The 845,654-nt window shown below is 62.7% G+C and carries 754 protein-coding genes, 2 tRNA genes, 1 other RNA gene, 6 pseudogenes and 4 riboswitches (1 of these 767 running past the window's edge); of the genes and pseudogenes, 386 read left to right on the plus strand and 377 right to left on the minus strand.

All coding sequences use genetic code 11. The annotated features are described in order from the left end of the window. From BUC40_RS02885 to bioB, 10 genes are all read right to left on the minus strand, one after another. Positions 1-750 carry the start of an acyl-CoA dehydrogenase C-terminal domain-containing protein gene (locus BUC40_RS02885; protein WP_073262413.1) on the minus strand. 1,029 nt of this gene lie to the left of the window's left edge, so only the first 750 of its 1,779 coding nucleotides appear in the window; its start codon is at positions 748-750; the stop codon falls past the left edge of the window. 106 nt (positions 751-856) lie between these two features. Beyond that, a complete protein-coding gene (locus BUC40_RS02890) occupies positions 857-2,149 on the minus strand; it encodes a GGDEF domain-containing protein (protein WP_073262415.1) in 1,293 nt (430 codons plus the stop codon). Between the two features lie 132 nt (positions 2,150-2,281). Then, on the minus strand, positions 2,282-4,087 hold the full coding sequence (locus BUC40_RS02895; RefSeq protein ID WP_073262417.1) for a phenylacyl-CoA dehydrogenase: 1,806 nt from the start codon (positions 4,085-4,087) through the stop codon (positions 2,282-2,284). Positions 4,088-4,242: 155 nt separating this feature from the next. Continuing rightward, positions 4,243-4,986 carry a putative metalloprotease CJM1_0395 family protein gene (locus BUC40_RS02900; protein WP_073262419.1) on the minus strand — a complete coding sequence of 248 codons (744 nt, stop codon included), beginning with the start codon at positions 4,984-4,986 and terminating at the stop codon, positions 4,243-4,245. Between the two features lie 46 nt (positions 4,987-5,032). Then, complete coding sequence (locus tag BUC40_RS02905) at positions 5,033-5,299, minus strand: hypothetical protein (RefSeq protein WP_073262421.1); 267 nt, start codon at positions 5,297-5,299, stop codon at positions 5,033-5,035. 92 nt (positions 5,300-5,391) lie between these two features. Then, on the minus strand, positions 5,392-6,075 hold the full coding sequence (gene bioD / locus BUC40_RS02910; RefSeq protein WP_073262423.1) for a dethiobiotin synthase: 684 nt from the start codon (positions 6,073-6,075) through the stop codon (positions 5,392-5,394). Continuing rightward, entirely contained in the window at positions 6,072-6,863 is a 792-nt protein-coding gene (bioC, locus tag BUC40_RS02915; RefSeq protein ID WP_073262425.1) for a malonyl-ACP O-methyltransferase BioC, read from the minus strand. Before bioC ends, bioD begins: the two co-directional genes overlap by 4 nt. Further along, entirely contained in the window at positions 6,860-7,567 is a 708-nt protein-coding gene (locus BUC40_RS02920; RefSeq protein ID WP_073262427.1) for an alpha/beta fold hydrolase, read from the minus strand. The genes bioC and BUC40_RS02920 overlap by 4 nt, the downstream gene beginning before the upstream one ends. Continuing rightward, entirely contained in the window at positions 7,567-8,739 is a 1,173-nt protein-coding gene (gene bioF, locus BUC40_RS02925) for an 8-amino-7-oxononanoate synthase (RefSeq protein WP_073262429.1), read from the minus strand. The genes BUC40_RS02920 and bioF overlap by 1 nt, the downstream gene beginning before the upstream one ends. Before the next feature lie 92 nt (positions 8,740-8,831). Next, positions 8,832-9,890, minus strand: a complete 1,059-nt coding sequence (bioB, locus tag BUC40_RS02930; RefSeq protein ID WP_073262431.1) for a biotin synthase BioB — start codon at positions 9,888-9,890, stop codon at positions 8,832-8,834. An 82-nt stretch (positions 9,891-9,972) separates the two neighbouring features. On the opposite strand from bioB, the gene BUC40_RS02935 reads away from it, so the two are divergent. From BUC40_RS02935 to rarD, 4 genes are all read left to right on the plus strand, one after another. Further along, positions 9,973-10,710, plus strand: coding sequence for a ComF family protein (locus BUC40_RS02935; RefSeq protein WP_073262433.1), 738 nt, complete (start codon positions 9,973-9,975; stop codon positions 10,708-10,710). A 57-nt stretch (positions 10,711-10,767) separates the two neighbouring features. Further along, entirely contained in the window at positions 10,768-11,532 is a 765-nt protein-coding gene (locus BUC40_RS02940; protein WP_073262435.1) for a TOBE domain-containing protein, read from the plus strand. A gap of 96 nt (positions 11,533-11,628) precedes the next feature. Next, on the plus strand, positions 11,629-12,603 hold the full coding sequence (locus BUC40_RS02945; protein WP_073262437.1) for a serine/threonine protein kinase: 975 nt from the start codon (positions 11,629-11,631) through the stop codon (positions 12,601-12,603). Positions 12,604-12,692: 89 nt separating this feature from the next. Next, entirely contained in the window at positions 12,693-13,589 is an 897-nt protein-coding gene (gene rarD / locus BUC40_RS02950; protein WP_073262439.1) for an EamA family transporter RarD, read from the plus strand. Between the two features lie 58 nt (positions 13,590-13,647). Here the strand turns inward: rarD and BUC40_RS02955 are convergent, their stop codons facing one another. Both BUC40_RS02955 and BUC40_RS02960 read right to left on the minus strand, forming a co-directional pair. After that, positions 13,648-14,166: a glycine cleavage system transcriptional repressor gene (locus BUC40_RS02955; RefSeq protein WP_073263848.1), complete on the minus strand. Its 519-nt coding sequence runs from the start codon at positions 14,164-14,166 to the stop codon at positions 13,648-13,650. Positions 14,167-14,189: 23 nt separating this feature from the next. Continuing rightward, positions 14,190-14,636 carry a GNAT family N-acetyltransferase gene (locus BUC40_RS02960; protein ID WP_073262441.1) on the minus strand — a complete coding sequence of 149 codons (447 nt, stop codon included), beginning with the start codon at positions 14,634-14,636 and terminating at the stop codon, positions 14,190-14,192. A 313-nt stretch (positions 14,637-14,949) separates the two neighbouring features. Between BUC40_RS02960 and BUC40_RS02965 the strand changes: the two genes are divergently transcribed. Further along, positions 14,950-17,127 carry a malate synthase G gene (locus BUC40_RS02965; RefSeq protein ID WP_073262443.1) on the plus strand — a complete coding sequence of 726 codons (2,178 nt, stop codon included), beginning with the start codon at positions 14,950-14,952 and terminating at the stop codon, positions 17,125-17,127. Between the two features lie 76 nt (positions 17,128-17,203). On the opposite strand, the gene BUC40_RS02970 is transcribed toward BUC40_RS02965, so the two are convergent. Next, positions 17,204-18,247 (minus strand): acyltransferase family protein, encoded by a 1,044-nt coding sequence (locus BUC40_RS02970; RefSeq protein WP_073262445.1) that lies wholly within the window; start codon positions 18,245-18,247, stop codon positions 17,204-17,206. 87 nt (positions 18,248-18,334) lie between these two features. After that, positions 18,335-19,378 carry a glycoside hydrolase family 5 protein gene (locus tag BUC40_RS02975; protein ID WP_073262447.1) on the minus strand — a complete coding sequence of 348 codons (1,044 nt, stop codon included), beginning with the start codon at positions 19,376-19,378 and terminating at the stop codon, positions 18,335-18,337. A 201-nt stretch (positions 19,379-19,579) separates the two neighbouring features. On the opposite strand from BUC40_RS02975, the gene BUC40_RS02980 reads away from it, so the two are divergent. Together BUC40_RS02980 and BUC40_RS02985 are read left to right on the plus strand one after the other, a co-directional pair. Beyond that, entirely contained in the window at positions 19,580-21,511 is a 1,932-nt protein-coding gene (locus BUC40_RS02980) for a putative nucleotidyltransferase substrate binding domain-containing protein (RefSeq protein ID WP_073262449.1), read from the plus strand. Continuing rightward, positions 21,508-22,215, plus strand: a complete 708-nt coding sequence (locus BUC40_RS02985; protein ID WP_073262451.1) for a 3'-5' exonuclease — start codon at positions 21,508-21,510, stop codon at positions 22,213-22,215. Before BUC40_RS02980 ends, BUC40_RS02985 begins: the two co-directional genes overlap by 4 nt. 84 nt (positions 22,216-22,299) lie before the next feature. Here BUC40_RS02985 and trhP read toward each other — a convergent pair whose 3' ends face one another. From trhP to pip, 13 genes are all read right to left on the minus strand, one after another. Further along, positions 22,300-23,607 (minus strand): prephenate-dependent tRNA uridine(34) hydroxylase TrhP, encoded by a 1,308-nt coding sequence (trhP, locus tag BUC40_RS02990; protein WP_073262453.1) that lies wholly within the window; start codon positions 23,605-23,607, stop codon positions 22,300-22,302. A gap of 212 nt (positions 23,608-23,819) precedes the next feature. Next, positions 23,820-24,122 (minus strand): hypothetical protein, encoded by a 303-nt coding sequence (locus BUC40_RS02995; protein WP_073263850.1) that lies wholly within the window; start codon positions 24,120-24,122, stop codon positions 23,820-23,822. Positions 24,123-24,165: 43 nt separating this feature from the next. Continuing rightward, complete coding sequence (gene creD, locus BUC40_RS03000) at positions 24,166-25,515, minus strand: cell envelope integrity protein CreD (protein WP_073262455.1); 1,350 nt, start codon at positions 25,513-25,515, stop codon at positions 24,166-24,168. Between the two features lie 169 nt (positions 25,516-25,684). After that, positions 25,685-26,122 (minus strand): CBS domain-containing protein, encoded by a 438-nt coding sequence (locus BUC40_RS03005; protein WP_073262457.1) that lies wholly within the window; start codon positions 26,120-26,122, stop codon positions 25,685-25,687. Positions 26,123-26,243: 121 nt separating this feature from the next. Next, positions 26,244-27,665 carry a two-component system sensor histidine kinase CreC gene (creC, locus tag BUC40_RS03010; RefSeq protein ID WP_073262459.1) on the minus strand — a complete coding sequence of 474 codons (1,422 nt, stop codon included), beginning with the start codon at positions 27,663-27,665 and terminating at the stop codon, positions 26,244-26,246. Positions 27,666-27,696: 31 nt separating this feature from the next. Further along, positions 27,697-28,374 (minus strand): two-component system response regulator CreB, encoded by a 678-nt coding sequence (creB, locus tag BUC40_RS03015; protein ID WP_073262461.1) that lies wholly within the window; start codon positions 28,372-28,374, stop codon positions 27,697-27,699. A 759-nt stretch (positions 28,375-29,133) separates the two neighbouring features. Then, the gene (locus BUC40_RS03020) at positions 29,134-31,161 is read right to left on the minus strand and encodes a methyl-accepting chemotaxis protein (protein ID WP_073262464.1); all 2,028 of its coding nucleotides are present in this window, start codon (positions 31,159-31,161) and stop codon (positions 29,134-29,136) included. Between the two features lie 103 nt (positions 31,162-31,264). Continuing rightward, positions 31,265-31,765, minus strand: a complete 501-nt coding sequence (gene rloA2, locus BUC40_RS03025; RefSeq protein WP_073262466.1) for a retropepsin-like aspartic peptidase RloA2 — start codon at positions 31,763-31,765, stop codon at positions 31,265-31,267. 189 nt (positions 31,766-31,954) lie between these two features. Next, positions 31,955-32,689 (minus strand): amino acid ABC transporter ATP-binding protein, encoded by a 735-nt coding sequence (locus tag BUC40_RS03030; protein ID WP_073263853.1) that lies wholly within the window; start codon positions 32,687-32,689, stop codon positions 31,955-31,957. After that, positions 32,682-33,644 carry an amino acid ABC transporter permease gene (locus BUC40_RS03035; protein WP_073262468.1) on the minus strand — a complete coding sequence of 321 codons (963 nt, stop codon included), beginning with the start codon at positions 33,642-33,644 and terminating at the stop codon, positions 32,682-32,684. The genes BUC40_RS03030 and BUC40_RS03035 overlap by 8 nt, the downstream gene beginning before the upstream one ends. Positions 33,645-33,729: 85 nt before the next feature. Beyond that, positions 33,730-34,521 carry a transporter substrate-binding domain-containing protein gene (locus BUC40_RS03040; RefSeq protein ID WP_073262470.1) on the minus strand — a complete coding sequence of 264 codons (792 nt, stop codon included), beginning with the start codon at positions 34,519-34,521 and terminating at the stop codon, positions 33,730-33,732. A 204-nt stretch (positions 34,522-34,725) separates the two neighbouring features. Next, positions 34,726-35,163, minus strand: a complete 438-nt coding sequence (dtd, locus tag BUC40_RS03045) for a D-aminoacyl-tRNA deacylase (protein WP_073262472.1) — start codon at positions 35,161-35,163, stop codon at positions 34,726-34,728. Continuing rightward, positions 35,160-36,131 carry a prolyl aminopeptidase gene (gene pip / locus BUC40_RS03050; RefSeq protein WP_073262475.1) on the minus strand — a complete coding sequence of 324 codons (972 nt, stop codon included), beginning with the start codon at positions 36,129-36,131 and terminating at the stop codon, positions 35,160-35,162. The genes dtd and pip overlap by 4 nt, the downstream gene beginning before the upstream one ends. A gap of 102 nt (positions 36,132-36,233) precedes the next feature. On the opposite strand from pip, the gene BUC40_RS03055 reads away from it, so the two are divergent. Beyond that, positions 36,234-36,668 carry a hypothetical protein gene (locus tag BUC40_RS03055; RefSeq protein ID WP_073262477.1) on the plus strand — a complete coding sequence of 145 codons (435 nt, stop codon included), beginning with the start codon at positions 36,234-36,236 and terminating at the stop codon, positions 36,666-36,668. Positions 36,669-36,763: 95 nt separating this feature from the next. Here the strand turns inward: BUC40_RS03055 and BUC40_RS03060 are convergent, their stop codons facing one another. The 5 genes from BUC40_RS03060 to BUC40_RS03080 are packed head-to-tail and all read right to left on the minus strand — an operon-like array spanning position 36,764 to position 40,963. Beyond that, complete coding sequence (locus BUC40_RS03060) at positions 36,764-37,327, minus strand: lipocalin family protein (RefSeq protein ID WP_073262479.1); 564 nt, start codon at positions 37,325-37,327, stop codon at positions 36,764-36,766. Further along, entirely contained in the window at positions 37,327-37,581 is a 255-nt protein-coding gene (locus BUC40_RS03065; protein ID WP_073262481.1) for a hypothetical protein, read from the minus strand. The genes BUC40_RS03060 and BUC40_RS03065 overlap by 1 nt, the downstream gene beginning before the upstream one ends. A 44-nt stretch (positions 37,582-37,625) precedes the next feature. Further along, positions 37,626-38,225, minus strand: a complete 600-nt coding sequence (locus BUC40_RS03070; protein WP_073262483.1) for a DUF924 family protein — start codon at positions 38,223-38,225, stop codon at positions 37,626-37,628. Between the two features lie 3 nt (positions 38,226-38,228). Then, the gene (locus BUC40_RS03075) at positions 38,229-39,239 is read right to left on the minus strand and encodes a class 1 fructose-bisphosphatase (RefSeq protein ID WP_073262485.1); all 1,011 of its coding nucleotides are present in this window, start codon (positions 39,237-39,239) and stop codon (positions 38,229-38,231) included. 35 nt (positions 39,240-39,274) lie between these two features. Continuing rightward, entirely contained in the window at positions 39,275-40,963 is a 1,689-nt protein-coding gene (locus tag BUC40_RS03080; RefSeq protein WP_073262487.1) for a histidine kinase N-terminal 7TM domain-containing diguanylate cyclase, read from the minus strand. A 345-nt stretch (positions 40,964-41,308) separates the two neighbouring features. Between BUC40_RS03080 and BUC40_RS03085 the strand changes: the two genes are divergently transcribed. Next, positions 41,309-41,701 carry a YkgJ family cysteine cluster protein gene (locus tag BUC40_RS03085; protein ID WP_073262489.1) on the plus strand — a complete coding sequence of 131 codons (393 nt, stop codon included), beginning with the start codon at positions 41,309-41,311 and terminating at the stop codon, positions 41,699-41,701. A 45-nt stretch (positions 41,702-41,746) separates the two neighbouring features. Here BUC40_RS03085 and BUC40_RS03090 read toward each other — a convergent pair whose 3' ends face one another. From BUC40_RS03090 to thiI, 4 genes are all read right to left on the minus strand, one after another. Next, a complete protein-coding gene (locus tag BUC40_RS03090; RefSeq protein WP_073262491.1) occupies positions 41,747-43,117 on the minus strand; it encodes a DUF3999 domain-containing protein in 1,371 nt (456 codons plus the stop codon). Further along, positions 43,114-46,359 (minus strand): DUF2339 domain-containing protein, encoded by a 3,246-nt coding sequence (locus BUC40_RS03095; protein WP_073262494.1) that lies wholly within the window; start codon positions 46,357-46,359, stop codon positions 43,114-43,116. Before BUC40_RS03095 ends, BUC40_RS03090 begins: the two co-directional genes overlap by 4 nt. Before the next feature lie 316 nt (positions 46,360-46,675). Next, positions 46,676-48,496, minus strand: coding sequence for a translational GTPase TypA (gene typA, locus BUC40_RS03100; RefSeq protein WP_073262496.1), 1,821 nt, complete (start codon positions 48,494-48,496; stop codon positions 46,676-46,678). A gap of 173 nt (positions 48,497-48,669) precedes the next feature. Continuing rightward, positions 48,670-50,124, minus strand: coding sequence for a tRNA uracil 4-sulfurtransferase ThiI (thiI, locus tag BUC40_RS03105; protein ID WP_073262498.1), 1,455 nt, complete (start codon positions 50,122-50,124; stop codon positions 48,670-48,672). A 327-nt stretch (positions 50,125-50,451) separates the two neighbouring features. Here thiI and glnA point away from each other — a divergent pair, with 327 nt between their 5' ends. The 5 genes from glnA to ntrC all read left to right on the plus strand — a co-directional run bounded on the left by glnA (position 50,452) and on the right by ntrC (position 56,175). Continuing rightward, the gene (gene glnA / locus BUC40_RS03110) at positions 50,452-51,858 is read left to right on the plus strand and encodes a glutamate--ammonia ligase (protein ID WP_070880561.1); all 1,407 of its coding nucleotides are present in this window, start codon (positions 50,452-50,454) and stop codon (positions 51,856-51,858) included. 245 nt (positions 51,859-52,103) lie between these two features. Then, a complete protein-coding gene (locus tag BUC40_RS03115; RefSeq protein WP_073262501.1) occupies positions 52,104-52,631 on the plus strand; it encodes a DUF4124 domain-containing protein in 528 nt (175 codons plus the stop codon). Positions 52,632-52,636: 5 nt separating this feature from the next. Continuing rightward, a complete protein-coding gene (locus BUC40_RS03120; protein WP_073262503.1) occupies positions 52,637-53,260 on the plus strand; it encodes a DUF4124 domain-containing protein in 624 nt (207 codons plus the stop codon). A gap of 396 nt (positions 53,261-53,656) precedes the next feature. Next, a complete protein-coding gene (gene glnL / locus BUC40_RS03125) occupies positions 53,657-54,742 on the plus strand; it encodes a nitrogen regulation protein NR(II) (RefSeq protein WP_073262505.1) in 1,086 nt (361 codons plus the stop codon). Continuing rightward, the gene (gene ntrC, locus BUC40_RS03130; protein WP_073262507.1) at positions 54,739-56,175 is read left to right on the plus strand and encodes a nitrogen regulation protein NR(I); all 1,437 of its coding nucleotides are present in this window, start codon (positions 54,739-54,741) and stop codon (positions 56,173-56,175) included. The genes glnL and ntrC overlap by 4 nt, the downstream gene beginning before the upstream one ends. Positions 56,176-56,892: 717 nt before the next feature. Here the strand turns inward: ntrC and BUC40_RS03135 are convergent. Continuing rightward, a complete protein-coding gene (locus BUC40_RS03135) occupies positions 56,893-57,333 on the minus strand; it encodes a hypothetical protein (protein WP_073262509.1) in 441 nt (146 codons plus the stop codon). Between BUC40_RS03135 and trmL the strand changes: the two genes are divergently transcribed. Next, complete coding sequence (trmL, locus tag BUC40_RS03140) at positions 57,332-57,793, plus strand: tRNA (uridine(34)/cytosine(34)/5-carboxymethylaminomethyluridine(34)-2'-O)-methyltransferase TrmL (protein WP_073262511.1); 462 nt, start codon at positions 57,332-57,334, stop codon at positions 57,791-57,793. The two genes, BUC40_RS03135 and trmL, sit on opposite strands and share 2 nt — an antisense overlap. A 141-nt stretch (positions 57,794-57,934) precedes the next feature. Here trmL and secB read toward each other — a convergent pair whose 3' ends face one another. Genes secB through BUC40_RS03155 form a run of 3 tightly spaced genes read right to left on the minus strand, consistent with a single transcriptional unit; the run spans position 57,935 to position 59,111 of the window. Then, a complete protein-coding gene (gene secB / locus BUC40_RS03145) occupies positions 57,935-58,396 on the minus strand; it encodes a protein-export chaperone SecB (RefSeq protein ID WP_073262512.1) in 462 nt (153 codons plus the stop codon). Between the two features lie 45 nt (positions 58,397-58,441). Further along, positions 58,442-58,696, minus strand: a complete 255-nt coding sequence (gene grxC / locus BUC40_RS03150; protein ID WP_073262514.1) for a glutaredoxin 3 — start codon at positions 58,694-58,696, stop codon at positions 58,442-58,444. A 1-nt stretch (position 58,697) separates the two neighbouring features. Then, the gene (locus BUC40_RS03155) at positions 58,698-59,111 is read right to left on the minus strand and encodes a rhodanese-like domain-containing protein (protein WP_073262516.1); all 414 of its coding nucleotides are present in this window, start codon (positions 59,109-59,111) and stop codon (positions 58,698-58,700) included. Between the two features lie 214 nt (positions 59,112-59,325). Between BUC40_RS03155 and gpmI the strand changes: the two genes are divergently transcribed. The 3 genes from gpmI (at position 59,326) to BUC40_RS03170 (ending at position 63,578) form a co-directional block, all read left to right on the plus strand. Beyond that, on the plus strand, positions 59,326-60,861 hold the full coding sequence (gpmI, locus tag BUC40_RS03160) for a 2,3-bisphosphoglycerate-independent phosphoglycerate mutase (RefSeq protein WP_073262518.1): 1,536 nt from the start codon (positions 59,326-59,328) through the stop codon (positions 60,859-60,861). Between the two features lie 120 nt (positions 60,862-60,981). Beyond that, complete coding sequence (locus BUC40_RS03165; RefSeq protein WP_073262520.1) at positions 60,982-62,232, plus strand: murein hydrolase activator EnvC family protein; 1,251 nt, start codon at positions 60,982-60,984, stop codon at positions 62,230-62,232. Between the two features lie 32 nt (positions 62,233-62,264). Next, on the plus strand, positions 62,265-63,578 hold the full coding sequence (locus tag BUC40_RS03170) for a S41 family peptidase (RefSeq protein ID WP_073262522.1): 1,314 nt from the start codon (positions 62,265-62,267) through the stop codon (positions 63,576-63,578). A gap of 144 nt (positions 63,579-63,722) precedes the next feature. On the opposite strand, the gene BUC40_RS03175 is transcribed toward BUC40_RS03170, so the two are convergent. Next, positions 63,723-64,478, minus strand: coding sequence for a substrate-binding periplasmic protein (locus BUC40_RS03175; protein WP_073262524.1), 756 nt, complete (start codon positions 64,476-64,478; stop codon positions 63,723-63,725). Positions 64,479-64,655: 177 nt separating this feature from the next. After that, on the minus strand, positions 64,656-65,411 hold the full coding sequence (locus BUC40_RS03180) for a substrate-binding periplasmic protein (RefSeq protein WP_073262526.1): 756 nt from the start codon (positions 65,409-65,411) through the stop codon (positions 64,656-64,658). Positions 65,412-65,766: 355 nt separating this feature from the next. Here BUC40_RS03180 and BUC40_RS03185 point away from each other — a divergent pair, with 355 nt between their 5' ends. Genes BUC40_RS03185 through BUC40_RS03200 form a run of 4 tightly spaced genes read left to right on the plus strand, consistent with a single transcriptional unit; the run spans position 65,767 to position 70,877 of the window. Next, a complete protein-coding gene (locus tag BUC40_RS03185; RefSeq protein WP_073262528.1) occupies positions 65,767-67,482 on the plus strand; it encodes a type I secretion system permease/ATPase in 1,716 nt (571 codons plus the stop codon). A 4-nt stretch (positions 67,483-67,486) separates the two neighbouring features. After that, the gene (locus tag BUC40_RS03190) at positions 67,487-68,809 is read left to right on the plus strand and encodes an HlyD family type I secretion periplasmic adaptor subunit (RefSeq protein WP_073262530.1); all 1,323 of its coding nucleotides are present in this window, start codon (positions 67,487-67,489) and stop codon (positions 68,807-68,809) included. A gap of 2 nt (positions 68,810-68,811) precedes the next feature. Further along, entirely contained in the window at positions 68,812-70,134 is a 1,323-nt protein-coding gene (locus BUC40_RS03195; protein WP_167369131.1) for a TolC family outer membrane protein, read from the plus strand. Positions 70,135-70,193: 59 nt separating this feature from the next. Continuing rightward, complete coding sequence (locus BUC40_RS03200) at positions 70,194-70,877, plus strand: methyltransferase domain-containing protein (RefSeq protein ID WP_073262534.1); 684 nt, start codon at positions 70,194-70,196, stop codon at positions 70,875-70,877. Positions 70,878-70,905: 28 nt separating this feature from the next. On the opposite strand, the gene BUC40_RS03205 is transcribed toward BUC40_RS03200, so the two are convergent. The 9 genes from BUC40_RS03205 to BUC40_RS03245 form a co-directional block, all read right to left on the minus strand. Further along, the gene (locus BUC40_RS03205) at positions 70,906-71,712 is read right to left on the minus strand and encodes a hypothetical protein (protein WP_073262536.1); all 807 of its coding nucleotides are present in this window, start codon (positions 71,710-71,712) and stop codon (positions 70,906-70,908) included. 18 nt (positions 71,713-71,730) lie between these two features. Then, on the minus strand, positions 71,731-73,566 hold the full coding sequence (locus tag BUC40_RS03210) for an O-linked N-acetylglucosamine transferase, SPINDLY family protein (protein ID WP_073262538.1): 1,836 nt from the start codon (positions 73,564-73,566) through the stop codon (positions 71,731-71,733). An 87-nt stretch (positions 73,567-73,653) separates the two neighbouring features. Then, positions 73,654-89,616, minus strand: coding sequence for a beta strand repeat-containing protein (locus tag BUC40_RS03215; RefSeq protein ID WP_073262540.1), 15,963 nt, complete (start codon positions 89,614-89,616; stop codon positions 73,654-73,656). A 312-nt stretch (positions 89,617-89,928) separates the two neighbouring features. Next, the gene (gene hisF, locus BUC40_RS03220) at positions 89,929-90,699 is read right to left on the minus strand and encodes an imidazole glycerol phosphate synthase subunit HisF (protein WP_073262542.1); all 771 of its coding nucleotides are present in this window, start codon (positions 90,697-90,699) and stop codon (positions 89,929-89,931) included. Between the two features lie 77 nt (positions 90,700-90,776). Next, positions 90,777-91,514 (minus strand): 1-(5-phosphoribosyl)-5-[(5-phosphoribosylamino)methylideneamino]imidazole-4-carboxamide isomerase, encoded by a 738-nt coding sequence (hisA, locus tag BUC40_RS03225; protein WP_073262544.1) that lies wholly within the window; start codon positions 91,512-91,514, stop codon positions 90,777-90,779. A 38-nt stretch (positions 91,515-91,552) separates the two neighbouring features. Beyond that, complete coding sequence (locus BUC40_RS03230; protein WP_073262546.1) at positions 91,553-91,807, minus strand: DUF2164 domain-containing protein; 255 nt, start codon at positions 91,805-91,807, stop codon at positions 91,553-91,555. Continuing rightward, complete coding sequence (gene hisH / locus BUC40_RS03235; RefSeq protein WP_073262548.1) at positions 91,808-92,446, minus strand: imidazole glycerol phosphate synthase subunit HisH; 639 nt, start codon at positions 92,444-92,446, stop codon at positions 91,808-91,810. Then, positions 92,446-93,039 carry an imidazoleglycerol-phosphate dehydratase HisB gene (gene hisB, locus BUC40_RS03240; RefSeq protein ID WP_073263855.1) on the minus strand — a complete coding sequence of 198 codons (594 nt, stop codon included), beginning with the start codon at positions 93,037-93,039 and terminating at the stop codon, positions 92,446-92,448. The genes hisH and hisB overlap by 1 nt, the downstream gene beginning before the upstream one ends. A gap of 207 nt (positions 93,040-93,246) precedes the next feature. Beyond that, positions 93,247-94,905, minus strand: coding sequence for an OFA family MFS transporter (locus BUC40_RS03245; RefSeq protein WP_073262550.1), 1,659 nt, complete (start codon positions 94,903-94,905; stop codon positions 93,247-93,249). A gap of 614 nt (positions 94,906-95,519) precedes the next feature. Between BUC40_RS03245 and BUC40_RS03250 the strand changes: the two genes are divergently transcribed. The 6 genes from BUC40_RS03250 to BUC40_RS03275 all read left to right on the plus strand — a co-directional run bounded on the left by BUC40_RS03250 (position 95,520) and on the right by BUC40_RS03275 (position 99,984). Continuing rightward, a complete protein-coding gene (locus tag BUC40_RS03250; RefSeq protein WP_073262551.1) occupies positions 95,520-97,760 on the plus strand; it encodes an AsmA family protein in 2,241 nt (746 codons plus the stop codon). Continuing rightward, positions 97,757-98,824 carry an A/G-specific adenine glycosylase gene (mutY, locus tag BUC40_RS03255; RefSeq protein ID WP_073262553.1) on the plus strand — a complete coding sequence of 356 codons (1,068 nt, stop codon included), beginning with the start codon at positions 97,757-97,759 and terminating at the stop codon, positions 98,822-98,824. The genes BUC40_RS03250 and mutY overlap by 4 nt, the downstream gene beginning before the upstream one ends. Beyond that, the gene (locus BUC40_RS03260) at positions 98,821-99,093 is read left to right on the plus strand and encodes an oxidative damage protection protein (protein WP_073262556.1); all 273 of its coding nucleotides are present in this window, start codon (positions 98,821-98,823) and stop codon (positions 99,091-99,093) included. The genes mutY and BUC40_RS03260 overlap by 4 nt, the downstream gene beginning before the upstream one ends. An 89-nt stretch (positions 99,094-99,182) precedes the next feature. Continuing rightward, positions 99,183-99,258 (plus strand) — tRNA-Phe (locus BUC40_RS03265). Positions 99,259-99,374: 116 nt separating this feature from the next. Beyond that, complete coding sequence (locus BUC40_RS03270; protein ID WP_073262558.1) at positions 99,375-99,695, plus strand: YdcA family protein; 321 nt, start codon at positions 99,375-99,377, stop codon at positions 99,693-99,695. A gap of 103 nt (positions 99,696-99,798) precedes the next feature. Next, positions 99,799-99,984 carry a hypothetical protein gene (locus BUC40_RS03275; RefSeq protein ID WP_073262560.1) on the plus strand — a complete coding sequence of 62 codons (186 nt, stop codon included), beginning with the start codon at positions 99,799-99,801 and terminating at the stop codon, positions 99,982-99,984. 383 nt (positions 99,985-100,367) lie between these two features. On the opposite strand, the gene BUC40_RS03280 is transcribed toward BUC40_RS03275, so the two are convergent. Genes BUC40_RS03280 through BUC40_RS03300 form a run of 5 tightly spaced genes read right to left on the minus strand, consistent with a single transcriptional unit; the run spans position 100,368 to position 106,869 of the window. Further along, on the minus strand, positions 100,368-100,742 hold the full coding sequence (locus BUC40_RS03280) for a response regulator (RefSeq protein WP_073262562.1): 375 nt from the start codon (positions 100,740-100,742) through the stop codon (positions 100,368-100,370). A gap of 56 nt (positions 100,743-100,798) precedes the next feature. Next, positions 100,799-102,001 (minus strand): hybrid sensor histidine kinase/response regulator, encoded by a 1,203-nt coding sequence (locus BUC40_RS03285; protein ID WP_073262564.1) that lies wholly within the window; start codon positions 101,999-102,001, stop codon positions 100,799-100,801. Continuing rightward, positions 101,995-102,576: a chemotaxis protein CheB gene (locus tag BUC40_RS03290; RefSeq protein WP_244160596.1), complete on the minus strand. Its 582-nt coding sequence runs from the start codon at positions 102,574-102,576 to the stop codon at positions 101,995-101,997. Before BUC40_RS03290 ends, BUC40_RS03285 begins: the two co-directional genes overlap by 7 nt. A 2-nt stretch (positions 102,577-102,578) precedes the next feature. Then, the gene (locus BUC40_RS03295; protein WP_073262568.1) at positions 102,579-103,397 is read right to left on the minus strand and encodes a CheR family methyltransferase; all 819 of its coding nucleotides are present in this window, start codon (positions 103,395-103,397) and stop codon (positions 102,579-102,581) included. Position 103,398: 1 nt separating this feature from the next. Beyond that, on the minus strand, positions 103,399-106,869 hold the full coding sequence (locus BUC40_RS03300) for a response regulator (RefSeq protein ID WP_073262570.1): 3,471 nt from the start codon (positions 106,867-106,869) through the stop codon (positions 103,399-103,401). Between the two features lie 408 nt (positions 106,870-107,277). On the opposite strand from BUC40_RS03300, the gene BUC40_RS03305 reads away from it, so the two are divergent. The 9 genes from BUC40_RS03305 (at position 107,278) to BUC40_RS03345 (ending at position 114,226) form a co-directional block, all read left to right on the plus strand. Continuing rightward, a complete protein-coding gene (locus tag BUC40_RS03305) occupies positions 107,278-107,631 on the plus strand; it encodes a response regulator (RefSeq protein ID WP_425272910.1) in 354 nt (117 codons plus the stop codon). 271 nt (positions 107,632-107,902) lie between these two features. Beyond that, positions 107,903-108,676: an ABC transporter ATP-binding protein gene (locus BUC40_RS03310; protein ID WP_073262574.1), complete on the plus strand. Its 774-nt coding sequence runs from the start codon at positions 107,903-107,905 to the stop codon at positions 108,674-108,676. 18 nt (positions 108,677-108,694) lie between these two features. Beyond that, entirely contained in the window at positions 108,695-109,447 is a 753-nt protein-coding gene (locus BUC40_RS03315; protein WP_073262576.1) for an ABC transporter substrate-binding protein, read from the plus strand. A 46-nt stretch (positions 109,448-109,493) separates the two neighbouring features. Then, positions 109,494-110,189 (plus strand): ABC transporter permease, encoded by a 696-nt coding sequence (locus BUC40_RS03320; RefSeq protein WP_073262578.1) that lies wholly within the window; start codon positions 109,494-109,496, stop codon positions 110,187-110,189. After that, positions 110,186-110,875: an ABC transporter permease gene (locus tag BUC40_RS03325; RefSeq protein ID WP_073262580.1), complete on the plus strand. Its 690-nt coding sequence runs from the start codon at positions 110,186-110,188 to the stop codon at positions 110,873-110,875. Before BUC40_RS03320 ends, BUC40_RS03325 begins: the two co-directional genes overlap by 4 nt. 33 nt (positions 110,876-110,908) lie before the next feature. Next, positions 110,909-112,162 carry a methyltransferase gene (locus BUC40_RS03330; RefSeq protein ID WP_073262582.1) on the plus strand — a complete coding sequence of 418 codons (1,254 nt, stop codon included), beginning with the start codon at positions 110,909-110,911 and terminating at the stop codon, positions 112,160-112,162. Between the two features lie 267 nt (positions 112,163-112,429). Next, positions 112,430-112,505, plus strand: a tRNA-Thr gene (locus BUC40_RS03335). A gap of 170 nt (positions 112,506-112,675) precedes the next feature. Further along, complete coding sequence (locus tag BUC40_RS03340; RefSeq protein ID WP_073262584.1) at positions 112,676-113,917, plus strand: two-component system sensor histidine kinase NtrB; 1,242 nt, start codon at positions 112,676-112,678, stop codon at positions 113,915-113,917. A gap of 60 nt (positions 113,918-113,977) precedes the next feature. Further along, complete coding sequence (locus BUC40_RS03345; protein WP_073262586.1) at positions 113,978-114,226, plus strand: DUF1654 domain-containing protein; 249 nt, start codon at positions 113,978-113,980, stop codon at positions 114,224-114,226. An 83-nt stretch (positions 114,227-114,309) separates the two neighbouring features. On the opposite strand, the gene BUC40_RS03350 is transcribed toward BUC40_RS03345, so the two are convergent. Beyond that, a complete protein-coding gene (locus tag BUC40_RS03350) occupies positions 114,310-115,626 on the minus strand; it encodes a methyl-accepting chemotaxis protein (RefSeq protein ID WP_073262588.1) in 1,317 nt (438 codons plus the stop codon). A gap of 467 nt (positions 115,627-116,093) precedes the next feature. On the opposite strand from BUC40_RS03350, the gene BUC40_RS03355 reads away from it, so the two are divergent. The 4 genes from BUC40_RS03355 (at position 116,094) to BUC40_RS03370 (ending at position 120,531) form a co-directional block, all read left to right on the plus strand. Continuing rightward, positions 116,094-116,834 carry a gluconate 2-dehydrogenase subunit 3 family protein gene (locus BUC40_RS03355; protein WP_073262590.1) on the plus strand — a complete coding sequence of 247 codons (741 nt, stop codon included), beginning with the start codon at positions 116,094-116,096 and terminating at the stop codon, positions 116,832-116,834. A 5-nt stretch (positions 116,835-116,839) separates the two neighbouring features. Continuing rightward, a complete protein-coding gene (locus BUC40_RS03360; protein ID WP_073262592.1) occupies positions 116,840-118,603 on the plus strand; it encodes a GMC family oxidoreductase in 1,764 nt (587 codons plus the stop codon). Beyond that, complete coding sequence (locus BUC40_RS03365) at positions 118,600-119,826, plus strand: cytochrome c (protein ID WP_073262594.1); 1,227 nt, start codon at positions 118,600-118,602, stop codon at positions 119,824-119,826. The genes BUC40_RS03360 and BUC40_RS03365 overlap by 4 nt, the downstream gene beginning before the upstream one ends. 219 nt (positions 119,827-120,045) lie before the next feature. Further along, positions 120,046-120,531: a hypothetical protein gene (locus BUC40_RS03370; RefSeq protein WP_073262596.1), complete on the plus strand. Its 486-nt coding sequence runs from the start codon at positions 120,046-120,048 to the stop codon at positions 120,529-120,531. 6 nt (positions 120,532-120,537) lie between these two features. Here BUC40_RS03370 and BUC40_RS03375 read toward each other — a convergent pair whose 3' ends face one another. From BUC40_RS03375 to BUC40_RS03385, 3 genes are all read right to left on the minus strand, one after another. Next, positions 120,538-120,729 (minus strand): hypothetical protein, encoded by a 192-nt coding sequence (locus BUC40_RS03375; protein ID WP_073262598.1) that lies wholly within the window; start codon positions 120,727-120,729, stop codon positions 120,538-120,540. 114 nt (positions 120,730-120,843) lie between these two features. Continuing rightward, positions 120,844-121,599: a substrate-binding periplasmic protein gene (locus BUC40_RS03380; RefSeq protein WP_073262600.1), complete on the minus strand. Its 756-nt coding sequence runs from the start codon at positions 121,597-121,599 to the stop codon at positions 120,844-120,846. 78 nt (positions 121,600-121,677) lie between these two features. Continuing rightward, the gene (locus BUC40_RS03385) at positions 121,678-122,592 is read right to left on the minus strand and encodes a LysR family transcriptional regulator (protein WP_167369132.1); all 915 of its coding nucleotides are present in this window, start codon (positions 122,590-122,592) and stop codon (positions 121,678-121,680) included. A gap of 109 nt (positions 122,593-122,701) precedes the next feature. Between BUC40_RS03385 and BUC40_RS03390 the strand changes: the two genes are divergently transcribed. Continuing rightward, a complete protein-coding gene (locus tag BUC40_RS03390) occupies positions 122,702-123,580 on the plus strand; it encodes an alpha/beta fold hydrolase (protein WP_073262602.1) in 879 nt (292 codons plus the stop codon). 57 nt (positions 123,581-123,637) lie between these two features. Here the strand turns inward: BUC40_RS03390 and BUC40_RS03395 are convergent, their stop codons facing one another. The 4 genes from BUC40_RS03395 to BUC40_RS03410 form a co-directional block, all read right to left on the minus strand. Then, entirely contained in the window at positions 123,638-125,869 is a 2,232-nt protein-coding gene (locus BUC40_RS03395) for a TonB-dependent siderophore receptor (protein ID WP_073262604.1), read from the minus strand. 315 nt (positions 125,870-126,184) lie between these two features. After that, entirely contained in the window at positions 126,185-128,140 is a 1,956-nt protein-coding gene (gene cyoB, locus BUC40_RS03400) for a cytochrome o ubiquinol oxidase subunit I (protein ID WP_073262606.1), read from the minus strand. 53 nt (positions 128,141-128,193) lie between these two features. Beyond that, complete coding sequence (locus BUC40_RS03405) at positions 128,194-128,709, minus strand: DUF934 domain-containing protein (RefSeq protein ID WP_073262608.1); 516 nt, start codon at positions 128,707-128,709, stop codon at positions 128,194-128,196. Further along, entirely contained in the window at positions 128,706-130,376 is a 1,671-nt protein-coding gene (locus BUC40_RS03410; protein WP_073262610.1) for a nitrite/sulfite reductase, read from the minus strand. The genes BUC40_RS03405 and BUC40_RS03410 overlap by 4 nt, the downstream gene beginning before the upstream one ends. A gap of 287 nt (positions 130,377-130,663) precedes the next feature. On the opposite strand from BUC40_RS03410, the gene mapR reads away from it, so the two are divergent. Together mapR and BUC40_RS03420 are read left to right on the plus strand one after the other, a co-directional pair. Further along, positions 130,664-132,073 (plus strand): GntR family transcriptional regulator MpaR, encoded by a 1,410-nt coding sequence (gene mapR, locus BUC40_RS03415; protein WP_073262612.1) that lies wholly within the window; start codon positions 130,664-130,666, stop codon positions 132,071-132,073. Positions 132,074-132,179: 106 nt separating this feature from the next. Then, a complete protein-coding gene (locus BUC40_RS03420; protein ID WP_073262614.1) occupies positions 132,180-133,232 on the plus strand; it encodes a DUF1176 domain-containing protein in 1,053 nt (350 codons plus the stop codon). Here BUC40_RS03420 and BUC40_RS03425 read toward each other — a convergent pair. From BUC40_RS03425 to BUC40_RS03435, 3 genes are all read right to left on the minus strand, one after another. After that, on the minus strand, positions 133,193-133,861 hold the full coding sequence (locus BUC40_RS03425; RefSeq protein ID WP_073262616.1) for a hypothetical protein: 669 nt from the start codon (positions 133,859-133,861) through the stop codon (positions 133,193-133,195). The genes BUC40_RS03420 and BUC40_RS03425 overlap by 40 nt on opposite strands. Then, positions 133,854-134,495 (minus strand): hypothetical protein, encoded by a 642-nt coding sequence (locus BUC40_RS03430; protein WP_073262618.1) that lies wholly within the window; start codon positions 134,493-134,495, stop codon positions 133,854-133,856. The genes BUC40_RS03425 and BUC40_RS03430 overlap by 8 nt, the downstream gene beginning before the upstream one ends. 139 nt (positions 134,496-134,634) lie before the next feature. Beyond that, entirely contained in the window at positions 134,635-135,063 is a 429-nt protein-coding gene (locus BUC40_RS03435; protein WP_073262619.1) for a hypothetical protein, read from the minus strand. A gap of 182 nt (positions 135,064-135,245) precedes the next feature. On the opposite strand from BUC40_RS03435, the gene BUC40_RS03440 reads away from it, so the two are divergent. Continuing rightward, on the plus strand, positions 135,246-136,193 hold the full coding sequence (locus tag BUC40_RS03440; protein WP_073262621.1) for a helix-turn-helix transcriptional regulator: 948 nt from the start codon (positions 135,246-135,248) through the stop codon (positions 136,191-136,193). Between the two features lie 51 nt (positions 136,194-136,244). Here the strand turns inward: BUC40_RS03440 and BUC40_RS03445 are convergent, their stop codons facing one another. From BUC40_RS03445 to BUC40_RS03480, 8 genes are all read right to left on the minus strand, one after another. Continuing rightward, positions 136,245-137,018 carry a type IV pili methyl-accepting chemotaxis transducer N-terminal domain-containing protein gene (locus BUC40_RS03445; protein ID WP_073263859.1) on the minus strand — a complete coding sequence of 258 codons (774 nt, stop codon included), beginning with the start codon at positions 137,016-137,018 and terminating at the stop codon, positions 136,245-136,247. Positions 137,019-137,229: 211 nt separating this feature from the next. Further along, the gene (locus BUC40_RS03450) at positions 137,230-139,704 is read right to left on the minus strand and encodes a sensor domain-containing protein (protein ID WP_073262622.1); all 2,475 of its coding nucleotides are present in this window, start codon (positions 139,702-139,704) and stop codon (positions 137,230-137,232) included. Positions 139,705-139,943: 239 nt separating this feature from the next. After that, positions 139,944-140,702, minus strand: coding sequence for a TerC family protein (locus BUC40_RS03455; protein WP_073263861.1), 759 nt, complete (start codon positions 140,700-140,702; stop codon positions 139,944-139,946). A gap of 236 nt (positions 140,703-140,938) precedes the next feature. Next, positions 140,939-142,693 carry a bifunctional protein-serine/threonine kinase/phosphatase gene (locus BUC40_RS03460; RefSeq protein ID WP_073262624.1) on the minus strand — a complete coding sequence of 585 codons (1,755 nt, stop codon included), beginning with the start codon at positions 142,691-142,693 and terminating at the stop codon, positions 140,939-140,941. A gap of 9 nt (positions 142,694-142,702) precedes the next feature. Beyond that, positions 142,703-143,515, minus strand: coding sequence for a formate/nitrite transporter family protein (locus tag BUC40_RS03465; RefSeq protein ID WP_073262626.1), 813 nt, complete (start codon positions 143,513-143,515; stop codon positions 142,703-142,705). Between the two features lie 104 nt (positions 143,516-143,619). Further along, positions 143,620-144,000: a nitrite reductase small subunit NirD gene (nirD, locus tag BUC40_RS03470; RefSeq protein WP_073262628.1), complete on the minus strand. Its 381-nt coding sequence runs from the start codon at positions 143,998-144,000 to the stop codon at positions 143,620-143,622. After that, on the minus strand, positions 144,000-146,564 hold the full coding sequence (gene nirB, locus BUC40_RS03475) for a nitrite reductase large subunit NirB (RefSeq protein ID WP_073262630.1): 2,565 nt from the start codon (positions 146,562-146,564) through the stop codon (positions 144,000-144,002). Before nirB ends, nirD begins: the two co-directional genes overlap by 1 nt. 579 nt (positions 146,565-147,143) lie before the next feature. Next, entirely contained in the window at positions 147,144-148,031 is an 888-nt protein-coding gene (locus BUC40_RS03480) for a PA4780 family RIO1-like protein kinase (protein WP_073262632.1), read from the minus strand. A 172-nt stretch (positions 148,032-148,203) separates the two neighbouring features. Here BUC40_RS03480 and ada point away from each other — a divergent pair, with 172 nt between their 5' ends. After that, entirely contained in the window at positions 148,204-149,268 is a 1,065-nt protein-coding gene (gene ada / locus BUC40_RS03485) for a bifunctional DNA-binding transcriptional regulator/O6-methylguanine-DNA methyltransferase Ada (RefSeq protein ID WP_073262634.1), read from the plus strand. Between the two features lie 80 nt (positions 149,269-149,348). Here ada and BUC40_RS03490 read toward each other — a convergent pair whose 3' ends face one another. After that, positions 149,349-150,626, minus strand: coding sequence for an acetyl-CoA C-acetyltransferase (locus tag BUC40_RS03490; RefSeq protein ID WP_073262637.1), 1,278 nt, complete (start codon positions 150,624-150,626; stop codon positions 149,349-149,351). A 149-nt stretch (positions 150,627-150,775) separates the two neighbouring features. Here BUC40_RS03490 and BUC40_RS03495 point away from each other — a divergent pair, with 149 nt between their 5' ends. Then, entirely contained in the window at positions 150,776-152,134 is a 1,359-nt protein-coding gene (locus BUC40_RS03495; RefSeq protein WP_073262639.1) for a 3-oxoacyl-ACP reductase, read from the plus strand. Here the strand turns inward: BUC40_RS03495 and BUC40_RS23080 are convergent. After that, a pseudogene (locus BUC40_RS23080) lies at positions 152,135-152,473 on the minus strand (helix-turn-helix transcriptional regulator); the annotation flags it as partial. A gap of 288 nt (positions 152,474-152,761) precedes the next feature. On the opposite strand from BUC40_RS23080, the gene BUC40_RS03505 reads away from it, so the two are divergent. From BUC40_RS03505 to BUC40_RS03525, 5 genes are all read left to right on the plus strand, one after another. Next, a complete protein-coding gene (locus BUC40_RS03505; protein ID WP_073262641.1) occupies positions 152,762-153,613 on the plus strand; it encodes a MaoC family dehydratase in 852 nt (283 codons plus the stop codon). A gap of 214 nt (positions 153,614-153,827) precedes the next feature. Next, the gene (locus BUC40_RS03510; protein WP_073262643.1) at positions 153,828-154,130 is read left to right on the plus strand and encodes a MazG-like family protein; all 303 of its coding nucleotides are present in this window, start codon (positions 153,828-153,830) and stop codon (positions 154,128-154,130) included. Continuing rightward, entirely contained in the window at positions 154,130-154,879 is a 750-nt protein-coding gene (locus BUC40_RS03515; RefSeq protein WP_073262645.1) for a methyltransferase domain-containing protein, read from the plus strand. Before BUC40_RS03510 ends, BUC40_RS03515 begins: the two co-directional genes overlap by 1 nt. 25 nt (positions 154,880-154,904) lie before the next feature. Next, positions 154,905-155,519, plus strand: a complete 615-nt coding sequence (locus BUC40_RS03520; RefSeq protein ID WP_073262647.1) for a DUF4136 domain-containing protein — start codon at positions 154,905-154,907, stop codon at positions 155,517-155,519. Positions 155,520-155,551: 32 nt separating this feature from the next. Further along, the gene (locus BUC40_RS03525) at positions 155,552-156,115 is read left to right on the plus strand and encodes a DUF4136 domain-containing protein (RefSeq protein ID WP_073262649.1); all 564 of its coding nucleotides are present in this window, start codon (positions 155,552-155,554) and stop codon (positions 156,113-156,115) included. A gap of 20 nt (positions 156,116-156,135) precedes the next feature. Here the strand turns inward: BUC40_RS03525 and BUC40_RS03530 are convergent, their stop codons facing one another. Beyond that, positions 156,136-157,071, minus strand: coding sequence for an SdiA-regulated domain-containing protein (locus BUC40_RS03530; protein WP_073262651.1), 936 nt, complete (start codon positions 157,069-157,071; stop codon positions 156,136-156,138). A 279-nt stretch (positions 157,072-157,350) separates the two neighbouring features. Here BUC40_RS03530 and BUC40_RS03535 point away from each other — a divergent pair, with 279 nt between their 5' ends. The 8 genes from BUC40_RS03535 to trmA all read left to right on the plus strand — a co-directional run bounded on the left by BUC40_RS03535 (position 157,351) and on the right by trmA (position 169,405). After that, the gene (locus BUC40_RS03535) at positions 157,351-159,609 is read left to right on the plus strand and encodes an ATP-binding protein (protein ID WP_073262653.1); all 2,259 of its coding nucleotides are present in this window, start codon (positions 157,351-157,353) and stop codon (positions 159,607-159,609) included. 16 nt (positions 159,610-159,625) lie between these two features. Then, positions 159,626-160,111, plus strand: coding sequence for a response regulator (locus BUC40_RS03540; protein WP_073262655.1), 486 nt, complete (start codon positions 159,626-159,628; stop codon positions 160,109-160,111). A gap of 60 nt (positions 160,112-160,171) precedes the next feature. Continuing rightward, positions 160,172-162,562: a response regulator gene (locus BUC40_RS03545; protein ID WP_073262657.1), complete on the plus strand. Its 2,391-nt coding sequence runs from the start codon at positions 160,172-160,174 to the stop codon at positions 162,560-162,562. A gap of 81 nt (positions 162,563-162,643) precedes the next feature. Continuing rightward, a complete protein-coding gene (locus BUC40_RS03550; protein ID WP_073262659.1) occupies positions 162,644-164,773 on the plus strand; it encodes an ATP-binding protein in 2,130 nt (709 codons plus the stop codon). A gap of 129 nt (positions 164,774-164,902) precedes the next feature. Then, complete coding sequence (locus BUC40_RS03555) at positions 164,903-165,196, plus strand: hypothetical protein (RefSeq protein ID WP_073262661.1); 294 nt, start codon at positions 164,903-164,905, stop codon at positions 165,194-165,196. A gap of 115 nt (positions 165,197-165,311) precedes the next feature. Further along, complete coding sequence (locus BUC40_RS03560; protein ID WP_073262663.1) at positions 165,312-166,550, plus strand: MFS transporter; 1,239 nt, start codon at positions 165,312-165,314, stop codon at positions 166,548-166,550. A 218-nt stretch (positions 166,551-166,768) separates the two neighbouring features. After that, on the plus strand, positions 166,769-168,058 hold the full coding sequence (locus tag BUC40_RS03565; RefSeq protein ID WP_073262665.1) for an NCS2 family permease: 1,290 nt from the start codon (positions 166,769-166,771) through the stop codon (positions 168,056-168,058). Between the two features lie 252 nt (positions 168,059-168,310). Beyond that, positions 168,311-169,405, plus strand: a complete 1,095-nt coding sequence (gene trmA, locus BUC40_RS03570) for a tRNA (uridine(54)-C5)-methyltransferase TrmA (protein ID WP_073262667.1) — start codon at positions 168,311-168,313, stop codon at positions 169,403-169,405. A 42-nt stretch (positions 169,406-169,447) separates the two neighbouring features. Here the strand turns inward: trmA and BUC40_RS03575 are convergent, their stop codons facing one another. The 5 genes from BUC40_RS03575 to BUC40_RS03595 form a co-directional block, all read right to left on the minus strand. After that, complete coding sequence (locus BUC40_RS03575; protein WP_073262669.1) at positions 169,448-170,683, minus strand: M20/M25/M40 family metallo-hydrolase; 1,236 nt, start codon at positions 170,681-170,683, stop codon at positions 169,448-169,450. Positions 170,684-170,869: 186 nt separating this feature from the next. Next, complete coding sequence (gene argA / locus BUC40_RS03580; protein ID WP_073262671.1) at positions 170,870-172,168, minus strand: amino-acid N-acetyltransferase; 1,299 nt, start codon at positions 172,166-172,168, stop codon at positions 170,870-170,872. A gap of 118 nt (positions 172,169-172,286) precedes the next feature. Next, positions 172,287-173,435 (minus strand): acetylornithine deacetylase, encoded by a 1,149-nt coding sequence (argE, locus tag BUC40_RS03585; RefSeq protein ID WP_073262673.1) that lies wholly within the window; start codon positions 173,433-173,435, stop codon positions 172,287-172,289. A 245-nt stretch (positions 173,436-173,680) separates the two neighbouring features. Beyond that, a complete protein-coding gene (locus BUC40_RS03590; protein ID WP_073262675.1) occupies positions 173,681-174,946 on the minus strand; it encodes an inorganic phosphate transporter in 1,266 nt (421 codons plus the stop codon). A gap of 38 nt (positions 174,947-174,984) precedes the next feature. After that, a complete protein-coding gene (locus tag BUC40_RS03595; protein WP_073262677.1) occupies positions 174,985-175,665 on the minus strand; it encodes a TIGR00153 family protein in 681 nt (226 codons plus the stop codon). Positions 175,666-175,964: 299 nt separating this feature from the next. On the opposite strand from BUC40_RS03595, the gene BUC40_RS03600 reads away from it, so the two are divergent. The 7 genes from BUC40_RS03600 to BUC40_RS03630 all read left to right on the plus strand — a co-directional run bounded on the left by BUC40_RS03600 (position 175,965) and on the right by BUC40_RS03630 (position 183,526). Next, positions 175,965-177,335 (plus strand): CYTH domain-containing protein, encoded by a 1,371-nt coding sequence (locus tag BUC40_RS03600; RefSeq protein ID WP_073262679.1) that lies wholly within the window; start codon positions 175,965-175,967, stop codon positions 177,333-177,335. A 55-nt stretch (positions 177,336-177,390) separates the two neighbouring features. Then, entirely contained in the window at positions 177,391-178,122 is a 732-nt protein-coding gene (locus BUC40_RS03605) for a DUF502 domain-containing protein (protein ID WP_073262681.1), read from the plus strand. 99 nt (positions 178,123-178,221) lie between these two features. Next, positions 178,222-180,006 carry a type IV pilus assembly ATPase TfpB gene (tfpB, locus tag BUC40_RS03610; protein ID WP_073262683.1) on the plus strand — a complete coding sequence of 595 codons (1,785 nt, stop codon included), beginning with the start codon at positions 178,222-178,224 and terminating at the stop codon, positions 180,004-180,006. A 51-nt stretch (positions 180,007-180,057) separates the two neighbouring features. Beyond that, complete coding sequence (locus BUC40_RS03615) at positions 180,058-181,665, plus strand: methyl-accepting chemotaxis protein (protein ID WP_073262685.1); 1,608 nt, start codon at positions 180,058-180,060, stop codon at positions 181,663-181,665. A gap of 63 nt (positions 181,666-181,728) precedes the next feature. Continuing rightward, positions 181,729-182,652 carry an SPFH domain-containing protein gene (locus BUC40_RS03620; protein WP_073262687.1) on the plus strand — a complete coding sequence of 308 codons (924 nt, stop codon included), beginning with the start codon at positions 181,729-181,731 and terminating at the stop codon, positions 182,650-182,652. Between the two features lie 3 nt (positions 182,653-182,655). After that, positions 182,656-183,108, plus strand: a complete 453-nt coding sequence (locus tag BUC40_RS03625; protein ID WP_073262689.1) for an NfeD family protein — start codon at positions 182,656-182,658, stop codon at positions 183,106-183,108. A gap of 115 nt (positions 183,109-183,223) precedes the next feature. Then, entirely contained in the window at positions 183,224-183,526 is a 303-nt protein-coding gene (locus tag BUC40_RS03630) for a DUF2388 domain-containing protein (protein WP_013789627.1), read from the plus strand. 83 nt (positions 183,527-183,609) lie between these two features. On the opposite strand, the gene gcvH is transcribed toward BUC40_RS03630, so the two are convergent. From gcvH to BUC40_RS03680, 10 genes are all read right to left on the minus strand, one after another. Beyond that, on the minus strand, positions 183,610-183,993 hold the full coding sequence (gene gcvH / locus BUC40_RS03635) for a glycine cleavage system protein GcvH (protein ID WP_073262691.1): 384 nt from the start codon (positions 183,991-183,993) through the stop codon (positions 183,610-183,612). Between the two features lie 83 nt (positions 183,994-184,076). Next, a complete protein-coding gene (gene gcvT, locus BUC40_RS03640) occupies positions 184,077-185,171 on the minus strand; it encodes a glycine cleavage system aminomethyltransferase GcvT (protein ID WP_073262693.1) in 1,095 nt (364 codons plus the stop codon). Positions 185,172-185,378: 207 nt separating this feature from the next. Next, complete coding sequence (locus BUC40_RS03645; RefSeq protein ID WP_073262695.1) at positions 185,379-186,995, minus strand: ABC transporter permease; 1,617 nt, start codon at positions 186,993-186,995, stop codon at positions 185,379-185,381. A gap of 63 nt (positions 186,996-187,058) precedes the next feature. Beyond that, complete coding sequence (locus BUC40_RS03650; RefSeq protein ID WP_073262697.1) at positions 187,059-187,676, minus strand: hypothetical protein; 618 nt, start codon at positions 187,674-187,676, stop codon at positions 187,059-187,061. Positions 187,677-187,750: 74 nt separating this feature from the next. Further along, positions 187,751-188,752 carry an extracellular solute-binding protein gene (locus BUC40_RS03655; RefSeq protein ID WP_073262699.1) on the minus strand — a complete coding sequence of 334 codons (1,002 nt, stop codon included), beginning with the start codon at positions 188,750-188,752 and terminating at the stop codon, positions 187,751-187,753. Between the two features lie 94 nt (positions 188,753-188,846). Then, positions 188,847-190,064, minus strand: a complete 1,218-nt coding sequence (locus BUC40_RS03660) for a 2-octaprenyl-3-methyl-6-methoxy-1,4-benzoquinol hydroxylase (protein WP_073263863.1) — start codon at positions 190,062-190,064, stop codon at positions 188,847-188,849. A 5-nt stretch (positions 190,065-190,069) separates the two neighbouring features. Then, complete coding sequence (locus BUC40_RS03665; protein ID WP_073262701.1) at positions 190,070-190,558, minus strand: DUF4442 domain-containing protein; 489 nt, start codon at positions 190,556-190,558, stop codon at positions 190,070-190,072. Further along, entirely contained in the window at positions 190,555-191,745 is a 1,191-nt protein-coding gene (gene ubiH, locus BUC40_RS03670; protein WP_073262702.1) for a 2-octaprenyl-6-methoxyphenyl hydroxylase, read from the minus strand. The genes BUC40_RS03665 and ubiH overlap by 4 nt, the downstream gene beginning before the upstream one ends. A 4-nt stretch (positions 191,746-191,749) precedes the next feature. Beyond that, a complete protein-coding gene (gene pepP / locus BUC40_RS03675) occupies positions 191,750-193,084 on the minus strand; it encodes a Xaa-Pro aminopeptidase (protein WP_073262704.1) in 1,335 nt (444 codons plus the stop codon). A gap of 39 nt (positions 193,085-193,123) precedes the next feature. Continuing rightward, entirely contained in the window at positions 193,124-193,678 is a 555-nt protein-coding gene (locus BUC40_RS03680; RefSeq protein ID WP_073262706.1) for a YecA/YgfB family protein, read from the minus strand. A gap of 145 nt (positions 193,679-193,823) precedes the next feature. Between BUC40_RS03680 and BUC40_RS03685 the strand changes: the two genes are divergently transcribed. The 4 genes from BUC40_RS03685 to BUC40_RS03700 all read left to right on the plus strand — a co-directional run bounded on the left by BUC40_RS03685 (position 193,824) and on the right by BUC40_RS03700 (position 195,269). Further along, positions 193,824-194,033 (plus strand): TIGR02449 family protein, encoded by a 210-nt coding sequence (locus tag BUC40_RS03685; RefSeq protein WP_013789617.1) that lies wholly within the window; start codon positions 193,824-193,826, stop codon positions 194,031-194,033. Then, complete coding sequence (locus BUC40_RS03690; protein ID WP_073262708.1) at positions 194,030-194,344, plus strand: cell division protein ZapA; 315 nt, start codon at positions 194,030-194,032, stop codon at positions 194,342-194,344. Before BUC40_RS03685 ends, BUC40_RS03690 begins: the two co-directional genes overlap by 4 nt. Before the next feature lie 33 nt (positions 194,345-194,377). Beyond that, a non-coding RNA gene (gene ssrS, locus BUC40_RS03695) (6S RNA) lies at positions 194,378-194,557 on the plus strand. 115 nt (positions 194,558-194,672) lie between these two features. Beyond that, positions 194,673-195,269, plus strand: a complete 597-nt coding sequence (locus BUC40_RS03700; protein ID WP_073262710.1) for a 5-formyltetrahydrofolate cyclo-ligase — start codon at positions 194,673-194,675, stop codon at positions 195,267-195,269. Positions 195,270-195,290: 21 nt separating this feature from the next. Here BUC40_RS03700 and BUC40_RS23215 read toward each other — a convergent pair whose 3' ends face one another. Further along, positions 195,291-195,422 (minus strand): hypothetical protein, encoded by a 132-nt coding sequence (locus BUC40_RS23215; protein WP_279627104.1) that lies wholly within the window; start codon positions 195,420-195,422, stop codon positions 195,291-195,293. A 69-nt stretch (positions 195,423-195,491) separates the two neighbouring features. Between BUC40_RS23215 and BUC40_RS03705 the strand changes: the two genes are divergently transcribed. Then, on the plus strand, positions 195,492-195,941 hold the full coding sequence (locus BUC40_RS03705; RefSeq protein ID WP_073262712.1) for an EVE domain-containing protein: 450 nt from the start codon (positions 195,492-195,494) through the stop codon (positions 195,939-195,941). On the opposite strand, the gene BUC40_RS03710 is transcribed toward BUC40_RS03705, so the two are convergent. Further along, positions 195,942-196,361, minus strand: a complete 420-nt coding sequence (locus BUC40_RS03710; RefSeq protein ID WP_073262714.1) for a flagellar basal body-associated protein FliL — start codon at positions 196,359-196,361, stop codon at positions 195,942-195,944. A 149-nt stretch (positions 196,362-196,510) separates the two neighbouring features. On the opposite strand from BUC40_RS03710, the gene BUC40_RS03715 reads away from it, so the two are divergent. Beyond that, entirely contained in the window at positions 196,511-197,488 is a 978-nt protein-coding gene (locus tag BUC40_RS03715) for an NADPH:quinone oxidoreductase family protein (RefSeq protein ID WP_073262716.1), read from the plus strand. Between the two features lie 53 nt (positions 197,489-197,541). Here BUC40_RS03715 and BUC40_RS03720 read toward each other — a convergent pair whose 3' ends face one another. From BUC40_RS03720 to trxA, 4 genes are all read right to left on the minus strand, one after another. Then, complete coding sequence (locus BUC40_RS03720; protein WP_073262718.1) at positions 197,542-198,510, minus strand: CDP-6-deoxy-delta-3,4-glucoseen reductase; 969 nt, start codon at positions 198,508-198,510, stop codon at positions 197,542-197,544. Then, positions 198,510-199,976: a 4-hydroxy-3-polyprenylbenzoate decarboxylase gene (gene ubiD, locus BUC40_RS03725; RefSeq protein ID WP_073262720.1), complete on the minus strand. Its 1,467-nt coding sequence runs from the start codon at positions 199,974-199,976 to the stop codon at positions 198,510-198,512. The genes BUC40_RS03720 and ubiD overlap by 1 nt, the downstream gene beginning before the upstream one ends. Before the next feature lie 119 nt (positions 199,977-200,095). After that, positions 200,096-201,355 carry a transcription termination factor Rho gene (rho, locus tag BUC40_RS03730; RefSeq protein ID WP_073262722.1) on the minus strand — a complete coding sequence of 420 codons (1,260 nt, stop codon included), beginning with the start codon at positions 201,353-201,355 and terminating at the stop codon, positions 200,096-200,098. A gap of 240 nt (positions 201,356-201,595) precedes the next feature. Beyond that, the gene (gene trxA / locus BUC40_RS03735; protein ID WP_073262724.1) at positions 201,596-201,922 is read right to left on the minus strand and encodes a thioredoxin TrxA; all 327 of its coding nucleotides are present in this window, start codon (positions 201,920-201,922) and stop codon (positions 201,596-201,598) included. A 254-nt stretch (positions 201,923-202,176) separates the two neighbouring features. Here trxA and ppx point away from each other — a divergent pair, with 254 nt between their 5' ends. From ppx to BUC40_RS03785, 11 genes and pseudogenes are all read left to right on the plus strand, one after another. Then, positions 202,177-203,682: an exopolyphosphatase gene (ppx, locus tag BUC40_RS03740; RefSeq protein ID WP_073262726.1), complete on the plus strand. Its 1,506-nt coding sequence runs from the start codon at positions 202,177-202,179 to the stop codon at positions 203,680-203,682. A gap of 130 nt (positions 203,683-203,812) precedes the next feature. Then, complete coding sequence (locus BUC40_RS03745; protein ID WP_073262728.1) at positions 203,813-205,558, plus strand: potassium/proton antiporter; 1,746 nt, start codon at positions 203,813-203,815, stop codon at positions 205,556-205,558. A gap of 130 nt (positions 205,559-205,688) precedes the next feature. Continuing rightward, positions 205,689-209,042, plus strand: a complete 3,354-nt coding sequence (mscK, locus tag BUC40_RS03750; protein ID WP_073262730.1) for a mechanosensitive channel MscK — start codon at positions 205,689-205,691, stop codon at positions 209,040-209,042. Next, a complete protein-coding gene (gene selO, locus BUC40_RS03755; protein ID WP_073262732.1) occupies positions 209,039-210,502 on the plus strand; it encodes a protein adenylyltransferase SelO in 1,464 nt (487 codons plus the stop codon). The genes mscK and selO overlap by 4 nt, the downstream gene beginning before the upstream one ends. Before the next feature lie 21 nt (positions 210,503-210,523). Beyond that, entirely contained in the window at positions 210,524-210,775 is a 252-nt protein-coding gene (locus BUC40_RS03760; RefSeq protein WP_073262734.1) for a DUF6429 family protein, read from the plus strand. Positions 210,776-211,250: 475 nt separating this feature from the next. Beyond that, on the plus strand, positions 211,251-212,924 hold the full coding sequence (locus BUC40_RS03765) for an ATP-dependent nuclease (protein WP_167369133.1): 1,674 nt from the start codon (positions 211,251-211,253) through the stop codon (positions 212,922-212,924). Positions 212,925-213,064: 140 nt separating this feature from the next. Further along, the gene (locus BUC40_RS22615; RefSeq protein WP_139272104.1) at positions 213,065-213,688 is read left to right on the plus strand and encodes a hypothetical protein; all 624 of its coding nucleotides are present in this window, start codon (positions 213,065-213,067) and stop codon (positions 213,686-213,688) included. 94 nt (positions 213,689-213,782) lie between these two features. Continuing rightward, positions 213,783-214,277 (plus strand): hypothetical protein, encoded by a 495-nt coding sequence (locus BUC40_RS03770; protein WP_073262738.1) that lies wholly within the window; start codon positions 213,783-213,785, stop codon positions 214,275-214,277. Positions 214,278-214,436: 159 nt separating this feature from the next. Further along, positions 214,437-214,643, plus strand: a pseudogene (locus tag BUC40_RS03775) (hypothetical protein); the annotation flags it as partial. 103 nt (positions 214,644-214,746) lie between these two features. After that, positions 214,747-215,160, plus strand: a complete 414-nt coding sequence (locus BUC40_RS03780; RefSeq protein ID WP_073262740.1) for a GFA family protein — start codon at positions 214,747-214,749, stop codon at positions 215,158-215,160. An 80-nt stretch (positions 215,161-215,240) separates the two neighbouring features. Beyond that, positions 215,241-215,699, plus strand: a complete 459-nt coding sequence (locus BUC40_RS03785; RefSeq protein ID WP_073262742.1) for a hypothetical protein — start codon at positions 215,241-215,243, stop codon at positions 215,697-215,699. A gap of 187 nt (positions 215,700-215,886) precedes the next feature. Here BUC40_RS03785 and BUC40_RS03790 read toward each other — a convergent pair whose 3' ends face one another. After that, a complete protein-coding gene (locus BUC40_RS03790; protein ID WP_073262744.1) occupies positions 215,887-216,204 on the minus strand; it encodes a CcdB family protein in 318 nt (105 codons plus the stop codon). Then, positions 216,204-216,449 carry a type II toxin-antitoxin system CcdA family antitoxin gene (locus BUC40_RS03795; protein WP_073262745.1) on the minus strand — a complete coding sequence of 82 codons (246 nt, stop codon included), beginning with the start codon at positions 216,447-216,449 and terminating at the stop codon, positions 216,204-216,206. Before BUC40_RS03795 ends, BUC40_RS03790 begins: the two co-directional genes overlap by 1 nt. Before the next feature lie 179 nt (positions 216,450-216,628). Between BUC40_RS03795 and BUC40_RS03800 the strand changes: the two genes are divergently transcribed. After that, on the plus strand, positions 216,629-218,830 hold the full coding sequence (locus BUC40_RS03800; RefSeq protein WP_073262747.1) for an OsmC domain/YcaO domain-containing protein: 2,202 nt from the start codon (positions 216,629-216,631) through the stop codon (positions 218,828-218,830). Positions 218,831-219,076: 246 nt separating this feature from the next. Beyond that, positions 219,077-219,301: pseudogene (locus tag BUC40_RS03805) on the plus strand (FtsB/FtsL family cell division protein); the annotation flags it as partial. A gap of 149 nt (positions 219,302-219,450) precedes the next feature. Here BUC40_RS03805 and BUC40_RS03810 read toward each other — a convergent pair. Next, on the minus strand, positions 219,451-220,905 hold the full coding sequence (locus tag BUC40_RS03810) for an alpha/beta hydrolase (RefSeq protein WP_073262749.1): 1,455 nt from the start codon (positions 220,903-220,905) through the stop codon (positions 219,451-219,453). Between the two features lie 164 nt (positions 220,906-221,069). On the opposite strand from BUC40_RS03810, the gene trxC reads away from it, so the two are divergent. Together trxC and BUC40_RS03820 are read left to right on the plus strand one after the other, a co-directional pair. Next, positions 221,070-221,504, plus strand: coding sequence for a thioredoxin TrxC (gene trxC / locus BUC40_RS03815; RefSeq protein ID WP_073262751.1), 435 nt, complete (start codon positions 221,070-221,072; stop codon positions 221,502-221,504). Positions 221,505-221,620: 116 nt separating this feature from the next. Continuing rightward, positions 221,621-222,418 carry a universal stress protein gene (locus BUC40_RS03820; RefSeq protein WP_073262753.1) on the plus strand — a complete coding sequence of 266 codons (798 nt, stop codon included), beginning with the start codon at positions 221,621-221,623 and terminating at the stop codon, positions 222,416-222,418. Positions 222,419-222,512: 94 nt separating this feature from the next. Here BUC40_RS03820 and BUC40_RS03825 read toward each other — a convergent pair whose 3' ends face one another. Beyond that, positions 222,513-223,283 carry a ParA family protein gene (locus tag BUC40_RS03825; RefSeq protein ID WP_073262755.1) on the minus strand — a complete coding sequence of 257 codons (771 nt, stop codon included), beginning with the start codon at positions 223,281-223,283 and terminating at the stop codon, positions 222,513-222,515. Between the two features lie 233 nt (positions 223,284-223,516). On the opposite strand from BUC40_RS03825, the gene BUC40_RS03830 reads away from it, so the two are divergent. From BUC40_RS03830 to BUC40_RS03940, 23 genes are all read left to right on the plus strand, one after another. Next, entirely contained in the window at positions 223,517-224,230 is a 714-nt protein-coding gene (locus BUC40_RS03830; protein ID WP_073262757.1) for a beta-ketoacyl synthase chain length factor, read from the plus strand. Next, positions 224,203-225,012 carry a lysophospholipid acyltransferase family protein gene (locus tag BUC40_RS03835; protein ID WP_208605737.1) on the plus strand — a complete coding sequence of 270 codons (810 nt, stop codon included), beginning with the start codon at positions 224,203-224,205 and terminating at the stop codon, positions 225,010-225,012. The genes BUC40_RS03830 and BUC40_RS03835 overlap by 28 nt, the downstream gene beginning before the upstream one ends. Further along, positions 224,993-225,253, plus strand: coding sequence for a phosphopantetheine-binding protein (locus BUC40_RS03840; protein ID WP_073262758.1), 261 nt, complete (start codon positions 224,993-224,995; stop codon positions 225,251-225,253). Before BUC40_RS03835 ends, BUC40_RS03840 begins: the two co-directional genes overlap by 20 nt. An 11-nt stretch (positions 225,254-225,264) precedes the next feature. Next, complete coding sequence (locus BUC40_RS03845; protein ID WP_027903856.1) at positions 225,265-225,522, plus strand: acyl carrier protein; 258 nt, start codon at positions 225,265-225,267, stop codon at positions 225,520-225,522. Further along, positions 225,519-226,064: a COG4648 family protein gene (locus BUC40_RS03850; RefSeq protein ID WP_073262760.1), complete on the plus strand. Its 546-nt coding sequence runs from the start codon at positions 225,519-225,521 to the stop codon at positions 226,062-226,064. The genes BUC40_RS03845 and BUC40_RS03850 overlap by 4 nt, the downstream gene beginning before the upstream one ends. Beyond that, complete coding sequence (locus tag BUC40_RS03855) at positions 226,061-227,719, plus strand: acyl-CoA synthetase family protein (RefSeq protein ID WP_073262762.1); 1,659 nt, start codon at positions 226,061-226,063, stop codon at positions 227,717-227,719. Before BUC40_RS03850 ends, BUC40_RS03855 begins: the two co-directional genes overlap by 4 nt. Further along, on the plus strand, positions 227,716-228,465 hold the full coding sequence (locus BUC40_RS03860) for a glycosyltransferase family 2 protein (protein ID WP_073262764.1): 750 nt from the start codon (positions 227,716-227,718) through the stop codon (positions 228,463-228,465). The genes BUC40_RS03855 and BUC40_RS03860 overlap by 4 nt, the downstream gene beginning before the upstream one ends. Then, on the plus strand, positions 228,465-229,400 hold the full coding sequence (locus BUC40_RS03865; protein WP_073262766.1) for an LpxL/LpxP family acyltransferase: 936 nt from the start codon (positions 228,465-228,467) through the stop codon (positions 229,398-229,400). Before BUC40_RS03860 ends, BUC40_RS03865 begins: the two co-directional genes overlap by 1 nt. Continuing rightward, positions 229,381-230,922 carry an HAL/PAL/TAL family ammonia-lyase gene (locus tag BUC40_RS03870; RefSeq protein ID WP_073262768.1) on the plus strand — a complete coding sequence of 514 codons (1,542 nt, stop codon included), beginning with the start codon at positions 229,381-229,383 and terminating at the stop codon, positions 230,920-230,922. The genes BUC40_RS03865 and BUC40_RS03870 overlap by 20 nt, the downstream gene beginning before the upstream one ends. 101 nt (positions 230,923-231,023) lie before the next feature. Further along, complete coding sequence (locus tag BUC40_RS03875) at positions 231,024-231,449, plus strand: acyl-CoA thioesterase (RefSeq protein WP_073262771.1); 426 nt, start codon at positions 231,024-231,026, stop codon at positions 231,447-231,449. Beyond that, positions 231,446-232,054, plus strand: a complete 609-nt coding sequence (locus BUC40_RS03880; RefSeq protein WP_073262773.1) for an outer membrane lipoprotein carrier protein LolA — start codon at positions 231,446-231,448, stop codon at positions 232,052-232,054. Before BUC40_RS03875 ends, BUC40_RS03880 begins: the two co-directional genes overlap by 4 nt. Next, entirely contained in the window at positions 232,044-234,377 is a 2,334-nt protein-coding gene (locus tag BUC40_RS03885) for an MMPL family transporter (protein WP_073262775.1), read from the plus strand. The genes BUC40_RS03880 and BUC40_RS03885 overlap by 11 nt, the downstream gene beginning before the upstream one ends. Beyond that, the gene (locus BUC40_RS03890; protein WP_073262777.1) at positions 234,374-235,522 is read left to right on the plus strand and encodes a cation:proton antiporter; all 1,149 of its coding nucleotides are present in this window, start codon (positions 234,374-234,376) and stop codon (positions 235,520-235,522) included. Before BUC40_RS03885 ends, BUC40_RS03890 begins: the two co-directional genes overlap by 4 nt. Next, entirely contained in the window at positions 235,509-236,753 is a 1,245-nt protein-coding gene (locus BUC40_RS03895) for an NAD(P)/FAD-dependent oxidoreductase (protein WP_073262779.1), read from the plus strand. Before BUC40_RS03890 ends, BUC40_RS03895 begins: the two co-directional genes overlap by 14 nt. Positions 236,754-236,763: 10 nt before the next feature. Further along, complete coding sequence (locus tag BUC40_RS03900; protein ID WP_073262781.1) at positions 236,764-237,492, plus strand: class I SAM-dependent methyltransferase; 729 nt, start codon at positions 236,764-236,766, stop codon at positions 237,490-237,492. Beyond that, positions 237,489-237,968 carry a DUF3261 domain-containing protein gene (locus tag BUC40_RS03905; RefSeq protein ID WP_073262783.1) on the plus strand — a complete coding sequence of 160 codons (480 nt, stop codon included), beginning with the start codon at positions 237,489-237,491 and terminating at the stop codon, positions 237,966-237,968. Before BUC40_RS03900 ends, BUC40_RS03905 begins: the two co-directional genes overlap by 4 nt. Then, positions 237,965-239,167: a beta-ketoacyl-[acyl-carrier-protein] synthase family protein gene (locus tag BUC40_RS03910; RefSeq protein WP_073262785.1), complete on the plus strand. Its 1,203-nt coding sequence runs from the start codon at positions 237,965-237,967 to the stop codon at positions 239,165-239,167. The genes BUC40_RS03905 and BUC40_RS03910 overlap by 4 nt, the downstream gene beginning before the upstream one ends. Further along, a complete protein-coding gene (locus tag BUC40_RS03915; protein ID WP_139272105.1) occupies positions 239,164-239,634 on the plus strand; it encodes a hotdog family protein in 471 nt (156 codons plus the stop codon). Before BUC40_RS03910 ends, BUC40_RS03915 begins: the two co-directional genes overlap by 4 nt. Beyond that, a complete protein-coding gene (gene fabG, locus BUC40_RS03920; protein ID WP_073262787.1) occupies positions 239,631-240,359 on the plus strand; it encodes a 3-oxoacyl-ACP reductase FabG in 729 nt (242 codons plus the stop codon). Before BUC40_RS03915 ends, fabG begins: the two co-directional genes overlap by 4 nt. Before the next feature lie 19 nt (positions 240,360-240,378). Beyond that, positions 240,379-241,605: a beta-ketoacyl-ACP synthase gene (locus tag BUC40_RS03925; RefSeq protein ID WP_073262789.1), complete on the plus strand. Its 1,227-nt coding sequence runs from the start codon at positions 240,379-240,381 to the stop codon at positions 241,603-241,605. A gap of 34 nt (positions 241,606-241,639) precedes the next feature. Next, positions 241,640-242,041, plus strand: a complete 402-nt coding sequence (locus tag BUC40_RS03930; RefSeq protein ID WP_208605738.1) for a hypothetical protein — start codon at positions 241,640-241,642, stop codon at positions 242,039-242,041. A gap of 18 nt (positions 242,042-242,059) precedes the next feature. Next, on the plus strand, positions 242,060-242,500 hold the full coding sequence (locus tag BUC40_RS03935) for an excinuclease (RefSeq protein WP_073262793.1): 441 nt from the start codon (positions 242,060-242,062) through the stop codon (positions 242,498-242,500). A gap of 69 nt (positions 242,501-242,569) precedes the next feature. Then, positions 242,570-243,166, plus strand: a complete 597-nt coding sequence (locus BUC40_RS03940) for an Sbal_3080 family lipoprotein (protein WP_073262795.1) — start codon at positions 242,570-242,572, stop codon at positions 243,164-243,166. Between the two features lie 9 nt (positions 243,167-243,175). Here BUC40_RS03940 and BUC40_RS03945 read toward each other — a convergent pair whose 3' ends face one another. After that, positions 243,176-243,688, minus strand: coding sequence for a methyltransferase family protein (locus BUC40_RS03945; RefSeq protein WP_244160613.1), 513 nt, complete (start codon positions 243,686-243,688; stop codon positions 243,176-243,178). A gap of 102 nt (positions 243,689-243,790) precedes the next feature. On the opposite strand from BUC40_RS03945, the gene BUC40_RS03950 reads away from it, so the two are divergent. From BUC40_RS03950 to BUC40_RS03975, 6 genes are read left to right on the plus strand one after another with little or no spacing between them, the layout of a single operon-like run. Next, positions 243,791-244,198 (plus strand): hotdog family protein, encoded by a 408-nt coding sequence (locus tag BUC40_RS03950; protein WP_073262798.1) that lies wholly within the window; start codon positions 243,791-243,793, stop codon positions 244,196-244,198. Next, entirely contained in the window at positions 244,191-245,075 is an 885-nt protein-coding gene (locus BUC40_RS03955) for an ABC transporter ATP-binding protein (protein ID WP_073262800.1), read from the plus strand. The genes BUC40_RS03950 and BUC40_RS03955 overlap by 8 nt, the downstream gene beginning before the upstream one ends. Continuing rightward, entirely contained in the window at positions 245,072-246,259 is a 1,188-nt protein-coding gene (locus tag BUC40_RS03960) for an ABC transporter permease (RefSeq protein WP_073262802.1), read from the plus strand. The genes BUC40_RS03955 and BUC40_RS03960 overlap by 4 nt, the downstream gene beginning before the upstream one ends. After that, entirely contained in the window at positions 246,241-246,507 is a 267-nt protein-coding gene (locus tag BUC40_RS03965; RefSeq protein WP_073262804.1) for an acyl carrier protein, read from the plus strand. The genes BUC40_RS03960 and BUC40_RS03965 overlap by 19 nt, the downstream gene beginning before the upstream one ends. Positions 246,508-246,533: 26 nt before the next feature. Continuing rightward, a complete protein-coding gene (locus BUC40_RS03970; RefSeq protein WP_244160597.1) occupies positions 246,534-247,610 on the plus strand; it encodes a beta-ketoacyl synthase N-terminal-like domain-containing protein in 1,077 nt (358 codons plus the stop codon). Then, the gene (locus tag BUC40_RS03975) at positions 247,607-248,158 is read left to right on the plus strand and encodes a hypothetical protein (RefSeq protein ID WP_073262808.1); all 552 of its coding nucleotides are present in this window, start codon (positions 247,607-247,609) and stop codon (positions 248,156-248,158) included. The genes BUC40_RS03970 and BUC40_RS03975 overlap by 4 nt, the downstream gene beginning before the upstream one ends. Before the next feature lie 203 nt (positions 248,159-248,361). On the opposite strand, the gene darH is transcribed toward BUC40_RS03975, so the two are convergent. From darH to BUC40_RS03995, 4 genes are read right to left on the minus strand one after another with little or no spacing between them, the layout of a single operon-like run. After that, entirely contained in the window at positions 248,362-249,363 is a 1,002-nt protein-coding gene (gene darH / locus BUC40_RS03980; RefSeq protein ID WP_073262810.1) for a BtrH-related acyltransferase DarH, read from the minus strand. Further along, positions 249,360-249,767, minus strand: a complete 408-nt coding sequence (locus BUC40_RS03985) for a DarG family dialkylresorcinol biosynthesis protein (protein WP_073262812.1) — start codon at positions 249,765-249,767, stop codon at positions 249,360-249,362. Before BUC40_RS03985 ends, darH begins: the two co-directional genes overlap by 4 nt. Beyond that, complete coding sequence (locus BUC40_RS03990) at positions 249,757-250,914, minus strand: beta-ketoacyl-ACP synthase III (RefSeq protein WP_073262814.1); 1,158 nt, start codon at positions 250,912-250,914, stop codon at positions 249,757-249,759. The genes BUC40_RS03985 and BUC40_RS03990 overlap by 11 nt, the downstream gene beginning before the upstream one ends. A gap of 18 nt (positions 250,915-250,932) precedes the next feature. Beyond that, complete coding sequence (locus BUC40_RS03995) at positions 250,933-251,850, minus strand: hypothetical protein (RefSeq protein ID WP_073262816.1); 918 nt, start codon at positions 251,848-251,850, stop codon at positions 250,933-250,935. 136 nt (positions 251,851-251,986) lie between these two features. Here BUC40_RS03995 and BUC40_RS04000 point away from each other — a divergent pair, with 136 nt between their 5' ends. Beyond that, entirely contained in the window at positions 251,987-252,334 is a 348-nt protein-coding gene (locus BUC40_RS04000; RefSeq protein ID WP_244160598.1) for a DUF2141 domain-containing protein, read from the plus strand. A gap of 6 nt (positions 252,335-252,340) precedes the next feature. Here BUC40_RS04000 and hemE read toward each other — a convergent pair whose 3' ends face one another. From hemE to BUC40_RS04055, 11 genes are all read right to left on the minus strand, one after another. Continuing rightward, positions 252,341-253,408: a uroporphyrinogen decarboxylase gene (gene hemE, locus BUC40_RS04005; RefSeq protein WP_073262821.1), complete on the minus strand. Its 1,068-nt coding sequence runs from the start codon at positions 253,406-253,408 to the stop codon at positions 252,341-252,343. A gap of 199 nt (positions 253,409-253,607) precedes the next feature. Then, positions 253,608-255,026, minus strand: coding sequence for an FAD-dependent oxidoreductase (locus tag BUC40_RS04010; protein ID WP_073262823.1), 1,419 nt, complete (start codon positions 255,024-255,026; stop codon positions 253,608-253,610). 103 nt (positions 255,027-255,129) lie between these two features. Further along, complete coding sequence (gene gltB, locus BUC40_RS04015; protein WP_073262825.1) at positions 255,130-259,578, minus strand: glutamate synthase large subunit; 4,449 nt, start codon at positions 259,576-259,578, stop codon at positions 255,130-255,132. Between the two features lie 204 nt (positions 259,579-259,782). Beyond that, positions 259,783-261,402, minus strand: coding sequence for an AAA family ATPase (locus BUC40_RS04020; protein ID WP_073262827.1), 1,620 nt, complete (start codon positions 261,400-261,402; stop codon positions 259,783-259,785). Between the two features lie 7 nt (positions 261,403-261,409). Continuing rightward, a complete protein-coding gene (gene aroB / locus BUC40_RS04025) occupies positions 261,410-262,516 on the minus strand; it encodes a 3-dehydroquinate synthase (protein ID WP_073262829.1) in 1,107 nt (368 codons plus the stop codon). Positions 262,517-262,567: 51 nt separating this feature from the next. Next, entirely contained in the window at positions 262,568-263,086 is a 519-nt protein-coding gene (gene aroK / locus BUC40_RS23085; RefSeq protein WP_073262831.1) for a shikimate kinase AroK, read from the minus strand. 3 nt (positions 263,087-263,089) lie between these two features. Continuing rightward, positions 263,090-265,258: a type IV pilus secretin PilQ gene (locus BUC40_RS04035; protein ID WP_073262833.1), complete on the minus strand. Its 2,169-nt coding sequence runs from the start codon at positions 265,256-265,258 to the stop codon at positions 263,090-263,092. 54 nt (positions 265,259-265,312) lie between these two features. Then, positions 265,313-265,831 carry a type 4a pilus biogenesis lipoprotein PilP gene (gene pilP / locus BUC40_RS04040; RefSeq protein ID WP_073262835.1) on the minus strand — a complete coding sequence of 173 codons (519 nt, stop codon included), beginning with the start codon at positions 265,829-265,831 and terminating at the stop codon, positions 265,313-265,315. Next, on the minus strand, positions 265,828-266,451 hold the full coding sequence (pilO, locus tag BUC40_RS04045) for a type 4a pilus biogenesis protein PilO (RefSeq protein WP_073262837.1): 624 nt from the start codon (positions 266,449-266,451) through the stop codon (positions 265,828-265,830). Before pilO ends, pilP begins: the two co-directional genes overlap by 4 nt. Continuing rightward, on the minus strand, positions 266,448-267,020 hold the full coding sequence (locus tag BUC40_RS04050) for a PilN domain-containing protein (RefSeq protein ID WP_073262839.1): 573 nt from the start codon (positions 267,018-267,020) through the stop codon (positions 266,448-266,450). Before BUC40_RS04050 ends, pilO begins: the two co-directional genes overlap by 4 nt. Continuing rightward, complete coding sequence (locus BUC40_RS04055) at positions 267,020-268,084, minus strand: pilus assembly protein PilM (RefSeq protein WP_073262841.1); 1,065 nt, start codon at positions 268,082-268,084, stop codon at positions 267,020-267,022. The genes BUC40_RS04050 and BUC40_RS04055 overlap by 1 nt, the downstream gene beginning before the upstream one ends. A 373-nt stretch (positions 268,085-268,457) precedes the next feature. Between BUC40_RS04055 and BUC40_RS04060 the strand changes: the two genes are divergently transcribed. Beyond that, positions 268,458-270,704 carry a penicillin-binding protein 1A gene (locus tag BUC40_RS04060; RefSeq protein ID WP_425272905.1) on the plus strand — a complete coding sequence of 749 codons (2,247 nt, stop codon included), beginning with the start codon at positions 268,458-268,460 and terminating at the stop codon, positions 270,702-270,704. 254 nt (positions 270,705-270,958) lie between these two features. On the opposite strand, the gene BUC40_RS04065 is transcribed toward BUC40_RS04060, so the two are convergent. From BUC40_RS04065 to rpmE, 4 genes are all read right to left on the minus strand, one after another. Further along, complete coding sequence (locus BUC40_RS04065; protein WP_073262845.1) at positions 270,959-272,227, minus strand: malic enzyme-like NAD(P)-binding protein; 1,269 nt, start codon at positions 272,225-272,227, stop codon at positions 270,959-270,961. A gap of 101 nt (positions 272,228-272,328) precedes the next feature. Next, positions 272,329-273,762, minus strand: a complete 1,434-nt coding sequence (locus BUC40_RS04070; RefSeq protein WP_073262847.1) for a M48 family metalloprotease — start codon at positions 273,760-273,762, stop codon at positions 272,329-272,331. Further along, positions 273,759-274,556 (minus strand): thermonuclease family protein, encoded by a 798-nt coding sequence (locus BUC40_RS04075; RefSeq protein ID WP_073262849.1) that lies wholly within the window; start codon positions 274,554-274,556, stop codon positions 273,759-273,761. The genes BUC40_RS04070 and BUC40_RS04075 overlap by 4 nt, the downstream gene beginning before the upstream one ends. Before the next feature lie 26 nt (positions 274,557-274,582). Continuing rightward, positions 274,583-274,795 (minus strand): 50S ribosomal protein L31, encoded by a 213-nt coding sequence (gene rpmE, locus BUC40_RS04080; protein ID WP_073262851.1) that lies wholly within the window; start codon positions 274,793-274,795, stop codon positions 274,583-274,585. Positions 274,796-274,960: 165 nt separating this feature from the next. Here rpmE and BUC40_RS04085 point away from each other — a divergent pair, with 165 nt between their 5' ends. The 9 genes from BUC40_RS04085 to BUC40_RS04125 all read left to right on the plus strand — a co-directional run bounded on the left by BUC40_RS04085 (position 274,961) and on the right by BUC40_RS04125 (position 285,706). After that, positions 274,961-277,180: a primosomal protein N' gene (locus BUC40_RS04085; RefSeq protein ID WP_073262853.1), complete on the plus strand. Its 2,220-nt coding sequence runs from the start codon at positions 274,961-274,963 to the stop codon at positions 277,178-277,180. A 145-nt stretch (positions 277,181-277,325) separates the two neighbouring features. After that, entirely contained in the window at positions 277,326-279,065 is a 1,740-nt protein-coding gene (gene argS, locus BUC40_RS04090; protein WP_073262855.1) for an arginine--tRNA ligase, read from the plus strand. Further along, positions 279,066-279,767, plus strand: coding sequence for an SPOR domain-containing protein (locus BUC40_RS04095; protein WP_073262857.1), 702 nt, complete (start codon positions 279,066-279,068; stop codon positions 279,765-279,767). Between the two features lie 95 nt (positions 279,768-279,862). Beyond that, positions 279,863-280,399 (plus strand): ATP-dependent protease subunit HslV, encoded by a 537-nt coding sequence (gene hslV, locus BUC40_RS04100; protein ID WP_073262859.1) that lies wholly within the window; start codon positions 279,863-279,865, stop codon positions 280,397-280,399. 24 nt (positions 280,400-280,423) lie between these two features. Continuing rightward, positions 280,424-281,764 carry an HslU--HslV peptidase ATPase subunit gene (gene hslU / locus BUC40_RS04105; protein WP_073262861.1) on the plus strand — a complete coding sequence of 447 codons (1,341 nt, stop codon included), beginning with the start codon at positions 280,424-280,426 and terminating at the stop codon, positions 281,762-281,764. A gap of 67 nt (positions 281,765-281,831) precedes the next feature. Next, positions 281,832-282,203, plus strand: coding sequence for a gamma-butyrobetaine hydroxylase family protein (locus BUC40_RS04110; protein WP_073262863.1), 372 nt, complete (start codon positions 281,832-281,834; stop codon positions 282,201-282,203). 212 nt (positions 282,204-282,415) lie between these two features. Beyond that, entirely contained in the window at positions 282,416-284,095 is a 1,680-nt protein-coding gene (phaC, locus tag BUC40_RS04115; RefSeq protein ID WP_073262866.1) for a class II poly(R)-hydroxyalkanoic acid synthase, read from the plus strand. A gap of 32 nt (positions 284,096-284,127) precedes the next feature. Then, positions 284,128-284,991, plus strand: coding sequence for a poly(3-hydroxyalkanoate) depolymerase (phaZ, locus tag BUC40_RS04120; protein ID WP_073262868.1), 864 nt, complete (start codon positions 284,128-284,130; stop codon positions 284,989-284,991). Between the two features lie 91 nt (positions 284,992-285,082). After that, complete coding sequence (locus BUC40_RS04125) at positions 285,083-285,706, plus strand: TetR/AcrR family transcriptional regulator (protein WP_073262870.1); 624 nt, start codon at positions 285,083-285,085, stop codon at positions 285,704-285,706. A 50-nt stretch (positions 285,707-285,756) separates the two neighbouring features. Here the strand turns inward: BUC40_RS04125 and BUC40_RS04130 are convergent, their stop codons facing one another. The 10 genes from BUC40_RS04130 to BUC40_RS04175 all read right to left on the minus strand — a co-directional run bounded on the left by BUC40_RS04130 (position 285,757) and on the right by BUC40_RS04175 (position 295,191). Further along, complete coding sequence (locus BUC40_RS04130; protein ID WP_073262872.1) at positions 285,757-286,581, minus strand: phasin family protein; 825 nt, start codon at positions 286,579-286,581, stop codon at positions 285,757-285,759. Between the two features lie 10 nt (positions 286,582-286,591). Further along, a complete protein-coding gene (locus BUC40_RS04135; RefSeq protein WP_073262874.1) occupies positions 286,592-287,020 on the minus strand; it encodes a phasin family protein in 429 nt (142 codons plus the stop codon). Positions 287,021-287,197: 177 nt separating this feature from the next. Next, complete coding sequence (locus BUC40_RS04140; protein ID WP_073262876.1) at positions 287,198-288,226, minus strand: AlgP family protein; 1,029 nt, start codon at positions 288,224-288,226, stop codon at positions 287,198-287,200. Positions 288,227-288,375: 149 nt separating this feature from the next. Continuing rightward, positions 288,376-288,837 carry an Rsd/AlgQ family anti-sigma factor gene (locus BUC40_RS04145; RefSeq protein WP_073262878.1) on the minus strand — a complete coding sequence of 154 codons (462 nt, stop codon included), beginning with the start codon at positions 288,835-288,837 and terminating at the stop codon, positions 288,376-288,378. A gap of 306 nt (positions 288,838-289,143) precedes the next feature. Beyond that, the gene (locus BUC40_RS04150) at positions 289,144-290,406 is read right to left on the minus strand and encodes a heme biosynthesis HemY N-terminal domain-containing protein (protein WP_073262880.1); all 1,263 of its coding nucleotides are present in this window, start codon (positions 290,404-290,406) and stop codon (positions 289,144-289,146) included. Then, entirely contained in the window at positions 290,403-291,548 is a 1,146-nt protein-coding gene (locus BUC40_RS04155) for a uroporphyrinogen-III C-methyltransferase (protein WP_073262882.1), read from the minus strand. The genes BUC40_RS04150 and BUC40_RS04155 overlap by 4 nt, the downstream gene beginning before the upstream one ends. A gap of 16 nt (positions 291,549-291,564) precedes the next feature. Then, positions 291,565-292,338, minus strand: a complete 774-nt coding sequence (locus BUC40_RS04160; protein ID WP_073262884.1) for a uroporphyrinogen-III synthase — start codon at positions 292,336-292,338, stop codon at positions 291,565-291,567. Next, complete coding sequence (gene hemC / locus BUC40_RS04165; RefSeq protein WP_073262886.1) at positions 292,335-293,273, minus strand: hydroxymethylbilane synthase; 939 nt, start codon at positions 293,271-293,273, stop codon at positions 292,335-292,337. The genes BUC40_RS04160 and hemC overlap by 4 nt, the downstream gene beginning before the upstream one ends. 98 nt (positions 293,274-293,371) lie before the next feature. Continuing rightward, complete coding sequence (locus BUC40_RS04170; protein ID WP_073262888.1) at positions 293,372-294,118, minus strand: LytR/AlgR family response regulator transcription factor; 747 nt, start codon at positions 294,116-294,118, stop codon at positions 293,372-293,374. Further along, the gene (locus BUC40_RS04175) at positions 294,115-295,191 is read right to left on the minus strand and encodes a sensor histidine kinase (RefSeq protein WP_073262890.1); all 1,077 of its coding nucleotides are present in this window, start codon (positions 295,189-295,191) and stop codon (positions 294,115-294,117) included. Before BUC40_RS04175 ends, BUC40_RS04170 begins: the two co-directional genes overlap by 4 nt. A 219-nt stretch (positions 295,192-295,410) precedes the next feature. On the opposite strand from BUC40_RS04175, the gene argH reads away from it, so the two are divergent. The 3 genes from argH to BUC40_RS04190 are packed head-to-tail and all read left to right on the plus strand — an operon-like array spanning position 295,411 to position 297,852. Next, positions 295,411-296,805, plus strand: a complete 1,395-nt coding sequence (gene argH, locus BUC40_RS04180) for an argininosuccinate lyase (RefSeq protein WP_073262892.1) — start codon at positions 295,411-295,413, stop codon at positions 296,803-296,805. Next, entirely contained in the window at positions 296,802-297,347 is a 546-nt protein-coding gene (locus BUC40_RS04185) for an AAA family ATPase (protein ID WP_073262894.1), read from the plus strand. The genes argH and BUC40_RS04185 overlap by 4 nt, the downstream gene beginning before the upstream one ends. Positions 297,348-297,372: 25 nt before the next feature. Continuing rightward, positions 297,373-297,852, plus strand: a complete 480-nt coding sequence (locus tag BUC40_RS04190; RefSeq protein ID WP_073262896.1) for a GNAT family N-acetyltransferase — start codon at positions 297,373-297,375, stop codon at positions 297,850-297,852. Here the strand turns inward: BUC40_RS04190 and BUC40_RS04195 are convergent, their stop codons facing one another. Further along, positions 297,853-298,518: a glutathione S-transferase family protein gene (locus BUC40_RS04195; protein WP_073262898.1), complete on the minus strand. Its 666-nt coding sequence runs from the start codon at positions 298,516-298,518 to the stop codon at positions 297,853-297,855. A 202-nt stretch (positions 298,519-298,720) separates the two neighbouring features. Here BUC40_RS04195 and BUC40_RS04200 point away from each other — a divergent pair, with 202 nt between their 5' ends. Next, positions 298,721-298,963 carry a DUF4282 domain-containing protein gene (locus BUC40_RS04200; protein ID WP_073262900.1) on the plus strand — a complete coding sequence of 81 codons (243 nt, stop codon included), beginning with the start codon at positions 298,721-298,723 and terminating at the stop codon, positions 298,961-298,963. A 43-nt stretch (positions 298,964-299,006) separates the two neighbouring features. Here BUC40_RS04200 and BUC40_RS04205 read toward each other — a convergent pair whose 3' ends face one another. Continuing rightward, a complete protein-coding gene (locus tag BUC40_RS04205; RefSeq protein ID WP_073262902.1) occupies positions 299,007-299,630 on the minus strand; it encodes a 2-dehydro-3-deoxy-6-phosphogalactonate aldolase in 624 nt (207 codons plus the stop codon). A gap of 58 nt (positions 299,631-299,688) precedes the next feature. After that, complete coding sequence (locus BUC40_RS04210) at positions 299,689-300,480, minus strand: IclR family transcriptional regulator (RefSeq protein ID WP_073262904.1); 792 nt, start codon at positions 300,478-300,480, stop codon at positions 299,689-299,691. Positions 300,481-300,650: 170 nt separating this feature from the next. Here BUC40_RS04210 and BUC40_RS04215 point away from each other — a divergent pair, with 170 nt between their 5' ends. From BUC40_RS04215 to BUC40_RS04230, 4 genes are all read left to right on the plus strand, one after another. Further along, positions 300,651-300,926, plus strand: a complete 276-nt coding sequence (locus BUC40_RS04215) for a hypothetical protein (RefSeq protein WP_073262906.1) — start codon at positions 300,651-300,653, stop codon at positions 300,924-300,926. An 82-nt stretch (positions 300,927-301,008) separates the two neighbouring features. Continuing rightward, a complete protein-coding gene (locus BUC40_RS04220) occupies positions 301,009-301,863 on the plus strand; it encodes a substrate-binding periplasmic protein (protein ID WP_073262908.1) in 855 nt (284 codons plus the stop codon). Next, on the plus strand, positions 301,853-302,098 hold the full coding sequence (locus tag BUC40_RS04225) for a TIGR02647 family protein (RefSeq protein ID WP_073262910.1): 246 nt from the start codon (positions 301,853-301,855) through the stop codon (positions 302,096-302,098). Before BUC40_RS04220 ends, BUC40_RS04225 begins: the two co-directional genes overlap by 11 nt. 106 nt (positions 302,099-302,204) lie before the next feature. After that, the gene (locus BUC40_RS04230; protein ID WP_073262912.1) at positions 302,205-305,045 is read left to right on the plus strand and encodes a class I adenylate cyclase; all 2,841 of its coding nucleotides are present in this window, start codon (positions 302,205-302,207) and stop codon (positions 305,043-305,045) included. A gap of 96 nt (positions 305,046-305,141) precedes the next feature. Here the strand turns inward: BUC40_RS04230 and rnk are convergent, their stop codons facing one another. The 3 genes from rnk to cyaY all read right to left on the minus strand — a co-directional run bounded on the left by rnk (position 305,142) and on the right by cyaY (position 306,188). Next, entirely contained in the window at positions 305,142-305,549 is a 408-nt protein-coding gene (rnk, locus tag BUC40_RS04235; RefSeq protein ID WP_073262914.1) for a nucleoside diphosphate kinase regulator, read from the minus strand. A 119-nt stretch (positions 305,550-305,668) separates the two neighbouring features. Continuing rightward, on the minus strand, positions 305,669-305,866 hold the full coding sequence (locus BUC40_RS04240; RefSeq protein ID WP_073262916.1) for a DUF1289 domain-containing protein: 198 nt from the start codon (positions 305,864-305,866) through the stop codon (positions 305,669-305,671). Beyond that, a complete protein-coding gene (gene cyaY, locus BUC40_RS04245; protein WP_073262918.1) occupies positions 305,856-306,188 on the minus strand; it encodes an iron donor protein CyaY in 333 nt (110 codons plus the stop codon). The genes BUC40_RS04240 and cyaY overlap by 11 nt, the downstream gene beginning before the upstream one ends. A gap of 184 nt (positions 306,189-306,372) precedes the next feature. On the opposite strand from cyaY, the gene lptM reads away from it, so the two are divergent. The 6 genes from lptM to BUC40_RS04275 all read left to right on the plus strand — a co-directional run bounded on the left by lptM (position 306,373) and on the right by BUC40_RS04275 (position 310,968). Further along, complete coding sequence (gene lptM, locus BUC40_RS04250) at positions 306,373-306,504, plus strand: LPS translocon maturation chaperone LptM (RefSeq protein ID WP_073262920.1); 132 nt, start codon at positions 306,373-306,375, stop codon at positions 306,502-306,504. A 9-nt stretch (positions 306,505-306,513) separates the two neighbouring features. Beyond that, entirely contained in the window at positions 306,514-307,761 is a 1,248-nt protein-coding gene (gene lysA / locus BUC40_RS04255) for a diaminopimelate decarboxylase (RefSeq protein WP_073262922.1), read from the plus strand. 5 nt (positions 307,762-307,766) lie between these two features. Further along, positions 307,767-308,597 (plus strand): diaminopimelate epimerase, encoded by an 831-nt coding sequence (gene dapF, locus BUC40_RS04260; RefSeq protein ID WP_073262924.1) that lies wholly within the window; start codon positions 307,767-307,769, stop codon positions 308,595-308,597. Then, positions 308,594-309,289 carry a DUF484 family protein gene (locus tag BUC40_RS04265; protein ID WP_073262926.1) on the plus strand — a complete coding sequence of 232 codons (696 nt, stop codon included), beginning with the start codon at positions 308,594-308,596 and terminating at the stop codon, positions 309,287-309,289. Before dapF ends, BUC40_RS04265 begins: the two co-directional genes overlap by 4 nt. A 75-nt stretch (positions 309,290-309,364) precedes the next feature. Further along, on the plus strand, positions 309,365-310,267 hold the full coding sequence (xerC, locus tag BUC40_RS04270) for a tyrosine recombinase XerC (RefSeq protein ID WP_073262928.1): 903 nt from the start codon (positions 309,365-309,367) through the stop codon (positions 310,265-310,267). Beyond that, positions 310,264-310,968: an HAD family hydrolase gene (locus tag BUC40_RS04275; RefSeq protein WP_073262930.1), complete on the plus strand. Its 705-nt coding sequence runs from the start codon at positions 310,264-310,266 to the stop codon at positions 310,966-310,968. The genes xerC and BUC40_RS04275 overlap by 4 nt, the downstream gene beginning before the upstream one ends. A 279-nt stretch (positions 310,969-311,247) precedes the next feature. On the opposite strand, the gene sutA is transcribed toward BUC40_RS04275, so the two are convergent. From sutA to glnK, 5 genes and pseudogenes are all read right to left on the minus strand, one after another. Continuing rightward, a complete protein-coding gene (sutA, locus tag BUC40_RS04280) occupies positions 311,248-311,568 on the minus strand; it encodes a transcriptional regulator SutA (RefSeq protein ID WP_073262932.1) in 321 nt (106 codons plus the stop codon). A gap of 76 nt (positions 311,569-311,644) precedes the next feature. After that, positions 311,645-312,068, minus strand: a pseudogene (locus BUC40_RS04285) (secondary thiamine-phosphate synthase enzyme YjbQ). Between the two features lie 130 nt (positions 312,069-312,198). Next, complete coding sequence (locus BUC40_RS04290; protein ID WP_073262934.1) at positions 312,199-313,452, minus strand: ammonium transporter; 1,254 nt, start codon at positions 313,450-313,452, stop codon at positions 312,199-312,201. Positions 313,453-313,569: 117 nt separating this feature from the next. Further along, positions 313,570-314,886, minus strand: a complete 1,317-nt coding sequence (locus BUC40_RS04295) for an ammonium transporter (protein WP_073262936.1) — start codon at positions 314,884-314,886, stop codon at positions 313,570-313,572. Between the two features lie 44 nt (positions 314,887-314,930). Beyond that, positions 314,931-315,269: a P-II family nitrogen regulator gene (glnK, locus tag BUC40_RS04300; protein ID WP_003096476.1), complete on the minus strand. Its 339-nt coding sequence runs from the start codon at positions 315,267-315,269 to the stop codon at positions 314,931-314,933. A 402-nt stretch (positions 315,270-315,671) separates the two neighbouring features. Between glnK and BUC40_RS04305 the strand changes: the two genes are divergently transcribed. The 3 genes from BUC40_RS04305 to BUC40_RS04315 all read left to right on the plus strand — a co-directional run bounded on the left by BUC40_RS04305 (position 315,672) and on the right by BUC40_RS04315 (position 319,664). Beyond that, on the plus strand, positions 315,672-315,944 hold the full coding sequence (locus BUC40_RS04305) for an accessory factor UbiK family protein (protein WP_073262938.1): 273 nt from the start codon (positions 315,672-315,674) through the stop codon (positions 315,942-315,944). A 34-nt stretch (positions 315,945-315,978) separates the two neighbouring features. After that, positions 315,979-317,469, plus strand: a complete 1,491-nt coding sequence (locus BUC40_RS04310; protein ID WP_073262940.1) for a YifB family Mg chelatase-like AAA ATPase — start codon at positions 315,979-315,981, stop codon at positions 317,467-317,469. A gap of 221 nt (positions 317,470-317,690) precedes the next feature. Further along, positions 317,691-319,664, plus strand: coding sequence for a BCCT family transporter (locus tag BUC40_RS04315; protein WP_073262942.1), 1,974 nt, complete (start codon positions 317,691-317,693; stop codon positions 319,662-319,664). A 203-nt stretch (positions 319,665-319,867) separates the two neighbouring features. On the opposite strand, the gene BUC40_RS04320 is transcribed toward BUC40_RS04315, so the two are convergent. The 7 genes from BUC40_RS04320 to BUC40_RS04350 all read right to left on the minus strand — a co-directional run bounded on the left by BUC40_RS04320 (position 319,868) and on the right by BUC40_RS04350 (position 328,295). Continuing rightward, positions 319,868-320,743, minus strand: coding sequence for an ABC transporter permease subunit (locus tag BUC40_RS04320; protein ID WP_073262944.1), 876 nt, complete (start codon positions 320,741-320,743; stop codon positions 319,868-319,870). 82 nt (positions 320,744-320,825) lie between these two features. Next, a complete protein-coding gene (locus BUC40_RS04325; protein ID WP_073262946.1) occupies positions 320,826-321,734 on the minus strand; it encodes an ABC transporter permease subunit in 909 nt (302 codons plus the stop codon). Then, positions 321,731-322,885 carry a polyamine ABC transporter ATP-binding protein gene (gene potA, locus BUC40_RS04330; RefSeq protein WP_073262948.1) on the minus strand — a complete coding sequence of 385 codons (1,155 nt, stop codon included), beginning with the start codon at positions 322,883-322,885 and terminating at the stop codon, positions 321,731-321,733. The genes BUC40_RS04325 and potA overlap by 4 nt, the downstream gene beginning before the upstream one ends. A gap of 118 nt (positions 322,886-323,003) precedes the next feature. After that, a complete protein-coding gene (locus BUC40_RS04335; RefSeq protein WP_425272912.1) occupies positions 323,004-324,077 on the minus strand; it encodes a polyamine ABC transporter substrate-binding protein in 1,074 nt (357 codons plus the stop codon). Positions 324,078-324,246: 169 nt separating this feature from the next. After that, a complete protein-coding gene (locus tag BUC40_RS04340) occupies positions 324,247-325,347 on the minus strand; it encodes a polyamine ABC transporter substrate-binding protein (protein ID WP_073262950.1) in 1,101 nt (366 codons plus the stop codon). A gap of 167 nt (positions 325,348-325,514) precedes the next feature. Beyond that, the gene (locus tag BUC40_RS04345) at positions 325,515-326,882 is read right to left on the minus strand and encodes an aspartate aminotransferase family protein (protein WP_073262952.1); all 1,368 of its coding nucleotides are present in this window, start codon (positions 326,880-326,882) and stop codon (positions 325,515-325,517) included. Between the two features lie 54 nt (positions 326,883-326,936). Continuing rightward, positions 326,937-328,295 carry a glutamine synthetase family protein gene (locus tag BUC40_RS04350; protein ID WP_073262954.1) on the minus strand — a complete coding sequence of 453 codons (1,359 nt, stop codon included), beginning with the start codon at positions 328,293-328,295 and terminating at the stop codon, positions 326,937-326,939. An 815-nt stretch (positions 328,296-329,110) separates the two neighbouring features. Here BUC40_RS04350 and BUC40_RS04355 point away from each other — a divergent pair. From BUC40_RS04355 to aguA, 3 genes are all read left to right on the plus strand, one after another. Further along, a complete protein-coding gene (locus tag BUC40_RS04355; RefSeq protein WP_073262956.1) occupies positions 329,111-330,490 on the plus strand; it encodes a glutamine synthetase family protein in 1,380 nt (459 codons plus the stop codon). A 200-nt stretch (positions 330,491-330,690) separates the two neighbouring features. Beyond that, positions 330,691-331,314 carry a TetR/AcrR family transcriptional regulator gene (locus BUC40_RS04360; RefSeq protein WP_073262958.1) on the plus strand — a complete coding sequence of 208 codons (624 nt, stop codon included), beginning with the start codon at positions 330,691-330,693 and terminating at the stop codon, positions 331,312-331,314. 359 nt (positions 331,315-331,673) lie between these two features. Beyond that, positions 331,674-332,780, plus strand: a complete 1,107-nt coding sequence (aguA, locus tag BUC40_RS04365) for an agmatine deiminase (RefSeq protein WP_073262960.1) — start codon at positions 331,674-331,676, stop codon at positions 332,778-332,780. A 96-nt stretch (positions 332,781-332,876) separates the two neighbouring features. On the opposite strand, the gene BUC40_RS04370 is transcribed toward aguA, so the two are convergent. From BUC40_RS04370 to desA, 3 genes are all read right to left on the minus strand, one after another. Beyond that, positions 332,877-334,229 (minus strand): OprD family porin, encoded by a 1,353-nt coding sequence (locus BUC40_RS04370; RefSeq protein WP_073262962.1) that lies wholly within the window; start codon positions 334,227-334,229, stop codon positions 332,877-332,879. Between the two features lie 428 nt (positions 334,230-334,657). Further along, positions 334,658-335,623, minus strand: a complete 966-nt coding sequence (locus BUC40_RS04375; protein WP_073262964.1) for a GGDEF domain-containing protein — start codon at positions 335,621-335,623, stop codon at positions 334,658-334,660. Positions 335,624-335,782: 159 nt separating this feature from the next. Beyond that, entirely contained in the window at positions 335,783-336,967 is a 1,185-nt protein-coding gene (desA, locus tag BUC40_RS04380) for a delta-9 fatty acid desaturase DesA (RefSeq protein WP_073263871.1), read from the minus strand. 163 nt (positions 336,968-337,130) lie between these two features. Here desA and BUC40_RS04385 point away from each other — a divergent pair, with 163 nt between their 5' ends. After that, a complete protein-coding gene (locus BUC40_RS04385; protein WP_073262966.1) occupies positions 337,131-339,392 on the plus strand; it encodes a putative bifunctional diguanylate cyclase/phosphodiesterase in 2,262 nt (753 codons plus the stop codon). Positions 339,393-339,443: 51 nt separating this feature from the next. Here BUC40_RS04385 and BUC40_RS04390 read toward each other — a convergent pair whose 3' ends face one another. Next, positions 339,444-340,127 carry a glutathione S-transferase N-terminal domain-containing protein gene (locus BUC40_RS04390; protein WP_073262968.1) on the minus strand — a complete coding sequence of 228 codons (684 nt, stop codon included), beginning with the start codon at positions 340,125-340,127 and terminating at the stop codon, positions 339,444-339,446. A gap of 256 nt (positions 340,128-340,383) precedes the next feature. On the opposite strand from BUC40_RS04390, the gene yccS reads away from it, so the two are divergent. Continuing rightward, on the plus strand, positions 340,384-342,567 hold the full coding sequence (yccS, locus tag BUC40_RS04395; protein ID WP_073262970.1) for a YccS family putative transporter: 2,184 nt from the start codon (positions 340,384-340,386) through the stop codon (positions 342,565-342,567). Then, positions 342,567-343,049, plus strand: a complete 483-nt coding sequence (locus BUC40_RS04400) for a GreA/GreB family elongation factor (protein WP_073262972.1) — start codon at positions 342,567-342,569, stop codon at positions 343,047-343,049. Before yccS ends, BUC40_RS04400 begins: the two co-directional genes overlap by 1 nt. Positions 343,050-343,064: 15 nt before the next feature. Here BUC40_RS04400 and BUC40_RS04405 read toward each other — a convergent pair whose 3' ends face one another. The 3 genes from BUC40_RS04405 to BUC40_RS04415 form a co-directional block, all read right to left on the minus strand. Further along, entirely contained in the window at positions 343,065-343,571 is a 507-nt protein-coding gene (locus BUC40_RS04405) for a M48 metallopeptidase family protein (RefSeq protein ID WP_073262974.1), read from the minus strand. 102 nt (positions 343,572-343,673) lie between these two features. Beyond that, positions 343,674-344,762 carry a PQQ-dependent sugar dehydrogenase gene (locus tag BUC40_RS04410; RefSeq protein WP_073262976.1) on the minus strand — a complete coding sequence of 363 codons (1,089 nt, stop codon included), beginning with the start codon at positions 344,760-344,762 and terminating at the stop codon, positions 343,674-343,676. 26 nt (positions 344,763-344,788) lie between these two features. Further along, positions 344,789-345,232 (minus strand): hypothetical protein, encoded by a 444-nt coding sequence (locus BUC40_RS04415; protein WP_073262978.1) that lies wholly within the window; start codon positions 345,230-345,232, stop codon positions 344,789-344,791. On the opposite strand from BUC40_RS04415, the gene BUC40_RS22620 reads away from it, so the two are divergent. After that, positions 345,231-345,497, plus strand: a complete 267-nt coding sequence (locus BUC40_RS22620; protein ID WP_139272106.1) for a hypothetical protein — start codon at positions 345,231-345,233, stop codon at positions 345,495-345,497. The two genes, BUC40_RS04415 and BUC40_RS22620, sit on opposite strands and share 2 nt — an antisense overlap. Here BUC40_RS22620 and fba read toward each other — a convergent pair. The 6 genes from fba to tkt form a co-directional block, all read right to left on the minus strand. Further along, positions 345,461-346,525 carry a class II fructose-bisphosphate aldolase gene (gene fba, locus BUC40_RS04420; protein ID WP_073262980.1) on the minus strand — a complete coding sequence of 355 codons (1,065 nt, stop codon included), beginning with the start codon at positions 346,523-346,525 and terminating at the stop codon, positions 345,461-345,463. The genes BUC40_RS22620 and fba overlap by 37 nt on opposite strands. A 101-nt stretch (positions 346,526-346,626) precedes the next feature. Further along, a complete protein-coding gene (locus BUC40_RS04425) occupies positions 346,627-346,956 on the minus strand; it encodes an MliC family protein (RefSeq protein WP_073262982.1) in 330 nt (109 codons plus the stop codon). Between the two features lie 15 nt (positions 346,957-346,971). Then, positions 346,972-347,166, minus strand: a complete 195-nt coding sequence (locus BUC40_RS04430; protein WP_073262984.1) for a hypothetical protein — start codon at positions 347,164-347,166, stop codon at positions 346,972-346,974. A 69-nt stretch (positions 347,167-347,235) separates the two neighbouring features. Beyond that, a complete protein-coding gene (locus tag BUC40_RS04435; protein ID WP_425272906.1) occupies positions 347,236-348,405 on the minus strand; it encodes a phosphoglycerate kinase in 1,170 nt (389 codons plus the stop codon). A gap of 4 nt (positions 348,406-348,409) precedes the next feature. Beyond that, positions 348,410-349,474: an erythrose-4-phosphate dehydrogenase gene (gene epd / locus BUC40_RS04440; protein WP_073262986.1), complete on the minus strand. Its 1,065-nt coding sequence runs from the start codon at positions 349,472-349,474 to the stop codon at positions 348,410-348,412. Positions 349,475-349,541: 67 nt separating this feature from the next. After that, positions 349,542-351,542 carry a transketolase gene (gene tkt / locus BUC40_RS04445; protein ID WP_073262988.1) on the minus strand — a complete coding sequence of 667 codons (2,001 nt, stop codon included), beginning with the start codon at positions 351,540-351,542 and terminating at the stop codon, positions 349,542-349,544. A 266-nt stretch (positions 351,543-351,808) separates the two neighbouring features. Here tkt and BUC40_RS04450 point away from each other — a divergent pair, with 266 nt between their 5' ends. Then, a complete protein-coding gene (locus BUC40_RS04450; protein WP_073262990.1) occupies positions 351,809-352,837 on the plus strand; it encodes an ArsR/SmtB family transcription factor in 1,029 nt (342 codons plus the stop codon). Then, the gene (gene metK, locus BUC40_RS04455) at positions 352,834-354,024 is read left to right on the plus strand and encodes a methionine adenosyltransferase (protein WP_073262992.1); all 1,191 of its coding nucleotides are present in this window, start codon (positions 352,834-352,836) and stop codon (positions 354,022-354,024) included. The genes BUC40_RS04450 and metK overlap by 4 nt, the downstream gene beginning before the upstream one ends. Positions 354,025-354,143: 119 nt before the next feature. Here metK and BUC40_RS04460 read toward each other — a convergent pair whose 3' ends face one another. Then, complete coding sequence (locus tag BUC40_RS04460) at positions 354,144-354,470, minus strand: hypothetical protein (RefSeq protein ID WP_073262994.1); 327 nt, start codon at positions 354,468-354,470, stop codon at positions 354,144-354,146. Between the two features lie 200 nt (positions 354,471-354,670). Here BUC40_RS04460 and ligB point away from each other — a divergent pair, with 200 nt between their 5' ends. Next, entirely contained in the window at positions 354,671-356,344 is a 1,674-nt protein-coding gene (gene ligB, locus BUC40_RS04465) for an NAD-dependent DNA ligase LigB (protein WP_073262996.1), read from the plus strand. Here ligB and BUC40_RS04470 read toward each other — a convergent pair. Beyond that, complete coding sequence (locus BUC40_RS04470) at positions 356,338-356,781, minus strand: c-type cytochrome (protein WP_073262998.1); 444 nt, start codon at positions 356,779-356,781, stop codon at positions 356,338-356,340. The genes ligB and BUC40_RS04470 overlap by 7 nt on opposite strands. An 87-nt stretch (positions 356,782-356,868) precedes the next feature. After that, on the minus strand, positions 356,869-357,258 hold the full coding sequence (locus BUC40_RS04475; protein WP_073263000.1) for an acyl-CoA thioesterase: 390 nt from the start codon (positions 357,256-357,258) through the stop codon (positions 356,869-356,871). 213 nt (positions 357,259-357,471) lie between these two features. Beyond that, positions 357,472-357,624: riboswitch (S-adenosyl-L-homocysteine riboswitch) on the plus strand. Between the two features lie 88 nt (positions 357,625-357,712). On the opposite strand from BUC40_RS04475, the gene ahcY reads away from it, so the two are divergent. From ahcY to rhlE2, 5 genes are all read left to right on the plus strand, one after another. Next, on the plus strand, positions 357,713-359,107 hold the full coding sequence (gene ahcY, locus BUC40_RS04480; RefSeq protein WP_073263875.1) for an adenosylhomocysteinase: 1,395 nt from the start codon (positions 357,713-357,715) through the stop codon (positions 359,105-359,107). 57 nt (positions 359,108-359,164) lie between these two features. Continuing rightward, positions 359,165-360,007 carry a methylenetetrahydrofolate reductase [NAD(P)H] gene (gene metF / locus BUC40_RS04485; RefSeq protein WP_073263002.1) on the plus strand — a complete coding sequence of 281 codons (843 nt, stop codon included), beginning with the start codon at positions 359,165-359,167 and terminating at the stop codon, positions 360,005-360,007. A gap of 254 nt (positions 360,008-360,261) precedes the next feature. After that, positions 360,262-361,635, plus strand: a complete 1,374-nt coding sequence (gene ppnN / locus BUC40_RS04490) for a nucleotide 5'-monophosphate nucleosidase PpnN (RefSeq protein WP_073263004.1) — start codon at positions 360,262-360,264, stop codon at positions 361,633-361,635. Positions 361,636-361,700: 65 nt separating this feature from the next. Next, a complete protein-coding gene (locus BUC40_RS04495) occupies positions 361,701-362,447 on the plus strand; it encodes a siderophore-interacting protein (RefSeq protein WP_073263006.1) in 747 nt (248 codons plus the stop codon). Between the two features lie 246 nt (positions 362,448-362,693). Then, complete coding sequence (gene rhlE2, locus BUC40_RS04500; protein WP_073263008.1) at positions 362,694-364,550, plus strand: RNA helicase RhlE2; 1,857 nt, start codon at positions 362,694-362,696, stop codon at positions 364,548-364,550. A gap of 98 nt (positions 364,551-364,648) precedes the next feature. Here rhlE2 and BUC40_RS04505 read toward each other — a convergent pair whose 3' ends face one another. Further along, on the minus strand, positions 364,649-365,227 hold the full coding sequence (locus tag BUC40_RS04505; protein ID WP_073263010.1) for a YceI family protein: 579 nt from the start codon (positions 365,225-365,227) through the stop codon (positions 364,649-364,651). Between the two features lie 63 nt (positions 365,228-365,290). Then, positions 365,291-365,836: a cytochrome b gene (locus BUC40_RS04510; RefSeq protein WP_073263012.1), complete on the minus strand. Its 546-nt coding sequence runs from the start codon at positions 365,834-365,836 to the stop codon at positions 365,291-365,293. A gap of 265 nt (positions 365,837-366,101) precedes the next feature. Here BUC40_RS04510 and BUC40_RS04515 point away from each other — a divergent pair, with 265 nt between their 5' ends. The 3 genes from BUC40_RS04515 (at position 366,102) to BUC40_RS04525 (ending at position 369,016) form a co-directional block, all read left to right on the plus strand. Then, positions 366,102-367,502: an adenosylmethionine--8-amino-7-oxononanoate transaminase gene (locus tag BUC40_RS04515; protein WP_073263014.1), complete on the plus strand. Its 1,401-nt coding sequence runs from the start codon at positions 366,102-366,104 to the stop codon at positions 367,500-367,502. Between the two features lie 128 nt (positions 367,503-367,630). After that, a complete protein-coding gene (locus BUC40_RS04520; RefSeq protein WP_073263016.1) occupies positions 367,631-368,350 on the plus strand; it encodes a 16S rRNA (uracil(1498)-N(3))-methyltransferase in 720 nt (239 codons plus the stop codon). Positions 368,351-368,491: 141 nt separating this feature from the next. Beyond that, positions 368,492-369,016, plus strand: coding sequence for a cytochrome b (locus BUC40_RS04525; RefSeq protein ID WP_073263018.1), 525 nt, complete (start codon positions 368,492-368,494; stop codon positions 369,014-369,016). A gap of 29 nt (positions 369,017-369,045) precedes the next feature. Here BUC40_RS04525 and BUC40_RS04530 read toward each other — a convergent pair whose 3' ends face one another. The 8 genes from BUC40_RS04530 to pilG all read right to left on the minus strand — a co-directional run bounded on the left by BUC40_RS04530 (position 369,046) and on the right by pilG (position 382,567). After that, positions 369,046-369,516 (minus strand): chemotaxis protein CheW, encoded by a 471-nt coding sequence (locus tag BUC40_RS04530; protein ID WP_073263020.1) that lies wholly within the window; start codon positions 369,514-369,516, stop codon positions 369,046-369,048. 46 nt (positions 369,517-369,562) lie between these two features. Then, a complete protein-coding gene (locus BUC40_RS04535; protein ID WP_073263877.1) occupies positions 369,563-370,585 on the minus strand; it encodes a chemotaxis protein CheB in 1,023 nt (340 codons plus the stop codon). Continuing rightward, complete coding sequence (locus BUC40_RS04540; protein ID WP_073263022.1) at positions 370,582-378,102, minus strand: Hpt domain-containing protein; 7,521 nt, start codon at positions 378,100-378,102, stop codon at positions 370,582-370,584. The genes BUC40_RS04535 and BUC40_RS04540 overlap by 4 nt, the downstream gene beginning before the upstream one ends. A 14-nt stretch (positions 378,103-378,116) precedes the next feature. Beyond that, positions 378,117-378,965 carry a CheR family methyltransferase gene (locus tag BUC40_RS04545; protein WP_073263879.1) on the minus strand — a complete coding sequence of 283 codons (849 nt, stop codon included), beginning with the start codon at positions 378,963-378,965 and terminating at the stop codon, positions 378,117-378,119. A 65-nt stretch (positions 378,966-379,030) separates the two neighbouring features. Further along, complete coding sequence (locus BUC40_RS04550; RefSeq protein ID WP_073263024.1) at positions 379,031-381,079, minus strand: methyl-accepting chemotaxis protein; 2,049 nt, start codon at positions 381,077-381,079, stop codon at positions 379,031-379,033. Positions 381,080-381,161: 82 nt separating this feature from the next. Then, complete coding sequence (locus tag BUC40_RS04555) at positions 381,162-381,701, minus strand: chemotaxis protein CheW (RefSeq protein WP_073263026.1); 540 nt, start codon at positions 381,699-381,701, stop codon at positions 381,162-381,164. Between the two features lie 44 nt (positions 381,702-381,745). Next, on the minus strand, positions 381,746-382,111 hold the full coding sequence (pilH, locus tag BUC40_RS04560; protein ID WP_013789448.1) for a twitching motility response regulator PilH: 366 nt from the start codon (positions 382,109-382,111) through the stop codon (positions 381,746-381,748). Positions 382,112-382,159: 48 nt separating this feature from the next. Next, entirely contained in the window at positions 382,160-382,567 is a 408-nt protein-coding gene (gene pilG, locus BUC40_RS04565) for a twitching motility response regulator PilG (protein ID WP_013789447.1), read from the minus strand. A gap of 228 nt (positions 382,568-382,795) precedes the next feature. Between pilG and gshB the strand changes: the two genes are divergently transcribed. The 7 genes from gshB to BUC40_RS04600 all read left to right on the plus strand — a co-directional run bounded on the left by gshB (position 382,796) and on the right by BUC40_RS04600 (position 388,678). Next, positions 382,796-383,758, plus strand: coding sequence for a glutathione synthase (gene gshB, locus BUC40_RS04570; RefSeq protein ID WP_073263028.1), 963 nt, complete (start codon positions 382,796-382,798; stop codon positions 383,756-383,758). A 102-nt stretch (positions 383,759-383,860) separates the two neighbouring features. After that, positions 383,861-384,757, plus strand: coding sequence for an energy transducer TonB (locus tag BUC40_RS04575; protein WP_073263030.1), 897 nt, complete (start codon positions 383,861-383,863; stop codon positions 384,755-384,757). Between the two features lie 90 nt (positions 384,758-384,847). After that, positions 384,848-385,417 (plus strand): YqgE/AlgH family protein, encoded by a 570-nt coding sequence (locus tag BUC40_RS04580; RefSeq protein ID WP_073263032.1) that lies wholly within the window; start codon positions 384,848-384,850, stop codon positions 385,415-385,417. Then, entirely contained in the window at positions 385,417-385,860 is a 444-nt protein-coding gene (gene ruvX, locus BUC40_RS04585; protein ID WP_073263034.1) for a Holliday junction resolvase RuvX, read from the plus strand. Before BUC40_RS04580 ends, ruvX begins: the two co-directional genes overlap by 1 nt. A 21-nt stretch (positions 385,861-385,881) precedes the next feature. After that, on the plus strand, positions 385,882-386,403 hold the full coding sequence (pyrR, locus tag BUC40_RS04590; protein ID WP_073263036.1) for a bifunctional pyr operon transcriptional regulator/uracil phosphoribosyltransferase PyrR: 522 nt from the start codon (positions 385,882-385,884) through the stop codon (positions 386,401-386,403). Continuing rightward, complete coding sequence (locus tag BUC40_RS04595) at positions 386,400-387,407, plus strand: aspartate carbamoyltransferase catalytic subunit (protein WP_073263038.1); 1,008 nt, start codon at positions 386,400-386,402, stop codon at positions 387,405-387,407. The genes pyrR and BUC40_RS04595 overlap by 4 nt, the downstream gene beginning before the upstream one ends. Continuing rightward, positions 387,407-388,678: a dihydroorotase gene (locus tag BUC40_RS04600; protein ID WP_073263040.1), complete on the plus strand. Its 1,272-nt coding sequence runs from the start codon at positions 387,407-387,409 to the stop codon at positions 388,676-388,678. Before BUC40_RS04595 ends, BUC40_RS04600 begins: the two co-directional genes overlap by 1 nt. A 130-nt stretch (positions 388,679-388,808) precedes the next feature. On the opposite strand, the gene BUC40_RS04605 is transcribed toward BUC40_RS04600, so the two are convergent. Continuing rightward, positions 388,809-389,207, minus strand: coding sequence for an NINE protein (locus BUC40_RS04605; protein ID WP_073263042.1), 399 nt, complete (start codon positions 389,205-389,207; stop codon positions 388,809-388,811). A 151-nt stretch (positions 389,208-389,358) separates the two neighbouring features. Here BUC40_RS04605 and BUC40_RS04610 point away from each other — a divergent pair, with 151 nt between their 5' ends. Together BUC40_RS04610 and BUC40_RS04615 are read left to right on the plus strand one after the other, a co-directional pair. Beyond that, on the plus strand, positions 389,359-390,570 hold the full coding sequence (locus BUC40_RS04610; RefSeq protein ID WP_073263044.1) for a putative DNA modification/repair radical SAM protein: 1,212 nt from the start codon (positions 389,359-389,361) through the stop codon (positions 390,568-390,570). Continuing rightward, on the plus strand, positions 390,570-391,427 hold the full coding sequence (locus tag BUC40_RS04615; RefSeq protein ID WP_073263046.1) for a TIGR03915 family putative DNA repair protein: 858 nt from the start codon (positions 390,570-390,572) through the stop codon (positions 391,425-391,427). The genes BUC40_RS04610 and BUC40_RS04615 overlap by 1 nt, the downstream gene beginning before the upstream one ends. An 88-nt stretch (positions 391,428-391,515) precedes the next feature. On the opposite strand, the gene BUC40_RS04620 is transcribed toward BUC40_RS04615, so the two are convergent. Together BUC40_RS04620 and BUC40_RS04625 are read right to left on the minus strand one after the other, a co-directional pair. Continuing rightward, positions 391,516-392,661, minus strand: a complete 1,146-nt coding sequence (locus BUC40_RS04620) for a PilT/PilU family type 4a pilus ATPase (RefSeq protein ID WP_073263048.1) — start codon at positions 392,659-392,661, stop codon at positions 391,516-391,518. Positions 392,662-392,818: 157 nt separating this feature from the next. Then, positions 392,819-393,853 (minus strand): type IV pilus twitching motility protein PilT, encoded by a 1,035-nt coding sequence (locus BUC40_RS04625; RefSeq protein WP_070885862.1) that lies wholly within the window; start codon positions 393,851-393,853, stop codon positions 392,819-392,821. 136 nt (positions 393,854-393,989) lie between these two features. On the opposite strand from BUC40_RS04625, the gene BUC40_RS04630 reads away from it, so the two are divergent. The 11 genes from BUC40_RS04630 to BUC40_RS04680 all read left to right on the plus strand — a co-directional run bounded on the left by BUC40_RS04630 (position 393,990) and on the right by BUC40_RS04680 (position 403,197). Beyond that, positions 393,990-394,676: a YggS family pyridoxal phosphate-dependent enzyme gene (locus tag BUC40_RS04630; protein WP_073263050.1), complete on the plus strand. Its 687-nt coding sequence runs from the start codon at positions 393,990-393,992 to the stop codon at positions 394,674-394,676. A gap of 36 nt (positions 394,677-394,712) precedes the next feature. Further along, complete coding sequence (proC, locus tag BUC40_RS04635) at positions 394,713-395,531, plus strand: pyrroline-5-carboxylate reductase (protein WP_073263052.1); 819 nt, start codon at positions 394,713-394,715, stop codon at positions 395,529-395,531. A gap of 11 nt (positions 395,532-395,542) precedes the next feature. Beyond that, a complete protein-coding gene (locus BUC40_RS04640) occupies positions 395,543-396,133 on the plus strand; it encodes a YggT family protein (protein ID WP_073263054.1) in 591 nt (196 codons plus the stop codon). 4 nt (positions 396,134-396,137) lie between these two features. After that, a complete protein-coding gene (locus BUC40_RS04645; protein ID WP_073263056.1) occupies positions 396,138-396,434 on the plus strand; it encodes a DUF167 domain-containing protein in 297 nt (98 codons plus the stop codon). A gap of 109 nt (positions 396,435-396,543) precedes the next feature. Further along, entirely contained in the window at positions 396,544-398,526 is a 1,983-nt protein-coding gene (locus BUC40_RS04650) for a dynamin-like GTPase family protein (RefSeq protein WP_073263058.1), read from the plus strand. 123 nt (positions 398,527-398,649) lie between these two features. Beyond that, positions 398,650-399,789, plus strand: coding sequence for a homoserine O-succinyltransferase MetX (metX, locus tag BUC40_RS04655; RefSeq protein ID WP_073263060.1), 1,140 nt, complete (start codon positions 398,650-398,652; stop codon positions 399,787-399,789). 2 nt (positions 399,790-399,791) lie between these two features. Further along, positions 399,792-400,412: a methionine biosynthesis protein MetW gene (gene metW / locus BUC40_RS04660; RefSeq protein WP_073263062.1), complete on the plus strand. Its 621-nt coding sequence runs from the start codon at positions 399,792-399,794 to the stop codon at positions 400,410-400,412. A gap of 8 nt (positions 400,413-400,420) precedes the next feature. Continuing rightward, the gene (locus BUC40_RS04665) at positions 400,421-400,825 is read left to right on the plus strand and encodes a DUF4426 domain-containing protein (RefSeq protein ID WP_073263064.1); all 405 of its coding nucleotides are present in this window, start codon (positions 400,421-400,423) and stop codon (positions 400,823-400,825) included. After that, entirely contained in the window at positions 400,822-401,415 is a 594-nt protein-coding gene (gene rdgB / locus BUC40_RS04670) for an RdgB/HAM1 family non-canonical purine NTP pyrophosphatase (RefSeq protein ID WP_073263066.1), read from the plus strand. Before BUC40_RS04665 ends, rdgB begins: the two co-directional genes overlap by 4 nt. 241 nt (positions 401,416-401,656) lie before the next feature. After that, positions 401,657-402,796: a radical SAM family heme chaperone HemW gene (gene hemW, locus BUC40_RS04675; protein ID WP_139272107.1), complete on the plus strand. Its 1,140-nt coding sequence runs from the start codon at positions 401,657-401,659 to the stop codon at positions 402,794-402,796. A 77-nt stretch (positions 402,797-402,873) separates the two neighbouring features. After that, on the plus strand, positions 402,874-403,197 hold the full coding sequence (locus BUC40_RS04680) for a DUF3392 domain-containing protein (RefSeq protein WP_073263070.1): 324 nt from the start codon (positions 402,874-402,876) through the stop codon (positions 403,195-403,197). Positions 403,198-403,203: 6 nt separating this feature from the next. Here BUC40_RS04680 and BUC40_RS23090 read toward each other — a convergent pair whose 3' ends face one another. The 4 genes from BUC40_RS23090 to rph form a co-directional block, all read right to left on the minus strand. Continuing rightward, entirely contained in the window at positions 403,204-403,842 is a 639-nt protein-coding gene (locus BUC40_RS23090) for a hypothetical protein (protein WP_244160599.1), read from the minus strand. A 39-nt stretch (positions 403,843-403,881) separates the two neighbouring features. Beyond that, positions 403,882-404,202 carry a hypothetical protein gene (locus BUC40_RS23095; protein ID WP_244160600.1) on the minus strand — a complete coding sequence of 107 codons (321 nt, stop codon included), beginning with the start codon at positions 404,200-404,202 and terminating at the stop codon, positions 403,882-403,884. 132 nt (positions 404,203-404,334) lie between these two features. Continuing rightward, positions 404,335-404,706, minus strand: a complete 372-nt coding sequence (locus BUC40_RS04690; RefSeq protein ID WP_073263072.1) for a DUF4870 domain-containing protein — start codon at positions 404,704-404,706, stop codon at positions 404,335-404,337. Between the two features lie 26 nt (positions 404,707-404,732). After that, positions 404,733-405,455 (minus strand): ribonuclease PH, encoded by a 723-nt coding sequence (gene rph, locus BUC40_RS04695; RefSeq protein ID WP_073263074.1) that lies wholly within the window; start codon positions 405,453-405,455, stop codon positions 404,733-404,735. 161 nt (positions 405,456-405,616) lie between these two features. On the opposite strand from rph, the gene BUC40_RS04700 reads away from it, so the two are divergent. The 5 genes from BUC40_RS04700 to BUC40_RS04720 all read left to right on the plus strand — a co-directional run bounded on the left by BUC40_RS04700 (position 405,617) and on the right by BUC40_RS04720 (position 410,322). Then, entirely contained in the window at positions 405,617-406,480 is an 864-nt protein-coding gene (locus BUC40_RS04700) for a YicC/YloC family endoribonuclease (protein ID WP_073263076.1), read from the plus strand. Between the two features lie 55 nt (positions 406,481-406,535). Continuing rightward, entirely contained in the window at positions 406,536-407,156 is a 621-nt protein-coding gene (gene gmk, locus BUC40_RS04705) for a guanylate kinase (protein WP_073263078.1), read from the plus strand. Positions 407,157-407,334: 178 nt separating this feature from the next. Further along, positions 407,335-407,598, plus strand: a complete 264-nt coding sequence (gene rpoZ / locus BUC40_RS04710) for a DNA-directed RNA polymerase subunit omega (RefSeq protein ID WP_013789418.1) — start codon at positions 407,335-407,337, stop codon at positions 407,596-407,598. A 60-nt stretch (positions 407,599-407,658) separates the two neighbouring features. Continuing rightward, entirely contained in the window at positions 407,659-409,767 is a 2,109-nt protein-coding gene (spoT, locus tag BUC40_RS04715) for a bifunctional GTP diphosphokinase/guanosine-3',5'-bis pyrophosphate 3'-pyrophosphohydrolase (RefSeq protein WP_073263080.1), read from the plus strand. A gap of 174 nt (positions 409,768-409,941) precedes the next feature. Then, positions 409,942-410,322, plus strand: a complete 381-nt coding sequence (locus tag BUC40_RS04720; protein ID WP_073263082.1) for a RidA family protein — start codon at positions 409,942-409,944, stop codon at positions 410,320-410,322. Between the two features lie 39 nt (positions 410,323-410,361). Here BUC40_RS04720 and BUC40_RS04725 read toward each other — a convergent pair whose 3' ends face one another. Continuing rightward, positions 410,362-411,219 carry an SDR family oxidoreductase gene (locus BUC40_RS04725; RefSeq protein ID WP_073263084.1) on the minus strand — a complete coding sequence of 286 codons (858 nt, stop codon included), beginning with the start codon at positions 411,217-411,219 and terminating at the stop codon, positions 410,362-410,364. A gap of 167 nt (positions 411,220-411,386) precedes the next feature. Here BUC40_RS04725 and exbB point away from each other — a divergent pair, with 167 nt between their 5' ends. The 6 genes from exbB (at position 411,387) to BUC40_RS04755 (ending at position 418,405) form a co-directional block, all read left to right on the plus strand. Next, a complete protein-coding gene (gene exbB, locus BUC40_RS04730; protein ID WP_073263086.1) occupies positions 411,387-412,520 on the plus strand; it encodes a tonB-system energizer ExbB in 1,134 nt (377 codons plus the stop codon). A 4-nt stretch (positions 412,521-412,524) separates the two neighbouring features. Continuing rightward, entirely contained in the window at positions 412,525-412,953 is a 429-nt protein-coding gene (exbD, locus tag BUC40_RS04735) for a TonB system transport protein ExbD (RefSeq protein ID WP_073263088.1), read from the plus strand. Beyond that, positions 412,950-413,693: an energy transducer TonB gene (locus tag BUC40_RS04740; RefSeq protein WP_073263090.1), complete on the plus strand. Its 744-nt coding sequence runs from the start codon at positions 412,950-412,952 to the stop codon at positions 413,691-413,693. The genes exbD and BUC40_RS04740 overlap by 4 nt, the downstream gene beginning before the upstream one ends. A gap of 205 nt (positions 413,694-413,898) precedes the next feature. Then, positions 413,899-414,822 (plus strand): hydrogen peroxide-inducible genes activator, encoded by a 924-nt coding sequence (locus BUC40_RS04745; RefSeq protein ID WP_073263091.1) that lies wholly within the window; start codon positions 413,899-413,901, stop codon positions 414,820-414,822. A gap of 8 nt (positions 414,823-414,830) precedes the next feature. Beyond that, the gene (recG, locus tag BUC40_RS04750; RefSeq protein ID WP_073263093.1) at positions 414,831-416,906 is read left to right on the plus strand and encodes an ATP-dependent DNA helicase RecG; all 2,076 of its coding nucleotides are present in this window, start codon (positions 414,831-414,833) and stop codon (positions 416,904-416,906) included. 95 nt (positions 416,907-417,001) lie between these two features. Beyond that, on the plus strand, positions 417,002-418,405 hold the full coding sequence (locus tag BUC40_RS04755; protein WP_073263095.1) for an aminoacyl-tRNA deacylase and HDOD domain-containing protein: 1,404 nt from the start codon (positions 417,002-417,004) through the stop codon (positions 418,403-418,405). 49 nt (positions 418,406-418,454) lie between these two features. On the opposite strand, the gene BUC40_RS04760 is transcribed toward BUC40_RS04755, so the two are convergent. The 4 genes from BUC40_RS04760 to BUC40_RS04775 form a co-directional block, all read right to left on the minus strand. Continuing rightward, positions 418,455-418,844: a helicase gene (locus tag BUC40_RS04760; RefSeq protein ID WP_073263097.1), complete on the minus strand. Its 390-nt coding sequence runs from the start codon at positions 418,842-418,844 to the stop codon at positions 418,455-418,457. A gap of 376 nt (positions 418,845-419,220) precedes the next feature. Beyond that, positions 419,221-419,493 carry an HU family DNA-binding protein gene (locus BUC40_RS04765; protein WP_073263100.1) on the minus strand — a complete coding sequence of 91 codons (273 nt, stop codon included), beginning with the start codon at positions 419,491-419,493 and terminating at the stop codon, positions 419,221-419,223. Between the two features lie 169 nt (positions 419,494-419,662). Then, positions 419,663-420,811, minus strand: a complete 1,149-nt coding sequence (locus BUC40_RS04770) for an FAD-dependent oxidoreductase (RefSeq protein ID WP_073263102.1) — start codon at positions 420,809-420,811, stop codon at positions 419,663-419,665. 34 nt (positions 420,812-420,845) lie between these two features. Next, positions 420,846-421,013, minus strand: a complete 168-nt coding sequence (locus BUC40_RS04775; RefSeq protein ID WP_073263104.1) for a rubredoxin — start codon at positions 421,011-421,013, stop codon at positions 420,846-420,848. Between the two features lie 144 nt (positions 421,014-421,157). Here BUC40_RS04775 and BUC40_RS04780 point away from each other — a divergent pair, with 144 nt between their 5' ends. From BUC40_RS04780 to BUC40_RS04810, 7 genes are all read left to right on the plus strand, one after another. Then, positions 421,158-421,700, plus strand: a complete 543-nt coding sequence (locus tag BUC40_RS04780; protein WP_073263106.1) for a chorismate--pyruvate lyase family protein — start codon at positions 421,158-421,160, stop codon at positions 421,698-421,700. 48 nt (positions 421,701-421,748) lie between these two features. Further along, a complete protein-coding gene (gene ubiA / locus BUC40_RS04785; protein ID WP_073263108.1) occupies positions 421,749-422,639 on the plus strand; it encodes a 4-hydroxybenzoate octaprenyltransferase in 891 nt (296 codons plus the stop codon). 101 nt (positions 422,640-422,740) lie between these two features. After that, on the plus strand, positions 422,741-423,430 hold the full coding sequence (gene phoB / locus BUC40_RS04790; RefSeq protein ID WP_073263110.1) for a phosphate regulon transcriptional regulator PhoB: 690 nt from the start codon (positions 422,741-422,743) through the stop codon (positions 423,428-423,430). Positions 423,431-423,481: 51 nt separating this feature from the next. Next, positions 423,482-424,789 carry a phosphate regulon sensor histidine kinase PhoR gene (gene phoR / locus BUC40_RS04795; RefSeq protein WP_073263112.1) on the plus strand — a complete coding sequence of 436 codons (1,308 nt, stop codon included), beginning with the start codon at positions 423,482-423,484 and terminating at the stop codon, positions 424,787-424,789. Between the two features lie 69 nt (positions 424,790-424,858). Beyond that, entirely contained in the window at positions 424,859-426,199 is a 1,341-nt protein-coding gene (locus tag BUC40_RS04800; RefSeq protein ID WP_073263114.1) for a hemolysin family protein, read from the plus strand. 230 nt (positions 426,200-426,429) lie between these two features. Further along, positions 426,430-427,188 (plus strand): porin family protein, encoded by a 759-nt coding sequence (locus tag BUC40_RS04805; RefSeq protein ID WP_073263116.1) that lies wholly within the window; start codon positions 426,430-426,432, stop codon positions 427,186-427,188. Between the two features lie 171 nt (positions 427,189-427,359). Further along, positions 427,360-428,103, plus strand: a complete 744-nt coding sequence (locus BUC40_RS04810; RefSeq protein ID WP_073263118.1) for an endonuclease/exonuclease/phosphatase family protein — start codon at positions 427,360-427,362, stop codon at positions 428,101-428,103. A 34-nt stretch (positions 428,104-428,137) separates the two neighbouring features. Here BUC40_RS04810 and BUC40_RS04815 read toward each other — a convergent pair whose 3' ends face one another. The 17 genes from BUC40_RS04815 to tagH form a co-directional block, all read right to left on the minus strand. Next, positions 428,138-429,034: a peptidoglycan DD-metalloendopeptidase family protein gene (locus BUC40_RS04815; protein WP_073263120.1), complete on the minus strand. Its 897-nt coding sequence runs from the start codon at positions 429,032-429,034 to the stop codon at positions 428,138-428,140. 210 nt (positions 429,035-429,244) lie between these two features. After that, positions 429,245-431,260 carry a GGDEF domain-containing protein gene (locus tag BUC40_RS04820; protein WP_073263122.1) on the minus strand — a complete coding sequence of 672 codons (2,016 nt, stop codon included), beginning with the start codon at positions 431,258-431,260 and terminating at the stop codon, positions 429,245-429,247. A gap of 2 nt (positions 431,261-431,262) precedes the next feature. After that, positions 431,263-432,126 carry an endonuclease/exonuclease/phosphatase family protein gene (locus BUC40_RS04825; protein ID WP_167369134.1) on the minus strand — a complete coding sequence of 288 codons (864 nt, stop codon included), beginning with the start codon at positions 432,124-432,126 and terminating at the stop codon, positions 431,263-431,265. Positions 432,127-432,148: 22 nt separating this feature from the next. Beyond that, positions 432,149-432,778 (minus strand): thiol:disulfide interchange protein DsbA/DsbL, encoded by a 630-nt coding sequence (locus BUC40_RS04830; RefSeq protein ID WP_073263124.1) that lies wholly within the window; start codon positions 432,776-432,778, stop codon positions 432,149-432,151. A 152-nt stretch (positions 432,779-432,930) separates the two neighbouring features. Next, entirely contained in the window at positions 432,931-433,536 is a 606-nt protein-coding gene (locus BUC40_RS04835) for a c-type cytochrome (RefSeq protein ID WP_073263126.1), read from the minus strand. 362 nt (positions 433,537-433,898) lie between these two features. After that, complete coding sequence (gene tagQ, locus BUC40_RS04840) at positions 433,899-434,777, minus strand: type VI secretion system-associated lipoprotein TagQ (RefSeq protein WP_073263128.1); 879 nt, start codon at positions 434,775-434,777, stop codon at positions 433,899-433,901. Between the two features lie 150 nt (positions 434,778-434,927). Further along, on the minus strand, positions 434,928-436,628 hold the full coding sequence (locus tag BUC40_RS04845) for a formylglycine-generating enzyme family protein (RefSeq protein WP_073263130.1): 1,701 nt from the start codon (positions 436,626-436,628) through the stop codon (positions 434,928-434,930). Continuing rightward, a complete protein-coding gene (locus BUC40_RS04850) occupies positions 436,621-437,817 on the minus strand; it encodes an FtsX-like permease family protein (protein ID WP_073263132.1) in 1,197 nt (398 codons plus the stop codon). The genes BUC40_RS04845 and BUC40_RS04850 overlap by 8 nt, the downstream gene beginning before the upstream one ends. After that, positions 437,817-438,533: an ABC transporter ATP-binding protein gene (locus BUC40_RS04855; RefSeq protein ID WP_073263134.1), complete on the minus strand. Its 717-nt coding sequence runs from the start codon at positions 438,531-438,533 to the stop codon at positions 437,817-437,819. The genes BUC40_RS04850 and BUC40_RS04855 overlap by 1 nt, the downstream gene beginning before the upstream one ends. Further along, positions 438,533-441,562 carry a serine/threonine-protein kinase gene (locus BUC40_RS04860; RefSeq protein ID WP_073263136.1) on the minus strand — a complete coding sequence of 1,010 codons (3,030 nt, stop codon included), beginning with the start codon at positions 441,560-441,562 and terminating at the stop codon, positions 438,533-438,535. The genes BUC40_RS04855 and BUC40_RS04860 overlap by 1 nt, the downstream gene beginning before the upstream one ends. 83 nt (positions 441,563-441,645) lie before the next feature. Next, positions 441,646-442,374 (minus strand): PP2C family protein-serine/threonine phosphatase, encoded by a 729-nt coding sequence (locus BUC40_RS04865; RefSeq protein WP_073263138.1) that lies wholly within the window; start codon positions 442,372-442,374, stop codon positions 441,646-441,648. Then, a complete protein-coding gene (gene tagF, locus BUC40_RS04870; protein ID WP_073263140.1) occupies positions 442,371-443,030 on the minus strand; it encodes a type VI secretion system-associated protein TagF in 660 nt (219 codons plus the stop codon). Before tagF ends, BUC40_RS04865 begins: the two co-directional genes overlap by 4 nt. Then, the gene (tssM, locus tag BUC40_RS04875) at positions 443,027-446,545 is read right to left on the minus strand and encodes a type VI secretion system membrane subunit TssM (protein WP_073263142.1); all 3,519 of its coding nucleotides are present in this window, start codon (positions 446,543-446,545) and stop codon (positions 443,027-443,029) included. The genes tagF and tssM overlap by 4 nt, the downstream gene beginning before the upstream one ends. After that, on the minus strand, positions 446,542-447,891 hold the full coding sequence (locus BUC40_RS04880) for a DotU family type VI secretion system protein (RefSeq protein ID WP_073263144.1): 1,350 nt from the start codon (positions 447,889-447,891) through the stop codon (positions 446,542-446,544). The genes tssM and BUC40_RS04880 overlap by 4 nt, the downstream gene beginning before the upstream one ends. A gap of 6 nt (positions 447,892-447,897) precedes the next feature. Next, positions 447,898-449,232: a type VI secretion system baseplate subunit TssK gene (tssK, locus tag BUC40_RS04885; protein ID WP_073263146.1), complete on the minus strand. Its 1,335-nt coding sequence runs from the start codon at positions 449,230-449,232 to the stop codon at positions 447,898-447,900. A gap of 14 nt (positions 449,233-449,246) precedes the next feature. Beyond that, positions 449,247-449,714, minus strand: coding sequence for a type VI secretion system lipoprotein TssJ (tssJ, locus tag BUC40_RS04890; RefSeq protein ID WP_073263148.1), 468 nt, complete (start codon positions 449,712-449,714; stop codon positions 449,247-449,249). 55 nt (positions 449,715-449,769) lie between these two features. Next, positions 449,770-451,302, minus strand: coding sequence for a type VI secretion system-associated FHA domain protein TagH (tagH, locus tag BUC40_RS04895; protein ID WP_073263150.1), 1,533 nt, complete (start codon positions 451,300-451,302; stop codon positions 449,770-449,772). Between the two features lie 351 nt (positions 451,303-451,653). Here tagH and tssA point away from each other — a divergent pair, with 351 nt between their 5' ends. From tssA to BUC40_RS05000, 21 genes and pseudogenes are all read left to right on the plus strand, one after another. Further along, positions 451,654-452,691 carry a type VI secretion system protein TssA gene (gene tssA / locus BUC40_RS04900; RefSeq protein ID WP_083593310.1) on the plus strand — a complete coding sequence of 346 codons (1,038 nt, stop codon included), beginning with the start codon at positions 451,654-451,656 and terminating at the stop codon, positions 452,689-452,691. A 230-nt stretch (positions 452,692-452,921) separates the two neighbouring features. Then, positions 452,922-453,440, plus strand: coding sequence for a type VI secretion system contractile sheath small subunit (gene tssB / locus BUC40_RS04905; protein ID WP_073263152.1), 519 nt, complete (start codon positions 452,922-452,924; stop codon positions 453,438-453,440). Positions 453,441-453,452: 12 nt separating this feature from the next. Next, positions 453,453-454,946 carry a type VI secretion system contractile sheath large subunit gene (gene tssC / locus BUC40_RS04910; protein WP_073263154.1) on the plus strand — a complete coding sequence of 498 codons (1,494 nt, stop codon included), beginning with the start codon at positions 453,453-453,455 and terminating at the stop codon, positions 454,944-454,946. A gap of 73 nt (positions 454,947-455,019) precedes the next feature. Further along, on the plus strand, positions 455,020-455,508 hold the full coding sequence (locus tag BUC40_RS04915; RefSeq protein ID WP_073263156.1) for an Hcp family type VI secretion system effector: 489 nt from the start codon (positions 455,020-455,022) through the stop codon (positions 455,506-455,508). Positions 455,509-455,678: 170 nt separating this feature from the next. After that, positions 455,679-456,479, plus strand: a complete 801-nt coding sequence (locus tag BUC40_RS04920; RefSeq protein ID WP_073263158.1) for a type VI secretion system accessory protein TagJ — start codon at positions 455,679-455,681, stop codon at positions 456,477-456,479. Next, entirely contained in the window at positions 456,467-456,982 is a 516-nt protein-coding gene (tssE, locus tag BUC40_RS04925; RefSeq protein WP_073263160.1) for a type VI secretion system baseplate subunit TssE, read from the plus strand. Before BUC40_RS04920 ends, tssE begins: the two co-directional genes overlap by 13 nt. Beyond that, positions 456,979-458,838: a type VI secretion system baseplate subunit TssF gene (gene tssF, locus BUC40_RS04930; RefSeq protein WP_073263162.1), complete on the plus strand. Its 1,860-nt coding sequence runs from the start codon at positions 456,979-456,981 to the stop codon at positions 458,836-458,838. Before tssE ends, tssF begins: the two co-directional genes overlap by 4 nt. Then, on the plus strand, positions 458,802-459,836 hold the full coding sequence (gene tssG / locus BUC40_RS04935; RefSeq protein ID WP_244160601.1) for a type VI secretion system baseplate subunit TssG: 1,035 nt from the start codon (positions 458,802-458,804) through the stop codon (positions 459,834-459,836). Before tssF ends, tssG begins: the two co-directional genes overlap by 37 nt. Before the next feature lie 81 nt (positions 459,837-459,917). Next, on the plus strand, positions 459,918-460,322 hold the full coding sequence (locus BUC40_RS04940) for a DUF6795 domain-containing protein (protein ID WP_073263166.1): 405 nt from the start codon (positions 459,918-459,920) through the stop codon (positions 460,320-460,322). Between the two features lie 9 nt (positions 460,323-460,331). Next, the gene (locus tag BUC40_RS04945) at positions 460,332-461,501 is read left to right on the plus strand and encodes a lipase family protein (protein ID WP_073263168.1); all 1,170 of its coding nucleotides are present in this window, start codon (positions 460,332-460,334) and stop codon (positions 461,499-461,501) included. A gap of 66 nt (positions 461,502-461,567) precedes the next feature. Further along, entirely contained in the window at positions 461,568-464,276 is a 2,709-nt protein-coding gene (gene tssH / locus BUC40_RS04950) for a type VI secretion system ATPase TssH (protein WP_073263170.1), read from the plus strand. 34 nt (positions 464,277-464,310) lie between these two features. After that, a pseudogene (locus BUC40_RS23100) lies at positions 464,311-465,990 on the plus strand (type VI secretion system Vgr family protein); the annotation flags it as partial. Between the two features lie 1,135 nt (positions 465,991-467,125). Next, entirely contained in the window at positions 467,126-467,587 is a 462-nt protein-coding gene (locus BUC40_RS04960; RefSeq protein WP_073263172.1) for a hypothetical protein, read from the plus strand. A 21-nt stretch (positions 467,588-467,608) separates the two neighbouring features. Continuing rightward, on the plus strand, positions 467,609-468,721 hold the full coding sequence (locus BUC40_RS04965) for a DUF2169 family type VI secretion system accessory protein (RefSeq protein ID WP_073263174.1): 1,113 nt from the start codon (positions 467,609-467,611) through the stop codon (positions 468,719-468,721). Next, positions 468,711-470,393: a DUF4150 domain-containing protein gene (locus BUC40_RS22625; RefSeq protein ID WP_073263177.1), complete on the plus strand. Its 1,683-nt coding sequence runs from the start codon at positions 468,711-468,713 to the stop codon at positions 470,391-470,393. The genes BUC40_RS04965 and BUC40_RS22625 overlap by 11 nt, the downstream gene beginning before the upstream one ends. 17 nt (positions 470,394-470,410) lie before the next feature. After that, complete coding sequence (locus BUC40_RS04975; protein ID WP_083593319.1) at positions 470,411-471,166, plus strand: PoNi-like cognate immunity protein; 756 nt, start codon at positions 470,411-470,413, stop codon at positions 471,164-471,166. 138 nt (positions 471,167-471,304) lie between these two features. Continuing rightward, positions 471,305-472,258, plus strand: coding sequence for a hypothetical protein (locus BUC40_RS04980; RefSeq protein WP_073263179.1), 954 nt, complete (start codon positions 471,305-471,307; stop codon positions 472,256-472,258). 302 nt (positions 472,259-472,560) lie between these two features. Further along, positions 472,561-472,956: a hypothetical protein gene (locus tag BUC40_RS04985; RefSeq protein ID WP_073263181.1), complete on the plus strand. Its 396-nt coding sequence runs from the start codon at positions 472,561-472,563 to the stop codon at positions 472,954-472,956. Positions 472,957-473,077: 121 nt separating this feature from the next. Then, positions 473,078-473,626: a hypothetical protein gene (locus tag BUC40_RS04990; RefSeq protein ID WP_073263183.1), complete on the plus strand. Its 549-nt coding sequence runs from the start codon at positions 473,078-473,080 to the stop codon at positions 473,624-473,626. Positions 473,627-473,692: 66 nt separating this feature from the next. Next, a complete protein-coding gene (locus tag BUC40_RS04995) occupies positions 473,693-474,655 on the plus strand; it encodes a hypothetical protein (RefSeq protein WP_073263185.1) in 963 nt (320 codons plus the stop codon). Positions 474,656-474,718: 63 nt separating this feature from the next. Then, positions 474,719-475,366: an HAD family hydrolase gene (locus BUC40_RS05000; protein ID WP_073263187.1), complete on the plus strand. Its 648-nt coding sequence runs from the start codon at positions 474,719-474,721 to the stop codon at positions 475,364-475,366. A gap of 20 nt (positions 475,367-475,386) precedes the next feature. Here BUC40_RS05000 and BUC40_RS05005 read toward each other — a convergent pair whose 3' ends face one another. Both BUC40_RS05005 and BUC40_RS05010 read right to left on the minus strand, forming a co-directional pair. Beyond that, complete coding sequence (locus tag BUC40_RS05005; protein ID WP_073263189.1) at positions 475,387-475,641, minus strand: DUF1161 domain-containing protein; 255 nt, start codon at positions 475,639-475,641, stop codon at positions 475,387-475,389. 34 nt (positions 475,642-475,675) lie between these two features. Next, complete coding sequence (locus BUC40_RS05010) at positions 475,676-476,752, minus strand: aminopeptidase (protein WP_073263191.1); 1,077 nt, start codon at positions 476,750-476,752, stop codon at positions 475,676-475,678. Positions 476,753-476,854: 102 nt separating this feature from the next. On the opposite strand from BUC40_RS05010, the gene BUC40_RS05015 reads away from it, so the two are divergent. After that, entirely contained in the window at positions 476,855-477,274 is a 420-nt protein-coding gene (locus tag BUC40_RS05015; RefSeq protein ID WP_073263193.1) for a PA0061/PA0062 family lipoprotein, read from the plus strand. 61 nt (positions 477,275-477,335) lie between these two features. On the opposite strand, the gene BUC40_RS05020 is transcribed toward BUC40_RS05015, so the two are convergent. The 5 genes from BUC40_RS05020 to BUC40_RS05040 form a co-directional block, all read right to left on the minus strand. After that, on the minus strand, positions 477,336-477,761 hold the full coding sequence (locus BUC40_RS05020; protein WP_073263195.1) for an OsmC family protein: 426 nt from the start codon (positions 477,759-477,761) through the stop codon (positions 477,336-477,338). Between the two features lie 86 nt (positions 477,762-477,847). Further along, positions 477,848-478,843 carry an LLM class flavin-dependent oxidoreductase gene (locus BUC40_RS05025; RefSeq protein ID WP_073263197.1) on the minus strand — a complete coding sequence of 332 codons (996 nt, stop codon included), beginning with the start codon at positions 478,841-478,843 and terminating at the stop codon, positions 477,848-477,850. Between the two features lie 159 nt (positions 478,844-479,002). After that, positions 479,003-479,227 (minus strand): DUF1161 domain-containing protein, encoded by a 225-nt coding sequence (locus BUC40_RS05030; protein ID WP_073263199.1) that lies wholly within the window; start codon positions 479,225-479,227, stop codon positions 479,003-479,005. A gap of 112 nt (positions 479,228-479,339) precedes the next feature. Further along, on the minus strand, positions 479,340-479,555 hold the full coding sequence (locus BUC40_RS05035) for a dodecin (RefSeq protein WP_073263201.1): 216 nt from the start codon (positions 479,553-479,555) through the stop codon (positions 479,340-479,342). Positions 479,556-479,848: 293 nt separating this feature from the next. Then, complete coding sequence (locus BUC40_RS05040; RefSeq protein ID WP_073263203.1) at positions 479,849-482,731, minus strand: HD domain-containing phosphohydrolase; 2,883 nt, start codon at positions 482,729-482,731, stop codon at positions 479,849-479,851. Between the two features lie 340 nt (positions 482,732-483,071). Between BUC40_RS05040 and BUC40_RS05045 the strand changes: the two genes are divergently transcribed. From BUC40_RS05045 to BUC40_RS05055, 3 genes are all read left to right on the plus strand, one after another. Then, positions 483,072-483,587 carry a sigma-70 family RNA polymerase sigma factor gene (locus BUC40_RS05045; protein WP_073263887.1) on the plus strand — a complete coding sequence of 172 codons (516 nt, stop codon included), beginning with the start codon at positions 483,072-483,074 and terminating at the stop codon, positions 483,585-483,587. Next, positions 483,584-484,543 carry a FecR domain-containing protein gene (locus tag BUC40_RS05050; protein ID WP_073263205.1) on the plus strand — a complete coding sequence of 320 codons (960 nt, stop codon included), beginning with the start codon at positions 483,584-483,586 and terminating at the stop codon, positions 484,541-484,543. Before BUC40_RS05045 ends, BUC40_RS05050 begins: the two co-directional genes overlap by 4 nt. 283 nt (positions 484,544-484,826) lie before the next feature. Beyond that, the gene (locus BUC40_RS05055; protein WP_083593325.1) at positions 484,827-487,310 is read left to right on the plus strand and encodes a TonB-dependent siderophore receptor; all 2,484 of its coding nucleotides are present in this window, start codon (positions 484,827-484,829) and stop codon (positions 487,308-487,310) included. Positions 487,311-487,475: 165 nt separating this feature from the next. Here BUC40_RS05055 and tauD read toward each other — a convergent pair whose 3' ends face one another. The 5 genes from tauD to BUC40_RS05080 form a co-directional block, all read right to left on the minus strand. Further along, positions 487,476-488,345 carry a taurine dioxygenase gene (gene tauD, locus BUC40_RS05060; protein ID WP_073263207.1) on the minus strand — a complete coding sequence of 290 codons (870 nt, stop codon included), beginning with the start codon at positions 488,343-488,345 and terminating at the stop codon, positions 487,476-487,478. Positions 488,346-488,350: 5 nt separating this feature from the next. Next, positions 488,351-489,166 carry a taurine ABC transporter permease TauC gene (gene tauC, locus BUC40_RS05065; protein ID WP_073263208.1) on the minus strand — a complete coding sequence of 272 codons (816 nt, stop codon included), beginning with the start codon at positions 489,164-489,166 and terminating at the stop codon, positions 488,351-488,353. Continuing rightward, positions 489,156-489,944, minus strand: a complete 789-nt coding sequence (locus BUC40_RS05070) for a taurine ABC transporter ATP-binding protein (protein WP_073263210.1) — start codon at positions 489,942-489,944, stop codon at positions 489,156-489,158. The genes tauC and BUC40_RS05070 overlap by 11 nt, the downstream gene beginning before the upstream one ends. Positions 489,945-490,011: 67 nt before the next feature. Beyond that, positions 490,012-490,998: a taurine ABC transporter substrate-binding protein gene (gene tauA / locus BUC40_RS05075; RefSeq protein WP_073263212.1), complete on the minus strand. Its 987-nt coding sequence runs from the start codon at positions 490,996-490,998 to the stop codon at positions 490,012-490,014. Positions 490,999-491,123: 125 nt separating this feature from the next. Next, positions 491,124-492,101, minus strand: coding sequence for an SMI1/KNR4 family protein (locus tag BUC40_RS05080; RefSeq protein ID WP_073263213.1), 978 nt, complete (start codon positions 492,099-492,101; stop codon positions 491,124-491,126). A gap of 248 nt (positions 492,102-492,349) precedes the next feature. On the opposite strand from BUC40_RS05080, the gene BUC40_RS05085 reads away from it, so the two are divergent. Next, entirely contained in the window at positions 492,350-493,723 is a 1,374-nt protein-coding gene (locus BUC40_RS05085; RefSeq protein WP_073263214.1) for a uracil-xanthine permease family protein, read from the plus strand. Between the two features lie 77 nt (positions 493,724-493,800). On the opposite strand, the gene BUC40_RS05090 is transcribed toward BUC40_RS05085, so the two are convergent. Further along, entirely contained in the window at positions 493,801-494,445 is a 645-nt protein-coding gene (locus BUC40_RS05090; protein ID WP_073263216.1) for a YitT family protein, read from the minus strand. Positions 494,446-494,525: 80 nt separating this feature from the next. Continuing rightward, positions 494,526-495,050 (minus strand): dihydrofolate reductase, encoded by a 525-nt coding sequence (locus tag BUC40_RS05095; RefSeq protein ID WP_073263222.1) that lies wholly within the window; start codon positions 495,048-495,050, stop codon positions 494,526-494,528. A gap of 102 nt (positions 495,051-495,152) precedes the next feature. On the opposite strand from BUC40_RS05095, the gene BUC40_RS05100 reads away from it, so the two are divergent. The 5 genes from BUC40_RS05100 (at position 495,153) to BUC40_RS05120 (ending at position 499,743) form a co-directional block, all read left to right on the plus strand. Then, positions 495,153-496,259: a glycerophosphodiester phosphodiesterase gene (locus BUC40_RS05100; RefSeq protein WP_139272110.1), complete on the plus strand. Its 1,107-nt coding sequence runs from the start codon at positions 495,153-495,155 to the stop codon at positions 496,257-496,259. Between the two features lie 67 nt (positions 496,260-496,326). After that, on the plus strand, positions 496,327-497,703 hold the full coding sequence (locus tag BUC40_RS05105) for a DUF2868 domain-containing protein (protein ID WP_073263225.1): 1,377 nt from the start codon (positions 496,327-496,329) through the stop codon (positions 497,701-497,703). 45 nt (positions 497,704-497,748) lie between these two features. After that, positions 497,749-499,134 (plus strand): GTPase/DUF3482 domain-containing protein, encoded by a 1,386-nt coding sequence (locus tag BUC40_RS05110; protein ID WP_073263227.1) that lies wholly within the window; start codon positions 497,749-497,751, stop codon positions 499,132-499,134. Then, a complete protein-coding gene (locus BUC40_RS05115; protein WP_073263228.1) occupies positions 499,131-499,403 on the plus strand; it encodes a hypothetical protein in 273 nt (90 codons plus the stop codon). Before BUC40_RS05110 ends, BUC40_RS05115 begins: the two co-directional genes overlap by 4 nt. Positions 499,404-499,425: 22 nt before the next feature. After that, positions 499,426-499,743, plus strand: coding sequence for a cupin domain-containing protein (locus tag BUC40_RS05120; RefSeq protein ID WP_073263230.1), 318 nt, complete (start codon positions 499,426-499,428; stop codon positions 499,741-499,743). Positions 499,744-499,943: 200 nt separating this feature from the next. On the opposite strand, the gene BUC40_RS05125 is transcribed toward BUC40_RS05120, so the two are convergent. Next, the gene (locus BUC40_RS05125) at positions 499,944-500,825 is read right to left on the minus strand and encodes a DMT family transporter (protein ID WP_073263231.1); all 882 of its coding nucleotides are present in this window, start codon (positions 500,823-500,825) and stop codon (positions 499,944-499,946) included. 90 nt (positions 500,826-500,915) lie between these two features. Between BUC40_RS05125 and BUC40_RS05130 the strand changes: the two genes are divergently transcribed. Both BUC40_RS05130 and BUC40_RS05135 read left to right on the plus strand, forming a co-directional pair. Further along, positions 500,916-501,839 (plus strand): LysR family transcriptional regulator, encoded by a 924-nt coding sequence (locus BUC40_RS05130; RefSeq protein WP_073263233.1) that lies wholly within the window; start codon positions 500,916-500,918, stop codon positions 501,837-501,839. After that, on the plus strand, positions 501,836-502,174 hold the full coding sequence (locus tag BUC40_RS05135) for a hypothetical protein (protein ID WP_139272111.1): 339 nt from the start codon (positions 501,836-501,838) through the stop codon (positions 502,172-502,174). Before BUC40_RS05130 ends, BUC40_RS05135 begins: the two co-directional genes overlap by 4 nt. Positions 502,175-502,269: 95 nt before the next feature. Here the strand turns inward: BUC40_RS05135 and BUC40_RS05140 are convergent, their stop codons facing one another. The 3 genes from BUC40_RS05140 to BUC40_RS05150 are packed head-to-tail and all read right to left on the minus strand — an operon-like array spanning position 502,270 to position 504,653. Further along, positions 502,270-503,064 (minus strand): thymidylate synthase, encoded by a 795-nt coding sequence (locus BUC40_RS05140; RefSeq protein ID WP_073263235.1) that lies wholly within the window; start codon positions 503,062-503,064, stop codon positions 502,270-502,272. After that, positions 503,061-503,861 carry a prolipoprotein diacylglyceryl transferase gene (gene lgt / locus BUC40_RS05145; RefSeq protein ID WP_073263237.1) on the minus strand — a complete coding sequence of 267 codons (801 nt, stop codon included), beginning with the start codon at positions 503,859-503,861 and terminating at the stop codon, positions 503,061-503,063. Before lgt ends, BUC40_RS05140 begins: the two co-directional genes overlap by 4 nt. A 9-nt stretch (positions 503,862-503,870) precedes the next feature. Beyond that, positions 503,871-504,653 (minus strand): sulfite exporter TauE/SafE family protein, encoded by a 783-nt coding sequence (locus tag BUC40_RS05150; protein WP_073263893.1) that lies wholly within the window; start codon positions 504,651-504,653, stop codon positions 503,871-503,873. A 122-nt stretch (positions 504,654-504,775) separates the two neighbouring features. Here BUC40_RS05150 and BUC40_RS05155 point away from each other — a divergent pair, with 122 nt between their 5' ends. Together BUC40_RS05155 and BUC40_RS05160 are read left to right on the plus strand one after the other, a co-directional pair. Continuing rightward, the gene (locus BUC40_RS05155; protein WP_073263239.1) at positions 504,776-505,141 is read left to right on the plus strand and encodes a hypothetical protein; all 366 of its coding nucleotides are present in this window, start codon (positions 504,776-504,778) and stop codon (positions 505,139-505,141) included. A gap of 2 nt (positions 505,142-505,143) precedes the next feature. Beyond that, complete coding sequence (locus BUC40_RS05160; RefSeq protein WP_073263241.1) at positions 505,144-505,890, plus strand: NRDE family protein; 747 nt, start codon at positions 505,144-505,146, stop codon at positions 505,888-505,890. Between the two features lie 287 nt (positions 505,891-506,177). Here BUC40_RS05160 and ptsP read toward each other — a convergent pair whose 3' ends face one another. Both ptsP and BUC40_RS05170 read right to left on the minus strand, forming a co-directional pair. Continuing rightward, positions 506,178-508,457 carry a phosphoenolpyruvate--protein phosphotransferase gene (ptsP, locus tag BUC40_RS05165; protein ID WP_073263243.1) on the minus strand — a complete coding sequence of 760 codons (2,280 nt, stop codon included), beginning with the start codon at positions 508,455-508,457 and terminating at the stop codon, positions 506,178-506,180. 10 nt (positions 508,458-508,467) lie between these two features. Continuing rightward, on the minus strand, positions 508,468-508,947 hold the full coding sequence (locus tag BUC40_RS05170; RefSeq protein WP_013793353.1) for an RNA pyrophosphohydrolase: 480 nt from the start codon (positions 508,945-508,947) through the stop codon (positions 508,468-508,470). 165 nt (positions 508,948-509,112) lie between these two features. Between BUC40_RS05170 and BUC40_RS05175 the strand changes: the two genes are divergently transcribed. Then, the gene (locus tag BUC40_RS05175) at positions 509,113-509,766 is read left to right on the plus strand and encodes a histidinol-phosphatase (RefSeq protein ID WP_073263245.1); all 654 of its coding nucleotides are present in this window, start codon (positions 509,113-509,115) and stop codon (positions 509,764-509,766) included. A gap of 65 nt (positions 509,767-509,831) precedes the next feature. Here the strand turns inward: BUC40_RS05175 and BUC40_RS05180 are convergent, their stop codons facing one another. Beyond that, complete coding sequence (locus tag BUC40_RS05180) at positions 509,832-510,365, minus strand: SgcJ/EcaC family oxidoreductase (protein ID WP_073263247.1); 534 nt, start codon at positions 510,363-510,365, stop codon at positions 509,832-509,834. A 159-nt stretch (positions 510,366-510,524) separates the two neighbouring features. Between BUC40_RS05180 and BUC40_RS05185 the strand changes: the two genes are divergently transcribed. From BUC40_RS05185 to BUC40_RS05200, 4 genes are read left to right on the plus strand one after another with little or no spacing between them, the layout of a single operon-like run. Further along, complete coding sequence (locus tag BUC40_RS05185) at positions 510,525-511,712, plus strand: sensor histidine kinase (protein WP_073263249.1); 1,188 nt, start codon at positions 510,525-510,527, stop codon at positions 511,710-511,712. Further along, complete coding sequence (locus tag BUC40_RS05190; protein WP_073263251.1) at positions 511,709-512,389, plus strand: response regulator; 681 nt, start codon at positions 511,709-511,711, stop codon at positions 512,387-512,389. Before BUC40_RS05185 ends, BUC40_RS05190 begins: the two co-directional genes overlap by 4 nt. After that, positions 512,386-514,710, plus strand: coding sequence for an ATP-binding protein (locus BUC40_RS05195; RefSeq protein ID WP_073263253.1), 2,325 nt, complete (start codon positions 512,386-512,388; stop codon positions 514,708-514,710). Before BUC40_RS05190 ends, BUC40_RS05195 begins: the two co-directional genes overlap by 4 nt. Then, complete coding sequence (locus BUC40_RS05200; protein WP_073263255.1) at positions 514,707-515,180, plus strand: response regulator; 474 nt, start codon at positions 514,707-514,709, stop codon at positions 515,178-515,180. Before BUC40_RS05195 ends, BUC40_RS05200 begins: the two co-directional genes overlap by 4 nt. A 7-nt stretch (positions 515,181-515,187) precedes the next feature. Here the strand turns inward: BUC40_RS05200 and BUC40_RS05205 are convergent, their stop codons facing one another. Both BUC40_RS05205 and ilvA read right to left on the minus strand, forming a co-directional pair. Then, positions 515,188-515,628: a DUF2269 family protein gene (locus tag BUC40_RS05205; protein ID WP_073263257.1), complete on the minus strand. Its 441-nt coding sequence runs from the start codon at positions 515,626-515,628 to the stop codon at positions 515,188-515,190. Between the two features lie 85 nt (positions 515,629-515,713). Beyond that, positions 515,714-517,228: a threonine ammonia-lyase, biosynthetic gene (gene ilvA, locus BUC40_RS05210; RefSeq protein WP_073263895.1), complete on the minus strand. Its 1,515-nt coding sequence runs from the start codon at positions 517,226-517,228 to the stop codon at positions 515,714-515,716. Positions 517,229-517,359: 131 nt separating this feature from the next. Here ilvA and rpiA point away from each other — a divergent pair, with 131 nt between their 5' ends. Further along, entirely contained in the window at positions 517,360-518,031 is a 672-nt protein-coding gene (gene rpiA, locus BUC40_RS05215; protein WP_073263259.1) for a ribose-5-phosphate isomerase RpiA, read from the plus strand. Positions 518,032-518,067: 36 nt separating this feature from the next. Here the strand turns inward: rpiA and BUC40_RS05220 are convergent, their stop codons facing one another. The 4 genes from BUC40_RS05220 to BUC40_RS05235 all read right to left on the minus strand — a co-directional run bounded on the left by BUC40_RS05220 (position 518,068) and on the right by BUC40_RS05235 (position 521,707). Next, entirely contained in the window at positions 518,068-518,979 is a 912-nt protein-coding gene (locus BUC40_RS05220) for an SdiA-regulated domain-containing protein (protein ID WP_073263261.1), read from the minus strand. Positions 518,980-519,078: 99 nt separating this feature from the next. Continuing rightward, positions 519,079-519,426 (minus strand): NirD/YgiW/YdeI family stress tolerance protein, encoded by a 348-nt coding sequence (locus BUC40_RS05225; RefSeq protein WP_073263263.1) that lies wholly within the window; start codon positions 519,424-519,426, stop codon positions 519,079-519,081. 191 nt (positions 519,427-519,617) lie between these two features. Continuing rightward, on the minus strand, positions 519,618-520,283 hold the full coding sequence (locus BUC40_RS05230) for a fumarylacetoacetate hydrolase family protein (protein WP_073263265.1): 666 nt from the start codon (positions 520,281-520,283) through the stop codon (positions 519,618-519,620). Between the two features lie 32 nt (positions 520,284-520,315). After that, a complete protein-coding gene (locus tag BUC40_RS05235; RefSeq protein WP_073263267.1) occupies positions 520,316-521,707 on the minus strand; it encodes an FAD-binding oxidoreductase in 1,392 nt (463 codons plus the stop codon). A 183-nt stretch (positions 521,708-521,890) separates the two neighbouring features. Between BUC40_RS05235 and serA the strand changes: the two genes are divergently transcribed. Next, a complete protein-coding gene (gene serA, locus BUC40_RS05240; RefSeq protein WP_073263269.1) occupies positions 521,891-523,120 on the plus strand; it encodes a phosphoglycerate dehydrogenase in 1,230 nt (409 codons plus the stop codon). A gap of 76 nt (positions 523,121-523,196) precedes the next feature. Here the strand turns inward: serA and BUC40_RS05245 are convergent, their stop codons facing one another. Next, complete coding sequence (locus BUC40_RS05245; RefSeq protein WP_073263271.1) at positions 523,197-523,820, minus strand: 2OG-Fe(II) oxygenase; 624 nt, start codon at positions 523,818-523,820, stop codon at positions 523,197-523,199. Between the two features lie 82 nt (positions 523,821-523,902). Here BUC40_RS05245 and BUC40_RS05250 point away from each other — a divergent pair, with 82 nt between their 5' ends. Then, entirely contained in the window at positions 523,903-524,634 is a 732-nt protein-coding gene (locus BUC40_RS05250; RefSeq protein WP_073263273.1) for a DUF2059 domain-containing protein, read from the plus strand. On the opposite strand, the gene bipL is transcribed toward BUC40_RS05250, so the two are convergent. Further along, positions 524,635-525,567: a phospholipase BipL gene (gene bipL, locus BUC40_RS05255; protein ID WP_073263897.1), complete on the minus strand. Its 933-nt coding sequence runs from the start codon at positions 525,565-525,567 to the stop codon at positions 524,635-524,637. Positions 525,568-525,688: 121 nt separating this feature from the next. Here bipL and BUC40_RS05260 point away from each other — a divergent pair, with 121 nt between their 5' ends. Both BUC40_RS05260 and BUC40_RS05265 read left to right on the plus strand, forming a co-directional pair. Next, entirely contained in the window at positions 525,689-526,258 is a 570-nt protein-coding gene (locus BUC40_RS05260; protein ID WP_073263275.1) for a DUF6436 domain-containing protein, read from the plus strand. Between the two features lie 136 nt (positions 526,259-526,394). Beyond that, complete coding sequence (locus BUC40_RS05265; RefSeq protein ID WP_073263277.1) at positions 526,395-528,773, plus strand: penicillin acylase family protein; 2,379 nt, start codon at positions 526,395-526,397, stop codon at positions 528,771-528,773. Between the two features lie 78 nt (positions 528,774-528,851). Here the strand turns inward: BUC40_RS05265 and rpmG are convergent, their stop codons facing one another. Together rpmG and rpmB are read right to left on the minus strand one after the other, a co-directional pair. Beyond that, positions 528,852-529,007 carry a 50S ribosomal protein L33 gene (gene rpmG, locus BUC40_RS05270; protein WP_013793373.1) on the minus strand — a complete coding sequence of 52 codons (156 nt, stop codon included), beginning with the start codon at positions 529,005-529,007 and terminating at the stop codon, positions 528,852-528,854. A 10-nt stretch (positions 529,008-529,017) separates the two neighbouring features. Then, a complete protein-coding gene (gene rpmB / locus BUC40_RS05275) occupies positions 529,018-529,254 on the minus strand; it encodes a 50S ribosomal protein L28 (RefSeq protein ID WP_042553582.1) in 237 nt (78 codons plus the stop codon). Positions 529,255-529,637: 383 nt separating this feature from the next. On the opposite strand from rpmB, the gene BUC40_RS05280 reads away from it, so the two are divergent. Then, positions 529,638-531,218, plus strand: a complete 1,581-nt coding sequence (locus BUC40_RS05280; RefSeq protein WP_073263279.1) for an ABC transporter substrate-binding protein — start codon at positions 529,638-529,640, stop codon at positions 531,216-531,218. A gap of 33 nt (positions 531,219-531,251) precedes the next feature. On the opposite strand, the gene radC is transcribed toward BUC40_RS05280, so the two are convergent. Continuing rightward, entirely contained in the window at positions 531,252-531,926 is a 675-nt protein-coding gene (gene radC / locus BUC40_RS05285) for a RadC family protein (protein WP_073263281.1), read from the minus strand. Positions 531,927-532,103: 177 nt separating this feature from the next. Here radC and coaBC point away from each other — a divergent pair, with 177 nt between their 5' ends. The 4 genes from coaBC to argB all read left to right on the plus strand — a co-directional run bounded on the left by coaBC (position 532,104) and on the right by argB (position 537,330). Beyond that, positions 532,104-533,312: a bifunctional phosphopantothenoylcysteine decarboxylase/phosphopantothenate--cysteine ligase CoaBC gene (coaBC, locus tag BUC40_RS05290; protein WP_073263283.1), complete on the plus strand. Its 1,209-nt coding sequence runs from the start codon at positions 532,104-532,106 to the stop codon at positions 533,310-533,312. 31 nt (positions 533,313-533,343) lie between these two features. Then, positions 533,344-533,799: a dUTP diphosphatase gene (dut, locus tag BUC40_RS05295; protein ID WP_073263285.1), complete on the plus strand. Its 456-nt coding sequence runs from the start codon at positions 533,344-533,346 to the stop codon at positions 533,797-533,799. Positions 533,800-535,009: 1,210 nt separating this feature from the next. Next, complete coding sequence (algC, locus tag BUC40_RS22990) at positions 535,010-536,401, plus strand: phosphomannomutase/phosphoglucomutase (protein WP_208605754.1); 1,392 nt, start codon at positions 535,010-535,012, stop codon at positions 536,399-536,401. Between the two features lie 23 nt (positions 536,402-536,424). Continuing rightward, positions 536,425-537,330: an acetylglutamate kinase gene (gene argB / locus BUC40_RS05305; RefSeq protein ID WP_073263289.1), complete on the plus strand. Its 906-nt coding sequence runs from the start codon at positions 536,425-536,427 to the stop codon at positions 537,328-537,330. A 229-nt stretch (positions 537,331-537,559) separates the two neighbouring features. On the opposite strand, the gene BUC40_RS05310 is transcribed toward argB, so the two are convergent. Further along, on the minus strand, positions 537,560-538,654 hold the full coding sequence (locus BUC40_RS05310; protein ID WP_073263292.1) for a TRAP transporter substrate-binding protein: 1,095 nt from the start codon (positions 538,652-538,654) through the stop codon (positions 537,560-537,562). 226 nt (positions 538,655-538,880) lie between these two features. On the opposite strand from BUC40_RS05310, the gene BUC40_RS05315 reads away from it, so the two are divergent. The 4 genes from BUC40_RS05315 (at position 538,881) to yihA (ending at position 542,543) form a co-directional block, all read left to right on the plus strand. After that, positions 538,881-539,426, plus strand: a complete 546-nt coding sequence (locus tag BUC40_RS05315) for a TRAP transporter small permease subunit (protein ID WP_073263294.1) — start codon at positions 538,881-538,883, stop codon at positions 539,424-539,426. Further along, positions 539,419-540,795 carry a TRAP transporter large permease gene (locus tag BUC40_RS05320; protein WP_073263296.1) on the plus strand — a complete coding sequence of 459 codons (1,377 nt, stop codon included), beginning with the start codon at positions 539,419-539,421 and terminating at the stop codon, positions 540,793-540,795. Before BUC40_RS05315 ends, BUC40_RS05320 begins: the two co-directional genes overlap by 8 nt. Positions 540,796-540,904: 109 nt before the next feature. Beyond that, positions 540,905-541,801 (plus strand): D-hexose-6-phosphate mutarotase, encoded by an 897-nt coding sequence (locus BUC40_RS05325; protein WP_073263298.1) that lies wholly within the window; start codon positions 540,905-540,907, stop codon positions 541,799-541,801. 94 nt (positions 541,802-541,895) lie between these two features. Further along, a complete protein-coding gene (gene yihA / locus BUC40_RS05330) occupies positions 541,896-542,543 on the plus strand; it encodes a ribosome biogenesis GTP-binding protein YihA/YsxC (RefSeq protein ID WP_073263300.1) in 648 nt (215 codons plus the stop codon). Between the two features lie 458 nt (positions 542,544-543,001). On the opposite strand, the gene polA is transcribed toward yihA, so the two are convergent. Continuing rightward, complete coding sequence (gene polA, locus BUC40_RS05335) at positions 543,002-545,875, minus strand: DNA polymerase I (protein WP_073263302.1); 2,874 nt, start codon at positions 545,873-545,875, stop codon at positions 543,002-543,004. Between the two features lie 75 nt (positions 545,876-545,950). On the opposite strand from polA, the gene BUC40_RS05340 reads away from it, so the two are divergent. Both BUC40_RS05340 and BUC40_RS05345 read left to right on the plus strand, forming a co-directional pair. Beyond that, a complete protein-coding gene (locus tag BUC40_RS05340; RefSeq protein ID WP_013793388.1) occupies positions 545,951-546,235 on the plus strand; it encodes a DUF2782 domain-containing protein in 285 nt (94 codons plus the stop codon). Positions 546,236-546,247: 12 nt separating this feature from the next. Next, on the plus strand, positions 546,248-547,198 hold the full coding sequence (locus tag BUC40_RS05345; RefSeq protein ID WP_073263304.1) for a homoserine kinase: 951 nt from the start codon (positions 546,248-546,250) through the stop codon (positions 547,196-547,198). A 65-nt stretch (positions 547,199-547,263) separates the two neighbouring features. On the opposite strand, the gene znuA is transcribed toward BUC40_RS05345, so the two are convergent. Beyond that, a complete protein-coding gene (gene znuA, locus BUC40_RS05350) occupies positions 547,264-548,232 on the minus strand; it encodes a zinc ABC transporter substrate-binding protein ZnuA (RefSeq protein WP_073263899.1) in 969 nt (322 codons plus the stop codon). A 176-nt stretch (positions 548,233-548,408) separates the two neighbouring features. Between znuA and BUC40_RS05355 the strand changes: the two genes are divergently transcribed. The 7 genes from BUC40_RS05355 to BUC40_RS05385 all read left to right on the plus strand — a co-directional run bounded on the left by BUC40_RS05355 (position 548,409) and on the right by BUC40_RS05385 (position 554,009). After that, on the plus strand, positions 548,409-548,909 hold the full coding sequence (locus tag BUC40_RS05355) for a Fur family transcriptional regulator (RefSeq protein ID WP_073263306.1): 501 nt from the start codon (positions 548,409-548,411) through the stop codon (positions 548,907-548,909). Continuing rightward, a complete protein-coding gene (gene znuC / locus BUC40_RS05360) occupies positions 548,906-549,706 on the plus strand; it encodes a zinc ABC transporter ATP-binding protein ZnuC (RefSeq protein ID WP_073263309.1) in 801 nt (266 codons plus the stop codon). The genes BUC40_RS05355 and znuC overlap by 4 nt, the downstream gene beginning before the upstream one ends. After that, the gene (znuB, locus tag BUC40_RS05365; RefSeq protein WP_073263311.1) at positions 549,699-550,487 is read left to right on the plus strand and encodes a zinc ABC transporter permease subunit ZnuB; all 789 of its coding nucleotides are present in this window, start codon (positions 549,699-549,701) and stop codon (positions 550,485-550,487) included. Before znuC ends, znuB begins: the two co-directional genes overlap by 8 nt. Before the next feature lie 73 nt (positions 550,488-550,560). Beyond that, on the plus strand, positions 550,561-551,361 hold the full coding sequence (locus tag BUC40_RS05370) for a hypothetical protein (RefSeq protein ID WP_073263313.1): 801 nt from the start codon (positions 550,561-550,563) through the stop codon (positions 551,359-551,361). 141 nt (positions 551,362-551,502) lie between these two features. Next, positions 551,503-552,507 carry a methionine ABC transporter ATP-binding protein gene (locus BUC40_RS05375; RefSeq protein WP_073263315.1) on the plus strand — a complete coding sequence of 335 codons (1,005 nt, stop codon included), beginning with the start codon at positions 551,503-551,505 and terminating at the stop codon, positions 552,505-552,507. Beyond that, positions 552,507-553,172, plus strand: a complete 666-nt coding sequence (locus tag BUC40_RS05380) for a methionine ABC transporter permease (RefSeq protein ID WP_139272113.1) — start codon at positions 552,507-552,509, stop codon at positions 553,170-553,172. Before BUC40_RS05375 ends, BUC40_RS05380 begins: the two co-directional genes overlap by 1 nt. Positions 553,173-553,232: 60 nt before the next feature. Further along, positions 553,233-554,009 carry a MetQ/NlpA family ABC transporter substrate-binding protein gene (locus tag BUC40_RS05385; protein ID WP_073263319.1) on the plus strand — a complete coding sequence of 259 codons (777 nt, stop codon included), beginning with the start codon at positions 553,233-553,235 and terminating at the stop codon, positions 554,007-554,009. A 255-nt stretch (positions 554,010-554,264) separates the two neighbouring features. Here BUC40_RS05385 and BUC40_RS05390 read toward each other — a convergent pair whose 3' ends face one another. Continuing rightward, positions 554,265-554,696 (minus strand): GFA family protein, encoded by a 432-nt coding sequence (locus tag BUC40_RS05390; protein WP_073263321.1) that lies wholly within the window; start codon positions 554,694-554,696, stop codon positions 554,265-554,267. Between the two features lie 31 nt (positions 554,697-554,727). After that, positions 554,728-555,606 (minus strand): LysR family transcriptional regulator, encoded by an 879-nt coding sequence (locus tag BUC40_RS05395; protein WP_073263323.1) that lies wholly within the window; start codon positions 555,604-555,606, stop codon positions 554,728-554,730. A gap of 95 nt (positions 555,607-555,701) precedes the next feature. Between BUC40_RS05395 and BUC40_RS05400 the strand changes: the two genes are divergently transcribed. Next, positions 555,702-556,127, plus strand: coding sequence for a VOC family protein (locus BUC40_RS05400; protein ID WP_013793401.1), 426 nt, complete (start codon positions 555,702-555,704; stop codon positions 556,125-556,127). 116 nt (positions 556,128-556,243) lie between these two features. Here BUC40_RS05400 and BUC40_RS05405 read toward each other — a convergent pair whose 3' ends face one another. The 15 genes from BUC40_RS05405 to BUC40_RS05475 all read right to left on the minus strand — a co-directional run bounded on the left by BUC40_RS05405 (position 556,244) and on the right by BUC40_RS05475 (position 574,295). Then, positions 556,244-556,771, minus strand: a complete 528-nt coding sequence (locus tag BUC40_RS05405) for an REP-associated tyrosine transposase (RefSeq protein ID WP_073263325.1) — start codon at positions 556,769-556,771, stop codon at positions 556,244-556,246. A 132-nt stretch (positions 556,772-556,903) separates the two neighbouring features. Next, positions 556,904-557,533 (minus strand): SCO family protein, encoded by a 630-nt coding sequence (locus BUC40_RS05410; RefSeq protein WP_073263327.1) that lies wholly within the window; start codon positions 557,531-557,533, stop codon positions 556,904-556,906. Between the two features lie 197 nt (positions 557,534-557,730). After that, positions 557,731-559,260 (minus strand): SulP family inorganic anion transporter, encoded by a 1,530-nt coding sequence (locus BUC40_RS05415; protein WP_073263329.1) that lies wholly within the window; start codon positions 559,258-559,260, stop codon positions 557,731-557,733. 202 nt (positions 559,261-559,462) lie between these two features. Further along, positions 559,463-560,194: a carbonic anhydrase gene (locus tag BUC40_RS05420; protein WP_073263331.1), complete on the minus strand. Its 732-nt coding sequence runs from the start codon at positions 560,192-560,194 to the stop codon at positions 559,463-559,465. A gap of 404 nt (positions 560,195-560,598) precedes the next feature. Then, entirely contained in the window at positions 560,599-562,263 is a 1,665-nt protein-coding gene (pgi, locus tag BUC40_RS05425; protein ID WP_073263333.1) for a glucose-6-phosphate isomerase, read from the minus strand. Between the two features lie 113 nt (positions 562,264-562,376). Then, positions 562,377-563,324 (minus strand): carbohydrate kinase family protein, encoded by a 948-nt coding sequence (locus BUC40_RS05430; protein WP_073263335.1) that lies wholly within the window; start codon positions 563,322-563,324, stop codon positions 562,377-562,379. Between the two features lie 70 nt (positions 563,325-563,394). Next, the gene (xylB, locus tag BUC40_RS05435; RefSeq protein ID WP_073263337.1) at positions 563,395-564,879 is read right to left on the minus strand and encodes a xylulokinase; all 1,485 of its coding nucleotides are present in this window, start codon (positions 564,877-564,879) and stop codon (positions 563,395-563,397) included. 3 nt (positions 564,880-564,882) lie between these two features. Further along, positions 564,883-566,358: a mannitol dehydrogenase family protein gene (locus BUC40_RS05440; RefSeq protein WP_073263339.1), complete on the minus strand. Its 1,476-nt coding sequence runs from the start codon at positions 566,356-566,358 to the stop codon at positions 564,883-564,885. Positions 566,359-566,375: 17 nt separating this feature from the next. Next, complete coding sequence (locus tag BUC40_RS05445) at positions 566,376-567,482, minus strand: ABC transporter ATP-binding protein (protein WP_073263341.1); 1,107 nt, start codon at positions 567,480-567,482, stop codon at positions 566,376-566,378. An 18-nt stretch (positions 567,483-567,500) separates the two neighbouring features. Continuing rightward, positions 567,501-568,334: a carbohydrate ABC transporter permease gene (locus BUC40_RS05450; protein WP_027908524.1), complete on the minus strand. Its 834-nt coding sequence runs from the start codon at positions 568,332-568,334 to the stop codon at positions 567,501-567,503. Positions 568,335-568,344: 10 nt separating this feature from the next. Next, on the minus strand, positions 568,345-569,271 hold the full coding sequence (locus BUC40_RS05455) for a carbohydrate ABC transporter permease (RefSeq protein WP_073263343.1): 927 nt from the start codon (positions 569,269-569,271) through the stop codon (positions 568,345-568,347). Between the two features lie 214 nt (positions 569,272-569,485). After that, complete coding sequence (locus BUC40_RS05460) at positions 569,486-570,796, minus strand: ABC transporter substrate-binding protein (RefSeq protein ID WP_073263345.1); 1,311 nt, start codon at positions 570,794-570,796, stop codon at positions 569,486-569,488. A gap of 223 nt (positions 570,797-571,019) precedes the next feature. Then, entirely contained in the window at positions 571,020-571,925 is a 906-nt protein-coding gene (locus BUC40_RS05465) for a helix-turn-helix domain-containing protein (RefSeq protein WP_073263346.1), read from the minus strand. Between the two features lie 261 nt (positions 571,926-572,186). Further along, positions 572,187-572,912, minus strand: coding sequence for a carbonic anhydrase (locus BUC40_RS05470; RefSeq protein WP_073263348.1), 726 nt, complete (start codon positions 572,910-572,912; stop codon positions 572,187-572,189). Positions 572,913-573,233: 321 nt separating this feature from the next. Beyond that, positions 573,234-574,295 carry a PA0069 family radical SAM protein gene (locus tag BUC40_RS05475; protein ID WP_073263350.1) on the minus strand — a complete coding sequence of 354 codons (1,062 nt, stop codon included), beginning with the start codon at positions 574,293-574,295 and terminating at the stop codon, positions 573,234-573,236. 151 nt (positions 574,296-574,446) lie between these two features. On the opposite strand from BUC40_RS05475, the gene BUC40_RS05480 reads away from it, so the two are divergent. Genes BUC40_RS05480 through BUC40_RS05490 form a run of 3 tightly spaced genes read left to right on the plus strand, consistent with a single transcriptional unit; the run spans position 574,447 to position 579,709 of the window. Beyond that, the gene (locus tag BUC40_RS05480; protein ID WP_073263352.1) at positions 574,447-575,556 is read left to right on the plus strand and encodes an efflux RND transporter periplasmic adaptor subunit; all 1,110 of its coding nucleotides are present in this window, start codon (positions 574,447-574,449) and stop codon (positions 575,554-575,556) included. Then, entirely contained in the window at positions 575,553-576,617 is a 1,065-nt protein-coding gene (locus BUC40_RS05485; RefSeq protein ID WP_073263354.1) for an efflux RND transporter periplasmic adaptor subunit, read from the plus strand. The genes BUC40_RS05480 and BUC40_RS05485 overlap by 4 nt, the downstream gene beginning before the upstream one ends. Further along, entirely contained in the window at positions 576,614-579,709 is a 3,096-nt protein-coding gene (locus BUC40_RS05490) for an efflux RND transporter permease subunit (RefSeq protein WP_073263356.1), read from the plus strand. The genes BUC40_RS05485 and BUC40_RS05490 overlap by 4 nt, the downstream gene beginning before the upstream one ends. A gap of 161 nt (positions 579,710-579,870) precedes the next feature. Here the strand turns inward: BUC40_RS05490 and BUC40_RS05495 are convergent, their stop codons facing one another. Both BUC40_RS05495 and BUC40_RS05500 read right to left on the minus strand, forming a co-directional pair. After that, a complete protein-coding gene (locus tag BUC40_RS05495) occupies positions 579,871-580,338 on the minus strand; it encodes an REP-associated tyrosine transposase (protein WP_073263358.1) in 468 nt (155 codons plus the stop codon). Between the two features lie 151 nt (positions 580,339-580,489). Then, entirely contained in the window at positions 580,490-582,256 is a 1,767-nt protein-coding gene (locus tag BUC40_RS05500) for a sigma-54-dependent Fis family transcriptional regulator (protein ID WP_073263360.1), read from the minus strand. A 257-nt stretch (positions 582,257-582,513) separates the two neighbouring features. Between BUC40_RS05500 and BUC40_RS05505 the strand changes: the two genes are divergently transcribed. The 3 genes from BUC40_RS05505 to BUC40_RS05515 are packed head-to-tail and all read left to right on the plus strand — an operon-like array spanning position 582,514 to position 585,824. Then, positions 582,514-584,004 carry a benzaldehyde dehydrogenase gene (locus BUC40_RS05505; protein ID WP_073263362.1) on the plus strand — a complete coding sequence of 497 codons (1,491 nt, stop codon included), beginning with the start codon at positions 582,514-582,516 and terminating at the stop codon, positions 584,002-584,004. A gap of 49 nt (positions 584,005-584,053) precedes the next feature. After that, positions 584,054-584,818: a coniferyl-alcohol dehydrogenase gene (locus tag BUC40_RS05510; protein WP_073263901.1), complete on the plus strand. Its 765-nt coding sequence runs from the start codon at positions 584,054-584,056 to the stop codon at positions 584,816-584,818. A 58-nt stretch (positions 584,819-584,876) separates the two neighbouring features. Continuing rightward, positions 584,877-585,824, plus strand: a complete 948-nt coding sequence (locus tag BUC40_RS05515) for a SphA family protein (RefSeq protein ID WP_073263364.1) — start codon at positions 584,877-584,879, stop codon at positions 585,822-585,824. A 50-nt stretch (positions 585,825-585,874) separates the two neighbouring features. Here the strand turns inward: BUC40_RS05515 and BUC40_RS23280 are convergent, their stop codons facing one another. After that, positions 585,875-586,282, minus strand: a complete 408-nt coding sequence (locus BUC40_RS23280) for a DUF2388 domain-containing protein (RefSeq protein WP_341864605.1) — start codon at positions 586,280-586,282, stop codon at positions 585,875-585,877. Then, positions 586,279-587,280, minus strand: a complete 1,002-nt coding sequence (locus BUC40_RS05525) for a bile acid:sodium symporter family protein (protein ID WP_073263368.1) — start codon at positions 587,278-587,280, stop codon at positions 586,279-586,281. The genes BUC40_RS23280 and BUC40_RS05525 overlap by 4 nt, the downstream gene beginning before the upstream one ends. 98 nt (positions 587,281-587,378) lie before the next feature. On the opposite strand from BUC40_RS05525, the gene BUC40_RS05530 reads away from it, so the two are divergent. Next, on the plus strand, positions 587,379-588,170 hold the full coding sequence (locus tag BUC40_RS05530; RefSeq protein WP_073263370.1) for an AraC family transcriptional regulator: 792 nt from the start codon (positions 587,379-587,381) through the stop codon (positions 588,168-588,170). Position 588,171: 1 nt separating this feature from the next. Here the strand turns inward: BUC40_RS05530 and BUC40_RS05535 are convergent, their stop codons facing one another. The 4 genes from BUC40_RS05535 to BUC40_RS05550 all read right to left on the minus strand — a co-directional run bounded on the left by BUC40_RS05535 (position 588,172) and on the right by BUC40_RS05550 (position 592,862). Continuing rightward, the gene (locus BUC40_RS05535; protein ID WP_073263372.1) at positions 588,172-588,951 is read right to left on the minus strand and encodes a DUF1835 domain-containing protein; all 780 of its coding nucleotides are present in this window, start codon (positions 588,949-588,951) and stop codon (positions 588,172-588,174) included. A 19-nt stretch (positions 588,952-588,970) separates the two neighbouring features. Further along, positions 588,971-590,044: a hypothetical protein gene (locus tag BUC40_RS05540; protein WP_073263374.1), complete on the minus strand. Its 1,074-nt coding sequence runs from the start codon at positions 590,042-590,044 to the stop codon at positions 588,971-588,973. 72 nt (positions 590,045-590,116) lie between these two features. Continuing rightward, positions 590,117-591,529, minus strand: a complete 1,413-nt coding sequence (locus BUC40_RS05545; protein ID WP_073263376.1) for an FAD-binding oxidoreductase — start codon at positions 591,527-591,529, stop codon at positions 590,117-590,119. Positions 591,530-591,554: 25 nt separating this feature from the next. Continuing rightward, positions 591,555-592,862, minus strand: a complete 1,308-nt coding sequence (locus BUC40_RS05550) for an MFS transporter (protein WP_073263378.1) — start codon at positions 592,860-592,862, stop codon at positions 591,555-591,557. A gap of 619 nt (positions 592,863-593,481) precedes the next feature. Between BUC40_RS05550 and BUC40_RS05555 the strand changes: the two genes are divergently transcribed. From BUC40_RS05555 to BUC40_RS05565, 3 genes are read left to right on the plus strand one after another with little or no spacing between them, the layout of a single operon-like run. Further along, complete coding sequence (locus BUC40_RS05555; RefSeq protein WP_073263380.1) at positions 593,482-594,459, plus strand: tripartite tricarboxylate transporter substrate binding protein; 978 nt, start codon at positions 593,482-593,484, stop codon at positions 594,457-594,459. 58 nt (positions 594,460-594,517) lie between these two features. Beyond that, the gene (locus BUC40_RS05560) at positions 594,518-595,045 is read left to right on the plus strand and encodes a tripartite tricarboxylate transporter TctB family protein (protein WP_073263382.1); all 528 of its coding nucleotides are present in this window, start codon (positions 594,518-594,520) and stop codon (positions 595,043-595,045) included. Between the two features lie 9 nt (positions 595,046-595,054). Then, positions 595,055-596,575 carry a tripartite tricarboxylate transporter permease gene (locus tag BUC40_RS05565; RefSeq protein WP_073263384.1) on the plus strand — a complete coding sequence of 507 codons (1,521 nt, stop codon included), beginning with the start codon at positions 595,055-595,057 and terminating at the stop codon, positions 596,573-596,575. Between the two features lie 64 nt (positions 596,576-596,639). Here the strand turns inward: BUC40_RS05565 and BUC40_RS05570 are convergent, their stop codons facing one another. Both BUC40_RS05570 and prlC read right to left on the minus strand, forming a co-directional pair. Continuing rightward, positions 596,640-596,924, minus strand: a complete 285-nt coding sequence (locus BUC40_RS05570; protein ID WP_073263386.1) for a YheV family putative zinc ribbon protein — start codon at positions 596,922-596,924, stop codon at positions 596,640-596,642. Next, entirely contained in the window at positions 596,921-598,969 is a 2,049-nt protein-coding gene (gene prlC, locus BUC40_RS05575) for an oligopeptidase A (protein ID WP_073263388.1), read from the minus strand. Before prlC ends, BUC40_RS05570 begins: the two co-directional genes overlap by 4 nt. A 101-nt stretch (positions 598,970-599,070) precedes the next feature. On the opposite strand from prlC, the gene BUC40_RS05580 reads away from it, so the two are divergent. From BUC40_RS05580 to BUC40_RS05600, 5 genes are all read left to right on the plus strand, one after another. Further along, positions 599,071-599,613 (plus strand): gamma carbonic anhydrase family protein, encoded by a 543-nt coding sequence (locus tag BUC40_RS05580; RefSeq protein WP_073263390.1) that lies wholly within the window; start codon positions 599,071-599,073, stop codon positions 599,611-599,613. Next, positions 599,610-600,041, plus strand: coding sequence for a hypothetical protein (locus BUC40_RS05585; RefSeq protein ID WP_073263392.1), 432 nt, complete (start codon positions 599,610-599,612; stop codon positions 600,039-600,041). The genes BUC40_RS05580 and BUC40_RS05585 overlap by 4 nt, the downstream gene beginning before the upstream one ends. A 104-nt stretch (positions 600,042-600,145) precedes the next feature. Beyond that, the gene (parS, locus tag BUC40_RS05590; protein ID WP_073263394.1) at positions 600,146-600,616 is read left to right on the plus strand and encodes a type II RES/Xre toxin-antitoxin system antitoxin; all 471 of its coding nucleotides are present in this window, start codon (positions 600,146-600,148) and stop codon (positions 600,614-600,616) included. Beyond that, complete coding sequence (locus tag BUC40_RS05595; RefSeq protein ID WP_073263395.1) at positions 600,616-601,077, plus strand: RES family NAD+ phosphorylase; 462 nt, start codon at positions 600,616-600,618, stop codon at positions 601,075-601,077. The genes parS and BUC40_RS05595 overlap by 1 nt, the downstream gene beginning before the upstream one ends. Positions 601,078-601,096: 19 nt before the next feature. Further along, a complete protein-coding gene (locus BUC40_RS05600; protein WP_073263397.1) occupies positions 601,097-601,594 on the plus strand; it encodes a GNAT family N-acetyltransferase in 498 nt (165 codons plus the stop codon). A 169-nt stretch (positions 601,595-601,763) separates the two neighbouring features. Here BUC40_RS05600 and solA read toward each other — a convergent pair whose 3' ends face one another. Next, on the minus strand, positions 601,764-602,930 hold the full coding sequence (gene solA / locus BUC40_RS05605) for an N-methyl-L-tryptophan oxidase (RefSeq protein WP_073263399.1): 1,167 nt from the start codon (positions 602,928-602,930) through the stop codon (positions 601,764-601,766). 8 nt (positions 602,931-602,938) lie between these two features. Continuing rightward, positions 602,939-603,598 (minus strand): HD domain-containing protein, encoded by a 660-nt coding sequence (locus tag BUC40_RS05610; RefSeq protein WP_073263401.1) that lies wholly within the window; start codon positions 603,596-603,598, stop codon positions 602,939-602,941. Positions 603,599-603,879: 281 nt separating this feature from the next. Here BUC40_RS05610 and BUC40_RS05615 point away from each other — a divergent pair, with 281 nt between their 5' ends. The 11 genes from BUC40_RS05615 to BUC40_RS05665 all read left to right on the plus strand — a co-directional run bounded on the left by BUC40_RS05615 (position 603,880) and on the right by BUC40_RS05665 (position 615,854). Continuing rightward, positions 603,880-606,105 carry a type VI secretion system Vgr family protein gene (locus BUC40_RS05615; RefSeq protein ID WP_073263403.1) on the plus strand — a complete coding sequence of 742 codons (2,226 nt, stop codon included), beginning with the start codon at positions 603,880-603,882 and terminating at the stop codon, positions 606,103-606,105. Between the two features lie 26 nt (positions 606,106-606,131). Further along, entirely contained in the window at positions 606,132-606,584 is a 453-nt protein-coding gene (locus tag BUC40_RS05620; RefSeq protein ID WP_073263405.1) for a DUF6484 domain-containing protein, read from the plus strand. Position 606,585: 1 nt separating this feature from the next. Beyond that, positions 606,586-607,533, plus strand: a complete 948-nt coding sequence (locus BUC40_RS23295) for a PAAR-like domain-containing protein (RefSeq protein ID WP_073263407.1) — start codon at positions 606,586-606,588, stop codon at positions 607,531-607,533. 10 nt (positions 607,534-607,543) lie between these two features. Continuing rightward, positions 607,544-608,467: a beta propeller repeat protein gene (locus BUC40_RS05630; RefSeq protein WP_073263410.1), complete on the plus strand. Its 924-nt coding sequence runs from the start codon at positions 607,544-607,546 to the stop codon at positions 608,465-608,467. 22 nt (positions 608,468-608,489) lie between these two features. Then, on the plus strand, positions 608,490-609,602 hold the full coding sequence (locus BUC40_RS05635; RefSeq protein ID WP_073263412.1) for a DUF2169 family type VI secretion system accessory protein: 1,113 nt from the start codon (positions 608,490-608,492) through the stop codon (positions 609,600-609,602). Then, the gene (locus BUC40_RS05640; protein ID WP_073263415.1) at positions 609,599-610,636 is read left to right on the plus strand and encodes a 3-oxoacyl-ACP synthase; all 1,038 of its coding nucleotides are present in this window, start codon (positions 609,599-609,601) and stop codon (positions 610,634-610,636) included. The genes BUC40_RS05635 and BUC40_RS05640 overlap by 4 nt, the downstream gene beginning before the upstream one ends. Continuing rightward, positions 610,636-611,817 carry a PAAR-like domain-containing protein gene (locus BUC40_RS05645; RefSeq protein WP_073263417.1) on the plus strand — a complete coding sequence of 394 codons (1,182 nt, stop codon included), beginning with the start codon at positions 610,636-610,638 and terminating at the stop codon, positions 611,815-611,817. The genes BUC40_RS05640 and BUC40_RS05645 overlap by 1 nt, the downstream gene beginning before the upstream one ends. A 15-nt stretch (positions 611,818-611,832) precedes the next feature. Further along, a complete protein-coding gene (locus tag BUC40_RS05650) occupies positions 611,833-612,732 on the plus strand; it encodes a beta propeller repeat protein (protein WP_073263419.1) in 900 nt (299 codons plus the stop codon). Continuing rightward, complete coding sequence (locus tag BUC40_RS05655; RefSeq protein WP_073263421.1) at positions 612,732-613,967, plus strand: TIGR02270 family protein; 1,236 nt, start codon at positions 612,732-612,734, stop codon at positions 613,965-613,967. Before BUC40_RS05650 ends, BUC40_RS05655 begins: the two co-directional genes overlap by 1 nt. A 298-nt stretch (positions 613,968-614,265) precedes the next feature. After that, positions 614,266-614,670, plus strand: coding sequence for a DUF4198 domain-containing protein (locus BUC40_RS05660; RefSeq protein ID WP_244160602.1), 405 nt, complete (start codon positions 614,266-614,268; stop codon positions 614,668-614,670). Between the two features lie 101 nt (positions 614,671-614,771). Continuing rightward, on the plus strand, positions 614,772-615,854 hold the full coding sequence (locus BUC40_RS05665) for a lipase family protein (RefSeq protein ID WP_139272114.1): 1,083 nt from the start codon (positions 614,772-614,774) through the stop codon (positions 615,852-615,854). Positions 615,855-615,894: 40 nt separating this feature from the next. Here the strand turns inward: BUC40_RS05665 and BUC40_RS05670 are convergent, their stop codons facing one another. The 4 genes from BUC40_RS05670 to purE form a co-directional block, all read right to left on the minus strand. After that, on the minus strand, positions 615,895-616,428 hold the full coding sequence (locus tag BUC40_RS05670; protein ID WP_073263427.1) for a DUF3299 domain-containing protein: 534 nt from the start codon (positions 616,426-616,428) through the stop codon (positions 615,895-615,897). Between the two features lie 66 nt (positions 616,429-616,494). Then, the gene (locus BUC40_RS05675) at positions 616,495-616,743 is read right to left on the minus strand and encodes a GlsB/YeaQ/YmgE family stress response membrane protein (RefSeq protein WP_073263429.1); all 249 of its coding nucleotides are present in this window, start codon (positions 616,741-616,743) and stop codon (positions 616,495-616,497) included. A gap of 99 nt (positions 616,744-616,842) precedes the next feature. Beyond that, entirely contained in the window at positions 616,843-617,928 is a 1,086-nt protein-coding gene (locus BUC40_RS05680) for a 5-(carboxyamino)imidazole ribonucleotide synthase (RefSeq protein ID WP_073263431.1), read from the minus strand. Next, entirely contained in the window at positions 617,928-618,419 is a 492-nt protein-coding gene (gene purE / locus BUC40_RS05685; RefSeq protein WP_073263433.1) for a 5-(carboxyamino)imidazole ribonucleotide mutase, read from the minus strand. The genes BUC40_RS05680 and purE overlap by 1 nt, the downstream gene beginning before the upstream one ends. Before the next feature lie 222 nt (positions 618,420-618,641). Between purE and adhP the strand changes: the two genes are divergently transcribed. The 9 genes from adhP to aauR all read left to right on the plus strand — a co-directional run bounded on the left by adhP (position 618,642) and on the right by aauR (position 629,294). Next, positions 618,642-619,664 carry an alcohol dehydrogenase AdhP gene (gene adhP, locus BUC40_RS05690; RefSeq protein ID WP_073263435.1) on the plus strand — a complete coding sequence of 341 codons (1,023 nt, stop codon included), beginning with the start codon at positions 618,642-618,644 and terminating at the stop codon, positions 619,662-619,664. 90 nt (positions 619,665-619,754) lie between these two features. Beyond that, a complete protein-coding gene (locus BUC40_RS05695; RefSeq protein ID WP_073263441.1) occupies positions 619,755-620,552 on the plus strand; it encodes a hypothetical protein in 798 nt (265 codons plus the stop codon). A 285-nt stretch (positions 620,553-620,837) separates the two neighbouring features. Then, complete coding sequence (locus tag BUC40_RS05700) at positions 620,838-621,746, plus strand: glutamate/aspartate ABC transporter substrate-binding protein (RefSeq protein ID WP_073263443.1); 909 nt, start codon at positions 620,838-620,840, stop codon at positions 621,744-621,746. 344 nt (positions 621,747-622,090) lie between these two features. Then, complete coding sequence (locus BUC40_RS05705) at positions 622,091-622,837, plus strand: amino acid ABC transporter permease (protein ID WP_073263445.1); 747 nt, start codon at positions 622,091-622,093, stop codon at positions 622,835-622,837. Next, entirely contained in the window at positions 622,834-623,502 is a 669-nt protein-coding gene (locus tag BUC40_RS05710; protein ID WP_208605740.1) for an amino acid ABC transporter permease, read from the plus strand. Before BUC40_RS05705 ends, BUC40_RS05710 begins: the two co-directional genes overlap by 4 nt. Beyond that, complete coding sequence (locus tag BUC40_RS05715; RefSeq protein WP_073263449.1) at positions 623,499-624,233, plus strand: amino acid ABC transporter ATP-binding protein; 735 nt, start codon at positions 623,499-623,501, stop codon at positions 624,231-624,233. Before BUC40_RS05710 ends, BUC40_RS05715 begins: the two co-directional genes overlap by 4 nt. A 71-nt stretch (positions 624,234-624,304) precedes the next feature. Then, positions 624,305-625,978, plus strand: coding sequence for a gamma-glutamyltransferase (ggt, locus tag BUC40_RS05720; RefSeq protein ID WP_073263451.1), 1,674 nt, complete (start codon positions 624,305-624,307; stop codon positions 625,976-625,978). A gap of 99 nt (positions 625,979-626,077) precedes the next feature. Continuing rightward, on the plus strand, positions 626,078-627,979 hold the full coding sequence (locus BUC40_RS05725) for a sensor histidine kinase (RefSeq protein WP_073263453.1): 1,902 nt from the start codon (positions 626,078-626,080) through the stop codon (positions 627,977-627,979). Further along, positions 627,972-629,294: a two-component response regulator AauR gene (gene aauR / locus BUC40_RS05730; protein ID WP_073263455.1), complete on the plus strand. Its 1,323-nt coding sequence runs from the start codon at positions 627,972-627,974 to the stop codon at positions 629,292-629,294. The genes BUC40_RS05725 and aauR overlap by 8 nt, the downstream gene beginning before the upstream one ends. A gap of 228 nt (positions 629,295-629,522) precedes the next feature. Here aauR and BUC40_RS05735 read toward each other — a convergent pair whose 3' ends face one another. Next, entirely contained in the window at positions 629,523-630,434 is a 912-nt protein-coding gene (locus BUC40_RS05735; protein ID WP_073263457.1) for a LysR substrate-binding domain-containing protein, read from the minus strand. A gap of 176 nt (positions 630,435-630,610) precedes the next feature. Between BUC40_RS05735 and aspA the strand changes: the two genes are divergently transcribed. The 3 genes from aspA (at position 630,611) to BUC40_RS05750 (ending at position 633,897) form a co-directional block, all read left to right on the plus strand. Next, entirely contained in the window at positions 630,611-632,068 is a 1,458-nt protein-coding gene (aspA, locus tag BUC40_RS05740) for an aspartate ammonia-lyase (RefSeq protein ID WP_073263459.1), read from the plus strand. A gap of 124 nt (positions 632,069-632,192) precedes the next feature. Then, the gene (locus tag BUC40_RS05745) at positions 632,193-632,960 is read left to right on the plus strand and encodes a substrate-binding periplasmic protein (RefSeq protein WP_073263461.1); all 768 of its coding nucleotides are present in this window, start codon (positions 632,193-632,195) and stop codon (positions 632,958-632,960) included. 169 nt (positions 632,961-633,129) lie between these two features. Beyond that, a complete protein-coding gene (locus tag BUC40_RS05750; protein WP_073263463.1) occupies positions 633,130-633,897 on the plus strand; it encodes a substrate-binding periplasmic protein in 768 nt (255 codons plus the stop codon). Positions 633,898-634,197: 300 nt separating this feature from the next. Here the strand turns inward: BUC40_RS05750 and BUC40_RS05755 are convergent, their stop codons facing one another. Beyond that, the gene (locus tag BUC40_RS05755; protein WP_073263465.1) at positions 634,198-635,010 is read right to left on the minus strand and encodes a helix-turn-helix domain-containing protein; all 813 of its coding nucleotides are present in this window, start codon (positions 635,008-635,010) and stop codon (positions 634,198-634,200) included. A 165-nt stretch (positions 635,011-635,175) separates the two neighbouring features. On the opposite strand from BUC40_RS05755, the gene BUC40_RS05760 reads away from it, so the two are divergent. The 4 genes from BUC40_RS05760 (at position 635,176) to BUC40_RS05775 (ending at position 639,920) form a co-directional block, all read left to right on the plus strand. Next, a complete protein-coding gene (locus BUC40_RS05760; RefSeq protein WP_073263467.1) occupies positions 635,176-636,630 on the plus strand; it encodes an alanine/glycine:cation symporter family protein in 1,455 nt (484 codons plus the stop codon). Positions 636,631-636,897: 267 nt separating this feature from the next. Then, positions 636,898-638,322: an alanine/glycine:cation symporter family protein gene (locus tag BUC40_RS05765; protein ID WP_073263469.1), complete on the plus strand. Its 1,425-nt coding sequence runs from the start codon at positions 636,898-636,900 to the stop codon at positions 638,320-638,322. Positions 638,323-638,448: 126 nt separating this feature from the next. After that, on the plus strand, positions 638,449-639,432 hold the full coding sequence (locus tag BUC40_RS05770) for an asparaginase (RefSeq protein ID WP_073263471.1): 984 nt from the start codon (positions 638,449-638,451) through the stop codon (positions 639,430-639,432). A 92-nt stretch (positions 639,433-639,524) separates the two neighbouring features. Continuing rightward, entirely contained in the window at positions 639,525-639,920 is a 396-nt protein-coding gene (locus tag BUC40_RS05775; protein ID WP_073263473.1) for a hypothetical protein, read from the plus strand. A gap of 318 nt (positions 639,921-640,238) precedes the next feature. Here the strand turns inward: BUC40_RS05775 and glsB are convergent, their stop codons facing one another. After that, entirely contained in the window at positions 640,239-641,147 is a 909-nt protein-coding gene (gene glsB / locus BUC40_RS05780) for a glutaminase B (protein ID WP_073263475.1), read from the minus strand. A gap of 95 nt (positions 641,148-641,242) precedes the next feature. Further along, complete coding sequence (locus tag BUC40_RS05785; RefSeq protein WP_073263477.1) at positions 641,243-642,142, minus strand: homocysteine S-methyltransferase family protein; 900 nt, start codon at positions 642,140-642,142, stop codon at positions 641,243-641,245. 111 nt (positions 642,143-642,253) lie between these two features. Here BUC40_RS05785 and BUC40_RS05790 point away from each other — a divergent pair, with 111 nt between their 5' ends. The 8 genes from BUC40_RS05790 to BUC40_RS05825 all read left to right on the plus strand — a co-directional run bounded on the left by BUC40_RS05790 (position 642,254) and on the right by BUC40_RS05825 (position 649,933). Then, positions 642,254-643,075, plus strand: a complete 822-nt coding sequence (locus BUC40_RS05790; RefSeq protein ID WP_073263479.1) for an ABC transporter substrate-binding protein — start codon at positions 642,254-642,256, stop codon at positions 643,073-643,075. Continuing rightward, positions 643,072-643,908 carry an amino acid ABC transporter permease gene (locus BUC40_RS05795; protein WP_073263481.1) on the plus strand — a complete coding sequence of 279 codons (837 nt, stop codon included), beginning with the start codon at positions 643,072-643,074 and terminating at the stop codon, positions 643,906-643,908. Before BUC40_RS05790 ends, BUC40_RS05795 begins: the two co-directional genes overlap by 4 nt. Positions 643,909-643,989: 81 nt before the next feature. After that, positions 643,990-644,445, plus strand: coding sequence for a GNAT family N-acetyltransferase (locus BUC40_RS05800; protein ID WP_208605741.1), 456 nt, complete (start codon positions 643,990-643,992; stop codon positions 644,443-644,445). Between the two features lie 58 nt (positions 644,446-644,503). Then, a complete protein-coding gene (locus BUC40_RS05805; RefSeq protein ID WP_073263483.1) occupies positions 644,504-644,950 on the plus strand; it encodes an Lrp/AsnC family transcriptional regulator in 447 nt (148 codons plus the stop codon). 388 nt (positions 644,951-645,338) lie between these two features. Then, the gene (locus BUC40_RS05810; protein WP_073263485.1) at positions 645,339-646,448 is read left to right on the plus strand and encodes a TRAP transporter substrate-binding protein; all 1,110 of its coding nucleotides are present in this window, start codon (positions 645,339-645,341) and stop codon (positions 646,446-646,448) included. Beyond that, the gene (locus tag BUC40_RS05815) at positions 646,445-646,963 is read left to right on the plus strand and encodes a TRAP transporter small permease subunit (protein ID WP_073263487.1); all 519 of its coding nucleotides are present in this window, start codon (positions 646,445-646,447) and stop codon (positions 646,961-646,963) included. Before BUC40_RS05810 ends, BUC40_RS05815 begins: the two co-directional genes overlap by 4 nt. Then, complete coding sequence (locus tag BUC40_RS05820; RefSeq protein ID WP_073263489.1) at positions 646,960-648,285, plus strand: TRAP transporter large permease; 1,326 nt, start codon at positions 646,960-646,962, stop codon at positions 648,283-648,285. Before BUC40_RS05815 ends, BUC40_RS05820 begins: the two co-directional genes overlap by 4 nt. A gap of 64 nt (positions 648,286-648,349) precedes the next feature. Further along, on the plus strand, positions 648,350-649,933 hold the full coding sequence (locus tag BUC40_RS05825) for a gamma-glutamyltransferase family protein (RefSeq protein ID WP_073263491.1): 1,584 nt from the start codon (positions 648,350-648,352) through the stop codon (positions 649,931-649,933). Positions 649,934-650,162: 229 nt separating this feature from the next. Here BUC40_RS05825 and BUC40_RS05830 read toward each other — a convergent pair whose 3' ends face one another. From BUC40_RS05830 to BUC40_RS05850, 5 genes are all read right to left on the minus strand, one after another. Then, the gene (locus BUC40_RS05830) at positions 650,163-651,536 is read right to left on the minus strand and encodes an alanine/glycine:cation symporter family protein (RefSeq protein WP_208605742.1); all 1,374 of its coding nucleotides are present in this window, start codon (positions 651,534-651,536) and stop codon (positions 650,163-650,165) included. Positions 651,537-651,808: 272 nt separating this feature from the next. Further along, positions 651,809-652,660 carry an alpha/beta hydrolase gene (locus BUC40_RS05835; protein WP_073263493.1) on the minus strand — a complete coding sequence of 284 codons (852 nt, stop codon included), beginning with the start codon at positions 652,658-652,660 and terminating at the stop codon, positions 651,809-651,811. Further along, entirely contained in the window at positions 652,654-653,868 is a 1,215-nt protein-coding gene (locus BUC40_RS05840; RefSeq protein WP_073263495.1) for a YeeE/YedE family protein, read from the minus strand. Before BUC40_RS05840 ends, BUC40_RS05835 begins: the two co-directional genes overlap by 7 nt. A gap of 549 nt (positions 653,869-654,417) precedes the next feature. After that, positions 654,418-656,229, minus strand: a complete 1,812-nt coding sequence (gene oadA, locus BUC40_RS05845; RefSeq protein WP_073263497.1) for a sodium-extruding oxaloacetate decarboxylase subunit alpha — start codon at positions 656,227-656,229, stop codon at positions 654,418-654,420. A 10-nt stretch (positions 656,230-656,239) separates the two neighbouring features. After that, the gene (locus BUC40_RS05850; RefSeq protein WP_073263499.1) at positions 656,240-657,655 is read right to left on the minus strand and encodes an acetyl-CoA carboxylase biotin carboxylase subunit; all 1,416 of its coding nucleotides are present in this window, start codon (positions 657,653-657,655) and stop codon (positions 656,240-656,242) included. Between the two features lie 187 nt (positions 657,656-657,842). On the opposite strand from BUC40_RS05850, the gene BUC40_RS05855 reads away from it, so the two are divergent. Continuing rightward, positions 657,843-658,793 carry a LysR family transcriptional regulator gene (locus BUC40_RS05855; protein WP_073263906.1) on the plus strand — a complete coding sequence of 317 codons (951 nt, stop codon included), beginning with the start codon at positions 657,843-657,845 and terminating at the stop codon, positions 658,791-658,793. A gap of 48 nt (positions 658,794-658,841) precedes the next feature. Next, a complete protein-coding gene (locus BUC40_RS05860; RefSeq protein WP_073263501.1) occupies positions 658,842-659,513 on the plus strand; it encodes a GntR family transcriptional regulator in 672 nt (223 codons plus the stop codon). Between the two features lie 278 nt (positions 659,514-659,791). Here BUC40_RS05860 and BUC40_RS05865 read toward each other — a convergent pair whose 3' ends face one another. Next, the gene (locus BUC40_RS05865) at positions 659,792-661,405 is read right to left on the minus strand and encodes a L,D-transpeptidase family protein (RefSeq protein WP_073263503.1); all 1,614 of its coding nucleotides are present in this window, start codon (positions 661,403-661,405) and stop codon (positions 659,792-659,794) included. Positions 661,406-661,557: 152 nt separating this feature from the next. On the opposite strand from BUC40_RS05865, the gene BUC40_RS05870 reads away from it, so the two are divergent. The 10 genes from BUC40_RS05870 (at position 661,558) to BUC40_RS05920 (ending at position 673,138) form a co-directional block, all read left to right on the plus strand. Further along, positions 661,558-662,271: a murein L,D-transpeptidase catalytic domain family protein gene (locus tag BUC40_RS05870; RefSeq protein WP_073263505.1), complete on the plus strand. Its 714-nt coding sequence runs from the start codon at positions 661,558-661,560 to the stop codon at positions 662,269-662,271. A 244-nt stretch (positions 662,272-662,515) separates the two neighbouring features. Further along, on the plus strand, positions 662,516-663,589 hold the full coding sequence (locus BUC40_RS23110; protein WP_244160603.1) for a proline racemase family protein: 1,074 nt from the start codon (positions 662,516-662,518) through the stop codon (positions 663,587-663,589). Then, complete coding sequence (locus BUC40_RS05885; protein ID WP_073263507.1) at positions 663,586-664,701, plus strand: NAD(P)/FAD-dependent oxidoreductase; 1,116 nt, start codon at positions 663,586-663,588, stop codon at positions 664,699-664,701. Before BUC40_RS23110 ends, BUC40_RS05885 begins: the two co-directional genes overlap by 4 nt. Beyond that, entirely contained in the window at positions 664,694-664,930 is a 237-nt protein-coding gene (locus BUC40_RS05890) for a (2Fe-2S)-binding protein (RefSeq protein ID WP_073263509.1), read from the plus strand. Before BUC40_RS05885 ends, BUC40_RS05890 begins: the two co-directional genes overlap by 8 nt. Then, positions 664,927-666,204: an NAD(P)/FAD-dependent oxidoreductase gene (locus BUC40_RS05895; RefSeq protein WP_073263511.1), complete on the plus strand. Its 1,278-nt coding sequence runs from the start codon at positions 664,927-664,929 to the stop codon at positions 666,202-666,204. The genes BUC40_RS05890 and BUC40_RS05895 overlap by 4 nt, the downstream gene beginning before the upstream one ends. 620 nt (positions 666,205-666,824) lie before the next feature. Beyond that, complete coding sequence (locus tag BUC40_RS05900) at positions 666,825-667,574, plus strand: AraC family transcriptional regulator (protein WP_073263513.1); 750 nt, start codon at positions 666,825-666,827, stop codon at positions 667,572-667,574. Positions 667,575-667,787: 213 nt separating this feature from the next. Next, positions 667,788-668,735: a dihydrodipicolinate synthase family protein gene (locus BUC40_RS05905; RefSeq protein WP_073263515.1), complete on the plus strand. Its 948-nt coding sequence runs from the start codon at positions 667,788-667,790 to the stop codon at positions 668,733-668,735. A gap of 307 nt (positions 668,736-669,042) precedes the next feature. After that, entirely contained in the window at positions 669,043-670,623 is a 1,581-nt protein-coding gene (locus tag BUC40_RS05910) for an aldehyde dehydrogenase (NADP(+)) (protein ID WP_073263517.1), read from the plus strand. Between the two features lie 397 nt (positions 670,624-671,020). After that, a complete protein-coding gene (locus tag BUC40_RS05915) occupies positions 671,021-672,337 on the plus strand; it encodes an MFS transporter (protein ID WP_073263519.1) in 1,317 nt (438 codons plus the stop codon). Between the two features lie 45 nt (positions 672,338-672,382). After that, on the plus strand, positions 672,383-673,138 hold the full coding sequence (locus BUC40_RS05920) for a hypothetical protein (protein ID WP_073263521.1): 756 nt from the start codon (positions 672,383-672,385) through the stop codon (positions 673,136-673,138). Positions 673,139-673,151: 13 nt separating this feature from the next. On the opposite strand, the gene BUC40_RS05925 is transcribed toward BUC40_RS05920, so the two are convergent. After that, entirely contained in the window at positions 673,152-674,456 is a 1,305-nt protein-coding gene (locus BUC40_RS05925; RefSeq protein ID WP_073263523.1) for a leucine-rich repeat-containing protein kinase family protein, read from the minus strand. Between the two features lie 415 nt (positions 674,457-674,871). Here BUC40_RS05925 and BUC40_RS22995 point away from each other — a divergent pair, with 415 nt between their 5' ends. Beyond that, the gene (locus BUC40_RS22995; RefSeq protein ID WP_208605744.1) at positions 674,872-675,183 is read left to right on the plus strand and encodes a hypothetical protein; all 312 of its coding nucleotides are present in this window, start codon (positions 674,872-674,874) and stop codon (positions 675,181-675,183) included. A 91-nt stretch (positions 675,184-675,274) separates the two neighbouring features. Here BUC40_RS22995 and BUC40_RS05935 read toward each other — a convergent pair whose 3' ends face one another. Next, on the minus strand, positions 675,275-675,985 hold the full coding sequence (locus BUC40_RS05935; RefSeq protein WP_073263525.1) for a vWA domain-containing protein: 711 nt from the start codon (positions 675,983-675,985) through the stop codon (positions 675,275-675,277). Further along, positions 675,967-676,974: a magnesium chelatase ATPase subunit I gene (locus BUC40_RS05940; protein WP_073263527.1), complete on the minus strand. Its 1,008-nt coding sequence runs from the start codon at positions 676,972-676,974 to the stop codon at positions 675,967-675,969. Before BUC40_RS05940 ends, BUC40_RS05935 begins: the two co-directional genes overlap by 19 nt. Positions 676,975-677,086: 112 nt before the next feature. Here BUC40_RS05940 and BUC40_RS05945 point away from each other — a divergent pair, with 112 nt between their 5' ends. From BUC40_RS05945 to BUC40_RS05950, 4 genes are all read left to right on the plus strand, one after another. Then, the gene (locus BUC40_RS05945) at positions 677,087-677,665 is read left to right on the plus strand and encodes an LOG family protein (RefSeq protein ID WP_073263529.1); all 579 of its coding nucleotides are present in this window, start codon (positions 677,087-677,089) and stop codon (positions 677,663-677,665) included. Positions 677,666-677,873: 208 nt separating this feature from the next. Then, entirely contained in the window at positions 677,874-678,035 is a 162-nt protein-coding gene (locus BUC40_RS22635; protein ID WP_208605745.1) for an NUDIX hydrolase, read from the plus strand. A gap of 26 nt (positions 678,036-678,061) precedes the next feature. Continuing rightward, positions 678,062-678,193 carry a hypothetical protein gene (locus BUC40_RS23220; protein ID WP_279627110.1) on the plus strand — a complete coding sequence of 44 codons (132 nt, stop codon included), beginning with the start codon at positions 678,062-678,064 and terminating at the stop codon, positions 678,191-678,193. Positions 678,194-678,473: 280 nt separating this feature from the next. Continuing rightward, entirely contained in the window at positions 678,474-679,562 is a 1,089-nt protein-coding gene (locus BUC40_RS05950; RefSeq protein ID WP_073263530.1) for a 3-deoxy-7-phosphoheptulonate synthase, read from the plus strand. A 60-nt stretch (positions 679,563-679,622) separates the two neighbouring features. On the opposite strand, the pseudogene BUC40_RS05955 reads toward BUC40_RS05950, so the two are convergent. The 4 genes and pseudogenes from BUC40_RS05955 to cobW all read right to left on the minus strand — a co-directional run bounded on the left by BUC40_RS05955 (position 679,623) and on the right by cobW (position 686,564). Further along, positions 679,623-681,237, minus strand: a pseudogene (locus BUC40_RS05955) (ATP-binding cassette domain-containing protein). Positions 681,238-681,462: 225 nt separating this feature from the next. Further along, positions 681,463-681,729, minus strand: coding sequence for a hypothetical protein (locus BUC40_RS05960; protein WP_073263533.1), 267 nt, complete (start codon positions 681,727-681,729; stop codon positions 681,463-681,465). Positions 681,730-681,773: 44 nt separating this feature from the next. Beyond that, complete coding sequence (gene cobN / locus BUC40_RS05965; protein WP_073263535.1) at positions 681,774-685,502, minus strand: cobaltochelatase subunit CobN; 3,729 nt, start codon at positions 685,500-685,502, stop codon at positions 681,774-681,776. 12 nt (positions 685,503-685,514) lie between these two features. Further along, positions 685,515-686,564 carry a cobalamin biosynthesis protein CobW gene (cobW, locus tag BUC40_RS05970; protein ID WP_073263537.1) on the minus strand — a complete coding sequence of 350 codons (1,050 nt, stop codon included), beginning with the start codon at positions 686,562-686,564 and terminating at the stop codon, positions 685,515-685,517. A gap of 98 nt (positions 686,565-686,662) precedes the next feature. Then, positions 686,663-686,842, minus strand: a riboswitch (cobalamin riboswitch). Positions 686,843-686,914: 72 nt separating this feature from the next. Beyond that, positions 686,915-687,116, plus strand: a riboswitch (cobalamin riboswitch). 95 nt (positions 687,117-687,211) lie between these two features. Here cobW and BUC40_RS05975 point away from each other — a divergent pair. From BUC40_RS05975 to cobM, 4 genes are all read left to right on the plus strand, one after another. After that, positions 687,212-687,397 carry a CbtB domain-containing protein gene (locus BUC40_RS05975; protein ID WP_073263539.1) on the plus strand — a complete coding sequence of 62 codons (186 nt, stop codon included), beginning with the start codon at positions 687,212-687,214 and terminating at the stop codon, positions 687,395-687,397. A gap of 10 nt (positions 687,398-687,407) precedes the next feature. Further along, positions 687,408-688,127, plus strand: a complete 720-nt coding sequence (locus BUC40_RS05980) for a CbtA family protein (RefSeq protein WP_073263541.1) — start codon at positions 687,408-687,410, stop codon at positions 688,125-688,127. Next, on the plus strand, positions 688,124-688,531 hold the full coding sequence (locus BUC40_RS05985) for a cobalamin biosynthesis protein (protein WP_073263543.1): 408 nt from the start codon (positions 688,124-688,126) through the stop codon (positions 688,529-688,531). The genes BUC40_RS05980 and BUC40_RS05985 overlap by 4 nt, the downstream gene beginning before the upstream one ends. A gap of 97 nt (positions 688,532-688,628) precedes the next feature. Then, on the plus strand, positions 688,629-689,402 hold the full coding sequence (gene cobM, locus BUC40_RS05990) for a precorrin-4 C(11)-methyltransferase (protein WP_073263545.1): 774 nt from the start codon (positions 688,629-688,631) through the stop codon (positions 689,400-689,402). On the opposite strand, the gene BUC40_RS05995 is transcribed toward cobM, so the two are convergent. Both BUC40_RS05995 and BUC40_RS06000 read right to left on the minus strand, forming a co-directional pair. Continuing rightward, on the minus strand, positions 689,365-689,670 hold the full coding sequence (locus BUC40_RS05995) for a hypothetical protein (protein WP_073263547.1): 306 nt from the start codon (positions 689,668-689,670) through the stop codon (positions 689,365-689,367). The two genes, cobM and BUC40_RS05995, sit on opposite strands and share 38 nt — an antisense overlap. A 1-nt stretch (position 689,671) precedes the next feature. Further along, on the minus strand, positions 689,672-692,404 hold the full coding sequence (locus BUC40_RS06000; protein WP_083593334.1) for a PAS domain-containing sensor histidine kinase: 2,733 nt from the start codon (positions 692,402-692,404) through the stop codon (positions 689,672-689,674). 99 nt (positions 692,405-692,503) lie between these two features. Here BUC40_RS06000 and BUC40_RS06005 point away from each other — a divergent pair, with 99 nt between their 5' ends. Together BUC40_RS06005 and BUC40_RS06010 are read left to right on the plus strand one after the other, a co-directional pair. After that, complete coding sequence (locus BUC40_RS06005; RefSeq protein WP_073263549.1) at positions 692,504-692,968, plus strand: prepilin peptidase; 465 nt, start codon at positions 692,504-692,506, stop codon at positions 692,966-692,968. A 171-nt stretch (positions 692,969-693,139) separates the two neighbouring features. Further along, positions 693,140-693,862 carry a response regulator transcription factor gene (locus BUC40_RS06010; RefSeq protein ID WP_073263551.1) on the plus strand — a complete coding sequence of 241 codons (723 nt, stop codon included), beginning with the start codon at positions 693,140-693,142 and terminating at the stop codon, positions 693,860-693,862. Between the two features lie 102 nt (positions 693,863-693,964). On the opposite strand, the gene BUC40_RS06015 is transcribed toward BUC40_RS06010, so the two are convergent. The 8 genes from BUC40_RS06015 to cpaB are packed head-to-tail and all read right to left on the minus strand — an operon-like array spanning position 693,965 to position 702,076. Continuing rightward, positions 693,965-694,243 (minus strand): DUF3613 domain-containing protein, encoded by a 279-nt coding sequence (locus tag BUC40_RS06015; RefSeq protein ID WP_073263554.1) that lies wholly within the window; start codon positions 694,241-694,243, stop codon positions 693,965-693,967. Positions 694,244-694,279: 36 nt separating this feature from the next. Then, positions 694,280-695,659: a tetratricopeptide repeat protein gene (locus tag BUC40_RS23000; protein ID WP_073263556.1), complete on the minus strand. Its 1,380-nt coding sequence runs from the start codon at positions 695,657-695,659 to the stop codon at positions 694,280-694,282. After that, positions 695,656-696,546, minus strand: coding sequence for a type II secretion system F family protein (locus BUC40_RS06025; RefSeq protein WP_073263558.1), 891 nt, complete (start codon positions 696,544-696,546; stop codon positions 695,656-695,658). The genes BUC40_RS23000 and BUC40_RS06025 overlap by 4 nt, the downstream gene beginning before the upstream one ends. After that, positions 696,546-697,427, minus strand: a complete 882-nt coding sequence (locus BUC40_RS06030; protein ID WP_073263560.1) for a type II secretion system F family protein — start codon at positions 697,425-697,427, stop codon at positions 696,546-696,548. The genes BUC40_RS06025 and BUC40_RS06030 overlap by 1 nt, the downstream gene beginning before the upstream one ends. A 30-nt stretch (positions 697,428-697,457) precedes the next feature. Continuing rightward, on the minus strand, positions 697,458-698,699 hold the full coding sequence (locus BUC40_RS06035) for a TadA family conjugal transfer-associated ATPase (RefSeq protein WP_073263562.1): 1,242 nt from the start codon (positions 698,697-698,699) through the stop codon (positions 697,458-697,460). Beyond that, entirely contained in the window at positions 698,699-699,865 is a 1,167-nt protein-coding gene (locus BUC40_RS06040; RefSeq protein ID WP_073263564.1) for a CpaE/TadZ family protein, read from the minus strand. The genes BUC40_RS06035 and BUC40_RS06040 overlap by 1 nt, the downstream gene beginning before the upstream one ends. Positions 699,866-699,874: 9 nt before the next feature. Then, the gene (locus BUC40_RS06045) at positions 699,875-701,110 is read right to left on the minus strand and encodes a type II and III secretion system protein family protein (protein WP_073263566.1); all 1,236 of its coding nucleotides are present in this window, start codon (positions 701,108-701,110) and stop codon (positions 699,875-699,877) included. 18 nt (positions 701,111-701,128) lie between these two features. After that, positions 701,129-702,076 carry a Flp pilus assembly protein CpaB gene (gene cpaB / locus BUC40_RS06050; RefSeq protein ID WP_073263568.1) on the minus strand — a complete coding sequence of 316 codons (948 nt, stop codon included), beginning with the start codon at positions 702,074-702,076 and terminating at the stop codon, positions 701,129-701,131. Positions 702,077-702,472: 396 nt separating this feature from the next. Here cpaB and BUC40_RS06055 point away from each other — a divergent pair, with 396 nt between their 5' ends. Next, the gene (locus BUC40_RS06055; protein ID WP_208605746.1) at positions 702,473-702,700 is read left to right on the plus strand and encodes a Flp family type IVb pilin; all 228 of its coding nucleotides are present in this window, start codon (positions 702,473-702,475) and stop codon (positions 702,698-702,700) included. Between the two features lie 29 nt (positions 702,701-702,729). After that, positions 702,730-703,119 (plus strand): response regulator, encoded by a 390-nt coding sequence (locus tag BUC40_RS06060; RefSeq protein ID WP_083593336.1) that lies wholly within the window; start codon positions 702,730-702,732, stop codon positions 703,117-703,119. 62 nt (positions 703,120-703,181) lie between these two features. On the opposite strand, the gene BUC40_RS06065 is transcribed toward BUC40_RS06060, so the two are convergent. From BUC40_RS06065 to hexR, 6 genes are all read right to left on the minus strand, one after another. Continuing rightward, positions 703,182-704,546 carry an efflux transporter outer membrane subunit gene (locus BUC40_RS06065; RefSeq protein ID WP_073263572.1) on the minus strand — a complete coding sequence of 455 codons (1,365 nt, stop codon included), beginning with the start codon at positions 704,544-704,546 and terminating at the stop codon, positions 703,182-703,184. Further along, entirely contained in the window at positions 704,543-707,629 is a 3,087-nt protein-coding gene (locus BUC40_RS06070; protein WP_279627111.1) for an efflux RND transporter permease subunit, read from the minus strand. The genes BUC40_RS06065 and BUC40_RS06070 overlap by 4 nt, the downstream gene beginning before the upstream one ends. Then, positions 707,626-708,759: an efflux RND transporter periplasmic adaptor subunit gene (locus tag BUC40_RS06075; protein ID WP_083593340.1), complete on the minus strand. Its 1,134-nt coding sequence runs from the start codon at positions 708,757-708,759 to the stop codon at positions 707,626-707,628. Before BUC40_RS06075 ends, BUC40_RS06070 begins: the two co-directional genes overlap by 4 nt. A 211-nt stretch (positions 708,760-708,970) precedes the next feature. Beyond that, positions 708,971-711,154 carry a patatin-like phospholipase family protein gene (locus BUC40_RS06080; RefSeq protein WP_073263576.1) on the minus strand — a complete coding sequence of 728 codons (2,184 nt, stop codon included), beginning with the start codon at positions 711,152-711,154 and terminating at the stop codon, positions 708,971-708,973. Between the two features lie 86 nt (positions 711,155-711,240). Continuing rightward, entirely contained in the window at positions 711,241-711,429 is a 189-nt protein-coding gene (locus tag BUC40_RS06085) for a PA3496 family putative envelope integrity protein (protein WP_073263578.1), read from the minus strand. A 90-nt stretch (positions 711,430-711,519) separates the two neighbouring features. Further along, positions 711,520-712,392: a transcriptional regulator HexR gene (gene hexR, locus BUC40_RS06090; protein WP_073263581.1), complete on the minus strand. Its 873-nt coding sequence runs from the start codon at positions 712,390-712,392 to the stop codon at positions 711,520-711,522. A gap of 156 nt (positions 712,393-712,548) precedes the next feature. Between hexR and zwf the strand changes: the two genes are divergently transcribed. From zwf to BUC40_RS06130, 8 genes are all read left to right on the plus strand, one after another. Further along, positions 712,549-714,003, plus strand: coding sequence for a glucose-6-phosphate dehydrogenase (gene zwf, locus BUC40_RS06095; RefSeq protein ID WP_073263583.1), 1,455 nt, complete (start codon positions 712,549-712,551; stop codon positions 714,001-714,003). A 484-nt stretch (positions 714,004-714,487) separates the two neighbouring features. After that, positions 714,488-724,831, plus strand: a complete 10,344-nt coding sequence (locus tag BUC40_RS06100) for an Ig-like domain-containing protein (protein WP_073263585.1) — start codon at positions 714,488-714,490, stop codon at positions 724,829-724,831. A gap of 20 nt (positions 724,832-724,851) precedes the next feature. After that, positions 724,852-726,102: a TolC family protein gene (locus BUC40_RS06105; RefSeq protein WP_139272115.1), complete on the plus strand. Its 1,251-nt coding sequence runs from the start codon at positions 724,852-724,854 to the stop codon at positions 726,100-726,102. After that, a complete protein-coding gene (locus BUC40_RS06110) occupies positions 726,092-728,248 on the plus strand; it encodes a type I secretion system permease/ATPase (RefSeq protein ID WP_073263590.1) in 2,157 nt (718 codons plus the stop codon). Before BUC40_RS06105 ends, BUC40_RS06110 begins: the two co-directional genes overlap by 11 nt. Then, positions 728,235-729,413 carry a beta-barrel domain-containing protein gene (locus BUC40_RS06115; protein WP_073263592.1) on the plus strand — a complete coding sequence of 393 codons (1,179 nt, stop codon included), beginning with the start codon at positions 728,235-728,237 and terminating at the stop codon, positions 729,411-729,413. Before BUC40_RS06110 ends, BUC40_RS06115 begins: the two co-directional genes overlap by 14 nt. A 188-nt stretch (positions 729,414-729,601) precedes the next feature. Next, on the plus strand, positions 729,602-730,069 hold the full coding sequence (locus BUC40_RS06120; RefSeq protein ID WP_073263594.1) for a TadE/TadG family type IV pilus assembly protein: 468 nt from the start codon (positions 729,602-729,604) through the stop codon (positions 730,067-730,069). A 2-nt stretch (positions 730,070-730,071) separates the two neighbouring features. Next, on the plus strand, positions 730,072-732,180 hold the full coding sequence (locus tag BUC40_RS06125) for a pilus assembly protein TadG-related protein (protein WP_083593343.1): 2,109 nt from the start codon (positions 730,072-730,074) through the stop codon (positions 732,178-732,180). A gap of 8 nt (positions 732,181-732,188) precedes the next feature. Continuing rightward, positions 732,189-732,737: a TadE family protein gene (locus BUC40_RS06130; RefSeq protein ID WP_073263598.1), complete on the plus strand. Its 549-nt coding sequence runs from the start codon at positions 732,189-732,191 to the stop codon at positions 732,735-732,737. A gap of 12 nt (positions 732,738-732,749) precedes the next feature. On the opposite strand, the gene BUC40_RS06135 is transcribed toward BUC40_RS06130, so the two are convergent. Beyond that, a complete protein-coding gene (locus BUC40_RS06135) occupies positions 732,750-734,642 on the minus strand; it encodes a PhoX family protein (protein ID WP_073263600.1) in 1,893 nt (630 codons plus the stop codon). Between the two features lie 731 nt (positions 734,643-735,373). On the opposite strand from BUC40_RS06135, the gene BUC40_RS06140 reads away from it, so the two are divergent. Both BUC40_RS06140 and map read left to right on the plus strand, forming a co-directional pair. Further along, on the plus strand, positions 735,374-735,583 hold the full coding sequence (locus BUC40_RS06140; RefSeq protein WP_073263602.1) for a ParD-like family protein: 210 nt from the start codon (positions 735,374-735,376) through the stop codon (positions 735,581-735,583). Next, the gene (gene map / locus BUC40_RS06145) at positions 735,580-736,347 is read left to right on the plus strand and encodes a type I methionyl aminopeptidase (protein WP_073263604.1); all 768 of its coding nucleotides are present in this window, start codon (positions 735,580-735,582) and stop codon (positions 736,345-736,347) included. Before BUC40_RS06140 ends, map begins: the two co-directional genes overlap by 4 nt. Before the next feature lie 209 nt (positions 736,348-736,556). On the opposite strand, the gene yczE is transcribed toward map, so the two are convergent. The 23 genes from yczE to rpmH all read right to left on the minus strand — a co-directional run bounded on the left by yczE (position 736,557) and on the right by rpmH (position 758,119). Beyond that, complete coding sequence (yczE, locus tag BUC40_RS06150; RefSeq protein ID WP_073263606.1) at positions 736,557-737,204, minus strand: membrane protein YczE; 648 nt, start codon at positions 737,202-737,204, stop codon at positions 736,557-736,559. Then, positions 737,204-739,042: a glutamine--fructose-6-phosphate transaminase (isomerizing) gene (gene glmS / locus BUC40_RS06155; RefSeq protein WP_073263608.1), complete on the minus strand. Its 1,839-nt coding sequence runs from the start codon at positions 739,040-739,042 to the stop codon at positions 737,204-737,206. The genes yczE and glmS overlap by 1 nt, the downstream gene beginning before the upstream one ends. A 10-nt stretch (positions 739,043-739,052) precedes the next feature. After that, positions 739,053-739,826 (minus strand): DeoR/GlpR family DNA-binding transcription regulator, encoded by a 774-nt coding sequence (locus BUC40_RS06160; RefSeq protein ID WP_073263610.1) that lies wholly within the window; start codon positions 739,824-739,826, stop codon positions 739,053-739,055. A 137-nt stretch (positions 739,827-739,963) separates the two neighbouring features. Next, on the minus strand, positions 739,964-741,328 hold the full coding sequence (glmU, locus tag BUC40_RS06165) for a bifunctional UDP-N-acetylglucosamine diphosphorylase/glucosamine-1-phosphate N-acetyltransferase GlmU (protein WP_073263612.1): 1,365 nt from the start codon (positions 741,326-741,328) through the stop codon (positions 739,964-739,966). A gap of 198 nt (positions 741,329-741,526) precedes the next feature. Then, entirely contained in the window at positions 741,527-741,955 is a 429-nt protein-coding gene (locus BUC40_RS06170) for a F0F1 ATP synthase subunit epsilon (RefSeq protein ID WP_073263613.1), read from the minus strand. A 42-nt stretch (positions 741,956-741,997) separates the two neighbouring features. Then, positions 741,998-743,374 carry a F0F1 ATP synthase subunit beta gene (atpD, locus tag BUC40_RS06175; protein ID WP_073263617.1) on the minus strand — a complete coding sequence of 459 codons (1,377 nt, stop codon included), beginning with the start codon at positions 743,372-743,374 and terminating at the stop codon, positions 741,998-742,000. 45 nt (positions 743,375-743,419) lie between these two features. After that, positions 743,420-744,280, minus strand: a complete 861-nt coding sequence (atpG, locus tag BUC40_RS06180; RefSeq protein WP_073263619.1) for a F0F1 ATP synthase subunit gamma — start codon at positions 744,278-744,280, stop codon at positions 743,420-743,422. Between the two features lie 50 nt (positions 744,281-744,330). Continuing rightward, on the minus strand, positions 744,331-745,875 hold the full coding sequence (atpA, locus tag BUC40_RS06185) for a F0F1 ATP synthase subunit alpha (protein WP_073263622.1): 1,545 nt from the start codon (positions 745,873-745,875) through the stop codon (positions 744,331-744,333). A gap of 21 nt (positions 745,876-745,896) precedes the next feature. Beyond that, entirely contained in the window at positions 745,897-746,433 is a 537-nt protein-coding gene (locus BUC40_RS06190; protein ID WP_073263624.1) for a F0F1 ATP synthase subunit delta, read from the minus strand. A gap of 14 nt (positions 746,434-746,447) precedes the next feature. After that, on the minus strand, positions 746,448-746,918 hold the full coding sequence (locus BUC40_RS06195) for a F0F1 ATP synthase subunit B (RefSeq protein ID WP_070882403.1): 471 nt from the start codon (positions 746,916-746,918) through the stop codon (positions 746,448-746,450). Between the two features lie 58 nt (positions 746,919-746,976). After that, entirely contained in the window at positions 746,977-747,234 is a 258-nt protein-coding gene (gene atpE, locus BUC40_RS06200; protein ID WP_003097235.1) for a F0F1 ATP synthase subunit C, read from the minus strand. A 153-nt stretch (positions 747,235-747,387) separates the two neighbouring features. After that, positions 747,388-748,257, minus strand: coding sequence for a F0F1 ATP synthase subunit A (gene atpB, locus BUC40_RS06205; protein ID WP_073263626.1), 870 nt, complete (start codon positions 748,255-748,257; stop codon positions 747,388-747,390). Between the two features lie 31 nt (positions 748,258-748,288). Then, positions 748,289-748,681, minus strand: a complete 393-nt coding sequence (locus BUC40_RS06210) for a F0F1 ATP synthase subunit I (protein WP_073263628.1) — start codon at positions 748,679-748,681, stop codon at positions 748,289-748,291. A gap of 158 nt (positions 748,682-748,839) precedes the next feature. Beyond that, positions 748,840-749,712 (minus strand): ParB/RepB/Spo0J family partition protein, encoded by an 873-nt coding sequence (locus BUC40_RS06215; RefSeq protein ID WP_073263630.1) that lies wholly within the window; start codon positions 749,710-749,712, stop codon positions 748,840-748,842. A gap of 11 nt (positions 749,713-749,723) precedes the next feature. After that, on the minus strand, positions 749,724-750,512 hold the full coding sequence (locus BUC40_RS06220; protein ID WP_073263632.1) for a ParA family protein: 789 nt from the start codon (positions 750,510-750,512) through the stop codon (positions 749,724-749,726). A gap of 13 nt (positions 750,513-750,525) precedes the next feature. Next, complete coding sequence (gene rsmG / locus BUC40_RS06225) at positions 750,526-751,170, minus strand: 16S rRNA (guanine(527)-N(7))-methyltransferase RsmG (RefSeq protein ID WP_073263634.1); 645 nt, start codon at positions 751,168-751,170, stop codon at positions 750,526-750,528. Then, complete coding sequence (gene mnmG, locus BUC40_RS06230; protein ID WP_073263636.1) at positions 751,170-753,062, minus strand: tRNA uridine-5-carboxymethylaminomethyl(34) synthesis enzyme MnmG; 1,893 nt, start codon at positions 753,060-753,062, stop codon at positions 751,170-751,172. Before mnmG ends, rsmG begins: the two co-directional genes overlap by 1 nt. A 567-nt stretch (positions 753,063-753,629) precedes the next feature. After that, positions 753,630-754,085: a DUF4019 domain-containing protein gene (locus BUC40_RS06235; protein WP_139272117.1), complete on the minus strand. Its 456-nt coding sequence runs from the start codon at positions 754,083-754,085 to the stop codon at positions 753,630-753,632. A gap of 56 nt (positions 754,086-754,141) precedes the next feature. Then, positions 754,142-755,509, minus strand: a complete 1,368-nt coding sequence (mnmE, locus tag BUC40_RS06240; RefSeq protein WP_073263641.1) for a tRNA uridine-5-carboxymethylaminomethyl(34) synthesis GTPase MnmE — start codon at positions 755,507-755,509, stop codon at positions 754,142-754,144. 75 nt (positions 755,510-755,584) lie between these two features. After that, complete coding sequence (gene yidC, locus BUC40_RS06245; protein WP_073263643.1) at positions 755,585-757,327, minus strand: membrane protein insertase YidC; 1,743 nt, start codon at positions 757,325-757,327, stop codon at positions 755,585-755,587. 2 nt (positions 757,328-757,329) lie between these two features. Continuing rightward, the gene (gene yidD / locus BUC40_RS06250) at positions 757,330-757,575 is read right to left on the minus strand and encodes a membrane protein insertion efficiency factor YidD (protein ID WP_013793567.1); all 246 of its coding nucleotides are present in this window, start codon (positions 757,573-757,575) and stop codon (positions 757,330-757,332) included. Then, positions 757,568-757,969 (minus strand): ribonuclease P protein component, encoded by a 402-nt coding sequence (gene rnpA / locus BUC40_RS06255; RefSeq protein WP_208605747.1) that lies wholly within the window; start codon positions 757,967-757,969, stop codon positions 757,568-757,570. Before rnpA ends, yidD begins: the two co-directional genes overlap by 8 nt. Before the next feature lie 15 nt (positions 757,970-757,984). Continuing rightward, on the minus strand, positions 757,985-758,119 hold the full coding sequence (gene rpmH, locus BUC40_RS06260) for a 50S ribosomal protein L34 (RefSeq protein WP_003213577.1): 135 nt from the start codon (positions 758,117-758,119) through the stop codon (positions 757,985-757,987). 522 nt (positions 758,120-758,641) lie between these two features. Between rpmH and dnaA the strand changes: the two genes are divergently transcribed. The 4 genes from dnaA to gyrB all read left to right on the plus strand — a co-directional run bounded on the left by dnaA (position 758,642) and on the right by gyrB (position 764,945). After that, positions 758,642-760,144: a chromosomal replication initiator protein DnaA gene (gene dnaA, locus BUC40_RS06265; RefSeq protein WP_073263915.1), complete on the plus strand. Its 1,503-nt coding sequence runs from the start codon at positions 758,642-758,644 to the stop codon at positions 760,142-760,144. 35 nt (positions 760,145-760,179) lie between these two features. Further along, complete coding sequence (gene dnaN / locus BUC40_RS06270; protein ID WP_073263647.1) at positions 760,180-761,283, plus strand: DNA polymerase III subunit beta; 1,104 nt, start codon at positions 760,180-760,182, stop codon at positions 761,281-761,283. A gap of 138 nt (positions 761,284-761,421) precedes the next feature. Further along, a complete protein-coding gene (recF, locus tag BUC40_RS06275) occupies positions 761,422-762,531 on the plus strand; it encodes a DNA replication/repair protein RecF (protein WP_073263649.1) in 1,110 nt (369 codons plus the stop codon). After that, on the plus strand, positions 762,528-764,945 hold the full coding sequence (gene gyrB / locus BUC40_RS06280) for a DNA topoisomerase (ATP-hydrolyzing) subunit B (RefSeq protein WP_073263651.1): 2,418 nt from the start codon (positions 762,528-762,530) through the stop codon (positions 764,943-764,945). Before recF ends, gyrB begins: the two co-directional genes overlap by 4 nt. An 87-nt stretch (positions 764,946-765,032) precedes the next feature. Here gyrB and BUC40_RS06285 read toward each other — a convergent pair whose 3' ends face one another. The 10 genes from BUC40_RS06285 to glyQ form a co-directional block, all read right to left on the minus strand. Further along, positions 765,033-765,965 (minus strand): phosphatidate cytidylyltransferase, encoded by a 933-nt coding sequence (locus BUC40_RS06285; protein WP_073263653.1) that lies wholly within the window; start codon positions 765,963-765,965, stop codon positions 765,033-765,035. A 1-nt stretch (position 765,966) separates the two neighbouring features. Beyond that, on the minus strand, positions 765,967-766,587 hold the full coding sequence (locus BUC40_RS06290) for a lysophospholipid acyltransferase family protein (RefSeq protein WP_073263655.1): 621 nt from the start codon (positions 766,585-766,587) through the stop codon (positions 765,967-765,969). Between the two features lie 156 nt (positions 766,588-766,743). After that, a complete protein-coding gene (locus BUC40_RS06295; RefSeq protein WP_073263657.1) occupies positions 766,744-767,202 on the minus strand; it encodes a hypothetical protein in 459 nt (152 codons plus the stop codon). Then, entirely contained in the window at positions 767,192-768,541 is a 1,350-nt protein-coding gene (locus BUC40_RS06300) for a phosphatase PAP2/dual specificity phosphatase family protein (protein WP_073263659.1), read from the minus strand. Before BUC40_RS06300 ends, BUC40_RS06295 begins: the two co-directional genes overlap by 11 nt. Continuing rightward, positions 768,541-770,298 (minus strand): bifunctional alpha/beta hydrolase/class I SAM-dependent methyltransferase, encoded by a 1,758-nt coding sequence (locus BUC40_RS06305; RefSeq protein WP_073263661.1) that lies wholly within the window; start codon positions 770,296-770,298, stop codon positions 768,541-768,543. The genes BUC40_RS06300 and BUC40_RS06305 overlap by 1 nt, the downstream gene beginning before the upstream one ends. 10 nt (positions 770,299-770,308) lie before the next feature. Beyond that, positions 770,309-770,926 (minus strand): CDP-alcohol phosphatidyltransferase family protein, encoded by a 618-nt coding sequence (locus BUC40_RS06310; RefSeq protein ID WP_073263663.1) that lies wholly within the window; start codon positions 770,924-770,926, stop codon positions 770,309-770,311. A 370-nt stretch (positions 770,927-771,296) separates the two neighbouring features. Beyond that, positions 771,297-772,073 carry a lysophospholipid acyltransferase family protein gene (locus tag BUC40_RS06315; RefSeq protein WP_073263666.1) on the minus strand — a complete coding sequence of 259 codons (777 nt, stop codon included), beginning with the start codon at positions 772,071-772,073 and terminating at the stop codon, positions 771,297-771,299. Between the two features lie 34 nt (positions 772,074-772,107). Further along, positions 772,108-772,638: a D-glycero-beta-D-manno-heptose 1,7-bisphosphate 7-phosphatase gene (gene gmhB / locus BUC40_RS06320; protein WP_073263668.1), complete on the minus strand. Its 531-nt coding sequence runs from the start codon at positions 772,636-772,638 to the stop codon at positions 772,108-772,110. A 42-nt stretch (positions 772,639-772,680) separates the two neighbouring features. Further along, on the minus strand, positions 772,681-774,735 hold the full coding sequence (glyS, locus tag BUC40_RS06325) for a glycine--tRNA ligase subunit beta (protein WP_073263670.1): 2,055 nt from the start codon (positions 774,733-774,735) through the stop codon (positions 772,681-772,683). Then, a complete protein-coding gene (gene glyQ, locus BUC40_RS06330) occupies positions 774,732-775,679 on the minus strand; it encodes a glycine--tRNA ligase subunit alpha (protein ID WP_073263672.1) in 948 nt (315 codons plus the stop codon). The genes glyS and glyQ overlap by 4 nt, the downstream gene beginning before the upstream one ends. 307 nt (positions 775,680-775,986) lie before the next feature. Here glyQ and BUC40_RS06335 point away from each other — a divergent pair, with 307 nt between their 5' ends. The 7 genes from BUC40_RS06335 to BUC40_RS06365 all read left to right on the plus strand — a co-directional run bounded on the left by BUC40_RS06335 (position 775,987) and on the right by BUC40_RS06365 (position 781,501). Further along, on the plus strand, positions 775,987-777,612 hold the full coding sequence (locus BUC40_RS06335; RefSeq protein ID WP_073263674.1) for a PepSY-associated TM helix domain-containing protein: 1,626 nt from the start codon (positions 775,987-775,989) through the stop codon (positions 777,610-777,612). Then, a complete protein-coding gene (locus BUC40_RS06340; RefSeq protein ID WP_073263676.1) occupies positions 777,609-777,905 on the plus strand; it encodes a DUF3649 domain-containing protein in 297 nt (98 codons plus the stop codon). Before BUC40_RS06335 ends, BUC40_RS06340 begins: the two co-directional genes overlap by 4 nt. Next, the gene (locus tag BUC40_RS06345) at positions 777,902-778,726 is read left to right on the plus strand and encodes a DUF3325 domain-containing protein (RefSeq protein WP_073263678.1); all 825 of its coding nucleotides are present in this window, start codon (positions 777,902-777,904) and stop codon (positions 778,724-778,726) included. Before BUC40_RS06340 ends, BUC40_RS06345 begins: the two co-directional genes overlap by 4 nt. Positions 778,727-778,989: 263 nt before the next feature. After that, entirely contained in the window at positions 778,990-779,553 is a 564-nt protein-coding gene (locus tag BUC40_RS06350) for a DNA-3-methyladenine glycosylase I (RefSeq protein WP_073263680.1), read from the plus strand. Further along, a complete protein-coding gene (locus BUC40_RS06355) occupies positions 779,550-780,164 on the plus strand; it encodes a pyridoxamine 5'-phosphate oxidase family protein (protein WP_073263682.1) in 615 nt (204 codons plus the stop codon). The genes BUC40_RS06350 and BUC40_RS06355 overlap by 4 nt, the downstream gene beginning before the upstream one ends. 87 nt (positions 780,165-780,251) lie before the next feature. Continuing rightward, positions 780,252-781,139 (plus strand): lysophospholipid acyltransferase, encoded by an 888-nt coding sequence (locus BUC40_RS06360; RefSeq protein ID WP_073263684.1) that lies wholly within the window; start codon positions 780,252-780,254, stop codon positions 781,137-781,139. A 95-nt stretch (positions 781,140-781,234) separates the two neighbouring features. Continuing rightward, the gene (locus tag BUC40_RS06365) at positions 781,235-781,501 is read left to right on the plus strand and encodes a PilZ domain-containing protein (RefSeq protein ID WP_036986126.1); all 267 of its coding nucleotides are present in this window, start codon (positions 781,235-781,237) and stop codon (positions 781,499-781,501) included. Between the two features lie 45 nt (positions 781,502-781,546). On the opposite strand, the gene choX is transcribed toward BUC40_RS06365, so the two are convergent. Next, entirely contained in the window at positions 781,547-782,473 is a 927-nt protein-coding gene (choX, locus tag BUC40_RS06370) for a choline ABC transporter substrate-binding protein (protein ID WP_073263686.1), read from the minus strand. Positions 782,474-782,726: 253 nt separating this feature from the next. Here choX and BUC40_RS06375 point away from each other — a divergent pair, with 253 nt between their 5' ends. Further along, positions 782,727-783,269 carry a C40 family peptidase gene (locus tag BUC40_RS06375; RefSeq protein WP_083593345.1) on the plus strand — a complete coding sequence of 181 codons (543 nt, stop codon included), beginning with the start codon at positions 782,727-782,729 and terminating at the stop codon, positions 783,267-783,269. Positions 783,270-783,558: 289 nt separating this feature from the next. Beyond that, positions 783,559-784,209: a 7-cyano-7-deazaguanine/7-aminomethyl-7-deazaguanine transporter gene (locus BUC40_RS06380; RefSeq protein ID WP_073263690.1), complete on the plus strand. Its 651-nt coding sequence runs from the start codon at positions 783,559-783,561 to the stop codon at positions 784,207-784,209. A 69-nt stretch (positions 784,210-784,278) separates the two neighbouring features. On the opposite strand, the gene BUC40_RS06385 is transcribed toward BUC40_RS06380, so the two are convergent. Further along, on the minus strand, positions 784,279-785,568 hold the full coding sequence (locus tag BUC40_RS06385; protein ID WP_073263692.1) for an MFS transporter: 1,290 nt from the start codon (positions 785,566-785,568) through the stop codon (positions 784,279-784,281). Between the two features lie 172 nt (positions 785,569-785,740). Here BUC40_RS06385 and BUC40_RS06390 point away from each other — a divergent pair, with 172 nt between their 5' ends. Then, on the plus strand, positions 785,741-786,640 hold the full coding sequence (locus BUC40_RS06390) for a LysR family transcriptional regulator (protein WP_073263694.1): 900 nt from the start codon (positions 785,741-785,743) through the stop codon (positions 786,638-786,640). Positions 786,641-786,753: 113 nt separating this feature from the next. On the opposite strand, the gene BUC40_RS06395 is transcribed toward BUC40_RS06390, so the two are convergent. From BUC40_RS06395 to def, 5 genes are all read right to left on the minus strand, one after another. Further along, positions 786,754-787,074, minus strand: coding sequence for a tetratricopeptide repeat protein (locus BUC40_RS06395; RefSeq protein ID WP_073263696.1), 321 nt, complete (start codon positions 787,072-787,074; stop codon positions 786,754-786,756). A gap of 12 nt (positions 787,075-787,086) precedes the next feature. Further along, positions 787,087-788,460, minus strand: a complete 1,374-nt coding sequence (trkA, locus tag BUC40_RS06400) for a Trk system potassium transporter TrkA (protein WP_073263698.1) — start codon at positions 788,458-788,460, stop codon at positions 787,087-787,089. Beyond that, positions 788,457-789,773, minus strand: coding sequence for a 16S rRNA (cytosine(967)-C(5))-methyltransferase RsmB (gene rsmB / locus BUC40_RS06405; RefSeq protein WP_073263700.1), 1,317 nt, complete (start codon positions 789,771-789,773; stop codon positions 788,457-788,459). The genes trkA and rsmB overlap by 4 nt, the downstream gene beginning before the upstream one ends. Continuing rightward, on the minus strand, positions 789,770-790,711 hold the full coding sequence (gene fmt, locus BUC40_RS06410; RefSeq protein WP_073263702.1) for a methionyl-tRNA formyltransferase: 942 nt from the start codon (positions 790,709-790,711) through the stop codon (positions 789,770-789,772). The genes rsmB and fmt overlap by 4 nt, the downstream gene beginning before the upstream one ends. 71 nt (positions 790,712-790,782) lie before the next feature. Continuing rightward, positions 790,783-791,289 carry a peptide deformylase gene (gene def / locus BUC40_RS06415; RefSeq protein WP_073263704.1) on the minus strand — a complete coding sequence of 169 codons (507 nt, stop codon included), beginning with the start codon at positions 791,287-791,289 and terminating at the stop codon, positions 790,783-790,785. A 152-nt stretch (positions 791,290-791,441) separates the two neighbouring features. Between def and BUC40_RS06420 the strand changes: the two genes are divergently transcribed. From BUC40_RS06420 to tsaC, 3 genes are all read left to right on the plus strand, one after another. After that, positions 791,442-792,467: a LysM peptidoglycan-binding domain-containing protein gene (locus tag BUC40_RS06420; RefSeq protein ID WP_073263706.1), complete on the plus strand. Its 1,026-nt coding sequence runs from the start codon at positions 791,442-791,444 to the stop codon at positions 792,465-792,467. 68 nt (positions 792,468-792,535) lie between these two features. Further along, positions 792,536-793,636, plus strand: a complete 1,101-nt coding sequence (dprA, locus tag BUC40_RS06425; protein WP_073263708.1) for a DNA-processing protein DprA — start codon at positions 792,536-792,538, stop codon at positions 793,634-793,636. Between the two features lie 35 nt (positions 793,637-793,671). Further along, on the plus strand, positions 793,672-794,229 hold the full coding sequence (gene tsaC / locus BUC40_RS06430) for an L-threonylcarbamoyladenylate synthase type 1 TsaC (RefSeq protein WP_073263710.1): 558 nt from the start codon (positions 793,672-793,674) through the stop codon (positions 794,227-794,229). A gap of 568 nt (positions 794,230-794,797) precedes the next feature. Here the strand turns inward: tsaC and BUC40_RS06435 are convergent. Then, positions 794,798-795,775: an NADPH:quinone reductase gene (locus tag BUC40_RS06435; RefSeq protein WP_073263712.1), complete on the minus strand. Its 978-nt coding sequence runs from the start codon at positions 795,773-795,775 to the stop codon at positions 794,798-794,800. 172 nt (positions 795,776-795,947) lie between these two features. Between BUC40_RS06435 and hemF the strand changes: the two genes are divergently transcribed. The 3 genes from hemF (at position 795,948) to BUC40_RS06450 (ending at position 798,887) form a co-directional block, all read left to right on the plus strand. Beyond that, positions 795,948-796,871, plus strand: a complete 924-nt coding sequence (gene hemF / locus BUC40_RS06440) for an oxygen-dependent coproporphyrinogen oxidase (RefSeq protein WP_073263714.1) — start codon at positions 795,948-795,950, stop codon at positions 796,869-796,871. Between the two features lie 58 nt (positions 796,872-796,929). Then, entirely contained in the window at positions 796,930-797,754 is an 825-nt protein-coding gene (aroE, locus tag BUC40_RS06445; protein ID WP_073263715.1) for a shikimate dehydrogenase, read from the plus strand. A gap of 128 nt (positions 797,755-797,882) precedes the next feature. Beyond that, positions 797,883-798,887 carry an Ldh family oxidoreductase gene (locus BUC40_RS06450; protein WP_073263917.1) on the plus strand — a complete coding sequence of 335 codons (1,005 nt, stop codon included), beginning with the start codon at positions 797,883-797,885 and terminating at the stop codon, positions 798,885-798,887. Here the strand turns inward: BUC40_RS06450 and BUC40_RS06455 are convergent. The 6 genes from BUC40_RS06455 to cobG all read right to left on the minus strand — a co-directional run bounded on the left by BUC40_RS06455 (position 798,880) and on the right by cobG (position 804,312). After that, entirely contained in the window at positions 798,880-799,401 is a 522-nt protein-coding gene (locus tag BUC40_RS06455; protein ID WP_073263717.1) for a hypothetical protein, read from the minus strand. The genes BUC40_RS06450 and BUC40_RS06455 overlap by 8 nt on opposite strands. Positions 799,402-799,527: 126 nt before the next feature. Beyond that, positions 799,528-799,857 carry a low molecular weight protein tyrosine phosphatase family protein gene (locus BUC40_RS06460; RefSeq protein WP_073263719.1) on the minus strand — a complete coding sequence of 110 codons (330 nt, stop codon included), beginning with the start codon at positions 799,855-799,857 and terminating at the stop codon, positions 799,528-799,530. Between the two features lie 13 nt (positions 799,858-799,870). Further along, entirely contained in the window at positions 799,871-801,529 is a 1,659-nt protein-coding gene (gene cobJ / locus BUC40_RS06465; RefSeq protein WP_073263721.1) for a precorrin-3B C(17)-methyltransferase, read from the minus strand. A gap of 37 nt (positions 801,530-801,566) precedes the next feature. Next, complete coding sequence (locus tag BUC40_RS06470; RefSeq protein WP_073263919.1) at positions 801,567-802,319, minus strand: precorrin-2 C(20)-methyltransferase; 753 nt, start codon at positions 802,317-802,319, stop codon at positions 801,567-801,569. Between the two features lie 8 nt (positions 802,320-802,327). After that, positions 802,328-802,960, minus strand: coding sequence for a precorrin-8X methylmutase (locus tag BUC40_RS06475; protein WP_073263723.1), 633 nt, complete (start codon positions 802,958-802,960; stop codon positions 802,328-802,330). Beyond that, positions 802,957-804,312 carry a precorrin-3B synthase gene (cobG, locus tag BUC40_RS06480; protein WP_073263725.1) on the minus strand — a complete coding sequence of 452 codons (1,356 nt, stop codon included), beginning with the start codon at positions 804,310-804,312 and terminating at the stop codon, positions 802,957-802,959. The genes BUC40_RS06475 and cobG overlap by 4 nt, the downstream gene beginning before the upstream one ends. A gap of 96 nt (positions 804,313-804,408) precedes the next feature. After that, positions 804,409-804,758, minus strand: a riboswitch (cobalamin riboswitch). Between the two features lie 240 nt (positions 804,759-804,998). Here cobG and cbiE point away from each other — a divergent pair. The 8 genes from cbiE to BUC40_RS06520 all read left to right on the plus strand — a co-directional run bounded on the left by cbiE (position 804,999) and on the right by BUC40_RS06520 (position 814,832). Then, positions 804,999-806,204 carry a precorrin-6y C5,15-methyltransferase (decarboxylating) subunit CbiE gene (gene cbiE, locus BUC40_RS06485; protein ID WP_073263921.1) on the plus strand — a complete coding sequence of 402 codons (1,206 nt, stop codon included), beginning with the start codon at positions 804,999-805,001 and terminating at the stop codon, positions 806,202-806,204. Beyond that, the gene (locus BUC40_RS06490; RefSeq protein ID WP_073263727.1) at positions 806,201-806,926 is read left to right on the plus strand and encodes a cobalt-precorrin-6A reductase; all 726 of its coding nucleotides are present in this window, start codon (positions 806,201-806,203) and stop codon (positions 806,924-806,926) included. The genes cbiE and BUC40_RS06490 overlap by 4 nt, the downstream gene beginning before the upstream one ends. A gap of 72 nt (positions 806,927-806,998) precedes the next feature. Continuing rightward, positions 806,999-807,709: a (2Fe-2S) ferredoxin domain-containing protein gene (locus BUC40_RS06495; RefSeq protein WP_073263729.1), complete on the plus strand. Its 711-nt coding sequence runs from the start codon at positions 806,999-807,001 to the stop codon at positions 807,707-807,709. Between the two features lie 170 nt (positions 807,710-807,879). Then, entirely contained in the window at positions 807,880-809,628 is a 1,749-nt protein-coding gene (locus BUC40_RS06500) for a sensor histidine kinase (RefSeq protein WP_073263732.1), read from the plus strand. Between the two features lie 89 nt (positions 809,629-809,717). After that, positions 809,718-811,061, plus strand: coding sequence for a sigma-54-dependent transcriptional regulator (locus tag BUC40_RS06505; RefSeq protein WP_073263734.1), 1,344 nt, complete (start codon positions 809,718-809,720; stop codon positions 811,059-811,061). A gap of 263 nt (positions 811,062-811,324) precedes the next feature. Beyond that, complete coding sequence (locus tag BUC40_RS06510; protein WP_073263736.1) at positions 811,325-812,281, plus strand: TAXI family TRAP transporter solute-binding subunit; 957 nt, start codon at positions 811,325-811,327, stop codon at positions 812,279-812,281. A gap of 137 nt (positions 812,282-812,418) precedes the next feature. Then, complete coding sequence (locus BUC40_RS06515) at positions 812,419-814,443, plus strand: TRAP transporter permease (protein WP_073263738.1); 2,025 nt, start codon at positions 812,419-812,421, stop codon at positions 814,441-814,443. Next, positions 814,440-814,832, plus strand: a complete 393-nt coding sequence (locus tag BUC40_RS06520) for a DUF1850 domain-containing protein (RefSeq protein WP_073263923.1) — start codon at positions 814,440-814,442, stop codon at positions 814,830-814,832. Before BUC40_RS06515 ends, BUC40_RS06520 begins: the two co-directional genes overlap by 4 nt. A 151-nt stretch (positions 814,833-814,983) precedes the next feature. Here the strand turns inward: BUC40_RS06520 and BUC40_RS06525 are convergent, their stop codons facing one another. Continuing rightward, positions 814,984-815,799: an ion transporter gene (locus tag BUC40_RS06525; RefSeq protein ID WP_073263740.1), complete on the minus strand. Its 816-nt coding sequence runs from the start codon at positions 815,797-815,799 to the stop codon at positions 814,984-814,986. Positions 815,800-816,026: 227 nt separating this feature from the next. Between BUC40_RS06525 and BUC40_RS06530 the strand changes: the two genes are divergently transcribed. After that, positions 816,027-816,530, plus strand: a complete 504-nt coding sequence (locus BUC40_RS06530) for a GNAT family N-acetyltransferase (protein ID WP_073263742.1) — start codon at positions 816,027-816,029, stop codon at positions 816,528-816,530. Between the two features lie 83 nt (positions 816,531-816,613). Continuing rightward, positions 816,614-817,141 carry a DUF3617 domain-containing protein gene (locus BUC40_RS06535; RefSeq protein ID WP_083593348.1) on the plus strand — a complete coding sequence of 176 codons (528 nt, stop codon included), beginning with the start codon at positions 816,614-816,616 and terminating at the stop codon, positions 817,139-817,141. Positions 817,142-817,238: 97 nt separating this feature from the next. On the opposite strand, the gene BUC40_RS22640 is transcribed toward BUC40_RS06535, so the two are convergent. From BUC40_RS22640 to ribBA, 12 genes are all read right to left on the minus strand, one after another. Beyond that, positions 817,239-817,700, minus strand: a complete 462-nt coding sequence (locus tag BUC40_RS22640) for a hypothetical protein (protein ID WP_139272118.1) — start codon at positions 817,698-817,700, stop codon at positions 817,239-817,241. Between the two features lie 7 nt (positions 817,701-817,707). Continuing rightward, on the minus strand, positions 817,708-818,121 hold the full coding sequence (locus tag BUC40_RS06540; protein ID WP_073263744.1) for a hypothetical protein: 414 nt from the start codon (positions 818,119-818,121) through the stop codon (positions 817,708-817,710). Between the two features lie 94 nt (positions 818,122-818,215). Then, the gene (gene cls / locus BUC40_RS06545; RefSeq protein ID WP_073263746.1) at positions 818,216-819,655 is read right to left on the minus strand and encodes a cardiolipin synthase; all 1,440 of its coding nucleotides are present in this window, start codon (positions 819,653-819,655) and stop codon (positions 818,216-818,218) included. Between the two features lie 116 nt (positions 819,656-819,771). Continuing rightward, on the minus strand, positions 819,772-821,346 hold the full coding sequence (locus BUC40_RS22865) for a methyl-accepting chemotaxis protein (protein ID WP_073263748.1): 1,575 nt from the start codon (positions 821,344-821,346) through the stop codon (positions 819,772-819,774). A 157-nt stretch (positions 821,347-821,503) separates the two neighbouring features. Beyond that, positions 821,504-822,898, minus strand: coding sequence for a purine-cytosine permease family protein (locus tag BUC40_RS06555; protein ID WP_073263750.1), 1,395 nt, complete (start codon positions 822,896-822,898; stop codon positions 821,504-821,506). A gap of 272 nt (positions 822,899-823,170) precedes the next feature. Further along, positions 823,171-824,214, minus strand: coding sequence for an LLM class flavin-dependent oxidoreductase (locus BUC40_RS06560; RefSeq protein ID WP_073263752.1), 1,044 nt, complete (start codon positions 824,212-824,214; stop codon positions 823,171-823,173). Between the two features lie 145 nt (positions 824,215-824,359). Beyond that, positions 824,360-825,370 (minus strand): ABC transporter substrate-binding protein, encoded by a 1,011-nt coding sequence (locus tag BUC40_RS06565; RefSeq protein ID WP_073263754.1) that lies wholly within the window; start codon positions 825,368-825,370, stop codon positions 824,360-824,362. Between the two features lie 327 nt (positions 825,371-825,697). Next, the gene (locus tag BUC40_RS06570; RefSeq protein WP_073263756.1) at positions 825,698-826,846 is read right to left on the minus strand and encodes an ABC transporter ATP-binding protein; all 1,149 of its coding nucleotides are present in this window, start codon (positions 826,844-826,846) and stop codon (positions 825,698-825,700) included. 17 nt (positions 826,847-826,863) lie between these two features. Next, positions 826,864-827,673 (minus strand): ABC transporter permease, encoded by an 810-nt coding sequence (locus BUC40_RS06575; RefSeq protein WP_073263758.1) that lies wholly within the window; start codon positions 827,671-827,673, stop codon positions 826,864-826,866. A gap of 6 nt (positions 827,674-827,679) precedes the next feature. Next, entirely contained in the window at positions 827,680-828,588 is a 909-nt protein-coding gene (locus tag BUC40_RS06580) for an ABC transporter permease (protein WP_073263760.1), read from the minus strand. A gap of 1 nt (position 828,589) precedes the next feature. Further along, on the minus strand, positions 828,590-829,615 hold the full coding sequence (locus BUC40_RS06585) for an ABC transporter substrate-binding protein (RefSeq protein ID WP_073263762.1): 1,026 nt from the start codon (positions 829,613-829,615) through the stop codon (positions 828,590-828,592). 236 nt (positions 829,616-829,851) lie between these two features. Beyond that, positions 829,852-830,958, minus strand: coding sequence for a bifunctional 3,4-dihydroxy-2-butanone-4-phosphate synthase/GTP cyclohydrolase II (gene ribBA / locus BUC40_RS06590; RefSeq protein ID WP_073263764.1), 1,107 nt, complete (start codon positions 830,956-830,958; stop codon positions 829,852-829,854). A gap of 73 nt (positions 830,959-831,031) precedes the next feature. Between ribBA and BUC40_RS06595 the strand changes: the two genes are divergently transcribed. Next, positions 831,032-831,325 carry a DUF1330 domain-containing protein gene (locus BUC40_RS06595; RefSeq protein ID WP_073263766.1) on the plus strand — a complete coding sequence of 98 codons (294 nt, stop codon included), beginning with the start codon at positions 831,032-831,034 and terminating at the stop codon, positions 831,323-831,325. A gap of 12 nt (positions 831,326-831,337) precedes the next feature. Here BUC40_RS06595 and BUC40_RS06600 read toward each other — a convergent pair whose 3' ends face one another. After that, on the minus strand, positions 831,338-832,234 hold the full coding sequence (locus BUC40_RS06600; protein ID WP_073263768.1) for a LysR family transcriptional regulator: 897 nt from the start codon (positions 832,232-832,234) through the stop codon (positions 831,338-831,340). 101 nt (positions 832,235-832,335) lie between these two features. On the opposite strand from BUC40_RS06600, the gene BUC40_RS06605 reads away from it, so the two are divergent. Then, entirely contained in the window at positions 832,336-833,307 is a 972-nt protein-coding gene (locus tag BUC40_RS06605; RefSeq protein WP_073263770.1) for a DMT family transporter, read from the plus strand. Between the two features lie 246 nt (positions 833,308-833,553). On the opposite strand, the gene BUC40_RS06610 is transcribed toward BUC40_RS06605, so the two are convergent. The 8 genes from BUC40_RS06610 to BUC40_RS06645 all read right to left on the minus strand — a co-directional run bounded on the left by BUC40_RS06610 (position 833,554) and on the right by BUC40_RS06645 (position 840,602). Next, the gene (locus BUC40_RS06610) at positions 833,554-834,117 is read right to left on the minus strand and encodes an NUDIX hydrolase (RefSeq protein WP_073263772.1); all 564 of its coding nucleotides are present in this window, start codon (positions 834,115-834,117) and stop codon (positions 833,554-833,556) included. 5 nt (positions 834,118-834,122) lie between these two features. Further along, positions 834,123-834,872 (minus strand): GntR family transcriptional regulator, encoded by a 750-nt coding sequence (locus BUC40_RS06615; protein ID WP_073263774.1) that lies wholly within the window; start codon positions 834,870-834,872, stop codon positions 834,123-834,125. 38 nt (positions 834,873-834,910) lie between these two features. Further along, positions 834,911-835,309 carry a carboxymuconolactone decarboxylase family protein gene (locus BUC40_RS06620; protein WP_073263776.1) on the minus strand — a complete coding sequence of 133 codons (399 nt, stop codon included), beginning with the start codon at positions 835,307-835,309 and terminating at the stop codon, positions 834,911-834,913. Between the two features lie 189 nt (positions 835,310-835,498). Continuing rightward, entirely contained in the window at positions 835,499-836,950 is a 1,452-nt protein-coding gene (locus BUC40_RS06625; protein WP_073263778.1) for an NAD-dependent succinate-semialdehyde dehydrogenase, read from the minus strand. A gap of 230 nt (positions 836,951-837,180) precedes the next feature. Then, positions 837,181-837,666: a flavin reductase family protein gene (locus BUC40_RS06630; RefSeq protein WP_073263780.1), complete on the minus strand. Its 486-nt coding sequence runs from the start codon at positions 837,664-837,666 to the stop codon at positions 837,181-837,183. 20 nt (positions 837,667-837,686) lie between these two features. Next, positions 837,687-839,168 (minus strand): aldehyde dehydrogenase, encoded by a 1,482-nt coding sequence (locus tag BUC40_RS06635; RefSeq protein ID WP_073263782.1) that lies wholly within the window; start codon positions 839,166-839,168, stop codon positions 837,687-837,689. Beyond that, a complete protein-coding gene (locus tag BUC40_RS06640; protein WP_073263784.1) occupies positions 839,165-839,998 on the minus strand; it encodes an alpha/beta fold hydrolase in 834 nt (277 codons plus the stop codon). Before BUC40_RS06640 ends, BUC40_RS06635 begins: the two co-directional genes overlap by 4 nt. A 13-nt stretch (positions 839,999-840,011) precedes the next feature. Continuing rightward, positions 840,012-840,602, minus strand: a complete 591-nt coding sequence (locus BUC40_RS06645; protein WP_073263786.1) for an amino acid synthesis family protein — start codon at positions 840,600-840,602, stop codon at positions 840,012-840,014. Between the two features lie 359 nt (positions 840,603-840,961). On the opposite strand from BUC40_RS06645, the gene dksA reads away from it, so the two are divergent. The 4 genes from dksA to BUC40_RS06670 form a co-directional block, all read left to right on the plus strand. After that, the gene (gene dksA, locus BUC40_RS06650; protein WP_073263788.1) at positions 840,962-841,366 is read left to right on the plus strand and encodes an RNA polymerase-binding protein DksA; all 405 of its coding nucleotides are present in this window, start codon (positions 840,962-840,964) and stop codon (positions 841,364-841,366) included. A 25-nt stretch (positions 841,367-841,391) separates the two neighbouring features. Continuing rightward, on the plus strand, positions 841,392-842,594 hold the full coding sequence (zigA, locus tag BUC40_RS06655; RefSeq protein ID WP_073263790.1) for a zinc metallochaperone GTPase ZigA: 1,203 nt from the start codon (positions 841,392-841,394) through the stop codon (positions 842,592-842,594). Further along, complete coding sequence (locus BUC40_RS06660; RefSeq protein WP_073263792.1) at positions 842,594-843,235, plus strand: DUF1826 domain-containing protein; 642 nt, start codon at positions 842,594-842,596, stop codon at positions 843,233-843,235. The genes zigA and BUC40_RS06660 overlap by 1 nt, the downstream gene beginning before the upstream one ends. Before the next feature lie 397 nt (positions 843,236-843,632). After that, positions 843,633-845,654, plus strand: a 2,022-nt coding sequence (locus BUC40_RS06670; protein WP_139272119.1) for a M10 family metallopeptidase, incomplete at its 3' end; no start/stop codon positions are given.

Here is an 845,654-nt window from a genome sequence, read left to right on the forward strand (position 1 = left end):
CAGCGCGTTGCGCTCACCGAGCGAGCCGTCGGCATTGACCATGAACTTGGGCACCAGAAACAGCGAAATGCCTTTGGGCCCAGCTGGCGCGTCCGGCAGCTTGGCCAGCACCAGGTGGATGATGTTTTCGGTCAGGTCGTGCTCGCCGCCGGTAATGAAGATCTTGGTGCCACTGACCCTGTAACTGCCATCAGCCTGCGGCTCGGCCTTGGTACGGATGATGCCCAAGTCGGTACCGGCATGCGGCTCGGTCAGGCACATCGAGCCCGCCCAAACGCCGGCATACATGTTCGGCAGGTAAGCCTGCTTCAACTCTTCGCTGGCATGCGCGTTGATCGACAGGCAGGCGCCCGCAGTAAGCATCGGATAGAGACCGAACGACAAGCTGGACGAGTTGACCATCTCCTCGACCTGGGCGGAAATCACCTTGGGCATGCCCATACCACCAAACTGCGGGTCACCACCGACGCCAACCCAGCCGCCTTCGGCGTAAGCGTTATAAGCCTCGATGAAGCCAGCCGGCGTGGTGACTACGCCATCGGCCCAGGTGCAGCCCTCTTCGTCACTCGCACGGTTCAATGGCGCGATCATGCCTGCAGTGATCTTGCCTGCTTCCTCGAGGATCGCGTTGGCGGTTTCCTCATCGACGACTTCGGCCAGAGCAGGCAGCTGCGCCCACAGCTTGGAGGCCTGTAAAACCTCGTGGAGCACGAAGCGCATGTCACGCAGGGGAGCTTTGTAATCGGCCATGGGAAGTCCTCGGTAGCACGTTCAGACCCCGAGTCTAGCCCAACAACTTTTCAGACACATAGGGTCGTGTCGTGACCGATCAGCCACGCAATAGTCACCCTGAAATTCAGGCCTGTTCGGTCTTCAGCTTGACCGCACCACGACGGCGCTGCACCTGAGTGCTCACACAGTTGCGGCCTGCACTCTTGGCGCCGTACAGCGCTTTGTCGGCAGCCTTGAGAACGTCTTCTGCGCTGCGCTGTTCTTCACCGCGCTGAGCCACGCCGATGCTGACCGTCACCGATACCTGAGAGGCTCCTGAACCGCTGCGGCGCTGCCGGCCCTGCTTGTCATCGCTCGGGCGCTGCTGTCGGTCGCGCAACTGAATCTGGTAACGCTCGACAGCCTGGCGAACTGCCTCGAGGTGCGGCAGGCACTGGTCGACAGTCTTGCCGGCGAACACCAGGGTGAATTCCTCACCGCCATAGCGATAGACCTTGCCACCGCCGCCGACCTTGCGCAGTTGGCTGGCTACCAAGCGCAAAACCTGATCACCGACATCGTGACCGTGGGTATCGTTGAATCGCTTGAAATGATCGACGTCGGCCATGGCGATCACGTAATTGCGCCCCAGGCGCTGCAACCGCTCGTTCAGGGCGCGCCGTCCAGGCAAGCCGGTCAGCTCGTCGCGAAAGGCCATCTGGTAAGCCTCATGGGCGACACCGACGACGATCATCAGCATCACCACGCTAGACATCACCTGCAACGCATGGGGATGGATGAAGGTGTTGGGCAACATCCACAAAAGCGCCAGCGCGCCAACGAACTGCACGCCATGCACGGGGCGCGGCGTGCGCAGGTATTGAACCAGCAGCGCCAGCATTACCAGCAGAAACAACGGATAGGCGAATTGCACCAGGCTCATCCACTCGGCATGCAGCGAGGGCCAGCGAATCACCGACAGCCATTGCTCCAGCTCCTGGGGATAACGCCGTGCCAACGCAGCAGCCACGCCGACGACAGCCAGCAATACAGCGGCGCGGGCGACCAGATCCTGAATCAGATGGGTGCGCTCCTGCCACAACGCGAACAAGCCGTAGAGCGCAGGCAGCAGCAGGCTGCAGAGGTGGAAAACCAGCGCGGCGTCTTCGCGCACCACACCGAACTCCAGATAGTAGTCCGCTTGCTCATCGAGCAGGAAATAACCCAGGTAAAGCACCAGCAGCATGAACAGTTCGCGCTGGCGGCCGTACACCACGCAGAAGGTACCTCCCAGCAGCAGTAACGAGGTGGGTAGCACATTGAATAGCGAGGTGAAGAAGTCGGTCAGGGTCGGCAAGGTAGCGGCCAACAGTCCGCCGCCCAGCAACAGCAAAGCCGGCAAAAAGTGCCCCAGGCGAAACGCGGCTAGGCGCGGCAAGGCGAGCTCCGCAATGACCGAAAAATGAGAATGGCATTTTGCCTGTAATTGCTCGCAGGTGCGCCTGCTTATTGATCTGCAAGCATAAAAAAACCGCAGCCCGAGGGCTGCGGCTTATTCATGGCAGGCCAATCAGTAGCTGAGCGCGAAATCCTCTTCGCTCATGTCCATCAGATTGCTGGCACCGGACAGCATAGCCGCCACATGGGTGCGCGTGCGCGGTAGGATGCGCGCGTAGTAGAACTGCGCGGTCTGCAGCTTGGCCTTGTAGAACGCCTGATCGCCGTCACCGGAGGCAAGCTTCTCGGCTGCCACGCGCGCCATGTCGGCCCAGAAATAGGCCAGGCAGACGTAGCCGGAATACATCAGGTAATCGACCGATGCAGCGCCGACCTCCTCACGATCCTTCATGGCCGCCATGCCGATTTTCATGGTGACTTCGCCCCACTCTTTGTTCAGCTTGGCCAGCGGTTCGATGAACGCGTTCAACGCCTCATTGCCTTCGTTAGCCTGGCAGAACTTGTGGACGATCTTGGTGAAGCCCTTGAGCGCTTCGCCCTGGGTCATAAGCACCTTGCGGCCCAGCAGGTCGAGGGCCTGAACGCCAGTGGTGCCTTCGTACATCATCGAGATGCGGCAGTCGCGCAGGTTCTGCTCCATGCCCCATTCGCTGATGAAGCCGTGGCCGCCATAAACCTGCATGCCATGGGAAGCGGACTCGAAGCCGACTTCGGTCATGAATGCCTTGGCGATCGGTGTCAGGAACGCCATCAGGCCATCAGCGGCTTTCTTCTGCTCCTCGTCCTGGCTGTACTTGAGGATGTCGACCTGCTTGGCGGTGAAGTACACCATCGCCCGATTGCCTTCGGCGAAGGCCTTCATGGTCAGCAGCATACGGCGTACGTCCGGATGCACGATGATCGGGTCAGCGGCTTTGTCCGGTGCTTTCGGGCCAGTCAGCGAACGCATCTGCAGACGCTCACGGGCGTATTTGATGGCGCCCTGGAAACCCAGCTCGGCGTGGGCCAGGCCCTGCAGAGCAGTGCCCAGACGCGCGGTGTTCATAAAGGTGAACATGCAGTTCAGGCCTTTGTTCGGCGGGCCGATCAGGAAGCCGGTGGCTGCATCGAAGTTCATCACGCAGGTAGCGTTACCGTGGATGCCCATCTTGTGCTCAATGGAGCCACAGGTGACCGCGTTACGCTCACCAACACCACCTTCGGCATTGGGCAGGAACTTCGGCACGATGAACAGGGAAATACCCTTGGTGCCAGCCGGTGCATCCGGCAGACGCGCCAACACGATATGGACGATGTTATCGGCCATGTCGTGCTCACCCGCGGAGATGAAGATCTTGGTGCCGGAGATGCTGTAGGAGCCATCCGCTCTGGGCTCGGCCTTGGTGCGCAACATGCCCAGATCGGTACCGCAGTGCGGTTCGGTCAGGCACATGGTGCCGGTCCACTCGCCGGATACCAGCTTGGTCAGATATATGTGCTGCTGTTCTTCGGTGCCATGGGCGGAGATGGTGTTCATCGCGCCATGGGACAGCCCCGGATACATGCCCCACGACCAGTTGGCGGTGCCGACCATCTCACTGACAGCCAAACCAAGCGACTCCGGCAGGCCTTGGCCACCGTGCTCGACGTCATGGGCCAGGCTCGGCCAGCCGCCTTCGACGAACTGCTTGTAAGCTTCCTTGAAGCCAGTCGGGGTTTTCACACCCGACTCGCTCCAGGTGCACCCCTCGGTATCACCCACACGGTTCAGCGGAGAGAGCACCTGCTCGCAGAACTTGGCGCCCTCTTCGAGGATCGCGTCAACCATATCTGGCGTAGCGTCCTGGCAGCCGGGCAGGCTCTGATAGTGCGCGTCATAGCCGAGCAGTTCGTCACGAACGAAACGGATATCGCGCAAGGGGGCCTTGTAGTCAGGCATAGCGGGTACCTCTGCGAGTGAACTTTTATGTTTGGGATGACCGAGGGCGGTCGTTGCAGAATGGCTGTATGGAATGAGCCGCAAGGCAACTCACTCAAACACGTGTTTGAAACATACGTTTACGCCCAATTACTGTCAAGGCTGGTCGCGCGTACTCAGGCGCGAAGATCGAGCGACCCGGAAGGCGAGGGATCAGTCGCGGACGCGGCATAAAGGCTGAGGTCAGCTGCTGCTGACGGGCGAGTAAAGTCATCGGACGTGACTGACGGGTCGTCGCTTTCTTCACCCTCTTCGTCGGCAGGCGATTTCGACTCGGCGGTCTCGCCGCGTTGCGCGGTAGCGAGCTCAGCGCGGGCCACGGCCATTTGTGCCTGGGCCTGGCTGGCGACACTGCGATCTTGCGCAGAAGGCTCGGCCGGGGCGAGCGCTGCACGAATGACGATTTGCATCTTGGTCAGCGTGGCCTGCGGGTCATTGGCGACCGCGCCGACATCGATGCTTACCTCACCACCAGAGGCGTATCGCTTGCCATCCGGCCCTTGGGTGTAGGTGTAGGTTGGTGAGCCCGCATGGGCACCGCCGACAGCGGCATGCGCCTGCTCATGGGCGCGAACTTCGCGGTCACGGTTGGCCAGGTCGGAGATAACCAGCTGCAGCTTTTGTTCTTCCTGCGGCGTGCTTGCTTCGGCAGATCTGCCAGCGGAAGAAGAGTCCTGCGGCTTGTCCTGCTCTTCTTGCGAAGTGGCGGCATTGGAAGAGTCGGCCTCGGCGCCAGCGGCTACCGGCGCGAAAGCAGCACGGGCCAGATCAGGAGAGCTGGCGGATTCAACAGGACGAGGCGCGGAAGCCGATATCGGCAGGGAAGGATAGTACGAGGAGGAAGCACCAGAAATTTGCATGTCGTGCTCCCTCCTGGAGTCGAGCGCCTGAACAGGCGCTACGATTTTAGGCGGTGACGTCGATCAGGGTGCCCAGCACCTTGTCCGCAGTCTGCACGACACGAGCACCGGCTTGAGCTTCATATTGGCCAACACGCATCTCGACCATATTGTCAGCGATATCCGAGCGAGCAGCGGATGGCTCATTGGCCTGAGCACGCTCAGCGGTAACCGGCGCACTGGCGATTTCACCGGCTGCCTGGTCGACACGGCGCTGGCCGGACTGAATGGTATTGATGCCAGACGTGAAAGCGCTGGGGGATGATATCTGCATGGGACGTCTCCTGCTGCAGTAACTTTATAGCGTGCATTTAAGCAGAAGCCGCTTAAAAGATGTACAGCCAAAAAATATGCATAACACCGGGTTTATAGCATCAATCGCGATAAATCGAGATGCGCTGCCACCTGCTCCGCCGATGCCGTCGCAAGATAGGGCACCTGGCCGATGCAGGGCGCCGGCAAGCGATCGCTGAGCGTGGCGAGGTTGTCCTGCAGGCGCGCGATCTGCGGGTCGACGATATTGGCCACCCACCCAGCCAACGGCAGGCCGTCACCCAGGATCGCTTCAGCCGTCAGCACCGCGTGGTTGATGCAACCCAGGCGCACGCCCACGACCAGAATCACCGGCAGCTGCAACGCTCTGGCCAGATCGGAAAGGTTGGCTGTGCCCGTCAGCGGCACACGCCAGCCGCCTGCACCTTCGACTGCGGTGAAATCTGCCCCCTTGTCCAAGATCACACGCACAGCTGCGCTCAGCCCTGCCACTTCGAGCCGTACACCGGCGTCGCGAGCGGCCAGATGCGGGGCGATCGCGGGTGCGAAGGCCCACGGATTCACCTCCTCATAAAGCAGCGGCACGCTGCACTCGGCGAGCAGCGCCAGGGCATCCTCGTTGCGCAGCCCGTCCGCGGTAAGCTGGCAACCGGAGGCGACTGGTTTGGCTGCAGCGGTCGACTTGCCAGCACGGCGAGCTGCATGCAGCAGGCCAGCCGCGACAGTGGTTTTGCCGATTTCAGTATCGGTGCCGGTTATGAAATAGGCGGCGCTCATGGCCGGGCCTCCTTTTGCAAGATGCCGTAGATGACCTGATAGGTGCAGGGTAGCCCCTCGGACTCACGACGCTGTTCGTAAGCCTCGGCGAGCGCGCGCAGGCGTTCGCGCCCGGTCAGCCCGGCTGGGCGACCGTCATTGATGTTGTGGGCGCCAAGCGCCTTGAGTGCGTGGGTGAGGCTGCCCAGATCCGGGTAATGCAAACGGTGCGCGTGCACCTGCAGCTTGTGCACACTCAGGCCGCTGCTCGCACACATCGCCTGATAGTCATCAGCGCTGCGAAAACGATTCACATGCACGAAACCGTCTACGGCCTGCCAGCTGTCGCGCAGCTCCTGCAGGGTGCCCACGCACAGGCTGCTGAATGCCAGCACGCCACCGGGGCGTAGCAATCTGTGCGCCTCATTGAGCACTGCCGGAAAATCGGCACACCATTGCAGCGCCAGGCTGGAGAAAACCAGATCGCAGCTCTGCTCGCGCAATGGCAGATGCTCAGCGTCGCCGGCGATGAAGGCCTGCGCGCCGCCAGACTGCCGGGCGTGTTGCAGCATGCCTTCGGCGATGTCCACGGCAATGCCGTGCGCATGTGGATACCAATCACCCAATGCGCGGCTGAAGAAACCGGTGCCACACCCCAGGTCGAGCCAGCGCTGCGGTTGCAGCGACAGCGGTAGATACCACAACAGCTGTCGGCCGACGTCGCGCTGCAGTTGCGCCACGCTGTCGTAACTGCCGGCCGCTCTGGAGAATGAGGCGGCCACGCGGCGTTTATCGGGGAGTACGTTCACGCTCGCACCTCCAGAAAATGCCTGATCGCAGTCGCCACCGCCCCCACCTGCTCGACCAACATGGCATGGCTTGCGCCTTCAACACAGCGCACCTCGGCGGCCGGTTGTAGTGCCTGAATAGCCGCTGCAGCCTCCACCGGGACCAGGGCATCGTCAGCGGCGAACAAGTGAAGCTGGGGGCCGGCGAAGTGCTGCAACGCCGCTCGCGTGTCGAGTGCAGCGAGCAGATCCAGGCCGGCCAGGGAACCGGCACCATCAGCCTCTTCCAGCAAACGACGGGACAGACCACGAAAATCGACAGCGCCCTGGCTGCAGAGCATGGCGAAACGCTTGAGCGTCGCGGCGGGGTTCGGCTCATACGCTTCGCGAAACACCGCGAAGGTCGCTGTCGGCATCGCTGTAGGCCAGGCCTCGCAGGCGGTAAACCGAGCATTGCTGGCCAGCGTCAGCAGGCCGGGGCAATCGACGCCACGACGAGCCGCCAACAAGGTGGCGAGCATGCCGCCCAGGGACCAGCCGCCCAGCCAGATGCCGCGGGGCAGACGCTCGTCCAGCGCGTCCAGCCATTGCTCGATGTCGGCGTGATCGAATGCCGGCAGAGCTTCGATACCGACCTGAAAATCTCCACCCAGCGCCTCGGCCAACGGCACCAGCGGCGCGCTGCCGAGCGCCCAGCCAGGCAGCAGAATAATCGACGGGAGCATTAAAAGGACTCCGCTGGCAGCTGCGCCCAGCACTGAGCCAGGGCATCGAGCAACCTATCGACCTGGGCCAATTCATGGGCGGCGGACAAGGTAACCCGCAAGCGCGCAGTACCCGCAGCGACGGTGGGCGGGCGAATCGCGGTGACCAGAATGCCACGCTCGCGCAAGGCCTGGGACAAGGCCATGGCACGAGCGCTGTCGCCGATCAGGATCGGCTGAATCGCGGTATCACTGGCCATCAGTTGCAGGCCGATGCTCGCGGCTCCCTCGCGGAATCGGTTGATCAGCGCCGCAAGGTGCTCGCGGCGCCAGTGTTCGCTGCGCAGCAGCTCCAGGCTTTTGAGAGTGGCGCAGGCCAGCGCCGGCGGCTGACTGGTGGTGTAGATATAAGGCCGGGCGAACTGCACCAAGGTGTCGATCAGCTCCTCGCTGCCAGCCACGAAGGCGCCAGCGGTGCCGAACGCCTTACCAAGAGTGCCGACCAGCACCGGCACGTCATCCATACCAAGCCCGAGCTGCTCGACCACACCGCCGCCGGTGGCGCCCAGCGTGCCGAAACCATGGGCGTCGTCGACCATGACCCAGGCGTCATGGCGCCGCGCCTCGGCACACACTCCCCGCAGATCCGCAACGTCACCGTCCATGCTGAACACGCCATCACAGACCACCAGGGTATTGCCCTCAGCTTTGGCCAGGCGTGTGGCGAGGCTGGCGGGATCGTTGTGTAGATAGCGCGAGAAACGCGCGCCGCTAAGCAGTCCGGCATCCAGCAACGAGGCATGGTTGAGGCGGTCTTCCAACACCGTGTCGCCCTTCCCCACCAGCGCGGTAACGGCGCCGAGGTTGGCCATGTAGCCAGTGGAAAACAGCAGCGCGCGGGGTCGCCCGGTGAAATCAGCCAGGGCCTCTTCCAGTTCATGGTGTGGCGTGCTGTGGCCGATCACCAGATGTGAGGCTCCACCCCCGACGCCCCAGCGTTTAGCGCCAGTGCGCCAGGCTTCGACCACCTGCGGGTGATTGGCCAACCCGAGGTAATCGTTGGAACAGAACGCCAGCAACTGACGGCCATCCACCTCCACCAGAGGCCCCTGTGGGCTGCCCAACAAGGGGCGCTGGCGATAAAGATCGGCAGCACGGCGCTCGGCCAGGCGAGCGGCAAGATCGAAACTCATGGGTTCACCGTAAAGCGGAGCGTCCAGCGCTCACCAGCTACCGTCAAGGCTCACCGGCTAAGAGCAGGCGCCGTCCTGGTGCCTGCAAAGGATCAAACGGCAGCGGCGTCGTAGAACAGCCGCGAGTCGCGCTGCTCGACCAGCGCCTGCTCGATGGCGGCCTGATGCACTTCGTCGGCATGCTCCTCGCGCGCTTCCGGCTGGATGCCGAGGCGGGCGAACAGCTGCATGTCTTTGCCTGCTTGGGGGTTGGCGGTGGTAAGCAATTTTTCGCCGTAGAAGATCGAGTTGGCGCCAGCGAAGAACGCCAGGGCCTGCATCTGCTCGTTCATCGCCTCGCGGCCGGCGGACAGACGAACGTGGGACTTGGGCATCATGATGCGCGCTACAGCCAGCATGCGGATGAAGTCGAACGGATCAACGTCTTCTTCATTCGCCAGCGGCGTGCCCTCGACCTTGACCAGCATGTTGATCGGCACCGACTCCGGATGCTCCGGCAGGTTGGCGAGCTGAATCAGCAGGCCGGCGCGGTCATCGAGCGACTCGCCCATACCGAGGATGCCGCCGGAGCAGATCTTCATGCCGGCGTCGCGCACGTAAGCCAGCGTCTGCAGGCGCTCGCTGTAGGTGCGAGTGGTAATGATGCTGCCGTAGAACTCCGGCGAGGTGTCGAGGTTGTGGTTGTAGTAGTCGAGCCCCGCCTCGGCCAGCGCTGCAGTCTGCTCCTTGTCGAGCTTGCCCAGGGTCATGCAGGTTTCCAGGCCCAGAGCTTTGACGCCTTCGACCATTTTCAGCACGTAGGGCATGTCCTTGGCGGACGGATGCTTCCAGGCCGCGCCCATGCAGAAGCGCGTGGAGCCGATAGCCTTGGCCTCGGCAGCCGCATCCAGCACCTTCTGCACTTCCATCAGTTTCTGCTTGTCCAGGCCGGTGTTGTAGTGGCCGGACTGTGGGCAGTACTTGCAGTCTTCCGGGCAGGCGCCGGTCTTGATCGACAGCAACGTGGAGACCTGCACGCGGTTGGCATCGAAATGCGCGCGGTGCACGGTCTGGGCCTGGAACAGCAGGTCATTGAACGGTTGCTCAAACAGCGCCCGAACCTCAGCGAGGCTCCAATCGTGACGCAAGGTGGTGGCGGTACTGGCGCTCATGGGGGCAAGTCCTTATCTACAGGCGGCCTGCTACAGTCGAAACAGACCCAACACGGATGTGCGGCATAGTTAAGGAAGGCAAATGCACTGTCAACCCAATGCTTTCATCAAGGTTTACAACTGGCTAAAAATAAAACAATCATGCTTGTTATGTGACGAGCAGGTAGACACGTCATTGCCGCTCTGCAGCGACTGTGACGCCGAGCTGCCCTGGCTCGGGCCGCACTGCCAGGTCTGTGCGCTGCCGTTGGCGGTCGAAGGGCTGACCTGCGGCAGCTGTCTGAAACGCCCGCCTGCGTTTACGCGGGTCGAGGCGCCGTGGCGTTATGGCTTTCCAGTCGACGCCCTGATCAATCGCTTCAAGCACCAGGGCCACTGGCCGATCGGCAGGCTGCTTGGCGACCTGCTCGCTCGCCACCTGGCCCATGGGTTCAGCGAAGGGCTGCCAAAACCTGATGTGCTGCTGGCAGTGCCGCTCTCGCCAAAACGACAGCGCCAGCGGGGCTTCAATCAGGCGCAGATGCTCGCCGAGGTGCTTAGCAAAGCGCTGCAAATCCCCCTGCAGAGCGCCTGGTTAGAGCGCGTGGGCGACACCGCCGCGCAGCAGAAGCTCGATGCTGCCGCTCGCCGGCGCAATCTGCGTGGTGCTTTTGTGGTGCAGCCTGGCGCCCAGGTACGTGGCCGGCATGTGGCGCTGGTCGATGACGTACTGACCACCGGCGCCACCGCCCAGCAACTGGCTCGCCAACTGATCCGCGCTGGCGCGTCACGGGTGGATATCTACTGCCTGGCGCGCACGCCGGCACCGGGCGATCATTGACGAGCCCTGAGGCCTAACGCACAGTGGCCGGCCTTCGTAACGACTGCCGCCCCCACCATGTCCACCCTCTCGTTACTCGCCCAGCACGTGACCCGTCGCCCGCAACGCATCGCCCTGCTGGAGCAGATCGCCGAGCAGGGTTCGATCACCCGCGCGGCCAAGGCCGCCGGCATGAGCTACAAGGCCGCCTGGGACGCCATCGACGAGCTGAACAACCTGGCCGAGCAACCGCTGGTAGCGCGCAGCGTCGGCGGCAAGGGCGGCGGCGGTGCACGACTGACATCTGCGGGTGAACGGCTACTGCAATTGCATCAACGCTTGCAGGCGATTCAAGCCGAAGTGCTGCAGGCCGCCGACAATGATGCCGATCTGCGACTGCTCGGCCGCCTGATGCTACGCACCAGCGCGCGTAACCAGCTCGGTGGTCGCGTGCGGGCTATTCAGCCTCAGGGTGGTAACGACCTGATTGGCATCGAACTGCCGGGCGGCTCGCTTATTCAGGCGCAAATTACCCGCAGCAGCACCGCGCATTTGCAGTTGCAGCCAGGCGTGTCGGTGATGGTGTTGCTCAAGGCGGGTTGGCTGCAGCTCAGCGCGCTGGAGCAACAGCCCGAGCCGGGTCTCAACGCGCTCGAGGGGACTATCGAGCAGATTATTCCTGAAGCCGACGGCCCCTGCGAAGTGCGTATCGCCCTGCCCAACGGGCAAACGCTGTGCGCCCAGGCATCGGCTGAACAACTGACCCGGCAAGGCCTCGCGCTTGGCGCTCCGGTCCGCACCCAGTTCGCCGCCAGCCATGTGCTGCTCGGCACGCAGGCCTGACCCAGCCGGTTGACCGCTCGAACCTTGCGTGGAGAATAGTGGCCGTACCGACTGGCCCCAGGCGTTACACTCTGCGGCCAACCGACGGAGCTGCCCATGTCTCATCCTTTTGCCGCCCTCACCCCAGACCTGGTTCTGGATGCCGTCGAAAGTCTGGGCTACCTCAGCGACGCCCGCGTGCTGGCGCTCAACAGCTACGAAAACCGCGTTTACCAAGTCGGTATCGAAGAGGAAACGCCGCTGATTGCCAAGTTCTACCGACCAGATCGCTGGACCGACGAGGCGATCCGCGAAGAGCACAGCTTCACCGCCGAGCTGGCCGAATGCGATGTACCGGTGGTGGCGCCACTGCAGCGCGACGGTGAAACCCTGTTCGAGCACGCCGGTTTTCGCTTCTCGCTGTTTCCGCGTCGCGGCGGGCGAGCGCCGGAGCCCGGCAACCTGGATCAGCTCTATCGCCTCGGCCAACTGCTCGGTCGCCTGCATGCGGTCGGCTCATTGCGCCCGTTCGAGCATCGCGAATCGCTGCGGGTCGACAACTTCGGCCATGCATCGCTGGCGACCCTGCTGGAAGGTAACTTCATCCCCAAGAGCCTGTTGCCCGCTTACGAGTCGGTGGCGCGCGATCTGCTCAAGCGTCTCGATCAACTGTTCGCGGAAAACCCGGCAAAAGCGATCCGCCTGCACGGCGACTGCCACCCGGGCAACCTGCTGTGCCGCGACGAGACCTATCACATGGTCGACTTGGACGACTGCCGCATGGGCCCGGCCATTCAGGATCTGTGGATGATGCTGGCAGGCGAGCGCCACGAGCGCCTCGGCCAGATTGCCGAATTGGTCGATGGTTATCAGGAATTCCACGACTTCAACCCGCGCGAACTGCCACTGATCGAAGGTTTTCGCTCCCTGCGCCTGATGCACTACAGCGCCTGGCTGGCACGCCGCTGGGACGACCCGGCGTTCCCGCAGAGCTTCCCGTGGTTTGGCAGCGAGCGGTACTGGGGCGAGCAGATTCTTATGCTGCGCGAGCAGATTGCGGCGCTGAATGAAGAACCGCTGAAGCTGTTTTGAGCCAGCCACGCCGATAACAAAAAACTGAACGCGCGGACAACTGCGCACTAGAATGATGCGTTTTCTCCACTGCCTCGATAAGGACTTATATGGCCACCGCAGATTTGCGCCGCGGCTACATCCTGGGCCTCTCCGCCTATGTCATCTGGGGCTTGTTCCCGATGTACTTCAAGGCGATCCAGGCCGTTCCGTCGCTGGAAATCATCGTTCATCGGGCCATCTGGTCTGCCATTTTCGGCGCCCTGCTGTTGCTCTTCTGGAAGCACCCGGGCTGGCTGCGCGAGCTTATCGATCACCCCAAACGCCTGGCGGTGCTGGCCCTCAGCGGTTCGCTGATCGCCGCCAACTGGCTGATCTACGTGTGGGCGGTGAACAACGGGCGCATGCTGGAGGCAAGCCTGGGTTACTACATCAACCCGCTGGTCAACGTATTGCTCGGCATGCTGATTCTTGGCGAACGGTTGCGCCGTATGCAGTGGGTGGCGGTGGCTCTGGCGGCGGCTGGCGTGGCGCAGCAGTTGTGGCAGGTAGGCAGCCTGCCCTGGGTGTCGCTGGCGCTAGCCCTGACCTTCGCCACCTACGGGTTGATCCGCAAGAAAGCCCCGGTCGCTGCGCTACCAGGGTTGGTGGTGGAAACCTGGTTGCTGCTGCCGCTGGCCATCGGCTGGATCCTCTTCCACCCAGCAGCCATGAGCAGCCAGCCAGCGTTCTGGACGACCAGCGAAGCGCTGTGGCTGATGGCGGCGGGGCCAGTTACGCTGATCCCGCTGGTGTGCTTCAACGCCGCTGCTCGCCACCTGCAATTCGCGACACTGGGCTTTTTGCAGTACATCGCGCCGACCTTGGTACTGCTGCTGGCCGTGTTCGTTTTCAACGAGCATTTTGACCCGGCGAAACTCATTTCCTTCCTGCTTATCTGGGCGGGCCTGGCGGTATACAGCGTCGATGCCTGGCGAACCCTGCGCAAGCGCCAGACCACGGTTTGAAAGCAAGAGGCCGCTGATTCAGCGGCCTTGTCGTTTCTGATGCTCAGGTTTCAGCAGCCTAGTCTTCCATGCGCAGCTTGAGCTCAACCATCAGGTCGTCCGCCAGGCTTTCCAGCGAGGTCTGCAAGGTAGTCAGCGGCAGGCCTTCGGGCACGGCCAGCGTAGCTTGAGCGTGAAACAGTGGCTCGCCGCTCATGGGCGCGGGTGTCACCTCGGTGAGCAGGCTTTCCAGATTGACGCCATTGGCCGCCAGCAGGCGAGTGATATCGCGCACGATGCCTGGGCGGTCATTGCCAAGCAGGTCGAGGTGGATCGACTTCCAGGTGCAGTCCGGCTCGGCGCCAGCCGAGGCGAGCTGCACGCGAATGCCCTGGGCACTCAGTTCGCTCAACGCTTCCATCAATGCACCGTGGGAAGCTGCCGGAACGTCAACCCGCAGGATGCCCGCGAACTGCCCGGCCATCCGCGACATGCGGCTTTCCAGCCAGTTGCCGTCGTGCTTCGCCACGCATTGAGCGACACGCTCGACCAGGCCGGGTTGATCCTGTGCAATAACGGTCAGTATCAGATGATCCATGCTCATGTCCTCGTCGTTGGCGCTCAACTCAGGTCGAGCCAATAAGTCAGGTAGATCGCATCCCGAACGTAGCCGAGACGCTCATAAAGAGATTGTGCAGCCACATTGGTTCGAGCCGTTTCCAGCTGCAGGCCACAGGCACCGCTGCTCAGCGCATGCTGCCGGGCGGCTTCGAGTAGCAACTCACCGATGCCCTGGCGCCGTGCGTGATCGGCAACATAAAGGTCGCTGAGCAGCAGGCTCGGACGCAACGCCAGCGAAGCATAGAGCGGGTAGAGTTGCACAAAGCCTTGGGCAGCGTCCCTCTCGTCCCGTGCGATAAAGATCGTCGAGTCGCCGCGATCCAGGCGCGCAGCCAGAAACTCCCGTACCTGCGTAGCGCTTTTGTCCACGCTGTAAAAGGTCAGATAAGCCGCGAACAGCGGCACCAGGTCATCGAGATCAGCAGGCGTTGCGGCACGTGTCGGCATGGCGGCCTCCTCACAGGTGGTCTGCAGTATAGGCAGCGGTGCGGGATCGGCTTCCCGGTCAGAATACGACGAAGGTAGCGGCAGACCATTTCCAGACTGTTTTTCCCGATTCGTTCATGTAGTATCCCGCAGAACCCACTACATAAATCTAACCCCCAGTCCTGCTGGTTGTGGAAAACCCCGCTCACGAAGCATCTCCAGACACGCCGCAGCAACGCGGGTGGCCGTATACCACGGCACCGATAATGGCCTGTCTGCGCAGCAACGAGGGTTCCCGCCGTTACAGTGGCTAAGCGAAGCAGAGAGGCGAGAGATGACTGAGCGTGTTCAAGTCGGTGGCCTGCAGGTCGCCAAGGTGCTGTTCGACTTCATCAACAACGAAGCCATTCCCGGCAGCGGCGTTACTGCCGATGCCTTCTGGGCTGGCGCCGACGCCGTGTTCCGCGACCTGGCACCGAAGAACCGTGCCCTGCTCGAGAAGCGCGACGCCCTGCAGGCGCAGATCGACGGTTGGCACCGCGAGCGGGCCGGCAAGCCCCACGATGCGGCAGCGTACAAGGCCTTCCTTGAACAGATCGGCTATCTGCAGCCACAGCCTGATCAGGTGCAGGCCAGCACCGAAAACGTCGACGACGAGATCGCCCGCATGGCCGGCCCGCAGTTGGTGGTGCCGGTAATGAACGCGCGTTTTGCGCTGAACGCCAGCAACGCCCGCTGGGGCTCGCTGTACGACGCGCTCTACGGCACCGATGCGATCAGCGAGGAAGGCGGCGCCGAAAAGGGCAAGGGCTACAACAAGGTACGCGGCGACAAGGTGATCGCTGCCGCGCGCGCCTTTCTCGATGAAAGCGCGCCACTGGCCACCGGCTCCCACGCCGAGGTCAGCAGCTATCGCATCGAGGGCGGCAAGCTGCTGGTAACCCTGGCCAATGGCGACATCAGCGGCCTGCGCGACGCCGACCAGCTGGTCGGTTTCCAGGGCGAGGCCGGCGCGCCCATCGCCATCCTGCTCAAACACCATGGCCTGCATTTCGAAATTCAGATCGACGCCGCCAGCCCGATCGGCAGCACCGACGCAGCCGGCGTGAAGGACGTGCTGATGGAGTCCGCGCTGACCACCATCATGGACTGCGAAGACTCGGTGGCTGCCGTCGATGCCGACGACAAGACCGTTATCTACCGCAACTGGTTGGGCCTGATGAAGGGCGACCTCAGCGAAGAGGTCAGCAAGGGCGGCAGCACCTTCACCCGCACCATGAACCCGGATCGCGTCTACTCTCGGCCGAACGGCGGTGAGCTGACGCTGCACGGGCGCAGCCTGTTGTTCGTACGCAACGTCGGCCACCTGATGACCAACCCGGCAGTACTCGACTCCAGCGGTAACGAGCTGCCCGAAGGCATTCTCGATGCGCTGTGCACCAGCCTCGCGGCGCTGCACAACCTCAATGGCAACAACAGTCGCGCCAACAGCCGCACCGGCTCGGTGTACATCGTCAAACCGAAGATGCACGGCCCTGAAGAAGTGGCCTTCACCAGTGAACTGTTCGGCCGTGTCGAGCAGGTGCTGGGCCTGCCGCGCAACACCCTGAAGGTCGGCATCATGGACGAGGAGCGACGCACCACCGTCAACCTCAAGGCCTGTATCGCCGCAGCCAGCGAGCGTGTGGTGTTCATCAACACCGGCTTCCTCGACCGTACTGGCGACGAAATCCACACCTCCATGGAGGCTGGCGCGGTCGTGCGTAAGGCCGCCATGAAGGGCGAGAAGTGGATCAGCGCTTACGAGAACAACAACGTCGACGTTGGCCTGGCCAGCGGCCTGCAGGGCCGCGCGCAGATCGGCAAGGGCATGTGGGCGATGCCCGACCTGATGGCCGCGATGCTCGAGCAAAAGATCGGCCATCCGCTGGCCGGCGCCAATACGGCCTGGGTGCCCTCGCCGACCGCTGCGACCCTGCACGCCATGCACTATCACAAGGTCGACGTGTTCGCCCGGCAGGCCGAATTAGCCAAGCGCACGCCGGCCTCACTCGATGAAATCCTCAGCATTCCGCTGGCACCAGACACTAACTGGAGCGCCGAGGAAATCCGCAACGAGCTCGACAACAACGCTCAGGGCATTCTCGGTTACGTGGTGCGCTGGATCGACCAGGGCGTCGGCTGCTCCAAGGTGCCGGACATCAACGACATCGGCCTGATGGAAGACCGTGCCACCCTGCGCATATCCAGCCAGCTGCTGGCCAACTGGTTGCGTCACGGCGTGGTCAGCGAGCAGCAGGTGCTGGAAAGCCTCAAGCGCATGGCACCAGTGGTGGACCGGCAGAATGCGGGCGACCCGCTGTACCGCCCGATGGCGCCGGACTTCGACAGCAATATCGCCTTCCAGGCCGCCGTGGAGCTAGTGCTCGAAGGCACCAAGCAGCCCAACGGCTACACCGAACCGGTGCTTCATCGCCGCCGCCGGGAGCTGAAAGCCAGCCTGGCGCGCTAAAACAGCCGAGCAAAAGAAAACCGCCGAAAGGCGGTTTTCTTTTTATGGCCAGCAGAGCCGGCGCCATCCCGGACTCTTATCCTGCCGGCTGCACCGCCACGCGGCGTTGCTGCCAGCGATAGACCGAAAAGCGCTTTGGCATTTCGTACAGCCAGTTGATGCCCAGTGCCTCGAGAATCTTCGCGGCGATGATCGGCAGCAGCACGCCAGCCAGGCAACCGATGACGATGTGCAGGGTGTCGTCGTTGATGCCCAGAAACTTGTTGAGAATCACCCGTGCGCCACTGCCGGCCAGGATGTGCATCAGGAAGATCGGCATCGACAACGCGCCAAGCGTCAGCATCCAACCCACCGGCCGGCGCGCCAGTACCATGCACAGGCTGACGGTGAACAGAATGCCGATAAAGGCCACCACCAGCGACGCCGCGCCGCGATCCGCGTAGGTCAGGCCCAGCGGGCCGTGGAACACGTACTGCGCCACCACGAAAGCCAAACCGCTGCCCAGCGCCACAGCCGATGCACGGGGCTCGATGCTGCCGCGCACTTGGTTAAACCAGATGCCAAGGGCGAAAAACACGAAGTTCTGCGCCAGGAACACCAGCGCCGCCACGCGGGGCGTCCACTGCTGTAACAGGTAGAACAGCGCGCTGAGTACCAGCAGCGGCAGGAAGGCGCGGGTCGAGAAGCTGCGGTACAGCAGAATCGCCAGGCAGAACGCGGCGAACAATGCATACAGGAACCAGAACTGCGCCCGTGGAGACCACAGCAGCGCCAGCACTTCGTTCATGCCGACGCCACCATTGGTGTAGCGCGCCAGCACCACTTCGATGGTGCCTTGCAGCAGCGACCAGAGTACGAAGGGGTAGAAAATGGTGTCGATCTTGTTGCAGAACAGTCCGGTACTGCCGCGGCTGTTCAGCGAATGCCAGAAGAACAAGCCGGACAGGAAGAAGAACAGTGGCATGTGGAAGGTGTAGATGATGCTGTCCACCAGCCAGTGGAAGTCGGTGTTTTCAGTGATGATGCCGCCGTTGAGCAAACCGCGCACCACATGGCCATAGACCACCAGGAGGATGCCGATGGCCTTGGCGTAATCCACCCATAGATTGCGGTTTGTCATGCATGCATCCTTGAGATCAGGTACGACGTGAGAGGCGATGGCGGCGACACAGGCGCCGCCACGCTGATCAGAGCGTCAACCTGTGCATCAGGTTCCCGGCCCGATGCTGGTGCATTTGCCGCCCCCCAGATACTTCTTCAACACCGCCCATTGCGGGCGATCCACACCCTTGACCGGCTCGACGGATAGCTTGTTTTTGCCCCACGACGGCCCGGCCGCCCAATAGGCGAAGGGGATGCAGTGCTTCTGCAGATAGGCGAGCGTCTGGTCCAGCGCCTTGAGGCCGCTCTCGTCTTCTGCCGGCACACCAAACTCGCCGATATGGCCCTTCTTGTTGTGCTCGATCAGCCAGTTGACGAAGGGCTCGATGCGTTTGACGCCAATCTGCGGATCCAGATTGGCCGCCAGGGCAGTCTTGTAGAGGCCGCTGGCATCCGGGTCGACGTACATGTGCGCCGAATAGATCAGCTTGTCGGCCGGATCCTTCAAGTCGAGCAGGTTGTCGTTGAGCTTGGGCCAGCGCAACGAGGATGAATACTCGGCGCCTTCGACGTAGATGTCGTTCTTCGAATCGTACTTGCGCACGCCGTCGATACCGGCCTGGGCCACCTGCGGCCAGAACTTGTTGGCCGCGCCATGGGGCTCGTTCATCAGGTCGTAGGAATATACGGCCGGGTGCTTTCCCCAGCGCTTGGCGATGCGTTCCATCAGATTCTGGTAAGCGGAAATCGGTACGTCGTCGGTGCCGATCACCTTGCCGTAGTAGCGGCCATAGTTGTGCACGTCGAGCATCACCTCGATGCCGGCCTGTTGCGCTTCATCGAGGGTCTTGTCGATCAGCTTGGCGTAGCCCTCGTCAAACTCGCCATTGGCTTTGGGCTGCAGCCGCTCCCAGATGAAGGAGAAGCGCACCCAGCTGATGCCCTTCTGCTGCCACTTCTCGTAATAGCCTTTTGGCGGGAAGAAGAAGTTGGTGCCGTGCTTACCGGGAAGCACCGAGCTGGCGAATCCCGCGCCCGCGACGTTGATGCCGATCAGCTCGACCGGCTTGCTTTGTGCGCTGGCGACGCCGCAACTCAATAGGATGCTGGTGCCGAGCGCCACGGCGTGACGCAGAATGCTTCCACTCATGGGTGAGGTCTCCTCTCTTTGCTTGGAAGGGGGCTGCCTGAAAAACGCGTCTCAGACACATCAGGACGTCAGCAGACGTGAGAGGTTCACCGCAGGCCGGCATAATTGACCCGGCAACCTGTCGCCTAGACTTACGTCCTATGTCGATTCACGGCGCAGGCCGCCACCATGGCGCCACAAGAACAAAAGGGAACATGCGCGATGAAACCAGCCGACGATTTCGTCCAAGCCGGCAAAACGGCGATACGCCAGAACGTCCACGGCACCATGGAGTTTCTGCAGAAATTCCCGCCCTTCAACCAGATGGACAGCGCTCACCTCGCCTACTTTGTGGAGCACTGCCAGCTGCGTTTCTACGGCGAAGACGAAGTGATCATCCATCCCGATGACGGCCCGGTTCAGCACCTGTACATCGTCAAGCAGGGCCGCGTGCATGGCCAGCGCCCGCACTCGGCACGCCGCGGCACCGAGACTACTTTCGAGATCACCAGCGGCGAATGCTTTCCCATGGCCGCGCTGATCGGCGAGCGCGCTACCCGCACCGCGCACCTGGCCGCCGAAGACACTTTTTGCCTGCTGCTGGATAAAGCCGCCTTCACGCGACTGTTCACCCAGTCCACACCCTTGCGTGATTTCGCCCTGCGCGGCGTCAGCAGCCTGCTCGACCAAGTGAATCAGCAGGTGCAGATGCGCGCCGTGGAAACCCTCGGTTCGCAATATTCGCTCGACACCCGTCTGGGCGAACTGGCGATGCGCCAACCGATTTCCTGCGCCCCGCAAATGCCGCTGCGCGACGCCGTACGGCTGATGCACGAAGGGCAGGTCGGCAGCATCGTCATCGTCGACACCGGCCTGCGTCCGCAAGGCATCTTCACCCTTCGCGACCTGCGCCGCGCGGTGGCCGATGGCAGTTCCCTGGAACAACCGATCAGCAGCCTCATGACCCAGGCGCCGTTTCACCTGCCACCGAACGCCAGCGCCTTTGACGCCGCCATCGCCATGACCGAGCGGCATATCGCCCACGTCTGCCTGGTGGAACAGGGCAAGCTGTGCGGCGTGGTCTCCGAACGCGACCTGTTCTCCCTGCAGCGCGTCGACCTGGTGCACCTGGCACGCACCATTCGCCACGCCGGCCGGGTTGAAACCCTCGCCTCGCTGCGCGAAGACATCCGCCAACTGGTCGACCGCATGCTTGCCCACGGCGCCAGCTCCAGCCAGATCACCCATATCGTCACCCTGCTCAACGACCACACCGTATGCCGGGTAATCGAGCTGACGCTCGAAGATTTGGGCGACCCGGGCGTACCGTTCACCTGGCTATGCTTCGGCAGCGAAGGCCGGCGCGAACAGACCCTGCACACCGATCAGGACAACGGCATTCTGTTCGAGGCCAGCGATAACGTCGAAGCCGCGGCGATTCGTGGCCGCCTGCTGCCGCTGGCCATGGAGATAAACCAGCGCCTGGCGCGCTGCGGCTTCACCCTGTGCAAAGGCGACATCATGGCCGGCAACCCGCAGCTGTGCCTGTCACGGCAGGAGTGGTCGAAACGCTTCGCCGGTTTCGTGCGCGAAGCCTCGCCGGAAAACCTGCTGGCATCGACCATCTACTTCGACCTGCGCACCGTCTGGGGCGACGCCAGCGGCTGTGAAAAGCTGCGTGACGAGTTGCTCGGGCAGATCGCCGACAACCGCCTTTTCCAACGCATGATGGCCGAGAACGCGCTGCGTCAGCGCCCGCCCGTGGGGCGCTTCAGAGATTTCGTGGTGGCCCGGCGTGGCGCCGAGAAGGACACCCTGGATCTCAAGTCCCAGGGCCTCACACCCTTCGTCGACGGCGCCCGCCTGCTGGCGCTGGCCCACGGCATCAAAGCCTGCAACACCCAACAACGCCTGCGCGAGCTGAGCGAGCGCGGAGTGATCGACACGCTGGACGGTGCCGCTTACGAGGAGGCCTACCACTTCATCCAGCAGACGCGCCTGCAACAGCACCAGTTACAGGCGCGCCAGGGCCAGCCTTACTCCAACCGCCTCGACCCGGACAGCCTCAACCATTTGGATCGGCGCATCCTGCGTGAGTCCTTCCGTCAGGCCCAGCGGCTGCAAACCAGCCTGGGGTTACGCTACCAACTATGAACGCACTCGACTGGCTGACGCGCCGCCGCACCGCCCTGCCCGACGACCAGCAACAACGCTGTACGGCCCTGCCAACGCCCCAGGCGCCTGATGAAACGCCGTTGGCGCAGCAGCGCTTGGTAGTAGTCGATCTGGAAACCAGCGGCCTGGATCTCAAACGCGATCAGGTGCTGTCGATTGGCGCGGTGGTTATCGACGGCGGAGCCATCAGGCTCGGTGAACAGTTCGAATGCACCCTGCACCGCGACGGCCATACCGTCAGCGCGAGCGTGCTGATCCACGGCCTGGCGCCCAGCGACATCGCCGCCGGCATCGAGCCGGCCGAAGCCTTGCTGGCGTTCATGGAGTTTCTCGGCGACAGCCCGCTGCTGGCCTTTCACGCCGGCTTCGACCAGCACATGCTCGCCCGCGCTCTGAAGGACACCCTCAACCTGCGCCTGCGCCACACCTTCTTCGACGCTGCCGAGCTGGCGCCGATGCTCTGCCCCCAGGCGGATATCCGCAACGGCGGCCTGGACGACTGGACCCGGCACTTCGGCCTGCAGGTCGGCAGGCGCCACAACGCCAGCGCCGATGCCCTAGTGACTGCCGAGCTGGCCCTGATCCTGTTCAGCCGTGCTCGCAAACAACAGATCGACAGCCTCAAGGCGCTGGAGCAGCGCCTGAAGAGCTGGCGGCAGCGATTGCAGGGACATTCGCTCTAGTCACAACCCGTTCCGGGCATGGAATTGTTTGCCGGTTCGTAGACTGCGTTGAGCGCAGCGATATCCAGGAAGGGCAACGCCGCACTACAAGTCGCGCATCAGCAGCGCAAAGCGCAGATCCACTTCGGGCGGCACCGGCAGATACACCACATGCCCATCGCCGGGCGCCACGCTGATCGATTCACCTGCGCGGTTCTCAAGGTGCTCCAGGGTAAAGCGCAAATTGCCTTGGGGCGTCATCAGCTCCATGCCGTCGCCCAACGCGAAGCGATTCTTCACCCGCACTTCAGCCAACTCTCCACGGCGCTCGCCAGTCAGCTCACCGACGAACTGCTGGCGATCGGACAGCGAGCTGCCGTGTTGATAGTTCTGGTACTCGTCATGCACGTGGCGACGCAGAAAGCCCTCGGTGTAACCTCGGTTCGCCAGCGACTCCAGACTGTTCATCAGGCTGCGGTCGAAGGGCCGGCCCGCCACGGCGTCGTCGATGGCCTGGCGGTACACCTGAGCGGTGCGCGCGCAGTAGTAATGGGATTTGGTACGCCCTTCGATCTTCAGCGAGTGCACGCCCATCCTCACCAGTCTCTCGACATGCTGCACAGCGCGCAGGTCGCGTGAGTTCATGATGTAGGTGCCGTGCTCGTCCTCGAACACCGGCATCTGCTGCTCGCCATCTTCGAGCACGAACACCTGCTCACTCGGCGCACCGATGCCCAGGGTCGGCTCGATCACACGAACGATCTCGCCCAGCTCGTTCTCGCTTGCCGCTTTCACGTCGTACTGCCAGCGACAGGCGTTGGTGCAGGCGCCCTGGTTGGGGTCGCGGCGGTTGAGGTAGCCGGACAGCAGGCAGCGCCCCGAATATGCCATGCACAGCGCGCCGTGGACGAACACTTCCAGCTCCATGTCCGGCACCTGGGTGCGGATTTCCTCGATCTCGCCGAGCGACAACTCCCGCGACAGGATCACCCGTGTCAGGCCCTGGCCCTGCCAGAACGCCACACTGGCCCAGTTCACTGCGTTGGCCTGAACCGAGAGGTGGACTGGCATCTGTGGATAACGGCCGCGCACCAGCATGATCAGCCCGGGGTCGGACATGATCAGCGCGTCCGGCGCCATGTCGATTACCGGCTGCAGGTCGTCGAGAAAGGTCTTCAACTTGGCGTTGTGCGGGGCGATGTTGACCACCACGTAGAAGCGCTTGCCAAGCGTGTGGGCCTCGCGGATGCCCTGGGCCAGGTTGGCGTGGTCGAACTCGTTGTTGCGTACCCGCAGACTGTAGCGCGGCTGCCCGGCGTACACCGCATCGGCGCCATATGCGAAGGCGTAACGCATGTTCTTCAGGCTGCCGGCCGGTGACAGCAGTTCGGAGCGAAACGGTTGACTGGACATGGAGCAACGGACTCGCAAAAAACGGGGCCGGCGATTCTAGAGATCCCGGCCCGCCCATCCATTGATCCAGGTCTATGACGACGCCGGCCCGACCTGCTCCAGCGACCGGCGGCCATCGTAGCGAACCGAGCACGGCGCAGGGAACAACCGCGCGATGCAGCGTGCCAATTGCCGCCCTGCGCTGCGCTCCTCGCGCAGCCCGACACGCCCGCTCATCGCCGGTACCAGAGGCGAAAGAAGCCCAGGGCGAACAGCAGGGCGACCTGTGCCATGGCCACGCACAGTTGCAGGAACGATTGCACCGAGCTGTTGGCGGCGGCATCGGTCACTCCGGTCAGGCTGTTCCAGAACGGCTCGGGCAACAGGTGCAAACCCAGCTGAGCGAACGGCCAGCCGGTGAGCATCATCAGTTCGATCCAGTCGAAACGACCCACGAACATCATGGCGATCAGCAGCACACCGGCGATGCACAGGCCGAGGAAGAAACAGGCAGAAAATTGCAGTAGCACGCGCATGGCGATCTCCATGGGGCGTGCGCCTGGCACGCCCCGGCAAGGGTCAGGAAGCGGTGGTTGCGCTGCTGGCGGGGCGGCCGACGCCGTACCAGTCGAGCTTGCGGGTCAGCACCATCACGCAGCCCAGCACGCCGAATACCAGCAGCGAGCCCATCAGCAGGGCGTAGTCCTCCGCACTCAGCAGGCCGTACAGCAGGCCATACAGGGCCGCCAGCAAGACGCCGAAGAGCGCCCCGCGCAGCCAACTGCGCAACACGCTACTGACGTAGAAGGTGTTCAGCGCCACACAGCCCAGTGCGGACAAACCGTAAGCGACCGCGAAGCCCAGGTGCTCGGAAAGCGACAGCAACAGCAGGTAAAACAGCGCCATCGACAAACCCACCAAGGCGTATTGCACCGGGTGCACGGCCATACGCTTGAGCACTTCGAAGAGAAAGAACACGGCGAAGGTCAGGGTGATGAACAGCAGCGCATATTTGATCGCTCGGTCAGCCTTGAGGTACTGGTCCACCGGATCGATGAAGCTCACGCCGAACGCACGGCTCTGCATCGCCGAACAGGAACCGCTGACGCAACTGCTCAGAGCATCTTCCATGTCGGTAGCGAAGAAGCTGGTCTGCCACTTGGCGGTAAAGCCCTGCTCGCTCACTTCACGCTGGCTCGGCAGGAACTCTCCGACGAAACTCGGGTGCGGCCAGTCCGAACGCAGCGTCACCTGGCTCTCGCGGCCAACCGGGGTGATGCTCAGTTGCTCGGTGCCTTGCAGTTTCAGGTCGAAGGCGAAGGTATAGGTCTGCTCATCGCGACGGTCATGTGCTGGCAGTGCCACGTGCACACCGCTGCCGAAACTGTCGTCACCACTGCCGGGCTCGAAACTCAGGCTCGCTCCATTGAGCTGCAACTTGAGGTCGTTGCCGATGCCACGCACATCGCTGATGCCAACGGCAATGAACGGCTCGCCAAACCAGTAGGCATCGACGTCAACGATGCCGTAATTGGCCGGCACCTTGAACTCGCCGTTTATCTGGCTATCGCTGTGGTACAGGCGCGCCTGGTAGATGCCGCGGTAACGCAACTCGGTGCGCACATCACCGTCGAGCACGAAACGCTCCGGCAGAAAGTACAGACGCCCATGCTCGATGGACTCTTCCTGATAGCGCTCCTCGCTGTCCTTGCGGGTTTTCCAGGTCAGCACCTTCTTGCGATACGGCACCACCATGATCGGCCCGGTGACCTGCTGGGCATAGCTGGAGCTGCGGGCGATATCGCGCAGCACATCATCGCGCGCACCTTGGCGCTCGTTGACCAGGCCATCGATCAACAACAGGGGAATCATCAACAGCAGAATCAACAGGGCAATGGTGCCCAGTTTGAATAGCAGGCTTCGGTTCATGGCACAGCGCTCCGTGCAGTTGGGATGCACGCAGTCTGGCCAGGCCCGGTGGAGGCAGCATGGAGCGCAGATGGAGTTTGTGTGGGGATTTACGGGGGATTATGGAACCCTGCGGGGCCAGGTCAGTGGCTGATGACCTGGCAAAGCGGGCGCTCGTGCAGCCGCTGAATCATTCGCCGCGAATGTACTGTTCCAGATGCTGGATCAGGTTTTCCTGGTGGCTGATGATGTCCTTGACCAGGTCACCGATCGACAGCAGGCCGATCAGGCGGCCGTCTTCGACGACGGGCAAATGGCGTAGACGACCATTGGTCATCAGCTCCATGCAATGCCGGGCATCTTCGCCTGGTGTCACGGTAATGACCTTGCCGGTCATGATGTCGCTGACTTTCAGGTTGGCTGGCGAACGCTCCTGCACCGCGACCTTGCGCACGTAGTCACGCTCGCTGACGATGCCGGCCAGTCGCTCGCCCTCGAGCACCACCAAGGCGCCAATACCCTTCTCGGCCATCAGTTTCATCGCCGCGAACACGCTGCTGTCAGGCGTGACGCTATATACGTTGGAAATCGGTTTGCTCTTCAGCACTTCAGCTACGGTCTTTTTCATGCGCGTCTTCCTGTCCCGGTAGATTGGCGAGGGGCTTCAGAATAGCCAAAGTGCGGGCATCTGTACGAATCGTGTTTGCGACAAGTCGCCGCCAGCATCACTAAGGTCGCAGCCACGGCGCTTAGCGCGGGAAGCTGAGGCGCACCTCCACGCCACCGTGGACGTTGGCGATGCTCAGGCTCGCCTCATGCAGGCTAGCTACTTCTTGCACGAAATTGAGTCCCAGGCCAGTGCTCTTGCGCCCGGTAGTCGGCCGCGCCAGCGAGTAGAAGCGCTCGGTCAGGCGCGGCAGGGCGTAGTCAGGAATCGTTGGCCCCTGGTTGAACAAGCACAGTTGCACGGCCCCCTCATCGACCTGACTGGAAAAACGGATCAACCCGCCAGGCGGGGTGAAGTCCAGGGCATTATCGAGCAAATTGCTCAATGCCTGACGCAGCAGAAAGCGTTCGCCGAGCAACGTTTGTGAGGCGTCCACCCGGTTATCCACATACACCTGGCGCTGTTCGATGCGCGCCATCTGGGCGTGCACCAGCTCGTCGATCATGGGTTGCAGCGACACGGCGACGCGCTCCTCAAGGCCCTGGCGCTGCTCGACCTGCGCCAGGTGCAGCAGGCGTTCGATCAAGTTCTGCAGACGTTCGCCCTCCTCACTGATATTGGCCACGAAACGCTGGCGCTGGGCCTCGGGCATATCGGCCTCCAGCAACTCAGCGGCGCCGCGAATCGCCGCCAGCGGGCTCTTCAGTTCGTGGGTCAGGGTGTGCACGTAACGCTCGACGTAAGCCTTGCCCTCCAGCTCGGTACGCATGCGCTCCACCGCCTGGGCCAGTTGGCCAAGTTCGCCGCCACGCACCTGGGGCAGCTCGGCGCGCTGCCCTTCGCTTACGGCCTGTGCATAACGGGTCAAACGGCGCAGCGAGCCGCTGAGCCACCAACTGAGCAAGCCGCCAACCAACAAACCCAGGCCGATCAGCCCGGCGCCCAGCCAGCCGAGGCGCCGCTGCGAGCGCTCGATATAAGGCTGCAGCGTACGGTTGGGCTTGGCCACCGACACCACACCGAGAATGCGCTCACCGTCGACGATTGGCGCGGCCACATACATAACCGAAGAGTCCGGGTCTTCTGGGTCTTCACGGGTCGAGCGCACGCCATAGCGGCCGTGCAGGGTCAGATAGACGTCGTTCCAGCGCGAATAGTCCTGCCCCACCGCTAGACCGCTGGAGTCGAGCAGCACGATGCCGTTGGCGTCGGTGACATAGATGCGGTGGTTGACCTGGTTCTTCGCCACGCCCCAGATCTGCGCGCCGGGTTGGCGCTGGCCGTAGGCCTTGAGTAGCTCTGGCAACTGACCTTGGGCGAGTCGACCTTCGCGCACGTCCTCACGCAAAAGCACCGCCAGCAAATGTGCGGTGTCGACCAGGGTTTCCTCGGTGGACTGGCGCACGCCCGGACGGATTTCATCCATTACCGTGCTGAGCACGAACCAGCCGGACAGCCCGACGAACAGGAAATAGGCCAGGAAAATACGTACACCGAGCGGCATCAGCGACTCTCCTCAATGTAGGGCATCGGCCCTACTCCAGCTTCAGGCTGTAGCCGATGCCACGGTGGGTCTGGATAGGCTCGGCCTGCGGCGCAATCTGCCGCAGCTTGGCGCGCAGGCTTTTGATATGGCTGTCGATATTGCGCTCGTAGCCCACATCAGCCGCCACGCCAAGGGCATCGAGCAACTGCTCGCGGCTGAACACGCGCTCGGGCTGGCCAAGCAGACATTGCAGCAGTTGAAACTCAAGACGCGTCAGGCTCAGGGGCTGGCCGTGATAGTCGATGCGCACCCGCTCGCTATCAAGCCGGAAGGGGCCTTCGGCAGGCTTGGGAGGCGCCTCGCGAGGGCTCATTCGCTTGAGAATGGCTTTCACACGTGCCGCCACTTCACGGGGGCTGAAGGGCTTGACCACATAATCATCGGCACCGATTTCCAGGCCGACCACGCGGTCGATCTCGTCATTGCGCGCAGTCAGAAACATCACCGGCACGTCGGAGAATCGCCGCAGCCGCTTGCAGGCTTCGAAGCCGCTGATATCCGGCAGTCCGACATCGAGAATCACCAGGTCGAAGGCCTCGCACTCCAGCAGCGTCAGCGCTTCGCCGGCCAGCGTCGACCAACGGGTGGTAAAGCCTTCGGCTTGCAGGGCATACACCAGGGTGTCGGCGATTGCGGCTTCATCTTCGACGATCAGGATGGTCGCCATGGTTGGCATCCTTGCGGCACGTGGGTTGCGGAGCCTGATTCAGGCCGGGATCAGCGTCAATAGGTTGATCGCCTCGGCTTTCGTGCACAAAAGGCGTGGATGATTCTGTGGATAAGCTCGGCATGAAGCGCTGCACACCAGTGAAAACGCGGCCTGAGGCCAGTAGATCACTATTTAATCAGTGCGTTATCCACATCATTAGTAGAGACAACCCACTGTTATCAAATGATTTTCTGTCAATAGCGCTTTATGCACAAAAAATCGAAAGGTCATGCACAGAACACGTGGAGCACTCTGTGGATAAACCTTGCATGACTCGCTAAGTCACCCGCGACTTATGGCCTGCAGCCTTCTGCTCACTTTTTAACCAGTTATGTAAGACAAAATCTAGAGATCACAAGATCGGAGATTCCTGACGAGAAATGCCCCACGCTAACGCTCCGCAAGGACGGCTATACACAATTGCGGTGGAAGATTCTGTGGATAAGCCTTGGATCAAGGCGTGCAGCGCTTGCCAGCTAAGGCCTGTAACGCATTGCACAGTTCTTGATCAGCAAGCGCAACAGGCTCTACAACCCGCTGTATTGCTTGACTTTTAGTCTGTCCGTGCGGAGATATGGCAAGCGTTTATAGCGCGCCGGTTTCGTTCACAGAACAAGTGGACGAAGCTGTGGACAACAATGGTATGAACCCTTGCAGGCCAGCAATCGCGTGGCCTGCAAGGGTTCGTGCATTTTTTGAACAGTGGCACCGAAGGGATCAATCGACCTGGAAGCGCCGGGTGTTGCGCGACAGGGTTTCGCTGCCACGACGCAGTTGTTCACAGGCGTCGCTGACCATCCGCGCACCGTCGAGCAATTCGCTGGCCGCCTGATCGACTTGCTGGATATTGCCGCTCACCTCGTCTGCCGTAGCCGCCTGTTGCTCGGCAGCGGTAGCGATCTGCGCCAGGCGGTCGCTGACTCGCTGCACCGATTCGACAATACCGTCGAGATCCGCGCTCATCGCCAGCACGTTGTCCACATCACCTTCGGCCTGGTGCATGGCCTGCTCCATCTCGGCGACGGACTGGCCAACGACCTTGTGCAGGTCAGCAACGGTCTGGGCGATCTCCGCGGTGGAGTTCTGGGTGCGTTGCGACAGCGAACGCACCTCGTCAGCGACCACCGCAAAACCACGGCCCTGCTCGCCGGCACGCGCTGCTTCAATGGCAGCGTTGAGCGCCAGTAGGTTGGTCTGCTCGGCGATGCCCTTGATCACATCGACCACGCGGGTGATCTGCTCGGTCTGCTGACGCAGCTTCTGCAAGGTTTGTGCGCTGCCAGCAAGACGCTCGCTGAGCTGACGCATGCTGGCACTGGTTTTCGCGCTGCGCTGGTTGCTCAGGTTGGCAATCTCGCGGGTCTGCCCGGCTTCCTGGGCGGCCTGCTCGCAGCTCTGCGCCACGCTTTGCGCGGTCGCTGCCATCTGTGTAGCAGCCGTGGCGATCTGGCTCATCTGCGCCTGCTGCTGCTCGACCGCGCTCAGCGAAGTGGAGGCCTGGCTACCCAGATTATGCACGGTTTCATCGAGGCTCTGCCCTTCGCGACCGACGCCATGGATGGAATCGCGCAACTGCACGACTGCGGTATTAAGTGCAGTAGAGATCGCCGCCAGATCATCGGCGCCATGCACCTGCATGCGCACCCGCAAGTCGCCGTCACGCAGGCCTTCGGCGGCCTTGATGATCCCGGCGGTACTACGGCGAATAGAGGCGTTCAGACATAGCAGCAGATACAGCGCTAGCAACGTCAGCACCGTGAAGATCAGCGTGGTGTGCAACATGTCCTGCCGGGCGTTGCCCTGGTAGTCATCAATGTTGGCATTGAACTGCTCGAATACCGCCTGTCGCAGGCCTTTCACGTTGCCCTGCAAGGCCTGAACATCCTGCACGAACTGCGCAGGCTGCAGCACCATTGGGCTGGCCTCGAACATGTCGCGATCAACCTCGGCAAGAAACTTCTGCAAGCCCTCCTCAACCTGAGCGTAGGGCTGCTGCAGGGTTTGCATGGCCCGCGGCGACGCCTGCTGCAAAGCGGTGCGCGACTTAGCGATCTGTGCACCAGCTTGTTCCAGCGAGCGGCGCAAATCGCGTATCGCCACGCGGTTCTGCAGCGTGAAATGCTGGGCCACCAGTGAGCCGTACCCCTGGCTAGCGAAGTTGCCCAGGTTGTCCGACAGCCGCGGCAGGGTCTGCGTCAGCTGCTCCATCATCAAGTAGGTGTCGAGGAAGGGATCGAGAATCAGCCCGCTGTCGGTGGCGACCTGCTCGCGTAGCACGGTGAGTACGGAGAGTGTTTTTTGGTAACGCTCAAGTGCATCGAGCAGGGCCATTTTACCCAGTACAGCGAGGTCGAGTTCAGCCACCGAGGCTTGCAGAGCATCGAGCTGTCGACTGGTTTCCTCGCTTGGCGTCAGCTTCACCTGCTCGGTGGCGGCACTCAGCGCTTCGCCAAGCTTGCTGCTGCGCTCGCGCAACAAGGCCTCAGCGGCCTTGTCATTGCCCTTCCAGCGCGCGAGCAACAAACGCTGCTCGTGCAACTCCTGTTCGACCGCACCGAGCGCTTGAACGCCCCGCATACCGTCGACTTCGGCACTTAGAACCGCGATGCGTTCCAGATTGCCGCTCATCATTACCCACAGCGCGTAGGCCAGGGGAATGATGAACAACACGAACAGCAGCTGAAATTTACGGGCAAAACTCACACGTTCCAGAACGCGTATACCCGGTTTGAGCAGTCCCCACATACATCACCTCGAACAGGCGCCACGGCAAACTGGCCGTGGCAATGTGCCATTTCGAGGCAAGAATCACACCGCCCTGCACGAAAGGGAAGCGCAGCTTTGTAAATCAGCAGCTAGGCCGCTCGGCGGTATAACGGTTGGAGGGGTCGATGGCGGCATCCAGCTTGCGGATAGCGCTGGCGCCGATCAGCAGTGGGTAATCGAAATGGCTGCGGTCGGTAAGATTGACCTCGATGGTGCGCAGCTCCTCGCCCAGGCAGATGTCCATGTTGACGACCGGACGCGCTGAATAGGACGGTTTGGCGGAGCTGCCTTCCTCGGCGCGGTTCTTGATCTCGGTGACGCGCGCCAGGGGCTTCTCGAAGAGCTGATCGTCAGCGTCGTCAACGGCCAGGCGAAAACGCACCCAGTCCTCACCGTCACGCTCGAACTGCTCGATATCGCGGGCAGACAGCGAGGCGGTCATGGCGCCGGTGTCCATCTTGGCCTTGAGGGTCTGGCCGAGCTGGGGCAGCTGGATGTATTCGTAGCGACCGTAGAGAGTCGGCTGGTCAGCCATCGCAGGCAGGGTGATGGCAGCGGCCAACAGGGCTAGAACGGTTTTCACGCCTTAACGTCCTCGTATGAAATGGAGAACAGTGGGACTGGGTCGTGCGTGAATGGTTCTGAAAAACTGCCGGTGCGAAATTTTGCAAAATGGTGCGGGGGATACGAAACCTGTGGGAGCGCGCCATGCGCGCGAAATCGCGGGCGTGAACTAGCTCCCCCGCCCGCCCCACAGTATTCAGCCTTGCTGTTACAACACCTGCCGCAAGAACGCCTGAGCCCGCGGATCCTTAGGCTGGGCGAAGAACTCGGCGGGTGGTGCGTCCTCGAGCAGTTTGCCGTGATCGAAGAACAGCACGCGGTCAGCCACTTCACGGGCGAAGCCCATCTCGTGGGTAACGCAGACCATGGTCATGCCTTCCACGGCAAGCTGCTTCATCACGTCGAGCACTTCGCCGACCATTTCCGGGTCGAGTGCCGAAGTGGGCTCGTCGAACAGCATCACCTTGGGATCCATGCACAGGGCGCGGGCTATAGCCACGCGCTGCTGCTGGCCGCCGGAGAGGCGCGACGGAAATTCGCCGGCCTTCTGGCCGATACCGACCTTATCAAGCAGCGCCCGCGCCTTGGCTTCACGCTCGGCCTTGCCGCGCTTACGCACCACTTTCTGCGCCAGACAGAGGTTCTCCAGCACGGTCATGTGCGGGAACAGGTTGAAGTGCTGGAACACCATGCCGACTTCGCGGCGGTAGGCGTTGATATCGGTCTTGGGGTTGGCCAAGTCGAGGCCATCGATGCTTACCGACCCCTCGTCCAGCTCTTCCAGGCCGTTGAGGCAGCGCAGGAAGGTCGACTTGCCGGAGCCGGACGGGCCGATAACCACCAGCACTTCACCGCGTGCCACCTGAGTGGTCACGCCATCGACGGCACGAACCTGCTGGCCGCGGGCGTCGAATACCTTGATCAGATCACGGACTTCAATCACTTTGCGCAAGCCTCCGTTCCAGGCGGTTGGCGATCTGCGACAGCGGCAGGTTGATCACCAGATACAGGGCCGCCACGCAGAACCAGATCTCGAACGTGGAGAACGAGGTGGTGATGGCTTCGCGGCCGCTCTTGGTCAGCTCGGTGATGGCGATCACCGAGACCAGCGAAGTGTCCTTGACCAGGCTGATGAACTGCCCGGCCAGCGGCGGCAGCACGCGCTTGAAGGCCTGGGGCAGGATCACGTGGCGCATCGACTGCGCTGCACTCAGGCCCAGCGAACGAGCGGCTTCATCCTGACCACGGACGATGGACTGCACACCCGCGCGCACGATCTCGCCGACATAAGCACCGGTAAACAGTGCCAGCGCCGCCACACCGGCGAATTCGCGAGACAGGTTGAGCACCGTGCCGATGAAGAAGTAGAAGATGAATATCTGTACCAGCAGCGGCGTGCCGCGTACCAGCTCGACATAGACCGTCGACAGGTGGCGCAGCGTCGGGTTGGCCGAGAGCCTGCAGAGGCCGGTGACGAGGCCGATAAGCAAGCCAAACACACCAGCGGCCACAGATATCCACAAGGTGGTCCAGAGCCCCCAAAGCAGCGGCCCGGCGGCCCAGTGACGGGTGACACCAATCACGTCGCCTTCTGCCACGTCATCGCCGTCACTGAGTTGCAGACTGTCGCTCGCCACGGTGATCTGCTGCTGTTCACCACTGTCACCAAGCAGGGTGACAACTGCATCGTCGCCCTGGCGGCTGACGCTTTCGACACGCCCGTAGTCAGCTGCCCGCTGCGCTTCTTCGGCGTGGTAGGCGAAGTACTGGGGAACGCGATTCCAGCGCCATTCGTAGGAAATCAGCGAGGTGCTGTACCAGATCGCCAGAACACCGAGAACCAGGATCAGACCGGTTAGCAGGTGCCAGGGCCACTGGGCTTTCTTCTGTTTAGCCACGGTGAGTGTCTACCCGTTGAGTTGCCAACAAGACAGCGCGCGGACTAGCCGCGCGCCGGGTGTAGCGAAATGAAGCCGCGGGGCTTCACTCCATGTCTTTCAGCCAGTTGGTGCTCTTGAACCACTTGGCGTGGATGCGATCGTAGGTGCCGTCTTCGCGGATCTGGTGCAGCCAGTTGTTGATCCAGTTGATGCTGTCGTAGTCGCCCTTCTTCAGGCCGAAAGCCAGGGGCTCGAAGGTGAACGGCTGATCGAGGAACACCAGCTTGCCGGCGCCGGCCTTGTTAACGGCAACGACGTTGTACGGGGCGTCATAGATGAAGGCATCGGCCTTGCCGTTGACCACGTCCATCACCGCTTCCTGCTCGTTGTCGAAGCCGCTGTACTTGGCCTGGGAGATCAGCTTCTTGGCGACCATCTCGCCGGTGGTGCCAATCTTCGAGGTGATGCGGTAGTCAGCGCTGTTCAGGTCCTTGTAGCTCTTGACCTTGTCAGCCAGCTCCTTGCGGATCAGCAGGGTCTGGCCGACCACGATGAAGGGCTCGGAGAAGTTGATGCGCAGGTTGCGCTCCTGGGTCAGGGTCATGCCCGAGCCGATCATGTCGAACTTGTCGGTCAGCAGCGCCGGGATGATGCCGTCATAGGAGGTGGACACCAGCTCCAGCTTGACGCCCATGGCCTTGGTCATCGCCTTGAGCAAGTCGACTTCGAAGCCGATGATCTCGCCGCGCTTGTTAGTCATTTCGAACGGCATGTAGGTCGGGTCCATACCTACGCGCAGAGTACCGCGCTTGACCGCGTCGTCGATGACGCCAGCTTGGGCGATGCCGGTAAAGGCGCAGACGGATAACAGCAGTGAGGCGACAAGCTTTTTCATTCTTGCTCCTGAAGGCAAACGATTATGTGGGCCGGCTCAGGCTCATGCACCAGTGCGGCGCAGGCGACAGGCCCTTCGATAAGGCGGCGCGGCATGCTAACCGTGATCGCCGCCGATGGCGAGAGATACGCACCGGATCAGCGACAAACAGCAGCACAAGGCCGCGACTCAGGAGGCAAGAAGCAGGCCAGTGAACGGCCTCGATCAGGTTTCCAGCAGGAAGGTTACCGGCCCGTCGTTGACCAGATGCACCTGCATGTCGGCGCCGAAGCGCCCGCTGGCGACTTGCGGGTGCTGCGCGCGGGCCTGTTCGAGCAGATGATCGAACAGCGCCTCACCCAGAGCAGGTGGCGCGGCAGTGGAGAAACCGGGGCGCAGACCGCTGCGAGTATCGGCTGCCAGGGTGAACTGCGAGACCAGCAACAGGCCGCCGCCGACATCCTTGAGCGACAGATTCATCTTGCCTGCCTCGTCGCTGAATACCCGGTAGTTGAGCAGCTTGTGCAGCAGCTTGGCGCAGCTGGCTTCATTGTCCTGCGGCTCGACACCGACCAGCACCAGCAGGCCCTGATCGATGGCGCCGACGGTTTCACCGGCGACGTCCACCCGGGCGCTGGAAACGCGCTGTAGCAGTGCCTTCATGCTTCGTCCGGCGCCAGGTCGAGCAGGCGATGGGCGATCTCGTCAGCGGCGCGCACCAGCGCATCGGCAATCCCCGGCTCTGCAGCGGCGTGGCCGGCCTCGCGGATGATCTGCAGTTCGCTGTTCGGCCACGCCTGATGCAGCGCCCAGGCGTTGTCTAGCGGGCAGATGGCATCGTAGCGGCCGTGCACGATGATACCCGGCAAATGGGCGATCTTCGGCATGTCGCGCAGCAGTTGATTGGGCTCGAGGAAGGCATCGTTGACGAAGTAGTGGCACTCGATGCGGGCGATCGACAGCGCGCGCAGGCTCTCGGCAAAACGCTCGACCACCTGCGGGTTGGGCCGCAGCGTGGCGGTACGCCCTTCCCAACACGACCACGCCTTGGCGGCGTGCATCTGGGCAATCTGATCCGCCCCGGTCAGGCGCTTGTAGAAAGCCTGCATGAGGTCGCCCTGTTCTTCGGCCGGAATCGGCGCCAGGTAATCCTGCCAGTAATCCGGGAACAGCCGGCTGGCGCCCTCCTGGTAGAACCATTTGAATTCCTGCGGCCGGCACAGAAAGATGCCGCGCAGGATCAGCGCATGTACGCGATCCGGGTGAGCCTGGGCGTAAGCCAGCGACAGCGTGGAACCCCAGGAGCCGCCGAACAGCACCCATTTGTCGATGCCCAGGTGCTCACGGATGCGCTCCATGTCGGCAACCAGATCCCAGGTGGTGTTGTTTTCCAGGCTGGCGTGGGGCGTGGAACGGCCGCAGCCACGCTGATCGAAGGTGACGATGCGGTACAGGTTCGGATCGAAGTAGCGACGGCTCGCTGAGTCGCAACCGGCACCAGGGCCACCATGCACGAACAGCACCGGCAGACCATCCGCCGAGCCGCTCTCGTCCACATAAAGGACGTGCGGGGCGTCTACCGCCAGCTCATGACGGGCGTACGGTTTGATCTCCGGATACAGCGTCTGCATGGTGCGCTCCTGAGGAAAATTTAAGGTAGGCTCGGGCCGCCCACACGTTGATAGGGCTATTGCGCTCGTTCGGGCATCATAACCATGAAAAGGGAATTCGGCATGTCGATAGGGAAATTTGCAGCACCACTGTTGCTGCTCGGCTTACTGCTGAGCGGCTGCGGCGGCAAAGACGATCCGCAGTCCAGGCTCGAAGCCGCAGTGCAGCAACTGCAGGAAAACCTCGAAGCGAAGAAGACCGCGGCAGTGCTCGACCAGTTGCACAAGGAGTTTCGTGCCCAGCAGGCCAACGACCGTGACTGGGCCAAGCGCACCATGACGCTGCTGTTTCTGCGCCATAAAAACGTCCAGGTACTGGCCCTGAGCAAGGACAGCCGCGTGGATGCGACCTACCGCGACAAGGGCTATACGGATGCGCAGGTGGGCCTAACCGGTGCCGAGGGGTTGATCCCCGACAGCGCCCGGCATTACGCCGTGAAGCTGGAGTGGTGGCAGGACGACGGCGAGTGGAAGCTGGCGCGGCTGGAGTGGGAATAACGCGCGAAGCGTTCCGGTAGCCGGGGCGGCGCATAGCGATACCGGGAATCGATCCCGGGTGTGGCTACGCTCGACCCGGGCTACCTAGAGCTAGATCACTCGGCCGGTTTAGCGCCGTCGCGCCAGATCAGCTCATTGGTGTCGTAGCCCTGAGCACGGGCCACGGACAGCAATTCATCACGCACTTCATTGGAGATCGTCGGGGTGCGCGACAGCAGCCATAGATACTTGTGATTCGGGTGGCCGACCAACGCGGTCTGGTAGTCGTCGTCCAGATCCAGCACCCAGTACTCGCCCTTGGTTACGCCCGGTAGCAGGCGGCTGAACCAGTTATCGAAAGTGACCCACAGCTTGTCGGTCTCTCCTTCGACTTGTGGCACGGCACGACCTTCGACCTGGTTCCACTTGCCATCGGCTTCGCGGCAACGGTTGGTTACCGCCACGCTGCCATCATCCTGCAAGCGGTAATGCGCCTCGGACTCCACGCAGTTGCGCTGGAAGAACATCGGCAGGCGCGCCACTTCGTACCAGGTGCCCTGATAGCGCTCCAGATCGACCGATTCGACAGTCTTCGGCGGCGCCACGCCGGTACCCGAATTGGCACAGCCGACCAGCAACAGGGCGCCCAGCGCCAGAACGCCAAGGGTACGTTTGTTCATCACTTCAATCCTTTTGCGGAAAACATGATCACCTTGTCACCCGCGTACTGAACGCTGATGAAGCTCACCTGATCACCCCAGGTGCAGCTGGACATGCCCAGCGCGCCGGAACATTCAGTAGCGGTGCCAAGCAGGTTTTCAACCTCGGCCTTGCTCATGCCCGAATAGAGCTTGGCGTAGTTTTCCTGATTGACCTTGCCGCAAGCGGCCAGAACGATACAGCCCGCCAGTAACACGAGAGAACGCAGGCGCATGGAAAATCTCCGTAGCCAGATAGATGACAGATGCCGGTTCGACGTCAGAAACGTGAGCCCGGTTCCGCGAGAAAGCGCAACTCGTCGGCGGTGCTGACGCGCCCGAGAATTTCGTTGCGATGCGGGAAACGCCCGAAGCGCTCGATAACGCGCTGATGCTGCTGAGCGTAGTCGAGAAAGCCGGCGAACAGCTCGCGCTCGGTAGCGCTAGAACCTTCAGAGAGCTCCGCGAACAGTTGTACCGAGCGTATCTGCTGAAGGTGATTCTCGGCGTGCTCGAACACCAGATAGATGAACACGCGCTGCAGCGGGGATAACCGACGATCCCAACCCAGTGTGATGCCCTCCTCGACCAATGCGCGGGCCTGGGCATCGCCGGCGAAGGCCAGCGGCGTGTCGCGGTGGATCATACGTGGCAGTTGATCGAGCAACAGCACATTGGCCAGCCAACCGCGCGGGTCGGCTGACCAATCCAGCAAGTCGCCAGCGAGCGCTTGTTCGACCAAGGAGCCAAAGCGCTCACGCGCTTCAGCATCTTGATCATCACGCTTGCCGAACCACAGACTGTGCTTTTCAGCAGCGCTCTGCTCGGCCGAGCCCGAGGGGCCAAACCACCAGTCGAGCAGCGGCTGCCAGGGCGCCATCGGTCAGCCCTTGTGATAACCGGTGACGCGCTCGACTTCTTCCTTGGAACCCAGGAAGACCGGCACGCGCTGGTGCAGGGAGGTGGGTTGGATGTCGAGGATGCGCTTTACGCCATCGGTGGCGGCGCCACCGGCCTGCTCGATGATGAAGGACATCGGGTTGGCTTCGTACATCAGGCGCAGCTTGCCAGCCTTGTCCGGCTCGCGACTGTCACGCGGGTACATGAACAGGCCGCCACGGGTGAGGATGCGATGTACGTCGGCAACCATCGAGGCAATCCAGCGCATGTTGTAGTTCTTACCCAGCGGGCCTTCCTTGCCAGCCAGCAGCTCGTCCACGTAACGCTTCACCGGCGCTTCCCAGTGACGCTGGTTGGACATGTTGATGGCGAATTCGGCGGTGCTTTCCGGCACGCTGATGTTGTCGTGAGTCAGCACGAAACTGCCCAGCTCACGGTCCAGGGTGAAGCCCATGACGCCGTTGCCCAGGGTCAGGATCAGCATGGTCTGCGGGCCGTAGATAGCGTAGCCGGCGGCGACCTGCTGGGTACCTGGCTGCTGGAAGGCCTGCTCATTGAGGCTTTCGTTCTGGCTCAGATACTCGTTCGGGCAGCGCAGCACCGAGAAGATGGTGCCGACCGAGACGTTGACATCGATGTTCGAGGAGCCGTCCAGCGGGTCGAACACCAGCAGGTAAGCGCCTTTCGGGTACTTGCCGGGGATCTGGTAGGCGTTGTCCATTTCTTCGGAGGCCATACCAGCCAGGTGACCGCCCCACTCGTTCGCTTCGAGCAGGATGTCGTTGGAAATCACGTCGAGCTTCTTCTGCACTTCGCCCTGCACGTTTTCAGTGCCCATGCTGCCAAGTACGCCACCGAGGGCGCCCTTGGAAACGGCATGGCTGATTTCCTTGCATGCGCGCGCTACTACTTCGATCAGGAAGCGCAGATCGGCCGGGGTATTTTGACTACGGGTCTGCTCGATGAGGTAACGACTCAGGGTAACGCGGGACATGAAGGACTCCGGGAAGGAAGGTAATCGAAAGGAGTTTAACCCTTTCCAAGAACGGGCGCCTCAGCGGCCGGCGACGCAACACGCGGCAGCAGGCTGCATACACGGTTACGTCCAGCACGTTTGGCTTCGTACAAAGCGGCGTCGGCAGCCCTCATCAACTCATCGAGCGCATTGCCCTGCTCGGGCCACAGCGCCAGGCCTGCCGAGAGAGTCATGTGACGCATACCACTGCGAGTTTCGATCTGCTTTTGCGCCAAACCGAGGCAGATAGCCTCGAGGCGTTTGGTCGCTTCGCGGGCATCGGCACCGGGAAGAATCAACAGGAACTCCTCGCCGCCGATACGAAAGACCGTATCGGAACTGCGCAAGTTCACCAGCAGGTGCTGCGCCACACTCTTGAGCACGTCGTCACCGTCGAGATGGCCGTGCTGATCGTTGAGCTGTTTGAAGTGATCCAGATCGATCAGCGCCAGCGACAGTGGTGAATGCTCACGCCTGGCACGGGCCAGTTCACGGCCGAACATTTCATCGAGATAACGCCGGTTGTAGAGCCCGGTGAGTGGATCGCACAGCGCCTGCTCACGCAGCTGCTCATGCAGGCTGGTGATGGTGCGCAAGCGCTCCTCGCTCAATGCCAGTGCTTCGGCAAGTTTCAGTTTGGCCAGTTGGCGCTGGGTAACGTCACGCAGATACAGCAAGCGCCCCAGCAACAGAACACCGTGGCGGGTGAGGCGCTCGATGGGCCGCATGCGCACTTCGAAGTAGTGCTCGGCGCTGGTCTGAATCAGCAGTGGTTCACGCAGCTCAAGCTGCTCTTGCAGCTGCGCCTGCAGATCACTGCCGAACACCGGCCAATCCTGCAGCCTGCGCCCCTGCCATTCCGCGCCCATTCCGTCCAGTTTGAGTGCGGCCTGGTTGGCTTCGATCACGCGCCACTGGGTGTCGACCACGATCACCGGATCGGGCAGCGCCTCCAAGAGCAGATGGCGGGCGACCGGCACCAGATCGAACAGGCGCACGCCAAGAATCAGCCAGGAAAACGCAACCAGGGTAAAGACGAAACTGAAGGGCGTCGGGTCGACGCCAAACACCACGAACCCGAACCCCACGTAGGCGATATTGGCCGACCAGGGCACCGCAGTTACCAGCACGAATGCCAGGTAATGCCGGCGATGCACGCCATGGCTGATCAGCGCCGCACGCAGCACCACGCCCAGGCTGAAACTCATGAACAGGTAGACGTACACCGCCACCGCATAAAACAGCGGGCCATGCTCGAAACGAATCGGCGCGCCTGGCTCGGCAGACACCGGCCCGGTCGCCGGGCCATAGAACAGCTGGTGCCACGGATTGCTGAGCACCACCATCCAGATCAGCAAGGGCATGAGAATCATGCCGAGCAGCGAGCGGCGACCCAGCGGCTTGCGTACGCTGCCGACGTACTGCCAGAGAAACACCGCCCAGAATGTTGGTACGCTGATGATCCCCGGCCAGGACATAGTGGCCCAGAGCATCTTGCATTCCGGCGCCACCGAGGCGACTTCCAGGCCGGCCATGGCCATCCACCACATGCTCGCCAGGTGCATCAGAATGAAGGTATCGCGCCCGGGGAAATCTCGTTGATTGATGACCCAGCGGGCCAGCAGCACACCGCCGATACAGACGACCGCGGTGACCAGTACAGCGATATTGAGCTGCCAGGCATTGATGAGACAGGAATTCATGCTTGCGCCCTGCCGGGGCACAAGCCGGCGGCGCGCGATGCAACCCAAGGCACGAGGGAGGCAAGCAAGAGGTACATATCCATTCCAACAGGCTCAGGATAGAGGCCGGAAGAATGCACCGGCAGCATAGAGTCACCCGAGCCGCGAGCCTATGTAAGGGTGCAGACAGGTACGGCAAGATTTTCGCCGCTACGATACTGCAATTCATCACACTTTCAGCAGGTTTTTATCGAGTCTCAGCGCCGCACGTCGGCATGCTGGAGCAGCCAACCGGCGGATAACTGTTCACAATTTCCGCAACACCGCTATGATCGCGCGCCGCCAACCACGCGAAACCTTCCCGAGATGAAAAGCAACCTGATCGCCGCTGCGGAAATAGACCGCCTTGAGACCTGGGCGCGCTATACCGCCGACATGTGCCATAGCTGCATTTCCAGCTGCTGTCAGTTGCCGGTCGAAGTGCGCATCACTGATCTGATCCGCATTGGCGTGGTCGATGAATTCGAACGCGGCGAACCGCCCAGAAACATCGCCAAGCGCCTGCAGAAAGATGGCCTGGTCGAGCGCTTCAACCAGAAGTCCGGCATCTTCACGCTGACGCGCATGAGCAACAACGACTGCTATTACCTGGATCGCAAGACCCGCCTGTGCACCATCTACGAACGTCGCCCGGACACCTGCCGCAATCACCCGAAGATCGGTCCACGGCCCGGCTACTGCGCTTGGCGACCGAAGTAAGCCTGCAACTTCCGCCTGCTCGCCTTGCGCATCCGGGCTTGGCCGTCAGGGGCGTTTGGCGGCGCCGCGCAACAGGCTGACCGCCATCAGCGCCAGCGCGCCGACGCCAAGCAGTAAAACAGCCCACAGGCCGATGCGTTTCCAGTCCACCCCAGCCTTCGCAGGAACCACCGCGGGCGCCACCTCGACTTCCGGGATCGCGCCGCTGATGACGGCCTTGCCCATGCCCTCCAGGCGCTGCGAGTCGAAGCCGGGTACCAGAGTAGTGACCGGCAGGCTGCCAGCCTGGGCATCCGTCAGACCAAGGGCCAACTGATAGGGTGGATTGCCGCGGGCCAGAAACAGCAGCTCGGTAGCGCGCATGGCCACGCTCAGACGCGGCTCGCTTTGCCCCAAACCACCACCGCGGCTGTCGATCTGCAAGCGCAGCTGACTGACAGGCAACTGTGGCAGCTCAATCTGATCCTGTACCACCTCGTGACCGTCGACAGGCAAACGGTAGAGAACCGAGTTCGCCAGCGGCGTCCACGGCGCAGCACTGTCCCTACGCCCTTGCAGCAACACCGGAGCCAGGCTGTTGGCATGCTCGATCTCGATGCGCACGCGCTCCAGTGGCAAGGCCAGCGGCAATGTCCAGGTAATGCCCTGCTCATCCGCCTGCCCCTGCAGCGCCGCCGACCAGATCAATGAGGCAGGTTCGGCAGTACTGCGCGAGCCGCTGACACTGGCAGCGCTCAGGCTGACCGCCTGCTCGGGTGCCAGCCACAGCAGGCGCAGGTAGCGCGCCCGGGTGGGCGGCAATTCCACTTCGCTCTTGTCGATGCGTTCGTCGTTGAAGCTCAGCTGGGCGATCTGCCCCTCACCCAGTGGCTGCCAATGATCCAGATCGTCGCTGGCCTCAATGCTGAAACGCTGGAAACCCTCGCTCTCGGCGCGCCACTGCAGATGCAGGCGTTGCAGCGGAAAGTCGGTGGCACTGGCATCCAGCAGCCAGCCCCGCAGCACATCGGCAGTGGCAGAGGGCTCGCCTAACGCACTGAGTTCGATGATCGAGCCATCAGCACCGCGCTGCACGCGCACGGTCGGCACGCTATCGCGGCGCCCCGCCGGGCCACGTAATGGAAACAGGCGCAGATCGGCTTGTTGCTGGCTCTCGGCGGAGCGCTGCGCACCGTGAACCAGGCTGAAGGCCAGACGCTCGCCGTCGCCGTTGAACACGCGCAAGTCGCGAAAGTCGGCATGCCTGGCGGCGAGATGAGCCTCCATCGGCAATTGCAGCCGATACCAGGGACCCTCTCCACTCAGGGTTAGCGGCACAGTCACGGCATAGTCGCCAGGACGCTCCCCGACCTCGGCTGCCGCTGCAGCCAGGCTCACGCCCAGCATGATCAGCCCCCTGATAAAACGCGGGCTCATGCCGACACCTGCGTGTCACGCCCCTGGCGAGGCGGCAGCGGGGCGAAATAGCCCACCACCAGCAACAGTACACCGACGCCAATAAAGGAGATGATCCGTTCCAGGCTGCCGCTATTGCCGAGGTCGACGAAGAACAGCTTCACGACTACTACGCCTATCAGCGCTGCGCCGGCCATCCATAGATCACGCCGAGCGCGTAGGTGCCCGGCGATGGTCAGGCTCAGCGCGATCAGCGTCCAGACGATGGACAGCCCGGCCTGCACAAGGCGCGAATCGATCAAGGCATCCATCTGGAAAGGCACCTGCCCCCAATGAAACGCGGTACGACAGACCATCATGGTCAACAGCGCGAACAACGAGGCGCCGATCATCGCCTGAGTCGCCAGCCGCACCTGCCTAGGCTCGACTGGCAATGCGGACAATCCGTCCGGGGCCCAACGCTGCACGGCAAAGAGCACGAACAACATGCCCAGCTCCAGTGGGTTGATCAGCGGCACGTAGGGCAGCGGCTCAGCGGAACCATCACTGAGCAGATTGACCAGCCAGAACCAGCCCAGCAAAAGAACTGCCACCGGCATGGCGGCATAACTGCGGTACTCCTGCGGATAGGTCGCCACCGGCCAGGGCAGTGCGCGGCGCAGGCTCATCAGCATCAGGAAGGCGCACGGCACCAGTACCCAGCCCAGCCAGCGCCAGGCGTTGTAGTGTTCGGCCAGGGCAAAGAACAGGAAGCGCAGCTCTAGCGCAAGTATGCCCAGCAGCAACCAGCAGCCGAGCACATGGCTGATTCTTATCAGTGCCTCTGGCGCCAACCCCTGAACGCGCCGCAGCATGAGGAAATGCACGGCGAACAGCGCTGGCCAGGCAAGCCAGCCAAGCGCCGCCAACGGGTGATAGCCCAGATGCCAGGTGAGTAACACGACGCCAAAGCCCAACGGCACCAGTGCCAGGCTGAACACCGCCAACGCCGACCAGCGCTGGTGCAGGGCGAACAAGGTGGTGATGGCCAGGCTGATAACAGCGACCAGCAGGAATACATGCCCCTGCAGGTCGCCTGATACGAACCTCGCAATTTCACTCAACGCCGCCAATAGCCACCAAGCTGCGCACCAGAACAGCGCCACGTGCGACAGCTCCTGCACATCCAGCGGCAGAAGATCAGCGCGGCTTACGCGACTGGCAAGGTGCAGACGCCAGGCGCAGATCAAGCCCGCCAAGGCCAGCAGCGCCGGCGCCCAGAATGTCGGATGGGCCAGCGGCCGCAGGGTCTCGGCGACTACGGCCTGATCGAGGCCATCGCTGAAGATCAGGTAGATCACACCGCCCAGCGCCTGCACGACGAAGGCACTGATCAGCACGCTACGCGCGCCCAGATGCAATCCGGCAAGCAGCGTCGCCACGCCTGCCACTGCCCAGGTGGCGGCAGTGCCATAAGGGCCGAAGCACAACGGAGCCATCAGAAAGAGGAATGCCAGACCACAATAGGCCAGGGCCGGCTGAAGCTTGCGCTCGCGATCCGCCACGCCGCCTGCCGCATCGCGCAGTTGCAGAAAGCTGAACAGCAGGGCCGCACCGAGCATCAGCGCGCCAAGCGCCGAACCCTCGAGCAAGGTCTCGTAACCGAAGCGCAGGCCCCACAGGTAGGCTGCTGCAGCACCCGCTTGCAGCAGCAGGGCGAACAGGCGCGCAAACAGACGCTGCTGACGCAACGCCAGCCAGTACAGGCCCGCGCCTTCGACCGCCCAAGCAGCGGAAGTCCACCGGGCATCCAGGCCCAATGGAATGGCAAGGGTGGCGAAGATCACGCCCAGCGCCAGGCAGGTTTCCATCAGCAGTACGGCACGCCCAGGCGCACGCGAGACCAGAACCCAGGCCAATGACATGTACAGCAATCCCATGGCCAGAGCGCTGAACGCCGGGCCGAACGGCAGATGCTGAACCACAGCGTATTGCAGACCGAAGCCCACCAGTGGCGTGCCGAACAGCACGCTGCCATCGACATAACCGGCCTGCCGCGCCGACCACTTGAGCAAAGCCTCGCGGGAGTCGTTTTCCGGCTCGGTCGGCGCTTCGAGCAAGCGCCGCCGGGCGAACAGCAGGCCAATAGCGACGTACATCAGGAAGAACAGCAGCAGGAAGGCCTGAGTGCTGAGCCACAGGTCTATGGTGTAGGAGCGCAAACCCCAGGCCAGGCCAATGCCAAAGGTGCCGACAAAACCGATCAGATTGAGTTCGCGCCAAGCCTTGAACCAGGCGATGGCAAAGATGCCCGCGTTGAGCAGAGCGAAATAGCTGAACAGCGCGACATGGCTACCACCACCGCTGGAGGCCAGGATCGGCGCTGCGAAACCGCCCAGCGCTGCAGCGGCGGCCAGACCACGGGCATCCTGCAGGATGGCCAGTATGGCCGAGCAAATGGTCACCACAACCAGCAACACCATCGCTACCTGCGGGGAAAGCAAAGGATGCAGGCGCATGGCCGCGAATACCGTCAGGTACAGCACAGCGATACCACCGCCCTGCATCAGCAAGGCATAGGAGGGACGTCGGTGACGCAGCCACCAGCCCAGCGCCAGCAGGGCGATCGCCGCCAGCGCCACACCGGCGTAACGCAACTCGATGGCGACCACCACCCGTTCGGAGGCGTAGCGCAACAGGAAGGCCAAACCCAGAAACAGCAGCACCAGGCCCACGCGCAAAACAGTGTTGCCACCCAGCAGCCAATCCCGTGCGGCGGCGACACCACGCTCGAGCAGGGTTGGCGCTGGTGGCTCGGTGACTCGCACCGCTTCCGGCGGGGGCGCTACAACAGCTTGCTCTATGGCGGGCTCAGGGCTCTGCTGAGCGGTCGGAGTCACAGCAGGCAGCACCAGCTCAAGCTCCCACTCAGGCTCGACGACGGGCTCGGCAGGCGCCGATGCAGCGATTTGCCCAGGAGCCTGAACAGGTGGCGGTTCGTTTTGCTCGGCAATCGTCTCGGTACGCGGCTGCACAGCCCCTTGCTCAAGGCGCAACAGGCGCTCATGCAGATCGCCGGTGCCATGGTTGAAGCGGGCAATCAGCTCCGCCAGCGATTTACGCAGCGCCTCGTGCTGAAGCTTCAGTGCATGCAGTGCGAGCGCCTGGCCAACCGCCAGCCCAAGCACGCCACCAAGGGCCGCCCCGACCACCGCCTCGCCATTTGTCGCACCCAGAACCAGCGCCCCGAGCACCAGCCCGACCAGCATGAAAATCCACTGCATGCACTCGAATCCTTGGAGAAGAAACCATCCATGCCGGGCTGCGCGCCTGACGGAGCGTGCAGTATAAGAGCTCCATACGCTGAGAGGATGGAGCCGCTCACAATTGTCGCCGATGACCAGCCAAGACAACAGAAACGAGAGAGCCGGCAGCCACCATCTATAACCGGCACAGGCAAAAAAGGTGGTCTGCTCTTGAGGCTGACCGGAATCAACACCGGCATGCCGTTTAATCACGACGATCAGAAAGCGATCGCTCATAAAAAAGCCCCCGCCGGCTCACACCGGCGGGGGCTTTTTCTAGTCAGCTAGAACTGGATCAGTTCTTGGCTTTCTTGGCAGCGCGGGTACGCTCGCCTTCGTCGAGGATCTTCTTACGCAGACGGATCGACTTCGGAGTGACTTCACACAGCTCGTCGTCCTGGATGAATTCCAGCGCCTGCTCCAGGGTGAAGCGAACCGGCGGAACCAGGGCGATGGTTTCGTCTTTACCCGAAGCACGCATGTTGTCGAGCTTCTTGCCTTTGGTGGGGTTGACGCCCAGGTCGTTGTCGCGGCTGTTCAGGCCGATGATCTGACCGTTGTAGATTTCCTGGCCGTGCTCGACGAACAGCTTGCCGCGCGCCTGCAGGGTTTCCAGGGAGTAGGTCAGGGCCTTGCCGGTATCGATCGATACCAGTACGCCGTTCTGGCGGCCGGACATGTGGCCCGACTTCATCACGTCGTAACGGTCGAAGATCGAGGTCAGGATGCCTGCACCGTTGGTCAGAGTCAGGAAGGCGTTACGGAAGCCGATCAGACCACGAGCCGGGATGTTGTATTCCAGGCGTACGCGACCTTTGCCGTCCGGCACCATGTTGCTCAGGTCGCCTTTACGCAGACCCATTTCTTCCATGACCTTGCCCTGGGATTCTTCCGGGATGTCGATGGTGACGTTCTCATAGGGTTCGTGTTTCACGCCGCCCACTTCACGGATGATCACTTCCGGACGACCAACGCCCATTTCGAAGCCTTCGCGGCGCATGTTCTCGATCAGTACCGACAGGTGCAGCTCACCACGGCCGGAGACCTTGAATTTGTCAGCCGAGTCGCCTTCTTCAACGCGCAGGGCAACGTTGTACAGCAGCTCTTTGTCCAGACGCTCTTTGATGTTACGGCTGGTGACGAACTTGCCTTCCTTGCCGCAGAACGGCGAATCGTTGACCTGGAAGGTCATGGATACGGTCGGCTCGTCGACGGTCAGCGGGGTCATCGCTTCGACGTTGTTCTGGTCGCACAGGGTGTCGGAGATGAACAGCTCGTCCATGCCGCTGACGCAGACGATGTCGCCGGCAGTGGCTTCTTCAACGTCCACACGGTGCAGACCGTGGTGGCCCATCAGCTTGAGGATACGGCCGTTACGCTTCTTGCCGTCGACGTCAATAGCGGTAACCGGGGTGTTCGGCTTGACGCGACCACGGGCGATACGGCCAACACCGATGATGCCCAAGAAGCTGTTGTAGTCCAGTGCCGAGATTTGCATCTGGAACGGACCGTCGACGTCGACGTTTGGCGCCGGCACGTGGTCAACGATGGCCTGGTACAGCGGGGTCAGGTCGTCAGCCATGTCGGTGTGGTCAAGACCGGCGATGCCGTTCAGGGCCGAGGCGTAGACGACTTGGAAGTCCAGCTGCTCTTCGGTAGCACCGAGGTTGTCGAACAGGTCGAAGATCTGGTCCATGACCCAATCCGGACGCGCGCCCGGACGGTCGATCTTGTTGATGACCACGATCGGACGCAGGCCGGCTTCGAAGGCCTTTTTGGTCACAAAGCGGGTTTGCGGCATCGGGCCGTCCTGGGCGTCAACGACCAGCAGTACGGAGTCAACCATCGACATCACGCGCTCTACTTCACCGCCGAAGTCGGCGTGGCCGGGGGTGTCGACGATGTTGATGCGGTAGTTGTTCCACTTAATGGCGGTGTTCTTGGCCAGAATGGTAATACCGCGCTCTTTTTCCTGGTCGTTGCTGTCCATCACGCGCTCGTCATTGAGCTCGCTGCGCTCCAGGGTGCCGGACTGACGCAGCAGGGCGTCAACCAGGGTGGTCTTACCATGGTCAACGTGGGCGATGATGGCGATGTTACGTAGATTGTCGATCACTATAGTTGTCTCGTAGGTTGGGTCGGGCTACCGGGCAGTTGCATTCAGCGGCCCAACGCGAAAAATCAGGATTAAGGATAAAGGCAGTCTGTTAACGATGTGTGGCGACAAACTCGTCGCCAATCGGGTCGGGAGGGCGATGGCGGATACTGCCGCCATTAAGCCCGGGCGTCTTATGCCGGACGATAAACTCGCACATTGGCATGTCCCTCGCTCAGCAGGTGGTGGGCATGCAGGCGACTCATCACGCCTCGGTCGCAATACAGGAGGTACTGGCGGCTAGCGTCCAGTTCCTTGAAACGGTTGTTGATGGCATAGAACGGCATGGCTTGCACGTCGATACCAGCCAGTTCGAGCGGCTCGTCTTCGACCTGGTCAGGGTGGCGAATATCGATCACCACGTGGCCTGGCAAGGCCTCGGCGACTTCCTCGACCTGCACGTCCTGGCCCAACTCTTCGATCACCCGATCAATGGCGATCAGTCGGGCCCGTTCGAGGGCGCGGTCGAGCACGGCCATGTCGAACTGCTCTTCTTCATAAACGACGCGATTGGGCTTGGCCTTGGTGGTCGGGTTAACCGAAATCACGCCGCAGTATTCTGGCATGTGGCGGGCGAACTCGGCGGTGCCGATTGCCTCAGCGGTATCGATGATGTCCTGTTTATGGCTGGCGATCAGCGGGCGCAGTACCAGCTTGTCGGTCACCGAGTCGATCACCGAGAGGTTCGGCAGCGTCTGGCTGGACACCTGGCTGATCGCTTCGCCGGTTACCAGCGCGTCGATCTGCAGGCGCTCGGCCAGGCGGCTGGCGGCGCGCAGCATCATGCGCTTGAGCGTGACGCCCATGTAACTGTTGTCGACCTTGCCGAGAATTTCGCCGAGCACTTCCTCGAACGGCACGCTGATGAACAGCACGCGCTGCGAGCGACCGTACTTCTGCCACAGGAAGTGGGCGACTTCCATCACCCCCAGTTCGTGGGCGCGGCCGCCGAGATTGAAGAAGCAGAAGTGGCTCATCAGGCCGCGGCGCATGATCTGGTAGGCCGCCACGGTGGAGTCGAAACCACCGCTCATCAATACCAGGGTCTGCTCCAGCGAACCCAGCGGATAACCACCCAGGCCCGGGTGCTGGTGATGAATGACGTACAGGCGCTCGTTGCGGATCTCGATACGTACTTCGATCTCGGGCTTCTTCAGGTCGATACCGGCAGCGCCGCACTGCTGACGCAGCTGGCTGCCGACATAACGCTCCACATCGATGGAGGAGAAGCTGTGGCGACCGCCGCGCTTGCAGCGTACCGAGAAGATCTTGCCCGGCAGCAGATCACCATAATGAAGCATGCACTTGGCGACGATGTCGTCGAAGTCGCCAAGCGGATATTCGTCGATCTGCAGAAAATGCTGGATGCCCGGCACACAGCTCAGGCGCTCGATCAGCTCCTGCAAAACCTTGGGCTCGGCCACCTCGGTTTTCACTTCCAGATTGTCCCAGACACCCGTCACCTGCAGCTGCGGGTCGAGATCACGCAACACCAAGCGGATGTTCTTGGCCAGCTGCCGGATGAAGTTCTTGCGAACCGGCGGGCTCTTGATGGTGATTTCCGGGAAGACTTTGACGATCAGTTTCATGGGAGCAAATATCGGGCGCCAGGGCCTGAAAAACAGGGGCGCGGATTATAAAGGAAATTGCTCAACCTTTGATCGAAAATCCGCAAACAATCTGCAATCGCACCAAAACAGAGCTATCCACTGATAAAGCGCACCAACAAAGAGCCATCATGTCTGCTTTTGTGGCATCAACACCCTCTACAACGCTGATTTTCGGGGCATGCGTCCATCACGGGGCACTGGCATGCATATTGCTCCCTTGTGAGGCAGGGTGTCCTGGCCGACTATCGGGCCCGGCGTCACGAACTCAAAGAAGGGTCAAGAGACCCTATCCACCTGGAGGACAACATGTCTAAGGCCGTTCAACTGATCAAAGAACACGACGTGAAGTGGGTAGACCTGCGCTTCACCGACACCAAGGGTAAGCAGCACCACGTGACCATGCCGGCCCGTGACGCCCTGGACGACGAATTCTTCGAAGTCGGCAAAATGTTCGACGGCTCCTCCATCCATGGCTGGAAAGGCATCGAAGCCTCCGACATGATCCTGCTGCCGGACGACAGCACTGCCGTTCTCGACCCGTTCACCGAAGAGCCGACCCTGATTCTGGTCTGCGACATCATCGAGCCGAGCACCATGCAAGGCTACGACCGCGACCCGCGCTCCATCGCTCGCCGCGCCGAGGAATACCTGAAGACCACCGGTATCGGTGACACCGTATTCGTGGGCCCGGAGCCAGAATTCTTCATCTTCGACGAAGTGAAGTTCAAGTCCGACATCTCCGGCTCCATGTTCAAGATCTACTCCGAACAAGGTTCCTGGATGACCGACCAGGACGTCGAAGGCGGCAACAAGGGCCATCGCCCTGCCGTCAAAGGCGGTTACTTCCCGGTTCCGCCGTGCGACCACGACCACGAAATCCGTACTGCCATGTGTAACGCCATGGAAGAAATGGGCCTGGTCATCGAAGTTCACCACCACGAAGTGGCGACTGCTGGCCAGAACGAAATCGGCGTGAAGTTCAACACCCTGGTTGCCAAGGCTGACGAAACCCAGACCCTGAAGTACTGCGTACACAACGTGGCCGATGCCTACGGCAAAACCGCTACCTTCATGCCCAAGCCCCTGTACGGCGACAACGGTTCGGGCATGCACGTACACATCTCGGTCTCCAAAGACGGCAAGAACACCTTCGCCGGTGAAGGCTATGCCGGCCTGTCGGAAACCGCTCTGTACTTCATCGGCGGCATCATCAAGCACGGTAAGGCCCTGAACGGCTTCACCAACCCGTCGACCAACTCGTACAAGCGTCTGGTTCCAGGCTTCGAAGCGCCGGTGATGCTGGCCTACTCGGCCCGTAACCGTTCGGCCTCGATCCGTATCCCGTACGTTTCCAGCCCGAAAGCCCGCCGCATCGAAGCTCGCTTCCCGGATCCGGCTGCCAACCCGTACCTGGCCTTCGCAGCACTGCTGATGGCGGGTCTGGACGGTATCCAGAACAAGATCCACCCTGGCGACGCCGCGGACAAGAACCTGTACGACCTGCCGCCGGAAGAAGGCAAGCTGATCCCGCAGGTGTGCGGCAGCCTGAAAGAAGCCCTGGAAGAGCTGGACAAGGGCCGCGCGTTCCTGACCAAGGGCGGCGTATTCTCCGACGACTTCATCGATGCCTACATCGAGCTGAAATCGGAAGAAGAAATCAAGGTGCGCACCTTCGTACACCCGCTGGAATACGACCTGTACTACAGCGTCTAAGCCAGACTCGCTACAGCCTGTAGCGCGACGAAGCCTCCCCGGTTCTGCCGGGGAGGCTTTTTTATGGCCTGCCATTCCTGGCGGCCACCCTGCGGGCCGTCGCAAGCGACGTTAAAAATGGCTCCCGGCCATTTTTTATGCCCGGCTATTTTTCGGCGCCAGTGCAAATCCCTGGCGTAGCACGCTTGCCAGCACGGCGAAGCGATGCAAGGCTATCGACAACCTTTACTGCGGAGACCGGCCCGATGCGCCGCCTGCTCACTTGCCTGCTGCTGATTCTGGCTCTGCCAGTCAGCGCACAGATCTACAAGTACACCGACGCCAACGGCAACACGGTGTTTACCAACCAGCCGCCTGAAGGCACCAAAGCGGAGAGCGTCGAGCTCAAGCCGATCAATACCAGCACGCAGGCCGCGCCGCCTGCCACCAGCAGCGAACCGCGCCTGAGCGAACTGCCGCAAAACCCCTACCAGATTCTCGCGCTGCGTGATCTGCCGAATGAAGAAGCATTGCGTGCCAACAACGGCACGTTTTCCGTGGGCGTGACCATCGAGCCGCGCCTGGGCCCGGGCCACACCCTGCAACTGCTGCTGGACGGTAAACCCTATGGCGCACGGAGCAGCGTGCCGCGCCTGCAACTGACCGAAGTCGACCGCGGCGAGCACAGCCTGGCCGTTGCCGTGATGCAGGGCGAGCGTATCGTCCAGCAAAGCGACACGCGCACCTTCACGGTGCAGCGTACGAGCACCAACAGCCCGGGCCGGGGTAAGTGAACCCCATGCGTACGCTGCTTTTCGCTTTGCTGCTGGTCGCCCTGCCGACGTTCGCTCAGGTGTACACCTACGTGGATGCCGACGGTAACCGGGTGTTCACTGATAGCCCGCGCGATGGCAACGCCAAGCAGGTGCAGATGGCGCCGTCCAACCGTGTCGAACCACCGACCCGCCGCCTGTCACCTCCTGCACCCGCCGCCCCGAGCGGGCCGATCCTCAGCTACGAGCTGCTGCGCATTACCATTCCGCAGCCCGACGCGACCATCAACGACAATGCCGGCAACCTGATTGTCACGGTCAACGCCGAGCCGGGCCTGCATCCGGGCCACCGCTACCGCCTACTGCTCGACGGCCAGCCCTACAGCGATGCCGGGCGCAGCCCGGTGTTCCCGCTGCAGAATATTGACCGTGGCACCCACCAGATAGCTGTGGAGATCATCACCGAAGGCGGCATCATCGTTGAACGCACACCCAGCCAGCCGTTTCATATGAAGCGCATCTCTCTGGCCCAGAAGCGCAAAGTACGCCCCTGCGAAAAAGACGATTACGGCGTGCGCCCCGAATGCCCAATCGGGGACAAACCCAAGGAAGAAGACAAAGGCATCATCAGCATTCTGCCCTTCCTCTAAGCCACGGCAGCACTCGCCGCCTTGCACAGCCCGCAGCACACACCTCGCCATACAAGCAGCGCACCATTAAGGTGCGCACTGCCGCACTGATTTCTATACTCGTCCCAAATTGGCACACGCCCACCTATAGCCGTTGCGCCGAAAAGTGGCCGATCCCAATGTTTTTTCAGGATCAACGCTTCTTTGCAGGGCTTTGGTTTGCTTCTTGCATTTTCTCCTCTACTGCCGTGAGACGAGAGCACGCCATTGCTCCGCTCGCCGGCCCTTCTGCTTTTCAGCGCACGAGGAACGACTTTTGGCTGGCCCATACCCGCAACGAGATATACCACGCTGCGCCACGTTGCCAGACCACGACGCTGCCGTGCTTGCACGACGCATACTGATGGGCGCTGCCCGATGATCATCAACGACTCCCTGCATCGCCTGCTGCTCGACAACCTGACCACGGCAACGCTGCTGCTCAATGCCGACCTGCGCCTGGAGTACATGAACCCCGCCGCAGAAATGCTCCTGGCAGTCAGCGGCCAGCGTAGCCATGGCCAGTTCATCAGCGAGCTGTTTACCGAAACCCGTGAAGCTCTGGGTGCCTTGCGCCAGGCCGTAGCCGAAGCGCATCCGTTCAACAAGCGCGAAGCCGTGTTGACCACCCAGACCGGGCAGAGCCTGACCGTCGATTACGCGGTGACGCCGGTGCTCAGCCGCGGTGCAACCATGTTGCTGCTCGAAATGCATCCGCGTGATCGCTTGCTGCGCATCACCAAGGAAGAAGCGCAGATCTCCAAGCAGGAGACCACCAAACTATTGGTGCGCGGCCTGGCGCATGAGATCAAGAACCCCCTCGGCGGCATTCGTGGCGCCGCCCAGCTGCTGGCCCGCGAGCTGCCGGAAGAAAGCCTCAAGGATTACACCAACGTGATCATCGAGGAGTCCGACCGGCTGCGTAATCTGGTCGACCGCATGCTCGGCTCCAACAAGCTGCCGTCGCTGGCGGTGACCAACGTGCACGAAGTGCTCGAGCGCGTCGCCAGCCTGGTGGAAGCGGAAAGCCAGGGCAGCGTGGTGCTGGTGCGTGACTACGACCCGAGCATTCCCGACCTGATCATCGACCGCGAGCAGATGATTCAGGCAGTTCTCAACATCATGCGCAACGCCATGCAGGCGCTGGCTTCCAAACCCGAGCTGCGCCCGGGCCGCATCACCCTGCGTACGCGCACCTTGCGCCAGTTCACCATCGGCTATATCCGCCACCGCCTGGTGACCAAGATCGAGATCATCGACAACGGCCCGGGCATTCCGCCGGAGCTGCAGGAAACCATCTTCTATCCCATGGTCAGCGGGCGTGCCGACGGCACCGGCCTGGGCCTGGCGATTACCCAGAACATCATTAGTCAGCATCAAGGCCTGATCGAATGCGAGAGCCATCCCGGACAAACCGTGTTCTCGATCTTTCTGCCGCTGGAACAAGGAGCAACCCCGACATGAGCCGCAGTGAAACCGTATGGATCGTTGACGACGACCGCTCTATCCGTTGGGTCCTGGAAAAAGCCCTGCAACAGGAGGGCATGAGCACCCAGAGTTTCGACAGCGCCGACGGCGTGCTGGGCCGCCTGTCCCGCCAACAACCGGACGTGATCATTTCCGACATCCGCATGCCCGGTTCCAGCGGCCTGGAGCTGCTATCAAGCATCCGCGAGATGCACCCGCGCCTGCCGGTGATCATCATGACCGCCCATTCCGACCTGGACAGCGCCGTAGCGTCGTATCAGGGCGGCGCCTTCGAGTACCTGCCCAAGCCATTCGACGTCGACGAAGCGGTGTCACTGGTCAAGCGCGCCAACCAGCACGCCAAGGAACAACAAGGTCTGCACGTGCCCGCCGTGCAGACGCGAACGCCGGAAATCATCGGCGAAGCACCGGCGATGCAGGAAGTGTTTCGCGCCATCGGCCGCCTGAGCCACTCCAATATCACCGTGCTGATCAACGGTGAGTCGGGTACCGGTAAGGAACTGGTCGCCCATGCCCTGCACCGCCACAGCCCGCGAGCGGCCTCGCCGTTCATCGCGCTGAACATGGCGGCGATTCCCAAGGATCTGATGGAGTCCGAGCTGTTCGGCCACGAGAAAGGCGCCTTTACCGGAGCGGCCAACCAGCGTCGTGGCCGCTTCGAGCAGGCCGACGGCGGCACCTTGTTCCTCGATGAAATCGGCGATATGCCGGCCGACACCCAGACCCGCCTGTTGCGCGTACTGGCCGATGGCGAGTTCTACCGGGTTGGCGGTCATACGCCGGTCAAGGTGGACGTACGCATCATCGCCGCCACGCACCAGAATCTGGAAAGCCTGGTTACTGCCGGCAAGTTTCGTGAAGACCTGTTCCACCGCCTCAACGTGATCCGCATTCATATTCCGCGTCTGTCGGATCGACGCGAGGACATCCCCACCCTCGCCCGCCACTTCCTCAGCCGTGCGGCCACGGAGCTCGCGGTCGAGCCAAAGCTGCTCAAAAGCGAAACCGAAGATTACCTGCAGCAGCTGCAGTGGCCCGGCAACGTGCGCCAGCTGGAAAACACCTGCCGGTGGATCACCGTCATGGCCTCGGGGCGCGAAGTGCATGTCGATGACCTGCCGCCCGAACTGCTCGTGCAGCCTCAGGACAACGCGCCAGTCAGCAACTGGGAACAGGCGCTGCGCCAGTGGGCCGACCAGGCCCTAGGCCGTGGCCAGTCGAACCTGCTCGACACGGCCGTACCTGCGTTCGAGCGGATCATGATCGAGACCGCTCTCAAGCACACCGCTGGCCGTCGCCGTGATGCCGCGCTGCTGCTCGGCTGGGGTCGCAACACGCTGACGCGCAAGATCAAGGAGCTGGGCATGAACGTCGACGGCTCCGAAGACGACGACAGCGACGACAACTAAGCCGCACTGCAACGACAAGAACGCCGCGCCCTGAAAAGGTCGCGGCGTTTTTTATTGGCTGCCACCCTCTCGACCAAACACGATTGGCCACTGAGCACGTAGCCTGCGGTTGAACAACGCGACACTCAGGAAAGTCCCCCGAGTGGCGCTGCACTCGACCCGGCTACCGCACCTTAGCCGTGAGTGCAGTTGTTGGAGCGGGCCATGCCCGCGACACAGTCACTACCGATACCAATAGGAATCAGCCACTGCATTGATTCACCAAGACCTATGCCGTCCATACCATCGCTTTCGCGCGCATGGACTAGGCGTCCCCGCCCACTCCCACATTTGTACCGCATGCAACGCTGGCCCTTCTCTCCACCCGAAGAATGCACGCCATCAGCGCACAACAGGTGCGCCCATGCACCTGAGCGGAACATCGGCGACTGGGCGCGAGACACCCAAGAATCCACCAGAACCGCTACAACCCAGTCGCCATGGGCGCTGCAGCGAACTCATAAAACTTGGCACGCCACCTGCAATAGTACAAATAACCCAGTTTCGGGGACCTTGGTACAGGCAGGCCGGGGATTCCCCTCTTTCTTCGGGAGCCTCGGTACAGGCAGGCCGAGAACTCCCTTCTTTCTTCGGGGACTCTGATACAGGCAGATCAGACAATCCCCCTTTTCTTCGGGAGCCCTGGTACAGGCAGGCCGGGACCTCCCTCTTTTCTTCCTAACGCGGCGCCAGACGAACCGTCAGGCGCCAGCGGCCCTCGATCTCTCTGGTATCCATCTCGGCGCGCAGCGGCCGAGCCGCCACTACGCGCACCTCCAGCTCACGCCCATCACGCACCACACGCCAGTTGGCGGCGCGCCCGGCGATCTGCAACTGGCCCTGACGCTCGCGACCCAGTCCTTCGAAACGCAGCCCAAAGGTGCCGTGGGCGTCGCTGATCTGCACGTGCGGCTCGACGTTGAACCACAGCAGCAAGCGGTCGTCCTGAGTCTCGACCGCTTTGAGGTGCATGGCGTCCGGGTGGAACAGGCGGCCGATCATCAACCCGACCAGAAAACCGAAGATCGCCAACGAGCCAATCACACGCATCCACGGACGCGGCCTTGGCGGCTTATCCGGCGTAGAATGGCGACCGTCTTCTGGCCTGGAGCCGTGCATGTTTCATGTAATCCTTTTTCAACCGGAAATTCCGCCCAACACCGGCAACATTATCAGGCTCTGCGCCAACAGCGGTTGCCACCTGCACCTGATCGAGCCAATCGGCTTCGAACTGGACGACAAGCGCCTGCGCCGCGCCGGGCTGGATTATCACGAATACGCGCCGCTCAAGCGCCATGCCAGCCTTGAGGCGTGCCTGGAGAGCATTAGCCAGCCACGGGTATTCGCCTTCACCACCAAGGGTTCGCAACCGTTCCATGAAGTCGCCTACCGGCCGGGCGATGCCTTCCTGTTCGGCCCGGAAAGCCGCGGCCTGCCACAGGAGATCCGCGATGCCTTGCCGGAAGCGCAGCGCGTGCGCCTGCCGATGCGCGAAGGCTGTCGCAGCCTTAACCTGTCCAATACCGTGGCAGTAGCGGTGTATGAAGCCTGGCGCCAGAACGGTTTCGCCATGGGCTGACGGCAGACTCTGTAGCACGCCATTGAGCGCAGCGAGACCCGGAAATGCCTAAAACCTGGGTATCGCTATGTTCAACCGCAGGCTACAAATCCCAGCCAATAAAAAACGCCCCGAAGGGCGTTTTTTGCAGCAACCGATAACTCAGTTGGCTTGCTGGCGCTGCAGCTCTTGGGCGTACAGGGCATCGAAGTTCACCGGTGCCAGCATCAGGGCCGGGAACGAGCCGCGCACGACCAGGCTGTCCAGGGTTTCACGGGCATACGGGAACAAGATGTTCGGGCAGAACGCGCCGAGGGTGTGACTCATGGACTCGGCATCCAGGCCCTTGATCAGGAAGATACCTGCCTGCTGCACTTCAGCGATGAAGGCAGTTTCTTCGCCGTTCTTGACGGTCACCGACAGGGTCAGCACCACTTCGTGGAAGTCGCCTTCCAGGGCTTTCTGACGGGTGTTGAGGTCCATCGCGACGCTTGGCGTCCACTCCTGGCGGAAGATCTCAGGGCTCTTCGGTGCTTCGAAGGACAGGTCACGCACATAGATGCGCTGCAGGGAGAACTGAGGAGTCTGTTCGCCTTGGGCGGCACCGGTAGCTTGTTCGGTCATGGGGCAAAGCCTTCTGTATGGACTTAAAGGAAAATTCTAAATCGATCAGGCACTGAGCAGCGCATCGAGCTTGCCTGCCCGCTCGAGGGCAAACAGGTCGTCGCAGCCACCTACATGGGTATCGCCGATCCAAATTTGCGGCACCGAAGTGCGACCGGCTTTGCGCGTCATTTCTGCGCGCACCTCCGGTTTGCCGTCGACGCGGATCTCGTCGAATGCCACGCTTTTACTGGTCAACAGCTGCTTGGCGCGGATGCAGTACGGGCACCAGTCGCTGGAGTAGATGACGACCTGGCTCATATCACTTCACCACAGGCAGATTGTCGCCGCGCCAGGTGGCGATACCGCCGCCCAGACGAGCAGCCGTGAAGCCGGCCTTCTTCAGGTCACGTGCGGCGGTGCCGGCCTGCTGGCCCATGGCATCGACGAGGATGATGGTCTTGGCCTTGTGCTTCTCGAGCTCGGCAACACGGGCGGTCAGCTTGTCGAGAGGAATGTTCAGGGCGCCGACGATGTGGCCTGCGTCGAATTCCTTCTTGTTGCGGATATCGACTACCACACCCTGATCGCTGTTGATCAACGCAGTCACTTCGCGGCTGCTCAGGCTCTGGCCACCTTTCTGCAGCTCAGTGAAGATCAGCAGCGCAAGAATGATGACGAACAGGCCGCTGAGGATGAAGTGGGTGGTGGCAAATTCAATGAGGTTGGCAAGCATCACGCGGTTCCGGGACGGTAAAATGCCGGCCAGTATACACAGGCCGGTGAGTCCACCAAAGGCCGTGCGGCGGTGACGGGATCTTTCCGGGGCCGTAGAATGTCTGACCGTTTTCAATAGGTCGCCTCCCCAGGCGACCGCCTCCGGACCGCCGCGCGCGAACACACCGTCGCTCCCGGCCATAATTGCGTCCCCCAAGCAGAGCGAGCCCCGTATGAGCGCAGCGCCCAAACCCCTGGTTCTGGTCATTCTCGACGGCTTCGGCCATAGCGACACCCCCGAGCACAACGCCATTTTCGCCGCCAACACACCGGTCTACGACCGCCTGCGCGCCACTCAGCCCCACGGGCTGATTTCCGGCAGCGGCATGGACGTCGGCCTGCCGGACGGTCAGATGGGTAACTCCGAGGTCGGCCACATGAACCTGGGCGCAGGCCGCGTGGTGTATCAAGACTTCACCCGCGTGACCAAGGCAATTCGCGATGGCGAGTTCTTCGAGAACCCGGCAATCACTGGCGCGGTGGATCAAGCAGTCGGCGCCGGCAAGGCCGTGCACATCCTCGGCCTGCTGTCCGATGGCGGCGTGCACAGCCACCAGGATCATCTGGTCGCCATGGCGGAACTGGCCGCGCGCCGCGGCGCAGAGAAGATTTACCTGCACGCCTTTCTCGATGGCCGCGACACCGCGCCGAAGAGCGCACAGAGCTCCATCGAATTGCTCGATGCGACCTTCGCTAAGCTCGGCAAGGGCCGCATCGCCTCGCTGATCGGCCGCTACTTCGCCATGGACCGCGACAACCGCTGGGACCGCGTAGCCCAGGCCTACAACCTGATCGCCGATGGCCAGAGCCAATACCAGGCCGACACCGCAGTAGCGGGCCTGCAGGCCGCCTATGCCCGTGACGAAAGCGACGAGTTCGTCAAAGCCACCAGCATTGGCGAGCCGGTGCGCGTCGAAGATGGCGACGCCGTAGTGTTCATGAACTTCCGCGCCGACCGCGCCCGCGAGCTGACCCGCGCGTTCGTCGAGCCGGGTTTCGATGCCTTCGAGCGCGCCCGTGTGCCGCAAACAGCTGGCTTCATCATGCTCACCCAGTACGCGGCGAGCATCGACACGCCGAGCGCTTACAAGCCGGAACCGCTGGTCAACGTGCTTGGCGAATACCTGGCCAACAACGGCAAGACCCAGCTGCGCATCGCCGAGACCGAGAAATACGCCCACGTGACGTTCTTCTTCTCCGGCGGCCGCGAAGAGCCCTTCCCGGGCGAAGAGCGCATCCTGATCCCGTCGCCAAACGTCGCCACATACGATCTGCAGCCGCAGATGAACGCGCCCGAAGTCACCGACAAGATCGTCGACGCCATCGAAAACCAGCGTTATGACGTGATCGTGGTCAACTACGCCAACGGCGACATGGTCGGCCACACTGGCGTGTTCGAGGCGGCAGTTGCGGCGGTCGAATGCCTGGATACCTGCGTCGGGCGCATCGTCGAGGCGCTGGACAAAGTCGGCGGCGAAGCACTGATCACCGCCGACCATGGCAACGTCGAGCAGATGCAGGACGAGTGCACCGGGCAGGCGCACACCGCGCACACCTGTGAGCCTGTGCCGTTCATTTATGTCGGCAAGCGCCAGGTGAGCATCCGCGAAGGCGGCGTGCTGGCCGACGTGGCGCCAACCCTGCTGACGCTGATGGGTATGCCGGTTCCAGAAGAAATGACCGGCACCAGTATCGTCACCCTCGACTGAACGATTCGGCCACCGGTCGACAGTGGCACGCCTTGGGTCGCAATCCGCGATCCGGGGCGTTCTTTTTAACCCGCGCCAAAGGCATACTAGGCGCGTTCCCCGCCAGGTATCGCCTGCATCATGCTTCGTGTCCTCTCCCTCATTCTCATGACCAGCCTGCTGGCACCGGCTTTCGCCGATCAGAAAGCCGATACTCAGAAGCAGCTGGAAGCGGCGCGTGCCGACGTTACCGAACTGAAGAAACTGCTGGAGCAATTGCAGCAGGAAAAATCCGGCGTGCAGAAGCAGCTCAAAACCACCGAAACCGAGATGGGCGAGCTGGAGAACCAGGTCAAAGGCCTGCGCGAAGAACTGCAGGACAGCGAAGAAGAGCTCAAGCGCCTCGATCAGGAGAAAAAAAAACTCCAGGGCGCGCGCCTTGAACAGCAACGACTGATCGGCATTCAGGCCCGTGCGGCCTATCAGGGCGGCCGTCAGGAATACATCAAGCTGCTGCTCAACCAGCAGAACCCGGAAAAATTCTCCCGCACCCTGACCTACTACGACTACCTCGCCGAAGCGCGCATGGGCCAGCTGACGGCCTTCAACGAAACGCTGCGCCAGCTGGCCAACGTCGAGAAGGACATCAACCATCACCAGGCACAGCTGCAGGCGCAGAAAAGCGAGCTGGACAGCCGCAGCGCCGAGCTGGCTGAAGTGCGCAAGGAACGCCAGCTGGCCCTCGCCAAGCTGAACAAGGATTACTCCGCCCGCGATCAACGCCTCAAAGCGCGCGAGCAGGAACAGGCCGAACTCGGCCGCGTACTCAAAACTATCGAGGAAACCCTCGCCCGCCAGGCCCGTGAAGCCGAGGCGCAGCGCCAGCGTGAACTCACCGCGGCCCGCGAGAATCCCAGCGCACCGGCTGCCACCGGCAAGCGTGCCGAGAGCGGCCCGCTGGTCAGCTCTGGCGCGACCTATGGTGGCCCGTTCGCCAGCGCTAAAGGCAAGCTGCCGTGGCCCGTCAATGGCCGACTTGTTGCAAGATATGGAACCCCGCGGGGCGAAGATGCTCGGACTAAGTGGGATGGCGTGCTGATCGGCGCCACCGCTGGCAGTCAGGTACGTGCCGTGCATGGCGGTCGAGTGGTTTTCGCAGATTGGTTGCGCGGTTCCGGGCTTCTGGTCATTCTCGACCATGGCAACGGTTATCTGACCCTGTACGGGCACAACCAGAGCCTGCTCAAGGATGCCGGAGACATCGTCAAAGCCGGGGAACCCATCGCCACCGTTGGTACCAGCGGCGGCCAGGACACCCCAGCACTGTATTTCGCGATTCGCCAGCAGGGCCGCGCCAGCGATCCGGCCCAATGGTGTCGGGCGCAAGGATAAGCGCCATCTCATTGTCGTAGGAGTTAGCTCGAATGCCGCAACTGTCCCGCCTCACCTCCCTGGCCCTGGCGATTGCCCTGCTCGGTGGCGCACCTGTGCTGCATGCCGACCAGGCTCCGATCACCCCGCCGCCGGCCGCCGACCAGAAAGCAGCACCGCTGCCACTGGACGAGCTGCGCACCTTCGCCGAGGTGATGGATCGCATCAAGGCCGCGTACGTCGAACCGGTCACCGATAAAGAGCTGCTGGAAAATGCCATCAAGGGCATGCTCAGCAACCTCGACCCGCACTCGGCCTACCTCGACCCGAAAGCCTTTGCCGAGCTGCAGGAAAGCACCAGCGGCGAATTCGGCGGCCTGGGTATCGAAGTTGGCACCGAAGACGGCTTCATCAAGGTGGTCTCGCCGATCGATGACACTCCGGCCTCCAAAGCGGGCATCCACCCCGGCGACCTGATCGTCAAGATCGACGGCAAGCCGACCAAGGGCCAGTCGATGATGGAAGCCGTGGAAAGCATGCGCGGCAAGGCCGGCAGCAAGATCGTGCTGACTCTGGTGCGTGAAGGCGGCAAGCCGTTCGACGTCGAACTGACCCGTGCAGTGATCAAGGTCACCAGCGTACGCAGCCAGATGATCGACCCGGGCTACGGTTACATCCGCGTCACCCAGTTCCAGGTCAACACCGGCGAAGAAGTCGGCAAGGCACTGAACAAGCTGCGCAAGGAAAACGGCAAGAAGCTCAGCGGCCTGGTGCTCGACCTGCGCAACAACCCGGGTGGCGTGCTGCAGTCGGCGGTGGAAGTAGCCGACCATTTCCTCAAGCAGGGCCTGATCGTCTACACCAAGGGCCGCATCCCCAACTCTGAGCTGCGCTTCTCGGCCGACCCGCTGGACGCCAGCGAAGGTGTACCGCTGGTGGTGCTGATCAACGGTGGCAGTGCCTCGGCGTCGGAAATCGTCGCCGGCGCCCTTCAGGATCACAAACGCGGCATCGTTATGGGCACCGACAGCTTCGGCAAAGGCTCGGTACAAACCGTGCTGCCGCTGAACAACGACCGCGCCCTGAAGATCACCACTGCGCTGTACTTCACCCCTAACGGCCGCTCGATCCAGGCTCAGGGCATCGTCCCGGACGTGGAAGTAGCGCGCGCCAAGCTGACCCGCGAGAGCGACGATCCAAGCCTCAAGGAAGCTGATCTGCAAGGTCACCTGGGCAATGGCAACGGCGGCGCCGATCGCCCGACCCAGAGTGCGCCCGGCAAGCCGGCACGCCCTCAGGACGACGACTACCAGCTGAGCCAGGCCCTGAACCTGCTCAAAGGCCTGAACGTCACCCGCGCCGACTGATCGTCGGCGGTAATGAAAAGCCCCAGTGCAGGAAGCTGCATTGGGGCTTTTTGTTGGGCATTCGAATCACCGAGCCACTTGCCGCAAGCCTTTGCCACAGGCAAAGAAAAGCCCGGCACAGTGCCGGGCTTTCATTGGCGCCGCTTACAGGTAGTTGCCGATCATCTCGTCGATGAAGCCTTCGCTGCGCATCTCATCGAGGGCCTTCTGCAGGCGCTGCACCACTTCGTCCGGGGTGTCCTTGTTGAGCGCCAGGTACAGCTCGGCCTCGTTGAAACGCAGCACGGTATTCAGGCCACTGACGCCTTCCTGCTTGGCCAGGTAGCGGCCGACCGGGTCAGTGGTGGCCCACAGGTCGATCTTGCCGCTGGTGAGCTTCTTGACGTTTTCCTGGTCACGCAATGCGTTGACAGGCGCCAGGCCCTGGCTTTCCAGGTGCTGGCTCACCGCGTCGTTCTTGTACGCGCCGATGGTGTATTGCCCGGCCTCTTTGAGGCTCTTCACGGTGAGATTGTTACCTGGCGCCGAGAGCAGCACCCAGCCGGTTTTGGCCAGCGGACCAACCCACTTGAACAGCGGCTGACGCTCGGGTGTGAAGGTGGTGGAAAACAGCCCGTAATTGGGCTTTTCGAGGGTCAGCTTGTAGAGGCGATCCCAGGGGAAGCGTAGCGTCAGGCTGTACTTGATGCCGGCGCGCTTGAACATCTCCCGCACGATCTCGGCATTGATGCCGTCGATGCCATCGTCACGGGCGAAGTTCTTGTCGTCCACCGACATGTTGAACGGCGGGAAATTCTCGGTCAGCAGCACCATCTTGTAGTCGGCTGGCACCTCGGCCCTGGCCGTACAGGCCAGCAAAGTCAGCCCGAGCAGTGCAATGGTCTTCACAGTGTTCAACATCAGTCGTCCCCGCCACGTGGTTATGATTATGGTTGGCGGCCTCCTGCCGAACTCCACACCATCACCTCCCTGGCGATGGCTGCCGTGCACGTTGAATGCACGGCAGCATGAATGCCGAATCATCGCCACGCCGGCGCCCCTCAGCGCCGCGGCGTGCCCATCAAACGACCTTCATGCTTAAAGATAGCTGTTGAGAATACTGTCGACGATTCCCTCAGCGCGCATCTTGTCCAATTCCGACTGCAGCTTCTGTACCACCTCGTCCGGCACGCCCTTGTTCAACGCCAGATACAGCTGTGCGCTGTTGAAACGCAGCACAGTCTTAAGGCCGCTGACACCTTCCTGACGTGCCAGGTAACGCCCGGCAGGATCACCCGTTGCCCACAGGTCGATCTGCCCGGCCATCAACTTCTTGGCATTTTCCTGGTCACGCAGCGAGGTCACCGGCTGCAGGCCTTCCTTTTCCAGGTGCTCGGCGATGGCGTCGCCTTTATAGGCGCCAATGCGGTATTGCTTGGCTTGCTGCAGGTTGTTCACCACCAGCTTGCTGTCGCCACGCGCCAGCAGCACCCAGTCGTCCGGGCCAATGGGGCCAACCCACTTGAACAGCCCTTCGCGCTCAGGCAGCCGCGCGGTCACGAACACGCCGTAGTCGGGCTTTTCCAGTGCGAGCTTGTAGATGCGATCCCAGGGAAAGCGCAGGGTCAGGCTGTACTTGATACCGGCACGCTTGAACATTTCGCGAACCACGTCGACGGCGATGCCATCAACGTTGTCTTCCTGAGCGAAGTTCTTGCCGTTGATCGCCATGTTGTACGGCGGGAAGTTTTCCGTCAGCAACACCACGTTGTAGTTCGGGTCGATCTCGGCGCGCGCAGTACCGACAAGCACCATAAGGGTGCCACCAAGCAGCATCAGCAAGCGTTTTAGCATGTCATTTCTCGTGTTGATATCAAACAGACTGCACGAGGATAACCGCCATGCCAGCCGCAGCCCAGCGATCGTTGGCAGACTGCCACCAACACGGGCCGAAATGATGCAAACAAGGTGTCATTCCGTGAGCACTTTCGCACTGACAAACGCTACACCGGCCAATGCCTTGCCAGCTTCGCCAACACCGGCGCGCTCACTTTCCTGACAGAGCCTGTCCGCTTCAGAAACCAGTGCCATGACAGACGTCAACCCAGCTAAAGTTTGAGTCATCGCGTGCCGACATAGCGACCACAGAAGTCCAGCACACGCCCTGCCAATGATGGCATCATGCCGGACCTGCCGAGAATGCCCGTTTATGCGTCTACGCCTCGACCCCCGCCGTGATATCGATGCCGCCCTGCTGCGCTATCGCAACCTGTTCTGGGTCATCGCCCTGTTCAGTGGCGTGATCAACCTGCTGACCGTGGTACCCGCGCTCTACATGATGCAGGTCTTCGACCGGGTCATGGCCAGCCGCAACGAAACCACCCTGCTCCTGCTGACCGTGCTCGCGCTCGGCCTGTTCCTGCTCAGCGCGCTGGTGGAATGGGTGCGAGGCCAGGTGATGATCAAGATGAGCGTCGGGATCGATCTCGATCTCGGCGAGCGTCTGTTCGGCGTAGCTTTCCAGAAGAGCCTGAAGGAACACAACGCCAACCCGGCGCAGGTGCTCAGCGACCTCAACGCCCTGCGCCAGTTTCTCACCGGCTCGGCAGCGATCGCCCTGCTCGATTTACCCTGGATGCCGATCTTCCTGATCGTCACGGGCATGCTGCACCCCTGGCTGGGCCTGTTCACCCTGCTCGGCGCGCTGATCCTGTTCGCATTGGCCATGTGGAACGAGCATGCCACGCGCAAGGGCATGGACGAGGCCAACCAGATTTCCGTGAACTCGGCCAAGTACGTCAACAGCACCCTGCAGAACGCCGAAGTGATCCAGGCCATGGGCATGCTGGGTAACCTGCAGCGCCGCTGGGCGGCAATGCAGCGTCGCCTGATCGGTGCGCAGACCACGGCCAGCGACAAGGCGGCGAAGATTTCCACCATCACCCGCCTGGTGCGCACCGCCTGGCAGTCACTGGCCATGGGCCTGGCCATGCTGCTGATCCTCGAAGGGCAGATTTCCGGCGGCGTGATGATGGCTGCCGGGTTCCTCATCAGCAAGGCCATGCTGCCGGCTGAACAGGCCATCGGCTCCTGGCGCCAGTTCGACGGAGCCAAGGCAAGCTACCGCCGACTCTGCCAGCTGCTCGAAGAATTTCCGCGCCAGGTCGACCGTATGAGCCTCCCCACGCCGACTGGAGCCATCCGTATCGAACGCCTGATGGTCACGCCCCCCGGCAGCAAACGCTCCGCCGTGAACGGTATCGACCTAGCCCTGAACAAGGCCGAAGTTCTAGCGGTTATCGGCCCCAGTGCATCCGGTAAATCTACCCTGGCGCGAGCCATGGTAGGCGTGTGGCCGGCCAGTCATGGTTCGGTACGCCTGGACGGTGCCGAGATCAACCAATGGGACAGCGAAGCCCTCGGCCCACACCTGGGTTACCTGCCGCAAGACATCGAGCTGTTCGATGGCACCGTGGCAGACAACATCGCGCGCTTCGGCGATGTCGATTCCAATCAGGTAATCGAGGCGGCCACCCTGGCCGGCATCCATCAGATGGTGCTGCGTTTCCCGCAAGGTTATGACACGCAGCTGGGCCCTGGCGGCCTGGGACTGTCCGGTGGGCAGAAACAACGGATCGGCCTGGCACGGGCGCTGTACGGCAAACCAGCACTGATCGTCCTCGACGAACCCAATTCCAACCTCGATGACGCTGGCGAGAGCGCCCTGGTGACAGCCATAGACGCCTTACGCAAGCATGGTTCGACCGTGGTACTGGTGACCCACCGCCCGAACGTGCTGGCCGTGGTCGATAAACTGCTGGTGTTGCAGGATGGCACGCAGAAGATGTTCGGTCCGCGCGATCAGGTGCTCAAGGCCCTGCTGCCGGCCAGCGCCACCAGCAGCGCCGAAGCCCAGACGAGTTGATGCCATGTCCAGCACCGTAGCCTCTGCGCCCGACATCAATCGCGACGCCAGCAAGACGGCTCGCCTCGGCCTGTGGATCATTGCCATCGGCCTGGGCGGTTTTATCCTCTGGGCAGCCCTGGCACCGCTGGCACAAGGCGTAGCCGGCAGCGGCACAGTGGTGGTCGCTGGTGAGCGCAAGACCGTGCAGGCCCTAGCCGGCGGTGCAGTGGATAATATTCTGGTGCGCGAGGGCGACCGGGTCGCCGCTGGCCAGGTACTCGTCCAGCTCAATACCATCCAGGCACAATCGCAACTCGAAGTCGCCCTTGGCCAGTGGTTCAGCGCAAGTGCCAACGAGGCTCGGCTGAGCGCGGAGCGTCATGGCCTCGACGGCATCGCATGGCCGGACGATCTGCTAGAGCACGCCGAAGACCCGCGCGCCAAACGCAACATGGATCTGCAGACCAACCTGTTCGAAACCCGCCGCGCTGAACTGGCCAGCCGGCGGCAGATCCTCGAGAACCAGACCGCATCGCTGCTCGAACAACTGCATGCCTACGAGCAGATCAAGCGTCATCTTGAAACTCAGCTCGACTACCAGCGCCAGGAGCTCGACGGCCTGCGCCAGCTTGCCGCCGAGGGCTATGTACCGCGCAATCGCCTGTTCGAAGCCGAGCGCAACTCATCGCAACTCAGCGCGCAACTCACCGCTGGGGTATCCGATATCGGCAAAACGCGCCAGAGCATCACCGAGACCAAGCTGCAGGCGCTGCAGCTGCAGCAAAGCTTCCGCATCGATGCCGAATCCCAGCTGGCCAGCGTGGCCGCCGAGGCTTCCAGCCTGTCAGAACGTATCAAGGCCCTGGAGTTCGAGGTGAACAACGCCGCCATCCGCGCACCGGTCGCCGGCCAGGTAATCGGCCTGACCGTACATACCGTGGGCGGCGTGATCCCGGCGGCGCAACGCCTCATGGATATCGTTCCGCAAGGCTCGGCCTGGATCATCAAGACCAAGTTCGAGCCGCTTGTCGCCGACCGCCTGAAGACCGGATTGCCGGTGAACCTGCGCTTTTCCTCGCTCAATAGCGCCACCCTGCCGGTGGTCGAGGGTACGGTGCTGACGGTATCCGGGGATCAGTTGCTCGACGACAAGACCGGGCAGCCCTACTTTTCCGTCGAGGTGGAGGTCGGCGCCGAGGCCGTCGCCCGTCTGCTGGCCCATGGCCTGGAGGTCAAGCCGGGCATGCAGGCCGAAGTGCTGGTGCAGACGGGTGAACGCACCTTCCTCAAGTACCTGCTGAGCCCTCTGGAAAAACGCATCCGCGGCGCCCTCAAGGAAGAATGACCATGCGCCTGATCCTCGTTCTGTCGAGCCTCCTGCCTCTGCTGGCCTATGCCGCCGAGCCAGCCCCCATGAGCCTGCTCGATGCCTACGACAATGCGCTGTACCACGATCCGAGCTTCCAGACAGCAACCTACGAGTACCAGGCCAGCCAGCAAGAGAAGGACATCGGCCTCGCCCCGCTGCTGCCGCAGATCAACCTGAACGGCAACTATGGCAGCACGCGCCAGCTCAGGGGACGCGATCTCGACAGCGGAACCGCAGACCAGCGCTACACCACCAGCGGTCTTAGCATGAGCGCCCGTCAGACGCTCTACGACCGTGCCAAGACCGCCTACTACGCCCAGGCCAAGGCTCGCCAGCGTATGGGCGAGGCACTCTACGACGACGCCTTCCAGGAACTGTTCCCACGGGTCGTGGAGGCTTACTTCGAGGTTGCTCGCCTGGGCAACGAACTGCGTCTGAGCGAACAGCAGAAGATCGCCATCGAAGGCCTGGTCAAGCAGACCCGTCGCCTGTTCGAAGCCGGCGACGGCACCATCACCGATATCGACGAGGCCCAGGCGAGGCTCGACCTGATCCTGGCCCTGCAGATCGAATCACGCGCACGTCTGCAGGCTGCCCTGCACGCCCTTTCCGGCCGTACCGGCGTGACAGTCGAGACGATCACTGCAATGGATGACGAACTGCCTCCTACAGCGCCATTGCTGACCAAGCAGGATCTCGCCTTCTGGCAGTCCCAGGCACGCCTCGCGGCGCCACGCATGGACGCACGCCGCGAGTCGGTCGCCGTGGCACAAGCCGAGGTCGGCGTGCAGCGGGCCGGCCACTATCCGACGCTGGCGCTGGTCGGCGAGCTTAACCACAGCGACCGTGACAACCTCAGCGAAGACTACCGGCGCCAGTCCTCCTCCTACCTGGGCCTGTCGCTGAACGTGCCGCTCTATGGCGGCGGCGGCGTCAACGCGGCCTCGCGCAAATCGCAGTACGCGCTGTCCAGCGCCCAGTCGCAACTCGACGACGAGGCCAGGCAACTGGCCGAGGACATCGAGCGCAACTACCTCGGCGTGGTCAGCGGTTATGCCAAGAGCCGCGCCTTGCAAACCGCCGTGCACTCGAGTCAGCGCGCGCTGGAGTCGGCGGAAAAAGGCTACCAGGCGGGGGTACGCTCGACGGTGGACATTCTCAATGCGCAACAGAGTCTGTTTGCTGCGCGCCGCGACCTGCTCAACAGCAAGCTGGACATGCTGCAGAGCCTGGTGGAACTGCACGCCCGCAGCGGCCTGATGAACCGGGCAGTACTGCAACAGGTGAAGACGCTGTTCTAGCGGCGTGAAAAAGATCAGACTGGCATTGCCGACAACAACCACAACCAGCGAGACATCCCATGCATCCATCCGCGATGGAAAACGGCAAGTTATTCTTCGACACCTACCTCAAGCCGCTCGGCCAGGTGACCGTCGCCGACATTGGCGCGCAGAACGTCAACGGCTCGCTCAAGGATGTCTGCCCGGATAACGCCACCTATATCGGCGTCGACTTCGTACAGGGCAAGGGTGTCGACATCATCATCGATGACCCCTACAAACTGCCGTTCGAGGATGGCTCGCTCGACGCGATCGTCAGCAGCTCCTGCTTCGAGCACTCGGAGTTCTTCTGGCTGCTGTTCAACGAGATCATGCGCGTGCTCAAGCCGACCGGGCTGTTCTACCTGAACGCGCCGTCGAACGGCTTGTTCCACCGCTATCCGGTCGACTGCTGGCGGTTCTACCCGGACTCGGGCAATGCCCTGGCCAACTGGGCCAACCGCTGTGGTTACAACACGCTGATGCTGGAGTCCTACACGTCCTACCAGAGCAACGGTCTGTGGAACGACTATGTAGCGGTTTTCCTCAAGGATCGCGAACACCTGCCGCAGCATCAGCAGCGCATTCTGAATAGCTTCCAGAACTACGCCAACGGCTTCATCCATGGCCAGGAGGGTATTCTCAATCAGCAGGAGTTCCCGGAAGACGGGATGAAGCTGCGCATCATTTCCGAGACCATCGCCGGCCGTCTGCGCCTGAAGTGAGCCTCATGGGCGCAGGCACAGGCCAGCGCTAGCGTAGCTTGTCGCGCAGCGCCGCGAAGGCATCGCGGTACTGGGTGAAGCCCTGCTCGCGCATGGCGATTTTCAGCGCGTCGCTGAGCACCGCCTCGAGTCGGAACTGGTTCAGGCGACTCGCCGACCAGGCACAGTCGAAGGTGTTGTAGGCGCGCACTCGCCAGCCCTGCTCCAGGGTCAGGATCAGCGAGGCCAGGCGCTCCATCAGGAACACCTTGCAGGGGACGCTGCCCGGGTAAGAAGACTCGCGACGCAGCCCGTCTGCCAGCTCGCCCTCGCCCTGCTCGCAAAGTACGAACAGCTGCTCGTTGAGTTCCAGCCAGCGACGCCAGAAGGACGGGCGCGCGACGATATAGTTGCTGAAGACGATCTGCCGGGAGTCCATGACCAGCTGCCGCAATGCCACATCGAGCCCGACATGCCTGACGAAGGCCTGGCTGATGTCGAGAAAGCCGGGGTGGAACAGGTCTTCCTGCTCGAACACGTTGAGAAAGAACGCGCCCATGTCGGGCTGCGGACTGAAGGTGCACACGTCGACACCAGTGGCTGCGGCCGCCTGCACGAATTCCCTGACGTGCAACGCACCCAGTCCGATCTTATCCTTGAAACGTGGGGAGAAAAAGCCGTACCAGGCTTCCTCATCCAGTGGCTGCTCCAGCAGGAAACGGCGGATCGGCCAGTACTCTCGCCAGTCGTCACGCTCGTGGGCCATGTTGTCGAGCAACTCGAAACCCGCCGGCATGCCCTCGAGGGTGGCGTCCGAATAGGCGATGTGGAACAGGTGAATGGGCTCGGCAGGCATGTTCGTTGTCTCTCCAGCCTATTGGCGCAACTGGGCATAGGCGTCGTCGATACCCTCTTCGAAGCTGCGCACGAAGCGAGGCATGTCGAACAGCAGGGAGGTCTCTCGCCCCTGTTGCAGGCGCTGGCGCAGGTCGCGCAGACGCTCGGGGTCGCGAGCCAGTTCGATGGCACACTGCTCGTAGTCCACCAGATTCTCGGTGATCAGCTCGGGCAGTTCCAGCGCGGTAAGCAGGCTGCCTGCCATACGCGAGGCGAAGGTACGGCCAGAGCGGGTCAGAACCGGCAGCCCCATCCACAAGGCGTCATTAGCCGTGGTGCCGCCGTTGAACGGATAGGCGTCGAGGAACAGATCCGCCACCGTGTAGCGTGCCAGGTAGAGCTCCGGCGCCACTCGCGGGGCAAAAACCAGTCTGTCGGCGCTGACACCATGGCGCTCGGCGCAGGCGATCAGGTTGGCCTGCGACCATTGGTTGTCGGCCAGCAGCCAGAACAGGCTGTCCGGCACCGCAGCGAGGATGCGCATCCAGCAGGAGAACATCTGCTCGTTGAACTTGTAGTTGTTGTTGAAGCAGCAGAACACGAAACGATCTTCCGGCAGGCCGCACTCGCTACGAGACGGCAATGGCGCCACCGGGCGCTGACGATCGTTGCACTGGAACACCGGCAGGTACAGCGGTTTTTCGCTGTAGAAGGGCTTCTCGTCTTCGGGAATCAGGTAGCGGTCGGCAATCACGTAGTCGACGCAGGGCAGACCGGTTGGCCCCGGGAAGCCCAGATAGGTGAGCTGCAGTGGTGCCGGGCGGTAAGCCAGGATGTTCGGCCGCGCCCCCGACGTCAGCCCCTGCAGATCGACTAGGATGTCGATCTCGTGCTGGCGGATCAGTTGGGCGGCGCTGGCATCGTCCAGACCGCCGATCGGCATGAAGTGATCCATGGCCGCCTTCACCCGCGCCCGCAACGCCGAGCCATCCTCGCGACTCCAGCAGAAGCCGTAGACCTCGAAACGCTCGCGGTCGAGCAGTTCGAACAGCTCGACCGTCAGCAGCGACACCGCGTGCAGGCAAAAATCCGAGGACAGGAAGGCGATCCGCAACTTGGTGTGGGCATAGCCATTGGGCGGCGCCAGCAGAGCGACTCGCTGGTCGACCCGCTCGTTGACGAAATGCATGGCCGTGGCCAATTGCAGACCCGGATCGTCACTGGCCGACAGCATCGCCAACGGCGAGGTGGATTTGAGCAGGTCACCGCGCGACAGCCCCGCCGTTGGGACCAGCACCGGCCACTGGCACTGTTTCTGGCGTAGGTGCACCCAATGCTGGATCACCTTGGGCTGGTCGGGCTCGGCTTGCAGGCTGGCCAGCAGCTTCTGCTCGGCCGCCTCCAGCTTGCGCACCTCTTCCATCAGCCGGCCCATGCTGTTGAGCACCATGATGTAAAGGTCGTGATTCAGGTCAGGCGCCACCAGCGGGTGATCGAGCATCGATTGCCAGATTACCAGGGCGTTTTCCGCACGGCCCTGACGCTCGATCACTGCACCCAGGTTGAACCAGGCCTGGACGAAATCCGGCTTGCGGACGATTGCCGCGCGGTAGGCCTGTTCAGCAGCCGGCAACTGCTCCAGCTGCGCCAGCGTCACGCCCAGGTTGAACTGCACGATGTAGTCGGCACTCGAGCTGCAATGCTGCAACCAGGTCTGGTAGAGCCGCACAACATCGGCGGGTCGACCGGCATGGCCCAGGCGCTCGGCCACGGCAATCAATTGCATGGGTTCGAGTGCGGCCTGCTCGGAGAACTGCAGCGCGGTGAGCAGGACCAGATCTAGATTCGGACTTTCCAGCGGATTTGCGGACATGTAGGCGTCTTATCAGGCAATGGGTTGCACATCAACATCGCGCGACGGCGCTCAAGCGCCGCCGCGCGATGGGTGTCCAGCGTCTACTCAGGAGTAGAAGCTGGTGTGCACGTTGCTGGCAACCAGCAACTGGATATCGCCGTCGTTGTACACCTCGTAGCTGGTGCCGTCGACCTTGACGGTGCCGGCAGCCTGCCACTGATCGGCCGAACCGGCGATCTGCACGCTGTCATTGGCATCGCCATTGACGATCAGTTGTACCGGCTGCGAAGCCCCCAGGCCACTGGTATCGACCAGCCCGGTCTGACCGAACTGGCTGACGCTCTCGGCATCGAGCTTCAGCTTGCTGGCCGCACCGCCGTCATTGCCGAGGTCGATGCGGCTCAGGCTGTGCTCGCTGACCGACTCAGGCTTGAGCGTGGTCAGGTCGAGCGTCTGTGTCTCGGCATCACTGCTGCGGAACCAGGCGTCGACCAAGCTGCGAACCTGACCGTCGACCGTCTCGTAGCTGCCAGTCAGGCCGATCCAGTTGCCGTTGCTCAGCTCGCTGCTCGCCTGCGAACTCAGGTTGATGCTGGCGATACCCAGGTTCGACAGGCCGTACAGCTCGTCGGCCTGGCTGACGCCATCCTGGTTGGCATCGACCCAGACACGCAACGAAGCGAAGGCATCATCACTGGCATCGATACGGCCATCCTGATTGCTGTCCAGCTCGGCCAGGGCCTCGAAACCATTCTTGGCCTTGCTACCGTCAGCCAGGGTGGTCGCGGTACCGAACAGCTCGCTACCATCGTTGATGATGCCATCGCCGTTGCGGTCGAGCGCCAGCATGCCATCACCGCGGCCTACCCAACCGGTGGTATCGAGATCGCCGTCACCGTCGATATCGAACTGGGTACCGGCTCTCCAGCTCAGGGTCTGCGCACCGTCGCCATTGAGATCGAGGATCAGCGGCGAGGTGGTTATCTCGGCACGCTGCTCGCTGCTCATGGCCGCCAGTTGCGCCGCCGTGAAGGCGTCGGCCTGTGCCATGGTCAGAAGGCTCAACTGATCGGTGGTCAGTGCCGGGATGTCCGCCACATCGATGGCACGCAGTTGCGCCGTGCTCAACGCCGCGAAGTCAGCCGACTCGATGGCCCCGATCTGCGCCGAGGACAGCGCGACGATGTCGGCCGTTTCCAGGGCAGCGATCTGCGCACTGCTCATTGCCGCGATCTGGGTCAGGGTCAGCGCCTTGACCTGGGCCGTGGTCAATGCCACCACCTGATCGGTACTCAGCACCTGGATCTGAGCCGCAGTCAGCGACGCCAGGTCGGTGTTCTGCATGGCCTGGATCTGCGTCGTGGTCAGCGCCTGCAGAGCGTTGTTGGTCAGCGCCGCGACCTGCTCGGTGGTCAGGCCGTAGACCTGCGCAGCGGTCAGTGCCTGCACCTGGGCCGTGGTCAGCGCCTGGATCTGATCGGTGCTCAGCGCCGCCAGGTCGGAGATCTGCATGGCCTGGATCTGCGCCGTGGTCAACGCCTGCAGGTCGTCCAGTGCCATCGCGTGGTACTGGGCAGTGGTCAGCGCAACGATCTGCGCCGTGGTCAGTGCCTGCACCTGGGCGGTGGTCAGCGCAACGATCTGCTCGGTGCTCAGCGCCGCCAGGTCGGAGCCCTGAATGGCCTGGATCTGCGCCGTACTCAGGGCAGCCAGATCGGCGGTTTCCATCGCCGCGAACTGCTCGCTGGTCAGGGCCACGATCTGCGCCGTCGTCAGAGCCTGAACCTGGGCAGTGGTCAGCGCCACCACCTGGGCAGTGGTCAGCGAAGCGACGTCAACGCCCTGCATAGCAGCGATCTGCTCGGTAGTCAGCGCCTGCAACTGGGCGATGGTCAGCTTGGACACCTGCTCGGTGGTGAGCTTGACGATCTGCTCGGTGGTCAGCGACTCGACCTGCTCGGTCGTCAGCACCTGCAGTTGCCCGGTACTGAGCAGCGCCAGGTCACTGGCATCGAGCGCACGAATCTGCGCCGTGGTCAGTGCAACCAGATCCTGGGTTTCCAGCGCTTCGACCTGGGCACTGCTCAAGCCCTTGATCTGATCGGTGGTCAACGCCTGGAACTGGTCGCTGGTCAGCGCACGCACCTGAGCCGTGGTGAAGGCCGCCAGATCACGGGTTTCCATGGCCTGCAGCTGGGCAGCGGTTAACGCCTGCACCTGATCGGTGGTCAGCGCTGCGGCCTGGGCCGTGGTCAAACCAACGATCGCTGCCGTGTTCAGCTTCGCCACATCGGCCACTTCCATCGCCACCAGTTGCGCAGTGCTCAGCGCGGCGAGCTGGGCAGAGCCCAACGCCTCGGCCTGCGCCGTGGTCAAGGCAACGATCTGCGCGGTGGTCAGCGCCGCCACGTCGGAGGTCTTCAGCGCCACGATCTGCGCCGTCGTCATCTCCGCGAAATCGGCGACTTCCAGCGCGTTGACCTGGGCACTGGTCAGCGCCTGGATCTGCAGCGTGGTCAGCGCCTTAACCTGATCACTGCCCAGGGCAACGATCTGCGCCGTGGTCAGTGCCGCCAGGTCGACGGTGTTCAGCGCCACGATCTGCGCCGTGGTCAATGCCGCGACCTGCGCCGTGGTCAGCGCTGCAGCCTGCTCGGCGCTCAGGCCTTGCAGCGTGCTGGTGGTCAACGCGACCAGGTCTTCGGTTTCCATGCGGGTCAGTTGCGCCGTACTCAGCGCCGCCAGTTGTCCAGAAGTGAGGGCCCCTGCCTGCTCGCTGGTCAGAGCGACGACTTGCGCAGTGGTCAGCCTGGCCACGTCGCGCGTTTGCATGGCGGCGATCTGCTCGGTGCTGAGCAGGGCGAAGTCGGCAGCCTCCAGCGCCGGAATCTGATCGGTGCTCAAGGCGACGATCTGCGCGGTGGTCAGTGCCTTGACCTGGTCACTGGTCAGCGCGGCGATCTGAGCGGTGCTCAGGGCAGCGATGTCACGGGTTTCCATGGCCTGAATCTGCGCGGTGGTCAGCGCTGCCAGGTCGACGGTTTCCATGGCCAGGAACTGGGCCGTGGTCAACGCCTGGATCTGCGCTGCGGTCAGCGCCGCCACCTGGGCCGTGGTCAGCGCGACGATCTGGGCGCTGGTCAGACCGGAGATGTCGGCCGTCTCGATCGCACGGATCTGCGTGGTGCTCAGGGCCGCCAGATCGACGGTCTCAAGCTCGGCCAGCTGCGCCTTGGTCAACGCCTGGATCTGTTCGTTGGTCAGTGCCTGTACCTGCGCCGTGGTCAACGCGACGATCTGCGCCGAGGTCAACGCCGCGACGTCAGCCGCCTCCAGCCCGGAGATCTGGGCCGTGGTCAGGGCCTGGATGTCAGCGGTCTCCAGTGCGGCGACCTGGGCAGTGGTCAGTGCCTGCACCTGATCGATGCTCAGTGCCTGGACCTGCGCCGTCGTCAGCGCCACCACCTGAGCGGTGCTCAGGGCAGCGATCTGCGACAGCTGCAGGCCAGCCAGCTGGGTGCTGCTGAGCAGCGCCAGGTCAGCAGTTTCCAGTGCACGAATCTGCGCGGTGGTCAGCGAACCGATCTGATCCAGGGTGATGGCCTGTACCTGCGCCGAGGTCAACTGCGGAATCACGCTGGTGGACAGCGCAGCCAGCGACTGGCCATCGAGAGCAGCGATCTGCGCCGTGGTCAGGTTGATTACCTGGGCCGACGTCAAGGCCGCCACCTGGGCGGTAGACAGAAGCTGGACCTGGTCGGCAGTCAGCGCGGCGATATCAGCGGTTTCCATCAGCGCGATCTGCGCTGTGGTAAGGGACGCGATCTGCTCGAAGACCAGGGCTTGCACCTGAGCCGTGGTCAGCGCCACCAGTTGGGCCGAGCTGAGCGACTGGATGACAGCCGTGCTCAGCGCAGCGACCTGAGCGACGGTCAGGCTCGACAGCTGTCCAGTGCTAAGCGCAGCGACCTGCACGGTGCTCAGTGCCTGCACCTGCTCTTCGGTCAGGGCTGCAATGTCCGCCGTGCTCATCACTTCGATCTGCGCCGTGCTCAGGCGAGCGATCTGCGCCGTGGAGAACTCGGCGAAACGATCCGGCGTCAGCGCCACGATCTGCGCCGTGGTCAGCGCCGACACCTGGGCCGTGGTCAGTGCACTGACCTGCTCCAGGGTCAGGGCGGCGACATCGGCGGTTTCCAGTACTCGCACCTGAGCTGTGGAGAGCGCCGCGATCTGCTGGTTGGTCAAGGCCACGACCTGCGCCGTGGTCAGCGCCATGACCTGCTCGTTGGTCAGAGCCCGCAGGTCTTCGGTCTGGATCGCGCTGACCTGATCGGCACCCAGGGCGGCCAGGTCGGCGGTTTCCATGGCGCGGATCTGCGCAGTGGTCAACGCGATGATCTGGTCAGCCGTCAGGGCAGCAACCTGCGCAGTGGTCAGCCCCTGGATCTGCGCAGCGGTCAACGCCTCGATCTGCGCCGTACTCAGGGCCGCGATGTGGCTACTGCTCAGCGCGGCCAGGTCTACGACCTCCAGTGCACGCACCTGTGCCGTGCTCAGGGCAGCGAGCTGGACATCGGTGAGCGCGGCGGCCTGGGCGGTGGTCAGCGCCACCAGTTGGGCGTTGCTCAGCACGGCGAAGTCCTGGCTTTCCAGCGCGGCGACCTGGCCGGTAGTCAGCGCCTGGATCTGCGCGGTGGTCAGCGCCTGCATCTGCGCAGTGGTAAGGGCCTGTACCTGGCTGGTGGTCAGCGCGGCAAGATCCTCGGTTTCCAGGATGCGAACCTGGCGTGTGGTCCAGGCGGCGATCTGCTCGGTGGTTAGCGACGGGACGTTGCTCGGCGTCAGCGAGTTGATGAAGGCCAGATCCGCCGAGTTCAGCGCATCCGGGCTCAAGGCCGCCGTTTGCTCGCCGTTCAGCGCCCCCAATTGCGCGCTACTCAGCGCGGCTGCCTGTGCAGTGCTCAGCTCGGCCAGTTGCTCCGGCGTCATCGAGGCGAAGTCGGCCACTTCCAGAGCGGCCACCTGGGCGGTGGTCAGAGCGGCGACCTGGGCCAGCGACAGCGAAGCGACCTGCACCGTGCTGAGGCCGGCGATGGCGGCCGTGGACAGGGCAGCCAGATCCGCGGTTTCCAGGCTACCAAGTTGGTCGAGCCCCAGTGCAGCGATCTGCGTGGCGGTAAGTGCGGCCGCCTGCTGCGGAGTCAGCGCGGCGATCTGCACCTCGGACAGGATCGCGATATCGCCTGTCTCCAGCACAGCCACCTGCGCCGTGGTCAGCGCCGCCACCTGGGCGGAGGACAGCTGCTCGATCTGGGCAGTGGTCAGGGCCACCATCTGAGCCGTGCTCAACGCGGCGACCTGGGCGGTGGTCAGACCGGCTACCTGCTCCTGGGTCAGGGCCGCGATATCGGCGGTTTTCAGCGCGCGGATCTGTACCGAGCTGAGTGCCGCCAGATCAGCGACCTCCAGCGATGCCACCTGCTCGCTGCTCATAGCAGCGATCTGGGCGGTGGTCAGGGCAGCACTCTGCGCGCTGGTCAGGGCAATGATCTGCTCGGTGCCGAGGGCAACGATGTCCGCCGTTTCCAGGGCGCGGATCTGCGCCGTGCTCAGGGCAGCGACCTGCTCACCCGTCAGTGCATGCACCTGGGCGGTGGTCAGGGCAACGATCTGTGCCGTGCTCAGGCCCTGCAGGTCGCCACTCTGGATGGCGGCTACCTGGATGGTGGTCAGCGCCGCGACCTGGCCAGTGGTCAGCGCCGCGAACTGCGCGCTGGTCAGGGCGACGATCTGCGGCTGGGTCAGGGCAACCAGGTCAGTCGTTTCCAGGGCGCGGATCTGCGTCGTGGTCAGGGCAGCCAGGTCATCGGTTTGCAGTGCAGCGACCTGGGCGCCGGTGAGCGCGACGATCTGAGCAGTGGTCAGTGCGGCCACTTGGCCAGTGGTCAGCGCGACGACCTGAGCGGTGCTCAGTGCCTGGACGCTAGCGGTGGACAGGGCAACGACCTGGCCAGTGCCCAGAGCAGCGATCTGCTCGACACCCATCGCACGAACCTGCGCCGTACTCAGAGCCTGCAGTTGCAGGTTAGTGAGCGCAGCCAGGTCAGCGCTTTCGATAGCAGCAACCTGTGTGGTGGTCAGGGCCCCCACCTGAGCGATGGTAAGCTTGGCGATCTGGGTGCTGGTCAGGGCAGCGATCTGCTCGACCGTCATGGCCGCCAGATCGGCGGTTTCCAGCGCAACGATCTGCGCCGTGGTCAGCGCCGCGACATCGACCGGCTCCAGAGCGGAAACCTGGGCGGTGGTCAGGGCGATGATCTGCGCCGTGGTCAGTGCCTGGATCTGCGCGGTGCTCAGCGCAGCCAGCTGATCGCTGGTCAGGGCGGCGAAATCGGCGATTTCCAGCGCACGCACTTGGGCAGTCCCCAGAGCGGCGATCTGCGACGGACTCAAGGCACGGATCTGTGCCGTGGTCAGGGCGACCAGTTGCGCAGAACTCATGCCCTGCAGGTCGGCGAGCTCCAGCTCGGCGACCTGGGCGGTGGTCAGTGCGGCGACCTGGGCAGTGGTCAGTGCGGCAACCTGAGCCGGCCGCAGGGCAACGATCTGATCAGCGCTCAAAGCCACCAGATCCGCCGTCTCCAGCGCGGCGACCTGAGCCGTGGTCAGAGCGGAGACTTGCGCCGTGGTCAGCGCAGCCATCTGGTCAGAGGTCAGGCTTGGAATCAGCAAGGCACTGATAGAAGCCAGGTCGACGGTTTCCAGGGCAACGATCTGGTCGACCGTCAGGGCCGCCAGCTGAGTCGCCTTCAATGCGGCGACCTGGGCGCTGCTGAGCGCGACGATCTGGGCGGCGGTGAGGGCAGCCACGTCAGCCGTTTCCAGGGACTGGACCTGTGCCGAGGTCAGCGCGGCGACCTGCGCCGTGGTCAGCGACTCGATCTGCGCCGTGGTCAGGGCCACCAGCTGAGCGCTACTCAGAGCCTGGATCTGCATTGTGGTCAGTTTGTTGACCTGATTGGCGCTGAGCGCCGCCAGGTCTGCGGTTTCGATGGCCTTGATCTGAGCCGCCGTGAGCGAGCGCAGTTGTCCGCTGCTCAGCGCAGCCAGTTGTGCCGAACTCATGGCTGCTATCTGGGCAGTACCCAGGGCGGCCAGATCGACGTTCTCCAGTACAGCCACCTGGCTTGGCGCCAGAGCGGCAACCTGGGCCGTGGTCAGGGCGGACGCCTGGGCCGTGGTCAGCGCTACCAGCTGGGCGCTGCTCAGGGCCGGCAGATCGACGGCATCGATGGCACGGATCTGCGCGCTGGTCAGCGCCTGCAGGCCAGCGGTAGTGAGGGCGGCCAGTTGATCACTGCCAAGTGCGGCGACCTGCGACGTGGTCAGCGCAACCACCTGATTGGTGGTCAACGCGGCGACCTGGGCCGCTTGCAGAGCAGCGACATCGACGGTTTCCAACTTGGCGATCTGGCTCGGGCTGAGCGCTACCAGGTCGGCCGTTTCTAGGGCAGCCACCTGAGTGGTGGTCAGCGCCTGCAGTTGCGCGCTGGTCAGCGCCGCCACTTGGGCGGTGGTCAGAGCCACGATCTGGTCAGTCGTCAGGGCAGCCAGATCGACGGTTTCCATTGCCACGAGCTGGGCGGTGGTCAGCGCCTGCAGGTCATCCAGGGCCAACGCCTGAACCTGAGCGGTAGTCAGTGCCACGATTTGCGCATTGCTCAACGCCTGGATCTGCGCAGTCGTGAGCGCTGCCAGTTGATCGGCCTTGAGCGCCACCAGGTCGGCGGTCTCGATGGCCCGCACCTGCGCAGTAGTCAGCGCGGCGATCTGGTTGACACTCAGCGCCTGCACCTGATCGGAGCTCAAGGCCACGATCTGAGCAGTGCTCAGGGCACGCAGGTCGACGGCTTCCAGCGCGGCGATCTGATCGGTGGTCAGTTTGCCGATCTGAGCTGTACTCAGAGCGGCGACCTGCGCGGTGGTCAGCGCCGCGATCTGGGCATCGGTTAGCGCCGCCAGGTCAGCGGTTTCCAGCGCACGGATCTGCGTGGTGGTCAGCGCCACCAGATCGGCCAGCTCAAGAGCCGCAACCTGAGCGGTGGTCAGCGCGACGACCTGCTCAGTGCTCAGCGCGGCTACCTGGGCAGTGGTCAGCGCCTGAATCTGCTCGGCCGACAGGGCGGCGAGATCGGTGGTTTCCAAGGCGCGGATCTGCGCTGTGGTGAGGGCCGGTACCTGATCGAGCGTCAGCGCCTGCACCTGGATGCTGGTCAGCGCAACGATCTGTGCGGTGGTCAGACGAACCAGGTCGGAGGTCTGCAGGGACGCGATCTGCGCCGTCGGCAAGCTGGCGATCTGCGCGGTGGTCAGCGCGGTCGGCTGCGAACCGCTAAGGGCATAGACCTGATCCTGACTGAGCGCCGCAAGATCGGCAGTTTCCAGCGCCGCAATCTGAGTGCTGGTCAGTTGGGTGATCTGCGCCGTGGTCAGCGCGGCGATCTGCGCAGTGGTCAGCGCCACGATCTGCGCGGTGCTGAGGGTACGCAGGTCTGCACTTTCCAGCGCCGCTACTTGGGTCTGGGTCAGATTGGCGACCTGCGCCGTGCTCAGGGCGGCGATCTGCGCTGTGGTCAGGGCCTGAATCTGCGCGGTGCTCATGGCCGCCAGGTCGGCAGTTTCCAGCGCGCGCACCTGTAGCGTGGACAGTGCCTGAATCTGACTGCTGGTGAGGGCGGCAACCTGCTGACTGGTCAGGTCGACGATCTGTGCGGTCGATAGGGCAGCGACCTGCGCCGTGTTCAGGGCAGAGACTTGTTCGGTGGTCAGCGCGACCAGATCCTCGGATTGCAGCGCACGCAACTGCGCGCTGCTCAGTCCGGCCAGATCGGCCAGCTCAATGGCCGCGACCTGCGCCGTGGTCAGCGCGACGATTTGCGCGGTGCTCAACGCGGCCACCTGCTCCAGGCTCAGGCCGGCGACTTGTTCGGTGGTCAACGCGGCCAGGTCGTCGGTCGCCAGTGCACGCACCTGGGTGGTGCTCAGGCCAGGCAATTGCTCGACGCTCAGGGCACGTACCTGATCGGTGGTCAACGCCACGATCTGCGCCGTGCTCAGGGCCTCAAGCTGGCGGGTCGAGAGAATCGCGATGCGATCGGTGGCAATGGCGGCCAGATCGGCGGTTTCCAGCGCACGGACCTGTGCCGTGCTGAGTACAGCCACCTGATCGAGGGTCAGCGCGGCGACCTGCTGCGTGGTCAGCGCAACGATCTGCGCGGTGCTCAGCGCGGCGACATCCCCGGCTTCCAGCGCCGCCACCTGAGCGGTGGTCAGCGCAGCCACTTGGGCCACCTTGAGCGCGGCGATCTGCGCAGTGCCCATTGCCTGAAGTTGATCGGTACTGAGGGCGATGAGGTCTTCGGTCTCAATGGCGGCGATCTGCGCAGCACTGAGAGCCTGCAGTTGTTCGGCGGACAGCACCTGAACCTGCGCGCTGGTCAGCGCAGCGACCTGCGCCGTGGTCAGCGCGGCCACCTGGGCCGTGTTGATGCCAGCTATTTGCGTGATGCTCAGCGCGGCCACGTCCTCGGTATCCAGGGCGCGGATCTGCGCCGTGCTGAGCGCCTCCAACTGGCCGACACTGAGGGCGGCCACCTGCTCGGAACTCAGCGCGGTAATGCGGGTATTGCTCATGGCCGCCAGGTCGCCGGCCTCGAGAGCTTGGATCTGCGCGGTGCTCAGGGCGAACACCTGCTCGGTGGTCAGCGCGGCCACCTGGGCCGACGACAGTGCAATGACCTGGGCGCTGCTGAGCCCGGCCAGGCTGCCGGTGGACAATGCGGCCACTTGGGAAACGGTCAGGGCGGAAACCTGGTCAGGACTCAGAGCAGCCACTTGCGCCGAGGACAGGGCGGCAATTCCGCTGGTGGTGAGGCGCGACAGATCGGCCACTTCCATTGCAGCCAGTTGGTCGTTGCTAAGCGCTGCGATCTGGACGCTGGTCAGGCCACGAACCTGGGCCTGGGTCAGAGCGACGATCTGCTCGGTGCTCAGTACCGCGAGGTCTTCGGTCTCGATGGCGGCGATCTGAGCGGAAGTTAGCGCGGCAATCTGCTGGGAGCTCAGAGCAGCGATCTGCGCGGTGGTCAGACCGGCAATTGTGGCCGGCGCGAGCGCAGCCAGATCAAGGGCTTCGAAGGCGGCGATCTGCTCGGTGCTAAGTACAGCCATCTGCGAGGCGGTGAGCGCCGGTACCTGATCTTCGGTCAGGGCCGCGATCTGCGTGGTGCTCAGGGCCATGATCTGGTCGGTGGTCAGACCAGATATGGTGGTGCGACTGAGGGCCGCCAGATCGACGGCATCAAGCGCACGAATCTGCTCAGTGGTCAGGGCAGCCAGCTGCGCCGAGTTGAGCGAAACCACCTGATCTTCGGTGAGGGCAGCGATCTGGGCAGTGCCCAGGGCACGGATGTCGCTGGTATCGAGCGCGGCGAGTTGCGCACTGCTCAGGGCCGAGATCTGATCGACACTCAGCAAGGCTATCTGATCACTGCTCAGCGCGGCGATCTGGGCGGTGCTGAATACGCCGATATCCTCGACTTCCAGGGCGACGATCTGATCGCTGTTCAACACGGCGATCTGGCCGGTGCTCAGCGCGGCGACCTGGGCCACGCTGAGGGCCTGGATCTGCTCGGCGCTCAGGGCCCCAACCTGGGAGGTACCCAGGCTGCGGATGACGGCGGTGGAAAGTCTTTGCAGATCAGCCGGCTCGATGGCCGCGACCTGGGCACTGCTCAGGGCAGCGATCTGGGCGGTCCCGAATGCCGCGAACTGCTCATTGGTCAGGGCGACGATCTGCTCGTTGGTCAGGGCGGCCAGATCCTGGGTATCCAGGGCGGCGATCTGGGCGTTGCTAAGCGTCTGAATCTGATCGGTGGTCAGCGCTGCCACCTGGCTGCTGTCGAGCGCTTTGATGCTGGTCGTGGACAGCGCCATCAGATCACCCAGTTCTAGAGCGGCGACCTGGTCGCTGCTCAGGGCGGCAATCTGTGCGGTGCTCAGGGCGGCGATCTGGGCGGAACTGAGCGCCTGGATCTGCTCGGCGTTCAGGGCACGCAGGTCGACGGTTTCGAGCGCGCGGACTTGTGCCGTGGTCAACACCGCAAGCTGGTCAAGGCTCAGGGCAGACACCTGATCGGAGCCCAGTGCGACGATCTGCGAGGTCGTCAGCGCAGCGAGCTGGGCCGGCCTGAGGGCCAGCAATTGCTCCTGGCTGAGTGCAGCAACGTCAGCGGTATCCAGTGCAACGATCTGCGCCGTTCCCAGCGCGGCAATCTGATCGCTGGTCAAGGCCGCGACCTGGTCGCTGCTCAGGGCTTTAATGGCGGCAGCGGTCAATTGCTGGAGGTCGTCCACCTCGATCGCGGCGACCTGCTCGGTACTCAGCAGACCAAGTTGTGCGGTGCTCAGGGCGCGGATCTGCGCGCTGGTCAGGGCGGCGATCATCTCGCTGGTCAGGCCCTGCAGCTGGTTGCTGAGCAGGGCGGCGATACCGGCGGTGGAAATGGCGGCGAGATCGGCCGGCTCGAGCGCAGCAATCTGGCTGACGGACAAGGCACGCAATTGCGCGGTGGTAAGGGATGCGACCTGAGCCGTGGTCAGGGCAGCCAGCTGCTCCTCATCCAGCGCCTGCAGTTGCGCCGTGGTGAGCACACGGAAATTGGCGAGCGAGAGCGCGGCAATATCCTCGGGTTCCAGAGCAGCGATTTGCGTACTGGTCAGGCTGGCGATCTGCAGAGAACCGAGCGCAGCTATCTGGGCGCTGCTCAAGGCGGTGATCTGCTCTTGGCTGAGAGCGCGCAGGTCAGCCGTCTCCAGGGCGGCGACTTGGGCACTTCTCAGGGCAGCCAATTGCGCGGTGGTCAGCTCCGCCACCTGAATACTGGTCAGAGCGCGAATGGCCAAGGTCGACAGGGCCACCAGGTCTTCGGTCTGCAGGGCAGCGATCTGCTCGGGCGTCATGCCGGCGATCTGCTGAGTGCTGAGGGCCGCAATCTGCGCACTACTCAGTGCCGTGATCTGAGAGGTGTCGAGTGCTGCCAGGTCGCCCACATCGAGCGCGCGAACCTGAGCGGTGCTCAGGGCCGCCACCTGGGCCGTGCTCAGGGCAGCGACCTGGACGTTGGTCAGGCTGACGATGGCAGCGGTACTCAGGGCCGCGAGGTCATCGCTACCAAGCGCGGTGATCTGCTCGGTCAGCAGCTTGGAGACTTGCGCCGTGGTCAGGGCCGCTATCTGGGCGGAACTGAGGCTGGCAATCTGTGCCGTACTCAACTGCCGCAGATCGACCGTCTCGATAGCACGAATCTGTGCGACGGTCAGGGCTTTCACCTGGTCGGTGCTCAGGGCAACGAACTGGGCCGTGGTCAGGGCCACGATATCGTCAGTCTGCAGGGCACGAATCTGCGCTGAGCCCAGGGCTGCGAGCTGCTCGGCGCTCATGGCGCGGAAGTCTTCCGAGCCCAGCGCAACGATCTGGGCAGTCGTCAGGGCGGCGACTTGGGCACTGTCGAGCGCGGCCACCTGCTTGCTGGTCAACGCCACGATCTGGGCCGAACTCAACGCCACCAGTTGCGCGGTACTCAATGCCTGAATCTGCGAAGTGCTCAGCGCCACTACATCGATGGTGTCCAGGGCAGTGACCTGAACTGAGCTCAACGCAGCCAGCTGCTCGGTGCCGAGGGCAGCAACCTGTGCGGAAGCGAGCGCCTTGATCTGAATAGTGCTCAGTGCCTGCAACTGCTCGGTGGTCAGCGCCAGTACCTGAGCTGTGCTCAGCGAGACAAGCTGAGTAGCGGTCAGATTGGCGACCGCTGCCGTACTGAGCGCACTCAGATCCGTGGCTTCCAGCGCGCGCAACTGAGCGGTACTCAGGGCAGCGGCCTGGATTCTGGTCAACGCGGAGAACTGCTCGGAGTTCAACGCCGCGATCTGCGCCGTGCTGAGCACGCGCAGGTCGGCCACTTCGATGGCTGCGACCTGCACACTGGTCAGCGCAGCGACCTGGGCAGTGGTCAATGCAGCTACCTGCGAGGACGTCATGCCAGTAATCACGCTGGCGGAAAGCGCCTGCAGGTCGGCTGTCTCAAAGGCGCGAACCTGCGCTGTGGACATGGCGGCAACTTGGACAGAACTCAGGGCTGCCGCATGGGCGGTGCTCCAAGCGGCAATCTGGGCAGTCGTCAGCGAACGCACGGCTGTAATGCTCAAGGCCCCGATATCGCGCGCTACCTGCTGCTCATCACTCAGCGGCGAAGTGAGTGCGGCGATTTGCGCCGTGGTCATGGCCACCAACTGCGGAATGGTCAGAACCTCGACCTGCGAAGCAGTCAGCGCCGATACCTGGGCGGTCGTCATCGCTCGAATATCTGCAGTCTCGACGGCCATGACTTGGGCATTGGTCAGGCTCTGCACTTGGCTGACGCCCAAGCTGGCGACCTGGGCGGTGGTCATGCCGGCAATCACGGCAGTGGACAATGCAACTAGATCGGCGATCTCCAGCGCTGCTGTCTGTGCCGTGGTCAACGCCGCCACCTGAGCGGAAGACAGTGCGGCAGCCTGGAGCGTGGTCAGCGCCTGGATCTGGTCAGTGGTCAGCCGGGCCATTTGCGCGGCACTGAGGCCACGGATCGCCTGAGCGGTCAACGCAGCGAATTGCGTATCGTCAAGGGCAGTGATCTGCACGGGGGTCAGTGCCGCGACTTGGGCCGAGCTCAGGGCGGCGACTTGCTGCAGGTCAAAGGCGGCGAGCTGTGCACTGCTCAGCCCACGGAAATCACTGGCATCGATCGCAGCGATCTGAGCGGTGCTCAGCGCGGCTAATTGCGTCTCCGAGAGCGCAGCGATCTGCGAAGAGCTCATGCTCTTTATGGCGGCAGTGGATAGCCCCGCCAAATCACCAGCTTCGATGGAGTTAACTTGGGCAGTGCTCAGCGAGGCGATCTGGGCAACGGTAAGCGCGCCGATCTGCGCGGCGCTGAGCAGTGCCATGTCGGCCGTAGACAGACCCTGCAGGTCCGCCACGTCGAGCCTAGCGATTTGCGCGGTGGTCAGCGCCTGCACCTGGGCATCGGTCAAGGCTGCCACCTGGGCGCTGGTCAGACCGGAAATAACGGCAGCGGATATCGCGGCCAGATCTTCAGTCGCCAGGGCGGCGACTTGGTCGGTGGTCAGCGCGGTCAGTTGCGCGGCCTTCAGCACGGCAGCCTGCGCGGTGGTCAGCGCAATGAGCTGATCGTCGCTGAGCGCACGGATCTGAGCTGGAGTCAGCCCGGCGATCGCACTGGAAGACAACAGGGGGATGTTGCCATCATCAATGGCTTGGATCTGGGCAGTGGTCAACCCGGCGAGCTGCGCCGAAGTCAAAGCACCGAGCTGGCTGGCATCCAGTGCCGCGATTCTGGTAGTGCTCAACGCGGCGACATCGGCCACCTCCATGGCACGAATCTGGGCAGTGGTCAGGGCGGCCACCTGAGCAGCTGTCAGAACCGCTACTTGCGCCGTGGTCAGGCCGGGTATTGCGGCCACACTGATCGCGGCGAAGTCACTCGACTCGATAGCTTGCACAGCCGCCGTGCTCAGAGCACCCAGTTGGCTGAGCGTCAGCCGGGCGAACTGGGCAGAGCTCAGGGCAGCGATCTGCTCGGTACTCAAGACGCGCAGCTGGGCGACAGTCATGGACCCGATGACCGAAGCGGAAATGCCGGGCAGATCGGCCACTTCGATGGCGGCGACCTGCTCGGTGCTCAGGGCACCCAACTGGGCACCGGTCAGGCCGGCAAGCTGGGCGGAGTCGAGCGCCACGATCTGCGCGGTGGTCAAGGCTCTGACATCGGCAGTGTCGAGGCGACCGATTTGGGCGGAGCTCAAGGACTGGATCTGCGTATTGCTCAGCGACGCGACCTGGGCGGTGGTCAGGCCAGAAATATTAACAGCAGAGATGGAGGAAACGTCCAGAGCCTGCAGCTGTGCAGTGGTCAGCGCAGCCAGTTGCGCGGCAGTGAGCGCACCGATCTGACTGGCAGTCAGAGCATCCACCTGATCGGTGGTCAATGCAGCGACCTGAGAAACCTTGAGCGTACCGATGACCTGCGAGCTAAGCGCGGCGAAATCACTGGCATCGATGGCCTGCACCTGGGCACTGCCGAGACCGGCGAACTGCGCCGCCGTCAATGCGGCAACCTGATCGCTACCGAGTGCAACCAACTGGGCCGTCGTAAAGACAGCCACATCGGCCGCATCGAGACGAGCTATCTGCCCTGCAGTGAACGCCTTCACCTGCTCCGTGCTCAGCGCCGCAATCTGCGCAGTGGTGAAGCCGCCAACCACCGTGGCGGAGATCGCCGCCACATCGACTGTTTCCAGAGCCTGAATCTGAGCGGTGGTCAGGCTTGCCAACTGGCTACTATTCAAACGGCTGACCTGAATCGTGGTCAGCGCCTCTATCTGGGCCGTGGTCAGGCCAGCGACCTGCTGGTTGGTCAGCGCGATAACCGCAGCGTTGCTGAGGGCGGACACATCGGTACCGAGAGCAGCCAGCTTGGACGGTGTCAGCGCGCGAATCTGGGCCGTGCTCAGCACAGCGATCTGACTGGCATCCAAAGCGGCGAGCTGGTCAGAACCCAGCGCCGCGAAATCGGCGGACTCCATGCGCTGCAATTGCGCAGTGGTAAGGGCGGCAGCCTGACTGGCAGTCAGGGCGGCAGCCTGGGAAGGGGTCAGAGCGACGATCTGGGCCGTTGTGAGAACAGCAGTCTGGGCAGGCGTCAGGGCGGCAATCTGAGCAGTGGTCAAAGCGGCAAGATCGACGGTCTGCACCGCTTGCAGCTGATTGTTGCTAAACGCCTGGAGGCTATCACTGGTGAGCACGCGCACCTGTGCAGTGGTCAGCGCGACGACCTGCGCGGTGGTCATACCGGCTACGTCTTCGGTGGTCAGGGCGGCGATCTGATCGGTCGACAGCGCGGCGACTTGGGCGGTGGTCAGGCCAGTGAAAATGCTGCTCATCTTGTCTTACCTATAAGAAGGATATGTGCCTCAGCCTTGCCACCGGACACAGGCAAGCCGCCGCGGATATCGGGATCCGTTCATTGCTATCGTCGCGAAAGCGACAACCTAAAGGAGCTCTGAGAAAAATATTTTTGGGCCCGCGAGGTGCGGAAAATCGACGGAAGAACACCGCCAACACCATAATGGCACGATGCAACCATTAGTCAATTCGTTCAGCTCGCGTTCAGCAAAAAAAGCCAAACGGGCGCTGAGAATGCAGGGCGAAGAGAAAACGCAGAGGCGCCCTGCACGCCCCTGAGGTATGAAACATCAGCGCACCACGATACCGCGGCTGGCCATGTAGGCCTTCGCTTCGGGCACGGTGTATTCGCCAAAGTGGAAGATGCTCGCTGCCAGCACCGCAGCAGCCTTGCCTTCGAGGATGCCGTCGGCCAGGTGCTGCAGGTTGCCGACGCCACCGGAAGCGATCACCGGAATACCGACCGCCTCGCTGATGGCGCGGGTCACGCCCAGGTCATAGCCACTCTTCACGCCGTCCTGATCCATGCTGGTCAGCAGGATCTCGCCGGCGCCCAGGCCTTCCATCTTCATCGCCCACTGCACGGCGTCCAGCCCGGTGGGCTTGCGGCCGCCATGGGTGAAGATTTCCCAGCGCGGCGTCTCGCCCGGGCCGGAGACCTTCTTGGCGTCGATGGCGACCACGATGCACTGCGAACCGAAGCGCGACGCTGCTTCGCCAACGAACTCGGGGGTGAAAACTGCGGCGGTGTTGATCGACACCTTGTCGGCGCCGGCATTGAGCAGGTTGCGGATGTCCATCACGGTACGCACGCCACCGCCCACGGTCAGCGGGATAAACACCTGGCTGGCCATGCGCTCGACGGTGTGCAGCGTGGTATCGCGACCATCGACGCTGGCGGTGATATCGAGGAAGGTAATCTCATCGGCACCCTGCTCATCGTAGCGGCGAGCGATCTCCACCGGGTCGCCGGCATCGCGGATGTTCTCGAACTTGACGCCCTTGACCACGCGGCCGTTATCAACGTCGAGGCAGGGGATGATGCGCTTAGCCAGTGCCATACGGAGCTCCCGTAGGGTGGGTGCAACCCACCGATAAAGATTGCGTCAGTTGCGGCGGGCTTCACCCGCCCTACGGTTTAAACCTTGAAGTTGTCGCAGAACGCCTGCGCTTCAGCCACGTCCAGGGTGCCTTCATAAATCGCGCGGCCGGTGATGGCGCCGACGATGCCTGGCGAGCGGGCCAGCAGCAGCTTCTCGATATCACCGAGGTTGTGGATGCCACCGGAAGCGATCACCGGAATGCGGCTGGCAGCGGCCAGCGCGGCGGTGGCTTCGACGTTGCAGCCCTGCATCATGCCGTCTTTGGCGATGTCGGTGTAGACGATCGCCGACACACCATCAGCCTCGAAGCGCTTGGCCAGATCGGTGGCCTGCACGCTGCTGACTTCCGCCCAGCCGTCGGTGGCGACGAAACCGTCCTTGGCGTCCAGACCGACGATGACCTTGCCCGGGAACGCTTTGCAGGCGTCGGTGACGAACTGCGGGTCTTTCACCGCCTTGGTGCCGATGATCACGTAGCTGACGCCGGCCTTGACGTAGTGCTCGATGGTTTCCAGCGAGCGGATGCCGCCGCCGATCTGGATCGGCAGGTTCGGGTAACGCTTGGCGATGGCGGTGACTACTTCGCCATTGACTGGCTGGCCTTCGAAGGCGCCATTGAGGTCGACCAGGTGCAGACGACGGCAGCCGCCCTCGACCCACTTGGCAGCCATGCTCACCGGGTCATCGGAGAACACCGTGGAATCTTCCATGCGGCCCTGGCGCAGGCGTACGCAGGCACCGTCCTTGAGGTCGATAGCGGGGATAATCAGCATCTGCAGCACCTTTCTTGTTCAGTCAGCCGTAGCTGGAATCAGTCTTTCTCGAGCGCCCACAGGTCGACTTCGAGGCTTTCGAAGCGCTCGCGCAGCAGAGTGTGCGCGTCATTGACCGCTCGGTTGTAGTAATGCGGGGCGATATCGCGGCCGAACAATTCGAGTAGCTCCAGCACCTCGAACGAACCCAGTTCCAGCTCGAAACGCTCGCTCAGAAAGCGCTGCAACTTGTGCACCGCATCGCTTTCCTGCTCGGGCGTGAGCGTGAGAATCGGGCTCTTGAGCCTGGCCATTTACCAGCGGCCATCCCAGGCAGCGAAGTTCTGCAGCAATTGCAGGCCGTGGGTGTGGCTCTTCTCGGGGTGAAACTGCACGGCAAAGCGCGAACCGTCGGCTAGCGCTGCGGCGAAATCCTTACCGTAATGACCACGGCCAACGACCTGCTGAGGCTTGCCAGCTTCGATGTAATAACTGTGCACGAAGTAGAAGCGCGCCTGATCCGGAATGCTGTGCCACAGCGGGTGATTGACCGCCTGGCTCACCTCATTCCAGCCCATATGGGGGACTTTCAGCGGCTCGCCGTCTTCAACCATGCCCTTACCGAAGAAACGTACTTGGCCGGGGAACAGGCCGATGCAATCGACGCCGTCGTTCTCTTCGCTGCGCTCGAGCAGCGCTTGCATGCCCACACAGATGCCTAGGAACGGACGATCCTGGCTGACTTCACGCACCAGCTCATCAAAACCCAAGCGGCGAATCTCGGCCATGCAATCGCGGATCGCACCGACGCCGGGAAACACCACGCGGTCGGCTTCACGGATTACCTGAGCGTCGCTGGTCACCAGTACGCGCCCGGCCCCCACGTGCTCCAGCGCCTTGGCCACCGAGTGCAGGTTACCCATGCCGTAATCGATGACGGCTACCGTCTGCATCAGAGAACGCCCTTGGTCGATGGCATCTGCCCGGCCATGCGCGGGTCGAGCTCGACGGCCATGCGCAGCGCACGACCGAAGGCCTTGAACACGGTTTCGATCTGGTGATGGGTGTTCACACCACGCAGGTTGTCGATGTGCAGGCTAACCTGAGCGTGGTTGACGAAGCCCTGGAAGAATTCCTGGAACAGGTCGACATCGAAGCCGCCAACCACCGCACGGGTGAACGGCACGTGCATCTGCAAGCCTGGGCGACCGGAGAAGTCGATCACCACGCGTGACAGCGCTTCATCCAGCGGCACGTAGGAATGGCCGTAACGGGTCATGCCTTTCTTGTCGCCAACAGCCTCTGCGAACGCCTTGCCGAGAGTGATACCGACGTCTTCGACGGTGTGGTGATCATCGATGTGCAGGTCGCCCTTGCAGAAGATGTCCAGGTCGATCAGACCATGGCGGGCGATCTGATCGAGCATGTGCTCGAAGAACGGCACGCCGGTATCGAAGGTGGCCTTGCCGCTGCCATCCAGATTGATCGAGACCTTGATCTGGGTCTCCAGGGTGTTGCGCTCGACGGATGCCGTACGTTCGGCCATCACCTGCTCCACAAAATCGTTGGGCGAAAGGGCGAGCATTATAGGCTGATAAGCAGCGAACCGATAAAGCCATCCGGCAAAAATGGCGCGAAGGCGCACGCTGCACCACAACGCAGTAAGACGCTCGCCTCTATAGAGCTAAATCGCAGGCATAAAAAATCCCGCTGACGCACGAGGCGTCAGCGGGATTTTCAAGACGTCATACTGTTACTGGAACAGTACGGCAGTCTTCTGCAGGGTAATCCAAACACCCCACGCCAGCGGCAGACCAACGGCAAGCCAGGCAGCGATCACCAGCGGTTTGCTCGACGGATCGGCAGCCCACTCCAGCTCGGCAGTGGACGGCTTGGATTTCTCACCATGGGCACGCTCGGCGGCCAGCTCTGCTTCGGTCATGAAGTACTTGGGATCCACAGGGCGGACCAGCAGGTTGCAGATGAAGCCCAGCACCAGCAGGCCAGCGAGGATGTACAGAGTGATGTCGTAAGCGGCAGCGCGTTGAACGCCAATGCTCAGCTGATACTCACGCAGGTAGTTCACCAGTACCGGGCCCAGCACGCCAGCGAAGGCCCAGGCTGTCAGCAGGCGACCGTGGATCGCGCCAACCATCTGAGTACCGAACAGGTCAGCCAGGTAGGCCGGAACGGTTGCGAAACCGCCGCCGTACATCGACAGGATCAGGCAGAAGGCGAACACGAACAGCGCGATGCTGCCCAGGTGACCAGTCCACGGAACCAGCGCGTACAGGGTGAAACCCAGCGCGAAGAACACGAAGTAGGTCGCTTTACGGCCGATCAGGTCGGAGAACGATGCCCAGAAGAAGCGGCCACCGATGTTGAACAGGCTAAGCAGACCGGTGAAGCCGGCAGCGATCGCAGCGATCTGCATCAATTGATCTTTGCTCAGCTCACCGAAGGGCACGTTCACGCCGATCAGCTTGCCACCGAACACTTCCTGCAGCATTGGCGAAGCCATGCCGATGATGCCGATACCAGCCGATACGTTCAGGCACAGCACGGCCCAGACCAGCCAGAACTGCGGGGTTTTCCACGCAGTGTTCACGTGTACGTGGCCCTGGGTGATCATGGCGTTGCTGGCCTTGGCTGCCGGAGCAACCCAGCCAGCCGGTTTCCAGCCAGTTGGCGGAACGCGGTAAGCCAGCGCACCGCCGACCATGAAGATGAAGTAGATCACCGCCATGACCACGAAGCTCTGCCATACACCGACATCAGTTTCGCTGGAGAAGTGGCCCATCAGTGCTGCAGCCAGCGGAGCACCGACCATCGCGCCGCCACCGAAGCCCATGATGGCCATACCGGTCGCCATACCGCGCTTGTCCGGGAACCACTTGATCAGCGTCGATACTGGGGAAATGTAGCCCAGGCCCAGACCGATACCACCGATTACACCGGAACCGACCCACATCAGCCAGATCTGGTGGGTATAGATACCCAGCGCGGAGATCAGCAGACCACCACACCAGCACACGGCCGAAACCAGACCCGCTTTACGCGGACCTGCGTGCTCCAGCCAGCCGCCCCATACAGCAGCCGCGCACCCCAGGAACACGAAGAACAGGGTGTAGATCCAACCCAGCATGGAGATCTGCCAGTCGCAGTTGCTGGCGAAGATCTGTTCGAAGAAACCAATGTCAGCCGCACATGCCACTGGCGCGGTGATACCAATGGCCTTGGACAACGGCAGCCAAAATACGGAGAAACCGTAGGCCATGCCGATGCACAGGTGGATGGCGAGAGCAGCTGGCGGAACCAGCCAGCGGTTGAAACCGGGCTTAGCGATGATGCGCTCCTTGGACAGGAATGCAGGCGTCGCCGAAGCACCGTTTTGCACGGTGGCGTCAGTCATGTTTTCTTCTCTGATTAGGTTGGCAAACAGGTAATTACTGGCGAAACCTCGATAGAAGCATCGCCAAACAACAAGTAAGTACGGGAGAGTCCATTCGTTCTAGCTGGTCGCTAGCTCCCCGTGGCATTGTGTCACATCGCCATGGTCGCTTTGCAACTACCCAAGCGATAGTTTTGCGGCTCTACAGCACCTTTCTGGGTATTGATTTGGGCTTTAATCGACAGCCGGTAGAAAACCGGCGCCAAAATACACGCTTACCGATCACCCGACACGGCGCAACAGTACCGAGCACGAGTGACAGTTCGATTGCCAAAGGCAGGCATAGCAAGATCAACACCTGCGCCACAGCATAGCCGACCCTCGGTTTCGCACCGACATTAACTGCCCTGCCTCACGCATGAGTACCGCTGTATCGGGCACGTGGGGTAAATCTGCAAGATTGGATGCCGCAAATCTCGGCTAATGATGGTCTATCAGCACGAGCGAGGCAGCTCGACTCGCCGCCAACGGCCGCGAACCAGACCACACGCATCTGCCACAGCCTTTAACCGTGGCTGCGCCGTGGGCGTTATACTCGCGGATTAATATTTCTCGTCACTGCATAGGACTCGTCCATGAAAGCGCTCGGCAAAATCCTGGGTCTGTTCTTCCTCGGACTAATGCTGATCATCGTGGCGTTGGGCTTTGCCCTGACTCACCTCTTCGATCCCAACGATTACAAAGATGAAATCCGCCAGCTGGCGCGGGACAAGGCCAACCTTGAGTTGACCCTCAACGGCGACATTGGCTGGAGCCTGTTCCCCTGGCTGGGCCTGGAGCTAACCGACGCCACGCTGGCCAGCGCCAGCACGCCGGACAAGCCATTCGCCAACCTGCGCTTGCTCGGCCTGTCGGTGCGTGTGCTGCCACTGCTGCGCAAGGAAGTGCAGATGAGCGACATCCGCGTCGATGGCCTGAACCTCGACCTGCAGCGCGACGAAAACGGCCACGGCAACTGGGAAGACGTCGGCCGACCGGCCGCCAAACCAGGCGAAACGCCGACCGAGCAGAGCGCTGCCAATGACGCATCGCAAGCATCAAGCGAGCCGGCCCAGGAAAGCGGCGGCCAGCCGATCAAGCTGGATATCGACAGCCTGATCGTCAATGGTGCCCGGGTGGACTACCGCGACGCCCAGAAGGGCCAGCAATTCAGCGCCGAAAGCATTCAACTCACCACCGGAGCAATCCGCGAAGGCGCCGGCGTGCCGATCAAGCTAAGCGCCTTCTTCGGCAGCAACAAGCCGGTGATGCGCGCGCGCACCGAACTGCAGGGCGAACTGCGCTTCGACCGCGCCCTCAAGCGCTACCAGCTCGAAGATGCACGCCTGTCCGGCGAGGCATCCGGCGAACCGTTCAATGGACAGACCCTGACCTACGCTGCACAGGGCCAACTGCTGGTCGACCTGGCCGCGCAGGTTGCCGAGTGGAACGGCCTCAAGCTGTCTGCCAACCAGCTGCGTGCCCTGGGCGAACTGAAGGTTCGCGACCTGCAGAGCGAGCCGAAACTGTCTGGCGGCTTGTCCGTGGCGCAGGTCAACCTGCGTGAGTTTCTCGCCAGCCTGGGTCAGAAGCTGCCACCGATGAGCGACGAGAAAACCCTGGCGCAATTCGAGCTGGTCACCCAGCTGGGCGGCACCGCCAACAGCCTGTCGCTGGACGAGCTGACCCTCAAGCTCGATGACAGCACCTTTACCGGCAAGATCGCCGTGGCCGATTTCGCCAAGCAGGCGCTGCGCGTGCAGCTCAAGGGCGACAAACTCGACCTCGACCGCTACCTGCCACCTGCCAGCAAGGACAAGAAGGACAAGAAGGACGCCGACTCGGCGCGCAAGGCCGAGGTACGTGAAACCGTCGCCAATGCCGGCCAGGCGGGTACCACGCCGGTGCCCAACGCACCGACCCAGCACGCCTGGAGTTCCAGCGAGGTGCTGCCGATCCCGACCCTGCGCAAGCTCGATCTGCAGACCAACCTGACGCTTGAGCAAATGACCCTGCAAAAGCAGGCGCTCAGCAACGTCAGCCTCAAGGCTCGCAGTCAGGGCGGCGCGCTGAACCTGGAAGAGCTGCGCGGCAACCTCGGTAACGGCAGCTTCGCCATCAAGGCTGACGCCGATGTCCGCCCCGCCGTACCGGTACTCAGCCTGCACACCCAGCTGAGCGACATGCCGGTCGAACCCTTCCTCAAGGACGAACAACGCCCCTCGCCGCTCAAGGGCCTGCTCGACCTGAACAGTGATCTGACCACCAGCGGCAACAGCCAGAAAGCCTGGGTCGACGCCCTCAACGGCACCGCCAGCTTCATGCTCAAGGATGGCGTACTGGTCGACGCCAACCTGGAGCAGCAACTTTGCCGTGGCATCTCCACCCTCAACCGCAAGCAGTTGAGCAGCGAACCGCGTAGCAAGGACACACCGTTCGAACGCCTGCAGGGCAGCCTAAGCATCCGCAACGGCGTAGCCAGCAACCCCGATCTGCAGGCGCGCATCCCTGGCCTGAGCGTAGCCGGCGAAGGCGACCTGGACCTGCGCGTACTGGGCCTGGACTACCGCGTCGGCATCACCATCGAAGGCGACCAGCGCGAAATGCCGGACCCGGCTTGCGAGGTCAACCAGCGCTACGTCGGCATCGCCTGGCCGCTACACTGCCGCGGCCCACTGGAGCTCGGCGCCAAGGCCTGCCGCCTGGATCAGGAAGGCATGGGCAAGGTCGCCGCCAAACTGGCCGGCGACCGCATCAACGAGAAACTCGAAGAGAAGCTTGGCGACAAAGTCAGCCCGGAACTCAAAGATGCACTCAAGGGCCTGTTCAAGCGATGACCCCCGAGCAATTCTCCAGCGCCGTACTGCGCTGGTACGACGCACACGGTCGCAAGGATCTGCCCTGGCAGCAGAACATCACGCCCTACCGCGTGTGGGTCTCGGAAATCATGCTGCAGCAGACCCAGGTCAGCACCGTGCTCGGCTACTTCGACCGCTTTATGACCGCGTTGCCCACCGTGCGCGACCTGGCCGAAGCGCCGGAAGACGAAGTGCTGCATCTATGGACAGGCCTGGGTTACTACACCCGTGCCCGCAACCTGCAGAAGACTGCACAGATCGTCATGCGCGAGCACGGCGGCGAGTTTCCGCGCAGCGTCGAAGCACTCACCGAACTGCCCGGCATCGGCCGCTCCACCGCCGGCGCCATCGCCAGCCTGAGCATGGGCCTGCGTGCGCCGATTCTCGACGGCAACGTCAAGCGCGTACTGGCCCGTTTCGTCGCCCAGGAAGGCTATCCGGGCGAGCCCAAGGTGGCCAAGCAGCTGTGGGCGGTGGCCGAGCGTTTCCTGCCCGAGGAGCGGGTCAACCATTACACCCAGGCGATGATGGATCTTGGCGCCACGCTCTGTACGCGCAGCAAACCCACCTGCCTGCTCTGCCCGGTGCAGAGCGGCTGTGAGGCGCACTTGCTCGGCCTGGAGATTCGCTACCCGGTCGCCAAGCCGCGCAAGGAACTGCCGCAGAAACGCACCCTGATGCCGATGCTGGCCAGCCGCGACGGCGCCGTACTGCTCTACCGGCGGCCTTCAACCGGTCTCTGGGGCGGCCTGTGGAGCCTGCCGGAGCTCGACGACCTCGATGCCCTGAGCGGGCTCGCCGACCAGCACCAGCTGCGCCTCGGCGAACGTCGCCAACTCGACGGTCTGACTCACACCTTCAGCCACTTCCAGCTGACCATCGACCCCTGGCTGATAGAGGTCGACGGCGTACCCGGCTTCGTGGCCGAGGCCGACTGGCTCTGGTATAACCTCGCCACCCCGCCGCGCCTGGGCCTCGCCGCCCCGGTCAAGAAGCTGCTCAAACGCGCGGCCGACGCACTGCATACAGGAGAAATGGCATGACCCGCACCGTGATGTGCCGCAAGCACAAACAGGAACTCCCCGGCCTCGACCGCGCGCCCTACCCTGGCGCCAAGGGCGAAGACATCTTCCAGAACGTCTCCAAGCAAGCCTGGGATGAGTGGCAGAAGCACCAGACCCTGCTGATCAACGAGCGTCGCCTGAACATGATGAACGCCGAAGACCGCAAATTCCTGCAGGCCGAGATGGACAAGTTCCTGTCCGGCGAAGACTACGCCCAGGCCGAAGGCTACGTGCCGCCCAGCGAATAAGGCCTGAAGACGTAAGCGCCCGGAATATTTAAATATTTTCCAAAAAAGGTTTGACACCCCAAGGCTAAAACCGTTTAATACGCGCCGTTGCCCAGGTAGCTCAGTCGGTAGAGCAGGGGATTGAAAATCCCCGTGTCGGCGGTTCGATTCCGTCCCTGGGCACCACCTTCTACTCAGGTGGTGCATGCACCATCCGAGAATTAAAGAACCGGCCTAGCGCCGGTTTTTTAATGCCTGCAATTTATCCCCTCCCCTGGCGCTTCAAGGCTGGAGCCGCGCGCATGAGCATTCGCCTGATCGGATTGTTGGTGCTCCTGCTGACGCTGCCATTGCTGGGCAATGCTGCCAACACGCCTTGCTCGGGTAGCAAGGGCGGTATCGCGCGCTGCGATGGCCCGCTGTTTGTTTGTAATGACGGTTCCATCAGTGGCAGCAAGCGCAACTGCAGCGCCGAACGCTCGGGCGCAGGCAGCAGAACGCTGCGCGCCACCGGCGAGGCTACGGGTGACTGCCCCTGTGGCAGCGGCACGCTATGCACAGGCTCGCGAGGCGGCCAGTACTGCATGACCAGCAGCGGCAACAAAAGCTACAGCCGTAAATAGACCAGGGCCACCTGACGGATACGCTGAACGCCCATCCTCTCCCCACACTCAACATGGTATTGCCCGCGCAGACAGTGCAGGCCTCATGCAACCGGAGCCAGCCATGCACCTCAATATCGCGTTGAATGCCGCCAACGATCCAAAGCAGCCACCGGTAGAGCCAAACGAGATACCGATCAACGATCCGGGTAACGAGGATCCTGGCTCTATCGTCGATGATCCAGATAGCCCGTTCAGCCCGCAGCGTCCGATCGAGGAGCCGGGCAAGCCTCGTCCGGAGAAGCGCTGAATGACCCGTAGCCTGGGTTGAGCGAAGCGATACCCAGGTTCGTATTCCATATGGCGGGGCGCACGTGCTCGTTGGGATGCTTGATGGGTTACGGCGCTTTAATATGCGCGACGGACATCAGATCGGGTAGCGCCTCCACCCATCCTACGTGCTGACCATGCCAGCGACGGCGTTCCCATCATCGTTCGCGCGCATGGCGCGCTCCCACAAGTGTCCGGTGTCGATAGCTGTTTCAGCTTAGGGCCGTTTAGCCGGGCTGAGCGAAGCGATGCCCCGGGCTCTTACTTACGCCTTCACCTATCTGGAGTTAGCGGCCGTGGGAGCAGGCTATGCCCGCGAGATTATGGGCATGGCCTGGTTGGGCATGAACGGACATCTGCTGGTCAATCAAGCAGATGGGCGATCTGCGTGCTCAAGGTTTCCAAGGTGAAGGGCTTACTCAGCAGCGGCGCCGAGTCGAGCAAGGCGCTGCCGGTTTCGCGCACTTCGGCGGGGTGGCCGCTGATGAAGATCACCTTGAGGTCCGGGCGCAGCAGCAGGGCTGGTTCGGCGATGCGCACGCCGGAGACGCCGCCGGGCAGACGGAAGTCGGTAATCAATAGATCCAGATGCGGCTTGGTGGCGAGGATGGCGAAGGCATCGGTGGCGCAGTCGGCCTGCAGCACGTGGTAGCCCTCGCCCTGCAGGTATTCGGCCAGCAGCATGAGCAGTAGCGGGTCGTCCTCGACAATCAGTACGGTGCGTGTCACATCATTCATTGCCCTGCTCCTGCCTATTTCTGCTCCTTCGCTTCGACCCTCTGCGCCGGGCGAGTTCAACCTATCTCCACGCGCTTGCCGCGCGGCAGCCAGACGCTGAACAGCGAGCCCTGCCCCAGGCTGCTCTGCACTTCGATACGCCCGCCATGGGCCTTGACGATCTGGTCGGAGATGAACAGACCAAGCCCCAAGCCAGCGACCGATTCGCTGCTCACCGCACGCTCGAACTGCTGGAAGATGCGCCGCTGGTTCTCCATGGAAATACCGATGCCGTGGTCACGTACTTCGACACGCACGCCGTCTTCTGCGGAACGGGCACGCACTTCGATGGGGCGGCCCGAACCGTAGCGCAGGGCGTTGCTGAGCAGGTTGCTGATTACCTGTTCGATACGGAACTGATCCCAGCTGCCACGCAGCACTTCATCGCTGTCCAGCTGCAGATCGCAGCCGGCGACGGCCATCTGCTGGGCGAAGTTCTCGGCGACGTTGCGCACGGTCTGCGCCAGGTCGAACTCCACCGGACGAATCGACAATTTGCCGGTGCGGATGCGCGACACGTCGAGCATGTCTTCAATGAGGCGGATGAGACTGTGAATCTGCCGCTCGTCGCGGTCGAACATGGCACCAAGTTTGTCTTCGCTGAACGCGGTGAGGTTGCCCTTGGCCAGGTGCATCTTGCGCAGTTGAGTGTCGAGAATCAGCCCATTGAGCGGCGTGCGCAGCTCGTGGGAGACGATGGACATGAAGTCATCACGCATGCGCACGGCGTGCTGCAGCTCGCCCTGAGTGGAGCGCAGTTCGGCGAGCAAGGCATCCTGTTCCTGACGCGCGCGCTCGAGCGCTTCGAGCTGCTGGGCCATGACCTTGCGCTGACGATAGAGGTCGACGAAAACCGCCACCTTGCTCTGCACCGCTTGTATATCCAGCGGCTTATAGAGAAAGTCCACGGCGCCGCTCTCATAGCCCTTGAACGCGTAGTTCATCTCGCGGCCGGCAGCACTGACGAACACGATGGGGATGTGCTTGGTCTTCTCGGTACCGCGCATCAGCTCGGCGAGTTCGAAGCCGTTCATGCCGGGCATCTGCACGTCGAGAATGGCCAGGGCGAACTCGTGCTCGAGCAGCAACACCAGCGCGTCATCAGCGCACTGAGCCTTGAACACCTCGCGATCATCACGGCGGATCAACGCCTCGAGTGCCAGTAAGTTCTCCGGCAGATCATCGACGATCAGTAGTTTGCATCCGGTGCTACTCAACATGGGCGTGAGTCCAGTTCGGCTAGCAATGCGAGGATGCCCCGCAAAGTAAGAATGTAATCGGGTTGGTGCAGCGCCAGAGCCGCTTCAGGCATGGTCGCAACCTGCGCCTCTTGCGGATCCTGCACCACGGTCACACCGCCCCGCTGTTTTATTGTGTACAGCCCGGCAGCGCCATCCTGATTGGCACCTGTCAGCAATATGCCCATGACCTTTGCACCATAGGCATCGGCCGCTGACTCGAACAGATAATCGATCGAGGGCCGGGAAAAATGCACCGGCTCCTCACGACTGTAGGAAAAACTGCGGTCCGCCTCGATGCACAGGTGGTAACCGGGCGCGGCAAAATACAGCGTGCCCGGCTGCAGCGCTTCCTTGTCCTGCGCTTCCTTGACCCGTAGCGCCAGGCGCCGGGCGAACAGATCCGCCAACAGACTTTCGCGGCCATCCGGCAGGTGCAGCACCACCACCAGCGGTAAACCGTAGCCTGCCGGCAGCCCTTCGAACAGGGCGAGCAGCGCTTCCACGCCACCGGCCGAGGCGCCGACCACGACGAGCTCGGGTTTACGGACAGGCATGTTCATAACTTGCGAAACACCCGTTCCTGCCGATTCAACGCCTCGAAGCGCCCGGCATAGGCCGAGAAATCGAGACTCTCCTTGCTACCCAGGCCGAGAAAGCCGCGATGCCCGAGGGACTCGTGGAACAGCCCAAAAGCGCGATCCTGCAGGTTCTTGTTGAAGTAGATCAAAACATTGCGACAGGAGATGAACTGGGTTTCCGAGAACACGCTGTCGGTCGCCAGGCTGTGATCGGCGAAGGTCACGTTGGCACACAGAAAGCGCTCGAACAGCGCGCCGTCGTAGGCGGCCGTGTAGTAATCGGAAAGCGAGCCCTTGCCGCCGGAGCGCTGATAGTTCTCGCTGTACAGGCGCATGTTGTCGATCGGGAAGATGCCGCGCTTGGCCTTGTTCAGCGAGTGCGGATTGATGTCGGTGGCATAGATGATCGAGCGCTCCAGAAGGCCTTCCTCGTGCAGCAGGATGGCCAGCGAATACACCTCCTCCCCCGTGCTGCAGCCGGCCACCCACAATTTGAGCGACGGATAGGTACGCAGGAACGGCACCACCTCCTGGCGCAATGCCAGGAAGTAGCTCGGGTCGCGGAACATCTCACTGACCGGGATGGTGAGGAACTGCAGCAACTGCATGAACGCCGCCGGGTCGTGGATGATCCGCGCCTGCAGCTCTGAGATGCTCGCGCAGTCGAACTGCCGCATGGCGTGCACGATCCGGCGCTTCAGCGAAGAGCCGGAGTAGTCGCGAAAGTCGTAGCTGTACTGCAGGTAGATCGCTTCGATCAGCAGGCGCAGCTCGATATCCTGCGTGCGGTCGGACATCTCAGATGCGCTCCAGCTTCGGCAGCCACACACGGATCAGCGAGAACAGCCGATCCAGGTCGATGGGCTTGGCCAGGTAATCGTTGGCACCAGCCTTCATGCACAGGTCCTGATCGTCTTTCATCGCCTTGGCGGTTACCGCAATGATCGGCAGCTTACGCCAGCGCGCATTCTCACGGATGCGCCGGGTGGCTTCGTAGCCGTCCATCTCCGGCATCATCACGTCCATCAGCACCAGGTCGATGTCGCTCACCGCTTCGAGCTTCTCGATGGCCTCGCGGCCGTTGCGCGCGACCTCGACCTGAGCACCCTTGTGCTCCAGGGCGCTGGTGAGGGCGAAGATGTTGCGCACGTCGTCATCGACCAGCAGGATGCGCCGCCCTTCGAACACGCGGTCGCGGCTGCGCGCGGTCTTGAGCATGCTCTGCCGCTCGCTGGACAGCTCGGACTCGACCATGTGCAGGAACAGTGTCACCTCGTCGAGCAGACGCTCTGGCGAGCGCGCGCCCTTGATGATAATCGAGCGCGAGTACTTGAGCAGCTCGGCTTCCTCGGCGCGGGTCAGGTTGCGGCCGGTGTAGACGATCACCGGCGGGAAGCAGCGGATGTTCTCGCTGCCCATGCGCGCCAGCAGCTCGTCGCCCTGCATGTCCGGCAATTTGAGGTCGATGATCATGCAATCGAAGATGTGGTGGCGCAGCTGCTCCAGCGCCTGCTCGCCGAACTCGACGGCAACGATCTCGATGTCGTCATCGCCGATCAGCCGGGCGATGCTGTCGCGCTGCAGCTTGTCGTCCTCGACCACCAGCACGCGGCGCATTTTCTGAGTCAGCCGCTCCTCGAGCTTGCTGAACACGCCCTTGAGCTGGTCACGGGTGGCAGGCTTCTGTGCATAACCGACTGCGCCCATGTGCAGCGCAGCTTCGGCCATGTCCTCGACGGAAATCACGTGCACCGGAATATGCCGGGTGCCGGGGTTTTCCTTGAGACGCTGAAGCACCGACAGGCCGGAAACGTCTGGCAGGCGCATGTCTAGCAGGATGGCGTCGGGACGGTGCGAGGTGGCCAGCTCCAGACCGTCCTGGGCGCTGTGGGCGACCAAGCAGCGGTAATCCAGCTCATGGGCCAGGTCATAGAGAATATGCGCGAACTGCGGCTCGTCTTCGATCACCAGCACGCTGCGCCCACCAAGCACCGACATGCCGCGGTCGTCCGCGAATACCGGCACGCTGCGCGCGGCCTCGCCCTTGGCCGGCTGCGCCACGGCAGCAGGCGCCACCTTGGGCAGCAGCGCGGCTGGCTGGGCGGCGGGCAGCAGGATTTCTTCTTCGCTTACCGGACAGCTCAGCGGCAGCACCAGGGTGAATACGCTGCCCTCGCCCGGCGTACTCATCACGCTGATCGAGCCGCCCAGCAGGGCCGCCAGATCGCGGGAAATCGACAGCCCCAGGCCGGTACCGCCGAAGCGCCGGTTGGTGGTGCCATCGGCCTGACGGAACGCCTCGAAGATATATTCCTGCTGTTCTTTGGGGATGCCGATACCACTGTCGCGCACGGCGAACGAAACGCCCTCGTCGACCCGGATGACGCTCAGGCTGACCTGGCCCTGCTCGGTGAATTTGAAGGCGTTGGAGAGCAGGTTCTTGAGAATCTGCTCGACGCGCAGGCGGTCGGTGTACAGCGAACGCGGTAGGTCATCGCCGATCTCGACGTTGAAGCCCAGCTGCTTCTCGCCGGCAACCGGCTGGAAGGTGGCTTCCAGGCTCTGCGCCAGACGCACCACGTTGGTGTTCTCCGGGCGCAGGTCGAGCTTGCCGGCCTCGACCTTGGAAATGTCGAGGATGTCGTTGATCAGGTTGAGCAGATCGTTGCCCGCGGAGTAGATCGAGTCGGCGAACTTGACCTGCTCGGCGTCCAGATTGCCCTTGGGGTTGTCGGCAAGCAGCTTGGCCAGGATCAGCGAGCTGTTGAGCGGCGTGCGCAGCTCGTGGGACATGTTGGCAAGGAATTCGGACTTGTAGCGACTGGCACGCTGCAGCTCCTCGGCGCGCTCTTCGAGCTGATGCTGAGCCTCGCGCAGGGCGCTGTTGCGATCGTCCAGAGCATCGCGCTGCATCGACAGCTGCTCGTTGCTCTGCTCCAGCTCCGCCTGCTGGGTTTCCAGGTGCGCCTGGGACTCCTTGAGCGCCCGCGATTGCTCTTCGAGCTCTTCGTTGGCGGTTTTCAGTTCTTCCTGCTGCACCTGCAGCTCTTCGTTGAGCTGCTGGGTTTCAGCGAGGATTTCCTGCAGGCGATGGCGGTAGCGAGCCGCCTCCACCGACGCGCCGATGCTCGCTGCGATCTGTTCCAGGAACTCGCTGTCACGCTCGCTCAAGGGGCGCAAGAAGCCCAGCTCGACCACGCCATTGACGTCGCCATCGTTGCTGACCGGCAGCACAGCCACTACCAGCGGCTTGCCCTCGCCAAGGCCGGAGCTGACCTTCAGGTAGTCGGCCGGCAGGTTATCGAGAATCAGCAGGCGGCGGTCATGGGCCACGCGGCCGACCATGCCTTCGGCGCTGTAGAACGACTGCTCGGCATTTTCGTGCTCGCGGGAGAAGCCATAGGTCGCTACACGGCGCAGGTTGCCGTGCTCCTCGCGCACGTACAGCGCGCCCACCGCGGCATCCAGGTGGCTGGCCAGAAACTCCAGGGTGTTGCGCCCCAGCACCGGCAGCGCCTGCTGGCCGATCAGCCGCTCGGCCATCAGGTTCTGCCCGTTGCGCAGCCAGGCCTGGGCCTGCATGCGCTCGTTATGCTCTTCCTGCTTCTTGAGGATCGCACTGTAGGTGTCCGTCAGCCGCATCAGCTCACGCCGCCCGAAAATCGCTAGGCCTCCGCTGAACAGCAGAGTGAACAGCAGAAACAGCGCAATGGTGATGATCGCGGTGTTGCTGGCGGCGTTGTTGCGCTCCTCGCGCAGACGCTGCTCCATGGCGATGAAGGCGCCGTATTCGTCACGGATGGCATCGGTCAGCTGCTTGCCGCGGCCGTCGCGCACCGGGTCCAGAAAGTTGCCACCGTCACGCTTGGCGGCGATGGCTCCCTGGGCGAAGGCAGTCCACTCGTCCTGCAGGGCGGCGATGCTGCGCAGCCGCTCCACCTGCAGCGGGTTGTCGGCCACCAGCTCGTTTAGGGTCTGCATCTCGGCGCGGACGCGCGGTTTGGCGACCTCGTAAGGCTGCAGAAAGCGCACATCACCGGAGAGCAGATAGCCGCGAAAGCCGGTCTCCTGGTCGATGGAAAGCTTCAGAGACTCACTGGCATTGTTGAGCACCCGGTCGGTGTGCTGCACCCAGCCTAATACGTTGAGCAGGTAGACGATCAGCGCCACGAAGAACACCGCGCTGACCACGCCCACGCCAAGCGGCAAGGCGACATTGCGCCGCAGAATACGCTTGAAGCTGTTCTCATCAATTGTGCTGTTGGGCATCGCGGATCCCTGGCTGTGTTGCGGCAGTTATAGGTCGTTGTTTTGACGAACGGCGGATATTAATGCGCCATCATGGGTTAATCCAACGCCGGCGTTTAGTCTTCCGCGCGCTTGGATCATGGCAAGGTGCCAAGGGTTCGAGTTATTTTTTCATCGCGGTGCAAAAGCGCTTTCGGTCACCTGCTGCAACCATTGAATGCGCGTTTTTTCAGCCGGGCGGCACGCTCGCAATGCAGCCCACGCATCAGATTCGTGCCATGCTAGGCGGCCTGCCGCCAACGCGGTTCTGAAACACGCTGTGTGGGTAGGCCAACCGCCCGCCAGGACGCTCAGCGGTTTCACCATCCTTTATCAGAGGTAACGCCGTTGTCAGACCTAGCTCCCAGCGCAGCAACCGCCGGCCAGCGAATCCTCCTTGTGGAGGACTCCGATGTGGTGCGCATGCTCACCGTGGAGGTGCTCGAAGAGCTCGACTACAGCGTGACCGAAGCAGCCGAAGCGCAGCAGGCGCTGCAGGTCTTGCGTAGCGACGAGCCCATCGACCTGTTGATGACCGACATCGGTCTGCCCGGCATGAGCGGTCAGGAGCTGGCCGTCGCGGCCCGCCAACTGCGTCCGGAGCTCAAAGTTCTATTCGCCAGCGGTTACGCCGAAAGCGTCGAGATCGACAAGAGCGAACCGGCCAATCACACCGCCATCATCGGCAAACCCTTTTCACTCGATGCCCTGCGCGACAAGGTGCAGAGCATGCTCGGCAACTGACACTTCTGGCTCCAGATCGGTCAAACGGCCTCCTGGCACTGGAATTGCGAGACGGATATCAGTAGGGTGCGCGTCTTTTTCTAACCGTGACCTGTTTGCCGCCTGTTTTGCAGCGGGGCGACAACAGGCTGCGATGATGCGACACCCCTGCAACCGTAGCGGCAGCGGGCAAGCAGCAACCTTGGCGCCTCCTGGTGCCTATGCTAGGTTTGCAGCCCACAGCCCCGCCGTACACGGATCCTATCCGCATAAGAATTAAGAGGACTGTTTGATGGCTGAGGCCGCGCCCGCGCTGGAAATCCGCAATCTGCACAAACGCTATGGCGACCTCGAAGTGCTCAAGGGCATTTCCCTCACGGCACGCGACGGTGACGTGATCTCCATTCTCGGCTCGTCCGGCTCGGGCAAGTCGACCTTCCTGCGCTGCGTGAACCTGCTGGAAAATCCCCATCAGGGCCAGATCATCGTGGCCGGTGAAGAACTCAAGCTCAAAGCGCAGAAGAACGGCGAACTGGTGGCTGCAGACAACCGCCAGATCAACCGCCTGCGCAGCGAAATCGGTTTCGTATTCCAGAACTTCAACCTCTGGCCACACATGACGGTGCTGGACAACATCACCGAAGCGCCGCGCCGCGTGCTCGGCAAGAGCAAGGCCGAAGCCACCGAGATTGCCGAAGCGCTGCTGGCCAAAGTCGGCATCGCCGACAAACGCCATGCCTACCCGAACCAACTGTCCGGTGGCCAGCAACAGCGTGCGGCCATTGCCCGCACCCTTGCGATGCAGCCAAAAGTTATCCTGTTCGATGAACCGACTTCGGCCCTCGACCCGGAAATGGTACAAGAAGTGCTTACTGTGATCCGCGCGCTCGCCGATGAAGGCCGCACCATGCTGCTGGTGACCCACGAGATGAGCTTCGCTCGCCAGGTGTCCAGTGAAGTGGTGTTTCTGCATCAGGGTGTGGTGGAAGAACAGGGATCGCCGGATCAGGTGTTCGACAACCCGAAGTCGGCGCGCTGCAAACAATTCATGTCCAGCAATCGTTAAAACACGGAGCAATCACGCATGCATAGCTATAAAAAGATTCTGCTGGCAGCTGCCGCCACTCTGGCTTTCGGCACGGGTGCCGTCGCTGCTGACAAACTGAAGATCGGTACCGAAGGCGCTTACCCGCCCTTCAACCTCATCGACGCCAGCGGCCAGGTCGGCGGCTTCGACGTGGAAATCGGCCAGGCCCTGTGCGCCAAGATGAAGGCCGAGTGCGAAGTGGTCACCTCCGACTGGGACGGCATCATCCCGGCCCTGAACGCCAAGAAGTTCGACTTCCTGATCGCCTCCATGTCGATCACCGAAGAGCGCCAGCAGGCGGTGGACTTCACAGACCCGTACTACACCAACAAGCTGCAGTTCATCGCCCCCAAAGGCAGTGACTTCAAGACCGACAAAGCCAGCCTGAAAGGCAAGGTAATCGGTGCCCAGCGCGCAACCATCGCCGGTACCTGGCTGGAAGACAACATGGGCGGCGTGGTTGACGTGAAACTCTACGACACTCAGGAAAACGCCTACCTCGACCTGGCCTCCGGCCGCGTTGACGGTGTGCTGGCCGATACCTTCGTGAACTGGGAATGGCTGAAAAGCGATGCCGGCAAAGGCTTCGAATTCAAGGGCGACCCGGTATTCGACAACGACAAGATCGGTATTGCCGTACGTAAAGGTGATGCTCTGCGCGAGCGCCTGAACAAGGCCCTGGCCGAAATCGTTGCCGACGGCACCTACAAGAAGATCAACGACAAGTACTTCCCTTTCAGCATCTACTAAGCAGCCTGCCCGCGCCGCCAATGGCGGCGCGGGCGCTTGAGTTTCCATGAATTTCGATCTTTCCGGATTCGGCCCGGCCCTGGCCGCCGGCACCCTGATGACAGTCCAGCTGGCGCTTAGCGCGCTGTGCGTCGGTTTGGTGCTTGGCCTGCTCGGCGCCTTTGCCAAGACTTCTCCGTACAAGCCGTTGCAATGGCTTGGCGGCACTTATTCGACCCTGGTTCGCGGTGTGCCCGAATTGCTTTGGGTACTGCTGATCTATTTCGGCACCGTGGGCCTGATGCGTGGCCTCGCCGAAATACTTGGCATGGAGAGCCTCGAGCTGTCGCCATTCGCCGCTGGCGTGATCGCCCTGGGCTTGTGCTTTGGCGCCTACGCCACCGAAGTGTTTCGTGGCGCGATCCTGGCGATCCCCAAAGGCCATCGCGAAGCTGGCCAGGCACTTGGGCTCTCCAAGGGCCGCATTCTCTGGCGCCTGGTAATGCCGCAGATGTGGCGCATCGCCCTGCCCGGCCTCGGCAACCTGTTCATGATCCTGATGAAAGACACCGCGCTGGTATCGGTCATCGGCCTCAACGAGTTGATGCGCCGCTCGCAGATCGCCGTGACCGCCAGCAAGGAGCCGTTCACCTTTTATATGGTCGCCGCCTTTATCTACCTGGGCCTGACCGTCATCGCCATGATTGGCCTGCACTTCCTCGAGAAGCGTGCCAGCCGCGGCTTCAAGCGGAGTGAGGCATGAACTGGGACGTCATCATTACCTGGTTGCCACGCCTGGCCCAAGGCGCTCTGCTGACCATCGAACTGGTCGCAGTGGCGGTCGTCCTCGGCCTGATTCTGGCCATTCCGACCGGCATCGCTCGCGCTTCACGCCACTGGTACGTGCGCGCCGTGCCTTACGGCTACATCTTCTTTTTCCGCGGCACGCCGCTGCTGGTGCAACTGTTTCTGGTCTATTACGGCCTGGCGCAGTTCGACGCGGTGCGCCAAGGCCCGCTCTGGCCGTACCTGCGCGACCCATATTGGTGCGCAGTGATCACCATGACGTTGCACACCACCGCTTATATCGCCGAAATTCTGCGCGGCGCCATCCAGTCCGTGCCGCCGGGTGAAATCGAAGCCGCCCGGGCGCTGGGCATGTCGCGGGCGCAGTCGATGCTGCACATAGTGCTGCCACGGGCGGCGCGCATTGGCCTGCCGGCTTACAGCAACGAAGTGATCCTGATGCTCAAGGCCAGCGCCCTGGCCAGCACGGTGACCTTGCTGGAACTGACCGGCATGGCGCGCACCATGAACGCACGTACCTACCTGCCGGTGGAAGGCTTCTTCGCAGCCGGGGTGTTCTATCTAGTGATCACCTTCGCGCTGATCAACGCCTTCAAACTGCTGGAACGCTGGCTGCGCGTCGACGCCTGCCAGGGCCGATAGAGTGGCGGGGCGCAGGTCCCGTCGTCGCCTCTCATGACCGCATACAATTGTCTCCCACCGCTCAGTGGCGATGCCCTCCTCCAACGCTTCCAGGCGCTGGACGGTTTTCTCGTCGCCCACCAGGCACTGTGGAAACCGCGGCCATTCACCCACCAGACTCTGCCCTGGGAAAGCCAACATCCCGAGCTGGCAGCCTGGCTGCGTAGCCGCACACTGGAGCAGGCGGAGGCCAGTCATAATCAGCCGGCGGCTTTGGACGGCGCGCCAGCGCCCTTCCCCGAACTGGCCTTGCAGGCGGAGCGCCTGAGCCAGATTGGCGACCTGCCTCAGCAGCCTTCGCCCGACCTGCCGCCGCGCTTCTCGGTGGATGTGCCCGGCCGCAAGTGGCAGCAGATACGTGCCTTCAGCGACAGCCTGCAATTCGCCCAAACGCCGCAGCACTGGCTGGACTGGTGCGCCGGCAAAGGCCACCTCGGGCGCGTACTTGCTCACGAAGGCCAACAGCTAACGTGCCTGGAATACGACCCGGCGTTGGTCGCCAACGGCGCCGAACTGAGCAAACGCTTGGGGATAACTGCTCAGCACATCGAGCAGGACGTGCTCGCAGATAACGCCTCCCAGCACATGCACGCCGCACACAGCCCCGTAGCCCTGCACGCCTGCGGCGACCTGCACGTACGGCTGATGCACTTGGCCAGCGCGGCGGGTTGTCACCAATTGGCCATCGCCCCCTGCTGCTACAACCGCACCGTCGCGAGCACCTATCAAGCGTTATCCACGGCAGCCCAGGATTCAATCCTGAGTCTCTCGCTGGATGATCTAGCCCTGCCGATGAGCGAGACGGTGACTGCCGGCAATCGGGTACGCCTGCAGCGCGACCAATCGATGGCCTGGCGCCTGGCTTTCGACCTGCTGCAACGCGAGCTGCGAGGAGTGGATGATTACCTGCCAACCCCTTCGCTGCCACCGGTCTGGCTGAAAAAGGACTTCACTGATTACTGCCGCGACCTTGCCGAACTCAAAAGGCTGCCGACTCCGAGTGAACGCGACTGGCATAGACTGGAAACCGCTGGCTGGCAACGCCTGGCCGAAGTGCGCAATCTCGAATTGCTGCGCGGCCTGTTTCGCCGCCCATTGGAGCTCTGGCTGGTGCTTGATCGCGCGTTGTATCTACAGGAACAAGGCTACGAGGTACGCCTCGGGCAGTTCTGCCCGCCACACCTTACGCCACGCAACCTGCTGCTGCTCGCCGAACGCGCCCAAGTTGCACACACGATCTGTGGATAACTCTGTTCATAGATTCTGAGCAAACAACTCCGGGCCACCTACTTCAACGCCTAGCTAGCGCTGATCATTTTTTGAGCACCAATAAAAACTGATATAAAACAACTGCTTGTAATTTCTGTGAAAGGCTGCGTAGAAAATTTATAAAACTATCTATACGCCCCGAGTTTGTGCATAAGCCCAGATAGAGCGCTCGAAAAGAGCAGCGAAAAACTTGCCTTAAGAAGCTTTACTCATGCAAACGAATGGATATAATGGCGCCCCTCAAATGCCGGTATAGCTCAGCTGGTAGAGCAACTGACTTGTAATCAGTAGGTCCCGGGTTCGACTCCTGGTGCCGGCACCATATTCAAAGCCCCGCAGTGCGGGGCTTTGTCGTTTCCGGGCGATGGAAAACGTTGTCCACACGCCCTTCTCGCCGTCCTTATTACAGAGCGCCTCAGGATTCAACGCAGCTCAGTCGCGTTTGTGGTCTGGAGCGACTAACCTACGGCCCTACAACCTGACGGAGCCACCATGGCAGACAATCCGCTCGGCGCCGGTCTGCGGCTGCCAGATGATGTGCCACTTGTTCGCAAGCTGGGTCATGAGCTCATAGAGTTTCTGCCGGTTGGTGTTTACCTGTGCAACGCCGCCGGCAACCTGACCACCTATAACCCCAAGGCCGCGGAAATTTGGGGTGAGGCGCCGGACCTGAGCAAGGAGCCCGTCAAATACACCGGCGCTTATCGGCAGCGCAGCGAGAACGGCGCGCATATTCCCCTCGAACAGTCGCCTCTGGCTGCCGTTCTGCTCAGCAAGAAGCCGATCACCAACCTGCGGCTGATCATCGAGCGCCGCGACGGTAGCCAGGTTCCGGTCCTCGCCAACATCATCCCCTTGCTTGGCAAGGATGGCGCGATGATGGGTTTCATGAGCAGCGTTCAAGATTTGCGCGAGCTAGCGGCGCAGGAACGGGCGCAGAACAACCTGCAGAATGCTCTGTTCCAGGCACAGAAAATGGAACAGGTCGCCAAGGTTGAAGGCGGCGTTGTCCACGACTTCACCAACCAGCTGACCAGCCTGTCCATGAGCCTGTCGTTGATGGAGCGGGAGATCATGGACTCCGGCTCGGAGCAGCTGCAGGCGCGACTCACGCTCTGCAAGGAGGCGACCGACCGAGTAACTCAGCTGGCTGAAGATCTGCTGCTGTTCGCTCGCAGCCGCCCCAGGGCACTCGAACGCATCGACCCCAACCAACTGTTATTGGGCATGAGCCGGCTGATCGGCAACGAGACGGGCCAGCCAATCACCGTCGCCCTCGACCTGGCCACGGACGCCAACTTCCTCAAGGCCAACAGGCAGCAACTCGAGAGCGCCATCATCAACCTGGTGATAAACGCCCGAGAGGCCATGCCGAACGGCGGCAAGCTGACCTTGAGCACCTTCAATACCCTGCTCGACCGCAGCAACTTCCCGCACCATAACGCCAACTTCAAACCAGGCCGCTATGTGGTGATCCGCGTTACGGATGACGGCAATGGCATTGCCCCGGATGCGCTCGAGCATATCTTCACGCCCTTCTATACGACCAAGGCGGTCGACAAGAACACCGGGCTGGGGCTGACCATGATCAAGAGCCTCATCACCGACATCAACGGCCAACTGGCGGTGACCAGCAGGCTCGGCGAAGGCACGAGCGTCAGCCTGTACTTCCCGTGCTATGGCAGCGAACACTCGCTGGCCATCACCGGCAGCGAACAGCCCCACGAACGGTGAGTGACAGCCGGGCAGCTCTCGGATTACTGTATATGCATACAGAAACCGAGAGTTCGCACCATGGCACAAGGCACCTCCACCGCAGCGCTCACCCTCACCTCCTACCAGCAACTTGGCGCACGGGTTTCAAGAGCGATCAACGCGCCCGCCGCGCAGAAATCCAGATCGGCAGTATTGCTGCGCGCCGAAGGCGACAGCCCTGAAGACTGGGCTCGCCTGCTCGACGAGATTGGCGAGAACGACAACGTGACCATCGCCTGGCGTGACGATGGTGTGCAGTTGTTCTGGACGGTACCGGCGGAGGATTGACGACCTGCCGGCCAGGCGAGCGAAACCCACAAAAAAGCAGAGCCGTCAGTCGACTCTGCTTTCAGACGTGAAGCGGCTTCGCTTTAGGTCGCGACCTGATTGGAGAACTGGCTTACCGCGGCAACCACGCCTTCGGCATCCTTCTGGATGTTCTGGATCACCGCGTCGGAGTCGTTGGCTAGCGTCAGTGCCTGATCGGCCAGTTCGCGGCTGCGGGTGATCACATCGACAGCGCCGGAGGCCAGCGTCTGATTCTGCTGCACCACGGCGACGATTTCCTGGGTGGCCTTCGAGGTACGCGAGGCCAGCTGGCGGACCTCATCGGCCACCACCGCAAAGCCACGCCCCTGCTCACCCGCACGAGCAGCCTCGATGGCAGCGTTGAGGGCCAACAGGTTGGTCTGGTCGGCAATCCCGCTGATCGCCGCGACGATGGTCTCGACCGATTTCCCCTGTTCATCCAGCGCCTGGATGCTCTGGGTAGCGCTTTCCATCGCACTCGCCAACCGATGCAGCACCTCGACGGTATCGCGAACCACCTCACGGCCCTTGCTGGCACTGGCGTCAGTTTGCAGCGAGGTGCTGTAAGCGAGGTTGGCTGCCTTAGCGACGGCAAGCTCCAGGTTCACCTGCTCGGTAATGACTGTAGCGAACTTCACCACTTTGTAGAGCTTGCCGTGAATATCGGTGATCGGGTTGTAGGACGCCTCCAGCCAGACATCCCGACCGCTACTGTCGATGCGCTTGAAGCGGTCGACCACGAAATCACCGCGGCGCAGGCGCTCCCAGAACTGGCGATAACCTTCCGAGGCGCTCTCTTCGCTGGTGCAGAACATGCGGTGATGCTTGCCGACCACCTGCGCCAGGTTGTAGCCCATACCGCGCAGGAACAGGTCGTTGGCGGTGATGACCGTGCCATCGAGATTGAATTCGATCACCGCTGTCGAGCGCAGCAGCGCCTTGACCAGGCTTTCATTCTCCAACGACGCCTCGATGGTGCGCGTTAGGTTACTGGAGTGAATCACCAGTTGCTGCTTGCCGGTCTGCAGATCGCTCATCGGCACGACCACCGAACGCAGCCATATATGCCGGCCATCCTTGCCGAGCAGCCGCAGCGCGCCGCTGAAATGCCGACGCTCCTTGATCGCCAACAGTGCGCGCGACTGGTGCGGATCGCGGACCAGTTCCGGCGGCGAAAACTGGGTCAGATATTGCCCCTCGACATCGCCAGCGCGGTAGCCCAGCTCGCCTTGAAACAGCTCATTGACCCGTTCGATCCGGCCATCGGCACCGAGCTGGATGATGATCATTTCCTTGTCGAGGTTCTCCCTTACCTCCTCCTGCATCGCTAAACGAGCTTCCAGCTCGCTGTTGATTTGTTTGAGGCGAGAGTTGAACACGATAAGAACTCCAGAATGGGTACTGCTGCATCGGCTTGGAGAGGTGAAACTTGAAACCACATAACGGCTTTCGGTAGCGCCGTCACAATACGGCCAAAGCGAATTTGGGCCGGCCTGAAATATCTCCAAACACCCCGCACTGCGCGGACGTGTCACCGCATCCCGATAAATTTCCTGAACAACTGGCCAAAAACCCTGAACACCACGAACCGCTTCGCGGTCCGAGTTTTTGAAGAAGTTCCCGAGAACCGCCAACAGATTGTTGCAATGCATTGCAAGCAACCTGATCGCACCTCGCAGGGCGCTGCTTCGGACGAGTCGTCGCGGGGCCGAAAAACATTATTCGTAACCGGCCAGAACAGTCGACGACCGTCATGGATGTCCGTGCATCCGCCTGCCGCCTTCGGGTGGTTTCGTTTCAGACAGCCTGAGCCGGTCAGCGGATGCCCGGCTTTCGAGGAGTTCACATGTCCAAAGAAGCCCCGCGGGGTTTGAGCCGGCGCTCATTGCTCAAGGCCTCGGCCACCACCGTTGCAGCCGGCGTTGCCGCCAGCGCCCAGGCGGTCACCATCAGTGGTGTACCGCAGTGGCTGCCGTTCGATCACAACGGTCCGCTGCATTACGACGCCAAAGGCTGGCAGTTCCTCACTGCCGATGAGGCCCGTGAAATCGAGGCCATCGTCGAGCAGCTGATTCCCGCGGACGAGCTGTCCCCCAGTGGCAAAGACGCTGGCTGCGCGGTGTTCATCGATCACCAGCTCGCGGGCCACTACGGCACCTACGAGCGCCTCTACCAACAGGGCCCCTTCGTGCCGGACATTGAACCGGGCTCCGAACAACTGCCCCGTGAGCGCTATCGCCTCGGCCTGGAGCAACTGGGCAAGCACTGCCAGCAGGCGTTCGGCAAACGCTTCAGCGAACTGGACGGTGAGCAGCGCGACAAGGTGCTCAAAGGCATGGAGGCTGGCGAGATCGCCTTCGAGGGCATCGAGTCCAAAGTGTTCTTTGCGCAGCTGCTGCAAAACACCATGGAAGGCTTTTTCGCCGACCCGATCTACGGTGGCAATCGCGACATGGTGAGCTGGAAGATGCTTGGTTTCCCCGGTGCGCGTTACGACTACCGCCCCTATATCGACCGGCACAACGAGAAGCTGGACCTGATACCGCTGTCGATCATCGGCAGCTCCGCGTGGAATCGCAAAGGATGAGCGGCATGGCCAAGAAACTTCCTGCAACCGACGTCGTGGTGGTGGGGCTCGGCTGGGCCGGTTCGATCATCGCCAAGGAACTGGCCGACGAAGGCCTGCGCGTAATAGGCTTCGAGCGTGGCGCCTGGCGCGACACGGCAAGTGACTTCAACATCGCCTCGGTGGCCGACGAGCTGCGCTACGTGTCGCGCCAGGAGCTGATGCTGCGCACCCGGCAGAACACTTGCACGCTGCGCAACAAGCCCAGTGAAACCGCGCTGCCGATGCGCACCTGGGGCTCGTTCCACCCCGGCAACGGCACCGGCGGTGCCGGCAACCACTGGGCCGGTATCACCTTCCGCTTCCAGCCCGAGGAGTTCCGCCTCCAGAGCCACCTCACAGAACGCTACGGCAGCCAGGCCCTCGCAGGGCTTACGCTGCAGGATTGGGGCACCACCTGGGAAGAGATGGAGCCGCACTACGACGCCTTCGATCGCGTCGCGGGCATCTCCGGCAAGGCTGGCAACATTGGCGGAAAGATCATCGAAGGCGGCAACCCCTTCGAGGGGCCGCGCTCCAACGAATACCCCAACCCGCCTACCAAGCAGACTTACGCGCCGACGCTGTTTGCCGAGGCGGCGCGCAAGATGGGCTACAAGCCGTTCCCGGTGCCGTCCGCACTGGCGTCCCAGGGCTACACCAACCAGTACGGTGTGACCATGGGACCGTGCACCTTTTGCGGTTTCTGTACCAACTACGGCTGCGCCAACTATTCCAAGGCCAGCGCCATCGTCAACGTGCTGCCGGCCCTGGTGCGCATGCCAAACTTCACCGCCAACACTCACTGCGAAGTGCTGGAAGTGACCAAGGACAGCAGTGGCAAGCGCGCCACCGGCATCATCTATGTCGACGCCAACGGCGAGAAATGGGAGCAGCCGGCAGACATCGTCGTGGTCGCGGCCTTCACCTTCGAGAACGTGCGCCTGATGCTGCTCTCCGGCATCGGCGAAGCCTACGATCCGATCAGCAACACCGGCACCACCGGCCGCAACTACGCCTACCAGACGGCCAATAACGTGCAGCTGTTCTTCGATGACAAGAACTTCAATCCCTTTATCGGTGGCGGCGCCATCGGCATGGGCATCGACGAATTCAACAATGACAACTTTGACCATTCCGGCCTGGGCTTCGTCGGTGGTGGCAGCACCCGGGTGACGCCCATCGGCGCCGCGCCGATCAACTCGCGCCCGGTGCCGCCGGGCACGCCGAAATGGGGCAAGGAGTGGAAGAAAGCTACGGCGCAGTATTACGCCGCGAGCATGTCGATCGGCTGCGAAGCGAGCAACTACAGCACGCGCACCAACTACCTGTCGCTAGACCCGACCTACAAGGACCCCCACGGCCGGCCGCTTTTGCGCATCACCTTCGACTTCACCGAGAACGACCTGCGCATGGCCCAGTACGTGACCGACAAGACCGCCGAAATCGCCAAGGCGCTGAACCCCAAGATGATGTTCGCCAGCCCGCGCAAAGGCCCCTGGTCGAATACCTCCTACCAGTCGTCCCACGTGGTCGGCGGCTTCGTGATGGGCGCCGATCCGTCGACCAGCTCGGTGAACAAGCACCTGCAAGTGTGGGGCGTGCCCAATCTGTTCGTGGTCGGCGCCTCGGCCTTCCCGCAGAACCCCGGCTACAACCCCACCGGCACCGTCGGCGCCCTGGCCTTCAAGGCCGCCCACGCGATTCGCACTCAGTACCTCAAGCGCCCCGGGGAGATGATCAGCGTATGAAGACTCTCCTCAAAATCGGTATGGCCCTGCTGGCCACTGCAAGCGCAGGTGCTCATGCCGTCGGCGGCCAGGACTCCTACGAGCTGGTGCAAAAAGGCAAATACATCGCCACCCTCGGCGACTGCACCGCCTGCCACACCGTGCCTGGCAAGCCGCTGTTCTCCGGTGGTGTGGCCATCGACACGCCGTTCGGCAAACTGCTGGGCGCCAACATCACCCCGGACCAAGAAACCGGCATCGGCCGCTGGAGCTTCAAAGAGTTCGAAGCCAGCATGGCCCGCGGTCACCGCCGCGACGGCAAGCAACTCTACCCGGCGATGCCCTACGCGGCGTACACCAAGGTTTTGCGTGAGGACAACCAAGCCCTGTGGGCCTACCTGCGCACCGTCGAACCGGTGCACAACGAAGTGGAAACCAACCAGCTGCCCTTCCCCTTCAACGTGCGCCTGAACATGAAGGTGTGGAACTGGCTCAACTTCACCGAAGGCGAATTCAAGCCTGAGGCGGACAAGAGCGAACAGTGGAACCGCGGCGCCTACCTGGTGCAGGGGCTGGGCCACTGCGGCAGCTGCCACACACCGAAGAACCTGATTGGCGGCGACAAGAATGCCGAGTTCCTAAAAGGCGGCGAGCTGCAGGGCTGGATGGCGCCGAACATCACCGGCGTAGCTCATGTCGGCCTGGCTGACTGGAGCGAAGCGGACATCGTGCAGTACCTGAAAACCGGTGCGAACCGCTACGACATCGCGTCCGGCCCAATGGCTGAAGCAGTCGAAAACTCGACACAGCACTGGCATGACGAAGACCTGATGGCGGTCGCCGTGTACCTCAAAGATCTCGACCATGAGCACGACAAGCCCGAGCCACTGGCTGCCAGCGAGCCCGCGATGAAGGCCGGTCGCGCGATCTATGCGGATCGCTGTTCCGGTTGCCACACGCCCGATGGAGAAGGCATCGCCACGCTGTTCCCGAAACTGGCCAACGCGCCGCTGGTGAATGCGCAGGATGCCGCTTCGCTGATCCGCGTGGTGCTGGCCGGCAATCGTGCCGGAAGCACCGACGCCGCCCCCACCGGCCCGGCAATGCCCGCTTTTGCCTGGAACCTGTCGGACGAGAACGTCGCCGACGTGCTGACCTACATCCGCAACAGCTGGGGCAACGCCGCCGCGCCTGTCACCTCTGGAGAGGTGAGCAAGCAGCGCGAAACCCTGCAGGGGGAATGAGCTAAGGATGGCCCGCTGCCAGCAACCCAGCGGGTCATCCACCCTGCAGACACCTGCAACTAGCAGGCCGTTGAAAACGTACGCGAGGCAGCCGATGCGAGCCTGTTTTTAACGAAGCTGCGGCAACGCAGGTAGTTATTCAGCAGCCAGCTAATGAGATAATCGCGGCCTGCAAAGGGCCGTGGCCCTCTCCCAGTTGCCGCATTCAGGAACAACCGCATGAAAAACTCGCAGCGTGGCTCCGGCCATCTGTTCAGCCTGATGGTTCTCGGCCTTATCGTCTGGGGCGCTTACGTCACCCTGTATGTGCCCTACGAGCATCGCAAATCGATGGAGGCTTTCCGCAGCAGCCCGCCGGCGGTCAGCGCTGCGAAAATGGCGGTCATCGACACCTACAAGAGCAAACCAGCGCCAACCTCGCTGCCGAGCGGCCTGTACGCCGGCCAGGCCGAACAGGATGGCTATCCGATGACCATCAGCTTCGAGTTTGCCGACAACCAGGTGCTCACCAAGAAGGCGCATATCAAGAACTACGAATTCACCGGCTCGGCGGGCTACACGTTGAGCGGCTCGGTGATGATGTTCAGCAGCGTCAAAGGCGATGCCGTGCTGTTCCCACAACCCGGCGAGCCGCTCGACGTGATCAGCGACACCGAGATTCACATCCCCGGCCCGGACAAACCACTGGTACTGACCCGCCAGTAAAGCCCCTCAACTAGATGGTGGCTCACTGTTGCGCTCGCTCTCGATAAGCTGCGCAACCTTGGCCGCCGCCTCCGCCTCGCTGGCGAAAAAGTGCTGCTGATCATCGGCGCTGACCACCTGGAAGATTTCCTCATTACCCAGGTGCTTGTGCGCCTCGGGAATGTCGCTGCCCTGCAATTTCTTCAACGTCACGGCCATCGTTGCGCGCTCCTGAATAGTGGCTCCTGCTGCTATGACCGGCCCGCGGCAAACGAAGTGCTGGTTAAATTTTGCGCAGCAAAGCCGACCGTCCAGCGCCGTTGCTCAGGGGCTTTAGCTTGCGCCTGGCAACGCCTGCTCGTAGCGCTGCTGGATGCGCCGCAGCTCGCCAGAGCGGCGCAGCTGTTCCAGCGCATCGGCCCAGGCGGCGACACGTTCGTCATCGCTGTCCTGGCTGAAGGCGATGTAGAGCGAGGAGCGATACAGCGCGATGGGCACCCGGCGCAACGTGCCGTGCGCAATGCCCAACTGGTTGCTGTAATACACCACGCCCGCGTCAGTATCTCCGATGATGATGTCGGTACGCCCGGCGAGCAGCATGCGATAGAGCTGCGGGCTGCCCGTCGCACTCTTCTGCAGGTTGCTGAAGCCCAGAGACTGCAACATCTGCGGCACCAGCCCCGCATGCCGGGTGGTGACCTGAGGCGCATGCAGCAGCTGCTCGAGGGAGTTCACCGGCGTCGATGTGTCGGCCAGCTGGTAGGGATAAATCGACTCCTCGGCAATCGGCCCCACCCATTTGTACAGCGCCTCGCGCTCCGCGGTGCGGAACATCGAATACATGATGGTCTTTGGCCGGGTCATCAGCACATGAGTCGTGCGCATGCTCGGTAAAACCACGATCTCGAAGTCATCCCCAGTCAGCGCCATGATGGCGCGCACGACCTCCGTAGCCATGCCGGTGAGCCTGTTGTTCTCCAGATAGTTGTAGGGCGCCCACTCCTCGGTCACGACCTGATACGGCTCGGCTCGGACCAGGGAGCCAAACAGCAGGCAGAGCAGCGTAAAGGCAAGGCAGAGACGTTTCACATGGTGGCCTGGGTTCGCGGCGCCGCCGGGACGGCAGAAGATGCTGCCACAAGCATAGCCGTAGCAACTGCTGGCGAGTCAGGCAGCCGACGGATCATCTTCGCTCGCCAGCGCCTCGACCATGAAATCGACGAAGGCACGAACCCGCGGTGACAGGTGGCGGGATTGGGGATAGACGATGGAAATCAGGTCAGCCGTCGGCTCCCAGGCATCGAGTACCGGCACCAGCTGGCCGGCGTTGATTTGCGACCTCACGTAATAGTCGTGGATCTGCCCCAGGCCGAAGCCGGCCAACGCCGCGGTATGCAGGGCCTGGCCATCGTTGAAGTTCAACGAGCCTCTGGGCTTAAACGCGCGCGGCTCACCCGCCTCCTGAAAAGCCCAGGCACGTGAGCGCCCGGTTTCATGGTAGGTCAGCGCCAGGCAGTTGTGCCGGGCCAGGTCGTCCGGCGATTCGGGCACACCGTGCCTGGTGAAATAGGCGGGCGTGCCCACCACGCGCCGACGCACCTGCACCAGCGGCCGGGCAATCAGGCTGGAGTCATCGAGCGGGCCGAAGCGAATGGCCACGTCCATGCCTTCTTCCACCAGATTGACATAACGGTCGCTGATGGAGACAGCCAGATCGACCTGTGGATGGCGCGCCTGGAACTCACCCAACAGAGGGACCACACGATAGCGCCCGAAGGACACCGGCAGGCTGAGCCGCAGAGTGCCCGTTGGTTGCCGACCAGCGCGGCACAGCACCAGCCTGGCGTCGTTGAGATCGGCGAGCACCTGCCGGCAGCGATGGAAGAACGCCTCGCCATCGACCGTCAGGTTGACGCTGCGTGTGGTGCGCACCAGCAATGCGGTGTCCACCTGGGCCTCAAGGCGCTTGATGGCATTGCTTACCCCGGCCTGGGTAATACCCAACGCTTCGGCCGCCCGCACGAAGCTTTTGCGCTCGGCAACCTCAACGAAGATGCCCAGCGTCTTGAGATCCATATCCATCGTTTCTCGCTCATTCATCACCCACAGTTATGAGTGATGTTACGCCACTGCCAATTTTCTGCTGCGTGCTGCGCCCTAGGATGGACACAAACACCACGAGCAATTGGACATGAACCACACGACCTACGATGAAACGACCTTCGCGGCGACCTTCGAACACCGCATGCAAGGTGCACCAGGCGAGGGCCTGCACTACGTGATCGGCGGCCAAGGCACACCGATCCTGCTGGTGCCCGGTTGGCCACAGACCTGGTACGCCTGGCGCAAGACCCTGCTGGCATTCGCTGAGCACTACACGGTGGTCGCCGTGGACCCGCCCGGCCTCGGCGACTCGGATAAACCCTACGGCGGCTATGACACCAATAGCGTGGCCAGGCGCCTGCATCAACTGACTCAGGCACTGGGCTGGAAGCACTTCGACTTCGTGGGCCACGATGTGGGTGTGTGGATCGGCTATGCCTATGCCAGCCTGTTTCCGCAGCAGGTTCGCCGGTTGGCCCTGCTGGACGCTACCGTGCCCAGCCTCGCGCCAGCGCAGATGTACGCCTTCGAGCCGACGCGCATCAGCAAGAACTGGCACTTCTTTTTCCTCACCCAAGCGGACCTGCCCGAAGCACTGATCAGCGGCCGCGAACACGCCTTCCTCAGTTGGCTCTTCCATGCCAAGAGCGCGGGCAGCGGCTGGCTAGAACCCCAGGCGCTGGCCGAATACGTGCGCTGTTATTCTGCGCCAGGCGGCGGGCGTGCGGCGGCCAGCTATTACCGGGTGCTGTTCGACAGCATGGCGCAGAACCACGGGCATGCGCGCACGCGCCTGAAGATGCCGGTAATGGCAATGGGCGGCGAGGCGGCACTGGGAAGCATGATGGAAAGCATGATGAAGCAGGTGGCCGATAACGTGACGGGCGTGATCGCCCCTTGCGGGCACTACATTCCCGAAGAAGCGCCCGACTTCGTGGTCGAGCACCTGCTTGGTTTTCTGGGGTGAAGGGACTTGGCGGAAAAACAGGCTGCGCGGCCGTCAAGGGCGCGCAGCCTTGGCGGGTCAGAAGCGGTACTTCGCCGAAGCGGTCAGGCTGCGCGGCGCGCCGTAGGTCAGACCACCGTATGCCTCGAAGACGTCGAAATACTTCTCGTCGGTCAGATTCTCGGCGTTGAGTTGTGCCGACAGGTTTTCAGTAATGTCGTAGCGCGCCATCAGGCTGACCAGAGCGTAGGCATCAATGGAGATTTTCTCGGAAATATTTTGAGGGTTATTGGCATAGGTGTAGGTGGAGTCCTGCCAATTCACTCCGCCACCGATAGTCAGCTTGTTGAACACACCTGGCAGCCGATAGGTGGTGAAGGTGCGCAGCAGCTTGGTCGGATACAGCGTGTTGGCAGCATCGCCATTGGCATCTCTGACTTTGAACTGGGTATAACCAACGGTGGCATTCCAGCCTTCGGTAAGCTCACCCGAAACCTCGAGCTCAAACCCCTTACTGGTTACATTGCTGGCCTCGTAAATGAACTCGGATGTACCCGAAAAAAGGTCGCCAGTGCTAGTGGCAAGGCCATCTTGCTTGATCTGGAAAATCGCGGCAGAGGCATTCAAACGTCCATCCAGAAACTCAGCCTTCAACCCCGTCTCGTAACTTTCGCCAACGATCGGTTCCAGGGTTTTGCGGTCTGCGCCCCGCGCGGACTGAGGCAGGAAGATTTCCGTGTAGCTGGCGTAGGCGGACAGGTTGTCGGTCAGGTCATAGACCACACCGGCGTATGGGGTGATCTGGTGCGAAGCTTTTGTGGTGTTGCGCGCGGTATAGATATCTTCACTGGTTTTTTTGTAACTGCTATCCCTCGTCCCCAGGATGAGTTTCAAATCATCGGACAGGTTGAGACGTGTTGCCAGGTAGGCACCTTCCTGCTCGATTTCACTGGACCCATAATGGCTTTTTTCATTCCAGTCAGGCTCGGGAACCGAGCTGCCGAAGTCACTGTTGAAATCGTAGTTTCCGATGAGGAGGTAACCGCGGTAATCGACGTTGAGCTTTTGCTTGCTGTAGCTATAACCGAACGCCAGATCATGGCTGCGCCCCAGCATCTGGAAAGGCCCATCGACCTGGAGGAAGTAGTCATCCTGCTTGGTCTTGGGTTGGTAGGAGCCCCCGTAGTAGCCAACCGACAACAATCCGGTTGTGCGATCCGGTGAGCCATAGGGATATAGGAGAGAAGAATCGGCCTCGCGCTCGCCTCGTACATAACCGAGCTTGGCTCGCCAGTCATTGGCGAAGGTGTGCTCCAGGTTGGCGAAATAGGTGTCGTAACTGGAATCCCATTTGGCCCAGTCGGCCGAGATCGACTTGGAGCGGCTCCAGTTGGTTCGGCCACCATCAGAGTACCAAACCGGCAAGCCGCCCCACGAGGGTGAGTCAGACTTGTTTTCCTGACGGCTCAAACCAAACCAGAATGTGGTGTCAGGCGTCAGATCAATATCCATGGTGCCGTAAACAGTCTGGCGCTTGTTGGATTTCATATCGATCCAACTGTTGCCGTCGTTCACCTCGCCAACCAGACGGGCACGCACGGTACCGGCCTCATTGAGCGGCATGGAAATATCACCCAGCGTACCGTAGGTATCCCAGGAGCCTGCACTGGCCTCGACCGAGCCCGTGAGCTCACGACTGCTCGCACGCTTGCGCACCATGTTCAGCGAAGCGGATGGATCCCCGGCGCCGGTCATCAGGCCGTTGGCGCCGCGCACTACTTCCACGCGGTCATACATTGCCAGACTGCTGAATATCTCGCCGCTACTCCAGGCTTGGTCGTAGATCGTAGGTACGCCATCAATCATCAGCGAATTGAGTTCGAAACCCCGAGCGTTAATCTGGCCACGCTCCGTCTCGTAACGATTCATGGAAACACCAACAGCGTTATTGACCACATCGTTGATGGTGCGCAGATCCTGATCTTCCATGCGCTGCCGCGTCACCACGCTGACCGACTGCGGAGTTTCACGCAGCGACATGTTCAGCGGTGTGGCGGTTCGGGCAGAGCGAGTGGTGTAGGACTGAGTACCTTCGGTCACGGCATCGTCAGCAGGAGTGACGGTATCGGTGATCGCCGTAGCATCGAGCTCCAGCGCGCCGCCCTGAGCCGCTTGCTGGGCATAGGTAGCCGGTACAACGAACAGCGCGCCGGCCGCCACCAGGCGCACGGCAACGGCTAACGAACAAACATTCAGACGCGGTGCCGCTACATCGGCATCGGCCTGCAGAGTGGTTTTGTTATGGGACATGATGGCTCCGACAACAGCGTGCCGTGCGTCACCGCTCTACTCCCTGAACAGCTGCGAGTGCCCCCGTAAAAACTCCCCTGGGCACCACACACCCGACAACTCCCTGCCGGAACGATCTGGACTCACGCTGGCTATGAGCCGATGTCGGGATGACATCGGCAAAATCCGCGCGAGATTATGCAAGTGAGTCTCGACTGTAAATAGCATTCCATCGTATTAGAGATGTATTTACATTCCTATTCATAGCATCAGTAAGCTACAAACAAAAACACCCCGTGCCCATCGGGCAAGGGGTGTTGGTGACCAGCGCGGAGGTCAGGCGCTGCGCGCTGCCTCGATCCGTGCAATCTCCTCCGGCTGTACGTAGTAGTCGGTGTCTTCGTCGTAGCTGCGCACGATGAAGCAGGCGATGCTGGCGACGAAGGTCACGCCCACCAGCCACCAGATATGCCAGATCAGCGCGAAGCACATCAGGGTCATGAACGCCGAGGCGATCAGGCCGATGCCGGTGTTGCGCGGCATATGGATCGGGCGGTACTTCGTTGGTGCTGGCTTGCGGCCGTCGCGCTTCTGCTCGTGGAACTCGTCGATGCGGTCGCCGCGCGGGGTGACCGCGAAGTTGTAGAACGGTGGTGGCGAAGAGGTCGACCATTCCAGGGTGCGCGCATTCCACGGGTCGCCGGTGTGGTCGCTCAGTTCCTTGCGCTTGATGATCGACACGGCGATCTGGATCAGTGTGCAGAGAATGCCCAGGCCGATCAGCACGGCGCCGACCAAGGCCACATACAGATACGGTTCCCACTCGGGATTGGTGGTGGTATTCAGGCGCCGGGTCATGCCCATAAAGCCGAGGATGTAGAGCGGCATGAAGGCCAGGTAGAAGCCGACGATCCAGAACCAGAACGAGGCCTTGCCCCAACCTTCGTGCAGCCTGAAGCCGAACACCTTCGGGAACCAGTAGGCGATGCCCGCCATGTAGCCGAACACCGCGCCGCCGATGATCACGTTATGGAAGTGGGCGACCAGAAACAGGCTGTTGTGCAGCAGGAAGTCCGCGCCGGGCACCGCCAGCAGCACACCGGTCATGCCGCCGATGGAGAAGGTGATGATGAAGCCCAGGGTCCACAGCACCGGCGTAGTGAACTCCAGGCGGCCGCGGTACATGGTGAACAGCCAGGTGAAGATCTTCACCCCGGTGGGTACCGCGATGATCATGGTCATGATGCCGAAGAAGGCGTTGACGCTCGCCCCCGAGCCCATGGTGAAGAAGTGGTGCAGCCACACCACGAACGACAGCAGGGTGATGGCCACGGTCGCCCAGACCATCGAGTGATAGCCGAACAGGCGCTTGCGGGCGAAGGTCGCGGTCACTTCGGAGAACACCCCGAAGGCCGGCAATATCAGCAGGTACACCTCGGGGTGGCCCCAGGCCCACACCAGGTTCACGTACATCATCGGGCTGCCGCCGGCGGTGTTGGTGAACAGGTGGAAATCCAGGTAGCGATCCAGCGTCAGCATTGCCAGGGCGACGGTGAGGATCGGGAACGCCGCGCAGATGATCACGCTGGTGCAGAGGATGGTCCAGGTGAAGATCGGCATCTGGAACAAGCCCATGCCCGGTGCGCGCATCTTGAGGATGGTGACCAGGAAGTTGACCCCGGTGAGCAGCGTGCCGAGCCCCGACAGCTGCAGGCTCCAGATGAAGTAATCGACACCGACACCCGGGCTGTACTCGATGCCCGACAGCGGCGGATAGGCCACCCAGCCGGTCATGGCGAACTCGCCGACGAACAGCGAAATGTTGGTCAGCAGCACACCGCCGACGAACAGCCAGAAGCTAAGCGAGTTGAGCAGCGGGAAGGCCACATCGCGAGCACCAATCTGCAGCGGCGTGACGATGTTCATCAGCCCGACCACCAGCGGCGTGGCGACGAAGAAGATCATGATCACGCCGTGGGCGGTGAAGATCTGGTCATAGTGATGGGGCGGCAGGTAACCCTCGGCCCCGCCGGTGGCCACGGCCAGCTGGGTGCGCATCATGATGGCGTCGGCGAAACCGCGCAGCAGCATGATCAGGGCGACGATCACGTACATCACGCCGATCTTCTTGTGGTCGACCGAGGTCAGCCATTCACGCCACAGCCAGCCCCACTTCCTGAAGTAGGTCAGCGCAGCGAACAGGCCCAGGCCGCCGAGCGCCACCATGATCATGGTGACGACGAGGATGGGCTCTTGCAGGGGTATGGCGTCGAGAGTCAGTTTTCCGAGCATGTGTCGATTCGGCGCCGGCTGGCGGCGCACGGGCTCCTTGGGTCAGTGGAAAGTCAGGATTGGCTGCGGCGGCGGAACAGCGGGCGCGGTTCGATGACCGAGCGGCCGTACTGCACGCTCATGCCGGCGAGTCCCTTGAGGGCGTCGTGCACGGACTTGTCCTCGCGCACCGCAAAGCTGTCGAAGCCGCACTGGCGCATGTGGCTGAGCTGGTCACGCAGTACATCGCCGACCGCGCGCAGCTCACCGCGCCAGGCCAGGCGGGTGCGCAGCAGGTAGGCCTGGCTGTAGCCGCGGCCGTCGCGAAAACTCGGGAAGTCGATGGCGATCAGCGGCAGCACGCCAAGCCAGGACTGCAGATCCATGGGGTCGTCATCCGGGTTGAGCAACAGGCCGTCGCGGCTTACCGCTGCGCCCTGCAGCACGGCCTGGGGCTGGCGTTCCAGCCAATTGGGCAGCGGCAGAATCAGGCTACCGGCGCCCGCTGCTTCGGCAGCGCCCGGCACGCGCCAGGGATCGTCACTGACGATGCGCGGCTCGCCTTCGCGCAGGCTGATCAGGTTGTTCATGCCGGCTCCTCCACCTTGCGGTACACCCGCGCCTTGAAGGGCTCGATGCCAACGCGCTGCACGGTGTCGATAAAGCGTTCGTCGCCCTGGCGCTGCTCGGCAAAGGTCTCGACCAGCCGCTCGATCACATCCGGCACCTCGGCGGCACTGAACGATGGGCCGATCACCTTGCCCAGCGCACTGGCCTTGCCCTGGGCGCCACCGATGGTCACCTGGTACCACTCGCTGCCGTTCTTATCGACGCCAAGGATGCCGATATTGCCGATGTGGTGATGGCCGCAGGCATTCATGCAGCCGGAAATGTTCAGGCTGATATCACCCAGGGCGTGCAGCGCTTCGGCGTCCTCGAAGCGTTGCTGGATGGCCTGGGCGATGGGGATCGACTTGGCGTTGGCCAGGGCGCAGTAGTCACCGCCGGGGCAGGCGATCACGTCGGTGAGCAGACCGATATTGGCGCTGCCCAGGCCAACGCTGACTGCCTGCTGCCAGAGTGCGTAAAGGTCGGCCTTGCGCACATCGGGTAGCACTAGGTTCTGCTCGTGGGCCACGCGGATTTCACCGAAACCATAGCGCTCGGCCAGCTCCGCCACCGCCTCCATCTGCGCCGCGGTCACATCACCCGGCGGCAGGCTGGCGCCAGGCTTGGTCGACAGCACCACGCTGGCGTAGCCCGGCACCTTGTGCGGCTGCACGTTGCGCGACACCCAGCGGGAGAAGGCGGCATCGCCGGCCAAGGCGGTGCCGAAATCCAGATCGGCATGGGGCAGCGTGGCATAGGCTGGCGGCGCGAAGGCTGCCGCGACGCGCTGGTATTCGGCGTCGGTGAGCTCGGCGGGACCGTCCTTGATGTGCTGCCACTCGGCCTCGACTTCCCTGGCGAAGGCCTCGATGCCCAGCGCCTTGACCAGGATCTTGATGCGCGCCTTGTACTTGTTGTCACGGCGGCCATGGCGGTTGTACACCCGCAGAATCGCCTCGACGTAGGACAACAGGTGCTGCCACGGCAGGCCGTCGCGAATCACCTGACTGAGAATCGGTGTGCGCCCCAGGCCGCCACCGACCATCACCCGCGCCAGCAGCTCGCCGGCGGCGTCGCGGTACAGGTACAGGCCGACGTCGTGCATCGGCACCGCCGCGCGATCCTGCTCGGCAGCGCACAGGGCGATCTTGAACTTGCGCGGCAGGAACAGGAATTCCGGGTTGACCGTCGACCATTGGCGGAGGATCTCGGCCAGCGGCCGCGGGTCGAGCAACTCGTCGGCAGCCACTCCGGCGAAGGCTTCGGTGGTGATGTTGCGCACGCAGTTGCCCGAGGTCTGGATGGCGTGCATTTCCACCGCGGCCAGGCGCTCGAGAATGTCCGGCACCTGCTCCAGCTCGATCCAGTTGAACTGGATGTTCTGCCGGGTGGTGAAGTGGCCGTAATCGCGGTCGTAGTCCCGCGCGATGCTGGCCAGGGTGCGCAACTGGCGCGCCGACAGGGTGCCGTAGGGAATCGCCACGCGCAGCATGTAGGCGTGCTTCTGCAGGTACAGGCCGTTCTGCAGGCGCAGGGGCAGGAATTCCTCTTCGCTCAGCTCGCCGCTGAGGCGCCGTTGCACCTGGTCGCGAAACTGCGCGACCCGTTCGCGTACCAGCGCATGGTCGTATTCGTCGTAGTGATACATGAGAGGCCCCTTGCGCCGTGGAGCGCGGCAGACAGGGCCGCCACTATGGGCAAGCGGGAAAAATCAAAACAGCCTCAGATAATTCATAAAAAACCATATCAGATGGATTTCTGTAGAGCGTGAAAAACGCTATTGAGCCTATTTCGATTGGCTGCATAGCCTGAAATAACGGGCGCCTTGATCTGATATGCAAAAATCATAAATACCCGCTTCTGATATCTTCTGTAACATCCCCGCCCAACCGCACTACCGCTGTACGCCCCAACTTCCTGCGCATCGGGTACGCCATGAAACGCTACGAAAAACTCGCTGACGAAATCGCCGCCCTGATCCGCTCCGGCCTGTTGGCACCCGGCGAGAAAGTGCCTTCGGTGCGCCACGCCAGTCGCACTTACGGCGTCAGCGCCTCGACCGTATTCCAGGCCTATTACCTGCTCGAGGATCGCGGGCTGATCCTGGCGCGCGCCCGCTCCGGCTATTTCGTACGCGAGCACGCCAAACGCCCGCTGCACGAACCGCAACAGCGCAGCGGCGCCGTGCAGGCGACCGAGGTGGACGTCAGTGAACTGGTGTTCTCGGTACTCGGCTCGTTGAAGGACCCGCACACCGTGCCGTTCGGCTCGGCATTCCCCAGCCCGGAGCTGTTTCCGCTGCCGCGCCTGGCCCGTTCCATGGCGCAGAGCGTGCGCGACATGCCCAGCCACGCGGTGATCGCCGACATGACCGAGGGCAACCCGGACCTGCGCCGGCAGATCGCCCTGCGCTACATGCTCAGCGGCGTGCGCCTGCCGCTCGAGGAACTGGTGATCACCACCGGCGCCATGGAAGCGCTCAACCTGTGCCTGCAGTCGGTGACCGAGTCCGGCGACCTGGTGGCCATCGAGAGCCCGGCCTTCTACGCCACGCTGCAGGTGCTGGAGCGACTCAAGCTCAAGGCCGTGGAAATTCCCGTGCACCCGCGCGAAGGCATCGACCTGGACAGCCTGGCCGACAGCCTGCAGCGCCTGCCGATCAAGGCGTGCTGGTTTATGAGCAGCCTGCAGAACCCGCTCGGCGCGAGCATGAGCGACGACAAGAAGGCCGCGCTCTACGAACTGCTGCAGCGCCATCAGGTGCCGCTGATCGAAGACGACGTGTACGCCGAGCTGTATTACGGCGCCCAGCCGCCGAAGCCGGTGAAGAGCTTCGACCGCGAAGGCCTGGTGATGCACTGCGGTTCCTTTTCCAAATGCCTGGCGCCCGGTTATCGGGTCGGCTGGGTGGCCGGCGGGCGCTACGCCCAGCGCATCGCCCGGCTCAAGCTGATGACCACCATCTCGCCGTCAGTGCCCGCCCAGGCGGCGCTGGCCGACTACCTGCAGCACGGCGGCTACGACCGCCACCTGCGCAAGCTGCGCCACCAGCTGGAAAGCCAGCAGGGCTCGATGCTCGCCTCGGCCGCGCGACACTTCCCGGCGGACACACGAGTCACCCGGCCGAGCGGTGGCTATTTTCTCTGGTTCGAATTCGCCGAGCGGGTCGACGCCCTGCAGCTGTTTCGCCTCGCGCTGGCCCAGGGCATCAGCCTGGCGCCGGGGCCGATCTTCTCGGCCACTCGCGGCTTCGGGCATTGCGCGCGGCTCAATCACGGCCACCCGTGGAGCGCCGGGAGCGAACAGGCCATGGCAACCCTGGGACGCATCATCGACTCGTTCTGAGCCGGCAGATGTGCGGCACGCTCAGTCTGTTGTGCGTAGCAGCCAGCCGATAGGCAGCGGCGGGAAAACCTGCGCTAATGGCGGTTTTCATCGCGCAGGATCAGCCATGACCCGTAGCACCCTTGCCCTGCTCGTTGCCCTGGCCGCGAGCAGCGCCAGCGCCGCCGAACAGGTGCCGCTGTACAGCAACCTCAAGGACTGGCTGGTGGCGTGCGACAACACCCGCCACTGCACGGCGCTATCCAACGCCGCCGAGGAAGACGTGCAGACCCTACCTACCTGGAGCCTGAGCGTGAGCCGTGATGCAGGCCCGGAAGGCGCGCTGCATGTCGGCCTGTTCAGCTACAACAAGTCCAGCGGCCAACCGCTGCTCGATGGCAAGCCGCTGAAGGTAGCGCTGCAGCCGGGCAAGCTGACCGAGGGCTCGGTGCCCGAGGTGTACAGGGTCGACGGTGCCGACGCCGAGGCGCTGATCACCGAGCTGCGCAATGGCCAGCGCCTGCTGCTGCCTACCGAGGAAGGCGAGGCGGTGACCTCGCTCAACGGCATGAGCGCGGCGCTGCTGCTGATGGATTCGGTGCAGGGCCGCCTGGGCACCACCACGGCGCTACTACGCAAGGGCAGCAACCCGGCAGGCAGCGTACCGCCCGCCCCGGCCGCACCACTTGCGCCAACCTGGAAGGCGCCCAAGCCGCTGAGCGAAGTCGAGAGCAAGCGCGTGCTGAACGCGGTGATCACCGCCATGCGCAGCGACTGGGAAAAGGACATGGTCGAGGATGGCCTGCCCGAGGGCCAGACCTTCGCGCTCAGTGACCACGAGGCGCTGGTCATCCTCAAGACCGGCTGCGGCGCTTACAACTGCAACTACAGTCTGTACCAGGCGCCGCTCGACGGACCGCAACAGGCGCGCAAGGCAAGCATCCCTGAAATACCCATCTTCGAGGATCTGCCACCCAGCGGCAGCGTCGAGTTCGACCCGGCCACTGGTGACCTGAGCAGTTTCACATTGGCCATGGGCATGGGCGGCTGCGGCTTTACGCAACGCTGGCGTTACGACGGCAAGGGTTTCACAGCGATCCACGCCAGCATGCTGGGCACCTGCCTCGGCCTTGATTCAGCCTACTGGCCGGTACTGTGGCGCAGCGCCGAGAAACGCTGAACCTCCGCGAACAGTTTGCCCAGCGTGCGTTGCGCCTGGGCGGCCTGCAGGTACTCATCGAGCAGGCCTGCAAGCTCCTCCATAGCGAGCCGCCGACCGTCGAGCATCGGGTTGAACAGCCATAGCCGCAGGCGCATGCCGCCGGCTACCGGACGCGCATCCGGCGCAGACAGCGACTTGAAGCGCGGCGGCGCAAGCCCTTGCACGCGCTGCCCGGCCATCAGCGAGAACACCAGCGCCATGCTCAACGGGCGCTGATCGATCTCGAACCCATCGAAGCATTCCCAGGGCGTTGCCTCGCTCGCGTTGGCGAACTCCACGCCGCCGGCGGTTAACGCCATTACGCAGCTGCCATGCCGGCGGCTAAATGCCTCGGCACAGGCCAGAAGCGCCAAGCCTGCCGCAAGCAGCAGCGCGCCGGGCACCCAGCACAACCACTGCGCGGAGCGCATGTGGATAAGGCTGGGCAAGCTGACCAGCCAGCCGCCGACAACGACCAGCAGCAAGGCGCACAAGCCGCTCATCAGGGTTTGTACGGAACAACGCTCATGAATTTCGCAGCGCTGTTGCGGCCCATCGGCGTGGGCCTGCAGTTCGCTCAACAGCGCCTCGCGGCGGGCATCATCCATGTTGTTTCAGGGCATCGAGCTGCTGCTGGGCCAGGGCGGCCTGCACGTAGGCAGTCAGCAGCGCGGCCAAGTCATCGATATCGAGCTTGCGGCCACCGCTCGCCACACCAGCAGAGTTGATGCGCACATGGGGCTGAGGCTTTTTCAGCACCATCGCCTGGTTGCCGAACAGCACCGATACCGGGCGATGGGTCGGCAGCACAGCGGTTTCGCTCAGGGTCAATTTCTGTAGGGTTACCAGGCCTTCGTCTTTGACGAATACGTCGACCACGTCGGTCAGGTCGATGGGGCTGCTGAGCGCGGTGTGATGCAGCTCGCGGCGGGTCAGGCGCATGAACACCTCGCGGCCGGCGTTGCGGTGCTGCCAGGTGAGCAACATGAAAAACAGCGTCAGGAAGCCTCCGCAAATGATCAGGCCGGTCTTGCCGAAACTGAAGCCGCTCCAGAGCATACCCAGCGCCCCCAGGATCAGTACGGGGCCGAGCACCCAGTAGCGTTTGGTGTTGGTGAATTCCATCTGCTCGGGCACCCGCTCGATGACCTGAGTGAGTTCGGCCACCACCGCGTCGCGCTGGGCACCACGCGGGTAGGCTGTGCCGTCATCGGAGAAACGGGGCGATTGGGGGTGGTTCATCGTGAAAATCCTCGCATGGACATGATGCGAGGATTATCCGGCCCGTCAGGTAGCCTGGGCAGCGGCGCGGCTGCCACTCACAACAATCGGCTGCGTGTTCACAGCTCTGCCTGCCAGTGGCCGGCGCGCCGCGGGGGAGTTACTGGGCCTTCAGGTAATCGGTGAGGAACGCCTGCGCGTTGCCCTGCTCCGAGAGGCTGTTGTCATAACCGACCATCAGCGGTTTGGCTTCACCCGGCAGGTACAGTTCGCCCCAACCGTTGCGAACCAGCAGCACCACGAACTTCTTGCCGTCGACCTGGGTGCTGTAGCGGGTGTCGCTGGAGGTCTTTTCCACGTCCATGCGCTGGATGCGCATGTCCCAGTCATGGTCCACGCCTTCGAGCTGCACCAGCGCCTGGTTTTCGCTGCGCGCACCGATGCGCAGGGTCCATACCTTGATGCCCTGCTCGCCCGCAAAGGCCACCACTTTTGCCGCCACTTCGGGACGTTCCTGCGCCTGCACCAGACCGCTCGCGACCGCCAGCAACATGGCCAGAACAGCTGCGCCTTTACCAAAAATCGTCATGTTCATGCTCCTGTTGATAACCACCGGTATTGAAATCAACCCGAGCCGGCCTGCCTAGCAGCGCAGCCGCGACGCACAACAATCAAGCTGCCGATCACAACGACTGACGGTCAGAGAACTCAGAGAGCGATAGCGGTACCATGTCAAAGTGTGTCAATCGCAATCAAAGGATGCCTGTCCCGATGCAACGCTGGACCCCTTACCTGGACACGCAATTCTGCTTCGACCATCCCTCCGCGCTGGCCAAGGCAGGTGTGTTCGACCCCAGCACCCCGCGGGTGATGGGCAGCGCCATCGGTCACTACCGCGCGCGCACCGTACGCCCGCACCTGCAGTATTTCGACTGCGACCTGCAGTTTCCCGAGCCACTGCGGATCGACAAAGTGCTGCCCGGCAGCCTGTGCATCGTGCAGGTGCTCGATGGCAAATGGGAGCATCGCGTCGACGGCCAGCTGCACAGCTACACGCCCGGCACTCCCCGTGTGCTAGGGGTGAGCGAAAGCATGGAAGCGGTCGATCAGTTGCCGGCCGGCAGCCACGCGCGCATGGCCGGGCTGCGCATCGCCGCCGACTACCTGCGCGAACTGGCTGAAGAGGACCCTGACCTGCAACCGCTGCTCGGCCTGCTCGATGACGGCATCTGCTTTACCGAACTGCAGCGCTGCAAGGCACTCGGCGGGCTGCTGCAACGGCTTTACCAATCGCCTTATCACGGAACGCTGGAGCGTTTGCATCAGGAGAGCCTGAGCCTGGCGGTGCTGGTGGAATTGGCGGCGCACTTCAAGGGCCGCGCACCAGCCGCGCCGCAGCCGGCTCGCGGCCAACGCGACCTGGCCTATGAAGCGCGCCGCTTGCTCGATGGCAACCTGGAGCAGACGCCGGGCAGCCAGGCCCTGGCGCAGCAGCTGGGGGTCGGCGAAACCACCTTGCGCCGGGCGTTCGCCCAGGTATTCGGCCAATCCATGCTGCAGTACGTGCGCCAGCAACGCATGGAACTGGCCCGTACGCTACTGCGCCAGCGCAAATGGCAAGTTGCGCAGATCGCCTATCGCCTCGGCTATACCAGCCCTGCCAACTTCAGCCATGCGTATCGGGCGCACTTCGGCCACCCACCGGGCGCGGAACGCTAGAAAGAAGAGAGATCGCAGCTCGCCCCACCGCTGGCAGGGCGAGCAGGACGGTCAGAGCTGGTCGCCCTTGAGGCCGGCGTAGAGGCGGGTCATTTCGTTGAGCTGGCGGAACATCGACTCGGCGTTCACCGCCACGATGGTCGGCACGAACTCCTTGGAGGCGAAGGCCTTGCTCGCGAACTGCCAGCGCGCGTCGGTCTTGCGCAGGGCGGCGGCGATTTCATCGTTCGGGGCGCCAGCGGCCTGCAGCTCTTTCATGATGGCGTCGAACTCCTTCACCGAGGCCTCGAAGTTGGCATCCAGGTTCGGCGCCTGCACGCCCCAGGCGCGCGCCATGTAGAACATTGCGGTGCGCTGGGTGAGTACACGGTTCCAGCCACTGCGGTTGATCGAATGGGAAGCGGCGTCGCCGTTGTGCTTCTCGAACAGGTCGGTGACGTGCTGGGCCTGCTTCACCAGCTCTTCGGCCTTGGCCAGCACGGCGGGTGCCTGGGCCTTGTCCGGCTTGGCGGTAACCATGCCGCGGTAAGCCGTCCAGATCACCTCGACCTGCGCCAACGCCGCACGCACTTCGTCATTGGTCGGGTGGGCCTTGAGCTTGGCATGGTGATCCTCGAACAGCGCGACGCTGGTGTTGAGCTGCTTGGTAGCATCATCAACCTTCACGTCGGAGCCGATCATCATGTAGTCCTTGGCCATGATCTGCCCCAGGCTGCGCTGCAGGCCAGCCATGTTCATGGCTTCCAGCGGCGCCATCTCTGCCCAGCAGACGAAGCTGAGGAGCCCGAGGCTAAGCAGAGCGGTTTGCAGGCAACGTTTAATCAACTCGGTATCCTCATCCATGCGGTGACGGCGTGGGCAATTGAAACAGGCGAAGCACGACAGACGGTGCTGCCAGGATTTCGACGCCAGCGATGGAATCAATTCTAATCCATACGCCCGTCATTGACCTGCTGCTGCCGAGCGATAGGCGCTCCGATGACGGACGGATATGAAGATTGGTGAAGCGTGTCACATTGCCATCTGACGGCGACTCTTAATCAAGCGCCTCGATGCGCTCGCTAGCCGGCTGCGGGCGGCCGAACAGATAGCCCTGAAAATGTGAACAGCCCTCGGCCTTGAGCTGCTCGAACTGCTCGTCGGTCTCCACACCCTCGGCGGTGGTCTTGATCAGCAAGCTGCCGCTCATGCCGGTGATGGCGCGAACGATCGACAGCGCCTCGCGGCTTTTGCCCATGTCCTGCACGAAGGATTTGTCGATTTTGATGCGATCGAAGGAAAACGAGCGCAGGTAGCCCAGAGAAGAGTAGCCGGTGCCGAAATCATCCAGGGCGATGTTCAACCCTAGGGCCTTGAGCGCCTTGAGGGTTTCAATGTTGCCCTCGGTGTTTTCCAGCAGCACGGACTCGGTTATCTCCAGTTCCAGGCGCTCCGGCTCGAGCCCCGAATCGGCCAGTGCCAGGGCGACAATCTTCACTAGGTCGCTGCTCTTGAACTGCACCGGCGACAGGTTCACCGCCACCGTTTGCTTGCCGGGCCAGGTCGCCGCTTCCTGGCAGGCGAGGTTGAGCGCGCGGGCGCCCACGTCGTGGATCAGCCCGGTTTCCTCGGCGACGGGTATGAAATCCAGCGGCATGATCAGGCCGCTGCTCGGGTGCTGCCAGCGCATCAGCGCTTCATAGCCGCTAATCCGGTTGCTGCTGTGATCGATGATCGGCTGGTAATACATCTGCAGCTGGCCCATGTGCAACGCCGTACGCAGGTCCATCTCCATGGTGCGCCGGCGTCGCGCCGCGGCATCCAGCTCGGGATGGAAGTGTTCGTAACGATTGCGACCGTTGCGCTTGGCTTCGTAGAGCGCCATGTCGGCGTAGCGCATCAGTTGGTCAGCCTGCTGATGATCATCCGGGGAAATGGCGATACCGATGCTCACCCCAACCGAGAAACTGTGGCCATCGATCAGAAATACCGGCGCCACGGCGGCGATCAACCGCTCAGCTGCGCGCTTGGCATCCTCGGCACTGTCCAGGCCGTTTAGCACCACGGCGAACTCGTCGCCACCGAGCCGCGCCAGGGTGTCGCACTCGCGCAGCACCATGTTGAGGCGCTGCCCCAAAGCGCGCAGCAAGCGATCGCCGAAGGCATGACCCAAGGCATCGTTGATGTTCTTGAAGTTGTCCAGATCCAGGCACAGCACGGCAGTCAGCCCGCTTTTTTCAGCGCCGTCCTCCAGCGCCTCCCCGAGGCGTTCGGCAAACAGGGTGCGGTTGGGCAGCCCGGTCAGGGCATCGTGGTGCGCCATATGGTGGATCTGTGCGTGGGCGGCGAGCTCGTCGGTCACGTCTTCGGCAATCAGCAGCACGTAGCCCTTCTGGAATTCGGCGCTGGCGCTCTGCATTACCCGGGTACGCAGCATGCGCGGGCCGAGCTGGGTATCCAGACAATCTTCGGAGAGGTGCGGGGCATCGGCGCGAATACACTGATCCGACTGTTGTTCGATGAACTGGGCGATGGCCGGCGCCATGCACTGGTCAGCGCGGCGGCCGAGCATATCTATCGACAGGCAGCCGAACAGTTTCTCGGCTTGCGGGTTGGCCAGCAGAATCTCCCGGCTCTGGGTGTCCTGCACAATGACGCTGGCGGGAATGTTGGAAATCACCGAATCGAGAAACCGCGACAGCGTGGCCATTTCCTCGCTGTAGCTCTCCGCCAGTTCCTTGGCCTCTAGCAGCGCCAGCTCGTTCTGGCGACGCTCGGTGATATCGCGGGTGATCTTGGCGAAACCAATCAGCTGACCATCCTCGTCGTGGATGGCATCGATAACCACGCTGGTCCAGAACAGCGTGCCATCCTTGCGCACGCGCACGCCTTCAGCCTCGAAGCGTCCTTCGCTGCGGGCGGTCTCCAGCCCTCTGGCGGGGAGCCCGGACGCGCGATCTTCCGCGGTGTAGAACACCGAGAAATGCTGGCCGACGATTTCCTCGGCCTTGTAGCCTTTGGCGCGCTCGGCACCGGCATTCCAGTTCTCGACATGGCCCTGAGGATCGAGCATGTAGATCGCGTAATCGGTGACGCCCTGTACCAACAGGCGGAATCGCCGCTCCTGCTCACGCTGCTCGATCTGCAGGCGGCGCTGCTCGGTGCAGTCGCGGGTGATCTTGGCAAAACCGATCAACTGCCCGTCGTCATCGCGCACCGCATCGATCACCACATGGGCCCAGAACGAGCTGCCGTCCTTGCGCAGCCGCCACCCCTGAGCCTCGAAGCGGCCGGTGTCTCGGGCCTGCTGCAAGCCACGGCCGGGCACGCCATCGGCGCGCTCCTGCGCGCTGTAGAACACCGAAAAGTGCTGCCCGACGATCTCTGCGGCCAGGTAACCCTTGGCCCGCTGGGCACCCGCATTCCAGTTGGTGACGATGCCTTCGGGGCTGAGCAGGTAGATGGCGTAGTCCACCACACTCTGCACCAGCAGGCGGTACATCACGTCAGCATTGGGTTGAGTGGCGAGCATGGCAATCCCGCAATCTGGATAGTGAAGCGGCTCAGGGCGAGCAGCACATGCGGGCGTGCAAGGCAGCCGCAGGCCGTTCACGGGCATGGCGTTCACCAGGGGTTGCAGGAGAGTTTGCCGCGAAAGATGGCACGATGCCAGCAATTTATGACTAATCGGTCAGCATTTACCGACGGGGCGGGGAGGTATCAGAGGGACGAACATGCCCTTCTGCCGAAGCAGAAGGGCATGTGCGACAGTCAGGGCGCCTTGTTGGCCTGGGCGTTGGCTTTGCGCTTGGCCCGGCGGGAGAACATATTGAGGCCCTCGATCACGGCAGAGAATGCCATCGCCGCATAGAGGTAGCCTTTTGGCACATGAGCGCCGAAGCCTTCAGCGATCAGCGTCATGCCGATCATGATCAAAAAGCCCAGCGCCAGCATCACCACGGTCGGGTTGTTGTTGATGAAGCGCGCCAGCGGGTCGGCGGCGAGCAACATCACGGTCACGGCGGCAACTACGGCAACCACCATGATCGGCACGTGGGGCGTCATGCCCACGGCGGTGATGATGCTATCGACCGAGAACACCAGGTCGAGCAGCAGGATCTGCACAATCACCGCACCGAAGCCGACGGTTGCCGCGCGGCCAACAAACATGTCGCCTTCGGGCTCCGGGTCCATGGCGTGGTGGATTTCCTTGGTGGCCTTCCAGAGCAGGAACAGGCCGCCGGCGATCAGGATGATGTCCTTCCAGGAAAACGCCTGACCGAACAGCTCGATCACTGGGTCGACCAGTTTGACGATCCACGCCACGGTGCCGAGCAGCGCCAGGCGCAGGATCAGCGCCGCACCAATACCGAGGCGACGGGCTTTGGCGCGCTGATGCTCGGGCAGTTTGTTGGTGAGAATGGAAATGAAGATCAGGTTGTCGATGCCCAGTACCACTTCCATGACCACTAGAGTGGCCAGTGCGACCCAGGCAGCGGGGTCGCTCGTCAATTGCAGGATATATTCCACGATCACGCACTTTATGGCTGAACAGAAGGCGCATTCTGTGCTTTTGTCAGAACAACAAATATGACAATTTGCGACAAATCATTTCATTCTTGCTACACGCCTAAAACGCCCTGAAATCGGGCGCCTGCGCCGATTCACGCTACCCATTTAACAGCGAGATTCAGGCTGAACCCGGCGCCTGAAATCATGATCTTCTTGCATGCTCCGAACGTCCATTGAGCGGCGCGTTTCCCCCCTCAACCGCGCGCCAGCAAGATCACCACCGTTAGCGCCAGTGCGGCGCAGCTGATCTGCCAGAACAACAGCGGATTTTGCTCCAGCAATGGCACCCGCCCACGGCCCAGCATGGAGCGGCCAGGGTGGCGCAAGGCATGGGCGAACTCATCCGGGTCGTCGTAGCGCTTCAGCGGATCCGGGTGGCAGGCCTTGCGCAGTACATCGTCGAGCCACAGCGGCAGCTTGCGCTCCGGCTGGCCGAGCGGTGCATAACGCAGGCGCGCCTGGGCAGCACGAGTTCGCGCCCGCGCCATGCCGGCGCCGTAAGGCAGCCGGCCAGCCAGCATCTGATAGGCGATTACCGCCAGGGAGAACACGTCCGAGCGCACCGTGCCGGGCTCGCCGAGCCAGTATTCAGGGGCGCTGTATTGCGCCGTGCCGAGTATCGGGTCGTCCGCCTGGCGGCTGTCGATCTCTTGCAGGCCCGCCACGCGGGTGGCGCCGAAGTCGATGATTTTTACCGTACCGGTGGCATCGATCATCAGGTTGGCGGGGCGCAGATCCTGATGGAGCATTTCCAGCCGGTGAAAGGCGCGCAGCCCGCGGGCAATTTGCTCGACGATGCCGCGCACGGTTTCCAGGTCCGGGCGCGGGTGATCGATCATCCACTGCGCCAGCGTCTGACCTTCGATAAATTCACTGACGCCGTACAGGAAGTTGCGCTTGCGTGTCGGCGTGCAGGCCTTGAGCACGTGGGGGCTGTCGATGCGCCGGGCAATCCACTCCTCCATGAGAAAGCGCTCGAGGTAAGCGGCATCGTGCTGCAGATCCAGTGAAGGCGTTTTGATCACCACGGTGGCGCCGCTGTCTTCATCGGTAGCCAGGTACACGTGGCTGCGGGCGCTGGCGTGCAGCGGGCGGACGATGCGGTAACCGTCGAACCGCATGCGCGCTTCCAGAATCGGCGGGCATGGCAGCTCACCGAGCTTGTGCTGCAGTTCGTCGGCCTCGGCACGCGGCAGGCTGTCGACGCGCACCAGTTGCAGGGTCAGGTTGTCGTCGCTGCCATTGGCCAGGGCCCCATCGACAATGCGCTGGGCGGCCAGTTGCAGGTCGTCGATGTGTTCGGCGATGCAGTCGATCATGAAGCGCGCATCGGCGAACTCGTAAACGCCATCGGTGGCCAGCAGGAACAGGTCGCCGCTCTCGATCGCCAGCGCCTGGTAGTCGATCTCCAGCTGCGGCTGGATGCCCAGCGCATGGCTCAGGTAGCTCTTGCCCTCACCGACCCAAACGCGATGATCCCGCGTCAGCGGCTCTAGAGAGCCGTCGCGCAGGCGGTAGATACGGGTGTCGCCGACATGGAACAGGTGCGCGGTGGTGGATTTTAGCACCAGTGCGCTGAAGGTGCACACGTAGCCGCGATCCATGTCGTAGCGATGCTGGCCGCGCCGGGTTTGGGCGTGCAGCCAGGCATTGGTGGCGCTGAGTACGCGGGTCACCGAAGTCTTCACCGACCAGGCTTCGCTGGTGCTGAAGTAGTCGGAGAGGAACGCCGCCACCGCCGTTTCACTGGCGATGTGGCTGACGTCACTACTGCTGATGCCGTCAGCCAGGGCGATGGCGATGCCCTTGCTGCTTAGCTGCGGCTCATGGGGGATGCAAAGGCCATGAAAGTCCTGGTTGCGCGGCTTGCGGCCCGCGTCCGAGCACTGGCCGATGCTGACCTGCAGTTGGCTCTTCCTGCCCGTCCGGAGGTTTTCAGCAGCGGCCATCGACGGTACTCAGCTGTAGTTACGCTTGGGCGCTGTCTTCACGTGGGTGGTGTACAGGGTCAGGCCCGTGAACGCCAGGCCGCCGACCAAGTTGCCAAGTGCAGTAGGGATTTCGTTCCAGATCATGTAGTCCATCACCGAGAAATCACCGCCCATGATCATCCCGAAGGGGAACAGAAACATGTTCACCACCGAGTGCTCGAAACCCATGTAGAAGAACAGCATGATCGGCATCCACATGGCGATGGTTTTGCCGCTGACGGTGGTGGAGATCATTGCGCCGACCACACCCATCGAGACCATCCAGTTGCACAGCATGCCGCGCAGGAAAATGGTCAGCCAGCCGGCCGTGCCGAACTCGGCGTAGCCCAGGGTGCGCGACTCACCGATGTGCGAGATCCTCTCGCCGATATCCCCGGCCTCCTTGGAGAACCCGTAGGTGAAGACGAACGCCATCATCACAGCGACCGTCAGTGCACCGGCGAAGTTGCCGGTAAACACCAGCCCCCAGTTGCGCAGCACGCCACCGACGGTGACCCCTGGGCGTTTATCGAGCAGCGCCAGTGGCGCGAGGACGAACACCCCTGTGAGCAGGTCGAAGCCCATCAGGTACAGCATGATGAAACCGACCGGGAAGAACGCTGCACCAAGCAGCGGCGACCCCGTCTGCACGGTGATGGTGATGGCGAACACCGCCGCCAGGGCCAGAATCGCACCGGCCATGAAGGCACGGATCAGGGTATCGCGGGTCGACATGAAGATCTTCGACTCGCCGGCATCCACCATCTTTGTGACGAATTCGGCAGGAACCAGGTAGGACATGGAGAGGCTCTCTTTTCAGATATGCAAACAGGAATGAGGGGGCGAATGGGCCGGGGTGCCTGCTTGGCGTTCTTCTCCGGCCTTCGCGGTAAGTCGTCGAGCGTTCAGCCCGCCAGGCCGATTTCCACCGTGTCGCCATTGAGCCGTACCGGCCACACGCGCAGGCGCTGCTCCGGGTACTCGAGACAGGTGCCGTCGACGAGGCGGAAATGCTGTTTGTAGAGTGGCGAGGCGATCACCAGATCACCCTTGATCTGGCCGATCAGGCCGCGGCCGATGACGTTGGCGCCGGATTTCGGGTCGCGGTTTTCCACCGCGAACAGTTGCTCGCCAGCCTCGCTGTGGGGCAGATGGAACAGCGCGATCTGCGCACCCTCGAGCCAGGCCACCACGCCGGAATTGGCGACCAGATCCCCGCTGCTGCACAGCGGTTTCCACCTGGTGGCTGGAAGCGATTGGGCACGCACGGCGTTGGACTGGCTCATCAGAGCACCTCCTCGGTAACGGGAATCAGGTGAAGTTCACTAGCGGTCATGGGGCGGCGCTGGCCACGTTCCTTGACGAAGTGGATGTCCGGGTCGGCGCGCTTATCGTTGACGAAGGTGCGGAAGCGCTTGAGCTTCTCCGGGTCCTTGAGGGCACCGGCCCACTCGCATTCGTAGCGGTCGACCACCAATTGCATCTGCGCTTCCAGCTCGGCGCCGAGGCCCAGGCTGTCGTCGAGGATCACCGCCTTCAGATAATCCAGGCCGCCCTCCAGCGACTCGCGCCAGACCGACGTGCGCTGCAGCTTGTCGGCGGTGCGGATGTAGAACATCAGCACGCGGTCGATGGTGCGGATCAGCGCTTCGTCATCCAGGTCGGTGGCGAACAGCTCGGCGTGACGCGGGCGCATACCGCCGTTGCCGCACACATAGAGGTTCCAGCCCTTGTCGGTGGCGATCACGCCGATGTCCTTGCTCTGCGCTTCGGCGCACTCACGGGTGCAGCCGCTGACCGCGAACTTGATCTTGTGCGGCGAGCGCAGGCCCTTGTAGCGATCCTCCAGGCGCAGCGCCATGCCGACGCTGTCCTGCACGCCGTAGCGGCACCAGGTGCTGCCCACGCAGGACTTCACGGTACGCAGCGACTTGCCGTAGGCGTGGCCGGTTTCAAAGCCTGCGGCGATCAGCTCGCTCCAGATCTCCGGCAGTTCGTGCAACTGAGCGCCGAACAGGTCGATGCGCTGACCGCCGGTGATCTTGGTGTAGAGGTCATATTTCTTCGCCACGGCGCCGATGGCGATCAACCCGTCCGGGGTGATCTCGCCACCGGGAATGCGCGGCACCACCGAGTAGGTGCCGTTCTTCTGCATGTTGGCCATGAAGGTGTCGTTGGTGTCCTGCAGCGGGATCAGCGACGGATCGGTGATCGGCTGGTTCCAGCACGACGCGAGGATCGAGCCGACTGCCGGCTTGCAGATATCGCAGCCGGTGTGGCCGCGGCCATGCTTGGCCAGCAGCTCCTCGAAACTGAGCACGCCTTCCACCCGGACGATGGCGTACAGCTCCTGGCGGGTGTGGGCGAAGTGCTCGCAGAGGCTCTTGTCCACGGCCACGCCACGGGCGCTCAGCTCGTGCTCGAAGACCTGCTTGAGCAGCGCGCTGCAGCCGCCGCAGCCACTGCCGGCCTTGGTGATGGCCTTCAGCTCGCCAAGGTCGGTGATGCCGGCGTCGACCTGGCAGCACACCGCGCCCTTGCTGACGTTATGGCAGGAGCAGATGGTTGCGGTATCCGGCAGCGCATCGGCGCCCAGGGTCGGCGCGCCGTCGGACAGCGGCAGAATCAGGCTGGAAGGGTCGGCCGGCAGCTTGATGCCGTTCTGGGCGTACTGCAGCAGCGTGTCGTAATAGCTGTTGTCGCCGACCAGCACGGCGCCGATAACGTGCTGGCCATCCGCCGAGACCACCAGGCGGCGGTAGCTGGCATTAGCTTCGTCGATATAGCGGTAGCTCTTGGCGCCCGGCGTAGCCGCGTGGGCATCACCTATGGAGCCGACGTCGACGCCAAGCAGCTTGAGCTTGGTCGACATGTCGGCACCAGTGAACAACTCATGGGGCTGACCGGCCAGCTGCGCGGCGACGTTACGGGCCATGGCATAACCCGGCGCAACCAGGCCGAAGACCATGCCATTCCACGACGCGCATTCGCCGATGGCGAAGATCGCCGGGTCGCTGGTGCGGCAGTCATTGTCGACCACCACGCCGCCGCGCGGGGCGATGTCCAGTCCCGCGGCGCGGCCCAGGGCGTCCTGTGGGCGAATGCCGGCGGAGAACACGATCAGATCGGTTTCCAGATACTCACCGCCGTTGAATTTCATCCGGTAGGCGTATTCCTCACCGATGACGATCTCCTGGGTGGCGCGCGACAGGTGCACGCCAACACCAAGAGCCTCGATGCGGGCGCGCAGGGCATCGCCACCGTCGACATCCAGCTGCACCGGCATCAGCCGCGGCGCGAATTCCACCACGTGGGCTTCCAGGCCGAGAGATTTGAGCGCGTTGGCCGCCTCCAGACCGAGCAAGCCACCACCGACCACCACACCACGGCGGGCTTTGGTCGCGGCGGCGCGGATGCCGTCGAGGTCGTCGAGGGTGCGGTAGACCAGGCGCGAATTGCCCTCGGCGCCAGGGATCGGCGGTACGAACGGATAGGAACCGGTGGCCAGCACCAGCCGGTCGTAGCCGCGACGGCCCTTGGTGGTGATGACTTCGCGGTTCTCGCGGTCGATCTCCAGCACCTGCTCGCCGAGGTGCAGGTGCAGGTGCACGCCGTTGCGGGCGTAAAGATCAGACCCACCAAGGGCCAGGGCTTCGGCATCCTTGCCGGAGAAGTACTCGGACAGGTGCACACGGTCATAAGCGCGCTGGCGCTCTTCGCCATACACGTGCACCTGATAGCGATGCAGGGCGCCGCTGGCGATCAACTGCTCCACACAGTGGTGGCCGACCATGCCGTTGCCGATGACGATCAGGTTCTCGCGCTTGATCGATGTGACGATGGAATTCATAGCCTGCCCTCTGTCTGCTGCGGTATCACGGTTTTCTGCAACGCAAAAAAAAGACGCCTGGAGCTGTTGTCAGCTTCAGGCGTCTTTGCCTTGGATTCAGTTATGTGGGGTGAGATCAGGTCATGACCTGTTCACCGGCCCCATTGATGATGGGTGCACAAGCTGAATAGCAGGTTGCATGCCAGGATTTCGCGAGTGTCCGCAGGGACTGTAGGGACGGGGCTTTCAGCCCTTTGACGAGGGGAAATGCCGGCGACTGGCGCGAACCAATATGGGGCAACCTACGCCAAAGCTCACCACTTCAGGGCAGGCAGAGCGCACCTCACTACGCTCGGCCATTCTCCATGAGTTCTGGAGCAAGTCCGGGGCGGCGCTGGAGGCGTCTCGCCAGGCCTATGAACACTTCAAGGCAAGAGCGGCCGGTGAGCATGTAGGAGGGGCTTTAGCCCCGGGCTTTATTAGGGCGCGAAGAGCTCGCGGCTAAAGCCGCTCCTACAAAATCGCGACCGGCCGCTCTCACCACCTAGAAGCCAAAGCCGCAGAATGCCGTCTAGGCGCCAGGTAAGAGCATGTCGCCTGTCAACGCTCCCACGGCGGAGGCGGCTCCTGATCCTTGGGCTCGTCGTCGGCATTAAGCGCCGCCTGGCGGCGCGCTTCATCAGCCAGGGCGGCCTTGATCTCGCGCATCACCGCATCGATATCGGCCTCTTCCTCGGGGTCATCGAACTCACCGGTCAGCACACTTTCCGGGGTCAGCTTGCCGTCTTCGTAGAGCGCCCACATTTCCTTGGCGTACTTGGTGAATTTGAGCTCCGGGGCGAACTGACCGAAATAAGCAGCCATGTTGCCGACGTCGCGCTCGAGCATCTTGAAGGCGTGGTTGTTGCCCGCCGCATCCACCGCCTGGGGCAGGTCGATGATCACCGGGCCTTCCGGGCCGAGCAGCACGTTGAATTCCGACAAGTCGCCGTGCACCAGGCCGGCGCAGAGCATCTTGACGATCTCGTCGATCATGAACGCGTGGAATTCACGGGCGTCGTCGGGGTGCAGGTCAACGTCGTTGAGGCGCGGCGCTACGCCACCCTCGCCGTCGGTAACCAGCTCCATAAGCAGCACCCCCTCGAGAAAGTCGAAGGGCTTGGGCACTCGAACGCCAGCGTTGGCCAAGCGAAACAGGGCTGCCACTTCGGCGTTCTGCCAGTTCTCTTCCTGGTTCTTGCGCCCGTGCTTGGAACCTTTGGCCATGGCTCGGGCGTCGCGGCTGTTGCGTACCTTGCGGCCTTCCTGATACTCGGCGGCCTGGCGGAAACCGCGCTTGTTGGCCTCCTTGTAGACCTTGGCGCAACGCAACTCGGTACCGCAACGCACAACATAGACCGCTGCTTCCTTGCCGCTCATCAAAGGGCGAATCACCTCGTCCACCAGGCCGTCTTCGACCAGGGGCTCAATGCGTTTTGGCGTCTTCATCAGCTTTTATCAGGGTCCTCGGTGGTCTATGCGGCCCTTTTATACGGCAATCTTCCGGCAGCGCACAGCCTCTAGGGAAAATGCGCGACCACAGAACGTTTGAAAGCCTGATTGGCACTGGTGCGAGACGGAGCAGGCGCCGACAATCGAGGCACTGTTACAGGAGATGAGCATGTCGGATGAGCGCCAGTGGCAAGCCGTATGCGAGCGCGATGCCACACAGGATGGCCAATTCGTGTTCGCCGTGCGCTCGACCGGCATCTACTGCCGCCCCAGTTGCCCGGCACGCCGGCCGCTGCGCCAGCATGTCAGTTTCTACAGTGAGCCGTCGCTGGCTGAAGCGGCAGGCTACCGCGCCTGTAACCGCTGCTCACCGAGAGGCATCAGCCCAGCCGAACAACTCGACGCGCTGGTGACCGCAGCTTGCCGCCTGCTCGATGGCGACGGCAAGCCGCCGACGCTGGGTGAGCTAGCTGCGCGAATTGGCCTGTCACCCTCGCACTTGGCCAGAGCCTTCAAAGCCCGCACAGCAATGACGCCAAAGGCCTGGGCTAACACTCGCCGCCGTGAGCGCCTGGAGCAGGCGCTGCCTCAGGCTGACTCAGTGCTCGATGCTGCGATGAACAGCGGTTACTCCAACACCCGAGCACTGTATGAACGAGCCGGCGGCGTAAGCGCAGCCAGCCGACGCAAAGGTGCCATCGGGGAAACGCTGCGTGTGGCCGTGGTGCCCTGCCCGCTCGGCTATCTGCTACTGGCAAGCAGCGAAAAGGGACTATGCGCCCTACTGTTTGGCGAGTCGCAGAGCGCGCTGGAAGCAGAATTGCGCCAGCGCTTTCCACAGGCAACGCTGCAGGCTGACGATGGATCGCTAAAGGATTCGCTGAGTGAAGTGATAAGGCAGATGGAAGAGCCCGAGCGCGCGGCCAATCTACCGCTGGATATCCGCGGCACCGCCTTTCAGCAACAGGTCTGGCAGGCCCTGCGAGCCATTCCGGCAGGAGAAACGCGCACCTATGGCCAATTGGCCGCAAGCCTCGGCAGCCACCCGCGCGCCATTGCCCGCGCCTGCGCCAGCAACCCGCTGGGTCTGCTGGTGCCCTGCCACCGCGTTACCGCCGCCGATGGCAGCCTCGGCGGCTACCGATGGGGCGTGGCGCGTAAGGCCGCGCTGCTGAAGGCTGAAGCTGAAAACGCTCAGCCGCGAAGAATGACCGGGCAAACTCCCCACCCGTAGCCTGGCGTTGAGCGCAGCGATACCCAGGAAAGCGGTTCCCGGGTGCCGCTACGCTCGCCCCGGGCTACTTGTCGATTGCCTCAGCGTTCCAGAATCGCCGTCACGCCCTGCCCGCCTGCGGCGCAGATGGAGATCAGGCCGCGCCCCTCGCCCGCCACCGAGAGCAGCTTGGCCAGGTTGGTGACGATACGGCCGCCGGTTGCAGCGAACGGATGGCCAGCGGCCAACGAGCTGCCTTTGACGTTGAGCTTGGCGCGGTCGATGCTGCCCAGCGCCTGCTCCAGCCCCAACTTCGTGCGGCAATAGTCGGCGTCTTCCCAGGCTTTCAGTGTGCACAGCACTTGCGCGGCAAATGCTTCGTGGATTTCGTAGTAGTCGAAATCCTGCAGGGTCAGGCCATTGCGTGCCAGCAAGCGCGGCACCGCATACACCGGCGCCATCAGCAGCCCTTCGTCGCCTTTGACGAAATCCACCGCCGCCGCCTCGCCATCACGCCAGTAGGCAAGAATCGGCAGCCCGCGGGCCTTGGCCCATTCCTCGCTGGCGAGCAGCACCAGGGATGCGCCATCGGTGAGTGGCGTCGAGTTGGCAGCGGTCAGGGTGCCGCGCTGGCCCTGTTCGAATACCGGCTTTAGCTGGGCGATCTTCTGCGGGTCAATGTCAGGGCGCAGATTCTGGTCGCGGGTCAGGCCGAGAAACGGCGTCATCAGGTCGTCCTGCCAGCCTTCGGCGTAGGCAGCAGCCAGCTTGCGATGGCTTTCCACTGCCAGTTGATCCTGCTCGTCACGGGGGATTGCCCAGTGCTGCGCCATCAGCTCGCAGTGCTGGCCCATCGACAACCCGGTGCGCGGCTCGCCATTGCGCGGCAGCGACGGCGCCAGGTGGCGTGGGCGTATCTGCAAGAGCGTCTTGAGCTTGTCGCCGGTGCTCTTCGCGCGATTGGCTTGTAACAGGATCTTGCGCAGACCTTCATTGACGCCGATCGGCGCATCCGAAGTGGTATCGACGCCGCCGGCGATACCGCAGTCGATCTGCCCCAAGGCGATCTTGTTGGCGACCAGCAGCGCGGCCTCAAGCCCGGTCCCGCACGCCTGCTGCAGGTCATAGGCCGGCGTTTGCGGCGACAGGCGCGAGCCGAGCACGCATTCGCGGGTCAGGTTGAAATCTCGCGAGTGCTTGAGCACCGCGCCGGCCACCACCTCGCCAAGGCGCTCGCCATGCAGGTTGTAGCGTTCGATCAGGCCGTCCAGCGCGCTGGTGAGCATCGCCTGATTGCTGGCGGTGGCGTAGGCGCTGTTGGAGCGGGCGAAGGGAATACGGTTGCCACCAACGATGGCGACCCGGCGCGGCAGGCTCATGTACGGCTCCTTGCAGGTAATATTCTGCGGCACATTAGGGTGCCGATTTACCGACACGGTGGCCGGTCATTGGGCTGCTGTCGATGCATGAAACGAGTGATGGCGTACAGTGGTCAACCACTTTGAGTTTCAGCCCTGGAGTCTGTTCCATGTCCGATCGCTACCTCAACTTCGCCAACACGCCAGCTGGACGCCGCCTGGTCGGCGCGCTCGGCCTGCCTGCTCCGCTGCCCCTGGAACGCTGGGTCGCGGGCCGCAACCGGCCACTCGAAGGCGCGTTGCTGATCGGCGGCGACGGCGAGCTGGGGGCTGCTGTCGCGGGCTTTGCCAACCGGCTGACCGACGAACACTTCGCCGCCCGCGATGACCAGTACGGCCTGCCCCGCTGGACCGCCGAGCACGGCCCCAAGCTCAAGGGCCTGGTATTCGACGCAAGCGGCCTGAGCCGCTTCGAGGAACTCGACGCGTTGCGCCAGTTCTTCCAGCCCGCCTTGAAGAATCTTGGCCGCTGCCCGCATGTGGTGGTGCTCGGCCGTGCGCCAGATACGCTGAGCGATCCGCAAGCCAGCAGCGTGCAGCGCGCGCTCGAAGGTTTCACCCGCTCGCTCGGCAAGGAAATTCGCCGCGGCGGCACCGTGCAGCTGCTGCATGTCGTCGACCCAGGTGCTGAAACCGGGCTCGAAGGCGCCCTGCGCTTTCTGCTCTCCCCGAAGAGCGCCTACGTGTCGGCCCAAGTGCTGCGCTTGCAACCCTGCGCGCAGCAGGTGAGCGATTGGACGCGCCCGCTGGCGGGCAAGACAGCCCTGGTCACCGGAGCCAGCCGCGGTATCGGCGCCGCCATCGCCGAAACCCTGGCCCGTGATGGTGCCGAAGTACTGCTGCTGGATGTGCCACAAGCCAAAGATGCCCTTGATGCCCTCGCTTCACGCCTTGGCGGGCGCAGCCTGGCGCTGGATATCTGTGCCGACGACGCACCGGCCAAGCTGGTCGAGGCGTTGCCGGAAGGTGTGGATATCATCGTTCACAACGCCGGCATTACCCGCGACAAGACCCTGGCGAAGATGAGTGAAGGGCTGTGGGAGTCGGTAATCGACGTCAACCTGCGCGCGCCGCAACAGCTCACCGAGGCGCTGCTGCAGGCTGGCGCCTTGCGTGACAATGGCCGAGTGGTGCTGATCGCCTCGCTCAGCGGCATCGCCGGGAACGTCGGGCAGACTAATTACGCGACCAGCAAAGCCGGGCTGATCGGCCTCGCGCAAAGCTGGGCGCCGACGCTGGCCGAGCGCGGCATCAGCATCAACGCGGTGGCACCGGGTTTTATCGAAACAGGCATGACTGCCGCCATTCCCTTCACCATTCGTGAAGCCGGTCGGCGCATGAACTCGATGAACCAGGGCGGCCTGCCCCAGGATGTCGCCGAAGCCGTGGCCTGGTTCGCCCAGCCCGGCTCTGGCGCAGTCACCGGCCAGGTGCTCAGGGTGTGCGGGCAAAGCCTACTGGGCGCCTGATCAGGAAGCGCTGCGGTCACCTGCGCTCAGGCGGCCGCGACGGCGAAACTCCGCTGGCGTCACACCAACCCAACGTTTGAATGCCCGGCAGAAGGTGCTCGGTTCGGAAAAGCCGATGCGCTCGGCAATCAGCTCGATGCGCTTGTCAGTATCGAGCAACAGGCGCTCTGCCAGGTTGCGCCGGCTATTGGTGAGCATCTCGTTGAAACGCACATCGGCTTGCGACAATTGCTCGCGTAATCGCCTGACCGGCATGTGCATACGGTCGGCGACCTGCTCCAGCGTCGCCCCATCAACGAGCAATTCTTCGATCAACTGAGCGACCTGGCGCACCAGCTCCGAGTGCGGCTTAGTGGCTGTTTTTATTAGCGGTACATGCAGATAAACCAGCGCCGGGCCTGCCGTGGCCGGGCGCGTGTTGATCCCGCTTTCTTGTCTGTAGTGCGCCATGCTGCATTCCTTGCGTGAGTCGCCTGCGCGGCTGGGTATCAAGCAGCGTAGGCAGCTTTTCTGAGCGGCGCCCGCGCTCGCCGCCAATTGGTTGCGCAGCCGGCACCAATGGATGCTGGCTAATGTCCTAAATCTCGACGAGAGTACGCTGAACCACATTTTGCACCGGAGCGCACAATGGCAACCGAATGGCTCGATTTGCACACTCCACCGGCCTTGCCCGGTTTGCTCCTGCGCGCAGCGATGCGCCGTGGTATCACCGGCAAGGTGCTACCGCACCGTGGCCTGCGTTGCGCGGTTAGCGTCGACGCCGGTCACCTGGCCCGCTACCGCGAGCTGTGCGGTTTCACCGATGACGCCCGCCTGCCCGCCACTTATCCTCATGTGCTGGCCTTCGCCCTGCAGATGAAGCTGCTGACCGAAGCCGACTTCCCCTTCCCGCTGCTCGGCCTGGTGCACCTGGAAAATCGCATTCGGGTGATTCGCCAATTGGCCGGGCTCGGCCCCTTCACCCTTAGCGTGGAGGCGACCAACCTCGCGCCCCACGACAAGGGCGCCGTATTCAGCGTGATTACCCGCCTCGAAGATCAGCTCGGCCTGCTTTGGGAAGGCGACAGCCGCCTGCTGTGCCGGGGCGTGAAACTCGACGGGCCAACGGTTGGCCGCAGCGAACCCGTCAATCTGCCGATGGACGACCTGGATCGCTGGCAGGCGCCGGCAGATATCGGCCGCCGCTATGCGCGCGTTTCGGGCGACTACAACCCCATCCATCTGTCAGCACTGAGCGCCAAGCCCTTCGGCTTCCCGCGTGCCATTGCCCACGGGCTGTGGAACAAGGCTCGCGCTTTGGCAGCACTGCAAGCCCATCTGCCGGCCTCCGGCTATAGCGTGGAAGTCCGCTTCCAGAAACCGGTGCTGCTGCCAGCCACCATCCGCATGCGTGCCAGCCTGCCCGCGGCCGAGGGCCAGTTCGATTTGCTGGGCAAAGAGGATGTGCCGCATTTGGCCGGCCACTGGCAGGTCATCTAGGCTCTGTACGAAAAGTACCTTCGCTCGGTGATGCTTCGTTAAAAATCAGTTCGGCCTGCTCATTTACAGCTCGTAAACTCCGCGGCCTCACCGATTTTTGCCTCGCCTGACCTTCGCTCGGAGACTTTTCGTACAGACCCAGGCTCCTTGCGAGCCTTTGGACGGCGCTCGTCGCCCATGAAAGAATGTGCGGCCTCTGCCTACAGGACGCCGCATGAACATCGCCGAACTAACCGCTCGCCTGCACGCCATTCGTGATCGCAACGACTGGCGCCAATTCCATGCACCAAAGAACCTGGCCATGGCCGCCAGCGTGGAAATGGCCGAGCTGGTGGAAATCTTTCAGTGGCTCAGCGAAGACCAGTCGCGCAGCCTGCCGGCGGACAAGCTCGAGCATGCCGGCCAGGAAATCGGCGACGTGGTGCTCTACCTGCTTTTGCTTTGCAGCGAGTTGGGCCTGGATATGGAAGAAGTGGTGCGCGCCAAGCTGACCCACAGCGAACGGCGGTTTGCCTGATGAGCGACCGGCATTTCGATGAGTTGGCGACGCGCTTCGCCGAGAAGATCTATGGCGGCGCCAAGGGCGCAATCCGCCTCGCCGTGCTGCAGGCCGATCTGGCCGAAGCCCTACCCGAGCGCCCGCTACGGGTGCTCGACGTCGGCGCTGGCCTCGGCCATATGTCGCTGTGGCTGGCCGAGCGCGGCCACGACGTCACCCTGGCGGAACCTGCCGAGCCGATGCTGGCCGGCGCACGCGAGCGTTTCTCGCAGGCCGGTCTGGCGGCAACTTTCATTCACGCGCCCTGGCAGGAATTGCCAGGGCGCTTCGAGGCACCCTTCGATCTGGTCATCTGCCACGCCGTACTCGAATGGCTGGAGCAGCCGGCAGCCATCCTGCCCGCGTTGCATGGCCTGACCGCCGCCAATGGCTGGCTGTCGCTGGCGTTCTACAACAAGGACGCGCTGATCTACCGCAACCTGCTCAAGGGCCACCTGCGCAAACTGCGCAAGGAAGAATTCGCCGGCGAGAAGCAGAGCCTGACGCCACAACGCCCCCTCGACCCTCGCGAACTCGAGTCGCAACTTGCCGCCAGCTGGCAGGTCGAACAGAGGAGCGGCGTGCGGGTGTTCCACGATTACATGCCACGGGATTTCCAGGCCAAGGCGCAGCTCGCCGATCTGCTGGAAATGGAGTTGGCTCACCGTCGCCACCCGGCCTTCGCCGGCCTCGGCCGCTACCTGCACTGGATCTGTCGGCCACGCTGAACCCTGCTCTGCCAGGAGAGTCGCCATGAAACGCTTTGCGCTGCTACTGCTCACCATTGGCCTGGCTGCCTGTCAGAGCCACAATCCGTACACCACGGACTCAGTGCCCCTGCCGCCTGCACCGCCAGGCGCCGCCAATCATTTCGACCGCAGCGCCTACCCGGCCGCGCCACGCGACTATGCGGCCTACCGCAGCTGGGCCTGGCAGCAACGCCCGGCCGGTAGCGCCTGGGCGACGGCTGACCTGGTGCAGGACGCGCTCAATAACGCCCTCGACCAACGCGGCCTACGCCCGGCCCAGGGCAACGCCGCAGCCGACATCAAGGTACGCACCGACACTCGCCTGGAGCGCCGCGTACGCCAGGTCGCCGACAGCTACGATCCCTATTACGGTGGCGGCTACGGCAGTTTCGGCAACCGCGGTTACGGCAACGGTATCGGCGTGGGCACCCGCGTGCCGCTGACCCGTTCTTATGAAGAAGAGGTCGTGGTGGTGCGCATCGACTTCTTCGACGGCCGTAGCGGTGAGCAGGTGTGGAGCGGCCAGGCCGAAATGCGCAGCACTGGCAGCCAGGCGGAACGCGCTGAAGCGCTGCGCAAGGCTGTCAGCGATGCACTCGGCGAGTACCCGCCAGCATGAACCAACCTATCGATGGATTCGGGAGAACGCTAATGCGCCGCCTGCCTCTGCTACTGATTCCCGTGCTGTTGTTCCTCGGCGCTTGCCAGAGCCAGCAGATCAACCGCGACTTCGACGCCAGCCGGGATTTCGCCAGCTACCGCAGCTGGAGCTGGCAAGAGCCGGCAGTGCAGTACAAGCCTGATGACCCGCGCCTGCGCAGCGACCTCACCGAGCAGCGCCTGCGCAACGCGGTAGCGGATCAACTCGACCAGCGCGGCCTGCGCCCGGCAGCAAGCGGCGCCAAGGGCGACCTGAAGGTACAGGTGTGGCTGGTCGTCGATGACCGCCAGCAGCAGGTCAGCAGCGGTTTCGGTGGCGGCTTCGGCGGTTACTGGGGGCCTTACTGGGGCGGCCCGGGTTACAACGAAACCCGCACCATCGACTACAAGGTGGCGACCGTGCAGATCGACCTGTTCGATGGCAAGGACGGCAAGCTGGTGTGGCGCGGCAGCGATGAGCGCATCGTGCGTGACAGCTCGGGCAGCCCGGCCGAGCGTGAAGCGCAAGTCCGTGAAACCGTCGCCCGCGTGCTCAGCCAATACCCGCCGCGCTGACGCGGCGGGGCGATTAGCGTCTAGCTGCCGCCGAAGCGATAGAACAGATTGGGCTCGCTGACGATATACAGGTTGCCCTGATCATCGAAGGTCATACCTTCGCCCTGGGGCACGGACTTACCGAGGCCGGCGAAGTCGCTATCCAGCGGGCGGTAGCCGATCAGCTTGCCGCTCTCGCTATCGAGCTCCATGACCCGCTTCGACTCGTCGCTGAGCAGCACCAGGTGGCCGGTGCGCCCGTCGTAGTGCACGGCTGAAAGATCGGTGGCGAACACCGAGTCGCGAATCCACTCGTCGTGGTCGATGATCTGCAGACCGAAATCACCCTGCATGCTGTGTTTCAGGCCGCGAATCTCGTAGAGCTTCATCGGCGAATGCTCTTTGGCAACGAACAGACGATCACCTGCCCGGTCATAGCCAACCCCTTCGAAGCCCTGATTGCCATCGCGCCCGATGCCCAGGGTCAACGAACGATAATCCTCACGGAATAACGCGCCAGCCTGTTTGGGCACCGGCACCACGACCATCTGCTGCTCGCGCTCCTCGACAAACAGCAGCATGCCGTCGCCCAGGTAGGTCACGTCCTCGACATCGCTGAAACCGCTCAGCGGGTAGCGCGCCAGCACCTCACCGCTCTTGTTCATGGCCAGCAGCTCTGAAGGACTGTTGACCACTGCCCACAGCTGATCACGCTGGTTGTCGTAACTGATGCCGGACAGGTTGTCGTCAACGCCGCTGACCACCCGAGCGTTCACCTGCACCTTGTAATCACGGCCGGTGAGGCTGCCTGGCGCTGCCTGTAAGGCCGCCGGGGTGGTCAGCCAGTAATAAAGGCGATCATCCACATGCAGAGCACGCACTTGGTAACCGGCTACAAGCAGCAATAACAACAGCAGCCACGCCCACGGGCGCAGCACAGGCAGACGGGAAAAGGCCCGCTTAGCGGCAACTATCATGAAAATTCTCGAATTCAGGAGTGCAGACAGCGTACCGGAGCAATGTTGCAATCGCACGGCACGACAGCTCGCATTCAGAGGCGAGCGCCAGGGCAAAGTTCCTCGCTACCCGCGCCAGCGCGCCGCCCGGCGGCTGCCAAGCGTGACGGTTTACCCGACTGGCAAGACCGTGCAGACTGCCGCAAGAAAGCGCACAGCAAAGACGCTGGCACTAGCCAACGTTTCCAACAGCCCTCGAGACTGTCCAAGCCAAGCGGCCTGGAACCGAAGGAGAAGATTTTGGCGTCCAGTGAAACAGGCAGCTCGTTAAGCACCGCGATCGCCAACTGCGCGAAAGAACCCATCCATATTCCCGGTAGCATTCAGCCCCAGGGATTTCTGATGGTGTTCGACGAGCAAGCACTGACCGTGCTGCAGGTGAGCGAGAACGTCGCCTCCTGGCTCGGCCTCGAGCCCTCGCAACTGCTGGGCCTGCAGCTGGATGCGCTGCTCGAAGACAGCGCCGTGCTGGCCGAACGCCTGGCGCAACTTTCCGACGACGACACCACGCCCTTTCATATCGGCGACGTGCGTTTTTGCCAAGGCAGCCGCCGCGGCGAGCTGACCGCCATGGTCGCCCACCGCTTCGACCAGGTGCTGATCGCCGAATTCGAACCGATCAGCAACGCCGTCACGGCTTACAACACCCTGTATCCGATGGTGCGTACCTTCATCGGCCACCTGCAGGGTGCCGACGATATCGACGAGCTGTGCAGGTTGTCGGTCGCCGAGGTAAAGCGAATTACCGGTTTCGGCCGCGTGAAGATCTACAGCTTCGATGCCGACGGCAACGGCCTGGTGCATGCCGAATGCCGCGACGATGATTACCCCAGCTACCTGGGGCTGAGCTTCCCGGCCTCGGATATCCCGCCCCAGGCGCGCCAGCTGTACGTGGCCAACCGCATCCGGGTGATCGAAGACGCCAACTATCAGCCCTCGCCACTGCAGCCGGCGCACAACCCGCTGACCGGCAAACCGCTGGATCTCAGCTACGCCACGCTGCGCAGCGTCTCGCCGGTGCACCTGCAGTACATGCGCAACATGCAGACCATCGCCTCGATGTCGATCTCCATCGTGGTCGAGGGCCAGCTGTGGGGGCTGATTTCCTGCCATCACGCCAGCGCCCGCTCGGTCGGTTTCCAGACGCGCACCGCCTGTGAACTGCTCGGCCGCATGCTGTCGCTGCAGATCGAGGCGAAGATCGCCCACGCGCGTACCCAACACCTGCTGCAACTGCGCAAGCAAATCGTGCAAATGCTCTCGGCGATGGCAGACCGCGACAGCGTCAGCGAAGGCCTGCTGTCGCTGCCTGACACCTTTCTGGCTTTCGCCCAGGCCAGCGGCGCCGCGATCATCTCTGCCTTGCACTGCGATCTGATCGGGCAGACGCCGCCACGCGACCAGGTTAATGCCCTGGTGCAGTGGTTGGGCGCTCGCCCCGGCGAAGACCTGTTTCATACCGATAACGTCAGCCGCGACATCCCGGAGCTGCCCGAGCTCAGTGAGCACATCGGTGGCCTGCTGGCCGTTGCCATCTCCGAACTGCACTCGCACTACCTGATCTGGTTCAAGCCCGAGCAGAAGCGCGTGGTGCAGTGGGCAGGCAAACCGGAGAAATCGATTGGCTCAAGCGGCGCACTCGACCCGCGCAACAGCTTCGCGCGCTGGCAGGAGGAAATCAGCGGTTTCTCCACGCCATGGGACGAACAGGTGCCGGAAAGCGCACTGGAGTTGCGCAACGCGGTGCTCGGCATCGTGCTGCGCAAGGCCGAGGAGCTGGCCCAGCTGGCCGGCGACTTGAAAAAAACCAACAAGGAGCTGGAAGCCTTCTCCTACAGCGTGTCCCACGACCTACGCGCACCGCTGCGACACATCGCTGGTTATGCGGAGCTGCTAGCTGATTTCGAAGGCGCCAAGCTGTCCGAGCGTGGCGTGCGTTTTCTCGAGCACATCACCGAATCGGCACGTTTTGCCGGCACGCTGGTGGACAACCTGCTGAGTTTCTCGCAGATGGGCCGCTCGGCGCTGCGCTTCACCGACGTCAACCTGCAGGCGCTGGTCGAATCGATTCGCGAGGAAATGAAACCCGATTATCAAGGTCGTAACCTGGAGTGGCACATTCAGCCGCTGCCGCGCGTGGTCGGTGACGCTGCGTTTCTACACCTGGCGCTACGCAATCTGCTGGCCAATGCCATCAAGTACAGCCGCGAGCGTGAAACGGCGATCATCGTTGTCGGCGCCGAACAGAACGATGATGAAGTCATCGTCTTTGTGCGCGACAACGGTGTGGGCTTCAATATGGAATACGTGGACAAGCTGTTCGGCGTTTTCCAGCGCCTGCACCGCATGGAGGAGTTCGAAGGCACCGGCATCGGCCTGGCCAGCGTACGCCGTATAATCGAGCGTCACGATGGACGGGTCTGGGCCGAAGGCAAGATCAATCAGGGTGCTACCTTCTATTTCGCGTTACCAAAACGCAAACACCCCGTCATTTCGTGACGGGACGAGGACTTTAATGCTCAAACCGATACTGCTGGTCGAAGACAATCCACACGATCTCGAATTGACGCTGATCGCGCTGGAGCGCAGCCAGCTGGCCAACGATGTAATCATCATGCGTGATGGCGCCGAAGCGTTGGATTACCTGTTCCGCCGTGGCGACCACGCTGATCGCCTGCCCGGCAACCCTGCGATCATGATGCTCGACCTCAAGTTGCCGAAGATCGATGGGCTGGAAGTGCTCAAGGTGGTGCGTGACTCGCCCGAACTACGCAGCATCCCGATCGTCATGCTCACCTCCTCGCGCGAGGGCCCGGACCTGCAGCGCGCCTATGAATTGAACGTGAACGCCTACGTGGTGAAACCGGTCGAATTCAAGGCCTTCGTCTCGGCCATTTCCGACCTCGGTGTATTCTGGGCAGTGCTCAACGAGCCGCCTCCCGGCTCACTGCGCCTGCAGCGTCGTATCGCCGATGACGAGCCGCAAGCCGATGACAATTGACGCCAGCTGATTTTCGCTTGATATACAGGCCTACCAAAGACCGCAACCGACGACCTTTCCATGCCGCCCGTGCCTCTTAAACTGCTGTTCATCGAAGACAGTCCGCATGATGCGGAACTGGCCCTGCTCGCATTGGAACGCAACGGTCTGCTGGTCGACAGCACGCTGGTCTACGATCACGAAGCTGCCGAGCGCGCGCTGCAGCTTGAGCGCTTCGACCTGATCGTTTCCGACTACCTGCTGCCGGGCTCCTCGGGTGCGCAGGCACTGGAAGTGGCGCGGCGCCTGGCGCCGCAAACACCGTTCATCTTTCTGTCCGGCATGTTCGGTGAAGAGCATGCGGTGGAGATGATGCGCCTGGGCGCCGTCGACTACGTGCTCAAGCAAAACCTGCCGTTCCTGCCCAAGGCCATCGACCGGGCCATGGCGGAGGTCAACGAGCGCGAGCAACGCCGCCGCGTGGAAGACACCCTGCAAGCCGTCGAGGCCCGCGCTCGGTTGGCCATTGGTGCGGCACGCATGGGCATGTGGGATTACGTGCCAGCCACCGATACGCTGATCTGGGACGAGCGCTGCCGCGCCCTCTACGAATTGCAGCCCGACGCCCATGTCGACATGGCCATGTTTCTGGCCCGCTGCCACCCGGACGACCGCACCCTGCTGAAGCAGCGCGTCAATGAAGCGCTGGCCAGCGACACCGGCAACGAGTTTCAGGCTGAATTCCGCCTGCCCCTGAACAACGGCAGCAAACGCTGGATCTCGGCCCGCGGCCAGGCATTTTTCGATAACGGCACCTGCACCCGCTTTCTCGGCGTGCTGCACGACATCACCGAGCAGAAGCAAGCCAACGAAGCCCTGCTGCGCCTTAACGACGTGCTCGGCGAGCGCGTCGAGAAGCGTACCCGCGAGCGCGACCGCAACTGGGAGCTGTCCCGCGATTTGCTGGCTGTGCTGCGCTTCGACATGCGCCCCAGTGCCCTCAACCCGGCGTGGGAACAGACCCTCGGCTGGACGCGCCAGCAACTGACTCAGGGCCCGCTGTGGGAGCTGGTACACAGCGATGACCAGAACGACACCCAGGCGCATATCAAGCGCGTCACCTCTGACAACGTTTCGGTGCGCTTCGTCAACCGCATGCGCCGCGCCAGCGGCGAGTATCACTGGCTGTCGTGGATCGTGGTGCGTGATGACGACCTGCTCTATGCCACCGTGCGCGACATCACCCACGAGCGTGCGGTGGTCGAAGAACTGGCGGCAACAAACAGGCAACTGCGCGAACAGATCGCCGAGCGCGAGCGCGTCGAGGCAACCCTGCAGCAAATGCAGCGCCTGGAGGCAGTCGGTCAGCTCACCGCGGGCGTGGCCCACGACTTCAACAACCTGCTGACCGTAGTGCTGACCAGCACCAGCTTCCTGATCCGCGACCTGGAAAAGGGCAATCTCGACAAGGCTCGCGGGCGCCTGCAGAACATCACCGACGCCGGCGAGCGCGGCGCCAAGCTGACCGGCCAGTTGCTGGCCTTCTCGCGGCGCCAGCGCCTGGTGCCCGAAGCAGTCAACCTCGGCGAAACCGTGCAGGGCATGCTCGAACTACTGAAAAGCACTCTGGGCGGCAGTGTGCTGATCGAAACCAGCACCGAGCCCGATCTCTGGCACGCCCGCGTCGACCCAACGCAAATCGAGCTGATCATCCTCAACCTGGCGATCAACGCCCGTGACGCCATGGGCGTCGGCGGCACTCTGCGCCTGAGCACCAGCAACGAGGTGATCAGCGAAACGCCGCGCCGCCCCGAAGACCCGGAGCCCGGCGACTACGTGGTACTGGCGGTCGAGGACTCCGGCAGTGGTATGAGCGAAGCGGTGCTGGCCAAGGCCTTCGAGCCGTTTTTTACCACCAAGGAAATCGGCAAGGGCTCGGGCCTCGGCCTGGCCCAGGTGTTCGGCTTCGCCAAGCAATCCGGTGGCGGCGCGCGCATCCTCACGCAGATGGGCGTCGGTACCACGGTCAAGGTTTACCTGCCGGGCCTGCGCGATATCGCGCCGCCCGCCGAAGAGTTGCCCCGTGAGCCGCAACAACTGGCCGAGCACGGTGCGCAGCGCACCATCCTGCTCGTCGACGATGACCCACGGGTGCGCGAGGTAACGGCCCTGACGCTGGACGCGCTCGGCTACCAAGTGCGTGAAGCCGACAGCGGCAGCGACGCCCTGAGCAAACTCGACGATAGCATTGACCTGCTGCTGGCCGACTTCGCCATGCCCGGCATGAACGGCGCCGAGCTGGCCCAGGCCGCGCGTAAGCGCTACCCGGAACTGCCGGTGGTGTTCGTCACCGGTTATGCCGAGATAGGCGGGCTGGATGCCGACGAAGCCTTTATCGTGCAGAAGCCGTATCGCAGCGAGGAACTGGCGGAAAAGTTGCAACACGCCTTCACCCACCGCAACCCCACCTGAACCCCGCAGCAGTCGCAGCAGCCAGGGTGCCTCAGCGCACCGCTGCCGCGACCACACCGCCAGGATAGGCTCCCCCAGACAATGTCCGCGACGCAGAACACCCCCCCCGATTCCTGCCTGTTTTCCGGCCAGTCCGGCGATGCCGTCGAGCGCATTCGCCGCTTCGACTGGGCAGCCAGCGCGCTCGGCTCCATTGAGCAGTGGCCGGACGTGCTGGTTAGCACCACGCGACTTATCCTCTCCTCACCGACGCCTATCGTGCTGCTGAGCGGCGCCAAGGGCGTGTTGATCTACAACGATGCCTACGCCGCATTTGCCGGCCAGCGCCACCCGGAAATCTTCGGCCTACCCGCCGAAGAAGCCTGGCCGGAGATCGCTGAGTGGAACCGTCACGTGATCGCCATGGGCCTGAGTGGCCGATCCATGTGCCAGGAAAACCTCTACCTGCCGCTGCGCCGCCCCGGCTTGCAGGAAGATGCCTGGATGAACCTCTACTACAACCCGCTGCTCGATAACACCGGCCACTCCCACGGCATGATGTGCATCGTGGTGGAAACCACCAATCAGGTCGTCGCCATCGAACAGCGCACCCAAGCCGAGGCCCAGCTGCGCAGCGCCAACGAGCGTATCGAACTGGCCCTGAACGCCGGCGCTGTGCTTGGCACTTGGGTGTGGGACATTCCCAACGACCTGGTGACCGGCGACGAACGCTTCGCTCGGGCCTTTTCCGCGAACCCGCAACAGGCCGCCAGCGGCATGCCCCTGGATCAAATCACCGCGGCCATCCACCCACAGGATCAGCCAGGTGTGCGCGAGCTTATCGAGCACACCATCAAAGTCGGTGGCAGTTTTCGCGCCGAGTATCGGGTGCAGCAGCCCGACGGCGGCTATCGCTGGATCGAGGCGAACGGGCGTTGCGAGTTGGCAGCGGACGGCTCGCCGCTGCGTTTTCCCGGCGTGCTTATCGATATCGATGAACGCAAGCACACCGAGCTGGCGCTGCGCCAACTGACCCAAACCCTCGAAGAGCGCGTCAGCGAAGCCGTGTTGCAGCGCACTCAGGCCGAAGAGCAGCTGCGCCAGGCGCAGAAGATGGAAGCCATCGGCCAGCTCACCGGCGGCATCGCCCACGACTTCAACAACCTGTTGGCCGGCATTCTCGGCAGCCTGGAGCTGGTCCAGCGCAAATTACCTGTGAGCGAGAACCCGCAACTCGGCAAGTTCATCGACGCGGCCATCGCCTCAGCCAATCGCGGTGCCTCCCTGACTCACCGCCTGTTGGCGTTCGCCCGTCGGCAGTCGCTGGACATGCGCCGGGTCGAGGTCAACGCCCTGGTACGTTCAATCGAGGAGCTGCTGGCGCGCACCCTGGGCGAGCAGGTCACCCTGGATATCCAGCTGGCCGAAGATCTATGGCCGACCCGCAGCGACGGCCACCAGCTGGAAAACGCACTGATCAACCTGGCCATCAACGCCCGAGACGCCATGCCCGACGGCGGCACCTTGCGCCTGGAAACCCGCAATACCAAGCTCGGTGAAGTCGAAGCGCATAACTACCAGGTTCCGGCCGGCGATTACCTGCTGCTATCGGTCAGTGACACCGGTTGCGGCATGTCCCAGGAAGTCATCCGCCACGCCTTCGAACCGTTCTTCACCACCAAACCCATCGGCCAGGGCACCGGCCTGGGCTTGTCGATGGTCTACGGCTTCGTCAAACAGACTGGCGGCTATCTGCATCTGGAGAGCCAGGTTGGCCGCGGCACGACCCTGAACCTGTACCTGCCACGCCTGCTCGTTGCCCCTGCCGAGCAAACGCACGCCAAACCTGCCGATGCCCCGCGCGGCACTGGCGAGCGCATTCTGGTGGTGGAAGACGACAAGGTGGTGCGCATGCTGATGGTCGAGGTACTGGAGGAGCTGGGCTACAGGCTAATCCAGGCCGCCGACGCGCAAAGCGCGCTTGGCTTGCTCGAACAGCACGCGCCACTCGACCTGTTGCTCACCGATGTCGGCCTGCCCGGCATGAACGGCCGGCAGCTCGCCGATGCCGCCCGGCAGCGTCAGCCCGGCCTCAAGGTGCTGTTCGCCACCGGCTATGCCGAAGGCGCCGAAATGCGCGACGGCTACTTGGGCGAAGGCATGGAAATGATCGCCAAACCGTTCTCGTTCGAAGCGCTAGCCGGCAAGCTGAAAGCGATACTCGGCAACTGACCGTTTCCGGCTGTGAGCCAATAGCCGCCGCGCGATGAACAGAATCGTGGAACTCCGCTCCCGGCCGACAGCCCAATAGGCAGCACCCTTATTTCCGGCTGCCTGTGTCAGCTCTTCAGGAATCCCTACATGCGCGTAGAAGGCTTTTTTGAATCTCTGGGCGAAGCGTTCGGCTCGTTCATTCGCTTTATCGTCGATGCCCTGAGCGGCGTATTCGGCATGCTTGGCGGCGCGGTCGCCAGCTTTATCGACGGGCTCTCCGGGGCACTTGGCGTCACCCCTTCGCTGCTCAGCATCGCTGTGCTGCTGCTTGGCTTGATCCTGCTCTACAGCGCGGTGCGCTCGTTCATGCGAGGCTCGGTGATCGGCGGTCTGATCTGGCTGTTGCTCGGCCTGTGGCTGCTCAGCGGGCTGATTCACTAGGCCGGGCAGCCTCTTAGGCTGTCGACACGCGGTCGTCAGACATCGCACATTGCATCCAAATGTTACAGCGAGCGTGCTAGGCTGAGCGGCCGTCGTTAGCCGCCTAAGTACTCCAATGTCCGTGCATGGTCAGTTGCTCCTGCGTCACCACAAGCCCTTCATTCGCTTCTGGCTCGCCAGGGTGTTCACCGCCAGCGGCTTTCAGATGCTCACCGTGGCCATTGGCTGGCAGATGTACAGCCTCACCGGCAACGTGCTCGACCTGGGCCTCGTGGGCCTGGTCGAATTCCTCCCGAAAATTCTCTTCATCCTGCTGACCGGCCACGTCGCCGACCGCTTCGACCGCCGCAAGGTCGCCGCGCTGTGCCAGTGCGGCCAGGCCATCGTCGCCATCACCCTGCTGATCGGCAGCAGCACGAGCAGCCTGACCCGCGAGATGATCTTCGTCATCGCCTTCATGATGGGCACCGCACGCGCCTTCGAAATGCCGACGACCCAGGCGCTGCTGCCGAATATCGTGCCGCCCGGCCTGTTCCCGGCAGCGGTGGCGGCGTCCAGCTCGGCGATGCAGACCGCGACCATCGTTTCCCCGGCCTTGGGCGGCGTGCTCTATGCCGTGGCGCCAGCGTGGGTCTACGGCCCCGCGCTGGTGCTGTACATGATCGCCATGGCCATGATGCTCAGCCTGCCCTCGCAGCAGAAACCGCTGAAGCAGAAGATTTCCGTGGAATCGCTGCTGGCCGGCTTTCGCTTTATCCGCAGTCGCCCGGAGGTATTCGGCGCCATCTCCATGGACATGTTCGCCGTACTGCTCGGCGGCGCCACCGCACTATTGCCGGTATTCGCCAAGGACATCCTGCTCACCGGTCCCTGGGGCCTCGGCCTGCTGCGCTCGGCGCCAGCGGTCGGCGCGCTGCTGATGTCGATCTACCTGGCGCGCCACCCCATCGAACGCCGGGTCGGCCCGGTGATTCTCGGTTCGGTGGCAATCTTCGGCGTGGCGACCATCGGCTTCGGCCTGTCCACCTCGCTGTGGTTCAGCCTGGCAACCCTGGTGCTGCTCGGCGCGGCAGATATGGTCAGCATGGTGATCCGCGGCGCCTTCGTGCAGCTGCAAACGCCTGACGACATGCGCGGCCGCGTGGGCGCGGTGAACAGCCTGTTTATCGGGGCCTCCAACCAGCTCGGCGACTTCCGTGCCGGCGTCAGCGCCGCCTGGTTCGGCACCGTCCCAGCCGTGCTGATGGGTGGCGTCGGCGCCATCGGCATCAGCCTCTTGTGGATCAAGCTGTTCCCGGCGCTGTCGAGCCGAGATCGGATTCGTGATCCGCTGGTGGGTGACGAAAAGCCCTGAGGCAGCGCTCGGAAACGCACCTTTTTGCACCTGCCAGACAGTGATTGATCGGCCTCGCGGCGAAACGCAGGAGAGCTGCTATGATGCCGCGCTTTCATGGGCCAGCAACACACCAGCGCCGGCCTCCGGCCTCCGGAACCGGCCCTGATGGCACGTGATGTGCCTTGTTATTGCCTTCTACCTCTGTCAATTCCGATCGCCGCCCCGGGAGCCCCCGCATGCTGGAAAGACTGTTCCAACTCAAAGCACACAACACCAACGTGCGCACCGAAATACTCGCGGGCGTCACTACCTTCCTGACCATGGCGTACATCCTGTTCGTCAACCCGAGCATCCTCGGCGAGACGGGTATGGATAAAGGCGCGGTGTTCGTCGCCACCTGCCTGGCGGCCGCCTTCGGCTCCGCGGTGATGGGCCTTATCGCTAATTACCCGATCGCCCTGGCACCGGGCATGGGCCTTAACGCCTTCTTCACCTACACCGTGGTGATGGGCATGGGCCACACCTGGCAGGTCGCACTCGGCGCGGTGTTCCTGTCGGCGTGTCTGTTTTTCCTGCTGTCGCTCTTCAAGATCCGCGAGTGGATCATCAACAGCATTCCGCTGGAGCTGCGCTCGGCCATCGCTGCTGGTATCGGTCTGTTCCTGGCGCTGATCGCACTGCAAAACGCCGGCATCGTCGCTGCCAACCCGGCAACCATGGTCGGCCTTGGCGATCTCGGCTCGCCCGCCGCGCTGCTGGCGATCCTCGGTTTCTTCCTGATCATCGGCTTGGAAGCGCTGCGAGTGACTGGCGCGGTGTTGATCAGCATCCTGGTGGTCACCGGCCTGAGCATTCTGCTCGGCGTCAGCCAGTTCGGCGGCCTGGTGTCGATGCCGCCATCGCTGGCCCCAACCTTTCTGCAACTGGATATCGCCGGCGCGCTGGATGTGGGCCTGATCAGCGTGATCTTCGCGTTTCTGTTCGTCGACCTGTTCGACAACTCCGGCACCCTGATCGCCGTGGCCAAGAAGGCCGGGCTGATGCGCAAGGACGGCCACCTGCCGAAGATGGGCCGTGCACTGATCGCCGACAGCACCGCCGCCCTGGGCGGCTCGCTGCTGGGTACCTCGACCACCACCAGCTACATCGAATCGGCAGCTGGCGTCAGCGCTGGCGGCCGCACCGGCCTGACCGCCATAGTGGTCTCCGTGCTGTTCCTGTTCGCCCTTTTCTTCGCCCCGCTGGCGGGCAGCGTGCCAGCCTTCGCCACCGCACCGGCGCTGCTGTTCGTCGCCGTGCTGATGGCATCGGGCATGGCCGAAATCGAGTGGAGCGACATCACCGTTGCTGCGCCGGTAGTAGTCACTGCCCTGGCCATGCCGCTGACCTACTCCATCGCCACCGGTATCGCCTTTGGCTTCATTACCTGGGTGGCGGCAAAGACCCTGGCCGGGCGCTTCCGTGAGCTCAATGGCATGCTCGTCGCGCTGGCCGTCTTCTGCGTGATCAAGCTGGCGTTGTTCTAAAACGTTCGCTGGTGGGCCGAATCGGATCGCCGCCCGGCCCCCATACGCGACGGCGTTTTAGACCCGTCATTGTGGGAGCGGGCGGGGACGCCTAGTCCATGCGCGCGATTCGCGGGCATGGCGCGCTCCCACAGGAAATGCATTGATCGCTCCCACGCTCGGCGTCCCATCCCACCAATAATCGACGACACCGGCAAGCAGGCAGCGGAATCGCTACAATGGCGCCCCGTTTTCCTGCCGCACGAGTGACCGATGAGCCGTCCCGCATTCGACCCCGCCGCCTACGACGCCCAACTCGCCGAGAAGAAGGCCCGCCTGGTAGAGCTGCTGGCACCCTTCGCCGCGCCGGAGCCCGAGGTATTCGAGTCGCCGCGCGAGTATTACCGCCTGCGCACCGAGTTCCGTCTGTGGCGCGAAGCGGGCAGTGAGAATCGTCACTACGCGATGTTCGAGGCCGGCGACAAGCACAGCCCGATCTTCTTCGAAGACTTCCCCATCGCCAGCCTGCGCATCAACGCGCTGATGCCGCGCCTGAAGGCCGCCTGGCAGGGCAACCACACGTTGGGCTTCAAGCTGTTTCAGGTCGAATTCCTCACCACTCTCAGCGGCGACGCGCTGATCACCCTGTGCTACCACCGCCCGCTGGACGACGTCTGGGAAGCGGCAGCCAAGCTGCTCGCCGAAGAGCTGCAGGTGAGCGTGGTCGGTCGCTCGAAGGGCAAGCGCATCGTCGTCGGCCGTCCGTACGTGGAAGAAGAGCTGCAAGTCGCCGGCCGCACCTTCCGCTATCGCCAGCCGGAGGGCGCCTTCACCCAGCCCAATGGCGAGGTGTGCCAGAAGATGCTCGGCTGGGCCTACGACGTGCTCGGCGAGCGCGACGACGACCTGCTGGAGCTGTACTGCGGCAACGGCAACTTCACCCTGCCGCTGGCCACCCGCGTGCGCAAGGTGCTGGCCACCGAGATCAGCAAGACGTCGGTCAACGCCGCACTGGCCAACCTCGCCGACAACGAAATCGACAACGTCACCCTGGTGCGGCTGTCCGCCGAGGAGCTGACCGAAGCGCTCAACGAGGTGCGCCCGTTCCGCCGCCTGGCGGACATCGACCTGAAGAGTTACGACTTCGGCAGCGTATTCGTCGACCCGCCGCGCGCCGGCATGGATCCGGATACCTGCGAGCTGACCCGCCGCTTCGAACGCATCCTGTACATTTCCTGCAATCCGGAAACCCTGGCGCAAAATATCGCCCAGCTGCACGACACCCACCGCATCGAGCGCTGTGCGCTGTTCGACCAGTTCCCCTATACGCATCACATGGAGTCGGGTGTGCTGCTGGTACGCCGCTAGGCTGCAAGATGCAGCGCAAGCCAGGCTCGCGCTGCCTTCACGCTAGTGCGCCGATAGCTGGCGAATCAACGCTACCGTGAGATAGAGCCGCGGCGCGATGCTCGACAGTTCGATGTACTCGTCGTCGGCATGCAGGCCGGCGCCCACCACGCCCATGGTTTCCAGCACCGCCGGTTTGTCGCTGCCCGGTACGTAGGCATAGCCGGCATCGGTACCGAAGCGCATGGCGATCGGCTCGATCTTGCGGTCGATCTTGGCGTAGAGCGCCTGGGCGTCCTTGGCCAGTTGCTCGGATGCGGCATTCTTCGCCAGCGGCGGCCGCCCTTTCTCGAGACGCACCGTGACCTCGGTATCCTCGATTAGCTTTTTCTGCACCAGGCGTTGTGCGTCGGCCAGCACGCGATCACTTTCGCTCAGGTCCGAGTAGCGCATATCCGCCTCGGCCGAGGCGCTGGAGGGGATGATGTTGCGCTTGTCGCCGGCCTTGACCATCGTCCAGTTGACCGTGGTGCCCTTGGCCGGATCACCCAGGTCCTTGAGCTGCAGCATCTGGTGCGCCAGCTCCATCGCGGCGTTGCGCCCGGCCTCCGGCGCCGAGCCCGCGTGGGAGGACTTGCCCTTCACCTCAAGCATCACGCCATTGATGCCGTTGGTGGCGACGGTCACGGCGTCCTTGTCCGGCGGCTCGTACGAGAACACGTAGTCATGCTTGCGGGCCAGTTCGGCGATGATCTTCTTCGAGCCAGCGGAGCCGGTTTCTTCGTCCGGATTGAACAGCACGGTCAGCGTACCGAAGCCGTCGAATTTCTCATCCTGCAGCAGCTTCAGCGAATGCAGGATCATCGCCACGCCACCCTTGGCGTCGGCCACACCCGGCCCATAAGCCCGCTCGCCCTCGACCTTGAACGGCCGCTTGGCGGCGGTGCCCGGCAGGAACACGGTGTCATAGTGAACCATCAGCAGGAACGACTTTTTGCCGGTGCCCTTGAAGGTGCCGACGATGTTGTCGCCAGCCGACGGGCTGGCCAGGCTGGTCTCAACTTTGGCGCCCAGTGCCTTGAGCCGCTTGACCAGCAGCGCGCTAACGGTCTTCAGACCCGGCTCCTGACCGGTGCCGGTGTCGACGTTGACCAGTTGCTCGACGGTGGCCAGGTACGGTTTCTGTTCGGCTTGGGCTTGCTTGAGCAGTGCCTCAGGTGCCAGGTCGGCGGCGAGCGCGGAAAGTGAAAAGAATGAGAGCGCGAGGGCGGCGGTAATCGCTGAGCGTCGGATCGGCATGCGTGGTCCTTTATCGATAGGGTGTCCTTGCAGCCTTGACCAAGATGGCCCGCCGCGCCACCTAATGGCTTCGATTAAGGTCGCTGCGCCGCTCAACAGCCGACCGGTAGCCTGACGTCGAGCGCAGCGGCACCCAGGATGGCTTTCACGCCGCTGGGTATCGCCGGGTTCAACCCAGGCTACAGATCAGATGCTCTTTTCGAAGATCTTCGAATTGCGCTGGAAGTTGTACAGCGAAGCGCGCGCCGCCGGCAGGCGGTCGACGCTGCTGGGCTCGAAACCGCGCTCGCGGAACCAGTGGGCGGTGCGGGTGGTGAGCACGAACAGAGTGTTGATGCCCTTGGCCCGGGCGCGCTCTTCGATGCGTTCGAGCAGTTCGTCACCGCGGCCGCCATGGCGATACTCCGGGTTGACCGCCAGGCAGGCCAGCTCACCACAGGTGGAGTCGGCAATCGGATACAGCGCGGCGCAGGCGATGATCATGCCGTCGCGCTCGACGATGCTGAACTGACCGATCTCACGCTCCAGCACTTCCCGTGAACGGCGCACCAGAATGCCCTGCTCCTCCAGGGGCGTGATCAGGTCGATCAGCCCACCAACATCGTTGATATCCGCCTCGCGCAGCGACTCGAACTGCTCGGGGTCGACCAGCGTACCGCCACCGTCGCGGGTGAACAGTTCGGTGAGCAGCGAGCCGTCGCCGGTGTAGCTGACGATATGGCTGCGCTTCACGCCACCGCGGCAAGCCTGGGCGGCGGCGTCCAGCAGCTCGCCCTGATAATCGCTGCCCAAGCGCTGCACGTGGGCCGGCACCTGCTGAGGACGCAGCTCGCGGATCAGCTTGCCGTCTTCATCGAGCAGGCCTTGCTGGCTGCTGAACAGGATCAGCTTGTCGGCGGCCAGGTCGATGGCCGCACGCATGGCCACGTCTTCACAGGCCAGGTTGAAGATCTCGCCGGTGGGCGAATAGCCGAGCGGCGACAGCAGCACGATGTTGCGCTCGTCGAGCTGGCGGTTGATGCCCTTGCGGTCGATGCGCCGTACTTCACCTGTGTGGTGATAATCGACGCCATCGAGCACGCCGATGGGCCGCGCAGTGACGTAATTACCGCTGCTGACCCGCAGCCGCGAGCCCTGCATGGGCGATGCGGCGATGTCCATCGACAGCCGTGCTTCGATGGCGATGCGCAGCGATCCGACAGCATCGATCACGCATTCCAGCGTCGCGCTGTCGGTCACCCGCAAGCCGCGGTGATAGATCGGTGTTTGCCCGCGGCTCTCCAGGCGCGCTTCGATCTGCGGGCGCGAGCCGTGCACCAGCACCAGGCGTACGCCAAGGCTGTGCAGCAGCACCAGGTCGTGGACAATATTACCGAAATTCGGATGCGCGACACCCTCGCCCGGCAGCATGACCACAAAGGTGCAGTCACGGTGGGCGTTGATGTAAGGCGAAGCGTGGCGAAGCCAGTTGACGTAGTCGTACATGTGCGGCGAAACCCTTGGGAAAACGAAAGAAGCAACGATGGGTGCGAGGCGGCTGGCCTCGCAGGCAGAGGCGGTGCGTTATCGTCGTCGCAATGGCATCAGCGAAATGCTCCTCATGTCAGCGCGGGCTCAGGCAATAATGCTGAATCAGTTGGCGCAGCAGTTGCACCGTGGGGATCAGGCGGTCGGTATCCAGGTACTCGCCCGGCTGGTGCGCGCAGTCGATATCGCCAGGGCCGAGCACCAGGGTTTCACAACCCAGTTGCTGCAAATACGGCGCTTCGGTGCCGAAGGCCACCGCGGCGGCGGTGTGCCCGGTCAGCCGTTCGGCCAGGCGCACCAGCTCGGCATCGGCTGACTGTTCGTAGGGCGGCACGGCGGGGAACAGCGGCGCAAAGTCGATGCTCACTTCGTGGCGCTCGGCCAGCGGTTGCAGCTTTTGGCGAATCGCCGCGCGCAGCGCTTCGGGCTGCATGCCCGGCAATGGGCGCAGGTCGAACTCCAGGGAGCACTGACCGCAAATGCGGTTGGGGTTGTCGCCGCCATGGATGCAGCCGAAGTTGAGGGTCGGCTGCGGCACGCTGAACTGCGGGTTGCGGTACTCCTGCTGCCACTGCCGACGCAGCTGCATCAGCTCGCCCATCACCTCGTGCATGGCGTCCAAAGCGCTGCGCCCCAGCGCCGGGTTGGAGGAGTGACCGCTCTGCCCGAGGATGTCAATGCGCTCCATCATCACGCCCTTGTGCAGGCGGATCGGCTTGAGCCCGGTGGGCTCGCCGATCACCGCGGCGCGGCCCAGCGGCCGACCGGCTTCGGCCAGCGCCCGCGCGCCGGACATCGAGCTTTCCTCGTCGCATGTGGCGAGAATGATCAGCGGCTGCTTGAACGGCTGGTCGAGTAGCGTCTGCACGGCCTCGATGATCAGCGCGAAAAAGCCCTTCATGTCGCATACGCCCAGGCCGACCCAGCGATCGCCGGTGTCAGTAAGCTTCAGTGGGTCGCTCTGCCATAGGGCTTCGTCGAACGGCACGGTGTCGCTGTGGCCGGCCAGCACCAGCCCGCCAGGCCCACTGCCGTATGTGGCGATCAGGTTGAACTTGCCCGGCTCGACCTGCTGTTTCTCGCAGGCGAAGCCCAACTCGCTCAACCAGTTGGCAAGCAGGTCGATGACCGGCTGGTTGGATTGATCCAGGGCAGGCTGGGTGCAACTGACCGATGGCACGGCGATCAACGCCGCGAAGCGATCCTTGAGGGGGAGAAATGACATGGCGGCTCTCTCGGGTCGGTCGCCTCATCATAGAGTGAAGCGCTGCCCGCGAGAACCGCCAATAGAGAATCGCTGTTTTTCAGAGACGACGCATGTGCGGCGCAGGCCGACAATCTGGTAGGAGGGGCTTTAGCCACGAGCCTTTCATCGGGTTACAAAGAGCTCGGCGCTAAAGCGGATCGCCGCCCGACCCCTCCTACAAAAGCATGCGCTCGTTAACGGCCGCGCAGCAGACCGTCAAACGATCACAGGAAGATCAGCATGAAAATTTCGAGATAAATAATCGCCAGCGCCGCACCAATCGGCAGGGTCACCACCCAGGAGGTGAAGATGCGCCCGACCACGGCCAGGTTAAGGGCACCGATGCCCCGCGCCATGCCGATGCCCAGCACTGCCCCCACCAGCGTGTGGGTGGTGGAAACCGGCAGGCCGATACCCGAGGCGGCAACCACGGTGGCAGCGGTGGCCAGTTCGGCGGCGAAACCGCGGCTCGGGGTCAGTTCAGTGATGCCCTTGCCGATGGTCGCGATCACCTTCCAGCCGTAGGTGGCCAGGCCGATGACGATACCCACGGCGCCCATCAGCAGCACCCAGCCCGGCACCGCAGATTTGCCACCAATCACCATGTCGCCACCGGCTTCGATCACGCCGACTACCGCGGCCAGCGGGCCGACGGCGTTGGAGACGTCACTGGCGCCATGGGCGAAAGCCATGGAGCAGGCGGTGAAGATCATCAGCACGGCGAACACCCGCTCCACACTGGCGAAATGGAAGTCCTTGTCCGCCTCCGGGTCGAGTTTGATACGGCGCAGCAACAGCACGCCAAGGCCGGCGACCAGCAGGCCGACACCGGCTGACAGCATCACGCTCTGGCTCGTGGTGAAGTTCAGGCCAACGTGCTTTAGGCCCTTGGTGAAGGTCATCAGAGCCAGCATGAAACCGGTCAGGAACATGTACACCGGCACCCAGCGCTTGGCGTTGCGGAACGGATCCTCAGTGTCGAAGATCAACCACTGCACGCTCATGAACAAGCCGAAAGCCAGCAGACCGGAAATGAACGGAGTCACCACCCAGCTGGATACGATGGGTACCAGGCCGCCCCAGTTCACCGCGTCGACCGATACGCTGACCGACGCGAAACCGATGATGGCGCCGACGATCGAGTGAGTGGTGGACACCGGCCAGCCTCGCGTGGAGGCAATCAGCAGCCAGGTACCAGCCGACAACAACGAGGCCATCATGCCCAGCACGAACATGTCGGCGGGGATCACTGATGCATCGACAATGCCGTTCTTGATGGTTTCGGTGACCTGGCCACCGGCCAGATAGGCACCGCAGAATTCGAACACCATGGCGACCAGAATCGCCTGTTTGATGGTCAGTGCCTTGGCACCCACCGACGTACCCATGGCATTGGAGACATCATTGGCGCCAACGCCCCACGCCATGAACAAACCAAAGCAGCAGGCCAGCACGAGGAGTACGAAACCGTAGTCCGCGACAAGAGACATAGAGAATTACCTGTAAACCCAGAAAGGATGCTGGCGGCTCAGCGCGCCAGCAGTTGTTCCAGTCGGTTGCCCACGCGCTCGGCGCGATCGGCAATGTCTCCGACCCAGTCGATGATCCGATAGAGGAACATCACATCAACTGCGGGAAGATCCTTTTCCAGTTTGAACAAGGTGCGGCGCACCTCGATCTGCTGGCGGTCGGTTTCGCGCTCGATTTCCTCAAGCTCCTCGACCATGCGCTCGACTAGGGTGGCCTCACGACCGGCGAAACCGGCCTCGAGCAGCGAATCCAGCTCCTTCATCGCCTTGAGTGCCTGGGCACTGGCGTCCACGCAGCGCTGCACGTACGCCAGCATCAGCGGTTGCAGAGCAGCAGGGATGGTCATGGAGCGGCCCAGCATCAAACCGGCGATATCCTTGGCCCGGTTGGCGACCTTGTCCTGGGTGCTGAGCAGTTCCAGCAAATCGGAACGTGGCACCGGCAGGAACAGACTCTTGGGAAGGTGCATGCGCACGTTTTTCTTGAGCTTGTCTGCCTCGTTCTCCAGACGCACCATCGTCTGTTGCACCTGCTCGACACGCGCCCAGTCTTCGGCCATTACCGCCTCGAAGAATGGCACCAGATTGGCGGCGCATTCATGAGCCTTGGCGATATGCTGTTGCATCGGCCCGATCGGTGAGCGGCCAAACAGGCTGCTGATGAACGGATTGCTTGGCATGGGGGTGACCCCTGTCTGTCAAAGAGGCGGCAAGTATACGGATCACACTCGGGGCAGGCCAGCGCGTGTCATCGCTTGGTAATAAAGTCGTAATATCGTAGTTATTTGCGGCGAAAAGCTGACGAAAATCAATAAAACCCCACACGTGAATGTTTCCGCCGCATAACTGCGCAGCGCCAGACTCACTCGCCGACCTGCATCCGCCGCGCTTTTCCTCTACCCTGTACGACCTAACGTGTGGGGCCGTGCCTCGCACCGAGCAACCCCCGCCGCCGTCGCCGCTTCACCGAGCCCTCGCAATGAATAAAGAAACCGAAATCAAACTGCGCGCCAGCCGCGAAACCCTGGCCGCCCTGCAAGCCCACCCCCTGCTGAAGAAACGCAGCAAGGCTGGCTGGGAAACAAGCGAGCTGTTCAACCAGTACTTCGACACCGAAGCGCGTGACCTTGCAGGCGCCAAGGTTGCCCTGCGCCTGCGCAAGGACGGCGAGCAAATCATCCAGACCCTCAAGAGCCGCGGCCAGAGCGTCGCCGGCCTGTCCGAGCGCAATGAGTGGGACTGGTACCTGACCAAGGCAAAGCTGGACCTCAAGAAGCTCGACGACAGCTGCTGGCCGGCCAGCCTGGCCGAGCTGGACAAGAAGCAACTCAAGCCGATCTTCACCACCGACTTCGTGCGTCAGCGCGCCGAGATCGCTTGGGGGCGCGGCAAAGCGCGCGTCGTCATCGAAGCGGCGCTGGATCTGGGCAAAGTGGTCGCCGGTAAGCAGCAGGAAGAAATCTGCGAACTGGAACTGGAACTGCGCCAGGGCGAGCCAGAAGCGCTGCTGGAACTGGCTGCCGAACTGGCCGCCGACCTGCCGCTGATGCCCTGCGACATCAGCAAGGCCGAGCGCGGTTACCGCCTGTTCGATGAGGCCAGCTACAGCCTGCAACTGCCCACTCCGCAGCTCGAAGCAGAGCAGAGCCTGGATGACGCCGTGGCCACCATCGGCTGGTTCCTGCTCGGCAGCAGCCAGCGCCTGGCCGAACAATATCGCCACAATGGTCACTGGCGTCTGCTGGTCGACTGGCTGGATTGTCTGGTGGAGCTGCGCGCTCTGCTGAGCAGCCTTGGCCAGGCCGCACCACGGGCCAGCACCAGCGAACTGCGCCAGGTACTCGATGCCCTGTTCGAAGACTGGCGCCCACGCGTGCTGGCCGGCCAGCAGGATGACGCTGCGCGTCAGGAAGCGCCGGTCCAGTTCGCCGCCGAACTGGAGCAAACTCGCTGGGGCCTGTTCTCGCTGAACACCTCGCGCTGGCTGCTTGCCCGCGCCTGGACCAGCGCGCGCAACAAGCGTGGTGATCGCCAGGGCGCGGCAGCGCTGCAAAGCTGGCTGCCGACCTTCTTCGCCGAAGAAGGCCGCGACCTGCAACTCAAGCGCTACCAGCAGCAACCCGAGGACTTGGCCGAGCAACTGCCGCGCCTGGAGCGCCTGCTGCTTTGGCTGCACCTGGCCCGCGGCGTGCTGGACGTTGCCGAGACCGACCGACTGTTCGGCGAACTCAACAAACTGGCTGAACTGGCCAAGCGTCCGCTGAGTCCAGAAGAACTGGAGGCACGCATGACCCAGGCGCAGATCATCATGAGCCTCAAGCCCTGGAAAGCGCTGCTGAAGAACGGCTGATGCACATGGCAGGTGGCGCGCCCGCCTGCCCCGCTCGACGACAGGATGCCCCTCGATGTTCAAACTCAGCCTGAAATCCATCGTCGCCACCTGGCTGACCGGCCTGCTGGCGCTGCTGCCATTGGCACTGACCATGGTGGTGCTGGCGTGGATCGTCAGCCTGCTCAACAACCTCATCGGCCCGTCCACGGCCATCGGCCGGCTGTTCGCAGCGCTCGGCACGCCGTTCGCCAGCAACCCGTTTCTGGCCTACCTGCTCGGCACTCTGGTGCTGCTGGTCAGCCTCTACCCACTGGGCCTGGCAGTAAAGCTGGGCCTGCGTCGCCCGCTGGGTTGGCTGATCGACGTCACGCTGCGGCGCACGCCGCTGATCGGCAACTTCTATAACCTGGCCGACCGCTTCGTCGGTCTGCTCGACAAGAAGAACACCGACATCACCAGCATGCGCCCGGTGTGGTGCTTCTTTGGCGGCGGTGACGGCGTTGCGGTGCTGGCTCTGCAGCCCACTTCGGAGCCAGTCGAACTGGAAGGTCGTCCGCACCTGGCGATTCTGGTGCCCACCGCGCCGATTCCGGTCGGCGGCGGCTTGCTCTATGTGCCAGCGGACTGGGTGAAGCCTGCCAATATGGGCGTCGATGCACTGACCAGCATCTATGTATCCATGGGCCTTACGCCACCGCCCACGCTGCCGTCACAGAGCCTGGCAGACGCCCGCGAACCAGAGGCGCCAACCGCGCCGGAAAAGCTGCCAAAAGGCAGCGAACAGCCGCCCGAACCACAGCCCTGATCCGCGAACCATGAACCGGCGCTTAGTCGGCGCCGGCAGAATCAGGCATGCTGACATCCCGCACAGGGTGCGACCAACATAGGTTAATCAGGAGCCCGCATGTCCAGCCTTTCGCCTGCCGCCGCCGACCGCCTGCTGGACCTCAACGAGCTGCTGCGCGAACTGGTCAGCCAGGGCCGTATCGCCCAGGAAAGCGCCGAGCAGTGCCTGGCGATCCGTCGCAGTGGCGCCAACACCGATTTGCACCCGCTGGAGTTTCTGGCTGCCCAGCAGCTCGATGACCTGACACGCCCCGGCCGCACCCTCGACCTGGAAAGCCTGACCCAATGGCTCGCGCAGCTGGCCGGGCAGCCGTATCTGCGCATCGATCCGTTGAAAATCGATGCCGCAGCAGTTACCCCGCTGATGTCCTACGCCTTCGCGCAACGCCACAAGATTCTCGCCGTGGCGGTGAATGCCGAGGCGGTGACCATCGCCAGCGCCCAGCCGTTCATGCAGAGCTGGGAAGCCAACCTCGTGCACGTGCTGAAACGTCCGATCAAGCGCGTGGTGGCCAACCCGGCGGATATCCAGCGCTTTACCGTGGAGTTCTACCGCCTGGCCCGCTCGGTCAGCGGCGCGACGAACACCGATGCGAAGATCAGCAACGTCGGCAACTTCGAGCAGCTGCTCAACCTCGGCGCCCAGGATCAGGAGCCAGACGCCAACGATGCCCACGTGGTGAATATCGTCGACTGGCTGTTCCAGTACGCCTTCCAGCAGCGCGCCAGTGATATTCACATCGAGCCGCGTCGCGAGCAGGGCAGCGTGCGCTTTCGCATCGATGGCGTGCTGCACACCGTTTACCAATTCCCTGCCCAGGTCACCATGGCCATCGTCAGCCGCCTGAAAACCCTGGGCCGGATGAACGTCGCCGAAAAACGCAAACCCCAGGACGGCCGGGTGAAAACCAAGACGCCGGCGGGCAACGAGGTCGAACTGCGCCTCTCTACATTGCCCACAGCTTTCGGCGAGAAGATGGTGATGCGGATCTTCGATCCGGACGTGCTACTGCGAGGCTTCGACCAACTGGGCTTCAGCCCGGATGACCTCAAGCGCTGGGAAAGCATGACCCGCCAGCCCAACGGCATCATTCTGGTCACCGGCCCCACCGGCTCGGGCAAGACCACCACGCTGTACACCACGCTCAAGCAGCTGGCGACTGAAGAAGTGAACGTCTGCACCATCGAAGACCCCATCGAAATGATCGAAGGCGCCTTCAACCAGATGCAGGTGCAGCACAACATCGACCTGACCTTCGCCAGTGGCGTGCGCGCGTTGATGCGTCAGGATCCGGACATCATCATGGTCGGCGAGATACGCGACCTGGAAACCGCCGAGATGGCCATCCAGGCGGCGCTGACCGGCCACCTGGTGCTTTCCACCCTGCACACCAATGATGCGCCGAGCGCCATCACCCGCCTGCTCGAACTGGGCGTGCCGCATTACCTGCTCAAGGCGACCTTGCTCGGCGTCATGGCCCAGCGCCTGGTGCGTACCCTGTGCCCGCACTGCAAGGCGCCGGTCGAACTCGACGAAGCTGACTGGCAGGAGCTGACCCGCCCGTGGAATGCGCCGCTGCCAAGCGGCGCGCACCGCGCAGTCGGCTGCGTCGAATGCCGGGAAACCGGCTACCGTGGCCGGGCCGGGGTGTACGAAATCATGCTGCTCAACGACAGTTTGAAACCGCTGATCAGTGGCGACACCGACCTCACGCCATTGCGCCGCCAAGCCTTCAAAGATGGCATGCGCAGCCTGCGCCTTTCTGGTGCGCAAAAAATCGCTGCAGGGCAGACCACGATCGAAGAAGTATTGCGCGTGACACCGCAAAGCGAGCAGCGCTAATCTGAGCGGACGCGGGCTCAGGGGCAGCCTGCTCATGCCAGGAGCGGCGCCATGAATATCCGCCAGAAGATGCTCGCCTGCGGAGCTGTCAGTATCGTTGCCACCCTTCTGGTCGGTGGCATCGGTCTCTGGGGCCAGGCGCAGTTGGGCCAAGCCCTGATCGCCAACGAGATCAACGCCAACGCGCTGCGCAATCACATGGATGGCGACATGATGCACGACGCCTTGCGCGCCGACGTGTTTGCCGCCTTTCTCACTGCGCCCGGCGATAGCGCAGCCGCCGCCCAGGTACGCGACGACCTCAAGGAGCACAGCGAGCGCTTCCGCCAGGCCATGGCGGAAAACGCCAAGCTGCCACTGGCAGCGGATATCCGCAAAGCCATCGATGAAGTCGGCCCTGTGCTGGAGGCCTACATCCAGTCGGCCAGCCGCATCGTCGAGCAGGCGCTTAACGAGCCGGTGGCAGCACGCGCGCAGATGCCCGACTTCTCGCGCAGTTTCGGCGAACTGGAAGTGCGCAACGAGGCGATCAGCGAGCAAATCGAAGCCAGCGTCGCGCAGACCCGCATGCAAACCGAAGCCATCGTGCAGCAGGCCTCCTGGTGGCAATGGGGCAGCCTGGCCCTCTCCTGCCTGTTGATCCTGGCAATTACCCGGCAGCTACTAAGTTCGGTGCTAAAACCACTGGCGAAGATCATCCAGGCCGCACGCGCCATGGCGCAGGGCAACCTGCGCGCGCCCATCAGTGTCGACAGCGATGACGAAGCCGGCCAGTTGCAGCAAAGCCTGGCGGACATGCAGGGCAGCCTGCGGCAGATGATCGAAACCATCCGCACGGAAAGCGAGGAGTTGCGCAGCGCGTCCCAGCAGCTCAGCCAGACCTCCAGCGAAGTGGCGCGCGGCGCCAGCGACCAGGCCGACAGCGCCACCAGCATGGCGGCAGCGATGGAGCAGATGATTGGCAATATCGCGCAGATCGCCGAACACACCCGCAGCGCCCGGGATATTTCCGAACAATCGGAAAAGCTGACCACCACCGGCGGGCAAGTCATCGTCGGCGTGGTCGAGGGCATGAATCACATCGCCGATGCGGTCAATCAGTCGTCACGCACCGTCACCGTGCTGGGCCAGTCGTCCGAGGAAATCGACTCGATCATCCAGGTGATCCGCGGCATCGCCGAACAGACCAACCTGTTGGCGCTCAACGCCGCTATCGAAGCGGCGCGCGCTGGCGAAGCCGGCCGTGGCTTCGCCGTGGTGGCTGATGAAGTACGCGGGCTGGCGGCACGCACGGCGCAGTCGACCCAGGAAATCACAGGAATGATCCAGCGCATCCGCGAGTCCACCGCCCAGGCGGTTAAAAGCATGGACGCTGGTGTCAGCAGGGTGACCGATGGCGTCGGCATGGCTCAGCAGGCCAACGCCTCGATCACCGAAATTCGCCAGGGCGTGCAGCGTTCGGCGCAAATGGTCGACGAGATCGCCCACACCATCACCGAACAATCCAAGGCCAGCAACGAAGTCGCCGAGCGGGTGGAGATGATCAGCGAGGTCGCCCAGCGCAACAACCACGCCATGCAGGAACTGGCGCAGATGCTGGTGCAAATGGACAACTCCGCTCAGGCCATGCAGGCCTCGGTCAGGCGTTTCGAGCTATGAAACGCATTATTGCCAGGTAATCTCCAGTACCCTTGCACGACATTCAACAGGGAGCTCTTTTTCATGGAAATCGGTACTGCAGTCATCTTCCTCTTCGTTGGCCTGGCCTTCGCTATCGTGTTCATGGGTTTCAAGGTCGTGCCCCAGGGTTCGGAGTGGACGGTAGAACGCTTTGGTCGTTACACCACCACACTCAAACCCGGTCTGAACATCATCGTGCCGGTGATGGACCGCATCGGTCGCAAGCTCAATGTCATGGAAAGCGTGCTGGACATCCCTCCCCAGGAAGTCATCACCGCCGACAACGCCACGGTGCAAATTGATGCAGTGTGCTTCTTCCAGGTAATCAATTCGGCTCAAGCCGCCTACGAGGTCAACAACCTCGAGCACGCCATTCGCAACCTGCTGCAAACCAACATTCGTACCGTGCTCGGCTCCATGGAGCTGGATGCCATGCTCAGCCAGCGTGATGGCATCAACGAAAAGCTGCTGAAAACCGTCGATGAAGCGACGGCGCCCTGGGGTATCAAGATCACTCGTATCGAGATCAAGGACATCAGTCCGCCTGCCGATCTGATGGCTGCCATGTCCGGGCAGATGAAGGCCGAGCGGATCAAACGTGCGCAAATTCTAGAAGCTGAAGGCCTGCGTGCTGCCGCCATTCTCACCGCAGAAGGCAAGAAGCAGGCGCAGATTCTTGAGGCCGAGGGTGAGCGTCAAGCCGCCTTCCTCGAGGCTGAAGCCCGTGAACGTGCCGCGGCTGCAGAAGCCGAAGCGACCCGCGTGGTATCGCTGGCCATCGCCGAGGGCAATGTGCAAGCGGTCAACTACTTCGTCGCGCAAAAATACATCGACGCCCTCGGACGACTGGCTAGCGCCGACAACAGCAAAGTCATCCTGATGCCGCTGGAAGCCAGCCAGATGATCGGCGCAGTCGGTGGCATTGGCGAAATCGTCAAAGCCACGTTCAGCGACAAGAAGGCCTAAGTCGTGCTGGCTTATCTGCAGAATCTGACGTTCTGGGACTGGCTGGCGCTCGGCACCGTGCTGCTGATTCTCGAGGTGTTTGGTGCCGGCGGTTACCTGCTGTGGATTGGCGTGGCAGCAGCCGGTGTCGGCGTGCTGACTTATGTAATTCCGGAAACGCCATGGGCGCTGCAGTTCATCCTGTTTGGCAGCCTGTCGATACTCACCGCCGTGTTCTGGTGGCGACGCCAGCGCAGCGCCGAGCACGTAGCCGGGCACTCTGGCCTGAACAGTCGCGGTCAGGAGTTGCAAGGCAGACAGTTCACGCTGCACGAAGCCATTGTCGGTGGCCGCGGCAAGATCAAGGCCGGTGATTCGCTATGGCTAGTGATCGGCCCTGACATGCCGGTTGGCACGCCAGTCGAAGTGATTGGCCAAGACGGCGTGCTGCTGAAAGTACGCGCGGTAGCACTCTAAATAGGCTTATGCATGCAGGGTGCGCTGCGGGCGCACCTCCATGCGTGAATACAGTGGAACCAGTCGTCAGGCAGCGCACTCCTAAGCAGTAGGAAAACCAACAGGAGTTACCGCTATGCGCCGTTCAAGTTCGCTGCTTATCGCTGGCCTGTTTCTGGCCGCTGCCACCCAAGCCCATGCCGTCAACCTGCGCGATGTACTGTCGTCGGGTGCTACCACTGCTTCGACCTACCTGACCTTCAAGGACAACAAGATGATTGTCCCTGCCCAGGATGACGCCAGCAGCTATATCGCCAGCAACGGCGAAATTCGTGGCCCGTACCTGGAAGCGGCGCTGCAGAAGATCCGCACCGACAACCCGGATCTGCAAGCCAGCGACATGGAGCTGGCCACCGCAATTCTCACTGCTCAGCAGTAATCCAGTACCTCACTGCCCAGCAGTGACAAAAAAGCCGGCCCAAGGGCCGGCTTTTTCATGCCACGACTTCATACCAACACGGCTTAGCCGTCGATGCTCGCCTCATAAGCGGCGCTGTCGAGCAGCTTCTGCAGCTGCGAGGCATCGCTTGGCTTGAGCTTGAAGAACCAACTGCCGTATGGGTCGCTGTTGACGCTTTCCGGGCTGTCGGCCAGGGCTTCGTTGATGGCGATCACTTCACCACCGACTGGCGCGTAGATATCGGAAGCGGCTTTCACCGACTCCACCACGCCAGCTTCCTGGCCAGCGTCCAGCACCTTGCCGATTTCCGGCAACTCGATGAACACCACATCACCCAGCGCTTCCTGAGCATGGTCGGAGATGCCCACGGTTACGCTTCCATCGGCTTCCAGACGCGCCCACTCATGGCTGTTGGCGTAACGCAGATCGGCGGGGATAGAGCTCATGTTGTCGTTCCTCATCAGACGGGACGGCGACCACGCCGTCCGGGGGAATTTAGCAGGCGCGCACGGACGCGTCAGCGTGGACGTTAGATCAACACCTTGCCATGGCGCACGAAACTCGGTTGCACCACGCGTAGCGGGTACCACTTGCCGCGAATTTCCACTTCAGCTCGATCACCGGTCTTGGCCGGCACACGGGCTAATGCGATGGATTTACCCAGCGTCGGCGAGAAGCTGCCACTGGTGATTTCACCTTCACCAACGCCGTCGACGCGCACCACTTGATGAGCGCGCAGTACGCCACGCTCCTCGAGCACCACGCCAACCAGGCGCGGATGCGCGCCCTCTTCGTATTGGCGCTGCAGTGCTTCGCGGCCGATGAAGGCGCGCTCGGCTGGCTCCCATGCCACCGTCCAGGCGAGGTTGGAGGCCAAAGGCGAGGATTGCTCGTCCATGTCCTGGCCGTACAGATTCAGGCCTGCCTCCAGGCGCAGCGTATCGCGCGCGCCGAGGCCAATGGGGGAAATGCCGGCACCGACCAGGTCGTTGAAAAAGGCCACAGCTTCGCCAGCCGGCAACATAATTTCCAGGCCGTCTTCGCCGGTGTAACCGGTACGGGCGATAAACCATTCGCCATCCGGCAGGCCCTGAAATGGCTTGAGCTCATGAATCAGACTGGCACGCGCCTGGCTGACCAGCTCGGCGGTCTTGGCGCGGGCCTTCGGGCCCTGCACGGCGAACAGCGCAAAGTCGCTGCGCTCGCGCAACTCGACGTCGAACTCGGTGCTGTGGGCGCGCATCCAGGCCAGATCTTTCTCACGGGTGGCGGCATTGACCACCAGCCGATAGGCCGGCACTTCGACAGTCCCGAGCAGGTAGACGATCAGGTCGTCGATCACCCCGCCCTCTTCGTTGAGCATGGCGCTGTAGAGTGCCTTACCCGGCGTTTGCAAACGCGCCACATCGTTGGCCAGCAAACGCTGCAGATAGCGCTGAGCATCGGCGCCCTGCACATCGACCACGGTCATGTGCGAGACGTCGAACACCCCGCAGTCGCGGCGCACCTGGTGGTGCTCCTCGACCTGGGAGCCATAGTGCAGCGGCATGTCCCAGCCGCCGAAGTCGACCATCTTGGCGCCGAGCGCCAGGTGCAGGTCATAAAGAGGTGTGCGCTGTCCCATGGGATCTCCTTCCGGGCGTTGCAAGGCTGGGGCGCGCGTTAGATGGGCCATTCCAGATGAATTTGGGCATGGCTGCATGGCGGGCCGCAGCGAATGGCGCGCATTGTAGCCGCATGGTCGGGGCGGGTCATCTCGCACATTGGCAGGCGGTGTAACAAAGCGCCTGGCAGCCTTCGGCAAGCGGCCCTGCGGCTGCATGGCGACCGCCTATCCGATTCGCTGGGCGGAGCGGCGGATCAGCAAAATAACCGGCAACAAGCCGACCAGCACCAGCGTCAGCGCCGGCAAGGCAGCCCGCGCCCACTCGCCCTCACTGGTCATCTCGAAGATGCGCACAGCCAGGGTGTCCCAGCCGAAGGGACGCATCAGCAGCGTGGCGGGCATTTCCTTGAGCACATCGACAAACACCAGCAGCGCAGCAGACAGTGCGCCCGGCATCAGCAAAGGCAGATAAACACGCACGAACAACGGCACACCACCAACACCCAGGCTGCGCGATGCCTGCGGCAGCGACGGGCGGATGCGCGCCAGGCTGTTTTCCAGCGGCCCGTAGGCGACCGCCAGAAAGCGAATCAGGTACGCCAACAGCAATGCTCCAAGACTGCCGAGCAATAGCGCCTTGCCCGCACCGCCGAGCGCTTTCGACAGGGGAATCACCAGGCCGTTATCCAGCGTACTGAACGCCAGCATGATCGCCACCGCCAGCATAGAACCCGGCAGTGCATAACCGAGATTGGCCAGGCCGACGGTGGCGCCCATCAACCGCGTGGGCGCCATTCGCCGCGCGAATGCCAACAGCAGCGCCACCGTTACGGTAATCAGCGCCGCGCCAACGCCCAGATAAAGCGTGTGCTGAATCAGCGCCAGGTAGCGCTCGTCGAGATCGAAGCGGCCGCGCTGCCAGAACCACACCACGAGCTGCAACACCGGAATGACGAAGGCGCACGCGAACACCAGCAAACACCAGCAGCTCGCCGCGAGGGCGCGCCACCCGGACAAACGATACAGCGCACCGATGCGTGCTCGCTCGGCCGCCGGCCGCACGGCGCCGCGGGCACGGCGCTCGCCATAGAGCACTAGCATCACCGCGAACAACAACAGGCAAGCCAGCTGCGCCGCACTGCCGAGGCTGTAGAAGCCGTACCAGGTCTTATAGATGGCGGTGGTGAAGGTATCGAAGTTGAAGATCGATACGGCGCCGAAATCCGCCAGGGTTTCCATCAGCGCCAGCGCCAGGCCGGCACCGATGGCCGGGCGCGCCATTGGCAGGGCAACCCGCCAGAACGCTTGCCAGGGCGAATGGCCAAGGGTGCGCGCGGCTTCCATCAGCCCTTTGCCCTGGGCCAGAAAGGCATTGCGTGCCAGCAGGTAGACATAGGGGTAGAACACCAGCACCAGAACGATGATCACCCCGCCCGTGGAGCGCACCCGCGGCAACCGTACGCCACTGCCAAACCATTCGCGCAGCAGGCTTTGCACTGGCCCGGAGAAATCCAGCAGACCAACGAACACGAACGCCAGTACGTAGGCAGGAATGGCGAAGGGCAGCATCAGCGCCCAGTCCAGCCAGCGCCGGCCAGGGAATTCGCAGAGGCTGGTCAGCCAGGCCAGGCTTACCCCCAGCAACGTCACGCCAACGCCCACGCCAAGCACCAGCGTCACCGTGTTGCCGATCAGCTTTGGCAGTTGCGTTTGCCACAAGTGCGACCAGATTTGCCGATCCACCTCATGCCAGCTCGCCAGCAGTACCAGTAACGGCATAAGAACCAGCACGGCGATGGCCAAGGCGATGGGGTACCAGCGACGCTGGGCAGGGTGGGCCAAGCAGACTCCTCAAAAACAACGCGCGACGCCCCGGCGAAGGCCCGGGCATCGGCTTTACCGCGGTTAGATGCCGTCTACGCTGCGCAGCGTACGCTCGGCCTTGTCGGCAGCGCTCTTGTTCTGCCATTTGGGCAAGTAGTCGAGCTTGCGGGCGCGGATACTGTCGATGTTGTCCTGATACCAACTGTTCGCCTTGGGACCGATAACCATCCACTCGGTGGATTCATCCCAAGCGCGGAACTGCTTGGACTGCAGGCCTTCCTTGGCACTGGCATCGTTACGGATCGGTAGCAGCGAAAAACGCGCTCGCCATACCCCCATTCGCGGGGCGACCAGCACGTAATAGCGTTTGCCTGCTTCCAGATTGGCGGCGAGGAAGTCGGCATTTTCAGACACCACCATGAACAGGTGCTCACCGGGCTCGGCCAGATAGGCGACCTTGCTTTTCGACGATACGACGCCGGCGAATACATCATTGCCCTCGGCGCGAGTGTCATAGACGGAGGACTGCACTGCACCACCGAGCGACGAGGGCCGCATGAACACCACCAGAGCCTTGTCGGCCGTGGCTTTCGGTTCGGCCTCGGTAGTCGGCGCAACCATCAGTGATGACTGGCAACCACCCAGCACCAACAATACGAAGAGCATTCCCAGCAAGCGAGAAAATATTGAAAACGGCATAGAAACTTCCTTGTGACTGAAATGAAAAGCCGCGGCAACTGCGCCGCGGCTGGCATTCAAGCAAATCGCCGTCGTTAATTCCAGCCAGCACGGTCCATCAGGCGGATGGCCTCGGCCTGGCGCTTGCCGGCCACTTCCACCGGGATGCTGTCGGCCTTGAACTCACCCCAGGAGGCGACCTCCGCCGAAGGCTTCACCTTCGGGTTGGCCGGGAACTCCTTGTTGGCGTCGGCGAAAATGTTCTGCGCTTCAGCGCTGGTCATCCACTCGACGAGTTTCTGGGCGGCCTCGGGGTTCGGTGCATGCTTGGTCAGGCCAACACCGGACAAGTTGACGTGCACGCCACGGTCTTTCTGGTTTGGCCAGAACAGCTTGGCTTTGAGATCCGGGTTCTGCTCGTGCAGGCGGCCGAAGTAGTAGGTGTTGACGATACCCACGTCGCACTGGCCGGCGGCCACGGCGTTGATCACCGAGTTGTCGTCCGGGAATACGTCGGTGGCCAGGTTATTGACCCAGCCCTTGATGATCTCTTCGGTCTTGGCTTCTCCGTGGGTCTCGATCAGGGTCGCGGTGAGCGACTGGTTGTAGACCTTCTTGCTGGTGCGCAGGCACAGGCGACCCTCCCAGTTCTTGTCGGCCAGCGCTTCGTAGGTGCTCAGCTCGTCGGCCTTCACCCGCTCCGGCGAGTAGACGATGGTGCGTGCACGCAGCGACAGACCGGTCCAAGCACCGCTGGCGGCGCGATACTGGGCAGGAATGTTGGCGTCGACGACGCTGGACTTCATCGGCTGCAGGATGCCCATCTGCTCGGCTTGCCAGAGGTTGCCAGCGTCGACGGTGAGCAGCAGATCGGCCGGGGTATTCTCGCCTTCGGCCTTGATGCGCTCCATCAGCGGCGCTTCCTTGTCGGTAATGAACTTCACCGCCACGCCGCTCTTGGCGGTGTAGGCGTCGAACACCGGTTTGATCAGCTCGTCGATACGCGAGGAATAGACCACGACTTCGTCGGCGGCCTGAACGGCGCTGGCCAGCGTACTGAGGGTGAAAACGGCGAGAAGCGCGCGACGTACCGACATGACAGAGACCCTGTGAGAGCTGAAGGAGCGAGGATGATAGTGACTCGCATCTACAACGCACACCTTGAGGTCATTGCCAGATATTACGGCGCCATCACGCCTTCGCCAGCTCTGGTAAGTCGCCGCTCAGGCCGAGTGCCTGACGCACGAACAGGGCCTTGGCTTCGTCCAGCCCGTTGACCAGATCGAGGCCGGCGTTGCGCGCGAGGCGCAGGGTCAGCGAATCGCTCTGGAACAACCGCTGGAAGCCTTCCATCGCGGCCATCATCGCCAGGTTATGGGGCATGCGCCGGCGTTCGTAGCGGCTCAGCACACGCTCGTCGGCAAGCCGCTCACCGCGCTCGGCCGCCTGTGCCAGCACTTCGGCCAATACCGCCGCATCGAGAAAACCGAGATTGACGCCCTGCCCGGCCAGCGGGTGGATGGTGTGGGCAGCATCGCCGATCAGCGCCAGGCCCGGTTCGACGTAGCGCTTGGCATGGCGCTGCCGCAGCGGAATGCACAGGCGGCGATCCACCTGCAGCACCTGCCCCAGACGGTGTTCGAAAGCCTGCCCCAGTTCTGCGGAAAACGCGTCGTCATCCAGCGCCATCAACTGAGTGGCATGATCCGGCGTGGTCGACCAGACGATCGAACACCAGTGCTCGCCATCACGTTCGCCCAGCGGCAGAAAAGCCAGCGGGCCTTCGTCGGTGAAGCGCTGCCAGGCGGTGGCCTGGTGCGCCTCGGCGCAGCGTACGCTGGTGACGATGGCGTGGTGCAGGTAATCCCACTCGCGGGTTTCGCAGCCGGCCAGGCGACGCACTGCCGAGTTGGCGCCATCGGCGGCGATCACCAGCGGCGTGCGCAGCTCACGGCCATCGGCCAGGGTCAGCAGCCAGTCGTCACCGGAGTGACGCATGCGCTCCAGGCGCGCATCGGCTAGGAGGCCCACATCGCTGTCATGCAGGCGCTCAAGCAGCGCGTCTTGCACAACACGGTTCTCGACGATATGGCCGAGCGTGTTGGCATGCACGCTGGCTGCGCTGAAATGGATGTTGCCAGTGCCGCTGCCGTCCCACACGTGCATGTCGCTATACGGACAGCTGCGCCGCGCCAGCACGCCGGGCCAGGCGCCAAGACGTTCGAGAATGCGCTGACTGGCCATCGACAGCGCGCTGACACGAGGCTCGTAAGCCGCAGTGGCGTCGAACGGTTCGACGGTCATCGGCCCACCGTCGAGCACCAGGCACTCCAGGCCGCTCTCACGCAGGGCAAGGGCCAGCGCACTACCAACCATTCCGGCACCGACGATGATCAGGTCTGCACGCATCTCGTTCATTTCCTCTGGCTGCCTGCCGCGCGCGGCTTGAGCCGCACATAAAGAGTCTTGTTTACCCGCGCCACCAGAGCGCCGCTGCCATCGCGCACTTCCACCTGCCGCTCGGGCAGGTACTTGTCGCCGCTGGCGGTTCGCTCGCGCACCTGGTCGATAAAGGCCTGGTCGATGGCGAACGAGGCGAACACCTGGCCGCGGCCGGGCGCGATGAAATCGATGCTGGCGGCTTTGTCCCAGACCACGTAATCGCGGCCGAGGTTCTCCATCAGCATCAACATGTAGAAGGGGTCAGTCATCGAATACAGGCTGCCGCCGAACTGGGTGCCGACGTAATTGCGGTTGTACCAGCCCAGACGCATCTTCACCTCGACCTGGCGAAAGTCCGGGGCGATGCGCCGAACCCATACACCAGCGCCCAGGTAGGGCGGATAGAGGTTCATGATCCAGCGCAGCACACGAGCCTTGCGCGCCAGCCGGCGTGCATTCATTGCGGGCTACCGCGAGTACCCATGCCCATCGCCTGCCGCGCAAACCAGCGTTTGGCGGGCGGCAACAACTCCAGGCCGAGCAGGCCCAGGTTGCGACCGGCGGCGAGCAACGGCTGGTCAGTGCTGAACAACCGCGTGACCTGATCGGAGAACGCCACGGTGCGCGCCTGATCGTCAGCCTGAATGCCGGCGTAACGCTGCAAGGTGGCCAGATCGCCAAGCGGTGCGGCACTCGCCAACAGGGTATCGGCCAGCGCCCGCACATCGCGTAAGGAGAGATTGAAGCCCTGTCCAGCAATCGGATGCAGGCTGTGGGCAGCATTGCCAAGCACCACCAGGTTGGCACGTACTTGCTCGGCGGCCTCGATCAAAACAAGCGGGTACGGCACGCGTGCGCCGACCTGCTTGAGAGCGCCAAGGCGATAACCAAAGGCCTGCTGCAGCTCGGCGAGGAAGGCACGCTCATCCAGTTTGAGCAGCCGCTCGATCTCGCGGCTCGGGTGCGTCCACACCAACGCGCAGCGATTCTCGGAAAGCGGCAGCAGCGCCAGCGGACCGGATTCGGTAAAGCGCTCGAAAGCCTCGCCGCCATGGGCACGCGATGGGGTGATATTGGCGATCAGCGCGGTCTGGTCGTAAGGCCGCTGATTGACGGTGATGCCCAGCTGCTCGCGCAGCGACGAACGCCCGCCATCGGCAAGAACGGCCAGCGAGCAGTCGATCAGGGTTTCATCATCCAGGGTCAGGCGATAGCCATCGGCCGTGGGCTCCATGCGCTCGACCTGGGCCGGGCAACGCCACTGGATCACCTCGCTGTCCAGCGCCTGCCACAGGCATTGGCCAAGCCAGGCGTTTTCCACCACATAGCCCAGCGCCGGCACGCCTTCCTGTTCCGCACTCAACCGCGAGGCAGCAAAACGACCGCGATCTGAGACGTGAATGCGTTCGATAGCCGTCGCCTGCTCGGCAATCGCCGGCCACACGCCAAGGCCTTCGTAAATCAGCCGCGAACCGTAGGAAAGCGCCGTGGAGCGGGCGTCGTAGCTGGGCTGATAGCCCTCGCCAGGGGCGAACGGCTCGATCAGCGCGATGCGCCAGCCGCGCCTGCGCGCTTCGCCTTGCAGCGCAAGCGCCAGGCTGGCGCCGACAAGGCCGCCACCGATAATCGCCACATCCACGCGCAGCATGGCCTCAGGCTACCTGTGCGCGGGCAGCGGCCATCAGGGCCTCGATCTCGTCGACAGTCTTGGGCACATCGTTGGTGAGCACTTCGCAGCCAGTCTTGGTGACGACTACATCGTCCTCGATACGCACGCCAATACCGCGCCACTTCTTGGCGACGCTCTGGTTATCCACCGCAATATAGATGCCCGGCTCGACGGTCATGGCCATGCCCACTTCGAGCACACGCCACTCACCGCCGACCTTGTACTCGCCGACGTCGTGCACATCCATGCCCAGCCAATGACCGGCACGGTGCATGTAGAACGGTTTGTAGGCTTCGGCAGCGATCAGCTCGTCGACCTTGCCTTCAAGCAGGCCCAACTCGACCAGCCCAGCGGTGATGACGCGGACCGTGGCCTCGTGGGCTTCGTTCCAATGCCGGCCTGGGGCGATGAACTTGAGCGCCTCCAGATTGGCGGCCAGAACGACTTCGTAGATGGCCTTCTGCTCGGGCGAGAACTTGCCGCTGACCGGGAAGGTGCGGGTGATGTCGCTGGCGTAGCAGTCGATCTCGCAGCCAGCGTCAATCAGCACCACGTCGCCATCCTTGAGCAGCGCGTCGTTCTCGCGGTAATGCAAGATGCAGGCGTTCTTACCCGCCGCGACGATGGAGCCGTAGGCCGGCATCTTCGAGCCGCCCTTGCGGAACTCATAATCTAGTTCGGCTTCCAGGTGGTACTCGTAGAGCCCGGCACGGCTGGCCTGCATGGCCTTGATATGGGCGCGTGCGGAAATCTTCGCAGCCTCGCGCATGACCTTCACTTCGCCGGCCGACTTGTACAAACGCAGGTCGTGCAGGAAGTGGTTCAGCGCAACGAATTCCTTCGGCGGCGTGGCGCCCTGGCGTGCCTTGGAGCGGATCACGTTGACCCACTCCATAAGGTGGCGGTCGAACTCCGGGTTGGTGCCCACCGCGTAATACACGCGCTCACGGCCTTCGATAAGGCCGGGCAGGATGTCGTCGATATCGCCGATGGGGAATGCATCGTCCGCACCATACTGGCTAATGGCGCCTTCCTGGCCGGCACGCAGCCCGTCCCACAGCTCACGCAGGGGATCACGTTCGCGGCAGAACAACACGTATTCGCCATGCTCACGACCGGGGATCAACGCGATCACCGCCTCAGGCTCCGGGAAACCGGACAGGTACTGGAAGTCGCTGTCCTGACGGTAGATATGCTCGACATCCCGGTTGCGGATGAACACCGGCGCCGCCGGCAGGATGGCAATGCTGTTGGGTTCCATCTGCGCCATCAGCGCCTTGCGGCGACGGGCGTATTCCGCTTTGGAGATGCTGGTCATGGGCAGGCTAGATTCCGATCAGTCGAGTAAAGGGCGATATCAGTGCAGCGAAGGCTTCGGCGCAGGCGCAGCCGGCTTGTTGCACTCGCTGAACAGCAGCAGAGGCGCCACACGCAGGTACTCCATGACCTCCATGTAATCGTTCTCGCCGTCCTCGGATTCCTCCAGGGCATTCTGCACCTGAGCGATGGCCGACAAATCCTGCAGCACTTCCATGGCGTCGGCGCTCAGCGCAGCGTCGCCAACGGTCAGCCCGAAACCACCAAGAAAGCCTTGGCACCATTGGCCCAGAGCAACCGCGCGCTCGGCCAGCGGGGCATCATCGGAAGGCAGCAGCAGAACCACGGTGACGTCATCACCGGTCAACTCGCCGCGCACCATCTCCTGCAGGCCGATCAGTGCCTGGCGGATGTTTTCCGCAGGCTCGGTGCCCAGCAGTTCGGTGGCATCGACGAGCCATGGGCCAGCTTCGAAGCCGGCGCCGGCGCAACTACGACCCAGGAGAAGGCCGTGCAGCTCGGCAGGAGAAACAGAAGTGCCGCCACTGGCGAGCAGGGCAGCGAATGCAGCGTAGGGAGAACTGGAAGTCGGCATCGATCACTAGGCGCCAAGAGGCGCAATCACTAGAATGGAGGCCTTGTATCCTAGCATCGGCAGATGCGCCAAGACCATCGGCCGGTTTGCGCTGGCGAACTGCTGGATCTATACACTGCGCACAACCCTGCCAAAGCGAGAGCCAATGGAAGACGCCGACCTACACGCCCTGACGGCAAAGCTGGAACTGCTGATCCAGCGCGTCGAGCGACTCAAGGCACAAAATCGTCTCTTGCTGGAAAGCGAGCAGGCGTGGCGCGAAGAACGCGCTCATCTGATCGAAAAGAACGAAATGGCTCGGCACAAGGTCGAATCGATGATTTCGCGCCTCAAAGCCCTGGAGCAGGACTCATGACCCAATCGAATACCGTTACCGTTCAGATCCTGGACAAAGAATATTGCATCGCCTGCCCCGCCGATGAGCGTAGCAATTTGCAAAGCGCTGCCCGTTACCTGGACGGCAAAATGCGGGAGATCCGCAGCGGTGGCAAAGTCATCGGCGCCGACCGCGTTGCCGTGATGGCCGCCCTGAACATCACCCATGACCTGCTGCACAAGCAGCAGAACCTCGACAAGCAGGCCACCGTCGCCCGCGATCACGTGCGTGACCTGCTCGGCCGAGTGGACAATGCCCTGCACGATGACACCGATGGCCGTGGCGTCTGACCAACGGTCGTCCATTTGCGTTATACTGGCCGCAGCTCCCTGGAGTGTGCGCCAGTTGGTTGATGTCCCTGAGCCGATACGCACAACCCCGGGGGTTGTCAGTTGAGGCCGGTGTGCATGTCCGCTTGACGGAAAGCCTTAAGGTTTCCTGCAACCTCCACCTTGAACTTTCGGGTTCAAGGGCTAAACCGACAGCGGCATGCTGGGGAGTCACAATTCGTAGCCCGCTGCTGGCCCAGGCCAGCAGCGGGCTTTTTGTTGGCCGCAGTTCCAGCAGCTGCTCATTGGCGACGCCTCGCTTCGCCCGATACTACAAGGGGATTGGCCCGTGATTGATGCCAGCGACCTCAGCCGTGCCCAGCTACGCCGCAAGCTGCGCCAGGAACGCCGAGCCCTGCCTGTGGCTGTACAACGCCGGGCGGCCGCAGCGCTGTATCGCCAGTTGGCCCAACACCCAGTGTTTCGCCGTGCACGCCACGTCGCCCTGTATCTGGCCAATGACGGCGAGATCGACCCACACCTGCTGGTTGCCGCAGCTCACGCTCGCGGCAAACGCGTCTACCTGCCGGTACTGAAATCCTGGCCGCGCACCAGCATGGTGTTTCAACGCATCGATGCGCACGAAAAGCTGGCTGCCAATCGTTTCGGGATTCCCGAACCGCGCCGTAACGGCAAACGTCAGCGCAAGATCTGGACGCTGGATCTAATCCTGCTGCCCTTGGTGGGCTTCGATCAACACGGCGGTAGACTCGGTATGGGCGGCGGTTTCTACGATCGCAGCCTGGCCTATCGGGCGCTGCGCAAAAATTGGCACAAACCGACGCTGCTCGGATTGGCCCACAGCTGCCAACAGGTGGACAAGCTGGCCATGGCCGCCTGGGACATACCGCTGGATGCCACCGTGACCGATGAAGGCTGGTACTAGCACTGCAGCGAAAACAGCGGGTTATCGCCCGGCTCGAACATCCTCGGCGATCGGTTTACCCTGCTGCCATTGGCTTTGCGTATAACCGGTGGTCACCACGCCGAGGCCGAAAACCAGGACCAGCATCCACAACAAATCAGGCTTGCGCCGCATACCACCACTCCTTACCAAATTACCCTTTCACGCAGCCCCTGCAGCGCACCGACTCAGAGAGCAAAGTTCATGCCCTATTGGCTAATGAAATCCGAGCCTGACGAACTGTCCATCCATGACCTGCAGCGCCTGGGGAAAACCTGCTGGGACGGCGTGCGCAATTACCAGGCGCGCAACTTCATTCGCAGCATGCAGCCGGGTGATCAGTTCCTGTTCTATCACTCGAGCTGCCCGCAGCCGGGAGTGGCCGGCATCGCCCGTATAGAAGGCGAGCCTTACCCGGACCCCGCAGCGCTGGATCCACAAAGTCACTATTTCGATGCCAAGGCCAGCGCCGAGAAGAACCCGTGGACGGCCGTCGACGTGGCTTTCGTCGAGGCCTTCAAGAAGGTCATCCCGCTGGCCGAGCTGAAAGCGCAAAGTGCGCTGGAGGAGTTGGCACTGGTGCAGAAAGGCAGTCGCCTGTCGGTGATGCCGGTTACCGACGCGCAGTGGACGGCGATCCTGCTGCTGAAGTGATCAGCCCTGCAGAATCAGGTTGTTGAACAGCAGGTCCTCGACCAGCGGCTGGCCTTCCTCGTCGGTCAGCACCTGCTGCACCTGCTTGAGAGCCTCCTGGCGCAGTTTTTCCTTGGCGTCCGGTGTGGCCAGGTTCTCTTCAGTCTGCTGGGAAAACAGCATCACCAGTTGGTTGCGAATCAGCGGCTCGTGATGAGTGACCTTGGCTTCGGCATCAGCGCCAGTGACACGCAGCGCCACATCGGCCTTGTAGTACTTGAGCTTCGGGCCAGCGCCGAAGTTGCCAACGAGCGCGGGCGTCAGACTGTGATAGATCACCTGTGGTGCGGCGCCCTCGCCTTCCCCTTCCTTTTTCTCCTCATTGGCGAAAGCCGGGATCGACAGTGCGCAGGCAAGCAGAAGCGTGATGAGGGTTTTCACAGGGCGATCTCCATTGGGTTGCCCGCAAGCATAGCAACGCCCATCGCAGATCCCAATGCTTATAGCGGGTTATCAGACGAGGCCATGCTCGTTGACCCGCAGGCCCACCTACCTAAACTGCAAAGCTGATCCGCTCGAGGCTTACCGCAATGAAAGCACTGCTCTGCAAGGCCTTTGGCCCGGCCAAAACCCTGATTCTGGAAGATATCGACAGCCCGCGCCCGAAAGGCAATGAGGTACTGATCGATGTCGAGGCTGCCGGCGTGAATTTCCCGGACACGCTGATCATCGAGGGCAAGTACCAATTCAAGCCGCCCTTTCCCTTCTCGCCCGGCGGCGAAGTAGCTGGAGTGGTAAGCGCGGTGGGTGACAAGGTCGCACACCTGAAAGCCGGAGACCGGGTGATGGCACTGACTGGCTGGGGCGGCTTTGCCGAACAGGTTGCGGCGCCCGCCTACAACGCGCTGCCCATCCCAGAGGATATGGATTTCACCACAGCGGCCGCATTCAGCATGACCTATGGCACCTCGATGCACGCACTGCGCCAGCGTGCGGCCCTGCAGCCTGGCGAAACCCTACTGGTGCTCGGCGCGGCAGGCGGCGTCGGCCTGGCAGCGGTGGAGATTGGCAAGGCCATGGGCGCCCGGGTGATCGCCGCCGCCAGCAGCGCCGAGAAGCTCGAGGTGGCGCGCCAGGCTGGTGCCGACGAGCTGATCAACTACAGCGAACAGAGCCTGAAGGACGAGGTGAAAAGGCTCACAGGCAACGGCGTCGACGTGATCTACGATCCGGTCGGCGGGCCACTGTTCGAGGAGGCGTTTCGCTGCATGGGCTGGAATGGTCGTTTTCTGGTGGTGGGGTTTGCCGCGGGCGGTGGCATCCCGGCGCTACCGGCCAACCTGCCGCTGCTCAAGGGCGCATCTCTGGTGGGCGTATTCTGGGGGGCGTTCGCCCAACGTCAGCCGGCGGACAACGCCGACAACTTCCGGCAGCTATTCGCCTGGCATGCCGAGGGCAAACTCAAGCCGCTGGTGTCGCAGGCCTTCCCACTGGAGCGCGGTGGCGAGGCGATCGATGCCCTCGGCCAGCGCAAGGCCGTCGGCAAGCTGGTGGTGACCGTTCGCTGACGGGGAGCGCCAGCTCCTGAAAACACAAAGCCGCCCGAGGGCGGCTTTTTCATTCAGCCCCGCGGCGCGTAAGCGAATACGTCGGCGCGCATCTGGTGGGCGTCCATGCCCGACTCGACCAGAGCATCCAGCGTGGCATAGACCATGCTCGGCGAACCGCTGGCGTAGACGTGCAGCGCGCGCAGATCCGCGAAATCTTCACGCACAGCCTCGTGCAGCAGGCCGCAACGGCCTTGCCAGCCGCACTGATCGCTGACTACCTGGTGCAGGAACAGATTGGGCAGTGCCTGCCATTCGTCCCAATGCGGCAACGCGTAGAAATCTTCCGGCCGCCGCGCCCCCCAGTACAGATGCACCGGATGCTCGAAGCCGCGCGAGCGGCATTCCTCAATCAGGCTGTGCATCTGCGCCATGCCGGTACCGGCGGCGATCAGCACCAAAGGCCCGTCTGGCAGCTCAGCCAGGTGGGCATCACCAAACGGCAGTTGTACCCGCGCCGTGCCCTGCTCGCGCAGTTGCTGCAGCAGGTTCAGGGCGCTCGCTTCGCGGCCGAGGATATGCAGTTCCAGATCGCGACCGTCCTGCGGCGCCGAGGCCAGGGAAAACGCCGATTTCTCGCCATCCAGACGCTCGATCAGCAGGTACTGGCCGGCGTGGTAGCGCGGCGGTTTACCGGCCGGCGCACGCAGCAGCACGCGCCACACATCGCCGCCCGCCTCGACACAATCCAGCACCTGGCAGCCCAGGCTACGCACCGGCAGCTCGCCGGGCATCAGTACGCCGTCCCAGTGCAGCACGCAGTCTTCCAGCGGCTCGGCGATACAGGTGTAAAGCTCGCCATGATCCAGCTCAGCGCCATTCTGGCGCACACGGCCTTCGACCAGCAGCGCGACGCACACGTGGCAATTGCCGTTGCGACAGCTCTGCGGGCAGCTGTAGCCCAGACGCCGCGCGGCATCGAGGATGGCTTCACCAACGTCGACGTCGAGCACGGCGCCGGAGGGTTGCAGGGTGACCTTCATCAATCGATTCCCAACTCGCTCCACATTTCATCGACCCGCTTGGTGACCGCCTCGTCCTTGACGATCGCCCGGCCCCACTCACGATCTGTCTCGCCCGGCCACTTGTGGGTGGCGTCGAGGCCCATCTTCGAGCCCAGGCCGGAAATCGGCGAGGCGAAATCCAGGTAATCGATCGGCGTATTCTCGATCATCACCGTGTCGCGTTTGGGGTCCATGCGCGTGGTGATGGCCCAGATCACGTCATTCCAGTCGCGGGCATTGATGTCATCGTCGGTGACGATCACGAACTTGGTGTACATGAACTGTCGCAAGAACGACCACACACCGAGCATCACGCGCTTGGCGTGGCCGGGGTACTGCTTCTTCATGGTCACCACCGCCATGCGGTAGGAGCAGCCTTCCGGCGGCAGGTAGAAGTCGGTGATCTCCGGGAACTGCTTCTGCAGAATCGGCACGAACACTTCGTTCAGCGCCACACCGAGAATCGCCGGCTCATCTGGCGGACGGCCGGTGTAGGTCGAGTGGTAGATCGGGTCGCGGCGGCGGGTTATGCGTTCGATGGTGAACACCGGAAAGGTGTCGACCTCGTTGTAGTAACCGGTATGGTCACCATACGGGCCTTCCGGCGCGGTCTCGCCCGGATGGATCACGCCTTCGAGGACAATCTCGGCACTGGCCGGCACTTGCAGATCACTGCCGATGGCCTTGACCAGCTCGGTACGATGACCGCGCAATAGGCCGGCGAAGGCGTATTCGGACAGAGAATCCGGCACAGGTGTAACGGCGCCCAGAATGGTCGCTGGATCAGCACCCAGCGCCACGCACACCGGATAGGGTTTGCCCGGGTGCTTCTGGCACCACTCGCGATAATCCAGCGCGCCGCCACGATGGCTGAGCCAGCGCATGATCACCTTGTTGCGGCCGATAACCTGCTGGCGATAGATGCCGAGGTTCTGGCGCTCCTTGTTCGGCCCCTTGGTGATGGTCAGACCCCAGGTGATCAGCGGCGCAACGTCGCCAGGCCAGCAATGCTGGATTGGCAACTTGCTCAGGTCGACGTCGTCGCCCTCTTCGATCACTTCATGGCAAGGCGCATCCTTGAGCACCTTGGGCGCCATGTTGATGACTTTTTTGTAGATCGGCAGCTTGTTCCAAGCATCCTTGAGGCCCTTCGGCGGCTCGGGTTCCTTGAGGAACGCCAGCAGCTTGCCGATCTCGCGCAGCTCCGAGACTTCCTCGGCGCCCATGCCCAGCGCCACGCGCTTGGGGGTGCCGAAAAGGTTACCGAGCACGGGTACGCTGTGGCCGGTGGGGTTCTCGAACAGCAGTGCCGGGCCGCCCTTGCGTAGGGTACGGTCGCACACCTCGGTCATTTCCAGGATCGGCGATACCGGCGCCTTGATGCGCTTGAGCTCGCCGCGCGCTTCCAGGCCGCGGATAAAGTCGCGCAGATCGCGATACTGCATGCTGGAACCTCACTCGAATCGGGGCGCAAAGTTTAGCGCCGAAGTCGGACTTGCAGAACAGTCGATACTACAGACAAACAAAAGCCGGGTTTCCCCGGCTTTTTTGTGCCACCAGACCGTTACTTGCGCTTCATGGACATGAAGAACTCATCGTTGGTCTTGGTAGCTTTCAGCTTGTCGATCAGGAACTCGATGGCGGCGATTTCGTCCATCGGGTGCAGCAGCTTGCGCAGAATCCACATGCGCTGAAGCTCGTCCTCGGCGGTCAGCAACTCTTCGCGGCGGGTACCGGCGCGATTGATGTTGATGGCCGGGAATACGCGCTTCTCGGCGATACGACGATCCAGGGGCAGCTCCATGTTGCCGGTACCCTTGAATTCTTCGTAGATCACTTCGTCCATCTTCGAGCCAGTTTCGACCAGCGCGGTAGCGATGATGGTCAGCGAGCCGCCTTCTTCGATGTTACGCGCGGCGCCGAAGAAGCGCTTCGGCTTCTCAAGGGCGTGGGCGTCGACACCACCGGTGAGTACCTTGCCGGAGCTCGGGATCACGGTGTTGTAGGCACGGGCCAGACGAGTGATGGAGTCGAGCAGGATGACCACATCCTTCTTGTGCTCGACCAGGCGCTTGGCCTTCTCGATCACCATCTCGGCAACCTGCACGTGGCGGGTTGGTGGCTCGTCGAAGGTCGATGCAACCACTTCACCGCGCACGGTGCGCTGCATTTCGGTCACTTCTTCCGGGCGCTCGTCGATCAGCAGAACGATCAAGTGGCACTCGGGGTTGTTGCGCGCAATGTTGGCTGCAATGTTCTGCAGCATGATGGTCTTACCGGCTTTCGGCGGTGCAACGATCAAGCCACGCTGGCCCTTGCCAATCGGAGCGCAGAGGTCGATCACACGGCCGGTGATGTCCTCGGTGGAGCCGTTGCCGGCTTCCATGGTCAGGCGCTTATTGGGAAACAGCGGCGTCAGGTTTTCGAACAGAATCTTGTTTTTCGCGTTCTCGGGACGATCAAAGTTGATCGTGTCGACCTTGAGCAGCGCGAAGTACCGCTCGCCTTCCTTCGGAGGGCGGATCTTGCCAACGATGGTGTCACCGGTGCGCAAGTTGAAGCGACGAATCTGACTCGGCGAGACGTAGATATCGTCAGGGCCGGCAAGATAGGAAGCGTCTGCGGAGCGGAGGAAGCCGAAGCCGTCCTGGAGAATCTCCAACACGCCATCACCGGAGATCTCCTCACCGCTTTTCGCGTGCTTTTTGAGCAGGGAGAAAATCACGTCCTGCTTGCGCGAACGGGCCATATTTTCTATGCCCATTTCTTCGGCCAATTGCAGCAGGTCGGTAATCGGCTTTTGCTTGAGTTCAGTCAGATTCATATAGGAATGACGTAGTCGTATAAGGAGGGAATGGTAAGCATTGAGCTTGAGAGGCCGCACCGCGAGGAGGCGACAGGCGCCCGCTTTATTGTCGAATGTTCGATAAGGAATGCGTCGGCAGCGGCGTGCAGGGGGTCACTTAGGAAAAGCGATGGCCCCGAATGTAACATCGGCTTTGCGAAGGCGTCTAGCCTTCAGACAGAAAAAAGCCCCGTTGTCTACGGGGCTTTTCGACGACGCTTACAGATTAGCGTCGATGAAGGCAGCCAACTGCGACTTGGACAGTGCGCCAACCTTGGTGGCTTCGACGCTGCCGTTCTTGAACAGCATCAGGGTCGGAATGCCACGTACGCCGTACTTGGGCGGAGTGTCCTGGTTTTCGTCGATATTCAGTTTGCAGATCTTCAGCTTGCCTTGGTATTCCTTGGAGATCTCGTCCAGCACCGGGGCAATCATCTTGCACGGGCCGCACCACTCAGCCCAGTAGTCGACCAGTACCGGGCCATCTGCCTGGATGACGTCCTGATCGAAGCTGGCATCGCTTACATTGGTGATGAATTCACTCATGGGAAGTCTCCGTGTTGGCACGCAATAACGATAAAAGTGGCGGGCATAATAGCCCGGCTAGCGTGACACAGGAAGGCGCCAGCCATTGAGCGTAGCCATAGAGGCTATCGACAGGGGCAATGGGCGAGGCCGAGAAGAACGCGCGAAAGAGGCCGCCTGAGACAGCTGGCGCAGTGCCTGCAACGCGTGTATCCGTTGGCGTGCGCGACCTATCGTGGCACGATGGCGGGGTTCTGCATCGAGATTGATTGATCATGCCGCAAAACCATTCCGAGTCTTTCCCCCTGGTTGCCGCCATCGACCTGGGCTCCAACAGCTTCCATATGGTGTTGGCCAAAGCCGACCATGGCGAGATTCGCATCCTCGAGCGACTCGGTGACAAGGTTCAGTTAGCAGCCGGCATCGACGAGAATCGTCAACTTAGTGAAGAGGCCATGCAGCGCGGCCTCGACTGCCTGAGCCGCTTTGCGCAGCTGACCACCAGCCTGCCCCAGGGCGCTGTGCGCATCGTCGGCACCAACGCGCTGCGTGAAGCGCGCAACCGCGCCGAGTTCATCCGCCGCGCCGAAGCGCTGCTGGGCCATCAGGTCGAAGTGATCTCCGGGCGCGAGGAAGCGCGCCTCATCTATCTGGGTGTGTCGCACACCATTGCCGATACGCCGGGCAAACGCCTGGTCGCCGATATCGGCGGCGGCAGCACCGAATTCATTATCGGCCAGCGCTTCGAACCGTTGCTGCGCGAAAGCCTGCAGATGGGTTGCGTGAGCTACACGCAGCGCTACTTCAAGGACGGCAAAATCACCCCTGCCCGTTATGCCCAGGCCTATACCGCGGCGCGCCTGGAAATCATGGGTATCGAACATGGCCTGAACCGCCTCGGCTGGCAGGATGCGGTGGGCGCCTCGGGCACCATCAAGGCCATCGGCCTGGCGATCCAGTCCGCCGGCCTGAGCAACAATGGCGAGGTCACTTCTGAAGGCCTAGCCTGGCTCAAGCGCAAGATTTTCAAGTGTGGTGATGTCGAGCGCATCGACCTGGACGGCGTGAAGCCTGACCGCCGGCCGATCTTCCCGGCTGGCCTGGCGATTCTCGAAGCCATCTTCGACGCCTGCGAACTGAACCGCATGAGCCATTCCGAAGGCGCGCTGCGCGAAGGCGTGCTCTACGACCTGCTCGGCCGCCATCAGCATGAAGACGTACGCGAACGCACCTTATCGGCATTCATGGAGCGCTATCACGTCGATCAGGAACAGGCCGCCCGCGTGGAAGCCAAGGCCTTATCGGCCTTGGACAAGGTCGCCAAAGACTGGCAGCTGACCGACGACTGGCACCGCGAACTGCTCAGCTGGGCCGCCAAGGTGCATGAGGTCGGCCTCGATATCGCCCACTATCAGTACCACAAGCACGGCGCCTACCTGATCGAGCACTCGGATCTGGCCGGTTTCTCTCGCCAAGACCAGCAGATGCTTGCGCTTTTGGTGCGCGGCCACCGCCGCAACATTCCCAAGGAAAAGCTCACCGACTTCGGCGATGAAGGCGTGAAACTGGTACGCCTGTGCGTACTGCTGCGCTTTGCCATTCTGTTCCACCACATTCGTGGCAGCCAGAACATGCCCACCGTACGCCTGAAGGCCGGCCCTTCCAGTCTGGCCATCGAGTTCCCGGAAGGCTGGCTTGCCGCCAACCCGCTGACCCAGGCGGACTTCGAAAGCGAAGCCGAGTGGCTCAAACGCATCGACATGACGCTGACCGTTCGCTGACCGGCATCGTGCGGCTATCGAGTTGATATCGAAAGTTTCCGTAATGCGATGCAGCAAGTTGGTTTTGACAGGCGCATTTGCCGACAAGATAGAATCCAGTCTTTTTGGCACGCCATAAACAGGGAAATATGTGGAAAGCGCTACGGTTAACAGCCTATTTCTAATCGGTGCACTGATGGTAGCCGCAAGCATCGCCGTCAGCTCACTGTCAACCCGGCTCGGTGTTCCCATTCTGGTCATCTTCCTCGGCGTAGGCATGCTGGCGGGCGTCGACGGTATTGGCGGAATCGCTTTCAATGATTATTCGCTCGCCTACCTGATCAGTAACCTGGCCCTGGCCGTGATCCTGCTCGACGGCGGCATGCGCACCCGTAAGGCCACCTTCCGCGTAGCGCTGTGGCCTGCACTCTCGCTAGCCACCGTGGGCGTGGCCATCACCGCGGGGCTTACCGGCCTGGCAGCGGCCTGGCTGTTCAACCTGACAATTCTCGAGGGGCTGCTGATCGGCGCCATCGTCGGTTCAACCGACGCTGCCGTGGTGTTCAATCTGCTCAATGGCAAGGATCTCAACGAACGCGTCGGCTCTACCCTGGAAATCGAGTCAGGCAGCAATGACCCGATGGCGATGTTCCTGACCGTCTCGTTGATTGCCATGCTGGCCAGCGGGCAGACCAGCTTCAGCTGGTCGCTATTGACCGATCTGGTCTGGCAGTTCGGGATCGGCATCGCCCTGGGCGCAGGCGGCGGCTGGCTGCTGCTGCAGTTGATCAATCGCCTGACCATCGCAGATGGCCTTTATCCGCTGCTGGCCGTGAGCGGTGGTATCTTCATCTATGCGCTGTCCGGCACCCTAGGAGGCAGCGGCATTCTGGCCGTCTATGTCTGCGGGCTGCTGATGGGCAACCAGCCAATCCAAAACCGCAACGGCATCCTGCACATGTTCGACGGCCTGGCCTGGCTGAGCCAGATCGGCATGTTCTTGGTCCTTGGGCTATTGCTCACGCCCAGCGACCTGCTGCCCATCGCAGTGCCGGCGCTGGCACTATCGCTATGGATGATTCTGTTCGCACGGCCGCTGTCGGTGTTCGTCGGCTTGCTGCCGTTCAAAATGTTCCACCTGCGCGAACGACTGTTCATTTCGTGGATCGGCCTGCGCGGCGCCGTGCCAGTGATTCTTGCAGTGTTCCCGCTGATGGCAGGGCTAGAGAACGCTCAACTGTTCTTCAACGTTGCGTTCTTCATCGTGCTGGTGTCCCTGCTGGTACAGGGCACCTCGCTGGGTTGGGCGGCACGCAAGGCCAGGGTAGAGATTCCACCCTCACCCTCGCCCATCTCACGCAGCGGCCTGATGATCCACAGCACCAGCCAGTGGGAGATGTTCATCTATCGCCTGGGCGCCGAGAAATGGTGCATCGGCGCGCCGCTACGCGCGCTGAACATGCCCAAGGGCACCCGCGTCGCGGCGCTGTTTCGCAACAACGAGCTGCTGCACCCCTCTGGCAGCACCAAGCTGGATGCTGGTGACCTGCTGTGCGTGATCGGCCACGAACATGACCTGCCTGCGCTGGGCAAGCTGTTCATCCAGCCGCCGAAAAAATCCCAGGACCTGCGTTTCTTCGGCGATTTCGTGCTCGAGGGAGACGCCCAGCTCGATGCGGTAGCGGCACTTTACGGCCTGCACGTGGAGCCGGAAAACGCCGGCCAATCGCTGGGCAATTTCATTGGCGAACTGATCGACGGCGAAACCGTGGTAGGCGATCAGATCGAGTGGCAAAGCCTGACCTGGACGGTCGCCGAGATGGACGGGAACAAGATCCGCAAGGTCGGCGTCAGATTCCCCGAAGGCGTCCGCCCGGGCCCTGGTCTGTCGTTCTGACAACCGCCCGCCAACCCGCCTGTCAGCGCCCTGTCGAGCCGGCAGGGTTGGTGCGCGGCAGCTTGTGACAGATCGCCGCGCGGGACTTCTCACCAGTCTGTAGACTCAGCAGGACTCCACCCCCGCGATCATGACCATGCTCTCTTTCCGTCGTTTGCTTGCCGTTTTCCTGCTGGGCCTGTGCCTGGCCAACTCACCTGCCTGGGCCGACGCCAACCCAACTGCCGCTGACGTCCAGCGCAGCCTGGACACCCTGGCCGACCGCAAATTGGTCGAGCCCGAGCAGAGCCAAGTGCGCCAGACGCTGGAAAAAACCCTGGACTCGCTCAACGCCCAGGCCGATAGCCAGCAGCGGCTGGCCGCCCTGCAGAAGCAGTTGGCCCAGGCGCCCCGGCAGACTCAGGATGCCCACCGCGAACTGGAAAAGCTCAAGGCCACCAAGGTGGTGCCCGTGGCGCAGCGCTATGCCGGCAGCAGCGTTGCCCAGTTGGAGCAGATGCTCAGCGAACGCAGTGCGCAACTCAGTGACTGGCAAAAGCAGCTCAACGATGCCAACACCCTGATCGTCACCGCGCAGACGCGCCCGGAGCGCGCTCAGGCGGAAATCAGCAGCAACCAGACCCGCGCCCAGCAGATCAACTCGCAGCTCAAGAACGGCCGTGAAGAAGGCAAACCGCTAAGTGCCGAGCGGGTCAACCAACTCAAGGCCGAGCTCGCCCAGCTCGGCGCCCTGACCCAACTGCGCCGCCAGGAAATGGCCGGCAACAGCGTGATGCAGGACCTGGGCAGCGCCCAGCGCGATCTGTTCGACGAGCGTGTCAGGCGCCTGGACGTTGAGCTGCAGGAGCTGCAGAACCTGATCAACGAGAAGCGTCGCGACCAGTCCGAACGAACCGTCGCCGAGCAGTCGATGGAAGCCGAGAAGGTTGGCGGCTCCGACAGCCTGCTGTCGCGCGAGAGCGCACTGAATCTCAAGCTTTCCGACTACCTGCTGCGCGGCACCGACCGCCTCAACGAGCTGACCCAGCTCAACCTGCGCACCCAGCAGCAGCTCGACACCGTAAACCAGACCGACCAGGCGCTCGACGAGCAGATCAATGTGCTGCAGGGCAGCCTGCTGCTGTCGAAAATTCTCTACAAGCAGAGGCAGTCGCTGCCCAAACTCAAGCTCGATAACGGGCTGGCCGACGAAATCGCCGACATTCGCCTCTACCAGTTCGAACTCAACCAGCAGCGCGAACAGATCTCCAACCCAAGCGCCTACGTCGACAAGCAGTTGGCCGCCGAGCCGCCGGAAAACGTCACGCCGGAGCTGCGCGAGTCGCTGTTGGACCTGATCGACACCCGCCGCGCCCTGCACGATCGCCTCAACCGCGAGCTCAACTCGCTACTCAACGAATCGATCACCCTGCAGCTCAATCAGAAGCAGCTCAAGGACACCGCCACCGCACTGCGCGCGACCCTCGACGAGCAGATGTTCTGGATTCCCAGCAACAACCCGCTCAACCTCGACTGGTTCAAAACCGCGCCAGCCCAGCTGCAACGGCAGATCTCCGACCTGCCGTGGCTGGATAACATCAGCCAGCTCGGCGCCGGCCTGATCGAGCGGCCTCTGCTGTTCCTGCCGCTGCTGCTGGTGATGGGCCTGCTGCTGTTCAAGCGCCGCTACCTGAGCCAGAAGCTCACCGATCTGCACAAGGACATCGGCCACTTCAGGCGCGACAGCCAGCTGCACACGCCGGTGGCGATCCTTCTCAACGTACTGCTGGCACTGCCCGGCACGTTGCTCCTGGCGCTGTGCGGCTTCGCCCTGCAAATGGACGCCCGCGGCCTGAACGTCAATCTCGGCTCCGCGTTCCTCGGCATGGCCCAGGCCTGGCTGGTGTTCTACACCGTGTACCGCATCTTCACACCAGGCGGCGTGGCCGAGCTGCACTTCCACTGGGCGCGTGCCCACGTAGCGTACCTGCACCGGCAGATCCGCTGGCTGGGCGTGGTGGTGATGGCGCTGGTGGCGGTGGTGACCGTCGCCGAATTCCAGCCGTCGAGCCTCTCCGACGACGTGATCGGCATCGCCGTGGTACTGACCTGCTACGGCCTGATGATCTGGCTGCTGCAGAAACTGCTGCTGCGCGGCCCGGCCCGCGAGAACGCCTCGACCTTCCGCATGTTCATCGGCGTGCTGTTCAGCATGCTGCCGCTGGGCCTGTTCCTGGCGGTGTGCTTCGGCTACTACTACACCGCCCTGAAACTCAGCGACCGGCTGATCGACACCCTTTACCTGCTGCTGATCTGGCTGGTGGTCGAGGCGGTGTTCGTGCGCGGCCTCGCCGTAGCGGCGCGGCGCCTGGCGTACCAGCGCGCGGTCAGCAAGCGCGAAGCGCAGACCACCGAGGACAGTGAAGGCACCGAGATTCAGCTCGAAATGCCGACGCTGGACATCGAGCAGGTCAACCAGCAATCCCTGCGCCTGATCCGCCTGACCCTGCTGGGCAGCTTCATCGGCGCGATGTACTGGGTGTGGGCCGACCTGATCTCGGTATTTGCCTACCTCGACAACATCACCCTGTACGAATACAACAGCAGCGCCGTGGTCGGCAGCGCTACTTCGCTGATCCCGATCAGCCTGCTCGACGCCTTGTATGCGCTGATCATCGCGGCCATCACCATGGCTCTGGGCCGCAACCTGCCAGGCTTGCTGGAAGTGCTGGTGCTCTCGCGCCTGCGCCTGGCTCAGGGCAGCGCTTACGCCACCACCACGCTGCTCTCCTACGTGATTTTCGGCACCGGCATCGTGGTCACCCTGTCGACCCTTGGCGTCAGCTGGAACAAGCTGCAATGGCTGGTCGCCGCGCTGTCGGTAGGTATCGGTTTCGGCATGCAGGAAATCTTCGCCAACTTCATTTCCGGCCTGATCATCCTGTTCGAACGCCCGGTGCGCATCGGCGATCTGGTGACCATCGGCGGCGTGACAGGCACCGTGAAGCGCATCCACATCCGCGCCACGCACATCATCGACAGTGACCGCAAGGAAGTGATCGTGCCGAACAAGACGTTCGTCACCAGCCAGTTGATCAACTGGACCCTGACCGATACCGTGACCCGCATCGTGCTGACCTTCAAGGTCAACCGCGGCGCCGACCTGGAGAAGGTACGCACCTTGCTGCTGCAGGCAGCCCAGGAGAATTCCCGGGTGATGCGCGACCCGGCACCGACCGCCCAGCTCAGCCTGTACGCACCCGACGGCCTGACCCACGAGCTGAAGTTCTACGTCAAGGAACTGGGCGACCGCGGCGTCGCCACCGATGAGCTCAACCGTCGCATCGACCAGCTGTTCGCCGACAACGACATCAACCTGTCCAGCACGCCGAAAATGGACATCGTCCTCAGCCGCGCCGCCGCACCGCACGACACGCTCAAGCTCGACGACGAGCAACTGGCGAATGCCGAGCAAGCCGAGAAAAAAGACGAGGCCAAACCGTGAAAACCCTCGACACCCTGACCTTCGACAATCGCTTCGCCGGCCTGGGTGACGGGTTTTCCACCCACATACTGCCCGAGCCAATCGCCGAGCCGCGTTTGGTAGTGGTCAGCGAAAGCGCCCTGGCCCTGCTCGACCTCGACCCGCAGCAAGCGCAGCGCGAGGTGTTCGCCGAGCTGTTCTCCGGCAACCAGCTGTGGAGCGACGCCGAGCCGCGCGCCATGGTCTATTCCGGCCACCAGTTCGGCGGCTACTCGCCGCGCCTCGGCGATGGCCGCGGCCTGCTGCTCGGCGAAGTGCTCAACGATGCCGGCGAACACTGGGACCTGCACCTCAAGGGCGCCGGCATGACGCCCTACTCGCGCATGGGCGACGGCCGCGCCGTGCTGCGCTCGTCGATCCGTGAGTTTCTCGCCAGCGAAGCGCTGCACGCCCTCGGCATTCCCAGCTCGCGAGCACTGTGCGTAACCGGCTCAAGCACGCCGGTGTGGCGCGAGAAGCAGGAAACTGCCGCCATGCTGGTGCGCCTGGCGCCCAGCCATATCCGCTTCGGCCACTTCGAATACTTCTACTACACGCGCCAGCATGAGCAGCTCAAGCAACTCGCCGACCATGTGATCGAACATCACTACCCGGCCTGCCTGGAGCAGCCGCAACCTTACGCCGTGTTGCTCAAGGCGGTTCTGGAGCGCACCGCCGAGATGATCGCCTGGTGGCAGGCCTACGGCTTCTGCCACGGGGTGATGAACACCGACAACATGTCGATCCTCGGCATCACCTTCGACTTCGGCCCCTACGCCTTTCTCGACGACTTCGATGCCAAGCACATCTGCAACCACTCCGACGACACCGGCCGCTACAGCTTCAGCAACCAGGTGCCCATCGCCCATTGGAACCTCTCGGCCCTGGCCCAGGCGCTGACATCACTGGTGGAAGTCGACACCCTGAGTGAAACCCTCGACCTGTTCCTGCCAATTTATCAGGCCCACTATCACGATCTGATGCGCAAACGCCTGGGCTTCACCAGCGCCGAAGATAGTGACGAAGAACTGATCCAGCGCCTGCTGACCCTGATGCAAGCCGGCACGGCCACCGACTACTCGCTGTTCTTCCGCCACTTGGGCGACCAGGCGCCAGCCGAGGCGCTAAAGGTAGTGCGCAACGACTTCGTCGACCTCCAGGGCTTCGACGCCTGGGCCGCCGACTACCGGACCCGCGTGGAGCGCGAAGGCTTCGAGCAAACCGAACGCCAGGCGCGCATGCACGCGGTCAACCCGCTCTACGTGCTACGCAACTACCTCGCCCAGGAAGCCATCGCCGCCGCCGAAGCGGGCGACTACGCGCCAGTGCGAGAACTGCATCAGGTGCTGACCCGCCCGTTCGACGAGCAGCCGGGCAAGCAGCATTACGCGCAGCGGCCACCGGACTGGGGCAAGCATCTGGAAATCAGCTGTTCATCTTGAAACCTGCAAAGGAGACAACCGATGAACTACGACGAAAAACGTATCGAAGAAGCCGTGCTGGCGCTGCTGACCACATTCAGCTTCGACGGTGGGCGATCCTGGAAAGGCTACGACTTCGATGTGATGAATGCCTTGCATGAACAAGGATTGATCGACGACCCACGGGGCAAAAACAAATCCGTGTGGCTGACGGAAGAGGGCCTGAACAGAGGCAACACCCTCGCTGAGCGCTTATTCGCCGCAGACGGCAACAGCCAACCAGACACCGATTAAAGCGTTGCCCGCAACGTAGTTAGCCAAAGGCGTAATCCGCCAACGCGTACGCACGCATAACTCTGCTTAGTGCAGCATATTGCCCGACAGATACTTGCTGTTTGCCGGGCAACCTCTTATCGTCAAAATCCTCTGCGGCTGGATGTCCGCACGCGTAAACCATTGCCAAAAGGAACTTGCAGTGCACCTCGCCCTTCTCCGCACCTGCGCCACGACCTCACCGCCCACATCGCCGGGCAGAAGTGCTGTGCAAAACACAAGTCGCGCGAATACGCGAGAGCTGTGCATGCTCACACCTCAAGTTATTGTTTTTTCTGAAAATCCAGCCTGCATCGCCAATGAGTCAGCGACGTTATGCGAAATTCCGCAATAACGCACTAATGAAGAATTCCATCTAATCACTTTTAGATTTCAGTGTGCCTGCCATCGTACAGATCACCACAGAAAAAATAGACAAGAGCGGAGCTCACCAAAAGTGTCGAAAAAACCTTCAGCATCAATAGCGAAACTAGTGTTCTCAGGTGGCAGCGAATTTTCGCTTGATCCAAAAGAAAAGATAATCCTAGTTGGACCCAACAATAGTGGAAAGTCACAATCGCTTCGCGAAATATTGTCTCTCAGTCAAAATGAAAATAAAGAGCGACCCTTAGTAATGGCGAGGGTAGATATCTCAAAGGAAGGTAACGCAGCTGATCTCCGCGACTTCTTAGAGAATAAAGGGAGCTTTGTGAAAGGGGCATATCGTTACGAAGATTGGACAATCCAAGAAAATTATCTCCAATTTTGGAGCCAGCCGTATCTTATCCATGGTTTGGTGCATGGTTTTATAAAGAAGATTGCCGCTGATGATCGATTGAAAATATGCGCGCAACAGAGCAGCATAGCGCCAGGTGATCAAAAGTCGAAGCCACAGCACATTTTGTATGACGACGAGGCGCTAATGACCAAAATTAGTGCGCTATTTAAACGTGCATTTGGCAAGGAAATCATGTTTGATTTCCGCGGAGGAAGTCACCTTCCAATTCATGTAGGAGAGCTTCCAACAGTCGAAGTTGGCGTTGATCGCGTTAGCAACTCTTATGTTATGGCCGTCCGAGAAAACCCTCTTCTTGACAAGCAAGGTGATGGAATGAAGAGCTATGCAGGCATCTTATTTGAAGCCGTTGTGGCTAACCGAGATGTCACTTTGATTGATGAGCCCGAAGCATTTTTGCATCCACCACAAATGCGTCGCTTGGGTGAGACGCTCGCTGCTGAAGTTAGTGGGCAACTGATAGTGGCAACACATAGCAGCGACATCATGCGCGGTTTTTTGGAGGGGACAAAAGGCAACGTGCGGATTTTGCGTATCCGTCGCGAAGGAGACGTCAATCTAGTGTCTGAAGCGGCCCCGGCAGTTATCAAAGAGCTATGGGAAAAGCCCGAACTCCGCTACTCCAATGCGCTCGAAGGTATTTTTCACGAACAAACAATAATTTGTGAGGATGACAGCGACTGTCGGTTGATCAACTCCGTTGCGGACCACCTGTCAACTAACGCTGCCCAACAATGGCAAGACACTGCATATGTGCCCACAGGGGGAAAACATGGCATCCCGAAAGTTGCTGTGGTTTTGCGCAAAATCGGTGTGCCGGTCAAAGCGGTTTTTGATATCGACTTCTTGGCCGAGCGTAGCTTAGTCGAGTCCACTGTCGAAGCGTTTGGCGGTCGATGGGATGAAGTAGAACCGTTATGGACGCGCGTGGATGCTGCGGTGCGAAGCGGAATTAAGGCAAAAACAATAGCCGAAATAAAGCAAGATATCGTAGGAATACTGGGAAAGGCTGGCGATGGCAATCTTCCTAAAGGAGACGTTATCGAAGCGATGAAGCAAGGCAAACCTTGGACGGAAGTAAAAAAATACGGTACGCGTGGAATTCCGAAAGGAGATGCTCAGCAGGACTACAATTATCTTCGAGACAAATTAGAGGCGATTGGAATATTCTTAGTTCCAGTTGGCGAAATTGAAAGTTTCTGTCCGGAAATTGGTTCGCACGGGCCAAAGTTTGTAACCAAGTTACTGTCTAGTGTTTCACTTGGTGACGAGCGGCTCAGCGAGCTTCGTACCTTCGTAGAAAGAGTCCACAAAGGACATCACTGCAAGCTATGAGCCTAAACTAACTTCATACTATTGAAACGGCGCTGTGAAGTCTAACATGGCGCTCAACCTCGCTCCTTCAGTCGCTGGACGCTGCGCAATAAAGCCACGCAGCGCCGGTTAGTTCTGAGTTAGACACAAGGAAGAAGTCTGTGGAAATCGAAACAACAGTTAAAATAATCACAGTTATATTCGGAATTATTGGGGCAGCAAAAGTAATATTTGACCTATCCGCAGGAAGCAAAGTAAAGCTCCGCGATGAATATCGATTTGCTAAAGAATTCTTAAGAGACTTAACCCAGGAACCGAAGCTTCATCCATTAGCAATTGAAAAAGGCTATTACGCAGTAGCAGGCACAGCCTCAATCAAAAGCAAAGAGATTGAATATATTCTTTCGCTTGAAAACCCCGGCAGATGCTTAAAAGATTACACTCTTTCTAGAAAGTATCTAGAACACCTAGGCGAAAATGAGAGCACTAAAATTGATTTCGCAAATAAATATAAAAAGCCGTGGGCTAGAACCTGGCGAAAAGCCGCATACATCATAATTTATGTTTTAGGCGGCTTTACTGCAATGTCTCCGTTCCTGCTACAGCAGCTTCTAAATTCCGAAACAAAGCAGGTTCTTATATTTTCCGCAATAACAATCCCCACTTTCGGCTTCTTTGCTTTCGACTCTCTCCGTTCATTCATTAAAATATATCGCGCAGAGTCTCTTGTTGAAAATCAAAATAAACATACAAAACTTATACTAGTCGAGCGGCGCTCTGCGTAACCTTATGTCTAACTACTGGTTCAAGTCGCTCGCCGGGACGGGCTAAAGCCCGCCCTTTAACCAAACGTTAGGCAACTCCACAGGAAATCGCAGCATGGTTACAACTCTTGAGATCATTGACTCCGCAATAAAAATTGGTCTAGGCGCTATTATTAGCGGAATAACGATGTTCGTCGTGACCAATAAAAATCAAAGGCATGAGCTTTTCAAAATGGCTCGTGACGATAGAAAAAATCTTTTGAGAGAAATCTCAAGCAAACTCGAAGAAGCCTCAGCAGCTCTCAACCGAGGCATTCACAGTTACTCAGGCATAAACGGCGACAACCCAGACGGCCTAAAATTAATACTCGAATCATATATCACTATAAATCAGGCCAAAGCTATAGCCTCTCTATCTGGCGCAAACAAATTATTCAAAGAAGTTGAGATTTACTCAAACTCTGTGCTCGATTTATATCTATATACTCGCGATAACCGAGACTTAGACAGCGACAAGGCAAACGATCTAGTTCTAAAAATGAATACATCTTGGGAAAAAATGCACCCATTGCTAGCAGAGGCTTACGAAGCTGTAGTCAAGTCCGCCTAACAAGTATATATAAACTCTCCCCACAAGTAGTGAGCAACGCTTTTCTTATGCACCTGTAGCTAGCGCGATTGCATTCGTATATCCGGCCTCTGAAAATCGATAGGGTCAAAGTCGTTGATTGCGCTTCCCAGAATCAGTCACTTTGACCCTACAAATTGCGTACACGCGGTCAACCCGCTCGACGTGCTACGCAACTACTTCGCCCAGGAAGCTCTCGCTGCTGCCGCCGAAGCGGGCGATTACGAGCCAGTGCGTGAACTGCATAAGGTGCTGAACCGCCCATTCGACGAGCAGCCGGGCAAGGAGCATTACGCGCAGCGGCCGCTGGACTGGGGCAAGCATCTGTCGATCCGCTGTTCGTCCTGAGTGCAGGCAAAGCCCGGGCAAACGCAGCAGCGGCATGCCCTTTCCATGCTCACCCGGTAAACAGCAGAATCGACCTCATTGCCTCAGCCCACAGGTGACCATCATGAAAGTCCACGGTAGCTGCCACTGCGACGCCATCGCCTTCGTTGCAGAAACGGATCCGCAACTGACCAGCGTGTGCCATTGCCACGACTGCCAGAAGCTCACCGGCACGGCGTTTCGGGTTTCCACGCCAGCGCTGCCCGGTACGTTCGCCCTGCTGCGCGGCACGCCCAAGGTGTATGTGAAAGTGGCAGAAAGCGGTTCGCGTCGCGCCCAGGCGTTTTGTGGTGACTGCGGTTCGCAGCTGTTCACCTATGATGCCGACAACCCGACCGCCTATGGCCTGCGCGTAGGTGTGCTAGCCGAGTCGCAGCAACTGCAGCCGACCTGGCAAAAGTGGTGCGAAGCGGCGCTGCCTTGGGTGCAGGATTTGTCGGTGTTGGAAAAAGCACCGCGCAACGACCGTCAACGCTGAACCCCGCACGTAAAGACAGATCGAGCAGTGAGCCCCGATCAGAACCGTTTGCTTTGCCACCCCTTGAAACAGGTCGACCCATGCAAACCCATCAGCTCACCCTGTTCGCCGACTACCACCAGTTCTACCTACAGGATGAAGCAGCCGCCGGTGACCTGTCCCAAGCCTGGAGCACCGAAGCCGTCGAACGGATGCTGGCCGTGGCCGATGGCGTCGTGGGTATCGGTACGTTGCGCAATATGGACGTTGCCGTGACGCTCGAAATCCTCGCGCAACCGCCAAGCGCCGATACCACCGGCTCTGATCACGTTGTCGAAGGCTCGCTCGATGCGCGCAGCGGCACCCTGGTGGTCGCTGGCTGTACGGATTATTTCCCGGACGCAGCGCGCTTCGCCCTAGCCCCGGGCACTTACCGGGTTCGACTGTCGATTTCCGGCGCCGACACGCTCTCCGAGGATGGTCTCGACGGAGAGGATCACTACCTTGTGCAGCTATGGCAGGCACCGTTGGCCGAGCCGGCGGTACTCAAGCAAGGCTGACAATCAACGCGGTAAGACGGAATTAGCCCGTAGGATGGATTAGCGGAGCGTAATCCATCGCTTACCGCGAACCGACTATATCCGCTGATAGGCAGAACGCTTCGCCTCGTGAGGAGCGTTGTGATGTCACTTCTTTCGGCGGATTACGCCTGCGGCTAATACGCCCTACACCTCGGGACAAGGTTGCTCAAATACCGGTTATGAGCAGATCGAGCGCCGCGATGATTGCATCACGCTGCGCAGTTAAATCCGCAACCATGGCACCCAGCTGTTTTTTGGCAATACCAGCCATTTGCGGCGTCATCATCACGTAGGGCTCCCCCCCAATTTCAAACTGCGGAGTGAGGGTTCTCAGCACTTTTCCCTGCATGGCGCTGGCTGCATAGAGTGGCACGACAACCCGCGTACCCAGTTCCGCGAGCAGGTCGCTCTGCACATCGAGGAGCAGCGGCACGGCGGCCCTGGTGGCAGAATTGAGGTTTCTATAAACGGCAAACTGCGCCATCAGAAGCTCCGCAATTCGTCGCTGAACACGCCATTGGACTCTACATGCTCATTGTAGGCAGCGATGGCCTGACGGTTGTCTGCCAGCCATTGCTCACGCTGCTTTTCCTTTAGCGCCTGGGCCAAGGCCTTCTCCAGCGTGGCGGAGAGGTTGATGTTGAGCGACTTGGCCTTGCTGAGCAGATCTTCATTGATGCGAAGGTTAGCGGCTCGTTTGGGGGCATTGAGATCGTATGAAGGCAGCATGAGAGTTTCCTTGCCAGGTAATGCGCACAATCTATGCGTATAGAAATTCTTGGTAAAGCGGCTTTTCGAGGTATTCAGCCAAGGGGCCGCCACTCAGCCGCCATCCAGGCTCCGCACGAGACTTCCCCGCGAAAACCCGGATAATGCCGGCCATTCGTTTTGCTTGCCGGTGCCGCTCCATGGAAATCAAGGTCAATTTTCTCGACAACCTTCGCCTCGAAGCCAAATTCGACGACTTCACGGTGATCGCCGATCAGCCGATTCGCTACAAGGGCGATGGCTCGGCGCCGGGGCCGTTCGACTATTTCCTGGCCTCCTCGGCGCTGTGCGCGGCGTACTTCGTCAAGCTGTACTGCCAGACGCGGGATATCCCCACCGAGAACATTCGCCTGTCGCAGAACAACATCGTCGACCCGGAGAACCGCTACGCGCAGATCTTCAAGATCCAGGTAGAACTGCCGGCGGACATTTCCGAGAAGGATCGCCTGGGGATTCTGCGCTCCATCGACCGCTGCACCGTGAAGAAAGTGGTGCAGCAAGGCCCCGAGTTCATCATCGAGGAAGTCGACAACCTCGACGCCGACGCCCAGGCACTGCTGATGCCGGTGTCCGACACCACCACCTACATCCCGGGCAAGGATCTGCCGCTGGAGCAGACCATCGCCAACATGTCGGGCATCCTCGCGGATCTCGGGATGAAGATCGAGATCGCCTCCTGGCGCAATATCGTGCCCAACGTCTGGTCGCTGCATATCCGTGATGCGCAGTCACCTATGTGCTTCACCAACGGCAAGGGTTCGACCAAGGAAAGCGCCCTGGCCTCGGCGCTTGGCGAGTTCATTGAGCGGCTGAACTGCAATTTCTTTTACAACGACCAGTTCTGGGGCGAGGACATCGCGGCAGCAGAGTTCGTGCATTACCCGAACGAGCGCTGGTTCAAGCCGGGCCCGAAGGATGCGCTGCCCGAGGAAATCCTCGACGAGCATTGCCTGGCCATCTACAACCCGGACGGCGAGCTGCGCGGCTCGCACCTGTACGACACCAACTCGGGCAACACGCTGCGCGGCATCTGCTCGCTGCCGTTCGTGCGCCAGAGCGATGGTGAGACGGTGTATTTCCCGTCCAATCTGATCGAGAACCTGTACCTGTCCAACGGCATGAGCGCTGGCAACACCCTGGCCGAAGCCCAGGTGCAGTGCCTGTCGGAAATCTTCGAGCGGGCGGTGAAGCGCGAAATCCTCGAAGGCGAGCTGTGCCTGCCGGATGTGCCGCAGGAGGTGCTGGCCAAGTACCCGGGCATCGTCGCCGGCATCCAGGGCCTGGAGGAGCAAGGCTTCCCGGTGCTGGTGAAGGATGCCTCGCTGGGCGGTGAATTCCCGGTGATGTGCGTGACCCTGATGAACCCGCGTACCGGCGGTGTGTTCGCCTCCTTCGGCGCGCACCCAAGCCTGGAAGTGGCGCTGGAGCGCAGCCTCACCGAGCTGTTGCAGGGGCGCAGCTTCGAAGGCCTCAACGACCTGCCGCAGCCGACCTTCGACAGCCTGGCGCTGACCGAGCCGAACAACTTCGTCGAACATTTCATCGACTCCAGCGGTGTGGTGTCCTGGCGCTTCTTCGGCGCCAAGGCGGACTTCGAGTTCGTCGAGTGGGACTTCTCCGGCGAGGGTGCAGATTCCAATGAACAGGAAGCCGCGACGCTGTTCGGCATCCTCGAAGACCTGGGCAAGGAAGTCTACGTAGCCACCTACGATGACCTCGGCGTCAACGCCTGCCGCATTCTGGTGCCTGGCTATTCGGAGATCTATCCGGTCGAAGATCTGGTCTGGGACAACACCAACAAGGCGCTGCTGTTCCGCAAGGACATCCTCAATCTGCACACGCTCAGCGACCGCGAGCTCAAGTCGCTGCTGCGCAACCTCAATAACACCGAGGTCGACGACTACACCGACATCAGCACGCTTATCGGCATAGAGTTCGACGACAACACGGTGTGGGGCCAGCTGACCATTCTTGAGCTGAAGCTGCTGATTCACCTGGCGCTGAAGAAGTACGACGACGCCAAGGAGCTGGTCGAGGCCTTCCTGCAATACAACGACAACACCGTCGAGCGCGGCCTGTTCTATCAGGCGGTGAATGCCGTGCTGGAAATTCAGCTGGAGGATGACCTGGAGCTGAGCAACTTCGAGCACAACCTGCGGCGCATGTTCGGCAACGAGCGCATGGACGCAGCCATCGGCTCGGTAGCCGGCAGCTTACGCTTCCATGGCCTGACGCCGACCAGCATGCAACTCGAAGGGCTCGACCGTCACCTGCGCCTGGTCGATAGCTACAAGAAGCTGCATGCGGCACGCGCCAAGGCAGCGGGCCTGAGCAGCAACTAGCTACAACCCGCAGCGGCAACGGGAAAGCACCTTCGGGTGCTTTCTGCGTTTTTGCGCCGCTGAAAAGTCGCTACAAGAACGGTGCGAGGCGTTCACAGACAGCGCAGGCGTGTGGCGGGTACGCATCATCGTGACGCGAAATCGCGCGCACCGTGCAAGCGCGACAGGCCAGGGTATGCCTCACTTGCGTGGCCAGACCAACAAGAACCCATAGAGGATAAGCTGGACTGGGCCATGCTCGGCTTCACCAGCCTGCTCGCCCTGGTCTTCGGGGTAGTGATAGCCCTAATCTGCGTGGCCCTGTACCGCGACCTGCGCAAGGGCCCGATGATGCTGCGCGACCTGCGCGGCACCGAACTGATCGAGAAAGCGGTGCTCTACGGCGCGGTGAAACACGGCGAAGAGTTCTATTTCGTGGTCAAGGAGAAGAAGGACAAGGGTGAGGCGGACGAGAGCAAGCCAAGCGCCTGATGGCGCAGCTGCAAACATTGGCGGCGGCCGCTAAGGCTGGCCGAAGTTACGGAAACTGAGGCAGCAGATTAACTGTGGGAGCGGGCCATGCCCGCGAATTCGCGCGCATGGCGCGCTCCCACAGGAGATCGCATTTCTCCCTCAATCAGCTAATTCCCCCGCAATCCCCCATGCTCGCGCAGCCGCTCGATCATGTACGGGTAGAAGGGATTGGAAGTCACCCGCTGCAGCGCCTCCATGCTCACCAGCAACACGCCGCGCTCACCACGAATGGACAGCGCGCCGAGGTGCACGCCGTAATCTTCCGGCTCGTCAGGCTGCAAGCCATACAGCGAGTCGCTCATCGGGAATGGCAAAGCAACGTGGGACAGCGAAAACACCTCACGGGGAAAGGCCAGGCCGATGGGTGTGAGCTGTTCCTCGGTGGCGCCCGCCTCGGTGGTCCGTGCCGCGGCGTCCAGGGTTTGCGGTGAAACGTTGCCGATCAGCGTGGTGCGATAACGCCGTGGTGCCACGGGCAGCAAGTCGCCTGGCGATTTGGCGTGAGCGCCGAGCAGCGGGCCGAAGTCGACGAAACGATTGAGATCGAACAGCACCAGTTCGCTGCCGTTATCAGGCAGGTGCTCATACAGCGCATCGACCACCGCCGGCGTGCTCACGGTGTAATCGACCAACGACTGGAAGGTCAGCACCGGCGCCAACTCCCCTAGGGCATTACGCCCAGCCAGAACGGCGATCTGCTCCTGTAGAGCGGTGGTGAACAAGTACGACTGCCGCGCGGCATTGAGGGCGAAGGAGTTGTACTTGAACGGGTTGTACTCGGGCAGCACGTCCAGCCAGGCCGCTTTTGCGAACGCCGGGAATACCGCAGGCAGCCCAGCCAACCCAGCGAAGCGGGCGTAACCGGCGACGCCGATCATCGGCGAAATCAGGGTCAGCCTCGTCGGCCGGGCCAGCTGATCGTTGCCCAGTGCGTCCAACGCATACTTGAGCGCCAGGCCACCGCCAGCGGAGTAGCCGACCAATTGCAGCTCGTCGCCAGGCTCGATCAGCCGCTTGGCCTCGCGCACCGCCAGGCGGGTAGCGGCCAGCCAGTCCTGCCAGGCCACACTGGTCAGCGCGCCAGGCGTGGTGCCATGGCCGGGCAGGCGCAGGCCTATCACCACGAAGCCGGCATCCCGATACAGCCCGGCGATGTGTCGCAGGCTGTAGGGTGAGTCGGTCAGCCCGTGCAGCATCACCGCGGCGCCCTTCGGTTTGCCCTCGGGCTCCAGCACGTAAGAGCGGTTCCAGTCCCACTCGAAGCGCGAGGCGTTGAGCGGGCTGTCGGCAAAATAGCGGTTGTCTGGCACACGCTCGGCATCGTCCAGGCGCTGGTAGACCTTGGCAGGCAACGCCGCGAACAGCGCCTGCTCGGCAAGCAGATAATCCTGCCAGGTGGCAGCATCGAGTTCGTCGGCACTTAGCTCGCGCGGCACGAAGGTATGCCACGGGCCAAGATCGGGCTTGTTATGGGCGTCATAGATGCGCAGGGCGAAAAAGGTCAGCGCGATCACCGCCACCACCAGGCCGCCCAGGCGCATCCATTTTTTCACCGCCGTCATCACTGCCACTCCAGAACTGCAAACGGCCCATCATAACGCTCGTGCGCCAATAACGCTGGTGCCGTCCGGCATAACGAATTGAAGCAGAGAGGTTTTGCCGGCGCCTTGCGATGGCGTGCCACAGCCCATAGGCTTCGGCCATGCAAACCTATTCGGAGCCCGCAATGAGTGACTCAGCGATTATCCCCTGCCCCAGCTGCAGCAGCCTTAACCGCATTCCCACCGCCCGCCTGCGCGAAGCGCCGCGCTGCGGCCACTGCAAAGCCGAGGTGCTGCCAGGTGCGCCTTTCGAACTCGGCCAGGGCAACTTCAGCGCGCAGCTCAAAGGCGATCTGCCGCTACTGGTCGATGTATGGGCAGCCTGGTGCGGGCCGTGCCGCAGCTTTGCGCCAACCTTCAGCCAAGCCGCGGGCGAGCTGCGTACCCGCTGCCGCCTGGGCAAGCTGGATAGCGAAGCCCATCAACAACTTTCCGCGCAGTTGGGCATCCGGTCGATTCCGAGCCTGATCCTGTTCCGCGACGGCAAGGAAGTGGCCCGGCAGAGCGGCGCCCTGCCCCTGCCCCAATTGCTTGCCTGGCTCAATAGCCAGGGCGTCTAGGGCTAAGCGAGCGAGCCGGCTGACACCTGACCTTGCCACAGGTCAAAAAGCCGACTAATCCATGGAGGGACTATGCGGGCGAGAGCGCCCGGATGGATAGCACGGCGGGAGGCGCCATGTTCAAGCACATACTGATCGCCCATGACCTGCGCAGCACCGCCGACCTGGCGCTGCGCCGAGCCGCCCAACTGGCGCAGCAACATGGCGCGCGCCTGAGCGTGCTGCATGTGCTCGACCCGACCCAGAGCGAGCAGGCCCATGATCAGGCCCGGCAGGTGCTGGATAAGAGCATCAGCGGGTTCGCGCCGCCGGACAGCACCCTGCAGCTGCGCAGTGGCAAACCTTCGGAAGTGGTGCTTCAGCACCTGCAAGAAGGCGATTACGACCTGCTGGTGCTTGGCGGGCATCTTGAGCGTCACGAGTTCTTCTCCGGCACCAGCCTCGACCGCATATCCCGCAATTGCCCGGTGCCGCTGTTGCTGGTCGCTCATTCGAGTCCCGGCCCGTATAAGCAGGCCGTAGCCGCTATCGACTTCTCGCTGTGCGCCTGTAGCGCGCTGGCGGGCGCTTACCGATTGCTGGCAGAAGGCGCAGAGCTGCATGCGGTGCATGTTTTTGAACCGGCCAAGGGCAGCCGCGAACAGGTCGACAGCCAATTGCAGATTCAGCAGGCGCTGATCGATCAGTTGCTAAAGGATGAAGCGCAAAAGCTGCCGCCAAATGGCCCGACCATTAGCCATGCGGTGCATCAGGGCGGCATATTGCGCTGCCTGCAGGAGCAGCTCAGAGACCGTAACAGCGATCTGCTGGTACTCGGCAGCCATGGCCGCGGCGCCCTGAGCCAGGCGCTGCTCGGCAGCCTGGCCCAGCATTTTCTGCACAAGGCGCCGTGCGACGTGTTTGTGGTGCGTTGATACGGCCCCAGGTATCGCTGCGCTCAACGCCGGGCTACCGAAAGGATAAGGCCGTAGCCTGCGGTTGAGCGTAGCGATACCCAGGAATATGCAATCAGCCGCGCTGCAGCAGGTCGTGCAACTCGACGTATTGCTGCGTCAGCTTGTGGCGCGGGTCGAGGAAGATCAGCGGCGTGCAGGCCTGGTGCGATTCGCGCATCTTCACCGAGCTCATCAGGTTGACCGGCAATACCGGCAGCCCCTCGGCGACCAGCTCGTCCAGCAGCTGCTGCGGAAGCGAGGCGCGCGGTTGGAACTGGTTGACCACGATGCCCTCCACCTGCAGCGCCTCGTTGTGATCTTCCTTCAACTCCTCGATCTCGCGCAGCAGGCCGTACAGCGCATTGCGCGAAAAGGTGTCGCAATCGAAGGGAATCAGCACGCGATCAGCGGAGATCAATGCTGAAACGGTATAGAAATTCAGCGCTGGCGGGGTATCGAGGTAGATCTGCTCGTAATCTTCGGAGAGGTCTTCGAGCAGTTTGCGCAGCTTGTTGATCTTGTGCTTCTGCTCCAGCTTGGGCTGCAGCTCGGCCAACTCGGCCGTAGCGGTGATCACGTGCAGGTTGTCGAAGGGCGTTTCGTAGATATCCACCTTGCCCTTCTTGGCGAACGGCCCGCTGGACAGCGTCTGCTTGAAGAAGTCGGCGATGCCCATGGGAATGTCGTCGCCGGTCAGCCCCGTGAGGTAGTGAGAAGAGTTGGCCTGTGCATCGAGATCCACCAGCAGCGTTCGATAACCTTGCGAAGCGCTGACTGCCGCCAGATTGCAGGCGATGCTGGACTTGCCTACCCCACCTTTCTGATTGAAAACCACGCGCCTCATCCGAACCTCCTCTTCAACTAGTACATTGATACTAGGCAAAACTTGATGACATTCACGAGAACCAAGCGAAACGGGTCATCCATCAGAAAATCGCTACTTAATGTTTGCGAGCCCTAGTTAACCCCCGGATAATGCCACGCGCAGCATCGCTCCCCATCGACAAGGCTCTTGTCGCACAGGACAGTCGTACAGACAAGGAAATGCCCGGCGGGCCAAGCAGAGTTTCAGTAGAAATGCAGTTCAGGATCGATCAATGGCGTGCCTGGGCCCCCGGCCTGGACAGTACGGATGACTGGCTCGCCTGGAGCAAGGCGCCCGAACGCCTGCACGATAGTGGCGAGCAGCCCGATGTCAGCTTCCTGCCGGCCATGCAGCGCCGCCGCCTGAGCCGCCTGGCGCGCATGGTATTCCAGGTTGCCTGGCCATTGGCCGAGGGCCACACCGCACTGCCGCTGGTGTTCGCTTCGCGGCACGGTGAAACGCCGCGCAACCTGGCCATTCTCAAAGACCTTGCAGCTAAAGAGCCGCTATCGCCGACGCAGTTCAGCCTTTCTGTGCACAACGCGATCATCGGTCAGTGGTCGATCATGCGCGGCGACACCAGCGAAATGACCGCCCTGGCCGGCGCAGAAGATGGCCTGGAAATGGCCATGCTCGAGGCGCTGACCTTTCTGGCTGACGGTGCGCCCGCAGTATTGCTGGTGATCGGCGAGGAAGCGCAGCCAGAGCCCTACGCCCCGTTCATCGATGACGTACCGTTCCCTTACGCACTTGCCCTGCTGCTGACGCCCGGCGATGACTGGAGCCTGCAGCTACAAACGGCCGCTGGCGAGCGTTCGCCCTGGCCGCACCCGTTGAGCCTGATCCAAAGCCTGTGCACGCAGAGCACCTCCCTCCAACACACGTGGAAAGAGCGCCAATGGACCTGGTCACGCAAAAGTCTGTAAAGCGCTACAGCCCGCCGTACCTGTGGCGGCTGATCGCCACAGCGGCGAGCTTCACCCTGTTCGGTATCGGCGGTGTGCTGCTGCGCGTGCTGATATTTCCGGTACTGTCGCTGCTGCCCGGTGACGCTGCCGCCCATCAGCGGCGCGCTCGGCGCGTGGTCAGCCTGACCTTTCGCAGCTTCGTTGAATTCATGTACCGCAGCGGCGTACTCACCTATGAAGTCGAAGGCGCCGAACGCCTCGGCCGCCCGGGGCAGATGATCATCGCCAACCATCCGTCGCTGATCGACGTGGTGGTGACCATCGCCTTCACCCGCGACACCAACTGCGTGGTCAAGCAGAGCCTGTGGGACAATCCCTGCATGCGCGGGCCGATCCGCTCGGCGGGCTACATCAGCAACAGCGGCAGCATGGACATGCTCGACGAGGCCGCCGGCGCACTGCAGCAAGGCCAGACCCTGGTGATCTTCCCGGAAGGCACACGCACCACGCCCGGCTGCCCGCCCGAGTTCCATCGCGGCGCCGCGGCCATCGCGTTGCGCGGTGCCCGTGTGATTACCCCGGTGGTGATCAGCGTCTCACCTACCACGCTGACCAAGGCCGAGCCCTGGTACCGCATTCCTGCGCGGCGTTTTCACATTCACTTGCGTGTGGGCGAAGACATCGACCCTGCGCAATTCAACGCCATGGGCGCGGCGCCGGTTGCGTCGCGCAAACTCAACGATCATCTACATCAGCATTTCATAAAGGAGCTCGCCAAAGATGAGCGCTCTGCAGCTTGAGATCAAAAACCTGATCATCGACTCTCTCGGCCTCGAGGACGTCACGCCTCAGGATATCGACGACGATCTGACCCTGTTCGGCGAAGGCCTCGGCCTGGATTCGGTCGATGCCCTGGAGCTCGGCCTGGCGATCCAGAAGCGTTTTGGCATCAAGATCGACGCCGAAGCCAAGGACACCCGCACCCATTTCGCCAACGTCGCCAGCCTCGCTGCCTTCGTTGCCAGCCGCCAGGCCGCTTGAGGACAATGACCATGCAAACCCGTGAGGAAATCTTCGCCACCTTGCGCGACGCCCTGGTGGAGCTGTTCGAACTGAGCCCCGAGCGCATCAGCCTGGACGCCAACCTCTACGAAGATCTGGAAATCGACAGCATCGACGCCGTCGATCTGATCGACCACATCAAACGTCAGACCGGCAAGAAGATTGCCGCCGAAGCGTTCAAAACCGTACGCACCGTCGGTGACGTGGTCGAAGCGGTGTACCAGATGGTCAACGCGGAACCGGCATGAGCCGTCTGTTCGGCCTGTTGGTCGCGCTGGTTAGCGTGGCCTACCCGTTCGCCGTGTACTTCGGCGCCGGCCACCTGTCGCCAACGCTGTTTGCCGCGCTGCTTGGCGGCCTGTGGCTGGCGCGGCTGCTGAGCAACCCGCGTGACCGCAACAGCCAGCGCATGACTGGCGCGGTGCTGGTGTTCTGCTTGTTGCTGGTGCTCGCCGATGAGCCAGCGCTGCTGCGCTGGTACCCGGTGCTGGTCAGCGTAGCGCTTGGCCTGCTGTTCGCCAGCAGCCTGAAGATCGGCATGCCGATGGCCGAACGCCTGGCACGCCTGCGCGAGCCCGAGCTGCCCGACGTCGCCGTGCGTTACACCCGCCGCGTCACCGAAGTGTGGGCCGTGTTCATGCTCACAAACGGCCTGCTGGTGGTGGCGCTTAACCTGTGGGCGCCACTGTCGTGGTGGGCGCTGTATACCGGACTGATTTCCTACCTCCTGATGGGCCTGCTATTCGCCGGCGAATGGTTGGTGCGTCAACGTGTAAGGAGATTTGCATGACCTGGCTGAGCCTTGAAAACCTGCTGCTAGAGGCGGACGCCAGCCGCCAGGTAACCCCTGAGCTGAACCACGCCGAGCTCTGCCAGCGTGCTCTCAGCCTCGCGGCCTATTGGCAGGCCAAGGGCGTCAGGCGCGTAGCCCTGCACCTGGAAGATGCCGCCGAGCTGGCCATCGCCCTGCTCGCCGCCTGGCAGGCCGATATCCATGTGCTGTTGCCGGCCGATGCCCAGCCGCAAACCCGTCAGCGCCAGGGCGCTCAGGTCGACCTATGGCTGGAGCGACTCGACGAGTCGATGGCCGCCGCGCCGCTGACCGCCAAAGCGCTCGACCGTAAGCGCTGCCGCCTGACCCTGTGCACCTCCGGCTCCAGCGGCGAACCCAAGCTAATCGACAAGAGCCTCGGCCAACTAGCCAACGAGGTACAAGCGCTGGAAGCGCTATGGGGCGAACGCCTCGGCGATGCGCTAATCATTGGCAGCGTGGCTGCCCAACACATTTACGGCCTGCTGTTCCGTGTGCTCTGGCCGATTTGCGCCGGCCGCGTGTTCCTGCCAAAGGCCCAGCCGTTCCCGGAAGACCTGCAACTGACCAGCCTGCCGCACCTGCACTTCGCCTGGATCACCAGCCCGGCGCTACTCAAGCGCATGGGCGACAACCTCGACTGGGCGGCGCTGAGCCGGGTGCGCAAGGTGTTCTCCTCCGGCGGCGCGCTGCCGGCCGACGCCGCCGCCTCGGTGCAAGGGCGCCTGGGCCAGTGGCCGACAGAAATCTACGGCAGCTCGGAAACTGGCGGCATTGGTTGGCGGGAGGGCGGCGAAAAGTGGCAGCCATTCGCTGACGTAAGGCTTGAGCTGAACGAAGAAGGTGCCCTGCGCCTGACCTCGTCCTACCTGCCCGCCGGCCACTGCGAGCAGATGGCCGACGCCGCGCAGATCGACGCCGATGGCCGTTTCACCCTCGGCGCGCGTCTGGATCGCATCGTCAAACTCGAAGAAAAACGTATTTCCCTGCCCCTGCTCGAACAGGCTCTGGCCTTGCACGAGTGGGTGAGCGAGGCGCGCCTGGGCGTGCTGCAGCAAGGCCGCGCCTTTCTCGGCGCACTGGTTGCGCTTTCGCCGGCAGGCCTGCACGCGCTGCGTAATCAGGGTCGTCGGCACATTACCGAAGGCCTGCGCCAGCACCTGGCCGGCCACTGCGAAGCCATCGCCCTGCCACGCCGCTGGCGCCTGCTGGCGCACCTGCCTTACAGCAGCCAGGGCAAGCTCGGCCAAGCCCAGGTCAACGACCTGCTGGCCGCCGCCCGCCCGACTCGCGTCGAGCCGGCGAGCGCCCGTGAAGAAAACGGCGAGTGGCACCTGGTGCTGGACGTACCGCTGGACCTGGCGCACTTCAGCGGCCACTTCCCGGGTACGCCAGTGCTGCCGGGCGTGGTGCAGATCGACTGGGCGCAGCAACTGGCTCGCACCCTGATCACCGACTTGCCGCCGCTGTTCGGCGGCATGGAAGTGCTCAAGTTCCAGCAGCTGGTACGCCCAGGCGACCGCCTGCAGCTGACCCTGCGTTTCGATGCCGAGCGCCACAAGCTGTACTTCACCTTCCGCAACGGCGAGGCCAACTGCTCGTCCGGCCGCATCCTGCTCAAGGCGGCGCCATGAGCCAGGCGGCAAGCGATCATCGCCCTTGCGCGCTGATCCCCGTGTACAACCATGAAGGCCCGCTGCCCGGTGTGGTGGCGAGTTTGCTGGCCGCCGGTTTGCCGTGCGTACTGGTCGACGACGCCTCCGGGCCGACCTGCGCGGCAGTGATCGATCGCCTCGCCGGCGAGGCCGACACCTATCTGCTGCGCCTGCCGGAAAATCAGGGCAAGGGCGGCGCGGTGATGGCCGGTCTGCGTGAAGCGCAGCGTCTGGGCTTCACCCATGCGCTACAGGTGGACGCCGACGGCCAGCACGACCTGCAGGCAGTGCAGACGTTTCTCGGCGAATCCCGCGCGCACCCCGACGCGATCATTTGCGGCTACCCACAATACGACGCCAGCGTGCCCAAGGGCCGCCTCTACGCGCGCTACCTGACCCACGTGTGGGTGTGGATCAACAGCCTGTCGTTTGAGATCCGCGACTCCATGTGCGGCTTCCGGGTCTACCCGCTGGCCGCCTGCGTGGCGCTGATCGACTCGGCAAAACTCGGTAAACGCATGGATTTCGATTCGGAAATTCTCGTGCGCCTGTCCTGGCGCGGCCAGCCGATGCGCTGGCTGCCAACCCGCGTGCACTACCCAGAAGACGGCGTTTCGCACTTTCGCCTCTGGCAGGACAACGTGCTGATCTCGAAAATGCACACCCGGCTGTTCTTCGGCATGCTCTGCCGCGCGCCCGTGCTGCTGTACCGGCGGTGGCGTTGATGGATCGGAGCAAACACTGGGCCGGCCAGCGCGAGCGCGGCAGTTTCGCGGCGATGAAATTCACCGCCCTGGCGTCGCGTTACCTCGGCCGCCGGGCATTGACCCCGTTGCTGTACCTGATCGTCGCCTACTTCTTCCTGTTCGGCGCGAAAGCGCGGCTCAGCATTCGTCAGTACCAGCACAACCTGGCGACCTGGAGCACGCGCCCCGAGCTGCGCCCGACCCACCGCTCGGTGTTCGCCCAATTCATGGCGTTCGCCGACAGCCTGCTGGACAAGCTCGACGTCTGGAGTGACCGCCTACATTTCCGCGACATCGAGCTGATCGATCCCCATGGCCTGCACGGGCAGATGAGCGGCACGCGCGGGCAGATGCTGGTCGGCGCTCACCTCGGCAACCTGGAAGTGTGCCGCGCTCTCGCCGAGCTCAGCGCCCAGGTGCGCATGAACGTGCTGGTGCACACCCGCCACGCCGAGCAGTTCAATCGCCTGCTCAAGGAAAGCGGCGCCAACAACCTGCGGCTGATTCAGGTCAGCGAGCTGGACCCGGCAGTGATGATGCGCCTGGCCGAGTATCTGGAACGCGGAGAGTGGCTGGCGATTGCCGGCGACCGCGTGCCACTGCATGGCGAGCGCACCGTCAACGTGGATTTTCTCGGTCACTCGGCGCCGCTGCCGCAAGGGCCCTGGCTACTGGCCGGGCTGCTGCAGTGCCCGGTCAACCTGATCGACTGCCTGAAGATCGACGGCCGCTATCAGGTCATGCTGCAACCCTTTACCGATGCCGTGGTGTGGACACGCCGCGAGCGTGAGGCGGTGATTCAGGGTTGGGCACAACGCTATGCCGACCACCTGGCCCAACGCTGTCTGCAAGCCCCGCAGCAGTGGTTCAACTTCTATCCGTTCTGGAACGACCATGACAACACAGCAGCCTGAAACCGTGACCTTCGGCGCGCAGCCGCTGCGTCTTGAGCAGATCGTCAACCTGGCCCAGCGCACCGCGCGCGGCGAGCTGGACAACAGTGCCGAGTGGCGCGACCGCATCGGCCGTGGCGCACGCTTCGTCGACAGCCTGCTCGACCGTGAAGGTATGATCTACGGCATCACCACCGGCTACGGCGACTCCTGCGTGGTGGCCGTACCGCTGCATCAGGTCGAGGCACTGCCGCGTCACCTGTACACCTTCCATGGTTGCGGCCTGGGCAAGCTGCTCGACGAGCAGGCCACCCGCGCCGTGCTGGCTGCGCGTTTGCAGTCGCTGTGCCAGGGCATGTCCGGCGTGCGCCTGGAACTGCTGGAGCGCCTGCAGGCGTTCATCGAATTTGATGTACTGCCGTTGATTCCGGAAGAAGGCTCGGTGGGCGCCAGCGGTGACCTGACGCCGCTCTCCTACATCGCCGCGACCCTGTGTGGCGAGCGTGAGGTCATGTACCGCGGCGAGCGCCGCAGCGCCGCTGACGTGCACGCCGAGCTGGGCTGGACGCCGCTGGTGCTGCGCCCCAAGGAAGCCCTGGCGCTGATGAACGGCACCGCGGTGATGACCGCCCTAGCCTGTCAGGCCTATTCCCGCGCCGATTACCTGCTCAAGCTGGCGACGCGCATCACCGCGCTCAACGTGATCGCCCTGCAGGGCAACCCGGAGCATTTCGACGAGCGCCTGTTCGCCGCCAAGCCGCACCCGGGCCAGAACCAGGTCGCCGCGTGGATTCGCCAGGACCTGGCCATCGACGCACCGACCGCGCCGCTGCACCGCCTGCAGGATCGTTACTCGATCCGCTGCGCGCCGCACGTGCTTGGCGTGCTGGCCGACAGCCTGGGCCTGCTGCGCCAATTCATCGAAACAGAGCTGAACAGTGCCAACGACAACCCGCTGATCGACCCGGATGAAGAGCGCGTGCTGCACGGCGGGCACTTCTACGGCGGGCATATTGCCTTCGCCATGGACAGCCTGAAGAACCTGATCGGCAACCTCGCCGACCTGCTCGACCGCCAGCTCGCCCTGCTGGTCGACACCCGCTACAACCACGGCCTGCCGAGCAACCTGTCCGGCGCGCCGGTGGAAACCGCGATGATCAATCACGGTTTCAAGGCCGTTCAGATCGGCGCCAGCGCCTGGACTGCCGAAGCCCTGAAAAACACCATGCCGGCGAGCGTGTTCTCGCGCTCCACCGAATGCCACAACCAGGACAAGGTGAGTATGGGCACCATCGCCGCCCGCGACGCCCTGCGCAGCCTGGAACTGGCCGAGCAGGTCGCCGCGGCCACGCTGCTGGCTGCCAACCAGGGCGTATGGCTGCGCCAGCGCGCCGAAACCACAGTGCTGCCGGCCGCCCTGGCCAAAATGCATGGGCAGATGGGCGAGGACTTCCCGCCGCTAATCGAGGATCGTGCCCTGGAAGGCGAACTGCGCCTGTGCCTGCAACGCATCCGCGCCCAGCACTGGAGCCTGTATGCGTAATTCGCGTCATGCCGACGAACCTGTGGGAGTGGGCCATGCCCACGATTCGCGCGCATGGCGCGCTCCCACGGGGATAGCCATCGCTCTCAAGGACGCTCCCCATGCGCGCTAAAGGCGTTCTGCAGGCCGAGGTGGAAATCCTCGTGCCGTTCTTCGACGTGGACATGATGGAAATCGTCTGGCACGGCCACTACGTCAAATACTTCGAGCAGGCGCGTTGTGCCCTGCTCGACCGCCTCGACCACGGCTACCCGCAGATGCGTGACAGCGGCTACGCCTGGCCAGTGATCGACCTGCAGCTGCGCTATATCCGCGGTGCCACCTTCGGCCAGCGCATCACCGTGTGCGCCGATCTGGTGGAGTGGGAAAACCGCCTGAAGATCCACTACCTGATCAGCGACGCCGCCACCGGCGAGCGCATGACCCGCGGCAGCAGCGTGCAGGTGGCGGTGGAAATCGCCAGCCGCGAAATGCAGCTGGCTTCGCCCAAGGTGTTTATCGATGCCGTGCAGCGGGTGATCGGATGAAAATTCTGGCGCGCCTCTCCCTGCTGATCGGCCTGCTGCTCACGGCGTTGTGCAGCTACGCGGACACCTTGACCCTCGATGCGCTGAGCAAGCAGTTGTCGCAACACCCGGTGGTGCGTGGCCCGTTCATCCAGGAAAAACACCTGCGTGCCCTGCCGCAACCGCTGACCAGCAGCGGCACCTTCGTGCTGGCAGCCGATGCTGGCCTGTTGTGGAAGTTGGAAAAACCGCTCAAACAGGATTACCGCATCGACGCCAACGGCATCGCCAAGCGCACCGCCGATGGCTGGCAGATGCAGCCGGGGCGTGATGTCGCGGCCCAGCAGAGCAAGCTGTTTCTCGACGTCCTCAAGGGCAACCACAGCGGCCTGGCGCGGGATTTCGACCTGCAACTGAGCGGCGACCCCAAGGCCTGGACCCTGGCCCTGACGCCCACTTCGCTGCTGCTCAAGCAGGTGTTCAGCCGTATCGATATCAGCGGTGGCGAGCTGGTCGAGCGTATCGAGCTGCATGAAACCCAGGGCGACCGCACGCTGATGCGCATGCCCGCGAGCATTGCCAGCGACACCTTGAGCGACGAGGAGCGCAGCGATTTTGCGCACTGAGCACCGCCTGATCGAACGCCGCCTGCCGCGGCTGTTCGCCGTGCTGCTGTTGGCGCTGCTGGCGCTGACCGCCTGGCAATGGCGCGACGGCCCGCCGGTGGCGGCGAGCATGCTTGCCCTGCTGCCCAGCGGCGCCGGCGATGCGCGCCTGCAACAGGCCGAAGCGCGCATGCAGGAGCCGATCCAGCGTGATGTGCTGGTACTCGTCGGCCACCCCGAGCGCGAGCGTGCCATCGCCCTGGCCGCCAGCTTCGGTCAGCAATGGCGCGGCAGCGGCGACTTCGCCCAGGTGCGCTGGCAGCTCGACAGCGACCTCAATGCCCTGCGCCAGCACCTGCGTGACAGTCGCCTGAATATGCTGCCCGCCGCTGACCGCAAACTGCTGATCGAGCAGCCGAGCGCCTTCATCGAGCAACGCGCGGCCGGGCTGTTCGACCCCTTCGCATCTTTCAGCCTGCTGCCGCCAGAGCAAGACTGGTTCGGCCTCGGCATGCGTGCGCAACAGGCCCTCAATTTTGGTGGTCGCGTGCAGCCGGATCTGGCCAGCGGCACGCTGCTGGTCAACGAGCCCGGTATGACCTGGGCCGTGGTACACCTGCGCAGCCGCGGCGATGCCTTCGATATGCAGGCGCCCCTGGCTATCGCACAGCGCATCGAAGCCGCCCGCGCCTCCACCGAGGCGGCAGGCGGCCAACTGCTCGCCACCGGCGGCGCGCTGTATGCCGCTGCCGGCCAGAACAAGGCGATGAGCGAGATGACGCTGATCGGCGGCGCGGCCAGCCTCGGTACGTTGTTGCTATTGCTGATCGCCTTCCGCCGCCCGCGCGCGTTGCTTAGTCTGCTGCCCATCGGCGTGGCGCTGCTGGCAGGTTGCGCCGCCTGCGTGCTGATCTTCGGCAAGATCAACGCGCTGACGCTGGTGCTCGGCGCCAGCCTGATCGGCGTCGCGGCTGACTATCCGCTGCATTACCTGAGCAAGAGCTGGGGCCACGCCGAATGGCGCAGCTGGAGCGCCCTGCGCAGCACCCTGCCGGGCCTGAGCCTGAGCCTGGGCACCAACCTGATCGGTTACCTGGCACTGGCCTTCACGCCCTTCCCGGCGCTCACCCAGATCGCCGCATTCTCGGCCGCCGGGCTGATCGGCGCGTACCTGTGCTCGGTGTGCCTGCTGCCCGCCTGGCTCAATGGCATGCAGCTGCGCCCCGCGCCGCGCCTGCTGGCCGTCGCGACCCGCCTGCTGAGCTGGCACGGTCGCCTGCAGAACCGCCGCACCAGCCTGTGGCTACTCGGCGCCTTCCTACTGTTCTGCACCGGCGGTATCTGGCTGCTGCAAAGCCAGAACGATCTGCGCCAGTGGCTCGGCAAAGACCCGGTGCTGTTCGCGCAGTCGCAACGCATCGTCGAGCTGACCGGCCAGCAGCCCACCAGCCAGTTCTTTCTCGTCCGCGCAGCTGATGAAGCGCAATTGCTGCAGCGCCAGCAAGCCCTCGGCGTGCGCCTCGATGCGCTGGTGAAAAACGCCCAGCTGCGCAGTTACCTGTCGCTGAACCAGCTGGCCGCTCCGGCTGCCGACCTGCAGGCGCTGCGTGCCGCCCTGGCTGATCTGCCGGGCCACTGGCAGGCGTTGCTCGACCTGGGCATCCCGGCCGAGGCGCTGCGGGCCGAACTGCAACACCTGCTGGAACAGCCACAGCCAAACCTGGAACAGGCGCTCGCCAGCCCGCTAGCCGAGCCCTGGCGTGCTCTGTGGCTGGGCCGTGACGACAACGGCGTTGCCGCGGTGGTCAGCCTGCAGGGCCAGACCGACAGCAGCGTGCTGCAAGGCGCTGCCGAGGGCCTGGAAGGTGTGCAACTGGTCGACCGCCTCGGTGAGCTGAACAGCTTGTTCGCCGCCACTCAGATCAGCGCCGCCGAGCTCAAGCTGATCTCCTGCCTGGCAATCGTGCTGCTGCTGTGCATTCCATTCGGCATCGGTGGCGCCCTGCGGGTGGTCTGCCTACCCCTGCTGGCTGCCCTCGCCGCTCTGGCCAGCCTGGGCTGGCTGGGCCAGCCGCTGACCCTGTTCAGCCTGTTCGGTTTGCTGCTGATCACCGCCATCGGTGTCGATTACGCGATTCTGATGCGCGAGAGCATCGGCGGCCGAGCAGTCAGCCTGCTTGGCACCCTGCTCTCGGCGGTTTCCAGCTGGCTGTCGTTCGGCCTGCTGTTGCTCAGCCAGACGCCGGCCATCGCCAACTTTGGCCTGGCGATCAGCCTCGGTCTGATGTTCTGCTTCCTGCTGTCGCCCTGGGCCGGTACGCAACAGCATGAGGTGAAGGGATGATGATCGCCCTGTGCTGGCTTGCGCTGATCGGCCTGTTTGCCCTAGCCACCTGGTTCGGCAAACGCCTGGGTCTGATCGCCATCGTCAGCCAGTTGCTGCTCGGCACCTTTGCCCTGCCGTTGCTGCTGTACTGGAGCACGCCGCTGGGCGTCGGCGCCGAGCAACTGCTCGCGCCGGGTTGGCTCAAGCCGCTGTACGGCATCGCCTTCAGCCTGCTGCTGGCGCATATTCTCAGCGACGTGATCGACCTCGACCTGCAGGCGGCAAGCCTGAAGATCGCCCTGCCGAGCTTCTTCGTGCCGTTCTTCTGCGGCCTGGCCTGCGCACTGTGGCTGCTGCCACCGCTGGACAGCCTGACGGCCATCGCCATCGGCCTGCTGTTCGCGCTGACGGCGATTCCGGTGCTGTTTCTGTACCTGCAGGATCTCGCCTACCCCGCCGCGCGTACCCGCACGCTGATGCAGGCGGCGATTCTCATGGACCTGCTGTGCTGGTCGATCTTCGCCCTCGCCCAGGGCAGCCGTGACCCGAGCAGCCTGGCGTGGCCGCTGCTGGCAGCGGCCAGCCCGCTGCTGCTGCGCCTGCTCGGCCTGCGCCACGCCGTGCTCAATGGCAGCCTGTTCCTCGCTCTGCTGCTGCTCCTCCAGCAGATGGGCTACAACGTGCTGGTGTTTGGCATCGCCTACCTGCTGCTGGCTGCCGGCCTGCGCCTGCCGCTGCGCTTGCCGCTGCCGGCGAAGGCCTTCACGGCGTTGCAGACCTGGCTCGCCGTGCCGCTGATTCTTGCCTACGGCCTGCTGCAGATCGACTGGCACGGCCTGGCCGCCGACTTCGGCTTTACCGCCACGCAATTCATCGCACTGCTCGCCCTGCCGGCGATCAGCAAACTGGCCGGTAGCTGGCTGGGGCTGTCGTGGGCCGCAGGTGGACTGGAGCTGAGCCAGAGCAAATGGCGCGAGAGCATTCTGCTCAATACTCGCGGCCTGACCGAGATCGTCTTTCTTAACCTGCTGCTGCATCAGCAGGTCATCAGCACCCAACTGTATTTCGCCCTGATGCTCATGGGGCTGCTGTGCACCTTGCTGCCGGCGACCCTGCGCAGATCAACCAACCTCGAGGCAAAGAGCCGCTATGAAGTCTCCTGAAGTCCAACACCACCAGATCGTCGTCGTCGGTGCCGGCCCTTCGGGCGCCATCGCCGCCGCCCTGCTCAAGCGCAAAGGCCACGAGGTGCTGATTCTCGAGCGCCAGCGCTTCCCGCGCTTCTCCATCGGCGAGAGCCTGCTGTCGCACTGCCTGGACTTCGTCGAGGAAGCCGGGATGATGGACGCGGTGCGCGCGGCGGGCTTCCAGACCAAGCACGGCGCGGCCTTCGCCTGGGGTGATCGCTACACTGACTTCGACTTCCGCGACACCTTCACGAAGAGCTTCGGCTCGACCTTCCAGGTGCAGCGCGCCACCTTCGACAAGGTGCTGGCCGACGACGCCGAGCGCCAGGGCGTGACCATCCGCTACGAAGAAGAAATCCATGCCGTGGACTTCAGCGGCGAACAACCGCTGCTTTCGGTACGCCGCCTCGCCGATGGCTACGAATATCAAGTGAGCTGCACCTTCGTGCTCGACGCCAGCGGCTATGGCCGCCTGCTGCCGCGCCTGCTCGACCTGGAACTGCCGTCCAACCTGCCGATGCGCAAGGCGCTGTTCACCCATATCGAAGACCGCATCGACCACCCGGCCTTCGACCGCGAGAAGATCCTCATCACCACCCACCCGACCCTGCGCGACGTGTGGTTCTGGACCATTCCGTTCAGCAACGGCCGCTGCTCCCTCGGCGTGGTCGGCCTCGCCGAACGCTTCGACGGCTACCCGGAAGACAAGGACGCCGCCCTCAAGCAGTTCGTCGCCGAAACCCCAAGCCTGACCAAGGTGCTGAGCAACGCCGTGTGGGACACCCCAGTGAACGAAATCAAGGGCTACTCAGCCAACGTCAAGGCGCTGCACGGCAAGGGGTTCGCCCTGCTGGGCAACGCCGCCGAATTCCTCGACCCGGTATTCAGCTCCGGCGTGACCATCGCCATGCGCTCGGCGAGCATGGCCGCCAACCTGCTGCATCGCCAACTGAGCGGCGAGGCCGTGGACTGGGAACAGGACTTCGCGATCCCACTCAAGCGCGGCGTCGACACCTTCCGTGTGTATGTCGAAGGCTGGTACGACGGCAGCTTCCAGGACGTCATCTATTACCCCAAAGCCTCGCCGGATATCCGCGCCATGATCAGCTCGATTCTCGCCGGCTATGCCTGGGACGAGCGCAACCCCTACGTGGCCGAGCCGCGTCGCCGTCTGCGGGTACTCGCGGAGCTGTGCGCCAGTGCCTGAGAATGCTTCGATGAACCGCGCTGCGGCCACCTATGTCGAGGAAACCGGTTTCGGTTTCTGGTTCCTGCGCAGCCACGTGTGGCAGCACCATGTGTTGCGCGTGGCCGTCGATGATCTGCAGAAGCTGATCAGTGGCGCGCTGCCGTACGCCCCGGTGATACTCGATGCCGGCTGCGGCCAGGGCAAGTCGTTCTCGTTGCTGCAGCGGGCGTTTTCGCCGGCGCGCATCATCGGCCTGGACGCTGACCCGCACAGTCTTGACTGCTCGCGCGCCGAGGCTCAGCGGCTGGGCCTGGACGTGGAGCTGATCGCCAGCGACTGCGCGGCGATCCAGTTGCCCGATGCCAGTGTGGACATGCTCTTCTGCCACCAGACCTTCCACCACCTGGTCGAGCAGGAGCAGGCGCTGGCCGAGTTCTGGCGCGTGCTCAAGCCCGGCGGCCTGCTGCTGTTCGCCGAGTCGACCAAGTACTACATCGATACCTGGGTGATCCGCTGGCTGTTCCGCCACCCCATGGAAGTGCAGAAGAGCGCCGATGAATACCTGGGCATGCTGCGCCAGCAGGGCTTCGAATTCAGCGAGCGCAACGTCTCCTATCCGTACCTGTGGTGGAGCCGCTCGGAAGACTTCGGCCTGTTGGAGCGCTGGGGCATTCGCAAGGCCAAGCCGTTTGGCCAGCGCAATGAAACTCTGGTCAATGCCGCTGTGCGCAAGCCGCTCGAGCAGGCGCGGGCATGAAGCGCCTGCTGCTGCTCGCCTGCGTCCTGTTGCTGACGGCGTGTGCTGCCCGCACGCCGCTTCCGGCAGAGTCACCTGCGCTAACAAAACCACTGCCGATCTCACTGCAGGTAAGCACCGCTGACGGCCAGGACTGGCTACTGGTGATCCAGGCCGAGGGCAGCAATCTGCGCCTGTCGCTGTTCGATCCGCTTGGCGTGCCTTTGGCGCGGCAGTCGCTGATCGCCGGCGCCTGGCACAATGACGGCCTGCTGCCGCCTAACGCGCCGGCGCGGGAATTGTTCGCGGCCCTGCTGTTCGCCCTTACGCCGCCTAGCGAATTGCCACGCGCCTACGCCAAGGCTGACTGGCAGGAAACCGCCAACAGCCGCCAACTCGCGCCGGATTGGCAGATCAATTACCGGGAACACGACATCATCGAACTGGCCAACGGCAAACAGCGTTATCGGGTCAGCCCGCTGGAGACGCAACCATGATCGCCCGCCTCGACGCCCTCGGCGTAGTCTGCTCCCTTGGTCAGGGCAAACAGGCCGTGGCCGACGCCCTGTTCGCGGGCGACACCAGCGGCATGCGCCTTCAGAACGGCTGGATCCCCGAGCGCAGCGTGACCGTAGGTGCAGTCGAAGGGCTATTGCCTGATATGCCTGCCGGCTTTGAGCAGGCAGCGAGCCGCAACAATCGGCTGCTGCTGGCGGCGGCCCTAGAAATTCACGAAGAGATTCAAGACGCCATTTCCCGCTATGGCGTCGGGCGCATCGCAGTGATGCTCGGCACCAGCACCTCGGGCATCGCCGAAGCGGGCGAGCATATCGCCAACTACATAAATAGCGGCGTAGTGCCTGCCGAGTACCTTTACTGCAACCAGGAAATCGCCGCACCGGCGACTTTCCTCGCCGACTGGCTGGGTTTGAGCGGGCCGGTGTACTGCCAATCCACCGCCTGCACCTCCAGCGCCCGCGCGCTGCTCAGCGCCCAACGCCTGCTGCAGCTGGGCGTTTGCGATGCCGTGCTGTGCGGCGGCGTGGACAGCCTGTGCAAGCTGACCCTGAACGGCTTCGCCAGCCTGGAAGCGGTGTCGGACGAGCGCTGCAATCCGTTTTCGGCCAACCGCCATGGCATCAATATCGGTGAAGCCGCCGCGCTGTTTCTGATGACCCGCGCGGATTCAGATGAGCCCGCTTCAGGCATCGCCCTGCTCGGCGGCGGCGCGACTTCCGACGCCCACCATATTTCCGCGCCGCATCCCGAAGGCCTCGGCGCCCAGCAGGCCATGCACAAGGCGCTGAACGCGGCTGGCCTGGCAGCCGAGCAGATCAGCTATCTGAACCTGCACGGCACGGCCACCATTCATAACGATGCCATGGAGAGCCTCGCCGTCCAGGCGCTGTTTCCAGAGGGCGTGGCCTGCTCGTCGAGCAAGGCGCTGACTGGCCATACGCTCGGCGCGGCCGGAGCGCTGGAAGCGGCGTTCTGCTGGCTGACGCTGAGCAACTACAACAGCGCCAAGCGCCTGCCGCCTCACGTCTGGGACGGCGTGGCCGATACGCAACTGCCGCGCCTGGCGCTGGTCGAAGCGCCCGGTGCGCTGCCAGCGACTGGGCGCCGTTACCTGATGAGCAATTCGTTCGCCTTTGGCGGCAACAATATTTCCTTGATTCTGGGAGACCTGCCGTGAGTGTTTGGCCCGTCGCCGAGCTGGTGCCCCACGCCGGTGACATGATTCTGATCGACGAGGTGCTGGCGTTTGGCGCCGAACATATCGACACCCGTTTGGTGGTCCGCCCGGACGGCCTGTTCAGCCAGGCCGACGGCAGCCTGCCAGCGACTGTCGGCATCGAGCTGATGGCCCAGAGCGTCGCCGCGTTCGCGGGCTGTCACGCCCGTGAACAAGGGCTGCCGGTGGAGCTGGGCTTTCTGCTCGGCACGCGTAATTTCGTCTGCAACGTGGATCGCTTCCCGGCCGGCACTACACTGCACATCCACGCCACCCGCTCGCTGCAGGACGACAACGGCATGTGCGTGTTCGAGTGCCGCCTGGAAGGCCCGGATATTCTCGTCGAGGCGCGCCTGAACGTGTTTCAGCCACGTGACGTGACCACCTACATTCAAGAGTCGCCCATTTCTCAGGAGCCGTCTGCATGAGCGAGACCATTCTGGTCACCGGATCGAGCCGCGGTATCGGCCGTGCTATCGCCCTGCGCCTGGCGCGCGCCGGTTTCGACCTGGTGCTGCACTGCCGTTCGCGACGCGACGAAGCCGAAATAGTCCAGCGCGAGATCGAAGGCCTCGGCCAGCAAGCGCGCATCCTGCAGTTCGACGTCGCCGACCGCGTCGCCTGTCGTGACGCCCTGGAGACAGACGTGGAAGCCCACGGCGCCTATTACGGCGTGGTCTGCAACGCCGGGCTGACCCGCGATGGCGCCTTTCCGGCGCTCAGCGAGGAAGACTGGGATGTGGTGCTGCGCACAAATCTGGATGGTTTCTACAACGTCCTACATCCGCTGACGATGCCGATGGTGCGCCGTCGCAAGCCAGGGCGTATCGTCTGTATCACCTCGGTTTCCGGGTTGATCGGCAACCGCGGCCAGGTCAATTACAGCGCCTCGAAGGCCGGCATCATCGGCGCGGCCAAGGCGCTGGCCATCGAACTGGGCAAGCGCAAGATAACCGTCAACTGCGTGGCACCGGGGCTGATCGATACCGAGATTCTCGACGAGCACGTACCGCTCGAGGAGATTCTCAAGATGATCCCCACGGCCCGCATGGGCACCCCGGAAGAAGTCGCCGGCACGGTGAATTTTCTGATGTCCGAAGAGGCGGCGTACATCACCCGCCAGGTAATCGCCGTCAATGGCGGTCTGTGTTGATGAAGAGCGAAGTGGCACGATGAAGCGCGTAGTCGTTACCGGCATGGCCGGCATTACCTCTCTGGGCGATAGCTGGGAGAGCATCTCGGCGAACTTTCGCGCCAACCGCAACGGCATTCGGTTCATGCACGAGTGGGATCGCTTCGCCGAGCTGAACACCCGCCTGGGCGGCCCGGTTGACGAGTTCGTGGTGCCAAGCCACTGGACGCGTAAACAACTGCGCAGCATGGGCCGCGTTTCGAAACTCTCGGTGTATGCCGCCGAACGCGCACTGGAACATGCCGGGCTGCTTGGCGATGCCAGCATCAAGGACGGGCGCATGGGCGTGGCCTGCGGCTCATCCACCGGCAGCACCGATGAGGTGAAAGCGTTTGGCAACATGCTGATCAACTCGGTGGCCGACGGCCTCAACGCCAACTCCTACATCCGCATGATGCCGCACACCACGGCGGCCAATATCAGCATCTTCTTCGGCCTCACCGGCCGGCTGATCCCGACATCCAGCGCCTGTACCAGTGGCAGCCAGGGCATCGGCTACGCGTACGAGGCGATCAAGTTCGGCCGCCTGCCGCTGATGCTCGCCGGCGGCGCCGAGGAGCTGTGCCCGACCGAAGCGATGGTGTTCGATGCGCTGTACGCCACCAGCCTGAAAAACGATGCACCGCACACCAGCCCACGCCCCTACGACAGCGGCCGCGACGGCCTGGTGATCGGTGAAGGCGCCGGCATGCTGGTGCTTGAGGAGCTGGAACACGCGCTGGCACGTGGCGCCACCATCCACGCAGAGATCGTCGGCTTTGCATGCAACGCCGACGGCCAGCACGCCACCAAACCGGTGCAATCGACCATGCGCCGCGCCATGGAGCTGGCTCTGGAAGATGCCGCGTTGCCGCCAGACGCCATCGGCTACGTGAATGGCCACGGCACCGCTACCGAACAGGGCGACGTGGCGGAAACCCAGGCCACCAGTGAATTGTTCGGTGCGCGCATGCCGATCAGCTCGCAGAAGAGCTACTTCGGCCACACCCTGGGTGCCTGCGGCGCGCTGGAATCCTGGTTCAGCATCGAGATGCTCAACAGCGACAGTTACGCACACACGCTCAACCTCGATCACATCGACCCGGCGTGTGGCGAGCTGGATTACCTGCGCGGTGAATTCCGCGAGATGAGTAATGAATACGTTATGAACAACAATTTCGCCTTTGGTGGGGTCAATACATCGCTTGTATTTCGCCGCTGGCGTTAACCGCTGAAATCTTCACTGACAAGGAACATGGATGATGTCTCGCTTCAATCGCTTCGCCCTGCTTGCCCTGCTGCTTCTGGGCATTACCGCCTGTACCTCGAAACCGGTGCTGAACATCTCCAGCAGCGTGCCGCCGGCCGCAGCCAAAAGTCAGGATGACATGCGCCGGGCGATTCTCACTGCCCTGCAACGCCGCCAATGGACCATCGAGCGCGCCGATAAGGGTCAGATCCTGGCCTCGATCACCCGCCGCAGCCATGAGGCGCAAATCAGCATTCCTTACACCGCGTCGTCTTACTCGATCCGTTATCGCGACAGCCACAACCTAGGCTATAGCGACGGCAAGATCCACCGTAACTACAACAAGTGGGTCCTTAACCTTGATCGCAGCATCCAGCAGGAACTGCGTAGTCCATCCCTTCCAATGCCCCAGTGACATCCCAGGAGAAACTCGATGAACGCGAAACGTTTGACCGCCGTTGCACTGCTCACCGCTGCCCTGCTGCCTGCCGTCAGCCAGGCCCGTGACACCGCCCACTTCCTGGACTTCCAGTCGGTGGTCAATGAAGCCACCCAGGCTGGCCGCCTCGATGGCTCGGTGAAGTTCTACCTGAACAAGACCCCGGCTGGCGCCAAGATCATCAACGCCAACGTGACCACCAGCCAGAAGACCAACGCCTTCAACAAGACCGACGAAGCTGCCTGCAGCTGGGCGCTGCAATCCGCGCTGATCAAACTGCAGAACTCGGCCAAAGCCGCAGGCGCCAACGCCGTGGTCGACCTGGCCAGCAACTACAAGAACAAGGAATACCGCGACAACAGCAAATACGAATGCCACGCCGGCGCCATCATGGCTGGCGTTGCGCTGAAGGCTAAGTACGCGAACGTCAAGTAAGCGCGCGCTTTAGCCCTGCCAAATAAGCCGCCTGCGGGCGGCTTATTCATTACAAGGAAGTTGATCAGCATGTCCAAGGTTCTATCGACGCTATCCCTATCGTCTCTGGCGCTCATCCTCGCCGCCTGCACGTCGGTTCGCGTCACACCACTGCAAAGCGCGCCGAACACCATGTGTATCGAAGAAAACCCCAAGGTCATGGTCAGCGACTTCGTACCAGTGCTGCAGCAGGGCTTCGCCAGGCACGGCATCACGACCCGGCCGTATGCGACGATCCCGTGGGACCAGTGCCCGTACGTGGTGAGGTATACGGCGCGCCGCTCGTGGGACATGGCGCCTTATCTTTCCAGCGCTGAGCTGACCATTCTTGGGCCGCGGCGGCAGACAATGGCCACGGCGGCCTATCACCTGCGCGGCAAGGGCGGCCTGTCGCTGATGAAGTGGCAGGGCACGAAAAGCAAGATGGATCCTGTGATCGATGAGCTGCTGAGCGAGGCCCAGCTAATCACCGAGCCTGCCGTTAGCGCCCCGGCGACCATCTCGCCAACGGGCGGCGCCAGCCTGAATGAGCGGATTCGCGAGCTACAGCAGCAAAATCTCGACTATGAGAGTTACCAACGCGCCTATCGCCAGCTGATGCTGGAAAACCAGCCGGCGCAGCAGTGAGCGTTCAGCTCAAAGAATGAAGGGTACGAACATCCGGCTACGGGTCATGTAGTCGCGGTAGGCGTCGCCGAAGTAGGCCAGCGATTCACGCTCTTCGCAGCGCGCCGCGAGCCACAGAAAGACGCTGGACAGCACGGCCAGCGCCAGCGCCAGGGCGGTCGGCTGTTTCCAGGCGATGCCCCACGCCAGCAGCAGCAGCGAGCAGTACATCGGGTGACGGATGTAGTGAAAGATGCCGCTGGTGACCAGCTTCGAAGTGCGCTCGAAAGCGAACAGCTCATCATCCTGCCGTTTCTCATTGGCACGGCCAAAACGGCGCATCTGGTGTATGCCGGCGAACAGCACAACCAGCGAAACCGTCAGCAATACCCAGGAGATCTGCTGATGCACGGCGTCGCGGTTCTCGAACCAGAACGGCGCATTGAGCACCAGCATCACCAGCATCACTTCCCACGCGAAGAAGCGATAAAAACCATGGCTGCGCGGGTTACCCAGCGAGCGCCAGGATACGGCCGTCAACACGACGCTCAAACCCACGAAAACCAATAATTGCCAGACCTCCACCACACTCCTCCCTAATAGTGCTCTGTTACACTGCTGCGCTCGCACGCTTAGACGCCCGCCATGGATCGCACCCAACTGCACTCACTGCTGCCGCACCAGGGCAATGCACTCTGGCTGGACGCGCTGCTCGAACACGAGGCCAGCAGCATCCGCGGCCTGAGCGACTGGCAGTACCTCGAGAACCTCGGCGAACACGCCTCTCCCTGCCTGTTTTTCGAAGCCGCCGCTCAGTTGTGTGCCGCGCATGGTGCCTTATACGGCAAGGACAGCGCCATCGAAATGGCCCTGGTCGGTAAGCTCTCGCAGCTGCAGCTGCATTATCACCCCAGCGGGCGTAGCGGCCCACTGCTGGTCAGCGCAGCCCAGGAGGCAATGAGCCCGGCGGGCGCGCTTTACGGCTTCAGCATCCACTGCCACGACCGCCTGTTGCTCGACGGCAAACTACTCCTGGTGCTCGTCCGTGCTTGAGCTCGACAACCTCAGCTACCGCTACCCGCAAGCCACGCAGCCGGCGCTACAAGGCATCGACCTGCAGTTGCAGGCGGGCCAATGCCTGGGCCTGCTCGGCAGCAACGGCGCGGGCAAGACCACGCTGCTGTCATTGCTCAGCGGCGTGCTGCAGCCCCAAGGGGGAGCGATCGTCTGGCAAGGCGAGCGCCGCCTCGGCCTGGTGCCGCAGCAACTGGCGTTTTACGCCGGGCTCAAGGTCAGGGAAAACCTCGAACTGTTCGCTGACCTGTACCAGTTGCGCGGCGCCGAGCGGCATCAGCGGCTGGACCGCTGCATCGCCAGCACCGCGCTGGCAGACAAACTCGAACGCCGCGCCGAACGGCTGTCTGGCGGCGAGCAGCGGCGCCTGAACTTCGCCATCGGCCTGCTGCAACCGGCCGAGTTGTACCTGTTCGACGAAGCCACCGTGGGCGTCGATGCCAGCAGCCGGCAGATGCTGCTCGAAGCCGTCGGGCTGCTGACCCGCGAAGGCAAGGCGGTGATTTACACCAGCCATTACCTTGATGAAGTGGAAAAGGTCGCCGACCGCATCCTGTTGCTCCACGAAGGCCGCGTGCAGTTGGATATCGACAAGCACCAGTTGCTGGGCGACCAGCCCGGCCTGTTTCTGGAGTGGCCCGAGCAGCCCCCCGACGCCCTTCCAGCGCTACTTGCCGAGCTGGGCCTGAGTGCCGAACACACGTCCAACGGCGTGCGCATCGCCACGCTGAACGTCGACCAACTGCTGGCGATCACCCGGTTCATCGCCGCACAGCCGCAAACGCCGAGCCTGCTGCGTTTCGGTCGGCCGTCACTGGAGCAGTTGTACCTGCGCCTCAATGGAGGCCAGCTATGAGGCTGCGCGCCCTGATCCGCAAGGAAACCCTGCTGTTGCTGCGCGACCCCCACGCGCTGGCGGTGTTGTTCCTTATGCCGACGCTGTTTCTGGTGATCATGGCTGGCGCCATGTCCAGCTACCTGCAGGATCGCCTGCCGCCATTGCAGTTAGTGATCGAAGCGCCGCAGCAGAGCGATTCCAGTCGTTTTTTCCAGAACGCCTTGCAGGCGCAGCTGCCGGACAGCAGCTTGCTGGCCAGCGGCCCGGCCGAACTGGCGCGTATCAGCCTGGCTGCCGACTTCGACGAAAGGCTGCTGGATATCCCACACCAAGGGCCCACGCTGAGCTTTCCCGCGCAATTCGATCGCCTCTCGCGCCAGCGCCTGCACGGTGCGGTGACCATCGCCCTAGCGCAAACCCGGTTACGCGCCTACCTGCAGGACAGTGGCGCGCTGCAAGAAGGCCTGACGTCAGCCGAGCAGCTCGAGCTGATCCAGCAACGCACCGAGAGCCAGATCGACGAACGCGAGCGCCTGGCCAGTGGCGACCTGAGCGACCGAGCCAACGCCACACAGATGAGCGTGCCGGCGTGGCTGATCTTTGGCATGTTCTTCGTGGTGCTACCAATGGCCGGTAGTTTTCAGCGCGAGCAACAGAGCGGCGCGCTGCTGCGTTTTCGCTGCCTGGGCCTGGGGCTCGGCACGCTGGCGCTGAGCAAGATGCTGCCGTACCTGGCCATCAACCTCTTGCAGTTCGTGGTGCTGTTGAGCATCGGCATGCATGGCTTGCCGCTCGTCGGCCTGCCCGCGCTGGAACTCAATGGCAGCCTGCACGCTTACGCCCTGCTGGCGGCTAGCATCGCCCTGGCGACCAGCAGCCTAGGCCTACTGCTGGCGGCATTGGCACGCAGTAGTGAACAAGCCCTATTGCTTGGCGGCGGGATCAATATCATCCTCGCAGCCATCGGCGGCATTATGGTGCCCAAGAGCGTGATGCCGGAGGCCATGCGCCAACTGGCGGAAGTTTCCCCGATGAGCTGGGCGCTCGACGCCTTCCTCACCCTGCTGGTGGGCCACGGTTCACTGGCTGACGTAATCCCGTGGTGTGCTCGCCTGTTGCTGTTCGCAGCCCTGGCCGGCGCGGGCGGCTTGTTCCTGTTCCACAAACGAGTACAGCAAACGCAATGGACCACACACTACTAGAAGAAAAGCTCAAGCAATTGCTGATTCGCGAGTGCGACAAGGAAGACGATATCGACTGGCAAAGCATCGATAACGACGAGCCGCTGTTCGGCCAGCAGAGCCGTATCCAGATGGACAGTCTCGACGCCCTGCAAGTCTCGCTGGCCCTGCAGCAACAGTACGGCGTGCGCATCGAAGGCGCTAAAGACGGCCGTCGTATCCTCAACAGCATTGCCAGCATTGCGGCCTTTATCAGGCAACAACAGTGACGCCCGTCTACCTGCAGCGAGGCGCCATGCACAGCGCTCTCGGTGCTGACCTATGCACGGCCAATGAGGCGCTGCGCACTGGCGTACTCCCGCACGCGGCCAGCTTCACGCTCAACGAGTTGCAGGAACCACGGCCATACCTGAGCGTGGCAGGCGGCGAGAGCCGCGATGAACACTTCGACCGGCTGATCCGCGAAACCCTGGGCGAAGCCCCAACTGCGCTGGACGATTGCCTACTGATCGTCGCCAGCACCAGCCTGGATATCGACGAGTTGGAAGTGCTGGCCGAACAGAGCGGCGGTTTCCATCCCGACCACTCGACTTCGCTGGATCTGATCGCCGAGCAACTGAGCAAGCGTTGGGGCTTCGCCGCAGCCTTCACCCTCAATACCGCCTGCACCAGCGCTGCCAACGGTTTACTGTACGGCGCGCGCATGCTCGGTGCCGACTTGTATCGCCGCGTGCTGGTGCTGGCCTTCGAAACACCCAGCGCCATCGCCCAACAAGGCTTTGGCGCGTTGGGGCTGGTGTCGCCGAGTGGCGACTACCGCCCCTTCCACCCGCAACGCGACGGCCTGGTACTCGGCGAGGCCTATGCAACGGCGCTGCTGAGCCTGCAGCCTGGGCCTGCGCCGCTGGCGCGCCTGCTGGGCGGCTTCAGCGCCTGCGACACCAGCAACCTGACCACCACCCGCGAAGACGGCAGCCATATCGAATGGGTGATGCGCGAGGCCTTGCGCAGTGCCGATGTCAGTGCCGAGCAGATCGGCCTGGTGAAACCCCATGGCACGGCCACCGGCGCCAATGACCGCGCCGAAAGCAATGGCGTGCGCCTGCTGTTCGGCGAGGCGCTGCCACCGCTGTGCGTGCTCAAACCCTGGCTCGGCCACACCCTGGGCGCCTGCGGCCTGACGGAAACCCTGCTGTTGGTGGAAAATCTCGCTCATCTGCCGGCCTGCGACTACGCCACCGAAGCGCTGCTGCCGCTGCCTGCCGAGCCTCTGGCCATAAGCGAAGACAGCCTGCTGCTCGCCAATTTCTTCGGCTTTGGCGGCAACAACGCCAGCCTGGTGTTGCAACGCTGCACGGGAGACGCACCATGAGCCATGCCATAGCCGCCTGCAGCGTTCGTGGGGACGCGGATAACTCCGACAAGGACCTGAAAGCCACGCTGATCAACTGGCTGCCGACCACACCACGGCGTATCGACCGACTGATCCTGCAGGCCCTGCTCTGCGCTGCACCGCTGCGGGCCAAGATCCGCAGCGACTGTGGGCTGTACCTGGCCTCGCGGCACCCGGCCAGAGCCACCATGGGCTCGCTGCTCGACGCGGTGTGCGTGCACAAACAACAGCCCAAGCCCTTCGAGTTCGTCAACAGCGTCAGCAACGCCGCGGGCTTTCATGTCGCCGCGCAGCTGGGGTTGGAAGGGCCAAACCTGTTTATCGGCGCCGGCCCGCACGTGTGGAAACACCTGCAGGCATTGGCTGGACTGGATCTGGCCGACGGCCTGATCGGCCAAGCGCTGCTCGTGCTGATCGATGAAGACGACGAGTTCGAGGCCCAGGCGGTGCTGGTTGAAGGCCCAAGCCAGGCCGCGGACTTTGCCGAGCTAACGGCGGGGATCGATGCGCTGCAGTTGCAGCTGTAAACCAGCGGCTGTTTAAGACGGGAGCAGACGTAGGGTGGACAACGCTCTTTTTGTCCACCATTGCAATCGCAGAGCGGTGGACGGGTGAAGCGTCGCCCACCCTACGACTGTGGGAGCGGGCCATGCCCGCGAAGAAATCATGGCCGTGCCCCGCTCCCATAGGTATCACGCACATCTCTGCTTCGACCTTCTGCCGCCCTGCTTCAGCCCTTGCGCCTGGCCCAAGCACCCAGCTCCTTCATCAGCGCACGCTCCTGACCCGCGATCCCACGCAGCATCTCGGAAATCGGCCGGAAGTCTGGCGTCTCGCCCTTGCTGCGACTAGCCCGTACACAAGCCGAAGCGAACTGGCGCCAATCGTCGCCGACTGCGGTCATGCGCGCCGAGGCGGCCTGCAACGTGGCATCACCGATCTTCTCGCCGGCCTCCTGCAGAAAGCTGGCGTACATGAAGCGAAAACCCGCACCACCGGTGCCGATCTCTTCCTGCATGCGCACGATGTGGGTGAGGTACAAGCGGTTGTACTTTGCCTGCGCCGGATCGAGCGCCTCAACACGCTTGGCCAGATGGCCGATACCGCGAATGCCGATCCACGGCAGCGGCATGCCGTCGAGAATCCGCGCGGTGGACAGCACGCTCTTGCGAATTAGCGCTTCCCAGTCCTGATCCGGTGACACATCGTCCAGGTAATACATCAGCCCTTTGGCCGCCAGAGCGCCTTTGGCGAAGCGCGCTTTCTGCAGATCCTCGGCAGCACAACGCACCGGCGCCTCGAACACCGGGTCGCTGAGCAGGTATTCGTTGCCCTCGCGCCCATAGGCCAGCAGGTTGTGGGCGTTAAAGTGAAAGCGCATCTCCGGCGGAAAGTACGGCAGCCAGAACACCGAGCTCTGCAGCCCAGCCAGGCGGCCGCTGTCGAGGGCGGCATCGAGCGCGATGCGGCCTTGCTCGGGATTGTTGAAGGTGCGACTGGTCAGGCGTACGCCAAGGCGCTTGCTCAGTGTCTTGATCAGGTGCCGGGGCGGCATGCGGTAGGCAATCAACGGCATGCCGCCAAGCTTGACGATCGGCAGGTAGGCGAACGCCAGCCCCGACGCCAGGCCGAACGCCATCGGCTCACTCATTGGCAGGCCGGCGTGGGTCAGCAGACTGGCCATCACGCCGCTTTCGCAGTGAGCGCTCTGGCGATGCTCGAACGGGGTCATGGCAATTCCTTCTGATAACGACGCAGCTCGGCGACGGTCAGGCCAAAGGCCTCGGCATAGCGGCCCAGCACGGAATCACTCAGGCGACGATAGATTTGCGGGCGAAAATGCCGCCGCACCCGCCACTGCCAGAGCCCGGAAATCTGCGCCAGCGCCGGCTCATCCATGCGGTAGCGGAACATCAGGCATTTGAGCGGCGACAGCTCACCGCGCTGCCAGCCGGCATAGGCCTCGGCTTCCTGGGCCTGCAACTCGGCCACGGCCAGTTGCGTGGAAAACGACTCGGCCTCCCAGCCGGCACTCTTGGCGCCCGTGTAATGACCCTTGTCATCCACGGCGTAGAGCAATTTGCTGTGCCCGCCGTAGGCGGAATCCGGGTCCTGCGGAACCTCGTCAAGCTTCATTGCCGACCACCGTGAGGTGCATGAATGCACTGGAGAAACGCCCGCTTTCCGGCACGTAGCAGAGCAGTTTCTGGCCGCTGCGCAGATGCCCGCCATTGAACAGTTCTTCGAGGATGATGAAGATCGACGCCGCGCCGGTATTGCCCTTGCTGGTCAGGTTGGTGAACCAGCGTTCCTGGGGAATCGGCAGGCCAACATTGGCCAGGCCCACGGCCAGGCGGTCGCGGAAGAACTCCGAGGAGTAATGCGGCAGGAACCAGTCGATGTCCGCCACGCGCAGCTCGCGGCGCGCCATGATGCGTTTCAGCGCTTCTTCCACGGTGTATTTGACAATGTTGTCGTTGAGCAGCTTGACGTCCTGCTTGACCGCCATCACCGACTGCCGGGCGCGCTCGTCTGCGTCATAACGGCTCCAGCCGCGCAGGCTGCCGTCCTGCATCTCGGCGCCGGCGTACATGCAGGCCGGCATCTGGTCGGCGAAGGAGAGAATGTCCAGCCAGTCGACCCGCAGGCTGAGCCCACTGGCGTTGGGTCGATCCTGCAGCAGCACGGCGCCGGCGCCATCGGAAAGCATCCAGCGCAGGAAGTCCTTCTCGAAGGCGATTTCCGGATGGTTCTCCAGCTCTTCGACGCGGCTCTCGTACTCGGCGTTGAAGTTGCGCGCCTGCATCATTGCCGAGGCGACCTCCGAGCCGCAGGCCACGGCGTTGCGGCTTTCACCGCTGGCCACGCTCATCCAGGCGTATTTCAGCGCCGTCATCCCGCACAGGCAGATTCCCGCCGTGGTGGCGACTTCGCAAGACGGGTTGCCCAGCTCGCCGTGCACCATCACCCCATGACCCGGCATCAGCTGATCGGGTGACGAGGTGCTGGCAACCAGGCAATCCAGGCTGTCCAGCGCGAAACCGTCGCCAACCAGGCCACGAATCGCCGCGGCACTGAGCTGCGCATTGTTCATGCTCGGCTCGCCGGTCAGCGGGTCGATGACGTAGTGACGCTGCTGGATGCCGTTACGGCGCAACACCAGCTTGCGCGCGCGCGAGGGTTTGCCACCGACCATGCCGAGCCGTGCTTCCATTTGCTCGTTGTCGACCGGATCATGGGGCAGGCTGGCACTGATACGGTTGATGAATACGGGTGCTACCACGGGATTACCTCGGTCACTTCACTCGCCGGACGGGCCGGCGAAGTAGGCCTTTTGACGCTGGATTCGCGCCTTGAACAGCGGGGCCAACAACTTTTTCAACAATGCACTGATCGGCACCACGGTAAGAATCAGGCAGATCAGGAACACGATATACACCACCAGCCCGACGCCACGACGCCTGCTCTGCTGCGGGCCGAGCGCGGAGAGCAGGCGGCTCCACAGGGTAAAGCTGCGGTTGCCGACCTTTTCGCTGGCGATCAGCTTTTCATCTACCTTCACTGCACCCAGGCCACCCAGCATCGGCTGTTCGATGGGCCGCTCATCAGCCTGCAGGCGCCTCACCATGGCATCGCCAAAGCGGCTGGCAGCGGCCATTTCCGCCTCGTCGATGCCGGCACGCGGCACCCAGCTGTAGGGTTTCTGCCGGCCGGTGAACATCCACAACGGCGTCGCCAGAAAGCTCGCGGCGGTGCCGCAGGCATCGGTCAGCACGGCGTTGTCGACCAGTTTTGCGCCCAGCGCGTGCAGGCGCGCCTTGACCTTCTCCTGCGCCATCAGCCACATATTGCGGCAGCCGATCAGGGTCACCACTGGAGTATCCTTCAACAGCCGGGAAGCCTCAGGCGATGCAAGGAAACTGGTGAAAGGCAACGATGGCGACAGGAACCACACCTGATAGGCGAGAATGATCAGGTCATAGCGCTTGTCGGCATCGACCTTCAGCGGCAGCAGTGGCTGCGGCTTCATCAGCACGGTTTCCGGGAAGATCCGGAAGAAGCCGAGAAAGGGCCAGGGAAATGGAAACGGCTCTGCCGGCTCAAGGGCCAGGAAATCGACCTGAATGCCGTCACTGGCCTGCAATGGCGCACAGACCGATTGCACCAGGCGGTTCAATTGGCCAGTCTGTGAGAAGTGAACGACTAGAACCTGACGCATTTAAAGCGGATCCCTGCTAAATAGGCGGATTATGCCACAGAGAATTCTTCAAATCGTAACCAAACGCTGCGCGGCATGCGCAGTGGTTCTCTTGTTTGGCTGCTTATCAGCGCAAGCGGGCGATCTATTGATACGCGTGGAGGGCAATCAGAGTGCTGCCCCGCTGTACCTGGGACTGGTCAGCGCCGACCAGAAAACTTGGGAGTCGCTGCTGCGCGAGCAACGCGGAAGCGGCGAGCAACTGATCCTCAAGGACGTGCCGCCGGGGCGCTTTGCCCTGCAGCTGTATCAGGACAGCAACGGCAACGGTCACCTTGACCTCAGCCCCCGCGGCATTCCGCTGGAGCCCGTCGGGTTCTCCGCCAACCCTACCTTGCTCAAGGGCAAGCCAGCGCCAAAGGCGGCGCAGTTCGAGCATGGCGACGATGACACGCTGATCGACATCCGCCTGCACCAGCCTCGCGGCAAGGTGCAGAAGGACTGAGCACGATCAGCCGTGGTATTGGGCCGACAGCTCGTGCACCGCTTCGAGGAAGGCGCCAGCGTGGGCCGGATCGACTTCCGGGGTGATGCCGTGGCCCAGGTTGAAGACATGCCCAGTGCCACTGCCGTAGCTGGCGAGGATGCGCGCGACTTCGGCGCGAATCGCCGCCGGCTTGGCGTAAAGCACGGTCGGATCCATGTTGCCCTGCAGCGCCACCTGATTGCCGACGCGGCGGCGCGCTTCGCCGATATCGCAGCTCCAGTCCAGGCCCAGCGCATCGGCGCCAGTAGCGGCCATCGACTCCAGCCACAGGCCACCGTTCTTGGTGAACAGGATCACCGGGATCTTGCGGCCGTCCTGCTCGCGGATCAGGCCATCGACGATCTTCTGCATGTAAGCCAGGGAGAAGGTCTGATAGGCGGCTGACGACAGGTTGCCACCCCAGGTATCGAAGATCTGCACCGCCTGGGCGCCAGCGCGAATCTGCCCGTTGAGGTAGGCGGTCACGGACTGCGCCAACTTGTCGAGCAGTGCGTGCATGGCCTCGGGCTGGTCGTAGACCATCGCCTTGATCTTGCGGAAATCCTTCGACGAGCCGCCTTCGACCATGTAGGTCGCCAACGTCCACGGGCTGCCGGAAAAGCCGATCAGTGGTACGCGGCCACCCAGCGCCGACTTGATGGTGCGCACGGCATCCATCACATAGCCCAGGTCATTTTCAGGATCGGGAATCGGCAGTGCCTCGATATCGGCAGCGCTGCTGATCACCTTCTTGAAGCGCGGTCCCTCGCCGGTCTCGAAGTACAAGCCCTGGCCCATGGCGTGGGGGATGGTGAGGATGTCGGAGAAGAGGATCGCGGCGTCGAGTTGCGGATAGCGGTCGAGCGGCTGCAGGGTGACTTCGCACGCGAATTCGGGGTTCATCATCAGGCTCATGAAATCCCCGGCCTTGGCGCGACTGGCGCGGTACTCGGGCAGGTAACGACCGGCCTGGCGCATCATCCACACCGGCGTGACGTCGACGGGCTGCTTGAGCAGGGCACGCAGAAAACGGTCGTTCTTCAAGGCAGTCATGGGTATTTCCCGGGCAGAAGCAGTGAGCAAAAAGTGCGCACATTGTCGCAGAGCAGGCTTTAAAAGGCACGGCATGGGACGCCGTGCCGCAGGCGCGGGAGGATGAGGCAAGCGGTGGCGCTGCGCATTGCCCCAGGTCAGCACGGGGCCAGAAACGACGAAGCCGGCACTCGGCCGGCTTCGTCACGACGCGAAGAATTCAGACACCGAGGTAGTCGAGAATCCCTTCCGCGGCGTTGCGCCCTTCATAGATGGCGGTAACCACCAGGTCGGAGCCGCGCACCATGTCACCGCCGGCAAACACCTTCGGGTTGCTGGTCTGGTGCTTGAAGGTGGCCTTCTCCGGCGCGACCACACGGCCCTGGGTATCGATACGGATATCGAACTCCTCGAACCACGGCGCCGGGCTCGGCCGGAAGCCGAAGGCGATCAGCACGGCTTCGGCCGGGATGATTTCTTCGGAGCCCGGAATCGGCTCTGGGCTGCGACGGCCACGGGCATCCGGCTCGCCGAGACGGGTCTCGACTACCTTGACGCCTTCGACCTTGTCTTCGCCGACGATGGCGATGGGCTGGCGGTTAAAGAGGAACTTCACGCCCTCTTCCTTGGCGTTCTTCACTTCCTTGCGCGAGCCCGGCATGTTCGCTTCGTCGCGGCGATAGGCGCAGGTCACAGCCTTGGCGCCCTGGCGAATCGAGGTGCGGTTGCAGTCCATGGCGGTGTCACCACCACCGAGTACCACGACGCGCTTGCCCTTCAGGTCGACGAAGTCTTCCGGCGCCTTCTCGAAGCCGAGGTTGCGGTTGACGTTGGCGATCAGGAAATCCAGAGCATCGTGCACACCTGGCAGGTCTTCGCCCGGGAAGCCGCCCTTCATGTAGGTGTAGGTGCCCATGCCCATGAACACGGCATCGTACTCATCCAGCAGCTGCTGCATGGCAATGTCCTTGCCGATCTCGGTGTTCAGGCGGAACTCGATGCCCATGCCGGTGAACACTTCGCGACGATTGCTCAGCACGGTCTTTTCCAGCTTGAACTCGGGGATGCCGAAGGTCAGCAGACCGCCGATTTCCGGGTTCTTGTCGAACACCACCGGGGTTACGCCGTTGCGTACCAGAATATCCGCGCAGCCCAGGCCAGCCGGGCCGGCACCGATGATGGCAACACGTTTGCCGGTCGGTTTGACCTTGGACATGTCCGGGCGCCAGCCCATGGCGAAGGCGGTATCGGTGATGTACTTCTCCACCGAACCGATGGTCACCGCGCCAAAGCCGTCGTTGAGGGTGCAGGCGCCTTCGCACAGACGATCCTGCGGGCACACGCGGCCGCAGACTTCCGGTAGGGTGTTGGTCTGGTGGCTCAACTCGGCGGCGGCCAGGATGTTGCCTTCGGAAACCAGCTTCAACCAGTTGGGAATGAAGTTGTGCACCGGGCACTTCCACTCGCAATACGGGTTGCCGCAGCCCAGGCAGCGGTGCGCCTGGTCGCCGGCTTGAGCCGGTTTGAACGTGTCGTAGATCTCGACGAATTCTTTCTTGCGCTGACGCAGCAGCTTCTTCTTCGGGTCTTTGCGCCCGACTTCGATGAACTGGAAGTCGTTATTCAGACGTTCAGCCATGTCATAAACCTCTTAGCAGCAGCGCCGGGCGACACGCCCAGGGCTGCAAGACAATCACGTTGAGCAACGCGCCCTGCTGACAGGGCGCACCGCTTGAAGCTGCTTATTGCGGGTTGGCGCGGATGCTGGAAAGCAACGACTTGAGGTTCGCGGCTTTCGGCTTGACCAGCCAGAACTTGCGCAGGTAGTCGTCCAGGTTTTCCAGCAGATTACGACCCCACTCGCTCGACGTCTCTTCGACGTACTCGGTCAACACGCGCTCCAGGTGGCTACGGTACGCCTCCATGGACTCGTTGTTGATGCGCTGGATTTCCACCAGTTCGTGGTTCACACGGTCATAGAAGCTGTTGTCCAGGTCGAGCACATAGGCGAAACCACCGGTCATGCCGGAACCGAAGTTGTAGCCGGTCTTGCCCAGTACGCAGACGAAGCCGCCAGTCATGTATTCGCAGCAGTGGTCACCCACACCTTCCACGACCGCATGAGCGCCGGAGTTGCGCACCGCGAAACGCTCGCCGGCGGTGCCGGCAGCGAACAGCTTGCCACCGGTGGCGCCGTACAGGCAGGTGTTGCCAATGATCGCGCTTTCCTGGGTTTTGAACGGGCTGCCCTTCGGCGGCACGATCACCAGCTTGCCAGCGGTCATGCCTTTACCGACGTAATCGTTGGCATCGCCTTCCAGATACAGGTTAAGGCCACCGGCGTTCCACACACCAAAGCTCTGCCCGGCAGTCCCCTTGAAGCGGAAGGTGATCGGCGCCTTGACCATGCCCTGGTTGCCATGCACCCGGGCGATCTCGCCGGACACGCGGGCACCAATGGAGCGGTCGCAGTTGCAGATATCCAGCGCGAAGTCGCCGCCACTGGCGCTGTCGATTGCCGACTTGGCCATGGACAGCATTTCCTCGGCCAGCAGGCCCTGGTCGAACGGCGGGTTGCGGTCGACTTCACAGAACTGCGGTTTTTCCGCAGGAATGTGGTCGCTGCCGAGCAGCGGCGTCAGATCCAGATGATTCTGCTTGGCGCTTTCGCCCGGCAGCACGTCGAGCAGATCAGTACGACCTATCAGCTCGCCGAGGCTGCGCACGCCCAGCTTGGCCAGCCATTCACGGGTTTCCTCGGCGACGAAGGTGAAGAAATTCACCACCATGTCGACGGTGCCGATGAAGTGATCCTTGCGCAGTTTGTCGTTCTGGGTCGCCACGCCAGTGGCGCAGTTGTTCAGGTGGCAGATGCGCAGGTATTTGCAGCCCAGGGCGACCATCGGCGCGGTGCCGAAGCCGAAGCTCTCGGCGCCGAGAATGGCCGCCTTGATCACGTCGAGGCCGGTTTTCAGGCCGCCATCGGTCTGCACCCGCACCTTGCCGCGCAGGTCATTACCACGCAGGGTCTGGTGGGTTTCCGCCAGGCCGAGTTCCCACGGCGCGCCAGCGTACTTGATCGAGGTCAGCGGCGAAGCGCCGGTGCCGCCGTCGTAACCGGAGATAGTGATCAGGTCGGCATAGGCCTTGGCGACGCCGGCAGCGATGGTGCCGACGCCGGCTTCGGAGACCAGCTTGACCGACACCAGCGCGCTGGGGTTGACCTGTTTGAGGTCATAGATCAGCTGCGCCAGGTCTTCGATCGAGTAGATATCGTGGTGCGGCGGCGGCGAAATCAGCGTCACGCCGGGTACGGCGTAGCGCAGCTTGGCGATCAGGCCGTTGACCTTGCCACCGGGCAGCTGACCACCCTCGCCGGGCTTGGCGCCTTGGGCCACCTTGATCTGCAGCACCTCGGCATTGACCAGGTACTCCGGGGTCACCCCGAAACGGCCGGTAGCGATCTGCTTGATCTTCGAGCTCTTGATGGTGCCGTAACGCGCCGGATCTTCGCCGCCTTCACCGGAGTTGGAGCGTGCGCCAAGGCGGTTCATCGCCTCAGCCAGGGCTTCGTGAGCCTCTGGCGACAGCGCACCCAGGGAGATACCGGCGGCGTCGAAACGCTTGAAGATCGCTTCCAGCGGCTCGACTTCGTCCAGGCTCAGCGGCGTATCGGCCAGTTTGACCTGCAGCAGGTCGCGCAGCATCGACACCGGGCGGGTATCGACCAGCTTGGTGTATTCCTTGAAGGTCTCGTAACTACCCTGCTTGACCGCCGCCTGCAGAGTGTTGACCACATCCGGGTTGTAGGCGTGGTACTCGCCGCCGTAAACGAATTTCAGCAGGCCACCCTGCTGGATTGCCTTGCGGTTGTTCCAGGCTTCGCCCGCCAGCGCCTTTTGCTCGGCTTCCAGGTCGACGAAACGCGCGCCCTTGAGGCGGCTCGGCACGCCACGGAAGCACAGCTCGGTGACTTCGTCAGCCAGGCCGACGGCCTCGAACAGCTGGGCACCGCGGTAGGAACCGACGGTGGAGATGCCCATCTTCGAGAGGATCTTCAGCAGGCCCTTGGAAATGCCCTTGCGGTAGTACTTGAACACTTCGTACAGATCGCCCAGCACTTCGCCGGTACGGATCAGGTCGCCCAGCACTTCGTAGGCCAGGAACGGGTAGACCGCCGAAGCACCAAAGCCGATCAGCACCGCATAGTGGTGCGGGTCACGGGCGGTGGCGGTTTCCACCAGGATGTTGCAGTCGCAACGCAGGCCGGTTTCGGTCAGGCGGTGGTGCACCGCGCCGGTGACCAGCGCGGCGTGCGCCGGCAGTTTGCCTGGGGCGATATGCCGGTCGGTCAGCACCAGCAACACCTTGCCGGAACGCACCGCTTCTTCGGCCTGATCGGCCATGTTGCGCACGGCTGCTTCCAGGCCGATCGACTCGTCGTAGTTGAGATCGATGATCTGCCGCTCGAAACCCGGGCGCTCCAGGTTCATCAGGCTGCGCCACTTGGCCGGGGAGATCACCGGCGAGCTGAGGATCACCCGCGAAGCGTGCTCCGGCGACTCTTCGAAGATGTTGCGCTCGGCACCGAGGCAGATCTCCAGCGACATGACGATGGCTTCGCGCAGCGGGTCGATCGGCGGGTTGGTAACCTGCGCGAACTGCTGGCGGAAATAGTCGTATGGCGAGCGTACGCGCTGGCTCAGCACGGCCATCGGTGTGTCGTCGCCCATGGAGCCGACCGCTTCCTGGCCCTGCTCGGCGAGCGGGCGCAGCACTTGGTCACGCTCCTCGAAGGTGACCTGGAACATCTTCATGTACTGCTTGAGCTGATCGGCCTCGTAGAAGGCCGAACCATGGTCGTTGTCTTCCATGGTCGCGCGAATGCGCAGCGCGCTCTTGCGCAGCCACTGCTTGTAGGGGTGGCGCGACTTGAGACGGTTATCGATGTCGTCGGTGGTCAGCACCTGGCCGGTTTCGGTATCCACGGCAAGAATCTGACCCGGGCCGACACGGCCTTTGGCAACCACGTCTTCGGGCTGGTAATTCCACACGCCGATTTCCGAGGCGAGGGTGATGTAGCCGTTGGTGGTGGTCACCCAACGCGCCGGGCGCAGACCGTTACGGTCGAGCAGGCATACGGCATGGCGGCCGTCGGTCAGTACCACGCCGGCCGGGCCATCCCAAGGCTCCATATGCATGGAGTTGTACTCGTAGAACGCACGCAGGTCGGCGTCCATGGTCTCGACGTTCTGCCACGCAGGCGGAATGATCATACGCACGCCGCGGAACAGGTCGATGCCGCCGGTGACCATCAGCTCGAGCATGTTGTCCATGCTCGAGGAGTCGGAGCCGACACGGTTGACCAGCGGGCCGAGCTCTTCGAGGGCCGGGATCTGGCCATTCTCGAACTTGGTGCGGCGCGCCTGGGCCCAGTTACGGTTACCGGTGATGGTATTGATCTCGCCGTTGTGGGCGAGGAAACGGAACGGCTGAGCCAGCGGCCACTTCGGCAGGGTGTTGGTGGAGAAGCGCTGGTGAAAGACGCAGATGGCGGTCTGCAGGCGCTCGTCACCCAGGTCCGGGTAGAACTGCTGCAGGTCGGCCGGCATCATCAGGCCTTTATAGATGATGGTCTTGTGCGAAAAGCTGCAGATGTAGTGCTCGGTATCGGCAGCGTTGGCCACCGACGAGCGACGACGCGCACAGAACAGCTTGATGGCGAATTCCTGATCGCTTAGGCCATCGGCACTGATAAACACCTGCTCGATCTGCGGCAGGCGCTCAAGAGCCAGCTGGCCGAGCACGCTGGTGTCGATCGGCACTTTGCGCCAGCCGACTAGGGTCAGACCGGCCGCTTGAATTTCGCGGTTCATGTTCTCGCGGGCAGCGTTGGCCTTGGCGTCATCCTGGTTGAGGAAGACCATGCCGACGGCATATTGCTTGGGCAGCTCGACACTAAAGATGTCCTTGGCGACAGCACGCAGGAACAGGTCGGGCTTTTGAATCAGCAAACCGCAGCCATCACCCGTCTTACCGTCGGCATTGATGCCACCACGGTGGGTCATGCAGGTCAGTGCTTCTATCGCCGTCTGCAACAGGTGATGGCTCGCCTCACCTTGCATGTGGGCGATCAGGCCGAAGCCGCAGTTATCCTTGAACTCATCAGGACGGTACAAACCTGCTTTCATAGGGGACTCTCACCAGACAGCCTTTCTCAGGCGTTTTCTCTAATCCGCGCGCAGGTCTAAACGCCGCGTTGCGCAGGCAAACGGAGGGCATTGTACATAGCGAGATAAACGTCACAAAGAATAATGTGACGAAAAACAGGAATAAAATGTCGCAAAAACGAAAGAGCCCGTTGCATCAGCTCGTACGCAGCGGGCTCACTTCGATCAGTTCGACATTTCCTGGGTGACGCTGGCGAAGGTCTTCGGCCAGGGCTTGCCGGCTTGAACCTTGGCAGGCAGGGACTTCACGGCGGCCTGGGCGGCATCGCGGCTGGCAAAACTACCATATGTGATGACGAAAAGTGGTTTGCCCTGGTGCATCTTCTTGAAGTAACGGTACTGAGCGCCATTCTGACTCACAAAAGCGCGTGCGCCAGCTTCGGTACTGGTACCAAGAACCTGCAGGGTGTAATGGCTTTTGTTCTGGCCGGCATACCAACTATTGCCTGACGCACCAGCCGAAGCAGCGGGCGCCTGAGCGGTCGCAGCTGGCTTGGCAGCCGGGGCAGACTGGGCCACCGGCTTGGGCTGCTCAGCCGGCTTTGGCTGTTGCGCGGGTTTCGGTTGCTCAACCGGTTTCGGCGCCGCAGCGGGAGCCGCCACCTGAGGAACTGGCGCAGGCGTTGGAGCAGGCACATTCTGCGAAGCAGTCGGTGGCACGCTGACCGGCGCAGTAGGCACCGACTCGGGCAGCTCCACGTTCGCCTCGCCATCCGTTTCACCGGCGGCCTGAGCCAATGGCTGACGAATGACCGGTTGCGACTGCCCAACCAGCGGCAAAGGCAGCGGCTGATTGCTACCGGCAAATTCGATCGGTGGGCGGCCATCGGCACTCTGTTCGGCCACAATCGGTGCTGCAGGCGCAGCTTCAGGTTGCGGAGCTGCGCCCATTGGCAGCTGCGCCTGCGCGGGCGCAGGTGCATCGGTAGTTTCCGAGCGCCCTTGCATAAGCAGCGCAGCAGCCACACCGATAGCCACCACGCCAAGTGCCAGCAGGTGCTTCTTGGGCAGCTTGAATGGCAAACCAGCGCTTTTAACGGCACCACGACGGGCCGCCATGGCTTCGATCAGCACATCACGCGCAACCCGGTTGATCTCACCTGGCCAGCCACCAGAGCGGTCATGAATCAGTTCGACCTGCTCCTCGGACAAAAGCTCGATGCCCTGCGCAGCGCCTTCCAGGCGAACGGCCAGGTATTCACGGGTTTCATCTTCGCTGTAAGGCTGCAGCTCGATGATGTGAAACGACTCTTCTGCGTTGCTCAACGCATCAACACGCGAAATCAGATCGGTATCGGCGAACAGAAAGACATGGGGCCGCCCTTCCGGATTACCCTGCGCCAGAACCAGCAGCTCATCGAGCGCGGCATCGCTGAGCTCTTCAGCATCGTCGATCAGCAGATAAACCTCTTGCCCGGTCAACGATAGTTGGCCAACCTGGGCCAGCAAGGATGAGCGATCGGTCTGCTGAGTATTCAACCCCTGCGCGATGTGGCGCATCAGCGTTGCCGGATCGGCGGCGCCCTGGGCCGAGACCACCACATTGTGCACAGCCTGTTTATTGGTGCTGGCAACAAGCGCCTGGCGCAGCAAGGTCTTGCCACTGCCTTCAGGGCCGGTCACCACCAGCAGCAACTGGCTATAGCGGGCCAAGTGATGCAGCTGGCCTAGCACAGGCTTGCGCTGCGCGGGGAAGAACTTGAACCCAGGCACCCGCGCCGCGAACGGATCATGAGTGAATTGATAGTGGTCGAGAAACGCTTCGTCGGCGTGCAAACTGGTCATTGAATACTCACTGATTGTTAAGCCGGGCCACCAGCGCCGGGTAATCGGCTGCCAGGGTGGCACTCAATATCTCTGCGGGGTAATCACTGGTCACCACCGCCTCGCCCAGCGAACGCAGCAGCACCAGACGCAATTGCCCATCCAGCACCTTCTTGTCCACTGCCATGTGTTCCATAAACTGCTCGGGCGTCATCTCCTGCGGCGGCACCACAGGCAGGCCCGCGGCCTGGAACAGACGAATACCACGATCACGCTCGTCAGCATTGATCCAGCCCAAGCGGTAAGACATCTCCAATGCCATCACCGTTCCTGCGGCCACGGCCTCGCCATGCAGCCATACGCCATAGCCCATTTCGGTCTCGATCGCATGGCCAAAGGTATGCCCCAGGTTCAGCGTCGCGCGCACGCCGGTTTCTTTCTCATCAGCGCCAACCACTCGCGCCTTGGCAGCACAGGAGCGCTCGATGGCCTGGGTCAATGCAGCCTGATCCAGGCTACGCAACGCGGTCATGTTCTGCTCAAGCCAGGCGAGGAACGGCTCGTCGCAAATCAACCCATACTTGATCACTTCAGCCATGCCAGCCGACAGCTCACGGGGCGGCAAGGTATCCAGGCTCTGGGTGTCGATCAGCACAGCCTGCGGCTGATAGAACGCGCCGACCATGTTCTTGCCCAGCGGATGATTGATGCCGGTCTTGCCACCGACAGAGGAATCGACCTGGGAAAGCAAGGTGGTTGGCAGCTGGATAAAATTCACACCACGCTGATAACAGGCAGCAGCGAAACCGGCCATATCTCCAATTACCCCACCACCCAGCGCGATCACGGTGGTGCGACGATCATGACGAGCGCCAAGCAGGCCATCGAAAATGGTTTGCAGGGTTTCCCAGCTTTTGAACGCTTCACCGTCGGGCAATACGATCGGCGTCACCCGGTAGGCCGCCAGGGTATCCTGCAGCGCCTGCAAATAGAGCGGCGCGATGGTCTCGTTAGTGACGATGGCAACCTGACGACCAACGATATGCGGCGCCAACAGATCGACTCGGCTCAACAAGCCAGCCCCGATATAAATGGGGTAGCTGCGCTCAGCGAGATCAACATGAAGTGTTTGCATGGAGCCCCCGATCAAAAAAGGGCTCTAGGATAGCGCAGTTCTGCCCTGCCATTAACGGGGCGTCAGCGCTTCCAGCCGCTCGAGAATTTCCTGAACCACCATCCGTGGCGGACGTTCATCGGTTTCGATGATCACATCAGCGATTTCCCGATAAAGCGGATCACGAATGGCCAGCAGGTCAGCCAGCACCTGGCCGGGATTGGGTGCGCGCAGTAAAGGTCGGTTGCGATCGCGAGCGGTACGATCGATCTGCTGCTCGACAGAGGCATGCAAATAGACAACACGACCGCAATTTCGCAACGCCTCGCGGTTCTGTGGCCTCAACACCGCGCCACCGCCAGTTGCCAAAACCAGGCCATCGCTTTCGCACAACGAGCAAATGACTGCCTGCTCACGCTCGCGAAAACCCTGCTCACCCTCGACATCGAAAATCCAGGGAATATCGGCACCGGTACGCTGTTCGATCTCCTTGTCGGAGTCCTTGAATGGCAACCGCAACTCTTTGGCAAGTAAACGCCCGATGGTGCTTTTTCCAGCACCCATCGGGCCGACAAGGATCAGATTACGCACAAATTACCGACTCACGGCCACCGCAGAGGTGTTCATGATGCGCGGAGTGATGAAAACCAGCAACTCGGTCTTGTTGTCCTGCACGATGTCGCGACGGAACAAGCGACCCAGATAAGGTACATCACCAAGGAATGGAACCTTCTCTGTAGACTTGGTTTGAGTATTTTCAAAGACCCCACCAATCACAATAGTTTCACCGTCTGCCACCAAGACTTTCGCATTCACTTCATTCTTGTTGATCGGTGGCACATTATTGACCGTGTTAGAGAAATCCGGGGCGTCCTTGGTTACTTTAACTTCCATGATAATCCGGTTATCGGGTGTGATCTGAGGGGTAACTTCAAGAGACAACGCTGCCTCTTTGAATGATGTCGAGGTAGCACCACTTGAACTAGCCTCCTGATACGGAACCTCTTGCCCTTTGAGAATTTTGGCAGTTTCCTTGTCCGATGTAACGACTTTAGGCTGTGACACAACCTCACCGTTACCGGAGCTTTCCATAGCTGAGAGCTGGAGGTCGAGCACCACATTGTTACTAAGGAAGCCTATACCGATACCCGAAGTACTATCAGCCACCCCCATATCAACAAAGGGCAAGCGAGCCAAGCCATCATCCAATGTAGTACTGCCAATAGTGTCAGTCCCAACGAAACCTGCACGCTGACCTGTATCCTCATCAAAAGCCTGGACACCATCCTTACCGCTTACATCCCAGCCGCCCCTCCTTGCGCTTCCGCCCCAACGGACACCCAATGCTTTGTCGTAGTTGACTCTAGCCTCAACGATACGCGCTTCAATCATCACCTGGCGAACCGCAACGTCGAGCTGAGCCACAATTCGGCGAAGCTCGTCCAGACGCTCCTGAGTCTGGTAGGCGATGATGCTGTTGGTGCGCTCATCGACAGTAATGGAGCCACGATCGTCCGCCACGCCGCCATTGGCACTGGTCACCGACTGGAACAACTTGGCCATATCCGCCGCTTTGGCGTAGTTGACCTGAATCAGCTCGCGGCGCAGCGGTGCCAGTTCGGCAATCTGCTTCTGCGATTCCAGCTCCTGACGCTCACGAGCGGCGATCTCTTCAGCGGGCGCCACTAGCAGCACGTTGCCAACCTGACGCTTATCCAGCCCCTTGGTTTTCAGCACCAGATCCAGCGCCTGATCCCAAGGCACGTTCTGCAGACGCAGAGTGATATTGCCGGCCACGGTGTCACTGGCCACCAGATTGAGGTCGGTGAAATCCGCGATCAGCTGCAGCACCGAACGCACGTCGATGTCCTGGAAGTTCAGCGACAACTTCTCGCCGGTATAAGCGAAACGCTCGGCCTGACGCTTGTCGGCATCTTCCTGGGTCAGTGGCTTGACGCTCAGGGTCAGCTTGTTCTCGGTTTGATAGGCCAGATAGTCGAAAGCACCAACCGGCTCAATGACGATACTGGCATCGTCGCCCGTGCCGCTGGCACTGACGAACTGCACCGGAGTGGCGAAATCCTTGACGTCCAGACGGACACGCAGCGCCTCAGGCAGCTGGGTGCGGTTGAAGTTGAGAATGATTTTTCCACCACGCTCCTGGATATCTGGGCTGACGGAAGCATCAGACAGGTTAATGACAACATTGCCCTCACCCTGCTCGCCACGCTGGAAGTCGATGTTGCTGATCGACTTGTTTACCGCGCCGAACACCTTGGGCGCTGCCGGCGCCGCAACAGGCGTGGCTGCCTGAGCAGGGCGGGCGGCCGCTGCGGCAGGTGCGCTCACTGGAGCCGCAGCTGTGGCGGCTGCAGAAGTGGCAACGCCGGCGCCCACCTGCACGAACAGATTGTTGCCTTCGGTGCGGGTGTTGTACGGCGACAAGTTGGTAAGGTTGATGATCAGCCGCGTACGATCCTTGGCCTCGACCACGGTCACGCTACGCGCATTGCCCATCCCCAACTCGCGGTTCTTGACGCCCAGCTTGTTGGCAACGCCAGGCAGGTCGAGCGCGATGCGCGCGGGCTGCTCAATGGTGTAGCCACGAGGCGCTGTTACTGGTTCATCGAAAGACAACTTGAGCTCGACACGGTCACCCGGCAGAGCAGCCACATCCAGCGCCTGCAGGTTGGCGGCCAGAACGGCAGGAGAGAGCATAGCCACCAGCAGCGAAATGCTTAGGCGAGAGAGAGAGCTGTTCATGCTTGGGTTCCGTTTGGCAGACCGGTTATTTCTATTCATGATTCACCTCGCTCCTCAGGAGCGCTCCTTCAGAGTGAGGGTACGGGGACGCTCGAGCCAGCCGCCCTCACCGTCAGGTACGATCTCGACAACGTCGATTTTGGCGCTGTCGATGGCTACGATGCGGCCTTCATTACGCCCAAGGTAATCCCCAACCTTGACGCGATGGACCCCGCCCGCACCGCTCACCAGAGCGAACGAACCATTGTCATTGGCCAGCGTGCCGACCATTTCGAACATTTCTATATTGAAGCCTTCAAGGAACTGCTTGACGCGAGTCTCATCAGGCTTGATTTCCTTGCTTCCCTTAGCCCGGCTGACCAAATCGATCTTTACCGGAGGCTGGAATGGGCTACGCAGGGCAGCAGCACTGTAAGTGAAACTTTCGTACGGCTCTGGCTGAGGCAACGGCTCTATCTGACCCTTGGGCCTGGCCCGTACTTCATCCATATACGCCTGTAGATCGCTGAAATCTCCACCGCCGCAACCGCTTAGCGTCGTCAGCACAAGCCCCATAAGAAGGACACGTTTCATTGATGTGCCCCCTTGTCGTTATAGCGGTATGTCTTGGCCAATACGCTCATTCGCAGTTTTGAGGTGCTGCCTTGCTCAGCAGGAACCAGCTCGAAATCATGCAGCGTGACGATACGCGGCTGGCTGGCGACGCCACTGACGAAGGTGGCCAGATCATGGTAACCACCGACTACCTGGATCTGGATAGGCAGCTCGATATAGAAAGGCTGCGTGACTTCCGGTAGCAACTTGATCTCCTCGAACTCCAGGCCGCTGTCCAGGCCAATGCGAGTGATGTCTTCAAGCAGCCCCGGCACTTCAGTATCGCTGGGCAGTTGCTTGAGCAGAGCGCCGAAGGAAATCTCCGCCTCTTTCATCTGCTCGCGGTAGGACTCGAGATTAGCGGCCTGGAATGCCTTACTGGAGAACTGCTCTTTTAAGGTTTCTTCATCAAGGCGCTGCTGATCGAGGGTGGCCTGCAGGTCTTTCAGGTGAAAGTTGTAGCCAAGCGCTAGCACCAGAACAACGGAGATGATGCCAGCGATAACCTTGGCCGCAGCCGGCCAGGAGCCAATATTATTGACATCGAGGTCGTTGATATCGATCTTGCGTATGCTTGCCAGCGAATCATTCAGGCTCATGGTTTGACCTCCGCCTGAGCCTTGACTGGCTGGGCTTGCTGCACGGTCAGCTGGAAGGTATTGGCCTGATCCACTGCTCCTGCGGTAACCGCCTTGACCTCGGTCAGGTTAGGAGCAGTCAGCCAGTCGGAAGCATCCATATCGCGCATCAGCTTGGAAACCCGGCTGTTGGACTCGGCAGCGCCGACGATTGCAACACTCTTACCGGTCATTTTCACCCCAGTGAAATACACGCCATCGGGTAGCGTTCTCACCAACTGGTCGAATACATGACCAATGATCGGACGGTTGCCCTGCAAATCCTGAATGATCTTCATCCGCTCCAGAAGCTGCTGCTTACGGGTACGCAGCTCACTGATTTCAGCGATGCGCGTGTCTAGCACGACAATCTCCTTGCGCACGAAATCGTTACGAGCCTGCTGGTTTTCAATTTCACCGTTAAGGTATTGATCACCCAAAAATATCAACGCTGCGGCGGCTACAAGCAGGCCGCCCAATGACGCCAGAAAGCGCTGTTTGCGCTCTTCACGCAGCTGTTCGCGCCAAGGGAGAAGGTTAATCCGCGCCATCAGTCGAAACTCCTCATGGCCAAGCCGCAGGCAATCATCAGTGCCGGCGCATCACTTGCCAGCGCGCCCGCATTGACCTTGCCGCTCAGGGCCATGTCCGCGAACGGGTTGGCGACCATCGTCTGAGTGCCGATCTTTTGCTGAATAAGACGATCGAGATCCGGGATGGATGCAGTTCCACCTGCCAGCAGGATGTAATCCACATCATTGTACTGGCCGGCTGCAAAGAAGAACTGCAGCGAACGGGACACCTGCTGTACCAAGGCGTCCTTGAACGGTTGCAGCACTTCACTTTCATAATCATCGGGCAGGCCGCCCTGTTTCTTAGCAAGCCCTGCCTCATCGACGGAAAGGCCATAACGGCGCTGAATTTCTTCGGTCAGTTGTCGACCGCCGAACAGCTGCTCGCGGGTATAGATGGTGCGGCCATTGTGCAGCACGCTGAGCGTGGTCATGGTCGCGCCGATATCGACAACGGCCACGGTCAGCTCGTCATGCACACCACCGAGCTGCTCGGCGAGCAAGTCATAGGCACGTTCTAGCGCGTAGGCTTCGACATCCACGACCTTGGCGGTCAGCCCGGCAAGAGCCAGGGCGGCTTCGCGAACTTCGACGTTCTCCTTGCGGCAAGCGGCCAGCAGCACTTCAACGCGCTCAGGATTGCGCGGAGAAATCCCCTGAACTTCGAAATCGATTGCCACCTCTTCCAATGGGTAAGGGATGTACTGATCGGCTTCGAGTTTGAGCTGGTTCTCCAACTCGTCGTCCGACAGTCCGGCCTCCATCTCCACGGTCTTGGTGATTACCGCAGAACCGGCGACGGCCACGGAAACCGAGCGCACGTTGGTCTTGGCCTTGGCCAGAACCCGCGACAGCGCCTGCCCCACACCTTCGAGTTCGGCGATGTTCTTTTCGACCACAGCATTGGCGGGGAGCGGCTCAACAGCGTACGCCTCTACCTTGTAGCGGCTACCTGAGCGACTCAATTCGAGGAGCTTGACTGAGGTCGAACTTATATCGATCCCCAAAAGCGTATTCGCTTTTTTACTGAAGAGCCCTAGCACGACCGATTTCCTATTCACATCCATAACTTACGGATGATTTATGTTTTTCCACATTAAATAGCAGACTTGACAGAAGCGCAAATGGCTCCCAGGCAAAAAAAACGCTTATAATGTGATCAGCTTTTGCCTTTTCGTTTTGCCTTCCGCTTAACTCATTCTTTTATCTGGAAATCCAAAAATCTTGATGCGTTTGCTGAAGTTTTTCTGCTGGTCCGTCATCGCTGTTTTTTGTGCGCTGGTACTCAGCCTCAGCGGTGCCTTCCTCTACCTGAGCCCGACTCTACCCTCCGTCGATGCCTTGCGCAGTATAGAGCTGCAAATACCGCTTCGCGTCTACAGCAGCGATGGAAAGCTCATCGCCGAATTCGGGGAAATGCGCCGCTCCCCCATTGCCTTCGCCGACATTCCGCCGGACTTCACCAGCGCGCTGCTAGCGGCCGAAGACGATAACTTCGCAAACCATTATGGCGTTGATCTTACGAGTCTGATGCGCGCTGCCACGCAATTATTGAAAACGGGTCAAATTCAGTCCGGCGGCAGCACCATTACCATGCAGGTGGCGAAGAACTTCTTCCTTACCAGCGAGCGCAGCTTTTCGCGCAAGATCACCGAGATTCTTCTCGCCCTGCAGATCGAGCGCGAGCTGAGCAAGAATGAAATTCTCGAGCTGTACGTCAACAAGATCTATCTGGGCCATCGTGCATACGGCATCGAAGCCGCCGCCCAAGTCTATTACGGCAAATCCATCCGAGACTTGAGCCTCTCTCAGCTTGCGACGATAGCCGGTCTTCCCAAGGCACCTTCTGCTTTCAACCCGCTGACCAACCCGACACGCGCCAAAGAACGCCGCGACTGGATTCTTGGCCGCATGTACCGCCTTGGCCGCATCGACCAGGCACGCTACGAGACCGCTCTGGCCGAGCCGGTGAACGCCAGCTACCACGCACCGACACCTGAAGTGCAGGCGCCTTACGTGGCCGAGATGGCCCGTGCCGAAATGGTCGGCCGCTATGGCAGCGATGCTTATACCCAGGGTTTCAACGTCACTACCACGGTTCCGAGCGACCTACAGGGCATGGCCAACAAGGCGCTGCGTGACGGGCTGATCGAGTACGACCAGCGTCACGGCTATCGTGGCCCGGAAAGCCGCCTGCCTGGCATGACTCGCGAAACCTGGCAAACCGAACTGAGCAAACAAGGTCTTCGCGGCGGCCTGGAGCCGGCAATCGTCACTCAGGTCGAGAAGAGCGGCATCCTGGTACTGACCCGTCGCGGCACTGAAGAAGCTGTGTCGTGGGACAGCATGAAATGGGCCCGTCCGTTCCTCAACACCAACAGCCTAGGCCCACGCCCGCAGCAACCTGCTGATGTCGTACAGATCGGCGACCTGATTCGCGTACAGCGCCAGGACGATGAAAGTCTGCGCTTCGCGCAACTGCCAAGCGCACAAAGCGCGCTGGTTTCTCTGGACCCACAAAACGGCGCGATCCGCGCCTTGGTCGGCGGCTTCTCCTTCGAGCAGAGCAACTACAACCGCGCCGTTCAGGCCAAGCGTCAGCCGGGTTCGAGCTTCAAACCATTCGTTTATAGCGCCGCACTGGATAACGGCTACACCGCATCCAGTCTGGTCAACGACGCACCGATCGTGTTCGTCGACGATTACATGGATCAGGTTTGGCGCCCGAAGAACGACAACAACACTTTCCTCGGCCCGATCCGGCTACGTGAGGCGCTGTACAAATCGCGCAACCTAGTCTCGATTCGCCTGCTGCAGGCGATGGGGATCGAAAACACCCTGACCTACATCGAGCGCTTCGGCTTCAACCGCCAGGATCTGCCCCGCAACCTGTCACTAGCACTCGGCACCGCCAACCTGACACCGATGGAAATCGCCACCGGCTGGACGGTATTTGCCAATGGCGGCCACAAGGTGCAGCCGTACCTGATTCAGCGTATCGACAACCGTCATGGCGACCCGCTGTTCATTGCCAACCCGCCGACCGTGCCGAACGCTGCCAAGCCCGAAGTGCCACCACCGGTTAACGAAGAAGGCGTAATGAGCACCACCGAGGCCTCGCCAGAGCAATTGCCAGAGGCGCCTCAGCCGGCAACGGCAGAGAGCATCATCGACGAGCGAACCGCCTACATCATGACCAGCATGCTGCAGGACGTGATCAAGCGCGGTACCGGGCGCCGCGCCATGGCGCTGGGCCGCACCGACCTGGCGGGCAAGACCGGCACCACCAACGAGTCCAAGGACAGCTGGTTCTCCGGTTACAACGCCGATTACGTGACCACCGTGTGGGCCGGCTTCGACCAGCCGGAAAGCTTGGGCCGCAACGAGTACGGTGGCACCGTGGCCCTGCCGATCTGGATGAACTACATGGGCGCGGCCCTCAAGGACAAGCCCAACCGCGCCCCGGCCGAACCCGAAGGCATCCTCACCCTGCGCGTCGATCCGCACAGCGGCCGCGCCGCGGCACCGGGCACGCCGGATGCGTATTTCGAGCTATTCAAGAGCGAAGATTCACCGCCACCGATGAACGAACTCGATCCAGGCATAGGCGCACCGAACAGCCCGCTGCCAGCGGATGAGAGCGCGCCAATCGATCTGTTTTAAGGCCTCTCGAGATAGCTCAAGCCTGCTGGGCAACCCAGCAGGCTTGAGCGAATAGTCAGCAGCTGTCCAGCGCGTTCACGTTTGCCAATGCGAGATCACCGCCCAGCACCAAACTTCGGCACTCGCCTTGCTATTCCCGCTTTAGTTACTCACCACACAGCTACCGTTTCAGGCGCAACGTCCTGCGCGCCTTTCCTAAAACTCAGCCATAAAAAAACCCGCCGAAGCGGGTTTTTATGTCTCCAGCCGATTACTCAGCCTTTGAACACGTCATCTACCGACTGCAGCGGGTAGTGCTTCGGATACGGCAGGGTCGCCACACCGCTTTCGATGGCGGCCTTGGCCACGGCATCGCACACCACGTTGATCAGGCGTACGTCCATAGGCTTCGGAATGATGTACTCACGACCGAACTCCAGCTTGATACCGCCGTAGGCATCACACACTTCCTGCGGAACCGGCAGCTTGGCCAGCTCGCGCAGGGCGTTGGCAGCAGCGATCTTCATCTCTTCGTTGATGCGGGTAGCACGAACGTCGAGCGCGCCGCGGAAGATGAACGGGAAACCCAGAACGTTGTTGACCTGGTTCGGGTAGTCGGAACGACCGGTCGCCATGATCACATCGTTACGGGTGGCGTGGGCCAGCTCCGGCTTGATTTCCGGATCCGGGTTCGAGCAGGCGAACACGATCGGGTTCGGCGCCATCAGTTTGAGGCCTTCGGCGCTCAGCAGATCCGGGCCGGACAGGCCGACGAATACGTCAGCGCCGGTCAGGGCATCGTCCAGAGTACGCTTGGTGGTTTCGGTGGCGAACACCGCCTTGTACTGGTTCAGGTCGTCGCGGCCAGCGTGGATCACGCCTTTACGGTCGATCATGAAGATGTTCTCGACCTTGGCACCCATGCTCACCAGCAGCTTCATGCAGGAGATGGCTGCAGCGCCGGCGCCGAGGCAGACGATCTTGGCTTCAGGCAGGGTCTTGCCGGCGATTTCCAGGGCGTTGAGCATGCCGGCAGCGGTCACGATCGCGGTGCCGTGCTGGTCATCGTGGAACACCGGAATGTCGCACTGTTCGATCAGCGCGCGCTCGATCTCGAAGCACTCGGGTGCCTTGATATCTTCCAGGTTGATGCCGCCGAAGGTGATGGAGATACGCTTGACGGTGTCGATGAACGCTTGTGGGCTTTCAGCATCGACTTCGATGTCGAACACGTCGACGCCGGCGAAACGCTTGAACAGGACACCCTTGCCTTCCATGACCGGCTTTGACGCCAGCGGACCGAGGTCGCCCAGGCCGAGGATTGCGGTGCCGTCGGAAATGACTGCTACCAGGTTGCCTTTACCGGTGTAGCGGTAGGCGAGCTCCGGATCGCGAGCGATCTCGCGCACTGGCTCGGCGACACCTGGGCTGTAGGCCAGCGACAGGTCACGGGCAGTGGCGGTGGGCTTGGTGAGCTCGACGCTCAACTTACCCGGACGGGGCTTCTCATGGTATTCGAGAGCGGCAGTTTTCAGATCAGACATAGTGGCATTCCGCTTTTTTTGGGCTATTGACTGGCAGTCGGCGAGGATACGCAAAGTGCAGGGGCCTGCACAAGACTATGCAGTCAGCCTGCAAACGTGCCTCAGCGAACCGTCTTGAACCATTCACCAGGGCGAGGCTCGCCCTGTGGATAAAGATTGTTGAGCAGCCGCAGGGTGCCCTCGGCGTCAGAGGCAAGACCACTGCCTGCAGCGAATGACTTGACTGTTTGGCCCTGCGTTACGCGTACCAACTGCAACCTCAGCGGCCCGGCCAGCTTGCGCTCGGCTGGCTGCAGCGACCTGAAGCTGCCTATTGCGGCAAGCATCTGCGCATCGTCCTGAGCTGTCGTTCTGCGGCCTCTGACCGCACCCACGAACAGATAAGCCTGATCGCCCTTGAGTATCACCGCTACCCGACGCGGCTCGCTGCCGTCGATCAGGCCGGTATAACCCTGCAAGCCCGCTTGCTGCAGTGGCGCCCCGTCAAGCAGGCGCCTGCCGCCGATGCGCTGGCGCAACAAGGTGGCAGCATCCAGCTGACGCGGATTGTCTTCCAGCGTCATGGCGACGAGTACCTGCTTGTCCGCCGACTGGCCGACCAGTTGCTGCGGCTGGTTGATGATGCTCCAGCCCTCCGCAAAGGTTAGGGTGAAATCAAGATCACGGTGGTAGAAGCGCTCAGCACGGCGGATACCGCTATCGGCTGAATCACCAAACGGCAAACCCTGCAAACGCTTAAGAAAGGCCTCGCGATTGATCTCCTGCTGCCCGCCGACCAATGCCTTCGCCGGGCCGATCACCTGCTGCAGTCGTCGGTCATTGTCCGGGTGGGTATCGAACAGGCCGTGATAGCTACCCGCCGGCTGCCCTTCGCCGTGCCGGGCGGCCTGATCGCGAGCGAAGTCTTCCTGCAGCTTGAGCACCTCTACCACTTCGATCATCGCCTGCGGGTCGTAACCGCCGCGAGCCAGATACTGAGCGCCAAGGCCGTCAGCCTCCAGCTCCATGTCGCGGCCATAACCGCGAACCACGGCGGTACCCAACGCACCGGTGACATCCGCTGCCGCGCCAACGCCGGTGCCCATCGCCACGGCCTGGCCAAGAAGCCCCCAGGCTGTCGACTGGCTTTGCTGACGCACGCCATGCCGCGCAGTGACATGGCCGACTTCATGCCCAAGCACCGCAGCCAACTCAGCCTCCGAGCTCAGATAGGCCATCAGCCCACGGTGGATATAGATGTAACCGCCGGGCAGCGCAAAGGCGTTGATGTCCGGACTGTCGATCACCGTGAAGTGATAGTCCAACTGGCCACGATGACTATGCCGCGCCACGCGCTCGCCAACCTGCTGCACGTAGGCCTGAAGGGCCTCATCGGGGTAACGCGGGTATTGCTTGAGAATCTGCTGATGGGCATCACGGCCGAGGGACAGCTCCTGGGCCTCACTCATCATCACGAAGTCGGTACGCCCGGTGGCCGGATTCACCGCGCAGCCCGCCAGTGTCGCCAGCACCACGATCAGCAAGCACAACTTCATCGCAGCACCTCCAGCATGGCGCCATGGGTCAACGGCAACATCCAGCGCGCCTGGCCGACCTTGAGGCCGCCACCGCGCGAGCGGTCGATCATCCAGCCGCGAGCTTCGACTCGCTTGCCTTGCAGATCACGCAAATCCGAGGCGGCAAAGGTGTCCAGCACCTGAGGCGCAATCCGCAATACCACCGAATTACCCAGCTCGACCCAGACACCGCCACGATTACGCTCGACGCGCTGCACCTGCCCCTCGAGCAAGACAAAGCCGCCGCTACGCACCGCCCTGGCAGGCAATGGTCGCAGCTGCGCCCACAAACCGGCCCGCGCACTGCGTGCCTGGCGCTCGGCCGCGCGGTGACAGGTAACGAGGCTTACATTCGGCGTGATGGCCACCAACTGGCCAAAACCCTCGGCGAGCAGCTGCGCTTCCAGGTTATTGCCACGGCTGTCGTACAGATGCGCCAGGGTGCGCCCGTAGCGATCCTGCTTCTGCTCGCCGGTTTTTACCCCAACACGGCCATCATTGGCAGCTACCAACTCGACGAGACGCTTGCGCGCTGCCTCGGCAAAAGGCTCGGCAGGCTGGCCCTTGCGCGCCAACTCTGGGGCATTGAGGCCGATCAGGCGTACGCTGCGGCCATCGACCAGGCGCACGGTGTCGCCATCCACCACACGCTGCACCTTTGCCTGCGGCAACTTCCCGGGCGCCGGGCAGAGTGCATGGGCCGGCAGACAAAAGACAGAAACGAAAAAGGCGCCCACAAGGGACGCCTTTTTCAATGATGCGAAAACAGCCATATGGGCCTCTTTCGCTACTCGGTCGCTTACTTGGCGCCGAACACACCAAAACGCTGTTTGAAGCGATCGATACGGCCGCCGGTATCCAGCACTTTTTGCTTGCCGGTGTAGAACGGGTGGCACTCGGAGCAGACGTCCAGGCTCAGCGGCTTGGCCAGAGTAGAGCGAGTCTTGATGACGTTGCCACAGCTGCAGGTAGCGTCGATGGCGACGTATTCCGGATGGATATCGGCTTTCATGATTTTTCCTCAGGTTTTGTGCCGCCACCGGACACGATGTCAGGTACCGCACTTAGGTTGGCCGCGGATCATACCAGAGCGCAGCCATGATGCAACTCGGCCATGGCTACCGGCCGTCGCACATCGGCGTGTTAATATCGCGCCTCGCTTGCCTGGAGCCTTTGCGTGCCCGACGTCATCCTGCGACTCGCCCTGCCCTCGCCGCTGCGCAGGCTGTTCGATTATCTCGCCCCGCCCGGCGTGTCGGCCCGCGACCTGCAGCCTGGCGCACGACTGCGCGTACCCTTCGGGCGCCGCGAGATGATCGGCGTGCTGATCGAGGTCAGCGATCACAGCGAGGTACCGGCAGGCAAGCTCAAGCCGGCGCTGCAACTGCTCGACCTGCAATCGCCCGTGCCGTCCGCGATGATGCGCTTGTGCCAGTGGACCGCTCAGTACTACCAGCACAGCCTCGGTGATACCTTGAACTGGGCGCTGCCAGTGCTGCTGCGCCAGGGCGAACCGGCTGAGGCTCGCCAGGAGCGGTTCTGGTTGATCGCCAAAGACGCCCGCGCGGACGATCCACGCCTCGCTCGCGCGCCGCGACAGCGCGACGCGCTGAAAACCATCGCCCAGCACCCCCATGGCGTTTCCCATCAGTTGCTCAGCCAGTTGCAGATCAACCGCGACAGCCTGCAGTTGCTGCAGGAGAAGGGCCTGGTACGCGTCGAAGTGCGTCGCCTGAGCAGCCCCGAGCGCCACGCCAACTGGCTGGCCCAGCCGGAATTGCCACTCAACGATGAGCAGCGCGCCGCGGCCGAAGCAGTGCGCGCCGGCTTCGACGGTTTCAATGCTTTTCTGCTCGCTGGCGTGACCGGCAGCGGCAAGACCGAGGTGTACCTGCAGCTGATCCGCGAAACGCTGGAGGCGGGCAAACAGGCGCTGGTACTGATCCCCGAGATTAACCTCGGCCCGCAGACCTTGGCGCGCTTCGAGCGCCGCTTCAACGCACGCATCGCCCTGCTGCACTCGGCGGTCAACGACCGCGAGCGCCTCGACGCCTGGCTGGCAGCGCGCGATGGCGAGGCCGATATCATCATCGGTACCCGCTCGGCGCTGTTCACGCCGATGAAGCGCCCTGGGCTGATCATCATCGATGAAGAGCACGACGCCTCCTATAAACAGCAGGAAGGCCTGCGCTATCACGCCCGTGACCTGGCGGTGGTGCGCGCCCATAAGGAAAACGTGCCGATCGTGCTCGGCTCGGCCACGCCATCACTGGAAAGCCTGCACAACGCCCACAACGGCCGTTACGCAATGCTGCGCATGAGCAAACGCGCCGGTGGCGCCCAGCCGCCGCGCTTTCTGCGCCTGGATATCAAGAGCCGTCCGCTCGACGCCGGCATTTCGCCACCGCTGCAGCAGGCAATCACCCAAACCCTGGCGGCAGGCCAGCAAGTGCTGGTGTTCCTCAACCGCCGCGGCTTCGCGCCGACGCTGTTGTGCCACGAATGCGGCTGGCTGTCCGAGTGCCCGCGCTGCGATGCGCGCATGACCGTGCACCAGCGCAGCCGTGAGCTGCGCTGCCACCACTGCGGCCACGCCGAGCGCCAGCCGAGCAACTGCCCGAGCTGCAACAACGTCGACCTGCGCCCGGTCGGCGCCGGCACCGAGCGCGCCGAAGAACGCCTGGAGATTCTCTTTCCTGAGGTGCCGGTGCTGCGCGTGGACCGCGACAGCACCTCGCGCAAGGAAGCGATGACCACCCTGTTCAACACCGTGCAACGTGGCGAGCCGTGCATCCTCGTTGGCACCCAGATGCTCGCCAAGGGTCACCATTTTCCGCGCGTCACCCTGGTGGCGATTCTCGACGCAGACGGCGGCCTGTTTTCTGCCGACTTCCGCGCCAGCGAGCGCATGGCCCAGCTGATCGTCCAGGTGGCTGGTCGTGCCGGACGCGCGGAGGAGCCGGGCAAGGTGATCATCCAGAGTCACTTGGCCGATCACCCGCTACTCGTGCAGCTGACCGAGCAGGGTTATTTCGCCTTCGCCGAACAAGCGCTGAGCGAGCGCCGCGCTGCCGGCCTACCGCCGTTCTGCCACCTGGCCTTGCTGCGTGCCGAAGCGCACAAGCCCGGCCAGGCGGAAGGCTTTCTCGATGAGGCCTGCAGTGAGGCCGAGCAGTTGCTGAACGAACTAGCACTAAGCGGCATCGAACTGCTTGGCCCGGTGCCAGCGCCCATGGAACGCCGCGCCGGGCGTTATCGCGCGCAGTTGCTGCTGCAGGGCAATGCCCGGGCGCCGCTGCACAAGTTGCTGGCGCACTGGCTGTTGGTTCTGGAGAGCCTGCCAAGTGGCCGAGCCGTGCGCTGGTCGCTGGATGTCGACCCTATCGACCTGTTCTGAGCACGCTCCACTCGCATCCGGCGACAACTACACCGTGCTTTATCCAAGCCGCCGGTGGCTTGCCGCCTGCCGCTGCTTTTATAATGCGCAGTTTTCCACCCACGCTTTCGAGCGGCGCCGCACCTCGCGGCCGAATGAGCAGACCATGAAAGACAGTATTCGCCACCTGATCCAGCAAGCCCTGACCCGCCTGACCGCCGAAGGCGTGCTGCCCGAAGGCCTGAGCCCGACGATCCAGGTGGAGAACACCCGGGACAAGACCCACGGCGACTTCGCCAGCAATATCGCCATGATGCTGGCCAAGCCGGCCGGCATGAAGCCGCGCGACCTGGCCCAGAAGCTGATCGACGCGCTGCCTGCCGATGCGCAGATCAGCAAGGTCGAAATCGCCGGCCCGGGCTTTCTCAACTTCTTCCAGAACAGCGACGCCTTGGCCGAGCGCCTGGAAGCGGCCCTGGCCGATGAGCACCTGGGCGTGCGCAAGAGCGGCGCGGCGCAGCGCGTGGTCGTCGACCTGTCGTCGCCGAACCTGGCCAAGGAAATGCACGTCGGTCACCTGCGCTCGACCATCATCGGCGACGCCGTGGCGCGAGTGCTGGAATTCCTCGGTGACGAGGTGATCCGTCAGAACCACGTGGGCGACTGGGGCACCCAGTTCGGCATGCTGCTGGCTTTTATGGAAGAGAACCCGGCCGCTGCAGAAAGCGAGCTGGCCGACCTTGAAGGCTTCTACCGCGCAGCCAAGAAGCGCTTTGACGAGTCGCCGGAGTTCGCCGAGCGCGCCCGCGCCCTGGTCGTCGCGCTGCAGGCCGGCGAGCCGGAATGCCTGCGCCTGTGGAACCGTTTCAACGCCATTTCCCTGAGCCACTGCCAAAAGGCCTACGACCGCCTGGGCGTCAAGCTGACCCCGGCCGACGTCAAGGGCGAGAGCGCCTACAACGCCGATCTGGCCAACGTAGTCGCCGACCTGCGCAGCAAAGGCCTGCTCACCGAGGACAACGGCGCCCAGTGCGTCTTCCTCGACGAATACAAGAACGCCGAAGGCAACCCGCTGCCGGTAATCGTGCAGAAGGCCGGCGGCGGCTACCTGTACTCGACCACCGACCTGGCAGCCATGCGTTATCGCAGCCAAGTGCTAAAGGCCGACCGCGCGTTGTATTTCGTCGACCAGCGCCAGGCCCTGCACTTCCAAATGGCTTTCGAAGTCGCCCGCCGCGCCGGCTTCGTGCATGCGGGCATGGACCTGGAGCACATGGGCTTCGGCACCATGAACGGCGCCGATGGCCGCCCGTTCAAGACCCGTGATGGCGGCACCGTGAAGCTGATTGACCTGCTCGACGAAGCCGAGTCGCGCGCCTACGAGCTGGTCAAAGCCAAGAACCCGGAACTGGATGAGGCCGAGCTGCGCCAGATCGCTCGCGCCGTCGGTATCGGCGCCGTGAAATACGCCGACCTGTCCAAGCACCGTACTAGCGACTACAGCTTCAACTTCGAGCTGATGCTCAGCTTCGAAGGCAACACCGCGCCTTACCTGCTGTACGCCTACACCCGCACAGCGAGCATCTTCCGCAAGCTGGGCAAGGGCATCGAGGAGATCGGCGGGCACATCGAACTTCAGGCACCCCAGGAAATCGAATTGGCCGGCAAGCTGGCGCAGTTCGGCGAAGTGCTGAGCAGCGTCGCCGACAAGGGCACGCCGCACCTGCTGTGCGCTTACCTCTACGACGTGGCCGGGCTGTTCTCCAGCTTCTACGAGCACTGCCCGGTTCTTAGCGCCGAAGACGAAAGCACTCGTCAGAGCCGCTTGCGCCTGGCTGGCCTGACTCGCCGCACCCTCAAGCAAGGCCTGGAACTGCTGGGCCTGGAAACTCTGGAGCGCATGTAAGTGGCAGCTCGCAAGAAGCCAGCACCCAAACGCGGCGCCAGCCGCTACAAGGCCCCGAGCAAACGCCCGGTCCCGGGCTGGATCTGGCTAGCCTGCGGCCTGGCCGTGGGCGTGTTCGTTACCCTGCTGCTCAACCTCAAGCCGGGTGACGAAGCGGTCAAACGCGACAAGCCCCAGCCCGAACGCGCCAGCACCTCGGCCAAACCGACACCGTCGGCGACCAGCCAGGAACCGGGCAAGCCCAAGTACGATTTCTATACGCTGCTGCCCGAATCGGAAGTCATCGTGCCGCCGGATGCCGTACCGCCGCCCACCACGCCAACGCCCGAGCAGAAACCGGTAACCCCGGAGGAAGCCGCCAAGATCGATGCTGCCCGTGCCCAGGCGGCGCTCAACGGTGAAACGCCGCCACCACCGCCTCCGGTCGCCAAACCTGCGGAAACCAATCAGGCTCCGCTGACCACGCAGTTCTTCCTGCAGGCCGGCTCGTTCCCGAGCAAGGACAAGGCCGAAAGCATGCGTGCGCAGATCATCTTACTCGGCCAGAGCGTGCGCGTGGAATCCGGTACGGTTGCGGACAAAACCTGGCACCGCGTGCTGGTCGGCCCCTTCGCCAACCGCGAGCAACTGGCCGCTGCACAGAAGTCCCTGGCTGCTGGCGGCTTCAGCAACCTGCTGTTGCAACAGCGCCAGTTGCGCTGATCCCTTTCACCCGCCGCCGGTTGAAAAACCGCGGCGGGCACCCCATCTGAGTTTTCATCAGGGCCATTTCGCCCCGCAGCGTGGAGACTCTCCCCTTGACCACCATCGTTTCAGTCCGCCGCCATGGCAAAGTCGTCCTCGGTGGCGATGGCCAGGTTTCTCTCGGCAATACCGTCATGAAAGGTAACGCCAAGAAAGTCCGCCGCCTCTACCACGGTCAGGTCATCGCCGGCTTTGCCGGTGCCACCGCCGACGCTTTCACCCTGTTCGAGCGCTTCGAAGCACAGCTGGAAAAACACCAAGGCCACCTGGTACGTGCCGCCGTCGAACTGGCCAAGGACTGGCGTACCGATCGCTCCCTGAGCCGTCTGGAAGCCATGCTGGCGGTCGCCAACAAGGACGCATCGCTGATCATCACCGGCAACGGTGACGTGGTCGAACCCGAGCATGGCCTGATCGCCATGGGCTCCGGTGGCGGATTTGCCCAGGCAGCGGCCCTGGCGCTGCTGCAGAAAGGCAGCGAAGAACTGAGCGCCCGTGAGATCGCCGAAACCGCGCTGAACATCGCTGGTTCGATCTGCGTGTTCACCAACCAGAATCTGACTATCGAGGAGCTGGACTCGGCTATCTAAGCCAGTCCGGATCGGAGCACGCTCATGTCCATGACACCCCGCGAGATCGTCCACGAACTTAACCATCACATCATCGGCCAGGACGACGCCAAGCGCGCCGTCGCCATCGCACTGCGCAACCGCTGGCGGCGCATGCAGCTGCCCGCCGAGCTGCGCGCTGAAGTCACCCCCAAAAACATCCTGATGATCGGCCCGACCGGTGTCGGCAAGACCGAGATCGCCCGTCGCCTGGCCAAGCTGGCCAACGCGCCGTTCCTGAAGGTCGAAGCCACCAAATTTACCGAGGTCGGCTACGTCGGCCGCGATGTCGAATCGATCATCCGTGATCTCGCCGACGCCGCCCTGAAGATGCTCCGCGAGCAGGAAATCATCCGCGTTCGCCACCGTGCTGAAGACGCCGCCGAAGACCGTATTCTCGATGCACTGTTGCCGCCGGCACGTAGCGGTTTTGCCGAAGAAGCGGCGTCGAGTAGCGACTCGAACACCCGCCAGCTGTTCCGCAAGCGTCTGCGCGAAGGCCAGCTGGACGACAAGGAAATCGAGATCGAAGTGGCCGACAGCCCCGCCGGCATCGAAATCATGACCCCGCCCGGCATGGAAGAAATGACCAGCCAGTTGCAGAACCTGTTCTCCAACATGGGCAAGGGCAAGAAGAAAAGCCGCAAGCTCAAGGTCAAGGACGCACTCAAGCTGGTGCGTGACGAGGAAGCCGGTCGTCTGGTCAACGAGGAAGAACTCAAGGCCAAGGCACTGGAAGCAGTCGAGCAGCACGGCATCGTGTTCATCGACGAAATCGACAAAGTGGCCAAGCGTGCCAATGCTGGCGGTGCCGACGTATCCCGTGAAGGTGTACAGCGCGACCTGCTGCCGCTGATCGAAGGCTGCACCGTCAACACCAAACTGGGTATGGTCAAGACCGACCACATCCTGTTCATCGCCTCGGGCGCCTTCCACCTCAGCAAGCCGAGCGATCTGGTGCCGGAGCTGCAGGGTCGCCTGCCGATTCGCGTAGAACTCAAGGCGCTGAGCCCGGAAGATTTCGAGCGCATCCTCAGCGAGCCGCACGCATCGCTGACTGAGCAATACGTGGCGTTGCTGCAGACCGAAGGCCTGGGCGTCGAGTTCGCCGCAGACGGCATCAAGCGCATCGCCGAGATCGCCTGGCAGGTCAACGAGAAGACCGAGAACATCGGTGCCCGTCGCCTACACACGTTGCTGGAGCGTCTGCTCGAAGAAGTCTCCTTCAGCGCCGGTGACCTGGCTGGCCAGCAGAACGGTGAGACCATTCGCATCGACGCGACCTACGTCAACAGCCACCTCGGCGAGCTGGCGCAGGACGAAGACCTGTCGCGCTACATTCTCTAAACAGCCACGAACTGCGCGGCGCCCAAAGGCGCCGCGCACTCTCTGGAGTCCGGCCTGGAGCCTTGCTGTGCTTATCCCCACTTCGATCAAGCTGCACAAGGCGTCGCGGACCCTGGAATTGCAATACGGTGCTGACAGCTACCTGCTGCCCGCCGAATTTCTGCGCGTGCACTCGCCCTCTGCCGAGGTGCAGGGCCACGGCAAACCCATTCTGCAAACCGGCAAGCTCAACGTCGCACTGATCGGCATCGAGCCCGCGGGGAATTACGCCCTCAAACTGACCTTTGACGACGGCCACGACAGTGGGCTGTTCACCTGGGACTACCTGCAGCAACTGGCTTTGCGCCAGGACGAGTTATGGCGCGACTACCTGGCTGAACTGGCCGCTGCTGGCAAATCCCGCGACCCCGCCGAATCCGTCGTCCGCCTGATGCTCTGAAGCCCCATCGATCGGTAGTACTCGGCCGCGCTCGCGCCTGGCTGATCTTGCGCTAATGTCTAAACTCGGGTAACCAGAGCACTTCAGGTTCACCCAGCCATCCTCTGGATGCCGCAAAGCGCCACTACTACTGCCAATCGCAAGCCTCGACAGGATCAGCGCCGCTGTTCGCAACAGATGGCTGCCTGCCGCTGGCAAAGGGAGCGTTGTCGATGAGTGAAAAGCAGAACGATGACCTGAAACACACGTCGGCCAAGAGCACCATGGGCCTCAACCCGGTCATCGGTATCCGTGGCAGAGACCTGCTGACATCCGCCCGCCTGGTGCTGACCCAGGCCATGCGCCAACCGCTGCATAGCGCCCGTCACGTCGCGCATTTCGGGGTCGAAATGAAAAACGTGCTGCTCGGCCAGTCGCAACTGCAGCCCGACGACAACGACCGCCGCTTCAACGACCCGGCCTGGAGCCATAACCCGCTCTACCGCCGCTACCTGCAAACCTACCTGGCCTGGCGCAAGGAACTGCACGACTGGGTCGAGCATAGCTCACTGTCCGAACAGGACGTCAGCCGCGGGCACTTCATCATCAACCTGATGACCGAGGCGATGGCGCCGAGCAACAGCCTGGCCAACCCGGCAGCGGTAAAACGCTTCTTCGATACCGGCGGCAAGAGCCTGCTCGACGGCCTTTCGCACATGGCCAAAGACCTGCTGCACAACGGCGGCATGCCCAGCCAAGTGGACATGAAGGCCTTCGAAGTGGGCCGCAACGTCGCCACCACCGAAGGCGCCGTGGTATTTCGCAACGAAGTGCTGGAGCTGATCCAGTACACACCGGTCACCGAGCAGGTATTCAAACGCCCGCTGCTGGTGGTACCGCCACAGATCAACAAGTACTACGTATTCGACCTGTCACCGGAAAAAAGCCTGGCGCGCTTTCTGCTGCGCAACCAGGTGCAGACCTTTATCGTCAGCTGGCGCAACCCGACCAAGGCGCAGCGCGAATGGGGCCTTTCGACCTATATCGAAGCACTCAAGGAAGCCGTCGACGTGGTTTGCACGATCACCGGTAGCGCCGATGTGAACGTGCTCGGCGCCTGCTCCGGCGGCGCGACCACGGCGTCACTGCTGGGCCATTACGCTGCACTCGGCGAGAAGAAAGTGCATGCGCAGACGCTGCTGGTCAGCGTGCTGGATACCCGCCTGGACAGCCAGTACGCGCTGTTCGCCGACGAGCAGACCCTTGAGGCAGCCAAGCGCCGCTCCTACCAGGCCGGCGTGCTGGAAGGCAGCGACATGGCCAAGGTATTCGCCTGGATGCGCCCCAACGACCTGATCTGGAATTACTGGGTCAACAACTACCTGCTCGGCAACGAGCCGCCAGTATTCGACATCCTCTACTGGAACAACGACACCACGCGCCTGCCCGCCGCCCTGCATGGCGAATTCATCGATATGTTCCAGACCAACCCGTTGACCCGCGCTGGCGCGCTCGAAGTCTGTGGAACGCCCATCGACCTCAGCCAGGTCACCTGCGATTACTACGTTGTCGCCGGCAGTAACGATCACATCACGCCCTGGACGTCCTGCTACAAATCGGCCCGGCTATTTGGCGGGCAGTGCGAATTCGTGCTTTCCAGCAGCGGGCATATCCAGAGCATTCTCAACCCACCGGGCAACCCCAAGGCGCGCTACATGACCAACCCCGACATGCCCGCCGACCCGAAAGCCTGGCAGGAGGACGCCACCAAACACACCGACTCCTGGTGGCTGCATTGGCAGAAATGGCTGACTGCCCGTTCCGGAGAAACCAAGAAGGCGCCTGCCAAGCTGGGTAACAAGCGCTACCCGGCCGCTGAGGCAGCGCCGGGCACCTACGTGCACGAACGCTAAGCGTGCGCGCCGACCACTGACAGGGGTGCCACATGTCTCCAGCCTTCGTGTTTCGCACTATCGTTCTCGATCAGCAGACGATCCGTACCGCGGTGCGTGCCGGCAGCCCCGACAAGGTGCCGCTGCTGATCTTTAACGGCATAGGTGCCAACCTTGAACTGGTCATGCCGTTCGTCAACGCCCTGGACAAGGATCAGGAAATCATCGCCTTCGATGTACCGGGCGTCGGCGGTTCTTCTACGCCAAGCATTCCCTACCGCTTCCCCGGCCTGGCCAAGCTGGCCGCACGTATGCTCGACTATCTGGATTACGGCCAGGTCAACGCCATCGGCGTGTCGTGGGGCGGCGCGCTGGCGCAGCAGTTCGCCCGCGATTACCCGGAGCGCTGCAAGAAGCTCGTACTGGCCGCGACCTCGGCGGGTGCGGTGATGATTCCAGGCAAGCCCAAGGTACTCTGGCGAATGGCCAGTCCGCGCCGCTACCTGCAGCCGTCCTACGGCGTGCACATCGCCGCCGACATCTACGGCGGCGCCTTTCGCCGCGATCCTAAACTCGCGCTATCGCATGCCAGCAAGGTGCGCTCGGGCGGCAAGCTGGGCTACTACTGGCAGCTGTTCGCCGGCATGGGCTGGACGAGCATCCACTGGCTGCACAAGATCCGCCAACCGACGCTGGTGCTGGCCGGCGATGACGACCCGATCATTCCGCTGCTCAACATGCGCCTGCTCGCCTGGCGCATTCCCAACTCCGAACTGCACGTGATCGACGACGGTCACCTGTTTCTGGTGACGCGCGCCGAAGTGGTGGCGCCCATCATCATGAAATTCCTCGCCGAGGAGCGGCAGCCAGCGGTCATGCATCCGAATACGGTAGCCGCTGCTCGGGGACCATCCTGAGTGCTTCGCGTCTGTAGAAATTCGCTGTGTGGCTGGAGCCTGCGGCCAACTCACAGCCATACCGCCGCCGGCATTCGGATGCCCTGAACAGATGAAAACCCGCGACCGCATTCTCCAGGCCACCCTGCAGCTGTTCAACGAGCGCGGCGAACCCAATGTATCGACGCTAGAAATCGCCAACGAGCTAAATATCAGCCCGGGTAACCTCTACTACCACTTCCACGGCAAGGAGCCGCTGGTCCTGGCGCTCTTCGAGCAGCTTCAGGTGACACTGGCGCCGTTGCTAACACCACCTGACGACGTGGATCTAGATGCCCAGGATTACTGGCTTTTCGTTCATCTGATCGCCGAAGGCATGTCAGCTTATCGGTTTCTGTTCCAGGACCTTTCCCACCTCAGCGGGCGACTGCCCAAGCTCGCATCCGGCATGCGCCTTTGGCTTGGCAAACTCAGGTGCACGCTGGCGTGCTTGTTGGCGCGCCTGCAAGCCAGGCATGCGCTGGTGGGCGAGCAAAACACCCTGCAGCAACTGGTCGAGCAAATCGTGCTGACCTTGCTGTTCGCCCAGGATTACCAACGTATCGTCGCGCAACCTGACGACAGCAGGCTGGTGGTCTATCACGTCATGATGCTGGTCGCGCCCCATCTACGTGACGATGCACGACACACCACCGAGCTGCTGGCCCACAGTTACCTACACGACAGCCCTGCCTGAAACGAAAACGCCCGATACAGGATCGGGCGTTTTCATTTCAGACGACTACCTCAGGATTGGTTGCCGGCGGCAGGCGTCGTGCCGGTTGCTGCGGCGGTGTCCACCGGCGTACTGACCGGTGCAGTTGGGGCAGCGGCTTTGCTGGCTGCCGGCTTCTTCGCTGCTGGTTTGCTGGCCGGCTTGGCAGCTGGTTTTGCAGCAGCTTTTATCGCCGGCTTGGCTGGTGCTTTTACCGGGCTCTTGGCAGCGCTAGCCGTTTTGCTCGCCGCGGGTTTGCTTGCCGGAGCCTTCTTTACTGCCGCCGGCTTGGCAGCAGCAGGCTTGGCTGTGGGTTTCGCCGCAGTAGCGCTGGCAGCCTTGTTGGCAGCAGGTGCCTTACTCGCTGTAGAAGGCTTGCTGGCTGGCTTGGCCGCGGCTTTCTTCACCGCCGGTTTGGCCGCTGGCTTGCTGGAGAAACCGGTGAGGGTCTCGAGCTGACGGGTCAGAATGTCGACCTTGTCATTGAGCGCCTTGACCTCATTGCGGCTCGGCACACCCAGACGGGAAATGGCGTTGTTCAAACGTTTGTCGAAGGCTTCTTCGAGTTCGCTCCACTTGCCAATCGCCTTGCCCTTGACCTCATCGACCCGCGAGCGGGCGCTGCTGACCGATGAATCGACCGACGATTTCACCGCCTCGGCCTGCTTGTCGACGTTGCTCTTGGCAGCCTTCTCGGCCTTTTCGCCATCTTTGACCAGCGTGTCGAACAGCTTGGTGCCGTCCTTGCTGACCTTGGAATAAGCGCCCAAACCGGCCAACCAGATTTGTCGCGAGTACTTTTCAACCTCGCCAATCCACGAGCCTGTCTGTTTCTCGGATTTCTTTTTGACAGCCATCCTGCTCTCCTTATTGGGTACGCGCGACACGCTCGAGCAACGCGCTCAGCTCATCCAGCTTAGCAGACAGGGCCTGGATATCCTGTCGGGCGGGAATACCAAGACGGTTGAGTGCACCAGCCACGCGAGAATCGAAGGCCTGCTCGATCTTCTCGATTCGGGCGGCGACCTGGTTCTTCACAACGGACACTTTGCTTCTGGCTTCGTCGATCTGGTCATTGACCTGCTCGACTTGTTCATTGACCTGCTTCTTGCCGCGCTGTTCCGCTTGCTCACCAAGCTGAACCAGCGTCTGGAAATAGCCCAGTCCTTCCTGACCAGCCTTGGCATAGGCGCCCAAACCGGCAAGCCACAACGTCCTGACCCGCGATGGGCGCTCAATTGCAATGCTACGGCGGGCACTGACAAGCGGCTTTTTGCTGACGGTAGCGTTGAACATGCTGCACCTCACAGTTGTTTGGAGATGGCCTGTACGACACAGGCTTGTCGAGCACCGTAACGAGGAAAAATAGAAAACGCATACTAATCAGCGCAGGGGGAAACGGCTGATTGCGCTGGAGCTGAGGACTAAGCAAAGCCTGCGAGCTTGGCAGCTCGCAGGCTTTGGATGCCTTGATCAGCTATTGGCTGGCGGCGTTGCGCCGTTTGCAGCACTGTTAGCTGGAGTCGAGGCAGCGGCAGGCTCGGCTGCCGGCTTGCTGGCTTCAGGCTTTGCGGCGGGCTTGGCAGCCGCCGGTTTTGCTGCAGGTTTAGCGGCTGGCTTGGTAGCCGCAGGTTTGGCATTGGCCGGCTTGGTGGCAGCAGGCTTCGCGGCTGTCTGAGGGGCCGGCTTCGCGGCAGCCTTGGCAGCTGGCTTGGCAGCAGGTTTAGCAGCGGCCTTGACTGCTGGCTTGGCAGCAGCGGATTTCGCAACCGGTTTTGCAGCTGTCTTGCTAGCGGGTTTAGCTGCAGTCAGTTTAGCTGCAGATTTAGCGGCAGGCTTTGCCGCTGGCTTAGCAGTAGCCGGCTTCGCAGCAGCTTGAGGGGCTGGTTTGGCTACAGGTTTCGCAGCGGCTTTGGCAGCCGGCTTGGCGGCAGGTTTAGCTGCAGCCTTGGCCGCTGGCTTAGCGGTAGTCGGTTTTGCAGCAGCCTGGCTGGCTGGCTTGGCAGCAGGTTTAGCAACCGCCTTCGCGGCTGGTTTGGCTGCTGGCTTCGCTGCCGCTTTGCCGGCAACCGGCTTGGCCTGCGCCTTGTCACGGCTGGACAGCACCTTGCCGGCAGCTTCGCGAACCTTGCCAACACCCTGGGCCAGCTTCAGGCTTTCCTGAGCATCGCGCTTGAGCTGCACGATGTACTGGCGGGTTTCGGTTTGGCGGGCCTGCAGTGCATCGAGCACACCTTCGAGCTCATCGACCGCGGCCTTCGCTTTGGACTGCGCCTTAGCCTTGCCGTCGGCGACTGCAGACTGCAGCTTGCCGCGTGCCTTGTGCAGTTTTTCCTGGGCGCTACCGCGCTGCTTTTCCAGTTTGGCGAGAATTTTTTCAGCATCTACCAGCGCTTGCGAGCAGGCGTTTTCAAGGTGCTCGAGCAAGCTTCCGGACAGTTGCTGCAGCAGATGCAAAGGGGTGGTAACCGATTTTTTCTTCACGTTTTTTGTGGCCGGCATGACGCGCCTCCAGGCGGATGGAATAAAGCCGTACTAGCTATATGAATTTGCGCCCGCCGCAAGCGCTTTGCAAGCACCTGCAAGGTCCGTGGAACACGTTCGGGCAGGCCGCTAAAACGACAACGCCGCGATGGTCGCGGCGTTATGGCTTAAACGACTGCAGCAGTGGCCTGCTGCTTGTGGGCGGTATGCAGCACTTCGATGAGGCAGTCCTCGAGTTCGAAACGCTCGTGGAGCATCTGCCCCAGGCGTTTGAGCTCGCTGCTCACCGCATCGACATCGCCGCAATCTCCGGCATCACAGCGATCATTGAACGCCAGAGCGGCTTCAGTGATCACCTCGATTCGCGGGTAGATCTGCTTGGCAAGCTCCAGGCCGCGCTGATCATCGAACGCGCGCGCCTCTTCGTTGAGCTGCTGATAAACCTCGAAGTGCCCAGCGGACACATAGTCGACGAGGATTTCACAGAAACGCTGCATCACCGCCGCGTCACTGACGTCGCTGATGGCAACGTAGCCCTTGATCAACTCGGCACGTTCCTGCAACCAGCGGTCAATCAACTGGTGTACGCCGCCCCACCGCTCCTGCGCATTCTGGCAACTTTCGAGCATGGTGATCTCGCTCCCTTATCGGTATGTCCTGTGGGCATCGGGCGTTGACCGTTGTTCACCTGTCGTCGCCGCGAATCGGAAGTTGGCTGGTCGCCTGTCGGCATTCCCTCCGGCCAAATGTCGCTGCGTACAGCGACGGCAAACGCATCACGAATCGATCCCTGAACGTGCAGCCGAGTCCGGACACTAGCATGATTCTTATTGCAGTCCGACCACTCATTTCGTCTCAGGTTATGCCTGCGCCAAGCGCCCTTCAAGACACTTGATGGCGAGCGCCGACCGGGGGTCGACGCCAGCACTCTTTGCTCAGTCGCCAGTAGGCATGCGCTGCGGCTCAGTGCCTACCGTTGCAACCTGACCACTCAGACGACGATCCAGCAACCCCAGGCCTTCCTGAAACAACCGGTTACTGCGCTCCACTTCACCCAGCTGCGCGAGCAGGCGCGCCAGCTCAGCACAGGTCTCGGGATGACGCTCAAGGGTCAGGCTGGCTTCGAAATAATCGCGTGCCTTGCCCCACAACTGGTTGTGCAGGCTCAGGCGACCGAGTGTGAGCAGCAAACCGGCATCATTGGGATGCTGCTTGAGCCAACCCTCTGCATTCTGCAGTTGCCGGGCCGAATCACGACCACGCAGGAGCCCGTAAAGACGCGCCAGCCGGCTATCGTACTCGCGGTTCAGCGCCTTACTGAGCAGTTCTTCAGCACCGGGCTCAGCGCCCAACGCACGCAACCGGTCGGCATATACCTCGAGCAACTCGGGCTCACCACGCAGGTTGGGCGACAGTCGATCCCAGGCCTGCGCCAAAGGCGGCAGTGCACTATCGTCGGCACCGTTGAAATCGAGCCCCAGCAGGTACTCACGCCAGGCGCGGCGCTCCAGCGCCATCAGCTCGGCGGGCGCCATGGCCTTCTCTTTACGCAGTACTGGCAACAGCTTGAGTACCGCCTGCCAGTCACCACGCACGCCATACAGCTCCTGCAGTTGGCGCAGCACCTGTGGGTTGTGCGGGTGGCGCTCGTGCATCACTTGCAAGGTTTCTTGGGCGCTATCGACTTCACCGCGCGCCAGTTGCAACTCGGCGTGGGTCAGGGCAATCGCCAATTCAGCATTCGGCTGACGCTCGAGCGCCTCACTCAGCAGGGCATCGCTTTCTTCGTAATGCTCCAGACTGTGAGCGGCGCGCGCGGCCCCGAGATAGTGGATCAACGGGCGCGGCTCATTACGAGCGATACGGCTCAGGTGCGCCTGCGCCTTGGCCCAGCGCCCTTCGATCAGCTCCTGAAAACCATGTTCAGAAGCGCTGCGCACGCGACGTTCGTGATGCAGCCGCGACCAGGGATTGATCAGCCCGACCGACACCAGCAATGCACGAATCAATACCCGCAGCAGCCACATCGCCAAGCAGAACGCGACCACCAGCAACACGAATGCCCACAGGGTCGACTCGTAACGGAACCCTTTGTAGGCGAACAGGACGTAGCCTTTGTGCTCGGAGATGGCCAGGCCAAGCAGCGCCAGCCCACCGATCACCAATACGGTGAGTAGCAGCAGGTAAACGCGTTTCATGGATGCGCCTCCCCATCACCGCCAGCGTCTTCACCCGGGGCATCCTTGAGGCGCTCACGGGCAGATTGCTTGTGTTCGATATAAGCCTGCACCGCGTTGAGCGATGCGCCCAGTTCCGGCGCCTTGACTTCGATAGGCTGGTCGACCAGCTCGCCAACCCGAGCACGCAGGGCACGGCTGTCCGGATTGTCGCGATTGAAGTTGGCGTCCAGCACCTCAGCAGCCTGTTGCAGTGCCTGCCGGTAAACCTGGGTTTGCCCATGCAGCGCGGCCCACTGTGCCTGCTCGAGCGCCAGGCTCAGCGCCAGGCGCACCTGGCTCAGGCTCTGCCCGGCCAGCAGCGGCCGTACGTTCTGGTCGGCGTTGAAATCAAGGCGGAAATATTGCGAGAGCTTGTGCAGGGTCTGACTCCACCAGGTGCCGGGCTCGCTTTCGGCGGCCAGCTCACCGAGTACACCACCATCGGCAACGAACTTGGGATTGAGAGAGTTGAGTTGCGCCGCCTGCTCACGCAATGCGCCGAGCTGCAGGAACAAGCCGGTACGATCAGGGTTGTCAGTGGCGCGCAGTGCTTCGAGGCTTTTCGCCAGTTGCTCGCGGGCAGCGAAAGCAGCCGGGTCATCCTGATCACGCAGAATCTCGTCGGCGGCCTGCACCAGCGCGGTGGCGCTGTTGATGTCCTGCAGCGCAGACAAGCGCAGGCTAGCCAGTCGCAGCAAGTGCTCGGCTTCGGCCAAACGCCAATCCTGGCGACTGGCACCCAGTACGGTTTCCAGACGGCGGTTGAGCAGTTGCTGATCGCCCTGCAGCTGAGCCACCAGCCGACGACGCTCGTCGAGCTCTTCTACGCTGGGCAGTTGCTCGAAACGGTCGTCAAGGCTCTCGGTGCGCTGCGTCAACGCCTGAGCCTGGCTACGCGCCTGCTCGAGCTGCGCGGACTGCTGCTGCGTCTCGCTCTGCAGCGCACGCAACTGCCAGGCACTCCAGCCGCCGACACCAACGCCGACGACGCCAACCAGCAGCGCCACGGCAGCAATCGCGGTACCACGCGCAGCGGGCTTGGCCTCGGCAGCGACAGGGGACGATTCGGGGGCGGGTTGCACAGGTTGTTCCTGGTCTTTTGGGGAATTCGCTTCGCTCACGTATCCATCCTTTGCTTCAAGAGTCGGGCGAAGCCTGCGCACGCAAGGCCGCCAACAACGCCGCGGTATCGGCACCACGGCAATCCACAACATCAACCGCGCCGAGCTCGCGGGCCATTTCGGCGACGCGCGGGCTGGGTACGAACAAGGGTAGCTGCGCCAGCGTGGGCCAGTTATCCGCCGCCAGTTGGCGCAGGTGCATCAGGCCCTGCCCACTGCTGACCACCAGCCCATTCAGGCGTTCCACCTGTATCAGTTCCTGCAACGCGCCAGTTGGGTAAGTAGGCAGCACGCGACGGTAGACCGGCAGATAGTCCACCTCGACGCCCTGCGCCTGCAAGCGTTCTGCGAGCAGGGTTCGGCCATCTTCGCCGCGAATGATCAACACCCGGGGGAACAAGGCAGCTTTAAGAGGCGCTTGCAGCTCGGGCAGCTCCAGCAACGCCTCGCTGTCATCACCACTGCTCGGCCAGAACACTGTCAGACCGTAGTCAGCGAGGATCTGTCCGGTGCCGGCACCAACACTGAACCAGGGCTGATCGGATAGTGGCTGCGGCCAGTAGCGATCCATCAGCTCAAGACCGAAACGGGCTGCCGGCTTGCTCACCACGATCACCGCGGTATAGCGGTGCAGGTCGCAAATGGTCGCGCTGTGCTGCGGCGTTTCTGGCAATTGCTCGATGCCGAGCAACGGCAGACAAGCACTTTGAATACCTTCGCCCGCGAGCGCTTGGGCCAGCGCCTGGCACTCCTGCTCGGGACGAGTCAGCAGCAGGCGCCAGCGGCTCACTCGCTAGCTGCCTCGCCGTAGATCGCGGTCAGAATGCTGCCGGCGCCCTGAGCCAGCAATGCCTCGGCGACCTCGATACCAAGGCCTTCGGCGTCTTCGGCGGCGCCACGCTGCTCGGCACGCAGCAAGCGGCTGCCATCGGGCTCGCCAACCAGGCCACGCAGCCACAGCTGCTCTCCTTCGAGGATCGCGTAGCAGGCAATCGGCACTTGGCAACCGCCGTTAAGGCGCTTGTTCATGGCACGCTCTGCCGTGACTCGCAGGGCAGTTTCGGTGTGATTGAGCGGCGCCAGCAAACGCTGCAATTCGGCGTCGCCAACCCGGCACTCGATGCCGACGGCGCCCTGGCCGCCAGCCGGCAGGCTGTGCTCAATGCTGATCGAATCGCGGATGCGATCCTCGAAGCCTAGGCGGATCAGACCAGCCGCCGCGAGGATGATGGCGTCGTACTCGCCGGCATCCAGCTTGGCCAGGCGCGTATTGACGTTGCCACGCAGGAAGTGAATTTTCAGGTCTGGCCGACGCGCCAGCAGCTGAGCCTGGCGACGCAGGCTGGAGGTACCGACGACGCTGCCAGCCGGTAGTGCATCGAGGCTTTCGTAGGTATTGGAGACGAAGGCGTCGCGTGGATCTTCACGCTCGCAGATGCAGAACAGCCCGAGCCCCTCGGGGAAATCCATCGGCACATCTTTCATCGAGTGCACGGCGATGTCGGCCTGATTTTCGAGCAGCGCGGTTTCCAGCTCTTTGACGAAGAGGCCCTTGCCGCCAATCTTGGCCAGCGGTGCATCGAGCAGTTTGTCACCACGACTGACCATCGGCACCAGGCTCACCTGCAAGCCAGGGTGGGCTTGTTCTAGACGAGCTTTGACGTGTTCGGCCTGCCACAGGGCGAGGGCACTCTTGCGGGTAGCGATGCGAATTTCGCGGGGCATGGGTACGATCCAGAAAACAGTTGCCGCGAATAATAACAGGCTCGCGGGCCGCCAGCCCGGAGCTGGATGCGACCCTTCGCCCTACTCGCGGCTGCCTGTCATATCTGGTTCATCAACTTGCGCACACCTGCGACATGGCGGCGGCTGACCACCAGCGCCTCGCCGTTGAGCCCTCGCAGATAGAGCTGGAAGTGGCCGAGAGGCGTGCGCTGTAGGCGCTCGATACGCTCGCGAGCCACCAGCGCGTTGCGGTGAATGCGCACGAAGCGATCACCGAACTCGTCTTCCAGCGCCTTGAGCGGCTCGTCGAGCAATACCTCGCCGCCATCGTGGCGCAGGGTCACGTATTTGTGGTCGGCGATGAAATAGATCACATCATCCAGCGGGATAAGTTCGATGCCTTTGCGAGTTCGCGCGCTGATATGGCTACGCGGGCCTACACCGCTCTCGGCAGCCGGCCGAGTCAGTGCAGCCAACTGCACACGATTGAGGCGTTCGGCTTTTTTCAAGGCATCTTCAAGATGCTCGGGGCGCACGGGCTTGACCAGATAGCCAACCGCACTGACCTGAAACGCCTCGACTGCAAATTCATCATGGGCGGTGCAGAAAATCACCGCTGGCGGCGCTTCGCGCTCGCAGAGCCTGGCAGCAGCCTGCAAACCATCGAGGCCGGGCATGCGGATATCGAGCAGCACCACGTCGGGCTTGAGGCTTTCAACCAACGCCAAGGCCTCTTCGCCATTGCTCGCAGAGGGCTCGACCACACGATAGCCGTCCAGCGCAGACACCATTCGGCTCAGGCGCTCTCGGGCAAGGGGTTCGTCATCAACGATCAAGACATTCATAATGATCTGGCTTCCTGCATGGGTCTTGCACATGGGTAGCGTAGACGGGTGTAGTGAAGGCCATCGCGGCGCTCCACACTCAGATTGGCCTGCGGGCCGAAAAGTGCCGCAAGCCGCGCATCGATATTAGCCAACGCCTGGTGAGTACCGCGCGAGGCCATGGGCGTACTGCCCTCCTCGTAGGGATTGCAGACGCTAAGATGGAATACACCATCGTTGTATGTGGCTGAAATCTGCACCAGTCCCCCTTCGATACGTGGCTGGATACCGTAGATCAGAGCGTTCTCCAGCAAAGGCTGCAGAGTCAGCTGGGGAATCGGCAAGTCAGCGGGAACATCGTCAACCTCCCACTGCAACTGTAGCCGTTCGCCAAGCCGATATTGCTCGATCGACAAGTACCGCTGTGCCAGTTCCAGTTCCTCGCTCCAGCTGACGAGGCTACCGGGCTTGGCCAGGCTTGCCCGGAACAGGTCGGACAGATCCAGCACTGCCTGTTCCGCCCTGGCAGAATCTGTGACAACTAGGCTTGCGATGCTGTTCAAACTGTTGAAAAGGAAATGCGGGCGGATGCGTGCCTGCAACGATTCGATACGCGCACGCAGCTCGGCCTGTTCCTGGCGCCGCCACTGGCTCTGCAGATAGAAATAGCGCAGCAGCAATGCTGACATGATCAGGCTGATCAGCGCATGACGCAGGTATAGATTCACCTCACCCTCATGGGGCAGCGGCCCACCGAGATCGTAATAGTCGGCCACCGCCGTGCAGCTCAGCGTGAGCCCCACCACCAGGGCGCAGCAAGCCGCGCCAGCCCACATTGCGCGCAGCCGCGCCAGCAGCGGCCGCAGACGACACAGCAGCGCCGAAGACAACAGCACGATCCATTGCACGAACAGCGAGGTCAGCGCCAGGCGCACCCAGTCAAAACCAGGCAGCATCGGCTCGGCAAGCACCAGCACCAACACCAGCAGCTCGGCGAGCAACACGGTGCTGAGCAGCGCTTCTGGCTGACACAGCTCGGGCACGAAAAAGTCGTTCGGCGCAGCAGGGGGCGAGGTGTTGCGATTGGCGTTCATCGCTGCAGTTTCGACGGGCGCTGCGCAACCGGCAAGAGAGGCCATGGCGGGAGGGCGAAATAAGCCGCGTAAAACCATAGCGAAGGGTGAAAATGTGACCCACACGACACTCGCACGGGCCGCTGCGTGCGGTGCCGGGTCTGTTATCATCGGCACACTTTTCCGCCATGACGGGCAGTCTTTGATCCGTCCGAACACGCCTACAGTCGAGCCACATTCATGAGCCAAGAAAAAACCAATCAGTCCTGGGGCGGCCGCTTCAGCGAGCCCGTCGACGCCTTCGTCGCCCGCTTCACCGCCTCGGTGGAATTCGACAAGCGCCTGTACCGCCACGACATCATGGGCTCCATCGCCCACGCCACCATGCTGGCCAAGGTTGGCGTGCTGAGCGACGCCGAGCGCGACTCGATCATCGACGGCCTCAAGCAGATACAGAGCGAAATCGAAGCCGGCCAGTTCGATTGGCGTGTTGATCTCGAAGACGTGCACATGAACATCGAAGCGCGCCTGACCGACCGCATCGGCGTGACCGGCAAGAAGCTGCACACCGGCCGCTCGCGCAACGATCAGGTGGCCACCGACATCCGCCTCTGGCTGCGTGACGAGATCGACCTGATCCTCGCCGAGATCACCCGCCTGCAACAGGGCCTGCTGGAGCAGGCCGAGCGTGAGGCCGAGACCATCATGCCCGGCTTCACCCACCTGCAGACCGCCCAGCCGGTGACCTTCGGCCACCATCTGCTGGCCTGGTTCGAAATGCTGTCGCGCGACTACGAGCGCCTGGTCGACTGCCGCAAGCGCACCAACCGCATGCCATTGGGCAGCGCCGCACTGGCCGGCACCACCTACCCGATTCAGCGGGAAATCACCGCCGAACTGCTGGGCTTCGACGCCGTGGGCGGCAACTCGCTGGACGGTGTGTCGGATCGCGACTTCGCCATCGAATTCTGCGCCGCCGCGTCCATCGCCATGATGCACCTGTCGCGCTTTTCCGAAGAGCTGGTGCTGTGGACCAGCGCACAGTTCCAGTTCATCGATCTGCCCGATCGTTTCTGCACCGGTTCCTCGATCATGCCGCAGAAAAAGAACCCCGATGTACCCGAACTGGTACGTGGCAAGACCGGCCGCGTATTCGGCGCCCTGACCGGCCTGCTGACCCTGATGAAAGGCCAGCCATTGGCTTACAACAAGGACAACCAGGAAGACAAGGAGCCGCTATTCGACGCCGCCGATACGCTGCGTGACTCGCTGCGAGCCTTTGCCGACATGATCCCCGCCATCAAGCCCAAGCACGCGATCATGCGTGAAGCGGCGCTGCGTGGTTTCTCCACCGCTACGGATCTGGCCGACTACCTGGTGCGCAAAGGCCTCCCGTTCCGCGATTGCCACGAAATCGTCGGCCATGCCGTGAAATACGGCGTCGACAGCGGCAAAGACCTGGCCGAAATGAGCCTGGAAGAACTGCGCCAGTTCAGCGACCAGATCGAGCAGGACGTGTTTGCCGTACTGACCCTCGAAGGTTCGGTGAACGCCCGTGATCATATCGGCGGTACCGCGCCCAATCAGGTGCGTGCGGCGGTAGCTCGCGGCAAGAATCTGCTGGCTACACGATGATCACGCCCGGCCGCCGGATTTCGGTGGTCGGCTGCTCAGGCGCCGGCAAGAGCACCTTGTCGCGCCGCCTGGCCCAACGCCTCGGCTATCGCCATGTCGAGCTGGACGCGCTGTTTCATCAGCCCAATTGGCAACCGTTACCCACCGAACAATTTCAGCAGGCAACGCGTGAAGCGCTGCACGGTGACGGCTGGATCGCGGAAGGCAATTATTCCGCCGTGCGCCCGCTGGTGCGCGAGCGTTCGGACATGGTCATCTGGCTTGACCTGCCACGCTACACAGTGATGCGCCAAGTGCTGTGGCGCACCCTGCGACGCCTTGGCACCCGTGAAGAGCTGTGGAATGGCAATCGCGAGCGCTGGAGCAATCTGTTCAGGCTCAACCCGGGGCAATCCATCCTCGCTTGGTCGTGGACGCGTCACCCGATATACCGGCAGCGCTACAGCGAGGAAATGCGCAACACGCCCGCAGGCTGCCAGTATGTTCGCCTGAACTCACGCCAGGCAGTAGAGGCCTTCCTGGCCAGCCTGCCGCCTCGTTAACACCCTTTCTTTCGGAATGATTGCAATGACCCTGAACATCCGCCCTGCCGTACGCGAAGACGCTGCCCTGATTCTGCGCTTCATCACCGACCTGGCCATCTACGAGAAGGCCGAGCATGAGGTGAAGACCGATGTCGCCGGCATCGAAAGCAGCCTGTTCGGTGAGAGCAGCACGGCTCACGGCCTGATCTGCGAGCTGAGTGGCGAGCCCATTGGTTATGCAGTGTATTTCTTCAACTACTCGACCTGGCTCGGCAAGCACGGCCTGTACCTGGAAGACCTGTACGTCACCCCGCAGCAGCGCGGCGTCGGTGCCGGCAAGGCGCTGCTACGCCACCTGGCCAAGCTGGCAGTGGCGCGTGGTTGCGGGCGCTTCGAGTGGTCAGTACTGGACTGGAACACCCCGGCCATCGAGTTCTACGATTCCATCGGCGCCAAGCCGCAGAACGAGTGGATCGGCTATCGTCTGACCGGCGAAGCACTGACGAGCTTCGCCGCCGGCTGATCAGTTGCCGAAGCGCGCCTTCATGTGGGCCAGGAACGGCCCCATCAGCGCGTCCTTGTCGGCCGCGATGCGCTGCACATTGGGGTTCTCGGCGAAGCGCCCGAGCAGTGCTTGGGCTTTCGGGAAATCCCCCAGCAGGTCGATGGCGAACACCTTGTGCGCCACGGCCGCGGCAAGATCGAGGCTGTACAGGAAATACAGGTCGGCCAGGCTCAGGCTATCGCCCGCCACATAGGGCGAGAACCTGCCCAGGCGCTTGAGCGAATCGATACCCGCTAACAACTCCTCACGGCTCTTGGCCTGAATCGCCGGATCGACCTGCTGGCCGAAGAACGCCTGGGCGTAGCAGGCCCGGGCCGGCAGCTCGATATACAGCTCGATATGCTTGGCCAGTTCACGCACCCGCGCCTGCTCGTAGGCGCCACTGGGCAGCAGTGCCGGCCCCTGCCCCAGCGCCTCGAGGTACTCGAGAATCGCCGACGTCTCGCTGATATAGCCCTGCTCGCACTGCAGCACCGGCACCTTGCCGCGCGGGCTGATTGCCAGGAACGCCTCATCGCGGGAGGTAAAAACTTGCACTTCCTCAAAGGGCAGGCCCTTTTCCAGCAGGGCGAGTTTGACCATGTTGTAATAGTTGCTGACGCCGAAGCCATGGAGCCTGAGCATGGATACGTTTCCTCTGATAGGCGGGCCGGGCTGTCGGCCAGACGCCACACGCTAGCGACATTTGCCAGGTGCCGCCAGCGGCATTTCGGACAACTGGCCGCAGCCTCGAACGGCTGCTAATCTGCGCCCGCCCGACAGATCGGGATACGCCTGGCGGCGCCAGCTGCCGGAGATTTGCCAACCCACGGAATGGAGTTACCCCATGAAGAACCTGTTCTTCTTCGACGCGATGCTCACCCCGAAAATCATCACCTTCGTCTACTGGTTGCTGCTGCTCAGCGTGACCGTGAGTGGCCTGACGATGATGTTCGGCGCCTACGGCAGCTTCATCGGTGGCCTCGGCACGCTGATCGGCGGCGCCATCGGTGCGCGTATCTGGTGCGAGCTGATGATCGTGCTGTTCAAGATTCACGAGAATCTGCAGAAAATCGCCAGCCGCGAGTGACCCAGACGTGCCAGCGTGGCGATCCACACTGGCACGAAGTGACTCAGCGCTGGATTGCCTGCCAGGCAGCAACGAAGGCCGCCGCGTTATCGCCCACTTCACTGGCGCTCATGCCAGGTTTGTACAATGCCGAACCCAGCCCGAAGCCACTGGCGCCAGCATCCATATAGGGCGCCATGTTGGTCGGCGTGATGCCGCCCACCGGCAACAGCGCGATGTCCTTCGCGAACACTGCGCGCCATGCTTTGACGATCTGCGGGCTGAACTGCTCGGCCGGAAACAGCTTGAGTACCTGAGCCCCAGCCGCCAAAGCCGCAAAACCTTCGCTTGGCGTTGCCACACCCGGCGCACTGAACAGCCCCAGCTTGCGGCTCGCCTGAATCACCTGCGCATTGCAGTTCGGCGAGACGATCAGCCGGCCACCAGCCTGCGCCACGTCTTCGACCTGCTGAACACTGAGCACCGTACCAGCACCGATCAATGCTCGGTCGCTCAGCTCGGCGGCCAGCAGCTTGATGCTTTGCAGCGGCTGCGGTGAGTTCAGAGGAATCTCGATTATCCGGAAGCCGGCCTGATAAAGCGCCAGGCCAATCGGAACGATTTCCTGGGGCGTGACGCCACGCAGGATGGCGATCAGTGGCAGCTCGCGCAGATAGGAATCGGACATTACAGGCCCTCCTCGGGCGTGATGGAAACGGGATAAGCAGCAACTGAGAATTCGATCATCAGGGTCGCCAGCCCAGCTCGGCAGAAATGACAGCCGCACAGGCGATCACTTCAGGGCGTAGCTCATACAAGCGGGCTTCAGGCATATAGGGCACGGCGCTGGCGACGCTCAAGGCCGCGACGATCTGCCCACCAGCATCGCGTATCGGTGCGGCGACACAGCGAATGCCCAGCTCGTTATCTTCCAAGTCGAGGCTGAAGCCACCGCTGGCATAGTCGCGCATTCGATCGCGGAAAACCTCCCAGGACGGCACGTCAGCAGTTTCGCGCTGCGCTGCACGCTGCTGGCGGCCTTGCTGATACAGCGCCAGCCATTCGGCTTCCTGCAGATCGAGCATCAGCGACTTGCCGATACCGGTCATCGCCAGCGGCATGCGCAGGCCTATTCGCGAGCGCATTTCCAGGCCGCGACTGCCTGGCAACTTCTCGATGTACAGCACATCACCGGCTTCGCGAACGCCCAGGTGCACGGTGTCCTGTGTGGCGTGCGAGAGCCGCTCGAGGTGCGGATGCGCCAGCTTTGCCAGCGGCATTTGCGCACGAGCCTTGTAACCGAGCTCGATCAGCCGCGGGCCCAATTGGTAGCCGCCACTGTTGCCGCCCAATGCACGCAAATAGCCCGCCTGCACCAATGCTGCGATCAGCCGGTGAGTGGTGCTGCGTGTGCAGCCGATGGCAGCGCTAATGTCGGCGAGGCTACGGGCGCCCTGAGCCACGGCTTCGATGACCGCGAGGCCGCGAAACAGTGCCTGGGCGCCAGCCGGCGCCTGATTGTCGGATTGTTCGAGCATGGGATTCTCCAGACAACGGACTCTAGTCGGCCATGGCTCAATTCTCAATATGAGAAATATACTCCCATATTGCGGGAACATCCTGAGACAAGTGCATTTCGCGTGGTCAGCGGCCAACCGCCCTGTCTAAACTGGGGACTCTTTTCCCTGCATTCACTGGATCTGCCTACATGAGCGCTGCTGACGAAAACGACGACGAGTTCACCGAAAACACTCTAGTTCAGGCCATCGAGAACCAGCTGGAGTCCGGCGAGCCAGCATTCGCTCAGGCGGTGCTGAACAAGTTGACGCTGGTCGGCCACGAGCGCGAAGAAAGCGTGCAGATGATGGCCATGGTGCTCGCCAATGAAGTGGATAGAATGCTGCGTGAGGATCGCCCGTTCGATGCTGAACGTTACGAGCGACTGCTGCGCGCCCTACCAACGCTGCCAGACGACAACAACTGAGCCGGTAGCGGCAGCACGCCATCTTCTGCCTTGCCCGGCGCGCTGGTAAGGTTGCTCGAACTCCCCGTGGATGAGCTTACGGATGCGCCACTCCACAACTGCCAGCCTGTGCCTCGCACTGCTGCTTGCCACCAGCGCCCTGGCCTTAGGCCAGGAGGTGCTGCGTATTGGCGCCGAGGACGATTGGTACCCCTACACGGCCTATCGCGACGGCAAGATTCAGGGCATGTCGGTCGATATCGTTGAGGCCGCGTTCGCCGCCAGCGGCATCCCCATCGAACTGGTACCGTATCCCTATTCGCGCTGCATGCAGATGACCCAGGAAGGGCGGCTGGCCGCCTGCTTCAATACAGCCCCCGATCAGCGCGTCGACGAAGCCTTCCTGATTCCTCAGGAGCCGCTGTTCAGCGATGACATCCTGCTTTGGGCCCGCCGCAGTGACGCACCACAGGCCAGTAGCCCACAGAGCCTTGCCGGTCGCAAGGTGGCCGTGACCATCGGCTATGAGTACGGCGCACGCCTGGACAATGATCCGCAGGTCATTCGCGTACCCGTGCGCCGCGATCTCAGCGGTTTCCTGATGCTGCAGCATGAGCGGGTCGACTTCGTCGCCGCCTACCGCGGTACGGCACAAGCGCTGTTTCGCGAAAAGCCCGAGCTGCAGGGGCAGTTCGTGCCACTGGAAATTCTCGACAGCCCCACGCTCTACCTGAGTTTTTCTCGCAAGCTGCCCGGCGCTGATACAGTGATGACGCGCTTCGAGCAGGGCATCCGCAAGCTACGCAAGGATGGTCGTTATCAGGCCATTCTTGATCGCTGGCAGCATGCTCCAGCGAAGTGTCACCCGCTTGACTACACTTCGCCTGCGGGCAAGATCCGCAACCCGCGGCCTACGCCGTGCACCACAACAATAGGCAGGAGTCACCATGGTCTTTAACGCCGATCTGGTCGCCGAACTGGAAATTCTTTTGCTGTTCAATCTGGGCAACGGCCAGGAGGGCCTGAAAATCCACCACGATGCCGCATCCTCCGCAGTCGCCGCTGCCGGACGCCTGCATGACAAAGGCTTGATCACCCTACCCGACGGCGGCTACTTGACCCGACTGGGTCACGAAGCAGCCGAACACGCCCAAGGGCTGCGCACCATCCTCACCACTGCACGGGCAAGCTGACCACCTGAATGCGCCTGCCGCCTAACGCGGCAGGCCCCTCCCTGCGGCCATTGCGAGTAGGCACTGCGCGCCTGTAGGCTTGCTCATCACCCGGCCGAGCCCGAGCATGACGCGCCACCTCCCGCTGCGACCCGATATCGATGACGGCATCGACCGCAAGGTGCTGACGCAGCTGCGTGCACGCTTCCTGCGTATAAATCACGGCCGCCGGCAGCGCGCCATGCAGGCCCTGTCGAGCCGCCAGCAGCGGGTGCTGACGCTGCTGCCGCTGCTGTTTCACGTCAATCACCCACTGCTGCCCGGCTATGTCTCGGCGCTGACGCCTGCTGGCCTGGCCGGCTTCGAGCCGAGCGCCGAGCTGCTCGCCGAAGCCCAGCGTCTGACTCGTTCGTTCGCCTACAAGCCGGCCCGTGCGCCGGCGCCAACGCCGATCCACGGCCTGTTTCTGATGGGCAGCCTGGGCACCGTGGCTCAGGCCGAACAGAGCGACATGGATTTGTGGGTCTGCCATGCCAGCGAGCTGGACAACGATGCCCGCAACGCCCTTCGCCGCAAGTGCGACCTGCTGCAGAGCTGGGCGGCCAGCCAGGGAACCGAAGCACACTTTTTCCTTATCGATCCCGAGCGCTTTCGCAGCGGCGACCGCGAAGCGCGGCTCACCTCGGACGACTGCGGTACCACCCAGCACTTCCTGCTGCTCGACGAGTTCTATCGCACCGCCATCTGGCTCGCTGGTCGCACGCCGCTCTGGTGGTTGGTGCCGGCCATAGATGAGCATCGCTACGAGCACGTTACCGAGACCTTGCTGAGCAAGCGTTTCATCCGCGCCGAGGACGTGATCGACTTCGGCCACCTGGCCCACGTACCGGCTGGTGAGTTTCTCGGCGCTGGCATGTGGCAGCTGTTCAAGGGCATCGAGTCACCGTACAAATCGGCGCTCAAGCTGCTGCTCACCGAGGTGTACGCCAGCGAGCATCCTCAGGTGCACTGCCTGTCGCTGCGTTTCAAGCAATCGGTCTACAACGGCCTGCTCGATCTCGACGAGCTGGACCCTTACGTACTGATCTACCGCCGGCTGGAGGAATACCTGCAGGCGCGCGGCGAGACCGAGCGCCTCGAGCTGATACGCCGCTGCCTGTACCTGAAGGTCAACAAGAAGATCAGCAAGCCGCCGCGCAATAGGGAAAAGAGCTGGCAACGCCTGCTGCTGGAACAGCTGACGGGCGAATGGGGCTGGGATCAGCGCCAGCTGATCATGCTCGATAGCCGCAGCCAGTGGAAAGTCCGCCAGGTGACGGCCGAACGCCAAGTGTTAGTCAATGAACTCAACTACAGCTACCGCTTCCTGTCGATGTTCGCCCGCAGCCGCCCTGAAGGCGCGGCTGCGGGCACACGCGACATGGCCGTGCTCGGCAGGCGCCTGTATGCCGCCTTCGAGCGGCGCGCCGGCAAGGTGGAATTCATCAACCCGGGCATCGCCCCGGATCTGGGCGAGGACACCCTGACGCTGGTGCATAACCCCGCGCCCAGAGGTGAGCGCTGGGCACTGTACAACGGCAGCCTCGGCGCACAGGAATGGCAGGACTTCGCGCCACTGCGCCAGTCGCGCAGCCTGATCGAACTGCTTGCCTGGAGCCACCGCAACGGTGTGATCGACAGCGGCACGCACTTGTCGCTGCACCCGGGTGAAAGCGACCTCAGCGAGTTCGAACTCAGCCAATTGCTAGGCTGCCTGGCGCAAGCTCTGCCGATGCCACTGGCAAGCTTGACCGAGGCGGCCCTGGCACGCCCACGCCGGCCAACCGAGGAACTGCTGCTGATCAACGTCGGCCTCGATCCGCTCAAGCAACACAGCCAGATGAACGTGCACATGACCAGCGAGCGCACCGACCCATTGGGTTATTCGGGGGTGCGTGACAATCTGGTACGGACCCTCGACCGCATCACCCTCAACAGCTGGAACGAACTGCTGGTCGAGCGCTATGAGGGGCCGACCGCGCTGCTCGATTGCCTGAGCGATGTGCTCAATGCCCGATCTGCCCGTGGCGAGCGCGCCAACCTGCAAGTGTCCTGCTATTGCCGCAACCGCGCCGTGACCATCGCCGAACGCGTCGAAAGCCTATTTAGCGAGCTGACCGGCTACCTCGACAGCGGTGAGCAACAGCGCTATCTGCTGCAGATCGCTCGTCGCTACCACCTGGTCGACCTGCTACCGGGCAACATCCGCCACACAACCCTGGACGATCTGCCAGCACTGCTCGAACACCTGGCTCAAGATCGCGCCGAATACAGCCCGCTGCGCCTCGACCGCAACGCCCTGGAAGGCGAGGACCTGGCGCTGATTCTGGAGACGGGCCAGCCAGCCTGCGTGCAGGTGTTCTATCGCCTGAACGACGCAGACAGTCTGGCGCAGATCACAGTGCTGGACGAGCGCGGTGCGGTCTGGCGAACCCAGGCCGCATTTCACAATGAAACCAGCCTGCTAACGCCGCTGCACCGTTTTCTGCAAGCCATGCTTTACCGCCGTGAAACCGCACAGGCGCTGGAAAACCCGCAGCCAACGCTGGAGATCGCCTACTACCAGCTGGTGCCCGCCGCACCGTTACGGGCGCAACACGTGGAGCCGCGCCCGGCGCCGCTAAGCGATGTGAGCCAGCCGTTCTATGACGTGCAGGCCATCGTCGAGCCGGGTAGCGGCGCACGCGCCTACATCAGTCTGTTCTGCAATCATCGGGAGTTTTCGGAGCTTGAGTACGGCGAAAATCTGTTCGCCAGCGTGGCCAGGCACATCCTCGCCCAGCGCAGCGAAGAGCAGCCCTACCCCTGCTACATCACCGATCTGGATCTGTCCGCGCTGCTCGGCGAACGGCAGCCTTCGGTGGTGCATTACCTGCGCTACAAAGCCAGCCTTGAGGAGGCGCTGAACAGCGCTCTGCGTACGCTGTAAACATACTGCCCGGTGCAAGGCTGCGGGCCAAAGCGCGTGACCCGGATTACAGAAGACTGGCTCGGCAGAGCGCCGAACCAGTTACAGCAAACAGCCTTAGCGGGCGTATTCGCCTGCTGCTTCGGGCTGGTATTCGACTGCCAGCAGCGTCAGCTTGAGCTGCTTGCCGCCTGGCATTGGCCAGTCGATATGCTGACCGACGCTCAAGCCAAGCAGCGCGGTGCCCACGGGCGCGAGGATCGACACCTTGCCTTCGCCACCGGCGTCCTGCGGGTAGACCAGGGTCAGGTGATAGTCCTTGCCGCTGCTTTCTTCACGGCAATGCACACGAGAATTCATGGTCACCACACCGGCCGGCACCTGATCGTGGCCGACTACTTCGGCGCGGTCCAGCTCGGCTTGCAAGGCTTCGGCGGTCGGGCCGAACTCATCGAGGCTGTCGAGCAACTGCTCAAGGCGCTGCAGATCGAGGCGGGTAATGGTGATGGACGGTGTACTGGCCATGGTGCGGGCATATCTCCTTTGCGGGGCGCTAAAAAAGCAAAAACCCCATCGAGACGACGGGGTTTTGTGCGGAAGTTAGGCTGACCGTAACACAGCTACCCAAATAAACAAGGGCAGGGTCAGCCGAGCGCCAGACGCTCTTCGGCCAGGCTGCAAATCACCCGGCGGCGCTCATCGCTGGCACTGCCCCATTCGAGGATTTCCGCCAGCAGACGGCCACAACCCAGGCAGCGCTCAGCCTCGTTCAGGCAGCAACGCCGCCGACAGGGCGACGCGACAGGCTTGCCCGGCTCAGCGCCAACCTCGTCAGATTTCATCGAACTCAAGGTTGGCGCCCGCCTGCTCGGCGACGATGCGGTCGAGCATCTCGCTCAGCAACTCGTCGCTGGTGTCGCAGATCCAGCGCCCGTTGTCTTCGTCGTAATCGAAGTGGAACCCACCGGAACGGGCCGCCAGCCACAGCTGACGCAATGCCGGCTGACGGCTGAAAATCAGCTGCGAACCGTTTTCGAAGCGCACCGTCAGCACGCCAGCGGAGTTTTCCAGATCGAGATCCAGATCGCTGTCGTCGAAGATGTCTTCCACCGCCTGCTGCACGGCATCGACCAGGTCGTGGAAACGGGCTTCGGTCAAACTCATCGCACTTACCTCAATAAAAAGATTCTGCAACATCAGAACGTAAAAGAAACGACCGTACTACCCTGCAACGCAGGCCATTATGCCCTGGCAAAAGCCCCGCCGGACGGGAACCCCAGCGCATAGGCAACATGCCGGGGGGTCGGTATACTCGGGGGCAATTATGCTTTATTACAAGGATTTGACCATGAAGCGGCTGCTCACTGCCCTCATCGCGCTCGTCGCCGTCTCCACCCTGCTTAGCGGCTGCGGCCAGAAAGGCCCGCTGTACCTGCCAGATGATAACCAGTCCGGCTCGTCGCACGACCACAACAAATAAGGGCCGCCCATGAACACCTTCGAATACCGCGACGGCTCGCTGTTCGCGGAAGGTGTGGCGTTGTCTGCCATTGCCCAGCGCTTCGGTACGCCCACCTATGTCTACTCGCGCGCGCACATCGAGGCGCAGTACCGCGCCTACGCCGACGCGCTGGCCGGCATGCCGCACCTGGTCTGCTATGCGGTCAAGGCCAACTCCAACCTGGGCGTGCTGAACGTGCTGGCTCGCCTCGGCGCGGGCTTCGATATCGTTTCCAGCGGTGAGCTGGAGCGCGTGTTGGCCGCTGGTGGCGAGCCTAACCGCATCGTGTTCTCTGGCGTCGGCAAGAGTCGCGACGACATGCGCCGCGCCCTGGAAGTCGGCGTGCATTGCTTCAACGTCGAATCGGGCGTCGAGCTGGAGCGCCTGCAGAAGGTCGCTGCCGAGATGGACGTCAAGGCGCCCGTCTCTCTGCGCGTTAACCCGGACGTGGATGCCGGTACTCACCCGTACATTTCCACCGGCCTCAAGGAAAACAAGTTCGGTATCGACATCGAGCAGGCCGAGGCGGTCTACGCCCGCGCCGCCGAGCTGCCGAACATCGAAGTGATAGGCGTCGATTGCCATATCGGCTCGCAGCTGACCACGCTGGAACCCTTCCTCGATGCCCTGGACCGCCTGCTGCTACTGGTCGACAAGCTGGCCGCGCGCAGCATCGTCATCAAGCACCTGGATCTGGGCGGCGGCCTCGGCGTGCAGTACCGCGACGAGCAGCCACCGCAGGTCGGCGAATACATCGCCGCCGTGCGCAAGCGTCTGGCAGGCCGTGACCTGTCCCTGGTGTTCGAGCCGGGTCGTTTCATCGTCGCCAATGGCGGCGTGCTACTGACTCAGGTGGAATACCTCAAGCACACCGAACACAAGGACTTCGCCATCATCGATGCGGCGATGAACGACCTGATCCGCCCGGCCCTTTATCAGGCCTGGATGGAAGTCTCGGCCGTGCAGCCCCGTGAAGGCGAAGCGCGCAATTACGACCTGGTCGGCCCTATCTGCGAAACCGGCGACTTCCTGGCCAAGGATCGTCAGCTGGTGCTCGAAGAAGGCGACCTGCTGGCCGTGCGCTCGGCCGGTGCCTACGGCTTCGTGATGAGTTCCAACTACAACACTCGCGGCCGCGCCGCCGAGGTGATGGTGGACGGCGAGCAGGCTTACGAAGTGCGTCGCCGCGAAACCCTGGACGAACTCTTCGCGGGCGAAAGCCGCCTGCCGGAGTGATGCCCATGTTATTGCGATTCACCAAGATGCATGGCCTGGGCAACGACTTCATGGTCCTCGACCTGGTCAGCCAGCATGCGCACATCCAGCCCAAGCACGCCAAGCAGTGGGGCGACCGCCACACCGGCGTGGGCTTCGATCAGTTGCTGCTGGTCGAGCCACCGCATAACCCGGACGTGGATTTCCGTTACCGCATCTTCAATTCCGATGGCAGCGAAGTGGAACAGTGCGGCAACGGCGCACGCTGCTTCGCCCGCTTCGTGCTGGACAAGCGCCTGACGGTGAAGAAGAACATCCGCGTGGAAACCAAGGGCGGCATCATCGAGCTCAACGTTCGCGCCGACGGGCTGATCACCGTGGACATGGGCGCACCGCGCCTGGCCCCGGAGCAGATCCCGTTCCAGGCTGACGCTGAAGCGCTGAGCTACGCCGTCGAAGTCGATGGCAACAGCCATCAGCTGGCTACCGTCTCCATGGGCAATCCCCATGCCGTGCTGCGCGTCGATGATGTCGACAGCGCACCGGTGCATGAACTGGGCGCGAAGCTGGAGCATCATCCGCGCTTCCCGCAGCGGGTGAACGTCGGTTTTCTGCAGGTCATCGACCGCCAGCGCGCACGCCTGCGTGTCTGGGAACGTGGCGCTGGGGAAACCCAGGCCTGCGGCACCGGTGCCTGCGCCGCGGCCGTCGCGGCTATCCGCCAGGGCTGGATGGACTCGCCCGTACAACTGGAGCTGCCAGGTGGCAAGCTGAGCATCGAATGGGCAGGCCCCGGCCAGCCCGTTATGATGACCGGCCCCGCCGTGCGCGTGTACGAAGGACAGGTTCGCCTATGACTGACCAGCAGGATTCGCCCAAGCCACTGGACTCGGAAACAGTCGCCGCCTACCTGCGCCTGCATCCCGAGTTCTTTATCGACCACGACGAGCTGATTCCCGAGCTGCGTATTCCGCATCAGCGCGGCGACACCGTGTCGCTGGTCGAGCGCCAGGTCAAACTGCTGCGCGAGCGCAACATCGAGATGCGCCAGCGCCTGTCGCACCTGATGGATGTGGCCCGCGACAACGACCGCCTGTTCGACAAGACCCGCCGGCTGATCCTCGACCTGATGGACGCCAGCAGCCTTGAAGAAGTGGTCAGCTGCGTGGAAGACAGCCTGCGCCGCGAGTTTCAGGTGCCGTTCGTGGGCTTGATCCTGTTCAGCGACACACCGCTGCCGGTCGGCCGCAGTGTTAGCAGCGCCGAAGCCCACCAAGCCATCGGCGGCCTGCTGGCAGGCGGCAAGACCATCTGCGGCGTACTGCGCGAGCACGAGATGAAATTCCTGTTCGGCGAAGCTGGCTCGGAAGTCGGTTCTGCTGCGGTGGTTGGCCTCTCCTATCAGGGCCTGCACGGCGTACTGGCCATTGGCAGTGCCGATTCGCAGCATTACAAGAGCTCGCTGGGCACGTTGTTCCTCGGCTACATCGCCGAAGTGCTGTCGCGCGTGCTGCCACGCTTCTCCGCTCCGCTGCGTTCGGTCAGGTAAAGCGCCCTCCATAGGGCGCAGCGCTCTGGTGAAACAGGCAACGCGCTGAACTCATACCAGGGAGCTTTCAACGTCATGCTCGCCGCCCAGCTAGATGCCTACCTCGAACACCTGCGTAGCGAACGGCAGGTGTCTGCCCACACGCTGGATGGCTATCGCCGCGACCTCAGCAAGCTGCTCGCCTATTGCGAGAAAGAAGCTCTTGCCGACTGGGCCGCGCTGGATATTTCCCGCCTGCGCCGACAGGTCGCGCAGCTGCACAAGGAAGGCCAATCGGCGCGCAGCCTGGCGCGCCTGCTCTCGGCCACACGCGGCCTGTATCGCTACCTAATCCGCGAAGGCCACTGCAAACATGATCCAGCCAGCGGCCTGACGCCACCCAAGGGTGAACGCAAGCTGCCCAAGGTGCTGGACGTCGACCGCGCCAGCCAATTGCTCGATGGCGCGCAGGAAGACGATTTCATCTCCCGCCGCGATCACGCCATGCTTGAACTGTTCTACTCCTCGGGGCTGCGTTTGTCGGAGCTGGTCGCGCTGAACCTGGATGGCCTCGACCTACCGGCTGGTCTGGTGCGCGTGCTCGGCAAGGGCAGCAAGGTGCGCGAGCTGCCGGTTGGCAGCAAGGCCCGCGAAGCCTTGGAACAATGGCTGCCGCTGCGCGCATTGGCCAACCCGGAAGATGGCGCGGTGTTCATCAGCCGTCGGGGCCGCCCCATCGGCGCCCGCGCCGTGCAGCTGCGGGTACGCCAGGCGGGTGTCAGCGAGCTGGGCCAGCACATCCATCCGCACATGCTGCGCCACTCGTTCGCCAGCCATATGCTCGAGTCGTCCCAGGATCTACGTGCGGTACAGGAGCTGCTGGGACATGCCGATATCGCCACCACGCAGGTCTACACCCATCTGGACTTCCAGCACCTGAGCAAGGTCTACGACAGCGCTCACCCAAGGGCCAAGCGCCGCAAGGAACAGGACTCATGAGCATCCGCCTGATCACCTTCGATCTCGACGACACCTTGTGGGACAACCGCCCGGTAATTCTCGGTGCCGAAACCGCGATGCGCGACTGGATCAGCGTCCACGCACCACGCCTGGCAAGCCAGCCGGTGGATCATCTGAGCCAGGTTCGCGGCCGCCTGCTGGAGGCCGAGCCAGACCTGAAGTACCGCCTTAGCGAGCTGCGCCGACGCACTCTGCGCCATGCACTGGAAAGTGTTGGCCACGACCCTGAAGAAGCCGCACAACTGGCCGAAGGCGCCTTCCAGGCGATGCTCGAGGCACGCCACGCCATCACCTTTTTCAGCGACACGGTCAACACGCTGGAGCTGCTGGCGAACGGGTACAGCCTGGGCGTGATCACCAACGGCAACGCCGATGTGCGCCGCCTCGGGCTGGCGGACTACTTCAATTTCATTCTCTGTGCCGAGGAATTGGGCGTCGGCAAACCTGACGCCAAGCCATTCCGGGAAGCACTCGCCCGCTCAGGCATGAGTGCCGAGCAGGCAGTACATATCGGCGACCACCCTGGCGACGATATCGCCGGCGCCCAGGCCGCCGGCTGGCGCGCGGTGTGGTTCAACCCAGAAGGCAAGCAATGGACTGGCGATAAGCAAGCCGATGCGCAGATCCGCAGCCTGAGCGAGCTGCCGGCGGTGCTGCAGCTTTGGGAGTCGATGACTTGAGATGAGTTGAGCGAAACACAATCGGCTGATTCCGACACCGATGTTCGCCGGATCGTCGAGCCGGCGTAACGGCGCTGTAGCGGCAAACTTTCGATGGACAACTTCGTGGAAGCGGATTCACCCGCGATCAATGTTGAAGGCACCGACAGTCTCGCGGCTAAAGCCGCTCCCACATTGACAGCTCGATCGGCTGGTGTATTTCGCTAAACAAGACAGTCTCCATAAAAGCAAAAGCCCGCCTGGAAAGGCGGGCTTTTGCATTCAAATCCAGCGGTCCCGTCAGATAGGGCGACTGCCGTACTTGCTGTCAGGCTTCTTGGGCGGATCGGAAACGACGTTGGGCTCCACTTCCTGAACCTTGCCACCGCGGGACAAGAATTCTTCCATGGCGCGTGCCAGAGCATCGCGCTCCTTCTGCTTGGCTTCTATGCTCGGCAGCTCTTCGACTTCAACAGCCTTCTTCGCCTTGCCCTTGGCAGGTGCAGGGCTATCGGATTCGCTGTCGTCATCGGCAACATCGCCATCAGCGGCCGCCAGCTCCTCGCCGTCGTCCTCGTCTGCGCCTTCCAGCTCGTCTTGTTCCAGTTCTTCGTCGCTCATGTTCAGCCTCATGACTTGCGAAAAGCAGGTTAGTTATAGCCCAGTCGTCCAACGTTGCCGAACGCCTGGAAAAAATTCAATTTGCCGTACCTTGCAAGGTTGCCAGCACTCTGCGCGCACCGCCGTGCTCACGGTGTTCGCCGAGGTAAATCCCCTGCCAGGTTCCCAGTGCCAATCGCCCATTACTCACGGGTAGCTGTAACTGAACGCCCAACAGGCTCGACTTGAAGTGCGCCGGCAGATCATCCGCGCCTTCGTCACAGTGCTCGTAACCAGTCGCATCCTCGGGGACGAGACGGCGGAAAAAACGCTCGAAGTCGCGGCGCACCGCTGGGTCGGCATTCTCGTTGATCGTCAAGGACGCCGACGTATGCTGTAGCCACAGGTGTAACAGACCCACCCTGTAGCTCGCCAGTTCCGGTAATGCATCCAGCAATTCATCGGTCACCAGGAAAGCCTCGCGCCCGTGGACGCAGGGTGATCAGCCGTTGCTGCCACATGCTCGTCGCCCTCGTTTTCAACGCGCGCATTCTAGCGCGCCGTACAAAAAAGCAAAGGGCGCCTGAGCGCCCTTTGCCGGTGTAGGCCATCATTTTTACTGATGGTGGTCAGGCGCCAGGCGCCTCACCCTCACTTTTTGTTGGTGAACTCGGGATAGGCCTCCATCCCGCACTCGACCAGATCGACGCCTTCGTACTCTTCTTCCTCAGAAACCCGCAGGCCAACCGTTACCTTGATCAGGCTCCAGACGATCAGGCTAGCGATGAAGACCCAGGCGAAGATGCTGGCGATACCGAGGAGCTGCGCCCCCAGGCTAGCTTCCGCATTGGTCAGGCAAACCGCCAGAGTACCCCAGATGCCGGCGGCGCCGTGCACGGAAATGGCACCAACCGGATCATCGATCTTGATCTTGTCGAAGCCGAGGATGGCGAACACCACCAGCACGCCGCCAACACCACCGATCAGGGTGGCCTGCAGCGCAGTCGGGGTCAGAGGCTCGGCAGTGATCGATACCAAGCCGGCCAGCGCGCCGTTGATGGCCATGGTCAGGTCGGCCTTGCCGAACAGGATGCGTGCCACGATCAGCGCGGCGATCAGGCCACCGGCAGCGGCCATGTTGGTATTGACGAACACTTGAGCGACCGCATTAGCGTCCTCGATGGTGCTCATCTTCAGCTGCGAGCCACCGTTGAAGCCGAACCAGCCCATCCACAGGATGAACATGCCCAGAGTCGCCAGCGGCAAGTTGGCGCCTGGAATGGCGTTGATCTGACCGTTAGCGCCGTATTTTCCTTTACGCGCACCGAGCAGAATCACACCGGCCAGAGCCGCTGCAGCGCCTGCCATATGCACGACACTGGAGCCGGCGAAGTCGAGGAAACCGGCTGCGTCAAGGAAACCGCCGCCCCATTTCCAGAAACCTTGTACCGGGTAAATGATCGCGGTCATGACCACCGCGAAGGTGATGAAAGACCACAGTTTCATGCGCTCGGCCACGGCACCCGAGACGATAGACATGCAGGTAGCAGCGAACACTACCTGGAAGAAAAAGTCCGAGCGGGCGGCGTAATACGGGGCGTCCTCACCACCGGCCAGTACCGACTCGACGGTGTGTTCGTCACCAATCAGAAAACCGAAAATCGGCAGAATGCCGCCTTCCGGGCTGGAATACATGATGTAGTAGCCGATCAACAGATACATGATGCAGGCGATAGCAAACAGGGCCACGTTTTTGGCGAGAATTTCGGTGGTGTTCTTGGTGCGTACCAAGCCCGCTTCGAGCATGGCGAAGCCAGCGGCCATCCACATGACGAGGGCGCCGCAAATCAGGAAGTAGAAGGTATCGAAACCATACTGCAGAGCAGTCAGTGCTGTGTTGTCCATGTTATTCACCTCTGGCCGTTGCGCTTGTTTGTGCGCTATGCGGTCGAGGCGCCCGGGTTGGCTCCGGACGCACTCCGTGTGCTGTAGGCCCGCTGCGCGGCAGCGGGCCCATGGTGCTTACAGGATGTAACCACGCTCGTTGTGCTGAGCCAGGTCGAGGCCGACCGACTCTTCTTCTTCGGTGACGCGCAGCCCCATGACCACATCGATGACCTTGAGGATCACGAAGGTCACGACCGCGGTGTAGATCACGGTGACCGCTACGCCCTTGAACTGGATCCACAGTTGCAGGCCAATGTTTTCGACCTCACCGAAGCCGCCCAGGGCTGGTGCTGCGAACACTCCGGTCAGCAGTGCGCCGACGATGCCGCCCACGCCGTGGACACCGAACACGTCCAGCGAGTCGTCGTAGCCCAGCTTGCGCTTGAGGCTGGTGGCGCAGAAGAAGCAGATCACGCCCGAAGCCAGACCGATGATCATCGCGCCCATCGGGCCGACGGTACCGGCTGCCGGGGTAATGGCGACCAGACCAGCAACCACACCCGAGGCGATGCCCAGTGCGCTTGGCTTACCGTGGGCGACCCACTCGGCGAACATCCAGGCCAGAGCAGCGGCAGCGGTGGCGATCTGGGTAACCAGCATGGCCATGCCGGCGGTTTGATCAGCGGCAGCAGCGGAGCCGGCGTTGAAGCCAAACCAGCCAACCCACAGCATTGCAGCGCCGATCAGGGTGTAGCCCAGGTTGTGCGGCGCCATGGCCACGCTTGGGAAACCCTTGCGCTTGCCCAGCACGATGCACGCCACCAGACCAGCGATACCGGCGTTGATGTGCACCACGGTGCCGCCAGCGAAGTCCAGTACGCCCCAGTCCCACATCAGGGCACCGTCGCCACCCCAGACCATGTGCGCGATTGGCGCATAGACAAGGGTGAACCAGACGGTCATGAACACCAGCATCGCCGAGAACTTCATGCGTTCGGCAAAGGCACCGACGATCAGTGCAGGAGTGATGATGGCGAAGGTCATCTGGAAGGTGATGAACACGCTTTCCGGGAAGGCAGAGGTCAGCGATTCCTTGGTCAGGTTACCGAGGAACATGTTGCCCAAACCGCCCACGAAGGAGCTGAAGTTAGTCACACCGGCTTCCATCCCGGTGGTGTCGAACGCCAGGCTGTAGCCGTAGGCGAACCACAGGAGGCTCATCAGCGCGGTGATGGCAAAGCACTGCATCATTACCGACAGGACGTTCTTGGACCGCACCATGCCCGCATAGAACAGCGCCAGGCCTGGAATGGTCATGAACAGCACCAGTGCGGTGGCGGTCAGCATCCAGGCTGTATCACCGGAATTCAGCGTTTTCTCCTGCGCCATGACCAGGCCAGGGAAAAACAGGGACGAAAGGGCTCCAAGCCCTGCGATTTTTCGCAGAGTCATGATTTAACTCCTGGGACGATTTAGGGGGGGGTGGGGGCGGAGCTTTAGATCGCGTCGGTATCGGTTTCGCCGGTACGGATGCGGATCGCCTGTTCCAGGTTTACAACGAAAATCTTGCCGTCACCGATCTTGCCGGTGTTGGCAGCCTTGGTGATTGCCTCGATGACGCGATCGAGTTGATCGTCGGCGATCGCTACGTCGATCTTCACCTTGGGCAGGAAATCGACGACATACTCGGCGCCGCGGTACAGCTCGGTATGGCCCTTCTGACGACCGAAGCCTTTCACTTCGGTAACGGTGATGCCTTGCACCCCGATTTCCGACAGCGACTCGCGGACGTCGTCCAGCTTGAACGGCTTGATGATGGCAGTGACTAGTTTCATGAAACTCTCTCCCGTGTAAGGTGGACTTGCCCCAGGAATTGTTACCCCGGCCCAAGTCTAAGCTCAGTGTCTGGCTTTTGTATGCATCGGTTGCCAAGACGGGCTGATCCGATATCACCAACTGCTCCCGGCGAACCATTCCCCGCCCGCTCGCTACAACCGAACCGCATCGGTGCATGGGTCGTGAGCTTCTAAGCAGAAAGCTTGCCAATACCAGCAAAACGCCAATATTCAGCAGGTTACGAGCATCCAAAGCAGCTTCGCGGCGCGCCGCCGAAAAGCTTCGCACCAGAAGAGCGCCGAACTGCCCGCCACTACGCACCAAGTTGGCGCAAACAGCACATCCCATGATGGAAAAAGGCCCCGTGCTACACTGCGGCCAGTCAAATTTGGAAGGTTCTCATGCTGCCACCTAAAGCCTTACTCGACGCCCTCAGTAGTCAGGCAAGTCGCCTGCTGAGCGGCGACAATCCTCTGCCCCGCAGCGAAATCGAAAGCCAGCTCAAGGCACTGCTGCAAAGCAGCTTCAGCAAACTGGATCTGGTCAGCCGCGAAGAATTCGACAGCCAGATGATCGTGCTGGCCCGCACCCGGGCGCGTCTCGAAGCCCTTGAAGCCAAGGTCGCCGAGCTTGAATCCCGTACCGCAACGACGCAGCACACCCCGGTCGAGTAATCTGCTCGGCCGGCAGACGATCAAGGAGTGATCGATGTCATTGGCCATAGTCCACAGCCGTGCCCAGGTCGGTGTCGATGCCCCCAGCGTTACCGTTGAGGCGCATCTCGCCAACGGCCTGCCCTCTCTGGCGCTGGTCGGCCTCCCAGAAACCGCCGTTAAGGAATCCAAGGATCGCGTGCGCAGCGCCATCCTCAACTGCGCCCTCGACTTTCCACCAAGGCGGATCACCCTCAACCTCGCCCCGGCAGATCTGCCAAAGGACGGTGGTCGCTTCGACCTGGCCATCGCGCTGGGCATACTCGCCGCCAGCGGCCAGCTACCCGCCGAATCCCTGACCAACCTGGAATGCCTTGGCGAGCTCGCCCTCTCCGGCGTGATCCGCCCAGTACAGGGCGTGCTGCCTGCCGCACTGGCTGCCCGACAAGCCGGACGCACCCTGGTGGTGCCAAAGGAAAATGCCGAGGAAGCCAGCCTGGCCACCGGCCTCAGCGTGCTCGCGGTCGATCACCTGCTGGAGCTGGTTGCCCACCTGAATGGCCAGACGCCGCTGTCGCCTTACCAGCCGCAGGGCCTGCTGCGTCACACACAGCCGTACCCCGACCTCGCCGAAGTGCAGGGCCAGATCGCCGCCAAACGCGCGCTGCTGGTGGCTGCCGCCGGTGGCCATAATCTACTTTTAAGTGGGCCGCCTGGTACTGGCAAAACCTTGTTGGCGAGCCGTCTGCCGGGTTTGCTGCCACCACTGACCGAAGAGGAAGCGCTGCAGGTCGCGGCGATTCGCTCGGTCGCCAGCCACACGCCCCTGCAGAGCTGGCCACAAAGACCTTTTCGTCACCCACACCACAGTGCATCCGGACCAGCACTGGTCGGCGGGGGTAGCCGCCCGCAGCCAGGCGAAATTACCCTTGCCCATCACGGAGTGCTGTTCCTCGATGAGTTACCCGAGTTTGATCGCCGCGTACTTGAGGTGCTTCGCGAGCCCCTAGAAAGTGGCCAAATTGTAATTGCCCGCGCTCGCGACAAGGTCAGTTTCCCGGCCAGGTTCCAACTCGTCGCGGCGATGAACCCTTGCCCCTGCGGTTTTCTGGGCGACCCCAGCGGCCGTTGTCGCTGTAGTGCAGAACAGATTCAGCGCTATCGCGGCAAACTATCGGGGCCGCTGCTCGACCGTATCGATCTGCATATCACTGTAGCCCGCGAGAGCACGCAGCTCGATGCGCCAGCGGACATCGGCGAAGACACCGCCACTGCAGCCTCGCGGGTCGCCGCTGCGCGTGACATCCAGCTGGAGCGCCAGGGCATCGCCAACGCCTTTCTCGATCTGCCAGGATTGCGCGAGCACTGCCGGCTGAGCGATATCGATCGTCAGTGGCTGGAACATGCCTGCGAGCGCCTTACGCTGTCGCTGCGCTCGGCGCATCGAGTGCTAAAGGTAGCTCGGACCCTGGCTGATCTGGAGGCGCAAAGCGAAATCAGCCGCCAGCACCTGGCCGAAGCCCTGCAGTACCGCACCAGCCTGTGAGCCCGTACAAATAAGCTGAACGAAACGGCTAAATACCTATCGATAGCAGGCACGGCCAAGAATCCGACTATCGGTGATGTTACAATTGCGGGCCTTCCGCTTTTGGCGGCCATCCAAAAAAACGAGTCGCTTCTCCATCCTGCCATCTGCCTGATTCAGCCGACGCTTGGCTGGCGGATACGCAAGTCATGGACTGACTCCGACCAAGGAGAGCTAGCTCAATGGAGGCACCTCTGTCTTCTCGCTCCACCCTCAACCCGCCGGTTTTCTTCGGCTCGACCTTCCTGATCGCCTGCCTGGTGATCTACAGCACGGTGTTCAAGGACAACGCCCAGACCGTGTTTGGTGCTACCCAGGCCTGGATCATCGAAAACGCTAGCTGGGTCTACATACTGGCAGTGGCAATCATTCTGATCTTTGTGGTGTTCCTAGCCGTCAGCCGTTATGGCGACATCAAGCTCGGCCCCGATCACAGTGAACCCGATTACAACAACCGAACCTGGTTCTCCATGCTGTTCTGTGCCGGTATGGGAATCGGCCTGATGTTCTTCGGCGTCGCCGAGCCGGTGATGCATTTCATCGCGCCGCCAGTGGGAGAACCCAATACCGTGGCCGCCGCCAAGCAGGCGATGAACGTCACCTTCTTTCACTGGGGCCTGCACGCGTGGGCCATCTACGCCATCGTTGCTCTGATCCTGGCGTACTTCAGCTTTCGCCATAACCTGCCGCTGACCTTGCGCTCGGCGCTGTACCCCTTGATCGGTGATCGCATTTACGGCCCCATCGGGCACGCCGTGGATATCTTCGCGGTGATCGGCACAGTGCTCGGCGTGGCGACGTCCCTGGGCTACGGGGTCATGCAGATCAACACCGGCTTCAACCACTTGTATGGCCTGCCCACCACCACCGCGGTACAGATCGGCCTGCTGATCTGCACCATGGGTCTGGCGACCCTTTCCGTGGTCAGCGGGCTGGACAAGGGCATTCGCATTCTGTCCGAGCTGAATATGCTGCTCGCCGTCTGCCTGATGCTATTCGTGCTAGTGCTCGGTCCGACAGTGTTCATTCTGCAGACCTTCGTGCAGAACACCGGCCAGTATATGTCGGAGATCGTTAGCAAGACCTTCAACCTCTACGCCTATGAGCCAACCGACTGGATTGGCGGCTGGACGCTGTTCTACTGGGGCTGGTGGCTGTCCTGGTCGCCATTCGTGGGTCTGTTCATCGCGCGCATCTCCCGTGGCCGTACCATTCGCCAATTCATCGGCGGCGTTCTGGTCGTACCGGCCGGTTTCACCCTGCTGTGGATGACCGTGTTCGGCGATACCGCGATTCATATGATCCTGGTCGATGGCGTCACCGACCTGGCCGCTGCGGTGGACAAGGACAGCTCGCTGGCATTGTTCGCCTTCCTCGAACACTTCCCGCTGTCGGCGATCCTGTCCCAGATCGCGGTGCTGATGGTGGTGGTGTTCTTTGTCACCTCGGCCGACTCCGGCGCCATGGTAGTGGATATGCTCGCCTCCGGCGGCCAAGACAAGACGCCGGTATGGCAGCGCATTTTCTGGGCCGTACTGATGGGCGTAGTGGCCGCCTCGCTGCTACTGGCTGACGGGCTCAAGGCCCTGCAGACTGCCACCATCGCCAGCGCCCTGCCCTTCGTGATCGCCCTGATGGCATCGATGTGGGGCCTATTGCGCGCCCTGCAGATCGACTCCGCCAAGCGCAACCTGCGCGATCAGGTATCGCTGAGCCCACGCGGCGCTTTGAGCACCGGCGGCTGGCAACGTCGCCTGCGCAGCATGGTGATGCTGCCGCGCCGCTCCCATGTAAACCGCTTTATCGCCGAGACGGTGCTGCCTGCCTGCCAGCAGGTGGCCGAGGAAATGCGCAAGCAGGGCCGCGAAGCGCAGGTCGAGAGCGGTGAAGACGGTCGTGTCACGCTGTCGGTCAGCCACGGTGCCGAAGCGGACTTCCAGTACCAAGTACGCCCTCGCGCCCTGATTCAGCCGAGTTTCGCCTTGCGCGACACCCGCGATGACTCCAGCGAAGAGCGCAAGTACTTCCGCGCCGAGGTTCATCTCAACGAAGGCGGCCAGGACTACGACGTGATGGGCTGGAACCGTGAAGAAGTGATTGGCGACATCCTCGATCAGTACGAGCGCCACATGCACTTCCTACACCTGACGCGTTAAGCGTCGGCGCAAATAAAAACGCCCGGGCCGTGATTGCCCGGGCGTTTTTATTTATAAGGCCGAAGCACAGTGCGGGCCCGAGCTCCCGCTGCAGATGTATCCATCCACGCCAACCACCCGAGTCGCGCTTAGCTATCTAGCAGACAAAACAATGCCCGCCCTGTTTTCGCAGTCGGCGGGCATTGTCGTTCAGCTCAGGTGTTTCAGTGGGCTGGTTTGACCTCTGGACGAGTACCGATAGCGTTCTGGCTTTCTTCCATGACCTGCTGGATGGCCTTGCGACGCCGCTCCTCTGCGCGGTGGGTAACGAACCACACCAGGAAGGTCGCGAGCGACACTGCCAGCAGAATCAGGCTGGCAATCGCGTTGATCGCCGGCGTAACTCCCAGTCGCACCTTGGAAAACACTTCCATCGGCAGCGTAGTAGCACCCGGGCCGGACACGAAGCTGGCCAGCACCAGATCATCGAGTGACAGCGCGAACGACATCATGCCGCCGGCCATCAACGATGGCGCGATCATCGGTATGGTGATCAGGAAGAACACCTTCCACGGCCGCGCACCGAGATCCATGGCCGCTTCTTCGATGGACAAGTCCAGCTCACGCAGGCGCGCCGACACCACCACGGCCACATAGGCCGAGCAGAACGTGGTGTGGGCAATCCAGATGGTCATCATCCCGCGCTCTGCCGGCCAGCCGATCAGTTGCGCCATGGCCACGAACAGCAGCAGCAACGACAGGCCGGTGATCACCTCTGGCATTACCAGTGGCGCCGTGACCAGACCGCCGAACAGGGTACGCCCCTTGAAGCGGCTGATACGGGTCAGTACGAACGCGGCCAGAGTGCCCAGCGCCACCGCGGCGATCGCCGTGTAGCAGGCGATCTCCAAGGAGCGCCATACGGCGCCCATCAGCTGGCGGTCATCGAGCAAGCTCCAGTACCACTTGGTTGACCAGCCACCCCATACCGTTACCAGCCGCGAGGCGTTGAACGAGTAGATCACCAGGATGACCATCGGCAGGTAGATGAACAGCATGCCGAGCCACAGCATGAGCGTGGAGAAACGGAAATTTTTCATGCCCGGCCCTCCAGCTCTTTGGCCCGGCCTGCGGGTGAAGAGCCGGTTGAACAGAATGATCCTTGACGCGTGCTATGCAGAGTCATACGCGTCCCTCCAGCTCTTTAGCTTGGTTGCGGTTGAACAGAATGATGGGCACCAGCAGGATCGCCAACATCACCACCGCCAGCGCCGATGCCACCGGCCAATCGCGGTTGTTGAAGAACTCTTGCCACAACACCTTGCCGATCATCAGCGTCTCCGGCCCGCCGAGCAGTTCAGGAATCACGAACTCGCCCACTACCGGAATGAATACCAACATGCAGCCGGCGATGATGCCGTTCTTGGACAGCGGTACGGTGATCTTCCAGAAGCTGTTGAAGTTGCTCGAACCGAGATCCGAGGCTGCTTCGAGCAGGCTCTGATCATGCTTCACCAGGTTGGCAAACAGCGGCAGGATCATGAATGGCAGGTACGAGTAGACGATACCGATGTACACCGCCGTATTGGTGTTGAGTATCTGCAGCGGCGCATCGATCAGGCCGATGCTCTGCAGGAAGCCGTTGAGCAGACCGTTGTTGCTGAGAATACCCATCCACGCGTAGACGCGGATCAGGATCGCGGTCCAGGTCGGCATCATCACCAACAGCAGCAAAACCGTCTGGGTTTCCTTCTTGGCACGAGCGATGGCGTAGGCCATCGGGTAACCGATCAGCAGACAGGCCAGGGTGCTGAAAAAGGCGATCTTCAGTGAGCCCAGGTAGGCGGCCAGGTACAGCTCATCCTCGGTGAGGAAGATGTAGTTGCCCAGGTTCAGCACCACCTGCAGGGTGTTGTCGACCCAGGTGTAGATCTCCGTATACGGCGGGATCGCCACATCGGCTTCGGCGAAGCTGATTTTCAGCACGATGATGAAAGGCAGCAGGAAGAACAGGAACAGCCAGAGGAATGGAATGCCGATCACCACGTGTCGGCCATTAGGCATACGCTTGGTCAGGCTGCTCATCTTCATGACTGCAGCACCACGCCGCTGTCGTCTTCCCAGAACACCACGACTGGATCATCCCAGGTCGGCCGCTTGCCGCGGCGCTCGGCGTTGGCGATGAAGCACTGCACGATCTGCCCGGACGTCAGCTTGACGTAGTACACCGAGTGGCCGCCCAGGTAGGCGATATCGTGAACGCTGCCGTGGCTCCAGTTGTAATCCGGGTGTTCGTGATCGGCCGGCAACTGGGTGGCCATCAGCAGCTTCTCCGGGCGCAGGGCGTAGGTAACCTGAGTTTCCTGGGCGCGGGTACTGATGCCGTGACCGATATAGATCGGCTTATCCAACTGCGGGCAGTTGATCACCGCGTGGTCGGTATCGTCATGCACGATCTGCCCATCGAACAGGTTGACGTTGCCAATGAACTCGCAGACCAGGCGGCTAGCCGGCGTCTCGTAGACATCGATAGGGCTGCCGATCTGCGCGATCCAGCCCAGGTGCATGATGGCAATGCGCTGGGCCATGGTCATGGCCTCTTCCTGATCGTGGGTCACCATCACGCAAGTCACGCCCACGCGCTCGATGATCTCGACCAACTCGAGCTGCATCTGCGAGCGCAGCTTCTTGTCCAGCGCGCCCATCGGCTCGTCGAGCAGCAACAGCTTTGGTTTCTTCGCCAGCGAGCGGGCAAGGGCCACACGTTGGCGCTGACCACCGGACAGTTGATGGGGCTTGCGCTTGGCGTACTGGCTCATTTGCACCAGCTTGAGCATTTCCGCGACGCGCGCGTCGATCTCTGCCTTGGGCAGTTTGTCCTGTTTGAGACCGAAGGCGATGTTGTCTGCCACGCTCATGTGCGGGAACAGTGCGTAGGACTGGAACATCATGTTGATCGACCGCTCGTAAGCCGGCATGTCTGTGATGTCCTGGCCATCGAGGAAGATGCGTCCCTCGGTGGGCCGCTCGAAACCAGCGAGCATACGCAACAAGGTCGACTTGCCCGAACCAGAGCCACCAAGCAAGGCGAAGATCTCACCCTTGTTGATGGTCAGCGAGACATCGTCGACCGCGACGGTTTCATCGAACTTCTTGGTCACGCGCTCAATTTTGACCAGCACCTCTTTAGGTTGCTGGCTGCCCTCGATGACCTTCTTATAGGTACTGGAAGCAACTGCCATTACCAAACTCCCGCAGCAAAAATGACGCCCGGCAAAGACCGGGCGCTAAACAGGCCGTTGAAAAACGTAGCCGAAGCAGCGGCAACGTAGGTGGTTTTTCAACGGCCTGATCATGGGTTTATCTTCCGGACTTAATCTTGGTCCAGCTTCGCGTCATCAGGCGCTGCGCCTTGGGCGGCAGTTCGGCCATCACGTACAACTTGTCCAGCACGGCCTGGGGTGGGTACACCGACTCGTCCTGGCGAATGTCTTGATCCATCAGCTCGCCCGCCTCCACGTTGGGGTTGGCGTAGCCGACATAGTCACTGACTCCAGCGATTACCTTTGGATCGAGCAGGTAGTTGATGAAGGCATGGGCCTGGTCGACGTTGCTGGCATCCTTGGGAATGGCGAGCATATCGAACCACAGGTTGGCGCCTTCCTTGGGAATCGCATAGGCGATTTCGACGCCTTTTCCGGCCTCCGCGGCACGATCGGATGCCTGCAAAACATCGCCCGAGTAGCCGAACGCTACGCAGATATTGCCGTTGGCCAGGTCGGAGATGTATTTCGAGGAATGGAAGTAGCTCACGTAAGGGCGCACTTCCATCAGCTTGGCTTCGGCTTTGGCGTAATCGTCAGCGCTCTGGCTATTCGGATCCAAGCCCAGGTAGTTGAGCACCGAGGGGATCATCTCGTCCGCCGAATCCATGAAGGACACGCCGCAGCTGGCGAGCTTCTTCATGTTCTGCGGCTCGAACAGCACGGCCCAGGAGTCGATCTTGTCGACACCGAGCACTTCCTTGACCTTGGCGACGTTGTAACCGATGCCGTTGGTGCCCCACAGATAAGGCACCGCGTACTGATTGCCCGGGTCGTTGGTTTCCAGTTGCTTGAGCAGCGCCGGATCGAGGTTGTTCCAGTTCGGCAGCTTACTACGGTCGAGCTTCTGGAACGCGCCCGCCTTGATCTGCTTGCCGAGAAAATGATTGGACGGCACCACCACGTCGTAGCCGCTACGGCCAGCGAGCAGTTTACCTTCCAGGGTTTCGTTGGAGTCGAAGACGTCGTAGACCGGCTTGATACCCGTGGCCTTCTGGAACTCGGACAGGGTGTCCTCGCCGATGTAATCGCTCCAGTTGTAGATATGCACGGTACCGTCCGCATGTGCCAAGGTTGCCAAGCTAACCGAAAGCACGGTCGTAGTCAGGATCTTGCCCAGGGGAAAATGCACAGGTCGTCCTCTTCTTGTGGCTCATCACCGACTGGTGACGTATCGCGATTCGGGGGAGCACCACGCCGCCGCGGCACTCGAAGGGCGGCGATCCGCCCCCTGCCTATGAACGCAAACCGCGGTGCCAGGCACCGCGGTTTGCAGGCGATCAGCGGCCGGACTTGATCTTCGTCCAGCTGCGGGTCATGGCACGTTGGGCGGCCGGCGGCAGATCCGGGAAGGCGTACAGCTTGCCCATGGTTTCCTGGGTCGGGTACACGCCCGGATCGTTACGAATAGCTTCGTCGACCAGCGGGGTGGCTTTCGCGTTGCCGTTCGGGAAGTGCACTTCGTTGGTGATCTCGGCCATGATTTCCGGCTTGAGCAGGAAGTTCAGGAACGCATGGGCGGACTCGACGTTTTCCGCATCGGCGGGGATGGCCACCATGTCGAAGAAGGCACCGGCACCCTGCTTGGGAATGTTGTAGGACACTTTGACCTTGCCACCAGCTTCTTCGGCGCGCGACTTGGCCTGGTAGATGTCACCCGAGTAACCCACGGCCACGCAGAGGTTGCCGTTGGCCAGGTCGGAGATGTACTTGGAGGAATGGAAGTAGGTGATCGACGGGCGGATCTTCATGAACAGCGCTTCGGCTTCCTTGAGCTGCTTCGGATCGGTGCTGGTCGGCTCATAGCCCAGGTACTGCATGGCGATCGGCAGGATCTCGGTCGGCGAGTCGAGGAACGACACGCCACAGGCCTTCAGCTTCTCGATGTTCTCGGGCTTGAACAGCAGATCCCAGGAATCCACCGGAGCGTTTTCGCCCAGCGCTGCCTTGACCTTTTCCGGGTTGAAGCCAATGCCGACCGTACCCCACATGTACGGGAAGGAATACTGGTTACCCGGGTCGCTGATCTCGACGGTTTTCAGCAGGTTCTTGTCTAGGTTTTCCCAGTTCGGCAGCTTGGACTTGTCCAGCGGCTGGTAGACCTTGGCCTTGATCTGCTTGGCCAGGAAGCTGTTGGACGGCACCACGATGTCGTAGCCCGATTTGCCGGCGAACAGCTTGGCTTCCAGAGTTTCGTTGGAGTCGAAGACGTCGTAGGTGACCTTGATACCGGTCTCCTTGGTGAACTTCTCGATGGTGTCCGGAGCGATATAGTCCGACCAGTTGTAGACGTTCAATACCTTGCCATCTGCCTGCGCCATACCGGCCACGGCGCCGGCCAGCGTCACCGCCAGCAGAGTCTTGCCGAAAGTCTTGATCATGCGGTTCAGCTCCCTCATTTGATATCGATTAACTGGGCCGCCGTTCTACGCGGCAGGGCCCGTTTTTTTGGCCGGCAAGTCTGGCGATAACAGCCCCATCGCTCAAGCCCTGACAGGCAATTGATTACACCCGACTGTCACTGCGTGCGAAAGCGTCGCAACGGCCGTCAGGCCAGTAAAGCACGGGCGGTGAGATCCAGGCATTTGCGGGCCTTTTCCACCAGCTCGTCGATCTCACTCTTGCTGATCACCAGTGGCGGCGAAATGATCATGGTGTCACCCACGGCGCGCATGATCAGGCCGTTCTCGAAACAGTGACCGCGGCAGGTCATGCCCACCGCCTTGTCGCTCGGATAACGTTCGCGGGTCTGCTTGTCTTTTACCAGTTCGATGGCGCCCAGCATGCCGACTCCACGCACCTCCCCAACCAGCGGATGATCCGCCAGTTCACTCAGTCTTTTCTGCAAATACGGTGCCGTTTCTTCTCTGACTCGCTCGATGATCTTTTCTTCGCGCAGAATTCGAATGTTCGCCAGCGCCACCGCCGCCGCCACGGGATGCCCGGAGTAGGTGAAGCCGTGGTTGAAATCGCCACCCTCGTTAAGCACCTTGACGATCTCGTCGCGCACCACCAGGCCACCCATCGGCACGTAGCCGGAGGTCAGGCCCTTGGCGATGGTCATCATGTCCGGCGTATTGCCATAGTAATCGCTGCCGAACCATTCGCCGGTACGACCGAAGCCGCAGATCACCTCGTCAGCGACGAACAGAATGTCGTACTTGGCGAGAATCTCGCGCACGCGCGGCCAGTAGCTGTCCGGCGGGATTATCACGCCTCCAGCGCCCTGGATCGGCTCGGCGAGGAAGGCGGCGACATTGTCTTCGCCGACTTCGAGAATCTTCTTCTCCAGCTCATCGGCGGCCCAGATACCAAAGGCCTCAGGGGTCATGTCGCCGCCCTCGCCGAACCAGTACGGCTGGGCGATATGGACGATACCGGGAATTGGCAGGTCGCCCTGCTCGTGCATGCCTTTCATGCCGCCCAAACTGGCACCGGCGACCGTGGAGCCGTGGTAACCGTTTTCGCGAGCGATCACCACCTTCTTCGACGGTTTACCTTTGAGCGCCCAGTAGTGACGAACCATGCGCAGCATGGTGTCGTTGCCTTCCGAACCCGAGCCGGTGAAGAACACGTGGTTCATGCCGGCCGGCGTCACCTCGGCGAGCGCCTTGGCCAGCTCCAGCACCGGCGGGTGCGCCGTCTGGAAGAAGGTGTTGTAGAACGGCAGCTCGCGCATCTGCTTGCTGGCCGCTTCGACCAATTCTTCACGGCCATAGCCGATGGCGAGACACCACAGCCCGGCCATACCATCAAGGATCTTGTTGCCTTCGCTGTCCCACAGGTGCACACCTTCACCGCGGGTGATAATGCGCGGTCCCTTCTCGGCCAACTGCTTGAAATCACTGAAAGGGGCCAGGTGGTGGTCGCGGCTCATGGCCTGCCATTTCTGGGTATCCGCGTTGTTTGCCGTCATGTTCACCTCTTATAAATGCGGGGCCGGGCGGATCACGCGCCGGCCCCGACTAATTCAGACCGAGAGCAGCAGGAACTCGCGTTCCCAGGAGCTGATCACCCGCTTGAAGTTCTCATGCTCGGCACGCTTCACCGCCACGTAGCCGCTGACGAACTTGTGGCCCAGGTACTGTTCCACGACCTGGCAGGTTTCCATGCGTTCCAGCGCAGCTTCGAGGGTCAGCGGCAGGCGTAGATTGCGGCGCTCGTAGCCACGGCCAACTACCGGCGCGCTTGGCTCGATGCCTTCGACCATACCGATGTAGCCGCACAGCAGGCTGGCCGCCAGGGCCAGATACGGGTTGGCATCAGCACCGGCCAGGCGGTTTTCCACGCGGCGGTTCTGCGGCGTGGCATCCGGCACGCGCAGGCCAACGGTACGGTTCTCCTCGCCCCACTCGACGTTCACTGGCGCCGAGGTGTCGGGCAGGAAGCGGCGGAACGAGTTGACGTTGGGCGCGAACAGCGGCAGCAACTCGGGGATGTACTTCTGCAGGCCGCCGATATGGTGCATGAACAGCTGGCTCATCGAGCCATCTTCGTTGGAGAAGATGTTCTGGCCGGTCTTCACGTCGATGATGCTCTGGTGCAGGTGCATGGCACTGCCCGGCTCATCGGTGATCGGCTTGGCCATGAAGGTCGCCGCAACGTCATGCTTGAGTGCCGCCTCACGCATGGTGCGCTTGAACACCAGAATCTGATCGGCCAGGTGCAGTGCATCGCCGTGACGGAAGTTGATCTCCATCTGCGCCGGGCCTTCTTCGTGGATCAACGTGTCGAGATCCAGGCCCTGCAGCTCGCACCAGTCGTACATATCTTCGAACAACGGGTCGAATTCGTTGGCCGCATCGATCGAGAAACTCTGCCGGCCGGTTTCCGGACGCCCGGAACGGCCCATCGGCGCCACCAGCGGGAAGTCCGGGTCGCTGTTGCGCTTGGTCAGGTAGAACTCCATCTCCGGCGCCACGATGGGCTGCCAGCCTTTTTCGGCATACAGACGCAGCACTTTCTTGAGGATGTTACGCGGTGACAGCTCGATCGGGTTGCCTTGCTTGTCGTAGGTGTCATGGATCACCTGGGCAGTGGGCTCAATAGCCCACGGCACAATGAACACGGCGTTCTCGTCCGGGCGGCAGATCATGTCGATATCAGCCGGGTCGAGCAGGTCGTAATAGACGTCGTCTTCGACGTAGTCGCCGGTCACGGTCTGCAGCAATACGCTTTCGGGCAGGCGCATACCCTTTTCGTCGAGGAATTTGTTGGTCGGCGAGATCTTGCCCCGGGCAATCCCCGTCAGGTCGCTGACCAGACATTCGACTTCGGTGATCTTGCGTTCTTTCAACCAGCTGGAGAGCTGGTCCAATTTGGTGCTCATAGAGACCTCAGGTTTTTTGAAACCGGCATCCTCGGCCGGCTCGACATGCCCCGCACAGTGGCAAGCGGCCCATTGGACAATTGCCAGCGCACAGGATAATCCAGGGTGTCACGTGGGTACGGGCAACGGCCCGTCATACCCTCCAGACGCACAAGCCAGAGCATTGCGCGTGCTCGACATCGCTTCACCACAGTGGCCACGACTGTAACTGACCTTTGTGACGCTCGACAGACCCTCATGCCTCTGCAAGGCGCTTGCCGTTAACTCAAGGCAAGCGCTCGGAAAGGCAAAAGCGAAGCCCATAGTTAAGACGTTGCCCGCACGAAATGACGCGGCCTGACGAAACACGATGACTGATGAAGTAAAGACCAGGTGTGCAGATTTTCGAGCGAAGCGAATCGGATGGGTTGCCGCGGCAGAAGGCCGTGCAACAGCGCACCGGATGGTGGCGCGAAGGGCCAGCGCGACACTGACCACAGCCGGCAAGGCAGCGGGCTGCTTGGTACTGACAATGACGCCTGATAGCGACATGCAGCTCATGAAACACCCGTATTGTTGGATTATGTGGGGTCGCTGTGAGCTTATCCTTGTTCGTTTTTTTCTACAACCCGTCCAACGAAAGCGCACGCCACCAAATAGCGCTGCCTAAAACAGTGCAGAAATCCCTCACAGAAACGCCCTGAAACGCCCTAAAAATGGCCATCACGCCCCACTTTAGGGCAGCATCAGCCTACCTTGACAGCATCTGGCGTTTGGGATTGACTCCCGGTGTGTCAGCAATTGATTGATATTTTCAACAACATAGGTGTTGCATCATGTCGGTACCCCCGCGTGCCGTTCAGCTCAATGAAGCGAACGCGTTCCTCAAGGAACATCCTGAGGTTCAGTTCGTCGACCTTCTGATTGCAGATATGAATGGCGTCGTGCGCGGCAAGCGCATCGAACGCGCCAGCCTCCACAAGGTGTATGAAAAGGGCATCAACCTGCCCGCTTCGCTGTTCGCCCTGGACATCAATGGCGCCACCGTCGAAAGCACCGGCCTTGGCCTGGACATCGGCGACTCGGACCGTATCTGCTACCCCATCCCCGATACCCTGTGCAAGGAACCCTGGCAGAAGCGCCCGACCGCGCAATTGTTAATGACCATGCACGAATTGGACGGCAATCCCTTCTTTGCCGACCCACGCGAGGTATTGCGCCAGGTGGTGCAGAAGTTCGACGAACTTGGCCTGACCATCTGCGCAGCCTTCGAACTGGAGTTCTACCTGATCGATCAGGAGAACGTGAACGGCCGCCCACAGCCACCGCGCTCGCCGATTTCCGGCAAGCGCCCGCACTCGACCCAGGTCTACCTGATCGACGACCTCGACGAATACGTCGACTGCCTGCAAGACATGCTCGAAGCCGCCAAAGAGCAGGATCTGCCGGCGGACGCCATCGTCAAGGAAAGTGCCCCGGCGCAGTTCGAAGTCAACCTGCATCACACCAATGACGCGCTCAAGGCCTGCGATCACGCCCTACTGCTCAAGCGCCTGATCAAGAACATCGCCTACGACCATGAGATGGACTCCACCTTCATGGCCAAGCCCTACCCGGGACAGGCGGGCAACGGCCTGCATGTGCACATCTCGCTGCTCGACAAGAAAACCGGGCAGAACATCTTCGCCACCGAGGACCCGGAGCAGCACGCACCGTTGCGCCATGCCATCGCCGGCATCCTCGACACCATGCCGGCGTCGATGGCGTTCCTGTGCCCGAACGTCAACTCCTACCGACGTTTCGGTGCACAGTTTTACGTGCCCAATGCGCCGAGCTGGGGCCTGGACAACCGCACCGTGGCCGTTCGTGTACCGACCGGCAGCAGCGATGCGATTCGCATCGAACACCGCGTAGCCGGCGCCGATGCCAACCCGTACCTGATGATGGCAGCCATTCTGGCCGGCATTCATCACGGCCTGACCAATGAACTCGACCCGGGCGAGCCCATCGAGGGCAACTCCTACGAGCAGCTAGAGCAGAGCCTGCCGAACAACCTGCGCGATGCCCTGCGCCAGCTGGACGACAGCGAGGTACTCAACAAGTACATCAGCCCGGATTACATCGACATCTTCGTCGCCTGTAAGGAAGCTGAGCTGCAGGAGTTCGAGACGACCATCTCCGACCTCGAGTACAACTGGTACCTGCACACCGTGTGACCCGCAAAACGCCGGCGAGAGCCGGCGTTTTCACAGGTGCTCTCAGCGTTATGATTCGGCAAAGAGCTGCGTGCCGACATTGCGCTACCGCGCCGCCATCACCCATCAGGATGAACACATTGACTCACTGCCCAGCGGTTTTGCCAGCCATTGGCACGGCATACCCATTCGATAGCCTGCATGCAACAGAGGACGCCTGAGTGAGCGCTCGCAAGCCCCGCGCCAGCAGCCAGGCACGCATCGAACAGATTCTTGCAGCGGCCCGCACGCTGTTGGCCGAACAGGGCGTGGCGGCGCTGTCGATCTACACCGTGGCCGAACGCGCGGGCATCGCACCGTCGTCGATCTACCATTTCTTCCCCAGCGTTCCCGCCCTGCTCCAGGCGCTTACTGCTGACGTGCACCGCGCCTTCCGTGCTTGCCTGCAAGCCCCCATCGACGCTGGCCCGCTGCATTGCTGGCGCGACCTTTCGCGTGTCATCGAGCAACGTATGCTGGGCATCTATGCGGGCGACCCCGCGGCCCGGCAGTTGATCCTCGTTCAGCATGGCCTCAGCGAAGTAACTCAAGCCGATCGCCAGCACGACATAGAACTCAGCCAGCAGACCCGGGTGCTGTTCGACCAGTATTTCGAGCTGCCCGCCTTGCCGGACGATATCGATGTTTTCGCCTTGGCGATGGAGTTAGGTGATCGCGTCTACGCACGTTCGATTCACCAGCACGGCGAAATCACGCCACGCTTCGCCGAAGAAGGCTTGCGGGTATTCGAAGCCTATCTGGGGCTATACCTGCCACCCTTTCTTCGCAAACGTGCAAGCGACTGAAGAATGGCCGACTTAGCCATGCGTCGGCAGCGGCAATTCCGGCTGCTGCCACCGAATGAAACAATCCTAACGAATACAAATATCTATCCGCTTATTTATTTAAATTAATCTATAAATCGCTAAAAATTCACTTCTAAAGCCGATATTTATCGACTATAAGATCAGTCTGAACGGTCATTTCTCGTACTGCTCATTAACCTTGCTCATGCCGAAAGCAGGCGCGTGAAGCAACGGTCGGAAGTGAACCACGCGTGTGCGAAGCTCAGTGAGCGGCACCCAGATTTTCCATGGCCCATTGAATCCTCGGATGGCTTAATCGCCTCCTGAATCCTCGAACGACCCAGTAATGGAGCACTCCCATGACCACGCTGACCTCCACACCTCGCGCCGATGGCTTCCGCATGCCGGCAGAATGGGAAGCCCACAGCCAGACCTGGATGGTGTGGCCGGAGCGGCCGGACAACTGGCGCCTGGGCGGCAAGCCTGCGCAGCACGCATTCACTGCGGTCGCCTGCGCAATCGCCGAGTTCGAAGCCGTGACCGTCTGCGCTTCGGCTGCGCAATACGAAAATGCCTGCGCGCACCTGCAGCACGAACGCATCCGAGTCGTCGAAATGACCACTGACGATGCCTGGGTACGTGATACCGGCCCGACCTTCGTGACCAACGCTCAGGGCGAGCTTCGCGGTGTGGACTGGGGCTTCAACGCCTGGGGCGGCTTCGAGGGCGGCCTGTATTTCCCATGGCTACGCGACGATCAGGTGGCCAGCAAGATCCTCAACATCGAAGGCTGCGACCGCTATCGCACCGAGGGTTTCGTGCTCGAAGGCGGCTCGATCCACGTTGACGGCGAAGGCACACTGATCACCACCGAAGAGTGCCTGCTCAACCACAACCGCAACCCGCACCTGAGCCGCGAGCAGATCGAAGCCGTGCTGGCCGACCACCTGGCCATCGACACCGTAATCTGGCTGCCCCATGGCCTGTACAACGACGAAACGGACGGCCACGTTGACAATTTCTGCTGCTATGTGCGCCCGGGCGAAGTGCTGCTGGCCTGGACCGACGATCCGCAAAATCCCAACTACAGCCGTTGCCAGGAGGCCATGCGCGTACTGAAAAACGCCCGTGACGCCAAGGGCCGCGCCTTGACCGTTCACAAGATGCCAATCCCAGGTCCATTGCATGCCACGCAAGAAGAATGCGCAGGCGTCGACCGCGTACTCGGCAGCCAGGAGCGCAGCCCAGAGGTTCGCCTGGCCGGTTCTTATGTGAACTTCCTGATCGTCAACGGCGGCATCGTCGCACCCAGCTTCGACGACCCCAAGGATGCCGAAGCCAAAGCAATCCTCGAGCGCCTGTTCCCCGAACACCGCGTGGTGATGGTGCCAGGCCGGGAAATCCTCCTGGGCGGCGGCAATATCCATTGCATCACCCAGCAGCAGCCGGCAGCTATCGCCAGCTGATTTAACCAGTCTGCAGAAACGCAAAAGCCCGGGACTAGTCCGGGCTTTTGCATTTAAGCGAGCCGCTACGTGGCGCGGCTCAGATCGGCAGCCTGCTTACAGCAAAGGGATACTGTAGCTGACGATCAGGCGGTTCTGGTCGGTATCGGCAGTAGCCTCACTGCGCAGCGACGCATTACGCCAGGCGAAACCCAGACCTTTGGCAACACCTTCCTGTACCACATAGCTGACGGTCAGGTCGCGTTCCCATTCTTTCTGGTCGCCACCAACTGCTTTGATGTTGTCACCTTTCATATAAAGCACGTTGGCAGTCAGGCCCGGAACACCGATCTTGCCGAAGTCGTAGCCGTACTGAGTGATCCAGGTACGCTCACCGGCACGGGCGAAGTTGGTGATCTGACGGTCGGTGATCAGGTAAGTGGTAGCGCCGCCCTGACCAGGGATCGAAGTCTGGTTCAGCTGCATGAAGTTGCTGTCACCGGACACCTGCTGGTAACCAGCACTCAGCGCGTGGCCTTCCAGGCTGTAGGTGAAGAAGGCACTCCAGGTACGGTTGTCAGCTTCACCGTCATTGCCCGGCTTGCCAGCTGCCCGATAACCTTCGGCACGTCCGGCGACACTGCCATTCTTGCCGTCGGAGCTGGTATCGAAATAACGCAGATCGGACTTCAGCGAGCCAGCACCCAGAGCCAGCGTGTGGGTCAGGCCCAGGAAATGCTGCTTGTAGAAGTCATCCAGATTACCGTAGTAGTACTGAGCTAACAGATCCTTGTTGATCTTGTAGTCAGCACCACCGTAGTAGAACTTGTTGCTATCGGCGCCATTAGCGGCACCAGCGATAGCCAAAGAATCGGCGTCGCTGGAAGTACGACCCTTGGCATGTTCCAACTGACCTGCAATCAGGGTCAGCTTGTCGATTTCGTTGGAAGTGATCTGCGCACCTTCAAAGGTTTGCGGGATCAGGCGACCATCGTTGAAGGTCACGACCGGCAGTTTCGGCTGCAGAGTACCGACATGAGCGACAGTCTTGGAGAAGCGGATCTTGCCGGTCAGGCCAAGGCTGCTGAACTCGTCACGAGCGCTACCATCGCTTTCCAGCGGGAACAGTGCGCTCGGGGTACGATCTTGACCGGCTTTGCCTGCACGACCACCACCATCCAGACGCACACCCAGCAAGCCCAAAGCGTCTACACCAACGCCAACGGTGCCTTCAGTGAAGCCCGACTGCAGGTTCAGCTGGAACGCTTGGCCCCACTCACGAACCTGACCATTATGCGAGCTGGCAACACCAACGTCACCCTGGCTTTCACGGTTGTCGTTGTCGAAGTAGTAGTTACGCAGATCCAGCTTGGCAGTGCTGTCTTCGATAAAGGCAGCGTTCGCAACGTTGCCCAAGGTCAGACCCAGAGTACCGGCGGCTACGGCCAGCGCCAGGGAAGTATTTTTCATCGTGATCTCTCCAGTGTTCTGTTCTTTTAGTGGTGTTGCACATCGGCCCGCAAGGTGCCGCCATCATGGCGTGCAGCCAGCCGAATTCGGGTACGACCGTCAGGTATCAGGCAGCCAAAAGGCGCCACAGATACATGGACGGCAATACGAAAACGTTCAGAAATAAAGGTGGTTCAGGCTGGTATAGCGGCTGCTATGACAGGGAAAAGGCATCGTTCAACTCTCGGCATTATTATTCTCGGCCGTCGCGGGGCCGTTGCTGTATGAATTTAGCACAGCAGGTTACGTGCCACGGGCGACCAAAGTCGCATAACAACTAAGATTTCAGTATGTTACCGATAAATGATGGCAATGTGATAATCGTTCATCGGGAATAATGAGCGATTAACCGCCGAAAAGAAGGATCTGCGGGGCGGAATTCCGCCACGTTAGCTGGTGACGATCTGGTTCTTGCCCTGGCGCTTGGCCTGATACATCGCGGCATCGGCCCGTGCATAAAGCACATCCAGCCCTGGATCACCGGCGCGCAATGAGGTCAGGCCCTGGCTGACGGTAATGCCAAACGTCGTGCCTTCGTGATTGAACGACAAGCGTTGGATCTCCCGCTGCAGTCGCTGCGCGATCTGCGAAGCCAGCTCTGGTTCACAGCCCGGAAACAGCGCAGCGAATTCTTCCCCACCGATACGCCCAAACAGATCACCGCGGCGCAGCACTGAGCTGGCACAGCTGGCCAGTTGCTGCAGCACCTGGTCACCCACTTGGTGCCCATAGCTGTCGTTGATGTGCTTGAAATCATCCAGATCCAGCAGCAGGAAAGCCAGCGGCTGCCCATGCGTGCGTGCCAACTCGAATTCGCTTTGCGCGCATTCGAAAAAGTGTCGCCTGTTGCTGCTTTGAGTCAGTACGTCGGTGGTCGCCAGGCGATGAAGCTCGCCCTCGAGCTGTTTTTTCTCGGTGATGTCTTCAGCGATACCAAAGATGATCGTCGTACCCAGACTCTCGCTCTGCCGGCCGATGAAGCACTTGTCGCTGAGCCAGCGGATTTCCCCGTCCGCACGAATGATGCGGTACTCCCGCGCCTCGACGGCACCGGTCTCCAGCACCTTGGCCATGCTTTCCGCAGCGAATTCCAGATCATCCGGGTAGATGCTGTTGCGCCACTCGCCATAGTCAGCCAGCAACAGGCCTGCCGAACGACCAAAAACCAGCTCGTAGGCCGGGCTTACATAGATGATCTGCTGAGTCTCCCAATCGAACGCCCAAAGCACTGCATTGACGCTGCCCAACAGGGTGCTGAATAGCTGTTCACGCTCGCGCAGCCGCGTGCCTTCTGCACGGCTGTGCAACAGCGCCATGGTCAGCTCTTCCAGGTCGAGAGTGGCGAGTTCATCCATATACCGGTCCAGAGCATTGGCCTTTTTAATGTGGGCGAAGGTTACCAATGAGGATCAAAAAAGCCCGCCGAATGGCGGGCTCTTATGTGGCAACCAGGTCACACCTATGACCATGGGAGCAGTAAGCGGTTCACCGCTTAATTAGCTTTGTGCGCTGGCTCACGCTGCAGCAGGACGCAGGGAGTAGGTCTTCAGTTGCTCGGCAAAATCGCGTAGCGACTGAATACCACTGGCCTCGGCATCCTGCACCCAATGCTTGATGGCCTCGAGCATGTCATGACCATTGGCGCTGGTGCGTGCCCAGATCTGTTGCAATGCAAGGCGTTTCTCGTAGATAACCTTGAGCGCTTGGCTGTGCGCCAGCATCGCCTCGATATGCACTTGCTGGTTGTCCTGCAACAGGCTCGGCTCGCGCGACAGCAGACGCTTGGCACGGCGGAACTGGTGGCGAACAGACTCATCCGCCTTGGCAAGTTCCTGTTTGACCAGCGGAGCGATCACCAACTTGCGGTATTGCGCCATGATCTGGAAGCGGTTGTTGAGAATCGCCATGGCCGTATCCATGTCCAGAATGCCCTTACCAGGCACCCGGTGAGCGATCGGAGCCACGCGCTGCACCTTGGCCAGGCGCAGAAAGCTGAACAGCTGAATCCAGGCCCAGCCCATATCGAACTCCCAGCGCTTGACCGACAGCTTCGCTGAGTTGGGGTAGGTGTGGTGGTTGTTGTGCAGCTCTTCGCCACCAACAATAATGCCCCAGGGCACCAGATTGGTCGCAGCATCGCGACACTCGAAGTTGCGATAGCCAACGGCATGACCGAGGCCATTGATGACCCCTGCAGCCCAGAACGGAATCCAGACCATCTGCACGGCCCAGACGGTAAGGCCCAGAGCGCCGAACAGCAGCACATCGATGATCAGCATCAGCGATACGCCGCCGATCGGGAAGCGCGAGTAGACGTGGCGCTCGATCCAGTCATCGGGACAGTTCTTGCCATATATACGCAAGGTATCCTCGTTCTTCGCCTCTTCGGCGTACAACTCGGCGCCCTGGCGCATGACCGTCCCCAGCCCTTTGATTACCGGGCTGTGCGGGTCTTCGGCGGTTTCGCACTTGGCGTGATGCTTGCGGTGAATAGCCGTCCACTCGCGGGTGTTCATGCCTGTGGTCATCCACAGCCAGAAACGGAAGAAATGTTTGAGCGCAGGATTGAGCTCCAGAGAGCGGTGCGCGGAGTAACGGTGCAGGTAAACCGTCACAGCTACGATGGTGATATGAGTCATCACCAGAGTGACGATAATGAGCTGCCAGACAGGCAAGTCGAGAAAACCGTTGTACCACATGGGCAGGGGTACCTCTTGCAGAGAAAAAGCGATGCGGCCAAAGTGCCGCTCTTTCATTATCAACATGATCTGCTGAAAAACCACTTGGTCTTTTGGCTAGGGATGTTGCAAGGACGACCTTCGCGATGATCTTTTCCCGTAACAGACGCCCTAGATCTAGCCTATGAACACCCGTCAAGGCGCGCTGCGCCTGACCTTGAACTATCTGCTGGTAGCTGGTCTGTGGATCGTTTTCAGCGACAAACTGGTGGCGGCGCTAGAGCTGACGGCCCGACAGACGGAGCAAGTCCAGGTATGGAAGGGGTTGGTATTTGTCCTACTGACCGGCGCATTGCTCTACCTGACGATAAACCGTCATCTACGTAACCAGGCCACCATCGGCATGGCGTTGCGCGCCAGTGAAGAGCGACTCAGCCTTGCCCTGTCAGCAACTGAAGACGGCCTTTGGGACTGGGATCTGCGCAACCGGAGCGTTTACTACTCGCCCGGTTATCACGCGTTACTGGGCATGCATGAAGGCGAGCTGAGCACAGACCGCGAGCAATGGCAGGAGCTCTTGCACCCCGACGACCGCGCGCCTTATCAGCGTGCACTCAACGACCTGCTGCAGGCGGAGGAAGACACATCATCGGAACACAGCTTCCGCCTGCGCCACCGCGACGGCAGCTATCGCTGGGTTTTGTCCCGCGGCCGCTTGCAGCTCGACAGCCTGGGACGTCCGGCGCGCTTTATCGGTACGGTCAAGGACGTTACCCAAAGCCGGGCCGATGCCGATAGCCTGCGCCAGGCGGCGGCGGTATTCGAATCCACACAGGAAGGCGTTCTGGTGACCGATGCGCAACAGACCATCGTGCACATCAATCCGGCCTTCAGTCGCATCACCGGCTACAGCGAAGCGGAAATTCTCGGCAAACACCCCACCCTGCTGAAATCCGGCCGCCACGACGAAACCTTTTATCAACACCTCTGGCACACCCTGCAGACCCAGGGCAGTTGGAGTGGTGAGGTATGGAACCGCCGCAAGGACGGTGAAATCTACCCGCAGTGGCAGTGCATCCGCGCAATCCAGGACGCCAATGGCCTGCTCAGCCACTACGTCGCCGTATTCTCCGATATCACCGTGCTCAAGCACTCTCAGCACGAACTCGATCACCTCGTTCATCACGACCCGCTGAGCGGCCTGCCTAATCGCCTGCTGTTCAGCGAGCGCGTCGAGCACGCTCTGCAACGCGCGCAGCGGGATGCGAGGCGTGGCGCCGTCCTGGTAATCGACCTCGACCACTTCAAGCACATCAATGAAAGCCTTGGTCATAACGTCGGCGACATGCTGCTCAAGGCCGCCGGCGAGCGCCTCGCCGAGCAGATTGGCACCGGCGCCACGCTGGCCCGGCTCGGTGGTGACGAATTCGCCGTGCTTAGCGAAGACTGCGGCCTTGCCGAGCAAGCTGGGCAGCTGGCACAAACGCTGATCGACTGCCTTGACGAGCCGTTCATGCTCGATGGCCAGGAACTGTTCATTTCCGCCAGCGCGGGTGTTTGCCTGTACCCAGGCGATGCGCAAACGGTCGATCAGGTGCTGCGCAATGTCGACTCTGCGCTGTTCAAGGCCAAGAGTAGCGGCCGTGGCGGTTTTGCCTTCTACGACCAGGAACAGACCGAGTACGCCCGCCAGCGCGTGGAACTGATTGCGGGCATGCGCCATGCCATCGAGAACGGCGAGCTACGGGTGCATTACCAACCGCTGCACTGCCTCGTGGGCAGCCGCATGATCGGCGTCGAAGCGTTAGTGCGCTGGCAGCACCCGCAACGCGGCCTGGTGCCACCCGGCGAATTCATTCCGGTTGCAGAAGACAGCGGCATGATCAGCGCAATCGATGCGTGGGTACTTGAGCACGCGTGCCGGCAGATGGTCACTTGGCGGGCGGCGGGCCATAGCCTGGAGTTCGTGGCAGTGAATGTCTCCAGCCGCCTGTTCAGCCGTGGCGAACTCGACCAGCGAGTATCCCAAGTACTTCAGGCGACTGGATTACCCGCAGCTTGCCTGGAGCTGGAAGTCACCGAAAGTGCGGTGATGGATGATCCCGATCAAGCTCAGGCTTTACTAGAGCGTCTGCGCGCACTCGGCGTACGCCTGGCCATCGATGATTTCGGCACCGGTTACAGTTCGCTGGCACGCCTGAAGCGCCTGCCGGTGCACAAGCTGAAGCTGGACCAAAGCTTCGTCGCCGGCCTGCCCCACGACAAGGATGACCTGGCGATCACTCGCGCAGTCATCGCTCTGGCACACAGCATGGACCTGAAGGTACTCGCCGAGGGCGTGGAGCGAGCTGAGCAACTGGAGCACCTGCGCCGACTCGGCTGCGATTACGTCCAAGGCTATTTTATCGGCCGCCCGGTTTCGCACGAAGAGCTGAAGCTAAGCTGACGCCGAGCTTGCAGGGCTGTCGCAAAGGCCCTGCACCTCGGCCGGCGTCAGTCAGACCTGAAACAAGGCCTTGCGCGCCTCACTCGTCAGCACGCCTTCAGGACTTTGCGTAACGGCCTCGGCCACTTGATATGCCCGCTGCACCGCAGAGCGATTGCCCATTCGTGCCAGCCAGGCTGCCATGTTCGGGAAGTCTTCGAGGCGCTGGCGCTGCAGCTCCCAGCCCTTGGCCCATGGGTAGATGGCCATGTCGGCAATCGAGTAGTCGCCAGCCACGTACTCGCGCCCCTGAAGCTGACGATCCAGCACGCCGTACAGCCGAGCGGTTTCCTTCACGTAGCGATCGATGGCGTAGGGAATCTGCTCCGGCGCGAAGCGCACGAAGTGATGATTCTGCCCGGCCATCGGCCCCAGCCCGCCCATCTGCCAGTGCAGCCACTGCTGCACCTGAACACGCAAACGCGGCTGCAACGGCATGAAACGCCCGATCTTGTCGGCCAGGTACTCGAGAATCGCACCGGACTCGAAAACCGAAATCGGCTCGCCGCCATCGCTTGGGTTGTTATCGACGATGGCAGGAATGCGATTGTTCGGCGCGATTTTCAGAAATGCCGGTTCAAATTGCTGGCCGGCACCGATATTAACCGGATGCACGTTGTAATCCAGCCCGCTTTCTTCGAGAAAGATGCTGATCTTGTGGCCGTTGGGCGTCGTCCAGTAATGGAGATCGATCATGGAGCACTCCTGTCGAGGGGATGCGGCCAACCGGCGGCGGTCGGCTTCTGGTAAAGCTTGGAGCCGCTGGCTCAGCGCAGAGTTCAGGAGCGGTGACCGATCCTGCGCACCTGACGCCCGGCATGCGCGCCGCTCGGCTATTGGCATATCCAGTGCGTGCCTAAAGCGCCGCTCGCACTGAACGATACAAGCGAGGCACAATCGAAACGCCGCGCGATAGCGTGCCAGTCACTTCACCGTAAAGGTTGCAATCCGGATGTCGTCCCCCTCTTTGCGCCACTCGCTGCGTCGTCTCTGGGCACTGGACAAGTTCAGCTACAGCCTGCGGGTGTTCATCGCCCTCGGTGGCAGCCTGGCGCTGTGCTGGCATCAGGGCTGGATGCACAGCCTGATACCGCTGTTTCTCGGGGTGATCGCCAGCGCCCTGGCGGAAACAGATGACAGCTGGCAGGGCCGGTTGACCGCGTTACTGGTGACGCTAGGCTGCTTCAGCGCCGCGGCCTATACCGTCGAATTCCTGTTTCCCTATCCCTGGCTGTTCGTCAGCGCCCTGGCCCTGTCGGCTTTCTCGCTGACCATGCTCGGCGCGCTCGGTGAACGCTTCGCGACCCTAGGCTCGGCAACGCTGATTCTGGCGGTCTACAGCATGATCGGCGTGGAGCAGCGCGGCGGCGTAGCCGGCCTGTGGCTTGAGCCGTTGCTGTTGGTCGCGGGAGCAGCGTGGTACGGCGTGCTTTCGGTACTTTGGCATGCGTTGTTTGCTCACCAACCGATCCAGCAAAGCCTGGCCCGGCTATTTCGCGAGCTGGATCTTTACCTCAAGCTCAAGGCGGCATTGTTCGAACCGCTGCGCCAGCTGGATGTGGAAGCACGCCGGCTCGACCTAGCCAAGCAGAACGGCCGGGTGGTAGCCGCACTCAACGCCACCAAGGAAATCATCCTGCATCGGGTCGGCAATGGTCGGCCAGGCCCGAAAGTCAGCCGTTACCTGAAACTGTACTTTCTCGCCCAGGACATCCACGAGCGCGCCAGTTCTTCGCACTACCCCTACAACGCGCTGGCCGAAGCTTTCTTCCACAGTGACGTGATGTTCCGCTGCCAGCGCCTGCTGCGCATGCATGGCAAGGCATGCCACGCGCTGGCCCAGGCCATCGAGCTGCGTCAGCCATTCGAATACGGCGAACAGTACAGCCAGGCCCAGGCCGACCTGCAGGCGTCCCTGGAGCACCTGCGCATCCAGAGCAACCCGGCCTGGAAGCATCTATTGCGCTCGCTTGGCGCCCTGGCCGGCAACCTCGGCACGCTCGACCGCCTGCTGAGCAGCGCCAGCAACCCGGACGCTCTGGCCGAGGAACAGGACAGCTCGCTGCTCGACCGCGAACCACAATCGCTGCGTGACGTCTGGGAACGCATCCGCCTGCAGCTCACCCCGACCTCGCTGCTGTTCCGCCACGCCCTGCGCCTTTCTATCGCGCTGGCTGCGGGCTATGGCGTGCTGCACTGGATTCACCCGACTCAGGGCTACTGGATCCTGCTGACCACGCTGTTCGTCTGCCAGCCAAACTATGGCGCCACACGGATGAAACTGGTGCAGCGCATCGTCGGCACCGTACTCGGCCTGCTGCTCGGCTGGGCGCTGATCGACCTGTTCCCGGCGCAGTTGGTCCAGGCGTTCTTCGCCGTGGCGGCCGGCGTGGTGTTCTTCGCCACCCGCTCCAGTCGCTACACCGTGGCCACAGCGGCCATAACTTTGCTGGTGCTGTTCTGCTTCAACCAGGTGGGCGACGGCTACGGGCTGATCCTGCCGCGCCTGTTCGATACCCTGCTCGGCAGCCTGATCGCCGGCCTCGCTGTGTTCCTGATCCTACCGGACTGGCAGGGCCGCCGCCTGAATCGCGTGGTGGCCAATACCCTGAGCTGCAACAGCACTTACCTGCGGCAGATCATGCGCCAGTACGCCGAAGGCAAACGCGACGACCTCGCCTATCGCCTGGCCCGGCGTAACGCGCACAACGCCGACGCTGCGCTATCGACAACGCTCGGCAACATGCTGATGGAGCCAGGCCATTTCCGGAAGGAAGCAGATATCGGCTTTCGCTTCCTGGTGCTCTCGCACACCTTGCTCAGCTACCTGTCGGGCCTTGGCGCTCACCGTGGCGAGGCGCTGCTGGCCGATGAAAAAAGCGAGCTGCCGGCCAGTGCCCAGCGCCTGGCGGACAGCCTCGACGAAATCGCCCGCGGCCTGAACGAGCTGACCCCGGTGGCCATCCAGAGCGACAGCGAAGAGCAACTTGCCGACGCCCTGGAGCAGATACCCGAAGAACTCGACGATGCGCAGCGCCTGATGCAGACCCAACTCTCGCTGATCGCCCGACAGCTCGGCCCGCTACGCACGCTGGCCGCCCATCTTCTGAAAAATCGCACCAAGGCGGCCACCTGATGGACAAGCAATCCATCGTTCAGCAGGTCATCGAGCACCTGACCGGTGACCTGTCTGCCGCCGAGCAGGCCGCCCGGGTTGCCCATGAGACCGCGACCCACGAAGAGAACATCGCCGAGAACAAATACGACACCCTGGGCCTGGAGGCCGCCTACCTGGCTGCTGGCCAGGCACGCCGTGTAGAGGAAATCGGCCTGACGTTACGGGCCTGGCGGCAGTTGCAATTAAGGCCTTTCGACGCAGCCCTGGGCATCCGCCTCACGGCGCTGATGTTGCTGGCCGATGAAAACGGCGGGGAGCAGTGGCTGTTCCTCGGCCCGGAGGGCGCGGCCACCAAGGTGCACGCCCTGCAGCGGGAAATTCTCGTACTCAGCCCGAACGCGCCACTCGGCCAACGCCTGCTGGGCCGTCAGCCCGGCGATGAAATCGAGTTAAAGATCGCGGGCCGAGTACAGCATCACGAGATCATCGAAGCGCACTGAACAGCGCCTAAGGCATCACGCTGGCGTATTCGACTGCAGGTCACGCCAGGTCAGGTACAGGCGCAGGTCGAACTCCAGCTGCTGGTAGCCCGGCAGCATGTATTCGCAGAGATTGTAGAACGCCTTGTTGTGATCGTTTTCCTTCAGGTGCGCCAGCTCGTGGACAACGATCATCTGCAGGAACTGCGGCGCCGCTTCACGAAACAGCGAGGCGACACGAATCTCTTTCTTGGCCTTGAGCTTGCCGCCTTGCACCCGCGAGATGGTGGTATGCAAGCCGAGTGCGCGATGGGTGAGATCGAGGCGATTGTCGAACAGCACCTTGTCGATGGCCGGCGCGTTCTTCAAGTGTTCCTGCTTGAGCGCCATGACGTAGGCGTACAACGCCTTGTCACTCTGGATCGCGTGGCGGCCCTCGTAACGCTGCGCCAGGTAATCACCCAGGCGCTCGCCAGCGATCATCTGGCGGACTTGCTCCTGCAAGGAGGCGGGGTAACCCTGGAGATACTTCAGCGGCGTCATGTTCGTTCACGGTGAAAGGCTGGCGGCAGATTATGCCTTAACGTAGGGTCTGTTACCGTTTCAACGCGAGCCGCGTTGCCGTGCGTGAAACGGCAACAGACCCTACAGCGGCACGACCCGCAGCAGGCGGCCATCCTCGCTGTCGGTGAGCAGATATAGCGCTCCATCCGGCCCGTCGTATACGCCGCGAACGCGTTCGTCCAACTCCTGGAACAGAATGTCCTCGCCCGCCAAACGCCCTTTCTCCAGACGCACCCTGCGCACGCTCTTTTCCTTGAGGGTGGAGACGAACAGGTCGCCCTGCCAATGCGGGAAACGATCGCCGGTATAAAGTGCCAGCCCGGACGGAGCCACCGATGGCGTCCAGTGCAGTTCCGGCGACAGATAGCCAGGCAGCTCGGTGAATGGCGTGACCATCGCGGCAGTGTAATCGACACCAAAGGATGCCAACGGCCAACCGTAGTTCCCGCCAGGCTGCAGCAGGTTCAGCTCGTCGCCTCCCTTGGGACCGTGTTCGTGACTGTACAGGCGCTTGCGCTGGCGATCGTAGACGATGCCCTGCACGTTGCGGTGACCCAGGCTGTAGATCTCCTTGGCAGCGCCGGGCTGACTGCGCAATGGGTTGTCTGCGGGGATGCTGCCGTCACGATTGAGGCGCACGGTTTTGCCCAGGTGATTGGCCGGGTTCTGCGCCTGCTCACGCCAATCGAAGCCATCACCCAATGTCAGCACCAGCGTATCGTCAGGCAGAAAGGCGATGCGCCCGCCGTAATGCGAGGCGCCGGCCCTGGCCGGCTGGGCGGTGAACAGCACTTCGAAGTCGCGCAGCTCACCGTCAACCAAACGAGCACGGGCCAGTCGCGTGTTGTTGGCATCGATATCGCCATGGGCGTAGCTCAGATAAATCCACGGGTCCGTGGCGAAGTGCGGATCCAGCGCCACCTCCATCAAGCCGGCTTGAGTGGCCACGAAGGGCGTCGGCATTCCGCGCACGGGCTCAGCCTGCAGCTTGCCCCCAGCATCGATCAGGCGCAGCTGCCCGGTGCGTTCGGTGACCAGCATGCGGCCATCGGGCAGGAACGCCAACGACCAGGGATGCGCCAGCCCGTCGGTGACGGTCTCGATCCGATAATCGGCGTGAACCAGCGCTGCCGCACACAGCCCCACCACTAGCAAGGCAGCTTTCAACATCACACCTTTGTTTGGAGAAGCGTTCATCAGCGCGAGGCGCCGCTGTAACGCGCGAACACCAGGCCACCCAGGCTGCCGCAAAGCATCAGCGCCAGCGTGCCGGCCAAGGTGCGATTGGCACCGATCAGGGTCGGCATCGGCGCGAGGGCATTGGCTGTGGTGAGCGCCAGCCAAACCGCCAAGGCTCCAGCGAGAGAAAACGCCAGCCAGCGCAACAGGCCGCAAACCGGCGCCGCCCAGGCGGTAAATGGCAACGCGACGATGAACGCAGCGATCACCAGGGCAGCGAAAGTAGGGCTGAAACCCAGCAGATCATGCAAGGTGGCTTGCGCGCGAACACCCGGAGAAATACTGGCGCCGAGCTGCTGTAGAGCGGCGAGATTGAACTGGGTCTGGACGATGCTGCCAAGCAGGGTGGCGACGAGAACGGCCAAGCCGAACGGCAGCCAGAGGCGAGAGTTTTGAGGCATGGGAGCCGACATCCTGAAGCGCGTGGCGGCAGTATGGCGCAGCACCCGCAACATGGCGGCACAGGAGTTTTACATGGTTTTACGCAGCGGAAGGAAATCGCGGCGAGAGCAAAGATTGCTGCCAGCACCGATCATCATTCGCAGCCCTAAGCACAGAAAGCAGCCGCATAAAAAAGCCGCTTGCCCATCACGGGCAAGCGGCTTTTTAGGTTGTGCTAAACGCTCTGATCAGTTGATCTTGGCGGCCAACTCACCTTTGGCGTAATGCTGGAACATGCCTTCCAGGGAGATCGGTTTGATCTTCGAGGCGTTGCCGGCGGTGCCGAAGGCTTCGTAGCGAGCGATGCAGATATCGCGCATGGCGGTGATGGTATGGGCGAAATATTTGCGCGGGTCGAACTCGCTCGGGTGCTCGGCCAGGAAGCGGCGAATGGCACCGGTGGAGGCCAGGCGCAGGTCGGTGTCGATGTTGACCTTGCGCACGCCGTACTTGATGCCTTCGACGATTTCGTCGACCGGCACGCCGTAGGTTTCTTTGATCTCGCCACCATGCTCGTTGATGATCGCCAGCCAATCCTGCGGTACCGAGCTGGAACCGTGCATCACCAGGTGAGTGTTAGGGATGCGTTTGTGGATCGCCTTGATGCGCTCGATCGACAGCACGTCACCGGTAGGCGGCTTGGTGAACTTGTAAGCGCCGTGGCTGGTGCCAATGGCGATGGCCAGGGCATCGACTTGGGTCTTCTTGACGAAGTCAGCCGCTTCTTCCGGGTCGGTCAGCAGTTGGCTGTGGTCGAGCACGCCCTCTGCACCAACGCCGTCTTCTTCACCGGCCATACCGGTTTCCAGGCTACCCAGGCAGCCCAGCTCACCTTCAACCGACACGCCGCAGGCGTGAGCGAAGGCAACCGTCTGCTGCGTGACGCGCACGTTGTACTCGTAGTCGGCCGGGGTTTTACCGTCTTCTTTCAGCGAGCCGTCCATCATTACCGAGCTGAAGCCCAGTTGAATGGAGCGCTGGCAGATGTCCGGGCTGGTGCCGTGATCCTGATGCATGCACACCGGGATGTGCGGGAATTCTTCGATGGCAGCGAGGATCAGGTGACGCAGGAACGGCGCGCCAGCATATTTGCGAGCACCAGCGGAGGCCTGGACGATGACCGGCGAATCGGTCTTGTCGGCGGCTTCCATGATGGCGCGCATCTGCTCGAGGTTGTTGACGTTGAAAGCCGGCACGCCGTAGCCGAATTCGGCGGCGTGGTCGAGCATCTGGCGCATGCTGATAAGTGCCATGTTTTGCTATCTCCCGATAGGGCTCGTGAATCGTGCAAGCCTGCCGCAGCGGCAGGCTCTGTTCAAATTTCCGCGAGCGACAATGGCCGCTCGCTCGTCATTCAGGGCGCCTTGCAGCCACGCCCCAGCAAATCATCATTGGCGGTGCGGTAGACCAAGCCTTCCTCGCCCTTGGCATGGAAGGACAGCGTACCGTCGCTGTACAACTCACCGGAGCCGGAAGGCTCCAGGCTCAAACGATGGACGACATCGCTGCCACCCATGCGCACATCGACCTTTTCATGGGCCGGATCGGCGTAACGCCAGAACACTTCAGCCTGGCTGTCACAGACCCAGCGATTCCATTGCTGGCTCTCGGCGTAGTCCTTGCCGGCACAACCGGTGAGCATGGCCAGGCCGAGCAACGCACCAGCACATTTATAACGGTTCATCGCACTCTCCTTGTTCTAGCAGTTTTGCTCGCCTACAGGCGGCGTCGAGTCACCGGTACTGTGCCCTTCGATGCGCTGATCTTCGCGCGTAGTGGGCAGATCGATTTCCGCCGGCTTCAACACACTGCACGCATCATCGCGTGTCGATCCACCACCTGCACATCCGCCAAGAACCACACACACCATCAGTACCAAGGCTGCGTTACGCATGAGGTCACTCCTTGCTGGCTAATTTCCATACAAGGTAATGACCGCCTGCGCCGGCCAAGGTTTAGCCGTTTACTTGGCTGCGCGCTGCTGCAGCACTTCAACCGCTGGCAAGATTTTGCCTTCGACGAACTCGAGGAACGCACCGCCGCCGGTGGAAATATAGGAAATGCGCTCGGCCACGTCGTACTTGTCGATGGCTGCCAAGGTGTCACCACCACCAGCAATCGAGAACGCTGGACTTTCGGCGATGGCTAGGGCCAGGGCCTTGGTACCTTCCCCGAACTGGTCGAACTCGAACACGCCGACCGGACCGTTCCATAGAATGGTCTTCGAGGCCTTGAGCAGCTCGGCGAATTGCGCGGCGGTTTGCGGACCGATGTCGAGAATCATGTCGTCGTCAGCGACGTCAGCTACGGCCTTGACGGTCGCGGTAGCGGCTTCGGAGAACTCCTTGGCGACCACTACATCGACTGGCAGCGGCACGCTGACCTTGGCGGCGATGGCCTTGGCAGTGTCAACCAGATCAGCTTCGTACAGCGACTTGCCGACCGGGTAACCGGCCGCGGCGAGGAAGGTGTTGGCGATGCCACCACCAACGATCAGCTGATCGCAGATGCTGCTGAGACTGTTCAGCACGTCCAGCTTGGTCGACACCTTGGAGCCGGCAACGATTGCGGCCATCGGCTGAGCCGGTGCGCCCAGGGCCTTGCCCAGCGCATCGAGCTCGGCAGCCAGCAGCGGGCCGGCAGCGGCAACCTTAGCGAACTTGGCTACGCCATGGGTCGAACCCTCGGCGCGGTGCGCGGTACCGAAGGCGTCCATCACGAATACGTCGCACAGGGCGGCATATTGCTGGGCCAGCTCATCGGCGTTTTTCTTCTCGCCCTTGTTGAAACGTACGTTCTCGAACAGCACCAGATCACCGGCTTTAAGCTCGACGCCGTCGAGGTAATCCTTGATCAGCGGCACGTCACGGCCCAGGGCTTTGCTCAGGTAGGAAGCCACTGGCGCCAGGCTGTTCTCTTCGCTGAATTCGCCTTCGGTCGGGCGGCCAAGATGCGAGCAGACCATCACTGCGGCGCCTTTTTCCAGGGCCAGCTTGATGGTCGGCAGTGCGGCGAGAATACGCGCATCGCTCTTTACCACGCCGTCTTTGACCGGCACGTTGAGGTCTTCACGGATCAGCACGCGCTTGCCTTGCAGATCAAGGTCGGCCATTTTCGCGATGTTCAGGGTCATTGAGTCAGTCCTTAACAGGGGCTGGTGATAAGTGAGCGGCGGCATCGAGATAATGCACAGCCATGTCGAGCATTCTGTTGGCGAAGCCCCATTCGTTGTCGAACCAGGCCAGCAGGTTGACCAGGAGTGGCCCGGAAACCCGCGTCTGACTGCCGTCGACGATGGCCGAATGGGGATCATGGTTGAAGTCGCAACTGGCGTGCGGCAACTCGGTGTACGCCAGCAGACCTTGCAGCGGCCCCTGTTCGGCGGCCTGTCGCAAGATCCGGTTGATCTCTTCGGCACTGGTATCGCGGGCGGTCTGCAAGGTGATATCCAGGCAGGACACGTTGACCGTCGGCACCCGAATGGCTTTGGCCTGAATTCGTCCGGCAAGTTCCGGCAGCAGGCGTTCGATGCCGCGAGCCAGGCCCGTGGACACCGGAATCACCGACTGGAACGCCGAACGCGTACGGCGCAGGTCTTCGTCGTGATAGGCATCGATCACCGGCTGGTCGTTCATCGCCGAGTGGATGGTGGTGATGGATATGTAGTCCAGCCCCACCGCCTCGTTCAGCAGCTTGAGCAGCGGCACGCCGCAGTTGGTGGTGCACGAGGCGTTGGATACCAGACGCTCGCGGCCGGTCAGGCACTGCTGGTTGACGCCGTAAACCACCGTAGCGTCGACATCGCTGTCGCTGGCCATCGGCTGCGACAGCAATACCCGCGGTGCCCCCGCCTGCAGAAAACGCTCGGCCTGCTCACGAGTGGTGTACTGGCCAGAGCACTCAAGTAACAGGTCGATATCCAACGCTGCCCAGTCGACGCCCTCGGGCTCGCGCTGACGCAGAACCTGCACCGGCTTGCCATTAATGTGCAGATGATCACCCGCCACTTTCACCTCACCGGGAAAGCGCCCATGAGTGGAGTCAAAGCGAGTCAGGTATTCGATACTGGCCTGATCGGCCAGGTCATTGAGCGCGACGATCTGCAAACGCGCCTCGCCCACCCGCTCGTGCAAGGCACGCAGCACGCAACGGCCGATGCGGCCATAGCCGTTCAGGGCAACGCGGTAAGGGCGATGGGACATGGCGATCTCGGAGCGAGTCGAGCATGAACCAGGGCGAACCGCGCAGGTTCGCCCTGGCTGACGAGGGTCAGGCGTCGAGCAGTTCTTCGGCAGTGCCGATGATGTTCTCGACGGTGAAACCGAAGTGCTCGAACAGCTGGCCGGCAGGCGCCGACTCACCGTAGGTTTCCATGCCGATCACACGGCCTTCGAGGCCGACGTACTTGTACCAGAAGTCGGCATGGGCGGCTTCGATGGCGATACGTGCAGTGACCTGCAGCGGCAACACCGACTGTTTGTAGCCGGCGTCCTGCTGGTCGAAGACGTTGGTCGACGGCATCGACACCACGCGAACCTTGCGGCCCTGCTCGGTCAGTTTGTCGGCAGCCTGGATGGCCAGACCGACTTCCGAACCGGTAGCGATCAGGATCAGCTCCGGCTCGCCGGCGCAGTCTTTCAGCACATAACCACCGCGGGCGATGGACGCCTCGGTTTCATGGTCACGCAGGTTATGCGGCAGGTTCTGGCGGGAGAAGATCAACGCGCTCGGGCCGTCCTTGCGCTCGACCGAATGCTTCCAGGCCACTGCGGCTTCGACGGTATCCGCCGGGCGCCAGGTGTCCAGGTTCGGCGTGGTACGCAGGCTGGTCAGTTGCTCGACCGGCTGGTGGGTCGGGCCGTCTTCGCCCAGGCCGATGGAGTCGTGGGTGAATACGTAGAGCACGCGCAGCTTCATCAGCGCCGACATGCGCACCGCGTTGCGGGCGTATTCCATGAACATCAGGAAGGTCGCGCCGTAAGGCACCAGGCCGCCGTGCAGGGCGACGCCGTTCATGATCGCGCTCATGCCGAACTCGCGCACGCCGTAGTACATGTAGTTGCCCGAGGCATCCTCGGCAACCACCGGCTTGCAGCCTTTCCACAGGGTCAGGTTGGAACCGGCCAAGTCAGCCGAGCCGCCGAGCAGTTCCGGCAGCAGCGGACCGAAGGCGTTCAGGCAGTTCTGGCTGGCCTTGCGGCTGGCGATGGTTTCGCCCTTCTCGGCCACGGCGCGGATGAACTCGCTGGCCTTGGCGGAGAAGTCGGCAGGCAAATCGCCGGCCATACGGCGGATGAATTCGTTGGCCAGCTCCGGGTAGGCGGCGGAATAGGCAGCAAAGCGCTGATCCCACTCGGCTTCGGCAGCCAGACCGGCTTCCTTGGCATCCCACTCGGCATAGATGTCGGCCGGAACTTCGAACGGCGCGTGGTTCCAGTTCAGGGCAGCGCGGGTCAGAGCGATTTCGTCATGGCCCAAGGCCGCACCGTGGGACTCTTCCTTGCCCTGCTTGTTCGGCGAGCCGAAACCGATGATGGTCTTGCAGCAGATCAGCGTCGGACGGTCGCTGGATTTGCGCGCCGTGTCGATGGCCATCTTGATTTCTTCGGCATCGTGGCCGTCGACATTGCGGATCACCTGCCAGCCGTAGGCTTCGAAGCGCGCCGGGGTGTCGTCGGTGAACCAGCCGTGTACTTCGCCATCGATGGAGATGCCGTTGTCGTCGTAGAAGGCGATCAGTTTGCCCAGGCCCAGGGTGCCGGCCAGGGAGCAGACTTCATGGCTGATGCCTTCCATCATGCAACCGTCGCCCAGGAAGGCGTAGGTATGGTGATCGACGATGTTGTGGCCGTCACGGTTGAACTGCGCCGCCATGATTTTCTCGGCGAGCGCGAAGCCCACGGCGTTGGCGATGCCCTGGCCGAGCGGGCCGGTGGTGGTCTCGACGCCTGGCGCGTAACCGTATTCCGGGTGGCCCGGGGTCTTGCTGTGCAGCTGACGGAAGTTCTTCAGGTCGTCGATCGACAGGTCGTAACCGGTCAGGTGCAGCAACGAATAGATCAGCATCGAACCGTGGCCGTTGGACAGCACGAAGCGGTCACGGTCAGCGAATTTCGGGTTGGCCGGGTTGTGTTTCAGGTAGTCGCGCCACAGCACTTCGGCGATGTCCGCCATGCCCATCGGGGCACCGGGGTGGCCGCTGTTGGCTTTTTGCACAGCATCCATGCTGAGGGCACGAATGGCATTGGCACGCTCACGACGGCTGGGCATCGCTGAATCTCCTGCGGGGGCTGCCGAGGCAGCTAGGTCGAAAAAGGCGGCCATTTTCGCCCAGCAGGCACTGCGGGGGCAATGACAGATGGTCGTTAGCCGAACGATTCCCGCGGTTTTCCTCGATAAAAGTAATCAGCCACTGCAGGCGAAGCGGTTTATCAAGCGTCGCCATGAACCGGGCAAAAGCGCAAAGAAGGCCAATATCAAAACTTTTTGATATTGGCCTTGCTGGACAAAAAATCACCGACTAGACTGCGCGGCTTATGACCTTGCGCGCCTCCCAGCTCGACTTCGAGCCCGCCGATGCTCTCGCCGCCCTTTGCAAGGCCGCGGGCGATCCGCTGCGCCTGAATGTTTTGCGCGCACTGACCAACGATTCGTTCGGCGTACTCGAACTGGCGCAGATCTTCGCCATCGGCCAGTCCGGCATGAGCCACCACTTGAAGGTGCTGGCCCAGGCCGGGCTGGTGGCGACGCGCCGGGAAGGCAATGCGATCTTCTATCGTCGCGCCCTGGCGCAGATGGAAACCGTCGGCGGCACGCTGCACGGCGCCCTGCTCCAGGAAGTCGACCGGCTTGCACTGCCGCTCGAAGTGCGCGAACGCATCGCCCAGGTGCACCAGCAACGCGCGGCCGCCAGTCAGGATTTTTTCGCCCGCAGCGCCGAGCGCTTCCAGGCCCAGCAGGACTTGATCGCCGGGCTGCCGCAATACCGTGACAGCGTGCTGGCCCTGCTCGACTCACTGGACTTTCCTGCTGGCGCCCGTGCGCTGGAGATCGGCCCTGGCGATGGCAGCTTCCTGCCCGAGCTGGCGCGTCGTTTCAGCGCAGTCACCGCGCTGGATAACAGTCCGGCGATGCTCGAACTGGCCCGCCTGCGCTGCGAGAGAGACGGCCTGACTAACGTTCAGCTGCAACTCGCCGATGCCTTGCTCGATGACTACCCGAGCGCAGACTGCGTAGTGCTGAACATGGTGCTGCATCACTTCGCCGCACCGGCTCAGGCCCTGCAAACGCTGGCAGGCCGCGTGAACATTGGCGGCAGCCTGCTGATTACAGAACTGTGCAGCCACAACCAGAGCTGGGCCCGCGACACCTGCGGCGATCTCTGGCTGGGCTTCGAACAGGACGACTTGGCCCACTGGGCGCTCGCCGCCGGCCTGACGCAAGGCGAGAGCCTTTATGTCGGCCTGCGCAATGGTTTTCAAATTCAGGTGCGCCACTTCCAGCGCACGCCATCACTCCCGTACGTGGCCGAAAGGCCCTCACTCGCCAGGACAATCGATAGATGAGCGAATACTCCCTGTTTACATCCGAGTCCGTGTCCGAAGGCCACCCGGACAAGATCGCCGACCAGATTTCCGATGCCGTGCTCGACGCCATCATCACTCAAGACAAACACGCCCGCGTGGCCGTGGAAACCCTGGTCAAGACCGGCGTGGCGATCATCGCCGGCGAAGTGACCACCAGCGCCTGGGTCGACCTCGAGCAGATCGTCCGTGACGTGATCTGCAACATCGGCTACACCAGCTCCGACGTCGGCTTCGACGGCGCCACCTGCGGCGTGATGAACATCATTGGCAAGCAGTCCCCGGACATCAACCAGGGTGTCGACCGCGCCAAGCCGGAAGACCAGGGCGCTGGCGACCAGGGCCTGATGTTCGGTTATGCCAGCAACGAAACCGACGTGCTGATGCCGGCGCCGATTCGCTTCTCCCACGCGCTGGTCGAGCGCCAAGCCGAAGCGCGCAAATCCGGCCTGCTGCCATGGCTGCGCCCGGACGCGAAATCCCAGGTCACCTGCCGCTACGAAAACGGCAAAGTGGTCGGTATCGACGCAGTCGTGCTGTCCACCCAGCACAACCCGGACGTTTCCCTGAGCGACCTGCGTGAAGCAGTGATGGAGCTGGTGATCAAGCACAGCCTGCCAGCCGAGCTGCTGCACAAGGACACCCAGTACCACATCAACCCGACCGGCAACTTCGTGATCGGTGGCCCGGTGGGCGACTGCGGACTGACTGGCCGCAAGATCATCGTCGACAGCTACGGCGGCATGGCCCGCCACGGCGGCGGCGCGTTCTCCGGCAAGGATCCATCCAAGGTCGACCGTTCGGCTGCCTACGCAGGCCGTTACGTGGCCAAGAACATCGTCGCTGCCGGCCTGGCCGAGCGCTGCGAGATTCAGGTTTCCTACGCCATCGGCGTGGCCCAGCCGACTTCCATCTCGATCAACACCTTCGGCACCAACAAGGTGGCGGACGAGACCATCATCAAGCTGGTGCGTGACGTGTTCGACCTGCGTCCGTACGCCATCACCAAGATGCTCGACCTGCTGCACCCGATGTATCAACCGACTGCAGCCTACGGCCACTTCGGCCGCGAGCCGCAGCAGCTGACCGTCGGCGACGACAGCTTCACCAGCTTCACCTGGGAAAAAACCGACAAGGCTGCCGAACTGCGCGCCGCTGCCGGCCTGTAAGCTCAGGGCAAATCATCGCGAGACAGCTCTCTGGGCTGCCTCAGCGACAGATACAAAAAAGCCTCCGTGAGCGGCGAGTCCACGGAGGCTTTTTCATGCCCGCAAAGCGGGCCGCGTAATCACTTGCCGAACAGCGAACCCAGACCTTTCAGGGTTTCTGCAGCAGCAGCGATGTTTTCAGCCTTGCTGTCGCCCTGGGCTTGCGCGACGGTTTCGCTGGAAGAGGCAGCGTTGGCGCCAAGCTGATCACAGCCGCCCTCGACCTGCGCAATAGCGTCGTCAGCCTGCTTGTTGCCGAGCAAACCAGCCAGCTGTTTGACCTGAGCGATCTTCTCGGCGTTGGCCGAGATCTTCTGCTGGCACTTGAGTTGGGTGTCTTCAGCTGCGTGGGCAAAAGAGCTGGCAACGGCCAGAGCAGCGGAGCACAACAGGATAGAAATACGCATGAGACTCTAGACCTCCAGAGATGAGGCCCGGCTATACACCCCGCCGCCGGGCAAGTCCGTTTGGTGTGCGGGGGGCGCGGACTTTATCACCGGACATTTGCGGTAACAAAGCACCACCAACAGGAAATGTCGGCCAGCCCCCATTTTTCCCTGCCCAACGACTAGCCTAATAACTCCACCCGAGCACGGATGCTCCGCCCATGAAAGCCTGGATCGCTATTGCCCTCAGCATATTGCTACCTGCAGCCGCCCACGCCGATAGCTGCCCAGAGCAGACAGCGGCTCACAGCAGCCAACTCAAAGTACTAGCCGAACAGGTCGCCAGGTGGGACGACGCCTACCATCGCCAGGGCCGCTCGCCCGTCAGCGATGAACTCTATGACCAGGCTCGCGCCCGACTGGAACACTGGCAGCGCTGCGGCAAGGAGGGTACCGCCAACCCGCTACGCGGCGCGCAGGGGCCGATTCAACACCCCGTAGCGCAAACGGGCTTGCGCAAACTGGCCAGTGATCGCGATGTCGGCCAGTGGATGGCATCGCGCAATGACCTGTGGATTCAACCGAAGGTCGACGGCGTGGCCGTCACCCTACTCTACCGCGCAGGCCGCCTGCAGCAGGTGATCAGCCGCGGGGATGGCGACACTGGCCAGGACTGGGCAGCGCAAGCGGCTCGTATCGACGCAATACCAAAGCATCTGAGTGAACAGGCGGAAATCATCTTGCAGGGCGAGCTTTATTTGCAGGTTCAGAACCATGTGCAAGCCAAGCATGGCAGCTCTACGGCACGCAGCACGGTGTCGGGCTTGATGGCCCGCCAGGACTTACAGCAGACTCAGGCAGACACCATCGGCCTGTTCGTCTGGGATTGGCCAAACGGCCCTGCCGAGATGCAGCAGCGCTTGGACGGCCTCGTGCAGATGGGCTTTCACGACAGTCGCACCTACAGTCAGAAGGCGGGCAACATCGCCGACGCCCGTCGATGGCGAGAGCAGTGGTATCGCAACCCTTTGCCCTTCGCTACCGATGGTGTGGTGCTGCGCCAGGGTCAACGGCCCGCGGGAGAACGCTGGCGGGCCGAGCCGCCGCACTGGGCGGCGGCCTGGAAGCACCCGGCCAGCGAGGCCCTGGCACTGGTCGAGGCCGTGGAGTTCAGCATTGGCCGCACCGGCCGTATCACCCCGCTGCTGCGCTTACAGCCTGTGAACCTGGATGACCGCACCATTCGAGGGGTCAGCGTCGGTTCACTGGAACGCTGGCAGCAGTTGGACATCCGCCCTGGCGACCAGGTCGCCATTCGCCTCGCAGGGCAAACCATTCCCAAGCTGGAAAGCGTAGTGTTGCAGGCCACCATCCGCTCGCCGCTCACTACCCCAAACAGCGACGACTACCACGCTCTGAGCTGCCTGCGCCCTTCAGAGGGTTGCACCAGCCAGTTTCACGCCCGCCTTAGCTGGCTCAGCGGCAAACAGGCGCTGAATCTGCATGGCATCGGCGCCGGCACCTGGGAGAAACTGCTGGAGGCGCAGCACCTTGACGGTCTGCTCGATTGGCTGCATCTGAGCGAAGAGCAGTTGCTGGCCGTGCCAGGCATCGGCGCAAAGAGCGCCACCACGCTCGTCCAGCGTTTCGCCGAAGCACGACAGCGACCTTTTCATGACTGGTTACGGGCGCTGGGAGCACCGGTCAACCCGGACAATTTGGCCGCCGAGAATTGGGCTCAACTGCACCAGCGCAGCCTAGGCGACTGGCAAGCGCTACCTGGTATAGGGCCAACTCGCGCAACTCAGTTACAGGCATTTTTCCAGCATGAGGAGATAGTGGCACTGGCCGATCAATTGGGCGAAGCGGGTGTCGATGGTTTCCAGCGTCAGTAGGCGCGAAATGCCTCGTGGCAGCGCTTGCACGCCGCCTCCACCTGCCACAAAGCAGGCTGCAGCTGATCCACGGAAACCTGCGGCATGCTCGCCGCCAACTGCAGCGCCTCGGTCGCGACCTGCAACTGCTGCGCAAATGCCTCGAATCGCGCGTGCTGATCCCAGACCTCCGGGCGCGCGGTGCTGCGCTCATCACCCTCCGGCGACGGGAAATACTGCCAGGGCAGCGCGGCGAGGTTATTGAGTTCCCTAGCACACTCGGCAAAACGTTCGGGCCTGAATGCCAGGCGACCGCGCAGCATGCCGCCCAACTCTTCACTGCTGAGCAGCATCTGCTTGAACACCACCTGGCGCCGAGCCTCCGGAGAATCAGAATCAGCACCGCCACAACCGTTTAACAGCACACTAGCCAGCACCACCCAAAAAACCTGACGCATCGCACTTCCCGTAGCAAAACCGCCAGTATCACGAGAGCCATAGCGACGGCCAAGTGCGAGGAGATGTCGCACTGGCCAAGGGGCACATCAGTCCTTGAACTGATCCTTGATATAGGTGATCTCGGTTTTGCCATGCGGCGCCGGCTTGCCATCCTCACCCATGTTGACGAAGACCATCTTGTCGACAGTCAGGATGCTTTTACGTGTGATCTTGTTGCGCACTTCGCAGCGCATGGTGATCGAGGTGCGGCCAAACTCCGTAGCGGTAATGCCCAGCTCGATGATGTCGCTCTGCCGGGCCGAGGCGACGAAGTTGATCTCCGAGATCAGCTTGGTCACTACGCGCTGGCTGCCGAGCTGGATGATGGCGTAGATCGCGGCCTCTTCATCGATCCATTTCAGCAGGCTGCCACCGAACAGGGTGCCATTGGGGTTGAGGTCTTCGGGCTTTACCCACTTGCGTGTGTGGAAGTTCATACGCACTCCTTGTCCATCGCTATCGTTCGCCGGCCATGATCGCAAAGCGCGGCGCAGGTTGTCGCGGCTGCATTTTCAATCGGGCCGATAAAACCGGACATTGAACACCTGCAAATAGCCGACAAGCGCGACGGAAAACCTTGGGCTCGCCCACCAGCGCGGCTATAATCAACGAGCTTCACCCGCTCGGCACTGCCTGAGCGTTCCCGCCACCTGTCCGAGGGGCGCTGCAGCAACCTGAAAGATCTGTTTCGAATCCCAAGCCCGGCATTCCAGCAATGCATCGCGGCAGATTCGAATCAGCCTTCCAGGCTGTCAGGCTCGGATGGGGCGTTACCCAAAACGCATCAACGGCGCCCAATCGGACTGCGTGAAAACGTAGCGTGCAATGGCCATCGGCCTGGTACCGGTTTTCACCTATCTGATCACTGATCAACGATTGGAGAGCTTTTGCATGAGCGCTGCTTTTAACGACTTCAAAGTCGCCGATATTTCCCTGGCCGATTGGGGCCGCAAAGAACTGATCATCGCCGAGTCCGAAATGCCGGCACTGATGGGCCTGCGCCGCAAGTACGCCGCCAGCCAGCCGCTGAAAGGCGCGAAGATCCTCGGTTGCATCCACATGACCATCCAGACCGGCGTGCTGATCGAGACCCTAACCGCGCTGGGCGCCGAAGTGCGCTGGTCGTCGTGCAACATTTTCTCGACTCAGGATCAGGCCGCTGCAGCCATCGCCGCTGCCGGTATTCCGGTATTCGCCTGGAAGGGCGAGACCGAAGCCGAGTACGAGTGGTGCATCGAACAGACCATCCTCAAGGATGGCAAGCCGTGGGACGCCAACATGGTGCTCGACGACGGCGGCGACCTGACCCAGATCCTGCATGACAAGTACCCGCAAGTGCTGGAAAACGTCCACGGCGTGACCGAGGAAACCACCACGGGTGTACACCGTCTGCTCGACATGCTTAAGGCCGGCACCCTGAAGATCCCGGCGATCAACGTCAACGACGCGGTCACCAAGAGCAAGAACGACAACAAGTACGGCTGCCGTCACAGCCTCAACGATGCCATCAAGCGCGGTACCGACCACCTGCTGTCCGGCAAGCAGGCGCTGGTCATCGGCTACGGCGACGTGGGCAAGGGCTCGGCCGCTTCGCTGCGCCAGGAAGGCATGATCGTCAAGGTTTCCGAGATCGACCCGATCTGCGCCATGCAGGCCTGCATGGACGGCTACGAGCTGGTTTCGCCGTACATCGATGGCCGCAATGACGGCACCGACGCCTGCATCGACAAGGCCCTGCTGGGCAAGATCGACCTGATCGTCACCACCACCGGCAACGCCAACGTCTGTGACGCCGGCATGCTCAAGGCGCTGAAAGCCCGCGCCGTGGTCTGCAACATCGGTCACTTCGACAACGAAATCGACACCGCTTTCATGCGCAAGAACTGGGCCTGGGAAGAAGTCAAACCGCAGGTGCACAAGATCCACCGCACCGGTGCTGGCCAGTTCGATCCTCGCAACGACGACTATCTGATCCTGCTGGCCGAAGGCCGTCTGGTGAACCTGGGCAATGCCACCGGTCACCCGAGCCGCATCATGGACGGCTCCTTTGCCAACCAGGTACTGGCGCAGATCTTCCTGTTCGAGCAGAAGTTCGCCACTCTCTCCGCCGAGAAGAAGGCCGAGCGCCTGACCGTCGAAGTGCTGCCGAAGAAGCTGGACGAAGAAGTCGCCCTGGAAATGGTGAAAGGCTTTGGTGGCGTGGTCACTCAACTGACCAAACCGCAGGCCGATTACATCGGTGTTCCGGTCGAAGGCCCGTTCAAGCCAGACAGCTACCGCTACTGATTGGGTAGTGCACACCGCAGGCGCGCAGCCTGCGGTGTGCAGCCTCAAGGAACTCTCATGTCTCAGAAACGTGCAAACGTCAGTTTCGAGTTCTTCCCGACGAAGACCGATGCCGGCCACGAAAAACTGCTGAATACCGCGCGAGAGCTGGCCGGCTACAACCCGGACTTCTTCTCCTGCACCTATGGCGCCGGTGGTTCCACCCGCGACCGTACCCTCAATACCGTGCTGCAGCTCGATGGCGAAGTGAAGGTGCCGACCGCGCCACACCTGTCGTGCGTGGGCGACAGCAAGGCCGAGCTGATCGAGCTGCTCAACCTGTACAAGAGCAAGGGCATCAACCGTATCGTCGCCCTACGTGGCGACCTGCCGTCAGGCATGGGCATGTCCAGCGGTGAGCTGCGCCATGCCAATGATCTGGTCGAGCTGATCCGCCAGGAAACCGGTGATCATTTCCACATCGAAGTTGCTGCCTACCCGGAAATGCATCCACAAGCGCGCAATTTCGAAGACGATATCGCCAACTTCGTGCGCAAGGCCAAGGCCGGCGCCAGCAGTGCGATCACCCAGTACTTCTTCAACCCCGACTGCTACTTCTACTTCGTCGAGCGCGTTCGCAAGATGGGCGTCGATATCCCGGTGATCCCAGGGATCATGCCGATCACTAACTACAGCAAGCTAGCGCGCTTCTCCGACGCCTGCGGCGCCGAGCTGCCACGCTGGGTACGTAAGCAACTGGAAGCTTACGGCGACGACACCCAGAGCATTCAGCGCTTCGGCGAAGAGATGATCACCGACATGTGCCGCCGCCTGCTCGACGGCGGCGCACCCAGCCTGCACTTCTACACCCTCAACCAGGCAGCCCCAAGCCTGGCGGTGTGGAAGAACCTGCAAGGCTGAGTGACGGGGTCTATTGACGTTTCACGCACGGCTCGCGCTGAAACGTCACCAGCCCCCAGGCCGCGAAAGAGAGAACTTTCGCGGCCGGCCTATTTCCTACCTGCGTGCCCTGTTGACCGAGCCCCCTCTGCTGGTCGACAGTACAGCGCCATTGCCCGCACGCCCCACTTTGGGTCGCCTTGCCGGGACTGAATTCTTCATCGCGCGATCAGCCAGGACCGGCTCGAGTTGTCGCGTTATCACGGGATGCCTGCATGCTCACTCGCCAAAAAATCAACGCCTCGGTGTCGCCGAAAGGCAGCCTGGAAACCCTCTCTCAGCGTGAAGTCCAGCAACTGCGCGAAACTGGTTCAGGCAGCGTGTATGCGCTGTTCCGTCAGTGCGCCTTGGCGATTCTCAACACCGGCTCGCACAGCGACAACGCCAAGACCATCCTCGAGGCCTACCCGGACTTCGAAGTGAAGATTCACCAACAGGATCGCGGCATCCGCCTGGAACTGATCAACGCGCCAGCCGATGCCTTCGTCGATGGCGAGATGATCGCCAGCACCCGCGAAATGCTGTTCAGCGCCCTGCGCGATATCGTCTACACGCAGAGCGAACTAGAGAACAAGCGCGTCGATGTCGACAGCTCCAGCGGCCTGACCGACTACGTGTTTCACCTGCTGCGCAACGCCCGCACCCTGCGTGCCGGCGCCGAGCCGAAGATGGTGGTGTGCTGGGGCGGTCACTCGATCAGCACCGAGGAATACAAGTACACCAAGAAGGTCGGCCACGAACTGGGCCTGCGTGCCCTGGACGTGTGCACCGGCTGCGGCCCGGGCGTGATGAAAGGGCCGATGAAGGGCGCGACCATCTCCCACGCCAAACAGCGCATCCTCGGCGCCCGCTACCTGGGCTTGACCGAGCCGGGCATCATCGCCGCCGAGGCACCGAACCCGATCGTCAACGAGCTGGTGATCCTGCCTGACATCGAAAAACGCCTGGAAGCCTTCGTGCGCGTCGGCCATGGCATCATCATCTTCCCGGGCGGTGCGGGTACGGCGGAAGAGTTCCTCTACCTGCTGGGTATCCTCATGCACCCGGACAACGCCGACCTGCCCTTCCCGCTGGTGCTGACCGGGCCGAAGAGCGCCGAGCCGTACCTGCAGCAACTGCACGATTTCATCGGCGCGACGCTGGGCAGCGAGGCGCAGAAACGCTACGTGCTGATCCCCAACGATCCGGCCGAAGTGGCGCGCCACATGGCCGCCGGCATCAAGGCCGTGAAGCAATTCCGCCGCGAGCGCAACGACGCCTTCCACTTCAACTGGCTGCTGAAGATCGACGAAAGCTTCCAGCACCCGTTCGAGCCAACCCACGAGGCCATAGCGGGTCTCAACCTAACCCGCGAGCAGCCGGTGCACGAGCTGGCGGCCAACCTGCGCCGCGCCTTCTCCGGCATCGTCGCCGGCAACGTCAAAGCCCACGGCATCCAGCTGATCGAAGAACACGGCCCTTACGAGCTGCGCGGCGACAAGACCATCATGCAACCGCTCGACCGCCTGCTGCAGGCCTTTGTCGAGCAGCACCGCATGAAGCTGCCAGGCGGCACCGCCTATGAGCCGTGCTACCGGGTGGTTAGCTAAGCGCCGACCCGCGCGAGGGCTCAGAGCCCTCGCTGCACGATCACTTACCTGCCCAGGAGATCACCATGGCACGTCCCGCGCCCCGCACGCTGCAGGTCATTTCATCGCACTTGGTCACCCCGCACATGCTGCGCGTGACCCTGGGCGGCGGCGAGATCGATAGCTTCCCCCGCGACCAGGAAAGCGCCTATATCAAGCTGATGTTCTCGCCCCCCGGCAGCGACAAGGATCTGGTTCGCACCTACACCGTGCGCCAGCAACGCGCCGATCAGTTCGACGTCGACTTCGTGCTGCATGAAGATGCCGGCCCGGCCTCGCAGTGGGCCAAGGATGCCAAGCCCGGTGACAGCATCGTGATTGGCGGCCCGGGCCCGAAGAAACTGGTCGACAACAGCGCCGACTGGTTTCTGGTGATTGGCGACATGACCGCGCTGCCGGCGATCAGCGTCAACCTGGAACAGATGCATGCCGACGCCAAAGGCCACGCGATCATCGAAGTGATCGACGAGCGCGATATACAGCCGCTGCGGCATCCTGCCGGCATCGAACTGCACTGGCTGATCAACCCGCACCCAGGTGAAAACAGCCAGTTGCTGGTCGATCATGTACGCCAGCTTGAGTGGTTGCCGGGCCGCCCCAGCATCTGGGCCGCCTGCGAATTCAGCGGCATGCGCGCGCTGCGCCAGCACCTCAAGCAGGAGCGCCAGGTCGATCGCAAGGATCTGTATATCTCCAGCTACTGGAAACTGGGCAGCAGTGAAGATCAGCATAAAGCGGTCAAACGCGAAGATGCCGATGCCCAAGGCGATTGACGCGCTTCGCCGGGTACGCTTGGCGAATCATGAAACGAGAACCGGCCCGCAGGTAGCGCAGTGCCAGTCGGCGGCTAGTTGTGCCGATCCTCTGCAATCCTGTTACACTCGGGCCTTCCCGCCAGGCTTGCGCCCGGATGCTAACCCCCAGTGGTCAGCAGTACCGGTCGGGATTGCGCGCCCCACGCGTGATTCAAGCCAGGCACGACACCTATAGGGCCACGCCCTCACCAGACAGGATTTCACATGTCCTTTGCCTCCCTCGGTCTCTCCGAGGCTTTAGTCCGTGCGGTCGAAGCCGCCGGCTACACCCAGCCCACTCCGGTGCAACAGCGGGCCATTCCCGCCGCGTTGCAAGGTCGCGACCTGATGGTTGCAGCCCAGACGGGTACAGGTAAGACAGGCGGTTTCGCGCTGCCGATCCTTGAGCGACTGTTCCCCAACGGTCACCCGGATCGCGAACAACGCCACGGCCCGAAACAGCCCCGCGTACTGGTGCTCACTCCCACTCGCGAACTGGCCGCCCAGGTGCATGACAGCTTCAAGCTATATGCCCGTGACCTGAAATTCGTCAGTACCTGCATCTTTGGTGGTGTTGGCATGAACCCGCAGGTGCAGGCATTGGCCAAGGGCGTCGACGTACTGGTCGCCTGCCCGGGTCGCCTGCTCGACCTCGCCGGCCAAGGCAGCGTCGACCTGTCCCACGTGGAAATCCTCGTGCTGGACGAAGCCGACCGCATGCTCGACATGGGCTTCATTCACGATGTGAAGAAAGTCCTCGCCCGCTTGCCGGCCAAGCGTCAGAACCTGCTGTTCTCGGCGACCTTCTCGAAGGACATCACCGACCTCGCCGGCAAGCTGCTGCACAACCCGGAGCGCATCGAAGTCACGCCGCCGAACACCACGGTCGAGCGTATCGAACAGCGCGTATTCCGTCTGGCGGCCAGCCACAAGCGCGCCCTGCTCGCTCACCTGATCACCGCAGGCGCCTGGGAACAGGTACTGGTGTTCACCCGTACCAAGCATGGCGCCAACCGCCTGGCCGAGTACCTGGACAAACACGGCCTGCCGGCCGTAGCGATTCATGGCAACAAGAGCCAGAACGCCCGTACCAAAGCCCTGGCCGACTTCAAGGCCAATCAGGTTCGCATCCTCGTCGCAACCGATATCGCCGCCCGCGGCCTGGATATCGACCAGTTGCCTCACGTGGTCAACTTCGAGCTGCCTAACGTCGAAGAAGATTACGTACACCGTATCGGCCGTACCGGCCGTGCCGGTCGTAGCGGTGAGGCGATCTCATTGGTTGCGCCGGACGAAGAGAAGCTGCTCAAGGGCATCGAGCGGATGACCAAGCAGAAGATCCCTGACGGCGATCTGATGGGCTTCGATGCCAGCAAAGTCGAGGCCGAGCGCCCGGAAGTTCGTGAGCCGCAGAAGCCGCGTCAACCGCGTGGTGCCAAGCCGGAAGGCGAACGCCAGAATGGCGGCCGTCGCGACAAAGGCAAGGACGGCGGCCGAGCGAAAACTCAGCCCCAGGCCAAGGCCAAGCCAGCTCGCGGCCAACAGCCGCGCAGCCAGGCACGCCCAGCGCCTGCAGCAGGCGCCCCGGCCCTGCCACCGGATCGCGCACCGGACGAGTTCCGCGATGACGAGATCGACAACTTCGGTAACCGCGCTGACTACGTACCGACCCAGGAGAAGCCGCAAGGCCGTGGTCGTCGTCCAGGCGGCGGTCAAAATGCCGGCGGTGCGGCAGGCCAGGCTCCACGTGGTCAGGGCAAAGGCCCGCGTACCGGCGGCGGTGGCGCGGGTGCCAATGGCGGCGGCAAACGTCAGGGCCAGGGTCAAGGCGGCGGTCGTAACCGCGGCGGCGACAACCGTGGCCGTGGTGCACGTGACAACGTCACCACTTCGCTGAACCGTGATGAGCTGCCACGTCGTGAAGGCCCGCGTCGCGACACTCCCGAGAAGCAGCCGATCATCATGCACAAGGCTTCGCGCAGTGATCGCCTGCCGACCGCCGAACAGCTCGATCAGTTGCCAAGCAGCCGCCCACGTGGCGAGAAGCCTGCTCTGCTGACCCGCAACCGCGACAGCGAGTGATGGCTCGTTGAATACCGGGGCCCACGGCCCCGGTATTCAAAAGGTCCACAAACAAAAACGCCGGCTCAGAGCCGGCGTTTTTGTTTCTAGCGTCAGGCTTACTTGCGCACGCCTTCCACGGAGATGATCAGCTCGACTTCTTGCGAAGCCGGGCCCAGATCTTTCTCGATGTTGAAGTCTTTCAGCTTCAGCTTGGTGCTGCCTTCGAAACCGGCGCGGTAGCCGCCCCACGGGTCTTTACCCTCGCCGATGAACTTGGCGGCGATGACCACTGGCTTGGTGACGCCATTGAGGGTCAGGTCGCCGGTGATGTCGGCGGTGTCCTTGCCAGTCGATTTAACGGCTGTGGATGCGAAGGTCGCAGTCGGGTTCTTGCTCACGTTGAGGAAGTCGCTGCTGCGAATGTGCTTGTCACGTTCGGCGTGGTTGGTGTCGACGCTTTCGGTCTTCAGGGTCACGTTGACCTTGCTGGCCTCAGGGTTCTTCTCATCGAAGCTGAAGGTACCGTCGAAATCCTTGAAGGTGCCGTAAAGCCAGCTGTAGCCCAGGTGGCTGATCTTGAAATTGACGAAGGCGTGCTGGCCTTGTTTGTCGATGGCGTAGTCAGCAGCCATCACCTGGCCTGCGCTCAGCAGCGCGGTGCCCAGAGCCAGTGCGGCGAAAGTCTTCTTCAACATAAGAACTCCTTGTGGAACGAAAGGAACGGCATCGCGCAGCAATGCCGAAGAAACAGCTGAGAATCAGCGCCCGAATATACGCAGCAGGGTGCGATCACGGTCGATAAAGTGGTGTTTCAGCGCAGCCAGGCCATGCAGAACCGCAAAGATCACGATAGCCCAAGCGAGATACTCATGGACCAAACCAGCAACATCGCCCTGATTGGGAATACTGGTCACGCTAGCAGGCACGTCGAACCAGCCAAACACGCTAATCGGGCGACCCTCGGCGGTGGAAATCAGGTAGCCCGAGGTCATCAGCACGAACAGGCCCAGGTACAGAAAAGCATGCCCCAGCTTGCTGGCCACTCGGGTCAGCCGACCGTGTTCGGGCAGTGCCGGAGGTGGCGGGCTAGCCAGACGCCACAGCACGCGAACAGTCATGACCACAAACAGCAGAATGCCGATGCTTTTATGAATGTTCGGCGCGGTCTGGTACCAGCTGCTGTAGTAGCTCAGGCCGACCATCCAGAAACCCAGGGCAAACAGGCCGAAAACTGCAATGGCCACCAGCCAATGCAGAGAAACACTGATAAGACCGTAACGGAACGTAGAATTACGCCACTGCATGGCCTGCTTCCAGAAATTGAGTTGGAGAGAGATTAGCAACAAACCTATCGAGTAATAGCAGAAATTGTTGCTATGAAACATCAACAAAGACGATAGCTAACGCAGCCGATTGCTTGCCAACCGAGTTAGTCAAAAGTGTTTTAGAGATGTTCAGGGGACCCATACCGACTGGTCGTTTCAGATAGACCGACGGTTGCCGACGCGAGAAAACAACCGGCAGGCGCATCTGATAGGCTTGCCCGCTGACAATTGGGAGAGCGACTCGATGAGCAACCAACACTGGATGCAGCGTGACCTGGACGTCCTCTGGCACCCCTGTACACAGATGAAGGACCACGAGCGCCTGCCGCTGATTCCGATCCGCCGTGGCGAAGGTGTATGGCTGGAAGACTTCGAGGGTAAGCGCTACCTCGATGCGGTGAGCTCCTGGTGGGTGAACGTGTTCGGGCACGCCAACCCACGTATCGGCGAGCGCATCAAGGCGCAGATCGACACCCTTGAGCATGTGATGCTGGCCGGCTTCAGCCACCAACCGGTGGTGGAGCTGTCCGAACGTCTGGTGAGCATCACCCCGCCAGGCCTAAACCGGGTGTTCTACGCCGACAACGGTTCTTCCGGGATCGAAGTGGCGCTGAAGATGAGCTTTCACTACTGGCTCAACAGCGGCAAACCGGCGAAGAAGCGCTTCGTGACCCTGACCAATAGTTACCACGGCGAGACCGTGGCAGCGATGTCGGTGGGCGACGTGGCGCTGTTCACCGACACCTACAAAGCGCTGCTGCTCGACACCCTCAAGGTGCCGAGCCCGGACTGCTACCTGCGCCCGGAGGGCGTGAGTTGGGAGGAACACTCTCGGACGATGTTCGCCGCCATGGAGCAAACCCTGGCCGAACACCACCACGAAGTGGCGGCGGTGATTGTCGAGCCGCTGATTCAGGGCGCCGGCGGCATGCGTATGTATCACCCGATCTACCTGACGCTGCTGCGCGAAGCGTGTGATCGCTACGGCGTGCACCTGATTCACGACGAGATCGCCGTCGGCTTCGGCCGTACCGGCACTATGTTCGCCTGCGAGCAGGCCGGCATTACCCCGGACTTCCTGGTGCTGTCTAAGGCGCTCACCGGCGGCTATCTGCCGATGGCAGCGGTGTTGACCACCGATGTTGTCTATGGCGCCTTCTACGACGACTACGCCACCCTGCGCGCCTTCCTGCACTCACACACCTACACCGGCAACCCGCTGGCCTGCGCGGCTGCCCTGGCGACGCTGGACATCTTCGAAGAGGACGGCGTGATCGAGGCCAACAAAAAGCTGGCCAGCCGCATGGCGAGCGCCACGGCGCATCTGGCGGATCACCCGCATGTCGCCGAAGTACGCCAGACCGGTATGGCCCTGGCCATCGAAATGGTCCAAGACAAAGCCGGCAAGGTCGCCTACCCCTGGCAGGAGCGTCGCGGCCTGCAGGTCTACCAACATGCTCTGACCCGCGGCGCACTGCTGCGGCCGCTCGGCAGCGTGGTGTATTTCCTGCCGCCCTACGTGATCAGCGAAGAGCAGATCGACTTCCTTGCCGACGTCGCCAGCGAAGGCATCGACCTGGCCACCCGCACCTCAGTCAGCGTGGCCACCGACACCCGTTACCCCGGCTTTCGCGATCCGGGCTGATGAGCAACGGTAGACGGTAGGTGGCAGCTCACTCCACCTGCCGCTCTCGATGACGAGTCGCCTCACAACCTGCACAAAATCACTCACCCGGTTATGCTGCCACCCCCACCATTACGCCCTATATCGCCATGCGCCTTTCCCGCTTCTTCATCGACGCCCCTTTATCGCTCGGCCAGCACGAGCTGCCGGAAGCTCAAGCCCATTACATCGGCCGCGTGCTGCGGCACTCGGTGGGCGATGCCGTGCAACTGTTCGATGGCAGCGGCCAGGAGTTTCTCGGCGAGCTGATCGAAGTGGGCAAGAAGAACGTGCGCGTCGAGCTGCGCGAACAATTCGCCGGGCAAGCCGAGTCGCCGCTGCACATCCATCTTGGGCAGGGGCTGTCGCGCGGCGAGCGTATGGACTGGGCGATCCAGAAGGCCACCGAGCTCGGAGCTCAGGAGATCAGCCCGATCATCAGTGCCCGCTGCGAGGTGCGCCTGAAAGACGAGCGCACCGACAAACGCATGGCGCACTGGCGCCAGGTGGCGATCAGCGCCTGTGAGCAATGCGGCCGTTCGATGCTGCCGTTGATTCATTCGCCCATCACCCTCAACGACTGGCTGCAGCAGAGCAGAGCAGACCTCAAGCTGGTGCTGCATCCGGTTGCCGAGCCATTGAGCAGCCACGCCAAACCGTCCTCGCTGGCCTTTCTGATCGGCCCTGAAGGCGGCCTTGGCGATGCCGAGGTCGAACAGGCCCAGGCTGCAGGCTTCCAGGCTGCACGCCTGGGCCCGCGAGTATTGCGCACCGAGACCGCGCCAGTTGTGGCACTGTCGGTAGCGCAGCATCTCTGGGGCGACTTCTAGGTTCTTTGCCGTTGTTCTCAGTCTGCTCGATCACTCATGGGCTGGCGTAGCGATTTGGCAGCAAAGCCCTAAGAAAACCATGGCCGATTGACTATGCTGAGTGCTTGAGCCGGTTCACCTAGCGTGACGAGAAGGGATGCCATGAGAGCGCGCTATTCGGGTACTCAGATATTTCTGCATTGGCTCAGCGCGCTGCTGGTCATCTGCACGCTGCTGCTGCCCTACAGCCAAGACCTGATCGCTGACGTGCTGGGCAGTGCCGGCGGCGTCTTCACGTTGCACAAATCCCTCGGTCTGACAATTCTGCTGCTTACCTTGCTGCGTCTAGTTATCCGCGCTCGCTTGGGCGAACCACTGCTGCTGGAAACTAGCGCGCGCTGGAAGCGTCACGCATCGAAGACCACTCACGCCGCGCTGTACCTGCTGCTGCTATTGATGCCGCTCAGCGGCCTGCTGTTCGGCAAGCGGCCAGTGGAGCTGTTCTGGTTGCTGAGCGTTGGTCCGCTGCCGCTTTCTGATGAAGCCCGGGCAATCGCCCGCCAATTTCACCTGACAGCCAAGTACCTGCTGTTCGCACTGATTCTGGGCCATGCGGCTATGGCGCTCTGGCACCATTATCTGCTGCGTGATGGCGTGCTCAGCGCGATGCTGCCACGGCGAGACTGAAACCTGGCTGTGCGCGACGCTGATGCCGATCAGATCAGTTCGGCATCAGCGAGCAACTGCTCAAGCCCTTCCAGATCGGGAATGCGCAGCACCGCGTCGTCGACCTTGACGGCCGCCAGTTCCAGCGGCGCCAGCTCGACATCCGCCCGCGGCAGATCCTCGTTCACACGCAGAGAACGCGGGATGCCCTGCACCAGCAAGGCAATGAACTTGACGTTGGCACGGCCACCGATGGCGTTGAGAATCGCGATACGCGCGCCATCGCCGATTACCGGCTGAGCCCCACTGGCAGCCTCGAAGCTCAGCAGCGGCAGGCTCAGGTCACGCCAGGCCACCTGGCCGAGAAACCAGTCGGGCATCCCGGCCATGGCCGGCGGAGCGCGATAGGCAATCAGCTCTGCCACCGCCACGTTGGGCAGCAGCAGCGTACGATCGGCCAACGGCACGACCAGACCGGTCAGGCTGCTGACGCTGTTCTGGGTAACGACGGCTTGGCTCATGAAAACATCCTGTTATGCAGCGAACGGGTAAAAGAAAGACGACGGCCTAGCGGCATTGCTCGGCAAGGTGCTCGACCAAGGCGGCGGCCAGCTCTCGTGGCTCAGCGGTAAAGCTGCTGTAGCCACCTTCGCGCAGGCTGTCAGGCATGCTAGAGCAGGCGCAGCTGTCGGCCCGCTGGGTCCAGATGACCCCGCCCTGGCGTTTCACGTAGGCCGCGGCAGCACTGCCGTCACTGCCCATGCCGCTGAAGGCGATCACACCGCTGGCGGCGGCGTAACGCTGCGCCAGATTGAGCATCATCTGGTCTATCGACGGGCTGTAGGGCTCGGGCCAGGGACGGTTGACGACGCGCATCACACCGTCATCAGCGAAGGTCAGCTCATTGCTGATCGGCACGACGACCACTTCGCCGCAGCGCAGGGTGTCGCCATCACGCACCGTGCCGACCCGCCACTGGCTGTGCCGGCCAACGGCCTGGGGCAGCGTGGCTTCGAAGCTGGGATCGATATGCTGAGCGTAGAGAAAGGCGATCGGCAGGCCGCCAGGCAGCGCGTCGAGAAAGGCCTTCACCGCAGCCGGGCCGCCAAGCGATGCCGCCAACAGCCAGACCTGTTTGGCGGGCTCCCCAGCCTGCAACGTTGTGTTGGCGAGCACCGCCGGCAATTCGATACGCCCGGGGCGCTGCGCTTCGGTGAGCAGACCATCCAGACCGCCACCAGCAGTGGCCAGGGCAGGGTCGCCGACCAGCTTCTTCAGCTTGCCGACCAAACGGCGCTCCCAACGCGGGTAATGCTCGGAGCTGCGCTCCGGCGCATGGCCCTCGCCAAACAGAACAGGCACGTTGGAGTCGGCCAGCAGGGTATCGATCAGAGGCAGATCATCGGACTGCACCAGATCGACCAGCCACAGGTCCGCCTCGCAGGCCTGCAAAGCCGCGTCGTCAAGACGCGCCGGATCGTTGTTGAGTACCACCTGATAACCATTGCTGCTCAGGGCCTGCTGCAGCACATGGCGCTGCAACGAGGTATCGGCGATCACGGCAATGCGCGCAGCGTTGCTGGCACTCATGAGCGCTTCGTCCATTTCTCGATGGCGTCGAGCAGCAGCGACTCCTGATAAGGCTTGCCGAGGTATTCGTTGACGCCAATGCTCATCGCCCGATCGCGGTGTTTTTCACCGGTACGCGAGGTGATCATGATGATCGGCAGATCCTTGAGGCTTTCGTCGTGACGAATCAGGTTGGCGACCTCGAAACCATCCATGCGCGGCATCTCGATGTCCAGCAACATGATGTCGGGACGATGCTCCTGCAGTTGAGCGATGGCGTCGACACCGTCCTTGGCGGTCAGCACGTTCATGCCGTTACGCTCAAGCAGGCGGCTGGTGACCTTGCGCACGGTAACCGAGTCGTCCACCACCATGACCAGGGTTGGGCGCTCGACTTCAATCTCGGGCGCACCGGCATCAGCCGACAGCCGCGGCCGCACCTGATACTGCAGATGGGCATGCAACTCACGAATGGTTGCCAGCAGGTCGAGAATCACCACCACGCGGCCGTCACCGAGGATGGTCGCACCGGAAATTCCAGGCACGGTAGCGAACTGCGGGCCGAGGCTCTTCACCACGATCTCCCGCGAACCGGCCAGCGAATCGACCTGCACCGCGACCGTGTGATCGTTGGAGCGCACCAGAATCACCGGCAATGGCAGGCTCTGGCCGACCAGCTTGGGATGCTGGCCGTTATTGAGCAGATCGCCCAGATAACGCAGTTCGTAGGCTTGGCCGGCGTATTCGAAGCGCGGCGCATCCGGGCCGTAATAGCTTTCCAGCTCGTACGGCGAAACCCGCACGATACCTTCGATGGTGTTAAGCGGAATGGCGTACAGGTCCTCGCCGGAGAGCACCATCAGCGCGCGGTTGACCGACACGGTGAACGGCAGGCGGATACGGAAGGTCGTGCCTTCGCCTACGACCGAGTCGATACTCATCGAGCCGCCGAGCTGTTTGACCTCGGCGTTGACCACGTCCATGCCGACGCCGCGACCGGAAATCTGCGTGACCTTCTCGGCGGTGGAGAAACCCGCCTCGAGAATGAACTGCAGGATCTCGTGTTCGCCCAGGTCGGCACCGGCGTCCATCAGACCGCGCTCGATGGCCTTGCGGCGCACCGCATCGAGGTTGATACCGGCGCCGTCGTCGCTGAGCGTCAGCACGATGTCGCCGCCTTCGCGGCCCAGCTCCAGACGGATGCTGCCTTGCTCCGGCTTACCGGCCTTGCTACGCAGTGCAGCGCTCTCGATACCGTGGTCGACGGCGTTACGCAACATGTGTTCGAGCGGCGCGACGATGCGCTCCAGCACCGTACGGTCCATTTCGCCATCGGCGTTGCCGACGGTGAACTCGACCTGCTTGCCCAGTTCGCTGGCCACCTGGCGCACGATACGGCGCAGGCGTGGCACCAGGCGATCGAACGGCACCATGCGCGTGCGCATCAGGCCTTCTTGCAGTTCGGTGTTGACCCGCGCCTGCTGCAACAGCAGGGTTTCAGCATCGCGGTTACGCGAGGCCAGTGTTTCCTTCAGGTCCAGCAAGTCGGAGGCCGATTCGAACAATGCCCGCGACAGCTGCTGCAACTGCGAGTGACGGTCCATCTCCAGCGGATCGAAATCCTCGTAACCGGCGCGCTCGGCCTCGGCCTGGTAGCGGCTGAGAATCTGCGCCTGGGTTTCGGTATCGAGGCGGCGCAGCTGATCGCGCACGCGGTCGATGGTCGCTTCCATCTCGCTGAGGGTGAAGCCGAAGTCGCTGACCTGCTGCTCGACACGGCCACGGAAGATCGACGTTTCACCAGCTAGGTTGACCAGGCCTTCGAGCAGATCGGCCGGGACCTTGACCAGCTCCTGCGGAGCGCGCCGCGCAGCAGCTTCTTCAGCAGCCACTTCGGCACGCTGCACGAACGGCAGTACGCGGTGCTCAGTTGTTACGGATGGCTGCTCGCTGGCGGCGACGATAGATGTCACGGCGCGGGTAGGAGCCGCTTCCGGCTCGGCCGGGCGCTCGTCCTGCGGCTGCTGTTGCAGGCGCATACGCAGCTCGTCGAGACTCTTCTGCAGACCTTCGAAACCGGACTGCACATCGAGAAACAGGCTTTCCGGCCACGGCGCGCCTTGCGTCTGGGCTTCGGTCAGGTGCTGCTCAAGGTCATGGCTCTGGTCGCCCAGTTGCTTCTGACCGGCCAGGCGCGCACCGCCCTTGAGGGTGTGCAGAATGCGCAGCAAGTCATCAATGCAGCTGGCGTCGTCACGGCGCTCTTCCCAGCGACCGATACCGGCTTCCATGGCTTCGAGCAGGTCGTCGGCTTCTTCGAGGAAGATATCGAGGATCTCGTCACCATCGGCATCGAAGGCTTCTTCCGGCGCAACGCTCAACGGCACAGCCCGGGGCATGCTCAGCTGCTCGTCCGGGTTGGCACGTAGGCGGCGAATGGTCTCGATCAGCTCGTCGCCATTCGGTACCTGGCGCTGCGAACGAACGGCATCGAGCATTTCGGCGAGGCGGTCGTGACAGGCATGCAGCAGCTCGAACAACATCGGGCTGGGGCGCAGGCGGCCGTTGCCGAGGTCTTCATAGAGAAACTCGAGTTCGTGAGCCAGATCACCGATCTCACGGATTTCGGCCATCCGTGCGCCACCCTTGAGGGTGTGCAGATCGCGCTGCAGCGACTCCAGATCGAGGCTGTTGTCGACGTCATCCATCCAGTGCGTCAATGCGGCGCCGGCGCTGTCGATGATGTCGAAGCCTTCTTCGAGAAAGATCTCGACCAGCTCGGGATCGCGGTCGCTGTTTACCGTTGCCTGAGGTTGCGCAAGCGGCTCATCGCGCACGACTGGCGCTTCGACAGGCAACTCCTCTTGGGCCGCAGGTTGCTCGGGCTCGGCGTCGAGCCAAACTTCGGGCTCGATGAGCTCGGGAGCTTGCGGCTCGACCTGCTGTTCATCCTGCCCACCACGCTGGCGGAACTGGCGAATGGAGTCGACGAGCTCATGCGCATGCTCAGCAGGCTGACGCGCCTGCAGGCTGGCGAGCATGCCCGCCAACAAGGCATGGCCCTGCTGCAGGCTTTCGGTGGCAAAGGAAGAAACACCGTAGCGGCGATCCACCAGGCCTTCGTAAAGGGCTTCAAGCTCGTGGGCCAAACCGCTGATCGGCTCTACGCCGGCCATGTTGGCACCGCCCTTGAGCGTGTGCATGTCGCGCTGCAACGACGACAGCACGCTGCGATTGTCCGGCTCTGCGAGCCAGCGCTGCAGGTTGCCGGCGGCGCTGTCGAGAATGTCTACCGCCTCTTCGAGGAAGATCGATTCCAGCTCGTTATCAGCCAAATCGTCGGCAACAGGTGCGCTTGGAGCGAAGTCTTGCGGTTCGTCAGCGATCGCTTCCTGCAGAGCGCGAGTCGCTTCCTCCAGCTCGACCACCTGTAACCCGGGCACATCGCCGGACAGCAGCGCCAGCTTGGCGGGGTCCAGAGCCTCATCGAACAGGGCGCGCAAGGCAGCCACTCGTTCAGGGCTAGCACTGACTTCGAGGCCGGCAGCGACCTGATCCATCATGCTGACCAGCGCCTCGTGGGCCTGCTCGACCTCGTCGAAGAAACGCTCGCTGACTGCCAGGCTGCCGTCTTCGACAGCGCCGTAGACGTCCAGCAATGCCTCGCACAACTCATCGATCTGTGGCAGCTCGGCCATTTCTGCGCCGCGGCCGAGGGTCGTCAGCTCTTCCAGCAGGGTATTCAATTCCTGGCGCTCGGAAGGCTGCTGGCGCCAGCTGCGCAGCAGGTCTTCGGCGTCCAGCAGGATATCCATGCCTTCAGCCAGGAAGATGCTGATCAACTGCGGATCACGGCCTGCCCCATTCTCATCCTGACGTTGGCTCTGCGCATCATCGAGACGCTGTTGATGCAGTTGCTGCACGCGCGCCAGAAACGCTTCGGTGCCAGGAATCGGCTTCAGCGGCTCGCTTTCCAGCTGGGCCAATCCCTGACGGAACAGGGCCTGCGCTTCGACCAGCACTTCGGCTTCGGCCAGATCCAGCGGCAGCAGGTTGGCCTTGAACTCCTTGACCATCTTCTCCAGCGGCGCAGCCACTTCCGCAATCGGCAGGATACCCGCCATATAGGCGCTGCCTTTGAGCGTGTGCAGGGCGCGCTGCAGATCATCGGTCACCGGCTGCGGCATTTCACGGGCGCAGTCGTCGAGAAAAGCGGCCAGGGTGTCGAGGTGGGTTTCCGCCTCGTTGCGGAAGATTTCCAGCAACTGCGGGTCAAGCCCTGCGTGATCTTCAATCGCCGGTGCGGCAGCCTCGGTTTCGCCCACGGGCTCGGCTACCGCAGCAGCCGGGGCGTCATGCTTTGGGAGACTAAGCCCCTTGGCCAGCGCGTGAGCGTCGGCGGCCAGGCGATCGACATCATCGCGCTGGCGCTGAGTCTGGGTAGCAAATTCTTCGACCAGTTCAGGCGTCAGCTCGACGACCTGATTGATCACCTGCTTGACCTCGGCACCCGGCAGGATGCTGCGGTCGAGCACGCGGTTGAGCAGGTTCTCGATGGACCAGGCCAGCTCACCGATAACCAGAGCACGCACCATACGGCCACTGCCCTTGAGGGTGTGGAAGGCACGGCGAATCTCGGTCAGTGCCTCGCGATCCTCGGTATCGGCACACCAGCGCGGCAGGAATTCGGCGATGGTTTCCAACACCTCGCCAGCTTCCTCGATAAAGACTTCACGTAACTCTTCGTCGATCGGCTCTTCATCAGCGGGCGGTGGCAGCAGGCTCGGCGGCACATCCAGCGCGGGCGGGTTGATCGCCTGCACCGGTGCAGCCATCACGTCGGCCATCGACAGGGCCTTCTCTGTCGCGGGCTCCTCAACGACTTCCGGTTCGGGCAGACCAGGTAGCTCGACTTCCGGCAGTTGCAGATCGGCGAGGTCGACCTCGTTCCACTGCGTATCGGTGTCGGCGTCGAAATCCAGCGATTCGAGTTCCAGCGGCTGTTCTTCGAAACCCTGAGGAGGCAGATCCAGCGGCGGCAATTCGGCAGCTGTCGGCTCAATCTCGGTCAGGTCGAGGCGGGTATCCAGCTCGTCGAGTGACCACAGCTGTTCTTCACCGGCGCCAACTGGCTGCTCTGACAAAGTCGCTGGTGTAGCGGGCTGTTGATCGTCGAAGTCGAATGACCACTCCTCGTCAGCCAGCGACGCGGGTTGCTCGCCAGCAGGCACAGGTTCGATGAGTTCCAAAGGCTCTGCGGATAGGAGGATTGAATCGTCAGGCTGCGTGGCAGGCGCGACATTACTGGGTTCGCCCAGCAGATCGTCATCATCCAGCGACCAAGCGTCGTCGGCGACCGATGCCTTGGCATCGGCGTACGGATCATCACCGAGTTCACCCAGATCGACGCTATAAAGGTCGGACTCCGAGGCGCTTTCGATTTGCTCAGGCGCCAGTGCCTGAGGCTGCTCATCCGCCAGCGACCAGCTGTCGTTCGCGTCCGTGATCGTCAGCTCGGCATCAACAGCCTGCTCACCGGGCTCGATGACCTCGGTCGAGAGCGTAGGCAAATCATCGGGCTGAGCGGCAAGCGGTTCCGGCTGCTGCTCATCCTGGGGCCACTGCTGATCAGCCACGTCAGGGCTGCCTTCGAATGCCTCGGGGACAATCGGCGCCGGCTCCTCAGGAGCCGGCTCGTCCAGAACAGGCAGCTCGTCTTCAGGCTGCTCTGCAGTAGCATCCTGCGGGGCGCTGTCGATAGCAGGCGCAGCCAGCACGTCGATATCGTGCAGCGGATCATCCAGAGGCGCCGGCTCATCAACGACAGGGGCTGCGTCGAGAATCGACGGCTTTTCCTGCAACGGGTAGCCGAGCGCACCGAGGCTTTCCTCGGCGACGTCAAGAATCAGGTCGCCCTGGCTAGCGTGATCCTCGGAAAGGCGCTCCAGGTAGTACTCCACGCTGGTGATCGCATCAGCCAGCGTGTCGAGGTTCTGCCAGTTCGGCACGGCCTTGCGGGCCAGCAGCTGTTCCTGGATGTAGCGATTACAGGCGTTGAGCAGCGCAGCGGCACGCTCGAGCGGGATCATCGCCAGTCCACCGCGCACTTGGGTCAGCAGTTCCGGAACACGGGCCAGATGGTCGTGATTCCACTGCGAAGCGATGAACTCGATGATCGCGTCCTTGGCCTGTTCCAGGCCAGTGCGCGCTTCCTTGATCACCAGTTGGTGGATCTGCCCGACATCGGTGGTCGGCAAGTGGCTTTCTTCGCGCTTGTTGCCATCGCTCTGGCCGACCATGCCGGTCAGCGTCGCTTCGACATATAGCAGCGCGCCGGCGATATCCATCAGCACGGCATCGCTCGGCGACTGCGTACCTTCGGTCAGCGCACGCACCACGTCGATCTGATCGACGATGACCTTGCGCGGCTGGGCAAAGCCGAGCACGGCCAGGGTGTCGGCGATCTGCTTGAGCGGCACCAGCAGGGCTTGCAAGTCGGCGACCTGGCCGCGGTCGCTGCGCACGAACAGGTCGAGGCTGTCCTTGACCCGCACCAGTTCTTCACACAGCGCGCCCACCACCGAACGCATGGCGTCGCGGTCAGGCCCAGCCAGGCGCGCACGTTCCTCATCGACCACATCATGGTCGGGCAGCGCTTCATCAAGGTTGTAACGCTCGCGCAACGCCTCGTTGCGCGGCGATTGCACAGAGGCCTTGGCAACGTAGAACAGCAGGTTCTTGGTGAGTTCGTCCGGGGCGCTCTGGTTGATACCATCGGCGCCTTGCTCGGTGAGGCGCTTGAGCTCTTTATCGACCTGGCGCAGCAGCGTGCGCACGGACGTGCCGTTGGCGATGCTGCCGTTGGAGAGCCCTTCGACGACGCCCGAGGCGATCTGCCAGAGCGACTCAAGTGGCGAGTTCTTACACAGGGTTTCCAGGCGGGCGAACACACGCGCCATGTAACCGAGGTTGGTGTCCATGTCCTGCTGGCGAATGACGCCGACCAGCGCCACCTGCAGCATCTGCCGAAGCTTGCGCAGCAGCGCCGGCAGTTCGGCGGTGCGCAGCTGGGTCAGCGACTCGGGCGAGAGCGCTGCAGCGCGGGCGGACAGATCCGGAGAGAACAGGCTGGTTTCCGACAGCAGCTTCTCGCCCCGCGCAGCGCGCAGGTCGTTGAGCAGCGGCAGTACCACCATGGGCAGGTCGCGGCGTGCGGTCTGAATGCGATCCAGGTAGACCGGCAGTTGCAGGATGGCCTGCATCAGCACTTCCAGGGCTTCGCCCTGGTTGGCGACGCGGCCATCGATCAGCGCCTGGGACAGGTGCTCCATTTCCTCGGCGAGCAAAGCCGCGCCGAAGAACTCGACCATCTGCAGAGTGCCGTGAACCTGATGCACGTAGGTCTGGCAGAAACGCATGCGTGTCGAATCCTGCGGATTCTCGACGAACGCCTCCAGTGCCTGTCGCGCCTGCTTCAGGGTTTCCGCGATTTCGCCCTTGACCCACTCCAGGGCGACATAGTCGTGCCGATCACCCATACACACTCCGTCTCTTAGCCCTTGCGGGTATACGCCAGCACTCGCTCATCGGCCACCGGAACCATATCCGGGTGCTGCCAGCCGACCACTTCACCCACTCCGACCACCAGCAAACCACCCGGCGCCAGGCACTCGGCCAAGCGGTTGAGGATCTCGCGGCGCCGCCAGCGGCGAAAATAGATCAGCAAGTTCTGACAAAAAATAACGTCCATGCCGGTCATTGGCGCTTTGTCCAACTCCAGCACGTTGAGCCTGGCGCAACACACCCGTGCGGCCAGTTCTGGCAAAACCTTGAAGCGTCCATCGCCCTGCTGCTCGAAATAACGCGCGCGCAGGTCTTCATTCATAGCTTGCAGCCGGCGCGTGTCGTACAGACCATCACGGGCCTTCGCCAGCGCGCTGCGGCTGATATCGGTACCAGTTACCCCGAATCGCCCCTCAGCGCCTAGCACTTCACTGGCACCAATAGCCAGCGAGTAGGGTTCTTCACCACTTGAGCAACCCACACTCCAGATCGCCAGCGGCTTATCCAGCCCTTTCTCGCCACGACTGGCGACGTAAGCCTGATAAACCTCAAACGAAGCCGGGTGGCGGTAGAAACGGGTTTCCTGGACGGTCAATCGATCCAGCAGGTTCGCCCACTCCACCGCGCCGCGTGGGCCATCGGTGACCTGCCGGTAATAACTGGCGTAGTCAGCGATGCCCAGCTCGCGCATGCGCGTACTCAGGTTGGTCTGCAGAAAGATCCGGCGCTGTTCGTTGACCACCATCCCGAGGCGCGACTCCAGCAGCTGCTGCCAGTCGCGAAACTCCGTGGCGGACATGTCCGCCAACGGCTGCAAGGCCCAGACGCCTGACTGCATGTTGAAGCCCTCGCTCGAGCACGCGACCGCCTGGTGCATTGCTCAATGCGCCAGACGGCAGGCGATCACGCCTGCTCGCCGTCGTTTGGCAGGGTAAAGCCGGACACCGAATTACGCATTTCACTGGCCATTTTGGCCAGGTTACCAATGCTCTTGGCGGTGGCGGTGGTACCCGAGGACGTCTGCGAGGTGATCTCCTGAATCACGTTCATCGTGTTGGAGATATGGCCCGCAGACGAAGCCTGCTGACGCGCTGCGTTGGAAATGTTCTGGATGAGTGCGGCGAGGGTCTTGGATACCTTCTCGATCTCCTCCAGCGACACACCAGCGTCCTGCGCCAGACGAGCACCACGTACTACCTCGGAAGTGGTCTGCTCCATGGAGATAACCGCTTCGTTGGTGTCGGTCTGAATGGTTTTTACCAATGCCTCGATCTGCTTGGTTGCGCCCGAGGAACGTTCTGCAAGGCGCTGTACCTCGTCCGCGACCACCGCGAAGCCTCGGCCTGCGTCACCGGCCATGGAGGCCTGGATCGCGGCGTTCAGTGCGAGGATGTTGGTCTGGTCAGCAATGTCGTTAATCAGGCTTACAATGTCACCGATCTCCTGGGACGATTCACCGAGGCGCTTGATTCGCTTCGAGGTGTCCTGGATCTGCTCACGGATGTTATCCATGCCGGTGATGGTGTTATGTACGACTTCGTTGCCCTTGTTGGCGATGGCTACGGAACGCTCCGCTACCGCGGAGGACTCCGAGGCGTTCGCCGATACCTGGTCAATCGACACGGCCATTTCGTTGATCGCGGCAGAGGCACCGGCGATTTCCTGGGCCTGGTGCTCGGAAGCTTCGGCCAAGTGCATGGCGGTGGCCTGGGTTTCCTGAGCAGCGCCGGCTACCTGTACGGCGGTCATGTTGATCGTCGCTACCAGGTCACGCAGCTGGTCGATGGAGTAGTTGATGGAGTCGGCGATGGCACCGGTGAAGTCTTCGGTTACCGTCGCTGCTACGGTCAAGTCGCCGTCGGCGAGGTCGGCGATCTCATCGAGCAGACGCAGAATCGCGGTCTGGTTACGTTCGTTCTTCTCGGCAGTTTCGGCCAGTCGACGGTTGGTCTCCTGCACCATCACCAGGCCGATGATCAGAATCGAGCCCAGCGCCAGGGCGCCCAGCACGTAACCAGCGATGGTGTTCAGCGAACGACCGTCGGCCAGGCCTTCGAAGCCTTCGGACAGGGTCGAAGCCTTGTCGAGCAGGGTTTGCGACACGGTAAAGATGGTGTTGGCCGACTCACGAACCTGGAACAGCTCTGGCGAGGTTTCGAGAATTTCGTCCACGGAACCGGAAATGAATTCGAACAGCTCGGAAATCTCTGCCAGGCGATCGAGGGCTTCCTGATCGCTGACCTTGGTGATTTCCATCGCCGCGTTGCCTTCCTGCATCGCGCTCAGTACGCGGCCGAACAGGCTAGCGTCGCGGCCGAACATGTCGGCGGCCTGCACCGAGTCCTGATCACCGGCGAGCACCTTGTTCACCGAGCCGAGAATACGTTCGGCCAGCAGCGACTGACGCTGGGCAACCGACACCTGGGCAGCGGGCGCGCCGCTTTCCAGCAGGATGTCGACTACCTCTTCGTACTCGACCTGCAGCTGTGGAATGGTTTCGGCCAGGGTGGCAGCAACCTGGTGCAGCGACAGAACGGTCTGCTCGCTGGCCAGGATGGCGTCGGCGTTCTGGCGCAGCGCATCCCAGTCTTGCTGCACGGCGGTCATCTGCGCCTGTACATCAGCGGGCGCAGCGGGCAGGCCGGTCTGTGCATCACCGTCGGTTAGGTAAGCCCAACGCTTCTGGAAATCGTTGCGGGCGTCGCGCAGCAGGGCGAAGGCTTCGGGCTTGCCCGCAGCGGATTCGGTGGCATCCTTGGCGATACGCTGGGACAGTACGCGCAGCTCGCCCGCATGACCGAGGTACTCGGTATCGTGGTTGGTCTGCGTATTGATGTAGGCAAAGTTGGCGAACAGCATCACGATCGAGACGATCAGGACGACGAACAGCCCAGCCACGAGTGCGCCGACCCGTGTCCCCGCCAGTACGTTGTTGGAGATTACTTTTTTCATTATCTGGCCCCCGCCTGGACCCTACCGCACTTCGAATTCCATATAACGTCAGAAGGCTGGCTACGCCGCCCCCACCGAAAAGCTATCTATATGCCACGTCAATAAACTCTGGAGCCTGGGCCAGCGCATGAGGGCTGAACACCAACCAGGGCTGCTCGCGCTGGAACAAACCATGAATGAATGGCTGGATGGATGCCTCGAGCGCCGGTAACTGCTCGGAAAAGGTATCCACCGCAAAATGCTGCATGCCGAACACCTCGTCGACCGTCAGGCCCGCGAAGATGTCCTGATGATCGACCACCAGCACCCGCCGCTGCTTGCGCAGGGGCGACAGCTCGCCGCCGAAGAAGCCACACAAGTCCATCACCGGCAGCAATCGTCCGCGCACGTTGGCCACGCCCTTGACCCAGCTTTTCACACCGGGCAGCAAGGTGTGCCGTGGTTCGTGCAACACTTCACCGACCTCACCCATCGGTGCCACGAAGTACCGTTCGCCCATACGAAAGCCGATACCGCTCCAGGTCTGCACCGCCACCTGCTGCGACGGCAAGCCAGCTGCCATCGCACGGCAGCGTTGCTCGATACCGAGAAGGATCTGAAAGGGGGTGCGTGTCTCTGACATGCCTGTCGTGACCTTCTTGTTTTGCTGTGTCGCGCTGCGCGGCCTTAGCCGGCGAGCACCGCGTTAAGTGTTTTCAGCAGCGTAGCTTCGTCCACCGGTTTGGTCAGGTAGTCCTTGGCGCCCTGGCGCTTGCCCCAGACCTTGTCGGTTTCCTGATCCTTGGTGGTGACGATGATCACCGGGATGTGGCTGGTTTCGGCATCTTTGGTCAGCTGGCGAGTGGCCTGAAAGCCATTGAGGCCTGGCATGACGATGTCCATCAAAACCACATCGGGCTTTTCCTGGCGCGCCAGAGCAACGCCATCAGCGCCGTTTTCGGCCTTGAGCACCTGATGACCATGCTTTTCCAGCATGGCGGTCAGCTTGTACATTTCGGTCGGTGAGTCATCAACAATCAGAATTCGAGCCATGATGTTTTCCAATACATGAAGAAGAGGCGGTTGTAGCGACAGCTGGCGTCAGGAGGCTTGCTCGACCGGAGAAAACTCCGGCACGTGGGCCTTGATCGCGCCGAGCAGCTCTTCCTTGCTGAATGGCTTGGTCAAATATTGATCAGAACCGACAATGCGCCCTTTGGCCTTGTCGAACAGGCCGTCCTTGGACGACAGCATGATAACTGGCGTGGACTTGAAGGCACTGTTGTTCTTGATCAACGCGCAGGTCTGATAACCGTCGAGACGCGGCATCATGATGTCGACGAAGATGATGCTCGGGTGGGTATCGGCGATCTTCGCCAAGGCGTCGAAGCCGTCCACCGCGGTGATCACATCACAGCCCACCTTTTTCAGCAGGGTTTCCGCTGTACGACGAATCGTCTTCGAGTCGTCGATCACCATCACCCTCAAGCCTTCCGAATGCTGTTCCATGTCTGCCCTGCCACCACTTCGGTGAGTCGTTGTATTACGCCATATCCAGTGCGCCGGAGGCCCTGAAATCAATGGGCCCGGCCCATCGCTGGGCCTTTTTAGCACACTCTCTACATGCAAACCATCAGCCTGATCACCCTTGACCATCAGCCTTGTCAGCGCCACCCTTGGCGCCCACCCCTGCTACCTTCGCGGCTGCCCTGCACCGCCCTCTACGGAGATACTTCAATGAGCGTTCGGCTCGGCATCGTCATGGATCCCATCGCACAGATCGCCTACAAGAAGGACAGCTCGCTGGCCATGCTTCTGGCTGCACAGGCCCGCGGCTGGAACCTCTTCTATATGGAACAGAAGGATCTCTACCAGGCCGCCGGTGTCGCCCGGGGCCGTACCCGCCCCCTCAAAGTGTTCGCCGATCCGCAGCACTGGTTCGAGTTCGGGGACGAGCAGGACATGCCTCTGGCCGAACTGGATGTGATCCTGATGCGCAAGGATCCGCCCTTCGATAACGAATTCGTCTATTCAACCTACCTGCTCGAACAGGCCGAAGAGGCCGGCACGCTGGTAGTCAATCGGCCGCAAAGCCTGCGCGACTGCAACGAAAAGTTCTTCGCCACGCGCTTTCCGGAGTTCACACCGGAAACCATTGTCAGCCGCAGACCCGACATTCTGCGCGATTTCGCGCGACAGCACCGTGACATCATTCTCAAACCCCTCGATGGAATGGGCGGATCGATGATCTTTCGTCACCGCGAGGGCGATCCGAACCTTTCGGTGATTCTCGAAGCCCTAACTGCCCACGGCAGCCAGCAGATCATGGCGCAGCGTTATCTGCCCGCCATCCTCGACGGCGACAAACGTATTCTGATGATAGACGGTGAACCGGTGCCGTACTGCCTGGCGCGCATTCCGGCTAGTGGCGAAACCCGTGGCAACCTGGCAGCCGGTGGCCGCGGCGAAGCCCGCCCGCTCACCGAGCGTGACCGCGAGATCGCGGCAGCGGTAGGCCCGAGCCTGCGCGAGCGGGGCCTGCTGTTCGTCGGCCTGGATGTGATCGGCGACCGCCTCACCGAGATCAACGTCACCAGCCCGACCTGCATTCGCGAGATCGACGCAGCCTTCGATACCCGCATCGGAGAGCAATTGATGGACAAGATTGCCGAAAAGCTCAATGCGCGGAGTGCTTCATAGACTTTTGCAAATCGCCTCGGCAGACTGCGCGGCAACCTAGGGTCTGCTGACGTTCCAGCATGACCGTGCCGAAACGTTGACAGCCCCTGACGACAAATAGTGATGAGCGCGACAAACACCCCACCCGATTTCACTGCCTCCGGCGTTCGCCCGGCGGATCGTCTGGGGTTCACCCTGTTTCTCGCCGCCGTGCTGCACGCAGCGCTGATTCTCGGCGTGGGTTTCACCTTCGCCGAGCCAGGGCAGATCAGCAAAACACTGGAAATCACCCTGTCCACCTTCAAGAGCGATGAAAAGCCCAAGGAGGCGGACTTTCTCGCCCAGGACAATCAGCAGGGCAGCGGCACGCTGGACAAGAAAGCGGCGCCGACCACCACCGAACAAGCGCCCTTCCAGGACACCGAAGTACGCAAGGTGACGCCAGCCGCCGCGCCGCCACCGCCTGCCGTGAAACCCGAGGCGCCGAAAGCCGCGGTGACCACCCGCGCACCCCAGGCGCAAAAGGCACCGGCCAAACGCGAAGAAACCAAGCCGACACAGCCGAGCCCGGAGGCGCCGTCTTTCGACAGCGCGCAGTTGTCCGCCGAGATCGCTAGCCTGGAAGCCGAGCTGTCCAACGAAGTTCAGCAATACGCCAAGCGGCCAAAGATCCACCGCCTCAATGCGGCCTCGACCATGCGCGACAAGGGTGCCTGGTACAAGGACGAGTGGCGCAAGAAGGTCGAGCGCATCGGCAACCTCAACTACCCGGATGACGCACGGCGCCGGCAGATCCACGGCAGCCTGCGCCTTTTGGTGTCGATCAACCGCGACGGCAGCCTGTACGAAGTGATGGTGCTGGAGTCCTCCGGCGAGCAGGTGCTCGACCAGGCCGCCATGCGCATCGTGCGCCTGGCCGCGCCTTACGCGCCGTTCACTGGCGACCTGGCCGACATCGACCGCCTGGAAATCATCCGTACCTGGCGCTTCGAACGCGGCGACCGCCTGTCGAGTAACTGACCGCAGCCTCTGCACCCGCTGCGCACAGCCACCGCATTCAGGCTTACGTGCAGCTTGTAGCTTGCGCCTTGCAGCTTCAAACTAGCGGCCATGAAAGACGCCAGCCCGAGCATTCTCAAAGACCACTTTCTGATCGCCATGCCGCACATGGACGATCCGAATTTCGCGCACACGGTTATCTACCTGATCAACCATAACGATCAGGGCGCCATGGGGTTGGTGATCAATCGCCCCAACGGCCTGAACCTGGCCGATGTGCTTGAGCAGCTACGTCCGGACAGTGCCCCGTCGGTGCTCTGCCAGAGCCTGCCGATCTTCAGCGGCGGCCCGGTACAGACCGATCGCGGCTTTGTGCTGCATCCCAAAGGCCCACATTTTCAGGCCACCGTAGACCTAGGTGAGCTGAGCCTGTCGACCTCCCAGGACGTGTTGTTCGCCATCGCCGAAGGCCACGGTCCGGCCAGCCACCTGATCGCCCTCGGCTACGCCGGCTGGGGCGCCGGCCAGCTGGAAGCCGAGCTGGCCGACAACGCCTGGCTGACCTGCCCGGCGGATCAGGCGATTCTCTTCGAAACACCCTACGACCAGCGCCTTGGCGCTGCCGCTGCCGTGCTCGGCATCGACCTCAACCTGCTCACTGCTCAGGCGGGGCACGCCTGATGGCCGAAGTTGGCGATAAACCGCTGCGCCTGCTGCTGGGCTTCGATTACGGCAGCAAGCAGATTGGCGTTGCCGTTGGCCAGCCGATTACCGGTTCGGCCCGCGAACTGTGCATTCTCAAGGCGCAGAACGGCGTGCCGGACTGGCAGAAGGTCGAGGCGCTGATCAAGGAATGGCAGCCCGATGCCATCGTCGTCGGCCTGCCGCTGAACATGGATGGCACGCCAAGCGACATTAGCGAGCGCGCCGAGAAGTTCGCCCGCCGCCTGAATGGCCGTTTCAACCTGCCGGTCTTCACCCACGACGAACGCCTGACCACTTATGCCGCCAAGGGCGAGCGCCTGCAGCAGGGCCAGACTGGCGGCTATCGCCAGCGCCCGGTCGACGCCCTGGCCGCCGCCCTGCTGCTGCAAGGCTGGCTGGAAGAAAACAGCCCGGACTGACCCGGCCACAAGGAGCTATCGATGAGCCTACCCAACCCCGCCGAACTGCTGCCGCAGATGGCATCTTCGCTGATCAGCCACCTGAACCGTCGGCAGATCGCCGCGCCACGCTTTATCGGCATTCGCACCGGCGGCGTATGGGTCGCTCAGGCGCTGCTCGAACAACTGGGCCGCGACGAGCCACTGGGCGTGCTGGACGTGTCCTTCTACCGCGACGACTTCAGCCAGAACGGCCTACACCCGCAGGTGCAGCCCTCCGAGCTGCCGTTCGAGATCGAAGGCCAGCACCTGGTGCTGATCGACGATGTGCTGATGAGCGGGCGAACCATCCGCGCCGCCCTGAATGAACTGTTCGACTACGGCCGCCCGGCCAGCGTGACCCTGGTCAGCCTGCTCGAACTGGACGCCCGCGAACTGCCGATCCGCCCCGACGTGGTCGGCGCGACGCTGTCGCTGGCGGCCGATCAGCGGGTAAAATTGTTCGGCCCCGCGCCCTTCACTCTCGAACTCCAGACGCTTTCCGACCAAGGCCGTCCGCAATGACCGCAATCGATGCCAAGCGCCCGCTGCAACTGAACGACCAAGGCCAGTTGCGCCATTTCCTGTCCCTCGACGGCCTGCCCCGTGAGCTGCTGACGGAAATCCTCGACACCGCCGACTCCTTTCTGGAAGTCGGCGCACGCGCCGTGAAAAAGGTTCCGCTGCTGCGCGGCAAGACCGTGTGCAACGTGTTCTTCGAGAACTCCACGCGCACGCGCACCACCTTCGAACTGGCCGCCCAGCGCCTGTCGGCGGACGTGATCAGCCTGAACGTGTCGACCAGCTCGACCAGCAAGGGCGAGACGCTGTTCGATACCCTGCGCAATCTGGAAGCCATGGCGGCCGACATCTTCGTGGTGCGCCACGCAGCCTCCGGCGCCGCGCACTTCATCGCCGAGCACGTGTGCCCGAACCTGGCGATCATCAACGGTGGTGACGGCCGCCATGCGCACCCGACCCAGGGCATGCTCGACATGCTGACCATCCGCCGCCACAAGGGCAGCTTCGAGAACCTCTCGGTAGCCATCGTCGGTGACATCCTGCATTCGCGAGTGGCGCGCTCCAACATGCTGGCGCTGAAAACCCTCGGCTGCCCGGACATCCGCGTGATCGCGCCAAAGACCCTGCTGCCCATCGGCCTGGAACAAAGCTACGGCGTGCGCTTATTCAGCGACGCCAACGAAGGCCTCAAGGATGTCGACGTGGTGATCATGCTGCGCCTGCAGCGCGAGCGCATGACCGGCGGTCTACTGCCCAGCGAGGGTGAGTTTTACCGCCTGTTCGGGCTCACCGAGCAGCGCCTCAAGCTGGCCAAGCCGGATGCGCTGGTCATGCACCCGGGGCCGATCAACCGTGGCGTGGAGATCGAATCGGCGGTGGCCGACGGCCCACAGTCGGTGATTCTCAACCAGGTCACCTACGGCATCGCCATCCGCATGGCTGTGCTGTCCATGGCCATGAGCGGCCAAAACGCGCAACGCCAATTCAATGCTGAGGAGCAAAACTGATGCGTACCCGTATCCTCGGCGCTCGCGTCATCGACCCGAGCAGCGGCCTCGATCAGGTCGCGGACATCTACGTGGATGGTAGCAAGCTGAGCGCCATCGGCCAGGCGCCAGCCGGCTTCACAGCCGACCAGACCCTGGATGCCAGCGGCCTGATCGCCGCGCCCGGCCTGGTCGACCTGTCCGTCGCCCTGCGCGAACCCGGTTACAGCCGCAAGGGCAATATCGCCAGCGAGACCCTGGCCGCCGCTGCTGGCGGCGTGACCAGCCTGTGCTGCCCGCCGATCACCAAACCGGTACTGGACACCTCGGCGGTCGCCGAGCTGATCCTCGACCGCGCCCGTGAGGCCGGCCATACCAAGGTGTTTCCCATCGGCGCCCTGAGCAAAGGGCTCGACGGCGAGCAGCTTGCCGAACTGGTCGCCCTGCGCGATGCGGGCTGCGTGGCGTTCGGCAACGGCCTGAACAACTTCCGCAACGCACGCACCCTGCGCCGCGCCTTGGAATACGCAGCGACCTTCGACCTTACGGTGATCTTCCACTCCCAGGATCATGACCTTGCCGAAGGCGGTCTGGCCCACGAAGGCGCCACCGCCAGCTTCCTCGGCTTGTCAGGTATACCGGAAACCGCCGAAACCGTAGCCCTCGCACGCGATCTGCTGCTGGTCGAGCAGAGCGGTGTGCGTGCCCACTTCAGCCAGCTGACCAGCGCCCGCGGCGCGCAGCTGATCGCCGATGCACAGGCCCGCGGCCTGCCGGTGACCGCGGACGTGGCGCTGTACCAGCTGATTCTCACCGACGAAGCGTTGATCGACTTCTCCAGCCTCTACCACGTGCAACCGCCGCTGCGCACCGGCGCCGATCGCGACGGCTTGCGTGAAGCGGTGAAGAGCGGCGTGATCAGCGCCATCTCCAGCCACCACCAGCCCCACGAACTCGACGCCAAACTGGCACCGTTCGGCGAAACCGAGCCGGGCATGAGTAGCGTGCAGTTGCTGTTACCGCTGGCTATGACGCTGGTGCAGGATGGCCTGCTCGATCTGCCGACCCTGCTCGCTCGCCTGAGCAGCGGCCCGGCCAGCGCGCTGCGCTTGCCGGCTGGCCAGCTGAAAGCAGGTCATGCAGCGGATATCCTGCTGTTCGATCCGCAAGCCTCCACCGTGGCGGGCGAAAGCTGGCACTCGAAGGGCCGCAACAGCCCGTTCCTCGGCCACTGCCTGCCGGGCCAGGTGCGTTACACCCTGGTAGACGGGCACATCAGCTTCCAAGGCTGATCACCCACCGGCCCATGTGGGAGCGGGCGGGGACGCCTAGTCCATGCCCGCGAAATAATCCGCATCAACCAGGCACCCCTGACGTCCCACAAGGACCGGCAGCGACGCCTGGCTTCACCTCCCAGCAACCTTACCCCTCACGCGCATTCTTGATCGACACCTGGGTGTTCAGCGTCCAGAAGTCGTACAGCACGCCGACCAGAAACAGGCCGCCGGTGCACAGGTAGATGATGCCGGTGATCCATTTTCCCTGGTACATGCGGTGCACGCCGAAGACGCCGAGAAATGTCAGCAGGATCCAGGCGACGTTGAAATCGGTGCTGCCTGCGGTAAAGCGCAGGTCCGCCTCGCGATCCATCGCCGGGATCAGCAGCAGGTCGATGATCCAACCGATGAAGAACAAGCCCAGGGTGAAAAACCAGATAGTGCCGGTGACCGGCTTGCCGTAATAGAAACGGTGCGCTCCCAGGAAACCGAAAATCCATAGCAGGTAACCGATGATCTTGCTGTGAGTGTCAGGACGCTGCATCAGATTCTCCAGATAAAGGGGCTCAGACAAAGGGACTAGGCATTCGATCAACGCCAGCAGCACAGGTTTCCTCGACCGCCGACGAGACGACCTTGCAGGCGCCATGGGCTTACTGAATACTGTACATAAATACAGCTATCGAATCGTAGCCATGGAATTGATCGAAAAGCTCACCGTACTCGCCGACGCTGCCAAATACGATGTTTCCTGCGCCAGCAGCGGCGCGCCCAAGCGCAGCTCGCAAGGCCAAAGCGGTATGGGCGCCACCGACGGCATGGGCATCTGTCACAGTTTCACACCGGATGGCCGCTGCGTCGCGCTGCTGAAGATCCTGCTGACCAACTTCTGTCTGTACGACTGCCAGTATTGCGTCAACCGCCGCTCCAGCGACGTACCCCGTGCGCGCTTCACACCGGAAGAAGTGGTTACGCTGACCCTGGATTTCTATCGCCGCAACTGCATCAGTGGGCTGTTTCTCAGCTCCGGCATCATCCGTTCGGCGGACTACACCATGGAGCAACTCAACCGGGTCGCCAAGCTGCTGCGCGAAGAGCACGAGTTCCGCGGCTACATTCACCTCAAGACCATTCCCGATGCCTCCCCAGAGCTGATTGCCGAAGCAGGCCGTTACGCTGATCGCCTCAGCGTAAATATCGAACTGCCCACCGAAAGCAGCCTGATCCGCCTGGCACCGGAAAAGAGCGTGGCGCCGATCAAGCAGGCCATGGGCACCATTCGCAATGGCGTCGAGGAGGCGGACTGCGAGAAGCGCGCGCCGGCCTTCGCACCTGCCGGGCAGAGCACGCAGATGATCGTCGGCGCCGATGCCACCGATGACAGCACCATCCTGCACACCGCCCAGTCGCTGTACGGCGACTTTCGCCTCAAGCGCGTCTACTACTCGGCGTTCAGCCCGATTCCAGGAAGCCCCAATACCGTGCCCTTCGAGGCGCCGCCGCTGTTGCGTGAGCACCGCTTGTATCAGGCAGATTTCCTGATGCGTGGCTATGGCTTCAAGGCCACCGAGCTGCTCGATGGCCCTGGCAACCTGGCGCTGGATATCGATCCCAAACTGGCCTGGGCGCTGAACAACCGCCAGCACTTTCCCGTCGACCTCAACCGTGCGGACGTCACCATGATCGCCCGCATTCCAGGTATCGGCGTACTCAGCGCCCAGCGCCTGGTTGCCCTGCGTCGGCAAAAACGCATCCGTTTCGAAGACGTCGGCCGCCTGCGTTGCGCCTTGGAGAAAGCCAAGCCGTTCATCATCACCCAGGACTACCGCCCGATTCAGGCAACCCGCGAATCCCTGGTACTGCGCCAGCAATTGAGTGAGGCGCCACAGCAGATGGGGCTGTGGTGATGTACTCGGTCTGTTTCGACGGCAGCTTCGCTGGCTGGCGAGATGCAGCCAGAATCCAGTTGCGCCGCGGCCGGGCCCCACATCAACTGAGCTGGGTGCAGGACACCCAGGAAAATCAGGATCTGTTCGGCCAGTTGGATGAGGCGCAACCGGCCATGGCAGTTGATCGCCCCGTGCGTGTGCCGCGCGCCTTGATCGACCAATTGGAAAGTGCGGCACGCTTTCGCTGCCCCCAGCGCTGGGCGCTGCTGTACCGCATTCTCTGGCGTGTCGCCAACGGCGATCAGGCAGCCATGCTGGCGGGCGATGTAGACGGCAGCGAGCTGCACGCACGCCTAAAGGCCGTGCGCCGCGAAGCTCACCACCTGCATGCCTTTCTGCGCTTCAAACCGCGAGATGCAATCGCAGGCGGGCCGGAGCTAGTAGCCTGGTACGAGCCCGCCCACGACATCCTCGCCAGTGCCTCTGGGCACTTCGCCGAGCGCCTTGGCCGGCAGACTTGGCTGATCGCCACGCCGGAGGATGGTGTGTACTGGGATGGTGAGAAGTTGCATCACGCCAATCCTTGCCCGCTTGAATGGCAGCAGTTGGCACAACGCACCAATGACTGTAACGAAGCCATGTGGCTGGCCTACTACGGCAGCACCTTCAACCCGGCGCGGCTGAATCGCAGCGTACTGGAAACCAATATGCCGGTGCGTTTCTGGCGCAACCTGCCGGAAGGCCCGTTGATTCCCAGGTTAATGAGCCAGGCCAGAGCTGGCGCCCAGGCTGATGGCCAGGCCCAGGCAGTGGCCATCCAGCCGGGAAAGCGCATCAACGCGGATGCAGAGAAAGTGCTGCCGGTACGGCAGTGAACTGCTTACGGTTGCTATGGGATATCAGCAGGCAATAAAAACCCGCCGAAGCGGGTTTGTCTGTGCGGCCATCTAGGAGACAGATAGGTCAGCGAAAGCGCCGACCCTGATCTTCGTCGCTGATTTCCAATGACAGCCCCTGGGAAACACTGGTCAGGTGCTCGCCATCGGTTTCCGAGCCGAGCTTGATCATCAGGCGCAGGTCGTTCGCCGAGTCGGCGTAAAGCAAGGCATCTTCATAGGTGATTTCGCCCTGGCTATAGAGGTTGTAAAGCGCCTGATCGAAGGTCTGCATGCCTTGTTCGGTGGAGCGTTTCATCAACGCCTTGAGCTCGTGCACCTCGCCCTTGCGGATCAAATCAGCCGCCAGCGGCGTGTTGATCAGCACTTCGATCACCGCACGGCGGCCCTTACCGTCGGGAGTGGGGATCAGTTGCTGGGCGACGATGGCCTTGAGGTTCAGCGACAAGTCCATCCACACCTGATTCTGCCGATCCGCCGGAAAGAAGTTGATGATCCGGTCCAGCGCCTGGTTGGCGTTGTTGGCGTGCAGAGTGGCCAGGCACAGGTGACCGGTTTCGGCGAAGGCCACGGCGTGGTCCATGGTCTCGCGGGTACGCACCTCACCAATCAGAATCACGTCCGGCGCCTGGCGCAGGGTGTTCTTCAATGCGACTTCGAAGGAGTCGGTATCGATGCCCACTTCCCGCTGGGTGACGATGCAGTTCTGGTGCTGGTGAATGTACTCGATCGGGTCTTCGATGGAGATGATGTGGCCGCTGCTGTTCTTGTTGCGGTAGCCGATCATCGCCGCTAGCGAGGTGGACTTGCCGGTGCCGGTCGCGCCGACGAACAGCACCAGGCCGCGCTTGGTCAGCGCCAGCTTCTTGAGGATTTCCGGCAGCTTGAGATCATCGAGCGTCGGGATGTTGGTTTCGATGCGACGCAAAACCATGCCAGCCAGGTTGCGCTGGTAGAAAGCGCTGACCCGAAAACGACCAATGCCGCGGGCGCTGATCGCAAAGTTGCACTCGTGGTTCTCGGCGAATTCCCGACGCTGCTGTTCGTTCATCACGCCATGCACGGTTTCACGGGTCATTTCCGGTGACAGCGGGGTCTTGGTCACGGGCATGATCTTGCCGTTGACCTTCATCGACGGTGGCACGCCAGCGGTGATGAACAGATCGGAACCGCCCTTCTCGACCATCAGGCGCAACAGTTTTTCGAATTCCATGGGTGCTTACCTAAATGCGCTGGCGCGATGTTCAATTGTCGGCGGATGGATTCCCACCAGCCGGGCCAAGAATCTGTTCACGATCTTGCGAGCTAGAGCGATACGAGCTTGTTTTTAACGCAGTAGCGCCGACGCGCAGCTGATCGTGAATAGATTCTCAGAAGTTTTCCGGGGTTTTGGCTTTCTCACGGGCGCTTTCGCGGCTGACCAGGCCTTTGGAAACCAGCCTTTTCAGGCACGCATCCAGAGTTTCCATGCCCAGCGCACCGCCGGTCTGGATGGCCGAATACATCTGCGCGACTTTGTCCTCGCGGATCAGGTTGCGGATCGCTGGAGTGCCGATCATGATTTCGTGGGCGGCCACACGGCCGCCGCCAATCTTCTTCAGCAGCGTCTGGGAAATTACCGCCTGCAGCGATTCGGAGAGCATCGAGCGCACCATGGACTTCTCTTCGGCCGGGAAGACGTCGACCACCCGGTCGATAGTTTTGGCAGCAGAGGTGGTGTGCAAGGTGCCGAATACCAAGTGGCCGGTTTCCGCGGCGGTCAGTGCCAGGCGGATGGTTTCCAGGTCGCGCATCTCGCCGACCAGGATGATGTCCGGGTCTTCACGCAGTGCCGAGCGCAGGGCTTCGGAGAAGCCGTGGGTGTCGCGGTGCACTTCACGCTGGTTGATCAGGCACTTTTTCGATTCGTGAACGAATTCGATCGGGTCTTCGACGGTAAGAATGTGGTGGTACTTGTTGCTATTGATGTAGTCGAGCATCGCCGCCAGGGTGGTGGACTTGCCCGAACCGGTTGGCCCGGTCACCAACACCAGCCCGCGCGGCACGTCGGAGATCTTCTTGAAGATCTCGCCCATGCCAAGGTCTTCCATGCTCAGCACTTTCGATGGAATGGTCCGGAATACCGCACCGCTGCCACGGTTCTGGTTGAAGGCGTTGACCCGGAAGCGCGCCACACCCGGCACTTCGAACGAGAAGTCGGTCTCGAGGAACTCTTCGAAATCCTTGCGCTGCTTGTCATTCATGATGTCGTAGATCAGCGCATGCACCTGCTTGTGATCGAGGGCAGGCAGGTTGATCCGGCGTACATCGCCGTCGACCCGGATCATCGGCGGCAAGCCTGCTGAAAGGTGCAGGTCCGACGCGCCTTGCTTGGCGCTGAAGGCAAGCAGCTCGGTGATATCCATGGGACTCCCTAATGACGGTAGAATGCCGCGTAACTCAGGATAGGGGCCTTGGGGGGATCACCATGTGGCTGCGTGAGCACGCCCTTCGGAGACCACCGTCAAGCCCGCAGAAACGCTCAGGCGGCAGGCGCAGGTAATGTCCACGATAGCAGAGAATATTGCAAAGGTCGGTGTGCGGATCCGTGAGGCGGCGCAAGCCTCGCAGCGAGATTTTTCATCCATTGGCCTGCTTGCCGTTAGCAAGACCAAGCCCGCCGAGGCCATTCGCGAAGCCCACGCGGCCGGCCTGCACGACTTTGGCGAGAACTACCTGCAGGAAGCGTTGGATAAGCAAACGCAGTTGGCTGACCTGCCGCTGACCTGGCATTTCATCGGCCCCATCCAGTCCAACAAGACCCGCCCCATCGCCGAGCATTTCGCCTGGGTACATTCGGTGGATCGCCTGAAGATCGCCGAACGCCTGAGTGCCCAGCGTCCGGGCGAGCTGCCGCCGCTGAACATCTGCCTGCAAGTCAACGTCAGCGGCGAAGCCAGCAAATCCGGCTGCCAACCCGAAGAGCTCGCCGAGCTGGCACAGGCGGTTACACAACTGCCCAACCTGCGTTTGCGCGGATTGATGACAATTCCCGAGCCCACCGATGACGTCACCGCCCAGCGGGCTGCCTTCGCTCGTTTGCGCGCTTTGCGGGACGGCCTGAACCTCGATCTCGACACTCTGTCCATGGGCATGAGTCACGACCTCGAGGCAGCTATCGCCGAGGGCGCGACCTGGGTACGCATCGGCACGGCGCTGTTTGGTGAACGTGACTACAGCAAGACCTGAATGCCCGATCTCGACTCTCCAGATAGGAACCTCCCCATGACCACTCCCCGCATCGCCTTTATCGGCGCCGGCAACATGGCTGCCAGCCTGATCGGCGGGCTGCTCGCCCAGGGCCTGCCAGCGGGTGCCATCCGCGCCAGCGACCGTGGCGCCGAACAACGCGAGAAGATCGCCAACGAACACGGTATCGAGGTGGTGGCCAGCAATGCCGAGGCCTGCCGTGACGCCGACGTGATCGTCCTGGCAGTCAAGCCGCAGGTGATGAAGGACGTGTGCCTGGACCTGGCGTCCCATGTGCAGGCCGGCCAGCTGATCGTCTCCATCGCCGCCGGCATTACCAGCGCCAGCCTGGAAAACTGGCTGGGCGAGCGCGCCATCGTGCGCTGCATGCCCAATACCCCGTCACTGCTGCGCCTGGGCGCCAGCGGCCTGTACGCCAATGCACAGGTCAGCGCTGAACAGCGCCAGCAAGCCGAGCAGTTGCTCAGCGCTGTCGGCATGGCGGTGTGGCTGGACGAGGAAAAACTGATCGACGCGGTCACGGCCGTCTCCGGCAGCGGCCCGGCCTACTTCTTCCTGCTGATCGAGGCGATGACCGCCAGCGGCGAGAAGCTCGGCCTGCCCCGCGACGTCGCCGCCAAGCTGACGATGCAAACCGCCCTGGGCGCCGCGCAGATGGCATTGAACAGTGACGTCGACGCCGCCGAACTGCGCCGCCGCGTCACCTCTCCGGCCGGCACCACCGAAGCGGCCATCAAGACATTCCAGGCTGGCGGCTTCGAAGCCCTGGTCGAGCAGGCCGTCAAGGCCGCCGATCAGCGCTCGGCCGAGCTGGCCGAACAACTGGGTCAATAAGGAGACACATAATGATCGGTCTGAACACCGCTGCCATTTACATCCTGCAGACCATCGGCAGCTTTTACCTGCTGATCGTTCTGCTGCGCTTCATCCTGCAACTGGTGCGGGCGGACTTCTATAATCCGCTCAGCCAGTTCATCGTGCGCGCCACCCACCCGCTGCTCAAACCACTGCGCAAGATCATTCCAAGCCTGGGCGGGCTCGACCTGGCGTCTCTGGTGCTGGCGCTAATCGTCCAGTTCGTGCTGATGGCGCTGACCTTGATGCTGATGGGCGTGGGCGTCGGTGAGCCATTGCTGATTCTGGTCTGGTCGATCATTGGCGTCACTGCCCTGCTGCTCAAGGTGTTCTTCTTCGCCCTGATCATCAGCGTGATCCTTTCCTGGGTCGCCCAGGGCTCGCACAACCCGGCAGCCTTGCTGGTCAGCCAGATCTGCGAGCCGTTGCTGGCACCGATCCGCCGCATCCTGCCCAACCTGGGCGGCCTCGACCTGTCGCCGATCGTGGCGTTCCTGATCCTCAACCTGATCGACATGCTGGTGATTCGCAACCTGGCGATCAGCACCGGCATGTTCAGCGGCCTGAGCCTGGCGATCTGAGCCGATGTCGTTTTACCGATGGGACGGCGATGCACTGATCCTCGACTGCCACCTGCAGCCCAAGGCGAGCAATGACGCTTTCGCCGGGCTGCACGGTGAACGCCTGAAGATTCGTCTCACTGCCCCACCGGTGGACGGCAAGGCCAATGCGCATCTGCTGGCCTTTCTGGCTGAGGCTTTCGGCGTCGCCAAGAGCCAGGTCAGCCTGCTAAGTGGCCAGCAGAGCCGCCAGAAGCGCGTGCGCATTCAGGCACCCGTCATATTGCCGGCCGAACTGGGCCTGACCGCTCGCCCTTCCTGAACGACCGGCAGGTGCCATTGCGACACAGTCGCCATTGACGTGGCCCTATGCCCTCGCATAATGCTCGGCAGCCCGCATCAACGCCGATGCCCTGTCAGGGAACCCACCGATGAGCATGGAACGTCTCAGTGAGCAGGTCGATGCCTACGTCGCCTGGAAGCGCGAACTGGTTCGCGAGATCACCCGCTATCGCAGTTGGCTGGCCCATAACCGGTTGAGCAGCGAGGGCGTCGAGGCGCGCCTGGAGCGGGCACTGCGCCTGCTGCGTACTGACCACATCACCCTGGCGTTCGTCGGCGAGTTCTCCCGCGGCAAGACCGAGCTGATCAACAGCCTGTTCTTCTCCGAATACGGCCAGCGCCTGCTGCCTTCCCAGGCCGGGCGCACCACCATGTGTCCGACGGAAATTCTCTACGACCCAGGCGCCGAGCAGCCGTATATCCGCCTGCTGCCGATCGAGACGCGCATCGCCGAGGCCAGCGTGGCGCAGTTCAAACGCACGCCCCGCCACTGGATGAATGTCACCCTGGACACCAGCGACCCGGACAGCATGGCCAAAGCCTTCGCCCAGGTCGCCGCCAGCAAGGCCATGCCGGTGGAGAAGGCCATCAGCCTGGGCTTTCATCCGGACAACCTGGAAAGTACCGACAAATCCGGCCACGTGCTGGTGCCGGCTTGGCGTCACGCCATTGTCAACTTCGATCACCCGTTGCTGCGCCAGGGTTTGCGCATTCTCGACACGCCGGGCCTCAACGCCCTGGGCTGCGAGCCGGAGCTGACCCTGTCGATGCTGCCCAGCGCCCAGGCGGTGATCTTCCTGCTGTCCGCCGATACGGGCGTTACCGCCAGCGACCTGGATATCTGGCAGCAACATGTGCAGCCGCTCGACGATGAGCGCCAGGGCTGCCTGTATGCGGTGCTGAACAAGATTGACGTGCTGTGGGACGACCTGGCCGGCGATACCTTCGTCGCCAATGCCATCGAGCGGGTGCGCATGCAGGCGGCCCGACACCTAGGCATCGCTGCCCGGGACATTCTGCCGCTGTCGGCCAAACAGGCGCTGCTCGCCAAAGTGCGCAAGGACCCGGCGCTGCTGGCCCGCAGCCAGATGGCCGAGCTCGAGACGCTGCTCTGCGAGCGCATCGTGGCGCAAAAGGAACAGCTGCTCGAAGAGCGCGTGGTGCGCCAGGTGCTGGCCATGCTCAACAACAGCCAGCATGGGCTCGGCCTGCGCCTGGCCAAGGTCAACGAACAACTCGAGCTGCTCGACGAACGTCGTCAGGACAACGGCCAGATGCTCATGGAGCTGACCAGCCGTACCAAGGACGACCACACCGTGCACCACAAGCGCCTAGTGGCGTTGAAAACCAACCAGCGCCTGCTGCGCAACCAGGGCGAACGCCTGAAGACCTCAGCCCAGGCGGAGAAGCTCGAAGCACACCTCAACAGGCTGCGCAGCCAGCTCAACGGCGCCTGGACTACGCTGGGCATCAACCAGTCGATCCTGAGCTTCTTCACCGCCGTCGAGGATGACCTGCACAGCCTGTCCCACGATGCCGACATGGCCAACCGCATGGTCGACGCCATCTACCGCCGGCATAACGAGGAAAACCCGCTGCAGGCAGTCGATGCACCGCGCTTCGAACTGGCGCCTTATGTGCGCGAACTGCGCCATTTGCAGAAGAAAGGCGACCGCTTCCGTCTGCGCCTCAAGACCCTACTGACCGAGCAGCGCAGCCTCAGCCGGCGCTTCTTCGCCACCCTGGTACAGGAAGTCATCGGCCTCCACCGCCGCCTGCGTCGCGATGCCGAACGCTGGGCTGACGAGGCGCTGATGCCGTTGATGCAGCACACCCTGGAGCACAAGCAACTGCTGGAAGGCCACATGCTGCGCCTCAAGGCGCTGGCTCAGGACACCCAGCACGGCCGTCAGCGCCATCAGCAACTGGCCCAATATGGCGAGGAGCTAAAACAACAGCTCGCTCAGGCCGGCGACATGTTGCGCGTGATGCGCCGCCCGGCGCCCATTCAGCGCCAGGCCAAGGTAGTCACGCTCAAGGGCATGCCGCGCCCGCTCGGCAACGCGGAGTAGCACTGCAGTGCGGCGGTGCTCCCCAGGCCTGGGAGCACCGCAAGCACTTTTCTTGCCGCTGACAGGCGCGCTCTTTAGACTGCTGCACTTTCCCACATCCCTTTTCTTAGCCGAGCAGAGTCGATGTCGACTGTTTTTCCTCAAGACTCCGTTGGCCTGGTAACGCCGCAGACCGCCCATTTCGCCGAGCCGCTGGCGCTGGCCTGCGGGCGCAGCCTGGCCGATTACCAGCTGACCTACGAAACCTACGGCGAGCTCAATGCCAGCGCCAGCAACGCCGTGCTGATCTGCCACGCGCTGTCCGGCCATCATCACGCGGCGGGTTACCACAGCGTGGATGATCGCAAGCCGGGCTGGTGGGACAGCTGCATCGGCCCCGGCAAGCCGCTGGATACCAATCGCTTCTTCGTCGTCAGCCTCAACAACCTGGGCGGCTGCAACGGCTCGACCGGCCCGTCGGATATCAACCCGGCGACCGGCAAGCCGTTCGGCGCCGACTTCCCGGTGATGACGGTGGAAGACTGGGTCAACAGCCAGGCGCGCCTGGCTGACCTGCTGGGCATTCACCAGTGGGCCGCCGTGGTCGGCGGCAGCCTGGGCGGCATGCAGGCCATGCAGTGGACCATCAGTTACCCAGACCGCGTGCGCCACTGCCTGGCCATCGCCTCGGCGCCCAAGCTGTCGGCGCAAAACATCGCCTTCAACGAAGTGGCGCGCCAGGCAATTCTCACCGACCCGGAATTCCACGGTGGGCACTTCCAGGATCAGGGCGTGATCCCCAAGCGCGGCCTGATGCTGGCGCGCATGGTCGGGCACATCACCTACCTGTCCGATGACGCCATGGGCGAGAAATTCGGCCGCGGGCTGAAGAACGAGAAGCTCAACTACGACTTCCACAGCGTGGAATTCCAGGTGGAAAGCTACCTGCGCTACCAGGGCGAAGAGTTCTCCGGGCGCTTCGACGCCAACACCTACCTGCTGATGACCAAGGCGCTGGACTACTTCGACCCGGCCGCCGAGCACGATGGCGATCTGGCCAAGACGCTGGCCAAGGCCAAGGCGGATTTCTGCGTGATGTCGTTCACCACTGACTGGCGCTTCTCGCCGGCCCGCTCGCGGGAAATCGTCGACGCCCTGCTCGCCGCCCGCAAGAACGTCTGCTACCTGGAAATCGATGCGCCGCAAGGCCATGACGCCTTCCTCATGCCGATCCCCCGCTACCTGCAGGGTTTTGCCAGCTACATGAAACGGATCGAGGTGTAAGCATGCGAGCCGACCTAGAGATCATCCAGGAATGGATTCCCGCCGGCAGCCACGTCCTCGACCTGGGCTGTGGCGACGGCGAACTGCTCGCCTGGCTGAGCGCCAACAAGCAGGTCAGCGGTTATGGCCTGGAAATCGACCCGGACAAGATCGCCCAGTGCATCGGCAAGGGCGTCAACGTCATCGAGCAGAACCTCGACGAAGGCCTGGGCAACTTCGCCAGCGACAGCTTCGACGTGGTGGTCATGACCCAGTCGCTGCAAGCGCTGCACTTTCCCGACAAGGTGCTGGCCGAGATGCTGCGCGTCGGCAAGACCTGCATCATCACCTTCCCCAACTTCGGCCACTGGCGCTGCCGCTGGTACCTGGCCAGCAAGGGCCGCATGCCGGTGTCGGACTTCCTGCCCTACACCTGGTACAACACGCCGAACATCCACTTCTGCACCTTCGAGGACTTCGAGCGCCTGTGCCACCAGCAGAGCGCCCGGGTGCTTGAGCGCCTGGCTGTAGACCGCGAGCATCACTATGGCTGGGCCAGCCGCACCTGGCCGAACCTGTTTGGCGAAATCGGCATTTACCGCATCAGCGGTCACAACGCGCATGACGTGCGCATCGCCAACTAGGCCGGCTCATGCGTCTCTTCACTCTGCTGATCGCCCTGAGTCTGAGCCTGTCGGCCGCCGCCGCTGAGCGCATGCAGCGCCTTGGCGACCTGCAGGTGCATTACAGCGCCTTCAATGCCAGCTACCTGCAGCCGCAGATCGCTCAGGCCAGCGGCCTGGTACGTAGCGGCAAACAGGGCGTGCTGAACATCAGCGTGTTGCGCGCCGGCAAGTCCAGCTCGGCCACGGTCAGCGGTGAAGTGAAGACAGTATTGGGTCACGGTCAGACGCTGACCTTTATCGAACAGCGCGAAGGCGAATTCGTTTCCTACCTGGCGCAGTTTCCCCTCGAAAACCGTGAGGTGCTGCTGTTCAACCTGCAGGTGAACGGCCAGCGCCTGGACTTCAACCAGGAACTCTTTCCGGAGCCATGATGCCTTTCCCAGAACTCGTCCTCGCCAGCCACAACGCCGGCAAACTCAAGGAACTGCAAGCCATGCTCGGCGACCGCGTGCGCCTGCGCTCGGTCGGTGAATTCAGCCACGTGGAGCCGGAGGAAACCGGCCTGTCATTCGTCGAGAACGCCATCCTCAAGGCCCGTAATGCCTCGCGCCTGTCCGGCCTGCCGGCGCTGGCCGACGACTCCGGCCTGGCAGTCGACTTTCTCGGTGGTGCGCCGGGCATCTATTCGGCCCGCTATGCCGATGGCCTGGGCGACGCGGCCAATAACGCCAAGCTGCTGGCCGCCCTCAAGGATGTGCCGGACGCCGAGCGCGGCGCCCAGTTCGTCTGCTGCCTGGCCCTGGTACGGCATGCCGACGATCCACTGCCGATCCTCTGCGAAGGCCTGTGGCACGGCCGCATCCTGCACGAAGCACGCGGCGAGCATGGCTTTGGCTATGACCCGCTGTTCTGGGTCGAGGAGCGCCAGTGTTCCAGCGCCGAACTGTCGCCAGCCGACAAGAACCAGCTCAGCCACCGCGCCATCGCCATGCAGTTGCTCAAGCACCGTCTGGGATTGTAAGAACCTGTTCAAAGCCTGCTGCGCGTCGGCACTGCGGCGTTAAAAACAGGCTCGGACTGCTCATTTACAGCTCGTAAACTCCGCGTCCTCGCCTGTTTTTGCCTTGCACTGCTCTAGCTCGCGAGACTTTGAACAGGCTCTAAGCGGTTCCAAATGGGGCGTTTCGTCCACGTGCTTTGGCAGTTTGTACAACTCGTGCCACGATAGCGCCCCGCAACCACCCTGCCGTGATCAGACGCCCGTGTTCCAGCTGCCCCCTTTGGCCCTGTACGTCCATATTCCCTGGTGCGTGCGCAAGTGCCCTTACTGCGACTTCAACTCTCACGCCGCCGGCCCCAACCTGCCGGAAGAAGCCTATGTCGATGCGCTGCTCGCCGACCTCGACAGCGACCTGCAGCAGGCTTATGGCCGGCCGCTGACTTCGATCTTCTTTGGCGGCGGCACGCCGAGCCTGTTTTCCGCCAAGGCTCTTGGCCGCTTGCTGGAAGGCGTGGAGCGACGCATCCCGTTCGCGGGCGATATCGAAATCACCCTGGAAGCCAACCCGGGCACCTTCGAGCAGGAGAAGTTCGCCGCGTACCGGCGCTTGGGCATCAACCGGCTGTCGATCGGTGTGCAGAGTTTTCAGGCGGAAAAACTCAAGGCCCTCGGCCGCATTCATGATGGTGATGAAGCGATTCGCGCCGCCGACATGGCCCGCGCCGCCGGTTTCGACAACTTCAACCTGGACCTGATGCACGGCCTGCCGGATCAGTCCCTGGAAGACGCATTGGGCGACCTGCGTATCGCCATCGCCCAGGCACCGACGCATCTGTCCTGGTATCAGCTGACGGTGGAGCCGAACACGGTGTTCTGGAACCAGCCGCCGGTGCTGCCAGAAGACGACACCCTGTGGGACATCCAGGAAGCCGGCCAGGCGCTGCTCGCCGAGCATGGCTACGCCCAATACGAAGTCTCGGCGTACGCGCAGCCCGGTCGGATGGCGCGGCACAACCTGAATTACTGGACCTTCGGCGACTTCCTCGGCATCGGCGCCGGTGCCCACGGCAAGGTGAGCACGCCAGACGGGCGCATCAGCCGCACCTGGAAAACCCGCCTGCCCAAGGATTACCTCGACCCCGCCAAGCAATACAGCGCCGGCGAGCGTGCCCTCACCGTCGACGAGCTGCCGTTCGAGTTCCTGATCAACGTGCTGCGCCTGAGCGATGGTTGCGCCGCCGAGCTGTTCAGCCAGCGCACCGGCCTGCCCCTCGAACACCTGGCAAAGGCCCGTGCCCAGGTCGAGCAACGCGGCATGCTACAGGAGGACCCGACACGCCTGGCGGCCACCCGCGAAGGCCAGCTGTTTCTCAATGATCTGCTGCAGTATTTCCTGCCTTGAATCACCAGCCTGCGAACCAACGGCGCGCCGGATGATCCGAGGCAGCAGGATTCAATCGTCATGCCAGAGGAGCAACCATGGATTATGTGCTGGACTTGATCGCCACCGTGTCACGCTGGAGCCGTGGCCATCTCAGCGAGATTTCCCTGGGCCTGATGGCCACTCTGCTGGTGCTGTTCGGGCCGGCGATCAACGCCTGGATACAAGGCCGCATCGGCGGCCTCAACTTCGTACTGCGTACCCTGATCTTCGTGGCGGTCTGCGTGGTCGGCTATGGCCTGGCGCTGGTCTACCTGACGCCGCTGCTGACCCAGTTGCTGGGCCACTTCAACAACTACACCCTGGCGCCGGTGCTGCTGGTGGTGATGTTCCTGATCGGTGTGCTGGCAGATCGTAGCTGAGCCGGCTCAGGGCGCGATCTTGAGCCAGTCGATCACGCCCACGTCCCCATTGCGGTGGGTGCCCAGCACTTCACCGCCGGCAGTCTGCTCCACCGACAGGTCGGCTTCGAGGGGCTTGCCGTCGCGCTGATCGACCGCGGGAGCCTCGGCAATCGGGCTGAATAGCAGATTGCCCTGAAACGCGCGAACCCGAGTACCCGCCGGGTAATGCATGCTGCCCAGCAGCAAGGGCTCCACAAGCTCGCCCTGCCAATCCTGCAGCTCGCCATAGGGAGCATCGAGCCACAGGTTCCATAGGCGCAGGTTCAGGCCCTGAAAACGCACGGGTGCATCGCCAGGCTCCAGTTGCCAGCGACCATTTTCCACGGTGTGCACGGCCATCGGTTGCACCCAGGTAACGCCAGCCACCTCACTGCCAGGCGCCAGCGTGCAGCTATCCAGCTGCCACGCCTTGAGGTTGAAGCGCTCGCCAGATGGATATCGAAAGGTAACAGCGGCCTCTGCCGAGCAAAGCCAACCATCCAGCCGCGCCGCCTCGACCAGCTTCGCTTCGCCGGTCAGGTCGCTCAGTTCAAGGCTGCGCACCGCGGCGCCATGCACCACAGCAGGCTCGCCATCGAATTGCGCTTGCTGCAGGCTCTGCAAGCCGCTCGGCAGGGTGTCACCACTGAGATTCTTGACCGGCTACAGGCGCTCGATGTGTACCTGCGTGCCAGCAGGAAGCACCAAATCACCAAGCACCTGCTCGGAGTCAAGACGCGGATTGAGTGCGCGCTGGTCGAGCCAATGATTGAACTGCCAGCGCACGAATTCGAGGGTCGGCAGGCTGCCCGCAGCGAGAAAAACGCCAAGCAACCCGAACCACCAGCCGCGCGCGAAGATAAAGCGCCTGGCACGCTGATTGAGCAATGCGACGATCAAGCCGGCCAACGCCGCGGCGCAAATCACCGAGACCAGCAAGAACAATGATCCGAGCATCATGGCCAGAGGGTTGATGGGGATCATGTGACATCCTTGTAGCGCAGTGGGCCAATTTCGCAGCAGAGCTTAAAAGTCGCCCGACAACGAATCAACACTTGGTTACATATCAACAATAAAGCCAGCATTGCGCTGGCTTTTTCATCGATCAGGTGACGATCATTTGATCAATCGCAAGCAGAACGGATAGCGATAATGCTTGCCCTCGCCTGCCTTGATTCCACCAATGATGGTCAGCACCACCGTACCGATGCACAGCAGGCCCATCAGCAGAAAGCCGATCAATACCAGCATCAGCAGCAGACAAACGATGCCGGCAATGGCCACGGTCAACTGGAAGTTGAGCGCCTCCTTGCCCTGCTCATCGATAAAGCCGTGCTGATCCTTCTTGACCTGCCAAACCACCAGCGGGCCGATCAGGTTGCCGAAGGGAAAGACGAAGCCGAGAGCAGCCGCGAAGTGACAGATCATCGCCCACTGCCGCGCTTCCCTGTCGGGCTCGGCGGGGCCTACAGCGTCATGCTCATCCATCACGGCTCTCCTCGGTCAGCGGCCGATCATTCGGCCAATGCGGCTTGCTGCAGAGCGAACAGCTCGCTCATGCCCTGTTGCGCCAGAGCCAGCATGGCATTCAGTTCGGCAGGCTGGAACGGTGCGCCTTCGGCGGTGCCCTGCACTTCGATGAAGCCGCCGGTGCTGGTCATCACCACGTTGAGGTCGGTCTCGGCGGCCGAGTCTTCCAGGTAATCCAGGTCGAGCACCGGCTCGCCCTGGTAGATACCGACGGAAACGGCAGCGATCATCTGCTTAAGCGGGTCACCACCTTTCAGGCCGCCACGCTTCTTCATCACTTTCAGGGCATCGACCAGCGCGACCATGGCGCCAGTGATCGACGCAGTGCGGGTACCGCCGTCGGCCTGGATCACGTCGCAATCGACGTACAGGGTGTTCTCGCCCAGCTTGCTCATGTCCAGCGCGGCGCGCAGGGAGCGGCCGATCAGGCGCTGGATTTCTAGGGTACGGCCGCCCTGCTTGCCTTTGCTGGCTTCACGCTGGTTACGGTCGCCAGTGGCGCGCGGCAGCATGCCGTACTCGGCAGTCACCCAGCCCTGCCCCTGGCCTTTCAGAAAGCGCGGTACGCCCTGCTCGACGCTGACGGTGCAAATCACCTTGGTATCGCCGAACTCCACCAGCACCGAACCTTCGGCATGCTTGGTGTAGTTGCGGGTGATGCGGATCGAACGCAACTGATCGGCGGCGCGGCCACTAGGACGTTTCATCAAAATACCTGCTCTCAAGTAGAATCTGCCGCGCATTATAGGGGCTGTTGCCTCCGGGCCGCGACCGCGCCCGTCTGATGCCCCCTCCCCGCGATTGGGAGCCACCGCTTCACTGCGCTACAATCGCCGCCTTTGCCCCATCGCAAACCGAGGTACGCCGCATGATCCACAGCATGACAGCCTTCGCCCGCACCGAGCAGGCAGGTGCCAACGGCACCCTGAGCTGGGAGCTGCGCTCGGTCAACCACCGCTACCTCGAACCTCACCTGCGCTTGCCGGAAGCCTTTCGTGACCTCGAAGGCGCGGTTCGCGAGGCGCTGCGCCAGGGTTTATCGCGCGGCAAGGTGGAATGCACCCTGCGCTTTACCGAGGAGAGCACCGGCAAGCCACTGCAGGTTGATCGCGAGCGCGCCACCCAACTGATTGCCGCCGCCGAGGGCGTCGCCGCGCTGATCAAGCAACCCGCGCCGCTGAACCCCCTGGAAGTGCTCGGCTGGCCCGGCGTGCTGGTGGCCGATAGCAGCGATCCACAAGCACTGAACAAAGCGGCGCTGGAGCTGTTCGGCAGTGCGCTCGACGAGCTGAAAAATGGCCGCGGCCGCGAAGGCGCAGAACTGGCCAAGCTGCTTAACGAGCGCCTCGACAGCATGCTCGGCGAAGTCGCCGCCCTGCGTGAACTGGTGCCACAGATGCTCGAAGCGCAGCGCCAAAAAATTCTCGAACGCTGCCGCGAGATGCAGGCCGAACTCGACCCACAGCGCCTGGAGCAGGAACTGGTGATGCTCGCGCAGAAGAGCGATGTGGCCGAAGAGCTGGATCGCCTCAGCACCCACGTCACCGAAGTACGCCGCGTGCTGAAAGCCGGCGGCGCGGCAGGCCGGCGCCTGGATTTTCTGATGCAGGAACTCAACCGCGAAGCCAACACCCTCGGCTCCAAGGCGTTCGACCCGCGCAGCACGCAGGCAGCGGTCAACCTTAAAGTGCTGATCGAGCAAATGCGCGAGCAGGTGCAGAACATCGAATAATTCACGCCCGGCATTGGCTGCGCGTCTTCCGAATTAAATCTTTCAGGACAGATCCATGAGCATCACCAGCGGCACGCTGTACATCATTTCCGCCCCCTCGGGCGCGGGCAAAAGTAGCCTGGTGAACGCGCTGATCGACAGCGAGCCGCACATTCGCGTGTCGGTGTCGCATACCACCCGCGCCATGCGCCCAGGTGAAGTCGACGGCGTGCACTACCACTTCGTGGATCACGCACAGTTCACCACCATGCTTGAGCAGGGTGAATTCCTCGAGCACGCTCAGGTATTCGACAATTTCTACGGCACCTCACAGCGCGCACTGGAAAAGACCCTGGCCGAGGGCATCGACCTGATCCTGGAGATCGACTGGCAAGGCGCCCAGCAGGTGCGCAAGTTGATGCCCCAAGCGAAATCGATCTTCATCCTGCCGCCGACCCGCGAGGCGCTTCGCCACCGCCTGACCAATCGCGGCCAGGACAGCGGCGAGATCATCGAACGCCGCATGCGCGACGCCGTCAGCGAGATGAGCCACTACGTCGAATACGACTATCTGGTGATCAACGACGATTTCGGCCATGCACTCAGCGACCTGAAGGCGGTGTTTCGCGCCAACCAGCTGCTGCAGACCGCCCAACATCAGCGCCATGCCGGCCTGTTGAGCGAGCTTCTGGCCTGAAGCAAAGCGGACGGGCGGTGCAAAACCGCCCATCCAGGCGGCAAAAATCCCGTCCGGCGCCGCGAACTTGCGCCTCTCAGCTACTTTCGCTTCCCTTAATGCTGGCGTTTTTCTAGACTATTCAGTCCGCTCGCCCATTCGGGCCCAGCTAATTTTTGCATTCGCTACGAGGAACACCATGGCTCGCGTTACCGTTGAAGACTGCCTGGACAACGTCGATAACCGCTTCGAGCTGGTCATGCTTGCCACCAAGCGCGCTCGTCAAATCGCCACTGGCGGCAAAGAGCCGAAAGTAGCGTGGGAAAACGACAAGCCGACCGTAGTCGCCCTGCGCGAAATCGCCAGTGGCCTGGTTGACGCCGAAATCGTCGCCCAAGAAGACATCATCGAAGAAGAACCGCTGTTCGCAGCCTTCGAGGAAGAGGCGAACGAGCCTCTGTAAGCCTATGCCGGGTCGAAAGCGTACGTCGCAGGTGCACAAGACGCGGCATGGGAGCCTCCCATGCCGAGCATAGACGCCCTCGCCGATAGGCTTTCGAATTACCTGGGCGACGAGCAGGTCAACCTGGTTCGTCGCGCTTACTTCTACGCCGAACAGGCGCACGACGGGCAACGCCGCCGAAGTGGCGAAGCCTACGTGACCCATCCGCTGGCCGTCGCCAGCATTCTCGCCGACATGCACATGGATCATCAGAGCCTGATGGCCGCCATGCTGCATGACGTGATCGAAGACACCGGCATCGCCAAGGAAGCCCTGCACGCGCAGTTTGGCGAATCCGTGGCGGAGCTGGTAGACGGGGTCAGCAAGCTGACCCAGATGAACTTCGAGACCAAGGCAGAGGCGCAGGCCGAGAACTTTCAGAAAATGGCCATGGCCATGGCGCGCGACATTCGCGTGATCCTGGTCAAGCTGGCCGACCGCCTGCACAACATGCGCACCCTGGAAGTGCTGTCGGGCGAGAAACGTCGGCGCATCGCCAAGGAAACCCTGGAAATCTACGCCCCCATCGCCAACCGGCTGGGCATGCACAGCATGCGCGTGGAATTCGAAGACCTCGGTTTCAAGGCCATGCACCCGATGCGCTCCGAGCGCATTCGCGCCGCGGTGCGCCGCGCGCGGGGCAACCGCAAGGAAATCGTCACCCGCATCGAAGAATCGCTGCTGCATTGTCTCGAGCGCGAAGGCCTGAGCGGTGAAGTGGTGGGCCGCGAGAAGCACCTTTACAGCATCTACCAGAAGATGCGCGGCAAACGCCGGGCCTTCAATGAGATCATGGATGTCTACGCCTTCCGCATCGTGGTCGACAAAGTCGACACCTGCTATCGCGTGCTGGGCGCCGTGCACAATCTCTACAAGCCACTGCCGGGGCGCTTCAAGGATTACATCGCGATCCCCAAGGCCAACGGCTATCAGTCGCTGCACACCACACTGTTCGGCATGCATGGCGTACCCATCGAGATCCAGATTCGCACCCGCGAAATGGAAGAGATGGCCAACAACGGCATCGCCGCGCACTGGCTGTACAAATCCAACGAAGATGAAACGCCAAAGGGCAACCACGCCCGCGCGCGCCAGTGGGTCAAGGGCGTGCTGGAAATGCAGCAACGCGCCGGCAACTCCCTTGAATTCATCGAGAGCGTGAAAATCGACCTGTTCCCGGACGAGGTCTACGTGTTCACGCCCAAGGGCCGCATCATGGAGCTGCCTAAAGGCTCCACGGCGGTGGACTTCGCCTATGCGGTGCATACCGACGTCGGCAATACCTGCATCGCCTGCCGCATCAACCGCCGCCTGGCACCGCTGTCGCAGGCGCTGGAAAGCGGCTCCACGGTGGAAATCGTCAGCGCTCCGGGTGCTCGCCCCAACCCGGCCTGGCTGAACTTCGTGGTCACCGGCAAGGCGCGCACGCACATTCGCCATGCGCTGAAGCTGCAGCGCCGCTCGGAGTCGGTGAACCTCGGCGAGCGCCTGCTCAACAAGGTGCTGGCCAGCTTCGAGACCCATCTCGACAAAGTCCCTGCCGAGCGTCAGCTGGCCGTGCTCAACGAATACCGGATGGAAACCTTCGACGACCTGCTCGAAGACATCGGCCTGGGCAACCGCATGGCCTATGTGGTCGCCCGTCGCCTGCTGGCCAGTGACGGCGAAGAACTCCCCAACACCGAAGGCCCGCTGGCGATTCGCGGCACCGAAGGCCTGGTGCTCAACTACGCCAAGTGCTGCACGCCGATACCTGGCGACCCGATCGTTGGCTATCTCTCGGCGGGCAAAGGCATGGTGGTGCACATGGACACCTGCCGGAACATCAGCGAAGTGCGCCACAACCCCGAGAAATGCATCCAGCTGGCCTGGGCCAAGGATGTCACGGGCGAATTCAACGTCGAACTGCGCGTCGAGCTGGAACACCAGCGCGGCCTGATCGCATTGCTGGCCGGCAGCGTCAACGCCGCCGACGGCAACATCGAGAAGATCAGCATGGACGAGCGCGACGGCCGCGTCAGCGTGGTTCAGCTGGTGGTCAGCGTGCACGACCGCGTCCACCTGGCCCGCGTGATCAAGAAGCTGCGCACCCTGCCTGGCGTCATGCGCATCACCCGCATGAAGGCGTGATCTGTCACGCCCTGCGCTCTGAACCCCTCATAACAAGCAATGCGATACCTGGGAGCGTCACGGCTTATCCCAACGGCGCAACAGCGCTTATCGCGGCTTGAGGCAGAGAACGTCAGCCTGTAGCCTGCCTGCGTCCGTCTTGCAGCCTGAGGCTGCCCTATCAAGGAGTTCTCCATGAGCAAGAGCGTCATAACCAGCGACAAGGCCCCAGCCGCCATCGGCACCTATTCCCAAGCCATCAAGGCTGGCAATACCGTGTACCTGTCTGGACAGATCCCGCTGGATCCAAAAACCATGGAATTGGTTGAAGGCTTCGAAGCCCAGACCGTTCAGGTATTCGAGAACCTCAAGTCAGTTATCGAAGCAGCCGGCGGCTCGTTCAAGGACGTGGTCAAGCTGAACATCTTCCTCACCGACCTTTCCCACTTCGCCACCGTCAACGAAGTCATGGGCCGTTACTTCCAGCAGCCTTACCCGGCACGCGCCGCCATTGGCGTCGCCGCGCTGCCGAAGGGCGCGCAAGTGGAGATGGACGGCATTCTGGTCATCGGCTGATCAGCAGCACGCCCGGCGCAACGGCGCTGGGCGTGATCTTCAGTCTTTTCGCAGCACTGCCGCATAACCCTCGCGATAACTGGGGTATTGCGGCGACCAGCCCAAGGCACGCGCTCGCGCATTGCTGCAGCGCTTGCTACCGGAGCGGCGCACTGCCGAATCCTCAGCCCAATGCTCGACACCGAGCTGCTGACGCAGCCAGCCGACCACCTCATGCAACGGCGCCGGCTCGTCATCCACACCGATATAGCAATCATCCAACGCTTTTCCCGCCAGGTCGGCCTGCAGCAGAAACACCAGCAAGCAGGCCGCATCATCGGCATGAATCCGATTGCCATATAGCGGCGGCTCGACCGCAACGCGATAGCCCATGCGCACCTGTTTGAGCAGCCATTCGCGCCCTGGCCCATAGATGCCCGTCAGGCGCACAACGGTGGCCTGTACGTCGCTCGCCAAGGCCACCTGCTCGGCCTCGCGCATGATCCGCCCGGAATAGCTCTGCGCCTCGGCCGGCGAAGCCTCATCGACCCAGGCACCGTCGACCTGGGCGTATACGCCACTGCTGGACACGAACAACAAACGCTTCGGCCGCTGCCCGCGTGCCTGCAGCCAGCTCAACACATGGCGCAGCCCATCGACATAGGCACGCCGGTAACCCGGTTCGTCATGCTCGGTGGCAGCGGCGCTGTACACCAGGTAATCCAGCTCGCCCTGAGGCCACTGGGCTGGGCAATCCGACTGATGCAGATCACCGGCCACCGGCACGATGCCCTCAGGCAGCTCGGATACGCTGCGGCGCATGCCATATACCTGCCAGCCGGCATCGCGCAGACGCGCGGCCAGCCGCCCACCCACATCACCACAACCGGCGATCAGCACGCTCGCACCCTTACTCATCCGATCCCCTCTCAAGCTATAAGGCGCTCATAAGGCACCCATGAACGTAATAAAGTTACACCAAAGCTTTCACGAACAAGAATTACTTGCAATAATGCTTAGCCTTTTTTTCCGCGCCGGCTAGCCGCTCGCGCAGGTCACCGTCCCCAAACTTAGGTCCGGCAAGCATGAACTCTAACGCCCATAGCGCCAAGCCAACCACCGTCGCCGCTCGGCCGCAACGCCTCGGCGCCTTCCTCGCCCTGCTGCTCAGCCTGACACTGGCCCCGGCCGTGGGTTTTGCCGATCAGGCGGCTCCGGCACAACCTACGTCCAGCGCTCAGTCTGCTGCGAACGCGAGTGCTGAACAGTCCGCTACGTCATCAGATGCAGTACCAACCATGCCAGCCGTTGACCCACGCCTCGTGGACGAAATGCAGGCAAAGGTCGAGGCCCTCGGCCCGGACGCCTCTGCAGAACAGAGAAGGGAAGTGCGCGAGCAATTCCTGAACGCCAACGGTATTCCTCAGGAGATTCATCAGAACATTCTGGATTTGGCCGCTGCAGCCGATAGTGCGGATTTCGGAAACGCATCTGCCGCCGAAGCCGAAGCGGTGTTCCACGACCTGTCGCCATGGGGCATGTACCAAGGCGCTGATGTGGTGGTGAAAAGCGTGATGATCGGCCTGGTACTGGCGTCGATCCTGACCTGGACCATCTGGATCGCCAAGACCATCGAGCTGGTCACCGCCCGCCGCCGTCTGCGCCGCGAAATCGTCGAGCTCAAAGGTGCCCGCACCCTGGTTCAGGCCAGTGATCAGGCCCGTGCCAAGCACAGTTTCAGCGAAATCCTTATCGAAGACGCCCGCGAAGAGCTGAAACTCTCGGCCTCTAGCCGCGAGAAGGAAGGCATCAAGGAACGCGTCAGCTTCCGCTTGGAGCGCCTGGTTGGCGCCTGTGGCCGCGATATGAGCAAGGGCACTGGCGTGCTCGCCACCATCGGCTCCACCGCGCCCTTCGTCGGCCTGTTCGGTACCGTGTGGGGCATCATGAACAGCTTCATCGGCATCGCCAAAACCCAGACCACCAACCTAGCCGTGGTCGCCCCCGGCATCGCCGAAGCCCTGCTGGCAACTGCACTGGGTCTGGTTGCGGCCATCCCGGCGGTGATCATCTACAACGCCTTCTCGCGCTCGATCAGTGCCTACAAAGCTCAGGTCGCCGACGCATCTGCCCAAGTGCTGCTGCTGGTCAGCCGTGATCTGGACATGCAGCCGGGCCACGAGCGTGCCCAGTCGCCTCACGTGGTCAAGGTAGGTTAAGGCCATGGGTCTTCATCTCAACGAAAACGGCGGCGACGATCTCCAGGAAAACCACGAGATCAACGTCACGCCCTTCATCGACGTGATGCTGGTGCTGCTGATCATCTTCATGGTCGCCGCTCCCCTGGCCACCGTCGACGTGAAGATCGACCTGCCCGCCTCCAGCGCCAAGCCGGCGCCGCGGCCGGACAAGCCGATCTACCTGAGCATCAAGGAAGACAAGAAGCTGTTTCTGGACAACGACGAGGTTCAGCCAGCCACGCTTGGCGCGGCGCTGGACAAGCTGACGAGCAATGACAAGGACAAGACCATCTTCGTACGCGGTGACAAAGGCGTCGAATATGGCGACTTGATGGAAGTCATGGACACCCTGCGCGGTACGGGTTATCTGAAGATCGGCCTGGTGGGCCTGGAGACGGTCGGCGCGCAATGAAGAAATCCAGCCGCACGTTCTCCTGGGGCGCCAGCCTGGTCATCGTGGTTGGGCTGCACGTCGGCCTGTTCTTCTGGGCGATGTACTGGCAGCCCCAGGCGACGCCCATCGAGCTGCCACCACCGGCGGCGATGATCGTCGAACTCGAGCCTTTGCCGCCAGCTGCGCCCAAGCCGGCACCGCCGCCGCCACCAGAAGTGATTCCGGAGGAGCCGGAGCCGCAGCCGAAAATCGCTGAAGCGCCGAAGCCGACGCTGGCGGTCACGCCGCCCAAGCCAAAGCCCAAACCCAAGCCGCCGAAGCCAAAACCGCCCGAGCCCAAGCCACCGGAGCCGCAGGAACAGCCACCGGAAGAGGCACCACCCGCGCCACCGGCCCTAGCCGAAGCCAAGCCTGTGGCACCCGAGCAAGCGCCGGTCAGCTCGCCGAGCAAGGCCGAGAAAACCTGGCAGGGCGAATTGCTGGCCCACTTGGCGAAGTACAAGAAGTATCCGGAAGACGCCCGTCGTCGTGGCCTCGAAGGATTGAACCGCCTGCGTTTCGTGGTTGATGCGGATGGCAAGGTGCTGTCGTACGAACTGGTGGGCAAATCCAGCAGCGCGTCGCTGGATCGGGCCACGCTACAGATGATCCGTCGTGCTCAGCCGCTGCCCAAGCCGCCAGCGGAAATGCTCAAGAATGGCAGCGTCGAGATCGTCGCGCCGTTCATCTATTCGCTGGAGCGCGGGCGCGGCCGCTGATGGCTTAACAGGCTGTTTTTAACGAAGCAGCGGCAACGCAGATAGTTTTCAACGGCTTGTTAAACATCCGCCCGGCTCAGTGCCGGGCGAATGCTTTCCGCCCGGGCCAACCCAACTTGTAATAGAGACGTAACAGAGCACTCTGAATGGTTGGTTCCATTGAAGACAGCGGCTATGCTTGGCGCCATCTCAATGGATAAAGACTATGACCCTCACCGAACTGCGCTACATCGTGACGCTCGCTCAGGAACAGCATTTCGGCCGTGCCGCGGAACGCTGCCACGTCAGCCAGCCCACGCTGTCAGTTGGGGTGAAGAAGCTCGAAGACGAGCTCGGTGTGCTGATTTTCGAACGCAGCAAGAGCGCAGTACGCCTCACACCGGTCGGTGAAGGCATCGTTACTCAAGCACAGAAGGTACTGGAGCAGGCCCAGGGCATTCGCGAACTGGCCCAGGCCGGCAAGAACCAGCTGGCAGCGCCGCTGAAGATCGGCGCCATCTACACCGTTGGCCCTTATCTGTTCCCGCATCTGATTCCGCAGCTGCACCGTGTGGCGACGCAGATGCCGCTGTATATCGAAGAAAACTTCACCCACGTGCTGCGCGACAAGCTGCGCACTGGTGAGCTGGACGCGATCATCGTCGCCCTGCCGTTCCAGGAAGCCGACGTGCTGACCCTGCCGCTGTATGACGAGCCGTTCTACGCGCTGCTGCCAACCGGGCACCCGTGGACCGAGATGAAGACAATCGACACCAAGCTGCTCAACGACAAGAGCTTGCTGCTGCTCGGTGAGGGTCACTGCTTCCGCGATCAGGTGCTGGAAGCCTGCCCCACCCTGCGCAAGGGCGAAGAACACGCCAAGCACACCACGGTGGAATCCAGCTCACTGGAAACCATCCGCCATATGGTCGCCTCAGGCCTGGGTGTGTCGATCCTGCCGTTCTCGGCGGTCGACAGCCACCACTACGCGCCCGGGGTGATCGAAGTGCGCCCGCTCAGCCCGCCTGCGCCGTTCCGCACCGTGGCCATCGCCTGGCGCGCCAGCTTCCCGCGGCCCAAAGCCATCGAAGTGCTGGCCGACTCCATTCGCCTGTGCTCGGTCGCCAAGCCACTGCCGCGTAACGCCTGAGGATCGCCATGAGCGAGCTGTCGACGGTTTCCGTTACCGACCTCAAAGGCGTCGGCGCGGCCCTGGCGGAAAAGCTCGCCAAGGTCGGCCTGGAAACCCTGCAGGACATCCTGTTTCATCTGCCCCTGCGCTATCAAGATCGCACCCGCATCGTGCCCATCGGTGCGTTGCGGCCCGGCCAGGATGCCGTGGTAGAGGGCACCGTTTCCGGCGCAGATGTGGTGATGGGCAAGCGCCGCAGCCTGCTGGTGCGCCTGAACGACGGCAGCGGCACGCTCAGCCTGCGCTTCTACCACTTCAGCAATGCCCAGAAAGAAGGCCTCAAGCGCGGCACCCAGGTGCGCTGCTACGGGGAGATCCGCCCTGGTTCGTCTGGCCTGGAAATCTATCATCCTGAATACCGCGCGCTGACCGGCGACGAGGCACCAGCCGTTGAGCAGACCCTCACGCCGATCTACCCGACTACCGAAGGCCTGACGCAACAGCGCCTGCGCCAGCTCAGCCAACAGGCTCTGGCCCGGCTCGGGCCGCACAGTCTGCCGGACTGGTTGCCTCGGGAATTGGCCAAGCAATACCAGCTGGCGCCGCTGGATCAGGCGATTCGCTACCTGCATCGTCCGCCGCCGGACGCCGATCTCGAAGAACTCGCCGAAGGCCGCCACTGGGCGCAACATCGCCTGGCCTTCGAAGAGTTGCTCACTCATCAGCTGTCGATGCAGCGACTGCGCGAAAGCGCGCGGGCCCAGCAGGCGCCTGCTTTGCCGGTCGCGCAGAAGCTGCCGCAGCAGTTTCTCGACAACCTCGGCTTCAAACCCACCGGCGCACAGCAACGGGTTGGCGCGGAAATCGCCTACGACCTGAGCCAGCACGAGCCGATGTTGCGCCTGGTACAGGGCGATGTTGGCGCGGGCAAAACGGTGGTTGCGGCCTTCGCAGCCTTGCAGGCCATCGAAGCGGGTTATCAGGTGGCGCTGATGGCGCCGACGGAAATCCTCGCCGAACAGCACTTTCTCAACTTCACCCGCTGGCTGCAGCCGCTGGGGCTGGAAACCGCCTGGCTGGCTGGCAAGCTCAAGGGCAAAGCGCGGGTTACTGCGCTGGAACAGATCGCCGCCGGCGCGCCAATGGTGGTCGGCACCCATGCGCTGTTTCAGGAAGAGGTGCGCTTTCGCAACCTGGCCCTGGCGATCATCGACGAGCAGCATCGCTTCGGCGTGCAGCAACGCCTGGCTCTACGCCAGAAAGGCGTGGGTGGCCGGCTCAGCCCGCATCAGTTGATCATGACCGCCACTCCCATCCCGCGTACCCTGGCGATGAGCGCCTATGCGGATCTGGATACCTCGATCCTCGATGAACTGCCGCCGGGCCGTACGCCGGTGAACACCGTGCTGGTGGCCGACAGCCGCCGCTTCGAGGTGGTCGAGCGGGTGCGTTCAGCCTGCAATGAAGGGCGCCAGGCCTATTGGGTCTGCACGCTGATCGAGGAATCCGAAGAGCTGACCTGCCAGGCCGCAGAAACCACTTACGAAGACTTGTCAGCCGCTTTGGTCGGCCAACGGGTCGGGCTGATTCACGGGCGCATGAAGCCCGCCGAAAAAGCAGCGGTAATGGATCAGTTCAAGCAGGGTCAATTGCAACTGCTGGTCGCCACCACGGTAATCGAAGTGGGCGTCGACGTGCCCAACGCCAGCCTGATGATCATCGAAAACCCCGAGCGCCTCGGCCTGGCCCAGTTGCACCAGCTACGCGGGCGGGTCGGCCGCGGTAGCGCGGCCAGCCACTGCGTGCTGCTCTACCACCCGCCGCTGTCGCAGATCGGCCGCGAGCGGCTGGGCATCATGCGTGAAACCTGTGACGGGTTCATCATTGCGGAAAAGGACCTGGAGCTGCGCGGCCCCGGGGAAATGCTCGGCACTCGACAAACCGGTCTGTTGCAGTTCAAGGTGGCTGATCTGATGCGGGACGCCGACCTGCTGCCGGCGGTGCGTGATGCAGCGCAGGCCTTGCTGGAACAATGGCCACAACATGTCAGCCCGCTACTGGAGCGCTGGCTGCGTCATGGTCAACAATATGGGCAAGTGTGAGCGAGACACAGGACGACGGTCGACCCACGAGGTTACGTTGTCAGTTTGCTGGTTATACTTGGGACGTTGCGGTCCCTTTGAAGACGGAACACGTCATGACTGAAGTAGCCATCGCCGACACCTCCCCCAAACCGCCTCACGTGATTCGTCAGTTGCTGGAGAAACTCGGCCTGACGTATCAGGTGCGCCACGAGACGCCTGGACTGCCGGCTGCCCAGCGCGTGCAGACGGTGCTGCTCGAAGATGCCGTGGGCGCGCTACTGGTGTTGTTTCCCCAGAATCAGTTGCTTGACCTCAACCGCCTGGCCGAACTGACCGGCCGCAAGCTGACGGCCGTCAAACCCGAGCGCCTTAACCGCATGCTGGCCAAGCATGATCTGGCCGTGCTGCCGGGCATCCCCGCGCTGACCAGTTCGCCGTGCCTCTATGATGAGCGTCTGCTCGAGGTGCCGAGCCTGTACATCCAGTCGGGCCAGCCCGGCGTATTGCTGGAGCTGGGCACCGAAGTGTTCAAGGGCCTGCTCGGCAAAGCCAGTGCGGCGCGCTTTGGCGAGCCAGCAAGCAAGGTACGCCCCAATTTCAACCGGCCTGATGACGACCGCAAGGAAATCAGCCAGGCGGTGCAAGCGTTCACCGCGCGTCGTATCCAGCAGCGCCTGGAAGAAACCATCGAGATTCCGCCGCTGCCAGAAACCGCGCAGAAGATCATCAAGCTGCGGGTCGACCCCAATGCCACGGTCGATGACATCACCGGCGTGGTGGAAACCGACCCGGCACTGGCCGCACAGGTAGTCAGCTGGGCGGCATCGCCCTACTACGCAGCACCCGGCAAGATTCGCTCGGTCGAAGACGCCATCGTTCGTGTGCTCGGCTTCGATCTGGTGGTCAACCTCGCGCTGGGCCTGGCCCTGGGCAAGACCCTCAGCCTGCCCAAGGATCAGCCGCAACAGTCCACGCCGTACTGGCAGCAGGCGATTTACACCGCCGCTGTCATCGAAGGCCTGACCCGCGCGATGCCGCGTGCGCAGCGCCCGGAAGCCGGGCTGACCTATCTGGCCGGCCTGCTGCACAACTTCGGCAACCTGGTGCTGGCCCATGTATTTCCGCCGCACTTCTCGCTGATCTGCCGGCACCTGGAGGTCAACCCGCACCTGCCGCACAGCTATATCGAGCAGCATCTGCTGGGTATCAGCCGTGAGCAGATCGGCTCCTGGCTGATGCGCTACTGGGACATGCCCGAGGAGCTGGCCGTTGCCCTGCGCTTCCAGCACGACCCGAGCTACAGCGGTAGCCACGCGACCTACCCGAACCTGGTCTACCTCGCAGTGAGCCTGCTCAATAACCGTGGCATCGGCACAGGGCCTGAGCGGGAAATTCCGCCGAGCCTGCTGGAAAATCTGGGTATCAGCCGCGACAAAGCCGAGGAAGCATTGAATAAGGTGCTTGCTGCGGAAGTCGCCTTGCGCGATCTCGCCTCGCAGTTCGGTTCACCGAGCTAATTCAATCGCCGTGGCCTGCCGGTGAAGGCGGGCCACAGAGCATCTGGCCTCAGGCCGCTTTCTTGTCTGCCGTGCGCTTGGGGCGCAGGTACTTGGTCAGGCCCTGGAACCAGATGACCAGTGCCGGATTGCCCTGAATCTCGATGTCCTTGTTCTGGATACCCTGCATGAACGCCAACTGCTTGTTCTTGGCAGTCAGCGTGGCATAGCCGTAGCCACCATCCTTGAAGCCGATGGCGAACGCCGGCTCGCCTGCCGTGCCGCGCTTGCTGGTGATGCGCTGGTTCTCGACGATGAAATGGCGGGCGACCTTGCCATCCAGGGTATGCAGCTGGAACACCAGATCGCGGCCTTCCAGTTGCTGGCGAAATGCCGGATTATCACGACTGGCCTTGGCCATCAGACGGCCCAGCATCCACAGAAGAAAACGAAATTTCATGGCATGGCCTGTTCGCTGAAGTAGGTAAGCCACGCATTGTAGCGGGCCACCAGAAGCCTGACAGCAGGCCTGGAGCAAGACATAGGGCGTGCTTGCTGAAGAGTAAAGGTCTGTTCCCGTTTCGTACACGGCCGCGCCGGAGCCAGTTTTTACGCGAGGCAAGGCACGAGATGCGAAGTTTGGTGGGCCAAATGAGCCATCGAGTAACGCCGCGTCGCGCAAAAACTGGCCCGGCCCTTCGGGTTGCGCGGGAAATGACCTCCGCTGTCGTTGCAGGACTTGGCAAGGGAACAACCATTCCCTGCGTCCTGCGCCTAACCGGAGGTCATTTCTCGCAGCAACGCGGCTCGCGTTGAACGGGAACAGACCCTAGGGCTCAGTTGACCGAGTCCTTTAGGGCTTTGCCTGGTTTGAAGGCAACGGTGTTGCTGGCCTTGATCTTTACGGGCTGCCCGGTTTGCGGGTTTTTCCCAGTACGTGCGCCGCGGTGGCGCTGCACGAAAGTGCCGAAGCCGACCAGGGTAACGCTGTCCTTGCGGTTCAGTGCCCCAGTGATTTCTTCGAGAACGGCGTTGAGTACACGATTAGCCTGATCTTTGGTCAGATCAGCTTTTTCCGCGATAGCGGCGGCGAGTTCCGGTTTACGCATGATTGCCTCATTTACGGTTTGTTGTTGTTGTGTTCCGCGCCCTGACGCCAACGCGCGCCGACAGCTCTACGCTGCGGCCAGGCCTGGGGAGAATGGCATGCTATGTGGGGCTCCGCCAGCCCTGCACTTAGCTAAAACCGGCATTTCTGTCGAGCAGGCGACAGATCGCTCACGCCAGCAGGGCCGGTAGCTGGCGGTTCAGTGCCAAGCGCTCTTGCACGGCCGTACCGGTCAGCGCATAGCCCAGCAGCGCACCGGAGGCGTCGTGACAAAGCGCACGGATATCGGCGCCGCTGCCTTCGACAGTCCAATGCCCTTGAGTTGCCCGTGGCGGAGGCGACACCACCAGCGGGCAGGCTGGGGTTTTCACGGTAACCGGCATGGGGCCGTAGGCCACCTCGCTCGGCGATCCGCTGAGGGTCTTGGCCAAGGATCGCGCGCAGGCCATCAACGGCATCAGGTACAGCAGGTTGAGACCGTCGACCTCGGCGCAATCGCCTAGGGCGTAGATATGTTCATGGGAGGTGCGCAGCAGACGGTCGACCACCACGCCACGATTCACCGCCAGACCAGCCGCCGCAGCAAGTTCGATGCGCGGGCGCAAGCCGACAGCGGAAATAACCGCATCGCAGACAATCGTCTGGCCGTCCGACAGATGCGCTTCGAGGCCCTCGCCAGCGTGCTGCAAGCGGCTCAGTACCGGGCCGAGGTGAAAGCGCACGCCCAACGTCTCAAGACCGCTTTTTACCGCTGCCGCGGCCTCGGCCGGCAGCAAAGCGGGCATCAGTTGCTCGCACGGCGCCACCAGGTCGACTCCATAGCCGCCCAGCGACAGGTCATTGGCAAACTCGCAACCAATCAGCCCGGCGCCGAGAATCAGCACCTTGCGCTTGCCCTCAACAGCTTGGCGCAAACGTGCATAGCCTTGCAGATCGTTGACGGTGAAGAGCTGGTCAGCAGCGTCGCCTTCGACCGGCACGTGGAGCACCTCGGCGCCCCAGGCCAACACCAGATCGCGATAGGCAACGGCCTCCTCACCGATCCACAGGCGGCGGTGGCCAGGGTCGATACCGGTAACGCGGGTATGCGTCCACACCCGGGCATTGAGCTGTTCGGCCATGGCGCCCGGCTCGGCCATGCACAGGCCGTCGGCATCCTTGTTCTTGCCGAAGCCGGTGGAGAGCATCGGTTTGGAGTACGAGCGCCCGTCATCTGCGGTGATCAGCAACAGCGGCGTCTCGCTGTCCAGCTTGCGAAACTCGCGGGCCAGGTTATAGCCGGCCAGGCCGGTGCCGATGATGACTACGGGATCACTCATTGCTTACTCCTGTTACCGGGTTTGTAGCGAGAACTCAGTTGATTTCGATCATCTCGAAATCCATCTTGCCTACGCCGCAATCCGGGCACAGCCAATCCGCGGGCACATCTTCCCAGCGGGTGCCAGGCAAAATACCGTCGTCAGGCCAGCCCTCGCGCTCGTCATAGATCAGTCCGCAGACCACACATTGCCACTTCTTCATACATGCTCTCCGGCATCGTTCACGGTTATTGCGCGGGCACGCTACCGCAAATGCTTGCACGTCGCCAAGCGGGCGCGACGAATGTCCGGGGTCCCGCAAGGCCCATGGTAGACTCCGCGCACCGCCCAATCGCGAACTTGCATCGTGCCCTGCTCCGCTACCCCATCGCCCCTTTGGCTCGCCCGTAACCTGCTGCAAAGCGAACCCTCTGCTGCCGCGTGCGCCTGGCTGTTCGACGAGCGCTCGCTTACCCGGCGGCTTACTGACCTATCCGAGGGCGGGTTCAGCGTCACCCCGCTGCGTGAAGGCTGGCTGGAATTGCGCGACGACGAGTGCGCTGCGCTGGACGTGCAGCCGGGCAGCCTGGGTTGGGTGCGCGAGGTTTACCTGCGCGGCAATGGTCGGCCCTGGGTGTTCGCGCGCAGCGTGGCTGCCCGCGAGGCACTGCAAAACTCGGGGTTCGACCTGCAGCGGCTGGGCAGCCGCTCCTTGGGCGAGCTGCTCTTCAGCGATCAAGCGTTTACCCGTGGCGAGCTGCAGGTGTGCCGGTATCCGGCGGCGTGGTTGCCAGTGGATACCGCGCAGGACAGCTTGTGGGCGCGGCGCTCGTGCTTTCGCCGTGAGCAGTTGGCCGTGCTGGTGGCCGAGGTTTTTCTGCCGGACTTCTGGAACGCCGCGGGCCACTGACTGGCGCGGGCCCGTATAATCCGCGTACCGCGCCAGGAGAACCGCCCGATGTACATTCGCATGCTGCAATCGCTCAACCGTCTGCACCCACGCGTTTGGGATTTTCTGCAGCTGACGCGCATGGACAAACCGATTGGCACCTACCTGTTGCTGTGGCCGACGTTGTGGGCACTGTGGATTGCCGCCGAAGGCGTACCGAGCACCAAGAACCTGGTGATCTTCGTGGTTGGCGTAGTACTGATGCGCGCTGCCGGTTGCGTGATCAATGACTACGCCGATCGCAATTTCGACGGCCACGTCAGCCGCACCAAAGCCCGCCCGCTGGCCAGCGGCCGGGTCACCGCCCGCGAGGCGCTGATCCTCTTCGCCGTGCTGATCTCGCTCAGTTTCGCCCTGGTATTGCTGACCAACGCCACCACCGTTTGGCTGTCATTCGGCGCTCTGGCCGTGGCCGCGCTGTATCCATTCATGAAGCGCTATACCTATTACCCGCAGGTGGTGCTTGGTACCGCGTTTTCCTGGGGCATGCCAATGGCCTTTACCGCCGAAACCGGCGAGCTGCCAGTAGCGGCTTGGTTGCTGCTGCTGGCCAACGTGATCTGGACCGTGGCCTACGACACCTACTACGCCATGGCCGACCGCGAGGACGACCTGAAGATCGGCGTGAAATCCACAGCGATTCTCTTCGGCGATGCTGACCGGGTGATCATCCTCAGCCTGCAGGGCCTGGCCCTGCTGTGCCTGCTACTGGCTGGTGCGCGCTTTGAACTGGGCCTTTACTTCTACCTCGGCCTACTGGTGGCCGCGGGCTGTTTCGCATGGGAATTCCACATGACCCGCCAGCGCGAGCCGCTGGTTTGCTTCCAGGCCTTCCTGCACAACCACTGGGCCGGACTGGCGATTTTCATTGGCATCGTGCTCGATTACGCCCTGCGCTGAAACTCGCTTCTGGAGTAGCCCGCCGCACAGCTGTCATATCACTGCAATAATTCCGTTATCTAATGCGGCGCATGACAGTTGAATGAACCGAGGCTCAACCCATGGTTGGCAAGAACATCCTGATCGTCGACGACGAAGCGCCGATCCGCGAAATGATCGTGGTAGCGCTCGAAATGGCTGGCTACGAATGCCTGGAAGCAGAAAACACCGGGCAGGCCCACGCCATCATCGTTGATCGCAAACCTGATCTGATCCTGCTCGACTGGATGCTGCCCGGCACTTCCGGCATCGAGCTGGCCCGGCGCCTGAAGCGCGATGAGCTGACCGGTGACATTCCGATCATCATGCTCACCGCCAAGGGCGAAGAGGACAACAAGATCCAGGGCCTGGAAGTCGGCGCTGATGACTACATCACCAAGCCCTTCTCGCCCCGCGAGCTGGTCGCACGCCTCAAGGCCGTGCTGCGCCGCGCCGGGCCGGCCGACAACGAAGGCCCGATCGAAGTCGGCGGTCTGCTGCTCGACCCGATCAGCCATCGTGTGACCATCGATGGCAAACCCGCCGAAATGGGCCCGACCGAATACCGCTTGCTGCAGTTCTTCATGACCCATCAGGAACGTGCTTACACACGCGGCCAGTTGCTCGACCAGGTATGGGGCGGCAATGTCTACGTGGAAGAGCGCACCGTCGACGTGCACATCCGCCGACTGCGCAAAGCGCTGGGTGAGGCTTACGAAAATCTGGTGCAGACGGTGCGTGGCACCGGGTATCGTTTCTCCACCAAGGGCTGAGCGATAGCCTGAAACGCACCATGACGGGGTCGGCTGGCGGATGAGCGAAACGTGACAAGCAACTGGCGTGGCGCCATAACCCGCCGCTTGGTGCTGCTGATCGCAGCCTGCGTGGTGGCTGGCCTTATCACCGGCGAATACGCCTGGGCCATCGCCATCGGCCTGGCCACTCACCTGCTCTGGAACCTTAGCCAGTTGCTGCGCCTGCATGCCTGGCTCAAGGATCACCAACCCGACGAACCACCACCCGATGGCTATGGCCTGTGGGGTGAGGTGTTCGACAGCATCTATCACCTGCAACGGCGTAACCAGCGCGCCCGCGGGCGTTTGCAGGCGGTGATCGACCGCGTGCAGGAGTCCACCGCGGCGCTGCGCGATGCGGTGATCATGCTCGACAGCCACGGCAACCTGGAGTGGTGGAACAAGGCCTCGGAAACCCTGCTGGGCCTGAAGACGCCCCAGGACAGCGGTCAGTCGATCACCAACCTGGTACGCGATCCGCGCTTCAAGGATTACTTCGAACGCGGCAACTTCCTTGAGCCGCTCGAGCTGCCATCGCCGGTCAATCCACGCAAACAGCTGCAGCTCAACGTCACCCGTTATGGCAATGAAGAACATCTGATGCTGGTGCGCGACGTCACCCGCCTCCATCAGCTCGAGCAGATGCGCAAGGATTTCGTCGCCAACGTCTCCCACGAGCTGCGCACGCCGCTGACGGTGATATCCGGCTACGTGGAAACCCTGCAGGACAACGTCGACGACATCAATCCACGCTGGCGCCGCGCCCTGCAGCAGATGCAGCAGCAAGGGGCACGCATGCAGGGCCTGCTCAACGACCTGCTGTTGCTGGCCAAGCTGGAAGCCACCGATTATCCCTCCGACAATCAGCCCGTGGCCGTCGACATGCTGCTGCAGGCGATCAAAAACGATGCCATGGCCTTGTCAGCCGAGCGCAACCACCGCATCAGCCTGGAGGCCGATGCCGGTCTCAAGCTCAAGGGCAGTGAGTCCGAGCTACGCAGCGCGTTCTCCAACCTGGTATTCAATGCCGTGAAGTACACCCAGGCGGAGGGCGAAATCCGCATTCGCTGGTGGCAGGACGGGCAAGGCGCGCACCTGTCGGTGCATGACACCGGCCCCGGCATCGAAGCCAAGCACCTGCCGCGCCTTACCGAGCGTTTCTATCGGGTCGACTCCAGCCGCGCCAGCCATACCGGCGGCACCGGCCTGGGTCTGGCGATCGCCAAGCACGTGTTGCTGCGCCACCGCGGCAGGCTGGAGATCACCAGCGTGGTCGGCAAAGGTAGCCTCTTCACCTGCCATTTCCAGCCGACGCAGATAGCCGCTCAGGCCGGCTGACCGCAGCCCTATTGCAAAGCGCCCGCCCAGGCCCCACCCTTTAGCAATATTTGGTCACACGAACTCCCCATGGATCCCTCTACGAGCGTCTCCTTCTCCAGTTATTTCGCCGACATGGGCCTGGTGCTGTTTGCCCTGTTTCTGGTTCTGCTCAACGGCTTCTTCGTGGCCGCCGAGTTCGCCATGGTCAAGCTGCGTGCCACCAAGGTCGAAGGCCTGGCGGCTAAAAACGGCTGGCGCGGCCACATCCTGCGCACCGTACACAGCCAGCTCGATGCTTACCTTTCCGCCTGCCAGTTGGGCATCACCCTGGCCTCGCTAGGCCTTGGCTGGGTCGGCGAACCCGCTTTCGCGCACCTGCTCGAACCGCTGCTGACCTCGGTCGGCATCGAGTCGCAGAAGCTGATCCACGGCATCGCCTTCTTCACCGCGTTCTTCATCATTTCCTACCTGCACATCGTAGTCGGCGAGCTGGCCCCAAAATCCTGGGCGATCCGCAAGCCGGAGCTGCTGTCACTGTGGACGGCGGCGCCGCTGTACCTGTTCTACTGGGCCATGTACCCGGCGATTTTCCTGCTCAACGCCAGCGCCAACGCCATTCTGCGCATTGCCGGCCAGGATCTGCCGGCCGGCCACCACGAGCACCATTACAGCCGCGACGAGCTCAAGCTGATCCTGCACTCGAGCCGCGCCAGCGACCCGACCGACCAGGACATGCGCGTGCTCGCCTCTGCTGTGGAAATGGGTGAGCTGGAAGTGGTCGACTGGGCCAACTCGCGCGAAGACCTCATCTACCTGGAGCTCAACGCCACACTGGACGAAGTGTTCAGTGTGTTCCGCCGCCACAAGTACAGCCGCTACCCGATCTACGACGAGTCCAGCGGCGAGTTCGTCGGCGTGTTGCACATCAAGGATCTGCTGCTGCACCTGTCGCTGCTGGAGATGCTGCCCTCGACCCTGCGCCTCAGCGAGTTGATGCACCCGCTGGAAAAGGTCAACCGCAACCTGCCGCTCTCCGACTTGCTGGAGCAGTTCCGCAAGGGCGGCGCGCACTTCGCGCTGGTCGAAGAAGCTGACGGCAAGGTCATTGGTTATCTGACCATGGAAGACGTGCTCGAAGCGCTGGTCGGCGACATTCAGGACGAACACCGCAAGGCCGAGCGCGGCATCCTCGCCTACCAGCCCGGCAAGCTTCTGGTGCGTGGCGACACGCCGCTGTTCAAGCTGGAGCGGCTGCTCGGCATAGACCTCGACCATATCGAGGCTGAAACACTCGCCGGACTGATCTACGAAACGCTCAAGCGCGTTCCCGAGGAAGAAGAATCCCTAGAAGTCGCTGGCCTGCGGCTGATCGTCAAGAAGATGAAAGGTCCGAAAATCGTTCTGGCCAAGGTCATCAAGCTCGATTGATGCGCAAAACCCAGGTACTCATGTGCCTGGGCACTCCTCTCTTAGGCCTGCAGCAAGCTGACCGATCGGTCATTTATGCCCTACAGGCGCCTAGACTCATTCCTTTCGAAACAATCACTTACGACCGCTCGTCGGGCTTCTCGAATAGGCGCCGACGCCTGGCAGTCCACCGCGTGCACCGATTGAACCGGTGCATGCCTTCACATGAACCGACTGCCAAGGATTCAGCCATGCAACTCAATGGAATTACCTCGAAAACCGCTCTCGCCCTGTGCCTCGCTGGTGCATCCCATGCCTACGCCGACTCCATCACTGACCCGATCTCGACCGTCGGTGTGATCGGCTCGCACAACCAGTACAAGATGAGCACCTTTGGCGAAAGCAACAAGGAGCGTCTGAATCAGGGCGGTCTGTTCTACAACTTCGGCAACAAGCTGACCGGCCACGAAGGCTTCATCTACCAGGCCGGCATCGAAGCCCAATACCGCGAGAAGGACGACGACGAGTACAAAGCGGCCCGTGCCGACCTCGACCTGGGCCTGCGTGCCGCACTGAGCACCAATAACTATATCGACTTCATCGTGGGCGGCGGCTACGACTGGGGCCGTATCGAGCAAGACGAGGCCGGCCCGCTCGACACCAACGCCAAACTGACCAGCAAAGCGCCCTTCGCCAAAGCCGGCATCGGCTATAACTACCTGACCCCGGATTACACCGTGCGTCTGGAGGCCGGCGCGCGCTATTCGCTCGACGCCGAAGCCGAGCTGAAAGTCAGCGGCGAGGGCCGCGACACCGTTGACCTCAAAGACAAGGCCAACCCTTACGCCGAACTGACCGTGCTGTGGAACAAGGGCATCAACAACCTGCCGATCAGCACCAGCCTGTACTACACCCGCACCAACTACAAAGTCGACAGCGACAGCGTGTTGGCTGAAAACAGCAAGCTCAAGCAAGAACAGGTCGGCGTGAAAGTCGGTCTGGCGTTCTAAACACGCTGTTGTAATCAAATCGCCCGGCAAGCCGGGCGATTTGCATTTTGGTGGCGAGGTTTCCAGGCGCCGCGGCTCTCGCTGGCAGGCCTCAGGTATACTGCGCGTCCGCTTTATCGGCGGCCTTGCGCTCGACGCGCCCTATCTCCACCGCAATCATCGATTACCTTCATGTCCCTCAACATCGCCTCCATCAACATCGAACGCTCCCGGCACCTGTCGCGCGTCGAAGCCTTCATCACTCGTCAACGCCCGGATCTGCTCTGCCTGCAGGAACTCTGCGAGCGCGATATCCCGTTCTTCGAAGCGCTGATGGGCGGCCCCATGGTCTTTGCGCCCATGGCGCGCTACCCGGAAGAAGGCCCAGCCAATATTGTTGGCGTCGGCATGATCGCTCGCGATGATGCGTTGCTCGACGTGGCCGCCGAGTATTACTCGGGCAGCCCCGAGCGCATTCAGGAGATGGCCTTTATCACTGCCGAGGGCAAGCGTATGGCCGACCCGCTGAGCATTGCCGAAGTGATGCTCAGCGCCACGGTTCGCGGTTTTCGCGTAGCCGTCACCCACCTCAACGTGACCCCGCTCGGCACTTCCACGCCTTACCAGCGCGAAAGCGCAGGCAAGCTGATCCAGCTGGCCCAGGCGCAAGCCCAACGGGCTGGAGACCTGCTGCTGAGCGGCGACTTCAACGCCCCACGCGGCCGCGCCACCTTCGACATGCTCGCCGAGCACTTCATCGACGGCGTACCGGCGCATTACACCAGCAGCATCGATGGCTCGCTGCACCGCTCCGGGGACATTCCGTTCATGGTCGACGGGTTGTTCCATACGCCGGGCTATCAGCTGGAGAATGTCAGCCTGAGCACTGGCGTCTCTGACCACTGCGCACTCAGTTGCCGCTTGAGCAAAGCCTGATCGGTGACCAGTTAGATAGCTGAAGCTGGATGCCTCAGTCGCCGCCCACAGCGAAATTGGGCAGGCTGTCGACCGGCTGAGCGAACTCGAAAGGAATCGACTCCAGCGCCATGCCGACGTTGCGCTGCACCACGAAGTGCAGGTGCGGGCCGGTGCTGTTGCCGGTATTGCCGGAGCGGCCGATTGGCGTACCGACGCCAAGGCGCTGCCCTTCACGCACGCTTACCGAGCCCTGCATCAGGTGCAGGTAAACGCCCATGGTGCCGTCGTCATGCAGAATGCGCACGAAGTTGCCGGAGGGGTTGTTGCCGCGCCCGCTCTGGGCGTTCTCGGTTTTTACCACCACACCGGCGCGCGCCGCGACAATCGGCGTGCCTTCAGGCATGGCGATGTCCAGGGCATAGCGGCCTTTTGGCGTGAAATGGCTGTATTGACCGTTGGCGCCTTGGGTCAGGCGAAACGGCCCACCCTGCCAAGGCAATGGGTACGGTTGCTTGATCGGCAACAGCCGCGGATCGCCGAGAGCGTAATTGAGTTTGGGCGTATAACGCAGCGGCTTGGATGGGTCCATCGGCGCCAGCGTGGCCAAGCGGATTTCGCTACGCGGCGGCAATACCCAGTTGATCGGTTTGCCGGGCGCTCCGCTGACGTTGCTGAGCTGCTCCAGCTTGAGCTCGACCTGCACGGGCGCATACAAGTCGTTGCGCACCAACAGCGTCTCGCCGGCGGCGTGCTTGCGGGTCTCCAGCTTCACCTGGTTATCTAGCTTCTCGACCATGCGGTCGCTGAACACGAACACCTTCGCACCGGGCGCGGCTTGATCACTGTAGGTGACCACGCCATTGGCATCGGTGTACTTGTAGACGGTCAGCGCACTTGCCTGACAGGCGAGCGCGGCGAGTCCCAGGAGAAGTGAGAGGCGCCCTAGCATAGAGTTCGATCTGGTTATTAAGTGTTCGGCAGGGCAAGACTAGCAGCGTCTCGATAGCCGGGCGACTGCCAGAGCTGCGCTTTGCGACAACCGGCACAGGCGCGGCGTACCTGGCGCACAGAACGCGCAGGTTAGTTGCTTTGCTGACGAGTCATAGCCGTGTGAGGCGTGAACGTTTATCCCTTATGTAAGGGCTGGTGGCGAACGCTGTCAGCCCACTTCAATGCGATTACGGCCACTGCGTTTGGCACGATACAGCGCCTGGTCAGCGCGCTCGAACACCTGTTCGCTACGCTCGTCGCTGCTGAACGAGCTGATACCGCCGGACAAGGTGATGGTTACCCGCTCGCCCTTGAAGTGGAACGGGCAGTTCTCAATGGCCGAACGCAATGTACCGAGTAGTTTCACGCCGCCGTCCATGGGCGTGGAGGGAATCAGCAGGACAAATTCTTCGCCGCCGAAACGGGCGATGAAGTCGGTCTTGCGCAGCCGCTTGAACAGCTCACCGGCAATGATCTTGAGTACCTTGTCGCCGGCTAAGTGGCCGTAGTCATCGTTGATGCGCTTGAAGTTATCGATGTCCAACACCGCCAACAGCAGGTCGCCGCCGTAACGCTGCAAACGCGCCAACTCCAGGTCCAGACGCTCGCTCCAGGCTGCTCGATTGGGCAGGCCGGTAAGCGGGTCGAGCAAGGCCTTCTGCCGCTGCTCTTCGAGGTGGTCGCGAAAGCCCTTGGCCTCCAGCTCCATGCTCGCCACTCGGTCGACCAGAACCTGCAGGCGCTCGCCCACCTGCTGCTCGCGGCTGTCGCGCTGCTGCTGGTATTGCTCCATGGTGCCAAGCAGACCGCTGAGGCGGTTTTCCACCAGTTCCTTGAGACTGTCGAGGTCGGTGGCTTCCTGCACACTGCTGTGCAGCCCATCGACCTGTTGGCGCAACTCGCTGTCCAGGCTGCGGGCCGCCTCACTGGAATCGGCGTAATCGGCGTGTACGTCGTGAAGGCTGCCCTGAAACATGGCAAGCCGCTCGTTGAGCTGCTTGAGGTAGCCCTCGAACTCGCGCTGCCCCACATCGGCGATAGCCAGCATTAGCACGCCCATGTCATCGAGCACCGGCACCAGCTCGTACATGTTGAGGCCAGCGGTAATCCGCTGACGCAACACATCGGCCTGACTCTGATGACGCTCGGGCAGCGGCAACTCTTCCAACAGGCTCAGCAGGCTCTTTTCGACATGGCCAGCAATCGCGCTGTAACCAGGCTCGGGCGCCGGCGGCAAGGCGTACTCGGGGTCGGCCGGCACCGCCGCTTCATCAGCCACGACGGCCTCAGGCGCGGCCTCCTGAACCGTCTCCGCGACAGCGATACTTTCTGCAACGGGCTCAGCAGGTGCTTTAACGGCGGGAGTCGGCATCAGCAGTGCCGACGAAAGCGGCAGGCTGTCCAGCAACACGGTGCTGGCAACAGCAGGGCCAGCAGCGGCGACGCTTACCGGCGCGGCAGCAGGGCTTGGCTGAATCTGTGGCGACAGGGCTTCGGCGGCGACAGTTGGCAATGGTGCAGTTGCTGGCGCTCTTTCCACTTTCGGTTCAGCGACTACAGGCTCGGCGGCTGCTGACTCGACAGCCGCGCTGGGCGCAACTGCGCTCTGCTCGACTTCCACCGCCGACGCAGAGGGCTCAGTACCGGCAGCCGGACTGCTGCCGTCGCGGCTACCGAACAGGCGCTCGATAAAACCGGGCCGCTCGGCCTGCTCGCCGCCGAGCGCCAGCAACGCCTGCTGCTGCAACTGGCTCAATTCGGCCAGCAGGGCCGGCATTTCACGTGATTGCCGTGCTCGCTCCTCGACCTGTTTGGCATAGCGCTTGAGCGGCTTACGCACATCGCTCGGCAGATCCATTTTCAGCAGCTGCGTCACCAGGCTCGACAGGCCGCTAGCGACCTGTTCGATACGCTGCTGCCGGCGCTGCTCGGAATCCAGAACGGTTTTTTCCAGGCGCGGAATCAGCGCGCTGAGGCCGGCGTCCATGTCGTCACGGCGCAGAATCTCGCGCAGATCCTGCATGCACTGGTCGACCGATTTGTCGGAGCCCTCAGCTGCCAGGCTGCTGCGCACCAGACCACGGCGCAGCAAGTCGATGCGCATATCCCAACGGCGCTCGAGCTTTTCCTGCTGTTCAATATTGGCGAGGTATTTCTCGCGCCAGCGCTTGGCGTCGTCGGCCATGCTCAGGGCTCCTGTACACAGGGCGACAACGGTGTCGTGAGGGCATTGGGCAAGCGAATCTCCACAGCCACCGGCAGGTGGTCGGAGATCGGCTGCGCCAATACCTGGAAGCGCTCCAGCTCCAGACCGGGGCTGAGCAGAATATGGTCGAGGCAGCGCTGTGGGCGCCAGCTCGGGAATGTCGCTTCGACTTGCGGCGCCAGCAGCCCAAGATCGCGCAGCGGCGAGTGCTCCAGCAAGTCGTTGGCGTGAGTGTTCATATCACCCATGAGGATCTGATGACGATAGCCGCCAATCAGCTCGCGGATATAGGCCAGCTGCCGCGTGCGGGTGCGTGCGCCCAGCGCCAGGTGCATCATCACCACGGCGATGGCGTCGGCGCCCTCACCGATGCGCAATAAAATTGCGCCACGGCCGGCCGGGCCGGGCAACGGGTGATCTTCCAGCAGGCTTGGCCGCAAACGGCTGAGCAGCCCGTTGCTGTGCTGGGCGAACCGCCCCAGATTGCGATTGAGCTGCTGATACCAGTACGGGAAGGCGCCCATGCGCGCCAGGTGCTCGACCTGATTGACGAAGCCGGAACGGACGCTGCCGCCGTCGGCTTCCTGCAGGGCAACTATGTCGTAGTCGCCGAGCAGGTCACCGATGCGTTGCAGATTACCGGCACGGCCCTGGTGCGGCAGCAGGTGCTGCCAGCCGCGGGTCAAGTAGTGGTGGTAGCGCTCGGTACTGATGCCGACCTGGATGTTGAAGCTGAGCAACCGCAAGCGCCCGTCCTGCGGCCACTCAGCATCCGGAGTGCAGTCGGGGTTGACCTGTGGATCACACAGGCCAGCCTGACGGGGCATCGAGCGGCGACGCAACATGGCAGGCGCTCCAGTAGATCGATTACTTGGCGGCGCGCTCTTTGGCGATCAGGTGATCGGCAACCTGCAGCGTTTGCTCCGGGCCACCCGAGCTGGAGATATCGAAACGGTACTTACCGTTGACGATCATTACCGGCACGCCATTGATCTGGTAGGCCATGGCCAGTTTCTTGGCTTTTTCCATCTGGCTCTTCACGCCGAAGGAGTTATAGGCCTTGAGGAAGGCATCACGATCAATGCCCTGGGTAACCAGAAAGTCGGCCATCTCTTCAGGAGTAGCCAGCTTGCGACCTTCCTTGTGGATGGCGCGGAATACCGAGTCGTGCACCTTGTGCTCGACCTTCATGCTTTCCAGGGTGATGAACATCTGGCCGTGGGCGTTCCACAGGCCGCCGAACAGGGCAGGAATGCGCACGAAGTTGACGTCAGACGGCAGCTTCTCGACCCATGGGTTCAGGGTCGGCTCGAACTGGTAGCAGTGCGGGCAGCCGTACCAGAACAGTTCCACGACTTCGATCTTGCCAGGCTTGGAAATCGGCACCGGATTGCTCAGCTCGACGTACTGCTTGCCGGCCTCGATATCGTCGGCGTGGGCGCTAAGGCCGAACAGGCTGGCAGTGGCCAGAACCGCGGAAAGGATCAGATTACGCATGCATGACTCCTAACGATAAAAGTGCTGCGGACAGCTTCGATTCTGACTGATCGCTATCCGGCAGGTTCCTTTCATTGTAGCGGGCTCGCCAGCGAAAAAGGGTGGCCGAGGCCACCCTTTTTTTCATCGCCATGCAAATGCCGATCAGCGTCTCAATGCAGGCCCTGCACGTAGTTTGAGATAGCGTCGATGTCCTTGTTGCTGAGCTTGGCGGCAATGTCGCGCATGATCATGCTGTCGCCGTCGTTGCTGCGCTCACCTTCACGAAACGCGGTCAGCTGCTTGGCAACATAATCGGCATGCTGGCCACCCAGGTGTGGGTAACCGGCCGTGGCGATGCCGCTGCCGTCAGGTGAGTGGCAGCCGGTGCAGGCGGGCATGCCTTCGGCAAGCTTGCCGCCGCGAAACAGGTCCTGACCGCGCTCGACCAACGCCGCTTCGGCGGCGCCTACGCTCATTTTCTGGCCGGCGAAATAAGCCGCCACATCGGCCATGTCCTGGTCGCTAAGCGGTTCGAGCATGCCGGTCATTTCCACCACTGGGCGGGCGCCAGACTTGATGTCGTGCATCTGTTTGAGCAGGTAGCGCTCACCCTGACCCGCCAGCTTGGGAAAATTGGCCAACTGGCTGTTGCCATCGGCGCCATGACAAGCCCCACAAACCACGGCCTTGGCCTGCCCAGCGGCCGGATCACCGGCGGCCTGGACAGCCCCGGCCAGGCCCAGAGCCAGCAGCAGACTCACTATTATCTTGTTCATCAGCTCATCCAAACGGCTAAGAGAAGTGTTATGAACCGGGGCGCTCCGCACGCCATGTCACTCACGGCAGTGCGAAATTACTCAAGCCGCGCGTTTCTGCACGAACCTTGGGGAGGCATGGACTGATGCAAACGCGACGATCAGCACGTTACTCCAATCCGGCACCCTAACAGCCTGGTTACCCACTCGGCACCCACCATGATTGCTCAGCATGAAGTTCGCGATAATGACCGGAATCAATCCCCAATGCAGATTCAGCAGCAAAAGGGCATACGGATGGCCTGGCCGGTGATTCGGCCGCCAGCCAGCTGACAATGGGTATAAAAAAACCGCGCCAGGCGCGGTTTTTTATGAGGCATTTATCAGGCCTTGCAGCTGGCCGGTGCCCAGTCACCCATATCCGGGTTGTTGCACACGTCGCTGATAAGCGTACGGCCACGGGTGGCCACCTGCTGGCTTTCCTTCTGCTTGGCCTGGGCCTGCTGCAGCGATTGCTCGGTGGTGATCACTTCCTTGGTGACCTTGGCGGTCGGCTTCGGCTGCTTGGCAGTGGCCACCTTGGTCACTTCCTTGCGCTCAACGCCTACGGTCTGCAGATCTTTCTCGTAGGCCTGGGTGTAGGTGTTGACGTTCTCGCCGGTGCGACCATCGACCTTGGCCAACAGGGCATTGGTTTCGTTCAGGCCACTGACGATCTCGGCCAGGCGCTTGCGGCCATCGGCATCGCTGATCTTGTTGGCCTTGCGATCGGCACGTAGCTGAGTGAACGCCTGCTGATAGCAACCCTGCGCAGCGGTGGCGTAACGGATGTTGCGGTCGATGTTCTGATTGTTGGTGTTGATATCGGTGGCGTAAGACGCCAAACGCGCGTTGTCATCACTGATCTGCTGCTGGCGCTGGTTGTAATAAGCCAGCGCACCACCGGCCAGGGCACCACCGGCAGCGCCGATAGCAGCGTTACGGCCGCGCTTCTCGTCGTCGACCAATGCACCACCCAGAGCGCCCATCAGGCCGCCGGTTACGGCACCGATGGCAACGCTGCGGCTCATCGCATCATCGGAGCTGCGCAGTTGGGTGACCGGCTCGTAGCACTGCGGAAAGAACTCGGCCTTGGTGGTCGAAGCGACCTGGGAGCTTGGCGAACCAGCACAGCCGACCAGCAGCACGCTGGTGCAGGCCACAGCGGAAAGCAGTGCAGTGCGTATCGAGGAAAAAGCGGGAGCCTTGTTGAAAGTTTGCATCGTCGTCGATCTCGTACTTGAGTGAGCGTTTATTCCATTCAGGCGGGGCCGAGTGACACCGCCTGCGTTTTCACGGCGACCGCCGTGGAATTGCCAAACCGACACCAGCCGCTCGCCGGTGCCTGCATTAATAACTACTGCGCGACCCTATCAGGGTGCCAGCAACTGCTTGAGAATCACATCCGCATCAGCCTTGCGGTTCTTGCGATATTCGCCCACGTGGTGCACGAACAGCGTAGCCCGGGTTACCAAGCTCTTGCCCAGAACCGGCTTGCGCGCCAGTTCTTCCTTGGTACGCTGGAACTGCGCCTGGATCACCGCGTTGCTGTAGCGCGTACCGTTTGCCAGGTTGTCGATATAAATCGCCAATGCACCGTCGAGTGCACTCTGCCCATTGGCCATCGCTGCTTCGAACAGTTTCGCCGAGGCTTCGTCCTTGGCGCTGCGAGCCTCGTCACGGCTCTTGCGCAGATTGGTCAGGCGAATGTTGTAGTTGTTGATCGTTTCGGCCACCAGTGCGGCCGACTGAATCAGGTTGCCAGCGGCATCCTCACGCTGCTTGGCGATCAACGAGACGCTGCGCTTGAGCTCTTCGTTGACGATTGCCAGGCGATCACGCAGTTGCGGATCGTCGCTGTTGGCAATTAGCCCATCGAGCAGCTTGGTGGCGTCCTGGTCTTCGTCGATCTCATCGGTGAGCGTGCTGACTCGTCCTTCGTCCTTCCATTGCGCAAACAGTTCCTTGTATCGCGAACGGGGCGCCGACAACGCGCCAATCGACACACGAAAACCGGTGGTTTCATTGCGCTGCTCGGTGCCATCGGCCCCAAACAACGGGTATTCACGGCGCATGCCGGTGAACAGGGTCATCTCCCCTTCCAGATAATTGCCGCCCTTGACCACGAAGCCACCGTAGGTGCCCTGACGGCGCCCGGCATGCACCAGCTGGAAGGACTCCTGGACCATCTCCGCGGCGTTGCCGATCACGTCGAACATACCAATAGGGTTTGGCTTCTTCAGGCCGATGGGCAACAGCCGCGCGTTCTGCCCAGTGCCACCAGATACCTGATTGAATACCGCCCAGTCGCCCAGCGGGCCGTCACTATCACTGCCCTCAACCGGGCGCGGGAAAAGCCGTGCTTCAAGTTGCTGGCGACTCACCGCATGGCCGCCGCGGGCGGCGTATTCCCACTCCACCTCAGTGGGCAGGCGCACGAAGCCCTGGCCGCCGTCTTCACGGTTACCGCTGCGGCCACTGACCGGCAGCAGGTCACGGTGGTTCTTCAGCAACCAGGCGCTGTACACCGCGGCGAAACGCTCGGCGTCGAAGCGCGACAGGTTGACCTTGGGCAGCCGCCCGGCCATCCCGGCCGGCGCCTCGCAGGCTGGTGGCTCACCTTCTCCAGCCAGGGACGGCGCCTGGGCCATCACCAAGTCGTACTGGCGCTGGGTCACCTCGTACTTGCCGATGAAATACAGCATCGGTTTGAGCGGGGTCACGCCGTCAGCCTTGGGCAGCTCGCCGCGCACCTTGGCCTGCCAGTCCTTGGACAGGTCGCTAAGGGTGAACTGACCGTTGATGTAGTCGCGCCGGTAACCGGAAATGAACGACTGCTGATAACCCGGTTCGCCTTCGCTGAAGGGGTAACCGAGGGTCACTTCGTGGTCATCCAGCGAACCCTTGGCGAGCACATAGACATGCCGGAATACCATTTGCCCATCGCAGGGCAGCGGCAGGCTGACGTCGCCCTTGAGCGGCTTGGGGTTGTAGAGCGGATCAGCATCGGGCTCAGCCCAGGCAGCACTGGCCAGGCATGAGAGAACCAGGGTGGCGCTGAGCACCTTATACATGACGCAATCCTTCCGAGGCTTCCAGGTGAGCCGCCCGCCAGCCACCGGCAGCGGCAGCGAGCACGCAGCACAGCAAGGTGGCCAGTGCCGCCAACAGATAATGGGAGAACAACAGGCGGCAAGCATATTCGCCGGACGCCGACTGGAACAACAGGTTCAGCCCGCTGGCAGCCAGGCCGTACAGCAGCGCCGAAAGCAACAGGCTGGCGATACCGGTATAGAGCGCCTGCACCACCACGAAAGCAACCAGCGCCGCAGCGGGGAAACCAAGCAGACGCAGCACGGCCAGCTCATGCCGTTTGCGTGCCACCGCGCCCAGGGTGCCGGCAGCCAGCGCGGCGAAAGCGCCCGCCAGCGACAAGCAGGCGACCGACCAGAACACCCACGCCAGGTTGCGGCTCAGCGCGCGCACCCCGGCGACAGCCTCAGCCTGGGTCGCCACTGCCTGGCGGGACTGCTGGAAGTACTGGCGCAGGCTTTCCACACCATCCAGATCCCGGGCGTAGAGGCGGAAACTCGGGTAGATGCGCTCGCGCTGCGCCTCGGGCTGCTCGCCCGGCCAGCCAAAGGCCGGCACCGCCAGGCCATCGCGATAGTCTTCGGCGGCCTCCAGCAGGCTAAGCGGCGCGAACAATGCATCCCGGGAGAATGCCGCTACCGGCAAGACAGCCTGCACCCGCAGGCTGGTTTGGGCAACTTGCGGCTGGCCGGCCACGCTGCGTCCGAAACCGGCCCGCAGCTCATCGCCGGCTGACACACCAAGTTTTTCCGCTGCGCTTTGGCTGAGCAGCACGCTGCGCGTATCAACGGGAACAGGCAGACTGCCAAGCAGCGGGTCACCATCGGCGGTCGGTAGCATTTCCACGATGAGCGTCTGCTCTGGCCCCTGCAGCTCAGCGGTCGCGGCGATCTGCCGGGTACGCGGGATCACGAAGCCGACATCCTCGCGCAAGGCCAGCGCCTCGATGCTCTGCAAATTGAAACGGGCGCCACCCAAGGGAATGATCTCGCGCACCCCAGGGTCACGTTCCAGGCGCTCGGTCAGCGTGGTAACCAGGCCGAACTTGAGACCGAACAGCACCAGCAAGGGTGCGATGACCGCCGCCAGGGCAAGGATCGCGCACCAGGACAGCCGCGCGTCGCAGCGATAATCCTGCCACGCCAGGCGAGCGAACAGTGCCAGGCGCATTAGCCGTGCTCCGTCAGGCGCGCGGTGACCAGGCCGTCGCCCTGCTGCTCGACCCGCAGGTGCATGGGTGTCAGGCCGTAACGCTCGGCCAGGGCCTGATCATGGGTGGAGATCACCAGGCACAGATCACGGGCCGCCGCCTGCTCCACCAGCAGCTGCATGACCCGCTCGGCGTTCAATGGATCGAGGGAGGCGGTCGGTTCGTCGGCCAGCACGATGGCTGGGCGATGGGCCAGGGCGCGGGCAATGCTCACCCGCTGACGCTGCCCGACCGACAGGCGCCCAGGCTGGCGTTCGAGCAGATCGGCAATGCCCAATTGCTCGGCCAGTTGCTCGACCACACCCTCAACGGGCAGGCCTAGCAACTCACGGGGTAGCTGGATGTTGCCGCGCACGGTCAGGAAGCCAAGCAACCCGCCGGTCTGCAGCACGTAGCCAAAGACCTGGGCACGCAGCGCAGCCAGCTCGTCATGCTTGCCCTGGCGCCACAGCTCGGCAAGATCAAGAGCATTTGCACCATCGCCCCAACGCTGGTCGCCGCCGGGATCTGGCGACAGCACCAGCGCCAGCAAATCGAGCAGTGTGCTCTTGCCGCTGCCACTGGGCCCGATCAGGGCGATGCGCCGCCCGGCGCGCAACTGCAGCGCCGGGATTTCCAGACGATAACGCTGCCCGTCGGTGCCGCGGGTTTTGCTGATCGCCCCGAAGGTGAGCATCAGGGCAATGTCGACAGGGGCACGCGGTACAACGCGTCACCCGGGGCGGCATCGCCGAAACGTACCCAGTTGGCCGTGTCGTTGTGGAAGGTTTCGTAGAGCTGGATCTTCGAGTCCAGCTCATCGATGAAGTCTTCCTGCTCGGCGACGCTGAGCGACAGCCACAGGTCCTGGCTCATGTTCAGCACCTTGCTGCGGTATGGCAGGCCGTCCAGGTACTCGCCGAGCACGCCGCTCTGCGCCAGGTTGCCGCCCTTGACCAGCGCTGAGGGGTCGCGGCTCATGTGCGCGCTGGCACTGGCGATCTCCTGGAAGAAGTCCTTCGGCGAGCTCTGCGTGCGCCGCGCCGCGTCGACCACCATGCGCAGCGACTGCTGGAGGTCGTTGAGCTGCAGCTTGGTGAGCAACACGCAGACCTGGAAAGCCGGCAGGGCCGGGTCGGTGATATCGCGGTCGCTGGTCCAGGCGGTGACCACCTGGGGCGCACGCGCCTGACTCTGGTGGCCGAGGAAATCCATGTGCATGGCGTAGCCGACCGCCGCGGACTTGTCGGCAATGCTCGCGCCGCCCTTGGGTTCGGGCAGGCTGCTGTCGGTACGCACCTGATGCACCAGGTCGGCGAAGGCGCTGCCGATCTGCGAAACGCTCTGCCCGAAGGCATTCACATCGCCGCCGGCCACCGGCACATAGAGGTCGCCGATACGCGGGTTGGGGTCGGCGGTGAGGCTGCGGTACTGCTGCTCGGCGAAACCATGGTTGCGTTTGCCGGCCGGGGTTTTCAGGTGCAGGGCGTATATCTTGATCTGCTTGCGCAGCGCCGCCTCGCGCACTTCGGCCTCGTTCATCTGCGTCAGCCCCAGCGGGTCGCTCTTGCGCAGCGCACCGGCGTCGCTGACCAACAGAATCAGGCGGCCGCCGTAGCCATTCCAGTCCATACCATCGACGGCCTGCATAACACCGGCAAAGGCGTCTTCGTTGAAGTCATGACTGGACACATCGGTCGCCTTGATCTGCTGCGCCAGCTGCAGGAAGCGCTCGGGATCGCGGCCCTGCTCCAGGCTGACCAGGGTCTTGGCGGTGTATTCCAGGCCTGGGGTCTTGCTGGTGTTGCTGCGGAAACCGACCATGCCGAAGCTGACGCTGTCCAGATCGCCGCGGTTGGCGATCTGGCCTTGCAGTTCGTGCACCACGTCGCGCACGCGGTCGATGTAGGGCTGCATCGATACCGAGGTGTCGACCACCAGCACGATGGCCGTTTTGAAGCCATCCGGGCGAGCCGCTGGCGCACTGTCGGTCTGGGCTTGCGGGGCACTGCCCGGATCGATGGAGGCGACGTTGAGCAGCTGCAGCGGCTGGCCGTTGGCGTCGAAGGTTTCCTCGGAGTCGAAGATCGGCAACAGGTAGAACTGATCCTGTGGCACGGCGCTGCCGCCAGGCTCGACCGCCACCACGTTGTGGCCGGTGCCCTTGAGCGCTTCACGCAGGGCTTCGCGGGCGCGTGCCGGCTCGGCCAGTAACTGCTCCAGGGCCGAGGCGTCACGCACGAACATCACCGGCGCGCGGCCCGAGCGCTCGGTGAACTTGAGCACCAGACTCTGCTTCCAGTCGCTGACCGCATTGGCCGGCAGCCAGCCATCACGACGGCCATCGGTGGAGGCGCCGATCTGCAGCCAGGGCTGGCCGTCGATGTCCTGACGGGCATAGACGTAGAACACCGAGAACGCCGGCATGTCCTTACCGCCGGTGCCGCCCGCTTCATCGGCGAGCTTGGCGCCCGGTTTGGTCAGCACGCGCTGGAACAGGGTCTTCTTGCCGGGCATCAGCAGCGGGCGATCACCGCCGTCGCTGTCGGCCACCGCCGAGATCGGCCCGGCTTCGCCACTGGGCTGAGCCTGGGACTGAGATTGGACCTGAACCGGCTGGCCGGCGATGGGCGGCGAAGCAGACGGCGCAGTATCGGAGCCCAACAGCCAGTAGCCACAACCAGCCAGCAACAGCACGCCAGCCAGCGAGGCGCCGAAGATCAGCGGCTTTTTGCTGGCACCGGCATTGCCCTGGCGCACCGAAGACGCCAGCGGTGATGGCTGCGGCCGCGGCGCCGCCGTGGGTTCAGCGGCAGGGGCATGGGTCGGAATCTGCACAGAAACTGGGGCCAGCGGCGGCACACTGGCGTCACTTGGCGTATCGCCAGCCGCAGGCAGCACCAGCGGCTGGAACAGGGTGGCGTCGTCAGCGGGAGTCTGCAGGCGATCCAGGGCGGCGATCAGCTCGGCGGCGTCAGCGAAGCGCTCCTTGGGATCCTTGGCCAGCAAACGCTCGAGAATCGGCTGATAGCGGCCATGCACCATGGGCAGAGCCGGCAGCGGCTCGGTCAGGTGCGCGAGCGCCGTGGACAGCGAATCGCTGCCGGTATAGGGCAGCTTGCCGGTGAGAATTTCATAGAGCACCACGCCCAGGGCATACAGGTCAGCGCGACCATCGATGTCCAGCCCGCGGGCCTGCTCGGGGCTCATGTAGCTGGGTGTGCCAACGGCAAAACCGGCCTGGGTGAACTGGGTGCGATCGTCCAGCGCCTTGGCGATACCGAAGTCGCTGAGCACCGCGGTGCCGTCGGCACGGAACAAGATGTTGGCCGGCTTCACATCGCGGTGCACCATGCCCTGGGCATGAGCGTAACCAAGGGCCGAGGCGATCTGGCGAATCCACACCAGCCCCTGATCGATGCTCAGGCCCGCCGAGATACGCTCCTTGAGCGTGCCGTTGGGCAGGTATTCCATGGCCATGTAATAGAGGCTGCCGACATTGCCGATATCATGGATGGTCACGGTATTGGGATGCGACAGCCGCGCCAGGGTCTTGCCCTCGCGCAGAAAGCGCTCGCAAAAGGTCGGATCGGCGGCCAGCGAGGCGGCCATCACCTTGAGCGCCACCTTGCGGTCGAGGGAACGCTGGGTCGCCAGGTAGACCACGGCCATCGCGCCATCGCCCAGCTCGCGTTCGATGTCGTAACCCGGTATTTGCATGTCCATGCTATTCGGTCTTCCGAGGCCACCCCGAGAACCCCGGGCGTAGCAGCTGTCTGGATGGTGAGTGGAGCAGACGCCGTGGCGGCCTAGCCGGCCTTGATCACCACGGCGGTAATATTATCCGGCGCGCCCCGGGTCAAGCCAAGGTGCACCAGGCTACGCACCACTTGGTAAGGATCTTCGTGGCCCAGCACTTCACGCAGTTCGTAATCTTCAACCGTCTTGTTCAGGCCGTCACTGCAGAGCAGGAAGGTGTCGCCTGGGCGCACGTCCAGCCGGGCGGTTTCCAGCTCCAGCTCATCCTGCACGCCAAGCGCGCGGGTGACGATATTGCCCATGGGGTGAGTACGCGCTGCCTCGTCATCAAGCAGGCCACTGTCGACCAGTTCCTGCACGTAGCTGTGGTCACGGCTGATCGGCTGCAGGTCACCGTTGCGCAGCCGGTACAGGCGGCTGTCACCGGCCCACAGGCAGAGCGCTTCGTCGCCCCGTGCAGCCAGCACCACCACGGTGCTGCCCATGGTTGCGCCGCCGCGCTTCTGCGCTTCAACACGTACCTGATCATTGACCTGATCCAGGGTGTCGATGATCGCACCCCGATAGGTGTCGAGTACCGCGCTGGGCGGCAAGCTGCGCAGGCTGTCGATGATCAGGCTACTGACGAAATCGCCACTGGCGTGCCCACCCATGCCATCGGCGACAGCCCACAGGCCATTGTCCGGAGCATCCAGGCAGGCGTCCTCATTGATCTTGCGCACCATGCCGACATGGGTGTGGCTGGCTGACTGGTAGCGGGTGACGGTCGACGGGATCATGGCTGGCCTCCCGCGGACTCGCTGAGCAACCTGCAGAACGCCTCGGCCGGCGGTAACCCGGCAAAGCGCACCAGCCCGGGCGCTACACGCTCGGAGCCATTGCCCCACCACAGGCTGGCGCCACTCCAGGCCTGCTGCATCAGGGCCAGGCCGCGGCCCTGAGGATTATCCACAGGCCAGATGGCGGCGCCGCTGGCGTCCCAGCGCGGCCCGTTGCAAGTCGCCAATTGCGGGCTACCCAAGGCTTCGACACCGCGCTCGAAAATTTCGGCATCGGCGCCCTCCTCCAGCGTCGAGAGCAGCAGTCCTTCGGCACGCTCGAACCAGTCGTCAGCGCCGCTGATCAGCTGGCCGATATCGGTATCCGCCGGTAACGGCAGCGCGATGGTCAGCGGGAAATATCGCCCCACCCGGTCGACGCTGGGCATCATCACCCCGCACACCGGCTCGGCCCCGAGCAGGCCGGGCGCCACGGCGAAACGCCACAGCGGGCTGACCAGGTAGGCGTCCAACCAGGCCTCGCCAAGCGTCTGCTGGCTGGCCGCCAACCCCGCCGCCAGCCAGGTATCCCAGGCCTCGATAAACGTCGGGCTCAAACCGCGATGAATGAAATCTCCCCGTACGGCCAGCTTGCCGTAGAAACCTGGTGTACTCACAAACGCTCCGGCAGGCTGAAACCGCTCACCACCTGGCGGCGGAATGGATTGAAGGCGCTGCTGGCGCGCAGCTCGCTGGAAATACTCGCGTTGTCCACGCGCATGCGCAGGGTGAAGCGATCCGGCGAATTGCCCTGGGCCAGGTCCGACTGATCGAGCAGGCGGAACCAGGCCCACGGACCTTCCAGGGTGATGCCAGAACGACCGGTAACCGACGCCGGCGAAATGTTCAGCCGCACCACACCCGTACCGTTGGCGCTCGGCCACTGCATGGCGACTGGCCGCGCCGGGCCATGGTCGTAAGTGAACTGCTGGCCGTCGAGGTCAAGCTGGAATTGCTCAATGCTCGAGTCCATCGCCACCGGGCGCAGCTCGAAGCGCACCATCGGCTGGGTACCGCCGGAGCGGAAGAAAGCTTCGCGGATGCTTGCCGCGCGCTGGAAGGTCTGCAGCACGCCACTGCCGATACCGAGCTTCTGCGCCGCGCCCGGCTGCCAGCGCCAGGTGCTCGCCGAGGTGTCCACGTAGGGCTGCAGGTACTTGCGGAAGTAGCTGTCGAGCACGCCGCCCTGGCCGAAGAAATGGCCGAAGTCGTCCAGCGTGGCATCACGGCTACTGTTGCGGTCCAGCGGGTAGCGACCAGCCAGGGACTGGCGATAGACACTGACCACTTCGCTCATCCAGGCGGCGTTGAGCTGATTGCGGATGCCGCCCATCATGGTGCCGGTGGTCGAACCGACCACCGACTTGAGAAAGCCCTGCACCACCGGCGGCTGGCGCTCGGCGCTCAGGCGCACCTGATCGGCGGCGGCGGTGGTCTGGTTACGCGACTCGCCGAGCAGCGCATCACCACTGGCACCGCTCATGGCGCTGACCTGCACGTACAGCGCATTGAGGTCCTGCAGCAACGCGTCGATGGCCGGCGGCTGACCTTCGGCATCTTCGACCAGGCTGTTGAGTTCGGCGAAATGCGCGGTGATCGGGTCCATCTCGGTGGCCAATACCTGGGCTGCACCTTCCTCTGATTGGCCGACCAGTGAACCGAGCTGCTGCTTGAGACGGTCGACGGTGTCGCCGCCGCGCTCCTTGAGCTTTTCGGCGACCAGGCGCTCTTCCTTCTGCAGGTCGGTTTCCTTGGCCACCGCCTGCAGCAGTTTTTTCAGCGGCGACGTCGGGCCCGACAGCACGCGCAGCACGTCGGCGGCCTGGGCCACGCTGGTCACCGGCACGAAGTCGAGGTCGGCGAGCAGCGCATCCCACTGGCGCATGTAGTCCTGCACGTAGAGGCGGCGAACTTCCAGCGCCAGAGCGGCGGCGTTCTGCCCGTCATCGAGGCTGCGGCCGAGCACCCACTGCTCCTCGGCCAGTGTGCCAGCCTGGCTGACGCTGCCAACCAGGAACGCTTCGCGGTAACCACGCTGGGTGTAGAAACCACTGAGCGGCTCGTTCAGCGGCTTGCCGCTCTTGCGGGTGAACACCAGAGCGGCATCACGCCCCGCAGCGTCGCTGATACGGAAGTCAGGAATGCCGTCGGGCAGCTTCTGGCGTTTGACCCGGTCATAGGCGCGCTGGGCCACGGACAGGCGCTGCAGCTGCCGGCGTACGTCCTCGATCAGGTGCTCGTCGAGGCGCACCACCGGTGGCTGGCGGTCATACAGCGCCGCAAGGTGCGCGTTGAGCGCCTCACGTTGTTCGGGCAGCAGATCGCGCGGCAGGCTGCGGTCCCAGTCCAGGGCGATCCACGCCTTGATGAAGTCGGCATCGTAGCGCTCGGCCTCACCGAGCATCAGGTAGGCCTTGAGCCCTTCGTAGAGGAAGTCCGAATTGCCGCCGGCACGCAGTTGTTCTTCCAGGCGCGCCAGCACCCGCGGCGCCATGACCGCGATGAGCAGCTTGCGATAGACGCTGGAGGCTTCGCTGTCGAGCATATCGCCCTGATACAGGCCGAAACCTTCGGCCCAGCCTGGCGCATCACCACTGACATTGCGGATGGCGTTGAGCAACGGCTGTACCGCCAGCACTTCGCGCTGTGCGGGGCTGAGCGCCTGCAGCTCGCCACGCAACGGCTGCACACGGGCATCCACGGCAGCGATATACGCCTGGTTGGCGCGGAAGCTGGCGAACCACACCGCAGCGGTACCGAGCACCAGCACCACGGTCGCGGCGATCACCCCGCGGGCCAGCCAGCGTTTCTGCCGCTCGACCTTGGGGTTGGCGCCGACCAGGCCGCGCTCGCCGAATACCACGTCACGCAGCAGGCGTTCGATGAAGTAGCTGCGCCCGGTGCCGGTCTGGCGGGCCAGGTGCTGGCGGTCCAGGCTCATGCTCTGCGCCATGGCGCCGATCAGCCGGTCGATCGGGCTGCCTTCCTGGGTGCCGCTGGTCAGGTAGACGCCGCGCAGCAGCACGCGCTCCTCGTAAGGATTGGGTTTGAACACGCCATCGAGGAAACCGGCCAGCGCTTCGCGCAGCGCCGCGAACTGCTGTGGGAAACCATAGATCAGATCGCGGCGTGCCGGATCGCGCTCCTGCTGCAGACGCTCGACCAGCCGCTCGTTGAGGCGTGCTTCCAGGGCGTCGAACTCGCTGCGGAACACCTGCAGCGGGCCTTCGGCACTCTTGCCGTCATCGAGGGTGAAGGTCATGCCCCAGACCTGAGCACGTTCTTCCTTGCTCAGGCCGTCGAAAAACTCCATGAAGCCAGGCACTAGGTCCAGCTTGGTGAGCATCACGTACACCGGGAAGCGCACGCCAAGCTGGGTATACAGCTCCTGCACCCGAGAACGGATGGCCACGGCATGGGCAGCCCGTTCGCTTTCGCTGCCGAGCAGCAGGTCGGACAGGCTGATGGCGACGAACGCGCCATCAATGGGCCGGCGCGAGCGCTGCTTCTTCAGCAGGTCGAGAAAGCCCAGCCAGGCAGCCTTGTCGACAGCGGCATGGCTGTCCTGGGTGGTGTAGCGGCCGGCGGTGTCGAGCAGCACCGCTTCGTCAGCGAACCACCAGTCGCAGTTGCGCGTACCGCCAACGCCGCGCACGGCACCGGCGCCCATCTGCTCGGCGAGCGGGAACCGCAGCCCGGAGTTGGCCAGGGCGGTGGTCTTACCGGAACCGGGCGGGCCGATGATCACATACCACGGCAGTTCGTAGAGATTACGCCGCTCACCGCCGCCCAGCTTGGCGCGCTTGAGCAGGCCCAGGGCCTCGTCCATGCGCTGGCGCAGGGTGGCCAGCTCCTCGGCGGTGGCCACACTGGTCGGGTCCGGCGCCACTTCCACGAGACCCTGCATGACCCTGGCGGCATTACGCCGTGCCTGAATGATGCGCATCACCCGCCAGGCCGCCCACAGGGCGAACAGCAGGATGATCAATGTCCAGCGCACCGTACTGCCGGCCAACGGCTCGAAACCGCCGATGGCGATCAACGGGCCAACGAACCAGATCACCAATGCCAGCGCGATCAGGCCCAACACCGGCATGACCCAACGGGCCATAAAACCGAAAAACGCCTTCACTCGACGCCCTCCGCAAAGACTGTGATTTCGACCCGGCGGTTACGCGCGCGGCCCTCTGCCGTGTCGTTCGAAGCTTTTGCTTCGGTGTCGCTGCGGCCCTCGGCGCGGAAACGCGTGGGCTGGCCGGTCTTGGCCGCCAGCACGTCCATCACCTGCTGGGCGCGGTCCTGGGAAAGCTTCCAGTTGGACGGATAGCGCAGCGTGGCGATTGGCCGGTTATCGCTGTGCCCGGTGACCAGCACCTGCCCGTTAACCTTGCGAATCGCCTCGGCGATGCGCAGCAGCAGCGGCTGGAAGTCATCGGCAATCGAGGCACTGCCGGAGGCGAACAGCTGGTCGCCGCGGATGGTCACCACCGAGCGGTCGACGGCGTCTTCCACCGCGACTTTCTGCGCGCGAATTTCCTCGGCTAGAAAGCCCGCCAGGCGCGGACGCTCGACGATGCGTGGCTGCTGCGCCGGGCGGTCGATGGTCTGCACCGGCACATCGCCCAGGGCGTGCAGATTGCGGAAAACTGGCTCGGCTTCGGCGGCCAATTTCATGCGCAGGCCGAACAGCAGCAACAGTAGGATCGCCAGGCCGATGGCCACCGCCACCCAGGGCGGCAGGAACTGGCGCAGGCGATCACGGGCGACCACCAGGCCGCGCCAGTGCGGCGACAATTCGCGCTCGATCTCGCCACGGGTGCTGCGAATGGTCGCCGCCACCCGCTCGCGCAAGGCGTCGAGCTGGCTGCGGCCGTCCTGCATGACCCGGTAGCGACCTTCCATGCCGAGGCTGATGCACAGGTACAAAAGCTCCATCAGGTTCAGGCGCTGGCGAGGGTTCTGCAAGCAGTGGTCGAGCAGCTGAAAGACCTTCTCGCCGCCCCAGGCCTCGTTGTGCAGGGTGATCAGCAGGCTCTGCTTGCTCCAGTCGCTGGCGCTACCCCAGGGCGTGCTGAGCACGGCTTCGTCCAGGGCTGTACAGAGTACGTAGCGCGCCAACATCACTTCGTCCTGAGCGACACCGGCGGCGCGGGCCTTGTCCTCGAACTGGCGCAGGTAGCCGAGCAGCTGGGCGCGCAGGCTGGCCGGCGCGGGATGGGAAATGGTGCTGCGCAGGCGCGTCAGCAGCGCCAACATTGGCCCGGCGGCGGCTTCGATGGGGTTCAGGCCCAGGCCACGGGCCGCCAGAGGCGGCGCGCTAGGCATGGCTGGCGGCGGTGAGCCGGCAGGCACCGGGCGCGCGGGCTCGGCAGCACGGCCACCGGGACGCGGCATGATCATGGTGCGGTCGTTGTTCGCCGGGTCGCTACCCTTGCCGGGCTGGCCGGGCAAGGCGCCAAATGGATCGTCGATGGTCATCGCGCATCAGCCTCGGATGGCCCAGAAGGCCAGGTTCAGGCCCGGGAACTGGCCTGCAATATGAAAAGCGAAACCGCCGGAATGGATCAGCTGTTTCCAGTGGTCGCTGCCCCGGTCCAGTTCGAAATAGTTGGAGCCGGCGTGGTATGGCAGCTGGCGCGGCGCCACCGGTAGCGGCAGCAGACCGATGCCCGGCAACTGCAGGTTGACCAGGTCGCGGATGTGCTCCACCGAGCCGATCTTGGCCTGCTGCGGGAAGTGCCCACGCAGGCTCTCGCCCGGCACGTCGGCACGCACCACGAGGATGAAGCTGGCCGAGTCGAGCAGCGACTTGTCGGCGAGCATCGCCACGTGCACGCCGTAGGACTTCTCGATGATCGGGATGGGGATCGCACGGCTGTCGATGACCATCGACAGCGCCTGACGCAGCGCCAGCATCACCGGCGCGAAGGTGGTGGTCAGGTCGTCGTGCTCGTAGACCGGGTACTCGCCTGGACGCCGTTCTGCCGCCGTGAAGGTAGCGAACTCACCGGCCAGCGCCACCAGCTCGCGGTACAGCACCTCCGGGTGCAACGGCGTGATCCGCGTCAGATGGGCGACCAGCGGCTGGGCGCGGTTGACCAACTGCAGCAGCAGGAAATCGGCGATTTCCGAGGCACCACCTGCGCCGGAAGCCACCACTCGCCCGGCCAGGGCCTCACCACGCTGGTGCAGCAGGCCGAGCAGCTCGTTACGAAACCCGGACAACGGCCGCGAGGCACTGACGTCGAGCAGTGGCGGGATGTAGCTGTCGTCGAGCAACAGGCTGCGGTCTTCGCGTTTCTCAACCACGCGTACCACACCAATCGCCGCGTGTTCGTCGAGGCCGTCGCACTCGGTGATCAGGCGCAATGCCAGGGAGCCGATCGCCACGGGCGCGCGGCTTTCCAGCGAGGAATTGTCGTCACGCACTTCGTGCACGCTGCTTTCGTAGCGCGCCGAACCCAGGCTTTCGCCCGCTTCCACGGTGTCGCGGATCCCCGCACGGCGCAGCGGCAGCGCCAGGTAGACGATGCCGTCGCGCAGGTTCTCGTCGATATTCAGCGGCGCTGGCGCGGCATCGTTCTCGGGAATGTTGAAGGGTGTGCCGTCCGGCAGCAGGCCGCGCGCCGAGAGGATCGCCAGCTTGCCCTGGGCCAGCAGGGCACTGTCGATCAACAGTTGGGAAAAGCCCCAGGCGCCGGGCTGTGCGGCATGGCTGCGGCTTTCGACCAGGGTTTCGATGTAGCGATCCTGCTGCTGGAAGTGCTGCGGTCGCAGGAACATCCCCTCCGACCAAACCACACGATTGTTCCAGGACATGAACGGGTCTCCAGTCACTCAAGAGGGGTCAGCGGCGCAGCGCTGATGGCATAGGCGTCCAGCTGCAGGCGCAGGGCGCTTGCCTGATGGGCAGGAATTTCGATGACCTGGCGCCAGATCGAACGGTCGAGGGCACGATAGGCCACCACCACGCCGAGGTGGCGGGTGGCATCATCGAGGGTCAGCGATTTGCGTTGGGTTTCGCCGGGGCGCACCACGAAACGCTCGGTTTCGATCAGCTCGCCGGCCAGGGTGGCGTCGGCGCGGTCGACCAGCGAGAAGAAGTCGGCACGGGAAAAGGTCGAGGCATTGCGCAGCTGGTAGACCTGCACCCAGACCGGCGAGGCCGCGCTGTCGAGCGCCGGGTTGAGGTCGCGACTGGCCTGCAGCTGCAGCTCGACGGTGGTGGGCGCTGGCTCCTTCGGCGCCGACGCGCAGCCGCCGAGCAGCAAAAAGACCAGCAGTGTCAGAATCCTTGGCATAACGCTTCCTCGATGGTTACCGCTGGCCCGCCACGACGCGGCGGGCCACAGGGCCTCAACGGCCCCTCAATCTCGTAATGTGTTCTTCGTAGGCACGGCTGAACTCACGACCGAACAGCTCCTGGAAACCGTCTTCGGCCTCCTGGGAAATGGTCGCGTACAGCTCGGTGAACAGCTCCCAGTAATGGGCGCGCCGGCCATTGGGCAACAGCGCCGAGAGCCCGCTCGGCTTGTTCAGACGCCCCTCGAGCTCACGCGGTTCAAAGCGTGCGAGCAAATATTTGATGGCCGCCTGCACACCCGCCATCAGCGCCAGCTGGTGGGCGCGCAGGTCGTCGAAACTCTCGCCCACGGCCTGATCCGGGGCCATGAACGCCTGGTTGTCGTGACGCAGCAGCATCAGCAACGCTTCGTCGACATTGGGAGCGAATTTCAGCGGGTTGTTCTGGATCGGCTGGATCATGGTCTGCGCCATGCGGAACTCGCCCTTGAGGCTGGCGCGCGCGCGCAACACATCGATCAGCCCCTCGACCATCAGCCGGTAACTGCGGCCGATGGCTTCCATCTGCGCTGCGGCGGCGGCACGGTCCAGGCGCAGGTGCTGCAAGCCCGCACCGCGCAGAAAGGCTTCCATCAGCTCGCCATCATCAACTGCAGTCGCTGCAGCAGGTGCAGCAGGTGCAGCAGGTGCAGCAGGTGCAGCAGGTGCAGCAGGTGCAGGCTGGGGCGGCGCGGCTGGCTCGGCAACCGGTAACGACTGAACCTGCTCTACCGGTGACTCATCCAGCGCGAACGAAGGAATTTCCACTGCCGGCATTGGCGGCGATTCGGCGAACGGATCCGGCACCTGCGCTGCGGCGATTTGAGGGGGCTCGGCGAACGGATCGGGAATCGGCTGCGGCGCCGAGGCGGCCTGAAGATCGGCGAAAGGATCCCAGTCTGCGGGGATCACCGAAGCAGCAGGCGCCTCAGGCGGTGCGACGGCAGGTGCCGGTTGCGTCGGTCGCGGCGGCCGGAAGTCGTGCTGCTGGGCCGGCACGTGATCGGACACCGACGGCGCCACGGCAGGCGGTGGACTGAGAAAATCGAACAGATCCGGTTTGGTATCGAACGGCGAATCACGGCGTGGCGCTGGCGCCGCGGCGGGTGCGGGATTGACCGGCGGCATCTCCAGCGGCTGAGCACTGCGACTGAGCAGCGCCTCGAAACTGTTGAACGGGTCGTCGGCCATACCGGACACCTGCGGCGCGGAAGGCGCAACGCTGATGCCGCTGATCTGCACACGAATCTCGTACTCACCGATCTTCAGCACCTCGCCATCTTCCAACGGCTCGCTACTGCCGCGTCGCAAACGCGTGCCGGCGTTCTGCAGGATCACCCCGTTGGTGCTGGTGTCGGTGATGTAGTAGATGCCGTCACGGTACTGGATGACGCAATGCTGGCTGGATACCAGGCGCTCCGGGTCAGGCAGCACCCAATCGTTGCCGGCACTGCGCCCGATCTTCAGCTCACCACGATCGAGCTCGACCTCGGCCCGTTGCCCAGGGGTCAGCTTGTGATAGGTGGTGATGAACAGACGCAGCGGCATTGCGGCTCCTTGCAGTGCGGTAAAAAAACCATGTTCTTCGAGAGGTGTCGATATGCCAAACGCCCTATTTTTTGCCCTTGGCCGATACGGTTCAATGCCCAAGCGGGCATATATTTCCAAGCGGTTGTGAGTCACTGCACAGAAGACAGAAATACTGTGCATCGCGACAGTTTCTACTGCCTTGCCCTCGCTTGACAATGCTCAAAGAGCGCTCGGAGAATGGCGCCGATATGCACCGAACCCCGCCTGAATAGTGGCACTTAGCCGCCTTTCGTCATGAGCACGGGCCGCCAGACCGTTTTGCGGCGAGCGCTCATTAGACCCCTGGGCCCGACATGGAGAGCACCTGACGTGGTGGATGTGTCGCACTTGCTCAACCCGGTATCCGAGGAAACCCCCCATGGGGACGACCTCGAATACGACGCCGAATTTCTCGAGCTCGAACGCCTCGCCCAGGGCCAGCCTGAGCGCCAGATGGGCCAGTCGGTCATCGCCGCCGAACCGCCGGACTGGCGCCAGGTGCGCGAGCGCGCCGGCGAGCTGTTTTCCCGCAGCAAGGACCTGCGCCTGGCCAGCCTCTACCTGCAGAGCGCCATCGCCCTCGACGGTCTGAACGGTCTGGCCCAGGGACTGACCCTGGTACGCGAGCTGCTGACCCAGTACTGGGAAGGCGTCTACCCGCAGCTCGACGCCGACGATGACAACGACCCGACCATCCGCATCAACGCGCTCAACGCCCTGAGCGCCGAGCCGGTGATCGTGCTGCTGCGCGAGGCGAGCATCACCCGCTCGCGCGCCTTTGGCGCCGTGAGCATTCGCGCCGCACTGAACGCCGCGGATCTGCAGCGCTTCTCCAGCGAAACCCTGTCGCCCGAGCAACTGCGCGGCGCCTTTCTCGATGCCGACGCCGAGCTGCTCGACAGCACCCGCACTGCACTCGATGAAGCAGCAGCGGCACTGGCCGATATCGAAGGGCTGCTCAGCGAGCGGGTCGGCTCGGCGCAAAGCGCCAACCTGGAATCGCTCAAGCAGGTGCTGCGCCACGCCCGGCAGATCTTCAATGACCAGGCGCCGGCAGCCAACGACGACTCGCAATATAGCGACGATACAGTCCAGTACAGCGAGGCCGCCGACAGCGACACGAGTCTGCAGCCGGCAGCGCGCCAGGCACCGGCCGCACCAGGTCGTATCGCCAGTCGCGACGACGTGCTGCGCACCCTCGATCGTCTGCTGGAATATTACGCCCAGCACGAACCTTCCAGCCCGGTCCCGGTCTTATTGACGCGCGCGCAGAAGCTGGTCACCGCGGATTTCGCGGAAATCGTGCGCAATCTGATTCCCGACGGTATGTCGCAGTTCGAAAACCTGCGCGGCCCCGAATACGACTAACAGGCCGTTGAAAAACGTAGGCGAGGCAGCCGACGCAAGGCGAAAATAGCCGAAAAAGCGGAGTGTACGAGTTGTACATGAGCATTTGAGGCTGTTTTTAACGACGCGGCGGCAACGTAGGTAGTTTTTCAACAGCCTGATAACGTGCGGCGGATCTTCAGGGAAGCCCCACGCACACAGCTACCGGCCATTGGCCGCAGAAGCCAGTGCCCATGCACAGGAGGAGCAACATGAGCAACACAACCAGCAGCCAGAAATTCATCGCGCGCAACCGCGCCCCACGGGTGCAGATCGAGTACGACGTAGAGCTGTACGGCGCCGAGAAAAAGGTGCAGTTGCCCTTCGTCATGGGCGTGATGGCCGACCTCGCCGGCAAACCTGCCGAGCCGCAGGCCGCCGTCGCCGACCGCAAGTTCCTGGAAATCGACGCCGACAACTTCGACTCGCGCCTCAAGGCCATGAAGCCGCGTGCGGCGTTCCACGTGCCCAACGCGCTGACCGGCGAAGGCAACCTGAGCCTGGACATCACCTTCGAAAGCATGGACGACTTCAGCCCGGCGGCCATCGCCCGCAAGGTCGACTCGCTCAACCAGTTGCTCGAAGCGCGCACCCAGCTCGCCAACCTGCTGACCTACATGGACGGCAAGACCGGCGCCGAGGAACTGATCATCAAGGCGATCAAGGATCCGGCCCTGCTGCAGGCGCTGGCCAGCGCGCCCAAGCCCCAAGACAACGAGCCACAAGCCTAAGAGGACGCCCCGATGAGCCAACAGATCCAGGCGTCCGAACAGTCGCTCGCCACCTCCGAACAGACCAGCGAATTCGCTTCGCTGCTGCTGCAGGAATTCAAACCCAAGACCGAACGTGCCCGTGAAGCGGTGGAAACCGCCGTGCGCACCCTTGCCGAACATGCCCTGAGCAAGACCGATCTGATCTCCGACGACGCCATCAAGTCGGTCGAATCGATCATCGCGGCAATCGACGCCAAGCTGACCGCTCAGGTCAACCTGATCATGCACCACCCGGACTTCCAGCAGCTGGAAAGCGCCTGGCGTGGTCTGCATTACCTGGTCAACAACACCGAGACCGATGAGCAGCTGAAGATTCGCGTGCTCAACATCTCCAAGCCCGAGCTGCACAAGACCCTGAAGAAGTTCAAGGGTACGGCCTGGGACCAGAGCCCGATCTTCAAGAAACTCTACGAAGAGGAATACGGCCAGTTCGGTGGCGAGCCCTACGGCTGCCTGGTGGGTGACTACTACTTCGACCAGTCGCCGCCCGACGTCGAACTGCTCGGCGAGATCGCCAAGATCTCCGCTGCCATGCACTCGCCGTTCATTTCCGCGGCCTCGCCGACGGTCATGGGCATGGGTTCCTGGCAGGAGCTGTCCAACCCACGCGACCTGACCAAGATCTTCACCACGCCCGAATACGCCGGCTGGCGCTCGCTGCGTGACTCCGAAGACTCGCGCTACATCGGCCTGACCATGCCGCGCTTCCTGGCGCGCCAGCCCTACGGTGCGAAGACCGATCCGGTCGAAGAGTTCGCCTTCGAGGAAGAAACCGACGGCGCCGACAGCAGCAAGTACACCTGGGCCAACTCGGCGTACGCCATGGCGGTCAACATCAACCGTTCGTTCAAACTGTACGGCTGGTGCTCGCGCATCCGTGGCGTGGAGTCGGGTGGTGAAGTGCCGAACCTGCCGGCGCACACCTTCCCCACCGACGACGGTGGCGTGGACATGAAGTGCCCGACCGAGATCGCCATCTCCGACCGCCGCGAAGCGGAACTGGCGAAGAACGGTTTCATGCCGCTGCTGCACAAGAAAAACACCGACCTGGCTGCCTTCATCGGCGCCCAGTCGCTGCACAAACCGGCCGAATACGACGACCCGGACGCCACCGCCAACGCCAACCTGGCCGCGCGCCTGCCGTACCTGTTCGCCACCTGCCGCTTCGCCCACTACCTGAAGTGCATCGTGCGCGACAAGATCGGCTCGTTCAAAGAGCGCGACGAGATGCAGCGCTGGTTGCAAGACTGGATCCTCAACTACGTCGACGGTGATCCGGCGCACTCCACCGAAACCACCAAGGCCCAGCACCCGCTGGCCGAAGCGGAAGTGGTGGTCGAGGAAATCGAGGGCAACCCCGGTTACTACAGCTCCAAGTTCTATCTGCGCCCGCACTACCAGCTCGAAGGGCTGACCGTGTCGCTGCGCCTGGTATCCAAACTGCCTTCGGCCAAGGGAGCCTGAGGCTCGTCACTGTGGCGCCCGCATTGGCGGGCGTAGCTGAAACAGAGTGGCAAAAGCCACGAAAGGAGGAATGATGGCTGTTGATATGTTCATCAAGATTGGCGACGTCAAGGGCGAGTCGAAGGACAAGACCCACGCCGACGAAATCGACGTTCTGGCCTGGAGCTGGGGCATGAGCCAATCCGGCTCGATGCACGTGGGCGGTGGCGGCGGTGCCGGCAAGGTCAATATCCAGGATCTGTCGCTGACCAAGTACGTCGACAAGTCCAGCCCCAACCTGATGATGGCCTGCTCCAGCGGCAAGCATTATCCGGAAGCCAAGCTGACCATCCGCAAGGCCGGTGGCGACTCCCAGGTCGAGTACCTGATCATCACCCTGAAGGAAGTGCTGGTGTCTTCCCTCAGCACTGGCGGCAGCGGTGGCGAGGACCGCCTGACCGAGAACGTCACCCTGAACTTCGCTCAGGTGCTGGTCGACTACCAACCGCAGAAAGCTGATGGCGCCAAAGACGGTGGCCCGGTCAAATACGGCTGGAACATCCGCCAGAACGTCAAGGTGTAACACCCGCTCGATAGTTGAGCGCACAGCGATGCCCGGTAATGCGCCGGGCATCGCTGGTTCTGATCAGAACGATTTTTCGCTGGCCCGCCCCGCTCACTGCAATCCGCAGGCGCGGCGAGCCCAAGGATCACCGCGTAGCAGCGGTGACCGCGCCAGTACAGGGACCGACGATGACTGCCGAACAATACCTGCGAAACGCACAGCTCGACGACGCGCTGAAGGCGCTGCAGGACCAGGTTCGGGCGCAGCCCGCCAAGGCCGAACTGCGGGTATTCCTGTTCCAGTTGCTGGCCGTGATGGGCCAGTGGAGCCGCGCGCAGAACCAGCTCAAGGTCGCCGGCGAGCTGGATGCCGCCTGCCTGCCCATGGTGCAGACCTACAGCACCGCACTGAACTGCGAAGCGCTGCGCGAGCAGGTATTCGCCGGCAAGACCACGCCCGTGGTGCTCGGCCAGCCCGCCGAATGGGTCGCGCCGCTGATTCTCGCTCTCGAACAGGACGCCCAGGGCAACGCCGCCGCAGCCCAGAGCCTGCGCGACCAGGCCTTCGAAGCCGCTGCCGCGGTGCCGGGCAAACTCGATGACACCGCGTTCACCTGGCTGGCCGACGCCGACCCGCGCCTTGGCCCGGTGCTGGAGCTGATCGTCAACGGCCGTTACGTCTGGCTGCCGATGGAAAACATCGCCAGCCTGAGCCTGGAAGCACCCAGCGACCTGCGTGATCTGGTGTGGCTGCCGGCTCAGCTGACCCTGACCAACGGCGGCAGCACCGTGGCGTTGATCCCCAGCCGCTATGCCGGCAGTCATGCCAGCAGCGACGACGCGCTGCGCCTGGCACGTAAAACACAATGGCAGGACAACGGCCTGCCGCTCGGCCAGCGCCTGCTGGCCTTCGATGGCGGCGAACAGGCGCTGTTCGATATTCGTTCACTGAGCTTCGAGCACGGGAATGATGCGGCATGGCCGACCTGAAACGTCAGGAACGCCTGCAGCCCGCCCTGCTCGACCGTCTGCTCGATGAAGACCCGAGCAACCCGGCGGAAAGCGTCGACAAGCGCGTGTTGACCCTCAACCAGTTGCGCGCCTCGGTGCTGCGCGACCTGGCCTGGCTGTTCAACACCATCGCGCCCCTGACCAGCGACGACGAAGCCCTGACCCGGGCCGGCAGTTCGGTGGTCAATTTCGGCCTGCCGCCATTGGCCGGGCACAGCGCCTCGAGCATCGACATTCCAGCGGTCGAGCGGCTGTTGACCAAGGCCATCGCCGACTTCGAGCCGCGCATCGTGCGCTCGTCGCTGCGCGTACGCGCTCGCCAGGAGGCCGAGGAAATGAGCCACAACTCGCTGAGCTTCGAGATCGAGGGCGACCTCTGGGCCCACCCAATGCCGCTACGCCTGCTGCTTACCACCGAGCTGGACCTGGAAACCGGGCACGTTCAGGTATTGCCCGCCGACGCCTCACGGAGACGCCGATGAACCCGCGCCTGCTCGGTTACTACAACCAGGAGCTGCAGCACATCCGCGAAAGCGCGGAGGAGTTCGCCCGCGAATTCCCGAAGATCGCCAGCCGCCTGAGCCTGTCCGGCGTCGAATGCGCCGACCCCTACGTGGAGCGCCTGCTCGAAGGCTTTGCCTACCTGACAGCACGGGTGCAACTAAAACTCGACGCCGAATACCCGACCTTCACCCACAACCTGCTGGAGATCGCCTACCCGCACTACTTGGCGCCGACCCCGTCGATGACCGTGGTGCAACTGTGCGCCGATCCCAACGAAGGTTCATTAAGCAGCGGCTTCACCCTCGAGCGCGGCGCCTCGCTGCGCGGCGCCCTGGGCAGCGAAGCGCAGACCGCCTGCGAATACCGCACCTGCCAGCCGGTCACCCTGTGGCCGCTGGAGGTCACCCAGGCCAGCTATTTCGGCAACCCGAGCACTCAGCTCGGCCGCCTGGCCGCCAGCGAGCCCGGCGCCAAGGCAGCTGTGCGACTGCGCCTGCGTACCGGCGCCGGGCTGCCGTTCAATGCGCTGGATCTCGATGAGCTGACGTTCTTCCTGCACGGTGCCGACGAGCAACCGTTCCGCCTCTACGAACAGCTGATGGGCAACGTCTGCGCGCTGTTCGTGCGCGCCGTGGACGGCTCCTGGGTCGAGCGCCTGCCGCCGGACAGCCTGCGCCCGCGTGGTTTCGACGACCAGGACGCCGCCCTGCCAGTGGTACCACGCGCCTTCCAGGGCTATCGCCTGCTGCAGGAATACTTCGCCCTACCCAACCGCTTCCTGTTCGTCGAGCTGACCGGGCTCAAACGCGCCGTGCAACGCAACACCAGCCAGGAACTGGAAATCGTGGTGCTGTTCAACCGCCTCGACAACAGCCTGGAAAACAGCATCGGTGCCGAGCAATTCCGGCTGTTCTGCACCCCGGCGATCAACCTGTTCGCCCGCCGCGCCGACCGCATTCACCTGAGCGACCGCGTTCACGAGCACCAGATCATCGCCGACCGCACCCGCCCGCAGGATTTCGAAATCCACTCGATCACCGAAGTCAGCGGCCATGGCAGCGGCCCCGAGCAACCCTTCCAGCCGTTCTACGCGGTGCGCGACCCGTCGCGCCACGGCCGTGAACAGGCCTGGTACAGCCTGCGTCGTGAACCCCGCGTGCTGTCCAGCAAGCAGCGGCGCAACGGCCCCCGCTCCACCTACGTGGGCAGCGAGACGTTCATCTCCCTGGTCGACGCCAACCAGGCGCCCTATCGCCATGACCTGCGCCAGCTGGGCATCGGCGCACTATGCACCAACCGCGACCTTCCGCTGTCGATGCCGATCGGTGGCACGCGCAGCGACTTCACCCTGGAGGACAGCGCCCCGGTAGTCGCCGTGCGCTGCCTGGCCGGCCCCAGTCGCCCGCGTGCCAGCCGCGCCCACGATGCCAGCGCCTGGCGGCTGATCAGCCAGCTGTCGCTCAATTACCTGTCGCTCAGCGAACAGGGCCAGGGCGCCGCCGCCCTGCGTGAACTGCTGCGCCTCTACGGCGACGCCGGCGACAACGCCCTGCAGCTGCAGATCGACGGCCTGCGCAAGGTCACCGCCCAGCCCTGCACGCGGCGCCTGCCGATGCCCGGGCCAATCGTCTTCGGGCGTGGCCTGGAGATCGGCCTGGAGTTCGACGAGAACGCCTTTCGCGGTACCGGCGTGTTCCTGCTCGGTTCGGTGCTGGAGCGCTTCCTGACCCGTTACGTATCGATCAACAGCTTCACCGAGACGGTGCTGCGCACCACCGAGCGCGGCGAAGTCATGCGTTGGAGGGCCAAGCCCGGATGTCGACCGACGCTGTGAACACCTTGGCGGCGATGGGCGAGGCGCCCTGGAACTACGATTTCTTCCAGGCCATGCGGCGCATCGAGTGCGAATACCCGGAACGCCCGCGTCTTGGCCACTCCGTGCGCCTGGTCGATGACCCGCTGCGCCTCGGCCAGAAGCCGGATTGCGGCTTCGCGCCCTCGACCCTGGCCAGCGTCATCCACGACAGCACCGGCACGCCACGCATCGAGCAGTTCTTCTTCGGCCTTACCGGCCCCAACGGGCCGCTGCCGATCCACCTGACCGAACATGCGCGCGAGCGCCAGCGCCACCATGGCGACGCCACCTTCAAGCGCTTTCTCGACGTTTTCAACCACCGCCTGCTGACTCTGTTCTACCGCGCCTGGGCCGAGGCCCGGCCAACGGTGGCACAGGATCGCGCCGCTGACGACTATTGGTCGCCACGCCTCGGCGCGCTATCCGGCCGCGGCATGGACAGCCTGCTCGGGCAGGGCCCGATCCCGGACGCGGCGCGCTACTACTTCACCGGTCACCTGGCCGCCCAGACCCGCTATCCCGATGGCCTGCAGGCCATCCTCACCGAGTACTTCGGCGTGCCGGTGGCGCTCGAGGAATACGTCGGCCAATGGCTGCCGCTACCCGAGTACAGCCGCCTGGGCGCCAGCACCTGCACCCTGGGCATGGACATGTGCCTGGGCACCCACGTATGGGACCGGCAACACAAATTCCGCCTGCGCATCGGCCCGCTGAGCCTGGCGCAATACCGGCGCTTCCTGCCCGACCAGCCGCTGCTCGCCGAGCTGGCGGCCTGGGTGGCCGAATACGTCGGTATGGAACTGGACTGGGACACCAATCTGGTGCTCAAACAGGAGGACGTACCGCCCGCTTCACTGGATGGCGGTTGCCGGCTCGGCTTCGATATCTGGATTGGCAAGCCGCAAGATCATGCCGATGACCTCTTCCTCTGCGCCGCGCATTGCCGAGACACGGAGAAGGCCGATGAACCTATCTGAAGAGAACGCCGCCAGAACATGAAAAAAATGCTTGTCGCCACGTTTTCGACTGCCCTTTTCTTTCTACTGCAGGAGCCGGCCATGGCCAAACCACTCTATATGTTCTCGGCAGTCAAAGGCACGGTATTGCTCAATGGCGAACCCGTTGCAGGGGCAGCAATCGAACAGAGCTACATCTGGCTGTGGGATCAGAAGAAACGAACGTTCTCCAGCACCACAGACCAGCAGGGGCAATTCTCGCTGGAGGCGCGCGTGGAAAAATCCTTTTTCGCCACCGTGATTCCGACCGGGCAGAAGATCAACCAGACCATAACGATTCGTCACAACGGCAAGGAATACGATGGCTGGTTGCACGACAAGGATAACTACGACAATAACAGCGAGAGTCCGAACGGCCCGTTCAAACTGGTCTGTGAACTAAGCGATGCACCGGGCGCCCATCCGGAAAGCAAGAGCTACGGCGTTTGCGTGCTGACAAAAGACTGAGGCAGTGCAATGAATCTGTTGACCCCAAGGCAGGCCTCCCTCGTAGCGGACAATGTCTACAACACCTTGACCCTCAATCTCGATATGGCCGAGATGGCTAAACGAGCGGCAGCGAGCATGAACGATGTGGCGCAGCTCTTCGACTTCTCATCCGCCAAGGGCTACCAGGGCAATAGCGGTGTGGCCATTCGCAGCCAGACCGGCTTTGCTTATGCGGCGGACGGCATCGGTGGCCGCCAGGGTGAAATGCTGATTGCCTTTCGCGGCACGCAGACTCTCGCAGACGTGGTGACCGATGCCCATGGCGACCTGCAGCGCGGGCCTTCCACGTGGCCGGTGCACTCAGGCTTCAACAATACCTTCATGTCCATGCGTGACGAGGTCATGCAATTTCTGCGCGGCAAGAACCCCAGCGCCATCCACTTGGTTGGCCACAGCCTGGGCGGCGCTATCGCCACCCTGATGGCAGACCACCTCAGCGAACTGGGCGCCGGCAGCGTCAGGCTCTATACCTTCGGCTGCCCGCGCGTGGGCACCGCTGGCTTCGCCCGCCATCTCACGGGCAAACTGGGCGTCGGCAATATCAACCGTGTCTTTCACGACTCCGATGTCGTGCCGATGGTGCCCTTGTTCCCGTTCCTGCACCTGCCGGTGGAAGGCGACACCTGCAAGCTGCCCTGGGGTGGCCTGGTCTCTGGCGATGCTCATCGCATGCCCAATTACATGAACTCGGTAAAGGATGCCTCCTGGACCGGGCTGCGCCGGCTCGAGCGTTCGCAGTTCGAACAGGACATCGAAGCCTGGTTGGACAGCGCCAGCAACGGCGGCGTACTGCAGCTTTCCTCGGCCACTTTCTGGATGCTCAGCAGTGGCATCAGCTGGGTGCTGAAACAGATCCTGTCGGTCGCAGGAGGCGCTCTGGGGATGTTCCTCGGCACCTCGCTGACAGTGGTCGACCAGATTGCCGCCATCCTGATTCAGGGCGTGCGAATCGGCAAAGAGCTCGCAGAGCAGGTTCGCAATCTGGTGGTGCGTATCTTCCAGTTCCTGGGCCGCCCCTTGCCAACCGCCAGCGACATAACCAGCGCCTTCCTGCGCTGGATGCTGAGTCTGCTGTTCACCACCATCAGCAACCTGGCCCGCAAGGCGCTCAACTCGATAGGCCAATTACGTTCATGACGATCAGGCATTGCCTCAGGTCGTAAACAGATAGCCCAACAACCCTCTCGGTCAAAGGAAAGCACCATGGCAGAAATCAGTCGCGCCGCGTTGTTCGGCAAACTCAACAGCGTCGCCTACAAGGCCATCGAAGCCGCCACCGTGTTCTGCAAGCTGCGTGGCAACCCGTATGTGGAACTGAGCCACTGGCTGCACCAGATCCTACAGTTGCAGGATTCCGACCTGCACCAGATCATCCGCCAGTTCAGCATCGAGCCGGCGCGCCTGGCCAAGGACATCACTGAAGCCCTGGATCGCCTGCCGCGCGGCTCCACTTCGATCACCGACCTGTCCTCCCATGTCGAGGAAGCGGTCGAGCGCGGCTGGGTATACGGCAGCCTGATGTTCGGCGAAAGCCAGGTGCGCAGCGGCTACCTGATCGTCGGCATCCTCAAGACGCCGAGCCTGCGCAATGCGTTGCTGGCCATCTCCCGGGAGTTCGACAAGCTCAAGGTCGAGACCCTCACCGAGCGCTTCGACGAAGTGGTCGGCGCCTCGCCGGAAAACGCCCTGGCCGCCACCGACGGCTTCCAGGCCGGCGCCGCGCCGGGCGAGGCCAGCGGCGCCATCGCGCCGAGCGCCATGGGCAAGCAGGAAGCGCTCAAGCGCTTCACCGTCGACCTCACCGAGCAGGCGCGCAGCGGCAAGCTCGACCCCATCGTCGGCCGTGACGACGAGATCCGCCAGCTGGTCGATATCCTCATGCGTCGCCGGCAGAACAACCCGATCCTTACCGGTGAAGCCGGCGTCGGCAAGACCGCGGTGGTCGAAGGTTTCGCCCTGCGCATCGTCGCCGGCGACGTGCCGCCGAGCCTCAAGGACGTCGAGCTGCGCAGCCTGGACGTTGGCCTGCTGCAAGCCGGCGCCAGCATGAAGGGTGAATTCGAGCAGCGCCTGCGCCAGGTCATCGAGGACGTGCAGAGCTCGCCCAAGCCGATCATCCTGTTCATCGACGAGGCCCACACCCTGGTCGGCGCCGGTGGCGCGGCTGGCACCGGCGATGCTGCCAACCTGCTCAAACCGGCGCTGGCCCGCGGTACCCTGCGCACCGTAGCCGCCACCACCTGGGCGGAATACAAGAAACACATCGAGAAAGACCCGGCCCTGACCCGCCGCTTCCAGGTGGTGCAGGTCGACGAGCCTTCCGAGCATCGTGCGATCCTGATGATGCGCGGCGTCGCCGCGACCATGGAAAAGCACCACCAGGTGCAGATCCTCGACGAAGCGCTGGAAGCTGCCGTCAAGCTGTCGCACCGCTACATTCCGGCCCGTCAGTTGCCGGACAAGTCGGTGAGCCTGCTCGACACCGCCTGCGCCCGCGTCGCCATCAGCCTGCACGCCGTGCCCGCCGAGGTGGACGACAGCCGTCGGCGCATCGAGTCGCTGGAGACCGAGCGAGCGATCATCGGCCGTGAACAGGCCATCGGTGTCAGCATCGGCAGCCGCCTGCTGGACGTCGACGCAGCACTGGCCGAAGAGCGCCTGCGCCTGGTCACCCTGGAAACCCGCTGGGCCGACGAGAAGGCGCTGGTCGACGAACTGCTGGCCACCCGTGCCCGCTTGCGTGCCGCTGCCGAGCCAGTAGACGCCACCAGCCAAGAAGCGGGCGCCGAACAGCCGGCCCTGAGCGACGAAGAGCGCACTGCGCTGCGCAACACACTTAGCGATCTGCAGCAGCGCCTCAGTGCCCTGCAGGGCGAAACACCGCTGATTCTGCCGACCGTCGACTATCAGGCCGTGGCCTCGGTAGTCGCCGACTGGACGGGCATCCCGGTCGGGCGCATGGCGCGCAACGAACTGGAGACCATCCTCAAGCTCGACCAGCACCTGAAGAAACGCATCATCGGCCAGGATCACGCCCTGGAGATGATCGCCAAGCGCATCCAGACCTCCCGTGCCGGCCTGGACAACCCCAACAAACCGATCGGCGTGTTCATGCTCGCCGGCACCTCCGGCGTGGGCAAGACCGAAACCGCCCTGGCCTTGGCCGAAGCCCTCTACGGCGGCGAGCAGAACGTCATCACCATCAACATGAGTGAGTTCCAGGAAGCGCACACCGTGTCCACCCTCAAGGGCGCGCCACCGGGCTACATCGGCTATGGCGAGGGCGGCGTGCTGACCGAAGCGGTACGTCGCAAGCCCTATAGCGTGGTGCTGCTCGACGAGGTGGAGAAAGCTCACCCGGACGTGCACGAGATCTTCTTCCAGGTGTTCGACAAGGGCGTGATGGAAGATGGCGAAGGCCGGCAGATCGACTTCAAGAACACCCTGATCCTGCTCACCACCAACGCCGGCACCGAGATGATCGCCGGGCTGTGCAGCGACCCGGAGCTGATGCCCGAACCCGAAGGCATCGCCAAAGCCCTGCGCGAACCGCTGCTGCAGATTTTCCCGCCGGCCCTGCTCGGCCGCCTGGTGACCATCCCCTACTACCCGCTGTCGGACGACATGCTCAAGGCCATCACCCGCCTGCAGCTCGAGCGCATCAAGAAGCGCATCGAAAGCACCCACAAGGTGCCGTTCGATTACGACGACAGCGTGATCGATCTGGTGGTTTCGCGCTGCACCGAGAACGAGAGTGGCGGGCGGCAGATCGACGCCATCCTGACCAATAGCATGCTGCCGGACATGAGCCGCGAGTTCCTGACCCGCCTGCTCGAAGGCAAACCGCTGAGCGGGGTGCAGGTAACGCAGCAGAACAACGAGCTGCATTACAGCTTCGAGCAGACGCCGTGAGCCCCACGATGCTGACTGCGACAGAGGACGCTAGATGGCAATAACCCAAAGCGCACGCATGGCCGTCGTCACTAGCCCCTTGGGTGGCGACGTGCTGGTGCTGCGAAGAATGGAGGGCCGGGACGAACTCAGCCGCCCCTTCGCCTACGAACTGGCGCTGATTTCCGAAGATCATGCGCTGCCACTCGATGCCCTGCTGGGCAAGCCGATGGGGCTGACCCTGCAACTGGCCGACGGCAGCGACCGCTACTTCCACGGTATCGCTGCGCGCTGCAGCCAGGCAGCAGGCAGCGGCCAGTTCGCCAGCTACCGGGTCAGCCTCAAGCCCTGGTTATGGCTGCTGTCGCGCACCTCGGACTGCCGCATCTTCCAGAACAAGACAGTGCCGGATATCGTTAAGCAGGTCTTCCGCGACCTGGGTTTCTCCGACTTCGAAGACGCCCTCACCCGCTCCTATCGGGAGTGGGAGTACTGCGTGCAGTACCGCGAAACCAGCCTGGACTTCGTCAGCCGACTGCTCGAGCAAGAAGGCATCTATTACTACTTCCGCCACGAGCAGGCCCGCCACGTACTGGTGCTGTGCGACGCCTATGGCGCACACCGGGCTGCTCCTGGCTACGCCAGCGTGCCCTACTTCCCGCTGGAAGATCAGATGCGCGAGCGCGACCACATCTACGACTGGCACCTCAATCATGAAGTGCAGTCAGGCTCGCTGGAGCTCAACGACTACGACTTTCAACGCCCCAGCGCACGCCTGGAAGTACGCTCGATCGTCGCGCGCCCGCATAGCAACGCCGGGCACCCACTGTTCGACTATCCCGGTGAATACGTACAGAGCAAGGACGGCGAGCAATACGCGCGCAATCGCATCGAGGCCATCCATACCCAGTACGAGCGCGTGCAGTTGCGCAGCAACGCGCGAGGTATAGGCGCCGGTCACCTGTTTAGCATGACCGGCTACCCACGCGCCGATCAGAACCGCGAATACCTGGCCGTCAGTGCCGACTACCAGATCGTGCAGGAAGCCTTCGAGAACACCACCAGCGACGAGCCGCTGCAGTTCGACAGCCGCCTGGAGTGCATCGATGCCAGCCAGGTTTTCCGCCCGCTGCCACTGACCGTGCAGCCGATCGTGCAGGGGCCGCAGACGGCCATGGTGGTCGGCCCCAAGGGCGAGGAAATCTGGACCGACTCGTTCGGCCGGGTCAAGGTGCACTTCTACTGGGATCGTCACGACCAGTCCAACGAGAACAGCTCCTGCTGGATCCGTGTATCGCAGAACTGGGCCGGCAAGAACTGGGGCTCTATCCAGATTCCGCGTATCGGTCAGGAAGTCATCGTTAGTTTTCTGGAAGGTGACCCTGACCGGCCGATCATCACCGGTCGCGTCTACAACGCCGAACAAACCGTGCCTTATGATCTACCTGCCAACGCCACCCAGAGCGGCATCAAGAGCCGCTCCAGCAAAGGAGGCACGCCAGCGCAGTTCAATGAAATCCGCATGGAGGACAAGAAGGGCGAAGAGCAGCTGTACATCCATGCCGAACGTAACCAGGACATCGTCGTCGAGCTGGACGAGACCCACGCCATCGGCCGCGACCGCAGCAAGTCCATCGGCCGCGACGAGACTGTCGATGTCGGCGCCAACCGCACCAAGAAGATCGCCCGCAACGAGCGCTACAGCATTGGCCACAACAAGACGGTGAACATCGGCCGCTTCAAGGTCGAGAGCATCGGCATGGCCAAGATGACCAACGTCGGCCTGGGCTATAACCGCAACATCGGCATGGCGATGTTCTCGGCAGTGGGCATGAACCGCACCGATTTCGTCGGCAAGACCTGGGCCGTCTCGGCCGGCGACAAGATCGAGTTCAAGGTCGGCAGCTCGCAACTGACCCTGACGCCGGATGCCATCTACCTCAGCGCCAAGGACATCCACTTCAAGGCGCAGGAGTATCTGCACGCCGATGCCCCCTCCGACATCCTGCTCAACTCGGGCACCGCACAGCCAGCGCCAGAGCACAGCGGCAAGGCGGAGCCCGGCTCGCAGGTCGGTGCACTCGCAACGGTCGCCGGCGTTCTGCGCGGCCTCGGTTCGCAGGCCGCACCGAGCGCCCAGGGTAATGACAAGCGCCCGGGCGCCGAAGCTCAGGGCAGCCTCTCATTGAGGAGTCATGCACCCGCGGCGGCCGATACGCCTGCCGCCGTTACCACCGCCCTCGGCAGCGCAGTGGATCGCATTGCCGCCCAGTCACCCGCGCTGCAGGAAGATCTGCGCTCGCTGCAGGAGCAAGGCTGGGATATCGAATACGGCCCCGCAGGCGAAGGTACGTATGTGAGTCAGGAAGGTGACGTGAGCCGGATCGTCATCGATGGCGACATGCGTGGGTCTCCCGCCACGGTGACCCAACTGCTGGCTCACGAGGTGGGCCATGCCACCCACCCCTACGAGGAAAACCTTTCCTCCAAGGCGGCCTACGTCAGCGGTGCTCTGCAAGACGAGGGCGCTGCGGTACTGAACAACATCAAGGTACAGCGAGAGATCATCGCCAATGGCGGCCCGGACATCAGCATCAATGGTTCGGCGGCCAACCATGCGGCGTACAACGCAGCCTACGACCAGCTCGTCAGCAGCGGCGATACGGGTGCAGCCCGCAAGGCCGTCGGCCAGGCGTGGGGCAGCGAAACCTCATCGGTCAAGGTCGACGGCCAGTTCGTCACGTACAACGATTATTACGGCAGCTGGTATGACGATAATGCCGACGATTAAGCGGCCCTTTTTCAGGCTCTGTGCCTACCTGCTTGTAGCGAGCACGGCAGCCTGTTCAACAGCGAACGAGAACCAACGGATGAACCAAGCCCCTTTCACGCTCTGGCAAACCATCGAGCAACTGGCGCAGCAAGGGCCGCTGACCAAGGCCAAGATCGAGCAGACGCTGGGCAGCACCCTGCAGTTGGACAAGCAGGATGAGCACCGCACCCGCTGGATTGGTGGCGAGGTTGTCCTGCAAGGCAACGTGCGCATCGCGCAGACTGGTTTCACGGTACTCAATAAGGAGCATGCGGCCCGGCAGAGCACCGTCGGCCTGTTTCTGACCGGTGCCTGCATAGGTCGCCATGACATAGAAGCGCAGTATGGTGAACTGCTTCTGGTCTCGGCCCCGCGTGGCCGCTCACCGCACGAGACAAGCGTTTGGGAAAGCGCACGCCCCTGGGGCCAACTGCGCTTCGCGTTCAAGCAGAACAACCCCGAGTGCCTGCACAGCGTGTCGATCATTCCAGCCGCGCAATCGATACCTGGCGAAGCTTGATTCATAGCGAACGGACATAGCGTGCAGATCGATAATCGCAGTGGTTTCCCCCATGCCTGGCTCGAGAAAACCGGCCCAGGCGGCGTCGTTTACGACGTCCTGGTGCTGCGCGGCACCTTTGCGCTGACCGGTAGCTATCTTCCACTGCAGCGGGCCGATGTGCAGGCACCCATCGTCTATGCCGATGAGTACGATGGCCATCCCGAAGCCAACCCGCTGCAGAGCGTGCTGCGCCGCGAAGGCGACCTGACGCTGCTCAAACAGGCCAGTGATATCTACGTCACGGGTACCGCCCGTAGCGAAGACGGTGTCGCCCTACCTGGCTGGCTCGCCGGCATTCGCGTCGGCACACAGCGCAAGCTGCTGCAACTGCACGGCCCGCGGCGCTTCGAACGCCACGGGCAGGAATGGCGCCTGAGCAGCGCTGAACCCGTCAACCAGGTGCCCCTCGACTACCGCTATGCCTTCGGTGGCTGCTACAGCGTGATGGCGAGCGAACAGAGCCCGGTAGAGCGGGTGTACAACCCCGATAATCCCGCCGGGTGCGGCTGGCTGCCCAGCGAGGCTGACCTAACGGCCGTGTCGCCCGAGGCCCAGGCGCAGATACGCCAATGGCTGGAGGGCGTAAGCGAGCTGCCGGCTCCACAGATCGAGGACGTCGATGCGCCCATCACCAGCCCCCATGACGCGCTGCCGCCACAAGGCTTCGCCCCCCTCGCCCGCTGGAGCCAGGCACGCCTGCAATACGCCGGCACCTACGACGAACACTGGCAGCGCGAGCGCTATCCCCTGCTGCCCGACGACTTCGACGAACGCTTCTACCAGGCTGCGCCGCCTGGGCTGATCCAGCCCGGCTACCTGACCGGTGACGAATTCATCTCCCTGCTCGGCATGCTGCCCGAGGGCCTGACGCATTTCCGTCTGCCCGGGATCCTGGCGCTGGTATCGCTGACCCCGTTCCACGGCCGTACCCGACAAGGGCCGCTGGTGCTCGACACCGTGGCCATCGACCTGGATGCCCGGCACGTCTCGCTGATCTGGCGCGGCACCTTCGAGCGTGGCGAGCCCTGGCGGCGGTTGGCGATCGGCACGCTGGACGTTCCCCTGGTGCAGGAGGACGTGCATGGCACTTGATGTAGACATCGGGGCCGGGCGGTACCACAACGCCGACCTGTTCCGTAAGAACTTCGGTATCGACAGCGCCGAACAGGCCGCAGGCGCCCTCAACAATCTGGATAGCCTGTATGCCCGTGGCGGCCACCCCTGGGAAGCTTTCACCGCCAACGGCGAATACTTTCCGGGCCAGCGCGAGAGCTTCGACAAGACCGCCAGACAGGTCAAGGATCTGTACGACAAAGGGGTCTACAAGGATGGCGAGCTGGCGGAGTCAAAACCAACGGAGGACGGCAAGGATCTCGTGGGCAACGCCCGCCACGCCGCCAACGACAGCCATGAATGGAAAGCCGTCTGCTCGGTACCGGATTTCTGCAAGGTCGGCAATGCCGTGGTGCCATTCGACAGCTTCGCCACCATCGGCAACCAGACCCAGTCCTCACCGGACGTGAAAGCCCAAGGCGTGCCGGTGTATCGCGTCGGCGACCTGCACAAGGGCGTGCAGGGCGATGCCGGTTCCCACGTGGTCGCCGGCACTTCGCTCGGCGGCGGCCACGTCAAATTTCTCAGCGGCCAGAACGACGTCAAGGTCAACGGTATCCCGCTGGTACGCCAGGACAGCACCTGCCTGGTCAATTGCAATGGCGCCGGTATCGGCGGTGCGCTGGGCAAGGTCGTCACTACCCAGCGCGGCGCAGATACCCAAGCCGAAAAAACCGCCGAGGAGACCAACCCGGAACTGCAGGCGCTGCTCGACGCCGAAGCCGACGAGCGCTCGCTGTGGGAGAAGACCAAAGACTTCGGTTCCGGCGCCTGGAGCAGCACCAAACGCATAGCCGAGGCCAGCGTTGACGACCCGCTGGATACCGGCGTTGGTGTACTCAAGGGCATTGGCAACCTGCCCACGGATCTCTGGAACCTCGGGGTGATGGCCAGCAAGTACAGCACGGCGGCGGGCATCCCCCCTATCGCGCTGCGCGCCCAGGTCATGGAAAAGGCCGCCCTTGCCGCCCACCAGGCCGGCGACCTGACCAAGGCCAACGAACTGGCCAGCCAGGCCAGCAAGATGATGAATGCAGGCTACGCCGGGGATCTGTTCGAGCTGACCAGCGACGCACAGACCGGTGGCTCTGTACTGTCGATGTTCATACCCGGCAGCGTGGTGGTGAAGGGAGCGAGTAGAGCGGGCAAGGCAGCACGTGGAGTGCGAGTTCTGGATGAGGCGGCCGACGCCGAGAAAGCTGTAGATGTAGGCAAGAGTTCAGGCCCTGGGGTGCACGTCAAGGCGGCAACAGGCGAGAAGGCGGCACATGAGGCCATGGTAGGCAAAGGATACGAGCCGTTGGGTAAAACGGACGGCAACTACAAGCCCGGGCAGAACGGCATAGATGGTGTCTACAAGAACTCAAACCCGCCCCCCGAATACATCATCACCGAGGCAAAGTACGGCTCATCGCAGCTCAACAAGAGATTGGCCGATGGAGCGAATCAGATGGATGATGCCTGGGTAATGAAGCGCCTCGATAGCACCGTCGGCAGAGAGCAAGCGGATCTGATCAGGGATGCGATGGATGCCGGCACCGTGCAAAAGATTCTACTCAGGGTAGATGAAGGCGGTAACGTAACGCCAAGACTTATCGACAGCTCTGGCAATGTGGTCAGGGGTAACGCCGGAAAGGTTCCGGGATTTTGAGACAGAGGGGCAGATCAATGCCGCGCGATATGCTAAAGAGCAAAGAGTTCTTCGACAAATGGATTTCGTATGACCTGGAGAGAATGCAACAGAAGCAGAACCGTCTCGACTCTGGAGGCATACCGCTGCCCTACGGCAAGGTAACCGCCGCTGCGGATCTCTGCAATAAGGCGCTTGAAGTCATCGTCATGAGCTATTCGCGTGGCGACCGGGTTGCCGATTTGAGCGGCCATATAGTCAGACTGCTCGCTGAGCGTGAGCAACTCAAAGCGCTGTGCGAGGCCCTGCCTAAGGACGAGCAAAAAAAACGCATCCAATATGAGCGACTGAGTTTCGACAACTACCTGGATTTCTTCTGGTGGCTCTCTCTGGCCGTCTGTCTCGGTATGGACGAAGCACACCTTGAGCGCGTAATCGCGCTGATCAACAACGCAGGCCAGGACGCACTACTGGATCGTATCGCCGTGAAACTCGGCGCTCATCAGCGTGCCGTATCCAACGAATTGGTGTTCCCCAAGCAATATGCGCTGTTGCTGCAAGCACTGGATGCGCCTTCGCAAGAGCAATCCAATCTGGTCAAGAAATTCCTCGACGGCTGGTACAAAGGCAACAAGAACCTCGCCGCATGGTACGACACTCACAAAGGTGAAGACACCGGTTACGTTGGTTATTGGTGCTTTGAAGCGGCACTGGTAGTGAAGCTATTTGGAATAGACGATTCGTCTTTCAGAACGCATGCGCACTATCCGGCTGACTTAGCTCACAACACCTGATTTCTATAGCATCGCTTCACCCGCAATCGCCTGCACCGATATGGGATGTGAATCAGTGATTCGTATCGGTCAGGCTGCTAATCAGGCACAGGTCGCAACTTCGCCAGCATCGGCAACCAGACCCAATCCTCATCGGACGTGAAAGCCCAGGGCGTGCCGGTGTATCGCGTCGGCGACCTGCACAAGGGCGTCCAGGGCGATGCCGGTTCCCACGTGGTCGCCGGCACTTCGCTCGGCGGCGGCCACGTCAAATTTCTCAGCGGCCAGAACGACGTCAAGGTCAACGGTATCCCGCTGGTACGCCAGGACAGCACCTGCCTGGTCAATTGCAATGGCGCAGGTATCGGCGGTGCGCTGGGCAAGGTCGTCACTACCCAGCGCGGCGCAGATACCCAAGCCGAAAAAACCGCCGAGGAGACCAACCCGGAACTGCAGGCGCTGCTCGACGCAGAAGCCGACGAGCGCTCGCTGTGGGAGAAGACCAAGGACTTCGGTTCCGGCGCCTGGAGCAACACCAAGCGAATCGCAGGAGCGAGTGCAGACGACCCGTTAGATACCGGCGTCGGCGTGCTTAAGGGCATTGGCAACCTGCCCACCGACCTATGGAACCTGGGCGTAGTGGCCAGCAAATACACATCAGTGGCCGGCATCCCTCCAGTCGCCGTGCAGGCCAACGCCATGGAAAAGGCAGCCCTTGCCGCCCACCAGGCCGGCGAACTGGCCAGCCAGGCCAGCAAGATGATGAACGCGGGCTACGCCGGGGATCTGTTCGAGCTGACCAGTGATGCACAGACCGGCGGCTCTGTACTGTCGATGTTCATCCCCGGCAGCGTGGTGGTGAAGGGGGCGAGTAGAGCCGGCAAGGCGGTGCGTGGGGCACATGCGCTGGATTCAGCGGTCGATACGGGAGCCGCAGGAAAAAAGCCCAACAAGGTGTGCATATTGCGCCTAGAAGCACAGCCTGGACGGAGCTTGCGAAAAAAATCAGAGCCTACATCAAAGATGTCGAAGCTCGCACCGGTCGGAAGATCCCTGAAAACCAAAGAAAATTGCTTGAGCAAGACCTACGATCCAATAAGTACCAGCGCTTAGATGTGGAGGCCGCAGCGGCGCACCGGACTGACTTCAATCGAGTGAAAAACGATTTGATTCAGAGTGGGAAAAATACAAATCAGAAATGGCCAAGGTATAGCGAAGATGTACTCTCGAAAAACGGCTCCGTTATTCGACGTGTTGGACAACCCTACGATGCACATCACTCGATTGACTCCAGCTACGGCGGATCCAATAAATGGTGGAATATGCATCCAGCCAGATTCCCAGATCAACATCAGGGCGGAATACATAGATCGGGCAGCCCGGCACGAGACTTATTCGAAAAGTGAGAGCAAATCATGAGCATGTACCTGGATTATCAAAATGCGAAGGGCAAAGGTTCCTTAATCGACAGGATGATTCCAATTTCGCCAAATGATGAGGCCGCTATCCGTGCTCTCTACCCGGCTATTCCCGCTGACTATATGGATTTCCTTTTGACTGTTGGCGCAGGAGAGATTGGTGATGCTGCATTCGCACTCTACAGTGGGCCAGTTGAACCCGAAGAGATCTATGGAGATAGCGATGGTGTCGAAAACGTCCTGCTCATAGGCGATGACCTCCAGGGCTTCAACGTGGGTTATGAAATAGATACATGGAACCTGGTAGAGATTGACCCTACAAATCGCAGTACAAGGAAAGTGGCATCCGATTTTGAGAGTTTCATACGAGCACTCGTCAGCACTTACTCCTGAGCGAGATAACAGGTCGCCAAAAAAGAATACATAACATCTACTCAGCCTAAAACTGGGCCGTATCTTCTTGTTTAAGCGGCCCGGTGACTATCTCAGCACGGGCCCCATCTAGAATCGCCCCATGAAAAACCCACGCTCCAACTTCCTGGCCGTCCTCTCCATCTTCGCAATCGCCGCCGCCGTGATCGGCGGGTTCTGCCTGATCGGCTTGGCCTTTTATCTGTTCTTCAATGGTGCGGTCTTCATCGACGGTGTGGCCAGTGCCGCGCTCTTGCTGGTGTTCGCTGCCATTGCCTGGAAGGCCCGCATCACCTGGGCAAAGCCGGTGGCGGCGGCGGTACTGATTGCCATCACCGCCTATGTCGGCATGTTCCTCGATGCCCGTGGCAACCCGGCCTACAACAAGCCGCTGGAGTGGTTGTTCGCCCCAGCGGGAACCCAGTTGCAGACCCGCGAGATCGTCACCCATGGCGGCGGCAGCACCGGGGTGAATTACGATTTCCACTTCGTCGATGCCAGCGGCCAGCGGTTGGATGAACTCAGCAGCTGGGTGGTGGTGCCCTTTCGCGTCCTTGAGTACCTGCTGATTCTGACGGCCTTCATGTGGCCGCTCAGCTGGCTGCGCGACCGCTTCGGCCGTTCGCAATGGCTGCCGCCGCCGTCGCGGTAGGCCCCGTTTGAATCGCGATACAGTCCGCCGTTAAACGCGTCTTTTCCCGCCTAATCAGGAATCTTCATGGTCAACCCCTACGCGATAAATCCGGTCGAGCCTGTCTCTTCCAATGACACTCGCCAAGCGTCACGGCTGCCCATACGCCTGCTGTTCACCGCGCTAGCGTGCTGCACGGCAAGCTTGGTGATCCACTGGGTCATCATGTGGCTGACGCTGGAGCCGGAGTATTTCCAGGCCTACCTGAACAACCTGTGGCAGCTGGCCGCCTATTGGCTGAGTGCGCTGGCGGTCGATGGCTGTAGCGCGCTGCTGCTCGCCCGCTACTATCTGCAGCGTCACAACTTGGTGGATGTCAGCCACCCGGCGCGGCTTATGGCACTGTTTGTGGGGCTGTATCTGATTGCTATTTTCGTGGTCGGCCTGCTCTACAACCTGTTGTGGGCGCAGATAGGGCCCTGGCTGTACGAAAATGCCGGTGGATTCTCGCCAACTCTGCTCATGCTGCCACTCAACCTGGTGTCCTTCATGCTGGCGACCCTGCTGCCGCTGTGGCTGAGCTTGCACCTGATGCGCCGCGCGGGGCAGTTCCAAACCGGCCTCACCCGAGTGAGTCGTGGCCAGACCGCACTGGCCTTCGGCCTGCTGTTCCTCGTGTTCTACACCAAGCTGCTGACGCTGCTGCCTTCCACCGCCATCAGCCCCTACGGCATGGAATGGATGCTCGGGCTAAGCAGTGCCATCGGCCTGGTGTACGGGCTGGTGGCGCTGATCGCCGCCCACCGCTCCCTCCCGGCGCAGTTACCGCGGCTGGCCATAGGCCGCTTGTTGGCGAGCGTGCTGGTATGCATGGTGATCTGGCTGTTGGTGGCCGGCGTGCTGGGTTTCGTGTTGCTGGTGGCGCTGTACGCCGGCTCGGAGTTTCTGGTGCTGGTGTTGATGGTGCTGTTCGGCGTTCTGTTGCTGGCGCTACTCTGGCCGGTGACCCACCTGAGCCTGCGCTGGATCTACCGTCCGCTCGCCGCCTGAGTTGCCGCGGCGCCTTGCGGTGCGGGACAATCCGCGCCGACTCAGGCCAGTGGATACCCCGACATGCAGCAGCGCACCGTTCTCTTCGACCTCGACGGTACCCTCACCGACCCGCGTGAAGGCATCACCCGCTCGGTGCAATATGCGCTGTCGAAACTGGATATCCACGAGCCCGACCTAGTAGCGCTGGAGCACTTCATCGGCCCGCCATTGCTGCAGTGCTTCATGCACACCTACGGCCTGACGGAGGCGCGCGCCTGGGAGGCGGTAAATCACTACCGTGACCGCTTCCGCGAGGTTGGCCTCTACGAAAACCAGCTGTTCGACGGGGTGATCGAGTTCCTGCAACTGCTGCAGGATCAGGGCCGCACCTTGTACATCGCTACCAGCAAACCCACGGTGTTTGCCACCGAGATCGCCCGGCACTTCGATTTCGCACGCTACTTCAAAGCCATCTACGGCAGCGAGTTGGATGGTACGCGCACGGACAAGGTGGATCTGATCGCCCACCTGCTCGAGCAGGAAGGCCTGGCTGCGGCCGACACACTGATGATCGGCGACCGCAAGCACGACCTGATTGGCGCCCATAGCAACGGCTTGCAGGCGGTGGCGGTCGGTTACGGGTTCGGTAGCCTGGAAGAACTCACGGGCGAGCGCCCGGCTTACCATGTGCAAACCCTGGCGCAGCTGCACCAGGCATTCGCTGGCTGAAGCGATAGCTGCCTAGGCCGCTACATCATCCGTGAGCCGGTCAGGTCATTGCGCTGGTAGATCACCTTGCGGCTGCCGCCATCGCAGGTACCGATGACCATGGCGTCATCTTCGACTTCTTCATTGGGCACGATCTCCAGCGTGTAGCTACCCACGCCCGCCGCCTGGATCTTCACTTCGATTTCCTGCTTCAGCTCTTCGCACGACTTGGGCGCTGCCCAGGCACTGCTGCTCATTACGCCCAGCACCAGCATCACTGCCGTCCATCCTTTCATCACGACCATCCTCTGCGTGTAGTTGGTTCAGACCCTAGTCTGAGACAGCAGCCAGCGCTTGCAGTTGTATAAGCCGTTGCGTTTGTGACAAAGCCCCCAGTTCGGCAACCCGCCGATAGAACGTCGGCCAGTCGCCGTTGACCTCGGCAAACAGCCTGGCGAACGCCGAGACCCACTGATCATAGAGCCCAAAGGGCAGCAGCTTGGCATTGTTCAAAGGGCCATTGATCCAGCCGTCGTAGTAGCCCACGCCATTCCACTGACTGGCGCACAGTTGCCGATACTCGGTGCGCAAGCGCTCGAATTCCGCCAGCTTGCCGGCGCGCATCGCTTCGTTATCCAGGCCACTGGCGTAGAGGGTTTCTAGACGTGCGCGGCTGGCCAATACCAGCTCGGTGAATTGTTCCCGCGGCTGAATACCGAGCTCTTTCGGCGCCGGCAGACCACGCGCAGCCCGCCACTGGCGCAAGCCCTGCTGCTCGACGAAGGTGGCATAGGACTCATTGAACGCCGTGTCGCCCGCCAGGTAATACTGCTGGTGTGCCAGCTCGTGAAAGATCACCGCCACCAAGCGCTCATCGCTCCAGCGCAGCATGGTGTTGAGGATCGGATCATCGAACCAGCCCAGCGTCGAATAGGCTTCGACGCCCCCCAGATAAGTGTCCAGGCCCTGCGCCTTGAGCAATGCCGCCGCGCCACGAGCACGGTTCTGCTCGTAAAACCCGCGATAGGCCACGCAGCCGGCAATCGGGAAGCAATGCAACTGCGGCTGCAGCGAAAACTCGGGCGTTGCAAACAGATTCCACACCACGAAAGGCCGCTGCAGATCGGCATACAGGCGGTAGCTGCGGTTATCTGGCAGGGCCAGCTGCGCACTGGCGAACCGGCGAGCCTCCTGGGATAGAACTAGGCGCTGACGCACCTGCGCATCGGTCGCCCGATCGTCGATCACGGCCTGCACCGGTTGCCGTGCGCCCAGCAGCTGCAATTGCCCGCGCGCCAGCTGCCCGTAGTAATCGACTGTGCTGCAGCCGGTCAGCAGCAGCGCCAGCAGGGGAACCGCGGCGCGGCGCGAAAGGTCGACAAGAAGAGAAGTGCGCTGCTCGAACATGGCTATCGTCATGCGAAGGTAAACGCCACATCCTACCGCGAACTCACGACAGCATTGCGCGATACTGCGCCCACCAGCATACGCGCCAAGGGAGACACCACGATGCGCCAGCCTTTACTGCTCGCCAGCTTGTTGCTACTTGGCGCCTGCGCTTCGCCGCTGCCCGCTGCAGACCCCAACATGGCCTGGATCGACCTCAAGGGTGAAGGCATCGACTTGCTGATGGCAGAGCGTCTCGACCGCGAGCGCGTCAACGATGGGCGTTACTTTCAGGTCACGCCCGGTGCCCACGAACTGGAGATGCGCTATCGCTTCGAAATAGCCGGCGGTGGCAGCACTTCGATGATGTCCGAGCCACAGCAGCTAACCTGTGACGTGCGCATTCGCTACGACGACTTCAAAGCTGGCCAGCGTTATCGCGTCGAGGCTCGCTCGGTGGTGATGCGGGCCCATGCGGTGCTCTACGATGCCGACCGCAACGTGCTGGCACGGGGCAAGAATCTGCGCTGCGGCACTTTTTGATCTGAGAGATAAAAACGCCTGAGCCGCACAAGGCGGCTCAGGCGTCGCAGGCAGGAGCCGATCAGGCTTCCAATACCACTTCCAGGGTGATGTCCGCATTCAGCACCTTGGATACCGGGCAACCGGTCTTGGCGGTCTCTACCGCTTTCTCGAACGCAGCGCGGTCAGCGCCTGGGATCCTGGCTTTCAGCGACAGGTGCACCGCCGTGATGGCAAAGCCGTCGCCCTGCTTGTCGAGGGTCACTTCGGCCTTGGTGTCGATGCTTTCAGCGGTCATACCCGCTTCGCCCAGCTCCTTGGACAGCGCCATGGAGAAGCAGCCGGCATGGGCCGCACCGATCAATTCTTCCGGGTTGGTGCCGGGCTTGTCTTCGAAGCGGGTGTTGAAGCCGTAGGGTTGCTCGGAGAGCACGCCGCTCTGGGTGGAAATGGTGCCTTTGCCGTCCTTGATGCCGCCCTGCCAATGGGCCGATGCTGTCTTCTTCATCTCTGTGCTCCTGTTGATGAGGGATACAGAATTCAGAGAGACAGCGGCCAGGCAAGTTCGAGTTTTTTACCGCCAGCGCAAGGTGATCAGCGCAGCCCGGCGACGATATCGAAGGCGTGCAAACGGTCGGCAAAGTCGTAGTGGTCGCAGGTAAAGATCAGCTCGTCGGCCTCGGTCTGCTCCAGCAACACCTCCAGGCGCGCCCGAATCTTCTGCGGGCCACCGATCACGGCCATTCCCAGGAAGCTGCCTACGGCATCGCGCTCGTGGGGCAGCCAGAGGCCTTCCATCGACTCCACTGGCGGGCGCTGCACCAGGCTCTGACCGCGGATCAACGAGAGAATCCGCTGGTAGGCTGAGGTCGCCAGGTATTGCGCCTGCTCGTCGCTATCGGCAGCCAGCAACGGAACGCCGAGCATCACGTAGGGCTTGTCGAGCACCTCAGACGGCGTGAAGGCATTGCGGTAGACGCGAATCGCCTCGTGCACATAGCGCGGCGCGAAGTGCGAGGCAAAGGCGTAAGGCAAGCCACGCTCACCGGCCAGCTGGGCACTGAACAGGCTGGAACCCAGCAGCCAGATCGGCACGTTGGTGCCGGTACCCGGTACGGCGATGACCCGTTGATCCGGTGTGCGCGGGCCGAGGTAGCGCTGCAGTTCGGCGACGTCCTGGGGAAAATCGTCAGCGCTGCCGGAGCGCTCGCGGCGCAGCGCGTGAGCGGTGAATTGGTCGGCGCCCGGCGCGCGGCCCAGGCCCAATTCGATGCGCCCCGGATAGAGGGTCGCCAGCGTGCCGAACTGCTCGGCGACCACCAGCGGCGCATGGTTGGGCAGCATCACCCCACCAGAACCGAGGCGAATGCGCGACGTGCCAGCCGCCAGGTAACCGAGCAGCACGGCGGTTGCCGAACTGGCGATGCCATCCATGTTGTGGTGCTCAGCGACCCAGAAGCGGTTGAAGTCCAATGACTCGACATGCCGGGCCAGCGCCAGCGAATTGTGCAGCGCCTGCTGCGGGCTGCCGTCGTCGCGGATGGGGGCCAGGTCGAGAACCGAGAAAGGAAGTTTGGCGAGTGCGGACATGAGATAACCCTTGCTGGTGGATAATGCCGGAGCATTAACCTAGTAAAACAGTAGGTCTTATCCTACGCCTCCCGACCGCCTCAGGCCACCTCGTGGCAAATTGCAGGCAGTAAAAAGCCGGCATCGCAGTGGCTGCGAGCCGGCTTTCGACCATCGTCATCAGTTGCGCTGGTAGACAATTTCCTTGGTGCCGCCATCGCAGGTGCCCACAACTTGGCGGTCAGTCACGCTACCTTTGTCGACGATTTCCAGGGTGTAGGACGAAGCACCCTTGGCCTGGATTTTCGCATCGATCTCGCTTTTCAGCGTTTCGCAGTCTTTAGCAGCTGCGAAGGTCGAGCCAGCGAGCGCCATCAGGCCTGCTGCAAACAACACTTTCTTCATCACAAACGCTCCCTCGTAACAGTGAACAACTCCGGGCGCCTTGAAGCGGCCCGACTCAATAAAGCCGCAGATTGCCGGTATGGCAAGTGGCTGCGGCTACAGATGCCCGCGATCAGCTGTTGGCGACGCGGAAGCCAACCTTCAGGGTTACCTGATAGTGGGCCACCGCGCCATCGGCGATGTGACCACGGGTTTCGGTGATTTCGAACCACTCCAGATGCCGAATACTCTTGCTCGCCTCGGCGATGGCATTGTTGATGGCATCTTCGATGCTGGTCGTGGATGAGCCAACCAGCTCGACCTTTTTGTAGGTGTGGTGATCCGACATATCCGCCTCCAGGGCTGTTAATTCGCATGGGCTGATTGCCCTTAATCAATCAGTCACTGGAGGGCGCTGCTAAGTTCAGGTTTTCGGTTACGCCACGGTGACAACGGGTGCACCCTGGATCTTACGCAGATAGCGCCGGCTTGGCGCAAAGGTAAGCCGGCTGTTACTGAGCGGGCTCTTGTCAGGCGAGGTTGAAGAAGGTGGCTACCGGGCAGCCTTGCGCTGCCCGGTTTGTAACCATTCCCAGCCACCGATCAATCGTGAACAGGCTGCAACCGGATCATGGCGTCTATTCAGGCGGGCAGCAGTGCTTCAAGTGCCGCGATGTCCACGGTGTCGATCTGGCTGGGGTGCATGTGGCGCTGTGCGAAAACGCGCCAGATGTCGCTTTGCAGGAAGTAGCGAAACAGCGCGACATCGAGGTGATTGTCTTTGCACATCAGGGCCATGATGCGCAGCGATTCGGACAGGCGCTTGGGCTCTTTATATGGCCGGTCGGCGGCGGTCAGGGCTTCGAACACATCGGCCAGCGTCATGATGCGGTCGGCCGTGGTCAACTCACTGGCGCTTAGCCGGCGCGGGTAGCCGTTGCCGTCGAGTCTTTCATGATGAGTGGCCGCGATCTCGGGCACCTTCGCGAGGTTCTGCGGCCAGGGCAGGTTACGCAGCATGATGTACGTTTGCACCACATGGTCGTTGATGCGAAAGCGATCTTCGGCGGTCAGCGTACCGCGCCGAATCGACAGGTTGTGCAGCTCGCCCATGTTTTGCCGATGGGGCGGCAGCTGCATGTCGAAGCCATAGTGATTGGCCGGGTCGTGCTTTTCTACAGGCGGTTTATCAGTGCCCCAGGCAATCGCGTGCTCGGGCCGGTTGGACAGCAGCGGTTCCATGACCGGCATTGCTGGCACGTCAGGCTGCGTGGCTTCCAATTGACGTAACTCGCCGATGGCCAGCCCCAACCGATTATCGAAATGCCGGACCCAGCCCTGGGCGCCGATACGCTCGATACGCTCCACGGCCGCATCGGCCAACACTTCACCGCCGATGTTGCATTGGGCCACATAGGCGAAGTCGTCGCTCAGCTCGCGGTGTCGGGCCTGTAGGGTGGCAGTCGATGCATCAACCGGCTGGCCCGCCAGCAGGCGGTCGCGGTGCGCAATTTCAGCGTCACGCCACAGCACCTCGAAGCGCATGCGCACCTCGTGAATACGGTTGTAAATGGTTTCGAGTTTGGTGCCCTTGTCGATGATGTGCTCGGGCGAGGTGACCTTGCCACAGTCATGCAGCCAGGCGCCCAGGTAGAACTCATAACGCTGCGCCGCGTCCATGCAAAACCCGCTGTAGGGGCCTGCAGTCTCGCGGTTCATCTGGTCTGCCAGCAGCAGCGCCAACTCGGGCACACGCTGGCAGTGGCCGCCTGTGTAGGGGCTCTTGGCATCGACTGCGTCGGCCATGAGCCGTATCACGCCGTCGAGCAAGCTCTTTTGTGCGTCGATCAGCTGCCGTGTTTCGATGGAGATGGCCAGCATGCCCGACAGCTGAGCCATAAAAACCGAAAAACCGTCGTCGGCATGCGTGGCCATGCCCTGGTGCGCCAGCACCAGCAGCCCCTGCAACTGACCGCTGCGGTCGCGCAGCTCCAGGTCCACCTGCTCCAGCCGAGGCGCACCGGCCTGAGCGGCAACGCGCGGGGCCTGGGCTGCAACGTAGCGGAACTGGCTGGGCAACCGCGCGCAGTGTTCACCTTCGAGGGCACTACGCTGCATGCTGCCGTCCTGGTACAGGTAGACCGCACCCGATACACACTGTGTGGCATGGACAACCTCATGCAGCACCGCTTGCAGCATGCGCGACATATCGGTCTCAGTAGCCAGGTGTTGGCTGATCGCCAGGAAGCAGTTGATCGTATCCGCCATGGCGTCCATATCGCGGGACAGCTCAGCCACTTCACGCACTACGCTCACGGGGCCTGCATGCGCGTGGGCCTTGAAGTCGAAGCTCCTTATGGCCTGTGTGCGCTGGGTCAAGCGGCCCAGGCTTCGGCCGATCAAATTGCCGCCCCACCAGCCCAACGGCAGGAAAGCGAGCACAGCGATGACGATGTAAAGAAGCGTGCGACGTTGCATCTGGCTGATGTCCTGCGTCAGCTCCTGGTAGGGGGCCGACATCAGCAGCCGTACGCCTTGGTTTTTCCACGTCGCGATGGGCAACGTCATGCCCAGCCACCGCTGGCCGGCCGCCTCAAAATCCTGGGCATCCGAACCGCCTTGCGGGGTGTTCACCAGATGCAGCAGGCTGGGCGCGCCGAGGTCATCGATCTTGCGAAAGTCGAATGTGTCGCCTCCGGGGATCAGTACACGAGACATGTCCGGGTAAGCCAGTACCTGGTTATCGGGGCCCAGCAGGGCCAGTTCAGTGCCTGGAGTCAGCTTCAGCTTGCCCAAGTACGAGGCCAGGTCACTCAGCGTTACGTCGACACCAATCACCGCGCCCCCGGAGCGGCTGGTCTGGCTGAGCGTCAGGCCGATCTGCTGCGTGGTAAAAAACACGTAGGGTGGGGACAACGCGGGCACGCCGGGAGCCTGCACGGCCGCCTGGTACCAAGGCCTGATTCGTGGGTCGAATGCGTAGTCCGGCTGCGGGCGACGCTCAAGTAGGTCGAGCTGTGCGTCGTAGAAAATGAATTCGCCCAGCGGCGCACCGCCAGCCGGGTGCGACATCGACTGGATCAGGTAGACGGCATCTGCAGGCGGCAGGAAACGCCGCTGGGCATCGCTGGCATCCAGCCGCCGGGCCAGGAAAAAATCCCCCGAGGCATGACCCACATAGAGGGCCGTCACCAGCGGGTTGGCTTTGAGCTCCTCGATCAGCACAAACGCCCGAGCCAGGCGTTCATCCACTTGAGTGTCCGTGGTGAGCGGGTCGAACGAGAGCTGGCGCAACGTGGCTTGCACAGGTTCGAGCACGCGGCCCATCTGTTCCGACATGAGGTTGCCGACATCGTGGAACTTGGTGGACGTCAACGACAGCACGGCCTGCGTGGTTCCGGCCTGCCCCACCAGATATACGATCAGTGCGCCGGTCAGTATGCAGGCCACCCCCATCATGGAAATCACGCTTTTGAAAGGCAAGCCAGCCCGGCGCAGCATGGTGAGTCGCGTAATGATGTCCATAGCTACCTGCCGTCCATGTAGAGAGATGGCGCACGACGCTCCGGCCAAACCGGTGAGGTTTGGGGGTGCAGCGGCGCATGGTTGCCCAGATACAAGCGGGTTGTTGACCCTGAAGCATAGCGGCCAAAACTGTCGCAAGCAGGCGTAATACATGCCGACGCAGAAGCTGGCAGCCAGCCGTAATCGGGCACCTGCCAAGCCGCCTTCGCTGATGCGGGTACAAGCCTCACACCGCAACGGACGCCAGCCACGTGTAATCAATCCAGTTCACAAAGCGCAGCCGCCCGCCTACAATCGAGATCAATTCTTATCCGCACTGGCGCACGCCAAGGGAGTTTTGGTGTCCAGCGCTCCGCCCCCATCAACGCTACAAAGCGTCGACTCCCTGTACCGCGACCAACACAGCTGGCTGCAAGGCTGGCTGCGCAATCGCCTGGGCGATCGTGAGCAGGCAGCGGATATTGCTCAGGACACTTTTCTGCGCCTGCTACTCAGCGGCCGTTTGCCAAGCATCGATGAGGGTCGCAGCTACTTGACGCAGATTGCTCGCAATCTGGTCATCGACCAGTGGCGCCGGCAGCGGATCGAGAAGGCTTACCTAGAGAGCATCGCTCACCTCGCCGAACCCGAGTCGCCCTCGCTGGAAACCCGTGCGCTGGTTGTCGAAACGCTGCTGCAGATCGATGCAATGCTCGACGCCATGCCCGCCAGGGTGCGCGAGGCCTTCCTGCTGTCACAGTTCGAGGGCCTGACTTATCCACAGATCGCCGAGCGCCTGCAGGTCAGCGTCAGCTCGGTGCAGAAGTACATGCTGCGCGCCATCACGGCCTGCTATCAGGTTCTATACGCCGAATGAAGCGCGCCAGCGACGCACCCATCACTCCCGCCATCGTCGAGCAGGCCAGCCACTGGCTGATGCTGCAATGGGGCGGCGAGATGGATGGCGAGCAGCAGCGCCGCTTCGCTGAATGGCAGGCGGCCGATGCCGAGCACCTGCGTGCCTGGCGCCGCCTTGAAAAGCTGCAGGGCACCCTGGCCGGCGTGTCGGCGCACACTGCCAGCGCCGTGCTACGTGAGCAACCTGATGCCCATCGTCGCCAGGCTCTCAAGATGCTCGGCCTGCTACTGGTAGCGGGCGGCAGCGGTTACCTGGCCCAGGCAAAGCTGCCCTGGCGCGAAGCCATGGCCGATCTGCGCAGCGGCACCGGCGAGCACCTGCAACGTACCCTCTCCGATGGCAGCCGGCTGGCGCTGAACAGCGACAGCGCGGTGGATATCCGTTTTAGCGAAACGGAACGACGCATCAGGCTGCTCAAAGGTGAACTGCTGCTCGACAGCGGCCATGATGCCGCTCGCCGCCCACTGATCGTGGAAACCGCCACTGGCGAAATCCAGGCGCTGGGCACGCGCTTCTCGGTGTATGAAGTGGACGGCGGCAGCCGCGTCGAACTCTACGAAGGCGAACTGGAATTGCGCCCACGTAGCGCCCCCCCCTCCCGTCTGCTCGCCGGCCAGCAACGCTGGTTCAGTGCCGAGCGCGCCACCGCCATTGGCCGGGCAGACCGTAACAGCATCGCCTGGGACGAGGGCCGGCTGATCGCCGAGCGCATGCCGCTGGGGCAGTTCCTCAGCGAGCTGGCGCGTCACCGCCCCGGCGTGCTGCGCTGCGATCCGGCAGTCGCCAGGCTGCCGCTGACCGGCGTATTCCCGCTCGCCGATACCGACCGTGTGCTGACCGCATTGCAGCAATCGCTACCGGTCGAGGTACACAGCATCACTCGCTACTGGGTCAGCGTGCGGGCTAGAGACTGACAGCTGATCGCTCCTCACGCTCCGCGTGGGAATGCTACTTGGGGCGCTCCGCGCCTAAACCTCGGCGACGGCTGAACCTGACGGACGCGAAGCGTACTGACATCGTTCTCTGTGCCCGCAAATCGTGGCTCGGAGCGCCACAAACTGAATGCCCATGCAAAGCGTGGGAACTATCTGATCATTAAGACATGCAAATAATTCTCAAAACCGGTTGTCGGTTTTGCCGGGTCGCACGGGATACCTCTTGAACCCAATAAAGACGCATTCTCAGAGGATAATCAGAATGCCGTACCTGCCTACATCCCAGCGCTCAGCGCTGAGCCTGTCGATCACCCGCGTACTGTTCGCCGGCATACTGGCCGCCAGCCCCTTGTTGATCGTACCCACCGCACAGGCGCAATCGGCCGTCACTGCCCAGACTCGAAGCTATGCCATTCCCGCCGGCGACCTCGACGGGGCGCTGAATCGCTTCGCCAGCGAAGCCGACATCCTGCTTTCAGTGGACTCGCGCCTGACCGCTGACAAGCGTAGCGCCGGGCTCAGCGGCAGTTATTCTGTGGATGCCGGCCTTGCCCAACTGCTCGCCGGCACAGGCCTGCGGCCGCTCAAGGCTGGGGATAACTACGCGCTGGAGGCCGCCGTGAGCAGCGGCAGTTCGCTGGAGCTGGGCGCCACCAGCATCAACGCCAACGGCCTGGGCGACACCACCGAAGGCAGCGGTTCGTACACCACAGGCGCCGTGACTATCGGCAAAGGCCAGTACTCGCTTAAAGACACGCCGCAATCGGTCACGGTAATAACCCGCAAGATGCTCGATGACCAGAACCTCAATACCATCGAGCAGGTCATGGAGAAAACTCCGGGCATCACCGTGTATGACTCGCCCATGGGCGGTAAATATTTCTACTCCCGCGGCTTCCGCATGACCGGGCAGTATCAGTACGACGGCGTACCGTTGGACATCGGTAGCAGTTATGCACAAGCCGATAGTTTCTCCAGCGACATGGCCATCTATGACCGTGTCGAAGTGCTGCGCGGTGCAGCCGGGATGATGAAAGGCGCTGGCGGCACGGCGGGCGGCGTCAATTTCGTGCGCAAGCGCGGCCAGTACACGCCTCATACTCAGCTGTCTCTCTCTGCCGGCACCTGGGAAAACTATCGCGCCCAGGTCGATACCGGCGGCCCGCTCAATGAAGCAGGTACGATTCGCGGCCGGGCCGTGGCGACCCAGCAAAGTCGCCATTACTTCTACGACGTCGCCGAGCGCAAGGATCAGATCTATTACGGCGCTGTGGATTTCGACCTGAGCGCCGACACCACGTTTGGTCTGGGCGTCGCCTACGAAGACCTGGACGCAACGCCCTGCTGGGCTGGCGTGCCGCGCTACGCCGATGGCAAAGACCTGAAGCTGAGCCGCTCCACCTGCCAGAATCCTTCCTGGAACAACCAGCGCAGCAAACGCACCACGCTGTTCGGTGATGTGAAGCACCAGCTCAACGACAACTGGGCGCTGAAGATAGCGGGCGTCTGGTCGCGAAACACCCAAGAGATGGAGTACGCCTTTCCCAGTGGCTCTGTACCGGTTGGTGCCAGCAGCTCCAGCACGCTGGTGCTCGGCAGCATTTATGACTACGACCAGGTGGACTACGGTCTCGACGCTTACGTCGATGGCAAATTCGACGCCTTTGGCAGGCAGCACGAGCTAATCGTTGGCGCCAACACCAGCCGTTCCCACAAAGATGACTTCTTCGCAGTGGCGGCACTGCCTCAGCGCCAGAACGTGCTCGATCCTGATCATCATCTGCCACAACCGGATGAGAGCTACTACCTGGCCAACGCCTCGCGCGGAGGCCCGCTGGACATTCGCATCAAGCAATACGGCGTCTACTCAACCGCTCGCTTGAAGCTGGCCGAGCCACTGACTTTGGTATTTGGCAGCCGCGTCAGCTGGTACAAATCCGAAACTGACGCCATCGCTTACTTTCGCGGTGTCGGCACCCCGGCCAATTCGGAAACCACCGAAACCGGGCAGGTCACGCCTTTCGCCGGCCTGCTACTCGACCTCAACGACAACCTGACGGCCTACGCCAGCTACACAGACATCTTCACGCCCCAGGGCAACCTCAAGACAATCGATGGCAGCACCCTGAAACCGCTGATCGGCAAAAGCTATGAGCTGGGCATCAAGGGCGAGTGGTACGAAGGCCGTTTGAACAGCTCATTCAGCCTGTTCCGCACCCTCCAGGAAGACGCCGCCCAGACCGACCCGAACTGCGCCGACGGCAGCTGTTCGCAAAACTCCGGCAAGGTACGCGCCCAAGGCTTCGAAGCGGAAATCAGCGGTGAAGTGATCGACCGCCTTCAACTGCTGGCCGGCTACACCTACACCCAGACCAAGGTGCTGGAAGATGCAGACCCGGACCAGAATGGCGTGTCGTACAACTCTTACGTGCCGCGGCATCTGCTGCGCGTATGGGGTGATTACAGCCTCAGCGGGCCACTGGAGCGTTTCACCGTGGGCGCCGGCTTCAACGCCCAGAGCAACAACTACCGCACCTCGCCGATCAGCGGCAATAACATCTCCCAAGCGGGCTACACCATATGGAACGGCCGCATCGGCTACCGCGTCGATGACACCTGGTCGCTGGCCCTCAACGGCAACAACCTGTTCGACAAGCGCTACTACACCACCGTCGGCACCGAAGGCTTCGGCAACTTCTACGGCGAGCCGCGCAACTTCATGCTGTCCGTGAAGGCGGACTTCTAGGTCGATTGATTGATCGTTCCCGCGCTCCGCGTGGGAATGCATTGGCAGGACACTCTGCGTCCGTACATCACTCTCTGAACCCGCAAATCGTGGGCAGAGCGCCACAGGCCCAATGCCCACGCAGAGCGTGGAAACGATCTGATGCGTTAGTGGGAACGATCCGTGTCAGGCAGCGGCTGCGGTTTGCACGGTTTCGCCCGGCCCGAACGGCCGATCCCCAAGAATCGTCGCGCGGTGCATGATGCGCCGCTGCGGGCGGTAGTCGTCGCAGGCGTAATGCTGGGTCAGGCGGTTGTCCCAGAACGCCAGATCGCCCTGGCGCCATTGCCAGCGCACGGAATATTCCGGTTTGGCGATCTGCTTGAACAGCATCTGCAGCAACGCAGTGCTTTCGCCCGGCTGCAGTTCGACGATATGGGTGGTGAAGGATTCGCTGACGAAGATGCCCTTGCGCCCGGTCTCGGGGTGCACGCGTATCACCGGGTGAGTCACTGGCGGGTTGGCGGCGCGGGCGGCGTTCCATTTATCCAGCGCGTCGGGGGTATTGCCAAAGCGCTCGAGCGGAAACGACAGGGTCAGGTCATGCACCGCGGTCAGGCCGTCGAGCAGGTTACGGATCGGTGCGGACAGCCCTTCGTAGGCCGCCGAGCAGCTGGCCCACAGCGTGTCGCCGCCGTGGGGCGGCACCTGCCGGGCGCTGAGCAACGAGCCAAGCGGTGGTGACTGAATGAACGACACGTCTGAATGCCACAGCGCGTTGTCACGCAGATCGTTGAGGTCGGTATCGAGCAACAGGATTTCCGGCTGCTCGTCGATCTTCGGGTAGATCGGGTGAATGTGCAGGTCACCGAACATCGCCGCCGCATTACGTTGCTGTGCGGGTGTCAGCAACTGGTCGCGAAAGAACAGTACCTGATGTTCCAGCAAGCCCTGATGCAGTGCGGTATGGGTCAGTCTATCCAGCGGTTGCGACAGGTCGATACCGGTTACGCGGGCACCGAGAGCCTGGCCGATACGTTCGAAATGGATGCTCATGTCGTCTAGTTCCAGGACGCAAAACGTTTTTGCAGAGCCCGCAAACCGAGCTCGATGGTCAGGGCGATACTGGCGATCAGCAGAATGCCGACCACCACCACATCGGTGGCGAGAAATTGCGCGGCGGACTGCACCATGAATCCCAGGCCCTGGTTGGCGGCGATCAACTCGGCAGCGACCAGCGTCGACCAGCCGACACCAAGCGCGATACGCAGACCGGTGAGAATGTCCGGCAGCGCGCTGGGCAGAATCACATGGCGCACCACCTGCGCGCGGCTGGCACCCAGACAGCGGACGGCCTGGATTCGCGCCTTGTCGACCCGGCGCACGCCGCCGACGGTGGCGATCAGCAGTGGCGCGAACAGCGCCATGTAGATGAGCAGCACCTTGGACAGCTCGCCGATGCCGAACCAGATCACCATCAGCGGCAGGTAGGCCAGCGGCGGAATCGGCCGGTAGAACTCCACCAGCGGGTCAAGCGCGGCGTTGAGCGTCGGGTTCAGGCCCATGGCGATGCCCAGCGGCACGGCTGTGACCACTGCCGCCAGCACCGCGATCAGTACGCGCCCCAGGCTGGTGCTCAGGTGCTGCCACAGGGTGGCGTCCAGATAACCGTCGTGCAGCAGCCCTTTGAACGCCACCAGCAGTTGCTCGGGTGCCGGCAGGAAGATGGTGTCGACCCAGCCCAGGTGCGTGGCCAGCCACCACAGGCTCGCCAATCCCGCCAGGGTGCCGAAGGCGGCCACCCGGCGACGGTCGAAGCCGATCACCAAGCGGCGGCTGCGGTTGTTCAACGTGGTTTGCAGCGCGTCAGAAGGCATGGTCGGCGGGCTCCTGAAGAAAGACATCGAGCAGCTCCTGGCGCAGCTCGGCAAAGGCCGGGTCGCCCTTGATCGAACGCACCGGCTCGCCGGCGAGATAACGACGGGCGAACGGCAACTGGCGGCGCAACACCGCACGGGCAGGCGGGCCGTCCAGCACGATCAGGTCGGTGGCCAGGAACAGTGCTTCATCGACGCTGTGGGTAATCAGGAACAGGCCCTTGCCGGTGCGCTTCCAGACATCGAGCAGCAGCACCTGCATACGTTCGCGAGTCAGTGCATCGAGAGCGCCGAAGGGTTCGTCGAGCAGTAGGAAATCCGGATCGACCGCCAAGGCACGCGCCAACCCCAGGCGCTGACGCTGGCCACCGGAGAGCTCGGAAACCTGGTGATGCGCGTGACTGGCCAGGCCGACCAGCTCCAGCACTTCGAGCGCCCGGGCATGCCGCTGTGCCTTGCTCAGGCCACGCAGGCGCAGGCCCAGCGCCACGTTGTCGAGGGCATCGAGCCAGGGCATCAGCGCGTCGTCCTGAAACACCACGCCGCGCTCGCCACCCGGACCTTGCAGGGTTTTACCGTCGATATGCACGCGACCGCTGTCCGCCGGCTGAAAACCGGCCAGCACGTTGAGCAGGCTGGACTTGCCGCAGCCTGAAGGGCCGAGCACCACCACGGATGCGCCCTTTTCGATCTGCAGGTCGAAGCTGTTGAGAATGACCTGCGAGTGGCCGCGGCGTTGAAAACTCAGGCTGACCCGCTCGGCGTTCAGTCGGCTCATGGTCGACTCCTCAATTAAAAAAGCCCCTCCGAAAAGGGGCGAAACGTGGCATGAAGGTAATTCGCGGTTACTGCGCCTTGCGCACGTAATCGGCGCTCACGTAGGGCGAGTAATCCGGCAGCACGGCGGGAATGCGTTTCTGTTCCTTGAGGAACTCGGCGGTGCGGGCGGTGGCCTTGGCGGTGCCGCCACCGAGCAATTCGGCGCTCACCTGCTGCTCGGCATTGGGGTAGGTCGAGCCGGCCAGCAACTCGGGAACATCCGCGGGGTTGGCGCCGATCAGCTTGGCGATCTTCCTGGCCTGCTCGGAGTCGGCAGTCCATTTGGCGACGTTGGCCTGGTAGTCGGCGAAGGCACTCAAGGTCACGCCGGCGAATTCGGCCAGCACTTTTGGGTGCTTCTCGGCGAAGTCCTTGCGCGCGACCCACACCTCGAACGTCGGCGCGCCCCATTTGCCGACTTCGGCCGCATCGGTCAATACCTTGCCGCTGCGCTTGATTTCACCCAGCGCCGGCGACCAGACGAAGGCGCCGTCGATGTCGCCGCGCTTCCAGGCGGCGTTGATCTCGGCCGGGTTGAGGTTGACGATCTTCACCTTGCTCGGGTCGATCTTCCAGTGCTTCAAGGCGCCGAGCAGGCTGTAGTGGGAGGTGGACACGAATGGCGTGGCGATGGTCTTGCCGACCAGTTGCTCGGGGCTGTCGATGCCGCTGCCGTTGCGCACGACCAGCGCCTCGGCAGCATTGATTTCGGCAGCAACCAGGAATGCTACCAGCGGCAGCTTTCGCGAAGTGGCGGCGGCCAGCGGGCTGGAACCGAGGTTGCCGATCTGTACATCACCGGAGGCCAGGGCGGTCACCACGTCGGCACCGGAGTTGAAACGCCGCCAATCGAGCTTCTCGCCAATGGCTTTTTCGTAGGCACCGTCGGCCTGGGCGACCTTGGACGGGTCCACACCGGTCTGGTAACCGATAACGATTGGGTCAGCAGCATTCGCCTGCAGGCTGGTGGCAGCCACGACGGCGAGCAGCAGGGTCTTGATGGTGTGTTTCATGGGCAACTCCTCGCAAAGGGCACCAGGCTGTCCCGGCTACCGCGCGCCTCAGTGGCGCTGTTGCGAGAAATTTATGGTTATAAAAAATAACTCTCCAATAACATTTAACGATTAGCTTAGAGCTGTCAGTTGGCCGCGACAAATGGAGCGAGGCGCTCGATCAATTGCTTCTCGAAATCCTCGCTGAATACAATGCCGTGTTTACTCTCGACCAGCTCGCGAGCGCTGAAGCGCGCCTTGAACCAGTCTTCGACGAACCCCGGCGCATAGCCGCCCGTGCTGAAGCCTCGCCCGCCAAAAGCGATCATCGCGGAATACGCCTCCAGGTACTGCTCCCGGCTCTCGATGCGATGGCAGTGCTGGTAGACCCAGAACTGCACGTCATACAGCAGGTACGACAGCGGGTCGGCGTGCAGGGCGAAATAGCGTTTTTCTTCGTGCAATTGCACAGCGACCGCGCGGACGGCTTCGCCGATAGCGGGAAACGGCGGGAAGTCGCTCAGCAACGGCGCAAGCATCTCGGAGAACTCACCTTCCGTGACCCGCCGCAGGTCTTCCTGATAATCCTCCTCGGAGGTATCGAAGGCCTCTTCAGTGACCAGCCCGCGCACGAAGGTCTCGAAATCCTTGGCCAGGACGGTGATGTGATAGTCGCCTTCCTGGTCGACGTGTACCACCTGCGGCTCGCCCTTGGGACCGCAAGTGCGATAGTCGAGCGCGATCATGTCATGGCCGGCGGACGGGCAGTCGCAGATGTACACGCCAATATCTGGGTAGCCCCACTCCTGCATCATGAAACGGCTGCCGAGTTCACCACACAGCGAGTACCGCTTGTGCCGCCCGATGCTGAGAAACCCGGTGATTGCGGCATGGTCCTCGGCCCACGAGGTCGGCTCCTCGGTGGGAAAGCAGCACTTGTGCGGCGTACCACCATTATGTCGGCGCATGAATGCGACATACGACGCCGGCAAACGGTAGCCCAGCTCCGCTTCGAGCTCGGCAACCAGCGCATCGCTGGGCGGCACGTCGGTGAATTCCCTGCGGGCGTAGGCGCTGTCGTCCCAGAACGCCTGCAGGTCTATGTCGTCAGGGAAATGGCTCATGGGCGTACTCCACGCTGGCACTTGGCGCAGCCCGGTAACCGCACCTGCAGCGACGGGCTTGTACGGTGCTTCGTTTTACCGATGTTCAAAGACCAATTCATGGCTGGGCCGCTCCTGGATAACTGTGCGTGCTCAGACTACCCGCGCAGCGGTTGGTTTGCTCGCCAAGGCTCTCGCCCTGTCGACCGCCACTTGGGATTGCCTCGCCCAGGCAGTAGAATCCGCCGTTTTTCCAGGCAGCCACGACCATGCAACCAGGCGACTCACCACGTAACGGCGAACTGATCTACGGCCTCGAAGACCGCCCGCGCCCGCTAGTGGCGATCCTCGCTGCGTTACAGCATCTGCTGGCGATCATCGTACCGATCGTCACCCCGGGCCTGCTGATCTGCCAGGCGCTGGGCGTATCGGCCCGCGACACCAACCTGATCGTGTCCATGAGCCTGGTGATTTCCGGTATCGCCACCTTTGTTCAGTGCCGTCGCTTCGGTCCGCTGGGTGCCGGCCTGCTGGTCGTGCAGGGCACCAGCTTCAACTTCGTCGGCCCGCTGATCGCCGGTGGCGCGCTGATGGTCAAGCAGGGCACGCCGGTGGAAGGCGTGATGGCGGCGATCTTCGGCGTGGTGATCGCCGGCTCGTTCGTGGAGATCGGCATCTCGCGCATCCTGCCGTTCGTGAAGAAGCTGATCACCCCGCTGGTGACCGGCATCGTAGTACTGATGATCGGCCTGACACTGATCAAGGTCGGCCTGATCAGCATGGGCGGCGGCTACGGCGCGATGGCGGGTGGCACCTTCGCCAACGGCGAGAACCTGCTGCTGTCCGGCGTGGTGCTGGCGGTGATCGTGGTGCTCAACCGCATTCCCGTGGTGTGGCTGCGCAGCTGCGCCATCGTCATCGCCCTGCTGGTCGGCTACGCGTTGGCCGGCTACCTGGGCCGCCTGGACTTCACCGGCATGCATCAGGCCGAACTGTTCCAGGTGCCGACGCCGCTGCACTTCGGCCTGGGCTTCTCGTGGAGCCTGTTCATCCCGATGCTGGTGATCTATCTGGTGACCTCCCTGGAAGCCATCGGCGACGTCACCGCCACCAGCAAGGTGTCGCGCCAGCCGGTGGAAGGCCCGCTGTGGATGCAACGCATCAAGGGCGGCGTGCTGGTCAACGGCGTCAACTCCCTGCTGGCCGGCGTGTTCAACACCTTTCCCAGTTCGATCTTCGCCCAGAACAACGGGGTGATTCAGCTGACCGGCATCGCCAGCCGCCACATCGGCGTGTGGATCGCCCTGGTGCTGGTGATCCTCGGCCTGTTCCCGGCGGTGGCCGGGATCATCCAGGCGGTGCCGGAGCCGGTGCTCGGCGGCGCGGCAATGGTCATGTTCGGCGCCGTGGCGGCGTCGGGCATCAACATCCTCGCCGGCATCGAGCTGGACCGCCGCGCGCTGCTGATCATCGCCGTGTCCCTGGCCCTTGGCCTCGGCGTTTCCCAGGTGCCGGAGTTCCTCGCCCACATGCCGGCGGCGCTGCGCAACGTGCTGGAATCCGGCGTGGCCACCGGCGGCATCTGTGCGCTGGTGCTCAACTGGTTCCTGCCGGAAAGCGCGGCCAAGGCAGACACGCACTAAGCTCATACGTCCGAGACAATCCGTCCAAGACGAAAAAGGCCGCTAATGCGGCCTTTTTCGTGCGCTCGCGAGGCGCCTCAACTCACGCCCATATAGCGCCCGGCGCGGTGATTGATCGCCAGCACCATGTTCAGCGCCACAGCGCCGAGTACCGACAGCGCGACCTTTTCAGGGGCGACGACGAAGATCGACGCCAGCACGATGGCAGCGTCCACGCCCATCTGCACGGCGCCAGCGCGAAAGCCGAAGCGCTCCTGCAGATACAGTGCGAGGATGTTCACGCCGCCCAGGCTGGCTCGGTGACGGAACAGCATCAGCAAGCCCAGGCCCATGGCGAAACCACCGAACAGCGCGGCGTAAAGCTCGTTGAGCGCGGCGAAGCTGATCCAGTGCGGCGTCAGTTCGGCCAATAGGGAAACCAGGCCGACCGCACACAATGTGCGCAGCGTAAACGCCCAGCCCATGCGCCACAGGGCCAGCGCGTAGAACGGCAGGTTGATCACGAAGAACACCGCACCGAATGACCAGCCGGCGAGGTACTTGAGCAGAAACGCCAGGCCCACCGTGCCGCCGGTGAGCAAGCCGGCATGGCTGTAGAAAGTGATGCCCAAGGCGACCATCGCGGTGCCGAGCACGAGCGCCAGGGCATCCTCCCAGAGCGGGTGACGAATGAAAAAATCGGCAATCGTCTCTCGCTCGTCAGAGCCTGGAGTGTCGTTCATGGCGTTGCTGTCTCTAATGGGCGCACAAGGTAAAACGCCACCGAGTGGCGGTGGCGATTGAGAAACAGATCAGAAGCGGATTACCGACGAGCCCAGGTCTCGAAGCTGTGCGCAGGCGCCGACTCGATGGCAGGCTGGTCGTCGCGATCAACGCGCTGCCACTGTGCTTCATCGAACGCTGGGAACCAGGCATCGCCTTCCGGCTGCAGCGCCACGCGGGTCAGGTAAAGCCGGTCAGCGACTGGCAGTGCCTGCTCATAGAGCTGGGCGCCGCCAATCAGCATCACTTCGTCGACGCCCTGCTCGCGAGCCCAGGCCTCGGCGCGCTGGTGGGCCGCCTCGACCGTGGCGAATACTTCAGCACCCTCGAGCGTGAGGCCGGCCTGGCGGCTGACCACCAGGTTGAGGCGGCCTGGCAACGGCCGGCCCAGCGAATCCCAGGTCTTGCGACCCATGATGATCGGTTTGCCGAGGGTCTTGGCCTTGAAGTGCTTGAGGTCCGCTGGCAGGTGCCAGGGCAGTTGGTTGTCGCGGCCAATCACGCGGTTTTCGGCGAGGGCGGCGATCAGGCAGAGGGGGAGTCGATTCGTCATGGCGGCGAGCATAGCAGAGCGGACTATCGGCCGGCATACCTTGCCGCGCTGTCATCGTCACGCCATCTTTGTCGGTGCAGGCTGACCACTCAAGCCCACTCTGGAGAGATGCCAATGCCGATCCACCAAGCCCGCGCACTGCTGCTCAGCGCCCTGCTTGCCCTTCCCTTCACGGCGTACGCAGAAACCTCGGTAACGCCCACAGCCAAGCGCGCCGACGACGGCAAGCCGCTGATCATCGCGCATCGCGGCGCCAGCGGTTACCTACCCGAACACACCCTCGCCGCCTACGCAGTGGCGGTGCTGCAAGGCGCCGACTATGTCGAGCCCGACCTGGTGATGAGCAAGGACGGCCAGCTGTTCGCTCGCCACGATAACGAGCTGGGCCTGACCACCGATGTAGCCCGGCACCCGGAGTTCGCCGACCGCAAACGCAAGGCCCGCATCGACGGCGTCGAGCTCGACGGCTGGTTCAGCGAAGACTTCACCGCGGCCGAACTGAAACGCCTGCGCGCCATCGAGCGGATTCCCGACGTTCGCCCGGGCAACACCCGCCTGGATGGCCAGTTCGAGATCCCGACCCTGCAGGAAATCATCGACCTGGTGAAGGCGCTGCAGGTCAGCCAGGGCCGCGAGATCGGCCTGTATATCGAAACCAAGCACCCCGCGCACTTCCAGAAACTCGGTCTGGCCATGGAAAAGCCGCTGGTCGAAGCCCTGGCCCGCAACGGCTATCGGGACGCAAAGGCGCCGGTGTTTATCCAGTCCTTCGAAGTGAGCAACCTGAGAGCGCTGCGCCAGCTCAGCCCACTGCGCCTGTTACAGCTGTACGGCAAGGGCCAGCCACAGGATCAGGTCGAGCTGGGCAACCCGCTGACTTATGAACAGATGGCCACGCCCGCCGGGCTGAAGGCAGTCGCCGCTTACGCCAACGGCGTCGGCCCAGACAAGGGCTACGTGATCCCGCGCAAAGCGGACGGCAGCCTGGGCGAGCCGACGCGCTTCGTCGCCGACGCCCACGCCGCCGGTCTGCTGGTGCACCCCTACACCTTCCGCGCCGAAAACCAGTTTCTGCCCACTGATCTGCAGCGGGGCAGCGACCCGGCCGCGCGTGGCGATATCGACGCCGAACTGCGCGCCTTCCTGGCCACCGGCATCGATGGGCTGTTCATCGACCAGCCGGATATCGCCGTGCGCCTGCGCGCCGCCAGGCAACGGTAACGGCGCGCTTTTGTCATCCAGCTTGCACCGGTATGCTCCCGGAGACTGACACTCACCGGGAGATCGCGTGTCCCTACCCAAGCTGCAACGCCTCTGGCTCTGCGAGGCCGTGCGCCTGCGCGAAGAACATGCCGGCCTGCTCGAAGACAGCGAAGCCAACCGGCGCGCCCAGGCCGCCGGCGGTGACCTGGCCACCCGCATCGAAAACCGTGCCCTGCATCTGGCCGAACGCGATGGCCAGGTGCAGGCGCAGCGCCACTGGCTACAGGGTGCGCGCCTGGCCCTGCTGCTGCTCGGCCTGCTGGCCCTGGCCAGCGGCGCCGGCCTGGCGGTAGCCGCCCTGGGCGACGGACAGACGCCGGTCAATGTGTTCTGGGCCCTGGGTAGCCTGCTCGGCCTGCATGTTCTGATGCTGTTGGGCTGGTTGCTAGGCCTGCTGTTCGGTGGCGGTCATGGCGCGGTGCTCGGCCGCCTGTGGCTGTGGCTCAGCGAGAAACTGGCCCGCGATGCCAGTGCACTGCACACCGGCCCTGCCCTGGTCTTGCTGCTGCGCCGCCAGCGCCTCAATCGCTGGCTGGTCGGCATGGCCGTGCACGGCCTCTGGCTGGTGGCGCTGAGCACCGCCCTGGTGATGCTGCTGGCGCTGCTGTCCACCCGTCGCTATGGCTTCGTGTGGGAAACCACCCTGCTGGGCGGCGACACCTTCGTTGCCCTCACTCAGGCCCTGGGTGCATTGCCCGGCCTGCTGGGTTTTCCGGTACCCGATGCCGCCACCATCCGCGCCAGCGGCGACAGTCCACTGCCGTTGGAAGCGGCCCGGCATGCCTGGGCCGGCTGGCTGATCGGCGTGCTGGTGATCTACGGGCTGCTGCCGCGTCTGCTGCTGGGCCTAGTGTGCCTGGTGCGTTGGCGAGCAGGCACCGCGCGGCTGACCCTGGATCTGTCGCAGCCCGGCTACGACCTCTTGCGCGACCGCCTGCAGCCCAACAGCGAACGCCTGGGCGTATGCGATGCCGAGCCAGCGCAGCTTTATCAGGTGCAGTCCGCCGCTGGCGTCGACACCAGCAGCGGTGCGCTGCTGGTCGCCATCGAGCTGGATGACCGCCGCCCCTGGCCGCCGGTGCTGCCCAAATCGGTGGCCGACGCCGGCATCATCGACAGCCGCGAACAGCGCCGTCAATTGCTCGACCAGCTGACCCGCTTTCCGCCCGCGCGCTTGGCCATTGCCTGTGACCCACGGCGCTCGCCGGATCGCGGCAGCCTGGCGCTGCTCGCCGAGCTGGCCCGCTGCGCCGGGGCAACCCGCATCTGGCTGCTGCAGCCGCCCCAGGGCGAGCTGCTCGACAGCGAGCGCCTTGGCGACTGGCACAGGGCGCTGGACGAACTGCAACTGGCCCACCGCGAAAGCTCGCCCCTGACCTGGCTGGAGACTGGCCATGACTGATACCAACCGTCGCGCGAATCGACCGTTTGCCAGAGGCTATCGCCCATGAGCCAACCGTTGAAGCTCGCCGTGGTCGGCCACACCAACGTCGGCAAGACCTCGCTGCTGCGCACCCTGACCCGTGACGTCGGCTTTGGCGAAGTGTCCCATCGCCCCAGCACCACCCGCCACGTCGAAGGCGCGCGCCTGTCGGTAGACGGCGAGCCGCTGCTGGAGCTGTACGACACACCGGGCCTGGAAGATGCCATCGCCCTGCTCGACTACCTCGATGGGCTGGACCGCCCAGGCGAGCGCCTCGACGGCCCGGCGCGGCTGGCGCGCTTCATGGAAGGCAGCGAGGCGCGCCAGCGCTTCGAACAGGAAGCCAAGGTGCTGCGCCAGCTACAGGCATCGGATGCCGGCCTGTACGTGATCGATGCCCGCGAGCCGGTGCTGGCCAAGTACCGCGACGAGCTGAACGTGCTGGCAATGTGTGGCCGCCCGCTGCTGCCGGTGCTGAATTTCGTGGCGGGCGCCAACCACCGCGAGGACGACTGGCGCGAAGCACTGGCACGCCTGGGGTTGCACGCCCTGGTGCGTTTCGACAGCGTGGCGCCGCCGCTCGATGGTGAGCGCCGGCTGTACGAGAGCCTGGCGCTGATGCACGAGAAATCGCGTCCGCAACTGCAACGCCTGATCGACGATCACGAAGCCCAGCGTCTGGCTCGCCACCGCAGCGCCAAGCGCCTGATCGCCGAGCTGCTGGTCGACTGCGCGGCCTGTCGGCGCAGCGTGGCCAACCAGCCTGAGCTGGAAAAAAACGCCATCGAGGATTTGCGCGCCCAGGTGCGCCAGCGTGAACAGCGCTGCGTGGAAGCCCTGCTGCGCCTGTACGCCTTTCGCCGCGAAGACGCCCGGGCTGACGATCTGCCCCTGCTGGACGGTCGCTGGGGCGACGACCTGTTCAACCCGGAAACCATCAAGCAACTGGGCATTCGCCTGGGCGGCGGCGCGGCAGCCGGGGCAGCGGCCGGGGCGGGCGTCGACCTGCTGGTCGGCGGCCTGACCCTGGGCACCGCGGCACTAGCCGGCGCGCTGCTCGGCGGCGGCGCGCAGACCCTGCGCAACTATGGCGCGCGCCTCAAGGGCAAGCTCCAGGGCCAGCGCGAGCTGACCGTCGACGACGCCGTGCTGCGCCTGCTCGCCCTGCGCCAGCAGCATCTGCTACAGGCCCTCGATAGCCGCGGCCACGCGGCCGTCGAAGCGGTACGCCTCGGCGCCCTGCAGGACAGCCAATGGCGCGAAGGCAAGCTACCGGGCGCCCTGCGCGTCGCCCGCGCACGACCAGAGTGGTCGTCCCTGAACCCCGGTGCACGGGTCGATCAGGTCGAGCGCCAGGAGCAGGTCGAACGCCTGGCCAAGGAAATCGATGCGGCGCCGCCTGCGAAATGAGCCTGTGTAGCGAACTGGCCGCCATCCTCGAGCGTGAACTGCGCCTGGGCAACAGCCTCGGCCAGGCGCCCCATCGCGCCGGCTGGCCGCAACCGGACTCGCTGTTCGCCGCCCTGCGCGAGGACTTCAAGAGCGACCTCAAGCAGCTACCGACCTGCCTGCAACATGGCCACTGCAACGATCCGCATTACGGCTGGTACGAGGAACTCTACTGCCGTGATCACCACCACCTGCTGGTCGCCGGCGTGCCCAAACCCGGCCGCCGTTGACCCCTGATTGCGAGCCTTGAACATGCCGGTTACCAACCTGTTCCACGACAGCGAGCCGCCTGCCCAGGGCGAGCGCTTCGACACCCTGCTCAGCCATCGCAACTTGGTGGTCGAACGCATCCTCAGCTCGTCGCGGATCGAATCGGTGGACTACGTGCAGGAACAGGATGAATGGGTACTGCTGGCCCGCGGCGAGGCGAGCATGACGGTGGCCGGTGAAGCGATCGAGCTCACTGCCGGCGATCATCTGTTTCTACCGGCCGGCACACCCCATCGGGTGGAGCGCACCAGCGAAGGTGCGCTGTGGCTGGCCATCCACCTGCATCCTGGCAACTCGTAGCCCGGGTCGAGCGCAGCGACACCCGGGATTTGTGCAAACCATCGTCACCGCCCAGGGTTACGCCTTCGGCTAACCCAGGCTACAGAGCGCGCCGCGGCCGGGCCTCAAAAGTGGGAGCGCGCCATGCGCGCGAAAATTCGCGGGCCAACCCCGTAGGGTGGAAGACGCTTCACCCTTCCACCACGAATAACCACCACAACTCAACGCCTGAGCAGGCTTGTCCACAGCGTCGCCGCAACGATCAGAAAGCCGCCGATCCACGCCTGCACGCTCAATTGCTCGCTTAGCCACAGCACGGCGAACAGCGCACCGAACAGCGGCTCGCTGCCCATCAGCAGCGACACCCGGGTCGGGCTGCTGCGGCGCAGCGCGTAGTTCTGCACGAAGAACGCGAACAGGGTGGCGAACAGCACCAGATACAGGGTGCCGATCCAGAACGCCAGCTCTGTCGGCAGGGCAGGCAAACCGTCTGGCAGAACGATCACGCCGAGCAGCAGGCAGCCAATACCGATCACCCCGGTCTGTACCGCGGTCAGCGCCAGCGCGGGTACCTGGGTATGGGCGGTCAGCCGTCCGGTCAGGCACACAAGCACGGCGCGCAGCAGCGCCGCCATTAGCATCAGCCCGTCACCGAGGTTGAATTGCAGGTCGACGCCGCCGCTGAGCAGCCAGGTGCCGAACAGCGACAGCGCCACCGCCGGCAGCAAGCGCGAATCGGGGCGGCGGTCGAGCATCAGCCATTCCACGAAGGGGGTGATGACCACGCACAGGCTGATCAGAAATGCCGCATTGCTGGCCGAGGTGTGCAGCACGCCATAGGTTTCGCACAGGAAGATCGCCAGCATCACGCCACCGAGTGGAATCCCCGGCGCCCAGGCTTGGCGCCCCGCTCCGCGCAGCTGCGGCAGCAGGATCAGGAAGGTGAGGCAGAAGCGCACGGCGAGAAAACCCAGCACCGGATAGAACACCAGCGCTTCCTTGGCCACGCCGTAGCTGGTGCCCCAGACGATGGCGACCAGCAGCAACAGCACATCGCTGGCCTGCAGCAGGCGCGAAGGGGAACGGCTAACCAGGGTGAACATGGGGGTACTTCCTGCAATCGGTGAGAAGCGCATTGTCCATTGCGTCCCTGGGCGTGATAATCCGCCAACTCCGAACAAGACCTGTTCCCCATGCGCACGAATCTCACCCCACAGCTGCTTCCCTATCTGGCCATTTTCGTACGTGTGGTCGAGGCCGGCAGTTTCTCCGCCGCGGCCCGCCAGCAAGGCAGCACGGCGTCGGCGGTGAGCCGGCAGATCGCCCACCTCGAGCAGACACTTGGCGTGCGCCTGCTGGAGCGCACCACACGGCGCCTGCGCCTGAGCGAAGCCGGCAGCGAAGTGTTCGAGCGCTGCAAGGACATGCTCGACGCCGCCCAGGCCGCCCTGGATGTCGGTGAGCGGCTGATGAGCCAGCCGCGCGGCCGGGTGCGCCTGAGCGTGCCCAAGGCTTTCGGGCGCTTTCTGGTGATGCCGCTGATTCAGGATTTTCTGCAGCGCTACCCGGAAGTGGACGTCAGCCTTAACCTCAGTGACCGCAGCCCTGACCTGATCAGCGAGCAATTCGACCTGCTGGTGAGCATCACTGATCAGCCGCCGCCCACTCTGGCCGGTCGGCCGCTGTACAATGTCCAGCAGCTGCTGTGTGCCAGCCCCACCTACCTACAGCGCCATGGCACGCCCCAGCACCCGAGCGAACTGGTGCGCCATGCCTGCCTGTATCTGGACGAAACGCCGGACGATCACCGTTGGCATTTCAGCAATGGGCCGGAACAATGCGTGGTGGCGGTAAGCGGCCGCTTCGCCAGCAATCACAGCGAGGTACGCCTGAACGCCGTGCTCGGCCACCTGGGCATCACCTGCTTGCCGCATTTCACCGCAGCGGCGGCACTGGCAAGCGGCGAGCTGGTGCGGGTGTTGCCGCAATGGCGCTACACCGGCTCCTACCAGGGCACCGCGTGGATTCTCTACCACCCGACCCGCCATCTGCCGCCCAAACTGCGGGTGCTGATTGACCACCTGGCCGCGGGGCTGGGCAAGGGGCAATCGCTATGAATGGGCGGATAACCAGGCTTCGCCAGTGGCTGGAACGCCGTCGCCTTGAGCGGCAGCCGGCGGATACGGCTGGTCACGTCACCCTGGAAGCTATCGACACCGAGGTCGGCAACCGGATTCTGGAGAGCCTCAAGGCCAATGGCTGGCGACAGGTGGCGCAGTACAGCCCGATGGCGTTCGACAAGGGCATCGACTATGACAGCTACACGCTGCGCAATGGGCGGGAGGAGCTGCAGATGGAGTGGAATAACTGGTTCGAGTGGAAGCTCAGCGGGCCGAGCGAGATCGTTGCGGAAATCGCTCGGCGCTTTGCATTAGGAAAGGTGAGCGAATAACTCCCCGGGTTACGCCCTCGGCTAACCCAGGCTACGGGCGGGTGTGCGCCGCTTTGCGTAGCCTGGGTTGAGCGCAGCGATACCCGGGAAGCGGCTCAGACCGCCACTGGCGCCTTGATGTGCGGATGCGCTTCGTAACCGACCAGCTCGAAGTCCTCGAACTTGAAGGCGAACAGGTCCTTCACTTCGGGATTGAGCTTCATGGTCGGCAGCGGCAGCGGCTCGCGGGTCAATTGCAGGTCGGCCTGTTCCAGGTGGTTGGCGTACAGGTGGCAGTCGCCGCCGGTCCAGATGAACTCGCCCGGCTGCAGGCCGCAGACCTGCGCGACCATCAACGTCAGCAGCGCATAGCTGGCGATGTTGAACGGTACGCCGAGGAAGATATCGGCCGAGCGCTGATACAGCTGGCAGCTCAGCTTGCCGTCCGCCACGTAGAACTGGAACAGCGCGTGGCACGGCGGCAGCGCCATTTGCTCGACCAGCGCCGGGTTCCAGGCCGAGACGATCAGGCGGCGCGAGTCCGGGTTCTTCTTGATCATCTCGATCAGCTTGCTGATCTGGTCGACCGACTCACCGTTCCGCGCCGGCCAGTTGCGCCACTGGTAGCCGTATACCGGGCCAAGGTCGCCGTTCTCGTCGGCCCACTCGTCCCAGATACGTACGCCGTTGTCCTTCAGATACTTGATGTTGGTGTCGCCCTGCAGGAACCACAGCAACTCGTGAATGATCGACTTGAGGTGGCACTTCTTGGTGGTTACCAGCGGGAAGCCGTCAGCCAGGTCGAAGCGCATCTGATGGGCGAACACGCTGTAGGTGCCGGTACCGGTACGGTCTTCCTTGAAGGTGCCGTTCTCGCGCACATGGCGCATCAGGTCGAGATACTGTTTCATCGCACCACCTCCGCTACCGGTTGACGCTTGTATGCATAGACCATCAGGCCCAGGCCGGCGAGCACCATCGGTACGCACAGCACTTGGCCCATGGTCAGCCAGCCCCATGCCAGGTAGCCGAGCTGGGCGTCCGGCACACGGACGAACTCGACGATAAAGCGGAAGATGCCGTAGCACACCGCGAACAGGCCGGAGACCGCCATGGTCGGGCGCGGTTTGCGCGAGTAGATCCACAGGATGACGAACAGCGCCACGCCTTCCAAGGCGAACTGGTACAGCTGCGACGGGTGGCGCGGCAGCGGCCCGCCGGTCGGGAAGACCATGGCCCAGGGCACATCGCTGACCTTGCCCCACAGCTCGGCGTTGATGAAGTTGCCGATACGCCCGGCGCCCAGGCCGATCGGCACCAGCGGGGCGATGAAGTCCATCAGTTCGAAGAAGCTCTTGCCGTTGCGCCTGGCGAACCACAGGGTGGCCAGCATCACGCCGATCAGGCCGCCGTGGAACGACATGCCGCCCTTCCACACTTCAAGAATCAGCAGCGGGTTGGCGATGTAGGCCGGCAGGTCGTAGAACAGCACATAACCTAGACGCCCGCCGACGATCACCCCCATCGCCACCCAGAACACCAGGTCGGAGAGCTTCTCCTTGCTCCAGGTCGGGTCGAAGGCATTCAGGCGGCGCGAGGCGAGGAACCAGGCGCCACCGATGCCGACCAGGTACATCAGGCCGTACCAGTGAATCTGCAGGAAGCCCAGGTCGAGGGCGACCGGGTCAATATTCGGGTAGGGCAGCATCAGGATTCCTCACAACAGAAAATTCAGGCCGACGATAAACAGCAGCAATGCGAACAGGCGCTTGAGCACGCGCGGCGACAGGCGATGCGCCAAGCGGGCGCCCGTGCGCGCGAAAAAAACGCTGGTCAAGGCGATGCCTAGCAGCGCCGGCAAGTACAAATAGCCCAGGCTCCAGTGGGGTAGACGCGCGTCGCCCCACCCCAGCCACAGATAACTCAGGGCGCCCGCTGCGGCGATCGGCCAGCCACAGGCCGACGAGGTCGCCACAGCCTGCTGCATGGACACGCCACGCCAGGTCAGGAACGGTACGGTCAACGAGCCACCGCCAATGCCGATGATCGCCGAAGCCCAGCCGATCACGCCACCGGCCGCGCCCAGGCCGGCCTTACCGGGTACATCGCGGCTGGCTTTGGGCTTGAGGTCCAGCGCCAGTTGCGAGGCCACGCACAGGGCGAATACGCCAATGATCTTCTGCAAGACCTCGCCATTGATGCGCTCGGCGGTCGCCGCGCCCAGCGCCGAACCGACAACAATACCGACGGTCAGCCAGACGAATATCTGCCAGCGCACCGCACCACGACGATGGTGCTCGCGCACCGCATTGATCGACGTGAACAGAATGGTCGCCAGCGAGGTGCCCACTGCCATATGGGTCAGCACGGAGGCATCAAAACCCTGAGCGGTAAAAGCGAAGATCAGCACCGGCACGATGATCATGCCGCCACCGACGCCGAACAGTCCGGCCAACAGGCCTGCGGCGGCACCGAGCAAGATGTAGAGAAGGAAGATCATGGCGTGCTCTGCGAAGCGATGCGGCATGGTAGCCGAAGCAGCCCGCAGCCTCTAGCTTTGGCGATGGATGCCACCGGATGCTTTGCGTAAAGTGAGGGCTCTCCAAGGAAGCGAGCTGCACCGTGGCCAATACCTTTTATCTGCGCATCGCCTGCAACCATTTGCACCTCACTCACCTGGAAAGTGCCCGCGTGGCGGTACTGGAGGCGGATCCGCCCTTCAGCAATCAACGCCTGCTGGTAGCTGAATTCAGCATCGCCGACCGCTTGATCAAGGAGACCGTGCAGAGCCTGATGCCCAAGCGCCTGGCCTTTCTCAATGCCGCACCCAAGCTGTTGATTCAGCCACTGGAGCGGCTGGAAGGCGGCCTTTCCCAGGTGGAGCAGCGCATTTTGATGGAGCTCGGCATGGGCGCTGGAGCGCGCAAGATCGCCTTGCATATAGGCGAAATCCTCGACGCCGATGGCGTGCGCAGCAGGCTGAAATAAGCATGTGCCTGATCGTTCTCGCCTGGCGCCCCGGCCACGCCCTGCCGCTAGTGGTCGCCGCCAACCGCGATGAATTCTATGCCCGCCCGACCGCCACCATGGCCGAGTGGGCGGAGACGCCCGGCCTGATCGCAGGGCGCGATCTGCAGGCTGGCGGTACCTGGCTAGGCATCGGCCCTGACGGTCGCTTTGCCGCCCTGACCAATATTCGTGATCCGCAGGCCGAGCAGGGTTCGCGCTCGCGAGGTGAACTGCCGCTACGCTTTCTGCAGGGAAACCAGAACCCAGAAGTGTTTCTGAACGAGCTGCGCCGTGAGGCTGCTGAATACAGCGGCTTCAACCTGCTGGTCGGTGATCGCGGGGCACTCTGGCACTTCAATTCGCAGAGTGGGCAGGCCCAGGCACTGCCGCCCGGCATTCATGGTGTTTCCAATGCGGGCCTGGATACGCCATGGCCAAAGCTGCGGCAGGCCAAAGCGGCACTCGCCGAAGCGCTCAAGGCAGCTAATGAAGAGTCGCTATTCGCGCTGCTGGCTGACCCTAGAAGACCTGACGACGCGGCGCTGCCGGATACCGGCGTGGGCCTCGACCTAGAGCGCCTGCTCGGCAGCGTATTTATCACCAGCCCGACCTATGGCACCCGCGCCAGCACGCTGCTGTTCACTTGCGCCGACGGAAAGCGATGCATCATCGAACGCAGTTTTGGGCCCGAGGGAACGCCGAGCAGTGAGGCGCGATTCGAGATTTAGGCTGGCGGCTCAGTGGTGGCAGCAGCCGTTCGTAAGGTGGACCGGGGCGCGTAGCCGACGCTTCACCTACGCGGCCCGACCCGTCCACCGCACTACCATCGCAATGGTGGACATAAAGGAGCGCTGTCCACCCTACGCAGCTGCTAGGGGGAGAAAACGGCCGTGAGCGGAGTACTTTTGTGGGAAGGGCTTTAGCCCCGAGCTCTTTGGTTGCCTTAATAAAAACTCGCGGCTAAAGCCGCTCCCACAAGGTCGCTGAAGTGGCCGCTTTTGCCTTGCAGCAACCGTTAAGCCTGGATACCCGACGCCGGATTGATCATCCGCCCGAGGCCGAGGTTGCGCAGGGCCAATTGCAGGGTGCTGTGGATAACCTGAGGATTATCGATGCGCATGGCTTGGCCGAGCAAATCCTTGGCCTTGCTCAGGCTGATCTGGCGCAGCAGCCATTTCACCTTCGGCAGGTTGGTGGCGTTCATCGACAGGCTGTCGAAGCCCATCGCCATCAGCAGCACGGCTGCGCTCGGGTCACCGGCCATTTCGCCGCAGATGCTCACCGGTTTGCCTTCGGCGTGGGCATCTTCGACCACCTTGGTCAGCGCCTGCAGCACCGCCGGGTGGAGGAAGTCGTAGAGGTCGGCAACCCGTGGGTTGTTGCGGTCCACTGCCAGCAGGTATTGGGTCAGGTCGTTGGAACCGACCGACAGAAAGTCCACTTGGCGGGCCAGGTCGCGGGTCTGATAGACGGCCGCGGGAATCTCGATCATCACGCCAATCGGCGGCAGCGGCACATCGGTGCCTTCGTCGCGCACTTCGCCCCAGGCGCGGTGAATCAGGTGCAGCGACTCTTCCAGCTCCTGGATGCCGGAAATCATCGGCAGCAGGATGCGCAGGTTGTTCAGGCCCTCACTGGCCTTGAGCATGGCGCGCACCTGCACCAGGAAGATTTCCGGGTGGTCCAGGGTCACACGGATGCCGCGCCAGCCAAGGAAGGGATTGTCTTCCTTGATCGGGAAATAGCTCAACGCCTTGTCGCCGCCGACGTCCAAGGTACGCATGGTCACCGGCAGCGGGTGGAAGGCAGCCAGCTGCTCGCGGTAGATGGCCAGCTGTTCCTTCTCGCTGGGGAAGCGATCCTTGATCATGAACGGCACTTCGGTGCGGTACAGACCAACGCCTTCGGCACCGCGCTCCTGGGCGCGCACCACGTCGGCGAGCAGGCCGGTATTGACCCAAAGCGGCATATGGTGGCCGTCCAGCGTCTCGCAGGGCAGCGCGCGCAGTGCATCAAGGCCCTTGGTGAGCTGGCGATCCTCTTCGACCACATCGGCATACTGCTTGCGCAGAACTTCGCTGGGGTTGGTGAATACTTCGCCGTGGTAACCATCAACGATCAGCTGAATGCCGTCGATTTTCGAGTACGGCAGCTCGACCGCGCCCATGACCGTGGGAATACCCATGGCACGGGCGAAAATCGCCACGTGGGAGTTGCCCGACCCCTGCACCGAGACCAGGCCGACCAGCTTGCCTTCCGGCACTTCGCCGAGCATCGCCGGCGACAGTTCTTCAGCGACCAGAATGCAGTTGTCCGGGTAGACCAGCGTCTGCTGGCGCGCCTGCTGCAGATAGGCAAGCAGACGGCGGCCGAGGTCGCGAACGTCCGACGCACGCTCACGTAGGTAGTCGTCGTCCATCTGCTCGAAGCGATTGATGTGCTCGCTGACCACATGACGCAGCGCGCCCTGGGCCCACTGGCCGGTCTTGATGACATTGACCACTTCGTTACCGAGCGCGGCGTCTTCGAGCATCATCAGGTAGACGTCGAACAGCGCGCGCTCCTCGGGGCGCAACTGGGTGGCCATACGCTCCGAAAGGCTGCGCATGTCGCCGCGCACCCCTTCCAGTGCGTCATTAAAAAGCTTCAGTTCGGCATCGATATCGGTAACGACGCGATCAGGCACCACTTCAAGGTCGGCAGGCGGCAACACCACCAAAGCGGTACCGACCGCCGCACCGGGCGAGCCTGGCACGCCAACGAACTTGGCCTCCTGAATGCCCTTACCCTGCTTACCCAGGCCACGGATCGAGCCGGTAGCCTCGGCATGCGCAATCACCCCGGCGAGCTGCGCGCTCATGGTCACCAGGAAAGCTTCTTCGCCTTCGTCGAACTGGCGGCGCTCTTTTTGCTGCACGACCAGAACGCCCATCACCCGACGGTGGTGGATGATCGGTGAACCGAGAAAGGAAGCGTAGCGCTCTTCACCGGTTTCGGCGAAGTAGCGGTAACGGGGGTGTTCGGAGGCGTTTTCGAGGTTCAGCGGCTCTTCGCGGGTACCGACGAGGCCGACCAGGCCTTCGTTGGGTGCCATGCTGACCTTGCCGATCGAGCGTTTGTTGAGGCCGTCGGTGGCCATCAGCACGAAACGGTTGGTTTCCGGGTCGAGCAGGTAGACCGAGCACACCTGGGTGCCCATTGTCTCCTTGACGCGCTGCACGATGATGCCCAACGCCGCCTTGAGATCCTTGGCGGCGTTCACTTCCTGGACGATCTTGCGCAGCGTGTTGAGCATGCTGACCTGCCTAATCCCGAGCCAACAGGCGCGGTGCGAGTTCCTTGAGTGCGCGACGGTAGACTTCGCGCTTGAATGTAACCACCTGCCCCAACGGGTACCAATAACTGACCCAGCGCCAGCCATCGAACTCCGGCTTGCCGGTCAGATCCATACGCACCCGTTGCTCGTCGGAGGTCAGGCGCAGCAGGAACCACTTCTGTTTCTGGCCGATGCACAGCGGCTGGCTGTGCGTGCGCACCAGGCGCTGCGGCAGACGATACCTCAACCAGCCCCGGGTGCAGGCGAGAATTTTCACGTCCTGCTCTTCCAGACCCACTTCTTCGTTCAGTTCGCGGTACAACGCTTCTTCCGGCGACTCGCGGTCATTGATACCGCCTTGCGGGAACTGCCAGGCATCCTGGTTAATTCGACGCGCCCAAAGCACCTGGCCGACATCATTGGTGAGAATGATGCCGACGTTGGGGCGAAAACCATCAGGATCGATCACGGCACACAACCTCGTAAACGCATGTCGCCGCATTGTTCCACAAAGCCCGCGACAGCGGCAACGCGCTCGGGCGGGACTGCACGGCGGCCCGTCGCGCGGTTTTCCCCCGGCCGGCAAAGCCGCTATTCTGGCCGCCTCCATGGCCCTGTATGAAGAGGTGATTCTGTGCGTTTGGCTTTATTCGATCTCGACAACACCCTGCTTGGCGGCGACAGCGACCATGCCTGGGGCGACTGGCTGTGCGCACGCGGGATCCTCGACGGCGCCACCTACAAGGCGCGCAACGATGCCTTCTACCAGGACTATCTGGCCGGGCGCCTGAACATCACCGACTACCTGAACTTCACACTGGATATCTTCGGGCGTACCGAGATGGCCCAACTCGATGCCTGGCACCGTGAATTCATGGCCGAATGCATCGAGCCGATCATTCTGCCCAAAGGCCTGGCGCTGCTCGACAGGCACCGCGCGGCTGGCGACAAGCTGGTGATCATCACCGCCACCAACCGTTTCGTGACGGCGCCGATTGCCGCCCGCCTCGGCGTCGACACCCTGCTGGCCACCGAGTGCGAAATGGTCGACGGCCGCTACACCGGTCGCACCACCGACGTGCCGTGCTTCAAGGAAGGCAAGGTTACCCGCCTGAATCGCTGGATGCAGGAAAACGGCTTCACCCTGGACGGCTCGACCTTCTACAGCGACTCGATGAACGACCTGCCGCTGCTCGAGCAGGTAAGCTATCCGGTGGCCGTTGACCCAGACCCCAAACTGATGGCCGAGGCAGAGGATCGCAACTGGCCGATCATGTCGCTGCGCTGAGATTTATCGCGCAAAAAAGAAGCCGGCGCACAGGGCGCCGGCTTTTTTGCATATGCACCATGTATTTACAGGTGCTTGACCTTGCTGGCCACTGAAGTCGGCACCACTTCGGGCATGGCCGAAGAGTGGTGATTGAGGATCTTCCACTGCCCGTCCACCAGGGTGTAGACGAAGGTGTAGCGCGCCTGCACGTCGGACTTGTTGCCTGCGGCATCGGTCAGGTGGAAGGTGTAGACGCCGCTGTCCAGGGCGGTGGTCGGGCTCAGGCGGCGGATCTCCCGGTAGTTGATCTCGCCGACAGGCTTGAGCGCCAGGAAGTGCTCGAAGTAGTCGCGGATTTCCGCCGAGCTGGCACGCACGCGGTTGGACACCGTCGGCTGCAGCACGGCATCGGCGCTGTACAGGCTCACTACCTTGGCCACGTCACCGCTCTGCAGTGCCTGGTTCCACCGATCGAACAACCCGGCCACTTCACGATCGGCCGCTGCGGCCGGCGCGCTCGCCAGGCTTTCATAGCGATAGGGTTTTTGCTCGGGAGCGGCCAGCAGCGGGGTACTGACGCAGAACAGCAGGGCGGCGGCGATGGCGTGCACTTTCATGATCGTTTCCTGTTTTGGTTGACGACACCACTGTGCCCTGCGCCTTCAGGGTCGCCATCGGCTGGTTGGCGGCATCGGCGTATGCCGATCGGCAGATGGGCGAGCAGCGGGCAGAGTCGATTTAATGGGATGATTGCCACCTGATCCGCGCCGCTTGCGCTGGAGAGCCCCATGCACAACGACGACAGCAGTGCCCTGGCCTTGCGCAGCCAGTACCGACAATGGGAAAGCCGGGCGGCGCGCCTGAGCCTGCTGGTCGACACCGGCCGCCAACTGGGAGCGCTGCCGCCCAGGGAGATGGGCTTGCGCGTGCTGCAACGGGCATGCGCCTTCTGCGCCCTGGACAGCGGCGTGGTGGTTTGTGAGCTGGCCGGCGAGCGCCAGGTGCTGGCCGAGCATGGCGCCCTGTCCAGCGAACAACGGGTAGCGCTGCTGGCGCTGAGCGACAGCGATACGCCCCAGGCCCAGTGCCTGCTCATCGACAAGGGCGGGCTGCAGCTGGTCATTCGCCTGCCGCTGGCCACGGCCCAGGGGCACACCTTTGGCAGCGTGCTGCTGGCCAGCGCGGTGCGGATCAATCCGCCGGACGACGAGGATCTCGAGTCCCTGCAGCTGCTCGCCACCCTGTTCGCCGCCCACCTGGAAACCCAGCGCCTGCATGGCGACCTGCTCGCCCGCGAGCGCACCATGTCGGAGCTGGTGCACCGCCTGCTCAACGCCCAAGAGGACGAGCGCAGGCGCGTGGCCTACGACCTCCATGACGGTCTCGCCCAGACCCTGGCCGGGTTGCACCAGCGCCTGCAGGGGTTTGCCAGCCAGTGCAGTGGGCTCCCCGATGCCCAACTGCAGGAACTGGGCACCATTCTCGAACTGGCCCAACGCTGCGTACGCGAGGGTCGCCAGGCCATCAATGGCCTGCGCCCCCAACTGCTCGATGACTTCGGCCTGCTTCACGCCCTCGACAAGGAGGCCGACCGCCTGCGTGACGCCGGCCACCGTGTGCAGTGGCTGCAGCGCAGTGAGGCACGGCTGCCGGCCCACGTGGAAATCGCCCTATTTCGCATCGCCCAGGAAGGCATCAACAACATTCTCAAGCATGCCGGGCCGTGCCGCGTGCGCATCGGCCTGAGTAGCAGCGACGCAGGCGCGCAACTGCACATCGAGGATGACGGCCGGGGTTTCGAGGCACCGCGCCACAGGCCGGTCACCGGCAATAGCGGCCTGGGCCTGGCCGCCATGGGCGAACGCGCCAGCCTGCTGGGCGGCCACCTGCAGTGCCAAAGCGAGCCAGGGCGCGGCACCCGGCTGCTGGCCCAGGTTCCCCACGCCGAGGAGACCGCACCATGACGACGCCCCTGCGCCTGGTATTGGCCGATGACCATGAGGTGACCCGCGCCGGCTTCGTGGCCATGCTCGGCGGCTGCGACGAGTTCGAGGTGGTCGGTCAGGCGGCCGATGGCGACAGTGCGCTGCAGCTGTGCGAGGGCCTGCAGCCGGATATCGCCATTCTCGACATCCGCATGCCCGGCCTCAACGGCCTTGGCGCCGCACGCCTGCTGCAGCAGCGTATGCCGCACCTGAAGGTGGTGATGTTCACCATGTACGACAGCCCCGAGCACCTGGAGGCCGCCATCGGCGCGGGCGCCGTGGGCTACCTGCTCAAGGACGCCAGCCGTGACGAGGTGATCGCCGCGCTGCGCCGCGTGGCCGCCGGGGAGGAGGCGCTGAACAGCGCCGTTAGCGCGCGCCTGCTCAGGCGCATCACCGACCGCAGCAACGCCGGCGCACCGCCCACCGACACCCTCACCAACCGCGAGCGGCAGGTGTTGGGCCTGGTGGCCGGCGGCTTCAGCAATCGCGAGATCGGCGAAAAGCTGGGCATCAGCGCCGGCACCGTGAAGACCCATGTCGAGCGACTGATCGCCAAGCTCGGCGTGGCCGACCGCACCCAGGCGGCGGTGCGCGGCATCGCCCTGGGTCTGGTCGCCCAACCAACGGCCGACTGGCCCGGCAGCGCGCCATGATGCAGCGCATCGACAACGCCTGGGCGGACCTGCCGCTACGTGGCAAGGCACTGGTCGGCATCTCGCTGCCGCTGGTGATCCTGCTGATCTCCCTGGTACTGATCTACATCACCGAGCGGCAGACCGCCGAGGCCGAAGAGGACGTGCGCCGGGTGCTGCAGGTCCAGGGCGACATCCAGGCCGTGCAAACCCTGCTGGCAGAGGGCGCGGCCAGCGTGCGCGGCTACCTGCTGACGCGCAACGACGACTTTCTGCCCGCCTACCAGCAGACCGAACCGCGCATCGAAGCGGCCCTGGCGCGCCTGGACGCCAATATCCGTGACGCCGAGGTGCGTCAGCGCCTGGAGCGCATCCGCCCGCTGATCAACAATCAGCTCCACGGCCTGGATGTGCTGCGCAACGTCGACCTGCGCCAGGATCAACAGCGGATCGCCGCCGTGCTCGACGAGAGCAAGCGCATGCTCGATACCCTGCGCAACCAGATCGACGCCATGCGTGTGCGCGAAGACGCCCTGCTCGCCGACCGCACCGCCAACGCTGCCGACAACCGCCAGCGCATGCTGCTGGCCACCCTGCTGGCCGCCGGCTGCGGCCTGTTCGGCGCGATCGTCGCGGTGCTGCTGCTCTCCAGCGGTATCGTCAGCCGCGTGCAGCGGGTGCAGCGCAGCGCCCGCCACCTGGCGCTCGGCAACCCGCTGCAGCCGCGGCACCACGAACGCGACGAGATCGGCCGCCTGGGCGCCAGCCTGGAGGAAGCCAGCCAGCTGCTGGCCCAGCGCGAACGTGCCCTGCGCGACAATGAGGAGCGCCTGCGCCTGATCATTGAGGGCGTGCGCGACTACGGCATCTTCGCCCTCGACCCGCAAGGCCACGTCACCACCTGGAACGCCGGGGCCGAGCGGATCAAGGGCTACAGCGAAACCGAGATCATCGGCCGCCACTTCTCGCTGTTCTATCCACCCGAGCAGCGCCCGCACCACCCGCTGTATGCGCTGCAGGTCGCCGCCGAAAAGGGCCGCTACGAGGAAGAGGCCTGGCGCCAGCGCCGCGACGGCTCGCGTTTCTGGGCCAGCGTGGTGATCACCGCCCAGCACGATGCCAGCGGCACGCTGCGCGGCTTTTCCAAGGTCACCCGCGACATCACCGACCGCCGTGCCGCCGATATTGCCCTGCGCGCCGCCCGCGAGGAGGCCGAGAACGCCAGCCAGGCGAAAAGCGAGTTCCTGTCGCGCATGAGCCACGAACTGCGCACCCCTCTCAACTCGATCCTCGGCTTCGCCCAGTTGCTCGACCTGGAATCGCCGAGGCCGCAGGTCACCCATATCCTGCGCGCCGGTCAGCACCTGCTCACGCTGATCAACGAAGTGCTCGACATCGCCCGCATCGAGGCCGGCCGCCTGCCGATGAGCCCGGAAGCCATCGACCTGCACGGCGTGGTGCACGAGGCGCTGACGCTGATTTCACCGCTGGCCGACGAAGCCGGCATCCGCCTGCGCCCATTGCCGCCGAGCACTTCGCCGGCTGGCGTGATGGCCGACCGGCAGCGGCTGATCCAGGTGCTGCTCAACCTGCTGTCCAACGCGGTGAAGTACAACCGCCCCGGCGGCGAGGTGCACCTGGACATCGAGGTGCAGGGCGAGCGCCTGGCCCTGGCGGTCAACGACAGCGGCGCGGGCATCGCACCAGCTGACCTGGAGCGGTTGTTCCGCCCCTTCGAGCGCCTCGGCGCCGACCAGCACAGCGAGGGCACCGGCCTGGGCCTGGCCCTGAGCCGCAACCTGCTGCAGGCCATGGACGGCACATTGGAGGTGATCAGCGTGGTCGGCACCGGCAGCCGTTTCGTAGTGACGCTACCGTCGGCGCAGGTCGAGCCCCAGGCCAGCCACGACGATCCCTGGCGCCCTGCGCCCTTGCCGAAGCCGGCGAGCACGCTGGAGACTGGCAGCTTGAAGCGCGTGCTGTGCATCGAGGACAACCTGTCCAGCCAGGCACTGATCGAAACCCTGTTGCAGCGCCGGCCGGGCGTGCAGTTGCTGTCGAGCATGCAGGGCCAGCTGGGCCTCGACCTGGCGCGCCAGCACCTGCCACGGGTGATCCTGCTGGACATCAACCTGCCGGACATGACCGGCATCGATGTGCTCAAACGCCTGCGCGCCGACCCGCTGACCGCCACCATCGCCGTGCTGATGATCACCGCCGACGCCAGCACCGCGGCCAGGCGTGCCATGCAGCAGGCCGGCGCCACGGCGATCCTCACCAAGCCCATCCACGTGCCGACCTTCCTGGCCTTTCTCGACCAGCACCTGCCGGAGCCCGCATGAGCGACGACTACCGCATCCTGATCATCGACGATCAGCGCCCCAACCTGGATCTTATGGAGCAACTGCTGGCCCGCGAAGGCCTGCACAACGTGCTCAGCAGCACCCAACCGACCCGGGCGCTGGAGCTGTACAACAGCTTCGAGCCGGACCTGGTGATTCTCGACCTGCACATGCCCGATTTCGACGGCTTCGCGCTGATGGAGCAGCTCAACCGGCGCATTCCGCACAACGACTACGTGCCGCTGCTGGTGCTGACCGCCGACGTCACACGCGCTACACGCCTGCGCGCCCTGGCCCTGGGCGCGCGGGATTTCATCAGCAAGCCGCTGGATGCCCTGGAAACCATGCTGCGGGTCTGGAACCTGCTGGAAACCCGCGCGCTGTACAAAGCGCTGCGAGCACGGTTGACCGAGCCGCAACTCGAAGCGCTGCTGCAACCGTTGGTGGCGCAGCGCCAGGGCCGCCGCTGAAGGTGCCCTAGACGGGCTTGGCGCCCATCACCGCCATGATCACCACCAGCAACACGACGATCAGCGCGGCATAGGCCACCACGAAACGCAGTGACTTGGCCGGCACTGCGCCGTCCGCTTGAGCCTGCCAGGCGCCCAGGCGGCCGAGCAGCAACAGGCCGACGATCATCAGCACGGCAAACAGGCTGCTGCCCAGCAGCAGCCACAACTGGCTCAGCGGCCAGCCGGCCAGGTTGACCATCCACCAACCGGTCACCGGCAGGCTCAACGCCAGCACGGCGAACACCGGCAGGCTGATGGTGCGGGTGCGCTGCAATTTGCGTTGCAGCACCGCCTTGTCGCCAGCGCGCCAGGCTTTCCAGAGCATGAAGGCATGGGCCAGCACGCCCAGCAGCAAGAGAATGCCGGGCAGCGCATGGAGGACTCTGATCAGCAGATAATGCTCCATCACGGTGTTTCCTTTGTTTTTTATAAATTCAGGCCCTGCCTGGGTGCACAACTCGCTACCCGGGAAGGTCACTTACGCGAAACCACTAGCCAAGAAACAGCTTGTAGGCCGGGTTATCGGTTTCATCCCAATACGGATAGCCGATGGCATCCAGCGCTGGCGTAAGCAGATGACGCTCGTCTTCCGGCACCTGCAGGGCCGCCATCACGCGGCCATCGGCCGCGCCGTGGTTGCGGTAATGGAACAGAGTGATGTTCCAGCGCCCGCCCAGCTTGTCGAGGAAGTTGAACAGCGCACCTGGCCGCTCGGGGAATTCGAAACGGAACACGCACTCGTTCGGCACCGCAGCTGCATGGCCACCCACGGTGTGGCGGATATGCAGCTTGGCCAGCTCGTTGTCGGTCAGGTCGAGCACCGGGAAGCCATGGCCGCGCAGGTTTTCCACCAGCGCTGCACGGGGGTCGTTCTCCGGATGGGTCTGCACACCAACGAAGATGTGCGCCTCGCCATCCTGGTGATAACGGTAATTGAACTCGGTGATCTGCCGTTTGCCGATCGCTTCGCAGAACGCCTTGAAGCTACCCGGCTTCTCGGGGATGGTCACGGCGATGATCGCTTCACGTTTTTCGCCCAGCTCGGCACGCTCGGCCACATGGCGCAGGCGGTCGAAGTTGACGTTGGCGCCGGAGTCGATGCCCACCAGGGTCTTGCCGGTGACGCCTTCGCGCTCGACGTATTTCTTGATCCCGGCCACGGCCAGCGCGCCAGCGGGCTCGGTGATCGAGCGGGTGTCGTCGTAGATGTCCTTGATTGCCGCGCAGATCTCGTCGGTGCTGACGGTGATCACCTCGTCGATGTGATCCTTGCAGATATCGAAGGTGTGCTGGCCGATCTGCGCCACTGCCACGCCATCGGCAAACAGCCCGACCTGCGGCAGCACCACGCGTTCACCGGCGGCCAGTGCCTGCTGCAGGCAGTTGGAATCATCCGGCTCGACGCCAATGACCTTGGTTTCCGGGTGCAGGTATTTGACGTAGGCGGCGATACCGGCAATCAGGCCGCCGCCACCGACGGGGACGAAGATCGCGTGCAGCGGGCCCTGGTGCTGGCGAAGAATCTCCATCGCCACGGTGCCCTGCCCGGCGATCACGTGGGGATCGTCATAGGGGTGTACGTAGACCAGCCCCTTTTCCTCGACCAGCTTCAGGGAGTAGGCCAGGGCCTCGGGGAAGGCATCGCCATGTAGCACTGCCTTGCCACCGCGCGAACGCACGCCCTGCACCTTGAGTTCCGGCGTGGTGCGCGGCATGACGATGGTCGCCTTCACGCCCATGTGCTTGGCGGCCAGCGCCAGACCCTGGGCATGGTTGCCGGCCGAGGCAGTCACCACGCCACGGGCCAATTCTTCGGGCGAGAGCTGCGCCAACTTGTTGTAGGCGCCACGAATCTTGAACGAGTAAACCGGCTGCAGATCCTCGCGCTTGAGCAGAATCTGATTGCCCAGGCGTTCGGAAAGTTGGCGAGCGGGTTGCAGCGGGGTTTCCACGGCAACGTCATAGACACGGGAAGTCAGGGTCTTCTTGACGTACTGTTCGAGCATGGCGGGCATCGCAGGCGGCTTCATGAGGGACCCCGGAGTCTACCGCAGCCTTCCGCCGAGCGACCATACGATTTCCGGGGTTTTGCCGGCTATAATCGCGGCCTCGTTTCCTTCCTTCTCGTGGAACCCGCATGACCCAGGATCAGCTCAAACAAGCCGTGGCCCAGGCCGCCGTCGACTTCATCCTTCCCAAGCTCGACGCCAAGAGCGTGATTGGGGTCGGCACCGGCTCCACCGCCAACTGCTTCATCGACGCCCTGGCCAAGCACAAGCTGGAGTTCGACGGCGCCGTGGCCAGCTCCGAAGCCACCGCTGCGCGGCTCAAGGGCCATGGTATCCCGGTGTATGAACTCAATACCGTCAGCGACCTGGAGTTCTACGTCGACGGCGCCGACGAGAGCGACGAACGCCTGCACCTGATCAAGGGTGGCGGCGCCGCCCTGACCCGCGAGAAGATCGTCGCCGCCGTGGCGCGCACCTTTATCTGCATCGCCGACGGCAGCAAGCTGGTGCCGGTGCTCGGCGCCTTCCCGCTGCCGGTGGAAGTGATCCCCATGGCGCGCAGCCACGTGGCCCGCGAGCTGGTGAAACTCGGCGGCGACCCGGTGTACCGCGAAGGCGTGTTGACCGACAACGGTAACGTGATCCTCGACGTACACAACATGAGCATCACCGACCCGGTGAAGCTGGAAGCGGACATCAACGCCATCGTCGGCGTAGTCACCAACGGCCTGTTCGCCGCTCGCCCGGCCGACCTGCTGCTGCTCGGCACCGCCGAGGGTGTGAAGTCACTGCAGCGTTAAATGCTCAGGCTGCACACGAAGAGGCCAGGTGAGCGATCACTTGGCCTTCTTTTTGAACACATAGAAAAGGTTTGGCTCGCTGGTCAGGTAGAGCACACCCTGATCATCCATGGTGATGCCCTCAGCCTGCGGTACCGATTTTTTCAGGCCATTTTGGCCAGGCAGTAGAGATAGGCTGCTGATAGGCTTGCCGTCTTGATCCAGCTCCACGACCAGACGCGACTCATCCGACAGGGCCAGCAAATGGCCGGTCAGACTGTCGTAGTGCAGGCTGGAGAGATCGCGAACGAAGATGCCCGCATCACGCTTGCGGTCATCGCGGATTTGCACGGGGTTTGGTGTACCAGGGTCAAGATTGGGGAACCCATGCACCTCGTAGATGCGCATGGGGTCGCGCTCCTTGGCCACGAACAGACGTTGCCCTTTCAGGTCATAGGCCAGCCCCTCGAACCCCTTGTTCTTGGTGCCCATTTCCAGCCCAAGCGACATTTGTTGCCCGTCGGCGGCATCTATAGAAGTCGTGCTGTCATCAATCAACACCTTGACCAAGCGCTGCGCCCGCTCGTCGGCAATTACGAAACGGCCCGGCGCTATGTATTCCACCGCTTCGGGGTCACCGAAGCCGACCAGCTCGATCTGCCGCAATACCTGCCCTTCAAGCGACAGCTCGATCAGCTTGGGGTGTTGGTTGGTCACGGTAAAAAGGGTTTTACGGTGCGGGTCGTAGGTCAATGCCGAGACATCATCCTCCAACCCGTCGATATGCCGAGCCTCGATCACGACCTCATAGTCACTGAGCCACAGCGAATGGGCCGGGGCCTCGGCAGGCGTATTGATGTTGAACCAGAGCCTTTCGAACAGCCGGAATTGCTGGGCAACGACGGCCAACGCGACTACGACCAGCAACAGAAGTACAAGTAACCCTTTGATCGAGAAGAGACGGCGCATGATGGCTCACATATGCAACGACAGAAATGACAACGCCGCCCCTCGTTTTATCGAGAGGCGGCCACTCAATGCAGTGACGGGAAGCTAACAGCGCCTGGCTTATTTCACCAGTTCAACGATGTCGACGTCGATTTCGCGGCTGGTAAGATCCTTGTCGACTTCACCGGTCAGCTTGACGGTGGCTTTCTCGGAAATGGCTTGCGGCGGCCAGTCTTCGTTGTCGATCTCGACATGGATGGTGCCGGTGGCGTCCTTGAACTCATAGAGCTCGTCCTGCAGGCGTTTGACGATCTGACCTTGCAGAACTACCGGAGTGTCGTCACCGGCTTTCAGCGCTTGCTCGACGGTAGTGACCTGAGCGACCTGGCCTGGGCCGGTGTAGCCGGCAGCCATGGCAGCGGAAGAGAACAGCGGAACGAGCAGCAGAGCGATTGCAGGAGCTTTCATGGGGATGACCCTCTATCTGTAGATGACGGGGTCAGGTTAAGTCGCGCAGCTGAAGCCAGGCTTAAAGCCGGCTTAAGCGAAACTTAATTGGAATAAGCGTGAGGTAAGCGGCGTTACAAGGCTAGAGCCATCATTGAGCTGCTGTTGTGGGAGAGGGCAAGGCCCGCTCCCACAACACGGTTATTACCGCGTTACAGCACCTGGCTGGCGAAGCTGGAATGGCCAACCAGCTCAAGTACCAGCTCGTCGCCCTTGTTCAGCGGGCCGACGCCAGCCGGAGTACCGGTAAGGATTACGTCGCCTGGTTGCAGGTTGAAGTGGCCTGCCATTTCCTGAATCACCGGTATGATCGGAAAGATCATTTCGGAGCTGCTACCGTCCTGACGGACTTCGCCGTTGATGCTAAGGCGAATGCCGATATCGCGTAGATCTGCAATAGCGTCACCCGGCACAAAAGGCGCCAGTACGCAGGCGCCGTCGAACGACTTGGCGACTTCCCACGGATGGCCCTTTTCCTTGAGCTTGCTCTGCACATCGCGCAAGGTCAGGTCTAGGGACGGCGCGATACCGGAAATGGCATCGAGCACTTCTTCTTCATTAGGCGTGCGTGACAACGGCTTGCCGATCAGTACGGCGATTTCCGCTTCGTAGTGCACCGAGCCACGGTCACCCGGAATGCTGAAGCCACCTTCGAGGCCGACCACGCAGCTGCCGGGTTTGATGAACAGCAGCGGCTCGGTCGGTACCGGGTTGTTGAGTTCCTTGGCATGCTCGGCGTAGTTGCGGCCGATGCACACCACCTTGCCCAGCGGGAAATGGATACGGGTGCCGTCGATGTACTGGTGCTGGTAGCTCATGGTCGCTCCTTGTTTGTACAGCACGCGAGGGTTCAGGCGAAGATCTTGCCCGGGTTCATGATGCCGTTGGGGTCGAAGACCGTCTTGACCGCTTTCATGTAGGCGATTTCCGCCGGCGAGCGGCTGTATTCCAGGTAATCGCGCTTGGTCATGCCTACACCGTGCTCGGCAGAGATCGAGCCGTTGTATTTCTCGACGGTCTCGAACACCCACTTGTTGACGGTCGCGCACTTGGCGAAGAACTCTTCCTTGCTCAGTGCGTCGGGCTTGAGGATGTTCAGGTGCAGGTTGCCGTCGCCGATGTGGCCGTACCAGAGCACTTCGAAATCCGGGTAGCTGCCGGAAACGATGGTGTCGATATCAGCCAGGAACGCCGGCACCTGGGAAACCGTTACCGAGATGTCGTTCTTGTATGGCGTCCAGTGGCTGATGGTCTCGGAGATGTACTCGCGCAGCTTCCAGAGGTTCTTCAGCTGCTGCTCGCTCTGGCTCATCACACCATCGAGCACCCAGCCCTGCTCGACGCAATGCTCGAAGGTTGCCAAGGCGGTGTTGGCGACGTCTTCATTGACGGCTTCGAATTCCAGCAGCGCGTAGAACGGCGTGCGGCTTTCGAACGGCGCGGGGATGTCGCCACGGCCGAGGATCTTGTCCAGGCACTTGTCAGAGAAAAACTCGAACGCGGTGAGGTCGAGCTTGCCGTGGAAGGCATGCAGCACCGGCATGATCGATTCCAGATCCGGCGTACCGAGCACCATGGCGGTGAGGTTGCGCGGTGCGCGATCCAGGCGCATGGTCGCCTCGACCACGAAGCCCAGGGTGCCTTCGGCGCCGATGAATAGCTGGCGCAGGTCGTAACCAGTAGCGTTTTTGATCAGGTCCTTGTTCAGCTCGAGCAGCTCACCAGTACCGGTGACCACTTTCAGGCCAGCCACCCAGTTGCGGGTCAGGCCGTAGCGGATCACCTTGATGCCACCGGCGTTGGTGCCGATGTTGCCGCCAATCTGGCTGGAGCCGGCAGAGGCGAAATCCACCGGGTAGTAAAGGCCCTTGTCCTCGGCGAACTGCTGCAGCGCGCCGGTGACCACACCCGGCTGGCAAACTACGGTGCGGTTGGACTCGTTGAAGTCGAGGATCTGGTTCATGTAGTCGAACGACACCACCACTTCGCCATTGGCCGCGACCGCAGCCGCCGACAAGCCGGTACGGCCACCCGAGGGCACCAGGGCGATCTTGTGGGCATTGGCCCAACGCACGATGGCCTGCACCTGCTCGACCGTCTTGGGGAACACGATGGCACTGGGAGCCGGCGCGTAGTGTTTGGTCCAGTCCTTGCCGTAGGTCTCCAGGGACGCGGCATCGGTCAGCACCTTGCCGGGCTCGACCAGGGTTTTGAGTTCTTCAATCGGCAGGAGATCGGTCATTTCAACTCTCGAAACATTCATGGTCGCCCTGAGAACCGTTCAGGTCGCAACCGAGCAAGGAAAAGGGAAGCCATGCTAGCATATGCCCCCCGCAAATCGCGCTTCCCAGCGATCTGCCGGCCCATTGGCACACGCGCCGATACTTCTCCTGACACTTAATTTAGTGGGGCAACAGGTACTCCGATGAGCACGACCTCTCTCGACAAGAGCAAGATCAAGTTCCTTCTTCTTGAAGGTGTCCACCAGAATGCAGTGGATACCCTGAAGGCGTCCGGCTACACCAACATCGAGTATCTCAAGACCGCGCTGTCCGGCGAGGAGCTGAAGGCCAAGATCGCCGACGCGCATTTCATCGGCATCCGTTCGCGTACCCAACTGACCGAAGAGATCTTCGACTGTGCCAAGAAACTGGTCGCTGTCGGCTGCTTCTGCATCGGCACCAACCAGGTCGACCTTGACGCCGCCCGCGAGCGCGGCGTTGCGGTGTTCAACGCGCCCTACTCCAATACCCGCTCGGTCGCTGAGCTGGTACTGGCCCAGGCCATCCTGCTGCTGCGCGGCATTCCCGAGAAGAACGCCTCCTGCCACCGTGGCGGCTGGATCAAGTCGGCAGCCAATTCCTTCGAAATCCGCGGCAAGAAGCTCGGCATCGTCGGTTACGGCTCCATCGGCACCCAGCTGTCGGTACTCGCCGAAGCCCTGGGCATGCAGGTGTTCTTCTACGACGTGGTGACCAAGCTGCCGCTGGGCAACGCCCAACAAGTCGGCAAACTGCATGACCTGCTCGGCATGTGCGACATCGTTTCCCTGCACGTGCCTGAGCTGGCGTCCACCCAGTGGATGATCGGCGAGCAGGAAATCCGCGCCATGAAGAAGGGCGGCATCCTGATCAACGCTGCTCGTGGCACTGTGGTCGAGCTCGACCATCTGGCCCAGGCGATCAAGGACGAGCACCTGATCGGCGCCGCCATCGACGTGTTCCCGGTCGAGCCGAAATCCAACGACGACATCTTCGAAAGCCCGCTGCGCGGCCTGGATCGCGTGATCCTGACCCCGCACATCGGCGGCTCCACCGCCGAAGCCCAGGCCAACATCGGCTTGGAAGTGGCCGAGAAACTGGTCAAGTACAGCGACAACGGCACCTCGGTCTCGTCGGTCAACTTCCCAGAAGTTGCCCTGCCAGCTCACCCGGGCAAGCACCGCCTGTTGCACGTGCACGCCAACGTGCCGGGCGTGATGAGCGAGATCAACAAGGTGTTCGCCGACAACGGCATCAACATCTCGGGCCAGTACCTGCAGACCAACGACAAGGTCGGCTACGTGGTGATCGACGTCGATGCCGACTATTCGGATCTGGCGCTGGAGAAACTGCAGCAGGTCAACGGCACCATCCGCAGCCGCGTCCTGTTCTAAGCAGACCGCTGCAACGAAAAAGGGAGGCCTCGGCCTCCCTTTTTAATGCACGCGTTTCAGTGCCCGCAGCGCCGCTTCAAAGCGGGCCATCACCACGCCGGCGAAACCAGCCGGTCAATGACAGGCGATCACGGGCTGCCGGCAGCACCTCGTGCGGGATATCCGCTGACAGGAACACCACCAGCGTGCCTGCCTCTGGCAGCACATCGCGCACTTGCCCGTCCGCCAGATACAGGCGCAACTGGCCACCCTCATCAGCCTGCCAGTCATCGTTCAGATACAGCACAGCCGACACCGCACGGCGGTCGTCATCACGGAAACGATCCAGGTGCTTGAGGTAAAAGCCCCCGGGAGGATAGAACGCGAAATGGCTTTCGTAGTCCGCGAGGCCCAGGTACAGGCTCTGGTTGATCGCCACACGCAGCTCATCGAGCAACTGCAGATAACCGTCACAGGCTGGGGATTGCCCAGCCTCGAGCCACTGAATGTGATCGCTGCGCGTACCTTCGCGCACCGCCACCGCGTTGCCGCGCCCGGTGCCCGCTGGCGCCAGGGTGCCCTGGGCAATGCGCTGGCGGCATTCTTCGGCCAGTTGCCGGGTCAGGGATGCCGGGGCGAATTGGCTTTGCAACGACCATCCGAATTCGGCAAGGTCATCGATGATGCGGCTCAGTAGCGAATCGGAAATGTCTGTCGTCATCGCAAGATTCTACCCTGTGTCGAGTACACCTCGACAAGCTCCGCCTGGCTGCCGAAAATAGCCACCCCAGACAGGAGTCCTTATGCGCGCGTTGTGTTGTTTTTTGCTGTTGCTCCTGAGCCTCCCCGCTTTGGCCGATACCTATGGCGAGCTATATGAAAAAGCCGGCTGGCCGCAGCAACGTGCGCATTTCAGTGACGCGCTGAGCGCCGCCCAGGCGCGTTACAGCAAGAGCCTGCCACCGGCGGTCTATCAGGCGCTGGTCAGCAACAGCAATCAGCGTTTCGCCGCCAAGGCCATGGACGAGCGTGCGGAGCGCAGCCTGCGCGAGAACCTGGCCAATCCGGCACCGGCGCTGCGCTTCTTCGAGTCGCCGCTGGGCCGCAAGATCGTCACCGCCGAACTGCTCGCTACCCGCCCCGATCAGTTGGCTAAATACGCCGATGGTTTGCCGCTCAGCGAGGCTGACGCCACCCGACGCTTGTTGATCCGTCATCTGGCTCAGGCAATTCCCGCCAGCGAGGCCGGCGCGGAGATTAGCCTGGCGCTGGCTGGCGTAGCAGCTGACAGCCTCAGCCAGATGATTCCCGGCCTGCTCGGCGGCGGCACTGCTCAGGGTCTGCTAGACGGCCAGCGCCAGCGCCTGATGGCGCAGATCGACAAGGACCTCGACAACACCTTGCTGCACGTTTATCGCGGCCTGTCCGATCCTGAATTGGAAGAGTTCGTCACCTTCGCGCAATCGAGCGAAGGCGCGGCGTACTACAAGGCGGCCCTGACCGCCATACGTGCCGGCCTGGCGGTCGGCCAGTAATCAGCCCAACTGCTCGCCCAGGTAATCGAAGTAGCGCTGTCGCAGCGGCGCCGCTTCGTTGGCCAGATGATGGCGAGCTTCCGGCAGCCTGAAAATCCGCGGCGCGCTGAACTTGTTTTCCAGCACGCTGAGGTTGTGCCGCCAGTCCACCGTCATGTCCGCCTCGCCCTGCACGATCAGCGGGCTGCGCGTGCTGCCCCGCGCCCTCTCGATACGCGGCACCCACTGACTCAACGCACCCACCCAGATCGTTGGTACCACTTTGGGCTGCAAGGGGTCGCGATTGCGCAGAAAGTCGAGAAACTCCAGATCGCTGGAGTTCTCGCTGAAACGCCGGGGAATTTCCTGCACGAAACGGCGTAACAGCCGGTAGCTGAACTGCGACCAGTTCCAGCGGCGTGGCCGCACCAACGGCGCCAGCAGGATGGTTTCGCCGACCGCCTCCAGCGGTTTGTCGTTGAGCAGGTAGTCGATCAGGATCGCCCCGCCGGTGCTTTGCCCGCACAGGTGCCACGGCTCGGGCAGGCCCAGCGCCCCGGCCTGCTGCAGAGCTGCGCGCAGCACTGCCTGGTATTCAGCGAAATCATTGATGCTGGCCCGTGCGCCGCTGGACAGCCCATGGCCGGGCAAGTCCACGGCGAGCACCGCGAAGCCCATTTCCAGGCCCCACTCGATCACGTGCCGGTACAGGCCGCTGTGGTCGTAATAACCGTGCAGCAGCAACAAGGTGGCGCGTGGTGCAAGCGGCTTCCAGAGTTGCGCAGCGATGCGGTAGTCGTCCACCTCGAACCAGCCGAGCCGGCTCTCTACTGCCTCACGCGGCACGAAACCATAGAACTGCCGATACGCTAGCTCGGCAGTCGACAGCGGCGCAGCGCTGGCCAGCGGTCGCAGGCTGGCGACCAGAGGTTCGGGTTGGAAGATATCGGACATCGGCAGCATCGACTCATTGATTCACGGCAGCGTTCCCGGCGGGGCAACCGGTACAGTAACGATCTTCTGCTGCCAGGCCCGCCATGGCAAGCCATTGAATCGCCTAACGGAAACTGTAGGTATGGCCCGCTCCAGCCGCACCATCCTCCTCGCCTGCCTCATCGCACTACTGTGGATAGTCGCCATGATCGCCGCTTTCTGGTGGTTCGAGGCCCGCTACCTGCGCCCCTTCGATGACCGTACCACGCTGTTCTCCGGCAGCGAGCTGCGCCTGCCAGCCGAGCTCGCCGGGCCTGGCGAGATTCGCCTGGTGCATTTCTGGGACCCCGCCTGCCCCTGTAACGTCGGCAACCAGCAGCATCTGGGCGAGCTGCTGACGCGCTACGCCGAGCGCGGCGTGCAGTTTTATTCGGTGCAGAAACCCGGCAGCGTCGGGAAATTGCCGCAAGCGCTGAGCGCCTTGCAACCACTAGCCGGGCTTGACGGCAGTGAAAACCTCCCAGCCAGCCCGGCCGTGGCGATCTGGGACAAGCACGGCGAGCTGGCCTACTTCGGCGCCTACAGCAGCGGTTTTACCTGCACCTCCGGCAACAGCTTCGTCGAGCCGCTGCTCGATGCGTTGCTCGACGGGCGAAAAGTGCGCGCGGACAACAACCTGGCCAACGGTTGTTTCTGCGATTGGGCGAAATAACGACAGCCTTACCAGGCGCCGTTAATCGCGTAGCGCACCGGGCCATCCGGAGACGCGTCACGTCCTGAGCAAGCTGCCTTGCAGTTCGTGCTGATTGCCCGCAGCATGGCGGCCCACGCGCATCAAGGACGACAGCATGAAACGCATCCTCATCACCCTGGCTGTCGTCCTGCTGACGGCGGCTGGCGGTGGCGCCTGGTACCTGCACAGCAAACAGCCGGCGCGCCAGGGTGAGCTCGCGCTGCAGCACCTCAGTGAGCCAGTTCTGGTGCGTTACGACGAGCGCGGCGTACCGCACATAGAGGCGCAGAACGAGGCCGACATGTACCGTGCGCTAGGCTTCGTGCAGGCCCAGGATCGCCTGTTCCAGATGGAGATGCTGCGCCGCCTGGCCCGTGGCGAGCTGGCCGAGATTCTCGGCGCCAAGCTGCTGCCCACCGACCGCCTGTTCCGCACCCTGCAGATCCGCGAGCGCGCCGACCAGCAGGCCCGCGAGCTGGCCCCCGATAGCCCCCACGGCAAGGCGCTGGCCGCCTACCTCGACGGCATCAACCAGTATCAAGACAGCCGCCCGGCACCGCTGGAGTTTGACCTGCTGGGCATCGAGAAGCGCCCTTTCACCCCTGCCGACACCCTGTCCATCGCCGGCTACCTGGCCTACAGCTTTGCCGCTGCGCTGCGCAGCGAGCCGCTGCTGACCCGCATCCGCAATGAGCTGGGCGCCGACTACCTGACAATCTTCGATATCGACTGGCATCCGGAGGCCGTGATCGACACCGCACTAGGCAACGACGACTGGCGGACGCTCGACAGGCTCGCTGCGCTGAGCCGTGACGCGCTGGTCGACAGCGGCATGCCACAGTTCGAGGGCAGCAACGCCTGGGCGATTTCCGGCGCCCGCACCGCCAACGGCAAACCGCTGCTGGCCGGCGACCCGCACATCCGTTTCTCCGTGCCCTCGGTGTGGTACGAAGCGCACCTCAAGTACCCGGGCTTCGAGCTCTACGGCCATCATCAGCCGGCGACGCCAGTAGCTTTTCTCGGCCACAACCGGGATTTCGCCTGGACCCTGACCATGTTCCAGAACGACGACATGGACCTAATCGCCGAGCGCAGCAACCCGGATAACCCCGAGCAGGTTTGGTACAAGGGCGGCTGGGTCGACCTGCAGCAACGCCAGGAAATCATCAGGGTCAAGGATGGCGAACCGGTGACTCTGCTGCTACGGCGCTCGCCCCACGGCCCGATCATCAACGATGCCCTGGGCGACAACGGCGGCGCCACGCCAATCGCCATGTGGTGGACCTTTCTACAGACCGAGAACCCGCTGCTCGAAGCCTTTTATCGCCTGAACCGTGCCAACACCCTGGAAAAAGGCCGCGCCGCCGCCGAACGCATTCATGCGCCGGGCCTCAATCTGGTGTGGGCCAACGCCGGTGGCGACATCGCCTGGTGGGCCGCGGCGAAGCTGCCGATACGCCCGACCGGGGTAAATCCCGCATTCATCCTCGATGGCAGCAGTGAGGCGGCCGACAAGCTCGGTTTCTACCCCTTCAGCGCCAACCCGCAGGAAGAGAACCCGCCGCGCGGCTATATCGTCTCGGCCAATTTTCAGCCGCTGGCTGCCAGTGGCATCGAGATTCCCGGCTATTACAATCCGCCAGAACGTGGCCAGCGCCTAAACCAGCACCTGGCGGATCCAGAAGTGCGCTGGGATCTGCACAACAGCCAGGCACTGCAGCTGGAAACCGGCACCGCCTACGGACCGCAGTTGCTGGCACCGATTCTCGATGAACTGCGCGCGGCAGCGGCAAACGAGCAGGAGCGAGCGCTGGTCGAATCCCTCGCGGCCTGGAGCGGCGATCATCCGCTGGAGTCAGTGCCGGCAATCCTGTTCAACCAGCTCACCTACGAACTGAGCCGCGCCACTCTAGCGCCGCGCCTTGGCGCCCAGGCCTTCGAGCAGTTGCTGTCGACACGGATGATCGACAGCGCCCTGCCGCGCCTCACCGCCGACCCGCAGTCGCCCTGGTGGACGCGAGCCAATGGCCAGGCACGCAGCCGCGCCGAGGCAGTCGCTGAGGCCTGGCGAGCAACCGTGCTGCACCTGCAGAAAACGCTCGGCGAAGACACCACGAAATGGCAATGGGGCCAGGCACATACCCTCACCCACCAGCATCCGCTGGGCGTGCAATGGCCGCTGGATATGCTGCTCAATGTCGGCCCGCAAGCAGCACCGGGCGGTCATGAAACACCGAACAACCTGTCGCATCGCATTGGCGCAGCACCCTGGCCAGTCGGTTACGGGCCATCGACGCGGCGCCTGGTCGACTTGGCGGACGCCAGCACCAGCTTGGGCATCAATCCGGTCGGCCAGAGCGGTGTACCCTTCGACCGTCACTACAGCGACCAGGCACGGCGCTTCATCGATGGTGAGTACGTGCCGCAGCACCTGAGCGCTGAAGACGTCAGCGCTAACACACGCAGCACCCTGACCCTGCAACCCGCGCCCTGAAAAAACTCAGGGCGCCAGCCAAACCCCAGGCATGAAAAAGCCCGCCATAGGGCGGGCTTTTTCCAGTCAGCCGATCAATTACTTGATCTTGGCTTCCTTGTACGCAACGTGCTTACGGACGACCGGATCGTATTTCTTGATCTCGATCTTGTCCGGGGTAGTGCGCTTGTTCTTGTCGGTGGTGTAGAAGTGGCCGGTACCGGCACTGGACACCAAACGGATCAATTCACGCATGACAGTCTCCTTAAACCTTTTCGCCGCGAGCACGAAGCTCGGCCAGAACTACGTCAATACCACGCTTGTCGATGATGCGCATACCTTTAGCGGTAAGACGCAGACGTACGAAGCGGTTTTCAGACTCGACCCAGAAGCGGTGATGCTGCAGGTTCGGCAGGAAACGACGACGGGTTTTGTTGTTTGCGTGGGAAATGTTATTCCCGGTTACCGGACCCTTACCGGTAACTTGACAGACTCTCGACATACCTCAGCCCTCTAAAACCTCATGCCCAACCCGGCATGGGTTGGCCGCTTAATCTCTGTTTTTCGGCGCTGGGCGCCGCGTTTCTTCAGGGTCTTACCGGTGATAGATCGCAATCAAGCAGCCGGGCCCCTAGAAAAGAGCGCTGCTTTATACCAGAAAGCCCCCATAGCAACAAGCGCGAGTATCGTTTAAATCTGCGCCTATTCGGTGCTCAGGCGCCAGCCATGGGCCGCACCGGGCAGTGACCGCTCGTCACCAGGATACGTTGTTCACCCGCAATTTATCGCTTAGTGTCTGTTCACGCGTCAACGCGACCCACCATCAGTCTGCGTTTTCCATCTGACGGCCCGCCGGATGCGCGCCACACCGCTCAGGAGTTTCTCATGCGTCTCGCCCTTTTGCCGCTGCTCATCGCCCCGGTGTTCGCCCAGGCCGCCATCCTCAGCGTTTGCACCGAAGCCAGCCCGGACGGGTTCGATGTGGTGCAGTACAACTCGCTGACCACCACCAATGCCTCGGCCGACGTGCTGATGAACCGCCTGGTCGAGTTCGACGCCGCCAGCGGCAAACTGCTGCCCAGCCTGGCCAGCAGCTGGAAGATTTCCGATGACGGCCTGACCTACACCTTCACCCTGCGCCCGGACGTGTTGTTCCACCGCACCGACTACTTCAAACCCACTCGCCGGACGCTGGAAGCCGACGACGTGCTGTTCAGCTTCCAACGCATGCTCGACCCCAACCACCCATGGCACAAAACCGCCACCAGCGGTTATCCACACGCCCAGTCCATGCAATGGCCTGCGCTGATCAAGGCGGTGGAGAAAGTCGACGCCCATACCGTACGCATCACCCTCAACAAGCCGGATGCGACCTTTCTCGCCACGCTGAGCATGGGCTTCGCCTCCATCTATTCCGCCGAATACGCCGACCAGCTGCTCAGGGCCAGCACACCGGAGAAGCTCAATAGCCAGCCGATCGGCACCGGCCCGTTCATCTTCAAACGCTTCCAGAAAGATGCCGCCGTACGCTACACGGCCAACGCCGACTACTTCGCCGGCAAGCCGAAGGTCGACAATCTGGTGTACGCCATCACCCCGGATGCCAACGTGCGCCTGCAGCGCCTGCGCCGTGGCGAATGCCAAATTGCCCTGTCGCCCAAGCCCATGGATGTCGAGGCCGCCGCCAAGGATGCCGACCTGGCCAGCGTGAAGACCGCTGCCTTTATGACCGCCTTCGTCGCCATCAACAGCCAGCATGCACCGCTGGACAAGCCAGCCGTGCGCCAGGCGATCAACCTGGCATTCGACAAGGCCAGCTACCTCAAGGCCGTGTTCGAGGGCAGCGCCGAGCCGGCCAGTGGTCCGTACCCGCCAAACACCTGGAGCTACGCCAGCGAGCTGCCGGGCTACGCCCACGACCCGCAGAAGGCCCGCGAACTGCTGGCGGAAGCTGGGCTGGCTGACGGCTTCAGCACCACGATCTGGACGCGCCCCTCAGGCAGCCTGCTCAACCCCAACCCGAGCCTCGGTGCACAACTACTGCAGGCCGACTTGGCCAAGGTCGGCATCAAGGCAGAGATCCGCGTGATCGAGTGGGGCGAGCTGATTCGCCGCGCCAAAGCGGGCGAGCATGATCTGCTGTTCATGGGCTGGGCCGGTGACAACGGCGATCCGGACAACTTCCTGACCCCGCAGTTTTCCTGTGCCTCGGTGGAGTCCGGTCTGAACTTCGCGCGCTTCTGCGATGCCAAACTCGACAAGCTAATCGCCGACGGCAAAACGCTCAGCGACCAGAGCAAACGCACTGCACTTTATAAGGATGCCCAGGCGATCATTCAGCAGCAGGCGTTGTGGCTGCCGCTCGCCCATCCGACTGCCTACGCACTGACCCGCAAGGGCGTCGAGGGCTACAGCGTGAGCCCGTTCGGCCGCCAGGACTTTTCCAAGGTCAGCGTAAAGCCCTGAACTGATAACGCGGCGGTGTACCTCATCACCACATTACATCCAGCCATGCTCGGCCATCGACAGTGGCTCACCGTCACCGACGATGAAATGGTCGAGGACACGCACCTCGACCAGCGCCAGCGCCTCCTTCAGGCGCTGGGTCAGCACCTTGTCGGCCTGACTTGGCTCGGCGACGCCAGAGGGATGATTGTGGGTAAGAATCAGCGCCGCGGCGTTATGCGCCAACGCGCGCTTGACCACCTGACGGGGATAGACGCTAGCACTGTCGATGGAGCCCTGAAACAGCGCTTCGAACGCCAGCACGCGATGCTTGGCATCGAGAAACAGGCAGCCGAACACTTCATGGGGCTCATGGCGTAGCAGCGCCTTGAGGTAGTCACGCACCGCCTGCGGGCTTTCCAGCGCCGAATCGCGACGCAACTGTTCGGCAAGGTGCCGGCGGGCCATTTCCAGCACCGCCTGCAACTGCGCGAACTTGGCGGGGCCAAGGCCAAGACGCTGGCTGAACGACGGCAGATCCGCTTGTAGCAACTCTCGCAAGCTGCCGAAGTCGGCGAGCAGGTGCCGCGCCAGGTCCACCGCACTCTGCCCCACCACGCCGGTTCTTAGAAAGATCGCCAGCAGCTCGGCGTCGGTCAGGCTGGCCGCGCCCTGGGCCAGTAATTTTTCCCGCGGGCGCTCTGCCGCGGGCCACTCACGAATACTCATAGAGACACTCCTTGTCCGTTCGCCTCAGCGTTCACTTTCACCGCTAACCGCACAGCCCGGCGCGGCGCTGCTCCACTGCTGCCGCTGTGCTATCGTAGCCCGGTTTTTCGCGGGGCGCCGGGGCTGGGGAGGCATCGGCAACCTGCATCTGTAACGGCACACGACAAAGGCAGAGCTATGCAGCGGCTGTATCGCAAACGCATCATTCTCGGCGTGGGTGGCGGCATTGCCGCCTACAAGAGCGCGGAACTGGTCCGCCGACTCAAGGATCAGGGCGCTGAAGTGCGCGTGGTCATGACCCACGGTGGGCGCGAGTTCATTACCCCGCTGACCCTGCAGGCGCTGTCCGGTCACCCGGTGCACCTGGATCTGCTCGACCCGGCGGCTGAAGCTGCCATGGGTCATATCGAACTGGCGCGCTGGGCGGATCTGGTACTGATCGCGCCCGCCACCGCCGACCTGATGGCGCGCCTGGCACAAGGCGTGGCTGATGACCTGCTGACCACCTTGGTGCTGGCCACCGACGCACCTGTCGCCCTGGCGCCGGCGATGAACCAGGCGATGTGGCGCGACCCAGCGACCCTGGCCAACGTCGAGCTGCTGCGCAGCCGCGGCCTGAAAATGTTCGGCCCGGCGTCCGGAAGCCAGGCCTGTGGCGATGTGGGCCTTGGCCGCATGCTCGAAGCCGACGACCTGGCGCAGCTCGCCGCCGACTGCTTCGAGCATCAGGCACTGACCGGCAAACATGTGCTGATCACCGCTGGCCCGACCCAGGAGAACATCGACCCGGTGCGCTACATCACCAACCACAGCTCCGGCAAGATGGGTTTCGCCCTCGCCGAAGCAGCGGTGGAAGCCGGCGCCAAGGTCACCCTGATCAGCGGCCCGGTGCACCTGCCAACGCCGGATCGAGTGAACCGCATCGACGTGGTCAGCGCCCGCGACATGCTCGCCGCCTGCGAAGCCGCAATGCCCTGCGACATCCTGATCGCCGCGGCGGCGGTGGCCGACTACCGGCCGGAAGTTGTCGCCCAGCACAAATTGAAGAAAGACCCCAACAGCGGTGACGGCATGCTGTTGCAGATGGTCCGCAACCCGGACATCCTCGCCACCCTGGCGCACCGCGAAGACCGCCCGTTCAGCGTCGGTTTCGCCGCCGAGACCGAGAACCTGCTGGAGTACGCCTCGCGCAAGCTTAAGGACAAGAACCTCGACCTGATAGTCGCCAACGATGTGGCCAACCCCAGCATCGGCTTCAACAGCGAGGACAACGCGATCACCATCATTGATCGCGGGCTGCAGCAGAGCAGCTTCGCGCAGACCAGCAAGGGCAAGATTGCCCGCCAACTGATGAGCTTTATCGCTGCGCAACAGACCAAACCCTGACATTCATCTGTACGGAAAACCTGATCGCCCCATGCACGCCCTACAAGCCAAGATTCTCGACCCCCGCCTCGGTACCGACTTCCCGATGCCCGCCTACGCCACACCAGGTTCGGCAGGCCTTGATCTGCGTGCCATGCTTAAGGAAGACCTGACTCTGGAGCCGGGCCAAACGGTGCTGATTCCTACCGGCCTGGCCGTGCATGTCGCCAACCCTGGCCTGGCTGCGTTGATCCTGCCGCGCTCGGGGCTGGGCCACAAACATGGCATCGTGCTCGGCAATCTGGTCGGCCTGATCGACTCCGACTACCAGGGCGAGCTGATGGTGTCGTGCTGGAACCGCGGCAATACCGCTTTCAAGATGGCCATAGGTGAACGCATCGCCCAGCTGGTGCTGGTCCCGGTAGTACAGGCACGCTTCGAAGTGGTCGAGGAATTCGACGACAGCGAGCGCGGCGCCGGCGGCTTCGGTCACTCGGGCAGCCACTGATACACCCCACATCGCCAGGAGACGTCGGATGAAAGGCTTCAAACGCGCGCCCAAGGAAGAACGCCCTGGCGAATCGCAAGGCAACCCGCAGGCCAAGCAAAAGGTACCTGCCGATCTGCTGCCCGGCGCAATCGTCGCAGTCTTTGGCGTGGCCCTGGCCGGCGCCATCCTGTGGTTCACCGCTGTCAGCCCGGCTCAGCAGCTGCAGCAACAACAGCTCAGCCAAGCCTGGGGCAGCAGCCAGGCCGCCAGCCTGCAGCAGGCGCTCAAGCAGCTCAGCGCCGACACCCTCGCCGCGGCACGCAACCCGGTGCTCTCACAAGCGCTGCAAAGCGGCGATGAAGCGCAGTTGCGCGACGCCGAGAGCGGCCTGCGCTACTGGGGCGGCGTGGTCGATGCCCAGCTCAACCTGCCAGGCCAGGCGGTGCCGGACAGCTCGCGCAGCGCGCCGATGAACTTCGCCGCGCTGGATCTGCTGCGCCGCCTCGAAGCCGGCCAGGCGCCGGCAGTGGAAGCCTATAAAGTCGGCGAGCGCTGGCTGGCCTACAGCGTGGCGCCGGTGCGCCAGGACGATAAACAGCCGATGGCCGGCACCCTGCTGCTGGCGGTCGACCTCAATCGAGTGCTGGGCAACCTGCCGCCACTGCCGGCCGATGTCGGGCAAATCCAGCTGGTGCAGCGCTTCGACGCTGGCGCGGCCCAGGTACTGATCCAGCGTGGCCAGGCCGAGGGCACGGCGCAGCCATTCGCCACCGGCAACCCGCATTGGACGCTGAACTTCACACCGGCCGCTGGGCTTGGCGCCACCGGCCTGTCGCCGACGCTGCTGGGCCTTGCCCTGCTAGTCGCGCTGCTCGGAGCGCTGGCCGGAATTTATGTGGTCAGCCGCCGCCTGCAACAGCGCGTGGATCGCGACGCCGCGCAATTGGCCGAGCTGGTGAAAGAACTCTCTGCGGGCAAAGCCGTCAAAGCCTTCAGCTTGAGCCTGCCCGCCCTGCATAACCTGGCACAGAGCCTCAGCCGACTGCCCCGTCGCGCCCAGGAACCCGTGGCCACCCGCCCGGCCCCCGTCGCCAGTGAAACACCCAGTAGTCGCGTCGCAGCCAAGCCAGCGGATCTTGTAAATCCGCTGTTTCAAGACACCGATATTCTCGATATCGACATCCTCGACGACGACCAGGATCTCCTGGGACTGGAGCAGACACCGATCATGACCGCGCCGCAAGCCCCGAAACTCCCAGCAGACATCTTCCGAGCCTATGACATCCGTGGTGTGGTAGGCGCAGGCCTGACCCCGGAAACCGCATACTGGATCGGCCGTGCCATCGGCTCGCAGAGTCTTGCCGAAGGCGAGCCGAACGTCTCCGTTGGCCGTGACGGTCGCCTGTCCGGCCCAAGCCTGGTGGAGCAGCTGATTCAGGGCCTCGCCGACAGCGGCTGCCAGGTCAGCGATGTCGGCATGGTGCCGACTCCGGTGGTCTACTACGCCGCCCACGTGTTGGCCGGCAAGACCGCGGTGATGCTCACCGGCAGCCATAACCCGCCGGACTACAACGGCTTCAAGATCGTCATCGCTGGCGACACCCTGGCCAACGAACAGATTCAAGCCCTGAAGACCCGCATCGACACCAACGACCTGAGCAGCGGTGAAGGCAGCGTAGAGTCCGTCGACCTGCTGCCGCGCTATCTGGAGCAGATCCGCAGCGACATCGCCATGGCCAAGCCACTGCGCGTGGTAGTTGATTGCGGCAACGGCGCCGCCGGGGTTATCGCTCCGCAGCTGATCGAAGCCCTCGGCTGCAAGGTGATCCCGCTGTACTGCGACGTCGACGGCAACTTCCCCAACCATCACCCGGACCCGGGTAAACCCGAGAACCTGGTCGACCTGATCGCCAAGGTCAAGGAAGAGAACGCCGATATCGGCCTGGCCTTTGACGGCGACGGTGATCGCGTGGGCGTAGTGACCAACACCGGCACCATCGTCTACCCGGACCGCCTGCTGATGCTGTTCGCCAAGGACGTGGTATCGCGTAATCCGGGCGCCGACATCATCTTCGACGTCAAATGCACCCGTCGCCTGACTCCGCTGATCAGCGGTTACGGTGGCCGCCCGGTAATGTGGAAAACCGGCCACTCGCTGATCAAGAAGAAGATGAAGGAAACCGGCGCCCTGTTGGCCGGTGAAATGAGCGGCCATGTGTTCTTCAAGGAGCGCTGGTTCGGTTTCGACGACGGCATCTATTCGGCCGCCCGTCTGCTGGAGATTCTCAGCCAGGACAAACGCACCGCCGAGCAAGTATTCGCCGCGTTCCCCAACGACGTGTCGACACCGGAAATCAACGTGCAGGTCACCGAGCAGACCAAGTTCCCGATCATCGAACGCCTGCAGCGTGAAGGCCAGTGGGGCGAAGGCAGTGTGACCACCCTCGATGGTGTACGCGTCGACTACCCGAAAGGTTGGGGCTTGGTACGCGCCTCCAACACCACGCCGGTTCTGGTGCTGCGCTTCGAAGCGGAAAGCCAGGCCGAGCTCGAGCGGATCCAGGAACTGTTCCGCTCGCAGATGCACAACGTTGCCCCTGACGTCCAACTACCGTTCTGACCTGTCCAGCACTGGAGCCCCGCATGACCCTAGAGCGTGAAGCCGCCACCAACGTCGCCAAGGTTCTGTCCGAAGCACTGCCGTACATCCGTCGCTTCGTTGGCAAGACCCTGGTGATCAAATACGGCGGCAACGCCATGGAAAGTGACGACCTCAAGGAAGGCTTCGCGCGCGACATCGTGCTGATGAAGGCGGTCGGCATCAACCCGGTGGTGGTACACGGCGGCGGCCCGCAGATCGGTGATCTGCTCAAACGCCTGAGCATCGAAAGCCACTTCATCGATGGCATGCGCGTCACCGATGCCGCGACCATGGATGTAGTGGAAATGGTGCTCGGCGGCCAGGTCAACAAGGACATCGTCAACCTGATCAACCGTCATGGCGGCAGCGCCATCGGCCTGACGGGTAAGGATGCCGAGCTGATCCGCGCGCGCAAGCTCACCGTCAGCCGGCAAACACCGGAAATGACCCAGCCGGAAATCATCGATATCGGTCATGTCGGTGAAGTCACCGGGGTGAATACCGACCTGCTGAACATGCTGGCCAAGGGTGACTTCATTCCCGTGATCGCGCCGATTGGCGTGGGCCCGAAAGGTGAGTCCTACAACATCAACGCCGACCTGGTGGCTGGCAAAGTCGCCGAAGCGCTGAAAGCCGAAAAGCTGATGCTGCTGACCAACATCGCCGGCCTGATGGACAAGCAGGGAGAAGTACTCACCGGTCTGAGCACCGAGCAGGTTAACGAGCTGATCGCTGATGGCACCATCTACGGCGGCATGCTGCCGAAGATCAAATGTGCGCTGGAAGCGGTACAGGGTGGCGTGACCAGCTCGCACATCATCGACGGCCGCGTGCCGAATGCGGTGCTGCTGGAGATCTTCACCGATGTCGGTAACGGCACCATGATCAGCAATCGCAAGCGTCCCTGATCACGGGACGCAGAAATGACAACGCCGGCGCTGAGCCGGCGTTGTCATTTCTGCGGCATTAATTTCGCGGCAGTTTTTATCGGCTCTGATTGTTTGTTAGATGGCGAAAACGGCCGTTCGCGGTCTCGTGGGAGCGGCTTTAGCCGCGAGCTCTTTACGCCTAGCCAGGCACAATCGAGGCTAAAGCCTCTCCCACGAATGAACGGCCGCTTTTGCCTTAATCAGCCCATCAACGAATCGCGTAGATATCCTTCTCGTTGGCCTCGGCGTATTCGTACAAACGCGCCAGGTAGGCTTTCTGCTGCTGCCAGACCTTCTGCGCAGCCGGATCGGCAGCAGCAGCAGCGTCGACTACGCCGGCGGACACCTCCTTGAGCTTGGCGAGCACTTCATCCGGCAGACGGCGCACATCGACACCCTCCTTCTTGAGTTGCTCCATGGCCTCCATGTTCTTGGCGTTGTAGTCATCAAGCATGTCGGCGTTGACGTCACGGGCCGCGGCGCGAACGATAGCCTGCAGGTCGGCCGGCAGGGTTTCCCAGGCCTTGATGTTGATGTCCAGCTCGAAGGTGACGTTCGGCTCCTGCCAACCCGGCGTGTAGTAGTACTTGGCCGCCTTGTGCAGGCCCAGCGCCTGGTCGTTGTACGGGCCGATCCATTCGGTAGCGTCGATGGCGCCGGTCTGCAGGGCAGTGAATATCTCGCCAGCCGGCATGTTGACCACGGTGCCACCGACCCTGGTCAGCACTTCGCCGCCCAGGCCAGGGGTGCGCATTTTCAGGCCCTTGAGATCATCGACCGAGTTGATTTCCTTGTTGAACCAGCCAGCGGTCTGTACGCCGGTGGCGCCACAGGCCATCGGCAACACGCCGTAGGGCTTGTAGACCTCTTCCCAGAGCTGGATGCCGCCGCCGTAGTGCAGCCAGGCGTTCATTTCCTGGGCGTTGGGGCCGAATGGCAGGGCGCAGAAGAACTGTGCGGCCGGCACCTTGCCTTTCCAGTAGTAGGGGGCGCCGTGGCCCATCTCGGCAGTGCCGCGCGATACCGCATCGAACACTTCCAGAGCCGGCACCAGTTCACCGGCGGCGTAGACCTTGACCTTCAGGCGGCCGTTGCTCATCTGTTCGACCAGCTTGGCGAAGCGCTCGGCGCCCACACCCACGCCGGGGAAGTTCTTCGGCCAAGAGGTGACCATTTTCCAGGTGAACGATTTGGCCTCTTCGGCAGGTCTGGCGGCATTGGCGCCGGCCTCCTCCTTGCACCCGACCAATGCCCCGGCTGCAATGCCGACACCCGCAGCAGCCAGTATCTGGCGACGTTTCATAGGTAGCTCCTTTTGTTGTTGTAATAGTTTTTGCCCAGCACGCAATGGGCGGTCGCCGCCCGAACGCTCAAGCCTCGCGACACGCGCAAATGTGGCTACATTAGAAGCAAGCTGACATCAGGTATAGCAAAGCTGACTAAAGTCGTACGGCGATTGCTGTTTCAGCGGGTAACTGCCTAGAATCAGCCGCTTTTGCCAACACTCCCGATAACTATAAGGACGATCTATGTCCAACTCGCCTTCACTTCCCCTGAGCCTGGCCAGAACCATCGACGCGATCAACAGCGCCATTGGCAAGGCATGCTCATGGCTGACTCTGTTTCTGGTGCTGGGCACCACCATCGTCGTGGTGCTGCGCTACGGCTTCGGTATCGGCGCAACCGCCCTGCAGGAAGCGGTGCTCTACGCACACGCCCTGGTCTTCATGGGCGCCGCAGCCTGGGCGCTGCAACGCAATGCCCACGTGCGTGTGGACATCTTCTACCAGCAATTCAGCGGCCGCCGTCAGGCGCTGGTCGAGATAATGGGCAACGTCTTGTTTCTTTTGCCCGTCTGCCTATTCCTCGGCTGGGCGAGTTGGGATTACGTGAGCAATGCGTGGGCAACCTATGAAGGCTCCAGCGAATCGGGCGGCCTGAAATTCGTTTATCTGCAGAAGAGCATCATCTTGTTGCTGGTCGTTAGCCTGACGCTCCAGGGCGTTTCCAACCTGATCAAGGCGATCTATATCATCACCGGCCGCCTGCCCGCCGCGGAGGTGAAACATGGCTGAGTTAATGGCAATACTGCTGTTCGCCAGCATCTGCGTGGCACTGATGGCCGGTTACCCGGTGGCCTTCACACTCGGTGGCGTGTCCTTGCTGTTCGCTGGTATCGGCATTGCCACCGGCAGCTTCGACCCTGGCTACTTGAGCGCCCTGCCCAACCGTCTGTTCGGCATCATGAACAACCAGACCATGCTGGCCGTGCCGCTGTTCGTGTTCATGGGCGTGATGCTGGAGCGCTCGCGCGTGGCCGAAGACTTGCTCGAATCAATGTCGCGCCTGTTCGGCACCTTGCGCGGCGGTCTGGCGATTTCGGTCTGCGTGGTGGGCGCGCTGCTCGCGGCCAGCACCGGCATCGTCGGCGCCACCGTGGTGACCATGGGTCTACTGGCCCTGCCGACCATGCTGCGCCGCGGTTATGACCCGGCCATCTCTACCGGCACGCTGGCGGCGACTGGCACCCTGGGCCAGATCATCCCGCCTTCCATCGTACTGGTGCTGCTGGGCGACGTGATGTCGAGCGCCTATCAGCAGGCGCAATTGAAGATGGGCATCTTCTCACCGAAGACCGTCTCGGTCGGCGATCTGTTCGTCGGTGCCCTGCTGCCAGGCCTGCTACTAGTAGGCCTGTATATCGTCTACATCATCGCCGTAGCGATCCTGCAGCCGAAGAAGCTGCCTGCGCTGCCCAAGGAAGAACTCGGTGACGTCGAGTGGGGCAAGCTGCTGAAAGCCTTGGTGCCGCCGCTGGTGCTTATCGGTGCAGTACTTGGCTCGATCCTGGCGGGTTATGCGACCCCGACCGAAGCCGCTGCACTTGGCGCGGTAGGTGCCATGCTGCTGGCACTGTTCAAGGGGAAGCTGAATTTCGGACAACTTCGTGACGTGGCCTACGGCACTACTGAAATCAGCGCGATGGTGTTCATGATCCTGATCGGCGCCTCGCTGTTCTCGCTGGTGTTCCGCGGTTTCGGCGGCGAAGCACTGATCGAGGACGTGTTCGCACAGCTGCCAGGCGGCGTGCTCGGCGCATTCTTCCTGGTCATGCTGGTGATCTTCCTGCTCGGCTTCATTCTCGACTTCATCGAAATCACTTTCGTGGTGGTGCCAATCGTCGGCCCCGTACTGCTGGCCATGGGCCTTGACCCGGTCTGGCTCGGCGTGATGATCGCGCTCAACCTGCAGACCTCGTTCCTGACGCCCCCCTTCGGCTTCGCGCTGTTCTATCTACGCGGTGTCACGCCGCCCAGCATACCGACCAGCACCATCTACAAGGGCGTGGTGCCGTTTATCCTGATACAGCTGTTGCTGCTGGTGATCGCCTACATTTTCCCAGGATTGATTACCTGGTTGCCGGAGCAAGTCTACGGTTCTTGACTGCCTGGCAGCATAAACGCCCGTTTCGACGGGCGTTTTTTATGGGCACTGGCGAACCTCGCCGCCGCCTCGTGGCCCAACAGCCAATCTCTACAGGAGCAGCACGTCCATGAGCACCACCAACGAACGCATCCAGCTGGGCGACCTGGTCTGCTGGCGCATCCATCATGCCGGCGCCGAGCTGTTGGTCAGTGAGCAAGGCGCGCAGATCCTTCGCTATAAGCCTACCAAGGGTGAGCCGCTGATCTGGCTCAGCGAAGAGGCGGCATACGAAACCGGAAAGAGCGTACGCGGCGGCGTGCCGGTGTGCTGGCCCTGGTTCGGCGACCTGCAGCGCAACCCAGACGCCATCCGCGCCACGTACACCCGCCCTGATCAGGCTCCGGCCCACGGCCTGGTGCGCGACCAGGCTTGGCAATTGATCGGCCTGAATACCGAAGAAGATGGCGTGACACTGTCGTTCGCCTTCGACACCGCCGCCCAGCCGATTGCCGAATGGCCGCATGCCGCCGAGCTGCAGCTGGACATCCACCTCGGCGAGCGCCTGAAGCTGATCCTGACCACCCGCAACCTGGGCGACAACGAACTGCCGATCAGCCAGGCGCTGCACACCTACTTCGCGGTCAGCGATATCCGCAAGGTACAGATCGAAGGCCTGGACGCCTGCCGCTACGTCGACACCCTGCAGGACTGGAAGAAAGTGCGCCAGAAAGGCCCGGTGACCTTCAGCGGCGAAACCGACCGCATCTACCTCGACACGCCGCAACAGCTGAGCATCGTCGACCCGCTCTGGAAGCGGCGCATTGTCATGCGTAGCGAAGGCTCGGCCTCAGCGGTGGTGTGGAACCCGTGGATCGCCAAGGCCAAGCGCCTCTCGCAATTTGCCGACGACGCCTGGCAGGGCATGCTCTGCATCGAGCACGCCAACGTGCTGGACGACTCGCTGATCCTCGCACCGGGAGCCGAATACCGCCTCGACGTCACGCTGTGGTCGCAAGCACTTTGAGATGACGTGCCTTCAAGGCAGTCAGGCTGCGCGGGTCAGCAAGCCCCCAGCCTGTTAGACTGCCGCGATGCACGCCCCATCACCGGATACCCCGATGCAAGCAAAGAACCCTGCAATCGGCTTGTGTCAGCAAGCCACCTTTCTGATCAGCGCCGCCAAGGTCGACCAATGCCCGGACGACCAGGGCTATGAAGTCGCCTTCGCTGGCCGCTCCAACGCCGGCAAGTCCAGCGCGCTGAACACCCTGACCCACGCCAGCCTGGCTCGTACCTCGAAAACCCCGGGGCGCACTCAGCTGCTGAACTTCTTCCGCCTGGACGAAGAGCGCCGCCTGGTCGACCTGCCTGGTTACGGCTACGCCAAAGTGCCGATCCCGCTCAAGCTGCACTGGCAGAAACACCTCGAGGCCTACTTGGGTAGCCGTGAGAGCCTGCGCGGCCTGATGCTGATGATGGACATCCGCCATCCGCTGACCGAGTTCGACCGCATGATGCTCGACTGGTCGGGCGCCAGCGGCATGCCGATGCACATCCTGCTGACCAAGGCCGACAAGCTGGCCTTTGGCGCGGCGAAAACCACCTTGCTCAAGGTGCAGCAGGAGATCCGCAAGGGGTGGGGCGATCACGTCAGCATCCAACTGTTCTCGGCGCCCAAGCGCATTGGCGTGGAAGACGCGCAGACCGTTCTCGGCCACTGGCTGGGCCTGATCGGCGAAGAAGACGACGACCAAGCCGAAGACTGATGCGCTTGTAGTAGCCCGTGGTCGAGCGTAGCGACACCCGGGAGTAGCCACATGCTCTTCCTGGGTATCGCTACGCTCAACGCCAGGCTACATCTTGAAACGCCCCGCAAACGCGGGGCGTTTTGCGTTGCGCTCTGCCGAGGAGCGGCTAGGCTCCAGGGAGGAATGGGTGAACTAGGGCTGCCGGCACTTTTCTGCAGGCAAAAAAAACCCCGAACTTCGTATGGGGAGGGAGAAGATCGGGGTTTAAGGGTCTGAACCGCTAGGGCGGGGCTCAGATGTCTGCCAACACTTAACACAACAAAGGAGCATCGAAGGGCTTTATGGGCCATTCGTAAACTCTGACCGGGCGTCCAGAAGTAAAGTTCAGCGGCCCTTAGATTCCTTTGTTTGGTCTTAATAACCATTAAGACCGCCCAGTACTAACTGATAACGGGACGCAGCAGCGCCCCGACAGATCAGTGAGCTTCATCCCAGTTGTTGCCGACGCCGACTTCGACCAGCAGTGGTACATCGAGCTTCACGGTCTCGCCCATCAGCGGACGAATCTGCGCGCTAACCTGCTCGACCAGATCCTCGCGCACCTCCAGCACCAGTTCATCGTGCACCTGCAGGATCACCCGGGCGTCCAGCCCGGATTCGCTCAGCCACTCATCCACCGCCACCATGGCCTTCTTGATGATATCCGCTGCGGTGCCCTGCATCGGCGCGTTGATCGCCGTGCGCTCGGCACCGGCGCGCTCCTGCGGCCGGCTGGAGTTGATCGCCGGCAGGTACAGGCGACGGCCGAACAGAGTCTCCACGTAACCCTGCTCCGCCGCCTGGCGACGGGTACGGTCCATGTACTCGCGCACGCCCGGGTAACGGGCGAAGTAGGTTTCGATATAGGCCTTGGCGGTCTTGTTGTCGACGCCGATGTCCTTGGCCAGCTTCTGCGCGCCCATGCCGTAGATCAGGCCAAAGTTGATTGCCTTGGCACTGCGGCGCTGATCGTTGGTGACCTGATCCAGCTCGACCTTGAATACTTCCGCAGCGGTCGCGGTGTGTACGTCGAGGTTGTCGCGGAAGGCGTTCATCAATCCTTCGTCGCGAGACAGGTGCGCCATGATGCGCAACTCGATCTGCGAATAGTCCGCCGCCACCAGCTTGTAGCCCTTCGGCGCCACGAAGGCCTGGCGAATGCGCCGGCCCTCGGCGCTGCGGATCGGAATGTTCTGCAGGTTCGGGTCACTGGACGACAGCCGCCCGGTAGACGCCACGGCCTGTTGATAACTGGTGTGGATACGCCCGGTACGCGGGTTGATCTGCTCCGGCAGGCGATCGGTGTAAGTACTCTTGAGCTTGCTCAGGCTGCGGTACTGCATCAGCACCTTGGGCAGTTCGTAATCCTGCTCGGCCAGCTCGGCGAGCACCGCTTCGGCGGTCGAGGCCTGGCCCTTGGCGGTCTTGCTGATAATCGGCAAGCCGAGCTTTTCATAAAGGATGGCGCCGAGCTGCTTGGGCGAGCCGAGGTTGAACTCCTCCCCCGCCACTTCAAACGCCTGGCGCTCCAAGGCCACCAGCTTCTCGCCGAGTTCCCTGCTGTGCTCGCCGAGCAGCTTGGCGTCGACCAGCGCGCCATTGCGCTCGATACGCGCCAGCACCGGCACCAGCGGGATCTCGATATCGCGCAGCACGCTGGCGACGCTCGGCTGTTGCTCCAGGCGGCTCCACAGATTCTGGTGCAGGCGCAGGGTCACGTCGGCATCTTCTGCGGCGTAAGGGCCGGCCTGTTCCAGAGCGATCTGGTCGAAGGTCAGCTGCTTGGCGCCCTTGCCGGCGATACCCTCGAAACGAATGGTGCTGTGCCCCAGGTACTTGAGCGACAGGCTGTCCATGTCGTGACGGGTGGCGGTGGAGTCCAGCACGTAGGATTCGAGCATGGTGTCGAACGCCACGCCCTGCACGTTGATCGGCGTGGTGGCATTGGCCAGTACGTTGATGTCGTATTTGGCGTGCTGGCCGACCTTGGCCTTGTTCGGGTCTTCGAGAATCGGCTTGAGCGCGCGCAGCACGGCATCGCGATCGAGCTGCTGCGGCACGCCCATATAGCTGTGCGCGACCGGCACATACACTGCCTCGCCGGCCTTGACCGCGAACGATAGACCAACGAGCTGCGCCTGCTGGGCGTCGACGCTGGTGGTTTCGGTGTCGAAGGCGATCAGCTCGGCCTGCTTGAGGTCCTCCAACAGGGTATCGAACTCGCCCTGCTCAAGAATCGTGCGGTACTCACCCGCGACCATGGTCGCCTGATCATCGGTCGCTGCCTGCTGTACGTCGGCGGCGGCTTCGACTGCCGGGACTTCACCCTGTGCCTCGCCCGGCTCGCCACTGGCCGCCGCACTGAACAAGTCACCGGCCGGCGGCGCGAGTTCCAATTTGGCGGCCGACTTGGCTTTCGGCGCAGCGCTCTTGGTCTGGCGCAGCAGCTCGTCGAGCCAGCCTTTGAACTCCAGATCCTCGTAGAGCGGGCGCAGCACCTCGATATCCGGCTCGCCGGGCATCAGTTGCGAGCAGTTCAGGTCCAGCGGCACATCCAGTTTGATGGTCGCCAGTTTGTAAGACAGATAAGCCATCTCACGGTGTTCTGCGAGCTTGGCGGGCAGCGTCTTGGCGCCACGAATCGGCAGGTCGGGCACCTTGTCGAGGTTGGCGTAGATCACGTCCAGGCCGCCGCCAATGCCGACCAGCAGGCCCAGCGCAGTCTTCTCGCCCACACCCGGCACGCCGGGAATGTTGTCGATCTTGTCGCCCATCAGCGCCAGGTAGTCGATGATCAGCTCAGGGCCGACGCCGAACTTCTCCTTCACACCCTCGATGTCGTAGACGCTGCCGGTCATGGTGTTGACCAGGGTGACGTGCTTGCAGACCAGCTGCGCCATGTCCTTGTCGCCGGTGGAAATCACCACGTCGCGACCCTCGGCGGCGCTCTGCCGGGCCAGAGTGCCGATCACGTCGTCAGCTTCCACCCCTTCCACGCAAAGCAACGGTAGACCCAGACCGCGCACGCTGGCGTGCAGCGGCTCGACCTGCAGGCGCAACTCGTCGGGCATTGGCGGGCGGTTGGCCTTGTAGTCGGCGAACATTTCATCGCGAAAGGTGCCGCCTTTGGCATCGAAGACCACGGCGAAGGGGCTGTCCGGATACTGCCGGCGCAGGCTGCGCAGCATGTTCAGTACGCCCTTCACCGCGCCAGTGGGCAGGCCCTTGGAATTGGTCAGTGGCGGCAGGGCGTGAAAGGCGCGGTACAGATAAGAAGAACCGTCGACCAGGACGAGGGGAGCTTGGCTCATGAGGGCAATCAACCTTTTCGGCGGGCGTGGCGCTAGAATACGCGGCACCGTTGATATCAAAGGGACAAGGTTACCATGGGACCATTCAATCGCTTGATCCTGCTTGCCGTGCTGGCTGCCGTGCCGTTCGCCGCGCAGGCCAGTGATGCGCCCTCGGCCGAGCCCGATGTAACCATCCGCCAGGACGGCGACCGCACCGTGGAGGAGTACCGGGTCAACGGCTTCCTCTACGCCATCAAGGTCACCCCCAAGGGTGGCAAACCCTATTTCCTGGTACGGGCCGACGGCAGCGACGGCAATTTCGTGCGTTCCGATTCGCCGGATATGTTGATTCCGGCCTGGGAAATCTTCAGCTGGTAAGGCAGTCAATTCATGTCGGTGTTCACCCCGCTGCAACGTCCGCAACTGGAAACCTTTCTCGCGCCTTACGGGCTCGGCCGCCTGCTCGACTTTCAGGGCATCGAGGCCGGTAGCGAGAACAGCAATTTCTTCGTCAGCCTGGAACAGGGCGAGTTCGTGCTCACCTTGATCGAGCGCGGGCCGAGCGAGGATCTGCCGTTCTTCATCGAGCTGCTCGATGTTCTCCACGAGGCAGGGCTGCCCGTTCCGTATGCCTTGCGCACTGACAACGACGAAGCGCTGCGCAGCCTGGCCGGCAAGCCGGCGCTGCTGCAACCGCGGCTGAGCGGCAAGCACGTGCGCGACGTCAATGCCCAGCATTGCCATGAAGTGGGCGAGCTGCTGGCGCGCATTCACCTGGCGACCCGCGACCACCCGCTGCAGCGCAAGAGCGACCGCGGTCTGGAATGGATGCTGCGCGAGGGCAAGGTGCTGGCCACACACCAGACGCCGGAGGCCACCGCGCTGCTGGAAAGCGCGCTGGCGGAAATCGCCGCCGTGCAGGAGCAGGTGCGCAAACTGCCGCGCGCCAACCTGCACGCCGACTTGTTCCGCGACAACTGCATGTTCGAAGGCACCCACCTGAGCGGGGTGATCGACTTCTATAACGCCTGCTCGGGGCCGATGCTCTACGACCTGGCGATCACCGTGAACGACTGGTGCTCGGACGAACAAGGCCGCCTGGATGAAGCGCGCGCTCGCGCCGTGATGGGCGCCTATGCCGCGCTGCGCCCGTTCACTGCCGCGGAAGCGGAAATCTGGCCAGCCATGCTGCGCATCGCCTGCGTGCGTTTCTGGCTGTCGCGCCTGATCGCCGCCGAGGCCTTTGCCGGCCAGGACGTGCTGATCCACGATCCGGGCGAGTTCCAGCGCCGCCTGGCCGCACGCCAGCAGGTCAGCCTGACGTTGCCGTTCGCGCTTTAAGCTCTCCGGCAGAACGTTCGCTGATCGCTGGCAAGCGTTCTGCCTGGTCTGTTCACGACTATGCCTTAAAGCTTACCGAGGCAGGCGCTGAACCCATCGGCAAGGTTCTGCAGCATGCCCTCGTAACCGCTTGCACTGACAGGCACTACGGCGCCCATAGCATCCAGCTCGGCCAGCGTTGCTGGCAGACCGGCGGTCAGCGTTTCCGCCAGGCGTGGGCGCAGCGGCGGCTCGCTGAACACGCAGCTGGGCCCGACTTCCTGCAAGCGCTCACGCATGGCCGCCACATGGCGAGCACCCGGCTGAACCTCGCTGGCCACGCTGAATACGCCGACATGCTTGAGGCCATAGGCAGACTCGAAGTAGTCGAACGCTTCGTGGAACACGAAGAACGGTTTGCCGGCCAACGGCTCCAGCTGGGCCTGCAGACGCGGCTCCAGAGAGTCCAGACGCTTGCCGAACGATTCGAGGTTGGCGGCGTAACGCGGCGCATTGGCCGGGTCGGCTTCTCTCAGGTCAGCCGCCATGCGCGCGGCAATCACCCGCGCATTGGCTGCGGACAACCAGAGGTGGGCATCCAGGCTGCCGGGGCGATGGTCATGGTCATGCTCGTCGGCCGGCTCCTGCGCATGCGCTGCATCGTGATCGTGATCGTGATCGTGATCGTGATCGTGGCCATGCTCCTCGCCGAAATGCCGCAGCGTCATGCCCGGCAAGCTCTGCACGGCTACGCTGGGCTTCTCTCGGGTGGCCAGCACGCGGGGCATGAAGCTCTCCATGTCCGGGCCGATCCAGTAAACCAGGTCGACTTCCTGCACCCGGCGCATGTCGGAAGGCCGCAGCGCGTAATTATGCGGCGACGCGCCCGGCGGCAGCAGCGCTTCAGGCTCGCCGACGCCGTCCTGCACGGCCGCGGCAATCAGTTGCAACGGTTTGATGCTGGTCAGCACACGCACCTCGGCATGGGCGGCGCCTGCAGCGATGAATAGAGCGCAGGAAAGAATCAGAGACGCGGGAGAAAACAGGCGCGGCAACATAGGCAAAGGATTCGGTAATCAGCAAGCGGGGTAATACAATAACATCTCTTTCGTTATTGGTGATGTCACTTGTCGAGCCGCCGCAGCCTGGATATCGGCTGGCTGTCCGCCACGCGTGGCATCATGCGGCCGATGCGTAATAGAATAACGTCCTACGCTTCGAGGCCCTTGCCATGTACAAACCCGTCAGCGTCGTGCCGCCACTGGCATCGCGCCCCCATGATCACTCCCATTGCGTCAGCCATGCGCTGGCCGAAGCCGAGGCCATCTGCGCACGCCAGGGCCTGCGCCTGACCGCCCTGCGCAAGCGCGTGCTGGAGCTGGTTTGGGCCAGCCACAAGCCGCTGGGCGCTTATGACATTCTCGGTGTGCTCAGCGAAGAAGACGGCCGCCGCGCCGCGCCACCCACCGTCTACCGCGCACTGGATTTCCTGCTGGAAAACGGCCTGGTGCATCGCATCGCATCGCTCAACGCCTTTGTCGGCTGCAGCCACCCGGCGCACGCACACCAGAGCCAGTTTCTGATCTGCCGCAACTGCAGCGCTGCCGTGGAGCTGGAGCAGACTGCCATCAGCGATGCCATCGTGCGCGGCGCCAAGGGCGTCGGCTTCGTGGTGGAAAGCCAGACCGTTGAAGTCGTCGGCCTGTGCGCAGGCTGCCAAGGCAGCAAATGAGCGACGCACTGATTCGCCTCGAAGGCGTGACTGTCGGTTTCTCCGGGCAAACCGTGCTGGACAAGGTTGAGCTGACCATCAAGCCGGGCGAGATCGTCACGCTGATCGGCCCCAACGGCGCCGGCAAGACCACCCTGGTGCGCGCCGTGCTCGGCCTGCTCAAGCAGGATACCGGCAGCGTTTGGCGCAAGCCGAAATTGCGTATCGGCTATATGCCGCAGAAGCTGCATGTCGACCCAACCCTGCCGCTCAGCGTATTGCGCTTCCTGCGCCTGGTGCCCGGAGTTGACCGGGCGCGCGCTCAGGCGGCATTGGCTGAAGTCGGCGCCAGCCAGGTGCTCGACAGCCCTCTGCAGGGCATCTCCGGCGGCGAACTGCAGCGTGTGCTGCTGGCCCGCGCCCTGCTGCGCGAGCCCGAACTGCTGGTACTCGATGAGCCGGTGCAAGGTGTCGACGTGGCTGGCCAGGCCGAACTGTACCGCCTGATCACCCGCCTGCGTGACCGCCACGGTTGCGGCGTGCTGATGGTCTCCCACGACCTGCACCTGGTGATGAGCACAACCGATCAGGTGGTGTGCTTGAACCGCCACGTATGCTGCTCGGGCCACCCGGAGCAGGTCAGCTTCGATCCGGCCTTTGTCGAGCTGTTTGGCCGCGACGCCCAGAGCCTGGCGGTCTATCACCACCATCACGACCATGAGCACGACCTCACTGGCGGCGTGGTCAGCGACAAACCCGGCCTGACCATCCATGGCCCGGTCCCTCACGTACATGGAGACGGCTGCAAGCATGGCTGATTTTCTTCTCAACGCCCTGCTCGCCGGCCTCGCCCTGGCGCTGGTCGCCGGCCCGCTGGGCTCCTTCGTGGTGTGGCGGCGCATGGCCTATTTTGGCGACACCCTTTCTCACGCAGCGCTGCTCGGCGTGGCGCTGGGCCTGATGCTGGATGTCAGCCCAACCTTTGCGGTGACCGTCGGCTGCGTGCTGCTAGCGATCCTGCTGGTCACCCTGCAGACCCGCCAGCCGCTGGCCAGCGATACGCTGCTCGGCATCCTCGCCCACAGCACGCTGTCGCTGGGCCTGGTGGTGCTGAGCTTCATGCGTGACGTGCGCATCGACCTGATGGGCTACCTGTTTGGCGACCTGCTCGCCGTCAGCCCCACCGACTTGGCATGGATTCTGGCCGGTAGCGCGCTGGTGCTGGTGCTGCTGGTGCTGATGTGGCGTCCGCTGCTGGCGATTACCGTGCACGAAGAACTGGCCAGGGTCGAAGGCCTGCCCGTGGCCGCCATTCGCCTGGGCCTGATGCTGCTGATCGCCATCGTTATCGCCGTGGCGATGAAGATTGTCGGCGTGCTGCTGATCACCTCGTTGCTGATCATCCCCGCCGCCGCCGCCCAGCGCCACGCCCGTACGCCGGAACAAATGGCTTTTGGCGCCAGCCTGCTGGGAATCGTGGCGGTGTGCTGCGGTCTGAGTCTGTCCTGGTTCAAGGACACGCCCGCCGGCCCATCGATCGTCGTGTCAGCCGCCAGCCTGTTCCTGCTGAGCTTTTTGCTGCCGCGCCGCAGGGTGTGAGCCGTCATATTTGGTGGCCCATCGGGCGCCGTGTAGAATTGCGTATTTTTTGCACAGATCGAGACTCGCAGTCATGACATCGTTTCCTTTACGCTGCGTTGCCCTGGCCATGCTGGCTCTGCTGACCGTTGGCTGCCAGAGCCGCGAAGCGGCCGATCCAACTCCGGTTGCCGTGGTCGCAGCGCCCACTCCGCAGGAGCAGTTCGACGACTACCTCGCCGAAGGCCTGCTCGCCGAAGCCGAGACGCAGCTCGCGACCCTGCAGGAAAGTGGCGACCCTGCCGCGTTGCTGCAGGCTCAGCGACAGCTTTCTGAGGCCTACCTGCAGGAAGGCCAGAAGGCGCTGGAAGGCGGTGACCTCGACAAGGCGGCCAAATCTCTGGCCCATGCCCGCACCCTGATGCCTAAAGCTCCAGCGCTGACCACTGGCCTGGACGGCGCCATCGGCAAGGCCCGCGAGGCCGAGCGCAGCGCCGTCGAACAAGCTCAGGCCGCGCGCCAAGAACAGCTGCGTTTGCTGCGCCAGGCGGCCGAAGCGCAAGCCGCGGCTAGTCGCGCAGCCGACGATGCGCCGGTTCAAGCCAGCGCAGAGCTGATAGACCCGACAGCCAAACGCAGTGAAATCAGCCTGGCGATGCTCGACAGTCGCGACGAAGTGGCGCTGTTCGAACGCCTGGATGCCGTTGCCGCAGACGTGGTGACCTTCGACCGTACCGTGCATATCCAGGTCCGCAGCGCCGAGGATCTGCGCCGCGTCAGCGCCCTGCTCGAAGCACGGGTGATGAAGCGTGATCCGACCTACAAGCTGACGCTCAGCCACGCCGTCAAACCGGTGCAGGTGCCGCGTCTGGTGCTGCGTATGCGTGATCAGTAAGCCGGTTACACTGCCCGCCAGACCAGCTTTTTAGATATAAACATAGGCCTACAAAGATTTTTGAGGTCTAACGAGCGCCAGGTAAACTAGCGCCACTCTTATGCCTACCCGGCAAACCGACGAACCCAAAAGGTTTAACGCGTGATCGACTTTCATCAGGTCCACAAGGCGTACCGCGTCAGTGGCCGCGACATTCCCGCCCTGCAACCCTGCGATTTGCATATCGAACGTGGCGAAGTATTCGGCATTATCGGCCACTCCGGCGCCGGCAAAAGCACCCTGCTGCGCCTGATCAACCGCCTCGAAGAGCCATCCGGCGGGCGCATCGACATCGATGGCGTGGACGTCACCGCCCTCGGCGCCGACGGCCTGCGCAAATTCCGCCAGCAAGTGGGCATGATCTTCCAGCACTTCAACCTGCTGTCGTCCAAGACCGTTGCTGCCAACGTCGGCATGCCGCTGAAACTGGCAGGCGTTCCGACGAAGGAAATCGACCAGCGCGTCGCCGCCCTGCTCGAGCGAGTCGGCCTTCAAGACCATGCCAACAAGTACCCGGCGCAACTTTCCGGCGGCCAGAAGCAGCGAGTCGGCATTGCCCGCGCCCTGGCGACAAGGCCGAAGATTCTGCTCTGCGACGAAGCCACCAGCGCCCTCGACCCGCAAACCACCGCTTCGGTGCTGCAGCTGCTCGCCGAGATCAACCGCGAGCTGGGCCTGACCATCGTGCTGATCACCCATGAGATGGACGTGATCCGCCGCGTCTGCGACCGCGTGGCGGTCATGGATGCCGGCGTGATCGTCGAGCAGGGCCCGGTGGCCGACGTATTCCTGCATCCGCAGCACGCCACCACCAAGCGCTTCGTGCAGGAAGCCGAGCATGTCGACGAGAACGACCAGCGCGACGATTTCGCCCATGTGCAGGGGCGCATCCTGCGCCTGACCTTTATCGGCGAGTCCACCTATTCGCCGGTTCTGGGCCAAGTGGCGCGGGAAACCGGCATCGACTACAGCATCCTTGCCGGACGCATCGACCGCATCAAGGACACGCCCTACGGCCAGCTGACCCTGGCGCTGACCGGCGGCGATATCGACGCCGCCCTGGCCCGCTTCGAAGCGGCTGACGTGCACCTGGAGGTCTTGCGCTGATGGAAACCTTATTGCCCAACGTCGACTGGCTGGAAATCTGGCAGGCCAGTATCGATACCCTGAACATGCTCGGCGGCTCCATGCTGTTCACCGTACTGTTCGGCCTGCCCCTGGGCGTGCTGCTGTTCCTTACCGGGCCGCGGCAGATGTTCGAACAGAAGGGCCTGTACGCGGTGATCTCCCTGGTGGTGAACGTGCTGCGTTCGGTGCCGTTCGTGATCCTGCTGATCCTGCTGATCCCGGTCACGGTACTCATCACCGGCACCTCACTCGGCGTCGCTGGGGCCATTCCGCCGCTGGTTGTCGGTGCCACGCCCTTCTTCGCGCGCCTGGTGGAAACCGCCCTGCGCGAGGTTGACCGCGGCATCATCGAAGCGACCCAGGCGATGGGCGCGAGCACCCGGCAGATCATCTTCAACGCGCTGCTGCCGGAGGCCCTGCCGGGCATTCTCGCGGCCATCACAGTCACGGCCATCACCCTGGTCTCGTACACCGCGATGAGCGGCCTAATCGGCGGCGGTGGCCTGGGCGACCTGGCGGTGCGTTACGGCTATCAGCGTTATCAGCCGGACGTGATGTTCGTGACCGTGGCGCTGCTGGTGGTGCTCGTACAGATTCTGCAAACCATCGGCGACCGCCTGGTGGTGCACTTCTCTCGTAAATAAAACAGCTGGAAGGGCCAGCGGCAGCCTGCCGCCGCGCCGTCTCATTTCAAGGAGTCAACGATGAAAAAACTGCTCACTGCCCTGGCTGTCGTCGCAGCCTTCTCCAGCACCGCCCAGGCTGAAACCCTGCGCGTCGCTGCCTCTGCCGTACCGCACGCGGACATCCTCAATTTCGTCAAACCAGCCCTGGCTAAAGAAGGCGTGGAGCTAGACGTCAAGGTGTTCACCGACTACGTACAGCCCAACGTACAGGTCGCCGAGAAGCGCCTGGACGCCAACTTCTTCCAGCATCAGCCCTACCTGGACGAGTTCAACAAGAGCCGTGGTACCAGCCTGGTCAGCGTTGCCGGCGTGCACGTCGAGCCGTTCGGAGCCTACTCCAGCAAGATCAAGGATCTGAAAGACCTGCCACAAGGCGCCAACGTGGTGATCCCCAACGATGCTACCAATGGCGGCCGCGCCCTGCTGCTGCTGCAGAAAGCCGGCGTGATCACCCTGAAGGATCCGACCAATATCCTCTCCACGCCGAAAGACATCGCCGAGAACCCGAAAGGCATCAAGGTGCGTGAACTGGAAGCCGCCACCCTGCCGCGCGTGCTGACCCAGGTCGACCTGGCGCTGATCAACACCAACTACGCCCTGGAGGCCAAGCTGAACCCGACCCAGGACGCCCTGGCCATCGAAGGCAGCGACTCGCCGTACGTGAACATCCTGGTGACCCGCGAAGACAACAAGGACAGCCCGGCCGTGCAGAAGCTGGTCAAGGCCCTGCATAGCGATGACGTGAAAGCCTTCATCCTGGAAAAATACAAAGGCGCAGTGGTTCCGGCGTTCTGATCGCCGCAATCCTCCCTGCAGTACTCGATGCCGCGTAGCCCTCAAGCTACGCGGCATTTTCATATCTGCGGCCCAGGTTTCTCAGAGCCTGTTCACGGTCTCGCGAGCTAGAGCCATACAAGGCCTAGGCGGCCCCACAAAAACAAGCGAGGAAGCGGAGTTTACGAGCTGTAAATGAGCATTCCGACTGGGCTGGCAATCCAGCCAGTTTTTTAACGCAGTAGGGCCGACGCGTAGCAGATCGTGAAAAGGCTCTCAGTCGGCGGGAATAAAGCGCAATACGCCAGCCTGCCGCGGCCCGGCGCCAGTGGGATCGTCCTTGGGATGGGCGATGCCATCGCTGACCGGTACTTCGTCGAAATCGAACGGGCTGATGCCCTCCAGGCAGGCGACGTTGACGCCGTACTGGTGGGGATTGGAGCGGCGCTGATGATGGGTGTAGATGCCACAGCGTGAGCAGAAGAAGTGCTGGGCGCTCATGGTATTGAAGCGATAGACCGTCAGCAACTCGGCCCCCTGGAGAATATGGAAGTCCGCCAGCTCGGCCGAAACCGCCACCGCACCGCGCATCCGGCAATAAGAGCAATTGCAGCGCCTTGCGCTGTGCAGACCGTTGCTGAGGGTCATGTGAAAACGCACGTCGCCGCAGTGGCAGGCACCGTTGATCTCGCCGATATCCTTGTTCATCCGTCACACCTCCGCTCGACAGGAGGCGTGATCATAAGCCGGTTTCGCCAGACAGTGGCTTCGCCAGGCATTGCAGCAACCAGTCCAACGCTGGTTGACGCTGGGCGCGGCGCAAAATCACCACCAGCTCGCGGTGAAAGGTCAGCTCGCCCAGCTCCAGCACGCGTAGCGTCTGCGGCCGCTGACACCAGAGGCCGGCGCGGGGGATCAGTGACACGCCGAGGCCGCACTCGACCATGCGCACGATGGCTTCCAGCTCGTCCAGCTCCAACGCCTCGCGGGGCGTCAGCCGTTGTTCGCGCAGAAAGCGCTCGACCTGGCGGCCGCCGAAAGAGCGCCTGTCGTAGCGCACGAAGGGCTGCTCGCGTAGCAGATGCAGCGGATCATCGCCCGTCATGCCGGGCGGTGCGATCAGCACGAAGGGCTCGCGCACCAGCTCCACCTGCAGAAGCTCTTTGGGCAGTTCAAACGGCGGACGGATCAGCACGGCCAGATCCAGCTCGCCGGCGTCCACCTGGCCGAGCAGATCGAGGGAAACCCCAGGCACCAACTTCAGCTCGACTTGAGAAGCCCGGGTGCGAAAGCGCACCAGGGCTTCGGGCAACAGCCCAGTTTGCACGCTGGCAATAGCGCCGATCTTCAGCTCACCCTGCCATTCTTCGAGCGCAGTCGGCACGGCCATCTGCGCGAACAAGCCAAGCATCTGCTCGGCCAGCGGCAAGGCATGGCGCCCACCGGCGCTGAGTACCGCGCTACGACCACTGCGGTCGAACAGGCGCACGCCGAGGCTCTGCTCCAGCACGCGCATCTGCGCGCTGACCGCCGATTGCGTAAGGCCTACGCGAAGCCCGGCAGCAGCGAAGGTGCCGTAGCGGGCCACGGCCACGAAGGTTTTCAATTCTCGGAGCATTGATCAATTTCATTTGAGATGGATGGCAATAATATTCGCTTTTAATCAAAATTCTTGCATCTAGAATCGGTGACACCGACCTGAGGAGCTCACACATGGCACTGTCCCCGTTTCACCTGGCCATTCCCGTCTACGACCTGGCCGCCGCCCGGCATTTCTATGGCCAGGTGTTCGGCTGCGCCGAAGGTCGCAGCAGCGATCACTGGGTGGATTTCGATTTCTTCGGCCACCAGCTGGTGATCCACGAAGCGCCGAAAATGCCGCACCAGGAATCGGCTATCAGCAACCCGGTGGACGGCCACGATGTGCCGGTGCCGCACTTCGGCGTGATTCTCGACTGGCCAATCTGGGAAGCCCTGGCGCAGCGCCTCCAGGCGCGCGAAACCGCGTTCGTGATCGAGCCCTACATCCGCTTCAAGGGCCAGGTTGGCGAGCAAGCCACCATGTTCCTGCTCGACCCCTGCGGCAATGCCCTCGAGTTCAAGGCATTCAAGGACATGAGTCAGCTGTTCGCCAAATAGGTTTAGGAGCTTGATGGGTTGCACCCATCCTACAAAGACTACGCCGGAGTCGATCCGTAGGATGGGTGAAACCCATCAATGCACCACGCCGTAACCCATCACAACCAATCCCGCGCTCACTCCCCCGCCGCCATCTCCACCTCCGCGGCCCATCCCCAATCCGGCGGATACACACCACGCTGCACATACGCGTGAAATGACGAATGGGGCCAATCGCAAACCCTCTCCACCAAAGCGTGCTTGACCGGATTGTGGTGGATGTAATCCATATGCCGCTGCCAATCCTCTTCATCCCGAATGGCGTGCTCCCAGAAGCGACGTTGCCAGATACCACGCTCGCCCTTCGCTACCTGGCTTTGGCGCAGGTTCGCAGGAAGCGGAAGCTGCCGGGAGAAATCACCTTTGATGCGTCGCAGCCGAGTGGAGAAGTCGCTGTCACCCTCGGGTAGGCGCATCAACAGGTGGCAGTGCTCGGGCAGGACTACCCAAGCCTGCAAGGCAAAAGGCGCACGGCGCTGCTCTTCGAGGAAGCTCTGGCGCAGGGCAGCGATATGGGAAACGAGCCATTCCTGGCGGCGATCGGCGAGAACTAGGGTAAAGAAGTAGATGCCACCTGGGCGGTAGTGGCGTCGATAGTCGGTCATCAACGTTCCCTTCCTTGGGTCGTTTTTGGTTTTGGTGGTGATGGGTTTCACCCATCCTACGAGGATAGCCACCGCCCCCAGATCCGTAGGATGGGTCGGGCCGCGTAGGTGAAACCCATCAATCGCTGTCGATCATCTTCCGTTGATCAACACCGGCAGCTGCGCCGCCAGCTTGTCGACATTGATCGGCGCGCGGATAAAGCCGCGCTGGGTGCCGTCCGGGCCGATGATGGCGAGGTTGCCACTGTGGTCGACGGTGTAGTTTTCCTTGCTGGTATCGGCCGGAATGTAGGGAATGCTCACCGCGTTGGAGAGTGCCTGGATGGTATCCGGCTCGCCGCTCAGGCCCATGAAGCCGGCATTGAAGTAGCCCAGGTATTTCTTCATCTGCTCCGGCGTGTCGCGGGCCGGGTCGACGCTCACCAGCACGATGCGCAGGTTATTCCAGGTCTCTTCCGGGATCTGCGTGCGCAGTTGGCGCAGCTGCGCCAGGGTCGCCGGGCAGATGTCCGGGCAGAAGGTGTAGCCGAAGAACAACAGGCTCCACTGGTCCTTGAGCTGGCCGGTGGAGAAGGTCTGACCGTCCTGGTCGAGGAAATCCAGGGCGGGGACCTGGCGCTGCTGGGGCAGCATGACGATGCCGGCGTCGAGCAGCGCCGCAGCGTCATTGGACGTGCCGCGCAGTGCCTGGCTGGCGATCAGGCCGAGCACCAGGGCAACGGCGGCGATAAGGGCGAATACGGTGAGGTGCTTGCGAGTCATGGCGGCCACGCTGGTCAGGGTGAAGGGTATCGCCCTGTATGGCCCGATGCCCGACTTCGCGGGGAAGCTGTGCCTGGGCGGCACTGGGATCGGCCATCTGGCGATGCGCAGCGGGAAAAGGTACCAGATACGCGCCGCCAGGTGGCCGTTTACCCCTGCGGCGGGCTGTCACGCTGACAGCCCGCCGCAGGCCTGCCTCAGGCCACCGCGCGGCGCATGCTCAGCGCACGGCCCTCGAGCCGACGGGTAAGACCATGGCGCTCGATCAGCAGCGCGCCACCCTGCTGCTCGGCCGCACGGCCCCAGTCATCGAGCAGCTCCATGCAGGCATGGTCGACATAGCTGAGGTTGTCGAGCGGCACGTGCAGGCGGGTGGTCGGCGCAATGCCTTCGAGCACGCTGGCCAGGTGCGGCACCTTGAGGAAGGTCGCCGAGCCGGTCAGGCGTAGCTCCGCTTCATCGGGGCCGAGCTCGTTGAGGCTGACCTTCAGGCGCGAGGCCTTGCCGGCCAGCTTGAGCAGGGTCAGGGCGAAACCGATCAGCACGCCGGTCAGCAGGTCGACAGCGACGATGCCCAGGGCGGTCGCGGCATAGATGAACACCGGGGCGCGACCATAACGGCCGAGGCTGCGGATGGCTTTGATGTCGACCAGCTTGAAGCCGGTGTAGACCAGCACCCCACCCAGGCAGGCGACCGGAATGCTCTGCAGCACCGCCGGCAGCAGCATGACGAAGGCCAGCAGCCAGGCCCCATGGAAGATGGTCGACATGCGGGTACGGGCGCCGGCCTGGACGTTGGCCGAGCTGCGCACGATCACTCCGGTCATCGGCAGCGCACCGAGCAGGCCGCAGAGCATGTTGCCGATGCCCTGGGCAGACAGCTCACGATCCAGGTTGGAGCGCGGCCCGGTGTGCATGCGGTCCACCGCCGCGGCCGACAGCAGGGTTTCGGCACTGGCGATAAAGGCCACCACCACCGCGGCCAGGATGATCTGCGGGTTGGCCAAGTTGAACAGGTCAGCCGGTTGTATCCAGTCGATGGCATCGCTCAGGTTCGCCGGCACCTCGACCCGCGCCACACCCAGGCCCAGCCACAGGCTGATCAGGGTCATCAGCGTCACGCCGATCAGTGCGCCAGGCAGAAAGCGCAGGCCCTGGGGGCGCAGCTTGTCCCACAGAAACATGCAGCTGATGGTGCCGAAGCCCAGCAACGCCGCTGCCAGGGCACTGCCGCTACCCAGCCCCGGGATCGCCTGACGCAAGGTATCCGGGAAGGCCAAAAGATTGTCCAGGCCGGATGCCTGGGGCTTCACATCGAACATCACGTGGAACTGCGAAAGCACGATGAGGATGCCGATGCCGGCGAGCATGCCGTACACCACCGCCGGTGCCGTAACGCGGAACCAGCAACCGAGGCGCAGGCGCCCAGCGACCAGTTGCAGCAGGCCGGCGAGCAGCAGGATCGGCCCGAGCATGGCGATGCCGTGGGTGCGTACCAGCTCGAACACCAGTACGGCCAGGCCGGCGGCGGGGCCGCTGACCTGCAGTGGCGAGCCGGCCAGCCAACCAACCACCAGACCGCCGATGATGCCGGTGATCAGGCCCTTGGCCGGCGGCATACCGGAAGCGATGGCGATGCCCATGCATAGTGGCAGGGCGACGAGAAATACCACGATGGATGCCAGTGCATCTCGGGGTAGAGCGGCTTTGAATGAAGTGAGGGTCATGGTGCGGTCTCCTGCAGATCCAGCGCACAAAAAGTCATGACGATGAGCGACGGCTCACCATCAGCAGGTGTAAGGCAGTCAAAACCCAAGAGGCCGTTGCCCTGACTAGTCAGGGCAACAGGCCCGAATACGGCTGTCGATTATGGGCGGGCTAGCCCGCGGGTCGATTCATGGCCACCGGGTGACGTCCTGTCGCAGCGTCTTATGACGCCAGGTAGCGGGCGCGCGGACTGGCGCTGGGGGTGGTTTCGCCATCGAGGGGCAAGAACTCGCCACGCTCGGCGTCGTACGCCTTGATGGTGCAGTTCTCGATGTCGTAGACCCAGCCATGAATGAACAGCTGGCCGCTGGCCAGGCGCGCAGCCACGGAGGGGTGGGTACGCAGGTGATCGAGCTGGGCGACCACGTTTTCTTCGGTCAACACGCCAAGCTCCTGGTGTTCGGCGCAGCCGCAGCTCTGCTGGGTAACGGTCTTGGCGACCTCGGCGTGGCGTAGCCAGGCCTTGACCGTCGGCATGCGTTCAATGCTCTGTGGGTTGAGCACCGCCTTCATGGCACCGCAGTCGGAGTGGCCACAGATGATGATGTGCTGCACGCCCAGCCCCATCACCGCGTATTCGATGGCAGTGGAAACACCACCATTCATCTGGCCATAAGGCGGCACCACGTTGCCGACGTTACGGGTCACGAACAGCGAACCGGGGTCACTCTGGGTGATCAGCTCAGGGACGATGCGCGAGTCCGCGCAGGTGATGAACATGGCTTGCGGGCTTTGCTGGCGGGCCAGTTTGCTGAACAGCTCGCGCTGGTCGGGGAAAACATCGGTGCGAAAACGCTGAAAGCCATCAAGCAGAGTTTGCAGGGCCTCATCTGCACTCTGCTTACCGGCTGCGTTGGGTGTGGCGGATCGGATGGAACGGATGCGCTCGCTCATGGTGCCTCCTGGTTTTCAGTCGTGATATTGACTTGCCATCTAATGGCAGCCTGCTTCGTGACTATTTGGTCACATCGCAGACGAAGTTACCCATGAAGGCTTAAACCAACCTTAATCACAAGAAATGCAGGCCAAATCGGCAGACGTTATGTAACGGCAGTGCCACTTCGTCAGGCTCATTCGAGCCAATTAGGCAGCCGCTCTACCAAGGCGCTGATAGCGATTCCGTAGAAAACCGTGCAGATGTCGCAGGTGTTACCGCGAGCGGTTTTTGATCAGAAAACGCACAGTAGCTGCGTGATGCCCGCACAGGACGAGCTACTGGCGATATCGTTCAAGTAAGGAGCGTCGGGCAGTTTTTACGCACATGCGGCGTAAAGCTGCCCGACGCTGCAGCGCAGCGATCAGCCGCGGTGGTGACCGCGGAAGAAGTTGATCAGGCCCTGGGTAGAGCCATCTTCGGCGGCGACTTCATCGCTGCCGACCATGCGCGAATAGACGCCTTTGCCCAGCTCCTTGCCGAGCTCAACGCCCCACTGGTCGAAGGCGTTATTGCCCCAGATGACGCTCTGCACGAACACCTTGTGCTCATACATGGCGATCAGCGCGCCCAGGCGACGGGGGCTGACGCGCTCCATCACCAAGGTGTTGCTCGGCCGGTTGCCGGGGATCACCTTGTGCGGCGCCAGGCGCTGCACGTCGTCTTCGCTCATGCCCTTGGCGCGCAGTTCGGCCTCGGCTTCCTCGCGGGATTTACCGAGCATCAGCGCCTGGCTCTGCGACAGGCAGTTGGCGTACAACCACTGATGGTGGTCGGCGACCGGGTTGTAGCTGCTCACCGGGACGATGAAATCCGCCGGGATCAGTTGGGTGCCCTGGTGCAGCAACTGGTGGTAAGCATGCTGGCCGTTACAGCCCACACCGCCCCAGATCACCGGCCCGGTAGCCACGTTGACCGGCTGGCCATCGCCGCGCACGCTCTTGCCGTTGGACTCCATGTCCAGCTGCTGCAGGTGCTTGGTGATGTTACGCAGGTAGTGGTCGTACGGCAGGATGGCGTGGCTCTGGGCATTCCAGAAGTTGCCGTACCACACGCCCAGCAGGGCCAGCAGCACCGGCATGTTCTCCTCGAACGGCGCGGTCTTGAAGTGCTCGTCCATGCGATAGGCACCGGACAGCAGCTCCTTGAAGTTGGACATGCCGATGGACAGGGCAATCGGCAAGCCGATGGCCGACCACAACGAGTAACGGCCGCCGACCCAGTCCCACATCGGGAAGATGTTTTCCTCGCGGATACCAAAGCCCACCGCCGCTTCACGGTTGCTCGATACAGCGATGAAATGGCGATACAACTCGGCTTCCGAGCCGCCCTGGGCCAGATACCAGCCGCGGGCGGCGTGGGCGTTCTTCAGGGTTTCCAAGGTGCCGAAGGATTTCGACGAGACGATGAACAGGGTGGTTTCGGCACGCAGCTTGGCGGCCAGCTCATGGAACTCGCTGCCGTCGATGTTGGCCAGGTAATGGCAACGCACGCCGCGCTGGGCGAACGGCAGCAGCGCCTCGGAAACCAACTGCGGGCCCAAGAAGGAGCCGCCGATGCCGATGTTCACCACGTCGGTGATCGGCTTCTCGGTGTAGCCGCGCCACAGACCGTTGTGGATGCGCCCGACCAGCTCGGTCATCTGCTGCAGCACACGCTGCACCTCGGGGATGATGTCGACGCCATCGACTTCCACCTTGTCGCCCAGTGGGCGGCGCAAAGCGGTATGCAATGCCGGGCGCTGTTCGGTGTTGTTCAGCAGTTCACCGTCGAACAGTGCACGAATGCCTCGCTCGAGGCCGACTTCACGGGCCAGGTTGACCAGCAGCTCGCGGGTTTCGGTGTTGATCAGGTTCTTCGAGTAATCCAGGAACAACCCGCAACCGCTCAGGCTGAAGGTCTCGAAACGCTGCGGGTCGGCAGCGAAGGCCTGGCGCATGCTGAAGCTGGCGAGGCGCTCGCGGTGCGCGACCAGGGCTTGCCAGCTCGGCAGTTGGGTGACATCCAGCGATGAAGAAAGGTGCGGCATGAAGACTCCTTGGTTCGGGCCAGCCAGGCTGGCCTCGCGAATTCGATTACATGCCGTAGGTTGTATGGCGTTGGCAATACTGCGTTGAAAATTGCCTACCGCGCCTCACGTTCCTAAACGGCCTGGTTACCCTGCAGCTCGTGTCGATATGGCAACTGCGGGCCAACCCGTGAACAGGTCAACGCCGCGGCCTGTACCGCGAAATCGAGCATTTCATCGAGCCTCTCACGAGACAGCGCCGTGAGGCCAGCCGGGCTGTCCAGCCCATGCTGCACCAGGTAGGCGATGATCGCCGCCTGGAAGGTATCGCCGGCGCCCACGGTGTCACGGGTGACCACCTGGCGTGCCGGAACCGACCAGTGCCCGTGCTGCCGGCTGAACACACTCGCCCCTTCGCTGCCGCGGGTCAGGAACACCACCTGGCAACGCTGGGCCAGCCAGCGCTCGATGCTCGTCGACGGGGGAACGCCGGGATACAGCAGCTCCAGGTCCTCCTCGCTGACCTTGATCAGATGCGCGTGAGCGGCAAAAGATTCAATTCGCTGCCTCCAGCGTTCGATATCGGGCGCCGGATTGAGGCGCACGTTGGGATCCAGGCTGATCAGCCGCCGCCCGCTCTCGCGTTCGACCAGCGCCAGCAGGGTGTCACCAACCGGCGGCACCACCAGCGAATAGGAGCCGACATGCAGGCCGGTCACCTGCTCATCCAGCGCCGGCAGGTGCTCGGCCAGCAGTTGGCGATCGGCACAGCCTTCGCCGCGGAACATGTACTGCGGCGAGCCCTGGGCATCCAGGGCGACCATGGCCATGGTGGTCGGCGCGTCGCTGGCGACCAGATAGCGGTCGCTGACGCCCTCCTCATTCAGCACCTGGCGCAGGCGCTGGCCAAGGTAGTCGCTGGAAATACCACCGAACAGCGCCGACTCGACGCCCAGTCGGCGCAAACCGACCGCCACGTTGAACGGCGAGCCGCCGGCCAGGGCCTTGAAATTCAGCTCGCTGCTGCGCTCGCCGGGGTTGCAGAAGAAATCGAACAGGGCTTCGCCGCATACCAGGTACATGGAATCTCCGCGTCACGGAACAGGCGCATTCGCGCTGGGAAAGGGCCGGCGGCAGTGCCACCGGATCGGATTATTGCAGCCCGCGCACCTGCTCACGATAGCGCTGGTAAACGCCCTCGTAGGCGCGGCTGCGCAATTCGTCGGGCTCGGCGCCACGGCTGTGATCGAAACGCACGCAACGCTCGCACAGCGCATCCAGGCTCACTGCCTCGCCATGCCGGTGACTGACGCACCAGGCCGCCTGGATCGCCGCGCCGAGCGCCGCCGCCTCGGTGTGCCGCGGGCAGGTCACGGGCGCGCCCATGATGTCGGCGACGATCTGCCGCCAGGTCGCGCTCTTCGCGCCACCACCGATCAGGCGGATGCTGTCGCTGCGAATGCCGCTGGCGCGCAGCAGGTCGAGGCCATAGCGCAAGCCAAAAGTGGTGCCCTCCACCACCGCGCGGCAGAGGTTGGCGCGGGTCAGGTTCTCCGCCGTCAGGCCATGCAGGCTGGCGGTGGCCTGGGGCAGCGCCGGCACCCGCTCGCCGTTGAGGAACGGCAGCATCAGTACGCCCCCGGCACCAATCGGCGCCTCGCCGACCAGGGTGCCAAAACTGTCGACATCCAGCCCCAGCAGGTCGCGGATCGCGCCGCTGGCATTGGTCAGGTTCATGGTACAGATCAGCGGCAGCCAGCCGCCGGAGGACGAACAGAAGGTCGCCACCTGCGGATGCGGGCTGACCTGCGGTTGCTCGGCATAGGCATACACCGTGCCCGAGGTGCCAAGGCTCATGGTGATGGCGCCCGGGGCGATATTGCCGGTGCCGATGGCGCCCATCATGTTGTCGCCGCCGCCACTGGCGACCAGCGCCCTGGGGTTGAGGCCCAGGCGCTCGGCGATCTGCGGGCGGATCGTGCCGACACAGCGATGGGACTCGATCAGCTCCGGCAAGGCCTTTACCAGGGCGCCGCTCGGGTCGATCAGCTCCAGCAGCGCGGTGTCCCAGGTGCGCGTGCGCACGTTGAAGTACCCCGTGCCCGAGGCATCGCCATATTCGGCGCAGGCGCGCCCGGTCAGCCAGTAGTTGAGATAGTCGTGGGGCAACAGAATATGGGCGATACGGGCGAACACCTCGGGGTGGTGGTCGCGCGTCCACAGCAGTTTCGACACCGTGTAGCCCGGTGCGATGGCCAGGCCGAGGCGCTCCAGGGAGCCGCTGTCGCCGCCGAGCTGGTCCAGCAGATGGGCGTTCTCGGCCGCCGATTCGGTGTCGCACCACAGCTTGGCTGGGCGCAGCACTTCGCCCTTGGCATCGAGCAACACCAGGCCATGCTGCTGGCCGGACACGCCAATGCCGAGGATCTCGCTGCCCGCCACCCCGGCCTGCTGCAGGGCCTGGGCGGTGGCTTGCTCGAAGGCCAGCAGCCAGTCGGCCGGATCCTGCTCGCGGCGCCCATTGGCACCGCTGATCAGCCGGTGCGCGGCGCTGCCTTCTCCCAGCACCTCTCCGCTGTGGATATCGAGGATCAGCGCCTTGGTGCCCTGGGTGCCGCAATCGATGCCGAGGTACATGGCTCAGTCACCCAGGAGGGTCTGCAGGGTGCGCGTCACGCCGAGCTTGCGCAGGCTGTCGTAGCACAGCTCGAAGGCGGTGACGAAAGCAGCCGACTGCGGGATGGCAGTGCCGAAGATCACCTCGACGCCGAGCACGCGCTCGCGCACCTGGTCGTCATCGCTGACCAACGCCTGGCAGAACTCGGCGCGCGGATCGGGAATCCGGTAGCTGGTGCCCTTCTCGTCGACCCCCTTGAGGTACAGCGCCCAGGCCGCGACCACCAGAGCGGCGCGCTCCAGCGAACGACCGTCCTCGATCAGCCGGTTGATGGTCGGCACGATGAACTTGGGAAATTTCGACGAGCCGTCCGAGCACACGCGCTCGAGCTGATCGGCGATGGCCTGGTTGGAGAAGCGCTCGATCAGGGTGTCCTTGTAGCCTTCCAGATCGATGCCCGGCACCGCCGCCAGCTGCGGGGTCACGTCCAGGTCCATGAAGGTGCGTACGTAGCGACGGAACAGCGGGTCGTTCATGGCCTCGTGAACGTAGCGGTAGCCCTTGAGAAAGCCCAGGTAGGTCAACGCCAGATGGCTGCCGTTGAGCAGCTTGATCTTCATCTCTTCGTAGGGCGTGACGTCATCGGTGAACTGCACGCCGACCTTTTCCCAGGCTGGGCGACCGTTGACGAACTTGTCTTCCAGCACCCATTGCAGGAACGGCTCGCAGACCACCGGCCAGGCGTCTTCGACGCCATGGCGCTCGGCCAGCTGCGCGCGATGCGCATCGCTGGTCATTGGCGTGATGCGGTCGACCATGGCATTGGGGAAGCTCACATGGCTGTCGATCCAGCTCGCCAGCTCATGGTCGGCCAAATGGGCGAAGGCCAGCAGCGCCTTGCGGGTCACCGCGCCGTTGTGCGGCAGGTTATCGCAGGACATCAGGGTGAACGCCGGGGTGCCGGCAGCGCGGCGTTTGGCCAGGGCCGCGCAGAGGAAACCGAACACGCTGCGCGGCGCTTGCGGGTGCGCCAGGTCGTGCTGGATATCCGGCAGGTGGGCCATGAACTCGCCGGTGCTGTCATCGATGCAGTAGCCGCCTTCGGTGATGGTCAGCGAGACGATACGGATCGCCGGGTCGGCCAGTTTGTCGATCAGCGCCGCCGGCGAATCCTCGGCCAGCAACATGCCGTTGATGGCACCGACCACGCGCACTTCCAGGCCCGGCTCGTCGCCCAGCACCAGCATGGTGTAGAGGTGATCCTGCTCGGCCAGCGCCTGCTGCATGGCGCGATCTTCGCGGCGCAGGCCGACGCCGCAGATGCCCCACTCGCGGGCTTCGCCGCGGTTGAGCAGGGCTTCGGTGTAGATCGCCTGGTGGGCACGGTGGAAGCCGCCGACGCCGATATGGGCGATGCCCTGGCGCACGGTCGAGGGGTCGTAAACCGGCACTTCGACTTCCGGAGCCAGTGCAGCGAGATTCTTGCGATTCAATTTCATGGGGCGATTCCTGCGCGTCAGGCGGCCTGGCCGGCCTGGATGCGTTTGTCGATGGCCAGGCCATCGGCGTTGAAGACGTGGCAGTGGGCCGGGTCGAAATCCAGCGTCAGGGCTTCGCCATAGGCCGGCGAGAAGTCGCCGCGCACCCGCACGGTGAGCTCTTCCTCGCCGACACGCACATGGCAGAAGGTGTCGCTGCCCAGGCGCTCGCTGACATCGGCGGTGGCCTGCAGACGGCCCTGCCCGGCCGGCACCACGTTGAGGTGCTCGGGGCGAATGCCCAGGGTGACCGGGTCGCCGTTGCGCAGGCCGGTGCCGGCCAGCGGCAGGTCCAGCGCGGCGCCACAGCTCAGGCGCAGCTGACAGCGCGCGCTGTCGACGCCCGCCACCTGGCCGCGCAGGAAGCCCATCTTCGGCGTGCCGAGAAAGCCGGCGACAAACAGGTTGACCGGGTGGTTGTAGAGCTCCAGCGGCGAGCCGACCTGTTCGACGCGGCCGCCGTTGAGTACCACCACCTTGTCGGCCAGGGTCATGGCCTCGACCTGGTCGTGGGTCACGTAGATCATCGTCGCCTTGAGCTCCTTGTGCAGGCGCGCCAGTTCCAGGCGGGTCTGCACGCGCAGGGCGGCGTCGAGGTTGGACAAGGGTTCATCGAACAGGAAGATCTTCGGGTTGCGCACGATGGCGCGGCCAATGGCCACGCGCTGGCGCTGGCCGCCGGAGAGCTGCTTGGGCTTGCGCTCCAGCAAAGCGCCCAGTTCCAGGATGCGCGCGGCGTTGGCGACCTTTTCCTCGACCTCCTGCTTGCCGACCCGGGCCAGGTCGAGGGCGAAGGACAGGTTCTTGCGTACCGTCATGTGCGGGTACAGGGCGTAGGTCTGAAAGACCATTGCCAGGTCGCGCTTGGCCGGCGCGGTGTCGGTGATATCGATGCCATCGAGGGTGATGGTGCCGCTGGAGACTTCCTCCAGCCCGGCGATCAGGCGCAGCAGCGTGGACTTGCCACAGCCGGACGGGCCAACGAACACCACGAATTCACGGTTCTCGATATCCAGGTCGATGCCCTTGATGATCGCCGTGCCGTCGAAGCCTTTCTGCAGGTTGCGGATTTTCAAATCAGCCATGGCTCTTGATCCTTCTTGTTATTTCACAGCGCCGAACGACAGGCCGCGCACCAGCTGCTTCTGGCTGATCCAGCCGAAGATCAGAATGGGCGCACAGGCGAGGGTCGAAACGGCGGAAAGCTTGGCCCAGAACAGGCCTTCGGGACTGGAGTAGGACGCCACCAGCGCGGTCAGCGGCGCGGCGGCGGAGCTGGTCAGGTTGAGCGACCAGAACGCCTCGTTCCAGCACAGGATCAGCGACAGCAGCATGGTCGAGGCCAGGCCGCCGCGGGCGATGGGCAGCAGCACGCGAACGATTTCCTGCCAGGTGGTGGCGCCATCCAGCCGCGCTGCTTCGAGGATCTCGCCGGGGATGTCCTTGAAGTAGGTGTACACCATCCACACCACGATCGGCAGGTTGATCAGGGTGTAGATGACGATCAGCGCGATGCGCGAATCGAGCAGGCCGAACTGCTTGGCCAAGAGATAAATCGGCACCAGCACGCCCACCGGCGGCAGCATCTTGGTGGACAGCATCCACAGCAGCGTGCCCTTGGTGCGCTTGGTCTCGAAGAACGCCATCGAGTAGGCCGCCGGCACCGCGATGAGCATGCACAGCAGGGTCGCCGAGAAGGAGATCAGCACCGAATTCCAGGCGTAGGCGAAGTAGTCGCTGCGCTCGTTGATGTGCAGGTAGTTCTCCAGGGTCGGCGTGAAGATGAACTGCGGTGGCGTGGCGAAGGCATCCAGCTCGGTCTTCAGGCTGGTCAGCACCATCCAGAAGATCGGAAAGAAGATCAGTGCGGCCACGGCCCAGGCCAGCGTGCCGACCAGCACGCTCTGCAGGCGACGGGATTGCTTCAGGGTCAGCATCTCGGAGCCCTCACTGTTTGTCGGTCAGGTTCTTGCCGATCATGCGGATCAGCACGATGGCGGCAATATTGGCGATGACCACGGCGATCAGCCCGCCGGCGGAGGCCATGCCCACGTCGAACTGCAGCAGCGCCTGGGTGTAGATCAGGTAGGCCAGGTTGGTCGACTCGTAACCTGGGCCGCCGCTGGTGGTGGTGTAGATCTCGGCGAACACCGAAAGCAGGAAGATGGTTTCGATCATCACCACCACGGCAATCGGCCGTGCCAGGTGCGGCAGGGTCAGGTGCCAGAAGATCGCCAGCGGCCCGGCGCCGTCGAGCCGCGCGGCTTCCTTCTGCTCCTGGTCGAGAGACTGCATGGCGGTCATCAGGATGAGGATGGCGAACGGCAGCCACTGCCACGACACGATGAGGATGATCGAGAACAGCGGGTGGTGCGCCAGCCAATCCACCGGCTGGGCGCCGAAGAAGGTCCACACCGCCGCGAGGATCCCCGATACCGGGTGGAACAGCAGGTTCTTCCACAGCAGCGCGCTGACCGTCGGCATGATGAAGAACGGCGAGATCAGCAGCACCCGCACGATGCCACGGCCGAAGAACTCGCTGGCCTCCAGCAGTGCGGAAATCAGCACGCCGAACACCACGCTGATCAGCAGCACGCTGCCGACCAGCAGCAGGGTGTTGCCAGCGCCGGACAGGAAGGCGGCGTCGGTGACGAAATACTCGAAGTTTTCCAGGCCGACGAAGTCGTTCTCGCCGGGGTACAGCAGGTTGTAGCGGATCAGCGAGAAGTAGATGGTCATGCCCAGGGGCACGATCATCCAGATCAGCAGCAGAACCACCGAAGGGCTGACCAAGAACCAGCCGGGCGCCAGGCGTCGCGATTTACGCGGCGGGGCCTCGTGGGCCTGCTCTGCAGGGTGTTCGATTGTGTTCATCATGTCTCCGAAAGACAGTTCTACGGCGAACGACGCTTGCGTAGGGTGGGTGAGCGGCGCGGTATAGCAGTTTTCAACTGCCGCCACGATTGCGGGGCGCCGCGTAACCCACCAGGCGATCGTCTGCGTTGCGCCCATGGTGGGTTACGGCGCCACGCCTATCGCATCACACGCATGTCATGCGATAGGGCGCCTAACCCACCCTACGGGTTGGCTACTTCGGATACCCGGCGCGCTTCATTTCTCGCTCGGTGCTCTGCTGGGCGGCCTGCAGCGCCTGCTCCGGCTTCATCTGCCCGGTGAGCGCTGCGGCGAACAGCTTGCCGACCGCAGTGCCGATGGCCTGGAACTCGGGGATGGTCACCAGCTGGATGCCTACATAGGGCACCGGCTTGGCGCTCGGATCAGCCGGGTTGGCCTTCTTCAGCGAGTCGAGGGTGACCTTGGCGAACGGCGCGGCCTTCATGTAGGCATCGCTGTAGGTCGAGGCGCGGGTGCCTGGCGGCACGTTGGCGACGCCATCCTTCTCGGCGACCAGCTCACCGTAGGCCTTGGAGGTGGCCCAGGCGCTGAAGGTCTTGGCGGCATCCTTGGACTTGGAGCTGGTGGGGATCGCCAGCGCCCAGGAATACAACCACGAAGCGCCCTTGTCGGTGACCTGGGTCGGCGCAAAGGTGAAGCCCACCGAGTCGGCGACCTTGCTCTGGGATTTGTCGGTGACGAACGAGCCGGCCACGCTGGCATCCACCCACATGGCGCACTTGCCGCTGTTGAACAGCGCCAGGTTCTCGTTGAAACCGTTGCTCGAGGCGCCCGGCGGGCCGTACTTGTTCATGGTGTCGACGTAGAAATTCAGCGCGTTCTTCCACTCGCTGCCGGTGAATTCCGGCTTCCACTGCTCATCGAACCAGCGCGCGCCGTAGGCATTGGCCACGGTGGTGATCAGCGCCATGTTCTCGCCCCAGCCGGCCTTGCCGCGCAGGCAGATACCGTACTGGCCCTTGTCGGGCTGGTGCAGCTTGCCGGCGAACTCGGCCATCTGCTCCCAAGTCGGCTGCTCGGGCATCTCTAGCCCGGCCTGCTCGAAGAGGTCCTTGCGGTAATAGGTGATCGAGGCTTCGGCGTAGAACGGCAGCGCATAGAGCTGGCCCTTGGCCGACAGGCCCTCGCGCACGGAGGGGAACACATCGTCGAGAGCGTAATCGGCGGGCAGGTCCTTCATCGGCTCCAACCAGCCCTTCTCGCCCCATAGTGCGGCTTCGTACATGCCGATGGTCAGCACGTCGAACTGGCCGCCCTGGGTGGCGATGTCGGTGGTCAGGCGCTGGCGCAGCACGTTCTCTTCGAGCACCACCCACTTGAGTTTGATGTCCGGGTGCTGTTCTTCGAAGGTCTTGGCCAGGCGCTGCATGCGAATCATGTCGCTGTTGTTGACCGTGGCGATGGTCACGGTCTCGGCAGCCTGGGCGCCGACGGTGAGGGAAAGGCATGAAGCGGCTGCGAATACTTTGAGCGTGTGGTTCATGGTCTTGAACTCCTCTCCCTGGCCCCGTGAGCCTCGGGAGACATTATTGTTTTTGTGGGCCGACCCGGATTACACCCCTACGCCTGGACGCAAACAACGCCTCGACTGCACTGCAACCGATACTTTTTTGCACTGAAAATCCAGCAGCCAATGGGGACATAGCGGTCCCGGCAGCTCAAGAACGGGCCTTTAGCAGTATGTTCATCGAATGAGAGCAGCGGATTCAGTACAGGTTTTGCGCGGTGACACGCTGAGTGACCAACCGCCGGTAACCGCTGGGCGTCATGCCCTTGAGCTGCTGGAAGCGCCGGTTGAAGTTGGAGATATTGTTGAAGCCGGACTCGAAACACACTTCCGTCACCGGTTTGTCGCTCTGGGTCAGCAGCTCGCAGGACTTGCTCACCCGCAGTCGATTGACGAATTCGACGAAGCCGCGCCCGGTGGCCTGCTTGAAGAAGCGCGAGAAGTAGGTCGGCGTCATGCCCAGGTATTCGGCCACTTCTTCCTGGCTCAGCTCCTGGGCGTAGCGCTGGAAGATGTAGTCCACGGCGCGGTTGATGCGGTCGACATGGTGCTCGTCGGCCAGCTGCGCAGCGGTACGGTCGGAGAGCAGCTGGTACGCCTCGCAGCCGGCCAGCAGCTCCATGAGGATGAAGAAATGCCCCAGCCGGGTCATGCTCTGGGAATCGGCGATGCGCTGCAGCAGCTGGCGCGCCTCGGCGATGGTGTGCGGGCAACGGAACTCGATACCGTACTGGGCGCGGGCCAGCAGCGGCTGCAGGTCCTTGAGTTCGGCGAATACTGCGGTGCCGCTTTCCAGCACCTCGTCGGTGAAGTTGACCAGCATGTCGCGCTCGGCGACCGCCTCGCCCGGCGCCATCTGGCTGATCCAGTTGTGCGGCAGGTTGGGGCCGGTAAGAAACAGGGTATCGGGGGAAAAGTTGCCGATGTAGTCGCCGATGAACACCTTGCCAGCGCTGGCGACGATCAGGTGCAGCTCGTATTCCTTGTGGAAATGCCAACGCACCAACGGGCTGGGAAAGCCGTGCTGGCGATAGATCAACGAATGACCTTCGTGGTCATCCATCAGCTCATAGGATGGGTCGAGCGTTCTCTGCGTTCGGGACATGGCTGGCCGGCATCGTCTTGTTCTTGTCGGTGATTGCCGGTTGGCCACGCTGCAAACGCGTACCAACCGACCGACTAAAGACCCTAGCACAGTGCAACGGGTTCGCTGATTTGGCTCAGATTGTAGGATGGCGCATGCGAGCCCGATAAAAGCCTAAGCGGCGGATCACGTGCTTTTGTGGGAGCGGGCCGCGTAGGTGCAACCCATCAATTGCAGATGGGTTGCACCTATCCTACGAGCTTAGAGCGGGACGCCGTAGGATCAGCCCTGCGGATAACGCGCGCGCGGTGTAGCCATTGGCAGCGGGCCGTCACCGATCTGGCGGAACTCACCGGTTTCGGCATCGTAGGCTTTGATATCGCTGCTTTCGATGTCATACACCCAGCCATGGATGAACAGCTGGCCGGCTGCCAGGCGCGAGGCCACCGACGGGTGGGTGCGCAGGTGGTCGAGCTGGGCCACCACGTTTTCTTCGGTGAGCACACCGAGGGTGGTGTGGTCGGCGCAGCCGCAGTTATCGGCCACCACGGTCTTGGCGACTTCGGCATGACGCAACCAGGCCTTTACCGTGGGCATGCGCTCCAGGGTTGCCGGGTCGAGCACCGCTTTCATCGCGCCGCAGTCGGAGTGGCCGCAGACGATAATGTGCTGCACGCCCAATGCCGCCACGGCGTATTCGATTGCGGTGGAAACGCCACCGTTCATCTGGCCATAGGGCGGCACCACGTTACCGACGTTGCGGGTCACGAACAGGTCGCCCGGCTCGCTCTGGGTGATCAGCTCGGGCACGATGCGCGAGTCGGCGCAGGTGATGAACATGGCGCGCGGCGACTGGGCGTGGGCCAGCTTCTTGAACAGCGCCTGCTGCTGCGGGAACACATCCTGACGAAAACGCAGGAAGCCATCGACCAGATGATCCAGCGCTTCGGCGGCCGATGCAGCGTTCTTATCGGATTTGCTATCAGCAGGACGACGATTACCAGGCATAGCATTACCTCGCTTACGGATGGGGGACGGCGCGTGCGACAGCGCACAGCTTCCCAGCCGGTAGGGTCACCGGCAAGGGATCGTGGGATTTGACTGTGGCAAAACCATTCAAGACACGTCGGCGTGAACAATCTCCACCCGACCGGCGATGTTGACCATTTTTTCGCCGTGTCGTGCACCGCGTTAACGATCCATGACAAGGCCAATATCCAATCTGGGTATCGCTACGCTCAACGCCAGTCTACAGAGGTGCGGACATCGCCAGCCCGTAGCCCGGGTCGAGCGCAGCGACACCCGGGAAACCAGCGTCTCAAGCAACCCTCAGAACAAGCCCATCTGCTGCCCCGGCGGCGCAAACTGCGAGCAATCCAGCACCGCCCGCTTGCTGCCATCGTAGCCATAACGGCGACGGGCCAGGCGAAAGCGCTGGGCCAGCAGCTCGGCGAAATGGCCCTCGCCCTTCATCCGCGCGCCGAAGCGGCTGTCATAATTCTGCCCGCCACGGGACTGGCGGATCAGGCTCATCACGTGCTCGGCGCGGTCGGGAAAGTGGGTCTGCAGCCACTCCTCGAACAGCCCGGCGATCTCCAGCGGCAGGCGCAGCAGCACGTAGCCGGCCGAACTGGCCCCGGCTTCGCGCCCGGCTTCGAGCAGGCGCTCGAGCTCCATGTCGTTGATCATCGGGATCATCGGCGCGGCCATCAGGCCGACCGGCACGCCGTGCTCGTGCAGGGTTTTCATCGCCCGCAACCGGGCCTTGGGCGCGGCGGTGCGCGGCTCCATGATGCGTTTGAGCTGGTCATCCAGGGTGGTGACGCTGAACGCGATGCTGACCAGGTTGCGGCTGGCCAGTTCTTCGAGCAGATCCAGGTCGCGCAGGATCAGCGCGCTCTTGGTGATGATGCTCACCGGGTGGCGGTAGCGCAGCAGGATTTCCAGGGCCTGGCGGGTCAGCTGGTGCTCGCGCTCGATGGGCTGGTAGCCATCGGTATTGATGCCCAGGGCGATGGGCGCCGGCACATAGCCCGGCTTGCTCAACTGCTCCTCGAGGCGCTCGGCCAGGTTGGTCTTGGCGATCAGCTTGGTTTCGAAATCGATGCCCGGCGACAGGTCCCAGTAGGCGTGGCTGGGCCGCGCGAAACAGTAGATGCAGCCATGTTCGCAGCCCCGGTAGGGGTTCACCGAGCGGTCGAAGCCGACATCCGGCGAATTGTTGCGGCTGATCACCGTCTTCGCCCGTTCGTGGCGAACCTCGGTGACGAAGGTCAGCGGCGTCTGTTCCTGATACCAGCCGTCGTCCTCGGCCTCGCTGCTGGTCGGGGCGAAACGGTTGTGCGGTTTGCTGGCGGTGCCGCGCCCACGCGGCGCTGAAGTCGGGTTCATGATGCAGGCTCGATAACTGTATATAAATACAGTATTAGGATTTGCATCCTCAACACAAGCCACGCTCGTCGCGCGAGTAGCCTGAACCGTTCGTCGCCTGGTGCGGTCGCATCTGCACACACCTTTACATCCCTGCCGTGCCGGAGCCCGCATGCCGCCCGTATCGACCTCTGCTCTGCCTCGCCTTGCCGTGGCCTTGTTGGCTTTCGCATTGCTGGCTGGCTGCGCCGACGAGCCGCCACCCGCGCCGAAGAACCCGCGCGTGAAGGTGGCCACGGTCAGCCAGGTCGATTACGCGGCAGACGCCACCATCACCGGCGACATCCAGGCGCGGGTACAGACCGACCTGTCGTTTCGCGTCGGCGGCAAGATCACCGAACGCCTGGTGGATGTTGGCGATACGGTGAAGGCCGACCAAGTACTGGCGCGCCTCGATCCGCAGGACCAGCGCAACGCGGTGCGCTCCGCCGAAGCAGCTGCCGAGGCCGCCCGCGCCCAGGTCAAACTCAGCGCCGCCAACCTCTGGCGCCAGCAGCAACTGCTACCCAAGGGCTACACCAGCCGCAGCGAATACGACAGCGCCCTGGCCAACGACCGCAGCGCGCGCAACAGCCTGGCCGCCGCCGAGGCGCAACTCGCCGACGCCCGCGAGCAGGCCGGCTACACCGAACTGCGTGCCGAGAGCGACGGAGTGATCACCGCCCGCCAGGCCGAAGTCGGCCAGGTGGTGCAGGCCGCCACGCCGATCTTCGGCCTGGCCCGCGAGGGCGAGCGCGATGCGGTGTTCAACGTCTTCGAGGCGCTGCTGGTCGAACCCGGCCAGCCGCTGCGCGTCAGCCTGCTGGACAACCCCGAGGTGAGCGCCAGCGGCACGGTACGTGAGGTCAACCCGCAGGTGTCGGCGCAGAGCGGCACCGTGCAGGTGAAGGTCGGCCTGCAGCAGGTGCCGGCAGCAATGACGCTGGGCTCCACCGTCAGCGCCCATGTCAGCAATCCGGCGGTGCGCAGCGTCGAGCTGCCATGGTCGGCACTGACCAAGGCGGAAAGCGAGCCGGCGGTGTGGCGCCTCGCCGACGGTGACATCGTGCAACTGCACCCCGTGCAGGTTGGCCGTTACCTGACCGACAAGGTGATCATCCGTGCCGGCCTGCAGGACGGTGACCGCGTGGTGGTGGCCGGCGGGCAGCTGCTGCATCCGGGCCAGAAGGTGGAAATTGCCGAAGCCCATGAGCAGAAGCAGACCCAGGAGCAGCAGCCATGAACCGTGCGATCCCGTTCGTGCTGATCACCGCGCTGCTCGCCGGCTGCGCCGAGGACGAGAAGCCCGCGCCGATCCGCCCGGTGCTATACACCCAGGTGCAACAGCAGAACGAGCAGATTCTCGGCCGCTTCGCCGGCAATATCGAGGCGCGGGTGCAGAGCACCCTGGGCTTTCGTGTCGGTGGTCGGGTCGCCCGCCGCCTGGTGGATGCCGGGGCCGAGGTGAAAGCCGGCACCACCCTGGCGACCCTCGACCCGACCGACCAGCAGAACGCCCTGCGCGCCAGCGAAGGCGACCAGGCACGCGCTGAAGCGCAGTGGATCAATGCCCAGGCCAATGCCAGGCGCCAGCAGGAACTGTTCGACCGTGGCGTCGGCGCCAAGGCCAACCTGGAGCAGGCGCAGACCGAACTGAGCAACGCCCGCAGCAACCGCGAGCAGGCCGAAGCGGCCACCCGCCAGGCCCGCGATCGTCTGGACTACGGCACCCTGAAAAGCGACTTCGATGCGGTGGTTACCGCCTGGCACGTGGAGGCCGGCCAGGTGGTCGGCGCCGGCCAGGAGGTGGTCACCCTGGCCCGCCCGGACGTGCGCGAAGCAGTGTTCGACCTGCCTGTGGAGCTGGCTGACGGTCTGGACGATCAGGTGCAGTTCAACGTTGCCTCGCAGCTCGACCCGAGCATCGCCACCCGTGGTCGGCTGCGCGAACTAGCGCCGCGCGCCGACGCTGCCACCCGCACCCGCCGCGCCCGCCTGACGCTCGAGGAAACCCCGCCCGGCCTGCGCCTGGGTACCGCCGTGGCCATCAGCCTGACCCGCGCCCAGAAGCCGCGCAGCCTGCTGCCAGCCGCTGCCGTGCAGGAAGTCGACGGCCAGAGCCGCGTATGGGTGATCGACACCCAGGCCAAGACCGTTCACCCGCGCACCGTGCAGGTGGTCGGCCGCGAAGGCGAGCAGATCAGCGTCGAGGGCCTTGCGGCCGGCGACAAGGTAGTCAGCGCCGGCCTGAGCGAACTCAAGGACGGCCAGCAGATCCGCATCGACGAGGGCGTCGCACCATGACCCAGCAGACGCCGCGCAAGAACGGCTTCAACCTATCGGACTGGGCGCTGCGCCACCAGTCGTTCGTCTGGTACCTGATGTTCGTGTCGCTGCTGATGGGCGTGATTTCCTACATGAACCTGGGCCGCGAGGAAGACCCGGCGTTCACCATCAAGACCATGGTCATCCAGACCCGCTGGCCCGGCGCCACGGTGGACGAAACCCTCAGCCAGGTCACCGACCGTATCGAGAAGAAGCTCGAGGAACTGGACTCGCTGGACTACGTGAAGAGCTACACGCGCCCCGGCGAATCGACGGTGATGGTGTTCCTGCGCGACACCACCAAGGCCGATGAAATCGACGGCATCTGGTACCAGGTGCGCAAGAAGATCGACGACATTCGCGGCGAGTTTCCCCAGGGCTTGCAGGGCCCGTCGTTCAACGACGAGTTCGGCGACGTGTTCGGCTCCATCTACGCCTTCACCGGCGACGGCCTGAGCATGCGCCAGCTGCGCGACTACGTGGAGCAGGTGCGCGCCGAGATCCGCAGCGTGCCGGACCTGGGCAAGGTGCAGATGGTCGGCCAGCAGAACGAGGTGTTCTACCTCAACTTCTCGACCCGCAAGCTGGCCGCCCTGGGCATTGACCAGAGCCAGGTGATCCAGAGCCTGCAGGCGCAGAACGCGGTGACGCCCTCCGGGGTGATCGAGGCCGGGCCGGAGCGGATTTCCGTGCGCACCAGCGGCCAGTTCGCCTCGGAAGCCGACCTGCGCAACGTCAACCTGCGCCTCGACGACCGCTTCTACCGGCTGACCGATATCGCCGAAATCACCCGCGGCTACGTCGACCCGCCGCAGGCCCTGTTCCGCTACAACGGCAAGCCGGCCATCGGCCTGGCCATCGCCATGCGCGACGGAGGCAATATCCAGACCTTCGGCAAGGCCCTGCACGCGCGCATGGACGAGATGACCGCCGAACTGCCGGTGGGCGTTGGCGTGCACGTGGTGTCCGACCAGGCCGAAGTGGTGGAAGAAGCCGTCAGCGGCTTTACCCGCGCGCTGTTCGAGGCGGTGCTGATCGTCATGCTGGTGAGCTTCGTCAGCCTCGGCATTCGCGCCGGCCTGGTGGTCGCCTGCTCGATCCCGCTGGTGCTGGCCATGGTGTTCATGTTCATGGAATACAGCGGCATCACCATGCAGCGCATTTCCCTCGGCGCGCTGATCATCGCCCTGGGGCTGATGGTCGACGATGCGATGATCACCGTCGAGGTGATGGTCACGCGGCTGGAGAAAGGTGATTCGCTACACGACGCCGGCACCTTCGCCTACACCTCCACGGCCTTTCCGATGCTCACCGGCACCCTGGTGACGGTGGCCGGCTTCGTGCCCATCGGCCTCAACTCCAGCTCGGCGGGCGAGTACACCTTCACCCTGTTCGCGGTGATCGCCGTGGCGCTGCTGCTGTCCTGGCTGGTGGCCGTGGTGTTCGCCCCGGTGATCGCCGTGCACATCCTGCCCAAGCGCCTGCAGGCCAAGGAAAAAGGCCCGGGCCGCATCGCCCGCGCCTTCGACAGCGGCCTGCTGCTGGCCATGCGGCACCGCTGGTGGACCATCGGCATGACCATCGCCCTGTTCGCCGCCTCCCTGGGCGGCATGACCCTGGTGCAGAGCCAGTTCTTCCCGGCCTCGGATCGCCCGGAGATTCTCGTCGACCTCAACCTGCCGCAGAACGCCTCGATCAACGAGACCCGCGCCCAGGTCGACCGCCTCGAGGCCAGCTTGCAGGGCGACGAAGACATCGCCCGCTGGAGCACCTACATCGGCCAGGGCGCGCTGCGCTTCTACCTGCCCCTGGACCAGCAGCTGCAGAACCCCTTCTATGCCCAGCTGGTGATCGTCGCCAAGGATATCGACGCCCGTGATCGCCTGGTGGCCAAGCTCAACAAGCGCCTGCGTGAAGACTTCGTCGGCATCGGCAGCTTCGTGCAACCGCTGGAAATGGGCCCGCCGGTAGGCCGGCCGATCCAGTACCGGATCAGCGGTCCGAACGTCGACCAGGTGCGCAAGCACGCCCTGGAACTGGCCACCCTGCTGGACAAGAACCCGGACATCGGCGAGATGGTTTACGACTGGAACGAGCCGGGCAAGGTGCTGCGCATCGATGTCGCCCAGGACAAGGCGCGGCAGTTCGGGCTGTCTTCCGAGGACGTCGCCAACCTGCTCAACAGCGTGGTCAGCGGCACCACGGTCACCCAGGTGAAAGACGACATCTACCTGATCGACGTCATCGGCCGCGCCGAAGACAGCGAACGCAACTCGCCGCAAACCCTGGAGAACCTGCAGATCGTCACCCCGCGCGGCGTCGCCGTGCCGTTGCGTGCCTTCGCCACCGTCGGTTACGAGCTGGAACAACCGCTGGTATGGCGCCGCGACCGCAAACCGACCATCACCCTCAAGGCTGCGGTGGTCAGCGATATCCAGCCCACCGATCTGGTCGCCGACCTGGCGCCGGACATCCGGAAATTCTCCGACGGGCTGCCCAACGGCTACAGCGTCGCCACCGGCGGCACGGTGGAAGAAAGCGGCAAGGCCCAGGGGCCGATCGCCAGCGTGCTGCCGCTGATGCTGTTTTTGATGGCCACCTTCCTGATGATCCAGCTGCACAGCGTGGCCAAGACCTTCCTGGTGTTCAGCGTGGCACCGCTGGGCCTGATCGGCGTGGTGCTGGCCCTGGTGCCGACCGGCACGCCGCTGGGTTTCGTGGCGATTCTCGGCGTGCTGGCGCTGATCGGCATCATCATCCGCAACTCGGTGATTCTGGTGACCCAGATCGACGAGTTCGAGCGCGCCGGCGACTCACCCTGGCAAGCAGTGATCGACGCCACCCACCACCGCCGCCGGCCGATCCTGCTGACCGCCGCCGCCGCCAGCCTGGGCATGATACCCATCGCCCGCGAAGTGTTCTGGGGGCCGATGGCCTACGCCATGATCGGCGGCATCTTCAGCGCCACCCTGCTGACCCTGCTCTTCCTGCCGGCGCTGTATGTGGCCTGGTATCGCATCAAGGAGCCCACCGACGAGCAGTGGGAGGATGCACCGGCTCGAGTCGAATGACCTATCGGGAGCTGTCAGTAAGAACGGCGGTGCTCGATAGACCCTTCGCGGGCATGGCCCGCTCCCACAAAGAGATTTATCGGTGCCTTCAGTTCGGTGTCGAACACAAACCCTGTGGGAGCGGGCCATGCCCGCGAAAAAATCCAGCAGTCGGCTCACACCTAAAGCAAGACCGCATTCCAAAAAGAATAATCCCCCACCCGCCTGACCAACCCAGCCCGCAGCGGATTGGCCACGATATAACGCGCCACACCTTGCAGATCCTCCTCGGCGCGCAAGCCATGATCATGAAAGCCTGCCGCCCAGATGCCCCTCGCAGTGCCCGTACACTTGCCCGCCAGCCGACTGCTCGACGACTTCAGCCGATTGATCAGCGCAGCCAGGCTGTCCACCTCACCCAGCTGAATCAGCCAGTGCGCATGGTCCGGCATCAGCACCCAGGCCAGCATATGGCTGTCGCGCAGAAGCGTTGGCGTTTCGAAGCAGCGAGCCGCCGCACAGGCAGCGGGGAAATGGCGGAATACCGGTGTGCGGTCACGGGTGATGGTGGTGATCAGATAGGCCGCCCCCGGGCAGGACGCGCGGCCTCTGCGCAGGGCGCGATAGCCTGGGTGGGATGGCATCGGCATGAATCCACCTCCGTGTTGATTCAGCGAGGTCAGTCTAGACCTTGATATCGCTTCGCGCGCATGGCGCGCTCCCACAGGGGGATTTGTGGGCACCGACAAATTTGGTGCCGAGCACAGATTCTGTGGGAGCGGGCCATGCCCGCGAACGCTCTCAGCTCCCCCGCGCCCGCTTGAGCCGATAGGCAAACTGCGCCCGGCTCAGCCCCAGCAGGCGGGCCGCCGCAGCCAGGTTGCCGGCGCTGCGTTGCAGGGCTTGCTCGAGCAACTGGTTTTCCACGGCCTGCAGCGACAGGCAGGCATCCGGCAGATCCGGGCAACCGAGCCGCGTCAGCAGGTCCACTTCGCCAGGGCGTTCCTGATGCTGCACCAGCCGCCCCTGCTGCAGCAGCGAATAGAACTCGGCCGGCAGTTCTTCATCGCGGAACAGGTGGTGGAGGTCGATGGGCGCGCCTTCGTTGCTGGCGATCACGCCGCGCTCGATCAGGTTCTGCAGCTCGCGGATATTGCCGGGAAAGCTGTAGTTGAGCAGCGCCTTCAGGCCGCGCATGGTCAACCCGACCGGCGTGCGCCCGTAGCGCTCGCAGTAGCGACGCATGAAGAAATCCACCAGCAGCGGGATGTCGTCGCGCCGCTCGCGCAGTGGCGGTATGTGGATCGGGTAGACGTTGAGGCGGTAGTAGAGGTCCTCACGAAACTCGCCACGGCGCACGGCAGCGCGCAGGTCCACATTGGTGGCGGCGATCACTCGCACGTCGACGCTGATCACCGAGGTGCCACCGACCCGCTCGATCTCGCGCTCCTGCAGGGCGCGCAGCAGCTTGCCCTGACCCGGTAGGCTGAGGCAGGCCACCTCGTCGAGAAACAGCGTGCCGCCCTGGGCGCGCTCGAAACGGCCGGGCCTGGAATGGCTGGCGCCGGTGAAGGCGCCGCGCTCGACGCCGAACAGTTCCGCCTCGATCAGGCTTTCGGCGATGGCCGCGCAGTTGAGGGCCACGAACGGCCCGTCGCGGCGCTCGCTCATGCGGTGCAGGTTGCTGGCGAACAGTTCCTTGCCGACCCCGGACTCGCCACCAAACAGCACCGTGGCAGGCGTGCGCGCCACCCGCTGCAGCGACTGAAAAGCGGCGTTGAAGGCCGCCGAGGCGCCGATCATGCGGCCTTCGTCGGTTTCCCCGGCACTGGCCGGCAATGGCTGATAGGCCGTGCGCTCCAGGCCGCTGCCTTCGCCCTCCTCGGCCGAGGCATTGAGGTAGCGCAGGTCCTCCTCTACGTCGCCCCACAGCTCGGCGGTCTTGCCCAACACGCGGCACACCTGGTGCCCCATGGCCCGGCACTCCACCTCGCGAAACACCACCAGGCGGCCAAACAGCCCGCTCACGTAGCCAGTGGCGTAGCCGATTTCCATCCAACAGGCAGGGTCGTTACCGATGCCGTAGGCGGCGATGTGTTCGTCGTCCTCGTGGGCGTGATGCCAGAGAAATTCGCCATCGTAGTGGCCACGGTCGACGTCGAACTCGAAGTGCAGCGGCTCGACCTTGACCATGCCTTCCAGCCCATGCAGGCGGATGCCCGCGGCGAAGATCGACGCCGGCTCGGCGTCCGCCCAGCGCTGCTGCACCAGGCGCGCATCACGGGCGCCGGACAGATACCCCGCGCGGGTCAGCAGGCCGCGGGCGCGCTCCAGGCCCAGGCTGTCGATCAGCTCACGGCGTAACGCACCGAGCGCCTCGCAGTGCAACAGCACCATGCGCTGATCGTTGAGCCAGATGCGCCCGTCGCCCGGCGAGAAGAACAGGCATTCGGTGAGATCACGCAGCGTCGGGGAGTTCTCCCAGTCCAGCGCATCGCTGGCGCCTCGGTAATGGGGCGTCTCGATGACCTGCAAAGCATCCAGGGAGATACGACGGGGATCGACCATGGGGCGGCTCCTCACTTGCGCAATTCATCATTTCGGCAAAGCGGAAGCACCTGGCGAATTGATCATTTGCTCAACAACGAGCGCCTGAAAGTACTGCCTGGGCAACTGCCTCGACCTGATTAATGCATCCAGATTATTGAAATTGTTATGGATTCTCGGCATTGCCAGCGGCCGACTGGCCATTGGGCATGCTCCTTGCGATAGCTACAGGTGCCACCGACACATCACTCAAAACAACAATACTCCAAGGAGACACCATGTCTCGACTGCCACGATCAGAATCGAACGCCGCCCTGTTGGACGAACAGGTCTGGGAGGCCAAGCTGTTTTCCGGGATCTGGCGCACGCCAATGGCTGGCGGGCGCAACGAGGTCATCGAGCCGGCCACGGGTGAGCGACTGACTACCACCGGCCAGGCCCGCGCCGAGGATGTCGCCCTGGCCACCGCTGCGGCCGCGGCCCAGCAACCGGCCTGGGAAGCGATGGCGCCGCGCCAGCGGGCAGAGATTTTCCTGCGCGCCGCCGGGCTGCTACAGGCGCAGGCCGACGAGTGCGCGCTGCTCATCGCCCGGGAAACCGGCGGCATCCTGCCAAAGGCCCAGCATGAAGTGCGCGAGGCGGTGCTGTTCCTGCAACTCGCCGCCGGCCAGGTGATGCAGCCCCATGGCCTGGTGCTGCCGAGCAACAGCGGCACGCTGTCTTACGCGAGGCGCCTGCCGCACGGCGTAGTCGGGGTGATCTCGCCGTTCAATTTCCCGCTGATCCTGTCGATCCGCGCGGTGGCCCCGGCCCTGGCGGCCGGCAACGCGGTGGTGCTCAAGCCCGACCCACAGACGCCAATTGCCGGCGGTTTCCTGATCGCCCGGCTGTTCGAGCTGGCCGGCCTGCCCGAGGGCGTACTGCATGTGCTGCCCGGTGGTGCCGATGCCGGCGCGGCGCTATGCAGCGACCCGCACGTGCGAATGATCGCCTTCACCGGCTCCACCGCCGCCGGCCGCAAGGTGGCGGAAACCGCCGGCCGCCACCTGAAGAAAGTCGCCCTGGAACTGGGCGGCAAGAACCCGTTGATCATCCTCGACGACGCCGACCTGGAGCGCGCCCTGAGCTGCGCCAGCTGGGGCGCCTTTCTGCACCAGGGGCAGATCTGCATGGCCAGCGGGCTGATCCTGGTGCACGAGTCGCTGCATGAGCGCTTCGTCGAAGGGCTGGTCGAGCGCACCCGGCGCCTGCGCCTGGGCGACCCGGCCAGCGGCGACGTCGAGCTCGGCCCGATGATCAACGAGAACCAGCTGGTACGTACCCACCAACTGGTGCTCGACAGCGTAGTAGCCGGCGCGCGCCTGCAGGTGGGCGGCCAGTACGACGGCCTGTTCTACCAGCCCACCGTGCTCAGCCACCTGGCGCCGGGCATGCCGGCCTTCGACACCGAGATGTTCGGCCCGGTGGCCTGCGTGGCCAGTTTCGCCAGCGACGAAGAGGCCATCGACCTGGCCAACCGTACCGAGTACGGCCTCGCCGCAGGGGTGATCTCCCGGTCCGTGGGCCGCGCCATGGCGGTCGGTGCCCAACTGCGCGCCGGCATGCTGCACATCAACGACCAGACGGTGAACGACGACGGCGTCAACCCGTTCGGCGGCCGTGGCAATTCCGGCAACGGCGGCAGCATGAGCGGCCCGGCCAACTGGGACGAGTTCACCCAGTGGCAGTGGGTGACGATCAAGGACACGCCGCCCCAGTACCCCTTCTGACACCTCACCCGATCGCCTCACAACAAGAACAAGAGGACGCACCATGAACCTGAATCTGCACGACAAGACCCTGATCGTCACCGGCGCCGCTTCCGGCATCGGCGCCGAAGTCGCCCGCCTGGCGCGCTGCGCCGGCGCGCGGGTAATCGCCCTGGACCGCCACGAACCGCAGATCAGCGTGCACGCCTACCACCCGGTGGACCTAGGCGACCCGGCCAGCATCGATCAAGTCATCGCCCGCCTGCCCGAGCGGGTCGACGGCCTGTGCAACATCGCCGGCGTACCTGGCACGGCGCCCGCCGAACTGGTCGGGCGGGTCAACTACCTGGGCCTGCGTCACCTCAGCGAGGGCCTGCTGCCGCGTCTGGCCGGCGGCTGCATCGTCAATACCGCGTCGATTCTTGGCGCCGAATGGCAGCAGCGCCTTGAAGCCCACAAAGCGCTGGCCGCCACCGCGGGTTTCGAGGCCGGTAGTGACTGGCTGGATGCCAATCCGGTCGAGCAGGCCACCTGTTACCAGTACTTCAAGGAAGCGCTGATCGTCTGGTCGTACCAGAACGCCTCGCCCTGGTTCCGCGAGCATGACGTGCGCCTCAACTGCGTAGCGCCCGGCCCGGTGTTCACGCCGATCCTCGGTGACTTCGTGCAGATGCTCAGCGACGAGCGCCTGGAACGCGATGGCCGCCATATGAAGCGCCCGGCCCTGGCTGACGAAGTGGCCGCCGTTGTGCTGTTCCTCTGCTCGGACGCGGCGCGCTGGGTGTGTGGCGCCAACATCCCGGTCGATGGCGGGCTGGCATCCAGTTACGTGTAAGCCTCACCGAGACCACCATGCGATCTACGACAAGAACAACAAGACAAGGATCCTCACCATGCATGCATCACGTCTCTCGGCTCTAAGCCTCGGCCTGGCTGCCCTGGCGGGCACCGCCCAGGCCTACGACCTGCCTTCCGTCAACCTAGGCTCCACCAGCTTCTACGACAGCTCGCCGCTGCCCGGCGGGCCGGGCGGCTATGTAGTTGAGTACCTGATCTACGGCAAGGCTTCGCGCTTCAACGACCAGCGCGGCGACAAGCTGCCGCTGCCCAAGCAGGAGATCGAAACCTTCGCCCCGGTCACCCAGTACATTCAGCTGGGCCAGCCGATGGCCAACGGCTGGATGCCCGGCGCCACGGTGATCGTGCCCTGGCTGGCCCATGCCGAGGTAGACGACGGCCTAGATAACAACGTGCTCAGCTCACGCGAAGGCGTGGGCGACATGGTGCTGGGCGCGTTCCTGCAATCGCCGCTGACCACCCGCGCCGACGGCTCGCCGCTGTTCGCCCAACGCATCGAGGCCGAGGTGATCCTGCCCACCGGTGCTTACGACCGTGATAAGTCGGTCAACCCCGGCAGCAACTTCTGGTCGTTCAACCCCTACTACGCGGCGACCTACTGGTTCACCCCCAGGTGGTCGGTCAGCGGCCGCTTTTGGTACCTGTGGAATGCCAAGAACCGTGACCCGTCGGCGGCGTTCGGTGATGTTTCCAGCACCCAGGCCGGCCAGGCACTACACGCCAACTTCGCCACCCAGTACGCGCTCAACGACAAACTGAGCGTCGGCCTGACCGGTTACTGGCTCAAGCAGATCAGCGATACCGAGGTCGACGGCCGTGACGTCAGCGGCCGCCGCGAGCAGGTCTGGGCAATCGGCCCGGGCCTCACCTATGCGTTCTCCAGGGAGAACATCCTGACCGCCAACAGCTATTTCGAGCAGGACGCCGAGAACCGCACGGAGGGCAACAAGTTCGTGCTCAACTTCGTGCACAAACTGTTCTAGCTCTGCAACGCAGGCGAGGCATGAGTGCCTCGCCTGCGTTGCAGTCGCGCTCAAGGTGTCGAGCGCGGCTGGTAGGCTAGCAAGGCTTCTGCCAACTGCATGTCGCTGTAGGAGGCCAGCTCGCTACGCTGCTGCAGCGCGACCAGCGCCGCCTCCAGCATCGCGCCGCGAATCTGCCCGGCACTGCCGACGAAGGCCGCTGCATCGTCCCGAGCCAGCTTCAACTTCTGGTCGAGGCTGCTGCTCTCTTTGGAGAGCTCCTCGGCCAGCTCGGTGCCCTCTCCTGGCTTGGTAGTGGTGAGGAACGGCACCAGGGTCGACAGCACGCCGTAGTAAGTGCTGCCCAGCAGCGGATCTTCATCGAGCTCCGGCGTGACCCGCACCCAGGCGTGTGCCGGCAGCGTCAGCGAAAAGGTGATCAACAGCAACAAAGCCTTGAGAAACGGCCGATTTCTCAATTCACCGCCACCTTGATTTCGCTCGGAGCGACCGGATCGACCCGCCTGGCATAGCGCTGCGCGAGTACCGCACAGACCATCAGCTGGATCTGGTGGAACAGCATCATCGGCAGGATCATCAGGCCGATGCTGCTGCCGGCGAACAGCACCTGGGCCATTGGCACGCCGGTGGCCAGGCTCTTCTTCGAGCCACAGAACAGGATGGTGATGCGGTCTTCCATGTTGAAGCCGCACACCTTGCCGAGCAGCGCGGTAATACCCAGCGCCAGCGCCAGCAATAGGCAGCAGGAGAAGATCAGCAAGCCGAGCGTCGGCCACGACACCTGATTCCACAGGCCTTCGACCACTGCCGCGCTGAACGCGGTGTAGACCACCAGCAGGATCGAGCTCTGATCGACGTACTTCAGCCAGTTCTTGTTGCGACCCACCCAGGCGCCAATCCAGCGCCGAGCGATCTGGCCGAGAATGAACGGCACCAGCAACTGCAGGGTGATCTTGCCGATGGCATCGAGCAGCGAACCGCCGCTGCCGTGAACGTCCATCAGCAGCGCCACCAGTAGCGGCGTGAGGAAGATGCCGAACAGGCTGGAGGCCGCCGCACTGCAGATCGCCGCGGGAATGTTGCCGCGTGCCAGGGAAGTGAAAGCGATGGCTGACTGCACGGTGGCCGGCAGCGCGCACAGGTAGAGCATGCCCAGGTACAGCTCGGTGCCGATCAGTGGCGACAGCAGCGGCTTGAGCGCCAGGCCCAGCAGCGGGAAGAGGATGAAGGTGCAGCTGAAAACCAGCAGGTGCAGGCGCCAGTGGCCGGCACCAGCGACGATTGCCTCACGCGAGAGCTTGGCGCCATGCAGGAAGAACAACAGGGCGATGGCCAAGTTGGTGATCCAGCCAAAGGCCACGGCCGCCTTGCCGCTGACGGGCAGGAAGGTGGCGGTAAGCACGACGGCGATCAGCGTCAGAGTGAAGTTGTCAGGTAGTAAACGGGAACGGGCCATGGGCAGGACTCCGGGCAGGCGATGGCAGACAGTTGCCACAGAAAGGCGGCCACTCTACCCTGAGCCGTCATTGCCGACTAACGCCATAAAGCCAGATCATGTCGCCTAACGGACAAAACAGCATCGCCGAACGCAGTATTCCGCAGCTGGAGCAGCTGCCCCGGCCACTCTATGCGCGCAACGAATCGCTGCCACGCCAGACCGGCACACCGCGCCACAGCCATGCGTGGGTGCAGCTGACCTACGCCATTCAGGGCGTGCTGCACGTGCGCACCGCAGCCGGCAGTTTCGTCGCGCCGCCGCAGCGGGCGATATGGATTCCGGCCGGCCTGGAGCACGAGGTACTCAGCTCGCCGAACACAGAAATGCGCAGCCTGTACCTGTACGACGAAAACCCGGAAAACGCACACCCAGATTGCCGCGTGCTCGGCGTGGACGCATTGACCCGCGAGTTGATCCGCAGCTTCTGCGAGCTACCGGTGGAGTACGACGAAAGCGGGCCGGACGGCCGTCTTGCTGCGGTACTGCTCGACCGACTGCACGCGGCCCCGGAGGTGCGTCTGTCGCTGCCCTTGCCAAGCGACCCGCGCCTGAAAAAACTCTGCAGCCGCCTGCAGAGAAAGCCGGACGATGACCGCACGCTGGCCGCCTGGGGCAACGAACTCGACGTGTCGGAAAAGACCCTGAGCCGCCTGTTTCTGCGCGACACCGGCCTGACCTTCCGTGCCTGGCGGCAACGCCTGCGCCTGCTCGGTGCGCTGACGCCGCTGGAGAGCGGCGAGCGTGTCACCGATGTGGCCCTGCTCTGCGGCTACGACTCCACCTCGGCATTCATCGCCGCGTTTCGCCAGCAGTTCGGTGCCACGCCAGGCGAGTTTTTCAGCAGCTGAATCAGGAACCGCGACGTACCTGCAACGAGGCATAACCCTGTTCACCCGGCGCGCCGCTCAGCACCAGGTGGCCCGTTGCAGCGAGTTCGCGGGCACGCCAGAACAGAAAGTAATCGGTGGCGAAGAAGCCATCGCACCGCGCCATCACCTCGGCCATAACCCGCGCCAACGGTTGCGGCTCGGCGCGGGCCTGGCGCACCAACGCCGCGTCGATAACCTGGTAATCCTCGGCTGTAAAACTCCCCGCCTGCCAGCGATGAATCAGCCCGCCATCGGCCATTGCAGCACGCCATTGCGCGGCCTGGCTCGTTCGGCGCTCGGCCTCGACCACGCGCGGTTTGGCCACAGCCAGCAGCGCTTGCGGCGCATGCATGGCCACCGCCTGGCGGCTCTGCACCCAGCTGTTGCCGGTGCCACAGGCCACCTCGATCAGCGCCACAGTGCTGCCTTCCAACGCGCTGGCTACCCGCGCCAACAGCAGCTGCTCGCTGGCGCTGTCGCCGTGCCAGACGGTAACCGGCCGCTCCTGGCGGGCCAGATCGGCGAGCCACCGCGCGTCGGCCGACAGATCCGCAGCGAAATCCGGTACCGGCGTCACGCCTGCCGGCCACACTGCCCGCCAGAACGCCGCGCGCGCCGCACAAGGCGACCTGTCGACATCGTCCAGCGGGCCAACCGCCAGATCATCACGCAACACGCGCAGGCCAGCCTCGGCGGCTGGCTGGCCGATCACATGGGTGACGCCGGCGACAGCGTTGTCACCACAGACCAGATGCCACATAAGTCCTCCTCGTCGAGCGTTACGGGGTGAGTTTCACCGCCAACGCCGGCTTGTCGCCCTGCTGCCAGGTTCCGATCAGGCTGCCATCGGCCTGAAATGCGAGTTCGAATCGGGCCGGCGGTTCGCCGTTTTCGTGAAGGGTGAGGGAATCCTGCTGAAACTCACCTCCCAGCTCGATCTGCGTGGCGTATTTGTCGTAGAAGTAGCTGGCGGACAGGCTGTGATCGGCATAGGGCTGCTCGATCACCAGGGTGATCGGGTAGCGCCCGAGGGTGCCGCGGTATACGCCTTGGGCCGTGCTGTTAGCCGGCAAGGCACAATCGCTGCGTTTCTCCAGCAGCAGGCAGCGACCGTAGGGACTGAGATCGGCGCTCAGGGCCTGATAGCCGAGGCTGTTGCCGAACTCGCCAAGGTCGTCCAGCGCGCGGCTGGCATGGTTGGCGCAGGTCTCGCCTATCAGCGTCAGGCTGTCGCTGCCCAGCTGCAGGCTGTCGTAGTCCAGGCTGGCGTCGCGACGCGTGCTCACGCATTGGCTGTACATGGCGCGCTGGTCTTCAAGCCACTGCTCGTCGTCGCTGAGCTTTTCGGCGTCGCCGGCCTTGGCGGGCGGCAATGTCGCCAGGAAATCGTCCAGGCGTTTGACCCGCTGCTTCTGCAGCTCGCCCTGCACACGCAGCACCCCTTCGGGGCTGAGCAACTGCGGCAAGCCAATGGGCCGGCCGCTGGCCAGGTCGAAGTTGTAGCTGCGCGAGCCCTGGCTGGTGTAGGCGCCGGTGTATTCGCCATCGATGTTCAGCGACAGATAGCCCGGCCCCTGGCCGACGACTTGATAATCGAGGCTGTTCACACCCCAGATTTCGCCATCCTTGGGCTGCACCCTTTCGAACGGTGACTTGCTGAAGCGGCCGGGGAGCGCTGCAAGCTCGCGTGAATGCAGAAAGGTATTGATCTTGCTGATAGCCGGGCTCTCGCCAACCAGCAACGGGAAGCGATAGGTTTCCCAATCGCTGCGCTTGGCGGTGAGATCGTCAATACGCACATCGGCCAGGGCCGGCAGGGCGATGGCAAGCAGGGGCAATAGCAGCAAGCGCACGAGCACATCCTTAATGCAGTAACGAAAGGCCGGCAGTATCCGCCACGCCCACCGCGAACTCCAGATGCCGGATCACAGCACCTTGCCAGGATTCATCAGCCCAGTGGGATCCAGCGTCTGCTTAAGGCTGCGCATCAGCTCCAGTTCCAGCGGATCCTTGTAGCGGCTCGCCGCCTCGCGTTTGGCCTGGCCGATGCCATGCTCGGCGCTGATGCTACCGGCGAACGCCGCGGTCACGTCGTAGATCAGGTGCATGATCGCCTCGGCCTGGGCCTTGAACGGTGCGTCCTCGCTGCCCAGCGGCTTGCTGATGTTGTAGTGCAGGTTGCCGTCGCCGACGTGGCCGTAGCAGACGATGCGCACACCCGGGAAAGCCTGCTGCAGGCGCTCGTCTGCCTGGGCGATAAAGGCGGGAATGCGACTGACCGGCACGCTGATATCGTGCTTGAGGCTCGGCCCCTCGTGGTTTTGCGCCTCGGAAATGCCCTCGCGCAGTTTCCATAGCGCGGCGACCTGCGCCTCGCTGCCCGCCACCACCGCGTCCAGCGCTTCGCCCTCTTCGAACGCCGCGCCCAGGCCGCTTTCCAGCATCTCGGCCAAGGGCGAGTCAGGCAGCGTATCGCTCAGTTCGATCAACACGTACCAGGGGTGCGGCTCGGCGAACAGCTCGCCGCAGCCGGCCACGTGGCGCAGCACGAACTCCACGCTTTGCCGCGACATCAGCTCGAAGCCGGTGAGGCGATCGCCGCACAGCGCGCGCATGCGGCCGATCAGGTCAACCGCTGCCTGCGAGCTCGGCAATGCGACCCAGGCGGTGGTGCGGCTGCGTATCGCCGGGTAGAGCTTGAGCACGGCGGCGGTGATGATGCCCAAGGTGCCCTCGCTGCCAATAAACAGGTGCTTGAGGTCGTAGCCAGTGTTGTCCTTGCGCAGGCCGCGCAAGCCATTCCAGATACGCCCGTCGGGCAGCACCACCTCCAGGCCCAGGGCCAGGTCGCGCATGTTGCCGTAGCGCAATACGGCGGTGCCACCGGCGTTGGTCGCCAGGTTGCCGCCCACGGTGCAGCTGCCCTCGGCGCCCAGGGATAGCGGAAACAGCCGGCCAGCCTCGGCCGCTGCCTCCTGCAAGCGCTGCAGCAACACGCCGGCCTCGACGGTGATGGTTTCGTTGCCGGCGTCCACATCGCGGATCTGCGTCATGCGCGTCAGCGACAGCACCACCTGGGTGCCGGAGTCGTCCGGAATCGAGCCGCCACATAGCCCGGTATTGCCGCCTTGAGGCACCAGCGCCACGCCGGCCTCACGGCACAGGCGAACCACTGCGGCAACCTGCTCGGTGCTGGCCGGGCGCACGACTAGCGCCGCCTTGCCGCGGTAGGCGTTGCGCCAGTCGCTCAGATAGCTTTGCAGGCGCTGTTCATCGCGTACCAGACCGGCTTCGCCGACCACCTGTTCCAGGGCCTGCAGCAACTGCTGATCGAGCATGGTTTCTCCTCCTCCGTCGTGGGTTTCAGTCTTTCAGTTCGATGCGCTGGATACGGCCGACCACCAGCAAGTAACAAAGCACCGCCAGCAGCGAGTTGGCCGCCACGTAGGCTAGGGCCAGGTCGAACGAGCCGCTGCGGCTGACCAGGTAACCGACGATGATCGGTGTGGTGATCGCCGCCAGGTTGCCGAAGCTGTTGAACAGTCCGCCGCTGAGCCCGACGATCTGCCGCGGCGAGGTGTCGGCCACCAGCGTCCAGCCCAGGGTGCCGAAGCCTTTACCGAAGAACGCCAGGCCCATCAGCGCCAGCACAGCGGCGTCGCTGTCGACGAACACGCACAGGCCGATGCAGGCCGACAGGCTCATGCCGGTGACGATGGGCAGCTTGCGCGCCAGGCTCAGCGAGTGGCCGCGGCGCACCAGGCGGTCGGACAGCATGCCGCCGCTCAGGCTGCCGGCGAACCCACTGATGGCCGGCACCACGGCCGCGAAGCCGGCCGCCATCAGGGTCATGCCGCGTTCCTGCACCAGATACACCGGAAACCAGGTAAGCAGAAAGTAGGTGGTGGCATTGCTCAGGTACTGACCGGCGTAGATGCCCAGCAGGGTGCGCTGGCTCAGCAGCTGCCAAAGATGACCGCGCTGCCGGGGCTTGCCGGTCGCGGGCAGCGGCGTCAGGTCGAGCAGCCCGCCGCCATGCTCGATGTGCGCGAACTCGGCGGCGCCGATGCGCGGATGCAGGCGCGGGCTGTGGATGGTTCGTGCCCACAGAAAGCACAGCGCGAAGCCGAAGCCGCCGAGCACGATGAACACCTGTTGCCAGCCGAAGGTTTGCACCACCCAGCCCATCAGCGGCGCGAACAACGCCGTGGCGCAATACTGCGCCGAGCCGGACACCGCAGTGGCGGTGGCGCGCTCGCTGCTCGGAAACCAGGCAGCGATGATCCGCGCGTTACCGGGAAAACAGGGCGCCGCGGCGAGGCCGACCGCCACGCGCAGCAGAAATAGACTGGCTACCGTCCAGGCCACCGGCAGGAAGCCAACGAAACCCTGGGCGAACGTGAGCGCCGACCAGCACAACAAGGCGATGCCGTACACGCGCTTGACGTCGAAACGGTCGAATAGCCAGCCGCCGGGAATCTGCGCAACCACATAGGCCCAGCCGAACGCCGAGAAGATATAGCCGAGGGTCAGCGCGTCGATGCCCAGGTCAGCCTGCAGGGCGGCCCCGGCGATAGACATGCTGGAGCGGTCGGCAAAGGTCACTGCGGTGACTAGAAACAGCATCGCCACGATGCTGAAGCGTACGCGTCCGGTTCTAGTGGCAGACATAAGCGATCCTTGCGGTGAAACACGACACGGAAGATGGGCCGGGGTCAGGGTTCACAGCGGATAGGGGGAATCTGCGCGGGTAATGCTGATCATCAGAGGCCTTGTTTGTTGTTATGGCGGCGCCAGAAGCGCGTGGGCTGATGGCAACCGAGCATACAGGCTCAGGCACAATTTTGTTATACGTTATCGTACAACAACATAAAAGATCATCTAATGCCCGCGTCCCGCCGCTTCTGAAGAGCCTGAGCTTATTTCCATACGTGACTCAAAGCGCATCAACAGCAAGGGCTCCGTTGACAGCGCTGAGCGAGCTTGGTACTAATTCGCCAAGTCATACGACAACCTATAACAAGAGAGGCTAACGGTCATGCCTACGACCACAACTGCCTATCCAGGTGCCCTGACACCACTGCTCGCCTTGCCCCGGTCAAGCGCCCGTGCCTGCGCGTGATCACGCCGCCCACGCATGCCTGCCCGTCGGCCAACCAGGCTTCTGCCATGGCCACGCCACCACACCCGAGTCACGCCCTATCTTCCTTCGCCTTGTGGCACGGCAGCGATTCGCCGTTCCCGATTCACCGTCATGAACTGACGGCCCCACACCACCACGGAGCTTCCAATGAAAAAAATATTCCGCGCCTCTCTTCTTTCTGCCGTCGTCGGCATGGGTGCCATCGGCGCCCAATCAGCGGCCTTCGCCGATGACGTCAAATGGCCGACCCGCCCCGTGCAGGTCGTGGTGATCGCCAACCCGGGCGGTGATACCGACTTCAACGCCCGCATGATGGCCAAATACTTCAACGAGATTACTGGCAAGACCATGGTGGTAACTAACGTCGCTGGCGGTGGCGGCACCCTGGCCGCCGAGCAGGTGAAGGGCGCAGCAGCGGATGGCAACACCATCCTCTTCACCCACCCTGGCCAGATGATCGTCAACGAAGTGGCCGGCTTGACCGAAGACAGCTACGAAGCATTCGATGTGTCCTGCATCGCAGGCGTGGACAAGAGCGCAGTCTTCGTCGCGAACAAGCAGTCCGGTATCACCAGCATGAAAGACCTGATCGAGAAGGCCAAGGCCAAGCCGGGCAGCATCACCTACGGCACCGAGATTGGTAACTTTTCTCACGTGCAGGGCCTGCAGCTGGAAAAACTCACCGGCACCAAACTGAAGATGGTCGACGGTGGCACCGTATCTGACCGCGTAGTGGGCATGCTCGGTGGTCGTCTTGACCTGGGCGCAATGAGCTACGGCGCCGTTCAGGACTACGTCAGCGGTGGCCAAATGGTCGCTCTGGGTCAGCCCAACGCCGAGCGTAACCCGCTGATCCCGGACGTACCGACCCTCAAGGAGCAAGGCCTGGACATCACCTTGGACAAGCCGTACATCGTCGCCTTCCCCAAAGGCACTGATCCGGCCATCGTCAAGAAAATGGCTGACATCATGAAAGAGATCACCGAGAAACCGGCTTATGCCGAAGACCTGAAAAAGTTCAAGCAGCCGGTCGCCTACTTCAATACCGAAGAATCCAAGCAGATTCTGGCCAAGACCCGTGATGACTTCATGCAGTTCAAGGATGCTCTGCGCCAAGGCAAGTGAGTCATGACACAGCGCCGGCAGAGAGCCGGCGCTGTGCTTTCGTTCTTCGAGGTTTCAAATGCGCACCACCACCCCGAATAAAAAAGAACTGATCATCGGCCTCGCCATGATCGGCTCCAGCCTCGCCTACATGGTGATGGCCTACCAACTTCCCGGCCATGGCGGCGTCGACGCGGGCACCGTTCCGGCATTGCTGGCAGGCCTGCTGATCCTGCTGGGCGTAATGCAGGTACTCAGTGCCTTCGCCGCCAAGCCTGCTACGGTCGAAGCGCCAGCACCGAACACCGGTGACCTACCCGAAATGCCCGCTGAAGAAGCGGCACCGGCCGTCATCGAACCCCGCACAGTGATCCTGACCCTTGCCCTGATCCTCGGCTACATGGCGCTGTTAGGGCCGGTGGGCTTCCCGATCATGACCGTGGTTTATCTGTACCTGCAGTTCCTCGTCCTGACACCGGTCACCCAGAAAGCCAAGCACCTGAGCTATCTGCTGATCTCGGTGATCAGCTCAGCCGTCATCTTCCTGCTGTTCCGCGAGGCCTTCGACCTGATGCTGCCCGCTGGCCTGCTGAACAATTACATCTGAGGATCGACCATGCTCGACTTACTGCAGCAAGGCTTCGGTGCCGTTTTCTCGATCAACATACTGCTGTTGATGGCCATTGGTGTGGCCGTCGGTATCGTCTTCGGCGCGGTACCTGGCCTGTCGGCCACCATGGCAGTTGCCCTGTGCCTGCCCCTGACCTTCACCATGGGTCCGCAAGCCGGCCTGTCTCTGCTGGTTGCACTATTCATCGGTGCTACATCGGGGGGGTTGATCTCGGCGATTTTGCTGAAGATCCCCGGAACACCGTCATCTATCGCAACGGTGTTCGATGGTGGCCCGCTGATGGAACAGGGTCATGGCGCCAAGGCGCTGGGTATCGGCATCGTGTTCTCCTTTCTGGGCACACTGTTCAGTATCGCCGCACTGATGTTCATTGCTCCGCAGCTGGCTAAAGTCGCCCTTAGTTTTGGCCCGCATGAATATTTTGCCATCGCCATCTTCTCCCTGACCCTGATCGCCACGCTGTCCGCTGGCTCCATGGTCAAGGGCCTGTTCGCTGGTGCCTTGGGCTTTGCTGTTTCCACCGTAGGTATCGCTCCAGTAGAAGCGATTCGTCGTTTCACTTTCGGCGTCAGCGAGCTCAATGGTGGCTTCTCGATGCTCACGGTGATGATCGGCATGTTCGCCGTTGCCGAAATCATCAAGCTCGCCGAAACAGGCCGCCATGCCGTCCAGGGCAAGGCCAAGTCGGTGAGCATGAAGAACATCAAGGGCTTCGGCTTCTCGTTCAAGGAGTTCCGCGAACAACTGCCGAACGCTGGCCGCTCCGGCCTGATCGGCTTGGGTATCGGTATTCTGCCAGGCATCGGCGCAGGCACGTCGAACCTGGTGGCTTACATCATCGCCAAGAAACGCGCCAAAGACGGCCACACCTACGGCAAGGGCAACATCGGCGGCGTGGTCGCCAGTGAAACCGCCAACAACGCCGGCATCGGTGGCGCGATGATGCCGCTGATGACCCTGGGCATCCCGGGTGACACCGTCACCGCGATCATGCTCGGCGGCTTCCTGATCCACGGTATTCAGCCCGGCCCGCTGCTGTTCATCAGCCAGGGCCCGCTGGTGTACACCATCTTTGCCGCACTGATCGTCGCCACCTTCATGATGCTGTTCATGGAGTTCTACGGCCTGCGCCTGTTCATCAAGCTGCTCGACGTGCCCAAGCACATTCTCCTGCCGATCATTCTGGTGCTCTGCGTAGTGGGTGCCTTCGGCCTGTCCAGCCGCCTGTTCGACGTCTGGTCCATCCTGCTGTTCGGCCTGCTCGGCTATGGCTTCGTCAAGGCGGGCATGCCGGCGGCGCCGTTCATCATCGGCTTCATCCTCGGACCGATGGCGGAAACCAACCTGCGTCGTGGCTTGATGTTGTCGGACGGCAACTTCATGGACTTCTTCACCAACCCGATCTCCGGTACGTTCCTGGGCATCGCCTTGGTATTCATCCTCTGGCAGGTGTACAGCGCCATGCGACCGAAGCAGAGCGCGATCAACGAGATTCTGCGTACCTGATCGACGCCGTAGAAACGAAAACGCCGCTCCAGTTGGAGCGGCGTTTTTTATTGTGGTAGGCGTATCAGTCGTCGTTCTTCTTCAGCTTTGGATTGGGGAAGAACTGCACCGCCTTAACCTTCGGATCCGCCGCCTTTGGCTTGAGAGCGCTAACGTTGACGCGGGTCGGCAGCTCCTTGGCGACCGAGTTGCCGCGCTCGTCCAGGGTGTCGGCATAACCGCACTGCACGCATTCACGATGGGGTACACCATCGACATTCCACATCTTGATGCTGTCCATCTCGCTGCACGCCGGGCACACGGCACCGGCGATAAAGCGCTTGGGCGTGATCACCGAGCCGTCGCTCATGCTGCCTCCGCGCTCAAGCCAAGATGACGAAGCAGCGCGTCGATGCTCGGCTCACGGCCGCGGAAGTCGACAAACAGCACCATCGGCGCCTGAGAACCGCCACGGGCCAGAATCGCCTCGCGAAAGGCGCGGCCGGTCTGCGGGTTGAGCACGCCGTCTTCCTCGAACTTCGAGAAGGCGTCGGCGGACAATACTTCGGCCCACTTGTAGCTGTAGTAACCGGCCGCGTAACCGCCGGCGAAGATGTGCGCGAAGCTGTTGGGGAAACGGTTGTAGGCCGGTGGACGCAGCACCGAGACTTCGTCGCGGATGCCTTCGAGCAACTCCAGCACGCTGCGGCCGTCACCATGGGTGGCGTGCAGCTCGAAGTCGAACAGCGAGAACTCCAGCTGGCGCACCATCATCAGGCCGGACTGGAAGTTCTTGGCGGCGAGCATCTTGTCGAGCAGGTCCTGCGGCAGCGGCTCGCCGGTCTCATAGTGGCCGGAGATCAGCGCCAGGCCCTCGGGCTCCCAGCACCAGTTCTCCATGAACTGGCTCGGCAGCTCCACGGCGTCCCAGGCCACGCCGTTGATACCGGATACGCCGACATGCTCTACGCGGGTCAGCAGGTGGTGCAAGCCGTGGCCGAATTCGTGAAACAGGGTGGTGACTTCATCGTGAGTCAGCAGCGCCGGCTTGCCGGTCGACGCTGGCGTGAAGTTGCACACCAGGTTGGCGACGGGGCTGACCAGCTCGCCGCTTAGTGCGCGGCGCTTGTCGCGGGCACCGTCCATCCAGGCACCACCGCGCTTGTTGGCGCGGGCGTAGAGGTCGAAGAAGAAGCGCCCGACATGCACGCCGTTCTCGGAAATCTCGAACAAGCGAACGTCCGGGTGCCAGGTATCGAAACCGGAAAGCTCTTTGATCTGGATGCCATAGAGCTTCTCGACGATGGCGAACAGGCCGCTCAGCACCTTGTCGATGGGGAAGTAGGCGCGGAGGATTTCCTGGGAAATGCTGTAGCGCTGCTCGCGCAGCTTTTCGCTGTAGTAGCCCACATCCCAGCTTTGTAGATCGTTGCAGCCCTGCTCGGCGGCGAAAGCGCGTAGCTCGGTCAAATCCTGCTCGGCGAACGGCTTGCTGCGTACCGCCAGGTCGCGCAGGAAGCTCAGCACCTGCTCGGTGGAATCGGCCATCTTGCTGGCCAGGCTCAGCTCGGAATAGTTGGCGAAACCGAGCAGGCGCGCCAGCTCCTGGCGCAGCTGAAGGATCTCAGCCATTACCGGGCCGTTGTCGTTCTGCCCGGCATTCGGGCCCTGATCTGAGGCACGGGTGCAGTAGGCGGCGTACAGCTCTTCGCGCAGCGCGCGGTTGTCGGCGTAGGTCATCACCGCGTAGTAGCTGGGGAATTCCAGGGTGATCAGCCAGCCCTGCAGGTCCTTGGCTTCGGCCGCCTGCTGCATCTGCGCCTTGGCGGAATCGGTGATGCCGGCCAACACGCTTTCGTCCTCGATGTGCTTGGTCCACGCCTGGGTGGAGTCCAGCAGTTGGTTGGAGAAGCGGCTGCCCAGCTCGGACAGGCGCATCTGAATCTCGCCATAACGCTTCTGCTGCTCGGGCGGCAGGTCGATACCGGACAGGCGGAAGTCACGCAGGGCCTGATCGAGAATGGTCTTTTGCGCGACATCGAAACTGGCGGCTTCGGGGCTGGCGGCCAGCGCCTCGTAGGCCTGAAACAGGGCGCGGTTCTGGCCCATTTCCGTCCAGTATTCGGACAGCTTTGGCAGGCAGGCCTCGTAGGCGGCGCGCAGCTCAGGGTTGTTGCGCACGGCATTGAGGTGGCTGACCGGGCTCCAGGCGCGGCCCAGCTTGGCGCCCTGCTCGTCGAGCACGTCAATCAGCGACTCCCAGCGCGGTGCATCGCCCTGGCTGGCCAGCACCTTGGCGACCACGCTGCGGCTCTCGGCGAGAATGGCATCCACCGCGGGCTCTACATGCTCGGGCAGAATGGTCGAATACGGCGGCAGGTCGAAATCTTGCAGCAGGGGATTGTTCGCACTCACGTCGGGTACCTGTGGTGGAATGAATAAGATGTCTGATCGAACAGATATGGCGGTCATCTTAATTACAATCAAGGGCTGGCGTAACTTCAGAGGTTTCTATCGTGGCGATTCGTACTTATCAGGGCACCAAGCCGACGCTCGGCGATCGGGCATTTGTCGATACTTCGGCGGTGGTCATTGGCGACGTGGAGATTGGCGAGGACAGCTCGGTGTGGCCATTGACCGTGATTCGCGGCGACATGCACCGCATCCGTATCGGCAAACGCACCAGCGTGCAGGATGGCAGCGTGCTGCACATCACTCACGCTGGCCCATTCAACCCGGATGGCTTCCCGCTGATCATCGGTGACGAAGTGACCATCGCCCATAAGGTGATGCTGCACGGCTGCACCCTGGGCAGCCGCATTCTGGTCGGCATGGGCAGCACGGTGATGGACGGCGCGGTGGTCGAGGACGACGTGATCATCGGTGCAGGCAGCCTGGTGCCACCGGGCAAGGTACTGGAAAGCGGCTACCTGTACGTCGGCAGCCCGGTGAAACAGGCACGGCCGCTGACCGACAAGGAGCGCAATTTCTTCAGCTACACCGCCGGCAACTACGTGAAGCTCAAGGATCAGCACATCGCCGAGGGTTACGACCAGTGAGGCGTCTGCTGGCATGTGCACTGCTGACCACCGCGTGTACGCAAGCCTGGGCAGACGATGTACGCTGCCTGCAATCGACTGGCGGCGGCAAACCGATCCGCTTGAGCCTGACTCTTTTCACCACGGAACAAGGCGACTGGAGCCGCGCCGGCACGGTGCTGTATGCCGGCCAGGCCGACAGCCTGCCAATCGTGTTCAAAAGCAGCGAAATCGTCGACGAGCCAGAAGGCCGCCCGTGGGAATACCTCAGTACCTGGCTGGAAGTGCTGCCTGACGAGGAGCGCATTGGCGGGCGCTACAGCTTTCACCATCAGGGCGCCGTGGTATTCGATTTTCAGTACAGGAACCTACTCACCGGCAAGACCTTCCATTTCGAGGAAAACCCGGCGGTACTGGACGCTTACAACAGCTGTAACTGGCCCGCGTAAGGCGACACCGCAGCTTTTGCCTTCCGGCAGCAGGACGTGCAAACGTGAGCGCAAAAGAGTAACCTTCATTTGACGTTTATTTTTATTCAAATGAAGGAGGCAGCATGAGCATTACCGCAATGCGTCAGGCCAAACAGGGCAAGGACGACCACTCGCCCGTGGTCGCTGCCTTCTGGGATTTCAGCGCCGGCCGGGAAAAGCTCAGCGAAGCCGAGCGCCTGCAGCAGATCCGTGACGGCTTCGCCGCCGACCTGGTGCAGGCCGTCAAGGCGACCTTCACCCTGCCCGAGCGCAGCCTGGAAATTCTCCTCAACGCCTCGATCTCGACCCTCGAACGCCGCCGCCGCGAACGCAAGGTGCTCGATCCGGTGGCCTCGGAGCGCCTGGATCGGATCGCGATGGTCTGCCAGTTGGCTGAAGACGTATTCGAAAGCCGCCAGGCCGCTGCAGAGTGGATGTCGCGCAGCAATCGTTCGCTCGGCGGGCAGGCGCCGGTCATGCTCTGCGAGACGGAAATCGGCGCCAAGCAGGTACGCCGGGTGCTCAATGCCCTCGACTGGGGTGGCGCGGCCTGATGCGCGCCTGGCGCGTGGCCAAGGCCAAGCGGGCGACCGACCTGTCCGGGCGTGGCGCGGCCATCGAGGGCGGGCGCTGGAACGAGCAGGATATCGCCGCGGTGTACATGGGCCTCAGCCCCGGCATCTGCTGCCTGGAAACCTTCGTTCACGCCGAAGGCCCGCCGGCGATGCCGATGAAGATCACCTGTTTCGAGCTGCCGGACGACGCGGATCTCTACTGGGAGCCTGCTGCACGCGAACTGCCGAAAGGCTGGAACGCCCTGCCGGTGGATCGCCCGAGCATGGAATTTGGCAGCGCCTGGCTGCGCGCGGTCAGCCACCTCGGCCTGATCGTGCCCTCCGCGGTACTGCCGCTGGAGCGCAACTTGGTGATCAATCCGCTGCATCCCGCAGTCAGCCAGATCAGCATCATCGACATCTACGATTTCACCTACGACCCACGCATGTTCAAGGCGTGACCAGCCCTCAGGAAGCCACGTGAATATTCGCCCTATTACCGAAGCCGATTTCGATCAGGTCTGGCCCATCATCCGTGATGTCGTCCAGGGCCAGGAAACCTACGCCTATGACCCGGCCATGGATCGTGAAGCGGCCTGGAAGCTCTGGGTCGAGCTGCCCCGCGCCACCTTCGTGGCCGAAGAAGACGGGCAGATCCTTGGTAGTTACTACATCAAAGCCAACGCCGCCGGCCCCGGTGACCACGTGTGCAACTGCGGCTACATGACCGCCCCTGCCGCCCGCGGCAAGGGCGTGGCGAGCGCGCTGTGCCAGCACTCGCTGCAGGTCGCCCGCGAGCTGGGCTTCCAGGCCATGCAGTTCAATTCCGTGGTGGCCAGCAACACCGTCGCCGTGGCGCTCTGGCAGAAGCATGGCTTTACCATCGTCGGCACCCTGCCCAAGGCCTATCGCCACCGCACCCTCGGCCTGGTGGATTGCCATGTGATGTACCGCTGGCTGGCTGACAATGATCTTTAGCCGATAGGTCGCCTGCGACGGCCGCAACGTGGCGAGAGCGGCCTTTCCCCTATCCCGTGGGAACGGGCCATGCCCGTGATTTTTCGCGGGCATGGCCCGCTCCCACAGTGGACCAGCGACGTCCGCTTTCGCCTTACTGCAGTCGATAAGCCAGTAGCTACCGAGCTGGCTACGACCTGAAACGCGCCAGCGAGAACGCGGATAGGTCGACCGCGCCCGGCTCGTTGCAATGGTGCATGGCCAATGCTTCGCCGATACCAGCGGAATGTTTGAAGCCGTGCCCAGAGCAGGCCGACACCAGGGTCACATTGGCCATCTGCGGATGGGCATCGATGATGAAGTTGAAGTCCGGGGTGATGGTGTAAGTGCACACCTTGGATTTCAGCACCCGCCGGGAAACGCCCAGCAGCCGGCCAGCCACATGGGCGTCGTACAGGGCGTCGATATCGGCCTGGCTGACGCTGCGATTCACGGTATCCGGGTCGCAGCCCTCGAGATATTGTTCGGTGGCAATCTTGATCGCGTTCTCACCCGGCAGCGGCGGGAAGCCGTAGCAGCTATCGATATCGGCCGCGCCGTGTAGCAGGATGTACACCGGAGAACCAGCGGCAAAGCGCTCGGGCTCGTCCAGCTCGAACCACACCAGTTGCTGGCGACAGACCTTAAGCAAGTCTTCGACCGACGCACCGAGGAGCTTGCCCGTCCACATGCCGGCGCAGACGATGGCCTTGTCCGCGGTCAACATGCCGCTGCTGGTCTGCACGCGAACGCCTCCGGCATCTGACTCGATGGCCTCGACCAGCGTGTTGGTATGCAAGACCGCGCCCAGTGCCTCGGCCAGCTTCAGCTGTACATCGATGGCCCGTTCGGGACGAACATAACCGGCGCCTGGCTCGTAATAACCGGTGGCCTGATCGCCAAAGCCGCCGAACTGCGGGAAGCGTGCGCGAACCCCGGCGGCATCCAACAAGCTGTGCTCGATGCCAAAGCGCTCTGCCAGTGCCGCCGTTTCACCGCCGAAATCGGGCGTGCCATGGCCGCGAGTAGGCGCCTGACTGCTACTCAGCATCAACATGCCGCAAGCCTCGAACAGCGCCTCGCCGCTATGCGCTTCCAGCTCACGCCAGATGCGTTGGGAATTGAGCGCCAGCGGCACATAAGCCGCGCCCTCGCCCACCGCCTGGCGGGTGATGCGCGTATCGCCATGGCTGGAGCCCTGGTCATGGGGCGGCGCGTAACGGTCCACGCCGGCTACGCGCACACCACGCCTGGCCAGTTGATAAAGCGTGGCGGCGCCCATGGCGCCCAGGCCGATCACGATTACGTCGTAGTGCATGGAGTTCTCTACTGCTCGAAGGGTTGGATTTCGTCGCGAAAGGCATCAAGGAAGGCGACCATCCGCCCATGCCGCTGCTGTGCTAAACGCGCGCCAGCAGCAGTCTGAAAGCCAGACGCCAAGCCCAGCAGCTTGGTATGAAAATGATCCAGGGCAAAGCGCTGATCATCCAGCGGGCGATGCCGGGCATCGATATCGCCGGCGTCGTACAGCGCGCTGCCCAGTCGCCCGGACACATGAAAACAACGCGCCACGCCGATCAGGCCGATGGCATCCAAGCGGTCGGCGTCCTGCAGAATGCGCGCCTCCAAGCTGGTCGGCGTGATCGCGGCGGAAAAGCTGTGCGCCTCGATGGCATGGCACACGGCGGCAATACGTTCGGCCGGCCAGCCGAAGCCAACGAGCAATTCATCAGCACGCGCAGCGGACAAACGCGAAGCACTGGAGCGCAACGGCGAATCCTTCTCCACCGCCACGCAGTCATGCAACAGCACAGCCGCCAGCAACAACTGCAGATCGCCGCCCTCTTCGCGCTGCAGTTGCCGAACGTTGGCCCAGACCCGCTGCAGGTGCGACAGATCATGGGCGCCGTCGTCAGCCGACGGCGCGCAGAGCGACAACAGCTGTGCGGCAAGCTCGGCGAAGGGTGCAAAAGAATCGAAGGTCATCAACGGAGCGCTTTAAGCCAAAGCCGCACCTTAGGGCCAGGCGCCAGTCTTCGGCAAGGCAGCGAGTAAAAACTGGCGCGTTGCCATTACTGGACAATGCTCCGCCGCTTGCGCAACCTTTGGCAGCTTCGCAAAGCAGCCCGGCGACCGCTCCACGGTCACCTCGGCGCGCTGGATTTCGACAGAACGGCCAACTTGAGCGCACTTTCCAAACGGCGTCTCAGCAGTTAACCGTGTTCCCGGTTATCTTCAGCACCGGATGGCATCGCAGGGATACGCACATGGCAATCACACAACAGTCGCGCATGGCCAAGGTCAACAGCCCGCTTGGCGACAACGTGCTGGTAATGGAGCGCCTGGCCGGCAGCGAATCCCTGGGCCGCCTGTTCCACTACGAGCTCAGCCTGGCCTCGGAAAACTCCTCGCTGAAGCTCAATGCGTTGCTTGGCAAACCCATGGGCCTGGCGGTACAACTGGCCGACGGCAGCGACCGCTACTTCCACGGCATCGTCGCGCGCTGCAGCCAGACCGCCCATCGCGGCCAGTTCGCCAGTTACCAGGTCACCCTCAAGCCCTGGTTGTGGCTGCTGTCACGCACCTCCGACTGCCGCATCTTCCAGAGCAAGACGGTGCCGGACATCGTCAAACAGGTGTTCCGCGACCTGGGTTTCTCAGACTTCGAAGACGCCCTGACCCGCTCCTACCGCGAGTGGGACTACTGCGTGCAGTACCGCGAGACCAGCTTAGATTTCGTCAGCCGGCTGATGGAGCAGGAAGGTATCTACTACTACTTCCGCCACGAGCAGGAGCGCCACGTGCTAGTGCTCTGCGATGCCTATGGCGCACACAGCACAGCGCCCGGCTATGGGCGTGTGCCGTTCTACCCGCTCGACGACCAGATGCGCGAGCGCGACCACATCCACGACTGGCACCTGGCCCACGAAGTGCAACCCGGCTCCCTGGCGCTCAACGATTACGACTTTCAGCGCCCCAGCGCGCGCCTGGAAGTGCGTTCCAGCATCGCCCGCGAGCACAGCAACGCCGACTATCCGCTGTACGACTACCCGGGCGAATACGTGCAGAGCAAGGACGGCGAGCAGTACGCGCGCAATCGCATCGAGGCGATCCAGGCGCAGTACGAGCAGATCCGCTTGAAGGGCAATGCCCGTGGCCTGGGCAGCGGGCACTTGTTCAGTCTCACCGATTACCCGCGCGACGATCAGAACCGCGAGTACCTGATCGTCGACAGCGAATACACCATCACCCAGGACCTCTACGAGAGCGGCCGCGGCAGCGAGAGCTTCCAGTTCGACAGCAGCCTGACCTGCATCGACGCCAGCCAGGTGTTCCGCCCGCTGCCGCTGACCGTGCAGCCCATCGTGCAGGGCCCGCAGACGGCCATGGTGGTTGGCCCCAAGGGCGAGGAAATCTGGACCGACCAGTACGGCCGCGTGAAGGTGCACTTCTACTGGGACCGTCACGACCAGTCCAACGAGAACAGCTCCTGCTGGATTCGCGTGTCGCAGAACTGGGCCGGCAAGAACTGGGGCTCTATCCAGATTCCGCGTATCGGTCAGGAAGTCATCGTCAGCTTCCTGGAAGGCGACCCCGACCGACCGATCATCACCGGTCGCGTCTACAACGCCGAGCAGACGGTGCCCTACGACCTGCCCGCCAATGCCACCCAGAGTGGCACCAAGAGCCGTTCGAGCAAGGGTGGCACGCCAGCCAACTTCAATGAAATCCGCATGGAGGACAAGAAGGGCGAAGAGCAGCTGTTCATCCACGCCGAGAAGAACCAGGACATCGAGGTCGAGAACGACGAGACCCACTGGGTCGGCCACGACCGCAGCAAGACCATAGACAACGACGAGACCGTGCACGTCAAACACGACCGCACCGAGACCGTGGACAACAACGAGACCATCACCATCGGCGTCGACCGCAGCGAAAAGGTCGGCAACAACGAAACCATCACCATCGGCGTGAACCGCACCGAGCAGGTCGGCAGCAACGAGACCATCAGCATTGGCGCCAACCGCACCGAGAGCGTGGGCAGCAATGAAACCATCAGCATCGGCGCCAACCGCACCGAAAGCGTGGGCAGCAACGAAACCATCAGCATCGGTGCCAACCGCACCGAAAGCGTCGGTAACAGCGAGCGCACCACCATCGGCGCCGACCGCACCGCGCTGATCACCGCCAACGAGTACGTGCTCATCGGCGCGGACCTGGCGACCATGGCGGGCGGCAACGAATCGCACTATGTGCGCGGCGAGCGCAACAGCCGTGTGCTCAAGGATGACAACCTGCATGTCGGCAAGAACTTCGTGCTCAAGGCCGGCGACTCGATCACCCTGCAGACCGGCGCCGCCAGCATCACCATGAAGAAGGACGGCACCATCGCCATTCGTGGCAAGAACATCAGCATCGACGGCTCCGGGGCGATCAACGTCAAGGCCGCCAAGAACATCGTGATGAAAGGCCAGAAAATCCTGCAGAACTAGGCAGCGATCACCGCCAGGAGCTCCCCATGACTGTCCAGCACCACACTCCCGCCGCCACTCGCCTGGACGGCGTGGTCATCGGCGTACTGCTCGATGTGCCGCAGGCCGCAAGCCCAGTGGTGGCCTTCCCCGGCTGCCCGTCCGAGACGGGTATCGCCGCCACTACCACCACGGCCCTCAGCCGCGAGGACATCGGTGCCCAGGTGGCATTGATGTTCGTCGGCGGCGAGCCGAGCCAGCCCCTGGTGATCGGCCGCATCCAGCGCCTGCCGCAGGCCCCGGTCACCACGCCAGCGGCCGTAGCACATATCGACGGCGAACGCCTGGAATTCAGCGCCGAGCGCGAGATCGTGCTGCGCTGCGGCAAGGCCAGCATCACCCTGACCCGCGAAGGCAAGGTGCTGATCAAGGGCGCCTACCTGTCCAGCCGCTCCAGCGGCGTGAACCGCATCAAGGGCGGTTCGGTGCAGATCAACTGAAATGAGCCATACGGTTTACGCCAATGGTCGAGAAATCTCGGCGAAGAGCTCCGACGGCAAATCCATTGCTGCGTTTCCTGACGTTTGCTTCACGCCGCCCCAGGCACCGCCCACACCAATGGGCATCCCCATCCCTTACCCCAATACCGGCCTGGCCAGCGATACCACCAAAGGAACACGCACGGTCAGAATCGCGGGCAAGGAGGTCATGCTCAAGAACAAGAGCCACTACAAGACCAGCTATGGTGACGAACCCGGCTGCGCGCCCAAGAAAGGTATTCTGACTGGCAAGATCAAAGGGAAGGTGTACTTCACCTCTTGGTCTATGGATGTCAAGTTTGAAGCCAAGAATGTCGTTCGCCACCTTGATCTGACTACTAACAACCATGGCTCGATGCCGGGCAACACACCGCCATGGCCGCACACAGCAAGCATGGTGCTGGCCTTCCAGCCAGGCGGTAAATGTGCCGGCATGGAACACCTGCGCTTACAGCCCTACAGCGATCCCTGCCCGGATACCGCCAGCGGTGAGCGGCAGACCGGCCACCACCTGATTCCCGGCCGTTGCATGCGCGATATAGCCAACTATAACCATCAGCAGGCACCGGTCATTTGCGTTTCGTTCGGCAATCAATATCAAGGCTCGCACCAGCGTTGCCACGAACGATTCGATCCTGTCGAGCTGAACCATCACCAACAAGGCAAACCGTTCACCTACGCAACCGCCAGGAAGACCGCAGCAGCCTCGGCCGGTGGCGCACTCACGCCACCGCGCGATATCACACCTGATGAACAGACGTGCGTAGAGCACCAGCTCGACCAGTACTACACCGGCACATCGGCCAAGGCCCCAGCCTGTAGCGACTCAACCTTACTGAGGGCATCAGGCAAACCCGGCAAGGCTATCCCGGCCCCAGTCAGCCCAAGCGCCCCAGCGGGCATGCCTTAGGATTTCAATCATGCAACGCAAAGACTCCGCCCTCTACTTCAAGCATGTGATCGCCATTTCCGCCGAGCGCGCGTTGCTGAGCGGGCTGCTCTACATCGAAGAAACCGAGCCGACTATCAGCCGCATCATGATGATCGCCGAGGGTAGCTGGTATCACCTCTATGACCTCGATGACATCATCCAGGACAGCCACCGTCAGGCCGCAGACGGCAACCACGGCAACCACGGCAAGGATATCTACCACCTGCTGGGACGCCTCGGCTCACTGCGTATTCACCCATCCGGTCAGGCTTTTCAGGATGAGCAGCTGCCGCTGGCCAACGCCTATCTGAAGTCCCTGCGCGAGATAGACGGACAGCTGTACGCTTGTGGCACTCAAAGCCAGGTTATGAGACGCACGGCCCAGGGCTGGCAACGTATGGATCAGGGCATCTACGAGCCGTTACAGGATCAAGTCACCTCGAGCCTGAATGCGCTGGACGGTACAGCGACCAACGATATCTACGCGGCAGGCGATAGCGGTGCCTTGTGGCACTGGGACGCAAGTAAGTGGACGCGCCTGGAAAGCCCGACCAACCTGCCGCTGTACGTGGTTCACCAGCACAGTGACGGCTCTATATTCCTGGCCGGTTCAGGCGGCGTTCTGTTCAGAGGCAATCGCCAACAAGGCTGGGCAGATCTGAGCGACTCAGCCTTCAGCCACCTAGTGCTGGAAAATGCCTGTGAATTTCAGGGCGCTCTTTATCTATCTGCCGGCACGCATTTGCTGTGTTATGCCAACGATCAGTTGTCAGCCGTTCATATTCCCCTGCCAGGGCCACTGGCATTTCACAACCTCGACGCCTGTGCCGAAGCTCTGTGGTGTGTAGGAGATGACTGCGTGTTGTCTTTTGATGGTCAGCATTGGCAAGCACATTCTTGCCCGGAGAACTGATGCGCGAACGGGATAAGTTCTGATGGAACTGCTCAACGCCACGCGCATGGTCGCCGCCTACAACCAGGGCCTGGACGCCGATGGCCGCGAATACCTGGTGGTCATCGTCAAGGGCACCTTCGACCTGCCGGTGGACGGCAGCGTGGCGCGCCTGCTCGATGAGCAGCAGCCGCTGCTGATGAGCGATACCTTCGCCGGTGACCCGGCGCTGTCCGCGCCCCTGCACGAGTTCGACTTCGCGCCGTTCAAGCCTAACTGCGACGTGCTGGTCAGCGGCAGTGCCCACGCGCCAGGCGGCCGCCCGGTCAGCCAGCTGACCGTGGGCATCCGCGTCGGCCGGGTCAGCAAGGCATTCAGCGTGTTCGGCCCGCGGCACTGGCAGCCCGGCGCCCTGGGCACCAGCGCCGGCGCGCCACAGCCGTTCGTGCGCCAGGACATTTCCTACGCCAGTGCCTTCGGCGGCAGCCACCCGGCACCCGGCAACCCCGAGCAGTTGCTGTGCAACCTGCGCAACCCGGCCGGCCAGGGCTGGTACCCGCGCAGCCTGGGCGGCGGCACCGTGGTCGGCATGCCGATGCCCAATACCGAAAAGCTCGGCCAGCCGGTCGATGCGCCCCATGGCGATTTCGAACCCATGGCCCTCGGCCCGCTGGGCAAGCACTGGCAGGCGCGCGTCGGCTTCGCCGGCACCTACGATCAGGCCTGGCAGGACGAACAGTTTCCCTTCCTGCCCAGGGACTTCGACGAGCGCTACTTCCAGGCAGCGCCGGCCGATCAGCAGACCGACTACCTCAAGGGTGGCGAAGAGGTATTCCTGCTTGGCCTGCTACCCACCGAGCGCGCCGGCTTCCGGGTGCCCAGCGTGCGCATGCCGGTAACCTATTTCCTCAGCGCCGGCGGCCATGAAACGGCGCAGGCGGTCATCGACACCCTGCTGCTCGACACCGACGCCAACCGGGTAGAAATCACCTGGCGCACGCGCCGGCCGCTCAAACGCAGCCTGTTCGAGATCGCCCAGGTATTGGTGGGCGAGAAATCCCGGGGCTGGTGGCGTGCCCGCGAGCTGGGCAAGGATTACTACCCGTCGCTGGCCGCGTTGAGCCGCAGCCGTTCGACCGAGGATGACCTGTCATGAGTGCCCTCAGCATCCTCTCCAGCGGTATGGTCAGTGCCGTGGGCCTGAGCGCGCCGGCCAGTTGCGCGGCGATCCGCTGCGCCCTCGACAACTTCCAGGAAACCCGCTTCATCGACGGCGGCGGCGAGTGGCAGGTCGCTGCCAGCGTGCCGCTGGAAGAGCCGTGGCGCGGCCGCACCAAGCTGGTGAAAATGGCCGCACGCGCCATCGCCGAAAGCCTGGCCGGCGTACCGGGGATCGATTGCGCCGCCACGCCGCTGCTGCTCGGCGTCGCCGAGCTGGATCGCCCAGGCCGTAACGATGGCCTGGACAACAGCCTGTTGCGCGATATCGAGCGCGAGTTGGGCGTGCAGTTTCATGGTGCCTCAACGCTGATCCCGCGGGGCCGGGTCAGCGCCGGCGTGGCACTGCTCAATGCACGCCGGCTGATCCACGAAGGCGGCCACCGCCACGTGCTGATCGCCGGGGTCGACTCGTTTCTCAACGCCGCCACCCTGTCCGCCTTCGAGCAACGCCAACGACTGCTCACCAGCCGGCATTCCAATGGCTTCATTCCCGGCGAAGGTGCGGCAGCGGTGGTGGTCGGCGCGCCGGTTCGCCAGGAGGCCGAACAGCTGATCTGCTTCGGGCTGGGCTTTGGCGTCGAGAAGGCCAGCGTGGAAGCCGACGATATCCCGCTGCGCGCCGACGGCCTGGTGCAGGCCACCCAGGCGGCGCTCAAGGACGGCAACTGCCGTATGGAGCAGATGGACTACCGGCTGACCGACAACTCCGGCGAGCAGTACTACTTCAAGGAAGCGGCCCTGGCGCTGAGCCGCACGTTGCGCGTGGTCAAGGAAGAGTTCGACATCTGGCACCCCGCCGACTGCATCGGCGAATGCGGCGCCGCCATCGGCCCGGCCATGCTGGCGGTGGCCCTGGCCGCCTCGCGCAAGGGTTACAGCCCTGGCGCGAACATCGTCTATCAACTGGGCAACGACGCCGGCGAACGCGCCGTGGCGTTGCTGCGTTACCAACGGGTAGGAGCCGCCTGATGGCCAACGAGGTCTATGCCAACAACCGGGAGATTTCCTGCAAGGCAGCCAGCGGCAAGTCCATCGCCGCCTTTCCTGACGTCTGCTTCACCCCACCGCAGACGCCGCCGATGCCGCTGGGCATCCCGATCCCGTACCCCAACACCGGGCTGTCCAAGGACACCACCAAGGGCACGCGCACCATCCGCATCACCCGCAAGGAAGTGATGCTCAAGAACAAGAGCTACTACAAGACCAGCTACGGCGACGAACCCGGCCGCGCCCCGAAGAAAGGCATCATCACGGGCAAGATCAAAGGCAAGGTGTACTTCACCTCCTGGTCGATGGACGTCAAGTTCGAAGGCAAGAACGTGGTGCGGCATATGGATTTGACGACCCATAACCATGGGTCGATGCCGGGGAATACGCCGACCTGGCCTTATTTGGATCAAATGGCGGTAAGCAAGGGCGAAGGGCCGTGTAAGGAAGACATCAAGAAAGAGAAAGATGCCTGTAAGGACTTTTCACCTCACAAGCCAGATGGACCTAGCCCCTGCCCTCCCGATGGCAAACCAAAAACCCAAGAGGCGGCAAACGCTTACGCTGACAAGATTGGTGCAGACAAATGCCTGAGCGCCAGGCGATGCCAGCTCACACCCTATACACCCACCAAAGGACAGGCCGGCTGCTGCCCCGGGCAGACAGGTCACCACCTTGTGGAAGCGGGCTCGTTTTTTGACAAAGGCCGCGGGGAAGGCGACTCGAAAGCTATCAAGGGAACAACCCTTTACAACGAGCACAAAGCACCCTGTATCTGCGTCGAGGGCGGCAATCAGTATCACGGCACGCATGGCTTGATGCATACCTACCAGAGCAACGCAGCACTTAGCAGTGGGGCGAAGTCCACTCGGATCACCTTTGAAGACGACACCTCTGCTCGCCTGGTTAGCGTGACCTACGGCCAGGCAAAAGGCTTCGGTGTGGCCGCAGTAGGAAAAACCTTTCCCGAATCAGGTTGCGACCCGGCGTGTACCGAAGCGCAGCTGGATGCCTATCACAACCAGTGCGGGATTGATGATCAAACGGATTGCCGGATGATTGCGACAGGCTATAAGGGCGATGCCGCTCAGAAAGCGGCAGATTCGGCGGTCAAAGCTCGATCAAAGAAATTACGCGCTACAAGCACTAAATCAAGCCGATAGTAATAGGTCCAGCCAATGCCAGAAAGAAAGAGTCGGACAGATACCTTCATTACAGGGGCTGTTCGGTACAACGATCTCGCTTATATCGTTACTCAAGACGACAGCCTGGAGGCACGGATTGAGCATTCTCACCTGTATAGCTGGGACGCCGGAGAGTGGGGTTACGACGATATGCAAGACTGGCCCACGGTCAGCGTAACCATTACCCAAGAACCTTTAGAACAAGCTTTATTTATGTCGCCCTATGGCGAGATCCGTCTATTCGGTAGTGGGCAGGAGAGCGATGAAAAGATCCGGACGCCTGATGGCGATCCCATTGATCGCGGCCATTTGAGACAAGCACGGACTGTTGGCCGGAAAACCTTTGCTGTTGGAATGGGACGTCAAGTCTATCGACGTGATGGCGTTGATCACTGGAGCTGTCTTGATCAAACCATCCGCCCTGCAATCGGCGAAACGAAAGGCTTCGAGTCCATCGATGGCTTTGACGAAAGCGACCTGTACGCCGTTGGCTGGGATGGCGAAATCTGGCACTACAACGGCCAACAGTGGAGCCAGAAGGAAAGCCCGACCAACCTCGTACTGACCCGCGTGCTCTGCGCCGGAGATGGTCAGGTCTATGCCTCGGGCCGTCGCGGACTTCTGATCGTAGGTCGGGGTGATGCCTGGCAGCCAATCGAGCAGGAGGACGTCACCAGCGACATATGGGATCTGGCCTGGTATGACGGCAAGCTCTACCTGTCGACGATGCGCGGCTTGTATACGCTTCAGGGTGGCAGCCTGGTCGAGGTGGATTTCGGGGATGACACACCGGCGACCTGTTACCACTTGAGCGTGGCCGATGGCGTGATGTGGTCATTCGGCGCCAAGGACATCATGGCCTTCGACGGCAATACCTGGACTCGCATCGACTGATGATCACCACCATCCTCGACCAACACGCCGAAGAAACCGCCTTTCTAGCCGGACTGCGCAGCTATGCCGTCGGCGCACCGCATTATGATCTGGCGCATCTCGGCGATCTGGACGAGCGGATCGAGGCGCATCTCGATGGCCTGCAGATCGCCGGGCTCAAGGGGCTTCATCTGTTGCTGGAGCAACTGACCGCACACGCCCAGGGCGAGGTGTTCGCTGTTGCTGCGCTGGCATTGCGGCTGGGCAACGAGAGCGCACAGGAAACCCTGTATCAGCACCTGCATGCCAACCCCGAGGGCGAGGCGTTTCTTGTCGCCGCATTGGGCTGGCTGGAGTGGCACGAGGTCTCCAAGCTGATCGAGCGCGACCTCAATGCCACTGACACCCAGCGTCGCCGGATCGCCCTGGCGGCCCATGCCCTGCACGGCAAGGATCCCGGCCCGGCGCTGCTCTCGGCCCTCGGCCACGGTGATGCCAGCGTACTTGCCGCCGCGGCTCGGCTGGCCGGTACGCTGCGACGCCGCGATCTGCTGCAGCCGCTGCGTCAGCACCGCCTGCACGGCGACGATGAAGTCCGTTTCTGGAGCAACTGGGCCAGCGCCCAGATGGGTGACCAGGAAGCGCTCGGCAACCTGCGCTTGTTCGCCGAGCAGCCAGGTGAACGGCGCCGGCCCGCACTCGAGGTGCTGCTCGCCTGGCAACCGCGGGAGGCCAGCATCGCCTGGTTGCGCGGCCTGATGCAGAGCGAGACGCACCGCCATATGGCGATCCAGGCCATCGGCCTGCTCGGCGACCCGCAGACCATCCCCTGGCTGATTCGGCAGATGCATGAACTGCCCGCGGCCCGCGCGGCGGGCGAAGCATTCAGCCTGATCACCGGCGCCGACCTTGCGGAACTCGACCTGGAGTTGAGCGTCTATCCCGACTACGACGAAGGCCCTACCGATGATCCGTCCGACGCCAACGTCAGCATGGACCCGGACATCGACCTGGCCTGGCCAGACCCGCAGCAGGTCGAGCAATGGTGGCAAGGCCAGCAGCACGGCTTGCAGCCAGGCACCGGCTATCTGCTGGGCCAGCCGTTCAGCGAACGACAGTGCATGGCCGTGCTGCGCAGCGGCACACAGCGGCAACGACGTGCAGCAGCCAGCTTGCTGGCGCGCTATCAGCCGACCAGCGTGCTGTTTGCAACGGATGCGCCTGCACGCCGGCAAAAGCGATTGCTGGGCTGCTGAGCCCAGGCGATCAACGACACAAGGAGAGTGCGAACATGCTCAAGAAATCCCGCCAGGCCTCGTCGCTATACTGCAGCGCCAGTCATGGGCAGAAATCCCGTTCGAAGAAACCGCCTGCTCACAGGCATGACCACTTCATCAGTCTGCGCATAGCGCCACTGATTTCGCCTCGCCGCAGCAATCAACGTGCGGCACGTCCCGAAACGCTCAGCCATTCGGCGAGGGAACGACCTTGAACCGTAAAACACTTTCCTGCTGCGCATTGCTGCTTATCGGACTACTCACACAGGGTTACGCCATGGCTTTTTCCAAGACGCTTTATCTGTTCTCCGAGGTCGAGGGCACCGTGTTGCTCGACGGCAAACCTGTTCAGGGTGTGGAGATAGAACAGGAATATCACTGGCATTGGAAAAACGAGCACCGCACCAACACCACACAATCCGATGCTCAAGGCCGCTTCAAACTGCCGGCCGTGACGGCTAAATCAATGACGGCAGGTTTCATGCCCCATGAGCCGGTGACCGGCCAGCGCATCACCCTGCGCTATCAGGGCAAGGAACATAAAGGCTGGGTATTCACCAAGCACAATTATGACGACCTGGGTGAGGTGAAGGGCCGCCCGCTGAAGTTCATCTGTGAGCTCAACAGCGAACCCGTCGCGCACCCGGAAACTGAAACATTCGGCATCTGCGTTCTTCAGTAACGCCCCCATCATCAGACCAGAAGGATTCGGCTGTGAACCCCTTGAGCCCCAAACAATCCGCGCAGATCGCAACGCATGTCTACACCGTCAAGGATGCCGTCATGTCATCCAAAGGCGGTGTGGAGGATGAGGCCGCCCGCCTCGGGCTGAGCAACTCATTCGATTTCTCCAATCTGCAAATGGCCAGCGGAACCAGCGGTGCCGTTTTCCGTACACGGACAGGCTTCGCCTATGCCGTACACGGCGTAGGGGGGCGGCAGGGAGAGATGCTGCTGGCATTTCGCGGCACCGACACCTTTGCAGATGCGATGACCGATGCGAACGCCGGCCTACAACGCGGCCCGAGCACCTGGCCTGTGCACGCAGGCTTCAATGAAACGTTCAAGTCGCTACGCAACGATCTCGATTCATTCATGCGCGGCCGTAACCCCAGCACCGTGCACTGCGTGGGCCACAGCCTGGGCGGTGCCCTGGCTACCCTGGCGGCAGATCACCTTAGCGAGCTCGGCGTAGCCGGTATCAAGCTCTACACCTTTGGCTCACCACGTACCGGTGTGGCCGGCTTCGCACGCCACCTGAGCGGCAAGCTCGGCGCCGACAACATCCACCGGGTCTACCACAGCGCCGACCCGGTGAGCATGGTGCCGATCTTTCCGTTCAGCCATGTGCCGGTTACCGGCAATGTCTGCATGATCCCGTGGAAGGGCGCTCAGATCAGCCCTGACGCTCACCGCATGACCTCCTACCTGCCTTCGATTGGCGATGCCAGCTGGAGGGGGCTCTATCGCAATCCGGAGCCGCCTCTGGACAGGGAAATCGATATCTGGCTGGAAAGCGCCAGCTATGGCCCGACCATGTTTTCCGCGGCAACCTTGTGGATGATCTCCAAGGCCATGCAGTATCTACTCAAGAAGGCCGCCAATATCGTTATCGGCAGCGCGATCACCATCGGCGTTACGGTGCTGGATCAGATTGCCGGGATTCTGGTGCAAGGTGCCCAGATCTGTAAGGACATCAGCGACTCCGTCCGCGCCCTGATCGTGAAAATCTTCAAATTCCTGGGCCGTGCCGTGCCCGCGACGATTGAGGTGACCACGTTCTTCCTGCGCTGGGTACTCGACCTGCTCGCCCGAGCGGTCGTCGATATGGCCCGCCAGGCCATGCACCTGGTCATACGTTCCTGAGTCCAAAAGAAAACGGCGCCTTCAAGGCGCCGTTTTCCCATCACAGGTCCCCTTCCTCGACCATCCTCGCGCTGCTCGCATCCAGCGCATAGGCCGCATCGGCCAGATCGTTGCTGACCTGCTCGATCTTCAGCGTGCCGTTGACCCACAGCGGTTCATAGATATCGGGCAGAGCAATGCCTTTGGGATAGCGCACCAACACCAGTTGGTTCGGTGGTGGTGGCGGTACGTGGATGCAGGCGCCCGGATAGGGCACCAGGAAGAACAAAGTGCTGCGCCCGGCGTTGTCGGTTTCCAGCGGGACTGGATAGCCGCCGATGCGAATCTTCTTGCCGTTCATGCTCGGTACGGTCTTGGCCGAATACATGACCGCGGGCAGGCCTTTTTGCTGTTGCTTCAAACCGCCCTTGCTGTCGAACGTGCCGTCAGCCTCGGGGCCGTTGTGGGTGATCTCCGGCATCTGTTCCAGCGCACGCTGGTCAGACTCGGGCATCAGGTCGAGCCAGTCGGTTTCGGGCAGCTCGGCGCGGGCCAGGCCGCAGATCAACAGCAGAACAAGTGGCAGGTAACGCATCGACGGGACTCACGGTGGTAATGGCCAACAGGGAGTAGCCAGGCGTCGATGCGTCAGGCTACCGGTTTAGCTCTTCTTGGTGATCATGCCGTAGATCACCAGCAGGATGATCGCACCGACCACCGCGCCGATGAAACCAGCGCCTTCACCTGCCTGGTAGATGCCCAGCGCCTGGCCACCGTAAGTGGCAGCGATGGAACCACCGATACCCAGCAGGATGGTCATGATCCAGCCCATGCTGTCATCGCCAGGCTTGAGGAAACGGGCAATCAAACCCACGATCAGGCCGATTAGAATAGTGCCGATAATACCCATGACGCCCTCCAGAATTAAAAAAGGCGCCGCACTGCTGCGGCGCCTTTCATCTGACGAGAGCGGCGGCGCAGAGGTTCAACCTGCCTCGCCCGCACCTATCTAGCCTGCGGCGATAAGCGCCTGTACCTCGGCGATACGGCTGCCGAGGGTCGCCCGATCTGCGCAGCGCAGGGTGGCGTGGCCGACCTTGCGACCGGCCTTGAAGGCCTTGCCGTAGTGATGCAGGTGGCAATCGTCGATGGCCGCCACCTTATCCACAGCCGGTACGCTGCCGATGAAGTTGAGCATGGCGCTCTCGCCGACCTTGGCGGTCGAGCCCAGCGGCAGGCCGGCGACGGCGCGCAGGTGGTTCTCGAACTGGCTGCACTCGGCGCCTTCGATGGTCCAGTGTCCGGAGTTGTGCACACGCGGGGCGATCTCGTTGGCCTTCAGGCCACCATCGACTTCGAAGAACTCGAAGGCCAGCACACCGACGTAGTCGAGCTGCTCCAGCACCCGGCCGACGTAATCTTCGGCCAGCGCCTGCAGCGGGTGCGCGGTGCTGGCGATCGACAGGCTGAGAATGCCGCTGTCGTGGGTGTTGTGCACCAGCGGGTAGAAGCGCGTCTCGCCATCACGGCCGCGCACGGCAACCAGCGACACCTCACCGCTGAACGGCACGAAGCCTTCGAGGATGCACGGCACGCTACCCAGCTCGGCGAATGCACCGGCCACGTCTTCGGGCTTGCGCAGCACCTTCTGACCCTTGCCGTCATAACCCAGGGTGCGGGTCTTCATCACCGCCGGCAGGCCGATGCTGGCCACTGCTGCATCGAGATCCGCCTGGGACTGGATGTCGGCGAATTCCGGCGTCGGGATGCCGAGGTCCTTGAACATCGACTTCTCGAACCAGCGATCACGGGCGATACGCAGGGCTTCGGCGCTCGGGTACACCGGCACGAACTGGGAGAGGAAGGCGACGGTTTCCGCCGGCACGCTCTCGAACTCGAAGGTCACCAGATCGACCTCGTCGGCCAGTTGGCGCAGGTGATCCTGATCGCCGTAATCAGCGCGGATGTGCTCGCCCAGCGCTTGGGCGCAGGCATCCGGTGCCGGGTCGAGAAACGCGAAACTCATCCCCAGCGGAGTGCCCGCCAGAGCCAACATACGGCCGAGCTGGCCGCCGCCGATTACGCCGATCTTCATTACTGAGCCCTCGGGTCCGGATTTTCCAGCACAGTATTGGTCTGTTCGTCGCGGAACTGCTTGAGCGCCGCGTGGAACTGCGGGTGCTGGTGCCCGAGGATGCTAGCCGCCAGCAGCGCGGCGTTGATCGCGCCAGCCTTGCCGATGGCCAGGGTAGCGACCGGGATACCGGCCGGCATCTGCACGATGGACAGCAGCGAATCGACGCCCGAGAGCATCGACGACTGTACCGGCACGCCAAGTACCGGCAGGTGAGTTTTCGCCGCGCACATGCCCGGCAAGTGGGCGGCGCCGCCAGCACCGGCGATGATCACCTGAATGCCACGGCCTTCGGCCTCTTCGGCGTACTGGAACAGCAGATCCGGGGTGCGGTGGGCGGAAACCACCTTCACTTCATTGGGGATGCCCAGCTTGTCGAGCATCTCGACGGTATGGCTCAGGGTGCTCCAGTCGGATTTGGAACCCATGATCACGCCAACCAGTGCACTCATCGTCGTGCCTCTCTCGTCTCGGGCGCTTGGCGCCGCAGCAGAAACAACAAACCACGCGGGAAGCGTGGTTTGCGAAAACCGGCAATTATACTGCAGTCGTGGGCAAATCGATAATCAGCCGCCTGTCGGCCTGTGGCGTGGCGACCCATTCCCTTGTCCTGAGGCAATGCCCGGCCCGCAGGACTTTGCATACTGACGGTTCTCATCGAAGAGGATCGCGCCATGCAAAAGACCATGAAAGCCGCTGTCGTTCATGCCTTTGGCGAGCCCCTGCGGCTCGAGGAAGTGAAGGTGCCGCTGCCTGGCCCCGGGCAGATACTGGTGAAGATCGAAGCCGCCGGCGTCTGCCACACCGACCTGCACGCCGCCGATGGTGACTGGCCGGTAAAGCCCAGCCTGCCGTTCATTCCTGGTCACGAAGGTGTTGGTTATGTCGCCGCGATAGGCGCCGGCGTGACCCGCGTACGTGAAGGCGACCGGGTTGGCGTGCCCTGGCTGTACACCGCCTGCGGCTGCTGCGAGCACTGCCTGACGGGCTGGGAAACCCTCTGCGCCGAGCAACAGAACACCGGTTACTCGGTGAACGGCAGCTATGCCGAGTACGTGCTGGCCGACCCCAACTATGTGGGCCTCCTGCCAAAGAACGTCGAATTCGCCGAGATCGCGCCGATCCTCTGCGCCGGCGTAACCGTCTATAAAGGCCTGAAAGTGACCGGCGCCCGCCCCGGCCAGTGGGTGGCGATTTCCGGCATCGGCGGCCTGGGCCACGTGGCAGTGCAATACGCCCGCGCCATGGGCCTGCACGTGGCTGCCATCGATGTAGACGACGCCAAGCTGGCGCTGGCCAAAAAGCTCGGCGCCAGCCTGACCATCAATGCGCGCCACGAGAACCCGGCCGAGGTCATTCAACGCGATATCGGCGGCGCCCACGGCGTGCTGGTCACCGCGGTGTCGAACAGTGCCTTTGGCCAGGCGATCGGTATGGCCCGCCGCGGCGGCACCGTGGCGCTGGTGGGGCTGCCGCCAGGCGACTTCCCGACGCCAATCTTCGACGTGGTGCTCAAAGCCATCAGCATCACCGGCTCCATCGTCGGCACTCGCGCGGACCTGCAGGAAGCGCTGGACTTCGCCGGCGAAGGGCTGGTCAAGGCGACTATCCATTGCGACCGTCTGGATAACGTCAATGGCGTGCTCGACCAGATGCGAGCCGGGCAGATAGAGGGCCGGGTGGTGATGCAATTCTGAGCATGGCCTCTGACATCGCGGAACGGGCTCACATCGCGCGCTGTCAGAGGCGGTTAGACTCAGCTTTATCACCCACCAAAGGACTCCGCCATGACACGGCTGTCGCTGCTTATCGCCTCAACCTTCCTGACCTTCAACGCCAGCGCTCTGGAGCTGGCGAAGTACCCCAAAGCCTTCGCCGCCGACAAGGGCGTCCGCGTCGTCGTCGCGCCCAGCAGCGACGAGAAGCAGGCCCTGGTGCAGATCAGCGGCATCAACCATCCGCTCGATGAAGTGGTGCTGCTGACCGATGTCAAACCACGTAGCCAGAATGAAAGCGACTACGCCACCACCCTCGATGGCAGCGCCTACGTGCTGCTCGGCCAGCGCCAGGAATGGGGCGGCGAGTCCTACCAGCTGTACCTGCCGAATAACCGCGACGCGCTGTACCTGAGTTTCGACGAGAAGGCCAGTAAGGTGGTCAAACCGGCCGAGTTGCTGGCCCTTTATGAGAAGCAGAAAAAGGATGGCGTGCAGGAGAAGCTGGCCAGTTTCGATCGTGAGAAGCGCCAGCAGTATCACGTCGAGCGCCTGCAACAGATGGACAAGGAGGCGTCGGCCAGCTGCGGCACTACCCTGAAGACCGAGGTCAACTGGCAGGGCATGGACGAGCAGTTGCTCAAGGAGCTGAGCGTTTCCGGCTACTGCGGCGAAGTGGTCAACCAGATGAACAACCTGTGCAGCAGCTCTCCCGAGTTCAAGGAGAAGGCCGCCAAGCTCAATACCGTCGAGTGCAGCTTCGGCAAGGAAATGAAGATCCGCGAACAGGGCAATCGCATCCTGTTCACCACCGAACGTGACGCTGCCAACCAGGGCGACTTCATCAACGCCTTTCTGCGTAACCGCTAAGCAATGCCCTCTCGGGCGGCCATGTCCGTGGCCGCCCGCCTTCCATTCGGAATTCCGAACGTTAACCGGTCGAAAAACCGAACATCCGAATCCCTAGCGTTTTCTCTGCGCTCAGCCATCAATTAAATATCCTTATTTATCAATTGCATGGATTGATCGTAGATGCTCGCAAAGGCCTGGCATACATCCTGCTCTGTATAGGGCAGGAATGCGATAGCCCTTCCACATGGAGGCACGTACCTCGCCGTACGACCTCAATAACAACAACACCGAGGAAATCGACCCATGCGTATCGTCCCCCGCGTACTGGCTGTAGCCGTTGCCGCCACCCTGATGTCCAGCCCGGTTTTTGCCGCAGAACTGACCGGCACCCTGAAGAAGATCAAGGACTCGGGCACCATCACCCTGGGCCACCGCGACTCGTCCATCCCGTTCTCTTATTTCGGCGACACCTCCAAGCAGCCGGTTGGCTACTCCCATGACCTGCAGCTCAAAGTCGTCGAAGAGCTGAAAAAGGAACTGGAGCTGCCTGACCTGAAGGTGCGCTACAACCTGGTGACCTCCCAGACCCGTATCCCACTGGTGCAGAACGGCACCGTGGACCTGGAATGCGGCTCCACCACCAACAACGTCGAGCGTCAGCGCCAGGTCGACTTCTCCGTCGGCATCTTCGAAGTCGGCACCCGTCTGCTGACCAAGAAAAGCAGCGGCGTGAACGATTTCGAAGACCTCAAGGGCAAGAACGTGGTGACCACCGCCGGTACCACGTCCGAGCGCCTGCTCAAGTCCATGAACGCCGAGAAGAAGATGGGCATGAACGTGATTTCCGCCAAGGATCACGGCGAGTCCTTCCTGATGCTCGAGTCCAACCGCGCTGTCGCGTTCATGATGGACGACGCCCTGCTCGCTGGCGAAATGGCCAAGGCCAAGAAGCCGGATGACTGGCACGTAGTCGGCACCCCGCAGTCGTTCGAAATCTACGGTTGCATGGTTCGCAAGGGCGACGAAGGCTTCAAGAAGGTGGTCGACAAGGCCATCAGCGCGACCTACGCCTCGGGCGAAATCAACGACATCTACAACAAGTGGTTCCAGCAGCCTGTTCCGCCAAAAGGCCTGAACCTCAACTTCCCCATGAGCGACGAGCTGAAAAAGCTGATCGCCGAGCCGACCGACAAATCTGTAGAGCAGATCTGAAGGCGTGATGCCGCGCCCCTTCCACGAAAAGGGGCGTAGCGGGGACCCGGAGGGGCCACAGGCCTCTCCACCTATTTCCTGACGAAGCCAACATTCATCCGCTCCTGCGGATGCGGGACGCTGTTGCCCTTCGTCAGCATATTCAAGAGCTCGCGAGCTAGAGCCATGCAAGGCGAAAGCAGGCGAGGAAGCGGAGTGTGCTGTAGCACATGAGCATGACTCACTTCGTTCGCCCCTTCGGGGCCGCACTGAAGTGCGTTAGTCGCAAACGACTTCCGAGCCTGGTTTCAATGCAGCAGGGCCGACGCGCAGCAGATCTGCTTCCTCACAAGAGGGGAAACCCGATGAATTACAACTGGGACTGGGGCATCTTCTTCAAGTCCACCGGCATTGGCGATGAAATCTACCTGGAGTGGTTCCTCACCGGCCTGGGCTGGACCATCGCCATCGCCGTGGTCGGCTGGCTGATCGCCCTGTCGCTTGGCTCGCTGCTCGGTGTGATGCGCACCGTGCCGAACCGCCTGATCTCCGGGATCGCCACCACCTACGTGGAGATCTTCCGTAACGTACCGCTGCTGGTGCAGCTGTTCCTCTGGTACTTCCTGATGCCGGACCTGCTGCCCGAACCGCTGGAGCTGTGGTTCAAGCAGGATCTCAACCCGGCGACCTCGGCCTATCTATCGGTCGTGGTGTGTCTCGGCCTGTTCACTGCCGCCCGGGTGTGCGAGCAGGTACGTACCGGTATCCAGGCGCTGCCGGCCGGCCAGACCGCCGCGGCCTACGCCATGGGTTTCCGTCTGCCGCAGATCTACCGCAACGTGCTGCTGCCCCAGGCCTACCGGATCATCATTCCGCCATTAACCAGTGAGTTTCTGAACATCTTCAAGAACTCCTCGGTGGCCTCGCTGATCGGCCTCATGGAGCTGCTCGCGCAGACCAAACAGACCGCCGAGTTCAGCGCCAACCTGTTCGAGGCCTTCACCCTGGCGACGCTGATCTACTTCACCCTGAACATGAGCCTGATGATGATCATGCGCATGGTCGAGCGCAAAGTTGCCGTGCCGGGCCTGATTTCCGTGGGAGGTAAATGATGGACTTCAGTCAGATTATTCCCGCTCTGCCAGGCCTCTGGGAAGGCATGGCCATGACCCTGCAGCTAATGGTCATGGGCGTTATCGGTGGCGTGATTCTCGGCACCCTGCTGGCGCTGATGCGCCTGTCGAGCAACGTGCTGCTGTCCAAACTGGCAGCTACTTACGTCAACTACTTCCGCTCGATCCCGCTGCTGCTGGTGATCACCTGGTTCTACTTCGCGGTGCCGTTCATCCTGCGCTGGATCACCGGTGAAGACACGCCGGTAGGCGCGTTCGCGTCCTGCCTGGTGGCCTTCATCATGTTCGAGGCGGCGTACTTCTGCGAAATCGTCCGCGCCGGCATCCAGGCCATTCCAAAAGGCCAGATGGGCGCCGCCCAGGCGTTGGGCATGAGCTACGGCCAGACCATGCGCCTGATCATCCTGCCCCAAGCGTTTCGCAAGATGACCCCGCTGCTGCTGCAGCAGAGCATCATCCTGTTCCAGGACACCTCGCTGGTCTACACCGTCGGCCTGATGGACTTCCTCAATGCTGCTCGCTCGCGCGGCGACATTCTGGGTCAGCCTCATGAATTCCTGATCTTCGCCGGCCTGGTCTACTTCACCATCAGCTTCGCTGCCTCGCAGCTGGTCAAGCTCCTGCAAAAAAGGTTAGCCGTATGATTTCCATCAAGAACGTCAACAAGTGGTATGGGGACTTCCAGGTGCTGACCGACTGCACCACGGACGTCAAGAAAGGCGAAGTGGTCGTGGTCTGCGGGCCGTCCGGTTCGGGCAAGTCGACCCTGATCAAGTGCGTCAACGCCCTGGAACCGTTCCAGAAGGGCGACATCGTGGTCGACGGCACCTCGATTGCCGACAAGAAGACCAACCTGCCGAAACTGCGTTCGCGCGTCGGCATGGTGTTCCAGCACTTCGAGCTGTTCCCGCACCTGACCATCACCGAAAACCTGACCATCGCGCAGATCAAGGTGCTCGGCCGCAGCAAGGAAGAGGCCACCAAGAAAGGCCTGCAGCTACTCGACCGCGTCGGCCTCTCGGAGCACGCCCACAAGCACCCGGGCCAGCTCTCTGGCGGCCAGCAGCAGCGTGTGGCGATTGCCCGCGCCCTGGCCATGGACCCAATCGTCATGCTGTTCGACGAACCGACCTCGGCGCTCGATCCGGAGATGGTCAACGAAGTGCTCGACGTGATGGTCCAGCTAGCCCACGAAGGCATGACCATGATGTGCGTGACCCACGAGATGGGCTTCGCCCGCAAGGTCGCCGACCGGGTGATCTTCATGGACGCCGGCAAGATCGTCGAGGACTGCCCGAAGGAAGAGTTCTTCGGCGATATCAACGCCCGCTCCGACCGCGCCCAGCAGTTCCTCGCCAAGATCCTCCAGCATTGATGCGCCAGGCCCGCTATCGCCGATAGCGGGCCTACACTCGAAAAGCCCAAATAAGAAATCGAGGCCCCATCATGCGTGTTCTGCACTTCAAAACCCTGACCCTCAGCGTCGCCATCGCCGCCTGCAGCAATGCGGTACTGGCAGCCAATCTGGACGGCGGTGCGGTCGCCGCACCTGATCAATATGCCGCCAAGGTGGCCGCCGACGTCCTCAAGAAAGGCGGCAACGCGGTAGACGCCGCCGTTGCCACCGCCTTCACCCTGGCCATCACCTACCCCGAGGCCGGCAACATCGGCGGCGGCGGCTTCATGACTCTGTTCATGGATGGCAAGCCGTACTTCCTCGACTACCGGGAAACCGCGCCTAAGGCCGCGACCAAGACCATGTACCTGGACGACAAGGGCGAGGTGATCGAGAACCTCAGCCTGGTTGGCGCCAAGGCAGCCGGCGTGCCCGGCACAGTGATGGGCCTGTGGGAAGCCCACAAGCGCTTCGGCAAGCTGCGGTGGAGCGAGCTGCTGACGCCCGCCATCGGCTACGCCAACAGCGGTTTCAAGGTCGCCGACCAGCAGTTCCAGTACCGTGAAGACGCCATCGGCCTGTTCAACGGCAAGACCAACTTCACCGCACACTTCGGCAGCATGCGCCCGGGCGAAACCTTCAAGCAGCCGCTTATGGCAAAGACCCTGGAACGCATTGCGGCCAATGGCCCGGACGAGTTCTATAAAGGTAAGACCGCCGACCTGCTGGTCGCTCAGATGCAGCGCGACGGCGGGCTGATCACCAAAGAGGATCTGGCCGACTACAGCGTCAAATGGCGTGAGCCGATGCGCGTCGACTGGCAGGGCAACAGCCTGTACACCGCGCCGCTGCCCAGCTCCGGCGGCATCGCCCTGGCCCAGCTGATCGGCATCAAGGAGCAGCGTGCGGCCGACTTCAAGGGCGTCGAGTTGAACTCCGCGCGCTACATCCACCTCTTGGCCGAGATCGAGAAGCGCGTGTTCGCCGACCGCGCCGACTATCTGGGCGACCCGGACTTCTCCAAGGTGCCGGTCGCCAAATTGGTCGATGCGCAATACCTCAAGCGCCGTGCCAGTGAGGTCAACCCGACCGCCATCTCGCCGACCGAGAATGTTCGCCCAGGCCTGGAACCGCACCAGACCACGCACTTCTCCATCGTCGATGCTGACGGCAACGCGGTCAGCAACACCTACACCCTGAACTGGGACTTCGGCAGCGGCGTGGTGGTCGAAGGCGCCGGCTTCCTGCTCAATGACGAGATGGACGACTTCAGCTCCAAGCCGGGCGTGGCCAACGCCTTCGGTGTGGTCGGCAGCGATGCCAACGCCATCGAGCCAGGCAAGCGCATGCTGTCGTCGATGAGCCCGAGCATCGTCACCCGTGACGGCAAGGTCAGCCTGGTGCTGGGCACGCCCGGTGGCTCGCGGATCTTCACCTCGATCTTCCAGGTGCTCAACAACGTCTACGACTTCAAGCTGCCGCTGGAAAAAGCCGTGGCCGCCCAGCGCGTCCACCACCAATTGCTGCCCAAGGACACCATCTATTACGACGCCTACGCGCCGCTAGCAGGCAAGGTCGCAGACGAGCTGAAGGCTATGGGCTACGTGCTCGAGGACCAAGGCTGGAACATGGGCGACATCCAGGCCATTCGCGTTGATGGGCGCAGCCTGCAAACCGCTTCCGACCCGCGCGGCCGTGGTGTTGGCATGGTGGTAAAACCCTGAGCCCGATGTCATGACTCGGGCCCCGAGGCACCGCTGCGCCTGCAGCGGTGACCGGCCCTCCCCGCCCCTGCGCGGGCTGGTTCGGTCACGGTGACTGTGATGCAATGCGCGTCTATCAATCTCCCTGGGGTGCCACCCGCCTTGCCCGCCAAACCTCGCTATGTCCGCCACCTGTCGCTGACCCTGCTGATGCTGGCGCTGGTGGCTGCCTGCGGTTACGCCGGTTACTACCTGAGCGAGCAAGCCGGCATCCGCAGCCTGGTCGACAGCGGTGAACGCCAGCTCGAACTCAATGCCCGGGCGGTGGAAAGCGAAATCAACAAGTACACCTACCTACCCAGCCTGCTGGAGCTCGAATCCAACGTCAGCCGCCTGCTGCTGAGCCCCACCGCCTACCGACGCCAGCGCGTCAACGACTACCTCGAAGGCCTCAACCAGCGTAGCGGCAGCCTGGCCATCTACGTGATGGATACCGACGGCCGGGTGCTGGCTACCAGCAACTGGCGCCAGGCCGACAGTTATCTCGGCGAGGACCTGTCGTTCCGCGCCTATTTCCAGGACGCCCTGGAAGGCGAACAGGGCCGCTTCTACGGGATCGGCAGCACTACCGGCGAGCCCGGCTATTACCTGTCTCATGGCCTGCGCGCCAATGGCCGGATCATCGGCGTGGCAGTCGTCAAGGTGCGCCTCGACCCGCTGGAGCAGCGCTGGCAACGGGCGCGCCTGGAAGCCTACGTCAGCGACGAGAACGGCATCATCATTCTCTCCAGCGATCCGGCAAGGCGCCTCAAGGCCGTGCGCCCGCTGGACGCCGACACCAAGGAGCGCCTGGCGCGCAGCCTGCAATATCACTGGTCGTCGCTCGACGAGCTGATGCCCCTGGCGCGCGAGCCCTTGGCCGACGGTGTCGAGCAGGTCAGCTTCGCCGGTCACAACGCGCAGGATGCCAGTGAGGTCACCAATTACCTGGCCCAGAGCCGCCCGCTGGAAGATACGCCCTGGCACCTGACGTTGCTCAGCCCGCTGCAGGACCTGCGTCGCGAGGCCATTAGCCACGGCATGCTGGCCGCCGCCGGCTTCGCCTTGCTAGCCTTTCTGCTGATCGCCTGGAACGAGCGCCGCAAGGTGATCGCCACCCGCCTCGCCGCCCGGGAAGCCCTGCAGCGCGCCAACAGCGAGCTGGAGCGCAAGATCGCCGAGCGCACCGCCGACCTGCGCGCCAGCAACGACCGCCTCAAGGCGCAGATTCGCGAACGCCGCCAGGCCGAAGAAACCCTGCGCCTGGCCCAGGACGAGCTGGTGCAGGCCGGCAAGCTCGCGGTAATCGGGCAGATGTCCACCAGCATCGCCCACGAACTCAACCAACCGCTGGCCGCGCTGCGCACGCTCTCCGGCAACACCGTGCGCTTCCTGTCACGCGGTGCCTACGATGTGGCCACCACCAACCTGCAGACCATCAACGAACTGGTCGACCGCATGGGCAAGATCACCGGCAGCCTGCGCGCCTTCGCACGCCGCTCCAACGATGGCGGCGAAGCCAACCTGAGCAAGGCCGTGAACGCCGCCTTGCAGGTAGTGCAGCCGCGCCTGGAGCGCACGCCGCTGACCATTCACCATCAGTTCGCGGACGCCAACCTGGCGATCAACCAGACGCGCCTGGAGCAGATTCTCGTCAATCTGATCGCCAATGCCGCCGACGCGATGAGCGCCCAATCGGACCGCCAGCTGTGGCTGCAGGGCAGCGCCGAAGGCGAGCGCTACCGCCTGCGCGTACTCGACAACGGTCCCGGCATCGCCCCCGAAGACCGTACGCATCTTTTCGAACCCTTCTTCACCACCAAGCCGGGCGAGCAAGGCCTGGGGCTCGGCCTGACACTATCGGCCAGCCTTGCCGCTGCCGCCGGCGGCAGCCTCAGCGCCGATCATCCGCCCGAAGGCGGCACCGCTTTCGAACTCAACCTGCGCCAGGCTGCCGTTGTCATGGAGACACCCGATGAATGACGCCCTCACCGTGCTGATCGTCGAAGACGACCCCCACGTGCTGCTCGGCTGCCAACAAGCCCTCACCCTCGAGGACATTCCCTGCGAAGGCGTAGGCAGCGCCGAGCTGGCTCTGCAGCGTATCGACGCGGACTTCGCCGGCATCGTCATCAGCGACATTCGCCTGCCCGGCATGGACGGCCTGCAGCTGCTCGGCGAGCTCAAGCGCCGCGACCCGAGCCTGCCGGTGGTACTGATCACCGGGCACGGCGACATCAGCATGGCGGTCGGCGCCATGCGTGACGGCGCCTACGACTTCATGGAAAAACCGTTTTCGCCGGAGCGGCTGGTGGACGTCGCCCGCCGCGCCCTGGAACAACGCAGCCTGGCCCGCGAAGTGTCGTCGCTGCGCCGCCAGCTGGCCGGCAAGCAGGCGCTGGAACATCGGTTGATCGGCCGTTCGCCGGCCATGCAGCAACTGCGGGAACTGATCGCTAACGTCGCCGATACCTCGGCCAACGTGCTGATCGAAGGAGAGACCGGCACTGGCAAGGAACTGGTCGCTCGCTGCCTGCACGACTTCAGCCGCCGGCAGAAAAAGGCCTTCGTAGCGCTTAACTGCGGTGGCCTGCCGGAGAACCTGTTCGAGAGCGAGATTTTCGGGCACGAGGCCCATGCCTTTACCGGCGCCGGCAAGCGGCGCATCGGCAAGATCGAGCACGCCAACGGCGGCAGCCTGTTTCTCGACGAGATCGAGAGCATGCCGCTCAACCTGCAGATCAAACTGCTGCGCGTGCTGCAGGAACACAGCCTGGAGCGCCTGGGCTCGAACCAGCCAATCGACGTCGATTGCCGGGTGATCGCCGCCACCAAAGCCGACCTCGATGAAGCCGGCAAGGCCGGGCTGTTTCGCAGCGACCTTTATTACCGCCTCAACGTGGTGACCCTGGAATTGCCGCCACTGCGCGAGCGCCGCGAAGACATCGCCCTGCTGTTCGAGCACTTTCTGCAGCTCTCGGCCCTGCGCTTCGACCGCACCGCCCCCGAGCTGGATCGCCACACCCTGGCCGCACTGATGGCCCACGACTGGCCCGGTAACGTGCGCGAACTGCGCAACGTCGCCGAACGCTTCGCCCTCGGCCTGCCGGCCTTCAAGAAGAGCGGCGCCCACGAAGGCAATGCCGCCACCTTCGCCGAAGCCGTGGAAGCCTTCGAACGCAACCTGCTGGTCGACGCCCTCGAACAGCACGCCGGCAACCTCAGCCAGGCCGCCCAGGCCCTCGGCATGGCCAAGACCACGCTGTTCGACAAAGTGAAGAAGTACGGGCTGGGGTGAGGCGGTTTCGCAGCCTGCCCCATGACTGTGGGGTTGGCAGAATTGTGGGAGCGGGCCATGCTCGCGAAAAAGTGTCCACAGCCCTTAAAGCCTGGAACACAGTAATAAGCAGATCGGCGATCTGGTGTGGGAACGGCTTATTGTTCTAGATCATTCGCGGGCATGAACTGGGCGTTCCCGCCCGCTCCCACAGATGGATATCCATCACGGCGACCACCAGGGCACACCCTAACCTTCCTCCCGCCCCACACCCCCTTCCAACTTGCGCCACAACAGCCGCACCGCCGCCTTGCGCGACATGCTCCAGCGGTACAGGCGGATTTCCAGCGGGATGTGCCAGTGCTCCTTGCCACAGATCACCAGCTCGCCCCGCGCCAGCTCGGCATTCATCGACAGCCGCGGCACCCAGGCCACGCCCAGGCCTTGAAGGGCCATGGCCTTGAGGCTGTCGGCCATGGCCGTTTCGTGCACGGTGGTCGAACGCAGGGCACGCTGGCGCAACAGCAGGTTCACCGAACGGCCGAGGTAAGTGCCGGCGCTGTAGGCCAGCAGCGGCACGCTCTGCCCGGCGTCCAGGTCGAACAGCGGCGCGCCCTGCTCGTCGACGGCGCACACCGGTAGCATCTCGCTGACGCCCAGGGGCAGCGACGGAAACAGGTCGGGAGCCAGTTGCACGGCAGCGTCCTGGTCGTGGTAGGCGAGGATCAGGTCGCAGGTACCTTCGCGCAGCGAGTGCACCGCCTCACCGACGTTGGTCGCCACCAGCCGGGTGGTCAGTGGCAGGCCGTCACGACGCAGGCGGGCGATCCATTCCGGGAAGAAACCGAACACCAGGGAGTGGGCGGCAGCGATCTGCAGCGCCTCGCCCTGCTGGCCCTCGAGGTGATGCAGGTGGCGCACCACTTCGCCCAGCTGCTCGACCATGCTGCGCGCAGTGAGCAAAAACAGCTGGCCGGACTCGGTCAGCTCGATAGGCGTGCGTGAGCGGTTGACCAAGGTCAGGCCAAGGGCGGCTTCGAGGCTTTGAATGCGCCGACTGAACGCCGGCTGGGTCACGAAGCGCTTTTGCGCGGCCCCGGAAAAGCTGCGCGTGGCGGCCAGGGTCACGAAGTCCTCCAGCCATTTGGTTTCCAGGTTCATAGCGCTCTCCGCTCCTGCAGGCCTTCGCACACGTTTGGTGCACGGCTTTGGTCACAGCCACATTATGCCGATTGCGCATAGGCCCGCAAACAACAGCATTGGCCTGATATGCACTGGAAGACCTATGCTTTGGCCCATCGCGGTATATTCCGCGCCTTTATGAGAATCGAGACATCATGTCCGCTGCTGCATTGTTCCGCGTCGAAAAAGACCTGCTCGGTACCCTCGAAGTGCCCGCAGATGCCTACTACGGCATCCAGACCCTGCGTGCGCTGAACAACTTCCGCCTGTCCGGTGTGCCGCTGGCTCACTACCCGAAACTGGTTGTGGCCCTAGCCATGGTCAAGCAGGCAGCAGCTGATGCGAACCGTGAACTGGGCCACCTGCCCGCTGAGAAACACGCAGCAATCAGCGAAGCCTGTGCGCGCATCATTCGCGGCGACTTCCACGAGCAGTTCGTGGTTGACATGATTCAGGGCGGTGCCGGTACCTCGACCAACATGAACGCCAACGAGGTGATCGCCAACATTGCCCTGGAAGCCATGGGTCATGCCAAAGGTGAATATAAGCACCTGCACCCGAACAACGACGTGAACATGGCGCAGTCGACCAACGACGCCTATCCGACTGCCATCCGCCTGGGTCTGCTGCTCGGCCACGACACCCTGCTGGCCAGCCTCGACAGCCTGATCCAATCGTTCGCAGCCAAAGGCGAAGAGTTCAGCCACGTCCTGAAGATGGGCCGTACCCAGCTGCAGGACGCCGTACCGATGACCCTCGGTCAGGAATTCCGCGCTTTTGCCACTACCCTCGGTGAAGACTTGGCGCGCCTGCGCAGCCTGGCGCCGGAGCTGCTGACCGAAGTGAACCTGGGTGGTACCGCCATTGGTACCGGCATCAACGCCGACCCGGGCTACCAGCACCTGGCTGTACAACGCCTGGCACTGATCAGCGGCCAGCCGCTGGTGCCGGCTGCCGACCTGATCGAAGCGACTTCCGACATGGGCGCTTTCGTACTGTTCTCCGGTATGCTCAAGCGCACCGCAGTCAAGCTGTCGAAGATCTGCAACGACCTGCGCCTGCTGTCCAGCGGCCCGCGCACCGGCATCAACGAGATCAACCTGCCGGCGCGTCAGCCGGGCAGCTCGATCATGCCTGGCAAGGTCAACCCGGTGATCCCGGAAGCGGTCAACCAAGTGGCCTTTGAAATCATCGGCAACGACCTGGCCCTGACCATGGCAGCCGAAGGCGGCCAGCTGCAGCTGAACGTGATGGAGCCGCTGATCGCCTACAAGATCTTTGACTCGATCCGCCTGCTGCAACGCGCCATGGACATGCTGCGCGAGCATTGCATCAACGGCATCACCGCCAACGAAGCCCACTGCCGCGCCCTGATGGAAAACTCCATCGGCCTGATCACCGCGCTGAACCCCTACATCGGCTACGAGAACTCCACCCGTATCGCCAAGGAAGCGCTGGTCAGCGGTCGTGGCGTGCTGGAGCTGGTACGTGAAGAGAAACTGTTGGACGACAACACCCTGGCCGAGATCCTGCGCCCGGAAAACATGATCGCCCCGCACCATCTCAAGCTACTGACACCGCCGTCCAAAGAGGTGGTCGACCAGCAGCGCTAAGCGCCGCCCGACCCGAAGCCCCGTACCGTTCAGCGGTACGGGGCTTCGCTTTATTGGGGACGGATTGCCGTTTGCCTGCGCGCAGGATAAAAGGGCAGCAGTCCTCTTGAAGAGAAGTCGCCCCATGACCGTCAAAACCGCATGGCTGCTGTGTTTGCTGTCCCTTTCAGGTGCCGTCGCACTCCCAGCCCAGGCCGAATTGCCGGCCGGCTACCAGGTCGTGTTACAAACGGAAAACTTTCCGCCATTCAACATGGCCGAAAACGAAAAGAACTTCGCTCGTGACGCCAACATCCAGGGCGTCAGTACCACCATCGTGCGCGAGATGTTCAAACGTGCCGGCATCAACTACAGCCTGACCCTGCGCTTCCCCTGGAGCCGCATCTACGACGCAACCCTGGCCAACGCCAACCACGGGCTGTTCTCCACCTCGATGAACGAGGCGCGTCGCCCGCTGTTCAAGTGGGTCGGCCCGATCGCCAAGGTCGAGCGCGTGCTGCTCGCTGGCCCCGGCTCCAACATCCCCAACCTGACGAGCCTCGAGCAGGCGCGCCAATATCGCATCGGCAGCTACAAGGACAGCGCTGCCGCTCAAGCTCTGGAGAAGGCCGGCCTGCAGCCGAACAACGCCCTGCGTGACCAAGAGAACATCGGCAAGCTCACGAGCGGCAAGATCGACCTGTGGGGCACCACGGATCCGGTCTGGCGTTACCAGGCCCGCCAGGAAGGCGTAACCGGCCTGCGCAACGTGCTGACTTTCGATCGCGCTGACCTTTACCTGGCCCTCAACTTAGACACCCCGGATGAAGTCGTCTCGCGTCTGCAACAGGCGCTGGATCAGATGAAAACCGAGGGTTACGGCACCTGCAACAAGCACCCGGAACTGTGCTGATCGCAGCACGCCGCAGGCTCGCCTGATATTCCCGCGCAGCAGCAGAAAACGCCTGTGGGGGCCGAAACCCCCAGACCGGTTCACAGTCTGGGGGTTTGCTCGTAGCGACTCATTGCCGTTTGTGCCAAGGCACGCTAAAAGGGCAGCGGCCTAACAAGGAGTCGTTCCGATGAGTGTCAATGCCGCATGGTTTGCCGGTCTGCTTGCCGTTTTCAGCCTATTCGCCCTGCCCGCCCAGGCCGAGCTGCCGCCTGACTACAAGGTGGTGTTGCAGACTGAAAACTTCCCGCCGTTCAACATGGCCGACGGCGAGAAGAACTTCGCGCGCGACGCCAATATCCAGGGCGTCAGCACCACCATCGTGCGCGAGATGTTCAAACGCGCCGGCATCAACTACACCATGACCCTGCGCTTCCCGTGGAGCCGCGTGTACGACGACACCCTGGCCAACGCCAACTACGGGCTGTTCTCCACCTCGATGAGCGAGGCGCGCCGCCCGCTGTTCAAGTGGGTCGGCCCGATCGCCAAGGTCGAAGGCGTACTGCTCGCCGCACCGGGCTCCAAGATCGAAAACCTGAGCAGCCTCGAAGAAGCCGCCAAGTACCGCATCGGTGCCTACAAGGACGGCGCGGTCAGCCAGGCGCTAGAGCGCGCCGGCCTGCAAGCGACCAATGCGCTGCGTGACCAGGAAAACATCGCCAAACTCACCGGCGGCAAGATCGATCTGTGGGCCACCACCGATCCAGTATGGCGCTTTCATGCGCGACAGGCTGGCGTCACCGGCCTGCGCACCGTGCTGGTCATCGACCGCTCGGACATGTACCTGGCGCTCAACCTGCAAACCCCGGACGAAGTGGTCACCCGCCTGCAACAGGCACTCGACCAGATGAAGAACGAAGGCTACGGCACCTGCAACAAGCATCCGGAGCTGTGCTGATCGCCACAGCACTGCCATTCCTTTACAGAAAAAGGCAAAAGCGGACGCTTCCAGCGTAGGGTGGACAACGCTCTTTTTGTCCACCATTACGATCGCAGAGCGGTGGATGGATCGGGCCGCGTAGGTGAAACGTCGCCCACCCTACGAAAGACTGATCGAAGGCAGAAGCAGTCATAGGGTGGATGACGCTCTTTTCATCCACCATTGCGATTGCAGAGCGGTGGACGGGTGAAGCGTCGTCCACCCTACGAATGTATCCTATCGCCACCAAGCAGCCCCTCGGCACTTCGCCATCCCTACTCACTCCACCTCGAACAACCCATCGCGCACCGGCGCGTGGGCCAGGCGCTGGCGGATGTCTTCGTCGATGCGCGGGTCGTCCGGCTGGTAGAGCATCACCTGGCGGTAGGTGCTGATGCGGTTTATCTCGGTGCCTAGGAATTCCCAAACAACCCGGGTGCACGCCGGGGTGCGACGGTCGCCGCTGGACACGCCGGTCTTCAGGCCGTTGAGGCGGGTGATGCGGCTCTTGAAGCTGGGAATCAGGATGGTCTGGCTCATCTCGTTGACGGTCAACGACTCGTAGTCGATGAGAAACAACCGGTCCTGCAGCTGGAAGACAGCGCCCAGGTAGCGGCAGCGCGCCGAATCGTCGGCCAGCCCGCCTGTGGATAACACCTGACGCTCCTGGCGCTCAAACAGGAAGTTGCCGCCCTCCTCGCGCACGTGCACCAGCGACAGCAGGATGGTGCCCGGCACCGACATGCAGTTGGCGTATTCGAAGTAGTAGCCGCAATAGCGCGACAGATCACCAGAATTTTCGCGCAGAGGCTGTAACAAAGCATGTAATGGATCGCGCTCGGCCGGGGCGCCGATCTGCGTGCCGCGGGCGCCGATCAGGCGCGCGAACTGGTCGCCCGGTAAGCCCAGCTCATACCCCTCGACACCGAAGAAATCGCCGATTCTCTTGAGGTTATACGCTGTGGGCTGGCTCTCTCCGGCCAGGTACTTGTTGAACTGGCCGCGGTTGATGCCGATTTTGCGGCATACCTCCGCAATGGAACGGTAGTGGCTGCAAAGCAGCCTGAGATTCTCACCGAGATAACTGGACATGACCGGCTCAGATGATGCGAGTGGCGTGATTATAGCATCAGGTTGCATCACCTGGGATCGACCCGCGAAATTGTTCCTGCGGCCTCCTTGCTCAAAAATTGGCCAATGCCCTGCGCGTCAGCGTCGGCCTGCGAACAATCACAATAAGAGTCGAGGATTCTGATCATGCTCGAAGTACTGAACGACTTTCTTTCCGGGAAAGTATTGATCGTGCTTATCGTCGGCCTGGGTAGCTACTTCACCCTGCGCTCACGTTTCGTCCAGTTCCGCCATTTCGTCCACATGTTCAGCGTATTCAAGGAATCGCTGAGCAGCAGCAGCGGCCAGCTGAGCTCCTTCCAAGCCCTGATGCTCAGCCTCGCCGGCCGTGTTGGCGCCGGTAACATCGCTGGTGTCGGTATCGCCGTGACCCTCGGCGGCCCAGGCGCCGTGTTCTGGATGTGGGTGACCGCCCTGGTCGGCATGTCCAGCAGCTTCTTCGAATGCACCCTGGCCCAGCTCTACAAGCAGAGCGACGGTGACGGCCTGTACCGCGGCGGTCCGGCCTACTACATCCAGCACGGCCTGAAACTGCGCTGGATGGCGATGACCTTCGCCGTGTTGCTGCTGGTCACCTACGGCTTCGCCTTCAATGGCCTGCAGTCGTTCACCGTGACCCACTCGTTGCAGAACGCCTTCGATATTCCGGTGCAATACAGCGGTATCGCCCTCGCCGTGCTGCTGGGCCTGGTGTTCATCGGCGGTATCAAACGCATCGCTTCAGTATCCGACCTGCTGGTACCGGTCAAGACCCTCGCCTACCTCGCCGTGACCCTCTACGTGATCGTCAGCCAAATCGACCTGGTACCGGGGATGCTGGCCACCATCGTCAAGAGCGCCTTCGGCCTGGAACCTGCCTTCGCCGGCCTGCTGGGCAGCGCCATCGTGATGGGCGTCAAGCGCGGCGTGTTCGCCAACGAAGCCGGCCTGGGCAGCGCCCCGAACGTGGCTGCCGTGGCCTCCGTCAAGCACCCGGCCGCCCAGGGTGTGGTGCAGGCATTCAGCGTGTTCCTCGATACCTTCGTGATCTGTACCTGCACCGCGCTGCTAATCCTGCTGTCGGGCTTCTACACCCCGGGCTTCGAGGGCGACGGCATCGCGCTGACCCAGAACTCCCTGGCGGCGGTAGTCGGCGACTGGGGCCGCACCTTCATCAGCATCGCGCTGAGCCTATTCGTGTTCACTTGCATCCTCTACAACTACTACCTTGGCGAAAACGCCCTGCAGTTTCTGGTCGGTCGCAGCAAGGTTGCCCTGCTCGGCTACCGTGGCCTGGTGCTGGCGCTGATCTGCTGGGGCTCGATGCAGAACCTGGGCACCGTGTTCGCCTTCGCCGACATCACCATGACCTGCCTGGCGTTCGTCAACCTCACCGCTCTGGCCATGCTGATCAAAGTCGGCCTGCGCGTGCTGAAAGACTATGACGCACAGCGCAAGGCTGGCGTCGACCAGCCGGTATTCGACGGTTCGCAGTTCGCCGATCTGGATCTGGACCGCGCCGCCTGGCCGACCGCCAAGCCGGAAAGTGCCAATGCTGCCCAGGCAAAGGGCGCGCCGGAGCTACTGCCGACGCAACGCTGACGCCCTGTCCAGCGGGTGACACAGCCTGTGTCACCCGCCTCTGCCAAATCCGCTGCAAGTGATGCGACCGACTCGAATATAGCATCAGGTCGCATCATATAGGATCGACCCGCGAAATTGCCGCCCTGGCGGCTTTGACCAACCATTGCGGCCGGTAAACCCGTGTGCACCGTCTGCGTGATAAACATCGCTCGCGCAGCGCCGTTGCCGGGCGCCTGGTGAACGCGCGGTTGTACCTATATCCCTAATAACAACAGGAAGAGTGCCATGCTCGATTTATTGAACGACCTTATCTGGAGCAAAGTGCTGATCGTCATGCTGGTTGGCCTCGGGCTCTACTTCAGCATCCGCTCGCGCTTCGTTCAGTTCCGCTATTTCACCAGCATGTTCCAGATCTTCGGCCAGGCGCTGCAGCGCAAGCCAGGTCAGCTCAGTTCGTTTCAGGCGCTGATGCTCAGCGTGGCCGGTCGCGTTGGCGCTGGTAACATCGCCGGTGTGGCAGTTGCCATCACCCTCGGTGGCCCGGGCGCCGTGTTCTGGATGTGGTTGGTCGCGCTGGTCGGTATGGCCACCAGCTATTTCGAGTGTTCCCTGGCGCAGCTGTACAAGCAGAACGAGGGCGACGGCACCTACCGCGGCGGCCCGGCCTTTTACATCCTGCATGGCCTGGGCCAGCGCTGGATGGCCATCGTTTTCTCGATCCTGCTGCTGGTCACCTTCGGCTTCGGCTTCAACGCCCTGCAGTCGTTCACCGTGGCCAGCTCCATGCATGACACCTTCGGCATCCCGGAGTGGGTCAGCGGCATCGTACTGGTGTGCATCATCGGCCTGATCATCTTCGGCGGCATCAAGCGCATCGCCAAGTTCGCCGACGTGCTGGTACCGGTCATGGCCGGCTCCTACATCGCCATCGCCCTGTTCGTGATCGGCAGCAACATCAGCCAGGTTCCGGAAACCTTCATGCTCATCGTGCGCAGCGCCTTCGGCCTCGAGCCGGCGTTCGCTGGTGGCATCGGTGCGGCAATCATCATGGGCGTCAAGCGCGGCCTGTTCTCTAACGAAGCCGGCCTGGGCAGCGCCCCGAACGTGGCCGCCGTGGCCGAAGTGCCGCACCCGGCCGCCCAAGGCGTGGTGCAGTCGCTGAGCGTATTCATCGACACCCTGATCATCTGCACATGCACCGCGATGATCATCCTGCTCTCCGGCACCTACACGCCGGGTAGCGAAGTCGGTGGCGTGATCCTCACCCAGAGCGCCCTGGCCGCCATCGTCGGCGAGTGGGGTCGCGTGTTCATCAGCGTGGCACTGAGCCTGTTCGTGTTCACCACCCTGATCTACAACTACTACCTGGGTGAGAACGCTCTGGGCTTCTTCAGCAAGAGCCGCGCGATGGTTCAGGGTTACCGCGTGCTGGTGATCGTGCTGGTGATGTGGGGCTCGACCCAGGACCTGGGTACCGTCTTTGGCTTCGCCGACCTGACCATGGGCCTGCTGGCCATCGTCAACCTGATCGCCATGGCCCTGCTGTTCAAGACCGGCCTGCGCCTGATGAACGATTACGACGCACAGATCAAGGCAGGCGTGAAGGTTCCGGTCTTCGACCCCGCCAAGTTCGCCGACCTGAAGCTGGACAAGACCTCCTGGCCGGCTCTGCCGCAGCAGTCCGCCGCCCAGGATACTCAGCAGCGCTGAGCCCTCCCGAAACGCCGCCATGCCATCCATGGCGGCGTGCCTGACCCGCGGGCCCGATTCGACTGTGCGCTACAGTGCAGTATCCCGATGACGGCCCCGCGCCAAGACCACCCCATCAGGTGATCCATGACTTCATCCAATATTCTTGTGCTCTACACCGGCGGCACCATCGGCATGCAGGCCAGCGCCAGCGGCCTGGCGCCAGCGACCGGTTTCGAAGCGCGCGTGCGTGCGCAGCAAAGCCACCAGGCCGAACGCTTGCCGAACTGGAGCTTCCGCGAACTGCTGCCGCCCATCGACAGCGCCAACATGAGCCAGGACAACTGGCTGGCGATGGTCGAAGCGATCCGCCAGGGCACTGAGGCTGGCTGCGATGGCGTGCTGGTGCTGCACGGCACCGACACCCTGGCCTACAGCGCAGCCGCTCTGAGTTTTCTGCTCCTGGGCCTGGCGGTACCGGTGGTGCTGACCGGATCGATGCTGCCAGCCGGCGCCGCCAACAGCGACGCCTGGCCCAATCTGTTCGGCGCCATGCAGGCGCTGCACAATGGAGTGGCGCCTGGCGTGCACCTATATTTCAACGGCGCGCTGATGCATGGCGCCCGCGTCAGCAAGCTGAGCAGCGAGGCTTTTGACGCCTTCCAGGTAGTGCCACGTCAGCGCCAGGGCACACGCCTGAGCGAACTGCCGGCGGCCATCGACTTTCGCCAGCCGCGCCAACCGGTCAACCTGCTCAGCCTACCGCTGGTGCCCGGCCTGCGCGCCAGCCACCTACGCGCCTTGCTGGACAGCGGCGTACAGGGCCTGGTGCTGGAGTGCTACGGCTGCGGTACCGGGCCGTCAGACAACGCCGAGCTGCTAGAGGTGCTGCGCGCGGCCCATGCCCGTGGCGTGGTGCTGGCGGCGATCAGCCAATGCGCGCAAGGGCATGTGGAGTTTGGTGTGTACGCAGCCGGCAGCCAGCTGGCCTCGGTTGGCCTGATTTCGGCTGGTGGCATGACCCGCGAAGCCGCGCTGGGCAAACTGTTCGCGCTGTTGGGTGCGGGCCTGGCGCAGGATGAGGTGGAACGCCTGTTCAGCCTGGATCTGTGTGGGGAACGTGCGGAGTGAATCATGGATCGCAGCGCGACGAGCCGGTATAGTCGCGCCCCGCTGGTGGCAAGCCAGCGCATCTTTTCACCTTTCGCCCACAAGGACGTCCCATGCCTTTGCTTCGCTCCAGCGTTTTTCTGCTGCTCATCCTGGCCATCACCGGCTGCTCTACCAAGGCTTTCTTCAAGCTACCCGAGCACAGCACCATTACCATCAACGAGCGTGCCGAACAGCACCCTCAGGGCCTGGTGAAGATTCGTCCGTTTTTCTGGAACCGCGCCGGCGGCGTGCCGTACAAACTGACCAGCGCCACCGGCCAGACCATCTCCGAAGGCAAACTGCGCACGCGCTTTCGCGTGGTGTCGATCTTCTGGCCACCGTACAGCATCATCTATTGGCCGATGGGCTTCGGTCAGCGTTGCTATGACATGACCGGCGCCATGCCAGGCTCCTGCACCCATCAGGATCTGTGGACGCTGCGCGAGGAATACCGCAACAACAAGTGATGCCGAGGCTGCCGCCCTGGCAGCCCAACGCACTCTTTGCAAACGATCTAGCGAGCTAGAGCACTGCAAGGCCTAGGCGGCCCCACAAAAACGGGCGAGAAACGCAGCGCAGCGTAGTAACAGCCAACGGCTGGCCCGCAGGGTGAGCGCAGCGAATCAAGCGGCCGGGGTCGCGGGCGACTGTACTTTTGTACATGAGCATTACTCGCTTCGCTCGCCCTCCGGGCCACGCTGAAGCGCGTTAGCCGCAAGCGGCTTTCCGACCGGGCTGGCGATCCAGCCTGTTTTAACGCCGCAGGGCCGACGCGTAGCAGATCGTCAGAACACCGACCAGCCAATCCGCTCACTCAGCACTTCCAGCGCCGCCATGCCTGCCAGCGAGTTGCCCGCCTTATTGAGCTCCGGTGACCACACGCAAATCGTGTACTGCCCCGGCACGATGGCGACTATCCCGCCGCCCACACCACTCTTGCCCGGCAAGCCGACGCGATAGGCGAAATTGCCCGCCTCGTCGTACAGCCCGCTGGTGGCCATGATCGAATTGACCTGCTGGGTCTGCCGCGTGCTGAGAACCTGCTCGCCGCTGTGCTTACAGAAACCGTCGTTGGCCAGAAAGCAGAACGCCTTGGCCAGATCGACGCAGCTCATGCTCAGCGCACAGTGGCTGAAGTAGCCGCGCAGCACAGTCTCCACATCGTTGTGAAAATTGCCGAACGACTGCATCAGGTAGGCCATCGCCGCGTTACGCGCGCGGTGCTGGTATTCGGACTCGGCGATGCGGTTATCCACAGCCACATGCGGGTTACCGGACAGGCGCCGCACGAAATCGCGCATCGACAACACCGGCGCGGCGAAGCGCGACTGGTTGATGTCACTGATCACCAGTGCGCCAGCGTTGATAAACGGATTACGCGGCCGACCGTTCTCCAGCTCCAGTTGCAACAGCGAGTTGAATGGCTGCCCGGACGGCTCATGGCCTAGCCGCTCCCAGATCGCCTCACCGCTGTGCTGAATGGCCTGCACGAGGCTGAAGACCTTGGACATCGACTGGATCGAGAACGGCGTGTGCGCATCACCAGCGGTGAACAGCTCGCCGTCGTTGCCATACACCGCGATGCCCAGCTGATCGGCTGGCACATCGGCCAGCGCGGGGATGTAATCGGCTACCTTGCCTTTGCCAATCAGCGGCCTGACCTGGTCGAGGATTTCATTGAGCAACGCTTGCATGTTCGGACTCGCGAGGGGCTCGGCGAGGCGCCGGAGCGATCCCTGATAGACGCCAGGATCGCCAGCCGGAGCACATGGCAGCCGAGCGGAATTGATCAGCTCAAACGCTGCGCCAGCACCGCGATATGCTCCGGGCCGATGCCGCAGCAACCACCGAGGTGGCTAGCGCCACGGGCGCGCCAGTCGGCGACCCAACGCAGGTAACCCGGCGGGTCGAGGTCTTCGCGCAGGGGGTCGAGGCCGTCGTTGGCGGTAGCTTCTTCCGGTTGCGGCGGGAAGGCGTTGGCGTAGGCGCCAATTGCCACATTCGCACCGAGGCTGGCGAAGGTGTCGCGTGCCACGTCGATGGCGTCGCCGATCACCTCCGGTTGGCTGCAGTTGAACAGCAGTACCTCGACGCCCAGCTCGGCAGCCGCGCGGGCCGCATCGGCAACCGGCTCGCCGGAACGCAGGCGCGGCACCTCGTCGGTATCTTCATCACGCAGGGTGAACGACAGCCAGAACGGCTTGCCGTCCTTTGGCAGATGGGCATGAATGGCGCGCGCTTCGGCGATTGCGCTCTGGGTTTCCGCCAACCACAGGTCGACATAGGGCGTCAGGCCATCGAGCAGCGGGGTCAACACTTCGGTCACTCGCGCGGGCTCGAACAGATCCGGGCGGTAGGAGCCGAACAGCGGCGGCAGCGAGCCGGCGACGCGTACCGCAGCATCGGCCTTGTCCGCCGCACTGCGGGCCAATTGGCCGGCGCGTTCGGCCAACGCACGGCCTTCTTCGGCAAAGCGCTGCTCACCGATATGAAAGGGCACCACGGCGTAGCTGTTGCTGGTGATGACCTGGCTGCCACTGGCGATATAGGCGGCGTGCACCGCTTCCACCTGCTCGGGCGCCTCGGTCAGCGCCAGCGCCGACCATTCCGGCTGACGAAATGGCGCGCCACGGCGCTGTAGCTCGCGGCCCATGCCACCGTCCAGTAAAGTCAGAGATCGCTCGCTCATATAAGCTCCAGTCATATCGATATGCATTCAATTCATTTGGACGCATTCATTTATAACTATTTAATACACACCCAACGGCTGTCACAACCCCTTTCGTGCTTAAGGATTCCAGTGAAAACCACTCTGTTCGCGGCCATCGGCCTGACCCTCGCTTCCTTCTGCAACCTGGCTCTGGCAGGCCCCACGCTCGACCGTATCGAGAAAAACGGCGAGCTCGTTAACGTGCTGATGGAGAACTATCCGCCGTTCTCCTTCCTCAACGACGACAACCAGCTCGACGGCTTCGACGTCGATGTCGCCAAAGCGGTGGCTGACAAACTGGGCGTCAAACTGCGCCTGGAAACACCGTCTTGGGATGTGATTGCCGCGGGCCGCTGGAACGGCCGTTACGACATCTGCATCTGCTCGATGACGCCCAGCCAGGCACGCGCCCAGGTATTCGACTTCCCGGTGACTTACTACGCCTCGCCGGCGGTGATCGTGGTCAACGCCAGCGATGAGCGCATCCACTCGGCCAAGGACCTGTCCGGTCTGAAAGTCGGCGTCACCAGCGCCTCGTCCTACGAGGGTTACCTGAACAAGGACCTGGTCATCGAAGGCGCCGAAGACAAACCGCTGGAGTACCCGTTCGATGCCGTACAGGTCGCACCGTACGACAACGATACCGTGGCCTTCCACGACCTGGCCCTGGGTGCCGGCGTGCGCCTCGATGCCATACTCACCAACCTGGTGACCGCGCAGCCGCGCATCGACCAGGACAAGCGCTTCAAGCTGGCCGGCAGCGCGCTGTACGCCGAGCCGAACGCTGTGGCCATCGAGAAGGACGACGCCGAATGGCGCGCCAAGGTCGAGAGCGTCTTCGCAGAGCTGCGCAAGGACGGTACCCTGGCGGCCATCTCCAAGAAGTGGATCGGTTCCGATATCAGCCAATGACGCCTCCACCCGAAACCCCTCGCCCGCCGCCCCAGGCGGGCGAGTCGTTGCTGCAGCGCCTGTTCGGTTTTCGCACCCGTCTGTACGTCACCTGGGCGATCATGTTCGCCCTGTGCGTGGCGTTCTTCCTGAGCTTCGACCTGAAGTTCTCGATCATCCTCGACAAGCTGCCCAACCTGCTCGGCGTCAACCTGGCGCCGAACGGCTTTCTGCAAGGCGCGGCGTTGACCCTGTTCCTGTGCTTCTGCTCGATCTGGGCGTCCCTGGCGTTGGGCTTCGTCACCGCCCTGGCGCGCTTGTCGAAGAGCGCCGTGGCGTTTGGCATCGCCAGCTTCTACGCCTCGTTCTTTCGCGGTACGCCGCTGCTGATCCAGATCCTGCTGATCTACCTGGGCCTGCCGCAGCTGGGCCTGGTGCCGGGCGCGATCACCGCCGGGATCATCGCCCTGTCGCTGAACTACGGTGCGTACTTGAGCGAAATCTTCCGTGCCGGGCTGATCGGCGTCGCCCCTGGCCAACGCGAAGCGTCCCTGGCGCTGGGCCTCAAACCGACAGTGATCTTCTGGCGGGTGACCCTGCCCCAAGCGATGCGCACCATCATCCCGCCGACCACCAGCCAGTTCATCTCGATGCTCAAGGACTCCTCGCTGATCTCGGTGATGGGTGTCTGGGAAGTGATGTTCCTGGCCCAGTCCTACGGCCGCTCGTCGTACCGCTACATCGAAATGCTGACCACCGCGGCGGTGATCTACTGGCTGCTGTCGATCGGCCTGGAGCTGATCCAGGCGCGCCTCGAGCGGCATTACGGCAGGGCCTATCTGAACGGGCGTTGAGCCGTTTCACCTGCCGGATGCTTGCGATGCCGGGCACGGCATTGCAGGATGGCGGTCGACCGACTTTCAGGAGACCTGCCCATGACAGTCCGCATACCCGTGGAAATCCGCGCCGTCAGCGCTGCCGATCACGTCGTCTGGCTGCCGCTCTGGCAGGGCTATCAGCGCTTCTATATGACCGAGATCGATGCCGCCACGAGCGACCTGACCTGGCAGCGGTTTCTCGACCCCGCAGAGCCGATGTTCGCCGCACTCGCCTGGCGAGACGGCGAGGCCATCGGCCTGGTGCACTGGATCTACCATCGTTCCTGCTGGACCACCGGCGATTATTGCTACCTGCAGGATCTGTTCATCGGCAAGGGCGTACGCGGCAACGGCATCGGCCGCCAGCTGATCGAACACGTCTACGCGACTGCCAAGGGAGCCGGCTGCTCGCGGGTGCACTGGCTGACCCACGAAACCAACGCCAAGGCCAAACTGCTCTACGAGCGCATCGGCGAACGCTCGGGCTTCGAGCAGTACCGCAAGTTGCTCTGAGCTGCGGCTGGCACGCAACCCGCATCTCTGTCGGCCTCAACCACCGACAGAGCGAGCCATGAACAAACTCGACAATGCGCTGCTGAATATCCTGATCAAGGACTCACGCACTTCCTTCGCCGATATCGCCCGCCAACTGAATATCTCCCGCGCCCATGCCCGTACCCGTGTGCAGGCCTTGGTCGAGAGCGGTGTAATCGAGAAATTCACCGCCGTGGTCAACCCGGAAAAACTCGGCAAGGGCATCTCCACCTTTGTCGACCTGACCGTCGCGCCACACGCCATAGAAGCAGTCGCCGAGCGACTTTCAACGACCATGGAAGTGGTCAGCCTGTACATCATGAGCGACCTGAAAAGCCTGCATATCCACACCCTGACCGACAGCTACGAAACCTTCGATGCCTTCGTGCGCCAGCACATCTTCAATCACCCGGAAATTCTCACCGTCGACTGCAAGGCGCTGATGACCCGGGTCAAGCATCGGCGTGGCGGCGCGCGTTTGTAAGCCGCTGTTCGCCATTCGCTAGGTGTGTTCGGAGAGGCTGCACACTGCGTCAAAAACGTGCCCTCGGTGCGTTTTGGTGCACAAATGACATTCGTTCGCTCACCACAGCCCTGCTTACCGGAACGTACCCGGATAACCGACGTGATCTGACAAATGTTCAGCATCACCCGCCCTGGTTACCGTTTCGTCACCTCAGGAACCAGGTCCACGCTTGTTTTGTGTGCGTTTGGCATTTAGAAGGCCAACCAGGATGATCAGATAAATCATTTAAAATCATAAAGTTATAATAAATTTCTCCTGGCATGGCTGTTGCTGAAGGCTTTCGGCAGCGACTTTACATCCGGCAGGCAAACGCCCGTCGCAATGGCCACCGCGAAAGGAGAATTCTATGAGCCTCAATCGACGCAACTTCATCGGCGCCGGCGCCCTCGCAGCCGGCGCAAGCCTGGCAATAGGCGCCAGCGGTGTGGCCAGTGCGGCAGTCAGCAGCAAGACCTTCAATTGGAAGATGACCAACGCCTATGCGCCGGGCTCACCGTTCTACGTGCAAGGCCCTGGCAGCCCGACCGACTTCTGCAAACGCGTCGAGGAAATGTCCGGTGGGCGCCTGAAGATCCAGCACTTCGCCGCCGGTGAGCTGATTCCTGCGCTGGAGGGCTTCGACGCCGTTTCCAGCGGTATGGTGGAAATGAACGCCGCGAACGCCTTCTTCTGGGCCGGAAAGATTCCTGCGGCGCAGTTCTTCACTGCCGTGCCGTTCGGCATGAACACTCAGGGCATGAACGCCTGGCTGTACAACGGCGGCGGCCTCAAGCTCTGGGAAGAGCTCTACGAACCCCATGGCCTGGTGCCCATGCCCATGGGCAATACCGGTACTCAGATGACCGGCTGGTTCCGCCAGCCGCTAGAAAACGTCGACAGCCTGAAAGGCCTGAAGATGCGTATCGCCGGGCTTGCCGGCAAGGTCTATAGCGAACTGGGCGTGGCCGTGCGCCTGTTGCCCGGCGGCGAGATCTTCCCAGCCCTGGAGCGTGGCGTGATCGACGCCGCCGAGTTCGTCGGCCCCTATCAGGATCGCCGCATGGGCCTGCACAAGGCGGCCAAGAACTACTACACCACCGGCTGGCACGAGCCGACCAACGTCACCGAGCTGATCATCAACAAACAGGCCTGGGACAGTCTGCCCGCCGACCTGCAGGCCATCGTGCGTTTCTGCGCCCAGGCCTGTAACACCGACAGTTGGTCATGGTGCGATGCGGTCAACGCCGAAGCCATGCAGGACCTGGTCAACAACCAGGGCGTGATCGCCAGACCGCTGCCGGACGACATCATCAAACGCCTGTATGAAGTCACCAACGACACCCTGTCGAGCATGGCCGCGAGCGACCCAGCGACCAAGAAGGTCTACGAGCACTTCTTCGCCTTCCGCAAGCAATACATCTCCTGGGCTTCGGTGGGTGAAAAAGCCTTCATGAACATCGGGATGGGCGAGGCATGATGTTCGTCGTCACGCGCATCGAACAATTGGTCGAAGCACTGGGCGCCATCGCGCGCGCCTGCGTGTTGCTACTGGTTTTGTTGGTGTCTTTCGACGTACTGATGCGTTACCTCTTCGACCTCAGCCCGGTGGCGCTGCAGGAACTGGAGTGGTACCTGATCTCGCCCATCGCGCTACTCGGCATCGCTTATACCCTCAAGCACCGCCAGGATGTGCGGGTGGACTTTCTCTACGATAAATTCGGGGTGAAGACCAAAGCAGCGGTCGACCTGTTCAGCGGGATCGCCACTGCAGCGATCGGTTTCTACATCGCCCGCCTAGCGTTCAACTACACCATGCAGTCCTACAACATGGGCGAAGGCTCGCCGGATCCAGGTGGGCTGCCCCATCGCTTTCTGATCAAGGCCTTTTTGCCACTGGGTTTCGGCCTGTTCGGGCTACAAGGTGTTGCCGATAGCCTACGGGCGCTATGCACCCTGCTGATGCCTGTACAGACCAGGGAGGTGCGACCATGAGCCCCAACGAATGGTTGGCCATCTCCATGGTCATCGGCTTCTTCGCCATGATGATGGCAGGGGTGCCGGTGGCCATTTCTCTGGCCGTCTCTGGCTTCGTCGCTGGCATGATCGGCTTCGGCCCGATGCTCTTCGCACTGCTGCCGGCACGCATGTTCGGCGTGGTCAGCAACTACACCTTGCTGGCGATCCCCTTGTTTACCTTCATGGGGGTGATGCTGGAGAAATCCAGAGTCGCCGAAGACATGCTCGAAACCATTGGTCGGGCCATGGGTGGGCTGAATGGCGGCATGGGGCTGGCGATCATTCTGGTCGGCGTGCTACTCGGCGCCTCCACCGGTATCGTCGGCGCCACCGTGGTAACCATCGGCCTGCTGACCCTGCCGACGCTGCTGCGTCGCGGCTACAACAAGAGCGTCGCCTGCGGCACCATCTGCGCTTCCGGCACCCTGGGCCAGGTGATTCCACCGAGCCTGGTGCTGATCCTGCTGGCCGACATCCTTGGCCAGTCAGTGGGCTCAATCTTCGCCGCAGCCTTCATCCCCAGCCTGGTGCTGGCGCTGATCTACGTGACTTATATGCTGATCCTCGGCTGGCTGCGCCCGGACTGGGTGCCGGCGATTCCCGCCGAGGAACGCGCCCTGACCAGCCGCAAGCAGTTGTTCAAGGACATGGCGCGCAGCGTGCTCCCGCCCTTGCTGCTGGTGATGGCGGTGCTCGGCTCGATCATCGGCGGCGTGGCCGCGCCGACCGAGGCGGCCTCAATGGGCGCACTCGGTGCGCTGCTCATCGCCGCCTGCGCCCGGCGCCTGAGCAGGCCAACGCTCAAGGCCACCCTGCACGGCACGCTGACCATCAGTGCGATGATCTTCCTCATCCTGCTCTGCTCGCAGCCCTTCTCCCTGGCCTTCCGCGGCCTCGGTGGTGAAGCGCTGGTACACGAGATGTTCACCATGCTGCCAGGCGGCCAAGTGGGCGCGATCCTGTTCCTCATGGCGGTGCTGTTCGTGCTCGGTTTCTTCCTCGAGTGGATCGAGATCTCCTACATCGCCCTGCCGATGTTCCTGCCGGTGTTCATCGCCTACGACACCGACCTGGTGTGGCTGGGTATCCTGGTGGCGCTGAACCTGCAGATGTCGTTCCTCACACCGCCGTTCGGTTGGGCGCTGTTCTTCCTCAAAGGCGTCGCCCCTCCGGGAGTCACCACGCGCGACATCTACATCGGCGCTCTGCCCTATGTGTTCCTGCAGATGCTGGCCGTGGCCGTGGTGTTCTGCTTCCCACAGCTGGCTACCTGGTTACCGGCCGCCATTGGTTGGTGATGGCTAAATTCGGTTGGGCCGGCGATGATCGGCCCGCCATCATCCTGTAAGAAGGGGACTGCCCATGCTGAAAAGCACCCACGCCACCGGCGGCCTGTTCGTCGCGCCCCACCATCTTGCTGCCCAGGCCGGGCGCGATGTGCTCAAGGCAGGCGGTAACGCCGTGGAGGCGATGGTCGCGGCAGCAGCGACCATCGCCGTGGTCTATCCGCACATGAACGCCATCGGCGGTGATGGTTTCTGGCTGATTCACGAGCCAGGCAAGCAGCCGCTGGCCATCGATGCCTGCGGCAGCAGCGCCGCCCTCGCCGACCGCGATTTCTACGCCGGCCATACGCAGATTCCCAGCCGTGGCCCGCTGGCCGCGCTGACCGTAGCCGGCACCGTCGGCGGCTGGGCCGAGGCGCTGACGCAGACCGCGCACTGGCAGCCAACGCTGGCGTTGCCCGACTTGCTGAGCGACGCTATAAGCCACGCCCGTCGCGGCATCGTGGTCAGCCGCAGCCAGGCGCAACTGACCCAAGGCAAACTGGCCGAACTGAAGGACGTGCCTGGTTTCGCCGACGTCTACCTGAACAATGGCCAAGCCCCCAAAGAGGGCGATTTGCTGCGCCAGCCGGCCCTGGCCGAAACCCTGCAGCGCCTGGCCGATACCGGCCTGGATGACTTCTACCGTGGTGAACTGGCCACACGCATGGCAGCCGACCTCGAACGCCTCGGCAGCCCGCTGCGTCTGGCCGACCTGCAGAGCTACCGCGCCCGCGCCGTCGAGCCGCTAAGCGTGCGCCTGCACGACGCCACCCTGTACAACATGCCGCCGCCGACCCAGGGCCTGGCATCGCTGCTGATCCTCGGCATCTTTGAAAAACTCGGTATCGAGCAGGCCGAAGGTTTCGCTCATGTACACGGGCTGGTGGAAGCGACCAAGCAGGCATTCCTGATCCGCGACCGCGTGGTGACCGATCCCGGCCGCGTGCCGGAAGATCCGCAAGGCTTGCTGACCGAGGCCAATCTGCAACGCCTGGCCGCCGCCATCGACCCGCAGCGGGCACTGCCCTGGCCACAACCGGCGGCGCCGGGGGATACCATCTGGATGGGTTGCATCGATGGCGAAGGCCGCGCCGTGAGCTTTATCCAGAGCGTGTACTGGGAGTTCGGCTCAGGCGTGGTGCTGCCATCCACGGGCGTAGCCTGGCAGAACCGCGGCATCAGTTTCTCCCTCGACCCGAGCGCCCTGCAGACGCTGGAGCCGGGGCGCAAGCCGTTCCACACCCTCAACCCGGCCCTGGCGCTGTTCGACGACGGCCGTACCCTGAGCTACGGCACCATGGGTGGCGAAGGTCAGCCCCAGACCCAGGCGGCGATCCTCAGTCGCTACCGCCTGGGCAGCGATCTGCAGGCGGCGGTCAGCGCGCCACGTTGGCTGCTCGGCCGCACCTGGGGCGATATCAGCACCACCCTGAAGCTGGAGAGCCGCTTTCCCGCTGAACTGGTCGAGCGGCTGCGCCAGGCCGGGCACGTCATCGATGTGCTGGACGAAGCGTTCAGCGACACCATGGGCCACGCCGGCGCCCTGCTGCGCCATCCCAACGGCGTGCTGGAAGGCGCTGCCGACCCACGCAGCGATGGCAGCGTCTGCGGCTTGTAAACCTGAGCCACAGAACGAAAACGCCCCGCTAGTGCGGGGCGTTTTCATTGGCGAGCGAGATATCAGGTCTTCCAGCCTCGTAGGGTGGACGTCGCTTTTCATGTCCACCGCCACGGTGGATCGATGCAGCGTGATCCACCCTACATGCTGTGGGAGCGGGCCATGCCCACGATTCGCGCGCATGGCCCGCTCCCACACTGAATCGCGGAAAGCCAGCAGCGCCGATTAATCAGTCCTCGCTCTTCCAGTTCTTGCGGCTCATGTAATCGCGGGTTTCCTTGACCACGATGCCTGAGAGCAACAGCAGGCCGATCAGGTTGGGCAAGGCCATCAGGCCGTTGGCGATGTCGGAGAAGGTCCACACCACTTCCAGCGAGGTCACTGCACCGACGAACACCATCACCGAGAAGATCAGCCGGTACGGCATCACCGCGACGCGTCCCAGCAACCGTTCCATACAGCGCTCACCGTAGTAGGACCAGCCAAGGATGGTGGTGAAGGCATAGACCATCACGCTGATGGCCACGGTGTACAGGCCCCAGCCGCCCCCCATGCCCTGCTCCAGCGCCCAGGCGGTCATCGGCGCGCCCTTGAGGCCTTCCTGCATCCAGGCGCCGGTGACGATGATCGCCAGGGCCGTGAAGGTCACCACCACCAAGGTGTCGAGGAAGGTCTGGGTCATCGAGACCATGGCCTGGCGCACCGGCTTGTCGGTCTTCGCCGCGGCCGCCGCGATGGCGCCGGTACCCAAGCCCGATTCGTTGGAGAAAATGCCGCGCGCCACGCCCATCTGCACCGCCAAGATGATGCTGGAACCGAGGAAGCCGCCCGCTGCCGCCGAGCCACTGAACGCATCGGTGAAAATCAGCGCGATAGCCGCGGGCAAGCGATCCGCGAAGGCCACCAGCACGACCATAATGCAGGTGATATAGAGCACGATCATCAGCGGCACGACGGCCGCAGCGAAACGGCCAATACTCTTGATGCCGCCGATGATCACTACCGCGGTGACCAGCGCCAGGCACAACCCGCTGACCACCGGCGATACGCCCCAGGTATCGTACAGCTGATGAGCCGCAGTGTTGGACTGCACCATATTGCCGATGCCGAACGAGGCGAGCACGCCAAAGATCGCAAAGGCAATGCCCAGGGTCTTGCCGAACCAGCCACCAACCCCGTGGGTCAGGTAGTACATCGGCCCACCGCTCTGCTCGCCCTTGGCATCGGTCACCCGGTATTTAACGCCCAGCAGGGCCTCGGAGTACTTGGTCGCCATGCCCAGCAGGCCGGTCATCCACATCCAGAACAGCGCGCCTGGGCCGCCGATACCGATGGCCGTCGCCACACCGGCGATATTGCCCACACCCACGGTCGCCGCCAGCGCCGTGGCCAGCGCCTGGTAGTGGGACACATCACCCGGCACGTCGCCCTTTTCCGAGCGTTTGACGAAGGCCAGCCAGAAGGCATGGCCGAGCACGCGAAATTGCAGGCCGCGCAGGCGAATGGTCAGGTACAAGCCGGTGAGCAACAGCAACGGGATCAGCAGGAACGGGCCCCACACGAAACTGTTGATGCTCGACAGTAGAGCGAGGAATGAATCCATGGGGTAGTTATCCTTTTTGTTATGTCCACGGCGGCTCGTGGCCGCCAGGATCGGCTTGGCGCGGTGGCGCCGAGGTATCCGCCGAGCGGCAACCGTCATGAACACGATTTCTGGAAAACAGCTGGCGGATCAATCAATTACACAGCGTAGTGATTGTTGCCAGGGGCCAAGGCTATAACAACTTGCCCCCAGGAGGCGTCAAAAAAACAGGCGAATTCACTAGGAGGCCTTGGCGAAACAGGCATTAGACATGCTCGCAGGCCACGAACCGCCTATCGGGGCCGACTGCTCACGGTGCATTTCAAGGGCGATTGCCGCCATAGCGCCCAGGCCTTTTCCCAGCCGGTGTGGTGGGTAACCCCGGCCAGGCTGGCGGTTTCCAAGCACGGCGCCGCGCCGAGGCCATCGAGGTAATGCTGCATGACAGCAGCCGGCACCAGCGTGTCGACGGCGCCGGTCAGGTGGCGTTGAGGGATCTGCGCCAGGCGCTGTCGGTAATCCAGTGGGTCGAGGGAGCCATCGAGCGGGCTCAAGTGCTGCAGCCGCGCCCAGTAACGCGGGCTTAGATTACCGGCCAGAGTTTGCACACTGGTCACATCGTCACGCCGGACGGCCAGCAGCAAGGCTAACGCGGCACCGCCGGAATAGCCGACCAGCTCGAAATTGCGGTTGCCATAGCGAGCCTTGATCAGGTCAAGCGCCTGATCAAGGCTGTTCAGTACTTCATCGCCGAAACGCTGATTCGTCCACAGGCGGGTGGTACAGCCCGCCGCCGTGACGAACTGACAAGGCCGCGCCAGGTAAAGGCTCGGCTTCGGGTCGCTGAAGGCCAGCCGCGCTACCAGCAGGTCGCGGGGCGAAGGATCGAGGCTCGGCTGCGAGGGCGTGGACCAGGCATGGCCGTCGCCTTCCAGATAAACGCGGATACGCGGTGCGGCCGGTACATGGGCCGGCGCACCGAGCAGCAAAGGGAAAGGCTTGCTGTCGAGGGTCTGCAATCGCTGGTCTTGCTGAACAGCCAGTTCACCAAGCCGCTGTTGTGGTGACTGGCAGCCGCCCAATGCAAGGGCCAGCAGCGCGCCGACAAGCAGCGCTGCCGGCCTTGCAGCGCGGGCGATCAGCATCCCGTCAGCTTCGCCTCACGGCGTTCACCGGGAAAGAAAAACGGACGCAGGCGCACGCCGACACCGTTACCGACGAATGCCGCCACCAGCCACAACCAGCCGTGCAGGCTGCCGGAGGCGATGCCGCTGAAGTAGGCGCCAATGTTGCAGCCATAGGCCAGGCGCGAGCCGTAGCCAAGCAGCAGGCCACCGATGACCGCAGCGATCAGCGAACGCAGCGGAATGTTCAGGTTCGGCGCGAAGCGCCCGGCCAGGCCAGCGGCCAGCAGAGCGCCGATGACGATGCCGATATCCATCACCGTGGTGATGTCTTCCCACAGCGGCGCGGCCAGCGCCTGAGCATTGCCCGGCTGCTGCCAGAACGCCCAGGCGGAAACCTCCACGCCGCCGCCCTGCAGCACCTTGGCGCCCCACAGCGCGAACGCCGAGGTAATGCCCCACGGACGACCGGCCAGCGCCAGGGTGGCGAAGTTGAGCAGCGCCAGCAGCACCGCGCCCCAGATCAGCGGCCAGGGGCCACGCAGGAAACGCTGCCAGCCCTGGTGCTCACCTGGCGCCGCACGCTCCAGGCTGCCATGGCGGCGCAGCTCCAGGCGGGCGCTGATTGCCGCGATGGCGGCGAACAAGGCGAGGCTGACCACTAGCGCGGGCACCAGGCCCAGACTGGTGACGATAGAGGTCGGCGGCAGGCTCGGCAGGGCCGACCACCACTCCAGATGATGGGTCGCGCCCACGCCACCAATGATGAAGAACAGCAGCGTCACCAACATCCGCGCATTGCCGCCGCCCACGGTAAACAGCGTGCCGGAGGCACAGCCGCCACCGAGCTGCATGCCGATGCCAAAGATGAACGCACCAACGATCACCGAAGTGCCTGCCGGGGCCACCAGCCCCTTGACCGGCGTACCGAACAAGGTGCCTGCCGACAGCGCCGGGAAGAACAGCAGCACGGCGATGGCCAGCATCACCATCTGCGCGCGCAGGCCGGCGCCGCGGCGCTCGTTGAGCAGCACGCGCCAGGCCGAGGTGAAACCGAATGCCGCGTGATAGAGCACCAGACCCAGCGCGCCACCGACGATGAACAGCAATGCTTGGCGGCCGCTGACCGCAAAGGCGAGGGCCAGGGCGCCCGCCAGCAGCAGCGCCACGGCAACCAGCGGCGTACCCGGACGGTTGGCCGGCGCCGCAGCAGGGATGGAAAGACTCATGTAGACCTTTGCATAACCAATTGAAATGGTCGGCTATTCTAGCCCTTCCTGCAGGCGCCGTTGCGGCGCTGCTTAGAACGAATGCTGAAAAGGTTATGCCATCGAGCGATTCACGGTCTTTATGCGCATGAAGCAGCAATTGCAAGGTAAAAGCGGCTGTCGCTGGTCCATTGTGGGAGCGGGCCATGCCCGCGAAAAATCACGGGCATGGCCCGCTCCCACAGCATAGGGGGAATGGCCGCTTCCGCCATTTAGCTGCCAAAATCGATGAACCTGGGCTGAAAGATTATTGGCAGGTTCTCGGAGCACTCCCTCATAGGCAATCGGCGGCGTGCAGAGGCCACACTGAGTGCATCGTGGGAGGGCGCCATGCGCCCGAAAAATTCGCGGGCATGGACTAGGCGTCCCCACCCGCTCCCACAGGTGCGTGCCGTATGGAGTTGGCAGACGAAGCAGCAGAGCCGGTTCGCAGTCGCGGTTTCAGTCGGCCTTGGCCAACCGCCAGACAAAAAAAGGGGCCTTGCGGCCCCAGAGGTTAATCGGTAACGCTCAGGCTTCGACTTCGATCAGCACTTCGCCCGGGTTGACGCGGTCGCCCTTGGCCACGTGCACGGCCTTGACGGTGCCGGCAATCGGCGCCTGCACTTCGGTTTCCATCTTCATCGCTTCGGTGATCAGTACCGCCTGGCCGGCCTTGACGGTGTCGCCCTCCTTGACCAACACGTCGACGATATTGCCCGGCATGCTGGTGCTCACGTCGCCCGGCGCGCTGGCGCTGCGGCGCTTGCTGCCGGCGCCACCGGCCACGTAGTCGTTGAGCGCCTCGAACACCACTTCCTCGGGCATGCCGTCGATGGACAGGTAGAAGTGCCGCTTGCCCTCGCCCTTCACGCCAACGCCGGTGATGTCCACGCGGTAGCTCTCACCGTGCACGTCGATGATGAACTCGGTCGGCACGCCCGCACCGCCGACTGCTGCCACACCGCTGCCATCGGGAATCGGCAGCAACACTTCGGGCTGCAGAGTGCCGGCCTCACGCTCCTCGAGAAACTTGCGGCCGATGTCCGGGAACATGGCGAAGGTCAGCACGTCCTCTTCGGACTTGGCCAACTCGCCAATCTGCCCGCGCAGCTTGTCCATTTCTGGCTTGAGCAGGTCGGCCGGGCGCACGTCGATGACCTCTTCGCTGCCGATGGCCTGCTTGCGCAGCGTCTCACTGACCTCTCCCGGCGCCTGGCCGTAGCCGCCCTGCAGGTAGAGCTTCACCTCGTTGGTGATGGTCTTGTAGCGCTCACCGGCCAGCACGTTGAAGAACGCCTGGGTACCGACGATCTGCGAGGTCGGCGTCACCAGCGGCGGGAAACCGAGGTCTTCACGCACCCGCGGTATCTCCGCAAGCACTTCGTTCATGCGGTTCAGCGCGCCCTGCTCCTTGAGCTGGTTGGCCAGGTTGGAAATCATCCCGCCTGGTACCTGATTGACCTGAACGCGGGTATCGACGGCGGTGAATTCGCTTTCGAACTGGTGGTACTTCTTGCGCACCGCGTGGAAGTACATGCCGATTTCCTGGATCAGCGAGAGATCCAGGCCGGTGTCGTATTCGCTGCCCTTGAGCGCGGCGACCATGGACTCGGTACCCGGGTGGCTGGTGCCCCAGGCGAAGCTGGAGATGGCCGTGTCGATATGGTCAGCGCCGGCCTCGATGGCCTTGAGCTGGCACATCGAGCCCAGCCCGGCAGTGTCGTGGCTGTGGATAAATACCGGCAGGTCGATCTCGGCCTTCAGCGCCTTGACCAGCTCGAACGTGGCGTAGGGCGTGAGCAGCCCGGCCATGTCCTTGATGGCGATGGAGTCGATGCCCATGGCCTGCATGGCCTTGCCCTGGGCGACGAAGGCCGCCACGGTGTGCACCGGGCTGGTGGTGTAGGCGATGGTGCCCTGGGCATGCTTGCCGCTGGCCTTCACCGCCTCGATAGCCACCTGCAGGTTACGCACGTCGTTCATGGCGTCGAAGATGCGGAACACGTCGATGCCGTTTTCCGCCGCCTTGGCGACGAAGGCGCGCACCACGTCATCGCTGTAGTGGCGGTAGCCAAGCAGGTTCTGGCCGCGCAGGAGCATCTGCAGGCGGGTATTGGGCAGCGCCGCGCGCAGCTGGCGCAGACGCTCCCAGGGGTCTTCCTTGAGGAAGCGCACGCAGGCGTCGAAGGTCGCGCCGCCCCAGACTTCCAGCGACCAGTAGCCAACCTTGTCGAGTTTTTCGCAGATCGGCAGCATGTCTTCGGTGCGCATGCGGGTGGCCAGCAGGGACTGGTGGGCGTCGCGCAGGATGGTGTCGGTAACCGTGATCTTTCTTGTCATGGTGCGTTCCTCACAGGCCGGCATGGGCGGCGATGGCGGCGGCGATGGCCAGGGCCAGTTCGCCCGGCTTGCGTTTGATCGAGTAGTTCAACAGTTCGGGGTGGTTGTCGACGAAGCTGGTGTTGAAGCGCCCACTGCGGAATTCGTCGTTGGCGAGAATCTGCTGGTAGTAGGTGGCGGTGGTCTTCACGCCCTGTACGCGCATGTCGTCCAGCGCGCGTGCGCCACGGGCCAGCGCTTCTTCCCAGGTCAGCGCCCAGACAACCAATTTCAGGCACATGGAGTCGTAGTACGGCGGAATGGTGTAGCCGGTGTAGATCGCCGTGTCAGTGCGCACACCGGGACCACCAGGAGCGTAATAGCGGGTGATCTTGCCGAACGAGGGCAGGAAGTTGTTGCGCGGGTCTTCGGCGTTGATCCGGAACTGCAGGGCGAAGCCGCGGTACTGGATATCTTCCTGCTTGATCGACAGCGGCAGGCCGGAGGCGATACGAATCTGCTCGCGGACGATGTCGATGCCGGTGATTTCCTCGGTGATGGTGTGCTCCACCTGCACCCGGGTATTCATCTCCATGAAGTACACCTCGCCCTCGGCGAGCAGAAACTCCACGGTGCCAGCGTTCTCGTAACCGACCGCCTGGGCGGCGCGCACGGCGAGGTCGCCGATATAGGCGCGCTGCTCCGGGGTGAGCTGCGGGCTGGGGGCGATCTCGATGAGCTTCTGGTTGCGCCGCTGGATCGAGCAGTCACGCTCGTACAGGTGCACGGTGTTGCCGAAGCTGTCGGCGAGGATCTGCGCCTCGATATGCTTCGGGTTGACGATGCATTTTTCCAGGAAGACTTCCGCACTGCCGAAGGCCTTGGTGGCTTCGGAAATCACCCGCGGGAATGCCTGTTCGAGCTCCTCGCGGCTATTACAGCGGCGAATGCCGCGGCCGCCACCCCCAGAGGTAGCCTTGAGCATCACCGGGTAGCCGATGCGGTCGCCTTCGCGCAACGCCTCGGCGATATCCGCGACGTTGCCCTCGGTGCCCGGCGTCACCGGCACGCCGGCCTTGATCATGCTGCGCCGCGCTTCGGTCTTGTCGCCCATGCGGCGAATCACTTCGGCACTCGGGCCGATGAACTTGATACCGCGCGAAGCGCAGATTTCCGCCAGCTCGGCGTTCTCGGAGAGAAAGCCGTAGCCGGGGTGCAATGCATCGCAACCGGTTTCCACCGCCAGGTTCACCAGCTTGCGCGGGTTGAGGTAACCGGCCAGGGGGTCATCGCCAATACCGTAGGCCTCGTCGGCACGCTTGACGTGCAGCGCCTGGCGGTCGGCGTCCGAATAGATGGCCACCGAACGGATATTCATTTCGGCACAGGCCCGCACGATGCGCACCGCAATCTCGCCACGGTTGGCGATCAGGATTTTCTTGATCACGAGCCAGCATCCTCGATCACGTGAACAGGCAACCCAAAAAGGGTCGAGATATGACCGGATATGTCCGCCCGGCCTTATGAGCCACCCTACGCCGCTGTAACAATTAACCAAAATCAATATTTGTTGGGTTATGCATAAGTAAAAACTTATGCTCTACGAACAACAAACCACCACAGTGGTGAATAAAATTCGCAAGTCATTGTTACGCATCACCTTTCGCCAACTTCAGGTGTTTCGCTCGGTGTGCGACAACCGCTCCTACAGCCGCGCCGCCGAAGAAATGGCCCTGACCCAGCCGGCCGTGAGCCTGCAGGTTCGTCAGCTCGAAGAGCTGCTCGGCCAGCCGCTGTTCGACTACGTGGGCAAGAAGCTCTACCTGACCGAAGCCGCCGAAGCGCTGCAGCGGGCCAGCGAGGATATCTTCGGGCGCCTGGAAAGCCTGGACATGCAGCTCGCCGACCTCAAGGGTTCGCTGCAGGGGCAGCTGAGCCTGGCCATCGAATCCAGCGCCAAGTACTTCGTTCCGCACCTGTTCGCCGCTTTTCGCCGCGAACACCCGGAAGTCAGCCTGCAGCTCACAGTGGTCAACCACACCCAGGCGGTCAGGCGGCTCAGCGCCAACCGCGACGACCTGCTGATCATGTCTCAGGTGCCGGCGGACATGGCCCTGGAATTTCTGCCGTTTCTCAACAATCCGATCATCGCCGTGGCGCCGGCGGATCATCCGCTGAGCCAGGCAGAGACCCTCCAGCTGCAGGACCTGTGCGACTGGCCGCTATTGGTTCGCGAGCCGGGCTCGGGCACCCGCCGCGCCTGCGAGGAGTACTGCCACCAGAAGCGCGCGCATTTCGCGCAGATCCAGGAGGTCGGCTCCATGGAGGGCCAGCGTGAGGGCGTGCTGGCCGGCCTGGGCCTGGCGCTGATTCCGCGCCACGCGGTGCGCCGCGAGCTTCAACTGGGCCTGCTGCGCGAATTGCCGGTGGCCGAGCTGCCGCTGCTGCGCAGCTGGTGCGTGATGCACCCACGTGGCAAATACCTGTCGCCGGTGGCCCAGGCGTTCTTCCACTTCGTGCGTGACCAACGCAAGCAGATCGGCGCGCTGGCCGAGCAGTTCAGTGGCGCGAGCAATTCCCTGTAAAGGTTTCGTATATCATATTCAAAAACCTCTTTTAACAGGTGCACCTGCGTGCCATTACCTCCCCTGAATGCCCCGAATCTGGGCATTACCCCGTCTGCCTCCGAGGTGATCACCAGGCACCTGCGCGACGCCATCGTCGCCGGGCACTTCGCCGAAGACGAACCGGTGCGCCAGGACGATATCGCCAAGCTGTTCAACGTCAGCAAGATCCCCGTGCGCGAAGCGCTCAAGCGCTTGGAGGCCGAGGGGCTGGTGGTGTTCCAGCGCAACAAGGGCGCGGTGGTCACACGCATCTCCGAGCCGGAGCTGGCACAGATGTTCGAGGTGCGCATCCTGCTCGAAGACAAGCTGCTGCGCCTGGCGATTCCCAACATGACCGACGCCACCTTCGCCCGTGCCGAGCGTATCTGCGAGGAGTTCATCGGCGAAGACGATGTCGGTCGCTGGGCCGAGCTCAACTGGGAGCTGCATGCCTGCCTGTACGAGCCGGCGCAGCGGCCGTTTCTGGTCAGCCTGATCCGCTCCATCCACGACAAGCTGGAACGCTACCTGCGCATGCAGATGAGCCTGTCCGAGGGCAAGGACCTCGCCGATCACGAACACCGCGAAATCCTCGCCGCCTGCCGCGCCCGCGACATCGAGCGCGCCGCCGGGTTGCTCGAAGAACACATCACCGGCGTGTGCCGCAGCCTGTTCGAGCACCTGCCCGGGCATCGCTGAATCGGCTGTCGGTACGGTCACTTGTCTGGGATGTGGGAGCGCGCCATGCGCGCGAAAAATCGCGGGCATGGCCCGCTCCCACTGACACGGCTTATCGCTAGGACAATAAACTCATCCTAGATACAGATTTCTAGGCGAGCACATCGCGGTCTGTTAGGCATCGACCTGCGGCGCTGAACTCAAGCTGGAACGCAGCCCCGTGGGAGCGCGCCATGCGCGCGACAATCGCAGGCATGGCCTTCTCTCACAGGGGATACACCAAGCCGGACTTATCTGCCCTAGATGCGGTTTGACGCATCCAACGCCTTGAGCAAACGCGCGTCATGTCCATAGATATCCGGGCGGAATTGCACCTGGCCATCCGCGCCGACCTGGGCCGTCCAGTAGGCCATCAGGATTGGTACCGGGCGCGGTAGATCAGCGCGCAGGGTGCTGCCGCTTTCCCACTGCCTGGCGATACGTGCGCGCTCGCTTGGGGTGGCGCCGACGAGCAGCTGGTCGACCAGTTCGGTGACCCGCTCGATACGTACGCAGCCCGAGCTGAACAACCGCGGCAGGTTGTCGAACAGGCGCTGGCTGGGCGTATCGTGCAGGTACACCGAGAAAGGATTGGGGAACCGAATTGCTACCTTGCCCAGCGGGCTATGAGCACCGGCAGACTGGCGGATCATCACCCGACCGGGGCGCTCCCAGTCGACGCCACGCGGGTCCACCGGGTTGCCGTCGTAGTCGATCACCTGCATATGGTTGGCGGCCAGATAGCCTGCCGCGTCACGGCGCAGCTCCGGCAGTTTGTCCTCTTTCAGGATGGTCGGCGGAATGGTCCAGGTCGGATTGAGCGTCAGGTGGGTGATGCGCGAGCGCAGCAGCGGCGTCGGCCGCGCTGGGCGCCCGACCTGGGTGCGTGCCTGCCAGGCGACGGCGTGGTCACGCAGGAACATCACCTCGGCACCCGCTACGTCGATCAGCACGCTGGTCGGCTCGATCTCGTGGGACAGCCAGCGCAGACGCTCCAGGTTGATGCGGATCTGATCCATGCGCTCGCTGGCCGAGCGGTTTAGCTCGGCCAGCGTGCCGGCGCCAACCACACCATCGGGCTTGAGCAGGTGATTGCGCTGGAAAGCCTTGACCGCCTCGACCAGCGCCGTCGAATACACCGAGGTTTCCTCGGCCACTAGGGCCGGCACGCCTTGCGACAGATCGCCGTGCAATTGCAGACGTTGCTCCAGCAAGGGCACGCGACCATCCACAGCGCCGGGCTTCAGGAGCGTTCCGCCGGGAATCGCCAGCCACTGCGGCAACTCTTGGCGACGCAGCTCGGCGTAACGCTGCCGCAATTCTCGATAAGGGCCGAAATTTGGTCGCGCCTGCTCGAACGCCTGCGCCGGATCATTCAGCCCGGCCTGGGCAATCGCCAGCAGCGGTGCCTGGCTCTGCTGCACGGCCATGCTCTCCGGCTCCCACAGCGGCTCCACTTTGGCCTGCTCCAGACGACCGTAGGCCAGATCACGCAGCGCCTGCAGATAGGAGGCCGTAGCTAGCACCTCTACGCAGGCAGCCAGCCGCGGCGATGGATCATCGACGGCAGCCAGCTCGCGCAACGGCTCCAGGTGATAAGCACGCGGCTCCAGACCATCGTCGCCTAAGCTCTCCAGTTGGGTGAACAGCGCCGGCAGGTTTTGCTTGTTCCACACCGGTTGCGCGCCGCGCAGCAGGTAAAACGGCTCCAGCCACTCGCGATCCTTGGCGGAAAGTTCAAGGGCGGGCGTTACGCAGGTCAGGCTGGGTTCGGCGAGCTGTTCCTGAAGCGGGCTGGATGGCATGGCATCGGCCAGCGCCAAGGGAGCGGCGAGGGCCAATGCCCAGGCAACGGAAGGGGTGGGAGAAAACAAAGCGCCGCTCCAATTTACGACAGAGTGAATGACAGCCCGTCGGAATCGCCCGCGGGTCAGAAGAACTCGGCTGCTAGAATCGCGGGCTTTGTTGTGCCCGCATTGCCTGGCGAAGGCTCGACCCGTCGAGGGTAGAAACTCAGAGACTTGAAATGATGACCACGATTCAGCGAATTTGCTTAGCCTTTCTTTGCCTGGCATTGCCCGTTCCATCCGTGATGGCCGCCACCCTGGCGCCCGATCCCCTGCTGGAAGGCCTGTCTGCACAAGCACCGGCGCTGAACCGCAAGGTGCTTAACCATGCCATCGACGCCATGCGTTGCGCCATCAATAACGGCGCCGTACCTGCCCAGCGTCTCGCTGTCATCGACTTTTCCAAACCCTCCAGCGAACGCCGCCTTTGGATCTTCGACCTGACCAAGAAGCGCCTGCTGCTGCATGACCTGGTCGCCCACGGCCAACAGTCCGGTGACAACTTCGCCACCCGTTTCTCCAACAACGAAGGCAGCCACCAATCCAGCATTGGCCTATTCCGCACCCAAGAGAGCTACACCGGCAAACATGGCTACTCGCTGCGTATGGACGGCCTGGAGCCCGGCTTCAACGACCTGGCCCGGCAGCGCGCCATCGTCATCCACCCCGCCGACTACGTGAACCCGGCCTGGATCAAGACCCAGGGCCGCATCGGTCGCAGCCAGGGCTGCCCCGCGGTACGCCCGGAAGTCGCACGCATGGTGGTAGACAGCCTCAAGGGCGGCCAATTCATGTTTTCGTATTACCCGGACAAACGCTGGCTAAAGGGCTCGGCGTTCATTAATTGCAAACCGGGCTTGGTCGCCGGGATCGTCAGCGCCAAAGAGGGCTGAGATTCAAGAACGCGACCGAATGGGTGGCCTGGAGCCCACCCTATGGGGCGCACATGTCGTAGGTTGGCCGGGCGGCAATGCGCTTCAGCCGAGCAAGCCTGGCTAAATAATTCCACCCAAAGCGTAACGAACGGCCTGGATCACTATGCCGATTTCGTCATCGCCCCCGCGCAAATCCTTCAAGCCGTCTGGCCCGCCTCGCGTCACGCTGTAGCCATTCAATCGGCATACAGGTGCAGCGCCCATGAAACGTATCGAAGTGATCGACTCCCATACCGGCGGCGAGCCAACCCGGCTGGTGGTCAGCGGGTTTCCTGACCTCGGCACGGGCAGCATGGCCGAGCGCAAGCAACTGCTGGCCAGCGAGCACGATGCCTGGCGCGCTGCCTGCATTCTCGAACCGCGCGGCAATGACGTACTGGTTGGCGCCCTGCTCTGCGAGCCCGTCGACCCCAGCGCCTGTGCCGGGGTGATCTTCTTCAACAACACCGGCTACCTCGGCATGTGCGGGCACGGCACCATCGGTTTGGTGGTATCGCTGGCCCATATGGGCCGCATCGGCGCTGGCGTGCACAAGATCGAAACGCCGGTGGGCACGGTCGAGGCGACCTTGCACGAGGATCGCTCGGTCAGCGTGCGCAACGTGCCGTCCTACCGTTACCGCCAGGCCGTCGAACTGCAGGTGCCGGGCTACGGCCTGGTGCAGGGCGATATCGCCTGGGGCGGCAACTGGTTCTTCCTGATCGCCGACCACGGCCAGCGCATCACCGGCGACAACGTCGAAGCGCTGACCGCCTACACCTACGCCGTGCAAAAGGCGCTGGAAGACCAGGGTATTCGTGGCGAGGACGGCGGCCTGATCGACCATATCGAGCTGTTTGCCGAAAATGAACAGCCGGAAGGCTCGCAGCCAAGCGTCGCGAGCGAAGAGGAGGCAAGGCGGGAGCTGGCGAAAAAGCGCAGTTTACTAGCTGTAAATGAGCATTTTTCGCCAGTTCCCAACGCCGCATCATCGAGCGCAGCAGCTTCGCTGCGAGCCGACAGCAGGAATTTCGTGCTCTGCCCTGGCAAGGCTTACGACCGCTCGCCCTGCGGCACCGGCACCAGCGCCAAGCTGGCCTGCCTGGCCGCCGACGGCAAGCTACAACCCGGCGAGATCTGGCGCCAGGCCAGCGTGATCGGCAGCCTGTTCGAAGGCTCGTTCGAGTGGCAGGGCGACAAGGTGATTCCGACCATCCGCGGGCGCGCCAATATCAGCGCCGAGGCCACCCTGCTGCTCGAACAGGACGACCCGTTCGCCTGGGGCATCCGCCCGTGAACCCGTTGCGGGTCGCCGATGTGATCGTTATCGGTGCCGGCATCATCGGCGCCGCCTGCGCCCGCGAACTGGCCCGCCGCGGCCAGCAGGTACTGGTCCTCGATGCCGGCCTGCACGGCGCCACCGCCGCCGGCATGGGCCACCTGCTGGTGCTCGACGACAACCAGGCCGAACTCGACATCAGCCTCTACTCGGTGAGCCGCTGGCGCGAGCTGGGCCCGCAATTGCCGGACGACTGCGCGTATCGCAACAACGGCACGCTGTGGCTGGCCGCCAACGAAGAAGAGCTGGCGGGCGCGGAAGCCAAGTGCATCAACCTGCGCGCCGAGGGAGTACGCTGCGAGATGGTACCCGGCCACGCGCTGCAGGCCATGGAACCGATCCTGCGCGACGGCCTGCACGGCGCCCTGCGCCTGCCCGACGACGGCATTCTCTATGCACCGAACACTGCACGCTGGATGCTCGACAACCCGCGTATCACCAGGCGTCGCGCCAAGGTCACGGAGCTGGACGGCAACCGCGTGCGCCTCGAAGACGGCAGCTGGCTGGGCGCCGATGCCGTGGTGCTGGCCAACGGTATTCAAGCCGTGGAGCTCTGTCCGGAGCTGCCCATCGCGGCGAAGAAGGGCCACCTGCTGATCACCGACCGCTACCCGCACCCGGTCACCCACACCATCACCGAACTCAGTTACCTGACCAGCGTGCACAACACCAGCGGCGCCTCGGTGGCCTGCAATATCCAGCCACGGCCGACGGGTCAGCTGTTCATCGGCACCTCGCGGCAGTTCGATAACCTTGATCCCGAGGTCGACGGCTGGTTGCTGGCGCGCATGCTCAAGCATGCCGCGAGCTATGCGCCGAGCCTGGCGCAACTCAACGGCATCCGCGCCTGGGCCGGCTTTCGCGCCGCCACACCAGACGGCATGCCGCTGATTGGCGAACACCCCGCGCAGCCTGGGCTATGGCTGGCGGTCGGCCACGAAGGCCTGGGTGTTACCGCCGCGCCGGGCACCGCCGACCTGCTCGCAGCGCTGCTGTGGGGCGAGGCCGAGCCCATTCCCGCAGCCGCCTATGCGCCCCAGCGTTACCTTGGAGAGCCCGTTCATGCCTGATCTGCACCTCGATGGGCGCCCGCTCAGCGTAGCGCCGGGCACCACGGTCGCTGCCGCGCTCGCCTTGGGCGGCGACGGCAGCACACGTACCTCGGTCAGCGGCCAGCGCCGAGCACCACTGTGTGGCATGGGCATCTGCCAGGAATGCCGGGTAACTATCGATGGCCTGCGCCGCCTGGCCTGCCAGACCCTGTGCCGCGATGGCATGCAGGTGGAGACACGGCCATGAGCGAACAGGCTGACGTACTGATCATCGGCGCCGGCCCGGCCGGCCTGTCCGCAGCGCTGGCCGCCGCAGGCGACGGGATGCGCGTGGTGCTGCTCGACGACAATCCATTGCCCGGCGGGCAGATCTGGCGCGATGGCGCGGGGGCGAAGGTGCCTGACCAGGCGCGCCGCCTGCGCGATGCTGTGGATAACCACGCCGGTATCCAGCGCCACGCCGCCACCCGCGTGGTGGCCCGCGCCGGCAGCCATGCGCTGCTGGTGGAAGATCCCGAGCACGGCTGGGTGATCAGCTATCGCAAGCTGATCCTGTGTACCGGCGCGCGGGAACTGTTACTGCCGTTTCCCGGCTGGACATTGCCCGGCGTTACCGGTGCCGGCGGCCTGCAGGCGCTGATCAAGGGCGGCTTGCCGGTCGCCGGTGAACGCATTGTGATCGCTGGCAGCGGCCCGCTGCTGCTGGCCAGCGCGAGCACGGCGAAACACAACGGTGCCAGGGTGCTGCGCATTGCCGAGCAGGCATCGCTGCGGGCGGTCGCAGGTTTCGCCGCGCAATTGCCGCGCTGGCCGCACAAGCTGTTGCAGTCCTTCGGCCTGTTCGATGGCGGTTATCGGCCCGCTACACGCATCGTCGCCGCGCTGGGGCAGGATCGCCTGGAAGGTGTGCGCCTGCAGCGTGACGGCAAGCTCGAAGAGCTGGCGTGCGAGCGCCTGGCCTGCGGTTTCGGCCTGATCCCCAACGTGCAACTAGGCCAGGCCCTCGGCTGTGCGCTGGGTAACAGCGCCATCAAGGTGGACGCCTGGCAGGCGACCGATGTGGCCGGCATCTACGCGGCGGGCGAATGTACCGGGTTCGGCGGCAGCGAACTGGCCCTGGTCGAAGGCCGCATTGCCGGCCACGCCGCGGCCGGCAACCGCGAGGCCGCGCGGCGGATGTGGGCAACCCGTGCCCGCTGGCAACGCTTTGCCGATGCGCTGCACAAATACTTCGCGCTGGACCCCGCACTCAAACGCCTGGCGCAATCAGACACCCTGCTGTGCCGCTGCGAAGACGTCCCCTACGCCGCCGTGGCCGCACACAGCAACTGGCGTGAAGCGAAGCTGGCGACGCGCTGCGGCATGGGCGCCTGCCAGGGAAAAATCTGCGGCGGTGCCGCGCAATACCTGTTCGATTGGCAGCCCACAGCGCCGCGACCGCCCTTCACACCGACCCGAGTCGACACCCTCATGCAGCTGGAAGAGGCGGCCCAGAGCTGCTCGCCGAGAACGTGCAGCTAATTCCAATCGCGGGTGAGCCGCACACCTCAAACGGTAACAAAGCGGGTAACGCGGTAACGCTTTTGTGCTCCGCAGCACAGTCAGAAAAACGAAGAAAAACTTAAGTTACTGATAAATAAAGATATTCCAAAACTGGCACAGGTTATGCTCTATCTCCCGCACAACAAAAATAACAAGACACACCCCATAACAAGAACAAGACAACGGCTCTAGCATAAGAAAGACAAAAACGCAGAGACGCAGCTAACTGATTTCTTTGGAGAGGACCGCCCTCGGGCTTGTACCGCAACCGGGTCGAGAACAATAAAACTGCTTTGCAAGGCAGCGACAGACGGGTTGGATCTACGGATCACGGCAACATCAGCGTCCAAACAAATCCGTTCGCTCTTGGCCTCCTTTGGAGGCCTCGGCTAAAACAAGAACAATAGGCCGTTAGCACTAACAAGAACGATGATTCGAACAAGATTTAGGGGAGCCTCGGCTCCCCTTTCTGCTTTCTGGCGTGTGCGCCAGCCGCTTCCCCTCCCACCACAATCCTTGCAGCCGCACAGACTCAATAGCTGCCTGCCTGCTGATAACGCGCTAGGCTCTGCAGCTATTCGAACTGTCTGCAGCCAGCCATGCACAGCCTGCTACCTAACTCGCCTCATCCCGACCTGCCGACATTGATCAGCACTCTCATGCAGATCGAGCCGTTGCTCGATGCCATGCCGGAGGTGGTGTTCTTCATCAAGGACACCCAGACCCGCTACGCCCTGGTCAACCAGACCCTGGCCCAGCGGCTGGGCTTCAAGAGCAAAGACAAGCTGGTGGGGATGACCGCCGAACAAGTGTTCCCGGCCAGCTTCGGACCCTCCTATACCGCGCAGGATCGGCGCGTACTGGATGACGGTAGCCAGCTCGACGACCAGTTGGAGCTGCACCTTTATTACGGCAACCAGCCGGTCTGGTGCCTGACCCACAAGCTGGCGCTTCGCAATCGGTCCGGAGACATCATCGGCCTGGCCGGTATCTCCCGGGATGTACAGCTGCCGCAGTCAGGCCACCCGGCCTACCCAAAGCTCGCGGCGGTGGATGCCTATATCCGCGAGCACTTCGCCCGGCCGATCAGCCTGGCCGAGCTCACCGAGCTGGCCGGATTGTCAGTGGCGCAATTGGAGCGCCACTGCAAACGCATCTTCCAGCTCACCCCGCGGCAGATGATCCACAAGGCACGCCTCGGCGAGGCCAGCCGCCTGCTGCAGCACGACCTGCCAATCACCGAAATCGCCCTGCGCTGCGGTTACACCGACCACAGTGCCTTCAGCCGCCAGTTCCGTGCGCTTACCGGGCTGACGCCCAGCCAGTTCCGCGAATCCCACGCCGGCTGATACCACCGGGTGTTCCGAAACAGGGCGACAGTGCGCGGCTATCGCTCCCATCTGTAACACCCGACCTGGGTTCTTGACTGCCCTTTTAACCCTCATTCCCTTTCGATCCGCCATAGCACGCGGCCTGCAGCACCACGCAGCAGAACAGGCACAGCGGTTGCACATTAAATATCGTATACGAAATTTCCTATAATGTTCCTGGGAGGCAACACGATGAGCAGTAACATCTTCAACGGCACCATCCCCGCCCTGATGACCCCCTGCACCCCCGAGCGCAAACCGGACTTCGACGCCCTGGTGCGCAAGGCTAAAGAGCTGATCCAGGCCGGCATGAGCGCAGTGGTCTACTGCGGCTCCATGGGCGACTGGCCGTTGCTTACCGAGGCCCAACGCCAGGAAGGCGTGGCGCGCCTGGTGGCTGCCGGCATCCCGACCATCGTTGGTACCGGGGCGGTGAACAGCCGCGAAGCGGTATCCCACGCCGCCCACGCCGCCAAGGTCGGCGCCCATGGTCTGATGGTCATCCCGCGCGTGTTGTCCCGCGGTGCGTCGCCAGCCGCCCAGGAAGCGCACTTCGCCGCCATTCTCGAAGCAGCGCCAGAACTGCCGGCGGTGATCTACAACAGCCCGTACTACGGCTTCGCTACCCGCGCCGAGTTGTTCTTCAAGCTGCGTCGCCAATACCCCAACCTGATCGGCTTCAAGGAATTCGGTGGCGCCGCCGACATGCGCTACGCCGCCGAGCACATCACCTCCCAGGATAAGGACGTGATTCTCATGGCCGGCGTCGACACCCAGGTGGTGCACGGCTTCGTCAATTGCGGCGCGACTGGCGCCATCACCGGGATCGGCAACGCCCTGCCGCACGAAGTGCTGCAGCTGGTCGAGCTGAGCAAGCAGGCCGCCAAGGGCGATGCCGTGGCCCGCCGTCGCGCCCTGGAGCTTTCCGAGGCGCTGAACGTGCTGTCGTCCTTCGACGAAGGCACCGACCTGGTCCTCTACTACAAGCACCTGATGGTGCTCGGCGGCGACCCGGAATACGCCCTGCACTTCTATGAAACCGATGCCCTCAGCGATGCCCAGCGTAACTACGCCGAGACCCAGTACCAGCTGTTCCGCCAGTGGTACGCCAACTGGTCGGCCGAAAACAGCGCCGTCTGATCGTCCCACATAGGCCGGATGCCAGCAGCGCATCCGGCCAAGCGGGCTCGTAGTTATCCCCAACTGCCGGAATCTGCGAGTAGATCACCAAGCCTGCAAAGATCTGCCGAGATACTCACGCAAGCCACCGATCCAGCCTGCCCCCGCGAGCTTGACGCCCTGCCGACGCAGCCCCTTGCTCATCTAAATAGGGAAGCGAGCGGACTCAGCACAACACAAGAAAAATGGCAGGCTTGCGCAACTGATCAGACATCGTACAATCAAAGCCTTTTCGTACGTGTTCATTCGTCCCCAACAGGAGCTAACAATGCCCGCTACCATCGGCCACAACATCATCGGCGGCGCGTTCAGCGCAGCCGGCTCCGTCGTTCACAAGAGCCATGACGCTACCACTGGCGAAGCCCTGCCCTACGATTTCATCCAGGCCACCCCTGAAGAAGTCGATGCCGCCGCCAAAGCTGCTGCTGCTGCCTACCCCGCTTACCGCAGCCTGTCGGCAGAGAAGCGCGCCGCATTCCTCGACGCCATCGCCGACGAGCTGGACGCCCTGGGTGACGAGTTCGTCGCTACCGTAACCCGCGAAACCGCCCTGCCGACCGCCCGTATCCAGGGTGAGCGCGGCCGTACCAGCGGCCAGATGCGCCTGTTCGCCAAAGTGCTGCGCCGTGGCGACTTCTACGGCGCGCGCATCGACCGTGCCCTGCCGGATCGCCAGCCGCTGCCGCGCCCGGATCTGCGCCAGTACCGCATCGGCCTCGGCCCGGTTGCCGTGTTCGGCGCCAGCAACTTCCCGCTGGCCTTCTCCACCGCCGGTGGTGACACCGCCGCCGCCCTGGCCGCCGGTTGCCCGGTGGTGTTCAAGGCCCACAGCGGCCACATGACCACCGCCGCCCATGTGGGTGAAGCCATCCTGCGCGCCGCCGAGAAAACCGCCATGCCCAAGGGCGTGTTCAACATGATCTACGGTTCGGGCGTTGGCGAGGCACTGGTTAAGCACCCGGCCATCCAGGCCGTCGGCTTCACCGGCTCGCTGAAAGGCGGCCGCGCCCTGTGCGACATGGCTGCAGCACGCCCGCATCCGATCCCGGTATTCGCCGAGATGAGCAGCATCAACCCGGTCATTCTGCTGCCGGAAGCCATCAAGGCCCGTGGCGAGAAAATCGCCGGCGAGCTGGCGGGTTCGGTGGTCATGGGCTGTGGCCAGTTCTGCACCAACCCAGGTCTGGTGATCGGTATTCGCTCGCCTGAGTTCAGCGCCTTCCTGGAAAGCTTCACCGCCAAGATGGCCGAGCAGCAGCCGCAAACCATGCTCAACGCCGGCACCCTGAAGAGCTACGTGAAAGGCCTGGAAGCGCTCAACGCACATTCCGGCATCACCCACCTGACCGGTGCCAAGCAGGAAGGCAACCAGGCGCGTCCGCAACTGTTCAAAGCCGATGTCAGCCTGCTGCTCAACGGCGACGAACTGCTGCAGGAAGAAGTCTTCGGCCCGACCACCATCGTCGTCGAAGTGGCCGACAAGGCCGAGCTGCTGAAGGCCATCAACGGCCTGCACGGTCAGCTGACCGCCACCCTGCTCACCGAGCCGGGCGATCTGGCCGGCAGCGAAGAGCTGTTCGCGCTGCTCGAGCAGAAAGTCGGTCGCGTGCTGTTCAACGGCTACCCGACTGGCGTGGAAGTCTGCGACTCCATGGTGCATGGCGGCCCGTACCCGGCGACTTCCGACGCGCGCGGCACCTCCGTCGGCACCCTGGCCATCGACCGCTTCCTGCGCCCGGTGTGCTACCAGAACTGCCCAGACGCCCTGCTGCCGGACGCGTTGAAGAACGCCAACCCGCTGCAGATCGCCCGCCTGGTAGATGGCGCCAGCAGCCGCGACGCGCTGTAAGCGCCAGCTGCGCTGCGACGAGAAAGCCGACCTCCGGGTCGGCTTTTTTGTGGGCATTAGATCGGCGGGGGTTCTCCTGGGTGTCGCTGCGCTCGACCCAGGCTACGGCAGAAGATATTGACTGATCCCAGTGGGAACGGGCGGGGACGCCCAGTCCATGCCCGTGACTCGTTCGCGCGCATGGCGCGCTCCCACAGGTAGGGTGGATAACGCGCAGCTTATCCACCACAACACTCGCCGCCCCAAGGCTGCCAAGGCCTACGCTGTCGCTCACGACTACCCCCAGGTCGCACTCGAATCCCGGCATTAACCGCCAGCCACGTAGGTTATCCACAGATGGACGCCAAGGCCCACGCCAGGCGCGTCCGCACGTTGGAGTAATCGCGCGGAGGCCGCCATGAGCGTCACGACTTATCCACAACCGGCCGTGCCGGTCGATCGGCGCACCTTGCACAAGGTGATCGCCGCCTCGGCCATCGGCAACTTCGTCGAATGGTTCGACTTCGCGGTCTACGGTTTCCTCGCCGTGACCATCGCCTCGCTGTTCTTCCCGCCGGGCAACCCAACCCTGGCGCTGCTGCAGACCTTCGCGGTGTTCGCCGTGTCGTTCGCCCTGCGCCCGCTGGGCGGCATCGTCTTCGGTATTCTCGGCGACCGCATCGGCCGCAAGCGCGTGCTGTCGATCACCGTATTGCTGATGGCCGGCGCCACCACGCTGATCGGCCTGCTGCCCACCTACGCCAGCATCGGCCTGGTCGCCCCGCTGCTGCTGGCCCTGGCCCGCTGCCTGCAGGGCTTCTCCGCCGGCGGTGAATACGCCGGTGCCTGCGCTTTCGTCATGGAGCACGCGCCCACCGAGCAGAAGGCGCGCTATGGCAGCTTCGTGCCGGTCTCCACCTTCGCGGCTTTCGCCTGTGCGGCGGGGTTGGTTTTCGGCATGGGCATCTGGCTGGACGAAGCGCAAATGCAGGCCTGGGGCTGGCGCGTGCCGTTCCTGATCGCCGCGCCCCTGGGCCTGGTCGGCCTGTATATGCGCCTGCGCCTGGACGAATCGCCGGCCTTCCAGGCCCTGGCAGCGCAAGCCCACCCCGAACACTCGCCGCTGCGCGAAACCCTGCGCGAGCATGGCGGCACCGTGCTGTGCCTGTCGGCGTTCATCTCTGCCACGGCGCTATCGTTTTACATGTTCACCACCTACCTGACCACATACATGCAGGTGGTCGGCGGCGCTGCCAGGCCGACCGCCCTGCTGGCCAGCCTGGTGGCGCTGTTCTTCGCCGCTCTGCTGTGCCCGTTGGTGGGCCGCTACTCGGACCGCGTCGGCCGTCGGCGCACCATCCTCACCGCCGGCATCGCGCTGATCGTCGCGGTGTACCCCGCCTTCACCCTGGCCGCCTCCGGCACCCTGTGGGCCTCGGCCATCGGCGCCATGCTGCTGGCCGTCGGCGCGGTGATCTGCGGCGTGGTGACCGCCGTACTGCTCTCCGAGCAGTTCCCCACCCGCGTGCGCTACACGGCTTCGGCGTTCACCTACAACCTGGCCTACACGGTGTTCGGCGGCACCGCACCACTGGTCGCCACCTGGCTGATCGAGGTGACCGGCAACCGCATGTCACCGGCCTTCTACCTGATCGCCATCGCCCTGCTGGCCCTGGCCGGCGGCCTGGCGCTGCCGGAGTCGTCGAAGCGCTCGCTGGATGAGCCGATGAAATAACGGCCACGTTATGATGCAGCCCACTCATTTCTCGGTGGGCCTGCCATGCGACTCGAACTCGACCCTCAGCCCGATGACCGCCTGCTCGGCCAGTGCTATCGGGTTCACGGCCCGATCAGCCTGACCGATCTGCTCGAGGCGTATGACGAGGCGCCAGCCGGCCACCAGTACCTGTTTACCCTCGAAGATCTCGGCCAGGCGCTCTACACCTCGATGCACGCCAGCCACTATCACGACCTCGACAGCGGCGATTGGCTGCAGGACGCCGACATCGAGCCGAGCTGGCTGCAAGACGGCTACCCGCGTGAAGACCTGACTGTGGAGCAACGTCTGCACATTCGTCGCCTGGGCTTCGGGCGCCTGTTGCCGCAGACCTCGTTCGACAGCATCTTCGCCAAGGATCTGCGCCTCGACGAAGACAGCCTGGCCGAGCTGACGGCAGCCAACACCGACCTGGTTTCGCAGCTCGATGGCGAGTGCTACCTGCTGCGTATTCCGGCGCAGCGCGCCTGCGAGTCGCTCTATGGTTTCGCCAACGGCTACTTTTCCTGCGACCTGTCGCCCATGGAGAACTTCCGCCTGGCCGAGCACCTGGAAGACCACTACGGCTACCGGCTGTTCGGCCTTGGCGCCAGCCTGATCGCCTTCCGACGCACACGCGCTCTGGATGCGCAGCAGGCCGCGACGCTGCTCGACCTGCTCGTGCGCCTGTATGCCCGCGAGGGCAACCAGCCCCAGGTTCGCGAGCTGTTCGGGGCGAGCCTCGAACGCCAGCTACTGGTGCTGCGCTATACCGAGTAGCGCAAGCGCGCTGTCAGAGCAGGCCTGCCAACGCCGCGTCGATCTCGATGAAGCCCGGACGCGCGCCGACCTCTGGTTGCTGGCAGCGCCGCACCAGCTCGGCCAATTGCGCGGCATGCTCACCCGGCACCTCGCAGCGCTGCAGCAGTTCCTCGAGCAGAATGCCGAACGCCCGTACCTCGATACGTTGCAGCAACCCGTGCTGCGACGGCGCGGCAGCGGGCAGGAAGGACGCCGCGCCAAAGTCGCCAAGCAGCGCATTGCCGGCCTCGTCGATCAGAATGTTATGGCCGTACAGGTCGCCATGGGTAACGCCGCGGGCGTGCAGGTGACGCAGCGCCGAGGCGATACCGCTGGCCACGCGCAGCGCCTTCACGAACGGCACCCGCCATTCGCTCGGGTACACATCGCGGCTGCAGCTCTGCAGGCTCGGCGGCCCGGCCAGGATGCTGAAGCGCGGCTCGACCAAGCTCAGCAACAAGCCCTGCTCGCCTTGCGGATGGTCGACCACGCGACCAATCGCGCCGATCAGGTTGGGATGCTGTCCCACGGTCAGGCACGCGGCCATTTCGCTCTGCGGTGTGCCATCGCTGGTCATCTGCCCCTTGAACAGCTTCAGGGCCACGGGCTGGCGCTGGCCATCGGCCCGCTGCCAGTCGGCGCGGTGGATGATGCCCGACGCCCCCTGGCCCAGCACCTCGCCCGGATGCAAGTCGCCCCAGCGCACATCGGGCGTGTGAGACTCGGGCGCGCTCGCTTCGGCGAAAGGATTTCCGGCATGGGCCAGCCACGCCAGGCTGGGCAGTTGCAGCAGAAAATCCGGCAGGGCGGGTAGCTGATTGGCAGCGATGCGCAGCAGCTCAAGCTTGTGCAGCCGCGCCAGGCTCGCCGGTAAATCACGCAAGCGGTTACCGGCCAGCATCAGCTTCTGCAGCTCGCTGCAGTCACCCAGCTCGTCGGGCAAGGTTTCCAGGCAATTGTCGGTCAGGATCAGCCACCTCAGCCGCGGCGGCAGGGCCCCCGCAGACAACTCACGAATGCGGTTGGACTTGAAGCCGACCATGCGCAGATTCGGACAACTGCCAACCGACTCCGGCACATGCTCGAAGCGGTTTTCCGAACAGAAAAGCACTTGCAGACGATGCAGCCGGTGCAGATCCTCGGGCAGATCGCTCAACCGGTTGCCGCTCAGGTTGAGCACTTCCAGGCTGTCGGCCAGGGTGAAGATTTCCTCGGGAAAGTGCGTGAGCGACGCGGACAGATCGAGGCGGGTGATGCCCTTGAGCTGGCCGGAACGCAATTGGTCGAGGGTATGCATCGAGGAGTGGCCTTGTTGCGGAGTTAGCGCGCCAGTGTACGCAATGTTTCGAGCCGGTATCCTGCTGCGATCCATCCGCAGCTTGACTGTAGACAGAAACTGCTCACGCGCCTTAAGGCGCTCACGGAAGACTCACGAACATGAAGAACGTTGTCTATACCCTGCTACTGATCAGTTCGCTGGCAAGCGCTCACGAGCTTCCGACCAGCATCCTGGAAAAAATACCTGATGTTATTCAGTTCTCCGTTATGAGTCGGGTGAGCTGGATGACGACCGGCTAGCCGACTATCTCGTCGTTCTGCATAAACCAGAGGAGGCGACAGCGACCGAGCAAAGGGCTCCCGTCAGACCACTCCTGCTGTTCACACAACGTGCTGACGGCTCTTACGAACTGCGCAAACGAAATGATCATGTAGTGTTCAGGATTGACGCAGGTGGGCAATGCGACCCCTTTGGCGACGATGCCCGGCGGCTGGCCATCAAGAATCGCTACTTCACCATAGAAAATGGTGTCGCCTGCGGTCAGCACTGGACGGACTACCTCACCTTCCGCTACGACAAGGCCTTGAAGGACTGGGTATTTCACAAGCGCATTGTCGAGAACTGGGAGCTCAATGACAGTCAGGATCCTGACGCCGACGCGCTAGTGCGCGACGTACATGAGGTCACATCCGGCAAACGCGAAGCGCCCATCCGTTTTGAAGATTACCGCTCGCAGGACTACTGACTCCGCACGGTGGTTGGATGACGCCCACCTTACCCACAGCCCTGACTCTGTTTTTCGGCAATATCGAATGGCTGTCAGGAAGACTACGTGGCTATGAGGTAGCGCCTTGAAGCCGTAGCGAACGCACAGCCAGGTCATCGACATGCTGGTAATCGGCACCCAGTTCGACGGCCAGTTGCACGGCACGCCCCAGGCGGATCGGCGCGCATTCGATATCCACCAGGGTGGCCGGGCAAGGGCTGGCGGGGAGCGCCGGCCATTCACGCAATCGCCCATCGGTAATCACCAGCAGGCGCTGCGCCTCGCCGGGTTTGAGGCGCTGGCGACGCTGCAGCCAGTCGTGGGCCTGCTGCAGCGCGGGAATCAACGGGCTACCGCCGCCAGCACCGAGTTCACGCAACCACTGCTGCAACGCACCGGATGCCTTTTGACCCTGCCAGTGCCACTGCGGCTGGGTGCCGTGGGCGTCGAGTACGGCGATTCGCGCGCGCTCCCGGTAGGCGCGCTCGAACAGCTCGGCGAGCAAGCCCTTGGCCTTGCTCAAGGCGCCATGACGGCGGGTCGAGGCCGAGGCGTCGACGACCATCAGCCACAGCTGGGTGGGGGCGTTGCTGCGCGGTCGGCGTTGCAGATCGGTGCGGCGCCTGGGCTTGCCTTGCAGCAAGGTGGCCAGCCAGTCGATGGCGCCGCTGTCACTATGCCGCTTGGCACCACTGCGCCCGCCTGCCTGTTTGCCTGGTGTCGGTCTGGCATCCGTCCCCGCCTTGGCGCGCGGGGGAATGCCTAGGGCTTTTTTGTCCAGCGCGGCGGCTCACGGCGCTCGCCGGTGCTTTGCGCTTGCGGCGGCAGCTCACCCCAATTGCCCTCGCCGGCCGCTGGCTGCTCACTCGGCGCCTTGGGCGGCGGGCTGGCCGGCGGTTGCGCCTGCCGTTGCGGCGGCGTGTGGCGACGACGATGACGCAGCACGAAGCCGGCTACGGCCTCTATATCATCCTCGCTGATGCTTTCAGCGCCCCGCCAGGCCGCATGGGCACGGGCGGCACGCAGCCAGACCAGATCGGCACGCAGGCCATCGACGCCAGCCTCGAAGCAGCGCCCGGTGATGGTGTCGAGCGCCCTGTCATCGAGAGGGATAGTCGCCACCCGCGCCCGCGCCTGCACACAGCGATCGGCCAGCGCCTGCTGCTGCCCGGCCCACCTGGCGACAAAGGCCTGCGGGTCGGCATCGAAGGCCAGGCGACGGCGCACGATCTCGGCACGCGCCCCCGGTTGCGGCTGGCCATCCAGCGCCAGGTTGAGGCCGAAACGGTCGAGCAATTGCGGGCGCAGTTCGCCCTCTTCGGCGTTCATGGTGCCGATCAGAATGAAGCGCGCATCGTGGCGATGGGAGATGCCATCGCGCTCGACATGGTTGACGCCGCTGGCCGCCGCATCGAGCAGCAGGTCGACCAGGTGATCGGGCAGCAGGTTGACCTCATCGACGTACAGCACCCCACCATCGGCCTTGCTCAGCAGGCCGGGCGAGAACTGCGCACGGCTCTCGCCCAGGGCGGCGTCCAGGTCAAGGGTGCCGACGATGCGCTCCTCACTGGCGCCCAGCGGCAGGGTGACGAACACGCCGCTCTCCAGCAGTTCGGCCAGGCCGCGGGCCAGGGTCGATTTGGCCATGCCGCGCGGCCCTTCGATCAGCACACCGCCAATCGCCGGATCGACTGCCACCAGGCACAGCGCCAACTTCAGGGAGTCGGCGCCAACCACGGCGGCGAGGGGAAAATGGACGGTGTCGGTCATGGGGCAGTCCGGCTGGGCAAAGGCTGCATTGTACCAGCGAGCGGTCGTGCGCTGCCCCGCTCGTCTGCTAAGGTCGCTGGTTTGGCATGCCTAACCGTCAGGGGAAATTCCGATGCGCCTGTGCATTTTCTGCGGCTCCAATGCGGGCACCAACCCCGTCTATCTCGAGGCGGCCACCCGCCTCGGCCAAACCCTCGCCAAGGCCGGCATCGGCCTGGTGTATGGCGGCGCCTCCGTCGGCCTGATGGGCGCCGTGGCCAACGCCGCGCTGGAGGCTGGCGGCGAGGTGATCGGCGTGATCCCGCGTTCGCTGTGGGAAAAGGAAGTGGCCCATACCGGCCTCGATGACCTGCGTATCGTCGACTCCATGCACCAGCGCAAGGCGCTGATGGCCGAGCTGTCGGACGGCTTCATCGCCCTGCCGGGCGGCGTCGGCACCCTGGAAGAATTGTTCGAGGTGTGGACCTGGGCACAACTCGGCCATCACCAGAAACCCTGCGCGCTGCTCAATATCAACGGCTACTACGACCGCCTCGCCGGGTTTCTCGATCACATGGTCGACGAAGCTTTCGTCAAGGCGCCGCACCGCGAAATGCTGATCGTCGAGCAGGATATCGACGCCTTGTTGAAGGCGATCGATAGCTACCAGGCGCCGACCGTGGGCAAGTGGATCGGCAGGCAGGAAACCTGATCACCGGCTCAGTGGCTCTGTGACCGTTGGAGCGCCATGCGCGCGAATCGCGGGCATGGACTGGGTGTCCCCGCCCGCTCCCACAAGTAACCTCGCGTCTAACCGAGTCACAGACGTAGGGTGGATGACGCTCTTTTCATCCGCCATTGCGATCGCTAGGTTGGTGGACGGATGAAGCGTCGTCCACCCTACGAAATGACTGGCGCCGTTGTACTTAGCCGATGCCGTCGAGGACGAAGTGCGCAACGTCGAGCCCGAGAAACACAGTGATGTCGCCTGGTTCGCCCTCGATGGCCTGCCAGAGCCGTTGACCGTGGCGACGTGCGCACTCAACGAACGGCGCTTGCAATCGACCACCGCGATGAATTAACGTCGAGCCATTCAACGGAGCCGCACATGTCCACATCCCTGATCCTGAACGCCACCCGCCTCGATGCAGCCTGCATCGTGATTGCGCGTGCCCAGGCATCAGTGGTCGCAGCAGCCGCGTATTTTTATGGGTATTGGTTTAGCCACAGGCGCGCCTGATACCCCACAGGCGCCCTAGTAACCCAGGGTCGCCACCAGACAGTTTCTCGAAACCCCCGGTCGGCCTCCCGATCGGGGGTTTTGTTTTTTCCGGCACATCGATTGTTCACAGAGGATTTCACCATGACCGCCTATCTCAACTGCATCACCTACCAAACCTATTACCGCTACAGCTGGCGATTTACTGGCGCTCAAGCCGCTCAACCACTCAATCGAACATCCCATCGAGCCCGATAGTGCGCCGCGCGCGGTAACGTCCGCGCCGGCCGAGGAAATCACCATGTCCGTAGCCGTCAATTCCCGCTCCACCGCCAAAGCCGCCGATCTGCACCTGGTCGCCCAGCCGAGCCGCCGCCACACCTCGCCTTTGCCCAGTGCCACCCAGTTGCGCGAAGAACTGCCACTCTCCCCGGCCCTTGCCCGCCAGGTGCAGCAACAGCGCCACTCGATCCGCGCCATTCTCGATGGTCACGACCCGCGCCTGCTGGTGGTGGTCGGCCCCTGCTCCCTGCACGACGATGCCGCCGTACTCGAATACGCCGAGCGCCTGGCCGCTCTCAGCCAGCGGGTGGGTGATCGCCTGCTGCTGGTGATGCGCGCCTACGTCGAAAAGCCGCGTACCACGGTAGGCTGGAAAGGCCTGGTGTACGATCCGGCGCTGGATGGCAGCGGCGATATGGCCGAAGGCCTGCGCCGCTCGCGCAAATTGATGCTCAAGCTGCTGGAGCTGGGCCTGCCGTTGGCCAGCGAGATTTTGCAGCCGCTGGTGGCCGGCTACTTCGACGACCTGCTCGGCTGGGCGGCGATTGGCGCGCGTACCAGCGAGTCCCAGGTGCATCGCGAGCTGGTCAGCGGCCTGGAGATGCCGGTGGGTTTCAAGAATGGCACCGACGGCAGCCTCGGCATCGCCTGCGACGCCATGCGCTCGGCGGCTCACGCCCACCAGCACTTCGGCGTCGACGGCCACGGCCGCCCGGCACTGGTGCACACCCATGGCAACCCGGATACCCACCTGGTGCTGCGCGGCGGCCACGCGGGGCCGAACTACGATGCCGCCAGCATGGCCACCGCGCGCGCCGAGCTGGAGCGCCAGGGCATCGCCCCGCGGATCATGGTCGACTGCAGCCACGCCAACAGCGGCAAGAACCCGCTGCGCCAGCCCGAGGTGCTGAGCAGCGTGCTCGACCAGCGACTGGCCGGCGAAGGCGCCCTGCGGGCGGTGATGATCGAGAGCCATCTGTTCGACGGCGCCCAGAGCCTGGGCGGTGAGTTGCGCTACGGTGTATCCATCACCGACGGCTGCCTCGGCTGGGCGGGCACCGAACGCATGCTGGTGGACGCCGCCATCCGTATGCGCCACTTGGTGTGACGCAGTAGCCTGGCGTTGAGCGCAGCGATACCCAGGGCGATCGCTGCGCTCGACCACGGGCTACAAAAGCCGCTGGTACTGCCAACCCTGCGCCGTGCACTGCAAACGATCGGTGATCGCCAATGCCTCGATAAACACGGCGTCGTGAGACACCACAATCAGCGCCCCGCGGTAGTCGCGCAGCATGGCTTCGACGGCCAACAGCGAGTCGAGATCGATATGGTTGTCGGGCTCGTCGAGCAGCAACAGGGACGCGGCCGGCTCACTGTCGATCACCCCGGCAAGGGCCAGCTTCAGGCGTTCACCACCGCTGAGCCGTGCACAGGGCAGCAACGCCCGATGAGCATCCAGCCCCAGGTGCATCAGCCGAGTGCGGGCCAGCGCTTCGGGCAATCCGTGATTGCAGCGCCGCAAGTGCTCGAGCGCGCTTTGCGCCGCTGGCAGGCAGGACAGTTGCTGATCCAGATAGGCCAGCGGCACCTCGACCCGATACTCGCCGGCAACGGCGGCCAACCGCCCGGCGAGCATCGCAAGCAGGCTCGACTTGCCACAACCGTTGGGCCCGGTGATCGCCAGCCGGCGCGGCCCGAACAGGTCGATATCCGGCAGACTGAGCGCGGAGAACGGCGCCTGCACAGCGCGCAGGCTCAATACCCGCTTGCCCTCGGGCAGCGTTGCAGCACTGCCATGCAGCTCGATCCCGAGGTGCTCATCGACCTGCGCGGCGGCTTCGCGCACCGCGCCATCGAGCCCGTTACGGGCCTCCTGCAGGCGCTGCTGCAAACGTCCGGCGCTGTTCTCGCTACGGCTCTTCTGCCGGCCCATGAGGATAGGCGCCTGGTTGCTGTCCCGTGCGCCACGCGCTCCGCTGGCGGCGCGTCGCTGCTGGCGTTGTTGCTGCGCCTGCAACTCCCGCTCACCCCGTTTGCGTTCGGTACGGGCGTGCTGCAACGCATGCTGGGCGGCTTGCTGCTCACCTAACAGAGCGTCGCGATAGACGCTGTAATTGCCGCCGTATGCGCGCAGCCCGCCTGGCGATAATTCGACGATACGCTGCATCCCTTCAAGCAGTTGACGATCATGGCTGATCACCACCAGGCCACCAGGCCACTGCCGCAAGCGCTCGTAAAGACGCTGACGGCTGGCCTGATCCAGGTGGTTGCTGGGCTCATCGAGAATCAGCAGATCGGCACCGCTGAGAAACATACCAAGCAACGCCACCCGCGTACGCTCGCCGCCGCTGAGCAGGGCGGCCGGGGTTTGCAGGCAGAGGTGACCAAGGCCCTCGTCGTGCAACGCCGCGTGCAGACGCTCGGCGATATCCCAACGGCCTTCGAGCGTCTCGACATCGTCATCCTCCATGCTGCCTGCAGAGACGCGACCCAGCGCATCGAAAGGCGCGGCAAAACCCATCAGGTCGACCACCCGCGCTGCATCGGCCACCTCGATATCCTGAGACAGATAGGCGACCTGCGCGGGGCCCCGTGATCCGCCCTGCGCTCGGCTGCAAACGCCCGGCGAGCAGACGGCCGAGCACGCTCTTGCCGGCGCCGTTGCGCCCCACCAGGCCGGTATGCCGGGCATCGAAGGTTTCGCTCAGCTCATCGAACAGCGGCTGGCCATTGGGAAAATGAAAGGACACGCGCTTGAGCGCGATAAAAGACGAGTTCGTCATGGATGACTCCAGGCAATGCCGTGAAAACGCGCGGCACAAGGCCACGGCGGACGATCACAGGTCGTGCGAGCACGACGGCATTACTGGCGCATTGGACGAAACTCCGCAGGGGAATGAGCGGCCAGGGTAAACCTGGGTCAGGCTGAGGGCAACACCAAGGGTTTGGGTAACCCGTAGGATGGGTGAAACCCATCAATTGCCGATGGGTTTCACCCATCCTACGGGCTACAGGCTGAATCCAAGCAATGTGAGCGGGAACAAAAGTACGCTGGCCAGGCGGGGGAAGAAGGCGCCGAGCAGTGCGCAAATGCTTGAGCCGGAAAGCGCCCAGAGTCCTAGCACATGGAGTTCTATCGGCTCTATCGCAAGCACCACACAGATAATCACTCCAATCCAGATCCCACCGATTGCCCCCACCACCGCTGCAAAAAGACGATCTTTTCGAGTAATAGGTCGTTGGCACCAGGCCAAGATCTTTCGTACTACATCCATGTTGGACTCCTTGATCGGCCGCCACCCAAGCGGCCGATCATACGTCAGCTTTCCTCGCTATCGAGCAGCAGGTTTTCCAAGGCTTCGCGGTAGTCGCCCGGCTCCTGCCACAGGCCGCGTTGCTGGGCTTCGAGCAGGCGTTCGATGATGTCCTGCAGGGCGCCGGGGTTGTGCTGCTGGATAAAGTCGCGGGTATCGCGATCCATCAGGTAGGCGTCGGTGAGCAGGGCGTACTGGTGGTCATCGACCAGCTCGCTGGTGGCGTCGAAGGCGAACAGGTAGTCGATGGTCGCGGCCAGTTCGAAGGCGCCCTTGTAGCCGTGGCGCTTCATGCCCTCGATCCACTTGGGGTTGGCCGCGCGGGCGCGCACCACGCGCCCCAGCTCCTGCTTGAGGGTGCGGATGCGCGGGGTGTCGGGCTGGCTGTTGTCGCCAAAGTAGCTGGCCACCTTGCCACCGCGCAGGGTTTCCACCGCCGCCAGCATGCCGCCCTGGAACTGGTAGTAGTCGTTGGAATCGAGGATGTCGTGCTCGCGATTGTCCTGGTTGTGCAGCACCGCTTGCATCTTCTCCAGGCGTTCGGCGAACTGCTCGCGGGCCGGCGCGCCCTCCGCGCCCTTGCCGTAGGCGTAGCCACCCCAGTTCAGGTACACCTCGGCAAGATCCGCACGGTTTTCCCACAGGCGTTCCTCGATGGCGTTCTGCACGCCGGCGCCATAGGCGCCGGGCTTGGAGCCAAAGATCCGCCAGCCGGCCTGGCGCCGTGCTTCGTATTCGTCCAGCCCGCCATCCTGCAGCGCCAGGGCTTCCTGCCAGACCCGGGCGGATAGCGGGTTCATGTCCGGCGCCTCGTCCAGATCGGCGACCGCCTGCACGGCGTCGTCGAACAGGCGGATCAGGTTGGCGAAGGCATCGCGGAAGAACCCGGACACCCGCAGGGTCACGTCGACCCGCGGGCGACCGAGCTGCTCCAGCGGCAGCACTTCGAAGCGCTCGACCCGCCCGCTACCGGCCTGCCAAACCGGGCGCACGCCCAGCAGCGCCATGGCCTGGGCGATATCGTCACCGCCGGTGCGCATGGTCGCGGTGCCCCACACCGACAGGCCGAGCTGGCGCAGGTGATCGCCTTCGTCCTGCAGGTGGCGTTCGAGCAGGCGGTCGGCGGCCTGCACGCCAAGGCGCCAGGCAGTGGGCGTGGGCAGGTTGCGCACGTCCACGGAATAGAAGTTACGCCCGGTCGGCAGGACATCGAGGCGCCCACGGCTCGGCGCACCACTCGGGCCGGAGGGCACGAAGCGGCCATCGAGGGCATCGAGCAGGCCGTGCATCTCGGCATCGCCGCAAGCGTCCAGCAGCGGTGCCATATGGCTGCGCAGGCTGTGCAGCACAGTCGCGCTGACCGGGCCGAATGATTCGCCACCTTCGATCAGCTGCAAGCCCAGCAGCTCCAGACGCTCGCGTGTGTCACCAAAACTGCGCCAAGGCTCGTCGCTCAGGCCAGCCAGGACGTCAGGACGCGGGCCGATCCACGGCGCCGCCATATCGCAATCGAGTGGATCGAAGTCGAGTGCCAGGTCGCTGGCCAAGGCGCGCAGCAGGCTGGCATTGCCGCCCAGCCCGTCGCCACGTGGAATGCGCAGCAGCGCCAGCAGCGTGTCGCGGCGCAACTGCCCGGCCGGCGACTCGCCGAACACATGCAGGCCATCACGGATCTGCGATTCCTTGAGGTCGCACAGGTAGGCGTCCAGCTGCGGCAACCAGCTGGCGGGGTCGTCATTGAGCTGCAGGCCCAGCTCACGATCCAGGCTGGCCTCGCGCACCTTCTGCAGGATCTCGCCACGCAGCTCGGCGGCGCGGCGCAGGTCGAGCTGGCTGGCGTCGTAATACTCGTCGGCCAGGCGCTCCAGATCGCGCAGCGGGCCGTAGCTTTCGGCGCGGGTCAGCGGCGGCATCAGGTGGTCGATGATCACTGCCTGAGTGCGGCGCTTGGCCTGGGCGCCTTCGCCGGGGTCATTGACGATGAACGGGTAGATGTTCGGCAGCGCGCCGAGAATCGCCGTTGGCCAGCAGCGTTCCGACAGTCCCACGCTCTTGCCCGGCAGCCACTCCAGGTTGCCGTGCTTGCCGACGTGGATCACCGCGTTGGCCGCGTAGACGTGGCGCATCCAGAAATAGAAGGCCAGGTAGCCGTGCGGCGGCACTAGGTCCGGATCGTGGTAGACCGCCGCCGCGTCGACCTGATAACCCCGGGCCGGCTGGATGCCGACAAAGGTCAGGCCAAAGCGCAGGCCGGCAATCATCAGCCGGCCTGCGCGGAACATCGGGTCGTTCTCGGGCGAGCCCCAGCGCTCCAGCACTGCCTGGCGATTGGCCTCGGGCAGGGCGGCGAAGAAGCGCTGGTAGTCGTCCAGCGCCAGGCTCTGCGCACAAGGCCTTAGGTCGAGGTTGTCGAGATCGTTGGTCACACCACCGAGCAACTCTTGGATCAGCGCAGTGCCGCTATCCGGCAGCGCATCGACCGGATACCCCTGCTGCTGCAAGGCCTGGAGGATATTCAGCGCCGCCGCGGGCGTATCCAGGCCGACGCCATTGCCGATACGGCCGTCGCGGGTCGGGTAGTTGGCGAGCACCAGGGCAACGCGTTTATCCACAGCCGGCAGGCGCTGCAGGTCGGCCTGACGACGCGCCAGTTCGGCGACGAAATCCATGCCCGGCAGATGCGCGCGGTAGCACACCACATCACTCTGGCTGCGCTCGCTGCGAAAGGCCAGGCCCTTGAAGCTGATCGGCCGGGTGATCAGCCGGCCATCCAGTTCCGGCAACGCGATATGCATGGCCAGGTCGCGTGGACCAAGACCCTGGGCGTTACCCTGCCATTGTTCTTCGCTGTCCAGCGCGCAGAGCGCCTGCAGCACCGGCACGTCACGGCGGAAGGGTCGCGCCTGGGGCGACTCCGGGTTGGACTGGGCGAAACCGGTGGTGTTGATGATCACGCTGGCGCCCACTTCGTCGAGCCAGGCCTCGACCTGGGCCATGCAGGCCGCTTCCTTGAGGCTGGCCACCGCAATGGGCAGCGGGTTGAGGCCCTGGGCCTGCAGGCGCTGACAGAAGGTGTCGACGAACGCGGTGTTGGCCGCCTGTACATGGGTGCGATAGAACAGCAATGCCGCGACCGGCGCATCCGCCTGCCAGTCGGCTTGCCAGTCCCGCAGCGAAGCATTGCCGATACGCGGGTGATAAAGGCCAACCCGCGGCAGCGCGTGCGGCGGCTGCCAGGCATAGTCCCGGTCGAGATAGCGATTGGCGATGCAGTTGAAGAACTGTCGGGCGTTATCCACACCGCCCTGGCGCAGGTACTGCCAGAGCCGCTCGGCATCTTCGGCGGTCACGTTGCCCAAGGCAGTGAGCTCCGGGTCAGGGTTATCACAACCCGGCACCAGAATCAGCGTCTTGCCCTGCCCGGCCAGCTCCGCCAGCCGCTCGATGCCGTAGCGCCAGTAGCTGACGCCGCCATGCACGGAAATCATGATGACCTTGGCGTGCCTGAGCACCTGCTCGACGTAGAAGTCCACCGAGGCGTTGTTGCCCAACTGCGCCGGGCTGGCCAGGCGCAGGCTGGGATAGTCCTCGGGGAGATGGCGGGCGACTTCGGCCAGCAGCGACAGATGCGAATCACCGGTGCACAGCACCACCAGCTCGGCAGGGGTCTGGCCAAGGTCGGCGATGCTGTCGGCCGGTAGCGACTGACCGGGCTGGGTACGCAGCAGGTGCATGATGGGCGCCGGTTACGCCAGCGCCGCTTTCAGCTCGGCGGCGATGGCGCTGTGATCCAACTCCTGGCCGATCACGATCAGGCGGGTCACCCGCGCTTCATCAGGCTTCCAAGCGCGGTCGAAGTGCTTGTCGAAGCGCTGGCCAACGCCCTGCAGCAGCAAACGCATGGGCTTGTTCGGCACGGCGACGAAGCCTTTCACGCGCAAAATGCCGTGTTTGCCGACCACATCCTTCAGGGCGTTCAACAGGCGAGCCTCGTCTGCTTCCGGTAGTTCCACGTGGAACGAGTCGAATTCGTCGTGATCGTGGTCTTCATCTTCGTTGTCGTGGTGAGTCTTGCGGCCTTCGATATGCAGCTCGGTCTCGCTGTTCAGCCCCAGCAGCACATTCAGCGGCAGCGAGCCGCCATGGGCCTCGACCACCTTGACCGCCGGCGGCAGCTCCTCGGCCACTTCGGCGCGCACCGCTGCCAGCGCCTCGGCATCGAGCAGGTCGGCCTTGTTGAGGATCACCAGGTCGGCGCTGGCCAACTGGTCAGCGAACAGTTCATGCAGCGGCGACTCATGGTCGAGGTTGGGGTCGAGCTTGCGCTGGGCGTCGACCTGATCGGGAAATGCGGCGAAGGTGCCGGCTGCCACGGCCGGGCTGTCGACCACGGTGATCACCGCATCGACGGTGCAGGCATTGCGGATTTCCGGCCAGTTGAAGGCCTGCACTAGTGGTTTGGGCAGGGCCAGGCCGCTGGTCTCGATGAGGATATGGTCGAGGTCGCCACGGCGCTCCACCAGCTCGCGCATCACCGGGAAAAACTCTTCCTGCACGGTGCAGCACAGGCAGCCGTTGGCCAGTTCGAACACCCGGCCATTGGCTTCTTCCTCGGTGCAACCGATGGAGCACTGCTTGAGGATCTCGCCGTCGATACCCAGCTCGCCGAATTCGTTGACGATCACCGCGATGCGCCGGCCCTCGGCATTTTCCAGCATGTGGCGCAGCAAGGTGGTTTTACCAGCACCGAGAAAGCCGGTGACGATGGTGACGGGAAGTTTGGCGAGCGTTTTCATGGAGGCCCCTGGCGTCTGCAGAAACGGCGAGCGGGCGATAGGATGGCAGGCACGAGCAGGGCTCACGCGAAGGCATCACCGGATCACCCCGCCCGGTTGTCGAAAGCGTTATCGAGGCAGGTCTCCTGGCTGGCAGGTCTTGGCGCGCGGCCGGCCTTCCCGGTCTCCCAGTGGCGATTGGCGACGCACTCGCTGCTTACAGTTGCGGGGGCAGCCACGGCTTGCCGTGTTCCCTCTTAGCTCCACGTGAATGGAGAACCTCGAAAGCAGGCAAGGCTACGCAGAGCCCGGCGCCTGGTCAATCATCAGCCGACCCGTAACATATTGACGCATCTGTCACTTCATGATGTTCTTGCGCGGTTGTTTCAGGTGCCTTACGCCGCCGTGCGTGAGGTGAAACGGGAAGCCGGTTCGAGTCCGGCGCTGCCCCCGCAACGGTAAGCGAATGCCAGGATCGTTTTGGCCACTGTGCACAAGCATGGGAAGGCCGATCCTTATCACTGCAAGGTGATCATCGTGAGCCCGGAGACCGGCCTGAATCCTCTGTTTGGCAACCCGCGGTGGGCGGGCACGCGCCGACTATCGTCCGCCTGTGCGGGCAGTCTCGCCGTGTCCTGCTGTGCCGTTTACCTTTGAGGTCTACGATCATGTCCAGCAGCGTCCTGTCCAATTCCACCGCCTCTGCGCTTCCCCTGTCGCAACGTATCCTGCTCGCCGTTGGCAGCTGCGTACTAGGCGCCGTGCTGATCTTCTTCGCCGGTTTCTCCCACGTCGAAGCCCTGCACAACGCCGCTCACGATACCCGGCATAGCGCCGCGTTCCCGTGCCACTGAGGACGCCAGAATGATCAAACGCATCGCCCAGACCGCCGGTTTCGCCGGCCTGGTCGCCGCCATCGTGCTGACCTTGCTGCAGAGCCTGTGGGTAACCCCGCTGATTCTGCATGCGGAGACGTTCGAAGTCGCAGAGCCTGCAGCCGCCATGGAACACAGCCATGACACCGCCAGCGCCGCTCACGACCATGACGCCGCAGGTGGCCACAGCCACGACGGCGAAGCCTGGGCCCCGCAAGACGGCTGGCAGCGCCTGTTATCCACAGGCCTGAGCAACCTCGTAGTAGCCGTCGGCTTTGCACTGATGCTGGCCGGCCTGTTCACCCTGCGTGCACCCGAGAAAACCTGGCAGGGCCTGCTCTGGGGCCTGGCCGGTTTCGCCACCTTCGTGCTGGCGCCGTCCAGCGGCTTGCCGCCGGAGCTGCCAGGTACCGCTGCGGCAGAACTGCTGCTGCGCCAATACTGGTGGATCGGCGCGGCGGCATCGACCGCAGCAGGCCTGGCATTGCTGGCGTTCGGCAGCAACTGGATGCTGCGTATCCTGGGTTTGGTAATTCTCGCCCTGCCTCACCTGATCGGCGCGCCGCAGCCGGAGGTGCACGAAAGCCTGGCGCCCGAAGCGCTGGAGCATCAGTTCATCCTCGCCTCGCTGCTCACCAACGCCGCGTTCTGGGCTGCTCTGGGCCTGGCCGCCGCCTGGTTCCACGGCCGTGGGCGCCAGCCGCAGTGAGTGAGCGGCTAACTCTCGTCGCCGGCCTGGGTTGCCGGCGCGATTGCTCGCTCGATGATTTGCTGGACCTACTCGACAGCACGCTGATAGAGCACGGTACGAGCACGGCCGAGCTGGCGGCCCTGGCCAGCAGCGAACACAAGGCGGATGAGTCGGGGCTGCAACAGTTGGCCGCACACCTGAATCTGCCGATCCACTTCCTGCCCGCCGAGGTATTGGCGGGTTACCATGCGCGCCTGACCGAAATCTCGGCAGTCGCCCTGCATGCCACTGGCAGCCCGAGCGTCGCCGAAGCCAGCGCCCTGGCGATGGTCGAACAGCTGAGCGGCCAAACTGCACGCCTGTGGATAACCAAGCGCAGGAGCGCCGTTGCCACGGTGGCCGTCGCTCGAATCGACCCGTAGGGTGGATCGGGACGAGTAGTCTGCGCTTTATCGATCCACCGGGGCGTTTATCAATCGGTACAAGGCAACGCGCCTGCCACCCGTATTCAGGAATCCCATGACCGTCTATTTCATCGGCGCCGGCCCTGGCGACCCCGAGCTGATTACCGTCAAGGGTCAGCGCCTGATCCGCAGCTGCCCGGTGATTCTCTACGCCGGCTCGCTGGTGCCGGAAGCAGTGCTCGACGGCCATCAGGCACATCAGGTGGTCAATACCGCCGAGCTGCATCTGGATGAAATAGTCGCCCTGCTGCGCGCCGCTCACGAGCGTGGCGACGATGTGGCACGGGTGCATTCCGGCGACCCGTCGCTGTATGGCGCCATCGGCGAGCAGATTCGTCACCTGCGCGCGCTGGGCATCCCGTTCGAGATCATCCCAGGCGTCACCGCAACGGCCGCCTGCGCGGCGCTGCTGGAAAGCGAGCTGACCCTGCCGGATGTGTCGCAAACGGTGATCCTCACCCGCTACGCCAGCAAGTCGCCGATGCCGGCAGGCGAAGAACTCCACGATCTCGCGCGCCACGGCGCGACCATGGCCATTCACCTGGGCGTGCAGCACCTGGAAAAGATCGTCACTGAGCTGCTACCGCACTACGGTGCCACCTGCCCGATCGCGGTGGTACACCGCGCCAGCTGGCCTGATCAGGATTGGGTGCTCGGCACGCTGGCCGATATCGAAGCGAAGGTCAGCGCCAAGGACTTCAAACGTACTGCGCTGATTCTGGTCGGTCATGTGCTGGGGGCGGAGGATTTCGCCGACTCGGCGCTCTACCACGAGAGCCATCGTCACCTGTTCAGGGCAGGCGCTGCAGACGATACAGACTCTCGCTGACCTTGCCGCGGTTGTCGGCGATGGCGATTTGCGCTCCCTGGCGGGCGAGGCGCTCGTTGAGGTCGCTGGTGTACAGCTGCTTGAGAAAGGTCGAGTAATCGAGAGCGCCATGCTCGCCGAATAACCAGACATAGAGCGCAGGCAGGTGAAAACTCCACTTACCTTCATGGCAATCGAAGCCGGCCTCACGCAGCCGTATGATCAGCTGCTGGTCACCCTGCAGCACAGCCGCGCAATAGGCGTGCAGCGTATCGAGCCATTTGCTCATATCAACCGGCGACCACCGGCAGTTCGATGCGGAAACAGGCCCCGCCATCCTGGTTGCTCACGCTCAGCTTCCCACCCATCTGATTGACCAAGCCATAGCTTACGGACAGCCCTAGCCCGGTACCCTTGCCCACTGGCTTGGTGGTGAAGAACGGGTCGAACACCCGATCCAGCAGCAGCGGATCGATGCCACCGGCATTGTCCTGAACGTGCACGATCACCTTGTCGCCCTCGCAGTCACTGCGCAGCAGGATACTGGGCTCCAGTTCGGGATGCTTGTCCCGTGCGCTGAGCAGCGCGTCCTTGGCGTTGACCAAGAGGTTGATGATCACCTGCTCGAGCTGGTCGGCATGCCCGCGCACCTGGGGCGTGCCGCACAGCTGCAGGGTCAGGTCGATGTCACGGACCAGTTCGCCCTCGCGGATCAGGGTCACGGCGCCCTCGATGGCATCGTCCGGGCTGAACAGGTCGTCTTCGACCTCGGAGCGCCGCCCGAAAATGCGCATGTGATTGATGATCTTCGCCGCACGGGTGATCTGCTGCTCGATACGCCCCAGCTTGTTCTTCAGGTACTCGGTGTTGGCCGAACCATTTTCCACGCCCTTGAGGGTGTTGGTCAGGGCGATGCGCATGACGTTGAGCGGCTGGTTGATCTCGTGTGCAAGCCCCGTGGCCATCTCGCCCAGCACCGCCATCTTGGCGCTCTGGTTGAGCATCTGCCGGGCCTTCTGCAGTTCGGTGTCATCGCGGCCGACGGCCTGTACTTCGAGCAGCTTGCCGCGCTCATCGAACACGCCACGCTCGGACAGCACCCACCAGATGTGCTCACGGCCCGGCAAATCCATACGCACAAGCGCCGTGCCGACCGGCTCTTCGGGCGTCAGCCGGCGATGCCGCTCGCGAAACTGGGTAAGCTCCTGCGCCGACAGATAGGTCGCCAGGCTGGTGCCCGGCAGACTCTCCTGGCGAATGCCCAGATACTGAGCCAACGGACGGTTGGCGTAGACCAGGGTGAGATCAGGCCGATAGCGGCAGATGATCGCTGGAGAATCCTCGACGAGGATGCGATAGCGCTCCTCACTTTCACGCACGCGCTCGGCAGCTAGGGCAGCGTCGGTCACGTCAAGGCACAGGCCGACCGCTTCGATCGGGATGCCACGCTCGTCGCGCAGCAACTTGGCCTCGTCCTGCAACCAGTGATAGCGCCCTTCGCGGTCGATCAGCCGGTAGCGGCAACTGGCAGCACCCTGACTAAGCAAGGCGCGGGTGTGGCTGAAGTAAATGTCTCGATCATCGGGATGGATGAAATCGGCCATGCCGCGCTGTACGAAATCCTCCAGCGTCCAGCCCAGCAGCGCACTGCTGCTATCGCTACAGAACACCGGCACGAACACCCCGTCGTCATAGCGATGCACGTAGATCAATGCCGGCGCGCTGGCGACCAGACTCTTCAGGCGGGCGGTCGCGGCGTCGGCTTCGACCTCCTTGAGCTTCATGTCGTTGATGTCCAGCACGGCGCCGACGATACGGCGCTGGCCGTTGGCATTGAGCACGCGCGTGTGAATGCGAAACCAGCACAAGGCGTTGTCGGCATCACGCAGGCGCACCACCTGCTCGAACGCACGACCGCTCAGCTCGGCGTCCCCCAGGCGAATGCGAAACTCGTCGCGATCCGCCGGGCTGAGCAGCTCCAGCCAGTCGGCCAAGGTAACCGCCGAGCCCTGCGCGAAAGCGAAGCGCTGCATCAGGCAAGGCGCCAGCAGGAAGGCACCGCTACGCGGCACATATTCCCACCAGCCAGTACCCAGCAGGTTCTGCAGAATATCCACACGTTCGCCGTGCACCCGTCGCGTCTGCTCGTCGAGCCGTTGCAGCAAGGGCGCGGCGACGTGGGCGAAGAGGTCCAGCCAATCGCGGGTATTGAGTTCCGGCATGCTCTGGTGCGCGATGTATGGCGAGCACAGCAGCCAGGCGCGGATGCCCTGATGGTCGGCATAGGGCACCAGCCATACCGAGTCCGCGGCGTGCCATTCGGCAGCGCCGGCATCACCGCGTAGCCATTGCACCGGCTGGTCACCGGCATAGTGCTGCAGCTCCCGCGGCAGATGCTGACCGTCATCCCAGAAAACCGGGGTCAGCGCATCACGGTAATGGCCGACGACCTGCCAACCGCCGCGCTGAGCATCCGGTAACGCCAGTGCGGCACAGGCCAAACGCAGCGGCTGGGCCATCGCGCCCAGCCAGTCATGGATGTGTCGGGGCAGTTCGACGCGCTCGGTGCCGCGCACGCTCTGCGCTACCACGCTGATTTGCGAGAACACCTGCAGGCGCTGCTCGCAGGCATGCAGCCTGGCGAGGAAGTCGCCAACCTCGAAGGCCTGCAGCGACCAACCCTGTATCTCCGCCTTCAACCAGCCCCTGGTGTGCAGGATGCCGCCATCGCGAGTAACGAACGACAGGTCGAGCATCTGCTGCACGAAGGCCGCCAGGTCGGTGACCAGATACCGACTCTGGCCATGCAGCAGTTGCTCCAGCGGCAACACCTGAGAAACGGCGATCGGCAGGCGATCAGAGAGGCTGCCGGAGACTTCGAAAACGCGCCCCAGGGCATCAATGGACAGGTTCAGGCACGGGCTATTGGCTGATATGGATACCGGGGCCGGCGACAGTAAGCCTGCATCGAGCGGCGAGTGAGTGTCGTCGCCGCGTTTGAACCAATCCTTGAAGACTTGCATTGTCCGGCCCACCTACCATGATTAGCGCCGCAGACGGATGAAGCGCCGTCGAAGTAAATCGGCAAACTCCACCCTCTTCCCTGGATACCCGTTGTCGCTATGTCCTACTTCGTACTGCTCGGCTGGCTGGGTGCCTGTGCGCTGCAAGACGCCCAACAACGCAAGATAAGCAACCTGCTGACCCTCGGCGGCCTGGGCGCGGCGCTTCTGTTTCTGCTAGCCTCAGGCAGCAGCCTTACCGGTGCCCCGCCACCGGCTGCCGCCATCGCCATGGGCGTGGCGTGCCTACTCTCACTGCCCGGTTACCTGACCCGGCAAATGGGCGCCGCCGATGTGAAGATGCTGCTGGCACTTGGCGCTGCCAGCGATGCCAGCCATGTGTTGTTCAGTGTGATCGGTGCGGCCTTGGTACAGGTCAGCTGGTTGGTGCTGGTTCGCGTCAAGCCAAGCATTCGCCTGGCACTTCCTGAAAAGTGGGTAGCACTGAGAGCAGCGACCACCCATAAAGCGCCCTATGCGCCGTTCCTATTCGCAGGCTTTGCACTCACGGGTATCTGGCTGTAGATAACTGGCGCGCACTGCCCCGAGAATAACCAACGGCTGGAACTTCTCCTATAACACTAAAGTTATACATCGCTGGCTGCGAAACTTTTACAAGCCCTCACTTTTGACACCAACTTAGGCGATGACTATTCTCCGATTTGGTACCTATTTCCCAACAGGCAGATGCTTCGCATGGATCGCATTAACACCTTGCGAATAATGATCGTTGACGACGAACCGATCATTGTCGAGGAGCTCGCGGAGTTTCTCGATCAACAGGGTTATGACGTGACCGCATGTCATAACACGCAGGAAGCGTTGCATGCATTCCAAGAGGATGAGCGCATCGCCCTTGTGCTCAGCGATATGCACATGCCAGGGCTTACCGGCGTGCAATTGGTGGGCGAGCTGGCCAGGCTGGCGCGGCCAGGGCGGCTTTATGAAACGGCAATTTTCACGGGCAGCACGGACAAGCAAGATGTCGTCCTCGCTCTGCGTGCCGGGGTAAGCGACTATTACCAAAAGCCCGTCAATCTGCAGGAGCTGCTAGCCGGTATTAAGCGACTGCATGAGCGCGTCGAGCAGAAGATCAGGGAACAGCAGATTCGCCAGCAGATTCAGGATCTCGCCGCTTCGCTGCATGAAATGCACAGCGAGCTGATACCCACCATGCCAGTCAAGAACGTTGCGCAGATGAGCACATCGGCAGATGGCATTCCCGAGCCGTTCGACAAACTGTCAAGAAGGCAATTGGCAGTCGCTCAACTTATCGCCAAAGGAATGACCAACTATCAAATATCCTGCGAACTGGGTATTACGGAAAATACCGTCAAACTTTATGTTTCCCAGATATTGAGACTGACACGCGTACATAACCGCACGCAGTTAGCGCTCTCTTATCCATCCCACGGGTAAAGTTTGTAAGCAGAAAACAGCGTTTCGCTAGCCTATTATTGCAACCTTGTTAAAGCAGCACTGGCTGTACAACTTCCGCCTGACTCTTTACGGCCAACATTCTCACTCGCCGAGTTCTCCGCCTGCCTCCTGTTCGAAGAACTGCGGGATTGGATGCTTGTGGCTGTCGAGCCAGCGCTGCATGGCCAGCTCGCGCTCAGCCGGCGTAGCGACCTGAGGGTGAGGCGACGCCAGCTGACCTTCGCGCTGCAGGCGCAGCCAATGAGCCGTCTGGCTCTGCACCTCGTCGGCCACCAGCCCACGTCCGCCACCTTCGTCTGCCGCCATGCAGAGCGTCGGCAGAGCTGCCAGCAACGCACAAGTTACGATCAATCCTTTCATGGTGCTTTCCTCCTGGCAGCCAGAGCTGGCCGGGTTTCAGTTCACGCTGACAGATTCAGTCCCCACCGGCTCGACACGCACGAAGCCACCATCGTCCGGCACGATCAAACGACCCGCGCGCATTTCAATACCGGCTCGTGCAGGTTGTTGAACCGCAGCTGCGGGTGCAGCGGCAGGTGCCACTGGAGCACTTGCAACGACAGGTGCCGGGGCGGCAACAGGCGCACGAACGACCGGAGCTGCCGGTGCCGTGATGACCTGAGGTGCTGCAGCCACCTCACGCTTGGCTGGAGCAGGTGCGACTGCAACCGCTGCGGGCGCAGGCTTTGCAGCCACGGTGGCAGGTGCTGGAGCACTCGCCACAACCGATCTGCTCTCGGCCACCGGCGCAACAGGCGCGCGAACGACCGGGGCGGGCACGGCTGGGGTTTTGGCAGGCTGGACGGCGGCCACTTGCTCAGCGAACGCCGGCTTGGCTGCAGCACTGGCAAGCGACAACGGAACCACAGGCGTCGGCCGGAAATTGGAAAGCCGTGGTGCTGGCACGGAGGGAGGCGCCGCAGCGACGCTTGGCTGTACCGCCGGAACCACCGGCTTGCTGAGCAGCGCGGATTTTGTCGGCGTAGCAACAGGTTGATCAGCTGGCACCACACGCGGTTCGGCCGCAGGCGTGGCAGGAATCACACGAACTACAGGAGTCTGCTGCATGACAGGTGCAACGGCAGCTGGCGATACTGGCTGGCTGGCGCTCTTGCTGCGCATCGCCTGGGCACGCTCTTCAGCAGCGCGCAGCTGAGCAGCCGAAAAGCCCATGCGCTCGGCCAGGGCGTTGGCCTGCGGGCGCATGCCCTGATAAATCAGCAGGGTCAGCAGGTTCAGCGCGGGCTGCTGTTCGGTTTCATTGAGTTCCAAGGCGGTCAGCAGTTCAAAGCGGGCTTCATCCAGACGCCCCAGGTTCATGTACACCACGCCCAGATCGTTGCGGATCGGCGCGCTGGTAGGGTCTAGGCTGGCCGCCAGGCGCAGGTGTTCCAGTGCCTCGGGGTAACGTCCTGCCGCGCTGGCCAGTTGGCCGAGGCCCTGTTCGCCTTGGGCCTTGAGGCAGGTACCAGTCAGGCTGGAGTACAGCTCGCCGGCTTCCGGGCGATTCAGCGAACGCAGAATGCGTGCTTTGGATAAACGCGCTTGCGGCAGGTTGGCCGGCAGCCGCTCTAGATTGGCCAACGCTGCGTGCAGGCGACCTTCCTCCGCGGTTTTGTGCGCGAGGTTCAATGCCAGTTCCTGATCCTGAGACAACGGCGCGCAGGCCATCGGCGTCGCCTGGGCCTTGCTCGTCAACCAGGGCGACTGCGCCGGGCCGTTCGCGCAGCCCGCCAACAATCCCATCACGCCCACTACGGTCACTACACGCTTCATCTCATCTCCCCCAGAGCTCCGACAATCGCAATAAATCCGGGCCCCGCCAATACGATCAACAACGCCGGAAACAGGAACACCATCATGATGACGGACATCTTGCCGGACAGTTTGGATACCCTTTCTTCGAGCGCCGTATGGTGCCGGTCGTCGATCAATTCCTTGAGCCGCAGCAACGAGGCCATGGCACCGCCGCCCTGGACGATAAGCTGTTCGAGGATCACCACGCAATCGGTCACCTCATAGACTTCCAGAAGGGCCGCCATGTCACGTAATTCGCGGCCCAATTCGAGCCCCGCGTCCACCCGCGTCAACACTTGGCGCAGCTCTGCGCTCAGGTTGGGCAGGATGCCTTCGGCCTCCTTGGCCAGCACCCTCAAGCCCTGCTCGACGGTCATGCCGACGTCGAAGAGGATGCGTAGCAGCGGGATGAATGTCGTCACCTCTTCGGCCAATGCTTCCTGACGACTTTTCGCCGCCCAGGCCAGCCAGCGCTTGGGCAACAGGTAACCAATGCCGAGGGCAAAAACCGGCGCCAGCCACGCGGGCTGCGGCGGGCGGCTCATCAACAGCTGGACGACGATGACGATCAGCAGCAGTACGACTGGTGTACCCAGTTGTATGAACGAAAACATCGATTGCTGGCTGCGCTTGCGCCAGCCCAGCCGATTGAGCAGCTGTTGGGTTTCCTGATCCATGCTCAGGGTGCGGCGGCCCAGGGAGCTGCCGCCGATGCCGCGCATCACGCCGCCACCCGAGACCCGGGACAAGGTGCCCATGCGCTGGCTGAACTGGCGGCGCGCGCGCAGATCGCAATAGGCCAGGTACACGAACAGCAGCGCCAGCAGCAGCTGAAGTAAGGCACTGAGCAGCAGAAACGAGCTCATTACAGGCTCCTCAGCATGCGCCAGAGCGCCAGACTGCCGACCGCCTGCAGGACGAACGCCAGCAATAGCACCATGCGGCCTGATGATTCGTGCCACATGCCCAGCATGAACTGCGGATTGGTCATGAAGATGTAGCACGCCAGCGCCAATGGCAGCCCGCCCATCACGTATGCGCTGATGCGGGTTTCGCCAGTCAGCGCGCGCAGTTTTCGGGCGCTGTGTTCGCGTTCGCGAATCAGCCTGATCAGGTTGTTCAGCAGTTCGCTACTGTTGCCGCCATAACGCTGATTGACGCGCACGCCCAGGGCCAGCACCTGGAATTCATCGCGCTCGTAAAGGTCGGCGAAGTCCTGCAACGCATCGCCCAATGCCATCCCGCGTTGCACATTGCGCTGCGTGCGTGCCAAGGCGCCACGCAACGGTTGTGGCGCCGTTTCCATGGCCAGCATCAGGGCGTCGCCCAGCGCACGGCCGGACTTGAGGCTGCGAATCACCTGATCGAGAAACACCGGCAGCTGTTCGATCATGCGCAGCACTCGGCGGCGATAACGCAGCGCGATGAACACGCGGCCAACCAGCAATGGCCCCAACAGCATGATCAACAGACCCAGCCAGTGGCCGACGATCAACCCCAGCACCGCGCCGAGCAACCAGATGAACAGCCAAAGGCCGAGCCCCTGACGCGGCTTGCTGAAGCCGGCACGCAGGAGCAGCTTGTCCAGGTGGCTGATGGATGACGCCTGCAGCGGCTCCGGCTGGTCCGCGAGCAGGCGCTGGATCACCTGCTCCGAGGCCGCCTGCTCACGGCTCCTGCGCAGCATCAGCAGACCCGTCGCCAGTAGCGTCAGGCAGATCCCCCACAGCAGCATCGACGCGTTCATTGCGGCCCTACCTCCCCTGCGGCAGCGAGCTTAATCACGGCGCAACTTGTGCCCCGCCGGGTTCGGTGCGTCGCGGCAAAAGGTGCCGCTGCCCGAGCGATCGAGACGGAACAGGGTGTTGGTGACGTACTGGTCCTCGCGCAAGCCAAGCACCTCGACCACCTCGCTGATGCAGCGACGACCGTCGGGCAAGCGGGTCAGTTGAATCACCACGTCCAACGCTGCGCAGATGGTCTGGCGCAAGGTGCGCTCGCCCACTTTTGCACCGGAGAAACCGACCAGGGTTTCCAGGCGCAGCAAGGCATCCTGGGCGTTATTGGCGTGTACAGTGCTCATCGAGCCGTCGTGACCAGTGTTCATGGCGGTCAGTACGTCGAGCACCTCAGCGCCGCGAATTTCGCCAAGCACGATGCGGTCCGGGCGCATACGCAGGGCGTTGCGCACCAGTTCACGGGCGGCGATCTGGCCAAAGCCCTCGGCGTTAGGCGGCCGGGTTTCCAGGCGCACCACGTGGTCGTGGAGCAGCTCCAGTTCGGCGGTGTCTTCGATGGTGACGATGCGCTCGCGCGGGTCGATCATCTGGCTGAGCATGTTCAGCAGCGTGGTTTTGCCGGTGCCGGTGCCGCCACTGACCATGATGTTGCAGCGGCGCCTGACCATCAGTTCCAGGCAACTGAGAATGGCTTGGTCCAGCGAGTTGCTGGCCAACAGGTCGGCACTGCGCAGCATGTCCTTGCGAAACTTGCGCACCGAGATGCACGGGCCGTCCAGCGCAACCGGCGGAATGATTGCGTTGATACGGCTGCCGTCAGGCATGCGCGCATCGACCATCGGTGACGACTCGTCAAGGCGCCGCCCAACCGGGGCGAGAATGCGCTGGATCACACGTAACACATGCTGATCATCGATAAAACGCAGGTCGCTAAGCTGCAGTACACCGTTGCGCTCGACGAACACCCGGTGCGGACCGTTGACCAGAATTTCGCTGACGCCTTCATCCTTGAGCAGGATTTCCAGCGGACCGAAACCGGTGAGTTCATCCACCAATTCTTCGGCCAGGCGATCCACCTCATAGCGGGAGATGGCGATCTGGCGGCGGCTGACGTACTCACTGACCTGCTCGGAGACGAACAACGCCAGCGAGTTACGGGTGCCTTCCAGCAGGTTCTCGCCTTTCTCCTCCAGCGCATCGATCAGGTAGCGGTGCAGCACCGGCTTGAGATCGTGAACACCGACTCGTGTGCCACTGCCACCAAATGGTCCTATGGGCATTATTTAATCCTCAGCAAACGTCGCCACAGCGGCCCTGCCCCACCATCGCGAGGTTCGAACAGCCCATTGGCCAGTGTCATCAAGCCCTGGGTCAGCCCGTCACGCGGGGCGAACTCGAACAACGGTACGCCCTGGTTCTTGGCCTTGAGCCGGGTGACCGGGCTCAACGGCAGGCCAGCCTCAAGCGGCAGCGCGAAGGTCTTGCTCAACTCCTGCAGGCCGGGCGCCACCGACGGCTGATAGCGGTCGACTATCAAACGCGCATGGTCGAGCTTTATGCCCTTGCCACGCCACAGCGCCAGCAATGCCAGGTTGCGCCGACAGTTGGGCACGCTCTGGTCGATACACCAGAACAGCCGCTGGGCGTGGTTGGCAAAGGAGCGCAAACCATCGCAGTCCGGTTGCCCGCAGAGATTCACCAGTACGTGCTGAAAGTGCTGGCGCAAGCTGCCCAGCAACAGAAACAGCTCGCCGAGGCTGAAGCGCTCCAGGGCATCGTCATCCGGGCCATGCGGAAGCACGCGCAGGCCATCCGGGTGGCGGGCGAACGCGCTTTCGATCAGGTTCGAGTCGAGGCGCCGGATATGCCGCAACGCATCGCCAAAGCAGAACGAGGATTCCATGCCGAACAGTTCCAGGCTTTCACCGCGCGGAATGCCCAAGTCGATATACAGCGTGCGCTGGCCACGCGCCTGAATCTGTAAGGCCAGGTGGACCGCCAGCAAGGCGGCATCGGCATCCGGCTGCAGGCCATATAGCAGGGTCAGTTCGCCCTGCGCACGCGAAGGCGGCAATTGCGGCAGGCGCTGGGTCAGCCGGCGCACCAGGCCCAGTACCTCGCTGCTACGCGAGCCATAGGCGATAAAATCACGGGCGCCGGCACGCATGGCGTTGAGCACCAGCTGGTTGTCGAGGCCGTCGCCCAGCGCCACCACCACGACCATCGGGCGCATATCGAGTAGTGCCTCGATCAAAGCGCATTGGGCCGTCTGCCCCTCACGGCTGAGACCGACGAACACCAGGCAGCTGCCGGTCATGTCCATCAGGCCCAGCACTTCATCGAGCGTATCGCCGACGTTGAGCACTTGCCCCTGGCCAGCCAGCGCGGCCTGTAGCCATTCGAGGTCCTGCTTGCGGCGCGTCTGTGCGAGGAAAATCTGCTCCATAACCGCTCCCTAGCGCGACAGGCCATCAGCTCGGTGGAAATCGCCGTTCTCGAGGAACAGCTGGCGAAACACGCCTGGGTCGTAATTGCGAAACTGTTCGCCCGGCAGATCCGGCAGTTGGGCATTGGCCGCCAGCGGCTGAACCAGGCGTGGGGTAACCACCATCAGCAACTCGCGCTCGTCGCGCTCGATACGCGAGGAGCGAAAGAACGCACCGAGCACCGGCACGTCACCAAGGAACGGCAACTTATCCACAACCGAGGAACTGTTGGTGGAGATCAGCCCGCTGATCACGAAACTCTCGCCATCGGCCAGGGACACGCTGGTATCGGTACGCCGCACATTGAGCGCCGGCACCTGGGTACCGGCGATGGTGATACCAGCGGTGAAATCGAGCTCGCTGACCTCGGGCGCCACTTTCAGGCTGATGCGGTTGCGCCCCACCACGGTCGGTGTGAGGGTGAGGCGCACGCCGAACTCCTTGTACTCGATCGACAGCGAGTCGCTGCCGCTGCTGGGCACCGGGATCGGGAACTCGCCGCCAGCCAGAAAGCTCGCGCTCTGGCCACTCAGCGACACCAGGCTGGGTTGCGCCAGGGTATAGGCGAAGCCGCTGTTTTCCAGCGCATCGAGGCCGAGCAGGAATTTGCTGCTGCCACCGCCCCAAAGAATGTTGAAGCCGTCTCTGGACAGCGGAAATGGAGCGGAGCCTGCACCACTGACACCGCCGACAGGTACCGTCGCCGGTCCGGTACCGGGTGCGCCAATCAGAAAGTTATTCGAGGCGGTGCCGAAGATACGTACCCCCACTTCACGCAGCTTGCTACGCCGGACCTCGACAAAGCGGATATCGGTCTGCACCTGGCTCGGCACGACGTCCTGATCGAACAGCACCACCGGCTCGGCGACCGCCGCAGTAGCCGCGCCCTGCACCAGCACCTGGCTCTGCCTCGGCTCGCGATCACAACCGGTCCACACCAGCAGGCTCGTGGTGCCGCCCCGCTTGCCGAGCAGCAGGAAGCTCTCCTTGCTGTTCAGGCTTACGTCCGCCACCTCGGGGTCACCAATCGCCAGCCGGGTGATGGGTACCGGGAAACGCAGCTCGCGCTGCATGCCCTGGGTCACGTCGAGCGTCGCCGGTACCGGCTCCAAGCCAGCGCAGGACGCGAACGCCACGCCAGGCAGAACGCCAACGACCGTCACCAGGCTCAGCAGCAAATGCGCTATGCGCAGACCATCGTTCATCGAGTGCATCCTTGCCGGTCAGGGGTTTTGCTGGGTGGCGTCATTGCCGCGATACACGGGAATCGTCACAGGCGCGGGTGTGGTCGGCGCCGGCTCTACCTGATTGCGTGGCACGGCGCCGCGCAATGCCAGCGCCTCGAACTGGAACAGCTGCCGCTGCGCCTCGGCGATATCCGCGCGGGGCTCTTCTCCAGCGTAGTAACTGGCCAGCCGCTTTTCATCCACACTGCGCACCGCAAGGCGTAGGCTGCCAATCTGAGTGGCCAGCATGAGGCGCGTCAGCAAAACTTCGGGAACGGCCAGAACGGCAGTGGTTGGCGCATTGCGCCGGCGGCGGCGCTCTTCGTCGGCATCAGCCGGAGACTGCGCAGCCTCGCCGTCATTGGTAATGCCGAGGTTGTAGCCCACGCTTAGCAAGCGTAACGCCGGGATCACTACCTGAGCGGTCTGCTCTGCATTGCCTTCACCCTGGCGCAGGTAGAGCAGCACATCCACATAGTCGCCTGGGCTCAGATGCCCGCCGCCGCCAATTACTTCATCCACCGCCACGGCAAGGGCGCGCTCATGGGGACGAATCATCCTCGCCAGCGGCCCGGACATTTCGAATGCGGTTTGATTCAGCACGGTGCCGGCCGGCGTCTCTCGCCACAGGGTGCGCCCGAGCACTTGCTCTGGGCTGGCGAAACTGCCCGGTGGCGCGATGCGCATGCGCTCAACGGCAAGATCGTCGCGGCTGATGGCAACCAGCGGCTGCACCGCACGGGCCAGTACCACGACGTTGATACGCTGCTTTTCGTCGACCTGAGCCTGCAATTGAGTACCCACGGCTGCTACCGGGGCCGCGGCAGGAGCAACGGGAGGCGCAGCCGGCGCGGACTGACGGCTAAGGGTAATTCCCCAATATCCGGTGATCACGGCGCCCACGAGAAACACGCCCGCCAGCACCAGCGTCAATCGGCTATTCATGACAGCACGCTCCTTGTTGCCCTACTCCGGCAAGCATCCGGTACAACCGCCATGGACGATGGCCAATCAATCACAGGCGCTCTGCAACATCGCCTTTAGTATCGGCACATAATTATTCTGGTTTAAAAATTTTTATTGAGGAAACTTATAACGGAATTGAACATCAAGATAGAACATGCCGTTCGTCGCAGATAAAATGCCACATCCCCCGCCGCAACTTTGGCACGTAGAAGAATTGTGCCTTACTCCTTGAATTCATTAGAAGTAACACTTGTGATTAATACTTTGGATGTAATACCAAGGTAAGTTTGCGAAGGATCCATTGTCATTTCACACTTTCCCTGCAAGTCCCTATAACAGGCGTCCCTGCCTGCCCTGGCTACAGAGGAAGTACCCATGTTTACTCTCACTATCCTGCGCGAAAAAGTTCGCCGCTTCTTGAAAAACGAAGAAGGCGCGTCGGCTATTGAATATTCGATAATTGCGGCGTTGATCGCTGTAGTGATCGTGACTGGTGCGACTGCCGTTGGCACCGATATAAATACGGTATTTACGTCAATATCTACTGCGTTGCAGGGTGCCACTGGAACCGGTGCAGGTTCAGGCGGTGGTAGCGGTGGCTAATTCATTATCACGGTGCAATGACAATGACTATGCGAGAGCACATTTTGCTTGTTGATGACGAAGCCGACGCCCTCGAAGAACTCGGTGAGTTGCTCGAGGGCGAAGGCTTCCACTGTCACTGCGCCAATAATGTCGCTAGTGCGATGCAATGCCTGGCCACTTGGCCGGATATCGCGCTGGTCATCACTGACCTGCGCATGCCAGAAGAAAGCGGGCTGCGCCTGATCCAGAACCTGCGAACCAACACTTGTTACGCAGATTTGCCGGTCATCGTGATGTCGGGTCATGCCGACATGAACGATGTAATTGGCCTGCTGCCATTACACGTGGTGGATTTCCTGCCCAAACCTATCTATCAGGAACGCCTGATCGAAGTGCTCAATCAGCGCTTCCCTATCTCCCAGGCAGTCAATTGCTGACGCAGCTGGCAGGCAACACGGGCGATCCCCAACTACCCTGCCATGTACCGTAACGCACCGGATCACTCGCGAGCTTGAGCGAAATCGCCACGCCGGGCGGCTGGTTCAGGTGGCGCCAAGCCCAAGGTGCGGTAAACCTCCACCCAACGCAGTGCAACGTCACTGGCAGCCCGTTGCTGTTCGAGCTGCGTGTCGAACTGGGTACGCTGGGCATCCAGCACCTCGATCATCGACAAGGTACCGGCATCGTATTGCCGCTGTGCCAGGTCCGTAGCGCTGGCAGCAGAGCGGCTTGCCGTGTCCAGCAGCCGTTGCCGATCGAGTCCCTCGACGTAAGCGCTGATGGCGCTGCGGGTTTCCCTGAGCGCCTGAATCAGGCTGGCCTGATAGCCCAGCCAGGCTTGCTCGCGACGCGCGTCGCCGGCTTCGATGCCAGCACGAATACGTCCGAAGTCGAACAGTGGTTGCAGCGCCTGCCCGCTGAGCGTCCAGGCGGGAACGCTCGCGCCTTGCTCGAAACCCACCAGCGCGCCAAGCGTCAGTTGTGGATAACGCAGTGCCTTGGCCGCATCCAGGCTACTGTCGGCAGCCAGCAGACGCAGCTCGGCGGCGCGTACGTCAGCTCGGGCACGCAGGCTGCTGACGGGCAGCTGCAGTAGCGGTAGCAGGCGCTCGTCACGGGGGAGCGACAGCTGTGCCGGTTCGGCCAACAGCGCATCAATCCGCGGTTGTTCAGCATTGAGCAGGTAGGCCAGCGCGTAACGCGCTGCTTCAGCACGTTGACGCGCCTGCGGAATGACCGCTCGGGTGATCGCCACCTGAGTATCGAGGCGCTCGACATCGAAACCGCTGGCAGTGCCTTGGTCAAAACGTACTCGGGTGATTCGGGCGATCTGCGCCTGGCTGTCGGCAGCACGCCCAGCGATATCAACCTCGCGCTGGGCCAGGCGATAGTTCAGATAGGTGCTGGCCACTTCGGCGATCAGGCTGACGCGTAGCGCCTGATAGTCGGCATCGGCCGCCTGCAGGCTAGCATCGGCAGCACGTTGCAGCGCCCCCAGGCGCCCGAACAGATCGGCTTCCCAGCTTAGGTCCAGACCGTAGAAGTAGTCTTCATCACGGCCATCGCTGGCGTTACGACTCTTCTCGTGGCTGCCGGTGATATTCAGGTTCGGATAGCGATTCCCTGCAGCTTCGCGGCGCAACGCGCGCTGCTCGCGAATACGCTGGGCCGCCGTCGCCAGATCGAGGTTGTCACGCAGCGCCAGCGCCACCAGTTGATCCAGCACAGGATCCTGCAGGCTTTGCCACCAGGCCTGCGGCAGCGCGGCCACAGCTTGGGCTGGCAAGGGCGCTGGCGGTAGAGCCTCGCGGCTGCTGCAGGCCAGCAACGGCAGGCAAGTCAGCGCCAGTAGCAAGGTCCTCATGACGCACGCTCTGGATGCGCTAAGCCAGAATCACGTCGCCTGGCCAAGTGACGGTCCATCATCAAGTAGACCACCGGCGTGGTCAGCAGGGTAAGAACCTGGCTGAACAATAGGCCACCGACCACGGCGACACCCAACGGCTCACGCAGCTCGGCGCCGGTACCGAAGGCGAGCATCAGCGGCACCGCACCGAACATCGCGGCCAGCGTGGTCATCAGGATCGGCCGGAAGCGAGCCATGCAGGCCTGATGGATGGCCTCACGAGGTGCCATGCCCTGGCGCTGGGCCTGCAGGGCGAAATCGACCAGCAGGATGCCGTTCTTCTTGACGATGCCAATCAGCAGAATCAGGCCGATCAGCGCCATGATGGAAAAATCCAGCCCCCACAGCCAGAGCAGCAACAAGGCGCCGATACCGGCCGACGGAATGGTCGAGAGAATGGTCAGCGGATGCACCAGGCTTTCATAAAGCACGCCGAGGATGATGTACACGGCGACCAATGCGGCCAGGATCAGCCAGGGTTGCGAGGCCAAGGTCTGCTGGAAGGCCTGGGCGGCGCCGCTGAAGCGCCCGCCGATGCTGGCCGGCATGCCGATCTCCTGCTCAAGTTGGCGCAATACCGCCACGGCGTCGCCAAGCGCCACCCCGGGCGCCAGGTTGAAGGACAGGTTGGCCGACGGCAGCATGCCGCTGTGGTTGATGCTGACCGGTGCCGGTTTGGCCGGCAACACCTGCACGAAGGTACTCAGCGACACCAGCTGGTCGGTAGTCGGTGAACGCAGCTGGAACAGCTCGAGGCTCTGCACCCGCTGGCGCTGGCTGCTGCTCAGCTCAAGCACCACTTGATACTGGTTGGACGCGGTCTGGATCTCGTTGATCCGCCGTTGCCCAAAGGCGTCGTACAGTGCTTCGTCGACATCCGCCGCCGAGAAGCCATAGCGCGCGGCAGCCTGGCGGTCGATCTGCACCGGGGTTATCGAGGCGTCGAACTGCAGGTCGTTGTTCACGTCGCGAAACATCGCCTGCCCCTGCAGTCGCTCGGTCAGACGCGGCGTCCAGACGGCCAGTTCTTCCAGCGAGCGGCTACGCAGGATGTACTGGTACTGCGCACGCGATGCCCGGGAGCCGAGGTTGATGTCCTGCCCTGCCCGTAGGGTCACGCGCAAGTCGGGAATGGCGGCGAACTGCGGGCGCAGCCGGTCGATGATCTGCTCGACGCTGACCGAACGATCGTCTGGATCGGTCAGCACCACGGCCAGGCCGCCGACGCTATAGCTGCCGTCGTTGCCGATGTCGGCGTTGAAGGCCACGACATCCGGGTCGTTGCGCAGGATATCCACAACCTGCCGGCTCTTGGTGCGCATCGCCTCGTAGGAAATATCCGCCGAGGCCTGCACCGTGCCGTTCATGAAGCCGGTGTCCTGCAGCGGGAAGAAACCCTTGGGCATCAGCGCGAAACCACTCACGCTGATGACGATGCAGGCGAAGAACGCCGCCAGAATGCTACGAGGGTGATCCAGCGCCCACACCAGCGCGCGCTCATATCCGCGCAGCACGCGGCGCATGGTCGGCCCGGGCCCGTCATGATTCGCCAGCGGGCGCATGCACAGGGCGGCCAGCGCCGGCGCCAGGGTCAGGCAAATGACCACGGAAATCATGATCGCCGAAGTGGCCGCCAGGGCGAACTCGCGAAACAGACGGCCCACATAGCCGCTCATGAAGAACAGCGGTATGAACACCGCCACCAGCGACAGGCTGATGGACACCACCGTGAAGCCGATCTCGCGCACACCGTCGAGGGCCGCCTGGACCCGGCCGACACCACGCTCCAGGTGCCGGTGAATGTTTTCCACGACGACGATGGCATCGTCGACGATGAAGCCCACGGCAACGATGATCGCCACCAGCGTCAGGTTGTTGAGCGACAACCCGAACGCCAGCATGGCCGCGCAGGAACCGATCACCGAAGTCGCCAGCACGGCGAATACCACCAGGGTCGCCGACCACTGGCGCAGGAACAGCGCCATGATGCCGATCACCAGCGCCACGGCGATCAGCAGGGTCAGCTCGGCCTCGTGCAGCGAGGCGCGGATGGTACGGGTGCGGTCGTTGAGCACCTTGACCTCGAGATCCGCCGGCAGGCCGGCGGTCAGCTCGGGCAGCGCCGCCGTTACCGCATCGGCAGTAGCGACGATGTTGGCGCCCGGCTGCCGGCGGATCACCACCGCCACGCCGGGTTTTCCATCGGGCGTGGCCTGGGTGTAGGCGTTTTCCGCTCCGGGTACCACGCTCGCCACGTCCCCCAGGCGAATGGCCGCGCCGTTTCGGTAGGCGACGATCAGCTCGGCATAGTCGCTGGCCTCGAACAGCTGGCCGTTGCTGTCCAGGGTGGACAGTCGATGCTGGCCGACCAGTGCGCCGGTGGGCCGGTTGCCGCTGGCACGCTGCACGGCGCTGCGGATGTCCGCCAGGGTGACGCCGGCCGCCACCAGCCGCTCGGGCCGCGCCTGGATACGGATCGCCGGGCGCTGCAGACCGTTGAGGCGAATCATGCCGACGCCTTCGATCTGGCTCAGCTGGCGGGCGATGGCCGACTCGGCCAGGTCGCTGACTTCATAGGGCGAGAGGGTGTCGGAGGTCACCGAGAGGATCAGGATCGGCGTATCGGCCGGGTTGATCTTGCGCCACACCGGCAGCTCGGGCAGTTGGCTGGGCAGGCGCGAGGAGGCGGCGTTGATCGCGGCCTGGACCTCCTGAGCGGCGGCGTCGATATCCTTGTCGAGACTGAACTGCAGAATCAACTCGACCCGGCCCAGCGAGCTGGTCGAGGTCATGTCGTCCACGCCAGCAATGGCGCTGAGCTGCACCTCCAGCGGCGTGGCGACCGAGGAAGCCATGGTTTCGGCACTGGCGCCGGGCATCTGCGCGGAAATCTCGATGGTCGGCGCCTCCACCTCTGGCAGCGGTGCCAGGGGCAAGCGCGCGAAGGCAATGACGCCGCCCAGGATCAGGGCCAAGGCAAGCAGGATCATGCCGATCGGGTGAGCGATGCACAGCGCGTAGAAACCGCGTGGCTGCTTCAAGGCTGGTCTCCGCCAACCGGCACCGGCTCGGCACGCCTGACGGTAACCCCCGGGCGCAACCGCGACTGGCCATCGGTGACGATCTGATCACCGGCCGCCAAGCCGGAAACGACCGCGTGCTGCTCGTCCTCGTGAAGCACCTTTACCGCTACCGGTTGTACCTGCTCGCCTTCGACGCGCCATACGAAGGTGCCCTCGGTGCGCTGGCGAATGGCTTGGAGCGGTACCGCCAGTGCCTGCCTGAGCAGGCCGGTCTGCAGGGTGACCACCACCGACTGGTCCGGCCAAAGCTGCTCCAGGGCATTGTCGAAACGTGCCTTGAACCGCAGCGTGCCGGTGTCGAGCGCGACACGGTTATCGATCAGTGCCAGGCTGCCGGTACCAAGCAGCGCGCCGCCGTCTTCGCGAAAGGCCTGCACTGGCGCCTTCTGCGCAGCACTCAGCAAATGTTGCAGCTCGGGCAGGCGGCGTTGCGGCAACGTGGCCTCCACATCGATGGGGTCGATCTGCACCACCGAAAACAGGCTGACGCTGTCATTGGCCCTGAGCAGGCTGCCGACATCAACATTGCGAATGCCTAGGCGGCCGTCGATGGGCGATTCGATCCGCGTGTAGGACAGCTGCACCTGAGCGGCACTCACCGCGGCGTCACGTGTTGCCAGCGTGGCCTGCAGGCGCGCCACCAGGGCCTTCTGCTGGTCCAGGGTCTGTGCAGGCGAAGCGCGCTCGCGCACTAGGTTTTGGTAGCGCTGCAAGTCGATGCGGGCGATGGCCAGTTCTGCCCGGATCACGTCCCGCTCGGCCTGGGCCTGCTGCAAGGCAGCGCGTAAATTTCGATCATCGAGCCGTGCCAGCAACTGCCCCTTGCGCACCTGCTGCCCCTCGGCGACCGGCAGGTCGACCAGCGTCGCCTCGACCTGGGCGCGGACTTCCACACTGTTCAACGCCCGCACCCGACCCAGCGTGCGCACCAGTACCGGAAAGTCGGCAGGCACCACCTCGTATATCACCACAGGTACCGCAGCAGGCGCCTGGGTAACCACCGCAGGTGCGGGACGCAGCCACCAAGCGACCCCGGCGCCGGCCAGCACGATGCAAACGAGGGGCAACACTGTTCGGGATGAGGCCATAAGGGCTCTTCGCAATGAAGGAGAAAGACTCGGTACTTGCGGGGATTAGCACCGTCGGACTTTTTAACGGATTTCGGGGGTTAAATCCCCATGGCGTGTCGAATTTACATGACAACGCATTACAGCGCCCGCCAGGCATTTGGCAGCAGCAGGTAGCGGCAACGCTCAACTCGGCCCGCGCCGAGCAAGGGCTACCCGGCGCTGACGGTAATCAGAAGGTATGCCCCAGGTTCAGGTACAAGGCCTTCTCATTCTCGTCATTGAGGCCGTAGCTGAAATTCAGCGGGCCCAGCGGCGTCTCGTAACCGAGGAACACGCTCGCCGCGTTGATGTAGCCGCTGTCGAAGGCGTTGTCGTTGTTCCACACCCGACCGCGCTCCAGAGAGGCGCCGAGGTAGAGCGGGAAGTCCAGCGGCAGGAACGATCGCGGGGTCATGCGCCGGTAGTAGACCAGCCGCCCGAGGCTGACATTCTGGCCAGCCAAGGCGTCCTGACGGAAGCCCGACAGCTGGCGCGCGCCGCCCAGCTGGAAGCTGGAGGTGACGATTTGCGCGTCATCGAGCGTGCGCCCGTAGCGCCCGCCGATCACCAGGCTATGCGGCCCTTGGCTGAAGGCCTTGTCGAGGTTGATCTGCCATTGCCGGTAACGATCATCGGCGCCGAGACTGGCGTCGTACTGGCGCAGTTTCAACCCGATCTCCTCACCTTCGTGAGGGAAGTCGACGTTATCCAGGGTATCGAAGGAATACTGCATTTCGTAGTAGCCTTCGGTAAAGCTGAACTCCGGCTGATCGCGTTCACCGATACGCACCTCGGCATCACCCCATGCCTGGCCGACGCCGAAACGCAGCTCGCCGTTATTGGCGATTTGCCGGCCGATATCGAACCCGTATCCATAGCGCTGCACCCGGTATTCGGCGATGGGATCGTTATCAAGCACCGACTCGACGTTCCAGGCATCAGCTCGCACGCTGGGCGCCACGAACCAGCGCGAGCCGACGTCCAGGGGCTGGTAAAACTCGCTGAACAGCTCCTGGCGATCACCCAGCTGCACCCTGGTGAGCCACTCGGCACCCAGGCGGTTGATGCCATTCTTGCGAAAACTCGCCCCCAGGTTGAAAACGCTGTCGCCGTTGAAATCATCGGAGAGGTTCAACCCCAGGCGCAGGTAGTCGGTGCCGGTGCGTTTTTCCCGCGCATCGATCACCAGGGTGTTGCGCTCCTCGCTGCTGACCACCCGGTACTGAACGCGTTCGAAGTAATCCAGGCCGTACAGGGTGCCCATGTCGCGCTGCAGCTTGGCCATATCCAGCGGTTCGCCGATGGGCTGGCGGATGTAGTTGCGGATCACCTCGTCGCCGACCTTGGAGTCGTTGTCCACCTCGATAGCGTGGATTACCGGCGCGCGCTGCTGGGCGCTGCGTGCCAGGGTCAGCGCCGGGTTGCCGCCACCGCGACGCACCAGCTGCGCAAGGCGCGGCTGCAGCGCTTTTGCGGCTTGGTAGCCAGCTTCGATCAGCTCCTCGCCACGGCCGAAGTCGGTGACCTCGAAGCGCGTCATGTTCGGCTGCACCAGCACGTCACTGTCGCGTAGCGTCGCCAGCTGCTCCTCGGAATTGCGCCGGGTCATCATGGTGATCGACTGGTTGAGCACGTCGACCACGGTTAGCAGTTCCTTGCGCGGTTTCAGCGGCGTGCCGATATCGACGACGATGACCCGATCGACGCCCATATCGCGGGCCACGTCCACGGGAATGTTGTCAACCATGCCGCCATCGACCAGCAGGCGACCGTCCAGTTCGACCGGCGCGAACACCGCCGGAATCGACATGCTGGCACGAATCACCTGGGGTAAATGGCCACTGCGAAACACCACCTTCTGGTCGTTGGCGATATCGGTGGCCACGGCGCGAAAGGGAATCGGCAGGCGGTCGAAGTCGCGTATGTCGCTGCTGCGTACCAGCAGGCGTTCGAGCAGCAGTGCCAGGTTCTGGCCCTGGATCACGCCGAGCGGCAAGCCGAGGCTGCCGTCATCACGAAAGCTAAGGCGCTGCTTGATCAGGAAATCACGATCATCCTGCTTGCGGCGAAACGGCACGTCGGTGCGCGGCGGATCGTCAGAGAGCACCTCGCGCCAATCCATGGTCAGCGCTACGTCCTCGAGCTCAGCAATGCTGTAGCCCGAGGCATACAAGCCGCCGATCACCGCGCCCATGCTGGTGCCGGCAATGGCATCGATGCGTACGCCCTGCTCCTCCAGCGCCTTGAGTACGCCAATGTGCGCCAGCCCCCGCGCCGCGCCGCCAGACAGCACCAGACCGACCTTGGGCTGAGCCGTTTGCGCAATGGCGAACAGGGGAAATAGCAGGAGCAGCAGAACGAGCAGACGACGCATGGCACATCCCTGGCATTGGGCGAAAAGGCGCCATTATAGGAGCCTCGCCGCCAGGGATGCGCGCTGTACTGACGCGCCGTTCAGATTCAGTGCAGGCGGTGGGCTTCGCCGGAGAATGGGTCGTGAAAACTGGATATTTCCGACTGCAGCCGGCGATTCTCACCATACGCCTCGATGGCACGGCGGTAGCGCATGCGCTGCTCGTCGAGCAGTTTGCGCCGGGCTTTCACCACACTCTGTTCCGGGTACAACGCTTCATCCACATGGCGAGCCATGGCAGGTCTCCAGGTTGAATTACGGGAGACCAGCTTCAGCGAATGGCATGACAGTTTGAGGAAAAAAGCGTGACGTCTGAATGATCGGGCTCAAGCCCCGTCTTCGTGGGCTCTCACCGACTTGGCCGACAGGCGCAGGCTACGCAGGCTGCGTTTGACGCTCTTGAGGTGGTTGACCAGGCTCGGGCCGCGAGCCATGGCCACGCCCATGGCGAGCACGTCGATCACCACCAAGTGGGCGATACGCGAGGCCAGCGGCGTGTAGATCTCGGTGTCTTCCTGCACATCGATGGCCAGGTTCACCGTGGCCAGCTCGGCCAGCGGTGTCTGCCCCGGGCACAGGGCAATCAGCGAGGCGCCGGCTTCACGCACCACATTGGCGGTGATCAGCAGATCCTTGGAACGGCCGGACTGGGAAATGCACACGGCTACATCGGTCGGCTTGAGGGTGATGGCCGACATCGCCTGCATGTGCGGGTCGGAATACGCAGCGGCGTTGAGCAGCAAGCGGAAGAACTTGTGCTGAGCGTCCGCTGCCACCGCACCGGAAGCGCCAAAGCCATAGAACTCGATACGCTGCGCCTGGGAGCAAAGGCCAATGGCTTTTTCCAAAGCTACCGGGTCGAGGTTCTCGCGCACTTCGATCAGGGTATGCAGAGTGGTGTCGAAGATCTTCATGCTGAAGTCAGCGACCGAGTCGTCCTCGTGGATCGCGAACTGGCCGAAGCTGGCGCCGGCGGCCAGGCTTTGCGCCAGCTTGAGCTTGAGGTCCTGAAAGCCGCTGCAGCCGATGGCGCGGCAGAAACGCACGATGGTCGGCTCGCTGATACCCACCGAGTGGGCCAGCTCGGCCATGGAGCTGTGCATGACGGCAGCAGGATCGAGAAGCACATGATCGGCCACCTTGAGCTCCGACTTACGCAGAAGGTGACGTGACTGGGAGATGTGCTGCAACAAATTCACTGGCAGGGACTCGACTGGCAAAGGATGGATACGCCGGCTTGAGGTTTGAAGCGTCGCGACTCGGTTATGATCGAGGGACGCCGCCGGGCTGTAGTGATCTTGTAGTTATACTACAAGCCTGGTGACCTCGCACGGACAAACCGAATCGGAGTTCCCATGCAGAGCAATTGTTGCGACATGCTGGTATTCGGCGGCACGGGCGACCTCGCCCTGCACAAGCTGCTACCGGCCCTCTATTACCTGCATCGCGGCGGTCGCCTGCACAGCGACACGCGCATCCTCGCCCTGGCTCGTAGCACCCACACGCGCGCTGCTTACCAGGCCCTCGCCGAGCGCCATTGCCGCGCCCAAGTGGCCCGCGCCGATTTCGATGAGCAAACCTGGCGCAGCTTCGCCGAGCGCCTCGACTACTTCCCCATGGACGCCTCGCAGAGTGCCGACTTCGGCCGCCTGGCCAAAGCCTTGGGTAACGACCGGGATCGCGTCAGGGTCTATTACCTGGCCACCGCACCGGACCTTTTCGAGCCCATCGCATCGCACCTCAAGGTCGCCGGCCTGGCGGGTCCGGGTGCGCGCATCGTGCTGGAAAAACCCATCGGCCATTCGCTGGCCTCCGCCCAAGCGATCAATGCCGGCATCGGTGCGATGTTCGATGAATCCCAAGTGTTCCGTATCGACCACTATCTGGGAAAAGAGACCGTGCAGAACCTGATGGCGCTGCGTTTCGCCAATGCGCTGTTCGAGCCGGTGTGGCGGGCCGGGCACATCGACCACGTGCAGATCAGCGTGTGCGAAACCCTGGGAGTGGAAAATCGCGGCGCCTACTACGACAACGCCGGCGCCATGCGCGACATGATCCAGAATCACCTGCTGCAGTTGCTCTGCCTGGTGGCCATGGAAGCGCCAGTGCGCTTCGACGCTGAGTCGGTACGCAACGAAAAGGTGAAGATCCTCGAAGCCCTCAAACCCATCACCGGGCAGGACGTACGCGACAAGACCGTGCGCGGCCAGTACACCGCCGGCAAGATCGGCGGCCAGGAAGTGCCGGCTTACTATTTCGAGAAGAACGTCGATAACGACAGCGACACCGAAACCTTCGTCGCCGTGCAGGCCGAGATCAACAACTGGCGCTGGGCAGGCGTGCCGTTCTACCTGCGTACCGGCAAGCGCCTGGCCCGCAAGACCTCGGAAATCCTCATCCAATTCAAGCCCGTGCCGCACCAACTGTTCGGCAACGGCCAGGCCAACCAGCTGCTTATCCGCCTGCAGCCCGAGGAGCGCATCAGCCTGCAGCTGATGGCCAAGAACCCAGGCAAGGGCATGCACCTGCAGCCAGTGGAGCTGGACCTCAACCTGGCAGATGCATTCCACAAACAGCGGCGCTGGGATGCGTATGAACGCCTGCTGCTGGATGTGATCGAGGGCGACTCGACGCTGTTCATGCGCCGCGACGAGGTCGAGGCCGCCTGGCAATGGGTCGACCCGATCATCAAGGGCTGGCAGCAGCACTACCAAAGCCCGCGCCCGTACGCTGCGGGCAGCAATGGTCCGGAGCAATTGCAGCACCTGCTGGAACGGCATGGGCGACAGTGGATTGAAGAGATTGAATAGAGCATCACATCAGCGGGCTGTTACCAGCAGCCCGCTGATGATGTCAGTCAGTAATGACGTCATATGGCTGTAAGTATTTTGCTATTAGTTACGCCATATATGAGCGCGTCCCGACTAGATAACTTGAACTTTATTTTTTTCGACAGCGCTGACATAACTGTACAACTTTTAATTCGGCTCAAATCGTTTTCCATCAAAAAAATCTATTACCCTTCTTCAATCAAGAATAAATGGCTATTTACATAAAAAACATATAGTTATACTTCGTTAGATAGCTAAATATGAATAATTATTAGGTTTTAAATAGCCAAAACTAAAGCCAAACACCTCCCTTTATACGAACTAGCATTAAAACTCCTTTCAAAAAAGTGCTCACCCGCTACCTTTAAAACTTGTCGAGTTATATCCAGCACAACGCCGTATCGGATTTGTCTGTGCAAAAACAACTCGCCAAGTTTGAAGTTAAGTAATGGGAGAGTGCGTCATGGCAGTAGAGGCGAAAGTCGCGCCTATTGGCCAACAGGTCAATCAGGCAACCACGCAGGTGATCAGCAATACGCTGCCGCTCTCGGAAAGTAGCCATGTAGCGCTCAATATCCCGCCCGAAGCAGTAGCCAGTTACAGCCGTGAAGGTACCGATTTGATCGTGCAGATGCAGAACGGCGAGGTGCTGCGCATCAGCAATTTCTATACTGCAACCGAGCAACCCAGCCAGCTCTATCTGGTCGGCGAGGAAGAACAGCTGATGGCCGTGGATCTTTCCCAGGCCGCAGCGTCCGACGGCATTCTGGCTGCCTCCTATGCATCGGAAAGCACCCTTTCCGGCTTCACGTCCCTGACATCGGCGGCAGGCGCTGCTGGCGGTACCCTGGGCCTGGGGGCAGGCGCGATAATTGGTGGGGTTGCGATTGCGGGTGGGGTGGCCGTGGCCGACGAGGTCAGTCGGGGCAACGATAGTGGCAGCAATAACGATGGTGGCGGCAGCACGCAGCCGCCTGTGGATAACCAGCCACCGGCCGCTGCGACTAACCTGCAGCTCAGCCAGGACAGTCGATTCCTGACTGGCAATGCCGAGCCCAATGCCACCGTCAGGGTGGATGTGAACGGTACGCTCTACACCGCGACTGCCGACGCCAACGGCAACTTCACGGTGGCTTTCAGCTCGCCGCTAATTGGCGGTGAAATCATTACCGTAGTGGTCGTGGATGCAGCGGGCAATACCAGCACACCAGAAACCCTCAATGCCCCCTTGATTGCGCAACCCTCGACGGTAGACCCCAGCAACGGCACTGAGCTAAGCGGGTCGGCAACGCCCAACTCCACAATTACAATTATGCATCCGAACGGACAGGTGCTTGCCCAAACCACCGCCAATCCCGACGGCACCTGGTCAGTGAACCCATCCCCTGCGTGGCCCGATGGCACACTGGTTGATGTACATACGGTTGCACCCGGCGGCTTCCGGCCTCCGGTAATCCGCATAGTCATCGACAAAACGCCGCCTACAGCACCCAGCGTTGAGGCCAGTAATGGAACTCAACTCGTCGGCACTGCTGAGCCCAATAGCACCATCACGCTTACGATCAACGGGAATACGCCTGTTACGGTTACCGCTGGAGCAGACGGTACCTGGTCTTACCAACCCGACTCCGCGCTGACTCACAACACACCGGTGATCATTACTGCCACCGATCGAGCAGGCAATATCAGCCAGCAAACGACGCTGAATATCGACGCTCAAGCGCCCGGTCAACCGACCGTTAGCAACAGCAATGGCACGGTATTCAGCGGTACCGCGGAAGCAGGCAGCACGGTCATCCTGAGCTCCGCCAGTGGCGTCATCGGCCAGGCGCCGGTCGATGCCAACGGCAACTGGCATTTCACTGCCAGCCCGGCTATCGCCAATGGCGGTCAAGTCAGCGTGGTGGCGCGCGACCCCGCAGGAAACGTGGGGCAACCTGGAACGGTAGTGGTGAATAACGCCCTGCCCAATGCGCCAGTGATCGCGACCAGCAACGGTACGCTGATTTTCGGCACGGCGGACGCCGGTAGCGAGGTCATTGTCAGCGTAAATGGCACCGAGATTGGCCGCACAACAACCGACGCCAATGGCGCCTGGTCGATAACGCCGTCGCCCGCGCTTGCCAACGCTACCGTGATCACCGCCGTCGCCAGCACACCCGCCGGCACCAGCGCTGCTACCACCTTGATCATCGATGCCGCGCAACCACTGCCACCCGATGTAAACCCGAGCAACGGTAGCGAACTGAGCGGCACCGCCGAGCCCGGCGGCAAGATCATCCTGATCTACAGCAATGGCGACCTGATCGGACAGACCGCGGCCGATGCCGATGGCAACTGGAATTTCATTCCCACCACGCCGCTTGCCAATGGCGCCAACCTCGAAGTCGTGGTCCGCGATGCCGCCGGCAATACCAGCGACCCTGCTGCGGTGCAGATCGACCGGACACCGCCTGCCGCTCCTCAGGTCGACCCGAGCGATGGCAGCACCCTGAGCGGCAAAGCTGAAGCAAACAGCAGCGTGGTAATTACCGGACCAGGCGGCATCATCATCGCAGAGGTGGTGGCCGACGCTAATGGCGACTGGAGCTTCACGCCGGCAACGCCACTGGGCAATGGCACGCCACTGACCATCACCGCGCGCGATCCGGCCGGCAATATCAGCCCGCCCGGAACAGTAACAATCGACGCTGAGCCGCCCGCAGCACCGACACTCAACCCTACCAATGGTGGCCTGCTGAGCGGTACGGCCGAGCCAGGCAGTACGGTGATCATTCGTATCGGCACCTCACCTGCGACCGAGGTCGAGGTGCTCGCGGACGGCAATGGAAACTGGAGCCACTACCCCAGCGCACCTATCGCCAATGGCATCTCCATTCAGGTCAGCGCCCGAGACGCCAGCGGCAACGAAAGCGACCCTACAATTGGTAGCGTCGATGCCGAAGCACCTGATACGCCAGTGATCAATCCCAGTAACGGCAGCCAGCTCAGCGGTACCGCCGAGCCCGGCAGCACCATCACGATTCGTGTGCCAGGTGCTCCCGACCAGACCGCGACCACCAATACCGATGGCGTCTGGACCTTTACCCCTGCGCCCCCACTGGCCAACGGCACGAACGTCACCGTCACCGCCACCGATGCGGCCGGCAACCAAAGCCCCGTCGCCAACCAGACCATCGATGCCACGCTGCCGGCGAGCCCGACCATCGAGCCGAGCACCGGCAGCCAGTTCAGCGGTACGGCCGCCGCAGGCGCGCTGGTGGTACTGACCGGACCGGGCGGCGTTGCGCTGGGCCAGGCCACCGCCGACAGCAATGGCAACTGGACGATCACGCCGCCCACCCCACAACCCAACGGCACCAGTGTCAGCGCGACGGTGGTCGCCAATGGCGCCAGCAGCGCGCCAGCCACCACGGTGACCGACAACGTCGCGCCAGCCACTCCCACGCTAAAACCCAGCAACGGCAGCCTGCTCAGCGGAACGGCCGAAGCCGGCAGCACGGTCATTCTGACCGGATCGGGCGGTACCGTTATCGGCCAGGCAATCGCCGACGCTCAAGGCAACTGGAGCTTCCAGCCGGCCACACCGCTGGCCAATGCAACGGTGGTGAGCGCCAGCGCCCGCGATGCGGCGGGCAACGTGAGCGCGGCGGTCAGTACCACGGTGGATAACCTCGCGCCTCAAGCGCCGGTCGTCCAGCCGAGCGACGGCACGCAGCTGGCCGGTACCGCCGAAGCCAGCAGCACGGTGATCATCAGCGATGCCAGCGGCCGCGTGATCGGCCAGACGACTGCCGACGCCAACGGCAACTGGTCGCTGACCCCCTCGCCCGTGCTGGCTGACAATGCCGCCGTTACCGTCGTAGCACGCGACGACGCCGGCAATACCAGCGCACCTGCCAGCCTGACCATCGATGCAGCAGCGCCCTCGACGCCGATCATCGAGCCCAGTAATGGCATCGTCCTGCACGGGTTTTCCGAGCCAGGCAGCACCGTCACGCTGCGCGACGGCGCCGGCAACCTGATCGCCGAAATCACCACAACCGCCAATGGCACCTGGAGCACCACCCTTACCGCGCAACTGCCAGACGGCGCCCGCGTTACCGCGGTGGCGACGGATGCCACGGGCAACGTCAGCCCTGCCGCGTCCATTACCATCGACGGCGTGCCGCCATCGGCTCCTGCGATCAACCCCAGCAGCGGCGCACAACTGAGCGGCAGCGCCGAACCCGGTAGCACGGTGATTCTCACCGGTGCCAACGGCGTGCTGATCGGCCAGGTGACGACCGACGCAGGCGGTAACTGGTCATTCACGCCAGCCAGCGCCTTGCCAAACGGCACTCAGGTCAACGCCGTGGCCCGCGATGGCGCCGGCAACATCAGCGCCAACAGCAGCATGGTCACCGACAATGTCGCGCCTGCAGCGCCCAGCATCGCGCCCAGCAATGGCGCACAACTCAGCGGTACTGGCGAGGCCGGTAGCCTGCTGATCATCAGCGCCGGCAGCGTGGTGATCGGCCAAGTGCAGGTCAGTGCCCAGGGCACCTGGAGCTTCACACCCGACACACCACTGGCCAACGGCACCGCGGTCAGCATCGTCGCTCGCGATCCGACCGGTAACCAGAGCGCCCCCGTCGGCATTACGGTGGATGCCATGGCGCCCAACACGCCCACCATCGCGCCCAGCAACGGCAACCAGCTCAGTGGCAGCGCTGAGGCCGGCAGCACCGTCATTCTCACCGGGCCGGGCGGCGTAACCATTGGCCAGACGACGGCAGACGGCAGCGGTAACTGGTCCTTCACACCGCAGAACCCATTGCGCGATGGCACCCAAGTCGATGTGGTGGCCCGCGATGCTGCGGGCAATACCAGCCAACCGGGCAGTACCGTGATAGACGCACTACCGCCCGCCACGCCGACGATCTCGCCGAGCAGCGGATCGGGCGTACTGAGCGGCACCGCCGACCCCGACAGCACGCTGTTGCTGACCATCGGCAATGCCGCGCCGGTAACGGTTCAGGTCAACGCCAACGGCACCTGGAGCTATCCGATCACCGGCCAGTTGGCCAACAACACCCAGGTTTCCGTGGTGGCCCGCGATACGCTTGGCAACACCAGCCCGGCGGCGACCACCACTATCGACGCCCAGGCGCCAGCCGCACCGGTAATCGACCCCAGCAATGGCACCCAGGTGAGCGGCACCGCCGAAGCCGGCAGCCTGGTCACCATCACTGGCCCCAATGGGTTTAGCCAGACCACCACCGCCGACGCCAATGGCAACTGGTCGATCACCCCGGCCAGCGCCCTCTCCAATGGCACCCAACTGACAGTGCGGGCTATCGATGCGGTGGGTAACCAGAGCCCGCCAGCCAGCGTGATAGTCGACGCGACCCTGCCACAGCACCCGACCATCGAACCCAGCAACGGCGGAGAACTCAGCGGTACCGCACTAGCGGGAGCCACCGTGCAGCTGACCGACGGCACGGGCGCCGTCATCGGTCAGGCCGTCGCCGATGCTCAGGGCAACTGGACTTTCACCCCGCAGACGCCACTGGCCAACGGCACCACGGTCAACGCCACGATCACGGTGTCCGGCCTGAGCAGTGCCCCAGCCTCAACGGTGATCGACAGCGTCGCCCCCAATGCCCCGACTATCGCCGCCAGCAATGGCACGCAACTCAGCGGCACCGCCGAAGCGGGTGCCACGGTGATTCTTACCGCATCGGGCGGCGTCAGCATCGGCCAGGCGACTGCGGACGCCAATGGCAACTGGACCTTCACGCCCACGCCCGCCCTGGCCGACGGGCTGGTGGTGACCGCCGTGGCACGGGACGCCGCCGGCAACAGCAGTGGCTCGGCCACCACGACCATCGACGCACAGCCGCCAGCCACCCCGACGATCGAAGCCAGCAATGGCGTACGGGTCACCGGCACTGCCGAAGCGGGCATTACCGTGGTCGTCACCGATGGCAGCGGCCGGGTGATCGGCCAGACCACTGCGGCGGCTGATGGAACCTGGACACTGTCACCTTCGCCGGCCTTGCCCAATGGCACGGTGGTCAATGCTGTCGCCCGGGACACCCTCGGCAATACCAGTGGCTCGGTCAGCACCACCGTCGACACCGTGGCGCCGGTCACGCCGACTATCTCAACCAGCAATGGCGTCGAACTCAGCGGCACGGCAGAGGCTGGCAGCACGGTGCTGATCACCGGTCCCGGCGGGACGACCATTGGCCAGGTAACCGCCGACGCGGCTGGCAACTGGAGCATGAGACCTTCGCCATCCCTCGCTGACGGCACCGAAGTAACGGTGGTGTCCCGTGATGCCGCCGGCAACATCAGCCCATCCGCCAGCACCGTGATCGATGCTCAGGTGCCCGAGCACCCCACCATCGAACCGAGCAATGGCCTGACCCTTAGCGGCACGGCGGAGGCCGGCAGCACCATCATTCTCACCGGCGCCGGTGGCGTACCGATCAACACCGGTACCATCACGGCCGATGCCGACGGCAAGTGGAGCGTTACCCTGAGCCCGGCGTTGCCGGATGGCAGCCTAGTTACCGTGGTGGCCCGTGACACACTGGGCAACGAAAGCGCGCCGGCCAGCATCCTGATCGATGGCATCGCACCGCTTGCACCGGTGATCGCGCCGAGCAACGGCCAGCTCATTACCGGCACCGCCGAAGCCGGCAGCATCGTGACGATCAGAGCCGGGGGCACCGTGATCGGCACGGCGCAGGTCAGCGCCAACGGCAGCTGGACGTTCAACCCTGGCAATGCCGCAGGCAACGGCACCAGCATCACCGCTACAGCGACCGATGCAGCAGGCAACGTGAGTTCACCATCGGCCGCCGTCACCATCGACAACCAAGCACCACCTCGGCCCACTATCGAGCCGAGCAATGGCATCGTCCTGAGCGGCACGGCGGAAGCCGGCAGCACGGTGATCATCACCGGCGTGGGCGGTGTCGCCATCGCTCAGGCAGTGGCCGATGGCAGCGGCAACTGGTCGTTCGTGCCGCCAGTGGCTCTCACCAATAACACCCAGGTCACCGTGGTGGCTCGGGATGCGGCCGGCAATACCAGCGCGGCGACAAGCCTGGTTATCGACACCGTACCGCCTGCCGCCCCGGTTGTTCAGCCGAGCAATGGCGTGCTGCTCAGCGGTACGGCCGAAGCCGGTAGCACGGTGATCGTTACCGGCCCGGGTGGCGTGGTCATTGGCGAGGCCACAGTGAGTGCGGGCGGAGCCTGGACTTACCCCGTGAGCTCCCCCTTGCAGCATGGCACGGTAATCAGCGTCAGCGCCCAGGATCCGGCGGGCAATACCGGACCGGCCACCGCCATCACCATCGACGCAATCGCCCCTGCTCTACCAACCATCGAGGCCACCAACGGCCTTGCATTTCGCGGCACCGCCGAAGCGGGCAGCACCGTGACGCTCACCGCCAGCGGCAACACCATTGCCACCTTAACGGCCGACGCCAGCGGCAACTGGAGCTACACGCCGGGGACCACCCTGGCCAACGGCATAGTGGTCACTGTCGGCTCGCGGGATGCAGCCGGCAACCAGAGCCCCGTCGCCAGCACCACGGTCGACAGCATCGCCCCGCTTGCGCCAGTCATCGCCGCCAGCAACGGCACAGAGCTCAGCGGCACCGCCGAGGCCGGCAGCACCATACGGCTGAGCGTGGGCGGGCTGCAGATCGCCGAGGTGCCCGTGGATGCCAATGGCAACTGGCATTACTTACCTACGCTACCGCTGGCCGACAACACCGAGGTTACGGCTATAGCCGTAGACGCCGCCGGCAACCTTAGCGGCGCCGCCAGCGTGACCGTGGATGACAGCGTGCCCGACCTGCCAGCCGTGCAAGCCAGCAACGGCAGCGTACTCAGCGGCACGGCGGAGCCCGGTAGCCTCATCACCATCCGCATCGCGGGTCAGGCAGACGTGCAGGTCACCGCCGATGCCACCACGGGCGCCTGGTCACAGACCTTTTCACCCGTCATCCCCAATGGCACCTCGGTCAGTATCACCGCTACCGATGCCACCAATAACGTCAGCGCGCCGACAATCGTGGTGATCGACGGCCTGGCACCTGCTCTCCCCACCATCGCGCCCAGCAACGGCACCGTGCTGAGCGGCACGGCCGAAGCGGGCAGCACGGTGATTCTTACCGACTCGGGCGGCGGCGCTATCGGCCAGGCGATCGCTGACGCTCAGGGCACCTGGAGCTTCACACCGCAGGCGCCGCTGATCAATGGCACGCAGGTAAGCGTGGTAGCACGCGATGCTGCCGGTAATACCAGCCAGTCCGCCAATACGACCATCGATAACGTTGCGCCTGCCGTCCCGACCATCCAGGCCAGCAACGGCGTGGTGCTGACGGGCACGGCCGAAGCCAACAGCACGGTGATCCTTGCCGGCCCCGGCGGCATCCGCATCGGTACCGCGAGCACCGACGGCGCCGGTAACTGGACCTTCACATCGAGCCCGGCCCTGGCCAACGGCGTGGTGGTGACCGCAGTCGCCCGCGATGCCGCCGGCAATACCAGCAGCTCGGTCAGCACCACGGTCGATGCCGTGGCGCCCAGCGCACCGCTTATTCAGGCAAGCAATGGCGCCTCGCTCAGCGGTACCGCCGAAGCGGGCAGCACGGTGCTTGTTACCGGCCCAGGCGGCACGGTGATCGGGCAGACAACCGCCACGGCCAACGGCACCTGGAGCATTACGCCGAATAGCCCCCTGGCCAATGGCGTTGTCGTCAACGCGGTGGCTCGCGACGCCGCCGGCAACACCAGCGGTTCGAGCAGTACCACTATCGACACCGTTGCGCCTGACGCCCCGACCATCCAGCCCAGCCGAGGCACCGTGCTTACTGGCACAGCCGAGGCCGGCAGCACCGTCGTTCTCACCGGGCCCAATGGCACCATCGGCACCACAACCGCTGCCGCCAACGGCACCTGGAGCTTCACACCGAGTACGCCGGTACCCCATGGCACGACAGTCAACGTCGTCGCCAAAGACGCCGCTGGCAATCAAAGCGTTCCGGCAAGCACTACCATCGACAGCCAGGCACCGAATGCGCCAAGCAACCTGTTCGTCAGCGTCGATGGCACTCTGCTCACCGGCACCGCCGAAGCGGGTACCCAGGTACGCATCGTGGTCAACGGCAATGTGGCCAACCCGATCACGGTGACCGCCACTGCAGCAGGCACCTTCGCGGCGGTGCTGATCCCGGCGCTGGTGGCAGGCCAGGCGATCGCCGTGACCGCAACCGATGCCGCGGGCAATGTCAGCGTCTCTGCGGGCACCAACGCGCCCAATCTGTCGGCACCGACCATCAGCGTGCCGGAATCCCTCGACACCTACATCAATGCGGCCGAGGCCGCCGACGGCATTCAGGTTCGTGTCGGGCTGGCCACGGGCGTGCGCGCCGGTGACACCGTTACCCTCACCTACACCGGTACCGGGGGCTACACCTTCAACCAGACCCACACCGTAACCGCTGCCGAAGCGCTGGCCGGCAATGCCGTGGTATCGGTAGTACCACCAGGCGGCAGTTTTCCACAGGGCGCTGCGGCGGTTACCGCCCATATCAACAACGGTGCCAACTCCCAGGCCGCGAACTTCACGGTCGACACCATCGCGCCTACGTCACCGGTGCTGAACCTGGTCGGCAATTTACTGACCATCTCCGGCGAGCCGAACAGCCAATTGACCGTGCGCATCGATCTCGGCGGCACCGTCGCCACCGCCACGGTCACCGCCAACAACGCCGGGCTGGCCTCGGTGAACCTGTTGAGCGGCCTGAATATCAACCTGACCTGGGACCAACTGCTCAGCGCCCAAGTAACGGTGTCGGCCCGGGACCAGGCCGGCAACCAGAGCAACCTCGCCGCCCTGGGCCTGGGCACCAGCCTGCTGCTGCAACCGATCACCCTCGGCAACCTCGCCGTGGATGCCAACCTGAGCGTCCTCAACCTGCCAGCCGCGCGGCTCGGCGTCAGCGGTAAGACCGTTGCGGGTGCAGCCCTGGCAGTCGAGGTGCTGACCCCGGCGGGCTACATCGGCCTCGCGCCATTGGCAGCCGACGGCGCCGGCAACTTCTCCATCAACCTGCTCAGCCCCAGTGTGCTCAGCCAGCTCGGGCTGTCGCTGACCCAAATTCTCAATCTGGGTGGCGATCTCGCCCTACGTATCACTGCCACATCAGGCGGCAAGACCAGCGGTCTTTACACGGTGGATCTAGATCCGCTGGGCCTGCTCGGCCTGACCATCGGCACCGTACGGGTCGATGGCACGACAGCCGACGACATCCTTTCCGGCAGCGCCACCATCGCTAACGAGCGGATCTTCGCCGGCAATGGCAACGATCTGATCCTCAATGTTGGCGCCGGTGATCGCGTGGATGCCGGTGCCGGCAACGACACTATCCAGATCCGCGCCACCAACTTCGGCAGCATCGACGGAGGTATCGGCTTCGATACCGTGGTGTTCGACGGCGGTATCGACATCAATTACGGCGCCGCCGGCATCGGCACGCTGAGCAATATCGAGCGCATCGACCTCGGCACCGGTGACTCGGGCAGCACCTTGACGCTGACTGCTGCGGCAGTCGATGCCATGACCGATTCGCGCAACACCCTGCAGATCACCGGTGAGAGCAACGACACCCTGAAGGTCAGCAGCAGTGCCGTGAAGGGCGGAACGCAGTTGCTGGAAGGCATCGTCTACGACGTCTATACCTACGGGAACACCACGCTGTTAGTGGAAGAGAACACGGTGCAGGTTGTAGTCAGTTGATAGGGAAATCGTCGTACCGTATGCACACATCTCATTGTCGATGGGCCGCGCGCCTGGCATTCGCATTGTGTCTGCCAGCCAGTGTGCTGGCGATGCCACTGGATCAGGCCGTACGCAACGGCCTGGCTATTCACCCACAGGTGCGCGCTGCCGGCTCCGAAGCGGCCCGCGCCGATACCGAAGTGAAGATCGCCAAGGGCGGCTACTACCCGTCGCTGTCGCTGTCCGGTGGGCCGCGTGAATTCGACTTCGGCGAAACCGTGTATGACGTTACCGTCTCGCAGATGCTCTACGACTGGGGCCGCGTCGACAGCCAAGTGGATACCGCCAAGGCGACCCAGCGCCAGCTCTCGGCCACCGCCGAAGTTACCCGTGAAGATGCCGCGCTGGATATCGTCGAGACCTACCTCGATGTGCTGGTCGCGCAGCGCCGCATTGATGCGGTGCGCCGCCACATTCGCCTGCTAGACGACATCCGTGGGATGACCGAGGCACGCGGCGCCGACGGCTATTCCGATCGCAGCGAGCAAGACCGTGCCGGCCTGGAAATCGCCCGTGCCCAGGAGCAGTTGGCGCTGGAAAAAGGCGCCCTGCTCGATGCCGGCAACCAGTTCGCACTGTTGGTCGGTGCTCCGCCTGAAGGCCTGGCTGAACCACGCCCGCAGTCCATGCAGCGCTACCTGGCGACCCGCGACCTGCCGCGGCTGATTACCAGCTCACCGCTCTATCAACGCGCCATGGAGGACACCAGCCTGGCCGAAGCCGAGCTGCGTGGCACCAAGGCGGCACTGCTGCCGCAACTGAACCTAGAGGCTTCGGCCACGCGGCGGGAGATCGGCGGGCGCTTACAAAACGATTCGATGGTCAATCTGCGCCTGCGCATGGACACCATCCAGGGCTTGTCCAACTTCCAGCGCCCCACCGCTGCAGCGCAGCGCCTGGAGTCCGCTAGCTGGGGCCAGGATGCCATCCAACGAGACATTCGCCGACAGTTGCAGAGCCTGTTCGACATCGGCGATTCGCTGCTCTGGCGCGAGCATGCGCTGGCCGTGCAGGTGCGTGATTCCGAGCAGGTCGGCGGCCTGTACCGCGAGCAGTTCGAAGTGGGCCGCCGCGACGTGATCGACCTGCTCACCGTGCAGCGCGAGCGTTTCGAAGCCGAGCGCCAGCTGATCGTCATGCAGGTCGAGCGCCTGCGCCTGGAATACCGCGCCGCCGCGCAGATCGGCCTGCTCGGCCCCCTGTTGGAGAACGGCCTGAATGGATCCTGACACGCTGACCAGTCCGGGCAAGAGCCAGGACCCATTACGCCAGGGCCTGGTGCTGTTGTGCCGGCAGCTCGGCCGCCCGGTTACCGACGCCGAGCTGGCCGACGGTATAGCCCTCGAACAGGGCCGCCTACCGCTGCGCATGGTGCCCCGCGCCCTGCGCCGCGCCGATATCGTCGCCCAGGTCAGCGAAGAAAATCTGCAGCGCATCGACGACTACCTGTTGCCGGCCTTGTTGCTGCTCAAGGACGGGCGCTGCGTGGTGCTGGTCGGTCAGCACGGCGAGCAGGCGCAGATCCTCGTGCCGCACAGTGACGGCGGCATGCAGCAATTGCCGATTACCGACTTGGAGCCGCTGTACAGCGGCATGGCGGTTTTCGCCAAGTGCCGCTATCGGCCGGACGGCCGCGCCGAAGAATTCGCCAGCCCGACGCGCGAGCACTGGTTCTACGGTGCGCTCAAGCGCCTGCGGCGCTCCTATGTGGAAGTGGCCGTGGCGGCCTTCATCGCCAACCTGCTGGCCATCGCCGCCGCCCTGTTCGCCATGCAGGTTTACGACCGTGTGGTGCCCAACGCGGCCTTCGACACCTTGTGGGTGCTGGCCAGCGGCGTGGCCCTGGCAATCGTACTGGAAAGCTTGTTGCGCGGGCTGCGCGCGCACCTGCTCACCACCCTGGGTAAGCGCCTGGATCTGCAGCTTTCATCATTGTTGTTCGAGCGCGTACTCAACACCCGCCTGGGCGCCAAACCGGCGTCGGTCGGCGCTTTCAGCACGCAGATTCGCGAGTTCGAGTCGGTACGCGAATTCTTCACTTCATCGAGCGCGGCGGTGATCAGCGACCTGCCGTTCGTGTTCATCTTCCTGCTGATCATCGCCCTGATCGGCGGCCATGTGGTCTGGGTGCCGGTGGTCTCCGCCGTGCTGATGATCCTCCCTGGCCTGCTGGCCCAAGGCCGCCTGGCGCGACTGTCGCGACAGAACCTGCGCGAAGGGTCGGTGAAGAACGGCATCCTGCTCGAATCCATCGAGCACCTGGAAACGGTCAAGGCCAGCCGCGCCGAAGGCCGCTGCATGCACCTGTGGGAAACCCTCACCGCGCAACTCGCCGGCAGTGCGATGAAGACCCAGAGCCTGACCTCGGCGCTCAGCTACGGGGTGAGCACCGTGCAGCAGCTGTGCTACGTCGGCGTGGTGGTGTTCGGCGTGTACCGCATCAGCGACGGCTACCTGAGCATGGGCGCACTGGTCGCCTGCTCGATCCTGGCGGCGCGCACCATCGCGCCGTTATCGCAGATCGCCGGTATTCTCGGCCGCTGGCAGCACACCAAGGTCGCCCTCGAGGGCCTCGACCAGTTGATGACCGGCCCGGTCGAGCGCCCGGCCGGGCAGCGTTTCGTGCGCAAGGAAAGCCTGGCCGGCGACTACCGCATCGAGCAGTTGCGCCTCGCCCATGACGATGCGCCACCCATCGTCGATATCAACGCCCTGAGCATCCGCGCGGGTGAGCGGGTTGCCCTGCTGGGTGGCAACGGCGCTGGCAAATCCACGCTGCTGCGCCTGCTTGCAGGGCTGCTCGATCCGAGCGCCGGGCGGGTGGTGCTTGACGACATCAGCCTGACCCAGATCGACCCGGCCGACCGCCGTCGGCATATCGGTTACCTGCCGCAAGACATTGCGCTGTTCTACGGCACCCTGCGCGACAACCTCAACCTGGAGGGCGCGGCGGTCAGCGATGAGGAACTGTTCGAGGCCCTCGACGGCGTTGGCCTCGGTGCCTGGGTGCGCAGCCATCCGCTGGGGCTGGACATGCCCATCCAGGGCAATGCCAGCCTGTCCGGTGGCCAACGTCAAGCGGTCGGGTTGGTGCGTGTATTGGTGCAGGATCCGCCCATCGTGTTGCTCGATGAACCGACCTCCTCCTTCGACCAGACCAGTGAGAAGCAGGTGGTCGAATACCTGCAGCAGTGGCTGACCGGACGCACCCTGATTCTGGTCACCCACAAGAAGGTCATGCTGTCGCTGGTCGAACGCGCGGTGGTGATGCGCCAAGGCCGGGTGATCATGGATGGCGCCCTCGATCAGGTGGTGCAGGACAACGTGGTGAACGCGCCGCAGGAGCCGAGAGGAGGCAATCATGCCGTCCAATGATCGCCTGCGCCGCCAGCTCGACGACCCCCTGCTGAGCGCCACTCACCCGCTGTTCAGGCCCTTGCTATGGACGGTGCTGGCCACCGTGCTGCTGTTCATCGGTTGGGCCGCCTGGGCCGAGCTCGATGAAGTGACCCGCGGCGACGGCCGCGTGGTGCCCTTCACCCGCATCCAGAAAATCCAGAGCCTGGAGGGCGGCATTCTTGACCGCCTGCTGGTCGGCGAAGGCGATCTGGTCGAAGTTGGCCAACCGCTGGTGCGCCTCGACGAGACTCGCTTTCGCACCTCGTTTCAGGAATCAGCCAACCAGTCGGCGGCCCTGCGCGCCACCATCGCGCGTCTGGACGCCGAAGTGCTGGGCAAGGACCGTATCGACTTTCCCGAGGATATTGATCCCACCAGCGCCCTCGCGCGCTCCGAGCAGGAGCTGTTCAAATCGCGGCGCGACAAGCTGCAGGACGGCGTCAGTGCGATCAACCGGCAGATCCGCCTGGCGCAACAGCAGCTCAATCTGGTCGAACCGCTGGTGGCAAAACGCGCCGTGAGCCAGATGGAAGCACTCAAACTCAGCCAGGAAATCGCCACGCTTAATGGCAAGCTCACCGAGCTGCGCAGCACCTACTTCCAGGATGCCTACACCGAACGGCAGAGCAAGAAGAGCGAGCTCAGCGCCCTGGAACCCATCGTCGCGCAGCGCCAGGATCAGCTGCGCCGTACCGAGATCCTGTCGCCGGTGCGCGGCCGGGTGAACACCGTGCTGATCAACACCCGCGGCGGCGTGATCCAGCCCGGCGAGCCGATCATGGAAGTGATTCCGGTCGAGGATCAGTTGCTCATCGAGGCGCGCATCAAACCGCGCGACGTCGCCTTTCTGGTGCCGGGCATGCCTACCAAGGTGAAGATCACCGCCTACGACTACAGCATCTACGGCTACCTAACCGGCACCCTGGAGCAGATCAGCGCCGACACTATTTTCGAGGAGACAGCCCAGGGCAAGGAGTTCTACTACGAGGTGCTGATCAAGACCGATGGCAGCCAGCTCAAACGCCGTGATGAAATCCTGCCGATCATTCCCGGCATGGTCGCCGAAGTGGACATTCTCAGCGGCAAGCGCACGGTGCTGAACTACCTGCTCAGACCGCTGCTCAAGGCCCAGCTTTATTAGGCTGAAAGAAGAAAAACGCCGCGTCTGATTAATCACAAAGTGCAATGGAGAGGCGCCAGAACGCGTGCTATTACATAGCCATTGGCACTGGCGTTCTATCCTGCCAGACGGCCTGCAGTAGACATATCCACAGGCCGTGCCACGGGCGCCAAAACACGTGGCCTTGACCGTTCACGGGGATCAGGGAAGTGCCTCATCCAGCTGGGTTTGGCTCGGTTTACCGGCAGCGCGGCGCTGCCGCTGTCGAGTTCTCCATCGCCTTTATCATCTTCTTCCTGATCTTGTACGGGCTGGTCGGCTACAGCATCCCGTTTCTGCTCAGCGCCACTTATCAGGAGCTGGCCACCGAGGCGCTGCGTGATGCCATTCGCTCGCCCGATACCCGTGCCCCGTCACCCGAACAGATCGCTCTGTATCAGCAGCGCGTGCAACAGAGCGTGCGCAACTCGTGGTTGCCGCAAGCCTGGGCACAGACCTGTGACGGTTATGACGGCTTCCTGAAAACCGGTGCAGTATGGAGCGTGTGTGTGCGCCACAGCGCCCCGCAAAGCATCCTGCCGCCCTTCTCGATCTTCGGTTGGAAGGTGCCGCAACTGCCGGATGAAATACGCGGCGAAGCAAAAATCCGCCTTCACGCTAATGCGGCGGGCACCTGAGCATGAGACGCACACGACTCAACCCAAGCCGCCAACGGGGCGCGTTCAGCATGCTCAGCGCCGCAACCCTGGTCATGGCCATCCTGTTTCTGGCCCTGGTGATCGACAGCGGCCGCCTGTACTTCGAACAGCGCAACCTGCAGAAGCTGGCGGACACCGCGGCCCTGGAATCCATATCGCGGCTCGCCTCCGGAAATTGCTCGCTGGATACCGCCCTTGCTCAAGTCTATGCCGTTGAAAATGCTGCGTCCTATGGCTTCGTAGAAGGCGCCGGGCGCGCGCTGAGTTCGTCCTGCGTGAGCGTTTCCATCGTCGACGGTCTGCGCGTTCCGGTCGCAGACGCAGCCAGTGGCAGGGCAATCCGCGTGATTACCAGCAGCCAGGTGCCTGCCAGCATCGTGGTGCGCACCGGCGGCCTGTTCGGGCTAACGGGAGACGACTCTGTACGCCTGCAAGCCATCGCGGTAGCCGAGAAAGACAGCGACCCGCTGACCGTATTCAGCGTGGGTGCGCAGTTGCTGGACCTCAATGCCAATGGGCTGTTGCCCAAGTTACTCACAGCCGCTGGCGTAAATGTCAGCGGGCTGACGGTGCTCGATTCACAAGGGCTGGCGAACGCCCAGATCACCCCCGCCGGGTTGCTGCAGGCGTTGGGCGTGGATATCGGCATCAATCAGTTGAAAGCGCTTAGCCCACAAGGGTTGGCAGATGTCGTCGATACACGTCTTGGCCTCATCGGTATCGGTGAGTTGGTCGCCGCCTCCGCCACGGCGGTCAGCCATGATCGATCACTCGCCACTGACATCACGGCGCTCAGTGAACGACTGCTGGGCAGCGATCTGCGCAACGCCAAAATCAATCTATTCGGCACAGACGATCAGCCTGGGTTACTGAACCTGAGCTCAGGTGCTGACCAACCGCTGGGATCGGCGCTGGATGCCAAGCTCAACCTTCGCGACGTGTTATCCACAGGCTTGATGACGGCGGTTCAGGGGCGTGGATTACTGGTAGAAGAAGCGTCCCTGTTCAACGGCAGCGCAAAGAAAAGCGGCGCACTGTCGATCAGAATGGGCGTCGTCGAGCCGCCCTCCTTTGGCATCGGCCCTGTCGGCACAACAGCCTACAACGCGCAGATCCGCCTGCAGGTGGATGTGGACAGCAGCAACCTGCCGGTGCTCGGGTCGCTGCTGCAGTTTCTCGGCACTTCACTGAAACTGCCACTGATCATCGACCTGGCCGATGCCAAGGGCGAGCTCACCGATATCGACTGCTCGGGTGCGCAGCCGCGGGCCACCATCGATGTAGAGTCGCGTATCGGCAACCTGTGCCTGGGCAGCATGCCAACAAATACCTTGTGGTCTACCACCGCTAGCTGCACGGAGGCTAGCCTCGAGAACTCCACGATACTGAGGGTTGCCAACTTCGATCTGATCACGGGCAAAGCGGCCGTGCCGCTAATGAGCACCGGCAACGCACCGATTCGCGATGTAGTGACCTTGGCCGAAGAGGAATCCACAGAAACTGGCCGCAATGACGTGGCGCTGGGCGGAGCGCTCGACACCCTGCTCACCAAAGTACTCGACCTTATGGCGGCCGGCGTCCCGCGCTCGGGGCCTGGGGGCAGCGCGGGATTTTCTGCGGCCCAGGCCGGGCAGATCGCAGATCGCTATATCACCGAAAACGGCTATGACAGAGACAAGATCAAGGCCGCGCTTGTGCACGACAAGCTGGACTGGAAGAGACCAGGGCTTGCAGGCGTTCTCACCACCACAATGCCGGAAGAGTGGTACTCCAAAACACCTGTACTCACTTGCCCTGTGAACAAAACCAACTGTCGCTCCGCGTTGATCAACTCCCTGCAAAGTCCGGCGCAGAACGGCCTGCTGGGTAGCGTGGTAGATGGCGTTTCTCAGCTGCTGGGGGTCATTGGCGCCACCGCGCAGCCGCTGTTGGTCAACATCCTTGGTCCAGTCGTTTCACTGCTCGAACCATTACTCGACGAGGTCGGAAAATCGGTCAGTAACCTGCTCACCAACCTCGGCCTGGATCTCGGCAAAAGCGAAATCAAGGTACACAGCATCAGCTGCGGCATCCCGCAGTTGATCCGCTGAGGTGAGCGATGAAACGTCTAGGGAAAAACAACCAGCAGGGCGCCGTGGCCATCGAGTTCGCCATGCTGTTCGCGGTGTTCTTCGTGGTGGTGTACGGGATCATCGCTTACAGCATCCCCATGCTGCTGATGCTGACCTTCAAGCAAGTCAGCGCCGATGCGGCACGGGCCACACTGCAGGTCGACCCCGGCAATGCCGCCTATACCCAACTGCTCAGCCGAGAAATCACCGCCGCGGTGGATCGCAGCTGGCTACCAGCAAGTTGGCGTAGCGGCGGCTGCCCGCCGCCCGAGCAGGACGCTGCCGGTCTGAACTGGAGCCCGCTGCCAGGCCATAACGGCCAGCCCTCCTACGGCAATATCGCCCTCGATAGCCGTGACCCAGCAGCACCGCGTTATGTGCTGCACGTGTGCCTGCAACGCCGTTACAACCATGACGGCAGCAGTGAGCAACGGGCTATCCTGCCCACCTTGCGGCTGCTGGGGATAACCATTCCCAGCCTGCCCGAGGAAAACGGTGAGGTGGTCATCCGCGGTGCCACCACCGTCACCCTCTGAGCAGACCCGGTATCAGGCGCCGATCACGCCACCATCGTCACGGCTGATCACCATTACCGAAGAACGCGGATGTACGCCCGGTTTATGGTCGGGGAAGCTCGAACCACCGTCTTCGCCCGGGTGCTGGATGCCCACGAACATGGTTTTGTAGTCCGGAGAGAAGGCCAGTCCCGTCACCTCGCAGCCGACCGGGCCGACCATGAAGCGCCGGATCTCGCCGGTATGCGGATCAGCGCAGAGCATCTGGTTGTTGCCCATGCCCGCGTAATCGCCCTTGTTGCTGTACTTGCCGTCGGTCTGGATCCACAGCCGACCGCCGCCATCGAAGCCGACACCGTCCGGGCTGTTGAACATGTTGTCGGCATTGATCGCGTGGCTGCCTGCCTGCGCTGTGCCGGCATGCACCGCCGGGTTGCCAGCGAACACGAACAGATCCCATTCAAAATCTTCGGCGGCGGCATCGTCGCCGTGTTCACGCCAGCGCAGGATTTGCCCATACAGGTTGTTAGCCCGCGGGTTCGGGCCGCCGACTGGCTGGCCTTCCTCACCGCGTTTGCTGTTGTTGGTGAGGGTGCAGTAGACCTGGCCATCCTTGGGGCTGACGGTGATCCACTCGGGGCGGTCCATCCGTGTAGCGCCGACGCGGGTGCCGGCCTGCCGCGCGCGAATCACTACATCGGCCTGGTTGGCGAAACCATTCTCGGCAGTCAGGCCGTGCTTGCCCGCCGTCAGTTCGATCCAGAGACCACGGCCTTTCGGGTGATCGGCATCGCCGTTACCTTCGTCAAAACGCGCCACATAGAGCGTGCCATGGTCGAGGATATGCCGGTTGGCCTTGGCGTTATCGCGATCCAGACGGTCGCGGGTGATGAATTTGTAGATGAACTCACCGCGCTCGTCATCGCCCATGTACACCACCACGCGACCATCGCGGGTAGTGGTCAACGCCGCGTTCTCGTGCTTGAAGCGGCCGAGCGCCGTACGCTTGATCGGCTTGGCTTGTGGGTCGAATGGATCAATCTCGACGATCCAGCCATGACGGTTCAGCTCGTTGGGATTCTTGGCGATATCGAAGCGCGGATCGAAGCGATGCCATTCGTTCTCGGCGCTGGCATGCAGCACGCTGAAGCGCTTCTGATCGGGCGTGAACTGCAGGTTGGCATCGCTGCTACCAAAACAGTCGCTGAAGTTTTCCTCACAGGTGAGGTAGGTTCCCCAGGGCGTCTGACCGCTCGAACAGTTCTGGAAGGTGCCGAGTACCTCGACGCCAGCCGGGTCCGCCTTCGTCTTGAGCAGGTCATGGCCACGCGCCGGGCCGCTGACCTCGATGGGCAAGTTGCCGTGCACCCGGCGGTTGTACGGCGAGCCTTGTACGAAAGCCCAGCCGGCATCGCCACGTCGCACTTCGATCACCGTAACCCCTTCGGCATTCTGCGCCTTGCGCACATCCTCGGCGGATTTCGGCAGGCCGCCGTGGGCCAGCAGATAACGGTAATTCACGTACTCGTTGTTGATGGCCATCAGCGCACGGTCCGGGTCGCCCGGCCACGGGAAGAAACTCATGCCATCGGTGTTGTCACCAAACTGCTGCAATTGCTCGGCGGCGCTGTTGCTGCCGTCGCCCTTGAACTGCGGGCCATCTTTCTGCAGCGGCTGGCCCCAGCTGATCAGCGTGCGGAACGAGTAGCCAGGCGGCAGGGTAATGGTGTCTGCGGTAGAGGCCGCGAGGTTGGCAAAACCCAATAACGGGCTGGCTACGGTTGCGCTGATCGATTCCGCCAGCACGCTGCGGCTCAGCACTCCGCCACCGAGAAACAGCGCAGCGCCGGTCAGCGCACCTGCGCCGATGAAACGACGACGGGAAAGGGTCAAACGTTCGAGGTCAGTCAATTGATCATCATGCATCACGGCGCTCCTGCTTTGTTCTGATGCGCAGGCACGCTAGGTGAATAACATGACGGTTGGATGACGCAGGTGTGATCCACAGGCTGTGGCTAATCAGGCTCACTGTTCACAATTATCGTGGCCGAATCTGTGGATAAACTGGGAGTAGCGTGCTTCAGCCCTAGTGGCCCGGCCACCTTAAGGTTCTGTACAATATTTGATCAGTAATTTGGCTTATACACAGACACCTTGAACAAGCCTCTTAGTCTTTTGTGGATAAAATACTAAAGCCCTTAAAATACTTGGCCTACAGCCTGTCCGTATATTTTTTGACCACCCCGCCGGCCTCCTCACGCTAAAAGGTATTTAGCGTGCTAACAGAGGATTGGGTTAGGCGAGTGACGATCCGCGGGCCCCATGGGTTAACGCCGAAAACCCGATAAACAGCCATATACACAATTACAGTGATCGAACCTGTGGATAAGCTGGTCGCACATCTCTCAGGCCTTAGTTATCCGGTACCTTCAGCGCATTGCTCAGACTTTGATCAGCCACAGGAGCTTATTCACAACTATCCTGAGTAACAAGCTGAAAGACCTGTGGATATAGTTCTACAGCTATTGAAATCATTAGCTTGTAGCCGAGCAGTATATTTTTTGACCACCTGCGTCAGGCCGATAATCTGAAAGCGCCACCGCTCACTTTAAATACACTATATGCTTCATATACGAAACGTATAGAGATAAATCACCATGGGTATCGTCAACATCGAAGATGAGCTACACGACCAGATTCGCAAAGCGAGCGGCGTGTCGCACCGTTCCATCAATGCCCAGGCCGGGTTCTGGATCCGCATCGGCATGCTTTGCGAAATGAACCCAACGCTAACGTTCAATGAAGTGATCATCTCTGAGCTGCGCGCTGCTGGCGTTACAACTCCAGCACAGGCCAAAACCGCATGATCAAGAAGCCGGAAGAAATTGCCCTAATGGCCGAGTCCGGCAGGCTGCTGGCCTTGGTATTCACCCATCTGGATGGACTGGAGCTGCTGGGCATGTCGACCATGCAGGTAAACGAGATTGTGGATAACTTTATCGTCCACAACCTCAAGGCGCGGCCTGCCAGCAAAGGTCAATACGGCTATGCCTACGCCCTGAATGCCTCACGTAACCACGTGGTCTGCCACGGCGTACCCAGCTCCAGCGAAATTCTGCAAAGCGGCGATCTGGTAAATTTCGATATCACCCTGGAGAAAAACGGCTACATCGCCGACTCCAGCAAGACCTACTTGATCGGTGACGTGACCCCGGAAGCCACGCAGCTCGCCAAGGTCACCTACGAAGCCCTGTGGAAAGGTATCAGAGCCGTACGCCCAGGCGGCCGCCTGGGTGATATCGGCCACGCCATCGAGAAGCACGCCCGCGCACACGGCTATTCAGTGGTTCGCGAATACTGCGGCCACGGCATCGGCAAGCAAATGCACGAGGCGCCGGAAATACTGCACTGGGGTAAAGCCAATACCGGCCTGACGCTACGAGAAGGCATGACCTTCACCATCGAGCCGATGATCAATCAGGGCAAACCCGGCACCAAGACCCTGCGCGACGGCTGGACGGTGGTGACCCTCGACGGCCAGTTGTCTGCGCAGTTCGAACACACCGTTGCGGTCACGGCTGATGGCGTGCAGGTGCTGACCTTGCGACCGGATGAAACGCCGCTGCACTGATAAGCATCAAGCGTTCCTGACGCCGAAAGGCGGAAGCGGCCGTTCTCGATCTCGTGGGAGGGGCTTCAGCCCCGAGCTCTTTAACCTAGTCAGGCACAATCGAGGCTAAAGCCTCTCCCACAAAAACTCTGCTCACCGACCGCTTCTGCCTTGTAGCAGCCTCTTTAATGTCGCCTAAAAAGATCGTGAACAGGCTTTTAGCTCGCAGGCTAGTTATCCAACCTCACCAGCACCCACGGCAGCATCAGCTGGGTCAGCGGGCCGATACCGAAGGCGAACAGCAGAGTGCCGATACCCAGCACCTTGTAGCCAGCGAGCAGGGTGCCGACCAGCAGCACGCTCAGCTCGATGGCGGTGCGCATGGAGCGCAGCGAATAACCGGTCACCCGGTGCAAGCCGGTCATCAAACCATCACGCGGCCCACGGCCCAGCTGGGCGCCGATATACAGCGCTGAGCCAAAACCGCAAAGCAGTACACCACCCAGGGTTAGCAGCAAACGCCATATGAAACCTTCCGGTGCTACCAGCAGCTGCAAGGTAAGGTCTGCCACCAGGCCGATCACAACGGCGTTGGCAATGGTGCCGAGGCCGGGGATTTCCCTTAGCGGAATCCACAGCAGCAGCACCAGAAAGGACACACCAACGACAATCCAGCCAAAGCTCAACGGCAACAACTTGGCCAGGCCGACATGCAGCGCATCCCAGGGCGATAGCCCCAGGTTGCCGCGAATCATCATCGCCATGGAAATGCCGAAGAAAGCCAGGCCGACGAACAGCTGCAGCAGACGTTGCGGCAGGTTGCCGGCACGCAATTGAGCCAGTGGCCCGAGTTGGACCAACGCAGGCTTGTCGCGCATTACTCCACCGTAACCGACTTGGCCAAGTTGCGTGGTTGGTCTACGTCAGTGCCGCGCAGCACGGCGACGTGGTACGACAGCAACTGCAGCGGCAGCGTGTAGAGAATCGGTGCCAGGGCGTCGTGAATATGCGGCATGTTCACCACGTGGGTGCCTTCGCCATTGCTCATGCCCGCCTGCTCGTCCGCGAACACCAGCAGCTCGCCGCCTCGGGCACGAACTACCTGCAGGTTGGACTTGAGCTTGTCGAGCAGCTCGTTGTTCGGCGCGATGGTAACCACCGGCATGTCCGCATCCACCAGGGCCAGCGGGCCGTGTTTCAGCTCACCAGCTGGGTACGCTTCGGCGTGAATGTAGGAGATCTCTTTGAGTTTGAGAGCACCTTCCATCGCCACCGGGTACTGAGCGCCGCGACCGAGGAACAGGGTGTGATGCTTCTCGGCGAACAGCTCGGAGACTTTCTCGACGATCTTGTCCATGGCCAGGGCTTCGTCCAGGCGGGCCGGCAGGCGGCGCAGCTCCTCGACGAGTTCGGCAGCCACGCCGGCTTCCAGGGTGCCTTTGATCTGGCCGATAGCCAGGGTCAGCAGCATCAGGCCGACCAGTTGCGTGGTGAAGGCCTTGGTGGAGGCGACGCCGATCTCAGGACCAGCGTGGGTCAGCAGGGTCAGGTCGGATTCGCGCACCAGCGAGCTGATGCCGACATTGCAGATAGCCAGGCTGGCCAGGTAGCCGCCGTCGGCCTTGGCATTGCGCAGCGCGGCCAGGGTGTCGGCGGTTTCACCGGACTGAGAAATGCTCACGAACAGGGTGTCCGGCTGCACTGCCACGCGGCGATAACGGAACTCGCTGGCCACTTCGACCTGGCAGGGAATGCCCGCCAGACCTTCGAGCCAGTAACGGGCGACCATACCTGCGTGGTAGCTGGTACCGCAGGCGACGATCTGCACGTTGCGCACCTTGGCAAATAGCTCGGCGGCTTGCGGGCCGAAAGCCTGCACCAGCACATGGTCAGTGCCCAGGCGGCCTTCCAGCGTGCGCTGCACGACGGTGGGCTGCTCGTGAATTTCCTTGAGCATGAAGTGGCGGAACGCGCCCTTGTCGGCAGCATCAGCGCCTTCGTGGTACTGCACCACTTCTCGTTGCACCACATTGCCGTCTGTGTCCCAGACTTGCACGCTGTCACGCTGGATCTCGGCGATATCGCCTTCTTCCAGGTACATGAAACGGTCGGTGACCTGGCGCAGAGCAAGCTGATCGGAGGCGAGGAAGTTCTCACCAAGACCGAGGCCTACCACCAGCGGGCTGCCACTGCGCGCGGCAAGCAAGCGATCAGGGCGAGCGGCGCTGATCACGGCCAGGCCGTAAGCACCCTGGAGCTGCTTGACCACCTCCTTCAGCGCGTTCGCGAGGTCGCTATGGGTTTTCAGCGTGTAATCGAGCAGGTGCACGATCACTTCGGTATCGGTATCGGAACTGAAGGTATAACCCAGGCCCTGCAGACGCTCACGCAGTGGGCCGTGGTTTTCGATGATGCCGTTGTGCACCACGGCCAGCTGATCACCGGAGAAGTGTGGGTGAGCGTTGTTCTCGGTCGGTACACCATGGGTGGCCCAGCGGGTGTGGGCGATACCCAGTCGGCCTGGCAACGGCTCGGTATTCAGCGCGCTTTCCAGCTCGCTGACCTTGCCTACGCGGCGGCGACGCTGCAGCGTGCCCATATCATCGACCAGCGCCACGCCGGCGCTGTCGTAACCGCGGTACTCGAGGCGCTTGAGACCCTCGACCAGCACAGCAGTGATGTTGCGTTCGGCAATGGCGCCTACGATGCCACACATAGCGTTCTCCTCAGGTAGCGTCAGCTACCGCGCAGATCAACTGGATCCCGCGGGCTAAAAGTTGTTCACGCGCCTCATCAGTCAGGCGCTCGTCAGTAATAAGAGTGTGCACGCTGCTCCACGGCAGCTCGAGGTTGGGGATGCGGCGGCCAATCTTGTCGCTCTCGACCATCACAATCACTTCACGGGCCACCTCGGCCATCACCCGTGACAGGCCCAGCAATTCATTGAACGTGGTGGTACCGCGCTGCAAATCGATGCCGTCAGCACCGATGAACAGCTGGTCGAAATCATAGGAGCGCAGCACCTGCTCGGCGACTTGGCCTTGGAATGAGTCTGAATGTGGGTCCCAGGTGCCGCCGGTCATCAGCAGCACCGGCTCGTGCTCGATGTCGCGCAGGGCGTTGGCCACGTTCAGCGAGTTGGTCATCACCACCAGGCCGGGCTTGTGGCCCAACTCCGGAATCATCGCCGCCGTGGTGGTGCCGCTGTCGATGATGATCCGCGCATGCTCGCGAATCCGCGCCACTCCGGCACGGGCGATGGCCTGCTTGTAGCGGGAAATCGGCTGACTGCTCTCGACGATCAGCTCCTGGGGCAACGGCACGGCGCCGCCATAGCGGCGTAGCAGCAGGCCATTGGTCTCCAGGGCGGCGAGGTCTTTGCGGATGGTCACTTCAGAGGTGGCGAAGCGCTTGGCCAACGCATCCACGCTCACCTCGCCCTGCTCGGCGAGCAAGGCAAGAATGGTGTGACGACGTTGCGGAGTGTTGCGTTTCGACATGCCTAAGTTTCGATTCGAAAGATAATAGCTCGAATCAAAACCTAATGAAGCTTCGCTGTCAAGAAACTCGTGTGCTGTGGATAACAGAAGTCTTCTCGAACTGCAGCCAGAAGATCAAGTTATCCACAGAAAGAAGACTACTTCTGCTTTTTGGTCGGACGCTGCCAGCCTTCGATATTGCGCTGGCGACCGCGGGCCACGGCAAGGTTGTTGTCCGGCACATTCGAGGTGATCACCGAACCTGCTGCGGTGGTAACGCCATCGCCCAGCGTGACGGGCGCCACCAGTGCGCTGTTGGAGCCGATAAACACGTCTTCACCCATGACGGTACGGTGCTTGTTGGCGCCGTCGTAATTACAGGTGATGGTGCCGGCGCCGATATTGGTCCGCGCGCCTATCTCGGCGTCGCCCAGGTATGTGAGATGACCGGCCTTGGCGCCCTCGCCCAGCACGGCGTTCTTTAGCTCCACGAAGTTACCCACATGGGCTTTAGCGCCGAGCACGCTGCCAGGACGCAGGCGGGCGAACGGGCCGCAATCGGCGCCCTCACCCACTTCGGCACCTTCCAGATGGCTGTTGGCTTTGACGATGGCTCCCTTGCGCAGGGTGCTGTCCTTGATCACGCAGTTCGGGCCGATCTGTACATCGTCTTCGATGACCACGCGGCCTTCGAGAATCACGTTTATGTCGATGGTCACGTCGCGGCCCACGGTCACGTCACCACGCACATCGAAGCGGTGTGGGTCGCGCAGTGTCACACCTTGAGCCATCAGGCGGCGGGCAACGAGTTGCTGGTAATGACATTCCAGCTGCGACAGCTGGATACGGTCGTTGGCACCCAGCACTTCCATCTCGTCCGCGGCACGCTCGGTGGCAACCACCAGGCCGTCGGCCACAGCCATGGCGATCACGTCGGTCAGGTAGTACTCGCCCTGAGCATTGCTGTTCGACAGCCGCCCCAGCCAGTCGGCCAAACGCTTGCCAGGCACGGCGAGAATGCCCGTGTTGCCTTCGCGGATCTGACGCTGCGCTTCGCTGGCATCCTTATGTTCGACGATAGCCTGCACCACGCTCCTATCGTCACGAACGATGCGGCCGTAGCCAGTCGGGTCGGCAAGCTCGACGGTGAGCAGGCCCAGCTGGTTATCACCCACCAGCTCCAGCAAGCGCTGCAGCGTGGCGGTCTCGATCAGCGGCACGTCACCGTAGAGGATCAACACGGTATCGGCACTGAGCTGCGGCAGCGCCTGCGCAACGGCATGGCCAGTACCAAGCTGCTCGGCCTGGATAACGAAATTCAGATCATCAGCGGCCAGTCGCTCGCGTACTTTCTCGGCGCCATGGCCGATCACCACCTGAATGCTCTGCGGCTGCAGGCTGCGAGCGGTGTCGACGACGTGACCGAGCATGGGCTTGTCGGCCACCGGGTGCAGGACCTTGGGCAGAGCGGAGCGCATGCGGGTGCCTTGGCCGGCGGCGAGAATGACGATATCGAGGGACATGGGCAGATCCAGATCAACGAGAGCGGAAAGAAAGGGATTCACAGCAATCCGTTGCGTGAGTGTCGATCAGTGAAGAGTCCATCGTGGCTGAAGCCGCTCCCACGTGATCGGGTTATCCACAACGTCGGTTAAATCGCGGGCAAGAAAAAGGGTAGCCAAGGCTACCCTTTTTCCAAGCAACGATGAAGAGCGTCGGTATCAGCTACCGCCGAACTTCTTGCGCAGTTGCTGGACGGTGCGCAGCTGGGCTGCGGCCTCGGCCAGACGAGCAGCGGCGGAACCGTAGTCGAACTCGGAACCTTGCTCACTCAGCGCTTTCTCAGCAGCCTTGACGGCTTCCTGAGCGGAGGCTTCATCCAGGTCAGCAGCGCGCTGCACGGTGTCGGCAAGAACCTTGACCATGCTTGGCTGCACTTCCAGGAAGCCACCAGAGATGTAGTACACCTCAGTATCGCCACCCTGCTTGACCAGACGAATCGGGCCCGGCTTGAGGTCGGTGATCAGCGGCGCGTGGCCCGGAGTGATACCAAGATCACCCAGGTTGCCGTGCGCAATGACCATCTCGACCAGACCGGAGAAGATCTCGCCTTCTGCGCTGACGATGTCGCAATGGACTGTCATAGCCATATCTAGCCTCACGTAAGCGCCCGTTGCCGGGCGCACGGGTGATTACAGTTTCTTCGCTTTCTCGATGGCTTCTTCGATGCCACCAACCATGTAGAACGCCTGCTCCGGCAGGTGATCGTACTCACCTTTGAGGATGCCGCTGAAACCAGCGATGGTGTCCTTCAGGGAGACATACTTACCAGGCGAACCGGTGAACACTTCAGCAACGAAGAACGGCTGGGACAGGAAGCGCTGAATCTTACGAGCACGGGATACCAGCTGCTTGTCTTCTTCCGACAGTTCGTCCATGCCGAGGATCGCGATGATGTCCTTCAGCTCTTTGTAGCGCTGCAGCACGTACTGAACGCCGCGAGCGGTGTCGTAGTGCTCCTGGCCGATCACGTTCGGGTCCAGCTGGCGCGAAGTCGAGTCGAGTGGATCGACCGCTGGGTAGATACCCAGGGAAGCGATGTCACGGGACAGTACGACGGTTGCGTCCAAGTGGGCGAAGGTGGTCGCCGGGCTCGGGTCAGTCAGGTCGTCCGCAGGTACGTATACGGCCTGGATCGAGGTGATCGAACCGGTCTTGGTCGAAGTGATGCGCTCTTGCAGAACACCCATCTCTTCAGCCAGGGTCGGCTGGTAACCTACTGCCGACGGCATACGGCCGAGCAGTGCGGATACTTCGGTACCGGCCAGGGTGTAGCGGTAGATGTTGTCCACGAAGAACAGCACGTCACGGCCTTCGTCACGGAACTTCTCGGCCATGGTCAGGCCGGTCAGTGCTACGCGCAGACGGTTGCCTGGTGGCTCGTTCATCTGACCGTAGACCAGGGCTACCTTGTCGAGAACGTTGGAGTCCTTCATCTCGTGGTAGAAGTCGTTACCCTCACGAGTACGCTCACCCACACCGGCGAACACGGAATAACCGCTGTGCTCGATGGCGATGTTACGGATCAGCTCCATCATGTTTACGGTCTTGCCGACACCGGCACCACCGAACAGACCGACCTTACCACCCTTGGCGAACGGGCAGACCAGGTCGATAACCTTGATGCCGGTTTCCAACAGCTCGTTGGAGCCAGCTTGTTCGGCGTAGGTCGGCGCAGGACGGTGAATGCCCCAGCGCTCTTCTTCGCCAATCGGGCCAGCTTCATCGATCGGGTTGCCCAGTACGTCCATGATACGGCCCAGGGTTTTCACCCCGACCGGAACCTGGATGCCTGCGCCAGTGCTGTCGACGTCCAGGCCACGTTTCAGGCCTTCGGTCGAACCCATCGCAATGGTACGTACCACGCCGTCGCCCAGCTGCTGCTGAACTTCCAGAGTGGTTTCGGCGCCGACTACTTTCAGCGCTTCATAAACACTCGGCACCTTGTCACGCGGGAATTCCACGTCGATGACGGCGCCGATGATTTGAACGATACGTCCGCTACTCATCTTTGATTCCTCTGACTTGTTCAACCGTTCTAGACAGTTGAACCGTTAAACCGCGGCAGCGCCGCCGACGATTTCCGAAATTTCCTGGGTGATCGCTGCCTGACGTGCCTTGTTGTAAACCAACTGCAGGTCTTTGATGATGTCGCCAGCGTTGTCGGTGGCGTTCTTCATCGCGATCATCCGCGCGGCCTGTTCGGCTGCGTTGTTCTCGACCACTGCCTGGTACACCTGCGACTCCACGTAACGCACCATCAGCCCGTCAAGCAGCTGCTTGGCGTCGGGTTCGTACAAGTAGTCCCAGTGGTGCTTCAGCTCCTGATCCGAGTCGGCCACCAGTGGAATCAACTGCTCCACGGTCGGCTTCTGGGTCATGGTATTGATGAACTTGTTGGAAACCACGGACAAACGGTCGATGCGCCCTTCCAGGTAAGCATCGAGCATCACCTTGACGCTGCCGATCAGATCATTGATCGACGGCTCTTCGCCCAGATGACTGATCGCAGCGACCACGTTGCCACCAAAGTTGCGGAAGAATGCCGCCCCTTTGCTACCAACCACGCAGAGATCGATCTCCACGCCGCGCTCGCGATTTGCCGACATGTCCTTGACCAGGGCCTTGAACAGGTTGGTATTCAAGCCACCGCACAGACCACGGTCCGAACTCACCACCACGTAACCAACGCGCTTTACTTCGCGTTCGATCATGAAGGGATGACGGTATTCCGGGTTGGCGTTGGCCAGATGACCAATTACCTGGCGGATACGCTCCGCGTAGGGACGGCTAGCAGCCATGCGCATTTGTGCCTTGCGCATTTTGCTGACCGCCACTTTTTCCATGGCGCTGGTGATCTTTTGCGTGCTTTTGATGCTCGCAATCTTGCTGCGAATCTCTTTTGCGCCTGCCATTTCACACCTATCGGGTTAGCAGGCGGGCGTCTTTCGACGCCCGCTGCGGCTTACCAGGTTTGGGTGGCTTTGAACTTCTCGATACCGGCTTTCAGCTGGCCATCGATGTCGTCATTGAAGTCACCCTTCTCGTTGATCTTCGCCATCAGAGCGGCGTGATCACGGTTGAAGAAGGCGATCAGAGCCTGCTCGAAGCTGATGATCTTGGCGACTTCGATGTCGGTCAGGAAACCACGCTCGGCGGCATACAGCGACAGCGCCATGTCCGCGATGGACATTGGAGCGTATTGCTTCTGCTTCATCAGCTCGGTAACGCGCTGACCATGCTCAAGCTGCTTGCGGGTCGCTTCGTCCAGGTCAGAAGCGAACTGGGCGAATGCCGCCAGTTCACGGTACTGAGCCAGAGCGGTACGGATACCACCGGAGAGCTTCTTGATGATCTTGGTCTGTGCAGCACCACCAACGCGGGATACCGAGATACCGGCGTTGACGGCCGGACGGATACCCGAGTTGAACATGGCCGATTCCAGGAAGATCTGACCGTCGGTGATCGAAATCACGTTGGTCGGAACGAACGCGGAAACGTCGCCAGCCTGGGTTTCGATGATCGGCAGAGCGGTCAACGAACCGGTCTTGCCAGTCACGGCGCCATTGGTGAACTTCTCGACGTACTCTTCGGAAACGCGCGATGCACGCTCCAGCAGACGGCTGTGGAGATAGAACACGTCGCCTGGGTAGGCTTCACGGCCTGGCGGACGGCGCAGCAGCAGGGAAATCTGGCGGTAAGCCACTGCTTGCTTGGACAGGTCGTCGTACACAATCAGCGCGTCTTCACCGCGGTCGCGGAAGAATTCGCCCATGGTGCAACCAGCGTAAGGAGCCAGGAACTGCAGGGCAGCCGACTCGGAAGCCGAAGCGGCAACCACGATGGTGTTGGCCAGAGCACCGGACTCTTCGAGTTTGCGTACCACGTTGGCGATGGTCGATTGCTTCTGACCAACAGCTACGTAGACGCAGAAGATACCGCTGTTCTTCTGGTTGATGATGGCGTCGACGGCCAGAGCAGTCTTACCGATCTGACGGTCACCGATGATCAGCTCGCGCTGGCCACGGCCTACCGGGATCATGGCATCGACCGACTTGTAGCCAGTCTGCACAGGCTGGTCGACCGACTTACGCCAGATCACGCCCGGTGCAACTTTTTCGACTGCGTCGGTGGCTTGAGCATTGATCGGGCCTTTGCCATCGATCGGGTTGCCCAGTGCGTCGACTACGCGGCCCAGCAGTTCCGGACCAACCGGAACTTCCAGGATGCGGCCAGTGCACTTGGCGCTCATGCCTTCGGCCAGGGTGGTGTACGCACCCAGAATTACCGCACCGACGGAGTCTTGCTCCAAGTTCAGTGCCATACCGTAGACACTGCCCGGGAACTCGATCATTTCGCCGTACATGACGTCGGCGAGACCGTGAATACGCACGATACCGTCAGACACGCTGACGACAGTGCCTTCGTTACGGGCTTGGGAAGAGACGTCGAGTTTCTCGATACGTCCCTTGATGATTTCACTAATTTCGGAAGGATTGAGTTGCTGCATAGCTCTGCTGCCCCTTCAAACTCAAGATTTCAATGCTTCGGCCAGCTTCGCGATTTTGCCGCGAACTGAGCCATCGATAACCAGGTCGCCGGCGCGAATCACGACACCACCAATCAAGGCGGCGTCCTCCGCAGCATGCAGGCGCACTTCCCGGCCGAGCCGTGCACTGAGAACCTTGGCGAGTTTGTCTTGCTGTTCGTCGTTCAATGCGAAGGCACTGGTCACGTCCACGTCGATCGACTTTTCCTGTTCGGCCTTGTACAGCTCGAACAGCGAGAAGATTTCCGGCAACAGGGCCAGACGATCGTTCTCAGCGACAACGTGAATGAAATTGCCTACCTGGGCATTGAACTTGTCACCACACACCTCGATGAAGGTGGTGGCCTTGTCTGTACTCGTCAAACGCGGGGCCTTGAACACGCGCTGCAGGGTGGCGTCTTGCGACACCGCCGCTGCCAGGCCGAGCATGGCTGACCAATTGGCCAGCTGCTGGTGAGCCTGGGCGTATTCGAAGGCCGCCTTGGCGTAAGGTCGGGCCAACGTGGTCAGTTCTGCCATGATCGCGCCCTCGCTTAAATTTCGGCGGCCAGTTTGGAAACCAGCTCCGCATGCGCGTTTTGGTCGATAGACGCGCCCAGGATCTTCTCGGCACCGCCAACGGCCAGAGCACCCACTTGGGCACGCAGCGCGTCTTTGATGCTGTTGATTTCCTGTTCGATCTCGGCCTGAGCCTGTGCCTTCACACGATCCGCCTCGACACGAGCCTGTTCACGGGCTTCGTCGACGATTTGGGTACCGCGTTTCTTGGCTTGCTCAATGATCTCAGCAGCCTGTGTCTTGGCTTCGCGCAGTTGTTGACCCGCTTTCTCTTGGGCCAACTCCAAATCACGAGCCGCACGACTGGCTGCATCCAGACCTTCAGCAATCTTCTTTTGACGCTCTTGCAAAGCCGCAATGACCGGAGGCCACACGAACTTCATGCAGAACAGCACGAAGATGAAGAAGGCAACGGACTGGCCAATCAGGGTTGCATTAATGTTCACGCCAACACCTCGCTCGTTCGTTGTCCATCACACCAATCAACTCGAAAAATTCGAGTGATTAGCCAGCGATTTGACCAACGAAGGGGTTCGCGAAGGTGAAGAACAGTGCGATACCGACACCGATCATGGTCACGGCGTCCAGCAGGCCGGCGACGATGAACATCTTAACTTGCAGCATCGGAACCATTTCCGGCTGACGCGCAGCGCCTTCCAGGAATTTGCCGCCCAGCAGGCCGAAGCCAATAGCGGTACCCAGAGCGCCCAGGCCAATCAGCAGAGCAACAGCGATCGCGGTCAGACCAACTACAGTTTCCATCTTTCCTCCCGACTTTTTACGTCGTATTGGTTAAGGTTTTTCTAAGGGTAAAGCGGTAAAGCAAAACCGTTACTTCCAGTGCCCTTGCGGGCGTTCCAGCCTAGGCTGGATCCATCGATAACGCCGCGCACCCGCTGGATGCACGACACGTCATCAATGGCTGTCTTCGTGCGCCATCGACAGGTAAACGATGGTCAGCATCATGAAGATGAAAGCCTGCAGCGTGATGATGATCAGGTGGAAGACTGCCCAAGCCCACTGCAGTACGCCTGCCAGTGCTGCCAACAGAATGCCGCCGCCGAACATGACCGCGATGAGGATGAAGATCAGCTCGCCGGCATACAGGTTGCCGAACAGTCGCAGGGCCAGAGAAACCGGCTTGGCGATCAGGGTGACGAATTCGAGCAGGAAGTTGACCGGAATCAGCAGGATCTTGACGAAGATGTTCTTCGCGCTGAACGGGTGCAGGGTCAGTTCGCCGAGGAAGCCGCCGATGCCCTTGACCTTGATGCTGTAGAAGATGATCAGTGCGAATACCGACAGGGCCATGCCCAGGGTCGCGTTCGGATCGGTGGTCGGAACGGCGCGGAAGAACAGGTGCTCGTCACCGGCGATCTTCGCTGCAGCCATCGGAATCCAGTCTACCGGCACCAGGTCCATCAGGTTCATCAGGAAGATCCAGACGAAGATGGTCAACGCCAGCGGCGCGATCAGCGCGTTACGGCCGTGGAAGGTGTCCTTCACGCTGCCGTCGACGAACTCGACCAGCACTTCGACGAAGTTCTGCAGACCGCCAGGCTGGCCAGAGGTAGCGCGCTTGGCAGCAGCCTTGAACAGCAGGATGAAAACCAGACCCAGCACCACAGAGATACCCAGGGTATCCAGGTGGAATGCCCAGAAGCCCATTTCTTTGGCTTCTTGAGCAGTGTGGGCGAACCCCCAGCCATTGACCGGGTGCTGACCGAAGGTCAGGTTCTGCAAGTGATGCTGGATATAACCCGAAGCGGTTTCTGCAGCTGCCATAATTCCCTCAAACGCTCTAAGGCTTTAAAAATCATCTCTTCATCAGCAAGGGTGCGAACCAGTTGACCAATTGGTTCAGCAGGAATACGCCGAACAACGCCGCCGCATCCAAAGGCTTCACACCTGCAAACACCAGTGCGAAAAGCACTGCTGTCAAAACCAGTTTCCCTGCTTCGCCAGCGTAGAACGACCTGACGATGGCCTGGGCCGCCCGCGCTCCGGAAAACCGGAATGCCTTGTGGGCGAAGTACAGATTCGGCAGCCAGGCGATCAGCCCACCGCACAAGCCGGAATATCCAGCCGTTGTGCCCCGCCAGTGCCAACAGACGGCGGCAAGAACCAACAGCACCAGCAGTTGAACCACGAGAATCGGAAACACCGGCAAACGATGGAGAGGCAGGCGTTTGGGCGTGCGGGTTTCCATCACTTTTCCTGGGTAACAATGCTCGGATATCGTTGCCAAGCTAATCAATAACTTGGCACATTTTGTGCCGCCGAAATGCGCGCAGAGTATAGGGGTGGTTCCCACCCCGTTCAACTGCTCGAAAGTCTTTTCGCACTAGTGCTGCGGGGGCAATTGTTTCAGCGGATGTGGGCTAGGACGCCCTGAAGTTCATCGAGGGAGTTGTAGCGAATGACCAGTTGACCCTTTCCCTTCTGCCCATGCTTGATCTGCACGGGAGAGCCCAGGCGCTCGGCCAGGCGCTGCTCAAGCCGGCTGATATCCGGATCGACCTTGGTGGTGGCCACTGGCCGCTCCTGGGTGTTCAGCCATTGCCGTACCAGGGCCTCGGTCTGACGCACGGTCAGGCCACGTGCGACAACGTGTCGCGCTCCTTCGGTCTGCTGTTCAGTGGGCAGTCCCAGCAATGCGCGGGCATGGCCCATCTCCAGATCACCATGAGACAGCAGGGTTTTCACTTCCTCGGGCAACGCGATCAAGCGCAACAGGTTGGTGATGGTGACCCGCGATTTGCCTACTGCTTCAGCGACCTGTTGCTGAGTCAGCTGGAACTCCTGCTGCAGGCGCTGCAGGGCCATGGCTTCCTCGATCGGATTGAGGTCTTCACGCTGGATGTTCTCGATCAGCGCCATGGCGATGGCGGCTTCATCGGGCAGCTCACGCACCAGCGCCGGGATGCGATCCAGACCGGCTTGCTGAGTGGCGCGCCAGCGGCGTTCACCGGCTACGATCTCGAAACGACCTTCACCGACTGGGCGAACCACGATGGGCTGCATCACACCATGGGTCTTGATCGACTGCGCGAGTTCTTCTAGTGCAGTGACGTCCATATCGCGGCGCGGCTGGTACTTGCCACGCTGGATCAGGTCCAGCGGCAGGTGCTGCAGCTCACGGGTATCGACCTTGACGGCTTCTTCTTCCAGGGACTCGACGCTAGAGCCCCCCAGCAGGGCGTCCAGGCCTCGTCCGAGCCCACGTTTCTTGGCAGCCATGCACAGATTCCTTATACGTTTGCGGTGTGGGCGTTCGCGCGCTGGCGGCGAACCAGTTCGCCAGCCAGCGCCAAATAGGCGATCGCGCCACGGGATTGCTTGTCGTAAACCAGCGCCGGCATGCCGAAGCTTGGCGCTTCAGCCAGTCGCACGTTACGCGGGATCACGGTTTGATAGAGCGTGTCGGGGAAATGTTCCTTGAGCTGGGCAGACACATCGCTGGTCAGGCTGATGCGTGGGTCGTACATGGTACGCAGCAGGCCTTCGATCTTCAGCGTCGGGTTGAGCAGCTTGCCGATGCGCTGGATGCTGTTGACCAGATCGCTCAAACCCTCAAGTGCGTAGTACTCGCACTGCATCGGGATGATCACGCCATCGGCTGCCACAAGAGCGTTGACCGTCAGCATCGACAGCGCCGGTGGGCAGTCGATGAGGATGTAATCGTAATTCTCACGGATCGGCGCCAGTGCATAACGCAGACGGCTTTCCTTCATCTTCATTTCCAGCAAGCCCACTTCCGCGGCGGTCAGGTCGCGGTTAGCCGGCAGCAGCTGATAGCCGCCATGCTCGGAAAACTGCATGGCCTCGACTAGGTTGCATTCACCAACGAGTACGTCGTAGATCGAGTGCTCGAGCGTCTGCTTGTCGATACCGCTGCCAGTGGTGGCGTTGCCCTGCGGGTCGAGGTCGATGAGCAGCACACGGCGTTTGGTCGCAACCAGAGACGCCGCCAGGTTGATGCAGGTCGTGGTCTTGCCCACGCCGCCTTTCTGGTTGGCGATTGCGAATACTTTAGCCATGTTGCCGTTCCCCCTAAACCGAGCGACGCAGTATCAACAGATGGCGCTGGCCTTGGCAACCGGGAACCTTGAGCACGTGGGTTGCAGTCAGGCTGAAGTCCGCTGGCAGCGCCTGCAGTTCGTCATTCGGGTGCACACCCTTCATCGCCAACCACTGGGTTTGGCCATCGCCGAGATGGCGCGTCCAGTTGGAAAAGTCCTCCAGGGAGCTGAATGCCCGCGAACAGATGCCGCTGAACGGCTGCTCGGGCGTGAACGCTTCCACGCGACTGTGGATAACTTCCAGGTTGGCCAGCTTGAGCTCGAGCTTCACCTGAGTGAGGAATCGGGTTTTCTTGCCGTTGGAATCCAGCAGGGTGAAACGCCGCTCGGGAAACAGAATCGCCAGTGGAATGCCCGGCATGCCACCGCCACTGCCGACATCTAGCCAGTTATCCCCAGCCTCGGCGACGAAGGGCACCACGCTGAGGCTGTCGAGCAGATGGCGCGAGACCATTCCATCAGGATCGCGCACGGCGGTCAGGTTGTAGGCCTTGTTCCATTTGATCAACAAGGCCAGATAGGCGAGCAGCTGTTCGTGCTGTTGCTCGGTCAACTCCACACCCAATTCACGGGCGCCTTGTTGCAATTCTTCGGCGTGGCGAGGGGTAACGGGCATCAGGCGGTCTGCTCCAACTGGCGACCAGCGCCGCGTTTCTTCAGGTGGATCAGCAACAGCGAAATCGCCGCGGGTGTAACGCCCGGGATGCGCGAAGCCTGACCCAGGGTCTGCGGCCTGGCGCTGCCGAGCTTGTGCTGGATCTCTTTGGATAAACCGGAAATCGTCGCGTAGTCGATATCCACAGGCAGCGCGGTTTCTTCACTGGCACGTAGACGAGCGATCTCGTCCTGCTGACGCTCGATGTAACCGGCGTACTTGGTCTTGATCTCGACCTGCTCGGCGACCTGCGGGTCTTCGGCACCTTCGCCAGTCACTTCGACCAGACCGGCGTAATCGATTTCCGGACGAGAGAGCAGGTTGAGCAGGTTGTATTCGTGGTTCAGCGGCGTGCCGAAGCGCTCGATGATGGCTTCGCCTTGCGGCGTATTCGGCCGTACCCAGGTGCTTTTCAGGCGCTGCTCTTCCTTGACGATGCCTTCACGTTTGGCCTCGAACGCGGCCCAACGGGTGTCGTCGACCAGGCCCAGCTCGCGGCCTTTCTCGGTCAGGCGCAGGTCAGCGTTGTCTTCACGCAGGATCAACCGATACTCGGCCCGCGAGGTGAACATGCGGTACGGCTCCTGGGTGCCCAGGGTGATCAGGTCGTCGACCAACACGCCGATGTAGGCCTCGTCGCGGCGCGGGCACCAGGCGTCTTTGCCTTGGGCGCGCAGTGCGGCGTTGGCACCGGCCAACAAGCCTTGCGCCCCGGCCTCTTCGTAACCGGTGGTGCCGTTGATCTGCCCCGCGAAGAACAGGCCGCCGATCACTTTGGTCTCGAGGCTGTACTTCAGGTCACGCGGGTCGAAGTAGTCGTACTCGATGGCGTAACCGGGGCGCACGATATGGGCGTTCTCCATACCACGGATGCTCTGCACGATCTGCAGCTGCACATCGAACGGCAGGGAGGTGGAGATGCCGTTGGGGTACAGCTCATGGGTAGTCAGGCCTTCGGGCTCGATGAATACCTGATGGCTTTCCTTGTCGGCAAAGCGGTGGATCTTGTCTTCGATCGAAGGACAGTAGCGCGGGCCCACGCCCTCGATGACCCCGGAATACATCGGCGAACGATCGAGGTTGGCGGCGATGATTTCGTGGGTGCGCGCATTGGTGTGGGTAATCCAGCAGCTCACCTGACGTGGGTGCTGCGCTTTGCTGCCCATGAAGGACATCACCGGAATCGGCGTATCACCTGGTTGCTCGGTCATTACCGAGAAATCCACAGAGCGACCATCGATGCGCGGTGGCGTACCGGTTTTCAAGCGACCCACGCGCAGCGGCAATTCACGCATGCGCTTGGCCAGAGCGTTGGAAGGGGGATCACCGGCACGACCGCCGGAGTAGTTCTGCAGACCAATGTGGATAAGTCCACCGAGGAAGGTGCCGGTAGTCAGCACGACGGAATCAGCGAAGAAGCGCAGACCCATCTGGGTAACCACGCCTTTGACTTCATCCTGCTCGACGATCAGGTCGTCAGCTGCCTGCTGAAATATCCACAGGTTGGGTTGGTTTTCCAGAATCTCGCGTACTGCCGCCTTGTACAGGATGCGGTCAGCCTGAGCACGTGTGGCACGTACTGCTGGGCCCTTGCGGCTGTTAAGTACGCGAAACTGGATGCCGCCCAGGTCGGTGGCAGTCGCCATGGCGCCGCCGAGGGCGTCGATTTCCTTGACCAGGTGGCTCTTGCCGATCCCGCCGATGGCCGGGTTGCAGCTCATCTGCCCGAGGGTTTCCACGTTATGGGTCAGCAACAGGGTTTTAACCCCCATGCGCGCCGCTGCAAGCGCAGCCTCGGTACCGGCATGACCGCCGCCGATGACGATCACTTGAAAACGGGAAGGGAAATCCACCACGCACCTCGTGCCTGTTGAGAAAGGAAGCTTTTGATCGGAAATCGAAAGGGCGGCAAGTATAGGGACTTAGACAGGTTGAAAGAAGCCTTTTGCACAAAAAATAGCCAACTGGTCATTGTCTCTAGAACACCTTCTCAGAAGCGTTCCCTTTCCCTATTCGGCGGTTCAGAAAGCTGATGATGTACGTGAGGTTAATAAAAGAAAAAAGAAGAGATCTTTTTAAAAGGCTTGTTTTTATGTTTATAAATGGTCATCTGAATTTCTGTGGATACATTGCTACAGCCCAATAAAATCAATGTGTACAGCGATGTATGAAAGCGGGATTTTCCTGGGCTACAGATGTTGGATACCGGTGGTCATCCTGTGTGTAAAAGTGGTATTTATGCACAGGGCGGTTTATCCCTAGCTTTGCCACCTGGTTATAGGCAGGGCTTATAGGTAGTTTTCCACAGGGCTTATTTAGCCTGTGAATGGATTAGCGTGGTTGATGCCGTGGCGGAATTCGCCCACACGAAGCCTCTCAACGCTTTCACGTTGAGGGCTGTGAGTAAAGAAAGGAAGGGATTACTGTGAGGCGCGGGCGCCTTGCTCGATCATCTTCTTCATGAGCGTGTCGGAATTGACGTCATAGCGAAACAGCAGAGGCTTGCCGTCCGCATTCTCCAGGTAGAAGGATTCGGTACCCTCGCCCTCAGCGAAACGAGTGTTGTACAGCAACAGGGTAAGCGTCTGCCCGGTATCGGCCTTCACGGGTGATTGGCTTACCAGCCGCGTTTCCTGCACATCGCCCAATCCCCGATTCACTACCGTCAGCAGGTCGACGAACTCCTGCTCGCTGGCATTGGCCTTTAGTCCTTGTGATGAAGCCTGGTAGATATCCGCGTAATGGCCCTGCTGCATTTTCTGATGGAATCGTTCCACGTAGTCGTTGCCGGCAATGATGAACTCATCATCACCTGCCGAGCAGCCGATCAATAGCACGCAGCCCATTGCCGTAAAGGCTTTTCCGATCCAACTCATATCAGTCCCTCAAACAAATCTGTTTTTTGTTCACAGGCCATCACCATGCAAGATCGTTACTTGCCAATGCAAAAGCTCGAGAAGATGCGCCCAAGCAAGTCATCGGAGCTGAAGGCCCCGGTGATCTCACCCAATGCCTGCTGAGCCTGGCGCAGGTCTTCGGCCAGCAGCTCGCCGGCGCCGGCCAGAGTCAATTGGGCGTGGCCGTGGTCGAGGTGGCTCTGTGTCTGATGCAACGCATCCAGGTGGCGGCGGCGAGCGCTGAAGCCGCTTTCAGCGGTCTGTTGAAAGCCCATGCAGGCCTTCAGGTGTTCACGCAGCAATTCCAGGCCCTCACTGGACTTGGCCGAGAGGGCCAGAGTGGCCTGGCCATTGGCGGCGTTGTGCAAAGCCACCGCCTCCCCGGACAGATCGACCTTGTTGCGAATCAGCGTGACGCGTGACGGATCTGGCCGTTGCTCAAGAAACTCGGGCCACAGTGCGAAGGGATCACCCGCTTCAGGCGCGGTGGAGTCGACCACCAGCAGCACACGATCGGCCTCACCTATGGCCTTCAACGCGCGTTCCACACCGATTCGCTCGACCTGGTCATTGGTATCACGTAATCCTGCGGTATCGACCACGTGCAGCGGCATGCCATCGATGTGGATATGTTCGCGCAGCACATCGCGGGTGGTGCCGGCGATGTCTGTGACGATGGCTGCTTCGCGCCCCGCCAGGGCATTGAGCAGGCTGGATTTGCCAGCATTGGGTCGGCCGGCGATGACCACAGTCATGCCATCGCGTAGCAACGCGCCCTGCCCGGCTTCGCGCAACACTGTGGATAACTGTGTGCGCACGCCTTCGAGCAGACTCAATACATGGCCATCGGCGAGAAAGTCGATCTCCTCTTCCGGGAAGTCGATAGCAGCTTCCACGTAGATACGCAGGCTGATAAGCCGCTCGGTCAGTTCATGTACACGTCGCGAGAACTCCCCCTGCAACGAACGCATGGCGTTACGCGCCGCTTCGGCGGAGCTCGCTTCGATTAGGTCAGCAATCGCCTCGGCCTGGGCCAGGTCGAGCTTGTCGTTGAGGAACGCGCGCTCGCTGAACTCACCCGGGCGTGCCTGGCGTGCGCCGAGCTCCAGGCAGCGTTGCAGAAGCATATCGAGAACCACTGGACCGCCATGGCCCTGCAGCTCTAGCACGTCTTCACCAGTAAAAGAATTGGGACCGGGAAAGAACAGCAGCAGGCCTTCGTCGATCACCTCACCCGCATCATCGTGCCAGGCGCCGTAGTGGGCATAGCGCGGCTTGGCTTCGATACCGCTCAGGGTGATGCCTATCATCCGTGCACGCGGGCCTGAGACTCTGACGATGCCCACCCCTCCACGGCCTTGAGCGGTAGCGACGGCGGCGATGGTTTCACGGGGTGCGGACATACAATTCTCCAAACGCTGGATAGCAGAACGCCCCACAAGGGGGCGTCTGTGATGTAGCTGACGAAGCTTAGTAGATCAGCTTGCGGAAGCAGCCTTGGTTTGCGCTTCGATCTTGCGGGTAATGTACCACTGCTGAGCGATGGACAGGACGTTGTTGACCACCCAGTACAGCACCAGACCCGCTGGAAACCACAGGAAGAAGAAGGTGAAAATGATCGGCATCATCTTCATCACACGAGCCTGCATGGGGTCCGGCGGCGTTGGGTTCAACTGCTGCTGGATAAACATGGTCGCGCCCATGATGATCGGCAGGATGAAGAACGGATCCTTGATCGACAGGTCGGTGATCCAGAGGATCCATGGTGCCTGACGCATTTCCACGGATTCCAGCAGGGTCCAGTACAGAGCCAGGAACACCGGCATCTGCACCAGGATCGGCAAGCAGCCGCCCAGCGGGTTGATCTTCTCTTTCTTGTACAGCTCCATCATCGCCTGGGACATCTTCTGGCGATCATCACCGAACTGTTCTTTCAGCGCCTGCAAGCGCGGCGATACGGCACGCATGCGCGCCATGGAACGGTAGCTGGCAGCCGACAGCGGGAAGAACGCGAGCTTGATGATCAGCGTCAGTACGATGATCGAGAAGCCCCAGTTACCCAGTAGGTTGTGGATATGTTCCAGCAGCCAGAAGATCGGTTCGGCGAGGAACCACAGAATGCCGTAGTCGACGGTCTTGTCTAGACCAGGCGACAGCGCAGCGAGATCCTTCTGGATCTTCGGACCGGCATACAGCGTGGTGCTGGTCTGGCCTTCGGCACCAGCGGCTACGTTCAGCGCCGGGCCAGTGAAGCCGATGATGTAGTTGCCTTGGGTGTCCTTGCGAGTCTGCACCAGGTTGGTGTCGTCTTTCGCCGGAATCCAGGCAGTCACGAAGTAGTGCTGCAGCCAGGCGACCCAGCCGCCCTGCACGGTTTCCTTGAGGTTCTGCTTGTCGATGTCTTTCATCGACACCTTGGTGTATGGCTTCTCAGGCGTCCACAGTGCAGCGCCCAGGTAGGTCGCGGTGCCGGTAGCGGTGCTCGAGGACGGGTCACCACTGTTGTCGCGCTTGAGCTGGGCGAACAGGTTGCCGGTCCAGGCGTTAGCACTCTGGTTGTCGATCAGGTAGGTAACGCCGATCTGGTAACCATTGCCGGTGATGCAACCGGTTTTCTTCTGCTCCACTTCCTTGGCCGAGCAGCTGGTGTCCAGGCCGCGGTTGAAAGTGAAACGCTTGATGTAATTGACGCCGGCGTCGCTGAACTTCAGGTCGACGACCAGTTGGTTCTGGCCATCAGCGAGCTGGTACACGCGCTGCTCACTGTTGTACAGCGGGCGACCACTGGCACGAGCATCCGGGCCGTTGGTACCGGTCAGGCCGCTCTGCGCGAGGTACAGGTGCTCACTGCCGTTATCGAACAGCTGGAACGGAACGTCCGGGCGATCCTGACGGCGCGGGTAGTGCGGCAGTTCCAGGCGAACCACGTCACCACCACGCGGGTCGATGGCCAGACTCAGAACGTCGGTTTTCACCTGAATCAGCTCATCGCTGACAGCAACGGCTTCGACCGGGCTTGGATCGGCAGCGCCGGCATTGGCCGTCGGTACGTCGTCATTGCTGGCGACGGAAGCGGTTTCCGGCAAGCTCGGTGCGGCTTTGCTGGTCGAAGCTGTCTGATTCGGCAGAGCGGCCTGGCCGTAGTCCTGGTTCCATTGGAGAACCATCATGTAGGACACGACTGCCAGGGCGACGATCAGGATCGAGCGTTTGATATCCATGATTATTCGGCCATCGAAGAGGAACGGGAGTGTTTCGCGAGGGGCACCGGATCGTAGCCTCCGGGATGCCAGGGGTGGCAGCGGCCCAGACGACGAACGGTCAGCCAGCCACCACGCAAGACGCCATGAGTTTCGATGGCTTCTAGCGCGTAGCAGGAACAAGTGGGGTAGAAACGACAATGACTGGCCATCATCGGACTGATGGCGTACTGGTAAAACCGGATTGGAGCTTGCACCAGTTTACGCATGGGGATTGTCGTTCACCCCTGTCTGGGCATCGGCCTGTTGGGCGGGTTTGCTGCGAGCCAGGCGTTTCCACAGCTTGCCGAACTGTTGAGCCAGCTCGACATTCTGCAGATCGCCCAGGCCTTTACGCGCGACTACCACGATGTCCCAGCCCACCAGGTTGTCCTGATTGAGGCGGAATGATTCGCGGATTTGGCGTTTCAGGCGGTTGCGTTCAACAGAAAGCTTGACGCTCTTCTTCCCGATCACAAGACCTAGGCGTGAATGATCAAGCTCATTGTTGCGCGCAAGCAGCAGGACACTCTTGCCCGGCGCTTTGCCGCTAGGAGAGTCGAAGACTGCCTTGAATTGCCGGGGAGTGAGCAGGCGCTTCTCCCGGCCGAAGCCTCGACTCACCACAAGACTGGAAAATCAGACTGCGAGGCGAGCACGGCCCTTGGCGCGACGACGCGACAGGACGGCACGGCCGTTCTTGGTAGCCATGCGAGCACGGAAGCCGTGGGTACGAGCGCGTTTGATGGTGCTGGGTTGGAAAGTGCGTTTCATGATGCGGTTACCTGGTTGTCGACAACGGACCGGAATGGTCCCCGTTTTAAGAGACCGGCGATTCTAGAGAAAGCCGCAGGCCAGGTCAATTTCCAACCAGTTGTTTTGCAGATAGATAAATATAAAGGAAAGAATGTTTTTAGAAAGGCTTGTTATGTTTCTTATAAATGGTCGCGCGGGTTTCTGTGGATAAGTTCCTAGAGCGCAATGGCCATGATGCTTTCAGCGAGGAAAAACTCTGTCAGAAACCGGTGCTGCGCATGTTCGCTTGCTGGGCATCGCCTGGGGACTGATCGGCGATTTACCCACAGGGCAGATATCCCATGGCTTTTCCCCTGGCTTTTACACGGTGCTCAATAGGCTTTATCCACAGGCTTTAAATGCACGCTATCCGACATGTGGCAAATTGCCTAACACCTTGATTTCTCATGTACTGATTGGTCTTCCTATGTGGATAACTACACCTCTTGAAGCTACAATAGGCGCTGTTTTTGCCTCAGCGCTTTCAATCAGGGGATGTCCGTGTCCGTGGAACTTTGGCAGCAGTGCGTGGAACTCCTGCGCGACGAACTGCCTGCCCAGCAATTCAACACCTGGATCCGTCCACTACAGGTAGAAGCCGAAGGCGATGAGCTGCGTGTGTACGCGCCCAATCGTTTCGTTCTCGACTGGGTCAATGAAAAGTACATGGGGCGCATGCTTGAGTTGCTCGGTGAACGTGCGACTGGTCTGGTGCCAGCCATATCGCTACTGATCGGTAGTCGCCGCAGCTCCGCGCCTCGCGCAGTACTGACGCCCTCACCTTCCGTTTCCAGCTACAACAACCCAGCGCCGTCTGCGCCTGCCGCTCCTACGCCTGCACCTCAGGTCAGCGCACCGCCGCCGAAGCTGCCGGTACAAGCCGAACCTTCTCGGGCGAGCTTCGATTCCATGGCAGGTGCTGCGTCCAGCGTCGCGCCGTCTCGCGGTGAGCGTAACGTGCAGGTAGAAGGTGGCCTCAAGCACACCAGTTACCTGAACCGTACCTTTACCTTCGACAACTTTGTTGAGGGCAAATCGAACCAGCTCGCTCGCGCTGCTGCCTGGCAGGTCGCCGATAACCCCAAGCACGGTTATAACCCGCTGTTCCTTTATGGTGGCGTCGGCCTTGGTAAGACGCACTTGATGCACGCGGTGGGTAACCATCTGCTGGCCAAGAATCCGAATGCCAAGGTCGTTTACCTGCACTCCGAGCGTTTCGTGGCCGACATGGTCAAGGCGCTGCAGCTCAATGCCATCAACGAATTCAAGCGCTTCTACCGCTCGGTGGATGCGCTACTGATCGATGACATTCAGTTTTTCGCTAAGAAAGAGCGTTCCCAGGAAGAGTTTTTCCATACCTTCAACGCATTGCTCGAAGGTGGCCAGCAGGTGATTCTTACCAGCGACCGCTACCCGAAAGAAATCGAAGGCCTGGAAGAGCGCTTGAAGTCGCGCTTTGGCTGGGGCCTGACGGTTGCGGTCGAGCCGCCTGAGCTGGAAACCCGTGTGGCGATCCTGATGAAGAAGGCCGACCAGGCCAGGGTCGATCTGCCGCACGACGCCGCGTTCTTCATTGCTCAGCGCATCCGCTCCAACGTGCGTGAGCTAGAAGGTGCCTTGAAGCGGGTGATCGCACACTCGCACTTCATGGGGCGTGATATCACCATCGAGCTGATTCGTGAGTCCCTTAAGGACTTGCTGGCTCTGCAGGATAAGCTCGTCAGTATCGACAACATTCAGCGCACCACGGCTGAGTACTACAAGATCAAGATCACCGATCTGTTGTCCAAACGTCGTTCGCGTTCCATCGCCAGGCCGCGTCAAGTGGCGATGGCGTTGTCCAAGGAATTGACCAACCACAGCCTGCCGGAAATCGGCGTGTCGTTCGGCGGTCGCGATCACACCACTGTGTTGCACGCCTGTCGTAAGATTGCTGAACTTAGGGGATCCGACGCGGACATCCGCGAGGATTACAAGAACCTGCTGCGTACACTGACCACTTGATACGCAACTCCATGCACGAGGCAAGGGACTAGACCATGCACTTCACCATTCAACGCGAAGCCCTGTTGAAACCCCTGCAACTGGTCGCCGGCGTCGTGGAACGCCGCCAGACCTTGCCGGTTCTGTCCAACGTACTGTTGGTCGTCGAAGGCCAGCAGCTGTCGCTGACCGGTACCGACCTGGAGGTCGAGCTGGTTGGTCGCGTGGCACTGGAAGATGCCGCCGAGCCTGGTGAGATCACCGTGCCGGCGCGCAAGCTGATGGACATCTGCAAGAGCCTGCCTAGTGATGCGCTGATCGACATTCGCGTCGACGAGCAAAAGCTGCTGGTCAAAGCTGGTCGTAGCCGTTTCACCCTGTCCACTCTGCCTGCCAACGACTTCCCTACCGTCGAAGAAGGCCCGGGTTCGCTGACCTTCAATCTGGTGCAAAGCAAGCTGCGCCGTTTGATCGAACGCACCAGCTTCGCCATGGCTCAGCAAGATGTTCGTTACTACCTCAACGGCATGCTGATTGAAGTGCAGACCGGCATCCTGCGTGCGGTCGCCACCGATGGCCACCGCCTGGCGATGTGCTCCATGGAAGCTGCCATCCAGCATGAAGGCAAGCACCAGGTCATCGTGCCGCGTAAAGGTATTCTTGAACTGGCGCGCCTGCTGACCGAGCAGGATGGTGAAGTGTCCATCGTTCTGGGCCAGCACCACATCCGTGCGACCACTGGCGAATTCACCTTCACCTCGAAACTGGTTGACGGTAAGTTTCCGGATTACGAGCGTGTGCTGCCGCGTGGTGGTGACAAGCTGGTCGTCGCCGACCGCCAGGGCCTGCGTGAAGCCTTCAGCCGTACTGCCATTCTGTCGAATGAAAAGTACCGCGGTATTCGCCTGCAACTGGCTGCTGGCCTGCTGAAAATCCAGGCTAACAACCCGGAGCAGGAAGAAGCCGAAGAAGAAATCGCGGTCGACTATAACGGCAGCGCGCTGGAAATCGGTTTCAACGTCAGCTACCTGCTCGACGTGCTGGGTGTGATGACCACCGAACAGGTGCGTCTTATCCTCTCCGACTCCAACAGCAGTGCGCTGGTACAGGAAGCTGACAATGATGACTCCGCTTATGTCGTCATGCCGATGCGCCTATAATTTCAGCTGCTGAATCAGGCAGCTACCCAGCGTCAGATAATCAGCCTTGGTATGTTCGGATGCAGTTCTAATCCGTAACATCCAAGGCTGATTTCGTTTAAGGCAGTTGATACTTCTGCCCTCCTCTCCGGCCAGTTCATGTCTCTGACTCGTATCAATTTCACTGCCGTCCGTAACCTTCAGCCATCGACGCTGCTGCCCTCGCCGCGCATCAATATTCTTTATGGCGCAAACGGCAGCGGCAAAACCAGCGTGCTCGAAGGTATTCATCTGCTCGGTCTTGCCCGCTCGTTTCGGAGCGCTCGCTTGCTGCCGGTCATTCAGTACGAGCAGCAGACCTGCACGCTGTTCGGTCAGGTGAGTCTCGCGGACGGCCGGCAGAGTAATCTGGGTGTTTCACGGGATCGTCAGGGCGATTTTCAGATTCGTATCGACGGGCAGAATGCGCGCAGTGCAGCTCAGCTTGCCGAAACCCTACCGCTGCAGCTGATCAACCCAGACAGCTTTCGCCTGCTGGAAGGCTCACCGAAAATCCGTCGGCAGTTTCTCGATTGGGGTGTGTTCCACGTGGAACCTCGTTTCTTGCCCGCCTGGCAGCGCTTGCAGAAGGCCCTCAAGCAGCGGAACTCGTGGCTGCGCCGTGGTACACTTGACGCCGTTTCTCAAGCGGCCTGGGATCGTGAGTTGTGCCTGGCCAGCGACGAAATTGACGGTTATCGGCGGTCCTATATACAGCAACTCAAGCCAGTATTTGAGCAAACCTTGAGCGAGTTGGTTGCGCTTGAAGGGCTGACGCTGAGCTACTACCGGGGATGGGATAAAGAACGTCCCCTCAGTGAAGTGCTCACGTCATCGCTGTTGCGTGATCAGCAGATCGGGCATACCCAATCTGGCCCGCAACGAGCAGACCTCAGGCTGAGGCTTGGCGCGCACAACGCAGCGGACATATTGTCCCGTGGCCAACAGAAGTTGGTGGTGTGTGCCCTGCGGATCGCTCAGGGGCATTTGGTTGATCAGGCAAAGCGTGGGCAGTGCATCTATCTGGTGGATGACTTGCCGTCAGAACTGGATGAGCAGCATCGCCGCGCATTGTGCCGTTTGTTGGAAGATTTGAACTGCCAGGTATTCATCACCTGCGTAGACCATGAATTGTTGAGCGATGGCTGGCAAACGGATACGCCGGTTTCCATGTTCCACGTGGAACATGGACGTATCACCCAGACCTCGACCACCAGGAGTGAAGCATGAGCGAAAACCAAACGTACGACTCCAATAACATTAAGGTCCTCAAGGGCCTGGATGCCGTACGCAAGCGGCCTGGCATGTACATCGGCGACACCGATGATGGCAGCGGTCTGCACCATATGGTCTTCGAGGTGGTCGATAACTCTATCGACGAAGCCCTGGCGGGGCATTGCAGCGAGATCACCATCACTATCCACCCGGATGAGTCGATAAGTGTTCGCGACAATGGTCGTGGTATTCCGGTCGATATCCACAAGGAAGAAGGCGTCTCTGCTGCCGAGGTCATCATGACCGTGCTGCACGCCGGTGGTAAGTTCGACGACAACAGCTACAAGGTGTCCGGCGGCCTGCACGGCGTGGGTGTTTCGGTGGTCAACGCGCTCTCCAAAGAGCTGGTACTGACCATCCGCCGTAGCGGCAAGATCTGGGAACAGACCTACGTCCACGGTGTGCCGCAAGCGCCGATCGCCGCGGTTGGTGACAGCGATACCACGGGTACGCAGATCCACTTCAAACCTTCCGCAGACACCTTCGCCAATATTCACTTCAGCTGGGACATCCTGGCCAAGCGCCTGCGCGAGCTGTCGTTCCTCAACTCTGGCGTCGGCATCCTCCTGAAGGACGAGCGCACCGCCAAAGAAGAGCTGTTCAAGTATGAAGGAGGCCTGCGCGCATTCGTTGAGTACCTAAACGTCAACAAGACCGCCGTGAACCAGGTCTTCCACTTCTCCGTACAACGTGATGACGGCGTAGGTGTGGAAGTTGCTCTGCAGTGGAACGACAGCTTCAACGAGAACCTGCTGTGCTTCACCAACAACATTCCTCAGCGTGACGGTGGTACCCACCTCGCGGGCTTCCGTTCAGCGCTGACGCGTAACCTGAACAACTACATCGAGCAGGAAGGTCTGGCCAAGAAGCACAAGGTCGCGACTACCGGTGACGACGCCCGTGAAGGCTTGACCGCGATCATCTCGGTCAAGGTTCCGGACCCAAAATTCAGCTCGCAGACCAAAGACAAGCTGGTCTCCTCCGAAGTTAAAACTGCGGTCGAGCAGGAAATGGGCAAGTTCTTCTCTGACTTCCTGCTCGAGCATCCGAACGAAGCCAAGCTGATCGTCGGCAAGATGATCGACGCCGCGCGTGCCCGTGAAGCAGCGCGTAAAGCCCGTGAGATGACTCGCCGTAAAGGTGCGCTGGATATCGCAGGCCTGCCAGGAAAACTGGCTGACTGCCAGGAGAAGGATCCTGCCCTCTCCGAACTGTACATAGTGGAGGGTGACTCCGCGGGCGGTTCTGCCAAGCAGGGCCGTAACCGCAAAACCCAGGCGATCCTGCCGCTCAAGGGCAAGATCCTCAACGTCGAGCGTGCGCGTTTCGACCGCATGATTTCCTCTCAGGAAGTCGGCACGCTGATCACCGCCTTGGGCTGTGGCATCGGCCGCGAGGAATACAACATCGACAAGCTGCGTTACCACAACATCATCATCATGACCGATGCTGACGTCGACGGTTCGCACATCCGCACCCTGCTGCTGACCTTCTTCTTCCGTCAGCTGCCAGAGTTGGTCGAGCGCGGCTACATCTACATCGCCCAGCCGCCGCTGTACAAGGTCAAGAAGGGCAAGCAGGAGCAGTACATCAAGGACGACGAGGCCATGGAGGAATACATGACCCAATCGGCTCTGGAAGACGCCAGCCTGCACGTCAACGAAGCCGCTCCAGGCCTGTCGGGCACTGCCCTGCAGGAGTTGGTCGGTGATTACCGTACCGTGATGAAGACCCTCAAGCGTCTGTCGCGTCTGTACCCGATGGAGCTCACCGAGCACTTCGTGTACCTGCCGGGCGTCAGCACCGAGCAGATGGCCAACAAGGCCGAGATGGAAAGCTGGCTTGCCCTGTTCGACGCCCGTCTGAAAACCATGGAAAAGTCTGGCCTGGTCTACAAGACCAGCCTGCGTGAAGACACCGAGCGCCACCTGTGGCTGCCAGAGGTCGAGCTGATCTCCCACGGCAACTCCAGCTACATCACCTTCAACCGTGATTTCTTCACCAGCAACGATTACAAGACCGTCACCAGCCTGGGCGACCAGCTGAACAGTCTGCTGGAAGAAGGCGCCTACGTGCAGCGTGGCGAGCGCAAGAAGCCGGTGACTACCTTCAAGGACGCCCTGAACTGGCTGATGACCGAAAGCACCAAGCGCCACAGCATCCAACGATACAAAGGTCTTGGCGAGATGAACCCGGATCAGTTGTGGGAAACCACTATGGATCCTGAGGTTCGTCGCATGCTCAAGGTGCGCATCGAAGACGCCATCGCCGCGGATCAGATCTTCAACACCCTGATGGGCGACGAAGTCGAACCGCGCCGTGACTTTATCGAGACCAACGCCCTGGCGGTGTCCAACCTCGACGTCTGATGCGCGCGTTGCGCACCTGTTCAAGGTGCACAAAAAAACCGGCTTAGGCCGGGTTTTTTATTGCCAATCGATTGGCCGGTGGGCTGATCACGCCCACCAGTACCGCACCATATGGAAGAACACCGGGGCGGCGAAGCACACCGAATCGAGGCGGTCGAGCATGCCACCGTGGCCTTCGATCATATGGCCCCAATCCTTCACGCCGCGATCGCGTTTAATCGCCGACATCACCAGGCCGCCGGCGAAGCCGAGCAGGCATACCAGCAAGGCGAACAGGCCTGCCTGCCAAAAGGCGAATGGGGTGATCCAGTACAGCGAGGCGCCGATCAGGGTGGCCAGCGCCACGCCACCAAAGAAGCCCTCGACGGTCTTCGATGGCGACAGGTTGGGCGCGATCTTGCGTTTACCGGCCAGCTTGCCGCACACGTACTGCAGTACGTCGGAGATCTGCACGACGATCACCAGCCAGGCGATCAGCAGCAGGTTGCGGCCCTCGTAACCGGGGATGTCCAGGGTCAGCAGCGCCGGTACGGTGGAGATGCAGTACACCGCGATCATCAGGCCCCACTGCACCTTGGAGGTACGCTCGAGGAAGCGCGTGGTATCTCCGCCCAGAGACGAGAGAATCGGCAGCAGCAGGAACACATAAACCGGAATGAAGATGGCGAACAGGCCATACCAGCCGATGCCGATCAGCAGATACTGCATGGGCAGCGCGAAGTAGAAGGCGGCAACCAGTGCCGGGTAGTCGCTGCGGCGGGTGGGCGTCAGCGTCATGAATTCGCGCAGGGCGTAGAACGACACGCAGTAGAACAGCACCACTACACCGATGTTGCCGAACAGAAAGGCGAAGCCGATCACCAGCACCATTACCCACCAGGCATTGATGCGTGCGTTGAGGTTGTCGATGACCGAATGCTGGCCGGGGCCGGCGCGCAGTTTCAGCAACCAGCCGATCAGGCTGGCGAGGAGCAGGATGCCGCCAATGCCGGCGAACAACAGCAAGGTATTGCGATCCATCTCAAACCTCCTCGGGAGCCAGGGCCAGCAGGGCATCGCGGGCGCGTTCGAGGAAGGCGTCTTTGCCCTCCTCCTCGCCCATGCCTAGCGGCGCGCCGAAATTCAGGGTGCACAGCAGCGGCAGCGGCAGTGCTCGGCCCTTGGGCATCACCCGGTTGAGGTTGGCGATCCACACCGGGATCACCTCCACATCCGGGCGTGCCTTGGCCAGGTGATAGAGGCCGGCCTTGAACGGCAGCAAGTCGTCTTCCAGGTTGCGAGTGCCTTCCGGAAAGACGATCAGCGAGTCGCCCTCGCCAAGCGCATCGAGCATTGCCTGCAACGGGTTGGCGTTGGGATCGCTGCGCTGGCGGTCAACCAGCACGCCGTTGAACACCTTCTGGATCAGGAAGCTGCGCAGCGTGCCCTTCATCCAGTAATCGGAGCCGGCCACTGGACGGGTGCGTTTGCGCAGCTCCGCGGGCAGCGACGCCCAGAGCAGCACGAAGTCGCCGTGGCTGCTGTGGTTGGCGTAATAGATACGTTGCATCGGCTGCGCAGTGCTACCGAGCCACAAGGCGCGGGCACCGGTGAGCAGCCGCGCACCGGAGGTGATGAGAAATGCGATTAGTGACGCAAGCATGGACGGCTCCTTTTATAAGGCCGTTCAAAAACGTGTCCGAGGCAGCCAGCGCAAGGCAAAAACAGTCGAAAAAGCGGAGTGTACGAGTAGTACATGAGCATTTTGAGGCTGTTTTTAACGCCGCGATGGCAACGCAGGTAGTTTTTCAACGGCCTGTTATCCGAATCGAACGTGTGACAGCCATGGCATCAGTACGATGGCAGCCAGGGCGATAAGCAGTTGCAGGCCCAGCCAGAGCGCCTGCAGACGCAACAGGCGCAATGCTCCCCTGCTGCGTTGTTCGCAGGAGCGAGCACTGCCGCTGGCTTTGTGGCCAAGGCTCAGCAGTGCCTGATCGAGTTGCGTAGTACGCCTGTCGAGCTGCTCAGGCGCCGCCGCCAGGGTGGCGAACAGCTCGGCATCCAGAGCGACGCGCAGCGCGTAATACTTTTGCAGCAGGCCGCAGACCAGCAGGCTAACGGATACCGCTGCGCCAGTACTGAGCGCCATAAAGCCCAGTAACGGCCCCAGGCCGACGACCAATGCGAGCACGGTCAGTGCGCCCGACAAGCGATCCAGTGACTTGCCACGGCGCAGCAACCCGGCAACCAGTTGCAATTGCATTTCACTGGCCATGTAACGAGCCTCCTACTGTGGGTGTCGAGCGGCTTAAAACGCCTTCCAGGGCCCGTAAATGCGCATCTCCCAGTACGACCTGTGGATGAGCCTGGCGCAGTAGCGAAACGGCCTCTGCGACGCTCCTGCAGCGGCCGCTATGCAGTAGCCACGCAGCGATGGCGGTGGCGCTGCGCGAATAGCCCAGTGCACAGCACACCAGCACCGGCCCGTGGCGCCGCAGGTCTTCGATGGCCAGCGCAGCCTGCAGGCAATGTTCGCTGCTCGGTGCGATCAGATCGAGGCTCGCCAGTTCGCGGTAGACCTTGCCTTCCACCCGGCACGGCAGCTCGGCACACAGGTCGGCGATGGCCGCGAAGGCCTGCGCTTCTCCCTTACCGGGAATACGACCGAGCCAGACGCCGTCCGCTACTTCATCAGGCTGCGGGTGCTCTCGCGTCCAGGCTCGGGAGTTGATCCAGGCGCCCAGCAGATAGGGGGCCAACAGCCAGGTGCTGGCAGCGCTAAGGCTACCGTCGGCACGTTTCTGAAAACCCTTGGCATCGAACAGTGTGTAGTTCAGCGCGACCATCAGCAGCGACAAGGCCGGCCATAGCAACCACAAGGCGAATCCGCCGAAATGGATCGCCAGCGCACTGCATAGGGCCGCGCCAAAGGCGTAGCGCAGGGCCAGCCGCCAGCGCCTCGGGTCGCGGGCCAGGCACCAGGCAAACAAACGGCTGCGCCCTTCGCTGGGCCACAGCCACAGGCACAGGAAGCCGGCGAGCATGCCGGTCGGTACGTCGATGAAATGGTGTTGCCAGGTGGTCAGTACCGACAGGCCGATCAGCCAGAACCAGAAGTGCACGACAGCACGCCAAAAGCCGCTGGCGTGCTGGACAAAGCACGCCCAGAGCACCACCAACAGGGTGATATGCAGCGATGGTGCCTGGTTGAAGGGTTTGTCGAAGCCCATCAGCACGTCGAACATCACGCCGAACAGGCCATCGAGTGCCGGCCGTTCGAAGGTGAAACGCAACGGCCAGAGCAGAAAGCAGCTGATGCAGATCACCTGGGCGGTTAGCAGTCGCAGGCCGAGGCGATCCACCGCGGCACGGGTGGCCGGTAGCAGGAAGGCCAGGCCGTAGAGCAGGTCGATCGACCAGTAGGGAATGATCGTCCACGGCAACAGGGGGATATGCCGTTCCCAGCCGAACACCAGGCTGCCGACGTCGTCACGCTGGCCGGTGAACCAGTTGGCGAAGCCATAGGTGCCGAAGAACAGCGGCGCGAGCAGCAGCAGCCAGAGTACGCCGCGCTTCCATAATCCGCTTTCGCGGACGACCGCGGCGGGTGTCATCAAGACACCCGCTGTGCCAGGGACACGCTGAAGATGCCCCACTCGTCGACGCGCTGGGTCAGCTTGCGAAAGCCTGCCGCTTCGACCAGCTGATCCATCTCCGCCTGGCTGCGCCGCCGCATCACCCAGGCCTCGCCGCCCCGGTGGCTGGTCAGCGCGCGAGCGATCAGTTCCAGCTGCGGGTGCCACGGCTGGCCGGTGTAGATCAGGTAACCGCCCTCTTCCACGGCTGCCGCCAGGCCTGCCAGGGAGTCGCCGACCATCGCGTTGCTGCCGAACAATTCATACAGGCCGGAGACCACCGCCAGGGTAGGTTTCGGCTCCAGCGCGGCCAGATCGGCCTTGTCGAAGGCATCGCCTTTGACGAAGCGGGCGATGCCGGCCAGGCCCTTCTGCTCGATCAGCGCCGCGCCGTCGCGTACGTTTATGTCGCTGTAATCGCGCAGCAGGATCGAATCCGGTTTGTCGCTGCCCTGCTCCAGCGCTTCGAGAATGTAGCGGCCGTGCCCGGCAGCGATATCGACGATACGCACTGGGCGGCTTTGTTCGCGCAGCTTGCCCATGGCCAGGCGCAGCAGCTCTTCGGCGTGCACCTTGCGCTGGCGAATGCCGCGCCAGCCGATGGAGTTCAGGTAGTTGCGGTCGATCAGTCGGCCAATCGGCGAGCTGCCGGTTGGCGTGTTGCGGTACACGTAATCCAGGGTGCTGCCCGAGTCGAAGCCGGTCTCGAAACCCAGCTTCACCCCTGCAGACACACTGCTGCCGAGGCGCATGCTGGCCCGCGTGGCGCGCCAGTAGAGATCGCGCGGCGAGTTCTTCGGCAGCGGCGCCGCCAGCTCCTCAGCTTCGGCACAGCTCCAGCCCAGGCGGTCGGCTTCCAGCAGAGACGGACGCTGCAACGGCTGCTCGAAGGCTTTCAGCACGAAGCGGCGAATGCGGGTCAGTGCGTGGGCCCGGTCACGCTCGCCCAGGGTGTCGTGGAAGAACCCGGACAGGATGTGCATTTCCTTGTCCAGGCTGCCCAGGCGCTGGAAGAACTGCTCCTGGGGTTTGCGGTGCACCACGAAATCGCTGCCGGAGATCAGCAGCTGGGTCGGAATCTGAATCGCCTGGGCATCGGCGACCACGCGCTCGGCGGCGTCGTACAGGCCCAGCAGCATGTTCACCGAAATGGCACGGGTGATCAGCGGGTCGTTGTCGAACGAGGCGATGCGCTGCGGATCGTGGCTGAGGAACTTGGCTTTGACGTAACTGTTGACGAAGAAATTGCCGCGCCAGGCGCGCATCAGCTTCAGGCCCGGACGCGCGAACGGCACGTACAGCTTGACCTTGAACGCCGGCGAGGCGAGCACCAGCGCGCGGATCTTCGGCGCGTAATCGTGGACCCAGGTGGAGACCACCACCGCGCCGACGCTTTGCGCCAGTACCACCATGTCCCCGGTATCGATGCCATACGTAGCGGCGATATGGTCGATAAAGGTCTGCACGTCGCGCACGCTGGTGGCGAAGCTCGGGCTGTCGCCCCGCTCCCCTGGCGATTCGCCGTGGCCGCGGGCATCCCAGGCGAAGAAATCGAAGCCCTGCAGGCCCAGCTCTTCGATCAGGTGCGCCATGCGCCCGCCGTGCTCATGGCCGCGGTGGAACATCACGATGGCGCGACGGCCTGCGTTGGCCTGCACATCGGCAGCGGGCCAATGGCGGTAGAACAGGCTGACGCCGTCGTGGGTCGTGAAGGTATTGGAGCGAACTTCAGTCATCAGTGCATTCCTATTGCGCAGAAGAAGACGCTTGCGCCAGACCCTGGCGTACGCGATTGAACAACGTGTACAGCAGCAGCGCGGTGATTACCGCGAGAATCGGGTTGATCCAGCTCAGAGGCAACAGCGTGGTCGCCACACCTGCGCCGAGTACGCCGAAGCAGAAGGCGCGGTCGCTCTTGCCCATCGGCCCGTCATAGCGGCGCGAGGCGCCCACCATCGGCCCCATGACGCCGGCGTATTCACTGATCAGAGCGAACAGCACCAACACCACCACCAGCGTTGGCGACACGCCGGGCAGCAAGGCGAAGGGCAGGAATAACGCGGCATCGGCGATCACATCGCAAAGCTCGTTGAGGTAGGCGCCAAGGGTCGATTGCTGGCCGAATTCACGGGCGAGCATGCCGTCCACGGCGTTGAGCGCCATGCGCAGAATCATCCACAGCGGGATCAACGCAAACAGCCAGAGGCGGTCGGGAAAGAGGGCCAGTAGCAGGCCAATCAGCACCGACACGATGGCAGCGCTGAGCGTCACCTGGTTGGCAGTTACGCCACGGTCGAAGAGGCGCTGCACCAGGGGGCGCAAGAGGTTCTGAAAGCGTGGTTTCAGCTGGTAAATCGAAAGCATGTTACGAACTCCGTTTCGCCATGTTTCTCAGAACGTGCCACAGCCTGCTGCGCGTCCGCGCTGCGGCGTTAAACGCGCGCTCAGATGCTCATTTACCGCAGTAAATTCCGCTTCCTCGCTCGCGTTTGCCTTGCACCGTGATAGCTCGCGAGGCTGTGAACACGTTCTGCAATAAGTTGCGCCAGCTTAGCCGGTCAGGCACCTGCTAGGCGATACGCCAACGTGAACATCGTCATGTGCCACGCAAAAACTTATGCCCAATTTATCGACAGATCAGGTACTGATAAAAATCCTTATTTATCAGTAAATTGAGAGCGTAAATTCAATTAAAAAGGAATTTACTCAACAGGTTATCCACAGATGCTCCCGTTCACGCCAGGTCGTTGGCCGTTTCCACCGCTTCGGCCTGTGGGCTGAGGGCACCGATTTCACATTGCGCCTGGCTGACCCACTGGAATGCGCGCTCATTGAGGTTGGCGATGGCGCGTGGGCCCTCGCCTTCTGCATACATGGCCGGGCCGATCACCACCTGCACGGTGCCCGGCTTCTTGCTCCAGCCGTCTTTCGGCCAGAACTGCCCGGCGTTGTGGGCAATCGGCAACACCGGCAGGTTGCTGTTCACCGCAAGGGCGGTACCGCCGCGGGAGAACTTGCCGATCTGGCCGTCCGGGATGCGCGTGCCCTCCGGGAACACCAGTACCCAGGCGCCCTGCTCCAGGCGCGTGCGGCCTTGTTGGGCCAGTTGCTTGAGTGCGGCCTTGGGATTGCTGCGGTCAATGGCGATGGGTTTGAGCATGGCCAGCGCCCAGCCGAAGAACGGCACGTACATCAGCTCGCGCTTGATCACCTGGCTCAGCGGCTCGAAGTAGGCGCACAGGAAGAAGGTCTCCCAGGTGCTCTGGTGCTTGGCGAGAATCACGCAAGGTTGCTCGGGAATATTTTCCTGGCCCTTGATCTCGTACTTGATGCCGGCCACCACTTTCGCTAGCCATACCGCGCAGCGGCACCAGGCCTGGACCACGAAACGATAGCGCGCGCGGAATGGCAGGAACGGTGCGACGAACACGCTGATGATGCACCAGACGAACGAGCTGGAAGACAGTAACAGGTAGAAAAGGAGTGTTCTTAAGAACTGCACAGTCGACATGTGAGCGATTACCGTTGCAGGCTGGCCTGCACTATCAAGTGAGAAGCTGAGCAGCCACGGCTGCCAGGTCATCGAATACCAAAGTGCCCGCAGGCAATGCCTTGGCCAGGGTGCGTGGGCCCTTGCCGGTTTTCACCAACACCGGCTGACAATCGACGGCCAATGCCGTTTCCAGGTCACTGGCGCTGTCGCCGACGAACCAGATTCCGCTCAGCGGTACGCCGTAATGTTGGCCAATCTGGCGCAGCATGCCGGGCTTGGGCTTGCGACACTCGCAGCCATCGTCCGGCCCATGGGGGCACTGCACGATCAGGCCGACTTCACCGCCCTGCTCGGCCACCAGCTCGCGCAACCGGGCGTGCATGGCTTCCAGCACGCTCAGCGGATAATAGCCGCGGGCGATACCGGACTGGTTGGTGGCCACGGCCACGGTCCAGCCGGCCTTGCTCAGCGCAGCGATAGCCTCGATGGAGCCGGGGATCGGAATCCACTCCTCGAGGCTTTTGATATAGGCGTCGGAGTCATGATTAATGACCCCGTCGCGGTCGAGAATGATCAGTTTCACGCATGTTCCTCGTGCCCTCTCCTTGTGGAGAGGGCAAGGTCATCAGCCCAGTACCGAGATATCGGCGACACCCAGGAACAACCCACGCAGGCGAGCCAGCAGCGCATAGCGGTTGGCACGTACCTTGGGGTCTTCGGCGTTGACCAGCACTGCTTCGAAGAAGCTGTCCACCGGCGTGCGCAGCGAGGCCAGCTGAGCCAGCGCCTCACGGTACTGACGCGATTGCGCCAGTGGCTGCACGGCGTTGTCGGCCTTCTGGATCGCGGCGTTGAGGGTGAACTCGGCCGGCGTATCGAAGTAATGCGCTTCGATGCTGCTGGCGATCTGGCCGTCGGCCTTGCTCAGCAGGTTGGATACGCGCTTGTTGGCCGCGGCCAGGGCGTCGGCTTCGGGCAGCTTGCGGAAGGCCTGTACGGCCTGCACACGCTGGTCGAAGTCCAGCGGCGACATCGGGTTCACGGCGCGCACGGCCTGGTAGACCGATACGTCCACGCCTTCGTCTTCGTAGCGCGCACGCAGTCGGTCGAAAATGAACTCCAGCACCTGCGGGGCCAGGCCGGCGGCCTTGACCTTGCTGGCGTACTGGCGCACGGCGAACTCGACGGTGGCGCCCAGATCCAGCTCCAGACCTTTCTCGATCAGGATGCGCAGCACGCCCAGGGCGGCACGGCGCAGGGCGTAGGGGTCCTTGCTGCCGGTGGGCAGCATGCCGATACCGAAAATTCCGACCAGGGTGTCCAGCTTGTCGGCCAGGGCTACCGCTGCACCGGTCAGGGTGCTTGGCAGTTCGGCGCCGGCACCGCGCGGCATGTACTGCTCGTTCAGCGCCAGGGCGACGTCCTGCGGCTCGCCGTCATTCAGTGCGTAATAGTAACCGGCGATGCCCTGCATCTCCGGGAACTCGCCGACCATTTCACTGGCCAGGTCGCACTTGCTCAGCAGGCCGGCACGGGCACCACGCTTGGCGTCGCCGCCGATGCGCCCGGCGATGAAGCCGGCCAGGGCGGAAATACGCTGGGCCTTGTCGTAGACGGTGCCGAGCTGGGCCTGGAACACCACGTTGGCCAGGCGCTGATTGAAGGCTTCCAGCGGCTGCTTCTTGTCCTGCTTGAAGAAGAACTCGGCGTCGGTGAGGCGCGGGCGTACGACCTTCTCGTTGCCGGAGATGATCTGCGCCGGGTCTTTGCTCTCGACGTTGGCCACGGTGATGAAGCGCGGCAGCAGCTTGCCGTCTGCATCGAGCAGGCAGAAGTACTTCTGGTTGTCCTGCATGGTGGTGATCAGCGCTTCCTGAGGCACCTCCAGGAAACGTTCCTCAAAGGAGCAGACCAGCGGCACCGGCCATTCGACCAGGGCGCTGACTTCATCGAGCAACGCCGGCGGCACGATAGCGGTGCCCTGCTGCTCGGCAGCCAGCTGTTCGATGCGCTTGGCGATCTGCTCGCGCCGTTCGGCGGCGTCGGCTATCACGTAGGCGCCGCGCAGCTCCTGGGCGTACATGGCCGGCGCGGAAATGCGCACGTCATGGTTGGCATGGAAGCGATGGCCGCGGGAGAAGCGGCCCGCCTTCTGGGCGAGGATTTCGCAGTCGACGATCTGGTCGCCGAACAGCATCACCAGCCACTGGCTCGGGCGGACGAATTCGGTCTTGCGGGCGCCCCAGCGCATGCGCTTGGGAATCGGCAGCTCGTTCAGCGAGTTTTCCACGATGCCGGGCAGCAGGGTGTAGGCGCGCTGGCCAGGAATGTGCTGGCTGAACTTCAGCTTCGGTCCGCTCTGGTCGATGGCCGCGAGCTCCACGCCACACTTCTTGGCGAAGCCCAGGGCGGCCTGGGTCGGATTGCCGTCGGCGTCGAAGGCAGCCTGTACGGGCGGGCCGTCGAGGTTGACGGTGCGGTCTGGCTGTTCGGTGGCCAGTTGCTCGACCAGCACGGCCAGGCGGCGCGGCGCGGCGTAGTAACGCGCACCGCTGTAGCTCAGGCCGGCGGCCTTGAGGCCTTTTTCGACGCCGGAGAGAAAGGATTCGCCGAGGGTTTTCAGGGCTTTGGGTGGCAGCTCTTCGGTGCCCAGTTCAACCAGAAAATCGAGCGCACTCATTCTGCTGCCTCCAGCTTGGCCAGTACTTCATCACGCAGATCGGGGGCGGCGAGCGGGAAGCCCAGGCGGCGACGGGCCTGCAGATAACTCTGCGCCACGGCGCGGGCCAGGGTGCGCACGCGCAGGATGTACTGCTGGCGCGCGGTCACCGAAATGGCGCGGCGGGCATCCAGCAGGTTGAAGGTGTGCGAAGCCTTGAGGACCATCTCGTAGGTCGGCAGCGGCAGCTCCAGCTCGATCAGACGGTTGGCTTCGCTCTCGTAGAAATCGAACAGCTCGAACAGCTTCTCGACGTTGGCGTGTTCGAAGTTATAGGTCGACTGCTCGACTTCGTTCTGGTGGAACACGTCGCCGTAGGTCACCTTGCCGAACTGGCCGTCAGCCCATACCAGGTCGTACACGGAATCGACACCCTGGATATACATGGCCAGGCGCTCGAGGCCGTAGGTGATCTCGCCAGTGACCGGGTAGCACTCGATGCCACCGACTTGCTGGAAGTAGGTGAACTGGGTGACTTCCATGCCGTTGAGCCAGATTTCCCAGCCCAGGCCCCAGGCGCCGAGGGTCGGCGATTCCCAGTTGTCTTCGACGAAACGGATGTCGTGCACCAGCGGGTCGATGCCGATGGCCTTCAGCGAGCCGAGGTACAGCTCCTGGAAGTTTTCCGGGTTCGGCTTGAGCACCACCTGGAACTGGTAGTAGTGCTGCAGGCGGTTGGGGTTCTCGCCGTAGCGGCCGTCGGTCGGGCGACGCGATGGCTGCACGTAAGCGGCGTTCCAGGTTTCCGGGCCGATGGCACGCAGGAAGGTGGCGGTGTGGAAGGTACCGGCGCCCACTTCCATGTCATAGGGTTGCAGTACCACACAGCCTTGCTCGGCCCAGTATTGTTGCAGGGCGAGGATCAAGTCCTGGAAGGTGCGCACGGCAGGCGTTGTCTGGCTCACGAAAAATTCACCTGTTGGGGCTGCGACAGAAAGCCGGGGAGTATACCCGAAGCAAGGCGCAGCCCGCATGCTGCGCCGTGTCGACTGCAGCCCATGCTTGCCAGGCGATAGCACCCTGCTGGCGCCAGCCTTGGCGGCCGGTTCTAGTGCTTGGAATAATTTACTCTGCCGACCTGCGGGTTTTGCTGCGCTCGTGCGTCTTATAGATAAAGCAGCTTCTCAGCGCTGCACAACCCATCAGGTCACGACCCGCGCCATCACCGCCGATGGGCCCCGGTCGTGTCAGTAACAGCAAGCAAGGTGTGTGATGAAAGAGGGATTTCGCCAGTCCATGGCATGGCTGCATACCTGGACAGGGCTGGTGGTTGGCTGGGTGCTGTTCTTCGTGTTCGTGACCGGTACGGCCGGCTATGTGGATGACGAAATCACCCGCTGGATGGAGCCCGAGCGGCCACTGCAGGTGCGCATCGAGGGCGTTGAGCGCGGAGCCATGCTCGAACGTGCCTTGCAGCGCCTGGAACAGGTGGCCAGCAATGCCAAGAGCTGGACCATCACCCTGCCCCACACCACGTTGCGCCCGCGTGGCGAACAGGGCCTGGCCATTTCCTGGGAAGATCTGCCCGAGCATGGCCACGACTATGGCCGGCGCGGCGGTGAAGAGCTCAACGCCCGCACTGGCCTGCCGCGTCAGGAGGTCGAGCCACGCGAAACCGGCGGTGGTGGGGCGCTCTACGAAATGCACTACGTGCTGCATTACATGCCCTACAACGTGGGCATCACCATCGTCGGTGTGTGCACCATGCTGATGCTCCTGGCGATCCTCACCGGGGTCATCACCCACAAGAAAATCTTCAAGGACTTCTTCACCTTCCGCCCTGGCAAGGGCCAGCGTTCCTGGCTGGACGCGCACAACGTGATCAGCGTGATGGCGCTGCCGTTCTTCCTGATGATCACTTACAGCGGGCTGATTTTCTTCGTCTTCAACTACATGCCGGCCGCCGCGGTAGCGCTGTATGGCACCGGCAAACAGCAGGAGCGCGTGCTGATCGACGAGCTGTTTGGCCGCGACAAACGCGAGTACCTGCCCGCCAGTCGGCCGCAGGTAGCGCTCGACGAGCTGGTGCAGCGGGGCGAAGCGCAGTGGCCCGAACAGGGCGTGGCCAGCCTTACCATTAGCCAGGTCAAGGGTGAGCCCGCGCGTATCGACGTGCAGCGCATTCTCGGCGGCTCGGTGAACATCTACGATCCCGTGATGCTCAGCTTCGCCGCCGATGGCCAGCCTGCCGTCTATCCGGACAAGACCCACGGCCCCGGCAAGACCCATCGCATGCTGATCGGCCTGCACGAAGGGTTGTTCGCCGACTGGTGGCTGCGCTGGCTGTACCTCGTCGCCGGCCTGCTGGGCTGCGGGATGATCGGCACCGGCCTGGTGCTGTGGACGGTCAAGCGGCGCAATGGGCACCTCAAGCGCAACGATGCAGCCGCGCTGTTCGATGCCTACGGCTTGCGCCTGGTGGAAGTGCTGAACGTCGGTACTCTGGTCGGCCTGCCGACAGCCGTCGCCGCCTACTTCTGGGCTAATCGATTACTGCCGGTGGGTATGGCTGAGCGCGCCTCCTGGGAAATGCACTGTCTGTTCCTGACTTGGGGCTGGCTGTTCCTGTACGCCTCGCTGCGGCCTCTGAAAAAGGCTTGGCTGGAAATGGCCTGGATGGCGGTGGCTGCCTTTGGGTTGATCCCGCTGATCAACGCGCTGACCACCGATCGTCACCTGGGCGTGACCCTTGCCGAGGGCGACTGGGTGCTGGCGGGCTTCGACCTGAGCATGCTCGGCCTGGCGGCCTTGTTCGCCTATGGCGCGATGAAGATTCGCCGCCGCTGGCTAAAGGCCGATATCGCTGCGGTGCAGGCTGGCAAGGAGGCGCTGGCATGAACAAGGCTTCGATGGCTGCTTATCGCTGGGCCGTCGCCTCACGGGTGCTGGCGGCAGCGCTCGGTGGATATGCCCTGACCTCTGCATTGACCGTGCTGCTGGCACTGCTCTGGCCGCTGCCGAAAGACCAGGCCGTGCTCGCCGCCAGCATGCTCAGCTTTACCCTGTACGCCGTGGCGGTGATCTGGGTGTTCAGTGTGCGCAGCGTGACGCGCGCCTGGCTGGGCATGCTGATCCCCACCGCAGTAGTCGCGCTGCTGTGCTGGGTGCTGCAATCGGGAGGCGCGGCATGAGCCTGAATCTCTCCATTTTGCTGGCGAGCCTCGGTGGCTTCATCGCGCTGGCGTTGGCCATGGAAAAACACTGCAAGCATCTGCTGCGCCATGTGCTCTCGCCGCTGTGGATGCGTGTGCTGCGTACCGCTGGCTGGCTGCTGCTGGCTGTTGCGCTGGTGCTTAGCCTGCAGCACTTGGGCTGGAGCATTGGCGTGACTGCCTGGTTCGGCTGGTTGTCGATTGCCGGTGTGGTGCTGGTGTTCTATCTGCCCAAATGGCCCTGGCAGCCTGCCCCGAGCAAGGGCGCGCCTCGTCGCAAGGAAAACCCAGCCAGCGTCGACAGTGCCCTGGCCCAGCAGCCAGCCGAGCGGCTGCACTGGTTGCGGCGCCTGGCGACCGGCGTGTTGCTGCTGGTGCCTGTGGCTGTGCTCGGCCTGCTGCTGACCGCCGCGCCGAAACCGCTGCACAGCGACGCCGCCGTACAAGGCCAGGTCGGCCCGTGGACGTTCACCCTGGCCGAGGCGCAGCGCAAGGCGCCGCGTCAGGTGCTGGGCACGCCGTTCAAAGCTTTTGAAGTGCGCTTCTGCGAAACCTGCGATGACCAGATCCGCGCCGCCTACCTGAAGATCCGCAAACCACGTTCCCTGCGTGCCGCAGGCCTGGTGTTCTCTGGCAACCGCTGGGATCGCCTGGTGGAAATCCAGATCCCCGCCAAGGCCAAACTGAGCGATGGGCTATGGCTGACCGTGGAAGGCAAGGACGGCAGCGTGCACCACGCTGCGGTGGATATCGCCGAGGCATCGCCGGCCCTCGCCGAATTTATCGCCCGTCAGCAGTAAGCCTGCGGTTGCCACTGATCCGATAGTTCCCACGCTCTGCGTGGGCATTCATCCTTTGTCGCTCCGCGCCACGATTCGCGAGCTCAGAGAACGATGTACGGACGCAGAGCGTCCTGCCATGCATTACCACGCAGAGCGTGGGAACGATCGACTGCTTCCCGGGTTTCGCTGCGCTCTACCCGGGCTACAGGAACATTCGGGTTCATTCGCACTGTTGATCCGCGGTTATAGTTCTCCCCTCGCCCATCACCGAGCCGACTGCCATGCCCCGCTGTTTCTGGTGTAACGACGATCCGCTGTATCAGGCCTATCACGACAGGGAATGGGGCGTGCCGTCGCGCGATCCCGGGCACCTGTTCGAGATGCTGCTACTCGAAGGCGCCCAGGCCGGGCTGTCGTGGATTACCGTGCTGAAAAAGCGTGAGCGCTATCGCCAGGTGTTGTTCGGCTTCGATGCCGAGCGGCTGGCGGCGATGAGCGATGACTACATCGAAACCCTGATGCAGGATCCCGGCATCATTCGCAACCGCCTCAAGCTGCAGGCTGCGCGCAAGAATGCTCAGGCCTGGCTGCGTCTCGAGGATCCGGTGGCGCTGCTCTGGTCGTTTGTTGGCGGTCAGCCGAAGATCAATCACTTCGAAGGGCCCGGCGAGGTGCCGGCGGTCACGGCCGAGGCCGAAGCCATGAGCAAGGCGCTGAAAAAGGCCGGCTTTAACTTTGTCGGCCCGACCATCTGCTACGCCTTCATGCAGGCCACCGGCATGGTGATGGACCACACCCGCGATTGTGATCGCTACGCACAACTGCAAACGGAGACGCAGCCATGAGCACCACCATCGACACTCTGGAGCAACTACAGGCGCTCTACGGCGAAGCCCACGAGCGTTCGCTGCGCAAGGAAATCACTTACCTCAGCGAGCCCTATCAGGCGCTGGTCGCGGCGTCGCCATTCGTGGTGCTGGCCACCCACGGCCCAGACGGACTGGACTGTTCTCCGCGTGGTGATGCGCCAGGCTTCGTGCGGATTGTCGACGAGCGCACCCTGCTTCTGCCGGATCGCCCAGGCAACAACCGAATCGACAGCCTGCGCAACATCATCCACGATCCGCACGTGGCGCTGCTGTTCCTGATTCCCGGCGTTGGCGAGAGTTTCCGGGTCAACGGCCGCGCGAGCATCTCGCTGGATCCTGAATTACTGGCGCTGTGCGAAGCGCAAGGCAAGCTGCCGCGTAGCGTGCTGCGTATCAGCGTCGATACCTGCTATTTCCAGTGCTCCAAGGCGGCGGTGCGCTCCGGTCTGTGGGATGCCGAGCGGCATGTCGAGCGAACCAGCCTGCCGTCGGCAGGTGAGATCCTCAAGGCGGTGATGGATCCGTCATTCGACGCGCAGGCCTACGAGCGCGAGCTGCAGGAGCGCCTGAAAACGCGGCTGTACTGAATGCTTCCGCGTTTCTGCGCGCGTATGTAACAGTCATGCCCGCCTGAGGCGGTTACAATGTGGCCCTTTTTTTGACGGGAGCAGCTTGTGGAAAAGCTCAAAGGCGCGCTGGTGGTTGGTTCCCTGCGTTTGTTCGCCCTCCTGCCGTGGCGTGCGGTGCAGTCGCTCGGCGCCGTGATCGGCTGGTTGATGTGGAAGTTGCCGAACGGCTCGCGGGAAGTCGTGCGCATCAACCTGGCCAAATGCTTTCCTGAACTGAACGCTGCAGAGCACGACAAGCTGGTTGGCCGCAGCCTAATGGACATCGGACGCACCCTGACCGAGAGCGCCTGCGCCTGGGTGTGGCCGGCCAACAAGTCTCTGGCCCGCGTGCGCGAAGTCGAGGGCCTGGAAGTGCTCGAAGCCGCGCTCGCCTCGGGCAAGGGCGTGGTCGGCATCACCAGCCACCTGGGCAACTGGGAAGTGCTCAACCACTTCTACTGCTCGCAGTGCAAACCGATCATCTTCTACCGTCCACCCAAGCTCAAGGCGGTCGATGACCTGCTGCGCGAGCAGCGCGTGCAACTGGGCAACCGTGTGGCGCCTTCGACCAAGGAAGGCATCCTCAGCGTCATCAAGGAGGTGCGCAAAGGCGGCGCCGTGGGCATTCCCGCTGACCCTGAGCCGAGCCTGTCGTCCGGCCTGTTCGTGCCGTTCTGCGGCACGGTGGCGCTGACCAGCAAGTTCGTGCCAGGCATGCTTGCTGGTGGCAAGGCCGTCGGCGTGTTCCTGCATGCCCTGCGTCTGGAAGACGGCTCCGGCTACAAGGTGATCCTTGAAGCCGCGCCGGAAGGCATGTACAGCGAAGACACTTACACCGCCGTGGCGGCCATGAGCGCCGTGGTCGAGAAGTACGTGCGCGCCTATCCCAGCCAGTACATGTGGAGCATGAAGCGCTTCAAGAAACGCCCCGAGGGCGAGGCGCGCTGGTACTGAAATTTGCGGCGCCTCGCAATGAGGCGCCGTTTCGCTAGGCTTGTGCGGCGATTTGAGCTATTAACGGGGGCATATCTTCTCGAGGCTGTCAGGACATGTCCGCCAACCAGCGTCAGCACCCCCGTACCCCGATGAAATGCCGCATCAAGATCTGCCACCCGAGCTTCGGCGAGCTGGTTGCCCAGACCCGCGACCTCTCCGACGGCGGCGTGTACGTCAAGCATGACGACCTGGCTGCTCTGGAACCCGGCACCCGGGTGACCGGCCAGGTACAGGATCTGCCCATCGAAGCGCCGATCCTGGAGATGGAAGTGATGCGCGTCACCCCAGAGGGCGTGGGGCTGCGCTTCATTCGCGACTGAATTCGACAGGCCGGCGCCCTGCTCCGCCAGCCTCGCTCACTACGACTACAGCTTGGCCTTCACCGCCGCCAGACCATCGCCACCGTCACGGGTTTTCACGCCCTCCAACCAACCGTCCAGTACCTGCGGGTTGGCCTTGATCCAGTTCTTGATTGCCGTGGCATTGGCCACTTTGCGGTTGAGCACGTCATCCATGATGGTGTTCTCCATCTCCTGAGTGAATTTCAGGTTGGTCAGCAGTTTGCCCACGTTCGGGCATTCGGCCACATAACCCTTGCGCGCCAGGGTATTCACCGAGCCGGTGCTGCCGAAGAATTTCTCGCCGCCCTTGAGGTACTGCATGTCGAACTGCACGTTCATCGGGTGCGGCGTCCAGCCGAGAAACACCACGAACTCGTCGCGTTTCACCGCGCGGCCAACCTGCACCAGCATGGCCTGTTCGCTGGATTCCACCAGCTGCCAGTCACCGAGGTTGAATTCGTTGCCGGCGATCATCTGGCGAATGTAGTCATTGGCTGGCGAGCCCGAGCCGATGCCATAGATCTTCTTGCCGAACTTGTCGGCGTATTTGTTCAGATCGTTGAAATCCTTCACGCCGGCTTCATAGGCGTAGGTCGGCACCGCCAGGGTGTACTCGGTACCGCCGAGGTTTTCCACCACCTTGTCGATCTGCCCGCTGGCCACGTAACGGTCGTAGTCGTGCTGGCCGGCTGGCATCCAGTTACCGAGAAACACGTCGACCTGGCCTTTCTGCAGGCCGGCGAAGATGATCGGCACGGCCAGCGTACGGGTCTGCGGTTTGTAGCCCAGGCCGTCGAGCAGCAAGCTGGCGATGCCGTTGGTGACCGCAATATCGCTCCAGCCTGGGTCGGCCAGGCTGACGCTGGCGCATTTGGCGTCTTCGGCATGTACCTGAACGTTTGCAAACATGGCCAGCAGGCCTGCGGCAATCACCGTCTTGAAGGGCTTCATCGGCGGTGGCCTTGTGCATGAGGGAGCTTTAACCCTAGCAGATGGAAAGGCGATTTTTATGGCCGTTACAGGCCTCCGGGAAGGCATACCGTTCGTCGTCGGGCGTGAACAGAATTGAACCGATTGCTGTCTTGGGCTGTCCGTCCACAGGACGTGCGGAGCACTCTTTTATTTCATTGTTTAGGTTGCAAGTGGCTGATTCAGGAAGGGATTCGCGGCGGCTTGGCTTGAGTCTTCTTTCTAGGTCATCGAATTGAATAAACTGATCCTCTCTCTGATTTTAGGCAGCACCCTCTTATGTGCTGCAGCTGGCAACGCATCCGCCAGCTTCCGTGTCCACATGCAGGATGGCAGCAGCCGCGTCGTTGCACCCGCCAAGCTCGATCCTAATTCTTCCCAGGCCGTTGTCAGCAGAGCGCTGAGCGCGCTCGGCACGCCGTACCGCTGGGGCGGCACCAGCCCCGAGCGTGGGTTCGACTGCAGCGGCCTGGTCAAATACGCCTTCAAGCAGGTCGATGACCTCGACTTGCCACGTACCTCCCGTGGCCTTTCCCGTTTCGACGGCCCCAAGGTGTCCAAGAGCGATCTGGAGCCCGGCGATCTGCTTTTCTTCCGCATTCGCGGACGCAGTGTCGATCACGTAGCCATCTACCTGGGCAATGACCGTTTCATCCACGCGCCGCGTCGTGGCACCAACGTACGTATCGACAAGCTCAGCGACGGCTACTGGAAAAAGCACTTCCAGCTGGCTCGCCGAGTGATGCCTGAAGATACGCAGTTGGCCAGTAACGGCTGACGGGGTCAGCGAAACGACTGTTGTGTGGCGGGAGCTACCGGTCGCGATCTCGTGGGAGGGGCTTTAGCCCCGATGTGCTTATCTAGGCGTAAAGAGCTCGCGGCTAAAGCTGCTCCCACGAATTCTGGATGTCTGCTTCTGCCTTCGAAGCGTCTCTAAACAAAGAGGCTCGCCATCCGCCGGACGGACTGTTCCGGCACGGGTGCAGGCGTTAAACTGCGCGCCGCTTCCAGCCATGTCGGCTGAGGCAATGGGTTCCCTAACCCCATTTCACGAAAAAGGACGTCCCATGACCCTGCTTCCTGCATCGGTCAGCCGCGCCGTATTGGCTGCGCTGATCGCGTTTCACATCCTCATCATCATCGCCAGCAACTACCTGGTGCAGCTGCCAATGACCATCTTTGGCTGGCACACCACCTGGGGCGCGTTCAGCTTTCCGTTCATCTTCCTGGCCACCGACCTCACCGTCCGCCTGATCGGTAAACACGCTGCGCGCGTGGTGATCGCCCGCGTCATGCTGCCAGCGCTGGTCGCCTCCTACATCGTTTCAGTGCTGTTCCATGAAGGCGCGTTCGGTGGCGTGGCGGCGCTTGGCGAATTCAACCTGTTCGTGTTTCGCATCGCCCTGGCCAGCTTCCTGGCCTACGTGCTCGGCCAGCTGCTCGACATCCAGGTGTTCGATCGCCTGCGCAAGCTCAAGTACTGGTGGGTCGCCCCGGCGGCTTCCAGCGTGTTCGGCCAGGCCATGGACACCCTGGCGTTCTTCTCCATCGCCTTCTGGCAGAGCAGCGACCCGTTCATGGCCGCCAACTGGGTGGAAATCGCTATGGTGGATTACGTGATCAAGCTGGCCGTCAGCCTGGCGCTGTTCGTGCCGCTGTACGGCATGCTGCTGGGCGCCATCGTGAAGCGGTTGCCGCAACGCACTGTATTTAACTGAAGCGGGCACCAATAAAAACGCCGGATTCCCTCACAGGAATCCGGCGTTTTTCGTTGCATGGCGTATGGCTCAGCGCGCTGGTGCTGCCAATGGCAATGCTTGCAGGCGCGACAGGTGCAGGGCGATCGCCAGAGAGACCAGCAGCAGCGAGCCGATGAACAGGCCCAGTCCGTCCCAGCCGCCCGCCTGCCAGAACACGCCGCCGAGGGTGCCGGCGACGCTGGAACCCAGGTAGTAGCAGAACAGGTACAGCGACGACGCCTGGCCTTTGGCCTGGGTGGCGCGGCGGCCGATCCAGCTGCTCGACACAGAATGCGCGCCGAAGAAGCCGAAGGTGAATAGCAGCATGCCGACCAGAATCACCGGCAGCACGTCGAACAGGGTCAGTACCAGGCCGGCCAGCATCAGGCCGATTACCACCCAGAGCACCTTGCGACGACCGAGCTTGTCAGCAAGCGCGCCGATCTGTGCGGAGCTGTAGATGCCCGACAGGTAGACGATGGAGAGTAGGCCGATGCTGGTCTGGTCGAGCTTGAAGGGTGCCTCGATCAGCCGGTAACCGATGTAGTTGAACATCGTCACGAAGGCGCCCATCAGCAGAAAGCCTTGCAGGAACAGCCATGGCAGGCCGGCATCGCGGAACTGTAGGGTGTAGCCCTGTAGCAGACTGCGCGGGCGCAGCGAACGAGCGCGGAAGTTACGTGACTCGGGCAGCAGCCGCCAGAACAGCCCGCCGGCCAACAGGCCCATGCCGCCGAGGGTGCCAAGTACCGCGTGCCAGGACATGAAGTCCACCAGTACGCCGCTGAGCAGGCGGCCGCTCATGCCACCGATGGCGTTGCCACCGATATACACGCCCATGGCGAGGCCCAGGTGTAGCGGGTCGATTTCTTCACTCAGGTAGCTCATGGCCACGGCCGCCAGGCCGCTGAGCGCCAGGCCAACCAGCGCGCGCATTACCAGCACGCCTTCCCAGGTCGGCATCAGCGCGCTGCCGACGGTGAATACGGCAGCGGCGAGCAGCGACACCACCATCACCGGCTTGCGACCGAGCGCATCGGACAGCGGCCCGGTGATCAGCAGGCCGACGGCCAGGGTGATAGTGGAAACGGAGAGGATCAGGCTGCTTTGCGCGGCGCTCAGATCGAACTGCTGCGCGAGCATCGGCATCATCGGCTGTACGCAATACAGCAGCGCGAAAGTGGCGAAACCGCCGCTGCACATGGCGAGAATGGTGCGTAGAAAGGCGCGGGTGCCCTTCTGGATATAAACAGGTTCTGCCGAAACGCTGCGCGGGGCAGACTCCTCAAAGTGGGCTGGAACGCACTCGTGCGGTGCGTGTGGAACGTGCTGACTCATTACGACCTCTTGAACACTCGATTCCCAGGCGAAGCGCCGCCGCATGCTCTGACGAATGTCGGCATGGGTGGTTGTTGTTATTGGGAATGGGCTCAGGATAAATAGCCGGGCAAGTTCTTTCCAATATAATATTCGACCCAATCGATATGTTTTTCGACCTATTGGAGAGGGCATGGAACTGCGCCACTTACGTTACTTCGTGGCCGTTGCCGAAGAGCTGCACTTTGGCCGCGCCGCCGAGCTGCTGGGTATTTCCCAGCCACCGCTGAGCCAGCAGATTCAGGCGCTCGAGCAGGAGTTGGGCGTGCGCCTGTTCGAGCGCAGCAACCGCCATGTGGCGCTTACCGATGCCGGGCGGTTGTTTCTTGAGGAAACGCGGCAAACCCTGGCCCAGGTCAGCAAGTCGGTGGATGTGGTGCGTCGCGCCGAACAGGGCGAGATTGGTGAATTGCAGATCGGCTTCACCGCATCGGCGCCGTTCGTGTCGATCATTCCACGCGCGGTGTTCGCCTTCCGCCAAGCGTTTCCGGCGGTGCACCTCGATTTGCAGGAGATGACCAGCCGCCAGGTCAGCCAGGCGCTGCTGGAAAAGAAACTGCAGATCGGCATGATTCGCCCGCTGGAGCTGCCTGCCGAGCTGGATGCGGTAGAGCTGCTCAGCGAGCCACTGGTGGCCCTGCTGCATGCCGGCCACCCATTGGCTGGCGAGCAGGATCGGGGACTGGCTCTGGCCGAACTGGCTGATGAGCCATTCGTTTATTTTCCACGTAATTACGGCTCGGGCCTGTATGGCCAGTTCTTCAACCTGGCCCGCCAGGCCGGTTTCACCCCGCGCGTTGCCCAGGAGGCTAACGAGGCGCTGACCATCATCGGTCTGGTGGCGGCGGGGCTTGGGGTTTCGGTACTGCCGGCGTCGTTCCGGCGTATCCGCATCGATGGCGTGGTGTTCCGCACCCTGATCGACGCAGATGCCACCACGGCGGTGTGGCTGGTCAAACGCCGCCAGGAGCGCTCGCCGCTGGCTCAGGCCTTTATGGACCTGTTGACCCGCGAGGTGCAGGCACTCAAGTAGCCGATGGGATTTTTTGTAGCCCGGGTCGAGCGCAGCGACACCTGGGAAAGGTATCTGCGTATCGCTGCGCTCAACCCAGGCTACGGGCTAGAGGCTACGGATTGCGTCGAGCTTCAAGCGCTGGCGTTCTTGTCCAGTTTGCGCAGAAATACCGTCATTTCCTTTTCCGCCTGCTTGTCGCCTTTCGCCTGCGCGGCCTGCAGGCCGCTCTGCCAGGCGCTGCGGGCAGCGTCCGGGTTGCCGGCGGTTTGCTGGGCCTTGCCGAGCAGCTTCCAGGCAGCGGAATACCGCGGGTCGTGTTCGACGCAGCGCTGCAGGTGTTCAGCAGCTTTTACGGCATCGCCGACATCCAGATAACCCTTGCCCAAGCCGAAGCGCAGCAGCGAGTTATCCACGCCCTTGGCGAGCATCTTTTCCAGCGCTTCGGTGCTCATCGTCAGGGCTCCTTAGAAGAAGGTCAGGCCGACCTGGAACAGCCGCTCGACATCGCGAATATGCTTCTTGTCCATCAGGAACAGGATCACGTGGTCGCCGGACTCGATCACCGTCACGTCATGGGCGATCAGCACTTCTTCATTGCGAATAATTGCGCCGATGCTGGTGCCGGGTGGTAGGGATATATCCTTGATCGCCTTGCCGACCACCTTGCTCGAGCGCGTATCGCCGTGGGCGATCACTTCTAGGGCTTCGGCGGCGCCGCGGCGTAGCGAGTGCACGCTTTCGATATCGCCGCGGCGCACGTGGGTCAGCAGGCTGCCGATGGTCGCCAGCTGCGGGCTGATGGCGATGTCGATCTCGCCGCCCTGGATCAGGTCGACGTAGGCCGGGTTGTTGATCAGCGTCATTACCTTGCGCGCGCCTAGGCGTTTGGCCAGCAGCGAGGACATGATGTTGGCTTCGTCGTCGTTGGTCAGGGCCAGGAAGATGTCGGCATCCTTGATGTTCTCTTCCACCAACAGGTCGCGATCGGATGAGCTGCCGTGCAGCACGATGGTACTTTCCAGGCTTTCCGAGAGGTAGCGGCAGCGGGCCGGATTCATCTCGATGATTTTCACCTGGTAGCGGCTTTCGATGGCCTCGGCGAGGCGCTCGCCAATGTTGCCGCCCCCGGCGATCACCACGCGTTTGTAGCCTTCCTCCAGGCGGCGCATCTCGCTCATTACCGCGCGGATATCGCCCTTGGCGGCGATGAAGAACACTTCGTCATCGGCTTCGATCACCGTATCGCCCTGGGGCATGATGGCCCGGTCGCGGCGAAAGATCGCCGCCACCCGGGTATCGACCTTGGGCATGTGCTCGCGCAATTGACGCAGTTGCTGGCCGACCAGCGGCCCGCCGTAGTAGGCCTTGACTGCCACCAGCTGGGCTTTGCCGTCAGCGAAGTCGATCACCTGCAGGGCGCCGGGGTATTCGATCAGGCGCTTGATATAGTTGGTCACCACCTGCTCGGGGCTGATCAGCACGTCGATGGGGATGGCTTCGTTGTCGAACAGGCCGCTGCGGGTCAGGTAGGCCGGCTCGCGCACCCGGGCGATCTTGGTCGGCGTGTGATAGAGGGTATAGGCCACCTGGCAGGCGATCATGTTGACTTCGTCGCTGTTGGTCACCGCCACCAGCATGTCGGCATCGTCGGCGCCGGCTTGGCGCAGCACGGTCGGGAACGAGCCCTTGCCCTGTACGGTGCGGATGTCCAGGCGATCACTCAGGGCACGCAGACGATCACCGTCGGTGTCCACCACGGTGATGTCGTTGGCTTCGCTGGCTAGGTGTTCGGCCAGGGTGCCGCCGACCTGGCCGGCGCCGAGGATGATGATCTTCATCGGGTTGCTCCAACGGCTGCGATCTTGATCAGTTTGGCGTAGTAGAAGCCATCGTGGCCGTCCTGCTGGGCGAGCAGCTGGCGGCCGTGGGGTTGCTTGAGGCCGAACGGGCCAGTGATATCCAGCTCGCGGGCGCCCGGCGTGCGTTCGAGAAACGCGCCGATGACCTCGGTATTTTCTGTCGGCAATGTCGAACATGTGGCGTAGAGCAGGATGCCGCCAACCTCGAGGGCCGACCACATGGCGTCGAGCAGCTCGCCTTGCAGCGTGGCCAGCGCCGGAATGTCATCGGCCTTGCGGGTTAGCTTGATGTCTGGATGGCGGCGAATCACGCCGGTGGCCGAGCAGGGTGCATCGAGCAGGATGCGCTGGAACGGCTTGCCGTCCCACCAGGCGGCCGTATCGCGGCCATCGGCTGCGATCAATTTGGCATCCAGGCCCAGGCGGTCGAGGTTCTCGCGCACGCGCAGCAGGCGCTTGGCTTCCAAGTCCACGGCGACCACTTCGCTCAAGCCCGGCTCGGCTTCCAGCAAATGGCAGGTCTTGCCGCCGGGCGCTGCGCAGGCGTCGAGCACACGCTGGCCGGGCGCCAGTTGCAGCAGCTCGGCGGCCAGTTGCGCGGCTTCGTCCTGCACGCTGACGTGGCCCTCGGCGAAGCCTGGCAGCAGCGTCACGTCGCAGGCCTGCAAGAGGCGAATGCCGTCGCGGCTGAAGGTGCAGGGCTCGGCGTCGAAGCCGACCTGACGCAGTCGCGCCAGATAGTCATCGCGGCTGCCATGGCGGCGGTTGACCCGCAGGATCAGCGGCGGATGGGCATTGTTGGCGGCGCAAATGGCCTGCCACTGCTCGGGCCAGAAGGCCTTGAGCTGCTTCTGCAGCCAGCGCGGGTGGGCGGTGTGCAGCACCGGGTCGCGGTCCAGTTCGGCGAGGATGCTGTCGGTGTCGCGCTGGGCATTGCGCAGCACGGCATTGAGCAGGCCCTTGGCTGACGTCTTTTTCAATTTGTCGACGCAGCCGACCGTCTCGCCGATCGCCGCGTGAGCGGGAATACGGGTGTAGAATAGCTGGTAGAGGCCGACCAGCAGCAGCGCTTCGAGGTCGCGGTCGCCATCCCTGAAGGGCTTGCGCAGCAGTTTTTCGGCGATCAGCGCCAGGCGCGGTTGCCAGCGGGCGGCGCCAAAGGCCAGATCCTGGGCGAGGCCGCGGTCGCGGGCCTCGACCTTGTCGAGCAGTGGCGGCAGGCTGGTGCCCAGCGACGCCTTGCCTTCGAGCACCGCCGCCAGGGCGCGAGCTGCTGCCAGCCTGGGGTTCATGCCAGCACCGTGCCGACGGCGAACTGCTCGCGGCGGCTGTTGTACAGATCGCTGAAGTTCAGCGCCTTGCCGCCGGGCAATTGCAGGCGGGTGAGCAGCAGGGCGCCAGTGCCGCAGGCGACGGTCAGGCCGTCCTTGCTGGCGGCGAGAATTTCGCCGGGCTGGCCCTGGCCTTCACCGATACAGCCAGCCAATACCTTGAGCGGCGCGTCGTTCAGCGTGCTGTGGCAGATCGGCCAGGGATTGAACGCGCGGATCAAGCGCTCCAGATCAATGGCCGGCCGACTCCAGTCGATGCGGGCCTCATCCTTGTTGAGCTTGTGGGCGTAGCTGGCCTGTGCATCGTCCTGCACTTCGCCCATCAGCGTGCCGCTAGCGAGGCCGGCGATGGCTTCGATTACCGCAGGCGGGCCTAGCTCGGCGAGGCGGTCGTGCAGGCTACCGCCGGTGTCTTCGGCAGTGATCGGCGTGCGCACCTTGAGCAACATCGGCCCGGTGTCCAGGCCGGCTTCCATCTGCATCACGGTCACGCCGCTCTCGGCATCACCGGCCTGCACGGCACGCTGGATCGGCGCCGCACCGCGCCAGCGCGGCAGCAGCGAGGCGTGGCTGTTGATGCAACCGAAGCGCGGGATATCCAGCACCACTTGCGGCAGGATCAAGCCATAGGCGACCACCACCAGCAGATCCGGCTTTAGCGCCGCCAGCTCGGCTTGCGCTGCGGCATCCTTGAGGCTCGGCGGCTGCATGACGGGAATAGCGTTGTTCAGGGCGAGCTGCTTGACTGGGCTGGGCATCAGCTTCTGACCACGGCCCGCCGGGCGATCCGGCTGGGTGTACACCGCGACGATCTGGTGCGGCGTGTCGAGCAGGGCCTTGAGGTGGGCGGCGGCGAATTCCGGGGTGCCGGCGAATACGATACGCAGAGCTTCGGTCATGGGATCTCGCTTTGACTGGGTGCTGGAAAAAACAAAAGGCTTGCCGCGGCAAGCCTTTGTTGGAGGCCCGATCAGGCCTGCTGGCGGTGCTGCTTTTCCAGCTTCTTCTTGATGCGGTCGCGCTTGAGCGTGGACAGGTAGTCGACGAACAGCTTGCCGTTGAGGTGGTCGCACTCGTGCTGGATGCACACGGCGAGCAGGCCCTCGGCGATCATTTCGAACGGCTTGCCGTCACGATCCAGGGCGTTGATCTTCACTTTCTGCGGGCGGTCGACGTTCTCGTAGAAGCCGGGCACCGACAGGCAGCCTTCCTGGTACTGATCCATTTCTTCGGTGAGCGATTCGAATTGCGGGTTGATGAAAACCAGCGGCTCGCTCTTGTCTTCCGACAGGTCCATCACCACTACGCGCTTGTGCACATTCACCTGGGTAGCGGCGAGGCCGATCCCGGGGGCGTCGTACATGGTTTCGAACATGTCGTCGATCAGCTGACGCAAAGCGTCATCGACCACGTCCACCGGCTTGGCGATGGTCCGCAGGCGCGGATCGGGAAATTCGAGAATGTTTAAAATCGCCATAATACGTTTGTGATGCACTTGTGGAATAAATTCAAAATCCGCTGCTAAGATGACGACAGTATTCAAAAACGGCGTCAAGCCGCGGATTTACTGGGCTCTGTCGCAGCGCTAGGGCGCTTCACGCGAAGGCACATCATAAAGGGATTCACCGCATGAGGAAATCACTACTCGCCCTGCTGCTGGTCGCGGCGAGCGGCCTGGCGCTTGCCGAGGTGCAGCTCAAGGAAGGCCACCCCGACCGTTACACGGTCGTGAAGGGCGATACCCTCTGGGATATTTCCGGCAAGTTCCTGCGTCAGCCCTGGAAATGGCCGGAAATCTGGCACGCCAATCCCCAGGTACAGAACCCTCATCTGATCTATCCCGGCGATGTGCTGAGCCTGGTCTATATCGATGGCCAGCCGCGCCTGGTGCTGGGCCGCGGCGATTCGCGCGGCACCATCAAGCTGTCGCCGAAGGTGCGCAGCACGCCGATGGCCGAAGCCATTCCGACCATTCCGCTGGAGGCGATCAACAGCTTCCTGCTGAAGAACCGCATCGTCGATTCTCCGGAAGCATTCCAGGGCGCGCCTTATATCGTGGCCGGCAATGCCGAGCGCGTAGTCAGCGGCGCGGGCGATCGTGTCTACGCTCGCGGCAGTTTCGATCCGAACGCTCCGGTGTACGGCATCTTCCGTCAGGGCAAGACTTACACCGACCCGGATACCAAGGAATTCCTCGGCATCAACGCTGACGACATCGGCGGTGGCGAAATCGTCGCCGAGGAGGAGGGCGTTGGTACCCTCAACCTGACCCGCACCACTCAGGAAGTGCGCAACGGCGACCGCTTGTTCCCCACCGAAGAGCGCGCGATCAACTCCTCCTTCATGCCGAGCGAACCGAAGACCGAGATCAAGGGCCTGATCCTCGATGTTCCGCGTGGCGTCAGCCAGATCGGTCAGTTCGACGTGGTTACCCTGAACAAGGGCGCTCGTGACGGCCTGGAGATCGGCAACGTGCTGGCGGTCTACAAGACCGGCGAAACCGTACGCGACCGGGTTACCGGTGAGTCGGTGAAGATTCCGGACGAACGCGCCGGCCTGCTGATGGTGTTCCGCACGTACGACAAGCTCAGCTACGGCATGATCCTCAACGCCACGCGGCAGTTGGCGGTAATGGACAAGGTACGCAATCCGTAACACCTACAAGCCCCGCCGATGCGGGGCTTGTGCTATTCGATAAGGCTCATGATCAAGGATGATCCGCCATGTCGACCTCCCATTCCCCCGCCGAACTCGAAGCCCGCCTGCGTCTGCATTGTCTGCCGGAGTTGGGGCCGAAGCGTTTCCGTAAATTGCTCAGCGCCTTCGATAGCGCTTCGGCTGCTCTGAGTGCGCCCGCTGGCGCCTGGCGCTCGCTCGGTTTGCCGCTTGCTTGCAGTGAAGCGCGGCGCAGTCCTGAAATACGTGAACGGGCACGGCTGGCCCTCGAATGGTTGCAGGCGCCCGGCCAGCAACTGGTGATGTGGGACGAGCCGATTTACCCCGGCTTGCTCGCAGAGATTCCCGATGCGCCGCCACTGCTATTCGTGGCGGGTGACCCGACGCTTCTCGAGCGCCCGCAGTTGGCCATGGTCGGCAGCCGCCGTGCTTCCAAGCCGGGCCTGGATACCGCACACAGCTTTGCCCGCAGCCTGGCGCGTGGAGGCTTCGTGATCACCAGTGGGCTGGCCCTCGGTATCGACGGGGCTGCGCATCAGGGCGCTTTGGACGCCGATGGGCATACCGTGGCGGTGCTCGGTACTGGACTGCAGTGCTTGTACCCGGCGCGTCACAAGCGCTTGGCGCAAGACATCGTCGAGCGCGGCGGAGCTTTGGTGTCGGAATTGCCACTGGACAGCCCGCCCCAGGCCAGCAACTTTCCCCGGCGCAATCGAATCATTTCGGGTCTCTCATTGGGCGTGTTGGTGGTCGAAGCCAGCCCGTCGAGTGGCTCGCTGATCACCGCACGCCTAGCCGCCGAGCAGGGCCGTGAGGTGTATGCGATTCCTGGCTCCATTCATCATCCTGGGGCCAAGGGCTGCCATCAGTTGATTCGCGATGGCGCCACGCTGGTGGAGAGCATTGAGCATATTCTCGAGGCCCTGCGTGGCTGGCAGCAGGCGCCTCTTGCCGAGCAGGCGAGTGCGCCGCAGCCTGGCGCTACCCATCCATTGCTGGCGCTGTTGTACGCCGCGCCGCACAGCAGCGAAGCCCTAGCTCACGCCGCTGGCTGGCCACTGCCCGAGGTATTGGCGGCGTTGACCGAGTTGGAGCTGGACGGCCTGGTCGTCTGCGAAGCCGGGCTTTGGGTGGGCCGCAAGCCGTAATACACTGCGGCCAGTGTTTTTCGGCGGAGGTGGGCATGGTTACCAGTTGGCAGGTTCAGCAGGCCGCGCGGGTGGTACGTGCCGGTGGTGTGATCGCCTATCCGACCGAGGCGGTCTGGGGCCTGGGTTGCGATCCATGGGATGAAATGGCCGTCGACCGCCTGCTGGCACTCAAGGAGCGGCCCATGCACAAAGGGCTGATTCTGGTCGCCGACACCATTCTCCAGTTCGACTTCCTGCTCGAAGACCTGCCCGAGATCTGGCAGGACCGCCTGGCCAGCACCTGGCCTGGCCCGAATACCTGGCTGGTGCCGCATCAGGATCGTCTGCCGCAGTGGATTACCGGCGAGCACGACAGCGTGGCGCTGCGGGTCAGCGATCACCCTCGGGTGCGTGAACTCTGTGCGCTGACGGGACCGTTGGTGTCGACTTCGGCCAACCCTGCCGGTCGACCGTCTGCGAAGTCTCGACTACGTGTTGAGCAGTATTTCCCAAGGCAATTGGATGCGGTGCTGGGCGGCGCTCTGGGCGGGCGGCGTAATCCGAGCGTGATAAGGGATCTGGTGACTGGTGATGTGCGGCGGCCGGCGTGATGCTTGATGGCAAAAGCAGCCACTCGGCGGTTGCGTAGGAGCGGCTTTAGCCGCGAGCTCTTTACGCCTCACATGCGATGCGTGAGCTATGGTTTGCCAGCATTATCGCGTTGCTCATACGTCCGGTTCCGCTCTGACGAGCGGGTTTCTTTTGGCATCGCCCCAAAAGAAACCAAAAGGTCTAGCCCCGACATACGGCCCCAGCTTCGCTGGGGTTCCCTCACTCCATCATTGCTCCGAGGGCACGCCGCGAAGGGCCATCCCTGGCCCATCGCGGCTCTCGCGGCATCCATGCCGCTCAACCCTCTCCACAACGATTCCGTTCGGCTTCCTGAAGGGGCGATTGGTGTCGCCTGCTAATTTTTTGGCATGAAAAGCACCAAAAAGGCAAAGTGGCCGAAGGGCCGCACCCGCCACCTGCCGGCCGATAGAGGCAAATCTCTACAAAACGAAAGCAACCGTAGGGTGGATCCCGCTTCACCGATCCACCATTGCAACGTATTGGCCCTAAAAATCCCGCCGCCTTTCGCGCTAGGTAAACACGAAAGGCAGCGGATAGGGCCCCGGCTTACGGCAACAGAATCGTCGAGCCCGTGGTCTTGCGTTCGCTGAGCAGGGTTTGGGCGGTGGCGGCTTCGCTCAGTGGGTAGCGCCCGGCGATTTCCACGCTGAGCTTGCCCTTGGCGATCATGCCGAACAGTTCATCGGCCATCTTCTGCAGGTTTTCCGGGGTGTTGGCGTAGCCCGCCAGGGTCGGGCGGGTGACGTACAGCGAGCCCTTTTGCGACAGGATGCCGAGGTTGACGCCGGTTACCGCGCCCGAGGCATTGCCGAAGCTGACCAGCAGGCCGCGGGGCGCCACGCAATCGAGCGAGGTTTCCCAGGTGTCCTTACCGACGCCGTCGTAGACCACCGGGCACTTCTTGCCGTCGGTCAGTTCCAGCACGCGCTGGGCGACGTTTTCGTGGCTGTAGTCGATAGTTGCCCAGGCGCCTTGCTGCAGGGCGTATTCGGCCTTTTTCGCCGAACTCACGGTGCCGATCAGTTTGACGCCCAGCGCCTTGGCCCACTGGCAGGCGAACGAGCCGACGCCGCCTGCGGCCGCATGGAACAGGATGATGTCGCCGCTCTTCAGTTCGGCGGTCTGGCGCAGCAGGTACTGGACGGTCAGGCCCTTGAGCATCACCGCAGCGGCCTGCTCGAAGCTGATCGCATCGGGCAATTTGACCAGCTTGTCGGCCGGCAGCACGTGCAGCTCGCTGTAGCCGCCCAGCGGGCCGGTGGCGTAGGCGACGCGGTCACCGACCTGCAGGCCTTTGACTTCCGAGCCGATGGCGTCGACGAAGCCTGCGCCTTCGGTGCCCAGGCTTGATGGCAAGGACGGCGGGGCGTACAGGCCGCTGCGGAAGTAGGTGTCGATGAAGTTGAGGCCGATGGCCTGGTTGTGCACACGCACCTCGTGCGGGCCGGGAGCGGCGGGTTGGTAGTCGACGTATTCGAGAACCTCGGGGCCACCGTGGCGGCTGAACTGGATGCGTTTGGCCATCGTCTTGCTCCTGCTTGAAGGTGAATGCAGTAGACCCCGAATCCACCGGGGCGTTGGGTGCGTTTTCCGTGAGCGGCTGAACGTCGCACCTCCCGTTGACCCGCGTCAACTGCGGAGCCTGGATGCCCGGTGCTATGCTAGCCGCCGATTTCGCCGTAACCAGGGTAAGCCCGTGAGTGACCAGACCGAGGCCGTAAAAGCCTACCTGCTCGACCTGCAAGACCGTATCTGTGCCGCGCTGCAACGCGAGGATGGCCAGGCCAGCTTCGCCGAAGACGCCTGGCAGCGTCCCGGTGGTGGCGGCGGGCGTACGCGGGTGATCGGTGATGGTGCGGTGATCGAGAAGGGCGGCGTCAACTTCTCTCACGTGTTTGGCGAGAACCTGCCGCCCTCGGCCAGCGCCCATCGTCCCGAGTTGGCCGGGCGCGGCTTCCAGGCCCTTGGCGTATCGCTGGTGATTCACCCGCATAACCCGCACGTGCCGACTTCCCACGCCAACGTGCGCTTCTTCAGCGCCGAGAAGGAAGGCGAGGAGCCGGTGTGGTGGTTCGGTGGCGGCTTCGACCTCACGCCCTACTACGGCAATGAAGAGGACTGCGTGCACTGGCACCGCGTCGCCGAGCAGGCCTGTGCGCCGTTCGGTACCGATGTCTACCCGCGCTACAAGGCCTGGTGCGACCGTTACTTCCACCTCAAGCATCGCGGTGAACCGCGCGGCATTGGCGGCCTATTCTTCGACGACCTCAACGAGTGGGGTTTCGACACCTGCTTCGCGTTCATTCGCGCCATCGGCGATGCCTACATCGACGCCTACCTGCCCATCGTGCAGCGCCGCAAGGCCACGCCCTACACCCCGGCGCAGCGTGAGTTCCAGGAGTACCGCCGCGGCCGCTACGTGGAATTCAACCTGGTTTTCGACCGCGGCACCCTGTTCGGCCTGCAGTCGGGCGGGCGTACCGAGTCGATCCTCATGTCGCTGCCGCCCCAGGTGCGCTGGGGCTACGACTGGAAGCCGCAGCCGGGCAGCGAGGAAGCGCGCCTGACCGAATACTTCCTCACCGACCGCGATTGGCTCGGCCTGCAGCCCGAGGCTTGAAGCGCGGCGGCAAAAGCTTCAGGCTTGCCGCCTTTGGCTTTTACGCGCGGAAATGTTCATGGATCGCTACGGTGTATTCGGCAACCCCATCGGTCACAGCAAGTCGCCGCTGATCCACCGGCTGTTCGCTGAACAGACTGGCCAGCAGCTGAGCTACGAAGCGCTGCTGGCGCCGCTGGACGATTTCGACGGTTATGCTCGCGCCTTCTTCGCCGAAGGCCTCGGCGGTAACGTCACAGTGCCGTTCAAGGAGCAGGCCTTCGCACTGGCCGACAGCCTCACCGAGCGCGCCCGCCGCGCCGGTGCGGTGAATACCCTGAAAAAACTCGACGACGGCAGCCTGCTCGGTGACAACACGGACGGCGCCGGCCTGGTGCGTGATCTGACCGTGAATGCCGGCATCGAGCTGCGTGGCAAGCGCATCCTGCTGCTTGGCGCCGGTGGCGCGGTGCGCGGCATTCTCGAACCCTTCCTGGCTCAGCAACCGCAAGCCCTGGTGATCGCCAACCGCACCGTGGACAAGGCCGAGAGGCTGGCCCGCCAGTTCGCCGACCTCGGCCCGGTGGTGGCCAGCGGTTTCGACTGGATCGACGCGCCGGTGGACCTGATCATCAACGGCACTTCGGCCAGCCTGGCCGGCGAGCTGCCGCCTATTGCCGCCAGCCTCATCCAGCCCGGTCACACCAGCTGCTACGACATGATGTACGGCGCCGGCCCCACGGCGTTCAACCGCTGGGCGGCAGAGCAGGGAGCTGCGCGGACCCTCGATGGTCTTGGCATGCTGGTCGAGCAGGCGGTGGAAGCCTTCCATCTGTGGCGTGGCGAACGCCCTGACAGCGCGCCGGTGCTCGCCGAACTGCGCCGGCAACTGGCAGCCGGCTGATCTCGCCTGCAGGGCTGTGCCGAATTCGTCATCGCCGTGGAGTAAAGCGATCAAGCCAATAGGTCGCCACGCCAGTGTATAAGGTCGGCATCCGCCACTGACCTTATCGCCGCCACAGGAGCCCCATGATGATTCGACTGACCCTGGACGAAGCCCGCAATTTGTCCCTGTCCATCCTGCGCCATGCCGGTTTCAGCGAAGCGCAGGCCCAAGCGGTGACCGTCACCGTGGTAGCCGGCGAGCGCGATGGCTGCGCCTCCCATGGGCTGTACCGCGTGTTGGGCTGCGTCGGTTCGCTGAAGGCCGGCAAGGTGGTCGCCGACGCCGAGCCCGAGGTGATCGACCAGGCGCCGTCGATCGTGCGTGTGGATGCCCGTGGCGGCTTCTCGCAACTGGCCTTTCAGGCGGGGTTGCCGGTACTGGCCGACAAGGCCAGGGCCAACGGCATCGCGGCCCTGGCGATCAACCGCTGTGTGCACTTTTCCGCATTGTGGGTGGAGATCGAACAGCTCACCGCGCTCGGTCTCGTCGCCCTGGCCTGCAACCCTAGCCATGCCTGGGTGGCGCCGGCCGGCGGCAGCAAACCGATCTTCGGCACCAACCCCATCGCCTTCGGCTGGCCGCGTGCCGGCAAGCATCCGTTCATCTTCGACTTCGCCACCAGCGCCATCGCCCGTGGTGACATCGAGCTGCACCGCCGCGCCGGCAAGCCGATTCCCGAAGGCTGGGGCATCGATGCCAGCGGCCAGCCCAGCACCAGTGCCGAAGCGGTGATGAACGGCGCCATGCTGACCTTTGGTGGACACAAGGGCTCGGCGCTGGCGGCCATGGTGGAGTTGATCGCCGGGCCGCTGATCGGCGACCTGACCAGTGCCGAGTCGCTGGCCTACGACGCTGGCAGCAAGTCGTCGCCGTACCACGGCGAGCTGATCATCGTCCTCGACCCGCAACGCTTTCTTGGCGCCGCGGCCGACGAGCACCTGGCGCGGGCGGAGGCGCTGTTTGACGGCATCGAAGGGCAGGGCGCGCGGCTGCCTTCGCAGCGCCGCTACGACGCCCGTGAGCGCAGCCTTGTCGACGGCGTGCAGATTCCCCAGGCGCTCTACGACGACCTCAAGGCACTGCTCAGTTGATGCTGTAGCCGCGCCCGCTCAGGCAGGCGCCCAGTGCGCGGCGATAGTAGTCGGTGGCGCTGGCGGCCGGCGCACTGACTGCGGTAGCCGGATCGAACCCGCTCTGGCTGACAGCCCAACTGTGGCATTCGTAGCGGTCGCGGGCCTGCAGGTCGGCGTTCTGGCCGCGGGCCGGATAGGCGATCACATTGTAGTTGGCCGCAGGTGCCGCCACGGCTACCGGCGGAGCCTCGACCACGATGTACTGTCGGCGGTCGGCGTTCCACATGTAGTAGGTGCCTGCCGCCACGAAGTACAGCGCGCTGCCAATCCACAGTTCACGGGCGGATTCCGGCAGACCATGGCCATGACGTGGGCCCGGGCCGCCCCAGCCTGGCCCTGGGCCGCCGTGCCCGTGATATACACCTGGGCCTCCAGGGCCACCACTTGGCCCGCCGGGCCCCGCCAGCGCATTCAGGGAAAGCGTTGCGAGCAACAGTGCAGCGATGGCGGAACGGGGGAGACTTGCGTTCATCATGGGCTCCAGAGAAGGCGATGACCCGCCAGATGGCGGGGCAGCATCAATTATCGGAGCGCTTGTGCAAGGTGCCGTCAGGCAGATGTAAAGGTGGTGTAAAGGCGTTTGGGGCTGGGGCTTTAGTCAGTCCAGAGCAAGGCAGGCAGCGACGCTTTGCTCAAGAATTTCTATCAGCTCTGCGTCCATGTAGCGGTACTCGTCTGGAATATCCAGCACGTGCAGCGGCTTGTGAGTCAGCAGCCGGTTGAAGTCTGCCATCAGCCGGCTCTTGTGCTTGTGCTCCATGACGATCACCACATCGGCCCACTGAATATCGCTGGCGTTTACCGTTCGGCGTGCCTTCGGGCTGGTGCCCGCCGAGCGCACGCTGAGCCCTGGCTGCTTGCGCCAAACCGTCTCGGCAGTTGGGCTGCGCCACTGGTTGCGGCTGCAGATGAACAGAACGTTGGTCATGGCCGGTGCTCGTTCACTGCTGTGGATAACTGCGCGGCGTGTACACCCATTCGCCGCCGTCGCCACGCGGGAAGCGCCGCGTCTGGCTGGAACCGATGATCACCAGGGTGCGCATGTCGACCATCTCCGGCGTCAGCTCGCCGAGGCTGAGCACGCGCAGAGCCTCGGCGGGGCGGCCGATATCGCGGCCGAGCACCACCACGGTATCGGGCGTGCGATGCGTGCGGACGATGTCCAGGGCGCGGCCGAGCTGCCAGGGGCGAGCTTTGGAGATCGGGTTGTAGAAGGCCATGGCGAGGTCGGCCACGCCGGCGTGGTCGAGGCGGTTTTCGATCACCGCCCAGGGCTTGAGGTTGTCCGATAGGGAGATCAGGCAGAAATCGTGGCCCAGCGGCGCCCCTGCCTTGGCAGCGGTGGCCAGGGCCGCGGAGACGCCGGGCAGCACTTGCAGCTCGACGGCGTGCCACTCGACGGGTGCTGCGGTCTCTTCGAGAGCCTCCAGCACCGCCGCGGCCATGGCGAATACGCCGGGGTCGCCGGAGGAAATCACCACCACGCGGCGGCCGCTTGCAGCCAGCTCGAAGGCGTGACGGGCGCGCTGCAGTTCCTCGCGGTTGTCGCTGCAATGGCGCACCTGATCATCGCGCAGCGGCTCGGCCATGCGCACATAGGTCTCGTAGCCGAGCAGATCCTGGGCTTCATCCAGGGCGCGACGCACGGCTGGGGTCATATGCTCGGCGGCGCCGGGGCCCAGGCCGATCACGCTCAGGCGCCCACGTGGGCGGCCGATGGTTTGCGCAGCTTCGGGAGACGCGGCCTTTAGCAGCTGCAGGTTTTCGCCGCACTTCACCTGCGGCGGCAGTACATCGTCAGCGCCGATAAAGCGTAGCGGCACGGCGAGATCGGCCGCCACCTGAGCCAACTGCCTGTCGCCCATCAGCGTTTGCGGCGCGAGCAGGGCGGCGAGGGATTTCTGTGCCAGGCCTGCCTGTTCGAACGCCTGGCCGATTCGCGCGGCAAGGTTGTCCACCTCGTCGACCACGGCCAGCAGCGTGCGTGGATGAATCAGCAGTTCGTCCGGCGGGCTTGTGCGTTGCTCGGTGGTGATACGCAGGGTGCGCCCGGCATTCTCGGCCATCGGCAGCTTGCTCTGGTCCAGCCATGGCGCGTCACCGTCGATGCGCAGGTTTTCGCCGCCGAGCAGGTCGGAGACGAAGCGTTTGCCTTGCTCGATATCGGCCAGCATGTAGCCGCTCGGCGGGTCGAGCAGGCAGGTGCCGAAACGCAGTTCGCCGCTGGTGGTGATCGCCGCGCTGACCTGCAGCGCAGCGGCGATTTCCCGCGCCATACGGTTGACCCCACCGAGGCCGCCGAGCAGCGGCACCACGGCACTGCCGTCTTCGGCCACGGCCAGCACCGGCGGCTCGGCGCCCTTGTTGGCGAGCAGCGGCGCCAGGCTGCGGATCACGATACCGGCGGCGCACAGGGCGATGATCGGCGTGTCGCTGCGGTACAGGCTGCGCAGGGTGTCGCCGAAGTCGTCATAGGCCTGATCGACCTCGACTCGCCCGTTCAGGCCATGGATAACGGCCTGTGGATAAAGTGCCTGGATGCGCCGGGCAGTGGCCAGCGCGGAGGGGCCGAGGATGACGATGGCGGGGGAAACAGTCATTGGGATTCCAGATTCAACGTGCAGGAGAGGGCGCGGCTCAGCCACGCCACTTTTCGCCCGGCACCACGATCATCGAAAAATACGGCGAGGCCATCGGCTCGACTTCATCGAGCGGCACGATGCGCTGGTTGGCCATGGTCGCGCGCTCCACGTAATGGGCGCGGTCGTGCAGGCCCAGGCTCTGCAGCACGCGGCGCACTTTCTCGAAGTTGCGGCCGAGCTTCATCACCACGGCGGCTTCGGCGCCCTGCAGACGCTCGCGCAGCTCGTCCTCGGGCAGCACGCCGGAAAGCACCGACAGGCTCTGGTTGCGGTACACCAGCGGCACGCCGAGCACCGCGGCGCTGCCGAGCATCGAGCACACCCCGGGAATCACCTCGGCCTGGTAGCGCTCGGCCAGGCGGTCGTGCAGGTACATGTAGGAGCCGTAGAAGAACGGGTCGCCCTCGCAGATCACCGCCACGTCACGACCGGCATCCAGGTGCTCGGCGATCTGCACCGCGCAGGTGTCGTAGAAGTCGCTGATCACGCCTTCGTAGGTCAGCGGCGGCTCGAGCTTTTCGGTGGTCACCGGGTAGACCAGCGGCAGGCGCTGCTGGCTGTCGTCCAGGTGTGCCTCGATGATGCCGAAGGCGTTGCCGCCCTGGCCGACGTTGGCCTTGGCCTTGGCCACGAAGTAGCCGACCACCGGCGCCGACTTGAGCAGGCGCAGGGCCTTGAGGGTGATCAGCTCCGGGTCGCCCGGGCCTACGCCCAGGCCGAGCAGGCGGCCTTTGCCGGGGCGGTTCATACCGGTCATCACTCGACCTCCGTGGCCAGGGCGTTGATCGCCGCGGCAGCCATGGCACTGCCGCCGCGGCGGCCCTGGACGATCACGTAGGGCACGCCGTGTTCGGCGTAGGTGGCGGCGAGCAGATCCTTGGATTCGGCGGCGCCGACGAAACCGACCGGGAAGCCGAGGATCAGCGCTGGCTTGGGCGCGCCCGCCGCGAGCATATCGAGCAGGTAGAACAGCGCGGTCGGCGCATTGCCGATCACCACCACCGAGCCTTCCAGGTGTTCGCGCCAGTGCTCCAGCGCCACCGCCGAGCGGGTGTTGCCGAGCTGCTTGGCCAGCTCCGGCACGCCAGCATCGTTGAGGGTGCAGATCACTGGGTTACCGACCTGCAGGCGTGCCCGGGTGACGCCCTCGGCGACCATACGGGCGTCGCAGAGAATCGCCGCGCCCCTGGCCAGCGCTTCACGCCCGGCCGTGCCGGCGCCGGGTGAGAAACGCAGATCCTGCACCACATCGACCATGCCGCAGGCGTGGATGACCCGCACCGCGAGCTTCTCCAGATCAGCCGGAATGCCGCTCAGGTCGGCTTCGGCACGGATGATGGCGAAGGAATTGCGATAGATCTCCTGACCATCGCGGATGTAATCGGTCATCGGGTGAAACTCCGGGTAGCGGTGAGCGAGGCCAGCAGTTCGGCGGCGTCGTCAGGTGTCAGGTGGTGGCCAAGCAACTGGCCGAAGCCGCTGCCGAGGGGCTGGCGGGCGAACAGGTCGTAACGACCCTCGGCCACGGCCAGCAAGGTGAAGGGCGCGCGGTGGGCGGCGGCGCAGGAGCGGCTGCAGCCCGTGAGGTGAATGCCTGGCTGCTCGCTGCCATCGGGCAGCAGCTCGGCCAGGCGCAGGGCATCGGCCTTGGTGTCGGCCAACCCTTTGGCGCATCCGCTGGCGCCGGTACACGCAATGATCCGCGCCAGCGGCGCGCTGGCATCGGTCAGCAGGCCTAGCCCGTGCAGGCTGTGGATAACTGAATCGGCAGCGGCCTCGCCAATATTGGGCAGCAGCACGCTCTGCCAGGGCGTCAGTCGGATGCTGGCATCGCCATAACGGCGGGCGAGATCCGCCAGGTCGAGTAGCTGTTCGGCAGCCAACCGACCGAGCACGGTGGCGGCGCCGATATGCACTAGGCCCGGCTGGCGCTGGGCATGGACGCCAAGATGGGCATTGCCTTGCGCCGGGGCACGGCGCCACTCGCCTGCCGGCAGCAGCGCATCTCCCAGTCGCTCCTGCAGGCGCTGCAGCAGGTCGGCAGGCGAATGATTTTCCAGCAGATGGCGCATGCGCGTCTGCTCGGGCGTGGCCAGCTCCAGGAACAGGTCGAGCAAGGCAATCACCAGCTTATGAGCCAGGGCTTGCGGCACCACGGCGAGCGCGGGTGCATCCCCCGCAGAAACGGGCGGGCAACCGGCGAGGCCGAAGGCGTAGCCGATCCCATCTTCCACGGGCAGAGCGCTGAGCCAGATATCGTGGGGGTGTTCGAGCATCGCCAGACGCTCGCCGCCGTCGAGCAGCAGGGCGAACTTCGGCGACAGGGTATGCAGGCGCGGCGTGTTCTCCAGGGTCGTCAGCAGTTGCGCGGCCAGTGGTGAGATATCCACAAGCGCCTCCGTGTCGACGCCAGCGGCCGGGCTGACCATCAGGTTGCGCACGTCATCGGCGCCGGGCGAGCGCGGGCCCAGGCCGGCGTCCAGCAGCTCGGTTATCAGCGCGTCTTCACTACCCGCACGGATACCGCGAATCTGCAGATTGCCGCGGTTGGTGGCTTCGATCACGCCATTGGCATGGCGTTGAGCTGCCCTGGCAATGCGTTCGGCCTGCTCGGCCTCAAGGCGCCCGCAAGGCAGCTTGATCCTACAGATGCCACCATCCTTCGCTTGCACGATACGCAGCAACCCCGGACAAGCCGAGGGGCGAACAGCAGGGGATGGAATGCAAAAAGCCTGTTTCAACGGATCACCGGGGTCGGGTCACATGGGCATCCGTTCGAGGATAGGCCAGAGAAGGGTCAGCTTCTATCACCGGGACACCCCGCCCGGTGTGGGCTCATGCGACTGAATCGGTCGGCAGGTCTCCTGGCTCGCAGGTCATCGCGCCTGGCCGGCCTTCCCGGTTTCCCAGTGGCGATTGGCAAGGCGCTCGCTGCTACAGTTGCGGGGGCAGCCACGGCGGAAAAGCTGCCCAATAGCTGCTGCGCGTCGGTCCTGCTGCGTTAGAACCTGACTGGAGCGCCAGCCCGGTCGGACTGCTCATGTACAGAAGTACACTCCGCTTCCTCGCCACGTTCTGCCTTGCAGGACTCTAGCTCGCTAGCTATTGAACCGCTTTTCTCGTGTTCCCTCTTAGGCCCGCATTTGCTCACATGTAGCCGCTGGGCACCGACAGAGGCGCTATTATGCCCGCTTTGCCCGTCGGGATGAAAAGCCGTGTCGTCGGATGGCAGCCATGCCCTACGGATCGCGGGTCTGAGTCGGGTGGACAACGCTGTTTTTGTCCGCCAGGCACACAGGTTCAGCAGCGGACGCGGAGCGTCCTGAGCGGCATTCCCATGCGGACGGTTCGACGCCTCTACGTGAGGAACGATCCGATGCGTGACATCCGGTTGAGTGGGCAGTTTTTGATTGGTGAGGATACGCAGATGACACCCTGGCTGACCGTCGTGGGCATTGGTGAGGACGGCTACCCTGGCCTCGGCAAGGTAGCGCGGCATGCATTGCTGGCGGCCGAACAGGTGTTTGGCAGCGAGCGCCAGCTCGCGCTATTGCCGCACTGCATTCGTGCCACACGGCTGGAGTGGCCGAAGCCATTTTCCCTGGCGCCAGTGCTCGCACAGCGCGGCATGTCGGTCTGTGTATTGGCCAGCGGCGACCCGATGTTCTTTGGCGTTGGCGCCAGCCTGGCCCGCGAGTTGCCGAGCGAGGAACTGCGCATTCTGCCTGCGCCGTCGTCCGTTTCCCTGGCAGCGGCGCGGCTGGGTTGGCCGCTGCAGAGCACACCGGTGGTGTCTCTGGTTGCTCGTCCGCTGGCCGCCCTCAACGCGCACATTCACCCTGGCACGCGTCTGCTGGTGCTGAGCAACGACGGTGACAGCCCGGCAGCCATCGCCGAGTTGCTCCGTGAACGTGGCTTCGGCCCCAGCCGGCTAAGCGTCTTCGAGCACCTGGGTGGCGAGCATGAGCGGCGCATCGACGGGCTGGCCGAAGGCTGGTCGCTGGCCCGTGCGGCGGATCTCAACCTGGTGGCCATCGACTGCCTGGCTGGCGATGAGGCCCGGCGCCTGCCGCTGACGCCCGGCCTGCCGGACGATGCCTACCGCCACGACGGCCAGCTGACCAAGCGCGACGTGCGCGCGGTCACCTTGTCGCGCCTGGCACCATCGCCCGGCGAGCTGCTCTGGGATGTCGGCGCCGGTTGCGGCTCCATCGGCATCGAATGGCTGCGCGCGCACCCCAGCTGCCGCGCCATCGCCATCGAGGCCGATGAGGGGCGGCAAGCGCATATCGCCCACAACCGTGATGCGCTCGGTGTGCCCGGCTTGCAGCTGGTGGCTGGGCGGGCGCCCGAGGCACTGGAGGGACTGGCCGCGCCGGATGCGATCTTCATCGGTGGCGGCGTTACCGCGCCAGGCGTGCTGCAAGCTTGCTGGCAGGCGCTCAAGCCCGGCGGCCGGCTGGTCGCCAACGCCGTGACATTGCAGAGCGAGGCGGCGCTGATCGCCTTTCGTGGCGAGCAGGGCGGCGAGTTGACCCGCATCGAAGTGGCCCAGGCCAAACCCCTGGGCGGCTTCGATACCTGGCGCGGCGCCCTGCCGATCACCCTGCTCGACGTCCATAAGCCGCGATGAGCCGCATCCTCGTGCTCGGCGGCATCGGTGAGGCACTGAATCTCGCCCGCCGGCTCGGCCCAAGGCATATCTACAGCCTCGCCGGGCTGGGCAAGGTGCCGGAGGATCTGAGCTGCCGGGTGCGCGTCGGCGGCTTTGGCGGTTCCGAGGGGCTGGCCGACTTTATCCACAGGGAAGGCATTACGCTGCTGGTCGACGCCACGCATCCCTACGCAGCGCAGATCAGCCGTAACGCGGCACGCGCTGCGCAGCAGGCCGGCGTGGCCTGCTGGGCGCTGCGGCGTCCGGGCTGGACGGCGTCACCGGGTGATGACTGGCGCGAGGTGTTCGACTGGCCGTCACTGATCGCCGCGCTGAGCGATTTCCAGCGGCCGCTGTTCACCCTGGGTCGTGAGCCGTTGGAGCACTTGCACGAGATTCCTGCCCACCAGCATTGGACGGTGCGCTGCCTGCAAGGCCAGCCGGCGGGCGAGCGCGCCGAAGTGATCGGTGCGCGCGGGCCGTTCAGCCTCGAGGACGAACGCGCGTTGTTCGAGCGGCTGAACTGCGACGTGCTGGTCAGCAAGAACAGCGGCAGCGCGGCCACCGAGCACAAGCTGCAGGTCGCCCGCGAACGCGGCGTGCCAGTGCTGGTACTGCAGCGGCCGGCGTTGCCCGCGGTGGATCGCGAGTTCTGCGAGCCCGAAGCGCTCTGGCAGGCGTTGCTGGAGCTTGGCGTTTAAGGCCCTTGCCCGTAGCGAAACGCTGTTCGTCACGACGCTGTTAAACTGCCGCACTTTTTGCGGAGCCCGACCATGACTGCCACGCCCTATGCCCAGTTGCTATTCGCTGGCCCGGACCTGCTCGACGGCTCGTTCGCCGAGTTGTTTCGTGCCCGCCTGGTCGAGCTGCGCGGCGCGGCGTCGCTGGCCGATATCGTCGACACCGGCGCAGGTTACGACGGCCTCTGGCAGCGCATGGGCGAGGGCAACGGTAGCTGCCTGGTGATCGACCTGGAGCCGCAGAGCAGCAGTCAGCACGTCGATTGGCTGCGCAGCGAGCTAGCGGCCAAGACCGATCCCGAGTGGGTATTCGTCACCAGCCTGTTCGGCCAGCTCGATGCCGATGCCGCTGCAGCCGCCTGTGCGCTGATCGAGCGCCCTGAACTGCACCTGAGCTGCGTCGATGTGCCGGCGCTGCCCGGCAGCCACGCCTGGTCGAAGATTCCCACTCACCAGCACCGCGTATTGCTCTGCAACGGCCCGCGCTGCACCCGCCGTGGCGCGCTGCCGCTGTGGAAAATACTGCGCGAAAAGGTCAAGGCAGCTGGCAAGCTGGAGTGCGAAGGCGGTGTGCATATAACCCGTACGCAGTGCCAGTTCCCCTGCGACCAGGGCCCGACCCTGACGGTTTATCCACCGGGCCATTGGTACCAGGTGCGTAGCGAAGAAGACGTGATCCGCCTGGTCGACGAGCAACTGGTCGCTGGCCGCCCAGTACCCGAGCTGATGATGTCGCGCCCGTAGCCGTAGCCTGGTTCGAGCGCAGCGACACCCGTGGCAGGTCGACTATCCGAGTCCGCCCCCGGGTTACGCCTGCGGCTAACCCAGGCTACCCAAGGCACATGCGGTATCCCTCACTCGACCTGCACGCGTTTCGGGCTAACATGCCGGCATCATAAGAATTCGAGTCATGCATGACCGCCCTGTTTCTGCGTTATCGCACCGTCGCCATCGTACTGCTGATCGCCATCGGTCTGGCTGCCAGCCTGTGGTTGGCCAGCCGGTATGCCGAACAGCGCGCCTGGGCGGATCGCAGCAGCGAGGCCCACGGTCAACTGCAGCTGTATGCACAATCGATTCAGACCCTGGTCGATCGCTTTCGCTCGGTGCCGCAGCTGCTGGCGATGGACAGCGACATCCAGGCGCTCCTGCATTCGCCGGATGACCCGCAGTTGCGCGACAAGCTCAACCGCCGCTTCGAACTGCTCAACGCCGCTGCAGGTGCCAGCGTGCTGTACCTGATCGACCGGCAGGGGCTGACCCTGGCGGCCAGCAACTGGAACGAGTGGAGCAGTTTCGTTGGCAACAATTACAGTTTTCGTCCTTACTTCCAGGATGCCCTGCATCGCACGTCAGGCCGTTATTTCGCGGTCGGGGTCACCACCGGGGTGCCGGGTTATTTCCTCTCCCACGCGGTGTACGACGACAACGGCGCGGTAATCGGCGTGCTGGTGGTCAAGCTCGAACTCGAGGAATTGCAGCGTGAATGGGTTGGCCAGCCCGGCGTACTGCTGGTGGCCGACAGCTATGGCGTGGTGATTCTCAGCAGCCGCCCGGCCTGGCGGTTCCGGGCGCTGGAAGAGCTCGACGCGCTGGATCAGGCCGAGCTGGTGGAGGTGCGCAAGTATGCGGAGCGCCCCCTTGAGCGACTGGCCAAGCAGCCGGGCCGCAGTTTCGATGGTGATGCCGACTGGATGATCATCGATGGCCCTGATGGCCGACACAGCTACCTGTGGCAACGCCAGGATCTGGCCAGCGAGGCCTGGACGCTGCACCTGCTGATCGAAGAAGACAGCCTCGGCGACACCGCTCGCAGCTATCGCCTGGCGGCAGCCGGTATATGGCTGACGTTGGTGTTTCTGGTGCTGTTCCTGCTCCAGCGCCGCAAGAACCAGCGGCTGCAGGCCAGTATCCGGGAAAACCTCGAGCGTGAGGTGACGCTGCGTACCGCCGAACTTCGCGAGGCCCAGGAGGGCCTGGTGCATGCGGCAAAAATGGCGGCGTTGGGGCAGATGTCGGCGGCCATGGCCCATGAGATCAACCAGCCCCTGACAGCCATCCAGATGCACCTGAGCAGCCTTGGCCTGTTGCTCGACAACGGCCGTGAGCGTGATGTACGCATTGGGCTGGTACGCATCGACGGTCTGCTGCAGCGCATGGCCAGCCTTACCGGCCATCTGAAAACCTTCGCCCGCAAGAGCCCGGCCGGGCTCAGTGAGCGGCTGTTGCTCAGCGACGTGCTGGAGCAGGCACTGTTGCTGCTGGCGCCGCGGCTGCGCAGCGAACAGGTCGAGCTGGTGCGCGAAGTGCGCAGCGAAGCCTGGGTATGTGGCGATGCCATTCGCCTGGAGCAGGTGATCCTCAATCTGCTCAACAACGCCCTGGATGCGATGCTCGACCGCCCCACGCGGAGGCTTGGTGTGCAGATAGACGTTGAGGACGAGCAGTGCGTGATGCGTATCAGCGACAGCGGCGGCGGTATCTCCGAAGCGAACCTGGGCCGCGTGTTCGAGCCATTCTTCACCACTAAACCGGTGGGCGAGGGCCTGGGCCTCGGGCTGGCGATTTCCTATGGGATCGTGCGCGATCTGGGCGGCAACCTGGAGGCTGCCAACAGCGCCACTGGGGCGGTCTTCACCCTGCGGTTGCCCAAGCATGAATGATTGCAGGCGCGTTCGAGCATGGCACGGCAGCCCGCTGCCACACGGGTGCGGCCATGGCGTTACACTGCGGCGATGAGCCAGGAGGTGTTATGGGTGGTCAGGTAATCGTCGTCGATGATGAAGCCGCGATTCGCGAGGCGGCACAACAATGGCTGGAGTTGTCCGGCTTCAGCGTGCAGGTCTGCTCCTGCGCCGCACAAGCGCTGGCATTGATCGATGTCGATTTTCCCGGCGTGCTGATCAGCGATGTACGCATGCCCGGCACCGATGGCCTGCAGTTGCTGGGCAAGGTGGTCGAGTGCGATCGCGACCTGCCGGTGATCATGATCACCGGGCATGGCGACGTGCCGATGGCCGTGCAGGCGATTCAGCAGGGGGCCTACGACTTCATCGAAAAACCCTTCACCCCGGAACGCTTGCTCGACGTTGTGCGGCGCGCGCTGGAGAAGCGCCGGCTGGTCTGCGAGAACCGCGCCCTGCGTCAGCAGTTCGGGCTCAAGGACGGCATCGCTGCACAGCTGCTGGGCGTATCGCGCCCCATGGAACGCCTGCGCCGGCAGATTCTCGAGCTGGCCGGTACCTCGGTGAACGTGCTGATTCGCGGCGAGACCGGCTCCGGCAAGGAGCGCGTGGCGCGCTGCCTGCACGACTTCAGCGAGCGTGCCGACAAGCCATTCGTGGCCCTCAACTGCGCGGCGATTCCCGAGCACCTGTTCGAGAGCGAACTGTTCGGGCATGAGAGCGGTGCCTTCACCGGCGCCCAGAGCAAACGCATCGGCCGTATCGAACATGCCGACGGCGGCACCCTGTTTCTCGACGAGGTAGAAAGCCTGCCGTTGGCACAACAGGTCAAGCTGCTGCGCGTGTTGCAGGAAAAGACCCTGGAACGGTTGGGTTCGAACCGCAGTATCCGCGTCGACCTGCGGGTGATCAGCGCGGTGAAGCCCGACTTGCTCGACGAAGTGCGCGCCGGGCGTTTCCGGGAGGACTTGCTCTACCGCCTGAACGTCGCGACCTTGCAGATTCCCCCGCTACGTGAGCGCCGTGAGGACATCTCGCTGCTGTTCGAACATTTCGCCGCACAGGCTGCGCAGCGTCACGGCCGCAGCCTTGAGCCGTTGACGCCGGCCGAACTGGCCAACCTGTTGGGCCATGACTGGCCAGGCAACGTGCGGGAACTGATCAACGCTGCCGAGCGTCACGCCCTGGGTTTGAGCGGCTCCACCCAGGAAGACGCCGAGCAATCGCTGGCCCAGCAGATGGAAGCCTTCGAGGCGCAGTGTCTGCACAATGCGTTGATGCGCTGCCGTGGCAGCATCCTGCAGGCCATGGAGCTGCTGCAGCTGCCCCGTCGCACCCTGAATGAGAAGATGCAGCGCCATGGCTTGCAGCGCAGCACCTATCGGCCTGCGGGTAGCCCCGACGAGGAATGAGCGGAATCTTGCCGGTTGCCTGAGCGGCAATCGGCGATGTTTCGCTGATTTTCGCCGGTTCCGGACAACGCGGTCTCTCTAGTACGGTGGTTACAAGGCCTGGCACGGCATCTGCAATGGTCATCTAGCAACCGGCATTCGTCGACCGGTGACTAATAAAGACAAGAGCCGTCATGCAGCGCAGCCGCGCGGCGTTTTCCGTCTTTCTCTGGTCATCGATCCCGAACCGGCTCTCTGACAAGAATAAGCACGGAGAAACACCCATGCGACTGACCAAGCGTTTCAGCCTTCTCGCCGCTGCCGTGGCCATTACCGCCAGCACGGCGGTGTTCGCCGCACCTACCTTTATCAACGTCCTGACCGGTGGTACCAGCGGGGTTTACTACCCGATTGGCGTGGCGCTTTCGCAGGTTTATGGCAACGGCATCGAGGGTTCGAAGACCTCCGTGCAGGCTACCAAGGCCTCAGTGGAAAACCTCAACCTGCTGCAGGCAGGGCGCGGCGAACTGGCCTTTGCCCTCGGCGACTCGGTGGATGATGCCTGGAAGGGTATCGAGGATGCAGGCTTCAAGGCGCCCCTGAAGAAAATCCGCGCGATCGCCGCTACCTACCCGAACTACATCCAGATCGTCGCCAGCAAGGAATCCGGGATCAAGACCCTGGAAGACCTCAAGGGCAAGCGCATCTCCGTCGGTGCACCGAAATCCGGTACCGAGCTCAATGCCCGGGCAATCTTCAAGGCCGCTGGCCTGAGCTACAAGGACATGGGCCGGGTCGAGTTCATGCCCTATGCCGAGTCGGTCGAGCTGATCAAGAACCGCCAGCTGGATGCCACCCTGCAGTCGTCCGGCCTGGGCATGGCCGCCATCCGTGACCTGGCGTCGATGGTACCGATCACCTTCGTGGCGATCCCGGAAGAAGTGGTGACCAAGATCGGCAGCAGCGCCTATCAGGCACGCGTCATCCCAGCCGGCACCTATGACGGCCAGGATCAGGACGTACCGACTGCAGCCATCATCAACATTCTGGTCAGCCATGAAGGCGTCGATGACGAAGTGGCCTACCAGATGACCAAGCTGATGTTCGACAACCTGCCACGCCTGGTTAATTCGCACTCGGCCGCCAAGGACATCAAGCTGGAAACCGCCACCGAAGGCCTGCCGATTCCGCTGCACCCGGGCGCCGAGCGCTTCTACAAGGAAGCGGGCGTACTCAAGTAATCGCCCTGGCCGGGCGCCAGCACGGCGCTCGGCACACTTCCCGCTTCGCCGGGTGGATGCAGGCTGTCAGCTGATGGTCGGCATTCACTCGCAGTCCGATTATTCGCCCTCTGGGCGTCAGCGAAGGTGTGACCAGCATGAGTGAACATCAGGGGCTGAACGCCAGCCCGAGCGAATGGCCGAAGGCGTTGTTCTACACCGCCTTGCTGTTCTCCACATACCAGATCATCACGGCGGCCTTTCATCCGGTGTCCAGCCAGGTGCTGCGCGCCGGCCACGTCGGCTTCCTGTTGCTGATGGTCTTCCTCTGCTACCCGGCCCGCGGCACTGGCCGGCCCTGGCAGCCGCTGGCCTGGTTGTTGGGCCTTGCCGGGATGGCGACCTTCGCCTACCAGTGGGTTTTCGAAGGTGACCTGATTCAGCGTTCAGGTGACCTCACCACGTTGGATATGATCATCGGCATCGGCCTGACGCTGCTGATCTTCGAGGCCGCACGTCGGGTCATGGGCATCGCCCTGCCGCTGATCTGTGGGTTGTTCCTGCTCTACGGCCTGTTCGGTGAATACCTGCCGGGCGATCTGGCGCACCGCGGTTATGGCTTCGACCAGATCATCAACCAGCTGGCGTTCGGTACCGAGGGTTTCTACGGCACCCCGACCTATGTGTCGGCGACCTACATCTTCCTGTTCATCCTGTTCGGTGCGTTTCTCGAGCAGGCTGGCATGATCAAGCTGTTCACTGATTTCGCCATGGGCCTGTTCGGCCACAAGCTTGGCGGCCCGGCCAAGGTCTCGGTGGCGTCCTCGGCGTTGATGGGCACCATCACCGGCTCCGGCGTGGCCAACGTGGTGACCACCGGGCAATTCACCATCCCGCTGATGAAGCGCTTTGGCTATCGCCCGGCCTTTGCCGGTGCGGTAGAAGCGACGTCGAGCATGGGCAGCCAGATCATGCCGCCGGTGATGGGCGCCGTGGCGTTCATCATGGCCGAAACCATCAACGTACCGTACGTGGAAGTCGCCAAGGCTGCACTGATTCCCGCGCTGCTGTATTTCGGCTCGGTGTTCTGGATGGTTCATCTGGAGGCCAAGAGCGCCAACCTGCGCGGCCTGCCGAAAGACCAGTGCCCCAGCGCCTGGGCGGCGGTCAAGGAGCGCTGGTTCCTGTTGATTCCCCTGCTGGTGCTGGTGTACCTGCTGTTCTCCGGGCGCACGCCGATGTTCTCCGGTACCGTCGGGTTGGCGCTGACCGCCATCGTGATTCTCGGTTCGGCGATCATCCTCAAGGTGTCGTCGAAGATCATGCGCATGGTGTTCTGGATTGCCCTGGGCATTCTCTGTGCGGGCTTCTTCCAGCTCGGTATCGGCGTGGTGTTCGGGGTGATCGGCGCGCTGGTGGCGGTCTGCTGGTTCATCAAGGGCGGCCGGGAAACCCTGCAGGCCTGCGTGCATGCGCTGGCCGAAGGTGCGCGCCACGCGATTCCGGTCGGTATCGCCTGCGCCCTGGTAGGGGTGATCATCGGCGTGGTCTCGCTGACCGGTATTGCCACCACCTTCGCCGGCTACATCCTCGCCATCGGCCAGAACAACCTGTTCCTGTCGCTGGTGCTGACGATGATCACCTGTCTGATTCTCGGCATGGGCATCCCGACCATTCCCAACTACATCATCACCAGTGCGATTGCCGCGCCGGCGCTGCTGGATCTGGGCGTGCCGCTGATCGTCTCGCACATGTTCGTGTTCTATTTCGGCCTGATGGCCGACCTGACGCCGCCGGTGGCGCTGGCCTGTTTCGCAGCCGCACCGATCGCCAAAGAGAACGGCTTCAAGATCAGCCTGTGGGCGGTGCGCATCGCTGCCGCTGGCTTCGTGGTGCCGTTCATGGCCGTGTACGACCCGGCGCTGATGATGCAGGGCGACAGCTGGGGCGCGACCTTGTACATGTTCATCAAGAGTATATTCGCCGTCGGACTGTGGGGCATGGCGGTGGTCGGCTACCTGAACATGCGCCTGGCCTGGTGGGAGCGCATCTGGGCATTCGCGGCCGGGGTCGCGCTGATTCTGGCCCTGCCGATCAGTGATGAAATCGGTTATGCGCTGGGCGCCCTGCTGATCGCCCAGCATCTATGGCGCGCCCGCCGCGTTGCCGTGGCCGCCGCTTGATCGGCTTGTGCCTAGGGCTGGCGGGGGCGGTATGGGCACAGGTGCCCGTGCCGTCCTTCACCCTGGCCTGGAACCACACGATCGAGAAGATCCGCTGGGAAGAGGACTACCGCGTTACGCCGGACGGGCTGCTGCTCGGCGAGGCGCGGGTGCGCGGTAGTGGCGCCGGTATGGAAATCCCCGATGGCGCCGTGCTGCGTGACGGTGCCTGGCATTACCAGCGCCAGATGCCGCCTTTACAGCCCTTGCGCGTCGGCCGCATCCCCGAGGCTGGCGACTATCAACTTTGCGATGCTCAGGGCTGTAAGCCCTTCAGCGAGTGGCTCGGGCCACCGACGGCGAGCCAGCCCGCTGTGGAGCTGTGGAGTTGTGAACTGGCGGGCAGGTAAATGGCGGGAGCAGCCGTTCGCGATCTTGTAGGAGCGGCTTTAGCCGCGAGTTTTTTATCAAGGTAAACAAAGAGCTCGAGGCTAAAGCCTCTCCCACAATTGAACGTCCGCTTCTGCTTTGGAGCAGTTACCCTGTCCATATTTCATGTGTTCAAGGCTTGCTGCGCATCTCTGCTAATTCTGTCCGCAAGGCCCTTAGCTCATCGAGAATCAGTTGCTCGCGCTGCACGCGGGCTTCGACCTCGGGATCCGGCCCCTGGGCATCCTGCATGGCATTGACGATCACCGCGATGAACAGGTTGAGCATCATGAAGGTGGCGATCAGGATGTAGGGCACGAAGAACACCCAGGCCAGTGGGTACTGCTCCATCACCGGCCGCACGATTCCCATCGACCAGCTCTCCAGCGTCATCACCTGGAACAGGGTGTAGAGGCTAGCGCCGATGCTGCCGAACCACTCGGGAAAGTCTTGCCCGAACAGCTGAGTCGCCATCACCGCTGCGACATAGAACAACAGCCCCATCAGCATGACGATGCTGCCCATGCCCGGCAGCGACGCCAGCAGCGCATGCACCACCTTGCGCATGCTCGGATTGATTGAAACCAGACGTAGCACCCGCAATACGCGCAGGGTCCGCAGCACGCTGAACGGGCCGCTGGCGGGCACTAGGGCGATGCCGACCACCAGGCAATCGAACACCGCCCAGGGATCACGTAGCAGGCCGATGCCCCGTGCGGCAAAACGCAGCCCCAACTCGATCACGAATACCGCCAGGATAAACATATCCACAGGCACCAGCAGCCAGCCCCAGTCGGCGACGATTTCCGCGGACGTGAGCAGGCCGAGAATGGCGGCGTTGATTAGGATCAGCGCGGTGATGACGCGTTGGACGGGCTTGCCGTCCATGAACCGGGCCAGTTGCTGGCGCCAGGGGCTGGGAGCATTCGCAGTGACGATAGGGGTCATGATGGTATCGATGGTGGTAGTCGAGGCTGCCGAGAGTAAATAAGCGGGTTGATGGAAGATAGCGCGGCAGCCCACGCGATTTTCGCTAAATGTGTAGCCGTCGTGCGGGCAGTATGTTGTCCACAGGCGTTTCTTAGCCCGGTAACGGTATTGCCGAACGCGGCGCCGATCATTAGCCTGCGCTCTTTGCCACGAGGCCCAGGCCTCCCAACACGACGGATCACGGCATGAGCGAGCAGGGTCGCAACATCACCTTCTACCTGGAAATGCATAGCCCCGAGCAGGTGCGCGGCAAACCCATGCCAGACGATCTGCAGGTGGTCGAATGCCGGATCAAGCAGTTCCAGCTCAACCGCTTTCTCTACCAGTTGATCGGTGAGCCCTGGGAATGGACGGACAAGCTGGTCTGGTCGGACGCGCAGTGGCGCGAAGCGATCGAGCGCGACGATCACCGCACCTGGGTGGCTTATCACCAGGGCGCTATCGCCGGTTACTACGAGCTGCAGCGCGACGCCGAGGGCGCAGTGGAAATCCTCTATTTCGGCCTGGCCCCGGTCTTCTTCGGCCAGGGTTTCGGCGGCCCGCTGCTGACTCACGCGCTGCAGTCCGCCTGGGCCTGGCCAGGCACCCGGCGTGTCTGGGTGCACACCTGCACGCTCGACCACCCCAGCGCGCTGGCCAATTATCAGGCGCGGGGCCTGGAGCTCTATCGTCAGGAACGTGAGGGCTAAAGCGGCATTGCGTCGAGACATCCTGGCGGCTGCGCTGTCAGATATCGAGCGAGCCGCGTCGCGGTTACTGAACGGAGTTTCCTATGCCAAAACTGAGTATGAAGTTACTGCCTCTCTGCCTGCTGGCGCTGCCCTTCATGGCCTCTGCCGAGCAGCAGATTCAACCCGGTCTTTGGGAGATTACCTCGAAGAACATGCAGCTTGGCGGCAAGACGTTGCCGAGCAGCGATGCGATGCTGCAGCAGTTCAAGAACCTGCCCCAGGCGCAACGTGAAATGCTCGAGCGAGCCATGGCTCAACAGGGTATTCAGCTGGGCGACAAGGGCGTGCAGTACTGCATCAGCCAAGCACAGGTGGATGCACAGAACATCCCCCTGCAGGATCCCAACTGCAGCCAGCAGATCACCTCCCGTGACAACGACCGCTGGGTGTTCAACTTCACTTGCCCGCAGGGCCGTGGCCAGGGTGAGGCGCACTTCCTCGACGACAAGTCGTTCACCACCAAGGTCAGCGGCGATTTCGACAGCGGCGCAGGCCGTCAGCAGGGCAGCATGGAGTCCGAGGCGCGCTGGGTGTCGGCTGATTGCGGCGCGTTGAAACCGCGTCAGTAACGCAAGGCGTCTGGCAGCGACTTACAGTCGCTGCTGGATCATCCGCGGGGCGTGCTCGAAATCGGCCAGTTGCTCGCACATGGCCGCGATTCCTGGATCAAGGCAGGCATTCTGGATCGACCGGGCCTAGCGTGCAGGCGGAAGGATTGCTTGCTGTGCGGCGGCAAAATTCCATATCCCGCTTGGCCCGACAATAGTCGCTTTGCAACCGGCGTTCGGCGCTTGGCGAGGGCGGCACTACGCCGGATTGGCAAGCGGGCAGGTCGGGTTGGAGGGTGCACCAGCTAGGGTACTGCTTCGGCATCCTGTACCCGGCAGCAATCAGGCAGCTTTGGGTCTCGGCCCGCTGGTTGGGCGGGCGGTCATCCTCCTGCGGATGTGGCGAACCGCATTCCAGCAGGGCCTTCTTGACCTCTAGGGTTGAGGCGCCCGGTTTTTGCCAGATCTCGAAGTTGAATGGTGGCGGCTGAAAGGGCTGCCGTCCCCAGCAGGCGGTCAGCGTGCTGAATAGCAGAATCAGAATGAGGGCTCGCATGCGGCGGGTCTGAGGTGAAAGCATCGTGTGCTTACCTGAACGACGACTGTTTTGGCAGTGCATAGAGCGCGATCAGAAACGAGGTCACCACGCCCAAAACTAAACTTCTGTAAGGATTGCTCCCATCTCCCATCTGCAGCACTTCAGACCATGCCTGCGCGCCCAAACCGCCTGCCACGCAAACGAACAGAATGTGCCGAAGGCCCCGGCGAAGCCCCAGGCACGCATACAGCAGCGCCAGGCCGAACGCAGGAACGCCGTATAAAATCATGCCTGTTACGGCAGAGAGAATGCCGAACCAGAACGAGCCAGCCAGCATTTCCAGGGCATTCGAATTGGATGACTCGACTACCAGTCCGATTGTCGCGATGTATGCAAAATTGAATATCCCCACCAGCGACGGGCAAAGCGTAAATGACAGTACTACAGGTTTGAACGGATACATCGCAACCTGCTCCCATTCCCTGTCGGTTTAGTAGGCGTGCTTTTAAACCAGTCTCGCAGACCGAGCAACTCGGGCGATCTTGTCTCTACCCAGCTCAGAGAATCGGTGAGATCAGCCGTGCCACGCGCATGCCCAATTGCTGCAGGCGATGCACTTCGCGACGGTCGGCGCCGATCAGTTCGCGGGACTGGCTGAAGTCGTTCTCCAGCATCGCTTCGACCTGGCGGGCAAACTCCGGGTCGACCGTCACCAGGGTGATCTCGAAGTTCAGGCGGAACGAGCGATTGTCCAGGTTGGCGCTGCCGACCACGCCGATATCCTGATCGATCAGCGCGACCTTCTGGTGCAGAAAGCCCGGCAGGTAGCGGAAGATCCGCACGCCGGCGCGTAGTGCTTCCAGGGCGAACAGGTTGGAGGCGGCGTAGACGATGCGGTGGTCGGGGCGTGACGGCAGCAGGATGCGCACATCCACGCCGCGCAGCACGGCCAGGCGCAGAGCGGCGAACAGCGCTTCGTCGGGGATGAAGTAGGGGCTGGTCAGCCAGATGCGTTCGCGGGCAGCGTTGAGCATTTCCACGAACAACAGCGAGCAGGTTTCCTGGGCGTCGGCCGGGCCGCTGGTGATCACCTGGCAGAGCATGCCTTCGTCGGGGTAGCGCTCTGGCAGCAGCAGTGGCGGCAGTTTGCGCGTCGCCCAGAACCAGTCTTCGGCGAAGGATTCCTGCAGGCAGGCCACCGCTGGGCCGTGCACTTCGACATGGGTGTCGCGCCACGGCGACAGGCGCGGCTTTTCGCCGAGGTATTCATCACCGACGTTGTGCCCGCCGAGGAAGCCGCGCTCGCCATCGACCACCACGATCTTGCGGTGGTTGCGGAAATTCAGCTGGAAGCGATTGAGCACGCCACCGCCGGTGGGGAAGGCATGCATGTGCACACCGCCGTCGCGCAGGCTCTTGATATAGCGGCGCGGCAGGGCGTGGCTGCCGACCGCGTCATAGAGAAAGTACACTTGTACGCCAGCAGCTGCGCGCTCTAGCAGCGCCTCCTGCAGGCGGCGGCCAAGCTTGTCGTCGTGGACGATAAAGAACTGGATGAGGATCACCTGATGCGCTTCGGCAATCGCCTGGAGGATCGCGTCGAAGGTCGCCTTGCCATCGACCAGCAGGCTGACCTGGTTGCCCGCCAGGCATGGCATGCGTCCTAGCCGCGGCAGAGCGCGTAGCTGGCCGTAGGCTTCCGATTCGCCGGCGGCGATGGCCTCCTGCACCCAGGGCCGCCAGTCCAGCGAGGCCATGGCCTTGTGCATCTGTTTGTCGACCACCCGACGCGCGTCGATGTAGGCATAGAAGCGGCTTCGCCCGAAGATCACGTAGGGCAGCAGAGTCAGGTAGGGCATGAAGAATAGCGAAAGTGCCCAGGCGATGGCGCCTTGGGCGGTGCGCACGGTCAGGATTGCGTGCACGGCCGCCAGCGTCCCGAGCGCGTGGATCGTTGCGATCAGATAGCCGAAAAAATGCTCGATGCCGAATTCCATTGCCGTTCGCTTGTTGGCTGCTGTGCCAGCATAGACCACGCGATCGACGCGACGTCACCGATAGATGGGGCGTTCCACGTGAAACCAGTGGCGCGTTTGCGTTGGGCTCGTGCGCTTCAGGTGCGAAAGTGCACCACCAGCCCTTGCAGCTCGTTGCCCAGGCGCGCCAGCTCGATGCTCGACGAGGCGATCTCGCTGCCTGCGGTGGCCGACTGATCGGTGGTTTCCCGCACGTGCAGCACGCGGTGGTTGATTTCCGAGACTACCGCGCTCTGCTCTTCGGCGGCGCTGGCGATCATCAGGCTCATCTGCTGGATTTGCGAAACCTGGCGAGTGATGGCGCTCAGGGCGTCGCCGGTGTTGCGTACGCCGACGACGGTCGACTGGGTCTGCTCGACGCTGGTCTGCATGATGCGGCTGCTCTCGTCGGCAATCTGCCGCAGGCCGGTGATCAGCTGTTCGATTTCCTCCGAGGATTGCTGCGTGCGTTGCGCCAGGCTGCGTACCTCGTCGGCGACCACTGCAAAGCCGCGGCCGGCTTCACCCGCGCGCGCTGCTTCGATCGCTGCATTAAGCGCCAGAAGGTTGGTCTGCCCGGCCACGGCTTTGATCACGCCGAGCACGCTGCCGATGCGCTCGATTTCCTTGTGCAGGCGGTTCATGGATTCGGCAGACAGCTGCACATCGCTGGCCAGCGCCTCGATCTGGCCGATGGCCTCACCGGAAATGGCAGACGCGCCGCTCGCCTCGCTATCGGCCTGGCGTGCGGCGTTGGCCGCCTCCTCGGAGCTGCGAGCGACCTTCTGTACGATCAGGGTCATGTCGCTGATGGCCGTGGCGACTCGGTCGGTATCGGTCTTCTGGCTCTCCGCGCCGGCCTGGGTCTGGGTGGTGATGGCGGCCAGTTGGCTGGCGGATGAGGCCAGTTGCGAAGAGCTGCTGCCGATCTGGTTGATCACGCCGCGCAGGCGCCCGCTCATGTTACCGATGGCCCGTAGCAGTTGGCCCAACTCATCGCGCCGCTCGCTGTGCAGCTCCACTGTCAGGTCACCCTGGGCGATGCGCTCGGCGGTGTGCAGCGTTTGCTGCAGCGGCACGATGATCTGCCGGGCGATGACCCAGGCAATCAGCGCGCCGAGCAGCAGGGCGATGATGGCGACCGCCCAGAGTATCGACACCACGGTGCCGACGCTGACGGCCGAGCGCTCTTCTTCTTTCTTGTAGAGCACGTTGATGCTGTCTTGCAGCTCGGAAAGCCGTTCATTGGCCTGGATGATCGCGCCCGTGTTCGATGGAGTGACCGCCTGTGCGGCTTTGCGGGCATCGCTATAGGCGGCGAGGTCGGTGCTGAGACCTTGCAGGATCTGCCGGTCTTCGGCTGGCCACTCGCCGTTTTCGAGGTCCTCACTGATCTGCGCGAGCGCAGCTTTGAGTGCTTGCAGATGAGTTTCGTGAGCTGTCAGCTCAGTTGGGTCGCTGCTCAGGGTGTATTTGAAGTTGGCTTCGCGGGCGAACACGGTTTCATCGAATACGCCGCCCAACTGGTTGATCCGCGCGAACGAAGCCTGGTCATTGCGCAGCCCCTGCAGTCCGGTAGCGGCAAGCAGCATGGCCAGCGCCAGTAACAGGCCGAAGCCGAGCCCGAGCTTGCGGGTGACGGTTAGATTTTCCAGCGAGAACCGATAAGACATGAACAATCCTTGTCGAGCCACAGCGCGCCATCTCCAGGCAGATGCATGACGTACGCGGGGCTGAATCCATGATTGCGCAATCGTATCGCCAGCACTGGCGCTTAGGAATACCCAGAAACGACAAAGCCCCAGGGCTGGGGCTTTGTCATGTAGTGGCTCAGGCTCGCGAGAGGGTCGAGATCTGCTGGCGCCTGTACAGCGTATCTCTGCTCGACAGCAGCAGGTACAGCGGCAGGGTGACGACGATCGCCACCAGCCAGGACAGGTCGGCACCGTCGAGCTTGCTCGCCATCGGCCCGGTGTAGATCGGCGTGACCGCGAACGGCAGTTGGACCAGGATGCCGATGGCGTAGGCGCTCACCGCATTCGGGTTGAAGCGCCCGTAGATGCCACCTGAGGCGTCGAACAGCGAGGGGATGTGGTAGCGCTGCTTTTGCACCAGGTAGAAGTCGGCGAGGTTGATCACTGCCCAGGGCACCAGCACGATCATCATCGCCAGAATCAACTGCATGAACCGCGAGATGAAGTCTGCAGGCGCACTGACCGCGACCACGCAGCAGGCCACCAGCAGGATCGCCGAGAGCGCCACCCGGGCCTGGCGGCTCGGTGCCCAGTCGGCGGCGAAGGTCTGCACCGAGGTGATCAGCGCCAGCACCGCGCCGTACAGGTTCAGGGCGTTGTGGCTGATGATGCTGAGGATGAACAACACCATCAGCACCGGGCCAAACACGCCGGTGCTTTGCTTCACGGCTTCCATGGTGTCGGTCTCGGCGCTTACCGACAGCGCAACCAGGGTGCCGAAAATGAAGCACAGCGAGGTGCCCAGCACGGCGCCGCAATAGGTGGCGATAAAGGGTTTCCAGATGCCTACGTTGCGCGGCAGGTAGCGCGAATAGTCAGAGGTGTAGGGCGCAAAAGAGATCTGCCAGATAGCGCCCAGCGAAGCCATCGCCAACCAGCCGGCGAGGTTGAAGCCACCGCGGCTGGCGAAGTCCGCTGGCAGGCCGTTGGCGAATAGCGCGATAAAGCCGGCGAGCAGGCCGATGCCCATCACCCAGGTGCCGATGCGGTTGAGGGTGTGGATAAAGTTGTAGCCGAGGATGCCGATCAGCGTGGCGGCGCAGGCGCCGATCAATACGGCGGCGGGCAGCGGTAAATTCGGCGCCACGCTGTGGATGGATTTGCCGGCCAGCACGCAGTTGGAAATGAAGAAGCCGATGTACAGCACGGCGGCGATCACCACCACTAGCAAGGCGCCGTAACGGCCGAACTGGCCGCGGCTCTGCAGCATTTGCGGCAAGCCCATTTGTGGGCCTTGTGCCGACGCCAGGCCAAGCACGATGCCGCCGAGCAGATGGCCGACGAGAATGGCGCAGATCGCCCAGCCAAGGTTGAGGTGGAACACCTGCACCGCCATGGCGCCGGTGACGATGGGTAGCGGCGCGATGTTGGTGCTGAACCACAGGGTGAACAAGTCACGGACGCGGCCGTGACGGTCGGCATCGGCAACCTGGCCGACACTGTTGCTTTCAACGAGCTCTTGCTGAGACATGGACGGTTCTCCTGCGCAAAGTGGCGACGGCATGCAGCACCGCGTGAGCGGGCAGACCGTTGGGTGTAGATGCGTGGGGGTGGCTGAGCGAGTCAGCTGCGCCTGTTGTGGGAGAACTTGCAGGCGGCGGAGAACGGGCATGGGCGGAGCAGAAGGGCTGTGCGGAACACCATGGGAAAACCTACTTCTTGTCTTTATTCGGATAGGGTTTTGCGTATCGCCAGGTTGGCGAAAACCGCTGCCCGGCGTGGCCGGCGCAGCGGTGACGGGGCTCAGCGGAAGGCTGGCACCACGTGCTGGATGAACAGCTCCAGAGACTTTTTCTTCTCGGCGTAGGGTAGGCTGTTGTCGGCCCAGAAGCTGAATTCGTCGACGCCCAGTTCTTGGTAGTGACGAATGCGCGCGATGATTTCCTCAGGCGTGCCAATCATGGTGTTCTTGCGGATGTTCTCCAGCTCGAATTCCGGGCGCTCTTTGAATTTCTCTTCGGGGCTCGGGTCCAGCAGGCCGTCGACCGGGGTGGTCTTGTTGCCGAACCAGGCATCGAAGGTGCGGTAGAAGCGTGAGATCGCCGCGGCGCCGACCTTCCAGCCTTCCGGGTCGTCGGCCAGGTGCACGTGGGTGTGGCGCAGCACCATCAATTGCGGGCGCGGCACGTCCGGGTTGTTGGCCAGGGCGGCGTTGAACTTGTTGTTCAGGTCGACCACTTCCTCGTCGCCCTTCATCAGCGGTGTGACCATCACGTTGCAGCCGTTGGCCACCGCGAAGTTGTGCGAGTCCGGGTCGCGGGCGGCGATCCACATCGGTGGCAGCGGTTGCTGCAGCGGCTTGGGCGACGAGGTGCTGGTGGGAAATTTCCAGATCTCGCCGTCGTGGGCGTAATCGCCTTTCCACAGGGCTTTGACCACCGGCACCATCTCACGAAGGTACTTGCCGCCATCACTGGCGGGCATGCCACCAGCCATGCGGTCGAATTCGTACTGGTAGGCACCACGGGCCAGACCGACTTCCATGCGCCCGTTACTGATCACGTCGAGCAGGGCGCATTCACCGGCTACGCGGATCGGGTTCCAGAACGGCGCGATGATGGTGCCGGCGCCAAGGCGAATGGTGTTGGTACGGGCCGCCAGGTAGGCCAGGATCGGCATCGGGCTTGGCGAGATGGTGTATTCCATGGCGTGGTGTTCGCCGACCCACACGGTGCTGAAGCCGCCGGCTTCGGCCAGCAGGGTGAGCTCGGTCAGCTGATCGAAGAGCTCGCGGTGGCCGACTTCCTGGTCGTAGCGTTCCATGTGGACGAACAAAGAGAATTTCATGTCGCTTTCCTCGATTTTTGTAAGGCCCGAGGCGCGAGGCGCTGTCAGGACTGGCCGCACGCAGGATCATGTGGCTCATGGTCTATGGTATACCATAATATAAAATACTTTGGCGAGTACCCGAGACCCCTCTTGTCAAAAAGCGTCAGTCCTTGGCGGCCTGCCAGGCATACCAGCGCTCGGCGATGCGCTCGCCATTGATGCTCCAGTATTTGAAGTCGAGGGTGATCTGCCCGGCTTTGTGGGCGCCCGGCTGGTTTTCCGCGAGCTTGGGGTCGACCAGCGCCGAGGCGCCGAGGTTGACCGGCGCGTAACCGGTCAGTGAGGAGAAGTCCGCCTGTGGTTTGGGGCTGGTGGCGTAGGCGATGAAGGCACGCGCGCCTTCGACATTTGGGGCGCCACGGGGGATGACCAGGAAATCACCGGTCACCAGGTTCTGCTGCCAGCTGATGCCCACTGGGGCGCCCCCATCACGCAGGGCGTTGACCCGGCCATTCCAGAACATGCCCAGGCCAGCCGCGCCGCTCGACAGCAATTGCTGGGACTCGTCGCCACTGCCCCACCAGGCAATGTCGCCCTTGATGCTGTCGAGCTTCTTGAAGGCGCGATCCAGATCCAGCGGATACAGCTGCGCCGGGTTCACGCCATCGGCGAGCAGGGCAATTTCCAGTACGCCGGGGCTTGGCCATTTGTAAAGCGCGCGCTTGCCCGGAAAGGTGCGGGTATCGAACAGCGCCGCCCAGTCCTGCGGCACGTTGCCGAGCACTTTGGTGTTGTAGCCGAGGATGAACGAGAAATAGAACGAGCCGGCGCCGTAGATGGTGACGAAGCGCGGGTCGATGGTGCGTTTGGCGATCTGCTTGAAATCCAGTGGCTCGAGCAGGCCTTCACGGCCGGCGCGCAAGGCGAAGTCCGCCTCTACGTCGACCACGTCCCAGGTGACCTTGCCGCTTTCCACCATGGCCTTGAAGGCCGCGTAATCGGTGGGCCCGGCCTGCTCGACACGAATGCCGGTCTGCTGGGTGAAGGGCTCGCTCCAGGCGCGGGTCTGCGCGGCCTGGGTGCTGCCGCCCCAGCTGACGAAGGTGAGGCTCTGCTCGGCGTGAGCGGTGGACAACAGCTGCAGCCCCAGCAGCATGGCCAGCAATGTACGCATGGAAATCCCTCCCGAACGATAAAGAAACCCTGGCTACCGACCTGGCGAACGCGCCGCGATCACGCACCGTACTGGCACATTGCAAGATGCGCTCCAGATTGCCCGAGGCGCTGCGGTGCCCGGCGGCGATGTTAGCCGCTGGGCGCGCTGGTTTTGTGTGGGAAAAGCAGTACCACTTGTTCGGAGTAGGTGTAACGATTTATGCGGCGGGATCGAGCTCTGCTATCGACTGTGGGAGCGGGCCATGCCCGCGAAAAAATCACAGGCATGGACTAGGCGCCCCCGCCCGCTCCCACAGGCGTAGATTTCCTCTCAGTGCACAACCATTCAGTGCGCTCCAGCCCCCTTGCTCAGATCGCTTTCGTTCCAGCTGTCGTACAGGCAGGCTTCGCTGGCCGCCCAACGTACTTTGGCCTGGGCACCGGGTTGCAGCGGTTGCAGGCCGCTGCCCATGGCTTTCAGAGTCAGGTGGCAGCCGCCGGGCGTGACCACGTGGCAGGTCAGGCTTTCACCGAGGAACACCACCTCGGCGACCTGCACGGAGATCTCGTTCCAGCCTGCCGGCAGCGGGGTTTGCGTGGCGACCTCCAGGGGCAGCACCTGGGCTTTTTCCGGGCGCAGCATCAGCAGCACGTCCTGATCGTTCTTCAGGTTGGCGGTCGGCGTGATCGCCAGGCTCTGTTGCTCGAACTGCACGGCGGCCTGGCCGCTGACCTTGGCGCGCAAGAAGTTGGAGTTGCCGAGGAACGAGGCGACGAAGGCATTTGGCGGGTTCTGGTAGAGGTCATAGCCGGTGCCCAGGCCGACGATCTTGCCGTGGCTGAAGATGGCGATGCGCTGTGACAGGCGCATCGCCTCTTCCTGATCATGGGTCACGTAGACGATGGTGATGCCCAGGCGCCGGTGCAGGTGGCGCAGCTCGTCCTGCAGGTCTTCGCGCAGCTTCTTGTCCAGGGCGCCGAGAGGCTCGTCCATCAGCAGGATGCGCGGCTCGTAGACCAGCGCCCGGGCGATGGCCACGCGCTGCTGCTGGCCGCCGGACATCTGCGACGGGCGACGGTGGGCGAAGGCTTCGAGCTGCACCAGCTTGAGCATGGCGTCGACCTTGCGCTTCTGCTCGTCGGCGCTGAGTTTGCGAATGCCTAGCGGGAAAGCGATGTTCTCGCGCACGTTGAGGTGCGGGAACAGCGAGTAGCGCTGGAACACCATGCCGATGCCGCGTTTGTGCGGGGGTACGTTGACCAGGGATTTGCCCTGCACGAGGATTTCCCCCGAGCTGGGTGTTTCGAAGCCGGCGAGCATCGACAGCGTGGTGCTCTTGCCCGAGCCACTGGAGCCTAAGAAGGTGAGGAACTCGCCCTCCTGGATCTCCAGGGAAATGTTATCTACAGCGGTGAAGTCGCCGTAGTGCTTGTTCAGGTTGCGCAGGCTGACCAGAGTCTGGGGCGCCTGTTGTTCTTTGATGACAGCACTCATGGGATTCTCCTCGGCGCTCAGCCTTTGGCTTCGGCGCGCCGGCGTGCAATGGCGGCGATGATCATGACCAGCAGGGAAAGACCGATCAGCAACGTCGAGGCGACGGCGATCACGGGAGTGAGATCCTGGCGCAGCGTCGTCCACATCTTCACCGGCAGTGTCTGCAGGCCGGGGCTGGCCATCATCACGCTGAGCACCACCTCGTCCCAGGAAACCAGGAAGGCGAACAATCCACCCGATACCAGGCCCGGGCGAATGGCCGGGAAGGTCACCTTGACGATGGCCTGCAGGCGCGTGGCGCCGCAGATCACCGCGGCATCCTCGATGGACTGATCGAACAGCTTCAGCGAGTTGATGATCGAGATGATGGTGAACGGCAGTGCGACGATCACGTGGCTGACCACGAAGGCGAACAGCGTGCCGGTGTAGCCGAGCTTGAGAAATAGCGCGTACACCGCCACGGCGATGATCACCAGCGGCACGATCATCGGCAGGGTGAACAGCGCGAACAGCAGCTCGCGGCCTGGGAATTTGCCCCGCACCAGGGCGAAAGCGCTGGGCAGGCCGATGGCCAGGGCGCACACGGTCGTCAGCATGGCCACCTTGAGGCTGACCAGGGCTGAGTCCATCCACTGTTCGTTGGAGAAGAACTGCCCGTACCACTTGAACGTCCAGCCCGGTGGCGGAAACACTAGCCACTGCGAAGAGCCGAACGACAGCAGCACGATGAACAGGATCGGCAGCAGCAGGAATACGGCGATCAGCGCGGTGGTCGCGGTCAGGCCGTAGCGCAGGCCACGACCCATGGCATTGGGTGACAGCAGCATGGCGGCTTACCTCGCAGTGCTGGAAGCTACCGGCGATTCCGGTTGCAGCTTCAGGTAGACGTAGAACAGCACCAGCGTGATGAGGATCAGCAAGGCTGCGGCCGCGCTGGCAATGCCCCAGTTGAGGAACGACTGCACCTGCTGGATGATGAATTCGGGCAGCATCATGTTCTGCGCGCCGCCCAGCAGCGCCGGGGTCACGTAGTAACCGAGGGACATCACGAAGACCATCAGGCCGCCGGAGAAGATGCCCGGCCGGCACAGCGGAATGAACACCTTAAAGAAGTTGCGCCACGGGCTGGCGCCGCAGATCGAACCAGCCTGCAGCACCATCGGGTCGATAGCGCTCATGGTCGCCTGCAGCGGCAGCACGATGAACGGGATCATGATGTAGCTCATGCCGATCACCACACCAGTCAGGTTATGCACCATCTCCAGCGGCTGATCGATGATGCCCATACCCATCAGGAACTTATTGACCACCCCCGAGGACTGCAGCAACACCAGCCACGAATAGGTGCGTGCCAGCAGGCTGGTCCACATCGACAGCAGCACGATGTTCAGCAGCCAGCGGCCCCAGCCGCTGGGCATCAGGGTGATCGCCCAGGCTAGGGGGAAACCCAACAGCAGGCTGATCACGGTCACCAGCCCGGCTACTGCGAAGGTGTTGAACAGCACCTTGGAGTAGGCCGAGTTGGCGAATAATTGGGCGTAGTTGCCCAGGCCTGGTTCCGGCTCCAGCACGCCGCGCAGCAGCAGGCTGACCAGCGGCACCAGGAAGAACAAACCGAGAAACAGCAGGGCGGGCAGCAGGTACGGGGCACCGCGCCAGCGCGCCGCCCGTTCCGGGTTGCCGTCAGCGTTGCCACGCTGACGGTCTGCTGCACCGACCTCAGGGGTACGGAGCGCAGTCATTTCACTTCACCAGCCATTCGTTCCAGCGGGTGGCGATCTGCGCGCCGTTCTTGGCCCAGTAGGCGTAGTCCAGGGTGATCTGGTCAGCCTCGTGGGCGGTCGGCAGGTTCTCTGCCAGCACCGAGTCCAGGCGTGCCACGCTGTCCAGGTTCACCGGGGCGTAGGCGGTCAGGTTGGAGAAGTCGGCCTGGCCTTTGGCGCTGCTGGCGTTGGCCAGAAACTTCATGGCCGCGTCCTTGTTCTTGGCACCTTTGGGGATGACCAGCATGTCGGCCATGACCAGGTTCTGTTTCCAGCTCGCCGCTACCGGCGCGCCATCTTCCTGCAGGGCGTGGATGCGACCGTTCCAGAACTGCCCGATGCTCGCTTCACCAGAGGCCAGCAGTTGCTGCGACTGTGCGCCGCCGCCCCACCAGACGATGTCTTTCTTGATGGTGTCGAGTTTCTTGAAGGCGCGATCCAGATCCAGCGGGTACAGCTTGTCTTTTTCTACGCCATCAGCCAGCAGGGCCAGTTCCAGCACGCCCGGGCTCGGCCATTTGTACAGGGCGCGTTTGCCGGGGTAGGTGGCGGTGTCGAACAGCGCGCTCCAGTTCTCTGGCTTCTTGCCGCCGACCGCACCCTCGTTGTAGCCGAGCACGAAGGAAAAGAAGAACGAGCCGACGCCATGGTCGTTGATGAAGCGTGGGTCGATGCGATCACGTTTGATCACGTTGAAGTCCAGCGGCTCGAGTAGGCCTTCGGCTGCGGCGCGCAGGGCGAAGTCAGCTTCCACGTCGACCACGTCCCATTGCACGTTGCCGCTCTCGACCATGGCCTTGAGCTTGCCATAGTCGGTCGGGCCGTCCTGCACGACGGTGATTTTGGTGTCACGGGTGAAGGGGTCGGCCCAGGCGGCCTTCTGCGCATCCTGGGTGGTACCGCCCCAGCTGACGAAGTTGACGGTTTCCGCCGAGGCGGTGGTCGTGATTGCCGCACTCAGAATGCTCGCGGCGAGCACCGAGGTAACACCTTTGATAAACACCATCTCTCTTGCCCTCTTTGTTGTGTTTGTGCGCAAGCGAGCGTTTGCCCGCTTAACCGGAGCAGTGATCCAGTGGATCGTTAATGGTGGCCACTATCGTGTGTGCATTCCTTGTCGTTATCCCCGTCGGGGCGCACGCGATAAACTGACTGGCCTTAGGGATATCATATTATGGTATTCCAAACTTTCCGCAAGCGATTTGCCATACATCTTGGTGGCCGTACATGACCGATCGTCATTCACTCGAATGGCACGGTTTCCACCACTTCCAACGCATAGCCGGTCAGACCTGCATACTTGAGCGGCGGGCCGAGGTGGCGCAGCTTGCCGACGCCCAGGTCTTGCAGAATCTGTGCCCCGGTGCCGACCTCGGAATACACTCGCGGCTGACCTCGGTTGAACGGGCGCTGCGGCTGGGTCAGCTGCGGTACGCGTTCGAGCAGGGCCTGCGACGATTCATGGTTGGCCAGCACCACAACGACGCCTTTACCGTCTGCGGCGATGCGTTCCAGAGCAGCCCAGAGCGTCCAGCTACGCGGGCCGGAGTACTCGGCGCCAACCAGATCGCGTAGCGGGTCGATGGCATGCACGCGCACCAGAGTCGGTTCGTCATGACGGATGTCGCCCATTACCATGGCCATGTGCACGCCCCCGGCTATGCGGTCTTCATAGGTGATCAGACGGAACTCACCATGCACGGTGGGCAGTTCGCGTTCGCCGATCCGCGTGATCGTGTGCTCGGTGCTCAAGCGGTATTGGATGAGGTCGGCGATGGTGCCGATCTTGATGCCGTGCAGGGCGGCGAAGGCTTCCAGGTCGGGGCGGCGGGCCATGCTGCCGTCTTCGTTCATCACTTCGACAATCACCGCCGCTGGCGTCAGGTCGGCCAGCCGGGCCAGGTCGCAGCCGGCTTCGGTGTGCCCGGCGCGGGTTAGCACACCGCCTTCCTTGGCGCGCAGCGGAAAGATGTGGCCCGGTTGTACCAGATCGCTGGGCTTGGCATCAGCGGCCACAGCGGTCAGCACTGTGTGGGCGCGGTCGGCGGCGGAAATGCCGGTGGTGATGCCGCTGGCGGCTTCGATGGAAACAGTGAAGGCGGTGGAAAATACGCTACCGTTGCTGGGCACCATCTGTTCCAGGCCTAGGCGTTGGCAGTGCTCGTCGGTCAGGGTCAGGCAAATCAGGCCGCGGGCTTCACGGGCCATGAAATTGATCGCCTGGGGCGTACAGAATTCGGCGGCGAGCAGCAGGTCGCCCTCGTTCTCGCGGTCTTCGTCGTCTACCAGCAAGACCATCTTGCCCTGGCGAAAGTCATCGATGAGTTCACGGATGGGATGGAAGGGCATGGCGGTTCTCGCAGGTCGGATTATTTTAAATTATGGTATACCGTAATACGAAATCAAATTAAAGGAGGTCAGCATGAAGGGTTACTGGATCGCGCACGTGGACGTCACCGACCCCGAGCGCTACAGCGAATACACCAAACGCGCCCCGGCGGTGTTCGCCGAATTCGGCGGTAAGTTCCTGGCCCGCGGCGGCCGCTCCGAGGCGCAGGAAGGGCGTGATACGCCTCAGCGTAGCGTGGTGATCGAGTTTGCGTCCTATGAACAGGCAGTGGCCTGCTACCGCTCTGAGGCTTATCAGGAGGCGAGCAGCTACCGGGCAGGCGCGGCGCGTTCGGAAGTGATCATCGTCGAGGGTATGGAGCCCTGACCGCAGGCTGAATCAGCCAGGGTGGGCGACACCGGAAAGATGGCTGACCAGTTGACGCGCATGGGACGGCAGGCTTTGCCAGTCTCTGATGCACAGGCGCAGTTCTCGGCTGGCCCAGCTGTCGGCGATGTCGACCAGGGTCAGCGGCAGCTCCTGGGCCATCCGTGAGGCGGCGGCCTCCGGCAGCATGGCCAAGCCTGCGCCCTGGGCGACCAGTTGGGCGATGGCGTCGAAGCTTGGCGCCCGTACCCGCACCCGCAGGGCGATACCGGCAGCGATGGCCTTGTCCTCGATGAAGCGCTGCATCGCCCGTTCGGCCGGCAGACCGATGTAGGGAAAGCTCAGCGCCTCCACCAGCTTTGCTTGCCGCCGACCGGCCAGGGCGTGGCCCTGGGGCACCAGCAGCACCAGGCGGTCGTGGCGAAACGGCAATGACAGCAGGTCGCCGGTTGGCAGGTTGCCGTCGTAGACGCCCAAATCGAATTCGCCGGCCTGCACGCCGCGCAGGATGGAGCGGCTGGTGCCTTCTGTCAGTTGCAGATCCACCTCCGGATAATCGGCCAGGAAAGGGCCGAGCGCCGCTGGCAGGAAGGTGCTGTTGGCCACCGTAGAGGCGCACAGTTTGAGCACCACCCGCTGCTGGCCGGACAACGCCTGCAGGTTGTCCTTCAGGCGCTGCGCTTCGTTGAGGATCCGCTGGCAGGCTTCGAGCACCAAGCGCCCAGCCGGGGTTGGCGTCATGCCGTTGGCATTGCGGGCGAACAGTGTGACTTGGCAGCGTTCCTCGAATTGGCGCAATCGCGTACTGGCGGCCGATACCGCGACCGGAAAAGTCGCCGCGGCCTTGCTGAGGCTGCCGGTCGAGGCGATGGCGACCAGTAGGCGCACATCCACGAGATCGAAATGCACAGGGGTTCTCCAAAACAGAAGGCAGCCTTAGGAAAATAGCGATTCTTGGCTGGCGTCATTCGTATCAGAATAACCGTTCCTTGCCCCGGATTCAGATTGCCATGAACCTTTCTGCCTTCTTCAAGCGCTGCGCCAGTAACGGCAGCCTGTTCGCCATCCTTTCCGCTGCCGGTTTCAGCATGAAGGCGATCTTCGTCAAAATGGCGTACATCGCCGCCCCCGTTGAGGCGATCACTCTGCTGGCGATGCGCATGACCCTCGCCCTGCCGCTGTTTCTGTGGCTGGTCTGGCTAAGCCGCAGCGGCATCGGTACCGGTGGACGCTTCTCACTGGGCGACGGCGCGCGCGTCGTGGTGCTGGCGCTGTTTGGCTATTACCTGTCTAGCCTGTTCGACTTCTACGGTCTGCAGTACATCAGCGCCGGTCTGGAGCGGTTGATCCTGTTCACCTACCCGACCTTGGTACTGGTGTTCCAGATGATCGCCTTTCGCGAACGCCCCAGCCGCCGCACGCTGCTGGCCATGGCGGTCTGTTACCTAGGCCTCGGCGTGGCGCTGATGCACGACATCGGCGCTACCGACATGGGCAGCCAAGTGATCATCGGCTCGTTGTGGGTATTCGCCAGCGCCGTGACCTACGCGCTCTATTACTTGGGCACCGGGGTGATGGTGAAACGCCTTGGCTCGATGCGCCTGGCCGGCCTTGCGGGCAGCGCGTCGTCACTGATGGTGTTGGCGCATTTCTTTATTACCCAACCGGCCGGCAGCATGCTCGCGCAACCGGCCCAGGTGTGGTTGTGCGCCGCGCTGATGGCGATGATTTCCACCGTGCTGCCGGTGTACTGGATGGCTCTGGCGATCCAGCGCATCGGTGCCACCAATACCGCCGCTGTTGGCAACCTCGGCCCGGTGTTGACCATCTTCGCTGCCTGGGCGCTGCTCGGCGAAGCCATCTCACCGTACCAGATGGCCGGGCTGGCGCTGGTGATGTTTGGCATCTGGCAGCTCAAGGCGGGTGCGGCGAAGAAGTCCGTGGTTGCAGAGGTTGCGGGGGCAAGCCGTTCGGTGAGTTGAGCGGGGCAGGGGTGAGAGCTGTAGAAAGCCAGAAGCAGCCGCTCCCTGCGTAGGGTGGACAACGCTCTTTTTGTCCACCATTGCGATTGCAGAACGGTGGACGGGAGAAGCGTCGTCCACCCTACGCCCTGCAGAAAGGCAAAAGCGGTAGGTGAGCATGTAGGAGAGGCTTTAGCCGCGAGCTTTATTGGTGGGTGCAAAGAGCCCTGGGCTAAAGCCTCTCCCGCGATATCGCGAACGGCTGCTTCAGCGAATGAAATGCACCTTGCCGGTGTCATCGCTGCCCATGTAGATGCCGTAGCTGCCCGTCTCGCGTTCGGTGATATAGCGTTCCAGGATCTGGCGGATGGCCGGGTAGTAGATCTGCTCCCAGGGGATGTCTTCGGGAGCGAAGAAGCGCCGCGCCAGGGTTTCGCTGCCGAAATAGCCGGTGTCGTGCAGCAGCTTGGCGCGGAAGATCAGGTACACCTCGCTGATCGCCGGTACGCTGAAGATCGAGTAGGGGCAGGTGATTTCCGCTACCACGCCGGCTTCCTCGCGCACTTCGCGCAGGGCCGCTTCCTCGGTGGTTTCGCCGTTTTCCATGAAACCGGCCGGTAGCGTCCAAGTGCCGATGCGCGGTTTGATGGCGCGCTGGCAGAGCAGGTAACGGCCGTCCTGCTCGATGATGCAGCCAGTGATGATCTTCGGGTTTTCGTAGTGGATGTGCCCGCAACCGCTGCACACCAGGCGGTTGTGGTCATCGCCGGCCGGGCGGCGGCGCTCCAGCGTCGCGCCGCCGCATTGATTACAGAAGCGCGGGCTGGGCATGGCAATCAGCGACCGATGCGCGGGTCTTTGAGACCGATAGGGGCGACGATGTCGCGGGCCTTGGCGCCTTCCTGCTTGGCTTCCAGGTACTCCAGCGCGACCTTGGCGGCGGCGCGTACGTGGTCCACCGAGGCCTGGTGGGCGGCAATCGGGTCGCCGCTCTTGATCGCCTCGACCATGCGCTCCATTTCTTGGTTACTGGTGCTGCGGCGGTTGCTCTGCGACACCGAAGTGGCGCGCAGGTAGCTGATCCGCGCCTGCAGCTGGCGCAGCTGAGTGGCCGCCGCTTCATTGCCGCAGCCTTCGAGCAGTACGTTATAGAACTCCTGCACCGACTCCAGCACGTCCGGTAGCTCGCCTTCTTCGAGGGTCTGGCGGTTGTTCTCCAGAGCACGCTCCAGGGCGCGGATGTCCTTGGCGCGGGCTCGCAGGGTGAACAGCTGGACGATCATGCCTTCCAGCGCGCAGCGCAGTTCGTAGAGGTCGCAGGCGTCCTCCAGGGTGATGATCGCCACGCGCGGGCCTTTGGCATCGGCGAATTCCACCAGGCCTTCGGACTCCAGGTGGCGCAGCGCCTCGCGCACCGAAGTACGGCTAACACCGAGGCGATCACACAGGTCGCGCTCCACCAGACGGTCGCCGGGTAACAACTGGAAATTCATGATGGCGCTGCGCAGCTTGTCCAGGACGATCTCCCGCAGGGTCACGGGATTGCGGTTGACCTTGAAGCTGTCGTCGATCGGCTGGCGTTTCATGGTTAGGGCTCTAGTTATAGGTATGGGAGCACTCAAAACTACGCCTCGGGCTGCTGAGCCTCGGCATCCGCCTCGGCGAAGGCTTCGCGAGCGATTCGGAAGCTGTCGACTGCGGCAGGCACGCCACAGTAGATGCCAACCTGAAGCAGAATTTCGCGAATCTGTTCACGGCTGAGGCCGTTACGCAGGGCGCCGCGAATGTGCAACTTCAGCTCGTGCGGGCGATTGAGCGCGGAAATCATGGCCAAGTTTATCATGCTGCGTTCCTGCATCGATAAGCCTTCACGCCCCCACACATGCCCCCAGCAGTATTCGGTGACCAGCTCCTGCAGCGGGCGATTGAAGTCGTCGGCGTTCTCCACTGAGCGCTTCACGTAGGCCTCGCCCAGCACCTGGGTGCGGATCTTCAGGCCTTTCTCGTACTTGTCGTTGCTCATATCGGTCTCTCGAGTAGCTGCGAGTCAGGCGTAGGATGGGTGCAACCCATCGATTATTGATGGGTTTCAAATACGCGGCCCGACCCATCCTATGGACTGTCGTTCACCCATTCATTCTGGGAGCGGCTCATGTTCGCGAATCGCGGGCATGGCCCGCTCCCACAAGAGCCGGTCCGCGTCAGCCCAGCCTTACAACCCACCCATCAGGGTGTATTTGATTTCCAGGTAATCGTCGATGCCGTAGTGCGAACCCTCGCGGCCCAGGCCGGAGGCCTTGATGCCACCGAAGGGCGCCACTTCCGTGGAGATCAGCCCTTCGTTGATGCCAACCATGCCGTATTCCAGCGCCTCGCTCATTCGCCAGGCGCGGCCCAGGTCGCGGGTGTAGCAGTAGGCGGCCAGGCCGAATTCGGTGTCGTTGGCCATGTGGATAGCCTGGGCTTCGTCGCTGAAGCGAAACACCGCCGCCAGCGGGCCGAAGGTTTCGTCGCGGGCGACCTTCATCTCGCCAGTCACGCCGCTCAGCACGGTGGGCTGGTAGAAACCGTGGCCCAGCACATGGCGCTCACCACCGCAGACCAGCGTGGCGCCTTTGCCGAGGGCATCGGCGACGTGATCGGCGACCTTATCCACGGCCCGGCTGTTGATCAGCGGGCCTTGCTGCGCGCCTTCGGTAAAACCATCGGCGACTTTTAGCTCGGCCACACGCTCGGCCAGGCGGGCCACGAATGCATCGTGGATACCGTCCTGTACCAGAAAACGGTTCACGCACACGCAGGTCTGCCCTGCGTTGCGGTACTTGGCGATCAGCGCGCCCTCGACGGCGCGCTCCAGGTCGGCGTCATCGAAGACGATGAACGGCGCATTGCCGCCCAACTCCAGTGACACCTTCTTCAGGGTGCTGGCGCACTGCTGCATCAACAGCTTGCCGATCGGCGTGGAGCCTGTGAACGACAGCTTGCGCACCGTGGCGCTGGCGCACAGCTCGTTGCCGATGGCCACGGCGTCGCCGGTGATCACGTTTAGCAAGCCGGCTGGTAGCCCGGCTTCTTCGGCCAGGGTGGCCAGGGCCAGGGCCGAAAACGGCGTTTCCGGCGCCGGCTTGACGATGCACGGGCAGCCGGCAGCTAGGGCCGGGCCGACTTTGCGGGTGATCATCGCCGCTGGGAAATTCCACGGCGTGATGGCTGCGACCACGCCAATCGGCTCCTTGGTCACCACGATGCGCGCATCGGGCTTGTGGCTGGGGATGGTGTCGCCATAGATGCGCTTGGCCTCCTCGGCGAACCACTCGATAAAGCTGGCTGCGTAGAGGATTTCACCACGGGCTTCGGCCAGCGGCTTGCCTTGTTCGAGGGTCAGAATTTCGGCCAGCGCGTCGGCGTTTTCCAGGATCAGCGCGTGCCAGCGCTTGAGGATGGCGCAGCGCTCCTTAGCGGTGCGTGCGCGCCAGGCGGGCCAGGCGGCATTGGCGGCGGCGATGGCGCGTCGCGCTTCAACGCTGCCCATGTTCGGCACCCGGCCGATTTCCTCGCCATTGGCGGGGTTGAAGATGGCTTGGGTGCCGACTTCATCGGCGCTCAGCCACTGACCATCGATGTAGGCGAGCTGGCGGAATAGGCGCAAGGCGTTGGGCGTCATGGCAGCTCCAGAAGAAAACAGGCCGTGCTCGAGGGTGGGTGAGCACGGCCAAAGAAGGCTAGCGATTTGCGGCGTTGTCAGGCCAGATCGTAGGCTGGACAACGCATTTTTTTGTCCACCATTGCGATTGCAGAGCGGTAGACGGGTCGGGCCGCGTAGGTGAGGCGTCGGCTACGCGCCCCGGTCCACCCTACAAAAGGTGGTTTAGGTTCTCGCCGAAGGCACGTCGATCAGGCGAACGCCGGCAGGGCGCCGAGTTTGCCGCGGTGGTAGATCATCGGCACCGGGGCTTCTTCGGGTAGGATCAGGTTCTTCACCGCGCCGACCATGATGGCGTGGTCGCCACCGTCGTATTCGCGCCACAGCTCGCACTCGATGATCGCCGCGGCATTCTTGAGCAGCGGGTTGCCCAGTTCACTGAGCGTCCATTCGATACCGGCGGCCTTGTCCTTGCCCTTACCGGCGAAGGCGTAGGCTTCCTTCTGCTGCTCGGCCGACAGCAGGTGGATGGCGAAGCGTTTGCTGTCGCGCAGCACCGGGTAGGAGTCGGAGGTGTAATTGGGGCAGAACAGCACCAGTGCCGGGTCAATGGACAGGGCGCTGAAGGCGCTGGCGGTGATGCCGACGATGTTTCCGTCGGCGTCCAGGCTGGTCACGATGGTCACGCCCGAAGGGAAGGCGGCCATGACGGATTTGTACAGTCCAGGTTCGATCATTTTGCTTTTCCTCGATGCGCTTAGCGCATCACGAACGGGTCGGGCATCGGTGCTTGTGACAGGTTGATCCACACCGTTTTTAGTTCGGTGTAGGCCAGTACCGAGTCGATGCCGCTTTCACGGCCGTAACCGCTGTTCTTGAAGCCGCCGATCGGCGCCATGGCCGATACGGCACGGTAGGTGTTGACCCATATGATGCCTGAACGCACGCCTTTGGCCATGCGATGGGCGCGGCCCAAGTCGCGCGTCCAGATGCCGGCGGCAAGGCCGAACTGCGAGTCGTTGGCCATGGTCAGCGCTTCGGCTTCGTCGCTGAAGCGGATCACCGAGGCGACCGGGCCGAAGACCTCTTCCTGCATGATGGTCATCGAATGGTTGTCGCACTCGAACAGGGTCGGCTCGTAGTACCAGCCTTCGCCATCGACCTGCGGACGCTTGCCGCCCAGGCGCAGCTTCGCGCCTTCAGCCACGGCAGTGGCGACCAAACCTTCGACCACGGCGAGTTGCTGAGCGGTGGCCATGGGGCCCATTTCGCTGGCGTCGTCCTGCGGGTTACCGATGCGAATGCGCTTGGCGCGCTCGACCAGGCGCTCGACGAACTCGTCGTAGATGCTGTTCTGCACCAGCAAGCGCGAACCGGCTACGCAACTCTGCCCGGAGGCGGCGTAGATGCCGGCGACCACGCCGTTGATGGCGCTGTCCAGGTCGGCGTCGGCGAAGATGATGTTCGGCGATTTGCCGCCCAGTTCCAGTGACAGCTTGGCGAAGTTCTCGGCACTGGCGCGCACCACATGGCGGGCAGTGGCGGCGCCGCCGGTGAAGGCGATCTTGCGGATCAGCGGGTGACTGGTCAGCGCTGCGCCGGTGGTCGGGCCGTAGCCGGTGACCACGTTGACGACGCCAGCCGGAAAGCCCGCTTCGAGTGCCAGGCGCGCCAGCTCGAGAATGGTCGCCGATGCATGTTCCGAGGGCTTGAGCACAATGGTGTTGCCGGCTGCCAGGGCTGGCGCGAGCTTGATCGCGGTCAGGTACAGCGGGCTGTTCCACGGGATGATCCCGGCTACTACGCCAATTGGCTCGTGGGTGGTGTAGGCGAACATGTCCGGCTTATCGAGGGGCATGGTGCCGCCTTCGAGTTTGTCGGCCAGGCCCGCGGTGTAGTGGAAGAACTCTGGCAGGTAGCCGACCTGGCCGCGGGTTTCGCGGATCAGCTTGCCGTTGTCACGGCTTTCCAGCTGGGCCAGGGCTTCCTTGTTCTCAGCGATCAGGTCGCCGAGGCGACGCAGCAGCTTGCCCCGTGCGGTGGCGCTCAGGTTGCGCCAGGCCGGGTTGTCGAAGGCGGCTTGAGCGGCCTGCACGGCACGCTCGACGTCTTCGGCAGCGGCATCCGGGAGCACCGCCCAGGCCTGCGCCCTAGCCGGATCGAGGCTCTCGAAGGTCTTGCCCGATTGCGCGTCGACCCACTGGCCGTCAATGCACATCTGATAGCGTGCGAGTGTCATGCGACGATCCCCTTTGCGGTGCTCTGCAGCTGGCTGGCTTCTCTGAGGAATTCCAGCAGCATCTGGTTGACCAGGCGCGGCGATTCCACCGGCATCATATGCCGTTGCTCGGCCAGCACCACGGCGCGGGCGCCTGGAATGCATTGCGCCAATTGTTCGGCCATCTGCGGTGTAGAGCCCGGGTCGAGCTCGCCGGTAGCAATCAGCGTCGGCACCTTAATCTCGGCCAGGTCGTCTGCCCGGTACATATCCTGGGTGGCGAACAGCGTGTAGGTGGTCAGGTAACCCTGAGCATCGTTGCCGGCCAGGGTCTGGCGAATGGCGGCGATCTGCGCCGGGTTGGCCGCCTGATACTCACGACTGAACCAGCGCGACAATGCCGCTTCAGCGTTGGCGTCCGGACCATGTTCGGCGGCCTGGGCAGTACGTTCGATAACGCCGGCGCGCTGCTCGGGGCTGCGGTTGAACACACTGTTGAGCACCACCAGCGCGGCAATGCGTTGCGGGTAATGCAGGGCGAACGCACGCGCTACCAGGCCGCCCATCGAGAAGCCGATGACCGTGGCTTGCTGGGCGCCGAGATGATCGAGCAGTTCGCGCAACTGGTCGGCGTAACCGGCCAGGTCGGTGTCCGGGGCCGGGCGCGGGCTGTCGCCGTGGCCGAGCATGTCGTAGACGATGACCTGGAAATGCTGGGCCAGGCCTACGACCTGGCCGCCCCACATGTCTTTCGTCAGGCCCACGCCGTGGATCAATACCACGGGTTGGCCCTGGCCGATCACCCGGTAACTGGTGCCGGTGGGGGTACGTTCAGCGAGGTGCCGAATCATTGCCTGCTCCCGATTACTGCGCCTTCTCGGCAGCCAGTTCTTCCAGATCGATGTAACGGTTGCCGATGCGTGGGTGCAGGCGACCACCATTGGCGGCGCCGAGCACGACGACAATTTCATCGGCGCGCGGTGCGTCTTCGATCTGCATTTCCAGGGTGATGTAGTGCGAACGCAGGCCTTCGTCGTCCTTGTGCATCATCGGGATCTGGATCGAAGTGCCCGGACCGCCACGCTTGTTGGTGAATGACAGGTAGCTCTTGGCCTTCACCGCCTCGCGGTAGTGGTTGCCGAAACGCAGGGTGTGGATAACCGCGGAGGCATGCTCGATTTCACCGTCGGCTCCGACCACGGCAGCCTTGCCGTAGGCTTCGATTTTGTCGGCGCCACCAATGGCGGCGGTGAGGCGCTTGACCATCAGTTCGCCCAGCTCGGAGCAATTGGCCTTGATCTGCGGCTTGAGGTCTTCGACAAAACCGTTGCCAACCCATGGGTTCTTGATCACGACGGCCAGGCCGACCATGGTCACCGGCTTGTCAGTCGCCTTGCCGCCTTCGATCAGGGTTTCTTCTATGTAGCTGACGATCTTGCGAATCTCGAAACTCATGGCAGCTCCTCGGCTGGTTGGTGTTGGGTATTATGGTATACCAGAATACACAATATGCAAGCATTGCCGAATCCCAGGTGTGACGGTGCCTTGGCGGCATTCACGGTGGGCCAGTGGTAGTGAAAAGTGGCTGTTAAAGCTTTAATCGACAGACAGCGGAGCGGCTTGGGTCAGGCTGATCAAGGAGGCGGGCAGCTGGCTCTGCGTTGGCAAAGGGCGTTGCTGAACAAGCATCACTAGGCAGCCCTCCGGCTGCCTCTGCGATTTTAGAGGGCGGCGATTTATTTCAATGGACGCGCATGACATGTCAATCAATAATGTTATGTTATAACTATTAAATTGCTTTGATTGAGCCCGCCATGACTGCCGATGAATTGCTGGCCCAGCCCGCTGAGGCCTACATGAACGACACCCAGCAGGTGTTCTTTCGTGACCTGCTGACCCACCAGCGCGAGGAGTTGCAGCAGCGTATCGATGACGAGTTCGGCGAATTACGCGAGCAAGAGCGGCCAGCTGATGAAGCCGACATCGCCAGCCGTGAAGAACAGCGCCAGTGGCAACTGCGCCTGCTGGAGCGCGAAAAGAAGCTGCTCGACAAGATTGATCAAGCCCTTGAGCGCCTGGCCCGTGGTGAATACGGCTGGTGCCGCGAAACCGGTGAGCCCATCGGCCTGCGCCGTTTGCTGCTGCGGCCCATGGCCAGCCTGTGCATAGAAGCGAAAGAGCGCGAAGAACAACGCGAGCGCCACCAACGTGACCTGTGAACCTGATGCTGATGAGGAACCCGCCATGCCCGACCGCCTTCCCGTTACCGTGCTTTCCGGCTTTCTCGGCGCCGGCAAGAGCACGCTGCTCAACCATGTTCTGAAAAACCGCGATGGCTTGCGCGTCGCAGTGATCGTCAACGACATGAGCGAAATCAACATCGACGGCAGCGAGGTGCAGAAGGGCGTCAGCCTTAACCGCGCCGAAGAGAAGCTGGTCGAGATGAGCAACGGCTGCATCTGCTGCACCCTGCGCGAAGACCTGCTCGAGGAAGTCAGCAAGCTGGCTCGCGATGGCCGCTTCGATTACCTGCTGATCGAGTCGACCGGCATTTCCGAGCCGCTGCCGGTTGCCGAAACCTTCACCTTTCGTGACGAGCAGGGTCAGAGCCTGGCTGATTTGGCGCGGCTGGACACCCTGGTCACTGTGGTCGACGGGGTGAATTTCCTGCCCGACTTCCAGGCCGCGCAGAGCCTGGCCAGCCGCGGCGAAACCCTTGGCGAAGACGACGAACGCTCGATCACTGACCTGTTGATCGAGCAGATCGAGTTCGCCGACGTGCTGCTGATCAGCAAGATCGACCTGATCAGCAGTGCCGAGCGCGAAGAGCTGAGCGCCATTCTGCGCCGCCTCAACACCCGTGCCAGGATCGTGCCCATGAGCATGGGCGCGGTGCCGCTGGAGGCCATTCTTAACACCGGCCTGTTCGACTTCGCGCGTGCCGCCGAGTCGCCCGGCTGGCTCAAGGAGCTGCGCGGCGAGCACGTGCCGGAAACCGAGGAATACGGCATTGCCTCCAGCGCCTACCGGGCGCGGCGGCCGTTTCATCCGCAGCGCTTCTTCGATTTTCTCAGCCGCGAGTGGACCAACGGCCGGCTGCTGCGATCCAAGGGCTTCTTCTGGCTGGCCAGCAAGTATCAGGAGGCGGGCAGCTGGTCCCAGGCTGGCGGTTTGATGCGCCATGGACTGGCCGGGCGCTGGTGGCGTTTCGTGCCGAAAAGTCAGTGGCCGCAGGATGACGATGAACGCAAAGCCATCACCCGCCAGTGGGACAAGGCCAGCGGTGATTGCCGCCAGGAACTGGTATTTATCGGCCAGCACATCGATTTCGATCAGCTGCACGCCGAGCTGGACGACTGCCTGCTGACCGACGCAGAAATGGCCGCCGGCACCGAGAGCTGGCTGCGCCTGCCTGATCCGTTCGGCCCGTGGCAGGAGGCCGCGTGATGCTGGCATTCAAGACACCACCGCAGCCGCTACAGATAAGCAGCGAGCGTATCGACGTGCTTGGCGATGCGCTGCGCGATGACGTCAATCTGGCGGTCTGGCAGCGCAACCTGCCCGAGCACCTTGCCGCCTTCGCCAGCACCTTGCTGGCCCAGTGCGAGCCGTTGGCCGAATCGCTAAGCATTGAGCTGGTTGATATCGATGCCGAGCCTGACCTGCGCGGGCTGTTGAATGGCTACAGCGATCTGCCTGGCCAGGCGGCGTTTCTCGCCGATGTGGCCTGGCTGGTGCGTGCCTATGCCTGCCTGCTCGATGCCCGGTGCATCGGCTTGCGCCTACGTGCGCTGGATGGCGCCATGTGCCCGCGCTTTCACGTCGATCACGTGCCGCTGCGCCTGATCACCAGCTACGCCGGCCCCGGTAGCCAATGGCTGCGCGAGGGTGCGCTGTCACGTCAGCACCTCGGCGGCCCCCAGGCGCCTGACGAGCAGGCCGTGGTCGAGCAGATCGGCTGCGGGCATGTGGCGCTGGTCAAGGGTGAGCGTTGGGTGGGCAATGAAGGGCGGGGGCTGATCCATCGCTCGCCAACCTTGCCGGCCGGTGAACGGCGACTGCTGCTGACGCTGGATTGGCTGGCCTGAATCGCGGGCAAAAAAATGCTGCGCCTGAGCGCAGCAACATCGCCACCGGGCCTGTCCGGCAGCCAAGAGAGACTGTATTTACGCCGATAAAGATGACGATTGAATGACGGCTCAGTAGGCCATCCACACGCCCTTGCTCTGGCTCTCGCAGAAGGGCTTGAGGTAGGCGGCGTCTTCGGCGACGCGGTTTTATCGGATACCGTTCGACGGAAAGTCGATGTCGTGGATCAGTCGGCATTTCATTGTCACGGAGCGCCGGTAGACTATGCGTCCGGTAATGGCTCATTGCTGTTATGTGTTTTCGGTCGAGGCATGATCCTACCGTCATCCGCGCTGGCGGCTGTTTTTCTTGCCATTATCTTGATGCTTTTCATGGACATTACAGGGACGTAGTACCGTGCCGAATTTTGAGCAGATCACCCCGTATTCGTACGTACCCCTCAGCTTCTCTACCTCCGTCAATGCGCTGCTTTACGGAACTAAATTTGGCGCCGGGTGGGGTAACTCGGCGACGCTGTCCTACAGCTTCGCCAATCCCGGCGTGTCGCAGTACTCGCGCCAATATGATGACTTGATCGATCTGCCTGGCATCAACTACCGGGATTTTGTCTACGCCCTGACGGCCAATCAGAAGGATGCTGTACGCAGCGCGCTGGCTGACTGGAGCGCGGTTGCCAACCTGTCCTTCACCGAGGTCAGCGATACCGCCGGTGGCCAGGTAGGGGACCTGCGCTTCGGCGGCTATGAACTGATTGACTGGGATACGGCGGCATTCGCCTTTCTACCCGATGGCAGCCCGGTATCCGGCGACGTATGGATCGGCCGCGCCACCAATGAAACTGCGCCCTCGCCGGGTAGTTATGACTATCTGACCTTCGTGCATGAGATCGGTCATGCCCTGGGCCTCAAGCACTCGTTCGAGACCTCGGACTTCAGCAATTACGTGTTGCGTAGCGGCTATGACGACGTGCGCTATACGGTCATGAGCTACAACGACAGCTACGATTTCCAGCCCACTGGCCCGATGCTCTTCGATATCGCCGCTATTCAATACCTATATGGCAGCAACAATAGCTGGCAGGCGGGCGACAACGTTTACCGCTGGGATGCCAACGCGCAGATTTTCGAGACTATCTGGGATGCCGGTGGCAACGACACGATCGATGCCAGCAACCAGCTCGAAGGTGTGGTGATCAATCTCAATAGTGGCGAGTTCAGCTCGATTGGTCAGGATATTTATAACTATGCCACAGGAGTATGGCGTAATAATTTCCTGACCATTGCATATGGTGCGGTTATCGAGAATGCAATCGGTAGCGACTACAGAGACACCTTGATCGGCAATAGCGCCGATAACGTACTGGATGGCGGTAAAGGTGAGGACACATTGCGCGGCGGCGCCGGCAACGATACCTATTACATCGATCTTCCCACAGGCTCGGAATTCTATGACAGGGTGACCGAATATGCGGGTGAGGGTTACGACAAGGTCATCTTGCGTGGAACCAGCACCGGCTTTTTCGGCAGCTCGTTCTCCCTAGCTAACAATGTTGAAGAGGTGGATGCCAGCCAGACGGGCACTGTTGCGCTGACACTGCTTGGCAACAGTTCGGCCAACCGCATCATCGGCAATGCGGGAAACAACGTACTCAATGGTGGTGCCGGCGCCGATACCCTGATTGGAGGTGCTGGCAACGACACCTACGTGGTCGATAACGTCGGCGATGTGGTGATTGAGCGAGCCGGTGAAGGCATCGACTTGGTTCAGGTTGCCATCGCTACGGCGAATGGCACTTATACGCTAGGCGATCATGTCGAAAATGGCACACTGACCAACACGGTGGCGTTCAACCTGACCGGCAACGCGCTGAACAACGCTCTGACGGGCAACGCTGCGAACAACGTGCTCGATGGCGGGCTGGGTGCCGACACGATGAATGGTGGCGCCGGTAATGACACCTACATCGTTGATAATGTGGGCGACGTCATCATCGACAGTGCCGGCATTGATACGGTACTTGCCAGTATTTCCTATACGCTCGGCGATAGCCTTGAGAACCTGAGCCTGCTGGGCAGCGACCACCTCACTGCCACCGGCAACGCCCTGGCCAACGTCATCACCGGCAACGACGGCAACAACGTCATCGATGGTGGTGCTGGCGTGGATACGTTGCGCGGTGGCAAGGGCGATGACACCTATATCGTCGACCTGACGGTGAAGAACACCCTCGAAGACAGCCTGATCGAGAACCTCAACGAAGGTAACGATACCGTCCAACTGCGCGGTGGCAACGCAGCGTTGACTACAGTCACTGCCATTGCCCTGGCCAATAACATCGAGAACCTCGACGCCAGCGCGACTGGAAGCACGCGCCTGAACCTGACCGGCAACGTGCTGAACAACACCCTGATCGGCAAC

The sequence above is a fragment of the Phytopseudomonas punonensis genome (assembly GCF_900142655.1).
GTDB lineage: Bacteria > Pseudomonadota > Gammaproteobacteria > Pseudomonadales > Pseudomonadaceae > Aquipseudomonas > Aquipseudomonas punonensis.

What these genes read in the sequence shown, in the direction of transcription:
- BUC40_RS05030 (WP_073263199.1), bottom strand. Translation starts at nt 479,227, where the DNA reads ATGAAGAAAGTGTTGTTTGCAGCAGGCCTGATGGCGCTCGCTGGCTCG.
- BUC40_RS05395 (WP_073263323.1), bottom strand. Translation starts at nt 555,606, where the DNA reads ATGCTCCGAGAATTGAAAACCTTCGTGGCCGTGGCCCGCTACGGCACC.
- BUC40_RS03630 (WP_013789627.1), top strand. Translation starts at nt 183,224, where the DNA reads ATGCGCCGTTCAAGTTCGCTGCTTATCGCTGGCCTGTTTCTGGCCGCT.
- BUC40_RS03560 (WP_073262663.1), top strand. Translation starts at nt 165,312, where the DNA reads ATGTCCGTGCATGGTCAGTTGCTCCTGCGTCACCACAAGCCCTTCATT.
- spoT (WP_073263080.1), top strand. Translation starts at nt 407,659, where the DNA reads ATGCCGAGCATAGACGCCCTCGCCGATAGGCTTTCGAATTACCTGGGC.
- BUC40_RS04640 (WP_073263054.1), top strand. Translation starts at nt 395,543, where the DNA reads ATGATCGGTCTGAACACCGCTGCCATTTACATCCTGCAGACCATCGGC.
- trmL (WP_073262511.1), top strand. Translation starts at nt 57,332, where the DNA reads ATGTTTCATGTAATCCTTTTTCAACCGGAAATTCCGCCCAACACCGGC.
- BUC40_RS05595 (WP_073263395.1), top strand. Translation starts at nt 600,616, where the DNA reads ATGCGCGCCTGGCGCGTGGCCAAGGCCAAGCGGGCGACCGACCTGTCC.
- BUC40_RS02970 (WP_073262445.1), bottom strand. Translation starts at nt 18,247, where the DNA reads ATGACAAACCGCAATCTATGGGTGGATTACGCCAAGGCCATCGGCATC.
- BUC40_RS04575 (WP_073263030.1), top strand. Translation starts at nt 383,861, where the DNA reads ATGAGCGCGACAAACACCCCACCCGATTTCACTGCCTCCGGCGTTCGC.
- BUC40_RS03835 (WP_208605737.1), top strand. Translation starts at nt 224,203, where the DNA reads ATGGACCTGGTCACGCAAAAGTCTGTAAAGCGCTACAGCCCGCCGTAC.
- BUC40_RS04665 (WP_073263064.1), top strand. Translation starts at nt 400,421, where the DNA reads ATGCGTCTCTTCACTCTGCTGATCGCCCTGAGTCTGAGCCTGTCGGCC.
- BUC40_RS05135 (WP_139272111.1), top strand. Translation starts at nt 501,836, where the DNA reads ATGAATGGGCGGATAACCAGGCTTCGCCAGTGGCTGGAACGCCGTCGC.
- BUC40_RS05430 (WP_073263335.1), bottom strand. Translation starts at nt 563,324, where the DNA reads ATGTACCTGGTATGCGGCGAAGCCCTGTTCGATTTCTTCTGCAACCCC.
- BUC40_RS05905 (WP_073263515.1), top strand. Translation starts at nt 667,788, where the DNA reads ATGAGCAGTAACATCTTCAACGGCACCATCCCCGCCCTGATGACCCCC.
- BUC40_RS03320 (WP_073262578.1), top strand. Translation starts at nt 109,494, where the DNA reads ATGAATTTCGATCTTTCCGGATTCGGCCCGGCCCTGGCCGCCGGCACC.
- mscK (WP_073262730.1), top strand. Translation starts at nt 205,689, where the DNA reads ATGACCATGCTCTCTTTCCGTCGTTTGCTTGCCGTTTTCCTGCTGGGC.
- creC (WP_073262459.1), bottom strand. Translation starts at nt 27,665, where the DNA reads ATGCCGCTCGGTGTACGTATTTTCCTGGCCTATTTCCTGTTCGTCGGG.
- BUC40_RS03375 (WP_073262598.1), bottom strand. Translation starts at nt 120,729, where the DNA reads ATGGCCGTGACGTTGAAGAAATTGCAGGGCAGCGACATTCCCGAGGCG.
- choX (WP_073263686.1), bottom strand. Translation starts at nt 782,473, where the DNA reads ATGAAGCCCTTCAAGACGGTGATTGCCGCAGGCCTGCTGGCCATGTTT.
- pip (WP_073262475.1), bottom strand. Translation starts at nt 36,131, where the DNA reads ATGCAGACGCTGTATCCGGAGATCAAACCGTACGCCCGTCATGAGCTG.
- BUC40_RS04645 (WP_073263056.1), top strand. Translation starts at nt 396,138, where the DNA reads ATGTCGTTTTACCGATGGGACGGCGATGCACTGATCCTCGACTGCCAC.
- BUC40_RS05310 (WP_073263292.1), bottom strand. Translation starts at nt 538,654, where the DNA reads ATGAAACGTCGCCAGATACTGGCTGCTGCGGGTGTCGGCATTGCAGCC.
- yidD (WP_013793567.1), bottom strand. Translation starts at nt 757,575, where the DNA reads ATGCGTAAACTGGTGCAAGCTCCAATCCGGTTTTACCAGTACGCCATC.
- BUC40_RS04290 (WP_073262934.1), bottom strand. Translation starts at nt 313,452, where the DNA reads ATGGACAACACAGCACTGACTGCTCTGCAGTATGGTTTCGATACCTTC.
- phoB (WP_073263110.1), top strand. Translation starts at nt 422,741, where the DNA reads ATGGTTGGCAAGAACATCCTGATCGTCGACGACGAAGCGCCGATCCGC.
- BUC40_RS05080 (WP_073263213.1), bottom strand. Translation starts at nt 492,101, where the DNA reads ATGAGCCATTTCCCTGACGACATAGACCTGCAGGCGTTCTGGGACGAC.
- BUC40_RS02895 (WP_073262417.1), bottom strand. Translation starts at nt 4,087, where the DNA reads ATGCCTGACTACAAGGCCCCCTTGCGCGATATCCGTTTCGTTCGTGAC.
- BUC40_RS03205 (WP_073262536.1), bottom strand. Translation starts at nt 71,712, where the DNA reads ATGCCTGCCGAGCCCATTCACCTGTTCCACATCGCCTATTCGGACGCC.
- BUC40_RS03965 (WP_073262804.1), top strand. Translation starts at nt 246,241, where the DNA reads ATGGACCACACACTACTAGAAGAAAAGCTCAAGCAATTGCTGATTCGC.
- BUC40_RS06570 (WP_073263756.1), bottom strand. Translation starts at nt 826,846, where the DNA reads ATGAGTGCTGTCATCAAAGAACAACAGGCGCCCCAGACTCTGGTCAGC.
- BUC40_RS02945 (WP_073262437.1), top strand. Translation starts at nt 11,629, where the DNA reads ATGTCTCATCCTTTTGCCGCCCTCACCCCAGACCTGGTTCTGGATGCC.
- phaC (WP_073262866.1), top strand. Translation starts at nt 282,416, where the DNA reads ATGAGTGAAAAGCAGAACGATGACCTGAAACACACGTCGGCCAAGAGC.
- BUC40_RS03715 (WP_073262716.1), top strand. Translation starts at nt 196,511, where the DNA reads ATGAAAGCACTGCTCTGCAAGGCCTTTGGCCCGGCCAAAACCCTGATT.
- BUC40_RS03665 (WP_073262701.1), bottom strand. Translation starts at nt 190,558, where the DNA reads ATGAATGCACGCCGGCTGGCGCGCAAGGCTCGTGTGCTGCGCTGGATC.
- BUC40_RS04325 (WP_073262946.1), bottom strand. Translation starts at nt 321,734, where the DNA reads ATGAAGATGAGCAGCCTGACCAAGCGTATGCCTAATGGCCGACACGTG.
- BUC40_RS05250 (WP_073263273.1), top strand. Translation starts at nt 523,903, where the DNA reads ATGCGCGCGTTGTGTTGTTTTTTGCTGTTGCTCCTGAGCCTCCCCGCT.
- BUC40_RS03930 (WP_208605738.1), top strand. Translation starts at nt 241,640, where the DNA reads ATGTCTCGCTTCAATCGCTTCGCCCTGCTTGCCCTGCTGCTTCTGGGC.
- def (WP_073263704.1), bottom strand. Translation starts at nt 791,289, where the DNA reads ATGGCGATTTTAAACATTCTCGAATTTCCCGATCCGCGCCTGCGGACC.
- BUC40_RS04385 (WP_073262966.1), top strand. Translation starts at nt 337,131, where the DNA reads ATGAACACCCGTCAAGGCGCGCTGCGCCTGACCTTGAACTATCTGCTG.
- BUC40_RS04065 (WP_073262845.1), bottom strand. Translation starts at nt 272,227, where the DNA reads ATGTCTGATCTGAAAACTGCCGCTCTCGAATACCATGAGAAGCCCCGT.
- BUC40_RS05655 (WP_073263421.1), top strand. Translation starts at nt 612,732, where the DNA reads ATGATCACCACCATCCTCGACCAACACGCCGAAGAAACCGCCTTTCTA.
- BUC40_RS03085 (WP_073262489.1), top strand. Translation starts at nt 41,309, where the DNA reads ATGAAAAGCAACCTGATCGCCGCTGCGGAAATAGACCGCCTTGAGACC.
- BUC40_RS05630 (WP_073263410.1), top strand. Translation starts at nt 607,544, where the DNA reads ATGCAACGCAAAGACTCCGCCCTCTACTTCAAGCATGTGATCGCCATT.
- BUC40_RS04835 (WP_073263126.1), bottom strand. Translation starts at nt 433,536, where the DNA reads ATGAACAAGATAATAGTGAGTCTGCTGCTGGCTCTGGGCCTGGCCGGG.
- BUC40_RS03985 (WP_073262812.1), bottom strand. Translation starts at nt 249,767, where the DNA reads ATGAAGCTTGACGAGGTTCCGCAGGACCCGGATTCCGCCTACGGCGGG.
- BUC40_RS06285 (WP_073263653.1), bottom strand. Translation starts at nt 765,965, where the DNA reads ATGGATCGCAATACCTTGCTGTTGTTCGCCGGCATTGGCGGCATCCTG.
- BUC40_RS06490 (WP_073263727.1), top strand. Translation starts at nt 806,201, where the DNA reads ATGAGCCGCATCCTCGTGCTCGGCGGCATCGGTGAGGCACTGAATCTC.
- BUC40_RS05495 (WP_073263358.1), bottom strand. Translation starts at nt 580,338, where the DNA reads ATGCCGATGCCATCCCACCCAGGCTATCGCGCCCTGCGCAGAGGCCGC.
- BUC40_RS04460 (WP_073262994.1), bottom strand. Translation starts at nt 354,470, where the DNA reads ATGCGTATTTCTATCCTGTTGTGCTCCGCTGCTCTGGCCGTTGCCAGC.
- BUC40_RS02940 (WP_073262435.1), top strand. Translation starts at nt 10,768, where the DNA reads ATGTCCACCCTCTCGTTACTCGCCCAGCACGTGACCCGTCGCCCGCAA.
- BUC40_RS03410 (WP_073262610.1), bottom strand. Translation starts at nt 130,376, where the DNA reads ATGTATCACTACGACGAATACGACCATGCGCTGGTACGCGAACGGGTC.
- BUC40_RS03660 (WP_073263863.1), bottom strand. Translation starts at nt 190,064, where the DNA reads ATGCGTGCAGACCTGATCATCGTCGGTGCCGGAATGGTTGGTAGTGCG.
- BUC40_RS06395 (WP_073263696.1), bottom strand. Translation starts at nt 787,074, where the DNA reads ATGAGCACCGAAGCGCTGGAAAAGATGCTCGCCAAGGGCGTGGATAAC.
- fabG (WP_073262787.1), top strand. Translation starts at nt 239,631, where the DNA reads ATGAGCGAGACCATTCTGGTCACCGGATCGAGCCGCGGTATCGGCCGT.
- BUC40_RS06295 (WP_073263657.1), bottom strand. Translation starts at nt 767,202, where the DNA reads ATGGCCAGTGAAATGCAATTGCAACTGGTTGCCGGGTTGCTGCGCCGT.
- BUC40_RS06525 (WP_073263740.1), bottom strand. Translation starts at nt 815,799, where the DNA reads ATGACCCCTATCGTCACTGCGAATGCTCCCAGCCCCTGGCGCCAGCAA.
- BUC40_RS03155 (WP_073262516.1), bottom strand. Translation starts at nt 59,111, where the DNA reads ATGCTTGCCAACCTCATTGAATTTGCCACCACCCACTTCATCCTCAGC.
- BUC40_RS03290 (WP_244160596.1), bottom strand. Translation starts at nt 102,576, where the DNA reads ATGCCTGTCCGTAAACCCGAGCTCGTCGTGGTCGGCGCCTCGGCCGGT.
- dtd (WP_073262472.1), bottom strand. Translation starts at nt 35,163, where the DNA reads ATGAAGGCACTGCTACAGCGCGTTTCCAGCGCCCGGGTGGACGTCGCC.
- BUC40_RS05750 (WP_073263463.1), top strand. Translation starts at nt 633,130, where the DNA reads ATGAGTGTCAATGCCGCATGGTTTGCCGGTCTGCTTGCCGTTTTCAGC.
- dapF (WP_073262924.1), top strand. Translation starts at nt 307,767, where the DNA reads ATGTTATTGCGATTCACCAAGATGCATGGCCTGGGCAACGACTTCATG.
- BUC40_RS05140 (WP_073263235.1), bottom strand. Translation starts at nt 503,064, where the DNA reads ATGAAACAGTATCTCGACCTGATGCGCCATGTGCGCGAGAACGGCACC.
- BUC40_RS06355 (WP_073263682.1), top strand. Translation starts at nt 779,550, where the DNA reads ATGAGCACCACCATCGACACTCTGGAGCAACTACAGGCGCTCTACGGC.
- ppnN (WP_073263004.1), top strand. Translation starts at nt 360,262, where the DNA reads ATGCTCACTCGCCAAAAAATCAACGCCTCGGTGTCGCCGAAAGGCAGC.
- BUC40_RS05770 (WP_073263471.1), top strand. Translation starts at nt 638,449, where the DNA reads ATGACTTCATCCAATATTCTTGTGCTCTACACCGGCGGCACCATCGGC.
- BUC40_RS03940 (WP_073262795.1), top strand. Translation starts at nt 242,570, where the DNA reads ATGTCCAAGGTTCTATCGACGCTATCCCTATCGTCTCTGGCGCTCATC.
- BUC40_RS05680 (WP_073263431.1), bottom strand. Translation starts at nt 617,928, where the DNA reads ATGAAGATCGGCGTAATCGGCGGCGGCCAGCTCGGCCGTATGTTGGCT.
- mutY (WP_073262553.1), top strand. Translation starts at nt 97,757, where the DNA reads ATGACCCCCGAGCAATTCTCCAGCGCCGTACTGCGCTGGTACGACGCA.
- argB (WP_073263289.1), top strand. Translation starts at nt 536,425, where the DNA reads ATGACCCTAGAGCGTGAAGCCGCCACCAACGTCGCCAAGGTTCTGTCC.
- BUC40_RS03995 (WP_073262816.1), bottom strand. Translation starts at nt 251,850, where the DNA reads ATGCGTCAGGTTCTAGTCGTTCACTTCTCACAGACTGGCCAATTGAAC.
- BUC40_RS04410 (WP_073262976.1), bottom strand. Translation starts at nt 344,762, where the DNA reads ATGTTGAAAGCTGCCTTGCTAGTGGTGGGGCTGTGTGCGGCAGCGCTG.
- nirD (WP_073262628.1), bottom strand. Translation starts at nt 144,000, where the DNA reads ATGAGCCAGTCCAACGCCGTGCGTGCCCAATCGCTTCCAGCCACCAGG.
- gyrB (WP_073263651.1), top strand. Translation starts at nt 762,528, where the DNA reads ATGAGCGAAAACCAAACGTACGACTCCAATAACATTAAGGTCCTCAAG.
- BUC40_RS06345 (WP_073263678.1), top strand. Translation starts at nt 777,902, where the DNA reads ATGAGCCTGAATCTCTCCATTTTGCTGGCGAGCCTCGGTGGCTTCATC.
- BUC40_RS23110 (WP_244160603.1), top strand. Translation starts at nt 662,516, where the DNA reads ATGAAACGTATCGAAGTGATCGACTCCCATACCGGCGGCGAGCCAACC.
- BUC40_RS06335 (WP_073263674.1), top strand. Translation starts at nt 775,987, where the DNA reads ATGAAAGAGGGATTTCGCCAGTCCATGGCATGGCTGCATACCTGGACA.
- yihA (WP_073263300.1), top strand. Translation starts at nt 541,896, where the DNA reads ATGCAAGCAAAGAACCCTGCAATCGGCTTGTGTCAGCAAGCCACCTTT.
- BUC40_RS06170 (WP_073263613.1), bottom strand. Translation starts at nt 741,955, where the DNA reads ATGGCTATGACAGTCCATTGCGACATCGTCAGCGCAGAAGGCGAGATC.
- BUC40_RS03005 (WP_073262457.1), bottom strand. Translation starts at nt 26,122, where the DNA reads ATGAAAAAGACCGTAGCTGAAGTGCTGAAGAGCAAACCGATTTCCAAC.
- BUC40_RS05260 (WP_073263275.1), top strand. Translation starts at nt 525,689, where the DNA reads ATGGCCCGCTCCAGCCGCACCATCCTCCTCGCCTGCCTCATCGCACTA.
- BUC40_RS05180 (WP_073263247.1), bottom strand. Translation starts at nt 510,365, where the DNA reads ATGAAAGTGCACGCCATCGCCGCCGCCCTGCTGTTCTGCGTCAGTACC.
- BUC40_RS06000 (WP_083593334.1), bottom strand. Translation starts at nt 692,404, where the DNA reads ATGCAAGTCTTCAAGGATTGGTTCAAACGCGGCGACGACACTCACTCG.
- BUC40_RS04940 (WP_073263166.1), top strand. Translation starts at nt 459,918, where the DNA reads ATGGCCAAACCACTCTATATGTTCTCGGCAGTCAAAGGCACGGTATTG.
- pilG (WP_013789447.1), bottom strand. Translation starts at nt 382,567, where the DNA reads ATGGAACAGCATTCGGAAGGCTTGAGGGTGATGGTGATCGACGACTCG.
- BUC40_RS05830 (WP_208605742.1), bottom strand. Translation starts at nt 651,536, where the DNA reads ATGGATTCATTCCTCGCTCTACTGTCGAGCATCAACAGTTTCGTGTGG.
- BUC40_RS05665 (WP_139272114.1), top strand. Translation starts at nt 614,772, where the DNA reads ATGTCATCCAAAGGCGGTGTGGAGGATGAGGCCGCCCGCCTCGGGCTG.
- ppx (WP_073262726.1), top strand. Translation starts at nt 202,177, where the DNA reads ATGCCGCAAAACCATTCCGAGTCTTTCCCCCTGGTTGCCGCCATCGAC.
- BUC40_RS04195 (WP_073262898.1), bottom strand. Translation starts at nt 298,518, where the DNA reads ATGCTCAGGCTCCATGGCTTCGGCGTCAGCAACTATTACAACATGGTC.
- BUC40_RS03070 (WP_073262483.1), bottom strand. Translation starts at nt 38,225, where the DNA reads ATGGCGCCCTGGCAGCCGCTGCTCGACTGGTGGTTTGGCCCCTCGGGC.
- BUC40_RS06190 (WP_073263624.1), bottom strand. Translation starts at nt 746,433, where the DNA reads ATGGCAGAACTGACCACGTTGGCCCGACCTTACGCCAAGGCGGCCTTC.
- BUC40_RS03960 (WP_073262802.1), top strand. Translation starts at nt 245,072, where the DNA reads ATGAGGCTGCGCGCCCTGATCCGCAAGGAAACCCTGCTGTTGCTGCGC.
- zigA (WP_073263790.1), top strand. Translation starts at nt 841,392, where the DNA reads ATGCCCGACCGCCTTCCCGTTACCGTGCTTTCCGGCTTTCTCGGCGCC.
- BUC40_RS04050 (WP_073262839.1), bottom strand. Translation starts at nt 267,020, where the DNA reads ATGGCGCGGATTAACCTTCTCCCTTGGCGCGAACAGCTGCGTGAAGAG.
- BUC40_RS04740 (WP_073263090.1), top strand. Translation starts at nt 412,950, where the DNA reads ATGAAGAAATCCAGCCGCACGTTCTCCTGGGGCGCCAGCCTGGTCATC.
- BUC40_RS03890 (WP_073262777.1), top strand. Translation starts at nt 234,374, where the DNA reads ATGATGATCGCCCTGTGCTGGCTTGCGCTGATCGGCCTGTTTGCCCTA.
- BUC40_RS03340 (WP_073262584.1), top strand. Translation starts at nt 112,676, where the DNA reads ATGGCAGACAATCCGCTCGGCGCCGGTCTGCGGCTGCCAGATGATGTG.
- glyS (WP_073263670.1), bottom strand. Translation starts at nt 774,735, where the DNA reads ATGAGTGCGCTCGATTTTCTGGTTGAACTGGGCACCGAAGAGCTGCCA.
- pyrR (WP_073263036.1), top strand. Translation starts at nt 385,882, where the DNA reads ATGAGCCTACCCAACCCCGCCGAACTGCTGCCGCAGATGGCATCTTCG.
- BUC40_RS03170 (WP_073262522.1), top strand. Translation starts at nt 62,265, where the DNA reads ATGCCGCAACTGTCCCGCCTCACCTCCCTGGCCCTGGCGATTGCCCTG.
- BUC40_RS05900 (WP_073263513.1), top strand. Translation starts at nt 666,825, where the DNA reads ATGCACAGCCTGCTACCTAACTCGCCTCATCCCGACCTGCCGACATTG.
- BUC40_RS06640 (WP_073263784.1), bottom strand. Translation starts at nt 839,998, where the DNA reads ATGATTCGGCACCTCGCTGAACGTACCCCCACCGGCACCAGTTACCGG.
- yidC (WP_073263643.1), bottom strand. Translation starts at nt 757,327, where the DNA reads ATGGATATCAAACGCTCGATCCTGATCGTCGCCCTGGCAGTCGTGTCC.
- BUC40_RS03975 (WP_073262808.1), top strand. Translation starts at nt 247,607, where the DNA reads ATGAGCCATGCCATAGCCGCCTGCAGCGTTCGTGGGGACGCGGATAAC.
- BUC40_RS05660 (WP_244160602.1), top strand. Translation starts at nt 614,266, where the DNA reads ATGGCTTTTTCCAAGACGCTTTATCTGTTCTCCGAGGTCGAGGGCACC.
- BUC40_RS06305 (WP_073263661.1), bottom strand. Translation starts at nt 770,298, where the DNA reads ATGACTGAAGTTCGCTCCAATACCTTCACGACCCACGACGGCGTCAGC.
- BUC40_RS03555 (WP_073262661.1), top strand. Translation starts at nt 164,903, where the DNA reads ATGCGCGTAGAAGGCTTTTTTGAATCTCTGGGCGAAGCGTTCGGCTCG.
- gcvT (WP_073262693.1), bottom strand. Translation starts at nt 185,171, where the DNA reads ATGGGACAGCGCACACCTCTTTATGACCTGCACCTGGCGCTCGGCGCC.
- BUC40_RS04230 (WP_073262912.1), top strand. Translation starts at nt 302,205, where the DNA reads ATGACGCGCCACCTCCCGCTGCGACCCGATATCGATGACGGCATCGAC.
- BUC40_RS05890 (WP_073263509.1), top strand. Translation starts at nt 664,694, where the DNA reads ATGCCTGATCTGCACCTCGATGGGCGCCCGCTCAGCGTAGCGCCGGGC.
- BUC40_RS03905 (WP_073262783.1), top strand. Translation starts at nt 237,489, where the DNA reads ATGAAGCGCCTGCTGCTGCTCGCCTGCGTCCTGTTGCTGACGGCGTGT.
- BUC40_RS06100 (WP_073263585.1), top strand. Translation starts at nt 714,488, where the DNA reads ATGGCAGTAGAGGCGAAAGTCGCGCCTATTGGCCAACAGGTCAATCAG.
- BUC40_RS04220 (WP_073262908.1), top strand. Translation starts at nt 301,009, where the DNA reads ATGCGCCACTCCACAACTGCCAGCCTGTGCCTCGCACTGCTGCTTGCC.
- BUC40_RS03345 (WP_073262586.1), top strand. Translation starts at nt 113,978, where the DNA reads ATGGCACAAGGCACCTCCACCGCAGCGCTCACCCTCACCTCCTACCAG.
- tkt (WP_073262988.1), bottom strand. Translation starts at nt 351,542, where the DNA reads ATGCCCAGCCGTCGTGAGCGTGCCAATGCCATTCGTGCCCTCAGCATG.
- BUC40_RS03520 (WP_073262647.1), top strand. Translation starts at nt 154,905, where the DNA reads ATGAAACGCTTTGCGCTGCTACTGCTCACCATTGGCCTGGCTGCCTGT.
- BUC40_RS06560 (WP_073263752.1), bottom strand. Translation starts at nt 824,214, where the DNA reads ATGAAATTCTCTTTGTTCGTCCACATGGAACGCTACGACCAGGAAGTC.
- BUC40_RS03175 (WP_073262524.1), bottom strand. Translation starts at nt 64,478, where the DNA reads ATGTTGAACACTGTGAAGACCATTGCACTGCTCGGGCTGACTTTGCTG.
- BUC40_RS06455 (WP_073263717.1), bottom strand. Translation starts at nt 799,401, where the DNA reads ATGAACGCAAGTCTCCCCCGTTCCGCCATCGCTGCACTGTTGCTCGCA.
- BUC40_RS04770 (WP_073263102.1), bottom strand. Translation starts at nt 420,811, where the DNA reads ATGAGTGATCCCGTAGTCATCATCGGCACCGGCCTGGCCGGCTATAAC.
- BUC40_RS04370 (WP_073262962.1), bottom strand. Translation starts at nt 334,229, where the DNA reads ATGAAAAATACTTCCCTGGCGCTGGCCGTAGCCGCCGGTACTCTGGGT.
- BUC40_RS05320 (WP_073263296.1), top strand. Translation starts at nt 539,419, where the DNA reads ATGGCTGAGTTAATGGCAATACTGCTGTTCGCCAGCATCTGCGTGGCA.
- glnK (WP_003096476.1), bottom strand. Translation starts at nt 315,269, where the DNA reads ATGAAACTAGTCACTGCCATCATCAAGCCGTTCAAGCTGGACGACGTC.
- BUC40_RS03355 (WP_073262590.1), top strand. Translation starts at nt 116,094, where the DNA reads ATGTCCAAAGAAGCCCCGCGGGGTTTGAGCCGGCGCTCATTGCTCAAG.
- BUC40_RS03315 (WP_073262576.1), top strand. Translation starts at nt 108,695, where the DNA reads ATGCATAGCTATAAAAAGATTCTGCTGGCAGCTGCCGCCACTCTGGCT.
- BUC40_RS03440 (WP_073262621.1), top strand. Translation starts at nt 135,246, where the DNA reads ATGCAACGCTGGACCCCTTACCTGGACACGCAATTCTGCTTCGACCAT.
- BUC40_RS03090 (WP_073262491.1), bottom strand. Translation starts at nt 43,117, where the DNA reads ATGAGCCCGCGTTTTATCAGGGGGCTGATCATGCTGGGCGTGAGCCTG.
- BUC40_RS02955 (WP_073263848.1), bottom strand. Translation starts at nt 14,166, where the DNA reads ATGGATCATCTGATACTGACCGTTATTGCACAGGATCAACCCGGCCTG.
- BUC40_RS03480 (WP_073262632.1), bottom strand. Translation starts at nt 148,031, where the DNA reads ATGAAGACGCCAAAACGCATTGAGCCCCTGGTCGAAGACGGCCTGGTG.
- rsmG (WP_073263634.1), bottom strand. Translation starts at nt 751,170, where the DNA reads ATGCCCGTTACCCCTCGCCACGCCGAAGAATTGCAACAAGGCGCCCGT.
- BUC40_RS06535 (WP_083593348.1), top strand. Translation starts at nt 816,614, where the DNA reads ATGCCAAAACTGAGTATGAAGTTACTGCCTCTCTGCCTGCTGGCGCTG.
- BUC40_RS05490 (WP_073263356.1), top strand. Translation starts at nt 576,614, where the DNA reads ATGACCCAGCAGACGCCGCGCAAGAACGGCTTCAACCTATCGGACTGG.
- BUC40_RS23095 (WP_244160600.1), bottom strand. Translation starts at nt 404,202, where the DNA reads ATGATCCCCATCAACCCTCTGGCCATGATGCTCGGATCATTGTTCTTG.
- BUC40_RS04495 (WP_073263006.1), top strand. Translation starts at nt 361,701, where the DNA reads ATGGCACGTCCCGCGCCCCGCACGCTGCAGGTCATTTCATCGCACTTG.
- ilvA (WP_073263895.1), bottom strand. Translation starts at nt 517,228, where the DNA reads ATGCTCGAACAGTACGTCAAGAAGACCCTGACTTCCCGTGTCTATGAC.
- BUC40_RS05020 (WP_073263195.1), bottom strand. Translation starts at nt 477,761, where the DNA reads ATGAAGAAGACAGCATCGGCCCATTGGCAGGGCGGCATCAAGGACGGC.
- BUC40_RS05820 (WP_073263489.1), top strand. Translation starts at nt 646,960, where the DNA reads ATGAGCCCCAACGAATGGTTGGCCATCTCCATGGTCATCGGCTTCTTC.
- tssJ (WP_073263148.1), bottom strand. Translation starts at nt 449,714, where the DNA reads ATGCCAAGGATTCTGACACTGCTGGTCTTTTTGCTGCTCGGCGGCTGC.
- atpA (WP_073263622.1), bottom strand. Translation starts at nt 745,875, where the DNA reads ATGCAGCAACTCAATCCTTCCGAAATTAGTGAAATCATCAAGGGACGT.
- BUC40_RS03795 (WP_073262745.1), bottom strand. Translation starts at nt 216,449, where the DNA reads ATGCTGCCTTCATACGATCTCAATGCCCCCAAACGAGCCGCTAACCTT.
- BUC40_RS03080 (WP_073262487.1), bottom strand. Translation starts at nt 40,963, where the DNA reads ATGAATTCCTGTCTCATCAATGCCTGGCAGCTCAATATCGCTGTACTG.
- BUC40_RS05035 (WP_073263201.1), bottom strand. Translation starts at nt 479,555, where the DNA reads ATGTCGGATCACCACACCTACAAAAAGGTCGAGCTGGTTGGCTCATCC.
- solA (WP_073263399.1), bottom strand. Translation starts at nt 602,930, where the DNA reads ATGCACTACGACGTAATCGTGATCGGCCTGGGCGCCATGGGCGCCGCC.
- BUC40_RS05835 (WP_073263493.1), bottom strand. Translation starts at nt 652,660, where the DNA reads ATGCTGATCGCCCGCGCTGCAAGGCCGGCAGCGCTGCTTGTCGGCGCG.
- BUC40_RS03600 (WP_073262679.1), top strand. Translation starts at nt 175,965, where the DNA reads ATGAATAAAGAAACCGAAATCAAACTGCGCGCCAGCCGCGAAACCCTG.
- oadA (WP_073263497.1), bottom strand. Translation starts at nt 656,229, where the DNA reads ATGACAAGAAAGATCACGGTTACCGACACCATCCTGCGCGACGCCCAC.
- BUC40_RS05980 (WP_073263541.1), top strand. Translation starts at nt 687,408, where the DNA reads ATGATCAAACGCATCGCCCAGACCGCCGGTTTCGCCGGCCTGGTCGCC.
- BUC40_RS03310 (WP_073262574.1), top strand. Translation starts at nt 107,903, where the DNA reads ATGGCTGAGGCCGCGCCCGCGCTGGAAATCCGCAATCTGCACAAACGC.
- BUC40_RS04210 (WP_073262904.1), bottom strand. Translation starts at nt 300,480, where the DNA reads ATGCTCGAACAATCCGACAATCAGGCGCCGGCTGGCGCCCAGGCACTG.
- ubiD (WP_073262720.1), bottom strand. Translation starts at nt 199,976, where the DNA reads ATGCAGTATCGCGATCTGCGCGACTTTATCCGCGGCCTGGAAGCGCGC.
- aguA (WP_073262960.1), top strand. Translation starts at nt 331,674, where the DNA reads ATGACCACGCTGACCTCCACACCTCGCGCCGATGGCTTCCGCATGCCG.
- trxC (WP_073262751.1), top strand. Translation starts at nt 221,070, where the DNA reads ATGAGTGACTCAGCGATTATCCCCTGCCCCAGCTGCAGCAGCCTTAAC.
- BUC40_RS03405 (WP_073262608.1), bottom strand. Translation starts at nt 128,709, where the DNA reads ATGAACAACCTGATCAGCCTGCGCGAAGGCGAGCCGCGCATCGTCAGT.
- BUC40_RS04745 (WP_073263091.1), top strand. Translation starts at nt 413,899, where the DNA reads ATGACCCTCACCGAACTGCGCTACATCGTGACGCTCGCTCAGGAACAG.
- desA (WP_073263871.1), bottom strand. Translation starts at nt 336,967, where the DNA reads ATGTGGTACAACGGTTTTCTCGACTTGCCTGTCTGGCAGCTCATTATC.
- BUC40_RS05230 (WP_073263265.1), bottom strand. Translation starts at nt 520,283, where the DNA reads ATGAGCTACCAGCACCAGTACATCGACGGCACCCGTATCCATTTCCCG.
- argH (WP_073262892.1), top strand. Translation starts at nt 295,411, where the DNA reads ATGAGCCAAGAAAAAACCAATCAGTCCTGGGGCGGCCGCTTCAGCGAG.
- hemE (WP_073262821.1), bottom strand. Translation starts at nt 253,408, where the DNA reads ATGACTGCCTTGAAGAACGACCGTTTTCTGCGTGCCCTGCTCAAGCAG.
- gcvH (WP_073262691.1), bottom strand. Translation starts at nt 183,993, where the DNA reads ATGAGCTCTATCCCCGCCGATCTGCGTTACGCCAACAGCCATGAGTGG.
- BUC40_RS06130 (WP_073263598.1), top strand. Translation starts at nt 732,189, where the DNA reads ATGAAACGTCTAGGGAAAAACAACCAGCAGGGCGCCGTGGCCATCGAG.
- BUC40_RS04125 (WP_073262870.1), top strand. Translation starts at nt 285,083, where the DNA reads ATGAAAACCCGCGACCGCATTCTCCAGGCCACCCTGCAGCTGTTCAAC.
- BUC40_RS05000 (WP_073263187.1), top strand. Translation starts at nt 474,719, where the DNA reads ATGCAGCAGCGCACCGTTCTCTTCGACCTCGACGGTACCCTCACCGAC.
- BUC40_RS04630 (WP_073263050.1), top strand. Translation starts at nt 393,990, where the DNA reads ATGTCCACGATAGCAGAGAATATTGCAAAGGTCGGTGTGCGGATCCGT.
- BUC40_RS04020 (WP_073262827.1), bottom strand. Translation starts at nt 261,402, where the DNA reads ATGACCAGTTTGCACGCCGACGAAGCGTTTCTCGACCACTATCAATTC.
- BUC40_RS03845 (WP_027903856.1), top strand. Translation starts at nt 225,265, where the DNA reads ATGCAAACCCGTGAGGAAATCTTCGCCACCTTGCGCGACGCCCTGGTG.
- BUC40_RS06340 (WP_073263676.1), top strand. Translation starts at nt 777,609, where the DNA reads ATGAACAAGGCTTCGATGGCTGCTTATCGCTGGGCCGTCGCCTCACGG.
- ubiA (WP_073263108.1), top strand. Translation starts at nt 421,749, where the DNA reads ATGTACATTCGCATGCTGCAATCGCTCAACCGTCTGCACCCACGCGTT.
- bipL (WP_073263897.1), bottom strand. Translation starts at nt 525,567, where the DNA reads ATGTCCGATATCTTCCAACCCGAACCTCTGGTCGCCAGCCTGCGACCG.
- BUC40_RS04815 (WP_073263120.1), bottom strand. Translation starts at nt 429,034, where the DNA reads ATGCTAGGGCGCCTCTCACTTCTCCTGGGACTCGCCGCGCTCGCCTGT.
- BUC40_RS05615 (WP_073263403.1), top strand. Translation starts at nt 603,880, where the DNA reads ATGGCAATCACACAACAGTCGCGCATGGCCAAGGTCAACAGCCCGCTT.
- BUC40_RS06505 (WP_073263734.1), top strand. Translation starts at nt 809,718, where the DNA reads ATGGGTGGTCAGGTAATCGTCGTCGATGATGAAGCCGCGATTCGCGAG.
- BUC40_RS04610 (WP_073263044.1), top strand. Translation starts at nt 389,359, where the DNA reads ATGGAATTGATCGAAAAGCTCACCGTACTCGCCGACGCTGCCAAATAC.
- BUC40_RS05130 (WP_073263233.1), top strand. Translation starts at nt 500,916, where the DNA reads ATGCGCACGAATCTCACCCCACAGCTGCTTCCCTATCTGGCCATTTTC.
- glnA (WP_070880561.1), top strand. Translation starts at nt 50,452, where the DNA reads ATGTCTAAGGCCGTTCAACTGATCAAAGAACACGACGTGAAGTGGGTA.
- BUC40_RS06615 (WP_073263774.1), bottom strand. Translation starts at nt 834,872, where the DNA reads ATGAAACGCCAGCCGATCGACGACAGCTTCAAGGTCAACCGCAATCCC.
- BUC40_RS06595 (WP_073263766.1), top strand. Translation starts at nt 831,032, where the DNA reads ATGAAGGGTTACTGGATCGCGCACGTGGACGTCACCGACCCCGAGCGC.
- BUC40_RS03200 (WP_073262534.1), top strand. Translation starts at nt 70,194, where the DNA reads ATGCATCCATCCGCGATGGAAAACGGCAAGTTATTCTTCGACACCTAC.
- BUC40_RS05840 (WP_073263495.1), bottom strand. Translation starts at nt 653,868, where the DNA reads ATGAGTCTTTCCATCCCTGCTGCGGCGCCGGCCAACCGTCCGGGTACG.
- BUC40_RS03850 (WP_073262760.1), top strand. Translation starts at nt 225,519, where the DNA reads ATGAGCCGTCTGTTCGGCCTGTTGGTCGCGCTGGTTAGCGTGGCCTAC.
- BUC40_RS05005 (WP_073263189.1), bottom strand. Translation starts at nt 475,641, where the DNA reads ATGAAAGGATGGACGGCAGTGATGCTGGTGCTGGGCGTAATGAGCAGC.
- BUC40_RS05530 (WP_073263370.1), top strand. Translation starts at nt 587,379, where the DNA reads ATGTCGCCTAACGGACAAAACAGCATCGCCGAACGCAGTATTCCGCAG.
- BUC40_RS05070 (WP_073263210.1), bottom strand. Translation starts at nt 489,944, where the DNA reads ATGAGCCGACTGAACGCCGAGCGGGTCAGCCTGAGTTTTCAACGCCGC.
- BUC40_RS03935 (WP_073262793.1), top strand. Translation starts at nt 242,060, where the DNA reads ATGAACGCGAAACGTTTGACCGCCGTTGCACTGCTCACCGCTGCCCTG.
- BUC40_RS04315 (WP_073262942.1), top strand. Translation starts at nt 317,691, where the DNA reads ATGGAGGCACCTCTGTCTTCTCGCTCCACCCTCAACCCGCCGGTTTTC.
- BUC40_RS03270 (WP_073262558.1), top strand. Translation starts at nt 99,375, where the DNA reads ATGAGCATTCGCCTGATCGGATTGTTGGTGCTCCTGCTGACGCTGCCA.
- BUC40_RS04760 (WP_073263097.1), bottom strand. Translation starts at nt 418,844, where the DNA reads ATGAAATTTCGTTTTCTTCTGTGGATGCTGGGCCGTCTGATGGCCAAG.
- BUC40_RS03325 (WP_073262580.1), top strand. Translation starts at nt 110,186, where the DNA reads ATGAACTGGGACGTCATCATTACCTGGTTGCCACGCCTGGCCCAAGGC.
- BUC40_RS03680 (WP_073262706.1), bottom strand. Translation starts at nt 193,678, where the DNA reads ATGCCGACTTCCAGTTCTCCCTACGCTGCATTCGCTGCCCTGCTCGCC.
- cls (WP_073263746.1), bottom strand. Translation starts at nt 819,655, where the DNA reads ATGGAATTCGGCATCGAGCATTTTTTCGGCTATCTGATCGCAACGATC.
- tssK (WP_073263146.1), bottom strand. Translation starts at nt 449,232, where the DNA reads ATGTCCTGGAACAATCGTGTGGTTTGGTCGGAGGGGATGTTCCTGCGA.
- BUC40_RS04625 (WP_070885862.1), bottom strand. Translation starts at nt 393,853, where the DNA reads ATGGATATCACCGAGCTGCTTGCCTTCAGCGCCAAGCAAGGCGCGTCG.
- BUC40_RS06110 (WP_073263590.1), top strand. Translation starts at nt 726,092, where the DNA reads ATGGATCCTGACACGCTGACCAGTCCGGGCAAGAGCCAGGACCCATTA.
- BUC40_RS06125 (WP_083593343.1), top strand. Translation starts at nt 730,072, where the DNA reads ATGAGACGCACACGACTCAACCCAAGCCGCCAACGGGGCGCGTTCAGC.
- BUC40_RS04855 (WP_073263134.1), bottom strand. Translation starts at nt 438,533, where the DNA reads ATGCTCACCTTCGGGGCGATCAGCAAAACCCGCGGCACCGACGGGCAG.
- BUC40_RS03195 (WP_167369131.1), top strand. Translation starts at nt 68,812, where the DNA reads ATGCGCCTGATCCTCGTTCTGTCGAGCCTCCTGCCTCTGCTGGCCTAT.
- BUC40_RS05805 (WP_073263483.1), top strand. Translation starts at nt 644,504, where the DNA reads ATGAACAAACTCGACAATGCGCTGCTGAATATCCTGATCAAGGACTCA.
- ptsP (WP_073263243.1), bottom strand. Translation starts at nt 508,457, where the DNA reads ATGCTCAACACGCTGCGCAAGATCGTCCAGGAAGTGAACGCCGCCAAG.
- BUC40_RS05120 (WP_073263230.1), top strand. Translation starts at nt 499,426, where the DNA reads ATGCCGGTTACCAACCTGTTCCACGACAGCGAGCCGCCTGCCCAGGGC.
- BUC40_RS04820 (WP_073263122.1), bottom strand. Translation starts at nt 431,260, where the DNA reads ATGGCCGACGACGCCAAGCGCTGGCGCGAGAAATACCTCGCCAATATT.
- BUC40_RS03870 (WP_073262768.1), top strand. Translation starts at nt 229,381, where the DNA reads ATGACAACACAGCAGCCTGAAACCGTGACCTTCGGCGCGCAGCCGCTG.
- BUC40_RS04800 (WP_073263114.1), top strand. Translation starts at nt 424,859, where the DNA reads ATGGATCCCTCTACGAGCGTCTCCTTCTCCAGTTATTTCGCCGACATG.
- BUC40_RS04240 (WP_073262916.1), bottom strand. Translation starts at nt 305,866, where the DNA reads ATGAAATCTGACGAGGTTGGCGCTGAGCCGGGCAAGCCTGTCGCGTCG.
- BUC40_RS05190 (WP_073263251.1), top strand. Translation starts at nt 511,709, where the DNA reads ATGACGACGCCCCTGCGCCTGGTATTGGCCGATGACCATGAGGTGACC.
- BUC40_RS04390 (WP_073262968.1), bottom strand. Translation starts at nt 340,127, where the DNA reads ATGATCGATCTCCATTACTGGACGACGCCCAACGGCCACAAGATCAGC.
- dksA (WP_073263788.1), top strand. Translation starts at nt 840,962, where the DNA reads ATGACTGCCGATGAATTGCTGGCCCAGCCCGCTGAGGCCTACATGAAC.
- BUC40_RS03545 (WP_073262657.1), top strand. Translation starts at nt 160,172, where the DNA reads ATGCCGCCCGTGCCTCTTAAACTGCTGTTCATCGAAGACAGTCCGCAT.
- BUC40_RS06460 (WP_073263719.1), bottom strand. Translation starts at nt 799,857, where the DNA reads ATGACCAACGTTCTGTTCATCTGCAGCCGCAACCAGTGGCGCAGCCCA.
- BUC40_RS03550 (WP_073262659.1), top strand. Translation starts at nt 162,644, where the DNA reads ATGTCCGCGACGCAGAACACCCCCCCCGATTCCTGCCTGTTTTCCGGC.
- BUC40_RS04145 (WP_073262878.1), bottom strand. Translation starts at nt 288,837, where the DNA reads ATGCTCGAAAGTTGCCAGAATGCGCAGGAGCGGTGGGGCGGCGTACAC.
- BUC40_RS03420 (WP_073262614.1), top strand. Translation starts at nt 132,180, where the DNA reads ATGACCCGTAGCACCCTTGCCCTGCTCGTTGCCCTGGCCGCGAGCAGC.
- BUC40_RS05110 (WP_073263227.1), top strand. Translation starts at nt 497,749, where the DNA reads ATGAGCCAACCGTTGAAGCTCGCCGTGGTCGGCCACACCAACGTCGGC.
- BUC40_RS04520 (WP_073263016.1), top strand. Translation starts at nt 367,631, where the DNA reads ATGCGCCTTTCCCGCTTCTTCATCGACGCCCCTTTATCGCTCGGCCAG.
- BUC40_RS04340 (WP_073262950.1), bottom strand. Translation starts at nt 325,347, where the DNA reads ATGATCAAGACTTTCGGCAAGACTCTGCTGGCGGTGACGCTGGCCGGC.
- BUC40_RS05340 (WP_013793388.1), top strand. Translation starts at nt 545,951, where the DNA reads ATGGGACCATTCAATCGCTTGATCCTGCTTGCCGTGCTGGCTGCCGTG.
- BUC40_RS04510 (WP_073263012.1), bottom strand. Translation starts at nt 365,836, where the DNA reads ATGCAGTGGCGTAATTCTACGTTCCGTTACGGTCTTATCAGTGTTTCT.
- BUC40_RS06115 (WP_073263592.1), top strand. Translation starts at nt 728,235, where the DNA reads ATGCCGTCCAATGATCGCCTGCGCCGCCAGCTCGACGACCCCCTGCTG.
- BUC40_RS03055 (WP_073262477.1), top strand. Translation starts at nt 36,234, where the DNA reads ATGTCGATAGGGAAATTTGCAGCACCACTGTTGCTGCTCGGCTTACTG.
- BUC40_RS03360 (WP_073262592.1), top strand. Translation starts at nt 116,840, where the DNA reads ATGGCCAAGAAACTTCCTGCAACCGACGTCGTGGTGGTGGGGCTCGGC.
- BUC40_RS06350 (WP_073263680.1), top strand. Translation starts at nt 778,990, where the DNA reads ATGCCCCGCTGTTTCTGGTGTAACGACGATCCGCTGTATCAGGCCTAT.
- BUC40_RS03705 (WP_073262712.1), top strand. Translation starts at nt 195,492, where the DNA reads ATGCCCTATTGGCTAATGAAATCCGAGCCTGACGAACTGTCCATCCAT.
- aauR (WP_073263455.1), top strand. Translation starts at nt 627,972, where the DNA reads ATGAATGACGCCCTCACCGTGCTGATCGTCGAAGACGACCCCCACGTG.
- BUC40_RS05160 (WP_073263241.1), top strand. Translation starts at nt 505,144, where the DNA reads ATGTGCCTGATCGTTCTCGCCTGGCGCCCCGGCCACGCCCTGCCGCTA.
- BUC40_RS03875 (WP_073262771.1), top strand. Translation starts at nt 231,024, where the DNA reads ATGCGCGCTAAAGGCGTTCTGCAGGCCGAGGTGGAAATCCTCGTGCCG.
- BUC40_RS04850 (WP_073263132.1), bottom strand. Translation starts at nt 437,817, where the DNA reads ATGCGCCTGGCACTGTTCGCTCGCCTGGCGTGGCAGGATTATCGCTGC.
- tfpB (WP_073262683.1), top strand. Translation starts at nt 178,222, where the DNA reads ATGTCCAGCCTTTCGCCTGCCGCCGCCGACCGCCTGCTGGACCTCAAC.
- BUC40_RS03330 (WP_073262582.1), top strand. Translation starts at nt 110,909, where the DNA reads ATGACCGCATACAATTGTCTCCCACCGCTCAGTGGCGATGCCCTCCTC.
- BUC40_RS05410 (WP_073263327.1), bottom strand. Translation starts at nt 557,533, where the DNA reads ATGACTCGCAAGCACCTCACCGTATTCGCCCTTATCGCCGCCGTTGCC.
- pilO (WP_073262837.1), bottom strand. Translation starts at nt 266,451, where the DNA reads ATGAGCCTGAATGATTCGCTGGCAAGCATACGCAAGATCGATATCAAC.
- rpmB (WP_042553582.1), bottom strand. Translation starts at nt 529,254, where the DNA reads ATGTCGAGAGTCTGTCAAGTTACCGGTAAGGGTCCGGTAACCGGGAAT.
- metK (WP_073262992.1), top strand. Translation starts at nt 352,834, where the DNA reads ATGAGCGAATACTCCCTGTTTACATCCGAGTCCGTGTCCGAAGGCCAC.
- BUC40_RS03390 (WP_073262602.1), top strand. Translation starts at nt 122,702, where the DNA reads ATGAACCACACGACCTACGATGAAACGACCTTCGCGGCGACCTTCGAA.
- BUC40_RS04170 (WP_073262888.1), bottom strand. Translation starts at nt 294,118, where the DNA reads ATGAATGTCTTGATCGTTGATGACGAACCCCTTGCCCGAGAGCGCCTG.
- tagQ (WP_073263128.1), bottom strand. Translation starts at nt 434,777, where the DNA reads ATGCAAACTTTCAACAAGGCTCCCGCTTTTTCCTCGATACGCACTGCA.
- BUC40_RS06215 (WP_073263630.1), bottom strand. Translation starts at nt 749,712, where the DNA reads ATGGCTGCCAAGAAACGTGGGCTCGGACGAGGCCTGGACGCCCTGCTG.
- BUC40_RS04825 (WP_167369134.1), bottom strand. Translation starts at nt 432,126, where the DNA reads ATGTTGCGTCGCCGCTCGATGCCCCGTCAGGCTGGCCTGTGTGATCCA.
- recF (WP_073263649.1), top strand. Translation starts at nt 761,422, where the DNA reads ATGTCTCTGACTCGTATCAATTTCACTGCCGTCCGTAACCTTCAGCCA.
- BUC40_RS04595 (WP_073263038.1), top strand. Translation starts at nt 386,400, where the DNA reads ATGACCGCAATCGATGCCAAGCGCCCGCTGCAACTGAACGACCAAGGC.
- BUC40_RS05910 (WP_073263517.1), top strand. Translation starts at nt 669,043, where the DNA reads ATGCCCGCTACCATCGGCCACAACATCATCGGCGGCGCGTTCAGCGCA.
- BUC40_RS03365 (WP_073262594.1), top strand. Translation starts at nt 118,600, where the DNA reads ATGAAGACTCTCCTCAAAATCGGTATGGCCCTGCTGGCCACTGCAAGC.
- glsB (WP_073263475.1), bottom strand. Translation starts at nt 641,147, where the DNA reads ATGCAAGCGTTGCTCAATGAAATCCTCGACCAGGTCAGGCCGCTGATT.
- BUC40_RS05700 (WP_073263443.1), top strand. Translation starts at nt 620,838, where the DNA reads ATGCGTATCGTCCCCCGCGTACTGGCTGTAGCCGTTGCCGCCACCCTG.
- BUC40_RS05205 (WP_073263257.1), bottom strand. Translation starts at nt 515,628, where the DNA reads ATGGAGCATTATCTGCTGATCAGAGTCCTCCATGCGCTGCCCGGCATT.
- BUC40_RS05785 (WP_073263477.1), bottom strand. Translation starts at nt 642,142, where the DNA reads ATGAGCGAGCGATCTCTGACTTTACTGGACGGTGGCATGGGCCGCGAG.
- BUC40_RS03820 (WP_073262753.1), top strand. Translation starts at nt 221,621, where the DNA reads ATGTTCAAGCACATACTGATCGCCCATGACCTGCGCAGCACCGCCGAC.
- BUC40_RS05095 (WP_073263222.1), bottom strand. Translation starts at nt 495,050, where the DNA reads ATGCTCGCCGCCATGACGAATCGACTCCCCCTCTGCCTGATCGCCGCC.
- BUC40_RS05380 (WP_139272113.1), top strand. Translation starts at nt 552,507, where the DNA reads ATGGAAACCTTATTGCCCAACGTCGACTGGCTGGAAATCTGGCAGGCC.
- lgt (WP_073263237.1), bottom strand. Translation starts at nt 503,861, where the DNA reads ATGCTGCCCTACCCGAATATTGACCCGGTCGCCCTCGACCTGGGCTTC.
- BUC40_RS06540 (WP_073263744.1), bottom strand. Translation starts at nt 818,121, where the DNA reads ATGTATCCGTTCAAACCTGTAGTACTGTCATTTACGCTTTGCCCGTCG.
- BUC40_RS06510 (WP_073263736.1), top strand. Translation starts at nt 811,325, where the DNA reads ATGCGACTGACCAAGCGTTTCAGCCTTCTCGCCGCTGCCGTGGCCATT.
- argE (WP_073262673.1), bottom strand. Translation starts at nt 173,435, where the DNA reads ATGTCATTTCTCCCCCTCAAGGATCGCTTCGCGGCGTTGATCGCCGTG.
- BUC40_RS04830 (WP_073263124.1), bottom strand. Translation starts at nt 432,778, where the DNA reads ATGCGTAATCTGATCCTTTCCGCGGTTCTGGCCACTGCCAGCCTGTTC.
- rdgB (WP_073263066.1), top strand. Translation starts at nt 400,822, where the DNA reads ATGATGCCTTTCCCAGAACTCGTCCTCGCCAGCCACAACGCCGGCAAA.
- BUC40_RS03165 (WP_073262520.1), top strand. Translation starts at nt 60,982, where the DNA reads ATGCTTCGTGTCCTCTCCCTCATTCTCATGACCAGCCTGCTGGCACCG.
- BUC40_RS06015 (WP_073263554.1), bottom strand. Translation starts at nt 694,243, where the DNA reads ATGAAAGGATTGATCGTAACTTGTGCGTTGCTGGCAGCTCTGCCGACG.
- BUC40_RS04405 (WP_073262974.1), bottom strand. Translation starts at nt 343,571, where the DNA reads ATGACGCCGCTGAAGTATCTCCAGGGTTACCCCGCCTCCTTGCAGGAG.
- recG (WP_073263093.1), top strand. Translation starts at nt 414,831, where the DNA reads ATGAGCGAGCTGTCGACGGTTTCCGTTACCGACCTCAAAGGCGTCGGC.
- BUC40_RS04725 (WP_073263084.1), bottom strand. Translation starts at nt 411,219, where the DNA reads ATGAGTAAGGGTGCGAGCGTGCTGATCGCCGGTTGTGGTGATGTGGGT.
- BUC40_RS05480 (WP_073263352.1), top strand. Translation starts at nt 574,447, where the DNA reads ATGCCGCCCGTATCGACCTCTGCTCTGCCTCGCCTTGCCGTGGCCTTG.
- BUC40_RS05400 (WP_013793401.1), top strand. Translation starts at nt 555,702, where the DNA reads ATGGCACTGTCCCCGTTTCACCTGGCCATTCCCGTCTACGACCTGGCC.
- bioF (WP_073262429.1), bottom strand. Translation starts at nt 8,739, where the DNA reads ATGAGTTTCGATCTTGCCGCTCGCCTGGCCGAGCGCCGTGCTGCCGAT.
- BUC40_RS05915 (WP_073263519.1), top strand. Translation starts at nt 671,021, where the DNA reads ATGAGCGTCACGACTTATCCACAACCGGCCGTGCCGGTCGATCGGCGC.
- sutA (WP_073262932.1), bottom strand. Translation starts at nt 311,568, where the DNA reads ATGAGCGACGAAGAACTGGAACAAGACGAGCTGGAAGGCGCAGACGAG.
- BUC40_RS05355 (WP_073263306.1), top strand. Translation starts at nt 548,409, where the DNA reads ATGTACAAACCCGTCAGCGTCGTGCCGCCACTGGCATCGCGCCCCCAT.
- hisF (WP_073262542.1), bottom strand. Translation starts at nt 90,699, where the DNA reads ATGGCACTGGCTAAGCGCATCATCCCCTGCCTCGACGTTGATAACGGC.
- BUC40_RS06625 (WP_073263778.1), bottom strand. Translation starts at nt 836,950, where the DNA reads ATGACGCCCAACGCCTTGCGCCTATTCCGCCAGCTCGCCTACATCGAT.
- map (WP_073263604.1), top strand. Translation starts at nt 735,580, where the DNA reads ATGATCAAGAAGCCGGAAGAAATTGCCCTAATGGCCGAGTCCGGCAGG.
- BUC40_RS04070 (WP_073262847.1), bottom strand. Translation starts at nt 273,762, where the DNA reads ATGAAGTTGTGCTTGCTGATCGTGGTGCTGGCGACACTGGCGGGCTGC.
- BUC40_RS23220 (WP_279627110.1), top strand. Translation starts at nt 678,062, where the DNA reads ATGTCCACATCCCTGATCCTGAACGCCACCCGCCTCGATGCAGCCTGC.
- BUC40_RS03595 (WP_073262677.1), bottom strand. Translation starts at nt 175,665, where the DNA reads ATGCCAAGCAATCCGTTCATCAGCAGCCTGTTTGGCCGCTCACCGATC.
- gpmI (WP_073262518.1), top strand. Translation starts at nt 59,326, where the DNA reads ATGAGCGCAGCGCCCAAACCCCTGGTTCTGGTCATTCTCGACGGCTTC.
- BUC40_RS06210 (WP_073263628.1), bottom strand. Translation starts at nt 748,681, where the DNA reads ATGGAAACCCGCACGCCCAAACGCCTGCCTCTCCATCGTTTGCCGGTG.
- BUC40_RS03260 (WP_073262556.1), top strand. Translation starts at nt 98,821, where the DNA reads ATGACCCGCACCGTGATGTGCCGCAAGCACAAACAGGAACTCCCCGGC.
- BUC40_RS03425 (WP_073262616.1), bottom strand. Translation starts at nt 133,861, where the DNA reads ATGGATGATGCCCGCCGCGAGGCGCTGTTGAGCGAACTGCAGGCCCAC.
- BUC40_RS05450 (WP_027908524.1), bottom strand. Translation starts at nt 568,334, where the DNA reads ATGCTGACCCTGAAGCAATCCCGTCGCCTGCAGAGCGTGCTGGTCGGC.
- BUC40_RS04975 (WP_083593319.1), top strand. Translation starts at nt 470,411, where the DNA reads ATGCCGCGCGATATGCTAAAGAGCAAAGAGTTCTTCGACAAATGGATT.
- BUC40_RS04530 (WP_073263020.1), bottom strand. Translation starts at nt 369,516, where the DNA reads ATGAGCCAAGCCGTCGTTACCCAGAACAGCGTCAGCAGCCTGACCGGT.
- BUC40_RS05370 (WP_073263313.1), top strand. Translation starts at nt 550,561, where the DNA reads ATGACATCGTTTCCTTTACGCTGCGTTGCCCTGGCCATGCTGGCTCTG.
- BUC40_RS04920 (WP_073263158.1), top strand. Translation starts at nt 455,679, where the DNA reads ATGACTGCCGAACAATACCTGCGAAACGCACAGCTCGACGACGCGCTG.
- BUC40_RS06435 (WP_073263712.1), bottom strand. Translation starts at nt 795,775, where the DNA reads ATGGCCAAACGCATCCAGTTCAGCCGCCACGGTGGCCCCGAGGTTCTC.
- metW (WP_073263062.1), top strand. Translation starts at nt 399,792, where the DNA reads ATGCGAGCCGACCTAGAGATCATCCAGGAATGGATTCCCGCCGGCAGC.
- BUC40_RS04200 (WP_073262900.1), top strand. Translation starts at nt 298,721, where the DNA reads ATGAAGAACCTGTTCTTCTTCGACGCGATGCTCACCCCGAAAATCATC.
- creB (WP_073262461.1), bottom strand. Translation starts at nt 28,374, where the DNA reads ATGGCGACCATCCTGATCGTCGAAGATGAAGCCGCAATCGCCGACACC.
- BUC40_RS03060 (WP_073262479.1), bottom strand. Translation starts at nt 37,327, where the DNA reads ATGAACAAACGTACCCTTGGCGTTCTGGCGCTGGGCGCCCTGTTGCTG.
- BUC40_RS23000 (WP_073263556.1), bottom strand. Translation starts at nt 695,659, where the DNA reads ATGAAGCGTGTAGTGACCGTAGTGGGCGTGATGGGATTGTTGGCGGGC.
- aroB (WP_073262829.1), bottom strand. Translation starts at nt 262,516, where the DNA reads ATGCAAACACTTCATGTTGATCTCGCTGAGCGCAGCTACCCCATTTAT.
- BUC40_RS06140 (WP_073263602.1), top strand. Translation starts at nt 735,374, where the DNA reads ATGGGTATCGTCAACATCGAAGATGAGCTACACGACCAGATTCGCAAA.
- BUC40_RS06630 (WP_073263780.1), bottom strand. Translation starts at nt 837,666, where the DNA reads ATGATCGAACCTGGACTGTACAAATCCGTCATGGCCGCCTTCCCTTCG.
- BUC40_RS04600 (WP_073263040.1), top strand. Translation starts at nt 387,407, where the DNA reads ATGCGTACCCGTATCCTCGGCGCTCGCGTCATCGACCCGAGCAGCGGC.
- BUC40_RS06660 (WP_073263792.1), top strand. Translation starts at nt 842,594, where the DNA reads ATGCTGGCATTCAAGACACCACCGCAGCCGCTACAGATAAGCAGCGAG.
- BUC40_RS04415 (WP_073262978.1), bottom strand. Translation starts at nt 345,232, where the DNA reads ATGCCTCAAAACTCTCGCCTCTGGCTGCCGTTCGGCTTGGCCGTTCTC.
- BUC40_RS04135 (WP_073262874.1), bottom strand. Translation starts at nt 287,020, where the DNA reads ATGTTCAACGCTACCGTCAGCAAAAAGCCGCTTGTCAGTGCCCGCCGT.
- BUC40_RS03575 (WP_073262669.1), bottom strand. Translation starts at nt 170,683, where the DNA reads ATGCCGATCCGACGCTCAGCGATTACCGCCGCCCTCGCGCTCTCATTC.
- BUC40_RS03370 (WP_073262596.1), top strand. Translation starts at nt 120,046, where the DNA reads ATGAAAAACTCGCAGCGTGGCTCCGGCCATCTGTTCAGCCTGATGGTT.
- BUC40_RS04475 (WP_073263000.1), bottom strand. Translation starts at nt 357,258, where the DNA reads ATGAACTTCCACACACGCAAGTGGGTAAAGCCCGAAGACCTCAACCCC.
- ggt (WP_073263451.1), top strand. Translation starts at nt 624,305, where the DNA reads ATGCGTGTTCTGCACTTCAAAACCCTGACCCTCAGCGTCGCCATCGCC.
- BUC40_RS03970 (WP_244160597.1), top strand. Translation starts at nt 246,534, where the DNA reads ATGCACAGCGCTCTCGGTGCTGACCTATGCACGGCCAATGAGGCGCTG.
- BUC40_RS06160 (WP_073263610.1), bottom strand. Translation starts at nt 739,826, where the DNA reads ATGTCGAAACGCAACACTCCGCAACGTCGTCACACCATTCTTGCCTTG.
- BUC40_RS04435 (WP_425272906.1), bottom strand. Translation starts at nt 348,405, where the DNA reads ATGACCCTGAACATCGCGAAAATGGCCGACCTTGATCTGCAAGGCAAG.
- BUC40_RS05645 (WP_073263417.1), top strand. Translation starts at nt 610,636, where the DNA reads ATGGCCAACGAGGTCTATGCCAACAACCGGGAGATTTCCTGCAAGGCA.
- BUC40_RS03780 (WP_073262740.1), top strand. Translation starts at nt 214,747, where the DNA reads ATGAAAGTCCACGGTAGCTGCCACTGCGACGCCATCGCCTTCGTTGCA.
- BUC40_RS05725 (WP_073263453.1), top strand. Translation starts at nt 626,078, where the DNA reads ATGCAATGCGCGTCTATCAATCTCCCTGGGGTGCCACCCGCCTTGCCC.
- metF (WP_073263002.1), top strand. Translation starts at nt 359,165, where the DNA reads ATGTCTCAGAAACGTGCAAACGTCAGTTTCGAGTTCTTCCCGACGAAG.
- tssB (WP_073263152.1), top strand. Translation starts at nt 452,922, where the DNA reads ATGAGCAACACAACCAGCAGCCAGAAATTCATCGCGCGCAACCGCGCC.
- BUC40_RS05460 (WP_073263345.1), bottom strand. Translation starts at nt 570,796, where the DNA reads ATGAACCACACGCTCAAAGTATTCGCAGCCGCTTCATGCCTTTCCCTC.
- BUC40_RS03895 (WP_073262779.1), top strand. Translation starts at nt 235,509, where the DNA reads ATGAAGTCTCCTGAAGTCCAACACCACCAGATCGTCGTCGTCGGTGCC.
- BUC40_RS04400 (WP_073262972.1), top strand. Translation starts at nt 342,567, where the DNA reads ATGGACAAGCAATCCATCGTTCAGCAGGTCATCGAGCACCTGACCGGT.
- BUC40_RS04130 (WP_073262872.1), bottom strand. Translation starts at nt 286,581, where the DNA reads ATGGCTGTCAAAAAGAAATCCGAGAAACAGACAGGCTCGTGGATTGGC.
- rph (WP_073263074.1), bottom strand. Translation starts at nt 405,455, where the DNA reads ATGAAACGTCCTAGTGGCCGCGCCGCCGATCAGTTGCGTTCGATCCGC.
- mnmE (WP_073263641.1), bottom strand. Translation starts at nt 755,509, where the DNA reads ATGTCCGCACCCCGTGAAACCATCGCCGCCGTCGCTACCGCTCAAGGC.
- BUC40_RS05635 (WP_073263412.1), top strand. Translation starts at nt 608,490, where the DNA reads ATGGAACTGCTCAACGCCACGCGCATGGTCGCCGCCTACAACCAGGGC.
- BUC40_RS03800 (WP_073262747.1), top strand. Translation starts at nt 216,629, where the DNA reads ATGGAAATCAAGGTCAATTTTCTCGACAACCTTCGCCTCGAAGCCAAA.
- BUC40_RS03880 (WP_073262773.1), top strand. Translation starts at nt 231,446, where the DNA reads ATGAAAATTCTGGCGCGCCTCTCCCTGCTGATCGGCCTGCTGCTCACG.
- coaBC (WP_073263283.1), top strand. Translation starts at nt 532,104, where the DNA reads ATGCAGCGGCTGTATCGCAAACGCATCATTCTCGGCGTGGGTGGCGGC.
- argS (WP_073262855.1), top strand. Translation starts at nt 277,326, where the DNA reads ATGAAAGACAGTATTCGCCACCTGATCCAGCAAGCCCTGACCCGCCTG.
- tauD (WP_073263207.1), bottom strand. Translation starts at nt 488,345, where the DNA reads ATGAGCATCCATTTCGAACGTATCGGCCAGGCTCTCGGTGCCCGCGTA.
- zwf (WP_073263583.1), top strand. Translation starts at nt 712,549, where the DNA reads ATGCAGAGCAATTGTTGCGACATGCTGGTATTCGGCGGCACGGGCGAC.
- BUC40_RS04650 (WP_073263058.1), top strand. Translation starts at nt 396,544, where the DNA reads ATGAGCATGGAACGTCTCAGTGAGCAGGTCGATGCCTACGTCGCCTGG.
- metX (WP_073263060.1), top strand. Translation starts at nt 398,650, where the DNA reads ATGTCGACTGTTTTTCCTCAAGACTCCGTTGGCCTGGTAACGCCGCAG.
- fba (WP_073262980.1), bottom strand. Translation starts at nt 346,525, where the DNA reads ATGGCACTTATCAGCATGCGCCAGATGCTCGACCACGCCGCCGAATTC.
- BUC40_RS05525 (WP_073263368.1), bottom strand. Translation starts at nt 587,280, where the DNA reads ATGGCCCGTTCCCGTTTACTACCTGACAACTTCACTCTGACGCTGATC.
- rsmB (WP_073263700.1), bottom strand. Translation starts at nt 789,773, where the DNA reads ATGAACCCCAGGCTGGCAGCAGCTCGCGCCCTGGCGGCGGTGCTCGAA.
- parS (WP_073263394.1), top strand. Translation starts at nt 600,146, where the DNA reads ATGAGCATTACCGCAATGCGTCAGGCCAAACAGGGCAAGGACGACCAC.
- BUC40_RS03615 (WP_073262685.1), top strand. Translation starts at nt 180,058, where the DNA reads ATGAATATCCGCCAGAAGATGCTCGCCTGCGGAGCTGTCAGTATCGTT.
- BUC40_RS04320 (WP_073262944.1), bottom strand. Translation starts at nt 320,743, where the DNA reads ATGAAAAATTTCCGTTTCTCCACGCTCATGCTGTGGCTCGGCATGCTG.
- BUC40_RS04185 (WP_073262894.1), top strand. Translation starts at nt 296,802, where the DNA reads ATGATCACGCCCGGCCGCCGGATTTCGGTGGTCGGCTGCTCAGGCGCC.
- BUC40_RS03515 (WP_073262645.1), top strand. Translation starts at nt 154,130, where the DNA reads ATGAGCGACCGGCATTTCGATGAGTTGGCGACGCGCTTCGCCGAGAAG.
- BUC40_RS04010 (WP_073262823.1), bottom strand. Translation starts at nt 255,026, where the DNA reads ATGGCTGAACGTCTGAATAACGACTTCCAGTTCATCGAAGTCGGGCGC.
- BUC40_RS04620 (WP_073263048.1), bottom strand. Translation starts at nt 392,661, where the DNA reads ATGGAATTCGAAAAACTGTTGCGCCTGATGGTCGAGAAGGGCGGTTCC.
- BUC40_RS05050 (WP_073263205.1), top strand. Translation starts at nt 483,584, where the DNA reads ATGAAGCGCGCCAGCGACGCACCCATCACTCCCGCCATCGTCGAGCAG.
- BUC40_RS03460 (WP_073262624.1), bottom strand. Translation starts at nt 142,693, where the DNA reads ATGGCCGCTGCTGAAAACCTCCGGACGGGCAGGAAGAGCCAACTGCAG.
- BUC40_RS03540 (WP_073262655.1), top strand. Translation starts at nt 159,626, where the DNA reads ATGCTCAAACCGATACTGCTGGTCGAAGACAATCCACACGATCTCGAA.
- BUC40_RS04035 (WP_073262833.1), bottom strand. Translation starts at nt 265,258, where the DNA reads ATGAACAGCTCTCTCTCTCGCCTAAGCATTTCGCTGCTGGTGGCTATG.
- atpB (WP_073263626.1), bottom strand. Translation starts at nt 748,257, where the DNA reads ATGGCAGCTGCAGAAACCGCTTCGGGTTATATCCAGCATCACTTGCAG.
- BUC40_RS06040 (WP_073263564.1), bottom strand. Translation starts at nt 699,865, where the DNA reads ATGGAGCAGATTTTCCTCGCACAGACGCGCCGCAAGCAGGACCTCGAA.
- BUC40_RS03865 (WP_073262766.1), top strand. Translation starts at nt 228,465, where the DNA reads ATGGATCGGAGCAAACACTGGGCCGGCCAGCGCGAGCGCGGCAGTTTC.
- trhP (WP_073262453.1), bottom strand. Translation starts at nt 23,607, where the DNA reads ATGTCCAGTCAACCGTTTCGCTCCGAACTGCTGTCACCGGCCGGCAGC.
- trmA (WP_073262667.1), top strand. Translation starts at nt 168,311, where the DNA reads ATGAGCCGTCCCGCATTCGACCCCGCCGCCTACGACGCCCAACTCGCC.
- BUC40_RS05455 (WP_073263343.1), bottom strand. Translation starts at nt 569,271, where the DNA reads ATGAACACAATCGAACACCCTGCAGAGCAGGCCCACGAGGCCCCGCCG.
- BUC40_RS02985 (WP_073262451.1), top strand. Translation starts at nt 21,508, where the DNA reads ATGAACGCACTCGACTGGCTGACGCGCCGCCGCACCGCCCTGCCCGAC.
- BUC40_RS05925 (WP_073263523.1), bottom strand. Translation starts at nt 674,456, where the DNA reads ATGCATACCCTCGACCAATTGCGTTCCGGCCAGCTCAAGGGCATCACC.
- BUC40_RS04540 (WP_073263022.1), bottom strand. Translation starts at nt 378,102, where the DNA reads ATGGGTGATCGGCACGACTATGTCGCCCTGGAGTGGGTCAAGGGCGAA.
- gltB (WP_073262825.1), bottom strand. Translation starts at nt 259,578, where the DNA reads ATGAAAGCAGGTTTGTACCGTCCTGATGAGTTCAAGGATAACTGCGGC.
- BUC40_RS06075 (WP_083593340.1), bottom strand. Translation starts at nt 708,759, where the DNA reads ATGGCCTCATCCCGAACAGTGTTGCCCCTCGTTTGCATCGTGCTGGCC.
- BUC40_RS04350 (WP_073262954.1), bottom strand. Translation starts at nt 328,295, where the DNA reads ATGAGCACCAAATTGGACCAGCTCTCCAGCTGGTTGAAAGAACGCAAG.
- rpmH (WP_003213577.1), bottom strand. Translation starts at nt 758,119, where the DNA reads ATGAAACGCACTTTCCAACCCAGCACCATCAAACGCGCTCGTACCCAC.
- BUC40_RS06235 (WP_139272117.1), bottom strand. Translation starts at nt 754,085, where the DNA reads ATGAGTTGGATCGGAAAAGCCTTTACGGCAATGGGCTGCGTGCTATTG.
- tagH (WP_073263150.1), bottom strand. Translation starts at nt 451,302, where the DNA reads ATGCCGCTGCGTCTGTTCATCACCACCTATCACAAGCTGACCCCTGGG.
- hemC (WP_073262886.1), bottom strand. Translation starts at nt 293,273, where the DNA reads ATGCCCCGCGAAATTCGCATCGCTACCCGCAAGAGTGCCCTCGCCCTG.
- pilP (WP_073262835.1), bottom strand. Translation starts at nt 265,831, where the DNA reads ATGAAACGTGTCCTTCTTATGGGGCTTGTGCTGACGACGCTAAGCGGT.
- BUC40_RS05415 (WP_073263329.1), bottom strand. Translation starts at nt 559,260, where the DNA reads ATGACCCTCACTTCATTCAAAGCCGCTCTACCCCGAGATGCACTGGCA.
- znuB (WP_073263311.1), top strand. Translation starts at nt 549,699, where the DNA reads ATGGCTGATTTTCTTCTCAACGCCCTGCTCGCCGGCCTCGCCCTGGCG.
- BUC40_RS03530 (WP_073262651.1), bottom strand. Translation starts at nt 157,071, where the DNA reads ATGATAGTTGCCGCTAAGCGGGCCTTTTCCCGTCTGCCTGTGCTGCGC.
- BUC40_RS05405 (WP_073263325.1), bottom strand. Translation starts at nt 556,771, where the DNA reads ATGACCGACTATCGACGCCACTACCGCCCAGGTGGCATCTACTTCTTT.
- BUC40_RS05940 (WP_073263527.1), bottom strand. Translation starts at nt 676,974, where the DNA reads ATGACCGACACCGTCCATTTTCCCCTCGCCGCCGTGGTTGGCGCCGAC.
- BUC40_RS03385 (WP_167369132.1), bottom strand. Translation starts at nt 122,592, where the DNA reads ATGGATATGGATCTCAAGACGCTGGGCATCTTCGTTGAGGTTGCCGAG.
- BUC40_RS04450 (WP_073262990.1), top strand. Translation starts at nt 351,809, where the DNA reads ATGACCTTGCGCGCCTCCCAGCTCGACTTCGAGCCCGCCGATGCTCTC.
- trkA (WP_073263698.1), bottom strand. Translation starts at nt 788,460, where the DNA reads ATGAAGATCATCATCCTCGGCGCCGGCCAGGTCGGCGGCACCCTGGCC.
- BUC40_RS06605 (WP_073263770.1), top strand. Translation starts at nt 832,336, where the DNA reads ATGAACCTTTCTGCCTTCTTCAAGCGCTGCGCCAGTAACGGCAGCCTG.
- BUC40_RS06105 (WP_139272115.1), top strand. Translation starts at nt 724,852, where the DNA reads ATGCACACATCTCATTGTCGATGGGCCGCGCGCCTGGCATTCGCATTG.
- BUC40_RS03040 (WP_073262470.1), bottom strand. Translation starts at nt 34,521, where the DNA reads ATGAAAAAGCTTGTCGCCTCACTGCTGTTATCCGTCTGCGCCTTTACC.
- BUC40_RS05420 (WP_073263331.1), bottom strand. Translation starts at nt 560,194, where the DNA reads ATGAGCGAGCGCATCCGTTCCATCCGATCCGCCACACCCAACGCAGCC.
- ruvX (WP_073263034.1), top strand. Translation starts at nt 385,417, where the DNA reads ATGGCCGAAGTTGGCGATAAACCGCTGCGCCTGCTGCTGGGCTTCGAT.
- yccS (WP_073262970.1), top strand. Translation starts at nt 340,384, where the DNA reads ATGTCGTCCCCCTCTTTGCGCCACTCGCTGCGTCGTCTCTGGGCACTG.
- BUC40_RS03830 (WP_073262757.1), top strand. Translation starts at nt 223,517, where the DNA reads ATGCAGTTCAGGATCGATCAATGGCGTGCCTGGGCCCCCGGCCTGGAC.
- dut (WP_073263285.1), top strand. Translation starts at nt 533,344, where the DNA reads ATGCACGCCCTACAAGCCAAGATTCTCGACCCCCGCCTCGGTACCGAC.
- BUC40_RS06575 (WP_073263758.1), bottom strand. Translation starts at nt 827,673, where the DNA reads ATGCTGCTGTCACCCAATGCCATGGGTCGTGGCCTGCGCTACGGCCTG.
- BUC40_RS06035 (WP_073263562.1), bottom strand. Translation starts at nt 698,699, where the DNA reads ATGCCCATAGGACCATTTGGTGGCAGTGGCACACGAGTCGGTGTTCAC.
- BUC40_RS23295 (WP_073263407.1), top strand. Translation starts at nt 606,586, where the DNA reads ATGAGCCATACGGTTTACGCCAATGGTCGAGAAATCTCGGCGAAGAGC.
- BUC40_RS04175 (WP_073262890.1), bottom strand. Translation starts at nt 295,191, where the DNA reads ATGAACGCCAATCGCAACACCTCGCCCCCTGCTGCGCCGAACGACTTT.
- BUC40_RS05920 (WP_073263521.1), top strand. Translation starts at nt 672,383, where the DNA reads ATGCGACTCGAACTCGACCCTCAGCCCGATGACCGCCTGCTCGGCCAG.
- BUC40_RS05485 (WP_073263354.1), top strand. Translation starts at nt 575,553, where the DNA reads ATGAACCGTGCGATCCCGTTCGTGCTGATCACCGCGCTGCTCGCCGGC.
- BUC40_RS05515 (WP_073263364.1), top strand. Translation starts at nt 584,877, where the DNA reads ATGCATGCATCACGTCTCTCGGCTCTAAGCCTCGGCCTGGCTGCCCTG.
- BUC40_RS05475 (WP_073263350.1), bottom strand. Translation starts at nt 574,295, where the DNA reads ATGAACCCGACTTCAGCGCCGCGTGGGCGCGGCACCGCCAGCAAACCG.
- BUC40_RS04985 (WP_073263181.1), top strand. Translation starts at nt 472,561, where the DNA reads ATGAGCATGTACCTGGATTATCAAAATGCGAAGGGCAAAGGTTCCTTA.
- BUC40_RS05610 (WP_073263401.1), bottom strand. Translation starts at nt 603,598, where the DNA reads ATGACCTTCGATTCTTTTGCACCCTTCGCCGAGCTTGCCGCACAGCTG.
- BUC40_RS22620 (WP_139272106.1), top strand. Translation starts at nt 345,231, where the DNA reads ATGGGAGCCGACATCCTGAAGCGCGTGGCGGCAGTATGGCGCAGCACC.
- BUC40_RS03095 (WP_073262494.1), bottom strand. Translation starts at nt 46,359, where the DNA reads ATGCAGTGGATTTTCATGCTGGTCGGGCTGGTGCTCGGGGCGCTGGTT.
- BUC40_RS05500 (WP_073263360.1), bottom strand. Translation starts at nt 582,256, where the DNA reads ATGGTCGATCCCCGTCGTATCTCCCTGGATGCTTTGCAGGTCATCGAG.
- BUC40_RS05975 (WP_073263539.1), top strand. Translation starts at nt 687,212, where the DNA reads ATGTCCAGCAGCGTCCTGTCCAATTCCACCGCCTCTGCGCTTCCCCTG.
- BUC40_RS03690 (WP_073262708.1), top strand. Translation starts at nt 194,030, where the DNA reads ATGACCCAATCGAATACCGTTACCGTTCAGATCCTGGACAAAGAATAT.
- cbiE (WP_073263921.1), top strand. Translation starts at nt 804,999, where the DNA reads ATGACACCCTGGCTGACCGTCGTGGGCATTGGTGAGGACGGCTACCCT.
- tssE (WP_073263160.1), top strand. Translation starts at nt 456,467, where the DNA reads ATGGCCGACCTGAAACGTCAGGAACGCCTGCAGCCCGCCCTGCTCGAC.
- BUC40_RS06080 (WP_073263576.1), bottom strand. Translation starts at nt 711,154, where the DNA reads ATGCGTCGTCTGCTCGTTCTGCTGCTCCTGCTATTTCCCCTGTTCGCC.
- BUC40_RS06645 (WP_073263786.1), bottom strand. Translation starts at nt 840,602, where the DNA reads ATGAGTTTCGAGATTCGCAAGATCGTCAGCTACATAGAAGAAACCCTG.
- BUC40_RS03720 (WP_073262718.1), bottom strand. Translation starts at nt 198,510, where the DNA reads ATGAAGGTCACCCTGCAACCCTCCGGCGCCGTGCTCGACGTCGACGTT.
- rpoZ (WP_013789418.1), top strand. Translation starts at nt 407,335, where the DNA reads ATGGCTCGCGTTACCGTTGAAGACTGCCTGGACAACGTCGATAACCGC.
- BUC40_RS05815 (WP_073263487.1), top strand. Translation starts at nt 646,445, where the DNA reads ATGATGTTCGTCGTCACGCGCATCGAACAATTGGTCGAAGCACTGGGC.
- BUC40_RS05755 (WP_073263465.1), bottom strand. Translation starts at nt 635,010, where the DNA reads ATGTCCAGTTATCTCGGTGAGAATCTCAGGCTGCTTTGCAGCCACTAC.
- BUC40_RS03590 (WP_073262675.1), bottom strand. Translation starts at nt 174,946, where the DNA reads ATGTCTCTTGTCGCGGACTACGGTTTCGTACTCCTCGTGCTGGCCTGC.
- BUC40_RS05810 (WP_073263485.1), top strand. Translation starts at nt 645,339, where the DNA reads ATGAGCCTCAATCGACGCAACTTCATCGGCGCCGGCGCCCTCGCAGCC.
- BUC40_RS04515 (WP_073263014.1), top strand. Translation starts at nt 366,102, where the DNA reads ATGAGCAACCAACACTGGATGCAGCGTGACCTGGACGTCCTCTGGCAC.
- BUC40_RS05440 (WP_073263339.1), bottom strand. Translation starts at nt 566,358, where the DNA reads ATGAAATTGAATCGCAAGAATCTCGCTGCACTGGCTCCGGAAGTCGAA.
- BUC40_RS03020 (WP_073262464.1), bottom strand. Translation starts at nt 31,161, where the DNA reads ATGTGGGGACTGCTCAAACCGGGTATACGCGTTCTGGAACGTGTGAGT.
- BUC40_RS05545 (WP_073263376.1), bottom strand. Translation starts at nt 591,529, where the DNA reads ATGCTCGATCAGCAGTTGCTGCAGGCCCTGGAACAGGTGGTCGGCGAA.
- BUC40_RS03810 (WP_073262749.1), bottom strand. Translation starts at nt 220,905, where the DNA reads ATGACGGCGGTGAAAAAATGGATGCGCCTGGGCGGCCTGGTGGTGGCG.
- BUC40_RS05670 (WP_073263427.1), bottom strand. Translation starts at nt 616,428, where the DNA reads ATGCGTTACCTGCCACTTGTTCTGCTGTTGATCTGCGGCCTGGCCCGC.
- BUC40_RS04995 (WP_073263185.1), top strand. Translation starts at nt 473,693, where the DNA reads ATGGTCAACCCCTACGCGATAAATCCGGTCGAGCCTGTCTCTTCCAAT.
- BUC40_RS05245 (WP_073263271.1), bottom strand. Translation starts at nt 523,820, where the DNA reads ATGACGACAGACATTTCCGATTCGCTACTGAGCCGCATCATCGATGAC.
- BUC40_RS04545 (WP_073263879.1), bottom strand. Translation starts at nt 378,965, where the DNA reads ATGCAGTCAGGCGTCTGGGCCTTGCAGCCGTTGGCGGACATGTCCGCC.
- BUC40_RS03190 (WP_073262530.1), top strand. Translation starts at nt 67,487, where the DNA reads ATGTCCAGCACCGTAGCCTCTGCGCCCGACATCAATCGCGACGCCAGC.
- pepP (WP_073262704.1), bottom strand. Translation starts at nt 193,084, where the DNA reads ATGACCAGCATCTCCAAAGCGGAATACGCCCGTCGCCGCAAGGCGCTG.
- BUC40_RS03245 (WP_073262550.1), bottom strand. Translation starts at nt 94,905, where the DNA reads ATGACTGACGCCACCGTGCAAAACGGTGCTTCGGCGACGCCTGCATTC.
- BUC40_RS04615 (WP_073263046.1), top strand. Translation starts at nt 390,570, where the DNA reads ATGTACTCGGTCTGTTTCGACGGCAGCTTCGCTGGCTGGCGAGATGCA.
- BUC40_RS03505 (WP_073262641.1), top strand. Translation starts at nt 152,762, where the DNA reads ATGGCAACCGAATGGCTCGATTTGCACACTCCACCGGCCTTGCCCGGT.
- BUC40_RS06055 (WP_208605746.1), top strand. Translation starts at nt 702,473, where the DNA reads ATGTTTACTCTCACTATCCTGCGCGAAAAAGTTCGCCGCTTCTTGAAA.
- BUC40_RS05675 (WP_073263429.1), bottom strand. Translation starts at nt 616,743, where the DNA reads ATGGGTATTATCGGCACTATTCTAATCGGCCTGATCGTGGGTTTGATT.
- hisA (WP_073262544.1), bottom strand. Translation starts at nt 91,514, where the DNA reads ATGCTGATTATCCCCGCTATCGACCTCAAGGACGGTGCCTGCGTACGC.
- BUC40_RS03250 (WP_073262551.1), top strand. Translation starts at nt 95,520, where the DNA reads ATGAAAGCGCTCGGCAAAATCCTGGGTCTGTTCTTCCTCGGACTAATG.
- dnaN (WP_073263647.1), top strand. Translation starts at nt 760,180, where the DNA reads ATGCACTTCACCATTCAACGCGAAGCCCTGTTGAAACCCCTGCAACTG.
- BUC40_RS02935 (WP_073262433.1), top strand. Translation starts at nt 9,973, where the DNA reads ATGCACTGTCAACCCAATGCTTTCATCAAGGTTTACAACTGGCTAAAA.
- BUC40_RS04860 (WP_073263136.1), bottom strand. Translation starts at nt 441,562, where the DNA reads ATGGACATGCAAATACCGGGTTACGACATCGAACGCGAGCTGGGCGAT.
- BUC40_RS06220 (WP_073263632.1), bottom strand. Translation starts at nt 750,512, where the DNA reads ATGGCTAAAGTATTCGCAATCGCCAACCAGAAAGGCGGCGTGGGCAAG.
- BUC40_RS06390 (WP_073263694.1), top strand. Translation starts at nt 785,741, where the DNA reads ATGGAACTGCGCCACTTACGTTACTTCGTGGCCGTTGCCGAAGAGCTG.
- BUC40_RS04990 (WP_073263183.1), top strand. Translation starts at nt 473,078, where the DNA reads ATGAAAAACCCACGCTCCAACTTCCTGGCCGTCCTCTCCATCTTCGCA.
- BUC40_RS03855 (WP_073262762.1), top strand. Translation starts at nt 226,061, where the DNA reads ATGACCTGGCTGAGCCTTGAAAACCTGCTGCTAGAGGCGGACGCCAGC.
- xylB (WP_073263337.1), bottom strand. Translation starts at nt 564,879, where the DNA reads ATGTACCTCGGCATCGATTGCGGCACCCAGGGCACCAAGGCGCTGATC.
- BUC40_RS03300 (WP_073262570.1), bottom strand. Translation starts at nt 106,869, where the DNA reads ATGCCCAACAGCACAATTGATGAGAACAGCTTCAAGCGTATTCTGCGG.
- tauC (WP_073263208.1), bottom strand. Translation starts at nt 489,166, where the DNA reads ATGCCTTCTGACGCGCTGCAAACCACGTTGAACAACCGCAGCCGCCGC.
- BUC40_RS06450 (WP_073263917.1), top strand. Translation starts at nt 797,883, where the DNA reads ATGATTCGACTGACCCTGGACGAAGCCCGCAATTTGTCCCTGTCCATC.
- BUC40_RS05715 (WP_073263449.1), top strand. Translation starts at nt 623,499, where the DNA reads ATGATTTCCATCAAGAACGTCAACAAGTGGTATGGGGACTTCCAGGTG.
- BUC40_RS05895 (WP_073263511.1), top strand. Translation starts at nt 664,927, where the DNA reads ATGAGCGAACAGGCTGACGTACTGATCATCGGCGCCGGCCCGGCCGGC.
- secB (WP_073262512.1), bottom strand. Translation starts at nt 58,396, where the DNA reads ATGACCGAACAAGCTACCGGTGCCGCCCAAGGCGAACAGACTCCTCAG.
- aspA (WP_073263459.1), top strand. Translation starts at nt 630,611, where the DNA reads ATGTCCGCTGCTGCATTGTTCCGCGTCGAAAAAGACCTGCTCGGTACC.
- BUC40_RS04075 (WP_073262849.1), bottom strand. Translation starts at nt 274,556, where the DNA reads ATGGCTGTTTTCGCATCATTGAAAAAGGCGTCCCTTGTGGGCGCCTTT.
- exbD (WP_073263088.1), top strand. Translation starts at nt 412,525, where the DNA reads ATGGGTCTTCATCTCAACGAAAACGGCGGCGACGATCTCCAGGAAAAC.
- cyoB (WP_073262606.1), bottom strand. Translation starts at nt 128,140, where the DNA reads ATGCTCGGAAAACTGACTCTCGACGCCATACCCCTGCAAGAGCCCATC.
- BUC40_RS06310 (WP_073263663.1), bottom strand. Translation starts at nt 770,926, where the DNA reads ATGCTTTCGATTTACCAGCTGAAACCACGCTTTCAGAACCTCTTGCGC.
- BUC40_RS04605 (WP_073263042.1), bottom strand. Translation starts at nt 389,207, where the DNA reads ATGCAGCGTCCTGACACTCACAGCAAGATCATCGGTTACCTGCTATGG.
- BUC40_RS03215 (WP_073262540.1), bottom strand. Translation starts at nt 89,616, where the DNA reads ATGAGCAGCATTTTCACTGGCCTGACCACCGCCCAAGTCGCCGCGCTG.
- BUC40_RS03910 (WP_073262785.1), top strand. Translation starts at nt 237,965, where the DNA reads ATGATCGCCCGCCTCGACGCCCTCGGCGTAGTCTGCTCCCTTGGTCAG.
- BUC40_RS05795 (WP_073263481.1), top strand. Translation starts at nt 643,072, where the DNA reads ATGACGCCTCCACCCGAAACCCCTCGCCCGCCGCCCCAGGCGGGCGAG.
- BUC40_RS03950 (WP_073262798.1), top strand. Translation starts at nt 243,791, where the DNA reads ATGGATCGCACCCAACTGCACTCACTGCTGCCGCACCAGGGCAATGCA.
- serA (WP_073263269.1), top strand. Translation starts at nt 521,891, where the DNA reads ATGAGCACGACCTCTCTCGACAAGAGCAAGATCAAGTTCCTTCTTCTT.
- cobJ (WP_073263721.1), bottom strand. Translation starts at nt 801,529, where the DNA reads ATGACTGTTTCCCCCGCCATCGTCATCCTCGGCCCCTCCGCGCTGGCC.
- BUC40_RS03210 (WP_073262538.1), bottom strand. Translation starts at nt 73,566, where the DNA reads ATGTCCGCAAATCCGCTGGAAAGTCCGAATCTAGATCTGGTCCTGCTC.
- BUC40_RS04375 (WP_073262964.1), bottom strand. Translation starts at nt 335,623, where the DNA reads ATGGATGAACTCGCCACTCTCGACCTGGAAGAGCTGACCATGGCGCTG.
- rarD (WP_073262439.1), top strand. Translation starts at nt 12,693, where the DNA reads ATGGCCACCGCAGATTTGCGCCGCGGCTACATCCTGGGCCTCTCCGCC.
- BUC40_RS05200 (WP_073263255.1), top strand. Translation starts at nt 514,707, where the DNA reads ATGAGCGACGACTACCGCATCCTGATCATCGACGATCAGCGCCCCAAC.
- BUC40_RS03790 (WP_073262744.1), bottom strand. Translation starts at nt 216,204, where the DNA reads ATGGCGCAGTTTGCCGTTTATAGAAACCTCAATTCTGCCACCAGGGCC.
- BUC40_RS06565 (WP_073263754.1), bottom strand. Translation starts at nt 825,370, where the DNA reads ATGCGTACATTGCTGGCCATGCTGCTGGGGCTGCAGCTGTTGTCCACC.
- aroE (WP_073263715.1), top strand. Translation starts at nt 796,930, where the DNA reads ATGGATCGCTACGGTGTATTCGGCAACCCCATCGGTCACAGCAAGTCG.
- xerC (WP_073262928.1), top strand. Translation starts at nt 309,365, where the DNA reads ATGCTCGCCGCCCAGCTAGATGCCTACCTCGAACACCTGCGTAGCGAA.
- cobM (WP_073263545.1), top strand. Translation starts at nt 688,629, where the DNA reads ATGACCGTCTATTTCATCGGCGCCGGCCCTGGCGACCCCGAGCTGATT.
- BUC40_RS04310 (WP_073262940.1), top strand. Translation starts at nt 315,979, where the DNA reads ATGTCATTGGCCATAGTCCACAGCCGTGCCCAGGTCGGTGTCGATGCC.
- BUC40_RS03840 (WP_073262758.1), top strand. Translation starts at nt 224,993, where the DNA reads ATGAGCGCTCTGCAGCTTGAGATCAAAAACCTGATCATCGACTCTCTC.
- BUC40_RS06025 (WP_073263558.1), bottom strand. Translation starts at nt 696,546, where the DNA reads ATGAGCTCGTTTCTGCTGCTCAGTGCCTTACTTCAGCTGCTGCTGGCG.
- BUC40_RS05225 (WP_073263263.1), bottom strand. Translation starts at nt 519,426, where the DNA reads ATGAAAGCTCCTGCAATCGCTCTGCTGCTCGTTCCGCTGTTCTCTTCC.
- ubiH (WP_073262702.1), bottom strand. Translation starts at nt 191,745, where the DNA reads ATGCTGCGCGTGGATGTGGCGATTATCGGTGGCGGCCTTGTCGGCGCC.
- atpG (WP_073263619.1), bottom strand. Translation starts at nt 744,280, where the DNA reads ATGGCAGGCGCAAAAGAGATTCGCAGCAAGATTGCGAGCATCAAAAGC.
- BUC40_RS03230 (WP_073262546.1), bottom strand. Translation starts at nt 91,807, where the DNA reads ATGGCCAGGCTCAAGAGCCCGATTCTCACGCTCACGCCCGAGCAGGAA.
- BUC40_RS06300 (WP_073263659.1), bottom strand. Translation starts at nt 768,541, where the DNA reads ATGACACCCGCCGCGGTCGTCCGCGAAAGCGGATTATGGAAGCGCGGC.
- BUC40_RS05550 (WP_073263378.1), bottom strand. Translation starts at nt 592,862, where the DNA reads ATGTCTGCCACTAGAACCGGACGCGTACGCTTCAGCATCGTGGCGATG.
- ahcY (WP_073263875.1), top strand. Translation starts at nt 357,713, where the DNA reads ATGAGCGCTGCTTTTAACGACTTCAAAGTCGCCGATATTTCCCTGGCC.
- BUC40_RS06515 (WP_073263738.1), top strand. Translation starts at nt 812,419, where the DNA reads ATGAGTGAACATCAGGGGCTGAACGCCAGCCCGAGCGAATGGCCGAAG.
- BUC40_RS03925 (WP_073262789.1), top strand. Translation starts at nt 240,379, where the DNA reads ATGAAGCGCGTAGTCGTTACCGGCATGGCCGGCATTACCTCTCTGGGC.
- BUC40_RS06495 (WP_073263729.1), top strand. Translation starts at nt 806,999, where the DNA reads ATGACTGCCACGCCCTATGCCCAGTTGCTATTCGCTGGCCCGGACCTG.
- BUC40_RS03115 (WP_073262501.1), top strand. Translation starts at nt 52,104, where the DNA reads ATGCGCCGCCTGCTCACTTGCCTGCTGCTGATTCTGGCTCTGCCAGTC.
- BUC40_RS04680 (WP_073263070.1), top strand. Translation starts at nt 402,874, where the DNA reads ATGGATTATGTGCTGGACTTGATCGCCACCGTGTCACGCTGGAGCCGT.
- BUC40_RS04550 (WP_073263024.1), bottom strand. Translation starts at nt 381,079, where the DNA reads ATGAAAAAAGTAATCTCCAACAACGTACTGGCGGGGACACGGGTCGGC.
- tssH (WP_073263170.1), top strand. Translation starts at nt 461,568, where the DNA reads ATGGCAGAAATCAGTCGCGCCGCGTTGTTCGGCAAACTCAACAGCGTC.
- BUC40_RS02995 (WP_073263850.1), bottom strand. Translation starts at nt 24,122, where the DNA reads ATGCGCGTGCTACTGCAATTTTCTGCCTGTTTCTTCCTCGGCCTGTGC.
- BUC40_RS04430 (WP_073262984.1), bottom strand. Translation starts at nt 347,166, where the DNA reads ATGCGTAACGCAGCCTTGGTACTGATGGTGTGTGTGGTTCTTGGCGGA.
- BUC40_RS03655 (WP_073262699.1), bottom strand. Translation starts at nt 188,752, where the DNA reads ATGTCGGTACGTCGCGCGCTTCTCGCCGTTTTCACCCTCAGTACGCTG.
- algC (WP_208605754.1), top strand. Translation starts at nt 535,010, where the DNA reads ATGACCGCGCCGCAAGCCCCGAAACTCCCAGCAGACATCTTCCGAGCC.
- phaZ (WP_073262868.1), top strand. Translation starts at nt 284,128, where the DNA reads ATGTCTCCAGCCTTCGTGTTTCGCACTATCGTTCTCGATCAGCAGACG.
- BUC40_RS04865 (WP_073263138.1), bottom strand. Translation starts at nt 442,374, where the DNA reads ATGATCCCGTCGACCGTCACCCGCTACCAGTCAGCCAGCCACACCCAT.
- BUC40_RS02965 (WP_073262443.1), top strand. Translation starts at nt 14,950, where the DNA reads ATGACTGAGCGTGTTCAAGTCGGTGGCCTGCAGGTCGCCAAGGTGCTG.
- BUC40_RS04580 (WP_073263032.1), top strand. Translation starts at nt 384,848, where the DNA reads ATGAAAGACGCCAGCCCGAGCATTCTCAAAGACCACTTTCTGATCGCC.
- BUC40_RS04525 (WP_073263018.1), top strand. Translation starts at nt 368,492, where the DNA reads ATGAGAGCGCGCTATTCGGGTACTCAGATATTTCTGCATTGGCTCAGC.
- BUC40_RS05115 (WP_073263228.1), top strand. Translation starts at nt 499,131, where the DNA reads ATGAGCCTGTGTAGCGAACTGGCCGCCATCCTCGAGCGTGAACTGCGC.
- pgi (WP_073263333.1), bottom strand. Translation starts at nt 562,263, where the DNA reads ATGCCGCACCTTTCTTCATCGCTGGATGTCACCCAACTGCCGAGCTGG.
- BUC40_RS05220 (WP_073263261.1), bottom strand. Translation starts at nt 518,979, where the DNA reads ATGCGCCGTCTCTTCTCGATCAAAGGGTTACTTGTACTTCTGTTGCTG.
- BUC40_RS05390 (WP_073263321.1), bottom strand. Translation starts at nt 554,696, where the DNA reads ATGAACAAGGATATCGGCGAGATCAACGGTGCCTGCCACTGCGGCGAC.
- BUC40_RS04845 (WP_073263130.1), bottom strand. Translation starts at nt 436,628, where the DNA reads ATGTATAAGGTGCTCAGCGCCACCCTGGTTCTCTCATGCCTGGCCAGT.
- BUC40_RS03295 (WP_073262568.1), bottom strand. Translation starts at nt 103,397, where the DNA reads ATGTCCGACCGCACGCAGGATATCGAGCTGCGCCTGCTGATCGAAGCG.
- ligB (WP_073262996.1), top strand. Translation starts at nt 354,671, where the DNA reads ATGAAAGCCTGGATCGCTATTGCCCTCAGCATATTGCTACCTGCAGCC.
- darH (WP_073262810.1), bottom strand. Translation starts at nt 249,363, where the DNA reads ATGACCCCGTTCGAGCATCGCCAGAGCGCTCACTGCGAAAGCGGCGTG.
- argA (WP_073262671.1), bottom strand. Translation starts at nt 172,168, where the DNA reads ATGTACGACTACGTCAACTGGCTTCGCCACGCTTCGCCTTACATCAAC.
- hisH (WP_073262548.1), bottom strand. Translation starts at nt 92,446, where the DNA reads ATGCAGACGGTAGCCGTCATCGATTACGGCATGGGTAACCTGCACTCG.
- BUC40_RS06085 (WP_073263578.1), bottom strand. Translation starts at nt 711,429, where the DNA reads ATGGCTCGCCATGTGGATGAAGCGTTGTACCCGGAACAGAGTGTGGTG.
- BUC40_RS02960 (WP_073262441.1), bottom strand. Translation starts at nt 14,636, where the DNA reads ATGCCGACACGTGCCGCAACGCCTGCTGATCTCGATGACCTGGTGCCG.
- BUC40_RS03760 (WP_073262734.1), top strand. Translation starts at nt 210,524, where the DNA reads ATGAACTACGACGAAAAACGTATCGAAGAAGCCGTGCTGGCGCTGCTG.
- BUC40_RS03785 (WP_073262742.1), top strand. Translation starts at nt 215,241, where the DNA reads ATGCAAACCCATCAGCTCACCCTGTTCGCCGACTACCACCAGTTCTAC.
- BUC40_RS04960 (WP_073263172.1), top strand. Translation starts at nt 467,126, where the DNA reads ATGAACCAAGCCCCTTTCACGCTCTGGCAAACCATCGAGCAACTGGCG.
- BUC40_RS03860 (WP_073262764.1), top strand. Translation starts at nt 227,716, where the DNA reads ATGAGCCAGGCGGCAAGCGATCATCGCCCTTGCGCGCTGATCCCCGTG.
- atpD (WP_073263617.1), bottom strand. Translation starts at nt 743,374, where the DNA reads ATGAGTAGCGGACGTATCGTTCAAATCATCGGCGCCGTCATCGACGTG.
- tssF (WP_073263162.1), top strand. Translation starts at nt 456,979, where the DNA reads ATGAACCCGCGCCTGCTCGGTTACTACAACCAGGAGCTGCAGCACATC.
- BUC40_RS06290 (WP_073263655.1), bottom strand. Translation starts at nt 766,587, where the DNA reads ATGCTTGCGTCACTAATCGCATTTCTCATCACCTCCGGTGCGCGGCTG.
- lysA (WP_073262922.1), top strand. Translation starts at nt 306,514, where the DNA reads ATGAACACCTTCGAATACCGCGACGGCTCGCTGTTCGCGGAAGGTGTG.
- proC (WP_073263052.1), top strand. Translation starts at nt 394,713, where the DNA reads ATGACCACTCCCCGCATCGCCTTTATCGGCGCCGGCAACATGGCTGCC.
- BUC40_RS04880 (WP_073263144.1), bottom strand. Translation starts at nt 447,891, where the DNA reads ATGACCATCGACGATCCATTTGGCGCCTTGCCCGGCCAGCCCGGCAAG.
- purE (WP_073263433.1), bottom strand. Translation starts at nt 618,419, where the DNA reads ATGAGTGCACTGGTTGGCGTGATCATGGGTTCCAAATCCGACTGGAGC.
- BUC40_RS05280 (WP_073263279.1), top strand. Translation starts at nt 529,638, where the DNA reads ATGCGTCTCGCCCTTTTGCCGCTGCTCATCGCCCCGGTGTTCGCCCAG.
- BUC40_RS04775 (WP_073263104.1), bottom strand. Translation starts at nt 421,013, where the DNA reads ATGAAGAAGTGGCAATGTGTGGTCTGCGGACTGATCTATGACGAGCGC.
- creD (WP_073262455.1), bottom strand. Translation starts at nt 25,515, where the DNA reads ATGAACCGAAGCCTGCTATTCAAACTGGGCACCATTGCCCTGTTGATT.
- BUC40_RS05640 (WP_073263415.1), top strand. Translation starts at nt 609,599, where the DNA reads ATGAGTGCCCTCAGCATCCTCTCCAGCGGTATGGTCAGTGCCGTGGGC.
- BUC40_RS03120 (WP_073262503.1), top strand. Translation starts at nt 52,637, where the DNA reads ATGCGTACGCTGCTTTTCGCTTTGCTGCTGGTCGCCCTGCCGACGTTC.
- BUC40_RS22865 (WP_073263748.1), bottom strand. Translation starts at nt 821,346, where the DNA reads ATGTCTTATCGGTTCTCGCTGGAAAATCTAACCGTCACCCGCAAGCTC.
- BUC40_RS03285 (WP_073262564.1), bottom strand. Translation starts at nt 102,001, where the DNA reads ATGTTGAGTAGCACCGGATGCAAACTACTGATCGTCGATGATCTGCCG.
- BUC40_RS03465 (WP_073262626.1), bottom strand. Translation starts at nt 143,515, where the DNA reads ATGTCCTACCTGGTTCCTGCCGAATTCGTCACAAAGATGGTGGATGCC.
- BUC40_RS04140 (WP_073262876.1), bottom strand. Translation starts at nt 288,226, where the DNA reads ATGCCGGCCACAAAAAACGTGAAGAAAAAATCGGTTACCACCCCTTTG.
- BUC40_RS03620 (WP_073262687.1), top strand. Translation starts at nt 181,729, where the DNA reads ATGGAAATCGGTACTGCAGTCATCTTCCTCTTCGTTGGCCTGGCCTTC.
- glmS (WP_073263608.1), bottom strand. Translation starts at nt 739,042, where the DNA reads ATGTGTGGCATCGTAGGCGCCATTGCCGAACGCAACATCACTGCTGTG.
- hisB (WP_073263855.1), bottom strand. Translation starts at nt 93,039, where the DNA reads ATGGCCGAACGTACGGCATCCGTCGAGCGCAACACCCTGGAGACCCAG.
- ribBA (WP_073263764.1), bottom strand. Translation starts at nt 830,958, where the DNA reads ATGCCCTTCCATCCCATCCGTGAACTCATCGATGACTTTCGCCAGGGC.
- cpaB (WP_073263568.1), bottom strand. Translation starts at nt 702,076, where the DNA reads ATGAATAGCCGATTGACGCTGGTGCTGGCGGGCGTGTTTCTCGTGGGC.
- BUC40_RS04535 (WP_073263877.1), bottom strand. Translation starts at nt 370,585, where the DNA reads ATGAGTGCCAGCAACGCTGCGCGCATTGCCGTGATCGCCGATACCTCG.
- BUC40_RS05620 (WP_073263405.1), top strand. Translation starts at nt 606,132, where the DNA reads ATGACTGTCCAGCACCACACTCCCGCCGCCACTCGCCTGGACGGCGTG.
- BUC40_RS06065 (WP_073263572.1), bottom strand. Translation starts at nt 704,546, where the DNA reads ATGAGGACCTTGCTACTGGCGCTGACTTGCCTGCCGTTGCTGGCCTGC.
- BUC40_RS04205 (WP_073262902.1), bottom strand. Translation starts at nt 299,630, where the DNA reads ATGTCCGATTCCTATCTGCGCGAGCTGCCACTGATCGCCATCCTGCGT.
- BUC40_RS05765 (WP_073263469.1), top strand. Translation starts at nt 636,898, where the DNA reads ATGCTCGATTTATTGAACGACCTTATCTGGAGCAAAGTGCTGATCGTC.
- tauA (WP_073263212.1), bottom strand. Translation starts at nt 490,998, where the DNA reads ATGAAACACACCATCAAGACCCTGCTGCTCGCCGTCGTGGCTGCCACC.
- cobW (WP_073263537.1), bottom strand. Translation starts at nt 686,564, where the DNA reads ATGAAAACGCTCGCCAAACTTCCCGTCACCATCGTCACCGGCTTTCTC.
- rnk (WP_073262914.1), bottom strand. Translation starts at nt 305,549, where the DNA reads ATGGCCAGTACACCGTCCATCACCATTACCCGCCTCGATCTGCAGCGC.
- BUC40_RS05560 (WP_073263382.1), top strand. Translation starts at nt 594,518, where the DNA reads ATGCGCACCACCACCCCGAATAAAAAAGAACTGATCATCGGCCTCGCC.
- BUC40_RS02980 (WP_073262449.1), top strand. Translation starts at nt 19,580, where the DNA reads ATGAAACCAGCCGACGATTTCGTCCAAGCCGGCAAAACGGCGATACGC.
- BUC40_RS03180 (WP_073262526.1), bottom strand. Translation starts at nt 65,411, where the DNA reads ATGCTAAAACGCTTGCTGATGCTGCTTGGTGGCACCCTTATGGTGCTT.
- BUC40_RS04700 (WP_073263076.1), top strand. Translation starts at nt 405,617, where the DNA reads ATGATCCACAGCATGACAGCCTTCGCCCGCACCGAGCAGGCAGGTGCC.
- BUC40_RS06610 (WP_073263772.1), bottom strand. Translation starts at nt 834,117, where the DNA reads ATGCCCAGCCCGCGCTTCTGTAATCAATGCGGCGGCGCGACGCTGGAG.
- pilH (WP_013789448.1), bottom strand. Translation starts at nt 382,111, where the DNA reads ATGGCTCGAATTCTGATTGTTGATGACTCACCGACCGAAATGTACAAG.
- BUC40_RS05090 (WP_073263216.1), bottom strand. Translation starts at nt 494,445, where the DNA reads ATGAACGACACTCCAGGCTCTGACGAGCGAGAGACGATTGCCGATTTT.
- BUC40_RS04345 (WP_073262952.1), bottom strand. Translation starts at nt 326,882, where the DNA reads ATGACGGCAAACAACGCGGATACCCAGAAATGGCAGGCCATGAGCCGC.
- hslU (WP_073262861.1), top strand. Translation starts at nt 280,424, where the DNA reads ATGTCCATGACACCCCGCGAGATCGTCCACGAACTTAACCATCACATC.
- BUC40_RS05775 (WP_073263473.1), top strand. Translation starts at nt 639,525, where the DNA reads ATGCCTTTGCTTCGCTCCAGCGTTTTTCTGCTGCTCATCCTGGCCATC.
- BUC40_RS06135 (WP_073263600.1), bottom strand. Translation starts at nt 734,642, where the DNA reads ATGCATGATGATCAATTGACTGACCTCGAACGTTTGACCCTTTCCCGT.
- BUC40_RS03565 (WP_073262665.1), top strand. Translation starts at nt 166,769, where the DNA reads ATGCTGGAAAGACTGTTCCAACTCAAAGCACACAACACCAACGTGCGC.
- BUC40_RS06380 (WP_073263690.1), top strand. Translation starts at nt 783,559, where the DNA reads ATGACCCTGCTTCCTGCATCGGTCAGCCGCGCCGTATTGGCTGCGCTG.
- BUC40_RS05040 (WP_073263203.1), bottom strand. Translation starts at nt 482,731, where the DNA reads ATGGACATCATTACGCGACTCACCATGCTGCGCCGGGCTGGCTTGCCT.
- BUC40_RS05195 (WP_073263253.1), top strand. Translation starts at nt 512,386, where the DNA reads ATGATGCAGCGCATCGACAACGCCTGGGCGGACCTGCCGCTACGTGGC.
- atpE (WP_003097235.1), bottom strand. Translation starts at nt 747,234, where the DNA reads ATGGAAACTGTAGTTGGTCTGACCGCGATCGCTGTTGCTCTGCTGATT.
- rho (WP_073262722.1), bottom strand. Translation starts at nt 201,355, where the DNA reads ATGAATCTGACTGAACTCAAGCAAAAGCCGATTACCGACCTGCTGCAA.
- nirB (WP_073262630.1), bottom strand. Translation starts at nt 146,564, where the DNA reads ATGAATTCCATCGTCACATCGATCAAGCGCGAGAACCTGATCGTCATC.
- BUC40_RS06635 (WP_073263782.1), bottom strand. Translation starts at nt 839,168, where the DNA reads ATGACACTCGCACGCTATCAGATGTGCATTGACGGCCAGTGGGTCGAC.
- BUC40_RS22640 (WP_139272118.1), bottom strand. Translation starts at nt 817,700, where the DNA reads ATGCTTTCACCTCAGACCCGCCGCATGCGAGCCCTCATTCTGATTCTG.
- BUC40_RS03825 (WP_073262755.1), bottom strand. Translation starts at nt 223,283, where the DNA reads ATGAGGCGCGTGGTTTTCAATCAGAAAGGTGGGGTAGGCAAGTCCAGC.
- rpmE (WP_073262851.1), bottom strand. Translation starts at nt 274,795, where the DNA reads ATGAAAGCCGATATCCATCCGGAATACGTCGCCATCGACGCTACCTGC.
- BUC40_RS02900 (WP_073262419.1), bottom strand. Translation starts at nt 4,986, where the DNA reads ATGCAAATTTCTGGTGCTTCCTCCTCGTACTATCCTTCCCTGCCGATA.
- BUC40_RS05825 (WP_073263491.1), top strand. Translation starts at nt 648,350, where the DNA reads ATGCTGAAAAGCACCCACGCCACCGGCGGCCTGTTCGTCGCGCCCCAC.
- BUC40_RS03075 (WP_073262485.1), bottom strand. Translation starts at nt 39,239, where the DNA reads ATGTCCCGCGTTACCCTGAGTCGTTACCTCATCGAGCAGACCCGTAGT.
- BUC40_RS03605 (WP_073262681.1), top strand. Translation starts at nt 177,391, where the DNA reads ATGTTCAAACTCAGCCTGAAATCCATCGTCGCCACCTGGCTGACCGGC.
- BUC40_RS05465 (WP_073263346.1), bottom strand. Translation starts at nt 571,925, where the DNA reads ATGTCCCGAACGCAGAGAACGCTCGACCCATCCTATGAGCTGATGGAT.
- BUC40_RS05735 (WP_073263457.1), bottom strand. Translation starts at nt 630,434, where the DNA reads ATGAACCTGGAAACCAAATGGCTGGAGGACTTCGTGACCCTGGCCGCC.
- BUC40_RS03650 (WP_073262697.1), bottom strand. Translation starts at nt 187,676, where the DNA reads ATGCCGTTTTCAATATTTTCTCGCTTGCTGGGAATGCTCTTCGTATTG.
- BUC40_RS05945 (WP_073263529.1), top strand. Translation starts at nt 677,087, where the DNA reads ATGCGCCTGTGCATTTTCTGCGGCTCCAATGCGGGCACCAACCCCGTC.
- BUC40_RS04555 (WP_073263026.1), bottom strand. Translation starts at nt 381,701, where the DNA reads ATGTCAGAGACACGCACCCCCTTTCAGATCCTTCTCGGTATCGAGCAA.
- BUC40_RS03770 (WP_073262738.1), top strand. Translation starts at nt 213,783, where the DNA reads ATGGTTACAACTCTTGAGATCATTGACTCCGCAATAAAAATTGGTCTA.
- BUC40_RS03065 (WP_073262481.1), bottom strand. Translation starts at nt 37,581, where the DNA reads ATGCGCCTGCGTTCTCTCGTGTTACTGGCGGGCTGTATCGTTCTGGCC.
- BUC40_RS05010 (WP_073263191.1), bottom strand. Translation starts at nt 476,752, where the DNA reads ATGTTCGAGCAGCGCACTTCTCTTCTTGTCGACCTTTCGCGCCGCGCC.
- BUC40_RS04425 (WP_073262982.1), bottom strand. Translation starts at nt 346,956, where the DNA reads ATGAACCGTTATAAATGTGCTGGTGCGTTGCTCGGCCTGGCCATGCTC.
- BUC40_RS03430 (WP_073262618.1), bottom strand. Translation starts at nt 134,495, where the DNA reads ATGAACCACCCCCAATCGCCCCGTTTCTCCGATGACGGCACAGCCTAC.
- BUC40_RS05870 (WP_073263505.1), top strand. Translation starts at nt 661,558, where the DNA reads ATGATGACCACGATTCAGCGAATTTGCTTAGCCTTTCTTTGCCTGGCA.
- BUC40_RS05555 (WP_073263380.1), top strand. Translation starts at nt 593,482, where the DNA reads ATGAAAAAAATATTCCGCGCCTCTCTTCTTTCTGCCGTCGTCGGCATG.
- BUC40_RS03450 (WP_073262622.1), bottom strand. Translation starts at nt 139,704, where the DNA reads ATGCTCGCCACTCAACCCAATGCTGACGTGATGTACCGCCTGCTGGTG.
- BUC40_RS05025 (WP_073263197.1), bottom strand. Translation starts at nt 478,843, where the DNA reads ATGTCCGCACTCGCCAAACTTCCTTTCTCGGTTCTCGACCTGGCCCCC.
- BUC40_RS05505 (WP_073263362.1), top strand. Translation starts at nt 582,514, where the DNA reads ATGTCTCGACTGCCACGATCAGAATCGAACGCCGCCCTGTTGGACGAA.
- BUC40_RS05800 (WP_208605741.1), top strand. Translation starts at nt 643,990, where the DNA reads ATGACAGTCCGCATACCCGTGGAAATCCGCGCCGTCAGCGCTGCCGAT.
- BUC40_RS02975 (WP_073262447.1), bottom strand. Translation starts at nt 19,378, where the DNA reads ATGAGTGGAAGCATTCTGCGTCACGCCGTGGCGCTCGGCACCAGCATC.
- BUC40_RS05385 (WP_073263319.1), top strand. Translation starts at nt 553,233, where the DNA reads ATGAAAAAACTGCTCACTGCCCTGGCTGTCGTCGCAGCCTTCTCCAGC.
- rpiA (WP_073263259.1), top strand. Translation starts at nt 517,360, where the DNA reads ATGACCCAGGATCAGCTCAAACAAGCCGTGGCCCAGGCCGCCGTCGAC.
- BUC40_RS03510 (WP_073262643.1), top strand. Translation starts at nt 153,828, where the DNA reads ATGAACATCGCCGAACTAACCGCTCGCCTGCACGCCATTCGTGATCGC.
- BUC40_RS05950 (WP_073263530.1), top strand. Translation starts at nt 678,474, where the DNA reads ATGTCCGTAGCCGTCAATTCCCGCTCCACCGCCAAAGCCGCCGATCTG.
- dprA (WP_073263708.1), top strand. Translation starts at nt 792,536, where the DNA reads ATGTCGACCTCCCATTCCCCCGCCGAACTCGAAGCCCGCCTGCGTCTG.
- BUC40_RS02905 (WP_073262421.1), bottom strand. Translation starts at nt 5,299, where the DNA reads ATGCAGATATCATCCCCCAGCGCTTTCACGTCTGGCATCAATACCATT.
- BUC40_RS05055 (WP_083593325.1), top strand. Translation starts at nt 484,827, where the DNA reads ATGCCGTACCTGCCTACATCCCAGCGCTCAGCGCTGAGCCTGTCGATC.
- BUC40_RS05710 (WP_208605740.1), top strand. Translation starts at nt 622,834, where the DNA reads ATGATGGACTTCAGTCAGATTATTCCCGCTCTGCCAGGCCTCTGGGAA.
- BUC40_RS05235 (WP_073263267.1), bottom strand. Translation starts at nt 521,707, where the DNA reads ATGACCGATCTCCTGCCGATTGAAGAACTCAAAACCCTGGTCGAGCCC.
- BUC40_RS03280 (WP_073262562.1), bottom strand. Translation starts at nt 100,742, where the DNA reads ATGAATGATGTGACACGCACCGTACTGATTGTCGAGGACGACCCGCTA.
- grxC (WP_073262514.1), bottom strand. Translation starts at nt 58,696, where the DNA reads ATGAGCCAGGTCGTCATCTACTCCAGCGACTGGTGCCCGTACTGCATC.
- BUC40_RS03490 (WP_073262637.1), bottom strand. Translation starts at nt 150,626, where the DNA reads ATGAGCCTGCCGCGCCGGGTCGCCATCGTTGGTGGCAACCGTATTCCC.
- bioB (WP_073262431.1), bottom strand. Translation starts at nt 9,890, where the DNA reads ATGAGCGCCAGTACCGCCACCACCTTGCGTCACGATTGGAGCCTCGCT.
- tssC (WP_073263154.1), top strand. Translation starts at nt 453,453, where the DNA reads ATGAGCCAACAGATCCAGGCGTCCGAACAGTCGCTCGCCACCTCCGAA.
- BUC40_RS06315 (WP_073263666.1), bottom strand. Translation starts at nt 772,073, where the DNA reads ATGTCGACTGTGCAGTTCTTAAGAACACTCCTTTTCTACCTGTTACTG.
- tsaC (WP_073263710.1), top strand. Translation starts at nt 793,672, where the DNA reads ATGGTTACCAGTTGGCAGGTTCAGCAGGCCGCGCGGGTGGTACGTGCC.
- BUC40_RS04355 (WP_073262956.1), top strand. Translation starts at nt 329,111, where the DNA reads ATGTCGGTACCCCCGCGTGCCGTTCAGCTCAATGAAGCGAACGCGTTC.
- BUC40_RS05470 (WP_073263348.1), bottom strand. Translation starts at nt 572,912, where the DNA reads ATGCCTGGTAATCGTCGTCCTGCTGATAGCAAATCCGATAAGAACGCT.
- BUC40_RS04150 (WP_073262880.1), bottom strand. Translation starts at nt 290,406, where the DNA reads ATGAAACGCGTTTACCTGCTGCTACTCACCGTATTGGTGATCGGTGGG.
- bioD (WP_073262423.1), bottom strand. Translation starts at nt 6,075, where the DNA reads ATGAGCGCCGCCTATTTCATAACCGGCACCGATACTGAAATCGGCAAA.
- BUC40_RS04225 (WP_073262910.1), top strand. Translation starts at nt 301,853, where the DNA reads ATGGTCTTTAACGCCGATCTGGTCGCCGAACTGGAAATTCTTTTGCTG.
- BUC40_RS03435 (WP_073262619.1), bottom strand. Translation starts at nt 135,063, where the DNA reads ATGACGATTTTTGGTAAAGGCGCAGCTGTTCTGGCCATGTTGCTGGCG.
- BUC40_RS04305 (WP_073262938.1), top strand. Translation starts at nt 315,672, where the DNA reads ATGCTGCCACCTAAAGCCTTACTCGACGCCCTCAGTAGTCAGGCAAGT.
- polA (WP_073263302.1), bottom strand. Translation starts at nt 545,875, where the DNA reads ATGAGCCAAGCTCCCCTCGTCCTGGTCGACGGTTCTTCTTATCTGTAC.
- radC (WP_073263281.1), bottom strand. Translation starts at nt 531,926, where the DNA reads ATGAGTATTCGTGAGTGGCCCGCGGCAGAGCGCCCGCGGGAAAAATTA.
- BUC40_RS05015 (WP_073263193.1), top strand. Translation starts at nt 476,855, where the DNA reads ATGCGCCAGCCTTTACTGCTCGCCAGCTTGTTGCTACTTGGCGCCTGC.
- lptM (WP_073262920.1), top strand. Translation starts at nt 306,373, where the DNA reads ATGAAGCGGCTGCTCACTGCCCTCATCGCGCTCGTCGCCGTCTCCACC.
- glmU (WP_073263612.1), bottom strand. Translation starts at nt 741,328, where the DNA reads ATGTCCCTCGATATCGTCATTCTCGCCGCCGGCCAAGGCACCCGCATG.
- BUC40_RS06385 (WP_073263692.1), bottom strand. Translation starts at nt 785,568, where the DNA reads ATGAGTCAGCACGTTCCACACGCACCGCACGAGTGCGTTCCAGCCCAC.
- BUC40_RS03185 (WP_073262528.1), top strand. Translation starts at nt 65,767, where the DNA reads ATGCGTCTACGCCTCGACCCCCGCCGTGATATCGATGCCGCCCTGCTG.
- BUC40_RS05760 (WP_073263467.1), top strand. Translation starts at nt 635,176, where the DNA reads ATGCTCGAAGTACTGAACGACTTTCTTTCCGGGAAAGTATTGATCGTG.
- BUC40_RS03685 (WP_013789617.1), top strand. Translation starts at nt 193,824, where the DNA reads ATGGAAGACGCCGACCTACACGCCCTGACGGCAAAGCTGGAACTGCTG.
- BUC40_RS06030 (WP_073263560.1), bottom strand. Translation starts at nt 697,427, where the DNA reads ATGAACGCGTCGATGCTGCTGTGGGGGATCTGCCTGACGCTACTGGCG.
- BUC40_RS22625 (WP_073263177.1), top strand. Translation starts at nt 468,711, where the DNA reads ATGGCACTTGATGTAGACATCGGGGCCGGGCGGTACCACAACGCCGAC.
- exbB (WP_073263086.1), top strand. Translation starts at nt 411,387, where the DNA reads ATGAACTCTAACGCCCATAGCGCCAAGCCAACCACCGTCGCCGCTCGG.
- BUC40_RS06045 (WP_073263566.1), bottom strand. Translation starts at nt 701,110, where the DNA reads ATGAACGATGGTCTGCGCATAGCGCATTTGCTGCTGAGCCTGGTGACG.
- ada (WP_073262634.1), top strand. Translation starts at nt 148,204, where the DNA reads ATGTCGGATGAGCGCCAGTGGCAAGCCGTATGCGAGCGCGATGCCACA.
- BUC40_RS06475 (WP_073263723.1), bottom strand. Translation starts at nt 802,960, where the DNA reads ATGACCGATTACATCCGCGATGGTCAGGAGATCTATCGCAATTCCTTC.
- BUC40_RS04945 (WP_073263168.1), top strand. Translation starts at nt 460,332, where the DNA reads ATGAATCTGTTGACCCCAAGGCAGGCCTCCCTCGTAGCGGACAATGTC.
- BUC40_RS06365 (WP_036986126.1), top strand. Translation starts at nt 781,235, where the DNA reads ATGTCCGCCAACCAGCGTCAGCACCCCCGTACCCCGATGAAATGCCGC.
- BUC40_RS03135 (WP_073262509.1), bottom strand. Translation starts at nt 57,333, where the DNA reads ATGCACGGCTCCAGGCCAGAAGACGGTCGCCATTCTACGCCGGATAAG.
- BUC40_RS05570 (WP_073263386.1), bottom strand. Translation starts at nt 596,924, where the DNA reads ATGAGCGACGGCTCGGTGATCACGCCCAAGCGCTTTATCGCCGGTGCC.
- rpmG (WP_013793373.1), bottom strand. Translation starts at nt 529,007, where the DNA reads ATGCGTGAATTGATCCGTTTGGTGTCCAGTGCCGGTACCGGCCACTTC.
- BUC40_RS05565 (WP_073263384.1), top strand. Translation starts at nt 595,055, where the DNA reads ATGCTCGACTTACTGCAGCAAGGCTTCGGTGCCGTTTTCTCGATCAAC.
- BUC40_RS05265 (WP_073263277.1), top strand. Translation starts at nt 526,395, where the DNA reads ATGAAACGCATCCTCATCACCCTGGCTGTCGTCCTGCTGACGGCGGCT.
- BUC40_RS05125 (WP_073263231.1), bottom strand. Translation starts at nt 500,825, where the DNA reads ATGTTCACCCTGGTTAGCCGTTCCCCTTCGCGCCTGCTGCAGGCCAGC.
- BUC40_RS05100 (WP_139272110.1), top strand. Translation starts at nt 495,153, where the DNA reads ATGCCGATCCACCAAGCCCGCGCACTGCTGCTCAGCGCCCTGCTTGCC.
- glnL (WP_073262505.1), top strand. Translation starts at nt 53,657, where the DNA reads ATGATCATCAACGACTCCCTGCATCGCCTGCTGCTCGACAACCTGACC.
- BUC40_RS04690 (WP_073263072.1), bottom strand. Translation starts at nt 404,706, where the DNA reads ATGGATGAGCATGACGCTGTAGGCCCCGCCGAGCCCGACAGGGAAGCG.
- BUC40_RS06530 (WP_073263742.1), top strand. Translation starts at nt 816,027, where the DNA reads ATGAGCGAGCAGGGTCGCAACATCACCTTCTACCTGGAAATGCATAGC.
- BUC40_RS05650 (WP_073263419.1), top strand. Translation starts at nt 611,833, where the DNA reads ATGCCAGAAAGAAAGAGTCGGACAGATACCTTCATTACAGGGGCTGTT.
- yczE (WP_073263606.1), bottom strand. Translation starts at nt 737,204, where the DNA reads ATGCGCGACAAGCCTGCGTTGGTCCAACTCGGGCCACTGGCTCAATTG.
- BUC40_RS04805 (WP_073263116.1), top strand. Translation starts at nt 426,430, where the DNA reads ATGCAACTCAATGGAATTACCTCGAAAACCGCTCTCGCCCTGTGCCTC.
- BUC40_RS05745 (WP_073263461.1), top strand. Translation starts at nt 632,193, where the DNA reads ATGACCGTCAAAACCGCATGGCTGCTGTGTTTGCTGTCCCTTTCAGGT.
- BUC40_RS05315 (WP_073263294.1), top strand. Translation starts at nt 538,881, where the DNA reads ATGTCCAACTCGCCTTCACTTCCCCTGAGCCTGGCCAGAACCATCGAC.
- BUC40_RS04755 (WP_073263095.1), top strand. Translation starts at nt 417,002, where the DNA reads ATGACTGAAGTAGCCATCGCCGACACCTCCCCCAAACCGCCTCACGTG.
- BUC40_RS06580 (WP_073263760.1), bottom strand. Translation starts at nt 828,588, where the DNA reads ATGACTGCGCTCCGTACCCCTGAGGTCGGTGCAGCAGACCGTCAGCGT.
- BUC40_RS05345 (WP_073263304.1), top strand. Translation starts at nt 546,248, where the DNA reads ATGTCGGTGTTCACCCCGCTGCAACGTCCGCAACTGGAAACCTTTCTC.
- BUC40_RS04765 (WP_073263100.1), bottom strand. Translation starts at nt 419,493, where the DNA reads ATGCGTAAACCGGAACTCGCCGCCGCTATCGCGGAAAAAGCTGATCTG.
- BUC40_RS05705 (WP_073263445.1), top strand. Translation starts at nt 622,091, where the DNA reads ATGAATTACAACTGGGACTGGGGCATCTTCTTCAAGTCCACCGGCATT.
- BUC40_RS05325 (WP_073263298.1), top strand. Translation starts at nt 540,905, where the DNA reads ATGAGCACCACCAACGAACGCATCCAGCTGGGCGACCTGGTCTGCTGG.
- BUC40_RS04265 (WP_073262926.1), top strand. Translation starts at nt 308,594, where the DNA reads ATGACTGACCAGCAGGATTCGCCCAAGCCACTGGACTCGGAAACAGTC.
- BUC40_RS04060 (WP_425272905.1), top strand. Translation starts at nt 268,458, where the DNA reads ATGCGCCGCTCCCCCATTGCCTTCGCCGACATTCCGCCGGACTTCACC.
- BUC40_RS06620 (WP_073263776.1), bottom strand. Translation starts at nt 835,309, where the DNA reads ATGAGCAACGACAAGTACGAGAAAGGCCTGAAGATCCGCACCCAGGTG.
- adhP (WP_073263435.1), top strand. Translation starts at nt 618,642, where the DNA reads ATGCAAAAGACCATGAAAGCCGCTGTCGTTCATGCCTTTGGCGAGCCC.
- BUC40_RS06470 (WP_073263919.1), bottom strand. Translation starts at nt 802,319, where the DNA reads ATGAACCGCCCCGGCAAAGGCCGCCTGCTCGGCCTGGGCGTAGGCCCG.
- BUC40_RS05960 (WP_073263533.1), bottom strand. Translation starts at nt 681,729, where the DNA reads ATGGATGTAGTACGAAAGATCTTGGCCTGGTGCCAACGACCTATTACT.
- BUC40_RS04295 (WP_073262936.1), bottom strand. Translation starts at nt 314,886, where the DNA reads ATGACTCTGCGAAAAATCGCAGGGCTTGGAGCCCTTTCGTCCCTGTTT.
- BUC40_RS05695 (WP_073263441.1), top strand. Translation starts at nt 619,755, where the DNA reads ATGACACGGCTGTCGCTGCTTATCGCCTCAACCTTCCTGACCTTCAAC.
- BUC40_RS03525 (WP_073262649.1), top strand. Translation starts at nt 155,552, where the DNA reads ATGCGCCGCCTGCCTCTGCTACTGATTCCCGTGCTGTTGTTCCTCGGC.
- znuC (WP_073263309.1), top strand. Translation starts at nt 548,906, where the DNA reads ATGAGCGACGCACTGATTCGCCTCGAAGGCGTGACTGTCGGTTTCTCC.
- rhlE2 (WP_073263008.1), top strand. Translation starts at nt 362,694, where the DNA reads ATGTCCTTTGCCTCCCTCGGTCTCTCCGAGGCTTTAGTCCGTGCGGTC.
- BUC40_RS03900 (WP_073262781.1), top strand. Translation starts at nt 236,764, where the DNA reads ATGAACCGCGCTGCGGCCACCTATGTCGAGGAAACCGGTTTCGGTTTC.
- ntrC (WP_073262507.1), top strand. Translation starts at nt 54,739, where the DNA reads ATGAGCCGCAGTGAAACCGTATGGATCGTTGACGACGACCGCTCTATC.
- BUC40_RS04720 (WP_073263082.1), top strand. Translation starts at nt 409,942, where the DNA reads ATGAGCAAGAGCGTCATAACCAGCGACAAGGCCCCAGCCGCCATCGGC.
- BUC40_RS06420 (WP_073263706.1), top strand. Translation starts at nt 791,442, where the DNA reads ATGAGGAAATCACTACTCGCCCTGCTGCTGGTCGCGGCGAGCGGCCTG.
- cobN (WP_073263535.1), bottom strand. Translation starts at nt 685,502, where the DNA reads ATGCACCTGCTGCGTACCCAGCCCGGTCAGTCGCTACCGGCCGACAGC.
- BUC40_RS03495 (WP_073262639.1), top strand. Translation starts at nt 150,776, where the DNA reads ATGTCCGATCGCTACCTCAACTTCGCCAACACGCCAGCTGGACGCCGC.
- gmk (WP_073263078.1), top strand. Translation starts at nt 406,536, where the DNA reads ATGAGCATCACCAGCGGCACGCTGTACATCATTTCCGCCCCCTCGGGC.
- trxA (WP_073262724.1), bottom strand. Translation starts at nt 201,922, where the DNA reads ATGAGTGAATTCATCACCAATGTAAGCGATGCCAGCTTCGATCAGGAC.
- BUC40_RS05995 (WP_073263547.1), bottom strand. Translation starts at nt 689,670, where the DNA reads ATGAGCAAATGGCTCGATACGCTGCACGCCTATTGCGCGGCTGTGCTG.
- potA (WP_073262948.1), bottom strand. Translation starts at nt 322,885, where the DNA reads ATGGCAGTTGCTTCCAGTACCTATAAGAAGGTCATCGAGGGCAGCCAG.
- BUC40_RS04505 (WP_073263010.1), bottom strand. Translation starts at nt 365,227, where the DNA reads ATGTTGAAGAAGACTTTCGCCGCACTGGCTCTGGGCACCGCGCTGCTG.
- fmt (WP_073263702.1), bottom strand. Translation starts at nt 790,711, where the DNA reads ATGACCGAAGCTCTGCGTATCGTATTCGCCGGCACCCCGGAATTCGCC.
- BUC40_RS03395 (WP_073262604.1), bottom strand. Translation starts at nt 125,869, where the DNA reads ATGTCCCATAACAAAACCACTCTGCAGGCCGATGCCGATGTAGCGGCA.
- BUC40_RS05445 (WP_073263341.1), bottom strand. Translation starts at nt 567,482, where the DNA reads ATGGCTGATTTGAAAATCCGCAACCTGCAGAAAGGCTTCGACGGCACG.
- BUC40_RS05085 (WP_073263214.1), top strand. Translation starts at nt 492,350, where the DNA reads ATGCAACCAGGCGACTCACCACGTAACGGCGAACTGATCTACGGCCTC.
- BUC40_RS06005 (WP_073263549.1), top strand. Translation starts at nt 692,504, where the DNA reads ATGTCCTACTTCGTACTGCTCGGCTGGCTGGGTGCCTGTGCGCTGCAA.
- BUC40_RS06010 (WP_073263551.1), top strand. Translation starts at nt 693,140, where the DNA reads ATGGATCGCATTAACACCTTGCGAATAATGATCGTTGACGACGAACCG.
- thiI (WP_073262498.1), bottom strand. Translation starts at nt 50,124, where the DNA reads ATGAAACTGATCGTCAAAGTCTTCCCGGAAATCACCATCAAGAGCCCG.
- BUC40_RS04915 (WP_073263156.1), top strand. Translation starts at nt 455,020, where the DNA reads ATGGCTGTTGATATGTTCATCAAGATTGGCGACGTCAAGGGCGAGTCG.
- epd (WP_073262986.1), bottom strand. Translation starts at nt 349,474, where the DNA reads ATGTCCCATCGCCCTTACCGCGTTGCCCTGAACGGCTATGGCCGCATC.
- BUC40_RS06060 (WP_083593336.1), top strand. Translation starts at nt 702,730, where the DNA reads ATGCGAGAGCACATTTTGCTTGTTGATGACGAAGCCGACGCCCTCGAA.
- BUC40_RS06585 (WP_073263762.1), bottom strand. Translation starts at nt 829,615, where the DNA reads ATGGTGTTTATCAAAGGTGTTACCTCGGTGCTCGCCGCGAGCATTCTG.
- BUC40_RS05150 (WP_073263893.1), bottom strand. Translation starts at nt 504,653, where the DNA reads ATGATCTTCCTTCTCTACATCTTGCTCGGTGCCGCCGCAGGCCTGTTG.
- cyaY (WP_073262918.1), bottom strand. Translation starts at nt 306,188, where the DNA reads ATGAGTTTGACCGAAGCCCGTTTCCACGACCTGGTCGATGCCGTGCAG.
- BUC40_RS04215 (WP_073262906.1), top strand. Translation starts at nt 300,651, where the DNA reads ATGAGCGCTGCTGACGAAAACGACGACGAGTTCACCGAAAACACTCTA.
- mapR (WP_073262612.1), top strand. Translation starts at nt 130,664, where the DNA reads ATGAAACGCTACGAAAAACTCGCTGACGAAATCGCCGCCCTGATCCGC.
- BUC40_RS04275 (WP_073262930.1), top strand. Translation starts at nt 310,264, where the DNA reads ATGAGCATCCGCCTGATCACCTTCGATCTCGACGACACCTTGTGGGAC.
- BUC40_RS23215 (WP_279627104.1), bottom strand. Translation starts at nt 195,422, where the DNA reads ATGCGGCGCAAGCCTGATTTGTTGTGGATGCTGGTCCTGGTTTTCGGC.
- BUC40_RS06555 (WP_073263750.1), bottom strand. Translation starts at nt 822,898, where the DNA reads ATGTCTCAGCAAGAGCTCGTTGAAAGCAACAGTGTCGGCCAGGTTGCC.
- BUC40_RS04190 (WP_073262896.1), top strand. Translation starts at nt 297,373, where the DNA reads ATGACCCTGAACATCCGCCCTGCCGTACGCGAAGACGCTGCCCTGATT.
- BUC40_RS04470 (WP_073262998.1), bottom strand. Translation starts at nt 356,781, where the DNA reads ATGCGTCAGGTTTTTTGGGTGGTGCTGGCTAGTGTGCTGTTAAACGGT.
- BUC40_RS04810 (WP_073263118.1), top strand. Translation starts at nt 427,360, where the DNA reads ATGTCCCTCAACATCGCCTCCATCAACATCGAACGCTCCCGGCACCTG.
- BUC40_RS02920 (WP_073262427.1), bottom strand. Translation starts at nt 7,567, where the DNA reads ATGCTCCCGTCGATTATTCTGCTGCCTGGCTGGGCGCTCGGCAGCGCG.
- BUC40_RS06500 (WP_073263732.1), top strand. Translation starts at nt 807,880, where the DNA reads ATGACCGCCCTGTTTCTGCGTTATCGCACCGTCGCCATCGTACTGCTG.
- gshB (WP_073263028.1), top strand. Translation starts at nt 382,796, where the DNA reads ATGAGCGTTCGGCTCGGCATCGTCATGGATCCCATCGCACAGATCGCC.
- BUC40_RS03275 (WP_073262560.1), top strand. Translation starts at nt 99,799, where the DNA reads ATGCACCTCAATATCGCGTTGAATGCCGCCAACGATCCAAAGCAGCCA.
- BUC40_RS05535 (WP_073263372.1), bottom strand. Translation starts at nt 588,951, where the DNA reads ATGTGGCATCTGGTCTGTGGTGACAACGCTGTCGCCGGCGTCACCCAT.